Consider the following 922746-nt stretch of genomic DNA (forward strand, 5'->3'; position numbering starts at 1 on the left):
TGGCTGTTGGCGGTGAGCTCCTTGGCCCACTTACCTTTGTCGGACTCAACCGGGGTAAAGCCCCTCAGCCGCGAGATGAGGCCATCGGGATTTTCATCCATGAGGACAATGTTGCTGTAGTCGGCTTCGATGAACGACTGGTCGGCCATGTGGTTAAAAAAGGCCATGAGCTTGTCGTAGTAGGCGTCCACATTGAGAAAGCCGCAGGGCTTTTTGTGGATGCCCAGCTGGGACCAGGTGATGATCTCAAAGATCTCCTCCATGGTGCCGAACCCGCCGGGAAGCGCGATGAACCCGTCGGAGAGATCGGCCATGAGGCCCTTGCGCTCATGCATGGTGTCCACCACACGCAGGTCATCCAGGTCGGTGAGGGCCACTTCCATGTCCACCAGGTGACGGGTAATGACCCCGGTGACCTTGCCGCCGTTCTCTTTGACGGTCTTGGCAAGGGTCCCCATCATGCCCAGGCTGCCGCCTCCGTACACCAGGCGGATGTCGTTGGCAGCCATGGTTTTTCCAAGCTCCCGCGCCCCTTCAAGGTAGGCGGGGTTGGACCCGGGGCTTGCCCCGCAGAACACACAGATATTTTTCATTTTTTCTTCCTTGTATTTCTTTTTTTTGTAACGCTTCAACTCAAAAAAGCCTCCGGTGGCCCTGCCGGGGCCAAACTTTCCCAATGAGATGCTTTGGGCTTGCCAAACAGGTCTTGACAGCTCCGGCATGAATTCCAGCGATTTTGACTGTTCTAATCTTTCTACCGGAACGTTTTTTGCGGAGCTTTTTTTCAAAAAAGCGACCCGCCGGAGGCAAAGATGAGCTGAATCGTTAATTTTTTTTTTTAACACGCCCGGGTCCATCATGCCACGTTCAGAACCGTCGCCCCCATGCACCAGCGGTTCCGGCCCTTCTCCTTGGCCCGGTACAGGCCGTCGTCGGCGGCCTCGAAAAGGTCCCGCTGGATCCCATTCTGGTGGGGAACCATGGTGGCCACACCGATGCTTGTGGTGACATATCCTGCGACAGAGGAGCGCTTGTGGGGAATGGCAAGGTCGGACACGGCCCCGAGAAGCCGCTCGGCCACATGAACAGCCCCTTCTGCCTCGGTTTCGGGCAGAAGCACGGCGAACTCTTCGCCGCCCACCCGCGCCACCTTGTCCGTGTGCCTCCTGGCCGCATCGGAGATGGCCAGGGCCACTTTCTTCAGGCAGTCGTCCCCCTGGGCATGCCCGCAGGTGTCGTTGTAGGCTTTAAAAAAATCGATATCCAGCATCACCAGGGAAAGGGGCGCCTGGGTCCTGATCCCCCGGATCCACTCCCTTTCGAAGATGACCTCAAACTCCCGTTTGTTAATAAGCCCGGTGAGGCCGTCCGTGGTGGAGAGCAGGCGAAGCTGCTCGTTGGTCTCTTCAAGCTGCTGTTGCAACTCTTCAAGCTCCACCAGCTTTCGGTCGAGCTCCCGGGTCTTTTTGCTCAGGGCATCCTTGTGGCGGAACAGTTCGATGAAGACCCCCACCTTGCTCTTGAAGACCCGCTCGTCCAGGGGCTTGAACAGGTAGTCCACGGCCCCGCTCTCGTACCCTTTGAACACCTGGGCATCCGCCCGAAACGCCGCCGTGATGAAGATGATGGGGATGTGCTTTGTCTTTTTGTTTCCGCGCATCAGCTCCGCCACTTCATAGCCGTCCATGCCGGGCATCTGGACGTCGAGGAGAACCAGGGCAAAATCGTGGTCCAGGGTGAGCCCCAGGGCCTCCATGCCGGAGGTGGCCCGGACGAGTTCGATATCCGGCTCATCCAGAAGGCTTTCCAGGGTCAGGAGGTTCTCCGGACGATCATCAACGATCAGTATCTTGGCAATTCCCATGACAAACCTTTGTGGTATTGATGGAACATAAACAATCAACAGCCCGTTTTCAGAAAGCCCCCGCACACCACGACGGGGGCTTCATCTTTCTGTCAGGCCAGTGTTTTCAAAAAAGGGCCGATGCGTTCCAGGGGAAGCACATGGTCCGGGGTCACCGCCTTGATGGCGGCCCTGGGCATGGCATCTGCCGCGGCGGTCTCCGGATCCTGCACCACCACCAGGCCGCCCAGTGCCTTGACTCTCGCAACACCGGCCGCACCGTCTGAATTGGCGCCGGTGAGGATCACCCCCACCAGCCCTTTACAGAACACCTCGGCGGCCGTCTCAAACAGCACGTCCACCGACGGCCGCGAGAAGTTTACCCGCTCCTCGGTGGACAGGGCAATGGTCCTGTCCGCCTCCACCATAAGGTGGTAGTTGGGAGGCGCCACATAGACTGTCCCCGGCTTCAGGGGCTCTTTGTCTTCGGCCTCCTTGGCGTGCAGCGCACACCGGATGTCCAGGTGCTTCGGCAGGTAGCTCTCCGTGTTCGGGCTAAGATGCTGAACCACAAGCACCGGCACCCCGAATGATTCGTCCAAAACCGGAAGGATCGCCTCCAGAGCGGCGAGGCCTCCGGCTGAAACGCCGATGACAACAGCTTCAAATGACTTCATGCGTTTCATCCTTTGCCATGGCCTGCCTGCCGGGTTCTCACAGGGCGGACGGGCCACGCTTTTTTCGGTATATCTTTTCTCGCTCGGACACGACCTCGAACCGGTCGGCCACGTTTGAAAACCGGATACTCTCCTTGGATCCAAGGCAGAGAAACCCGCCGGGACACAGGCTGTCGTAAAAAAGGTTCAACACCCGGTTCTGCAACTCCCGGTTAAAATAAATGAGAACATTCCTGCAAAAGATCAGGTTCATCTCCCCGAACACCCCGTCGGTGACCAGGTTGTGGGAGGAGAAGAGCACATGCTCCTTAAGGGACCGTTTCATGATCACGTTATCATAATCGGCGGTGTAGTAATCTGAAAAAGAGCGGTCCCCGCCAGCCTTCTGGTAGTTGGCCGTGTACTCACGTACCAGGTCCATGGGGTAGATCCCCTCCTTGGCCTTTTGAAGGATCAGCTCGTTGAAATCCGTGGCGTACACCTGCACGCGGTCGCCCATGCCCTCCTCTTCCAAAAGGATGCACATGGAGTAGACCTCCTGGCCCGCCGAACACCCGGCATGCCACACCTTGGCAAAGGGGTAGGTGCGCAGGTGGGGAAAGACCACCTCCCTCACCCGCTTGTAGAACCACGGGTCCCTGAACATCTCCGTGACGTTGATGGAAAGGTCCAGGAGCAGAGTGTTGAAAAAGCCTTCGTCATGGATGGCCCGGTGCTGCATGTCCGAGAACGTGTCCAGGCCCTCCAGGGACCGTCGGTGCTCCAGGCGACGCTTGGTATGGGTAAAGGCGTAGCTTCGGAAATCGTAGCCGTATTTCCGGTAGATGGCCTCAAGGAGCATCTGGATCTCAAGGCGTTCGTTTTCGATGCGTTCGGATTCATTCATATCAGTACAACCAGACCCTCAGCATGGATAGAAGTTTTTCCGCGTTCACGGGTTTGGCCAGGTAGTCGCTGGCACCGGCCTCGATGCACTTGCTCCTGTCCCCCTTCATGGCCTTGGCTGTCAGGGCGATGATGGGCAGCCTGGAGAAGGCCTTTTTCTTGCGGATCTCCGTCATGGCTTCGTAGCCGTCCATTACCGGCATCATGATGTCCATGAGGACCGCGTCCACCTTCTCCATGGCCTTGAGCTTGTCCAGGCATTCGATGCCGTTCCTGGCGATGACCACCTCCATGTTGCGCTCCTCTAACACACTGGAAAGCGCAAAAACATTGCGCATGTCGTCGTCCACCAGCAGGATGGTTTTGCCGCTCAGCACCGCCTCCTTATCGTGGACCATCTTGAGCATGTTGCGTTTCTCCTCCGGCAGGTTGGCTTCCACACGATGGAGAAACAGGGCGGACTCGTCCAGGAGCCGCTCCGGGGATTTCACCCCCTTGACGATGATGCTCTCGGCGTAGCGGTTGAGCTCTTTCTCCTCATCCCGGGTCAGGTCCCTTCCCGTGTAGATGATGATGGGCACCCGGGTGGAGGTGGGGCTCAGGCGGATCTTCTCCAGCAGTTCAAAGCCCGTCATGTCCTCCAGGCCGAGGTCCAGGACCATGCAGTCGTAGCCTCCCCTGTCCAGCTCTGCCAGGGCTTCCCTGCCCGAGCTCACCGCAGTGGTCTCCACATCCCCGGTGCCGATGAGGGTCTCGATGCTCTCCCGGTGGATCTTGTCGTCTTCCACCAGCAGAAGCCGACTTACGGGCTTGGAGGCGATGTCCTCCAATTTACTCAGGGCGTCTTCCACCTTCTCCATGCTCACCGGTTTGGTGAGGTAGCCCACCGCCCCCATGCGCATGGCATCCAGGCAGCTGTCGTTAGCAGACATGAAGTGCACCGGAATGTGCCGGAGTTCGGAGTTGCCCTTGAGGCGTTCCATGACGGTCCAGCCGTCGATGCCCGGCAGGCCGATGTCCAGGATGATGGCGCTGGGCTTGTAGTAATCGGCAAAATGCAGCCCGGTCTCCCCGTCTTCGGCCACCACGCACTTGAACCCCCGCTCCCGGGCAAAATCCCGCATGATCCTGGCGGAGTTGAGATCATCCTCAATGATGAGCAGGCTCTTTGCCTCCGGGGTCAGGGTTTTGCGGTCGTCCTCCACGTAATCGCTCTCGCAAGGGGGAGAGGCAGGGGCTGCCAGGGGGCAGTCCGGAACGCTGCAGTCGACAGACGGAGGAATCGGCGCTGGTGAAGAGACCGGTGCGCTCTCCTGGCGGGCGGGTGCGGGCTCCGGCACCGGAGACGGCTCGGCCGCTGCGGACGGTGTCGTCCCCTGGTACGCCTCGGGGAGAAGCACGGTAAAGGTGCTGCCCTTGCCCTCTTCGCTGTCCAGCAAAATCGTGCCGCCCAGCAGCTTGGCCAGCTCCCGGGAGATGGACAGGCCCAGGCCGGTGCCGCCGTACTTGCGGCTCGTGCTGCCGTCTGCCTGCTGGAAGGCCTGGAAGATGGCCACCTGTTTCTCTTTGGCGATACCGATGCCGTCGTCTGTAACGGCAAAGGCGAGAACACCTTCGGGCTCCATCTCCGCCCTGGCGAGGAGGTCGGGGCCGGGACGGGACACGGTGAGGGCCACTGAGCCCCGATCGGTGAACTTGAAGGCATTGGTCAAAAGGTTCCGCAGAATCTGCTGGAGCCTCTGGGAGTCTGTGCGGACCATCTCCGGCACGCCCGGGGCAACGCTTAAGCCCAGGGCAATCTGTTTGTCTTCGGCCACATCCTTGAACAGCCGCCGGATATCGCCCATGAGCCCGTCCATGGTCACGTCCTCGATGACCAGCTCCACCTTGCCCGCTTCGATCTTGGAGAGGTCCAGGATCTCGTTGATAAGGGCCAGAAGGTCAGCGCCGGAGGCGTGGACAGCCTTGGCGGACTCCACCTGGCGCTCCGAGAGGTTGCCGTCCTTGTTCTTGGAGAGCATCTGGGAGAGGATCAGGATACTGTTCAGGGGGGTCCGCAGTTCATGGGACATGTTGGCCAGAAACTCGGACTTGTACTTGCTGGCGATCTCAAGATCCCGGGCCTTCTGCTTGACCACCTCCTGGGCGGCCTCCAGATCGGTGTTCTTGCATGAGATGGCCTCTTTCTGTTCCTCCAGGGCCCGGGTCCGTTCCTCCAGCTCCTCGTTGGTGACCCGCAGCTCTTCCTGCTGGGCCTGGAGTTCGGACTCGGACTCCTTCAGGGCCTTGGTCTGCTCTTCCAGCTCCTCGTTGGTGACCCGCAGCTCCTCCTGCTGGGCCTGGAGTTCGGACTCGGATTCCTTCAGTGCCTTGGCCTGCTCCTCCAGCTCTTCGTTGGACACCCGCAGGGCCTCCTGCTGCTCCTGGGCCTTTTCCAGGAGATCGTGGATTGTCTGGCGGGACTTGGCGGCGTTGAACAAGATGGCCGCGTTTTCCATGTTCTGCTCGATGAAACGGCGCTGCATATCGGTGAAACGGCTCACCGAGCCCAGAAGCAGCACGCCCACCACCGCACCTTCAAAGGAGACGGGTGCCGCGATAAAATTGGACGGGATGGTCTCCCCCGCCCCGAAGTTCACGGCAGGTGCGCCGCTCTGCATGTCGCTGAACACCAGGATCTCGTTTTCCATGGCGGCCTGGCCCACCATGCCTTCCCCAAGGGCGAATCGGTTGAAGTTGCCGCTGCGGTCGGTGAAGGCATAACTTGCCTTGAGTTCCAGGCCCTTGTCGGTCATGAGGTACAGGGCTCCGAGCTGGGCATCCATGTGCCGGGCCATGAAGGAGGTAAAGCGACGTGCCAGCTGGCCGCTGTCGTGTTCACCGCGCAACTTGTCGTCCAGCCCCTCTTTTCCGGATTTGAGCCAGTCCAGGTTCTGGAGTTTCCGCGCCATGTTGTTCAACGCCCTTGCCAGGGCCCCCAGCTCATCCCTCTGGTTGAGCTTGAGGGAGGCATTGAGCTCCCCGTTTGCAATGGCCTCGGCAAACCGGATGTCCGCAATGAGGGGCCGGGTGATGGCGCGGGAAAAAAACAACGCGCCGATACCGATGCAGGCAAGGAGGAGCCCGGCCACCAGTCCGATCATCCGATAGATGCCCCTCACCGGTGCGGTGACCTCGTGCCTGTCGATCTTGGAGATGAGGCACCAGTCAAGGCCGGGGATCTCCAGCCGATGGTAGGCAACCAGAACGGCCTGCCCGATGCTGTCCATGTAGGTGGCGTGGCCGCCTTCTATTCCCCCCCGGACTGCGTCATTCCAATACTCTGGCGGGTTCTTGAGGGTCGATCCCACCACGAATTTCCCGCTGCCGATGGTCTTCACATTGCTCCGCAGCTCGAAACGATCCGTTTTTGCATTGATCCCGAGGAGGTAAGACTCACCGGTGCTGCCCATCCCCTGGCGGGCGTCCACAATGTGTGTCACCTGCTCCGGTGAAAACTGGAAAATCAAGACCCCTTTGACGGTGTCGCTGTCGTATCGAATGGGATGCCCCATGAACAGGGACTGGAGCCCCCCGCTGGGTCCGAAGGCAGCAAAATCGGACACAGCCGTTTTGCCGGTGGCCGCCACTTCCCGCCATACCGAGGCCAGGCCGGTCTCCTTGTAGGCACCGTGGCGCAGGTTGGTGCCGAGGTCGTCTTCGCCTGCAACGGAAAAGAGGACATCCCCCTCGTCGGCATCCACCACAAAGATATCGTGGTACCCGTAGTTGCGGGCATAGACATCCATCATCTTGCTGTAGGGCTCCACCTGACGCCAGTAATCGGCGGACCGGCTGTCCAGCCCCACGGCCGCGCCTTTGCGGGACAGGGCCCTTTGGGACTTGAGAACCGCCAGCAGCTCACGGGTCCGCTTGGACTCGGCCATGAACGCGATCCCGGCATGACGATCCGCGAAATACTCCTCGATCTGCCCTTTTCGGATCACCTGCACCGTGCTGAGCTGATCGAAGGACTTGTCCAGAAGAGAATCCGTGGACAACCGGGCCCCGAAATAGCCGATGACGACCAGGGGAACAGCACCGGAGATGATAAAGAGCAGGATAAGCTTGAACCGGATCCGCATATCTGAAAAACGAAACATGTGTACTCCAAAAACCAAATAACAGGCGCCCACAGCCCCCACGTAAAACACTCACACCAGCACACGCCCGGAACCCCACAGGCCCCGTGCCGATACGCACATCACCCCATCTTGAGAAAGCCGCGACGACGCAGGCAGAAAAATACGCGTCGACCCGGCCCGTTTCCTCACTTGGGTTTACAGGTCTTGACATGAAAAAGTCAACCGCTGATACCGGGTGATGCCTTATATTGTCAAGTCCGTAAGACTCCCCGCGGGCATCCCCCACAACCGGTAACGCAAAAAAGCCTATTCTGTCACGGATTCGGGAGAGAATAGGTACCGAGTTCTCGCCTCGGCCTGAACTCGATCACCCCCACCTCACGGGCCTCCGCAGTGCCGGTTAGGGCGCTTTGACGGCACAGCTCCATGGTCTTCATGGCATCCGGGCCAGAGAGTTCTTTGGAAAGGGTGCAGTGGGGAAGCCATCGTCCGGGAAAATACCGCTGGAATGGAGGGTGGGCGCAGCCATCCAGAAGGCTGTATAACCGTTGCTGCAGGTCAAGAAGGGGCCGGTTCGGGACCGGAGAAAGGATCACGGTGTGCTGCTCCCCGGGAATCAGGGAGATGGCGGGAAATGTGATGGGAAATCGAAAACACTCCTTTGAAAACGCCTTGACCAGGCTTAGAATCATCGCCTCATCAATGGAGGAAAGGACCGCCAGGCTCAGGTGGGGCCGTCCTCCGATCTGCTGGAGAACGGACGGCACCCCGGATGCGGCGAGGCCATCCCACGTTCGCCGGATGGCGGCTTCAAAGTCCGGATCAAAGTAAAGTTCGATGGAGTATCCCATGCTGACCTCGCAGAAAAAAACCGTGTAACAATTCAGTTGCCTCAAACGGTTTAAACCTTTGGGCCACAAAAGGCAAACACGGGTTAAAAAAGGCGGAACCCGGCGGTGATCATGAACCGATGCAGGACGGGATCGTCCCGGGCAAAATCTTTGACCAGATTGTACTCCACGCCCACGTACCCCACCTCATCCAGGTTAAAGCGCAGCCCGGCCGATCCCGTGGCCCCCGCGCCAAACTCGGAGAGCCCCGGCTCCGGGTTGAGATCGCCGATGATGCCCCCGCCCTCCAGAAAGGGCTTCGGGAGCCAGACCTTTTTCGGATTAAACTCCACGCCGGCACCGGCCGTAAGGGAGGTCACCGGATCGCTCACCTCGGCCCGGCCCAGGCCGTAAAGTCGAAGCTTGGCACCCAGAAGCGAGTAAAATTGATGCCGATAGGAGAGATCCAGACCGAAGGTCCCTGCCCCTGCCTTCCCCGGGGCCGAGGTGCCGCCCGTCACGCTGGTGCCGAGCTGCAGGGCGTGGGTCCGCATCCAGGAATCGAGGGCGTTGGGGCTGTCCCAGACCAGACCGAAGCCACCGAAGGACTGCCCGGCAGCGGCCAGCACGCGTTTGACAAAGGTGGTGCACTGCAAACCAAACAGGTTGTAGTTGGGTTTGGACCGGCAGGTTTTCCGCGCTTCCTTCATGGCCGCTGCAAACTGGGCGGCGGTGAGGACAAAGCGCTGGGAGGCTGTGGGTGTGTGGCGCGTATCCGGGTGATGCACGCACCCTTTGACATCTTTGGTGATGTTGGAGCCGTCGTAGCCCCACTGGGGCCAGAACCCGTAGGTCCAGGAGGTCCCCTTGTCGTCCTCCAGCCTCACCCAGGAGTGCCCCACCTTGTGGGTTAACGGAAGCAGGAGGAAGGTCCCCTCTTTGTCTGCGTACACGGTAATGGAAAACTTACCCGTGGCCGGATGTTTGACAGGGTCCGGCTTTGCGCAGTCCTTAGAACAGTCCTTGGGACTGAGCCGGGCCACCACCGAAGCGGTGCCCCGCTGCTGAACCACATGGGTCAGTTCATGGGCCATCACCTGACGCCCCGCAGACGAGTCTGACGGCGGCAACCCCTTGCCCAGCACGATATGGTTCCCCAGGGCAAAGGCCCGGGCATGAAGGGACGCGGCCAGCTCGGCGGCCTCCTCCCCTTTGTGGACCCGGACGCCGGAAAAATCCCGACCGAAGCGCGGTTCCATATAAGCCCGGGTCCCGGTATCCAAAGGGACCCCGGAGGACCTCAGCCCCAACAAACCTGTAAAACAGGCATCCCTCGGCCCGGCAAAGGCCGTTTCAACACCTCCCGGTGACGGCATGGCCGTCACCTGCCGAGCCACCCGATGGGCCTCTTCCTCAGCCCTCTCCCCACCCGCGCCGCCGACGGTCACCGAGGGCAAAGGGGAAGGGCCCCGTGGGCCGGATGCCGAGTGTTCGCCTCCGCGCGCCATCCATTGTTGCATCCCGTGGTTCCCCACGGCCCGCTGCACCCTCAGGGCAGATATTCCTCCCCGGGCCGGGGGCACACTGCCGCCGGTATGGGTCGCCACCGCCCCTTTGGCCTCTTTGGCCTGACGTAAAAAAGTACGCATGAACGTTCTCCTATATCCAACAGAAACCGCGCAGACATTGAAGGATCATCACGCCTTCCACAGACGACATACCGGAGGCTATATGACGCAGAGCCTACCCCTTAAATACACGGTTACGGGCAATACGAAGGCACCTGGCTGGGGAACAACCCCTCCCCCGCGTTGCATTCCCAGAAGATATGCCCCTCGTCGTCCATGGAGGGAACGAACAGAAGCTCTCCCTCTTCCATGTCCACGGTGAGGGTCATGTTGGACGCGTCCACCGACAGATGGCTCCCATCCGGCAACGAATCCAACACCCCGATGTCCTCCAGGGTGGGGATCTCTTCCGTTGTCTTGTAATAGGCTGCCATGGCTTCGCGCACCGGCCGGGTCTCGTGCATCACCGCGGTGGTATGGGCCTTGACCTTGTAGGTGGAAAACTGCGGGACGCTCACGGCAATAGTCGCGAACACAATATAAATCAGGATAATCAGGCTGGTCCCGGCCCCAAGGCGGCCGGCGTAGGGCAGGAAGGCGGCAAATACATAGGCGAGCCCATGGCGCGGTGGATCTTTGGCTTCGGGGGCCACCACCCGGGCCACACGCTTGGAGACCCAGGGATAGCCGGAGATGAGCTCATGAAGAGACATCCAGAAGCCCGACGTCTGCCGACTCTGACGCAGGTAAGCCTTGAGGTCCATGTCTTTCCATCGTTCAGCCCCCGCGGACAGAGCGGCCAGGGCCCGTCCCGCCCCTTCCGGCGTCTTGCAGCATGCCAGGCCATGGCGGTCGCATGTGGTCTCCCGCGCCCGGGAATAAGCCGCCCCCAGGAGGGGAAGCCAGAGAACAGGCCAGCGAAGCATGGTCCCGGTGAGGTGTTTCATCCTGATGTGCCCGAGTTCATGGCCGATGTAAAATTTCACCCCGTCGTCATGGGCTGCCATGGCATCCACCACATCGGAGAAAAGCACCACGAAATGGGTGCCAAGAAACCGGGTGGCAAAGGCATTGAACCCTCCCTCACCGTTTAAAATATAGGCTTTCGGAGCCTCCTTGAATTTCAGAAGGTTGCTGCAGTAGACAAACTGGGCGTAAAGGTCGGGGAACTGCTCCTGGGACAGCTCGATGCCGTTGCCCTTGATATGGGCGATGAGGGCGGATTGGGCAAAAAGATAAAACACAAACCCCACAAGCAACACGACCAACGCGACCCCGACAGTACCAAGGATCAAAAGACCCCACACCGTAATCCCCAGGACAAGGGTAAGTGTTCCCAGAACGCGCTCGCGCGGACAGACTAGCTCTTCCATACCATCTCCTTTGCCCGGATATTTCACGAGTCGAGTGCATCCATATTCAAGGCATCAGAGCTGCAGATGTAGTGGTTTACCTCAAAGCTCTGATAACGCAGAAGATGGGTGCACTCGGCTCGCCCGAAGGGTGAGAAAATCAAACAGCAAACGTCGATTTACATTTTGTATTTTCAAAATAGCTGACATTTCCATTGTAGCTATTCGAAATAATGGTATTTTCCTTCTGACTGGTTGTTTTCTCATGAAATATACGGGTTTGCTCAGCGGTAACAAGATACAGACTCAAATGACGACACGAATTCAGCAGGTGAGAGCGGGTCGATCCTCCGGGCTATGGCTACTTGATGAGTTTGTCGACACCGATCTCCGTCAACATGTCTCCCACCAGAAAGACCAGCAGGGAAAACGCGATAATGATACCGAGCTTGGACGCCCAGTTCCTGTCCAGGGGCCAGAGCAGCTGCTTGTGGTACGCCTCGATTTTGTCCCTGTCCTCCTCCTGACGGATCACAGACCAGAGCGCCATGACCTTTTTCTGCCTGGCGATGATGGTAAAAAGCATGGGTGAAAGAAACAAAAGCGGCACAAGCCATTGGATCATCTTCTGGCCCATGTCCGAGGCTCCGGTTGCACTCTGGGAAGCCTTGGAGACAATGGGAATGACAAGGGCGGGGGACAGGGCCCAGTAGATCATGTTCAACGCCTGGTTCCAGCGTTCCAGGCCAAACTCACGGATGGACGAGTAAGGGTCGAGCCTTAGAACGACCCCATGCCGCCGGGCAAATGACATGCTGTCGAACCAGACAAACAAGGCAAGATGGGCCCAGATATGAAACAGAGACGCCACCCCCACGACAATGATGATGTATTGCTGGGTATAGGCCAGACACACAAAGATCAGGTTGCTCCACTTGCCCGGGTTCTTTTCGCCCGGATGACGCCTGAACAACCACGCCTCCGTCCAGGAGGCGTCCTCAACCCGGTGTGTCACCTCCGGCAAGGGAATTGTCCCGTCTGATACCTCGCGCCAGCCTTGTGGCTCGGCCAGGAAACGGCCACCTGTAGACTTGCCGCTGCCCTCTTCCCCCTTCAACAGGTACACATGGTCGGGCGGGTCAAGATAGAGCCCCACCAGGTCTGCCGTGTCCAGGGCCATGATGACAACGGCCAGCAGGGAGGAGAGAATAAGGATATATTTCCGGTAGCGGTCGATATGGTTTACAAAGTCGTTCCTGCACGCGGGCACCCCGCCATCGCAGCTGTTCACGACACACCCGTTGGCAAACAGGTCTTTCCATGACGCGATGAACTGGTCCCAGGTCGACCGGTAAAGATACAGGCCCGGAAGCCAGAACAGGGGGAAGAGAAACCAGTTGGGCTTTTGAAGGTAGCCCTTGTAAATATCCCCCGTGGCCAGGCCGAACAAAACGGAAAGCGGGAGCATGGCCAGCGAGTAACCCATCAGCGCAAGGAGCAGGACACGGGTTCTGCTTTCAGCAAACCTGCCGATCATGGGGCGCCGCACTCTTTGAAAAAAACCGGTTCCATCGTACGCTCCTTGGAAGGGCGAATGCAGATACCCATTTCGTCCCGGCAACGCAAGGGTCATTTTACTACCAGTCGATACCGTTTGGCCCACGATCCGCCGGAGACAATTTTGAGCTGAAGAGGATGCATAAGAATAAGTAACGATTGATGTCGCCCCTGGCAGGCCGTTCCCGCTTGTTCCTACATCTTCATCAATCTGTCCAGCGTTTTTATCACATCGTCCCGGTTCTTTTTACTCTTCATCCACGCGGGGAGATTCGTGATGATGGAGTATTTTCCGGCATGATCTCCCCGTTCCCTCAGGGAAGAAGAGATATACTCTCTGAGATACGTCAGATGCGCCGTATTGTATGCCCATATCTCATTGCCCCTGACGTCATCAACATACCAGAGCCGCTCCCCGTTATACGGGTCAAGGGGTCTGCCGCTGAAAAAATCAATGGACCACGAGATGTCCACAACATTGACGGCACCACACTCCGGGCAGGGAGCCTCAACCGTGTTGAAGGGCCTTTGCGGGGTCGATTCACAATTCACCCGAGCGTTCACCCACTTGTGACCGCACGCGCTGCAGGGACGACGGCCGAAGCCTTTGACGGGCCCCGACCAGGAAAAATGCTCACACGTCCTGGTGTACGAACATCGGGTGCAGACCACCCGCGTGCCTGTGGGGCACCAGGGGAGCAAATACTCGGATTTGCCTCTGGAGATGGCGTGCCCGTCGCATTCCGGGCACCGGATGTCGATATCCTGTTGAAGAAAGTAGTAAGCGGTGTACCAGGGCTCCGTGAACTGTTTCGAATTCCGGGGAGAGGACATAACCAAAACGCCTTTGAGGTTTCCATACGTAATAAAGGAGGATCAACCCTTCCAGACAAGGGCATGATTGAATCGCCTTTTTTACTCAATCCAAAAAACTTAAGCAATAAAAAACAGCGTTCAAAATCCAACCGCATTGAACGCCCCACCGGGATCCGAGGTTAGTTTTTCAGCAACCAGCCATTATTGACGGCGGTTTCCAGATTCTGGAGAAACCAGGCGTAGATATCCGGTTCTACGTCTTTTATGAAGGCATGGGCTTCCATAACCTGGCTTTTTGTGATCCCGTGGTCCTTCCATGCCTGTCCATGGCTTGCCAGGTTATGCAGAAAAGGGAGCAACCGGTCCACCACCTTCAACAAGGCGGCTTCCCTGGAGTTCCCGAGTTCCTGCTCGTCCCACAGCTCGGCAAGATCGTTGATGGTGTTTCCGCCATGGGCCGCAAGCCTTGCCACGCATTTCCTCTCCAGGTCCGGCGCTGCATTTCGCGCGCTGTCGTAGAGAAAGGTATCCCCGGGGTCAATCTCCCCCAGGTCATGGACGAGGGCAAGCTTGATGAGTTTTTCCATGGAGACGTCTCGCTTCAGATGATTGGCGATCAGCCAGCAGGCCATGGCCAGGTGCCAGGAGTGCTCCGCAGAATTTTCAAGGCGCTTGCCGCCCGCAATGTAGGTTCTTCGGTTTACGAGCTTCAGGGCATCGAGTTCCAGCAAAAAATCGGTCAGTGCGTCCATAACTGTCTTTGGTCTCCCCCAATTGGTGTGACGGCAGCTTCCGCAGCAATCGCCTGCGTGTAGAATTTCGTGTCCACGGCCATCTTCGGGAACGAAGGGGGCAGCGCAGATGCCGGGATTTCAAGAAACCCGTGTTTTTCGTAAAACCGATGGGCTGCCTTAAATGCCGACGTGGTCCCAAGGTAGATACCGTCGATTCCCGTTGAGGCCCCCCATGCCAGAAGGGTTGTGAGCAGGCGTTCCGCCACCCCGTGCGTCGCCCCCCGGAAGGCTTTCTTGACGAACATTTTTCGCAAGGCCGCTTTCCCGCCGCCGATATCCAGCAGCGACACGGTGCCCACAACCTCTTCTTCGCTTACGGCCACCCAGAAGTTGCCGTTTCCTTGTTGATAAAAGGACGGGATCTCCAGCAGATCGGGTTGATCGGCAAGGGTAATATCGATCTGGAATTCCTCGCGTTGAATGGACAGGATCATCTCCACGATCCCGGAAAGGTACATCTCTGAATAGGGCACGATTTCTGTCATGAATGTTTCCGCCTGGTTTCTGATTTTTCCATTTCAGCACCCTCCCCCACCGTGCACAGGAGGGCAAACCGGTCAGGGCCGGGGGCAAACCCGGGTAACAAGCCTTTCAAGGGCTTGCCTGTCTCCTCCCATGAGAACGGGGATCATTGGTTTCAGAGTCTCTTCGTCAAGGTCCCACCACGCCAGCCGGAGCAGTTTGTTGTCCCACGAGTCATTGACGGCAACATCTTGTTCCCACATATCCCGAAATATGGCAAAGGGATAATTTACAAAGCTCTCGTTTTTGTGGTTGCCCCCGTTGAGGAGGAAAGTGTCGTCCGACCCGGATATTGCCATGCTGCCTTTCGCCGAATACGCCCCTGATTAAGCGTAAGATTACCGCACCTGCCGACCTCCGGAAGAGGCTTTCATTCTCTGCTGTTCCTCCTTGTAAAATGAGACAATCCGGTCGATCATCCCAAACTGCCGGGAGAGAAGGTCTTCGGTGATGGTCCGGATGCCCCACTTCTTGAAATCGATCTGCAGGCCGTTGCCGCCGGGGTCTTCTGCCCCGTCCAGCTCAGAATAAAACCCGCCCACGGAGACCAGCAGGCGGTGGACATCCTTGATGGCGTCGCAAAGCTCGGATACGTCGGAACCGGAAAACATTCCGGGGATGGGTTGGATCTCGGGCAAGGTCATGGCGACCCTCCTTTTTTGTGAGTGCGGTGTGACGGAAGCGGCACACAACAACGGCTGAAGGCGCTCATCCTGCAGGAGCAAACGCACCACCGCCGTGCCGTTTTTCTGCTAAATGCCCGGGCAACGCGCATCCTTTCGCCGTCTTTACGGATCCGTGGCCATGGGGACACCCGTGGCGTAGCGCCCACGATCCATCGCCCAAGAAATCACATAAGCAAATCCGGCGATTTTTTCTGTGCGTGTGACACGGCTCAAGGCAAATGAGACAGCCCCGGGCATATCCGTGAAAGGCAAACGCACCTTCGGTGAGATCAGGAGAGGAAAAACCCTGACGACAGGGCTTTGAGACATGGCGCCGAGTTCCGAAGATGCGTCTTCCCGCCTGTTAGTCAGGCACAGGCGCACCCAGGGGCCACAAAACGCGGCAACACGGTGTGTTGAAAGGGGTTAACGTGGAATGGGGTAAGTAAAATACGACTTGAAATGGATTGGGGGGTGGTGTAAAAAACCGCTTAGCCATGACGACCTCCTTTTAAGGTTGTTCTGGTTAGGCCTGGCAGGATGTTGCACCATCCTGTCGGGTCGCTCCTCACACATGCAATAACTAGTTATTACCGCCTACCATAAGTTCCTCTTTTGGGAATGTCAATATTTTTCATCCCAAAATGCAGGATGTTGCATCCCGCCACACCGGTTAAGGCCACGCACTTTCCCCAGAAAAAATCGTCTGTTTTCATGGCCTGAACGGGCCTGCGAGGGTTGCTCCGGACAGGTCACGCATCCAGAGCACCCATATTCAAGACATATGCGCTGAAGATACGGCAACCGGCTTTGTATGCCTTGCCAGCTCTTTAGCCCTCATGATCAAAATCGTCAGGGTACTCTCCCTTTTTGAATGCGTCATACCAGACCTGCCTCGCCTCCGGTGTGGACAGCGCCAGCTCTTCCAGCACCTGCACCGTAAAATCCACGGCGCCCAGCCCGCTTGCGGTAATCACCTGCCTGTCCCTGACGGCAAGGGCATCCACATAAAGCTTCGGGTCGGTGTGGCCGGAGGCCATTTTTTCCAGATAGACGGGCGAGTTGCTGGTATGCTCCCTGCCCTTGAGGATCCCGGCCCGTGCAAGAACCGTGGTGGCCGCGCAGATGGCGGCAATGGGAGTACCGGACGCCTCCAGGCTTTTGAGGAACGGCTCTAATTCATCCCTTGGGTACCCCTTTTCCCACAGGTAGCCCCCGGGCAGGATGAACAGGGAGATATCTCCCGGCTCGACCTGGAAGAGGGGCATGTCCGGGATCACACGCAACCCTCCCATGGAAACGACAATGTCTTCTGTAAACCCCACGCTTACCACCTCGGCCTTGCCCAACCGCCGAACTTCGGCAAGGACGTTGCCCAGCTCCCAATCAGCATACCCGTCAAACACAAGCACATACACGCGTTTCATGCACACAAGTCCTTTCTTCTTATTCCATCCCGGCCGGTGGCCAGCCTGATAGATGAAAAAATGACGCCACCTTCGGGTGGCAACATCGATGCTCCTGGTCCAAGCCTGCCGATGGATGCCACCTTCCAGGCCAGAGGGGTTGCGCTTTTCAAAACGATCAGCCCCCCCTCACCAACTGCAGCTCTGATGTCTTGCAGTGTATCGCCCCCGGCTACACCTTTGACATTTCGTTCACGGCAAACAGCGCAACCGCATCTTCCGTTGCCTTCAGATACTCGGCAAGATGGGCGCTGTTCATATGCACCTGCCATAATTCGCGGCTTTCCCATCGTTCGTAGAACAGGAAGACCGCCGGGTTTTCGTTGTCCTGGTGGAGATCATACTGAAGGCAGCCCTCCTCCTTCCGGGTCGGAACAAGAAGCTTTAGCAGCTCCCCCTTGACCAGGCCGATTTGTTCACTTTTTGCCTCGATTCTGGCGACAATGATCAGTTCTTGTGACATGTCAAGCCTCCTTGGGAATAATGCCGGGGCATGCTCTAAAAAAAGCTTCGTCCCCCAAAAGCAATGAGAAAAAGCTGAGCGTACTCTGCCCGTGGACCATCCCCACTAAAGATACGTTTTAAGAACAACGGCATCGGCACCGTCGGATCGTATATGGTACTGCATGGCAGTGGGTACAAAGCCCAACCTGACCAAAAGGCACAGCATGGCCGCGTTGTCCGCGAACACCAGGGCGCGAACATCCTTAAAGCCGAGAAAAATCGCAACCTCCACGGCGTGCTTCACCAAGAGCCGCCCGAGCCCCTCTCCTTTTCGATGCGGCAGCACGCCGACACCATAAATTTCAAACCCATCCAGCGAATTCACCTTAGCGACCAACACGCCCAGGATCTCGCCCAGATCGTCCAATGCGCAGAAATATCGCCCCCCATGCTCTTTGTGGTGTTGAAGCCATGACTCAACGACGTCCGGCTCAAACGGGAGAAGGGTCAGGGACAAATACATCAGGTTATCGGGAGCATTCCAGATCTCAAGCAACACCGGCAGCAACGCGATTTTTTCGACGACCCGATCCTGGGGAACGAATTCCCGAACATCTATGGATTGCATACCGAACTCCTTATCACTGCCCACCAATGGAAAACACCAACGGGATACTACGATGATCAAAATCACCGCCGTTAATGGCACATCGTATGATCCTTCGTCTCCAGGCGATGCCAAGGTACCGGTTTATCTCCAAACGTCAACATCATACCCGGCCCTCACAAAAAAGCCAAAAGCCATATTCACATTTATCTGCGTATTCCTTACTGTCAAAATGACGCCTTTTTTCGTTGTGCAACGCCGCCATCTCCCCCAAAAGGTGTAGATAAACACACCCTTCCTCCCAAAAGGGGTAGACAAACATACCCAATCCCCCATTTGGGGGAGTATTCCATCATCTAACATTACCTGAAAATTGAAAAACAAATACTTCCAGCGGCTAATACGGCATCGACATGCCATAGGAAGGCAATTAACACGCCCCAAGAAATAGTCTCGACCATCCCAACGATCCTTTTATTCCAGGCAAGAAACCATGAATCTCAACGGTATCGCTACACGTCCGTTCACCATGCCCTAAAATCCATTACCTCCGTGCAAAGAACAAATCGAAAACAAAATTCGTTTTTCGACCATAATCCCCTTCTAAGGAAAAATCATTAATTTCAAATTATTACTGCACAACATACCCCAAAATAGGTAGAAAAAAGGTCATAAAAATCTCTCTTTCGGGGGATTTACGCATCAAATTCATTGGCTTAAAAGAGAACCATATGCACCACATCGCCCTCCTGAAATTTTATTGCGTCAGCATTTAGCGAAAAAGACATAAGCGGTTCAATACAGCCAAGTAGATAAAGGGCACCTGAAAACAAAATCAAACGTTTTAGAACTCAGATCTTAAAAAAAGAGAACACACCTTAATTCATTATTCGACGATTTCTACAGGCCCCATTCGCTTTAAGGGTCAGGTCCATCAATCCCGATGCCTGATCCGGGGCGATAATTCATCAACACCATAACGTGAAAGGAGTCAAAAGTCATGAAACGTAACCTGGTTATCTTGAGCAACACGCATTCCGCCCTCCGAGACGCCCTTGAAAAAAACAACAGCGTCTCTGGAGAATTCGTCAAAACGGAAAGCCCCCGGACGTCTCAGGTCGACGGCCACAACCTTTTGTTCGTCGATACCGAATCTTTCGGTGAAGCCGAAGCCATTCGGGATGAGCGCGTAGCCACAGCTCTGAAAAGAGGCATTCCCATCATCATCGAAAGCCCTACGGTCAAACTTCTCACGGAACTGTCCGGGTGTGGCGCAGAAAAAGTTGAAGCGGCACTTCTTCTCCAGGGAAAAGGCCGGTTCTTCTACTCCATGTCCTATATGGATCCATCCGCCATCAGTGAAGAGTCTAAACTAATTCAAACTGAAATCCCGGAAGACCAACGAGGGAACGGTGAGGATGAAGCGATACAACAGGAGTCCCCTCTTCCGACAGCCACCACAACAAAAATCACGGACGACAGGCTCGAAACTCGCCTTGTTGAGGACCTTGGTGACATGGAACATGTGGAACACAAGCTTGGCAGCTTGCACAATGATCCTTTCCACCAAAGCGACATTCCTGACAACCGTACATGGTCGCACATCTGGGAAAGTGACTGGGTCAACCAAGTCAGAAAGGATCCGTCTGGAGAGCAACCAGAAAAGACACAAACACTTCGTTTCAGGTACTCGACCACCTTCAAGCTGCTCGCAGCCGACGAACCAGCCAAGGTCAAAATACTCAACACGGTGGTGGGAGGATTCGGATTCGACCCTGTGCCTGGTGGAGAACAGATGATCCGCAACGACCATAAACACAGGGGCTGGGCACAATCCGTTACAGCCGTCGAATTCAACCCTGTTGATGACGTGTTGGGATTCATCCAGGACTATGTTCCCATCAATCAGGCCAATAACGTCACCATCAGTGCGGGTTACAGTTGGGATATCGGTTTCACGGGAGGCGGCGGCCCCGAAGGGCCCGAAGGCAGCCTCAGCTTCTCCTACGGCAAGAACGCAAGCCACACCAAGGAATCTTTGGACTTCAAAACACTAACCGAATCAAGGGGAGACAACGGTATCATCTTCTATCACAATACCCACATCGTTGGGGGCGACACCGAGATCAACGCCCTCAACCTATTTGCCGACGGCTGGAACGACGACATGTCCAAATTTTTCTACTATAATTTCCCCAACGGGGAGCGGGTCCGAGGCTGGCCGTCCCTTTCCACACAACTCCTCAAACCCGATTCTGAATGCGTCTGGTACGCCAAAGCCGATGAGACACGAACCGGGGTTTTGGACTATTATGGTAGACAGGGAGTTAACTACTTCTGGACTAAATATCCAAAAAACTACAACAAATGTGAGAGTATTTCCAGTTATGCCCGTATTTCTCTCACGATGGACACTGTAAATTACAACGATGAAGAGAGCTGAACGGAGGACAATACATCAGGCAATGGGTAATTCGTAAACACGGTTTTTCGGCCTTTATGCATTCGAACATACGCCACTTTTTTCGGTGTTGAATTCGAATTCAACAGCACCTCGCCTGAAATCCGGGGAAGGATTAGCCTGCACCTTTTGAAAAACGTCCTCATCCCGGAGCCGGGCTCCCATGAATCCAGCTCCGGGATTTCATCAACATGTCAGTTGTCAAATTTTTTTTGCTTCTGTGGAGGAGATTCCTGTGTGGACCGATCGACTTATCAACCCAAGCGTCAATGACGCCAACAAAGCCTGATTCTGTTGAAGCGAAAGGAAACCAACAATGAAAACGCCCGCATTAAAAGCTCTTATGACCCTTACAGCTTGCGCCCTGGTATCCACAGGGTGCCAGTCGTCAATCAGCGACAGTTCGTTATCGAGAATTGGTGACAACCAGGTTTCCTTTGGCAGTGGAGACAATACCAAAAACAGCAGCATTGCCCAAAACGGAGGAACCGCCAACAACCACAGCAATATCATAACGAACCACTATACGATCAATAACCCAACGGCGAATACCACCGAGAGGAATCCTGGCCCCGAAATTGGCACAAACAGCTGTACGTTCCCGGTATTGGGGACCCTGTCTGTCATGGTAAAGCCAACAGATAAAAGTGGGAATTACTGGGATGAAGCCAATAGAGTCACCGATGAAGCCGGCGCGCCAGATATCGGCTATCTGATCACGTTTTCCGACAACACCCAAATTGCATATCCCCCAAAGAAAAAATCAGAAGACGGTGGATGGGGTAACATCGATGGGATGGAAAGTAAAAACATGTTCAATTATACGTTCAAAGACGTCTTAATCAAATCTGAACGCTTTAAAATAGATATTTTCGATATCGATCAAGATCGAGCCACCCTCATCGCCTCGGGTGAAGGCAAAATTAATGTCCAGCGTGAGTTTGACCTGGCCAGCGTAGAAGTTGTCGTTGCGCAAACATTCCAACATTAGGCGTTTGTGGACAGGCTCTGTATTGTGGGCTTGCTTTTGCTGCACGTCCTGATCGTCGCGTAGCCTGTCTTTTCGGCCAAAAATCCAAACAAAAAAAACAAGACGGCCAACCGCGAACCTAATCGCCGCCAAACGCCACCTGGTTAATCCGTGTGAGTTCACGGATAATGGCGGAGCCCGTTGCACGCTGGGTATAGTCCCGTTTTGCATGTTTGAAGAGTATTTGAGCAGCCCCCTGGCCGACGATGTATGTCGCGGGGACATTCAGCTCACTTGTATCCCAGTACCCTTCCACGGCCCCTTCAATGCTCAGTTGACCATAAATCCGGACCATCTCCTCCATGGCATAATAGGTCATGCCGAGCTTTCGCCCCAACGCGTTGGTGGTGTCGCTTATCAAAATCACGTTGGTTGATGAAAAGGTCGACTCCTCGGCTGTCTCTCTGCTTATGACAGCAATCTCGCAACCAATGGCTTTAAAGGCAGAAGCCATGCCATCGAGCATTGCGACCTGGGCCCGGCAGTATGGGCACCACGAGGCTCGCATAAAGCAGAGAAGCAGGGGCTTGTCTTTCGTTAAATCGAGGATACTGTATTTTTTACCTGAAAAGGTTGTGACAACCTGATCGGGGAGGCTCTCGCCAAGGGGCGTTATTTTTCGCTCGATCCTCTCATCGAGTATGTCGATCGCCCTGATTTTAAGATGTTCCTGCAGGCTTATCATTGCTGCCTCCTTTTGAAATTCTTCCGGCGGATTCAAGGCCAAAACCGCCGGGTTAAAGCGTTCGGGATAATCATGTGCCACGGGTACCCATGGTTCATAAATTCTTCAAGAGCCCGACACCCGTCAGCACCACGGCAACAACCAAGCCTAACCCTCCAAAATAGATCAACCATCGAAACACGGGGAAGAAAGCAAGGCCGAAAAAACCACCTGAAACAGCTATCGCCGCAAGGGGTGCGCTCAAGCGAGCGGTCCACATCGTGGGAGCTGAAAGATTGGTGGCGTCTATAAGAACCTGTAAAACCAGGGACAGGATAACCCAGACCCCTGCATGGGCATGCCCTGCCCGCCAAAGAGCCCATTGTGTCTCATCCAGAGAAAGGGTTCCCGGAGGCAACCCGGCGACACCCTTTGTGAGTGCACCGAGCAACGTAATTCCGCCATAAATTATCGTGGGGATGGTTAGAAGAGTAATGCCTGAAACAATTTTTGCTTCAAAAGAAAGATTCATCTGTCACCTCATTTAGAGTTTTTTCTTAGGCAATCCAACAACCGAACAATTCGACAATCAGCCGTTCCATGCATGTAAAAGAGTGAGGGAGATTGGCATTCTGAGTGAGCAGGGGAGGAAACTGAAGTGAAATGAAAATCTGTTGCCCGATAAACGATCAAAAAGCCTTTTTCAGGTACTGACCGGCAGAACCGTTTTCAGCATGAGGGCTTAGACCAACGGAGTCTGAAACCACATTGTAATCACAGGCAATTCTATTCTTAACATTTTTTCAATGATGTTCAAACAACATACAAACGAAAGGGGCAGGCTTTTTTTCGAGGTATCATCAAAAGGCGTTCTTTGAACCTGTCCCCTCTTTCTTTTAGTCTGCCGGGAGTGAAATTCTGGAAATGAGCATTGGGGACGGCCTGTTGCTCTCCGAGGCAATCTCCGGGTTCCAGCAGGGCTACCACGCAGGTACACTGGCCGATTATATATTAGAGGGCCAGCCGCTAAATGAATTCGCCGTCACCACTCCTCGCCGAGGTAAACGGTGCATCAACTTAGCGCGGGCCCAATCACCCGGTCTCACAAGCCCCGAGGACGTGCAGACATTCACAACCCTGTTCACCTCCAAGCGGGCTCTGAAATCAGGAGAATAAGAGTGGCAAGGTCTTTGGGCATTCCAGATCTCAAGGAATAGCGTCAAAAACCTGCTTTTTTCTTCGAGACGGTCCTGAGGGGGGGGTAAATTCCTTGATGGTTTTGGAAGCATATGGTGATCATTCATTGTGTTGCAGTGGCTGACGCAACAACCGGACAGCTTATAGGAGGAAAACCGGCTGCCGCCTTTTAATTCTCAAGCCCCTTTGATCAACACCAGACAATCAGGGGATCCTGAGGTTTTTGATCCCGCTCTCTTCGAACTCACGTGAGTACTTCTCGGCGCATTGATTGATTGCGGTAAATCGGTCGATGGAATCCATTTTTTCTGCCTCTTCCTTACCAACCTCTTCTAAAAAATCACGTTTACCGAGTTCTTGGCACAATGATTCCCAAAAGCACTCATCATCGTACTCATCTATGTAGTGATGAACATCCTCGTCCATTTCAAACCGGTTTGTGGGGAAAAACCCTTCAAGCTGCTTATTATATTCAATCAGACTTTCGTATTTAAAATCTTTGGCAAAGGAATATACTTTTTGAACAAGCTCCTCGTATTTTTCTGTACCTGCGTCCTTCTCAATTTTTCGAGCGTTCATTACCCAATTGGCAATATATACAAGATCAAGAAGCTGCCTGAACTCTTTTTTGGTAAAGTTTATTTTCACGTCGTGAACTCCTGAATTTATTATAATGGCAGGAACCGGATTTTCCTTATGAGCTCACACTCGCACAAATTTCTCACGATTGTAAAGACTCTTCAAAAAGAAAAAAACAACCCCAGTCCATCATTGAAGAAGGGCTGGGGCGTTTTACGTGTAAAGCGGACAGCTTCTATACAGAGGGGGTTATATCCCAGACATCCTGCTCTTTTTTGGAGTCCAGGGTGATGTGCCAGATCCTATTTTTGGTAAAATCGATGCGGTCGAGGTCCACTTTTCGAACCCGCCGGTTGTGTTGCGTATGGAAATACAACTTGTGCTCACTCTGGTCCCAGGCCGTGGTCCAGAGGGTTGTACTCCTCATCCCTTTCAGGTCAACCGTTTCCTCATTGGAGCCTTCCCCTGATCCCAGGGGCAGGTTAAAGTTATCGAGAATCCGAAACACTTCGTAGACGGTTTCACTGGAATGCTTTGTCGGGCGTGCAGTCTGGGTCCAGGCAACGGCCCGGACAAAACGGGAGGGTGGCGTAAAATCACCGGGCAGCCCGATCATACCACTTGCTCCGCCTGTGGGATTCACCGCAACACCTTCAAGTTCTTTGCCCGAGGCCTCCTCTGAAGTGAGCTTTACATAGTTCCTGAGGTTGGTCATGTGCCAGTCATAGGAAGGCGAGTTGGTAATCACTCCCAGGGGGTTGTCGAAAAAACGAATTTTCCCTTTCAGGCACTCGATAACAACGGACTTGCCCGAGGGTTCGGTGACGATCCAATGGGCGTCCACAGGTATTTCCAGGGCCTCTTCCACTACGGCCACAAGGCGTACCCCTTCCATCCCTTTTTTGACCTCGTCCACGGTGGCGTATTGCGTAAGGATATAGGCAACCACATCCACTGCGGTGATTGTATCCTTTGCATTGACGGGGTCGTAAGCCATGTACTCGGCAGTGCCGGGATGGTAGAACAACCCTGCCGTGAGCCCCTTTTCATTCATGCCGTCTGAGAGCGTATCCTTTTTGAGCATATCCAGGGCAACAACCCCGTACACCGATTCCCACGCCTTGCCGTTGTTACCATCCGGAGTCAGCCCCCTGAATGCATACCCGCGGGGTACAATGGCCACCCTTGAGTTCAAATCAAAGGCACCCCATTCCATGGAACGACCATAGACGCACGATCCGTCTTCCGCCATCAATCTCACCCCGGTGCACGCCTCCGCAGAGGCAAAGCAAAACAAGAACAGCAGCAGGATACCTGTCAACAAACCCGTCAACTTACGTCCGAACATGAATCGATCTCCCGTATTATGGATTTTTATTATCGCCGGTACGGTCACCGGCACACGTGACTGCACACACCTGTTTCACGACCGACACCCACCAAAACCAATGCAATGAAACGCCTTTGCGTCGCCCATGCCATGGATATCCTCCACGGCTTTCCATGCGTTGATCGTGCAGCAGGTAATTGCAGCCAACATAGACAGCATTGAACTGCCATGAAAATTCCCCGAATGGAATATTTTGCGAAACGCCCTGCCTCCATTTCGGGAAAGCCGTCACATTTCTGAAAAAAACATTTTTTGGTCATATGAACGAGGAAAACCGCAAGGGACACTGAGAAATCGAAGCCCTTCAGGTTACGATAAGCAGGCTCAACGTCCGCTCTCTTTTCAGCGTATCGATGCGGCTGTCAGTCCCGACATTTTTACATATATTTTTCAGGTGTATCTTGACGCTACATTCAGAGACATACAGCGTCTCAGCGGTCTTTGTCATCGGCCAGTAGCGAAACAATTTCTGTTTCGCGTGACATAAGCAGGTTGACAGGGGGGGAGAACTCTAAAAATTTTGACTTTATGCTAGCTATCTTTTCTTCCTTGCGAAAAGCAAGCATTTCACAAGGAATCAGGCTTGTAAATAAAAAAGAAAAAACGGGACAGGCTCTTCATATCCTGAGTGTAATACTCAAAAAAGAGCCTATGTCAGCTTTTTATCTAAAATCAAATTTTGCCGGTGAGGTGAAAGTCCGATGTGACTATTTATTTTGGGAATCCTTCATGGACTGGACAAGGGCCTTAATATGGGCGTTATAACCCTTTATCCTTAAAATCGAAGCGTCGGTCAGGGGAGAAGACGTCGTTTGAGCAACGGCCTGGATGGCTTTCAGGTAACTGGGCAGGATTTCGGACATGATCTTGTGCCCTTTTGGCGTCAGACTGACCATGGCAGAGCGTCGATCGTTGGGGTCGGTTTTTCGATGAACAAGGCCGTCCCGTTCCAACACATCAAGGTTGTGGGAAGAGGACGCCCGGGTCATCTCGGCCACGATTGCAAGGTCAGCGGGCCTCATGATTCCTTCCGGGTGAAGATAAAGCCCCCTGAGCATATCAAAACGCCCCTTGGGTTGGCCGCTGATGGTTTCCGTCAGCAGCTTCAGCATCTCATGAAGTTTCTCCACTTCCAAAAACCAATTCATGGTCGTTTCAAAAAGGGAGTCATCAATGTCTTGCTGTTCACGCACATAAGAAAGTTGTGCTTGGAGCATTTCTTTTTTTATCATGTTGCCGTCCGCCTTTTACAGTTTTTTGGAGCTTCGCCTTGAAGCGCCTATATGTAAAAATCTTAACGAGCGGTGTCAACGAAAGATATCCCGGCCTCCCTGCCGGTCCGTACAGCGATTCAGGTTACGGAGGTTATGACGGCATATGCGTCAAGGCAAGCTGACCTGCATGATCACGATAAATCCTGTGCAGTTCGGTTGAGGCCTGCATAGACGCACCATCCATGACTCCGTCGCGATTGTGTGCCCCTTTGTCATAAGCCAATCCGTGGGCCAGGGACCTTGAAAGGCACTCCGCAGCCAACGCCGCCATGGCAGCATGGTTTGCCTGGACGGAGCACATCCCACGGCTGGCAGGCCCTGCCCATGCCAACATGAGCTGAGCATGTCGCCGGGCGATGCCAAGTTTTTCCATGGATTCATGGGGCAATGGCGTAGCAAGAGCCAGCCTGATCTGCTCAAAGCAACAGGACGCGTGCCGCTGAAACCGCCGCTTGGGGGACGAGGGGTAAAAAAGGGCAATGAGAAGACCGGAAACCAAGGTACCTCCAACCATACACCAGACATAACTTGTGACCACTGCGAATGAAGCCATGGTCGCTGCATAACTGTAGGCACAACTGTTCATCAGCACCCCCACCAGCATCCCCAAACCCCGAACGCGTGGATTTGGAGCGTGCATGAACCAACCCCAGAACGCAAAAATCGATGCGATCACGAGAAAGAAAAACTCGGTACTGTGGATGACCGGAAGAACAAAAAAAAGAAGCAATGCGCTTAAAACCATTGCAGCGAATTGGATGACAATAACAAAGGGCAGTGTCAGAGCCGGCCCTGCTGTACAGAAAATAATCTGAAGCGTGGCAAGAAGGGGGATAGCCGACCCTCCGGGCCAGCCTGTAAACCGCCACAAAACCATACCAAGGGTTGTTGCTCCTCCTGCAAGGAGTGCTTTCCATGCACTGTGAAAGGGGCCGCCGTAAGGATCCTCCCGCATGGGGTGATAAGCCTTCTCAATGCAGTCGGCTGTGGTGTCCTCTGAAAGGAAGCATCGCCTGGTTTCATATTCAAGGCGGTCCATGCACTCATGGGCCAATATAATGAGTTCACACCAGGGCCCCTGGAAGGATTTAGATGGAGCAGGCCCGGCATCGTTGTCGTCATGGCGCTGGCATGATGCGTCACCACAACAGGGAAGGTCCGCTCGAAGGGTATACAGCCTGTTTGCAAGGGAGCGAAGGTAGCATCCCGAAAGGCTTCGGGACGTCACGTCAAAGGATGCTGAGGGAGGCTCGGTACAAATCAGGGTAAGATGAGCGGCCAGGTCGTCCAAAATGGCAAGAACGCGTTCATGACTCAGACGTTTTCTACGGAATGCATTCGTGTCACGGCAGGCATGGCGCAGCTCATCCCGCAGCAGGGCAACGCCACCGCAAAGCTCTCCCGGTTGAAGCAAAGGCGAAACGCGACCCTGGGCAACCTGTTCGGCCCGTTGACCGGACAGCGCGGAGAGCTTTTCTATGAGACGACAAAGGTTGTTCCGATAATCTTCACCGGCATATCTCGGAAGAACCACCTGGTGGGAGAGAGCTGCGGCCACAAAGCCTATGGCCACACCGCAGACACGGTCCACGGCCAGATAAAACGCAAGGATCGGTGCGTTGACACGGGTGAGGGTTACCAACCCGGCGGCCACAACGGCCCATCGCCAAAACTGAGGGTGCCGTGTTTCGAGCATGGCGTAGGTCCCCAACATGGCCAGAGAACCGCAGGCCAGAGCGTACAGCAGGCCAGTCTGAGAGAGAAGACCAACGAGAAGAAGCCCCGCAAGTGTTCCCGCGATATTTCCTGCGAGGCGCTTAAAAAGTTTGTCTGAGACGGCACCATAATTCATCCCCTCAACCACGAGAATTGTTGTGGGAGCCCAATAGGGGTTTTCCAGTCCGAGCCACAGCGAGGCATACAAAGCCCCCGCCACAGCAAGCCCCGTACGGAACGCATACCCCGCCTGCCTTATCTGCATGTTGCTCTCCTTGCCCTGTATCAGGATCCGGTGCTGATGGCCACGGATGCCGTGGTGCCGGGAATAACCCTCAAGCCCTTGATTGTTGAGGAAAAAGTTATCTCCACGGGTACCCTCTGGGCCAGGCGAACCCAGTCAAATACAGCAGGAAGGCTGGGAACGAGTTCTGCTGAGGCAGAAAATTCACTTGGTGAGATGGCACAGCCAATGCTCTTGACCTGGCCCTTTAACGGGGTATCGGGCATGGTCATAAGAGACACCGTGGCAGGACTCCCCATACGGATGGATTCCAGCTGGGTTTCTTTAAATGCTGCCATCACATGGATACTCTGGTCATCCACAACCGCCATCACAGGCTGACCTGTCACCGCGTAGTCCCCGGGGTTGATCCTTACGTTGACAACATGCCCGTTCACCGGAGAGCGTACTTCTGTATAGGAGAGGTCTAATTCAGCCCTCTCAAGGCGAAGGCGAGCGCTTTCGATGAGCACGTTGTCCTCTCCTGTGGCCCCAAGCCGCATTTTTGCTTCCTTCAATGCGGCCCGTGAGGCTTCAAGTGCTGAGGCAGATTCGTCAAAGGCCATCACCGCATCATCCAGGGTCTTCTGACTGATGCTGTTATGCTTCAAGAGAAACGCGTACCGCTCCTTGTTTCGTTTGGTATTAACGTATGTTGCCTCGGCCGATTTAACTCGGGCCGTGGCAATGTCCACTGTGGCCTTCAGGGTTGCCACCTCCTGCCGAGCCTTCCGAAGGGCGGACGCAGCACTGTCCCGGGCCAGGACATATGGCCTTGCGTCAATTCGAAAAAGGACGTCTCCTTTGCGGACCTCTGCGTTGTCGGTAACCTTTACGTCAGAAATCTTGCCGTTGACCTGGGGCGCCAGGGCTACGATATCTGCTTCCACAAGACCATGGCGGGTCCATGGTCGAAGCTCATATCGGCGGTACGCCGTCAGCATAAGAAGCCCTGAGATAAGAACCAGTCCACCGGTTGCGAGCAGCCGATGAAGGCTGTTTTTTTGTAACTTCATGCACTCTCTCCTTACGGTGTTGTGGTGATAAGGGTCAACAAAGCGCTGTATCCTGCTGCCAGGGCCGTTACCACAAGCATCGGATGCCAGAACCGCTGCATCAGGTTGCATGCCTCTAAGACACGGCGTGTTACCATCGCCCCGGCAAGACCACCGGTGACAATGGGAAGTAGCGGAGGAAAGTAAAGGCCGCAAAAGGGGATCTCCATGAATGAAACGGGCATGGTTTAAACTCCACATATGGGTTCAGGTGCCTTGCAAGGCACTGGGTTTTCATTGTAGCACCACGAAAAAGGGGCATAACCTGCCCCGGCAGTTCAAAGCAGGAAGGGCATTGACAATGCCCTTCCTGCTTGAGCTGGAGATTTATCCTCCGAAAGGGTGTTCGGGCCTTTCGAAATCCATGGGCGGCACCTGAATGACGGTCGCAGCCAAAGTGTTGCGCTCTTGTGTTGAACCACCTGTAATCGATCTGTGTTGTGCTCTTTAACCAGGCCCTTCACCAACCAGTCCCGAAGACATAATGCATGATAAAGGGCCATTAGATCAGTGCTCAAGCATTGCCTTCAGGGTCGCTTAAACATCACGGAGAACCTAATTAGACGACTGATAATTAGATGTCAAATTATTTTTCAAAACATATTCCAAGCCTGGGAAAAGCAGCAGGTCCACTTGAGAAAGCTGCGAACAATACAGAACGTGTCAAGGGATTACAAGACCGGATAGGACGGAGGTTGCAGAATCGTTTGTTCGTCGGGGGATTTGGTCAGGGGTCGGGGCCAGGCTTTTTATGATTGTTGTCATTTCGTGTGTCCTTAACTGTTGCCCCGTCAATGAAAGGAACACCAAAACGCTTGCAAAACACTCCAATGGGTGCTGTTTCTTCCACCGCACGCATACCATCAAGAATAGAACGCAAGAAAAACGATAGATCCATACGTGGACAGCGCTTCCATGAGCATGAAGGAGTGAACCTCGCAGACAATCGGTGCTAATGAAACACAGGGAAATATACACCCGAGTTACCTTGTGTTGTTGTGCCCTTTTTCACCCGAGGTGTATAACACGCCCATGTCGAGCCAGATCCCTTTGTCTGTAGCAAGTTCGTCCGTTTCAGCCATGTGCTCTTTTTTAAATTGTAAAAAGTCTTTTTCGGAAAGTTGACTTACCAACCCGCGAAAGCCCCCGTTCCATATGATGTACCACCAGTCCGAGGCATCTCTTAAATAATACCCACACTCTTTCTGCTCACAGTGTATATTTTGCAATCCTGCGGCCTTAAAAAGAGTGGTGCATTGTTTTTCATTTGAAACGCCTTTCCAGGCCATGCTTGATACTTCAATACCGTACTTTGCAAGACGATTGAGAAACACATTTACAAGAGGTGTAAAGGCATTATCCGAAAATGTTGTTATAAGCACCGCACCTCCGGGTTTAACTTTACTGGCTATATGGATCAGCTGTTTTGCCAAGTCCTCAACAAAAAAAATACTGAAAGAACTCACCGCAACATCGAAATGATTATCCTTGTAATCAATCGCCTGCATATCCATTTCAACAAATGTAACATTCGGTATCCCCAGTTTATTTTTGTTTTCCATGGCCTGTGCGAGCATACCTTCTGAAAAATCTATGCCCGTCACATGTCCATCCGGCAAATCCTTGGCAAGGGCAAACGCCACATACCCAGTGCCCGTGGCCACATCAATGACATGCTCATCTCCCCTCATATTCAATAAAGAGGAGACTTCATCAGGGGCCTCAGAAAAAAACCGCATTGCCGAATGCCCATACCCAGCAGAAATAGCATTAAACGTGTTCTTGTAAGCCTCTTTCAATCCGGGGTTCTCCATCATGAGATCTCCTCGTATCATTAAGGCACAACGTAACCTTAAGGACACAACAGCAGGTTATATTGCCGAATATATGATTACCCTTCAGTGAGAGTCCACGGTTTAGTAAAGTAGGTTTCACGAACGTCAAGAGCCTTTGATTTAGCCCAGTTTTCCAACCCCATCCTGTTTATCAGGCACAAATTAAAGACCTTCATATTGTGCGGCAACTCAGCAGCCCTGTCAGCATAAGGGTGCAAATTGTCGCATGGAAAATCTTCGCAATCTCCGCAAAAATCAACTTCCTTGGTTTTAGAGCATTCATATGCAGCACAGCGATGTGAATCACCGAAGATATGCTTTTGCAATGGTATCTTGCCATCGTGATGTCGACATCCTTTGCACAGCATGATCTCAACAGGCACATTATATTCTTCGGACATTTTTTCTACAGCGGCTCTTACCTCCTCGTTTTCGCGGGCTAAATAGAAATGGCAATTAAAGCAATCGAGACCACAGGGCGCAGTCATCTGAAAATAGTCCATAAGTGATCCTCCTCATCGGCTTTGGATTCATTTTGGCAGGAAAGATTATAATCCAGCCGATAAAAATAAAGCATCCCCCATTTGGGGGATATGGATAAGATTTATGGGATAAAAAGAGCCTTTCCAGCCCAGCCCTTTTCGACACGACCAGGCGAAAGACGGGCTGATCACCTGAGTGAGCACACACACCTTTTCATGGTGGAGAGATGGACAGTGTGATAGATAAGGGAACTCTTATTGTGATCTACCGCAAGCGCATCGCTTGATATTATTTGAGATATAAACGACACAGCCTGAAAGGAGAGTTTTTTTGAAAGCAGGTAATAAATTCGTTTTTTGTATGATCGTAGCTTTCACCGTAGGTTGCACGAGCCTTCCCAGGATAAGCCCATCGAAGTGGATTGGCTATACCGAACGCGGCAAAGCCTCTTTTTACGCCATGAAGTACCAATTCAGAAAAACAGCAAGTGGTGAACGGTTCAATCAGTTATCCAAGACAGCCGCCCATAAAAGGCTTCCATTCGGATCAAAGGTCAAAGTAACAAATGTAAAAAACGGCAAAAGCGTTATCGTCAAAATCAATGACAGAGGGCCCTTTGTTAAAGGGCGTATCATTGACTTGTCCCGTTCTGCATTCAGCAATATCGGCAACACCGCTTCGGGTGTGATCAACGTCAGGATAGAAGTGATCGAATAGCCCTTGCCCCCCTACCCGACCATCCGGCGATTCGTCGATTGGTGTCCACTGGGAACTGTCTTTCTATGTGGACTCCTCAAAATCATCTTGGAGCACACAACAAAACATTCCCTGAGACACAACTTGGCTCTGCCATAAAAACCGACTATTTCAACAAGGCTAACCGCATACGTTCAGGCACTCCTTTGCAGCCCACCGCCTTGAAAACAGTGTGATTATCCGTGTTGTTCAGTAGCTCATGGGTCACAGCGACGTCAAAACCACGAAAATGCCCCCCATGTCATGGACAAGGGGGGGCAGCATTGCTTCTCCGGTGGGTATTGTGATGGGATAAAAGGGGAAAGGAAAGGCGGACATACGCATCGCTTTTCACCGAAAAATCGATGGCGCACACGGCTTCCGAAGTGTGTTGTAAAGGATGGCTTTCCCACCCTCGTGTCCGGAACGAATCCGGTTCGGTTGGAGGAAGAAAACGCTGGGGTTGGCCCTGAGGAGCGCGGGCCAACCCCCAACGGTAACCTGATGTCAAGGTAGAGCACCTTGCCGACGGAGGCATCGCTTTTATTCTTTTTCTCGTTCCCAGACTGAGCCTGGGAACGAAAGGTATCCTGATATCAGATAGTGCCCTCTCCCCTGCCCGCCGAAGGCTTGCCTTTTGCTCCACGTTGGCCGTCGAAGACGTTTCTTGTTGGCTTTATTTACCTAATCCCGCTCCACAGCCGTCATGTCCACAGTTTTCGGGTAGGTTTCATTGCCGAGGGGTTCCAGGGCGTCCAGATCCATGGGGGTGGATTCGGGAGTAAGCCAGGAACCCTTCTTTTTCAGGATATCCACGGCTTTGTTCCAGGGATAGGTGATAACCAGGGTGTCACCTGCGCCGTTGACGGAAAGGCTTGAAGGGTAACGGGTCAGCACCTTGCCCCCGAGCCATACCTGGCTCCCCAGGGGCATGGTTTCAAAGGCGGAGAGGATGTACTTGCCGTCGGTGATGTCGGCCATGTCCGTACCGAGACCGGCCACGGAAGCGATGACCATGTAGCAGGTGTTGCCCACCATGCAGGCGTCGGCGATGCCGTAGAGCTGTAGGGGATCCAGGATGTCTCCCACGGTGCTGCTGAGGTTACCTGCCACCCAGGTGATGAAATCGTCGTAGATAAAGTCCACGGTGCTGTGGATAAAGGGATCGGGATCACCGGCCAGGATCTTACCAACGTTGAGCACGGAGCAGACACCGCCCAGGTTGGTTGCCCCGGGAAGATAGACCCCGGAGGAGGTGATGTAAACCACGCTGAAATCCTCTGCAAAGAGGACCTTGACCTTGCCGTGATAGGAGAAGTCTTCATCCTCGTCTCCGGCGATGGGCGGCAGGGGAACGAGGCCTTCGTCGGTTGCCTCAAAGGGATAGATCTTGTCGGACACCCCGATGAGCAGCCTGCCGTTTGAAGAGACGCCGAAGCCGTAGTTGTAATCCCAGTGGTCTGCGTTCATGGTCAGGTCTTCGCCGAGAAATGCGCCGTCAAACCCCAGGGCCCGGATGCGGACATCCTGGATCTCGTCCCCTTTGACCATGGCATAGAGTTCGTCTCTCACGGGGTTTACCGCCAGTTTCAGGCCGATGCGGTAATAGTCGGCCCAGAACCGCTTCAGGGAAAAGCTTGCCAGACGGGACAAGGATGCTGCGTCGTAGATTTCCACCTCACAGCTGGTAAAGGCAGAGTTGCGCGTGCCCACCAGAAGCTTGGCGCCGTCGCCGGAAAGGACCATGTCCCAGATGTGACGCACCTGAAGGGTGTGTGTCTCAATGACCAGGTCCGTTGCGGTTTTGGTATCTGCGTCCACCACGCTGATCACATCGTTTCCTGTGCGACGCTGGGCGATAAAGACCTTTTTCCCATCGGCAGAGCGCACCGAAACCATGGCACACCCCGGGGTATCCAGGACAACCGGCTCAACGTTGTCGGGGTCGTTGGTGTTGAGAAGAAGGGTCTTGCCCTGGGTGCCCCCCAGGGGCAAGTTGGTGGTGGAGATAACGGCAGTGTCTTCGCGGCATCCTGCAAGGACCGCTGCGGCAAAAAGTAAAAAGGCCATGAACCATGCATGTTTTTTCATCATACCTCCCTGATATGGATAAACAGTCTGTCCGTGGCCACCGATGCAAGGGTGGCATCTTCGATACCCAAGCCGGATATGTCATCAATGGTGAGAAAATCGATCAAAAAACCGTGCATTCCATGTTGCCTTTTTGACATGCCTGTTTTTTCAGCGTAACCAGCTGTAATACCATCTTATGGACTGATCGTTTTCTCACGGAATATCCGGGCCAAAGGATCCGGCACCTGCCGTGCGGTTAAACCCGGCTACGTCGCTAGCGTGTTGCCATTGACCGGCCGGTTTTCCGTCCCGGGCTACATTTCTGCCGGAGCCAAACATCGATACATTTGATTAACGATGTTTACCACAAAACTGACCCGTGGGTCAAAATCATTTTCGTCAAAACCAACTGGTAAACCACTTGATTTTTTATGTATTCGCACAACACTCTATCTATCAAAGAAAAGCCTGACTTGAAAAAAAGCCGGACAAACATAACGAGAACAGCTTCTGAAGACCGCGAACCGACCAAAGCCCCGGGCCAGAAACTGGCGGCAACCGATCAACGGATCTGCCTGTCACTTTTTGTGTTTCAAAGGGGGATTGATAAAACGACTTAAAAGGAAAAAAGGTGGGGGTAAGGGGTTGGAAACGACGACGCCCATGGAAGGTGCATGGGCGTCGTCGGAAACAAAGAGAGTATAAAGAACCTGTCCCCTGTTTCCATTTTAGTCTTCGAGATGATCACGAAGAAACTTATCAATTTGCCTTTTTGACCGCTCAGTACTCTTGTAAGAGTATTTTTGGGCCAATTCCAAAACATCGAGATCGTCTTCAGAGATCATTTTGTTAACCTGAGCTTTCGATTTGTTACGAAACACACCCTTTCCCGTTTTATGAATACTTCTGCTCATATACTACCGGTTTCCATTTATTGATTATTATGTGTTATTCGCACAGAACGCCAAGCTAACCGGCATTTATCGTGGCGCGAGGCGACACGATAAATATCCGAGTTCAGGGCAATGTTAAGCATTGTTGTTATGAATCTGCTTGGCAGGATTCCCTGCCACAGTAACATCCGACGGAATACTTTTGGTAACAACGGCCCCCGAGCCAATTACGCATCGTTTGCCAATTGTAACTCCTGGCAATATTACGGCGTTACCTCCAATCCAGCAATCATCACCAATTGTAACTGGTTTTGCAGATTCTAATCCTTCACGTCGTCTAATAGCATCAACAGGATGGGTTGCTGTATAAACTTGCACATTTGGACCAAATAGAACATTTGATCCTATCTCAATTGGCATTACATCCAGTAAAACACAATTAAAATTGAAAAAGACTTTGCTACCAGAATAAATATTGTACCCGTAGTCACAATAAAATGGAGGCTCAATAATTATGTCTGTCGCTGAGTTTGGTAAAAGAGTGTTTAGAATACTTCGATATGTAGAATCATTTCCATATTCAGTGTAGTTGAGCCTGTGAATCAATTCACGAGCTTTCTTTCGCTCATCTAAAAGAATAGTATCAGAAGCATCATATAATTCCCCCTTCAACATTTTATCTTTTTCAGTTTTCATCACTGATACCTAATATTTTGAACTTAACACATGGCCATGCCGACCCAAAAAGCTGATAGAAACGGCCGCTGAAGTTATGAAAGACGTGGCCAGCTTTTTGGGGTCGACCTTGAGTTAATTGTTATGTTTAAGTAATTTCGACACATGTATCAAAGTATATCTCTGAGTATGAGTCACCTGTGAAACTAAGTGTGAAACGGCCAAACTCTTTTTGAGATTCTACATCTTCTGTAATTTCTATGCGCCGGGCATGTAAAATTGACATAAGCTCTTCAACATCACGAGAACCGTAAAACCGAAATGATCGAGTGTCTGAGCCATCAGAGATGGCTAAAGTAACATCAATTTCACCATCTCGAATTGGTTTTTTGATCAAAATTTCAGTCGTCTTCCAATATTCATTAAAGATAATATTCATATGATTTTAGAAACAGTCATGGTAGGAATACCGGTTGCCCAATACCCCCCACACAGATCCGGACGTGAAGTTTTCCCTCATCCGGCTCCTCGGTTGTACTCGCTTTCGCAGTCAGCAAAATAAGAGCCTTACCACCAAACTCGCTGTTGTTTTGCCGGTTGATATTTCACCACCGGATATCTCAGCTGGATCACGCTTAAAAGACTCTTCAACCTATCCCAAGTAAAACTCTTCCTTTGGCTTCGCCTATTCAGCCATTTGTACAATGCTTTCACAACGCAGCTGTACGGTACGTGCAGCGCTGACAGGTTACCCACCACACCAAAATAGTTGTAGTGGCCTTGTAGCTTCCGGTTGAGCTTGTTTATCAACAACGGTATTTTCATGTGTCGGTGTTTCTTGACGTACTCTTTCAGGGCGGCTTTCACAATTTTGAGTTTCTTTCTTGAAGTCCGCTTAAACAGCCGGGGTTTCCCCTTCTTGTCCGAACTCCAGTAAAACTCAAACCCCAAAAACGTAAAACGATTCTTCAGCCCGGGGGCAAATCGACTAAAGCGCAAGATATTCGTCTTGTCTTCTGCCACTTGCAGGTTAAACTTACCGAGTCTTTTCGGTAACACGTTGTAAAACCGCACTGCATCGCGCTGGTATTGAAAACCACAGACAAAATCATCTGCATAGCGACACAGCACTGCATCTCCCTGGCACCTAGGTTTCACCACTCTCTGAAACCAATCGTCAACGACATAGTGAAGATAAATATTAGCCAGACCGGGGGAAATACTGCCTCCTTGAGGCGTCCCCTCCTCTGGATACTGGATGCTCTGATCTTCTTCCAGTATGCCAGCCTTCAGCCATTTGTTTATCAGCCTTATGAAGCGTTTGTCATCGACCCTATGCGCCACCATTTTCAGCAGTACGTCATGATCAAGATGGTTAAAGAAACCCTTGATATCAGCCTCTACAACATATCCGAATCGTCCGAACTGCATCCTCACGGTCAAATCATCCACAGCATCTCTACCGCCACGGTTGGGCCGGTATCCATAGCTGAAAGGATAAAACGCTTGTTCATAGATCGCACTTAACAATGCCGACACCGCTGTCTGCACCAGTTTGTCTTCAATCGCTGGTATTCCCAGCGGACGAGTCTTTCCTGGAGCCTTTGGGATGTGTTTCCTCCGGACCAACTTCGCCTTGTAACTCTCCCGTTTTAATCTGCCTATCAAATCATTCAGATTTGCATCTAAATTCTTCCCGTATTCTTCATACGGTGACTTTATCCACCCCAGGTGCTGACTTTCGATTCAACTTTCGAAAGCAATAGACCAGAAGAGGCTTGTCAAGACAGCGGGACAGATCCTTGAATCTATAGTCCGGTCTTCGTTTTGCCTTGTTTGCTATTCCCCGCAGGAAGGTTGGCTCATGGTTACCCCGATCTGCTTTGTCGGGCATCAGTGGCCTGTGCGGGCTACGTACTTCCGTCATTCCCTTCCCCTTGTAACTGGCTCTCCCAATCTCTGAGTACTATGAAATGATCCGACTCCCACCCCGTCATCAGCGCTTTTCCTCTTCAAAGTACTCTACGCCTACCTGCTTTGCAGGAACTGAGGTGGGTCTCCCAAGTTCTTGAACGCATCTCTTTGTACATGCCACAGTCTGATGACTCCGGAGATCCTCCACATCCTCACCACGATACGGATGCTTCTGTATTGACTTCGGTACGCGTTAAAGCCCTCGTCGATCTCGACTTTCATTTCGAAGCTGTACCAACTCTCAGGAGCTGCGAACTCCCTACGGCCTGCACAATTCTCTGTGTACGCTTCACCTGTCTTGTTCGCTTAATTTTCATAGCTCCGCAACAGGCGCAACACTCGATACGGGTGGCGGGTTAGACCTTTCCCGGCAGGGACTTACACCCTGCAAGATGCGCCAAACTTCGCTTGGCGCTCTAACGCCGCGCTTCACCCGACGGGCGCCGAAGCGCGAAAGTGTTTGAAATATGGCGACCGACAAAAGGCGAAACAGCAAGAAAAACGACACTTGCGCCCGGTCGGCGTGGAAGCGCTTGTTCAAGAAAGCCGCTACGCGGCAAATCATTCCTCAACCGGCATAGCAAAAATCAATATCCCCGCATCCCAGCATATTTAAAACGAAAGAAAAACATCGTAGCCTTCCGGTAACTCAACCAATTCTAACCAAAGGAGACTACGATGCACGACTATTATGAAAAATCAATGCGCGCTTTGCAACTGGCAGGTTTGGGAAAGAGCACCCAAAAGGCATACACACGCGCTGTTCGTAAGCTTGTCGATTATTGTGGCAAGACGCCTGACAAAATCACGGAAGAAGAAATTGAAGCCTACTTTCTTCATCGTCGAAGCGTTGACGGATGGTCCGCCTCCACCATGGGTATCGCCCATTACGGAATCAAGTTTTTCTTCACCAATGTGTTAAAGCAAGACTTCCATCTCTTTTCTTACCTGAAGGCCAGGCGGGAAAAAAAACTGCCGTGTATCCTCAGCCGTGAGGAGGTCTTCCGCATATTGAATCATGTGACAACCCCACACAACCTGGCGTTTTATCATACGGTCTATGCATGCGGCCTCAGGTTATCCGAAGGCCTCAATCTCCGAGTTTCAGATATCGACAGCGCCCGAATGATGCTTCACGTCCATCGCGGCAAGGGGGCCAAGGATCGTTATGTGCCTTTGCCGGAACACACACTGGGTGTCCTGAGGCAATACTGGCTCAACCACCGCAACCCCACCCTGATTTTCCCTGCTCGGGGGCGTGGGAACACAGAAGCCCCCACCACCGATAAGGTCATGTCCATCGAAGGCGTGCAGGGCGCCTTCCGAAAGGCCCGATATGCAGCGGGCATCAAGAAACGCAGGGTATCCATCCATACATTGCGCCATTGTTATGCCACCCACCTGCTTGAGGCTGGAGTCAACCCGAGGGTCGTGCAACGTTACATGGGGCATAGCAACCTCGAAACCACCATGGCTTACTTCCATCTCACACAGAAAGGGATTGAAGATTCGTACCGGATCATCAATCACGTGATGAGGGGAGACAGCCATGAACAAGATATCTGAAGTCTTCCGGGAGTTCGCCCCCGAGTATCTGGATCGATTTGGGGCCTCCATGCCGAAGACCCATCGCAAAACCATCGGTGCCATCCTCTCTTGCCGAACGCAGGCCCATGGGCTGCTCTATTATGAGTGCGAAGCGTGCGGTAAAATCCATGCCTTCTATCGTTCCTGCGGGAACCGACATTGCCCGGCATGCCAAAATCATAAGGCCCGCCAGTGGATGGCTCGTCAGATCAAGCGGCAACTCCCGGGCCATCACTTCATGGTGACCTTTACGGTGCCGGAGGAGCTGCGGAATGTGATCCGCTCAAACCAGAAGGCTTGCTATGGAATGATGTTCGCGGCCTCCTCCCAAGCCATGTCAGAACTCGTGGCCAGGGGACGATGGATGACGGGTAAGGCACCGGGATTTTTTGGCGTGCTGCATACCTGGGGACGCCAGCTTCAGTATCATCCCCATATCCACTACCTGGTTCCCGGAGGCGCTGTCTCAGGCGATGGAAAGGCTTGGCACCCAACAAGCGAAGGCTTTTTGCTCCCCTACAAGGTACTGTCCGCCCTGTTCCGCAAGAAGTTTAAGGCGCTGATGGAAAAGGCTGGCCTGCTTCACAAGGTGTGCCCCGATATCTGGTTTGATGGGTTTAATGTTGACGTCGAACCCGCTGGAGGTGGCCAGGAGTGTATCAAATACCTGACGCCCTATATCTTTAAAGTCGCCATCAGCCAGAGCCGCATCGAAAAGGTCGAAGGGCGCGAGGTGACCATCACTTACAAAAAGAAAGGTTCCCGACGCCCCAGGCGACTGACACTTGAAGTGATGGAGTTCATGAGGCGCTACCTCCAGCATGTGCTCCCCACAGGGTTTATGAAAGTGCGGTATTACGGCTTTATGAGTCCGGCGTCGGTTCTCGACCTTGAAGAGGTGCGAAAACAGGTTATGGATGCCTTGCAGAGTGAGGATATCGTGCAACCACCCCAGGTCCCTGCAAAGCCATCGCTATGCAAATCCTGCGGAGGAGTGCTGAAATACGTCTGTGGTATTTATGCCTTGGATCTTCCACCTGACGAGTACGGGTGATGGGGCCTTGCCGACAAGCTGAATGTCAAAGAACTGACTTCATGCCAAAGATCAGAGCCCTTGGGGTGCGCTTTGAGGTATGGACACGCCAAAACAGGATGCACGCCGAGCCACAAAACACGAGACAAATCAGTGAAACCGATGCGACGAGTCACCACATCACGTCAATGAATCAGCTCACCTCGCAACCCGGAAGTGGGCTCCCACCTGTTTGCTGAAAAGCAATACCCTATAAGACCACCGACTACCGAAAACCGGGCTTCTTGAACAAAGGATTGATGTGACCTTCGGTCACGAGCAATCCTTAATGTTGTGCTAATCTTTATTTTGTATAATCTTCTGAAATCAGATTATAAAATGAACTATCTTCGGTATTTTCATTACATTCTGTTACCTTTTTATGGAAATTCGAACGTCCATACCTAAAAATAAAAATCATTGATAATAAATTAAAAGTTGTCACCGACAAGAAAAAGATAGCTTTTTTATTGTCTATCAGGAAATTTAAAAACGAACATTTCCCATCTAACTTACTTAAAATATACATTAACAAATCTGAATTAGACGGATATATAAACAAAATACACCATACTATAAATATATAGATACTTAACTGTATATTCAACTTGCTTACCGAGAAAGGGTAGGCTTTGATTAACCCCCTGTCCTTTTGTTCGAGGACTATCACTTTGTTGAATACTTCACCTTGCTGTTCTTTTTCTTTAAGACTAACATGTTTTTCCCAATTTTCTTGCCAATATTTGCTACCCTTTAATACTAAAATCCAAGTAAATGATGTTACAATGCCCATGCAATTAAGACAAAATAATATTATTTCTTTATTCGAATTATCGGCACTTAACACAGCAAAGTATCCAGCGAATGTTGCAGCAATAAATGCCCAAAAGTAAGTTGCTCTCTTCCAGTACAATTCAATTTCGAATTTTCTTGTATCCAATGCCGATGAAAAGGCTTTATTTAAAACCTCTTCATTAATATCAGGTAGTATCTTAATTTCAATTGGTTCGGACATATTAATTTGATTCTCTCGTTTTTTAGTGCACAACGCGTGGCTAAGCGGCCCCAAAAAGCTGAAAGGGACAGCGGTTGAAGTTACAAAAGACGTGGCCAGCTTTTTGGGGTCGGCCTTGAGCCAATTGTTATACGTCACGACTTTAGTGAATGATATCCGGTTCTTGGGATGGGCCGCACAAGTCTAAGGGGACAGTATATACTAATGGGGTATGCCCACCTGTACCACCACTTGATTTCCTTTCAACCTGAGGTTCTCCAAACCACAATGTTACATGATCTTCTGGAACAGAAGGATCACCTTCCACTCCAACCACAACAGCTGGAAGGCCATCAAACTCAACAAAATCACCTTTTTTTAGCTTCATTTTGATTTATCTTACGTATAACGCTTGAGCTTAGGGGCCGCCGAGCGAAGCGAGGGAACTGGGGCGCAGCCCCACGCGGTCCCTTTCCGGGTAGAAGCACCGGTCACCCGGCGCTCCCCCCACAGACCCGTACGTGAAGATTTCCCTCATACGGTTCCTCGGCTCAGACCCTCTTTACCGGATCATCGACCTGACAGGCGACACCCCGTCAGGCGTATAACTTTGCTACCGCATAAAATTTTATCAGAAATTATGTACGATTCTGGGGTTTGGTAAAGGGTATTTCCGTTTAAGGTCGTCGAAAAAGACATTCTTTTGACCGCCTCGTCTACTGAGCCAGTGCCTCCACGCCCTGTATAAATAACGATAAACGGCTTCAAGAGATTCGTAATTACTACGCACTCCGTAGTATTGATAGTAACCTCTAAGTTTATCACAAAGAATATTGTATTGCTCACCTATGTTGAGATGCCGGTATTCTTTGCACCATTCCCATAACCGTGACAGAGATCGTCTGAGACGTTTTCCGATAGTTTTCTTCTTTATCACCCAGTTCCCCTTCAAAGACTTGGCCCAGTAGAATGTAAATCCGAGAAAATCAAAGGTTTGAAGACCTTTCCCCGAATGATTTCTTTTCGGTTTTCCGAAGAGAGTCATTTGAGTTTTCTCCGGATGAAGTTCCAGCCCAAACTTTTTAAAACGCTTCGGCAGGACTTCCATTACCTTTAGAGCATCGTCGCGTGATTCGAAACCGAGGATAAAATCATCGGCGTATCTGACAACAAAGCACCGTGCCTTCATATGCGTACCAACTGTTTGAATCAGCCAGTCGTCAAGAACATGATGAAGAAATATATTGGAGAGAACAGGTGAGATTACGCCTCCCTGAGGCGTTCCTTTGTCAGAATATGATACGTTCTCATTTTCAAACACACCGGCTTTCAGCCATTTCCCAATAAGTTTAATGATATTTCTATCATTCACTCGTTTCTTGATCATATCGATGAGAAGCTTGTGGTCTATGTTGTCGAACAATCCTGTAATATCTGCGCTCACGATCCAGTTTACCCTACTTGACAAACAGTTTTCCCGAATCTGGCGAATAGCCATATGCTGATTGAACCCTGATCTGAATGCGTATGAAAAATCATAAAAGTTCACATCATAGATCATGGACAGCAGCGTGGCGACGGCCTTCTGGACAATCTTGTCTTCGAACGCCGGGATCCCTATCGGCCTTTTCTTGCCACCTTCCTTTTCAATCCAGATCCGCTTCACAGGGTAGGCTTTATACTTCCCCTGAATCAGCTTTGTATGCAATGTCAGCAGGTTTTGATCAAGATTCTTGCCATATTGTTCGGCGGTTATCTCGTCAACACCGGCTGATTTGCCTTTGTTAATCTCTTTATAGGATCTTTTGAGAAGATGCAGATCAATCCTGTGGGCAATGGACGAAAATACCATGCTGGGATCTCTGTCTGCCGCCAGTTTGATCTTGGCCAGTGAGGACTCCCGCACCAGAAGTGGGGGGTCAGCTGCCTTTGTTTCCAAATAGTCGATCATAAGCTGTTAAAAATTTTACTTTCCGCAATCGTCTGGTTTTCCAGTTATATGGTTTGTGTCCTCTGGGTGACTCCCATAGTTCTTACCAGACGAACGTTATACCCTGCTTCACCTTCCCTGCAGTGGGTCGCTAAGGTTTCACTTCCCCACCTTCCCGCCTGAACGTGATTCTCAGGCATCGGTACTATGATCCACTAAGACTCCCGTAAGACCATCTCAGGTTCGTTCGCTGTTAACTATCCTTACCTGATACCTTGTTCCCAAGGAATCTTACGGGTCTCCCGAGTTCCCGAACTACCTCTTTGAATACATGACCTGGTCTCAGACCCCGGTGGTGTCGCTGACTGCTTGCCGTAATAACGCAGCCAGGACTGCTGCCTTCCGTACACTCCAGAACGTCGGCTTTCCCCTGAAAACGACTCAGGTTTATCCTTAAGACCACAACTATACAAATTTTCGAGGCTCAATACAGACCCTGCATTCTTGATCCCTCCGGCTTCGGACCTCCATTGCTGGTTTTGCCCTCGGAGTTCACTACTAAACCTGCTGGCTAAGCTTTGGTTTGATGGGATTCGTTCTTAATTCCAGTGCCAAGGCAAGCCTTGCAAAGGAAAGATGTTCGCTGAGGCGACACGAGCTACCCATTAGGTAATATCAACCAATTTCGAAAGATCATTTGATCCTTATCCCAAGGTTTCGGATTTATCTCGGCACGAAAAGCGACTTGTTAGCATTTATAGATGTTAAGTAGGTTATAGGAATATATTCAGATTCTTTTGAAAGTAATTTGTAAAATTTTTCATATAAGGCTCTTTTCTTCTCTAAAAACTCAACAGTAGCGTGCGTGCATTCTCTTTTTTCATTTAACCACCAAACGAAAACTAAGTCTTCGTTTATAAGGCTAAAATCATATGATAGATTTTTGGAAATGTTTTTCAAAAAGTCAGTACTTTTTATTTTATCGCTTAGGATATATTTTGTTCTAATGCCAACTTGATCGTGTTTTTGAAAAACTTTAATCATGGAAGGAGTTGCTAACTCTTCCATGTCATCGACTACAAAAATTTTTTCAACCAGGATATTTGGTGTTCTTGATTTTAAATTTTGAATTTCTAAAGCTATATCAGCCCAATTCAGATTGTACGCAGAATCTGATTTTTCATAATTAACAGCAATATATTTTGACTTAATCCCCCATGATATATCTGTCCAGGCATCTGGAATTTTGTGTTTTGGGACTTTAACATTTGAGTATTCTAAAATTTTCAAAAATTCTATGCACTTTCGGTACAAATCACTTTCAATTGTATTCAAGAGTAACGAATGTGCTTTGCTTCTTGAAGCTACAGCCTTCATGTTTTTTGAATAAAGTGAGTACGCAAACCCTAACGAACCAATTAAAACAGATACAATCAATGATAAAACTATCAGTATGTACTCATCTTTTAGTTTAAAGTAAAAACCGCCTATAGCTATTATAAAGCCAATAAAAATAGATATTAGAATTAGTGAAAAATCAATTGGTAACTTAACTTGCTTTTGCATTCTTAAACCTTTGAAAAAATGAATATGGCAATTGGATGCTAACGCTGGAGTTTACCGGACGGGCGGCGAGAACCGATACCCGTAAACGCCTATTATTGTTTGCAAACCGAGAGTACTTAAAAAAGTGCAGCTGTAGCCCGGTCCGAGTAAAACGACTTGTTCTAAAACGTGCTTGAATTCATGATGTTTCGATAAACCAAGGCCTTGGGGACAGCTGAATGAAGAAGACCTTTCGGATTGAAAGAAAGGAATCCGACAGACGTTGAGTTGCCGCCACAGCTCACGAACATGATAGCCAGTGAACAAAAAAGAGTAACGAGCCACCCTGAAACCCAGAAAGCTGATTTTGAGGCGTTTTGGGTATTGTTTTACCCGCCCATACACTTGAGAGAAACACCGAAAAAGTTCAAAGAACGATACCCTTGGACGAAGAGGGATTGAACACAAACCCTTAAGTCTTTTGGGTTTGCGACAAGTTTTAGAACGCGCCCTTCACCGGCCGGGCGGCGAATAACGACACTGGCCTGAAGAGCGAAAATGATTGCAAAATTATAACGTTCAAAAGTGCGGCAACGTAGCCCGGTCCGAGTGGAAGGGGCTTGTTAGCTTATCTCATAATACTTAAAATGTATGAAAAAACATTTTTTTTAACTTGATTATGTTCGATATTGTCAGAGCCACAATTTTTGCAAGTTGAAGGAAGTATTAAAGCGTCACTTTTATGGTATATCCTTACACTCCAGCCACAATCTTTGCATGTCGTCTTAGTGTCAAAATTGGGTTTTATTGGCATTGTTAAAGATTTCCAACGAATTGATATTTTATTAAATTATTTCCTTTTTAGCACCACATAGCCATCGCCTTTATCTGTAATTTTATACTTTTCTCTCACAGATTTTAAACCAGTTACTCCACCAACAGCTAAGCCTATGCCTACCATTGCAGTAGCGCCACTTGTACCTACAATAACTGCTGTTGAACCTACTAAACCGGCCGTTAATGGCGCGCTTGTTCCGGCCGATGCTAATAATGCATATAGACCAGCTGCTATTGCGACTATTGCGAAAGCCCATGCAAACTGTTTAATTCCATGTATAGCAACAATCCATTTTGATAATTCTGGGTCATCAACTTCAATTTCGTCTTCACCTGAAAGAATTGCATCTTTGAATCCTACTTTAGAATTTACTCTAACCATGAAATATCTCCTCTTGTGGTTTTATAAGCTAACGCTGCTAATCAGCCGCGTGGCTTTTTGCGTCGGCTGCATTAGCCTTGTTAGCCTTTTTCATATACCTTTTCCACAACGTCAATACCGAGTATATTTTTCAATGGAACAAGCTCTATAGGAAGTTTTCCCTCAAGTGCCAAAATTGAATTGGCGTTTTGTTGAATCCCTAAAGATAACTGCATTGCTTCCAAAACAGCCTTGTATTTAACGCACTGAAATAGACCTCTTGCAAGATCTGCTTCGCTGGAAATCAAGGACTTAACCTCTACCCCTACCCAATCCTTTTTATTTTGAAAATAAACATCTATTGAATCGCCGGATGAAATCTGAAATTCAGTTTCACCATTCGCAGTGTGCGCAGGCAGACCAACAGCAGCAGGGTTTTTTGAGACATATTCTTTGAGACGCTTATGCTCATCGTTTTCACCACCGCTACGGCCACCTGAGGATGAAGCTTTATTAATTTTTTCTAAAAAATCCGACTTTATAGGTTTAAGCGATAAGGCTGACAAAACCTCTTGCCATTGTCCATAAGAAAAAATATGATTTAATTCAGCATTAACAATATCTCGCTGTTTCTTTTTACTGAGTGATGAAAAATCCTCTTTCTTTATTAGAAACCACCCGATCCCTTCACCAGGGAGACCTGTATTTTTGTTTACTACGAGACACTGAATGGGAGGAACCTTATTTTTCCACGCTTTCGATAAATTTTCCATAGTAGTGCCGATACTGCCAAGCACATAATTGAGATTTCGTGGGTTCGGAATTCCGACTTCCTCAGCCAAAGTAGAATAGTAGATTGTTGTTCCTGCCTCTGCCTGGCGAACAAGTATCGGCAAAACTTTGCAGGCTCTGGTTTGATATAATTTATCTCCCGTGATTGGCGCTGCAATTTTGGCAGTATCCATATTTTTCCTCACTGATGCTAACGCTGGAGTTTACCGGACGGGCGGTGAGAACCGACACCGGTAAACGGGTCAAATTGTTTGCAAACCGAGAGCGCTCGAAAAGTGCAGCTGTAGCCCGGTCCGAGTAAAACGACTTGTTGTAAGCCGGGCTTCAATTCAAGATACCATGAAAAACCAAGGCCTTGGAGACAACTGAATGAAGAAGCCCCTTCGAATTGAAAGAAAGGAAACCGCCAACCTTTGAGCTGCCGAAAACCCTCACGAACACGATAGTTTATAAAAAAAACCGTTGAACGAGCCACCCGAAAACCAAAAAAGCTGGTTTTGTGGCTATTATTGGCACTGTTTTGCACGAGGATACCCCTGTGACAAACAGTGGAAAAATTCAAAGAACGAAACCCTTAGGCGAAAGGGAAAGAACCACAACCCCTTACGCTTTTTGCAAGTGCCGATAAGGCTTACAACGTAAAGCTAACGGGCCGGGCGGCGAAAGGCGGCACAGACCAGAAAGCGAAAGTGTTTGAAAAATAGAACCGCTTGGGACTGGACAGCTGTAGCCCGGTCCTAGTTAAGCGCCATGTTATGTGCCGCTAAAAACCATGAAACTATCGTTTTTACAATAAAAAACGATGGCCTCATTTATTTGCTCAATCGATGCTTTTGGATTTTGAAATAATACATTGTCAATTACATCTTGTATTAATTCATCACGATATAATAACCACCAGCCTTTATTTACGACTTTTTGAGGAAAAACTTCTTTGTAGTTCTCTTCTTCGATTATTTGAGGATAATCTCCGATAAAAATCAAATCGTCAACTTTTGGGTGTTCTTCATTTTTATTTTCCCAATAAACACAATAACTATCACTTGAATATCGATCCTTCGGCTTTCTATAGATCTCATATTCAATAATATCGCTTAACTTAATAAATGAATTCAATTCCATAGTATTTATTCCAAGCACATAACATTGTGAATACCCCGACAGTTTTCCGTGTATCACCTATATAAAAAGGACTTTTGTCCGGGGTATCGGGTATTAAGCGATACAACGTGGAAAAATTGATAGGGGTATTTTCCATGTTTTGAAGTTCAATACTACCGAACAACGTTTCCAGTTATTTTTGATGAGATCATATTTCGTACTACAAAGCAAGTTTAGATTGACATCAGCCAAGACCACGTTGTAATCATTGATAAATTCATTTTTAATCTGTTTACCAACAATCCTCTGGGGGTATTGATACACCCCGATTAGATCTTCTACTTTTTGGTTTTAATACGGCGATACCCGGAAATTTTTCCACTTTTGGTCGTGGATATGCACACGTTTCCATATTCACGCCTTAATACCCTGTTTTAAAACTGGTTCGCACACTACCTATTCACAAAGGAGTGACACATGGAACCCTTCCGGCCCGACCCCAACCTGAGGCTGCTCGATCAAGTTCTACAAGTCCTTCGCTACCACCAATACGCCCACTCCACGCAAAAAAACTACTGCAAATGGATCCGGCATTACATCGGATTCCATGGAAACCGTCATCCCTCCACCATGGGCAAAGCGGAAATCGAAGGATTTCTTTCGTACCTTGCCGAAAAGAGGCAGGTCTCTGCATCAACACAGAAACAAGCCCTCAATGGAATCGTGTTCCTCTACAAGCGCGTTCTCCTACTCCCTGTGGACGAATCCCTCGACCCGATCCGGGCAAAAAAGCAACGACGAATCCCAGTGGTCCTCTGCCAGAACGAAGTGCAAACGGTACTCTACAACATGGAGGGAACCCACCGACTCATGGCACGATTGATGTACGGAAGCGGCCTTCGCCTCATGGAGTGCATTCGCCTGCGGATCAAAGACATCGATTTCTCACAAGGAAAGATTTACGTCTACATGGGGAAAGGAAAAAAGGATCGGGTAACGATTTTCCCCATCTCCATCCGAGAGGAGATACATCATCATGTACAAAGGGTGCTGGATCTTCACAAAAAGGACCTGAATGAAGGCTACGGCCGGGTCTATATACCTCCGGCACTTTTACGAAAATACCCTTCTTCGGACACAGAGCCCGGCTGGCAATACGCCTTTCCGTCACGGAAGCTATCAATTGACCCTGAAACTCGCGTTAAACGCCGCCACCATGTCCAAGAATCAGGCCTACAGAAAGCGGTCAAACGAGCGGTAAAGAAGGGCGGGATCATCAAACCCGCAACCCCACATACGTTCAGACACTCCTTTGCAACCCACCTCCTTGAAAACGGGGTGAATATTCGTGTTGTTCAGGAACTCATGGGTCACAGCGACGTCAAAACTACGGAGATCTACACTCATGTCATGGACAAAGGAATTCACAGCATTGCATCTCCATTGGATAGCGTGATGGAAAAAATGAGCTTATAAGGAAGCGGATATAGGGTTTCCAGTTGCCACCACCTGGCCGCCGGGGGCTTTTTGGGGCATTTTTATTTTTAGCCTGTAACCAAGGCATTGGAAGCGGCGTCGCCCGGAAAGGTACATGGGCGACGCCGTAACAGAAAGGAAAGGGTGAAGGGAGGATGCCTATCGGCGTCCCTTGGGCTTGCCGGCTTTTCCTCCCCTGGACGGGCGGGAGCCGGGCTTAGGGTTTCCGTTGCCCCGGGGGCTGTTTGCCTTACCGGAGCCGGTGCGGTTTTTCGTTTTGGTGGCGGCTTTTTTGCCGGAGCCACTGGATTTTGCCTTGCGGGACCGGGACTCCTGCTTTGCGGTTTTGCGCTTCTCCACGATCTCTTTCAGCTCTTTGTCTACCTTTTTCTTGCCGCCGCCGGTGCTGCCCGGGCGGTAGAGCACAAAATCCGGCACCTCGTGGCCCTGGGTGTAGCCGTCCACATGGGCCACGGGAAGCTTGCGCTTGAGAAAGGCTTCGATGGCCTCAAGGAAGGGCACCTCCTCGGCACCCACAAGGGAGATGGCCAGACCCTTTTCTCCGGCCCGGCCCGTACGGCCGATGCGGTGGACGTAATCTTCGGGGATCTTGGGCATGTCGTAGTTGACCACACAGGGCAAGCCGCTGATATCAAGGCCCCTGGCAGCCACGTCCGTTGCCGTGAGGACCTGGATGCCGCCCTCTTTGAACTCCTGGAGGGTTCGGTTCCTGACGGACTGGCTCATGTTGCCGTGAAGGGCGGCCGACGGGATCCCCCGCTCCATGAGCTTGTCCCGAAGCTTGTTGGCCCCGTGCTTGGTGCGGCAAAAGGCCAAAACCCGGGACCAGCGGCCCTTGGTGATCAGGTGGACAAGAAGCGCCCGCTTGTTGGACCTGTCCACGGTGTGAACCCGCTGATCCACGGCGTCTGCTGCCGCTTTTTCTGGGGAGACCTCGATCTGGGCGGGGTTCGTGAGCATCCGGGAGGCGAGCTCGCGGATCTCCGGGGTATAGGTGGCGGAAAAGAGCATGGTGCGGCGCTCTTCGGGCAACAGCTCCAGGACCTGGGAGATCTCCTGACTGAAGCCCAGATCCAGCATGCGGTCGGCTTCGTCAAAGACGAGGAACTCGATGTCCATGAGCTTTACGTGCCGCTGGATGGCAAGGTCCAGCAAGCGTCCGGGCGTGGCCACCAGAATGTCCACCCCGCGTTTAAGACGGGTGATCTGAGGATGAATACCCACCCCGCCGTACACCACGGTGCATCGCAGGGAGACACGCCGGGCATAGCCTTTGATGCACTCCCCCACCTGAAGGGCCAGTTCCCGCGTGGGGGCCAGGACCAGGGCGCGGGGATGCCTGCCGTAGCCCTTTTTCTGACCCAGGATCTCCACCAGGGGCAGTGCAAAGGCGTCGGTCTTGCCCGTGCCGGTCTGGGCCCGGGCAAGGATATCCTGCCCTTCGAGGATCACGGGCACAGCCCTCTCCTGGATGGGGGTGGGCTGGGCATAGCCCTTGTCGCTTATGGCTTTCAGCAGTTCGGCACGAAGGCCAAGTCGATCAAATGACATCTCGTTCAATCCTCATTTCACTGTAACTGTTTCTTCAAATACTCCGGCCTGCTTCTATCACGGAAGGCGCCCTTGCAGATAGGCTTTTATCTCAGCCGCGTCTTCCATGGCAAGGCACTCGGCCAGGGCCTTTTCCGCGTCCGTGGCGCGGACGGACCGGATGAACCGCTTGGCTTCGGGAATGGCCGAGGGCACCATGCTGATCTGGCGGGCCCCCATGCCCACAAAGAGAAAAATGCTCTCCTTGACGGCCGCGGCCTCCCCGCAGATGCACAGGGGTTTCCCTAAATGGTTGCACACCTTGACGATATGGTCCACAGTGGCCACCACCGACGGATGCAGGGCGTTGAAGTGAACGGCCACCTTCTTGTTGTTCCGGTCCACGGCCAGGAGGTATTGCATCAGGTCGTTGGTGCCTACATTCACGTAGTCCACGTACTTCAACAGCCGGTCCAGAATGGGCACGGCAGCCGGGACCTCCACCATGATGCCCAGCTTGATCTCCCGGTCATAGGCGATGCCCGCCCGGTCCAGGTTCTCCTTCTCCTCGGCCACCAGGGTTGCCACCCGCCGGATCTCCTCCACGCTGGTGATCATGGGAAAGAGGATCCGGGTGTTGCCGAAGACCGAGGCCCTGAGAATGGAGCGGATCTGCACCCGGAACACATCCTCCAGGTCCAGACTCAGACGGATGGAGCGCCAGCCCAGGAAGGGGTTGTCCTCCTTGGGATAATCCAGGTAGGAGAGAAACTTGTCCCCGCCCACGTCAAAGGTGCGGATGGTCACCGAGCGCCCCTGGGACTTTTCGATGACCCGCCGGTACAGGGCCACCTGCTCCTCTTCCGAAGGAAAGGAGGTGCGCAGCAAAAAGGGAAACTCCGTGCGGTAGAGCCCGATGAGGTCTGCCCCGTACTGCCTGGCCAGCATCATGTCCGAAAGCAGGCCGATGTTGGCCCCGAGGCCCACGGTGACGCCGTCCACGGTCTGGGCCGGGAGTTCCCGCAGGCCTTCGAGTTTTTTGCGGGCCTTGAGCCCCTCTTCCCGGCGCCGGGCGTACTCGTCCCGGATCTCCTGGGAGGGGTTTGCATACACAATCCCGGAGACCCCGTCAACAATGAGGTAATCCCCGTCCCGCACATGGTCCAGAATCCCCTCCACCCCGATGACGATGGGAATCTCCAGGGACCTTGCAATGATAACCGTGTGGGAGGTGCGCCCCCCCTTGGCCAAGACAATGCCCTTCAGGTGTGGCTGGCGAATGGCCAGAAGGTCCACGGGCGAGATGTCCGAGGCCACGATGATGGTGTCCCTGGCAAAGGCCTGGCCCGCGTCCCCGCCCATGCCCACCAGGTTTGCCAGGACCCGACGTCCGATATCGAGGACATCGGCTGCCCGCTCGCTTAAATACGGGTCCTCCATAGACTTGAACATCTTCACGTACGCCGTGATCACCTTTTTCAAGGCGTATTCCGCGCTGACCTTCTCCTCGATCTTGGCGATGATCTTCTTTTTCAAGGAAGGGTCCGTCAGGAACATAAGGTGGGCGTCGATGATTGCCCTGTCCTGCTCGGAGAGCCTCCGGGCACTTCTCGCCACCTCACGGATCTGGACTTCGGACGCCTCAAAGGCCTGGTCCAGGCGCAGGACCTCGGCCGACGTGTTCCGCACCTTCATGCGATGGACCTGATTAAAATCCATGGTTTCAAAGGTAAAGTGGGCATGGCCCGCGGCCACGCGATCGGACACCGGCTCTCCCCGAAGGTGGGAAAAGGAGTCCTCCTCTTCGGACTCTCCCTCCTCACCCGGCTCCAGGGAGCCGTCGGCCTCTCCCCTCTTCCGCTCTTCCCATAAGATGGTGTAGGCCACGGTGGCAGCCAGCTGCCCCGCGATTTTCTGGAACACCGGGATGTCGTCCGGCCGGATCCCCTCCTCGGCCAGGGTCTGCAGCACAAGGGCCCCCAGGACCTTGCGATGATAGATCAGAGGCACGCCCAGATAGGTCTTGTATTTTTCTTCGCCGCTGCCCTCGTAATACTTGAAGCGGGGGTGGGCCGAAGGGTTCACGATGAACACCGGTGCCATGGTCTCGATGACCATGCCGGTGAGGCCTTCGTCCACATCCATCTCGATGGTCCCAACGGACTCGCGGGTCAGGCCCACCGTGGCCTTGAGGTGCAGGCTGTTGCCGTATGGGTTGTAAGCGTACACCGAACAGACCTCCGTGGCGAATCGCCCGGCGATCATTCCCACGATGCGGTCCAGGGACTGCTCGGGGTTTTCGGAGTCGCTCATGGTCTCAAGGATCTCTTCCAGAATGTCTCGTTTGTCGTCGCGCATAAAATCCCTTTGTACCAAAACGCACAATCTGTCCGGGCAACACCGCGCTCCCATCTGCGGGGGGAGCAGCCCGGATATGTCATGACAAGCCAATCAGGCCAACGCTGCAGAGGGGCATGACCGTGGGGTAGTGTCAACCAATTCAACCGGATTAAACAGGCAAAAGGCAGTTCTCGATTTTTCGCTGAGTTTTCTCATCCGCCGGGCAAGCCGGGGCAGCTGTGCAAAGAAAAGAAGCACCACATTACCACTACAACCCGTCCGCCACAAGGGCACCAAGTCGGGTTAATCAGGAATATTGGGAAGGGTCGTGATCTCGCCCTTGTAATTTCGCAGGGTGTATTCTTTGTCGTTTTTCTCCACGTAACTGTAGTAAGGCATCAGCATGATCTTCCCGATGCTGGTGGCCACCACGTACATGGGCTGGGCCAGCCCGCTGGTGTGTCCCCGGATGGCGTCGCGGATCAGTTCGGCCCCCTTTTCCACCGGTGTGCGGAAATGATCGATGCCCGGGGCGGGTTCGCAGTAGAAGAGGTAGTAGGGACGAATCCGAATGGACAGGAGTTTCTGGTGAAGGGCCTTGAACGTCTCTGTATCGTCATTGATCCCTTTGAGCAACACGGCCTGGTTGCCCACCTGGACGCCGCAGGAGAGCAGATCATACACCGCACGTGCCGTCTGCTCCGTGATCTCCCCGGGATGGTTGCACTGGGTGTTGATCCAGATGGGCACCCGGTGGTACCCGGAGAGCACCTCTTTTAAGCCCGGCGTAATGCGGTGCGGAAGCACGATGGGGGTGCGGGTGCCGAAGCGAATCATTTCCACATGAGGAATCTCCCGCAGCTTTTCCACAAGCCAGGCGAGCTTGTCATCGGAGAGCACAAAGGGATCGCCCCCCGTCACCAGAACATCCCGGATCTCCCCATGGTCCCTGATCCACTGCAACCCCTCCTCAATGTCAAAGCGAAACCGAACCTCGCGCACCACCACCAGCTCCTTGCGAAAACAGTGGCGGCAGTACATCGCGCACATATCGGTCACCAGAAAGGCGATACGGTCATGGTATTGTCGGGCGATGCAGTCGGGGCGGGTTTCGCTGGTTAGCCGGTTCTCTTTCCATGCCAGGTAATTTTCCACCCCGTAGCGGTTCTCCTTTTCCAGCACGGACGGAATGATCTGGCGACGAATGGGGCACCCGGGGTCCTCCGGGTCCATGAGAGAGGCAAAATAGGGGGTGGTACCCCACCGGACATTCTCTTTTTCAGCCTCTTCTATTCCTTTTTTCTCCCCGGGAGACACCGTGACATACGCCTGGAGCTTTTCCAGTGTGTTGACACTCTCCTCAAGCTGGGTCACCCACGCTTCCTTCTGATATCCCATGTCACCTCCCTTCCCTGCGGTGAAGAGCAAGTAAAACAAGGTTCAATATCATTGATTATACATGAAACCCGATGCAAAGCCATGAAGCTCTCGCGATAAAAGCGTCCTGCCGTAAGGAAAGGGTAACAGTACCTCAAACCATGGCCCGGCGCACTGTTCAGAAATGGTGGGCCCGGGCATCGCGCAGCCTTTGCCATATCGGATAATCATCGAATACCATTGAACAATCCCTGCCACCATAGTATACATAAACATCATGCACGGGGCTCACCGGCAGCCCCTTTCGCCCGTAAGCGAACCGTTTCCCGGGGCCACCGACCTCTCCTCTTCCTGCCATAAGACCTCCCCCTTGCCCCCTGCGAAACAACGCGTCCCGGCATTTTTGCCTTTCGGCTCATCACGCCTTTTCCCTCCGAACCCTTGTTTTAAGGAACTCGCCATGAGCGCCCGAACCGACGTCCTTGAGTTAAAAAACCGAATGTCCCAGTCTATCCTGGGGCAGGAGACCATCGTGGAGCGCCTTCTCCTGGGGCTCCTTGCAAACGGCAACCTCCTTGTGGAAGGGTTGCCCGGCCTTGCCAAAACCCGAGCCGTCAAGGCCCTGGCCACCAACCTGGACGCCGGGATGAACCGCATCCAGTTCGTGCCGGACCTGCTTCCCTCGGACGTAACGGGAACCGAGGTCTACCACACGGTCCAGGGCCAGGGAGAGTTTCAGTTTCAGGCTGGCCCCATCTTCAACAACATCATCCTGGCCGATGAGATCAACCGGGCCCCGGCAAAAGTCCAGGCCGCCCTTCTGGAGGCCATGGAAGAACGCCAGGTCACGGTGGCCGGTACCACCCACGAACTGCCGGAGCTTTTCATGGTCATGGCCACCCAGAACCCCATCGAGCAGGAAGGCACCTACCCCCTGCCCGAGGCCCAGATGGACCGGTTCCTCATGCATGTCTCCATCACGTACCCGGATGAAGCAACGGAGATGGACATCGTAAGGCTGGTGAGGCGCGAAGCAGGCGCCACCAACGGCAACAGCGCCCCGGCGGCCCCCATCCCCCAGCAGGTGATCTTCGATGCCCGGAAAGAGATCGACGCCGTCCACACGGCCGAGGCCGTGGAGACCTACATCGTGGACCTCATCTCCGCCACCCGGAACCCGGAGCGATACGACGGTGACCTGGAAAAGTGGATTCAGGTGGGGGCCAGCCCCCGAGGCTCCATCGGCCTGGATAAATGTTCCCGCGCCCACGCCTGGCTCGCGGGCAACGACCACGTCACCCCCGAGGACGTCCGCGCCGTGCTCCACGACGTCCTTCGCCATCGCATCATGCTGAGCTATGAAGCCAACGCGGACGGAATCACCGCCGATGAGGTAATCTCCGAGCTGGCAAAAACCGTGGCCGTGGCGTGAAAAGGAAGCCCACCATGAACCGACCCGATACACACCCCGGCGTCTACGCACGCCTGAGCGACCTGATCCGCCTGAAGCACAAGGCCCAGGGGTTCAGCTTTCTGCCCAGGCAACCGGTGCACAGCCTGCTCACGGGCAGGCACGCCTCACGCCTGCGGGGACGGGGTCTGGATTTCGAGGAGATCCGGGGCTACCTGCCGGGGGACGACATCCGCAGCATCGACTGGAAGGTGACCGCCCGCACCCGGAAACCCCACACCCGGGTCTACTCCGAAGAGCGGGAACGCCCCGTTCTGCTGGTGGTGGACCAGCGATTGAGCATGTTCTTCGGCACCCGGGTCAACATGAAATCGGTCACCGCCGCCGAAACTGCGGCCCTTGCAGCCTGGCGGGTCATCAGCTCCGGTGACCGGGTGGGCGCGGTGATCTTCAACGACGAGGAAGTCCGGCACATCCGCCCCCATCGAAGCGCCAGAACCGTCATGGAGATCCTCAACCGCATCATCGAATTCAACCACGCCCTCACGGTGGACAGCCGCATCACCCCGAGCCCCGACGCCCTGGACCGAGCCCTGGAAAAAACAGCCCACTTGGCCCGCACCGACACCCTCATCTGCATCATCAGCGATTTTTCAGGGATCACAGAGGACACCTGCCGACACATCAAGCTCATGGGCCGCCACAACGACATCATCCTCGGCATGATCCACGACCCCACGGCAACGGATGCGGTGAACGCCGGGACCATCGTCATCAGCGACGGCATGCGCCAGGCGTCCCTGGACAGCAGTGACGAGGACAAACGCAACCTCGTGCGGGAGGTGTTCAATGAACGGCTCCACCTCCTCACCGAAGAGTTAACCCGATACGGGGTCCCGGTGCTGCCCATCCACACGGCAACAGGGGCGGCCGAGCAGATCCGCGATTCCCTGGGAGCCCGATGAGCCCAACCCGAACAGGGTGAGGAAAACCAGATGACAGACCCCACAAGCCTGGACAACCTCCACGATATCATCCCCTTTTCGCCCCAACCCCTCTGGCCCCCGGCCCCGGGCTGGTACGTCATTGCCTGGATCCTTGCGGCGGCCACCGCCTGGCTCCTGATCACGTCAGCCCTCAGGTGGAAACGCAACAGGTACCGGCGGGAGGCCCTGGCCGAGCTGGCCCTGATAAATCGAGGCAGCCCCCCCACAGGGGACGAGCTTGCCCCCTTACCGGCCCTGGTTAAGCGCACGGCCCTGGCCGCCTACGGCAGACAAACCGTGGCCGCCCTCACCGGCGAGCCCTGGCTGGCGTTTCTCGACACAAGCCTCTCCACCACGGCCTTTACCCAGGGAACAGGGCGCCTTCTGATCCGCATCCCATACCAGCCAAAGGCCCCCCTTGACCCGGCCGAGGCAAAGAACCTGATTCACCTGGTCGAAATCTGGATAAAAAAACATGAAACGTAACGGTTCAGATCTTAAGAAGCTGCCTTCTATGGTTAAAGGGACCGACAAAAAGCGTGCCTCCGGCGGCGAGGTGAGCCACCTCGAAAGCTTATTGCCCTTGCGCTTTGTCCCTCGTTCCTCGGGCCAAAGCGCAAGGGGCTTCGGCTCGGGCTTCGCCCGACATAAATGCTGATGGTTTATACTTTATAGCTCTCAAGCTTCGACGTCACAGGATACATTGTCGTTACTTGCTCATTGTTAATTTAACCGCACTGCCTCCGGCGGCCATGGAATGATCCCCTGGCCCCTAGGTTGCGGATGCTTTCCCCCTCATTTCTCGGAGGAAAACATCCACGAAGATGTCCAAAAACCCATCTCAGATCTGTTTATCTAACGTTTCAAACGTTTGGCCCCCGGCAGGGTCGCCGGAGGCATAAACTGTGTGATTGCGATCATGTAAAGGACAGCCCCATGCTCCAGTTCCACACCCCCATCCTCTTTGCCCTGCTGCCCCTGCCCCTTCTGCTGAAACGCTTTCTGCCGGCATACAGCCAGCGGGAGCAGGGCATCAGGATTCCGTTTTTTGATGAGCTCGTTAAGAAAACCGGGCTCACGGCCTCGTCCGGGGCCGTGGTCCACGGGATGCCCCTCATCCACACCATCCTGGTCTTTGGTGCGTGGATCCTTTTGGTCACGGCCCTGGCACGGCCCCAGTGGGTAGAGGAGGCCGTCACCAAAACTGTTCCCTCCAGGGACCTGCTCCTTGCCGTGGACCTTTCCGGCTCCATGGAGACCACGGATTTCAAAAACAGGGAGGGCAAGGTGGTGGACCGGCTGACCGCCGTCAAGGAGGTGCTCCACGAGTTCCTCGAAGAGCGCGAAGGGGATCGAGTGGGGCTTATCTTTTTTGGGTCCGCAGCCTTTATCCAGGCCCCCTTCACCGAAGACCTGGAGACCTGCCGAATCCTTCTGGACGAAGCCCAGGTCCGCATGGCCGGGCCCCAGACCATGCTGGGGGACGCCATCGGCCTTGCCATCACCCAGTTTGAGCGCAGCGACATGAAAGAGAGGGTGCTCATCATCCTCACCGACGGCAACGATACGGGCAGCCTGGTGCCCCCGGACAAAGCCGCGGACATCGCCAAGGACAACGGGGTGACCATCCACACCGTTGCCGTGGGCGACCCACGGGCGGCCGGTGAGGAGAAATTAGACGAAGCAACCTTAAAGGCCGTTGCTGCAACCACCGGGGGCGCGTTTTTCCATGCCGACGACCGCGACGGGCTCTCGGACGTCTACAAACGCCTGGATGAGATGAGCACCCGGGACCTGGAGACCATCAGCCACCGCCCCAGGACCGACCTCTTTCACTGGCCCCTGGGCGTGCTGCTGGTGGTGAGTTTCCTCTACCACGGCATGTCAGCCCTTCTCTCCAGAACGACCAGAGCCACGCGCCATTCCCGGGAATCAAAGACGGAGGCGGCACACACATGACGCAGATCATCCATTTTCTCAGGCCCCTGTGGCTCCTCGCCCTTGTCCCGGCCCTTTGCCTTGCCATCCTGATCCTCAGACGGCACCACGGCAAAACTCCTTACGAAGGCGTCATCGCACCGCACCTCCTTGCCCATCTCCTGACCGGGCAGGACAAAGCCAACCGACTGCGCCCAGCCGGGCTCCTCATCCTCTTCTGGTGCCTTGCCGTCACCGCCCTGGCCGGGCCCTCCTGGAAAAAAGCACCCTCCCCCTTTACCGAGGACACCTCGGCCCTGGTCATCGCCGTGAAGGTCACGCCTTCCATGACCGCCGAAGACATCCGGCCCTCGCGCCTTACCCGGGCGTCCCACAAAATAAGGGACCTTTTGGCCTTAAGGCCGGGCGCACGCACGGCCCTGGTGGCCTATGCCGGAAGCGCCCACCTGGTCATGCCCCTGACCCGGGACGCCACCATCATCACCACCTTTGCAGGGGAGCTCTCCCCGGAGATCATGCCGGAAGAGGGAGACCAGGCAGCCGCAGCCCTGGCCCTTGCTACAGAACAACTTGAAAAGAACAACCAGCCCGGCTCCATCCTCCTCATGGCTGACAGTGTGGACCCAGGCCAGCTCAAGGCCCTTGAAGCCCATGCCGCCGAACACCGGTTCCCGGTGCATATCCTTGCCGTTGCCGCAGACAAAGGGGTCCCGGTTCCCCCGGACAGCCCCCCTGCCCCGCCCCTGGAGGCAAAAAGGATGAAACAGGCCGCTGACGCCGTGGACGCGACCCTTACCATCATCAGCCCGGACGATCGGGACATCAAGGCACTGAACCGCCGCATCGAAAGCACCCCCGTGGACGCGGGGCCCCCGGAGGAAGGCGAGCACTGGCAGGACAGCGGCTACGCCCTGGTGCCCATTTTAACCCTGCTCAGCCTCATGTGGTTCAGGCCGGGATGGCGCGTGAGGTGGCGATAAACGGAAAAACCCAAGGAACCCATGTCATGACACCAGGAAAAAAAGCCGCAATCGCCGTTTCCGCCGTCACCGTCATCCTCGCCATAATGGCCCTGCGCGAGACCGGTGGCTCCCTGGGCGGGCTCTTTCTCACCCCGGACCAGCAGGGCCGCCTGCTCATGTCCCGGGGAGACTACGCCACAGCCGCCGAGCGCTTCTTTGATCCCATGGGCCGGGGCCAGGCATACTATCGCAACGGCCAGTTCAAGGAGGCCGCCGCCGCCTTCGGTCAGGTCCCTTCGGAAGAGGGCCTCTTCAATCGGGGAAACGCTCTTCTGATGGCCGGAAAATACGACGCGGCCATTGCAAGTTACGATGGTGCCCTCTTGGCCCGAACAGGCTGGAAAGAGGCTGAAGAAAATAAAAACCTTGCCATCGCCCGGCGGGACAACATGGCGCCCCCCGAAGGAGACCAGGGAGGCATCGGCGGAGACCAGCTTGGGGCGGACGAGATCGTGTTCAGCGACCGCGTGGAAAAATCCGGCGGAGGCCGGGAAGAGACCGTGGAAGGCAGCGCCCAAATGTCGGACAAAGAGCTGAGGGCCATGTGGCTCAGGCGGGTACAGACGCGGCCCGCTGACTTTTTGCGAGCCAAGTTTTCCTATCAGAACAGCATGGAAGGATCTTAAAAACAAAACGCCTGGAGTGCCGCACTCCAGTGCGGCAAACGCATCGGTCTACGAAAAAAGCCGCACAGGAGTGCGGCGCTCCGAATATGATGCCACGTGAGAGAAAACAGATGAAAAGCCATGCCCGTTTTGGTCAACGTAGGCTGAGATAAAAACCTCCGACGGTAAAGGAATCCAAAGCCTCTGGAGCGCCGCACGCCAGTGAGGCAAACGCATCGGTTTACGAAAAAAGCCGCACAGGGGTGCGGCGCTCCGAATATGATGCCACGTGAGAGAAAACAGATGAAAAACCATGCCCGTTTTTATCAACGCAGGCTGAGGTAAAAACCTCCGACGGTAAAGGAATCCAAAGCGTCTGGAGCGCCGCACTCCAGTGCGGCAAACGTATCGGCTCACGAAAAAAGCCGCACAAGAGTGCGGCGCTCCATAAGAGGCGCCCCATGTCTAAAACCCATAAAAATGAACCCATCATGCCCACAGCCACCCTAAACACACCCCAGATGATTCCACCAAGACTCCGCCTCCGGCGTTTTTGCCTGCTGCTCTTAGGGGTGGCCCTTCTCCTGCCGCTCCGTGTCGGCGCTGAAGCGCTGTCAGAAAAAATCCGAGTCTCCCTTGCCCCGGAGGGCGAGGTCAAGGTGGGGCAGAGGGTGACCCTCTCCATCGAGCTCATGACCACAGCCCGGTTTTCCGGGTCCCCCGGGTTTGACATACCCGACATCCCCGGGGTTATCGCGCTGAAGCTTAACACCTTCGGCATCAACAGCACGGAAACCGCTGACGGCGTCACCTACAGTGTCCAGGGCCATGAGTTCGCCCTGTTTGCCCAGCGGCCGGGCAAGCGGGTCATTGAACCCTTTGACGTGCGCTTTTATCCCACCGGTCCCGGGGCAGCCCCACCCCGGGAGGTCACGCTGAAGACCGAGCCCCTTACCCTGGATGCCGTCATGCCCCCGGGGGCCGAAGATCTTTCCGCACTCATCTGCACGGAGGCCTTCGACCTCACCGAAGCGTGGGACCCGCCCCCGGAAGAGGCCCGGGTGGGGGATGCCTTTACCCGCCGCATCACCATGCGGGCCGATGACGTTCCGGGCATGGCCTTCCCGCCCCTTGAGGTTCCCGACATCCGCTCCGTGGGAATCTACCCCAAAGACCCCCTGGTCAACGACAAGACAGACCGTGGCGACTTCACCGGAGAGCGAACCGAGACCATTACCTATGTATGTGAAGCCAAAGGGACCGTCACCTTCCCGGAAGTGACGATCCACTGGTGGGACCTCAAGAACGACAGCCTCCAGGTGGAAACCCTTCCGGCCGTGACCCTCAAGGTGAAGGCCAACCCCAACCTCCTGACGGGAACCGATGCCCCCCTGCCCCTGTCGTCCTGGAACCGGGCCGTGCCGTGGATCCTTTTTTCTGGCATCGTCCTCGCGCTGTGCGTGGTGGCGGCGGTAAAATACCGGGCCACATTGGGCGAACGTTTCATTGCATGGCGACAGGCCGAAAAATGCGCGGAAAAAACCTGCTTCAAGGCAATCAAAACAGCTTGCCGGGTCAAAGACCCTGCAGCCACCTACGCGGCCCTGCTCGCGTGGATAGATGCCCTCCCCAACGGCCCGGGCTCCCTTACCCCTGCCCTCATCAGCGACATCACCCGAAACCCGCCCCTTGCCGAACAGGCGGACCGCCTGCAACGGCAATTGTTCCAATCCCCCGGCAGCCAGGGAGCGCCCTGGGATGCCGCCGCCTTTTTCAAGGCCCTTTGCACATCCCGTCGCCCCCTTCTCAAAAAGGAAAAAACAAAAGCCTCTAAAAACGGATTACCCGGGCTGAACCCGTCCTGACCGAGGCGCAACCGGTTTCCCCACCCATGCCTGCCTGCCGGGCCATCCACTATTCATCTTGATTTTATGGAAAAACATTGTAGTATTCCAGAAGCTAAGTTCTGCCGAAGCCACAGGCTTCATTCATCACCCCCTGCTGCCTCCAGAGTCCCGCGCAGACATCGTGTTCCTGATCCTCCCGGCCCCTACGTAAAGCAAACATACCCATATCGACACCGACACCGGAACCGCCATGGACGAGGCCCACACCGTATTTACCCGACTGCGACGCTCCATTTCCCATCCCCCCGTGCGCCCGGGAACCGAGCACAAAAGGGGCTGGGCAGGCTATGAAAACCTGGTGCTGCATATCCACCCCAGACGGGTCCCCTTAGCAGCCCTGCGTTTTACCCTCACCTGGGGGTTGGGGGGCATGTGTGCGGTGCTCTTTTCCCTTCTGGCCGCAAGCGGGATGCTGCTCCTCTTTGTCTACGAGCCCTTTCCCGATAAAGCCTACCAATCTATCCTGACCCTGCAAAACGAAATTCCCTTCGGGCAGCTGGTCCGGAACATCCACTACGTCAGCGCCAATTTACTTATCTTCGCCGCTTTCCTGCACATGCTGCGGGTCTTTTATACCGGGGCCTTTCACACGGTGCGCCAGTTCAACTGGGTCATCGGTGTGTGCCTCTTTACCGGGATCCTTCTCTCCAACTTCACCGGGTACCTCCTGCCCTGGGACCAGTTGTCCTACTGGGCCGTCACCATCTCCACGGGCATGACCGAGTACATCCCCCTTGCCGGAGGCTGGATCCGGGCCACCCTCCAGGGAAGTGAGGGCACCGGCTCCCACACCCTCATGATCTTTTTTACCCTCCACACCACGGTCCTGCCCGGGAGCATGGTCATCCTCATGGCCTGGCACTTCTGGCGCATCCGAAAGGCCGGAGGCGTGGTGCTCCCGCCCGATCCCTCCGACAATCAGCGGCCGACCATGGTGGATACCCTGCCGAACCTCGCGGTAAGGGAAGGGGTGGTGGCCCTGGTTCTCGTGGCCGTTGTCATGGCAATCTCGGTGGCGTTCAACGCCCCGTTGGGGGAGATGGCCAACCCCGGACTCAGCCCCAACCCTGCCAAAGCCCCCTGGTACTTCATGGGGTTCCAGGAGCTGCTCCTGCATCTCCACCCCACCTTTGCGGTATGCATCATCCCCGCGGCCCTGTTGCTCCTCTGCCTGGGCCTGCCCTATCGCAGATACGACACCCCCTCGGGGGGCGTCTGGTTTTTCTCTGCCGAGGGAAAAAAAGCGGGAATCACCGCCGCCCTCACCGCAGGGGTCGTGGTGCCTGCCACCGTGATGCTGAGCGAATACGCCCCCGGCCTTTCCGAATGGTTTCCGGGCCTGCCCCCCGTGGTCACCGAGGGCATCCTGCCCACGGCATCAGCCTGCGTTGCCCTGGCCGTGTTCACCCGGATCATCAAACGGCGCTTCGCCACCACGAACAACGAAACAACCCTGGCCCTTTTTACCCTGGCTGTTGTCTCATTTGCCCTTCTCACCCTCACCGGTGTCTGGTTCAGGGGAGAAGGCATGGGGCTTGTCCAGCCCTTTGCTCACTGACCATCGGAGAAAAACAGATTCCATGACCACGCAGACCACCCACACCGAAGACCAGCAGCCCACACCGCCCCGGCGGAGTTTCCTCAAAACCGTCTGGGCTTTTCTCGGGCTCATGGCCGCCGGCGAATTTCTCTGGATTGCCTCCGGGTTTCTCAGGCCCGGCAAAAAAACCTCAGAGGCCGCCCCGTCGGACATGCTCATTGTGGCCGGAAAGCTGGAGGATTTTCCCATGGGATCGGTCACCGCCTTTGTGCGGGGCCGGTTCTACCTTTCCCGACTGGAAGACGGCGGCGTCCTTGCCATCTCCCGCAAGTGCACCCACCTGGGCTGCACCGTGCCCTGGGACGATGAGGAGAAAAAGTTCATCTGCCCCTGCCATGCCTCGGCCTTTGACAGGAAAGGAAGCGTCATCAGCCCACCGGCGCCGCGGCCTCTGGATATTTACCCCGTGACCATCGAAAACGGCGTGATCACCGTGGACACAAGCAGAACCATCCGCCGCAACGTTCTGGACCCTTCGCAAATCGCCTATGCCTGAGCAGAAACCACCGGACAAGGCCATGCCCTCTGACCTCACCCAAAATCGACCTGAGCACCGACGCTGGATCCAGGCAGGTGTCATCGCTACCCTGGTCATTGTCCTGGCCATTCCGCTGTATGTCCTGAAGGCAGATTACCTGCGCCGAACCCGTCCGGCATCGGCCCCCGCCGACCCTACCTTTGTGGGCAGGCAAGCCTGCATCGGCTGCCACAAGCCCGAGTACGACAAGTGGCGCAACTCCCACCACGACCTGGCCATGGACACGGCCACCGAGGCCACGGTTCTCGGGGACTTCAATGACGCCGTGTTCACCCAAAACGGAATCACCACCCGGTTTTACAAGGACAACGGCGCCTTTTACGTCAACACCCTGGGGCCGGACGGACAAAACGACAATTTTCAAATCACTCACACCTTTGGTGTCTTTCCCCTCCAGCAGTACCTGGTGCCTTTTCCCGGGGGCCGGTACCAGTGCCTCACCATCGCCTGGGACGTGGAGAAAAAAAAGTGGTACGCCCTTCCCAACCACACAGACGACCCCGAGGACTGGCTCCACTGGACCAACGCGGCCCAGAACTGGAACGGCATGTGCGCAGAATGCCACTCCACCCATCTCCGCAAGGGCTATGACCACCGCACCGACACCTTCAACACCACCTGGACCGAGATCGATGTGAGCTGCGAGGCGTGCCACGGGCCGGGCTCCGCCCATGTGGCCTGGGCTGAAAAGCCCGAGATGGGCCGGGAAAAAACGGAAAACTACCATTTACTGGTGGACACCCGGGACATCACCCCCGAGGCCCAACTCGCCATCTGTGCCCGCTGCCACTCACGGCGTGCCTCCTTTGCGGATTTTGACCACCGGGACGACGACATCATGGACTGCGTCATCCCCTCCCTTCTCAACGAAGGGCTCTACCACCCCGACGGGCAGATTTTAGATGAAGTCTATGTCTACGGCTCTTTTACCCAGAGCAAGATGTACCAGAGGGAGGTCATGTGCAGCGACTGCCACGACGTCCACAGCCTGGACCGAAAGCTCGATGGCAATGACCTGTGCCTCCAGTGCCACCGAAAGGATATCTACGACACGGCCGACCACCACTTCCACAAAGCCGTGAACAAAGGAAAACCAAGCAAAGGTGATGACTGCATCAGCTGTCACATGCCCGAAAGCCCTTACATGGGCATCGACATGCGAGCCGACCACAGCATCCGGATCCCCAGGCCCGACCTGAGCCTTGCCCTTCAGACCCCCAACGCCTGCAACGCCGCAGGCTGCCACGGAGACAAAACAGTTCAGTGGTCCGCCAACTGGACCCAGACATGGTACGGATTAAGGAAACGGGCCCATTACGGCACCACCTTTGCCGAGGCACGGAAAGGCAACCCAAAGGCAAAAAAGGAGCTGATCCGGCTCTCTCAGGATCAACTAAGACCGCCGGTGGTAAGGGCCACAGCCCTCTCCCTGCTGCAACGCTACATGGATGATGAGGTCATGGGCGTGCTGGAGGAGTCCCTGTCGGACAGCGAAGCCCTGATCCGCCACACCGGCATCGCGACTTTGAACCTCACCGGGCATGAAAAAACCACCCGGCTCATCACCCCGCTGCTTTACGACCCGGTAAAAGCCGTACGCATCCAGGCGGCTCTGTGCCTGGCCCCCGTCCACAGGGAGCAGCTCGACACCAACCAGAAAATCGTCTTCAACACCGCCATCGACGAATACCGCGAAGCCATGGAATATGCGTCTGATTTCGCATCAGGCCGTTTCAACCTGGCCATCATGCACGATGCCCTGGGCGACACGGACCAGGCCATTGCCCAGTACCGCGAAGCCATCCGCATCGACGACCAGTTCTTCCCGGCCAAAAACAACCTGGCCATGCTCTACAACCGCATAGGCAACAACCAGAGGGCCGTTGCGCTCTTCCGGGACATCCTGAAAACCCACCCAGAGCGCTACCACATGGCATACTCCCTGGGGCTTTTGCTGGCCGAAGAGAAGCAATACGCCGAGGCCGCAACCTGGCTCCGACAGGCGGCAGAGGGGCTGCCGGAGCGATCCCGCGTCCATTACAACCTGGGGCTGCTCCTCCAGCACCTGGGGGAAAACGCGGAAGCCGAAGCCTCCCTGCTCCGGGCCCTCGCCCTGGAACCGGACCATGCCGATTACCTCCTGGCCCTGGCCGACCACCTGATCAAAAATCAGCGGTACGATGACGCCGTTCTGGTGGCCCGTGCCATGGTCCAAAAGCATCCGTCCAACCGAACCGGATACGACCTCCTCAATTACCTCCGGCATGTGTCTGCCGAGCCTTCCTCCCCCGGGGCAGCGGAATAAGGCATCAGCCCCTGCGGAAGCAAAAAAAACAGTTCATCACCATATGTTGGTTTACCGTTGATAAACCAAATAAAAAAAGATATTATTTTAAAAACTTACCTCACTCCTTCTTCTCAAGAGCAATCCCCAGCAACAACCAAATCGTCTTTTTGCCGATGATGACCCTTTCGTGGAAAATCGTCGAGTCGACCCCTAACCAAGGAGCAGATTATGAAAACTGGCAAATTGATGGTCGCGGTCATCGCCGCATCCGTTGCGATGGTCCTCGCTGTGAGCCCTGCCTCGGCCGCTAAAAAGCCGAACATCCTCGTCATCATGGCCGACGATGTGGGCGTCCACAATGTCAGCGCATACAGCAAGGGCCTTGTGGGCTTTATGACCCCCAACCTCGACCGCCTGGCCAACGAAGGCATGATGTTCACCGACTACTATGCAGAGCAGAGCTGCACCGCCGGACGCTCCGCCTTTATTACAGGCCAGAGCCCGGTTCGCACGGGGCTCAGCAAGGTGGGCCTTCCCGGTGCAGACCTGGGAATCCAGCCCGAAGACCCCACCCTGGCAGAGCTTCTGAAGCCCCACGGCTACATGACCGGCCAGTTCGGTAAAAACCACCTGGGCGACAAGGACGAGTTCCTGCCCACGGCCCACGGCTTCGACGAGTTCTTCGGCAACCTCTACCACCTCAACGCTGAAGAGGAGCCTGAGCACGAGGACTACCCGAAGAACCCCGATTTCCGTAAAAAGTTCGGCCCAAGGGGCGTCATCAAATCCACGGCCGACGGCAAGATCGAGGACACAGGCCCCCTGACCCGCAAACGCATGGAGACCGTGGACGAAGAATTCTTAGCCTCCACCAAGGACTTCATCGAGCGGGCCAAAAAAGCAGACAAGCCCTTCTTTGCCTGGTTCAACCCCAGCCGCATGCACTTTTACACCCACCTGAAAAAAGAGAGCCAGGGCGTCACGGGCCTGGGCGTCTACGCCGACGGCATGGTGGAACACGACAAGATGGTGGGCGACCTCCTGGATTTCCTCAAAGCCCAGGGCCTGGAGGAGAACACCATCGTGGTCTACACCACGGACAACGGCCCCCATTACAACGAATGGCCTGACGGCGGCATCTCCCCCTTCCGCGGCGAGAAGAACACCAACTGGGAAGGCGGATACCGGGTTCCGGCCATGGTGCGCTGGCCCGGCAAGGTTCCCCCCGGCACCGTCTCCAACGAGATCATGTCCATGCTGGACTGGGTCCCCACCCTCATGGCAGCCGTGGGTGACGAGAAGGTCTCGGAAAAACTCCTCAAAGGCCACAAAGCCGCTGGCAAAAAGTTCAAGGTTCACTTAGACGGCTTCAACTTCCTGCCCCACATCACCGGCAAGGAGAAAGAAGGCCCCCGAAAGAGCTTCTTCTACTTTAACGACGACGCCCAGCTTGTGGGCCTGCGCTATGACCAATGGAAGATCGTCTTTGCCGAGCAGCGGGCGAAAAAGATCGACGTGTGGCAAGAGCCCTTTGTCTGGCTTCGCGCTCCCAAGATCTTCAACCTCAGAAGCGACCCCTACGAGCGTGCCGACACCGACTCCAACAACTACGGCCGCTGGTACGTGGAGCACGTGTTCCTCCTCACCCCGGCCCAGCATGTGGTGGGCAAGTTCATCGCAACCCTGAAGGACTACCCGCCACGCCAGAAGCCCGCCAAATTCAATGTGGACTCCGTGATGGAGACCCTCTATAAAGGCGGCTCCCACTAAGGACTGAACTGGCTACCCAACGACAAAAGCCCCTGTCGCAAGCGACAGGGGCTTTTTTTATGTAGCGCCGGGTAAACGGCTTGGCTCACGCGGGTTTTTGGAGCAGCAGAAGCTCCTGGACCTCCGTCAGGACAATGGGCCGGGCGTCAAGGTCCACATCGGGCTGTTCCGCCATCTGTTTTGCCAGTACCGGGTCAAAGGCCATGTCGAAATACCCGAAAGCCCACCCATAAAATTCCTCCGGGCTCTCGAAAACCCACCGGCTTTCAAATGTCTCACTGCGGCGTACCACCCAGTCACTTTCATCGATGGCCCGGCGCACCGCCGCCTTTTCCCGGTCTTCGTTGTGGAGCAGTGCAAACACCTGCCCCATGCCTTCATCATTTAAGGGCTCCAGCACCAGCAGGCTCCCACGGTCTCGGAGCACCCGCCACGCCTCGGCAAGGGCTTTGCTGCAATCCCGATGGTGATGAAGTGACAGGCTGAAGAGGATGATGTCAAAGGAGGCGTCGGCAAATGCCAAGGCCTCGCCGGACCCGACGGCAACCTCCGCCCCCGAGACCGTCCCCTTTGCCTTCGCCGCCCTCTCCTCATCCGGGTCAATGGCTGTAAGGGAAGAGGTCTCCCTTGCCAGCCATTCGGTCAACCGGCCGTCCCCGCACCCGATTTCCAGAATGTCCCGATGCGCCAGGTCAACAAAGGCCTTGATCTGATCGCGTGTTTTTTCCTCGCTGTTCTGCTCCATGGCCTTCCCGGCTCCTCTGCCCAGGATATGTCACAATGGCAACTCACCGGCTTAATCCTGCCGTTTTGTCATGAAATATCCGGTCTACGCCGACAGACGGACCACGGCCTGGTTGAGGCTGTCTGCCATGTCCAGGACCTCTTTGGCGCTGTCCATGACCTTGCGGCTGTTCTCCAGGTTGCCCCGGGTCTGGGTGGCGGCCTCTTCGATGCGCCCCAGGATGGTTTCACTGGCCTGGTTGCTCTCTGCGGCCTTGGCGGTGATATCGCCCATACCGTCGTTCATCTCCCCTACGTTGACATCGATCTCACGGGTGGAGGCTGACTGCTCTTCGATGGCTGCGGCCACGCCGTTGACGATGGTGCTGATGTTTCCAATCACCTCGGAGATGGCCGTGATTTGCTTTGTGGAGTCGGCAGTGGCGTCCTGAATCCCTTTGACCTGGCCGCGAATGCCGCTGGTGGCCTCGGCGGTCTGATGGGCAAGGGCCTTGATTTCGTTGGCAACAACAGCAAACCCCTTGCCCGCCTCACCGGCACGGGCCGCCTCAATGGTGGCGTTAAGGGCCAAGAGATTTGTCTGCTCGGAGATTTCGGTGATTACCTCGGTGATCTTGCCGATCTCCCGGGCCGCTTCGTCCAGGCGCTTGATCTCCCGGGAGGCCTCTTCGGAGCGGTGGACGCCCTGGGTAGAGATCTCCATGGCCCGGGCAGACTGACCAGCGATCTCCGTTACGGCACGTGCCATCTCTTCCATGGAGGCCGAGGTGAGCTCCATGTTGTGGGAAGCCTGCTCCACAGCCGCTGAAATGGCAGCGGTGTTCTCGCGCATGGACGAGGCGTCCGACGTTACCCCGCCGATCTGGGTGGCTGTCTCTTCCGAGGCCCCCACCATCTCTTCGGAGATATCCCGAAGCCCCTCGGAGGTACCTGTGAGCTCCGACGCTTTTTCCCTCAGTTCGTTGATCAGCATGGTGATGTCTGCGGCCCGCTCATCAAGCAATACAGAGTTTTCAATGTTCAGGCGGTACGAGGCGTTGGTCTTCTTGCCCACTCCCATCATCCCCAGGATATAGGTCAGGAACACGACACCGATGGCCCACTCACCGTTGAAAGCGGTCCACACGATAACGGGCACCAGCAGGCAGGCCACGTAAGCCACCAGAAGCCTCAGCGCTGGTGCCAGGGAGATAACACACCCCCCCACCAGGCCGCAGGTCATCACCATGGCATAGGTACTGTAGGCTGAGGTGGTCCCGTACAAATGAATGACCAGCATGCACACGCCCCCCCACACAAGGCCGGACACGAGGGTCGACACCAGAAAGAAACGATTCCAGAACAGAGGATTCTCGTTGTAGGAGGTTGCCGCCTTTCGGGCCGCCGCCAGTCTCAGCAGACTCAAAGCGACGATGACAGTGCCGAACATAACGGTGATAAGCGTATGTTCCCTGACCATGGGCGTCACGGCCAGGAGTATGCAGAACACCACGAAAAAAGCCACCACCGAAGGGCCGGAAAATGCGTAGAGATCCTGATACTTCTTCGCATTGACCTGTTCCTTGCGTTCCCGATCCATCTCTTCCACAGACATACATCCCCTCCCTTTTACTGACTTATCTGCACGGCAGCCACCAAAGCCCACCGTATTTACTTACCTTCAAGGGGAACCCGATCAAAACGCTCAAGACCCCCGTCAAAAGCCATTATCACCATTTGTGATATATCTGCTATTCATACTCTTAGAGGGAATAGTTAAACCGTTTTTCAGCAAATATCAACATACCTCTTTTCAAAAGAGAAGCAATCCCGGGTCCAAATACGCGGATTCAATTAGTTTGTATGCATACAATATTTTTTCATGACCTCACACGGCTTCCCAACTCTATATAAATCGAAGTAACACCCATCATATTTACCATCACGCCGCAATATATTACTTCGTACATCAACCATATTGACAAAGGTAACCATCTTCCGATAGCCTTTTGCCTGGGAAGCGGCGTGATTGCCCCATGCCCCGGGTGCAGCGCCCCACCCGGAAAGGCGGCCTCCCGATATTTCATAAAAAAACGGCCAGACCAAAGCACGAAGATTGTTATTGCAGCTCTGATGCCTTGAATGATTTGGGTGCAACCCGTGAAATATCCGGGCTAACAGCCGACGACAACCCCTGACATGCAAGGAGACCCCATGCCGGATTCCGTGTACAGAAAACTCCAGGAACACTTGAACCAACTTCCCATGGGATTTCCCCCCACGGAAAGTGGTGTGGATATCGCCCTGTTAAAAAAGATGTACGAACCCGAAGAGGCCGAGCTGACACTGAGCCTCACCCCGGCCCCCCAACGGGCGGATCAGGTGGCCGAAAAAACCGGCACCGACGCCGAGGCCTGCAAGGCAAAGCTGGACCGCATGGGAAAAAGGGGCCTTCTTATCACCACCACCGTCAACGGTGAGCGCCACTACGTGCTGGCTCCGTACATCGTGGGCACCTACGAGTACCAGATCAACCGGCTGGACAGGGAGTACACCGACCTGCACAACCAGTACATGATGGAGGCCATGGGCCTGGAGGTCTTTGGCGGCAAGACCTCCCTCTTCCGCATCGTCCCCGTGGAAAAGAGCGTGGAATCCGTTCAGGAGATCCTCCCCCACGACGTGGTAAAGACAAAAATCCTGGAGGCGGACCGCATCGCCCTCACCGACTGCCTCTGCCGCCTGAAATCCAAAGCCGAGGGCCGTGGCTGCGACCACCCCGTCCGCACCTGCCTCTCCCTGAACCGATGCGCGGATTTTTTCATCGAAAACGACCTCCGGGCAGAAGAGATCAGCAAAGAAGAGGCCCTGGCCATCATGGACATGGCCGATCGCGAGGGCCTGGTCACCCAGACCCAGAACTCTGCAGGGGACCTGGACTACATCTGCAACTGCTGCAAATGCAGCTGCGGCATCATGGCCACCGTGGTGCACCTTGGGCTCCACAACCAGCTCACCAAGGCCTCCTACATCAACACCCCGGACACCGAGGCCTGCACCGGCTGCGGCACCTGCCTGGACCGCTGCATGTTCAAGGCCATCCGCATCATCGACGGCAAGGCCTCCATCCACCCCAACAAGTGCATGGGCTGCGGTCTCTGCACCACCACCTGCCCCGAAGGCGCCGCAAAACTTACCAAACGGACCCCGGAGCAGATGCCCGATGTCCCGGAAAGCGTCCAGGCCATGTACGACCGCATCCAGGCTGAAAAGGGCCGCCCAGAGGCCTTCCACTCCTTTACGGAAATCCAGGATAAAGGCGGGGTGTTCTGATCGAATTTCTCACCCTTGGGACGAGCCGAGTGCACCCCGTCTTCTGCGTTATCAGAGCCTTTGTAAAACCACGACTTCTTCAGCTCTGATGCTTTGAATATTAGGTGCACTCGGCTCGTGAATTCCGTCCGGGCCAAGGCACGCACCATTCCCCTTCTATTTCAGAGCCGTTGATCGATACAGCCCCCCTTTTCGCCCCCCCCATGCATTCCGTGCCAGCGACAGATCACCACAACACACAAGACAAACTTTAAAGAAACAACCACTTAGCCCTAACCAGACACGACAACGGAAAAATATCTCGCCCATTTAGTTGACACCATCAACCTAAGGGCTTATAGTTGATCATAACAACGAAATAGCCCACGTAGTGGTGGGCTGATATTTTAAAAGCATGTAAAATCATGACTCCGAGTCCGCCGCAGGCGACCGGCGCCCCAAATCAGGGCAAAAAATTTTATTCTATTAGTTGACAATATCAATCAAAAGGATGGATTTACCATGAACTCCCTGTCTAAGACCCTTGGGTACTTCGCGTTCATCACCGCCGAACTGACGGTCCTGTTCCTTGGCATCAGTACCATCGTGGCCCTGGTCCTCATGTACATACCCCATGAAAAGCTCCGGTCCTGGCTCTCCCGACGGGGCGTGGTGGGCAATGTCATCGCAGCCATGGTGGGCTCCCTCACCCCGTTTTGCGCCTGCTCCACCATTCCCATGACCCTGGGCATGCTCAACGCGGGGGCGCCCTTCGGGCCGGTGATGTCCTTTGTCATCGCCTCGCCCCTGCTCAACCCCATTATCCTGGCCATGGTGGCGGCCATGATGGGTCTTAAGGCCAGCATCATCTACTTTACCGTCACCTTTGCCGCATCCGTGGTGTTCGGGGTGATCCTGGAGAAAACCGGCGGAGCCGCCCACGTCCGGCACGTTCGCCTGAAAAACGGCATGGCCTCCGGCGGCCAGCAGGTGCCCGCCACCTTTGGGGGCAAGCTGAAGGCATCGTTTCTTTCGGCATGGTCCGATTTCCGCGGAGTGCTGGTCTACCTCCTCGTGGGGGTGGGCATCGGGGCCGCCATTTACGGCTACCTTCCCCAGGAGTTCGTGGCCCGGCTGGCAGGACCTGAGAACCCCTTTGCCATTCCCGTGGCCGCGGTCATCGGCATCCCGCTGTACATCCGTGCAGAGACCGCCATTCCCATCGGCCTTGCCCTCTCCCAGAAGGGCATGAGCATGGGGGCCGTCATCGCCCTGATCATCGGCGGAGCCGGCATGGCCATACCGGAGATGAGCATGCTGGCAAGCATCTTCCGCAAGCGGCTGGTGGCCTCCGTGGTGGCGGTCATCTTTGCCACGGCGGTCATCGGCGGGTACGTGTTCAACCTGATGCCCGCTTAACCCTTATCTTTCAGCAAGAAAACGCACCAAAAACGTTTCAACACAAAAGGAGATACCCCATGAGCAACGAGAAAAAAAACGGATTGTTCGGAAAACTCTTTGGCAAAAACAAATCTGAGAGCTGCTGCACCATGGAACTCGAAGAGATCTCGGAAACCGAGTCTTCACAGTCAAAGGAGACGCCGGAAACCCGGCCTGAAACCAAAGAGAAGAAAAACTCCTGCTGCGGATGCTGCTGACCCATCCCGTGCAGATCAATCACATGAACCCCGAACGCTCCCGGCCATGCCGCCGGGAGCCAACCCTCTGACATCCATTTGTCGTGGATGGAATCAGGACCCTGAGCATGAATCAATTAGACCACACCCTCAAGGCCATGGACCTTCATTTTTTTGCAACCGAAAGGCACGGCATCTCCCTTGCGGCAGCAGCCGACTGCCTTGCCGACAAAGAGCAGTGCGTCTTTCTCGACGTCCGTACCGACGAGGAGACACCCTACGCCCGATTCGGGGACGCAATCCACATCCCCTTAGAGCAGCTGCCCGACCGCCTGGACGACGTGCCGCGGGACAAAGCCGTTGTGGTCTTCTGCACCTCGGTGGTGCGAGCCAGCATGGCCGCGTTTTACCTGAAGGCCGAAGGCTTTGCTTCTGCCCGGACCCTGCTGGCAAACTCCGAAGAGATGATGAAACTGTTTTCTCCGGCTGAAATCCATCGGCGAAAAGACGCCACCCCATCAAACCGTTCATTCTGAACCATACACTTGAGGCGCATTATGGAAAACATACGAAACTATTTTAGGGAAATGGATTACGAAGCCTTTGGCACCGGAGGGTTTGCCACCAGCCCGGCCGCCCTGCCCGGCCTTATCAAAAACAGGGCGTTTCTGGTGGACCTGCGCACCCGCGAAGAGGTTGAAGGGTTCTCCCTTCCCATGGCAGTCCACATCCCCCTGAACGAATTGCCGGACCGCCTTGACGAGATCCCCGATGACGTACCGGTGATCCTTTTTGCCGACGGTCCCTGGCGCCCCAGTGTGGCCATGGCCTACCTAATCGCCAGGGGATTTGACCAGGTCTCCATCATCCCCCAGGGACTGCCCGAAATGGCCAAAATGCTGAAACCCGGCCCCCTGCATGCCGCAGGCATACGCGGATCACTGGAGGCCACACCCGGGTGCGGGTGCCGCACATGCTGCTGATGACCGTTGCCGCCCTGGCCTTTGCACTGAGCTTCTTCTTCGCCCTGGGCGGGGTGGGCAGTGCCGTGGCCCTGGTCCCGGCCCTCATGGCCGTGGGCGTCCCCCCGGTAACGGCCAGGCCCGTGGCGCTCCTCGTCAACGTGGCGAGCCTGGGCGGGGCCACGGTCCACAACCTTCGAAGCGGACAGCTCAAACCCGGCCCCTGGTGGCCCCTCATTGCCTGCTCCCTTCCGGCAGCACCTTTAGGGGCCTGGGTCTCCACACTGATCCCCCAGGCCATCCTCCAGGGAGCCTTCGCCTGTTTCATGATCTTGTCCGGGCTGGTCATTGTCCGCCCGACCCGGGAATCCACAAAACAGGCGGCGGACACATGCCCCCCGGCGGGAAGCGCCTTGCTGGGATCGGTATCGGGGCTCATCTCGGGGATGCTGGGCGTCGGAGGCGGCGGGGTCATCGTGCCCGCCCTCCACGGCATGGGGTTTCGGGCACAGCAGATCGCCATGGTGACGGCCCTTTCCGTCCCCTTCTCATCGTTGACAGGATTTATGGCCTACACGGCCATGGGCTCCCTCTCCCTTGAGACATGTGCGGTGGCATCCGTCGCCGCCCTGGGCGGGGGACTCCTCGGGACCCGGGCCATGCACCGCATCGATCAGAAACGAATCCGCATGGTCCTGGCCCTCTCCCTGATGGTCTCAGGCCTGCGAATACTCTGGAAACTTGCGGGATAACAACCGCAATCACTACCCGGTTTCAAGAACCGGACCTATAGCGGACCGGAACCACCGGTCATTCATCGAATCAGAAAGGAGTAACAAACACATGACATGCTTCAACCAGGTAAAACGTACGATTCTCTCAACTGCCGCAGTACTCCTCGGAGCCGCCATCTTTTCCACCCAGGCGTCAGCCCATGTGCTTGACTTTATGCACGGGCAAAAGGCCGTGCCTGGAAGCGAACTCTACGCGTTAGGGGAAACAGCCATGGCCCATACGGATAGGAACGTATCCTATTTTACCAACGGCAAGGGCCGCGTTCTCAAAGTCCACGCCACAAAGGGTGCAAACGACACCCTTCGCGTCACCGTACAGCGCGTTTATATTCCCAGAAACTATATAGCGGAGACCCACAACGAAACCGCCAGGGCAGAAAAACTCTACGACCGATTGAGCCGGGTGGCCCGCAGCAGCCAGGGAAAATACGCCCTTTTGACGGATAAAGACGGCATGGCGGCGTATCAATACGGCAAAGCCGTTGCAGAGAAGCTGGACTCTGAAAAATAACGTCCCCTTTCTTCTTCGTAAGGCGCGTCAGACCCGGTGAGCAACGTTGCCTCACTGGACGCTGCCACCGAAACAAAAAAGGCACCGACCCAAACCGGCCGGTGCCTTTCCTGTATTATCACGTCCTCATTATTTTTTGGGGCCAGGGCGTCAGCCCCCAAGCCCCGGACTCTCTTCCGGCCCCCCCCTACTTGTTGGCGGCACCGAGAAAGCTGCCCAGGGCGGTGAGGATGATCTCCCGCATGGGCGCATCGATCTTTGCAACGATCTCCTCCATACGGGCATGGGCGTTGCGGTTGATCTCCTCCAGGGCGTCCCGGCCTTTGGCCGTGGGCTGAACACAGCAGACCCGCCCGTCCGTTTCGCTGCGGCGCCTTTCGGCAAGCCCCTTCTTCTCCAGCCTGTCCACCACCCGGGTGGCGCCACTCTTGGTAAACCCCAGCTTCCGGGCAATGCCCTGCATGGAGCAGTCGCACTCCAGGGAGATCTCCTTAAGCGCCCGGATGTCCGCATAGGACATGCCGTGGCAACAGCTGTTGTCCTGAACGTGGATGCCGAAGCGCCACACAATGTCATCAATATACCGCACAAACTGTTCTGTGTTTTCCGCCATAATCGTACCCCTTATTTAATTGACCTTATCAACCAATAAGGCATCTGCCCTTCACTGTCAACATACGCAGGGAAAAAACACGGGCGCTGCATGGGGCGCAGACCGAGCAGTTACGCTGTCATCTCCCCTTTCAGGCTGGCCTGCATGAGCTCGCGAATCACCTGTGTATCCGAACGGGTACTGAAAAGAAAAAACATTTTGGCAAGGGCCGCCTCCGGGGTCATATCAAACCCGCTGATGACACCGGCCTCCAGAAGGGCCGAGCCCGTGGCGTAAGTTCCCATCATCACACGCCCTTTCAGGCACTGGGTGCAGTTAACGATCACCACGCCACGGTCCGTGGCCTCTTTCAGCACGGCCATGAGTTCGGGGTCGTTATCCGGGGCGTTACCCACCCCGTAGGTCTCCAGAACCAGACCTTTGATGGGCGGAGCCAGAAGGTTTTTCACCACCGCCGCAGAAATCCCGGGAAAGAGACGCAAGACCGCCACCGGGGAGCTGTAAAGCCGCTGGACCCGCAGGGAGCCCTGCCCCTCGGGCTTTGGCAGCAGCAGGTCCCTGTTGATCTCGATATCGATGCCCGTGGTGCCCAGAGGGGGAAAGTTCGGGGAATCAAAGGCGTCGAAGCCCCCGGCGTTCCACTTGGTGGTGCGGTTGCCGCGAAACAGGCGGTTGTCGAAAAAAAGGCACACCTCGTGGATGTCCTCCCGGGCCGCCAGCAGCATGGCCGTGATAAGGTTCTCCCGGGAGTCGTTCCGCACCTCGCACAAGGGGATCTGGCCGCCGGTTAAAATCACCGGCTTTTGCAGCCCCTCCAGCATAAAGGGAAGGGCCGAGGCCGTGTAGGCCATGGTATCGGTGCCGTGGATCACCAGGAACCCGTCGTAGTCGTCGTGGTGGGCCGCGATGTCCTCTGCAATGTCAAACCAGGCCGAAGGGCTCATGCTCGACGAATCCAGGGGCGGGTCGTACTCATGGATATGGTACTCCGGCATGGACGGGCTCTTCAGCACGGCCATCTTCGCCATCTGCTCCTTGAGATACCCAGGAGAGGGCTCGTAGCCCCTGTCACCCGGCTTCATCCCGATGGTTCCGCCGGTGTCGGCAATGTAAATTCTCTTTTTCATGTGGTCCTAATCTATGGTCAACGTACGGGAAAGATAAAACGCCTTCTTCGGATCAAATCACACCCGTCTTTCAAACAAACGTGGGCCCTCCGCCCGAAGCCCCTTGTCCCCTGGAACGCCGCACTCCTGTGCGGCACGGGTAACGACGACCTGATAAGCCGCACCGGAGTGCGGCGCTCCGTTTCCGTGGATCTTTCGCGTTTTTGAGAGGTCGCAGCCCAGACATCATTTAAGGCAAACGATAAAGCCCTGTTTGTTATAAGGTCAGGCAGAACCCAATCAGTCTGTCTCGCCCATCCGGTTGCTGTAGGCACGTGCCAGGCCCCCTTCGGCGGTCTCCCGGTAGGGGCTGGGCAGGTCCTGGCCGGTTTCCCGCATGACGCGCACCACCTCGTCAAAGGAGATGAGGTGGGAACCATCGGAAAACAAGGCATAATCGGCGCAGTTCATGGCCCGTGTGGCGGCAAAGGCGTTGCGCTCGATGCAGGGGATCTGCACAAGACCCGCCACGGGGTCGCAGGTGAGGCCCAGGTGGTGTTCCAAGCCCATTTCGGCGGCGTACTCCACCTGGCGCACGGTGCCCCCCAGGATCTGGGCGGCGGCCCCAGCGGCCATGGCGCAGGCGGTGCCCACCTCTCCCTGGCAGCCCACTTCGGCACCGGAGATGGAGGCGTTGTATTTGATGAGGTTCCCGATGAGACCGGCCGTGGCCAGGGCCCTCAAAAAGATAATTTCGTCGGCCTCCACCACCTCCATGAGGTAACGGATCACCGCGGGAAGGACCCCGCAGGCCCCGCAGGTGGGGGCGGTGACAATGGTACCCCCTGCAGCGTTCTCTTCGGAGACGGCCAGGGCGTAGGCGCTGATCTTGCCGGTGCGGCGGAAGTGGTCCCCGCTCATGACGGCTTTCTGGTGCAGGGTCCAGGCCTTGCGGGTGAGCCCCAGCACCCCGGGAAGGATGCCTTCGGTGGCAAGGCCGCGATCCAGGGCGGCCAGCATGTGGTGGAGCTTATCCCGCAGGAAATCCCATATATCGGCGCCTTCGCACGCCTCCACATACTGCCAGAAGGGAATCCCCTCTTCCCGGCAGTGGGTCAGGATATCCTCCATGGTGGTGAGGTCATAGGTATGGGAGCTGGCAGGCGGCATGCCGGTTTCGCTGATGGCGCCCCCGCCGGTGCTGTAGACAAGCCATTCGCCCAGGCTGGTCCCATCTGCGTCCAGGGCCTCAAAAAGCATGCCGTTGGGGTGTCCGGGAAGGAGCTCTTCCGGGCGCCAGGCGATCTCCACCGCCTTGGGGGCCAGCCCCTCCGCCACGGCCACGTCGGTGAGGTGCCCCTTGCCTGTGGCGGCCAGGCTGGCAAACAGGGTCACCCTGAACGAGGCGGCCTCCGGGTGCTTCCCGCCAAAGATTTCCGCAGCCCGCTTGGGGCCCATGGTATGGCTGCTCGAGGGTCCGACCCCCGTCCTGTAGAGTTCCCGAAGTGATTCCATGGCCTGCCTCCTTTCCTTACATCCCGCAATTCGTGCACATACGCACCGTCAAACAAACAATGCCGTCGGGTAACCCTCGACGGCATTGAATATCTTACACTGCGGATCGACGCCCGGACAAGGCCGGGATCGCCTGATGCACTTTTTTTTTCCAAAGGAGGCCCGGTCGGGCCTCCTTTATATAAGGATCTGCATGACGCTATTTCAGGTTGCGAAGGGCGATGCCGATGCAAAAACAGGCACCTCCCCAGGTAACGCCCAGCCCGAAGACCATCATCAGTACGGCAGATGTTTCCATAACGCTACTCCTTTCGACCCAGCAGGTCGCATTTGCTCAAAACAATGGCCAGGACGGGAAGACATGCCACAACGGCCCAGCCGTAGGTACCCAGGGCGCTGGCGGTGTACCCTTCATAGGGGGTGGTAATGTCCCCTGCGCATTTCATGACCATCATGTAGGCAACCACAAAGGTGGTGAAAAACTTGAGGCAAAAAGTCCACCACTGCCCCACGAGGAAGTCGGAGGTGCGGTTCACGTGCTCACGGATGGACTCCAGGTTGAAGAACCAGGAGAGAAGCACCACCTCCACCAGACCACCGAGGAGAACGGCGTAGGTGTTGATAAAGTGGTCCACGATGTCCAGCACATAGAGCCCGGCCCCGGTGGTGTAGATGACGCTCACGGCAAACCCGATGCCGCAGAACAGGGTGGTGGCTGCCTTGCGGCTGATCTTGAATCCCTCCAGGATACCCGCGATGCACGCCTCACAGATGGAGATCATGGAGCTGACACCGGCAAAGAGCAGGGAGAGGAAGAAAAGCACCCCGATGAAGCTGGCCCCGGGCATAAAGTTGATGGCCTGGGGAATGGTGACAAAGGCCAGGCCCACACCGGAAGAGACCACCTCTTTGATGGGAACCCCTTTTTGTGCCGCCATGTAGCCCAGCACGGAGAAGATCATGACCCCGGCGAGCATGGAGAAACCGCAGTTGATGAAGGCGGTCATAAAGGCGTTGTTGTTGATGTCCGAATCACCGGACAGGTAGCTGGAGTAGGTGATCATGATCCCGAAGCCGATACTCAGGGAGAAGAAGACCTGACCAAAAGCAGCCGCCCACACCTTGATGTCGCCGAGGGCGGAAAAGTCCGGCTTGAAGAGCCAGTTCAGGCCGTCCACCGCACCGGGCATGGTCACCGCGCGGGCCATGATGAGGATAACCATGACAAACAGGGCGGGCATGAAAAACTTGTTGGCCGCCTCAATGCCCTTTTTAACACCGCAGATGAGAACGCCCCAGCATGTCAGCCACACCGCGGCCAGAGGGGCCAGGATGTGCCACTGGATGCCGCCCATGGAAAAGGGGCCGTCCGAAAGATGGAGGTACTCCTTGAAGAAGAAGCCGCTGGTGTCTTCACCCCAGCCGAGGTTGAAAGAGAAGGTAAAGTAAGAGAAGGACCAGGCAATGATCACCACATAGTAGCTTGCAATGACAAAACAGACGAGAAGCTGCCACCAGCCCAGCCATCCCCACTTCTTGTTAAGAGAACGGAAGGTCACCGGGGTGGCCCCGGCGTGTCTCTGCCCCACCCCGAATTCGAGGATCAGAAGGGGAATACCGGCGGTGAAGACCGCAACAAAGTAAGGGATCAGAAAGGCTCCGCCCCCGTTTTCATACACCATGTAGGGAAATCGCCAGATGTTCCCCATGCCGATGGCGGACCCAACCGCCGCCAGGATAAACCCCAAACGGGTTCCCCATTGATCTCGCTGTTTCATGCAACCTCTTTTCCGTCGTGGATATCGATTGTGTATCGTCAAACAAAAAGCCCGCCCTGTCGAATCCACGGCACATCTTTCAGATCCAGACTTTCAATATCCCCCGCCTCAAATTTTAAAAGTTTAAAAAAGGGGATCCAGAAATTTGACGATATACCTAATTCACCGGGGTATGTCAATCATCAAGGAAAAGCCAAAACCGTTGTTACCTCTGTCAACCCCGTGACTGTCAACCCAATCGGCAAAAATGGTTTACCGAGTACCTTGACTGTCCCTTAGGATGCTGATAAGGTGTCTTTTTTCTAAAATTCGGTCAATCAATTGAAATATATAGATGTTATCGAGGTGAACGACAGTGAACAGGATTATTTCCACCCAACCGCGCGTCTCAGCGCTCCTTCCCTTGGGTCTCTTCCTTGCCATTTTTGTGGGGAGCGGGCTCTATTTCCAAAGCGTGGGCACCAGCTTCGCGTTCTACCAGGTGGCAGCTCCGGTGGCAGCCCTGCCCGCCATTATCCTGTCGGTTCTCCTGTCCAGGCAGGGCCTCACAGACACTGTGGAGCGTTTTCTCAAAGGCGCCGGCCACAGCAACATCATGGCCATGTGCATGATCTACCTTCTTGCAGGGGGCTTCAGCGCCGTGGCCAAAGCCACCGGCGGCGTGGACGCGGTGGTGGCTGTGGCCATTTCCATCATCCCGGCCTCCTTTCTCCTGCCCGGCCTCTTTGTGGTGGGCGCCCTGATCTCCACGGCCATGGGAACCTCCATGGGCACCATCGCGGCCCTGGCCCCCATTGCCCTGGGTGTGGCCGGTGAAGCGGGCCTCTCCATCGCCCTCACCGCAGGTGCCGTCACCGGCGGCGCCATGTTCGGGGACAACCTCTCCATCATCTCCGACACCACCATCGCGGCCACCCGTACCCAGGGGTGCGAGATGAAGGACAAATTCCGGGTCAACGTGGCCGTTGCCGTTCCTGCGGCGATCATCACCATTGTCCTGCTCCTCTTCCAGGCCAAAGGCACCACCGTGGCCGAGGCCAAGGACGCCTCCTTTCTCCTGGCCCTGCCCTACGCAGCCATCCTGGTGATGGCCGTTTCCGGCATCAACGTCTTTGCCGTGCTCTTCTCCGGCATCATCCTGGCCGGCCTTGCCGGGTTTATGACCACCCCGAATTTCACCCTCCTCACCTTTGCCAAGGAGATCTACAACGGGTTCACGGGCATGCAGGAGATCTTCATCCTCTCCATCTTCATCGGGGGCTTAGGGGAGCTCATGAAGGCCCAGGGAGGCCTCCTGGCCCTTGAGCGTGTGGTATCCAACGCCATCCGCCACGTGGCCTCGAGCAAAGGCGGCACCGCCATCGCCGAGATGGGCATCGGGATCCTCGTCTTTCTCACCAACCTCTGCACGGCCAACAACACCGTGGCCATCCTCGTCACCGGCAGCGTGGCCAAGAACATCGCCGAAGCAAACGGCGTGGAGCCCAAGCGGGCCGCAGGCACCCTGGACATCTTCGCCTGCATCTGCCAGGGCCTGATCCCCTGGGGAGCCCAGATCCTCCTGGCCGCCTCCATCTTCAAGATTTCGCCCCTTGCCGTGGTGGGCAACGTCCACTACTGCATGGTGCTCTTCGGCTGCACCATGGTGGCCCTTTTCATCCCCGGCAAAAAAGCGAACGTCCCCACAGGCGCATAAGCAAAAGCACAAACGGATTTAAAATAGAAAACCCCCGGCAGAGTGTTCTGCCGGGGGTTTTTTGTTTGGATAATCTGCGTTTCGTGGGGCATTAAATCGGTGACGCAAAAAACAAAGGGCGCCATAACTTCGGTCGGTTTCTATGGATGGGGCGTTTGCGGTGCGCACGGCGCACCCTACGGGACACCGACCGGTATCGCGGGCTGTAGGGTGCTGCTCCCGCACCGGATGGCGTTTCGAGGGGCAGTAAATCGGTGACGCAAAAAACAATAGGGCGCCATGACTTCGGTCGGTTTCTATGGATGGGGCGTTTGCGGTGCGCACGGCGCACCCTACGGGGCACCGAGCGGCGTCATGGGTTGTCGGGTGAGGCTCCCGCACCGGGTGGCGTTTCGAGGGGCAGTAAATCGGTGACGCAAAAAACAAAGGGCGCCATGACTTCGGTCGGTTTCTAGGGATGGGGCGTTTGCGGTGCGCACGGCGCACCCTACGGGACACCGTGCGATTTCGGGGGCATGGGCATTCCCTACGTCCTATGCCCTATGCCCTATTTTCCCTATCCCCTCAATAAATCGCCTTGGTGGATTCAGCGTCAAAAATGTGCAACTGATTGAGGTTCGCCTCCACGCGCACGGCGTCTCCGGGGCTGACGACCCTGCGGCCGTCGCACTTGGCCAGGACCCTGGCGCCGCCCAGGTCCACGTGGACGTGGGTTTCGTTGCCCAGGGGCTCCACCACATCCACCACACCGGGGAGTTTCCAGTCATCCGGGAAGCGGCCTTCCCCGCTTTCAAGGGTCAGGTCTTCGGCGCGGATGCCCACCACAACCTCCTGGCCGGGGGCGATGTCTGCGCCTTCTTTTTCCGGGATGGGAAGGCTCACCTCGCCTTCAAATACAAGGGAGAGGCCCCCTGCCACGCCTTTGACCACTGCGGGGACCAGGTTCATGGGAGGGCTGCCGATAAAGCCGGCCACAAAGGTGTTCACGGGATGTTCAAAGAGCTCCAGGGGCTTGCCCTGCTGCACGATATGCCCGTCTTTCATCACCACGATGCGGTCCCCCAGGGTCATGGCTTCCACCTGATCGTGGGTGACGTAGATGATGGTGGCATCCACACGGCGATGGAGTTTCTTCATCTCGATGCGCATCTGGGTCCTGAGCTTGGCGTCGAGGTTGGAGAGGGGCTCGTCAAAGAGAAAAATATCGGGCCTGCGGACGATGGCCCGGCCCATGGCCACGCGCTGGCGCTGGCCGCCGGAGAGCTGGGAGGGCTTGCGGTAGAGAAACTCTTCCAGCCCCAGGATAGCAGCCGCCTCTTCCACGCGGCGCTTGATCTCCTCTTTGGGCCTTTTTTTGATTTTCAGGCCAAAAGACATGTTGTCAAAAACATTCATGTGGGGGTAGAGGGCGTAATTCTGGAACACCATGGCCACACCGCGATCCTTGGGGGCCAGGTCGTTGATCACCTTGTCCCCGATGAACATGGTCCCGTCCGAAATTTCTTCGAGGCCGGCGATCATCCGCAGGGTGGTGGACTTGCCGCAGCCGGAAGGGCCCACAAACACCACAAACTCCTTGTCCTCAATATCGAGATTGATGCCGTGCACCACCTCGGTCCTGCCATATCTCTTCACCACATCTTTAATCTGAAGACGAGCCATATCCTGTCCTGTCCTGAAAGCACCCCGTACGGGTCGGAGCTTCTTGTCATCGGCCACCGGCACGGGCCCGCTTGCGCCGGCTGCCATGCCATGGAAAAAAGATCCCGCATCTCTCCAAGGGGTCTTAGCAGGAATGGCGCAACCGAAACAATAAAAAAATCACGTTCCCCCGGACCACCCGCGCCCCGAGCCCCCCGGTGGGAAAGCAACTGTGCACACGAAATTTTTACCGCCCGAAAACAAGGGAGCGGATTTTAAAATCAATCCCCGCCGCCCCACCCGGTCCCATGCGGCTACAGGGCCCTTCCGGGGCTGATTATGCCTTGACGCTCCCCCAAAATCGCCATACCCTGTCTGCGGCATAACCAGTAGCGGTTACAATCAATCAGGCGTTATTTCAGAACGACCCACGATGAGGAGGAGAAGAGATGGTTCTTCGAAAATGGTTAGCAACACTTACTGCGGCACTGATCCTTGCCCCCGCAGCAGCCATGGCCAAACCCGTCACCATTGAATGGTGGCATGCCATGAGATCTGCTCGCGGCGAAGTGGCCAACGAAATCATCAAGCGATTCAATGAGTCCCAGGACCAGTACCGTGTCGTGGGCACCTTCAAAGGAAACTACGACGAGACCCTCAACGCAGGGATCGCCGCCTTCAGGGCAAAAAAACAGCCCCACATCATGCAGGTATTCGAGGTGGGCACCCAGACCATGATGCTCTCCGGCGTGGTCTACCCCGTGTTCCAGCTCATGAAGGACACAGGAAACGACATCGACTGGTCACGGTACCTCCAGCCCATCCTCTCCTACTACATGAACGCCGACGGCGAACTGGTTTCCATGCCCTTCAACTCGTCCACGCCCGTCATGTACTACAACAAAGAGCTCTTCAAAAAAGCGGGCATCGATACCGTCCCCGTCACCTGGGACGACATGGGCGTGGCCACGGGCAAACTCCGTGCCGCAGGGGTCGACGCCGGTATGGTCACCGCCTGGCAGTCCTGGGTTCAGGTGGAGAACTACAGCGCCATCCACAACATCCCCTTTGCCACCAAGGCCAACGGCTACGAAGGCCTTGACGTGGAACTCACCATCAACAACCCTCAGATGGTCAAGCACGTCACCCGCCTCCGGGACTGGGCCAAGGACGGCCGATTCGTCTACTCCGGCCAGAAGTACCAGGGCCCCAAAGCCGAGTTCCTCGCCCAGAAAGCCGGGATCTACATGGACTCCATCAGCGGCATCGCCAAGCTGAAGAAAGCGGCCCAGTTTGACTGGGGCGTGGCTCCCCTTCCCGTGGAAGCGGACATGAAAGAGCCCCAGAACAGCATCATCGGCGGGGCCTCCCTCTGGGTGCTCAGGGGCCACACCAAGGAAGAGTACAAGGCCACGGCCGCCTTCCTGAAGTTCATCTCCACCAACGAGATCCAGGAGTACTGGCACAAGCAGACCGGCTACTTCCCCGCCACCATTGACGCCTACGAAAGCCTCAAGGCCAAGGGCTACTACAAGGCCGACCCCAAACAGGAAGTGGGCATCAAGCAGCTCAAGCGACGGGACCCCACCAAGATCTCACGGGGCCTGCGCCTCGGCAGCTTCACCCAGATCCGCAACATCATCAACGAAGAGCTGGAACTGGTGTGGAACGGCAACAAGACCCCCCAGGAGGCCCTGGACGCGGCGGTCAAGCGTGCCAACATCAAGCTGAAATCCTTTGCCAAAACCTACAAGAGACGGTCCTAACCGTATCTAAAGGTTTAACAGACACCGCCCCGGACCCGGCCCCTGCGGCCGGGCCCGGGGCTTTCGTGCGTTGACGTATTACCCCAAAAGCCACAGGCCCCATGCAAAAACGATCGGTTTTCAACTCAAGGTACCTGCCCTACGTGCTGATCCTTCCACAGGTTCTGGTCACGTTGACTTTTTTTTACTGGCCCGCTGCCCAGGGACTGGTGCAATCCTTTCTCCTGAGCGACCCCTTCGGGATGTCCAACACCTTCGTATGGTTTGAGAACTTTACGGCGATCTTCACCGATCCCCTCTACCTCAAGTCCATCGGCATCACCATTGTCTTCAGCCTCACCACCGCCTTTGTCTCCATCTCCCTGGGGATGATCATCGCCACCCTGGCCAACCGGGCCACGCGGTGCAAGGCCCTGATCCGGACCATGCTCATCTGGCCTTACGCCGTGGCCCCGGCCATCTCCGGTGTCCTCTGGCTTTTTCTTTTGCACCCATCCTTCGGGGTGGTGGCCCTGGCCCTGAAAAAGTGGTTCGGCTTCAACTGGAACCCGGTGCTCAACGGCAACGACGCCCTGGCCATGGTCATCATCGCCAGTGCCTGGAAAGAGATCAGCTACAACTTCGTCTTCTTCATGGCCGGTCTCCAGGCCATTCCCCATTCGCTCATCGAAGCGGCTTCCATGGACGGCGCCTCCCCTTTCCGGCGGTTTTTCGCCATCACCCTGCCGCTGTTGTCCCCCACCCTCTTTTTCCTGACCGTCATGAACATCATCTACGCCTTCTTCGAGACCTTCGGGGTCATCCATGCGGTCACCCAAGGGGGCCCGGGCGGGGCCACCAACACCCTGGTCTACAAGGTGTACCAGGACGGATTCGTGGGACTGGACATGGGCTCGTCCGCCGCCCAGTCCGTGATCCTGATGATCCTCATCGTCGGAGTCACCGTGTTCCAGTTCAAATTCATCGAAAAAAGAGTCCAATACGCGGGGTAATAAAGGCACATCATGGTTGAAAAAACACCCATACTCGATTTTCTGACCTACGTTTTTCTGATCCTGGGCATCGTCATCGTCGGCTTTCCCATCCTCTACGCAGGCATTGCCGCGTCCCTGCCCCTGGAAAAGGTCTCCATGGTCCCCATGCCCCTGGTTCCCGGGGATCAGTTTTTCGTCAACATGAAGCTGGCCTGGACCCGCGGGGATCTCTCCACCCAGCTCTTCAACTCCCTGATCATGGCCTCGGGCATCACCCTCGGCAAGATCTCCGTCTCCATGCTGGGGGCGTTTTCCATCGTTTACTTTGACTACAAGCTGCGCACCGTGGCCTTTGTCACGGTATTCTGCACCCTGATGCTGCCGGTGGAGGTGCGCATCCTGCCCACCTACGAGATGGCCGCCAACCTCTTCGGCCCCCTGCAGCCCCTCTGGGACATGCTGCACCTCAACAGCGTGGTGAGCTGGTTTGCCGGGCACGATGTGGAGGTCTCCCTCAACTGGAGCCTTCTGGACAGCCACACCGGCCTGATCCTGCCCCTGGTGGCCTCGGCCACCTGCACCTTCCTCTTCCGCCAGTTCTTCCTCACCGTGCCGGAAGAGCTCTGTGAAGCCGCCAAGATGGACGGGGCCTCCCCCATGACCTTCTTCTGGAAGGTGCTGCTGCCCCTGTCCAAAACCAACATCGCCGCCCTGGTGGTCATCGAGTTTGTCTACGGCTGGAACCAGTACCTCTGGCCCCTGCTCATCACCACCAATCCCAAGATGCAGACAGCGGTCATCGGCCTGCAGAACCTCATCCCCCTGGCCGACGACCTCCCCGAGTGGAACATCGCCCTGGCAGGGGCCCTCATCGTCATGCTGCCGCCCATCGTGGTGGTCCTGGCCATGCAGAAATGGTTCGTCAAGGGCCTGGTGGACTCGGAAAAATAACCCCGGACCTTTCCGTCACAAACACCCAGGGCGCGGCACACCTTACGGTATGCCGCGCCCTGCCTCTTTTTTCTCACACAGCATAAAGGCGACCCCACATGATCACCCTTCCCTTTCACACCAACCGCTACTTCATTTTACGCCACGGCCACAGCACGGCCAACGACAAGGGCCTCATTGTGAGCAGCCCGGAAAACGGCATCGGCAACTGGGGCCTTTCGGATACCGGCAAGGAGGAGGTGACCCGCTCCGTGACCCGCGCGCAAGACGAAGGGCTCTTCAATCGCCTCATCAAACCCGTGGTGGTCTGCTCGCCCTTTCTGCGCACCATGGAGACCGCCGACATCGCAGCCAAGATCCTCAAGGCAGAACGATTCTCCGACGCCAACCTTCGGGAGCGCTTTTTCGGGGAGTTTGATTTAAAGGAGAGCGGCCTCTACGAAAAAGGGTGGGCCTTTGACGAGTCAAACCCGGATCACACCGAGTTCGGCGTGGAGAGCGTCAGCTCCGTTGCCGCTCGCATGGTGGAGGTGGTCAAACGCACGGGTCGCCGCTACAACGAAAAGGACATCATCCTGGTCACCCACGGGGATCCGGGCCAAATCCTCCAGTGTGTCTTCGACGGCATCGACCCGGTAAAACACCGCAGCCTCTCCCCCCTGGAGACGGCCGAAATCCGACCGGTCCCCAGCAGGTAAGGCACACCGCGCACGGTGCCGGGGCCCATCAGGCTCCGGCGGCTGCGGGATCTTTCAGGTAGATGGTGTAGGTGTAGGGAGTCTTGGCGGGGTACGCCTGGGAAAAAACCGGTGTGAAGGTGTCGGGAATCTCGGGCATGAAAATGTCTCCGGCAGGTGTGGCATGAATATGGGAGATGTGAAGGGTGTCGGCCAGGGGAAGGGTCTCCCGGAAGATTTCGCCGCCCCCGGCCACCATGAGCCGCCGCCCCCCTGCGCAGCCCGTCTCAATGGCCTCCTCAAGGGAGGTGCAGACCAGGCACCCGGGGGCTTTGTAGGAGGCATTACGGGTCAGGACAATGATCTTTCTGCCCGGAAGGGGACGCCCGATGGTCTCCCAGGTTTTTCTGCCCATTAGCACGCTGTGGTGGTAACTCACCGCCTTAAACAGGGAGAGTTCCCCTTCGATATTCCAGGGAATATCGGCACCATTGCCGATGATCCCGTTGTCCGCCACCGCAACGACAATAGATATTTTCATGCTTACCATCCCTTCATCACCCGGATAAAGCCCACCGGCCCCCTTTACGGGCCCGGGAACATCCCGTGCCGTGTGCCGTGTCTCCCCTATACCACCCGGGCCGGGCCGTGTCGAGGAGGCTGGTCCGGGCCACGGGCTACTTGATGATCTGGATCCCCATGGTGTGCATCCGGGCCATGCGACGCTGGCCCTTGTTTCCCCGCGTCACGGACAGCACACGGTTCACCAGCTCCAGCAATTCCCGGCAAAGGGGCCGAAACGAGTGGATGGAGCAGGTCGACGGATCCAGCAGGGTGCCGTAGCGATGCAGCAGGGTGATGCCTTTCACCCCTTCGGTGAGCTCGTCGATGGACTCCACCACCTCTTCGGCGACATCCTGGAAAAGGTCGATGTCCACCACATCATAGAGGATCGAAACAAGCTGCTCCCTGAGCTGCTCGAAGTCGCGGCGCTTTCCTGCGGCCAGCTCCAATGTTCGGTAATATCGTGTCTTCACATGTCTTCCGACGCTATCGGCTAAAATATCCATACGGCCTCCCGTCCGGGGCGAGGTTGTCTGTGATGCATTGGCCGTTTGCACGGCTCGCGGCATCCGTACCGGCATGAACGTCAGCGATGAGTGGGTTACACGAATGGGAATGGGAAAGCAGATACGTTTCAACAAATAATGGTCGCGAAAATACTCAGCGATTGCTCTTCAGGGGCTTGGAAACGCACAAGGCTTTCCATCCCCTCGCTGTCGCGGGCCAAACCGACATATATCGAACGTTGAATGCAAGTGCATGGTGATGGGGGTACATCCGGCTGTCTATAGGTACAGTATACGTCGGAAGCGGAGCGTTAAGCAAGGCCGCAAAAAAATCTACGGACTAACTCGGCTCGCCCGAAGAGTGAGAAAATCAAACAGCAAACGTCGATTTACATTTTCAAAATAGTCAACACTCTTATTAGAGCCACCCGAAATAATGGTGTTTTTTCTTTGGCTGGTTGTTTTCTCATGAAATATCCGGGCTAAAGCTGGCCCTCTCCCCGGCCGAGATGATAACAAAGGGAGCCGAACCGACAACCGCAAGCCGTGGGATAAAAAAGATGACAAGCGACCAAAACGAAGCCGCAGAAAGCCCCAAACCCAAAAAGGGCAAAAGAAAGATAATCCTGCCCATTGCCGCCGTGCTGCTCCTTGCGGGCCTCGCCGCAGGGGGCTGGTTTGGGTACAACGCCTTTTTCAAATCCGGGTACCCCCGTCAAACCCTGGAGTACGTGGATCTGGACGACAGTGTCCTGAAGTTCTCCTGGGCACGGCTCCCCGATGTCTATCACCGCATGGTCGACGCCAACGCGGAGGTGGCCCTCATGAAAAACGAAATCAAACGGATCAGGCGGGTGGGCAAGGCCTATCCCAGGCAGGAAAAAATCGTGGCATCGGAGATCAAACGGTGGGAGCGGAACGTGCAAAAACTCTCAGGGCAACTCCGCAGGTTCCAGGGCCAGGTGGAAGCGTTGTACGTGACATTCCGGGTCAACCCGGAAAAGGGGCAGGCCGCCATACGGGAAAAGGGTCCGGCCCTTGCCTCGGCCATGCTGGAGGCCGTCAACGGTGTCCGAAGCCAGACCGCTGCCCTTGAAGCGGCCCAGGTGGCCCCCACGGGGATCAAAGGGGTCATCGAACAGATCAAAAAACGGTTTTTTCAATAGCGTTTTCCCTCAGGGTTCCCCCTTCTCCCCGGGCTCTTTTCTTCCTGTGTGGAAAAAAGGAAAAGGTGAGGCCTTGGCCAGATCGTCCACGGATCGCCTTGCCATCTCGGTAAACTCCGAACTGAAATGAAGCACCTTCTTGAATTGCTCATCAAAGGCTTTCCGCTGCTTGACGTAACTGTCGATGGTCTGAGACAGGTGAAGATCAAAAAAATCCCCCATCATGTTGTCACCGTACCGAAGCATCAGGTGAAGCAGGTGAACGGGGAGAAAAAACTTTTTGTTCTTTGCCTCCTCCACAAGGATCTGGGTGAGGATATAGGCCGTCACGTCATCCCCTGAACCAGCCTCCACTACCTTCACATCTTTTCCGCTCCGGATGATCTCGGCAAGCTGCTCCAGGGTGATATACGAGCTCTCGGATGTGTTGTAGAGGCGCCTGTTGCTGTACTTTTTCACCACCACGGTCTCTTCAGCCATTGTCTCTCCCGCTTGGGTTGTCGGTCGATGAGTTGAAAGGCCCCGGATCGGCGACCCTTTTTTGGTACTATATGCCAGCCCACCGGGGAATGCAATTGACATCGGCGGCCTGTTTCCTTTATTGATAAAAGAGTGTTTTAATAAAATTACTTTGTTTGGTTTAAACAATTTTGTTTTTACCTATCGCAAATTCCTTTATAGTGAAACACAAACGCCCCTTCCCGTCCACTTGAAGCGGCCCGGCACCTAACCCGGATATGTCATGAGAAAACGGCTATACTGAAGCAATAACATGTTCTTGCAAGCGGTTAGCGCAAGAGATTTGACATCTCAAAGACACAAAATGCAATTCACGGTTTTCTGCACGATTTTCTCTCCCTTTGGGCGAGCCGAGTGCACCTATCTCCTGCGTTATCAGGGCTTTTATAAAACCACGATTCCTGCTGCTCTGAGGCCTTGAATATGGGTGCACTCAACTCGTGAAATATCCGGGCTAAAAGCCCTTTGCCCCGCAGGCGGTACCCTCCCGAGCAACAGACACCATGTCGGGTACCGCGAAACACAGCAGGTCAGGAACCGGATGACGACACAAAGACGACGCAGCCTTCCTCGCGAAAACAATACCATGTCAGCACACTTGGACCCCGGAACAGGAGAAACCCGACCATGGCGAAATCTATCCTGAAACAGCTCAAAGAGCATGAACGTGAAGTCCGAAGACAATTGATTATCAACGCAGCCAAAACCCTCTTCAGCCAGAACTCATTCCACGAAATCGGCATGAGGGATATCGCCAACGAGGCGGGCATCTCCGTTGCGTCGCTTTATCAATACTTTCCAAGCCAGGACGACCTGTTCGTAGAGATCCTCACCAACGATATCAACAAGATCAAATCGCGCCTCTGGGAAAGCCGTCGCGAACTGGACGATATCGCCATCGACATCGTCAATTTCCTTGTGGACAACGAAGATATCTTCCAGATGATGAGTCACTTCATGATCAAGGGCGAGAAAAACCCGGAGACCCTTCGCAAGTTCAACGTCATCCAGGTCCTCTTTCTGGACATGCTGGACAGGGCCCTTGCCAAAGCAGGGGAAGCCCATCCGGTCAGCTACTATTCCCACGCCTTTTTTGCCTCCCTTTTCGGCAACGTCATCACCTTCCGAAACTATCCGTCAAGCGACGCCTCCTCCCACAGGGAAAGCCTCTATCACGTGGCAAGGATTACAGCCAAAGCCTTCCACGACACCCTGGTCACAGAGGAAAAAGCCATAACCTTCTGAGGACGCGTATAAATGCAATGATCGCGCATCAAACCTCTTTTATTAGAGTAAACATTGTTATATAATCGATTTTCTTCAGCGCCGACGTACCAACCTTACCGGACAAGGAGAAAATCCGTGACCATACGCCTGACCCTGCTCACAGCTGCCGCCATCTGTCTCCAAGCCGCCACCGCTTTCGGGCTCTGGGACTATGAGCCGCCCGCCGTCTCCACGCCGCCCCTTATGGGTTGCTGGTCCGATGATACCGTCTCCTATGCCGTGGGGTTCGACGGCGCTGCCTTCCGCCATTCAGGGGGCTCCTGGTCGGACATCTCCGACGACACCCTTTCCGGTGCCGTGCTCTTTGCCGTCCACGCCACCCCATGGGGAACCGTGTATGCCTCAGGCTACCGCCTCGGCCCCCCGCTGTTCGACTCCAACAACGACGGAACCATCAACGCCGTAGACACCCAAAGCAAGTACGGCGTTATCTTTCGCTACACCGGATCTACCTGGGAGGAGCTCAACTCGCAGTACGGACCGGAGTCCCCCTATTTTGCCTCCTCCTTTACAGGCCTGTGGGTTGACGAAAACGGCGTGGTCTATCTGTCCGGGGGCAAACAGCGCTCGGCAACCGACACAACACCAGCAGGGGTCCTCCTCTCCTTTGACGGCGCCTCATTCAGCCCCCTGGTCGGGGCATCTCAAGAGCTTCCCAACATGTACGCCATCAACGGATTCGGTTCCAACGCCTATATTTCCAGCGCCGGAGGCCTTGTCCTTGAACTGAACATCGGCACAAACGCACTCACCCCCTTAAACAGCGGCGGGCTAAGCCTCGACTTCCGAGGGGTCTGGCAAACAGCGGACAAGACCCTTTATGCCGTGGCCGAAGCCACCTACGGGTACATCCTCCGATACCACGCCACCAAGGGATGGCAGCAAATGGCCATCGACAAAGAGGATCGCCCGCCCCTGTTGTGCATTAGCGAGGGCAACGGGCTCCTCGTGGCTGCCGGGAGCTACGGCAAGGCGTATTATCTGGACACCGACAACGACGTATGGAAGGAGATGCTCACAGGCACACAGAACGACATCAACTGCCTCAGCGCAGCAGAAGACGGCCTCCTGGCTGCCACCAACACGCCCTCCGGCTCCACCACCACCCCAACGGGCGCCCTGTACCGCATGACGGAAGCAGAGCCGAACACCGCTTACATCCTGGCTGATCAACCCACAGGCATCGGTGTCAAAGTGGACGGCACCTACACCTATGAGGTCATCCTCTACGACTTTGCCCTGGGGGACATCTGGAAGCGGGAGTGGCATTTCAACACCGGCATAGATGACCCCGTGCCCTCTTACGGGGTTCTCTATTCTTCCACCCCGTCAGGGGCCACCACCGCCCTCTATATTACCGGCGAGGGAGGAGAGGAGAGCAACCGGGAGCTGCGCATTCATCCCTGCACCGGATGCACGCCCCACATGGTGGTCTCAGGGGATGTCATCCACCTGACCGTCAACTCCGGGGTCACCACCCAGAACCAGATCAAAGAGATCCTTGAACAGAGCCACGCGGTCTCTGAGGTATACCCCCGACACGGCACCAGCCCCTGGGAGGTCTCATCCAAGGATTACGACAGCGTCCAGCTTACGGGAGGACGAGATAACGAGGACCTCTTCATCAACGAAGAGACCAAAGGCGATGACTACTACCTTGCCGTCCACCGGTTCAAAGGATTGGGAGAGTGGCACCCGGAGCTCACCGTGTATCGGGAAAACATCGCCTACATTGACGGCATGATCAAGCTATGGGGGCACAGGACCCAGGGGCCGGGGCCCACCGTCACGATCCAAGACACCGGGGAAACACCGGCGTCGGAGTCTGCAACGGGGGTGCTGGGCGGCCTTATCAATATCACCGCGCCCCCCGGCGTAAAGGGAAACATCGAGGTGAAACTTGCAAGCCCCGCACCCTCAGATGAGGTGACCTCCACCTTCTCTTCAGTGTACAACACCCTTACTGTCCACATCCGTAACGGTACCACCACCATCCAGGCCATCATCGACCACCTGAACACCCTGGACGACACCATTGCGTCGGCGTCCTTTAAATCGGACAACGGCAACATTTCCGACAGCAACAGCCCCTGGCTTGACGAATACGAAACAAGCATCACCCTGGCAGGGGGGACCAACCACGCAGAGGGCGAGTATGACGAGGCAAGCAACACGGTCACCCTCACCATTGACAGCGGCATCACCACAACCACGGACATGGCCATCGCCCTTTCCGAGGTATGCAGGGACCCCGAAGACAAAGAGACCCGAATCTTTGAAAAAGTAAACGACCTGGTTGCCTACAAAATCTGGGATACTGACGAACGAATCGACACAGTGACCCTTACCGGCATCTCCACGGAACCCGCCAGCACCACCGTCCGGGTCTTTTCCCCGGATGACCTTGATTTCAAACACACCCCCGCGAGCGCCAACCTCTCGGCAACGGTCACCTTTACAGACAATTCCAACCCGGACCTGGGCATCTCAAAATGGCAATGGGAAATTTTGCGCATCGTGGACGGCGAATACAAAACCGAAGCCCACGCCACCAGTGAGAGCGGCTCTGCGGAGATATCTGTTTCGGAACTCGGGAAATACGACATCAGGATGCGTGTCGTGACCAAGGACGGGTCCTATCTTGAACAGGTCAAGGAAGATGCCCTTAAAATAAACGGAAAACACGCCGGAGACTCCAGCCTGGGCGGCGCCAACGGCTGTTTCATCGGATCGTTACCCCGTTTTTGACACAACGATTTATCACACCGACACATAAAAAAAGCCCCCCTTACGGAGTCGCTCCGAAGGGGGGCTTTTCATGCAGTGAAAAGTGGGTTTATGCCCTACTGACGCACAAGGCGGCGGTAGGGAAACGCCGTGGGTGCACTGCTCCGGCACGGGTTGATGTCCAGGCCGCCCCGTCGGGTAAACCGCCCCACCACCGTAAGGGCCGTGGGAGCCAGGCGAGCCATGATGTCCGTGTAGAGGGTCTCCACACAGTTCTCGTGGTAGCCCGTGTGGGTCCGAAACGAAACAAGGTAGGCAAAAAGCGCGGTCTCGTCGATCCTTTTCCCGGAGTAGGTGATCTCCACCGTGGCCCAGTCGGGCTGGCCGGTCACCGGGCAGTTGGTGCGCAGGATATGGGAGCACAGGGTCTCGTCCGTGACGTCGCCGTCCCCGTGTGCCAGAAGGGAGGCGTCCACCTCGTAGACATACGAATCGGCTTCATGGTGATCGATGCACCGCCCACCTGCGCGTTGCGTTCCCAGGGCCTCGGTGTCGTCGCACCCGAACAGGGAGACCGTCACCTCCCCTTCCGCCACCCTGGAAAGATCGCCCGCCATGGCCGTCCTCACCGCCTCAGGGCTCTCAAACCGGCTCATGTTAAAGGAGTTCAGATAGAGTTTCAGGGACTTGGACTCCACAATGCACCGACTAGTGGCCGGAACCCTGATCTCCGCCACCGCAGAGACGGGTTTGCCCTTACCGTCCAGCCAGGAGAGTTCCCAGGCCGTCCAGATGTCTTCGCCACAAAAGGGAAGCGCCTTTCCGTCCAACCCCAAAGCCCCCCGGCCCAGGGCCCGCTCCACTGGAAACAGCTGGGACGGGTCGTAGGTAAAGGTGTATCCGATTTTCTTCCCCAAGGGGTTTTCTGTTCTCATATACCTCTCCGGCCAGGTGATGATCCCCGGGTTCGCAAATGCTCCGGGGATCGTTCCTCGCCCGTGATTGATTCAACGTTATTCACAGTGCTTGGTGAGCGCTTCTGCCATGCCGGAAACGCTCCATGCACCCCTTCGGGCAAAAACGTTACAGCACGAATGGTCGACCTTAAATTAAAAATCCGAGATCCCATCGTTGTCGAGATCCCTGTCCGTCCCGCCCTTGTCGGCATCCCAGATGCCGTCGTTATCCAGGTCGCGGTCCGTTCCCCCTTTGTCGGCATCCCAGACCCCGTCATTGTCCAGGTCACGGTCCGTTCCCCCTTTGTCGGCATCCCAGATCCCGTCATTGTCCAGGTCGCGGTCCGTTCCCCCTTTGTCGGCATCCCAGATCCCGTCATTGTCCAAGTCGCGGTCCGTTCCCCCTCTATCGGCATCCCAGATGCCGTCGTTATCCAGGTCCCGGTCGATGGGTCCATGTTGTGCGCCCCAGACGGTTGTACGCCTGGTGCTGCCTTCCATGTTCCCGGGAGCCTGAAGACATCCCACACTCCCCAACAACATCAGGCACATGATGCAAATTGCCCGTTTTTCCATTCCTGTTTCCTCATCTTCGACGGCTCATGTCCATAGAAACCGCCGCCAAGACTTATCCCGTCGGGACTGTGGCAAAAATAAACCCGTAAACCTCTGTTGATCGGCCTCCTCGTCAAGACGGCCATCGCCGATCAACGGCTCAGTGATTGGTCACCCGAGCCTTCACCATATCAATCATACAGGCCGTGCACGTCACACCGTTTTCCCGTCGAATCGGCCAACCGATCAAAAGAAATTCTCAGTTTTTTCAGGGAGCGGGCATGGACTTGCGACAGGTTGACGTTTTCAATGACAAAACACCCGTTGGCTTCGCATGTTTTATCGAACCGAATATGTTCTTCTCCATGGGCGCCGATGCCGTAACTGTCGATCACGATGAAAGCCGGTGACTGCAGCAAAATCGCATCAAGGACCTCCCGGTCCAGAATCGTACCCATGGCACCATAAGCTGGAGTGCCATAGCGGTTTCGTTCGACATTGCCGGTAAACAGGACAAGAGCTTTGCCTGACAGGCATAGATCCTTGATATCCTGAACCGACGGCATATTCTCTGTGCAGTCGAGAACGACACTCTCCACCTCATACGCCCGTTTTTCAGGCGTCGACTCGTAGCAATCGATATGGGTGCCGATATGGCCAAAAGCCTGAACCGAATCCGACTGTTTTTTGGCCCATTCAATGGCCGGATGGCCTTCCTCGATACCAAGGGATAAATTGGCGTGAATCATTCTGTCTCCTGATGCAATACACCACGGTGTGCCTGTGCAGCGTTTCTTTGGGGCGAACGTTATCATGCTTCTGCGGTGCGCAAGCGCACCCTGCCCCACATCGCCGTTAAGGCCACCGAAAGCATCGTTTCCAGCTATGCCAGGTATGTCGTGGGATCGAGGCCTTCGTCAAAGCGCAGGGCGTATTTGCGTTCATCGCAGGCGCCACAGGTGCCGCAATGGGCGGTACCGCCTTTGTAGCAGGTCCAGGTGACGGCAAAGTCCACGCCCAGGGTGCGGCCCAGATCGCCGATTTCCCGCTTGTCCAGCTCGGCGAAGGGGAAGGCGATGGTCACCTGGCCGTCGGTGCCGAGGTGAATGGCCTTGCCCAGGGCCTCGTTGAACTCAGGGCGACAGTCCGGGTAGATGAAGTGATCCCCTGCGTGGGAGGCCAGGACCACCTGACGCGCGCCCACGGATTCGGCGTAGCCCGCAGCGATGGAGAGCATGATGCCGTTTCTGAACGGGACCACGGTGCTCTTCATGTTCTCGGAGTCGTAGGCGCCGTCGGGCACCTCCTCCCCGGATTTAAGGAGGCTGGAGTCAAAGAGCTCGTTGATGAAGGGGAGCGGCACCAGGGTGTGGGTCACCCCCAGATGATCGCACATGGCCTTGGCCATGGGAAGCTCGCTGGCGTTGTGCTTGGAGCCGTAGTCAAAGCTGATGGCAACGCATCGCTGGCCTTTGGACAGGCAATGGGCAAGAAGGACGGCGGAGTCCATGCCGCCGGAGAGGACCACAACGGTTTCATACATGGGTCAGATTCCTTTTTTGGTATCATAGGCGAGGATGTGAAGGCGGCTTGCCATGCGATAGCCCATCTTGACGCAGTGGTCCCAGACCAGGGGCATGGTCGCGATCTGCTCGTCCCGGGTCATGCCCAGGGGCATGAGCCACACCCGGTCTTTCTCCAGGGCGTGGTCCGCCACAAAGGCGTCAATGAGGCCAAGGGTCTCTTGGCTGACCACAAACTTGAGATGCCGCGCCCGGGCAACGCTTGTCCGGTCCACGTGCCAGGAGCCGTCCAGGTACTTGGGCGAGAGGATCACCTCCCCCCTGATGTCTTCGGGCACAGGCACCTTGCCCGAGGTCTCGTACTGCACGGCAAGGCCCAGCTCAGACAACACCCGGTCCAGCTCCCAGAGGCCTGTCTCCCACTGGCGCAGGGGCTCGCCCCCGGTGATAACCACAAAGTCAAGCCCACTCTCCTTGGCAGCCGCCGCAAGGTCCGCGACCGACACCTCGGTGCCCTCGTCCCAGGCCCCTTTGGTGTCGCACCAGGGACACAAGGGCGCCACGCAGCCTGCCAGGCGGATGAAAAAAGCGGGTCGCCCGGTGTGGGGGCCCTCTCCCTGGAGGGAGGCAAACATTTCATGGAGTCTCAGCATGGGCATCGCCTTACGCCGTCACCGTGGCCCAGGAGTCCGGGGTCTCGTAGAGCCGCACCTCTTTCAAGGTGAGCCCGTGGAATTCCGGCGCCTCGGACAGGGTCTTGAAGATATGGAGCACCATGTTCTCGGCCGTCACCGGCAGGTTCTCGTACTCGGGAAGCTCATTCAGGTTGGCGTGGTCGTACCGGTCCACGATGCGCTCCTTCACCAGGCCCTTGAGCTCGGTGAAGTTCAGGATCATCCCCGACGCATCCAGGGGACCGGCCACCGTCACCCTGAGGGTGTAGGTGTGTCCGTGAAAGGCCGCGCACTTGCCGTAAAGGGCCTTGTTCTCTTCTTCGGAAAAATCGTGACGGCAGAGCCTGTGGGCTGCGTCAAATCGGAACTCTTTGGTAATGGAAAGCATGGGCCACCTTGGTCACCGCCACACGTGCAGGAAGAAGCCCGGCAAACCATCCTATGATTTGGATCAAGAAAGGATTACGCGAAGGGGCCACAACCGGCTGCGCGGTCAGTGAGGGAGAATTTATTGTGCGGGATGCCTCTCGTCCGCATGGGCTTTTTTCTTGTAAAAAAAGCCCCATCCATAAAAACTGCCATGGCCAACACCACGGCAGATCAAATCTTTACTATACAACAACGCGCCTTTGTATCACAGCCTGAGCCAATTGAAAACGGGAAAAAGCACGCCCCCGGCGGCGAGGTGAGCCACCTCGAACGCTGATGTTTTCTGCGAGCTGCTTTATTAGCCCGGCAACTGACGGCCAGGCTATGGCGAGTGAGTTTTCCCCTTCGCGCCTCAGAAAAATCACATTCGCCTTCAGTCGTGTCCGGTTAGCTTTTTGCATTAAATTAATCGTAACTATTCAGCCCATCATCGTCTTCTTGAAGGCAGCTTGTCATGTCTTACGTTCCGGGAACCGAGGACCGTAGGGTGTGCTTGCGCACCATTTGTCTGAAAGACCGTCACCCATCGTCATATCCAAGCAATACGCGGTCCCTGTCACCTCGGCTTCGGTGGGCGATACTGCGCTTCGATAGTGCGCAAGCGCACCCTACCTTTCAACTCGAGTCTTCATCATAGAAAAGGATGACACGACTGATTCGCCTGTGATTTTGATCGGCCTGAATCTGTTTTTTCTATGCCCTCGTCCCTGTTTTTATGGCCCGCCTCACCAGGTCCAGGGCCTTGAACGCAAACACCCGTTTGTTCATGTGGCGGTCTTTAAAGGGAGAGACAAACCGGTGCGTCTCGGTGCCCGCTTCCGTGGCAACGCCGATCCAGACAGTGCCCACGGGCTTTTCGTCGGTGCCGCCGGAGGGACCTGCAATGCCGCTGGTGGCAACGCCGATGTCGGCGCCGGAGACGCGCCGCACCCCTTCGGCCATCTCGGCCACGGTCTCGGCGCTCACCGCCCCGCAGGTTTCAAGGGTATGCCCCGAAACGCCCAGCACCTTCTCCTTGGCGCTGTTGGCATAGGTGACGGCCGAAAGGAAGAACCAGTCCGAGCTTCCCGGGACATCGGTAAGGAGGTTTCCGATGAGGCCGCCGGTGCAGCTCTCGGCCACCCCAAGGGTTTTCCCGGCCCCTTTCAGAGAGGCGGCCACGGACTCGGGCATGGAGAGCCCGGCCTCCGAGACCACATACCCATCCAGGCGCTTCAAGGCTTCTGCCGAGGCAGCCTCCTGGCGCTGGGCCAGTCCGGCATCTGACCCTGCAAACGCCCAGATTTTCACCTCGATGACGGGAAAGGAGGCCCGATAGCCCACATGGACCCCGGGGAACCCGGCCTCGATGCCGGAAATCCGCTCCCCCACCACGGACTCGGGAAGCCCGAAGGTGGTGATGGCGGTCTTGACCAGACGGCTCCCTTTGGGCTGCATTCCGGAAATGGCGGGCGTCACCGACTCAGTCATCAAAAATCGCATCTCCCGGGGCACCCCGGGCAAAAACCAGAACCGGGTGCCGGAGAGCTCCAGGGAAAAGGCCGGGGCCGTGCCCACGGGGTTGGGAATACAGGCAGCTCCCTTGGGAAGGCGGGCCTGCTTGAGATTCGATGCGGGCACCGGCGCCTTGCGGCCTTCAAAATAGGCGGCAACGGAGGCAGAGGCCACAGGATCCTCCACCAGGGGAACCCCGGCGGATTCGGCGGCGGCCCGGGTGGTGAGATCATCTTCCGTGGGCCCTAAGCCGCCGGTCACCACCGCCACATCGCACCGGCCCGCCACGCGGGAAAAGACCTCTTTCAGGGCGGACAGGTTATCCCCCACGGAAAGGTGCCGCACCACCTCCACGCCCAGCTCGCACAGCTGCTCCGAAATCCAGGCGGCGTGGCTGTCCACCACCTCCCCTTTGAGAATCTCCTCACCGGTCGTGATCACCATCGCTCTCATTCGTGTCGTCTCCTTTCACCGGTGGCACGGGCCGCCCTTTTAGATTAGGGGGAGACCCGGCACCTGCCCGCAGGCATCTTATTCGTGCAAAATCACAACGCCACTGCCCTTTGGCGTGGGCGCTCCAGTTACTTTATGCCAACCGTGCCGGGGACGCAAACCCCAATAACGGCCCCGAGTTCCCCCACCGGGCATAAGGGGCCGTATCCTCCGATTTCGGTTGGTCATCCCCCCGTTTTATGGTAAATTGCCCCTCGTTGGTTGATTCCGGCGTGCATATTTTACCGAACGTTCAATATTTTAGGATTGGGCACCGGTGGCACCCGGCGGACCCCGACTGCTTTACCGGGTCGGCCCAACCCCCGTTGGGCCGACCCGGTAGAGCGCACAAAACGCGCCACAGGTTGACCATCCGCTGGTCGCATCCCCTCGCGAGGACTTTGCCATTTGAATGTGGAAAACCGCCTGCATGACGGTGCTCCCATTTGACGCAAGCCCCCCTGGCTTTCGAACACAACGGAGATCTTTAGCCGGTGACGCCAATAATAATCAGGCTGTCATTCAACGGAAACAAACGCTTGCAAGGGTTCCAAAAGGTGGACTCCGTGTCCGTATTTTCGCACTATCCTTTGCCTTTTTAGCGAGTTACCGGAAGCTCACTGGAAAATTGTTGCTTGTTTCGACCACATGAAGTATGAGACTATTTTCCCCTGAGGCGTTGTCAAAACGCCCCGAACACTCGTGTTAAGGTTCCGTTTTTAATTTGCAAAATACGATTGATACGGCACGTCGTGCCTTTACATGTATAGTGTTGCGTTACCAGTAATCAAGGAAATAGGCGTATGGCAAAGAGTCTTTACATCAGCACAACCAACGCCAGGAGCGGAAAATCAACCATCGTTCTTGGTATCATGCAGCTTCTCTTGAGGGACCTGCACAACGTTGGCTTTTTCAGGCCCATCATCAACCCCGTGGACGGCGAGCGCGACTACGACACCGATCTGGTCCTCTCCCACTTCTACCTCGGCATGAGGTACGAAGACACCTACGCGATGACCCTGGACGAAGCCAAAAAACTCGTCAATGCCGGCAAACAGAACCAGATGATCGAGATCATTCTCAACAAGTACAAGCAGCTTGAAGAGAAGTATGATTTCGTTCTCTGCGAGGGCATCGATTTCGTGGTGGGCAACGAAGCCTTCACCTTCGACATCAACGCCGTGGTTGCCGCCAACATGGGCTGTCCCGCCCTGGTTGTCACCAACGGGCACAGCGCCACCATCGATGAAATCGTGAGCCTGAACCACCTGGCCATGGAAGATCTCGAGGACAAGGGAGTTGATATCCTCGGCATCATGGTCAACCGTGCAGATGCCTCACAGACCGAGACCATCCTTGAGACCCTCCAGAAGGACATCAAGGTGGACAACTGCTCTTTCCACGTCATCCCGGAAGACAGCAACCTCATGAAGCCCACGGTGGCGGATCTGCAGAAATGGCTGGGCGCCGATGTCATCTACGGCAAAAAGGCCATGGACAAGATGATTGACGGTTACGTCATCGCCGCCATGCAGATCAACAACTTCCTCAACTACATCAAGGAAGACAGCCTCGTGGTCACCGCAGGGGACCGGACGGACATCATCCTGAGCGCCATGGCGTCCCGTCTCTCCAATGCCTACCCCAACATCTCCGGCATCCTCCTCACCGGCGGCATCGCCCCGTCCGAGAGCATCCAGAGACTGGTGGAAGGCTGGGAAGGGATCCCCGTTCCGATCCTTCTTGTCAAGGACCCCACGTACCCCACCATGCGGAACCTGAACCACGTGCACGCGCGGCTCGAGTCCAGCAACCCCAAAAAGATCGCGTCCGCCCTGGGCCTCTTTGAAGCCCATGTGGACACCCAGGAGATGCGCAGGAAACTCATCGAGCGCAAATCCGTCAACGTCACCCCCCAGATGTTCGAGTACAACCTCATCCAGAAGGCCAAGAAGAACAAGCAGCACATCGTCCTGCCCGAAGGCACCGGCGAGCGTATCCTGAACGCCTGCGACATCCTCCTGCGCCGCGACGTCTGTGAAGTGACCCTCCTCGGCAAAGAGTCCGAAATCCAGGCCAAGATCTCCAAGCTCGGCCTCGACCTGGCCGGGGCCCACATTGTGGAGCCCACCAAGAGCCCGCTCTACGAAGAGTACGTCAACGATTTTTATGAGATGCGCAAGAACAAGAAGGGCATGAACCAGGATGTTGCCCGCGACCTCATGAGCGACGTTACCTACTTTGCCACCATGATGGTTCACAAGGGCCACGCCGACGGCATGGTCTCCGGTTCCGTGAACACCACGGCCCACACCATCAAGCCCGCGTTCCAGATCATCAAGACCAAGCCCGACGCCTCCATCGTCTCGTCCATCTTCCTGATGTGCCTGAAGGATCGCGTCCTGGCCTTTGGTGACTGCGCGGTCAACCCCACTCCCAATGCAGAACAGCTCGCTGAAATCGCCATCGGATCCGCCCAGACCGCCGAAATCTTCGGCGTCGACCCCAGGGTGGCCATGCTCTCCTACTCAACCGGGTCTTCCGGCAAAGGTGCCGAAGTGGAGAAGGTGATTGAAGCGACCAGCATCGCGAAGGAGCGCTGCCCCGATCTGCTTCTCGAAGGTCCCATTCAGTACGATGCCGCCATCGATCCGTCTGTGGCGCGAACCAAACTGCCCGACAGCAAAGTCGCCGGTCAGGCTACGGTCTTCATCTTCCCTGATCTCAACACCGGGAACAACACCTATAAAGCGGTACAACGCTCCTCCGACCAGGTGGTTGCCATCGGCCCCGTACTCCAGGGCCTCAACAAACCGGTCAACGACCTGTCCCGAGGTTGCACCGTACCCGACATCGTCAATACCGTGGCCATCACCGCCGTTCAGGCGCAGGCGGCCAAAGGTCTGGTTTAGGTTACAGGACCGGCACACCATGCAGGGGCAAGGGCGTCCAAGCAATTGAACGCCCTTTGCCCACACGGTCCGCAGTTCGAGGAACATCCCCCAGGGTGCCATTCACCCGGGCGTTCCATTCAACGATTTTTCTGTTACAAGGTAAAATTCTATCATGAAAGTATTGGTTATTAACGCTGGCAGCTCATCCCTCAAATACCAGCTCCTCGACATGGAAAATGAAGCCGTTATGGCCAACGGCATTGTAGAACGTATCGGCGAAACCGTGGGCAAGCTTACCCACAAGGCCTTCCCCGACACCGACAACGAGAAAAAAGTGGTCAAGGAAGAAGAGATCAAAGACCACAAGATCGGCATGCACATGGTGCTGGACCTCATCACCGGTTCCGAAGCCGGCGTGATCTCCGACCCCAAAGAGATTGACGCCATCGGCCACCGCGTGGTCCAGGGCGGCGAAGCCTTCACCAGCGCCTGCGTGGTTGACGGCCCCGTCAAGGTTGCCATTGCGGACAACAACCCCCTGGCACCCCTGCACAACCCCGCCAACCTCATGGGCATCGAAGTGGCCGAAGAGCTCTTCCCCGGCACCCCCAACGTGGCGGTATTCGACACCGAATTCCACTCATCCATGCCCAAGGAAGCCTTCCTCTACGCCCTCCCCTACGACTACTACAAAGAGCTGCGCATCCGTCGTTACGGTTTCCACGGCACCTCCCACAAGTACGTCTCCCGTAAAGTGGCCGAGTGCATGGGCAAAAAGGCCGAGGACATCAACGTCATCACCGTGCACCTGGGCAACGGCTGCTCCATGGCCGCCGTCGAAAAGGGCAAGTGCCAGGACACCTCCATGGGCATGACCCCCCTTGCAGGCGTCATGATGGGCACCCGAAGCGGTGACATCGACCCCGCCATCGTGGCCTACATCGCCGAGAACAAAGGCATGAGCGCTTCCGAGGTAGACTCCCTGCTCAACAAGCAGAGCGGCCTGAAAGGCGTATGCGGCCTCAACGACATGCGTGACATCCACTCTGCCGTTGAAAATGGTGACGAGATGGCCAAGCTGGCCCTCGACATGTTCGCCTACCGCGTCAAAAAATACATCGGTGCCTACACCGCCGTTCTCGGCAACATCGATGCCATCGTCTTCACCGCCGGTATCGGCGAGAACGACGACATCACCCGCGCCCTCATCTGCGAGAACCTCTCCGGCCTGGGCATCGACATGGACTTCGACAAAAACAACGGTCGCAAGGGCGAGCCCACCGCGGTTCACACCGACGCCTCCAAAGTCCAGGTCTGGGTCATCCCCACCAACGAAGAGCTCCAGATCGCCCAGGAAGCCGTGGAGCTGCTCAAGTAAGTTCCCGCATCCCCGTCACATGACGGCGGCATGATCAAAAGAAAAGGCTCGAAAGGACCCCTTGTCCCTTCGGGCCTTTTTTTATGCCCTGCCCGTTCCGCCGGAAGGAGCACTGCAGGGTTGACGCAAAAAAGACGTTGGCATACATACAGATCACTTTGTACAATAAAAGGCGTCGTGCCAGAGGGGAGAGTTCCCCTGTGGCGCATCGCAAAACCAAACGCCAGGGTCGTCCACCGACGAACGCAGACACACCGATGGGAGGAAACACGTTGAAAGAGCTCTATGTGGTCCTGTTTGAAGGAAAAGTCAGGGAGCGTGAGAGCAAACGGGAGGTCAAAAGCAGGCTCATGGAATGTTTCAACATGGGCCAGGCCGCCATAGACCGTCTCTTCTCCGGGCAGCGCATCATCGTCTTTCGGAGCGAGGACCGAGCCAAGACCGACGACTTTGCCAAGCGCTTTGCAGAGACAGGTGCCCTCTGCCGCATTGAGGTGGATTTCCGGGAAGAGGCGGAAAAAGAGTCTCCCTTCGAAAGCACCCAGCGCCCCGAAGAGGAGCACCGGGCCCAGGACGTTCACTGGGAGGACGACGAGGCCGTATCATCCCGGGACGCCTCCCCCCTGCTGCCCCTGTGGCAAAGCTTTGCAGGCCCCCGCGGGGAGTGGTACGCGGAACGGTTCAAGCTCTTCTCCAGGTCAGGACGCACCGTCTTTGCCCCCTCCTGGAACTGGGGCGCCTTTCTCTTCGGTATCGTCTGGCTCATCTACCGCAAAATGTACGGCCTGGCCATTCTCTTTTTCGGTATTTCCGCCGCCGGTATCGTCATTCCCGGGGGCAGCCTGGCTGTCTCCTTCTTTTTCGGGGCCTTTGCCAACTTTCTCTACTTTCTCCATGTCAAAAAAAAGGTCGACGCCATCATCTCCGCCAGCGACCAGGTCGACCCCAACCAGGCCATGGAGGCCGCCGGGGGAGTCAATCCCATCTCCAAGGTCCTGGCCATCTTCATCATCATGATGGGTGTCATGGCCTTTATAGGAACCTATCTCTTTGACCTGAGCGAACTCGCCCCCCATATCCAGTAAGGGATCCGGTGCCCGCTTGCGGGTACCGGGCCATCCGGCCGCCCCTTGACCACCTGAAAAGAGGAGCGGCCGGGCCGACACTTCTTCCTTGACAGGAAAAATGAAAATCCCCTAGTCTGATATCAGCGCCATACGGTCCCTTTGCGATCCCATTGCACACCTCCCCGCCTCCCCCGGAAGAATACGCGGCATCCGCCCAGGACGAACCTCTTCCTGACCTTCAGGTCTCCCCACATTCAATGATACCGCTTCCAGGCTCTTCCCCAACAAGACCCGATGCGCATTGGCACCCCCGCTCCAGGGTGGCTCAGGCCCTCTGTTTTTATCATCCATTTCCCAGGAGGTAAGCATGGCAGCTCAATACGTGGCAGACAGACGGGACATCGATTTTGTGTTGTTTGACCAGCTTGACGCAGAGTCGCTGACGGAACACCCGATATACGCCGATTTCAACCGGAAGACCTTTGAGATGGTGATCAACGAGGCACGGAAATTCGCCCTCAAGGAGCTGCTCCCCACCTACGGCCTGGGGGATCGCCAGGGGGTGCAATTCGATCGGGGCACGGTGACGCCGCCGGAGTGCTTCCGGCGCCCCTTCGATCTGTTCCGAGAAGGGGAGTGGCTGGCCCTGTCCGAGGAACCCGAGGTGGGGGGCCAGGGGCTCCCCTTTCTCATCAGCAACGCCGCCGGGGAGTACCTCATCGGCACCAACTTTGCCTTCTCCAGCTACGCCATGCTGGGCCACGGCGCGGGCAAAATGATCGAGCGATACGGCACCGAGCACCAGAAAGACCTCTTCATGAAAAAGCTTTACTCCGGGGAGTGGACGGGCACCATGCTCCTCACCGAACCGGACGCGGGCTCCGATGTGGGAGCCCTCACCACCTCGGCCACCCCCAACGACGACGGCACCTGGTCCCTTTACGGCACCAAGGCGTTCATCACCTCGGGGGACCACGACCTCACCGACAACATCATCCACCCGGTACTGGCCCGCATCGAAGGGGCCCCTGCCGGCACCAAGGGAATTTCCATCTTCCTGGTCCCCAAGATCTGGGTCAACGAAGACGGCTCTTTGGGTGAACCCAACGACATCGTCTGCACGGGCATCGAAGAGAAGATGGGACTCCATGGCAGCGCCACCTGCAGCATGTCCCTGGGAAGCAAGGGCACCTGCCGCGGCCTGCTTCTGGGGGAGGCCAACAAAGGGATGCGCATCATGTTCACCATGATGAATGAAGCCAGGCTCGGCGTGGGAATCCAGGCATTCTCCCATGCCTCGGCCGCCTACCTCCTGGCCCTGGAATACGCCCGGACCCGCAAGCAGGGCCGCGCCGTGGAAGAGGCCCTGGACCCCACGGCCCCGTCCGTGCCCATCATCGACCACCCGGATGTCCGGCGCATGCTCATGGAGATGAAATGCTGCGTGGACGGCATGCGGAGTTTTGCCTACTACATCGCCCTGCTCATGGATCACCACCGCATGGGTGCCTCCCCGGATGACCAGGAGATGGCCGATGACCTTGTGGGGCTTCTCACCCCCGTGCTCAAGGCCTACAACGGCATCAAGGGCTACGATGTGTGCACCAAGGCCATCCAGGTGTACGGCGGGGCCGGTTACCTCCGGGACTACACCGTGGAGCAGATCTCCCGGGATTGCAAAATCGCCTCCATCTACGAAGGCACCGACGGAATCCAGGCCATGGACCTGCTGGCGCGGAAACTCGGCATGAAAAAGGGGCAGGTTTTCATGGAACTGTTGGCCCGCATGAACCGAACCGTCGAAGAGGCAGCCGGACTTGACGCCACCCGGCCCCTTACCGAGGCGGCCTCCAAACTCGTCAGCCGACTGGGTGATTGCGCCATGGCCATGGGAAAGAGCCTCCTTGAAGGCAACCTCCGAACAGCCTTTGCTCACTCCGTACCCTTCCTTGAAATCATGGGCGATGCGGTCATGGCCTGGATGCTCCTCTGGCGCGCCACAGCGGCTGCCAGAGCCCTTGAGGCCGGGGCCAGAAAAAAGGATATCCCCTTTTACAACGGCCAGATCAAGGGGGCTGAGTTCTTTTTCAGCAACCTCCTGCCCGTGACCATGGGCAAGATGGAGGCTCTCACCGCCCTGGGGGATGCTGCCGTAACCATGGAAGATAAAGGCTTTGGAGGATAAGAAGCAGGAGAAACCTGCCGACTCTTTTCCATGGCGCCTGTGTTCAATTCCTGTGACAGGCCGGAGCAATGTCTGCTATGGTTCAATCACTACCCAAAAATAAGGAAAATGCCTATAATCAATGTCGTGAGACGTGCTTCAGGCCAGGCTTTCAGCCGGAAGGGACCCGATGAAAATTAACAGAATCAGTGCACCTCAAGAGCGCCTATTACTATTCATCACCGCTGCGGGAACTTTTCTTATTTCCGGCCGATTCGACCTCTTTGAGCGTATTGTGGACATCACCCTCGCCTATGAGGCCTTTGAACTCGATGAACTCATCATGGTGTGCATCGTGCTGGTGTTCTGCCAGGCCATCCTCCTGCACCGAAGGTGGGCCAGCCTGAAACAGGCCAAAAAGAGCCTTGAAAGCCGGAATATGGAACTCCGGGAAGCCCTGACCGAAATCAGGCAGCTTAAGGGCATCATCCCCATCTGCGCCTCCTGCAAGAAGATACGGGACGACCAGGGCTACTGGCACCAGGTGGAGGCCTACCTCAGCGCCCACTCCGAAGCGCGCTTCAGCCACGGCATCTGCCCGGCCTGCATGGACACGCTCTGCAGGACCATGGACGAGGAGACCGTCCTCCCTCCCGGCTCCAAACCGCCCCCCACAGATCAACCCTCTACCTCTGCCAAGGATTGACTTAAGTACCACTTTCGATTATGTAGCTTTTTTATAGCAATCAAGCCGCCCGTCGGGCGGCTTGCCACGTTTTACAGCAGGTAGATACCATTATGAGTGTTGCACTACAGGACGAGGAGCCCGGCGTCTCCCCGGTAGAAAAATCCGCGTTGGTCCAGGGCCTCCTGGCCATCTGGCCCATCTGCGTCGGGTACATCCCCCTGGGCCTGGCCATGGGGGTCCTGGGAGAAAAGGCGGGGCTCACCCCCGTTCAGGTCTGTTTCATGTCCCTCTGCGTCTTTGCAGGCAGCGGGCAGTTCATCGCGGTCTCCATGATCACGGCAGGGGCCTCCATCCCCGCCATCGTCCTGACCACCTTTATTGTCAACCTGCGGCACCTTCTCATGAGTTCCTCCCTGGCCGTGCACTACCGGGGAGCCTGTCGCAAGAAGATCACCATGCTCAGCTACGGCATCGTCGATGAAACCTTTGCCGTCAACTTAAACCAGTTGAAAAACGGCCCCTGGGAGATCGACAAGGCCATTGTTGCCAGTTATGCAGCCTTCTTCTCCTGGGTGGCGAGCACCACCGTGGGATGTTTCTTCGGGCGCTTCATCCCGGAAAACGCCTTCGGCCTCAACTACGCCCTGACGGCCATGTTCATTACCCTGCTCATCTACCAGCTCAACGGCCCCATCTTCACCCTCACCGCCGTGATCTCAGGGGTCGTTGCCGTGGGGCTCTCCCTGGTCATGCCGGGCAACGCCTACATCATCATCGCGACCCTTTTTGCCGCCACCGCCGGCGTGCTCATCAAAAAACGGAGGCCCGCCCGTGGAACCCACTAGCTTTATCCTTCTTATCCTCGGCATGGGCCTTGTCTCCTTCATCCCCCGATGGGTGCCCCTTTTCTTCCTCTCCAAGCGGCAGCTGCCGCCCCTGCTCATTGAGTGGCTGGAGCTGATCCCCGTCTCCATCTTAAGCGCCCTGCTGGTCCCGGCCCTGGTGACCCAGGGAACCCCCAGGGTCTTTGCGCCCTTCTCCATTGAGATGGCCGTGGCCGTGCCCACTTTCATCTTTGCCTGGTACACGAAATCCTTAGGGGGAACCCTGGTGGTGGGGATGCTGCTCTACTGGGGCGCGGGACTGATTATGTAAGGGTGCAGGAGAGGCACTGCCGCACCAGGTTCTCGCTGCTCATGTGATTGCAGGAGATATACCCCACAAGCCCCTTTTTGCCGAACAGGGTCCGCGTGATCTCTGTGGGGGTGCGCCCTTCACCGTGCAGCCCCTTCACCTTGTCTATGAGCTCCAGGTAGTATACCAGCTTCATTTCCAGCATCCGGTGCCCATCCTCCACAATCCCTTTGTGGGCGCAGAAGAGGGTCTTTACATCGTACTCAAGGACGGTTTTCAGGCTTTCGAGATGCCCGGAGAGATCTTCATCTGCCCTGAACATCCTGACCTTGGGCGCAAGAAAGAGATCCCCTGTAAAAAGCCACTTTCTCTCCGGTTCCCAGAAACAGACATGGTCCGGGGAGTGCCCCGGGGTATGAATGGGCACAAGGGTGTGGCCGCCATCGGTTGCTACGGCCTTGGCCAGGGGCTCCGGCGATACCCTGGGAATGCTTCCCCAGAAAACCTTCTGGTACATCCGAATGGAAAACCCCTCCCGCAACAAATCGAGACCTGCCGGGTGCGCATAGACAGGTGCGCCGGTCATCTGTGAAAGAAAGGCCGCGTTGCCGCTGTGGTCTTCGTGGTGATGGGTAAGAAGGATTTGACGGACCGGCCTATCCTGGAAAAACCGGGCCACGGATTTCCGATCGTTGGGCGGCCCCGTATCGATCACCGTCTCGCCCAGGCAGAAAATATGAACGGTTGAGTTGTCTGCGATGTTGTATTTGCCGACCTTTACGCCGGTCACGGAGTCATGGGTAAACGTGCGGATAACACTCATAGGTCACCTCATTTCTGCTGCATGGACAGTTCGAAGACATCGCTGGCATTGGGAGACGCCTGCTCCATCAGGTTCTGCTTGCTGCCTGCAACCAGCCTGAATAAAAGAACAGAGGGCACCATGACGGCATGGATGTATACAAGGGACAGGGCCAGCCGCATGGGCCCGGGCTCACGGTCCTGCCTCACGCGATGGGGAGTAAAGGCCATCTCCAGGCAACCGCACGGGCAGGCTGACGCGCAGTGACCGCACCCCAGACACCTGTCCGGATCGACCCGAACCCCACTGTCCGACACCTCCAGAGCTCCCACAGGGCAGGCCGACGAGCAGGAGGCGCACCCCGTGCAGGCAGCCGAGTCACAGACAGGAAGGTACGGACCGGAATGATAAATGGGCACCCCGTACTCATACCGCATCTTCATGGCAATGCAGCAGCAGGTGCAGCACATGCAGATATTGTTCTGATACGGCTGGATGCAGGACTCCAGGGAGAGGACCAGCCCCTTGTCATAGGCGTTTCGTAGAATCGCAAGGGCATCGGCCCTGGAAAGGCTCTTGCCGCCTTTCATCTCTTTTCGCAGGGAGGCCGTGTGGTTGATGCGCAGGCAGGTATAAAGCGGAGCATCGCAGCTCTTCTCCTCTGCCACCGCTCGGCAGGGGCAGGGGTCCACGTACAGGTCGGTGGCCGTTTCGATGACGGCTTCCATCTCTCTTAAGGGAAAGACCAGGGAATTGGTGTGAAGGTAGCGGTAATAAAGATGAAGCCCTTTTTTGACAAACCGGCCCACCACGGGAAGCTGCGCCAGGGTCCCGGTGAAGTGGTAGAACCGGATGGCATCCATGGTACCGGGCAGGTACCGTTTCAGAAAGTTGGTTCGAACCTTGCCGGTGTTGTCCACAACGTCCAATGCTTCGGATGTGTGGAGTCGTCTGGTTGATCCCATCCCATGCCCTCCCAAACATGAATAGTTCATGAATAAGCGCGATACAGACAAATATACCGCCTTGCAACAACGTGTTTCGACCAAGGCCATCACCAACGGCAATGCATAGGCTGTCGCTGTCAATACCCTGATCCACAACATATCCGGACAGAAAGCGTGAAAGCGTCCCTCCCATCCTTTTAATTTGTTTTGTTACAAACCAAACAACCCCGCCGATCCCACGGATCAGCTCCGTTTCAGGTTGCCCTCGATCTTGTCCATAAGAAGAAAGAGGATGTCTCTCTCCTCACGGCTCATGTCCTGAAAGAGCCTCTCCTTAAGCCCGCTGGAGATCCGGGCCATGCTCTCCATATGCTTTTCCGCCTGCAACGTCAGGGACACTCGCACCTTGCGCCCGTCGGAGGGGTCCGGCTCTTTTTGAACATACCCCTTGGTTTCAAGCTGATGGATGATGGTGGAGACCGTTGATTTGTCCTTGTAGGACTGTGCGGCAATGTCCTTGACGGATACCGGCCCCTTGGTGTGGACGATATAAAGAATATCGCCGAAGGATGGTGGCAGGTCCTTTACCCCGGCCTTTTCCATCTCCTCTTCCAGGAATGAAAAGGCGAGCTTACGGATGACACTGAGCTTGTATACAAAATGTGAATCTGATGTTTTCATAAATCGTTTTGTACCAAACCAAAAGAAAGGCCGTCAACGGAAAATTCACAAGTTTCCGGTTGCCCCCTGAGCCCCAGGGTTGAAAGCGGCGCCACACGTGGTCGAATCACCACATATCGTGCACCCTCTTTTCCGCACGCGTAATACACCATGATTCAAATATGTTGCACGCAGGAATTCTTCCCCGCAGCCCAGAGGGCCACCGACCATGGGGCGATCTGTTCACATGACCTGCCCCTGTCCCGAGCACGCCAACGCGGCCCGGGCCCCCGCCACATGGCACCCCTGGGGTCGCCCCCCACCTGTGGAATACTATTTGCTATGCTTATCAAACAGTGTTTATGATATGTTACACGGTTTCAACACCGACGCGCCCCATATCCTGCATGGTGCCGTCCTGCCCCATACAGGAAACCGCGGCCAGCTCTTCGCCTCCCTTTACACTGCCTTTTTCCGGCAACACAACGCCCCCAGGCCGCACCCGTCGTCCCGTGACGGTGCCCGACACGACCCGACCATGTGTTCTCGCTCTTTTCAACCCCACGGTAAGGATTCCACCATGATCACATCCGTTGATGTCAGCAAGAATGACCTGATGAAGGAGTTGGGAAAGATGAACCGGTTTATCAAGATCCTCAGCCGGTGCAAAAAAGCCTTTATCCATGAGAAAAACGAACAAAGCCTGTTAAATGAAATCTGCCGGATCATCGTGGAGGTGGGCAGCTTTCCCTTCGTATGGATCGGTTTTGCCGAATCCGGCGAAAAAAAACCGATCCTGCCCGTGGCCACCTGCGGTTACGAAGAGGGATTCCTCCGGTCCATTGCCCCCTCCTGGGCCGAGGGCATCGACAACCCGCCCCCCATGGGAACGGCCATCTGCACCGGCAACGTCTGTACCATCCCGGATATCCGGGCCACGGACACGGCCCACTCCTGGCAATACGAGGCGATCTTAAGGGGCTTCGGGTCTGTGGTGGCCTTTCCCCTGGTCTCCGACGGCAACACCCTGGGGGCCATCTCCATCTATGCCGGAGACGCCCACGCCTTTGACCCGGAAAAAGTCGACCTGTTGCGGGAGCTGGCCAACGACATCACCTGCGGGGTCCTCAACCTCCGATCCCGGGCAGAAGGCAGCCACATCAAAGAGATGCTCAAAGAGACCGAGGCCAAGTACAGCGGGGTCCTCGAAAACACGGGCACCGGCACCATCCTCATTGAAACCGACAGCATGATCTCCTTTGCCAACGCCACCTTTGAGACCTACAGCGGCTATACCGCCGAAGAACTCATCGACCGGATGAAATGGTCGGACGTGATCCACGCCGACGACCGGGCCAGGCTCTCCCGTTACCATGTCTGGCGGCGCAGCGAACCGGGGCGGGCCCCGGACGTCTACGAATGCAAGATGATCACCAAGGACCGCACCGTCAAAAACATGCTGATGAAGGTGGGCATGATCAAGGGCACCCAGATCAGCATCGCCTCCTTCATGGACATCACCCACGCCAAGCTGGCCGAGGATCGCCTGAAGCAACGGGAATCCCAGCTCCGGGCCATCATCGAAAACTTCGACGGCATGATCTACATCCGGGACAGCGACCACCGCATCGAGTTCATGAACACCCCCCTCATTGAATTCCTGGGCGAAAAGGCCCGGGGAAAGCAGTGCCACAAGGTCATTTACGGCCTGGACACCCCATGCCCCTGGTGTGACAGCCGCGCCCTGCTCAAGGGAGAGTCCGTCAAAAATGTGCTGAAGTGCCCGAAAAACGATCGCTGGTACGACTCGGTCATCTCCCCCATCCACGGCTCCGACGGATCGGTCTCCCGTATCCAGGCCATCATCCGGGACGTCACCGAACAAAAAAACGCGGAAGAGGCCCTTTTGGAAAGAGAAAAAGGCCTCAGGCAGGAGAACATCCGCCTGAAGTCCACCATGAAGGACCGCTACAAGTTCGGAGAGATCGTGGGCAAGAGCCAGGCCATGCAGAGTGTCTACGAACTCATCCTGAAATCCGCGGCCAGCGACGACCATATCATTATCTACGGCGAGTCCGGCACGGGCAAAGAGCTCGTGGCAAAGGCCATCCATGACGCCAGCGACAGATCCGACAAGCATTTTGTGCCCGTCAACTGCGGAGCCATCAACGAAAACATCATCGAAAGCGAGTTCTTCGGCCACAAAAAAGGGGCCTTCACCGGCGCGGACCGAGACCACGAAGGCTTTCTGGACAAGGCCGACGGGGGCACCCTCTTTCTGGACGAGATCGGAGAGATCGGGCTGAACATGCAGGTGAAGCTCCTGCGGGCAATCGACGGGGGCGGGTTTACCCCGGTGGGAAGCAACACCCTTAAGAAACCCAACATCCGCATCGTCTCCGCCACCAACCGGAACCTGTTGGAGGAGGTGAAGAAAAACAGGATGCGGGAGGACTTTTTCTACAGGATCCACGTGATCCCCATCCACCTCAAGCCCTTAAGGGAACGCAAAGAGGACCTCCCCCTTCTCATCGAGCACTTCCTCAAGCGCTTCTGCCCCACCAGCAAGGTCCCCCCGGTCACGGGAAAATTCCTGGAGGCCATCACCCACTACGACTGGCCCGGCAACGTCCGGGAGCTCCAGAACGCCCTGCGCCGTTTCATCTCCCTGAAAGAGCTCAACTTCAGCAGCGGCATCACCCCGGCCGGTTCCCCTGGCCAGGCTGGTCCCCCCGACGACTTCACAGACCTGAAAACCGTCATGGATGCCTTTGAAAAGCAGGTACTCACCCAGGTTCTCCAACAATGCCACTGGCACCGCGAACGTGCCGCCGCAAAGCTCAAGATCCATCGCAAGACCCTCTTCGGAAAAATGAAAAAATACGGCCTCATGATCTGAGTTCCCCCCTTCGGGGCTGCCGCCCACGCCGCGGCAGCCCCTTCCCCCTCCCGGCAATACCCCGGACACCTTCCACCCCATAATGCCCGAAGACCCGCCTGCCCCCAAACGCCCTCTGTTTCAAGGCATTGATTCCAAGCAACACACCTGCCCCGTGGCATATACACCCCGAAGCACCCTGGACAGATTTCGCCCCATACCACCCATAAAGCCTTGCTATGACTGAATATTCAGACAAAACCCAAATCATTGGCACGGCTCCTGCTCTTTCTCAGTGGGCAACGGTCCTTGCGATCCCCCGCCCAGGAGGGCCGCACCCGAGACAACATCCAACCCCAACCAGGAGCGGCATATGTCTGATTTTGTACAAACACTGGAAATCAAGAGAGAAGATGTCTACAGGGATGCCCCCATCGCCGGATTCGGCCAGCGAAAGGCCGAGTTCAAGGGTACGGGCAAAAAAATCGACAACCGGTTCAAGCATCACCGGGACGTCGTGATCGTGGAGGCATGCCGGACCCCCTACGGGGTCATCGGCGGCCAGCTGAAACAGTACGATGCCCCTGAACTCGGCGCCATGGCCATCAAGGAGGTGCTGAGGCGCATGGAGGGCAAGGTGGCCCCCGAGGAGATCGACTACGTCATCATGGGCCAGGTGGTCCCTGCGGGCTGCGGCCAGGTCCCCGGGCGCCAGGCCACCATCCTGGCCGGACTCCCGGAGTCCGTCCCTTCCATCACCGTCAACAAGGTCTGCTCCTCGGGCATCAAGACCATTGACCTGGCCGCTCAGATGATCCAGCTGGGCCGGGCCGACATCTGCATCGCCGGGGGCCAGGAGAGCATGAGCAACTGCCCCTATGCCCTGCCCAACATGCGGTTCGGCCAGCGCATGGGCCTGCCCAGCGGCGAAACCCGGGACCTCATGGTCTACGACGGCCTGTGGGATGCCTTTTACAACCGCCACATGGCCATCCACGGGTCGGAAACCACCGACGAATTCGGGTTCTCCCGGGAAGAGAACGACGAGTGGGCCCTTCACTCCCAGACGGCGGCGGTGGCTGCCATGGCAGCCGGAAAGCTCGACGACGAGATCTTTCCCGTGGCCTATCGAAACGGCAAAAAGCCCGACGTGATGACACAAGACGAAGGCCCGCGGCCCACCACCACCCTGGAAGGCCTGGCCAAGCTGCCCCCGGTCTTCGGTCACACAAGCACGGTCACCGGCAAACCGGGCAGCGTCACCGCGGGCAACGCCCCAGGGGTCAACGACGGGGGGGACGTCTGCCTGCTCATGAGCCGGGAAAAGGCCGACGAATTAGGCCTCAAGCCCCTCTTCTCCATTGTCGACTACGCCGAAGTTTCCCAGCCCACCAAAGACATCGCAACAGTCCCGGGGCTTTCCATCAAAAAGGTTCTGGACCAGAACAACCTCACCTGCGACGACGTGGACCTCATTGAGATCAACGAAGCCTTTGCCGCCGTGGCCCTGGTGAGTGCCCGCTCCATTCTGGGCCTTTCCAAGGAGAAGATGCTGGAGAAGGTCAACGTCAACGGCAGCGCCATCGCTTACGGCCACCCCATTGGTGCCACCGGGGCCCGCATTGTCATGACCCTGGCCTACGAGCTGAGGCGAAGGGGCGGCGGCATCGGCGTCTGCGGCATCTGCTCCGGCCACGCCCAGGGCGATGCCATGCTGATCCGCGTGGAGCCCTGACACCTGTTCACATCCAACCAAACGGAGGTTTTACCCATGGAAATCAAAAAAATCATGGTCATCGGCGCTGGCCAGATGGGGGGCGGCATTGCCCAGGTCGCCGCGCAATCGGGATTTGACACCGTGCAATACGACATCAACATGGAGCTGGTGGACAAAGGCATGGCGGTCATGGACAAGAACCTGTCCCGCAGCGTGACCAAAGGCAAACTAACCGAAGAGGAGAAACAGGCCGTGCTGGGGCGCGTCACCTGTTCCACCAGCCTGGAAGATGCCGCGGACTGCGACCTTGTCATCGAAGCCATCGTGGAGAACCTGGAGATCAAGGCAAAGGTGTTCGAAGAACTCGATGCCACGGCTCCGTCCCACGCCATCCTGGCCACCAACACCTCCTCCCTTCCCATCACCCGCATTGCCGCCTGCACAAACCGGCCGGAAAAGGTCATCGGCATGCACTTCATGAACCCGGTACCCGTCATGAAACTCGTGGAGATCATCCGGGGCGTCGCCACCACCGACGAGGTGTGCCGCACCATCATCGAAACCTCCGAAAAGATGGGCAAGGTGGCTGTGGAATGCAAGGACGTGCCCGGTTTTGTCTCCAATCGGGTGTTGCAGGTAATGATCAACGAGGCCCTCTGGGAACTCTACGAGGGCGTGGCAACGGCCGAGGGCATCGACAACATCATGAAGCTGGGCATGAACCACCCCATGGGCCCCCTGGCCCTGGCCGACCTCATCGGCCTGGACACTATCCAGGCCATCCTGGGCGTACTCCAGGATGGCTACGGAGACCCGAAATACCGCCCCTCCCCTCTGCTGACCCAGTACGTCAACGCGGGCTGGCTCGGCAGAAAAACCGGCAAGGGCATCTACGACTACGCGGACTGACCCGTCACCTTCAGCAAAAAGGAGTCACCATGGGATTTCAACTCAGCAAAGAGCAGCAGATGATCCAGCAGATGGCCAGGGAGTTCGCCCGGAAGGAGCTGGCGGAAAAAGCCGCCGAGCGGGATAAAACCCATGAATACCCCGCAGACAGCCTGAAGAAAATGGGGGAGCTGGGACTGTTGGGCATGCTTGTTTCAGAAACATACGGCGGGGAAGACATGGGCACCGTGGCCTACTCCCTGGCCTTAAGCGAGATTGCCTACGCCTGCGCCTCCACGGCCGTGATCATGTCCGTTCACAACTCCATCTGCTGCGGGAGCATCGAGCGGTTCGGCTCCGAAGAGCAAAAAGAGACCTTCCTCCGGCCCATGGCACAAGGTGAATTCATCGGGGCCTTTGCCCTCACCGAACCGGAAGCGGGCTCCGACCCCCAGTCCATGAGCTGCACCGCACAAAAAAAGGGGGATGAGTACATCATCAACGGCACCAAGCGATTTATCACCAGCGGCAAAAACGGCGGGGTCACCATCCTGCTTGCCCGCACCGCCCCCACGGGCAGCAAGGGGATCTCCGCCTTTCTCATCACCCCGGACCTGCCCGGCTTTGAGGTGGGGCGGGTGGAAGACAAGATGGGCCAATGCGCCTCGGACACCGTGGACTTAAACTTCACGGACTGCCGCGTGCCCGCATCGAGGCTGCTGGGCAAGGAAGGAGAAGGGTTCCTTGTGGCCATGTCCGGCCTGGACGCCGGTCGCATCGGCATCGCCTCCCTGGCCCTGGGCATCGGCACGGCGGCCCTGGACGAGGCCAAAAAATACGCAAAGAAACGGGAGCAGTTCGGCAAGCCCATCTCCGAATTCCAGGGGCTCCGATGGATGCTGGCCGACATGGCCATGGACGTGGAGGCGGCCAGGCTCCTGGTCTTGAACGCCGCCGCCACCAAAGAACGGGGCGAGCCCTGCACGGCCCAGGCTTCCATGGCCAAATGCTACGCCTCGGAGATGGCCCAGCGCGTCACCGGCCAGGGCATCCAGATCCACGGCGGCTACGGCTACACCAAGGAGTATCCGGTGGAGCGTTTCTACCGGGATGCGCGCATCACCACCATCTACGAGGGCACCAACCAGGTGCAGCGCATCGTCATCGCCGATGCCCTGATGAAGGACAAGAAGAAAAAACGGACGAGCAAAACAGCGGCGTAAGACCCAAAAGAGGCGATCCCGCATGCCGCGGGACCGCCCGTGCCATTACCCCGTTCATCGCAAGGAGAGTACGATGGGAAAACCACAACACATCGGTTTGACCGAGGCCGTCGGCCTGATCCGTGACGGCGACATGCTGACCTTCAGCGGGTTCACCATCTGGCGTCGCCCCATGGCGGCCATCTACGAGCTCATCCGCCAGAAAAAACGGGACCTGCACCTGGTGGAGGTCAACGGCGGCACCCACAGCGACCTGCTCATCGGCGCCGGGTGTGTCAAGATCTGGGAATCCTGCTGGATCGGCCATGAACTCTACGGCAAGATCGGAGCCAACCTTGCCCGAAAGGCCGAAGCAGGGGAAGTGGTCATCGAAGACTACTCCCACGTCCAGATCCTGGCCCGCATGACCGCAGGCTCCATGGGCCTGCCCTACCTTCCCACCTACGCCAGCCTGGGCACCGACATGCTCAACCCCGCCTACGACCACCTGGGGCAATTGGGACTCCGGGACGGCACCCACGAAAAAATTCCCAAGCTCAAAGCAGCCATCGTGGACGACCCCTTCTACGACAGCCAGCTTCTCCATGTGCCGGCCTGCAACCCGGACTGGTGCATCGCCCACGTGCAGATGGTGGGGGACGAAGGGACCGTCCGCATCGACGGGCAGACCTACTCCGACGCCGAAGCCATCAAGGCCTCGGACAAGGTCATCGTCATCGCCGAGCAGGTGGTCACCGAAGAGTTTATCCGAAGGGACCCCACCCGCAACCTTGTGCCCGGCCACCAGGTCCACTACATCGTGGAACTCCCCTGGGCGGGGCACCCCACGGGATGCTACGGCCAGTACGAGACCGACGGCGAGTTCATCCGCGACTTTTTCAACGCCACCCGCACCCAGGAAGGCCTCGACACCTGGGTGGAGGAGTGGGTCACGGGGGTCGAGGACTTTGACGGGTACCTTGAAAAAATCGGTGTCCGGCGGCTGAAAACACTGAAGGCCAACCCGGCCTTCGGCTACTCCACCCGGGTCAAAAGGGGGACGCGATCATGACAGCACCCAACTACGTCAAAAACGGCGAATTCAAACCCATGGACCTCCTTGCCGTGGCAGCGGCCCGGGAGGTCAAAGACGGCGATATCGTCTTTGCAGGGACCGGTTTGCCCATGCTGGCCATCATGCTGGCCCAGCACAACGCCTCCCCCAACGCGGTGTGCATCTATGAGGCAGGCAGCGTGGACGGCCGCCCCATCTCACTGCCCACCTCGGTGGGGGACGCCCGGTGCAGCTACCAGGCCTCCATTGCCTCGGGCCTCACCGACGTCTTCAACCAGCTCCAGCGCGGGGTGGTGGACCTTGCCTTCCTGGGCGGTGCCGAGGTGGACCGCTACGGCAACGTCAACACCACGGGCATGGGCGCCTACGGCATGGTCCCGGAAAAGCGACTCACGGGCAGCGGGGGGAACTCGGACATCAACGGCCTGGCCCGCAAAACGGTCTTTATCATGCCCCAGGAGAAACGAAGGTTCAAAGAGCGCATCGACTACATCACCTCACCGGGGTGGCGCATCCCCAAGTGGCCCTCCGGGGAGCTGGTCCCCAAAAAAGAGGTGTACAACCGGGCCTTTCGAGGAGGGCCGTCGGCGGTGATCTCCAACATGGGGGTCTTCCGGTTCGATGAAAACGGGGAGATCTACCTGGACACCTACCATCCCGGCACCACCCCCGAAGAGGTGAAGGCCCACTGCAGCCTGGACCTGAACATCTCACGGGTGAGCGGCGAAACCGAGCTGCCCACCTACGAGGAGCTGGAGCTGCTCTACAACGTCATCGACCCGGAAGGGATCTTTCTTCAGTAGCCGGGACCGGTGCAAAACCACGCAAAAACGACAGCATGCCGCAGTGATGGCCTCCCTTTGAAGGGCCGAATCGCTGCGGCATGCTTTTCTTTACCACCCGACCGCCCGAATCCGTTGGGGACCGCAAAACCAAACAAGCGCCCCGAACAAAAAACACCATTCAAGCCTTGCAGCAACCCGCGGAAACGGCTACATTTTTCATCAACAATACGTAAACAGATTATCTCGAATTTCGCCCTCGAAGCCATCTTCCGCCCTGCCTGTCCGCCTCTTCCCTCGCATACCCCCACACAAATCAGCAGCCCGCGATTCCCCGGCCACGATTGCTTTCGGTGGCTCCCTTTGCGTCCCTTGAATCACTTGTGAAACCGGGCACCGGCACCCTGCCCGAGCATGCCCCATGGTCTGCCGAGGCGCTTGCCCTGCCCCACACTTTCCCGGGCCCGTTGCCCGGATCACCACCATTTTTCAAGGAGAACACCATGCCGTCAAAAAACACCACCCTGCTTGAGACCTCCGTGGAGGTTACCAGCCAGAATGACAACTGGACCCTCTTTGAGGTCACCGTCACCAACACCCTCCCCACCCCCCTGGACGCCGAGGACTGCATCTTGGACGTGGTGGCAGACGCTGCCGTCATCGGAGATTTCAAGTCGGCCTGGGTGGAGCTGGACATGGAGGCCCACGCGGCCACAGCCGGGACCACCCTTACCATCACTCTGGAGGCGGAAGAAGATCCTGTTTTCATCGATCCGGGCGCCTCCTTTGTCATCGGCTTTGACTTCAACCACGGAGACCTAACCGAAGAGGACATCACCTGCACGGCAACAGTGGACGAAGGAGCTGGCGAGAACCCCGGCCTGGACACCCCCTCCACCCGGGGAGCCCTTTTTGTAGGGACCGACGGGCGCCTCAAGGGCGAGGACGGAGAAGACATCCTCCTTCTGGGCATGAGCTCCCACGGCTACACCTGGTACGGCGAGTTTCTCAACCCCCACAGCATGGAGCAGATCCCATCGGTGTTCAGCGGCAACCTCGTGCGCCTTGCCATGTACACAGCAACGGAGGACGATATGGGGTATCTCGACTTTGCCGATACGGGCCAGGCGAGCCTGCGGGAGGAGGTCAAAACCCGGGTGGAGGAGGCCATCGACGCGGACCTGTACGTCATCATCGACTGGCACCTGCTCTATGACTTCACCTACGGGGCCCAGCCCTTTCCGTCCCGGGACTTCTCCGGCACCGTGGAGATGGGGCCGGATGAGTGGAAAGGCCATGCCATCGACTTCTTCGAAGAGATGGCCCGGGCCTTTGGGGACAGCCCCAACGTGATTTTCGAGATCTTCAACGAACCGAACTACTCCACACCGGACAACTCGCCGGGCGCCCCCCTGTACGCCTGGGAGGACATGAAAGGGACCGCAGAGGAGATCATCGACGCCATCCGGGAGACGGGGGCGCAGAACGTCATCCTCGTGGGCACGCCGGAATGGTGCCAGCGCCTGGATCAGGTCATCGAAAGCCCCATCGAGGACCGGGAGAACATCATGTACAACCTCCACTTCTACGCCAAAGAGCACCTCCCCGAGCCCGGCCAGCACGTCTTCAACATGTTCCAGGCGGCCATGGACGAGGAACTCCCCATCTTTGTCTCGGAATTCGGCACCACCATGGCCGACGGCGGACAGGGGGTGGGCCCAACCGAAACAGAAAGCTGGCTCACCGCGTTGAACGACCACAGTGTAAGCTACGCAAACTGGAGCCTCAGCAACAAAGACGAGGACTCGGCCGCCCTGGCCACATCGGCGGAACCGGACACCTGGGAAGCGGGCGACCTCTCCCCCTCCGGAGGAACCATCGCCGAACTCTACGCGGCCAGGCCGTCGGGAGGCGTGATAAAGCGGGCTGTTTAGCCCAACACAGCCCCTGCCAACGGGCAGGGGCTGTCACCAGATTGTGAAGAGTCGAAAGAACCGCCAGGAGAGAGGAAGGGGCGGTGGCCACAGGGCAGAATGAGTCGACGAGCCGGGGTCACCGCCTCTTTTTGCGGCCCATGGAGAGGCCGTGTTTTTTGAGCTTTCGCACCACGCTGGACTGGTCGATCCCCAGGTAGTCCCCCACCTCCCGGGTGGTCCGGTGCATGGAGACCGCCTGCCTGAGAAGCTCTTTTTCAAAGGCGTCCATCTTTCCCTTGAGGTCTTTCTGTGGCTCGTCGTACCCAACCGTCCTCCCGCGCGGGAGACAGGGGGAGGCCTCGGGCAAGTCGACCTCCCCAAGCACCACGATCTGGCGGGCAATGTTCTTGAGCTCCCGCACATTGCCGGGAAAGGGGTAGTCGTACAACTGGTCGAGGAGGCTCTGGGAGGGGTAACGGCACAGCCGGTATTGGCAGTTGTACCGCTCGATGTAATGATCCAGGAGCCCTGCGATGTCTTCGGGACGTTGCCGCAGGGACGGAATGGTGAGGGAAAATCCGTTGAGTCGGTAGTAGAGGTCCTCGCGAAAGAGTCCCTGCGTCACCAGGTCTTTAAGGTCACAGTTGGTGGCGGCCACCACCGTGCAGTCCACCTTCTGCACCCGGGTGCTGCCCAGGCGCGTCACCTCAAAGTCGTCTAAGTACTTGAGGAGCTTGGCCTGGAGGGCCAGGGGCAGGGTCCCGATCTCGTCAAGGAACAGGGTCCCGCCGTGGGCCGCCTCAAACAAGCCCTCTTTCCCCTGGGCCCTGGCGCTGGTAAAGGCGCCCCCGTCGTACCCGAAGAGCTCGGACTCCAACAGGTTTTCGGGTACGGCCGCGCAGTTCAGCTGCACAAAGGGGTGCTCCCTGCGCCTGCTCTTTTCATGGATCAACCGGGCAAGGAGCCCTTTGCCGGTCCCCGACTCTCCCAGGACCAAAAGGCGTGAGACCCCGGCATCGGCCAGCTTAAAGCTCCGCTTCAACAAACGTCGGTACAACGGGCTTTTGGCCACCACCTCGTACCTGCCGAGGGAGACCACCCCGGGATCCTCAAAGGACTCGCCGAAGCCTGACCGGATCCGGCTCACCTCGGAAAGGGCCGCCTCATCGCTTAAGTGGGATATCTCCTTCTCCTTGACAACGATGCGGACGATCTCACCACGCTCGTTGACATACGGGGTTCCGGTGTTGATGGTACGCACTCCCGTTCGAAGGGATGCCGCCTGGGTCACCCCCTGGCACCGACTGCGGAAGATGTCATGGGCCACGGAGCGATCGTAGAGGCCATTCTGGATCAGCTCAATATAACACCGGCCGATAAGAGAATCCGCCCGGATACCCCCGAGCTCCTCGGCTTTTTTGTTCACGGCGATCACACGGCCAAAGGCATCCCAGATCCAGATTCCGTCCGAAGACGAATGCAATATGTCCTCCATCCTCACCATCCCTGCATAAAACGAGGCAGGACTCCCCCAAATCCGGCCCATCAAACGAAAAAAATCACAAAAACCCGTTTCAAGACGAGGGAAATATATCTACTTCCGCCCACAGAGTCAATCGCCCTTTCCCCACACGGGAACGCCCAAGATAAAAAGGATAATAAATTGATTATATGACATATACTCACAGCACACCATTTTTCCCAACCCACACCGCCACCCCCTGTCAATTCTTGACAAAAATTATCAAGAATTACTCACATTGACTGTGTGCCCCCCATGATCACAGCAAGCCCCTGCCCATCCCCCTGAAAAAAGCAGGGCATTCCGCCCAGCCCAATCAGGGCACAACAGCCCCATGGCTTGTTGCATAAAGGGGCCTGTTACATACAGGAACGTCCTCAACATCTTGATGGTTGGAAGGCGATTCTCCGGTTCGGAAAGGGACTGGGGAGGAAGGAGCAGCTTTGAGGTGGCCCCCCGCGGCGGGAACGGCGCGGGGGGCCAGTGAATCGAAAAGGCTAACCCGGATATGTCATGGACCGAGTAAACCCATATTCAAGTTATCCTTTTGAAACGATTATTGTTTCATGAACTACCCGGATTAAAAGATCAACTCATACCCGAGCTTGTAGGTGCGGCCCAGGTCGTAGTATTCGTAGTGCTTTGACTTGTCGGGGGTGTTGTCCCCCCAGGTCACCACGGTGTCGTCGAACATGTTGTCCACGCCAAAAGTGAGGTACCCCTTCCAGCAGGCCAGCTTTCCGGCAAAATGAACCGGGTTGTAGCTGGGGAGATTTCTCTCCCGCTCCCGCAAGATATCCACGGCAAGGTTGAGGACCAGCGGTTCGGTGACATAGGACACCCCCACCGAGGTCTGGAATTCAGGGGCGGCCTGGTACTCTTCCCCATCGGTGTCTTCGGCCGTGGTATCGGCCAGGTAACCGGCCACATCCAGGGAGACGGCGTCCAGGAACGAGGCCTGGTTCACAAAGGGGTAAAAGGAGGTCTCCCACTCAACCCCCGTGGACTCGTAGTCGCCTGCGTTGAACTTGGTGGTTACCTTATCCACGGTTATGGACTCGATCTTGTCTTCGAAGGTCATATAAAAACACGCCAGGCGAACCCTCATGTAGTCGTTGTCGTACTTGATCCCGCCCTCGTAGGTCCAGCCGCTCTCGGGGTCGAGATCCGGGTTGCCCGTGAGGGCATCGCCCTTGTAGTACAGGTCGTTGAAGGTAGGTGCCTTGAATGCCTTTCCGGCGTTGGCAAAAAGGTTCAGGCCGGAGGAGACCCGGTAGGTGACCCCGGCAGAAGGCAGGAAGATGTCGTAGTCCTTGTTGTCACCGTTTCCATCGTAGATCAGCTGTTCACGAAACCCCAGCACCACGGTGAGGGAATCGGCAAAGGTCTTTTTCGTCTGCACAAAGGCTGAAATATCGTCCCGGTGGTGCCTGCCGTATTTTTCGCTGTAATCGGCACCCCGGTAGACATAGTCTCCTCCGGCGGTCAGCTCCACCCCGGCCAAGGTGGTCCGGTAATCCCCCTGCACCCCGTAGTTGTAGTTCTTGTTGCACTCATCGGTGAGCCCTTTACTGGTCAGCTCCTCGCGGTCCAGCTGGTCCAGATAGCCGAAGGCCTTGAGCCTGACGTGCTCTTTTTCAAATCGGATGTCGGCAAAGTGCTTGGCGTGCTCCTGCTCCGTTTCCTTATCCACACCGCCCGCATTTTTGTTTTTGGTGTACCCGGTGGTGCTGAGGCTTCCCAGGTAGTCGACGTAGAGGCCATCTGCCAGGGTGGCGTTGAGGTTGAGGCCGCCGCTATCCACAGCGTCCCGCGAGTAAAAATAATTATCGGAGGGGTCATCCGGGTAGGTGGTCTGGGAAATCTTGTCCACCGCGTCCAGGTGAGCGTAAGAGACCCCGACGTTCACACGGGGGCTGCTGAGCTCTGCGCTTGCCGTGCGATGCCCGTGGGAGCCTGCCTCCACGGACACGGATGCCTGGGTGGCCTTGGCGTTCTTGTTGGTGATGATGTTGACCACGCTGGCAAGGGCGTCGGCCCCGTATAAGGTGGAAGCCGCCCCTTTCATCACCTCCACCCGCTCGATCTGCTCCAGGGGGATCATGTCCAGGTCGTACCCCTGGCCGGCGGCACCCTGAACAGGGCAGCCGTTGACCAGGATCAGGGTGCCCTTGGAAATTCCCCGGGCCGTGATCTCACTGTTCATGCCGCCGAAGGAGACCCCCTGGGGCCCGAAGGACTTGTAGGAGAAGCCTCCTTTTCGCCTCAGGGCCTGGGCCAGGTTATTGGCTCCTGTCTCCATGAGCTCTTCCGATGAGTACATGGTGACAAACCGGGAGCTCTCTTTTTCCCCGGTGGGAAAGCGTTCTGCCGTGACCACGACTTCCCCCAAGGCGTCAGCGCCCTTTGCTGCTGAGGGCGCAACCCCCGCAGAGCATAAAAAAATGGCCGCCACACCCGTACAGGCCAGGTGTTTCACATGACGTTTCAGCATACCTCGTTCCTCACATTCTTTGATGATTAAATCAGCAGGCATGGAGAAAAGAGGCGTGCGTTTCCATCCGGTCCCCATGCATGCCCGGGAAAAGGGCGGCTCGCCCCATTCCCCAAACACCCGTAGCCAGAAAAGCCCGGCCACGGAAAAGCCACATACCGTGCGGGTCTTTTTCCCCCCGGCGCCGCCTGCGCCGGAGAACAAAAAAACCCACACAGATCAAAGCCTGTGTGGGATACCGTTTTCATTCCACAATGCACGTTTCCACCCTTATCCACGAGTGAAAAATCTACCCAGCTATTCAGGTAAGTCTTCTGACTTCCGGATCGATCTACTGGCCGCGCCTTCCCGTTGAGATTCAACAGTGGCGTTGATGCGGCGTTCGTCCCCGGTTACAGCGGCGGGCCCGTTCCTGATTTGCACAGGATTCCTTGTTATGCAGGCCACTGATCGGCCGGCACCTGAATATTATGTCCGAAATGGCCAGGGCCATTTCTAAAGAATGGGAGGAAAAGTATCCTACCGTCAGCGAGATGTCAACGCATTCGTGCCGTGCCAAGGAAAACAGGCCATGGCAGGCCCGTGATGAAAAGCCTCCCCCACGGCCTGCAACCGGCAATAGCCCGGTTCGCCCGAAGTGTGAGAAAATCAAACAGCAAACGCTGATTTACATTTTGCATTTTCAAAAAATGCTAACATTTTTATTGTGGCTATCCAAAATCATATATCATCCTTTTGGATGATTGCTTTCTCATGCAATATCCGGGGTAAGTTCTCCCCCCTCCTGCGGAGCCACGGTGAACCCCTCCGAGGCCCGAGAAAGTTCACCCGCACCTATCCCCCCGAAAAAAAACCAGAAATACACGCGACACAATCGCATTTGCCAATGTTACTTTTCAAGGAGTAGGAATATTGTCCGAGTCAAATCCTCACTTTTTTACTTTTTTCTGATTGACTGTCAGCACAAGTTGGGCTATTAGCTCTCGTGATTTTTATAAGATATTTCATAAAACATCATAACCCCTACGAAAGGACACAACACCCCCTGGCCGGGAATCTGGAAAAAAGATCGACGCACAGACAGGCAACCGCCTGCCTGCCATGTTCCCACACGCCTGCCCATTGACTCTTCACGACTCATCAACCAACCCTGAGAATCAAAAACCACCTCACCGCACCCCCTGAAGGGTTCCGCGCCTTTTCTTCGGATACGTGTGTCCCGGTTTTTCAACCCGTTGACAGCTTTTCACTAAAATACGTTGGACACCTTCCTGTCTTAAGCCATGGCATCGGCACGCTTTTCGACAGCCACCTCGATCTGCGGACTTGTGCGCGAAGTGTGGAGCCACACGTTTTTTTTGATCTTCGAAGCACCTCTTGATTAGGAGAATACCCCCATGAACACCCTGAAAACCATGACTCTTCAATCCAAGCTCATCCTGGGATTTACCACGGTACTGGGCCTGCTGGCCGCCACCACTCTGCTGGGAATCGTCACATTGAACAATGCATCCAACGGTTTTACGGAGTACCGGGAAATGGCCCGCAACGCCAACCTTTCCGGCCAGATTCAGGCCAATATGCTCATGACGCGGATGAACGTCAAAGAGTTCCTTATCTCTGGGAACGAGACCAACCGGGAAGAGTTCCTGGGGTACTATGAGAAGATGGATGATTTGCTGAAACGGGCAACCGGGAACATCAACCACCCTGACCGTGCCGCAAGAATCCGGGAGATCGACGCTTCCGTTAGCCGCTACAACGAAGCCTTCACCAAGGTGGTGAACCTTCAAAAGCAAGAAGAACAAATCATCGGAGACGTCCTGAACCCCAGGGGCAAGGCCATGGAAACCCTGCTCGCAGAGCTCCTGGAGTCGGCCAACCGGGAACGCGACACCGAAGTGACCTATGGAGCGGGGGTTGCCATGGAACACATGCTCATCGGCCGGGTTCACAGGACCGCCTTTTTCGTCAGCAATGCCCGGTCCGATGCCGACCGGGTGGCCTCCGAATTCGATTTGATGCAAGAGGCCCTGGACCACCTTGCAAAGACAGAGGCCCACACCACGGCTCTTTCCAACATCCAAAAAGAGAAAGACCTTTACCTGCAAGGTTTTGCCCAGGCCCTTTCCCTTCGAAACACCCGCAACCAGGTCATTGAGGGCACCCTGGACCGTATCGGCCCCGAAGTGGCAGACCTTATCGATGAAATTAAACTCGACATCAAGGGGGTCCAGGATCAGATCGGCCCCCGCCTGAAGGCATCCAACCACCGGGGGATCGTCCTGATCATCGTCATGAGCGCAGGGGCCCTGCTCATAGGCGTTCTCGTTGTCATCGGCCTGACCCGCAGCGTCTTGAGGCAGCTGGGCTGCGACCCCGCAGAAATCGCGAAGGTGGCCCGCAACATTTCCGGAGGCAACTTCCTCATCACCTTCACCTACGACAGGAACAACGAGCTCCACGGCGTTTACAAAGACATGGAAACCATGGCCATCAAACTCCGGGAAACCTTCTCCAATATCCGGTCCGGGGTACACACCCTCACCTCCGCCACCGAAGAACTCGGCACCGTGTCGACCCAGATGGTATCCGGCTCGGCCGAGACCTCCGGCAAATCCAACGCCGTGGCCGCAGCAGCAGAGAAAATGAGTGCCAACATGAACTCGGTTTCCGCTGCAACAGAGCAGTCCGCCACAAACATCAACATGGTGGCCGCCGCCCTGGAAGAAATGACCACCACCATCAATGAAATCGGCAGCAACACGGCCACGGCCCGAGGAATCAACGACGACGCGGTTGTCCTCTCCCGCAGGGCTTCCACCAAGGTCGATGCCCTGGGACAATCGGCCCATGAAATCGGCCAGGTCACCGAAGCCATCAAGGAGATCTCCGAGCAGACCAACCTCCTTGCATTAAACGCAACCATCGAGGCCGCACGGGCCGGTGAAGCGGGCAAAGGCTTTGCCGTGGTGGCAGGAGAGATCAAGGAGCTGGCGGTACAGACCTCCGAGGCAACCCACAAGATCAAGACCCGCATCGACGGGATCCAGGGCGCAACCAGTGACGCCATCGTAGAGATCCAGGGCATCTCCGATGTCATCACCAAGTTGAATGAACTGGTTACCACCATTGCCTCGGCCATTGAGGAGCAGTCGGTCACAAGCAAGGAGATCGCCGATAACATTGCCCAGGCCTCCAAAGGAAACCAGGACATCACAGAGAGCATCGCCCATAGCGCTGTTGTGGCAGGCGACATCACCCATGACATCAACCAGGTCGACCACGCCGCAGGTGTGATGTCAACCAACAGCACCCAGATCGGCGACAACGTTGAAAAGCTGAAAAACCTTTCCGATCAGCTCAAGCAGATGGTGGACGTGGTCAAGTTCTGATAGCGGCAAAAAAAACGAAACGGGAAGACAAGGCCATGCCCCCTCCCCGTTTCGTCAACCCCCAGCCCTCAAAAGCAACATCCCGAAAAAGAATAGACACTTCCGACAGAAACAGGGTACAAAAGGAAAAGTTGCCGGGCCTGCCGTGTTTGCTTGCACGACACACGCACGACGGACCCGCCGTCACCCCCTCAAACATGCCCATGTGACAAGCCCCCCTACCCGCCTGCCAAAATCGACGGGATCGGCTCCACAGCCGCCATACATGACGCAACACCTGAAGGACCAAGGAGGATTATGAAAACCCACCGGCTGCTTTTCCTGATTCTGTGCCTTGCCTTTCCGGCCTTTGCCACGGAAACCATCACCGACAAAAGCGAGGCTGAGCCCCCCGCAGCGCCCCCCCCTGCCCATGAGACAAAGCCCATCAAGGAGACCTTCGGGGCCCCCACGACAAAGCCTTTCAAGATCATTGGCGAGACCGTCGAACCCGGCACCATGAAAACCCTGAAATGGTTCTCTGTCCAGGCGCCGGGCGGGGTGACGGTGGGAACCCCGGTCATCGTCATCAACGGAGCGAAACCGGGCCCTGTCCTGGCGCTGACCGCCGCCATCCACGGAGACGAGCTCAACGGCATCGAAATGATCCGCCAGGTGGTGCACAACATCGACCCCAAAAAGCTCAACGGGGTGGTGGTGGGAATGCCCATCGTCAACCTCGAAGGATTCTGGAGGCGGGATCGCTACATCGGCGACCGAAGGGACCTCAACCGCTACTTTCCCGGCAACCCCGAGGGCTCCTACCCCAGCCGGGTTGCCCATGCTCTGTTCACGGACATCATCGACAAATGCGACATGCTCATCGACATCCACACCGGCTCGTTTTTCCGGGAAAACCTGCCCCAGCTCCGCGTGGACCTCTCCATGGACCAGGTGGCCGACCTCGCCAAAGGGTTCGGCGACCTGACCGCTCTTCAGAGTACCGCCCCGGAAGGGAGCCTGAGAGGCGCGGCCACCGCCTCGGGCATCCCGGCGGTGGTCATGGAGATCGGCGGCCCCTTGAGCCTGGAGCCCGACAAGGTGGCTACCGGGGTCAAGAGCATCCAATCCTTCCTGAAAAACATGGGCATGGTGGATAAATTCACATTCCTCCCCTCCCCCCAGCCCGTTTTTTACGGCAGCCAGTGGGTACGCGCCGAAGCCGGTGGGATCCTCATGAACAAGGTCAAGCTCGGGGCATCGGTCAAAAAAGGGGACCTGCTGGCAGAAATCATCGACCCGGTCACCAACGTGGTCCACCAGACCCTCTCCCCCCTTGACGGCACCATCCTGGGACGCGCCCAGAACCAGTTCGTCAGCCCGGGTTTTGCCCTCTTCCGGGTGGGCATCCGCCACACGCCGGAAGAGCTTGAAGAGCAAAGCAAATCAAAGAAAGTCGGCGCCACGGAATAAACGGAAAAGACTAAAAGGTGCATCCGGCAGTGAGGTCTCAAATGCGGATTGCTCCAAAATCAACACGGCCTCTTTGGGAAGGCGTCCGAAGGACAGGTTTTGGGGAATGGAGAAGGGGTATCGGGGGGTCGATATGTTGACCACGACTCACATATCGAAGGCCCATCGGCCATCAGATGGGCACGCTTCGCGCTTTGCCCATCCTACAAAGTATCTCCAGAATCGCTTAAGAAAAATGGAGGGGCCAAGCCTACTCATTTGATGAAATATTCTTCTTTTTATCAAGACTGTAGGCAAGCGCCCCATTTTTCGTCTACTCATCCTTTACATCAGCAGCAAGACGGAATCCAGTCCTCCCATTTCTCCCCTTCCTGTCAATTTCACGCCGATAGGCCGAACGCATCTCTTTTCTTATATCGGAATAACCGCCCCCCCGAATGCAATGATAGTCTGCATCACCGCTGAGATACGTCGTATGGAGCGGATCCACCTGTGGATTATTCCCGAGTTTTTCACGCCAAGCATCCGCCACCCACTCACTCACGTTGCCATGCATGTTATACAACCCCCATGGGTTCTGACTGAATGATTTCGCCTTACAGGTCCCCGGCCACCCCTCGATACTATTTATAAAGCGAGCCTCATCGTCTTTAATCTCATAGCCATCACCTATGGAATGAGGAGTCCTTGTACCAGCTCGTGCTGCGTATTCCCATTCGGCCTCGGTTGGAAGTCTGAATGTGTACTTCGTGCTTGCTGCATTTAGCTTATCAATAAACGCCTTAATTCCCGGTACGAATTTTTCTTCACCGGTGGATGGCCCTACCAAATAGACATTTTCCACAGGATATTCTGTTGAGTCAGCGGGGTAGGTAATGCCTGGGACAATCATAAAGCCTAAATCTTGGGGAGGTGTGTTATTTGACGTCTGACACAAGGAGGGATTCTCTCCAACAACAGCTGTCCATTGTCCCTGAGTCACCTCGGTGGTCATCAAATAAAAATCTTTGGTTAATGTCACCTCATGAAGGTCTTCATTTTCATTACGCCCCGACTCAGAGACGGATGACCCCATCCAGTAAGAACCTTTCGGAAGTTCGGCGAATTCAAAAGCAACATCGGCAGCCCCCTCACCCGAAGAGATGGTAACCGTGACCGTTTTCGTTTTTATCGGCTTCCCCAGAAAAAAAACGGGAACGGTATCGCTTGGCTCACTCTCGTAGATCCCTCCGGAGGCGACAACAACAAAATAGTAAGTGGTATTTTTTTCAAGGCCCTCAACCACTTTCAAAGCACTTTTTGTTGTCTCCTCAATGTGTTCCCCGTCAACTCCAGCCGACTGATGTTTGGACCAGTAAATGGTGTAAGACTCCGCTCCGGGTACGTCATCCCAGGAGAGTTCCACAGCATCATCCACCGGCCTGGCAAAAAGGTGCTGCGGTGTTTGAAGAGTGCCTGCTTCGGCCGTGGCATGTACCCTGTCAGCTTCATAGGAATAAACGATTTTATCGTCACCGGTCGCAGCAATATCGTAATAGTAGGCCTTACCGTACTCCAAGCCCTTGTGAAGCCATTCTGCCACCGCAATATCCGACTCCATTTGCCACTCATCTTCCGCACGGCCCGGGTCATCGGACCAATACACGGTATAGCTCCGGGCACAGGGCACCGGTTCCCAGCTGACCACAATGCCGTCACCCTGAGAAGCAGCCCTCAAATGCCTTGGGAAATCCAATGCACCGGCACCGGCCGCAGTGGAAATAACCTCTGAGGGGTTACTGGTCTGTGTACCGTCTTCCGCCACAACCACATAATACAGCTGTTTGCAAAAACAGGTATTTTCATGGACCCAGGACGTCCCTTTGATGCCTCTGATCGCTGTCCATGCAGCGCCTTTCGAACTTTTCACCCCACCAAATGTATCCGAGGTCTCCGACCAGTAGACCGTATACTGCCTCGCGCCGGGAACGGCTTTCCAGGAGAGGCTGACAGCCGACTCCCTTGCGGCCACCGAGACCGCCTGGGGCTGCTCGAGCTCCGCCCCCCCACTGCCCGGCTCCGTACCGGGAGCGGCCCCACCGCCGCCACCACCGCACCCTGCAATCAATAGAACCCCCAACACCAGTATCAACCGCCATGGACGTATTGCCACGTGCTCTGCTACCCTCATGTCCTTCATTTTCTACCCCTTCAATTCCAAACGCTGCAGGCAGCGATGCATAAACAGCACCTGTAACCATCCGCTTAGCACCTGCCCAGCAGGCTAAAAAAACAGGATCGCCCCATGGCATCCTTGCTGAGAGAGCCCCTCAGAACGCCACCTGACAATTCACCCATCCGCTGTGCCGGGTCATCTCCTCGTCAATGCGACCTGAATAACCGAGGGCAAGAGATGCATCGCCCCGGATCACCTCAGCGCTGAACAGCGCCCCAAAGCCAGGGGCGTCCCGGCGATCTGAAAGGGTGGCCCGCTGATCTGCCAGCTCCATGGTCCCGGTGGCCTTCCCTCCGGTAAGGACCTGGTCTGCAAAAAGACGAAGCCGGGGTCGAATGGCGAGTGTTCCCGTTTTCCCCCCCCCTCTCCAGTCAATGGCCACTTCCCCATAGAGCTCCTGCTCATCGACGCTCCCGTAGCGTGTCCCCATCCACCCCATGTGATCCGTTGCAAAGGACTCCTGGTGGGCCCATTCATGGCGAAGGCCGATTTCAGGAATCAGGGAGCTGCCCGGGACAGGTCGAAACACGTAAGCCCCGGAAAGGCGCGTGATGATCCCCTGAGTGTTGTAATCGGCTTCCTCAAGGTTCCGAGGGTCTTTGTCCTCATAATCATGGGTGGAATAAAAGAAGGTGGAGGAGAAACGAAGAAAGGCGTCTTCCGTGATCCGGCGAAGCCCCTGGGCCCCGATGGCGGCATGGGTCATGCGGGTCTCCCTGTCCTGGTATCTTGCCGGATCAAAATCCAGGGAGCCGCGATTGAGAACAAAATGAACCCCTGCCAGAGTGTCCCGTCCCCACTCGCGGGTGCCGCCACCGGAAACCCCGCCGTCCTGAGCGTCATACCCGTCCCCATGGCCTTTACCGGCAAAGGGCGTCACGAAAAGGGTTCGCCCCCGGGCTCGTTCCCCGTTCCCAGCCCATTGTGAGCACTGCCCCACGGCAGCGGCCATCATGGCGTCTTCTGCCAGGGCAATGCCGCGGTTCATCGTGTTCGTTGTGTATCGAAAGGCTTTGAGGGAGGGATTAAACGCAGGGGCGTAACGAAACAGGATGGATTCGTTTCCGTTGAGGCCCACCACGGCAATGTCTTCGGTGAACAACCCTTCCACATGGGCAAACCTGTGGGCTTCCCCTGAAACAGCCCCATCGATTTGATACGGGGTTTCAAAAAGGGTGTTCTCGTCGATACGGACATGAAGGGCAGCTTCCGAGAAATCAAAGGAACCGGTGGCGGAATGTCCCCAGACACCATTGAGCGCCGACGTATCCCCGGAAAAGCGGACTTCGTACTCCTTGACCGCCAGCCTGCCGTCTGCGGCGTAGACTTCATAAGCCTGGGCATCGTCTGAGTCGGAGGTGGCACGGGCATCCACCATTCCGGTGGAATAGAGCTCCGCATCTCCTGTGGACACAATCCCATAGGCCCGTGCCTTTCCGCGGGATTGAGAGGAGACGAAAATCGAGCCGGTGTTGACAATCCGGCTGCCGGTGCTGCCCATGAGTCCGCAAGCCAGGGCCTCCGGGTTGTCTCCGGCGTCACCGCCCTGGGCCGTTACCAAGACCTCTCCGGTGTTGACAACCGTGGCCCCGGTGTTGCCAAAGAGCCCCATGGCCTGACTCCGCACCGTCCCCGACGCAGACGGGGTTCCCAAAGCCCCTGGGTCTTCAAGGCGCTCCCCGAATACAGAGGCAACAACGCTGCCGGAGTTAAACACCACAGCCCCGGCCTCACCGTAGATACCGCAGGAGACAACCTCTGTCTCCATGGGTGAGGTGTTGGAGCGAAGACGGATGCCGCCGGCAGCCACGGCTGAAATTCGCCCGGTGTTCACGCCGACGCCGCCTGCATCACAGAACACCCCGTAGGCACGGGCCCGGGTCCTGTAAGTGGCGTCCGGGCCTGCGGCGTGACCTCCCAATGCAGAGGCAACCGATATGCCTCCGCGGTTCAATGCCAGACAATCCGAGGCCTCTCCCTCCATAGGCACCGACGGGCTTGAAAAAGCGAGCTGACCGGATCGGGTTGCCCAGATCCCGCAGGAAAGCGCCACCAGATTGGCCCCCACGTCGGGATACCTTCCATCCGTTGACAGCCGCACCGACTCGCCGGAGGCCCCGGCGTCAATGACGCCGTTATTCAGGGCGATGCCTCCGTTCAACAAACTCATGCCAAACGCCTTGGCCACCGAATCCACCCGCCCCACGTCCTCTATTGCGGGATATCGCGCCCTCAGGGTGACCGACGCGTTGTTCTCAACAAGAAGCTCATCCCCCCACACAGATGCCGGAAGCATACACAACCCCTTCGCTGGTCCCCGCACCGAAAAGCGGAACGCCCTTTTTATCAACGGCAATGTCCTCATCGTGAACAAAAACACGGCCGAAATACGCCTCGCGCATAGCCGCCAATTCAGAGCCCGACGGCGCAAAACCGGACCACAGCCCGGGAAGCGACGAACCACTTCCTGCATATGGCTCCGAGGCGCTTCCCGGGGTGCAAAAAAAACAGAGCAGCAACGCGGCGACAAGACACAACGCAAACCGATTCGACAAACGGCCCCCTCTTCGTAAAAAGTTCATTACAACGAATTAAATCAAGTCAAAACCTGACGTTGTATTTCAAAAAGAACTTTTCAAGTCAACCAAATACTACCCCGATTTTTTGATAAATATTATAGACGCATTTATAAGCACCTGATTATCAATAACCTTACGCCGTAAAAATTTAAATTTTAACCAAATTTTGGCGAAATTTTGGCGTTTCATTAACGAACAGCGTACCCAGGCAAACATTACTTAAAGCATAAAAAGAAACGTTGCTATGCCTCATCATATTTGCTATCACCTATTTTTTTATGAAGTTAAAATTTACTGGATTTTTTTTTAATAATATAGCAAGTCACATCACATGGGCTTCAACCATGTGACCGCTGACATGCAATCAATCACCAAAAAAAGGTTACCCATGAAGAAATGTTTCAAAAACTTTCTGCTGCCGTTCTGTGTCATCTTTGTACTCTCCCCCTGTCGTGCCATGGCAGAAACCACATCAACGTGGTCCGTCGGAATCGGGGGATCCAAACTGCATGAAAACATCGATACCGGATCAAACGGTATTGAGTTCGATGAGAGCCTGGGGTTCAATGCCAAGCTGGGATACCGGATAAGTGATTCCCTTGAAGCGGAAATCGACTACCTCTACATCGACGGATTTGACGGAAGCGTTGCCGGTATCGAAGCCTTCGAGCTGGACGGCTATGCCGTCACCGCCAACGCAAAGTGGTACCCAAGCAAAGGGAAGGTACAGCCCTACTGCCTGGCTGGGGCCGGGTTTGCCGACCTCACAGCCAGTGTGGATTTTCTGGATACCCATGATTCAGAATCGGATTGGGGGGCCGTGTTCCGTGTGGGGGTGGCGTGGATGCCTACGTCTCGGAAAAGGTACTCCTCTTCGGCGAAATCTCTTACTACCTCACCTGTGGGGATATCAACGACAACGACTTCATGCCCATGACCGTCGGCGTCAAACGGATATTTTAAAAACCACCCCGCCCCAAGGGGTGCAGGTGCCTGAAATGCGTAAACCTCCTTTTCACCTGGCGCCCCTTGTTTTTCACAACACGTTTGCCACCCTCAGCCCTCTTCTGAATTCAGTGAACCCCTTGATCCCCGCCCCCTCCTCCCATGCCGTATCCTTTGGCAAGCGAAGCAACACCCAGAACGCGAAAAACAAGATTGACACAAAAGGAACATTGATATGATAACGGTCACATCATTAACTTCTTCCCATCGGAGGACCCATGAAAATTGACGCCCACTACTACGGCATCCTGGCCTTCTGCAGGGCCTGCGGCTTCACCAAAGAGGCCGCGGGAACCATCGCCTATGCCTCCCAATACGTCGACGATGCCAAGATCAACCACATGGTCCTGGCCAAGAAACCGACGGATGTGGAGCCGGAGACCATCGACGGCAAACCGGCCTTTTTCAACATGGCCACCTGCCACTCTTACGCCCGGCTTGCCACCTACAACTACGATTCCATGACGGGCAACACCTGCGCCTTTCACTTTGTGCCGGGATGCGATGGGAAAAGCTTTACCCGTAAGCTGAGGTGCAAGGAAAACTCCCCCATCATCAGGCCCATCCTGGAAAAAGCCAAAGAAGAAAACGACCTTGTAAAGTTGGGCATGGTCCTTCACGCCTACGCCGACACCTTCTCACATCAGGGGTTCTCCGGACTCCTGAGCAAGGTCAACAGCATCGAAAACCTCTCGGCCACCACCAAAATGCCCCTTGTGCCGAGGCACGTCTTTAAAAAATGGGTGATGCAGCTCCAGAAGAGCAAACTCGGGGACACCTTTGACCGGGCCCTCCACGCCATGGCCCCGGCCTACGGCCACGGCAGGGCCTTGAGCTGCCCGGACGAGCCCCACCTCACCTGGACCTACCACTACGACTACAGCGACAATTTTTCCTCCCAGTTCAAACAATCCAAAGCGATCAACCCCGACCGCTTCGAGAGGGCCTTCATGAAGATCCACGGGCACCTTACGGACTACCTTGAAAAGCACCCCGAATACAAAGACCCCGGGGTCGGCCTCACGGACCTCACGCCCCTGTTCGACACCCTCCTTGGCGTGCACACCGACAAAAAACGGATCAAAAACTGGCAGAAGACCATGGTCCGGCTCAACCTTCTGGACGCATCGGACCCCATGCTCAGCTACGACCGGTTCCACTGGCTCAAGGCGTCCTTTTCCAATTTCTCGGTAAAAGCCTACGACAAACGGAAGGTGGAAGGTGCCATCCCCGCCCCGGATTTTGCCGAGGGCAACTGGTACCGTTTTTATAAAGCGGTGCACTGGTACAAGGACCATTTTTTCAGGCTTGCGGAAAGAGAAGGGGTGACCATCCCCAGATAAAAAGGCCCCTCCGAAAAACAAAGGTTTGGGTTGCAGAAACCAGTACATGGTGCTATGGTCGCCACCGTTTTTGCCCGGTGGGGTGCATCCGGCAGGGGCCTTTCCCCTTTCCTCATGCATTCTTTTTACCGGGCACGGGCGGTTTGCCCTACGGCAGGCCATCACCACGTGACCATGCACACTCTGCACGACAGAGCAACAGATCACTTCACAGGAACAGGAAATGAACGATTCGGAAGGCGGCAGTCAGCCCGCTCCTGAAAAGACATCACCACGACTCCGACCGCTCTGCGACCCCTCTCCAAAGGCACGCCCCGTCACGCCCTCCGCGTAACATCCGGGTGGCCCTTTCCCTAAGGTGACGCGCGCGGCGCGGAACCCATCAGGGAGGTCCACCATGAAAAACCCGCTCCTCGTCCCTGAGCTGCGAGATTACCTTGAATCCGATAACCGTGAGGCCCTGGGCCTCTTTCTGGAGAGCGGACACCCGCGCGTCATCGCCGACTTTCTCTCCGCCCTCACCCCCGCAGAAGCCTGGCAGGTCCTTTGTGCGGGAGAGCTGTCCCTTGCCGCCGAGATCTTCTCGGAAATGGACGACTGGTTTCAGGCGGACGTTGCCGAAACCCTGAGCCGCCACGAGCTGGCCTGCCTGGTAACCGAAATGTCTCCTGACGACCGGGTGGACCTTCTCAGCCGCATTCCCGAAAACAGACGACTCCGAATCCTCTCCGCCCTGGCGGTTGCCGAGCGGGAAGACATCCGAAAGCTCTCCTCCTACCACGAAGGCAGCGCAGGCTCGGCCATGACCTCGGACTACGCCACCCTCTCCCCGGACCTGACGGCAGCCGACGCCATCGACAAACTCCGAAGGGAAGCCCCGGACAAGGAGACCATCTACTATGCCTATGTGGTGGATGAAGAGCGCAGGCTCATCGGATTTGCCTCGCTGAAGGACCTGATCCTGGCCCCGGCCCATGAGCAAGTGAAGGAGATCATGAACGAAGGGGTGATCTCGGTGCGGGCCACGGACGACCAGGAGTTTGCCGCGCGCCAGATCCAGAAGTACGGGCTCATCGCCCTGCCGGTGATCAACGGCGGCGACGCCCTGGTGGGCATCATCACCCACGACGACGCCATCGACATCATCACCCAGGAACACACCGAAGACCTGGAAAAGTTCATGGCCATCCAGGGGAGCCACGACGCGGCCTCCTACCTGCGCACCCCGGCCCTTACTCATTTCAGGAACCGCGTCCTCTGGGTGGTGGGCCTGGCCGCAGCGGGCCTGGTCTCAGGAGGAATCCTCCATCACTTCGAGGCCACCTTGAGCCACCTCATGATCCTGGCCCTCTATATGCCCATGCTGGCCGACACCGGCGGCAACACGGGCAGCCAGTCCGCCACCGTGGTGATTCGGGCCCTGGCGTTGGGAGAAATTTCGGCAAAAGACATCCTCAAGGTCCTGGGCAAGGAGTTCAAAATCGCCCTGATGCTGGCGGCCGTCCTGGCCGGTGTGGCCTGGATCAAGATCCAGCTCCTCTCCGGCGGCAGCCCCATCCCCGGAGGCTTTACCCTGCCCCAGGTAGGGGGCGCCATTGTCCTGGCCCTCTCCGTTCAGGTGCTCACTTCCACCCTGGTGGGCGCCCTCCTGCCCATGGGCGCAGCCGGGCTAAAGCTGGACCCGGCCGTTGTGGCCAGCCCGGCGTTGACCACAGTGGTGGATATCACCGGGCTCTTTATCTATTTCACCTGTGCGCGGGTGCTTTTGGGGGTATAAGGCTGGCGAGAGGGAAAACAGGACATAGGAAAAGCTGGTGATGGGAAAAACAGGTCATGGGTTATAAAAAACGCACAGTAACTATTCAGCTCAAAAAAAACAGCCTCCGGCGGCAAGGTGTGCCACCTTGAAAGCAGATAGCAGATGTGTTTTGCCCCTCGTTCCTCGGGTCAAATCACATCCGCCTTTAAAGTAAAAATTCACGCAAAAAGATTTTTTAAAACCTGTTTGCTAAACTTTTTAAAAGTTTAGCCCCCGGCAGGGCCGCCGGAGGCATGGGCTGAATAGTTACAACGCACATTCCCTATTTCCTATGGCCGATTCCCTTTTTTTCCTGTCACCTGGCTTGCCTTGCCCATTGCGGCGCTTCATGGTACGCTCCGCATCCTTGAAAAATGACGCATCATCCCGGGATGATCGGCGGCGTGCCTGCCCTTTGCCCCGGCTTTCTGATACACTGAACCACGGACCCTTTCCATGATCCACTTAACCAACATCACCCGGCAGCACGGCAACCAGATCCTCTTTGACAAGGCGAGCCTCCAGATCCTCTCCGGCTCCCGTACGGGCCTGGTGGGCCCCAACGGGGCAGGCAAATCCACCATTTTCCGCCTGATCACAGGGGAAGAGGAGCCCGACGGAGGCGAGATCTCCATCGGGAAAAAGACCACCATCGGCTACTTTTCCCAGACCACCGGCGAGATGGCAGGCCGCACGGCGTTGGAAGAGGTCCTTGCTGCAGCAGGAAACATCGGCGAGCTGGCCGCGTCCATCAGCGAGATGGAAGAGGCCATGGCCGTTCCCATGGGCGACGACGAGATGGCCGCCCTCCTGGAGCGCTACGGCAATGCCGTGGAAGAGTTCGAAAACCGAGGGGGCTACGACCTGGAACCCCGGGCCCGCGCCATCCTCACAGGCCTCGGCATCGGTCCTGCGGACCATGACCGGAGCGTGGAGGCCTTCAGCGGCGGCTGGAAGATGCGCATCGCCCTGGCGGGAATCCTTCTCATCAACCCGGACGTGCTGCTGCTGGACGAGCCCACCAACCACCTGGACGTGGAGTCCATTGTCTGGCTGGAAAACTGGCTGGTCACTGAGTTCAAGGGGGCCCTGCTCATGACCTGCCACGATCAGGAGTTCATGAACCGCGTGGTAAGCCGCACCGTGGAGGTGGCCAATCGCACCCTCACCACCTACGGGGGCAACTACGACTTCTACTTAAAGGAGCGGGAGATCAGGCGCGAGCAGCTCATGGCAAGCTACCGCCGCCAGCAGGAGATGCTGGCCAAGGAAGAGGAGTTCATCGCCCGGTTTGCCGCCCGCGTCTCCCACGCCGCCCAGGTGCAGTCCCGTATCAAGAAGCTGGAAAAAATCGAGCGCATCGAGCTGCCCCCGGAGCAGCGCACCATGACCTTCGAGTTTGCCGAGCCCCCGCGCTCCGGCGACGACGTGGTGGCCATCGACAACCTGGCCAAGTCCTGGCCCAAGGAGGACGGCTCCGAGCAGTCGGTCTTCGGCGGGGTCTCGGGCATGGTGCGCAGAGGGGACAAGATCGCCGTGGTGGGTGTCAACGGCGCCGGAAAATCCACCTTTTTAAAGGTAATGGCAGGCCAGACCGAGGCCTCGGCAGGCGACCTCACCATCGGCGCCAACGTACACACCGGCTACTTCAGCCAGCACGCCATGGACGTCCTCGACCCGCAGAAGAGCGTCTTCGACACCGTGCAGGATGCCCTGCCCACCGCAGGCATCGGGGTGATCCGCAACCTCTGCGCCGCCTTTCTCTTCTCCGGAGACGACGTGCACAAACGCATCGACATGCTCTCCGGCGGTGAAAAGAGCCGGGTAGTCCTGGCCACCCTGCTGGCGCGACCGCTGAACCTGCTGATTCTGGACGAACCCACCAACCACCTGGATATCCAGTCCCGGGAGATCCTCCTGGAAGCGCTCAAAACGTTTACGGGCACCGTGGTCCTCGTGAGCCACGACCGCCACTTCCTGCGCGCCCTGGTCAGCCGCGTATTTGCCATCGACCACGGGGAGATGATCCCCTACGAAGGCGACTACGACTATTATCTGAGTAAGTCCGACAGGTAGGAAAAAAAATGTCTCCGGCGGGCAGGGGCTACAGCCCCTGCACCCCAGGTTTGCGAATGCTCCCGACCTTCGTTCCTCAGGTCGATCACATTCGCTGACGGGCTGCGCCCGAGTAAAATAATGGTAGGGTGCGCTTGCGCACCATGATGGAACCCCCAATTTCGTTGGTTTTGCGGCCAAATGGTGCGCAAGCGCACCCTACGGGCCCAAGGTTGTTCCACCTTAATTCTGTTAAAACCGAAGGTGCTTGAAATCCGCTTGACTTTGCCCGGAATAAATAGCGCATAAGACGACTTAACAATTCGAAAGCCTTTGCGCTTTAGTAGGTGGCTCACCTCGCCGCCGGAGTTTTTTTTAAGGGCTCCCCGGTCTATCTCTCCCGACACCCGCAATCCATACAGAGGTAATAACAATGGCCAAAGTAAGCTGGAAACCCGGCACCATGATCTACCCCCTTCCCGCCGTCATGGTCAGCTGCGGCGAGACCGAAGCAGAGTACAACATCATCACCGTCGCCTGGACCGGGACCATCTGCTCGGACCCGCCCATGTGCTACATCTCCGTCCGGCCCAACCGCCACTCCTACGAGATCCTGAAACGCACCGGCGAGTACGTCATCAACCTCACCACCGAAGAGCTGGCCAAGGCCACGGACTGGTGTGGGGTCCGTTCGGGAAAGAAATTCAACAAGTTCGAAGCGATGCACCTCACCCCCGGCAAAGCCGAAAAGGTGAATGCTCCCATCATCAGCGAGGCGCCCTTGCACATCGAATGCCGGGTCAAAGAGATCGTGCCGTTGGGGACCCACGACATGTTCGTCAGCGAAGTGGTCAACGTCATGGCCGATACCCGCTACCTGGACGAAGAGACCGGGGCCTTTCACCTGGACTGGGCCAAGCCCATCTGCTACGCCCACGGTCAGTACAGGGGCCTGGGAAAAAAACTCGGGAAGTTCGGGTTTTCCGTGGAAAAAAAGAAGAAAAAGATGGGGTCGCCCCTGCAAGGGGCGAAAAAAAGGGGGAAGGCTAAAGGGCTAAGGGCTAAGGGCTAAGGGCTAAGGGCTAAGGGCTAAGGGCTAAGGGCTAAGGGCTAAGGGCTAAGGGCTAAGGGCTAAGGGAAAAATAGCCATGGAGGCTTTGTAACGCAAGGAAGAAAGATTGCTTAACCCTGAAAAAAACGTCTTAAAATTGAGCCCAATAGAACACAGACTGCAGGGATGACGTTGACTGGTCGTGTTGTGACGTTTGTAGGGTGTGCTCGCGCACCATTTGCTCGGAAAACCAACGTCTTTTGCCTTGCCTATACTGCGTGAAAGCCCAACCCGTACATGGATTTTCATGACCGTTACGATGTCTCTGCGGTGCGCAAGCGCACCCTGCCTCACATTGCCGGCACCGTCGGCACGCGTTAAAGCGAAAGGCCGCCGTATATCCCGCCAGGGACACACGGCGGCCTTTTTGTTTTCAGGATATCAGGCGCTGGCCCGCCGGGTATTTTCAGCTTTCCTCGGGTACTTCAGGTAGGGAATGATCTGGCGGTTCTTGTTGCCGCCGGTGCCGTCGTAGGTCACGCAGACCACGGGCACGCCGGTGACCGCTTCGATGGTCTCGGTCATGGACTCGGTGACCAGGGAGGCACAGCAGAAGGCCGGGCTGGTCTGGACAAAGAGGCCCACGTCCGGGTAGTGCTTCTTGATGTAATGGACTTTGAGGATGTTGTCCATGGACTCTCCGGTGTTCTCCATGGAGAGGTTGTACCGGGCCAAGATCTTCTCCGGGTCGTCGGTGTAGGTGTGGTGCACGTCCGGCAGCACCCGCTCAAAATACCTGAGGTATCGCCGTTCCAGGGTGTTCATGGCCGCCAGAAGGGGCTTGTAGGAAATAAGGCTCATGTATTTGCCCTCGGCAAACCACTTCCTGAAATACTTTTCCGCGATCATCTTGGCGTACTCGTTGTACGGGGTGGTGATGGCCTCGCCGCCGTGGTCTTCGATGACCCGGATCAGGTCCTGGTTCATCACCTTGTTGTCCCGCACGTAAAGGTCCCCGAAGATGGCCACCTTGATGCGCTCTTCCTTTCGGGTCTCGATGCCTTCGAAAAGCTCGGTCACCTGGATGACGGCGCTCTCCTTGGTGCGGTATCCGGCCATGGCGTCGCAGAGGATCTCCATGGACCGCTCGGCCACCTTGTCCGTGGCGCCAGGAGCCGCCTCGTAGGGCCGGACCCTGCAGATCATCTTCCGCAAAAGCCCCCCGAACAGATAGGCAAAATAGGTGTTCACCCCCGCACGGATGGAGATGTCGATGAAGGAGAGCTCTCCCACAAACACGCCGGCCTCTTCCATGCCCCCGCCATGGGCCTTGAGATGGCTCTTGATGAAGTGGGGGTAGAGCTTGATGTTGCAGGCCAGCTCCGAATGGGACATCCAGAGCACGGTGTCGGCCGGGTTGAGCCGGTTCTGCTCCATGCACTCGATGAACCCCTGGGCGATGGCGTTCACCGGGATGCACTGGCCCGTGTTGAACTTCAGGCTCTGCTGGATAGTGGCCGGGGTCTCCTCGATGAGGTAGGTGGTGTACCCTTCCCGCCTTAAGTTCTCGGCCAGGAGGCGGCAGGTGATGGCGTCCCAGTTGGGGATCACCACGTTCTTGTTTCGCATCTCCTTGGTCAGGTCCGGGTTCACCACGGAGTAATCTCCGGAGCCGTCCCTGTGGGCCTGGGTGTAGTGGTTCTTAAAGGAGCGGATGGCCGCCTCGATGCGGGTTTCATACCCCACGCTGGAGTCGTGCTCGTCCAGCTCCAGGATCAGGTACGGCTTGTTGTTGGCCTCCATCACCTTTTTAAAGGCATCGATGATAAAGGAGTCCGGGGCGCACTTGAAGGAGGTGACGAATACCGGGTAGATACCGGGGATCCCTGCGGCGGTCTCCGCGGCCTCCAGGATCTTGGCCGCGTAGTTCCAGTGCAGTTCGTCAAGCATGGGGCGAATTTTGACCGGGTCTCCCTTGGGCAGCATGTCCTGGTAAAAGGACTTCACGCCGCGCTCGGCAAAGATATCGGGGATCCGGTTGTTGGCCTGGCGGGACAGCACCGTATAGGGCCGACCGAGGAGCACCACCGAGAGGTTCTCCCGGGGTTCAAACTCTTTTTCGTAGAGCCCTTTCAGATTTTTCCTGGCCTCCTTCATGAACTCGGTGGCCTTGTTGTACGCGGTGGATACCTCAAAAAAACTCACGGGCTGTTTTGTCACCTGCTTGAGCATCCGGTAGAGCCGGTACCGGGTATGGAACCCCGAATAGAGGTACTTCAACGTGGGGGTCAGCAGCTGGGCTTTGCCCCCCAGGGCCGAGGCCGAAAGCACGGCCGGAGAGAACTGGGTGTAGTAGCAGTACTGGCGCCGCCCGCCCTTTTCCGGGTTCTTGTTCTCGATGTAGTAGGGCAGGAAAATAAAATCCGCCTTGTCCACCAGGTGGGACACATGCCCGTGCAGGGCCGTCATGGGCGCACAGAATTCGGCGCCGGTGAGGTTTTTCCCCTCCTTGACCGCCGCCTTGAACCCTTCGCTGGTCACCGTGCGGATGGAGAGCAGGGAGAAAAAGCGTTTCCAGAAAGGCAGGTCTTCGCGCAGGTGAAGGGCTGCCGGGATGCCCACGACTTCGGCGTGGCGATACGAGGTGGGCGGCTCCACCCGAAGGAGTTTTTTGCGGGCCTTGAGCAGGTCAAACCCTGCTTTGTTGCTGCTCACAAAGGAGGTGGACTCGTAATCGCGGCCGCAGAGGAATCCGTAGGCCACCTTCTCCCCGGCCACATCGGCCACGGTGATCTTGCACTTGTTGTTGCAGAGGGAGCACACCTCGGAGGTGACGGCAATATGCTCTTTGTGGAGCCCCGTGCCTCGGAAGGTTGTGGCAGGCGCCCCTTCGTCCAGAAGAGTCAGGGCCGTGCCCAGGGCCCCGGTAAGATGACAGAACTTGGACACCAGGATCTTCTTGTTCAGGCGCTGCTCAAAGGCCGCCACCAGGGCTTTGTTCTTGGCCGTGGCACCCTGGAAAAAGATCACCTCGCCGATGCGCCCCTCTTCCGCCACCTTGATGAGGTAATTTTCACGCACGGAATGCAGGGCCGAGGCCAGCACCTCGTCCACGGAAAACCCGCAGGCCAGGTAGTGGTTGATGTCCCGCTCCATGAAGACCGTGCAGCGGTCGCTGCTCATGGGGGCGCGAACCCCCAGGGTCCGACGGGAGTAGGACCGCACATCGCACCCCAGTTTCAGGGCCTGCTCCTCGATGAAGCTGCCGGTACCTGCCGCGCAGACGTTGTTCATTACCGAAGAGGTGACCATCCCGTTTTTCAGGGTGGTGAACTTGGCGTCCTGGCCCCCGATCTCGATGATGGTGTCCACCTCGGGGTTGAGCTCGCAAGCGGCCCGGGCATGGGCGGTGATCTCATCCAGGGCCAGGTCCGCCCCCACGATGCGCCCGATAAACTTGCGGCCCGAGCCCGTGGTGCCAGCCCCCTTCCAGTCAAAGGCGACCCCGAGCTTTTTCTCTACTTCTTCCACCGCCTCAAAGATGCCTGAAACCGCATCCACAGGGCGGCCTGAGGTGCGCGTATAAAACCCGGCCACCACCTGTTTTGCCTCGTCCACCACCACCGCCTTGGTGCTGGTGGAACCGATGTCGATGCCCAGGAATGCGGGCAGGGTTTTCTCCGTCGGCGTCTCGTAGACATCCACCTCCACAAAGCTCTTGAGGCCGTCATGCTCAAAGGGCAGATCGTAGCTTGAAACGCTTGAAAAGTCGGGATAATCCGACAGGTGCAGTTCCAGGGGCGGGTAGTGATACTCCTTCACAAAGGACTCCTGCTGCTGCACGCCCCCGGGGATGGCAATGGGCTCGGCGTCGCAGGCAATGGCCCCACCGGCCAGAAACTCCAGGGCAGCACCCACGGCGCCATAGTAAAGGGCCATCTCATCGGTAACAAAGGGCACCCCGGCAATGGACTCCAGATGACCGGTCACCGCGCGGTTCAGGGCCACGCCCCCCACAAAAAGCACGGGGTCTTTTTGCTCCCGTGAGGCAAACACGGTATCGGCGATATTTTTGGCCAGGCCATGGCAGAGGCCGTCACAGATCTCGGCAAGGGAGTACCCCTCCTGCTGGGCATGGATAAGGTCGGTCTTGGCGAACACAGCGCACCGGGAGGCGATCTCGGGAAACTCTCCGTTGCTCTCTTCGGCGATGCGGGAGAGCTCTTCAATACCGGAAAGATTGAGGCGGCCTGCCTGCTGATCCAGAAAACTCCCCGTACCCGCGGCACAGGACGTATTGCCACGGGTGTCCACGTAATTGCCCTTGTCGTCAAAGCGGATCAGGGCAAACTGCTCGCCCCCCACGGACAGCACGTTTCGTGCTTCGGGATGAAGCTGCTTTGCCGCATGGATCAGGCTGATGCGCCCGTCAAACCGTCGATTGGCCTTGATCAGGGATGGGGTGGTATCTGTGGCTGCCACCGCGCCAATGCGGCTTTCTGAAAAGGCCTGCAGAAGGGTCTCCACTGCCGATGTCATCTCACCTTTGTGCTGCAGGCTGACTTTTTTCACAATCTGCCTGTCGGGAGTCATCTCAACGGCGGTGGCCGATACGGATCCGATATCCAATCCAAGAATGTTCAGTGTCATATGTGTGGTCCCCAGCATGAATGGTTCGTTCTGTTCCAACGGGAAAGGGAACGTTAAAACCGGATATGTCTCAGCAACCTTCATTGGAGTAACGTCATACGACGTTAGATTGATCGCTTTCTGGCGAAATATCCGGATTCAGGGCTCGACCACCCCTTTGTTAAGGAAGGATTCTCTTCTCCTGCCGCTTCGGGTATCGCAAGGAGACAGCAAAACGGACAGAGGAAAACCCTGCATGGAGATAAAGGAGGGGGTGCTTGTGTGTTCGTGTGTGAGCCCTGGAGTCTCTGAAATCATCTGCTGCCGACGCCGCCGGTGGTGTGACGGCCGCAACAAAGGGCGCCCCGTAAAAAATAGGATCATGGGCCGTACGAGAGAATACGTACCACTTTTAGAATACGTATTCTACACTCCGACACGTACCTGCACAAGCTCTTATCAGTCCCCATGGCCCAATCAGAACCCGCCCGCAGGAGCCGCCCCAGAGACAACATTTCAATTTTACCGGAAATCCCAGCCGGTGCAATCGCCCAACAGAAAAAACCGAATCCCTGCCTTTGGAGGTATGTTTCCAGGCAGGGATACGTAAAATCATCGGACAGTCCCATGAAGGTGCCGCCCCATCACCAACGAACAATGGCTTGACGAACCACACCGAAAGGTTGATTTATGGAGAAATTGCCAGTAATATAGAGACATTCGTTTATCAACTCATCATCATCCATTCTGAAATGCCTTCATATCCGTTGCCCGAAGAAACAGAGTAAACATCGCCCCTTTCACCCACGGCAACCCCACGTCCTCTTTTCATGATGCGTTGGTAATCAATGTTCCTTTGCCCTTTGCTCTCCGGTCAGTTTCCCTTTTCGGCAAGGCCCCGTTACGCACATAAACACGATGCATTCCAACACCGTTGAAAGACCGCCTATGTCTACCTGGCCTCCAGGTTTTCCGGCTTTTCCCAGGGGTAACGCCCCCCTTGTGTAAAGCAAAGGGCGGAGCTATAGTCATTGATCATGCCTGCGCACAGACGCAGTCATCCTTGCACAGCGCCCCAGACATTCACCCATCAGCCCATACGCCACGGACATAAAATGCGATGCCCGGACCGGGACCCAACATCAACGAACAATGCCTTGACGTCACCAGCGACCTGAACGTCCTTTCCGACGTGCGCCGCTTTCTGAGAGACGTCTTCGCCGGCATCGCCGACGACCCCGTCAACCGCATGGAGCTGGCTGCCAACGAGGTGGCGGCCAACATCATCCGGCATGCCTACAAGGGAGCCCCCGGCCACACCATCGTCATCCGGGCACAGGTGGGCCCGGACCGCATCTGTGTCAGCTTCTTTGACCACGGTGCCCCCTTTGACCCGGAACAGGTCCCGGCCCCCCTCTTCGACGGCTCCCAGGAAGGAGGATTCGGGCTCTTCATCGTCTCCGAGGTGGTGGATGAGTTTCGATATCTCCCAAGCGCGGAGGGAAACCGCACAACCCTCTGCATCTTTCTGCCATGACCCGTCGCCCAAAGGCCCTTGTCCTGTGTCTCCTGATGTTTCTCTGCGCTCCGGAGTGCCCGGGGGCCGACACCGACCGCCCCCTTTCGGACGAGGAGATCCTTGAGGCTATCGACATGCCGGACGGGACTTTTCTGGGTCATGCCTCCGAGGCCCAGGCCCGGAAGCTGGCCACCCTTTTGTGCAACCATCACAACAGCGCCATGGAGCACCTGGCAACCCTGGAAGACGCCGCAAAACAAAAGGAGGTCAAGCGCCTCATCCGGGAAAACCTCATGGTTGCCCAGCGGATCCTCGGACACATCGAAAAAACGGCCAAGCACCAGGGCACCGGAGAGTTGACCCTCTTTTACGACACCGGCGCCGACAGCTTTGCCGAAAACAGCCTCCAGCACAGGCGCCTGATACGATTTCTGGACTACCTGGCCCGGGAGAGCAAAGGCCGCTCCATTCTTTTCATCAGCATCGGCAGGGCCTCGACGCCGGGGGAAGCGAAGGAGAACCTGGCCCTCTCCGCCAGGCGTGCCCACTTTCCCAAACGCTTTATCGACCACTACCTTGTAAACACCCCCCACGGGTTTTACGAAATATACGGCACGGGGGAGGCCCACAGCCCGGAAACCGGGAGCCCGGCCATTCACAGGCGCCACCAGCACACCCGACTCATCGCCTTTTATGCAAAACCGTCCCCCCGGGAGCCTGCAGTGTCCGCCCCCCCACTGTCCCAGGCATCCCAGAACGCCCCGGACACCGCCGTACGTGCCGACACCGCAGAGCTCGCCCCCACGGAATCTGGCACCGGCACTCTCCTCGGCATGGAGTTCGCCTGGATCCCCCCGGGCACCTTCATCATGGGTAGCCCCACAGATGAACCGGGACGGGACCCTGACGAAACACAGAACCAGGTGACCCTGACCCGGGGCTTCTACATGCAGACCACAGAGGTAACCCAGGGCCAGTGGGATGCCCTCATGGAGCACAACCCCTCCTACTACAAGGAGTGCGGGGCCAACTGCCCGGTGAACCGCGTCTGCTGGACAGACGTCATGGAATTTATCCGGCGACTCAACGCCATGGAGGAGGCAGAAGGATTTTACCGGCTCCCCACGGAGGCGGAGTGGGAATACGCCTGCAGGGCGGGAAGCCCGGAGGCCTTTGCCAACGGCCCCCTGCTGGAGCTTGCCTGTGCCTACGACACCAACATGGACCACATGGGCTGGCACATCGGCAACTCCGGAACCCGTCTCCACATGGTGGGCCTGAAGGCAAAGAACAGCTGGGGCCTCTACGACATGCACGGCAACATCTGGGAGTGGTGCATGGACTGGGAAGGCCCCTACGGCGACCAGCCCCGCATCGACCCGCAGGGACCGTCCATGGGAGACCGTAAGGTCATCCGGGGGGGAAGCTGGAGCAGTGACGACCGGGACTGCCGCTCCGCCAACCGCCTCTTCGTCACCGAGTGCAACCGCAACGCCGGCATCGGTTTCCGGCTGGTGATGGATAAACAAGAGGAATGATTCAGTTGCCTCCCGCGGGTCACTTTTTTGGAAAAAAGCTCCGCACGTTTGCCCCCCGGCAGGGCCGCCGGAGGCAATTTTGGACTGAATAGTTACAAACAAGAATCATCTTTCACACAACAAAGAAGGGCCCCATGAAGATCCATTCCGAACCCATCAACGACGTCGTTGTGGTGGACATCCTGGCAGACTCCCTGGACGCCGGGAACACCCGTGAATTCAGGGAAGCCATCACCCCCCTGATCACCCCGGGTTCCACCCTTGTCCTCAACCTCGAGACCGTCCGGTTCCTGGACAGCTCCGGGTGCGGGTCCATCCTCTCCTGCCTGCGCCAGCTCAACGCCAATGACGGAGACCTCAAGGTGTGCGGCCTCCAGAAACAGGTACGCGCCGTCTTCGAGCTGGTGCGTATCCACCGGATCATCGACATCTTTGAGAACCGCGACGAAGCCATCAGACAGGCGTAAACCCATGCTCGCCTCCCCGGACAACGACGGCCGTCGGCGAACCGAACTCATCGAGGAACTCTACGGCCTTTACGGCAAAGGGACCCTTCGCATGCGCCTGCGTTTTGCCCGGAAGAAATACGCCTGGGTGACCGTCACCGGTGGGGCCAGGGCCATCAAGCGCGGCTTCGATATCCTGGCCGCCCTTTCCGCCCTCATCCTGCTTTCCCCCCTTTTCCTTGCAGTGACCGCGGCCATCCGGCTCACGGACAACGGGCCGGTGCTCTACTGGCAGAAACGGGTGGGCAAATGGGGGCGGGAGTTCCCCTTCCCCAAGTTTCGATCCATGGTGGTGGACGCAGAGACCGCCAAGGATGCGATTCTGGACCAAAGCGATCACGAGGAGAGCATCACCTTCAAAATGAAAAAAGACCCCAGAGTCACCGGCATCGGCAGGATCATCCGAAAGTTCAGCATTGATGAGCTTCCCCAGCTCTGGTGCGTCCTCAAAGGAGAGATGTCCCTTGTGGGGCCCAGGCCGCCGTTGCCCCGGGAGGTCGCCCTCTACACCCTTGCCGACAGGCGGCGCCTGGACGTCACCCCGGGCCTCACCAGCATCTGGGCTGTGAGTGGTCGTGGAGACATCCCCTTCCACCGCCAGGTGGAACTGGACCTCCAGTACATTGAAAGCCGCAGCATCGCAACCGACCTGAAGATCCTGCTCAAAACCATCCCCGCGGTCCTCTTCGGGCGGGGGGCGTACTGAGATGAAGGCCATTGTCATCGCCACGCGCGGGGTAGACCATGCCCCTGTGCTCTCGGAGCGATTCGGCGCGGCCATGCTTCCCCTTCTTGACCGGCCCTTCCTCCAGCACGGGGTGGAATCCCTGGTGCGATGGGGTGCCACGGAAATCGAGTTTGTCCTGAGCCACCGCCCTGAAAAGGTGGAGGCATTTTTCGGCACAGGGGAGCGTTGGGGGTGCCGGTTCCGGTACCACCTCGTGCGGGATCCGGAGCACCCGTACCGCCCCTTGGTCGATGCCCTGGCCTCAGCCCGGAAAGCCCCCCTCATCCTGGCCTGCGGCGAGGTTCTTCCGCTGGTGGAGACGCTGCCCGAAGCCGAAGACGCCCCCCTGGTCCTCATCCACGGAGAGGGAACCGACATGCAGTGGTCCGGCTGGGCTGTGTTCCCAAGCGGCTTCGGTATGGACATGGAGGTCCCCAGCGATGCCGCCGCCCTTGAAGCGGCCCTGCTCAATGCAGGGGCCAGGGAAGAGTCCCTTGCCTCCGTGCTGACGGTCCGGGACCCGGCCACGCTCCTTGGGGCCACCCAAACCCTTCTGGACAAAGGCGTGCCCTACCTCATGCACGACGCCCGGGAGGTGGAGGACAGTGTCTGGCTCTCCCGGGATGTGGGAATCCACCCCACGGCCCGCATTACCCCACCGGTCTATCTGGACGAGGGGTGTCGCATCGGCAGACTGGCGGAGATCGGTCCCTACGCGGTCCTGGCCAAAGGGTGCGTGGTGGACGAAAAAACGCGCATCCAAGATTCCGTGGTCCTGCCCATGAGCTACATCGGCAAGGAGCTCTCACTGGAAGACTCCGTGGTGGACAAGAACTGCCTGGTCAACACCTCCATCGGCTCGGAACTCACCGTCACCGATGCCTTTATCATCGGCAACCTGGCCGAAAACGAACTCCGGCACCGCCTCGCCAGGCTGGGATCCCGGCTGGCGGGCCTCCTGCTGCTGGTGCTCTTCGCGCCCCTGCTCCTCATCACACTGATGATCCTTACCCTGTCCAGGAAAGGTCCCTGCCGACCGCACCGGGACGTGGTGAGCCTCCCCGCACTGGCCGACGAAACCCACTGGCACACCTTTGCCTTTGCCACCTGCGAGGCCCAGGGACCGGACCCCGCCACCTGGGAGGCCCGGTGGTGGCACTTCTTCCTTGTCTTTCTCCCCGGCCTCATTCACGTGGCCGGAGGCCGCATGCGCCTGGTGGGCATAGGACCACGAAGCACCGACGCCATCCGGTCCCTGCCCGAAGACTGGCGCCAGATCACCCTCACGGGCAAAGGGGGCCTCGTCACCGAGGCCATGCTCCACTTCGGGCCTTATCCCGATGAAGACGAACTCTACGCCGCCGAAACGGTCTACACCGTCTCCTCAGGCCTTTTCTACGACGCAAAACTCCTGCTCAAATACGCAGGCCAGCTCCTGGGCGTCATCCCACGCCCCGGCTCTTCCTGACCCTGCACATCTCCCCATTCCCCTTCACCTCTCCCGATTCTCTATCCCCCTGTTCCCCCATCGCCTGTTTTTCCTATTTCCTGTTTTCCCTATCACCTGCCGTCCCTGTTACCTGCTTTCCCCATTACCTATTACCTGATTTTCCTTCTTTACCTAAGGCCCATGGATAAAACCGTCCTCTTTCCCCTGATCGTCAGCGCCATTCTCCTTGCTTCCCGCTCGCCCCGGGAGGTCTTCATCCTCTCGTTCCTTCCGGCCCTCACCTTCTTCCCCGCCTATTTTAACGTCAAGGTGGTCAGCGGGGTGCCCGAGCTTTACTTCTGGTCCGCAGCCCTGGTACCCATCCTGGCAGCCTGGGCCATGAAGGGATTCGACGGGTACGATTATCACTGGATGGACCTGTTTATCTTTGCCTACGTTTTCGCCATCTTCTTTGCCCAGTGGAGTAACAGCACCTACAAGATCTCCCAGAAGATCCTCTTCAACAACCTCATGGGGATCTGTGTTCCCTACATGCTGGTACGGAGCTTCTCCGTGGACCGGAAAGCCCTTGTCTCCCTGATCCGGGCCATGACCGTGGTGGGGGCTGTGGTGGCCTTTTTGAACGCCATCGAATTCCGCATGTTCGTCAACCATTTCGACGAGCATTTACGGCGCCTCTGGCCCACCTACGTGGTCTGGGACACCGGCATGGTCATGAGCCGGTGGGGCTTCAAACGGGCCCTGGGGCCCTTCTCCCACCCCATTGTGGCCGGCTATGTCTTCGCCCTCATCGCTCCCTTGGCCATCTGGTGCTACAACCAGGGCCACTACCCCACCCGCCGCAAAGGCCAGATCATCGTGGGGCTCAATATCCTTGGCATTTTCGTCTCCATCTCCCGGGCCCCCATCATCGGATTTCTCCTGGGCCTTGCCGTCATCTACTACGGCTGGAACAAAAACCGCGCCGCCATCCTCACGGTGGTCTCCATCGTCGGGGCGATCCTTTTGATGGTCATCGTGCCGAAGTTCATCGACTACATCGCCGTCACCCGAGCCACGGCCACCACCGAGGCACAAAGGAACGTGGCCTACCGAAAGGAGATGTGGCAGGCCTACAGCGAGGTGGTCATGGAGCGCCCCTACGCCGGTTGGGGCCGCTTCTCCGTGCCGTCGGTGAAGGGGATGAAATCCATCGACGCCGAATACCTGGGCGTGGCACTGGCCTCAGGGGTCATCGCCCTCTTCTTCTACCTCGTCTTTCTTTTCGGCATGCTGATCCGCATGATCCTCTACGCCCAGAAAACAGCCTGGGACGACCCCTGGGGGCGCCTGGGCTGGTGCCTCATCGCCGGCTGGGTCTGTGCGATCTTCTCCCAGGCCACCGTCTATTCCGGCGCCCAGAGCGTCCAGTACCTCTACATGCTGGCCGGCATCGGCCAGATCCTGATCCTCACCCGGCCCCGGGAAACAGCATCGGAAGCCGAAGAGCCGGTGCCAGCCCGCTTCGGTTTTGCCCGCATCATCTGACTCAAGGGCCCCGCCGTCCATCGAACCTGTCCCGAAAGGTCCCCCTATGCCCCAGGCTCCTCGCCGCCCTTCCGCAAACCGCGCTCTCCTGGCCGCAGCAATGCTCCTTGTCTCGATCTGCGCCTGCGGCCCCAAGCCGTTGGAAATCCCCGACGACACCCCCTTTTCCCGCAGCAGCTTCCGCACAGAGATCCCCTTTGCCGACCCCGAGGTGATCCGGCTCCACGAGGCCAACCTCACCCATGAGTACATCATCGGCTCCGGGGACCTGCTCACCGTGGACGTCTGGAACCGCCCCAAGCTCTCCGGGGAACACGTGGTGGGGCCCTACGGCAACATCACCCTGCCCATGCTGGGGGAGTTCAAAATCGGAGGCATGAACCGAAAAAAAGCCTCCACCATCATCACGGATCTCTACCGGGAGTTCTACGAAGAGCCCATCGCCACGGTAAAGATCATCAAGTACATGAACAACCGGGTCTATGTTCTCGGAAGGGTTGCAAATCCGGGGGTCATTCATTTCAGCGGCCAGGCCACCCTCCTGGAAGCCCTGGCCATGGCAGGGGGCCTTCCCACCCGGGATAAAACCATCTTTCTCTCCAAATGCTACATTGTCCGCGGCAAAAACCAGATCATCTGGATCGACCTGTTGAAGCTCCTGCAGCGGGCCAACCTCAAACTCAACATCAGCCTGGCCAACAACGACATCATCTATATTCCGGAGTCCATGGACGCCGCGGTCTTTGTCATGGGGGAAGTAGAGAACCCCGGTTCCTACCAGATCCAGACCACAGGCCTCTCCATATTGGATGCCATCAACCTGGCGGGCGGCCCCACCGAGGATGGCCAGACCGACGAAATCCGTCTCATCCGGGAGATGGAAGGGCAGGAGGGAGTCAAAACCATCGACATGGACATGATGCTGGCCACGGGCAACCTGAGCGACAACTTCCTGCTCCTGGACAACGACATCATCTATATCCCGAGAAAAGGAATAGCCACTTTCAACTATTACCTGCGCCAGATCGACCCATTCCTGCGCACCTTCATCAGCGGTACCATCATCCACGACACCTTGACAGACTGACCCCACGTCCCATGCCCCACGACACCCATCGAGACCGCCCCTGCCATGGAAACACCGGAAAACAAATCTGTCCCGGCCTTTCCCGCCAAGCCCATCGATCCGGTTGGGAGCCTCCTCAACCACCTGCCCATGGTGTGCCTTATCGCCCTGAGCATCCTGGCCCTGGGCGTTCCGGCGGTCTGGCTCAAGGTCAAGCCCGTTTATTACAGCGAGGCGGTCCTGAAAATCGAACCGGTGATCCCCAAGATCCTCTACGGCAAGGAAGAGGCCTCCATCACCCCTTATTACGACGATTATGTGCGGACCCAGATCAACATCGTCAAAAGCTACGCCGTCCTCTCCATGGCCATCGAAGAGGTGGAAGAGACGGGCACAAACTGGAAATTCCCGGATGAAACCATGCAGCAGGCCGTGGACCGCCTTGCCATGCGCCTGGCCATCAAGCAGCTCCGGGACACACAGCTTTTCTCCCTGTCCATGTTCAGCCGGAGGGGACGTGGGCTTGCCGAGATCCTCAACGCCGTCTCAGCGGCCTACATCGAACACACCCGGCTGGAACGGTTCAACAAGGACGGCTCCAGGCTGGGGTTCCTCAAAGGACGACGCGAAGAGCAGGAGAAGGTCCTGGCGGAAAAATACGCTGTACTGGAGAGCATCTCGGCCAAGTATGCCGTGGGGATCACCGATGAGAAGAACATCTACGTCTACCTCCAGGCCGTGGTGGACCTTACCCAGCAGCTGGTGAAGGCCAAGACGCGGCGCATCGAGACCCAGACCCGGCTTAGGGAGCTGGGGAATCAGATGGTCAAGCTCCAGCAGCTGGACATCTCGGCAGATGTGGACGACTGGGTGGAAAAGGACTGGGCCACCCGGGACAACCGCATCCAGCTCTCCCGAAAGCTCCAGGACATGCGCCTGACCCTGTCCGGGGTCAACGAAAACCACCCGGACAGAAAAGAATACGAAGAGAACCTCACCCGGCTCTACGAGGTCCAGGAGAACCTCCTCAGACGGGCCGGAGAGGTGGGGGAAAAGGTCATCCGGGGCAAGCTCCTCTCCGACCAGCGAAAAAAAATCCTGGAAGAGGAGATGCTCTTTGCCTCGGCCCTGAGCGCTGAACAGCGGCTCATCGAGGAACTCACCGCCGCCGAGCACAAGGCCACGGACGTCAACACCCAGATGATGAAAGCGTCCACCCTCAGGCGGGAAATCGACCGTCTTCAGGACGCCCTGCTCCGCATCGAAGAGCGCATCGACCAGATCGAAGTGGAGTCCCGCTCACCGGGCCGGGCCAGCATCCTTACCCGGGCCAAATCCCCGGAAAAGCCCGATACGGGCAAACGGGTCAAGATGGCCGTGGTGGTGGTCCTTCTCAGCTTTTTTGCCGGCATCGGCTATGCCGTGACCAAAGACAAAATCGACCCGAACCTTCGAAGCATCCAGGACATCCAGCGGGTTTTGGGTTTTCCCCCCACCGGTCACATCATGGACGCCGCCCAGGACCAGGGGGCGGCAGAGGATCGCCACAGAATGTGCCTGGACACACCATTTTCACGAATTTCCGAACAGTTCAAGGAGATCGCCTTCTCCATCGCCAAGGAGAACACCGAGCACAAATCCCGGGTCTACAACGGCCTCTCCCTCAACGGCAAACAGGGGGTCTCCACCTTTCTCCTCAACACCCTCACTGCCCTGCCCGGCATGGCCAAGAACAAGATCTTCGTGGACCTCAACGTCTGGAGCCCCGTGAGTCGGGACCTCTTTCCCGAAGACACCCTGGGGCTGTGGGACGTTCTGGAGGGCCGCTGCGATTTGCAGGACGCCATCATCACCGACAGCGATTTTCCCTTCCACATCCTCCCCTTCGGCAGCTGGCCGGGCACAGACAAAAGCATCTTCCAGGAGATCGGCATGGCTCCCATGATCGAGAGCCTTCGGTGCGATTACGATTACATCCTCCTGGACTCCTCCCCATTGTGGCTCTCCACGGACGCCCGGTTCCTCACCCACATCTCGGATGTCACCATCCTGGTGGTGGAGTCCGGCTCCGTGGTGGAAAAAGAGCTCGCACGGGCCGTTCATACCCTCGACCGCCTGGAGGTCAAGGCCATCTCCGTGGTCCTGAACCGTGTCAGTTTCCAACGGGGCCGGTACTACCGGGAGGCCATGGACAACTACTACCGCCAGGTAAAAACCTCGTTTCAGGGGACGGGATAACGTGAAGACCCTCATCGAAAAAATCCGCCTTCGGTTTTTCATCCCAAGCGGCTTTCCCTACGCCCGGTACCTCAAAGAGAAGGGGGTGCTGAGGCGCCAGGGATCAAGCTGTTTCATCGCCAAAAACGCAGGGCTGCCGGACGGCTACCTCACCGCCATCGGCGACAACGTCTGGATCACCGACGGCTGCCAGCTCCTCTGCCATGACGCCTCGGTGATCATGCTCAACGCCCGGGATGCCTCCCACCTGGACCGTGTGGCCCCCATCACCATCGGGGACCACGTGTTTCTCGGCAACCGCACCACCGTGCTTCCCGGCATCACCGTGGGCAGCGACGTCATTGTCGGGGCGGGCTCCGTTATCACCCGGGACATCCCCGACGGGGAGGTCTGGGCGGGGAACCCTGCCCGCCGAATCTGCACCACGCAAAGCTATCGGGACCGGATCCACGCGGCCACCGAGTCCCTGCCCTGGTCTTCCCTCCTTGCCGGGGAAGGCCCCCACATCTATGACCCGCACCGTGAGGCCGCACTCCGCAAAGCCCGTGTGGCCCATTTCTTCACCGATGACGAGGCGCCCCAATGACCCATTCCCCGCAGCCAGGCCAGGACCTGCGCCAGGCCCCTGCCCGGCTCCGCATCGCCGTGGTCAGCCCCGGAGATCCTCGGGACCGGCGCACCTGGTCCGGCTCCACCTACTTCATCGTCAAGGCCCTGGAGCCCCTTGCTCACTCCCTGACCTGGCTCGGCCCCCTGGCCGTGCCCCATCAGCGCATAAAAAAAAGGCTGGCCGCCATCCGCCGCCACGTCACCGGCCTCCGGACTTACCCGGAGCGCACCGTCAAGGCGTCCCAGTACTTCGGCAGGCGCATCGACCGGCGCCTGGACCGGGAAGAGTTCGACCTGCTCCTGGCCCCTGCGGCCAGCGTGGAGGCCGCCCACATCGAAAGCGACATCCCCCTGGTCTACATCTCCGATGCCACCTTTGCCCTCATGCAGGAGGTCTACCCCATTTTTTCGTCCATGGGGAAAGCCGCTGTCACGGAACACCGGTTTGAACAGGCTGTCATCGACCGGGCCGACCTGCTGGTCTATCCGTCCCACTGGGCCGCACGGTCGGCCATGCACTCCTACGCCGCGGACCCGAACAAGGTGCGGGTCATCCCCTTCGGCGCCAACCTGGACACCTCGCCCGTAAGGGAAGCCTGCCTCGGCAGGCACATCAAAGATCGCCTCGAACTTCTCTTCCTGGCCAAGGAGTGGGAACGAAAAGGAGGGGAGATCGCCTTTCATACCCTGCAGGACCTCCTCGAACACGGCGTGGACGCCCGGCTCACGGTCTGCGGCACCGTGCCCCCGGCCCCCTTCCGCCACGAACGCATGACCGTGATCCCGTACCTCAACAAAAACATCCCGGAGCAAAGGGCCCGCTTCGAGGAGGTGCTGAGCCGTTCCCACCTCTTGCTGCTCCCCACCCGGGCCGAATGCTACGGTGTGGTCTTCTGCGAGGCCGCCGCCTACGGATTGCCCGTTTACGCCACGGATGTGGGGGGCGTGGGCACCATCGTGGAAAACGGGGTCAACGGGCACCTTCTGCCCCCGGCGGCAGGCGGCACCGACTTTTCCCGCCTGATCCGGGAGACGGCCCTGGACCCTTCCACCTACATGCGCCTGAACACAGAAAGCAGGCGGCGCTATGAAGAACGCCTCAACTGGGAGGTCTGGGGAAACACCATGGCAACAGAAATCTCACGGATCCTGCCCAAGCCATGAACGACAAAGAAAACATCGCCAGGACCGTCTCCCGAAACTCGTTGTTCACCATCATCTACAACGTCTGGTACCTGGGGAGCCGCCTTGTCCTGACACCGCTTATTCTCTCCTACATCACCATCGAGGAGTACGGGCTCTGGGCCTACTGCTTTGTGGTGCTCTCCTACCTGGCCTTAACTGCCTTCGGCTTTAACAACACCTACATCCGGTATGCCGCCGATTACCGGTCCCGAGGGGAAGACCACAAGGTCAACCAGCTCCTCTCCACGGGCATCGTCTCCATGCTGGGGGTGGGGCTCCTCCTGTTTCTCCTCTTTCTGCCCGCCCTCCCCTTCCTCATCCCCGTCCTCGGCATTAACCCGGAGCTCAGCCGCACGGCCCACCGGCTCTTTGTGGGAACCGCAGCCATCTTCGTCCTCAACTTCAGCCTGGCCGGGTACCAGTGCGTGCTGGAGGGCGAACAGAGGATTGCCCTGGTCCGGAAAATCCACCTGGTCGCCTCGATGGTGGAGCTCATCCTCCTGCTCCTTTTTTTCCGCCTGGGCATGGGGGTCTTTTCCCTGCTCTGGGCCTATGGTATCCGCTTCGGGCTCATCATCATTTCCACCATTTTCTTCGCCCACCGGGTGTTTCCTTTTCTCTCTGTGCGATTTCGGCACCTCCGCCTCGAAGCCCTCAAGGCCTTCGGCAATTTCGGCGGTAAGATGAGCCTTCTGGGCCTTCTCTCCCTTCTCATCAATTCGGTGGACCGCATCTTTATCACGCGGATGCTTCACCTCGGCCCTGCGGGCCTCTACGAGATCGGGCGAAAGCTCCCCAACATCGGCATGATGCTCCCGTCGGCCGTGGCCGGGACCCTCATGCCCGCGGCCTCTCATCTGGAGGGGAGCGGGCTCCACAGAAAGCTCCGGGGCATGTACCTGCGGGCCACCCGTTACATCATGCTGCTTTCGGCCCTGCCCTACGCCTTTCTCATCTTTTTCGCCCCCCAGATCATCGAGGTGTGGGTGGGGCCGGGGTATGACGGCCCGGCGCGGGTGATGCAGATCCTGGCCCTGGGGACCCTTATCAACCTCTTCACAGGCTCCGGCACCGCCTGCGTCCGGGGCATGGGACTCCCCGGCTACGAGATCCGGTACATGGCCATCTCCGCCGCCATGCTCCTTGCCCTCACCCCGGTGTTCATCCACCTGGCGGGCCTGGAAGGCGCAGCCTGGTCCTACACCCTGGCCCAGGCCACAGGCTCCATCTACTTTTTGTTCGTGGCCAACCGGCTGTTTGAAATCCCCTGGAAAACCTTCATCGGCCAGACAGTGCCCCCGGTGCTGGTCATCTTTGCAGCGGGACTGCCAGGCCTGCTTCTCTGCCAAAATATCTGGGCTTCCGGGGCATTCTCCCGGTGGTCCGGCCTCTTTCTCCTGGCCCTCTTCGGCTGTGTCCACCTGCTCCTGGCCGTGCTGTTGCTGCTTCTGACGCGCCACCGCCTGTTGACCCCGGAAGAAAAAGCCAAACTGGCAGACATCACGCCCCCAAAACCCATGATCCCGTTGTGGAGCCGACTATGGAGTCCCCCATAAAGCAACATCTCAGAAACATCTCCCTGGGCGTGCTCAGCCGACTGATCCGCTTCGTGTCTCCGGCAAGCCTCGCCCTGCCCCGCCACCTCTACACGGCCCGGTTCATGGCTCGTCTTCCCGGCACCGACCCCTCCACTCAGTGCGACGGGCCCGTCCGCGTCATCGGTACCGGACGCATCGCCCTGGGCAAAGGGTGCCGCATCGGCAGGGAGTGCGAGTTCACCACCGAAGAGACGGGAAAAATCATCCTGGAAGACAACGTCCGCATCAACCGGGGTACCACCCTCGCCAGCTATGCCCAGGTCCGCATCGGCACCTTTGCCATCATCGGCGAGTTTACGTCCATCCGCGATGCCAACCACGGCACGGAGATGGGCACCCCCATGCGCCTGCAACCCCACACCGCAACGCCCATCACCATCGGCAGGGACGTCTGGATCGGCCGAGGGTGCTGCATCCTGCCCGGAGTCACCATCGGCGACGGCGCCATCATCGGCGCCAACAGCGTGGTCACCAAAGATATCCCCCCTCACACCCTGGCAGCCGGGGCTCCGGCCACCGTGCTCCGGGAAAGGCAAAAAGGGTCCCCATGAAAGACAAAATCGCATACCTGGCCCCGGAAATTCCTGCCCTGTCGGCCACCTTTGTTACCGGAGAACTTCTGGAGATGGAGACCCAGGGGTTTTCCGTGTTGCCCATCTCGGTGCACCGCCCCACGTCCCCGGCCACCGGCCGTGAGGCGGAGCGACTGGGCCGCGTCACCTGCTACCTTTACGATCAATCAGGGTTTTCCCTGTTCTGGTCCCACCTCAAGCGGGTGGCAACCCGACCCGTGAGGTACGCCAAATCCATCAACATCCTGGTACGGGACCTGGTGCGGGTGGGGCCCTTCTCACGCACCGCAGCCGGGCTCTGTTACCGCTGGGCAAGGGCCTCTCACCTGGCCGACATCCTCGATGCCAACCGATGTGAGCACCTGCACACCCACTTTGCCCACATCCCCACGGACCTGGCCATGTACGCTTCGATCATGGGCGGGGTCCCCTTCAGCTTCACGGCCCACGCCAACGACCTTTTTGAACGGGCCTGGCTGCTGAAGGAAAAAGTCAGGCGGGCCGCCTTTGCCGCCACCATCTCCGAGTTCAACCTGCGCTACCTCATATCTCGGGGAGCACCGGAAGAGGCCATCCACGTCATGCGCTGCGGGGTCGATCCCTCTCTCTTTGAGGCCAGGCCCCCCAAGGAACTGGCCACGCCACCCCTTTTGGGCAGCATCGGCCGTATGGTGGAAAAAAAAGGGTTCCACCAGCTCATCAAGGCCTGCGCCATCCTCAAGCGGCAGGGAATCGCCTTTCACCTGGAGATGGCAGGCCACGGCCCCATGAAGGAAGCTCTCCAGCAACGGGTGCTGGACCTGGGCCTCTCCGCAGAGGTCACCTTCAAGGGGGCCCTGCCCCATACAGAGGTGCCGGGCTGGCTGACCGCCCTCGACGCCTTTGTGCTCCCCTGCAGGCGGGACGATCAGGGAGACATGGACGGCATCCCCGTGGTGCTCATGGAGGCCATGGCCTCCGGGGTCCCGGTGGTCTCCACGGCCATCTCAGGAATCCCGGAGCTCATCGACGACGGCACCACAGGCCTTCTCTGCGAACCGGACAACGAGGATGACCTGGCCGAATCCCTCAAGCTCCTGATGGCCCACCCCGATCTGCGGAAGAGCCTTGCCGAAAACGGTCGGGGCAAGGTGGAGGCGGAGTTCCACCAGGGTGCAAACACGGCGGCCCTGGCACGTCTGATCCGCCGGGCCTCGTTCCCACGGCCCTTTCCTCCCCGTCAAAAAAGGCCCATCGGCAACCCGCCCCGCTACATCGTGGTCTCACCGGTGCGCGACGAAGAAGCTTACCTTCCGGCCACCATCGCCAGCGTCGCGTCCCAGACCATTCCCCCAACAGAATACATCCTGGTGGACGACGGCTCCACGGACAGCACCGCCGACATCATCCGGGAAGCGGCCAAAACCCACCCCTTTATCCGATACGTCAGGCGATCCAACCGCGGGGAGAGAAAAGTGGGTGCCGGGGTCGTGGAGGCCTTCTACGACGGGTATGCGGCCATCGCCGCCACCTCCTACGACTTCATCTGCAAGATGGACGGGGACCTAACCGTCGGCCGCACCTATTTTGAGACCCTGTTCAGCCGCTTCCGCCAGGATCCCTACCTGGGGGCGGCCAGCGGAAAGCTGTTCCTTGACCTGGGGGACGGCCGGATGGTGGAAGAGCGCATCACCGACGAAAGCGTCCTGGGCGGGGTCCTGTGCCTCAGCCGCAGCTGCTTCGAGGCCATCGGAGGGTTTACCCGCCAGGTGATGTGGGACGGCATCACCTTCCACCGGTGCCGCATGGAGGGCTACCGCACCCGCAGCTTCAACAACCCGATTCTACGGATCACCGACCACCGGATCATGGGATCGTCCCACAAGAGCATCTACCACGGCCGCCTGCGCTGGGGCTGGGGCCAGTACTTCATGGGCACCCACCCCCTCTACATCCTCGTTGCCGGGCTGTACCGTGTCATCGAACGCCCCTTTGTCATCGGCGGGCTTCTCATCATCGCCGGGTACCTCCAGGGCTGGGTCACACGGACCCGTCAGTACAACCACCCCGGATTCAAGGCCTCCTTAAGGGCCTGGCAGCTGGAGCGCCTCAAGCTGGGCAGGCGCCTGGAGGTGCTGCCGGAGCCCAGCGGCCTCATGCCGACGGACCCCGTGGGCCAGCAGGAGACCGCCGATGCGAACCATCCCTCCTGAAGCGGACAGGCAGCCCTCCGGGACGGCCCCACCCGCCGAGCGTGAACTCATCTTCCGGCTCATCCTGCCGTTGAGGCTCTTCGGCGAGGTCTTTTTCCTGGGGATTCTCATGGGGCGCGAGCCGGTCCCCGGGGCGTCTCCCGAGCAGGGACGGCTCAGGGGGAACCTCACAGCCGCCGCCATCCTGATCCTGCTGTTGTGTGTGGTTCTTTCAGGAAGCTTTTTTCTGCTCTACCTCATCAAGACCCTGCTGGGGCTCGACCTCTTTACCGACGCCCACCTCCTGGAGTGACCCATGGCACAAAAAACAGATCTGTCCATCATCATCGTCTCCTTCAACACCCGTGAGCTGACCCGGAAGTGCCTGGCCTGCGTGCGGGACCACGGCGGAGAGGTCCGGCGCGAAGTCTTCGTGGTGGACAACGCCTCCACCGACGGATCCCCGGAGATGATCGAAGCCGAATTCCCGGAGGTCACCCTCATCCGGCTGCCCGTCAACGTGGGCTTTGCCGGGGGCAACAACCCGGGCATGAAAAGGGCCTCGGGACGCTACATCCTGCTGCTCAACTCCGATGCCTTCATCGAAGACGGCGTCCTTGAAAAAACCCTGGCCTACATGGACGCCAACCCCCGCACCGGAATCCTGGGATGCCGCCTCACAAACCCGGACGGCACCCTGCAACCTTCGGCCCGGAGCCTGCCGGGCCCCATCAACAAATTCTTCCACATTTCAGGGCTTGCCGCGCGGTTTCCCGCATCCCGCATTTTCGGCAAGGTGGACTACACCTGGTGGGACCACAGCACCCCCCGCAAAGTGGGCTGGGTGGTGGGGGCCTTCTTCCTTATCCGCAGACGAACCATGGAGACCATCGGCTTTCTGGACGACGGCTACTTTCTCTACTTTGAGGAGATCGACTACTGCCTGGCCGCCCAGAGGGCCTACTGGGACGTCGTCTTCTACCCCCACGCCTCGGTGGTCCACATCGGGGGACAGAGCACCCTCAAGACCCCCGGGCGCATCTCCACCCACGGGCGCCAGAGCCTTGCCATCCGCATCGCCAGCGAGTGCAGGTATTACCAGAAATGCTACGGCCGGACGCGTCTTTTGGCCGCCATGGCCGTGGAATACCTCTGGAACGGACTGATCCGCCTGAAACACACCCTTTCTCCCACACGGGAGTCGCCGCAGAAAAAAGCCGATGCAGCGGCCATCATGGAGCTGATCCTCAATCACCTGAGAACCCCTTCCAAACCGTAAACAAACATCCGGGTTCCCTGAGCGTTACCCGACCCAACCCATAAACACACGTTTTTAAGGATACCATCATGAACCATACGACACGTTACGCCATCCTGGGCCTGCTCCTGCTGGCCCTGCCCACCCCAAGCCCGGCCAAGGAGTCCCCCATCCAGTCCTTTGCCCGGCCCTTCGGCCTCGACATCGCGGGCCCCGTCATGCGGGCGGCCTCCGATGAGTCATCCGCCCTCTTCCAGAGCGATGTCCTGCCCTCCATGAACTCATGGATCAACACCAACCTGGGAGAAAACGTCTCCATCAACGACACCACGAGCATCGCTCTGGACCCATCCAAGCTCAAGCTCTGCACCGAGTCCGAAGCCCGTGTCTACTTTGTGGGGGAAGGGGCGGGGTACAAAAACACCCTGGGCTTCAATACCCAGGGGAGCGGCATCAGCTCCGGGGACCCTCAGCTCATCTTCCCCGACGCCACCAGCCGCGTATCCTCCTACGACCCGGGCCCGGGAAATTCCCAATCACGGAGCCGCTGGTACCCCTTGTACCCCGGGGACTTCGTGGACATCGGAACCCTTGAGGCCGACACCCAGCTTGATTTCTTCCTCATCGCCAATGGCGCCAGGGGCGGCACCATGACCTACTCCACGGATATCTCCACCAACCCCGACGGCATCGACCACGTGGTGGCCTACGCCATGCCCTCCAGCCCATACCTCCTCGTGGGATTTGAAGACCTTTACGGCGGCGGGGACCGGGACTTCAACGACCTGCTCTTTGCAGTGGACATCGGAGCGGCCAACGTGGCGGCCCTGGCCTCCGTCCCGGAGCCCGCCACACTCCTGACCCTGGCCTCATTCCTGATCATTGCCTTCACCGTCCACCGGAAAAAGCAGGCCGCCTGACCACAACCAGATGCACGCCGTCAGCATGGCCGGTCCCGTAAATTCTTGCGAGACCAGGGACGGCGGGCACCCATCAACCCTTTGCCTGTTGCGTAAAGCCTTTCACACGGAGGCGTCATGAAAAAAAGAAACACAGTGATCTCTGTCGTTGGTGTCCTTGTCCTTCTGATCATCCTGGTGGGCCTCGGCAGCGCTGTCTGGCGCAGCCACGCGCAGGAGAAACGGGCCATCGAAACCCTGAAACGGGCCGAAGCCCTCCTCACCGAAGAGAAGCCCCTGGAGGCCCTGGCCCTTCTGCGGCGCGTCCTGCCCCAGGATTCCGACAGCCTGCAGGAACACAAGGCCACCCTGGAAATCAGGGCCCACCTCGATATGCGCAACGTCCCGAGGCTCCTGCACCTGTACGACCGACACCCCCACCTCTTCCTGCCCCATGAGGAGGCGGCCCTGTTTGTCTGCCGGGCCTTGCTCCAGACAGGCAACAAAGAGCCCTACAATGCCCTGCGCCAGAGCTGGAAAGGCCGGGAGACCAATGCCGGGGCCTGGCTTGCCCTGGACGTGGACGCCCTTCTGGTGGAAGGCAAGCGGGACGCCGCCCTTGCCCTGCTGAACGAGGAACGCGCCGATGTGGATACTGAGACAGTCCGGCTGATTCGCCTGGCCCTTCTCAGCGCCCCGGACCATTTGGAAGAGGCCTGGGGCTACCTGGAAGAGGCCTCCCTGCTGGCCCCTTACAACAGCGACATCCGCCTCTTCCGCGCCCAGATCCTGGAGCAGCTCGGAAAACCGGCCGAAGCGCGGGTGGAATATGTGGCGGCCCACCTCGCCGAACCGGACAACCCACGGGTCAGGGACCAGCTGGCCGAATTCTACCGACGCCAGGGCAACCCGAACCTGGCCCTGGCCACCTGGGAAGGGGGCCTGACCCCGACGGCTCCGGGGTATCTCTGGCTCAAGGCCATGTTCTGGAGTCGCATGGCCACCCCCCTGGACCGGGACTGGACCCAGGCCACCTACCCGGAGGAGCGTCTTACCCCTCTTCTGGTCTGGTTCGGCAACCTGCCTGCCACAAGCCTGTGGAGCAACGAAACCTTTTTCCAGATCCCCGATCGCAACCTCTTTCTCTCCACCCGCCAGGAACTCTTCTGGATGCGGGTGGTGGACCACCTTGCCCGTGACCAGGAGAACCAGGCCCTGCTCCTGCTGGAACGAAACCCCTTTAAAACCCGCTCCTGGAACCCGGAAATAGAAGAAGCCCTGGTGGCGGCCCTGCGATTTCGAAAATGGGGTACCTTCCCCAGGGAGCCCATGGGGTCGCTTTCCGCCGACAGCTCCCACCCCCTGTTCCGTCAACTGGGCACCGACACTGCCGAGCCCTCTCCGGAGCTGGCCGCTCTCATCAAAAGTCCGGAGGCATTCTCCGCCATCTTCCTTGCCGGTGGCTGGCTGGAGGCGGCCCTTCTCCTTCACCGCATGCCCGAGCTTTCCGAAGATTTTCCGGGCTGGGTCGCCTACGGCCTGACCCAGGCTATCCGTTACAATCGAAGCACTGAAGAGGCCTTGGCTTTTGCCGCAAGGCAGCCCCAGAGCCCGGCACTCACCGTGCTCACCGGAGAGCTGCTCTTGTCCGAGAACCGAATCGACGACGCCATGACACACCTGGCCGAATTGGCAAAAAGCCCTTCGGATGCAGGATTCCGTGCGGCCTGGCTCAAAACCATGGTCCACCTGGACAGGGGAGAGATTGAGGCGGCCGAGCAGACCCTCTCCGACCAGCCGGGCCTGGCCGACAGCCTTACCGGCCAGGAGCTCCTGGCACGCATCGCCATTGCCAAAGACGACCCTGAACAAGCCACACGCATCTACACCGAGGTGATGACAGAATCAGCCGAGGCCAAGGTGTGGCTGGCCAGGCAGGCCTTTGCAGACAAACGCTGGGATGAGGCGCGCCGCCTCACCACCGAGCTCAACGCCCTGTTCCCTGACAGCCTGCAGTTCCGGGCCAACCTCGCCGCCATTGCAGAGGCAGAGGATAAAAGCAACGAGGTAGCGCCATGAACCGACTTCGCAGCCGTCCTGTCATTCCCACGCTCCTGGCCCTCTGTTTTGTCCTGATCTGGCTTCAGGACACAGGATGGGCCCAGTCCCTCTCCGACACCCTGCCTGTGCTTGCTGCCCTGCCCCTGTTTTACTGGCTGGGCAGGCCCTGGCAGCTTTCCGGGGAGCCGTCGCCTCCGTCGAGTCCCTTTCTTCTTGTGGGCATTGCCCTCTTTGCCCTTGGGCTCATCACCGGTGTGGCCTTGTTTCCCGCCCTGGGCTGGACAGCCTTTCTCTGGAGCTGGCTCTCTCCCCGCCTTGACCCGGCAGCCCGGCGCAGGGTGATGAAACTTATGCCCCTTCCCGTCATGGCCTTTCCCTGGCTCCTGCTGGACGGACGACCCGTGGGGTGGTGGTTCCGCCTGAGCGGCGCCGAAGCCACCGAGGGGGTCTTCACCCTCCTGCAGCTGGATGTCCTCCGCCAGGGAACCCGGCTCCTCGTGGAAAACCTTCCCGTGGACGTGGCCCCGGCCTGCTCCGGCCTCAACACCCTCCAGGCCATGCTCATTGCAGGCATTGCCCTGGCCTACCTGGAGCTGGGCGCAACCCGTCTCTACTGGATCTCCCTCCCCCTGCTCGTGGTGGCCGCCTGGGCAGCCAACACCCTGCGCATCATCGCCATCACCGGCACGGCCCTGGCCTTCGACCCGGAAACCGCCATGGGCATCTTCCATACCCTGGGCGGGTGGCTGGTCATCGTGATAATGTTCCTGCTCTGCTTTGGAACGTTTCGCTTCCTGGCGACCCATGCGCCCCTGCCTGCCGGGGAAGGCGCCCCATGAACCAGGCCCCCGACGCATCCGGTGCCGTTAAGGATCAGGGACTCTGGGCCCTCCTTGTTCGCCTCCGGCTCGCCGAGGCAGCGGTCTTTGCCTACTGCCTGTGGCATGCCCGGGACCTGCTTGCCGCCTGGCAGCGAAGCCCCCATGACCGCCTGGGCTGGCTGGCCCTGTTTATCTGGGGCCTGCCCATCCTCTTCCGAGGCCGCCACCTGAAAAAGGGCCGACCGCTGGGCCAGCCCCACCTCCTTGCCCTGGGTCTTTTCCTCTCCTTCATCGGGGAACTCGGTTCCCTGAACCTTCTCAACCACCTGGGACTGGCCTCGGCCCTTGCAGGACTGGCCGGCCTCACCCCCCGGCAGCTCCCCTGGCTCCTCACCGCCATCAGCTGGATGCCCCTTCTGGGATGGGTGGGCAGCCATCTGTTTCCTTTCATGATCCTGCCCATGCGACTGGCCCTTGCAACGGCAGGCACCGGTTTCTTTTTCCTTTCATCGGCCCCCCCATCGGAGACTGCGTCGTGTCCAACCTAACCCGTATCCTCCTTCTCCTGAGCGTTGTCATCGCCCTGCTCTTTGGCCTGGCCTCGGCAAAGCACGCCCACCGGGAACAGCCCTCCCGCCTGGACCATCTGCCCATCAACGGATCCGGATACGCAGGAAAGGACATACCCCTTACCCAGACAGAGCAGTCGGTCTTCGGCAACGCCCGTGTGGTCAAGCGTCTCTATCACTTCGGCAGGTTCCCCTTTGTGCTCATGGCCATCGACGGCTCCAGGTACCGTCACGCGGTCCACGACCCCACCTACTGCTTCCGGGGCATGGGCTGGGAGGTGGCGCACCGCAGCCCCATCCCCATGGAAGGGGGGGAATCATGCCTGCTCACCCTCGCAAGGGAAGGAGAAAAACGGCGGGTCCTTTACTGGTTCACCAACGGGGCCACACGCCACAACTCCGTGGTCCGGTACTGGTTCCAGACAACCCTGAGACGGCTTACCTTCGGCCTTTCCGGGCCGGAGCCCCTCTTTGTCGTCATTCAGCCCGCAGGGGACTTAGTGCCCCCGTGGCACCGGGTCATCCATCATTTCGGGCCGGTCCATGATCTCTGATAAATGAGTCAACACATCCACCGACATGGCAATAAGCCCAATGCGCATCGTAAAATTCAGCGAATGGCAGATTCTCAGCAAAATCATGGCCATCTCCATCATCAGCGTTGCCCTGCTGATCCTGGTCATCCTGGGGTATTTCATGCCCCTTGCGGAAAGGAAAATGCTCGCTGAAAAAAAAGAGGGGCTCAAAAACGTCGTGGATACCACCTTCGGCATGTTCCAGGAGTACGCCGACCTCATCAGGGAGGGAAAAATCAGCAAAACGGAGGCAAAAAAGCAGTTCGCCCGCCGCCTCAGGCCCCTTCGATTCAGTGAAAACAGTTACTTCTGGATCAATGACGTGGACTCCACCATGGTCATGCACCCCATCATGCCGGAGCTTGAGGGAAAAAACCTCAACGACCGGAAAGATTCCAAGGGCAACCTCCTCTTTCAGGACTTCCTTAAGGTCAGCAAAGCACACGGTGCAGGATACGTGGACTACATGTGGGCCAAGGCAGGAAAAGAAAAACCGGTTCCCAAGCTCTCCTATGTCCGGCTCTACGAACCCTGGGGCTGGATCCTCGGCAGCGGCATCTACATCGATGATGTCTACGAAGACATCAACCAGCTGCGCCTCTTCCTGCTGACCAGTGTCGCCCTGTTTGCAACCCTCACCATCACCCTTGCCGTTTTCATCGGAACCGGTATCACCCGCCCGCTCCAAAAGGTCATCGAAGGGCTTCAGGACATTGCCGGAGGCAAGGGGCGGGCCGGCCTGACCAAGCGCATCGCCATCACTTCCATCGATGAAATCGGCCTGCTCTCCACAGAGTTCAACAGCCTCATGGACGCCATCAACAGCCTGGCGGTCTTTAAAAACGTCATTGAAGAAGACGACTCCCTGGAGGAGGTTTACCAGAGGCTCGGCGACCTTTTCACGCAGACCATCGGCATCCCCCGGTGCTTTATCTTCCAGGTCGTCAGCTCAAAGAGCAAGCTGGAGCTGACCTACCCCGGCCCCTTTGATCAGGAAGAGATGGTGTGCAGCCAGCTGATCCTGGATGACAATGCTCTCTGCAAGGCAAAGCGCACCGGCCACCTGATCACCTCCTCCCACTTTCCCTCCGTATGCAGGCAATTCACCTGCCAGACAGAGGAGCACCACTACTGCATTCCCATTGTGGTGGGCGGCGCCACCGTTGCCGTGGTGCAGCTTCTCTTCCCGGAACCCATCGGCCAGGAGGGGATCAAAGAGAGGGAGACAAAGCTCTTCAAGGCAGAGCAGTACATCAACGAATCCCTTGCGGTCATCGAAACCAAACGGCTGATGAACTCTCTTCAGGATGCGGCCCTCATCGACCCTCTCACCGGCCTGTACAACAGGCGCTACCTTCAGGAATACACGGAGAAAATCGTGGCGGGCGTCCTGAGACGGGGAAAAAACATCGGGCTGATCATGTGCGACCTCGACTACTTCAAGCAGGTCAACGATACCTACGGCCACCATGCAGGGGACCTCGTCCTGCAGGAGACCGCCAAAACCATTGCTCAAAGTGTCCGGGACTCGGATATCGTCATCCGTTTTGGCGGCGAGGAGTTCCTGGTGGTTCTCCTCGACATCAACGACGGCGAGAGCATCGACATCGCGGAAAAAATCCGGTTGAAGGTCCAGCAGGTCAAGTTCAGGCTCCCTGATGGTGTCATTCAAAAAACCATCAGCCTCGGCGCAAGCGAATTTCCCAAGGACACGGACACGCTGTGGAGCTGCATCAAATACGCAGATGTGGCGCTCTACCGGGCCAAGGAAGAGGGTCGCAACCGGTGTATCCGGTTTCTCACGGAGATGTGGACGGAAGATCAGATCTGACGGCAGCCCCATGCAACCGCGAGATGAGAAGGATGTGCCCCATGAAATTCACCCAGAAAATCATGCACATGACGCGCAGGTTGAGGCTCCTGGCCGACAAGGGATATTACCCGGCCTACCTGAGGCACCAGGGGGTGCGCATCGGCAAAGACGCCGTGATCCTCTACCCGTCCTACATCGACGGCCGCATGCCCTACCTTGTGGAAATCGGTGACAACGTGGTTATCAGCCTGAACGTCACCATTCTCACCCACGACGCCACCAGCGCCTGGGCCGGAGACCTCATCAAGGTGGGACGGGTCGTCATAAAAGACCATTGCTTCATCGGCGCCGGAAGCACCATCCTCTGCAACACCACCATCGGACCCAACGCCATCGTGGGAGCAGGCTCCGTGGTGAGCCGGGACATCCCGCCGGACATGGTCTATGCAGGCAGCCCGGCCCGGTTTGTCTGCACCATGGAGGAGTTCACCCGCAAGAGCCGAGAGGCCGCAACGCACCGCCCCCTTATGGAGGGACGCCATTTTCAGCACCCGTATATCCCCCAGCAGCAGAGGGACGCCCTGAAACAAAGCCTGGACGACGGGTTCGGGTATTTTTGTGCGAGGTTGCCGGATAAAAAAGAGGCTAAGGGCTAAAGGGAATAGGGAATAGGGAATAGGGAATAGGGAAAATAGCGGGATAGCCGTAGCTGTCAAGGGAAACCACACCAACCCGACACAGGCGGAATACCATGTTTGAAAACATCCGGGCGGACCTTGCCGCCCACAAGGGCGACTGGGGATCCCAGGGATTCTGGGCCATGGTCATCTACCGATTCGGGAGGTGGCGATACACCATCGGAAACCGCTGGCTGAGGATGCCCTTTTCCCTGCTCTACAAAATCGCCTTCAAGGCTGTTCAGGTGGTGGCGGGCATTGAGCTGCCCTGTGAGGTCAACGTAGGAAAAGGGTTCCGCATCGACCATTTCGGCGGGGTGGTGATCAGCGGGTTCGCCTCCTTCGGAGACCATTGCGTCATCCGCAACGGGGTGACCGTGGGACTGCAACGCACCGACGAGCCCGCAGCCCCAGCCATCGGAAACCATGTGGACATCGGTGCCGGAGCAAAGGTTCTTGGCCCCATCACCATCGGTGATCATGTGGAGATCGGAGCCAATGCCGTGGTCATCCGGGATGTTCCCTCCCACGCCATCGCCGTGGGAATCCCCGCCCGCGTCATCAAAAAAGGAGGCACCACATGACCCGTCCCCTCCCCAGCATCGGCGTGGTGATTATCGGCATCAACGTTTCCCGGTATATCGACGGATGCATCCGCTCGGTACTCTCCTGCGACTATCCCGCAGAAAAACTTGAGATCATCTATGTGGACGGCGGCTCCGACGACGGGAGCCCGGAGATAGCCGAAACCTTTGAAACCGTCAAGGTGATTCGCCTGGACCATCCCCACCCCACACCGGGTCGCGGGCGAAACGCGGGGTGGCGGGCGTCGTCCGCGCCCCTTATTCAGTTCATGGACGCGGACACCACCCTGGAGCCGGGCTGGTTCCGGGCGGCCCTGCCGCACCTGAAGGACCGGACCCCTTGTGTCTGCGGTTTCAGACGGGAACGCCACCCGAAACGCAACAGGTACCACCTCCTCACCGAAATGGAATGGGGCTACGAAGAGGGGCCCTGCCGCTACTTCGGCGGTGAGGTACTCCTCTACCGATATGCCCTGGAGGAGACCGGCGGGTTTGATGACGAGCTCGTGGCCGGAGAAGACCCCGAGCTGAGCCGCCGGATTCGCAAAACAGGCTGGGAAATCCTGCGGCTTGCGGCCCCCATGAGTACCCACGACATCAACATGAACACCTTCGGCCAATACCTCAGGCGAGCCTATCGAAGCGGCCACGCTTACGCCGAGATCGGCCTGAAGTTTGCTTCCAGCTCCGACCCCCTCTGGCTGCGGGAACTCCTTCGGATCTCGGTTCGGGGAGGTCTTCCCCCAGCGCTCATCGCAGCAGGCCTTCTTACCGGGTATCCCCTCATGGGCCTTGCGGTGGCCCTGCTCATTGCCGCCAAGCCCTTCTACACGCTGGGCCGCATTGCCCGCAGGTTCCGCTGTTCCATGCCCCAGGCCCTTATCTATGCCGGCCATTCTGCCTTTGTGGTCTTCCCCCAGTTTGCCGGGGTCATCCGCTACCTTGCGGGCCGCCTCCTGGGCCGCCCCCTGCACAACACCCTCGGCTGACCCCCACTCACTATTAGCTATTAAATATTTACTGTTCACCACTCACCAGCCAAAGGTCACCATGCAACCCACCGACACCGTCCTGATTTTAGGAATCCCCCTGGACAACCTCACCATGGAGGAGACTGTCGACCGTATCCATGACATGGTTGCCGCCTACCGCAGCGACGGGAAACCCAGACTTGTCGCCACGGTCAACGTGGACTTCCTCGTCAACACCCTCAGCTGGTTTTCCGGCGCCCCCCGACACCCCGAGCTCCTGGGCATCCTCCAGCACGCGGACCTCGTCACCGCCGACGGCATGCCCCTGGTCTGGGCCAGCCGCCTTTTGGGCAACCCGCTGAAGGAGAGGGTCACCGGAGCCGACCTCGTCCCCAAACTCGCCCTTGCCGCCCCCGGCAAAAAGCTCTCCCTCTATTTTCTGGGAGGACGGGGCGACGTGGCCAGAGAGGCCGCCGAATGCCTGAAAAAGAAAAACCCCGGCATGCTCATCGCCGGGGTGGATTCCCCCTTTGTCCACATTGAAGGGGAGAAACTGGCCGAGGCCGATGAAGACGACACCGAGGTTATCGGGCGCATCAATGAAGCCGAACCGGACATTTTGCTGGTGGCTTTCGGAAACCCCAAGCAGGAGGCATGGTTCCACCGCAATCGCCATCGCCTCAAGGCGGCCGTCACCATCGGCATCGGCGGCACCTTCGAGTTCATCACCGGCAGCGTCTCCCGTGCCCCGATATGGATGCAGAACGCCGGGCTTGAATGGGTGTACCGCCTCATCCAGGACCCCACGCGCCTCTGGAAACGCTACATCGTCGGGCTGGTGAAGTTCTCCGTCATGGTGCTGCCCATCATCGTGCAGGACCGGTGGAAAAGGCTCCGGTTTGGCACCCCGAAAAACGACACGTCCGAGCCCCTCGCGCCCCAGGAGGATACCCCCCTTAAAAACGAACTCAACGTGGTCCCCCTGCCAAACGAACTCGACGCATCGGTGGTGGCCGAGCTAAAGCAGCAACAGGAGGAGTGGCTGGCCCACGGCAACGGGCTGGTCCTTGATTTCCGCAATGTCCGGTTCATCGACTCATCGGGCTTGGGGTTTCTTCTGGGCCTTTGGAAAAAAGGCTCTGCCCGGTACGCGGGATTTCACATGGCCGGGGTGCAGCCCCAGGTGATGAAAACCCTCAAGCTCAATCGGGTGGCGTCCCTGCTCTCCGACCACATGGTGGAAGATCTTAAGGAGATCGAAAACTCCCAGCAGGCTCCGGTGCTGCACCGCCCGTTTTACCATACCCTGACATCCTCGGAAAAAAGCCGTGAACTCCAGCTCTTCGGAGCCCTTGACGCAGCTCAGATGCAGGAATTCGATACCCAAAGGCTCCTCAAAGCCGTCGCCTCCCGACATCTCATCCTGGATCTGACCCACCTCAACTTTGTGGACAGCACCGGCCTGATCCTTCTGCTCAAAGTAAAAAAAACCGTTGCGTCATCCGGCCACACCTGTCTTACTTGTGGTGTCAATACACATGTTGCCCAAATGCTCCGTGTCACGAGACTGGACCATTTTTTCCCTTCTCTGCAGGACATCCGAAAGGCAAGGGCCGCCCTGGATAAAACCATCCTCTCCTGAAACCGTGCCCCGGGCCCTGCACCCCGGTCCCCAGCCCGAAAACACAGTGACCCCTCACAGGCAACAGCCCTGTCTGTTTCGCCTTAACCACGCATGCAAGGAGGTGCCATGTCCATCATCACAATATCCAGGTCATTCTGCAGCAAAGGAAGCGTTGTTGCGGAAAAAATCGCCACTGCCATGGGGTATGACTGCATCTCGCGGGAGATCCTCCTGGAGGCATCCGAACAGTTCAATGTCCCGGAAATCAAGCTGGCCAGGGCCATCCACGACGGGCCTTCCGTATACGATCGGTTCTCCCACGGTAAGGAGTGCTACATTGCGTTTATCAAGGCGGCCCTTCTCAACCGCCTTAAAAAAGGAAACGTCGTCTACCACGGATTGGCCGGACATTTTTTTGTTCAGGACATTCCCCACGTCCTGAAGATACGGCTCCTTTCGGACATGCAGACACGCATCGCCGACGAGATGGCCCGGGAACAGGTCACCGAAGAGATCGCCCGGAAACGGATCGCAAAGGATGACAAAGAGCGCTGCAACTGGAGCCATCACCTCTACAAAATCGACACCCGGGACCCCGAACTCTACGACTTGAGCATCAACCTCCGGCACGTCTCCGTGGAGGATTGCGTCACCATCATCCGCAACACCGCTGACCTGGCCTACTTCCGTGAATCCGGCGAAACAAAAAGCAGATTGGAAAACCTGGCCCTGGCCGCTACGGTCCGGGCTTCCCTTGTGAATCGCTATTACAACGCCGAGGTGACCACACGAGAAGGAAGCGTGGTTATCAAACTGCCCGACCCGGTGACCAAGGTCGACAAGACAAAGGAAGAGATCAGATCCCTTCTGACGGAGATCAAAGGCATCAAGGACATCTACATGGACATCAAGTCCAGCTCCATGCCGCGGACGGCCATGCACAAATAAGCACGGCAAAACCCCCGGGCCCGGGTATTTCATGCAAAAGGGAGCACCCGACTCGTGAAATATCCTGGCGGGGATACCCGCCGTTTGCAGGGCGCTGAAAAAAAGCGAAAATTTTCCATTGAAATTACCGTGTTCCGCGCCTATGATGCGCCCCTTGATAGACAAGCAAACTCATTTCTGACCCTTGGAGACGCACAATGCCCATTGTTACCCTGTCCAGTACATCCCAAATAAAACGCAAACTTATCGCGGAACGCATTGCCGAAAGGCTCGGCCACACCTGCATGTCCAGGGAGGTAATCCTCGAGGCATCCGAACAGTACAATGTTCCGGAAATCAAGCTCGCCAAGGCCATCCACGACAGCCCCACCATCTTTGAGCGACTGTCCAACGGCAAGGAACGGTACATCGCCTTTTTCCGGACGGCCCTTTTGAATAACCTGAAACAAGGCTCCATTGTCTACCACGGCATTGTGGGGCATTTTTTCGTCCAGAGGGTTCCCCATGTCCTGAAGGTGAAAATCATCGACAGCATGGAAAACAGAATCAAAGAGGAGATGGAGCGGGAAGACGTGCCTGAAAACGTGGCGAGAAAACGTGTTCTCCAGGAAGACAAGGAGCGCTACAACTGGTGCTCGTCCCTGTACAAGATGGATACCCGGGACCCGGAGCTCTACAACATGGTCATCAACTTAGAGCGCATCTCTGTGGATGACTGCGTGGACATCATCTGCCACACCCTTGAAAAAGAGTCCTTCAAAGATACCGAAGAGGCGAAAAAACAGCTGAACGACATGGCCCTGACGGCCACGGTCAAGGCAGCCATCGTCCAGAAATACAGCGAAGCCAAAGTGGCTTCCCACAACGGCAACGTGGTCATCACCATGGACCCGCCCGTGGCACAGATCCCCAAAAAGAAACGGGACATCCGCGCCCTGACCTGCGGCATCGAAGGGATCAAACACCTGGAGCTGGACCTCAAGGCCAAAACGATTCCACGGACGCCGATGCATAAGTAACAGGTAAGCAGGTCATAGGAAAAACAGGTCACAGGCCTATGACCCATGACCTATGACCTTTTTTTCCTGCTTTTTAAGCACCATCGCCGTCCGGGCGGGCAGATAGGTATAAATCAGGTGCCCGCCCTTGGCGTCGGGGAACGAAAAGAAACGCTGCTCCTCTTCGATACGGCCCTGGCCCCCGAAACGACGGGCGTCGCTGTTCAGGTGCATGTTGTAATCACCGGGGCTCACGGACACGGGATGGTCCACCCAGGACTCGGTGGGATGAAAGTTGAAGATATAAACCATGGCTCCCCTTTCAAAGGCGAGCCATTTTTTTATGCGCGAAATCCCCAGGAGCCGGATGGGGGCCTCGCCAAAAAGACCGCCATCTTGAATAAGGGCCGTCATGGCCCGGTCAAAGCTTGCCAGAAATGGGTATTTCAGGTCCGGGTTGTCCACCAGGCTCCACTGCCGCCTGGCATAATGACCGGACCAGTCATTGCCGTGGCGGGGAAAATCGATCCACTCCGGGTGGCCGAACTCATTGCCCATAAAGTTAAGATACCCGCCGCTGGCTGTTGCAAAGGTGATGAGGCGGATCATCTTGTGGAGGGCCATGGCCCGCTCGATGAGCGGATCGGTGTCGTCTTTTCCCATGTGATCGTACATGGCGGCCCCGGCCATGCGGAAAAAATGGGTCTGGTCCCCCACCAGGGCCTGGTCGTGGGATTCGGCATAGCTGATGGCAGGCTCCCTGTACCGCCCGTTGGTCAACTCGTACCAGATCGTGTCGAGATTCCAGGACTCATCGGGCACCTCCTTGATGAGCTTGGTCCAGAGGTCGGGAAGCCCCATGGCAAACCGATAGTCAAACCCGGTTCCCCCGAGTTCCCGGGGAAGGGCCAGGCCCGGCATACCACTCACATCTTCGGCAATGGAAAGGGCCGAGGGACGGATCTCGTGGATCAACCGGTTGGCAAGGGAAAGATAGACCAGCGCCTCCTCGTCCACCTCCTCCCCGTAATAGTCGTCATACGACGTAAAGCACCTGCTCATGCCCCGGTGGTGGTAAAGCATGCTGGTGACTCCGTCAAACCGGAACCCATCCAGGCGATACGTCTCCAGCCAGTACCGGCAATTGGAAAGCAGAAACCGGACCACTCCCTCTTTCCCATAATCAAAACAGCGTGAATCCCACCCCTCGTGGTGCCCCCTGCTGCCGTCGTGAAAGTAGAGGTGAGAGGTGCCGTCCTGGCGGCTCAAGCCCTCCACCTCGTTGCCCGCCGAGTGGGAGTGAACCAGATCGATGATCACCCGGATCCCCATGCCGTGGGCGGTGTCCACAAGGCGCATAAAGGCCTCGGGGGTTCCGAACCGGGACGAGACGGCAAAGTAACTGGTCACGTGGTACCCGTAGGACCCATAATAAGGATGCTCCAGGATCCCCATCAGCTGAATCGTGTTGTATCCCGCCTTTTTGATGCGGGGCAGCACATGATCCGTGAAATGGTCGAACCCGGCCACGTCGCCCTTCTCCCCGGCCATGCCCACATGGGCTTCGTACACCAGGGGGGGGACGCCCTCTTCGATCATGGGCCGGTTCCGCCACACATAGGGCTCCGGGCGCCATGCCTGGGCGTTGAAAAGAAGGGTCTCGGGATCCTGAACCACCCGATGGGCATGGGACGGGATGCGGTCTCCTGCGCCCCCTTCCCAGTGGATACGAAATCGGAACAGGGTGCCGTGGGGCATCTCCTCTTCGGGAAGAGTGATGTCCCAGATATCCGACCCGTATCGGCGCGTGAGGGCATACTCGGGCCTCTCCTGCCAGTGGGAAAAGGTCCCCACAAGATACACGGCCGTGGCATTTGGCGCCCACTCCCCGATACGCCAGGTGCCCCCTTCGTACCTCGGGCCATAGACAAGGTGGGTATCGGCAGCGTCCCTCAGGCTCCCGTGCCGGGACAGAAGCTTTTGGGCAAGGCTCACCTTCTCCAGGCGTCTCACCAGTACCGATCCGTAGGGTTTCAGCCAGGGATCCAGGCTGATGAGGGTCGCGGCCAGTTCTCCGGCATGGTCCAGGCCCGTACAGCTGTACCCGTTTCCCGTTTCGCTACACAATAAAGGGCCGTTCAAGCATCGTCTCATAAAGGTCAATGTACCTGTTCGCCGTTACGGTGTGATTGAAGGTCCTGCGACTCTCATCCATGATGCGGACAATCTGGGATCGTTTGAAGGCCTCGGGCTTCCGCCAGAAGACCATGGCCTCATCAACGGCCCAGCGCAGGCCGGAGGAGTCGTAGGAGTTAAACAGAAACCCGTTGCCCGTGCCCTCCTCGGCATTGAGGTGGGTGACGGTGTCGTGGATCCCGCCGGTGTCGCAGGCCACGGGCAGGGTGCCGTACAGGGGACCGATCATCTGGGGCAGGCCGCACGGCTCGAACCTTGACGGCATGAAGAGAAAGTCCGACGCTGCATAGGCCAGCCGGGAAAGGGACTCCTCAAAGGGAGCCAGGGCCACCCTGGACTGAAGGTTAAAGGTCCGGATGATCCTCTCAAAATGGGGTTTAAAGGCCCCGTCGGCCACCATCACCACCTGCATGCCGTCATGCCAGTAGTGGGACAGGGTCTCGTAGAGGATCTCCGCAAGGAGACCGCACCCCTTCTGCAAAGGATCCAGCCGGGACGGCCAGAAAAAGAGGGGCGCCCTGTGATCCGCCGTGAGGCCCAGTTTCTCCTGGAGATGGATCTTGTTGGACCGCTTGCCCGCCTTATGGCTTTCCGCGGTATAATTCCTGAAAATGGCCGTATCGGTCTCTGGATCGCAGGTGTCGTCCGGGGCGTTCAGGATCCCGGCGGCACATCCCGCGTGCCACTTGTTGGCCAGCTCCTGCCGCAACTGGCTTGTGACCATGTCGTGTCCGCCATGGACAATCTCCCGGAAAAAGGTGGGGCTCACCGTGTTGACATAATGGGATGCAAACACCCCGCTCACCAGGTAATCCACGGGGATGGTGTCCCGGGATGCCTCGTAGTTCCCGGGGGGCCGGGTAAAATAGAGGTGCTGCCAGAAATCCGCCGTGTCGATGCCCCGGTCTTCGATGGTTGCCATCACCGTCTCCCTGCTGTGGACATTGTGCAGGGTAAACAGGCAGGGAATCCCCACCCGCCTTGCCATGGCGGGAATCAGCCCGGTCATCCAGTCGTTGCAATGGATCAGGTCCGGTTTCACCCTCGGGATCACGTTGTTGATCACCTCACGCTGAAAGGCCAGAGAGATCTTCACGTCTTCCCCGTTGTACCCCGAATAGATCTGATCGAGGTAGAAAAAAGCCCTGTCTTCGGCCAGATGGATCCGGTCGCTGGTGATGGAGTTCCGGATCCGATCCACCTCCTCGTCAAAATCGTTTCGCAACTGGTCCCTGAAAATCGCCCGGTAGTTGGGCAGGGTCACGTGGACATCTCCCCCCTGTTCGTAAAGCGCCCGAATAAGGGAAGACGAGACATCCGCCAGCCCCCCGGCCTTGGCGTGCATTTTGTCCGCCCCCTCCCCCATGCCTGCGGGAAGGTAGGTAATCTCTGGCGTAACAATAAGCACCCGGGGCGTTTTATTCCGAGATGTGGGCATGTTGGTTTTCTCCGGCGGCGGCGAAGGAAGCCACCTGGGCAATGGGTTTGGAATCACGTTTTGGAAACCGCCCTGCCGATAGTGGCGATGCGCAGGGGCAGCATTCAAGCAAAGGTTGGTCAAACCATATCCTCCTGGGCAACGGGGCCGAAAACCTCCGGTGAGGTCCGGGCCCCCTGATAATAAAGGTGTCAATCGCTGCTGAGCAGAGTCTTGACCCGGAGCCACTCACTGACGCTCCAGGCCTGGGCGTCGCAGCCACGAGGGACGTGGGGCGCGTTGCCATCCATGATCTCCGGAAGATGGCCGTAGCACCCGGTCAGGACCTGATGCAGTGGTTCATGAAGCAGGGAGAGGGCTGTTTTTCGCCCCCCATCCCCAAACGCGCAAAACCAGGCCTCGCAAAAGAGGGGGTACAGCCACCCCCATGCGGTGCCGTTGTGGTACGCGGGCTTCCGCTCCCGCTCTTCATCCCCCTGGTACACTCCCTGGTAGGGGCGATGGGGATCGTTGAGGGGCAAGCCTTCCCAGGTAAGGGGCAGGGGATAGGCCACATACCGGTCCGCAAGGCTTCGCATCGCTCCCGGTACCACCAGCTCCCTGCAGGCCTCCACCACCTTTCGGGCCCGGACCGGGTCCTCCACCACCCCCAGGGTAACGGCCAGAAGCTGGTTTGGACGCAGGTGGTCGTCAGCCGCAGCCTGCACCGCAGGCACTGGCGTTTCCGCATGCAGGCAATCGCTGAGCGCCCCTGTGGCGGCGCATGTAAACAGATCCAAGACCGACGTCTGAACATTTCGCGCCAGGGCCAGCCAGGCGGCTCCTCCCTCCCTGTCCATCCGTCCCAGCCCCACGAGGGTCCGGTACCAGAGGGCCTGAATTTCAATGCAGTACCCGGACCGGGGCGTGCATGCTGGATGGTCGGTGTCCATCCAGGTAAAATGGGCGGGACTGAAGACCAGGCCGGACAAGGGATCCGTGACAATGCCGTTGGGGGTACCGTCTGAATAGTGCCGGGCAATGGAGAGCAGGATCTCCCGCAAGGAGCGCCCCCCCATGTCCAGCTCGAAAAAACTCTCGTCTCCGACGGCCTCGGCCGCTTCAAAGGCCGCCACGGCAAACCACAGGGGCGCATCGGTGGTATCCCGGTTGCCCGTGTTCCTCCCCAGGATCATGTTGGGCAGGGTCCCCTTCTCCTCGAACTGCCCGAACTGGGTCAACACGGCCGTAGCGTCTTCGTGACGCCCCGCCGCCAGCAGTCCCCGCACGCAGATGAGGGAATCACGCCCCCAGTCCAGGAACCAGGGGAACCCGGCAATCACCGATTTGTGCCCTTCCCGGTGCACCAGGTATGCGGAAAGGGAACGTTCCATCAACGCATCGGGGGTAAGCTCAAGCTCACCGTCATCCATCACAGGCCCCGCCCGTGAATAGAGTGTCGAAGCGGCCTCCCCCACAGCCCTCGGCACCACCTGACCGTCCACCACCGTGCAGTCTCCCTGGCAGAGCATGGTCTCCATGTACCCGGGACTGAAGAGGTCAGTGGTGGCATCAAGCCCCCGCTCCTGCTCCAGGGGCAGAGGCACCATGTAGTCCCATATGGGCAATGCGTGATAGCTCCCGTCACTTAAGGTCAGGGCAAACCGGTGCCCCCCTGACAGGTCAAAGAAAAATCCTCTTTTTTCCGAAACGATCCTGCTCGGCCACTGGGTTTCCGGGCCGGTGTACGCCTTGGTGGTGTGATGAAAGCTGCGGTCCTCGATATCATGTCTCAGAATCAGGCCCACGGGTTCATCGGGCTCAAGCATCCGGGCAAAGGGAGCCGCTGTCCGGCGAAAGCAGAGGCGGGTCCGGTTCTCCCCCTCCACGCCTTCGATGCGCATCTCTACCTGGACCAGCTTGCCGTTGCCCACCGGTACCAGGTAGGTCCAGAGCCCCACCATGCCCTTGCCCGTCCTGAACCTCTCCAGGTACTCCAGGGCCAGGGGAAAGGAGAAGCCGCCGTAGGTCACCCAGGCCCGACACCGCGTCCAGACCACCCGCCGGTCTTCGGGACACGCCGGATTGAGGTTTGCCGCCAGCAGCGCATCGTATTTGCTTGTCAGGCGTTCCCTCTCAACGGGTACGCGAACCAGCGCCCCCCTGCCGTTGGAGCCGATGACGATGGAGGGAAAAAGACGGTCCCCACGGGCAAACTGGAGAGGAAGGTGCTTGGGCTCCCGGGCGGTGAGGTAACGGATGCCGCCGTTTCCGTTGTGTATCCCGTCGGGGGCGTAAAGGGTCAGGCAAAGCTGTCCGTGCTCAGTTTCCCCCCTGTCCCGCCTCGGCATGAAAAGGGCGGTCACCTCCCCTGAGGGAAGCCGGATCCCCGTCTCCGCACCGCAGGTCTCTGTCCCCACCTCCCGCACCACCCGGAACGGATGGGGACAACACACCATCAAAAAATGATCGGGGGGCACCATCACCTCCCGGTGCCGGTCCATGGGCCAGCGCCACACCACGGTCCGCGTCTCCATGGAAAAGGGGTTTTCACGCCTCAGGTACCCTTCTGGGTCCCGGGTAAAGTGCCCCACAGCGTCATCAATGAAAAAATCCGAACAGTCCGTCAGGCCATGGTAAAAGGTGTGAACCTTCAGGCAGGCCGCCGCCAGAATCTTTCGGTGCAGGTGCTCGGGCCACACCGAGGGAGCCCGACCATGGGTGGCCACGGCCTCCACATCCCCTGCGTCCGGTGTCAGGCAGAGCACCGCCCCAGGAGCCAGGTCCAGGGAAACCCCTCCGGCCCGCGCGGTGACAACCGCCCTCTTCCCGGTGAGCAGGTCCCAGAACGGCCCCCGCGACAACGTATCGGCCACCCAGGACGCCTTGGCCGGGGCCCTGCAGTCGGTGTTGGCCACCACCCAGAGGCTTTTGCCCGTTGCTTCATGGTCTCGACGCACCACCACGGCCTCCTCGGATGCGGAGTCCAGTACCGAAAGTTCCGTGCCTTCGTGGTAACAGGGATGGTGTTTCAGAATCGTTGCGAGACGCGCCAGGTGGTCCACCAGGTTCTCCCGGCTCCCCCAGTTGAGCCCCGAGGACCCGTGCACGTCGATCTTCTCCGTGGCCAGCCACTCCACCCCGTTGGCAAACCCGAAGCTGCCGTTGCAGGAGAGAAGAGCGCACAGGGCGGTCCTGTGGCGGGCGTAACACGAGGAGACCGCGGCCAGGCGATTGTTGTCATGGGTCTCGGCAAAATTGACCAGGAGGCCGTCCTCCCGAGAGATCTCAGCAAGTTCCCGGAGGTAATTTTCAACGGCCCTTTTGTCTTCGTTCTGGAAGAGTTCGGAGTAGCCCCAGTCAAACCCGCAACGCCCAAGGATCTCCCGGGTGGCGTCGATGCCCCCGCCCAGCCCCTCCAGCAGGAAAATGGTATGGGGGTAAGCCGCCCGCACCGTGCGCACCACCTGGATCCAGATCCGCGGGGGGATCATGTACCCGGCATCGCACCGGAACCCGTCCACGCCCCGGTGGCACCAGGTGAGAAAGGCTTCGGTGAGGTGGTCGGCCACCCCGGGGCTGGAGTGATCCAGTTCCGTAAGGTCCGCCCAGATCACCCCCCAGGCACCCGGAGAGACGATCTCGCCGTCGGCCCTGCGGAGCAGCCACTCCGGATGTGCTTCGTGGACCCAGGCAGCCCAGCCCGTATGGTTGGCAGCCAGGTCAAGGATCACCTTTGCGCCCCGTTCGTGGATGGCATCCGTCAGGTCCGTGAACTGCTCCACAGGGGTCCTTTTGCGATCGAATTCAGCCAGAGAGGGCTCCACACCTGTAAAACTCAGGGCGGCGTACGGGCTGCCGAAACGCCCCATCTTTCCGAAGGTGGTGGGCAAAGGGTTCACCGGCAGGAGCTGGATCACGTTGCAGCCAAGCCTGCCGATGATAAAATCGAGGTGACGCGCAAAGGATCGGAAGGTCCCGGACGGCGGAATCACGGTGTGGCCTTCCCTCTCCAAACGGGCTGTGGCCTCGGCACAGGGCTCCGATGCCTCTTGCTCAAGGAGCATGGAGGGGCCGAACTGCCGTAAAAACGCGTTATATATAATGGCGGAGCAGCATGTGGCGGCGGGCTTGGCATGAATCTTCACGTTGCCGCCCTCCACCCAGAGGATCCCCCCCGGCTGCTTCACGCAGCAGGTTGCCTCAAAGTACCCGGCTTCGGTCACCGGCAGGGTGAGGACAAAGCGGCCCTTGCCCGCTGGAAGCATGGGAATGTCCCGCCAGGCGTTTTCCGGGTACGCGGGGCAGGCTTCCTCCACCTCCGGTGCGGTGAACCCCAGGTTTGTGCGCACCACCCCCTCCCCGCCTTCCCCCTCGCCCAGGCAGAGATCAAAGACAAGGATCTCTCCTTCGTAGCGTACCAGGGAACTGCCGGGTGTCGGTGTCTGGGTCAGCGGACCGACCGATTTCCTTGTACCGGATGGATTCATAACAGCCTCGGATGCGGAGCGTTGGGTCGCGGGATCGACAGGTTGAAGGTGAACGGGGTGACGGCTCGGCCCGTTGGGCGAGTCCACAAAAGCACGGACAATAACGCGGGACACATCAGGTTACTGGGCAGGGCTCACCCCCCAGATGTCCCGGGCGTACTCCAGGATGGTGCGATCGCTTGAAAAGGTTCCGGTGTGGGCGATATTCTTCACCACAAGCCCGGCCCACTTTCGCGTATCAAGAAAACAGTGATCCACTTCCTGCTGGATTAACAGGTAAGACGAGAGATCGGCCAGGTGATAATACATGTCCCGACCGTAGAGCAGGTGCTCAAAAATCCAGGTGAACAAGCCGGGATCCTTGGGGCAGAAAAGGTTCCCGGTGAAGGCGTCGAGGATCCGCTTGACGGCCGGATCGTTTTCGTAGATGTCCCAGGGATTGTATTCCCTGCCCTCGCGCAGAGCACGGATCCCGGCCACATCGTGGCCGAAGATGAAGATGTTGTCCCGGCCCACCTCGTTCATGATCTCGATGTTGGCCCCGTCACAGGTGCCCACGGTAAGCGCCCCGTTCATGGCAAACTTCATGTTCCCCGTTCCCGATGCCTCGGTGCCTGCCGTGGAGATCTGCTCACTCAGATCTGCCCCGGGGATAATCGTTTCCGCCACGCTCACCCGGTAATCAGGCACAAAGGCCACCCGTAAAAACCTGCGGGCCTTGGGGTGGGCATTCACCACCGAGGCGATGCTGTTGATCAGCTTGATAATCTGCTTGGCCACCTGGTACCCCGGGGCCGCCTTTCCCGCGAACACAAAGGTGCGGGGCACCTCGGGGCATTTATCATCCTCGGTTATCATCAGGTACTGGTGCACAATGTGAAGGGCCTTCAAAAGCTGCCGCTTGTACTCATGGATCCGCTTGGCATGGACATCGAACAGCGAATCCGGGTCCACCCTTATGGTGGTGTCGCTCCAGATAAGGGCGGCCAGTTTCTCTTTGTTCGCCCGCTTCACCTGCATGAGCCGATCCAGGAACCCGGCATCCTCCGCCCAGGCTTCCAGGGCCTGAAGCTTGTGCAGGTCCCGGATCCATCCGTCGCCGATGGTCTCGGTGATCAGGGAGGCAAGGCCGGGGTTGGCCTTGAGCAACCAGCGCCTCGGGGTCACCCCGTTGGTCTTGTTGTTGAATTTTTCCGGCCAGAGCCTGTGAAAATCCGGCAACAGGTGATTTTTGAGCAGCTCGGTGTGCAGGGCAGCCACCCCGTTCACCGAGTGGCTCCCCACCATGGCAAGGTGCGACATGCGCACCTGCTTCTCCTCTCCCTCTTCGATGAGGGAGACGTTGCGCACCAGGTTCTCGTCCCCGGGCCACCTCAGGGTGATCTCCTCCAGGAAACGCCGGTTGATTTCGTAAATAACCTGTAGATGGCGGGGCACCACGAACTCCATGAGGCTTACCGGCCACTTTTCCAGGGCCTCGGGCAGCAGGGTGTGGTTGGTATACCCGAAGGTCCGCTCCGTGATGGACCAGGCCCGTTCCCAGGGCAGCGCCTTCTCGTCCACGAGGAATCGCATCAACTCGGCAATGGCCAGGGCCGGATGGGTATCGTTGAGCTGGATGGCAACCTTCTCCGGAAACAGGTCAAGGTTATCGTAGTTGCGCAGAAACGTCTGGGAGATGTCGCGGATCGAACAGGCCACGAAGAAATACTCCTGCACCAGGCGCAGGAGCCGCCCTGCGTGGAAATAGTCCGACGGATAGAGCACCTTGGAGATGTTCTCCGAGGAGATCTTGTTCTTCACCGCTTCGTGGTAATCCCCGTCGTTAAAGATCTCCACGTCGAACTCCTCCGACGACTTGGCGGAAAAAAGGCGCAGGGTGTTCACCGTCTCCCCGCCGTATCCCACGATGGGCATGTCAAAGGGTACCCCCACCACCATCTCCCAGTCCCGCCACATGGGGTTGTAGTCCCCCTTTTTGTCCCGGGTGTGGTCGATGCGTCCGAAAAACGGCACCAGGCACGCCTCTTCCGGCCGCGAAATCTGCCAGGGGTTGCCCCGTTTCAACCAGTTGTCCGACGCCTCCCGCTGGTACCCGTTGCAGAACTGCTGCCTGAAATGACCGAACTCGTAGTTGATCCCGTATCCGTAGCCGGGAATGCCCAGGGTGGCCATGGAGTCGAGGAAACAGGCAGCCAGTCGCCCCAGCCCCCCGTTGCCCAGGGCCGCGTCCGTGGTACACTCCTGAACCTCATCCAAATCGACCCCCATCTCTTCCAGGGCCGATTTGAAGGTATCATAGAGCTTCAGGTTGCAGAGGTTGTTGCCCAGGGCCCGGCCCATGAGAAACTCCATGGAAAGATAGTAGACCCGCTTGACCCGCCCCTGGCTGTAACGTTTTTCTGTTTCAAAAAGCCGCTCGAACAGCCGATCCCGTACCGACAGGGAGACCGCCCAGTACAGGTCCCGAACGGAGGCTTTTTTCCAATCCCGGCCCAGGGTGTACCTCAGGTGATGGATCACCGACGCCTGAAGCGCTTCCTGGGTGTTCATGAGACGCATGCCATCAAAAAGTTTCATCGTGTCTGTCCATGGGGTACGGTCAGGGGAGCGCACCCCTGCCATAGGTGATATGGGTTAACGTCCTGGTTCCTTCGGCACAAACCCCGTGCCGAAGCGACTCATTGCAAGCCGAACGAAAACATGCGGGTTCCGTGGTATCGCATCGCCCGGCAGGGTATGCAGGAATAAAAGCGTAACTGGACCATAATAAGACGAACGGATTTTCGGGGAAAAACGACCGCAGCAAAAGGTGGCTGCCTGGGTATGTCACATCATCTGGATTGGCTTTCCGGGCATGGTTCATGCCGGTCCGACGTGGTCGCCCTGTCGATGAAGGGCAAGGGATCCGAGCTGCCGAGGAAAGCCCTGTACGGGTGGATTGCGCCGTTGCGCTGGAAGTCGGTTCTACAAGTTGTCAGATTATCTCAAAATTTCCCTTTTATTTCAACACAAGGCTTTCCCTCTTCGAGAAAATTGTTTCTGTACACAGAAACAATTCTTGACACCCCTTCCCCTGCCGTGTATAACAGCCGCAACGATGCTTAAAAAACGCATTGAAAAAAAAGCCTCCCGAAGGGCTGGCTTTTTAAGTTAAAAAACACCCCTTTATTTATAAGGAACCCCGTCAGCATGGCACACAGCAACCGAACCCTCACTCTTGCAGCACCCTTTTTCTGGTGGTGGCGCACCCGCCTCAACGGTATGCCCACGCACCCCTTGCCTTGCTGAACACCGACTTTCATTAGAATCCGACAGGGACCGTGAGCACACCTCACGGTCCTTTTTTATTTTAAGGGCCGAACGCAACGACGTTACCGGCCCTTTTTTTATATCCAGACCCGGGGGCCGCACGTCTCTCATCGATCATTTTCAAGCAAACACCTGCTTAAGGAAAACACCATGTTTCTCACAGAATTCCCTTCACGCGACGCCTTCACCGCCTTGGCCGAGCAAGCCGATGTCATCCCCCTGTGCCGGGAAATCCTGGCCGATCAGGAGACGCCGGTCTCCCTTCTCACGCGGTTCTATACCCCGGACACCCCCCTCTTCCTGCTGGAGAGCGTGGAGGGCGGAGAGCGCTGGGGTCGGTTCAGCTTCCTGGGGGTGTCAGCGCGCATGGAGGTGCGGGTCTTTCTCGATCATGTGGAGACAACAACCGGAGAGACCGTGGCCAGGGTCGCCCACCACGGCAAGCCCCTTGAGATTCTTCGGGACCTCATGACGGGCTGCAAAGCCGCGGAGCTCCCGGAGCTGCCCCGCTTTCAGGGCGGGCTCACCGGGTTCATGACCTACGAGATGGTCTCGTTCTTTGAAAACATCCCCCACGATCACCCCAAGGAGAAACCCCTGGCCCACTTCATCCTGGCTGACGAGATGATTCTTTTCGACAACATCCGCAACACCATGGTGGCCATGGTGCTCTGCTTCAAAGAGGACTTCCCGGATGCTGTGGCCCTCTACGAAGATGGAGAAAAGCGCCTGGACGCCCTCATGGACAAGGTGGAGCACGGCAACGGCAAGTCACCGGGCAAAAAGCCCGACGTGCCCCTTTCCCCCGCACCGGTCATCTCCCACGAGGCGTATCGGGCCAGGGTGGCCAAAGCCCGGGAAGCGATCTTCGACGGCGAGATCATCCAGGCCGTCATCTCCCAGCCCTTTACCTGCCAGGCGCCCCCCTGTCCCGTGGAACTCTACCGGGCCCAGCGCTACATCAACCCCTCGCCCTACCTCTACTTCATGAACCTGGGCGAGACCTGCCTGGTGGGCTCCTCCCCGGAGGTGATGGTGCGCCTGGAGCGGGGCACGGCAACGGTCCGCCCCATCGCCGGAACCCGGCCCCGGGGCGCCACCCAGCAGGAAGACCGACGGCTGGCAGACGACCTGTTAAAGGACGAAAAAGAGCGGGCCGAACACCTCATGCTGGTGGACCTGGGCCGCAACGACCTGGGTCGGGTGGCCACCACCGGTACGGTTCAGGTTACGGACCTCATGGTGGTGGAGCGCTACTCCCACGTGATGCACCTGGTCTCCAACATCTCCTGCGACCTCAAGCCGGGCTTGGACGCCTTTGACCTGGTGGAGGCCACCTTCCCGGCGGGGACCCTTTCGGGTGCTCCCAAGGTGCGGGCCATGGAGATCATCGCCGAACTGGAAGAGTCCCCGAGGGGCCCCTACGGCGGTGCCGTGGGCTACGTCTCCTTCAGCGGCAACATGGACCTGGCCATCACCATCCGTACCGCCGTCATCGAAGGGGAGACCCTCACCGTCCGCGCCGGGGCCGGTATTGTGGCCGACTCTGACCCGGAGACCGAACGGCAGGAGACCGTCAACAAAGCCATGGCCATCGAAAAAGCCCTGATGCTGGCCACCCGGAGTTAACGCTTCACCCATGGGCACCAAATGCCCGTAACGTTTTTAAAGCACAGGTGACACACCATGATTCTGATGATCGATAATTTTGATTCGTTTACCTACAACCTCGTCCAGTACCTGGAGATGGGAGGCGCCGAGGTGACGGTGTACCGCAACAACGCCGTCACCGTGGAGGAGATCAACGCCCTCTCCCCTTCCGGTATCGTCATCTCCCCGGGACCGGGACGGCCCGCATCCGCCGGGGTCTCCATGGACGCCATTCGGGCCTTTTCCGGTCAGGTGCCCATCCTGGGGGTCTGCCTCGGCCACCAGAGCATCGCCGAGGCCTTCGGTGGCACCGTCATCCGCGCCAAGGCCGTGATGCACGGCAAGGTCTCGGAGGTGGAAACCGACGGCGAGGGCGTCTTTGCCGGCATCGCCTCCCCCATGAAGGCCATGCGCTACCACTCCCTGGCCGTGGAAGAGTCGAGCCTGCCCGAAGAGCTTGTGGTCACGGCCAGGACTGCCGACGGCGAGATCATGGGGCTGAGGCACCGGTCCCACCCCACCGAAGGGATCCAGTTCCACCCGGAATCCATCATGACCACCACGGGCAAGCGGCTGATCCGTAATTTTATCAGGCGCGCCGGCTGATATCCCCCACCGTCCATGGCGCATGATTTGAAGCGGTTGACATAAAAATACCAATAAAATTTCACGGGCGCGGCCCACAGGAAATGAGACAACTCATTAAGGGGAAAAAATGTTCAGCGACATCCTGAAAAAAATCGTGGCAGGGGAAAACCTTTACGAAAGCACCATGGCCGACGCCATGGAAGAGATCCTTGCAGGCCGGGCCACCGACGCCCAGATCGGCGCCCTCATGGCCGGGCTCGCCGCAAAGGGAGAGACCTTTGAAGAGCTGGCCGGGGCCGCCCGGGCCATGCGCAAAAACGCCACGCGCATCCACGCGGGCGGTGCCTGTTTCGATACCTGCGGCACCGGCGGGGACGGCCTGTCCACCTTTAATATCTCCACCATCACCGCCTTTGTGGTGGCAGCAGGCGGCGTCACCGTGGCCAAACACGGAAACCGAAGCGTCTCCAGCACCTGCGGCAGCGCCGATGTGCTGGAAGCCCTGGGCGTGGACCTGAGCGTCTCCCCGGACGTGGTGGAAGAAGCCATCGCCGAGGTGGGCATCGGCTTTCTCTTTGCCCCCACCTTCCACGGGGCCATGCGCCACGCAGCAGCAGCCCGCAAAGAGACGGGCCTTCGGAGCATCTTCAACATGGTGGGCCCCTTGACCAACCCGGCAGGGGCCTCCCGCCAGCTCCTGGGGGTCTACGCCCCCCACCTCACCGAAATGTTCGCCGAAGCCCTGCGCCTCCTGGGCACCCGCAGGGCCCTGGTGGTCCACGGCCACGACGGCTTAGATGAAATCAGCGTCTGCGCCCCCACCCGGGTCACCGAGCTCAATAACGAGCTCATCCGCACCACGGACATTGACCCCACGGACTACTTCGGGGAACTGGCCCCCCCGGACGCCCTCAAAGGCGGCACCCCGGAAGAGAACGCCCGCATCGCCCGGGACATCCTCTCCGGCGACGAACGGGGCCACAGACGCAACGTCGTCCTCATCAACGCCGGAGCCGCCCTCATGGCAGCCGACAAAGCCGACACCCTGAGGGACGGCATCTTCCTCGCCGAAGAGGCCATCGACTCCGGCAACGCCATGGCCAAGCTGGAAGGGCTGGCACGCTATACCACGGAGAATGCTTAAAAGCCTGCCTCCGGCGGCGAGGTGGGGGCACCTGGAAACCCTATGGCGAATGCTTGGAGGCAGCCATGATGCACTCGTTTTGGTGGCATTCGCGTGGCCTGTGACATGGGACAACCGGTTTTGCAGAAGAGACCCATGTCATTTCCCTGGAATCCAGATGAGGGACACTGGAGATTCGCTTGACTTTAACCGGAATAGCTCCGGCGGCAAGGGGCTTTATGTATAAGCCGACCCGACGAAGACTGTCCGGTTAAACCGCTAATGAACAAGTTACGATATCGTACCCCGGACCTGCGATGCGTGAGAATCTGTCCGCATCAACCACCGGCGTTTGTATCGGGCGCAGCCCGTGCCGAAGGCCCTTGCGCTTTGGCCTGAGGAACGAGGGACAAAGCGCAAGGGCAATATGCTTTCGAGGTGGCTCACCTCGCCGCCGGAGGCAGGCTTTATGAACCAACTTTCACCATAAAAGGCATAAAACATGAGCGGATTTTTAGAGGCCATCGTCACCCATGTGAAGGGCGTGGTGGCGCAGAGCAAAACAAGGGTTTCCATGGCGGACATGCGGCGTGCCGCTGAAGCGCCTCGGGTGGTGAGGCCCTTTCGAGGGGCCCTGGAGGAAAAAACCGTGGCGGTCATTGCCGAGGTCAAACGGGCCTCCCCCTCCAAGGGAGACATCGACCTCGACCTGGACGCGGCCCAGACGGCCCGGCGGTATGAGCAGGGAGGGGCCGCTGCCCTGAGCGTGCTCACCGAAGAGACATTTTTCAAAGGCAGCCTCAATGACCTCAGGGCGGCCCGGCAGGCCGTTGCCCTGCCGGTGTTGCGCAAGGAGTTCATTGTGGACCCGTACCAGCTATACGAAACCGCGGCCGCAGGGGCCGACGCCGTGCTCCTCATCGCACGGATTCTTTCCCCCACGCAGCTGGGGGACTTCATGGCCCTGGCCTCGGAGCTTCGCCTGGAAACCCTGGTGGAGGTTTTTGACGAGGCCGACATCGAAAAGGTGGCCCCCTTTGCCCCACCCCTGGTGGGCATCAACAACCGCAACCTGAAGAGCTTTGAGACGGACACCACCCGGGCCGGACGACTGAGCGGCCATCTGCCTTCGGGCACCACGGTGGTGGCGGCCTCGGGCATCAAAGAGACCGAGGACATCCGGCGCCATCTGAAGACCGGGATCTCCTCCTTTCTGGTGGGGGAAAGCCTGGTAAGGGCCAAGGACTCCGTCGGGTTGCTCCGGTTGTGGTGTGACGTGAAGGATGAAGGGTGAAAGATCGACAGGAACGGAACGTCGCACTCCGATGCGGCTTTTCAGTTCGTCGTTACACGTGCCGCACAGGAGTGCGGCGCTCCAGGGGACAAAGGCCTGTTTGTCATTTTTTCTTTAAACGTGGCCGTCGAAGGCAATTTTGAACTGAACAGTTACAATGGAAAACACCATGCACACTCCTCGCATCAAAATCTGTGGATTGACATCCCCTTCGGAGGCTGCCTTCTGCGCGGAGGCCGGAGCCCATGCCGTGGGCCTGGTCTTTTTTCTCAAGAGCCCGCGCAACGTGAGCCCGCTTCAGGCCCGGGAGATCACCCGGGAGTTGCCGCCCGAGGTGGCCTCGGTGGGGGTTTTTGTGAACGCCTCCTTTGAGGCCGTCATGGCCGTTTCCGAGACGGCCGGGCTTTCCGCGGTGCAGCTCCATGGCAATGAACCGCCGGAGCTGGCCGAAGCCCTCCATGGCCAGGGGCTTACAGTGCTCAAGGCCTTTTACGTCACCGCCCCGCCGCTCATGGAACGCGCTTCGGCGTACCCGTCGGCCACGGCCCTGGTGGAGTGGGACAAGGGAGTCCTGCCCGGGGGAAACGCCCTGGCCTGGGGGGACGAGACCCCGCCCCTTCCCCGGTGCAGCCCCCTGGTCATTGCCGGGGGCCTGGGTCCTGACAGCGTGACCGATATCATCCGGCGTTTCCGGCCCGACGGGGTGGATGTGAGCTCCGGCGTGGAGACGGAACCCGGAAAAAAATCCTTTGATAAAATACAAAAATTCATACGGATCGTGGGCCAATGCCAGGTTCCCGGTCCCATAAAGGAGCCTTTTAGACATGACGAACCAAAATCCCCCCAATAACCTGGGCCATTTCGGCCCATTCGGCGGCATGTACGCCGGTGAGACCCTCATGAGCGCCCTTTTGGAGCTGCGGGAGGGTTACGAAAAGATCAAAACCGACGCAGCCTTCCAAAAGGAGCTGGACAGCCTCCTTGCCACCTACGTGGGCCGCCCCACGCCCCTCTTTTTTGCACGGCGCCTCACCGAGCACGCAGGCGGCGCCCGCATCTATTTAAAACGGGAAGACCTGGCCCACACCGGTGCCCACAAGATCAACAACACCGTGGGCCAGGCCCTTCTGGCCAAGTGGATGGGCAAAAAACGGCTCATCGCCGAAACCGGTGCAGGCCAACACGGCGTGGCAACGGCCACCACCGCAGCCCTTTTCGGCATGGACTGCACGGTCTTCATGGGGGAAGAAGACATCCGACGCCAGGCCCCCAACGTCCGCCGCATGGAGCTGCTGGGGGCCGAGGTGGTCTCGGTCTCCTCGGGATCAGGCACCCTGAAAGACGCCATGAACGAGGCCATGCGCCACTGGTCATCCACCGTGGAAGACACCTTTTACGTCATCGGCTCCGTGGCCGGGCCCCATCCCTACCCCAGCATGGTCCGGGACTTCCAGCGGATCATCGGCCTGGAGACCAAAAGCCAGATCCGGGAAGCCGAAGGCCGCCTGCCCGACCTCATCGTGGCCTGCATCGGGGGAGGCTCCAACGCCATGGGCATCTTTCACCCCTTTGTGGAGGAACCCGAGGTGGCCCTCCTCGGTGTGGAGGCCGCAGGGGAAGGCATCGACACCGACAAGCACGCCGCCACCCTGAGCAAGGGCACCGTGGGCGTCCTCCACGGATCCAAAAGCTACGTGCTCCAGGACGACGACGGACAGGTCCTGGAAGCCCACTCCGTCTCCGCCGGGCTGGACTACCCGGGGGTGGGCCCGGAGCACGCCCTGTTTAAGGAGACCGGGCGGGTCACCTACGACTCGGCCACGGACGAGGAGGCGATAAATGCCTTTAAAACCATGTGCAAACTGGAAGGGATCATCCCGGCCCTGGAGAGCTCCCATGCCCTGGCCATGGGCATCCGAAAAGCAGGGGAGATGGGCAAGGACAAGGTGATTGTCATCAACCTTTCCGGCAGGGGGGACAAAGACATGGCCAGCGTGGCCGACTACGATGCAAAACGGGAGGGGATGTAATGAAACGGATTGACGATCGATTTGAAAAACTCAAAGAAAAGGGCGAAAAGGCCCTGGTGGGATTTGTCACGGCCTGCGACCCGGACTACGACACCTCCCTTTCCCTCATCAAAGAGATGTGCGATGCAGGCCTCGATGTCCTGGAGCTGGGGATCCCCTTTTCCGACCCCACGGCCGACGGCCCGGTGATCCAGCGCTCGTCGGAGCGGGCCCTTCAAAACGGGACAACGGTTAGGCGCATCCTGGAACTGGTGGAGGCCATCCGGGGCTTTACGGATATCCCCGTGATTCTCTTCTCCTACACCAACCCCCTTCTGGCCTTCGGCTACGACGCCTTTGCCCGAAGCGCGGCCAAAGCCGGTGCCGACGGGGTCCTTGTGGTGGACATGCCCCCCGAAGAGTCCGATGAGCTGAACCGCGCCTTAGAAACAGAGTCCATGAGCCTTATTCGCCTCATGGCCCCCACCACGGACGGCCAGCGCGCCCCCATGGTCGCAGACGCCGCCTCGGGCTTTCTCTACCTCATCTCCATGGTGGGAGTCACCGGCAGCGGCGGCCTCGACGCCAACGCCGTGGAAGCCCTCTACACCAGGGTAAAAGCCCTGAGCCCCGTGCCCGTGTGCGTGGGCTTCGGCATCTCCACACCAGACGATGTGGGCGCCATCGCCCGCTTTGCCGACGGCGTGGTCATCGGCAGCGCCTTTGAACGCCTCATCGAAACCAACCTGGACAACCCGAAACTCCCCACCCTCATCGGTGACCAGACCCGGGCCTACAAAGCCCGGACCAGATAAAACCAACAAGCAGCCTCCGGCGGGCAGGGGATAAATCCCCTGCACCCCAGGTTCGCAAATGCTCCGTCCCTTCGTTCCTCAGGGACGTCCCATTTGCTGACGGGCTTCGCCCGTGTTGAATAGAGAGGGCAAAGACCAATAAACTGTTTCAGGGTATCTCTCGTTCTCTCGTTCCCAGGCTCTGCCTGGGAATGAGACACGGAGGCTCTGCCTCCACGATTGAGATCGTTTCACCCGGTGATTTTTATCCATTATGCCGCCATGCTTCACATCGGCAAGTCGGAACCCTTAAACAAAGAAAAGAAGTAACTATTCAGCTGTAGGTTCGCCGACAGGGGTTAATCAGCTTCAAAAAAGGAGGGTAATTCACCCTGAAGCAACAGGCGCAATGCGTCGCTTGCATGCACGTTGTTTTTCTTGCATGTAGAAAGGTAGCTGCGTATTCGGCAGAAGATCTTGGCCCCTTCCATAGATCGGAAGCACCCAGAAATTTTCTGATGGACTTTCGTCATCCGGATGTCGTTTTCACCCTGATTATTAGTGAAAGGAACCAGCGGGTCGTCCATGAAACGAAGGGTTTCGTTCTCGAAGTCTTCCATCCGTTCGAGAAGGTTTCTCGCTTTTGATCGTTTCATCCGCCCGCGTTGTCCCTTCTTCCTTTTCGTTTCATCCGGGGGCGGGCATTCGAGATTTCCTTTTTCCAGGATGCTCAGGTAGCGCTTTCGAAAGCCCCCGGCAATATCCGATGGAAGCTTGCCGCTGTGTTCGTTCACAACCTTGTTGATCTCAAGGAGCAAGAACTTCATGTCTTTGGCCCACTGCTGACTGTCCTGCTCCCAAGCCCGCTCCAGCTCTCTTAAGTGATGAGCGTTGCACAATGCGTGCAGGCAGTCGTAATTGAAGTAGGGTTTCCAGTGATCGTGGCACAACACGCCTTTGAAGCTTGGGATAATTCCCATTTCATCGATAGCCTCTCTGCCACGCTTTTCGTGCGGGTAAAAGTAAGTGAAAAGATCGTTCGACAGACAGTGCAGCCAAAATCGACTACCGTTCATGTTGATGCCGGTTTCATCTGCGTGGCAGACGGACGAGCCGGACAATCTGGCTTTGACGATTTCTTCAAACGCCTCAAGCGCGTTAAACGCTTCTTTGTTGAAGTTGAAAATCGACCCTGCGCTGATTGGGATACCGGCCTGATCCCGAAAGTGCTCGCAGATTCTTTCGTAGGGGACCAGCTGATGCTGGGAAAGATAGATCGCGTGAGCCTTGAGACCCGTGCCATATTGGACGCGTCGATCTACTCCTTTCGGGAAAGGAGCAACATATCGATTGCCGAAGGCATCCTCAAGAATCTCGGATCGATACTCAGTAACGTATTGAGCAACCTTCAAATCAATGACCTGCCGGGTCTCGTAACCTACGTGGCGATAGTCACCCGGTGGCAGTTCGGTCATATTGAGTTTCAACGGCAATACGAGATCTGCCTTGTCTACGGGCTCAAGAGTTTTTCCCTCGTGGCCATTTTGGCCCCCGGGCTTTTTTCCTTCGGTGTTTTGCTTTTTCTCCTTCTTCCTGTTGGGATCGGTAGAAGGCGGTTTGCTGCTGTTTTTGCTATTGAGATTTAGACGGTTCGCCAAAAGGGTGATGATTGTAAGCAGCAATTCGATCACAGCTGCAACTGCGGGCGAGAGGTCCTCGTCCTGCTGAATCAGTTTCCTTGCGTTGTCTGTCGCCGCTTGAATATCAATGCTTTCGATCTTCACCCTGTCTCCTCATCTTTTTTTGACGAGGATAGTATACCACAGGTTTTGAAAACGGAATTTTGGCTCCTGAGCTTTCGAATTTCAGGCTTTAAAAATTTGAGGGTGCCGGGTCGTATAGCCCTTCATATAAGATGAATTATGGTCCTCATAGCCAGGCCTGAGCACCGGAATAACGGAGTAAGAGATCCGCAGGTCAAAATGAAAAATTTGATCAAAAATCCTGTCAAGAAAAAAATGCAGTTCAATACATTTTATGTGTGAGCTGAATAGTTACGAAAAGAAAACCATATTGCCATTGCACGTCGTCCCTCAGGAAAAAGTGCCATGCCATTTACGCGGACGTCCCCCGCTCATTATGCCCCCCGACACCTATTCCCTACTCTCTATTCTCTATTACCTATTACCTGTCACCTGTATTTCCTTCCCCCCATACACCCTCACCCCTTCCCCCGGCTCTTTGATCACCGAATGAATCGTTTCGGCAACGGTATCGGCATGGACGGGACGGTAGGCAGCGGGAAGCAGAAACGAAACCGGGGAAAGCAGACGGGCGGCCAGGGATTCCCCGAACCGGGTCTCCCCGCGATCCCCCATAAGAAGGGAGGGGCGCAGAATATGGCAGGCGGCATACCCGAGGGCCGTCACCCGCTTTTCCATCTCCCCTTTGGTGCGGAGATAGTGGGAAGAGGCTGTGGCAGAGGCCCCCACGCTGGAGATCACCACCAGGGTCCGGGCGCCGCATCGGAGGCCATAGGCAGCGGCAGCTTCGGTGTAGAGGCAGTCCACCTCAAAGAGCCGCTCTTTGCTCCCCGCCTTTTTCAAGGTGGTCCCCAGGGCGCAGACCATGACGTCCACCCGGCAGGACGGGGCCAGGGAATCCAGGGCGTTAAAATCCGCCACAAGGGAGGTCACCTTGTCATGGGACTCAAGCTCGGAAACGGCCCGCCGCCCCAGCAGCACAATCTGGCCAATATCCGCATCGCCAACGGCCCGCCTGAAAAAAGCACCACCCACAAGGCCCGTGGCTCCAGCCATCATCACCTGCATACGCCCTCCTTGTTCGTTTTGGTTAAGGGACAACACAACGCCCCAAAAAGCCTCCGGCGGCCCTGCCGGGGGCCAAACGTTTAAAAAGTTTGACAAACAGGTTTTACGTACGTTTTTTCAGGCTACGCCTCCAGAAAAGCCTTTAGCTCGTCCACACCCTTGCGGGTCACAAGACGGGCGGAGCGCTCCATCTTGCGTGCGTTATCGGTATAGTACTCAAGGGCTTTGAGGGCCTGCTCGATCACCTCGTCGTCGGTGAGGCCCTCGGCAATGACATCGCCGATACGGGGACGCCCACCGGCGTTGCCGCCGAAGACCAGGGTCCATCCGGACTTCTTCCCGAAGATACCCACATCCCGGAGGTATCCTTCACTGCAGTTGAAGGCACAACCGGAGACCCCGACCTTTACCTTGCCTGGAAAAACGCGGTCTGCCAAGGCCTTACCCAGTTTTTCCGAAAGCCCCAAAGAATCCTGGCAGGCGTATTTGCAGCTTCGGCGCCCCGGACAGGACTGCAGGGTATGGGGACCTGATTTTACCCCCACGGGCTTGGGCATGGCTCCCCCGAGTTCCGCCAAAAGGGCCGGGGCCTCCTCTTTTTCAACGCCGTAGAGTTTCAGCCTCTGGGCAGCCGTGATCTTGATGGTTTCCACATTGTATTTTTTCGCCACAGCTGCGATCTCTTCCAGTCGATCCGGGGTGGTCATCCCCAGGGGAGACCCCGGGACGACAACGCCTATTTTTGAATCACTCATGCTCTTCACTGGTCCTGATTTTTATGTTGGATGGATGTCACGCCGCCGGAAAGCCCAAACGCCCGGCAGCACCTGAATCACGGGTTTTACTACGTCCCGTGCACCGTGTATACATCTAAAATTGTTATCATAACGTTCACCCAAACTTTCGGACCCCAAGTTCTACCCCTGTAAGGCACCTCCCGAAAGCAATCCACAGAAAAAAAGCTCACTCATTCCTCAATTTTCAATCATCCTCAATTCAAGTTCTTCCCTGGAAAACCGATATGAACCGTGGGGCATCACACAGCGCCCACGGGCTGTTCGTGTTGTCACGATTCAGCTCAAAAACAGCCCCCTCTGATCAAATATGTAAAAAGCCGCCTCTGACGGAGGCAGCTCTGATAGTGACCGTCTTTTAAGGCTTGCCACCATGCAGCCGAAGGCCAGGGCGGATGCGCCGGTTCACCCGGGAGCACCCCGCGGAGACTTTGTTTGTTTTATTTATCTGAATATTTCACCATGCGGTCCTCACTCCGGGTCATCTGCCTGGGCCTCTTTTTTTGCCTGGCCGCCCTGACCACGGCTTACGGGGGCACGCCCACCCTTCTCTTTCGTCACATCGATGAAACCGACGGCCTCCCGGACAATACCGTCTTCCAGATCATGCAGGACCATAATGGTGCCATGTGGTTCGGCACCCGCAACGGGGTGGCCCGGTACGACGGCGTTACCATGGGGGTCTTCCAAAACGACCTGGACAACCCGAAGAGCCTCTCCCACAACGATGCCGGCGGCGTTATCGAAGACCGGGAGGGCGCAGTCTGGGTTCGCACATGGGGGGGCGGGCTCAACCGCATCGACCCGGATACGGGTGAGGCAAGGGTGTTCCGGCACGACCCGTCCAATCCCCGGAGCCTCAGTGAAGACCGGATCCAGATCCACTACGAAGACTCCCACGGGGCGATCTGGGCCGGCAGTTTCAGCTCCGGCCTCAACCGTTTCGACAAAGAGACCGCCGACTTTACCCGGTTTACAGCCGACAACGGACCTGGTGCCATCAGCCACAACCGCATCTGGTCCATTGCCGAATCCCGGGACCGCACCCTCTGGGTCGGCACCGAGCGGGGCTTGAACCGCTTCAACCGGGCCGATGAAACCTTCACCGCCTTTCGACACGATCCCCAGGTCCCCGCCTCCCTTCCCCACGATCAGATCCGCACCCTCTACCCGGCCGGGGGATCCGCCCTTTGGGTCGGCACCGCCCAAGGATTTCGCCTCTTTGACCCGGACCAGGGCCGTTGTGTACCCTTTCCCGGCATGGACGGGCTTCCGCCGGAGGCTGACGGCACCATCAACACCCTCTACGACGACGGCCGCACCCTGTGGGTAGGTACCCAAAATCACGGTCTCCTCATCCTGGACCTTGAAACCGGACGATCCACCCTGCATCAGAACGTGCCGTACCTTGACGGGTCCCTCTCCCACAACGACATCCGGTGGATCCTCGAGGACCGTTCCGGCGTCATCTGGATCGGAACCCGCGGAGGCGGGGTCAACACACTGAGCAAAACCCTGTATCGGATGCAGCTCTTCCTGCCCGGGTACTCCGGGAACGACATCCCCAACTCCGTCCATGCCGTGGCCACCGACAGCGACGGAACCCTCTGGACGGGGAGCTGGTACACCGGCCTCAAAAAGTCATCCCCGGGACAAAACCGATACGAGGCGACGGAAAACGGCCCCCCTCCCCTGGGCCCGGGTAGCCTGGACATCAACGCCCTCTCCCCGGCACCGGACGGCTCCCTCTGGATCGGAACCTGGGGCGCCGGACTCCTCTTCAGAGACCGCCTTACCGGGGCGTACATCCCCTGGGGCGACAAGCCTCCGGCACAGGACACCCGGATCATCACCGCCCTGAGTACAAAAACCTCCGGTGTCGTCTGGGCAGGAACCCGCAACCGCGGTCTGTTCCGCCATGACCTGAAAACCGGTGACGTCAAGCGGTTCGGCAAAGGGCCCGCCTCTCAGCAAGGCCTCAGCAGCAACACCGTCCACGCCCTTGTGGAAGCCAGCGGAGACACCTTGTGGGTGGGCACCGATATGGGGCTGAACCGCATTGACCAGGACGGAAAACGGGTCACCCAGTTTCACCACCGCAAAGGGGCGGCAGAGAGCCTGTCCAACAACATCGTCACCGGCCTTGCCACAACCCCCAACGGAGCGGTCTGGGTCGGGACCTACAAGGGGCTTAACCGCCTCAACCCCGAGACCGAAACCGTCCGGTCCTACTTCAAGGAAGACGGGCTCTCCGGGGACATCATAAAAAGCATCCTCTTCGACGGCAGAAGGCGCCTTTGGGTCGCCACGGAAAAGGGCCTCTCCGCCCTGGACATCAAAACCGGGGCCATCTCCCGCTTTCCCATGCCCCTGCGGTTCGTGCAGGGAGCGGCCCACCGCTCCCCGGACGGCAACCTGATCTTCGGAGGGGAAAACGGCTGCCTTCTCTTTGCGCCGGGCGAAATCCCCATGAGCCACCCCACGGGCTCCATTCACCTCACCGGGCTTGTGCTCAACGGCACCCCGGTCCACCCGGGAAGCCCCGAAGGCAACCGCATCAAGCTGGGGGCTTCCCTGGACAAAACCCAGGGCATCACCCTGACGCACCAGGAAAACAACCTCACCCTCTCCTTTGCCCTCCACGACTTCAACAGCCCATCGGAGAACCGTTACAAGTACAAGCTCACAGGATACGACGCCTCCTGGGTGGAGGCAGGCAACACCCCCACGGCACGATACTCCCACCTGCCCCCCGGCACCTACCAGTTTCAGGTCATGGCCTCGGGGAGCCACGGCACCTGGAACCGTGACCATGGGGGCCTGGAGATACGGATTACCCCACCGTTCTGGCAGCAGGCCTCCTTTCGCGCGGCAATCTGCCTGGCCCTGGCCGGTTTCACCGGCCTGCGGATCACCACCGCCCGAAAGCGCACCCGGAAGCTGACGCAGCTCGTGGCCCAAAGGACTGAAGAACTTGAGGCCCAGGCCCGTCGGTTGGAACAACTCTCCCTCACCGACCCCCTTACGGAGTTGCCGAACCGAAGGGGCGTTGAAAAACGAAAACGGGAACTCCACTCCCGGGCCAGACGTTACCAAAGCCCCTATGCCCTGGTCCTGGCCGACCTGGATCACTTCAAGGGGATCAACGACACCTGCGGCCACGACTGCGGGGATTATATCCTTCAGCGGGTCAGCAGGCTCCTGGAGTCCAACCTCAGGGCCCACGACATCCTGGGTCGCTGGACCGGTCAGCAGTTCATCCTCCTGCTCCCGGACACCACCGGAGAAGACGCAGAGACCATGGCGGAACGCCTCCGCAACCGCATCGCCTCCTCCCTGTTCGACTGGAAGGGCACCTACCTCACCGTCACCCTGACCTTGGGGGTCACGGACTGCACTGCCTCGGAGACCTTTGAGCACAATGTCAGCAGGGCCGACGCGGCCCTCTGCAAAGGCAAACACATGGGACGAAACCGGGTGGTCTTTGCAAAGTCGGGATAAACACGAGGCCATCGTCCTCCCAGGACGACGGGTTGCTCCATGCCCGTCGGTCCCAAAAAATCAACCGGGCATGGATGCACCACACAATTCCATGCTAATATGAACAAGTTCACTGACGGAGCCCTTCCGTGCAAGGGCTCCAACACCGCACACCAAACCTGATCCGTCCACCGCACCTCTTTTATCCAGGCTCCCTGCACCCTTTCGATCCCCCCCTTTGGTTCGATGCACCCGGCCATGCGCCATGCGTCACTGCGTTCCCAAAAAAGATTCATGACATATCCGGACTAACGCCATTCGGCGGAGGTAGCCATGAACACTCAGAAACACGCCATGATCACCAAACTGATGTCAGACCTCAGCATGTCCAGAAGGCATTTCCTCAAGGCATCTGCTGCCGGAGGCACCCTGCTGGCAACCGGCATGGGGCTGAAACCGGAACTCACGGCCCTTGCGGAGGCCCAGGACACGCCCCCGGAAGAGAAAGGCACCTGGCATGCCGGTACCTGCCAGGGATGCACCTCCTGGTGCGCCAAGCAGGTCTATGTGGTGGGCGACCGTGCGGTAAAGGTCAGAGGGAACCCCCACTCCAAGGTCTGCGTGGGGGCCAGCTGTGTCCGGGCCCACATGGCCCTTCAGCAGGTCTATGACCCGGATCGCATCAAAACGCCCATGAAGCGCACCAACCCCAAAAAGGGGCGCCACGAAGACCCCGGCTTTGTCCCCATAACCTGGGACGAGGCCCTTGACACCCTGGCCGACAAGATCATGGAACTTCGCGATGCCGGTGAAACCCACAAATACATGCTCATGCGCGGCCGCTACACCTACATGCGGGATATCCTCTACGACCGCATGACCAAAATCATCGGCTCGCCCAACAACATCTCCCACAGCGCCATCTGCGCAGAGGCGGAAAAATTCGGGTCCTACTACACGGAAGGATACTGGAGCTACCGGCAGTACGATGTCACAAAAGCCCGGTATGTCCTCATCTGGGGGGCCGACCCCCTGGCCGCCAACCGCCAGGTGCCTTTTTACACCAGCGTGTGGGGGGATGTTGTGAACCGGGCCCGGGTGGCGGTGGTGGAGCCCCGGCTTTCGGCAACGGCGGGAAAAGCGGATGAATGGCTGCCCATCGTGCCGGGGCAGGACAGCGCCCTGGCCCTGGCCATCGCCCACGTCATCCTCGCCCGCGGGCTCTGGTCCAGGGAATTTGTGGGGGACTTCAAGGATGGCACCAACCGGTTCGGTCCGGGGCAGACCGTGGATGAATCGACCTTTGACGAAAGATTCACCCACGGGGTGGTCGCCTGGTGGAACCTTGAGGTCAAAGACCGCACCCCGGCATGGGCAGCCGAAAAAACAGGCCTGCCCGAGGCGCAGATCCTCCGGGTGGCCGAGGATTTCGGCAAAGCAGCCCCCAGGGCCATCTCCTGGGTGGGAGGCGGGCCATCGATGCAGGTCCGGGGCGGATATGGCAGCATGGCCTGCCACGCCTTGAACGGCCTGGTGGGGGCCTGCGACAACGAGGGGGGCACCCTGGTCAGCAACAAGGAGTACACCAAAAAGTTCCCGAAGCCCGACGCCTTCATGGACGAGATCGCCAAGAAAGGGAAAAAGCACGAAAAAATCGATCAACGGGGCCGCTTGACGTTTCCCGCCCTGAAATCGGGCAAACCCGGCTCGGCCGTCCTCACCAACAACGCGGCGGACGGGATCCTCAACGAGGACCCCTATGAAATTAAGGTCGCCGTGGGCTACATGAACAACTTCACCTTCTCCTGCACCCAGCCCGACCGCTGGGAACGGGCCGTTGCCAAGATTCCCTTCGTGGCCCACCTCACCACCCACGCCTCGGAATTCTCCTGGTTTTCAGACATCCTCCTGCCCAACACCCATCACCTCTTTGAAAAATACGGGTACGTGAAATCCATCGCCAACGGCTACCGGCATGTCACCCTGATGCAGCCGGTGATCAAGCGCATCGGAGACTACAAGACCGATGAAACCGAGGTGCCCTGGCTGCTGGCGGAAAAGCTCTCCCAACGGGGATTCGACAACCTCTTGCGTCACTACAAAGAGTACCGGGACCCGGAAACCGGCAAAGAGCCGACCACCGCCGACGAGTTTTCCCTCTACGCCCTGAAGTACGCCACCCAGTCCCTGTGGGACCCGGCCCAATACAAGGGAGGAGACAAATTCAACGGCTGGAAGCACTTTCTCAAAACCGGGGTCTGGAATTCCGATCCCTACCCCTACCGCAAGCGCTGGGGGAAGATGAAGACCGCCACGGGAAAATTCGAGTTTTACAGCGTCACCCTGAAAAACGCCCTTGAAAAGCACGCCAAAAACCACAAAACCACCGTCGATGAGGTCTTGATGGCCTGTAACTACGAAGCGCAAGGAGAGCACGCCTTTATCCCCCACCACGAAGACCCCTTCACCATCGGCGATGCCGCCACCTACCCCTTTGTGTTCGTGGATCACAAATCGCGGCTGAACCGGGAGGGGCGCTCTGCCAATTGCACCTGGTATTACGATTTCAAGGACCTGGACCCCGGTGATGAGCCCTGGCAGGACGTGGCCAAAATCAATCCCGCCGATGGGAAAAAAATCGGGGTGGAGTCCGGAGACAAGATTCGCATCACCTCCCCCACCGGCACCATCGAGTGCACGGCCAAGCTGTGGGAGGGGATCCGGCCGGGCACCGTCGCCAAATGCTTCGGACAGGGCCACTGGGCCTACGGCCGGGTGGCCACACGAGTGTTCGGAAAAACCCCCAGGGGCGGCAACAACAACGACCTAATCCCGGCCGAATACGACCGGTTGAGCGGCAGCACGGTCCGGCATGCCGGCACCCGCGTGAAAATCGAACGCATAGAGGAGGGATAACGCCATGCCACAATACGCCATGGTCATCGACCTTCAACGATGTGTGGGATGTGGAGGCTGCAGCGTCGCCTGCCGAAACGAAAACAACGTGCCGGACGGGATCTACTGGTCCAACAAGATCACCGAAACCGTGGGCACCTTTCCCGATGTGCGGTTCCACTACCTCCCGACCCTGTGCAACCACTGCGAAAATGCCCCGTGCGTCCGGGGTTGCCCCACCGGGGCCATGCACAAGCTTTCCAACGGCATCACCATGCACGACCCGGACAAATGCATCGGCTGCAAGTACTGTGAATTCAACTGCCCCTACGGCGTCATCTATTTCAACTGGCGCAGCCCTCACCCCTCCTGGCGTCATACCGAACCACTCATCGAAGGCGGCACCTTCTCCCCATCGGAGGTGACGCAAAAAGCAGGGGGCAAGGCCATCCCCTATTACAACCCGGACCGGGAAGAGACCCAGCCCGGGATCCGTCCCAAAGGGGTGGTGGAAAAGTGCACCTTCTGTGATCATCGCGTGCAAAAAAAACTCCTGCCATACTGCGTGGAGGCCTGCCCGGCCGATGCACGGATCTTCGGGGACATCAGCGACCCCAAAAGCAAGGTCAGCAAGCTGCTGGGAAAATTCAAGCCCTTCAGGCTGAAAGAACACCTGGGAACAAACCCGCGGGTCTTTTACATCCGGGGGTACGACCCGGCCCACTACGAGGCCTCCAAGGGGGGGTACAAATGAACGGGAAAAAAACAAGCTATGCAATCTGGCTGAGTGTGCTCGGAGCCTCTATCCTGGCGGGCCTGTACACCACGATAACCCTCTTTCGGGAGGGGCACTGGCTTTTTGCCGCCAACGATGTCGTCGTCTGGACCCTTCCCCTGGGCATGTACATCTTCCTGGCCCTCAGCAGCTCTGGCCTCGCCATGCTCTCCGCGTTGCCGACCCTGTTCGGTATGGAGCGCCTGGCCCCGAGTTCAAAACGACTTGTGTTTCTCGCCCTGGCCACCCTCTGCGGGGCCTTTGTTGCCATCGCCCTTGAAATCGGGAATATCTGGAGCATGATCTACTTCATCATCTCCCCCAACATGGCCTCCCCCATCTGGTGGATGGGCGCCCTTTATACCGCCGAGCTCCTGTTTCTCGCCGTGAAGCTCGGATGCCTTTATGCCGGGGACAGGCAGAGCGCCCTGAACAAAACCGCAGGCTCCCTCTCCTTTCTCTGTGCCATGGCGGCCCCCATAGTCCTGGGAGCGGTCTTCGGGACCACCGAGTCACGGGCGGTCTACTTCGGCCCCATGCACTCCATCTTCTACCTGGTCATGGCCCTTTTCAGCGGCACTGCCCTGTTTCTCCTCCACACCATGATATGCCACAGGCTGAAAACCGGCCGGTTCTCCCCATATCGCCCCGTTGTGGACGAGGTGTTTTACCGCCTGTTCGCCTGGTCGGCAGGGGCCGCCATTGTCATCACCGGGGTAAAATCAGCCGTCGCCGCGTCAACCGTGATCCCGGAGTTCATGGCGCATCGCACCCTCAACACCCCCTTCGGAAGCCTGTTCGGGTTTCCCCTGGAGGCCATCATCGGCCTGGTTCTCCCCTTTGCCCTGATCATGAGCCCAGCGGTCCGCAAAACCACCGCCGGCACCCTAACGGCGGCCCTGATCGCCTGGGCCGGGTCCCTGGTCATCCACATGAAGATCCTCATCAACGGCCAGCGATTCCCCGTCGGCCCCAAGGCAGAGCAGTTCCCGGACATTGTCACCTACGCCCCAAGCCCCTGGGAATGGCTGGTGGCCCTGTTTGCCATCTCGGTGATGCTGCTTCTCTACACCCTGGGTGAACGGTATCTCAACCTGGGCACCGATGGCGCGGCCACCCGTTGAAAAAAGCATACCTCCGGCGGCGAGGTGAGCCACCTCGAAAGCTGCTGGTGGTTTGTACGAGTAATACGACAAGCCTTGAAGGGTCAGGATTCGTTATCGTAACTCGTTAATTATCAGCTTTAACCGGACTGCCTGCATGCATTCGCCATACGGAGTTACCATGAACACAGACGACATCATCCGTTTTGAATCGGTACGCCAAGAAGTCTACAGGGGCCTCTCGGCCTGCTTTTGCCTGCCGGGCCCCCCGCTTGTCCACATACCGGAGACCCTGGTCCGCCTGTTGGCGGCCCAGGAATCCGAAGCCGTGGCCCCCATGGCCCGCATGGCATCCGCCATGGAATCGCTCACGGATTTTTCCGGGCTCCGAGTCGAGTTCACCCGACTCTTTGTCGGTCCGTACGGCCGCCTGGCCCCTCCCTGCGGATCCGGCTACATGGACGAAACCGGCACCATGATGAGCGATTCCGCCATGGATGCCGAGGCCAGGTACCGCAAGGCGGGCCTTGTGGTGGCCGACACATTCAAAGAGGCCCCGGATCACATCGTGGCCGAACTGGACTACCTCAGCTTTCTCGTCGGCAGGGAGATCAATGCCCTGGCCCCGGACACCGAGGAGGTGCCCCAGGCACTTCTCCGTGAGCAAAAAGAGTTCCTCGAAGGCCACCTGGGCCGCTGGGTGTCGCCCTTTGCGGAAAACATCATACGCCATGCAACGTCCCCGTTTTATCAGGACCTTGCAACGGCCACCCGCCTTGTCATCCGGGAAAGCTTGGACTACCTCAGCATCCCGGGCCTCTCGGAGCATGGTGCCCCCCTTCCCGATAGTCCACCGCACTAACATCTCATTGTTTTTGGCTGGTCGTTCTCCCAAGAAATATCCGGGCTGGTCAAAGGGCCTCTATTTTCCTTGCCCCGGGCTTTGCCTTCTATGTATATACTCATGGTAAGCATATCTTCAGCCCCGGAACCTGGGTCTTTCATCCCTTTTTCGTCATGATGCATCCGAAACACCGTCGAGAAGAGACCCCGCCCACCGAGGCATGTCGGCCGGTGATCATCCGCGCCGCCACTCACCTGTTTTGGACAGGGACCCTGCCAAAGGCCCTGAAAACAAGCCATGCGCGCTCTCTTTTCTCGATCAACCGTTGCCCTCCTGCTCCTTCTTCTCTTGACTGCCTGCGATGAAACAGACACCAGCCAGCCCCTCACCATCAGCGGCCACATGACCACGGACAAGGCCGTGGCCCAAAGCGGTGGAGAGATGTATGCCTCTGTCCTGAAGGGCAGCGGCCAGGAGATGATGTCCCGGGACCTGTCGGACTCCTTCGAGGCCATGACCTGCACAGCCCCGGACGGCAGCTTTAGCCTGGACCTCTCCGACACCGGGCTGGCCCCCGGGGACACGGTGACCCTCATCGGCTTTCTCGATCGCAACGGACACGGTGGCATTCCCACCCCGGACGAAGGCGACGCCATGGGGTTCTTCATGGAAGAAGGGAGCTTCACGCCAAGCTACACCCTGAAGCCAGGGGTCAACAGCGGGGCAGACATCCGCATCAGCCGACAGGTCTATGACTTCCACAAGGAGATCTCAGGGACCATCACCGGTGGCTACACCGGGCTGGTCCACCTGTTTGCCTATGCGGGGGACATCAGGAGCCTTGATCTCTCTGCCCTTGATGTGGACAGCATCATCGGGTACGCAAGCGTTGAAAAACGCGAACATTCCCTGGACTACCGGATGACGATCCTCCCCTACGGCCATGACCTGCCCATTGCCGATGTAACGATCATGGCCATCTTCGACGCCAACAATAACGAAAAACTTGATCCCGGCGAGGCCGTGGCCTTTCATTCTCAGCACCCCAAGGGCCTGCCCACCTTAATGACACTGACCGAAGGGGCTCAGGGCGACATCAACCTGGATGCAGACCGTGCCATGATCCTGCCGGTCCCGGCGGGTGAAACCATCACCCTGTCGGGTCGGGTGGAACCCCCGGCCGGCTACGGCGAAGACAGCGCCCCCCTCTTTGTCCTGGCGGCGGAGACAGACGACCCCAACCTTCTTCTCACCCACCCTCTGTCCGTCACCCGGGCCTTTTACCGACTGGATCCGGGGACCGTGGATTTCAACCTGGACGTGAGCGCAACAGGCCTTGCCCCCGGAGACACCGTCATGGTCCTTGCCCTGTGGGACCAAAATTTCAAAGAGGCCCCGGACACCCCCACCTACACTTGTTTTCCCGATGCCAACACCGGGGATCTTCTGGGCTATTACCAGAACAAAGCCACCCTCACCGTGGCCCACACCCTCTATGAAGGAGAGAACACCTTTGTCCCCCAGGCCGAGGATAAAAAACGGTTTGCCGTCAACCGACGGGTGGTTGAACACAACGCATCCCTGGCATTCACGATTAAAAACGGAGGCGGGGTCACCGTCAACGCGGGAGACGCCCTCCTTGTCATCGCCATCCAGAAAGAAGGCCTGACAATTTCCCTCTCCCCCGAATTAAACGACCCGGATCGCATCGTTGCCATGGCCTCGGTGACCGCCACGGGAGATGCCGACCACACCTACGCCGTCCCGGTCATGGGGGCTTTGCTTGACGAGATCATCAAAACGCCCTTTGCCGTAGAGGAGGTGTATGTCATAGCCGTCCTGGACGCCAACCAAAACGGAAAGCCCGATACCGGTGAATCCCTGGCATACTACCCGGGCGTGTCCATCCTTCCGGGCATGCCCCCCTTACCGGCCACCACGGATATCAGAGACGGCATCAACACCCTGGACAAACCCGTGACATTTTTCGGATCAACCCTATAAGCCTGGTAACGATTCAGCTTCTGTGACCTTCAAAGGGTGCGACGCGTAGTCGACGGTGTCGGAGATGTGAGGTAGGGTGCGCTTGCGCACCGCCGAAGAACCGTAATGATCATGAAGCCCCATGCACGGGTGACATTCCGGCTGCATAGACATGGCAAAAGACGTTGAAAGGTCACGCTGGCCGTTTGAGAAAAATTGTCTGAATCGTTGCAAAACCTGTTTGTCAGCCTTTTTAAAAATGTTGCCTCTGGCGGGTCGCTTTTTGAAAAAAGCTCCGCAAAAACTTTCCAGTAATCAAGGCGCTTATCTCCAGCCCCGCCGGGGCTGGAGATAAGCGCCTTGATAAATTAAAAAAGAAGAGGGGCTATGCTCTGTAGTAACGCATCTTCAAAAAACAAAACCTGTTTGTCAAACTTTTCAAAAGTTTGGCCCCCGGCAGGGCCGCCGGAGGCAAAAATCTAAATGCGTTAACCCTGCCCGGGCTCCCTTTCCATTTAAGACCACATGGGGTAAAACGTGGACAGGCCGCTGGCAGCGGGCCTTACATTACACAACATCCCATGGGACCCACTGGCAATGCATCACAATCACGAACTGGAACTGGCCTTTGAATTTGTCCAAGGCACCCAGCGCAATCTTTTCCTCACCGGCAAAGCAGGCACCGGCAAGACCACCTTTCTCCACCGGGTAAAGGACAACATTCCCAAGCGCATGGTGGTGGTGGCCCCCACCGGGGTGGCGGCCATCAACGCAGGCGGCACCACCATCCACTCCTTTTTCCAGATGCCCTTCGGGCCCCTGCCCCCGGACACCACCATCCAGAACCGCCGGTTCAGCAAGAAGAAGATCCACATCATCCAGTCCCTGGACCTTCTGGTCATCGATGAGATCAGCATGGTGCGTGCCGACCTTCTGGACGGCATCGACCAGGTGCTGAGGCGCTACCGGGACCGCACAAAGCCCTTCGGCGGGGTGCAGCTTCTCATGATCGGGGACCTCCACCAGCTGGCCCCCATCATCAAGCCCGACGACTGGGAGCTTCTCTCCCCGTACTACGAAACAGGCTACTTTTTCAGCAGCCGGGCCTTTCAGGAGGCCTCGGTCCTGGGCCTGGAGCTGACCCACGTCTACCGGCAAAGCAACGCGGCCTTTATCAAGATCTTGAACGAGATCCGGGAAAACCGCCTGTCCGAGGACTCCCAGGCCAAGCTGAATACCCGGTACAAATCCTCGTCCCTGCCGGGCAGCAAGGAGGGATACATCACCCTCACCACCCACAACGCCAGCGCCGATCGCATCAACGATGACAAACTCGCCGCCATGGACGCCCCCACCATCGCCTTTGACGCCGAGGTGAGCGGCACCTTCCCGGAATACGCCTACCCAGCCGATGAGCTCCTGCAACTCAAGGAAGGGGCCCAGGTGATGTTCGTGAAAAACGACAGTTCAACAAAAAAGGCCTATTACAACGGCAAGATCGGCACCGTCACCGAGATCGACGAGGAGGAGATCCAGGTTCAGTGCGAAGGTGAATCCTCCCCCATCACGGTGAACCGGGAGACCTGGGAAAACATCACCTACACCCTCAACGAGGAGACCAAGGAGATCGACGAGGAGGTGGTGGGACGATTCTCCCAGTACCCCCTGCGCCTGGCCTGGGCCATCACCATCCACAAGAGCCAGGGACTTACCTTTGACAAGGCCGTCATCGACGCCGGGGCCTCCTTTGCCCACGGCCAGACCTACGTGGCCTTAAGCCGGTGCAAGACCCTGGAGGGAATTGTCCTGAGCAGCAAGATATCCCCGTCGGGCATTATCTGCGATGCGTCGGTGAACCGATTTACCCGGGATATTGAAGAGCACCCGCCCACAAAACAGGACCTGTCCGAGGCCCGGCGCACCTGCCAGTTTGCCCTGCTGGATGAGCTCTTCGGCTACCAGGTTCTTCAAGAAAAAGTCAGCCACTGCCACACCACCCTCCACCACCACAGAAAAGCGGTCCAGGGCTCGCTCCTCGATATCCTCACCGAGATCATCTCCACCACCCTGCCCGAGTTCATCCGCATCGCAGGGGCCTTTTCAAGGCAGGTGGCCTCCTTGATGGAAGACGATCTGGACTTGGAGGAGAACGAGGTGATCCAGGACCGTATCCGAAAGGGCTGCGCCTACTTTTCCGAACAGACCCGCCACGCCGTTGCCGAGCGCCTTGACGAAGCCAGCTTCGACACCGACAACCAGTCCGTAAAAACCCTCATCGGCGAAGCCCTGGTGGCTGTAAGGGAAGAGCTCATTGTCAAGGAGATCTGTCTGAAAGGCTGCAGGGAGGGATTCCGGGTGGAGACCTACCTATCCGTAAGGACCCGGGCCTTCTTCAAGAGGCAGAGCATCACTGCAAGGGCCAAGGCCAAGGTCAAAAGCCTCTCCAGCGAGCACCCCCGGCTCCTGAACCAGCTCCGGGAATGGCGAAAAGAACGGGCCAGACAAGACGATATCAACCCGTCCCGCGTGGCCACCTTAAACTCCCTGGTCACCATCTCCACCGAGCAGCCCGACACCCTCACCAAACTGCGTACCATCCAGGGCATGGGCGCCAAGCGGGTGAAAACCTACGGCGCCGAGATCATCGAGATCGTCCGGGCCTACACGGGTAACGGAGAGAAAAAAGCAAGGGCGGGGGTCCAGCAGAGCCTGGACCTGGGGTAAGGCCAGGTCAAAAAGCGTGCCTCCGGCGGCGAGGTGAGCCACCTCGAAAGCATATTGCCCTTGCGCCTTGCCCTTCGTTCCTCAGGGCAAAGCGCAAGGGCCTTCGACTCGGGCTTCGCCCGACATGAGCGTTGATGGTTTCTGCGGACTGGCTCACAAGCTTCGACGTCACAGGATACGCTATCGCTGCTTGTCCATTGTCGATTTAACCGAACGGCCTCAGGCGGCCAGGCGGGGGCAGTCATTATGCAATCGATCACAGGGCATTCGCGTGATGTGTGACATGTGGCATTTCGTAGGGTGTGCTTGCGCACCGTTTGTTCGGGAACCCAACATCTTTTGAGATTTCTATGCTTCGTGAAGGTGACCCGTATATGAGGTTTCATGACCGTTATGATTTTTCGATGGTGCGCAAGCGCACCCTACCTCACATCCTATGCCCTGGGCGACGCGTCACACCCAACATAAAGAGGCGCTTATACCGCCTCTTTTCATGTTGCATAAGCTGAATAGTAACCAATCGTATTCTTATTTCGCGGCCGAGGCCTTGGCCTCTGGATAGTAACTTATTTTCTTGCGATCGCTGTAACGACCCCGCCCTCTTCGGTGACATCCACCGAACCAAAGCCCGCCCCTTCAAGCTGTGCTTTCACCCATGCCCCCGACAGGCGAAGTTTCTCGTAGCAACTTGCCTTCAGGGTCCAGCCCCCCTGCCCGTTGGTGTGGACAAGGTCGTGCACGGTCACCGTCTCGGTCCCGTACTCCAGAAAGCAGGTCAAAATGGTGTCCTCGTCACTTTTCACCGGAATAAAACGGTTCACCCCGGTCAGCTCACCCGAGAGGTCCCGAAAGGTCAGAATCAGGGTCCCGGCATCATCCAGGGCCGCCGCCACCTTCCCGAAGAGGTCCGTCACCGCCTCTTTCGAAGGCAGATGGAGCACGGTGTCCGTCATGCACACCACCAGCTCCACGTTCTCCCCCACATGATCGTCAAAGCATGTGAGGTCCCCTTCCACCGTCTTGACGGGCAATGCCCCGGCATGGTCTTCAAGCTCCCGTAAAAGGGGGCCGCTCAAGTCAATGGCCGTCACCTTGAATCCCAGACGGGCCAGGGGAATGGACTGAAACCCGCACCCCGCCCCGAGGTCCAGGGCTACACCCGACCGCACGGGGCATATGCCGCGGGTATTGAAAAAATCCGTGTTTCGCTTCACTCCTGAGTCAAAGCCTCCGAACATCCACGAATAGACACCTGCCAGCACCCCGTCGTAATGATCTTTCACCGTCGCCATAGCGTTCTCCCAAAAGCAATAAGGTTCAGAGATCCGGCCACATCCCACCCAAACCCGGATATTTCATGAGAAAACGACCACGCCAAAAATTCCTGAAATATCCGGGATAAGGCCCCTTGAGCCATTTCCCCACGGACACGCCTTCCACTGGTTAACCAGTGGAACTGTTGAAAACATTCATTTCTTTCTTTTTTACTAAAAAAGCTTGAATTGGTGCATGAATATCTATATTTAAAGGTTTTTATTAATTCAGCATATTTTTCAGGAACCAGGCGTATGAAGATTCAGTGCCCGGGCTGCAACAAAGCATACCGGATAAATGACGACATCGTATACAAGGTACACAACAAAACCGCCAAATGCACCCAGTGCGGGCAGGTGATCCCCATCGCGGACTTCCTTCTGGAAAAAGAGGCCCTGGCCCCCTTTGCATGCGGAGAGGAGCTCAAGCTTGAGGTGGTGGCCAACCTCAAAAAACTGTACCCCATGCCACACATCCTCTTGAAGGCGCGCAAGCTCCTTGCCGGCAACGGAAACTTCGACGAACTCGGGAGCCTCCTCAACACCGACCCCGCCCTGGCCAGCCGGGTCCTCAAGGTGGCCAACTCCGCCTACTACGGCATGAGCGGCAACGTCTCTTCCCTGCACATGGCGGCAACCCTCCTGGGCAGCGGCACCCTCATGCAGATCCTCCTCATGGTGGGCAACGCCAAGGCCCTTGGACGGTCCCTTGACGGGTACGGGTTGGGGTCGGGACAACTGTGGCGCCACTCCCTTGCCGTGGCCGTCTGCTCCGGGCTCATCGAAAAAAAACAGCCCGGCAGCGACGAAGAAGAGGCCTTCTTTGCAGGGCTCATGCACGATTCCGGCAAAATCATCCTCGATTCGTATGTGTTGGAGAGAAAAGACCTCTTCACCCGCTATGCATCCCTGACCCGCGAGTCCCTTTCTGCCGTTGAGCAAAAAATCCTCGGGTTCACCCATGGGGAGATCGGCTACGAGCTGTGCCGCAAATGGAACCTGCCCGACCACATGGCCACGGCCATCCGGGACCACCATCTTCCGGGGGCTTCCGAAAACAACCGGCTCGCCCACGTGATCCATCTGGCCAACCGCATGGCCGACCGGGCCCTGGGCACAGCCATCAAAACACCGACACTGCCCAAGTCGTCCCTCTCCATTTTAAACATCACTGAAACCGAAGTGGAAGCCATCATCACCGAGGCCCTGACGACGGTGGAGACCATGGAAGAGGACACCTATTAACCGGCATCAAAGCCTGTCCACGTCGAAATCGATGCCGAATTTGCTGACACTGGGTTGCTGGATGGCCTTCACGGAGTCGTCGATGGCGTGAAACTGGCGGTGCAGCTCATCCCCGATCTCATACACGCTCACTCGCCTGCTGTTGTCGGTGTCGGGCTCTGCCTCAAAGGCCCGCTTCAGCAGGTGCACCAGCAGGCCGCTTCCTCTGTAGTTGTCCACGGACTGCTGGGCGGCCTGGGTGGAGGAGAACATGGTGACCCCCGCCTTGTGGGTAAACGAGGAGATCCTCGCATCATAAAAGCCCGTCATGATGTCGTTTAAGGCCCCGGAGTGGCAGGTGTCGAACACCACGAGCTGCTTCTGGGCCGGAATCTCTTCCAGGGCTGAGATCAGAGTGGATGACGGGAGCCAGCTTCCAGGGTCAAATCCCCCGTTTTCACCTGCGTAGGTGTGTGTGATGATATAAAACTGATCGGCGACCTCACCGTGGGAGGCCACGAACAGCAAAAACACATCCTCGGGCTCGGCCGCGGCTTTAACCGTCTCCAGGGCGTGAAGGATCTTCGCCCGGGTGGCGTCCCCGTTGAAAAGCCCCATCACCTCAATACCCCCGTAGACACGAGAAAGATGCTCTTCCACGAGCCCTTTCACCTCCTCGGCGTCGTTCACCGCGTTGGCAAGGTTCAGGGCCTTGTTGCGATACGTATCGATCCCCACCACAAGGGCGTAGACCTTCGGCTTTTTGGGCGAAGCCGTGGAGCGGGCTACCTTTTCCGTCATCACCCCCTGCACCGTATTTTTTCCGTTGAAGGCCACCGCCCGGATGGAGTTCTCCCCTGCCGTGGCTTTGACGGAGAGGGTGCCGGTCACCTCGGCGCCCGCCCGAGAAAAGACATGCGCCCCTGCCCTTCGTGGGGACTGCCCGGCCACTCGTTTCAACCCCCGGAGGCGCCGGGGCACCTCGTTGGTTGCAAACACCGGGGCCAGGGCATCTTTCCGAAGGCTTTGCCCCGGGTCTCCGTGGCTTTCCACATGGAACAGCTTGCCGTTGATGTAAAACCGTATCGCCCCGATACCGCCCCCCGTATCCTTCACCGTATAGCGCACAGCCAGGGTTCCGGGGGTGGTTTCTTCAACGGCCAGCCGGGTAATCTCCGGCGGGGGGCAGTGGATGACCTCATGGATTCGCACCGGAGCCAGGTCGGCCATGGCGTCGAGCCGCTGCAACCGGCCCCGAACGATGTCCGGGCGGTAAAACAGATCGTACACCTGATTCAGCCCGAGCCAGCGCACTCCGCCGCTCCCATTCTCTCCGTTGACGTGGAGCCACACCTTGGGAAGCAGGGCATAGGAACCGGCAAAATATCCGTCGTCCGCGATGACCAGGTAACGTCCGGCCTCGTCCACCACAAAGGTGAAGAGGGGATGCACGGTTGTAAGCCCTGAAGGATTGCGTTCCCCCGCCGAAGGAATGTTCCACAGAAGAATCTCCCCGGATAGGTCGGAGGTCACCAGGGTGGAGCCTGAAATGGAGACGGAACGCACCGTGGAGGTGTGCCCCACAAAATCCACCGCCTTTTTCCCCTCAAAATCATAGGCCACCAGTTTACCCGAGCGGTTGCCGCTGACGATGAGATCTTCGGTGAGCCCGAACGCGTGGGGCACCCAGCCGTCTTCCGGTGGAATGTCCACGTACAGCACGGTCCGGCCGGACGCCTTGTCCTTGAACCGGTAGATGAGGTCCGGGTTAAAGCTGTTGGTGGGGCCCAGTTCCAGGCGATAGCGATCGTTGGTGACGCTGGCCCGGGGAAAGTCCGAAGGGTTCACCCCGCCCGTGAGCTTAAGGGTGTTCAAGTCCAGGGCGTTTTCCAAATCCAGACAATTCTCGTCAAATCCGTCACCGGACAAGCCCCCGTCGTATTTGCAGCAACGGGTTCCCCAGGCCAGGTAATTGCCGTTAAAGGAGACGCTGCGTTTGGGCGCGATGGGAATGTCGGAACCCACCATTGAAAGCCCTTTGGTTCCGGGCATTGTAAAAGCCCATCGATGGAATACCCCGTCGTCGTGGCCGATGCCTGTAAGGGTTCCGGAGTCGATGAAGGCCATGGGCCACAGGGGCTGCGTCCTGTGGAGATCCAAGGCGGCCACGCGCCGGTACGAATCGGTTTCGTACACCTCGGCACACATCTCATCGTCCCAGCTCTCCACAGCCAGAAATCGCCCGTCCGGGGAATAACAGAGCTGCGCGATGTTCACGGTTCGGGTGCGGATCACCTGTTTAAAGACCAGCATCTCATCGGCGGGACGGCGGGGATCCAGGCTGAAAATCCAGACCACGTTGTTTGCCCGGCTGGACACAGCCAGCTCCCGGTTATTGGGGTTACAGGCGATGTCGCACATTTCAAAGGAATACCTGAAATCGGTGCCGTAAATATCTGAATCGCCCCCTGTCACCGACACCTCATGGCTCTCCAGAGTGCCCCCGGCCTTGCCCTTGAGAGTATCAGGATCACTGACATGGATAGACTCATCCAGGCTCACATCAAAGACCACATACCGGCCCCCCAGTTTGAGGAGCTTCAGCTCCACAACAACCCGTCCCTCTGTTGGGATGGTCCGCACCGGAGTGCGTGACCCCATGTCCCAGAGAGTGATCCGCCCTTTCCGGGCCGTGGCAAGGTAGGCATTGTCGGGGCTGATGTCCATGGCCCCCACACGAGCGCCCACAGGGACCTCCGCCTGCAATGCACCGGATCCGAAGTCGTAGAAAAGCAAGTTTTTGTCCACCCCCGCCACGAGCAAAGACTCATCGCGGCAGACCGCCATGCTGTCGCACGTTCCGGAGTCATCGGTGATATTCCAAAGAAACTTTCGCCTCTCCCGGCCGGTGGCCGAGTCAAAGACCCGTATGGTCTTGTCCCCGGAACAGGTGATGATCTCCTTTCCGGAAGACGTCACGAGCAATTCGTCCACCACCCCGGAAAGAACACCCCGATCAACCTTGAGGTGAAACCGAGGTTCTCCCGGAACCCGGTGAGAGGAAAAGGGTTTTCTGATATTACTCTCATAATCGACAGCAGGGTTTTTGGCGGGATAACGTGCTGAAACACATCCAGAGACAACAACGGCAGCGGTAAGCAGTACAATAAAACGTCTTATGTTCATCACTTCATCTTCCCCATCATCATGCATGCCCCCGGCACCACACCAGCCCGGTATCTGCGGGCGTATAAGCAGCATAGAGCGCGACAAAAGGGGCTCAAACCATCCGGATAATAAGGCCAAAGGAAAACCGTACACCAACAGAGGCGGCGATGGCAACTCGCTCCGGAAAGGGAAAGGCATACCAGGCTATCAACAACTCTTCAATGACATTCAAACATATGCCACCAAGCCCTTGAACGCCCTCTTACCGGCCAAGGGCCGGATGTACCGCACGTTTTGTGCATGACATCCGGCCCATGCAGGTGTATATCTGATTCGATTATTCGAGAAAGAAGAAAACAGAGCCCATGCCCTGCCCGTAAACCCAACCCTGGGATGAAAAAAGCCCCCTGGATCGCCCACAGGAAGAGACATGAACATTACCTGCGCCCATTGCTCAAAAGCCTACCGGATCAGTGACGATCTTGTTTACCAGATCTGCCGCATTCAATTGATGTGCACCGCCTGCGGAAACGCCATCGCCATTGAACCCCAGGTCCTCTCCGAAGAAACCCTTCAGGCCCACCCGTCAGGGGAGGCGCTTCGGCAGGAGGTGGTGGGCAATCTCAAAAAACTCTACCCCATGCCCCACATCCTTCTCAAAGCGCGTACGCTGCTTTCCGGGCAGAAAAACTTCAAGGAGCTCGAACACCTGCTCGGCACGGATCCCGCCCTGGCCGGGCGTGTTTTGAAAATCGCCAACTCGGCCTACTACGGCATGAGCGGCAAGGTCTCTTCCATCCAGATGGCGGCCACCGTGCTGGGAACCGACACCCTGCTCCAGATCATCACCCTGGTGGGGTACTCCAAAATGCTTGGCCGCACCCTTGAAGGGTACGGCCTGGACTCGGGTGAACTCTGGAAGCACTCCCTTGCCGTGGCCATCTGCGCACGACTCATCGAAGAGACCCTCCAGGCCAAAAACGGTGACGACGCCTTTCTGGCCGGATTGATGCACGACGCGGGAAAAATCATTCTGGATACCTATATACAGGACAGGCAACAGTTGTTCAGCAGATACACTCTCCTCACCCGTGCATCCATAACCGCCACGGAAGAAAAAATCCTGGAATTTACCCATGCCGACATCGGGGGAGAGCTCTGCAGGAGATGGAATCTCCCGGAAACCATGGCCACAGCCATCCAATACCATCACACCCCGGCAGACTCCGGGGGCAATCGCCTGGCCTACGTCCTCAACCTCGCAGACCACATGGCAAAGAGCCTTTCAACAGCATCCGACGAACCGCCCGACCACGTAAAAGAGACCCTTGCTTACCTGCCCATCCCGGAGATCGCCTTAAAGGACCTGTCCCGCAAAGCACAGGACGCCCTGGAGAGCCTGGAAGAAGATACGTATTAAGGGTAAGGCGACAGGTAAAACAGGAGACGAAGCAAAGGAGAATCTGAAACACCGGTACAAAACGGGAATTTCAGCACAAAAAGGGAGAAAAAAAGAAAACGTTCAGTGAACGTCTGGGGAAGGAATGGAGAGAAGAAGAAAAATGGCGTCCCCAAGGGGATTTGAACCCCTGTCGCCGGCGTGAAAGGCCGGTGTCCTGGACCAGGCTAGACGATGGGGACGCAATATTTTTCTTCCTTCAAGGTTGTGGCGGGAGTGACGAGACTCGAACTCGCGGCCTCCAGCGTGACAGGCTGGCGTTCTAACCAAACTGAACTACACCCCCGTAACCTTGAAAGGGGTTGTCGGGTGGTGCCCAGGGGCGGAATCGAACCACCGACACGGGGATTTTCAGTCCCCTGCTCTACCGACTGAGCTACCTGGGCGCACCAAACGAGAACAGGTTCTAAAGAAATCCGTCGGACGTGTCAACCAAAAATTGCATGATGCGCAAAAAAGGGTCTTGCTGCTCCGGGCTCCTGACCGCCCGGTGTCTGCATCATTTTGTGCTGGGCAGGTCGAGGTTGTCGTAAGTAAGCTTTGAGGGATTGTTCGTGATGCCTTTTTGAAACGGATACTTGGACAAGGAGTCCCGAAACGCCGCCACCACACCGCCGCTTGGGGCAATGAGCCACATGTTGTCCGCCATCCATCGAATATACATGCCGGCCTCCTTGGGGGCGGTTTCATAGGGATCGGCCTTCAGGTTCACAATCTCCGGCAGTGCCGACGTTCTCCGCCACGCGCTGAACTGATTACCCGTCTCCAGGGAAAAGTTCAGCTTCCAGTCCCGCCAGCGGACAGCATTGAGTTCCCCCGAGGAGGAGAAATACAAAAACGATTCCCGGGGCGGCTTCTCGGCTTCCCCTGATAAGTAGGGAAGGAAATTGTACCCGTCCGGATGAATCTTCCACTTTTTCCCGTTGGCCTTGTGGCCTTTTTTCAGCTTGGCGACAATGTCCGGCTCTCCGGCGGCGGCCAGCAGGGTGGGCATCCAGTCCTCATGGGACATGAGGGCATTGATCTTTGCCCCCGGCTTGATAACGCCGGGCCAGCGGCACACAATGGGAGCACGGAAGCCCCCCTCGTTTGTGGTGCCCTTCTCCCCGTTAAACGGATTGGTGGCTCCATCCGGCCAGGCCACCTTCTGGGCTCCGTTGTCCGTGGAGTAGATAACGATGGTGTTGTCCGCTATGCCGAGTTCATCAATCTTGTCGAGCAAGGCGCCGATGTGGGTGTCGTGCTCGGTCATGCCGTCGGCAAAGACCCCAACCCCGGTGATGCCCCTGTATTTTTCCTGGAGGCGTGTCCACACATGCATCCTCGTGGCGTTATGCCACACGAAAAAGGGTTTTCCCGCCTTGTGGGAGCGCTCGATAAAATCGAGGGACCCGGCGAGAAGCTCTTCATCCACGGTTTCCATGCGCTTTCGCGTCAACGGCCCCGTATCTTCGATCTTGCCGTCGGCCGAGGACTTGATCACCCCCCGCGGCCCGAATTTCTCGTGAAACTCCTTCTCCTTGGGATAATAGTAGGTTTCCGGTTCCTCTTCGGCGTTCAGGTGATACAGGTTGCCGAAAAATTCATCAAACCCGTGATTGGTGGGAAGATGGACATCCTGATCCCCCAGGTGATTCTTACCGAACTGGCCCGTTGCATACCCCTTTTCCTTTAACAGGTCGGCAATGGTCGGTGCCCAGTCGGGAATGCCATGGGTTGAGCCGGGCAGGCCAATGGAGAGAAGGCCGGTTCGAAAAGGGCTCTGCCCGAGAATGAACGCCGCCCTGCCCGCGGTACAGGATTGTTGGGCATAGTAATCCGTAAACAGGGCCCCTTCACTGGCGATGCGGTCGATGTTGGGTGTACGGTACCCCATGATCCCATGGCTGTAAGCGCTGATGTTGGTCTGCCCCACATCGTCCCCCCAGATCACCAGGATATTGGGCGGTTTTGTTTCAGCAAGCCCATGCCCGCCGAAGCCCAGAACCAGCATCATAAGAAAAGCCAGGTGTCTAATGTTCATGGGCGGCCTCCATCGCGTCGAGTTTTTGCAGCATCATCACCCCAGCGGCCGCAAAGAGCAATTCAAGGACCATGTAGAGAAAAAGGAGCCAGTGGGGCATACCATCTACGATCAGACTCAGGGCCCTGCCCAGGGCCAGTCCGGCCATGAACACCACCAGGGTGTAAAGGGCGGGACGGGTAAGGGCTTTGTTGCGGGCCCCCATGACCCAGAACACGACAAACCCGAAGTAAAGACACATGACAGCACGGAATATGTGCGTCAGGTTGACGCTTTCAACCGTTATGTCGAACAGAAACCTCAAACTGGCCGAAGGGGCAACCCCGTAAGACAAGGCGATGGGGGTCAGGCCTACTGCGGCCACGAGCAAAAAAATCTGAGCCATATTCATGTCCCGTTCTCCTTCTGCTATTAAAAAATATGGAAAGAGCCTGAAAGATATGGATACCCCGCCCTTTGGCACCATGTGGTTACAGGGCATTGTTACACGTATGCCGGCGTGCTTGGTCTGAAAGGCTCTGCAAAGTAGAAGACACAGGCCCGGCGAATCTGACGGAAAATCTTGATCCTTACATCGCGGCCTGAAAAGGGGTGTGGTTCCGGTGCGGGAAAAACGTACCAAAGAAAACGCGGAAAAGCGGCACCGATAAACCGGTACCGACGCTTTACATCATCATGATATCAACCAGTTGTTTTGTCAAGGAAATCAACCCAAAGCCCATCACGAAGACCAGAGATAAACCCGTCATTCCGTCAGCCCCTCACTGGATGACATCACTGGCAGCCCCCCTTTCCGTTCGCTTATTGACATCAGCGCCTCGGCCTGTTGTATCATAACCTTCAACACGAGCTTCAAGCGCAGCTCCGCACAAGCACCATGATCTCCCCCTGCCAACCCACGCCATGGAGGACACCCATGCCCCATCTCATTCGTCTTATCATGATTTTTTTATTCTCGGCCCTGCTCTGTGGATGTACGGGCAAACCGGAACCCCAGGAGCCATCCCATAACAAGACACAGGAGACCGGAGTGACGGCCCCCGACCAGGCACCCGATCATGTCTTTGAGGTGAAGGGGCTGGTGGTTTACAAGGAGCTCGAAGGCGGGTTTTTCGCCATAGAAGGGGACGACGGCAAGACATACGATCCCGTCAACCTGCCTGAGGCCTTTCGGAAAGACGGACTCAGGGTCAGGCTGACGGCTCGAACAAAAGAGGACATGGCCGGTATTCACATGCACGGAACGATCATTGAAATCGTGGATATCAGCATCGCACCGGAGTAATGGAAAAAGCGGGCGAGGCACCGTTGGCTCAGGACCTCCCCCGCCCATGGATCAAAACCGGACTGCCGACACTTTTCCTTCAAGATGGTCCGCAAGGCCTTTCAAAGCATCGACATTGCCTCCCACCAGGGTGCTGGAGTTCAGCATCTCCCTTGCCGCCTGGTCCACCTCGCTGATGTCGTGGGCGATCTCCCCGGACACCGCAGCACTCTGTGAGATGCTCTCCTTGATCTCCTCGGTCCCCATGGAGGCCTGGGAAATGTTGTCGGCAATCTCTTTGCTTGTGACGGACTGCTCTTCAATGGCCGAGGCAATGGTTGTCACCAGTTCATTGAGTCGGTCAATGATATCGGAAATCCCCTGAATTTCGTGAATGGCATCGGCGGTGGCGCCTTGGATGCCATCAACCTGGCCTTTGATTTCCAGGGTCGCACTGGAGGTTTCCACGGCCAGGCTTTTGATCTCTCCGGCAACCACGGCGAACCCTTTTCCCGCCTCACCAGCCCTCGCCGCTTCGATGGTGGCGTTTAGCGCCAGGAGGTTGGTCTGCTGGGAAATTTCGTTGATGGTTTCCGTCACCTTGCTGATTTCGTTTGCAGACTTGCCCAGGGTATCGATCTTTTCTGAGGCCTGCTTGGAAAGAACCACCGCCTCGTCGTTGATGTTCCTTGCCGTTGAGGTGTTCAAGGCGATTTCATTGATGGTGGAGGTCATCTCCTCAAGGGCCGCTGCCACCATGTTGATGTTGGAGGCCGCCTGCTCCGTTGCCGCGGAAACAGATGTCATGTTCACGTTCATCTCTTCTGCGGCGGCTGCCACCGTATTGGACCGATCCGAGGTCTGGGCGGAGCCGGAGACCATCTGCCCCGAGATATCGGTCAACTCCGAGGCAGATGCGGTGAGGGTATGAACCCCGGAGTTGATATCGGTGAACAACTCCCGCAGACTGGCTGCCATGGTTTCCATGTCCTTGTACACCCCTTGGATTTCGTCCTTCCCGTTCCGATGAAATTCCACAGACAAATCCCCGTTGGCAATGCTGTGGGCCACCTCGGCGATCTGGGCAGGGTCACAGCCCAGCTGGGAAAGAACGCTTCGGGTCAGAAAAATCACCACAGAAATCCCGACCAGCAACGCCGCAAGACTCAGCACCGCAATAAATGTCTGGCCTTTGCGGTTGGATGCCTGGAGCCTGGGGCCGATCTGGTCCTGAACACCCTTGATGTCCAGCTTGATATCCTCGATGAATGAGGCCACCACAGGGCCGATCCGGTCCAGAACCCCCGTAACAATGGCGTCCCTTTTCTCCTGTATGGCCTGGGCCCTGGCATGACCGTCCATATAGAGCCCAAGGTTTTCCCGGATGGAGGCCACCGCTGTTTTTTGGGCGCTGTCTGAGGTGGAGCGGTCCAGGGCATCCAGGTCATCCTGCATGGACGCAAACTCGGCGGTCACCTGCCGGGCATCGTCGTCAGAATGGGTGGTGAAAAAGCGCCCTTCGTAAACCTGGGCAGCCAGCAAGTGTTTCATGGCGTTGCCGGCATGGTAGACGGCACTCGCGGCGTTGTTTCGCTCCGCGGCATCCATGACCTCGGCAAGGAGCGCCTCCACCTTGGGGCCATAGACGTTCAAAGACTCCTTCTCCAGACGGTTAAACGCTTCGGTGAGCGACACAACCTCGCCGAATGCCTGGTGGTATCGTTCCACGTCTTTTTTTATCTGGGCAATTTTGGCGGCGCGCTCGGGATGTTCGATATCCTTGCCCGCTTTTTCAAGAAAGGCATACATTTTGGTGTAATACGCCTGAAACTCTTCCCGATCGGATTCGCTTCCGCTGATAAGGTACCCTTTGACGCTCATCCGGGTCATCAGCATATTGGCCTGAACACGCCCGGAAAGATTTGTATCGCGAGCCATGTCGCGATAGCTGGCAAACCCCTGGGAAGAGGTTCTCAGTTTCGAAATCCCCAAAAGGGACGTGAATGCCAGCAGGGTTAAAATGGTCGCAAATCCAAGGGTGAGTTTGGTTCGAAGTGTCATTTTCTTTACCATAGCCATCGTATCAACATATCCTTCGCAAAAAATTTTTCAGCGACTCCGCTTTTGCATGTAACCCAAAAGAGTCCGGGTCACTGCGTTCAGCGTATACATTCTGTTCATCCACATGAAATCAGGGCCGGCCACTTGCCATGCCCGTATCAACAGGAGCCGATCCTTCGCCCGACAATCCTTTCGTCAAAAGCCATGCATGAAAAAGTCCCAAAGCCATTGTGAAATCGGTAAACAATTAAGTGTCGAACGGGATAAAAGTCACCTTCACTCAATTCCCCGTCCCCCCAATGATCAACATCGCGACGGATCAGGAAGGCGTCCCTCCCTCGGGCGATTGGAAGCCCGTATCCCCGCCGCATTGACGATGGTTCTGCTTTTTACAACATTCATGCCAACCCGTGAAAACCCATGGCCGGTGCCCAGGCAAAAGCACCCACAGCCAACCTCAATACAATTGAAAAAACGAAAAATTGTTTCTCAAAATCAAAATTAAGCAATGCCGCCCAGGCAATGGGATATCACCTGTCACCTGTCTCACACCACCCCGTACAGCCAGATCTGTATCACGTTTCAAGGGACAGGCCCTTTGCGGCTCAGGAGAGCGAACCCCACACTGTCCAACCTGCAAACGAGGAATCATTTCACAAAAGAAGAGGCGAACAGAAAACCGAAAAATATAGAAAAGAAAAAGAGCCGTGAACAGGAACACCGCGCAGGCAGTCCGCAGGCCACCGGCACCATGGGAGTCAACGCTGCCATTCAGGTACCTTCCGGAAAATGGGTTTTGATTTCCAACGCGATATGGTAGCCTGTATCTGTTTAATTACAGGTCGTTGGCATGTCATTGCACAACAAAAACGAAGCCCATGACACACTCACCGGAACCGCCCTTTGAGCCATCCCCACAACCCGCCCATGACACCCCCGCTTCGTTAAGCGCAGAACTCCCTGCGCATGCCGAAACACCCTCCAAAAAAGCGCAAAACAGCCATAAACATGGGGCTCCATCTGAGCGCCCCCATGGGTCAGTCCCCAGTGTCTGAAATGAATCATCAACCGTAACGCATCCACTCAATCGGGAGAAAGGCCATGAACAGATTCTTGATCGTGACGATTATCCTCCTTGTGTCATGCTTATCCGCCAGCATGGTTTCTGCCGGGTCCAAGGGCAAAAAGATCATCCACGATGCGGAGTACGCCATTTTGGAAGCACAAAACGGCAAGCAGTGGGCTGAAGACGACAAGGCCATTGATAAAAAACTCGCGGATCTCCGCAAAAAAAGCGGGGGCAAGCCTCCAAATTTCATTTACATCCTGCTTGATGATGTCGGATTCGGGGAAATCGGTATGGATGAGCTAAGTGTCATTCGCGGTTACAAGACACCCCATATGTCAAAGCTGGCAAAGGAAGGGATGAGCCTCCAGAGAATGTACACGGAACCGTCCTGTACGCCGACTCGCGTGGCCATGATGACCGGTCGCTACCCTTCACGGACAGGAACCACCGAGGCCAAGGCCACCCTTGCAGGGGACGGGTTGAACGCCGAAGAGATCACCATTGCCGAAATCCTTAAAGACGCGGGGTATTTTACCTCCCATGTGGGCAAATGGCACCTGGGTGACATTGAGCAGGCGTACGCCAGCAACCAGGGCTTCATGCACGCGGAATTCCCCATCCATCAACAGGGCCAGCTGGCCATTATGGGGCGGGACATGGAGACGGCCGACATTATCCGCGGTGTGGACCCAAGCCGGCAAAAGCAGACCTTTACCCTGGACAAGTTGTTTGTCCCGAATCCCGCGCACATGGTGACAGGGGTGGAACTGCGCGACGGAAAGCTCTACGAAGTGGATTTGAAAGCCGGTGAGGAGTGGACCCAGAAAAAATACCGCGAAATGAACGAGCGGTATCAAAAACACGCATTGTCTCAACTGCGCACCCTTGCCGGGCAGAAGAAACCTTTCTTCCTCAATTACTGGCCGCTCTTCCCCCTCTCCTTTGTTCAGGAATTCAGGAGTGAGTACAATACTCTCAACGGCGGGACCATGGCGGACATCCTTGTGGAGGTGGATAAATGGATTGGCGATATCATCCAGGAAGTGGACACCCTGGGCATTGCCGAAAACACCGTCATCATCGTCATGGGTGACAACGGTCCCTTCCTCCAATACGAAGGGCCAACCGGCCAGAGCGACCGCATCTATCGCGGCGGCAAAACCGACCACCTGGAAGGAGGCGTACGCGTCAATGCCTGGGTCAAGTGGAAAGGTGTGATTGAAGCCGGAAGCTTTGCCGAGGACATCTTCCACGTCAGCGACCTGTTCACAACCCTTGCCCGCCTGGGCAATGCCATGGACGGGATTCCGAGGGACAGGATCATCGACGGGGTGGACCAGACCGGGATCCTGCTTTTGGGAGAAGGCCACGGGCGCCGGGACTATGTCCACATCTATGAGGGCCCTACACTGAAATCCATTGTCAAAAACAAATACAAGATGCACCTTCCCGCCCCGGGCGACAACCCCATTGCCGCTCCCATCTTCGACCTTTACCGGGATCCCCGGGAAAAACGACCCATTGACGCCATCAAATACGGCCCATGGGCAGGGGGACAGTTCGCCGGCATGGTCAAACGCCATATGGCGTTCAAAATGAAGTACCCGGACAGGCCGCCTGTTTATGACATTCCGTACAAGGGAATTGAAAACCTCAGACCCGAAACCAAACAATTACTCGAAGTCTTCATGCTCGGGCTGCCCAAGAAAAAATAGCCTCCCATGTTTAGTTACCCTGCCACGGACATGCCGTTTTTCTGGGGCAGGATTCGGGCAGGGGACGGCGCAAAAACAAAACACAAAAAAAACGCCCTCGGCAACCCTGCCGGGGGCGTTTTTTTTGAAAGAATGAACAGCCAGGGGTTTAACAGTCGAAGCCACTGGCTCGTCGACTGTTTTTAACTCAGCGGGAAGGCTTTCCCTTTTGCCGCACCAACGCCAGCACCTCGGGAGCCATCAACAAACCTGCCCCCACCGTGTAGGCCAGCAAATCCATCACATCGAATGTCGATCCGATGACAACCCGGGCCACCCTGTTCTCCTGAAGCCCGAGAATGCCAACCAGATCAAAGTACTGACCCATCTCCACGGCCCAGGCAAAAATCAGTACCCCTGTTACCAGTTTTGCCTTGTCACACACCAGAAAGGACCGGAAAAAAAGATAGAGAAGAACCACGACCAGGGCATCCCCCACAAAGGGCCGGATAAACGCATCCCGGACAAACAGAGCAATCACCAATTCCACCAGAAACATACCGGCAAAAAGAGATCCATAGCGCCAATCAATTTTCAATGTCATATCCATCTGCATAGCGGAGCTATCCACCCCCATCCTCACTGCAAGTTCAACCCACGGTCACCAAACTCAAAGGCCTTACGATAAACCAAAAACAGTAAAATATCAAAAACGAAAGGCTCCCCCATTGGCCTCCACCCCTTGTAACATGTAGACAAACGGTGAAGATCCGCAGTGAGCGTAGTAGAATTATATGGACGAAGGATATACAGGAGGGCGTAAACGCAGCGATACTGAATCTATCTGGGGCATGCGGGCAAGGGACGGGTTAAAGGAACGTGAGCCGAAGGAGAATAAAACGCAGGTCGAGCCGAGCGTGAGAACGAGCACCGTCCCTTGCCATACAAAGGCAAGCAAAACACACATCGTAAAGCCTGCTGGATGTGCGAAGCAGTAAATCGATAAGCAGACTATCTCACACTTCTTTTTTGATGTCCAGACGATTCAATCGCAGACCTGACATTTTTATTTACACTGGCAATAGAAAGAGTATTTAAAAACTTCTTTTTTGCCTTAAAAACAGAGACATAAAAGACAACAACTCCTTTTCGCGCCTCTCAAAACACAAACAAGCAATATTATAAAAACCCCGCACACCCCTGACGCCACAGTCAACCGCTCCCGGGAGTTGCTGTTTCCTCATCACAATGCCATGCCAGCTTCCCCTGCCCCGGTCACCCCCATGGCCGCAACGGGCGGTCTGTCACCCGGTGCCCAAAAGAATGACCGGGACGATCGGGCCAACCACCCCCACCTTAACAAAAACCAAACAATTAACCACCGGATTTATCAGATAAAAACTATTGACATGGCGAATCGATGAAATTATGGTGGGGTGTAATAACTAGTTATTAGATGCATGAAGTCGACCCGACAGGATGTCGGCAAACACCCTGTCAGGCCTAACCAGTACAACCTTTACCGGAGGTCGTCATGGCTAAACGATTTTTTACCCCACACCCACATCCATTTCAAGTCGATTTATCCTCCACCCGCGGAACCCCGCACCCTCTCAACCTGCTTTACTGTTGTTACAAATGGCCAGAAAACACCGGCGTTTCAGACTAACGGGCGGCACGGCGCCCCAACGGGATACCCATTCACATTCTCCGAAAGCCCACGCACGGGCTACTCTTCTGCTCTCTCTCGACATGGCCTCACCCAAGGGGCGTTTTTCTCGTTTCCCGCATGAGAACGGGGCTGAGTATTTTTTCTAACGGTAGTCATGTTTCTTAGCAAAATTTAGATTTCTTTCAGCAACCACCCAGCTCGTCCTAAGGGAAAAAAAAGAAGAGCAAAAAAGCGGTGCATTGCATGTTGCATGACTGAACCATCTAAATTTTCCTGAATACCCAGATGCAGCGCCCTGGCCTGATCGTTTTCCCATGCATATCCAGGCCAGACGACATGACACCCTCGGCATCAGCACGGCCATCGGCAAAAGTGCATTGCCGCCCCCCGTTTCAATGCCAACAGGCAACACACCCGTGGTGCGCACTTTTTTTGGAGCGTTCCGGCGGCTCGGTTCCGCAGGGAAAGCCCGGTCTCCTCACGGGCTGCCATGCGCCGAACCCCATCGGGAGCCCGCTCTCCATGAATACGCACGTTTCCCCGGTGAGAGCCCCGTGCGCAGCCGCACAGTCCATTACGCACAATGCATCAAACCAAGGAGCTCCCATGCCCTCATTCACAACCCAGACTCCAACTGTCATGTTCTCACGACCCGAAATCTCAGAACTCTGCGACGCCATCAAGGACATCCATCGCACCCTCCACGCCGTGGGCAGACTGTATTCGGAACTATGCGGCACCGAGGCCCCCGGAGGCAACGGCCTCCAGATCGACTTTAAAAAATGGGGGATTCGCACGATCACCGAAGATCTCCTCAGCCGCCAGTACGATTCCATTGATCGCATGGTTGAAATCTACAGGGAGGAGCAGGAAAAAATGAAGAACACCCGCTGACAGCGTCAGCATAAACCTGCCCAAAAAAAAACCAACAATCCAACCCATGCCTCCGGCGGCCCTGCCGGGGGCATGTTTTTTGGTCAGTCATTGCCCTAAACGCCATGGCCTCCCCACCAAGAAGCAGTCATCCATTGAACCCAAACCTTTTTACGCCATGTGTTCCCTGTGCAATCATAAAAAAGCTTCGAACTAAATACATATATCGAACACCCGCCAGCCAGAAAAATACCCAAAATCATTCCACTTTTTCGACATACACACCCACAGAATGAAATTTATCCTATTGTGTTCAATGGATTTTATATGGTATGAATGGCTTCCATGATCCATTGAGTTGTAAATAAATTTCGGAAACCATTCCCTCAAAAGAGACGTCGCATAGGCGAATCAGCACGATTTGTTTTACGCCGCAGGAACCAGATGATTGAATACAGAAATGTAAGAAAAGTATACGGAAACGGCCAGGATGCCGTCCCGGCCGTTCGAGACATCAGTCTGCAGATCAAACCGGGAGAAGTCGTTGTCTTTCTTGGCCCCTCCGGGTGTGGCAAGACCACCCTGCTTCGCATGACCAACAAGCTGGAAGAGATCTCCGGCGGGGACATCCTGGTGGACGGCCGCAGCATCCGCGAACTTAACCCCGTTCAGCTCAGGCGCAGCATGGGCTACGTGATCCAGCAGATCGGCCTGTTCCCCAACAAGACCATCTATGAAAACATCGCCATGATCCCCCGGGTTCTCAAGTGGGACAAGGCGAAAATCGACGACCGGGTGGCCCACCTTTTAAAAATAGTCAAGCTCGACCCGGAGACCTACAGCGACAGATACCCTGCCGAACTCTCCGGCGGTCAGCAGCAGCGCGTGGGCGTGGCCCGCGCCCTGGCCGCAGACCCGGACATCCTCTTGATGGACGAACCCTTCGGGGCCATCGACCCCATCAACCGCGATCAGATCCAGGACGAATTCATGCGGCTCCAGGCCCGCCTGAAAAAGACCATCGTCTTTGTCTCCCACGACATCCACGAAGCCATCAAAATGGCAGACCGCATCGCCATCTTCCGGGCCGGTCAGCTGGTGCAGTTCGACACCCCGGAGATGATCCTCACCCAGCCTCGGAACAAATTCGTCTCGGATTTTGTGGGGGCGGACCGCGCCCTGAAGGTCCTGGGGCTGATCCGCGCCCGGGAAGCCATGAACTCCTCGCCGAAAAACGTCATCCCGGCAGAGATGAAGAGCCCGGAAGCCCTGGACCGCCTCATGGAGAAAAACCGGAAGGTGGGAATCGTGGTGGAAAACGGCAAGCCCGTGGGCTACGTGACGCCCAAGCTCCTGAAGTTCGAAACCGGACCGGTGACCGACGCCGCCGAGCCTTTCCAGATCTTCGTAGAAGACGACGAGCCCCTTCGGGAAGTCCTCTCCTCCATGCTCATGGACACCATGGACTTTTACTGCGTGGTGGACGACAACGGCCACTTCAAAGGGACCATCACCTACCAGAACATCCAGGACAAGATCATGGAATTCTATGAAGACGACAGCAACAAGTAGGGGGCTTTTGTGAGCATCATAGACTTTATCCAACAAAACCTGGACCAGACCCTGACCCTGGGGCTGGAGCACCTCTACCTGGTGTTCCTCTCCCTGTGCATCGCCATGGTCACCGGCATCCCCACGGGCATCGCCATCACCAAAAACGATGCCCTGGCCAAAAAAGTGATCGATGTGGCCAACATCCTGATGACCGTGCCCTCCATCGCCCTGTTCGGCATCATGCTGCCCATCCTCGCCCCATACGGCCTGGGCCTCGGCAAGGTCCCTGCGGTGGTGGCCCTGGTCCTCTACAGCGAGCTGCCCATCATCCGGAACACGTACACGGCCATCAAAAACGTGGATTCAAGCCTTGTGGACGCCGGAAAAGGCATGGGCCTGACCCGGTGGCAGCTTCTCAAAGAGGTGGAGATCCCCCTGGCCGTCCCCGTGATCCTGGCCGGACTGCGCACCGCCGCCGTCATGAACATCGGCATCGCCGCCATCGCCGCCTACATCGGGGCCGGAGGCCTGGGGGTCTTTATCCAGCAGGGCATCTCCCGGTCCTATGAAGAGATGATCATCACAGGAGCCCTGGGCGTCTCCATCCTTGCCATCCTGGTGGATTCCGGCATGGCCCTCATTGAACGCCGGCTTACATCCAAGGGCCTTAAAATCGAGGCATAAGAAGTCATGACTTTGGCAACAAAACTCTATCGTTTCACACTTTTCGGCATCCTCTTTTTCTGCGGGGTCAAGGCCCAGCAGATCGGGCTCATGGAGTACCTCTCCGACCCCTTTGAGATGGAATATGTCATGGAGCTGGTTCGCCAGCACCTGGTGCTTGTGGGCAGCAGCATGCTCATGGCCACCATCATCGGGCTGGGCGCAGGTATCCTGCTCACGCGGGACCGCATGAAAAAGCACACCCCTGCGGTGATGTACGTCCTGAGCCTGGGCCAGACTATCCCTTCGCTGGCCGTCATCGCCATCTCCCTGAGCTTTCTGGGCATCGGCACCAAGCCGGCGATTTTCGCCCTCACCATCTACTCCATCCTGCCCATTGCCAGAAACACCCTGGCCGGAATCCAGGCCGTGCCCTCGGGCATCACCGACGCGGCCCGGGGCATCGGGCTCACACCCTTTCAGATTCTTATGCAGGTGGAACTCCCCAACGCCGCCACGGTGATCCTCACGGGCTTTCGAATCGCTCTGGTCATCAACGTGGGAAGCGCCCCCCTGGGCTTTCTGGTGGGAGCGGGGGGCCTGGGAGACCTTATCTTCACCGGCATCGACATGATGATGCCCGTCAAACTTTTGGCCGGAGCCATCCCAACCACCCTGCTGGCCCTTGTGGGCGATTACGCCTGCGAGATGCTGGGCCTCCTGGTGGTCCCCAAGGGGCTCAGGCTTCAAAACAGTTAAACACCCAACACAGGAGACACCCATGCAGACAGCCAAACGCGCATTTTTAAGGCTTGCCCTTGCCGCCTGCCTCGCCCTGGCCTTCACCACCCAGGCCATGGCCGCAAAGGAGATCGTCCTCGGCGGAAAAAACTACACCGAGCAGTACCTGCTCACAGAGCTTGCCAAGCAGATCCTTGAGAGCAAAGGATTCCAGGTCACCGTCAAAAACGGGGTGGGCTCCTCCATTGCCCGCCAGTCCCTGGAAAACGGCCTCACCGATCTCTACTTCGAGTACACAGGCACCGCCTACACCGTCTACCACAAGGGCACCGACCCCGAGGTGATCAACAACTCCCAGAAGTCCTATGACTACTGCAAGACAAAGGACGCGGAAAAAGGGTTGATCTGGCTTAAGAAAACGTCCTTCAACAACACCTACACCCTCATGATGCGGGCCGACGAGGCTGAAGCGGCCAACATCAAGACCATCTCCGACTTAGGGGCCCGCTACAAAAAAGATTCCAAGGCCTACACCCTGGCCGTGGGCACCGAGTTCTGGGAGCGCCCGGACGGCATCAAAAAAATGATGAAGGTTTACGGTTTCAGGATCTCCGGCTCCCGAATCAAGAAAATGGACGTGGGCATCACCTACCTCGCCCTTAAAAACAAGCAGGTGGACGTGGCCATGGGTTACTCCACGGACGGCCGCATCGCCGCCTTCAACCTCGTCAACCTGGACGACGACATGCACTTCTTCCCCGTCTACAACCCGGCCCCGGTGGTTCGCAAGGACGTACTCGCCAAGTACCCCGAAATCGAAACCCTCCTGGCCCCCCTGACGGATAAGCTCACCGCCGACCAGATGCAGACCCTGAACGCGAAAGTCGACGTGGACCACCAGAGCGTCACCGAAACCGCCTCAGCCTGGCTCAAAGCCAACAACCTGCTGTAGGCAAAAGGGCTTCGGCCCTCAGACCTGTTGAACGCAAAAAAGCCCGGTGCGGCATAACCGCCACCGGGCTTTTTTTGTATCCTCAATTCTATCTGTTATTCCGGGGGCTCAGCCCCCTATTTTTTCCGATTGTCCCTTACCTCAAAGGACTTCTTCTTGTCCCGCCTCAGATCAAAAAGCCCGATGGCCTCCATCAGGTCACTCAACCGTGCATAGCCATAGTTCCTGGGGTCAAAGGAGGCATGGTTGCTGATATGGGAACCGACCTTGGAAAGGTTTGCCCACCCGTCACCGTTTTCCGAGCCGGAAATGGCATCACGAAGAAGGTTCATCAGCTTGGCATCTCCCCGCAGCTCTTTGGCATCGACCCGGGTTGTTTTCACCGCCACCTCATCATCCACATAGAGAAAGGTGGAGCACGCGTTGATAAACACGGGTGGTGTTTTCCGCTCCCCGAACCCGATCACCGATTTTCCCTCGGAGATGATCCGCGTGGCAAGGGGCGTAAAGTCGCAATCAGAGGTCACAATGCAGAAAGTGTCCACCTGCTTGGTATAGAGAATGTCCATGGCATCAATGGCAATGGCGATATCCGTGGCGTTTTTTCCCTTGGTGAGGTCGTACTGCTGGAAAGGCTGGATGGCATGATCCTGGAGCACCGCCTCCCACCCTTTGAGGTTCCCCGTGGTCCAGTTGCCGTAGGCTCGCCGGATGTTCACCTTCCCGTGCCGCGCAAGTTCCGAAAAAATCTTCTGGATGGACTTGGCCGGTGAATTGTCCGCGTCAATGAGCAGGGCAATGTTCTTGGTATCTGTCACAATGGGCCTCCAATGAGTGGGTTCACAAATCTGCTCAACACCGAAGATCGCCTTATGGATCAGACATCGCCACCTTCGGCATAATAATAACCGAAGGCAGTCTACCACAACAAAGGGGGTGGCGGTGCGTAAAACATCGGAGGACAGGGCCGCAGCTTACCTCACAAGTAAACATCAGAGTATTTACATATATCTTTTACTCATATAAAAAGATATTAAGAAGCAGAAGAAGCAACAACGCTATACATACAGCCACCACACCAACGCAAGGAGACCCATGATGTCGAAAAACTCATTTGTCCCCGGGTTTGACTTCCGGTTGGCCACCCTTGGATTTCTTGTGGCCCTGTTCAGCGCGGGGATCGGCATCGGCGGAGGGACGCTTCTGGTCTCCATACTGACGTCATTTTTCGGGTTTGACTTCAAAAAGGCAGCGGGCATCTCCCTGGCGACCATCATCCCCATCAGCTTTGTCGGGGCCGTAAACCACCTGATCCTGCTCCCCGGGCCACCCGCCCTTCGGCTTTACCTTCTCTTTATCCCGGCATGCGTCTGTGGAACGATGCTGGGCGGAAACATGGTGCGAAAGCATCACACAGGGTGGCTGAAACTTGCCTTTGCACTCTTCCTGCTCGTGGTCAGCCTGCGGATGCTGAAGATCTGCGATTTTCCCTTCCTGGTCTACACCGGCCTGCATGCCCTTTTGCTGTCACACGAATCCCTTCTCGTCATCCCCGTGGGGATCCTCATCGGCATGATCGCTGTACTGTTGGGGATCGGATGCGGCTTGCTCATTGTGCCCTTTTTCGTGATCGTATTACAGCTCGACATGCACCAGGCCATCCCCCTCTCGTTAACCACCATGTTTTTTCTCTCTACGTCTGCCACCCTCATCCACAACAAACTGAACCTCTACGACAAATCCCCTTTTAAAAGCCTGATGGCTCCGGCCCTGGCCGGTGCGGTGGCAGGCGCCATCATCTCAAGCCACCTGCCGGCGTTTATCCTCAAGCAGCTCTTCGGTGGGTTTCTCCTTCTGATCTCCTGCAACTTTATCCTTCAGGAACTGAAAAGCTACTTGCAACGGAGCCGGCCCATCAAAACCGAATGACCATCCGAAGCCATAGAGACAGTTTTAACTGTGGCAAGACGAGAAGCGTGCCCCATCTTTTTTCACACGGGATGGGGTGAGCCTGTAAGTGGGTTCAACGACGCCCCGCCAGCAAGAAAAAGCCGCACAGGAGTGCGGCGCTCCTCATGGGAAAAGCGACAGAGCCCGACGTCAACCCTACAGCAACCTTTCATCCCGCAACCGCTTGACCACCTCCATGGTCGAAAAGGTGCGATCCATGGTGTAGAGATGGATACCCGGGACACCTTCTTTGAGGAGGCCCCGGCACTGGTCGGTGGCAAAATCGATGCCCATGGCAAGGACGGCCTCTTTGTCGTCGGGATCCACGCTTGTGAGGCGGGCTTCGAGGTCGGGGGTGATGGTGGTGCCGCAGACCTTGGCGAGGATCCGGGCCATCTTGACGCTGTAGACGGGCATGATCCCGGGGATGATGGGAACGTTGATTCCTGCGGTGCGGCACCGCTCCACGTAATCGAGAAAAAAAGAGTTCTCGTAAAAGTTCTGTGCCACAACGTACTCGGCACCGTTGTCCACCTTGGCCTTGAGATGTTCGATGTCCTTTTCAAGGCTTTCGGCCTCCTGGTGGCCTTCGGGGTACCCGGCGCAGCCCAGGGTAAAGTCGTAGCGCTTTTTGATAAAGGCGATGAGGTCCGAGGCATAAGGAAAACTGTCCGGATGCGGGGTAAACCCCTCCTGTTGGGGCTTGTCGCCCCGGATAACAAAGATGGTTTCGATGCCCATATCCCGGTAGCGATCCAGCACCTCAGTAACCTCCGACGGTGCCATGCCGTACCCGGCGAGGTAGGCCACGGTGGGGATGGATTTGTCCAGCATGGTCCGGACGGTCTGGTACGACCCGTCCCGGTTGGAGCCGCCCGCTCCGAAGGTGACGGACATGTAATCAGGGGCCATGGAGAAGAGATCGTCCACCACGGCGCCGAAGCCTTCTTCGGCTTTTTCGGTTCGCGGCGGAAAGAACTCCATGGACAGGACGGGGGACTGGGTGTCGTAGAGGTGGGAGACGCGCATGGGATAGGCTCCTGGTGCAGGTGGATAATGGAAAAGTACGGCGGCCTTGCCGGAGAGCCACCCCTTTGAAACGTTGGACAAACAAGAAAAGGTGCCCGCCGGCCTGCTGTCGGGAAATGTCTTTTTCTGTGATACGAAATTTACTGACGATCTTCAAGGAAGAATAAGAAAAGGTGTCCCGTGGAAGGTGATGGGAATGGGCTTGCAGGTGATATGGTAATACGTGAGGGAAAGTGGAATCACGTCGGTCGGCCCGGGAAAGCCGCACCGAAGTGCGGCGCTCCATATTTGGCTGCCATGGGCCAAAGACGCTGACGGCCAATGTGCCCGGCCCTTGGGACCCGGCACATTGGCAAAATCGGGTATCAGACGGAAAACTGTGCTGCGGTGTCCCTGAGCTGGGCGGCCATGGTGTTCAGGCCGTCGGCGCTTTGTCGGATCCGATCGCTGCCGTGGGACATCTCCCCGGCCTCGGTGTTGACCGCAGCGATATCCCGGGCGATCTCTTCGGCCACGGCCGAGCTTCGGCTGACGTTGTCGTTCACCTCCCGGATGCCTTCATTGGTCTGATGGACATTGGCGGCGATTTCAGCGGTGGAGGCAGACTGCTGCTCCACGGCGGCGGCGATGGTGGCGACGATCTCGTTCACCCCGTCGATGACCGAGGAGATCTCCTCGATCTCGGTGCTGGAGGCGGAGGCCGTGCCCTGCATCTCTTCAATGCGGGAGCGGATGTCCAGGGTGGCTTCGGCGGTCTGGTGGGCCAGGGCTTTGATTTCGCTTGCCACCACGGCAAACCCTTTGCCCGCTTCACTGGCACGGGCCGCCTCGATGGTGGCGTTGAGGGCCAACAGGTTGGTCTGCTCGGAGATGTCGGTGATGGTCTCGGTCACCTTTCCGATGGCCTCTGCCGCACTCCCCAGCTCCACCATGCGGGTGGCTGCGCGCCTTGATTTCTCAACGGCTTCGCCGGAGATGCCGCGGGCTGACTCCGTGTGATCCGCGATCTCACGGATGGTGGAGGTCATCTCCTCGGTGGCACTGCCCACCTGGTTCGCGTTGGTGGCGGCCTGCTCCATGGCCGCAGCCACGGAGACCATGTTTGCGCTCATCGTCTGGGCCGAGGCGGCTACGGTATTGGATGTTTCAAAGGTTTGCCCCGCCCCTGCGGACATCTGCTCGGACACATCTGAGAGTTCCGTGGAAGAGGCAAGAAGGGTATCGGTGCTCTGCTTCATCTCCGTGATCATGGCGGAAAAGGCCCCGACCATGGCGTTGAGAACGCCCCCCAGGCGGGAGATCTCATCGCCCCCTTCTGCACGAAAGACCACGGCCAGGTTGCCGGTGGCCAGGATGTTCACCTTCTTTGCCATCTCCTTCAACGGGCTGGCGATGTTGTTGACCACAAACAGGCTGAAGGCCATGGTCAGGAGAAAAAAGGTCGCGGCAATGGCCACCAGGGAGATGACGGCCTTCTGAATGACAGTGCGGCTGAGCATGTCGGAAAATTTGGTCTCATAGGCCTCGATGTTGTCCAGGTAGACCCCGGTGCCGATCCAGTAGTCCGTGCCTGCAATCATCTCGGAGTATCCCAGCTTCAAGGTATCCCCTGCCCCGGGCTTGTTCCACATGAACTCCACGAACCCGCCGCCCCGCCTGGCGTTGTTGTAGAGTTCGCCCACGGAACGCACACCGTTTTTGTCCACCAGGTGTCCCAGGTCCTTGCCTTCGAGCTGATGCTTGATGGGGTGCACGGCATTGCGGGTTCCCTTGTAGATAAAGTAGTACCCGGACTTGTCCTCTTCAAAGCGTACGGGATAGATCATCCGACGCATGGCATCGACTTTCTCCTCTTCGCCCTCAATGCCTTCAAGGGCCCTGGAGAGGGCCACAGACACGCTGTGCACCGAAGCCTTGAGCTTATCCTGCTGGGCCTTGTACAAAACCTCTTTGGCTCCTTCAATACCCACATCCCGGGTGACGCCGATATAGTGGACTGCGGTTGCAGACAACGAGAGAAAAGAGACAGATACCATGATGAGAACAATAATCATCTGGGTCTTGATCTTGAAACATCGAAGCATGAATGGGGGGTCCTTCCGCTGATTGACGTACCAGAACGCGCACGTTGTGGAAGAGCCCGACAGCCCCACACCGACGCGAACACATGGATACAACGTCACATTTGAGTCAAATGATTCACAGCACACCGGACCTGACTGTCTGACGGCATGCTCTCCTTGCCAAGCCTGATTGTTGAAAAATGAACGATCCTTATCTCATGAACCACTCAATTTTTCAACGTTTTGATCCCATGGTTTCTCAGGTGGAAACCGCGCATGGCAACCCGGCAGGGTTTGTTCCCCTTGGCGTTACCCTGTCCAGGGGCGCGGGCCTGGCGATAAAATATCCCTGGGCGTGGGTGCATCCTGCCCGAGTCACGGCGTCAAGCTGCGCAGGCTCTTCAATGCCCTCGGCCACCACCGAGACCCCCAGCTTCTGGGAAATGGAAGCAATGGCCGAGATAATGGACAGCCCGTCCTGGTCAATGCGAGAGATAAAGGATCGATCGATCTTCAGGGTGTCGATTTGGTAGCGGTGCAGGTAGGCAAGGGACGAATAGCCCGTTCCGAAGTCATCGATGGCGATGCGGACACCTGCCTCCCGGAGCCGGTTGAGGTTGGCCTCGGCCATGGGGCGGCTTTCCATGAAATCGGTTTCCGTGATCTCCACCACAAGATGTGAAGGCGACACCCCGTAACGGGCAAACACCCCCGTAATAAACGGGCAGAGTTCCGGGTCGCCGAGCTGGCTTGCCGTCAGGTTGATGTTGAGGATGCGCTCAGGGAACTCCCGGTTCCAGGCGGAAAGGGTCCGGGCCGCGGCTTCCACCACCCAGCACCTCAGGGCGGTGGAGAGGCCGGTCTCTTCCAGCACGGAAAGAAACGCTCCTGGAGCCAGCACCCCTTTTGTGGGATGGTTCCAGCGGATCAGGGCCTCAAAACGATCCGTGGGGCCCTGCGGCAGGGTCAGGATGGGCTGAAAGTAGAACTCGAACTCATCCCGGTCAAAGGCATCCCTTAACTCCTGCTCCATCTCCAGGCGATGCACCGCCTTTTCATGAAGGCTGCTGTCAAAAAAGGTAAAGCGCCCACGGCCCGACCCCTTGGCTTCATACATGGCAAGGTCGGCATTCCGGATCACCGTGTCCGGATCCGTGTACCCGGAGAGATCGAACACCACGCCGATGCTCGCACCGATATGGAGCACCTGGCCGTCGATCTCAAAGGGTGAGGCAGCCGCATCCAGAAGGCGACGGGCAATACCCTCCACCTCGGAGGCGTCCCGGGTCTCCCGAAGCAGCACGGCAAACTCGTCACCGCCGATGCGCGCCACGGTATCCCTGTCCCGCAGGCACTGGGTGAAGCGCCGTGAGACAACCTGGAGCAGGGCGTCCCCCACGGGGTGGCCCAGGGAGTCGTTCACCGATTTGAACCGATCCAGGTCCAGGAGCATCACGGAGCAATTCTCCCCATCACCATGGGGAGTCAGGAGCTCTTTGAGGCCTTCCACAAAGGCGAGCCGGTTGTCGATGCCTGTGAGGGCATCGTGGTAGGCCTGGTGGGTCAACCGCTTTTCCGCAAGCTTGCGATCGGTAATATCCTCATAGATCAGAAAAATCCCCCCGGACTGGTTCTCCACATCCACCCGGCAGCCTACGATGGAGACGGAAAGGGGGGTGCCGTCCACCCGCATCCTTACCCCCTCGCCGCTGAACCGGCCCCGGGTCGTGATGGTCTCCAGAAGCGTTTGGTAGGCTTCGGCTTCCGTCACCGGCACCGTGTTCATGGGCTCAACCTGCCCTTCAAGGTCGTGGGCTCCGTATCCGAAGAGATCGCAGAAGGCCTGATTGGCCCGGACAATGCCATGGTTCTCATCCAGCAAAAGAATGCCCTGGGGAGAGTGATCGAACAGGCCGGTTAAAAAACGCCCGTGGCGAAGGGAGTTTGCCCGGCTGCTTTCAAGGCTCGCGGCCAGGGCATCGCGGCCCCTTTTCACCTCCACCTGGGTGCGCACCCTGGACTGAACGATCAACGGGGTCACCGGCTTGTGCAGGTAATCGGCGCAGCCAAGGCGAAACCCTTTGGTCTCGTCCGAAGGATCGCTGCAGGCCGTCACCATGATAACGGGAATGTGGCGGGTCGCCTCATCGGCCTTGAGCCGCAAGAGCACTTCGTAGCCGTCCATGCCGGGCATCATCACATCCAGGAGGATCAGGTCGGGCCCATGCCCTGCGCGGGCAATGCCGAGCCCCTCTTCCCCGGAGGTGGCCGCCTGGAGGGTGTACTCCTCCATGAGAATCGTCCCGAGGACGTCGATGTTGGACGGGATGTCGTCGATGATAAGAAGGGTCGGTTTCTCCATGTCACTCTCCTGTGGAGGCCTCGGAACACGTGGCGGGCCCTGCAGCGACCATCTGGGTCAGCAGGCCCCGGGCATCTTTGAAGTTGTATTTTCGAAGGCAGGCCACCAGCTGTTCCGCCTGGGGCCGGAACCCCTCATGGCTTAAGGGCTCCAAAAGAGCCTCGGCCTTGGCCCGGGCCATGATATTGCGGGTGGCAATGAGCGATTCAAGCTCCCGGAGGCCCTCTCCAAAGGGGCTGCCTGACCAAGGAGCGCTTTCCGATTTCACGCCCGCAGGCACAAGACGTTCCGCTTCCTTCTCCAGAGCGGCGATGCACCTGTCCAGGGAGTCCACTTTAGACAGGGCCACACCGGGCTTCCCTTCCTTGACGGCGGCTTCCATGGCAGAAGCCGCTTCGGCCAGCTCATGGCAATACAGGTTGGCGGCAGCGCCTTTGAGGGCATGGAGCCGTGACCGGGCCTCTTCCCAAGAGCCTGCGGCCAGGGCTTCAGCAATGGAGGCAGGGGTCTCCTTAAAGGCTTCCACAAATCCAGTGACCAACTCCCCCGCGCGGCTCCGATCTCCCCTGAGGGCCGTCACCAGTCCTTCAATGTCAGGGACACCGACGGCAGCCGGTGCCTGGGAGGTATCCGTGGGCAACTGTCCGTCCAGAACCCGGAGCAGCTCTCCGGGAGTCACGGGCTTGGTGAGAAATCCCGAGGCACCGGAGGCCATGGCCGCCCTTCGGGTGTCGGGGTCCGCGTCTGCGGTGAGCATCACCACGGGAAGGTCTTCGAGGCCTTCTGAAGCACGGATGGCCTCGGTGAGCTCGCACCCGTCCATGCCGGGCATCTGCATGTCCGCCAGCACCAGGTCAAAGGGGACGCGCCCCAGAAGGTCCAGGGCCTTATGGCCGTCGGCGGCGCACTGCACCTTGAAATGCGCCGCGCCCAGGATCTCTTCTGCCACGTTTCGGTTAAAGGGGTTGTCCTCCACCACCAGCACGCGATGACCGTGTGAGCTCCCTCCAGAGATATCGGAAGGAACCGCCGGTGCAGGAGCTGGGACCAGAGACGACACAATGGCATTGTACAGGGCCGACTGCTTCACCGGTTTTGCCACGTGCCCGGCAATGTCCAGCCCCCGGTGCCAGGACACGTCCCGGTTGTTCAGGGGAGACAACAGGACCACCTCCGGGCGATGCCCCTCGTCCATGGCCTGCAAGTGGCTGATGAGCCGTTCCCCCTGACCGGGAGGCAGGGTCACGTCCGCGAGAAGCAACCCATAGGCTCCTCGGGCCTGGGTGAGGAGCGCCACGGCCTCGGGGACGGACCCTGCCAAATCGTAGGGAAATTCAAAATCATCCAGATACCCGGAAAGGACACGCCGCGCGGAGTCGTTGTCCTCCAGCAGGAGACACCGGGGCTTGGTCCCGGCCCCGTAGAGAAAGCCCTCGGAGGTTTCGTACGGAGCCTTAAGGGGACAGGTTAAGGTAAATTCACTGCCGCGGCCCTGGGTGGACGCAACCGTGAGCGCCCCATCCATCAACGCCGAGAGTTTTCGGCAGATGGCAAGGCCCAGGCCCGTGCCGCCGTGGTGGCGGGTGGTGGAGCCGTCGGCCTGGGTAAAGGCGTCAAAGAGGGTGGGAAGCACCTCATCAGGAATGCCCTCCCCGGTATCGCGCACCCCAAGGGAGAGGGTTCCGGTTTCCAGGGTCTCCCGCTGAAACCTTGCGGTAACCACAACCTCCCCGGCCTCGGTGAACCGGATGGCGTTTGCCGTCAGGTTGGTGATAATCTGGCCCAGGCGCACGGGGTCCCCCACCAGGGTCTGGGGAACGCTGGCGTCGATGTCGCAGACCAGCTCCAAAGATTTCTCCTGGGCCTGCTGGCTCAAGGTGTCCGTCACCCCTTCCATGAGATCTCGAAGGCGGAAAGGAACAGCTTCCAGTTCCAGCTTACCGGCATCCATCTTGGAATAATCGAGGATCTCGTTGACCATGGTCAAAAGCGTTCTGGAGGCCGAAGCGATAATCCGGAGGTTTTCCTTCGCCCTCGGGGAGTCGGGTTGCGTCAGGAGCACGTCCGCCATGCCCATGATGGCGTTAATGGGCGTACGGATCTCGTGGCTTATGTTGGCCAGAAACGCCCCCTTGGCCTGTCCCGAGGCCTCGGCAGCCAGGCGCGCCTGGTTAAGTTCTTCGGTGCGCTTTTGTACCCGACGCTCCAACTCGGCCTCCCTCACCTCGATGATTCGCACCATCCAGTTCAGGTCCCGCATGAGGGCCACGATCTCGTTTTCGTCTTCAGCCTCCGGGGGAAGCCGAAAGCCCGTGTAATCCCCGGTTTTCACCCGCTGGCAGAACCGGCTGATACGCGTCACCTGGCGCTTGACCAGCCAATGGAACCCCGGGAGCCAGGGTGCCACAAGGGGCAGGCCAAAGGCGGTAAGCAAGCCCACGGTAAGGGCGTGCTGAAAGGCAGGCAGAACGTGGATGCTGCTGGTCCGGGCCGCCAGCCACACCGCCGCCAGAGGCAGGGTGGCGTACACATAAAGAATAAACTTGTATTTCAGTGCCAGTTTCATGACCACACTCTATACGTTTGGCCCCCGGCAGGGCTGCCGGAGGCATTTTGAGCTGAATCGTTGCAACAGGTTCAAAAAAAGCGATTGAATGCCGTTTAAAAGGCGCATGTGATTTGACCCGGGGAACGAGGGGCAAAACGCATCCGCTACCTGCTTTCAAGATGGCACACCTTGCCGCCGGAGGCTTTTTTGGCGCTGACTCGTTTCTCCAAGCCTTTGGCTGTTACGCCAGCCTGAACCGGCCCACCACATCCGTCAGTTCCTGGGAAAGGGCTGTCAGGGTCCCTGCGCTGCGGTTCACCAGGCTGCTGCTGCCCGATATCTCCCCGGAGGTTCGGCTCGACTCGGCGATGTCCCGCGAGATGCCTGCAAAGGTGGCGGATGCCCCGGCAATGTTCCGGTCGATCTCCGAAATCCCGGCAGAAACCGACCCCACATGGGCCACAATGGCATCGGTGAGCACCCGCTGCTCTTCCAGGCTCCCTGCGGTGGCCCGAACGATGCCGTCCACCCGGTCCAGGCCGTCGGCAAGGCCATCCACCGTTGCCAGGACCTCTGCCGCCGATCGGCCCACGGCCTCTGTTTTCTGTTGAATCAGCTCGGAAGCCTTGGAAACCTGAGCGGCGAGCTCCTTGACCTCGGAGGCCACCACGGCAAACCCTGCCCCGGCGCTTCCGGCCCGGGCCGCTTCAATGGTGGCGTTCAAGGCCAGAAGGTTGGTCTGGGAGGCGATGTCGTGGATACCCTCGGCAATGCCCCCGATTTCGCCTGTGGCGGCATCAAAGGCGCGGAAGGCTGAGCGGGCTTCGCCCAGGGCCGATACCGTGTCTTCGGTGATGCCCCGGGCGTTTTCCGCACGGGCGGCCAAGGCCTTGATGGACTCCTTTACCCCGGTGGAAGCGCCGGAAATCTCCCCGGCACCCACGGCGGACTCACCGATGGCATTGCCGATGGCGGCCATGGTGCGCTCCAGGCTTTCCGAGGCCGACGCCGTGGCCGCCACCTTGTCGCTGACGGCTGCCGAGTGGGAAGCCATGTCTTCGGAGGTGGCGGCAAGCTCCCCGGACGAGGCGACCAGGGCCTCGGAGGCCTCTGCACACTTCTCGATGAGGCCGTTTAAATGCTCGGCCATGCCGTTCTGGGCCCGAACCAAGTCGCCTATCTCATCGCGTCTGCGTGTCTCCATGCGACCGGCAAGGTCCCCGGAGGCGATCCTGGCGGAAAAATCGCAAAGGTCCTTCAGGGCGCCGGAGAGGCGGCGTGAATAGAAAAAGGTAGCAAGGCAACCCAGGACCAGCACGGCGACGCCCACGCCCACGGAGGTGATTTCAATCTGGCGGAGAACGGCTTTCACCTGCCGGGTCTCTTCAAACAGGGCCAAAAAGAACCTGCCACGGCTTGGACCGAAGCCCACGGGCACCGCACGAAGGATCCCGGAAGTCCCGCCCAGAAAGACGTTTCTGTCGGCATGGGAAATGGAGCCACCCAAAACGCCTTCGGACAGGGTTGAAAACCCCTTGGCATCCGAGGAAGCGCGAAGGCGATACGTTCCGCCCAGGTCTTCATAGAGGGCACAGCGTCCTGGGCCGCCCCGGAGAAGGGCGGTCACAAAGGCATCGTCCAGGCTTCGCCTGACCACCATGGTCCCGAGAAAACTTGTCTTGTTGTAGACTGGGCTTAAAAAGACCATCTCCGGGACCCCACCCCTCAACCCCATACCGCCAGCAACAGTGCCTTTGGCCATCTTCTGCGCCGGGGCCTTTAAGCCTTCGGCCTCCCCCACCACGCAGCTGCCTTTCCGGTCAAACACCGTCACCCCGTCGTAGGAGAGCACCCGCTTCATGAAGCCGACCTTGGTTTTGAGATTGTCGTATTTTTTCGTGAACCTGGCCGCCTTCATCAGACGGACAATCTCGCGGTCCCCAGCCATGCGGCCAAGGTCCGCCTCCATGGAGGTGTAGATCGCCGACACCTTCCCCTCCATGGCCGACACCCTGGCGGTGAGCTCTTTTTCCTGGGCATTCATCAGAATGCGCCCGGAGTTGATGTGAATAGGAATGATGATGGATGCCACAGCCAGAATCAGGATGGCGCTGAAAAAAAGGCTGAGCTTGCTTCCGATATTCATGATCATACTCTCTTTCAAAACACATGGCCCTTTGCCCCACGGCACAAGGCCTGAAATGGTAACGACTCAGCTCAAAGCTGCCTCCGGCGGCCCTGCCGGGGCTAAACGTTTAAAACGTTTAACAAACAGGTCATAAAAAAAAGTTACATGAATGCCGCTTTACATGCAGATGTGATTTGACCCGAGGAACGAGGGGCAAATGACATCTGCCATCTGCTTTCAAGGTGGCACACCTTGCCGCCGAAGGCTGTTTTTTGGGGCTGAATAGTTACGACGGGTTTAACAAACAGGGGTTAAAACCCGGCCTTGAGCCAGTCCATGGCAAAGCCCTTTTCCATGAGCTGCCTGCCGTGGGCACCCGTGGCAAAGGCCAGGAAACGGGTCGTTGCACCGGACGCATTTTTTCGGCTGACCAGGCTGCGCCGAGCAAGGAAGGGGTACTGACCGTTCTTCTCGGACGCCCGACACGGGGCCACACCGTCCACGGCCAGGTGCTTTGAGTTGGCGTCAAAGAACATCCTCGGCACCATGGCGACGGCCATCTCGTTGGCCGCAATCTCATCGAGCTGGTTGTCCGTCACCTCCACGTACATCACCGACTCTTCCAGGCGCGCCGTGTTTTTTGTGATGCCGCTTTCCGCAAGGGCCTTGTCCAGCAGGGTGTCGTAACTTGCCCCGCACCGCTGCTTATACAAAAGGATCTCCATGTCCTTGCCGCCCACCTCTTTCCAGTTGGTGATGTTCCCGGCAAAGATGTCAAGGACCTGTCGGTTTGTCAGGGTATCCACAGGGTTTGCCTTGCTCACGGCCACGGCATAGGCCATGGGATCAAGGGGTGTCTCCACCAGGCCTGCGGCTTTCTCCTCTTCGGTGAGGGGTCTTAAAAGCGTTCCGATGTCGGCGGCGCCCGAGCGAACGGCGGCTACCCCCGCCTCCAGCCCGGCACAGTCCTCGTTCATGGAAAATGCAAAAGGCGTCTCGCTGCGAAAGGGATTGGGAAGCCCTTCCTGGGTCTCATGGGTGACAACCACGCTGTTGAAAATACACCGCCCGGTCACTGCCACGGTGAGATCCTGTCCGGGCCCGGCAAACAGGTTGCCCGGAAACAACACCGATGCCGCGCAAAGGGCACCCGCCCCTGCCGCTGTTCGTTTCAAAAAATCGCGCCGTGAACATGTTGCCCCACATGTGCATGATTTTGTCATGATACCTCTCCCTTCCACATTTTCTTTGCTGTATAAATTTTTCTTGGCTTGCCAAACAAATCTGCCTGGCCGAGATAAATATGGAAGGTAAAATTCTTTGTCAATACCAAAATTAGGCAACAACCCATCAACCGGGAATCGCCAACACATCATCCGCCAACGGATCCATCAAAATAACAAGGCCATAGACATTCAGTTGCGGATGGTGGGGCTACTCTGTTTTTCCACCCCGCCCCGAGGCGTTGCGGGCCTTTCCCCGCCACAACCGACGTGGCGGAGGCCTGGTTATCCCGTTGCCCCAAGGGGTTCAGGCGCCTTGACAAATGGGGTTCGACCGACTAATACCGTATTTTTTAGGAAAGACAAAATTTATTTATACCAACAAAAAAAACAGAAGGATGTTCAGCCCAATGATATCCCACGACACCCTCATGAGAAACCTCCCCGGCATGGTCTACCGGAGGATCAACGACGGCTACTGGAGCATCGACTATGTCAGCGAAGGGGCCCGCAAACTCTTTGGGGAGACCCCCTACCGAATGATCCTGACCCGGCGGGCCAAGCTGGCCAACCTGGTCCATGAGGCATGTGTCGACGAGGTTATCCGGGCATCGGAGCAGGCCATGCATAGGCACAAACCCTACCAGCTCATTTACCGCGTCAATTCGCTGACAGAACGGGACAAGTGGGTCTGGGACCGAGGGGAAGGCATCTACGATGACAAGGGGGTCCTCATCGCAGCCGAAGGGTTCATCACCGATTTTACAGAACACAAGGAGATGGAAGAGGAGCTGCGGGAAGAAATTCGCCGCCTGAAGGACCAGGTGGCGCTGAGAACAGGCTTCCATGCCATGACCGGCGCATCCCCTGCCATGCAGGAGCTCTACACCATGATCGAAAAAGCAGCCGAAACCACGGCACCGGTCATCGTCAATGGAGAGTCCGGCACCGGCAAAGAGCTGGTCTCCCGCACCATCCATGACATCGGCCCCAGAAAGGAAAAAAACTTTGTGCCGGTCAACTGCGGCGCCATTCCGGAAAACCTTATGGAGTCCGAGTTCTTCGGCCACTGCAAGGGGGCTTTTTCCGGGGCCCACTCCGACAGGGAAGGCCTCCTGGACAAGGCCGACGGCGGCACCCTCTTTCTGGATGAAATCGGTGAGATCGGGCTCTCCATGCAGACCAAACTCCTTCGGGCCATCGAGGGCGGCGGATACACCCCGGTGGGGGGGCGGCAGGTGAAGGTCCCGGATATCCGCATCGTCTCTGCCACCAACCGGGATCTTTCCGAGCTGGTGCGCCGAGGAACAATGCGGGAGGATTTCTTCTACAGGATCCATGTGGTCCCCATCAAGGTGCCGCCCCTGCGGGAGCGGCGGGCCGATATCCCCCTTCTGGTGGACCGCTTCATCAAGGCCTGGCCCGGGGAGACAAAGCCCGGGCCGTCTGAAATGTCCGCCATCATGGCCTACGACTGGCCGGGAAACATCCGGGAGCTGGAAAACGTTCTCAGGCGCTATGCCACACTGGGACGCCTGGACCTGCCCACCGCCTGCCGGGCCCCGGCAAGCTGTCCGGGCCTGGAGAGGGGTCCCCTCAAAGCCCGCCTTGCCGCCCTGGAAAAGCAGATGATCGAAAGGGCGTTAAAGGAGAACAACCACAACCGCACCCGCGCTGCTGCCGAGCTGGCCATCGACCGGCGCTCCCTCTACACCAAGATCAAGGCGTACAACATCTCCCCCGGAGAGTAACGGGAAGAAAGCCCCCGCACCGGGGGTTTTCTTCCCGCCCCCCGTCAAGGGGCCCGCCTTCCAAGGCTTTCTGCTGCGATGGCGCGCAAAATCGGGAAGATGGCTTCCCATTGGCAAAGAATCAGGCAAGCCTAAAAATTTACAGTTTAATGAAAATAATTTACAGACCTTATGGCATTTGCACTCAGGTTGGCCCGCAATATGCTCTATCTCCCGGTACGCAATTGAACCCCATGGGCCTTTGCCAGCGCCACGAGCCGTCCCAGAGATCAAGGCCGGCGCATGCAACGCCCTGCAACCGAAGGAGAGCACCATGTCCGAACCAACCGAAATGCGGAACCTCATCATGATCGGAGACAAGCTGGCCCACACCGCAAGGGCCCTGGGAGTCCTGCCCCGGGCCATGGTCACCAGCCAGATCCCCCTCATCGAAGACTTTTTCCCCGGCATCGACCACCTGGAGTGCACCCGCTGCATCATGACCACCAAGCGGCGCATCCTTCACACAGCCGCCAAGCGGGGCGGAATACAAAAAATCCTTTTGGAAAAGGACACCGCCGCCAGCGACTACTGGTGCGGACTCAACCCCTCAGAGATGGAAAACGAGCTCAACTCCGACGGCTACGAGGTATCGGTGGTGGACTTTTCACAGGGAATTCACCACGGCATCCGCGACACAGGCAAGGTCCTTGGCCGGGACAAGCTGGCGGAGCGCTTGATCAGACACTATGACGCTCAGCTTGAGGAGGTCACAGCACTCCTGCCTTTGGGGGACAAAAAACGCGTTGCCGCCTTCGTGGGCTTCATGCACCCCATGACCCACGAGAACTTCCTGATCCCACAGGCGTGCGACAGCTTTCTCAATCAAAAGGTCATGGAGCCCCTGGGGCTAAAGAACGCCCTGGAGGACCTGGGCCCCCTGGATGAGCTCTCCCCGGCTGAGATGATGCAACGGCTCACCCAAACCGCACCGGAGGTCATCGTGATCACCGGAAACGCCCAGGCAGGGCTCATGGCCATCCGGGACGCGGCAGATGCCGACCCCGCCTTCCGGGAGGTCCCCGCCGTAAAAAACCATGCCGTCCATGCCCTGCCCGCCTGTAGCGGCGGGGAACCTGCGGACTACCCGCAGATCCTCGGCGCATGGGCCCACGCCCTTGGCCACAAAGAGCGTGGAACGATTTGACCCGCAGCGACGGGACACAAAGCAATACCAGGAGATGAACGTGAAAAAGCAGATTTTTAAACTACCCATGATGGTGTGCATGGCCCTCATGGCCACCCAGGCCCTGGCCGAAGAGCCGAACATCCCGGCAAAACCCCAGGCCCCCCTGGCTGTTGCCACACGCATGGACAACATGGTGGTCACGGCCACGCGCACGAAAACCAGCGCCTTTGACGTGCCCGCCTCGGCCTCTGTGGTGGACGCGGACACCATTGAGCAGGACCGGCCCGACAACCTGGCCGACATCCTGGAGAGCATTCCCGGCGTGGACATCTCAGGAGATGCAACCCACGCCCAGCAACCGGCCTTGAGGGGCCTGCCCGAAAGCCAGACCATCATCAAGGTGGACGGGGCCCGTGAAAACTACGTGCAAAAAGCAGGGGACGCCCAGTCCACCATTCTCGTGGACCCGGATCTTTTAAAAGAGGTGGAGGTGGTCCGTGGACCGGCATCGGTGATGCACGGAGCCGGAGGCATCGGCGGGGTGATCTCTCTTACCACCAAGGACGCCGCCGATCTCTTGAAGCCCGGCCGGAACGTGGGGGCCATGGTCAAGGGCGGTGTCAGCACCGCCGGAGACGAAACCCATGGAACCGCAGCGGCCTTCGGGCGGTACGGCAACCTCGACATCCTGGCCACCGGCACCCTGCGGGACTTGGGCGATGTGGAAACCAGTACCGAAGAAGAGGGCAAGGAGACCGTCAAACGGGACGGCAAAATCAAAAACGCCATGGTCAAGGCCACCTACACGCCCACAGATGCCCACACCTTCTCCCTCAACGCCACCCGCTTTGATCAGGACATCACCTATAAAAAGGACGATTCCCGTTACCAGGCAGAGCAGGACAAGCTGATCGGCACCTGGCGCCTGACACCGGACAGCCCCCTGGTAGACGCCAAGATCACCGCCCTCTGGTCCAAGCGCGACGAAACCGTGGAGAACAACATCACGGACAAGCTGGAGTTCACCTCCATGGGCATCGATGCCCAGAACATCATGGCATTCAACACCGGAATCAGCGTCTCCCATCGGCTGGTCTTCGGAGCGGACGCTTACCGGGACGAATACACGCCCAAGGCGGGTGATCCCGCCATGGCCTACACCAACCCTCCGGGCCACGGGGAAGACGCCGGGGCCTTCATCCAGGACGAAATCGCCGTGCCCGGCGGGTTCACCCTGATCCCGGCCCTTCGGTACACCTGGTACTCCCGCACCGGAGAAAACTCCGAATCCCCTGACGGTACCGAAGACCGTGTCTCCCCCAAAATGACCGTGGACTGGAAACCCGTGCCCTGGGCCGGGTTCCACACCACCTACGCCGAGTCCTTTCGGGCCCCCCTGGTGAGCGAAATGTTCACGGAACTCGATAGCCCCCACCCCTTCAACCCCATGATCCGCGTCAAGGTCCTGGCCAACCCGGACCTGAAGCCGGAACAGGCAGACACATGGGAATGGGGCGCGCGTTTTGCCTTTGACGGAATGCTCGCCGATGACGACGCCCTGCGCATCAAGGGGGTCTACTTCCAGGAAAAAATCGAAGATCTCATCGACGCCAAAACCCTCCAGATGCCTGCACCTCCGGACTTCGAATTCGTCTCCACCATGGTAAACGTGGAATCCGTCAAGCGGGAAGGCTACGAGCTGGAATTTGCCTACAAGATAAAGAACCTGTCCCTCCTTCTGGGGCACTCCAAAATCAAAGGCCGGGACGAAAAAACCAAAGAAAACGCAGGAGAAACACCCGCCACCACCCTGGTGCGAGCCGACTACCTTTTCAAGGCCCTGAACCTCAAACTGGGCTGGCGCGCCCGCTTCGTGGAGAGTTTTGAAAACGGCGACGACGAATACGAGTCCTACGAGGTCCACAGCCTCTCCTCCACCTTCAGGCCCACGTGGTTCCAAAACCGGGACCTGGCCCTCTACCTCAACGTGGACAACCTCTTTGACGAGTCCTACGACGCCTACCACTTCAAAAACAGCGGCCCAGGCGGCGCACGGAGTATCAAGGCAGGGATGAGCATGATGTTTTAAAAAGAAAAAGCAGCCTCCGGCGACCCTGCCGGGGGCAAAACGGTTAAAAAGTCGACCAAACAGGCTTCAACAGTTCTTCTTGAGTGAAGTTTGAAAAAAACGAGATAAATCGACTGAAACGGAGCGCCGCACTCCGGTGCGGCTTTTTAGTCCGTCGTTACCCGTGCCGCACCGGAGTGCGGCGCTCCAGGCGACAAGGGTACTCGGAGGGTGATGCAGATAGGCCGATAACCCAAAAGATAATCAAGGCTAACGTTTGTTTGAACGGCGGATGTGGTTTGACCCGAGGGATCCGCCTACGCCCATATCTGTGCGTCACCATTCGACAACGGCAATGGGCTACGGCGCGACAAGCGAAGGCAAAGGCGAAAGAGCATTCCCGAACCTGGGGTCCAGGGGATTTGTTCCCTGGCAACCGGAGGCAGTCCGGTTAAAGCTGATAGTCAACGGGTTACGTGAATGAGCCCCGGTCTTTCAAGGCTTGTGGGACAGCTCGTACAAACCACCAGCTTATGTATCGGGCGAAGCCCGAGCCGAAGACGTTTGCGCATTTCCCTGAGGAACGAAGGGAAATGCGCACACGCAATAAGCTTTCGAGGTGGCTCACCTCGCCGCCGGAGGCCTGCTTTTTCCACTCACGTTAACCATAGAAGGCACGCTTTTACCACACAATCATTCCGGTCAGCCGGAAGCCAGACAAGGTATGTTCATCATGACGTTTCGTATTCCCCGGATTGTGCTCGTTCTTTTTGTGCTGACCGTCTCCACGGCCCGTGCGGAGAGCCCGGGCACCGTCTTTTCCCACGCCTTAAGTTCCGGGGGGGCACCAAAGTACAAGGCGGGGTTTACCCATTTTGATTACGTGAACCCCGACGCCCCCAAGGGCGGGGCCCTGCGGGATTATGCCATCGGAAGCTTCAACAGCTTTAACCCCTTTATCCTTAAAGGGGAGTGTGCTGCCGGGGTTGATCTGGTCTACGACAGCCTCATGACAGAGTCCGAAGACGAGGACGGGGTGTACTACGGGCTGCTGGCAGAGGGCGTGGAGATGCCGGAAGACCGTTCCTGGATCACTTTCCATCTGAGAAAAGAGGCCCGGTTCCATGACGGCACCCCGGTGACGGCAGACGATGTGGTCTTCTCGTACAACGCCCTGATCAACAACTTCGGCAACACCCTGAAAAAGTACTACGAAGAGATCAAAGGGGTGGAGGCCCTTGACCCATACAGGGTGAAATTCACAGTGAAAGACAGGGCAAGCAGGGAACTTCCCGCCATCCTGGCCCAGATCGCCGTCTTGCCGGAGCATGCCTGGCAAGGCCGTGATTTTTCCGCCACCACCCTGGATCTCCCCTTGGGAAGCGGGCCTTACCGCATCGCGTCTTTCAAGCAGGGTCGAAGCATCACCTACGAGCGCGTCAAAGACTACTGGGCCCGGGACCTTCCCGTGTGTCGCGGCATATATAACGTTGATACCATCACCGTCGATTACTTTCGAGACGGCACCGTGGCCATGGAAGCCTTTCGGGCCGGGCTCTACGACTACCGTTTGGAAACCTCGGCCAAGACCTGGGCCACCATGTACAAGGGACCGGCCTTTGACCGGGGCGAGATCACGCGTGTCACCCTTCCCCACCGGCTTCCCCAGGGCATGGAAGGCCTCGTGTTCAACACCCGCAGGCCGGTGTTCAAAAATCCACGGGTCCGCTACGCCCTCCTCCTCGCCTTTGATTACGAATGGGCGAAAAAGCGGCTCTATTACGATGAGCCCCGGCGTTTTACCAGCTACTTCTTTAATTCAGATTTTGCCGCCCCTCCCCTTCCCGGCCCCGAGGAGAGAGCGCTTCTGGCCCCGTTCAGAGACGAGCTGCCCGAAGAGATCTTCACCGCCCCCTACCGTATCCCGCAATCCAACGGATCCGGGCACATCCGGGAGCGCCTCATCCGGGCAGCACGGATCCTCAAGGAAGAGGGCTGGCAGGTAAAAGACAACCGGCTCGTCTACGTCAGGGAAAATGGCCCTGTAAAAAAAGGAAGCCCTTTTCGATTCCAGTTCCTCTCGGATTCGACGGCCACGGACCGACTCCTGCTGCCGTTTCAAAGGAACCTGGATCGCCTGGGCATCGAGATGGTCATTCACCGCAGCGATATCTCCCAGTACATCCTGCGCATGCGAAGCTACGATTACGACATGATCAACGCAGGCTTCGGCTGCATGCCGACCCCGGGGGTTGAGATGAAACTCTACTGGCACTCGGAGAATGCCGACCGAAAAGGGGCCAGGAACCTTGCCGGGGTCAAGAGCCGGGCCGTGGACTTCCTGGTGGAAAAAATCCTCTCCGCACCGGACCGCACCTCACTCGTATTCGCCATGCACGCCCTGGACCGGGTACTGCTCCGGGGCACCTACATAATCCCCTTCGGGGCCATAAGCCACTATCGGCTGGCCTACAGGAACCAATTCGACATGCCCCATGTAATCACCGGCAAGAAACCCCAGGCCGTCACCTGGTGGGTGCGACCGGACAATGGCGCCACCCCGGCAAGCCCGAAGGAGAAGTGATGGGCAGCTATATTCTCAAACGGATTTTCTACATGATCCCCACGCTGCTGGGGATCCTCACCGTTAACTTTTTTGTGATCCAGTTGGCACCGGGAGGGCCGGTGGAGCAGGTGATCTCCAAGATGCAGGGAGACCGCCGGTCCGTGGTGGAACGCATCTCCGGCCAGGAGGGGGACCTTGTCAGCACACCGGACACCTCCCTTGACCGGGTCAACCGATACAAAGGGGCCCAAGGCATCTCCCCTGAGATGATCCGGGAGATCGAAAAGCAGTTCGGATTCGACAAACCCATCCATGAACGCTACCTGGACATGCTGAAACGCTACCTCTGCTTTGACTTTGGGGAAAGCTTTTTCAGGGACCGCAAGGTGGTGGACATCATCCTTGAAAAAATGCCCGTCTCCATCTCCCTGGGGCTCTGGAGCACCCTGTTGATCTACGGGATATCCATCCCCCTGGGCATCCGAAAAGCCGTTCACCACGGCACACGCTTCGACGTCTGGTCCAGCACCGTGGTGATCCTGATGAACTCCATCCCGGTGTTTCTCTTTGCCGTCCTTCTCATCACCGTGTTTGCCGGGGGCAGCTATCTCCAGTGGTTTCCCATGCGCGGACTGGTCTCCCACGGTTTTGAGGCCCTCTCCTTCTGGGGAAAGATCATCGACTACCTCCACCACCTCTGCCTGCCCATCCTGGCCATGAGCATCGGGGGCATCGCAGGCCTCGCCCTTCTCACCAAAAACTCCTTTTTAGAGGAGATCAACAAGCTCTACGTGGTGACAGCCCGGGCCAAGGGGGTGACGGAAAAAAGGATCCTGTTGGGCCATGTGTTCCGAAATGCCATGATCATCGTTATCTCGGGCCTTCCGGCCACCTTCGTAAGCATCTTTTTCACCGGGTCCATGATGATCGAGGTGATCTTCTCCTTAGACGGCATGGGGCTCCTGGGGTTTGAGTCCACCATGCAGCGGGACTACCCGGTGATGTTCGCCAACCTCTACATCGGCCTTCTCATGGGCCTGGCCCTGAAGATCATCAGCGACATCACCTATGTGTGGGTGGACCCGCGCATCTCCTTTGACGAAAGCGAGGCATGACCATGGCATGGATCAACCTGTCCCCCATCAGCAAGCGGCGCGTGCGGGCCTTTCGGGCCAACCGCCGGGCCTTTTACTCCCTTGTGCTCTTTTCGGTGCTCTTTGCCTTGAGCCTCATGGCCGAGGTCATCGCCAACGACGCGCCCCTTCTGGTGCGATTCCAGAAGCACTGGTACCTGCCCGTTATTCAGGACATCCCGGAGACGGCCTTCGGGGGCGTGTTTGAAACCACAGCGGATTTCACGGATCCCCAGGTGCAGGCCCTCATCAACGACAACGGCTGGATGCTCTGGCCCCCCATCCGCCTCCATTACAACACGGTGAACTTTGCCCGCCCCGTCTTCCCGGCCCCGCCCAACGGCCAAAACCTGCTGGGCACCGACGACCACGGCCGGGACATCTTTGTGCGGCTGCTTTACGGATTTCGCACCTCGGTGACCTTCGGGCTACTCCTCACCCTCTTCAGCTCGGCCATCGGCATCTCCGTGGGGGCTGTCCAGGGCTACTTCGGGGGAAAAATCGACATGCTGGGACAAAGGCTCATGGAGATCTGGTCGGGGGTGCCCCTGCTCTACATCCTCATCATCATCTCCAGCTTCATCGAGCCGGGATTCTGGATCATCTTGGGCATCATGCTCCTCTTCAGCTGGATGGGCCTGGTGGATGTGGTCCGGGCCGAGTTTCTCCGCTGCAGGAACTTGGATTACGTAAGGGCCGCACGGGCCCTGGGCATCGGGGATCGCAAGATCATGTGGAGGCACGTCCTGCCCAACTCCCTGATCTCGGTGTTCAGCTTTCTGCCCTTTATCCTGAGCGGCTCCATCACCACCCTCACCTCCCTGGACTTCCTGGGCTTCGGCCTGCCCCCGGGCTCCCCGGCCCTGGGTGAACTTCTGGCCCAGGGAAAGGCCAACCAGCACGCACCATGGATCGGCCTCTCCGCCTTCGTGGTCCTGGCCCTCATGCTGAGCCTGCTCGTGTTTATCGGAGAAGGCGTGCGCGACGCCTTTGACCCAAGGCACCAGATACGGGAATGATCTTTCGCCTTCGTTCCTCAGGCTCATCACATTCCCTGACGGGCTTCGCCCGTGAGTATGCTGACGGCAATGGTCATCATTGCTTTGTCAGGATGTCTTTCGTTCCCAGGCTCCGCCTGGGAATGATACACGGAGGCTCTGCCTCCACGTTTGAAATCGCTTCGTGCTGCAGATGTTATCCATATATATGCTTCTGCTTACCCCCCTTCAAGGCGGAGCCGAAGCGCAATGGCTATCAGGTTTCGAGGCAGGGCCAACGCATTTAAAAATTCAGTTGCCTCCGGCGGGTCGCTTTTTGAAAAAAGCTCCGCAAAAACGTTCCGGTAATCAAGATGCTTATCTCCAGCCCCGCAGGGGCCGAAGATAAGCATCTTGATAAATTAAAAAATAAGAGGGGGCTATACCCTACAGGGGCGTACCCTCAAAAAATAAAATCTGTTTATCAAACGTTTCAAACGTTTGGCCCTCGGCAGGGCCGCCGGAGGCAAATAGAGTTCAGGAGAGATCATTGACCCTATCCCCAGTGTTAAACGTTGAAGACCTGCATATATCCTTTTCTGAAAACGGCATGGAAAAAGAGGTGGTCAAAGGAATCTCCTTTGCCGTCAACCGGGGGGAAATCGTTGCCATCGTGGGCGAGAGCGGGGCGGGTAAATCCGTAGCGGCCCAATCGGTCTTGCGGCTGCTGCCTGAATCCGGGACCCGCATTCGGGGCGAGATAACCCTTGAAGACCAACATATCCTGGAGCTATCCGATAAGGAGATGCGAAGGGTGCGGGGCAAAAGTGCCGGGATGATTTTTCAAGAGCCCATGACCGCCTTGAACCCTCTACACACCGTTGAAAAACAGATCATCGAAGGGATCCTGTGCCACACGCGGATTGAACGAAAGGAGGCCAGGCAGCAAGCCCTGGAGCTGCTCCATGCCGTGGGCATCGACCATGCCGAAGAGCGCCTCGGCCATCACCCCCACCAGCTGTCGGGGGGCCAGAGGCAGCGTGTGATGATCGCCATGGCCATTGCCTCGAACCCGGGCCTTCTCATCGCCGACGAACCCACCACGGCCCTGGACGTCACGGTACAGGCCAGGGTGCTGGCCCTGTTGTCCAGGCTCAAGGAAACACGCAACATGGGCATCCTGCTCATCACCCACGACCTTGGGGTAGTCCGGCACGTGGCCGACCGGGTCTACGTAATGCGAGGCGGCGAATTCGTCGAGACGGGAACCCCCGACGAGCTCTTCAAAGCGCCCCGACATCCCTATACCAAACAGCTTGTGACGGCCCATGCGACGCCATCAGAGCCCCGCAACATGGAAGGGGCCCCGGTGGTCCTCAAAGCTGACGACATCAAGGTTCATTTTCAAAAAGGGGACAGGTTCTTTTTCCAGAAGCGACGTATCACCCGCGCCGTGGACGGGGTCTCCCTCGACATAAAGGCCGGAGAGAGCCTGGGCATCGTGGGGGAAAGCGGATCCGGCAAATCCACACTGGCTTTGGCCCTGTTGCGCCTGATTCGGTGCCGGGGGCGTATCGAGTTTCTGGGGTCCCGTCTGGATGCCTTACCCCATGCCGACCTCAACCGCGTCAGGCAAAAGATTCAAGTCGTGTTCCAGGACCCCTTTGCCAGCCTCTCCCCACGCATGAGCGTCCGGGAGATCGTTGCCGAGGGCCTCAGCCATCACGACAAAAAAAACCGTGACACCCACCCACGGCTCATTGAAGAAGCCATCACCGAAGTGGGCCTGTCCCCGTCCATCCTGGACCGCTATCCCCACGAGTTTTCAGGCGGGGAAAGGCAGCGCATTGCCATCGCCAGGGCCCTGGTCCTGAACCCGGAGCTCATCATCTTGGACGAACCCACCTCGGCCCTAGACCGGTCCATCCAATTTCAGGTCACCACCCTTCTGAAGACTCTCCAGAAAACCCGAAACATCTCCTACCTTTTCATCTCCCACGACCTGCGTATCATCCGCGCCCTTTGCGACCGGGTGTTGGTCATGAAGCAGGGCCGCGTCGTGGAGTCCGGGAACACCCGGCAGATCTTTGAAACGCCAGCTCATCCCTACACGAAAGAGCTACTGTCAGCTGCTCTTTAAGGAGACAGGTTCATACTCCATTTTTTTGAAAGCTATCCCTTACAACGGTATGCAGATCAAAAGGCAGCACAGGCAAATGTCAGAAAAATGGCTCACCATCTCAATGGTCAGCCAGCCGTTTCAATGAGTACATTCCCTCGATACCTCTGACTCGTTTTGGAATCTTCTCCCGCGTTGTATGAAACCGATCTTTAAACATGTCATGACACGCTTGAACAAAGGCCCGGGAACCGATGACTCCAGAATCGGTAAAGTAACGGGTCCTGTACCGAAAATGTCTCACCACGTTTACTTCAAATCCTTTGGCGACTTCGGCATCCAAAATGACCTTCGATATCTTTGCGGCTCCGCTCTTCTCAATGGCGCCCACATGATAGAGGTATTCCCGGTATACCCGAATCTGGCTGGTCCCATCGGCTGTAGGCACGTCCGGCATTCCAAAATCCGACGAAAGAAACCCGTCTGTGTTTCCCGTCTGGATGTGGTAACCGATGGAGCACCAGCGGTAATCTTCCGGGCGCGACACAATGCCTGCACGAACGGCGTTGAGATCGATATAGGCAAGGCAATGGACCAGGGTATCCCCCTGTTGGACCAGTACGCTTTTGAACCGCTCACCCCAGAGGGTTCCTCGCCGTTCTTCCCGCTTATTGTAAAAACAGAAAAAGCTCTGTTTGCTGTCTTTACGTAGGCCAAAATTTGAGGAGGGGGGGCAGGCTCTTCTTATGTTCTCTTACTGATACTAAAACAGATAAGGGTGGATTCAGGAGCGGGGCCATCAGCACTTTGGAACAGATAGAAGGGCAAACAACGCCAACTTCCTTTTGGAAGATACAGCCCGGGTATGATAAGAATCTAACCATTTTCCACTTTTTATGATGGCATCGATTTAAAAATCGACAACTTTAATCACTTGAAATGATAATATACAGGACGGTCAGAAAATGGATATTGCGTTCACAGGGGAACGAATGGTACCGGGAAAATCAACGAAGATGCTAAGCGATGAGCATATTGCACGATACGATTTTGCCGGTCAATTCGTTAAAGACAAAACAGTTTTGGATATTGCCTGTGGCGTAGGATACGGTTCCGAGTTACTTGCCGACCATGGTGCAAAACATGTCGACGGAGTTGATATCAGCCAGGAAGCAGTTGAGTACGCCAAATCACGAAAAACATCAGCATACGTGAATTATTATCAGTCTAATATTACATCCTACAAAAGCAACACAATGTATGATGTGATTGTGTCCTTTGAAACCATTGAACATGTTCCTTGCTACGTGGAGGCACTCAGAAACCTCAGATCACTCCTCAAAAAAGATGGGATTTTGATTGTTTCGTCACCCAACCGTTTGATCACCAGCCCTAGGTGCAAAACCCTCAAGGACAAGCCGAAAAACCCCTATCACACCCAGGAATTCACTATAGGTGAATTGACCACCTGTTTACACGAAGCCGGATTCACTGTACATAAAACCATATATGGCCAAAAACATCAGGCCTACTTCAAAAACCGGTTGCTGAAAAATATTCATCGTGAAATATTCAGGCCTGGACATCGCTCAGAGGCAACAGTCTCAACCCCTCCGAAACACAAGATGCCCCGATACTTTATCCTCCTTGCATCGTAATGATAATTTTTTTGGGTCAAGGGAGGGGAAAGAACAGACTGCCATCCAGCCCTATTTTTCCATGGAGCGAACATTCTCAGTGCTGAATTTCGGCACAATCGACTCCTTTCCTCTTCCTGACTCTATTGGCACCATCAGGTGCAGCACAACCCATGCTGTAGGTTTCAAGGGATGGGGTTCCCCTTTAAGCCGTCATTGTAACTTATCACTCCTGCCGTATTCAGAGCATTCGTGCTTTAAAAAAAGAATTAATAGGGGCACCTTCGGATCATAAGACGTTTATCCAGACATTAATTTAATAAAGCCGCCACCCTATCCCTACGCCCCAAAACTTTTCATCGGAAACAACACCGAAACCTAACCTATTCGGGAAATGCTCTGGCCTCTTAAGGCGATGCCCTTCCCCGGCATCATCACCCAAGGTAAAGCCGGCACAGGCAAAGGGCTGGTTGAAAAAATCCTGTACCACAACTCCCCGGGCGTCTCCAGCCATAGTGGAGACCAACTGTGCGGCCTTTACTAAGACCTTCTGGAATCTGAGTTCTTCGGCGTAAGCCCGGCATATTCACTGGGGCGAGGAATAACACATAGGCTTCATAGAACAAGATAGCAGAAAAGGAAAAGAAGAATATTCTTAACCCTATAGAACCAACAAAACACACACCTTTCCGACACGACTCTAACCCAGATCAAATGACTGCGTATCATTGAAAATCAAACATTCAGATACATGGAGGGAGGGGTGGAAGAATATGAAATTCGCGTAAGCATTCAAGTCATCGGCGCAACAATCCAAGACCTCGGTGCTCATTTATTAAATGAGGTCAGATTCATTCTCTATTTGTTTGAATCTTTCAAAGCTATCTCTTGCTACGGTGTTCATATCCAAAGGCAGCACAGGCAAAAGTCAGATAAACACCTCACCATCTCAATGGTCAGCCAGCCGTTTCAATGAGTACATTCCCTTGATACCTCTGACTCGTTTTGGAATCTTCTCCCGCGTTGTATGAAACCGATCTTTAAAAATGTCATGACACGCTTGAACAAAGGCCCGGGAACCGATGACTCCAGAATCGGTAAAGTAACGGGTCCTGTACCGAAAATGTCTCACCACGTTTACTTCAAATCCTTTGGCGACTTCGGCATCCAAAATGACCTTCGATATCTTTGCGGCTCCCCTCTTCTCAATGGCGCCCACATGATAGAGGTATTCCCGGTATACCTGAATCTGGCTGGTCCCATCGGCTGTAGGCACCTCCGGCATTCCAAAATCCGACGAAAGAAACCCATCAGTGTTTCCCGTCTGGATGTGGTAACCGATGGAGCACCAGCGGTAATCTTCCGGGCGCGACACAATGCCTGCACGAACGGCGTTGAGATCGATATATGCAAGGCAATGGACCAGGGTATCTCCCTGTTGGACCAGTACGCTTTTGAACCGCTCACCCCAGAGGGTTCCCCGACGTTTTTTCCGCTTATTGTAAAAGCAGGAAAAGCTCTGCTTGATATCTTTGACATAGGCTGAAAGGTTGCAGAAGCGTTCTCTGTACTCATCCAGACACCCCTCGGGAAACGCTGTGCCCTCTTTGTAGAGAAGCTGGTAGCGCCTCCGGACCTCTTCATCGGAGACCATGGAGCCGGGAAGCACTTCCACAAGCAAGTGAAAGTGATTTCCCATGACGGCATAGCCAAAAACCTCCACACAATAGATACTGGAAAGCCTTTTGATAATGCGCACCAGTTCGTCTTTCTCGACACCACCGAACGGAAGCCCGTCCAGTGCGGTTCGGCTGATCACATGGTATGCGGCTTTCTGACCGGGGTCGGTCACAACCATACGGGGAACACGTGGCATGGCAACCTCCTCACAGGGGTATTGCGGTGTCACATTGAAAGTTGAACTGCACAAAAAAATTTCCATATGAATCAAACAAGATAGGATAGGACCAATCATGCCACGATTGCATTGGTCGAGTCCAGCATAAAGAACCTGTCCCCAGATGGATAGCTTGCCATTTTTGTGTTGCTGGGGTACATCTCAAGGCATGGAAAAACCGCTTCACATCCGCGACCTTCTGGACACCCTGCACTTCCTTTCTGTAGACGAAGAGAGAGCCGAAATCTCGGGCCACGCCGAAGTGGACGAATCAAACCGACGCCTGGTCGAAAGCCAGGCCTGTGACGACGACCGGGCCCGCCTGGCACGCTGGCTCTCTGCACGCAGAAATGCCGAAAAAGTAATAAAGCGTCCCGGTGATCTCTTTGTCACGGCCTCCGCCTTTCTCTCGGCTGGCCTGGTCGGTATCGGGGCGATCACAGGCTACGGCGGGGTGTTTTCATTTCTTGCCTATTCAGGGGCAGCCCCGGTCAACGTGCTGGTCTTCTTTGTATTGTTCATCCTCATACAGGCCCTCCTCGCCACAGGAAGCGCCCTGCCCCTGCTCATGAAGATCAAGGCCCCTGAAAGCCTCAGCCCCTTTGGCGTCATGACAGGCCACCTCTTCTCCCGGGCCATGGAAAAGGCAATGAAACGCCTCCCCGCAGAGCGGCGCACAGAAACCCAGGGGCTGTGGAGGCGACTGCAGGCAGACTCCCGGGCCTTCGGGCGCACACTCTTCTACCTGATATTCTCCCGGGTCCAGCTCTTTGCCCTGACCTTTGCCGTCGGGGCTCTCACCGCCTTTGCCACACGCATCCTCTTTTTTGATACAGCCTTCGGATGGCAAACCACCATAGGCGAAGGTGCAGCCCCCCAGGTGGTCCATGGCCTGGCCCAATGGGTTGCCCTGCCCTGGTCCTGGTGCTTTCCCGACGGTGTGGGCGTCCCGACCCTCGATGCCGTGGCCGGAAGCCGCGTTCTTTTAAAGGAAGGCATCAAAAATCTCTCCGGAGCCCACCTCACCTCCTGGTGGCCCTTCCTCGCCATGGGCCTTGTGATGTATGGACTCCTGCCCCGCCTCTGCCTTCTCCTCGTCTCCCAAAGGGGCCTTAAGCGAGCTGCGAACCGGGAACTTCTGGCCGCACCCCAGGTCCGGGTCCTGCTGGAGGCCCTGTGCGCCCCCTCTCTGACCACCAAAGTGACCGAATCCCATCGGGCCGAAGAGGCCGAAGCCGAACTGACACGGCGCAAAACAGCGACGCCCTCCGACACCACCCAAGCGCCCGCCCCCGAGGCTCCAGGCCCCGGGGTTCTTGTACCCGAAGAGCTAAAAGGCATGATCCCGGACCTCGAACAACACCTGTCCGGCCTTTTGGCCTCCCCTGAGATCATCCCCGTCTCCATGGAAGAACCCGCCCGGTTGCCGGACCACCACGGTCGCCTCTACCTGGTCCAGGAGGCGTGGCAGGCACCCATCCGGGAGACCCTGGACTGGATTGAAGAGCTTTCCCGGTCGTGCACCGCCCCACTGACGATCCTTCTCATCGGTGAGGTGGCCGAACAAGCCCTGGCCCCGCCCGAAGAGAGCCATGTGCATATCTGGCGCAAGGTGATTGCAGCCCTTGCCCTGCCGCGCTTGAGCGTGGACGTAATCGAGCCCGGGTCAAAGGGCAATGGACCGGAACCCACGGCATAACCACCACGGCCAAAAGAGAACACGCTGCCCTGGTTTGATAAAGCCATCGGCCCCATGATATAAGGCTACCATGACCAACACGACCATCCCAGAATTTGCCATCCTCGGCCATCCCAACGAAGGGAAATCGACCCTGGTCTCCACCCTCACCGAGGACGACACCGTGCGGGTAAGCCCCTTCCCCGGCGAAACCACGTCCAGCCGCACCTACACAGTGACCCTGAACGAAAAGCCCCTCATTCGCTTTGTGGACACCCCGGGATTTCAGGCACCGAAAAAGACCCTGGCCTGGTTCCGTGCCTATACAGGGAAACCGGAGCGTATCCTTGAGGCCTTCCTTGCCGAACACCAACGCGATAAAACCTTTGCCGACGAATGCGAGCTCCTGGCCCCCGTGGCAAAGGGTGCAGGCATCATCTACGTGGCGGACGGCTCCCGGCCCGTGCGCCAGAATGACCTGGCAGAAATGGAGATCCTTCGCCTCACGGGCCTGCCCCGCATGGCGGTGATCAACTGCAAGGGGGCAAACGAAAAACACCTGGCCGCCTGGCGGGCCGAATTCCGCAAGACCTTCAACGCCGTCCGGGTGTTCAACGCCCACACCGCAGCCGTCAAAGACCGGCTGGACCTGCTGGCAGCCCTCATGACCGTGGACCCGGAGTGGGAGCCCGCCCTGACCCATGTGGTGACGGCCCTGAACGAAGAGTGGGGCCACCGTCTCAGGCGAAGCGTCGATGCCATGGCCGAACTGTTCCGGTTTGCCCTCACCCACACGGTGTCTGCCTCCCTTGGCCAGAAGGAATCAAAGGAGGAGGCCGAACACAAACTGGCGCTCCGCTTCCAGGAAGACCTCCGAAAAAAAGAGGCTCGGACCCGGGAACAAATCCGCCGCACCTTCCGCCACAGTCTCTTTGATGTGACCATGCCCGAAGGGTCCGTCCTTCGCCAGGACCTCTTTGACAAACGCACCTTCAAACTCCTGGGCCTCACCCGCACACAGCTGGCCACGGCCGCAGCCACCTGCGGAGGGGCGGCAGGGGCCGTCATCGACCTGGCCGCCGCAGGCCACAGCCTCGGCCTCTTTACGGTCCTGGGCTCCGTTGGCGGCGCAGCCTCCGCTTTTCTGGGCGAAAGGCGCATGGCACGGGCCAAGGTCTCCGGCATTCCCCTGGGCGGCCAGGAGCTCACCCTGGGGCCCTGCCGGAACCTCCAGATGCCTTTTGTCCTGCTGGACCGGATCCTCCTCTACTTCACCCTCATCACCTCCCGGGCCCACGGGAAACGGGATGAGGCGGCCCTGGCCGTGGAAGAGGCAGCCCTAGCAGACGGCGGCGCCTCCCGCCATCTCTCCGCATCCGACAAAAAAGCCTTCCAGGCCCTCTTCACCGCCGCGGGCAAAAAGGACGCCCCGGGCATTGAGGCCGCCCTTGCGAAAATTCGGGAAATCCTGTTTGCACGCATCAATGGGTGATCGACAGCAACCATCCGATACGTCGTTACCTTCTATGGTTAAAGTCGGGAGCAAAAGCAAGCCTCCGGCGGCGAGGGTGGCAAAGCCACAATAGCGAAAACACCTCGAAAGATGATTGCCATTGCGCTTTGCCCTTCGTTCCTCAGGGCAAAGCGCAATGGCCTTCGGCTCGGGCTACGCCCGACATAAACGCTAATGATTTGTGCGGTCTGGCTCACAAGCTTAGAAGTCACAGGGTACGTTGTCGCTATTTGCCCATTGCCGATTTAACCGCACTGCCTCCGGCGGCCCTGCCGGGGGCCAAACGTTTGACAAACAGGTTTTGTTTTTTGAGGATGCGTCCCTACAAGGCCTAGCCCCTCTTCTTTTTTTATTTACCGGAACGTTTTTGCGGCTTGTCACGGCGTAGCCGAAGGCGAAGACGGAAGTTTTTTTCAAAAAGCGACCCGCCGGAGGCCACTGAATGTTTAAATGCGTTGCCCCTGTATCGATCACGTCGCCCCATTGCCTACCCGGCCCCGGGCTGATAAAGTAAGCCATTGATCCATCGCTTTTTCATCCGGTTTCACATTCCCCACCCCAAGGTTGCCATGAAACGATTTGCCATCACACTCTCCGCCCTTCTGCTGCTCCTCATGACCGCCACCCTTTGCGCGGCCGAAGACAAGGCGTGGTACATGGTCGATGAAATCCGCCTCAACGCCATCCGTGTGGAGGTGGGGGGCTGGACCATCGATCCCCCCGACCCGGAGGTGATCAACAAGCGCCTGGAAACCCTTCAGACCCTGATGGACAACGCCTCCTCGTGTGTGGAGACAACGGAAAAAGAGCTCTCCCAGGTGGAAAAAAAGACGGCAGTGCTGGGGGACCCCGACGCCTCCGATGACTCGGAGCTGGCCAGGCGCCGAAGCACCCTTGAGACCGACCGCAAGAACCTGGAGCAGCGGCTGGCCATCTGCAGGCTCCTCAACCTAAGCGCCCGGGAGTTGCAGAAGCAGATCATCACCTGGCGCCAGAAAAATTTCACCAGCGCCCTGCTGGACAGGCAACAGCCCGTCTGGAAGTCCATCGTGGCCCTGCCCGCCCTCATTGCCTCCCCCCGGACGCTCTACGAGTTCAGGGCCACCGCCCACCCCGACACCAACCTCATGCTGCTGGCCGGTTTCTTCCCCCTGCTCCTGCTGCTCCCCCTGATCCTCACCCTGGACCGCCGGATCAAGAGCTGGTCCGCAGAAGACCCGGAGCTGAAACGCCATAAGGCAGCCCTTATGTTCACCCGGCGGCTGCCCGCCATTGCCCTGCTCACCTCCACGGCCTCAGGGTTTTACGCCGGAGGCATCATCACCCTGGCAGCCCCGGTGGGTGCCCTGGCCATCGCCCTGGCCGTCAGCCCTCTTGTGGAGCGGTACTTCAGCAAAGAGACCCTGGGCGTCCCCGCCTCGCTTTCCCTGCGGGTCTTCATCACCCTGGTCCTGCTCATCGAAGCCATCGTCATTGCAGACATCGAAAGCCGCGTTCCCGGCCCCCTGGCCGCTGTGGTCCGAAGCGTCCTCATGCTCCTGCTCCTGGGTGCCTCGGTCCGGGTCCTCTGGGCCCTCTCCCGCCACCCCCGTCTCTCCCTGCTCAGGAGCATCCGCATCCCCCTGACCTTCTGCCTCGCCTTCGGGCCCGTGGCAGACTGGCTGGGGTACCGCCACCTGGCAACCTTTGCCACCGTGGGGGTCCTGGGCACCCTCACCGGCGGGCTGGTGGCCTGGGCCATTGTCCTGGGGATCCACAGGGTCCAGGACATCCTCACGGAGATCCCCGCCAAGCCCGGGGCCCTTAAGATGCGCCACACCCTGGGATACGGGCCGGAAGAACAGGTGAAGGGGCTCTTGCTCGTCACCCGGAGCCTCACCATCGTGGTCATCCTGGCCTTTGGCCTGCTTGTCCTGAAAATCTGGGGCCAGACCGCCATCCAGGCCACCACCCTGGGGACCTTCTTCCTTGAAGGGTTCCGCGTGGGCAACATCGTCATCGTTCCGGTGAGGATCATCATGGCCGTGTTCCTCTTCTTCCTGATCCTCAACATCTCCCGGTGGCTCAAGCACCAGATGGGGGAAAAGTGGCTCACCCACACCAACTTCGACAAGGGCGAAAAACAGTCCATCGTCACCCTCACCGGGTACGTGCTCACCGGCTTTGCCCTCTTCTACTCCCTGTCCATCGCCGGGCTGGAGTTCAAAAACCTGGCCATCATCGCAGGGGCCCTTTCCGTGGGTATCGGCTTCGGCCTCCAGAACATCGTCAACAACTTCGTCTCGGGCCTCATCCTCCTTTTTGAGCGCCCCGTCCGCCCCGGGGACTGGGTGGTGGTGGGAGAGACCGAAGGGTATGTCAAGCGCGTCAGCATCCGGTTCACCCACATCCAGACCTTTGACCGGGCTGACGTGCTGGTGCCCAACTCAGACCTCATCGCCAACCAGGTGACCAACTGGATGCTGGGGGACCCCTTCGGCCGTGTCATGGTCCAGGTGGGCGTGGCCTACGGCACCGACACCCGAAAAGTCCACGATCTGATGATGCAGATCGCCGAGGAGCACCCCATGGTCCTCACCAACGGCCGCCTGGTGCCCAAGCCCAGGGTGCTGTTCAAGGGCTTCGGCGACAGCTCCCTGGACTTTGAGTTGCGCTGCCATATCCGGGACATCGACTACCGCATGACCGTTCGAAGCGAGCTGCTCTTTGCCATTGACGACGCCTTTCGAAAAGAACACATCGAGATCCCCTTTCCCCAGCGGGTGCTCCACCAGGCCACAGAGCCCCGGGATGAGGAAAAAGACGAGGCCAAGGCAGAAGGCGCCGCCCCTTCCCCTGAAGAGTCCCATTGACCCCAGGATCGCCCCTTTGGAAAACCCCTTGATATGCATTGAAAATTTGTAACCCGTCCGTCCCCTGTGGTAGAATAGGAAAATCACACGCCCCCGTGTGACGTGATCTGCCCACCCGCAACACGCAGCCAGATCACCCGTTCACCCCGTTTCTTTCGCCTATGGTCTGATACACCGCCTCCCCCGAGGCACCGGGCCGTGTCCGGCCCTGCATATCGCCACAATCCAGGCCCCCGGCACGTTTCCCAAGGCACCCTATGTTCAAAGACCTGAAAATCATGCATCGCTTAGGCATCGGCTTCGGCACCATCCTGATCCTGATGATCAGCCTGGGCTCCGTTGCCCTGCACCAGATGGGGCAGCTCTCCGACCTCACCCGGAAGATGTACCGCCACCCCTTTCAGGTCAGCAACACGGTCCAACGGGTGGACTCCAACATTATAAGGCTTCACAACGCCATGAAGGACGTGGCCCTCTCCCGCATTCCCCAGGAACTCCAGATAGCCGTCCTCACCATGCAGGCCCTGGAAGAAGAAATCGAAAGGGACTTTAAGGCCATCAAGCGCCTCTACCTCGGGGAACACGCCATGGTGGATCACGCCCTGGCCCTTTACAAGGAGTGGCTGCCCATCCGCGACGAGATCATCATGCTTGTCAAGGACGGCGAGCCCTGGCGGGCGGCAGAAATCGCCAAGGGCCGGGGTGCCGCCCACATGGAACTCATTACCCAGAGCATGGCCCTGCTCAACGAATCCACCCAGTACGAAGCGCAGATCTTCTTCAACCACACCCGGAAGGTAAGGCGCCAGGCCTTTATCCTCATGTACTGGGCCCTGGGCCTGGCCTTCACCGCCGGCCTCTACTTCACCTGGCTGGTGACCCGTTCCGTGGCCTCACCGGTCCAGGAGATCGTGGAGGTCTCCGACGCCATCGCCAAAGGGGACCTCCACCGCCAGATCACCTACCACTCCGAAGACGAGGTGGGCCAGATGGCCGCAAGCCTGCGGCACATGCTCTCCGGGGTCATCGGCGAGGGCCAGTCCATCAAACGGGGCATCCCCATCGTCCTGTGGACCGCGGACACGGAGCTGAAGATGACCTACATCAACCGGGCGGCCGCCACCCTGGCCGAAGAGCTCACCGAGGTGGAAGCCGAGGGTCTCGTGGGGGATTACCGGGTGGACGAAGTGATGAAGGATGAAGACGGCCTCTGCGGGATCATGGCCAGGAAAAGCCTGCTCTACGGCATGCAAAACGACATGGAGCTCTACTTCCGATGCGCAGACGACGTGCGCTGCCTGCGATGCGTCACCTCCCAGCTCAAGGACCTCACGGGCCAGGTGGTGGGGGTCATGGGGGTGGGCATCGACATCACCCAGCGCATCAAGGCTGAAGAACGCCTCATGGAGAGCGAGGCGCGCCTCGAAGAGGCCCAGCGCATCGCCCACCTCGGCCACTGGGAGGTCAATCTGGAGACCGGCCTGGCCACCTGGTCCCAGGAGTTCTATCGGATCTTCGGCCTGGAACCCGCAGGCGAGCCCATCAGCCGGGAGGGCCTTAAAAAAATCGTCTCCCCCGAGCACTTCGAAATCATCGACCGGATCCTGGGCGCCATTCTCAATGAAGGGCGCACGGTTTTTGAAGAACGCATCACCCTCCCCGACGGCACGGACCGGTGGGTGGTGGGCAAGGGACTGCTCGCACGCAGCGAAGAGGGGACGCCCCTTTCCGCCTTCGGTACCGTCCAGGACGTCACCGAACAGAAACTTGCCGAAGAGTCCCGGCGGACCCTTGAGGGCGAGCTGCGCCAGTCCCAGAAGCTCCAGGCCATCGGCACCCTGGCAGGGGGCATCGCCCACGACTTCAACAACATCCTGGCAGCCATCCTGGGATTCTCCGAACTCCTCGAAGACGAGGTCAGGAAAGGGAGCCTCGAACACCAGTACGTGGAAGAAATCCTCAAAGCAGCCAGGCGGGCCCGGGACCTTGTCAAACAGATCCTCAACTTCAGCCGACAGGCGGACCAGACCCTGACCCCGGTGTTCCTGCGGCCCGTCATCGGCGATGCGGTGAAACTGCTCCGGGCCACCATCCCCAGCACCATCACCATCGACATCTCCCTGGGCGAGGAGCCCGAAAAACCGGTGATGGCCGACCCCACCCAGATCCACCAGATGGTGATGAACTTAGGCGCAAACGCGGCCCACGCCATGAAGCACCAGGGACGGCGCATTGCCATCGCCCTCACCCAGGAGCCCCTCTCCGCAGAGGTCATGGGCCGCCACCCGGACCTGAAGCCTGGGGAATACCAATGCTTCACCATTGACGACCAGGGCTGCGGCCTGGCCCCTGAAACCCGGCAACGCATCTTCGACCCCTTCTTTACCACCAAAGAACCCGGGGAAGGCACCGGCATGGGGCTCTCCGTGGTCCACGGCATCGTCAAGGCCCTTAAAGGGACCATCGAAGTGGAGAGCGTGGTGGGCCAGGGTACCCGCTTTGCCATCTACCTGCCCACGGTGGACGCAGATCCCCCGGACGCCGACGCCCCGGATGAGGCCGCCCTGCCCACCGGGGGAGAGCACATCCTCCTGGTGGATGACGAAGAGGCCATCCTCTCCGCCACGGTCTCGTCCCTGAAGAGCCTGGGCTACCGCGTCACGAAAAGCCAGGCAGGAGATGAGGCCCTGGGCCTCTTCCAGAACGCCCCGGATGATTACCACCTGGTCATCACCGACATGAACATGCCCAACTTAAACGGTGCCCAGCTCTCCGAAAAGCTTCTGGCCATCCGACCGGACATCCCCATCATCCTTTTAACGGGCTACAGCGACCAGATCGACGAACCCCTGGCCAAAAAAATAGGAATTCGCAGCTACCTCCTCAAACCCCTGGCCCGAAATCAGCTGGCCCATGCGGTTCGGGACGCCATGGGCCACGGCGAGCACACGGAGGCGTAACCTCGGAAGTCCCAGAAAACAAAGTCCCTTAAGCCCCGGTTGCGGCATCGGCCGCCCGCCCCCACGTCACCTCGGCCCAAAAATGTTCACTTTAGAATCCCACCCCCCCAAAAAACCCCTCAAAAATCTTCGCACCTGAACTTTTTATGTTCGATAGTGAAAATTTTACTTGCTTTTTGCGGCATGCATAGCCTATTGATTAAGTGCGTTGACGACGTTGTTCGAAACTGAACATGCATCAGCACCGTGCAACGACTGAAACCCACCGCAGAAACAGGTTCCGAACACGGGCCACCGCTCTGGAACGGAACCGTCAAACCAAACAAACCGCTTCAGGAGGGCAACATGATCAAGATAGGCATCAACGGATTCGGACGTATCGGCCGACTGGTCTTCAGGGCAGCAGTAAACCGCAACGACATGGAAGTCGTTGCCATCAACGACCTGATCGATGTGGACTACATCGCCTACATGCTCAAATACGACTCTACCCACGGCCGCTTCGACGGCACCGTTGAGGTTGCAGACGGCAACCTGGTGGTCAACGGCAACACCATCCGGGTCACCTCGGAGCGCAACCCCGCCGACCTTGCCTGGTCCGACGTGGGTGCCGACTACGTGGTAGAGGCCACCGGCCTGTTCCTCACCGAAGAGAAAGCCTCTGCTCACTTAAAGGCAGGAGCAAAGAAAGTGGTTCTCTCCGCCCCCTCCAAGGACGCCACCCCCATGTTCGTCATGGGCGTCAACCACACCGATTACGCGGGCCAGACCATCGTCTCCAACGCCTCCTGCACCACCAACTGCCTGGCCCCCATGGCCCACGTCGTTCACAAGGCATTCGGCATCAAGGAAGGCCTCATGACCACGGTCCACGCCACCACCGCCACCCAGATGACCGTGGACGGCCCCTCCCGCAAAGACTGGCGCGGCGGCCGCGGCGCTGGCCAGAACATCATCCCCAGCTCCACCGGCGCAGCCAAGGCCGTTGGCAAGGTCATCCCCGACCTGAACGGAAAGCTTACCGGCATGTCCTTCCGCGTCCCCACCCCGGACGTCTCCGTGGTGGACCTCACCTGCAGCCTGGAAAAGCCCGCCACCTACGATGAGATCAAAAAAGCCCTCAAAGAGGCCGCCGAAGGCGAACTCAAGGGCATCCTCGGTTACACCGAAGACGCCGTGGTCTCCACCGACTTCGTGGGCGAGTCCTGCACCTCCGTCTTCGACGCCGAAGCCGGCATCGCCTTGAGCGACACCTTCGTCAAGCTCATCGCCTGGTACGACAACGAATGGGGCTACTCCTGCAAGGTCCTGGACCTGCTCAAGCACATCGCTGAGTAGGGACTGGTTTCCGGCCCTTATCCGACGCGCCGCAGCCTGGCCCATGGGCTGAGGCGCCCCTTCGGATACATCGGCCGGCCCCATGCGCCGCGGGCTGCCGGGGCCCTTTCCGACCAAAACAAACAACCCATGGAAAGGCCCCGAAAGCCCGAAGGCGCCACATATTTGCCCCCTGTGTCGCCACCATGCCGCGGAGGCAACGAACACAACCGTGACGATGGATGAGGAACCGACGATGAACAAGCTTTTTATTGAAGAGATCGACTGCAAGGGAAAAACGGTGATCGTACGGGTGGACTTCAACGTGCCCGTCAAAGGCGGCGCCGTTGAAAACGACAAGAGGCTTCGGGCAGCCCTGCCCACCATCACCCGCCTTGCGGACAGCGGCGCCAAAGTGGTTCTCATGAGCCACCTGGGTCGCCCCAAGGGCCAGAGAGTGGAAGCCATGAGCCTTGCCCCGGTAGCAAAACGGCTCTCCGAACTCCTCGAAAAGCCCGTGGCCTTTGCCGAAGAGTGCATCGGCCCCAAAGCCCAGGAGGCGGTAAACGCCCTTGCGGACGGCGACGTACTTCTCCTTGAAAACCTGCGATTCCACAAGGCCGAAACCGACAACGACGACGCCTTTGCCGCCGAGCTGGCCAAGCTGGCCGATCTCTACGTCAACGACGCCTTCGGCACCGCCCACCGCGCCCACGCCTCCACCGAGGGCATCACCCGACACATGGACACCTGCGCCTGCGGCTACCTTATTAAAAAGGAGCTCGACTTCCTGGGCAGCGCCCTGGCAGAGCCCAAGCGCCCCTTCACCGCCATCATCGGCGGAGCCAAAATCTCCGGAAAAATCGATGTCATCAAGGCCCTGCTCCCCAAGGTGGACACCCTGATCATCGGCGGCGGCATGGCCTGCACCTTCCTCAAGGCCATGGGCCGCGAGATCGGCAACTCCCTGTGCGAAGAGGAAAAACTCCCCCTGGCCAAAGAGCTCCTGGAGCTGGGCAAGGGAAAGATCCTCCTCCCCTCCGACTACCTCGTCACCGATCGCCTGGATTTTGATAACCGGGCCATCGGCTCCGCTGACTTTGTGGCGGAAGACGCCATCGCAGCAGGTCAGATGGCCGTGGACATCGGCCCCACATCCGTGGCGGCCTTTGCAGAGGCCATCGCAGCATCCAAGACCGTGGTCTGGAACGGCCCCATGGGGGTCTTTGAAATCGAGGCATCGGCCAAGGGCACCTTTGCCGTGGCAGAGGCCCTGGTCACGGCCACGGCAAACGGCGGCACCACCATCGTCGGCGGCGGGGACTCCGCAGCCGCCATCGAAAAGGCAGGCCTGGCCGACAAGGTCTCCCACGTCTCCACCGGGGGCGGCGCCTCCCTGGAGTTCCTGGAAGGCAAGAAACTGCCCGGGGTGGAAGCCCTGGGAACACCGACACGCTGAAAAAAAAGCACGGCACAGACACATAATCACTGCGTTTCACCCTGTCAGATGGCTTGAAAAAGGATGAAACACAAAATCCGTTATCCGCGGGCCAAGCCCCGTGAACGTTCATGCAACGCACCCTCGCCGTCTTCCCACGGTGAAAACCCGCGTGCAGCCATACGCCTGAAAAAACCGCAGGGGCAAGGCGAGGGTTCGGAGCATGGACACACCAGGAGTATGTCATGAAACGTGAACAAATGATTCGGCAACTGGAAGACCCCTCACGGGTCTGGGACGTTATCATCATCGGCGGGGGAGCCACGGGATTAGGTTCCGGCGTGGACGCAGCCTCCCGAGGCTACAGCACCCTGGTGCTGGAGCAGGGCGACTTTGCGGAAGCCACCTCCAGCCGCAGCACCAAGCTGGTCCACGGCGGGGTACGCTACCTGCAGCAGGGCAACATCGCCCTGGTCATGGATGCCCTGAAAGAGCGCGGCATCATGCTGAAAAACGCCCCCCACCTTGTTTACAACCAGGCCTTTATCGTGCCCGACTACCGCTGGTGGGAGCGCCCCTTCTACGGCATCGGCCTGAAACTCTACGACATGCTCGCCGGCAAGCTGGGCTTCGGTCCCTCCAAGCTCCTCTCCAGGGAAGAGACCCTCACACGCATCCCCACCCTCAAGACCGACGGCCTCAAAGGGGGCGTGGTCTACCACGACGGCCAGTTCGACGACGCGCGCCTTGCCATCACCCTGGCCCGCACCATGGAGAGCCTCGGTCAGTTCCCCATCAACCACATGGAAGTCACCGGGCTGCTGAAAAAGAAAGGCGGCGTGGTGGAAGGGGTCACCGCCCGTGACCGCCTCACCGGCACCGAGTACACCCTGAAGGCCAAGTCCGTGGTCAACGCAGCCGGCATCTTCGTGGACAACATCCGCGCCATGGACAACGAGAACACCAAAAAACTCATCGCCCCCAGCCAGGGCGTGCACCTGATCCTCGACAAGTCCTTTGCCCCCGGAGACACCGCCGTCATGGTCCCCCACACCGACGACGGACGCGTCATCTTCATGGTGCCCTGGCACGACCACGTTATCGTGGGCACCACCGACACCCCCATCAAGGACCCGGTCATGGAGCCTGTCCCCCTGGACGAGGAGATCGATTTCCTCCTCAGCCATGCCGGCCGCTACCTCTCCAGGGTTCCCTCCAAAGGGGATGTCCTGAGCGTCTTCACCGGCATCCGCCCCCTCATCTCCGGGGACGACTCCGACGGCAAGACCTCTTCCCTCTCCCGGGACCACCACCTCACCATCTCCCCCAACGGCCTGGTCACCATCGCCGGGGGCAAGTGGACCACCTACCGCAAGATGGGCGAAGACACCATCGACCGCGCCGCCCAGATCGGCGGCCTGCCCCACCGCGACTCCCAGACCCGGGACCTGAAGCTCCACGGCTGGTGCGTGAACGCCGACCTGAGCGATCCTTTCCACGTCTACGGCAGCTACGAAGGTGAGGTCAAAGAGCTGGCCCAGGAGAACCCCGAGCTGGCCGAGCCCCTGCACCCCGCCCTGCCCTACACCGGCCTGGAAGTGGTCTGGGCCGTTCGCAACGAGTGGGCCTGCAACGTGGCCGACGTGCTGTCACGCCGTACCCGCTCCCTGCTGCTCAACGCTGCAGCCAGTGTCTCCGCCGCCCCCAGGGTGGCCGCCATCATGGCAAAAGAGCTGGGCAAAGATCAGGCGTGGATCGACGAGCAGGTGGAAGCCTACGGGAAGCTGGCAGAAAACTACATGCCCAGATAAGGGGCCCAGAGGCAAGCCGACGAGACTTTCCGGCCTGCCTGACCATCCCGTAACACAGCCCTTGGACGCCCGTAACACAAACCGGGTAACCAAGACACAATATGAACACAGCCTCCCTGAAATGGCCGTCCCCGCCCGCCGCAGGTTTCCATGACCCCTGAAAGGCGGGGCCGGCCATCTCATCAACCGGGAGAGACCCTTTGCAAGCTCAAGGAGAGAACATGCGCAGGACCAAGATTGTCTGCACCATCGGCCCCACCAGCGAGTCCCCGGACGTGCTTCGTAACCTCATTGAAAGCGGCATGAACGTGGCGCGGCTCAACTTCTCCCACGGGAGCCATGACGAGCACATCAAAAAGATCCGTACCATCCGCGAGCTGTCCCGGGAGATGGGCAAACCCGTGGCCATCCTCCAGGACCTCTGCGGCCCCAAGATGCGCACCGGTAAAATCGAGGAGCCCGGCATCGAGCTGGTCCCCGGTGCCGAGCTGATCCTCACCTCAGAGGAGATCATGGGCGGCGGGAACCGCGTCTCGGTCTCCTACAAGGACCTGCCCGAAGAGGTAAAGGCCGGCGACGTGATCCTCCTGGCCGACGGCCTCATGGAGCTCACCGTCAAAGAAGTCAAGGGACAGGACATTGTCTGCACCGTGGTCATCGGAGGCCTTCTCACCTCCAACAAGGGCATCAACCTGCCCACCAGCGTCCTGAAAATCCCGGCCCTCACCGAAAAGGACAAAGAGGACCTGGCCTTCGGCCTTGAAAACGACGTCGATTTTGTGGCCCTCTCCTTTGTGAAGACCGTGGACGACATCAACGAGATCAAAGAGCTCATCGCAGCCGCGGGCAAAGCCACCCCGGTCATCGCCAAGATCGAAAAACACGAGGCCATCGCCAACATCGACGAAATCATGAAGGCCACCGGCGGCATCATGGTGGCCAGGGGCGACCTGGGCGTGGAGATTCCCTTGGAAGATGTCCCGGGCGTTCAGAAGATGCTCGTGGAAAAATCCGTGGCGGCGGGCAAGCCCGTCATCATCGCCACCCAGATGCTCCGCTCCATGGTGGACTCCCCACGACCCACCCGCGCCGAAGCCACCGACGTGGCCAACGCCGTGCTGGACGGGGCCGACGCCGTCATGCTCTCGGAAGAGACCGCCAACGGCAACTTCCCGGTGGAGACCGTCCGCTACATGAGCCGCATCGCCGCCAAGGCCGAAGAGACCTACCCCCACAAGCAGTTCATGAAGAGCGTCTGCAAAGAGCGCGTCTCCGACTCGGTCTCCTACGCAGCCTGCGTTCTGGCCGAAAAACTCAGCACCAGGGCCATTGTGGCCCCCACCACCTCCGGGTTCACCGCCCGTCAGATCTCCCGGTTCCGCCCCGACTCCCCCATCATCGCCCTCTCCCCGGACGAGGCCGCCATGCGAAGGCTCTGCCTCTTCTGGGGCTGCTACCCCAGCCTGGTGGACAGCGCCGAGGGCATGGACGAGATGATCGAGCAGGGAGCCAGCGAAGCCTTAGAGACCGGCCTCGTGGACAAGGGCGACACCATCGTCATCACCGCCGGATACCCCACCTGGGTCCCCGGCACCACCAACATGGTGAAGGTCAAGGTGGCGTAAACCGCTTTTCGCGGTATCGTCTATCGTAATGGAAACATCTGGTGGTGGGAGCCGGGGGTGCCTGCTCATGGGCTCCCCGGCATCTCCCGTCGCCGCTTAATATAAGATAAAGAAGGTATGACATGACTCAGATCACCAACGTGGTTGCACGCGAAATCCTGGATTCACGAGGAAACCCCACCGTTGAGGTGGACATCACCCTTCACTGCGGCGCCACCGGCCGCGCTGCCGTTCCTTCCGGTGCCTCCACCGGTACCCGCGAAGCCCTGGAGCTCCGGGACAAGGACCCCAAGCGCTACCTCGGCAAAGGCGTTCTCACTGCCGTTGAAAACGTCAACGCCATCATCGCCCCGGCTGTCATCGGCCTGGACGCCTCAGACCAGGTGGCCCTGGACGAGGCCCTCATCGAGCTGGACGGCACGGAAAACAAATCCAAGCTGGGTGCCAACGCCCTGCTCGGCGTCTCCATGGCCGCGGCCCGCGCAGCAGCCGATGCCTACAGCCTTCCCCTTTACCGCTACCTGGGCGGCATGGCGGCCTGTGAGCTGCCCCTGCCCATGATGAATATCGTCAACGGCGGCTCCCACGCCACCAACAGCCTGGACATCCAGGAGTTCATGATCATCCCTGCAGGCGCGGGCACCGCAGCCGAAGCGATCCGCATGGGCGCCGAGGTGTTCCACCACCTCAAGTCCCTGCTCAAGGAGAAGGGGCTCACCACGGGCGTGGGCGACGAAGGGGGTTTTGCCCCCAACCTGGGCTCCAACGAAGAGGCCCTGGCCCTGATCATCGCGGCCGTTGAATCTGCCGGATATGTCCCCGGCAAGGACGTGGTCCTGGCCCTGGATGCAGCAGCCAGTGAATTCTACAAAGACGGAAAATACGTACTGGAAGCCGAAGGCAAGGCCCTCACCTCCGAGGAGATGGTTGCCTACTACGAACGCCTCGTGGCCACCTACCCCATCGTCTCCATCGAAGACGGCCTGGCCGAAGGCGACTGGGACGGTTGGGCTCTCATGACCCAGCGCATGGGCGAGAAGATCCAGATCGTGGGCGACGACCTGTTCGTCACCAACCCCGCCATCCTCGCCAAGGGCATCGAGCTTGGGGTTGCCAACTCCATCCTCATCAAGCTCAACCAGATCGGCACGGTCACCGAAACCCTGCGCGCCATTGAGATGGCCCGTGCGGCCGGGTACTCCACGGTCATCTCCCACCGTTCCGGTGAGACCTCGGACACCTTTATCTCCGATCTTGCCGTGGGCATCTCCGGGGGCCAGATCAAGACCGGCTCTCTCTCCAGGAGCGACCGCGTGGCCAAGTACAACCAGCTCATGCGCATCGCCGAAGAGCTGGGCGCTGCCGCCCGTCTTTCCCGACCGGCCTTCGTCAAGTAACCGACAGTAACGGGACGTGGATAACAACAGGAGCATCCCGTTGCGGCCGTTGCATGCCGTCCCACCGGAACAGCAAGCCCCGGTGGGACAGCATCTTCCCGGACGACCGCACGGCGCACCTTAGTGTTCACGCCCCGAGAGCAGCCTCCTGCGGCAGGGGCGGCGCTCCACGGCTCACCCAGCAGGTTCTCCTCACCACCTGCAGGATTCCGTGGCCGCCCCTTGCCGGGCCGCTGCCACCCTTTTTTCGGGATGCAGGCCCCCTGTACAGGGGAAGCTGCCCCATGCCCGAGACGGCCGAAAAATGCCTGGCGCAAGGCGTTTTCCGGGCGTTCAACGGCCATTTTCAGGGGGAAGGCACACATCGGTGCGGATGTGTCCGGCCCCCACCAAGGAGCGTGCAGCCGAGCCGCAACACCCGTCCGCCAGCTGCACGCCCGCCCTTTTCCACGTTCGCTGAAAACGGATCGGTTCCCTGCCGGGCCTCTTTTGGCACCGTCCCCTTCTCCCCCGAACCCCCTGCCTCACCCCTGTGTCCCCCTTTCTGTTCGCGATTTTAAATTTTTCGTTCAAATGTTCACTATCGAACATCAAACCGAACGAAAATTTTCACAATGAAAATGTTCCTCCCCTGAGACCGAACCTGAACACGGGTTACCCTCTTGTCATCCGTTTTTCTCAATAAATGCCAAAGACAAACCCTTTTTTACGCCGCGCCAAATCCCGCCTCAAAATCGCTCATTGCATACCAGTTCCCTTATAAGTCACCAAACATCAACGATAAAATTTTCACATTCGAATATTTTTAACTTGATTTATTTCGGTTTCGAATATACATCAAACAAACAGTGTTTCTCGCGCAACGCTACGTTTGACGGGAAACCGATATGCCCGGCAATGGAGGCGGGCGAAATTCTTGACGTTCTTAAAGAGATGATTTGGAGGAAAGAGTATGTCTAGTTTTCTGGGAGAGCTGATTGGAACATTGATCTTGACCCTGTTCGGATGCGGCGTTGTTGGAGGCGTTGTACTGAACAAATCCAAAGCTCAGGACTCCGGGTGGATCGTAATCACCCTTGGGTGGGGTTTTGCCGTAGCCTTCGCCGTTTACCTTGTGGGGAAATACTCCGGTGCCCATGTTAACCCGGCCGTTACCATCGGCCTTGCCACCATCGGCCTCTTCCCCTGGGCTGATGTTCCCATGTACATCGCCGGCCAGATGATCGGGGCCTTCATCGGCGCTACCCTGGTCTACCTGCACTACTATCCCCACTGGGCTGAAACCGAAGACAAAGACGCCAAACTGGGTGTTTTCGCCACCGGCCCCGCCATCAGCAACCCCATGGCCAACCTCTTCAGCGAGATCCTCGGCACCGCCATCCTCGTCTTCGGCCTGCTGGGCATCGGCGCCAACAAATTCTCCGAAGGCCTGAATCCCCTCATCGTCGGCTTCTTCATTGCCGCCATCGGCCTCTCCTTCGGTGGTACCACCGGTTACGCCATCAACCCCGCCAGGGACCTGGGTCCCCGCCTTACCCACTTCTTCATGCCCATTGCAGGCAAGCGTGACTCCGACTGGGGCTACGCCTGGATCCCCGTTGTCGGGCCCATCATCGGCGGCGTTGCCGGTGCCCTGCTTTACAAGGCCATCGTCATGTAGGAAGATCAGGAGGCCGATTCCGGCCCCTGCTGCACACCGAACAAAAGAGCAAATGAACACAGCGGACGGTTCCTCCGTCTAACCGAAACCACCCTGCGGCTGTCCGGTCCGCAGGGGGTTCCTCGGGGGCCCTCCGCGCACAACCCATACTGAGGAGTCAATCATGGAAAAAAAATACATCATCTCCATCGACCAGGGAACCACAAGCTCACGTGCCATCCTCTTCGACAAAGCAGGCGAAATCCAGCTGGTAACCCAGAAAGAGTTCACCCAGATCTTCCCCCAGCCCGGCTGGGTAGAGCATGACGCCCTGGAGATCTGGTCTTCCGTCCAGTCTGTCCTGGCCGAACTCCTTGCCAACAAAGACGTCTCCGGCGACGACATCGCAGCCATCGGTATCACCAACCAGCGTGAAACCACTGTGGTATGGGACAAAAACACCGGCAACCCCATCTACAACGCCATCGTCTGGCAGTCCCGTCAGACCGCAGGCATCTGCGACGAGCTCAAGGCCAAAGGCCTGAACGACACCGTTCGCGACAAGACCGGCCTGCTCATCGATGCCTACTTCTCCGGCACCAAGGTCAAGTGGATCCTGGACAACGTGGAAGGCGCCCGCGCCAAAGCCGAAAAAGGGGACCTCCTCTTCGGTACCATCGACACCTGGATCACCTGGAAGCTCACCGGCGGCAAGGCCCACGTCACCGATTACTCCAACGCTTCCCGTACCCTGATGTACAACATCTACGACCTTGCCTGGGACGAAGAGCTCCTGGAAGCCCTCACCGTTCCCGCGTCCATGCTCCCCGAGGTTCGCCCCTCTTCCGACATTTACGGCACCACCGCTCCCAACGCCTTCTTTGGCTACGAAATTCCCATCGCCGGTATCGCAGGCGACCAGCAGGCAGCCCTCTTCGGCCAGGCCTGCTACGAAGAAGGGATGGCCAAGAACACTTACGGCACCGGCTGCTTCATGCTGATGAACACCGGCGAAAAAGCGGTTAAATCCGAAAACGGCCTGCTCACCACCATCGCCTGGGGTGTAAACGGCAAGGTAGAGTACGCCCTTGAAGGCAGCGTCTTTGTTGCCGGTTCCGCCATCCAGTGGCTCCGTGACGGCCTGCGCATGTTTGCCGACGCCAAGGACAGCCAGGCGTACGCCGACCGTGTGGAATCCACCGACGGCGTCTACGTGGTCCCCGCCTTCGTTGGCCTGGGCACCCCCTACTGGGACAGCGACGTTCGCGGCTGCGTCTTCGGCCTCACCCGCGGCACCTCCAAAGAGCACTTCGTCCGTGCCACCCTGGAGTCCCTGGCTTACCAGACCAAAGACGTCCTCTCCGCCATGGAAGCCGACTCCGGCATCTCCATCAAGACCCTCCGTGTGGACGGCGGCGCAACGGGCAACGACTTCCTCCTCCAGTTCCAGAGCGACATCCTGGGCGCCGATGTTGAGCGTCCCGTCATCGTGGAAACCACTGCCCTCGGCGCCGCCTACCTGGCCGGCCTCGCCGTCGGTTTCTGGAAGAACCGCGCTGAGATCGCTTCCCAGTGGAACAAGGACAAGACCTTTGAAGTTGCCATGGACGACGACACCCGCGACAGCCTCTACGCAGGCTGGCAGAAAGCCGTCAAAGCCTCCATGGCGTTCAAGTAACAAACGCCTTGCCTATCCCTGGTTGTCGCCCCGGAAAGACTGCTTGACATGGCCGGTCGATCCGGGGCGTCAACCACCGGGACCGCTGAATCCGTGGCGCCCGTGCAACGCACCTTCCCCTCTTACCCGGTGCAGTGCATTTATAGCAGCCCCCTGCCCCTTGCGAACATCGCGGCGCAGGCATCGCCGGGCGCCACACCTGCCAGACCCGAACCACCCCTGAAAGGAGTGTCATGAGAACCCCCTTAATTGCCGGCAACTGGAAAATGAACAAAACCCTGGACGAGGCCATGGCCTTTGCCCGTTACTTGGGGGAAAACCCTGTAAGAGAAGGGGTCGACACCCTGCTCTGCGCCCCAGCCCCCCTGCTTTACCCCCTGGCCGACGCCCTTACCGGAACCGGCGTTGCCGTCGGCGCCCAGAACATGCATTACGAAGCCCAAGGGGCCTTCACCGGTGAAATCTCCGCGGCCATGATCAACGACACAGGCGCGTCCTACGTCATCCTCGGCCACTCCGAGCGTCGCCAGCTTTTCGCAGAGACCGACGCCTCGGTCAACAAAAAGACCAACTGTGCTCTCAAGGCCGGAATCACCCCCATCCTCTGCTGCGGCGAAAGCCTGGAAGAACGCGAAGAGGGACGTACCGCAGACGTCATCAAGGCCCAGGTCGTCAACGGCCTTTTAGGTATTGCCGAGGCCGACGTCACCGGCGTGGTCATCGCCTACGAGCCCATCTGGGCCATCGGCACCGGCAAAACCGCCAGCAGCGCCGACGCCAATGAGGTCTGCGCGGCCATCCGAGGCATCATCGCCGACCTGTACAGCCAGAAGGCAGCCGACGCACTGCGCATTCTCTACGGAGGCAGCGTCAACGCCGATACCATCGACGGGCTCATGGCCGAAACCGACATCGACGGTGCCCTGGTGGGCGGCGCCAGCCTCGACCCGGCAAGCTTTCACCGTCTGACCACTTTCTGAGCAGGAGCAGTACCCATGAACACACCGGTGACACTTGTCATTCTGGACGGCTGGGGAGAGGGGAAACCCTGCCGCTACAACGCCGTCCAGCATGCGGACACCCCCAACATGGATCGCTTCATGGCCGAAGCCGCCCACACCACCCTTGCCGCCAGCGGCGAGGACGTGGGGCTGCCTCCCGGCCAGATGGGCAACTCCGAGGTGGGGCACCTCAACATCGGCTGCGGCCGTGTGGTCCGCCAGTCCCTCTCTCGCATCACCCACGCCATCGAGGACGGCTCTTTCTTTGAAAATCCGGCCCTGCTTGAAGCTGTAAACCGCGCCAAGGAGCCTGGCAAGGCCCTGCACCTCATGGGTCTCCTCTCCGACGGCGGCGTCCACAGCCACATGGCACACCTCAAGGGCCTTTTGGATATGGCCGCCCGTAATAAGGTGGAGCAGGTCTTTGTCCACGCCATCCTGGACGGACGGGACACCCCGCCCCAGAGCGCCCTCTCCTTCATCGAAGAGCTGGAGCACACCTTCCACACCATGCGCGTGGGCACCCTGGCCTCCCTGAGCGGCCGCTACTACGCCATGGACCGTGACAACCGTTGGGAGAGAACCCGATACGCCTACGACACCCTCACCGGAAACGAACCGGCCCGGGCCGCAACAGCCGCCCATGCCGTGGAAGCGTCCTACGCCAAGGGCGACACCGACGAGTTCTTCGAACCCCTGCTCCTTGAAGGGACCGAAGGGGCCATCCGCGACGGCGACGCCGTGATCTTCTTCAACTTCCGCCCGGACCGGGCGCGCCAGATCACCCGCGCCTTTGTGGATGATGAGTTTGAAGGATTCCAGCGGGAAAAACGGGACGTCCACTTTGTCTGCATGACCGAATACGATGCCGACATCAAGGGCACCTCCGTTGCCTTCGGGCCCGTCACCCCCAAGCGCCCTCTGGGCACTGTGGTGGCCGAAGCCGGACGCACCCAGCTGCGCATCGCCGAGACCGAAAAGTACGCCCACGTCACCTTCTTCTTCAACGGCGGCGTGGAGGCTGAATCCCCGGGGGAAACCAGGCTCCTGATCCCCTCCCCCAAGGTGGCCACCTACGACCTGAAACCGGAGATGTCCGCCGTCGAGCTCACCAACACCTTTGTGGAGCGATTCGCAGCCTCCCCGGACGACCTGACCGTGCTCAACTTCGCCAACGCGGACATGGTGGGCCACACAGGCGACATGAAGGCGGCCGTCAAGGCCCTTGAAACCGTGGACGACTGCCTGGGCCGGGTGGTTTCCGCCGCCACGGAAAACGGCGGAGCGGTTCTCATCACCGCCGACCACGGCAACGCGGAGATCATGGTGGACCCCATCACAGGGAACCCCATGACCGCCCACACCACCAACCCGGTGCCCCTGATCCTCCTGGGCGCCGACACCCCCTCTTTGCGGGACGGAGGTCGCCTCTGCGACATCGCCCCCACCATCCTGTCTCTCCTGGGGATACCCCAACCCGAGGAGATGACCGGTCAAAGCCTGTTGGCTTGATCCTGAGCCGGGGCGGACCCCAACGCCCCGGCACCCTCCCCGCACATTACCTACCACAAGAACACACCCTTTTTATTTTTTACTTAATTCCTACTACATCAACCCTGCACAATACATAGAAATACACAACAGCATAACAGCACACGTCCCCTTGACAGGCCCCTGACAAGTCCAATTGATGGATGATTTTATTGATTTTTAATTCAATATTGGGTAGTATTAAACACACACTAACATTAGCACAGACGCAGCAAGTAAATTTAGCTTATCCAAACATAAGCTACACCATATAATTTTTCTAAATATGAGGTATCTGTTTTTTAGTACACGGTAATACGACGATGCCTTCGGGCCCTGCCGGACCCTTCGGCAACCTGAAATGGGAAAGGGAAAGACGTATGCGTAACACAAAGAAACACGGGTTCACCATCCTGGCCATGATGCTCCTGCTGGCCGCACACCCCGGCCGGGCAGAGGCCGGGAAGATCGAAACATGGGCCAAAGCGCTTCAACCCTCGGCGCTGTCACGGCAGGCCCAACAAGACGAGCTCGCCTGGTTCGCCCGGACGGCCGCCCCATACAAGGGCATGGAGATCAGGGCCTGCGCCGAAGGGATCCCCACCCACAAGTGGGAGGCGGCGGTGCTGGCCAAGGCCTTCACCGAGATCACCGGCATCAAGGTCCGGGTGGACATCATCGGGGAAGGTGAGGTGGTGAACCGCATGACCCGGCAGATGGAGACCAACGAGAAGCAGTACGACATCTTCGTCAACGACGCCGACCTCATCGGCACCCACCTGCGTGCGGACAGTGCCCTGGACTTCAAGGCTTTTATCAAAGGGGAAGGGGCCTCGGTCACCAACCCGGGCCTGGACCTTGATGACTTCCTCAACCTGGAGTTCGGCCAGGACTACGAGGGCCATCAGCTCCAGCTCCCGGATCAGCAGTTCGCCAACCTCTACTGGTTCCGCTACGACTGGTTTACCAACCCGCAATTCAAAAAAGAGTTCAAGGCACGCTACGGCTACGAGCTCGGGGTGCCCATCAACTGGCAGGCCTACGAAGACATCGCCGAATTTTTCACCGGCAAGACCATCGACGGCAAAAAAGTGTACGGCCACATGGACTACGGAAAAAAATCCCCGGGCCTGGGATGGCGCTTCACCGACGCCTGGCTCTCCATGGCAGGGGCTGGCGACAAAGGCCTGCCCAACGGGCTTCCCGTGGACGAATGGGGCATCCGCGTGGAAAACAAGATCCCCGTGGGGGCCACCGTGGCCCGGGGCGGTGCCACCAACGGCCCGGCCGCTGTCTATGCCATGGAAAAATACATCCACTGGATGAAGGCCTACGCCCCCCCGTACGGGGAGTACATGGACTTTTTCGTGGCGGGCATTGTTCCCTCCAAGGGCCGCATCGCCCAGAGCATCTTCCAGTACACCACCTGGCTGTCGGAAGACGCCTACACCAACCCGGAGAGCCGGGTAACGGACAGCAAGGGCAACCCCCTGTGGCGCGTGGCCCCTTCCCCCCACGGCAAGTACTGGGAAGAGGGCATGAAAGTGGGCTATCAGGACACCGGCAGCTGGACCATCCTCAAACACTCGGTCACGGGCAAGCACCGGAAGGCGGCCTGGCTCTGGGCCCAGTTCTGCGTCTCCAAGTCGGTGTGCATGAAAAAATTCCTTGAAAACAAAACCCCCATCCGCAAAAGCACCATCTTCTCGCCCAAGCTGGACCGTTACGAAGGAAAATTCGGCGGCCTCATCACCTTCTACCGCTCCCCGGTGGAGAACCGGTGGACGGACACCGGCCCCAACGTCCCCCACTACCCCTCCCTTTCAGCCCAGTGGGCCAAAAACGTGGGCATGGCCGTGGCCGGAGAGATCACCGCCCAGCAGGCCATGGACAACATCGCCCACGCCATGGAAGACCTCATGGCAGCCATGGATCTTCCCCGGTACTCGCCGAAGCTCAACCCAAAAAAATCCCGCGACTACTGGCTGAACCAGCCCGGAGCCCCCAAGGCGCCCGTGCCGGATGAAAAGGGAAAGACCATGCCCTACGACAAACTCATCGAGACCTGGAAACACAGGGGATAAGGAGGCAGCCATGAAAATGATCTACAAACTGGGCGGAGGGTTCGGCATTGTCATCTTCCTGCTCTTAGGTGTCATCGGTATCTACCAGTACTGCGTCCGCTCCACGGTGAAAAGTGTGGGAAACCTCATGACGGTGGAGCTGAAAATTGCTGAAAACGCGGCTGACGTCAAATCCCTGCTCATCGAAAGCCGGGAACTCCAGAGCCGATTCCTCGCCAGCCGGGACGAAGCTGCCCTGGCAACCCTGAAGGAGGGCATCGCACGGCTCCAGGACGAAGCCGACGCCATCAACACCCTGGCCAGACAGGCAGGCTACCTGAAGAGCGCTGAAAAATCCGACCGGGTCAAGGACCTGGCCGAACACTACCTGGCCTCTTTTCTGGAACTTGCCTCGGCCTGGGAGCGCAAAGGGGCCGATGCCCACTCGGGCCTCCAGGGGGAACTCAACAAGGCGGGTGCCATCCTGGAAGAGAAGATGAAGGGCCACCAGGTGGAGACCCTCTACCTCGCCTTTCTGCGGCTCTGGATCTGCGAGCGGGAGTTCAAGCAGACCACCTTTGCCGACGCCAGGGAGAACCTCGTCAACAGCATCGATGCCTATGAAGCGGCCCTGAACCGCTCCACCTGCAGCGCCGAAAGCAAGGCCTACCAGGCCAAGCAGCTGACCCTTTACAAAGGGGCCTTGGAGCAGCTGGACGACGACGAGTACTTCTACGAGATCATGGTCACCACCCGGGAGAACATCGAAGCCTCCTTAAACGATGTCTACGTGCCCATGGCCGGAAAACTCCTCCTGGCCATCCGCACCCATGAGAAGAGTTACCTCCTCTACGGAGAAGAAAAGGATGCCGAGGCCACCCGCACGGCCGTTACCACCCTCTCGGACCAGCTCAAGGGCGCCGGTATCACCCAGACCCACGTCACCGAGGCCACCGAGCAGCTGGATGCCTACGCCAATGCCTTTGCAGAGGTCCTTGGCGAAGAGAGGATCATTGAAGAGGCCGAGGCCACCATGGGCGCTTCGGCCCGGGAGATCGGCGAGGCCGTGGAGGGCATCTACCGGGAAGCCATGGACATCGCGGGCTCTCGCTCCCGAACCCTTGGCGACTCCGCAGAGACCCTGTCGCGCATCGCCATGGTCGTGGGAGCCATAGCGGTCCTCATCGGCATGGTCCTGGCCTTTTTCATCACCCGCTCCATCACCGTCCCCTTAAAGCAGGTCATCACCATGGTGGCCGACATCGCCCAGGGCGACGGGGACCTCACCGGTCGCCTCTCCTACGGGGCACGGGACGAAATTGGAGAGCTGGCCACCCTCTTCAACTCTTTCCTCGAAAAGCTCCAGGGCATGATCCGGGATATTGCCGGGGGCTCCGGCACCATCGGCTCGGCTTCCAAGGAGCTGCTCTCCATCTCCGGGGAGATGACCAAGGGAGCGGACGGCATGTCCCATCAGCTCCACTCCGTGGCCACGGCCGCCTCGGACATGAGCGGCAACATCGAGAGCATGGCAGAGGCCCTCAACGACGCCTCGTCCACGGCCCACCTCGTGGCCTCGGCCACCGAGGAGATGACCGCCTCCATCGCCGAGATCGCCGGAAAAACAGAAACCGCCCGCTCCATCTCAGAGACCGCCGTCAGCGAGACCCACCGGGCCAAGGAGCTCATGGAGACCCTGGGCAGAGCCGCCAAGGAGATCGGCGAGGTCTCCCAGACCATCGACGACATCTCCGGCCAGACCAACCTGCTGGCCTTAAACGCCACCATCGAGGCGGCCCGGGCCGGAGAAGCCGGTAAAGGCTTTGCCGTGGTGGCAAACGAGATCAAAACCCTGGCCCACGAAGCCGGGGCAGCCACCACCCGCATCAACGAACAGATCGTGGGCATCCAGAACGCCGCCAAAAACACCACCGCCGGCATGAACGCCACGGCCCAGACGATCCATGAAATCGACCAGATCATCCAGACCATCGGCACCACCATCGAAGAGCAGTCTGTGACGACCCGGGAGATCTCCGGCAACCTGGCCCAGTCCTCCCAGGCCATCGCCCTGGTCAACGACCAGGCCCGAGACGGCGCGCGCTTTGCCGACCAGATCGCCCGGGAGATCACCGAGGTCAGCCACACCGCCGCCACCCTCGTCTCCAGCAGCGACATGGTCAACACCCACGCCGAAGACGTCACCGGCCTGTCCGGCGGCTTGCAGGAGCAGGTAGGAAAATTCAGGATCTGATACAACACACCACATAAAAACAATAAAAAAAGCCCCCGGCAACGTTGCCGGGGGCGATCCTTAATGTATGTGGGGAGGGGATATGCAAGGCAGGGTGCGCTTGCGCACCACCAAAGGGTCACGACACCCATAAAAAGCCATGCACAGGCTCCCCTTGCGAAACACAGAATCGGCAAAAGGGTTGATTTTACCACCCATTGGTGCGCAAGCGCACTCTACAGAAGCCTACATATCACGTTGTAAAACCAACCGGTTTCCTGATAAACAGAAAAAGCCTCTCCTGCAACACCGGCTGTTCCATATCACACCCCACGCAAATGCCCCGATAACACAAACAGAAAGGCTGCCTCCATGCATTCGCCATAGGGTTTCAAGGTGCCCCCACCTGGCCGCCGGAGGCGCTTTTCTTACCCGATGGCACACGCCACGGCTTTGGCCGCATGGATGGCCGCGGTGTCGTAGAGGGGCACCGGGGTATCTGACGGCCCCACCAGCAGGCCGATCTCCGTGCACCCCAGGATCACGGCTTCGGCCCCTTTGCCTTTAAGCTCTTCAATGATCTCCACAAAGCGTTCCCTGGAGGAGGAATTGATCTCACCGCGGCAGAGTTCCGAGTAGATCACGTTGTGGACATCCCCACGGCCCCGGTCATCCGGGGTGACCACCTCAAGGCCGAACCTCTTGTTGAGCCTTTCTGTGTAAAAATCCTCTTCCATGGTAAAGCGCGTCCCCAAAAGCCCCACCCTGGAGATCCCGTCGGCGGCCAAGGCCTCGGCCGTGGCATCGGCGATGTGAAGAAGGGGAATGGCGATGCGCGCCTGGACCTCTTCGGCCACCTTGTGCATGGTGTTGGTGCAGATCATGAGAAAGTCCGCGCCCGCAGCCTCCACCGAGGTTGCGGCCCGGCCGAGGAGTTCTGCGGCAGCGTCCCAGTCTCCGGCATCCTGAAGGGCCTCCACCTCTTCAAAATCCACGCTGTACAGGCTGATCTTGGCCGAGTGAAGGCCGCCCAGGGCCTCCTTGACCCCTTCATTGATGGCTTTGTAGTAACCGGCGGTGGATTCCCAGCTCATTCCGCCCAGCAGTCCGATGGTTTTCATGGTCTTTTCCTTTCTTTTGCCTCCGGCGGCCCTGCCGGGGACATCGTTCTTGTCTGTTCCTTAGTCGACGATGACCTCGCAATCTCCGCCCGCATTTCTTCTGACGGCACCCACAAAGCCGTACACGACAAAACAGAGGGACACCCCTTGCTGGATCGCGAGGATTGGCTTGCCCTGAAGCAGCATCAGGGTGCCCATGCTTGCGTTCATCAGCATAAAAAAAAGCCACCCCACGTGCCTCTCCTTTGCCAGAAGGTAGCTCCCCAGCAGGAACCCCACCATCACCCCCATCTCCAGCACCTGGGAAAGCGAGGTGACGCCGTGGTAATCGTACAGGCTGAGCCCCACGCCAAGGATCATGAACCCGTAGGTGCTGACCGTGGCCACCCCGTCAAGGGTTCCGTTGCTCGCTCCGCTGCCCTGATACACACGAAGCAGGCCCAGCACCATGGCAGGGACGCCTCCGGCCTCTATGGACGCGGCAATCCAGTTGTGCTTGAGAATCAGAATCGTCACCCAGGCCGGGACCCCGAGAATGTAGATGGCCCAGCCCCACAGTTTCAGCTGGCGAGCCCCACGTTCGCCAGCCCCTTCGGCAAATGAAAACAGCATTTTATTGACGAGGTAAAACGAGCCTCCCCACAGCTGGAGCAGCATGTCCATGGTTCATTGGTCCCTTCTAAAAATTCAGGCTGTCAGAGTATCAGGGGAAGTGGCGGGAGGTGTTGCGGCACGGCCTGCCTGACACGTTTTCTTTTCCTCTTTTCGGTTGAGCAACAGGAGATTCCCCAAAAGAATCAGGGCGACGCCGCTGAAGGCATACCCGCTCCACCGGTACCCTTCCCAGATGGTGGAGATCACCAGGGCCACCACCGGAAAGACCAGGGTGGCATAAGCCGCCCGATCCGCCCCGATGCGGCCGATAAGGGAGAGATAGCAGCCAAAGGCCACGATGGACCCGAAGACCGCCAGGTAGACCAGGGAGCCCACATAGACCGTGCTCATCTCAAAGGCAAAGGAGCGCCCAAGAAGCGCGGACAGCCCCAGCATGATAAGGGCTCCGTAAAGCATGCCGAAGGCATTGGTCTGCACCACGGGGAGCCCTGCTTTCTGGTTGCGGGCGGACAGGATGTTGCCGATGGAGGCAAGATAAGTAGCCGCAAAACAGAGCAGCAGCCCCTTGGCCCCGCTGTCACCAAAGTGAAACGAGGTGAGCTCCGGCCGGAACACCAGGCCGATGCCCACAAGGCCCAACGCGCCCCCCGCCACCACCCTGGCGTCCACGGGGCTCTTGAGAAACAAAGCCCCGTTCACAACGTTCATCACCATCACCGTGGAAAAAATCACCGCGGCAAGGCCGCTGGCGATGTGAAGCTCCGCCAGGTAAAAAAGCCAGTAATTCAGGGCAAACAGGAAAACACCCTGGGCGGCCATGGCCAGGTGCTCTTTCCACGTAAACCGCATGGGTAAACGCCGCACGGCGCACCACAGGAGAAGCAGCACCGCGGCCAGGGAAAACCGGTAGGTCACCGACACCATGGGGTCAATGCGCCCCAGCTGAAAGGTAATGGCCAGCCAGGTGGAGCCCCAGATCAAAATCGTCATCACGTAAAACATTACATTTCGCATAGCATCCATCACGTTGTTGGTCGTAAAAATCGGAAAAAAAGGCCTCCGGCGGCCCTGCCGGGGGCTAAACTTTTAAAAAGTTTAACAAACAGGTTTTAAAAAACCGATATAACTTCGAGGTTATAAAGCAGCTAACATAAACCATCAGCGTTTATGTCGGGCGCAGCCCGAGCCGAAGGCCATTGCGCTTTGCCCTGAGGAACGAAGGGCAAAGCGCAATGGCTATAAGCTTTCGAGGTGGCTCACCTCGCCGCCGGAGGCACGCTTTTTGAGTCCATTACACCAGCGCATGGGCAGCGTCCCCAACGGCCTTGAGGGCCCAGCGGGTCTCCGGTGTAAAGGCGGCGGCATTCAGGCGCAGGTAGTGCTGGTAGGTGTCGCCGAGGGAAAAAAGGGCGCCCGGGGCCACGGTGATGCCCAGGGGCTCCACTGCGGCATAGAGTTTCAGGGAATCCACGGTCTGGGGCATCTCCACCCAGAGGGTAAACCCGCCCCAGGGCCGGGTGACCCGGGTGCCTTTGGGGAAGGTCTCCCCCACCATCTCGCCCATGGCGGCCACCCGCTGGGCGCAGGTACGCCTGAGGCCCCGCAGGTGGTGTTCGTAGCCCCCGTTGGCCAGAAACTCTGCCACAGCCAGCTGGGGGGGCAGGGCCGTGGCCAGGGAGGAGACCATCTTCAGGCGCTGCATGCGCTCCTGGAACCTGCCCGAAACCATCCACCCCACCCGGTAACCCGGGGCCAGAGTCTTGGAAAAAGAGGAGCAAAGAATTACCATGCCGCTCTTATCGTAGGCCTTGCACACCCCGGGGCGACGGCCCTCAAAGGCGATGTCGCCGTTGATGTCGTCTTCCACCAGGGGCACCTGATACCGTGCCAGAAGAGCCACCAGGGCTTTTTTCTTCTCCTCGGAAAGGGACACCCCTAAGGGGTTGTTGAAGTTGGTCACCTGAAGGCAGGCGCTCACCCGGTTTCGGGAGAGGGCGCGCTCCAATGCGTCCAGATGGATCCCGTCCACGGGGGATGAGGGAATCTCAAGGACCTTGAGACCCAGCTCCCGGAAGAGCTGCAGAAAGTTGAAATAGACCGGGGCACCTGTGACCACGGTGTCCCCGGGTCGGCAGAGGACCTTCATGGCCAGGGAGACCCCTTCCGAGGCCCCGGAGGTGATGAGGATCTCGTCCGGAGACAGGGTCACCCCTGCATTGAGCATATGCCGGGCGATCTGGTGCCTCAGCTTTGGAAGGCCGCTGCCCATGGCGTAGTCGGTGCCGTGGCCCTTGGTGCGCCGCACCTCGGCCGCCATGATCCGTCCCAGTTTTTCAGACGGCAGAATGGCCGGGTCAGGGATGGCTGCCCCGAACTGCACCCGCTTTGGGTCGTTCACATCCCGCATGATGCGGGAGACCATCTCTCCGGCCTCCACGGCTGCGGCATTGAGAATGGGACGCCGCACATCCGGCTCCCGGGGAATCTCGGGAAGCCGTGCGCACACGTAGTAACCGGACTGGGGGCGTGCTTCGATGACCCGCCGGTCCTCCAGCAAGCCGTAGGCGGTCTTCACGGTGTTGATGCTCACCTTCAGCCGCTGGCTCATGGCCCGGATGGAGGGCACCTTCTCACCGGGCAGGAACGTGCCCTCCCTCACCATGAGGGCCAGGCGCCCGGCCACCTCCTCGTAGAGGGGCTGCTCCCCCTTTTTCTCTGCAACGTTCGCTTTCATGACGATACCCTACCCCACTTATCCTGAAGGCCTAAAGATACAGTTGGTTTCATTTTCAATGGGCACAGTTTTTCATATCATTCATTCAAAGGACACAGATAAATACACTCCCCATCTTGACCGTCGACCCGTTCTGATCCATCGTAGGCAGGGGATCGCTAAGACCTCCGGCCCTCGCGTGTGGCGCAGTAGTCCTGAATGGTGACACGCAGCCACGGGTGCAGGCGGGTCTCATCCGCTGGCGAAGGCTTGTTTGAACTGAACAGTGACCAAAAGGAAAAAACATGAAAGAGCACCTTTCCAACACGGCTTTCAGGCTCATGACGGTGGCCTTCCGGGTCAAGGACCTGTTCAGCAGGCGCACGGATATCCTGGCGGAATTCGAGATCATGGAAGGGATGCATGTGGTGGATTACGGGTGCGGTCCGGGCTCTTACCTCAAGGCCGCCTCCCGGCGGGTGGGGAAAACAGGGCTGGTGACGGCCGTGGACCTCCACCCCCTGGCCATCCAGTCTGTCAACGAGAGGGCGTTTCGCATGGGGCTCACCAACGTCATGGGGCTGCTCACCCGGGGGTATGCGACACCCCTGGACGACCACAGCGTCCACATCGTGTATGCCATGGACATGTTCCACATGGTCAAGGACCCCACGGCCATGCTCTCGGACATCCGGCGCATTCTGGTTCCGGAAGGGGTCCTCTACATCGACAGCGGCCACCAGCCCAAAGAGACTGCACGGCAAAAAATCCTCGACTCAGGTCACTTTGCCATCCAGCGATCCACGGACCGTTATTTTCAATGCCGCCCCGAGCCCTGATCTACACCATGTAACCGTTGCCTCCGGCGGCCCTGCCGGGGGCTAAACGTTTAAAAAGTTTAACAAACAGGTTTTAAACAAAAGTCACACAGGGAGTTGTACCATGTCAGACGTCTTGATCACCCGCCTCGACCACGAAGGAGAGGCCGCCGATTTTCTCGCCCTTTTCACCGAATACACCCGCAGCCTGGGAACAGCCGGGACCCCCAGCGATGTCCCGATCCCCGCAAACCTTGTGGAGGCGATCCAAAAACGAAACGACGTGGTGGTCTTCCTCGCCTATGAAGAGAAGCAGCCCGCAGGCTTTGCCGTCACCGTGGAAGGGTTTTCCACCTTTCGTGCCATGCCTTCGCTCAACATCCACGATCTGGGGGTAAGCAGCCGATTCCGCGGCCATGGGGTGGGCAAGACCCTGTTAAACGCCGTCCGCGACGAAGCTGAAAAGAGAGGGTGCTGCAAGCTCACCCTGGAGGTTTACGAGAACAACACCAGGGCCTTTTCCCTTTACCAATCCATGGGGTTTTCCACCCTGTCGGGCAACGACGACACCGAGCAGACCCTGTTTATGGCGAGCCCCCTCTAAGGAGAAAGGTCAGGGGCACATGGACCCGTTTGCCCCAGGAGGTGGCCGAGTGGTCGTGGCCTTTCCAGACACGGTTCATGCAGCTTTCCCCTTCCCGGTACCCTTTTCGGGCCAGGATGTCCCGGACGCGGCTGTGGTAGGGGATGTACTTGGCGTCCAGGGCTTCGGTGCTGATATCGAAGTAAAACCGGTGAGACGCGGGGTCGGGCAGGGTATCTGCCATGTAAGGAAGGGTGGAGCCCTCGTAAAGGGGCCAGTGGGAAGAGAGGCAGCCGGCCCCGTAAAACAGGTCCGGGTGCTCGCACACCGCGTACAGAGAGATGATGCCCCCTAAGCTGGAGCCCATGGCAAACCGCGCTTCGGGGCGGGTGATAAGGGGATAGGCCGACTCCATGTGGGGAATCAGCTCTTCGGTAAGAAATCTCAGGTAACGATCCGAGGTGGGGCATTTGCCCCGCCGCCGGATGGACGCTTTCTCCTTCTCGGAGACATACCGTTCCACGGGCTTTTTGGGAACGTACTCCCGCCAGCGATCCGGTGTGTTCCAGATGTTGGCCAGGATCACCGGGGGAATCACCCCGTCCTCGATGAGCCCCCTTGCCGTATCGCAGAGCCCCCAGCCCATGAGGTTGCTTGCGGGCAGGCAGTTGTACTGCCCGTCCTGCAGGTAGATCACGGGGTACCGGGCCCCTCCCCCCTTGTCATAGCCCGGCGGCAGCCACACGTCCACATGGCGCGGCGCCACAAACCGGGAGTCGAACGTGTCGATTCGCTCCAGCATCCTTCCTCCTGCTCACACCTCAACCCATGGTCGGCACCTCCAAAAAAACGGTGCCTTATCCGGTTACACGATAACATCTCAGGAATAGATGGAGGTAGCAAAGAAGGAAGGACAATTCAAGGCAATCCATGATAATACACTCAATTTCCAGCAAAACTCACAGCGAGCAAGGAAATTGTCAACCACCGGTAGGAAGTGGCCCCAAAGACGGACACCCCGGGGCTTTGCCGCAAAACAAAAGCGCCGCACTGGCGTGCGGCGCTCCACAAAAAAACAGCCATGATGGCCCGCGTTGCTTATCTCACCACAAGGTTGTTCTCCACGCGCTTGACCCCCACGAGGCGGTCGGCCAGACGAACGGCTTCATCGCGCATGGCTGCACTCTTCAGCACGCCTGTGAGGGTCACCACCCCGTTGTTGACGTCCACATCGATGTGCAGGGCATCCACGTCCGGTGAGGCGATGAGTTCGGACTTCACCTTGATGCCCACCACCTTGTCGTCCAGGGCCTGCCCGATGCTGGTGGGCCCCACCTGCAGGAGGTTGTTGACATCCTTGACCCCGGAAACCTTGCGGACCACGGCCTCCACATTGCGCACCACCCCTTCGTTGTCCACGATGCCGGTGAGGGTCACCACCCCTTCGATGGTGTCCACGTCCACGGAGAAGGTGGGCACCTCCCGGCATTCGGCAAGGGCGGTCTTCACCCGGGCAGTGAGGGTGGCGTCGTCCACCTGGTTGCCGAAGGTACGTTTATCCGAAGCGCTTTTGTAGACGCCTGTGGCGCCGGTTCCCACCACAATCGGGGCGCACCCCGCACACAAGAGAAAAAGAGATACCGCAATCCATCGCATCGGCATACAGCCAAACCCTCCAAAACAAGACACTGCCCGCCGACGGAAGGTCCGGAGCGGACCGACCCACAAGCGTATCGACAGGCGATTCAAACATTCCATCCATACCATGGTGCCTGGATCGTCCCCTGTGACGGAGATCACGCCTGTGGGAACAACCACCATGTCAGCCCGACGATAGCCCACTTTTCAAAAAGCGGCAAGGTCAAGGCTACTCATCCCCGAAGGCCCGGTTGTGCTGCTCCATGACCCGGATAAAGGTGGTGCGTTTGGAGAGCTCCTTGAGTTTGGCCGCGCCCACGTAGGTGCAGGTGGATCGAAGGCCCCCCAGGATGTCCAGCAGGGTGTCTTCCACCGGCCCCCGGTACGGGACCGTCACGGATTTGCCCTCGGAGGCGCGGTAGTCGGCCACCCCGCCGCTGTGCTTTTCCATGGCGTCCCGGGAGCTCATGCCGTAGAAGGTCACCACCTTTTCTCCGTTCTCCTCGAGGATCTCCCCGCCGGATTCGTCGTGGCCCGCCAGCATCCCCCCCAGCATGGTAAAATCGGTGCCCGCGCCAAAGGCCTTGGCAATATCCCCGGCGCAGGTGCACCCGCCGTCGGCAACAATGAGCCCCTTGAGGCCGTGGGCGGCGTCCGCGCACTCAATGATGGCCGAAAGCTGGGGGTACCCCACCCCGGTTTTCACACGGGTGGTGCAGACCGACCCCGGGCCGATACCCACCTTAACCACGTCGGCCCCGGAGAGGATCAGCTCTTCCACCATCTCCCCTGTCACCACGTTGCCCGCCACGATCACCTTGTCCGGGAAAAGGTCCCGCACCCTTCGGACCACGTCCACGAAGTTTTCCGTGTACCCGTTGGCCACGTCGATGCAGATGAATTTGAGAAGCGGCAGCACATGAACGATCTGTTTCAAACGCTCCAGATCCGCATCCATGGTCCCGGTGCTCACCATGATGTGGTCGAAGATGGAATCATCCTGGCGCGCCAGAAAGTTTTTGAGGTCCTCCGGCGAGTAATACTTGTGAAGGGTTGTCATGGCCCCGTGCTTTGCCAGGGCCTCGGCCATGGCCAGGGTACCCACCGTGTCCATGTTGGCGGCGATGATGGGCACACCGGACCAGGTGGTCTGGCTGTGCCGGAACAGGTAGGTGCGGTTCATCTCTACCTGGGACCTGCTCTTCAGGGTGGAGCGTTTCGGACGGATCAGCACATCCTTGAACCCGAGTTTCACTTCGTTGTCGATTCGCATGGCACACCTCATCCTTCCGTGTATGGGTTGGGCGATATTGCAAGAGGCCACACGCAGCACGGGCTGGTGCAGCAACGACAAAACCATCTGAAACAACAGTCTGAATCAGTCTATCCAAAAACAGGGGGTCTGCCAACAGAATGCGCCGGGCAAGGCAATGAAAGGCAAATCGGGGCCGTGGGAGGTATGGTAGGGAAAAACGTTCCGGGAAGGTCACCGGAAGAGGTCCAGCATGTTGTCATGCTGAGTCACCTCCCCCGGTCGAAGGCGGGTCTCAGTGGTTCTCAGAGGTGGAGGCAACCTGCTTTAAAAGGGCGTCGGGAATGTCCCAGCCTTCGGGGTTGTCCTGCACCTTCCAGCGCCTGTGGAACCACCACCACTGGTTGGGGGCTTCCCGAATCCACCCTTCGGCGATGCGGTTCAGGCGCTCGGTGTTGTGGCGGATATTCTCATCCATATCCTCATAGGGCGTCTCCAGGTGGAAGGCCGGGGAAATCTTGACATGGTGGTGACCGTCTTTGGCTTTCCGGCTGATAACCCCCGGGATGATGGTGGCGCCGGTCTCAAAGGCAAACCGTGCAGGAGCAGGGGTCGTTGCCGCAAGCTCTCCGAAAAAGTCGCACACGATGGACCGGTGCCTGGCAAGATGCTGGTCGATGACCAGGGTGACGATCTTGTTTTCCGCCAGCAGCTCCTTGATGTAATTCTTGGTCCCCTTGCGGTTGATAATGATAACACCGGTGTTCTTGCGCACGCTCGATATGAACTGCTCTGCGGCCTTGCTCATCTCTTTGACCACCACGGCGATGGGAGCCCCCCGCATGGCCATGGAACAGCCTCCCAAGTCCACGTTGTCCAGGTGCGTGGCCACCAGGATCACCCCTTTGCCGCGGGCAAGGGCGGCGTCCATGTGCTCCCAACCGTCGATCTGGACCAGCTTTTTGTTCTCCTCAAGGCTCATATGGGGAATGCGGAGTATCTCCACGATGTACATGGCAAAGTTGGCAAACAGCTCCCGGATGGCCTTTCGCTGCTCGTCTCTGGTGAGTTCCCTGCCCATGGCTCGGTTGATGTTGTGCAGGGCCTCTTTTCGTCGAATCGGGATAAGATAGTACCAGATCCACCCAAGGCATCGGCCAAAGGCCATGGCCACGGGCAAGGGCAGGCGTGAGATAAATCGACTGAATACATTCAACATGTGGTGTGCCTTCTTCACTATAAATAATAGACTATCGTATGTGCTGCGTGTCCCCTGCGGGCACGGCCCGCAAGGGCAAAAAAAATGTGCCCCGAGCATCAGGGCACATTCCGTGCGAAAATGCGGTGTTAAAAAAAACTGAGGACTTATGGGATGATCCCGTCATGTGCTATTTATTCTTGGCATGGCCCAGAGCATCACGCCAGTTCTTCAAGGATCATGCGCATGTGCTCTTTTTCGGCTGCGGCCACCGAGTAAAAAATCTCGGCACCCTCCCCTTCCATGGTGTCGGCAAGGTTGCGGTACATCTCATAGGCAGCCACCTCCACCTCCAGGGCCACCTCGAAGAGGGCCCGCCATCCCAGGGTGCCGTCCTTCATGCGCTCAAAGAGCTGGCTCAGGTTCTCCCCGCCTTCCACAACGGAACCGGGCAGGGTGTTCACCAGGGTCACACAGTCAGGGGCATGGGGGTCCAAGCGCTTTAAGTAGGCGTGGATGAGGTTGATGTGGGAAATCTCCACGGCGGCAAGTTTCCTCACCACCCCCACGGGCCCTTTGCCTTCCATGAGTTTTTCCAGGCGCTGATAAAACCGCCAGGCGCCTTTTTCCAGGTCCATGGCCGCCATGAGCATCCGCGGGAGGTCTTCGTGCTGACGGATCACCCGGATCTTGGGCAGGCCGTAGGCCAGGCGCCCCAGGTAGGCATCCAGGCCCCCGGCGAGGTTGAAAACCTCACCCTCCGGCGCAACGTTCGTCTCGTAGATCAGCGCCACGGCAAGGGATTTGGCCCCGCGCTCACAGACAAAGACCGTGGTGCGCTTCGGATCCAGCTCCCCTGCCCGTTTGTTGATGGCAAGGGCCGGGATACATACGGATCCGGGTATGTGTTCCTGCTCAAAATCCTCCTCGCGACGCACGTCCACGAGGGTTACCTCCCCTTCCGGGTGCCGGTCCAGAAAGGCGTCCAGCTCCTCTGGCCATAACTGCTTCATCGTCTTTTCCTCGGTATGCAGATCGCCTCACCTGAAAACTGAGGCATAAAAAAACAATAGATTTACATCGTATCACTTGTTTTTTCAATGCACCCGCTAAAAAAACAATATTTCCTCATGTGCACCCTGCTCACAGACAAACCGGATGCGGCCCCGGAAGGACTTGCCGAGGGGCCGCTTTTTACTCAGATAAACTGGGTCATGAGCTGGGTGATCACCTCGTCCACGTTGTCGGGGGTGATGGCGTACTGCCTGCAGGTGGCCTCCACCTGTTTCATATGGGCCGAGCCCTTCATGCCCCCGATACCGTGGAACAGGCCAAGGCGCCGCCCCACCTGATAGTGCATCTTCTCCACGGGATCCATGGCAAGAAACGCGCGGATCTTATCGCACATCGCCTCCCTGTCAACAGGAAAGCTCCCCTCCACGTCCTGAAAGAGGTTCAGGATATGGTCGCTTGTGAGGGTGCTGGTGATATCCCCCAGGGACTCCAGAAAAAGAAGGATCTCTTCTGCGGCCTCCACATCGGTGATCTTCTCAAACCGCCCTTCCTTCCAGTCGGTATAGAGCTCGGTATGCCCGGGGATGGCCAGGGTGCGGAGCCGGATGAAGTCCGGGTTGATCTGGGTCAGGGCGTCGGCGGTCTCCAGGGCGTGATCGCGGGACAGCTCCTTTCCCCCCAGGCCGGGCATCACGTACTCGGAGAGTTCCATGCCCGCCTTCTTCACCTTCAGGCCGCCCTGGATGTGCATGGCTTTGGTGGAACCCTTTTTCACCCGTTTGAGTACGGCGTCGGAGCCGGATTCCATGCCGATGTGAATCCGGTTCAACCCGGCTTCGGCCATACGGGCCAGGTGCTCATCGCTGATCCGGGCCACGGTGTGGGACCTGGCATAGGAGGTGATCCGATAGTTCCAGGGAAAGACGGAACGCATGTACTCCAAAACGCGGATCAGTTCCTCGGGCTTCACGATAAGGCTGTTGGCGTCCTGGAGGAACACCGAGGTCATCCGTCCCCGGGCCCAGTTGGCCGCCGCCTGGAAGGCATGGATCTCCCCACCTTTCACCGTGGCCTGAACCGCCTCAAGGTCGGCACGCGTCACCCGGCCCTTTGTCTCGATCACCCCATGGAGGGGGATCGCATACCGGGCCACCGCGTCGATGTCCCGCATCACGTCCTCCACAGGCCTCAGGGAAAACGTCTCCCCCTTGTAGACCGGGCAGAAGGTACATCGGTTCCACGGGCAGTTACGCGACACGCGAATCAACAGGCTCGCCGCTTCGCTGGGAGGCCGGATGGGCCCCTGCTCAAATCCTTCATACTCACGGACTGTCTTCATGGTATCCTCGCTTTTCAATCCATCCCGGAAATTTCATGAGAAAACGGCGTCACCAGAACATCTACTCGATTTTCTCAGCTTTACGGGAGAGCCGCATGCACCATCTGCAGTTCTGATGCCTTGGATATGGGTGCACTCGACGTGTGAAATGGTTGCCAGAGTCGTTGTCAATATCTCAAAAGTAGACATCCCTGGCGGGAATGCAATGCGCAGGGCCTATAATTTACAACGATACCTCCAAAAGATGAGCCGGCTTCCCATTCCGTACAAGGCTCGTTTTGACAAACACCCGGGCCTGACATATGATCGCCCTGGTAGGTCATTGCCTTGGGAATACCGGCAATGCCATGGTTTGAATCAAACAATCGGGTACCCATGACGGAAACACACGCTAACCTTCGCAGGTTAAAGCTCATCTGGCCCCTTCTCCTTCTGGTCTTCATCCTTGTGGTGGGTACCGGCGGGACGGCAATTCATCTCTCCCGGTTTTATCGCACCCCGCAAGGTGACCCGGCCACAACGCTCATCTACACCATCAATCGCGGTCAGAGTTTCAACACCACCGCCCGCCAGCTGGTGGAAGCCGGACTCTGCTCTTCCGAGACAAAACTGCGGTTCATGGCCACCGTCTACGGCCTCGACAAGAAAATCAAGGCCGGAGAATACCGCCTGTCCGGTGCCATGACACCCGAGGAGATCCTCACCGTTCTCACCCGCGGAAAGGTCCACCTGCGCAAGCTCACCATCCCGGAAGGTTACACAGTCAAGCAGATTGCCGATGTGGTGGAACAAAGCGGCCTTGGCGAGGCAGCCCTGATCATGGACCTCTGCTTTTCCGAGCCCTTTACCCGGCGCATGGAGCTGCCCGAAGAAGCCCCGTCCCTTGAAGGCTACCTCTTCCCGGAAACCTATCTTTTTGAGAAGGGCACCTCCGAAGAGGCCATTCTCGCCGCCATGGTCGGACGCTTCAAGGCGGTCTTCACCGAAGAGCTGCAGCAGGAGGGCAAGGCCCTCGGGCTTTCTCCCAATCAGGTGGTGACCCTAGCCTCCATCATTGAAAAAGAGACCGGCGCCCCATCGGAGCGCCCCATCATCTCATCGGTCTTCCACAACCGGCTCAAAAAACGGATGCGCCTGGAGACCGATCCCACGGTCATCTACGGCATCAAAGACTTTAACGGCAACATCACCCGAAAAGATCTCCGGCGCAGGACCCCGTACAACACCTACGTCATCAAGGGGCTGCCCCCCGGACCCATCGCCAGCCCGGGCCTTGCAGCCCTTACGGCAGCCGTCCGGCCCGAGGACACCGGGTACCTCTACTTTGTCTCCAAAAAAGACGGGTCCCATCACTTTTCCCGAACCTTCAAGGAGCACTCCCGAGCTGTACGCAAGTACCAGCTAAACAGATAGTGACACACCCCAGGACACGCACATGGCACAGATTTCCGATATGACACTGGACGAACAGGTGGGCCAGCGGCTCATCGTGGGCTTTGACGGCACCGACCTCACCGATGACCTGAAGTACCTCATCGACACCCTCAAGGTGGGAGGGGTGATCCTCTTTTCCCCCAACATCGACTCCCCGGCCCAGGTGGCCGACCTGTGCCATGCCATGCAGGCGTACGCGGCCCACTGCGGCCTGCCGCCCCTGTTCATCTCCGTGGACCAGGAAGGGGGCCAGGTGGCCCGCATGAAAGCGCCCCTCACCCTCTTCCCCGAAGGTGCCCCGGCCCTGGGCACTCCTGAGGCGGCCCGGCACTTCGGGCGCACCACGGGAAAAGAACTCTTTGAGGTGGGCTACAACATGGACATGGCCCCGGTGCTGGACGTCCAGCCCGAGGGGTTTTCCGGCATCATGGCAAAAAGGGTGTTCCCGGGTTCGCCACAGGAGGTGGGTGCCTTAGGGGTTAAGGTCATGGAGGCCCTGGAGACCGAAGGGGTCCTGGCCGTGGTCAAGCACTTCCCGGGCATCGGCCGCACCACCCTGGACTCCCACCTCACCCTGCCGCTGCTGGACACGCCCCTTGAGGAGTTGTCCAGAACCGACCTGGTACCCTTTGAGATTGCCTTTGCAGCCGGGGCCTCGGCCGTGATGCTCTCCCACATCAAGTACACGGACATCGACGACCAGTGGCCCGCCAGCCTCTCCCCCGAAGTGGTCAAAGGGGTGTTACGGGGCCGCATGGGCTTCAACGGCGTCACCATGACCGACGACCTCGACATGAAGGCCGTCACCTGCGACATGGAGACCGCCGCCCGGCAAATCTTCACCGCAGACGTGGACATCGCCCTGATCTGCCACCGAAGCGACCGCTACGAGACCCTGGCCAAAACCCTGAAAACCATGGCAACCCGCTTCCCCGGTGCCCACGCCCTGGCCGTGGGGCGCATCCTGGCCTTAAAAGAGATCATGACCCGAAAGGCCCCCACCTGATGGCAGGCCTGGCCTATCGCCTGACCCGGGGGTACCTGACCTGGATCTCTCCGGCCACTCCCCGGGCCGTGAGGCTGAGAAACGCCCTGTGCTTTCTGATCCTCATTGCCTGGGCTCCCTTCGGCATTGCCGTTCTCTTTCTCTTTGACGCGCCCGGCTCCGAATCAGACCCCATCGCCTGGATCATGGCTGGCTTTGTCTGGCTCTACCCCCTGCTTTTCCTCATCTCCCTGCCCCTCACCTGGCTGGCCCTGCGCGCCAAAGACGTCCGCAGAGCCGCCAAACGCGCCACCCTGCCCCTGTGGTACGCCAAGGCCATGGTCATGACCGGGGTGGGGTTCTATCTCGCCTTAAACAAATAGCGCCATCCAGCGCATCTTGCCCTCAAGAGGCCTCCGGCGGCCTTGCCGGGGCCAAACTTTTAAAACGTTTGGCAAACAGTTCTTAAGCAAGCCTTTCCAGGCTCCGCCGAAATAATTTCCACTTTTTCACATTAGAAACGTTTTTTGCGGAGCTTTTTTTCAAAAAAGCGACCCGCCGGAGGCATGTTTTTGCTTTGATGTTTCCCTGCCCCTCACCCGAACGTGGATGAGACAGACGAAGGCCCCAAATCACTTCACGGAAAATTTTTTCCCAGCAGCATGGACTCCATCTTGAATTTCCACCAGCGGTTCACTCCCCAGTCTCCGTACTGCGCGTCCAGAAACGGGGGAATATCCGTCACACCGTGGACGGCTTTCATGTACCCCCTCACCACGGAATCCACCGGGATCTCGCCGTAAAAGCCCAAAAGGGTCATGAGATGAATCCGGGCGTACTCCCCGAATCCTTTGAACTTAGAGATCTGTGCCCTGGCTTCGCCGTGGCTTAGCCTCCCACCCGACAAAAGGGTTTCGAGCCCTGGGTTTGCCACAAAACAGTGGGCCAATGCCTTGAGATAGACACTCCGGTAGCCCACGGGGGCAAGGGTTTTAAGCTCCTCGGCGCTGAAACGGTTCACCTCGGCAGGGGCGGGAAAGGGGCACCTGCCTGATGGGGCGGGCTCGGTAAAGGCCGTGCTGCACAGGGCCTCGGCCATCTTTCGAGTCAGGGCCCAGGAGCAGTTGGTGGTCAAAAGGGTTTTGGCGGCGTTTTCCCAGGCCGTGGGCGCGGTGAGCAGCCGCCCGGCGCCCTGGGCCACCAGGGTTGCGTGGGCCTCCGAGGTCTTATGGGCCAGGCGTTTGATGGTGGCGGTCTCCCTGTCCAGGGCCAGCATGGTGGTCAGGGCCGTTTTCAAAACGGACCTCTCTTCTTCGGCCAGGGGGCTGTCCCCGGTCACCTCAACGGCAAGGGTGTCACCGGCCTGGGAGACCAGCAGGTCCACGGACCGTGCCCCGGTGTGGAGCACATACCGAAGCATCCCGGCGTCCTCCTCCCAGTGGAAGGGGCGAAGCTGGCGCCAGCCGTGGGTGAAGCAGAGGGTTTCAAGGGAATAGTCGTCGGGGCAGGTCAGGGAAAGGGTCGTTGTTGTCATGGGACTCCGGGCAATGGGTTAAGGGGCAGGGCCCCGGTTACGTGAAAGGCGGCTGCATCAAAGCAGACAATGCCCCCCGGGGCAAGCCCCTGAAATGCGTTGGCCCTGTTCCGCCGATTGATTTGCCCGGTAAACTGTGCTGTATATAGAAACGAAAAGGGAACATCGAAAAAGAAGGCCGCACTGAAGTCGCCCAAGCTGGTCACAAAACGCCAACCGGGCCACCGTGAAGACTGCCGGAGCCCTCGTCAAAGGGGATTTTCATTATGGGTCAGAAACATTCTCTTCACACCTTTGTCCACCGTACCCTGATTATCCGCCTTGTGGCCTTGGGGATCGGGCTCTCCCTGGTCATGGGCGCCGGGGTCCTTCTCATGGAGCGCGACCGGGTCAGCCGTGAAGCCATTGCCGTGGCCGTGGATCGCCTTGCCCTGTTCTCCGGAAGAAACGAAGCCCTCCTGGCCGATCCGGACCAGCTGGATGCCGATGCTCTGCACCAGGCCGTCCTCGACTTCAGCGCCACCCGCACCCCCATCCAGTCCGGGGCCTTTGCCTTCATCGGCATTTACGACCTGAAAGGCGCCAAGGTTATCGATTTCTACAATGAAACCCACGACCACTTAAGCGCCGTCAAAGAAGCCCAGCAAGCCTCCCCCCTGTTGATACCCGACAGGGGCGCCCCCCGTTACGAGATTGTCCGCATTGCCGGTCGCCCCTATCTCAAAAGCGCCCTTCCCCTGTCCAACAGCAGCGGCCAGAACGTGGGAATCATCAACGGATTTTTCGCCTTCTCCCCGGAGACCATCAAGGCCTTCCGCATGCGCGGGCTCAGGGCCATGATCGGGGCCATGCTCATTGTCCTTATTACCACGGCCGTGATCTACCCGGTGGTCTTGAAGCTTACGAAGCGCATCACCCGGTTTTCCGTCCGCCTCCTGGAGGCCAACCTGGACACCCTGGAGACCCTGGGCAGCGCCATTGCCCAGCGGGACAGCGACACCAACGCCCACAACTACCGGGTAACCATCTACGCAGCCCGCCTGGGCGAGGAGCTGAACCTTCCCGCCCAGACCATGCGCACCCTCATCAAGGGGGCCTTTCTCCATGATGTGGGCAAAATCGGTGTTCCCGATGAGGTACTTCTCAAGCCCGGTCGCCTGGACGACGATGAATATGAGATCATGAAGACACACGTGGACCACGGATGCGACATCATTGAGCGCTCCACGTGGCTCAACGACGCGTTGGAGGTGATCCGGTCCCACCACGAAAAGATGACGGGCAAGGGCTACCCCATGGGCCTTGAAGGAGACGGGATCCCCATCACGGCACGGGTATTTGCCATTGCCGACGTGTTCGACGCCCTCACCTCCAGGCGCCCCTACAAAACGGCCTGGTCCTTTGACGAGGCCATGGAAATCCTGGAGGAGGGCCGGGGCACCCACTTTGACCCGCAGCTTCTGGACACCTTCGGCCGCATCGCAAAGCCCCTTTACGATCAATACGGGGGCAAGGAGAAGATCTTTCGAGAGGAGCTCGACGAGATCCTCAAAACCTATTTTCATGAAGGCATGGACAGCCTGGACTACTGACACACACTGGAGACTCACATGAATTGCCCGAAGTGCACCACCACGGAACTGAAACAGACCGGCTACAACTCACCCTACTTCTGCAAGGCCTGCGGCGGCATGTGGCTTCTGCCGGGGAGCCGTGCCGAAGTGGCCGACATGACCGTCACAGAGGCAGACGGGGAATCGGCCCCGGAGGGACAGGACAGCAAGACCGGCCTGTGCCCCTCCGGCCACGGCATCATGATCCGGGCCAAAATCGAGCTCGACGAGCCCTTTTTCCTGGAAAAATGCACGGCCTGCGGCGGGATCTGGTTTGACAAGGGAGAGTGGCAGCGCATTGCCGAGACCAACCTGGCCGACAACTTAAGCGTTCTCTGGTCCTCGTCCTGGCAGCGGAAACAGAGCCGGGAGAAAAACCGGGAGAGCTTCCTTGCCATGAACCAGAACCTTTTGGGAGAGTCCGTCTTTGACGCCATCATGGAACTGGCAGAGCGCCTGAAAGATCACCCCGACCAGGATCGCGCCCTGGCCCTGCTCCGGCAGGAACTCACCCACCCGTAAAACACGGTGCGGGGTGCCGCCACAAGGCCGTTCAGTGTCCTGCGGTTCCCCGCACCAGTGTATCCTGGATCACGATCTCCACAGCATCCACCGGGCACACCGTGTAACAGTCTCCGCAGACATCGCATCGCGATGGATCGATGACGCATCGGTCCCCTTCCCGGCCAATGGCCGTAAAGGAGCACTTCTCCAGGCAGGCCCCGCACCCCATGCACGCCTCGGTGATGCGCATGCCCTGGAACGGCACCTCCTGCCCTCCGAAACAGAACCGGGTCCGCTCCAGCTTGTGGGGACGGTTCTCCTTCTCGAAATCAAAATCAAACACCTCCCCCCAGGCCCGGTGCAGGCAAAACGTCGTCATGGCCGGGTACTGCTTGATGTCCTTGACACCCAGCATGAACATCTCATTCTCCTCAGCCTTTGCCTTGAGGGCCTCCAGGGGGATCTCCCTGACCTCTCCGGTGGCACGGATGGTGTACCCGGGCTCGAAGGAGGGCATGCCCTCATCGTCATGGGCAATGGTGGTGGTGGGGTACATGCCGCAGATGGACACCAGGCCGGTCTCGTTCAGTTGCTTGTAAAACGCCTTGGTGACCATGGTCCTGAAGTAGAGACCCTCGTCGTCAAAGGCAAACAAATGGGCGATCCGGGTCTGGGGAACGCCCTTGTCCACGGTGGCAAACACAAGACTGCCGATGGCATCGAATTTTTCATACACGTCTGCACGTTTCATCTTCTTACATCCTTTCAGATAAGGGTAACTATTCGGTTCAAAAAAAGCCTCCGGCGGCCAGGTGGGGGCACCTGGCAACCCTGTGGCGAATGCATGAAGGCAGGCATCATGCAATCGTTTTCGGGGCATTCGCGTGACGTGTGACCTGTGGCAAGCATTTTTGCAGGAGAGGCCCATGTCATTCTTTCCAAAAAACCCGATGAAGGACATATGAGATTCCCCTGGCTTTAACGAGAATGACACCGTCCCAAAAAGCCCACAGCCCGTAGGGTGAACGGAGTGCACCCTACGAATCGACGCTTTAAAGCGTCACGACCAACGCAACGAAAGCACCTACAAAAAAACGCCCAAGGCCAGAAACATCAAAAAACTGATCACACCACCGGTCAGGGCAAAGGGCATCTGGGCCCTGACATGGGCCATGCCGTCCACCCCCGCCACCTTGGCCGCCAGGATGGTGGTATCGGAGATGGGGGAGCAGTGATCGCCGAAAACAGCCCCGGAACCACAGGCCCCCAGCACCAGGGGAACACTGACGTCCAGGGCCGCGGCCAGGGGGATGGTAATGGGAACGAGGATGGAGAGGGTCCCGCCGCCGGTTCCGCTCATAAAGGAGATCAGGGCCCCACCCACAAACACCATGGCCGGTACAAGGGCCGCAGGGACATGGTGGCCGAACCCGGCCAGATAGACTCCCGTCCCCAGCTGGTTCAGCAGGTCGCTCAAGGCAAAGGAGAGGGTGAGGACCAGGGCGATCTCAAGGTAGGAGGCCATGCCCTGGACGCACCAGGCAATATAGCCCTGGGTGTCCACCACGCCCCGGGCCTTGTAAAAAACGCCGGTCACCATCAGGGTCAACAGAATACCCGTAAAGATGGAGGCGGAGCCGTCTCCGGTGAGGACCATGAGCCCAAAGACCCCAACGATAAAAAGGCCCAAGGGGAGCAGCATGTTCACAGCCCCTGACTCTGGAACACCCTGGATCATTTCAGACCGGTCCCCGGCATCCGTGTCCCGGCCTTTCCTCCCTGCCAGAGCCACTTTTTTCCTGCCGATAATCGCGCCCCCTGCAATGGCGATGGAGACCATGGAATAGACCTGAAAGGGTATGGCCTGGAGCACCAGGCGAAACGGGTCCCCGCCGATCACCCCTGACGAGACCTGGGCCCCGATCAAAGCGGCAAGAAAGGCACCTGCCGCGGTGGCCGGAGACAAAAACGCTACGGATGCGGAGGTGGAATCGATGAGGTAGGAAAGTTTTTCCCGGTTTCCGTGGCGGGCGTCAAACAAGGGCCCCATGGCCACCCCACGGACCACAATGGAGACGGTGGTGTCCACAAAGAGCACCAGGCCCAAAAGATAGGCGAGGACCTCCGCCCCCAGAGCGCTCTTGACGGCCCTTTTTTTCAAGGTCAACAGCCGCACAAAGCCCTTCACCCCTCCTGATTGCTCAATGACGTGGACCAGGGAGCCTGTCATCAGCACAAAGAGAATGGCCTTTGCAGACCAGCTGCTTTCAAACACAGCCGCAATGCCGTTGATTCCGGCAAAAAAGGTGCCCTGGGCGACATCCAGGAGAAGCCCCCCGGCAAACACCCCGGCAAAAAGGGCCAGGACGATGTTGCGGGAGTAAAAGGTCAGAAGCAGGGTGAGGGTCACCGGTGCCAACGAGACAATGCCAGGGTTCATGGGTATCACCTTCGTGGGTTGCCGAGGCCTTGGCCTGGAGCAACGCCGATAAAGTTTGATATCAAACTATTTAATTAAAAAAAACGCCCGCAGCCCGCTGCGGGAGCCCTCACTCGCCTTTCAGGGAAAATTCCCGTGAATCCGTTCCAGGAGCTGCACCGCCTGCTCTTTTTCACCTTGGGAAAAGCCCTTGAAGGTGGTGGCAAGAAGCTTGGCCGAGACATACTCGAAATCGGGCTTGAGCTCCTCTCCCTCACGGGTGAGGCCAATGAGCGTGACCCGGCTGTCGGCAAGGTCCTTGCGCTTCTCCACGTACCCGAGCTTGATGAGCTTATTGATCAGGGCCGTGATGGTCGACTTGTCCCGGCCGATCCTTTCGGCCAGCTCCTTCATGGACAGCGGAGAGCTCTGGAACAGGTTGACAAGGATATCCCCGTGGGACGGGGCAAGTCCCTCGATGCCCAGCTCTTTCAGCTTCGTCAGGATGAATGCGTTGGACTTCTCCCTGGTTTTTGCAATCAGGGCGATGATGTGGTCTGTTTTCACTGTCGGCTCCTTGGCGTCACGTTCATTGACGAACAATATAGTTTGATATCAAACTTAAGTCAAGTCCTTTTCCCTCCCTTGCATTTGTGTTGGCATCCTCCCGGGGCTCAGTCCTTTGTTTTATAGGGACCGCGCTCTGAAGGAAACGACATGCCGAGCTTGACCATCCGACTCCGCAGGGTGCTCGGGTTCATGCCCAAAAGCTCGGCGGCCCCGCCGTCTCCGGCAATTCTGCCGCGGGTCTTTTCAAGGACAAGGCGGATATGGGCCGTGACCGCCGCATCCATGGAGAGCCCCCTGGGCTCCGATGGGATCGAACCGAAAGAGGCCGGTTCGTCCAGGACCGGGGCCAGCACCGGGAATCGCAGGGGACCTCCCTGGGAGAGAATCAGGGCCCGCTCCACCAGGTTCTGCAGCTCGCGCACATTACCGGGCCAATCATAGGCCATGAGGGCATCCAGTTCTCCTTTGGCCATGGCTGAGGACGTACCGAGGTTCATCTCCCGGATCTTGGCACGGATAAAGTGATCAAGGAGCAGGGGAATATCTTCCTTGCGCTCACGCAGCGGGGGAATCCGGACAGGAAAAATGTTGAGTCGGTACCAGAGGTCCTGGCGAAACCTGCCGTCGGCAACCATCTGGGGCAGGTTGCGATGGGTGGCGGCGATGATCCGTACATCGGCCCGAAGGGTCTCCCCTCCCCCCACCCGTTCAAACTCCCCGCTCTGGATCACCCGAAGGAGTTTCACCTGCACAGCGGGGGGCAGCTCCCCGATCTCATCCAAAAACAGGGTACCGCCGTTTGCCCGCTCAAACCGCCCGGGTTTCATCTCGATGGCGCCGGTAAAGGCCCCTTTCTCATGCCCAAAGAGCTCCGAGTCCACCAGGGAGTCCGGAATGGCACCGCAGTTGAGGCGAATCAGGGGGGCCCCCGAACGGCTGGAGAGCTTGTGCACCTCCCCGGCCACCACCTCCTTGCCCGTGCCCGTCTCTCCCAGAAGCAGCACCGGCGTGTCTGTGGGGGCAACCTGGGAGACCAGGGAACGCACCTCCCGAAGGCCGGTATCTCCCCCCACCATCACCCCGTCCATCCGGCTCTCCTGCTGGAGAGCCTTGTGGTCCTGCACCAGGTCCATGTACCGCAAAGCGTTTGACAACGCGATGGCAAAGGGCTCCTTCACTTCGGTGACAATGGCCCCATGGCCGGTGTGATAGCAGTCCAGCCCCTCCACGGCAAAGGTGAGGTTACCGATGAGGGTCTGCCCCACGGTGAGCCCGCAGGTCATGGAGGAGAAGCTGCCGTCGTTTTTTTCCAGAAGGAAGCCGGGGATCACTGTCCTGACCAGGCTGTAGATCTCACGGTTGATGGGGTGGGTGTGGTCCCTGATCCAGGGGGTGGTGGCCGACCGGGATTCACGCTGCCAGTGGGTGATGATCTCCCAGGCGGTATCGGAAATGGGAAAGGACTCGTTCACCAGGTGCCCGCCGCCGTCGTAGGCCAGGGCGATGAGACGGGCGCGTTTCCGCTCGGTCTCGTAGCGGGTGATGATAACCCCGTCCAGGGGGAGTTCATCCTTGAGGTACTGATACACATCAAACAGGGCCTTGTCGATATCCAGGCTGCCGCAGATGCAGCGCACAACTTCTCGAAATCGTTCCTCTCTCATCAATGCGATATATCCTTTTTAAAACGAAATATCGCATCAAATGACATGACATTTCATTTTCACAAAATCAGGTCATCCCCAACATGCCGAAGTTACCGCACTTCTCCTTCCGGCACGAATATTGATATCCCTTTCGGCCAATGTTTGCAATCCAAATACCCGAAAAGGAGAATAGCCATGAGTTGGAAACAAACCTACGCAGAGCGCCTCACCACACCGGAAGCCATTGCCGCCTCCCTGCCCGAAAACGCCACGGTCTTTGCTTCCCCGGCGGCCAGTTTCCCCCTGGAGCTGATCAACGCCATCACCGCATCACCCGACATCGGCACCCTGAACATGTACTCCGCCCTCATCATGACCCTTCCGGATTTTCTCTCGCCGGAGCAGCAGAAGAAGGTCAACTACTTCAGCTGTTTCATGGGGCCCATCGAACGCATGCTCCTTGCCCAGGGCGATTGCGTCTCTCCCATCAGCATTCACTTCAGCCGCATGTACGAGCTGAGCCTGCAGGGGGGCTTTGATGCCTCCATCCTGGAGGTCTCTCCTCCCGATGAAAACGGCTACATGAGCCTGGGACCCAGCGGCACCCTGGTGGGCCACGCAGCCCTTACCGCCTCGAAAAAGATCTACTGCCAGGTCAACGACCAGACCCCTTACGTGTTTGGTGACAAGGCCCATGTCCACGTGTCCGAGGTTGCGGCACTGTGCGAAGTGAGCCACCCCTGCGACGAGCTCCCCGCCACCTTCCCCGATGCCATTGAAGAGACCATCGCGGATCTCATCACCGAGCGGATCCCCGACGGGGCCACCCTCCAGCTCGGCATCGGCAAACTCGCCGACGCCATCGGGGACCGCCTGTCAGAGAAAAAAGACCTGGGCATCCACACCGAGCTGCTCACCCCCTCCATGGTAAGGCTCTACGAAATGGGCGTCATCACCGGCGCAAAAAAGGAGCTCCACACGGGAAAGATCATCTCCGCCTTTGGCATGGGCGCCGCCAAGGATTACGCTTTCATGCACCGAAACCCCTGCTTTGAGCAGTACCCGGCCTCTTACGTCAACGATCCCAACATCATCGGAGCCCACAGCAACTTCGTATCCATCAACAACGCCCTGGCCGTGGACCTCACCGGACAAGTCTCCAGCGAGTCCATCGGGTTTGCCCAGCACAGCGCCACGGGTGGCCAGCTCGACTTTGTCCGCGGTGCCCGCCTCTCCAAAGGCGGCCAGAGCTTCATCGCCCTGAAGTCCACCTCCGGCTCCGGAAAGAAGCGTTTTTCCCGCATCCAGATGAGCTTTGCACCGGGCACCGCCGTCACCACCCCCCGAAGCGATGTCCAGTGCATCGTCACGGAGCACGGCATCGCTGAACTGGCCCACAAGAGCATCCCGGAACGAGTTGCCGCCCTCATCGCCATCGCCCACCCCGACTTCCGCGAGGCCCTCGCCCGAAGCGCGGTCAAGGCAGGCCTGATCTCGGCCAGCGCCCTGAAGGACGCTGAGCTCGCGGCGTAACGCAAAAAGCCTCCGGCAGGTCGTTTTTTCAGAAAAATCGCCTCAAAAAACGTTCCGGAACCTAATTGGAACGCTTGAACCCCGGCAGGGCCACCGGAGGCAAACGCAACCTGAGTCGTTACCGTATTTTTTTAGTGAGTCAACATCAGGAGAGAGTGATGAAACGACGTTTGTATGCCGCCCTTGCCATGCTGGCGGTCTGTGTCCGGGCCTCCGTGGCTCCGGCGAGCCTCATCGAAAACAACACCGACTTAAGTGCGGAGTGGACCCGCATGCCGGCCCGTGTGGCCGCCACCGACTCCGTGGACGCGGCCCTCTACAACCCGGCAGGTGCCGTCCGCCTCGGTGAGGGAACTTATATCTGGGTATCCAACCAGATCATGCCCAAGTCCTTCACCCACAGCAAAGGGGGGCGTGGAGCACGAGACAACCACCACCACATGGGCTGTCCCGGGCCTGTTCGTCATGAAGAACGGAAAACGGTGGAGCCTGTTTTCCGGGGCCACGGTCATCGGCGGCGGAGGCACCCTCAACTATGATAATGGAATCATTCTGGACAAGGCTTCGGGCTTGACCGCCACGCAACTTGCCGGGCTCGTGGCCACAAGGGGAAAAGCCCCCGGCCCCATCCTCCCGGAAGAGGTCACTTCGGCCTGGCTGGGGGGATACGCAGGCGGGGCCTTTGCAGTCAATGCCAAGCTCTCTCTTTCCCTTGTGGGACGGGTTGTCAGCGGCAGCAGGGAGTATAAGATCGACGGGGGGAACATGCTGGACTACGATACCTCGGGCACCGGGTTTGCCCCCATCATCGGTTTCAACTACACCCCCGGCCCGTCCTGGAACATCGGTTTCCGCCATGAATTCAGGACAAAAGTAAAGTGGGATGTGGACACCATGAAAGGTTCTCTTGCCCCGGCGTTTGCCAGGCAACTCGGCAGCGAGGGGGACACATACCGAAAGGATTTTCCGGCCATGACGGCCCTCGGGGTGGCCTGGAAGGCATCCGAGGCCCTCACACTGGCAAGCGATTTCAACTACATCTGGCACGAGGAGGTGAACTGGGAGGGTGATGAGGATGATCTCGACAACACCTTCGAGGCGTCCATTGCCGCCGAATACGCCCTCAGCGAGACCGTCAAAATCAGTTGTGGCTACAGCTTTGCCGAGTCCGGCATCGGCAAGGAGGACTACTCCCCCACCCTTTCAAAAAACACCTTCCACGGCATATCGGCAGGATTCATGGCGGCGCCCTCGCCGGGGCTCAGGTTCAACGTCGGGGTCACGAAATTCTTCTACATGGATGAAACCGACAGCCACGACGTCACCTATGAAAAGGATCTCTGGATTATCGGTACAGGGATGCAATACACGTTCAGGTGATGGCGGCCCCTGGCACAGGACACACGGCCGCCCCGCTAACCCAAAAACCCCCGATGACCTGAGGTCACCGGGGGTTTTTCATGCCTGCCGAACTGAATCGACTTAGCCGAGAACCTTGATCAGCTCCACGGTGAAGCACAGGGTGGCGTTGGGACCGATGGCGTCCCCTGCGCCCTGGGCGCCGTAGCCGATGGAGGCGGGGATTACCAGCTCGTACTTGGCCCCTTCCTTCATGAGCTGAAGGGCTTCCTGCCATCCTTCGATGACCCCGTTCACGGGGAAGGTAGCGGGCTGCTCACGCTTGTAGGAGCTGTCGAAGATGGAACCGTCAAGGAGACGGCCTTCGTAATGAACCGTGACCTGGTCCTTGGCGCTGGGGGTCTTGCCGGTGCCCTCTTCCACCACGGTGTACTGAAGACCGGAGTCGGTGACCACCACGCCCTCTTTCTTGGCGTTTTCGCCGAGGAAGGCCCGGCCCTCGGCGCGGTTCTTCTCGCCGACTTCGTCCTTGGCCTTCTGCATCTCTTCCTGCATGTGCTGCTGGAAGGCCATCATCACCTGCTGCATCTCACCTGCGGGCATGGTGGGCTGCTCGCCTTTCATGGCTGCTCTGAAGGAATCGCAGAAAATATCCGCGTCGATGTCGAAGCCCTTGCGCCGGAAGTCACCGCCGATGCTCTGGGCAAGGATATAGCTCACTTTCTTGAAATCTACGACCATGGGTCTACCACCTTCTGTCTTGTCTTTGGGTTGAGGCCGATTCCTTCGGCCGACATATCGGACCACACACAGCCGCATCCAAAGAAAAGCCCCCGTCACCCTCGTGAAAGGCCACCCGTCCAGGGAAAACACGCTGCATGTCGACGACATAAAAAAAGGGCTGGGATCGAACTCGTCAATCCCAGCCGTGCCGGACAATATCACAGATTTTTTCTTATTGCACGTTGCCCGGAAGAACTCCGGCGACCACGACCTGAAATGCTAAAATCCCAGGTCCGCGTTGATAAGGATCACCTTCACCCGGCCCTTGGGAAAGGACTTTTCAGTGATGGTCCAGGTGTTGCAGATACGTGCCGGGCTCTTGCAGTCCTGGCACACGCCGGTTTTGGCGCAGGGGGTTTTCATGTCCAGGCGCATGGCGTTCACCGGGGCCGCGTAGTTTTTGACGCGGTCCATGGCGGATTCAAGGTCGGGAACGATCTTGTTGCGCCCCACAAGGATCACCACCTCCCTGGGCCCGAAGGTAAGGGCTGCGATGCGGTTGCCGACCATGTCCAGGTTCACGAGGTAGCCGTCTTCGGCCACGGCGTTGGTGCCCGTCACATATATATCGGAGAGAAGGGACTGCCTGCGACGCTCCCCCACCTCCTCCGGTGTAAAGCCTTTCTTGTCGTAGGTGTCGAGGACATCCAGGTCGTCCCGGTTTTTCAGCATCTCATACACCCCGGTGGACACGTGGGTGAGGGAACCGCCCCAAGAGATGCTCTTGGCGTCGGACTTGGCCAGGATCTCTTCTTCCACGATGGTTTTGGCGTCTTCAGGTGCATCGGCGATAAAGACCGTGAAGTTGTTGGCCTCCAGGCGCTCCTTCACGGATTCCAGGCGCAGTCGCCAGTAGGCGTCGATGGGATCTTTCATTTGGGTGTCTCCTTTGCTGTTGTCGGTATCTCGGCGGGTCGTTGCCCGGGGATATCCCATTAGCTATCAGGGAGAAGCGCCCCCTGCAAGAAGAAGACGCCTCCCCGGCCCTTAAGATGTGCTTTGTTTATCGATCATTGATTGTCTCAGAGACCATTTTTACCACAACCTAAAAAGTGCTTGACCTCGTTTCAAGCCGTTGGGTAAGTATAGTTTCTTATGCTTTCGCCGCGGTTCACGGCTGTTTTGAGGGCCCCGGAGCATATCCGTAAGTAATGGCAGTACCCTGGGAGCGGCGGTGGCCGGCACCCGCAGAAGGTGAGGAGTGTGTTATGTGCAAGGACATCAGGTTTCATTCGTTGGAGGTGGCGGTATGACCCGTGAAGCAAGCCGCCCGTTACGCATCTGTATGATCAGTTACCGCAGCAATCCCCATTGCGGCGGCCAGGGTGTCTATGTGAGGAACCTCGCACGGGCCCTCACCGAACTGGGTCACCACGTGGAGGTGGTGGCCGGGCCCCCGGATCCCCTCCTGGATTCCAAGGCCAAGCTCACCATGCTGGACTGCCTGGACCTGTACAACGCGGAAAACCCCTTTCGCACCCCTACTGTGGGAGAGCTAAAAAACCCAATTAACCTCATGGAATGGTTGAGCATCTCCACCATGGGGTACCCGGAGCCCGAAACCTTCGGGTACAGGGCGTACAACCACCTGAAGCACCGCGTCCACGAATTCGACATCATCCACGACAACCAGAGCCTCTCCTACGGCATCCTGGCCCTGAGCCGCCTGGTCCCCACCGTGGCCACCATCCACCACCCCATCACCCGGGACCGCCAGATCGCGGTACGCAGTGTACGAAGTTTCTGGAAAAAAGTGAAACACCTGAGGTGGTACTCCTTCATCGGCATGCAGAAACGGGTGGTCAGGCGCCTTCCCAAGTTCATCACTGTCTCGGAGTTTTCCAAAACCGACATCCACGCCGAGTTCGACGTCCCGGCAGAGCGATTCCACGTGGTGCCCAACGGCATCAACACCGAACTCTTCTACCCGCTGCCCCACATCCAGCGCGAACCCAACCGGCTCATCGTCACCAACAGCGCGGACCAGCCGTTAAAAGGGCTCTACTACCTCCTCCAGGCCGTGCACGCCATCAGCAAGCACCGGGACATCAGGCTCACCGTCATCGGCACCCCCAAGGAGGGAGGCGGCATTGAAAAGCTGGTGAAAAAGCTGGACATGGGCCACCTCATCGACTTCACGGGCCGGGTCTCAAACGAAGAATTCCGGGAGCATTACGCCAAGGCGTCCATCGCCGTAGTCCCTTCCGTGTACGAAGGCTTCGGCCTGCCCGTGGGCGAGGCCATGGCCAGCGGGATCCCGGTGATCAGCACCACCGGCGGTGCCCTGCCCGAGGTGGCAGGGGACGCGGCCATGCTGGTGCCGCCTGAAAGTCCCGAGGCCCTTGCAGAGGCCATCTGCCATCTGCTGGACAACCCCGAAAAAGCAAAGGAGCTGGGCGAGGCGGGTTACAAGCGCGTTCAGGAACAGTTTACATGGAAAAACGCCGCCGAGCAGACCGTGGCAGCGTACAGGGAGGCCATCCGTGATCACCGTAAAATTTAACATACTGGACGTCAAACCCGGCTACCGAATCCTGGACATCGGCTGCGGCCCGGGCCGCCACATCAGTGCCGCCTACGAATACGAGAAGGTCACCGCCATCGGTGCCGACCTCTCCCATGAAGACCTGCAGCAGGGCGTCAAACGACTCCAGTTCCACGACCACCTGGGCGCCCACAAAGGGGGCTCCTGGGCCTTTACCATGGCCGACATCACCAACCTGCCCTTTGCCGACGACAGCTTCGACATCGTCCTCTGCTCGGAGGTGATGGAGCACATCCCCAATGACGACGCCGCGGCCAAAGAGATCTTAAGGGTCCTGAAACCCGGCCATAACCTGGTGGTGACCGTCCCCCGCTTCTGGCCCGAAAAGATCTGCTGGCTCCTCTCCGATGAATACTTCAATGCCAACATGGGCCATGTGCGCATCTACAAGAAAAAGCCCCTGGTGAGCCTCATCGAAAAACAGGGGGCCTCCTACTGGAACGCCCACCACGCCCACAGCATCCACGCCCCCTACTGGTGGCTGAAATGCCTCGTGGGCCCCACCCGCACCGACCACTGGGCCGTGAACCTGTACAAACGATTCCTGGAGTGGGACATCCTCTCCCAGCCCAAGATCACAAAATTCATGGACAGGCTCCTCAACCCGGTCATGGGCAAGAGCCTGGTGCTCTACTTTACCAAGGACAAATAACGGCGCCACAGGACATTAAACACACAAAGGGCGTGATTCCCGGGAATCACGCCCTTTTTTTGTAACCACTCAGCTGGCCTCCGGCAGGGCCGCCGGAGGCTTTTTTGAGCTTTTACCCCAGTTCCAGGGAGGTCAGGCCGTAGATGCCTGAAAGGGGCAGCGAGGGAGGGTCGCCGGAGTACATGCGCACGGTTTTTTTGACGGGTTCCATGCCAAAAGCTTCGGCCAGCTCCATAGCGTTGGGGTTGGCGTCGGGGATATCCATGTAGACCGGGCCTTCGCCGCCATAGGCTTTCAGGGCGATGTAGAGTCTGTGGGCATGGGAGGGGTTCAGGGCAAACAGGGGCCCGATGCGGAAGCCGTCCCAGGCCTGGCGCAGCACGCCGTATCCGGCAAGGTGGCCGTCCTGGAGGATCCCTAAAGCAATAACGCCGGGGCGCGTGATCCAGGAAGCGAGGAAGGCCTCCCGGCTGGAGAAGAAAAAGGTGGTGTCAAAGGCCACGACCCGGTCAAAGGGGATATCGGTGAGGGGAAGCAGGTAAGGATCGGCCTGAAGCACGCCCCCTGCGCCCCCGCGATAGCGGATCACGTGGTGGGCGGTTTGAAAGCCCATCTTCTGATATTTGGCTTCGCAGGAAGCGGCCGTGTTGAGCCCCACGGTGCAGCCCTCCAGGGAGTCCATTCCCTGGCGCCACACCACGCGCCCCACGCCCATGCCCCGGCAGTCCGGCCTCACAAGGTAAAAGCCAAGGAACCCGAGACGGGCCGCGTACCGAACAGATGAGAGAAGCGCCACGGGCTCGCCGTCCACCTCGGCAATCCAGAAGCCTTCGGGGTCGCAGGCGTAAAAACAGGCCCCGTCGTGAATTCCGGGGTTCCACCCTTCCTGGCCCGCCCATGCAATGGCAATGGCCAAATCTTCCTGATCCATCCGGCGTATGGTCGCCTGTTCCTGACTCATCATGCTCCCTCCGATCTCATCGACAGACCCGATGCCCTGGGTCTGCTCCATGCACGAAGCGACGTGAAACCAGCCACGCTTCCATTGCCTTTCAGTCTATCCCATTTCCCCTCACATGATCAATCGCATTATACACAACACTGGCACAGCGGGACTCCCGGAGGAACTCCAGTGAGCCGATAAAAATCAGGGTGTATCCGAGGAGTTCGGTGCCCTCCTCCACCGCGGTTTTCACCACCGGCATGTACCCGTCCCCCATGATGCCCCGCCAGAGCACCTGGCGCCCGAAGAGCCGGGAGAAGACAAACACGGTAACAAACCCGCCCACCATGAGCCCGAAGCTGGGCTTGCCCACAAACCCATGGAGGGAGTCCAGGAGCGCTTCCCGGTCTCGATACACGGAAGCAGCCGTGAGCAGCGCGGTAAGGCACACAAGGACCTGCCAACCGCCGTCAAAGAGATACCGGTCCAGGCAGAAATCAAACTCGCGTATCCCGGCCATGGCGGCCGCCCCCACCAGCATGGTGGCCACCGGGTTCGGCGAAGGATCCCGGTAGCCTGCGGTCCAGGCACACACCATGGTAAAAAAAAGGGCCGCCACCTGCAGGGCCTCCAGCAGCGAGTCCTCTCCGAAGAGATAGGCGGAAGGCGTGTTCAGGGCTTCCCAGGTGATGCACAGGGCCATGGCCCCGGCAAGGAACGCGTAAAAAAAATAGCGGGCAAAGGTGCCGCTCAACGAAGTCAACGAACAAGGGGATTCCATACTCTGACGCTCACGATTCATAGGTACAACGATTCGACTCGCCTCGGGCGGGTCGCGTTTTTCAATAACTCCATGGAAATCAGGACGCGAAAAGCAGGGAGGAGCCCAACCGCGCTCCTCCCTGCACGCCAAGGAGACTTACTTTCCGAAAGGGTGTTCAGGCCTTTCGAAACCGGATGACGGAACCGTAAAGGCCCCGTCGTATCGTTACGATGCCCCAAAAGGGGCCTTGCCACGGCACAGGCCGTGTCGGTTCGGTGATTACTTCCCGACCCCGGCAGAGAGGTATCCATCCCCGTTCATATCGGAGCTGTTTTCCCCTGCCGCCGGCCGCACCACGGGTTTTCCCGTGGCGTAATCCAACACGGCCAGGGCATCCATGTAGGCATAGAGGGCCTGATAGTAATTGGAATCGGCTGATGTAAGGTAGGTCCGGGCGTCGATGACGTCGGTGGAGGTGGCCACCTGCTGGTCGTACTGCACCCGGGTAATCCGCCAGTTCTCCCGGGCCTGGGCCCGGGACTTCTCGGCGGTGGTGATGTTCTTCAGGGCCACGGTCCGATCCAGAAGCGCGTTTTGCACATCCTGTTTCACCGCGGCCTCGGCATCTGCCAGAGAGGCCTGCACAGACCGCCTGCGCTGGGCCTGCTCTGCTGCGTTGGCACCGGTCTTGCCCCAGTTCCAGAGGGTCCAGGATGCCTGCAGGGTGATGCTGGCCGAGTCCGAATGGGTAAAGGCGTTGTCATCGGGAATGGGGCCGTCCCCGGCCTTTGCGTAGCGCCCCACCAGGTCGACCCTGGGGTAATAGGCACTCTTGGCCGCCGTCTCCCCCAATGTGGCCTCCCGGATCCCCAGGCGAAGAAGGGCCACCAGCGGTCGCCGCGTCACGGCCAGGGATTCGAGTTCCGCGCTGCTCTGGGCCCAGATGGGAGGCGCATGCCTGTCGGCAATGGCAAGGGGCTCAAAGGGGTCGCGATGCAACAGCCGATTAACCGAAATGCGGGCTTTGTCCGTCTCCGACTCGGCCAGGTTGCGGTTCTGTACCGCCTCTGCAAGGGCCACCTCCGCTTTCAAGAGATCGTTCAGGGGGATCAAACCCTGCTCGTGGTTTACCACAGCCACGCGCCGGTGGGATGTGAGAGAGATCACCTCGTCCTCGGCCACGGTCTGGAGCCGCTTGGCAAGGAGCAGGCGATGGCAGGCCTGCCGCACGCTGAGGGCCAGTTGCTGGAGGGTCTCCCGGCGGTTCAGCTCTTCGGTGTCCACCCCGAGCCGGGCCAGGTCATGGGCCGTCTTCAGGGCGTAGCCCGAAAACAGGGGCTGCACGAGCTGCACATCCCACCCGGCCTCCTCCTTGTAGCCTGCGGGAAAGGTTCCCCACGCGCTCTTCTGGATCGGTTCCCGGTTATGGTTTGTCCAGTAGTACCCGGCCGACAGGGTGGGCAGCCGATCGGCCCGGGCGCTGGTGAGGGCTTCCCTGGAGGCCGCCACCTCGGCGTCGGCACCGGTCACGGCCGGGTTGCTTCGCAGGGCTTCGGCCACGGCCTCCTCGATGCTCATCTGTTCCGCGGCCCCGGCAGGCCCGGCCACGCACAGCGCGACACAGGCCGCCCCTAAAAAGAATCCCACAATCCGTTTTGCCATCATGCTGCCACCTCCCCTGCGGTCCTGTCCGTCCGGATCCTGAAAAAAAGTGTGTAGAGCACCGGAATCACCACCAGGGTAAGCACCGTTGCAAAGGCCAGCCCCACCATGATGGTCACCGCCATGGAGACGAACATCACGTCGAAAATCAGGGGGATCATCCCGAATATCGTGGTTACGGAAGCCATCATCACCGGCCGCATGCGGTTCAGGGATGCCTCTTTCACGGCTGCCAGGGGGTCTTTGCCGCCCTTGATGTCTTCATCGATGAGGTCGATGAGCACCACGGCGTTCTTGATCATCATGCCAATGAGGCTGTACGCCCCCAGCATGGCCAGGAACCCGAAGGGCTGGCCGAAAATCAGCAGGCCCGCTGACATGCCCACCAGGGCAAGGGGCAGGATCGTGATGATCATCAGCGGCTGGCGGACCCCGTTGAAGAGCCACACCAGGATCATCACCATGGCCACGAGGCTCACCGGCAGAAAGGCACTGACCCCTTCGTTGCTGTCCTTGGAGAGTTCGTACTCCCCTTCCCACTCCAGGGTGTACCCGGCAGGCAGGGGGATGGCCTCCACCCGGGGCCGGATCTGCTGAAGCAGGGTATCGGAGGTCATGGTTCCCGCAGGATCGCACTGGGCACGGATCACGCGGCGGCGGTTGTACCTGCGGATCACGGGATCTTCCCAGAAAAAGTCGCTGCCCTCGGTGACCTGGGCCACGGGGACCCCGGCGTCGGAGACACCCCACACCGGCAGGGCCGCAAGGTCGGTCTGGTCCGGTGAGGAGTAGACCACCTTCACCGGGATGAGTTCGTCATGCTCCCGGTAGCTGGTCACGGTCACCCCGTCGGTTCCCCCCAGGAGATCCCGGGCCAGATCCGTTCGCTCCACCCCGGCACGGCGCCCCTTGTTCTGGACATACAGGGCCTCCCAGACCAGGGAGCGTTCCCGCCAGTCGTCCGTAATGTTGATGGCATTGGGGGTGTCGGCCATCACCTCCCGGGCCTGCTCGGCCAGGGAACGCAGCACCGCGGGGTCGGGGCCGGTGAACCGCGCCTCCACCCGGTAGTCGGCCTTGGGCCCGCTGATGTACTTGGTGATGTGGGGCTCACCTTCGGGAAGATACTCGGCAAACCACCGGGCCAGCTCCTCCATCATCCCGCTGATCTCCCGGTAATCCTCCACGTTGATGATCAGCTGGCCGTAGTTGGCCATCTTGGGCTCGGGGTTGACGGCGTTCATGAAACGGGGGGGCCCCTGGCCCACGCAGGTGGCCACGCCCGTGACGCCCTCCATCTCCATGGCAAAGGCTTCGGCGAGTTTCAGGTCCTCGGAGACCATGTCGATGCGGGAGCCTTCCGGGCGTCGGTAGTCCACCACGAACTGGGCGGTGTCGGCATCGGCGAAGAAACGCTTCTCCACGATCCCCATACCGGCCCCGGCCAGGACCAGCAACCCGACCATCAGCCCCAGAGTCAACAGGCGATGGCGAAGGGCCGTGTCCAGCAGTCGCTTGTAGATACGGTATGTGGGCCCGCTGTGGAGATCCTCACTGCCCTTGCCTTCGGGAACGGTGAGAAACCGGTAGCAGAACACCGGGGTCTGGGACATGGCCAGGAACCAGCTGAACATCAGGGCAATGGCCACCACCTGAAAGAGGCTGGCACAGAACTCCCCGGTGTTGGTGGGGGCCATGTAGATGGGAAAAAAGGCCAAGCAGGCGATGATGGTGGCCCCTAAAAGGGGCACGGCGCTCTGGCGGGTGGGCTCGGCAATGGCGCTGTGTCGCGTCATCCCCTTTTGCAGGTTCACCAGCCCGGCGTCGGCCACCACGATGGCGTTGTCCACGATCATACCCATCACAAGGATAAGGGCGGCCAGGGAGATCTTCTGCAGGTCGATGCCCCAGACCAGCATCACAATAAAGGTCCCCATGATGGACAGGACCAGGTTGGCGGCGATGATGAGCCCGCTGCGCAGCCCCATGGTCACGAGAAGCACCCCGATGACAATGGCCACGGACTCGGCCAGGTTAAGCATGAACCCCTTGATCTTGTCCTTGACGAAGTCGGACTGGTAGTAGACCTTGTGGAGCTCAATGCCCACGGGAAGGCCCGCCATGAGCTCCGTCAGGCGCGCGTTCACCGCCTCCCCCATGGTGACCACGTTGGCGCCGTCTGCCGCTGACGCGGCAATGCCGATGGCCGGGTTGCCGTTAAACCGCATCAGGGGTTCGGCAGGGTCCAGATACTCCCGGGTGATGGTGGCCAGGTCCTTCAAGAGCACCTGCTCCTCGCCCTGCCCCTGGATCACCAGCTCCCCGATCTCATCCACCGACCCAAAGGCCCCGGATGGCTGGATACGCACCCGGAGGCTTCCCACGTCCATGGCCCCGGCCGGGGCCATGGTGTTCTGGGCCTGGAGCATGGACGCAATGCGGGACGGAGGGATCCCCAGGGAGGCGCACTTGGCCCGGGAGACATCCACGGTTACCACCTCGGGCTGGATGCCGTAAAAAGTGATCCGCTCCACATCGGGCACCAGCATAAGCTCGCGACGGATGTAATCGGCGTACTCTTTAAGCTCAGCCAGGGAGTACCCGTCGGCGGACAAGGCCATGAACAGCCCGTACACATCCCCGTAGTCGTCCATCACCTCCGAAGGCAGGGCACCCTCGGGGAGCTGGCCCTGGACGGCCGTCACCTTGCGCCTCAACATGTCCCAGAGCTGCTGGAGGTCGTCGGAGCGGACCCACTCATTTAAATCCACGTAGACCAGGGAGAGCCCGGCACGGGATTCCGAGCGCACCTTGTCCACCTCGTCGGCGCCCTGCACCGCCTCCTCGATAAGCCGGGTCACCTGCTGCTCCACCTCATGGGGAGAGGCCCCGGGATATACGGTCATCACCATGGCCGTCTTCACCGTAAAGACCGGGTCTTCCAGCTTGCCCAGGCGAAAATAGCCCCAGATGCCCCCCAGGAGCAGGAGCACCATGGCAAACATCACGGTGGTTTGATTACGTAACGAAAAATCGGGCAACGTCATCCCTTCTTTCCTTTTTTTAGATCAAAACGTGCCTCCGGCGGTCTGCCGGGAGCCAAACGTTTGAAAAGTTCGACCAATCAGGTTGATGCACCACAAACCGTCTTCGTGCCTCAGGGGAGAATCCGGCGTTGACGGCAGAGGGCTTGTCTCTACATTTCGCCGCCCACGTTGGTGGGGCTCACCTCGGGCAGGACCTTCACCTTGCGCCCGTCGGAAAGGCCCCGCACACCGGCGGCGATCACCTGCATCCCCTCTTCCAGGGGGCCGTCGATACGCAGGCCTTTGCGGTCCGCGCCCAGGAGTTCCACCGACACCTGACGTGCCGCCATCTCCTTTTCATCCACCACCCAGACAAAGCTGCCTTCCTCCACGGTGTTCACCACCGCGGTCTCCGGAACGGCAAACCCTGCCTCCACATCCCTTGCGGTGAGGGTCACCTCCGAGGCCATGCCCGGACGGATGCGGTGCCCCGCATTCTCATTGAGGGTCAGGTAAAGGGGGTAGGAACGGTTGGAGGGGTTGGGATTCTTGGAGAGCTCCTTGACCGTTGCGGCCAGGGTCTCACCGGGCAGGGCGTCAAACCGGCAGGCGATGCCACCGATGCGCTTGACGATGGGGAGCATCCCCTCGGGGATGGCCACCTCCACCTCCATGTGATCCAGGTCCACAAGGGAGATGACGGGCTGGCCCTGGGCCACGGTCTCGTGGTTTTCGATGAATTTTTCATGCACATACCCGTCAAAAGGGGCGATGAGCACTGTGTCGGCCAGGCTGTTCTTTGCCTCTTCCAGATTTTTTTCCGCGGCATCCACACTCGCCCCGGCCACCTCATAGGTGGCGGTGATGCTGTCGAAAGTGGCCTGGGCCGCGGCGCTCTCCGCACGCAGGGTCTTGTAGCGCCGGTACTGGAGTTCCGCCTCTTTCAACTGGGCCCTGGACACGGTCAGGCTGGCGGTGAGGGTGGCCACCTTGACCTCGAAGTCCCGCGGATCGATGCGGGCGATAACCTCTCCTTTCCGCACTTTTTCTCCCCTGTCCACGGCCAGGGTCACCACAGGCCCCCCCACCCGAAAGGAGAGATCCACGTCCCTCAGGGAACGCACCGTACCGGGAAAGCGCCACGCGGCGTTCTCGCCGGGCCGACACAACGTCACCGCCTTCACGGGACGGATTGTCTTGTTCTCCTGCACCTTGTTGGCCTGGCTCTCCGAGCATCCGGCCGAGGCCAGGGCCAACATCAGCCCTGCCACAAGGGCCGCCGCTCCCCGTATGTTTATCTGTCCTGTTCGTTTCATCATTCCATCGTTCCTGTATTTAATTGTGAAGGGGCGAGAGTCCCCTAACCCGGATATTTCACAATAACCGACCGCCATAGCATTGCGGCCACCTTGATCCGATCGGTTTCCCATAAAATCTCCGGGTTAGCCCTTTGCCTTCCAAAACGAGACATGCACATGGCCCAAATCCTCCAGGGCCCAGACCAGAAGATCCCGCTGGGCCGCTACACCCTCGGGATCCCTGACCTGAGACCATTCGATGGCCACGGCCCAGTCGTTTTCAATGCGCTCGTTGCGGTAAAGCCTGCAGGCACGTCCGGCCACATGGCAAAATCGTGTAAACAGGGCAGACACCTTGTGATCGCTGCCCAAGTCCGTCAACCTCACCGTGATCTCTTCCCTGCAATTCATAGTCTGCTCCATTTACCGGGCGAGCGAGTCGGCTCGCCGTTGATCATCCGTATGCGTAGGCATGATGTATCCGGGAAAACACCTTGCCCGCCCTTTGGGCCGACCGCCCTGAAGATGGGGGGGGATCATTGCGACCGGCGCGCTGGAACAGGTGTCGATGTTTTCCCGGACTCCCTGGCGGGAACCACCCGAAGGTGACAGGGGGCTGTTACCAAGCCATCCCCCTCCACCGGGATTCACTTCTTTACCTTGCCAAAAGCATGCCATATTTTTTACTCATGTATATTCAGGGTATTACACACAAGCAAAATCAAAAATGTCATATACAACATTTTCATATGTTGCATACGGCACCCTCTTTCGGTACATATCGTATATGACACTTTTACTGCCGCACCTTCCCATTGCGGCGGACCTTATGGGTGAATCCCGCCTTTTCCATTGGAGTAACGCCATGCCCAGAACCGACGACATCAGCTTTTTCCACCAGGGCACCCTTGCCATCTGCGGAAGCATCGACATCGGCGAAGCCCTGCAGGAGTGCCTGGTCTTTCTGCAACGCTACATGCCGGCCGAAAACATCACCATGGACTATCTGGACACATCCATCCCGGGCATCTGCACCGTGGCCCAGGCGGGCTTTCCCCTGATGGCACCGGGAACCATTGTGGAGATCTCCGACCGTGAGGTGGCCTTCATCGAATCCCAGTGGAGCCAGACCACCTTGAGCAACCGCCCGGAAGACAACCCTGTGGCCCAGCGGGTGGCGGCCCACGTGGGCATCGATTCCGTCTTCTCTTCAGCCGTCCTTCACCTCATGACCAAAAACCAGCGACTGGGGGTGGTGGCGGTGAGCGCCTTGAAGGAGGGGCAGTTCACCGAAGAACACGCCCGGCTCCTCTCCCTGCTCCACGACCCCTTTGCCGTGGCCATGAGCAACGCCTTGAGGTACCAGGAGGTGCTTCGACTTCAGGAGATGCTCAAAGACGACAACCGTTTTCTGACAAACGAACTCCACCGCATGAGCGGGGACACCATCATCGGGGAACATTTCGGGCTGAGGGAGGTGATGGAAAAGGTGCGGCAGGTGGCGCCCCTGGACAGCCAGGTGCTTCTTCTGGGGGAAACCGGGGTGGGAAAGGAGGTCATCGCCAACGCAATTCACTACAACTCATCGCGGTCAAAGGGCCCTTTCATCAAGGTCAACTGCGGGGCCATTCCGGAGAGCCTTCTGGACAGCGAGCTCTTCGGCCATGAGAAAGGGGCCTTCACCGGCGCCCTCTCCCGGAAACGGGGACGGTTCGAGCGGGCCCACGGGGGGACCCTGTTCTTAGATGAGATCGGGGAGTTGCCCCAGGCAGCCCAGGTGAGGCTGCTGCGAGTGCTTCAGACCAAGGAGTTTGAACGGGTGGGGGGCACGGAGCCCATCAAGGCGGATGTGCGGATCATCGCCGCCACCCACCGGAGGCTGGAGAGCATGGTCAAGGAGAACACCTTTCGGAAAGACCTCTGGTTCCGGCTCAACGTCTTTCCCATGACCATCCCCCCCTTAAGGGAGAGAAAGGCCGATATTCCGGCCCTGGTAAACCATTTCATCGAAAAAAAGAGCCACGAGATGAAGCTGCCCTACCGCCCGGTGCCGGCCCCCGGGGCCCTTGAGCGGCTCCAGGGCCACCACTGGCCCGGCAATGTCCGGGAGCTGGAGAACATCGTGGAGCGGGAGATCATCCGCAACTACTCCGGGGACCGCGACACCCCGTTGCTCTTTGCCGAGGTGGCGGCGCCCCAAGGACTTGTCCGCGAACCGGCAGCCCTCCCGGCCGAGGAAGGGCCCACCAACCTGGATGCGGTGATCAGCCGGCACCTGAGCCACATGATGACCCGAACCGGCGGAAAAATCCAAGGGGAAGACGGGGCGGCCGCCCTGTTGGGCATCCACCCCAGCACCCTGCGCCACAGGCTGAGAAAGCTGGGAATTCCCTTCGGGCGCGGGGCGTTCTGACAGAATTCTTACGCTTCGGCCTGCATGAGGGCCAGGGTGGTGTCCAGCATGCGGTTGGCGTAGCCCCACTCGTTGTCGAACCAGGCCAGGACACTCACGGTGTGGCCGGAGACACGGGTCTGGGTGCCGTCCACCACGGAGGAGCGGGGGTCGTGGTTGTAGTCGCAGGAGACCAGGGGCACCTCGGTGTAGCCGAGGATGCCGTTCATCCCGTTGTGGGCTGCTTTGTACAGGGCCTCGTTCACGGCCTGGGCATCGGTCTTCTCCCGCACCTGGGCGGTGAGCTGCATGGCCGAAACGTTGAGGGTCGGCACCCTCAGGGCCAGGGCTTCAAAGCGCCCCTCAAGGTGGGGGAGGATGCGGTCCAGCCCCTTGGCAAGCCCCGTGTTCACGGGGATGATGGAGTGGCTGGAGCTCCGGGTCTTGCGGAGGTCCTGGTCATGGTAGGCGTCGATGACCGGCTGATCGTTCATCATGGAATGCACCGTGGTGATGACCCCGCTCTCGATGCCGAAGGACTCGTCCAGGGTCTTGATCACCGGCACAATGCAGTTGGTGGTGCATGAGGCGTTGGAGATAACGGTGTGCTCTTTTTTCAGGGTGTCGTGGTTGGTGCCGTACACAATGGTGGCGTCCACGTCCGGTTCGGCCGGACAGGAGTAGACCACCTTTTTCGCCCCGGCCTCAATGTGCTTCTCGGCCATGGCGCGCCGGGTGAAACACCCGGTGCACTCCAGCACCACGTCCACGTCCAGCCGGTCCCAGGCCAAGCGGGAGAGCTCTTTCTGGTAGGTAACGGCAATGGGGTCCCCGTTGACCACCAGGGTGTGTCCCTCGCAGGAGACCTCCCCGTCAAACCGCCCGTGGGTGGAATCGTACTTCGTCAGGTGGGCGATGGACTCGATATCGGAAAGCTCGTTGATCCCCACGATCACCAGGTCGTCCCGGTGACCCGACTCGTAAAGGGCCCGCAAAATACATCGCCCGATACGACCATATCCGTTGATTGCAACTCTGTATGTCATGAAAACCAATCCATAAAAACCTGCCTGCGCCCGGCGCCTTTTCGAAAGCCCCCTTCCGGGCGCCCTGCGCAAACCGTTTTTTCTTCCGTCACCCCTGATGCCGGCTGTTGTGATGCGTTCGTTACGAAGCGCCTCCCCTTTGCATAAAAACACTGGGGAAAACGCCTTGACAGTTCCGGGTCCGGCCCCGGCGGTCGTGTCACCTCCGGGCCGGAAAGGGCTGTACTATACCAAAGTCCCGACCTCAAGTGTAGGGATATATCCCGGACAGGGGCGCCCGCAAGGCGTCACCCCTCCATGGCGGCGGAGATCACGGCCATAAGGTCGGCATGGGTATAGGGCTTGACGATGGCCGCGCAGAACCCGTGGGCCATGTAATCGGCCATCACCGGATCGTTGGAGTAGCCGCTGGAGACCACCACCCGGGCATCGGGATCCTGTTGCAGGATGATGCCCGCAGCTTCCAGACCGCCCATGGCACCGGCCACGGTGAGGTCCGTGATCACCACGTCCACAGGTTCCGGCCCGCCATGGTGTTCCCTGTAAACGACCACCGCCTCTTCACCGCTGGCGGTGAGCAGCACCTCATAGCCCATGGAGACCAGAAGGCCCTCCACCACCTCCCTGACCATCTCTTCATCGTCCATCACCAGGATCCGGCCCCGCCCCATGGCCTGGGGCCGGGGCTGCGCTTCAAGGGGCTCAGAAAGAGCCTCCTCCGATGCGGGCAGGTAGAGGGTAAAACAGGTCCCGCGGCCGGGGGTGGACGCCACCTCGATGTGCCCGTCGTGCTTGGACACGATGGAATGGGTGGTGGCAAGGCCGAGGCCGCTTCCGGTTTTCTTGGTGGTGAAAAAAGGATCGAAGACCCGGTCCCTGATCTCCTCCGGGATGCCGGGCCCCTCGTCGCAAAAGGTGAGTTTCACATACCGGTCGCCCTTGAGGGGAAGGAGCCCCACCTTCTCCGCCTTGATGGAGTGGTTCTCCGCGGCGATGGTGATGACCCCGCCCCGGGGCATGGCCTGCACCGCGTTGAGGATCAGGTTCTGGGCCACCTGGCTGATCTGGCCCGCATCGATCTCCGCAGGCCAGAGGTCGTCGGCAAAACGGGTTTCGCAGCGCACCCGGCTGCCCCGAAGCACAAACCCGGCGGACTCCCGCACCACATCCACCACCGAAGCCACACGGATGACGGGCGCCCCGCCCTTGGAGAAGGTCAAAAGCTGCTGGGTGAGGTCCTTGGCTCGGTCGCAGGCCTTGAGCACATCCGTCAGGAGCCGATGGGTCTCGGAGGCCTCCTGGCAACGGGTCCGCGCAAGGCTCACCCCGCCCAGAACCGCCGTAAGGATATTGTTGAAGTCGTGGGCGATGCCCCCGGCAAGCACCCCCACAGACTCAAGCTTTCTGACCTTGAGGAGTTCATCTTCCATGCGATTTTCGTCGGTGACGTCCCGGAACACGAGGACCACCCCCACAATGGTGCTGGTGCGATCCATGATGGGCGCCCCGCTGTCTGCGATGCTGCGCTCGGTGCCGTCTTTTGCGATGAGGGCCGTATGATTTGCCAGGGTGATGATGTTGCCCGTGGCCAGGACCTTATCCACAGGGTTTTCGCACGGCTTACGTGTCTTCTCGTTGATGATGCGGAACACCTCGGACATGGGGCGCCCGACGGCCTCGTTCTGGGTCCAGCCCGTAAGCTTTTCAGCCACCTTGTTCATCAGGACCACATGCCCGGAGACGTCGCTGGTGATCACCCCGTCCCCGATGCTCCGAAGGGTCACGGCCAGGCGCTCTTTTTCCTCGGAGAGCTTCTCCTCGGCCTCTTTCCTGGCGCTGATATCCCGACCCACGGAGACCACGCAGGCCTGGTCCGTAAGGCGGGCCACCTTCAGGGAGACCTCCACCCAGAAAGCCGTTCCGTCCTTTCGTCGGCTCTGCCACTGGACCACCCGGGGGTCTCCCTGGGCCACCTGCCGAAACAGGGCCATGGCCTTGTCCCCGGTGGAGTCCCCTTCCCCGGAGAGAAGGGTCTCAAAGCCCGCCCCCAGGATCTCGTCGCGCCCATACCCCAGCATGGCAAGTCCGGGCTTGTTGATGTCCACCACCTCACCGGTTTCGGCGTCATGGAGGATAATGGCGTCGTTGGGGGTATTGAAAATCTCCCGGTAGCGCCGCTCACTTTCCCGAAAGGCCCGCTCCGCCTGGAGCCTTTCGTCGATCTGGCGACTCAGGATATCGTTGGCCTTGGAGAGCTCCTCCGTACGTCGGGCCACCTTCCGTTTCAACGTCCAGCTCCACAGCAGAAACAAAAGGGCCACAGCCACCAGGGGGCCCACCACCATGGACATGTGGACCAGGAGCTCCTTGCCGTTAAACTCCCTGGGCCGGTAAGCGCCGAACCACTTGGCATGAATCTCGTCGTACTGCCCCGAGGCCTTGATGGCGCTGAGCCCCTCGTTGAGCAGAGAGAGCAGACGCTGGTCCCCTTTTCTCACGGCAAAGCAGAAGGCGCGCTGTAAAATGGGAGGGCCCACGGGCCGGATGGCCTCCAGGCCTTCGTCCTTGATGATCATGAGCCCCTGGAGCCGGGAGACAAGGGCCGCATCCCCCTCCCCTGCCGCCAGGGCCTTGAGCACCTCGTGCATGTTCTCCCGCACCACGATCTCCACGGGTTCGCCCCTCTGAAGCAGATAATCGTGCCCGATGTCTTCTTTCTGAACAATCACCCGCCTGTGCCGGGTATCGTCAAGGTCCCGGATGGGACTGCCCTCGGGGACAAACACGGCGTAGGACGCCACGTTATGGGGCGAGCTGAAGGCAAAATGCCTCAATCGTTCCGGGGACCTGAACATGCCCATGAGCACATCCACCTCACCGACCTGAAGGGCACTGCGGGCCTCATGCCAGGGCATGAGCCTCAGGCTGGTGAGAATCCCCATTTCCCGGGCCACGGCCCGGGTGATATCCACATCAAAGCCGGTGGGGGTACCCTGCTCGTCAAGGTACTCATACGGAGGGTAGCTGTTGTCTCCCCCGAAGATCAGATAGGTTGTTCCCTCGGCCACTCCGGCCGAAGACAGCAATCCCACCGCACACACCATACCGGCAACCAGCCGCACCACACAGACCCGGAAGTTAAAACCCAGCACCGCACCCCCCTGTTTCGTATGTCACCATGCAGGCATGGTCGTCACGTCACCGACACACAGAGCACCCAAGGCCCCGGCCGCACAACCCGGAACAGCCTCCGAACGGCAAGGCACAAGCCGAGACAGCCGGAGGAACAAATCGCATGTTTACGCTTTGAATTACTGATCGCACGATTGAAGGAAAAACTGAAGGATTTAAAACAGAAAAATCTTCGGAAGGGGGTGTCGAAGCGCCCTATGCAAAGGGTTTTTCAGGCACATCCCCCGCAGAGCCAGCAGCGGGAGAGTCAAGGTGATTTCGGCTTCGGCAGCAGACAGGGTCCTCCCCCCAAGGAAAGGGAACGGCAAAAAGCACCCCGACGAGGCAGAGGGCGAGCACCAGGGCACAAACCAGGGCCCCATGGAGGGAATCCTCAAACAGAGCGGCCCCCAGGGGCAACACCACAAGTGAGCACCCGTATGCAAGGCGCCCCAGCAGGCTCTGGAGGGAAAAATAGGTGCTTCGCTCATGGCGTCCGAGCAAGGGGGCAAGCTCGGCATTCACCAGGGGCGTAGACACCGCGCGGGAAGCGGTTCGGCCCACCAGCATCAGGGCCACCAGCGGATGCACCACAAGGGCCATGGCCCCGATGAGCACCACCTGGAGCAGGGCACAGGCAAGCAAGGTCCGCCGCACCACACACCGATGATGAATCCGTCCGGCAAAGCGCGTCATAAAGGCCCCCAGGCACATGGTCAGGGCCAGGTGCATACCGGAAAGGGGCGGTACCAGGGACGCCCCCGCCCCGGACCACGCCAGGGCCTGCTTCAGGTAGGGTTGGTAAAACTCATAGGGAATATGGAGAAGCACGGTCATGGCAAGGGCGTAGAGGGTAAAAAAGCGAAGGCGGGGCCCCCGGGCTTTCCGAAGGACATGGCGAAGCTGGGGACCGAAGGGCGCCGCCACCTTCCCTTTGGCCCCTTCGGGTTCCGTCATGGTCATCACGATCCCCAGCGAGATCATTGCCGTGGCACACGACAGCCCGTACACCCACCTCAGGTGACCGGCGGCGGCCAGCCCGCCCAGAAGTGCCGCGCCGCCACCGGCCAGGAGGCTGTATTTAAGGGCCCGCCCCTCCAGGGAAGCGTACTCGGCCTCTCGGCCCAAGTCCTTGAGACTCTCGTAGTGAAGGGCCGTGTCCGTTCCCGAAGCCGACGCAAACCCTGCGGCCAGAAAAAGCTGGGCCGCGGCAAACTGCCAGAAGGTGTGGCCGGTCAAAAAAAGAAGGTAGGCCAGGCCCAGGCAGCCGGAGGAACACATCAGGGTCCGCCTTCGCCCGAAGCGATCGGCGAGATATCCCGAAGGGACTTCGGCCGCGGCAACGGCTACATAATAGACAGCTTCCAGGTGCAGGGCCTCGGACAGGCTGAGCACCGAAGAGAAATAGAGAAAAAAGACCGGCCCCCAGAAGTAGCCATCCCTAAAAAAAAGATACCAGGGATATCGCGCAATGTTTGCCGTCAATGCCTCGTTTCGCTCTGTCATAGCCGTCTCACAGATATTTCGATATTTCTGCCAGCTCAGCCTTGATGTCACCGGCTGAGCGTTCTTTCAACGCGTGATCGTCCAGGCAGTGGTCGATATGATCGCGCACCAGGGCCTGCTTGGCGTTGCCCACGGCCCTGTAAACCGCCTGGAGCTGCCTGGCCACCTCCACACAGGGCGCCTCGCCCTCAATCATGGCCACCACCTTGGCCAGGTGCCCCCCGGCCCGTCTCAGCCGCTTGGCGATTTCATCATGATTTTTATGACGTGATGCGTCAGCCATTTGGCCCTCCTGTCATGGCGTCCGTGGTTCATAACCTATCCCCGGGGTGGGGATACATATACAACTACTTATTTTTCATATTCATTGCAAGAAGCAAAACACAGAACATTAGTTCGCGTTACCTGTAAAGCAACAGAAAAACCCACGTTCACGGGAAAAGCCTTTCGTTCTTTTGGCCAAAAAGGGTACAATACCAACACGTAAGGCCAAGCCGTAACAACCGACGCCATAACGCCAACCCGGACAAAACATCCCCTTAAGACCTGAGTCCCTGACGGCACTCCGGGATCAAGCCATACCTCGACCGCTTCGCTTCAGCCCTGCAAAAAAACTTATGTACGCTTTCAGGAGCACCTTCTCCCCTCGCCCTTTTTGTTCCCACCCCTGCTCTTCCTGCTCCTTGCCTGAAACAAACACGCCCGCCCACAGGAGGCTTTCATGAACCCACGTTTTGTTTCAATCCTTGCGGCCCTTGTCTTCCTGGCCCTGGCAGGTTGCAGCTCCAGCTCCGATTCGTCGGACGCCAATTTCGGGGACCTCACCGTCCAGCTCACCGATGCCCCCTCCCCGGACTACAAAGCCGTCTACATCAGCGTCAATCAGGTGGAGGTCAACCGATCCGCCACCGATGAAAACGGGTGGCAGGTGGTGGACATCGTCAACGAAACCATCAACCTTCTGGATTATACCGGGGGGCTCTTGAAGTCCCTCGGCACACGGGAGATGCCTGCCGGAGTGTACAATCAGGTGCGCCTGGTCCTGGCCAGCGCCCCGGATGAAGGAAAAAACATTCTTGGTGATGACCACCCAGCCGACACCCCGCATTACGTCATCTTGAACGAGCCTGTTGATAAAATACACGCTCTTGATGTCCCTATTGAGGATGAATCCGGTGTCGAAGTCACCAAGCAGTTCATCCTCGACACCAACAGCGCCGTCGAGCTAATATTGGACTTTGATGTCATGAGATCCGTGGTTCAGGGGGGCGACGGCGGGCAATGGTTTTTAAAGTCGGTCCTTGAGGTGCTGGATACCCGGGAAATTGCACTCATATCCGGCTCCGTCACCGACAGCCCCACACCGGGCACGGCCCTGCAGGGCACCCGGGTGTCGGTGCAGACCTACGACGGCTTTGCCACCGACCCCAAAAACAGAGTCATCACCATTGGCTCCACCCTCACCGATGCGGCGGGCTCCTATACCCTCAGGGTCCCGGAGGGCACGTACAACCTCGTTGCCTACAATGACAACGAATTCACTCCATTGTGTCGCCGCATCACCGCCCTTACGGCCACCCCCCTCACCGAGGATTTTGCATTGACCGGGACCAACCCCGAAGGCAAGTTAATAGTTAGCCTCACAGGAATTAACGCCGGAAACGAAGAATCTATCACGGTGAGTGTACGCAGGGACGCCCCCTGTGGGACCGGCTTGCCCAATTTCATCGAACTGCTGTCCGAATCCTACTCTGCCGATGGTAACTACGAAATCACACTTCCCCCAAACAACTACACGGTGGTGGCCTTCGGCGACCCCATCTCCTCGACCATAAGCAATACCTGGGAGATCACATCGGGGGGCACCAGAATTTTCGTAATAAATCTTTAACCCCCGAATTGTCAGACATTCAGCTCCCGCTCCAGCTCGTCCAGAAATGACTCCATAACGCCATGGCGACGTTCCGCTTCCCGCCGGGCCGCGCCGGTATGCAGTGTATCTTTAAGGGTCAGGAGCTTGGCGTAAAAATGGTCCACGGCATAGGCCCGATCGTCCAGCTCCCGGTGCCTGCCAAAGGGGTCCTCCAGATGAAACATGGCCGAGTCCATGGTCCCGCCCGTTAAAAAGCAGCGGGCTATGCCCAGGGCCCCAATGGCATCCAGGCGGTCAGCGTCCTGGACCACCCGGGCCTCCAGGGTCTCCGGTGGTTTTCCCAGGCTGAAGCTGTGGGCGTGGATGGCGTGATGCACGGCGGCAAGCGTGTCCCCGGAAACCCCGAGCCCCTTTAAAAACCGCACCGCCTCATCCGCCGCCAGACGGGACGCAAAAGCCCTGTCCGGCGAATTCTTGGGCACGCTCACACAATCATGGAGCCACGCCGCAGGCACAACCACGCCAAGATCCGCCCCTTCCGCTTCCCCGATGCGCCGAGCCATGGACACCACCCGCTTCACATGGCCCAGGTCGTGGGCCCCGTCCTGAACAGCCCGCCCTTTAAGAAACGCTTCACACGCTTTTTCCATCATCTTCTCCTTAAAAATGTCCCACACGTGCACAGGTTCAAACACATGCGTATGAGAGCGCACCCTTATGTGAGTGTGACGCGTTACCAACGATGTAGGGAATATGCGGTAGGGTGCGCTTGCGCACCGCCGATAAATCGTAACGGTCATGCCTCCATATCCGGCTGACCTTCACACAGCATCAAAATATCAGAAGGCGTCGGTTTTTCGAACACTTGGTGCGCAAGCACATCCTACAGGTGATCGCATACCAGGCTGTTAAAGTCACGCGAACCTCCCCCCTTCATCGGGTTCCAGATACCCCCACCTTGACGCCGAAGACTGCTTTGTTTTTTTATGGCGCCCAACAAAAAACCCGCGACTCGGCATGAGTCGCGGGTTTGTTTTTTCATCTGGCGTCAGGGTGGCCCTGACTTAGCCGAGGTACTCGAACAGGGAGCTCAGGGCCTCGTCCAGGTGTTCCGGCTTGGAGCCGCCGGCCTGGGCCATGTCGGGACGGCCGCCACCGCCGCCGCCAACGATGGCTGCGGCTTTCTTGACGATGTCACCGGCTTTGTAGGTTTTGGTGAGGTCTTTGGTCACCAGGGCAAGCAGGAGAGCTTTTCCGCCGGACTCGGTGCCGAGGAGCACAACGCCGGAGCCGATCTTGTCGCGGAAACGGTCTGCCAGCTCGCGGAGCTGGGCCGGGTTTTCCACGGAGACCTTCTTGGCCACGGCGCGGACTCCGTTCACCTCTTTGATGTCGTCATCGAGGCTTTCGGCGGCTTTGCCTGCCATCTGCATCTTGAGCTGCTTAAGCTCTTTTTCAAGGGCCTTGTTGTCGGCCAGGATCTTTTCCAGGCGCTCGGAGAGGTTCTCCGGTGCGCTCTTGACCATGGCCGATGCCTCGGCAAGGGTGTGGAGGCTCTTCTGGGTGCTTTCGATGGCCGAAGCACCGGTGAGGGCCTCGATACGCCGCACGCCCGAAGCGATGCCGGAGTCCGAAAGAATACGGAAGGCGCCGATGTCACCGGAGGCTGCCGTGTGGGTGCCCCCGCAGAACTCTTTGGAGAAATCCCCCATGGAGACCACGCGGACCCGGTCCCCGTACTTTTCGTCGAACAGGGCGGTGGCGCCGGTTTTCATGGCCTCTTCAGCGTCCATCTCTTCCACGCCCACGGGCACGTTCATGCGGATGCAGTCGTTGACGCGGGCTTCGATGGCATCCAGGGTGGCGCGGTCCACCGGGGCAAAGTGGGTAAAGTCAAACCGGAGGCGATCCGGGCCCACCAGGGAGCCTGCCTGCTTGACGTGCTCGCCGAGCACCGAACGAAGGGCGGCATGGAGGATGTGGGTGGCGCTGTGGTTCAGGGCGGTGGCGGCGCGTTTATCGCAATCCACGGCCAGAGTCGCCATGAGGCCTGCCTTCACCGCTCCGCTCTCCACGCGGCACTTGTGGATAAAAAGGCCTGTGGGGTCCTTGATGGTATCGAGGACGGTCAGCTGAAAGCCTTCCCCTGAAAGGGTCCCGCAGTCGCCCATCTGGCCCCCGGACTCCCCGTAGAACGGCGTGGCTTCCACCACAACCTCCACGTCGGTGCCCGCAGCCGGAGCTTCCACCTCTTCACCGTCCACGGCCACCACCAGGATTTTGGACTCTCCGGTAAGGCCTGCGTACCCGGTGAACTCGGTTTTCACACCCGCTGCAGAGAGCTTGCGGAAGGCTTCCCCGCTCCGGGTAAAGGCAACGCTGCTGCGGGATTTTTCCCGCTGGGCTTCCATGGCCTTGTCAAACCCTTCCAGATCCAGGGTGATGGTGTCGTCGGTGATGACGTCGCGGATGATGTCCACGGGAAAACCGTAGGTATCGTAAAGCTTGAAGATCACATCCCCGGAGAGGACTTTCGCCTCAGACGCCTTCACGTCCTCCAGGGCCTCTTCCAGAAGCCTCAGGCCGTTGTCGAGGGTCACGGAGAAGCTCTCTTCCTCATTTTTGATCACGCTGGTGATAAAGGCTTCGCTCTCCTTGAGTTCGGGATAGGCGTCGGCCATCATCTCCATGACCACGCGGCTGGTGGTGTGGAGGAAGGGCTCGGTGAGCCCGATAAAACGACCGTACCGGATGGCACGGCGCATGATGCGGCGCAGCACGTAGCCCCGGCCTTCGTTTGCGGGCATCACCCCGTCGCTGATGAGGAAGGTAGCGGCGCGGCTGTGGTCGGAGATGACCTTCATGGCGATGGCGGTGTCGTTGCAGTCCGTCATCTTCTTGCCGGAGAGCTCTTCCACCTTGCCGATGATGGGGGTAAAGAGGTCGGTGTCGTAGTTGGTATCCGCGTTCTGCATGATGCTGGTGATGCGCTCAAGGCCCATGCCGGTGTCGATGCAGGGGTTGGGAAGGGGGGTAAGGGTCCCCTCTTCGTCCCGCTCGTACTGCATGAACACGAGGTTCCAGATCTCCAGGTAGCGGTCGCAGTCGCAACCCACGGCGCAGTTGGGGTTGTCGCAGCCGAAGCGCTCCCCACGGTCGATGTGAATCTCGGTGCATGGGCCGCAGGGACCGGTGTCGCCCATGGCCCAGAAGTTATCGGCTTCGCCCAGGCGGACGATGCGGTCTTCGGGCACGCCGATCTTCTTGTTCCAGATTTCAAAGGCTTCGTCGTCATCCAGGTAGATGGAGACCCAGAGCTTGTCCACGGGAAGCTTGTACCCGTTGGTGAGAAGGTCCCAGGCAAAGGTGATGGCCTGCTCCTTGAAATAGTCGCCGAAGGAGAAGTTGCCGAGCATCTCGAAAAAGGTGTGGTGGCGAGCCGTGTACCCGACATTTTCCAGGTCGTTGTGCTTGCCCCCGGCGCGAACGCACTTCTGGCTCGTCACGGCCGTTGTGTAGTCCCTCTTCTCTTCGCCGATGAAGGTACGCTTGAACTGCACCATGCCCGCGTTGGTAAAAAGGAGAGTGGGGTCATCCGACGGCACAAGAGACGAGCTCCTGACGTTCCGGTGGTTGTGCTTCTTAAAGTAGTCGATAAAGAGTTTTCGCGCTTCGCTGCCTTTCATCACCTTGCTCCATGGCAGGGCCCTTGGCCCCGGGTTGGGCCGTTACGGCCCCTTGTGGTAAATGGTCAAAATCGACGTTCTCGAAAAAGGGTTCCCCGGGATCGACCCGCCTGGGAGGGTCGCCGGGCTTTTTCGAGGCCACCAAAAATAATATACACAAATAAACAGCAAAAGGGCCTGCGCCTGATCAGGCGCAGCGCCCTTTTTTCAGTTTATCAAATGATTCCTTGCAGAACCACCCTATTATGCGTCCGCCACCTCGTCCGCGGGGGCTTCGGCAATGCCCAGGGCTTCTTTGACCTTGCCCAGAACTTCGTCGTACAGCTCGGTGTTTTCGGCAAAGAACTTCTTGGCGTTTTCACGGCCCTGGCCCACGCGCTCTCCGTTGTAGGAGTACCACGCGCCGCTCTTCTCCACGATACCGGCTTCCACACCGATGTCGATGAGCTCTCCGGTCTTGGAGATGCCTTCGCCGTACATGAGGTCGAACTCCGCCTCTTTGAAGGGAGGCGCCATCTTGTTCTTCACCACCTTCACGCGGGTACGGTTACCCATGACCTCGGTGCCGTCCTTGATGGCGGACGAACGACGGATCTCCATGCGCACGGAGGAGTAGAACTTCAGGGCGTTGCCACCGGTGGTGGTTTCGGGGTTGCCGAAGACCACGCCGATCTTCATACGGATCTGGTTGATGAAGATTACGGTGGTGTTGGTGCGACCGATGGTGGCGGTGAGCTTACGAAGGGCCTGGCTCATGAGGCGGGCCTGGAGGCCCATGTGGGCATCGCCCATCTCCCCTTCGATCTCGGCGCGGGGCACCAGGGCCGCTACGGAGTCCACCACGAGCACATCAACAGCGCCGCTTCGGACCAGCATGTCCGCGATCTCAAGGGCCTGCTCACCGGTGTCGGGCTGGGACACGAGCAGGTCGTCGCAGTTGACCCCCAGCTTCTGGGCGTACACAACATCCAGGGCGTGCTCGGCATCGATGAAAGCTGCAATGCCCCCGCGTTTCTGGGACTCAGCCACAATATGAAGGGTCAGGGTGGTTTTCCCGGATGATTCGGGGCCGTAGATCTCAATGACGCGACCCTTGGGCACACCACCTACTCCCAGGGCCTTGTCCAGGGCGATGGAACCGGTGGGAATAACGGGCACTGACGCCACTTCCCGGTTCCCAAGCTTCATGATGGCCCCTTTACCGAACTGGCGTTCAATCTGACCCATGGCCGTTTCAACGGCCTTATCCCTGTCAAAGGACGTGCCCATGCGCTCCTCCTTGGTCCTCTTTTCGGTCCGCTGCAGACAACCGAAAGTCTAAGGTATAATATCTATCTTGATTTACTGATTTTTTTACATAATTGAGACGAAAAGACATTTTTCGAATTTCTATCGATATATCACTCTTTGATCCATTATGCGAGCCCTGAAATAAACCGCCACCCCCTCCCGATTCCAGGGCTCCGCCCCCCGGCCCTGAGATTTGGTATTGATAAATCAGAACCCTTACTATAAACTTACGAAATCAATACCTTTTACACCCAAAATCTAACCCAGGGCATTGCCATGCCATCCATGCCCGCCGACCTCATCACACCCTGCCTGTTCACCACAAATAAAAACCAAGGAGACCCTCCAAAATGAACACAAAAATCGCAGCCTATGCCGTGGCTATTTTTGTTTCAACCGCACTTCTGGGGTGCCAGCCCGGCAGCCAGGGAAGCAAAACCTACAAACCCGGTCAGGCCCAGCAGGCCATGTCCGTTTATTATGGCACAGTCCTCAATGTGGCCGATGTGCAGATCCAGCATGAAGAGAGCGGCGCAGGGGCCGTGGGAGGTGCCGTGGTAGGCGGGATTGTCGGCTCCACCATCGGCGGAGGCAGCGGCAGCACCCTGGCCACCACCGCCGGAGCCCTGGGCGGAGCTGCCGCGGGAAGCGCAGCCGAACGCTCACGGGCCATGCGCCCCGGGGTTGAGATCGAACTGGAACTCGACGACGGACGCATCATGGTGGTTGTCCAGGAGAAAGACGACGAATACGTCGTGGGGGACAGGGTCCGCCTCATCGAAAGCGGGGACGGCACGATGCGCGTCCGACAGTAACGTCAACGGCAAGCCTTGGATACCGCCAGAAACATAAAGGGCCCTGCAGCATCAATTGCAGGGCCCTTTTGCGCTCTCAAACAAAAACAGGAAGGGACACCGCCTCCGTCAAAAAACACTGGGCACCCAGCCAAAAAGTCCCGAGACAGCCCCCACATAACGAGCAACAACCACACTGTGCGCAGGCACATTAAAAACAAGGCCGAGAATCCCTGAAAAATAAAGATGCATAACCACGCCTTCAGGCGCATACCGGATGCCTTGCCTCCAGAATCGAACCGGCACCACAACACCGGCAAGAACAAGCCCCCAGAAGAGCGCCGTTTCACAAACCGACACCACAGGAACAGCCATCAACACCCGGGTCATATCCACCATGCCCCGAATATCAAAAAACAGATATATCGCGCCGTACATACACTGGGACATGACATACGCCAGGAGCCCCACCTCAACAGCGTAAGATATAGTGGTACGTACAAGGCCCGCAGCGCTCAACAGCAGCACCCCCACCGCCCCCGCGGAAGCCACCACAGCGCCCCAGAACACCACCCAGCCGGCGAGTTCTGCCCATGTCACCGACGCAAAGACCGAAGCCTTACCGAAAAAAAAGGCTCCAACACCAACGCCTCCCATGGAGACAACGTACAGCATCGGGACCATAACCAAGATCAAGGCGTTCAAAGGGTTCAGGACATAGCCTCTTGAGTCCTCGGAGCCCGCATAATACGCGAAATTCACCCACACGCTGCATGCCAGGGGCCTGAAGAACCCTGCATAGAGAACCCCGGCAATCAGAAGCCACAGAACAGCCGCCCTTCCCCCTGAAGCGCTACCCTTCAGCACCTCGTCGCCCAGGTTCATAATGTCCGGGTGCTTGAGCACATAATAAGCGGCACCAAGGGAGACCGCACCCGACGCACCAAAAAGGAAGCGTCCCACCAGACTCTTCCCTGCCCCAAACATGGCCTCAGCCCTGTCCAGGCGTGCCTCGCCGAACCGCGCAGCAAACCCCGCAATAAAGATTCCATACATAAACACGCGCGGGCCCCTGACTGAATAGTGAAAGAGGCTCAGCAGATAACCACTGGCGGCATACGCCACGCCCCCCACCAGAAAAAGCGACAGAAACGCAAGGCCCGGCGGCACGGGTCCATGGACGCTCTTAGTTGAAACGTCACCACCATCCCCCGCCATGCCCCTTTCCTCACATCGAGACGCGCCCCCCAGACCAGTACCGAGCAGCACCATGATCTTGTAGATGATGCCCATGGCGACATCTATTGCCGACCAAAAAGGCACACAGGAAAGGTGCCCATGTCGTATCTTCCTCAGCGTATCCACCGTGTATCCCCTCATCCAAAAAATAACCGACGGTTCTTGCTCACCACAACGGCGATAATCAGTTGTTACGGAACATCCGGGCTTAACGCCTTTGCAAGTTGTTGACAAGGAAATTTTAGCTCAACACCCGGATGACGAGGACCATGGGGCACTCGGCTCGCCCGAAGGGTGAGAAAATCGAGCAGGAAACCGTGAATTACATTTTATGCCTTTAAAATGTCTAATTCCCCAACACACCAACCAATTGTTATAATTCTCTATTGTTACAAAAAGACCGTTTTCTCATGGAATGCCCGGGCTAAATTTCAATGGGACTATTCCACAGTTCTGTGCTTAATTGAGAGGGTCCCTCTCAACCAGCAGCGTTAGCTGAAAATAAAACATGCTGCTATGTGATTTGGTAACAGGAAGGGTCCATCATTTTTGGGAATAACGAGTCTTACAGAGGAGTAATCATGGATTTTACTGCCGCAGCCTCAACGCATACCAAATTCAACTGGAGGGTCCGTTCTCTGGCTTCCGATTTCATACTCGAGGATACCTGGGAGTTCCCATATGAATTCAGCGCAAAGGACGGGGTCGATTTACATTTGTTCCAGAAATCCGCCATTGAGCCCATGATGAAGGATATTTACGATGTCTCCTTAGCGGGAATGCTCTTCAGGGTACGAAAAGTTTTAGGCGCTTTATTTCGTATCGATAACAATTTGAACAATCACCCCATTCCGGGCTGCAGAGAAAAAAGCCTTCGGGATCGTTTGCAGGAGAGGGACCTTGAAAAAAACGCTCCGCAGCGCGCGATGGACATCTCAACGCGCGACTATATGGACTTCAGGCCAGTGTATACCTTCGAGGACGAAACGCTCCATGAGCTCTCCAATTCCACCGAGCATGCGTTGATGCACTATGCCTGGTCTCCCTCGGGAGACGGAAAGTGGAAGGTCCGCCTTGCGGTGTACATCAAGTACAGGAGCAGTTTCAGCGCGCTTTACATGAGATGTATCCGACCATTCCGACACTACGTGGTCTACCCCCACATTTTCAGGAAGTGCATGGACCACTGGGAAGCGCGATCCGATGAAGGGATCGCGTCTTGATGACCAGAAGGGTTAAAGCTTCGAATAGGCACGTTCCGTTATGCCCATCCTAACCCGCATATTTCATGAGAAAACAACCAGCCAAAACAAAAACACTATGGCTTCAGATAGCTACACTAAAAATCTTAGCTATTTTGAAAATGCAAAATGTAAATCGACGTTTGTTGTTTGAATTTGATATCACTCCTTTGCCGCCATTCAGACACCATTCGGGCTACGCTTTTAAACAAACCGTGTATAAAGGGTGTGCTGTATGGACTCCGAATAAAGGCATCAACATTCCGCTGACACCGTTTCAGATCATATGGACCTTGAACTGAGGCGGCCCGAAAGTGGTGAGGGAAGGATGGACCAAAGAGATCCCCCTAAGGCCGGGCTCTCCTTGATTCTTACCAAGGCAACGTATGCCGAAGAATTCACAAGGGTACAGCCAATTTCCCCCTGAAAAACCCCTCCACACTAGCGTAAGCCCAAATCGTCATTAACTTAGTGCAAAGAGGTTTTTTGGTTAATTTTCGAATTTATTATTTTCAAAAATTGTTACTTAACCGCAACAACGTCTATTTCTATTTTTACATCTTTGTACAATCTAGCCACTTCCACACACACCCTGGCCGGCTTGTTCTCTGTAAAAAATTGTGCATAGGTCTCGTTGATTAGCGGGAAATCATTCATATCCGTTATAAATACCGTTACCTTAACGATATCATTTAAAGTATACCCTGCCTCTTCGATGACAGCCTTTACATTCTCTAAAGACTGTTTTGTCTGTTCTTGTACGTCATCAGAAACACATGCCATAGTTCCCGTAATAAAAGGGACTTGCCCTGAGACATAGAGTGTTCCATTAGCCTCAATAGCTTGCGAGTAAGGCCCTACAGCAGCAGGTGCATTCTCAGTACTAATAACTCTTTTCACCGTCATTTTCTCCTTCGCTATTATTGCATTTAAATTATTAGAGAAAGGATCAGATCTCTTCTCTGCAGTATTTATCCCTGAGAATTTTCAAGTACTCTGCGCCTTTCTTGGCTCCTTCAAGCTGGTCCTCCATCATCTTCTCGATAAATTCATCGTCTACTGCCTTATGAGGGAAGTAATAATCAAGAGGCTTAATCAAATTTCTATCGTACGGAGCTTCTCCCACTTTAAAGGCACCTTCTCCAACTTCGAAAACGCCTCCCGCACCTGGTACTCTCTTGAAATCAGCACAATAAGGAAAGCACATCTCCATGTTGATCCTCTTCAATGTGGACTTTTCAACCATTATCTGAAAGATTTTATCTATATCGATATTTCCCGTACCGGCAGGGACTCCAGCTACAAGATAACCATATTTAGCATCCGAATCCTCTACTATTATGTGATCTTTAAAATGAGTAGTATATGTATAAGGAGCCATTTTCTCAGCCGCCTTAACAGGATCTTCCCAAGCCATCATGGAATTTCCAAAATCATAATGTAGCCCTACCCAATAAGAATTTACGTCTTTCACGATATTGATTATTTCATCGGAGACCTCATATTCATGATTCTCAAGACCAAGTTTAATTCTATATTTTTTCAAAAGGGGTACTATTTTTTTTAAGTCTTTTCGTGTTTGCTCATAAAGGGTTTCATCAAACTCATCGAATTTGATATATGTTCGTATAACGTCTGCTCCTATATGATGAGCTACCCTTACAGCCTTTCTTAATTCTGAATAACTTGTACCATTGCAATCAATCTCAGCATAAAGATTGTGTTTTTCTATTTCTTTCCTTACCTTATCTAAATTCTCCTTATTATCAGGACCGACCTGCCCCAGCTCAGGATGGAGCCCCCATCCAGGAATAATATTTAACTCAACGCCCTCAAAGCCAAGCTCCGCCGCCTTTCTTATAAAATCAAAAATATCCATTTTTCCATACTGAAAATATAGATGAAAACTTTCTGTTTCGATGCCAATTTTCATTATCGCCCTCCTTTAGAATAATTGATCACATCAAATTAAATAAGATACTCGACCACGCAATTCAAACGGTTCAGTTCATTCTGTTGTTTTGTGTTGTTTTATTTCAATTTTCGTAAAGACTATTTTTCAGGGCCACACACGCAAGCAGGCCCTATCGATTATTAGCCTGAACCCCCTGAAAAATTGTAATTTTTTTATATTTTGCCTTTATCATTTATGTGCATCCTAAATAAATTTTAGAATCAATGCTTTGAGCCATAGCCACAAATAAAGGCATGATATCGAATGATTCCCCATAGAGAACCCAAGACTACCCACAAAAATGCATAAAACCCAATCCGCAGGGACTCATCATAAGAATGTTCTTTATCACAACGCAATAAACCGACAAACTCTACGAGCCCTCCCCCACCACAAGACACTCACTTTACCATCTAAATTATTTGTATTTTTCACTGCGCCTTAACCTTATTGATTCTTTCATACCAATTCATACCACCAAAAAAACCATAAAACAACACAAAGCAACAAAAGACTTTACAAAGACACCATTGACGATTACAATCAAACCAATTAAATTTGACAACTATCTGGAGGCTTACAATGGAAAAGAGTAGTGTCTTTAAAAAATGGTTTACATTTATCGTTTTAATTATCGGGGGCGGATCGATTTATAAGCTATCGTCCCTAAAGGATGTTTTCTATATTCCAATGCAGGAACACTTCCATCTGACACACACTCAGATAGGTAATGCATTATCAATCTATTCGACAGTTGCCACCTTAGGTTTTCTTTGTGCCATATATTTTGCAGATAAGTTTTCGAAAAAGGTCGCACTTCCTGCGTCCCTTATCGCAACGGGACTTTTAGGGATATATCTTTCAACTTTTCCAGGGTATCATGGGATACTGATAGTATGGGCTCTATTTGGCATTACTTGTGATATGATGTATTGGCCCATCCTTTTAAAGTCAGTAAGTTCACTGGGGCCAAAAGAAGAACAAGGAAGACTCTTTGGTTTCTTGGAAGCAGGAAGAGGCGTAGTAGACACAATCGTTGCATTTACAGCACTCGCGATATTTGCATGGTTAGGTAAAGGTGCCGGGGGCTTAAAAGGGGCCATTCTCTTCTTTTCGATATCAGTTATCGTAATCGGAATTATTTCATTCTTCTGCCTTGAACATGATGCTCCGACAAAAAAATCTTCTGGGGGATTTAAGGGAGAGTTTGAAGGAGTCCTGAAAGCTCTTAAATGCAAAGAGATATGGATAGTTTCTTTCACTATATTTTCTGTGTATGCCGTATACTGTGGACTTACGTATTTTATTCCGTTCCTGAAAGATATCTATGGGCTGCCTGTAACACTTATTGGAGCTTACGGAGTAATAAATCAATATGGACTGAAGATGGTCGGGGGGCCTATAGGTGGATTTTTAGCAGATAAAACATTCAAATCACCAAGTAAGTATCTGAGGTTCTCATTCCTTCTTTCAGTTGTTGGAATGATTATATTTATAATGCTTCCGCATGAATCAATGAATGTATATATTGGGATGGTATTTACCCTTGGATTTGGGTCGATTATCTTCACACAAAGAGCGATCTTCTTTGCGCCAATGGGAGAGATAAATATTCCGGATGAAATTTCTGGATCAGCAATGGCTATTGGGAGCTTTATTGGATATGCACCTGCAATGTTCTGTTATTCGCTTTTTGGCAAAATGTTAGACAAATTCCCAGGTTACACAGGATATAGAATAGTCTTCCTTCTAATGATTGGGTTTGCTTTACTCGGATTTATTATAAGTAGTATCCTAGTAGGAATAACCAACAGAGAAAAAAAAGCCAATGATGATAAGGTTGCCAATAATGAAAAAATACTCGTGACAAATTAATCTGTTAGCCCACGGAGCTTTCCGTGGGCTTTTATTATAAATAATATCACAATTAATTACTGTTCAGTCAATTTTACACATACATTATATCCGAACCTGAAAAGCAGGTACTGAAACTACCCTTGAAAAATAATTAGCTTTCTTGGTCATAGAAGGGACAAGAAAATTTCTCGACATTAATTCTGAATATTATAGAATAATGGACAGATAAAATCTTTCTTCCCTTCAGTATCTTAATGCTGATATAGGAACCAGTTGCATGTGCTATGCTGGTATTGGTATTGTAGAAGGATCTATTACAATTCAAAGAAATGCATAAGAGGCCTATTTGGGATGATAAAACTCAAATTGCGCTAAATTTCATAGTTTAAAGAAAAATGAGGTCTTTATTTGTTAGTCGAAGAACGCAAACAAAAAATCATACAGTTATTAGAAGAAAAAGGACAGATAGAAGTCTCCTACCTGACAGAACTTTTCAATGTATCTCTGCAGACAGTCAGAAGAGATTTAGAGGCGTTAGAAAGCGACGATATCATAAAAAAAGTATATGGCGGAGCCATATTGAATAAAGCGAAAGTCAAGAGTTTTAGTCGTTCTAATAGAGAAAAGAGATCGTTAGAAGAAAAGGCCGAAATTGCAAAAATTGCGGTAAAACTTATTGAAGAAGGAGATTCAATCGCTCTAAATGACAGCACCACAAACCTTGCAATTGCAAAATTGATAACAAAAAAATTTAAAAAACTAACTGTCATATCGAATTCATTAACCATTATAAATAAATTATCGGATATTGAAGGGTTTAATGTCATTCTTGCTGGTGGGATATTGAATGTAAAAGAGCAAGCATTTTTCGGAAAAATAACCGAAAGAATATTAGATGAATTTATTATAGATAAAGCATTTATAAGTGTCAGCAGCTTCTCTCTGAAAACAGGAATTACAGACTATCCCTTGGAAGAGGTTCAGATTCAAAAAAAACTTTTAGATATTAGCCAAAAAGCAATCATTATTGCCGACAGCAGTAAGTTGGAATCGACATCTCTTATCAAAGTGAGCGATATTTCTAAAGTGGATCTTTTAGTCACCGATTCGAATATCCCCCTAAAAACCAAAAATGCATATACAAAATTTGGAATCAACTTAATCAATAAGTAATATTATTGATATCTGTACAGGAATAGAAATACCTCACGTGACCATTTGAGCAGATGTTCTTTGTAATCTAAAGGTTCGCAGTCCTTTTATTTCAACGTTTTTGGATGCTTTGGTTTCAGAATCTGCTCAGCACTATGGAAATTTTCCCGCAACGCATCAAGCCCGTATCGAAAGATACGGGAATGAATGGGTCGCACCTACACATTTCACGATATGCTTCATCCCGTCGGAGTAACAGATATAGTTGTTACCCGCCCCGCATACGGCCTACCAAGGTAAAAGGGTGTAAACGCAACATGAACAACCAGCCCCAGGCCACCTAAAAACAGCCCCACGACACTGATCTCAAAGGCAATTGCCTCCCGCTGCGTCAGAAAAAGAGGAGGGCCTTGACATTGGGCAAACGTAAAAGATAAAGCGTCCTACCAATTTCTGCCTCTTTAAACGTCGATAATCTCCCGCTCAGCATAAGGATTCCTAAGCCGAAGAGTGCATAGCTCCACCTGCCTCACCAGCCCCCCCGCCACTCCCACATAAACGAGACCACATGATGCTCACCACATATCCAAATACAAATCTTCACCTAGCCAGAACCTTTTCCGTTTGACATCCATAAACCCCTCATGTAATGACAATTCAATAAATCCAGAATAATTGTTGGCAAAGGATTATGATGCCGATTGCCTTTTTTATGTGCAGTTCATGATCAGCCGATGGGATATCCCCTCTTCGACAATGTATTCTGGCAGACATACAGGGGCCCAAGCAGATAAGAACACATTCCCTGGGAATGCCGTGATGAAGTAACCCGAACACCGTGGGCAACGCGCTGGTGACTCACCACGCAGCCGGAGGGTTTCATTTGGTTTCTTCGATATTTGCTTCGGCCCTGACTTCAGGTACTGAATAAAATCAGTATAACAAGGAATCCTGTGAAAATCAGGAACGGGCCCGCCGCTGTAACCGGGGACGAACGCTGCACACGGCCACTGCCACACTGTGACGGGAAGGCGCAGCCAGTAGGATGATCCGGGAGTCAGAAGACTTACCTGAATGGAGATGTGTCATCACTTTATGGCACCAAAGTGATGACGTTGTTGTGGTATGAAAAACGGTAACCCACACAGGCAAGATCCTGTGTGGGTTTTTTATTGCCTGAGCACATACCGGAGGTATCGGCACCCGCCAGGCAATAAAGCACGTCACACGATGTTTTGATATCACTCCTTTGCCGCCATTCAGACACCATGCGGGCTACGTTTTTAAACAAACCGTGTGTAAAGGGTGTGCTGCATGGACTCCGAATTAAGGCATCAACGTTCCGACGACATCGTTTCAGATCATATGGACCTTGAACTGAGGCGGCCCGAAAACGGTGAGAAGGGATGGACCAAAGAGATCCCCCTAAGGCCCGGGCTCTCCTTGATTCTTACCAAGGCAACCTATGCCGAAGGCGTGACCTCCCATTTCGAAATGGAGCGGTCCCCACTGCTCTTTTGCTTTGTACTCTCAGGAAGCGGCCGATCCATAGTCAACCTGGGGAAACCCAAGCCGACAATCATCCAGGCAGAAACAGGCACATGCACCGTATCCTGTTTTCCAAATTCCCAAGGGTACAGCCAATTTCCCCCTGAAAAACCCGTTCACATGCTCCACATCCAGGTCGACCCGGTCGTGTTGGGCATGTTCTCCCGGGGGGATATGGAGCAAGCCCCCGCCGATCTCCGGGCTGTTATGGAGGGGTGCCCCAAGACCCATTACCACTATGCGGGCTCCATGCCCCCTGCCATGCAAACCGCCCTTCACCAGCTTCTCAATTGCCCGTATCAGGGCCTGATCAAACGAGTCTTCCTCGAAAGCAAGGCCCTTGAGTTGATATCGCTTCAACTTGAACAGGCTGCCATTGCCAGAAACAGCATAAAAAAAACCGCTCCGCTTCGCCCTTCCGATATAGACCGTGTCCATGAGGCCATGGGCATTATCGTCGAGAATATGCAGACCCCGCCATCACTGCTGGAACTTGCCAGTCGAGTCGGGCTGAATGATTTCAAGCTCAAGCACGGGTTCAGGCAGGTCTGTGGGCAAACGGCCTTCGGCTATTTACATGAGCATCGGATGGAGAGAGCCCGCCAGCTTCTGGAAGAGGGCAACATGAATATCAAGGAGATATCGTATCAAGTTGGCTATATGGACGCGGGGCGATTCTCCGATGCCTTTAAAACCAAATTCGGCATCAGGCCGAGTATTTACCGAAGCAACACATGCTTCAGCGCCATGCCTTAAGCCTCCTCTTTTCCCGGAAGCCTGAGCCCCCTTTGCTTTGGGCCGAAGCACGGCTAAGGCAAAAATCAGGCAACAGCACACCGAGGAAGACTGCCTCCGTCAAAGCCGATTCCGTTCAAAAATCCATCCAGGTCATGCAAGAATCCGTTTCGGTCATACCACCCCCATTTCACCCCATGAACAGCGGCGCTATATTGCGGCTATACCATTACATGATGGCTTTATTTTTATCGTTTTTCACCCTTCAAAGGAGCCGGGTGCCCACTCTGATGATCCGTCATCAGCGCCTTGTGGCAACGAGGCTGCAAGGGCAACTCTGATGCGCTGAACTGCGGTTTGCCCCTTAAGTTCAGGCCCATCACTCGTAACAGATTCAGCTTTAAGGAACAGGTCATGAATAGAAACAGAGATCGATTTCCAAAGGGTTTTATGGCGTCGCTGCTCGTTGTACTGGTGGCTCTATCCCCATTATCAGCGTCTTTGGCGATGGCACAGGAGCAGAAAAAAGAATCGTCACCTTTTCGGCTTGAGCCCGTAACGGTTACGGCCCAAAAAGTAGAAGAGCATGTTCAGGATGTCCCCATGAGTCTGTCCGTCTTCACCGGCACCGACATCGAAGATTCCGGCAGCAAGGACATGAGTGATCTTGTTCGCTATGTCCCCAACCTGTTCATGAACGAATCCTCGGCGGAGAATTTATTGGTTTTAAGGGGTGTCTCCTCCTTTACAACCTCCATTTACTCTCCCACCGGGTTTTATGTGGACGGGGTCAATTTCCCGCTGCATTACATGTACAACACCGAACTGCTCGACCTTGAAAGGGCTGAGGTTTTGCGGGGCCCCCAAGGGACCCTGTACGGTCGAAACAGTGAATCCGGCGTCATCAACCTTGTGACCAGGCAGCCGGACAATGAGTTCAAGGGAAAGCTTTTCACCGAATACAGCAGCTACGACTCCTGGCGGGCCGGGATGAACGCAAGCGGACCCATTATCGAAAACACCCTCTATCTGGGCGTTGCGGCTCAAGCAAGTATCTCCGACGGCTTCATCACAAACACATGCAACGGCGATGATAAAAGCGCTGAAAAAGACCAGAAGAACGGCCGCGCCACCCTGAGGTGGACCCCCACGGATCAGTGGGACCTGTCCTTCACAGCCGATTTCATGGACACCGATGACCAGCAGAACTCCTACAGGTACCGCACAGGACCGTATGCAACGGATTATAACACCATCAGCCACAACGACGCCGATGAGTACTCCCGCCAGGAAGGCAACGGCCAGACACTGAACATGAAGTATTCCGGCGAGTCCTTCAACATGACCTCCGTCACCGGGCTACGGAACTATTCCCACAGCTACAGCACCGATATGGACTGCACCAATGACCTGGGCCCCCTCAACTGGGGGGCTTCGCCAAACAAATACAGCATCGACCATATGAGCCAGGAGGTCAGGCTGTTCTCCCCGGACAACCAAGGGCCCTTTCAATGGCTCGCGGGAATATACGGGTTCAAGGAGGAAACCGAAGTAACAAGCGAGAGAAAAGCCTGGGCCATGAAGGCCGACACCGATATCGACATCGACGGGTATGCAGGATTCGGACAGTGCACGGTCACGGTGTTGGATAAAATGCACCTGACGGCAGGCCTGAGATTTGACCATCAGCAACTGCACGGAACCATGACGGGCAAAGGCGGGGCCGGGGTCATCGATCAGGACAAAAAGCTGGATTACAATGAGTGGCTCCCGAAGTTCTCCATTGCCTATGACCTTACCGGCAATGTCATGGCGTATACCACGGCGTCCAAAGGGTACATGGTCGGCGGGTACAACTATGGCTACATGCCCAGCGATAAAGAGGCGTTCTATTATGATCCCGAATACACCTGGAACTACGAGGCAGGTATCAAGACATCGTGGCTGAATGAGCGGCTCATTGCCAACCTGGCTGCCTTTTACATCGATATCGACGACAAACAGGTGGTGGAGTGGTCCTTTGCCGCAGGCACGTCCATAAACAACGCGGCAAAGGCCCATTGCATGGGCGTGGAACTGGAAGTTCAGGCCCGCCCCCTTCCCGGCCTGGACCTGTTCTCCGGCTTTGGGTACGTCAAATCAGAGTTCGACGACTGGAAGGCCCTGCAACAGGACGGCTCTTTTTATGATTTTGACGGAAACAGCCTCCCCAATGTCCCGCAGTACACCTACAACCTGGGCGCATCCTATTTCCTTGAAAATGGATTGTTCACAAGGGCGGAACTCCTCGGCACAGGTGAGTTTTACGGAGACCCCAAAAACAACACCAAACAGGAAGCATACGAGATCGTAAACCTTCGCTTTGGGTACGAAGCCGAGAGCTGGAAGGTGGAAGTCTGGAGCAAAAACCTGCTGGATGAAGAATACGTCACGGCTCTGTTCGACAACAGCGCCATGGGCCTTGGCGAGCTGGTCCAGGATGGCGACCCCAGAACAATCGGCATTACGACCAGTTATTACTTTTAAACACCGACGTCTCTGGGCGCAAAAAGTAAGTTGCCGTTTTCAAGGCGATATTCTTGCCCTACGAACAAGCCGGGTGCCCCTCTTTTCCACCTACCGGAGCACTCGGCCCTCACGATCCCCAGGCCAGGCAAAGGCCTCGCATTTAGGCTTTCTACGTAACAATAGAGACTTACATAAGGAGCGGCATCATGCCCTATTCCCCGAAAATAGACGCAGATTTTAGCACGCTGTATGAAATAATGACGGGCCCGGTTCAATCAAAGCTTCTGTTCGTCGGCATGGAGCTGAAGGTGTTTAATCAGCTGAAGGAACCCAGATCATCCCGTGAGGTGGCTGAGGCCCTGGGAACCCACCTCGAAAATACCAGGCTCTTTTTAAATGGCCTCACAGCCATGGGCTTGGTGACAAAAAGCAACCATCTATACCAGAACACGCCTTTTACACAAACCTCCCTTGTGGAAGGGAGCCCGACATGCTTCAGCGACATGCTCAGGCAAATAGCGTCCATGCGGGAACGTGCCATTGCCGATCTCTCAGCGCTGGTCAAAAAAGGTCCTCCCCTGCCCTCAAAAGAGACAGACATGGGAGATGAAGAGGTCTGGGCCCGGTATGCCGTGTCAATGGCCAACTACCAGAGAGCCGGGGCAGCCCAACAAGCCGTTGAGATTGTCTCGGCCATTCCGGAATTTTCCTCGTTTAAAACCATGCTGGATTTGGGGGGAGGCCCCGGGATCATAGGGATAGCCCTTGTCAAAGCACACCCCACCATGAACGGAGTCATCTTTGATCAACCGGCCGTTGCCCGTATTGCTGAGCAGTTCATCAAAGAGCACCACATGGAAAATCGCATCACGACCATGGGGGGTGATTACAACGAGGACCCCATTGGCGGAAAATACGACCTGATATGGGCAAGCACAACACTCAACTTTGCCGAACCGAACATTGACAGCCTTATACAAAAAATATATGAATCCCTAAATCCAGGAGGTTACTTTGTCAGCATCGCCGATGGACTGACCTGTGAACGCACACAGCCCGGACACTATGTGCTGGACCAGCTTCCCTCAGCGCTCATGGGCCATGATTTCGGCATGAACCAGGGCGTTATCGCAGGCGCCATGGTCCGTACCGGCTTTCAAACAGTCCGCAGCCAGACCATTCAAACCCCCATGATGCCCATGGAATTGGACATAGCCAGAAAGGCCTTATACCCATCATGAAGCACCCAACCATCCAGTTTAAAATGACTCTTTTGTTTGTCATGTACATGCTGCAGAACATCTATACCGGCTTAACCTGGGTTCTGCTGCCAATTCTCATGCGGAAGCAGGGGTTCGGTCTCAGTGAAATCGGCTTTTCTGTTTTGGTATACAGCCCCTGGGCCTTAAAATTTCTCTACGCATCACAGGTTGACCGCTGGCACTTTCCCTGGCTGGGGCGCCGTAAAAGCTGGTTTGCCCCTTTCATGATCCTGACCTGCCTTGCATTGCCCGTTCTGGCGTTTCTGGATCCCCAAACCCAGCTTGACAAAGTACTCATGGTGGTATTTTTCCTCAACCTGTGCACATCCACCGCAGACATTGCCGTCGATGGATACGCAACGGATATCTTACAGCCCCATGAAATGCCCATGGGCAACACCATACAGATGTCTGGCTATTGGACCGGGATGCTCATCGGATCAAGCTTTTTCATAAGGCTGTATGAATCATCGGGCTGGAGTCATACCTTCATGGCGCTCACCGGACTCTACTGCCTGTTGACCGTGCCTGTTTTGCTGCATGGCGAAATCAAGCCCCTCACCTCGGCAGAAACAGACCAACGTGCCGAGGACAACCGTCCAAGTGCCCTGGCATTTGTCAGGACCGGGTCATTCGTGTATGTCGTGATGTTCCTGATAATCAGCTCACTAGTCATGCGGGCGGGAAGCCAGCTCCGGTTTCCTATGCTGGTGGACAAGGGATTCAACACAGATGATATCGGCAAACTCATGATGTACTTCGGCACTCCCATGTCCATTCTCGGGTCTGTTATCGGAGGGGCCTGTATCAAGCGGATGGGCGAAGGGAAGGTGTTTGTTGCGGGATGCCTCATGTCGGCGGTCGTGGGGTTGTGGTCCGTAGGGTTGCTCAAACTTCAACACCCATCCATCCATGAGGCATCCGTGATGTTTGCCGTTGAGTACCTGATGATGGGCATGATGATGGTCCTGGCTTACAACCTGATCATGAAAGTCAGCGCTGGCCACCAGTCCGCCACAAACTTCGCCGTGCTATGCGCGTCCAATCATATCATTTCGTTTATCGTGATGTCCGCCATGGGCGTATTGTGCGACCAGACCGGATACATCATCCTCTTCTCCGCACTGACGGCCACGGCCCTTTTGCTCATCATTCCCGGTCGAGGGTTGATTCTCAACCGAATCCTTTCACCACCCGATGACTCCTTACACGAAAAACCCATGAAGATGGCTGGGTAAGGAGTCAGGAAAAGGACAAAAAGCAATGCCTCCGGCGGCGAGGTGAGCCACCTTGAAAGCTTGTTGCCCCTGCGCTTTACCCCTCGTCCCCCGGGTTAAAGCGCAGCGGCATTCGTTGCACATTTATCTTGCCCCTGAAAGCAAAGCGCATAACCAGCCGAGAGATTAACCAGTTGACTCCATTTTGTAAGCCGTCATTCCGTAACAGGCGGGTAAGGCATTGTTTCCAGAGCATTCTGTGCCCGTTCCATGGCCGCTTCATGGCGTTCCGGTATCCCCTGGTTCCACGCATTCAACCTGGCCCCGCCTTTCAGGCTGGAGTATGAGCTCGCGCCCCCCTGTACCGTGGAACTTCCCACGTTCCTGGCAGAATCAACGGTAACAACAACCGTACCCGACGTAGAATCCGTGAACCCAGATTTTATTTGTTCTTTGTCCCAGGTTACGACTCCGGCACCAACACCACGGGCACCTTTTAGAATACTTTTCCCTATATTCAGGGCTGCACTGCCCAGCCCCTTTGTCACCTCGACACCTCCGGAAGCAATGTCAGCCCCCGCATGAATGCTATCTTTTCCCAGCCTGAAAATGCCACCGGATAAACGGCCAACAACCCCAAGCAGAATTTTATCCATTTGCACTTTGGGAGCATTGAGGGGGCCCGTAATCTTGATGGTATTATACTTCACATTTCTGTCGGTCAATATCGAGGAGTTAAGGTGCAGCGACTCTGTGTTGACCGCAAGACCGATGTCGGCATCAAGGCCGGTGGCTCCTATAGCCTTCCGTGTTGCCGATGGAACCATGGCACCCAATGTATCCAGCTTGAAACCTGTCACCCGAACCTGGGCGTTTATCAGGGGGAAACCGACCCCGACATGGCCAATTGCCCCTAAAAGTCCCAGGTATGCCGTTGGATGATCTTCAGGCTGGCTAAGCGCAAATGATCCCGAGACAGAGGCCGGTGGACTCTCTTCCCTGGTGTCAAACAAGCGCAGCCCACTGACGTTGAGTTCAATATCTTTTATCGGTAAAGCGATGCCTTTTTTGGGCAGGGAATCATTCTGATACGTCAGAGCCCCGTCTTCCAGCCGGGCTTTTTTAAACATGATAACCGGCCGCTTGGTTTCGGCAGAGGGCTCGCTGGGCGCCACTTCCGTAATCTGTTCATCTGCTTTGCCCCTCCGCCCCTTCAACATCCCGATCAACCGTTTAAGTATGCCGGGTTTCTCTTTTGGCGGCTCAACGATGTCCGGTTCTTCCACCGGCCCGCCAAAGATCTCCCCCAGGCGCTGCCAATTGGATGCGCCGTCTTCCTGGACAATCAGGGATAACGAAGGCCCCTTTACCCGGACACTCTCAATCACCATTTCCGGTGCCCCAAAATCCAGCCCGTCACTGTGAATCTCCAACCTGTCCAGGCCGGCAAACGGCTCCATTTCAAAGCCGGGTGGTTGGTCCACCCTGAGCCCACTCAAGCCAAACAGGATCTTGCCGCAAAGGATATCCCCCTGCATCACATCACGGAGCTGCAGGTCATCCACAGCCAGATCAAGTTGCAATTCAGAGGACCATTGCTGCTTCGAGAGGCCATCGATAAGTGAAATGCGAATGTTTTCAAGATGTATGGTGTCTATGCCAATAGAGGGAATGGACACCCCACTCTCATCAGGGTCCACAGGGGGATCGGTATCAGGTTCTGCATCTGCTTTGCCTGGCTTCACGATATTCTGAACACTCACGTTTCCCTCGTCATCACGTATGACTACGATGGACAGATCTTTCAGCACGAGCTCTTCTGCAGTAAGAGAACCAACAAGCAGCGAGATCAGCTTGACGTCCAGCACCAACGTTTCAAGGTGCAGAAGCGGTGTTGATCCGAACTGTTGCGGTGAATTGATGGTAAACCCCTTGACTTCCACTCGCCCCTCTACCAACTCAACATCAATGGCATCAAGGGACCCGCCACCGGCCAGATAGGTATTCAGGAGTTTATGGATCTGGGTGTGCGCAATTGAATTGATGTTCATGTTCAGGATGCTCAACGCAATGATCACAACCAGCGTTAAGCCTGTCAACGCGCCCCACCACCACTTCAATCGATAATTTTTTTTGTTGTGTGCGCTCATCACAGGCAGTCCCATAGGGTCGGCATAGACAACACCTGTCATCATCCGACCATTCCCGACGTATTGATGTTTGATTAACTGAAGGCTGGTTATTTTCTGGCTGCAGCAGAACAAATCACGCAAAATCCAGGCTCTGCCTCAGAACATACTGGATTCATGCAGGGGCGAAGCGACGTGCAAGTGCCCCGATGTTCTCCGTTCATTTCATGAACGCAAGCCACACGGGTTGGGTTGATATGAGCTTATGCCCATTTTTCCTATTATAACGCCACGACATGGCTTTTGCCATTGGAAAACAAGCCGTTAAAACAGATCCCGCAACGACAAATGCCCCTGCGAAGATTAAGCATAGTTCTATTGGGAAAGACGTCAGAAAGGCTCTGTAAAGAAAGAAGGACGCTGTCAGATCTGTGGTGCAGAGCATGACAAAATCTGATCAGAAAGACGTGGAATCTGTTCTCCCCTACCCCGGGACCACATGATCCCGGGGCGGGTTGGGGGGGCGTAAAGAGGGCTTCCGGCTGGAGCCCTCAATTAGAAATGATGCACGTAACGCACATTGTATCGGTTGCCTTCCGTTCGGTTTTCAGCGCCCGATTCAAAGTAAACGTTTACGAGAAGGTTATCATCCTTGCCCAGATGGAGCACACCGCCAGGGCCGATGGCAAAGACTTTCTCGGCAGTGCCGTCGATACGTTTGCCATCATATTCTGTATCTTGATACTGGTTGAGATAATACCCGTTCAGCCCGAGCCGGAGCCGACCGGGAATCACCTCATAGGCCGTTGTAAAGTTCGCATGGAAGGCATCCCCGGCCCGTGTCTCCGTCACACCAGCCAATCCATCGTTGGGGTCATCATTTTTAAAGTTATAAAGATAGTGAAGCCGAGCTGAAACGGTGAGCTTTGGCGTCAGAAAGGCGGTAAATGCCCAATAGGGGTTGAATGTATAGGTGTTGGAGCCTGGGTTCAGTTCCTTGTCAGAATCATATTTTCCCGTGGGAAAGGTAACCTGAAGCTCAATCCGATGCATGAATTTCGGCCCATTGGCCCCCATGATGGGATCCCACTGAATAAACGGCCCCACAAGAACATCTCCGAGCCCGGTACCATTGTCTTCAGGAAAGGGCGCATCCATGGCGTAAGACATATCCAGCCCCACCACCGGGATCATGACATTCACACCCCATTTGCCCCCCAGGAAAACAGGCTGATCCGACTGATAAATAAACTGAGACATGGATATCCAGACATCAAGATTCTCATCGGCACCGTCCGGCAATGCCGCATCCCCCTGGGCATTTTTCAGTGAATCAGACTCGTAGTATTGCACATACTGAGAGTAATAGAACCCCGGCCCCGATGGCGGGCCCCCGTCCAGAAAGCTTGTGAATCCCAAGTTCACACTTGGCATATCATACGCCATCGCCCCACCAATGGTTGCGAGCAGCCCCACAACCATCCCCACGAACCCTACCAACAATTTACCTCGCACAACCCCTCCTCAATCCCAAAATATGAGTCACATAGACCACGGAGCGCCAACCGCCCTCAAAAACACGTCCGAGCAAAAGATGCCAGCCGCTTGTTTCTATACACAGAAACAAAGAGCCCATTTTGTAGCAAGACTTTCGCATAATCGCAAGCTCGATTTTTCATTCCACGAACAAAGATCGGGCGACCCCACGTAGCAGACTATAGTTTTGAAACAACTTGAGTAAAAAGAGTGGAATTCTCTAATGGTGGGTGGACGGGACCAGGGAAAGCACGTCCCAAACCGGATATTTTATGAGAGGGCCATATCAGGTGAGCACGTCACGCTTTGCCAACCCCACGTACATCGAATGGTAACAGGTTGCCGGTGCGGGTGGCGGGTTATTTCTATGAATTTTGAAATGAATAACCATGGAATATAACGAGAAAAAAACTATTGACACTCCGAGAGGATGAATCTATGGTGGATCGTAATAACTAGTTATTATCATTGAAAGGCGACCCGACAGGATGCTGTCACATCCTGCCAGGCCTGACCAAAACAACCTGTAAAGGAGGTCGTTATGGCTAAGCGGTTTTTTACACCAGCCCCCGATCCATTTCAAGTCGTATTTTCCTTCATGCGCGGCATCCCGCGCCACGTTTACCACCATCATTGCCGATTCAAATGGCCTATGAACACGTGTGTTTCTGACTGACGGCGGGGAAAACGCCCCTTCGAAATTCTGCGCGTCTTCGAGCTGCACTGGCAATGAAGGAGTTCTGCCACTTTTCCTCCTCACCTCACCGAAGGTGCGTTTTCCCTTTCCCGATGCCTGAAGGGCTCTTTTGCCTTTTGGTGCAGCCTTGTCCCTTTTCCCGATTTTTTTGGGGGAAGGAATCATCAGGGCACAGGGGTAAGGCCAGAGGGAATAGGTCATAGCACAATAGACCCTGCGTTCCATACGCTGCGGTTCCGGTGTATCGGTGCATTTGGCTTTTCAGGTACAGCCATAAACGCCGATGCCCCCGGGCAAATGCTATGGCCTATTCCCGACTTCTTGAATGCCCCCCTGTTTTTCTATGCCCTTCTTTCCCTATCACCTAATTCATTGGGAGTTCACCATGACCACGTCACCGGGAATGTTCGACGGCTCCGAAATTTCGGAGCTGTGCGACTCCATCAAAGACATCCACCGTCTGTTAAAATCTGTGGGGGCTTTTCACGCGGAACTGGATGAGGCAGAAGCGCCGGGTGGAAACGGCCTTCAGATCGACTTCAAAAAATGGGGAATCCGAACCATCACCGAAGACCTCTTGGCCCGGCAGTATGCCAAGATTGATCGGATGGCGGCAATTTATAAGGAGGAGCAGGATAAAATGCGGGGAAGGTGATGGCGCTTTCGCGCATTAGATGGGCACGTTTCGATGTGCCCGCCCTACCCTCTTTAAAGGTGGATTATTCCGTGCACACCAAACGCAAAAAGGGCACCCACATTTGGGTGCCTTTAACTTATGGTTTTTCTAAACTGACAGCCACCGCTTTGGCCAAGGCCTGGGATGGTTGGCGGTATAAAAAATGCCTGAAAGTTCGGGGGCTCAACAGCCCTCTCCTCCTATGCCCAACGGGCTGCAAAAAAGCTGCGCAATGATGGGCTTCGGGCGAGTGTGATGGATATCTATGCGATGAGCAACAGATTCCACAAGGCTGATTTTTATTACAACAAGACCACCTTTCGATTCCCAGTTCCAACCTCCGACAGCCCGGAAATTATCAAGGGTGCTCTTGTGGCCTTTGCCGAAATTTACCAGGAAGACCCACATTTCAAAAAGCTGGGAATCCATATGCGGGAGCTGACCCAAGAGAAACCAGAGCAGCAACTCCTCTTTGATAAAGTAGACCGGGGCCAGTCTTCGGCCCTGATGAAAGCAATGGATGCGGTAAATGCCAACATGGGACGCCGTACCGTCAGTTATGCATCATCCGGACTCTCCACTGGCCTTTCAGAGCCCAAAGCATGGCGCACTCAATTCAACCACAAGTCCCCTTCCTATACCACTCGGTGGGATCAGCTTCTTCGAGTGACCTGAACCCTTCCATCTGGCCCAGTTTACATTTTCAATGTTAGCATTCCGGGTCTTTTTTATCCTTCCTTGCAATTATGTCCGCCAAGGAGTAAGAATTTAATTCCGTGATGATAAATAGCTGATATATCGTTGACTATCCAGTCAATAGAAATTGCCGATTTTGAGATCATGGATTTCGATTAGGACATTGTTCTTTTCTGTACACAGAACAGCATGGCAGGTTGTCACGAAAATCATGAATTATACGGATTATCAGACATCTTTGTCGGATAATCCTTGAATCAAGGGTAATATCCGACAGTTTTGTCCTTATTTGTCCCTGAGAGGGGATTATCGGACAGAAATGTCGGATAATAATTGTTCGCCAGCAAAAGGATAAACAAGATGAAAGAGGAAAATAAAGACACCTGGTTTCCAGCAATGAAATATGGTGTTGGGTGGGGTCTGCCTATTACGTGGCAAGGCTGGGCTGTCTTTTTATCATATATTGCTCTTTTGTTTCTGGGAGGTTTTTTTATTGGAAAGTCTCCTTTTCTGATTGTCCTATTTGTGATTTATGCGTTCATTCTGACTGGCATATTCCTTTATATCTGTTGGAAAAAGGGAGAAAAGCCAGATGTTCGGTGGGGGAAAAAATTATAAATATCGCCTTCGGCGAACAAGCGCTTGCACGCCGACCGGGCGCAAGTGCCACTTTTCAGGCGATGCCACTTTTTGGCGTCCGGAGTATTTCAAACATTTTCACGCTTCCGCGCCCGTCGGGTGAAGCGCGGCGTTATCTGTAAATGAAAGAATCAAAATGTCCAATACAACGATATTTTTTACACAAGTAGCGTCAATTGTTTTTTTTATTATTACAATTTTTTCTCTTTATAGGATTCTTGTAAAACAAAAAGACTCTACTATTGAGCTCTTAAATCAAAAATGTGATTTTCTATCTAAACAGCTTAAATGGCTTTAAACGACACTCCAGATAAACTTGCTCAAAGACTTTCAGAACGTATTCAAATACAACAAGAAGAGCTTGAAAGACTATCAAAAGATAAAGACATCAATCAAAAACAAATATTTGAAACGCAAAATGCAGTTGAAATCCTCGAGAATGAACTCAATCAACTCAAAGAAATTGCGCCAGAATATTTTTGTCCACATTGCCAAGCACCAGTCATAAGTCATGATGTCTATTCACAGTCATATGAATACGGTGATATCGATCATGAATTTATTGCTTATGAATGTGGGTATTCATTATCTGATGGTGCAGTTACAAGTGTTTGTCAAGAAACAGATAACAATGCTAATTCAGCGGACGCAAAAAGCCGCGCCGCTGATTAGCGGCGTTAGGTGGGTTAAAACCAGCAACAATCAATCAAGATATTGGTAAGTTTTAAATGAATACATTTTTTTATTATATCTCAAATCTGACAAATGCTGAATCTACAGCATTGGCAGCATGGGTACAAGCTGGCGGATCAATTTTGGCAATCCTTGGTGCAGCAAGTATAGCGATATGGCAGGCTCGCAAACAGCATAAAAATGCCTTGAAACTTTATGCGGCCGAACAACGGCATGTAAAAAATGAGCTTACAAGAACTCTTTCAACTCTCGCAGAAAACTGTTTGAAAGCTATGGTATTTCTCTCAAACCAGTTGAAGAATCGCGAAGCCATTTCCGAAATTGCAGAAGGGCGCGTTCACTTTGACATAGGACTGCTCAACAGACTTGACAGCGCAATCATGGAAATTCCAATTCATAGTCTTCCAAGCTCATTGGTTACACCAACGATGATTTTAAATGCAAGCGTCCGCCAATTTCGAGAAAAGGTTGAAGTGGTGTTGAGTGTGCAAAGAAACATGGACACTGATGCTTTTGAGGATTTCTATCATTCGATTGACAAGTTGAATATGAGCATGAAAGCTACGTGTGAGGACATTAATAAAGAGGTTGTTAGTATACTGGATCAAGGGTAACGACAGGCCACCTAACAATGCAATTTCAGCGGACGCAAAAAGCCGCGCCGCTGAATTGCGGCGTTATGTGTTCTACATATGTTCGTTTCAATTTTATCATCAGCTTTAGGAGAAATATGATTTCAAGAGAGAGAGAAACCCTCGGGAGGTTATATTTATGGAAGGTAGCACTTGATAAAATTAATGACCTTTTGGCTCTTAGGCTACGGCTTGATCGTTTTTGTAACACAGGAAGACCTCAGAAGATCACTGAATTATATGATAAAGAGCGCGCAAGGTTAAAAACTGGCCTGCGACTTGAAGGAGAAGCATTAGATAACTTTGAAGATGAGCATGGCTCTTTATTCCCTGATATCCATAATGTTCACTTGATTTATGAGTTGATCACTGAAGAAATAATCATCAAATTTTGCACTATTTTTAACGGAGGTTACGGGAGGACAGGAGTCATTTCTGATAATAAAAAAACATTCTGGGAACCCATTCTTGATAAGGTGGTTTCAGAGGCATTTCCTGACGATGTTAAAGAAAATTTTTATGAATTTATAGAAAAAGCCAGAACATATCGTAACCAGCAAGGCGCTCACTTTGACCAAGGGAGTTTTAATATGACACATGGTAATAAACAGCCTTATGAAGACGGGCTTGTATATCACGTGGGTTGGAGTAGCGCTTTGTTTAGCTTTAACTGGGATTTTGTAGCTGAAACTATTCCCAAGTTTAATAAAGCTTTAAATGGCTATATCGAAAAACTACAACAAGAATCTGATAGACGTAAATTAGAAAATAGCTCAAACACATAACAAGTCTCTGGTAGGGAACGCCAACGCTGCGCGTTGGTTACCTCACTTCGTTCGGCGGCCCCACAGCTCAAGCGTTCGCAATAATTAGGAAGCAAGATGCGGAAAGGGGTCAGGCCTACACATTTGACAAACAGACATAACCTATAGCATTTGTGTCTAAATTTATAAGCATACAATATTTCAAAACCGTTAAGAGATAGGACTGGTGGCATTGTGTCCTGAAGCGTGATGCACTGCTCTTCGGATTCACCAATTCCGCATTCCGGCAGAAGTCTAAATTTACGAAAGAATTAAAAAAGGTTGTGTCAAATGTGTAGGTCTGCCCCCAGGCCCCCAGGTTAGATTTTGATGAGCATAAACTACTTAACAACCTCTAACTACCTATTTAAATTACACCACAGAGAGTTATTCAATGAAAAATACAGTATTTTCAATTTTCACAATGCTACTATGTTGTCTTTTCCTTTTTGCGTGTAGTGAAGACCACAAAAGCTTTGAAGACATTCAGAGTGAAAACAACCAAAAAACAAACGACTTTAAAGAATGGTGGCATGAAAGTTTAAAAAGTGCACCGACGCACTATGGATATGAATTTTTGAACAATTTCTCTCAAAATGAAATAGAAATAATATATGCTTTTTATAGTAGAGAGGTTATGAATTCAGCTTCGTATAGTCCTAAAAGATTTAATTCTCTTGGAAAAGAGTTAGCTGAAAGATTTGGCGTTAATTATAAGATATTTGAAAATGCTGATTCTTTTATGGCACTGAAGTATATACCTTACCTATCCAAAATTACTAAAGATTTTTTCAAGCTAAATATGAGCACCATAATCCCGGACTATTACAGCCCCATTCAAACGACAGCTTTCGTTGGTGACTATACATTTTGCTGTACACTTAGCTTAAATATTTGTCGAAATAGTGATGACTTAGAACGTCAAATCTATGAACATATCGACTATTTAAAAAGATCTCTCCCTTCAAAAATCAAAGGCTTTAAAATTTTTGATATTAGATATAATTGCAAAAATACAGGCACTACTGGATCATTTGATATTGGTTACATATGGAGAAGGGAAGGAAATTTGTTAATGAGGAAAAAAAGCTCAAGTGGCACGTATGGTGGGTACAGAACACCTAAAGACAATAGATATTGGCATGAGCCATCATGGAATAATCATCAAATTCTTTATAATGATCCAGCCTTAATTTCAAAAATATTCGAAAAAGTCAATTCTGAGAATTCCATTTCACAATGATTTTCGGATGAAGGGGTCAAACCTACACATTTGATATTTTTGATCTCTTGAAATGATGACTGATGACTATAGGGATTAGATCTAATACCAGTCGAGATAAATGTACCGGGATAGGGAGGCCTTGACATCGAAAAATGTTTAAAATTGGTTCTATACAGTTACGTTGTATCCTGACCACACACACGACACTCACCACAAACCCACTACCTGCTTCAGAAACGTCAGACGCATGGGAAGGTGATGGAACTTCCGGCACCAGATGGGCACGCTCCGCTTTGCCCATCCTACCTGTATCTGGCGGTTGTAGGTTGCTGAAGGTATTGATCGATGCATCGAAGGATTAGGGGCTGAAAGAACCCTCACCACCCTCACCTCAAAACAAACCGCTACAGGTATTAAAACGTCAGGTATAGGGGGAAATGATGGCGCCTCCGGCATCAGATGGGCACGCTTCGCTTTGCCCATCCTACCTGTATCTGGCGGCTGTAGGTTGCTGAAGGTGTTGATTGATGCATCGAAGGGTTAGGGGCTGAAAGAGCCCTCACCACCCTCTCCTCAAAACACACCGTTACAAGTTTTGAAACGTCAGACGTATGGGAAGGTGATGGCGCGTCCGGCACCAGATGGGCACGCTCCGCTTTGCCCATCCTACCTGTACCTGGCGGCTGTAGGTTGCTGAAGGTATTGATTGATGCATCGAAGGGTTAGGGACTGATGGAGCCCTCAACACCCCCTCCTCAAAAAAAACCGTTACAGATATTGAAACGTCAGACGCATGTGAAGGTGATTGCACTTCCGGCACCAGGTGGGCACGCTCCGCTTTGCCCATCCTACCTGTATCTGGCGGCTGTAGGTTGCTGAAGGTATTGATCGATGCATCGAAGGGTTAGGGACTGAAAGAGCCCTCACCACCCTCACCTCAAAACAAACCGTTACAGGTTTTGAAACGTCAGACGCACGGGAAGGTGATGGTACTTCCGGCACCAGATGGGCACGCTCCGCTTTGCCCATCCTACACGTATCCAAGATTGATTATTTCATGACCACCAAACGCAAAAAGGGCACCCAAATTTGGGTGCCCTTTTTTAAATCTGTTTTCAATCTGTATCCCGCAGGACAAAGACCTGAAAACATTATATATATGGCGGAAGCACATGGGAATCGAACCCACCCGGGACGGTGTTAACGCCCCACACCGGATTTGAAGTCCGGGAGCATCACCAGAACGCTGCGTGCTTCCATGCGTTTCAGTGTGTGTTTTCGTGCGAGACCTTACCCGCAATATGGTGACGTTGTCAACGTTTTTCAAGGGCCCTGCCGGGCTTTTTTCCCGTTGAAACGCGGCCGCCCATCGGGTAATGTCGAGGGATATTGTTAAGGGAGCTGAAGGGCCCTGCCCGACAGGATGCTTCTTAAACCATCGAAACAGCCCGCCTTACCCGAGCAGTTCAAAAGCCCGACGACGTTGTACCTCGCCGCCCCAGGCTCTTTTTTCTGTGATACAAACCATCCACATGGGAGCATGACATCCATGATCAATACAGACAGACTGACCCAACGATTCATCCGCTTTGCCGAAACCGACAGCCCTTCACGCAACGAAAAGGCCATGGCCGACATGCTGGCAGAGCAGCTCAAGGCCCTGGGTGCCGAGGTCTCCTTTGACGACGCCCACACAACATGCGGAAGCCAGACCGGCAACATTTTTGCCCGTTTTTCCGGCACGGCGGACGTGGATCCCATGCTGCTGAGCGGTCACATGGACACCGTGGTCCCCGGTGAGGGCATCAAGGTGGTCCTTGAGGACGGTGTGTTCCGAAGCGCAGGGGAAACCGTGCTGGGCGGGGACGACAAAAGCGCCCTGGCCATCATCCTGGAGGTGATGGAGACCCTCATCGAAAAAGACCTGCCCCGCCCCCCTGTTGAAATTGTCTTTACGGTCTGCGAAGAGATCGGCCTTTTGGGGGCCAAGCATTTCGACACCGAGGCGTTAAAATCAAAAATGGGATACATCCTGGATTCCAAGGACACCGAGGCTGTGGTGACCAATGCCCCCTTTGCCGTGCATTATACGGTTACAGTCCACGGATTGTCTGCCCACGCCGGTATGGAGCCTGAAAAAGGGGTCAGCGCCATTGCCGTGGCATCGGACGCCATCACCCGCATCACCTGCGGCCGCATCGACTCAGAAACCACCTGCAACATCGGAAAAATCGAAGGGGGCTCTGCCACCAACATCGTGCCTGACTGTGTGGAGATCACCGGTGAAGCCCGAAGCCACAGCAAAGAAAAGCTCGATGCCATCGTGGAGAGCATCCACACCGCCTTCCGTGAGGCCGTGGTCCGTGCAGGGGGAGGCGATGACGAGACCCTGCCCAGCTTTGACATCGATGTAAACGAAGACTTCCCCGGCACCAGCGTTCCCCACGACCACGCCGTGGTCGCCCTGGCCCAGAAAGCAGGCAAGGCCCTGGGACGCACCATTGTCACCCAGCGCGTGGGTGGCGGCTCTGATGCCAACATCTTCTTCGGTAAGGGCATCACCGCTGGGGTCTTGGGCACGGGCATGACCGACGTCCACACCGTCAACGAGTCCATCACCCTGGCAGACATGACCGCATGTGCCGAGCTTCTCTGCACCATTCTCGGCAACCACGCCAAGCAGGGAGCCTGATCATGCACCTTCACATGGACTGTTTTTCCGGCCTCAGCGGAGACATGGCCCTGGGCGCCCTCATGGACCTGGGGGTGCCGGTGGACTGGCTCAAGGAGCAGCTCACCCCGCTCCTTGAGGACCGGTTCGATATCACCTGCGAGCAGGTTCTCAAACGGGGGATCCATGCTGTAAACGTGACGGTGCACGATCACAGCCACAGCCACCACCACGGAGACCATCACCACCATCACGCCCTGGATTACCGAAAAATCCGGACTCTCATCCAGGGTTCCCCTTTAAAGGATGCGGTAAAAGAGCGCGCCCTTTGCGTGTTCCACCGCATTGCCGTGGCCGAAGCCAAAATCCACGGCTGCGACATCGACACCGTGCACTTCCACGAAGTGGGGGGCATCGATGCCGTGGCTGACATTGTTGGCGTGATCCTGGCCCTGGATTACCTGGGCGTCACATCCGTCAGCTGCTCTCCCCTGCCCCTGGGAAGTGGCACGGTGACCTGCGCCCACGGCGAGCTTCCCGTGCCCGCCCCGGCAACCCTGGAGATCCTCAAAGGAATCCCCGTCTACGGAAACGACGCCGGGTGCGAGGTTCTCACCCCCACGGGCGCGGCCCTGGCCGCCGAGCTGACCGATCACTTTGGCCCCATGCCCGAGCGGGTGATGGCCGCCGTGGGCTACGGAGCGGGAAAACGCGAGACCAAGGGCCTCCCCAACCTTGTACGCATGGTGCTGTGCGAGACGTCCGAATCGGCCGACACCGTGGTGGAGCTCTCCTGCAACATCGATGACATGAGCCCGGAGATCCTCGGCCATGCCATGGAGACCCTGCTACATGCCGGGGCACTGGATGTCTGGTTCACCCCCATCCAGATGAAAAAAAACCGGCCCGCCAGCCAGCTATCCTGCCTCTGCCGGGAAGAGGACCGAAAACACCTCACGGAAAAGATCCTTTCCGAGACCACCACCATCGGGGTCCGCTGGCAGCGCCTCAGCCGCACCACCCTGACCCGAAAGGCCATCACCCTGGCCTGTCCCTCCGGAGAGGTGGCCGCCAAAGAGGTGACGCTCCCGGGTGGTTCACGCCGGATCACCCCGGAATACGAGGCCTGCAAAGACCTGGCCGAACGAAAGGGATGCTCCCTGGCTGAGATCTACACCGAAGCCTTGGGTGCAGCCCAGGCCCTGCTGAGCTAAACGATGCCTCCGGCGGCCCTGCCGGGGGCCAGGCTTTAGATACGTTAGACAAACAGGTTATACAAACATCACAAAAGGACTGACATGATGCGGCTCTCTGACAAGCACATTCTCTTACTTGCCACGGGCTTCGGCTCCGGCAAAGCTCCCTTTTCCCCCGGAACCTTCGGCAGCGCCGCCGCCCTGCCCTTCTGCGTCCTGATCTGGCTCTCCGGCCTTGCCTTTGGTACGCCCTTTTCGTTTCTCCTCGTCACGGCCCTGGTGATCTTCTCTGTGGTGGTGGCCGAAGAGGCCGTGAAACTCCTGGGGGAAAAAGACCCCTCCTGCGTTGTCATCGACGAGTTTGCAGGCATGTTCGTCACCTTTGCAGGGGTTGCCCTTACCTGGAAAGTGGCCCTGGCCGGATTCCTTCTTTTCCGCTTCTTCGACATCCTCAAACCGGTTCCGGTACGCACCCTGGAAAAACTCCTGCCCGGCGGCGCAGGGGTGGTCATGGACGATGTGGCCGCTGGTGTCATGGCCGGAGTTGTGCTGCAAATCGGCATCCGGGTGCTCGGGTAAGCAGATGGAGGCAAAGAGGGCTGTTGCAGGAAAGCGTTTTCACGTCTCGCCAACGGCCCTTGAAAGCCCGCACTTTTTCAGCTTAAAAGGAACACTTAATTTGGCATTTCGAGGTGAATTCCATTCTGGTATGATGGGCGCAAGATACGGCTCTCCGGCGCCGACAACGACGCCTCTGTAAAACCATACGAACCGGCGGAAACCACCCTTTCCGCCCAAAGGACCGACCATGAAATCACAACTCGACGCCACGGATCGCACCCTGATCAAACAGCTCAGCCTCGACGGCCGCATGCCGGTGAACAAGCTTGTGGAGCACTTGGGCGTCACCCCCCCCACCCTCTACTCGAGGATGAAGCGTATGCTCAGCTCCGGGGTTCTCAAGATCGCCGGGCTCATCGATATTTTTAAAACCGAAGACCTCATCATGGCCATTGTGGCGTTCAAGATCGTCGACGGCACCAAACTTGAAGAGAGGCTGGAGCAGATCTCCAAACTCAAACAGGTCCACTCGGCCATGGTGGTCACGGGACGCTTCGACATCTTCATCGAGGTGGTGGTCCCGGAAATGCCCGCCCTTTATGAGTTCATGACCAAGGACCTTCCCGCCTTAGGGGACATCGAGTCCTGCGAATCCTTTGTGGTGATGAAGGCCAAGAACAAATGGGTCCTTCCCAAAAGCACCAATGACTGGTTTGACCAAGTGTGAATCCTTCGGACCAACACGACGGGAGCAAGGCGGATCGTTTGACACGATCCGCCTTTTTTGTGCCTCAAATCCCTTCCGGTGCCCGGAACCCAGGGCCCTGCCCCCCATCCCCTGAATGATTCACCCTGCGGGCGTCCCCATTTTTCCGTTGACAGACAAGGCCCTTCGGCGCAATATTAACTACTATGGTAGTTAACAATATTATCCCACAAATCACGGCCCTGGGGTTTTCCGAATACGAAGCCAAGGCCTACGTGCACCTTCTGGCGGTGCAACCGGCCTCTGCGTATGAACTCTCCCAGGCATCAGGCATTCCGTCATCCAAGATCTATGAGATCCTGGGGCGCCTTGTGGAAAAACGCGTTGTCTTTGTGGAAGGCGAAGGACGCAAGAAAAAATACGTAGGCACACCGCCCGAGGAGTTCGTGGAGAGCAGGCGCCGCTTTTTCCACCGAACCTTCGACACCCTTGAAGAGGGCCTCAAGCAGCTCTCGGTCAAGGCCGATGACGTCTCCTTCATCTGGAACATCACAGAGTACGACGTGCTCATCGACAAGGCCGAGAGGATGATCGAAGGCGCCAAAGAGAGTCTGCTGCTCTCCACCTGGCCCGACGAAGCGGCCACCCTGGAGCCAGCCCTGTCCCAGGCCGAAGCCCGGGGGGTCCGCATTGCCACCGTCCACTTCGGAGAGATTAAAACAGCGGCGGGCCGCATCTTCGAGCACCCCATCGAAGACACCCTCTTCGAAGAGAAAGGGGGACGGGGCTTTGTGCTGGTGACAGACGCCACGGCGGCCATCGTGGCCACCATCACCAACACCAACCGTGTGGAGGGGGCATGGAGCCTCAACCAGGGGTTCATCACCCTGGCCGAGGACTACATCAAACACGACATCTACATCATGAAGATCGTCCGCCGCTTCGACGGCCTTCTCCATGACACCTTCGGAGACCGCTATCACCACCTGCGGGATATATTCAACGACACCGATCTGGCGTAACACGTTTCAAAAAACACCCAACGGGAAACCAAGGAGACTTCCATGCAGATATACATCGACGGCAACTGGGTTGGAAAAGAGGACGCAAAAATCTCGGTCTTTGACCATGGGCTGCTTTACGGAGACGGGGTTTTCGAAGGCATTCGCATTTACAACGGAGCCATCTTCCGATTAAAGGAGCACGTGCGCAGACTCTACGACAGCGCGCGGGCCACTCTGCTCACCATCCCCATGAGCGAAGAAGAGATGGCAGAACTGTTGCTTGAAGCCGTTGCTAAAAATGAAAAAACCGACGGGTACATCCGCCTGGTGATTACCCGGGGGGTGGGCGACCTCGGCATCAACCCTGCCACCTGTCCTGAGGCGTCGGTCATTGTCATTGTGGACGACATCAGCCTCTACCCTGAAGAGCATTACACCAGGGGAATCAAGGTAATCACCGCCTCAACCCGGCGAAACAGCCCGGACGCTGTGGACCCGAGGATCAAATCCCTGAACTACCTCAACAACATCATGGCCAAGCTGGAGGCCCAGCAGGCCGGGTGCCTGGAAGCCATCCTCCTCAACCGCGAAGGCAAGGTGGCCGAATGCACCGGGGACAACATCTTCTACATCAGGGACGGGGTGCTCCTGACCCCTGCTTCCGATCAGGGAGCCCTCAAGGGCATCACCCGGGACGCCGTCATCGAGGCAGCCGAAGGCATCGGCATGGAGACACGGGCAACCCCATCCACCCTGTACGATCTCTACACCGCCGATGAATGCTTCCTCACGGGAACCGCCGCTGAGATGATCCCCGTCACCACCATCGACGGCCGGACCATCGGAACCGGCAACCCCGGACCCGATACGGCCAGGGTTCGGGAAGCTTTCCAGGCTCTGATCCGAAACGAGTGCTGACCGTACTCGACCCGAGACCTATCCAGGCGACCCCGGACAGATCTCGGTCGCTTGCTTTATGCATCGCTCCGGCATGTTTGCCCTGCCGGAGCGATTCTCCCTCCTCCGACGCATGTTCAGGCAGAACCGCCAGCCCCTGTTCACACTATACAGAAGGCTGGTTGCCCGTATCCAGGTCATGCCACAAAAACCATCTGGAATAACGGTTTGTTGCGCCTACCCCATCGTGGCCCCATGAACTACCAGAGCCTAAAGGCCATGGTATAACCGAGCTTCCCACTGTCCGTTCCACTACCCATCAAATCATGTAACTCATTACACACTTTTCATCCATCCCCCGTTAACCTTTCCTGATCATAGGCATTTATCACCCATCTTCCGTGGCATATATTTTGCTATATTACCCCACAAATGAGTCAACCAACAGGCCTTCCATACATAACAAGGAAGGCCTTGCTCATTTACTACCCACTGCCTGAAACGGAACACTGACAAACACTAAAAACCATTCACCGGCAAGGGGGCTTCAATGCCCTTGCCCATGGACACACGAAGGGACCAGACCCAATGAGCAGACCGATCCGGATTTTATGCTTCCTCTTTGCCATGCTGCTGACCTGCGGCTCCGCCATGGCGACACCGTACACCTTTGAAATGGGTGACGCCTCATCCATCGACGTCTCCAAAACCACCCAGGGGCTGACCATGTGGGCCGAGATCTACCAGTCGGTTTCATCCCAGGCTTTTTTACTGGATCCGGGAGAATCCTTCAGCTTCAAGTTTGCACACATGGGAACACACGAAAGCTGGATCAATGAGGACGACCTCAAGGCCATGGAGGTCACGGCGTACATGGACTTTGACCTCCCGGACATCACCCAGGATATATCCGGAGAATCCACCGGCTTTTCGGGGAAATTCGAGTTCAAGCAAGGCTGGCAGGTCATCTGGGATGACCCTGTGTATGTGGACTTTGGAAACGGAGGGCGATTCGCCATCGAACTGAGTGACGCCACATTCTCAAGCTCCATGTGGACAGGCCCCCACGGCCCCTGCTGGAGCGAAGGCGACGCCGACATCTTTGCCACGGTCACCCTGGAGACAGCCCCTTCCCCGACAACGGCCCCGGTTCCCGAACCGGCCACGGCTGTTCTCCTCGGCCTCGGAGTGGGCCTCCTGGGGATAACCCGGCTTAAAAGAAAAAAAGCATCCGGGAACTGATCCTTTTTAAGGGTGCAGCAACTCCGTAATAAAAAAGCCTCCGGCAACACTGCCGGAGGCTTTTTGTTTGTGGGGCTTTGAAATCACGCCTACCCCGAGCCTGCTCCTCCCGGGCGATTCAGCACCAGCTGCAGGTTCGCCAGGGACCGCTCGGCAAACTGGGCTTCACAGCAAGCAAGATAGAAGAGCCACTTGCGCTTGAACACCTCGTCGAACCCCAGGGCGGCAAGCTTGTCTGCGTTGGCAAGGAAACGCTCTCGCCAGGCCTTGAGGGTCCGGGCATAATGTGGGCCGATGTTCTCAAGGTGCTCCACGATGAGCCGTGACGACCGGGTCATGGCCCGGGAGAGCACGGAAAGGGACGGCAGGTGGCCTCCGGGGAAGACATGGCGCTGGATCCAGTCCTCGTGGGTCCGATACGCATCGTAGCGCTGATCCGGCACGGTGATCACCTGGAGCACCACGAGCCCCTCCGGGGTCAACAGCCTGTCGCACTGCCGGAAAAAAGTCCCCAAGAACCTGTGGCCGACGGCCTCCAGCATCTCGATGGAGACGATCCTGTCAAACGTCCCGGACATCTTCCTGTAATCCTTGATGAGCAGGGTGATGCGATCCTCCAACCCCTCTTCCCTGACCTTCTGAAGGGCAAAGGCGTGCTGAGCTTCGGACAGGGTAATCCCTGTGACCCGGCACCCGGTGCGCTTCACCGCCTCCACCGCAAAGGAACCCCACCCGAACCCAATCTCCAGCACATGATGGTCCCGTGAAATCCGCGCCTTGTCGATCAGATGGTGCAGCTTGCTCCTCTGGGCGGCTTCAAGGGTCTCGCCCGGCTCACTGTGGAGCGCCGCCGAATAGGTCATGGTCTCGTCTAAAAACAGGGCAAAAAAATCGTTGCTCAGGTCGTAATGCTTTCGGATATTCCTTTGGCTGCCCGTCAGGGTATTGTGGCGGGCCCGGTCCAGCAAACGCCCCATGCCATGGGCCAGCCAGGCCAGGGGCAGCTGGGAATCCGTCGCCGTGTCCATGTTGCGGATAAGGATTCGAATCAAGTCTGCCGGGTTATCACTCGTCCACATCCCCTCCATGAAACTCTCCCCGAAACCGATGTCGCTGCCCAGGACCACGCGCGGATAAAACCTGGGATCTGCAATGCTCAGGTTGGCCTGAAGAGATGAGGATGTATCACCATACACCCTTTGAATGCCACCCGACGGACCCTTCATTGCACCCGGAAAACGAACCGTAACGCACCCGTTTCCGATACGTCGGAGCAGCCCCAGCACCTGTTTTTCACAGAGCCGTTCCAGAATCGTCCCCCCCCTGTGCCGAATGGTCATGGAACTTTTGGGGACAGGGCGATCGAAAACAGGCAACTTCTTACCGGCAAAGAGGCGCAAGGCTTCCCTCAAGATGCGCGGGACGGTTTTCCACGGCATCACGGGACGTGAGACCAGGGTCCGCAACTGATTTTTCTGCGTCAGGGGGATGCTCTCTCCCTTGAGGGAGGCGGACAGGACTTTATCCCCGTCACGCATCAGGTGAATCTCGATGGACAGCTTTCCATCGGGTGACGAGATGTAAAACCGGTAGGTCCCCTCCATGTTATTAAATGGAGAGACATGAAAAGCCTTGGGGGCCGTGTATTCCACAGGAAAGCCCGATGCGGGGCCGGCGGACACCTCCTCGTCTTTGGTCAACAGATACAAATGCCTGTCCCCGAAGGTGTTGTTGACTTCGGCCACGATACACACCGGTCGGCGGTCTTCGGCAAGGCAATAATAAAAGCTCACGGGGTTGAACACACGATTGAAGTAACTTGGTGAGGTGATGAGCATGACCTGCCGAACCGAGTCATGGCAGCCTCTCTCCTTAAGATAGCGGTACAGCTTCTCCTTGATGCTCCCGGATCCGCTATCCAGGTACCTGTCATCGTAAAGGGATACCGGGCGACGTCGGTTGTACCCGAAAAAAGGCAAACGCCGGTCTAAGGACTCCAACTCATCAAGATCAAAACAGTACAGATACACCGGATACCGGAACCGATGCGCCACCGGTTTCAGGCGAGCATGCTCGACAACTCCTTTGATGATGCATGAATTCACAGTATTCCCCCCAATTCCGAGGCCACGTCCACGGCTGACCGGACAGCGTCCTCGTGAAAACCGTATCCGAAATAGCTTCCGCAGAAATAGGTATCCCGCTTCCCGTTCAACGCCTTGAGCCCCTCCTGGGTGGCAACAGACTCAAAGGTAAACAGCGGATGATCGTAGAGCAGCTCCCTGTGAACAGATGAAACCGGAATCTCCTTTGCAGGGTTCAGGGTGACGCACCAGGTCTCGTGTGTCTTCAAGTGCTGCAATCGGTTCATGAAATATGTGACTGTAATGGGCTCTCCCTGTTCGGAGTCCGCATCACGGATATAATTCCAGGAAGCCCGGGCCCTGGCCCGCGACGGGAGCAGGGAAGCATCGGTATGGAGAATCACCCGGTTGGAGGCATAACGCCAGGGTGAAAGCAGCCGGGTCTCCTCCTCGGACGGATCCTCCAGCATCCTGAAGGCTTCGTCCGCATGGGCAGCCACCACCACCCGGTCAAAGGTCTCCGGGTGCGCCCCTTCCGCCGTGACCATCACTCCTGATTCCGTCCGCCGAATGCCCGTGACGGGCGTCCCCTCCACCACCCTTCCCGTAAATCCGTTCAAAAAGGCCTTCACATAGCTGTGGCTGCCCCCGGACACCACCGACCACTGAGGGTGCTCGGTCAAGGTCAACAACCCGTGGTTCTCATAAAACCGTGCAAAGGTCTCCATGGGGAACTCGGCCATCTGAGCATCCGGTGCCGACCAGATCGCAGCTGCCATGGGCAGAACAAAACGATCAACAACCTCACGACTGACCCCTTCCCCCGTCAGGTACTCCCCGAGGGTAACACCTGCAAGGCGCCCATCTGCCAAATCCTTTCGTATGGCCTGCATCAGAGCACGCACGCCCCATAAAAATCGCCAAAACGACGGCCTCAACACATTTTCCCGCTGGGCAAACAGTGTGTTGAGGCTGGTGGAGGCATACTCCAGACCGGTGCGCCGACAGGTATAGCTGAAGGACATATCCGTCTCCACAAGGGGCACCTTGAGACGGGAAAGAAGCTTCGTGAAAAGAGGATACGTCCTGTTGTTCATCACGATAAAACCCGTGTCGACAGGCGTTCCGGCGTCGGGTCCCCGGTCGATCACCACCGTATGGGTGTGACCGCCGATATACCCGTTCCTTTCATAAAGGGTTACCTTGTGGTGGTCTTGCAACAGGCAGGCCGCTGTGATCCCGGACACACCGGCACCTATGACGGCAATGTTGAGCGGAGGATTCATGGGCGGGTCCTTTCTCGAAGGCGAAGGAAAAGTTGAATAATTCTAAATCACTGACATCAAAAATGCAACATCTGGAAAAGCAAAAGCCCACCCCAACACCTTGCCCCTGCCAAACCGAGATGCCTTTGAAGTTACGTCAAAGATTTACTTTTCTAGTTTTACTGTATATAGCCATATACAGAGGCGCTTTAGGGGTCGCTGGCCACCGGATAGAGGTTTAACGGTGATGCCGCGCACCCCGGCAGAAGGAAAGCTCGCCCTCACTATCAGGGAATAAAACCAAACCAAATGAAAAAAAACCGATGCCGCAGGGGCCACGTGAGCCACCTGCGACGGCAGGGCTGCGCATGCAGGCTCAGGGGCTATCACCATGCCCATGAGCTATGTGTTATGGGAAAGAACAAGTGTGCCGGGCAAACGTTATCGTTATTGCCATCTCGCCACATCGACATCGCGATCTGTTGCAAGACCTACAAACACTTGCCGCGGAACCACTCATTGTTTCGCCCACACCCCTCCGCCGAATGCCATCATCGCCCCTGGGCAGCAGAAAGCTCCTCATCCAACGTTTCATACCCAAGCCGATTACGATTTTCCGGAGGCAGCCTTCGGAATGATAACCAAATCTTTTTATTACTTATTCCCAACGTGGTGGACACGTACGGACCAGAAAACTCTACCGAAGCATGGAGCAGTGTAAGCTTCCCCTCCCAACGTCACCACATGTGCGGCGTAAAGAGACAGATGGAATCGCGACAACGGCAATACAAGGCATTGCATTACCGGCTGACCTGTTTACGGGGTGTTTTACAATCCGAATTCAATCCGAAACCCATGCGTGCACCGCTTTGGGGTCTATCCATGAAAAAGGAGAACGTACCATGACCGCATCGCAAGCAGCACAGACCCTCAACTCGCCGTTACGCGCCGTCAACAAAAAATCAACAACACTGCCAAAGGGAAGGGAGGTGAATAAAAAACACCTGATCAACGCCCTCAACCACATCAATTTCAAAGAACAGAACGTAATACTCGTATTTACAGAACCATACAACGACACATCAGCCCGGATTGAAGCGTACCCTATGCCCGTGTTGAGTGATTACCCCACCTTCAAACCGCTACGGCCCCTTCCCCAAGGGTTTTCCCCGGAGCACCTTACCGGTCTTATCATCCCCGACGGAACCGGGGAAATTCACGCGATTCCCAGCCTGCGAGCCGCGAGTTCAACAGGGCTAAGCATCATCTTGCCCGAAACAGGGCAACGGGTGCAGGGCTCATTCAGGGACATCCGGGTTCACTTCCTGCAAAAGGGAATCAAATTCAAAGGAAGCCTGACATCCCTTGACCCCGATGCCATTAAGATCGAACTATCCCCCATAAGCGCTCACTACCTCAGTGGAATCTCTCTCGAAGATACCTTACGCCTGACATTTGTCAAAAAAAAGAATCCCCTTTTTGAAACTGAAGCGACCGTTATCAAACACGAATACGACTGTAAAATGAATACATTGCATCTCAAGCCTATCAGTTCCATCCCCACGCCACATGATGAGCAGCACTTCAGAAAAAAAGCTGTCGAAATGGTACCGTCGCCGGACCTACAATTTTCCCACCCACTAACATCATCAAGGCAAACCGTTGTCATTGATTCACTCTCAGGCGTAAACCTGCGATGCACTCTCCATGAAGAAATCCCCCCCCTCCTTCCTGGAATGAAGCTCAACAAGGCCAGCATAGTCCTCGGCAATGTTTATTCATTAGAATTTAACGGCGAAATATCGCGATGCACGACAACACGAAACATAAAAGGCGAAAAGCTTACTATATGCTCCATTCGAATTTCCGGAATGTCTGAAGAGGATCACCTGAAGTTACAAAACATGGTACACAAGTCAGAAAATCGACACATTGGAATCAGCACAGCTATGGACTCTGATGATTTGTGGCGGTTTTTCTTTGAAACAAACTTCATCTACAAAAATAAATACAAACTTTTCCTGAATAACAAAAAAAAAATAAAAAAAACCTATAAAGCACTCTACTCTGCCCCAACAGATGTAACACGACATGTGGTCTATCGTGAAAAAGGACAAACAATGGGCCATGCGTCCATGCTTCGATATGCCGAGAATGCATGGCTCTTCCACCATCATGCAGCCCTTAAAGGGGCGTCCATGAAGGTAGGATTAGGGGTTTTAAACCACATGAACCACTACCTTTATGACTCTCTATGGCAAAACTCTGCCGGCATCAAATACCTGTTACTCTATTTCAGGCCTGAAAACAGTTTTCCCAACTTCGTTTTCAACGGTTTTACTCAGAAAATGGAAAATTCTAAAATCAGCTCGGTAGACTTATTTGCCTATAGTTATTTCCACAAACACAATGAGATGACATCGCAGCCTTGCCATGATTGGATTTTAAAAAAAGCATCAAAAAAAGATCTTGCTTTTCTAGAAGAAAATTATGAATTATCATCGGGAGGTTTGCTCATTGAAGCTCTGGATCTACTCGAACGCCAAGCGCCCGCAGATAGACTGAGTACAAGATACAATAAATCAGGACTTAAAAAAGAAAGGCATCTATGGGCCATTCGACAAAACGAAGTTACCATTGCAATTCTCATTGTCAATACCTCGGATCTCGCTTTAAACATGTCGGAACTGACAAACTGTATCAAGGTATGCATCATAAAGCCGAAGCTTTTGACAAAAAAAATGCTAACCCAAGCGTTAAATATGCTGTCTAAGTTTTTTGAAACTTCGACATTTCCAGTCCTTACACATCCATTCAATTGGGTCGAAAATTCAGGATTCAATTATCAAAAAAAGTATTTGCTATGGGCATTCAACACTCAATTCTCTGAACAATATATGCAATATTTTTCTGATCTTCTCGAAATAGCCAACTCCAGCAAAAAGCAATAAAGGAGATATATCAATGAACCAAACAAGTACTTCAGAGCCCATCATTATTAATGCAACTCAGCTCAGACTCCCACTCAAAACAACAGTTCGCCACGCAAGCGCATCGCGGAAAAAAGGGGAAAGCATCTGGGTTCAGGCCCACAGAAACACTCATACAGGCTACGGTGAGGGGTGTCCCCGCTCCTACGTTGCGGGAGATGATCTGACATCGAGCCTGACCTGGGTCACCCAGAATTTCGCAAAGGACGCACACCATATTCGCAATATTAATGACATCACCCGGTGGGTGGATAACAACAACGCCCTCATTGATACCTACCCATCGGCCTGGTGCGCTGTGGAAACCGCGCTCTTAGACCTTTTTGCCCGGGAACATTCCCAGTCGGTTGAGGCGTTTTTAGGCCTTGCTGAACCAAAGCTGTCCAGCCGCTATTCCGCTGTACTCGGTAACGAAAAGCCCTGGAAATTCAAAGGTCAGGTAGACCTCTACCTTATTAAGGGAATGACGGACTTTAAAATAAAGCTCTGTGGAGAAAAAGCAAAGGACCAGGAAAAACTGACAATTCTGGAGACACTTGCAAAGGAGCACCAGGCCGAGGGAATCAGGATACGCCTGGACGCAAACAACCTTTGGGAGGAGGACCTGGCCGGAGCTATCACCTACGTCAACCAACTGAAAGGCAATTTTTTCGCGGTCGAAGAACCTTTAAAGGCGAAAAATCCGAAAATGCTAAGCCAGTTTTCTATCGAAACAGGGCTCCCCGTCATTCTTGATGAAAGCCTCTGCACGATAGCAGACCTCGAAAGCTATCGCGATCTTCCCGGACAATTTATCGCCAACATCAAAATATCGCGTGTTGGCGGGTTGCTAAGGACCAAAGCTCTTATAAGCACCTTGCAATCCATGGGGTGGAAGATCATTATCGGATGTCACGTGGGAGAAACCTCAACCCTCACCCGATGTGGCCTGGTTGCGGCCTCTATGGCCGGAAAGTCCCTGCTTGCACATGAGGGAGCCTTCGGAGATTACCTGATGGACCGTGAGCCTGCTTTCCCCACCCTGACATTCAGCAGGAAGGGCACCCTCAACCTGCGACGGCCCTATTTCCTGAAGACGGTCCGGGGCTTGGAGTGCGTCACCCCGGACGCATGGAACATGGGCCTGGGTGTCAAAGGGAGAATACCGAAAAAGATAAGTGAAGGCTCCCCCCGTATCGCCACCCTTACCATGCCCGACGGGTACCCTATCCACTACCGAACATGGGGAGAAGACAAGGGAAAAGACGTCATTCTTATCCTCCACGGAGGGATGAGTCACTCCAGCTGGCAGGCTCCCCTGGCCGAAGCGTTGCGAAATCGTCGCGAAAGCATCACGATTATGGCTGCCGACCGGAGAGGATGCGGCCTCAACCCAAACCGTGGAGACTTGGGGACCATGCATCAGGTCATTGACGACGTGGTTCGGCACGTGGACTTCCTTCAAGAACACTTTGACCGCGTCCACCTTGCTGGGTGGTGCCAGGGCGCACAATACGCAACCATTGCCGCCACAAAGCTTGCAAAAAAACCAGACAGCCTGATCCTTCTGACCCCCGGATTCTTCTGGAACGAACGTTTCCGATCAGTGATCACCATTTCCGAGCATGTTATGATGGAAATGATCTCAGAATTTCATCTCAAACCCGAAAGAGACCACGCTTGCATACCCATCCCCATGGAACCAGCTGATTTTACACTTGATGATAATTGGCTTGATTTTATTGACAATGACCCCCTCAAGACAACAAAAATCACTCTCAAGTCAGCCAATATCATGGACGAAATTCAAGAAATATCGTGGTCTGCAATCCTTGAGAACACCTGTCCAACACTTGCCATTCTTGCCAACCATGATCGCATTGTTGACAACAGAAAAATATCCGAGTTTATTGGACACCGACTCAATGGCATTGAGTTTAGTGCGCTAAAAACAATTGATTCTGCTCATGCCATACAGTTTGAAGCCCCAGATGAAACGTCTGATATCATACTTAATTTCCTCAAGGGCATCCCTGTTAAATAGATCAAAACACTTAAAGGTTTTTTGCCGGATCAATATCCGGCAAAAAATCTTTATCATCCCCACCTAACCCTATGCAAAAAGTCTAAAATTACTTTTTCTTTACCCCTGTCTTGAAAATACTATTTCAATCAAAGGACAGTTCACATATGCTTACCGCAAGAAACTCTTGACCCACACATATGATACTTACTATTATGCTGATAAAATTCTGGCCTGAAGTAAACCGTGCCCCAGTACAGATCCTCAATAAGACAATCGTGTTAGAGCCCCTGAGTTCCAAGGTTTCAGGTCATACCGTACTTAAACTGCGTATGAGGTAATATGACGAAATGTGTGAAAGCCAACCAAGAGGGGTTAATAACGTCCGTATGTCCGCACACAGGCTTACCCACCTTCACGCGCCCAGAATGGACCAATGCCATTTTTGGTAAGGATTATTCCCTTTCCATAACTTTCATTGGCGATTGTATACTGGCTGTCAGAATTAAGGGGTTTTCAACCCGTGAAGTTGTCGCGGAGTCAACGGATTATACCAAGTCCGTAGTTATGGATGTATTCGGAGACAAAAAAGAATTTTACTACATTGGTGACTTTACGGGTATTGTAGGACTGACAAAAGATGCACGTAAATATTATGTGGGTTATTTAAAAACATTCACACACCTTAGAGCTTTTATATTATGTTCGCCATCGCCATTCATGATGCTTGCGGGCAATCTAAGCAAAAGATTCAACATCACAAAGTTCAGTGTATATGTAAAAAATGATTACCCCGCAGCTGTCAAGCATGCTGCGTGGCTAATTCGATCAGAACTTTCAGATGATAGCAACAGCACTCCAATTCAAGAGAGCAATCATTTTTTCTTCAAAAATACCTCTGCCTTCCCTGACTCATTTGGTCTTAAAAAAACGGTTCATAGAGCGTTTCCTTTATTTTGGAGATTCAAAAAACGCCCTGTTTCATTGCCCCGTTTTACCCAAAAAGAGTGGTATTACGAAACCGATGATTACTCGGCACGCTACGAGCTTATCGACAATAATATCATTCACAAAATCTCAAAGGGGTATCTATACGCTGAGAGTGTCGAGCCTGTTTATAAGCTTCAAGAACGAATTCTCGAAAGCTGTGGCTTAAACGGCCATTCCTACTACGTTGTCAATGACATCGAAGAACTAAGGGGATCATCATTAAAAGCAAGGAAAAAACATGCCAGGCTGTTTGCAGAATGGATAGAAAAATACCCCGAAATCCGCTTAGTCGTTGTGTATGGCGCAAATCGCCTCCTGCGAGCCGGCTTGAGCATTGCCATGTACAACAGCCCTTTTGCCTTTGTTTTCGCAGATAGCCCAGAAGAGGCTATGGCCATCGTTCAAAAAAACAAAGAAAAACACCCTATTGTCGGACCTGGCTTTTTCCTAAAAATGAAAAGTCGAAGAAATGCCGTCAAACACTATGCCGATGAACTCAACGGGTTTCTCGGTAATATCAACTGGGAAATTGAGGGAAGTGAAGAGTTAATTGAAATAAAAGGCGATGAGCATCCCTTTAAAACGGTCTATGACGCCATCGCTTTGATCAAGTCAGATATTGACGAACTCTTCAGGGAGCGAACCATGGCCCAGGTGGCCTTAAGGGAGAGTGAGGAGGTCGCGCGAGCCTTGCTCAACGCCACCAGCGACCTGGCCCTGCTTATCCAGTCCGACGGCACCATCATCTCCGTCAATCACGCTTTTTCCGCTTTTATGAAACAAAACCAAGCTTCGTTGAAAGGCGCCAGGATAGCTGACTTTTTCCCAGAGTCCATGGTTGACACCACCACCACCCACCTCAAAGGGGTACTCATGACAGGGGAACCGGCTCTTTTCGAGAGCCAGTTAAACGGGCTGTACTACCAGAACACCATCTACCCTGTATACAACGCCGAAAAAAAAGTGGATCGACTGGCACTGTATTCCAGAGACATCACCGGTTTGAAGCTGGCCCACGAGCAGATCCATTTGCTGACGCAAGAGCTCATCAAAGCCCAGGAAAACGAACGGAGGCGCATCGCGCGGGACCTCCACGACAATGTAGCACAGGACCTGGCGTCCCTTATCATCCGAAGCGACGCCTTGTTTGAAAACTACAAGGACATCCCCTGGGATGTGAGAAAACGCAATAAAAGATTTTCCGAGATCCTCAAGAATACCATTGCTTCCATACGGGACCTTGTCTATGACCTGCGGCCTCCTGGCCTGACGGACATCGGCCTTGTGAAAACCATCGACCAGTACTGCGTCGAGTTCAGCGGGAAAACGGGCATTGAGGTGGATCTCTACACCGCAGGCCTTGAGAGAATCAAGCTTGATACCGACACCAAGATCAACCTGTTCCGAATCATCCAGGAGGCCCTGAACAATGCCTCCAAACATGCAGAGGCCAGCATCATCAAGGTGCGTCTGCTCTGTTCCCACCCGGATATCATCCTCCGCATCGAAGACAACGGTCAGGGCTTTGACCCCGAGGTAAGGATGGTGTCTGCCCTGAAAGAAAAACGAATGGGCCTTAAAAGCATGGAGGAACGGGTCAACCTCCTCAGCGGGACCCTGACCCTCCACTCCCGTGAGGGGTCGGGCACAAGAATCCTGGTAAAATGCCCGGCAGGTCTCACCATTGAAGAGGATGAGGACCCATTCGAAGAAAGCCCCCGGGAGCTCTCCCGATAAAAAAAAGCGGGAACGACCTTTGTGAAAAGCTCGTTCCCGTCTCTTGAAATTCGCGGGTGTATGCCCTCTTTCCGGGTAAGACCGGCCTTATGGCCCGACACTGCAGAGTTCACCGTTGCATCAGGCCGTTTTTTTTTGCCGATCTCACAGCCTCCTGGCAAAACCGTCCCGGTAGATTTCGTGCTTAAGACTCGTCGGAGGGGGTCTCCTTGGGCGGTGCCGGCATGGGGTTACGACCAAAGCCAGCTCCCATGCCACCTCTGCATCGCCCTCCTCCGCCGCCACCACGACCGCCTAAGCCGCGACCACCCCGGCCACCGCCTCGGCCACCTTGCTGAATTCCCTGATTGCTACGTGCGCACGGGCCGGTTCCCCAGCCGGTTTGCGGTCCTTGCCCATTGGGTCCTGTTCCATCACCTCGAGGCATGGCGTCCTCCTTTACATTGATGTTGTCCTTTTCCGCGTCCATCCCTTCTCCGTCGCCTTCTTCCGCAACCCGGCATCCGAAAATGATCGGGTACTGTTCCGGTGTCAAGGCGCACTGCGAGAAGAGCGTCCGCATCGCCTGCGAGAAAATCGTGGGTCACAATCCCCCCTGCCTCCAGCATCATCCGGATCGGCCGGGAAACAGCCCCGCAGATCAGCTCCGAGACCCCCGCCGTTACCAGCCAGTGGATCTTTCCCGCCGGATCCTCAGGGACCCTCTCCATGGTCCGGCGTACCTCATGGTTCCCCTCCAGCTCCACGAGGAGCAGGGTGGTTCCCACATCAAACACCGGTGCTATCCGATTCTGCCATACGCAGAGAGCGATTATCATCGCAGACCTCCTTTCTTACCCGGAGAAAAATGCATAAACGATGCCAAAAGACTTTCCCGCTTTCAATACATCGATATCATGCATCATAGTTTCAAAACCATCTTCACACAGGCCTGCGGCAACTGTCGCAACCTTGCATCACCCCCTGTTGCAACCGTCGCAATGGTGCAACAGGCCATACAGGATAGGGCAAGCCATGCCGTTCGCCCGTACCGAATGGTTGCCCTTTTTCCTTGTGACCACCGGCCCCATTTTTCTATGTCCGGTGTCCTGTTTCCCCATACCTTGCCAGCTTGCGGATGAGGGTGCTCCGATGAATGCCCAAGATCTTGGCGGCCGCCGTGCGATTCCCGTCGGTACGGGACAGAGCATCGCGAATCATGCGAATCTCCGCAGCATCCCGGCCTGACACCAACCCTTCCTGTTTTTTCCCTGCCTTCTCAGGAGTCTCCATCAGGTATTCCGGCAATATTTCATTGGTGCCTGCAAGAACCACGGCCCGCTCGATGCGGTTTTCAAGTTCCCGAACGTTTCCCGGCCAGTCGTGGGCCAGGAGCCGTTCCATGACCACCGGGTGGATCCGCATCTCTTCGTGCCCGGCAAGTCGCCCGAACCGTCGGGCAAACCGGTCGGCCAGATCGGGGATATCCTCTTTGCGTTCGCGCAGAGGGGGCAGATGGATCCGAATGACATCCAGCCGCCACAACAGATCCTCTCGAAAAAGCCCCCGTTGAACCAGGGATGACAGGTCCTGATGGGTCGCGGCAAGAAACCGCGCATCGGTGCTGTCGGTCCGCCCCGTCCCCAGGGGCTCGTAGGTTCGCTCCTGCAACAGCCGCAGCAGCCTCACCTGAAAGGCCGACGAAATGTCTCCGATCTCATCCAGAAAAAGGGTTCCTCCCCCGGCCTGGGCAATGCGGCCTTGCCGCTTGCGATCCGCACCGGTGAAAGCTCCCTTTTCATGCCCGAAAAGCTCGTTTTCAATGAGGGTATCGGGGAACGCCGCACAGTTCAGGGCAACAAAGGGGGCTGAAGCCCTGGGACCCGCCCCGTGAATGGCTCGGGCCAGCACCTCTTTGCCGGTACCGGACTCCCCGGTGATAAGCACCGTACTCCTGCTGGCCGCCACCTTGGGCAGTATGGCGAAAATCTGCTGCATCTTCGGGCTGCGGCTTGTGAGGTCCCCGAATCGCCGCATGGCCTCCCGGATCCGATCCGTTCCCACGGACTCCCGAAGGTCCCGAAAGGTCTCGGCAGCCCCCAGGACCTTGCCATCGGCGTCTCTCAAAATGGCCGTGGAGAGTCGCACCGGAACCCGCTCACCATCGGCATCCACAAACCAGGCCGGGATATCCAGAAGCGATTTTCCCTTTTCCATGGTCTGTCTCAACGGACAGGCCGACTGACAGAGGCTTGCACGCAACACCTCGCAACAGGGCCGCCCCAGCGCCTCCTCACGATCCACACCGGTAATGGCTTCGGCTGCGCGGTTGAAACTGGTAATTCGCCAGGCTTCGTCCACGGTGAACACGCCGTCGGAAATACTCTCCAAAATGGCAGAGGTCATGGGATCTGTGGGGTGTGATGAATTCATGGTAACCTTATAAGGATAAAAAACAGTCCTTGGAAACTGAAACGTCGGCGCCGTGGGTAAAGGGTCGGAGGCCGTGTGCCTCCACTCCCGGCAGCAATTATGAGCATATACTCAAAATATACCCGCAATGCTCCCTTTGCAAGGGCATATGGTATGGAAAAGCCACCCTAATCCAGATATTTCATGGAAAAACGATCAACCCAATTCACTAAGGAGATGTTGCTGTGAGTTCCCTTTGGGAAAAATACCGGCGTGATTCATTCCCGGGAATCTTCTCCGTTGCCCGCCCCTTGGGCTGCCTTAGGGTCCAGGGCCTTTGCAATGGCGCCCCCCAGGGTTTTGAGCGCCAGGAGTGCATCGGACAGATCCACGTCCTCCTGATGGGCCTGGGGCACAGCGCGTCCCACCTGGAGTGGCGGTGACTCGGGCTGAAGAGAGGGGTTCTCCAAAAAGGCCAGGCGGCCCTGGCTGCTTCCCACAACAATATCCAGATCGGTGTCTCCGTCCAAATCCAGGGCGGCAGGCATGGTGGCAATCCCCACGGACAACGCCGCAAAGGGGCACCGGGATGGCTCCCTGAGCACAAAGGTCAGGGGACCGCCAGATGCCGTGGTATTTTCAATCCACCGGAGCCCCCCGCGGATCTCGCCGGACACCACGTCCAGATCGCCATCACCATCCACATCCAGAACAGCAGGACTGGAGTTGTCCCCAACATCAATGCCGAAGAAAGGATTCAGCCGCCCCATCATCTCTGCATAAACAGGCACCCCTTCCTCAACAAGCAGGTTCCGACAATAGCGAAACGTCCCGGACCGATCACCGAAGATCAGGTCCGCATCGCCGTCTCCGTCGAAATCGCCGAAGGCTGGTGTGCCCTGCCATTCGGACGAAATGCCCGCAAAGGGGTTTTCTTCCTCGGGCACCATCTGGAGGTCGGGAGCCACAGGGCTCCCCTGATTTTTCAGGAAGACCATTCTGTTCAGGTAAACCGATGACACGCGGGTGTCCATGGGACGAAAATCAAACCAGACGGCATCGGTATCTCCGTCGTTGTCGATATCGGCAAGGGCCACACAAGGGGTATCGCTTTCATAGGACATGGTGACGGCATCCAAAGGATTCGCGGAAACACCTGAGGATCCTCCCCCCATACCGGTGCAGGCCAGGGCCGTCACCCGCTTTCCATACGCCCCCACATACAGCTCGGCCCACCCGTCGCCGTTCAGGTCGGCGGCCGTTGGTGACAGGTTGCGCCCCAGATTCCGGCTGCAGGAAGGGATAACCGTGTCGCTGAAACGGTTCCAGGAGATGGATGAAGCATCCGTCACCTCGCTTCCCGCAGCATTGGGCGCGCCAGCGCAAAACACAAAGAGGCAGGCCACCATCACCCATGACGTAGTCCAACACCCCATAGCCCGGGGTGTACTGGACCCCACGGGCACCCGACGACAACACTGCGAACTCATACGCATCCCCACGAAAAAAGAGACTACCGAAGGGAAACGGGCCCAGGCCCTCACCGGCCACGCACCCCGTCCGTATAGACGAGAGCCATAAAAAAAGCCCATCCCATGGGGATGAGCCGAAATCACCCGGGGGGCAACCCGGCTGTCTTGACCCACCAAGACCCGTGGCTTTCCGTCCCCGCCTCACGACGGGTTTGGCTTGTTTCCCTTTCCTGCACATAAACTGCCGTGGCCGACGTACAAGCGTCGGATTTAACGTGCTTCACCCGGCAGTTACAACTTATACCGCCCCCCGTGGATTCATCCTTAACACACCCCCGAGGAACGGACAATTTCTATTTCTGCCACTCTATCCACTGCATGGCACGTCCGACAATGGCTGTCATTGCCGGAAGATAGCCCAAACGGCCACAGGGCAGCAACTCACTTCGTGTTCCACACCGAGGCCAGGACCTCCCGAACAGCATGAAAATCCGTCCAGGGATGGAACGGAAGGCAATGGGCCTCCATGTGCTCGGCCAGCTGTCGTCTGGCAAAGACCCGATCAGCCGTTTTGGCCATGTTGTAATCGGTAATGCCGTCGCCGATGGCCACGGACTCATCAAAGGTATAGGCAGCCATGACATCGGCCTTGGCCAGAAGCTCTGTCTCGCCGGGGAAATCGCTGACAACCTTTAAAAATGACCCGTTGACCTCAAGGTCCGGGGCATAGACAGCCGCGACCTTGTGGGCCAGGTCCCCAAGTTTTCGAAGCACCAGCCCTTTGAGCCCGCCGGAGATAACCACAAAGGGCACCTCCCGCTCGGCAAGCCAGTCGATAAGCTCCTCCAGCCCGGGCCTCATGGGAACCGTCTCGCAATGGTCCAGCATGGCCGGGTACTGCGAAGAGGGAATGGTCTCCAGGATCCTGGTGAGTCCCTCCCGAAGGGTGATGCTCCCGTCCATAACCCCGGGAAGCCAGGTTTTCACCGCCTCGGGTGCAAAGGTTTTGCATACGCTCACAAACCCGTCTTGCTCGGTGATGGTGCCGTCAAAATCGCAAAAAACAATACGCTGTGCCAAAAACTGCCTCCCTGAAAATCTCTTTTTCGCCATAACACCAAATCGACGAACCCAATCCTTCGCCCTTCAGCCCTTGGCCCTTAGCCTTTTGCCTTTAGCCTTTTAACCCTTAGCCTTTAGCCATTTGGCCTTATTTTTCACCCTCTCGCCTCTCCCCCCTCTTCCTCCCGGGTCAGGGCGGAAAGGATCAGGCCCGCAAAGGAACCGGTTTTGGACTCAAAGAGCCAACCCATGTGGGAGCCGCATCCCCGGCAACCTGCCAGTCGCCACCGATACCCCGCAAACCAGGAGAATTCGGCGGACGAGTCCGAGGAGAAGCTGCAACCCGGAGCCGAAGAAAAGCATCCGATCTCGTAATAGAGCCCGTGGGGATTGGCAAAGCCGTGGGTATGGGAGCCTCCCACCTCCATGCGGTCGTTATCCCGCGTAATGGGAAACCCGCAGGAGGCGCAGACAATGACCACCCCGCCACCGGAGTGGCCCACCGCTTCGGTGGCGAGCCCCTTCTTGCGCGCGGGCTCCCAGGCCTTTCCGGTACGCCCTCCCTTTTTCCTCGGGCAATCCCTGGTTTCCATGGGAATAAAGCAACCTGTGCCCGCAGGGCAGGACAACGCCCGGGGAAACTCCCCGGCATGTGCAGGCGGATGTGTAGGCATCATGGCCATCGGCTCCTCATCGTTGGAGATACATGGGTTAACGGTCTACTTTACTCCGGACCGTTGCTGCTTAAAAGTCAAAAAGCGAGGTGTCCGCAAGATGGGAAGGGACCACGTGCCCCATCCCGTGAAAAATTTTCTCCACACGGCCGGGATGCTGTTTCCGCCACCCGGCAAGGATCTCTTTGATCTCGCGCCTTTTTTCGTTTTCACCTGCCCCGCACAGGTCCTTTGGCGCTGTTTCATACCCGGCAAGGCGCTGGTACCGGACGATATCCGCCTCAGCCACAAAGGCCATGGGCCGAATCACGGTCAAATCCCCTTTGCGTGTGACCAGCTTCGGAGGCATGCCCTTCATCATCCCCCCATAAAAAAGGTTGAGCAGAAGGGTCTCCACCATGTCGTCCATGTGATGGCCCAGAGCAAGGTGGGAAAATCCGTTGGATGCCGCGTGGGCATAAAGGGCCCCCCTCCTGAGCCGGGCGCAGAGGGCGCACATTTTTTTGCCGTCCGGGCATTTCTCCTGAAGGGTCTTCCATATATTCTGGCGAATCACCTCAAAGGGAAGGTCCACCCCGGCCATGTGCCGGTGCAGAAACGATTCATCAAAGCCCGGAAACCCGTGGTCAAGGAAGACCACGGCCATCTCAAAATGCTCTTTGCACTGCCGTCGGTAAGAGACCATGAGATCCACCAGGGCCAGGGAGTCCTTCCCGCCGGAGAGGCAGAGCATGACGCAGTCCCCTTCCCCCACCATGTGATATTCACGAACGGCCCTGGCCACCCGCCAGGCAAGGTGGCGCCGGAGTTTATCCCGCTGCTTTGGTTTCCTGTCCTCACCCATGAACCGCCGACATCTCCTTTACCGACCGAAGGGCCTCATCCACGGCAACGGGTTCCCGCTGGTGGTTGGCAGCCATAAGCCGCTCACCGTCGCGGAACAGCACCACCCCTTCCAGGTATCCCACCTTGCCCCAGGTTTCATGGGCCAGCTGCAGGGCATACTCTTTAACGGCGAACAGGTTCCAGTCATGGGTCACGGCCACGGTCAGGCCCGAATCCCCTTCAGCAAGGCGCGCGTCCGCAAAGGAAAGCATGACGGAGGCGGCATGGTCTGCCGGCTCCATCACCTCAGTGGGAAACGCCCCGTCCATCCAGCGCCGGATAAACCCGGTGAGATCGTGTTCCAGAATCAGGCCTACGGTGCGCTCGAAATCCTTTACATAAAATGGAGAGAGGGCCTCTTCGAGGGTATTGAGGTTATCCGCCGTGCAGCCGCTTCCCCGCTGCAGGAGGTAGGCGGTTTCAATGCACCGGCCTATGTAACTGGAGCACGGGGTGACGGGCATCTCTGCCCCGAGGCCTTGCCCAAAAGCCAGGGAGGCCTGTTTGCCCTCGTCCGTCAGCCCCATAAAGGGCTCCAACCTGGGGTCGTCGCTGTAATGGCGTGCCGAATGCCGCATCAACACCACCTGGTTTGTCACCCCTTCATCCCGGAGGCGGCGCACCACCTCAACCGTCGCCCGGCCAAGCTCCTCATTACCCATATTCACTCCCATACACGTTGAAACACCATGATCGTCAACCGCTCCATACCCATGGCAACCCCTTCCCGGGATGCCCCGGGACAAATCCTTTTCCGCCGAGCATATGAATTTTAGAGCAGGAAATCAATTGCCAAGGGGCGCCTTGTCCCCGGAAGGCTTTGGGCACCCGCCCCCCGCATGATTTTCATATTGCATACCAAAAGCCTTGATGGGGGACAAACCCCTTGACAGGCAACCCTCAAACGATATAACCACACGTGGGTATGGGAAATCGTGACAGTTGCATCCCCGGAAGGGAACCGCATCGTGCATGACAGAAACCATCGTCACACGTGGGTCTCCCGGTATCGGGACTTGAAGTCGAGAAGATCTTTTACACTCAATGCTTGACAAGGATAACATATCCGTATATCTAAAAAAACTTTGTGTAAGAACATCCGTCACGGAGGCACAAAATCCTTCTTTCAAGGGGCGACGGCATACATGATGTCGTAGCCCATCCGCGTTGCAACACACCATGCTGTTGCAATCGTGGAATTAAGGGAGGCCGAGCCGTGGATGTCCGAAACAGCCACACAGACCAAGGATATCGTCAGCTGAGCTATGAATTGTATCGACGCCATTGAAGGAACGGCCAAAAAGGTGATCTCCGATTTTTATGCCATGCATGAATCCGGAGAGATGGATGACACCGAGTTTGCACGAAGCACACGGGTCCTCATCGACGGAACCGGCGAGTTCGTGGTGGACAACTGTGAAATCACGCCCAATCCCGAATTGCTGAAGACCGTTTTGTTCGAATACGCGCGGGATCTTTGGAAACGTTCCCTTAAAGCCAAGGAAGAGGACAGGAGCGCCTCCTCCGTGGACCAGGGATACGACGATTATTATTTTGACTATATTTTCAGACACGGCACCTACCCCGATTAGGGGACGTCGGGTCTAAAACTCACCATATGTATTATCAATGCCCGCAAGTGGGGGCATTCAAAGCAGCAAAAATTTCAGGAGTATGTTGGTATGACACTTACAAAAAACGACATTGTGATGCGCGTAAGCGAGATGGGATTTTCAAAGCAGCGTTCCGTAGATATCATTGAGAGACTGCTGGCCATCATGAAAGACACCCTGGCCGTAGGCGAGGATGTCCTCATCTCCCGTTTCGGCAAGTTCTGCATCAAAACCAAGGGTGAGCGAAAGGGCCGCAACCCCGCCACCGGAGCCGAAATGATCTTACGGGATCGCAAGGTAGTGACCTTCAAGTGTTCCGGTAAACTCCGCGACAAAATCAACGGTGACGACTAACCTCAACCGCTGATCCCCAGATGCAAAAAAGGCGACCCTGAAAAGGGTCGCCTTTTTTAGTTTGCGCTGATTTTATAAAGACGGGTTTAACAAACACAGATCATAAAAAGCCGTGTGAGCACTCGTGGATTTCAAGGAGCCCCCGGCTTACCGCCGGAGGCTCCCTTCTGGGCTGAGTAGATACGAGCGGTTCAGCTCTTTTCTCCGGCACGTCGCCTTGCAAACTGCATGGTATGGAGCCTGGCATACTCCCCGTCCCTTGCAAGCAACTCGTCGTGCTTGCCCTCTTCCACAATCTCCCCTTTGGAAACCACCACAATGCGGTCGGCGTGCTGGATGGTGGAGAGCCGGTGGGCAATAACAAAGGTGGTTCGTCCCTTCATGAGGTTCTCAAGGGCATCCTGCACCACCTTCTCCGCTTCTGTATCCAGGGCACTGGTGGCCTCGTCCAGCAGCAGGATGGGGGCATCCTTGAGCAGGGCCCGCGCAATGCAGAGGCGCTGCTTCTCTCCTCCTGAGAGACGGCTCCCAAGCTCACCGATGCGGGTATCAAAACCGTCGGGCAGGCTCATGATGAACCGATAGGCATAGGCCGCCTTGGATGCCGCCACGATGTCCTCCCAGGTGGCATCGCTGTTTCCGTAGGCGATGTTGTCCCGGATGGACTCGTTAAAAAGAATGGCGTCCTGGGTCACCATGGCAATGCGGCTGCGCAGGGAAGCCAGGGTCACGTTGCGGATATCGACGTCGTCAATGGCGATACGCCCTGACGTCACGTCGTAGAAGCGCGGAATAAGATTGATAAAGGTGGATTTTCCACCCCCGCTCATCCCCACCAGGGCAATGACCTCTCCGGGGTCGGCGCTGAGGTTGATGCCCTTAAGCACCGGATCTTCCCCATAGGAAAAGGTAACATCCTCAAAAGCCACCCGGTGGGAACTCGGTGAAAGCTCCACAGCCCCCGGACGATCCGTGATCTCCGGCTCCATCTCGATGATCTCAAACACCCTGTCCAGGGCGGCCAGCCCCTCCTGAACGGTGTTGTTGAGCTTGCTGAGTTTTTTCAAGGGTTCATAAAGCAGCATGACAGCCGTCAAAAAGGAGAGAAAGGTCCCGGTGGTGGAGGTGCCTTTGATCACACCGTGGCCGCCGTACCAGACCACCGCCGCGATCCCCAGGCCACCGCAGACATCCGTCACGGGCGAGGAGAGGGCCTTGGCCTTCACCTTTTTCATTTCAAAACGGAACAGGTCCCAGGATTTTTTGTAAAACCGCTGTTTCTCGTACTCTTCCCGTCCGAAGGCCTTGATAATCTTGGCCCCTGCAAAGGTCTCATGGAGAAAAGTGTTGAGTTCCCCCACCGACTGCTGGGTGCCGGTGCTCACCTTGCGGACCCGCCTGCCCAGCTTCACGATGGGATAAAAAGCCACCGGCACAACCACCAGCGCCACCAGGGCCAGCTTCCAGTCCCGGTAGATGATCACCCCGGTAAGGCCAATGATGGTGAACACATGCTCAATGGCGGCTGTCACCGAGGTGGAGACCATGGCCTGGATAAGGGTGACGTCGTTGGTGATGCGGCTCATGAGGACCCCGGTCCGCTCCTTCTGGAAAAAGGAGAGGGACAGGTCCTGGATGGTGCCGTAGAGTTCGTTCCGCAGGGTGGTGATGATGGTCTGCCCCACGTTGTTCATGAAGTACTCTTTGGCAAGGACAGCCACCCCGCGCACCAGGGAGACCCCCAGGACAACGAAGGTCACCACCTTGAGCATCACACCATTCTGGGCGATAAAGATATCATCCAGGATATTCTTGATCAGAAAGGCCAGGGCCGCCGTAGAGCCCGAGATCAAGGCCATGCAGACCATGGAGATCCCCAGCTTTGCCCAGCTGTTGCGGATAAGCCTCAGAATTTTGCGATGCCGTTCACCGGCGGTCAATTCCTGAAATAGTTTCATAGTGATAATGTATCTTACCTTAGGCCCGCCCCTTTCGGGCGAGCAGCACACCGCACGTCAACGAAACGGCATGGATGGATCAACAGAGAGGCTCACCCCGCCGGGAGTCACGGGGTGATCAATGACAGGGCTGCTTGGATGAGAAAAACCTTGGCGGTGCCTTACTTCCCACCGAGGACGGGACAGGACGACGGAGAGCCGTCCACCACCACAATGGTCATGTTGTTCTTGTCGGCATAGGCCACCATGGCGTCGCGGTCAAAAACAACGGCATGGCCCGCTTCCAGCACCAGCCCGGTGACCCCGGCCTCTTTCATGGTCTGAAGGGTATTCAGGCCCACGGCCGGTACGTCGAACCGCATGTCCTGGGTGGGCTTGCTTACCTTGACCAGAACCGCGTCGCCGGTTCCCAGGCTACCCCCCCGGCGAATGGTGGCGTCGGTGCCGTCGATGGCCTCCACGGCCAGCACCGAGCCGCCGCCCATGACGATGCACTGCCCCACATCGAGGCGTCCGATCTCCTTGGCGATATGCCAGCCCGTGCACATGTCCTTGGCCTGGGCATCGGTGGGGCGTTTCCGGGTCCAGAGTCCGGCGTCGGCCAGGATCTCCGGTACCAGAAAGGTGGACGAACGCACGGCCAGCCCCTCTTTTTCCAGGAGCCGGGCAAAGGCGCTCAGCAGGGTGTCATCGTTGGTATGGCGCATACGGGCGAGGAAGGCCAGGGCCTTGGTGTCCGGTCGGATATCCCGAAAGACGTTGGTCTTGGTGACGCCGCCCACAAGGACCACTTCCTCCACCCCATGGGCCCTGAAAAAGCGGATCAATTTTTTTACCTGACCGATGTGGATCCACTCGGTCTCCTCGCAGAGCCCCTCCACATCGGTCAGTGCTTCGTTTTTAATCGCTGCGGCGTAAACCCGGTAGCCCTTCTCTTTTGCTGCGCGCGAAAACAGCAGGGGAAACTGGCCGTTACCCGCAATGATCCCCACCTTCATGGCGTGATTCCTTTCCGGTGCCCGGTCAGCCGTGCCGGTGCCGTGTCTGCCGGGTGTCATCGTTAGCGGGTGATCCCTCGGCTGGAGTTCTGGATAAAATCGACGAAAGCCACGACCTCGGGAATCTGGTTCACCTCGGCCCGGACCCGCTCGATGCCCTCGTTAAGGGTCAGCCCGATGCGGAACAGGAGACGGTAGGTACGCTTCAGTTCGGTGATGGTGGCCTCGGAAAAATCGCTTCGGCGCATGCCCACCTTGTTGAGCCCGTGGAGGGTGGCGCGGTCCCCGGCGGAAATCACATAGGGGGGAATGTCTTTCACCACCACGGACTTGCCGCCGATATAAGCGTAATCCCCCACGCGGACAAACTGGTGGATGGCGGTGAACCCGCCGATGTTGGAAAAGTCCCCGAGCTCGCAGTGGCCTGCCAGGGTGGAGTTGTTGGCAAGGATCACCCGGCGCCCGGTCTTGCAGTCATGGGCCACGTGGCAATAGGCCATGAGAAAGTTCTCGGCCCCCACCTCGGTGATGCCGCCGCCCACGCCGGTGCCTCGGTTGATGGTAACAAATTCGCGGATCACGGTGCCCCGCCCCACCTTGAGGTGGGTGACCTCGCCTTTGAACTTCAGGTCCTGGGGAGCCGCTCCCACGGAGGCGTATTGGAAAATCCGGCAGTCCGGGCCAATGCTGGTGTGCTCGTCGATGACCACATGGGAGGCGATCTCGGTTCCGGCTCCAATGGAGGTGTTGCCCCTGACGATGGTGTAGGGACCGATGACGACATCGTCGTCAATCTCTGCCGTTGGGTCAATGATGGCTGTCGGGTGTATGTTTGTCATGGCACGTCCTTATATATTGTGCACACCAAATCGGTGCAAATGCTCTCACAGTTCGTTTGATCGGTTCTAATATCACGGTACAAGGCACCGAAGATCCCCACCAGTGTATACCTTACGCGGGAACCTCGCAACGGGAAGCAACAGCCGGCCCCGTTTCCCTGGGCCTTTACTCGCCGGATTCAAGGCGGGAGACCCGCTTTTCGAGGCGGGAAACCGTGCGCTTGAGCTCGGGCAGTTTGGGCATGAGGCTGATGAGCCTCAACCACAGCTTGTGGGGCATGGCCGGTGTCCCGGAGACCACTTCGCCCTCGCCCAGGGACTTGACCACCCCGGCGTCGGGACCGACGATGGTGTTGTCGCCGATATGAATATGGCCGGAGATCCCCGCCTTGCCGGCCAGGATCACATGGTTGCCCACCGTGGTGCTGCCGGCGATGCCCACCTGGGCCACCAGAAGGGTGTCTTCCCCCACCTCCACATTGTGGGCCACATGGACCAGGTTATCGGTTTTTACCCCGCGCTTGATCCAGGTCCGCCCGGAGGTGGCCCGGTCAATGGCGTTCAGCGCCCCGATCTCCACGTCGTCGTCGATCTGGACAATACCAGTGTGGGGGATTTTCCGGTAGCTTGTCCCTTCCGGGGCAAACCCGTACCCGTCGCTGCCGATGACGCTTCCGGAGTGAACCATCACCCGATTTCCCAGGATGCAGTCGTGGCCGATGGTGACGTTTGATTTCAGGGTGACACCGTCGCCGAGGCGGGCCCCCTCTTCCACGACCACCCCTGGAAAAATGCGGCACCCCGCACCCAGGGTGACGTTGTCGCAGATCACCGCGCCGGGCCCGATCTCAACGGGTCCACCGAAGGTGACCTGCTCACCGATAAACGCCCGGGGGCTCACCTTGTGTGTTACATCCCCTTTGGGAGAGAAAAACTCCATGACCTTAATGAAGGCCACCCGGGGGTTGTCCACCACAATGAGTGCCTTGTCGCTGTCGTCCCGGGCTTCGGGCACGAGCACCGTGCCGGCACCGGTCTCCGAGAGCCGTTTCAGGTAGCTTGCATCCCCTGCAAAGACAACCTGGTCTTCTTTTGCGTCTTCAAAAGGCGCCGGAGCCGTGACAACCCGGGAGCCGTCACCAATGATGGTCCCTCCCAGCATGTCGGCGATTTCTTGAACGGTCCGCTTCATCTTACCTCTTTTCGTATGCATTATCGTACAGGCCGATGAGCCTGCTTGTCATGTCCATGGATTCGGGGGCGTAGAGCACCTCTTTTTTTTCAACAATCAGCAGGTAGCCCCCTTTGCGACCGAGCCGGTCGATGATCCCGGCCAGGTCCGATCGGATCTTCTCCGTCTGCCTGCGGTTGATATCTTCAAAAAGGCGGCTGTACTTCCTGTCCGCCGCCTTGAACTCGCCTAAAAGCGTCTCCAGCTCCTTGCGCTTTTCGCCCACCTCGCGGGTGGTGGCGGAAAGCTCAAGGTTCTCCAGTTCACCCTGCAGAACCCCGATGCGCTTTTTCAGGCGCCCGAGTTCCGCCGTGCGTTCTGCCTGTTTGGTTCGAAGGGCTTCGGCAGCCTCACGCCCTGCTTTGGACTCCTTGAGCACGCGCTGGAAATCCACCACGCCGATTTTTGCCACGTCCGCGGCCTGAACGCTTCCCCCCAGAAGAGCAAGGAAAGCCAACGCCATCAGGCATCTGGTCATGCATCGCATAATAACCCCCGTTTGATTCCGCAGTATGCTTTGGATCTAGAACGCCGTGCCCATGGTGAACTCCCAGCGTCCCGATCCTTCGTCGGGCTCGGGATCCACGATGTAGCCCCTTTCGAAGCGAATGGGACCGATGGGCGAGTACCAGCGAAAGCCAAAGCCGTAGGTGTGACGAAGGTCCGAGAGATCGATGTTTCCGTTCTCCTCGTACACGTTACCCGCATCGGTGAAGATCAGGGCCACCAGACCGTCCACCCCGAACAGGGGGGCGATAAGTTCGGCGTTGAACTGCACGTACTTTTCACCGCCGATGGTTTTGCCTTCATCGTCCTCCAGGTGCACATCCTCAAAGTCGAAGCCGCGCAGGGAGTTGATGCCCCCTAAGTAAAACTTCTTGTAGTCAGGAAGAAACCCGCCGCTGTTTTCATGGACAAGGCCCCCTTCACCGTGGAGCATGCCGATGAGCTTCCAGGCAACGGGAAAGAACCAGCTGGACTCGGCCGTGTACTTGGAGTAGCTGATATCGCCCCCCAACGGCCCACCGGTGTGCTCCACCCTGAGGGTATGGTTGAAACCCCGGGTGGTCTGGGCATTGTACCGTCGGTCCCTGGAATCGTAGTTAAGGCTGAAGGCGGCGCTGCTGAGGGTGTTCTCGCCCTCCATCTCCTTGATCTGATCCGACGCCGTGGCATCGATGTCGTCGATGGTGTTTTTCTCAAAGGTGTAGGAGACAAAGGCGCGGGTGTAGTCGTAGACAGGGTAACCCAAGGTCAGCCCGCCACCGACACTCTCTTTGTCGTAGGAGGTGTACTCGTCGTCCCACTTTTTCAATTCATACTTGGAGTAGAGGGGAATGTCAAAAAGCCAGGGCTCCACAAAGCTCAAGGTGAACTTGTTGCCGGTTCCGCCGAACTGGGCCTTCAGGTCCAGGGACTGATCCCTGCCGAAGAGGTTTCGCTTGGAGATGGAGGTGGTCCCGAAGAGCTTGTCCTCGCTGCTGTAACCCATGCCGAAGGTAAAGGTCCCGGTGGGCTTTTCCTTGACGTCGATGGAAAGGTTGACCTTGTCCGGGTCCGTGGTGTCCAGGGTGTTGACCTTGACGTCCCCGAAGTACTCCAGACGGTAGAGGTTCCGCACACTCTCCTTGAGCCTTGCCCCCCGGTAGAGTTCCTGCTCGTAGACCTTAAGCTGGCGGCGGATCACCTTGTCCCGGGTCACGGTGTTGCCGGTGATGATGATCTTGTCGAAGTAGACCAGGCTCCCTTTGGTGACCCGGTAGGTCACATCCGCCACCTTCTCTTTGCGGTTGCGCCGGATGTCGGGGACCACCGAGGCCCGGGCGTATCCCTCGTCGCTGTAGGTATCGGTAAGGGCCACCACGTCGTTCTGGACCTTCTCGCGGTTGAGGAACTCATCCTGCTCCACGGTCAGCCTCTCGAAAAGCGCCTCCTTGGTGTCCAGGATGTCGCCTGAAACGTCCACCTTGCCCAGGGAGTACCGGATGCCCTCTTCAATCTTGATGGTGACAAAGATCCACTTGCCCTTGTACTCCACCACGGGGTCTGCGATGCGGCAGTCGATGAAACCATTCTTCTGGTATTCGGCGTTGATCACCGCCATATCGACGTTCAGGTCCGCCATCTCCAGGGTGCCTGAGGAGGTCAGCCAGGAGAAGAACCCCTTCTTTTTGGTTTTGATCATCTTTCGGATCTTTTTGTCCGAGAAAAAGTCGTTGCCCTCCACGGAGACCTTTTTGATCCAGATCTTCTCCCCTTCTTCCAGGGTAAACTCAAGATCTGCCTGGTTGTTCTCCACGTCGATGAGCCGGTAGCTCACCTTGGTCTTATAATAATGTTTTTCGTTGTAGAGGCTCTCGATCTGCTTGATGGAGGTGTTCAAGGCGCCGGTGTTGAAGATGGCCCCCTTGGAGAGGGTGATGTTCTCCTTGATCTTCTCGTCGTCGAACACATGGTTTCCGGTCACCAGGACGTTTCGGATGGTGGGTTTCTCCTTCACGCGGAAGACCACCGTGGCCGTAGCGTCGTCATGGTGCTCGGCCACCACCTTGATGTCCTCGAAATACCCCATGCGGTAGATGGCTTTCATGTCCCGGGTGAGGGCGTCCTTTTTCAGGCGATCCCCAGCCTTGACACGGACCACGCGCAGCACCGCGTCGGACTCGATACGGCGATTCCCCTCCACCTTGACATCGGCCACGGTCTCAAAACTGAAAATACGGGAACCGATCTTTACGGCCAGATCTCCCACCGTGGAGATGAGGGTTTCCACGCCCATGCCCTCGCTGGAAAGGGGTGTGGTGGTTGCGCGCCGTACGTCAAACAGCTTGGCATCCAGCTTGAAGGTCTCCCCAGTCTGGGTCATGGTTCCCCAGACCACATGGTCGACATTCTCGGATGTTGCCAGGGTCGAAAGGCGAGCGGTGTTTACGGCCCCGTCTTCTCCCACGGCCCCCAGCAGGGGCCCGGCGTCAACCATCTCGCCTCCGTCCCGCTTGAGCTGGCCGGAAAGGGTTGCAGGGATCTGATCGGAAAGGTACGAAAGATCTGTATCAGAAACCACGCGAAACGGAAGAACGGCGATTCGTTTCGCCGCCTCTTCAGCCCGAACGGGATCGGCTCCGGCCATCACCACGATCATGATCATCAGAGAAAAGAAAAGTGATCTGGTCAGTCGAGTCATCATGCTGTTTTCCTTGTAATCAATTCCGTTCAACGAGTTGCCCCCCTTCCAGGGTTACCTGGCGGTCCATGTAGCCGGCCAACTCCATGTTGTGGGTCACCACCACAACGGTCATGCCGGTTTCACGGTTCAAATCGTCGAGCAACTCATGGATCTGGCTGCTGTTCTTACCGTCCAGGTTACCGGTCGGCTCGTCAGCCAGAAGAATCGCGGGCCGTCCCACCACCGCTCGTGCAATGGCCACGCGTTGTTGTTCCCCTCCGGACAATTCCCCCGCCCGATGGTGAAGCCGCTTGGAAAGCCCCACCCTGTCGAGGATCGCTTCGGCGTCCTTAACGGGTGCTTCTCCCTTTTCCCCTCTGATCAGCCGGGGCAACATCACATTTTCCAATGCTGTAAACTCCGGCAACAAATGATGAAACTGGAACACAAAGCCGATGGTTCTGTTGCGAAAATCCGCAAGGTGCTTGTCGTCCGCCGCAAACACATCAACCCCGTCACAGACAAGCCGTCCGGCGTCGGGCCGGTCCAGGGCCCCTACGATATGCAGCAGGGTCGATTTTCCGATGCCGGACGCTCCGGTGACGGCAATGCGCTCGCCGCCCACCATGGAAAAATCCACGTCCCTGAGCACGTCCAGGGACACGCCTCCGGCACTGTAGGACTTGGAAATGCCTTCCAGGGTCAGGCTGGCGCCTCTCTTGGAATCATCCATAACGTATCGCCTCCACCGTGTTCTGCCTGGAAGCCTGCCAGGCAGGGTACAGGGTGGCCAGAAAACAGATGCAAAAGGCCGAAGCGGAGATGGCCAGAACATCCATGGCCTCCAGCCGCACCGGCAGGGTTGAAAAGATGTAGACCTTGGGCAGGTCGATGAACTTGAAATGCTTCAGGACAAAGCAGAGCGCCACCCCCAGGGCCACCCCGATGGAGGTGCCCACCATGCCGATGAGGGTCCCCTGGTAGACAAATATCCGCATGATGCTGCCGTCCGTGGCGCCCATGGCCTTTAAAATGGCAATATCCCGCGTCTTCTCCATGACCATCATGATGAGGCTGCTGGCAATGTTGAAGGCAGCCACAAGAACGATAAGAATCAGGATCACGAACATGGCCGCCTTTTCAAGCTTGAGCGCTGAAAAAAGGCTGGCGTTCATCTGCATCCAGTCCCGGGCCCAGTACACGGGCCCCAGCTGCCCGAGGACCCCTTCGCGAACCTCATGGGCCTCATAGGGAGCATCGATCCAGACATCTATGCCCGTCACCTTGTCCCCCAGGCGAAACACAGACTTGGCGTCCTCAATGTGAATGTAGGCAAAGGCGCTGTCGTATTCGTACATGCCGGAATCAAAGAGACCGGCCACCCGGAACCGCCGCATGGAGGGTACGTGCCCCATGGGGGAAATCATCCCCTTGGGAGAGATCAGGTAGATCATGTCCCCTTCCCCCACGCCGAGATTCAGGGCCAACTCCTTGCCCAGCACCACCCCCGGTGCAGGGGGCCTCCCCCTGGAGGGGGCTTTGCGGGCGAGCTTTTCTTCAAGGAGTTCCGGGTCAAACCCTTCGACCTGGGTCACACCTGCATCAGGGTCCACCCCGCGGACCACGGCACCGGACACGCCGTAACCGGAACGCAGCATCACCTGGCCGTAGACAAAGGGGGCGGCCACCGTCACCCCGTCCACCCCCTGAATCACATCCTGAAGGTTTGCCGGGTCGGCAATGCCGCCGCCACGTTTCATCACGGTAATATGGGACTGGAATCCCAGGATACGGGCCTTGAAATCCTTCTCCGCCCCGGTCATCACGGCGATCACCACCACGAGGGCCATCACCCCCACGGCAACACCGGCGACCGACAGCAAAGAAATCAGGGAAATAAAGGCTTGCCTGCGCTTGGCCTTCAGATAGCGCAAGGCAATGAGGAGTTCATACGATATGGAAAGGGGCGATCCGATTCGGCTCATTCAACCATCGTTTTACAGGAGGTATTAAAAAAACCGTCGGCAGGGCTCTGCCCCGCCGACGGCGTCTTATCATGACTTTTCGATCCGCTTCATCAAGGGGAACAGAATCACCTCACGAATGGACGGAGAGTCGGTCAGCAGCATGGCAAGCCGGTCAATGCCGATGCCCTCACCGGCCGTGGGGGGCATCCCGTACTCCAGGGCTTCGATGTAGTCGCTGTCCATGTTGTGGGCTTCTTCATTACCCGCTTCCTTGTCCGCCACCTGCTGGAGAAAACGGTCGCGCTGGTCTTCCGGGTCGTTAAGCTCGGAAAAGCCGTTGGCGATCTCACGGCCCGCGATGAACAGCTCAAAACGGTCGGTGAGTTCCGGGTGGACGTCGCTGCGCCTTGACAGGGGCGACACCTCCACGGGATAGCCGGTGATGAAGGTGGGCTGGATCAGGTTGGGTTCCACCAGCTCATCGAAGAGCTTGGTGATCACCTTGCCCATGCGATCCGCCTTGGTGATGTGGATGCCCTTGGACTCGGCAAAGGCCAGAAGGCCCTGGTGATCGTCCAGGATCTCTTTGTCCACCCCGCCGATCTCCACCAGGGAGTCCAGGAGGGGAATGCGTCGCCACGCCTTGCTGAAGTCGATGGTATTGCCCTGGTACTCGATGACCGGCGACCCGGTGGTCTTTTCGGTCACATAGGCAAACATCTCCTCGGTGAGGTCCATGAGGTCTTCGTAGTTGGCGTAGGCCTGGTAGAACTCGATCATGGTAAACTCAGGGTTGTGCCGGGTGGACACCCCTTCGTTCCGGAAGTTACGGTTGATCTCGAACACACGCTCGAACCCGCCCACAACCAGTCGCTTCAGGTAGAGCTCGGGGGCGATGCGAAGGTAAAGGTCCATGTCCAGGGCGCGGTGATGGGTCACAAAGGGAGTGGCCTCCGCACCGCCGGCAATGGGCTGCATCATGGGGGTCTCCACCTCGAGGTAGTCCCGTTCGAGTAGGAACTCGCGCACAGCCTGGACCATGCGGCTTCGCCTGCGGAAGATCTCCTTGACGTCCTGGTTCATGATCAGGTCGACATAACGCTGGCGGTAACGTTTTTCCGGGTCTTTGAGACCGTGGAATTTCTCGGGCAGGGGGCGCACGGACTTGCACACAAGGGAGAGGCAGGTGGGCTGAAGGGTCCACTCACCGGTGCGGGTTTTGAAAAGGGTGCCGGTCAGACCGAGGAAGTCGCCGATATCCATCTTTTTAAAGAGGTCGTAGGCCTCGTCCCCCACCTTGTCTTTGGCCACAAAGGCCTGCATCAGGCCGCTGCGGTCCCGGAAACGGACAAAGGAGGATTTGCCCATGCGGTTGATGGCCATGATGCGGCCAGCCACGGTAAAGACAGCTCCCTCTTCGCCGGTATTCTCCGGCTCGGCTTCGATGAAGGCCTTGATATCGGCCACAGTATGGGTTACCCGCAGGTCATTGGGGTAAAGGTTGATGCCCCGCCCTTTCAGCTCTTCATTCTTCGCTCGTCTCTGCTCAACGACGTCCTGTGCGCTTTCTTTGCTCATTCTTTTGCTGCTCACTTTATTGATGGCCCCGTAAAAAAACAGCCCTGCCCCGGCACATCCGATGCCGGGGTTGCCCCTTCCATAGCAGGATAGGGAGAACCATTCGCAGCATATTTTTTTACGGTCGCATCATCATTAGATTATGTTCAGAAGCCGAGGCTTCGGATATTTCCTGGTTCGAAACCGCTTTGGTCCCCAGGTGCCCCCGGCCGCACGGGCCGCACCTCCGCCCTCGAATCAGACGGTTTTCAAGACAGCTTTGCCCGGATTCGACCAAAGGTCCCTAACCTAACCAATTTCATTTGCCGCTGTCAACAGCGGTCCCGAAGTTCCCGGGGCGATGGGCTTCCGGAGTCACAGGGAAGCGAAAGCAGAAACTCCGCCCCCTCCCCGGGACAGCTCACAACACGAATCCCGCCGCCGCTCTCTTCCAGGAGCCTGTGAACAATGGAAAGCCCCAGGCCCGTGCCCTCTTTTTTGGTGGTAAAAAAGGGGTCAAAAATGTGCTTTACGATATCCGGGTCGATGCCCACCCCATCATCTTTCACGGAGAGCGCCACTGCGTCCCGGCTCTTCCTGTAGCCGGACACAATGACGGTCCCGCCGCCTGAGACGGCCTCGGCAGCGTTGATAAGCAGGTTGAGCATCACCTGGCGCAAATGCCCCAGATCCATGCGGACCGTCAGGCCCTCCACCACCAGAACCTCCACACCCACATGATGCCCGTACCGTACGTCCTGCTCCAGCAGGGCCACGGTCTCCTCCACCACTGACGCCACCAGGATGGGCGCCGGACTACCGGAGCCGGGCCGTGCAAAAAGGAGAAACTCCGTCACCAGCCCCGAAAGCCGGGCAGTTTCGCGCACGGCAATCCCCATGAGTTTTTCATGGTGGGGCTCCCATCCTTTCTCCCCTTTGAGCATCTGGATGGAGCCGGAAAGGGAGGCCAGGGGATTTTTGATCTCATGGGCCAGACCGGCAGCCATTTCCCCGATGATGGCCATCTTCTCCACCCGCTTGACCTGCTCTTCCATCACCGCCAGATCCGCCCGGGCCCGGGTCTCCTGCTCTGCGATGTATCCGCTCACCAGACAGGTAACGAGGCAGGCGAGAAACAGCACCGAGGTCCGATAAAAGACAACCTGCCCGGTAAAATCCTGTACAAAGGGAGAGGACTCAAAGCCCGGGGGCGCCAACATGCCGTAGTGCTGAAAATTCACCAACACCCCAAAGGCAATGCAGGAGACGGCGGCGGTAAAATACCCGCCCATCCGTCCCAGAATGATGGTGCCGCAGATAATGACAATGGGATAGAGAAAGAGAAAGGGGCTGTAGAGAAGCCCTGTGAGGTAGGCTATGGCGGAGACGACGAGAACGTCTCCGAAGATCTGGATCCCGCCGAAGGCCTCTTCATGCCGGAACCATCGGAAGGTCGCCAGGTAGAGAAGGTTAACAAGAAACACGAACCCCGCCACCACATACAGAGAGGTGAGGGGCTCGACAAAAAACGAAAGGCGCTCTCCTGCCCGATAGACAAGGATGGCGCCAAGGGTCAGCATGGCAAACAGAGCCCGTCCGAGCATCAGCCACCGGAGTTTCCGCACAAACTCCGTATCTCCTGCACGCGCACCCTGTCCCCGGCGATCCGGTGGAGTTCCCACGGCGCCCGCGGCCATCAGCCCACAACGCTGGCCAGTTTGAAGATGGGAAGGTACATGGCCACGACCAGTCCCCCGATGACCGTACCCAGAAAGACCAGCATAAAAGGCTCAATGAGGGAGGTCAGGTTCTCCACGGCCTGGTCCACTTCGTCGTCGTAAAAATCCGCGATCTTCTCCAGCATGGTATCCAGGGCCCCGGTGGACTCCCCCACGGCGATCATGGAGCAGACCATGGAGGGAAAGATGCCGCTTTCGATAAGAGGATCGGCCATGGTCCGGCCTTCGGAGATTCCTGCACGCACCTCGTAGATGGACTCTTCGATGACCACGTTGCCAGAGGTCTTGGCCACGATATCCAGAGCGTCCAGAATGGCCACGCCGGAGTTGAGCATGGTCCCCATGGTACGGGTGAACTTAGAGACAGCCACCTTTCGGATCAGGATCCCGAACACGGGAATTTTCAAAAAGATCCGATCAAGGATCTTTCGCCCCTTCACCGTCTTACCAAACTGCTTGTAGGCTATGACCGCAAGCACGATACCGATAAGAATATACAGGATTTTTCCACGGACAAATTCGCTCATGTTGATGACCACCTGGGTGGGCAGGGGCAGGGCCGCCCCAAAATCTGCAAACATCGCCGTAAAAGAGGGGATGACAAACACCAGGATCACGGCCACCACCAAAACAGCGATGACCATGGTGACGAGGGGGTAGGTCATGGCGCCCTTCACCTGGCGCTTGAGCTTCATCATTTTTTCCATGTAGCTGGACAGGCGGCGCAAAATGATGTCGAGGATACCCCCGGCCTCTCCGGCGGCCACCATGTTGACGAACAGGTCGTCAAAGAGCTTCGGGTGCTTCTTCAGGGCCGCGGCAAAGGTCTGGCCGCCCTCCACATCCCCCTTGATCTCCTTGATCACCTTCTTAAAGGTGGGATTTTCCTGTTGGCTTAGCAAAATCTCAAGGCACTGGATAATGGGAAGCCCAGCATCAATCATGGTGGAAAACTGCCGTGAAAAAACAATGATATCGTTTTCCTTCACCACGGGCTGCAGGAAGGTGACGTTCTCCAGGATATCTTTGGGTTTCTGCTTGATCTTGCCCGGCACAATGCGCATGCGCGTGAGGTTCGCTCGGACCGCCTCTTCACTGCGGGCTTCCATTTCCCCTTTACGGGTTTCGTTTTTTCTGTTCTTCCCTTCCCAGAGATAAACAGGCATCGTCAACCTCCTACAAAAACTGGAGAGCGGGTTGGCATCAACATGCCCTGAACGGGCATGGGCGTGGCATCGAAGCGACCTTGCGGTTGGTTGGATGGGCCAGGGAACACGGCAGGGCCGCCTGCCATGAACCCATCATTCCTGAGACAGAAATTCAGGAAACGAAAACGCGGTTATGATTTCATTAAATGTTTTTCCCCATTTTATCAATCAATTTTTGGTTTGTCGCCGCTTTACAAGGGCTTGTAAAACATTCCCCGCGCCTGGATTTCCTGCTGGATCCGCCCTGTGCGCATCAGTGTTTCCAATGCCTCATCCACCTGTTCCAGTAAAACGCCAAGGCTCTCGGCCAGGTCCTCTGCCGTGCAGGGGCGCCTTTGCACCATCCCCAGAATCCGTGACGCCACATCCGCGTCGCTGTCTCCGCCCGTTGAACGTGGGGTGTACGCTCCGATAACCTCTCCGGACCCCAGGGCCTCGGTAATGATTTTCAGCCGCTCCGGGTCCGCCGGTTTCACCCAGGACTCGGTACCGGGACGATCCAGGGTGTTCACCTGAACACGGTCCGGGCCGATACGTTTCACCACCTCGGCAAGCCGCGCCACCTCAGCATCATCGTCGTTAACGCCGGGCACGATGAAGACCTCGATCCACAACTCACCTGAAAATTCCTGCCGGAACGCCATGAGCCCCTCGGCCATGGCTTTGGGGTCCAGGGAAGGATGGGGCCGGTTAAGGGCATGAAACACCTTTTGGTTCGAGGCCTCAAAGGAGGCGACGACCAGATCCGTGCGGGCGGCGTCGCGCCTCACATCCTCCCGGTCAAAAAGAGTGCCGTTGGTGAGCAGCACCACACGGACACCGGGACAGCGGGATTTGATATGGTCTGCAATCTCCCCCAGGTCTTCGTGGAGGGTCGGCTCCCCTGCCCCGGAAAACGTCACGGCGTCCGGGGGCTCATGGGTGGCGAGATACCGGTCGAGTTCCGCCATCACGGCCTCTTTCGGCACCAGGGCGGAGCGCTTGACCGTAAGCCTTGTGGTGGCCCCGCTTTCACAATATACACAATCCAAAGAGCAGGTCTTTGACGGCACCAGGTCCACGCCCAGGGAAAGACCCAGGCGGCGGGAGGGCACGGGCCCGAAAAGATAGACATACGGTTCTTCTGTCATGGAACGTCCTCACTTCCTGAAAAATATGAAAAGGCCACCGACGCCCGGCACCGGCCTTGACCTGACGGAGGCACTTGGTTATATCATGCTCATGCGCGTCGCGACCCGCGAAGCTAAACAAATTTCTCGCGCGATTTCAAGGCCGCCGGTCTCGTAACCGGACGCGCCCTCGCAGCGTGACCCGTGTTCAAGGCTGTTGCATTCTCGCACACCCGGGAGCAAGACGCAAAAACGACGACCAGAACAGGAGCCGACTGCCGCCCGGCAGCCAGCCCAGGCCGTGAACACCTTCCGCAACCCGCATGCCGGGAACCCCGGTTCCACTCTTCCCGGCCACCACAGACGTTTAAAAGGGGAGCCCGTGCACGAAACCAACCCAGCCAGCCAGGACGGCCTGACCGTCATCACCACCCACATCAACGCTGATTTTGACGGCATCTCGTCGGTCCTTGCCGCCCACAAGCTCTACCCCGACTCCGTGGTGGTCCTGCCCAACGCCGGAGAGAAAAAAAACCTGAAAAATTTTTTCATCAGCTCCCTGCTCTATCTGTTCAACATGAAACGGAGCACCGACATTGCCGGCAAGCGGGTCAGCCGGGTGGTCCTCGTGGACACCCGGGACCTTTCCCGTTTAGGGGAGGTGGCCGCCATCATCAACGAGCAGGCCCCGGAGATCCACATTTACGATCACCACCCCGACCTGCCCGACGCCCTGTCCGGAGCCCTTGAGGTCATCCGCCCCACCGGCGCCACCGCCACCATCCTCACCGGCCTCATCCGGGAACGCGGCATCGAGCTCTCCAAAGAAGAGGCCACCATCATCTGCCTGGGGATCTACGAGGACACCGGATCCTTCACCTACGCGTCCACCACCCCGGAAGACTTTGAGGCCGCGGCATGGCTCGTCTCCCTGGGTGCCAACCTGGACATCGTCTCCAGCCTCATCGCAAAGGAGCTGGACCCGGCCCAGGTGGCCCTCATCAACGAGATGCTGAACCGATCCGAGCGACGGATGATCAACGGCGTGGAGGTCACCCTGGTCACCCTGGCCCTGGAAGAGTACATCCCGGACCTGGCGACACTTGTGCAGAAAATGATGCGCATGGAGAGCCTGGGGGTCCTTTTCGTCCTGGCCGGCATGGGAAACCGTATCCATGTGGTGGCCCGAAGCTGCCTGCCCGAGGTGGACTGCGGGGCCATCTTATCCGATCTCGGTGGGGGCGGCCACCCCTTTGCCGCCTCGGCCTCCATCCGCAACATGCCCCTGGCCCAGGTGGAGGAGAGGCTCGGCGCCCTGCTCGCCGCCCGGGTCAAACCCATCCGGACGGCCCGTCACCTCATGAGCGCCCCGGCAATCACCACCGCACCGCTCCTGCCCCTGTCCGAGGCATCGCGGCTCCTGACCCGTTACAGCATCAACGCCCTGGTGGTCACCACCTTCGACGACGAGAGCGAGCAGCTCCTGGGCTACATCACCCGCCAGGTCATTGAGCGGGCCCTCTCCCACAACCTGGGAGCCTGCCCCGTGCAGGACTTTATGTTCTCCTCCGTGGCCACGGCCAGCCCGGACACCGACTTCAACACCCTGGTGGATCGCATCATTGGCGACAAGCAGCGGCTCCTGCCCATTATGGAAAACGACCGCGTGGCAGGGGTGGTGACCCGCACGGACCTGCTCAACCTGTTGGTCTACAGCAAGGAGCACGCCCGCTCCGAAGGCAGCGAAGTCAGCGCCCCGCCCCACTACCCGAAACAGAAGCCAGTGGTCTCCCTCATGCGGGAACGCCTCACCGGAGAGATCCTCGACCTCCTCAAACAGATCGGACGCGTAGCCCACGACATGGGCTACGGGGTCTTTGTGGTGGGCGGATTTGTGCGGGACCTGCTCCTGCGACGGCAAAACGACGACATCGACATCGTCATCGAAGGGGACGGCATCACCTTTGCCAAGGCCTTTGCAGAGATGATGGGGGCCCGCATCAACACCTACACCAAATTCGGCACCTCGGTGATCATCTTCCCCGATGGCTTCAAGGTGGATGTGGCCACGGCCCGCATGGAGTACTACCCCTCCCCGGCCGCCCTGCCCGAGGTGGAAACCAGCTCCATCAAGCTTGACCTGTACCGCAGGGATTTTACCATCAACACGCTGGCCATCCGCCTGGATCCCGACGGGTTCGGCACCCTCACCGACTTTTTCAACGGCCAGCGGGACATCAAGGAAAAACGCATCCGAATCCTGCACAACCTGAGCTTTGTGGAGGACCCAACCCGGGTGTTCCGGGCCATCAAGTTCGAGCAGCGTTTCGGGTTCACCATCGGCAAGGTCACCCGGGAGATGATCAAGAACGCCATCCACCTGGACGTGTTCCGGGAGCTGGGGGGCCTTCGGGTTTTCAACGAGTTCCGGCAGATCCTGGAAGAGGAGAACCCCATCCCGTCCATCCTGCGGATTTTCGACCTGGGCCTCATGGAGATCATCCACCCGGGCATCACCCGGCACAACGAGCTCATCGACCAGCTGGACGAAGCCAAAAAAGTCCTGGCCTGGCATGACCTCATGTACACGGACGAACCCATCGAACGCTGGATCATTTACTTTTTGACCCTGCTGGCCCCCTGCGACCGGGAGGTTTCCGAGGTGGTGGCAAGGCGCCTCATGCTGCCCCCAAAACACCGAAAAATCCTCACAGAGGAACGCTTTCATGCCAGGGGAGCTTACATCTGGCTCACCCACGGCCTGCCCGCCGCCAACAGCGACCTGCATCGGCAGCTCTCCCCCTTGAGGACCGAGCTGCTCCTGTACGTCATGGCCATCTCAAAGGACGAGGCCATCAAAAAAGCCATCTCCCATTACATGAGCCAACTCCGCCACATCACCCTGTCCATCAGGGGCCGTGACCTCAAGACCCTGGGCCTCAAACCCGGCCCCCGCTACGGTGAGATCCTGGCAGACACCCTGGCCGCCAAACTCGACGGCCAGCTCAAGGACAGAGATGACGAGCTGGCCTTTGCCGCCGGCTACCTAAAGGGGTGACCCGCCCGAGACAAACCGATTGACGTTTGATCTTTCCCCTTTTTTCCGGCATAGAAGGGGGGCACCCGGTGGGCCAGCCCCGCCTTGAGGATTAAAAAAGAGACACCGTGTGACCCCGCCAAGGGGCCGCCTTATTGACTGCATAGATACCCGGTATTCCGCACCCCTTGCGGAACGCCACCCTAAGGATGAACGCGATGAAAGAGACCGTACTGACAGGGATACAAACCTCCGGCACCCCCCACCTCGGCAACTACGTCGGGGCCGTCCGGCCCGCCATCGAAGCGAGCCGCAGAACCGATGTCCGCTCCTTCTATTTTCTGGCGGACTACCACTCCATCATCAGCTCCCACGACCCGGAAAGACTCAGGCAGTCCAGCATGGAAGTGGCGGCCACATGGCTTGCCACAGGCCTGGACACCGACAACGCCGTGTTTTACCGCCAGTCGGACATCCCCGAGATCCCGGAACTCACCTGGGTCCTCACCTGCATGACGGCCAAGGGTCTTATGAACCGCGCTCACTCCTACAAGGCAAAGGTCCAGGCCAACGAAGAGAACCGCACCGGTGACCCGGACAAAGGGATCACCATGGGGCTCTACAGCTACCCCATCCTCATGGCCGCGGACATTCTCATGTTCAAGGCCCACAAAATTCCCGTGGGAAAAGACCAGATCCAGCACATTGAGATGGCACGGGACATCGCCGCCCGCTTCAACCACCACTACGGCGAACACTTTGTGCTCCCTGAGGCCATGATCGACGACTCCGTGGCCGTTCTTTCCGGCCTCGACGGCCGCAAGATGAGCAAGAGCTACAACAACACTATTCCCCTTTTTCTCCCCGAGAAAAAGCTGCGCAAGCACATCATGAAGATCAAGACCAACTCCCTGGAGCCCGGTGAGCCCAAGTCCACCGAAGGGTGCACCCTCTTTGAGATCTTCCGGGCCTTTGCCTCCGCAGACGAGGTTGCCGATGTGAAAAAACGCTATGAAGCCGGTATTGCCTGGGGCGAAATGAAGCAGTTCCTCTTCGAGTACTTAAACGAAACCCTCTCCCCCTTCCGGGACACCTACGACCGACTCATCGCCAACCCCGGAGACATTGAGGCCGAACTCATCAAGGGCAGGGACAAGGCACGTGAGTACAGCGTCCCCTTCCTCAAGGAAATCCGGGAAGCCGTGGGGTTCACCCCCCTGGGATAACCCCGCACACGGAAACAGGAACGCCATGAACCGACTCTTCGGTACCCGCTACGCCGTCAAGCTCGATGTCTTTGAGGGCCCCATGGACCTTCTGGTCCACCTGGTCATCAAAAACGACATGGATATCCTCGATATCCCCATCGCCATCATCACAGAGCAGTATATGGCCTATCTGGAGATGCTGAAGAGCCTGGACATCGAATTTGCCGGTGATTTTCTCCTCATGGCGTCCACCCTCACCCACATCAAGTCGCGCATGCTCCTCCCCCCGACAGGGGGCGAGGAGGATGAAGACCCCCGTATGGAGATTGCGCGGCCCCTGCTGGAGTACCTGCGCATGAAACGGGCTTCCGAGTGGCTGGGAGACCGGGAGATGCTCGGCACCGCCACCTTTGTCCGCCAGGAGCGGGAGCCCGCGCCGGAACCACCTGCAGGGGAAGACCGGCTCGTGGAGGCCGACCTCATGGACCTGGTCAACGCCTACAAAGAACTCATGGCAGGGCGCTACCGGGATCATGCCGTGGACTTCTCCACGGAAAAACTCAGCGTCCGCCAGCGAATCGAAGAGGTGGCAGCAAAGCTGGCACAAAAAGGATCCGTCCTGTTCACCGACCTGTTCCATCCCAAAGAGTCCAAGGCCGAGCTGGTGGTCACCTTCCTGGCCATTCTGGAGATGGCCAAACAGGGCCGCCTGCGGATCATGCAACACGTCCAGAGCGGTATCATCCGCGTTTTTGCCCCCATGCCGGAGCCTCCGGCCCATGAGGAGACAGCCCTCCATGCCCCAGCCAACCCTTAAACAGATCGTCGAGGGCCTCCTCTTCTCCGCCCCCCACCCTCTGTCCATGGACAAGCTCCGTCGCCTGGTCCCGGAAACGGAAAAAGAGAGGGTGCCGGAAACGGTCCGTGAGCTTGTGGCCGAATACACCGCCCGGGACGGCGGCGTCCACCTTGTCCGGGTGGCCGGAGGCTATCAGTTCCGCACAGCGGCTCACCTGGCCCCCTGGACCGCCAAACTTCACCAGGCCCCGTCCCTGAAGCTCTCCAAGGCCGCCCTGGAGACCCTGGCCGTCATCGCCTATCGCCAGCCGGTGATCCGAAGCGAGGTGGAGTACCTGAGGGGAGTGGACTCCGGCGGAATTATCCGAAGCCTCCTGGACATGCGACTGATCCGGGTGGCCGGGCGCAAAGAGATCCCCGGGCGTCCCCTGATCTATGCCACCACACGCCACTTTCTGGAGCTCTTCGGCCTCAACAGCGTGGACGACCTGCCCTCTCCGGAAGAGCTCGGTGCCCTGGACACCCCTTCTGCCGATGTGCCGGACCCCGCGCCCTGAACACGGCCCGCCCCTTGACAGCCCTTTTATTCCAAAGGCTGACATTCATTTTTGTTCATCGGCATGGGCACAACTTTCCCCCTGAGAGAACCTCTTTCCAAAGTTTTCATTGACAGAACTTCCCCCGGCAACATAATCTTTTAGTCCCGTCAGACGTCCATTTACCGGGATTGCTTCCGCTCAAGATGCCTCAGGGTCGAGCCAAAAGCGCCCCATGGGGGTCGTGCCCCGGGCCACGACGCGGAGCATACCATACACAGGGAAAAGACATCAGGGACTTAAACGTGGCACAGACTCTCTTGATATTCGGGTAAAAAACATATGAGACTATCCAGCAAAAGCAGATATGCCGTCAGAGTACTTCTTGAACTCGCACGCCATAAAGAGGGCGATCCCATTCAGGTGGGCGTCATTTCAAGGCTTCAGGACATCCCCGTAAAATTCCTGGAGCAGATCATTCGCGATCTTAAAAAAGACGGGTACATCACCAGCTTTCGAGGGCCCAAGGGCGGATACAAGCTCATGGCAGACCCCGAGGCCATAACCTTCGGTGAAATCGTCCGAAAGTTCGAAGGCGAGAGCGATCTCGTGGAGTGTGTCGCAGACCCCGAAGGGTGCAAACTCTCCGACGAATGCAGGGTGCGCACCGTCTGGGCCGATGCAACGCGCAACCTGTACGAATCCCTGGACAGTATCACCATCGCGAGCCTTCTGGAAACGTCCGGCGGCAACCTCAACGATGCCTGTGATGCCTCCCACTTCAAGCGTGAAGAGTTTTATTGATCACTCCGTCGTCCGTTGACGACTCACACGGTCCGTGCCAGACCTCAGATAAAACCAAAAAACCCGGCTTTCGCCGGGTTTTTTGTCACGGCCCGCTCCATCAATGCGGCTCAAAAAGGGGGGCCACTCAGCCCGCCATCAGAACGAATAACCTTTGTTATCGGGGTCAAAGTCATAGCTGCTCAACCCCACGTTGAGCTGCAGGTCCCTGTAGTGGTACACCTCATAGAGGGTGTTGTTCCAGTCATAATTCTCGATCTTCACGAGAAGCTCAGAATCCGCGTCATAATAGCTGACGGAACGACGACAATAGTAATCAGGAATCGTCAGGGCCTGCCCTTCCCTGATATCCTGCGGCGTGTCCACGCCCTTGTTCACCGAAAGAATCACGAACATGTCCTGATCGTATCGGCCCGCGACATCCCAGAGGGTCTCACCTTTTTTCACTGTGTGGACAGCCCCTTTCACCTCTTCCGGGAAAAACGCCTCCACGACCACCACCTCACGGCCGTCCAGGCTCTGACGGCCCCGGTCCATCACACGGACTTCATTGCGGTTCAAGCCTTTCTCCAGGTCGCGGAGAACGACTTCCGTGGTAAAAACGATGCCTGCATGAAATATCGGGTGATGCTGCCCCTCCATGGCCATCTTGCCCGTGGGATCCACGTTCACCGTAACCAGCCCCAAAAAACCGCCCTTGTGGGCCTTAAGGCGATCTTCGTTTTCCCCTTTGACGTACAGGGCCTCCTGCCCCTTGTTGACCTTTCCGATCCATCGCATATACACCCGACCCGGCTGGGCGTATTTAAAGAGGATCTCCTCTTCCGGGCCAAGGCTGCCTTCGAACTGCTCCCGCTTCACAAGGACCGCCGTGTAATCGGAAAGGGAGCGACTTGTCTCAAGGGATCGCTTCACCCGGGCCAGAGGGTCGGCCACCATGACCTCCGCACACACCCCGCTGCCGAAAAAGAAAAAAGCCGCAACAAAAACGACCGCCCCACCCCAGCCTGCAACGCTCCTTCTGCTTCTATTCATCCCCTTCTCCCTTTGGTTGCCCGTAACATCATGGTGATTTTAGGCGCCCTGACGGACGCCCTGTCGTCATGTTCACATTACGTAACATTATTCACCAACAGAGCACAAGATACCAAAAGCAAAAGAAAAAAAGGCTATTAAAGCAGCATCCGCCCAAACGGTCACACCGAGTCCAGATGTTCCTTCACCAGGGTGTTCACGTCCGAGGCGTAAAAAACAGGGGCCATGTGATCCCCGGGCACGGTCACGGTCCGTACCCGGGTGAGATGACGGCCCAAAATGGCTGAGATGGCGGTGGTGAGCACCGGACTGTGCCGACCGGTGGCAAGACAGACGGGACAGTCGATTTGCCCGTAATCCGAAAGGGTAAGGGGGGTGGAGACCGTGGTGCGGTAATCCAGGAGCATCTTGCCTACCCCCGATGAAAGGGCTTTGCGGGCACCGTCCGGAAGCAGGTGAAAGCCATCCGTACCCGTAAGGCTGTTGAAAAACTCCCGGGCGGCACCCTCGTCATCTCCACGGTCGTGAAGCTCCGTAATACGACCGATCAGGGCCCTGCCGTCGTGTTGAAGGGGATGACCCGTCTCGTCGAGGACATGGTTACACATGGGCTCGAAGAGCACCAGGCTCTTGACGGCCCCGGGGAACATAACCGCATAGCACAGGGCCACGGCCCCTCCGTAAGAGTGGCCCACCAGGTGACAGGGACCACGGGTCTGCAAATGGCCGTACACAAGCCCATGGACCCTTTCGGCCTCGGCCTCCATGGAGTGACACTCCGGGTCCTCGGGAAAGGGCGCCTCCCCATAACCCGTCAGGTCGACGGCAACGGGGCGATGGGTCGGCGTAAGCTCGTCAAAAAGAGTACGCCACTGGCGCCGGGTGTTCATGGAGCCGTGGAGAAGTACCACCGGGGTCCCGTCCCCGGCGGCGTCGTGGGGAACAACGTGCAGCATCAGGCCTCCCAGGTTCATGTAAAAAGAAAAGGGGCTATTCTGCCTGCCTTCACGGGTCGCTTCTTTCCGCCAACCTGTGGGCTACATAATCTTTTCATCCGCGGCAAAGGCTTCTTCGGCGTCGGTTTCACAGTCCCGGGTCTGCCCTTCCTTGCGTGCGGCGGCCTGCTCGTCGTACCACTCCCCGGCGATGATCAGGGACATCACCTCGTTGGTCCCCGTCCAGATGGAGGCGAGCCGCAGGTCCCGGACAATTTTCTCCACCGGATAGATGGTGGTGTACCCGATGCCCCCCATCACCTGCATGGACTTTTCCGCCACGGTCTGGCAGGCCTCGGTGACAAATTTTTTGGACTCGGAGACCAGGCGACGGATGCGGGCCGGTTCCACGGCCTCGTCCACGGCGCGGCAGGTGGTGTAGATCATGCTTCGGCTGGCATCTAGGAGCATGGCCGCCTCGGCCACCTGAAAGCTCACCCCCTGATAGCGGTTGATGGTCTTTCCGAAGGCCCGTCGTTTGGTGGTGTACGCCGTGGCCACTTCCAGGGCGGGACGTGCGGCGCCGATGGTCATGGCGGCCGTACCGAGCCGCTCGGGGATCATCATGGTGTTGAACACGGCAAAGGCACCGTTGAGGCGTCCCACGATGTTCTCCTTGGGGACCTTGACCCGGTCGAAGACAATGCGTGCGGCACCTCCCCCCCGGCACCCCATGAGCCCGTAAAGATACTCCACCTTCACACCGGGTCCGCGATCCACGATAAAACAGGTGAGGGCCTTATGGGGCTCGGCCCCTTCGTCGGTGCGGGCGTACACAAGAAAATAGTCCGCCCCTTCACCGCCTACGATGAACCGCTTCTGGCCGCTTAAAAGAAAATGGTCGCCCTTGTCCTCGGCCGTGGTGTTGGTGCCGAAAAAATCGGAACCGCCCCGGGGTTCGGTGAGACACTCGGCCGCAAAAAGCTCCCCTTTAAGAAGGGGTTTCACGTATTTTTCCTTCTGGGCGTCGGTGCCGTGGAGAATGATGGCATCGCACACCAGCTCCGCCCCCACGCCGAAGGTGCAGGCCATGATGTAGCCCAGTACCCCCACCTCCTCCATGACCATGGCTGTGGTCACCCAGTCCAGGCCCCGCCCTCCCCAGGCCTCTGGGTAGCGGCATCCCATGAGGTTGCGCCGCCCCGCCTCCTGAAGAAACTCTTTGGGAAACTGCACCTTGTCGTTGTCCATGTCGATGAGCAGCTGCCTGGGCACCGCCTTGACAAACTCCCGCACCTCGTCCCTTAACGCAAGGGCTTCCGGGCTCAACAGGTAATCGAACATTGCCCCTCCCTTTGGATTGATTTCATCGTCACCAACCAACCTGAACAGCTATGGACGTAAGGCCTCCGGCGGCCCTGCCGGGGGCAAACATATATAAGGCTTTAAAATGATCTCGTCATCGCTTCAGCTCCTGCAGGCGAAGCTCCAGGGCCTCTTTCATGGCCCGTATATCCTTTTCCATGAGGTCCAGCTCCCGTTTGCGCTCCCTGACCTCCTCGATCTTTCTCTCCGCATAGGCAAGGCTCATTTCGATCTGCCCCACCTCATTGACTTCGGTGCTGGCAAGGCCGATGATCTCAGCGATCTCTTCCAGGGAACACCCAAACCGTTTTCCCCTCAGAATAAGCTTCAGGCGGGCCCTGTCCTTGGCCGTGTAGACCCTCTGGTTCCCGGGGGTTCGAGCCGGGGAGATCAGCCCCTTTTCTTCGTAGTACCGAATGGTTGAAGCACTGAGTTCCAGACTTGATGCCAGCTCCGATATGGTATATTGCCTGCCTTCCGACGCCATTCTCACCTCTCTTTAAAGTTAACTTTAAGTTAGCGGGACATACCATCCCTTGTCAAGCCCTGTTTACCATGGTAAACATCGACCCATACCCTGTATCAAGCACCACGGCCCCAAAGGCCTTACCCATCGTGCTTTGACAGACTCTCTTCCCCCACAGGTTTCACATTTTTGTAAGAGTGTGCCATAATGCCGCCCATCAAACCATCAGAAGCCCTTAAGCGCTTCCGATTCAACCCGCAGGGCTGCCTGCGCAACAGGAGATTTTCATGAGCATCAACCGATTTATGGACGAAGTCATTTCACGGGGAGCGGAAGCGGTTTTGCCCCACAACCTGGAGGAGGAATGGCTTGAACGCCTGTTTATCGCGGCAAAAAACTTTCTCGCCATGGCGGTTCTTGAGGAGGACTCCGACGAAGAGCCCTTCGGAGACGAGAACTCCATGATGCTCCTCTCCGCCGTTACCGAGTTGACCCAGGCCCAGAAAGATTATACGCCCGACGAGGAAGATGACCAGGTGGACGAAGGCCTCTTTTTCGAGAATCTCTCCTGCTACTCCCTGTCCATCCTTTTTGAGGCCATCCGCCAGCAGAGCGAATTCACCTTCGACCTGCCGGACACGGAGACCATCTTTGACAGGGACCGCCTCTATGCCATCGAACAGGAGACACCCGTTATCACCGAAATCCTCAACGAGCTGGTTCTGGGTGTGAAGCCCGACGAGGCCTCAGACGAGGACGCGTAACCCGGATAGTTCACCGACCCGCAACACAAAAAGGGGACCAGGCACATGTGGCCTGATCCCCTTTTTTTTGTGTCGCGAGTCTGTGCGGAATCTTCCCCGGATCAGCTGCGTCCGCGGCGCCCCATGGCCTGGCACTCCGCCAGGTAGTTCTGGACGCGGATAAAGGGGGCGTAACGTGCGTCCTCCTCCTTGATATGCGCGGGAAGCCACGAGATCACATAGGCCAGCGCGTCCTCGGACACCTTTGCGGGATCTTCGGAAAAGAGGCGACGGAACCCCATGATCTTTTTGATGAACCGCTTGTGCTCACGCTTGTGCTGGTTCAATTCGGGGTATTGTTTTCCCACCAGAATACGCTCCTCTTCGTTGAAGTGCATCCTGGCAAACTCCATGATATCGGCAAGGGCTTCGCCGATATTCTCAAAATCCTCTTCTTTTTTCCGTTTCACAGCGGTGAGCTCCTGGAGCTTCATCGCTATTTCCATAAGGCGCTGATTGCGCTCGTCGATCAATGGAATCTGTATCCTGCAGGAATCATCCCAAGCCAGTCCTTCCATAGGGTACCTGTCTCCTTTGCACCGATCGGTTTGTCTGTGATATGGGGATCGGACGCTCTGCCCGCAGCGTCTCCGCCGGGTCAGGTGCGGTATCATTCGTGAGTATATAAGACGATCTGGTTACTGTTTTGGATATATAGCATCGAAATTGCGAGGGGGACAACCCATTTTCACAACCCCGTTTCGAAGGTAAGCCCGGTAGGCGTCGCCTCCCCTTGCAACCACCTCTTCCAGAAGCGAAATCTGTGCTGAAATCTGATCAGTATAGACATTACGGTCCATCCCGCGGTAAGCCCTGAAATGCGTTCGAAAATGATCCAGCACGCTCTTGCCGTCCCCGTCCACCATCTCCCCTAAGGCCTTCCGGCAAAATGCCGGGGTGTTCATCACAAGATCCCGTTCACCGAAAAAGGCCTCTTTATCCGCCTCGCGAAGCTCCTGGGCCAAAAGCAGAATCTTCTCCGCATACCGGCAATCGGCCATTTGCCCGCCCAGGTCAGCCGCCTTCAGCAGCTCCCCCATGTACCGGCGCTCTTCGGTGTCAAACCGGATGGAGCGCATGTCGGCCTCAAGCTCGGTGCATGCAAGAAGAGACCGTGCAAAGCCACAGGAGGCCCGGTCCCACCCATGGCCGACGAGATACGCCCCGAGCATCTCCATACCGCGCGGTACATGCCTTTTGGTGAGTTCCGCCCCCGTGGTTTCGGGGTCATCCACGCCCCGGATCAGCCCCGCGTCGTGGAAAAGAGCCGTCACCAGGCAGAGAAGCCCCTCTTCGGCGGTGACCCGGTGGCCGTCGAGCACCGCACCGTGAAGAAGGCGAGCCATGGCAAGCGTCACGGTGACCACGTGGGTCAGGTTGTGGTACGGGGTGTCGCAGGGGTAATATCCCGGCCACTCTCCCCGATAAAGACGCTCCACATCGTCCCAGGACTCATCCAGAAAAGCCTCGTTGTCTCCGGGCCACATCAGCCGAAACAGATCTCTCACCTCGTTGCGCGCTGCCCCATGGGACTCCATGGTGACCAGATCCACTGTCATGGTGTGTGCCTCCCCTTGCCCGGCTGGATGCCCTCCACTTTTTCAAGCAGGCGCCCGGCATTTTCTACACCCTCTCCGGCCTTGGCATGCTCCGGATTCAAGATAAGGCTCTTTCGCCACTCGGCAATGGCGCCGGTAAGATTTTCCTGAAGAAACAGACGAACCCCCTTTCGATAATGGCTCTCCGCTCTGGCTTTCAGCGTCCGGTTCAGCTGCGCCGCCAGCGCCTCTTTCCCGGGGAAACCGGAATCCACGCCCTCCAGCACATCCCGGCACGTCACAAAGGCACCTGTTTTATACAACCTGGCGGCTTCGGTGAGGCGCTGGGTATTTGTGCGCACCTTCTCCTCATCACGTTGCCGTGCCTGGATGGCAAGGATCTCCTTGATTCGTGGTTTTTCGTTCCTGAAATAGGCATCCACCCGGCGATACATGGCCAAAGCCTCCCCGTAGGCCCCCTGCCGAAACAATGCTTCAGCCAGGTTGTGGGCTGCGGTGTTTTTTAAATACAGGGCTTCCTCGTCCCCGGGTGCATAGCTGAGGATCTCTTCGGAAACGGCCAGAAGGGAACCCCAGGCCTCGCTCCTGTAATCCCTGCGCGCCTTTGCAATGGAACGGCCGTAGCTGAACTGGGCCGCCACCAGGGAGGCCTCCACTTCGGGCAACCGAAGCAACTCTCCAGCGGCCAGATCATCGCCGTAAAGGGCCGCCACCAGGGGTGCCAGCCGGACGTTCTTATACACCCGAAGGGCCATGTCCGTGGCGGATTCCCCTTTCCTCACGGTGCAGGGAACCACCAGGTGTCGGGACAGGGTCCCGCGAAGGCGCTCCTTGGCCCCTCCATGGCCCGGGTCCATGCGCAACACCATGAGGAGGTGCCGAATCCCCTCGTCCGTATCGCCCCGGTTCAGAGCCGTGTCCGCAGCCGCGAGCTCTCCTTGGATGTGCTCACGGCGAAGCGCGTGAAGGGAAGCGAGCTTCTCACGGGACACTGCCGCCGACGCCTCCCAATACCGAATGGCCCCCACGATATCCCCCCGGGCCTCCAGGGCCAGGGCGCGCTCCTGCAAGGCATCGGGAAAGGGCACCTCGGAACGGGGGACCATGGGAATCCCGCAGCCCCCCAGAATCATCAGGCAGGCCGCCACCCAGAAAATACGACACGACCTCACCATGCCAACCTCGCCTCCCTGAAGGTGTCCAGATAACGGTCCAGGGGCTCTTCAGCCCCGCGTCCCCCCACATCCATGCGCACGATGCTCAGGTTATCGCAGAAAAAAGGATTTCCTCCGTCTCCCAGGACAAAGATCCCTTTGGTCCCCAAAGAGACCATCACCGAGGCCAACACGCTGTTGCCGGTGCCGTCCGGATACGCGGCAAACCGCACGGGCTGCCCCGTATGACTCTCCAGGCGTTCATGGGAGGAGGTGATGGATTTCTTGACACGGCGTGTGTAACCCACCAGGCTCTCCTTGGGCGCAGGGGAAGAGAGCCCCCTTGCCTCAGCCGGAAGCAGGGCGGGCTCAAGTCCGCCTTGCGCAAGTTGCGCCACTTCCTCCCACGTCAGCTGCCCGGGCGCCCCCACCTCGGACGGATCCAGAAACAGAAGCCCGGTAAGTTTCATATGGCCGACCTTTTCCAGGAAGTCCCTGAACCCCTCGGCATCGCGAACCTCAAAGGCAAGGAGCACAGCGCCCTTGGAAACCGACCTCTCCATGCGGATAAATCCGAGAAAGGCCTCGGGCGTCAACAGGGCAGACCCCATGGTCTTCAACTGGAGCAGGTCGTCCTGCAGGTGTTTCCCCACGGATTCAGAGTGCTCCCCATCAATCCACCGATAGGTCAAAACCGGCACGGCCTGGTAGCCGTCCGATCGGATTCCCAGATCATAGGCAGGGGTTGTGGGAACAAGCAAAGGGGTGTTGGCAGGTGTCAGCCCGGGCGGATTCAGGGCTTTGACGGCCGGAAGGCCTGCGTCCCCTCCGCCGAAGTCCGAGGCGACCTTTTCAAGGTCCTCTCCGGGGCCGGGTTGCACCACCACATATTCCCCGGCATCGTGGTGCCAGGGACGCGCCGTGCAGGCACTCCCCAAAAAGAATAGTGCCAGCAGCACAACCCACAGCCGTCGTTCGGATTTAATTTCCATAATCGCGTATCCCTGTCACCCGGTACACCTCCACCAGCCCGGAGCGCCCCTTGACCTTCTGGGGCACCAGGGACTCCACCTCCAGCATGTCCCTGTGCCTCTCCATGACGCTGCTTCCCACAACGATCTCACCGCCCTCGGCCAGGGCGTTGATGTATGCGGCAACATTGACCGTGTCCCCGATGACCGTGTACTCCATCTTGGCCTGGGAGCCGATGCTGCCCGCCACAACCACTCCGCTCTTGATGCTGATCCCCACGCGGGAGAGAAGCGGGTTCCGGCCAGACTCGCCGGCCTGGCGAAACGCCTGCTGCATCTCCACGGCAGCCCGGACACACCGTTCCGAATGGTTATCGTATTTAACGGGAACCCCGAACACGGCCAGCACCGCGTCGCCGATGAACTTGTCCACATACCCCCCATGCTTGAGGATAATGGAGGTGGCGATCTCAAAGTAGCTGTTGAGTTCTTCCACCAGCACCTCCGGGGCCCGGGTTTCTGTATAGGCGGTGAACCCCCGGATGTCGGCAAAGAGAACCGTGGCCTGGTTCTTACACCCCTTGAGCCAGGTGGTCTCCGGGTTCCTCATGATCAGCTCCAGCACGTCGGCCCCCACGTACTTGCCGAAGGACTCCCGCATCATGGTCTGCTTGAAAAGCTCCTTGCCCATGCGGTTGAAGGCCGTGGCCAGGCGACCGAGTTCATCGTTGCGACGGCTGTCCACCCTATGGCTGTAGTTGCCCTTGGCAAACTCCTGGGTAGCCGTCACAAGGCCGGAGATGGGCTTGGAAAAACGACGGCCAAAGAGCACCGCCACCACCAGCCCGATAAGGCAGATGATCATGGTGCTGATGACAAGAAAGGCCCGCTCGTCCAGGAAAAGCTGGTCGATGAAATCAATGGAGAGCCCTACGTTCACCTCGCCGAGTCGCTTCTCCTTGAACACGATGGGAGCACTCATGTTCAAAACCTGCCCCGCACCTTCGGCGTCATGGGTGAAATAGGTCACCTCGCCCCGGGAGCCCACCGGTCCGGTGGGCGGGTAGCGCACCATGGTGTTACCGATGCGGGACGAATCGGTATGGGCCTTGATCACCTCGTTGTTGTCCACGATAAGGGCGTACAGATGGCCGTCCACTCCTTCGGCGTTCTGGATCAGGGCATTGAGGGAAAGGATGTTGTCTTCAAGGAGGGGGATCTTGGCGTTGCTGGCAAAGTAACCGAGGCTCACCATGCCCAGCTTCACCGCGTGATTGTAGAGTTTTTCCTTCTGGCGCTCCAGGATCACGTAGCTTAATAGCCCCACGGTCAGGAGCATCACCACGGTCATGGTCACCGAGAGCTGAAGCCAGATGGGCACCCGGGGGGCCGGGACATCTTCGGTGAGGGAATCGCCGATGCGACGGATCAGTCCACGAATATTGTCAGACAGGGAGGTGACATGGATACGGTAGTGCTCGTTGACTGCCGTGACGATCTCCTCCTCCGTGGCGTAGGAGAGCTCCACGATGACCTTTCCCAGGGGAACGGCCACCCCTTGCTGAAACAGCCGGTCTCTCTGCACGTCCAGGGCAGTCTCCAGCTCAGCGGGCGTGATCACGTCACGGGTGGTCAACACCTCCCCCATGATCATGTCGTCGCGATTGCGCCGGGAAAACAAACGGCTGATCAACTTGCCCCATGAGCGGAGGGTCTTCAACATAAGGATGGGCTCCGTCGTCCATACATGAATGTGGGAATAACACAAAACGGCGTGCGGGCTCATGAGGCCGTCACCGGGAAATAAACCAAATAGTAATACGATACATCTTAAGGGTGCAAGGACTAAGGCCCCGGGATCATGCGGTCCCGCACGTCTCCCGGGCTTCCAGCATGGCCAGCAGGCGTCCGTGGATTCCCTCGAAGCCGCCATTGGACATCACCATGAGGAGGTCTCCTTTCCGGGCGTTGGCCCTGCAAAAATCAACGATGGCCCCAGCGTCAGGAAAACAGTGTGCCTCCTTACCCGAGGCCGAAAGGGCACTCACCAGGGCATCGGAGGAGAATCGCTCCCCTTCGGGGACCTTCTCCGGGTTGGGCGGGGTGCGCACGCACACAAGGTCCGCCGAGTCAAAGGCCGTGGCATAGGCATCCTGGAACACATTGCGCATGCTGGAGTTGGTGCGGGGCTCGAAGATGGCCACAAGCCGCCGGTCCGGGTAAAAAGAGCGCACCGCCCCCAGGGTGCTGGCAACGGCCGTGGGGTGATGGGCAAAATCGTCCATGACCAGAATGCCGTCCTCTTCTCCACGGACCTCCTGACGACGCCTGACCCCTTTGAACGTGGCAAGGGCGTCTGCCACCTCGCGCCGGTCCAGGCCCAGGCGATGACAGGCCGCGATGACGGCCACGGCGTTCTCCACGTTGTGGCCCCCGGGCATGGGCAGGGTATACTCCCCGTATAGCTCCCCTTGGTAAAAAGCGCGGAAGCAGGTGGCCGGTGCCGTGGCTGTCAAGACTTCGGAACGCCAGAGGGGGTCTCCGTTAAGTCCGTAGGTCAACACCTCGCAAGGAGCGTCGGCCGTCACCTCGGCCACGTGTGTGCCGGGTCCGGCCACCACAGCAGCCCCGGGACGGTGGCGGCCCATGAATTTTCGAAAAGACCCCATGACATCGGCAAGGTCGTCATAGATATCGGCGTGATCAAACTCCACGCTGGTGAGGATCGTCACCTCGGGGTCGTAGTGCATAAACTTGGGTCCCTTATCAAAAAACGCGGTGTCGTACTCGTCACCTTCCACCACCAGAAACTCGCCCTTGCCCACCTTGCAGTTGCGGGAAAAATTCTGCAGCACCCCCCCGATCATAAAACTGGGATCCTTGCCCGCATGCTCCAGCACCCAGGCCATCATGGACGATGTGGTGGTCTTGCCGTGGGTCCCTGCCACCACCACCGTGCGCTTTCCACGGCCAAAGAAACCTGCCACGGCCTCGGGAAACGAGCAGTAAGGCAGGCCCTTTTCCCCCAAAGCCAAGGCCTCCGGGTTGTCCTTGCGGATGGCGTTGCCCACCACCACCAAATCGGCATCCCCTAAGTGCTCGGCCTTGAACCCCTCCAGCAGGGTAATCCCGTTGTCGGCGAGCAGATCGCTCATGGGCGGGTAGATCCCGTTATCGGAACCGGTCACCTCAAGGCCCATCTCTTTAAGCATCAGGGCCAGGGCCCCCATGCCCGTGCCGCACACGGCAATGAGATGCACGCGCTTCACCCCTTCGGGGATTGTGTTCAACGAGGATTTCAGGTGATGTGGGGGTGTCTTCTGCATCATATCTCCAGGTTATCGAATGCTTGTTTTTTTGTTTCGTACCTAGTTCAGATCTTAAAAGCAGGTTGCGGATGCGCTTTACCCCTCGTTCCTCGGGGCAAATCACATCCGCCTTTCAAGCAAACTCCGGCGTTGATTATCCTTGACCATCGACCTGATTTACATCCCCCCCCAAAAAAACAGCCTTGTCCCCTGGAGCGCCGCACTCCTGTGCGGCACGGGCAACGACGGCCTAAAAAGCCGCACCGGAGTGCGGCGCTCCATTCTGGTCGATCTATCACGTTTTTTTTGAGAGCCCGGCCCAAACAGCCCTTAAAAAAATACACGCAAATACATACCGTTTAAAGGCGGATGTGATGTAACCGGAGGAACGAGGGGGGAGGCCCCACGGCAAACGCCCTTACGATTTTTCCTGAGGTACGAAGGAAAAATCGCAAGGGCAATACGCTTTCGAGGTGGCACACCTCGCCGCCGGAGGCATGCTTCAGGCTCTTTCCCTGCCTATCCGGCCAGTTCGTCCAGCACCTTGGTTGCAGCGGCGATGGTGGTGTCGATGTCCTCATCGGTATGGGCAGCCGAAACAAAGGCGGCTTCGAACTGGGAGGGCGCAAGGTAGATGCCCTCTTCGAGCATGCGGTTGTAGTAGGCGCTGAAGAGATCGAGATTGGAGGTCTTGGCATCCTCGAAGTTGGCAACGGGTCCGGCGGTGAAGTAGAGGCCGAACATGGAGCCCGCAGTGTCGGCGGTGCAGGGGACGCCTGCTTTGGCGGCGGCACCTTTCAGGCCGTCCACCAGGCGGGTGGTTTTTGCGGAGAGGGCCTCGTAGAAACCGGGCTCCCGGATGGCTTTCAGGGTCTCGATGCCCGCGGCCATGGCCAGGGGGTTACCGGAGAGGGTCCCGGCCTGGTAGACGGGGCCGCTGGGGGCGATGTGGGCCATGATGTCGGCTCGGCCACCGTAGGCACCAACGGGAAGGCCACCGCCGATGATCTTGCCCATGGTGGTCAAGTCCGGGGTGATGCCGTAGAGGGACTGGGCGCCGCCCAGGGCCACGCGGAAGCCTGTCATGACCTCGTCCACGATGAGCAGGGCTCCGTGCTTTTCAGTCTCTTCCCGGAGGACCTTGAGGAAATCGTTCTGGGGCTTGATAAAGCCCATGTTGCCCGCAATGGGCTCCACGATGATACAAGCCACCTGATCCCCCATGGAGGCCATGACCTCACGCACCTTGTCGATGTCGTTATAAGGAATGGAGAGGGTGTGCTTGATGGTGTCTTCGGGCACACCGGGACTGCCCGCGATGTTGTAGGTTGCCACACCGGAACCGGCTGCCACGAGAAAGGAGTCGGCGTGGCCGTGGTAGCAGCCGTCGAACTTGATGACCACGTCCCGACCGGTGAAGCCGCGGGCAAGACGGATGGCGCTCATGGTGGCCTCGGTGCCGGAGTTGACCATGCGCACCACGTCCACGGAAGCCACGGTGTCGATGACCAGCTCGGCCAGCTCGATCTCCATCTCGGTGGGGGCGCCGAAGCTGGTTCCTTTTTCAATGGCGTCTCGCAAGACCGCATTCACCCGCTCCGGGGCGTGCCCCAGGATCATGGGGCCCCAGGAGCCTACGTAATCCAGATATCCGTTGCCGTCGGCATCATACACCCGGGCGCCCTTGGCGCGTTCAATAAAAAGGGGGTCCCGTCCAACGGACTTGCAGGCCCTTACCGGGCTGTTCACACCACCGGGGATCACGACCTGTGCCCGGTCAAAAAGCGCTTTTGATGTTGTATCCATACGCGTTCAAAGCTCCTTGTGTTATGATGCGATGGCAAAAATCAGTGCCCTGACTTTTTTAGGGCCATCATGGAAATCAAAATACGGGGTCGGAGCCGCAGGCAAAAGGAAGCCCGGCTCGTCCTTAGAAACAGACTCTCTTGACTTACCATCAACGGCTTAAAATGCAACAGCCATTTTCAATTCGTGGTGGGAGCGGCAGGGACACATCGGAAACGTGACATCATGAGCCAGATCAAAGCAGCCAAGGCCTTCGCAAAAATGCTCTCCTACACCCTGGGGGTGGACCCGTATGAGTTCGGGCTTGTCCCCGATGAAGAGGGATACGTCAAAATCAAGGAACTCCTCAAGGCCGTCACCGAAGAAGAGGGGTGGCGACACATCCGGGAGGGCCACATCAAAGAGGTGTGCCTCACCGTCTCTCCCTGCCCTGTGGAGGTAATGGAGAAGAAAATCCGCGCCGCAGACCGGAGCCGCCTGGAACTGCCCCGCTACGAAGCCGAAATCCCCGGCGAACTCTACGCCGTCATCCGTCGCAGGGCCTGGCCCAGGGTCCACGCACGGGGCATCGCTCCCACGGACGATTCCCTCATCCGCCTTACAACAGACAAGGCCTTTGCCAGACGCCTCGGAAAGCGCATCGATCCCGACCCGGTCATTCTCACCGTCCATGTGCCCATGGCCGAAGACGACGGCATTGTCTTTCAAAAGGCCGCCGACCACCTCTACCTGGCCCACGAACTCCCGGCCAAAGCCCTCTCCGGCCCGGGCCTTCCCAAAGCCGACGAACCCAAGAAACAAACCGCCAAAAAGAAACCCAAGCCCCAGGTGCAGCCCGCCCCGGGCAGCATCTTTCCCGACCCCGACGACCTGCCGGCCACTCCCCACAAACAAAAAAACGGCAAAAAAGACAAAGAGAGCTGGAAAGAGAATAAGAAACGATTTCGACGGGAGAAGGGCCGGTTCGACAACAGGTGAGAACGCAGATAAAAAAGTATATTCAACTCTTAAAAAACGCCTCCGGCGGGTCGCTTTTTGAAAAAAGCTCCGCAAAAGCGTTCCGGTTGCAGGCCTGATACGCCAAAAACAATCGGTTTGCCGATAACTTCCGGCCGTTCCGAGGCGTCCGCAAGACCTGTTTGTCAAACTTTTTGAAAGTTTGGCCCCCGGCAGGGCCGCCGGAGGCAGATTTCCCTATCCCATACACATGCTGACCCCATGACACCGCGTGAAGATTCTTTGCTATTCACCACGGGCGAAGCCCGTCAGCGAATGCGATGGACCTGAGGAGCGAAGGTCGGGAGCATTCGCGACCCTGGGGTGCAGGGGATGTATCCCCTGCCCGTCGGAGACACGTCCCATTAAGGTGTGTTTTCTGCCTGGAAGGCTTTGAGCATCTTGCCGGTGGAGGCAAAGGGGGTGGAGCGTTCAAAGCGTTCCAGCTTGAGGGCCCCGGCCTCACAGGCAAAGGTGCAGACGCCGCAGCCGATGCACGCCGTGGGATCGGCCACGGCTTTTCCGGCCTCCTCGTCCAGGGAGAGGGCCCCGAAAAAGCAGCGATCCAGGCACTGGCCGCACATGACGCAATCGTCGTTTGCCTTGGGCACAAAATTGGAGGGGGAGATGGACTCGGGGTTGTCCCAGCGGGTCCGCCCCCTCACCTGGGAGCAGCAGCACTCGCAGCAGAGGCAGATGGTGGAGCTCTCTTTTTCCACGTTCTCGGTGTTGGGCACCAGTCCCAGGCGAATCATCTCATCCATGTAAGAGAGGACCTGCTCCCGGGTCACACGCTTTCCAAGGCCGATGCTCTCGAAGTGAAGGGCGGTAAAACCGATCATGATGCAGCTGCCGATGGGGAACTTGTCCCGGCACTCCCGGTCTCCGGCCTTTTCAGCCCGGGTCCGGCAGGGACAGGGCACCATGACAAAATCCTCGGTGGACAGGCTCTCAACAAAACTGTGGGCCTCCTCCGAGGTCATGACCTTTTCCCCGCACCGGATGGCCTCTTCCACGGGGATGGTCCTGAACACGGGGCTTCCCGCTTCGCTGGTTTCGTAGTAGCGACCGTAGCCCTTATCGATGAAAAAATCACGATAGAGGGTGATGGACTTGAGGTCGTCTTCCCTTAAGTCGCTGTAAAAATGGTGGAGGTTCAAGAGAACGGGAATGGGAGGAAGGCAAAACATGGTGCCCATGCCCACCAGGGCGTTCTTGTGATGGGCCGATTCGATGCGGCGCCCCACCTCATCCACGGAAAGGCCGGTGGCTTCGGCCACCTGCTCAAAGGTAACAAAGGCGGGAAGCACATCCAGGTGCCGGACCACCTCCGCCTCTTCCGGGGTGTACACAAGCTTGAGGTATTCAATAAACGAAGGGGTGAACTCGCCCTCGACCCGGGGAACCCTCATGGGATTCCGATTCATCCTCTCTGCGATGATGATGTATGCATCCTTGCCCATGGAACCGCCTCCTTGTAGGTTTATCTGGAATGCACCGGCCCTTGCCTTCAGGGTGTCCCGGCACGACGCCACCAACGGTCCCACATCATACATGAAAAATCAATACTACACATGTAAAACAGTCAACACAAATTCGCGACATGTGCTATAACGAGCCTGCCTGCCCAGCAACCATCACAAGACTGGAATCTGCCATGAAACGTCACACCCCATTCATCGTCCTCCTCCTTCTTTTTCTCACCGGCTGCGCCAACGGGCTCTTCTACCACCCGGACAACCGGCTCTACCAGACACCGGACCGCCCTTACGAAGAGGTCACCTTTGAAAGCCTCGACGGCACCCGCCTCACGGGCTGGTTCATCGCCTCGTCCCAGGCAGATCCTTTCGGAACGGTCATCCACTTCCACGGCAACGCGGCCAATATCTCCAACCATTACGGCTTTGTCGAGTGGCTCCCTGAAGCGGGGTTCAACCTCTTCCTCTTTGATTACAGGGGGTATGGGGATTCCGAGGGCAAACCCGGCAGGCAAGGTGTATTCGAGGACTCTGTTGCGGCTCTTAAGTACGCGGCCTCCCGCCCGGATGTGGACCCGTCCCGCCTCATCGCCTTTGGCCAGAGCCTGGGCGGTGCCAATGCCGTGGCTGCGGCGGCGGCAACACCGGACGTGCCCCTGAAAGGAGTTGTGGTGGACAGTGCGTTTTTTTCCTACCGGTCCATCGCGCGAGATAAAATCGGGCTCATTCCTGTTCTGAAGTGGCTCAAGTGGCCCCTCTCTTTTGTCATGGCCACCAACGGCCACAGCCCCGGGCCGGTCATTGAACGCCTATCCCCCACCCCGGTACTCATCATCCACGGTACCAAGGACCGCGTGATTCCCTATGACCACGGGCGTCGCCTTTACGACGCCGCCGCCCCTCCCAAGACCATGTGGACCGTCAAAGGCGGCGTCCACACAGATGCCCTCATGACATGGCGAGACATCTACAGGGAGAAGCTGGCCACGACGATGCGAAATCTCACAGAAGGAAAGCCAGCCCTTGAATAAATCTTTTTTTTTACATATATTGTCGTCGTAGCTTTACTCCCCCCGGCCGCAAACCACCAGAAATAGACTTTACTTGCGGCACGTTCACCTACCATTTCATTTCAGGAGAGAACCATGAAAAAGTGTATTATCACGTTGGGTATTCTGTTTATGTTGGTCGGTACCACTTACGGCAAAACGGTATCTGAAGATTGTGGATGTGGTTTGGGAAGGGTAGCAATAGGAGAAAAAGAGGGACTGGGTTGGAACCTCCTGGGCACCTTCCTCAACAGCCTCTGCGGCAACCAGACCTTCGGCATGTCATCCGGCACCCTGGAGTGCGGTGAGCCCACAAAATTCGCCATCGACCAGCGCATCAACACCTTTGTGGCGGGCAACATGGACAGCCTTGCCATGGACATCGCATCAGGCGGGGGCGAGTCCCTTAGCGCCCTGGCCGAAATCGCCCAGGTAGACCCCGCCCTCAGGGAGCCCCTGGCCACTGAGCTCCAGGCCCGCTTTGACACGATCTACCCCGACGCCGACGTCAGCTACGTCCAGGTGGCAGACGCCCTTCGAGAAGTATTTGCAAGCATCTAAGCCATGGCACCAATGCCTCGGCACCAAGTAAAACCGGCATCCCGCGGCACATGCCCGCGGGGTGCCCGCACACAGTCCGACGCCCTTTCAGCCCCTCACCGTATCCAGGGCCTGTCGCACCTGGTCCGCAAGCTCGCCCATACTCACCGGCTTTTTTACGATACCAAGCACCCCCAGACCCTTGGAGGCCCGTTCCTGGGCCGCGTCTTTAAGCCCGGTGCAGAGAAGCACCGGCATGAGGCACCCCATCTCGCGCACCCGAGCCACAAGTTGAAGGCCCGTCATCTGGGGCATGGTCATATCCGTCAGCATGAGCTGCACCGAATCCGGATCGGCGGCAATAAGATCAAGGGCCTCCAGGCCGCTTGACGCCACCGAGACCCGATAACCCAGCCTCTCAAGCATCATCCGCTCCACCATGCACACCTCCTCCTCGTCGTCTACAACCAGGATGTGTTCATGGCCCTCGGGGGCGGGGGAAACATCCGAGACGTCCTCTTCAACGCAGGCCGACTCCATGCAGGGAAGGCGAACGATAAAGGTCGTGCCTACCCCGAGGGTGCTCTCTACGTCGATCTCCCCCCCGTGGTTCTCCACAATGCCGTGCACGACAGCCAGGCCGAGCCCTGTGCCCTTCTCTTTGGGCTTGGTTGTAAAATAGGGATCAAAGATACAGTCCAAAACGGCTGGTTCAATGCCCCCCCCGGTGTCGCGAACGATGAGGGAAACACCGGAAGCCCCGGGCTTGCCCCCCGGAGCCAGGGTCACCCAGATACAGCCGCCCCTTCCCTCCATGGCATGGTAGGCATTGGTCACGAGATTCATCACCACCTGATGGATCTGGGTGGCGTCTCCCATCACGGGGAGAATCTCTCCGGTGACATGCACCCGCAGGTCGATGGTTGCCGGCAGACTGGCACGCACCAGCTCCATGACCTCGGTGAGGACCTCTGGAATCATGACGGGCTCAAAGACCTGATCTCCCTTGCGACTGAAGGCAAGGATCTGGTTCACCAGTTTTTTGGCTCGCAGCGAGCTTGCATGGATCTTGTTCAGGTATCGACCGTGGGGGCTCGACGCGGAGATCTCCTCCTGCATCATCTGCACATACCCCATGATGGGAAAAAGAATATTGTTGAAATCATGGGCAATACCGCCTGCCAGGGTGCCGATGGCCTCCATCTTCTGGGAGCGGATCAGGCTGATCTCCATGGCTTTTTTCTCTTTTTCGCTCTCCAGGCGTTCCATCTCGTTGGCGATGCCCTTGGCCAGGATGGCCACCACCTCCTGGGTCCGCTTGGGAATGGAAAAGCGGGTCCTCGACATGGCGCACATCACCCCGATGATCTTTCCGTTGTGATTTCGCAACGGAAACCCCAGGTACCCTTCGGCCTCCAGCTGGCGAAGCATGGAGTTGGCGGGGAACCGATCCCGGACCCCTTCGGGGTAGATGCAGACCCCCTCGTTCATGGACTCAAAGCAGGGGGTCCCCATGAGCTGATAGGTCATGGAATCCTTCATGTACCCGTCCTTCACCATGGCCAGGGTCTGGACCATGTTGTCCTCGCGGATCTCACCGATAATGGCAGTGTCGCACCCCAAAAAGGCGCAGAGTTGACGAACAGCGCCATCGAAGAAGTCCTGTTCCACGCGCCCTGCAAGGGTCTCCACCAGGGCCTTCATGGCGGTATCCTCCTGCTTTGCATCGGTGATGTCCGAGGCCATGCCCGCGATCTTGGAGTCCCTGTCACCGGCCTCTTCGATGCTGAAGCCCCTGAAGCGGAGCCACCGCAGCCGCCCCTTGACATCCCGCATGCGGAATTCAATGGACTCCATCCCCTCCTGGCCGGATTGCAGGCGAACCAGATAGGCAAAAAAGGACTCCCTGTCCTCCTCATGGATGGCCTCCCGGATCAGGGTGGGGTTGCGGCGGACCTTTGACGGGGACAGCCCCAGGATATGCTCCACAGCTGGACTGATCTCCTGGATCTCCCGCGTGGCCATGGATCCCACACAGAACACTTCCTCCATGTGTCGGGTCAACCGACGGAACCTCAGCTCGCTTTTGGCCACCTGCTCATCGGCACGCCGCCTGTGAAAGGCAATGACGGCCAACACGCAGGCGAGAAAGGAAAACACGCCGATGCCACCCAGGGCAACACGGGTGTAGAGCCCATAGGAGCTGTCCCACGGCTCGACATTGCGATAGCGGTCCACGCCGTTGGGAATCAGGGAAAGAGACATGCCCCTGGCCTCCATGGCCTCCGGGTCCACCACAAAACGATGGGGGCTCTCAGCCTCCACGGGAATCTCAAAGGCCGGCGTGCCGGACAGGATCTCAAGGGCCATCTCCGCGGCCCGTTTCCCCTGGTCGAAATGGCTGATGAGCTTGCCGCCGATCACGCCTTGCCCCATGCCGTGATACCAAAGGTGATACAGGGGAGACGCAAGGTTCTCCGTGACCAGAGACAGGGCATGGTCGAAATCAATGCGGCGCCCGGTGCGGTCCACAAAGGCGGACAGCAGCAGCACCGCGTCCCTGTTGTCAAAGGTCTTCAGCACCTCTGCCAACTCTTCAAAGCTCAGGTTTTCAAGGGAAAGCATGGAGAACTGGACGGACTTGAACTCCCGGGCCGCGGCATGGAAGTGATCCAGCACGCCCTTGACACTTACGGTGTTGTCCGCGATGGCCACGATACGCCGGACATCCGGCTGCAACCGAGCCATAAGGGAGAGGGTCTCGGAGAGGGCAACCGACTCCACCACACCGGTCACCAGCGGATTTTCGTTCTGTTCGAGGGCAAGCCGCCGGTTGTTCACCCCGAAAAAGACCATGGGAATGTTCTGGAACAGGTCGTTCTGATGATCCAGAACGTAATGAAGGGCGTTGTCGTCCCCCACCAGGATGAGATCGTAGGCCGGGAGGCGCGACAGTTTGAAGGTGAGAAGGTCATGGAAATGGGCTTTGATTTCCGGGGGGTCGAACCGCTTTGTGTCGATGCACTCGATATCAAAATGGATGGATCGGGAAGAGAAGACAGAGCGGATCCCCTCCACCTGTCTGAAAAAGGTGGGATAACTGGGATGGTATGAGCTGAGGAACAACACACTCCCGGCACTGCGCACCGTATCGGCGGCACAGACAGATGACACCTGACTGCCCCCCCACAGACACACGGCCGCAACGGCCAGCACCACCGCATTGAGCCCCCGCAACAAACAGCAACACCCTCTCCAGGGCCCTGGATATGTCCTCACGCTACTCCCCCCAGCCAGCGGTCATTTTCCGGTTTGTCGCTCCCCGGCCTCGACCGGGGCACCGCCGTTCACATCAAAACGCCTTTCCATGATATCGTCCCGCCACTGCGGTTTCTTTATTTTTTCATGGCAACAGGGTCCGCCGCCGTCCGGACCGACACCCTTAAGGTGCCGCCCGGAACGGTGCGCAACCTTACCTGCGCTTCTTTTTTCTCTTTCGGCTTTTTTCGAAAGCTTCGTTCTCTGCGATGAGCTCCTCTGCCGACAGCTCATTGGAAAAATGCAGGGTCCTGGCGTAGTCGGTTTTTCCCACGTGGAGCACCTCGACCTCTTTACCGATGAATTCCTGGATCTCTTCCAGGCGTTCCTTCTCCTCCTTGCTGCAAAAGGAGAGGGCCACGCCCTTATTCACACCACGACCGGTCCGGCCCACCCGGTGGACATAATTCTCCGCCACCTCGGGCAGGTCGTAGTTGATCACGGCGGTGACGTCCGGAATATCGATACCGCGCGCGCTCACATCCGTGGCAATGAGCATCCGGCACGCCCCGTCCTTGAATGCCTTCATGGCCTCAAGGCGCTGTGCCTGCTCTTTTTCCCCGTGGATGGAGACGGCGTCAATGCCCACGCGCCCCATGGCCTTTGCCACACGCTCGGCCCGCACCCGGGTGCGCACGAACACCACCAGCTTGCTCTCGGGGTTGTCCCGCACATAGCGTTCCAGAAAAAAGCGCTTGTCGTCCATCTCCACAAACATCACCGCATGGGAGACGTTTTTAGAGACCGGGTCCTCGGGGGAGAGCTGAATGCGGATGGCCGAACTCTTTACCTGGGAAAAGGCAAGTTTCTTGATTTTTTCATTGATGGTGGCCGAAAAAAACAGGGTCTGGTGCTTTCGGGTGATCTTCTTTTTCACGAAACGGATGTCGTCGATGAACCCAAGGTCCAGCATCCGGTCCGCCTCGTCCAGCACCAGGGTGTCGATGCGGTTCAGCCGGATATAGCCCTGGCTGATGAGGTCAAACATGCGGCCCGGGGTGGCCACCAGCACGTCGATGCCGTCCTGGAGTTTCTTGATCTGGGCATCCTGCTCCACCCCGCCGTACAGGGCAAAGGTCTTGACCTTGGTGTGGCGGGAGAGGCTGTCGAACACCTCGCCGATCTGAGCGGCCAGTTCCCGCGTGGGCACCATGACGATACAGCGGATACCGTATGAGCGCTTGCTGCTCTTGCCCCGCTGGATCCTGTCGATGAGGGGAATGGCAAAGGCCGCCGTCTTACCCGTGCCTGTCTGGGCGATGGCCAGGACGTCCTCTCCCTTCTGAATGGAGGGGATCGCCTTGAACTGGATGTCCGTGGGCCGCTTAAAGCCGAGCTGGGCCAGGTTCTTCTTGATATCGTCGGATATATAGTATTGATCGAATTTCATTCGTTTCCCTTCGGGTCATGGTGCCTGCGGGGCACAAGGTTCCCACAGCCACGGAATTCTCGGCTCGTCAGAGGGTTTGCCACAGGTACGCTACCTGTGGATATACCGCCCCGTCAATGCGGCGGTTTTTGCCCGCCCAGCCATGGGCTGGCGTATGTTACCGAGGCCCCGGCCCATGTTCTGTTTTGCCGTTTCGGTTCATCCACTTACATGCGAATCGTAAAAATAGCAACACCCGATCATGCGGTTCCAGGGGGCAGTTCACTGCCAGGGAATACCATTTATCTTTCTTGATAGCGACTAGTATTCATGGTACGGATTACCGGGACAGTCTGAAATCAGGTTTCGAGGTGCCTTGCTCCTTTTCAGGCAAAGGGAGAAACCGCGTCCCCGGCCCCTGCAACAACCACACGCAATCAATGGAAAGAGAACACGCAGATGAAAAAAGTCGGAATCATTCGTTGCCAGCAGACAGAGGACATGTGCCCCGGCACCACGGATTTCAAGGCCGCCACCCAGGGAACGCTGGCCTTTGAGGAGACGGGCCCCGTCGACATTGTCGGGTTTGTCAGTTGCGGAGGCTGCCCCGGCAAGCGGGCCATCTCCCGGGCCAAGATCATGGTGGATCGAGGCGCCGAGGCCATTGTCTTTACCTCCTGCATCTCCAAGGGGAACCCCATCGGCTACCCCTGCCCCCACTACGCAAACATGAGGGACGCCATCATCAAAAAGATCGGACCGGACGTCCAGATCATCGAATACACGCATTAACCCGTTTTTCAGCAACCCAAGCAATTCGAGACACCGGGCCAGAACCACGAGGCCACGCATCCCTTCCTCCCGAAACGTGTCCTCGCGAGACAAAAAACCCCGGGCAGTTTGCCTGCCCGGGGCTTTTTTTATCTCAACAGGGCAGCAGCCCCTGATCGGCTCACCCAAAAGGGAGAAACAATCGTAAATTCCATGTTCCACTTTTCAGTCATTTGACTATTCTACGATGGCCGAACCGCCATCTAAACAATCCCTTTACACCCGAAATCGCCCCACCAGATCGGACACCTCGGTGGCCAGACCCGACAGGGCCTCGGCGCTGTCGCTCACCCGGGTGCTGCTGGCCGAGGTTTCACCGGAGATCCGGTTGATCTGGGAAATCTCGTCGGCAATGCTGTTGGAGACCAGGGAGCTCTGGGCCACGTTTTCGTTGACCTCCTGAATGCCCGTGGAGGCCTGGGCCACGTTCCCGGCGATCTCCTGGGTGGTGACGGCCTGCTCTTTCACCGCTTCGGCGATGGTGGTGACAATGCCGTTGACCTTGTCGATGACCTGGGTGATCTGACCGATCTCCCCGGCGGTCTCGGCCGTGGAGTTCTGGATCCCTTCGATGTGGCTGCGGATCTCCTGGGTAGCCCCGGCGGTCTGACCGGCCAGGTCCTTGATCTCGTTGGCTACCACGGCAAACCCGCGCCCGGCGTCTCCGGCCCGAGCCGCTTCGATGGTGGCATTGAGGGACAGAAGATTGATCTTCTCGGAGATCTCGGTAATCACCTCGGTAACATGGCTGATCTCCTGGGCCGCAGTGCCCAGGGTGTTCATTTTGGCGGCTGCGCTCCCTGCCTGATTCACCGCTTCCCGGGTAATGGTGTGGGAGGTGTCGGAGTGCTCGGAGATCTCCGAGATGGTCACCGTCATCTCCTCGGCCGCGGAAGCCACCATGCTCATGTTGGCGGAGGCCTGTTCGGTGGCGGCGGCAATGGACTGCATGGTGGCGCTCATCTCCTCGGAGGAGGCCGACGCCGTGCCGGACTTTGAAGAGACCTCGTCGGCCCCTTCGCTCATCACATGGGAGATCTGGGCAAGCTCGGTGGACGACCCGTTGAGTTTTTCCGCGCTTTCGGACACCAGCCGGATGATCTCCTGCACCTTGTTGATAAAGGTGTTGAACCAGTGGGAAAGCTCGGCCAGTTCGTCCTTCCCCTTGACCTTGAGGCGCACCGTCAGGTCTCCTTCGCCGTCGGCAATATCCTTCATTCCCGCGGCAATATCGTTAATGGGCCGCGTGATGGAGCGGGCGATCAAAAAGCCCACACAGACGATGGCGGCAACCCCGAGCAGCACCACAACCCCGATGAGCGTCTTGAGCTGGCGAACGGCAGCAAAGGCCTCATGTCCGTCAATCTTGGAGATCATGATCCAGTCCAGGCCGTCGATACCCAGCTTTCCGTAGGAGACCAGTTGCTGCTCCCCCTTGTAGGTGTAAGTCCCTGCCCCGCTCTCCTGGGCAGAGGCGTCGTCCAGGCAGGCGAAAAAGGCCTGCTCACCGGCTTTGCCTGTCCGGGTGTCTGTTCGGAACACCGCCCCCTCCCCTGTGCGGGCCACAAGAAAGGATTCCCCGGTCTCTCCCATGCCCTCACGCCTCATGGCGATGCTGTTGAGCTGGCCGTTATCGAGTTTCAGGGCAACAAGCCCCGTGACCCGTGTCTCCTGGGTCATGTTATCCACAACGGAAATGGGGGCCAGGATAAAGGCAATGGACTGATTGTCCGCAGGGGCATACGGCATAAAGTCCGTGGTGGCCAGCCCTTTGAGCCCCAGGGCAAAGGCCCGTCCGAGATGGGTTTCGGCCAGGGGGCCCTCCAGCACGGACTTGCCGAGATCCGGAGCCTTCCGGGCCGAGTAGACAATGCGGCCGTTGGCCTGGATCAGCAGCAGGTCGTTATACCCGTACTCCTGGACGGCAAGCTTCATGGACTCCCCGTATCGGGTGTCGTAGAAATCGTAGCCATCCATGTTGACGTTGCCGTCTTCGTCAAAAAGCATGGGAAAACGGTTCAGGGCCTCGGACAGGGCGTAGTTCTTGGACAAAACAGAGATGTCTCCCAGGCATCCGGCATAATACTCCCGGACCTGGGCTTTTTTAATCTCCTGGACAATTTTCAATTTTTCAAAGGATTGCTCTGAGAGGGATTCACTCGACTTCAAAACGGAAACGGAACCGATGACGGCCAGGGGCACAATACCGACCAACAAAAACGTAATCAGTATTTTGGTCCCAATCTTCAGTCTGTCCAAAATCATCCTGCATGTCCTTTCTCTGCATGGGCTCCGGCCCGGCGCTTGCCCGGACCAGACCGTTGAAATACCAGTCAAACACACCGACAAAACCCATTGAAACCCGGTCAAAAAACAGCCATGCAAAGAAACGCCATGGAAAACCGTTTACGGCGCCATGCCATCCCACGACAGGTGTCCACTCTGCTTTTGCATCAGCCCGAACTTTATTAACAATACTGACTGCGACCTTTTTGATTCCGACACACACCATCCATGGGTTCATTGCCCTTGATGATACCCCATAAGCTCCGTATGTCAATGTTTTCAGAGGACACAAAGCAAAAAACGCAAAGACAAAATTAAGGAAAGAATATCGGGCAGTGGATATACCTAACCCTGAGTTGAAAAACCGGATAGGGATGCGGGCGCCTGAAAGGAAAAATGCGCCCGGAGGGAAAAACCGGTGCCTCCGGCGGCAAGGTGAGCGGCGCCTTTAAAAAAGCGCACCGCCGGAGGCATGACCGATGTGGCTGCAGGGACTTTTTGCCTGGATGAGGCCTCCGGATCAGAGGCGGTCCATGACGGCCTGGGTAAAATCCGTGGTGCCGTGGGAGCCCCCCAGGTCGCGGGTGGTGCGGTCCCCTTCCTCAATGACGGCGGTGACGGCCCGCCGAATGGCCTCGGCCTTCTCCTGCATGCCCAGGTACTCCAGCATCTGAATGGAGGCAAGGATCACGGAGGTGGGGTTGGCCAGATTCTTGCCCGCAATATCCGGGGCACTGCCGTGGACGGCTTCGAACAGGGCCGCGTTGTCACCGATGTTGGCCCCGGGGGCCATGCCCAGCCCGCCGACGAGGCCAGCGCACAGGTCGGAGATGATGTCGCCGAACAGGTTGGTGGTGACAATGACGTCAAACTCCTCCGGGTTCATGACCAGCTTCATGCAGGTGGCGTCCACGATCATCTCGGCGGTCTCGATGTCGGGGTACCCGGCGCTGATCTCCCGTGCCACGTCCAGGAACAGCCCGGAGGTGGATTTCAGGATGTTGGCCTTGTGGACGATGGTGACTTTTTTCCGCTTCTCTTTTCGAGCCAGCTCATAGGCAAAACGGACAATGCGCTCGGCCCCCTCACGGGTCACCAGGCTCATGGCCTCTGCCGTGCACCCGTCTTCCGACACGGTCTGACCCAGCCCCGAATACATGCCCTGGGTGTTCTCACGCACGGTGATGATATCGATGTTCTCGTAGCGGGCCTGGGTGCCTTTAAAGGAGATCACCGGGCGCAGGTTGGCGTAGAGGTTGAACTGCTTGCGCAGGGTGACGTTGATGGAGGTGAACCCCTTGCCGATGGGGGTGGTCAGGGGCCCTTTGAGGGTCACCCCGTTCTTTTCAATGAGGTCCAGGGTGCGCTGGGGCAGGAGCTCGCCGTGCTTTTCCAGGGCTGCAAGGCCCGCGTCAGCAAACTCATACTCAAAATCGCATCCGGCTTTGTCCAGAATCTGTAGTGCCGAATCAATAATATCGGGACCGATCCCGTCTCCGGGGATCACGGTGATTTTACGTTGTGCCATGTATATTCCTTTCTTGGTGCCGCCCCTTCAGGGCGGCCTATGGGCAATGACGGATTTGAAACCGGGGGATAACGCCAGATAAACAGGTTACTTTCATCGGGCGGGACCTTTTGTACAGGAGATCTCCCCCGATCTCAAGCTCTTGCCGCAGAAAACACGGCTCGCACCCGAAACAGGGCGTCATCCCCCCACAGATCCCATGCCCCATCATACACCCCCCGCAGACGTTTTCAACCAATGGCGGTTTTCATCATTTTTTCAATGGGTTTCAAAACACACCCCACCCTGGCCATCCCTTTTTCATTCCACCCTTGTCGAATGAAGGATCTTATGGTAATCCTCTTTCGATACCACAAACATTTCCCACATACGGGCAACGCCTTGAAAAAACGATAATATTGTCACATGACGTCGGTTAAGGCAGCACCACGGGAGACCTGGGTTGGTCTTATTTGGCGAGCACAATTCAAACGTCGTTTCCAACAAAAACTACGGTTCATAACCAAAAACATATACCCACTAAAACAGAAGAGACACTGCATGACACCTAACGGCACACTCTCAGGACATACGGACGCAGGCTTTGCGTCCCTGCCTCGGACTCCGGGACAGATTTTCTACAGGATTCCCTACCTCTTTCTCCAGAAGGCCAAAGACCGCGTTCAGGAGGCCTGGGAATCTGTGGCACCGGTCATCGACACCTTGAAAAAAGAGTCGCGGGACCACGCCATCAAAGGCGAAGAGGTGGCCTCCTTTACCTGTGAAGACGGCTCCCGCGTGGAGATCAGCACCACCGTCTCCGACCTCTGGATCAAGGCCGAAGCCTCGGACCCGGTTCCCTCTTCTCCCTTCCAGAAAATCGACGAGCTCATCAAGGGGCTGAAAAAACCCGCGTACAAATACATCTGCGAAAAAACCAGGGTCCTGGCCTTTCCCCTGGTCTCCGGCACCTGGAGCGACACCGTCAAAGGCTTCATCGGCCTGGACGCCGGTTCCATCTCCATCAACATCGCCTTTGTGGATGAAGCGGGCGTGGTTTTTGAAACCGACTACACCCTCACCGAAGGGGACGTCATCAACAACATCAAAAAAGCGTTCTCCCGCCTGTCGGCTAAGCTCCCGGCCAACATCGACATCCTGGGATCCGGTGTCACCGGCAGCGGCCACGAGATCTCCTCGGCCCTTCTGGGGGCCGACGTCTACGAGACCGAGCTGGACGCCCACGCCGAAGCCACTCTCCATCTTCTCCCCGACACCCAGGTCATCTTCGATATCGGCGGCCAGGACTCCAAGGTGATGTACATTGAAGACGGCGAGCTTGATGAAGCGGGCATGAACAAAAAATGCGGGGCGGGCACCGGCTCCTTCCTCGACGCCCAGGCCGACCGGCTGGGCATTCCTATCGAAAAATTCGGAGAGACGGGCCTCAAGGCCAAAAAGCCCTACAGCTTCTCCAGCATGTGCACGGTCTTTGTGGGCCGCGACCTCATCGCCGAGCAGGCCAAGGGCAACACCAAGGAGAACATCATCGCAGGGCTTCACCGCTCCCTGGCCATGAACTTCTACGCCACCCTCGGCATCAACAAAAAACACCTCAAGACCCCCATTGCTTTCCAGGGAGGCGTGGCCTCCAACATCGGCGTCAAAAAATCCCTGGAGGACCTCCTCAGCGAAGCCCGGGGCGAAAAGGTCGAACTCTACGTCCCCATGCACCACAAGGTGATGGGTGCCATCGGCATGGCCCTGTTTGCCCGGGACGAAGTGGAAGACAGAGGCTCTTTCCGAGGCATTGAGACCATCCAGGGGATCACCTCGGAGTTCACCGAATGCACCCGTGCCCAGGAGCTGGGCTGCAACAAGACCATGCTCTGCGACCTGGTTCACCTGTCCAGGGGCGGGGAGGTGGTCCAGACCCTCTACGCCTGCGACGCCTACGCAGCCACTCCCATGGCCTCCTCGGCCGAAAGGTCGGCCCAGTGAAAAAAATAGGATGGTTCTGCACCTACACCCCCCTGGAGATTCTCCATGCGGCAGGTGCCCTTCCCGTGGGCATCAAATCCGATTCCGGGGCCGAGCATGAAGACGTGGTCCTGGGAGACTCCATCTGCTCCTACGTCCGCTCTTCCATGGGAGGCGCCCTCACAGGGGCCTACGACGCCCTCTCCGGCGTGGTCATCGCCCACTCCTGCGAGTGCATGCGACGCCTGGCCGACGGCTGGCTCTATCGCCAGGACGAGATCAAACCCGCCATGCTCCACCTTCTGGACGTGCCCAAGGTGGTCACCAACGCCAGCGTCTCCTTTTTTGCAGGGGGCCTACGGCGCATGAAAGAGGATGTGGAGGCCCACACCGGCCCCATCACCGACGAGGCCCTGCGGGCCTCCATGGCCCTCTTCAACAAGACGCGGGCCCTTTTCCGCGAGGTGGACGCTTTGAGAAAAGAGGAGGCCACAGCCGTCACCGGACGCGAAGTGGAGGCCCTCATCACCGACTCCTGGGACATGCCCAGGGAGGAGCTCAACAGCCGCCTGGAAGCCTTCATCTCCGAGAAAAAAGGCCAGACCGGAGACAAGGACGCCCCGCGCATCATGGTCATCGGCGGCCCGGGCAACGGCTCCCTTATTAAAACCATCGAGGCCACCGGCGGCGTCTCCGTGGTGGAGCACATGTGCACCGGCCTCAGGGCCTTCACCGGAGAGGCGGCCCCGTCGGACGACCCGTACAAAGAGCTGGCCAGCCTCTACCTTTCCGGCACGCCCTGCCCCCGCATGCTCGGGGACAAGTCCCGGGAGGCCATCGAGGAGATCCAGCGCCTCATCACCGAATACCGGGTGGACGGGGTCCTCTACTACTCCATGAAATTCTGCGCCAACATGCAGATGCAGTGGGCCCTTTTGAAAAACGACATCCCCGTGGACGTGCCCATGAAGGTCCTCGAAGGCGACATCAGCTCCGAGATCAACGAACGTGAGGTGCAGTCATTTATCAAGAGACTCAAAAAACGACGAAAGAGAAACCGATGAACCGAGCGGAGATGATACAAGAGAACACGGAGCAGCGAAAAGTCCAGGTACAAAACCTGCTCCGCGTCAACGGCCTGGAGGGAATCGAGCCCGGGGATGCCGTCAAGATGGCCTTTCCCAAGGCCTTTGACACCCTCTCCCCCTCGGCAAAGCGGGGGTACCTCAACACCGAGCAGTTTTTCAACGCCTACAACCTCAACACCAACGGGGAGTTTGCCTACCACAACGTGGCCTGGCGAAGCCTCTTTGTGCCCACGGAGATAATGTACGCCATGGGCCTGCTCCCCTTTACCACGGAGATGGTGGCCTCCCAGCTCGCCATGACCGGGGCAGCCCGGGAGCGCATCGAGACCGCCGAGGCCCACAACTTTTCCGGGGACCTGTGCTCCTTCATGAAAACCGTGGCAGGGGGCGTCATCGAAGACATCTTCCCCACCCCGGATGTGCTCATCACCTCCACCCACCTGTGCGACCCCTCGGCCAAGTACGCCGAACTGGCCGCCCACAAATACAAGCGCCCGGAGTTTATCCTGGACATCCCCTACGGCCTCTACGACCTGGCCGCAAGCACGGATGAAAAGGACATCAAACGGGTGGAAGAGGGCGTGGACTACGTCTACGAGCAGCTTCTGGAGATGGTGGCCTTCGTCACCGAGCACACGGGCCTCACCCTGGAAGACGAAGCCCTGCGCCAGGTCATCCGGTGGACCAACGAAGCCCGCACCTGGCTCAACGAAGGCAACGACGTGGTGCTCCAGCAGCGCACAGCGGCCAAGAAAGGGGTGCGGGAGCTGGACTACGCGGCCAACCTCATGCAGACCTGGGGCACCGAGCGCATCGTGGACGTCTACAAGTCCCGCTGCAAGGAGTACAAAGGGAGCACGGCACCGGCAGACGACGACAGCCGTCCCCGCATCGCCTGGTTCCACCTGCGTCCCTACTTCAAGACGCCTCTCATGACCTACCTGGACGAGCGCATCGACATCTCCGCCTCCCAGGTCAACTACGCCTTCTGGGAGCCCCTGGACCCGGCGGACCCCATCCGGTCCATCGCCCGGCGCACGGTACTGCACCCGGCCTTCTCCTCGGTGACGGCCCGAACGGGCATCGCCATCGACGAGATCCCCGAGGACACCGAAGGCATCATCGCCTACTACCCGAAGTCGTGCCGGCACTTCCACGGTGGCTCCATCATGGAAAACGAGATGTTCAAAAAAGCGGGCATCCCCATCCTCACCATCGACGGAGACTGCATCGACGACCGCGGGGAAGATTTTCCCATCGTCAAGACCCGCGTGGACCGCTTCCTGAAATCCATCAAGAAGCACCCGCGCAGCAAACGATAGCACGGTTCAAAAACGGCCTCCGGCGCCCCTGCCGGAGGCCAGCATTTCGAGTCTTCGCCGTGCTTATTCCAGTTAAACTCAAATGACTCCCAAAGCCCCTTCATCGTGTTTCCAGTAAAATGAAATTAGGCCTCTCCCGCAAAACGGTTGCATAATGACGACCTCAATACTTTCGCCATAGGGTTTCAGCCCCCACCTTGCCGCCGGAGGCCTGCTTTTTCCACCCACGGTCACCATAGAAGGCGCCTTTGGCCTTTTCCCCTGTATCCTGCATCCCTTCCCCTGCTTGACATTTTCGGGATCGGTCCCATCTTGTGGTGAAACCGCACGACTGCGGGTTACTTTCACGGATTCATATGGAGACTGTCCCCATGGTGTTACGTCTTTTTCTTTTGTTTACCCTGGTCCCCGTCATCGAGCTGTGGCTCCTCATTAAGATCGGCTCGTTCATGGGGGCTTTTGCCGCCCTTGCCCTGGTCATCGGCACCGGCATTGCCGGGGCATCTCTTGCCAAGATCCAGGGGCTCCAGACCGTCATCAAGATCCGAGAGTGCATGGACCAGGGGATCATGCCCACGGAAGAGCTCATTGACGCCCTGATGATCCTCATCGCTGGGATCGTCCTGGTCACTCCGGGCCTTCTCACCGATTTCGCCGGGATTCTCCTTCTGATCCCCGCCTCCAGGGCCCGTATCAAGGCCTGGGCCAGGGACGCCTTTAACCGCCGCATCGAAAGCGGAAACATCCGCATCCACCGCAACTTCTGACCCGCCGATGCCCACGCGGGCTCCCCCTGTGCCGGGGGCCCGCCACCCACGGGAGTTCAGCCATGAACCGAGCCTTAAGCACTCTGGGCCTTTTTCTGGGAACCCTCCTGTTTGCCGCCGGATGCCTGGGCACCGGCCGCGCAGCCATGGAACCGCCCCGATACACCATCATTGCCCCGGACGGCACCCGGATCAGCCAGGACGCCCTTCTCTCCGAAGCCGCCCGGGCCGATGTGGTACTGGTGGGGGAGACCCACGACAACCCCTCGGCCCATCACCTGGAATATGCCCTTTTCAAAGGACTCCTTGAAAAACGGACCGCCAAGGGGACAACGCCCGGGGCCATCCTGTCCTTTGAGATGCTGGCCCGGGACCTCCAGGGCGTCACCGACGAGTACCTCTCGGGACTCATCACCGAAATGCACTTCATGGCCGCATCCCGCCCCTGGGGCAATTACACCCGTGCTTACCGCCAAACCCTCAATCTGGCCAAAGAGAAGGGGGCTCCTGTCATTGCAGCCAACGCCCCGAGGCGCTATGTGAACCTGGTGGCCCGCAAGGGCAGAGAGGCCCTTGAGCAACTCAGCCCCGAGGCCAAAACCTGGATCGCCCCCCTGCCCTACGAGGGGGCATCTCCGGCCTACCGCGCCAAGCTGGCGGCCCTTGAGCGACAGATCCTCCACGCCCCCCAAAACGACAATCCCCACGGCACCAAGGCCCCAGGATCACCCCCGTCCACAATCAACACCGACGCCCAGGCCCTCTGGGACGCCACCATGGCCTGGTCCATTGCCGAGGCCAGAAATCAACACCCCGGCGCCCTTGTCATGCACATCTCCGGTATCTTTCATTGCGAGGGCGGCCTGGGCATCCCCGAGCACCTTGCCCTTTACGACCCATCGGCATCCATGCTCATCATCACAATCCGCCCCCCTGGCTATGACGAGGCCCTCCCCGACGTCCCACCGGATGGTTCCATTCCGGAATACCTTATCCTCACAGAATAAAAAAAAGCCCGTCATCCGACTCTTTCGGACAGCGGGCTTCGTGTGCCACGTTCCCTTCAGGGAAAAAGGACCGCTCTATTTTCCCCTGACGGGCCGACCGTCAAGGTACTCCCGGGACCACGCGTTGAGGTCCCTGAGGATGGGACTGAGCTTCCGGCCGATCTCGGTGAGGGAATACTCCACCACGGGCGGAACCTCCGGGTATATTTTCCTGCTGACGAGCCCGTTTTTTTCCAAGGCCCTCAGCTGCTGGGTCAGCATCTTCTGGGTTGCAGACGGCATGATCTTCCTGAGCTCTCCAAATCGTTTGGTCCCTTCGGTTGCAAGGGTCCAGACAATCAGCGGGACCCACTTTCCCGAGAGGAGCTCAAAGGCCACCTCCACCTCATTGACATAGGAACTGCAACTCACTTTATGGGTCCTGTCTTCCGGCATGATACGCCTCCCGCCTTCCGTTTCTTCGATGTGATCCATCGTACCACATTTTCTTGTCATCATAATCATTGCCCAATGGGGCGGCAATGGCCCCTGTCCGAAGCCATTGTGCCATACGCATCCCGTGCCATAACACGAAATTGAACCAAACCGAAAGATAGTTCCCTTTTGGGAACCACGTGTCCAAAAGCATACTGAAACACGGAAAAGTGCCTACTTTACAGGAAATCCTTAAAAAGGTTTAGTGCCTCTCGTCGGGCAAAAGAGTGCCCGTCAAGTAACCAGAGACACCCTTTCAATTAAGGAAAAAATCATGACCACTTTTATTGTCCCCAAAGATATCTTCCATGGCCTGGGTTCCCTTGAAAACCTGAAAAACGTCGAAGGCACCAAAGCCGTCATCGTCATCGGAGGCAGCTCTGTCCAGAAAAACGGCGTCCTTGCAAAAACACGCACCTTTCTCACGGAAGCCGGCATTACCTCTGCCGTATTTTCCGGTGTTGAAGCCGACCCCTCCATTGCAACCGTCCTGAAGGGCGCAGCCTTCTTCACCGAGGAGCAGCCCGACATCATTGTGGGCCTGGGCGGGTGCTCCGCCATTGATGCGGCCAAGGCCATGTGGGTGTATTATGAGTACCCGGACTCCAAACTGGAAGAGCTGGCGGCACCCTTCGGTGTCAAAAAAATGCGCAACAAGGCGACATTCGTCGCCATTCCTTCCACAAGCGGCACGGGCACCGAAATCACCGGCCTTTCCGTGATCACAGACACCGAGAAAGGGGTGAAGTACCCCCTCGTGTCCCACGAGCTGACCCCTGATGTGGCCATCATCGATGGTGAACTCTGCGCCAGCATGCCCAAGACCGTCACCGCAAACACAGGTCTCGATGCCCTGAGCCACGGTGTGGAAGCGTACGTTTCCAACATTGCGGACCGTTACAACGACGCCCTGGCAAAGGGGTCCATCGACCTGGTGTTCAAGAACCTTCCCAAGGCCGTGGCAGAGCCCGGAGACCTGGAGACCCGCCAGGCCATGCACGACGCCTCCTGCATGGCAGGGATGGCCTTTACCAACGTATGGCTGGGTATTGTCCACGCCATGTCCCACCAGGTGGGCGGCACCTTCGGCGTCGCCCACGGCTGCGGCAATGCGATTCTTATGCCCAACGTCATCCGCTTCAACGCCAAGGTCACCGAGAAGTACGGGGAGCTGGCAGCCCTGTTCGGAAAAACCACGGCCGAGGAGTTCGCTCAGGAGGTCGCCGGTTTGACCGCATCCGTCGGCGTGGCCGGTTCCTTTAAGGCGTGCGGCATCGATGAGGCGGAGTGGAACGCGAAGCTTGATGCCATGACCGAACATGCCCTCAAGGATCCCTGCACCCTCTTCAACCCGAGAAAGCCCACCTTCGACGAGATCAAGTCCATCTACCAGGCTTGTTACGACGGAACGGCCATCGATTTCTAACCGAGACTGAAGCAGTCTTCTGCCTGCATGCACGAAAAGGGGAGGGCTCCAGAGCTCTTCCCTTTTTTATCTTGATTCGTAACTGTTCAGCTTATGCCTCCGGCGGCCCTGCCGGGGGATAAACGTTTAAAAAGTTGAACAAACAGGCTTTAAAAAATCTTTTTGAGTGAATTTTTACTTTAAAAGCGGATGTGATTTGACCCGAAGAATGAGGGGCAAAACACATCCGCAACCTGCTTTCAAGATGGCACACCTTGCCGCCGGAGGCTGTTTTTTTTGAGCTGAACAGTTACCTTGATTCATCCCCAAGGCTGTGGGTGCGATACATCTGGAGTGCATTGAACACCCGAAACAAACCTCACGTGAGAGCCCGCCGATAAAGGCAGGCAGGAATAGGCATGATAATTCCTGTAATCTCTATTCCCATGGCCCATTTGTTCCATTATACTGCATCCCCTTAAATGGAAGACTCAGGGCTTACCCCGATGAAACGATACTCACAGCCAATGGCAAGGTGAACGCCAACGTCAGGGTTGATTCGCCCGGCATCGTTTTTCATCCAGGCCTTTATGCATAAAACCAACACACATGATAAGAACCCATGAATAAAATTCTTCACAAAGAGCAGCTCTCGGAGACCGTTTTCCTGATGCGGGTTGAAGCACCGCTCATCGCTCAGGAGCACAAGGCCGGTCAGTTTATCATTCTTCAGATCGACCATGATTTCGGGGAACGGATTCCCCTCACCATTGCAGGCACGGATACCCGGGAAGGCTCCATCACCCTCATCTTCCAGGCCGTGGGGGAAACGACCTCGCGCATGGCCCGAATGAAAGCAGGCGATGACATTTCCGATCTCGTAGGCCCCTTAGGCACCCCGACCCGCATTGAACACTTCGGCAGGGTCGTCTGTGTGGGTGGCGGCATCGGCATTGCCCCCCTCTACCCCATTGCCCTGGCCCTGAAGCAAGCGGGAAACCATGTCACCGTCATTCTGGGTGCACGGGACAAGGACCTGCTCATCCTGGAAGAGCCCATGCGTGAGCTTGCAGACGAGGTGATTGTCTGCACCGACGATGGGTCTGCCGGGCGCAAGGCATGGGTCACGGAACCCCTCAAAGAGCTCTGCGAGCAAACGGAAAAACCCGACTTCACCATCGCCATAGGGCCGCCCATGATGATGAAGTCCTGCTGCGCCGTCACAAAGCCCTTCGACATCCGAACGGACGTCTCCCTCAATGCCATCATGATAGACGGCACCGGAATGTGCGGGGGATGCCGTGTCACGGTGGGCGGTGAGACCAAATTCGTGTGCGTGGACGGTCCGGAATTCAACGGTCACCTCGTGGACTTCGACAACCTCACCTCACGACTCGGAACATACAAAACCCAAGAGCACACATGCCGTATCGGCCGCACGGTCGGCCATCAGGATTAAGCCCATGACATATATTCCCCCCGAAACATTGCAGGAACAGGCCCTGGAAGCCCTCAAGGCACTGCCGGAAAACCTCACCCGGAAATCACGGCTGACCCTTCCCATGCAGGAGATGCCGTCCCAGGATCCATCCGTCCGCCGCCGCAACATGGGCGAGGTGGCCCTGGGGTACACGCCCGAGCAGGCCAAAATCGAAGCAGAGCGCTGCCTCCAGTGCAAAAACGCCCCGTGCATTCAAGGGTGCCCGGTACACATCAACATCCCCGGTTTCATCAAGTGCATTGCCGACGGGGATTACCAGGGTGCCGTTGCCACCATCAAAGAGAGCAGCCTCCTGCCCGCGGTCTGCGGCCGGGTCTGCCCCCAGGAGACCCAGTGCCAGGCCCCCTGCACCGTTGGCAAAGCCATGAAATCCACGGACAAAGCCGTCAACATCGGCCGCCTCGAACGCTTTGTGGCCGACTGGGAGCGCCAGAACAACCTCATCGAAACGCCCCCTGTAAAGCCTTCCACCGGCAAAAAAGTCGGCATCATCGGCACCGGCCCTGCCGGTCTCACCGTTGCCGCAGACGTTCGCCGCCAGGGGCATGACGTGGTCCTCTTCGAGGCGTTCCACAAACCCGGGGGAGTGATGCTTTACGGCATTCCGGAATTTCGGCTTCCCAAGGAGATCGTGCAAAAAGAGATCGAGACCCTTCTCGAGATGGGGTGCACCCTTGAAACCAACTTTGTCATCGGTCGCACCCGCAAGCTCACCGACCTCCTTGAAAAAGACGGTTTCGATGCCCTCTTTATCGGCACGGGCGCAGGCCTGCCCCGTTTCATGAACATTTCAGGGGAAAACCTCGTCGGGGTCTACTCCGCCAACGAGTACCTCACACGCACCAACCTCATGAAGGCCTACGACCGGCAGCGTGCGTCCACGCCCATTTTTGAGTCCCGCAAAGTCGCCGTACTCGGTGGCGGCAACGTCGCCATGGATGCAGCCCGTACCGCACTGCGCCTGGGAGCCGAAGAGGTTCACCTCATTTACCGCCGCACGGCAGCAGAGATGCCAGCGCGTTCGGAAGAGGTCCTCCATGCAGAGGAGGAAGGGGTCACCTTCCACTATCTCCAGAACGCCTCCCGCATCCTGCCCGACGAAAACGGATGGGTCAGGGGCCTCGAGTGCCAGCGCTATGAACTGGGTGAAGCCGATGCATCAGGCCGCAGAAGCCCTGTGGTCATCCAAGGCAGCGAATTCACCATGGACATCGACACGGTCATCATCGCTGTGGGCAATGCGTCCAACCCGCTGATCCGCCAGACCACACCGGGCCTTGCCACCGATAAAAAGGGTCAGATCCTCGTTGATGACCAGGGCAAAACCTCCATCGACCGGGTTTTTGCCGGCGGAGATATTGTTCTGGGTGCCGCAACCGTCATCCTCGCCATGGGAGAGGGCAGGCAGGCAGCCGCGGGGATCAATGAGATGCTCTCCACCGAGGCATAACGCGGATATTTCACGGGTTGAGTGTGTTCATCGACAAGGAGCCAAAACAACCACCAGGCGTTGAGTTTGCCGGTTGGCCCCTTCAAGGTTATATTTTTGGTATAAATGACATAAATTCGCCTTGACATTTATTGCAGTGGGTATACCTTTGGCTAACGCCCGGATGATACCCAACAACCATCAACCCGGTTGAAACGGCTGCAAAACGGCCATCCGGGCTCGATGCATTCGCCCTTCCGCAGCACGCTGCGGAGTTTGACTCCGGGAGACCCCGCAGGGCCCCCCTTGAGAGCTTGCCGCCTTTTTCGGCGCCACAACATGTGGAGATCCATCCGTTGACAACCCCGATTATTCAATCATTGCTGGACACCGACCTGTACAAACTCACCATGATGCAGGGCGTTCTTCATCAGTTTCCCTGGGCGGAGGTGGAGTATGAGTTCCGCTGCCGCAACCTGGGCATCGACTTTGCCCCCGTCATCGACGGAATAGACCGAGAACTGGACCACCTTTGCTGTCTGCGATTTGAAAAGGACGAGCTGGACTTCCTCCAGAGCCTGCGCTTTATCAAGCGTGATTTCATCGAGTTTCTGCGCCTGTTCCAGCTCAACCGCGAATTCATCACATCGGAAATGGAAGGGGATGATTATGTGCTGAGGATCAAGGGCCCCTGGCTCCACACCATCTTATACGAGGTGCCGGTCCTTGCCATCATCAACGAGCTCTACTTCCGCCACAACCACCCCGACGCCGACCTCTCCGAGGGGCTCTCCAGACTGGAAGAAAAGATCGACCTCGTCCAGTCGGAAAACAGCAAGGGCCTGCCCCTGAAGTTCTCCGACTTCGGCACACGCCGCCGCTACTCCCGGGACTGGCATGAAACCATCATCAAGACCCTGAAAGACGCCCTCCCGGACAACTTCATGGGCACCAGCAACGTCTATTTCGCCTGGAAGTATGACCTCACCCCCGTGGGCACCATGGCCCACGAGTGGCTCATGGCCTGCCAGGCTCTGGGGCCCCGGCTTGTGGACAGCCAGAAATTTGCCCTGGAGCACTGGGCCCAGGAGTATCGCGGAGACCTGGGCATCGCCCTCTCCGACGTGGCCGGGTTCAAGGCCTTTCTCAAAGATTTTGACATGTACTTTGCCAAGCTCTTCGACGGGTGCCGCCACGACAGCGGGGACCCCATCGCCTGGGGCGAAGACCTCATCACACACTACAAGGGCCTGCGCATCGACGCATCCTCCAAGGTGGGGGTCTTCAGCGACGGCCTCACCTTTCCCCGGGCCATCCAGATCGCCCACCACTTCAAGGACCGCCTCATCACCTACTTCGGCATCGGCACCAACCTCACCAACGACGTGGTGGGAGAACCCCTTCAAATCGTCATCAAGATGACCCGCTGCCAGGACACCCCCGTGGCAAAGCTCTCCGACTCTCCGGGCAAACAGATGTGCGACGACAAGGGCTACCTGGCCTACATGAAGCGGGTGTTCGGCAAGAGTTGACACAAGCCGCGGTGGGCCCTTTTAAACAAACGGCATGAGGAGAAGAGACATGAAACGTATCCTGTTGATCATCGATCCCCAGAACTCGTTTTGCGACCCCACCGGGGAGCTGTTCGTGGAAGGTGCGAGCCGGGACATGGAGCGCCTTACCGATTTTATCGAAATGAACGGCGACGCCTTCTCCCGCGTGGTGGTCACCCTGGATTCCCATAATCGCATGCACATAGCCCACCCCGCATGGTGGCAGGACCGCTCAGGCAACCCGCCGGCCCCCTTCACCACCATCACCGTCGACGAAGTAAAAAACGGTGACTGGAAGGCGACACACGATGAAGATCAGGCGTGGAGCCAGACCTACATGGAGGCCTGCGACACCCATGTGATCTGGCCTCCCCACTGCCTGTTGGGAACCTGGGGCCATGGGGTGTACCACCCACTGGACACCATCTTGAGCAGATGGGCCAACCGACACACCGACCTGGTGATGCTCCCCAAGGGCGCCTCACGATACACAGAGCACTTCTCCATCTTCCGGCCCAAGGTCGAGCGGGAAGGCGACCCTGCATCCGTGTTCCACCGGTCGCTTTTAGATGACCTGGCCGGGTTTGATGAAATCTATGTGGCAGGGGAAGCCTCTTCCCACTGCGTGGCCGACAGCGTCCGGGACCTGGTCTCCGCCCGGCCCGACCTTGCGCCCAGAGTGGTCCTTCTCACCGACGCCATGAGCCCGGTTGCGGGCTTTGAACACCTGAGCGACACTTTTTTCACCGATATGGCTGCGGCCGGGGTTCGTACCGCCGCCACCAGCGAGGATATTGAATAAACGCATGAACCATAAGGACGATATCATCAGGCTGGGCATCGATGTCCACGGGGTGGCCGACACCTTCCCCGATTTTTTCTCCAGGCTGAGCCGGGAGCTGGTGGCCCACGGGCATGAAGTCCATATCATCACGGGAACCGAGCACACCCGGTCCCTGGAGCACTACCTGAAGGATCAGCTGGGGCTCGCCTGGACCCACCTCTTTTCCGTGACCACCCACCACAAGCAGGGGGGCACCGAGGTGACCTACATCGACGGCAACCCCTACATGGACAACCGCATCTGGAACCGGTCCAAGGCCGAATACTGCCGACGAAACGGAATCCAGCTGCATATCGACGATTCCGACGTCTACGGCAAATACTTCACCACCCCCTTTGCCCGCATGGTGGACAGCCTCTCCCACGAAGAGGACCTTGTCCCCCTTCCCGAAGGGGGCGAATGGCACGCCACCAAAGCCGGCAGCGAGCCGAGTGTCTACAGCGCCAAGACCACCTGCCCCCTGCCCACGGTCTCCGTGGAGATGGTCATTGCCGCCTTTGCCGACGGGGAGATTCAGGTCCTCCTGCCCCCCAAGCCGGGGCGTCCTGACCTCCGGGCCCTTCCCTTTCTCCCCTTTACCCCGTCGGAAGGCGGGGATTTGGAGGTGTGCGCCACGCGCATCCTCTCCACCATGACCGGCCTGACCCAAAGATGGATGGAACAGCTCAAGACCTACGATGAATCCCGTCACCTGGTCACCAGCTATTTCGCCCTGGTCCCGGAAAAGGCCGTGGCCTCCCGACACGGCGACTGGTTTCCCCTGGGAGAGATCATCGCCCAAAGCGCGCCGCACCTGTCCCCGTTTCACCGGCAGGTCCTCTCCGATTTTCACGAGCGCCTCAAGGGCAAGATCTCTTACACTCCCATCGCCTTTGCCCTTCTGGACGAACGGTTCACCTGGACTGAGCTGCGGTGCATCTACGAAGCGATTCTGGAAAAACCCATTGACCCGGCCAACTTCCGGAAGATGATCCGCACCCACTACACCATCCGGAGCCTCAAGGAGAAAAAGGTCAAGGCCACGGCCGGAAGACCCCCGGAGCTCCTCACCTACGGGGGCACCCGGGACGTTTACTGACCCTTGTGAGCGCACAAGCGCCACCCGCCTTACGCCCGGCAGCCATCCCCATGGCCTGCCGGGCGCCCTGCCTGTTCCACTCACAACCCTGCCCCCCAGGCATCCCTCACCTCGCCCAGCGGCCCTGTGCCCACCCCAAAGCCAAAACGCAAAACACAGATGCAGGGGTATGACCTGATTGTACCTGATGGGTTCGTTATTGTTTAAAATGAAGAATACGGAAGGGGATCGCCGCTAAGGACAAGGGAGGATGACCCAATCGGCCAACAGGCAATGGTGGGACGAGGGCAGAGACGCAGACCATGGGCCCGGTGCCGCCCCGAACTCGCAAAGGTCGGAGAGTCAGCACACAACGTCATGACATGTTTATCTATACAAAGTAAGACACAAGAAACAAATTTGATCAAAAAATTTCTTAGCCAAAAGTTTATTAGCATTCCCACGGGACCCACACAAGGATTGGAGATCCCATGGGATGCGACGTTTTTCATGCTCTCAACTGACCAGAATATTAATTCACTGTCTCATATTCGTAGCTGGCCTTGATTTTTTTCAGGTTTCGAAAATACTCTTTCGATCCCATCCGGAGCTTATCGCTGCTCCTGGCCCTGTACTCAGTATTGGCCTTGATGAAGCATTTCTTGCATGCCGCACGGAGTCCGTCTTTCCCACCTTTCTGCCGATAATACTCTGTAATCGGCTTCTCCTCACCACACTTTGAACACAATTTTGTTGTCACCATTTCCAACCTCTTTCCTTCTACTTTCATTCAAACAACCCTAACCAAAAACGAGATATTACTAAAGCACGTCATGGCTGTACAGACTTTTTTAACTTCCGGTAAAAAAAATCGACGTAAAAATGGTCAGTATAAAGAAACACTTCAAAGAGACGAGATAGCATTCCCCCTTTCGTCAACCGTATAACTACCCAACAAAAGCAGCCACAACCCCCTGTCCTTCAAGGCTTTCCATTGTCCTGTCCCATTGCGATCCACCAGTGAACACTTGGAGCATGTCACCCTGTTCAGGCAACAAAAAACCCCCTCCACATTTCCGTGGAGAGGGTCCGTTGCATCCCGAGTGAGAGATTTAATTTTATGAAATATTTTCTATAAGAAAGAGCGGAGAAGTAATAATTCTTCGCTCCATATATCGCTGTCCGGGGTCTCCAGAACCATGGGGATCTCCTCGAACCGGTGGTCGTTCATGATGTAGCGAAACACCTCAAGGCCCAGCATCCCCTTGCCCAGGGACGCATGGCGATCCACCCTCTTGCCAAGCTCGGGCTTGGAGTCGTTCAGGTGCATGCCCATGAGATACGAAAAGCCCACAACCTTTTCAAAGAGGGCAAAGGTCTCGTCACACGCCTCGGCCGTCCGGAGGTCGTACCCGGAGGTGAAGGCGTGGCAGGTGTCCAGGCACACGCCCACACGGGATTTGTCCTCCACCTTGTCGATAATGTCCCGCAGGTGCTCGAAGCGATACCCCAGATTGGTGCCCTGCCCCGCCGTATTCTCAATCACCGCGCACACCCCGGGCACCTCTTTGTGGGCCAGGTTGATGGATTCTGCAATGCGCGCAAGGCAGTCCGCCTCGTCCATCTTCTTTAAATGGCTGCCGGGATGAAAGTTCAGGCGATCCAGGCCCAGCTGATGGACCCGGGCCATCTCGTCCACAAAGGCGTCCCGGGACTTGGCCAGGGCCTCGGCCTCGGGGTGCCCCAGGTTGATGAGGTAGCTGTCATGGGGCAGGATATGCTCCGGCAGGTACCCGTTGGCCTCGCAATTGGCCTTGAAGGCCGCAATGCTCTTCTCCGTAAGGGGCTTGGCCTTCCACTGCCGCTGGTTCTTGGTAAAAACGGCAAAGGCCGTGGCCCCGATGGCCGCCGCATTCAACGGGGCATTCTCCACGCCCCCCGCCGCACTCACATGGGCTCCGATTCGTTTCATAGTGTCTGCCTTTTATATGGTCTAACCTTGAAAACGGGTTCTTGCTGTGTTTCCCCTCAGTCTTCATGGGAAACACAGCAGCGTTCAGTCATAGGGTAACCAGAGTTACCTTTCGTTCCCAGGCTCCGCCTGGAAATGATACACGGAGGCTCTGCCTCCACAATCAAAGCCGCGTCACCGTGTAAATTTGGCCCATGACAGGTTGCTGATTCACACCTGCAAGGCGGAGCCTTGCAACTGCCCCCCCCCAGGCAGAGCCTGGGAGCCAATAAGCCGAGGCGGCTCACCTCACCGCCGGAGGCAATGCGGTTAAATCCATCATGGTGAAGTAACGACAACGTATCCAGTAGGGTCAAACCTTGTGAGCCGGACCGCACACACCTTCAGCGGTTGTGTCGGGCGAAGGCCCTTGTGCTTTGCCCTGAGGAACGAAGGGTAAAGCACAAGGGCAACCAGCTTTCGAGGTGGCTCACCTCGCCGCCGGAGGCTTGTTTTTGCTCCCGACTTTTTTTCCAAGCTGCCCGCACCCTGCCACAAGGTCTCTGCCTTTGGAGGCGCGGATGCGCACGTAGGCGCCTTCGTGCACGAGAAGGTCACGGAAGCGTTCCACGGCCTCCTGACAGGTGGAGGGAAAGGGGGCTCCGGGTCCTGCGTTGAACCCGATGAGGTTGTAGCGCACGGCAAGGGGGGCAAGGACCTTTACCAGGGCCTTGGCGTCCTCTTCGCTGTCGTTGACCCCTTCGATGACGATGTACTCGGCAAAAAGCGCCCCTTTTCGGGCAAAGGGATACCTGGCAAGGGTCTCCACCAGGGTTTTTAAAGGGGTTTTCCGGTTCACGGGCATGAGGCGGGAGCGAACCTCATCGGTTGCCCCGTTCACGGACACGGCCAGGTTCACCGATGAAACAGGTGAGCCTGCCAGCTTTTCGATGCCTTCGGCACTGCCCACGGTGGAGACGGTGATGCGTTTTAAGGGGATATCAAAGCCCCGCTGATCGCTCATGACGCCGATGGCTCCGGCCACGGCATCCAGGTTGTCCAGGGGCTCTCCCATGCCCATGAAGACGATATTTTGAATGGAATAGGAGAGCACATGGCGGGCAACATAAAGCTGGTCCAGAATCTCCGTGGGCGTCAGGTCCCGCACGAACCCCATCTTGGCCGTGGTGCAGAAAAGACAGCCCCGCTTGCACCCCACCTGGGACGAGACGCACAGGGTGTAATGGTTCAGCATGGGAAGCACCACGGACTCCACCTCGTGGCCGTCGTGGAGACGGATGGTGAACTTCACCACGCCGTCGGCCTCTTTAACGGTCACCAGTTCAGGGGCGGGGAAGGCCAGGGCACCATGCACGGCCTCTGCCAGGCCTTCCCGCCGGGGGAGACGCGTCAGGGCCGAGGTGTCCACGGCACCCGACCGGACGGCCATGGTGTAAAGTTCGGCCGAGGCGTACCGGTCCAGCCCCAGGCGCTCCACCATGGCGTGACGAAAGGCGTCATAGGTTAACGAAAAAGGGTTCACCGGGCCCAGGCCCTTGAAGGCGTGAGGTTCCATCATAATCCTTCCAAACCCTCCCCCCGTTTTACAAGGGCCTTCAAATCGTCCACGGCGTGTTCCAGGTGCCCGCAAATGTTGGCCAGGCGCTCCACAAAGGGATCGGCCTCGCCCAGTGCCTGAACCGACTCCGACAGGGAGCCGTGGAACAGGGCCTTTCTCTCCTCCACCCGTTTTAAAAGGGCCTTTCGCACGGCATGGCGCTGACGCTCGCCTTCGATGAGCTCGCCAAGCCGCTGGATGGAAAACTCCACCAGGGCATCCCGTGGAGCGCCGAACCGGCGTGAGGCCATCTCCAGGGCATCCAGGGTCCTGCGGCTGATCACAAAGGTTTTCTGTACCCGGGGCACCTCTTTCATGGCGTCGGCGGACAAGCTGTCGGCAATGGCGTTCAGGGCCTCTGCGTCTTCCACAAGGTGATCGAAGAGGGATTTCTGCTTGATGCCGAAGTGTTCCGCCACCACGGCCATGGACTCGATGGCCCGTGACGAGATGCGGAAGGTGGCCCGCACGGACTGTTTGCCCATGAGGTCCCGCAGGGATGCCCCGCCGGGATGTGCCATCCTGTTCAATGGATCGTTCTTTTTATTCATATGACCTCCTCTTCTTTCTATACCAAAGATCACGGCATTCGTCATTCTCATTACCATTAATCTAATTACGTTTTTGGTAATGACAAAAAAATATCATATTCTTTTGTTGACACGAATCAGATCATGACTATTTTTGTTTCAAACGAAAGAAACACCAAGCAACAAAAAAGCATGACACGTACAACTCACAACAATGGAGGACACATCATGGAACTTGTCAGATTTAACCCCTTTGCCACCGCACCTTCCGTCAACAGCCGCCTCAACCGTATGTTCGACGATTTTTTCAACGACTCCGGGCGCCTTCTCTCCAACACGGCCAAAAACTGGAGCCCCGAGGTGGACATCTTTGAAGAAGACGGAACCGTGGTCATCAAGGCCGACCTTCCGGGCATCGAGAAAAAGGACATCACCATCAACGTGGAAGACGACGTCCTGACCCTGAAAGGTGAGCGCAAGACCGAAGAGGAAAGCGACGACAAAACCGTCTACCGCCGGGAACGATTCTACGGAAGCTTTGAGCGCGCGTTCCGCCTCTCCCCCAAAACCGACCCGGAGACCATTGAGGCAGAATTTAAAAACGGGGTGCTGCACATCACCATCCCCAAGGCGGTTCAGCCCGCCGGAAAACAGATCTCCATCCAGTAAACCAGGGGCTGCGGCCCACAGGTTCCTCCTCCCCGGCGAGTGCCCCAAGGGGCACTCGCCCTTCCGGCGGAACCCGAGCCTCCCCACAGGTAAAAAAATCACATGGCGCCATCCCCCACAATCCGGCGCATCACAACACGTTCCATCGCAGAACGCAGAAAACCGGGCCTCCCACAGGGAGCACCCGGTTTTTGTTTTAAAAGCCTGCCTCCGGCGGCCAGGGGATAAATCCCCTGGACCCCAGGATCGCAAATGTTCCGGGGCTTCGCCCCTTCACATTTGCTGACGGGCTTCGCCCGTGAGTAACAGCTTTTGTCCCACTTCGTCGGATAACCCGAATGCATAGACAGGCATTGTCACAAAGCCTCGCCCCACTCACTATTCACTATTCACTATTCACTATTCACCACTCACTACTCACTACTCACCATAACCCATTCCCTGCCTCTTACCCAATCACCTCAAACCCCTCAAACTCCCCCCCGAAGGACGAGGTGGTCACCTTCACCCCATCGACTTTTGCCATGGGTGGCCCGATGCGACACCAGCCCATGAAAGTATCCACTGCGGCGGCTTCGCCTTCGGCCAGTGCCATCACCGTGCCATCGGAAACATTTCGGACCCAGCCGGTAACGCCCAGGCGCCTGGCCTCGGCCACGGCGTGGTAGCGAAAGGCCACGCCCTGAACCACACCGCTGATTTTCAATGTCACGCGTTTCATTCGTACCATGGGGGCTCCATAGAAACAGGGGAAAGGGTTAATGAGGGCTAAGGGCTAAGGGCTAAGGGCTAAGGGCTAAGGGAGCATAGCCTGACGCCCGGGCATGTCAATACGCAAGGATGGCCGCTGTCATGCGGATGGCCGAGATCAGGGTATCCTCGCCGTCGGTGACACGCACGTCCCAGACGTGGTTGCGGCGCCCCAGGTGAAAGGGCCTGCAGGTGCCGTACACCCAGCCATCTTTGGCGCTGCGGATATGGCTGGCGCTGATTTCGGTGCCCACCACCCCGTGGGTGTTTAAGTCGACGCACAGGGCAGAGGCAATACTGGCAAGGGATTCGCCCAGCACGCAGGTGGCGCCGCCGTGGAGGAGCCCGGCGGGCTGACGTGTCCGATCATCCACGGGCATGCGGCCCTTGAGCCAGTCATCGCCCATGGCCACCAGCTCAATTCCAAGGTGGCGGAGCATGGCCACCTCCACAACGGGTTTTACCTCCTCAAGAGTCACTGCCTGATGCCAGATATGCATGGTCTCCCCCGATTTCAAATGGTAAGTGCGGCCCAAATCCTCCTTGACACCCGCCTTGCGATTGGTAATAAAGGTCTGTTGCGGTTTTCCATCATGAATCGGTTTTCCTTTTTTTTCAACTATTAATGATGGATCCTCCCCGTATCCTGCAGGCCGGTTTCCGCTCTATTTATTTCGTTTTCCGGAAATCCGGTGCACCAAGGACATCACGAGACCATGAGTCAGAACATATGAGTCAGGACACGATTTACTCCAAAAAGCTGCCCTCCGTGCCACCCTTCGAGTTCAACGAAAACGTGGCCGGGGTCTTCAACGACATGATCCACCGCTCGGTGCCCCTCTACCGGGAGACGGTAAAACGACAGGCCCAGCTCGCCGCCCGGTTTTATAAGGAGAACACGTCGATCATCGACCTGGGTTGCTCAAACGGCAACTTCGGCATGCGCCTGCTCCACGAGATGGGCAAGCGCCCCCTGCGCATGGTGGCCGTGGATAACTCCGCCCCCATGCTGGAGATCTATCAGGAGCGCCTGGACAACCATCCGGCTGGAGAGCAGATCGAACTCATCCGAGCCAACATCCAGGACCTGGACCTGGAGCCCGCTTCGGTGGTGGTGCTGAATCTCACCCTGCAGTTCCTTCCTGTTGCCGAGCGAGACGCCCTCATCGCACGGATCTACGACGCCCTGACCCCCGGCGGGATTCTGCTCATCACCGAAAAGGTGATCCATGAAGAGCAGGTGCTCACGGACCTGCAACAGGAGTTCTACTACCGGTTCAAAGGGGAGAACGGCTACTCCAACCTGGAGATCAGCCAGAAGCGGGATGCCCTGGAGAATGTCCTGATCCCCGAAACCGTGGAGACCCATACGGCGCGATTCAACGCCGCCGGTTTCACCAAGGTGGACATCTGGCAGAAGTGGTTCCACTTCACCAGCTTCATCTGCTTGAAAGACGAGAAAGAGACGTAAAAGATGGACGCGTTGCTGCACGACCTGACACGACTGGGCCTGGAGCAGGCCCGGGAGGGCCTTTCCGCCCTTATCGAAGAAAAAATGGCCCTGGTGGGCCGAGACTTCGGCAATGAGAAGAAATTCCGCGCCATTGTGGAATCCCTGCCCGACATGTTCGGAGAAGGCATCGACATCACGGGCAGGCGGGTCAGCGTGATCCCCAGGGACGACCACGCCCCGGAGGAGATGGACGCCCTGCTTACCGGGCTCCGGGACTTAAGGCCCTGGCGCAAGGGCCCCTACGGCCTCTTCGGCATCGACATCGACACCGAATGGAACTCAGACGTCAAATGGGACCGGCTGGCGGATCACATCGCCCCCCTTGAAGGGCGGCGCGTGCTGGACATCGGAGCCAGCTCCGGGTACTACATGTTCCGCATGGCCGCAGGCCAGCCCGAGATGGTCCTGGGTATCGACCCCCAGATCCTCTTCTACTTCCAGTACCTGGCCCTCCAGAAATACCTCCAGATCCCGGACCTCTATTTCATCCCCGCAAAGATGGAAGAGCTGCCCCCCATGGGCCGCTACTTCGACACCATCTTCTGCATGGGGGTCATCTACCACCGCAAGTCCCCGGTGGATACCCTGCGGGAGATCCGCAGCTGTCTGCGCCCCGGCGGCGAGCTGGTCATGGAGACCCTGATCATCGAGGGCGACTCCGAGACCGCCCTCTTCCCCGAGGATCGCTACGCAAAGATGCGCAACGTCTTTTTCATCCCCACGGTCCCGTGCCTGGCCAACTGGCTGAAACGTGCCGGGTTCACCAACATCCGCTGCGTCGACGTCTCCCCCACCACCCTTGCCGAGCAGCGCAAGACCGACTGGGTAACCACCGAATCGCTGGAAATGTTCCTCGATCCCGAGGACCCCACCAAAACCGTGGAAGGCTACCCCGCGCCCATCCGGGCCGTGGTCCTTGCCGACGCCGAATAAAGGAGCCCCATGTCCACAGCAGAAAAACGGGAAGAAACCCTTCAAACCATGAGCGAAAACCTGGCGGCCTTTGCCGTGGACCGGGAGGACCTCAAGCAGCTCCTGGCCACCCTGCCCGAAGACGACACCATCAAGAAGGTAACCGTGGAGTATGAACTGCAGCTCCTGAAAATCATCAGCGCGGGGTGGGCCGTCAGCGTCTACATGGACGGCAAAAAAGAGAAGGATGCCCTGGCCGAACGGTTCTGGCTCATCATCCGCGAGTTCTCCAAGACCCTCAGCGAGACCCTGCACCTCACCACCGGGGCGGACGTGGACTACTTCGAGACCCTGAAGCAACGGTTCGACACCTACCTGGCCGCCATCAAAAAAGCAGGCAAAGGAGAGCCCACCCAGGCCGTAGGCCCCGAGTTCGCCAGCCTCTGCGACTGCCCGGACAATCCCTTTGTCACCTTGAACGGAGCCCGCATCTTCCACCTCACCGTCACCGCGGTGCAGGAGTACGTGGCCACCGTGACCATTGTCCCCGAGTCGTCCTGATCCCCTCAACCTTTTACCTTTGGCCTTTGGCCCTTAGCCTTTAGCCCTTTTACCTTTAGCCTTTAGCCCTGTTTACCCATGACCTTTAGCCTTCAGCCCCAAACTATAGAGGTATTATGTACGCCCGCGACCACGACCACCTCCTCGACCTGATGCGCGAACACCCGGACGCCACCCCTTCCACCTTCCTGGCGGACAGCTCTTACGCATCCTGGCTATACGACCACAGCGATCTCCGACGCTTGAAATCCGCCATGCAGGGGGATCCGGACCCCGAAGCCATGAACCGCTGGGACCTCTCCCCCGGTCTCTGGCGGGAACAGGTGGCCATGGCCCTGCTGGCCCTGACCCGCAAACCCTGACCCAACCACGGCGAACACATGACCCTTTTTGCCTTCGACGAGCCAGTCAGGCAGCGACACGCTTTTTTTACAGAGACGAAAGAGAGACATAATGTCGGCAGTCAGCCAAAAAATCGGTGCCTACTTCGTGGCCATGGCAGCCATGATGTGGGGATTTGACGCGGTGGTGCTCACACCCCGCATGTACAACCTGGACGTGGCCTACGTGGTCTTTATGCTCCACGCCCTTCCCTTTGCCGTGATGCAGCCCATCCTCTTCCGGGAGTATGCCTGGCTGCGCAAAATGCGCCCCAGTGATCTGACCTTTCTCTTTCTCGTCTCCCTCTTCGGCGGTGCCATCGGGACCCTGGCCATTGTCAAAGCCCTGTTCCTGGTGGAATTCAAGCACCTCACCGTGGTGGCCCTGCTCCAAAAGCTCCAACCGATCTTTGCCATTCTCCTGGCCCGGCTCGTGCTGAAGGAACGCTTCAGCAGGCACTTTCTTCTCTGGAGCATTGTGGCCATCATCGGCGGGTACTTTCTCACCTTTGAGTTCCACGTTCCCAGCCTGGCCCACAACGGCAAGATGCTGCCCGCATCCCTGTTTGCGCTTTTGGCTGCCTTCTCCTTCGGCAGTGCCACGGTCTTCGGCAAGCGGATCTTAGGGCTTCTCCCCTTTCAGACCGCCCTGTTTTTCCGCTACGGCCTGACCACCCTCATCATGCTGGTGATGGTCCTGTCAACGGGGGCCCTGTCCCAGCTTGCCGTCACCACCCAGACCAACTGGATCTTCTTCTGCATCATCGGCCTGACCACGGGAAGCGGGGCCATTTTGCTCTACTACTACGGCCTGCGGCACATCACCGCCGGAGTGGCCACCATCTGCGAGCTGCTCTTTCCCATCTCCAGCATCCTTTTCGACTACGTCTTCAACGGCAACGTCCTCTCCCCCGTCCAGTGGGTGAGCGCCTCGGCCATGCTCTTTGCCATCTACCGCATCGGCACAGCGCCCCCGGTCAAGGCATCACACACCGCGTCGACCTGATCCCGCGACACACGCCCGGACCACCTCTTTTTCCCGCATCAGATGATGATGACAGGCGCGGCAATAACACGCCGCGACCTGTTCCCGTTGGACGACGCCGTCGCCCGCTGCCAAGCCCATTCCCATTCCCGCCCCACGGCCCCGACCGGCACGCCCCTGCCTTCGATGGTCAAAGTCAGCTCAAAAAGCGTATCTCGGACGCTCAGCGGCCATGTTGACGAAATCATCGCGCCCCCGCGATTTCATTTAAACTGAATATCACGCTAAAACCACAACACAGCTTACTAGCTTTCCTTACACCCGCACAAAAATCTACCGCCCGTTTCAATTTCATATTCAGCAATCCACATGCCTCGCCGATATACACCCCAATGTCTTGAAGCGCCCTGTGCCCTTGCGTTAAAAACACGTTTAAATAAGCGGATTATCGGTTGACAGACCTGTTGTTTTTTCCAAAAAAAACGTGCCGTAGCCCAATGCAAGCTTCGACATAAACTAGGACAACCCGCAAGAAAGTGCTTCGGCATATCATGTAAAGGAGAAAGGCATTCATGCTGAAAAACATCAAGCTTGGCCCCAAACTCGTTTCCGTCTTCCTGCTGGTGGGCGTCATCCCCCTTCTGCTTGTGACGTTCCTGCTTGCAGATAGAGCTGATACCGCCCTCTCCCGCCAGGCCTTTGATCAGCTCACCAGCCTGCGGTCCGCGAAAAAAAAGCAGGTGGAGGCCTACTGGACGGAAAAGCAGAATCACATGCAAACCCTCCTGGAGGTGGTGGATGCCAATTACCAGGCAGCCTTTGACAAGCTCGACAGCATCCAGGAGTTAAAGCGCTCCTGGGTCGAATCGTTTTTCAATGGCGTCCGCCAGGACATCACCGTCTTGTCCGGCGGCAGTGACGTGAATCGGGCCCTTTTCGGCTTTTTATCCTATGGCCTCAACCAGGGTGTGGAGGCAGACGGATCCTTTCCCGTGGAGACGCCTGCCTACCAGGCCATCCGAAACCGCGTATCCGGTCCCCTCACCGAGTTTGCACGTACCAGAGGGTACAGTGACCTCCTTCTCATGGACGCCCGAAGCGGCCACGTCGTGTTCTCCGTGGCAATGGAGCCGGATCTCGGAACCAACCTCCTCACGGGCCCCCATCGGGACCAGGGGCTCTCGGAGCTTTTTCGCCGGGTCGTTGCAAGCGGAAAAACCGCGGTCAGCGACTTCTCCCCGTACGCCCCCAGTGGCGGGGCCCAGGCCGCCTTCATCGGTGCTCCGATCCACAACGCAGACGGTGACATAGCTGGGGTGGTGGCCCTTCAGATCCCCCACGATCAGGTCAACGCCATCGTGCAGAAAAAAAGCGGAATGGGAAGCTCCGGTGAGACCTACCTCGTGGGTCGCAGCGGTGGCCAGACAACTTTTCGCAGCGACATGCTCACCATGGGGGACGGTGCGTATGTGATCGGTGCCCCCATCGACACACCGTACATCCACATGGTGATGGAAGGAGAAAGCGAGCGCGGCGTCTACACCGACTCCAGGGGGAAGCTGGTCATGGTAGCAGCCGACCCCTTGCGCATCCCCGGCCTCTCGTGGGGGTGCGTCACCAAGGTCGATCTGGAGGAGGCCATCACCCCGGGAGACACCGAGGGCCAGGGTGACTTTTACGCCCGATTCACCCGGGAATACGGTTACTACGACCTCTTTCTCATCCACCCCGAAGGCAGCATCTTTTACTCCGTCACCCATGAAGCCGACTTCGGCACCAACATCCTCACCGGCCCCTATGCAGACAGCGGCCTGGGCCGCCTGACCCGAAAGGCCATGGACACCAACCGGTTCGCCATGGAGGATTTTTATCCCTATGCCCCCAGCAACGGGGAACCCGCCGCCTTCATCGCCCAGCCCGTGGTGCACGGGGGAAACGTGGAGCTGGTGGTGGCCCTTCAGCTCTCCATCCACCGCATCAACACGATCATGCAGCAGAGAGAAGGCCTGGGCCAAAGCGGAGAGACCTACCTGGTGGGCTCTGACCGTCTGATGCGGTCCGACTCCCGACTGGCGCCGGAGACCCACTCGGTGAAGGCCTCCTTTGCCGACCCGGCCAGCGGCAGCGTCAACACCGAAGCCGTAAACCAAGCGCTTTCCGGCAACTCGGACACCCACATCATCCACGACTACAACGGAAACCCAGTGCTCTCGGCCTGGGCCCCGGTCTCCCTGGGGGACATCACCTGGGCCATCATCGCCGAGGTGGATGAATCCGAGGCTCTGGCCGCGGTTTCCACCATGAAGCGCCTCGCCCTTCTTATGGCTGCGGTGGCAACCGGCCTGGTCATCCTGGCCGGAACCCTCTTGGCCCGTTCCATTGCAAAACCCGTTGCAGGGGCGGCCACCTATGCCGAAACCCTGTCCAAGGGCGACTTCAGCACCACCCTCGACATTCACAGAAACGACGAGGTGGGCCAGCTTATCCGGGGGCTCAACGGCACGGCGGAATCCCTTCGCACCATGGTGGGCCGGGTGATCAATGGGGTGGGTGTCCTTGAGAGTACGGCCACGGACCTTGCGGGGATCTCCGATGCAACCACCCGGGACGCAGCCGACACCAACGACCGCTCCTCCACAGTGGCCGGAGCAGCCGAAGAGCTCAGCACCGGGCTCTCCGGCGTGGCCGCCGCCATGGAGCAGTCCACCACCAACATCGGATCGGTTGCCACGGCCACGGAACAGCTCAACAGCACCATCACCGAAGTGGCCCGCCGGTCTGAAGAGGCCCGATCCACCTCGGACAGCGCCGTGGAAAAGGCCAGGACCTCCTCAGCGCGCATCGGAGACCTGGCCAATGCCGCAGACAACATCGGTCAGGTCACCGACGTCATCGCCGAGATCTCCCAGCAGATCAACCTGCTGGCCCTCAACGCCACCATCGAGGCGGCCCGGGCCGGAGAGTCGGGCAAAGGCTTTGCCGTGGTGGCCAATGAGATCAAGGACCTCGCCGCCCAGACCGCGGATGCCACCCAGCAGATCAAGGAGCGCATCGACGAGGTTCAGGACTCCTCGGCCTCCACCATTCAAGAGATGGAAGGGGTGACCCGGGTCATCGAGACCATCCACGACACCGTCGGCTCCATTGCCACGGCCATCGAAGAGCAGTCCATCGCCACCGGGGAGATCGCCGAAAACATCAGTCAGGCATCCCAGGGGATCGACGAGGTCAACGAAGGGATTGCAGGCTCCTCCCTTGCCGCCGGGGAGATCACCAGGGACATTGCAGGGGTCCACGCAGCCGCCGGAAGCATCGACGCGGCCAGCCGAAGGACGCGAGAACGTGTCTCCGAGCTGGAATCCCTCACCGCCGAGTTGACCCAGATGAGCCAGGCGTTTAAAATCAACTAATCGCCATAAAACAACACGTCAGTTGCCTCCGGCGGCGAGGGTGGTGAAACCACTATAGCGAAAACACCTCGAAAGCATATAGCCCTTGCGCTTTGTCCCTCGTTCCTCGGGCCAAAGCGCAAGGGCCTTCGGCTCGGGCTTCGCCCGACACAAACGCCGATGGTTTACGCGGGTTGGTTCACAAGCTTCGAGGTAACAGGATACGTTGCTGCTACTTGTCCATTGTAGATCTACCCGCACGGCCTCCGACGGGTCGCTTTTTGAAAAAAACTCCGCAAAACGTTCCGGAAACCAAAGCGTCTATCTTCAGTCGCGGCAAGACTGAAGATAAACGTATAGCGGTGGCCGCCCCGTTGCCTCTGACCCTGCCCCGTGGTATGACACAGACACAACCACCCACCCATGCCCAAAGGGGAAAAAACATGCCCTGTGACCCGCTCAAAGACGCCGTCTTCCAGGCCATTGATGCTGAACAAGAGACCCTCATCACACTGGGGGAAACCCTTTACGCCCAACCGGAACTGGGATACCGGGAGCATGTTGCCACCCGTGAGGTGGCAGGCCTTTTTAAACGCCACGGCTTTGAGGTGGAAGAGAACATCGCTGTCACCGGGATGCTGGCCAAACCGAAGGTCTCCCGGCCCGGCCCGGTGATCTCGGTCCTCGGCGAGCTTGATGCCATTGTCTGTGCCGAGCATCCCCATGCCGACCCGGTTACCGGGGCTGTCCACGCCTGCGGACACCACATCCAGGTGGCCATCATGGCCGGCGTGGCCCTGGGCCTCAAGGCCGCCGGGGCCTTTGACCTCTTGGACGGATCCGTCAACTTCATGGCCGTTCCCGCCGAAGAGTTTGTGGAGATGGCCTTTCGTGCCCGCCTGAAACAGGAAGGGAAAATAACCTGGTACGGGGGCAAGCAGGAGCTGATCCACAAGGGCTATTTCGACACCACGGACATCGCCATGATGACCCACGCCCTGGACCTGGGCCCTGGTCCCTCCGCCGTCATCGGGGCCACGGGCAACGGGTTCATCGGCAAAGAGATCCGTTTTACGGGCAAGGAGGCTCATGCAGGTGCAGCGCCCCACGATGGGGTCAACGCCCTCAACGCCGCCATGCTGGCCATGATGAACATCCACGCCCAGCGGGAAACCTTCCGGGACGAAGACCACATTCGCGTGCACCCCATCCTCACCAAGGGAGGAGATGCGGTCAATGTCGTTCCGGCGGACGTGTGCATGGAAAGCTTTGTCAGGGGCCGCACCATTCCCGGCATGCAGGATGCCTCCCGAAAAGTGGACCGCGCCATCCAGGCCGGGGCCATGGCCGTGGGCGCCGCCTCCACCATCCACAGCATGCCCGGCTACCTGCCCCTCCTCACCGTGCCCGGGCTGGACGCCCTGTTCAAGGAAAACGCCCTCCCCTTCTGCGGCCCCCGCATCATCGACGGGGCGGAATTTGCAGGTTCCTTTGACATGGGGGACCTCTCCCACCTCATCCCCTGCCTGCACCCGTTCACCGGCGGGGTCTCCGGCAACATCCACACCCGGGAATTCCAGGTCACGGACATGGCCTCGGCTGTCCTCTTTCCGGCCAAGGCCCTTGCAGGGACCCTCATCGACCTGCTCCGAGACGGCGCAAAAAAAGGAAAAGCCATCATCGACGGCTTTTCCCCGAGACTCACCAAAACCCAATACCTCAACTACCTGAACACAACCCTTAAAACACGCCGAATGGACGGGCCCGCAGACAAAGAAAAAAAGGAGCCATTCAGCTAAAAAAGCCTCCGGCGGCCCTGCCGGGGGCCAAACGTTTAAAAAGTTTGACAAACAGGTTTTACGAACGACGTGGATGGGCCGAAAGCTTTCGGCAAGCCGACTGTTTTAAACATAACGGACATTCAACCGAAACGTTTTTGCGGAGCTTTTTTCAAAAAGCGACCCGCCGGAGGCAACTGAATGGTTACGAAAAAAAGAAGCCACTCATGGAATCTCAATACTTGAATCGCAAGCCTGTTCCCACCCCCCAGTCATAGGGCTTGTCGCCCCCGACCCCCACAAGGCCATCCAGGTACAGGGCAATCCTTTCATTGATGTGCTTGCCGAGCTGCAATTCCGCATTTGCCGGGATGGCTTCATCATTTTCCCAGTCCACAGGGACCTTGGCATCCAGCTTGATCCATACTTGTTTGGGCAATGGCCTCAACACGATCACGCGGAAGGCCGTGGTGTTCACGTCTTCCCCACTGTAGCTGAGATAATGCTGGACCAGGGGAATCAACATGGTGCCGCTCTGGAAGCCCAAAGCGATGCCGGCAAAGGGACCGATCTGATCGGCCCCTGTACCGATGCCTTTATCCAGATCTCCCAGATCCACGATCCAGTCAAAGCCAAAGGCAATGCGATACTTCAAATCCCCCCAGATCCCTTCCGACGGGAAAAAGATCCCCTTCACCAGGGCGGACTCGAAATCCTTCTCGCTGCTCCCGGTCACGTTGGTCTCCCAGTAGTGGAGTTCGTACTTGATCTTCACCTTCTCGTGGGCCATGAACGCGCCGTCAATGGAGAAATCATTCACGTGACCGCTGTCCAGGTCCAGGTACTGCCACCTCAGATCGGTGTTCTTGACCTTTGCAAGGGGGTTACTGGCGTTTTCCCGTTTCGCCTGCTCGGCAACCGCAACCAAGGCACTCGACAAAAGCAGCGCACACACAGAGAAAGAGGCCACAAAGCATCGAACCATGCGTCTTTTCATGGGTATTCTCCCAGTCAATCGGATGTGATGGCGACATTGACCAACGCCACGCAGATGCCGCTCTGTTGTTGACCAGGGCGTTCAACGCCCCCAGCCCGGTGCCCCTTCCCATGTGCGGCAAAGGGTATGCCGAACACCGGAAGGGGCGATGCAAAGGGCGATTACAGGCCGCCTTCACCCTGGTTTCCCCGCGCCTCAATTCAGGCAAGGTCAAAGCGATCCAAGTTCATGACCTTGTCCCATGCAGCCACAAAGTCGTTCAGGAACCTCTCCTGGGAATCCCCGCACCCGTACACCTCGGAGATGGCCCGAAGCTGGGAGTTGGACCCGAAGACGAGATCAACCCGGGTGCCCGTCCATTTCCGCTCTCCGGTTTCCCGGTCCACGCCGTCGAACACATCGGCGTCGTCGGAGGTGGGCTTCCACTCGGTTCCCATGTCCAGCAGGTTCACAAAGAAATCGTTGGTGAGGGCCCCAGGCCGATGGGTAAAGACGCCGTGGGAGGATTGACCCGTGTTGGCCCCCAGAACCCTGAGACCGCCCACGAGCACCGTCATCTCCGGTGCGGTGAGGGTAAGCAGTTGGGCCCGGTCCACCAGCAGCTCTTCGGCCCGCACGGAAAATTTACCTTTAAGGTAGTTGCGGAACCCGTCAGCAACCGGCTCCAGCACCGAAAACGATGCCACGTCGGTCTGCTCCGGGGAAGCGTCAGTGCGTCCGGGAGAAAAGGGAACGACAATCTCATAACCGGTTTTCCTCACCGCCTGCTCGATACCGGCGCAGCCCCCCAGCACGATCACATCGGCAAGAGACACCTTTTTACCGCCGGACTGGATAAACGCCTGCCGGACCTCCTCCAGGGTGTCCAGCACCCCCTTCAGCGCAATGGGCTCATTGACCGCCCAGTCCTTCTGGGGCGCAAGGCGAATCCGAGCACCGTTGGCCCCGCCGCGCTTGTCCGAGCCCCGAAACGTGGACGCAGAGGCCCAGGCCGTTGTCACAAGCTGGGAAATCGACAAACCCGAGGCCAGGATCTTGCCCTTGAGGGCCTCGATATCCCGGTCGTCGATGAGCTCATGGTCTACGTCAGGCACCGGGTCCTGCCAGATAAGGGCCTCTTCCGGAACCTCGGGACCCAGATAGCGGGAACGGGGTCCCATGTCCCGGTGGGTCAGCTTGAACCAGGCCCTGGCAAAGGCGTCGGCAAAGGCCTCCGGGTCTTTGTGGAACCGCCGGGCAATGGGCTCGTAGATGGGGTCCATGCGAAGGGAAAGGTCGGCGGTTGTCATGATGGTCGTCACCCGCTTTGACGCATCATGGGCTGACGGGGCCAGGTCCTTTTCATCGGGGTTGACCGGTACCCACTGCCAGGCACCGGCAGGACTTTTGACCAAGTTCCAGTCATAGCCGAAGAGCATGTCGAAATACCCCATGTCCCACTGGGTTGGTTTCGGGGTCCACGCCCCTTCGATGCCGCTGCTGATGGTGTCGTCCCCGTGCCCGCTCTTGAACCCGCTCTTCCAGCCGAGACCCTGTTCTTGAATACCCGCGCCTTCGGGTTCCGGCCCCACATGGGTGGGGCTGCCCGCGCCGTGGCACTTACCGAAGGTGTGGCCGCCCGCCACCAGGGCGACGGTCTCTTCGTCGTTCATGGCCATGCGCGCAAAGGTCTCGCGCACATCGTGGCCGGAAGCCACGGCATTGGGCTCGCCGTTGGGCCCTTCGGGGTTGACGTAGATCAGGCCCATCTGCACGGCGGCAAGGGGGTTTTCCAGATTCCGCTCACCGCTGTAGCGGGTATCGCCGAGCCACTCGGTCTCGGTGCCCCAGTAAATATCTTCTTCCGGCTCCCACACATCCTCGCGCCCGCCGCCAAACCCAAAGGTCTTAAACCCCATGGACTCTAAGGCGCAATTGCCTGCCAAAATCATGAGGTCCGCCCAGGAGAGCTTCCTGCCGTACTTCTGCTTGACGGGCCAGAGCAGACGACGAGCCTTGTCCAGGTTCACGTTGTCCGGCCAGCTGTTGATGGGTGCCAGGCGCTGGTTCCCGGTACCTGCCCCGCCGCGGCCGTCTCCGGTGCGGTAGGTCCCTGCGCTGTGCCAGGCCATGCGGATGAAAAGACCTCCGTAATGGCCGTAATCCGCAGGCCACCACCCCTTGGAGTCGGTCATCAACGCGTAGAGGTCTTGTTTCACTGCCGCAAGGTCCAGTGCCTTGAACTCTTCGGCGTAGTTAAACGCCTCGCCCATGGGATTGACCAGATGAGAATTCTGATGAAGCATCTTCAGATTCAGCTGATTCGGCCACCAATCCTTGTTGGATGTTCCTCTGCCCGCAGCCGGGCTGCCGGTTTTGCCCGTCACCGGGCACTTGCTGGCGTCGCTCATGATCCGTCTCCTTTAAGGCTGTTGGTTGGACACGCATGGTTATTGATCCATGATTTGTGCATCATCATCCGTCGAAAGAAGCAAAAAAAGCGGTGGAAGGTCCCAGCAGAGAAGCCTGGGTTTATTTAGCGCGAATCCCATATGGGCAGAGCAGAGGATTAAATGGACGGGAGGCCTTGCCTCCCTGAGAGGAACTTTAGAAACGGGAAACGTTTTTTGTATGAAACCGGTAAGAACCCGGGTGGTCGGGTTCGGTCACAGGGCGTCCCCGGGCGCGGCATGGCAGTGAAGAAAAGCTGACGGCCCCGGAGCCCTCCGACCGGGTGGCATATGCCCTGTTACCGGACGGAAGCCGTGCAGCACTGAAGGCATAGTATCACATTGATATAGTGGGTTAAAACAGTTTAGCCCACAAAAACGCCCAAAGCACATTTGCTGACCTCACAAAAAACACGTGCCCCTCGGAACACCGAACGGCACGTGTTGGTCAGTTTTCAGAACCCATGGGGGATTTGCTGCCGTTTATTTGGCTTTTACCCGCTCCTTCTTGGGATCGTAGACGGGGAAGGACACCACCGTACCGGTGCAGGCACCCTTTTCTCCAACGATCTCCACCCTGGTGCCCACGGCCGAACATTCGGGTTTCAGGCAGCAGAAGGCCAGGGATTTGTTCAGGTTCACGGAGTAAGCCGGCTTGCCGTTGACGCTTCCCGCCTCCTGGCCGTCCACCAGCAACGTTTCGCCGCCTTCAAGGGCTTCGTCGATATCCGCTTCAATGCCGCACAGAAGGAAGCGCTCTTTTCCCTTGGCTGCCAGCACGGCCTCTTTGCCGCGGTAGTCGGCCTCTTTTTCAGGATGGATCACCCAGCCCAGCCCCACTTCCCAGGGGGTCTTCTCCATGAGGTCGAACCTTCGCCAGACAAGGCCCGCTTCGATGCGGAGGGTAAAAATACTGGAGAGGGAGCAGGGAATGATCCCCAGGTCCCGTCCCTTTTCGTAGAGGTTGTCCCAGATGGTGCAGATGGTGTCGGGGCGGGCAAAAATCTCATACCCGCGCTCGCCGGAGAAGCCCGTACGGGAGATGACGCAGGGGCAGCCGAAGAGCTCGGTCTCCTGATGGTTGAAGTATTTCAGGGTGGGAAGGTCCATGGGGGTGTATTCGTTGAGAAACTCATGGGCCATGGGGCCCTGGACCGAAACCAGGTGAACGGCATCATCCACATCCACCTCAGCGTCCAAGCCCTCACAGGAGGCCTCCACCATCTTGCGGGCGCACCCGTCACCGTGCCAGACCAGATACTCATCGTTGCCCATGTTAAAGGCGATGCCGTCGTCACAAATGGTCCCGTCATCCCGGAGGAAGGGGCCGTATTTGGAGGTGCCGGGCTTCAGCCTGGTCATGTCGTGGGTCATGGAATGGTTCAGTGCTTTGACGGCGTCTTTTCCCCTGACGTAAAACTTAAGGAACGCGGTCAGATCGTACATGCCCGCCTTGGTGCGCACCGCGTTGTGCTCATCTTGGGGATCGGTGCTGTAGGACATGGGAACGGCCATGCGGATATATTCCTGGAGGCTGCCTCCCAGGTCGATATGGCGGCAGGTCAGTGCGGAAGTTCTCATGATTTTGGTCATCTTTTACTCCTTGTCTGATGGTGCGCGTTACAGGCGTCACACCGGGGTGACGCCGGTCGTTCCTTTGATTGGTAAGGTGCGGCACTACGGGCAGATGCCGCGATGCCGGGTGAATCCCCGGCGGCCAGGGGAGCTCGCCGGGGATTCGTGTTCATCGGCTGCCGCTAAAGGATAGTCGGGGAAGGCTGCCGTCTGTGGTGCCCCGGGACGCCGACCGCTTGTTGCGATGCCGGAGCCATACGGAACGTGGATTGAACGTAGGTGGCACCCCCATGGTGCCGGGTGCACCGAAGATGCTCCGCGGGCAAAGAAAAGCCGCCACGCCTTAGTCGAAAATGGCAGCAGCCCGTGGTCCCGGTGCGTGATACCTCAAGGTAATATGCACGGGACGTGCCACGGACCTTATCCATCATATCTCGTCAAAATATCAAACCCTTACAACACCAGGACCAACCAAGATCAAAACCGCCGATGCATTTGTGCAAGCCTTGGCCCTCACCGCCTGCGTGTGCTGTGGGCACCAGACAGCTGAAAACCCCTTCAATTTGGCAGGTTGGAGCTCACATCACCACAGCCGACCAGGCGCAGGGAACAAAAGACAGCTTGCAAAAACGCATCGGCCTGCCATGGAAGAGCCAAACGCCCTTTGAGCCAAGGGTGTTGACGATGCAAAAACCCATCGCCCCTGCAAGCCGACTGTGCCCGCCCCCCCCTTCCTTATACCGACCAACCCAAAAAGCCTTCGCCGTCACGGGCTGCGTTCTTTATGCAGCACCCGTGCGGGCGAAGGCTTTGTATACACTTTTCTGGCTCGACGATTCGGATCAGGCCTTGATCTTGCCCGAGCGGGTCCCTTTGAGATAGTTCATGCAGAAGGTGTCGTTGCCCCTGAGCATCTCGCAGGTGTCCAGCACCGCCATGAGTTCGGTATCCAGGGGGTCCATGATGGCCGAGTCAAACCCGCGGGCCATCATCATGGCCAGAAAGTTCCGGTTGACCATGCGGCGCTGGGGCAGGCCGAAGGAGATGTTGGAAAGGCCACCCGTGGTGTGTACCCCCTCAAGGTCGGTCATGATGGTCGCCACGGCGTCCAAGGCCATGGTGCCGTTGTTCACATCGACGCTCATGGGCTGAATCAGGGGATCGATAAAAATATCGTCCCTTGCCATACCGATGGCCTCCAGCTCGGACACGAGGGTTGTGGCCCGATCCACGATGTCGGCTACGGTGCGGGGCATGCCCGAGTCATCCATGCACAAAGCGATGATGCTGCACTCCTTGCCTTTAAGAAACGAGATCATGGGGTCGAACCGGTCCTTCTCCAGGCTGATGGAGTTGATCATGGGCTTTTTCTCGGCCAGGCCGTAGGCCATCTCCAAAACCGCGGGGTCCGGGCTGTCCAGACACAGGGGAAGAGAGGTGGCCTGCTGCACCACGTCCATGAGCCAGCGCATGTCCTCCTCTTCGTGGCCGATGCGGGCCCCGGCGTTGACATCGATGCAGGTAGCCCCACAGGCCTCCTGCTGCCTCACGTCCTCTATGATGTAATCGACGTCCCGGTCGGCAACGGCGGCCTTTACGTTTTTCAGGGTGGTGTTGATTCTCTCTCCGATGACGGTAAACATGTGAGGGCCTCCTGGTGGTATGCCTAATCAAGTGTGGATGGATTTATTGAGTGGGAAACAGCCTCCGGCTGGGTCTCTTTTTGAAAAAAAACGCCGTAAAAACGTTCCGGTTGCAAGGCATGTTCACGGGCAGAGCCCCGGAGCATGTGCATACCCGGGGCCCGGGAAATCACCCGGCGGCCATGACGGATTTGGCCAGCTTTGTGGCGGAACCTGCATCCGGGGCGTACCCGTCGGCGCCGATTTCATCGGCAAACTCCTGGTTCACCGGGGCACCACCCACAAGGATCTTGACCTTATCCCGGAAGCCGGACTCTTCAAAGGTCTGGACGGTTTGGCGCATCATGGGCATGGTGGTGGTCAGCAGAGCGGAGAGGGCCACGATGTCTGCGTTGTGTTCCTTGGCCGCTTCGACAAAGGATTCCGGGGCCACATCCACACCCATTTCAATAATATTGAACCCGGCGCTTTCCAGCATCATGTGCACCAGGTTTTTGCCGATATCGTGGAGGTCTCCCTTGACCGTGCCCAGGACAATGGTCCCGGCGGCCGAAGTGTCCTCCTCGGAGAGCAGGGGCTTCAGGATCTCCACCGCGCAGCCCATGGCCTGGGCGCTCATGATCACTTCGGGGATAAACATCTCCCCGGTCTCCATCTTGCCCCCGATCACATCCATGCCGGCGATGAGCCCCTTGTTGAGAACCTCGTGTGCCGGCATCCCGCCATCAAGCATCTCTTTGACCAGGGCCACGAGTTTGTCCCCGTCCCCTGAGAGCATCATGTCCAGAACCGGTGTGTAATCAGTCATTGCGTACTCCTTCTCAGTGGTTGTGGTATGCCGCCTCCCGGCAGGGGCGGAAGGGCTCCACGGAGCCCTTCCGCTTCTCGCCTCGATGGGGGCGTTATGGGTTGGTTCGGTGGTGCCGGGCACCTGCCGAATCATGCGTTATCGGTTTCAAGCGCCTTGGCTTCCTTAAGAGCCGGAAGTTCGTTCTGGATCAGGTCTTTCACCAGGGCCACGATGCTCAGGACCATGATCATGAAGTAAGGCACGGAGCCCACGATGGTAGCGGTCTGCAGCCCCTTGAGGCCCCCGGAGTAGTTGAAGACCACGGTGAGCAGGCCCAGGATCACCCCGAAGGTGACGGTGAGCCGATGACCGGCCTTGGGATCTTCCACGTCCACGCCGCTGGTGGCAAAACGCGCGGCAACGTAGGTGGCTGAATCGCAGGAGGTGATGAGAAAGGAAAAAATCAGGATCAGGGAGACGCCGGTCATGACGTGAAAAAGCGGCAGGTGTCTCAGGGTCTCGAAAAGGGCCATGGCCAGGTCCTGGTTGATCACCTCGCTGACGTTGATGTCCTGAACAAATTGCAGGTGCAGGGTGGTGCCCCCGAGGGCGGCGGAAAAGATAAAGGAGAACAGCGGGGGCAGGATGACCACGCCCAGGATAAACTCCTTGATGGTGCGGCCGCGGGAGATCCGGGCGATGAAGGCCCCCACAAAGGGCGCCCAGGCGATCCAGAAGGCCCAGAAGAAAACGGTCCAGCCGCGGGTCCAGCCGTCGTTTCCGAAAAGGGTGGTGGCAAAGGAGAGCTTGGGCAGGTCGGTCATGTAATCGGAAAAGCCCATCCACAGGGTTTTAAAAATGTAGGCGGTGGGGCCGAAGACCACAAAAAAGGCGATGAGGACAAACATCAACACCACGTTGAGGTTGGACAGGTGCTTGATGCCCTTGGAGACCCCGGTGATGGCCGAGACCACGAAGGCAAGTGTCACCAGAAGAATAAGAACGGTGGTGGTGTTGGTTCCGCCGGGAATGCCGGTGAGGGAGCTGATGCCGCTGGCCATCTGCATGCCCCCCATGCCAAGGCCGGTGACCACCCCGAAGATGGTGGCCCAGGCGGCAAAGGCATCCACCACGCGCCCTGCCATGCCGTTGGCGTGCTTTTCACCGATCAGAGGAATCAGGGACCGGGAGATCATGGCGCCGTGGCCCCTTCGGTACTGAAAATAGGCAATGGCAAGGGCCACGATGGCGTAGATGGCCCAGGCGTGAAATCCCCAGTGGAAGAAGTAGATCTCAAGGCCGAGGCGGGCTGCGGCAAAAGTGTTGGCCTCACCCGTGGGGGGTGCCGCCATGTGGACCAGGGGCTCGGAGACGGACCAGAAGATCAGGCCAATGCCCATGCCTGCGGAAAAGAGCATGGAGAACCAGCTGAAGGTGGAGAACTCCGGCTTTTCATTGTCCCGGCCCAGCCGGACCTTGCCGAAAGGAGAAAAGGCGATGGCAATGCAGAAGAGGAGGATACCGGTGACACCGAGCAGGTAGGTGGATTGAAACGCTTTGAAGACGAAGCCGACGGCGGTGTTGCTCACCGTGGCCAGGGCCTGGGGCCAAAAGGCCCCGAGTACCACAAAGGGCACGGTCAGGGCGATGATGATATAGAAAATTGCCGGATCGAGCTCTTTTCCGAAGTACCGTCTCAAAAATCCATCGTTTGGGTGGGGACCTACTTGATTCATGGTATCTCCTCATTGTGTGGTTGATGACACCGGATCTGTGTGCCTGGAAAAGAGACCGGCATGGAGGCAGAGCCCCGCGTGTACGGCGGCCCCGGCCATGCCTGATCGGGCAGGGTTTCTTTTCGAAGGACAAAGGTCCGTATGGATCTGGGACATCTTTGGCCCATATCTTCTTTCATGAATCTTCCGTAACGCCGGTGCTTGCCTTGTTCACAGCACAAGCCAGCACCGGTTCGAAAGTTGTTAAGTTATGCGGCAAACTCTCCTTTGTGTATGTACTGCCTCAAGTCATTTTCAATGGTCGGGTCGATGTCGGGCTTGACGTAGGCTTCGAGCCGTTTCTGGACCTGGTTGGAGGCATTTTCAAAAAAGGCGTCTCTGTCTTCGACAGCCCATTTTTCATAGGAGGTGCGTACGGCGACATCGGGGATATAAAATTCGGTGCGGCAGCGTTTGGCCGTCATGGGATCCATGATGTAGGTGCCACCGGAGCCGATGCGGTGGATGGCGTCCAGGGCCAGGGCTTCATCGCTCAGGTCCAGAGGCGCCATGGCCCGTTTGAGCATCCCGCCGATCTCTTCGTCCATGATAAATTTCTCGTAACTCAAGGCCGTGTAGGCGTTTAAAATACCGCAGGCCTGGTGCATGTAATGGACCCCGGAGAGCAGCCCGGCCATGATGGTCATGGCAGACTCAATCCCCGCCTGGGTATCCGGGAAATGGGCATCGCTGAGGCCGCCCCCGTACCGGCAGGGCAACCCGTAGTAGGCGGCCATCTGGGTGGCGATGCCCAGGAGTTTCAAGAGTTCGGGGCTGCCGATGCTGGCGCTGCAGAACCTGAGGTCTGCGGCGCAGGAGGTCCCACCGCAGACGCACGGGGTCCCCGGCCTCACCAGCTGCGCCAGAACAATGCCCGCCAGGCTCTCGGCCATCTCCATCACCGCGGTTCCTGCAAGGGTGATGGGCCCGCTGACCCCTGCCATGACCATGCTGGAAATAAGCAGGGCCTGCCCTCCCCGCGCATAGGTGATCAGGCCGTCGGCTGCGTCGGGATCGTAGGTCAGGGGCGAGGTGGGGTTCACCGAGATAATGGTAAAGGGGGCTTCACTTGCCGCTTCCCGGCTTCCCCACACAATGGCTCCCATGTCCATGGCGATGAGGGCGTTGGCCTTGCAGCAGGGGTTGCCGGTCATGGGCATGTCCGTCAGGGTAAAGGCGGCGGCAAGCTGCTCGGCAGAGGCTGTTTCCGGGGGAAGGTCCTTGGCAGGGACAATAGAACTGGCCGTCATGTCCAGAAAAGGCGAGGTTTGAACCAGCTTGGTGAGATCTGTGGAATCCTTCCAGGTGGCGTTGCGACGGGTGCCGGAGGCATCCATGATAAAGGGAGCGCCCCAGCCCGGACTGAGAACGAAATGGTCGCCGCCGATGCGAACGGACTTCTCCGGGTTCCTGGCCCGGATGGTAAACTCCGACGGAGCAGTCTCCAGGGCTTTCATGACCTGGGCCTCCGTAAAGAACACCTTGCTTCCCTCCACCTGAAAACCATGGGCCGTAAAGATCTCGAGGGCCTCCTCGGAGTTGAAGACGATGCCGGTGCGTCCCAGCACGTCCAAGGTGGCGTGGTGAAGGCGCTCGATTTCCTGATCGGTAAGGGACTGAAGTCTGTTCTGCATGGCTGAGTACACTCCTTTGCATGGTGCCACACACCGTGGCTGTTACTGATCCGGACATTGGGATGTCGTTGTGAAAGAGCAACTTGTATGCCATCAGGGGGACTTCGACGAGGAATGGAGCTATATCAAGGGCGTTGGAAGCCGTTCTCACGGGGGGCCGCGGGCAAAGCGATGCGAAAACCCATCGTCTTTTCCCGCAGAGATTGAAAAAACAAGTGGTTATGCAAGGCGGCATTGGCGATGGGTTTTTGCATCGGCACCGAACATGTGAAAAAACACCGTTTTGCAGAATTTTCGCGGTTTCGAAAATGTAAAAACGCATCGAAAGAAAGGCAGCCCCTCTAAAAAAACGCCCGGCCGTGGAGGCAACTCTCCACAGGTCCGCCGGAAGGAGGTCATGAGTGACCACTGTTTGTTTATGGGACCCGGGTTATTGACTTTGGGGGCTCCGGCACGCTATGTATTTGGCATCACAGTCAGGATTTCAGCTTATGGTTTGCTTTATTTTCGTCTCTATTACTCGTTTATAGGCATCGAATCCTGATGGGGAGGGCATTGGTGATGGGAAGCATTTTAAATTCCGCACCCCACGGGATCTGGGTGTGGGATGGGTTTGGCCGGGTGATCGCCGTGAACAAGACGGCGGAGAAATACGGCAGGGTTGACGAGAAGTCTCTCATTGGAAAGTGTTATCTGGAGCTGATTCGGGACGGGCTTTACGACCGATCCGTGGCCCATGACATTTTTCGGACAAAAACCCGTGCGTCTGTCAATTCACGTTCCATGCGCACCGGGCTCCTGACGCGCAACACCGGCATTCCGCACGTGGATGAGCGGGGTGAAGTCTATCGCATTGTGGTTACGGAGACCCCTGTCAACGGAGCCGGTGAGGTTCGGCCCCTGTCGGACTCCGAAGCCATTGACGCGCTGTTGAACGAATCCTTTCACGACCCCACCATGGTTCGGGTGGGAAGCTGTGAGGTCGTGGCCCGTAGTGAGGCCTACCGCAACACCCTGAAAAAGAGTTTCAACCTCGCAGACAAAGGGGTATCCCGGATCCTCATCCTCGGGGAATCGGGTTCAGGCAAGGGGCTCCTGGCACGCGTTATCCATGAGAGAAGCGCACGAAAATCACACCCCTTTGTCCAGATCAACTGCGCTGCTGTTCCGGAAAACCTCCTTGAAGCCGAACTCTTCGGGTACGAAGGCGGTGCCTTCACCGGAGCCAGGGCCCAGGGCAAGGCAGGCCTTCTGGAGAAGGCCAACGGCGGTACCATTTTCCTTGATGAAATCGGAGAGATGCCCCTGTCGCTCCAGGCAAAGCTGCTGAAGTACTTAGACGACTTCCAGGTGATGCGCCTGGGCGGGACCCAGGAGACCAAAGTGGACTGCACCCTGATCGCGGCCACCAACTGCGACCTGGCCACCCATGTGAAGAAGGGACGGTTCCGTGAAGACCTTTATTACCGAATCAACGCCTTCAGCGTCCCCATCCCGCCCCTGCGGGAACGCCCGGAAGACATTCCCGTCCTCTTCGAGCATTACCTTGCGGCCTACAATGAGCGGTACGGCTCCAAATGCAAGCTCTCCCCCCTGCTGGTGGAGAGCCTCCGGAGCTACCCCTTCCCCGGCAATGTCCGGGAACTGAAAAACATCGTCAAACGGGTGGTCGTGCTTGGGGAAACCGAGGCCCTGGATGGGCAGGTGGCCGCCTTTATCAGGCAACGGCCCTCTTCCGACACCTCACAACCCCTGAAAGCCCAGGTCGAGGCCTTTGAACGTGAGCTTTTGAAAAAAGCCATGGTCCTTCACCCCACAACCCGGGCCCTGGCCCAGCACCTGGGCATCGACCAGTCCAGCGTGGTGAGAAAACTCAAGAAGCACGGGCTCAATGCCGGGCGCCAGGGGTAGCTGCACGGTGAGCCGCCTTGAAAGCTGGCCTCAGCGAAGCTGGCTGTCCTTGCTGCCCCGCCGGTTGATGGCTGAGGCACGTGTCTGGCGCTGCTCTTCCTCCTGCTGGCACGCAACGCACAGGGTAACGCCGGGTATGGCCTTGCGCCGTGCTTCCGGGATCTCCTCCTCACACAACGCGCAATGGGTGAGGCCGGGTCCCTTGGGCATCATCTCGCGGACCCGCTTTACCTCATCGCCGATACTGGCATCGATCTGATCGTTTACGGCCCCGTCACGGGCCCATCCAACAGCCATCATCCCTCCTTGCATCACACCATGGTTTCCAAGCCTTTTCCTTAAGCAATATCCCCAACAAAAACAAGCCTTGGGCCAATAAAAAACCCCGAACCGTTAAGGGCCTCGGGGTTTTTCGTTGTCACTCTCCGGTTGCCTTCGGCAAGCCGGGGCTTACTTCATGGCGGCGTTGATCTCTGCTTCGAGGGTCTCGCTGGTGGGGATCAGGGAGACGTGCTTGATCTCACCGTTTACCAGCATGGCCGGTGCGTTGGCAAGGCCCACCCGGTTCATGAAGGCGACGTTTTCGGGGTACATGATGGAGCGTTCCACCACCTTGACCTTGTCACCGAAGGGAGCGGCGGCGTCGTTGGCGGAGGCGACCATGTAGCCGCAGGCCGCGCAGGTCTTGGAGTCAATGGTGACCACTTCGATGAGGACGTGGTCGAGGCCGGCGTAGTCCGGCAGCTCGATCTCCGGGAGCTCGTCCTTTTTCACATAGGCCTCAAGGGCCTTGCGGGTGGCCTCCTTATTATGGACGGCCATGCCGATCCCCACGATGTTTTCCGGGGGAACGTTGAAGGGCACGTCGCACCCGGGGGCCAGGATGAAGTCCTTGGTGCCCAGGGCGTCCATAAGCTCGATGGCGGCCTTCTGGTTGTCCTGCTGGGTGCCGAAGAGCATGGTGATGGTGAGCTGGAGGTTGCCGGAGATGAGGATGCCGTACTCGTCGGTGACCTTCTTGGCTTCCAGGATGTCCACGTTTTCATCGATGGCGATGGCATCGGGCCGGGTCTCGCACATGGCGGAGATGCTCTTTGTGGCGTCACCGCACACAAAAAAGGTGGAGGGCACGCCCTGGGTCTTGAGCTTGTCGTAAAAAGCCGTATAGGGCTCGGTCAGGAACTGCTTGAAAGAGACCGGGGAGATCTGGGAAACCAGGGGATCCACGGCACCGATCACATCGCATCCTGCTTCAATCAGGAACCCGGCATACTCGCTGACCACCTCTTCGCAGTAGTTGATGAGCTCTTTAACCTTGTCGGCGTCGCCGTACATGTCCATGAAGATGTTGGTACCGCGCAAATGGGACGCCAGGGTCAGGGGGCCGCACACCAGGCCGTAGAGGGCAATATCGGGACGGGCTTCCTTGAGACGTCGGGTGGCCTCCATGATGATGGGAATGCGGCCGTCCTCTTTGGTCAGGCGCTTGGTGGGAATGGTAAAATCGTTGGCAAGGGGGTGGCTGCACACCGTGGGCGGGGTGTTGGGGTACCACTTCAGGTCGCATCCGAGGATCTCGGCCTCCACCTGCAGGTCGAACATCACGGGCAGTCCGTCCGGCGCATACTGCGCCACCGCTTCCAGCAGGCACTCGACGAGCTTGTCTGCGTCCTTGAAAATTTCATCTGCGGCATAGCCTTTGAGGTTCGCGATCTGGGCACCGGTGTAGGGGACCCAGGGGGTGCGGGGGACATCGTTGTGGTTAAGGGCGTTCAGAATCAAGGACTTGCCGTCCATGGGGTACCTCCGATCAAAAAAAACATGTATGTACGGGCCAGAAACAAAATCCGGCGATGTTGCTTAAAAATACAGGGAGCCTGCCGCATCCACGCCTGTCCCAAAGGGATGGGGAAAAAGCGTGGATACAACAGGAAAAACGTCACTGTTCAGCTTATGCCTCCGGCGGGTCGCTTTTTTGAAAAAAAGCTCCGCAAAAAACTTTCCTGATACAAAATCAGGCAAAACTATTTCGGCAGGTCCGCCGGAGGCGTTTTGGCGCTAAACAGTTCCATACGCCATTGCCTTGGAGCATTCGGATTAGTGAAGAACCAGCTGCCGGGCGACCTTTCCGGCGTCTCCGGCATCGGCGGCAAAGGCGTCCGCCCCGATGCTTTCGGCATACTCCTGGCTCAAGGGGGCCCCGCCCACGAGGATTTTCACGGAGTCACGGATACCGGCCTCTTTGACCGCTTCGATGGTTTCTTCAACGTTGCACATGGTGGTGGTCAAGAGGGTGGAAAGGCCGATGATGTCTGCGTTGTGCTCTTTGGCCGCCTCCACAAAGGCCTCCTTAGTGATATCCACGCCCAGGTCCACCACATTGAAGCCCGCGCCTTCCAGCATGATGCACACCAGGTTTTTCCCGATGTCATGCAGGTCCCCGTGGACCGATCCGATGACAATGGTGCCGATTTTTGTGTCGGCCTCACCGGTGAGATGGGGCTTCAGGACCTCCACACCGGTTTTCATGGCCTGGGCGGACATGAGCATCTCCGGCACAAAGGTCTCCCCGGCGGAAAAGCGCTCACCGACTTCATCCATGGCCTTGATGAGTCCCTCCTGGAGGATGGTGTTTGCGTTGGTCCCTGCCTCGAGTTCTCCGTTGACTTCGCTGACGACTTTGCCGGCATCAAGGCCGATGACGGCCTGGAATATATCTTGGATAGCCATTTTTTTATTCGTACTCCTTGCAAAAAAAAGACAAAAAACACCGGGGCGTGTGGTTGGATGGCCCCGGTGCGTGGTGCTTGGTTATTCGCTGTGGGAGGGGGCGGCCACGGCCTCCCCTTCTGCTCGTTCGTTTTGAATCAGGTCTTTGACCAGGGTGACGATGCCCAGGATCATGACGATGAAAAAGGGCACGGACCCCAGGATGGTGGCTGTCTGGAGGCCCTTGAGGCCGCCGGAGTAGTTGAACACAACGGTCAGGAGCCCCAGGATAAGCCCGAAGGTGATGGTCAGGCGGTTGTTTGCCTTGGGATCGGAGACGTCCACGCCACTGGTGACGAATCGGGCGGCCACGTAGGTGGCCGAGTTGCACGAGGTGATGAGGAAGAAGAAAATCAGCACCAGGGAAAGCCCTGTCATGAAATGAAAGCAAGGCAGGTGCTTCAGGGTCACGAACAGCGCCATGGCAAGGTCCTTGTTGATGGGATCACTGACGTTGAGGTGCCTGACAAACTCCAGGTGCATGGTGGTCCCGCCCAGGGCCGCCGAGAAGATAAAGGAGAAAACAGGCGGCAGGATAATAACCCCGAGGATAAACTCCTTGATGGTTCGCCCCTTGGAAATACGGGCGATGAAGGCACCCACAAAGGGGGCCCAGGCAATCCAGAAGGCCCAGAAAAAGACGGTCCAGTTACGGGTCCAGGTGTCGTTGTCGAACAAGGTGGTGGCAAAAGAGAGCTTGGGAAGATCAAGCATGTAGTCGGAAAAGCCCATCCACAGGGTTTTAAAGATGTAACCGGTGGGTCCGAACACAGCAAAGAAGAACATCAAAACGATCATGAACACGACACAGAGGTTGGCCACGAACTTGATCCCCTTTGCCACGCCTGTCACCGCTGTGGCGATATAGGCAAAGGTCACCACCAGAATCAGGGCCGTGGTCAGGTTGGGCCCTCCGGGAATGCCGAACAGGCTACTGATGCCGCTGGCCATCTGCATGCCGCCCATGCCCAGGCCCGTAACCACACCAAAAATGGTGGCCCAGGACGCGAAGGTATCCACGAGGCGGCCCACCAGGCCGTTGGCGTGCTTCCTGCCGATGAGGGGAATCAGGCAGCTGGAGAACAGGGCGCCCTCCCCTTTTCTGAACTGAAAATAGGCCAGGGTCAGGGCCACGACGGCGTAGACCGCCCATGCGTGGAAGCCCCAGTGAAAAAAGTAAAGCTCAAGGCCCAGGCGGGCCGCTTCAAAGGTGTTGGCCTCACCCGTGGGGGGAGCGGCCATGTGCACCAGGGGCTCGGCAACGGACCAGAAGATCAGGCCAATGCCCATGCCGGCGGAAAAGAGCATGGAAAACCAGCTGAAGGTTGAAAACTCCGGTTTTTCGTCGTCCTTGCCGAGGCGCACCTTGCCATAGGGTGAAAAGGCAAGGGCCAGGCAGAAGACAAGAATCCCTGTGACTCCCAGGAGGTAGGTGGACTGAAAGACCTTAAACACATAGCCCACGGCGGTACCGCAGACCTTGCTCAGAAGGTCCGGCCAGCCGGCGCCTAAAACAACAAAGGGCACGGTGAGGGTAATAATAAAATAAAAAATGGTGATGTCTAACTCGGCACCGAAGTACCGCTTCAGCACGCTTTGGTTTTCCTTACATCCGTCCTGTAACATACAATGTCCTGTCATAGTGGTTGGAATGCGCGGCCGCCTCTCGCTCCATACAAGAGGTGCGGCCGCAGTATGATTGGATGACCCGTAGCCCGGATATGTCATGTGCCGCCTGATTCCACGGTCACTGGCATCAATTCATCGGCGTTGCGTTTTCCCATGGGATATCCGGGTGAGCCCTCGTCTTTCACGGGTCGAGCCACCCTTATGTCTCATGAAATACCCGGGTCAGGCTGCGGTGGTGGCTGAACCGCGCCGTGTTTCGATATAGGCCATCAGATCCTTTTCAATGGCAGGATCCATGTCCGGCCTGGTGTAGGCGGCAAGGCGCTCCTGAACGTGCTTCGCGGCGGTATCGAGCATCTGAGGGCTGCCCTCCTGCACCCATTTGGTGTGGTTGTTGCGATAGGCCAGGGTGGGAAGGAAAAATTCCGTGCGGCAGCGCATGGCTGTCATGGGCTCCATGAGGAAGCTGCCGCCGGCCCCTATGCGGGTAATGGCATCCAGGTTCAAGGTCTCATCGGTGAATTCCACGGGTTCAAGGGCCCTTCGAACCATTCCGGCCAGCTCTTCGTCCATGACGAATTTCTCCAGGCTCATGGCGGTGTAAGCCCCCAGGATGCCGCAGGCCTGGTGCATGTAGTGGGTCCCGGCAGCAAGGCTCAGGGCCATGGTCAAAGCCGACTCCATACCCGCCTGCATGTCTGAGCAGTGGGCATCGGTGAGCCCGCCGCCGTAGCGGCAGGGAAGGCCGTAGTAACGGGCCATCTGGTTGGAGATGTTCATCAGCTTCAGGAGCTCGGGGCTGCCGATGGTGGCGGCGCAGAGACGAAGATCGGCCCCGCAGGAGGTGCCCCCGCAAACACAAGGGGTACCGGGGCGCACAAGCTGGGCAAGGACGATGCCTGCAAGGCTTTCGGCCATCTCAATCACGGCGGTTCCGGCCAGGGTGATGGGGCCGCTGAGGCCCGCCATCACCATGCTGGAGATGAGAAGGGCCTGGCCGCCGCGGGCAAGCTCGATGACGCTGCCGGCTGCCTCGGGGCCATAGATAAGGGGAGATGTGGGGTTGATGGAGGTAATGGACACCGGGCTTTTGATGACCTCCTCGCGGCTTCCCCACACAATGGACGCCATCTCCAGAAGCTCCACGGAGTTCTGCCGACCGGAGGGGTTGCCGGTGAGGGGCTTGTCCGAATAGATGAAGGTGGAGGCCAAAAGTTCGGCCGATGCGGATTTGGGATCAAGATCCGGAGGGGCCACCATGCCGCTGGCGGTCATGTCGATATACTGCGATCCCTGCACCAGCTTGAGGAGGTTCTCCACATCGCCCATGGTGGCCGAACGCCGGGTGCCGTCGGCATCCATCACAAACGGGGCTCCCCAGCCGGGGCTCAGGGCAAAGTGATCCCCACCGATGCGAACGGATTTTTCAGGGTCCCTTGCGCGGATGATGAACTCCGACGGAGTGGTCTCCAGGGCTTTTTTCACCTGCTCTTCCCGGAAGAAGACCTTGTTCCCCTCCACCTTGAAGTCGTTTGCCTTGAAGATCTCGAGGGCCTCATCGTCTTCAAAGATGACCCCCGTGGATCCCAGCACCTCCATGCAGGCGGCGTGAAGTTTCTCTTTTCCGGCGTTATCCAGTGTTTGGAACCTGTTCAGCATGTCACCACACTCCTTGTATCTATTCTGTCGACCTTGCGGTTGATTGAAATCAGAAGAATAATTTATCGAAAACCGGATAACAGCAAGACACATGCCAAATTGAAATAAAAAAATTTGATAATGATAATCAGCGGGTTTGGCGGCGGGCTATGTTACGGCAGAAGGAGCGTTGATGCAAACATGCATTTTATTTCATGCAACAGGCCGGATTCTTGGCATTTTATCTGCTTTGATGTGCCAATGCATTTTTGCATAATCTCTCAACAGGGCGTGTTTCAAAGGGTTTTTCCATGGAAGGGTGGCGTGCCAATGCAGTTTTGCATTAAATGTGCCCCACCGGAGACCGCGACCACGGCCTGCCGGCCCAATCCCCCCCCCTGCCCTGATACCGCGAAAACGGATCCTCCCCCTCAGAAATAAGGACCATCATCGATGATTTCGTATCCATGCATAGCCCGGTTATTTCACGAGTCGAGTGCACCCATATTCAAGGCATCAGAGCTGCAGATGTCGTGGTTTTATAAAAGCCCTGATAACGCAGAAGATGGGTGCACTCGGCTCGCCAGAAGGGTGAGTAGACCCTCTGCTTTGAAAGGCTCTGCCCCAAACGGATACGGTCCCACCGCACCCATAGTCCACACATCAACGATACAATAAAAAACCCCGCTGCATGTAAATGCAGCGGGGTTTTTGCTGGTGCCGAGTCTTTTGCATATGAATGGGCTAAACCGAAAGCCCGCCGCAGAACCGGCTGTATCAGCGTACCCTTTCATTCACTCTAAAAAGACATTTCGTATTGACTATTTCAATTGCTCATATTAACGTCCTTGGAGCCAAAAATAAATTTCGACACCCCAAACAAATCATCCCCCCCGCCACAGTGACACTGCGTAAATGCTGGGGAGTTGACCCACACCAGGCCTTTTCCATGGGGAGGGGAGGTGGGAATACCGTTTCCTCTGCTGCATCACCACATGCCGGCCCAGCCATACCGAAAAAAGGAATTCAGACACATGCGCACCACCATTCTCCCAGCAACTGCTCTCTGTTGCCTTTTGATTTTCGGCAACGCCTTCGCCCACGACGACAACACACCCGAACCCCGGGCATTGAAAGAAGTGGTAATCACCGCCCAGAAACAAAGTGAAGATCCCCAGGCTATCCCCATCAGCCTCACCCTTCTCGACACCACTGACGTGGAGGACCGGGAAATAGGCGTCCTCCGGGACGTCAGCAATTACACCCCGTCTCTCATGATGTTCGACCTGGGTTTCTCCACCACCTCCCCCCCTTCCATCCGGGGCCTTTTTGCCGACGCCATTACCCTGGAGAGCACCATGGGTGTCTACGTGGACGGCGTCCCCATGACCATGGGCATCGGCATCAACGACCCGATCCTGGACATTGAGCGCATCGAAGTCCTCAAAGGCCCCCAGGGGACACTCTACGGCAAGAACACCGAGGCCGGCGTTCTTAACATCATCACAACGGAACTGGACAACGAACCCACCCGGAAGGTGAGCGTGCGGGGCGGCAGCGACAACCTGCGCGAGGCCTCTGCCTCCATCGGGGGCCCCCTCATTCAAGACAAGCTATTCCTGGGCGTCTCACTGCGCCACTATGAAAAAGACGGGTATGTTAAAAACGTTCTCACAGGGGATGAGGTGGATGACCGGGAACACAACTATGGAAAAGTAAACCTGCGTCTTGCCCCCACCGACGCCCTGGACATCACCCTGATCAAGAGCATCGTGAGCTTCGACGATGGCGCAGGAAGCCTGGGGAACACGTTCCAGCAGGACCGGGAGGTATCATCCGACCTGGAGGGAGAGAACACCTCCAGCAACGACCTCACCAGCCTGAAGGTCCATGGGGACCTCACCCCGGACGTGGCCATCGATTCGGTGACCACCCATCGAAGGTTTCACGGCGAACAGGTCCAGGACAACGACTTCACCTCCAACCCCATGCTGGAGCGCCACCTTTTTCTGGACAACGTCTACACAAAAAGCTCCCAGGAGCTTCGTCTCAGCGGCACCTCAGGTGCCCTCAGCTGGCTCATGGGGCTGTATGGAGACATCTTTGAAAACGACATCGATGAACGGTGGACGGGCACCATGCCCATGACCGTTCTCCAGACCATTGACGGGGACTCCCTGGGCATCTTCGGCCACATCAACTACGGGCTCACACCCCGCCTCAACATCATCGCAGGCCTCCGCTACGACGATGAAAAAAAGGAGCTCGACGACAAGACCAAAGGCCTGACCGAGAAGAACACCTATGACGAAGTCTCCCCCAAGGTGGCTGTCAACTACCATATCACGCCGGACATCATGGGATATGTCACCATCGCAAAGGGGTACCGCTCCGGCGGATTCAACCCATACGCCGTTGCCGGCTACCCCACAACCTATGACGAAGAGACCCTCTACTCCTATGACATCGGGTTCAAATCCCGGCTCCTCCAAAAGCGGCTGACCCTTAACGCCAACCTCTACTACATGGATATTTCGGATATGCAGGTCACGGCCCACATCTCCAAATCGAGCCCGACCCATACCTACACATCCAACGCGGCTGAAGCCACCTCCCAGGGCGCAGAGATCGAATTCACGGCACTTCTGGGAACAAGCTTCACCCTCTTCGGCGGCCTGGGGCTCAATGAGACCACCTTTGACTCCTTTGAAGACGCCCTGGGCAACTACAGCGGCAACGAAAACCGGTTCGCCCCCAGATACAGCTTCAATTGCGGCCTGGCCTACCGCGACGCCCGGGGCCTCTTTGCCCAGGTCGATGCCACCGGCTACGGCGACATGTACCTGGACAAAACCAACACCACAAAGCGGGATGCCTATGAACTGATCAACGTCAAGTTGGGTTACGAAGCCCAGTCCTTCGATGTCTATCTCTACGGCCGCAATGTGTTTGACACCACATACGACACCTTAGGCTTTGCAGGGATCTACAACATCTACTCTCCTCCGGCCGAGTGGGGGGCCCGTGTAACCGTCCGATTTTAGCCTACGCCGGATTGAACATAAAAACGGCACCTGTTTCAGCGCCCGTTGCCTCCGGTAATGCTACCGGAGGCCAAGCTGTTGAAACGTTCCGGCACACTCAATAGATTCGATAATCGGGACCACAAGCGCAGACAACAAGCCAGCCCCAGCTACCACGCGCGAAAGTAGTAGAATACGTCGTGCACACCGAATTCCCGCCAATCCCACCACTCATTTCTTTACCTACCTGCGAACAAAATGCAGATTTCCTCCACAGGTAAAAAACGACCCATTCCTATTCAGATCTCAGATGACCTCATCAGGCTGAATGATGGAATAAAAAACCCCGCTACCTTTGGAGGCAGCGGGGTTTTTGCTGGTACAACATCTGTTACGATATACAAAAAAAAAAGGATCAGCCCTATAAATACGAAGAGTGCAAGGCCCGACCAACCAGAGAGTGTAAATTTATCTGTGTATCTGGCTGTGGTATTAACCTCCTGAAAGGAGAATGTCACCATGGCCAAAAAGCAGATGTAGATGGTCGTTATAAAGTGTACCAAAAATGGTCGTTTGAAAGTGTACCACTTAGGAGTGGTCTGGTAACAAATTTTTCCAGACACATGTTCGGTCGAAGGGTGCTAAAAAGAAGCTTTTGCCCGAGACCGACAGTGGAGTACACGGAATGAAAAAACGGTGACAATTTTGGACATCAATAGCCTTCACAAGCAAGGGTTCTCCAAGCGGAAAATTGCAGAAAAGCTCGGCATCCATCGTGATACAGTAACCAAATACCTTAACAATCCCCACCCCATTTCATCAAAGTCATCTTGCCCTCGGAAAAGTAAGCTAGATCCCTTCAATGCCCACATTGAGGCGTGGCTCGAAGAGGACAATGAATACAAGGCCACGTTGATATACGAAAAACTGACAAAGATCGGTTTTACAGGAAGTTATGAGATTGTCAAAAGAAGGGTCCATGAACACAAAAAGCGTCGTTTTCAAATCGCGTATATGCGGTTTGAGACTGAGCCCGGCCTCCAAGCCCAGGTCGATTATGACGAATTTCATGTTGAGTTAGCAGACGGGACGATAAAGAAACGTTATCTTTTTACCATGATTTTGGGCTATTCAAGGGAACCCTATGTTGAGTTGACGTCCAACTGTACATTGCCCTCTTTTCTTGAAAACCATACTCGGGCATTTGCGTATTTTGGCGGGGTACCCGCTGAAATTGTTTATGATCGAATGAAAAACGTGTACATCGGCAAGTTTGCCGGAAAGACCAAGTTCAACAGCAGCCTTGAGGCGCTTGCTCTTCACTACAACTTCAAGCCAAAGGTCGCGCCAGCTTATGCGGCATGGGTCAAAGGGAAGGTTGAACGCCCCTATCACTACATCCGTGAAGGTTTTTGGAGAGGGTATACTTACACCTGCCTGGAGACAGCCAACCGTGACTTGAAAGCCTGGGTGAAAGAAAAGAGCCAAAGAGTTCATGGCACCACGCATGAGGTCGTTGCCGAACGATTCCTTCGTGAAAAGCCCTACTTGTCGCCCTTGCCCCTCCTAACCTTTGACGCGTCATACAGGGTCACCCGAACTGTCTACAAGGATTGTACAATCCGATTCGAAGGTAACAGCTATGTTGTCCCCCATACTCTTGTGGGGCAACTGCTGACCCTGCGAGTGAAAGATAAATCGATAAGAATATTTAACGACAACACCCTTGTTGTCTCCTACGAGATCCCGAAGGGCCGTGGGTGCTTGGTCCAAGACAAAAAATTCTATGAAGAATTAAAAAAGGACAGGGCCATGAATGCCCGAAAATACGCGCACTTGAGAAAGGCCAAGGGCAGGGCAAAACAGACAATCAGCCCAGCCAAACCCAAGTATGAAATGGATGTCGAGGTTCGGCCCCTCTCCGTATACGAGCAACTCGCAATGTCGGAGGCAGTGGCATGAATGATCGCGTCGTTATAGAACGGATTGAAGCCAATCTGGACAGGTTGAAACTACCTCGAATCCGGGAGGTTCTGGACGCGGTAACACAAGTCGCGATGGATGAGAAAAAGAGCCACTTGACCTACCTTGCTGAGTTGCTTGAAGAAGAGGTCGTCCAAAAAGAGCAACGGCGTGTCGATACGGCGTTAAAGATCTCAGGGCTGCCGTACCTCAAGAGCATTGATGAATTCGATTTTTCCTTCCAGCCACACCTGGACAAGCAGCTTGTAATGTCCCTATTTGATCTGACATTTATCCGAAAACACGGGAATATCATATTCCTTGGCCCTCCTGGTGTGGGGAAGACTCACTTGGCCGTATCCCTGGCTATAAAGGCCTGTCAGGCGGGTTTGAGCATCTACTTCACCAACATGGAAGACCTTATTGCCAAGCTTAAGCGGGATCATGAAGCGGGGAGACCAGGCAAAGGCCGAAGTTACCATAAGTCCGCGCTGGTCGTTGTTGATGAGGTCGGATACACCCCGATAGACCGTGAGGAGTGTAACCTTTTCTTCCGTTTTATCGCCAATAGATACGAGAAGGCATCAACCATTATTACCTCAAATAAGGCTGTTGGCGACTGGGCTGAACTCTTCCATGACCCAATTATAGTAACCGCCATACTAGACCGTTTATTGCACCACAGCGTCGTTGTAAACATCAAGGGACAGAGCTTCAGATTACGGAAAAAGTCTGGAAGGGAGGTGAGCTGACAAGTAAATCAATTAATGTCAAAGGTGGTACACTTTTGACGACCGAAAATGGTACACTTCCTCGCGACCGTTGACATATGTGAAGCTGAATCCATCCTGAACCAGCCGCCCCACTGTTTCCGCCCCCTTGAAAAACAACTCTTCGGTAAGGTCCGGTGCGGCGTTGCCGTGGATCTGCCATTGCTTCTGCTGGTACTTCTCAGCAAATTCCAAAAATTGGGGGGTGATATATATATATTATTACTTTCTTTAATAGGTAATTGCTCATCGGTTGTTCGCTGGTTGCTCGCTCTCTTCGGGTGAGGCTTGGTATGTATCCCAATTCACAACCGTAATCAGACAAAATCGGTTGCTCACGTTCTCCGTTTTGATGAATTCATCCTCTTCGAGGGCCTTAAGCATGCGCTGCAGCTTGGGCCGGGTGATCCCCTCGCCCAGGGCCCACTCAGAAACGACGATTCCAAATGAACCGGCGGGTACGTGGTGCCCCGCAAAATAGACCGGCTTAAACCTGACCCGATTCAGAATGCTCCACATCAGCCCTCGGTACTCCAGCCCCCTGCTCCAGGACACAGAATCTTCAACTTTGCGCCATGCCTTCAAATAGCCTCTCTCCACGTGATTAACCCTTTCTAACAACACAACTTTTTACTTGTGTAGAACGACGTCGTGTGTTATTTTTTGCTCATTGCTTTGGTAAAGAATTAGAGCCTCGGCAGCGCCCACTGTCGGGGCTCTCTCATTTTCCGGTCAATTTTATCGATTTTCTATTTTTGTATTTGCTTTCATTTCAGCACGTTCAATAAATTCAAATCTGCTCATGCCATCAGTATTGGCAATGTCCGGGGTATTCTCTCCTCAACACCGTCAAGCTCTTCAGTTCCCCGTCCTCGCCTCTTCCCCTGTCAAAAAAGAACATGTGCACGGTGGCTTCATAGATCTGCCGCGACCGTGTCTGACTCACATTGAAAAGCCGCCCGGCTTCCGCAAAGCTCTTGCCTCACAGTACGGCGCGGGTAAGCTTGATGTTTCGGGTCTTCTGTTCTGGCTTTCCCATTGCGTCCTCCTGCCCCTAATTTCCACCGTCACGCACACGCCCAAGGATAAGGGCCTCCAGCTCGTCCAATTTCCTCCGGCAAATCTGAAAGCTTGCCAGCAGCTCCAGCTGGGCGTTCTTGGTGGGCTTGCCGTTGGTCAGCAGCTCCTGGGCCTTCTCCCGAAGCGTCGAAATGGCCGACACCACGTCAAAGGACTCCTTGTCCCAGTTGTCCGTGGGGGAAAAGACTTCCTCGGTGGGAACGAGGCACATGCCGTCTGGTTCGAGGTATTTTTTGAGGAAGGGGTCTTCAGTCACGGCCACCACGGCCTTTAAAAAGCGCAGGTTTACTTTGATGCGGCCTGTCAGGTAGTCGTAAATGGTTGCCTCAGACAGAGACATCCGCTCCGCAATGCGCTTCACCACCTCCGACTTTTTGCATCGGTGCTTCACCGCTGCATTGGCTTCATTGGTGATTTCATCACGTTCTGTGTCAGCTAATACCATTCCCTAAATCTCCAATGGAAATGTCTGTAGCCCAACCGGGTTGAGAGGGGGTACAGGTAAAGTGGAATTTTATTTTTCAAAAATGATTTTTTTTCTGAGAGAGGGGGCTGAAGCTGAAAGCAGAAACAAAAATAGCCCATGCCTTTCGGCTATGAGCTGATGTAAGGACCGCCGGGCCTTGTCTCCGGCCTGTGCGGGTGGTGCTGTGTGAGTAATTTACTCAAATAGTAGATTGGGAAATAGCTGTCAACGAAAAACGGGAAGATGTATCCAAGAAGAAATAGCCTCCACCAACCTTACCTATAGTCAAACTCTTGAAACATAAGACAAACAGACCAGAGTTACGGTTTGGCGGAATCTGGCGTGGCCATTTCGCTTTCCCATTGACGTGGTACCAAAAAGTGATACTATGACACAGATAAAACGAAAGCATCAAAAAACATTGGAACGAATCTTTGCCAGGCCGGTAAGTGGCAACATCAAATGGACCGATATTGAGGCGCTTCTTAGGGAGCTGAGGGCAAAGGTTAGCGAACGCGAAGGCTCCCGCATCGGGGTGGTGCTTTTCGGCGAGATCCAGATATTTCACAGACCGCACCCATCGCCGGACACAGACAAAGGTGCGGTTGCTTCTATTCGAAAATGGCTTGAACGTAACGGGATAAAACCATGAAGAACGTGATGACCATAAACGGCTATAACGCCGTGATTAAATATGACCCGGAGATCGATAGCTTCCGTGGGGAGTTTGTCGGCCTTAACGGTGGTGCCGATTTTTACGGAGCCACTACAAATGAGCTTCGCAAAGAAGGGGAAATTTCCCTTAGGGCTTTCCTTGAGATGTGTGAAGAGGAGGGAATCAACCCACGCAAGGAATATTCTGGAAAGTTCAACCTGAGGGTCCCACCTGAATTACATGCCGAAATCGCAACCAGGGCGGCAGCTGAAGGTCTAAGCCTGAACCAGTATGTGACAAATCTGCTCAGGGATCGAATGTGACGCCTTTAAGCGCGGTGAAACAGTTGAATACCATAGGGAAAACGCATGAAAAAGCATAACCCAACCCACCCCGGAGAAATCCTTCTCAAAGAGTTCTTAAAGCCTTTGAGAATCACCCAAAGACGCCTGGCAAAGGACCTGGTCGTCCCGGCCATGCGTGTGAACAAAATCGTCCATGGAAAAAGAGGTCTCAGTGACGACACCGCCCTGCGCCTGTCCCGATACTTCGGCACATCTGCCGAGTTCTGGATGAACATTCAGTCCCATTATGACCTGGAGATGGCAAAGATCATTATAGGCGACACACTGACCGAGGTGAAAATTTACGCTGAAATACCATATAAAAAAGTCCCCGCTCGATAGAGCGGGGACAGAAAAGAACCATAGTCATCCATCTGAATAGAAGAAATGGCTATGAATTATTCAGGGCTGGCAAATCTGGCAAGCCCTGTAGCCCGCTGAAACAGCTTCTTCCCTTGTTTCAAAAACAACCGTACAGTTTTTACACTTGTAATATCGGCAAGAGGACTGATGGAACACATGGGACCTTTTATTTCCGTGGTAGGGCCCCAAAGAAGCAGCCGAGAGACCGATTGTCAAAAGCATCAAAGACCCAACCAGAAAAAGTAGCCAACTCTTTTTCTTCAAAGCCGCAAATGCACCTTTCATATGACCACCAGCCTAACTTTTTATCCAACCCATCATCACCATGCCAATAACTGCCATTTCGCTAACTTTTTGGTTAGCATACATTTTCTCATTTTGGACAGGATCAGGATTCTTTTCCGTTGCCTTATCCATAAATACGACCAACTCTTTTGCGTACGGCTTCATGTCATCCATAGATCGAATTTGATTCTGAATCGCCGGAATGAAGGCCTCTTCGTTCCATAAAGCCGCGAACATACCGCCTGCCGTGGCTAATTTATTCGCATAATCAGCATCTTGCCAACCAAGAGCACTTCCAGAATTCAAGTTACCACCGGTGTACCATTCTTTTTAGGGCGCTGGGTTTGTTGCTGTCGTATTCGTGGACGTATTCGTGGGCGTGGACGTGGACGTATTATCCGTAGCAGCAATCAAAACAATTAACGCCACAGCACACGTTAAAAAAACCTTCGCCTTCTTATCGAATTGCTCGCTCTTCCAAAGTCCGTAAAGCCCCACAGGGAAAAATATAATCAAAAATAAAACCACTTTCCCCTTCTGTTCATACCATGGGAGGCCATCCCCCCGTGGTATATCCCACTGGGGCATAGACGCATTGGCCTGATCATCAACTTTCTTTCCAGATTGATTCATTTCAACTCCTATATTCCAAATTCAACAAAGCCCAAAAAACCGAACTGCACCCGTAGCCCGGCCTCACATAAAAATTACTGCATAATAATCTTCTGATTTATAAAGCTATTGACCTTCCCAAAATTGATACCTTCTGCAAATACAAACTCACAAGTACCTAAGCCCAGCCCCCAGAATTTCAGAAAGAATCCTCCATCAGAAGGCGCTAAACTTCCTATTGTAAAACCTGCAATGGATTTCCAGGGGGCCGATGTTACAGACACCCTTGTCGAACGAAAACCCGTAGGCTCAGTATCTATGATAAGCATTCGAAAATTCGTAAAAACAAGGGCATCTTTATCCAGCATAAATTCCATCTGGGATGTCTCATTGTCGACAAGGAAATTTTCATAAATGCTTCTGCACGTTCCAATTTCGACGTCATCAGCCAGATACTTTCTATTAAGAAATTCACCTATTTTTTTTGCCAAAACCAGACTCCTCTAACACAAGATACATATAACAAAAAACCGGGCCACACTCGCAGCCCGGCACACACCCACTACCTATTTATAATGTTCCTTCAATGCGAACATTGTTCCCTTTCGGGGTAAAAAAAATGCACCTCCGCCTTAGAGCGATTGTGCCTGGGAATCACACGGCCGTTTTTTTTTCAGGCTTTGACGGCTTGTCTTTGGTCTCCGCCTCCCGCTTAGCTGTTTCCAACTCGCGGTTTCGTTCTCTAAGGTAACCGATCTCTTCACGCAATGCGCTAAGCTCAGCCGTGTTCGACTCCAGCATCACCTTATAGTGCTGAAGAAGCTCTTTCAGTGCTTCAACTTCCATCTTCTTGCCAACCTTCACTTCTTTGGTGGGTACATCTTTTGTCAGGTTGGCGTCGCTGTTTTTTTTGGGGCTGCCTGGGGCTTTTTCGGCCAGCAGCTTACGTCCCAGGACGAGGAACTCATCGTATTGGTAACCGCATGCCTTGGCTATTGCCGTTTGAGCTTTAAAACCGGCGGTCTTCTTGCCATTAATAATTTCACTTAAGAAGCCTCCTGAAATATTTGCCTTATCGGCCAACGCGGTTCGTTGACGATTCCACTTTTCAGCGGCTTCCCACTTAAGTGCTGCCAAAAAATGAGTGTACTCGTCTCCAGCCAAAGAAGCCCTCCTTAGATCAAAAATAAAAATATGTTCGCAATGAGCTAAGAAAAAAGCAACCTCTTTAAGTTAGACCATTGCGAATAAAGCTTAACATAAATATTCGCCAAAGCCTAAGTTATGGGGCATGAAACGTGGAACGCAAATAAAGATAGCCAGAAAGGCGAATTTAAGTGCAGGCTTTATGAGCGAAATATTCGCTGAAAAAAAGCGGCCATCATGGAAAAAAGCCAAAGAATTGGCTAATGCCACCAGCACCAACCCTATTGTTTGGCTTGAAGGGACACCCGAAGAGATCCAGGCAGCCGTAAATAAAGCAGCGACTCAACCTGACCCACTGCCTTGATGTTGCTTGATGGATTTTTTCAGGAAATAGACCACCTGCCCGGAAAGGGTGCGCTCCTGCTCTTCAGCGATCTTCGTGAGCTGCTCCTTCAGGTCCCGGGTACACCGGATGTGAATGTGTGTGGTCTTTTCCATCTTATCCATGGCTTTCCCTTAACAAGGAACACGCAACGGCGCAATGCAATAGGCTGGAATCAAAAAGAAACGTGGTCCACACGAGACACAAACACAACACCCTGTAACACACGAGATTTCCCACGGGCCATCACAGGGACCAGTCCGCCCCTCACTGACAGGCCCCACGCCACGTATTAATCGCGGTATCAACGTAATCCAGGAGGCAAGAGCCCTCTACATAAAAAAAGGAGCAGAAATCATGGAAGATGAATCAGGAGATGTAATGAAAGAACAGGCGATGACGCTACTCGAAAATCATAGCACCACAATTCCCAAGCGCATCGTTCCCCTTTCAGCGGTGGCCCTCACATGTGGGATCACCATGTGGAAGGACCGCTTTTGCTATGTTGTCAGGGCCTGGGGCAAGGACCTCACCAGCTGGCTGGTTGAGTATGATTTCATCTCTAACTGGGTCGAGCTGGAGGAGCTTATTTTCAATACCCGGTACCCGATCCAGAATGCATACCCTGAAACCATGAGCATCTTCCGAGCAGCCCTTGACCTGGGCTGTATGTGTGGTGACGACGAGGACGGACAAGCACGCATCGATACGGCATACGAATGGCTGAGAGAAAAGGGGCAGAGTGTGGTTTTCGGTGTCAAGGGCTCATCCAGGTCACAGTTCCAAAAGACACAGGTCAAAATGGTTGAGGCTCTTCACAGGAACGGCGCATTCAGACCTCAGGAAATCCGCACCGTGGACATGGACCAACTCAAGGACCTTTTTCACTACCGCCTCACCCGCAAGGATAGCGACTTTCAAAGGCTCTACCTGAACGCAGATACCGAACCGGCATATGCCAGGATGCTCCTGGCCGAAGAAAAGCGAAGGGACCCCGACTCCAAAAAGATCCGATGGACGCCCATCAAAGGTGAAGACTCTTACTTCCGGGATTGCGAAATGTTTGCGGCGGCCTGCGCGGACTCATCATGGGAACCCAGCCTCCGTTCTCTTGCAAAGCTGCTGGAAGATCAGGGTGAGGCCCTGCCTGTCGAAATACCAACGGAGGAGATGATTCTGGAGCAGCTTATTGCCCTGAACAAAACAGTGAATAAAATCGCCGGAGGCATCGACCTCCGGCAAAAAAAATAACTCTTATTTGTTGGGTCTAATACGCGAAGCGATGATCTTCAATGTTTCTTCCAGTACGTCCTGAGGATCTTCATCATCCACATGGAGCGTTTTTCCAATACTGGAAAAAGCGGCAAAAGTGTCGGCGGAAAGCGTTTCTATGTCCCCTATAATTTGAATAAACAGTTCAGCTTTTTCATCAAGAGACATGGCAGAGTCATCTTTTATCTCAGATCGCCAGATCCCATAGACAATGGCTGTAAGTATTTTAGATTCAGATCGGGTCATGTGGTGTTACCTCCCTAATTAAGGTGAATAAATGTATGTACGGCGGCAATACCACATGGCCCTTTTCAAAACTACATAATTACTAAGGAACAATTTATGTACCGGGAAGGAACCACCCAATGGAACCACATGCACCCCGTCAATACACCCGTTACCGTGGGTAAAAAGACAGTAACCCTCACACGCTCTGACGCCTTCGTTTCGCGAAAAGGCAACAGCATGGTGTGGCTTGTCGGCTTCCCCTTCCCCGTGAAGCTGACACGGATCAAGGCCCTGTAGAACAGTTTAGAGAAGAGTCGAAACTCCCTTTTCCGGGAGTCTGCACGGGACTGGCCGCCCGGCACTGATGAGACAGGCTGAACAAATGAGCTGATGGATGGCTGCTGTGTGAGACTCCGGCCACAACATCCAACGACAAAAAGACTGGCAAAAAGGGCGTTTCCCGTCACGGGTGAAGTGCGCCCAAAATCAGGAGAGCCATGAAGCGTGAAAAATCGGGCCTTACGGCCTCGGAAAAACGGAAAACACCGGCAACCCTACTCGGTAAGCCCCACCCCATCTTTAAGAAAAACGACCCTGTCCGATACCACCCTGTCATCGGCGGCCCCGACGATGGCAAGACCTACACCATCCGGGGGATCGGATGCCTGCCCGGCAATCGACATGTGGCGTGGCTGATAGGAAAGGTTGGGTACGTGCAAGTGGAGGCCTTAAGCCTTGTGGTGCGGAAAGGCAGCCATGAATAGCATACCGATTTTAGACGTAACATGCGGCAGCAGAATGATGTGGTTTGACAAGAAAAACCCCAACGTTCTCTTTACCGACAAAAGAAATGAAACCCACATTCTCTGCGACGGAAGAGCCCTGGAAGTCTCACCGGATACACTGGCAGATTTCACGTGCCTTCCATTTGCAGACAACAGTTTTAAGCTTGTTGTTTTTGATCCACCACATCTCAACAAACTGGGCAAGAACTCGTGGTTGGCCAAAAAATACGGGGCCCTCTTCCCTGGCTGGGAAATCGAGATAAAAGCCGGATTTGATGAGTGCATGAGAGTCCTCGACCTACACGGTATTTTGATTTTCAAATGGAACGAAACCCAAATATCAATCCAGCATCTGCTGGACTTGCTCGGCACGCAACCCCTATTCGCCCACCCAACAGGCCGAAACGGGAAAACGATTTGGTGCACGTTCATGAAAATGATTCCCCCTGAAGCAATACCCCAAAATTCCACAACGCCCACCTGCCAAAAGCATCAAGGAGGTCAAGACCTGTGAACATCACCTGCATCGCAAACCAAAAAGGAGGCGTGGGCAAAACCACCACCGCCATCAACCTGGCCGCCGGGCTCGCCCTGGAGGGAAAGCGGGTTCTCCTTGTGGATCTGGATCCCCAGGCGAACCTCACCAGCGCCGCCGGAATCTTTTCTTCGGGCTGTGCCTACACAACAAGCCATGTGCTCCACCAGGAGGCGGGGATCCCCAAGGCGGTGGTGAAGGATGTCCTGGGCGGCCATGTGGATCTGCTCCCGGCGGACGAGACGTTGAAGCGTGCCGAGGATCTGTTGATCCCGGAGCTGTTCTCCGAGTCACGGCTGGCCAAGGCCCTCCAGGGGCTGGACTATGACCACGTTCTCCTGGACTGCTCCCCTTCCCTGGGCCTGCTCACTATCAACGCCCTGGTGGCGGCCACCCATGTGTTGATCCCCTGCGACTACGGGAGTTTTTCCATCGGCGGAATCGCCAACATCCATAACAAGATCGCCGAAATCGGCCTTGCCGGAAAGACCGTGCGCCTGTTTGTCACCATGTACCGCAGCACCACCACCCGCACCAATGAATGGGCGGAAGGCGAGCTGGCGCAATACCGTGAGATCATGCTCCAGACAAAGATCAGAAAAACGGAGCCCCTGCTCCAGGCGGCCATCGAGGAGCAGAGCATTTTTCAATTCGCACCCAAGGGGATCGGGGCCGAAGACTATGCCGCCCTCACCGAGGAGTACCTGGCCCTATGAAAAAGCTCGGAGCCAACAAAAAGGTGAAGATCGCCGCCGGGTTCGGCGGGGAGACCGGTACCTCATCCCATGAGCTTCTGCCCCAGGGCAGCTTCCTCAACGTGCCGGTGGATGCCCTGAAACCGAACCCGTACCAGCCCCGGCAGGTGTTCAACCAGGAGGAGCTGGAGGCCCTGGCCGAATCGATCCGGCACCAGGGCGTCATCACCCCCTTATGCATCTTCGTTGAAAAGGACCAATACTTTATTGGGGGCGGTGAGAGGCGGTGGAGGGCGTCCAAGCTGGCAGGCAAGGCAACGGTGCCCTGCTACTTCACCACGGGAAGCCCGGCGGAGATCGGCCTCATCGAAAACATGTTCCGGCAAGACCTCACGCCCATGGAGGAGGCCGAAGCTTATGCCCGAATGCAGAAGGAGTTTAAGTACACCCACCAGGATCTTGCCCGGGTTGTGGGCAAGTCCCGCAACAACATCACCGAAACCCTGGGCCTGAACAAGCTGCCGGAGGCGATCCGGGAAAAATGTCTACGCGTAGTCATCTCAAATCGGGCCCTCATCGCCATCTCCCGGATGGAGACTCCCGAGGCCATGGAGGCGGCATTCAACCAGGCCACGGGCATCAAAACCAACGAAACGGATGAGCCGAAGCAACCCAAGGCGAAAATCTCCAAAGCAACCAGAGCCACCACCCGGGTGGAGAAGCTGACGGACGAAATCCGAAAAGTGAACCTGACCGAATGCAAGCCGGATGAATCCGCAGCCCTGGTCCTGGCCCTTCGGGACCTGAAGACGGAGCTTGAACGGATCCCGAACATGGCGCTGTCCATGATGAACCAGGAGGAAGGGCCTCTGAACCTCACTGGCTCATGCCGGGTCAAGCTCCTCAATGCTGGCTTTCGGATTTTCCGGACGCTGGGCTACGGCAATGTGATCAAAGAACTCAGCCACACCGGCGGCTGGAAACTGGTGAGCAAGCATAAAACAAAGAAAGCGATGAACGAGGCCCTGGAGGAACTGCTCCGGGATCCCATGTGCATAAGAGATTAAAGGAGGAAGCATGCCGAGAATTGACAACGAACAACTGGAAGCGCTGGCGGACATGGTGGCCATGAAGGTTAAAGAGACGGTTCAGGAGGCGGGATCCCAACCCAAATGGCTGACCATGGAAGAAGCGGTGGTGTACGCCAAGACCAGCATGCGCAAGCTGCGCACGTGGGTGGATGAGGGGTATATCTACGGATTTAAGCGAACGGGCCGGTATGTGGTGGACCGTGAGTCCATCGACCAATGGTACAACTCAGAACGTTTAGAGATCGGGGGCATGTAGAATGGCTGTGAAGGCAAATTACCATACTACCCTTGCCCACCTCTGGAGACATCCGACATACGGAGGCTTTTTCGCGGAATGGGAAGAGGCCAAGCCTGCCATGTCCAAAAGCAAGAGCAAAGGCAACACAAGGACCCGGCGGAAGGCTCTCTGCCTTCCCGGGAACAGCCGGGCCACAAAAGACCCGAAGCTTGCAAAGAAGCTTCTCAACCAGTTCAACCAGCAGCTCCTCATGGGAAAGGTAAGAACCAAGGATTCCCTGATGGAAGTTGCCTGGGGGAATTACAAAGAGGAACTCCTTGATTACATCGAGGCGACCCGGGCCGATGGGACGTTCAAGCTGTATCAACAGGCCCTGAACAAGGCCAGCGAATGCTGGGGGGACCACACCGTCGTCAGCGAGATCAACGGGCGCCATATCGACCGGCTTACCAGCAGCCTTCTTCAGGACGGGTTGTCCTCGGCCTACGTGGCCAAGGTGTATCGGCACGTCAAGGCGGCCTTAAAAAAAGCCACGGAATGGGGCTACGCCAAGCCATTGATCTTTCCAAAGGCACCGGCGGTACCGAAAACGGTACGCTACATCCCAATCCCAGAGCTTACTGAGATCATGGAGAAGATCGAAGACCCGGAATTTTACGATTTCTGCACCCTCACGGCCTACCTGGGGCTGCGTTCCGGTGAGGCTCTCCGGCTTACGCCCCAGGACATCGACAACCCCAAGGGCTTCCTGCGGATCTCAGCCAAGCAGAAAAACCGGCAAGAGTCCCGGGTTCCCATCAACAGCACCGCCCGGGAGGTCCTGGAGCGCTGCATCACCCGGATGGAAAAGGCCCCCGTGCGTAAAACCCTCTGGAGATGGACGACCGTCACGTATATCGGGCAGATGTTCAAACGAGCCGCACGGGCCGCCGGATATGAAAAGTACCACTTCCATGACCTCCGCCACACCTTCGCCAGTGTCATGGCCATGCAGGGCGAACCCCTCAAGGCCATCCAGGAACTGATGCGGCACAAGTCCATCACCTCCACCATGGTTTATGCCCATCTTTCCCCGCAGCACCTGGTCGAAGCGTCGGAAAGGTTCACATTGGGGCCAATCCAGCCGCCCAAAAGCCCCGACGATGAATAGCCCACTTTACTTTGAAATATTTAAAAATATTGATGACAAATTTTTACCATGTAGCATATCATCAAACAATTTTTTAACAAATTGTTGTATGTTAGTTGCAAAACATTGCAGTACTTCACAAACGACTAAATACTACAAAATCTTAGCCGCACATTTCCCGTAAGTTCCCAGCCCCCCGAAACTATACAGAAACTTTACGGGAACTGTACGGGAATAGCGTAATGACAAGCATTTTGGGACCTATTCCAGAACATTTGACCAAAAAAAAGGGCCTCTCGATTTAATCGAGAGGCCCTTTATAATTCCCTGAAATTCAATGATTTTTATGGTACCCGGAACGAGAATCGAACTCGTACAGCCTTGCGGCCGAGGGATTTTAAGTCTCTTTAAATACCGTATAATATTATATAGTTAAAGACAACCGTAACGAAACTGTAATAAAAAACGACAAAAAAAGTCACGAAGAGCCCATGGTCAACCTTTCCTCATGGGGTGTCGAAAAATATCGGATGACCTAAGCCCCCCCCTATACAATCTATATCAGGGCCATTCACAACTGAAGCTGGAAATATCGCATGAATACTTAAACACCCCCTACATCCAAGCATATGAATCGATTAATACACTCGAGAATACACGGCCCATTGTATGCAGTATCATAATTTTTGGCGCAATATATTTTTCATTCCAAAAACTGAATAGCCAAAAAGTTATTACTAACATAACAAATTCAATATCACTCACGTTTAAGAACGATTAAGCATATTCAACCTATTAGGATCTTCTTCTTTTACAAAGAAGCCTTTATCAAAATAGGCCCACCCATTCGATTGAAAGCTGTAAAATTTATTATCTAAGTGTTTTCTTTTTATAATCCTATTACTTCCGACAACCACACAATTATCTGGAACATCTTTATACACAACAGCATTGGCACCAATACGCACGTTATTCCCTATAGTTATAGCGCCAATAATTTTTGCACCAGAACCAATATAACAATTATCACCAATTTTCGGTGCCCCGACTTTTTGCGTATCAATCAAGGTATTTGACCCAATAGTAACCTGCTGAAATATAACACAATTATCCCCCACAACTGTCCCCCCTGATATAAAAATACTTTTCATCCCATGGGGAAAACATGCAGGAGATTTAAATTTTGAGTTATAAGCAATTGAACTTCCATAAGAAGTTTGCAAATACAAATACAATTTCAAATAAAAATTATACCTATTTGCTTTTTGTTTAATATTCCAATAACCACCGAAAATTTTGTTTAAAACATACCCCAGCACAACTACCTCCAACCCTCATTAGCTAAACTCTAAACACTAAACTATAGCAAATCAAGCTACCAAGCAAAATGACCTCAAATTAAATCATAACCTCCCGTCGAACGGAAGGCTTGAATGTTAATCGCTCAAAGCGGTCTATTTCTACGCCTAAAGGTGCCAATGCCCACTATCGGTTAGGTTTCTTTTTGGCCTTAATCATCGTTTCGACCATCAGCGTGTTTTCATCACCATTTAGTCCCCCTTGATCCCTGGAGCGCCTCACTCTGGTGGGGCATGGGTAACAACAGACTAAAAAGCAGCACAGGAGTGCGGCGCTCCGTTCAATGCGTCTCGCATAGTGTTATAAACCGTTAATATTTATAAAAAGTTATCTACTCCCACTGGTAGAACTGTCAAACTTGGGGAGCCCCCACTAAAGGTGGGTTTTACCCTCTATATTAATGTTAACCTTTTTTTCACAACATACTCTCGCATCAAAGCATCAAAGTTCACATACTTTTTTTTCAAAAAAACTCTCTCCTGGACTTTATTATATCATCAATAGATCAACAGCCTGATTCAATTAACTCACTTATAATTAAGTAATCAAGTTAAATTATTGATCCTCCGATTTATTTTCAAAAGCACCCTCTCCATTGCCTTCTCCCGCAATCCCTTGCAAACTCTGCAAACCCCGAGAACCTACGGAAGCTCAATAACAACGGACTTCCAGCTCCCCTTTGCACCCATCCCATTAGTTGCAAAAAAACGCACCAAAACCATCGAAGGTGAGGTGTGGAGGAGTAAAATTTTTCCCGGGTCTGGGATTTTTCACGGATGGCGGGGCTTTGGGCGGTTTCCCGTCGGCGCTAAAAAAACGGCACGGGGATTTCACCCGTGCCGTGGGCTGAGGAGCCCGTTGTTATTGGGGGATCACAGATTCGGGGTGTGGTGGAAGGAGAGGTGCTGGCGGCTGGATCAGCCGCCGGTTTGCGTTTTAGCCCTGGATGGAGTCGATGTCGGATTTTGCAACGCCCACGGTGGTGGCCTTGGCTGCCACGGTGCCGGCTGCAGAAGACTGGCCCACCCCGGGGTGGGTGTGGCTGGCCAGGGCGGCCAGGGCATCCTTGATGGCGCCCAGGGCGCTGGTCAGTGTGGGCAGGAGAGAGACGCCACCCGGGGCCCCGATGGTGATGGCCGGGGCGGCCAGGGTCACGGCGGCGGCGTTGATGGCCTTGGGGCCGGTGACGGTTTCGGTGGAGGATCCGCCCACGGTCTCGGCATGGGTGCCGGAGACGGTGACGGTCTTTTCTCCGGACGACTCGGAGCGGGTCCCGCTTGCGGTATCGTCCACGGTCTGGGCCTGGAGCTTTCGCAGGGCCGTGGCCACCTCCTCGATGTTCCGGGCGGCGTCCAGGATGTCCTGGTCTGTTGTCCGCTCCCAGTTGCCTGCGGCATCGTGGAGCTGGTGAACACCCGGGCGCTGTTGCCAGAGTCCGGAGCCATCCGGCACGCCCGGCATGGAGAGCCCCATGGGGTAGACGTGCTGGATCACCGGGTGATCGGGGCGACCCTCGACCCACCGCACGGTGACGATGGTGCCGGGCCGGGGCCAAAGAAAAAGCCCGGCGTCGGGCCCTGCTGCCGGAACAGGCAGGGGCACGGCTTCGAACCGGGGGAAGTCCGGGGCGGGCTCGCCCTCGGGGGTCAGGATCTCGATGTCCGCCGCCCAGTAGGGCCGGAACCGATCACAGGTTGCACCGGCCACGGGCGGGTCAGAGATCTTCACCACCCGGGCGTACCGGTCCAGGTGATAGCCTCCGGAGAGCTCCGGAAACATCCGGAGCACTATGCGTCTAATCGCTTCGCGCATGTCACCACCATAAAGTGTTCTTTGAGTTGCAGGCTTGTGATGTACTGCCCGTTCATCTGCACCCCGGGCCGCAGGCCGGGGACGGCTTGAAGTGTCTTGGTGCCGTCGAGCTGCACGTCTTGGAAGAAGGTCTCCGGCACGGTAAAGGGCTTGCCCGCCCACCGGCTGTCCTCCCAGGCCCCCACAAAGACCTGGCCATCGCCCTGCTGCTGCCAGATGTAGTTGGGGATGGAAAACACGGCGCCCATAGAATCCAGGCCATGGATGCCGTTGGCGATGGTCTGGAAGGCCGGGGACGGGGTGGCCGCATAGCCCACCTCCGGAACCACGAAGGAGAGCCCGGTTTTCCGAGCGTAGACGCCCAGCACGTCCCGCAGGGAGGCGTTCCGGATCGAAACGGGCAAGGAGCCCCACAGCACCGCCGAAAGCTCCCGGCAAAAAAGGCGCTGCTGCCTGGCGTCCACCGTGTGGCTTCGAACCACAAACCCGGTGAAAAACGCCACCGGGTCCTTCCGGGCATCGCCCATGGCCATCTCCACAATACCTGAAAGGGGCTTGTCGCTGATCACCGTGAAGTCGGCCCGGCCCGGCGTGGAGATATCCAGGCTCACGTGCTCCCGGACCAGGGGCACCGGTTCCCCGGCCACCATCACTATCTTCTCCAGTTTCACGTCAAGGCCTCCGCGTTTTCCAGAACATCATCAAAAGAATCAGCCCCACGGCCATTCCTCCACGACGACTGAAGCTTCACCGGCTTGCGCACCTCCACCCGCTCCGGGTTGCTTTTGCACTCCCGAAGGGTAAAGGAGACCTTCCACATCTGAAGCCCCCCTGCCTCCTCCCAGTTCACATGCTCGGCAAACTGCACCTGGCGAATCCCCACGGCATTGGCCGTGGGGTGGGTGATGGTCCAGATCTTCCGGGCTCCTTCTTTGTTTAAGGTCTCGGCGGTCTGAATCAGTCCCCCCAGGTCCGTGGCCCTGGTAAAGGGGATCTGAAGCGACACCCGCAGGATCTTGGGCTTGGTCCCCTTCTCCACGGCATCGGTCCCCGATGTCTCACCGGCGATATCCTCCGTGCGAAACTCCAAGTTGCCTTTCACCACCAGGTTCTTGCCTGGGACCTTGAAATCATCCAATTGCATCATGGGGCTGTGTACCTCGTGGGTTTGGGGGGTTGTTCGGTCCAAAACACTTACTCCCCCTCGGGATATGGGTTTGCCGCCTGAATCTCTTGCCGTCTTTCCCAAATAGGCGCAATGGCTGGATCATCTTTAAACTTTTTGAGCAGAGCTTCGAGCAAAGCCTTGTCCGTACCATCCGTACCACCGTATTCCGCAGCCCGGGTGGTAATGGTATTTTCTTTGTCTTGGGAAAGCTTTTCCTCCGCTCTCTGCTCAGCGGTTTTGATCTGTTCGTAGTCTATTTTCCCCATAAGACTTCTCCGTCTTCGTATATTTCCAATGATTGTGGGAACCGTTCTTCATGCGTGGCATTAGGGCCGTGTGGGGCAAGGATCGTCAAGACGATCTCCCCGTTTATTCGCTCAACATCCGAGATGATCACATCGGATTCGATTGCATCTTTGGGGAGGATGCCGCCATCGGGGATCGGCGAGAAATCATAGGGTTCACCATTGATTATCATCGTGTCACCTTGCCTCTTGATTGTAAGGGATTTGTCTGCCCGAATCGGGCTCAGATTAATGAGCATTTTAGTACCACCTCCCCGTCGCCTTTATAAAAAAGTTGGGTGCACCCGTTGTCAATTTGCCATAGAATGCCGCCATATATGCCGTTGTAATACTATGCCCACGCTGCCCAAGCCCGACCCAGTGATGACTTAATCCGCCATATGGACAACCTTCCACGGCAGGAGTCGCAACAAACGATGCCGGATAGTTCCACTCTGCCGTCGATGACAAGCCTACGCCGCCAAGGGCGATGTTCATTGCTCCAACCTGACACAGTGGAGAAATGCATATCTGAGTTCCCTCAGCCCACCGGATATACTCGCCATTTGCATTCGAGCCTCGTTCGATGATCGCACCGATTGGAACACCGTCATTCATCGCAACTGTGCCTAAAAGCTCCCTGTAAGCTGCACTGCCAAGTTGACTCTTGAGACTTGCCAAGGCTCCTTGTTGCGCGGCGATCTCGCCCACAGCCGTTGCATACGCGTCCCGGATATCCTGATGCGCCCCCCCATCCCCATCATGCTCCTCAATCTTCGCCACCATCCACGTCGTATAATCAAACTGCCACGTCTCCGCCGACACACTCACCCCGGTCAGCGCCTGGGCATCCTGGAACCGCATCATCACGTTCCGGGTGATGTTGTTCCCGGTGGTATTGCTCGCCAGGTCGGTTTTCCTCTTGGGCGTCTCCGGCGTGGTGGTCACTGTGATCACATTGCCCGTCACCGCCTCCACGGTCCCGATCCAGTTAAAGGAAAAATCGCCCACGTCGGAGCCCAGGATCATGGAGTAGACCACCTGGTCCGGGTTCACGTAGCCCTTGTGGGCATCATCGATGGTGTGGGTATGGACGATATGCTCCCCACTCGGCATCTGCTGGTTGCGGTCCACGGGTTGGGATGGGTCCAGGCCGGGGACCAGGGCAAGCATCATGCGATCGATGACAAGGGGTTTTTCCTCGCCCCGTAGCTGGTTGATGCGGGTCTGGCCCAAGGCGGTGATTGCACTGCTCATGGCTCCTCCAATATGGCTGTTTCGGTCAGGTGATCGTTTGAAAACTCCACCACCTGGATCTCCATGGGGATGGTGGTGATGATCTTCCATTCGTAGCGGCGGCAGGTCCTGCCGTAGTGTTGAATCAGGGTGGAAAGTAGGCTTTCGTTTTGGGCCAGCTGGTTGTCGGAGAGGCGGATGGCCACCACGTCCCAGTCGCGGCCCGGCATGCGCTCTTCCAGCTCCACGTAGCCCACGCCCAGGCGCTCGAAAATCTGTTTGAAGCCCTCCACGCTTCCGGCGTCCCGGGCGTTGGCGTAGGCGTGGCGAACGCGCAGGCGGAAGAGGTCCAGGGGCTCGCCCTTGAACCGGGTGATGTCGCGTTGCCAGGCGATGAGCTCCAGCACGGCCTCCCGGCAGGTCATGGGGTCCAGTTGCTTCAGGGGCCAGAGGGCCCACTCGCCCAGGCGGGTGAACCAGCGGTGGGCGGCGGCGGCCAGCTTGGCCACCTGGCCCTTGTTCATCCAGACGGGCAGGTCAAAGGCGGGTAGTTCGGTCATCAGGCCACCTCCGTGTTGACGGTGAGGGAGGAAAGCGTGGGGATCTCCATGGCGCTCACGATGTCGCCCAGGCTGAAGGATACGGACTTTAAGTCCGGAAGCTGCTGGTGAAGCTCATAGGCCAGGGTGGAAAAGGAGAACCGGGAAAAGGGCATGGTCCGGGTGATTTTGGAAAAATCCTGGTTCTCGCGAAAGGCGAACCGCACCCGGTCCGACACGGCCTGGTTCAGGGCGGCGATTCTCTCTCCGGAGAGAACCCCGTCGTGGTACACAGTCACCACCAGCGCCGCCGGTTTTTCCGGCATGGGAAAGCACAGCATGTCGTCCCCATGGCCGTGGTGGCCCTGGTCCCGGATATAGGTGTTGATGCCGTCCACAAAGGACTGGGACGGCTGGCCGGAGTCGATCATCACGAAGGCGTTGGCGCTCCCCGGGCCCCTGGGGGCGTCGTGTTCGAACCAGACAAAGTCGGGCTGGATACCGGCGAACAGGGAGATATCCGCCCGGTATGCGGCGTCATGATGATACTGGCCCACGGCGGAGAACTGGTTGCGGCATCGCAACCGGAGGGAGTCGTCAGACTCGGCATCGGCCCCGGCGATGGTGATCCATTCCACCTCGTTGGTGACCGTGGCAATCCCGGACACAGGCTCCGGCAGCACGGTGAAATAACCCGGCCCCAGGTTGTGGGCCGTGCCCGGGATCTCCGCCTCCACCGGCACCTGGGCGGAGATCACCCCGTCCGGGATGGTCACCTCCTGGGTGGTGCGCACCCGGTAAATCTTCGTGTTGATGGGCGGCGTGGCCACCAGGATCCCGGCCTCCACCGTCACCTCCCCGTCGGCGGCCTCCCGGGTAAACACGAGAAAACCCCGGGTGGTCGCGGCTTTTTTCCTCTCCAGATCCACGGCCCAGGCCAGCAGCTCCAGCCAGGCCCCGGTGGCGTCCTTCAGGAAGAAGTTGGGAAGCACCTGGGTTGCCAGGAGCTGCACCAGCCACATGGCCGGTTTGGTGGCGATGGCCGTAATCAACCGCCAGAAGGGGGCCCACTCCGAGTCATTGGCGATGCCCACCTCTTCCTCGGCGTTGATGGCCCGCCATTCGGTTTCCATGGCCTCCTGGGAGACGGGGATCCCCGCGTCCACCAGCATCTGCTCGTATACGTCCGTCATCACACCTCCAGCGAAAAGCCGATGGGGCCAAAATCCATGGTCTCGGCCCTCAGATAGAATTCCCCGGGTTTCACCTCGTCAATGGCGGCGGAACCCGGCACGATGCGCACATCGTTATCCACGGCCAGGGTGATCATCATCTTGGTGCGATCCACCAGCCCCCGGTTGCGGTTGCCCACCAGGGGCGGCAAAAAGCCCTCCTCCCGGATCATGTGAACCAAGTCCTGGGCGATGACGTCCCGATCCGTGATGGTGGCCGGGTTGCCCCCGGCGTCCAGGACCAGGTCGTCGTCCTCAATCAACAGGTCAAGATAGGTTGCCATTTACGATGCCATCACCAGCTGGCTGGTGACCTCCTGTGCGTTGATGGGCCGGGATGTGACGATCTTCCCCACATGCACGGTTTGAGATGAAGTTGTGCTGGTGTTGGAGACGGCCGTGGCAATGGATTGAGACACGCCCCCCGCAGGCACCGCCGCCTGCCTGGGCGCCTCCAGGGAAGGCGATGTCTTGGGCGCCTCGGCCACGGGATCGTCCCCCACCCCCGGTATCCAGGAGAATTTTCCCTTCACCCAGCTCCAGGCGTCCCCCAGCTTGGCAAAGCCCCCCATCACCCAGTCGATGCCCCCCATGATGGCCTTGCCCCAGGAGGAGTCCATGAAGGCGGCCTTGAGGTCGTCCCAGTAGTAGATGGCGGCGGCAATGGCCCCGGTGAGAAGCACGACGCCTCCGGCAATGAGCAGCACCGGGTTTGCCCACATGGCTGTGTTCATGAGCCACATGGCGATCTGCCCGGCCACCATCACGCCCCGGAACACGGCCATGATGCCGGACACCGCGCTCACCGCCACGCCCCAGCCCATGGTGGCCATACTGGCCACGCCACCTGCCATGGCAAAGGCGGCCAACCCAGCGGTGAGGCCCGCCACCCCGATCACCGCGTAGCCGATGTATTTGGTCAGGGTGGGATACTCCTGGGTCCATTGGTACATGGTCCCCGCCCCTTCGGCCATGGTCTCCACCACAGGGATCAATGTGGGCAGAAGGGCCTGGCCCAGGCCGATGCGCAGGGCCTTGGTCCCCTGGTTCAACCGTTGAAAGGGATCCACCATGGCATCGGCCATGGTCATGGCTTTTTCCATGCCCTTCACCTTGCCCAGGGCGTTCATGTCGCCTTCCAGCTTGCCCACCTTGGGCAATAGCAAATCAATCATGGCCACGGCTTCGTCGGAGCCGAAGGCCTCTTTCAATGCGTCGGACTCGGCCACGTCCAGGGTGCTCCCGAACTTGCCCCGGATCTTCTGCAGGATGTCCACCATCCCCAGCATGCGCCCGTTGGCATCGGTAAAGGAGAGCCCCAGCTTCTCCTGGGCCCCGCCGATCCCGCCAAGGAAGGCCTTGTACTTGGTCCCGGCCTCGGAGCCGGACATGGTGGCCTGGAGCGATCCCAGCACCGCCATCTGCTCGGCCTGGTCAATGCCCGCCGAAGTGGCCTTAGCCCCCAGGGCGGAAAAGGATGCGGCCATCTCGGAGCCCGTGGTCTTGAACATCTGCACCGCCGTGGCCGTTTGCCCGGTGAGCTGCTCCACCCAGTCCGCCTTGCCCATGGCGTTGGCGGAGTCGGCGAAGATCCCGTACATGGTGCCCATGTAATCGGTGATGGTTGCGGCGTCGGATTTCGTCCCCTTGGCAAGGATGTTGGAAGCGTTGGTGAAGGAGGAAAGCTCCTCTCCGGAGAGCCCGGCAATGGCTGACTGGATGTCGTAGGACGACGACACAAAGTCCTTTGCCGACTCCCCGTACTTCACGGAAAAAGCGATGGCCTTGTCCGCCAGCATGTCCAGGGAGTTCTGGGCAACGTCCAGGCTTCGCACCTCGCCGATGGCCATGTTGAACTCCTGGGCCGGGGCGGTCAGGGCCGACACCGCGTAACCGGCGGCAGCCACCCCGGCGGCCCCGCCCGCCACCTTGCTGAAGGTGTCCGTCACGCCCTCCAGGGAATTTTTGATTTTCCCCGCCGGGCCGGTCACCTTGTCCATCAGGTCGATGGTGAACATCAGTTTTTGAAGCTGGTTTGCCATGCATCACCTTCCGTTGAACGCCATGGCCACGCCTGCGGCAGTGGCCATGCGCTGTTTTTCCCAATAGTCCTTTTCCAGGAAGAGCGCTTCCCCCATGGCCCTGGGCGTCACCTCACGCCCCGGGAACCACTTGTGGGAGAAGGCCGTCATCTGGGATAGAGCGGAGTTCTCTATCCCGGCGGCAATCCGTTCTACTCCCCCACCGCCACCTCGATGGCGGGCACCACCTTGTTGATCAAGTGGGTGCCGATGGCCATCACGTGGGTGGGGTTCTCCAGGAAGGGCTTCAGGGCCTCTTTGCTCTCAGGGGTCACACAGCGCACCAGGAAGTTGTGGGTGGGCTGCACCTTGTCGGTGGGCTGCATCTCGTTGATCAGGCGCTCATGGTGGGCGGGGGTGACGTCAAAATCAATGGCGGTGCCGTCGATGGTCAGGGTGATTTTTGTGCTCATGGGTCTTTCTCCTTACTTTTTGATGATCTGTTCAAACATGGAAAAGCGTTCGTCCAGGCGTTTGTCGAATCGGGTTTCAAAATCAGAGAAGCGCGCGTTGAATTCCGCGAACATCTTCTCGATGTCGGCCTTGGAGGTGTATTCCCGGGCTATCTTCAGCTCCAGCTGAGACATCTTCAGCTGAGTGTTAAAAATCTCTTCTTTGGCCTCCAGGGTCTGGGTGTAGGTAAAAACGCACCAGCACACGATGAGGGGCCAGACGTAGCGTGCACCCAGGTCGACCAGGTCACGAAAAGACAGAGGTTCATTTGTCGGGTGTGTCACAGCTCTTTCCCCTCAAAGTGGCTTGTGGTTATTTGACCAGGGCCTTTTCAGCCTCGGGCAGGTCTCGGGTGGTCAATTCGTCGGCCACGAAGGCCACCAGCTCATCATCCACCGTGTTGGTGGTCTGTTTAGCCAGCTTCTTCAGCCCCAGGATCACCAGGCGGGTGAGGATCTTTTCACTGGCAACGGCCAGGGCCATGCGGCCAAGGATGTGGGAAGCGGAACTTGCAATGGCTGTCAAAAACATGGGCGTCTCCTTTTTTAGGTGGTGGCCATGCGGATCCCCGTGGCGATCTGGTCGTCGCTGTAGGGCATCTGGCCGTTTTCGTGTTTGATGATCACCGGGATCAGCCGGGGCAAGACCTCGATCACCACCAGGGGCTCGTCCGGATCCACGCCCACCACCTGGGCCACATGGTCCACGTAGGCGTCGGTGTCGTTCTCCTTGGGAGGCGCCCATCGGGTGATGATGCCCCGCACGGTCTTGATGCCGTGACGGCGCTGGTAGTTGGTCAACACCCTTGCCATGGCCCGGATGCCGTACTCCGGGGTTTTGAACAGGCAGAAGGCGGGGTCCGGCTGGACCTTGGCCAGGCCGTCCCAGTCGTCGCCGTGGCGGATGTTGCCGGGGTTGTTGTTGCGAATGCCTCGTGTTGCTTCCATCACATGGTCTCCAGTTCTTCCTGACAGTCCCGACACAGGGTGCAGCCGGGCATGGCCTTCCTGCGCCCTTCGGGGATCGGTTCTTCGCAATGCGCGCAGATCGCAAGGCCCGGCCCCGTGGGAAGGGCGGCCCGGGCGCTGGCCACGGCGGCGTTGCGCTCGCGGGCTTCAAGGATCTGTGCGCGGTCCAATATGTCCATCAGTCGGTGAGCCCTTCCACCCTGGCCGGATCGAGGTAGGGTATGCCGTTGATCTTCACAAAGTTGGGGCTCGTCACCTCAAAGCCGATTTTGACGGTGGCCTTCTTGTCGCTGGTGGGGTCGTAGTCCATGATGTCCTTGAGGTTCAGAAGGCACCCGAAGGCCTCCACGTTCTCCTCCTCCTTGGTCCCCTTGGCGTAGAACTGAAGGTCCACGGGCTCGATGCCCTGCCAGGAGCCCTTGGCCGCCGCCTCTTCCGCCAGGATGGCCATGGCCGTGGCATCCAGCTCGATGTCTCCGGAGGCGCTCACCGCCCCGGGCACCCACCCGTTGGGCACGCCCCCGTCCTGCACGGACTTCCGCCCGTCTTCAATGGAGAGGGAGGCCTTCTCCGCCCGCAGGCGAAAATCCCCCAGGCTAAATGAAAAGCTGCTGTTGCTGATTCGCTTCATGGGTCACTCCTATGCGTTGGTGCTGAGATCCAGCATCAGGTTCACGGTGATGTCTTTGGGGCAGTTGTAGGGCCGCGCCTTCATGTAGATGCGCACGGAGTCCTTATCCACCCACTGGATGGTGATGGCGTCCCGGGCCGGGGGGTGGATCTCCCCGGGGAAGATCTCCTTGCCGATGCGCGACCCGATGGACATCGTCCTCAAGGGCCGCATGAAGTAGCTGGCGTTCTGGGCGATGGACTCCGGCGTGGAGTTCAGGCGGCGGTCGCCGATGCGCGCCACGGTCAGGGGATACACCTGGCGCATGGCCTTCTGAATGACGCGAAGGTTTTCAACAACCTGAAAATCACCCCCGGGCACGTCCAGCATGTTGCAGTCGCCCCAGTACACCCCGGGGTAATCCGGGTACCACTGGGGAACAGAGAACCGTTTCGCGTCCAGGGCCTTCAGGTGAGCCATGGAGAGCATCACCCCGTCCTTGTCCGTGGGCCTTTCGCCGAAGGTGCCGATGAGGGGACCGGTGGCCACCCGCATGGGCGTGTCGGCCACGGTGACGGCCCGGTTGCACAAACGCCCGGCCAAGGTCCCCTGGTCCGGTCCCCACAGGGCAGGCACCACACACACCTGGTCGGCGGCCACCCCGTCGGTGATGGGCTCGATGGCCGCGATGTAATCGGCCCAGCTCTCGTCCGCTCCGCACCCCCGCACGCTGGCCATGAAGAAAACGGGCCGCATGTAGGTGGCCAGGATCGACTTGGCCTTGGTGAACATGGCCTCAATGTCGGTCTTTTGGGTAATGGGATCGGTGATGACGATGGCCTCGCAGCTCGTCACCTCCATGGCGTAGTCCACGGCATCGGCCCAGGACCCGTCGGCGGCGATGGGCAGCACGCTGGCCCCCCAGTTCTGCCCGGCGTTGACCATGGCGGCCTCCACCTGGGTCTTGAGGTTGGAGGCGTCGGCCCCCAGGGCTTCGTCCAGGTCCGTGGCGTTGCTCACGGAAAGCACCTTGCCCACGTTGACGGTGCCCTCTCCAATAAACAGGAAATGGCGCTCGATCTCGGGCAGGGGTCCCTGCATGAGGTTGAGCCGGTTAATCTGAATCGTTCCGAGTGACATATGAAGGTCTCCTTATGACGGTTGCCCTATGCTTTTCTAATGCGTTGTAAGGCGGTTTCAGCCATTTCGGTAAGGTAGGCGTCGGCGTCTTCCTGTGTAGCGCCGAGGAATGGTCGGGCAGGAACTTTCACCTTCCACCTGTTTGGCTTTCTGGTTTCACCGTTGTGCACCAAAGCGTTCTGAATCAGTCCGGCCTGGCCAAGGGTGACGTTGTCCTTAATCCACCGGGTTGTGGCCCGTCGCCAAACGGCCTTGCCATGCTTTCGGGCGATCCGTCGCCTGAAACCATATCGTTTCAGGGCCCGGGCTTGCTTGATCGTCAATGGCTTTCTGAAATAAGAGGGCGAATGTCCGGTATGCATCTTATTTTCTATGGAGTTGCATTCAACGGTCGCCCCATCCTGGTGCGTTTTTGCAATAGCGGCAGGGACGTGATGCGCCCACCCCACAACACCCCTGTGGTCATTCTTGAGCTTGGTGCTCAGCTGTTTCGTCAACCCCATGAGCATGCGGCGTCGGGACTTAGAGCGCTTGGTTCGAGGGGTGAACTTTTGCCCCGTAATGGTCTTCTGAGATGCAGTGTTGCGCCGGGACTTGGTCCGGGTCTGGCCCATCATGCTCCTGATTACCCGCTTTCGCTCGCGGGGCTTCATGCTCAGCACATCCAACTGATCCAGAAGCCTCAAGGTGGCCCGTTTGTCTTCCTTGACTTGAACGTCCATCAGACCGCCTCCAGCCCCGCCAGGTTCTCGGCCACGTTCACCTCGGCATCGCCCACCCGCCACGCCTGCCCATCAAAGGCAAGGGGCCCTTCCGGGTCCGGGACGATGACCAGGGGCTCGTCAAACTCCACCGAGATATCCACCCCAACGGTCTGGTCATCCAAAGGCGTGACGTCCACGTCGGGCTCGGCCAGATCCAGGACATCACGCTCGGGGTCGTTGGCATCCAGCCAGATCAACAGGGTGGAGAGAAGCTGCTCAGCAATCTCAGCTCGACACCGGTCGATGGAAATCACCGCCTCGTATTTAAAGCGGCCCACCTGGAGGCCGTAGCCCAGGTCTTTGCCTTCGGAGATCAGTCTCCCCTGATCGGTAAAGGCTTCGATCTGGTCCCGGGTAATGCCGGGAAGGGTCAGCATGTGGGTTGTAAGGGCTGAGAGCTTTTTCATCTGTCCTCCTTAAAGGGCCTCCACCATAATGCTCAGCGACTCGCGAATGTGTGAAAGGGCTGCAAAGGATTCACTTCGCCAACGGTCGGAAGCTTCAGGGGATTCCATGGTGTCTGCCTGGGCATCATTCCTTCGGTGCAATGTGGCGTAATCTGCGAGCAAGAGAGCCTTGGCGTGGCAACAGACCGCACGGGTGTAATGCATCACCTTGGGGTGAACACCTCCCAGTCTCTCGCCATCGTCCACGGGGACCTCGTCAAGCGTTTGCACCCCGGCCTGCTGCTGTTCGTGCTGAAACCCTTTCAGCTCACCGTTGGCCCACAACATGGCAAGGCTCAGCCGATCCTTTAAAAGCCCATCGCTGTAATCGGGGGGCAAGCGATACGCCGCCTGGAATTCGGCCAGATTGATGTCGGGCCAAAAGGGAGCATTTTTCACAACAGTGGTGGGGTCGATCTGATTTGAGATTCCGGTAAAACCAGGCATAAATTATCCTTTCTGGGTTTGGACCGGCCCCCGCCTGGGTCCGAAGCGTTTCACAAAGCGTGAACGCACGGCTCGGCGGGATCGGCCGGTGGTGTGGGAGCTTTATTCGGTGCCGTCGGCTTCCGCCCCGGAGGCCTCAGCCGGTTCGGCGGGCTTCTCCTCGGCGGGTTTGGCGCTCTCCAGCTTCTTCCGTGCTTTGCCCAGCACGGTTTTCACCTTGGCGCCGTACTCCTCGGCACGTTCAAAATGGGTTACGGCCTCGCTCCAGGACTCCAGGTCCATGGCCACCAGGCCTTTCAGTTTAAGCATTTTGGCGCTCACCTCGTCGGGGATGTCCCAGCCTTCGGCCAGCTCGCACACCTGGCCGAAGTAGGGCTCCACGGATCGCCCGGCGTCCTGCTCGCCTTCGGCCCACTCGGTGATGGTGTCGCAAAGGTAGATGGGCAGGTCCCGGCGGAATCGCTCGGGCATGGGCACGCCGTGCTCGATGCAATACAAGGCCAGGGCCATGGCCCCGTGGATATCGGCGATGTCAAAGAGCCACACCAGGATCTGGCCCAGCAGGGGGTGGTCGGACCCGGACGCCTTCAGGGTCTCCACCACGGGCAGGTACTTGGGCACCAGGTGCGCGGCCTTCTCGGCCTCTTTCTGCTTCTTGCTCCGAATCAACTTGAGCTTGGCCAGGTCGTCCGCCAGCTCCTTTTCAAAGCCGGTCACGGCCTGCTGTCTGGCGATGGCCGTGGTGGGCATGGTCCCCAGAACAGCGAAGGACTCCCCTTCCCCGTAGCCGGGATTTTCTTTTTTCTTTTCCTGAAATCGTTTCATCAACGACATGGGTTTTCTCCTTCAATGAAGTGGGGGCCAGGGCCAGGAGGGATGCCCCGGCCCCCGGTCATACCCGGGACACGCCCGGCGTGTTATGCCCAGGTGGTCCCGTCGGGCTGAAGGAGCTTCACCTTGTCGAACTCCACGGCCACGAACTTCTCCGGGGTCTCCACCACGTAGCCCTCGTTCCGGCTGTTGAAATCTTCCACACGGTCCTTCTCGGGCTTGTCCTTGATGTGGCGCCTCCAGGAGCCGGACTGCAGATAGATAGAAAGGTTGTCATGGCTGGTGATCACAAGGCCCCTGCCGGGGAAGTTGCTGGGGGTCTCCCAGGGCAGTCCGCCGAAGGTGGCCAGGGCCGCAGGGGTGAGGATCTTTTCGGAAGGGGTCTGGCCCTGGGCGATGGCAAGGGCTGTTTTCTCCCTGCCCACCAGCTCCGAGCCGACAAGGGCCACCAGGCCCTGGCGGAGATACGGGGGGATCCCCTCCACCAGCTCCAGCACGGCGTGGTCCAGGTTGATGAAGTCGCCATCGGGGCCGATGCGGATCTCCCCGTCCTGCTTCTCACCGGTGGTGAGGATGTTGGCGCTCATCTTCTCCCGCATGTACTGAAGCCACCCCTTGTTCACGTCTTCCATCATGGGGTTGGCGTCCAGGTCGGTGTCCGGGGCCGCGCTGGTGCCGTGCCAGCCGATGATCTCCCGGTCCGTGGCCATACGCTGCTGCACGTAGCGCTGGTAGCGCTCGGGAAGATCCTGGAACTTGGCCCAGGCATCCATGGTGGCGTAGCGGATGTAGGTGTCCGTGTTGGTCTGATAAAGCCGGTAGCCGGACGCGCTCAGGTTCAGAAGGTCTTTGGGCTTGCGCTCGTTGCCGTCCACGCTGGTATCGGTGCGACCGGAGGCCGGACCGGCAGCGCCGCCCAGAATGTTCTGGCCTTCCAGGTCGTCAACAGTAATGACGTTGATGTTGGGCAGGAAGGTGGACTGCTCCACGATCTTGTCCTGAAGCTTCTGCTCCAGGGTGGGTTCCACGGTGAAGGTCTCATGGACGTTTTCAACGCCGTAGGTCTTCGCCAGCCGGTCTTCCATCTGGTGGAATGCGAGGCGAGATGTTTTGTTCATGGTCGGTGCTCCTTAATACGTATGAAGTGAAGGGAAGACGATCTCAGGCCATCAGAGAAGCTCGTCGTGCTCCCCGGAAGGGTTGGGGTTCTCCCGGAACTGGGTGCCGGGCACGCGCTGTTCCATGCGCTCGGTCATGGTGTTGAAGGCCTTCACCATGGTATCCACGCTCGCCTTCAGCTCCGTGTACTGGGCCTCGCCTGCGGGTGCCGGGGTCTCCTCTTTTTCCCCGCCTTCGCCGCCCTCTCCTTTTCCGCCATCTGCCGGGGGCGTCTTGAATGTCTCCATAAAGGTCTGCATGTTGCCGGCAAGGCCTTCCACGGACTGCTGGGTTGCCTCAAGGGTGTCCTTGACGGCTTCGAATTGCTCTTTGTTCATGGGGTCGTCTCCCGTCTCTTCGTCGTGGTTTTCGTCTGTAAAAAAGTGGGCAAGCTTTCTGAAAAAGGTGGTCATGAAGCGGTCCTCATCGCCCATGAACTCTTTGCTCAAATCCGGCACCTCCTCCCCCGCGTACCGGGCGGTGAACTCCCGGCCCTTCATCTTGTTAAACCGCATCTCATCGGTGCCCAGGGACGCGGGGGAATCGGTCATGGCCAGGCCCGTCAGGTAGGTTTTGCCCGTGGCCGCAAAGTCTTCCGTCACCTCAATGGAAAAGTGGAGGTACTCCTCCCACACCTGGTTCATCTGAAGCAGGGAGCGGTTCGGGGAGATCTTGGCGTAGAGCTTCAGCACGCCGTCCACCTCTTCGGTCTTCAGCTCCCGCACCGATCCGTAGGAACCGCCGCGCATGTGGTCGATCCAGATCTTGGCGGTGTAGGTGGCGGGGCTGTAGGTCTCGGCCATGTCGGTAAACCACTGGGGCTCAAGCACCCGGCCGTCCACGGTGGGGCCGGAGGTGGCGACACATTTCCAATCAGTCACAAGGGAGGAAGGCATTTTTTTTCCTTGGTTGCAGGGGCGGTTCTCATGGGTTTCAAGTCATCAACACCCCCAACATAGGTGGCGGGAAAAGGACTGTACACGAAACCAATTCCGATTTTGGCGTTATCGGAATGGAAGTAAATCGGGCTTTGGGTTCGGGCTGGTATGCTCACGGCATGAGCCTTTACACACAGGAAATAAAAGACGCGGCCAAGCGCCTCTACCTTCGCCACCACACCCCCAAGGAGATCGCCGCCATCGTCAACGTGCCCCTGCGCACGGTGTACGACTGGCGCACCAAGGGGGAGTGGGACGACCTCCTCTCCACGGAAAGCGTAGAGGAGGCCATGGGCAGGCGCCTGGCCCTCCTCTCCGAGCGGGACGAAAAAACCAAGCTGGAACTCACAGAAATGAACAGCCTGGTGGAAAGCCTGGTGAAGCTTCGGCACAGCCGCATGCTCATGGAAGGAAAGGGACAACCCGGGGAAGGGTCGGAAGGGAATAAAAGGAAGGGCGCCTCCGGAGGGAAGCGCAAGCGGGGCAAAAAGAAAAACGACGTCACAGGCATCAAGGAAGACGACTTCAAAGTCAAGATGCACAAGCACTACTTCAGGTATCAGATGGAGCTTCGGGAAGCCCGGCACCACCGGTTCCGCATGCTCTTAAAGTCCCGGCAGATCGGGGCCACCTGGTACTTCGCCCAGGAGGCCTTTGAAGACGCCGTGCTCACGGGCCGGAACCAGATCTTCCTCTCGGCCACCCGGGCCCAGGCCGAGGTGTTCCGGCGGTACATCGTGGGCATCGCCCGCCAGCACTTCGACATCGACCTGTCCGGCAACCCCATCATACTCAACACGGAAAAAGGCCCGGCGGAGCTGCACTTCCTCTCCAACAACTCCAAGTCCGCCCAGAGCCATACCGGCAACGTGTACATTGACGAGTTCTTCTGGATCCAGAAGTTCAACGAGCTCTACAAGGTGGCCTCGGGCATGGCCTCCCAGAAGCGATGGAGAAAGACCGTCTTCTCCACCCCGTCCGCCGTCACCCATGAGGCCTACGACCTATGGACCGGGGACCGGTACAACAAGCGGTTCAAGAGAAAGCGGGTGGAGTTCCCCGGCTTCAAGGAGATGCAGTCCGGCATCCTCTGCCCGGACAACGCCTGGCGCAAGATCATCACCCTGGACGATGCCGAGGCAGGGGGCTGCGATCTGTTCGACCGCAAAGACCTGGAGCTGGAGTACTCCCCCTCAGAGTTCGCCAACCTCTTCGGGTGCCAGTTCATGGACGACACCTTCGGGGTGTTCCGCTTTGCCGACCTGGAGGAGTGCCCCACCGATATCTCCCAATGGAAAGACCTTGATCCCACCGCCCTTCGCCCCTTCGGCAACTGCCCGGTCTGGGGCGGCTACGATCCCTCGCGCCACCGGGACGATGCCAGCTTTGTCATCGTGGCCCCGCCCTTGAAACCCGGCGGCACGTTCCGTGTGATCAAGCGGTTCAAGTGGGTCAACAAGTCGTTCACCTGGCAGGCCGCCGAGATCAAGAAGCTCTGCGCCATGTACAATTTTACTTATATAGGCATCGATGTCACCGGCCCGGGCATGGGTGTGTTCGATACGGTGAAGACCTTCTACCCCCAGGCCACGCCCATCCACTACTCCGTGGGCAGCAAGACCCGCATGGTCCTGAAGGCCCAAGAGATCATCACCTCAAACCGCCTGGAGTGGGACGCCCAGGAGACCACCATCGCCCACGCATTCCTCACCATCAGGCAGACCTACACCCCCAACGGCCAGGTGACCTACTCCGCCAACCGAACGGACACCACCGGCCATGCCGACGTGGCCTGGTCCATCATGCACGCCCTTATCAACGAACCCATCAGCCACGACCAGGCGCAAGGCGCTTGCGTGGAAGTTTTATAATCCGGAGGCAACACCCATGGGAAAAAAAAGAAAACAGAGAAAGGACCACATGACCGACCAGGGCGGCACCGCCGAGGCCTTCAACTTCGGAGAACCCACCCCCATCCTGGCAAGCCAGCTCCAAGATTACGTGGGCGTCTGGCTCCTGGACAACGGCAGCTATTACAGCCCGCCCGTCTCCCTGGCAGGCCTGGCCCGGCTTCGCGGGGCCAACGCCTACCACGGCCCCCTGCTGGAGTTCAAAACCAACATGATCATGCGGGCCTTCAAGGGATCGCCCGCGGTGCCCATGCTGCAGATGCTCCCTTTTGTAACGGACTACGTCACCTTTTTGAACGCCTACTTCCAGAAGGTCACCAACTGGATGGGAGAGGTCATCGCCCTGGTGCACCTGCCCGCCATCAACATGCGCAGGATGAAGGAGCCAGGCCAGTACTGCATGCTCAACGTGGACGGCAGCCGCACGGACTTCCAGCCCGGGGAGGTGATCCACGTGAAGAACTACGACGTGGCCCAGACCATCTACGGCCTGCCCTCCTACCTGGGGGCCATCCAGTCCATGCTCCTGAACGAAGACGCCACCCTGTTCCGGCGGCGCTACTATCTCAACGGGGCCCATGCCGGGTACATCTTCTATTCATCCGCCGCCACCCTGGGGGACAAGGAGCAGAACGCCATCCGGGACGCCGTGAAGTCCACCAAGAAGCTGGGCAACTTCCGCAACCTCTACCTCCACGTGCCCAACGGGGGAGAAAAGGCTTTCCAGATCATCCCCGTGGGGGACTTTTCCACGAAGGACGACCTGGAAAAAATCAAAAACATCTCCCGGGACGACATCATCGCCGCCCACCGCATCCCCCCTGCCCTGGCCAGCGTGGTGCCCACCGAAGCCCGGGGCGGGTTCGGCGACATCACCAAAGCCGACCAGGTCTATGAGAAAAACGAAATCGAGCCCATCCGAAAGATCCTCCTGCAGATCAACGACCATTTGACCGGCACCAGGCGGATAGCCTTTGACGAACCTGAATATGCACCATAAATTAAGGCTGAAAGGAATTAAGCCATGCGAATCAAATGCAATCGATGCGGCCAGGCCGCCACCATTCAGTCCAGCACCCAGATCTCCGACGAGTTCAAGCAGCTCTACTGCTCCTGCACCAACACCCTGTGCGGCCATACCTTCGTCATGGACCTGGCGTTTTCACACACCCTGTCGCCCAGCGCGGTGGATATCCCACCGGAGGCGTTGGCAAAGATCCGTAAAGGGGCGTCGAGGTGTGAGCAGAGGGAGATGTTTCAGGTGTTGCAGGCGGGATAATGAAATAAAAAAACCCCGGTGCCTTGAAAGGCAACGGGGTTTTTGGTGGTGCAAAAATAGATTCAAGGGGTGGGGCGAAACTGAAGGTCCAAGGTATACCCGGCAGCTTCCGCGTAACTTTTCAGGGTGGACAGCTTGGGAGAGTGCTTCCCACTGGCGCTTTCGAGCCGGGAAATGTTGCTCTTCTTGGTCCCCATCCGCTTGGCGATCTCTTCCTGGGTGAGGCCTGCGGCCAGGCGCATCTCAATCAATTTCCTGCGAAGCTCGAACTCAGGTGCCAGTTCATCGTAGGCTTCCTTGACTTCGGGGTTCTCCAGGGCCCTCTTTTTAAAATCATCGAAAGTCGGGCGACTCATGATTTCACCTCCCTCAGCCGACGTCTCGCCAGCTTCAATTCTTTGTTCGGTGTCTTCTGTGCCTTTTTCAAGAACGTATGTAGAATGATGAGCTCCTGCCCCTTCATGGCACAAAAGAAAGATCGTGCGTTTCCGTCCAGGGCCTTGGCCCGAATCTCATAAAGCCCGTCTCCCATCTGGCGCACATGTGGCAAGCCGAGCATGGGGCCGTAGCTTTCAACCATCTCCATCTGGTGAATCAACTTGGCCTGGACTTTGGGCGGCAACTGGAAGATTTCGTCCCGTACTTTATCGTTGTAAAAGGTTACCGTCCATTTCATGACTTTAATGTTATCATTCTTGATTACTTTTTCAAGGGAATTATTTTGAGATTACAGCTTTTGTCAAGAGTGTAAGCCTGAGCTCCTTCACAGGTAAGCCTGACCGGTTAACTTATTGTATTACATTACTTTGCAAATTGTGTTACACTTCATAGAAAGAATATAAGTTATTATATTGAATTTACAGAATATACAGTTAACATTTCAATTGTCAAATGGTGCAACATGAATGAATACATGACATTAAAATCTGGCAAATTCTACTTCAACGAAAAGTATAATGTTCAAAAAGTAAACTCCATGCTTATAAGAGCGATGGTTCTCAATGAAACAATTGTGGACCTGCCGATTTTACCCGCCCTTGCTTCACAATTAGAACCAGATATTATGTACAGCTCAATTTCTGGCACAGCCGCAATAGAAGGCAACCCAATAACTGAAGATGATGTAAAAAAAATTGCTCAAGGACAAGATATCGATGAGTATACAATTAAACACAAGCAAGAAATAAAAAACCTTATCGAAGCCTATAAATATTTATCTAATCCTGAATACCAAAAAGGGCCTTTATCTCTTAGTGAAGAGCTGATTCGTGAACTGCATAAAGTCATTACACATGATATTCCACACGAAAGAAACACACCAGGAAATTACCGTAATGGAAAAGTCGAAGTGGGGGATAAAGCGCATGGAGGAGTTTATAGGCCGGCAAAATGCCTTGCCGATATTAAAGGACTAATGAATGAGTATATTACATGGATAAATAGTGAAGAGGTTATGAAACTCCCCCCTTTAGTTCGGGCACCAATGGCGCATTATTACTTTTGTGCCATTCACCCCTTTTGGGATGGAAACGGAAGAACTGCAAGATTAATTGAGGCCTTAATTTTACAAGCAGGAAATGTAAAATATATGCCAAGAGAACTTTCTAATTTTTATTATAAAAATATTGACGAATATTACATAGCCTTTTCCAAAACAAATAAACTTAAAACAGATTTTACGCCTTTTTTGGAGTTTTTTCTGGAAGCAGCTGTAAACTCTCTAAAGAGAATCAAAGAAGCAATCATCTATTTCATTAGAATTTTCAGCCTTAGAGACTTTTATACATTTAAATGCCAAAATCGACACATTACAAAAAGACAATTTGAACTATTAAATCTTTTATTAGATTATCCATCAGATTTTACGTTTACTTTAAAGGATTTGTCATCTCAGACTGCATTTAAGATTCTATATAATAATGTCACGAATCAAACAGCAAGGAGGGATTTAGCAAAACTCTCAAGTATTGCGCTACTAAATACTGACGGTAAAGGTCAATATTCTTTAAATTTGCGTATTTTGGGATAGAGGTTACAAAGGAAAGAAGGGGTCACACCTGCTTGTCAGATGTGTAGGTCTGACCCCTTCACACGTGACCCTTCACGCAGGGTGATGGGGTTTAAAATGGGGGTGGGAGTGGAAGGGGCTGTGTCAAATATTAAGATGCGGCCCTTTTTCCTTGTTAAGAGTGTAGAGCTGACCACCTACACAGGTCTGGCCTGAACAAATGGCAGGTGTAATTACTAATTTTTACTTGTCACATGCAATATGTAAGATCTACACCAATAAGAAATTTAATTTCTTTACAGGTCTGAGGATTAATCAGAACTATATCTTTAATACTCAACTCAACAAACCGCAACCTTACAGCTTCCATACCTTTTATGCCCAATTCTGAAACTCGACTATCATTAATCATAGTATCACTACATTCGATATTTTTTTCCTTTAAATATTGTTCTCGGTAAAGCTGCTTCACAATTTCTGACTCTGCATAATCCCAATTTCTATCGAGCCATAAGACTGCATATAAAGATATCCACTCTGCATGACGTCGATAAAATGGAGCAAAACCCTTAGAGCCGTATTTCTTCTTAGGTATAATTTTTTTCTCGTTGTTATATGATTCTACCCAGCCGTGACAAATTAACCAATCATCAATAATCGAGTCAGCGACACTTGTCATAACAAAGCTTGCAGGTATGCTGCCCGAAATAACGGCTAATCCAAGGTTCTGAAGAGCATCTGCTGTATGATACGCTATTTGGTTTTGCCACGGATAGTCTGGTGATTTTTCTTCTTTACTATTTATTGAGGCTTTCTCATTCCAATCAACAGGTGAAGACAAGTAGTTATCTTTTGCGATGGTACGGGCGACTCTGTAACTAAATTTTTTTTCACCAATGCTTAATTTAAACTCAGGACTAAAGCCACCCTCAATGTAACCTTCATACACATAACTTTTGTAAACTGATAAATCCTGATTGCTTTTATTAAACAATTGTGCAACTTGGTTTTTACGATATGTTACGCCAGAAAATAAGACAGCAAAAAAAGAAGCTATCAAACTAACAGATTCATATAACTCCATCTAAACTACTCCATATTTAAGCATGATACTTGTTTACCACATATCGCTTGAGTTGTGGGACCGCCGAGCGAGGGACCTATCACGGAATAGCAGTAAGAACGAAGGGATTAGACCTACACACCTGACAATCTCACAGCTTAGGTCTGACCCCGTTACCTCCGTGGGTGAGGCCTGAGGCCATACGAAGCTCATACTCAATGAAGGGGTCCCATCAGTTTGTCAGAGGTGTAGGTCTGACCCCTTCACACTATTTTTTAAAAAAACGATAGACTGCGAAATTACCTGGTGCTCCGCGAATGATTTCGATGCATCTCCTGAATTGTAATTAGAGATTGCCAAGTAAGCCTCTAAATAGTCTCTGACTAACAGCCAAGAACCAACCGATTTCGTATATGATAGCAGTACATTTGAAACGTATCTTAAACAACTCAGCAACTCGAAAGCTGCTTTATGCTCTGACTTGCCAGACGAAAAATACTTAAAAGCAAAATGATCTTCAATTTTAACTAACTTCAAGCTATCTATATCATCACCCAAAAGAGTTGATTCTATTTTATCTTTTAGATATTTCTTAACATCATCACCTGTCGTGTATTCACTAAAATCGAGGCCAAACTTTTCTACTACTTGCACATGGTCATTGTATCGATTTAAATTCATAGACCAGTCATTTTCGATATCTTCAAAAAAAGATACTATGGATTCCATTTTTGGTATTATTCCTTCAAAAAAGAGAAAGAAGAAGCTCTACAAAGCTTGACAGCGAAAGAAGGGGTCACCCATTACATAGACTTCCTCTTTAGGCAATCTTCAAATTTTGTATATTTTTCATTATATTGCAATCGAATCGTTGCAATTGGAGCATTTCTATTCTTAGCAAGAATAAATTCAGTCATTCTTTTATTATAATCATCTTCGCCATGATGATATAAACAATCACGATATAGAAATATTATTGTATCAGCGATATAAACGAGTTCATCATTAGGTAGATCGCAAAACAAAGGTCGCTTATCAGCCCGCAGTTCTAGCTGATTTCCAACTTTTGTAACAACGACAATAGGTATATTCAACTCCTTGGATAATTGTTTTAATCTTTGACAAATTTTCCCATAGCCATCATTTGTTGTTGTAATTAAATCAAGGTTATCAATTATTGCCAAGCCAATGTTTTTGTCACTATGTATTTTGCGTATTCTTCTGATAATTGTGTTGCCGGTCAAATTGTTCGAATTATCAATAAATAAAGGTGAATTGGAAATTCTATTGATTCCATCTTCAATTTTTCTCCAATCCTCAGAACTAAGGCGGTTTGATCTATAGCGCACAGAATCTATTTCACATTCTGCACAGATCAGTCGCATTGTGAGGTTTTCTTCTGACATTTCAGTAGAAAAATAAGCAACGGGAATGTTAGATTCAACGGCAACATTGCTTGCAATATTAAGACAAAGAGAGGTCTTCCCCATGCTTGGCCTTGAGGATATAACCGTCAACTCAGACCCTTGTAACCCCCCAGTTATTTCATCAAACCCAGTAAACCCGATAGGAATCCCACTAATCTCATTATCACTTGAGCTACGGCGCTCCATTGAGTCTATTTGTGTATCGATCAAACTACCAACCTGAAACGAATCAAATAAGTTATGTTCAGATTCATGACAGTTAACGCATAATGTAACCAATACATCATCTTCATATTCCCAGGGTTCTTTGCCCTTTTCATATGATTTATGGTGAACCACTAACTCTTCTTCGCTATTCCCACATTTCTGACATGTCCAATTGTCGCGGGAAAATATTTCAAGCCTTCTTTTTTGCCATTTAGGATTTTTCAATTTATCTAAATACGAATTCATTTATACATACCCTCATTCATATTTGAGTAAGAAGGGGAGAAGCTCCTCACATCTGATTGGTGGGATATTTATCGAGACGTTGACCAACCTTTCATCTTTCAACATTTTCTTTCATTAAGACTTTAACAGTGACCAAAATGGGCAGATATTGACTTAAATAATATTGAAAAGCCACAAACTGAAAGCTCACTGATGCTACAAGAAAAACAATCCCAATGAGGGAATCAAGATAAAATCCAAAATACAATGTCACCATACTTATTAGACCACAATCAAATAATACCTCGCTAAAGGACCCCATCTTTTTTATATGGCCCAGCCTATCCGATAACTGATCCTCAAAGCTTTTTGCTAAAAGATAGTCCATGTAGTCACTTTCAGTTAAATTCTGTTTAGATTTGCTTTTAAGGGTATCGATATACGCATCCAATTTTGAAATACGGGCAAAGAAATCAAATAATCGTCTTTTAGAATAGTTAAACACACATGAAAGGGAATAAATAACCCCAATAGAAAGCAAGACACATAGCAGTGTAATCTTAGATATTACACCTGTATCAACAGAAAAAATATCTTTCATTGTATTGCAACATATCATTCTCCAGATGCTTTTGGGGTCATCCCAATACATAGTTACTTTTTGGATTGACGGTGTTTTTTTTATTTTCTTTTTAATTATTTTTTTTTCAGTTAATTTTTCTTTAATGGTTGTCTTTCTTGATTTATCGTTTACTACATAAGATTCTGCAATTGTTTGATTTTCCGAAACCACAGAAATTGTTTGACAAGTTTTTAGAATCTGAATTTGATGAATAAATAAAATAACAATGACCAGGGACAAAAGTTGATGAAGGGCAACGCTATTGGTTACCTCATTAATAAATTTATCTTTTATTGTAGTTATTAAATCCATTCATTCGCCTGTTATACTAAGTCTATAAAGTATATATCCCCAGCTTCAGTATCATAAGCGCCGTATTCGATGACAGGAGAGCCAACAAACTTTATCTCTTTTTCTCCGCCTAAATACTTACTAATCTGAACAATATCATCTTCTGAAACAAATTTCATAATGCAAGTTTTTTTAGTTACAGCATTGTAAAACTTCCCATTCAAATTTGTGGTATCCAACGCTTTAATTTCTCCAGTGTAGATGATCGGATCTCCAACTTGTTTACGGGTTACAACATGATGAAATTTTTCACTACGAAGTCTGTCAAAGGCATATTTCCTTGTTGAATCAGTTATTAAACTTAAATCAAAAGTGCTATCACCCAGATGCCGCGACCTTATCGGAGATAAAATCATATCTATTTCTTTAACTATTGACCTGTCGCCATACTTCCTAATGATCTGTGGGTCTGGGTTTATATACATATCGTTAAACTGTGTCGGCTTAATTATATCGCTTTGAATCTGAGTCTTGCGTGACTCGACCTGAGATTTCAAATCACCCATATTGGCAATACCTTGCTGTTTTGATTTTTCAAAGGCAGAGCCCACGGCAGAGGCCATTCTATTGATGATTTCATCAGCACGTGACACTTTTGAAACCAAATCAAGAATATATCCTCCTGGTCTCGGATCACCCACAAAAAACAGCAACTCGTCATATTCTTTTGCCGCAAGACGAGCATTTTTCCATACACCTTGAGGTCGTGTAATATCTAAATATGACCGACCAATTGCTTGCTGCATATGGTTCAACGTCAGTGCCAATATCTTCAATGGAATCCTGTGATCACGTATAACATCACCATCATAATGAAATTCAATAGCAGACATTCTTCTCTCCCAATCCGTTTAATATATAAATACAGTAGATGATATTGTCCGGTGTATAGACCCTTTACCACAAAGACCATATACCGAAACTAAACAATTCATCAACAGTATTTCATATCAATACTAAACTCATGCATCATGCCCCATACTTAGTCCCATGGTTTCATTTTCAATGAACAAAAAACGGAAACCTATATCAAAGAACCTCTCCCGCCGGATACACCACCTCGATCCGCTCCCCCGCCCCCATCTTATCCCGCATGTAAGGCTCGGCCAGTCTGACCACATCAAGGTATTTGTAATCTTTGCCGGGCTTGGCCCCGGCCTGGATCAGCGTGGTTTCAATGTTGTAGGCGATGGTGTATAGTTCATCTGCAAAATCGCCTTTGGCCATGGCACCTTCAAACGCTCCAAAGAGTCTCTTCTCGGTCATTTCCTAAACCTCCACATCAGATCTATCTCAACAAAAGAAGCCCCCCTCGTGGGGAGAGGTAATTTGGGTAATGCACAAAAAAATCAGCATGAGAACAATTGATTATCAATATGTTACGACCCATTTCAAAATGTAAGAAACAGGGAAGATTGGGTAAGGATTCTTTCCCAGAAAAAATAAACCCATTTAATTCAAAATGTTGTGCGCATAGCGACAACACACAAAAAGGGGTGTAACAGAGGTATGAAATTATACTTGTTATTACCAAATACTTACCATTCTAAAAACGAATTATCTATCTGAAAGCATTGATTATTTTCTTGTCACCCTGAGGCCCTTCCCTAAATTACCTTTTCCGCAGCCCCCCTACCACTTTTTTTGGTTGCCCCATTCGCGTGCACACATGCGCGTATTAATATCATACGCAACCCTTTCCAATCACAACCGATCCTTTCTGTTACCTTCTTCCCTGCGTTAAGGCTGAGGCCTTTGGGTGGCCATCACCCGCCTTGCCAGTGCAACCGTTGCGTTCTGGCCTTCGTCTGTTGTGGCCACATCTATTATATGGAGAGGTATCCTGGACACAAAAAAGCCCCTACGAACAAGATACGTTCGTAGGGGCTTTAAAGTTCAGAGTCGATGACTATAGGACCTTCAATCGAATTTTATTTCAGCGTCATCATCTATCTGAAAAGTCCCCCCGCATTCGTCGCACTTAGCAACATCCCCTCTTGGGTCACTTACCCAACCTGTTTGTTCAGCCCCACAAATAGGGCACTTAACCTCGACTTCGCATGAAGTAACCTTTACGCGCATGACTGTCTTATTTCCCATCTAACCCCCTTATTTTTCTTTCACATCAAGTAACGCATCACGCATCGCTTCAAGCCGATCGATGTATTCCTGGACGTCTTCAGGATCTGACAACAGCTCCGTGATAGGTATTGCTGTTACTTCTTCACAATGTTGCTCGCTGTTTTTTGCGGATTGTTCGGTGTAGAGTTCTGCCAGGAACACGCTTGAGACATAGCCGCTGCTGTTATGAGCATAGAACAAGCCGTGTTTCTTCAGCACATAGGGAATCTCTTTCATGCAACCACCTCCCTATCTTCAGGAAAACCCCATCTTTCAAACCGCACTGGATCCTTCGGTTCAAGTGACTCAAGGAGTGCAACAACAGCCGTGTGAATTTCTGTTTCTGTATCTCCGACAAACCGAAAGTTGTCGATTACTTCAATGATTCGTTGTGCGAGTCTTTCTTTTGTCATGCCTTGATTCCCCTTGTTTATGCTTCAAACACCCAACACTTCAGCGTCTTTTTTCGATCCCCATTCCACACGGCTCGGTTACTCTCAACAAACTTGTGCCGGCGGGAACTCGGCAACAGCTTTTTCAATTGGGTAATGTCCATGAGTTCCTGGCCACGGGAAAGGCATTCGGCCCGAAAGTCGTTCAGATTCACGGCAATGATGGCGGGATCTTTTGACATGTTCATGCTGGAAATCTGGGAGGCCGAGCGCTCGGCTTCCATAAAGTAGAAGGCATCCCAGAACCGCTCGACCATGGGGTGGTCGCTGGCCAGACGCCCTTCACGGTCCTTGGCCCGTTCGATCAGGTAATCGGTGAGCTGCTTTTTTACGTCGCTTGTTACGTCCGGAAAGATAACTGAAAGAGCATGGCCACAGGCGGCCACCTGAGCGTGATTTTTGATGAGTCGTTCGTTCTTGATACCGGCCTTTTGGAAAACAGGTTCAAGCTCATCGAACGCCTTGAAGTAAGCATCGAGGATGCGCGTCTCGTTCTTCAGCGCCACCGTGAGAAAGCCACTGACTGTAGATGAATCCTGCCGCTCGAACCATCGGGCGATCTCACGGGTGCCTGGGCCATGATGGCCTTTATCCACATGGCAATGGACGATACGTTCCAGGAGGGCCTTGGAACCGTCCACCGTGGCGTTCTGGGAAAAGATAATGGTGCCTTTGAATAGCTGCTCGTCTGTATCGTTGCCGCGCTTGGCCACGCCCAGGGTACCTGTGGCGCGTCCATTAAAGAAGGGCTTGAACTCGTCGAAGTTTGCCTGCTTGGCTTTCTTGTCCATATCGGGATCATCGCGGTCCGACTCAATCAGGACCACGGGCAGATTGGACATCTGGTTGAACGCGCGCCGTCGACCGGCCTTGGTCGATTTCAGAAAGTCAAAACCTTCTTCATCGTCTCTGCCCACCAGCTTCCAGACGAACTCAAGGTTTGTGGATTTTCCTGTGCCCGGATCACCGGTGACCTCCAGGAATGGAAGGCTCTTGTGTACGGCCCGGATCTGCTGCGCAAAGAGGGTCCCTAACCAGAAGCCCAGCAAAGTCACACCGTGCCAGTGAAAAGCCTGCTTGTAATTGTTGAACCAGTCGGGGCTGAATTCCCCACCTGTGTTAAAACTCGGACTCGTCAAGTTGGTTTTCATACCCTTCCCCTGTGTTTCGAAGTAGCCGTGCTCGTTCAATTTGATTTCCTTACCCCGGTTGTATGCATGTTTTTGGAACACCCATGTTTTGGACTCCGCGTCATACCCTACAAATGATAGGGCCCTGATCCTGAGAAGCTTCCGGTCAAGCCACCTCTTGGACAAAACCGAAAAATCACGACTGCCCCCGAGAAAGCCTCCGCCCACGGTGTTGTTCAAAAGGGCATTGTGAAGGGCCAGCTTTGATGAAAGGCAGGTACCTTCCAGCTCGATTAAATGCCCCGGCGTGCCATCTCGGTATGTCACCTGAAACACGTATTTCTGTTCATTCAGCACCTCGTCTTTGGTGACATACAAAAGCTGAGGAGACATCTTGCTGATCCGGTCTACCGTCGTATGGTTGGAAAACACCTCCCTCCCTTCCTTTGAAAAAACATCAACGCCTCTCTCCTCAAGGTCGTCGTCAAGTTTGGAGTCTATGGAAACGGAATAAAGGGCGTCTTGGAATTCCACCAGATGATAGTTGTTCGGAAATTTTTCATAGAGTCGCCGAACCTTTTCTCCCACAGATGCCGCCGTAAAAAGAGAACCCTCATAGATACACTCTTCAATGAACTTGTCCGTCAGCGCCCTCTCCTGCCACAGGTCGTCCCAGTCCTTTTTCCCATCCTTGAGAAGACACACCTCCACGTGCTCCCCCATCTCCTTTAATGTCCGGTAGTGCTTGCGCATGTACTTACGCCCGGCGCTGTCACCATCCAGGGCAAGCACCCACACGACGCCACGGCCCTTATGGACTTTAATAAGATTGGCAGGAAAGTTGTTGCAGCTTATGGCCGCAACCACCTTGCGACCTGTGTGCTCCAGCGCGATGGCATGAAAAACCCCCTCAGTGATGAAACATTTATCCCCTTGTTCCAGAATCTGATCGGGGGGCATCCAGACATCTCCACGGTAAAGTGACCCGTCTGCCTTGCGCTTCCCACCCATGTGGGCCTTCTGCCCATCGGCCTTGGTCTTGCCGATAAGCCGCTCCCAGAATCTTGTGCGCTCGGCGTCCAGATAGAACCTGACCGTGGGCACCCAGCCCCCTCCGTCTTTCAGGTGATGAGCCTCCTGGTCGTACCACTCAGAGATGCGCGACGGTGTGAAGCCCCTATCCTCCATCAAATAGGCTTCGGCCGTGGCCTTCGGATTTTCCGGCGTAGGCGGGAACCGCTTTTCGTAGTTTTCAAAGAGATGGGGAAGCAGCTCCTTGGCCGTCCAGCTCATGCCGCAATTGTTCTCTCGACCACACGCTATGCGAAAGGGCTTCTCCTTGCTGACATACAATTCTTTGTGGCCGCAGTTGGGGCAGATGCCGTACCGAAGGTAACTTCCCTGCTCTTTGAATTGAAAACGCGCATCCTGCCTGAGGGCCCCGACGATCTCCTGGGCCCGGTTGTTCGAGGTGTGGCCATCATACATCGGTGGGTCCTTCCATCTCTTTCTGTTTCAGCTCCAGGTTCTCGCGCATTTCTTTGAGCAAAAGGCCTGCTTCATGTTCAATGAGTTCTCCCCAGACCTTGGGTCCGGCGATCTGGGTCCAGCCGCCGTAGGGGGTTATCCTGAAATCCTTCATCACCTCTTCCAGGGTGGCAACGATCTTGTGGCCCCAGGCCTCGATCATTTCCACCTGGTCTATGTGTTTCCCAAGCTGCATAACTTCCGACTGTTGATTACACATAGCGGCCCTCCGTATCCAATCGGTTGAGGCACTCCAGGATATCCCCTCCCCACTTGCTTTTCAGCCAGTCTATGTCCTGGCTGTTGAGGGTTTCCCCCCGGTCGATGATCCCCACGAGGTATTCAATGATGGCCGACCCTCGTTCCAGGGTGGCCTGAATTTCCTTTATCGTGCCCACTTCGTATGTGATCTGGTTGTCCATAAGAACTCCTGTGTAAACCGTGCCGATGGCTGTGGCTCTCACCCCGACAAACATCGACCCATATTCATTGTCTGTTACTGACTACGCATAAATGGTTTGTGATTTGGCGATCTCGGTTTTGATGGCCAGGTACAACCCGGCAAAAGCTTGAAGCGCTTCCCAGGTCTCTTTCTCGCACTCGGCCAGCTCGTCATTGTCCAGGCGCCCGTCATCGCTCAGGCCATCGGCCAGGGCTTTGATTGCCTCGGCTGACTCCTTGGCTGTGGTGGCGCAGTACTGCATCCAGCTCACGGGGCTGATCTCGCCCTCGTCTTCGGGGATGGGCAGGCTGATCCGATTGAAATGGCGGTTCACCTCATCCAGGCTGTTGAGGTTGTCGGTCTCCTCCAGGATCACCATCCAGTCCAGGAGGCCCAGCTTGTTGGTGCGGCGCCCAACGGAGTGGGGATCCACATCCGCATAAAGGGTCTGGGGCCGAACCGACAACCGGTTGGCCAGCAGCTTCACCCCATGGCCTTTGACATCCCGTTGAACGCCCCGTAAAAGCTCAATGAATTCCGATCTATACATGATTCACCTCTTCACATTCCTGTTATCTATTCGATTTAAAAGTGCAATCCTGGCTTCACAGCCAGCCCGCCACTAAACTTTTTTGCTTGCGCCACTCAACAATTGTGGCAAGATGGGAGCACTTAACATTTTGGGGGCCAGATTTCTGACGGCTTCTTGTCGAGGGCCTTGATAATGAGCTCCCGGACAGGAGAACTTGGATAGGCACCATCCATGACTTGGCTCACCATTGAGCGCGTAACCCCTGCTTTTCTTGCGAGATCAACTGGCTTGATCCCTTTCGCTTTTAAAGCTTTTTTGATTTGGTCTTTGGTCATGGTCACCCTCACTAATTTCAATGTTTGTTTAGTGAGCTAAACTTTATTGATGGTATATACATATGTCAACGGTAATCGTAAAACTGTCGACGCCACAAGAGCGTCTAAAATACCTCGTAGACCTAAAAGCTAATGGAATTGCTGCGGATTTTGCGAGAGAAATTGGCGTGCAGCCAGCCACATTTCACAACTATCTTAAGGGGCGTTCACCCTCTTTTGATGTTCTTGTCGGCTTAAGGTCCGTCTATTCCATCAACATAAATTGGTTCATAGATGGTCATGGGGAAATGTATGGCGATGCCCCTGGCTCGTCTGAAGATCTCCAAATGGACTTGGAAGTCCTGCACCGAATCATCAAATGGGTGGAAGAGTGGCTGGACAGGGAGGACAAAATGCTCCCCCCAGACAAAAAGGCCCGATTCATTGCCCTGGCCTATGAATATTTTACGACGCCCAAGGAAGGCGAAGCAGGAAGGGATGTGGACGACAAGGCCATGAACAAGTGGATGAGGTTGGTGGGTTAGCGGATGGAAGATCTTGCAGCACTCAAAGCTTTCATTATTGGGTCGATTCTTATTGTCTTCCGAAACCAGATCGCTGTGTATATTGAAAAATTCATGACCTGGTTCCCGAAGTATGAGACAGAAATATTCAAATGGAAGTACTCTGTAAGGCCCGGCTACCTGGTTGTACTGGGGATTGTCTTTATTTGCCTTAGCTTCATAAGCCTTTATGTGCGGTTTTTTTCATAGCCGCGGTTCGCCTGCCTCTTTCTGTACGCCATGCAAGTTCACTGTGAAACGAGTTGAGTCTGCCGAGATGAGCCACGCCAAAAAGTCCGACAAGATTTTCGAGCGCCAAAGGTTATCCTCAAAAGGTACACCGATCTTTAAATACATTTTTTGTTGGGTGTACTACCTGGGTGGTGCCCTCACAATTCGATTTTTCATCATCGGTGATATCGATACGTTTAACATTGCTTTCTCTATCTTTTGGTGGGGGATGTTTCCCTTCGTTGTCACGAACTTTCAATTCGCGAAGGTGGTCCATTTAAACGAAGACAGGCTTGAGTTTCGTCACTGGCTCAAACGTAAATCCATCCCGATGGACAAGATACAAAAAGTAGAGCACTTGCGTCGGAGCAGAACAGAGAAGTGCACTATAAGGTTCGTGCCTGGGGCCAACCCGAAATCGATTTTCTTTTACATGCCATCACGGCTTGAGAGGTATGAGGCTCACCCGGTTATCAGGTTCATCAGCGACAGATACAAAGCCAAAACAAAACGAAAACTGACCATCCGCGAAACGTAGCCCCATAAAAGGCAAAGGCCCGGCATCCACATGCCGGGCCTTTTTTATTCCGCACCCTCCGCCCCTTGTTGCACGCCGCCCAAACCTGCGATACATCAACATCCCTTTTTAAATAGATGGAGATGTTGCAGACATGAATCGCGAAGCCATTGAAGCCCGGCTGCATGCCCTCATAAACGAAGCCCCCCACCAGACAAAAGACTCCAGCAAACCTGCTCGACCCGTCACCCCACAGAAGACATACAGCAAGGCCACCATGGCCGCCCTGATCCTGGGCGGGGCCATGCTCGGCGCCCTGGCCATGGGGATCTTTCGGGGTGATGCCGTGCCCCGGGCGGCCGTGCCCGAGGCGGTGGCCGTGGCGGGTGATTCCGGTGAGGCTTCCGGGATAGACACCTTCCTCTTGTACGTGGGGGTGGGCCGCCTGCGGAAATAAGACAGACCATAAAAAAACCACCCCGAATGCCGAGGTGGTTTTTTTGTGTTGTTCCTGTCGGTATATTCGGCTACCTTGAAAATCTCTCACCCCGATAAACATCGGCCCATATCCGGTCCTTCCGGCATGGGCCTTTTGTATTGGCCCCGGAAGGCGTTATTCGAAGCTTTAAGGGGAGAGATCATGACCCACACCATTTGCCACACCCAGGCCGCGGTTCGCGGCCCCAAATCCACCCTGCCCCTGGAGGAGATCCAGCGCCTCCTGGACGAGGGCCACAAGCAGACCGACGTGGCCCAACTCTTCGGCACCAGCCAGCCCACCATCAGCCGCCTTTGCCGAAACACCCACTCGGCAGCGGCCAGGAAAAAACCCAAGGACGGCCCCATCTGCACCTGCTGCGGCCAGCACACCGTGGCCAAGGGGAACCGGTTTCTCTGTTCCTGGTGCTTCACCCACGCGGACACTGCCGGACCTGCGTTTTCCGAACACGCCCTGGCCGTCTGAACCGGGGACACCCCTTCAGATGGTCTATGGATAGATCCCCTCAATACAATGGAGTTGGTTTCATGGAGTTGACACACAGTGACATGGAGGCGATGGCGGCGGCCATCGCGGGAAAAGTGGCGGACACCCTGCGGGCGGAGCAGACCGTTCAACGGTGGCTCACCCTGGAGGAAGCGGCGGGGTATGCCAAGGCGTCCAAGAACACCCTGCGCGGCTGGATCAATGCCGGGTACATCTACGGGTTCAAGCGGACGGGAAAGCTAATCGTGGACCGGGAGTCCATCGACGCCTGGTACGCATCTGAAACAATTCAATTTTAACGCGAATAGCATCCACGGATTCAGATTGACATGGCAGTTAAGCTCTCTTACGGTGTCACCATGCCCAGGCTCTGGAGACACACCGAACACGATACCTACTACGCACTCTGGCAGGAGAACGGCAAGCAGCGCCGCAAGGCCCTGTGCGTGCCGGGGTCCAAGCGCGCCACCAAAGACCCGAAGCTGGCCCGGAAGCTCTTCACCCAGTTTACCCGCCAGCTCATGACCGGGCAGGTGGCCGCCATGAAAACCAGCATGGCCAAAAGCTTCGGGGATTTTAAAAAGGAGTTTCTGGACTATGTGGAGACAAACCGGTCGGAGGGGACCTTCCTTGCGTACAAGCAGGGACTGAACAAGGCCTCCTCCTGCTGGGGGGATACCACGGATGTGAACCAGATCAACACCCGCCACCTGGACAAGCTGGGCAGCGACATGATCCGGGCGGGCCTGGCCCCGGCCACGGTGAACAAACACTACCGCCACGTGAAGGCCGCCCTGAAAAAAGCCCGGCAGTGGGAGTACATCGACCACCCCATTATTTTCCCCAAGCCCGTGAAAGAGCCCAAGAGTATCCGCTACATTCCCAAGGAGCACATGGCCCGGATCATGGCCCACATCGAGGAGCCGGAGTTCTACGACTTCTGCACCCTCTCCTGCTACCTGGGCCTCAGAAACGGGGAAGCCCTGCGCCTGACCCTGGCCGACGTGGACAACCCGCCCGACTACCTGCGCATCGTGCCCCTGCAGAAAAACCGGAAAGAGTCCCGGGTGCCCATCAACGCCACGGCCCGGGAAACCCTCTCCCGATGCATGGCCCGGGCCAGGGAGAAGAAGCGGCAAAAGATCTTCCACTGGACCTCCCGCACTCACACCGGGCACAAGTTCAAGCGGGCCGTCCGGGCCGCCGGGTTCGAGAACTACCGCTTCCACGACCTCCGCCACACCTTCGCCTCCTACCTGGCCATGGGCGGCGCCAACCTCCAGGCCATCCAGGAGCTCATGCGCCACGAATCCATGGCCTCCACCCTCATCTATTCCAAGCTCTCCCCGGATCACCTCAAGGCCGCCTCAGAACAATTTTGCCTTACCTTAGGCCCCATGCCCCTCCCCACCTGCACAGATGAATAAGAAAAGGTTTTGCCCCAGGGGCGCACATGCTCCGGGGCATCGCCCCTTCCCATGTGGTGACGGACTGCGCCCGTGCGTGACTTTTTTTGTGAGGTGCCACGGCGCGGCCATGGCAAAGGGGGAGCATTGGTTCAAGGAGAGGGGGTTCGGCGGGGCGTGTTCATTTTTCAACTGTAATGAAACTGTAATGAAAAACGGCCGATTTTGGCCCATTTTGTTACAGTATGAACGCAAAAAAGTTTCTTACCCATTGGCAAGAAACTTTTTATAAGATACCGAAATCGCATATGAATTTTTATGGTACCCGGAACGAGAATCGAACTCGTACAGCCTTGCGGCCGAGGGATTTTAAGTCCCTTGCGTCTACCAGTTCCGCCATCCGGGCAGAGCATAAAAATGGTCCTGTTCGACGTGTGTCGAAAGGACTGTATCTCTTTACTCGATTTTTTTTTGAATGGCAACCGACAATTTGGGGCTGAAAGATTTTAAGCTCCTTCGTAGCCTGAAAGGGGAAAGAAGCGCCCCGGCCCTCTGATGGCAAGGGGATGCGGCCACGCGGCTTATTTTACGGTGCGCCTTGCAACCCGGATTTATTTCTGCTACAACCCCCGAAATGAAAGAAAATCAACATATTGATACCCAACGACTTGTCCTTGCATCACAGTCTCCCCGACGGAAAGATCTCCTTGAAGAAGCCGGAGTCCTTATAGATATCCTCCCCAGCTGTGCCGATGAAGTCCTGCCGGAAGGGGTGGCGCCTTCGGGCTGCGCCATGGCACTGGCCCGGCTCAAGGCGCGGGACGTCGCCGAAACCCATCCCGAACGATGGGTCCTGGGGGCCGATACCATCGTGGTGGTGGATGACACGATTCTCGGCAAGCCTGACTCAGCAGACGACGCACGGCGCATGCTGTCCCTTTTGTCCGGGCGCAGCCATCAGGTGTGCACCGGATTCTGCCTGATCAACAAGGCCCTTGAGCGGGAAATCTGTGACGTTGTGGTCACCGACGTCACCTTCAAAGCGCTGTCCGAAGCCGAGATAAGCTGGTATATTGGCACGGATGAGCCCTTTGACAAGGCCGGTGCCTATGGAATCCAGGGCAAAGGAGCCTCCCTGGTCAGGGAGATCAAGGGCTCATACACCAACGTGGTGGGACTGCCCGTCTGCGAAGTGGTGGAACATTTAAAGGACATCGATCTGGTGGAGTTCAGATAGCACGAGATGAAAGATCGCATTGAACGTATTGAAAAGCAGATAAGAGAAGCCGCCGAAAAGGCCGGACGCAACCCCGACGAGATCCGACTCGTTGCCGTCAGCAAAATCAAACCTGCGGACATGGTCAGAGAAGCCAGGGACGCCGGTCAGACAATCTTCGGCGAGAACTACATCCAGGAAGCCGTTGCCAAAATCGAGGAGCTCGGAGACGACAGTATCGAATGGCACTTCATCGGCCACCTCCAGAGCAAAAAGTCGAAGTACGCAGCCGGGGTATTTACCCTGATCCACTCGGTGGACAGCCTGAAGCTGGCCAAAGAAATCGACAAACAGGCGGCCAAAAAAGAAGTGGTTCAGCCCATCCTGATCCAGGTCAACACCAGCGGCGAAGAGAGCAAGTCCGGCACCACGGCCGAGGAGGTCATTGAGCTGGTCCGAGACGTGGCCAACCTGGAACACGTTGCCGTCAAAGGCCTCATGACAATGCCCGCCTTTTTTGACGACCCGGAAGGGGCCCGGCCCTATTTCCGCCAGTTACGGCTCATCAAAGACCGTATTGATGCCCTGGGCATTCCCGGCGTGGAGATGAAGGAACTTTCCATGGGCATGAGCGGGGACTTTGAGGTAGCCATCGAAGAGGGCGCCACCCTGGTACGTGTGGGCACGGCCATCTTCGGTGCGCGGGACTATTCTGCAAAGTAAGACCATGTCGCCTCCGGTGGCCCCCGCCGGAGGCCAAACTTTTCAAAAGTTTGACAAGCAGGTTTCAAGGGCTATTTTGGTTTTTTCGAAAAGAGTTGGTTTACCGGTGGCCTTGTTTTAGCCTTCCGCCCCGTTGGGGTTCAGGGGGCAAAAGGGAATATTACCAAAAAATTTTTGCGGCGCCCTACGCCGCAGGCTTTTGCACAGACGGGACCTTATATTTAAAAAAGCGCCCGCAGGAGGCACTGAGCGACCATGAAAATTTTGATGCACACATGCTGCGGCCCCTGCGCCATCTACCCAACACGGGTGCTTCGCGAGGCAGGCCACACCTTGATGGGCTTTTTTTACCGCCACAACATCCACCCCTTCACCGAGTGTATGAAGCGTGAAGAGGCCATGCAGCAGTTTGCCGAATCCTGTGATTTAAGGATGATCTACCAGGAGGGATACGAACTGGAGGCCTTTCTCCGGGGCGCCGCCTTCCGGGAACAGGACCGCTGCCGGGTCTGCTATCACGACCGGCTCCGGGCCACGGCCCTTCTTGCCAAACGCGGGAAGTTCGAAGCGTTCACCTCCACCCTTCTCTACAGCCGTCACCAGAACCACGAACTCATCCGAAGCATCGGCGAGTCACTGGGCAGGCAGATTGGCGTAAAATTCTACTATGAGGATTTTCGCCCGGGCTGGAAGGAGGGCATCGACACCTCCAAAGAGATGGGCCTGTACCGGCAGCAGTACTGCGGATGCATCTACAGCGAAAAAGACCGGTATGCGAAAGAGATAAAATATGGGGCTAAGGGCTAAGGGCTAAGGGCTAAGGGCTAAGGGCTAAGGAGTTTAGCGTCTCCACACACTCGGGGCAATAAAAAAGGGCGACCTCCCGGTCGCCCTTCACTATTCACTATTCACCACTCACTACTTAATACACACCTTCCTCACCTGCAGCAGATCACAATACCCCTGGAAAATCTTGGCAATGCCGTCCTGCTTCAAACTGGTCATGCCGTCACGGACGGCCTGGTCCCGCAGCTCCTCCATGCGGGCGCTGGTCTGGATCAGCTTGCGCATCTCATCGGTTCCTTCCAGGAGTTCATGGATACCCATACGGCCTCGGTAGCCCGTGTTGCTGCACTTGTCACAGCCTTTGGGGCGATGCAGCATCAGGTCATCCGTGTAGGGAATGTTCAAAAACTGATCGAACTCCTCCTGGCTGCCAAACTCCCTCACCAGTTCATCGTACTCGTCACGGCTGGGGTGGTACTCCTCCTTGCAATCCTTACACAGGGTCCGCACCAGGCGCTGGGCCAGAATGCAGAGAATGGCGTCGGCAAAGTTGAATGGGTCCATGCCCATGTCGAGGAGACGGGTGATACTTTCGGGCGCGCTGTTGGTGTGAAGGGTGGAAAAAACGAGGTGACCTGTGAGGGAGGCCTCGATGCCGATATGGGTGGTCTCCCGGTCACGCATCTCCCCCACCATGATGACATCGGGGTCGGCCCGGAGAAAGGCCCGCATGGCCGCAGCAAAGTCGAAACCGATCTTCTGCTGCACCTGGACCTGCCTGAGGCCCTTCTGGGTAATCTCCACCGGGTCCTCGGCCGTCCAGATCTTTCGCTCCTCGTCGTTGATCTTGGCCAGGGCGGAGTGGAGGGTGGTGGTCTTGCCGGAGCCCGTGGGGCCGCAGACAAAGATGATGCCGTAAGGCTTGTTGATCATCTCCACGAATTTATCAAAGTTCCGGTCGGAAAAGCGCATGTCCTCCAAGGGAATGGGCTCTCCGGCCGCCAGGATCCTCAGCACCACATCTTCCATACCGCCCTGGGTGGGCACGGTGGCCACACGAAGCTCCACATCAAGGCCGCCGTAACGCTTGAACTTAATCTTGCCGTCCTGGGGCTTGCGGCGCTCGGCAATGTCCAGGTCACACATGATCTTGAGGCGTGATACGATGGCATTCCGGTACTGGTAGGGAATGGTCTGGTAGACCGCGCAGGCACCGTCGGTACGAAAGCGAACCTTGGTGTTCTCCTTGCCCGGATAGGGCTCGATATGGATATCCGAAACCCCTCGGTTGTAAGCATCGATAATGATCTTGTTCACCAGCTGGACCACCACGCTGCTCTCTTCGCTCAGGCTGCTTTCGGCCTCTTCGATCTCATCTTCTTCATCGGCCAGCTGAGAAATGATGTCGTCAATGGAGGATTGCTGTTTTTCGTCTTGGGTAAACAGGGTGATGTAGTCAAGGATATCCTCCCGAAAGGAGATAAAGGGTTCCAGCTCCCTTCCAGGGAAAAGCACGCGAATCTGCCCCATCTTCTGGGCATCGTGGGGGTCGTCCACAATGATCACCACCTTATCCCCCTCGGACCTCAGGGGCACCCAGTGGTTGTTGCGCATAAAGGGTACCTTCAGGTCCTCTAAGAGCTCTCCGGGGATGGGCATGCTGCTGTTGTACTCCACAAAGGGGGCCTTGTAGTAGCGGCTCAGGGCTTCGCCCACGTCACCTTTTGGAATGTTGAACCGGGAGAGGAGCACCTTCTCCACCGTCTCGCCGGTCTCCCTGGCCATCCGTTCGGCCTGGGACAGCTCCTTCTGGGTCATGATGTGATTTTCCAGGAGGTAGTCAAACTTGCTTTTCTTGTTTCGCGCCGCACGCTTCTGGTTGTACAGGGCGATCCCGATGATCTTGGCGATCTCCTGGAGGTTCTCTTCGTCCTGTGCGGTAAAGACATCCCCCTGCTTGCGGTTCATAAGCTGAACAGCGCCGAGGAGGTAAGTTTTGTAGAGGATGGGAACCACCAGCATCTGCCGGGTCACAAAGCCTGTCCTGCGGTCCCAGCTGGAATCAAAGGTGATGCTCGGGTCGATGGCGGCCAGCTCCTGGTTATCGTGGACATCCTTGATGTTCAGGAGGCTCTTTTTAAGGACACTGTAGCCGGCGATGCTGGAGGTGGTGATGGACAGGCGGATCTCGTCGATCTCCGTTCCGGTCTTGAACCGGGAGACGATCTCCCGTTTGACCCCGTCCACGTAGTAGATGGTGATGCGTTCGGCTTCAAAGAGGGACTTTATCTCATCTTTGAGATGAATGATGATGTCGTCCAGGTTCACCGCAGCGTAAATTTTGTTGCAGATGTCCTGAAGACGGGTACGGTAGGTCACTTCCTGCTGAAGGTTTTCGACTTCGCTCACCCCGTTGGTCGCTCCGCTCACAGCCCACTCCTTTGCTAATCACCGCATGGGCGACCCTGTAAGGGCCCTCGCAACGGAAAAGGGGACGGCACTTGGGGGGGGGTCGCCATCGACATGAAAATCTATGATTTGGTGGATGAAGGTTCGTACCGCTTCTTTATGGGGATCGATCCGGTGTCTTAGGTGTCCCTGATCCCGGGTGCAGGGTATCGGCGGGATGGTATCGCCCTCATGTCACATGTTTTTTCCATGTGACGCCGGTACGAACAACTCGTTTAAGGTTAATGCAAACCTCGGAAGATATAAACCTTTTTTATTTTTCGGACATCCTTACCCTTCACAGGACCGGGTCAGGAATCTTCGTCTGTATTTCCCTTGAGCTTCTGGATGCCGCCGCCCATAAGAAGGATACTGATGAGATAAAAACAGAATTTCATCAGCAGGACCGTCCCGCCGGATAGCTCCCGGATTTCCTGAATTTGCCGCGCTTTGGACGGAATGGTAAAAAACATGGCCAGCCCCATCAGCAGCAGCATGGCACCCCAGACTTTTTTCATCGCCTCTCCCCCTTATCGTCTCCACTCAGATACCCGCCGGACGGCCCTTTCCGGCCCTACACCGGACGCATTGGCAAAGGCCCCTGTCACGCAGCCCCCGCAATCTCTTGCCGCACCAGCTTACACAGCGCCGCCGAGTTCTTCAAGCTCCGCGTTGAACGATGCCTCCAAGCGGTCCAGCTCATCGGACAGGGTCTCAAGCACCTCAAACCCCTCGTCGATGACGGCATTGTGATGGTGCAACTCCTTGGACAAAGAGGTAATCAGGGCCGAATCACCGCCCTGGGTGGCTTCAAGCAGAGCCTCATTGATCCGGTCGATCTCTTTTTCACTGGTATCGATGGCCTCCTCGGCAGCGGTCATCTTCTTTCGCAGGGGGGCCGTCTCTTTGTTCCGCCGTGAGATGATGGCGGAACGCAACTTGCGGCTCTCTTTTTTTCCCACGGATTTCTTAGGGGCCTGCGCCTCCGCCTCATTCATGGCAAGGGTTTCCGATACGGCGCCTTCGGGCTCATCGCCCCAGCCCACTTTGTTGAGGAACTCGGCGTAGGTACCGTCAAACACCTCCACCCCGCCGTTGCGGAACACCACCAGACGGGTCGCCACCGCGTGGAGAAACATCTCGTTATGGGTGACCATCACCACCGTGCCGTCAAAGTTGTCCACGGCGGCCATGAGGGAATCGCAGGACTCCATGTCCAGGTGGTTGGTGGGTTCGTCCAGAAACAGAAGGTTCAAAGGCGTCACCAGCAGTTTGCCGAGCATCACCCGGCTCTTCTCCCCACCGGAGAGCACCGAGCACTTTTTCAGTGCCTTGTCCCCTTCAAACATCATGGCCCCGCAGATGTTTCTCGCCTGTTGGCGTTCCACATCGGGGTGGGCGTAGAGGATCTCTTCTTCCACGGTACGCATGGGGTTGATGCTGCTGACGTTGGTCTGCTCGTAAAACCCGGGGGCTGCAGAGGGGTGATGGGTGATGGTACCGGTTTTGGGGGCCAGCTCCCCTGCCAGGAGCTTCAACAGAGTGGTCTTGCCCCGCCCGTTCTGCCCCACCACGCAGATGCGATCCCTTGCCCCCAGGGTAAGGGAAAAGTCGCGGATCAGCTCCGGCCCACCGTCGTACCCGAAGGAGAGGTTCTCGGCCGTGTAGAGCTGCTTGCCCTTGATGGGGCAACTTCGGAAACTGAACCCCAGTGTATCCAGGGAAGCCAGCTTGTCTTTTTTCTCCATTTTGTTCAGGGTCTTCACGCGGGACTGCACCATGTTGGCAAGGCGCGCCTTGGCCCGGAATCTGGAGATGAAAAGCTCCATCTCTTTTCGCTTTTTCTCGTCGTTGAGACGGGTCTTCTCGTAGATCTCCTCTTCCTGGGCGATCTGGGTGTAGCAGGCCTCGGTGTTGCCCGTGACCTTGCGGGCGCGGCCCCTGTGGATCCCCACCGTATGGCTCACCACACGATCCATGAATCCCCGGTCGTGGGTGATGAGCAGCAGCTCACGTGGCCAGGCCTTCAGAAAGCCCTCAATCCAGCGGATGGAGGTGATGTCCAGGTAGTTGGTGGGTTCGTCGAGGAGCAGCAGGTCCGGGTCGGAGACCAGCACGCGTGCCAGGTTCAGGCGCACCTGGAACCCTCCGGAAAAAGAGCCGGGATGTTTTCCCATGGCTTCCTGGGAGAACCCCAGACCCGCCAGGATCTTCTCCACCTTCCAGAGCTGATCCGCCTCATGCTCGGGCAACCCGAGGGCGGCTTCCGCAAGGACCGTCTCTTCGGTAAAGCGGATGTGCTGCGTTACGTAACCGAGGCGATAATTTTTCGGAATGGTCACCTGGCCCGAATCGGGCTCTTCTTCCCCGGTAATCAGTCGAAAAAGGGTGGTTTTTCCATGGCCGTTACGGCCCACCAGCCCCACACGTTCCCGTGTGTTGATCTTGAAGCTGACGTCATCAAAGAGTTGCTGCCCACCATAACTTTTGGTGATATTTTCGAGGTTGACCATCGTTGTCCCAAAATTGCCTTTCGTTCCGGTTGATTCCAACGCTTCCGCAGAAAATATGCGGGTTATATCGGAGGGCTGTCCCCTTGTCAACGCCGGGGCAGGATCCCGGAGTTCCGTCAAACGTCCCGGTCACGCAAAAAAGCCCCCGGTTCCCCTGCGTTAAGGCTTGGGGTAACGGGGGCTCTCATGGACACCGGCCTGTGGCGGTGATCCGTCAGGAGGCCTTTGCCGCTCTTTTTTTCATGGGACTCATCAGGGCGGTCCCCGTGATCACCACGGTGCCGTCCTGATTGGTGCAGACCGTCTCAAGGATAACGCGATTCTTTTCGGCCATCACCTCCACCACCTCGGCCCGCGCCGTGATGGTATCGCCGATGTACACCGGCGCCGTAAACTTGAGTTCCTGACTCAGGTAGACGGCCCCCGGCCCCGGCAGGTGCGTTCCCAGCACATTGGAGATAAGGCCGGCCGACAGCATGCCGTGGGCGATGCGCCGCTTGAAAAACGTCCCGCTGGCATAATGCTCGTTCACGTGGGCCGGGTTAAAATCCCCCGTCACCCCGGCAAAGGTATAGACATCCGATTCAGAGATGGTCTTGGCCACCTCGGCGTGATCCCCCACGGCTATGTCATCGATGCTTTTCCCGTTCATGCCCTCTCCTTGTTCGCCTTACCGGTTCACCGCAGGCAAGGCTCTCCACAAGAAAGCAGCCTTGCCGGGGCTCTTCTGGCCCTGACGTGTCAAGTTGCAGACGTCCAGGCCGACAGGCCTCGTCCGGTCTCCCGGTCGGCCAGCCACTGGATAATCTCCGGCGCAAACTCCTTCTGGGACCTGGAGCTCACGTAGATACCGATGTGCCCGGTGTCGATGCAGAGATCCCGGGCATCCCGGCTTCCCACGGCACTGATCAACCGGTTGCAGGCCTCCGGTGGCACGAGGTGGTCCTTCTTTCCGTAGATGTTGAGAAGGGGCATGGTGATGTTTCTTAGATCCACGGTCTTGCCCCCCAGGACCATCTTGTTCTGGATCAGCAGGTTTTTCTGATAGCAGTCCGTGATAAACTGGCGGAAGGTGGCCCCGGGGACATCGGGGCTGTCGAAAATCCATTTTTCCATCCGCACGAAGTTCTCGACAAAATCCCTGTCCCCCATGTTCCTGGCAAAGTTGTTGTACTTATCCAGCATGAGACGGGCCGGATTCAACAGGAGAAACCCCAGGTTCATGACATCCGCCGGCATGTTCCCCCAGGCGCCGATGAGCTTGTCCACGTCCAGTTCCCTCATCCAGCTGTGGAGAAACCCGGCATCGGTGTCGAAATTTGTGGGGGTAACGGTGGTGATGAGGCTGTTGACTTTTTCAGGGTGAAGCGCCGCATACATGGTGCTGAAGGTCCCCCCCATGCAGATCCCCATCAGGTTCAGGGCGGAGAGTTCCTCCCTTTCCAGCACCACGTCAACGATCTTGTCCATGTACCCGTTCACATGATCGTCGATGGTGAGGTGCTGGTCCTTGCGGGTGGGGTAACCCCAATCCACCATGTAAACGTCCAGGCCGCTCTCAAGGAAGATCTCCAGCACACTGCGTCCCGGCTGAAGATCCAGCATGGTTTCCCGATTGATCAAGGCGTACACCACCAGCAGGGGCCGCTGAAAAGCCTTCCGCTTGGTCTGTGCACGGTAGTGCTTCAGCTTCACGCGGTCGATCTCGAACACCACCTCAAAGGGCGTATCGGCAATGGTCGTGTCGAGCTCCGACTCAAAGACCTCCATCCCCCGGCGTGCTCTGTCCAGACTGTCGGTACCGTACGCCATCAACGAGGTGAACGCATCCACCACAGGGTTTGCCATACCTTCCATGGAAGCGCCCTCCTATGGGGTTTTCCCGGCTGGTTTCGCCGTTGGTTTTGTCGGTTTTGAGGCCTTGTCCGGACTTTTCGCCGTCACAGGCGCAGACTGTTTCCCGGCGGGGGTCGCAGTGCGGGGCGTCTCTCCGGGCTTGGCCGGGGCCGACGGCGCCTTGGCTGTCTTTGCAGCCTCTTTTGGCTTCACAGCCGCTTTCGGTGCAGGCTTGGCTGCCTTGGGGGCGGCCTTGGGCTTTGCCGCTTTTTTTGGGGCGGGTTGCTGGGCTTGCGCAGCCTGAGTCAGTGCCTCCACAGAATTCTCAAGGGATGAAAGCGTCTTTTTGATGCTGTAAAGGTCCCTGTAAAGGTCGTCCAGGTCGTTTTCCGACGGGACGCCCATCAGTTTTAAAAAATCGCTGATGAAATTCTGACGAGCCATGTTGAACTCTCCCATGGCCGAAACCAGGCGTTTCAGGAGCCCCAGGTACTCCTCGGAACCGTACAGAGTGAAGTAGCCCTGCTCCAGCTCCTTGAGCCATGTTTCGTACACGGATTCAGGGGTCAGGGTGCGACGCTGCTCGTCGGTGAGCCCCTCAATGGTGACCTGCACCATGCGCATGGACTGCTCCAGGGGGGAGAACATGAGGAACATGTACTCGCCCAGGGTCAACAGGAACTGGTTTCCCTTCTCCACCACTTCAACAACCTTCTCCTGGTAATTTCGCGAAAGCCCCAGGGGAGGAATGGAGATGAACCGGTTCATCTCACCGGACATCATCTTGAACATCTCTTTAAAGGTGCCTTTTCCGCTGAACATATCCGGAACGCCCATGCCGAAGGCCTGCTGTCCCCATCCCATGGAGGGGCTGAAGCCATCGCCCATGGAGACAAAATTCTCCCAGCCACTCTTGGCCATTTTCTCAAACTGTTTGAAGCCCTCTTCCCTTACCTTTTCAAACTGACCGGCAAAGGTCTCCGGCGTACACGACTCCTGAAACTGTTTCCATGCGTCCATGGCTGGTTCCCAGGGCTCCCAGGGGTTGTACTCACCGGATCCCGTACCGCCTGCGCCAGACTCCTGGCCGGGCCAGGTAAAGCCCGCCATGCCCTCCCAAAATCGCGTTGAATTCCTGACCACCGCATCCATAAACTGAGAGGGATCCATTCCTTTTGAATCTTTACGGGTCATGTCCTTTTCCTTCTTTCATTATGCAATCAGGTTAACGTGCTGAGACCAAAGCAAAGGAAACAGCCCAGCCGAACAGAAAGGCTCGGGCTTTCCTGTGTTCATCGTTGGGCGTGGCAATGACGGATTGTGTGGCTGAAAATCGTAAAGCGCCTGCCGGTGAAGGCCAGGAGGTTGCCGGGGTCGAGAATGGGAAAAGAAGGAAGGCGAGCAACTATGGGTTCGAATCGGCGAAGCATCCCCGGGAACCTGTGCACCGTTTATACCACTAAAAGCAGGAGCCCTGTCCATAAGGCCCACATCTCAATTTTTCGTGGAGATCTCCCAGGCGAACGAAATCACGGGACAATCCCCCGAAAATAGCGGGATAATCCTCCGGGAAATCATCACAGCCCGCTACCGGTCGCTGCGAAGGCCCTTGTCCGACGCAGGGTGACAGGTGCGAAGCGTCTCTTCAAGAAAGTGAAGCTCTTCAGACGTAAACACTTGTTTGGTTCGACAATATTCTGACTGGCGGGTGGCCCCGGGGCGGGGAGAGGGATCGGCGGCGAGTTTTTCGACCTGCTTCAAGGCATCGTCAATCACCTTGATCAACGCTTGCTGCCGTCTCTCGTCGAGGGGATTGGAAGCATGGACGGTGTAGGCTTTACGGCCCCCTGACAAGCGGGCCGACCTCTCCCCGTCGTTTTCGGAGCACGGCGGATCCAATTCGTTGATGAGACGCTGGCACGTGTCCATCAACGTATGAAACCGACGGGAGAGAAGGGTTGTATCATCCATGTTGTGCGGCTTGTCCATCAGTCCCTGGCCTTGGTTATGGGGTCAACCGGCTGTTGGTATGGAACGGAAAAACTGACAACTGCAATTCTAATGAAACCGGGTACAGGCGAAGAGGCGTTTGATTTTATATCGTATTATTTGACCCGTAATCGTTGACCGACATAGATACGGGTTTTGTCTTTCAGGCCGTTCATGTGGATCAGTTCTCGCTCGGAGATGTGATATCTCTTGCTGATCCTGTATAGCGTCTCGCCTTTTTTTACGACGTGATAAGAAGAACGCGATGAAACCACGGGCCTGACGGGCAAGGCCCTTTTTTCTACTTTTACTACGTTATCTTTCGTTTTGACGGGATTGTCAACACTTTTTTCATGGCGTTCCAAACGCTTAGCAACCCCCACCACAAGGGATTGGAGTCCGTGCATCTGCTGCTTCAGGGTAGCGATCTCCCCCGGGTCACCCTGCCCCCCTTCAGCCAGGAGGCTTTCAAGCTTGAGAAGCCGGGCATCCAGCTCCCTGACCTGTGCAGCCAGCGCCTCCGAGGCGCCACCCGCCGCCACGGGACCTGCCCCCTCCCCGCCTCCGCGGGATACCAGAAAAATCGAGCCCATAAGACAAAAAAGGCCGACACATACCAGGCCCACAGTTTTCAACGAAATAGACTTAACCATCACTTCCCCGATCGATCTGAACATTCTTCGCCCTTCAACAAGCATCAATCCATTGCCGCACATCATCATTATTTTGGGCACCATGCCTCTTTGGGCTGGTATTTTGGCAAGGCCCCCGGTTATGATAAATATGTAGCACAGCACCGGCTTCAAACCCAATTGAAAAGGGAACAGGGAGCCGAACCGCCGGCCCGGATAGACACGCCCATAATTATTTCGGCCTCTCCGGCCCCCGGGTAACAAGACATGAAAAATCAGACAACCCATCAGGAGTAACGGCTTCACCATGAGCAAGCATACTTACCGTTTTGTTGAAGAATATACTGGAATTGCAATGTATGGATGGGATCTCGAAGGAGATCTCGACACCCTTAAATACTACCTTCAGAAGTTTTCCGACGACTCCTTCCTTGATCTGATCATGAAAAAGCTGGACCAGGAAGACCGCGACGCCATCTACAGCCTCCTGACGTCCCTTCTGAAAAAACATCTCACTGAACCGGAGTACCATCGCCACTTCCTCAAAGACGGCACCCATTGACACCGGTCGGCCGCCACCGACAAGCCCATCAATCACACTGTGGAGGTACCCCTTCCGGCCGGGAGATAATCCCGATCCGACGGGGATTCCACGGGGTTGACAGGCGGTTTTCCCCAACACCCTGAAAAAACCGACGGGAGAAAGACAATGCACCCTGCCCCCACCTCATCAACGGGCACCTACACACCGGGTCTCGACCCGGACACCGATGCATGGTTCACCACCTTTGTTCTTGAAAATCACCTGGACTACTTTGCCTATCCCGGAGAGGTCGCCACCCCGGAGCAGGTGAAGTTCATGGTGTTCCTCGATGAAAAGGAACGTTACTTTCCCTGTTCGGAGGCCACGTTCCGGGAGGTGATGAGCCGCGATCCTTCTCCCTACCTCCAGCAACGATATCTCACCGCCTTGAACCACATCCTCGACCTCATCGACGCCACCATCGAGGACCCCAAGGAGAGGGCCTACCTGACGACCCTCATCAAAACCAAATACGCCCACGAGACCCGTGATGAAATCATGATCCCCTCCCGGGTAGAAAAACGGCTCCTGCGCATCTTTCTCAACCGCACCCACATTGCCGATCCGTTTCAGGAAACCAAGATCAAGCGCAACGAAACAGCCGCAACATTCCTGGCTTCGCCCCTCTTCCGAGAGGCGTTCCAGCACATCGGGGATGCGGACATGACCCCGGCCCGGGCCATGACCCAGGTGCGGACCCGCCTCGACCACATGGCCGTCAGGCGATTTTTGAGCCTCCTCACAGCCCCTGAGATCTGGACGGGCAACCAGCCCTGCCCGGACACCGAAGAGGCTATTCAGGCCCTGTTCCAAAAGCCTGTTTCGGGCAATGCAGCCGACACGTTCTTCGACTTTCTCGGCATCCCCGCTTCCGGGGAACGCCACCAGGGCACCGAGCGGCGCACCCTTTTGTGGCTTGCCGACGAATCCGGCGAGGTCATGGTGGACCTGGCCCTGATCCGCTACCTGGTCAACCTGGGCCACAAGGTGGCCGTTGCTTTCAAGGCAGGCCCCCTCTTTTCCAAGGCCGAAATCCTGGGTACACAGGAAGACCCCACCCTCATGGAGGCCCTGGACGGCTCGTTTTTCATCCGCAGCGACTCCCTGACCAAAAACCAGCTCGTGGATATCCTGCGCCAGGAAAGCGACCTGCTGGTCCTCTCAGACGGGACCCACGAAAAACTCAACCTGCTTCTCACCTCCACCACCTTTGCCCGGCTGTTCAAAGAGGTGGACTGCATCGTGGCTCGCGGGCCGGAACAGAAAAACCGCCTCTTCGATACCCCCTTCCATTTCACCCAGGATGTCTTCAGCATCTGTGCCGACACCCGGGGGGTGACCATCGACTTCAACCCCAAGTCCCCCCAGGCCATCAAATTTTCCCACAAGGACCTGGAACGCAAAGCTCAGACCATCATCAGCGACATGAAAGCAGCCAAGAAGAAGGGCATGGCGGTCTCCTTCTACAGCGGCATCATCGGATCCATCCCGGGCAAAATCGATGTGGCCAAAAAAATCATGACCGTCTTTATCGCCCACCTTGAAGAGCAGTTCTCCCAAACCCACATCATCAACCCGTCCCTCTACTATGAACCGGGAATGGACGCAGACGACCTGATGTTCATGTGGGAAATCGTGCAGCGGAGCGGCTGCATCGACATCTGGCGTTTCCAGACCTACCAGGACATCGTCACCGCCTTCCAGCTCATGGGCCAGAAGGTCCCCCCCGAGTGGGTGGGCAAGGACGCCACCTACAGCACGGGGTGCACCAAGGAGATGAAAATCGCCATGGAAGTCCAGCAGGTGCACCCGGAGATGCAGATCATCGGCCCGGCCACGGAGAAATTCATGCGGCGCCGGGACTACGGCATCGGAAAGATGTACGACCAGCGCCTGGGACACGTGTCCCACGAATAAGGCGCCCCCAAATAAAAAACGGCGCGTTCGATTGACTCGAACGCGCCGTTGCATGTCTGTTTCGCCCTCCCCCACGTTGGGGGCTTTACTCCTTCCAGAGCTCCACGTCAATCAGGCCAAGCCGGGCGGCATACCGCACCAGCTCCATGGTGGAATGGATACCCAGCTTCTTCATGATGTTGGCCCGGTGATTCTCCACGGTCTTGGGGCTGATGCACAGCTTGTCGGCGATCTCCTTGGGGGTGGACCCTTCGGCCAGAAGGCGCATCACCTCCTGCTCCCGGGGTGTGAGGGAACCGTAATCCGCATCGGTGATCTTGGCGTCCTTCACCGGAAACTTCATGAGCTTCTCCACCACCTGGTGGGACACGGAGCTGTCCAGAAAATATTCACCCTTCAGCACGGACTCAATGCCCTGAATCAACCGATCCGAAGCCGAATCTTTGGCCACGTACCCCGTGGCCCCGGCCTGAAAGGCCTCGGCAATGTAATCGATTTTGGAGTGCATGCTCACGATCATGATCTTGGTCTCCGGCAGGTAGGAGCGCATCTCCGTCGCCACCTGGACCCCGTTGATGTCCGGCAGCGATATATCCACCACCGACAGGTCCGGCTTGAGCTGGCGGGCCATCTTCAGGCCCTGTCGACCATTTCCGGCCTCTCCCACCACTTTAAAACGCTTGTCCCGTTCCACAATGGTCTTCAGCCCCTCCCTGAACAACGGATGGTCATCAATTATCAAAATATGTTTTGTCTGACTCACGGACGCATCTCCTCTGACTGTTCGGACATGTTGGCCCTTGCAAGATGGGGAAGTCGGTGGGGTCTTCCGTCAATTCGCATATTGCGAACGTTTGATCTTCTAAAAAAAACTTGTTTAGTAATAAAAAAGAGGGGGGCAACTGTCAATAGAATAAATCGGGAGTCGGAGCCCTACATTGTGATACCAGGCACCGCAGGGCAATCCATGCGCCTTTGTGGTCGGAGTTAATTGACCGTATGGGACCTGACGGAAAACCCCATTTCGCTTTCAAAGAGCCCCACCATCATGTCGAAAGTGGTCTCGTCGAGGATGGAGGGCGGCCACCCGCGGCCCTCCATCGCCTTGTTGACGATGGCCACGGTAAAGCTCCCGCCGTCCCGGATCACCTGGAACACATCCTTGACCATCCGATGAATCTCATCCGGAGAGTGCCCTTTTTCAGCAAGGTGCCACAAAAGAGAGGTACACAGACGGGCCCCGTCCTTGGCTTGCCCCCCCTTTCCCACAGGAATCTGCCCCATACCCGCTCCTTTCATACCGGTTGCGAAAACGTTTACAACCCGCCCCGCTTCGCCGGTATCCGAACGTATCGTCCGTGATTGACCTGAGTCCTTCGGTGCCACAGGCGTCAAAGCACAACAGCACCATTCCGTATCGGCGAAATAACAAAACCGCCTCCACGATAAAAAGGTACCAATGCGACAACAATCTCCATTTTCCCGAAGTACCGTGATGTCAAAAGAAAATTTTGAGGTGATCGGCGTCGTGCAGCAAGAGGTTGGGGCACGGCCCCGGAGAAGGGATCAATGGGCGAAATTCGCAGCAGAGATTGACGCTCACGATCATACGATTGAATGATGACGTTTATCCATGAGACAACCCCATCAATTCAATGGGGGCTTCTCCCGAAACTGCTGGTAATATCCCGCTTTACATTATAATCTAAAGGATATATATCTGGGGTCCATAAGACACAGGTGAATTGAAGATTGTTCTCCCCAATTCAACAGACGAACCAGAAACGCCCGGTTCTCCCGCTATTCGCAACAACACTCCTCCGGCGTCAACGGTATAAGCAACATCAATCGATTCATCCCGATTTACAATCGATTCATCGTCCGCCCGGGCTTTTCCCGGCCTGTGGTGGGACGACGGTACACACCGACATGGAGGTACACATGAGTGAATTCCTGAAAACCGTAAGAAACACACAGGGACGTTATCCCGGTAAGCGCGGCGGGAACTATACCGCCGGAAGCGGATACTATAACCAGGACCGCCGGGGCAACGAAAGACGCGGACAATCCCCACGGGGACGAGACCAGGACAACCGGGGATACAATCGTCAGGACGACCTCCTGACCCCCATACGCCAGCTCCTTGAGCAGGTCACGGAAAACCAGAGGATCCAGGAAGGATTTCTCGAGCGACAGACCATCGCATCCGAAGAGGTCGCCGCAGCATTCATCGACATCGTCAAAATCCTGGAACGACTCACCGAAGGGGCCCCCATGCCGGCCCCCCAGGAGACGGCGGCCCCGGCAGCACCGGTGAGCCTGACCCAGCTCACCGACGACCAGCTGCTCTCCCCTGCCGACGAACGCAGAGAAGCCATCAAGATCATGAAGAAGCTGAGGAAAAAAGGGGCAACCTACAAGGAGATCGCCCACTTCCTCAACGAAAAGGAGATCCCCACCTTCTCAAACAAGGGCCACTGGCACGCCCAGACCATTCACAGGCTCTGCAACCAGTAGGGCCTGGAAACAGGAAACCATCCAACCCCAGGGAGACGGCCACCCCGGCCAATGCCCTGAGGTTGCGGTTTCCCCACCCCGGATATCGGTCTGGTTGGGCCTTTGTTTCACCGGCAACCTCACCCCGGGCACCGCGCCCGGGGTTCTTACCCTCCAGCCTGAAGAACGCCCCCTTAGGATTCACACCCCATTCCCGTCACAAGCGATGCTGCCACCTGGGCCAGTTGCCGGTAGCGCAGCCTGTCTTCGCAGGTCACGGACTGAATCACCAGCCCGTCGAGCACAGCCACCAGGAGCCGGGCCAGGCCGTCGGGAAAGGGGCGACCGCCCGCCATGCGCAGATACCCGTCTTCCACAAGCTGAAACCACTGCATGTACGTGGATTCCAGGCGTTCCCTTAAAGCGGGGTTACCGGACAGGGATTCGTTGATAAGGTAGAGGTGCAGTCGGCTTCGGGTCTTGGAGCCCAAAAGCCCTTCAAACAGAATCCCCAGGACGTCTTCCCACACGGGATGCTCGTCCCCGGTCTCCATCATGGCAAACACCTTTTCCGTGATCTGGGCCATGTGGATGCCCGCGATATCAAAAACAAGATCGTTTTTCGTGGGGTAATAATAATAGAGGGTGCCCTTGCTGATGCCGGCTCTGCGCGCAACCTCAGACAAGGTGGTCTTATCTACGGATTTTTCACTGAAGCACTGCTGTGCCGACGCGATGATCCGATCTTTGCTGTCGCCTTCCTTCAGGCCCTGTTTCACATTCACCTGCCACCGAAATACCCTGCACCCCGAATGGAAGACACGGAGCCGCCCAGGGAATTACAGGCTGTTGATATAAGATTTCAATTTGTCCAGTTCCATGGTGTTTTCACACATAAAGCGAACGGCAAATCCATTGTTTCCTTTTCTTACAACATCACCGGAGAGCTTGACAAGGTCCACACCGGAATAGTCGGAAAAGAGCATCTGGACCCTCTCGCCCGTGGCCGGCCCGTTATCCGATTCGATAAAGACCCCGCCCACGCTGATATCCCGGATGGGATCTGAATAGACCCCTTCGGAGAGGGCATAATCCACATCGGTAAAAAAACAAAGTTTACGGTCATAGGCCCGCTTGGCAACCCTGCCGTCTCTGTCTTGTGTTGTCATCGGAACACCCCGCTTTGTCTTGGTAAACGGTTATGATGCGATGCCCCGCAAGGAGAATCGCTGCGCCCCGTGCCCTGAGGCACCGGAGCGATGACTTCAGGTGCCGTTGACGACCGCATCAACAGTCAGGCGCATCGCCGGGAAACGCCATGGGCCGATCTGCGCGACATCACCACGGTGTCGCAAGGCGTCCGTTGCCAAACCGGCCCGATGGCACCTTATGCATAAAAGTATATAGAATTCAAATTGTTGTGTCCACTCTCAATTCAGAGAATCAGACGCCGGCCTCATCCTCAGCCTTGAGTTCCTCAAGGGTTTCCCAGCGGCTGTACAGGGACTCCACCTCTTTCTGGGCCTCGCCCAGGGCCCCGCAGGCCTCCTGGAGGGCCGCCGGATCCGAGGCAATGGCAGGATCGTTCACCCGGGCTTCGAGATCCGCGGCCAAAGCCTCGGCCTCACCGATCTTCTCCTCGATCTGCTCCAGCTCATACTTGTGCTTGTAGGTGAACTTTTTCTTTGCCTTGGGCTCCTGCCGCACCTTTTTCTCCGGTGCCGCCTTTTTCTGCACCGGCTTCGGACTGTTTTCCCGCCCCCATTGCTCCACCCCGCTGCAGGCAAAAGCGCCCCCCTTGTCCAGGAATCCCAGCATGGACGAGGTGACGGTCTCCATGAGGTACCGATCGTGGGAGGCCAGAACCACGGCCCCCTGGAATTCACGGAGGCTCTCCTCCAGCATCTCAAGGGACGGGATGTCCAGATCGTTGGTGGGTTCGTCCAGAAGCAGGACGTCGGCGGGCTGGCGCATGAGGCGCGCCAGAAGCACCCGGGCCTTCTCTCCGCCGGAGAGGCGCCCCAGGGGCAGATCAAGCTGGTCGGGGGTGAAGAGGAATTTCTTGGCCCAGGTAACCACATGCAGGGGGCGGCCCCGGTAGATCACCGAATCGCTGTCCGGGGAGAGCGCCTTTCTCAGGGGCATCTCAAGGTCCAGGGAGTCCCGCTCCTGCTCAAAATGGACGATACGGAGTCCCTCGGCCTCGCGCACAAGCCCCTTGTCCGGGGCCTCCTTACCGCAAAGCTGACGCATAAGGGTCGACTTGCCCGTGCCGTTGTTCCCCACCAGCCCCAGGCAGGTGCCGGGGGAGAGCACAAAGGAGAGCTCCTCAAAAAGGGTCCGGTCTTCAAGATGGCGTGCAAGGCCCTTGGCCACCACCAGCTGCCGGGTCTTGCGCTGGGTGGAGGTAAAATCCAGGTCCATCTCCCGGTTGCTGCGGTTTCGGGTCCTGACGTCGGCCAGTTCCTCTTCCATGCGCTTTGCATTGTCGATGCGGAACTGGGCCTTGGTGGTTCGCGCTTTGGGACTCCGGGCAAGCCACTCCTTCTCCCTGCGCATCACCGATGCCAGGGCGCTCTCCTGTTTTGCCTGGCTGGACAGCAACTCGTCCCGGCGACGCAGAAACTCCTTGTAGTTGCCCTCAATCTTTAAGTACCCACCGGGGTACTGCTCACCGAGTTCCACGGTGATTCCCGTGACATTGGAGAGAAGGGCCCGGTCGTGGGTAATCATCACGTAGGCAAAATCGGCGCGCTTCAATAGCGCCTCAAGCCAGAGAATGCCGGAGAGATCCAGGTGGTTGGTGGGTTCATCCAGAAAAAGAAGATCCGGCATCTTGATCAGAGCCAGCACCACGGCAAGACGTTTTTTCCACCCCCCCGACAGGTTCTCCACCGGTGCGGACAGGTCCGGAAATTCCACCTGCCCGATGAGGTGCCAGGCTTTGCCGTAGGCCTCCGTATCCTCGGCGCAAAAGGCGTCCAGGGTCTCGTCGATGAGGGCTGAAACGGTTTTCCCCTCCTCAAAGTGGCTCTCCTGGGGAAGGTAAACCGCCCGGAAGCCCTTTTTGATGGAGACCTCTCCGGCATCCGGGGATATCACCTCGGCAAACACCTTGAGCAGGGTTGATTTTCCGGCGCCGTTGACGCCGATGAGGCCGATGCGGTCGCCCTCGTGGATATTCATGGATATGTCGGAAAAAAGGGTCCGGGCCCCGTAGGATTTGCCCAGCCCCCTGTATTGTGCGATGAGGGACATATGTCTTTTGCGTCTCTCTTTGTCCTTCGGCCTCCCCGGCACCTGAGATAAACCACCGATACGTGGGAAGCCCTAAAAAAAAGAAATCCCGTCTCCCCATGCAGTTCCCCAGTGGTCAACCACTGCCGCATGAAGGAAGACAGGCCGGTCCGTGTCCAGATGCCTGAAAAATGCCTTTTGTTTTTCTTAAAAGAGTACTACTGTTTTTGCTTTCACCATTTGGTTTTGTCGCTTCTATAGGGGGGACGCGGTGTCGATACGCATCCCACAGCCTGCCACGAGCCCGCTGACTTTACGGGCACTTGGTTCGGACCCGCCCCCCACGGCGACATCAGCGGGGACCCGACAGCAGAAGGCAGACCGGAATGGACAAGAGTAGCAGATATATCGACATGTGCAAAGGGGCCAGGGAGATTCAGGAAACCTGGCAACACAAAACCGGGGACATCTTTGCCACCGAGGAAGGAGAGGTGCTTTTCTGGGTGCCGGGAAAGTACGGCGCCCCTGAGATCAAAAACGGTTTCGGCGTCACGCGGACCGATAAAGTCGTCACCCTTGCCCGCTACACCTGGCTGCCCCGATACAGCCAGCTCATTGAGATTGCCCAGGAGGGCTCCGCAAGCAGCTTCCGGGACGTCACCTTCCACTTCTACACCTGGCTGGACACCCCTTATGGCCCTGAGGCCGCACAACAGCCCAAAGAACTCTTTGCAACCAACGAGCAGGTATGGCTTGCCTATATAATGGAGAAACGCCACCAGAAGGTGTGGGAAGAGGCGGGATGGGTGGAAGCGGGGCTAAGGGCTAAGGGCTAAGGGCTAAGGGCTAAGGGCTAAGGGCTAAGGGCTAAGGGCTAAGGGCTAAGGGCTAAGGGCTAAGGGCTAAGGGCTAAGGGCTAAGGGCTAAGGGCTAAGGGCTAAGGGCTAAGGGCTAAGGGCTAAGGGCTAAGGGCTAAGGGCTAAGGGCTAAGGGAAAAAACTGGAAAGAAGGTCCTTTGTCAAGGAAATACGTGAGCCCCGGTTCACCTGCCCTCTGCCAGGCAGAGCGTGTTTCACGCCCGATCAATCGGCAACCGCCATGCCGATTTACCCGGGGTACAAAAGGTAAATCGACATGGCACTCTGCGTTTCCGCAAGGCAATAGACAGCCCGTTTATCAGGCCACGTCACGGGTGACCAGGGTCACGGCGTCGGCGGGGCAGTCCTCCACGCAGAGGCCGCAGCCCAGGCAGGCCGAGAGGTCTCCCATCTCAGGATAGCCGTTGGGGTCCTTGCCCTGGGGCGCCCCTAAGGCAAGGCAGCCCGTGGGACAGGCATCCAGGCAGATCACGCAGGCCATGCAGCGCTTCCGGTCAAAGACCGGGGCGAGCCACTGGCTTTTTTTGATACGAAGGACCGGGATCCCGAAGGGATCGGCCACGGCCCCGGCCGGGCAGACCCGTCCGCAGCTGCCGCAGTCAATGCAGAGATCCGCCTTGATCTCGTGCGTCTCTTTCTTTTCTCCGGTAATGGCACCGGTGGGGCAGATTCGGCTGCAGGAGCCGCACCCCGTACAGTTGTCGGTAATGGTATACGCCATCTCTTCTCCCCCTTACATCGCCGCTTCGAGTTCCCGGATGGTTTCATCCAGGGGTTTTCCGGTTTCGGGGTCCCATCCGAACTGTGTCCAGTAGTCCCGCATCATCTCCTCAATGGCCACGGTGCGTCCCTTGTTGGCCCCTTGCGACTGCACCGGTCGCCCCAGGGCCCGGTCCGAAATCTTGAAACTCTTCGGTTCGATACCGTGGCGCACATTAAAGGCCTGGCGCAGGGTCTGCACGTTGGCCCCCACCTCCATGTACTCGTTGGGGGTCAGAGTCCATCCCGTGGCCGCGTTGAGCCAGTCGAACAGCCGTACGCGGCGGGCCCCCAGAAAGGTACCGAACAGGCAGGCCCCGGAGCCGTTGACCACGTTCATGAACCGGCTGTTGGCCGCCCCGATGACGGCCTTCTCCTCATCGGCTTTGTACTTGCTTCCCTTCATGTACAGAGGGGTGACCTTGGGCAGACCGTCCACCACCTGCCAGAGTTTGAACATCTCGTAGTAGAGCCCCGAGCCCACGGTGTGCTTGCCCGGTGAAGGCTCCACGCTGTAGTGCAGGGCAAAACCGGGGTCATTCCGGGAGTCGTGCATGGCCGGCTCCTGCCCCCCTGCGTGGACGGCAAAGGCCTCGGAGCCCTTGCCGATGCGGTGGGCCGCCTGTTTGACCCCGTCTGCCAGGATGTGGCCGATGCCTTCACGGGCCACCATTTTTTCGATGAGGGTCACGATGGTCTCGCTGTCCCCCCAGCTGAGGGTCAGGCCCCCGGTGTCTTTTTTGGTGAAGACCCCTTCCTCATAACACTCAATGGCAAAGGCCACGGCGTGCCCCGCGCTGATGGAATCCATGCCCGCACGGTTGAGCAGCTCGTTGAGGTAAAAGATGGAGTCCATGTCCTTGTTGAGGAGCAGCCCCCCCAACGAGAGCACGGTCTCGTACTCCGGCTTGTGGGTCTCTTTGTACTTGCCGTCTGTGCTGCAGATGCCTCCGCATCCCAGGGGACAGGAGTAGCAATGATACTTTACCTGTTCGCACTTGGTAAAGGCCGACGGGCTGGAGCTGCGGCTCTTGAACATGCCCCAGTCCTTACTCGACCCCTTCCAGTTCTTGATGGGGGAGTCCCCCATCTCCACGGACATCTGGTTCATGGCCACGGTGCCCCATTTCTTGAGCATGATCTTGTACAGGATCCCGTCCTGGGCCATGACGCTGGGAAGCCACCGCATAAGGGCCCCGGTCCCCGCCATCATGGGGGCGGACATAAAAGGAGGCTGAAACTGAACCCACTTGTTGCAGATGGCGCTTAAACGCTTCATCTCCTTGCGGTTGTGGGGGACGATGCGTTTGTTCCCGGCCAGCACAAGGGCCTTGAGGCGCTTGGCACCCATCACCGCCCCCAGGCCCGACCGGGCCGCCATGCGCCCGTAATCCGTTGCCACCCCAGAGATCAGGGAGACGCTCTCCCCTGCCGGGCCGATGCAGGCCACACCGATCCTGCGGCCCTTTCTCCCCTGCCGGAAATGGGTCTCCGTCTCCACGGTGTCCTTGCCCCACACCTCGGAGGCGTCACGCAGCTCGGCCCCGTGATCGTCGATGTAGAGGTAAACCGGGGTCTCGCTGATGCCGCGCACAAAAATCCCGTCGTAGCCGCAGCGCTTGATGGCAGGGGAAAAGGTGCCGCCGCAGTTGGCGTCCCCCCAGGCACCGGTAAGGGGCGATTTGCCCACCAGGGTCCAGCGGCCGGTAAATAGGCTCCCCGTGCCGGTGAGGAGCCCGGAGACAAAGCCGATCATGTTGTCCGGTCCCAGGGGATCGGCCCCTGCCGGAATGTGCTTATAAAGCATGTAGGCTCCCAGGCCCATGCCCGAGAGGTACTGCCGGTAAACCCGGTCCGGGATCTCTTCTTCCCGGACGCTTCTCTCCCCAAGATCCACGATGAGGACCTTGCCCATGTATCCGTTACCCATAATGTCTCCCTAAAAAGGCTACGAAAAACAGCCTCCGGCGGCCCTGCCGGGGGCCAAACTTTTGAAAAGTTTAACAAACAGGCTTTAAACCATCATTTCGAGGCTCCGCAAAAACAGTCCAGACACGTTCTCATTAGGAACATTTTTTGCGGAGCTTTTTTTCAAAAAGAGACCCGCTGGAGGCAAACTTTTCCATGCAGGTTAAGCATAGATGGCATTTTTCCGACAGGAATCTGCCCTAAGCTGTCTTCACACGGCTCAGGTCCAGGGGGTCTCCGGCCCAGGATGCTTCCATCACCATGAGGGCGTCGTCGTAGTCCACCTCCTCGGGGTTATAAAAGATGGAGCCGTCACCCAGGGCTGTCCGGGCGATGGCGGGCAGGTGCTCCCGAGTCACCGCCGGGTTCCCGTTGCGATCCGTCACCTCTTTGAAGAAGCGGCTGTGGCGGCCGTCGGTTGCCTCGTACAGGGCCTGGTTAAACTCACGGATGCACGCCACGGTCTTTTCCGCCCGTTTGTCAGGGGCGGTGGCCGCGTAAACAGCCTCCCCTGCGATGGGGTAGAGGAGCTCGCCCGTCCACCGGCCGTTTTTGTGCATGTTGTACTCCAGGCCATAGGGAAGCAGGATGGACATGCAGGTCCCGTGGGCCACATGGCAGACGCCCCCCACGGAGTGGCCCAGGGTATGCACCATGCCCACCATGGAGTTGGAAAAGGCAATACCGGCCAGGTTGGCCGCCGTGGCAAGGGCCAGGCGTCCTTCCTGATCCTCGGGGCGCTTTACCACGTCCATGAGGTTCCTGGAGATCAGGGAGATGGCTTCCACGGCAAAGGCATCGCTGATGGGGTTCTTGGAGAGGCAGGTATAGGCCTCCACGGCATGGGTCATGGCGTCCATGGCCGTTGCCGCCGTCAGGTGGGGCGGCAGGGTCAGGGTCATGCGAGGGTCCAGGACCGCGATATCCGGCAGGAGAAAATGGGAGGAGAACAAAAGCTTCCGGTTCACCGACGGATCGTTGATTACCGCCACCAGGGTCACCTCGGAGCCTGTCCCTGCGGTGGTGGGTACGGCCACCAGGGGCTTCAGGGGACGCTTGAGTACCCCGGCCCCGGAAAAATCAAGGAGGCTCTCCGCCTCTTCGGAGACCATGATGTTAACCCCCTTGGCCGTGTCCATCACCGACCCCCCGCCCACGGCGATAAGGGCGTCGCACCCGGCTTCACGGTACACTGAGGCGATGCGGTGCACAGTGCCCACATCGGAGTCCACGGGGACATCGTCCTCCACGGCAACAGCGGGCATGCCCGAGGCCAGGGCCTCTTCCACGATGGAGACAAGGCCTGCGGCCGCCACGCCCTTATCCGTGACGATCATGGGCTTTGAAGCCCCCAGTCCCTCAAGCAGGGCGGGGATACGCTCCAGCGCCTCATGGCCTGCCACGGTCTTTACGCCGCAAAAAAACTCATAATATCCTGGGTTGTACATTAGGACACCTCCTGTGTGGCTCGGATGGGCTGGTTGTTCGGGTCGGGACGGGTCCCGTCCCAGGCGGAAAGGAGAAGGCTCTCCACCTCCTGGCGCTGCCACCCCTCGGCCATGGCCGCGGCCTGCTCGCACAGCCCCTGCAGGGTCTCCTTCTCCAGGCCTGCTTCGGCAAGGCTCCGCGGAAGCCGGGCTTCGGAAAAGATCCAGAGGCGGTTGATGGTCTCCCGCACCATGGCAAGGGCGGCCTCGGCCCTCTGGTTCACGGGTGTGGCGCACAGCAGGTCCAGATCCGCCAGGGCGGAGAGCAGGCCGGAGAGATCCTGCCCCCTTACCCGGCTAATGTACTCCAGAACCGTGGGCAGCAATACGGCGGCAAGCACCTCACGGGAGGTCCCGGCCGCAGGAGAGAGCACGTCTGCCAATACAAAGGTCAGGCTTTTCCGTGCTTCGGGAAGCAACCCGCCGGAAACCGCCATGGCCGTCACAAAGGCCACCTCCTCCTCACGGGGCCCACCGGTGCCGAACAAACGGGAAAGGCGTCCCCGGGGCGCTTCCGCACGGGTCAGAAGAGGCATCAGCCCTGCCACCACCTGCCGGGCAGTAAGGCGTGCATAGGGCAAGGCCAGGGGATTCGCCTCCACCGGTTCATAGAGGCAAAGGGCCGCGGCCAGGGCACCCAGGCCTGCCTCGACCAGTCCGGCACCGGCCTGTCCTTGAAGCATCCGCGGGTCCACGGCGATGAGATTGGGGCACAAAGACGTTCCCCGGATCACCTGATTCCCCAGGGCAGCTTCCGGAGCAGCTTCCCGGCCCGTCAACTCCAGGGTGGGAACCCAGGCAAAGGGAGCCGTCGCCGAAGCCGTCCCCCCACCTGCCAGGAGCTCTCTCAGGGCCTCGGGCCCTCCCTGGGCAGCCACGGCAAGGCACTTGCCCACATCCGTCACCGCGCCGCCCCCCACGGCAATGACGGCATCAAAGCCTCCTTCGTTGTAATGTCCCCAGACCTCGCGGACGGTCTCAAGGGTGGGCATATCCTCCACGGCATACACCCCGTAGGTAAGCCCTGACCCTTTGAACGCAGATTCCAGGGGCTTGAGCCCGCCTTTGCTGTCCAAGGCCTCGGCACACACCACCATGGGGCGTTGTGCCCCGAACCCGCCCAGGTCAAAGGGCAGGTGTTCCAGGGCCCGTGATCCGGCCCCGATCTTCGACGGAAATATAAAATCCCTCACACCCGTATCCATAACGTGCCTTCCTCCCTCCAGGTTTATAACCCGGTCACGGTTCTCAGATAGACCTTGCTCCGCCCCAGAAGATGTCGGGACCAGGGCCAGGCGGGGTAGCGCTTGACGGCCAGCTTTGCGATGAACTTCGGCAGCAGGTAGACCTGAACGATATCCAGGACCCTGACCACGGCGCAGGCCTCGGGCACGCCGCCGTCCACGTAAAGCCGCGCCCTGGCATTGGCCGTGGGGGTGCTCTCCTGAAACGAAAAGATCATGAAAAAGGCCTGCATGTGCTTGATGGTCATGTCCAGATCAATGGACTCGCCCTTGCCCTGACCGAGGTAGCGTACCTTGCCCCCTGCCTCCTTGCGCACCACCATGCGGGGGCCGTCGGGCAACACCCCCAGGGAGAACGTCAGCCCGTCCGGCAGCGCCTTGAACTCCCGTTTCACGTCCTCATCCACCTTGGAGGCCGCCACGATGGCTCGGCCTACGAACCAGAGCATCAGCGTGATATAGAGTCTTTGAAACACCCTGCGCCCCGCCCTAACCTCTCTGAATTGTCCCATACCTGCTCCTTGAATTCTGTGGTCTGCCTGAACCGGCTTACACCCTGACGAACTTACCGAGCCGAGAACAATGTTCGCTTTTTAGCTAAAAAAATTTACTCTCCGGCCCTCTCCACACCTCTCGGCCAGCTGGCCGACTCCATGAACATATAGCAAAGCAACGAGTACTGTCAAGGAAGCCCGGCATGCCCCAAAAACAAAAAAGCCGACCATCCGCCCTTATTCGGGCGGCATGGCCGGCTTTGCTTCATACAAAAAGCACGTGGTGACTCACTTGCCGAGGCCAGGGCCTCGGCATGACTCTCCACCTGAGACGGAGCATCAGATGGATTCCAGGGACGCCCCTTCGCGCATGATGAGGAGAGCCAGCTTGTGCATGTACTCGCGACGCTCGGACTCGTTCCTGCCCGGGTAGTTGCGAAAGGTCATGACAATGCCTGCAAGGGAGGCGAAGAAGGCCTGGCTGTGGAAGCGCAGGGGGGTCTCGCCGTCGGACTTTTTGACCACCTCGTCGAACATCTTGGTAAAGTAGAGGAGTACCGCGTTGAACTTCTTCAGGGCACGGGGGTTTTCCTCTCCGCGCATGAGGAAATGGCACATCATCTGAAAGGTCGCTTCGTTGTCGATCATATAATCCACAACGGCCACGGCAAGGGATTCAATGGTTCCACCTGCCTTGAGACGGGTCTCCAGGAGCTGCTCGATCTTGTTGATGTCCCGGATCAGGGCCTCCACAAACAGGTCGTCGCGGCTGGGGAAATAGCGGTAAATGGATGCCGCGGAAACACCGGCTTCGCTGGCAATGTCCCTCATGCCGATCTCGTGGAAATTCTTGGTTTCGAACAGCTTCATGGCGGCTGAAATGATCAGCCCCTTTCGCACTTCTCGTTCGTTCTCTCTGAGACGCATGAACGTGGACTTGTCTGTCATTTTATATACCCTCCAAACTTCTCGGTACCGCCCGCTGGGCCGGGTACTCGTATTTTTTTAAGCAATGGCATGCCGCATCAGAAACATCGTTTTACTTCACAGGATATGACCGCCTTCCCGGAGGGGCCGTTTTCACCGATGTGCATCCCAAAGGTGGCGCAACCTTTGAGACTCCTTGAGGTAACTTGATCTGGACGACACAAAACAAAATTTACTTTAACAAATTTCGATATATACTACTGTTCATTTGGCATTGCAACACCTTCTCCCTTTTTTTATACGATCGGTATACTTCCTGGAGTAAAGGGAAGAACCGCCTTTTTCCATCCCGCTGTTTTTCAGGTGTGTTTTCATCATGTTGCCACATCAAGACCGGCTCATCACGGAAGAGGAGAAAAACCCGTCAAACGGATTTTCCCTTAAGGGGAAGGGTCGGTGCCTGGCAAAAACAGCACTGTGCAGGCCTTTCGCACCGCCAGCAAGGGACTCACAACACAATGCCCGCACATGGACCGCCGGCATCAGCCACAAGCCGCCGGGATGGCACGGCTTTTTACCTTGAGGCAACGCCAACGGTCATGAAAAGTGTATCAGATCACGGGCCCGCCATCAAACATTCAACCGGAAACCCGTTCATCGAGATACACTTATCACACACAAAACATCGTTCAATACCAAAAATAAAAAAAAGGAAACTATTCAACTGAAAAAGCCACCGGCGGCCCTGCCCCGCGCTTCAGGGCACGGGGTAGGCAACGTCGGCCATAAACCGGTTGATAACCTCCCGCAAGGCGTTGATGGAGATGGGCTTGGAGATGTAATCGTTCATGCCCGCCTCCAGGCACCTGTCGCTGTCCTCTTTCATGGCGTGGGCTGTCATGGCCACCACAGGTACCCGGGGGTTGCTGACCCCGGTTGCCGGATCCCGGATCAGGCGTGTGGCGGCAAGGCCGTCCATTTCAGGCATCTGCACGTCCATGAGCACCAGCTCGTAGCTTTTAACCTTCAGCAGCTCCACGGCATCGGCCCCGTTTTCCGCCACATCGGCTTTGAGCCCGAGCTTGGAGAGAAACTTCTGGGCCACGAGGCGGTTGGTGGGGTTGTCCTCCACCACGAGAATGGGGTTGTCCGGGGCCTGTCCGTCCTCTGCATCTGCGGCCCCTTCGCCCCCAGGGCCCTGCCCGGCTTTTCCCGGGGATGCCGACTCCATGGCCACGGCAAGGCCGTCCAGGAGCCCCTTGACCTTCACCGGCTTGGCCACCATGGCGTGATAACCGTCGCCATCGGCCCCGTCGGTCTCCGGCGCCTTGCCCCTCTGGGTCAGAAGCAACAGGGGAATGGCGTCTCCGCAACGTTCTTTCACCCGGCGGGCCAATTCCCCGGGCTTCATGATGGAAAGCTCGCAATCGATAATGACCAGGCTCACCGCCCGCACAGCACCGCCTGCCCGTAAAATTTCCAGGGCATGGTAGCCGTTGAGGGCCTCTTCACACCGAAGCTCCGCCGACTCAAGCAGGTTGCGAACCGACTTGCGGGTGGGGAGGCTCTCGGCCACCACAAGGTATTTGCCCTGCCGAACCCTCTCGGGCACGGAATGGGGCCGGGCTCCTGCCTGGCCACGGGAAAACACGGCGGTGAACCAGAAAAGGGCGCCCCCGCCTTCGCGCCTTTTGGCGCCGATTTCTCCGCCCATCATCTCCACGATCTGCTTGCAGATGGAGAGCCCGAGCCCCGTGCCCCCGTACTTGCGGGTGACGGAGACATCCTGCTGGGCAAAGGGAGTAAACAGCTCTTCCACCTCCTCTTCGCAGATCCCGATGCCGGTATCCGACACCTCGAATTTCAGCACCACCTGGTCCGCGCCTAAGCTCACCGGTGAAATGGAAAGCCCTACCTCCCCTTTTCCCGTAAACTTCACGGCATTGTCCATGAGATTGGTCAGGACCTGCTTCAGGCGAACCGGGTCACCGGCCAAAAGCGAGGGAACCTCCTCGCCCACAGACCCGTGGAGCGCCACATGCTTTTTGGCGGCCCGCACGGTGATGAGGTCCATCACGTCCTCCACCGCGCTTCGCAGGTCAAAGGAGATCTTCTCCAGATCGAGCTTGCCCGCTTCCACCTTGGAGTAATCCAGAATGGCATTGATGATGGTGACAAGGGAGGTGGCGCTGCTGCGGATGATGTTGACGTACTCCAGCTGCTCGGCCCCGAGGCGGGTGCCCAGGAGCAGCTCGGTCATGCCCACCACCCCGTTCATGGGGGTACGGATCTCATGGCTCATGTTGGCAAGGAAGGCGCTCTTGGCCCGGTTGGCCGACTCAGCCCGTTCGGCAAAGAACTTCAGCCGCTCCACGGCCTGGCGCAGTTCCAGGGTACGTTCCCGGACCTTTTCGTCCACCTCTTCGCACAGGGCCCGGTTTTCGCTGTCGAGAAAGCCCATGCAGAGGGCCTCTTCCATCCAGATCCCCAGGGACTCGGAGGCGTCGTCTCCCGAGCACGCCACCGAACGGACAAAGGGGCCCTTCGGGGCACTGCCGCCGGGGTCGTCCAGAAGGTAAAACAGGTGCACTGCGGCATGGGAGGGCACGTTTCGAAGGCATGCAGCCACCTCCTCGCTCCCCGGGGCCCCCTGCCGGGCCACCATGGCCACAAGGTTTCCACAGGTGGAGGATGCCGCTTCGGCCTCTTTGGGCGTGGTGCACCGATACAAGGTGGTGATCCGGTCCTCGAGCCCGCGGCCCCTCAGGGCATTTGTCACAAACGCCTCGGCCTCGGCATCAAGGTCGTAGAGCAGCAGGCTGCCCCTGCCCTCAACCGGAATCAGGGATGTGGATGGATCATTGGATTCACAGGCGCCGGATGACATGGAGGTGCTTCCCATAGAACCGCCTTTTGAAATTTGTTTCATGTGCCGCCGAATTTAACCCGCATATCAGGGCCGCGGCCACAATAAGAACCAATCGGTTTATGAATGGATTGTCGATTCATAACAGGTGCCGGACACACGTGTCAACAAGCCGAAATCACACAACTCAAGAGGCCCGGATGTCCTATGCGGCAGAAGGTCTCTGACTGAGAAACACCCCGGCAATCACCATGGCGCCTGCGCCGAACTGAATAGGCTTGAACACCTCCCCGAGCATCAGCCACCCGAAAAAAAGGGTCAGCACCGGGATCAGGTTGATGAACGCCGTGGCCTGGCCCGCAGGCATCCGGCCCATGGCAAAGCTGAAGCAGAAGTATGCCCCGAAGGTCACGAACACCCCGAGGTAGACAATGGTCCATACCGCCTCCATGGGAATGAAATCGGGGATGGGCACCTTGAGCCCCCAGATGAGCAGAGCAAAAAAGAGGGCCCCCACAACGGACTGGACAAAGGTGAGGAACAGCGCGGTGTAACGGCAGGAGAGCCGCTTGAGAATCAGGGTATACCCGGTGGCCGTTACCATGGCCAGAAACTCATAAAAGTTGCCCAGGGCGGGATTGGGCGCAGATTCCGTGGCCTCTCCGGTGAAGGTCAGCAGGCAAACCCCTGACAGGGCGACCACAAAGCCCGACGCGGTCCGCCACGTCATGGTTTCGTTGAAGATCATCCACGCCCCCACGGCCACCATCACCGGGAGCAGGGCCGTGACCATCCCCGCCTGGGAGGCGGAGGTGAGCATCAGGGCCTTGGCTTCAAAAACAAAATAGAGGCAGGGCTCGAAAAGCCCCAGGGCCAGAAGGTACACCCAGTCCCCTTTCCGATAGTCGGCGCGCCGGATCTGTCGGAAAAACAGCAGGGCACAGCAGGTGGCAACCGCCATGCGGCCGAAAATAACCAGATAGGGGTCGCAACTCCTGAACGCAATCTTCAAGGCCACAAACGACCCGGCCCAGAGCACGATGGCCCCGAGAAGCGTTGCCACGGCAAGCCCTCTTTCACCCTTCATAACCGTTCACCTTTCACCCCCATTGCAAGTCATCCCGGGGATGCGGGATATCCATCGTGTCAATCTCTGCGGGGAGGGCCGGGCAGTCCGTCTATCCACGGCATCGTCTCCCTGGGGCACCCCGTGCTGCATCGGGTGCGCATGGAGCTTTATCATCTTTTTATACAATTTGGAAACCACAAGGGATCCGCCCCCGCCTGCGCCCCCGGTTTTCACGTGCCCGCCCCCCCTGATAATGGTATAGTAGACCCAACGATAAAGGCCTGAACTCGGCTTCCTTCCACGGGGCTCCCGCCCCTCACGGCAGCCGGTGCGGCCTTTGTGCGGCCCCCGGGCCATGCATGGGCCAGTTTTTTTTAATAAGGTGCGCTTTTTTGCCGCCACCCGAGGAGTTATTGTTATGCCGTGGGACCAACCGTCCAATACAGCGCCCCTTCCCATCAAATCCTGGTGCACCGACCTTGAAGAGGACGCCCTGACCCAGGCCAGAAACCTGCAACGCCACCCCGCCCTGGTGGGACATATCGCCCTCATGCCCGACTGCCACCAGGGCTACGGCATGCCCATTGGCGGTGTTGTGGCGGCTGAAAATGCCATCATCCCCAACGCCGTGGGGGTGGACATCGGCTGCGGCATGGTGGCCATGCAAACGGACCTGGCCTGGGATACCCTCTCCCGAAACGAACTTCGCCAGCTCCTCACCCGGGTCAAGGAGAGGGTCCCCTTGGGGTTCTCCCGCCACAAAAAAGAGCAGCCCTGGGAAGGTTTTGCGCGGCATCGTCCCCGGTTCATCAAGGACGGAGCCTGGAAAACCGCCCGGGAGAGCCTGGGTACCCTGGGGGGAGGCAACCACTTTATTGAGGTCCAGAAAGGGGACGACGGCAGCCTCTGGCTCATGGTTCACACGGGCTCCCGCAACCTGGGAAAAACCATTGCAGACCACCATCACAGGCGTGCCCTTGCCTGGTGCAGGGAAAGCGGCATCCTCCTTCCCGACGACGACCTGGCCTTTTTTCCCACGGAGACCCCGGAGGGCCTTGCGTATATCGAAGACATGGGCCTGGCCCTGGCCTATGCCATGGAGAACCGGAAACGCATCATGACGGCCCTGGCCCACGCCCTGGAGACCCAGTTCCCCTTCAGCGAAAAACGGCTGGTGAACATCCACCACAACTACGCCGCCCCGGAAACCCACCAGGGCAAAAAGGTGTGGGTCCACCGAAAAGGCGCCACCTCCGCGGGCAAAGGGGAGGCAGGCATCATCCCCGGGTCCATGGGCACCGCTTCGTACATCGTGGAAGGCCTCGGCAACCCGGCAAGCTTCCGCTCCTGCTCCCATGGCGCCGGACGGGTCATGGGCCGCAACCAGGCGTCCCGCATCCTCGATGCCGAACGCTGCAATGCCGCCATGGGGGACGTGGTGTTCGACCGCTGGCACACCATCCGCCGCGGCAAGCTCAAAGGGCGCCCCGACCTCGGGGAAGCGCCCCAGGCCTACAAGGCCATCGACTCTGTCATGGCCGCCCAGGCAGACCTGACACGTCCTGTGGTCCGTCTCTTTCCCCTGGGCGTCGTCAAGGGATAGAACCCAACTCACCGCCTCCAGCCCTGTCGCCGGGGACACCCCGGCATCCGCCACCTGAAACGCCTCACCGCACACAAACCCGCGGTTGGTTTTTTCACGCAGACGCGTTGCAGCCCCTTCCGGTTTAAAAGGCCCTCAACCTCCACCGGGTTCCCGCCGATAAAAAATATCGGCGCTCGGGGTTGACAAACGGTATACGCCCTTTTAATTTGCGCCTTTCCAGACAGATACACCAGAATCAGGCATACACACCGACCGGAGCGACGGCGCACCGGCCGGATTAACATCACCCGCAAACAGGCACGGTCCCCTTTGCTTATCGGTACTTATCCAAAGGGCACCCGGGACAGCGATCATGGAAAAAAAACGAGAAACCCCCTTTTCCGCAGGCGACCACAACAGGGCCCCCTGGGCCGGATTAACGTTTCTGGTGGCCCTTGCAGCCCTTTTTGTCGTCTTTTATCCCGAGCACATGGAGCCGAAAACGCCCCCTGTCCAGCCCCTGCCCCGAATCACGCCCCCGGTGGCACACACGGCCCCGGCCCTGCCCGATTTCGGTGCCATCCCCGTTGTGGCTGAAAAAAAAGAGGCTTTCTTCTCCTACATGCGGCCCATCGTCATTGCGGAGAACAACGCCATCCTCACCCTGCGCCGCCAGCTCATCCTTCTCCACGAAGCCGAGGTCCTGGGGCCTGAGGAGAGCACCTGGCTCAGCGAGCTGGCCACCCTCTACAGGCTCTCTCCCTTTTCGGCCCAAACCCCCGAGGACCGGGAGTCCCTGCTCACCCGCGTGGACATCATCCCCCTCTCCCTGGCCCTGGCCCAGGCCGCCAACGAGTCTGCCTGGGGCACCTCCCGTTTTGCCCGTGAAGGCAACAACCTCTTCGGCCAGTGGGTCTTCGGCAAAGGCAAAGGCATGGTCCCCAAAAACCGGACCGAGGGCGCCAGCCACGAGGTGGCCCGATTCGATACCGTGGCCGAGTCCGTACGAAGCTACCTCCACAACCTCAACACCCTCTGGGCCTACAAACCCTTACGTGATATCCGCAGGGAGCAAAGGTCCATGGGGGTGGAACCGGACGGAGAGTCCCTTGCGGCGGGCCTTGTACGCTATTCCAGCCGGGGTGAGGCGTACATCCGGGAGATACAGCAACTTATACGCACAAACAACTCTCTCTTGAGCAAAAGGTAGACACACGAAGAAGATTTACCGTTGAAACCTTTGTTCAACCTCCAGACATTTCATTTCATTCATCAATCACGCGACACAGGCCACTTTTGCGTCAAAATGTTTATTTCAGTTATTGTGGCAAACTGTGTTTTATACTATGAGATAAATCAACCACCCAGATCAGGAGCATGATCATGAAGTTCCATACCCCATCTGTCATGGCAAAGGGGTTTCGCTGCGCCAGCATGAACTGCGGAATCAAGGAAGAGGGAAAGGACCTCTCCCTGTTTCTTTCCGACGTCACCGCCAACGCCGCAGGCGTCTTTACCCGCAACCTCTTTCCCGGGGCCCCCGTTGTGCTGGGCCGTGAGATCATCCGCAACGGAAAGCTCCGTGCCGTGGTGGTCAACAGCAGGGTCAGCAATGTCGGCACCGGCGAGGAAGGCATCGAAAACGCCCGCCGCATGGCCCGTGCCACAGCACACGCCTTTGATATCCCCGAGCAGGAAGTGATCATGAGCTCCACCGGCGTCATCGGGCGCCAGCTCCCCATCGAAAAAATCGAAGCAGGCCTCACCAAAATCGGAGAGGGCCTGACCACAGACCCCCTGGTGGGGGCCGAAGGGATCATGACCACGGATACCTATGCCAAGGCCATCTCCCTTGAGGTGGAGGGCGCCACCCTCACCATCATCGCCAAGGGTTCCGGCATGATCGAGCCCAACATGGCCACCATGCTGGTGTACATTCTCACCGATGCGGAGATCCCGGTCCCTGCCCTGGACCGCATGCTCCGCGAGGCCGTCAAAGACTCCTTCAACATGCTCTCGGTGGACTCGGACACCAGCACCTCGGACACCTGCCTGGCTCTGGCCAACGGACTGGCCGGGCCCGTGGACCACACCCTGTTTGCAGAGGCCCTGAAGGCCGCCTGCGTCGAAATGACCAAACTCCTGGCCCGGGACGGCGAAGGGGCCACCAAGCTCCTTACCGCAACCGTCACCGGGGCCGTCAACGATACCGAAGCCCGGTTCATTGCCAAAGCCCTGATCAACTCCCCCCTGATCAAAACCATGGCCTACGGCGCCGACCCCAACATCGGCCGTATCCTCATGGCTGTGGGCAAGTGCACCCACTGCACGGTTGCACCGGAAAAGCTCTCCATCACCATCAACGGCACCCTGGTCTACGCGGACCATGCCCGCGTGGACTTCGACGAAGCCAAGGTCCGCAGCCTTCTTTCGGGCGAGCATGTCGCCATCGTTGTCTCCCTTTCCACGGGAGATGCCTCGGCCACCGCCTACGGCTGCGACCTCACCGAAAAGTATATTGAAGAGAATGCAGCCTACTATTCATCATGACAAGGGGAGACGTGAAGCGATGCATGAAATCAGAGTGGATCTCGAGAAAAACCGGCTCTATTTCACCCTGGGACGGATCAATCAGGCGGATGAACTTGCCGAGATTGTCCACAAAATGCAACGGGCGGTACACCAATTGTCCCGGGGATTTACCTGCATCACAGACCTTCGGCACTACATGCTGGCAGACGGTCTCTCCGAGAACTTCATGCGCCACTGCCAGGAGGCCCTCTGGGACTCGGCCATCGGCCGGGTGGTTCGCGTCAAGGCCGCGGAGCGGACAACGCCCCACTTCCCCCATGAGCACCAGAGCCTGGTCTGGCCGGCTTACAGTGTGACCTCGGCCTTAAGCCTGGAAGAGGCCGAGACCATGCTGGACCACTCCGTCTGATTTTTTCCAAAAGCACGTCGCCCTGCCTCCGGCAGGGCCCCCGTCACACCCCGGCACACCCCGGCAGGCTCCGTTAGGCCTGCCGGGACCGCCCCCTCCTTTTTGCCCCCCTTCCCTTCCTGTTCCGTCCTGTCATTGTGCTGATGCCTGTGATAAGGTAGCTCTCTTTTTCGCCTTGATTAATAAGGCACGGCACCACAACACACGCGACCCAAGCCAAGGGCTTCGGTCTGAGAACAAGACGAAGGATGGACCCCATGAACACACCCCACCGTTTTTTACCCGCCACCCGCAAGGAGATGGACGACCTGGGCTGGGAACGCCCCGATGTCATCCTGGTGACCGGAGACAGCTACGTCGACGCACCGGCCATCGGTGCGGCCGTGGTGGGCAGGGTCCTGGAACGGGCCGGATTCAAGGTGGCCATCATCGCCCAGCCGGACATCCAGAGCGACCGGGACATCACCCGCCTGGGAGAACCGGCCCTCTTCTGGGGGGTCACCGGCGGTTCCTTGGACTCCATGGTGGCCAACTACACAGCCTCGGGCAAAAAGCGCAAGCGCTGCGACTACACCCCGGGGGGTGAAAACATCCGCAGGCCCGACCGTGCCGTCATCGCCTACACCAACCTCATCCGCCGCCATCACAAGGGGAGCCCGGTTCCCATTGTCTTAGGGGGCATTGAGGCAAGCCTTCGACGGGTCCCCCACTACGACGCCTGGCAGAACCGCATCCGCGGCTCCATCCTCTTTGATTCCAAGGCAGACTACCTGCTCTACGGCATGGGGGAACGCAGCGTGGTGGAGCTGGCCCGCGCCCTGGCCTCCGGGGACTCCCCCCATGACATTGCCGGCCTCTGCCGAAAATCTGACACCCCCGTGCCCGGTTACCTGGAGCTCCCCCCTCTTGAAGAGGTCAAAAAGGACAAAGGGGCCTTTGCCCGCATGTTTACGGCCTTCAAGGCCAACGCCGATGCCATCACGGCCCGGGGCCTCATCCAGAAACACGACACCCGCTACCTGGTACAGAACCCGCCCCAGCCTCCCCTTTCCGAAGGGGAACTGGACGACGTCAACGAGCTTCCCTTCACCCGGGAGCTCCACCCTCTGTGCAGCAGCATGGGCGAGGTGCGGGCCATGGAGACCATCCGGTTTTCCATCGCCACCCACAGGGGCTGCTACGGGGATTGTAACTTCTGCGCCATTGCCCTCCACCAGGGCCGCACGGTCTCCAGCCGCAGCGAGGACTCCATCCTGAGGGAAACAAAAACCCTCACCACCCTGCCCGGCTTCAAGGGGTATATCCTCGATGCAGGGGGCCCCACGGGCAACATGTACGGGTTTGAATGCGAGAAAAAGCTGAAGAAAGGGGCGTGCAGCGACCGGCGGTGCCTCTACCCGTCCGTCTGTCCCGCCCTGAAACCGGACCACTCCCGGCTCATCTCCCTGCTTAAGAAGATGCAGCGGGTGCCCGGCATCAAGAAGGTCTTCTCCGCCTCGGGGATCCGGCCGGACCTGGTTCTGGCCGACAAGAAAAAGGGAGACCTCTACCTCAAAGAGGTGGTGGCCCACCACACCTCGGGCCAGCTGAAGATCGCACCGGAGCACACCAGCGACAAGGTCCTCTCCCTCATGGGCAAGCCCCAGACCGAGCTGATCCGGTTTCGGAACCGCTTTCTGGAACTCACCGAACAGGCGGGCATGCCCCAGTTTCTCACCTACTACTTCATGGCGGCCCACCCGGGCTGCGGCCAGAAAGAGATGGAAGAGCTGGCCCGATTCTGCCGCACCGAGCTGCACACGCGCCCCGAACAGGCCCAGATCTTCACCCCCACCCCGTCCACCCTCTCCACCCTCATGTACGTGACGGAAAAGGATCCTGAGACCGGAAAACCTGTTTTTGTGGAAAAACAAAAGGAGGCCAAGGAGCGCCAGAAAGCCGCTCTCAAAGGCACGGGACAGGGACACGGACGGGACAAAGGCAGAAAGCCGGCAGGGGACAGAAAAAAACACGCCCCGGGCCCCGGACGAAAGCCCGGCATGCACAAGGGCGCGCCACGGAAAAGAAACCGTTAAAGCGGAACGATTCGACTCAAACAAGCCTCCGGCGACCTTGCCGGAGGCTTTCTTTTTGGACCGGTGTTGGCCATAGTAAGGCCAGCTTCAGGAAGTGACCCGGTCCAGGACCTCGGCCAGCTCTTTCAGGGTAAAGGGCTTGAGCAGGATCTCGGCCCCCTCCACATGACCAAGGGAACTCCGTGTCGTGGACTCGGGCCGCCCGGAGGTCACCACCAGGGGCATCTCCGGGGCATGGCTCCGCACGGAGCGCACCATGTCCACACCGCCCACGCCTGCCGTGAACAGATCCATCACCACGGCCTCGTATTTCTCAGGAGACCCTGCAAACACCTCCAGGGCCTTCTGCCCGTCTGTAAAGGCTTCCACCTCATAGCCCAGCCTGCCCAGAACCTCCCGGGCCAGGTCAATGAGAATCTCCTCCTCATCCAGCAACAGCACCGTGCCCTTGGCCTCATCCGTGGCCCGAGCCCCTTTCGCTCCGTCGGACCCGAGGGGAGTGATGGGCAGGTAGACATGGAAGGTGGCCCCTTTTCCCCGCTCGCTCTCCAGGCTCACGGCACCGCCGTGATTCAGGACAATCCCGTGCACCACGGCCAGCCCCATGCCCGTTCCCTTGCCCACCTCCTTGGTGGTGTAGTAGGGCTCGAAAATCCGCGAGGCGATCTCCGGGTCCACCCCGTGGCCTGTGTCCGAAACACTTAAGCGCACATAGGGCCCTTCCGGCAGGTGCAGGGCCAGCGAGAGGCTCTCCTCCACCGTCACCTCCTCGGCGTGGACCCAGATGGTGCCTCCCCCTTCGCCGATGGCGTGAAAGGCGTTGGTGGCCAGGTTGATGATGATCTGATGGATCTGCACGGCGTCGGCCACCACCCGCAGCTTGCCCTCCCCTGCCGTAAACCGGACGTCGATGGTGGAGGGCAGGGAAGCGCTGAGAAAGCCCACCGTCTCCTTAAGGTGCTCCCGAAGGTAGCAGGGCTCCCGTTTCTGCTTGTTCCTCCGGCTGAAGGCAAGGATCTGGGCCACCAGGTCCCGGGCCCTCTGGCCCGCCTTCTCGATCTGCATGATCTTTTCCCGGGCCTTGACGTTCTCTTCGGAGATGTACATGAGTGCCAGGCGCGTGTAGCCCATCACCGCCATGAGGATGCTGTTGAAGTCATGGGCGATCCCCCCTGCCAGCACCCCGATGGACTCCATCTTCTGGGCCTGCCGCAGCTTGCGCTGAAGGGCTTCGCGCTCCCGCTCCAGGTGACGGCGCTCCGTGATGTCCCGGGAGACCAGCAGGATCTCCCTCGCCTTGCCCTCCCCGTCCCGGAGAAAACGGGCCGACAGCTCGCTCCACACCGGGGAGCCGTCCTTTCTGGTGAGCTCGGTTTCAAAAATAAAGGCATTGCGGGAATGACCGCCCCGCACAGAAATGGCATGGCTCAGGACCGAGCGAATCTCCCGCTCCGACTCGTCGGAGAGCACCACATCCACCCCCTGCCCGATGAGCTCTTCCCCTTCATACCCCAGGTGCTTGACCACCGAAGGGCTCAGGTAGGTAAACTCCAGGGGATCGATGCTCAGGATGCCGATGGTCTCCATGACGTTGTCCGCCAGGAGCCGGGAGCGCTTCTCGCTCTGCTCCGCCTCCTCCTGGGTCCGTTTTCTCTCGGCGGCCTCCTCCACCAGGGCCCCGGTATGCCGGGAAAGCTCCTCCTGGAGGCGGCTCAGGTTCTGGTAGACCGTGGAGTTGTACAAGGCGATGGAGACAAACTCCTTGATGCGGCTGACAAAACGCTCCTCCCCGAGGGTCAGACCCAGCCGCGCCGATTTCTGGGGGAAGAGAACCAGCCCCAGAAGCTCCCCGTACCGGGAGAGAGAGACGATGTACCCGCACCCGCACTGGTCCAGAAGGGCCACCACCTCCCGGCGGACCTCCGGGTTTCCGGCGCGCCGCTCCACCTCCCGCCGGTCCAGCGGGACCTGAAGCAGCGAAAGCCAGCGATGGGTGGCCTCGGACAGCTCCAGGGCCCTGCCCGTATCCTCCTCCAGAAACCCCTCCCCTTTCCGGGTGAAAAAGACCATGCCCCGGATGCGCAGGGTCTCCCCCACGGTCCGGCGGAACTCGTTGATCATCTCGTCGGTGCGACGTAACAAAAGGATGTTCTCGGAGAAATGGGACTCCACCTTTTTCAGGTCAAACCGCTGCAGCCCCTGGATCCCGTGGATCACGGGCAACATCACCAAAAGGGCCCGGTAGTTGAGATAAAACCAGCAGAGGAGAAAGAAAAAAAGGCTCAAGGGATCGATGGAAGAGAAGTAGGGGTGGATCAGGTAAAGCAGGCCCAGGTTCGGGGCCAGAAACACCACCGCAGCCACGCCGCCTGCCAGCAGAAACCGGACCACGGCGCAAAGATTCGGCAGACGATCCCGAAACACGGCGCAGGCAAGGGTCGCCATGGGGAAAAAGAGCCAGTTCCCGGGGGCGTAAAGCGAAAACCCGGACAAGGGGACCAGGTTCAGGACAAAAAGCACCACCGCGCACACCACGGAGCCCACGGCAAGCCGGAGACTCCGTCGCTCCTCCACGGAGTACACCCACCCCATGCGGCCGCTGCTGAGCCGGACCAGGTACCCGGCGGTCAAGCCGCACACCAGCAGGTGAAGGCAAAAAAGCGGTCCGGTGTCCGCCACCACCCCCCAGGGATACCGATGCACCCCCTGGACATACCAGGGGGTCAGGCTCGCCCCCGACACCACCAGGGTCAGCGTCAGGCCGATGCGCTCCATCCTCTCGTTCCTGAGATCGAGCCAATTGTAGAAAAAATAGAGATGGGCCAGGGAGACCCAGGCCAGGAGCAGGTAGTGCAACCGCTCCGCCACCACGGACAAAGTCACCGATACCAAGGGCTGGACAATAAAAAACAACGCATCCAGGGACCAGAGCAGACAGATAAAGGGAAAAAACGGGTTTTCCACCCGGAACCGTCCCTTGAACCTGGAGGCAACCGCCAGGAAAAGGCCGCAAAACACCGTCATGACTGCCGGTACATAGAATATCAATTGCGCATCTCTCATCATCGTCCTGTCTGTTGCAATGCCGACTCCGGCACCGTTCCTGCCTGAAAATACTCAGACGACTCCCTGTCCGTGGGCCCCCGCCCTGCTGCCTGCTGGCCGGCGCGGACCGCGTGAATGGCCTCTGCAAGCTCCTTCATGGGCACCGGCTTGAACATCACCGCCGACACCCCCATCTCCTCGTGGCGCCTGCCCACCAGCTCGTTGCTGAACCCGGTGCAGAGAATCACCGGCACACCGGCATTGAGGGCCCGCACGCTTTCGGCCAGCTTCAGCCCGGACATCCGGGGCATGGTCATGTCCGTCACCACCACGTCAAAACCCATGGGATCCTCTGTAAAACGGTCCAGGGCCTCCACCGGGTCCTCCAGGGCCACCACGTCAAAGCCCATGCGGACCAGGGCTTCATCGGCCAGGGCCACCAGCATGGACTCATCGTCCACAAACAGCACCCGTCCCCTGCACACATCCCCCGGGTCCCCGCTGAGAAGGGCCACGTCGGTCCCCCCTTCGGCCCTGGGAAGGTAGACATCCACGGTGGTCCCGCGCCCTTTGCCGGAGTCCACCACCACGGCCCCGTTGTGGCTCAGGATGATGCCCTGGACGACAGCCAGCCCCATGCCCGTGCCCTTGTCCGGCTCCTTGGTGGTGAAATAGGGTTCGAAAATCCGGGCCCGCACTTCGTCATCCATGCCGCCCCCGGGGTCCGAGACACGCAGAAGCACGAAGGCTCCGGGTTCCAGCCCGTAACGCCGCGCCTCCCCCGCATCCAGGGAGGTCTGGCTCACCGACACGCGGATCGCCCCGGCCGCCTCTTCCATGGCATGGGAGGCGTTGGTAAACAGATTGACCACGATCTGGTGGATCTGCACGGGGTCGGCCACCACCATCATGGACGTATCCGGGAAATCGGCTTCGATGGAGACCCCTTCAGGAACCACGGGCCGCATGAGGGAAAGGGACTCCCGGGTGATCTCCACCAGGTCCACGGCCTTGCGGGCCTGTTCGTCCTGACGGCTGAAGGCCAGGATCTGGGAGACCAGCTCCTTGGCCCGGACCCCCGCTGTTTCGATCTGTGCCACCACCTCCGGGGCCTTTCCGTCTGCTTCCCCAAGGTACATGCCCCCAAGCTGGGCGTACCCCAAAATGGCCATGAGGATGTTGTTGAAGTCGTGGGCAATGCCCCCGGCCAGCACCCCGATGGACTCCATCTTCTGGGCCTGCCGGAGCTTCTGGCTCAGCTCCTCTTTCTCCATCTCCGCCACCCGGCGCTCGGAGATGTCCCGGGCCAGGCCCACCACCTCCATGCGCCCGTTTCCGGCGGCGATAAAGTGGCCGGACACCTCCAGCCAGGCAAGCTCCCCGTCCTTTCGACGGTGCTCAAGCTCCACCAGAAAAGCCGCCCCCTCCTCCGGGGGAGGAAGCACCCGGGCCAGCTCCCGGCCGGAACTTTTGGTCAGAAAATCCCTGAAACGCGCCCCCACGATCTCTTTGGGGGTATACCCGCTGATTTTAAGGCAGGAGGGGCTGGCGTACTGAATGGTTTCCCGCTCCACCTCCACCACCACCAGGGTGTCGAGAATGTTGTCGGACAAGAGCCTGTAGTGCTTCTCGCTTCGGCGGAGGCTCTCCTCGGCTCTACGGCGCTCAAGGATCTCCCGGGACAGCTCCCGGCGCCTGAGCTCCAGCTGGTCCTTCACCGAGGTGACGGCCTGGTATACCCGGGAGTTGTACAGGGCAATGGAGAGGTACCGGCTCACCTTCTCCAGGAACTCGATCTCCACCGGGGTCACGGGCACGCCCCCCTGCTTGTCGGAAAACACCACCAGCCCGATGAGCTGATCGTACTGGACCAGGGGCACCGTGCACATCCCGTTGCAGGCCTGGAACAACGCCTCCACATCGGCGCGCACCCCTTCGTCGGACATAAGGATCTCGTTGTTCAGGAAGTAGTGGTCGATGAGGCAGTCCTCGGCCACAAGAAAGGCCGTGGTGGCCTCATCCAGAAAGATCTCCTCCCCGTCCATGTCCATGAGCCGCCCCGGATCTTCCACGGGGGCAAAGAAAAAACGGATGGACCGGAACCGAAGGGTGGACCGCACCAGCTCCCCGAACTCATCCACCAGGCTCCGGGTATCACGCAGTATCAGGAGGTCACGGGCAAATTTACTCTCCACGGTCTTCAGGTGATGCCTGTAGCGATTGAACCGCCGACTCACCTTGGGGTGCAGCCTTGTAACCGCCAGATGGTTGGCCGCATACCAGCCGAGCAACAGTGGGGCCAGGGGAACCATTTCACCGCCGTACAGCAACGGTTTGATCAACGAAAAAATGAATAGGTTGGGAAGGAGAAACACCAGAGCATAGGCCATCCTGTAAAAAAGGAACCGGGCCACGCTGAAGATATCCTGGATGCGATGGCGGAGCACCCCGTATGCCATCACCCCCATGGGCACGAACATGAAATTGGAGGCGGGGTACGTGGGGCTGCCGGTAAAGGAGAAGGCGGTCACCAGGATCAGGCTCGGCCCCCCCACAAGGGCGGCAAACAGGTAGTGCTGCTTTCGGCGCGTATCAAGATCCTGCCGTCCCTTCATCACCGACACGATGCAAAAGAGGGTGTACCCGAAGGAGATCACGCCATAGGCCACATACACAGGGAACAGGGGGCCGGCCTTGCCGATGACGCCCCAGGGATGGGTATGAAGCCCGGAAAGAAACCACGGCCCGAGGCAGGCTCCGGCCATGAGAAGGCTGAGCGCACACACCCCGTACTCCAGCCGGGGTTTGCGCACCTTGAGAATGCGATGGAAAAAAAGGACCCCCACATAGGGCATGAGGGCATAGGCCATGAGGACACACCTCTCCATAAAGAGCAGCATCCCGGTGTCCGAAACGACGTGCTGGAGGAGATATTGAATCGGCCTTACAGACGCCAGCAGAAACAAGATGGTAAAAAGAACGGTCTCCTTCTTTAACCGGCTCCTGAACAGTGAAAACAAAGAGAGACACACCCCAAAATAGACAGACAACAGGGGCGGTATCAGCCTCACATCAAACTGATCCATCTGCATCCCTCCTTCTGCGGCATGACCGACGCGGACCTGACCGTCGGTGCCCCTTCCACCATGTAATCACTCGTTTGACTCGTTCCTGGCGTTCATATATACTACCTTCATCGGCAAAACCGACGACCGATTTAATATTTAAAGAACAAAAAGCCCCCGGCAGGCGTCTTTTCGCCCGCCGACGGCTGTTTCACGATGATTTGAGATAATACACTTTCGAGTGGCTATCAACCATTCTTACGCTTTCAACTCAGAGGTTCCCGGGCGGATACCCCTGCAGTTTACCGTTGATGGAAATTGGAAACATTCCCCTCTCCTGATCCGAAGACTGTACCCCGACCCCGCCACGGCCCTGGCCGATCCGGACATTATGGACACAATCAACGCCATCTTCAGCAGACATCCGGCCCTCCTGAGCCTCTTTGTCATCACCCCCGACGAAACCGTGGACCACTCCCGGTCCAACGGCACGAATCAGGCACCGTCCTGCCCCCTGCCCCGCCTCAACAAATTGTACCATGAGGCTGTGCGGCTTCTCCCCGAAGGCCATGAAGTTCATCTTTCCCTGGGGGACACCGGCCTGACCCTGCGACAGCTGCCCCTCTCCTGGGTTCTGGCCGTACACCACCAGCCCGACTGCGGAACAGCCCCCATCGACGCCCTTGAAGAGGCAACCCGCAGCCTGCCCAAGAGCCCCGAGGCGCTCCAGGAAGAGACACTGTCCATCATCACCCCCGAAGCCCTTATCGCAGGCCCCATGAGCCCCTGGCTCCTGCCCCTGATGAAGCTCCTGGAGCAGGTGACCGGCGCTCCGCCCCAGGCCCCCTTCCACGAGGCCCTCAACACATGGATCGACCGGGAGGACCCGGACCTTAAGGGGTTGCCCCGCTTTGCCGCCATCCTGGCCAAGGCCATCACCGATCCGGGCCAGCGGCGGGTTTTTGCCGAAAAAGCTAAAGAGATCTTCACTTCCGGCGAAAAACCGGCTAAAGGAAACCGGACACCATGACCACCATACTGGACTTTATCAAAATCGCCCGCATACAGGGTGTGGACTCCTATTGCCTGGTCTCCGCCAACGGTCGCCGCATGGCGGGCAACACCGCCCATAGCGACGCCTTCTGTCAGGAGCTGGCCCGGTTTGCCGAGGAGAGTGCGCGGGCTACCGAGAACACGGCCTTTGCCCCTCCGGCAAGCGTCTCCATCCGAGGGCCGGAGACCTCGCTTATTATCATTCCCGTGGGCGGATACGCCCTGGGCATCACCACCGCGGCAAAGACCCCGGAGGGCCCCCTCATCGACGATGTCATGGCTTTTCTCCGGCGCATCCGTCACCAACATACAGTCAGCCAGAAGAGTTAGTCTTGCCATGCCCCGATTGATCCTGCCGCTTATCGCTGTGTTCCTGCTGGTCACCCCCTGCTTCGCCGCCGAGCTGCCCGATGTCAGCTCCCGGGTCCTGCCCGACCTCACCGAAGCCCTGGCGCGATACCGGGACCTGAGCCGCGCCCTTGACGAGACACGCCGGACCCGGCTCCAGGAGATTGAGCGCGCCTATTACCTGAAGCTCAACAGCCTCAGGCTGGAGAGCCCGGAGCCCCCCAAACCCAGGGGCATGTTCGAGACCACCGAAGAATATAAGGAGCGCCTGGCCAGCTACCGCAAGGAGCTCGACAGGGTACGCACCGCCAACCACGACACCCTGGCCGACATAGAAAAGCGGGGCGTCCTGCGCATCCAGGTGGCCGAGGTGGAGGTCGACTGGCTCGAATCCCAGCTCATTCGCCTGGCCCCCCTGGCCGAAACCATCGACCTGCTCCAGGAGAAAGGGTGCATTGTCTCCCGGGACTCCGCCACCATCACGGTGCAGCGCCCCGACGCCGACACCTTCCGCTTTCCCGTCACCATCAATCACAACGAAACCCTCTACCGGGATACCTGGACGTACCCGGACCGTGACCGCGCCGAAACCATCTGGCGCCTCCGCCACGATCTCAAGGTGTTTCCCTACTACACCCCCGTTCCCGCAGAAAACGGCGGCATTGAGCTGAACCTCACCGCCTTTATCGTCACCGGACCGGACAACGCCCCCCTGATGCGCTTTCCCGTGGGTACCTCAAAACCCTTTGACGAGGTGAGGCGCCTTGCCCGCATCCGATCGGACGAGCTCCCTGCTGCCCGGGTGCTCCTGGCCCTGAGCAACGCGGTGGAAGGCCCCCTGCCCGGCATGCGGTTTGTCTTTATCTCCCCGCGCTCCTTTACCATGGGCAGCCCCAAGGACACCCCGGGCCGCCTCCCGGACGAACGACTCCACAAGGTCCGGCTCACCCGCCCCTTTTACATGCAGACAACCGAGGTCACCCAGGCCCAGTGGGAGACCGTGATGGGCGAGAATCCCTCAGCCTTTCCCTACTGCGGCGGGGACTGCCCGGTGGAGAACATCTACTGGCAGGATGTCCAGCGCTTTATTACCCGGCTCAACGCCCGGTACAAAGGCAAGGGCCGCTTCCGCCTTCCCACGGAAGCCGAATGGGAGTACACCGCCCGCACCGGCTCCTCAGACCCCTGGGACCAGCCGGGCGGTGACGCAGGGGCCTACGCCTGGTTTCGCTCCAACTCAGGGGACGCCCCTCACAAAGTGGCCACCAGGCGATCCAACCTGTGGAACATCTACGACATGAACGGCAACGTCTCGGAGTGGTGCAGCGACTGGTACGGCCCCTACCCCGAGCTTCCCATGGCCCGCAACCCCAAGGGTCCCGTGCGGGGTGACTTCCGCGTCAGCCGGGGCGGCAGCTGGTTCCACGGCATCGACAGCATCCGGGGCGCTCACAGAAACAGCGACAACGCAGGGGACAAAAGCGGGTACATCGGTTTCCGCCTGGTTCTGGAGATCCCCACCGAGGCCCTGAGCCACACCCCGTGATCATCCCCCGATCGACCCGGGAAACCGATCTAAAAATCGGGAATTTCCCCTATAGACATCCCGACCACCCCAGACATACAATCCACCCATGCACTGAGTTTTTCCCGTGTCTTCAGATGAACAAGACGGATCTCCCGCGCCACAGGCGCACCCCAGGGCCTTTCAGGCCCTTTTGGCGCGGGATCACCCTTTGACGTTTTCGGAGGCCCCATGATCAGCAAAGCAGCCATCGCCTCATTCAAGCTCCCGCCCCACACCATCCGATCCTGCCGGGATCTTTATGAAGAACTCTCTCGGCACCCCAAACGCTACCAGTCCCTCAAGGAGACCCTCGCCCACTTCGAGTCCGATCCCCAGGCCCTCAACAAGCTCTGGTGGGTCCTGAACTACCATTCGGAAAACTTCGACAAAACCCGCAAGCTCCGGGCCTGGGTGGAGGCCCGCCTGGAAGAGCTGGCCGCCGACCGAAAGCGCAGTCATCCCCTCCAGGCCTGAGGCTTCGGCACCACGGCCCGACGGAGCCCCAAGACACCACCCGTCAAACGGAATATCCCCTTTCCCCGCACTTTTTGCTTCCTTTTCCCTTCGGCAACGACTACCTTAATAAAACAATGATCACCCGAACGGTGGCGAAACGGACGTCACCGTTCGGCAACCGTCCCCGCCCCCTGCGGTGTCGGCTGGCTGCCCTTCCCTTTCCAGTGAGACACGTTGCCCATGGTACGAGACTACTCCACAGTGCTTCAAGAGATGATCGTGACCCCGGAAGTGGCCTTAGAAGAGCTCGAACCCGGGATGAGTATCTTTATCGGCACCGGTGCGGCCGAACCCCGCACCATGGTCCGGGCCCTCCTGGCCTCTGCCGCGCCCAACATCCAGGACCTGGAGCTGATCCAGATCATCAGCTTCGGCGATGCCGTCAACTCCAAGAATTTTTCGGCCGACCGCTTTCGCCTGAAGACCTTCTTCTCCGGATGGGTGGCCGACGACGCCATCTCCAAGGGCCATGTGGACTACATCCCCAGCCGTTACTCTGAGATCCCCAACCTCTTTGCCTCGGACCACATCGACGTCCACGTGGCCATGATCCAGGTCTCCCCGCCCAACGACTCGGGTTATTGCAGCCTGGGCACCGCCGTGGACGTGGCCCGGCAGGCCATCGACAAGGCCACGGTGGTCATTGGCGAGATCAATGAAAACGTCCCCCGCACCTTCGGGGACACCTTTGTGCCCATCTCGGATTTCGACTGCTTTGTCCTCTCCGACGACCCGCCCTTCACCTTTGACCGCTGGCCCGTGGACAAGGTCTTTGACGTGGTGGCCCAGAAGGTGGCCTCGGTCATCGAGGACGGCAGCTGCATCTCCTACTCCATCGGCCCCCTCTTCGAGGCCCTTCCCCGCCACCTGCGGGGCAAAAAAAACCTGGGCATCCACAGCCCCTTTGTCACCGACGCCCTCATGGACCTCATCAACAGCGGGGCCGTGACCAACCGGAACAAAAAAATCTACCAGGGGAAATCCCTGACCTCCTACGCCCTGGGGTCCAAAGAGCTTTTAAAGTGGCTCGACGGCAACCCCATGGTGGAGTTCCAGGCCATCAACCGGGTCTTCAGCCCCATGCAGATCGGTAAGAACCCCTCGGTGGTCACCATCGTCCACGCCCGAAAGGTGGACTTAAAAGGCCGCTTTGCCCTGCACACCGGCAAAGGCAACGTTGCCACCGGGCCTTCGGAGGTCATCGACTTTTTCAACGGCGCCGAGATCTCCCGGGGCGGGTGCACCATCTTTGCCCTGTCCAGCAGAAACCTGGAAAGTAAGCCCAACGTCATCTGCAGCGTGGACAACTACCCCAACCAATTCTCCCTCCACGAGTCCGTGGACCTGGTCATCACCGAATACGGGGTGGCCAGCCTCAAAGGGCGCACCGTACGGGAACGGGCCCAGGCCCTCATCGAGATCGCCCACCCCGACGACCGCGCCGCCCTGGTAGCCGCCGCCCGGGACAGCCACATCCTCTACCCGGACCAGATCTTCCTGGAAGACTCCGCCCACTCTTACCCTTCGGAGATCCACCGCACCCGGACCTTCAAGGGAGGCAAGGTAATCCACTTCCGCCCCATCCGCCCCTCCGACGAAGAGGGCATGAGAAAGCTCTTCTACCGGTTTTCGGACACCGCCGTCTATTACCGTTACTTCACCCCGGTAACGGCCATGCCCCACGCCAGGATGCAGGAGTACGTCAACATCGACTACACCGACACCATGGCCATCGTGGGCGTTACGGGCCGGGCCGACAAGGAGCGCCTGGTGGCCGAAGGCCGGTTCGTGAAGGGAAGGAAAGAGGGGTACGCCGAGGTGGCCTTTGTTGTGGACGAAGCCTTCCAGAACATGGGCATTGCCACCGGCATGCTGGACATGCTCACGGACATCGCAAAAAAAAGGGGACTTAAAGGCTTTACCGCCGATGTACTCAGCTCCAACCGCCAGATGCTCGCCGTCTTCAAAAAGCTCGGGGAGAGCTGCAAGGTGACCATGAGCGACGGAGTGTATGAAATCGCCGTGACGTTTTGAATTTACGAGGATAATGCCCGTCATGCCCGACACAGCCCCGCGCTGCCGGGCAGGCGGCGCCCCGCAGTGTGTTCCCTGTCCGTTCCGGCGTCTCCCGCCGTGACGTTCCGTTGACAAGCCGTTCATAAACAGCCCCGCCTCAGCCGCCCATCCCTTTGATCTTGCAATGTTCCTGATAACCCCATAAAGTGACAAACCATGTGTCGCAGCACCGGGAACACGCCCACGTGATAACGCCCGGCAGCACCTGCCCATCTGCCCGGTCTGTGCCACCACGCCGATTTTATCTGTCACACACGTTTGTGTCGGCCTCCGTAACTCACACACTTGCACTGCATGCGCTCGGTGCACCCCATGCCCATCATTCCGGCGCGCATGTTTAACGTCTGCTACTTCGGTGTCCCATGTATTTCCTGCTCTTAGCCATCCTCGCGATCTGCGTGTTTACACGGCTCAATAACGTCAACAAGCAGCTCTCCAGGCGTATCGATGCCCTTGAAACAGCCCTGAAGGACTTGTCTGCCGCAGAAGCGGCCCATGAAGTAAGGACGCCCCGGGCGGCCACCGCCCCACAGGCGCCTTCCCATGACGAGATTCTGGACGAGATGCTCCTTGACCTTCCACCGGAGCCCCAAAGGGCGCCATCGGAAAAGAAACCGGCCCGCCCGCGCTATCAAAAGGGCCGCACCCTGCTTGCGCCGCCCGCCCTCTTCATCAGGGAGCCCCAGGCAACACCTGCCGCGCCCAAGCCCGCCCCTGCCCCCAGCCCCACCCTGCGCAGCACCTGGGCCGCCCAATGGCAGCGGTTCAAGGAAAACGTGGACTGGGAACTCTTTGCAGGCGCCCGGCTCTTTGCCTGGCTCGGGGGGCTGGCCCTCTTCATTGCCGCCGGGTTCTTCGTCAAGTACTCCATCGACAACAACCTCATCCCGGCCCAGCTTCGCCTGGCCATCGGCGCGGCCACGGGCACGGCCCTGCTCATCGCCTCGGGACGGGTCAAAAGCCTGCGGTTCGATATCCTCAGGCAGACCCTGGCGTCAGGGGGCATCGGGGTTCTGTACAGCGTGGTTTTTGCTGCCACCCTCTATTATCACTACATCCCCAATCCCATGGGCTTCGGGATCCTCTCCCTTATCTCGGCAGCGGCCTTTGCCCTCTCCGCCTTTTACCGGCGCATCTCCATCGCCATTCTGGGAGCCGTGGGCGCCTATGTCACCCCACTGCTCCTGGGCAGCGGCCAAGGGAGCCTCATCCTGCTCTTTGCCTACCTGGCCGTGGTGGGCGTGGGACTTCAGAGGGTCTCGGCGTTCCTTGCCGCGCCCTCCCTTCTCTTTGTGGCCGCAACAGGTACCCTCATCACCGCAGGATGTGCCACCTTCGCCACCCTTGGCTCAGGCCCTGCCTTTCCCATGGCCGTGATGTGGGGCGCCATTCCTGGGCTGTTCGCCTTCTTTCTCGCACAAAAACAGCTCAACCCCGAAACAGACCAGTCCGTCAGGTGGGCGGGGTTCCTCTCCTTTTTGCCGTCCATTGCCGTGGCCTTGCTCCTCACCTTTGCCAAACCGGGCTGGGAGCCCCTTTTCATCCTCACCGCCACCTCGGCTGCCGCCCTTGCCCTGGGATTTTTCAACAATGCATGGCACCACCGGGTTGTCCCCTGCATTGCCATTACCTTTCTTCCGGTGCTGGCCTGGGTCGCCATGCGGTTTGGGGCAGAGACCGCCTCGGCAGGCACCCTTCTCCTGCTTGTCTACGGTGTGACCGGAGGCCTGGGGCCCGTGGCCCTTATCCTGCGCAACGGCCACTCCGACATGATCCTCCGCTGGCTCAAGCTCTTTCCCGCGGCTGTTGTGGCGGCAACCGTCCTGGCCCTTGCGGGAACGCCCTTTGCCGGGCCCCTCTTCTGGCCTGTGCTGCTGATCCTCCAGATCGCGGGTATTGCCATAAGCCTTCTTGTCGGCGCCTTTCTCCAGGTGCTGCTCCTTCTGGGACTTTTTGTCGGAGGCGGTCTCTACTGGCTCTTTGCCGTGCCCACCTCCTTCATCGGCTTCGGGTTCTTCGCCTTTGCCCTCATGGCAGGCGCCCTCCTCATGGCCGCCATGATCCTTTTGATCAGGTCCATGCCCGCCCTTTTGGCCCGGCTGGACCTTCCCCCTGCCAAAGGCTTTGCCACCCCCTTCTTCAAACTGGAGGAGTGGCTCACCGCAGCACCGTCCGTGGGGCTCTTTCTCCTCATGGGAGCCGCCTTTGCCGTGCGCCATCCCCACTATCCCCACGCAGGCATGGTGACCCTTACGGCCTTTCTGGGGCTCTGCCTGTTCATGTGCAGACGGACGGGCTTTCAGCCCACCGGGGCCATCGCCCTTGTGGCCACGGCCGCGGCCCAGTCTGTATGGGTCTTCAGCCAGTGGGGCGCCCCCCTTCTCTTTTCCGCCGTTACCTGGTCCTCGGTGCTCTTTGTTGCCGCCCTGGCCCTTCCCTTTCTCCTGTTCTCTCAGCAGAAGAAATGGCCCGTGGTCTGGCACGCCGCCGCCCTCTTTGAGCTGGCCCAAATGCTCTTTGCCCTGTATGCCGCAAAGCTCCTCTGGCCCGGAGACCTCTCGGGCTGGCTGCCCCTGGTCCCTGCCCTTCTTAAAATTGGGCCCGTTGCCATCCTGTTAAAACGGCTGGAGGCAAGCCCCCACCGCAACAGCATTCTCGCGTTTCACGGCGGGGTCCTTCTCTTTTACATCTCCGCCCTGCCCGTGCTCCTGCTTCCCCACGGATGGCTCGGGGTGGCCCTTGTCTTTGAGTCTGCCCTGCTGCTCTGGCTCAACAGGCGCATCGAACACCCGGGCCTCAGATGGGTCTCCCTGGGCCTGGCCCCGTCCGGGCTCCTGGTCCTCTACACCGCCCTGCCTCGGATGAGCGCAGAGGGTGTCCTGCCCTTGCTCAACCCGGCCTTTTTCTCCGTGGCAGCCTGCACCGCGGCCCTGGGAGCCGCCGTCAAACTCAGCCCCTGGCCCGGGCGCAAGCTGGGCCGTATGGACCTGCCCAACGTCTTCCTCTGGATGAGCCTTGTCACGGGATTCTACCTGGCCAACCTGGCCGTGGCCGACCTCTTCTCCGGGTCCGGTTCCTCCCACAGCCTCATCCCCGACGGCTCCTATGCCCACTGGGCAGCCTGCGCCCTGGCCTGGGCCGGGTTCGGCGCCGCCACCTGGCGCGTGCCGCGGCTTCACATCGCCATGCGCCTTGCAGGGCTCCTGCTCTTTGTCTCGGGCAGCACCGGTCTTGTCCTGTTGCCTATTTTCATGCCCAAGGCCATCGCCACCATGGGTCCCTGGGCCAACCCGGCCATCTTTGCGTGCCTGGCCCTTGTGGCCATGGCCTGGTTCACCTTTAAAAAAGAGTCCCCGGACGCCTTCAACGGCTATTCCCGCAACCTGCTCCTGGCCGTGCTGCTCGTGGCAGGGTTTGCCCTCCCGGCCCTGGCCTTGAGCACCGGTCTGGCCACGGGACGGCCCTTCACCCTCTTTTTCAGCCAGACACCTTACCGAGCCGTGGCCTCGGCCGCCCTGTGGATCCTCTACGGCACGGCCATGCTCCACTGGCCCAAGGCCCTGGATCGCCCCTTTCGCCTTGCGGGTCTCGTCCTGACCATCATCGGCCTGGCCAAGGCCCTTCTCTTTCCCCTGCGGTTCAGCGAGGCCTTCGGTCTCATGACGCCACTGGCCAACACCCCCACCCTCCTTTACATCGGAGCCCTGGGCCTGTTGACCTTTCTCACCGTAAAGCCCCGCCCCACCCCCTGGCCCTTGCCCAGGCCTGAGCCAAGTGCATTCTGGGGTGTGGCCCTTGCCGTCACGGCCTTTGCCATCCTCAACATCGAGATCGCAAGCGTGTTCGGAGGCCCGGATGAACCCTTCAGCTTCCTCACCAATGGAAGCCTCCCCAAACAACTGGCCTACAGCATCGGATGGATGCTCTTTGCCATTGGCCTTCTGGCCGTGGGCGTCAGAACCAGGAACAACCAGACCCGATGGGCCGCCATCGCCCTTCTGGGCGTCACGTCCCTCAAAATATTCACCCGGGACCTCTGGTCCCTCGGCCACCTCTACCGCGTGGGCTCCTTTGCAGGCCTGGCCGTGGTCATGATCCTCGTCTCCGTCATCTATCAGAAATTTCTGGCCGGTGAAGACAAAGGCGATGGATAAATAAGGAAAAAAAGCCTCCGGCGGCAAGGTGTGCCACCTTGAAAGCAGGTAGCGGATGCGTTTTGCCCCTCGTTCCTCGGGGCAAATCACACCCGCCTTAAAACGACATTCATTCAAACGGTTTTTTATAATCTGTTTGTTAAACTTTTTTTTAGAAGCTTAGCCGCCGGCAGGACCGCCGGAGGCATAAACTAAATAGATTTTTCTCGTTCTCAGGAGTTGATATGAAACCGATTCATGCCCTTATCCTCTGCGTTGCCCTTCTTGGGGCGCCCCTGTCCCTCCATGCGGCCGACACATGGGAGAACCGGGCGTCGGTCCTTGTGCCCGAGCCGGGTATTGCCGAAGCCGTCCTGCCGCCGGAGTTGATGGAAAAAACCGGCCCCAACGCCGTGGACCTTGCCCTGGAAGGCCCGGACGGCAACCGCCGCGCCTTTGAGTTGTACTGGCGGGAGCCGGACACCACGAATCGGTACGACTTAAGGGCCTACAGCAAAAAATTCAACGACAGGGGGGAGTTTATCTGGCGGTGCAACGCCCCGGACCATGAGGTGAGCGCCCTTCATGTGACGTTGGACAATCCGAGAATAATGGGCAAGGTGGAGGTCAGGGCACGGGTTAACGACATCTGGATCGTCCTGGTCAAAGACGCAGCCCTTGTAAGGTCCGGCAGGCAGACCCGGAGCGAGATCCCCATCAAGCCCGACACGTACCAGGAGTTCGGCCTTATCTTCAAAGGCTTTGACCGTGACTTTGAAAAAAAAGTGATTTCTGTGGAGCGCGTCACAGCCCTTTCCGTCACCGAAGGCACGGACTACGCAAAGCAGAACGTCACACCGAAATTCCAGGTGTCCGAGTCCGGCGACATCACCGAGCTTCGTGCCCTGTTGCCCGGCTCCGGCCTTTATATCGACTCCCTGCGCCTCACAACCGAAACCCAGTTTCTGGGCGACTGGCTGGTCGGCAGGGAAGAGATCCGCAACGGTCAGCGCACCTTCGTGCCCATGGCTGAAGGCTCGGTAAGGCACGTCTCCGACAAGATCCATGAGCTCACCCTGCCCATCAGAGACAGGTGGGAAGGCAAGTCCCTGGTCATCAAACTGGATCCCAAGGGCCGCTACCTGGGCAGCCCCTCCGCCCTCTCCGTGGAACTTTTTCTCCCCCGACTCGTCTTCTCTGCAGACAAAATGGGTTCCTACACCGCCCTTTCCGGCACCGGCTCCGAAGCCCAGATCCTTACCAGCCTCGGATACAGGAACCGGGCACCCTATCAGGTCGTCTCCTTTTCAGAGGCCAAAGCAAACCCCGATCTCACAAAACAGGCCCTCACCGACACTTACAAACTCAAAGGCGGACCCTTTACCAACGAGGGTTTTACCTGGGCTGCCTCCGTTGCCGTAAATGCCCCCGGTTACTACCGGCTCCCCTTTCCCATGGAAGCAAGCCTTTCCCCCAACCGTGCAGGAATCCGCCTGGCAAAAGGTGAGACCCAGGTGCCCTTTTTCATGGACCGCACCGAAAACGTGCCGGCCCCCCTGCCCCTTACCCCGGACTATGACAAAGCCCAGAACAGGACCACCTGGGACCTCACCCTGCCCCAGCCTTCTCCCTGGTGGGTGGCGCTCAACCTGTCGGCCGAGGGCATCTTCAGGCGCACCGTGACCATCCAGCTTCCCAAACCCGGGCAGGTGGGCTGGGAAACATGGAAGACCGTCACCTGGAGAAACACCCTCGACAGCGAAACCACCCTCAGGATCCCCCTGGCCCGTCTCCCCGAAGGCCAGAACAAGATCCGCATCCTCATGGACCACAACGACAACGAGCCCCTTGTCATCACAACAGCCGAGGCTGTCTATACCGCGCCATCCATCTGCTTTCTTGCCTATGAGCCCGGCCCCCTCACCCTCCACGGCGGACACCCGACCCTCCCCGCACCGGACTACGACCTCTCCCTGGTCCGCACAAAGCTCATGGAAACCCTGCCCACCCAGGTTACGGCCCAGCCCGTGGCCCCCAAGGCAACAACCTGGTCCGGCAACTGGATCAAACACTTCCAGGCCAACGGCTGGGGCCTCTACGCCGCCCTGGGCCTCGTGGCCCTGGTGCTCCTCGGTATCATCGCAAAGATCCTTCCGGCAGCTGAGGCAGGGAAGGAAACCGAATAATAAAAGCCTCCGGCTTAGGGCTGAGCCCTTGGATCCCAGGTTCGCACATGCTCCGGGGCTTCGCCCCTTCGCATGTGCTGACGGACTGCGCCCGTGATATAGATCGGGGGTAAGAGGCAACAAAACGTATCAGGCTATCTTTCGTTCCCAGGCTCTGCCTGGGAACGATTCACGGCGCTCTACCGCCATACGGCACAACGGGCGGAGCATCTCACCCCTCAGACGCTCGAAAGCCATGATCACCCCGAACTCTGCCCCCCGCCCTTTCATCCTCTCCTGCTCTTCTTTGTAAATGGCCGCCATGCGGTCGATCTTGGCATACTGCCGGGCCAGCAGATCTTCAGTGATGGTCCGAATCCCCCACCGCTTGAAATCCAGTTGCAGGCCGTTGCCGCCAGGATCTTCGGCCCCTTCCAGCTCCGCAATAAAGTCACCCACAGATTGCAGCAACCGGTGTATATCCTTGACGGAATCACACAACTCTGAAATCTCCGACCCGGAAAACATGCCGGGGGAGTGGCTGTTTGATGAGGTCATGGTGGAAACCTTTTTTAGTCAGTAGTGATTGGGGAGTAGTGAATAGAATGTGAAGCAACCGTTTCATCCATCGACAAATAACAACAAGCCACCGGCCCTGAAGAGAAATAGTGAAAGAAGTCACCCCGGTGGTACTCAGCCCTCCAATACCCCTCAGCCCGTAGGGTGCACTCCGTGCACCAGAAGAACCCACAAATGTCGATCCTTCAAAATCACGCCATGCAGCACGAAGCCTCCGTTTCACCTATAAGCTGATCAATCCCTATTCACGGATCCTGATTCCCCGCATAGATATCTTCATAAGATTTTGTGGAAAAAAATCGCCCTGCCCGAAAACAAAAGGCCCTGCTCAGACATCAGGAAAAGGAAAACGCACCTTCGGCAAAATGCAGGAGGAAACCAGACGCAGCACCGCTATTACCCATTCTGTTTGAACGCACGCAGAAATCCGAAGGGGCGTTTTCCCGCCCATCAGTCAGAACCACCTGTGTTCATGGGCCATTTAAAACGGCTGTACCGCCTGTTGAGGGAGCGCAAGATTGCGCGTGGTGAGGAAAATACGACTTGAAAAGGGGGTGAGTGTGGTGTAAAAAACCGTGTAGCCATGACGACCTCCGATGAAGGTTGTTTTTGGTCAGGCCTGGCAGGATGGTAGGACATCCTGTCGGGTCGCTTCATGAATTCCATGATCTCCGTAATAACTAGTTATTACGCCCCACCCTAAATCCATCTTTTTCATGTGTCAACACTTTTTTACTGACAAATCCCATGGTTATTCATTTCGAAATAAGCAGAAGTATCGTTCATACGCCTTTATGATAATGGCCACAATTGCATGAACTCTTCGCTCTCCCACCTCGGCCACAACACGACAAAACATTCCATTCATTTCATGAAAATTATCCAAAGTTCTCTCTCAAGGAATGACAAGTTTTTTAAATTGAAAAATCAAGATGCCAGGGGTATGACGTAAAAACGTTTGTCTGGAATGCCGGTGCCAGAATCACAGGGGCCAGCCCCGTGGACAGGAACAGTTCGCGCGCCCTCGATACACTATATTGTACGCGAAGACTTCTGTAACTATAGAATTTTAGTGCTTGGGCACATTCTAAACAAGTTCTGGCACAGCAGACGAATGGGCACCATTAAACTAATTTTTTCACTCAATATCAGGCGCTTAAAGTGTTAAATCGGCTTACTTTAAATAACCGGGCCAAGATTGGACTACAATGCAAACTATTTGCAATGGTTCACAACATAGGGAATTCGGCTCGCTATGCTTGGTGTAGAGCGTGATGGGTCTGGTCGAAAAGCTCCAGACAGTCACATCGATAACAACAAAAGGGAATATAGCCTGGAAAACCAGGTTCTATATAGATCAGATATGGTGAAAGTTGTGGCATTTGCCTGAAGGATTTCTTTAAAATCAGCCGAAGAGGCATTTATGGAAATGGTGTTATTTTAGAGACTTCTTAGGATTCCAAAAATCGAAATATCCATAATAGAGCTTTTTCAAGCCTAATATCAAAAAGCTCATCGTAATAATTGATTTTCGTTTTAGCGTTCACAGTAAAGGAGTAATTAATGAGTGATTTTGATGTACAAGAAGAACAAAAAACCATGTCAATATTTTCAGCATTAGGAATATATACAGCACTATTAATAGTTACATTTTCCAACTTAGATTCTTCATTCGTCTTATTGCTTTATTTGGCCTCTGGTTTTGTTATGAATCGAATTGTTTTACGAAGGCTTATTGATTGGCATCCCGTCTACAACACATTAGAAAATGTATCTCGAGGAAAGCTGAGCATGTTTCTATTCTGGCCACTTTCCTATATTGTACTTTTTGCCAGAATTGCTATAGTTAAAATCCTGTAGTTCCAAGAAGGGAGAGTCCTCCAAACGGGACAAACATATACCGGACGAGTCATTTTGCGCCTCAATGAGGTGCTCATAAAACTCGTGGTAAGGGTAAAACTCCAAGCCTCAGGATACGACAGCTCGCCTTGCAATAAAGGACAAGCCGAATTTCGCTGCCTTGACAGCAGGGCTCCCTGTCGTTTGAGGTAGCTGCGAGTAAGCCCCAAAAAGGAGGTTTTTCCCACCTTAACTTTTCCGTTTCGTGGTCAGGATGAAGGGGCAAGTCAAGCCTACACCTTTGACATTTTTGATTCTGAAACAGATTTGATCTGATAAAATACAGCTCCTGCGGCAACAGCTGCATGAAAACCATACTGAAGTTTTCTTTAATTGAATCGGTTTCCCAGATGGGATAGACCGATGTAAAGGGGTCCGGGCTCGAAAAAGTGACCCAATCAATATTTCACTAAGTACAGACGGTCAGTGAGAAAAAATGCGAAGTATAAAAAACTTATTTGTTATCTTTATTTGTTCAGCTTTGTCTGCTTGTGCTACATCTCAAAACATTAAGTGGGATCATACAGATAATTCATACAAAGACATAGAGAACAATGCCTCTTTCCGGGCTCCAGAAGGTTACAAACTTTACACCCCCTACAATGCACCAGGTGGTTTAAAAGATTTGGCCCAAGCACAGAGTGAAGACCACGCAATAGTCCTTTACAATAAAAATACCAGAATCAGTATTATTGCTGAGATAAACATACAAAAAGATGTATCCTACAGCAATCAACTCACTTCTTTTATTGACAATTATGACCAGCATCAAAACCCGACCAAAGTCTTTAATGAATTTTATTGGGAGCATGAACAAAAGGATTGGATTACTACTGTTAGCATAACACCTATACAAGTTGAACCATTCAACTTAATTGCAGGTATCATCCAAGCCATGTCTTTTGAGTCATTTTTTAGTTTAGGATATGCGTCTTTTATTGATCACAACAAAAACGACAAATACATATCTTATGTTTTGATTTTATCACCACTTACATGCTATGAGACAGCTTTGAAAGATCTAAATTATTTCCTATCCAGCATAACTCTCAGATCAAACCAGTAAATACGACAGAAACAAACGAAGCCTCTGAACCTATACATCTGATATTTTGATTCTTTTAGTAGCTCTTTATGTCCACGGAATATGCCAATAAGTCGAATGATTCAGCTCTCAGAAACACCAAAAAGCAGGTTTTGGTACAGCAGGCGTCTATACACCATAGAACCGGTCTTCGGTAACATCAGGAGCCCCCTCAAATTGAATCGATTTACCCAGATTTAGGAGAGGTCAGGTTAATACGTAGTGGATGCTCTTTGCAATTGCCGACAAAATAGGAAGCTTGAGGCACTATGCCTGATGAGTCTGATCGAAAAGCTCGCGGCGGTCGTATCGATGACCAAAATGTGGCGTGAATATTTTCGTTGACTGAATTGTGATGAATGCGAAAAAACTTTCTTTGAAATAAGCTTGGAAAGATATTCTGAAAAAAGAATTAATCTCCAAGGCTCGTTAGGCCACAAGGATGGATATAAACAAAGCACTTGATAACTTTAGAAATGCCATTGATTCGATATGGGACAATATAGGGGTCGCCAATATATCACCTGGAGATGATGAATGGGATGATATTACAGAAACTCTATTTGCCAATTTGGTTTGCATCCCACTCGATAAAGACTTTGGTCGGTATGCCTTTTACAACGAGGAGACCAAAAGTAAGATCATTTTGGTAATTCCTCATGATGTAAAAGTTCTTATTGGTACAGACGATAAGTCAGATAATGGATTATCAAACATGATAGTATGGAAAACAGATAAGTTTAATGATGATAATGAGTTTGTCTTCCGGGAATTTACAAACCCAAGTGAGCCATATTCGAAAACCAGTTTATCATTTGTCACTGGTCAATGCCTTAAAACAGGATTAATAATTTCCGCCCCTTATAGAGACGTATCTTTCAAAATTACAGAGACCTAACAAACGAATAGTAAGGAACCGCTGGTGCTCCGCGCCACTGCCCTCGATTCGTTCAGCGGCAACACATGCGCTGCGTTGAGCCTGTAGAATAAGTAAAATTTCAAGATATCAAGCGGTATTTACAGCTTAATATTTGCTATGCTCTCTTCAGATAAAACAGCGAGGTGAGTATGGTTCGATACAAAAGTTATTCTCAAGCCCAGTCGATGTTTATTCCAGTCCGGTTCGATGAGCAAATCATACCCGGCACGTTCGTTCATGCCATTGATCATTTGGTGGATAACGAACTTGACCTTTCGATCTTTGACAAGCATTTCAGCAACGACAAGACGGGTGCTCCGGCCTACAATCCTGCCGTTCTTTTAAAAGTCATTTTGTATGTTTATTCTCTGGGGATTATATCCAGCCGCAGGATTGCATCTTGTTGCGAGTGTCATGTGACTTTTATTGCCTTGGCCGGTGATACCCGGCCCCATTTTACAACCATTGCCAAGTTCGTTTCTTCTCATGGGGATGAGATTTCTGTGCTTTTGACCCGAGTGGTTGCAATCTGTTCCATGGAAGGGTTGATCGGCAAAAAGATGTTTGCCATTGACGGATGTAAGATCAGCTCAAACGCCTCTAAAGAGTGGAGCGGAACCCGTAAGGATTTCATCCGTAAAAAGGCAAAGATCGAAAAATCTATTCAGTTGATCCTTAAAACGCACCAGGCCCAGGACAAAAGTGGTGACGAAGGGTCTGATATGACGTCAAAAGAGAAAAAAGCCGTCAAAAAGCTGAAGAAGAAAGCGAAAAAGATTCAGGCTTGGCTGGACGAGGGAGAAGAAAAAATCGGAGTTCGTGGCAAGCCTATCCAAAGTAACCTTACGGATAATGAAAGCGCTAAGATGGCCACGTCACATGGTGTAATTCAGGGCTATACCGGTATTGCTGTCGCAGATGAAAAAAAGCAGGTCATTGTCCATGCTGAGGCCTATGGCTCATCAACAGAGCACTTGTTTTTAAAGGATATGATTGATGGTGCCCGAGACACGATGAACCTGGCTGAGGGAGATGCCGATGCCCTCGAGGATACTATCATCACGGCAGATACCGGCTTTCATTCATCCGATGGGCTCGAATGGATCGAAGAAGAAAAAATTAAAGCATACATCCCGGACAACCAGTTCCGAAAACGTGACCCCAATTTTGCCACAGCAGACAGACACAAAAGGCCGATTGATAAGCGGAAAACCGTCAAAAAGGCAAAGTATTTTAAGGCCAGTGAGTTTGTGTACGACCCTGAAAAGAAAAAGCTCATCTGCCCGGCCAGAAGTGAACTCTATGTTGAAAACAGCAACTTTAAAGACCAGAAAGGTCTTAAAGGAATCACATACGCGGCAAAGAAAACGGATTGCAGAGCCTGTGAGCTTCGAGCCAAATGCATTCGCGGAATAAAAGTCGAACACAGGCATGTAACCGTCTTCACCAACACCATGCGTCAGATGGATACTCCTATAAGGAGTATGATTAAACGTTTTGACACACCCAAAGGCAGATTCTGGTACAGCAGACGTATGGGCACCATTGAACCGGTCTTCGGTAACATCAGAGGCACCCTCGGGCTGAATCGGTTTACCCTGAGAGGACGGGGCAAGGTCGATACGCAATGGAAACTCTTTGCCATGGTTCACAACATAGGGAAGCTGGCTCGATATGCCTGGTGCTGAGCAAGAGGATGCTGGCTGAGAAGTTCTCAGTGGACACTTGATCGCAGCAAAATATGGTCCTGCCCCGCAGATCGGGGTTACATAAAGTTCAGATATGGCGTGAGTATTTTCGTTGGCTGAATTGTGTTGTCGGCTGAAAACTTTACTTTAAAATCAGCCTGAAGAAGCATTCCTGAAAAAGGGGTTATTCTACAGGCTTGTTAGCGTTCAGTTGATATGGATGTATTGATATGATTTCGATTGCTAAGGCAAAGTTATCGGATGCTCCTGAAATTTGGAGAATCCAAAAATCCTCATTTGAGGGGCAGGCAAAAATTTACAACAATTACAAGTTGCCACCATTGGTCCAAACTTTGGAATCATTGAAAGATGAGTTTGAAAACAAGGTGTTTTTAAAAGCCGAATTTAATGGCAAAATAATAGGTTCTGTACGTTTCACGGTTGATCGTAATGAAATTGAAATAGAACGTCTGATTGTAGATCCAAATTTTCAGAATCAAGGCGTTGGGACAGTCTTGATGAAACGAGTTGAGCAAATTGTTGATAAAAAAGTTACCTTAAAATTATTTACAGGAATAAAAAGCAGCCGAAACATCCATCTTTATCAAAAATTGGGTTACAAAATTTATACCCACTCAGAAACATCTCAGGGCGTTGGACTGCTTTATATGAAAAAATCGCTACGCTAACAATTGCTTGCACGCTGAGCGGGTGCAAGTGCGGTATTTTACTCGTCTTCGTCTCCCGACTGTAATCAAATATCATACCCTGTCGTGCTTCGGCACCTGTCCGGTAAAGCACGCGTTATGCTTTAAAATGAAAATATAATTGTAATCTGAACAAGGAATTAAAAACATGTTTGATTATTCTCTTGCCCACTGGGCAACCTTTTTTACAGCAGCTATTTTGTTAAACTTGTCTCCAGGCCCAGATATAGCTTTTATTCTTGGCCAAACAGTAAAAAGGGGTGTTCAGTCGGGATTTTCAGCAATGTTTGGTATTTGGACAGGGGCATTTATACATGTTATTTTTGCGGCATTAGGTTTGTCTGCTATACTGGCGACTTCTTCGATTGCTTTTTCAGCAGTCAAGTGGATTGGTGCTGCTTATTTGATTTGGCTTGGTATACAGGCATTGCGCTCAAAAGGTACCAATTTGTCTGTAAATGGCCAAATATCTTCAAAAAACTTGATAGAGATATTCAAACAGGGGGTGTTGGTTTCGGTATTAAATCCAAAAGTTGCTATTTTCTTTTTAGCATTTCTTCCGCAATTTGTTGAGACGGGGGCAGGCCCTGCTAGTGCACAGCTGTTTCTTCACGGTATTCTTATCATTGTCGTAGCTGGCTTCATTGAACCACCCTTAATTCTTGTCGGAGGCAAGCTAACTGCTTATCTCAGCAACAACACACATGTATCACGTTGGATGGATCGTGGACTTGGAATCTTATTTGTTGGGTTAGGTATCAAATTGGCCACAACCGATTGAAGGTTAAGAAATTTTGCGTAATCGGGTAGCCGGGGATTTTTCTCCCCCAGACCCCACACCACCCGGCGGTTCACAAAGATATCCGGTCCGTAGCCAGGAAAAAGTGTTAAAATCGAATTTTATACCAAGATGACGGTTTCCACTTTTAACCCTTCAAGGGCATGTAACCCACGCCGCGCCTGTTCCATAATCCTCCTGTCGGATTTATTGTAGCAACAGAGCACATGGTTGCGACGTTGTTCGTCATGTTCGGTCCTTCGGCAGGGTGAGTCCTCCAGCGATTACCTCGGGGTGTCACGCGGTCGTTTCCATAAGTCACTCCGTCAATGACGTATTCCTACACCTACTATGACCTCTGCTGATTCCTGTTCGATCACTGCCTGTGTTGCCACAACCAGCGTTGCCATACAGGCGCAAAGTCGAACAGACCTCCCGGACTCTTTTCAGTCCCACCTTGAGGGGCGTAATTGCGTCATCTTTCTCTACACATACGTAGCATTTACCATATCTCCTCGAATCCTGGACTTCGTCATTTTGTGCTGACTCAGCCAGAGACTTGGCCTTGTATGCTGTTTCTGTTCGTCGGCCCATAGATTTGCCGTAGAGTGACCACTCCCTTCGGTCGTTCTCGCTGACGCTCATGATTCCGCTCCGCTCCATCTCCTCCAGACGGAACCTCACGGCGCCGCCCTTGTCTTAGACTAGTACTTGTGCTAAACCGTTGTTTGGTCAGTAGGATTCACGTACAGAGGACTTTCCGAAAAAAACTTTCGGGTCACCTCATAAGATCACGCACATGCCGGGCGTACACAACACGCTGCAAGGGACGCCAAAAAGCTGCGCTCGTTTCTCGCTCCACTTTTTGACGCCTCTGAGCGTAGCGTTATTCATAAGGAACGAAGATGAAAGTACTTATCACTGGAGGAAACCGAGGGTTAGGTTTTGAGCTCGTCAACGTTTTCTTAGAATCAGGCAACGAAGTCGTGACAATCGTTCGAAGTGAGTCGGCAAAGCAAGTTGTTCATAAACATTTTCCGCAATGTATCGTGTTGGTTGCTGATATTACGAACTATTCTGAGTTAATAGAACTCGAATATCTGAAAAATAATAAAATTGATATCCTTATAAACAACGCAGGCAAAGGAAGCAGCGGTTCTTCAGTTAGAGATACTTCGTCTTATGAAATCGAAATGCAAATTAGGATTCATTGTGTTGGAGCATTCAATGTTGCTAAAGTTTCCTATCCCGCGCTTGCCAAATCTAAAAATCCGATCATTATCAATATTTCTTCGCGATTGGGTTCAATGTCAAGAAATGCGCTTGGGGAATTCGCAGATAAAGGTTTTTCCTATAGTTACCGAATAGGAAAAGCCGCTCAAAATATGCTGACGCAATGTTTATCACAAGAACTTGGGCCTAATGGCTTCAAAGTTTGTGCTTTGCATCCTGGTAGACTTCTCACATCAAGTGGTGCTTCTGACGCGCATATGACGCCTTATGAATCAGCTCAAAAAATTTATGCTCTGCTAATTGAAAATAAAATAGAAAATGGCGGTTACTACTGTATTGAAAGCGGAACCATGCCGTGGTGATTACATAAAAAACACATAACAATTGGATCATGGCCGCCCCCAAAAAGCTGGCCACGGCTTTCGAAACTTCAACTGCTGCACCTATCAGCTTTTTGGATCGGCATAGCCACGCGTCACCTGTATAAAGTGTAAATTTTGAATGATTTTGAACTAATAGTATTTAAACTTATTGCAAGAAAAATCGAAATAACAGATTTTGAGCGATGGGTGTATTCTGAAAAGGGATTAGAGGGCCTGCTCACTTCAGAAGAGTACTTAGATTTAATTTCGTTGGCGTACAAATTACCGTCTTCGCTTTATGAAGCTGAGAAAATTCTGATACGATACATAGACCGTGGCAAATATTATGAATGGCGACTGCGGCGAGTACTTAAGAAGGTTATTGAAAGACCACCTAATGCTCATATGTACATTGAGCAATGCTATGATTTGTACTGTGATGGTTATAGTTTTTTGGATAATCTGGGTTTAGGCTACGGATTGGCCGTTACTGTTCCTCCGAAAAATTATGATGCTGATACTTGGGAAAAACTTGAGTCGCCTAAACAAATAGAGTTAATTGATAGTTTTTACCCCGAAGTACGTAATGAAGCAGGAAAGGTACTGTATTGGTTAGATTCAAAAAAGATCATATTAACTGGGTATAATGATAATTTTCAAGGTATTATCTATCAGGACAATCGAACAGAAGAAGAAAAGCAGCCTACTGGATATAAAGTAGCTACACCATATAAAAAGAAATGGTGGAAGTTTTGGTAGCGATACAGGTAGTCGGGGGTTTCTCTCCCCCAGCCCCACATCACCCAGCATGCGGGTCCGCACCGGGCGGTTCACGAAGATAACCGGACCGTAGCCGGGTAATGAATATTCACCCACTCATCCCTAATGGAGACAAGTCCCTGTCTTGCAAGCCACTTGTTGTTCATTGCGCGTTGCATGGCAAACGTTTTCGATAAATACCATGGTCCTTTCCGGCTCATTCCAACGGAAATCGCGTCGTCCAGCGGGCAACCAAGTCTTATGAGGTTTCGAACACGGGCACGGCATCTGGGCCACTGCTTCCAGTAACACATGTAACCCTAAGCCACCGTCTTCAGTCGGTGGGGTATGCATAAAGGCATAAAATGCATTTTTTTATTATTATAAACGTGTTTTTTTTAATTATGCTCACAATTATAGTAAATAAAAATATTACTACAGGATTTGATGAAAAGGTTCTTGCATGGTTTGATTCTATAGAAAGTTTAACTCTAAACTCGTTTTTTAATCTTATTACTTGGCTTGGATCACTTTGGATTTTGTTGCCCACATTGGCTGGCATAACAATAGGGTTGATATTTCATGGTTATCGCATGGCTGCCATTGTGTTCAATATAGGCTTTATAGGCGCAGTATCCACTACTTATATCATGAAGTCCCTCATAGAACGACCAAGGCCTGAACTATTTGAAAACAAGATGACTATGCCTTATGATTCTTCATATCCAAGTGCGCATACGACACAGGCTTTTGCCTTTGCATTGATGTTGTCACTATTAGTTTACTCACTGGATACCTCTTTTAAAACGTCTTTCGCATCACTGTTTTTAAGCTTTGCTGTCATGGTTGGGATCTCCAGGATGTATCTTCAAGTTCATTTCCCCAGTGATGTGATAGCAGGCGTATTGGTAGTATCAATATGGACTGGCACCGTTATATATCTCATAGACTTGGGGGTTCTCAAATGAAAAACAAGCTGTTAGGCACAGGGGAGGAGGGATATAATCCTCTTCGTAAGTTCAAGGTGATTATGCAAGGTTTGCGTTATTCTGCATCTGATTTTTCTGTTTTGCACAAGTTTATGATTTCGGTTGTCATTTTAATACCTGTTGTGATTTACAATGGTGCCTTAGATGCGTCTATTATTGTATTGGCTACGGTGTTTATGTTGAGTGCAGAGATGTTCAATACCAGTATAGAAGCCATTTGTGATTTCATCCATCCCGAGTATCATGACAAAATCGGGATCATCAAAGATATCGCAGCAGCAGCTACAGGCTTGGCTATTTTTGCCTGGCTACTTGTATTGGTTGTTGAAATTGTTGAGGTTGTTGGACATATGTAGGGTCTTCTGAAACATTCAGCGATTACCTCGGGGTGTCTCGCGACTCGTTTCCAAACGGAACTCCGTCCATGAAGCGGTCCTACACCTACCATGACCTCTACTGCCTCCTGCTCGAACACTGGCTGTGTTGCCACATCCTGCGCTGCCATCTAACCGCAAAGCCGAACAGGCCTTCCCGAACTCTTTTGAGTGCCCCTTGAGGGGTATAAGAACGCGATCATTCTTTACACAACCGCAGAATTTTCCGTATTTCTTCGAATCCTGGACTTCGTCATGTTGTGCTGACTCATCCAGAGACTTGCTCTTGTAAGCTGGTGACTCAGAACGTCCTGCTACCCACCCTTCGGGCCCGAATCAATACGCCCCCCTTGCTCCTGTCGGTTTGTCTGTTCGTCGGCTCGTAAATTTGCCATAGAGTGACCACTCCCTCCGGTCATTCTCGGTGATGCTCGTGATTCCGCTCTGCTCCATCTCCTCCAGACGGAACCACACGACGCCTCCCTTGCCTTAGACTAGTGCTTATGCTAAACCGTTGTTTGATCGAAAAGATTCACCCACAGAGGACGTCCCGGTTAAACTTCCGGGTCACCGCATAAAATTGCCCCCATGCCGGATGTACACAAGTCATTGCACCGGACGGGTTTACAGCTGGGCGTTTCCAAGCGCTTCCGGCTCTAACACAGTATAACTTATTCACCGTTGTCGGTCCTCGTCGCACACCCGGCGAATTCCAGTATTATCAGCCAACCATCATGAACATGCCGAACTTCAAAAAGGTTATTTACAGCATTGCCCAAGCGCAGGGCATGACAGTTGGCACATTCCATAAGGCCAGCATCACCCCCAACTTCCACGCGTGTCAACTAAGTCATCCACATGGCCTTACACTATTTGTGTTGTGCTCAATCAATGATGATTGGGCATTTGCTAAGACGTTCCACCCCATGACATGGGGGCTCGAATTCACGGATCATTCTGGCCTGGCAAGCAGTCTCCGTGAAAGCTATGGTATCGAGGTATTGCTAAAAAAGGAACTTGATGGTCCATTCTCAAGCAGGCCATATCTGCATAACTACGATATCAAACACTGGAAGCCGAAAACCCTGGGTGAGGGATTATTCAATTGGTGGGATTAAAGAAAAAGGGGTCGAAGTCAAGAATATCGATGTAACTGTTGGATCGGATTTCCACCTTAACTCTATCCAAAGGCATCTTCATGGCATGCCCCTTAACAGATTGTCTTTCCCAGAACGTTTTACAATCTGACATTCCGACTAAATAACGAAAGATTATCTGTGAGGATCGATATGATAGCTTTTACCCCTTAGCTGGATAATTCTGTCCAATGTCAAGACGAGACCATTTCTTTTGTTTCGCTGAAGTAGGTGGGCAGCGCATATTTCATGTAAGGATTCAATAAAATGCCTTTAGTAAAAATCAGCATCCTAAAGAGGTGATCTGATTCTAAAAAAAGATATTGCTGAATACCATTCACTCATCTTTGGTTGAAGCACTCAAAATTCCGGATCAAGACAGAGTACAAAGAATTATCGAGTATGATACCGGTTCTTTTTGAAGTTCCAAGTGACAGAACAAATAAATTCACAATTATCGAAATTACAATTCTACCCTGCAGGTCGGCTGCTGCGAAGAAATCATTATACAGGCTAATATTCAGTGGGTTAAAGGATCTCGGTTATCAAGACAATGGTGCCGTCGTTGTTCTTTATGAACCTGAACTGGATAATTGGGGCGTCCGTGGTGGCGTTCCGGCAAGTGAAATTGATTTGGGGTTTGATCTAAACGTGTGAGAAATCACGCGATAGCAGTAATAGAGCCGCATAGCAGCATCTTTCTTACAATGTCAAAGGCTAAGGAGCTGCGCCTTCACCCCTCCGGCATGTGGCCCCACAACACGATCGAGAATACAACGTTTTATGTAATATCACAGGGTATTGCAACGCCATACGGTGCGCACGGCGCACCCTACCATCAAAAACCCGAGTTCACCCATTTCTCGAATTCTCAAAGATTTAAAACATGCAAAATTTTCTTTTAGGACTATCCTTCATCATCCTCGGGACAATTTACTATTTCGATGAGTGGGATTACAAATATGGGTTTATGGTCCCAAAAGAAACTGGCTATTGTCTCATTATGCTGGGGTCCTTCATTCTAATTTTTGCCTTCATTTATGGATGCATCAAAGAATACAACTCGGAAAAAAGTTGCAACATACAGGAATGGCGTGTGTGTGAGGGTTGCTTGGATGTATTTCCCAAAGGCCAAGTCACCTTAAAAAAATGCCCGACCTGCGGTGGTGCCATCTTGGATTTGGCATATTTAGTAAGAAACCGTCCGGATCAATGCCATGAGATCAGACAAAGAATTCTCTCCTGGCCGGATGAATAATCTTTGAACATCCCAATCCATTCGGTCCCGATATCGCTCCATGCATTCAAGACTGGCCTTCCTGGATTCCTGATAGTTGGAGTGATGGTAGGGTTAGATAATATCTCTGGAGTACCCACATAATCCACACAGGACACCACAAAACATGATGAATAAACTCATTCTCACTCTGATCTTTGTCTTGAACGTTCACACCGTTTTTGCTGAACCGGACCTTGAGACGTTCCTGTTACTCAACCTGCCTTCCAGCGATATCGTCCAAGCAGATGCCAGGAAAATGGATTCAAGGGTTCAGATATACGCAAAAAGCCAGGTATCTGAAGATGTGGTGGTCGTACTGTATGCGGCAACCCAGACCGGCCCCCATCCTGAAGACAAGGGCCATACCGCCTACCTGTCCACCGTAAACATATCCGGGGACTCGCCTGCGGTTCTGTCTTCCATGGACATCACCGATCGTCTGACATCGTATACTGAGTATCCCGGCCACTTTTCCGAGATGGACGGCGTCATGGAATCATTTGAGATACCGGAGGGCAAGAAGGGGATCCATGTCAACCTGTGGTCTGTGCTGGCAGGGTCCGGACACCTGAGCTCATCCTCAGACCTGTTTGTGTCGATTCTGCCGGACTTCTCCTTTCAGCCCGTTCTGTCATTGCCTGGCTCAAGTACCTTCTCCAAGGAAGGATTTAAACTCTTTTCGTCAGGCATAACATATCTGTTTTATGGAGACATCGACGCAGACAGCGGTAATGAAATCCTTGCCTTGGACACACAGTATCGTTCAGAGGTATCCCATGACGCGTATATCACGTTGAATCCCACCATGCGGGTGTTTAAATTCAATGGCCAGGAATATGTCCCTACCGGATCCATAAACATGTTCGAAGAAACGAAAATCGACGTAAAGCCATTTCACTTTTCGAAGAAAATCATGTACTCCAGTGTGCCTGCGGCTCTGAACTCTTTGTTTGACTGCCAAGGCAGCTAAGGTAAAGAGCTAATAGAGCCTGTCCCCATACGGTTTTATTGCACGAGATGCTGTGGTAAAGAGGTGGAGCAACGGGCTGGCACATGGCCCGGAAAGGATCTGCCACCACCCATGAAACTGTCACAGCGGATGCTCAAGGCTGGATGGAACATCGTCCCTGGACGGGATGGTACCTACACGGTGCATGCATCACATGCCAGGCAATGCACCTTTTCATCGGCAACGGGCCACTGGTCCGTCCCCCTTGAGCGCATAGAAAAGGCCCTGGCAGCAGACCTTGCAAACATGGCCTCCCATGCCCACGCCCCCATGGTCACCGCTTCCAGGCTCACGGCCCTCGACCATTCCAGGCGATCATCCCAACCCCTTCGATACCTATGCGACCAGGGCCTTGTGAGGGGCCGCACGGTATTGCACCTGGGAACCGGTCGCGAATGCATGGCCCGTAAGGACCTGCTGGCTGCAGGAGCTCGTGACGTGGCGGACTATGACCCCAACTTTTACCCGGACAGGGACGTTCTGAAACGGACGTACGATGTCATCATCGCCAGTTATGTTCTCAATGTCCTGCCCCCTGAAGACCGCGCCGAAGCCTACCGATGCATCGAGGGGTGCCTTCACACCGGGGGAACCGCGTACCTCACGGTCCAGGGAGTGTGGCCAGTGGAGCACAAATACAAGATAATCGGCAGGCACGAAGATGGTTACCTCATCCAAACCGGGTACAACACCACCTTTCGGAAAGGGTATGCCCCGGCCATGTTTGTTGATGAACTGCGCAGAACCCTTGGAGGCACCCCCAAGGTCCTCAGGATGTTTTACAGCAACACCCTTGCTTCCTGGACAAAGGATGACCGCTAAAAGGATACCAGGTCCTGATGCACTTGGTTTGCCTGACCCGCTTGCCTACGGCCACTAATACTCACTTGCAATTATTGAGATCAAAAGGTAAGGATTCATCCAGGCTATCCAATGGCGTCCATGTAGCCTGCAGGCCCGCCAACCCTTTGACGTGATGCGTTCAGGGACATTGTCATCAGGATCAACGTGCATAAAAAGTAGAAAGACAAGCCTCACTATGTTTGGTAGCAAAGATAACACCCAGGACATTACCGCTGAAATCATTGAAAAAGTGAGACAAACAGATCAGCAGCAGAAACTGGAAAATGAGCGAAAAGAGTCCATCGACAGTGTCATTGATGTGTTGGAAGACATGGTTGACATGCCAAGGGATCAAATCGAAAGCCTGGCTCGTGAGGTAGCCGAAAAGCATGAAAACGACCCGGAGACCCATCCAGACAGCATCGACAGCGGCACCAATTGGTATGATCATAACTGGAAAGTGGTTCTGCTTTTGATTTTTTTCTTTCCACTTGGGCTCTATGGGCTGTGGAAAAGCCCTCACTTCAAAAAGCCGACAAAAATCATTATTTTCATCACGTACTTCATTGGTCTTGTGGGCTCCTTGTTGAGTAACCCCACCTGAGAAAATCAAGACCTATTCTTATTTTTTTCCAAATCTGGCCAACGGAAAACCCCAGAGGGTCTCACCTCCCTGCCGGTCACCGGCACGGGCTTATCCCTTGGCCAGAGCCATGTTTCACACCCCTTCCCTGCCCGCCATTCCTTGAGCCCTCCTGCCTGCATTTCTAACCAGGCGTCTGCCTTGTTATTTTTATCATTGTTTTTTACTCTTGATTGTGCTCAATTGTCGCGCTGGAATTGACTATTGGTGATTATTTGCGTCGCTGTGAGGGCTGACGCCAACAACATATCAACACAAGGACACCATGAATTTTAAGATAAAAACACACCACTATATCCTGGCGGCATTGATTGTATGCGGAACCCTGTTCCTTTTGGGCGTTTTTCCCGAGGAGGCCATGGCAAGGGCCGGAGGTGGCGGCGGGTTCGGTGGGTTCAGCAGCTCCAGGGGCGGTGGTGGAGGAAGATTTAGCATCTGGGGCATTCTTTTGACGCCATTTTTCATGATGTACTCCGGCATCACGACCACCATGCTCGTCAAGAAAAACAAGCAATGCAAGGGCCTCATCGAGCAGCTCGCCGCCCATGATGCCTCCTGGGACATGTCCAACATCAAATCACGGGTGGAGATTGCCTTTTTCAAAGTTCAACAAGCGTGGATGGAGCGCGATCAGGAGGTAGCCCGGGACTACATCAGCGAACGGCTCTACCTGAAGCACAAAACACAGACCGACATGATGATTTCCCAGAACAGGCAGAACATCCTCGAAGGCATCAACCTTGAAGAGGCCAAAATCGTCGAAGTTGCAGACTACAAAGACGATTCACGGGACAGGTTCTGGGCCCATATCAAGGGCCGCATGGTCGACTACACCATCGACACCACCAGCGGGGAGCTGATTTCAGGCAAAAAAGATGCGCCCGAAGGGTTTGTCGAGTTGTGGAAATTCATCAGGGGCCCCGAAGGCTGGGTTCTGGATGAGATCGACCAGACGGTCACCATGTCCGACATGAAAGGGTTTCATTCCTTCAGCGAAGAACTGAAATAACAAACTTGGGTAGTCCCCTCAGCCCATAGCCCACTTAAAGCAGGGCTGTTTTTGCAGCAAAGCACCTTAAGCACGACCACTGAAAGACGATTTAGAGCATAAAAGGATACCGCATGTTAAGCAGCGATATATATGACACCCTCACACTTCCAGAGGACGCCAAGAGCTACATTGACGGCCTGGATGACTATGATGATCCCTACTTCATCTGTATCAAGGTAAACAAAGACGAAAAACAGGCGCCAGGCCTCTTAAAAGAAGCCCTGAACAGCAAAAAAGAGGCGTTTTACAGTGTCGCCGCCTTTGCCATCGGTGATGGGTTGTTCCTCCTGTCCATCGACGCTGAAAAAGAGGACATTTCAGGCTTTGCAAACGAAATGAAAATCACCTGTACCGACCATGGGCTCGTTGCCCACATCTCCGTGTTTCGCCACAACTGCCTTGGAGAAGCCATGGAAACATTCAAATGGTGCACCCAGTTGCTGGAAGAGGTGATGAAAGGCTCCCCGGATGCGTCCGCCATTGGGGTGAATGACTTTACGGACAGAGGCAACTGGCCGGGTATCGCTGCATACCAGGGCCAGTAGGCCTTCATAAACCGTTACGCCTGGATACCATAAACGTCCGGGCGTAACGGTAAAAAGCCAATTGTCAGTATTCGGTTGATACGAAGCACCCTACCCTTTGAAAATCCGCCTTCGGCTCATTACATCACTGAAATACCAGCCTTCTTTCATCCTCTCCACGCTGTTTATTTTCCTGTTGCACCCCATCACAGACCGTTTTACGATCATTCACGCATCCCATGACACGAAAAGGGGGGGACAGGTGAACCATCTCAACTGGAAAAGATACTGCCACAAGACAAACGACATACCTCCCAGGCCTACGCTTGTAAAAGCGCTGTCTTTTTTTGACCATGAGCCCTTCCATGGCGCAGAAAAAATCGCTGTAGACCTGGGGTGTGGTGCCGGTGGTGATTCCCTGAAGCTCCTGACTGCGGGGTGGTCCGTCTTTGCAGTCGACAAGGAACCGGAAGCCATACGCGCGGTTGAGGATAAAGCCGCTCCCCATGCGAACCACCTGAAAACCCGCGTGTCGATGTTTGAAGAAATTCAGTCTTTGCCAACCGCTTTGCTGGTAAACGCCAGCTTATCCCTCCCATTTTGCAGACCGGAGGCATTCCATACCCTCTGGAAGATTGTTGCCAGTTCCATCCAGCCTGGTGGTCGGTTTGCCGGGACCCTTTTCGGTGACCGCGATGAATGGTCGGCCAACACAGCCATGACCTTCCTGAGCGTGGATCAGGTCTACGGCATGTTTTCCGGCTTTAAGATGGAGTATTTCCATGAACGCGACGAAATGGGCCCAACAGCCACGGCAGGCGATAAGCACTGGCATTCCTATTCTGTCGTTGCAAAGAAAATACACGTCATACAAAAATGACTTAAATCAAATTCGCATTGTGGCAATTTACCGATCTATACATCTGAAAGTATGTGCACCCCGCCTCTGTACTCGCGAAAAAGCAATCACAAATACACACCTCATTTTTTTATTTACTTTTCTTTTAAAAAGTATAAATATCTCAAAAAGTGATTCGCCATACACATAGAAATGACCACCCAGCGAACGTATCAATTCAACCCCATGGGCATAGCCCCAACACTGTTCACAGCTAAGCGCTTCAGCATTATCCAGCAAGCATTCAGAAAACAATTTCAATGTTATGGAGGTAACCGCAGTGGATGTATCGTGGAAAGTAGCAATTAAAGTCTGGTTCAGCTTCCTTTGGAGAACCATTGCCTTCTCTGTTCTCATCGGAATCATAGTAGGCCTTTTCTTCGCCCTCATTGATGTCGGTGGAGCCATCATGTTACACGAACGTTCCATTACGGCAAAATTTCGCCCATTTATCATTTGGGCCTCCATGATTCCTGTTCAAATTATAGCGATAAAGGGAGCCCTGAAGGCAGAGTACAGCGACTTCCACATCAGCCTCGTAGATATCAAACAGGGTTTTTCAAAAAAAGTACTCATTAAAAGCCCATCCTGATTCCATCGTAGACATCGGGCACAGCGCATTGGCTTCAGCAGCCTGCCGTGCCCGATTCCGAAAACAACCGCGATGCGTCCAGCACCCCCACCCGTTGCCCTTCCGAAAACCAGTCGCCCCATCCCCTTCCGGACGACCTTGTCCCACACCTACCAGCCAGTCACAATTTTTAGAAACAAATTGACTAAATATATTGGGCTATAGTAGTACCCTTCGATTCTGGGTTGACATTGTGTTGTTCCTTATTGCATCGAATCCGAGGGGGTCGTATGAGATTTTGTTTTATTAAAAAATGCACCATTTCTGTATTTTCCTGTTTTTTCATTTGTATCCTGATGACATCCTGTGCATCCAAGCTGAAAGTGCCGCGCCTAAAGCCTGCTGAGATCAACCTTTCATCATACAAAAATGTCACGGTCTTTCCCTTTAAGGGGACCCATGGCCGCGAAATCAGCGACACCCTGACGCAACAGCTCTTCGAGAGCGACCGGTTCCATGTTCTGGACCGGACGAACCTGAACCGCATCTTAAAAGAACAAAACCTCTCCATGTCCGATATTGCCAACCCAAACAACTCCGTCAGGTTAGGTAAAGTCATGGGCAGCAGTGCGTTGATCTTCGGGCAGGTGTACAAACGAAAATACTCCCAGAAACGAAGCTCCTCCAAGGCAACCTGCCGTGAGGACGGGAAAAAATATTCATGCCGCCGCTACAAGGTAAAGGGCAACTGGCATCTCAAGGTGGGCTTTAAAATGGTGGACACCTCCACCGGTGAGATCATCGCAACCAAAGTAATTGACGAGACCAAGTCCAAATCCAAGTCGCGACGGGAAGAAAGGCCGGAGGTCACCTGGGACAAAGAGAAGGTGTTCACCTCTTTGCAAGATAAATTGATCGGCAAGTTCATGAGAATGATCGCACCTTACACCGTTTACAACAGCGTGAAACTCTATGACGACGATGACCTCCCCTGGCTTGAGACCGGCATTAAATTCGCCAAAACTGGGGACTGGGCAACGGCCATCGAGATGTTTGAAACCGCGGTTGCCGAAGCAGAGAGAAACCCCGACATCGATGAAAAACTTCGGGCACGGGCCCATTATGACCTGGGCGTGGCCTACGGCTACAGCGGCCACTACACCAAAGCCCTGGAACAGCTGAAGCGGGCCTGCACCCTCAGCCCCGACGATGTATTTTTCAAGGAGCTCGAAAAAATCAAACAGTTCAGGCTGGACGACAGGCTGCTGAAAGAACAGGGCGTCACATCGTCGCGCCGTTGCAATACGGCGCATCTCACCATTGTGACCATGGCGTCCTGATACGCTGCTGACTGGTATTCTGGGCTTCCGGGTCAGCAAGGGCGCTTGCACCCTGCCTCGGAAACCCACCACCCATTTCGGAGATCATCATGTCCATGAAAAAACTGATCCCTGTTGTCCTTCTCATCCTTGCGGCAGGCTGCAGCGCAGGGCAGCCCGCCTGGGTGACAAACAGCACACACCCCGGATATGCACCGGACCAATTCCTTGTGGGGGTGGGCCTCTCCTCCCGATCGCGGGACCCGCAGGCAGATGTGCAGAAAGCCGATGCCAACGCACGCCTGGAGGTGGCCAAGCAGCTGAGGGTCAATATCCAGAGTAGCCTCAGCTCACGTAAAAAGCAGAAAACCAGAGCGTCTTTGCCCCAGACCTACATCTCGGAGACAGCCATCGACTCAACGGAAAACGTCGACATCCTGCTCCAGGGAATCACCATCGCCGATCGCTATTACAGCAAAAAGGACCAGCTCCATTACGCCATTGCCGTGCTGAATAAACCGGAAACTGCCCACCGGCTGGCATCGGAGATGACTCGTCACAGCGCCCGTGTCTCTGAATTATCCCGCCAATGCAAAGGGCTGTTGGTAAAAGGGGACACCATCGGCGCCCTGCACAAGGGAATCAAAGCCCTGGACCATTACCGCAGGTACATGGACAACAGGCAGATGATCGCCGTCCTGGCCCCCATGGCACCGGCGGGCAAGGAGACGCCTCCCCGCGACCCGTACGATGAAGTGGCAAAGATCAAAGGCAGCCTGAGCCTCATGGGCCTGGGCGGAGACATGCAAACCGCCAAAAAGGGCAGCGGCCTTGCCGAGCCATTGCGCGTTAAGGCCATGGTCCATGGCACCACGCCCCTGGCCAACCTGCCGGTAAAGGCTACCTTTTCACCGGGATCGACGAGTAAAGCCCAGGCCGTTGTCACAGGCCCGGGCGGCAAGGCTGCCGTCCGTATCCTGGAGGTGACCGCCACCCAAACACCCCTCAACCCGGTTGAGGTAACCGTGGACTGGAACCGCATCATCAAAGACGCGTTGGGTGAAAAGCCCGCCCCCTCGTGGGAGGGGGTTTTGTCCGGACCTTCGGTACGGTTTACCTATGCGTTGAGAACGCCCGAAACATCCTGTGTGCAGCTCAAGATCCACACCCGTCAGAACGACGCCGGTGTCGATGCAACCTCCATACTCTCTCCGGTGAGTGCCGACCTTTTCAGGAAAAAGGGGTTTCAGGTGCAAAGCCGTGGCCAGCATAGTGACAGGCCCACAAACGGTTCAGGGTCCAAGGCAACGATCCTCGTCGTTGAAAAAGTCGACGTGCAGTATTCCGGCAGGCGCGGCCGAGGCGTTGTCTACCGCGCACGCATGTCGGTGACCGCCTACGACACGGCCAGCCGCAGCATCATCGCTTCCGCCCACGGGACGGCCCTTGGCGGCGCGAGCAGCAGAAAGGCTGCCGCCGAAAGGGCCATCAAGGACGTGGCAAACGATCTGCTCCCTAAGCTTGCTGCCCGCATGGCCGAGGGTCTGTAGCGAGTGGAATAACAAAAATCAAAAGCAATGCCTCCGGCGGCGAGGTGTGCCACCTCGAAAGCAGGTTGCGAATGCGCTTTCCCCTTCGTTCCTCAGGGAAAATCACATTCGCTATTGATTCAGATTAAGCCGAATCTGTTTTTAAAACCTGTTTATTAAACTTTTTAAAAGTTTAGCTCCCGGCAGGGCCGCCGGAGGCATCTTTAACCTGGCTGCCTCCGGCGACGAGGTAAGCCACCTAAAAAGCGGGTTGCCGCTGCACTTTTCAGCACCGCGCATATTCAGGAGTACCCATGAATAACGAGAATCAATGGGAGGCCATTGCCCTCCGCTACCCGGAAGGGCAGAAAGTCCGAGGCCGCGTCACCCAACTGCAGCCCTACGGATGCCTTGTGGAATTAGAAGACGGTGTGAAAGGATTGCTCCACGCCACGGACCTGCACTGGACCGACAAGACCCTCCGCCCAGCCGACATGCTCAGCCAGGGGGACCTTGTGGACGTGATGGTCCTGCGGGTCAACACAAACAGCGGCGCCATCTCCCTCGGTCTCAAACAATGCGGGGAGAACCCGTGGGAGGACCTGGCCGCACGCTGCCCGGAGGAAAGCCGTGTCCGTGGTCGCGTCACCCGGATCGTGGACTACGGGTGTTTTGTTGAAATCGAAGATCGCTTCGAGGGCATTGTCTATGTCTCCGAGATGGACTGGACCAACACGAACATTCACCCCAGCAACGTCGTTCAGGTGGGTGACACCATCGAGGTCATGGTTCTGGACGTCAACGCGCATAAGGGTTCCTTCTCTTTGAGCCTTAAGCAGTGCCACCCCAACCCGTGGGAACAGTTTGCCGAGACCCATAAGAAAGGCGACAGGGTCCGGGGCACCCTCTCATCTGTTAGCAACATCGGCCTTTTTGTGACCTTGGAAGGAGGGGTTACCGGCCTGACATTCTACTCAGACAGCCCGTACGAAAATGGTGAAGAAGCCATCTCCCACCTCACCGAAGGGGATGATATCGATGCCGTTGTGCTGAGCATCGACGCCGAGCGGGAACGCATCTGCCTGGGGATCTCTCTGCCGTGCAAGGATGACAACAGGTAATACCGTCCTGCGCTCCGGGAGAGAGGCATGCGCCCTTTTCGAGACCTGCGGGCCCATCTGCCCTCTCCCGGCCCGCCCTCTTTTGCTTCAGACAAATCCCCTTCAGGGTGAACGCATTTAGAGTTTGGCTTCCGGCGACCCTGCCGGGGGCCAAACCTTTGAAAAGTTGGACAAACAGGTTTTATTTCTTAAAGATTCGTCCCTGCAGGGCATAGCCCATCTTCTTTTTCTATTTATTATCCGGAAAGGTTTTGCGGAGCTTTTTTCAAAAAGCGCCCCGCCGGAGGCAACTGCATTTTTAAATGCGTTGGCCCTGAAATCCCCTTTGCCTCACCTTGTTGCCTGTGGTACCCATCGAATACGTCATTTTACGATGCCCAGCGCTGAGCCCCCGGCCTGTTTCGCGCATCTTCGAAAAAACGCATACCATGGGAAATCCGACGCATATGATGATCAGCCAGGAAGCCATCAGAAAAAAATTCGGCGACGACTACACCGCAGACGAGCGCACCTTCATCATGGGAATCGATGAACGCTTCACCTCACACTTTGCGAAGCGGTTCTCCGGCCGCTGTGTCCTGGAGACATGCAGCGGTGCGGGATTCACGACCATCTCCCTTGCCAGGACAGCGGCCCGGGTAACAACCGTTGAAATCCATGGACCCACCCGGGAAAAAGCCATCCAAAACGTTCATCGGGCAGGGCTTTCGGAGCGGGTGTCCTTTGTCTCAGGAGATATCATGAACCCTGAGACCATAGAGACCCTTTCCATGATCGACGCGGTGTTCATGGACCCGGATTGGGCTGTCACCGGTCCCGAGCATGTGTATCGGTTTTTAGGCTCCAATACACAGCCGCCTGCGGACGTTCTTCTGGGTAAGATGCTATCCATCACCAAAAACGTGGCCATGGTGCTGCCGCCCTTTATCGACACGCGGGAGTTCGAGGGCCTTCCTCCCCATGAGCGTGAACGCCTCTTCCTGGGGGACAGCCATGAGCTTTTCTGCCTCTACTTCGGCGACCTGGCACAAACCATCGGCACCACCGACTTTCGGGTAAAAGAGACCTCGGCGTTGCCGTGAGAAGGGACCATGTGATGGGGAGATTGCGAATCACGGCTGCCGCCTGCTTCCTGCTCGGCATCTTGATGGCCGCCTGGCTCGGAGAAGTGTCGGAGACCATAGCAGCCGTCTATCTTGGCGGAAGTATCGCGGCCTTCCTGGCCTATGCGCTGGACAAATCCGCTGCCAAGGGAAGCAGGTGGCGAACCCGGGAGAGAACGCTTCACCTGCTTGCCCTTGCCGGTGGCTGGCCCGGAGCCATCATCGCCCAGGAATCCCTTCGCCACAAAACCAGGAAAAAATCGTTCCGCGCCCTTTTTTGGGTAACCGTCACCCTGAACGGCTGCGGCCTGTTTTTATACCTCAGGCCGGACACCGTTCAACGGGCGATGCTGAGCTTTGAAAGGTACCTGACACGTTAGCCCGGTTCGCCCGAAGGGTGAAAAACGCGATAAGAAAACGGTGAAATACATTTTGCATTTTTAAAATATCGTAACTATTCAGTTGCCTCCGGCGGGTCGCTTTTTGAAAAAAGCTCCGCAAAAACGTTCCGGTTGCCTCGCCTTCAGCCGTCCAGCCCCGTTGGGGCCGGACGGCTGAAGGCGAAGCATATCCGTTATGTTTTGAAGAGTCGGCTTGTCGATAACTTAAGGTCGTCCCAAGTCGCTCTAAAGACCTGTTTGTCAAACTTTTTAAAAGTTTGGCCCCCGGCAGGACCGCCGGAGGCGCTTTTGAACTGAATAGTTACAAAATATCCACCCTCCCCGAAGAACAATCTGTAATAACAGCCCATTTATCCAGTCTGACCGTTTCCTCATGAAATATCCGGGTTAGCAGCACACACAATCCCTCCCTATTGAGATACGGTTCTGTTACCCGGCGTTGAAACGCGCCGGCACAAAGGAGAACAGCAACATACCAAACACGGTACCAAAAAGGTACGGTTCCGCTCAACCGCCCGAATCGTTGCCCGAATTTTCAACCCACGCTCATAATCCTACCGAATATTTTTTCAGAATTATAAAACATCCAAATCTTTTCACACGAGCCATCAAAATGTTTGACTGGCGAAATAGATCCCTATACGGTCAACTTTACTCTCGCGAAATACCCGGCCCAACCTGAGGGGCCCTGGATTTGGAACAGCCTGCCTTATTTACTCTCATTATTACGAATATTTATCTCCGATTTATCGCAATTAAAATCGCGTTTCGTTTTCCTGTGGCCTGGTCCACCGATCTTTTTATCGTTTCCCGGATATATCCCTGAGAGGAGTACTCCTTTTTCAGGGTTCACTCAAAGCCCTCGTTTATCAACAGTCGAGGGGCTCACCCACAACTGAAGCAAAGGAGAATGTCATGACAAAACGATTGGGCATGGTTGCCGCGGTCATCATCACGTATGTCCTTTCCGCTGTGGCTGTCCAGGCGGGAGACGGATTTGACGTATCCCTTCTCCGATCCACCCCCCAGGAGATCGTCCTGGAGTTCACCCTGGGGGATTACACCCTCAACTCCGTAGATAAAAACGGCACCATCTACACCGAGATCCTCTTTCCGGGCAAGGTCACGACCAAGAAAAAGGGGTATGCGGAGCTGCCCTTTATCCACGCATCCGTGGCCCTTCCGGCAAGCGGGGATCTGCGCATCTCCGTAGAACCAGGGAACGTCACGGAGATCCCCCTTGCCTACCCCATGCTCCCCTCCCGCGGGGTGATCTACCGTAACCAGAACCCTGCCGACATCCCGTACGAAACCGCGCCGTCGGCACGCACGGGCCGCTGGTACCCGGACAAGGTTGCCACGGCCTCCGAGCCCTACATCCTTCGGGATGTCCGGGGGACGGACATCCACGTCTATCCCTTCAGGGCCCATGGGACAAAAAACATCCTGAAAGTTTACCACTCGGTGATTGTCACCCTCTCCACGGGAAGCGGTGAAGGAGCCAATGCGTTGAGCGCCCCGATGCGCTCCGTGGCACCGGAGATGGAGGCCATCTATCGCGACATGTTCATCAACTATGCCCCGACAACCCGGTCCATCGGAGAGGCAGGCGAACTCCTCGTAATCCACACGGCACGCGATGCATCCGTCATCCTCCCATACGTCACATGGAAACGGCAAAAAGGAACCACCGTCCACACCCTGGAGGTGGCCACGGGCACCTCTGTCAAAAACAGCATTTCCCAATTCTACGCATCCCACCCGTCCTTGCTCTACGTGCAGCTGGTGGGGGATTGGGCAGACATCAAATCCGAGCTGGGGACCTCGGCCAACGCCCCCACAGACCCCATGCTGGGCTGCGTGGCCGGCAGCGACTATTACCCGGACCTGATCATCGGTCGATTTTCCGCCAACAATACCTCCCAAGTCACGGTACAGATAGATAAAGCCGTTGATTACGAGAAGACGCCCCAACTCTCCGCCAACTGGTATACCACGGCCCTGGGCATCGGTTCCGGTGAGGGGAGCGGCAGCGGTGACGACGGCGAAGCCGACTACGAGCACGTTGACGTCATCAAGGATTACAAGCTGCTGCCCACCACCTACACCACCGTAAACGAGGTGTACCAGAGTGGTTCTGCCTCCTCTGTCAGCGGGTATGTCAACGGCGGTCTCTCCCTGATCAACTACACCGGCCATGGTTCCCATACATCGTGGGGCACCTCTGGCTTCAACAACGACGATATCAATGCCCTGACAAACGGCTCCCAGCTCCCCATCATCATCTCCGTGGCCTGCGTCAACGGGGAATTCCATAACGGTGGTCAATGTTTTGCCGAAACATGGCTGAGAAAAAGCGGAGGCGGGGCGGTTGCTACGGTGATGGCCACCATCAACCAGCCCTGGACGCCCCCCATGCGCGGTCAGGACTACATGAACGACCTGCTGGTAGGCGGCTACGACTACACCACCAACCCGGGAAGTGGCACCTCCACCACCGAGGGTCGTTCCACCTTCGGGTCCCTTGTGTTCAACGGTCTCATCCTCATGTACGCCGAGTCCTCTACCTCTTCGGATCTGGACACCCTGAAAACCTGGACCATCTTCGGCGACTCCTCCCTCCAGGTACGCACGGCATCCCCCCAGCCCTTAGCCCTCTCTGCCACAGAAGCCCAGGCAAACACCCCCTTTGACTGCGTGGTCACCTCAGGCGGCAGCCCTGTCCAAGGGGCCACGGTCTCCCTATACCAGGGAGGCACCTCTGCCAAAGCCGTGACTGACGCCAACGGCGCGGTCTCCATTGCCCACACAATCACCGCCGGAGAGTACACCCTGGCGGTCACCGGGCAAAACCTGGAGACCAAGTTCTACACCCGTAACATGGGAGGCTCGGCCAACCAGCCCCCTGATGCCTCGTTCTCCACGGCTGTCAGCAACCTGACCGCCACCTTCACCGACACCAGCCAGGACAGCGACGGAACCATCGCATCCCGCCAGTGGGACTTCGGCGACGGAACTTCCTCCACCGCCACCAACCCGGCCCACACCTACGCAGCAGCCGGATCCTACATCGTCACCCTCACCGTCACCGACGACGACGGTGCCACGGACCAGGCCACTGCATCGGTAACGGTCACGAACCCCGACACCGTTCCCGTTCTCCAAAACGGCGTTGCCGTCACCAACCTTTCGGCAGCACAGGGCGACTGGCTCTACTACAAAATCGTGGTCCCGTCCGGCGTTTCGAGCCTGACCATGGAGATCAGCGGTGGCAGCGGAGACGGCGACCTCTACACCCGCTTCGGGGAAAAACCGGACACCTATACCTACGACTGCCGCCCCTACCTCTGGGGCAACAACGAAACCTGCACCGTCAGCACCCCGGCGGCAGGCACCTACTACATGGGGATTCGCGGATACAACGCTTTTTCAGGCATGAGCCTGACCGCTTCGTTTAATTAACCTTTACGTTTTGTAGAGAATTTCTTAAGTAAAGAGTCGATATGGCCCCCGGCAGACTTGCCGGGGGCCAGCATATCTGAGCATACGGAATGTGGCCCTTCACAGGGCTGAAAGAGGCGGGAATGTTCGGAAGGGAGAGCCTGCTCTTTGCGCAAGAACGTATCTAATAGTGATACCGAAGCTGTGCGATCAAAACCGATTCGTTTTTAATTTTATACACCAATCTGTGTTCATCGTTGATTCGACGGGACCAATAGCCTGACAAAGCGTGCTTCAAAGGCTCTGGTTTTCCAATGCCGCCGTACGGCGTTCGCTTGATATCTTTTATCAGATCGTTGATTCGACGAAGAATCCGTTTATCTGTTTTTTGCCAGTACAGGTAGTCCGCCCATGCATGATCTGAAAAGATAAGATTCATTCGATGAGATCCCTTTCGGCCCCTCCGCCGGCTTCCAGTTGGGCCATGGATTCGATCAGGCGTTTCATATTCTGTGGAGACCTCAATAGATACGCCGTCTCCTCAAGGGCTTCATAGTCTTCCAAAGACATGAGAACAACGGACTTTGATGATTTTCGAGTAATGATGACGGGCGAATGATCTTCGCACACCTTATCAATGGTCTTTGCAAGGTTTTGCCTTGCAGCGGTATATGTAATTGCGTCCATGTGGCACCTCCTGATATGTACAACTTATTGTACAACACCAAACAAAAATGTCAAGACATTACAGGGCCATGGCTCAGGCCATTGGGATAGCGACAATTCCCTGTATAGAATCCGGTAAAAGGCCTTGTCCGCCTCACTCGAATAGCCAAAAGATGGCAACTGTTCGCTTTTTCGAAAAAAAGATCTACAAAAAATGTTCTTGATGAGCCTTGAAACGTTTACTTCAGACCTGGTTATCGTTTCTTATGAGATATCCGGGGTAACCCAGCTTACGATACGCGAGGAACTTGAATGAAAAAACGCTCCGTCACCCTCCCTGCTCTTGCCGCAGCTTTGTTTCTTTTTTTCACGGCCTGCGCTTCACACCAACCCGCAGCGTTGCAGCCCGCCGCCCCCTTCAACGGCGACATCGTGGATTTAACTCAGCCCCTGACCCCGGACATTCCCATCTGGCCGGGCGACCCCGCCTTTGAGATTGCGTCATGGGCCACTTATGAAAAAGATCAGTACTTTATCAATCGAATTGCCATAGGAGAGCACAGCGGCACGCACTGGGGCACCCCGAACACCTTTATCAAGGGCGCACGCAGCGCTGAGATGTTTGAAGCCCGGGAGCTGGTGGTACCCGCTGTTGTCATCGATATCCGGGAAATTGCCGAACAAGATGCGGACCATCGCTTTTCCATCGACGAACTGAAGGCCTGGGAGAAAGCACAAGGCCAACACGTACCGCCTGGAAGCCTGGTGATCCTCTTCACCGGATGGCAGGACAAATGGCACGACCCTGAGGCTTTCCTCGGAACAGACAAGGAAAAGACCCTGCACTGGCCCGGCTTCGGCGCCGACACCGCCGAATTCCTCGTCAACGAACGCGGAGTGGTGGGGCTGGGGACAGACACCCACGGCGCAGACCCGGGCAACGATACGGAGTTCGGTGCCAGCTTTGCCATGTACGACGCCGACGGCATGATCCTGGAATGCCTCACCGGCCTGCACCGCCTGCCTCCCTTCGGCACCGTGCTGGTGATCGGCGGCTGGCCCGTGAAGGGCGGCTCCGGCAGCCCGGCAAGGGTCTTGGCCTTTGTGCCCTCCCCCAAGGATTCCGTCGCCTTTAGGAGTCAGCATGACGTGTACCGTTGAAAATCTCTGCATCGTCACGGATGCCGGATCGTTTCATGCAAAAAAATGGACGCCACAAAACCCATCGTCATCCGTCCCCATGGTGCTGCTTCATGACTCCCTGGGATGCGTGGACCTGTGGCGCCATTTTCCCCTTACACTTGCCGAGCGTTTATCTCTGTGTGTCATCGCCTACGACCGGTTGGGTTTCGGTCGATCCACTCCGCGAAATGAGCTGCCCTCCATCCATTTCATCGAAGAGGAAGCCACCGATTACTTTCCGTGGGTTAAAAGGCACCTCAACTTAGAGGACTATATCCTCTTTGGCCACAGCGTGGGAGGCGCCATGGCCGTCAACATCGCTGCCCGGGACAAAAGATGTGTGGCGGTGATAACCGAAGCATCGCAAGCGTTTGTGGAGGATCGAACGGTGGCAGGAATTAAAGCGGCACAAAAGGCGTTCCAAGAGCCGGGCCAGATGGACCGCCTGAAAAAATGGCACGGAACCAAAGGGGAGTGGGTGTTCAGGGCCTGGACCGACATCTGGCTCTCCAGCGCGTTTTCCGGCTGGAGCCTGGACGCCTGCATGGGCGAGGTGACATGCCCTGTCCTTGCGATCCACGGCGACAACGACGAATACGGCTCCACCGCGTTTCCTGAATTCATCGCACACAAGGCAGGAGGCATTTCAGAAATGGCCATCCTGAGCAACTGCGGACACATCCCCCACAAGGAAAAGCCGGAAGAGGTCGTCAACACGGTAGAATTGTTTTTAAACAAGAATGCAGTAACCTGATCCCCTGATCACCCCGAAACCCCTTGCGCAAGGCGTTTTCTTTCCTTCTGTCCTCACCTTTCCATTGCACTGTAAGAACAATCTGATATAAGCCAATTCAGGTATTCGCTTAGGAATACTACATACCTTATTTCAGGAATTTTCCAGCGGTCGGTTCTTCGGCAAGGCCTGGAAGCCATGGAGCAGCAATGAAATCATTCAGCATCGTTCCCATCATCATGGGTATCTTTTTAGTGATCGGGTGCCTGGGCCTCAGGGAGTCACACCAAAACTACCAGGACTACCGGTCCGTGGAAGCGTTCAAAGCCAGGGCGATCTCCACAAGGGCCGAAATCATGAGCCACATCACCAACAGCTCCAGAGAAGAAGGGGTATCCTACGGATTCAGCGTCGAGTTCACGGCACCTGACGGCAAGCTCATCCACACCGAAACCGTACGGCTGCCCACCAGGCCCCAGGGAGAAACCGGAGAGCTCATTGAGATCCTCTATGATCCCCAGCACCCCGATGAACCACGCCTCCCCCCCGTCGGCATTCCCTTGAAAAAAACCCTGGTCCCGGGCGCCATCGGTGCCGGCTTTATCGGTATGGTCTTTCTCTACGCCATGGCCGCCCTCATGAAGGCAGCACGCACCGCACGACATGCCACGGCCAAATACCAAGGCCAATCCGCCCGGGCACTCAACACCTCGTCCTCCAGAGACAGGCTCGTCGCAAAGTACCAGAAAAGCCACGGGCGATTCAGTAAGTCCTGACAAGCCATCAGAGCAAAAACCTATGGCCCCTGTCCCCTCCGGATAGTCCTTTGCCAGGCCTGATGCCATCTCTTGTTCCTTATTTATGAACAGTCCTCTTTTCCATTGAATACGGGGCTCCGAAAGAGTATTTCTATTCTCAAATTATCTGGACGTAGTATAGCTGCGTGTCATAAGCCAACGAGCTTTTGAAGCAGGTGCTACAATGCTGATATGAGATTGAAACATGGTGCTGAGGATATGATGATGAAACGTATGATTGTGGCTGTTGTATTGGGATGTCTTGTTTTAACCGGTTGTGCCACTCGCCAGGTCACGACAGCTGAGCACGGACTGTATTTCAGCGCCATGCCCAGATTCAGCCTCGAAGCGCAGGACCCGGGCCTCGTGTTTATCGGAAAAACGATTCAAAACCAATCAGGAAACACCGACCGAGGAACGCCGTGTTATGCCACGGAAGAGACCTACGTATATGCCAAAAAAGGTGGCAATACCGCCGAAAAAATCGTGATTGTAACCGTAACCACCATGGATTCAAACCGGGTGCTGTTCCTGCCCAATATGTTTAGTCACCTGACCATACCACACGAACTGATACGCGAAACCATTGACGGCAAGTCCATGCAAAGCTGTTTTTGCGTTGCGAATAGTCCGAGCCCCTCTGAGGAGACCCTCCTTATGGAAAAAGGAATGCTTCTCAAACCGCCGTACGCGGTCAATATTTTGGGTGGCTTGTTGGGGGGAACCAGCAACGGCATGATGACTATCCTGTACATGGAAGCAATGCCCGAAGGCGAGACGCTTCCCAAAGAGGCCATGATTGACCATCGAAATACCGCCTTTACCCTGAAATTCAAGACTGCTCCCATAATGGATAAAGACATATGAAGAAAATTCTCCGTCTGGCATTGTTTGCCCTCACATGTTCGGGGCTCTGGGGGTGTTCCATGCGCCATGTGGAGTATGGAGACACGGGCGTCATCTCCACAAAAAAGCCTCAGATTACCTTGTCGAACAATGCACCGGACCTCAAATTCATTTACCATGACACTCAAGCATACCCGTTCCATGAACTGAACGGTGAACAAACTGTACCGGGAAAGATTGAGTTCACCATCTTTGCAGAAGAAGATAATGATCAAATAAAGCGCATTCTTCTCCTGTGCTTTCCCAAGTCAAGAGAGTTGCTGTTCATAAACAATGCATTTTCGTCAGTGAAGGACAAGCTGGACTACGAAATTTTGGAAATAGCGGGGAAAAAATGTGCGCATGCTGTCTTTTTCCTGACCCCGGAAGACCTGGATTTCTTGATGCATAAAGAAAAAGGCCTCGGCCGGCAAACCTTCATGGTTTACGGGCTCAGTCGGAGTGATGGGCCACCTTATGGCCACTCGTGGATTCTCATGTATATGGAGCCATTCTCCCTCATGAGCCCTGAAGGGGGCCCGGCCCCATCATGGCATAAAAGCGATAATGACTGGGTAGAGGCTTTTAAAAAAAGAGCTGAATCAACGTTCTCGATTTCATTTCCAGACAACGCGATAACTGAATAGCCATAGCTCAAAAAGGGAACAGAACCAGACAGCTGAGGTACCAAAACGCATTATCGACATTGCGTGTCGCTAACGGGATATCCACAATATCCGTTTTGCCCTTGGCCTGTTGCTATCAAATAGACATGTGCTGTATCGAATCGTTTTCAGAATAATCGTTTAGCCGGTTAGACCACGCTAAAAAGTAACCCCTGCAGCCAGGGCCATCACCACCATAAGGGGTGCCGGAACCTTTCCGGTGGCAAGAATAACCACGGTAGCGGCGGTCATGGCCAGGTTGGCAAATCCCACGCCGTTGGCCTGAATCAGGATAATCGCCGCAGCCGTGATCATACCACCTGCCACGGCGTTGACTCCATGAAGGGAGATCTTGATGGCTTTCACCTCTTTGATGCGCTCCCACACGGGACAGATAAAATAGATAAGCAGAAGGCCCGGCAGGAAGATCCCGATGCCACCGGCAAGGGCTCCCATGACTTGTTGAAGGGTGGAGCCGTGGCGTGAAGCCATACCGCCCGCATAGGCTGCAAAGCTGAACATGGGGCCGGGCAAGCCCTGCACCAGCCCATAGCCGGTGAGAAACTCTCCGTTGGTCATGTACCGGTTCACCTCCACCAGCTCGCTGTGCATAACCGGCACAACGACCTGCCCCCCTCCGAACACCAGGTACCCGTACCGGTAAAAACTCTCGAACAGTTTGAAAAACCGTATGTCCGTTGCAAGGGAAAGCACGAGGGAACCGGCCGTGCAGAGAAGGAACAGGGCCAGGTAGCCCCAGGGCGGATTGATGCGGGGTTTGTTCCAGATCGCCTTTTCCCGGGAGGCAAGGATACTTGCCGCTCCCCCCGCCACAAGCACCAGGGGAAAAATCCAGGGTGTCCTGACAAGGTATGTACTCACCGCGCCAAAAACCATCAAAAGGCATGTCAGCTTGTCGGTAACGACTTTTTTGCCGATGCGCCAGGCCGCCAGAAGAATGAACCCCACGGCCATGGGGCCGATGAACCGCAGGATCTCCGACGACACGTGGGCCGTCGCCAAAAGGGCATAGAGAAACGACAGGGCCGTCATGATAAGCAGCACAGGCGCGGCCCAGACCAGCATGGTAAGAAAGGCAAGCAAGGGGCCGCCTTTCTTGTACCCCACGGCCACAATGGTCTGGGTGCTTGTGGGCCCCGGAAGAATGCTGCAAAGCGCCAGCAATTCGACCAGTTCCTCTTCCGTCACGTGGTTGCGCCTGGCCACCAGCTGGTCCAGAAACACACCCATGTGGGCTTCGGGGCCGCCGTAAGCCCCCAGGGAACAGACGAGGACGTCCTTGAGAAAGGAGGCCCTGGGCGAGATTGCCGTTTCAACGGTTGCGTCGTCAGTCATTTGCTCTTTCCTTTCTGTGAACCGTTGCCAAGCCAAACCACGGGTCCAAGGTTCTTTCCCCATGACGGCCCGGCCCTTGTCAAACGCCCTAATACCCCCTACACTTCACATCAACGTCACTACAACCAAGAAAAGGACACCCCATGCGTACTCGAAAAGCCCTGGCTGTGGTAGTTTTGCTCCTGCTCTCCGTCAGTCCTGCCCTGGCCTTGAACAAAGCCCGTGTCATCTATGATCCCCCTTCCGGGAAACATGAAACAGCCATCCAACAAGAGGTGAAGGCATCCGGTGCGGCAGAAGATGTGGCGTCATTCATCAACGACCAGTTCAGCCTCAATGTGCCCCTCAGCCTTGTCTTCGGCAGGGAGGACGGACCGTTGTATGACCCGCAAACCCAGGAAATCGTCGTGCCCTACGCCTTCCTTCAAGAGGTGAAGGAACGGTTTGTCGACGCAGGGTATCCTGAAACCGGTGTAAGCGTAAGCGAGGCAACGATGGATGTGCTTATGCACACACTGTTTCATGAACTTGCCCACGCCCTGATATTTACCTGTGAGCTGCCGGTGGTCGGCAAAGAAGAGGACGCCGCAGACGGCCTGGCAAGCGTGTTGCTCATCGAGTTTTACGAGCATGGTGCGGAGATGGCCCTCAGCGCCGCCGACCTGTTTGACCTTGAAAGTGAAGACATCGAAACCTTTGCCGACGAAGATTTCCAGGACGATCACAGCTTGGATATCCAGCGGTTCTACACCACGCTCTGCCATGTCTACGGAAGCGATCCCGAAACCTACGCCGACCTGAAAACCGACGCAGGCTTTTCCGAAGACCGGGCCCAAGGGTGTATCGAAGAGTATGAGCGCCTGGCAAAAAGCTGGTTTGCCCTGCTGGAGCCCCATCGCAAGCAAGGCGCTAAATCCCTGTGATTCGCAGTATCACCGGGTTCACACGGCATTCGCAATGACATGCCGCCCTTCCCCAGCCGTGTCGTCCCTACCTGTTGTCCTGATGATTCAAAAACTCGTCGAATTCAATGCTGTAGATGTAGAGCAGCACCATCGCCAGCCCGAAGATAATGGGGCCGTACAGAAGACCGATGAGGCCGAAGTAGTTGATGCCGCCCAGGATGGCAAAAAAGATCAGGAGGGTGCTCATGTCGGCGGAGCCCTGCATGAACAGGGGGCGCACGATGTTATCGATCATGCCCACCACCACCACGGACCAGACCGTCATGAAGACGGCGTATCCCCAGTGCCCGGAGATCAGCAGAAAGATGGCCGCGGGGATCCAGATCAGGGCGGTGCCCACCAGGGGAACCAGGGACGCAAAGGCCATGGCAATACCCCAGAACAGGGCCGGGAGTCCGGTAATCCAGAAGGCGATGCCACCGGCCAGCCCCTGGGCAAGAGCCGTCACAAAGGTCCCGAGAAGGGCGGATTTGGAGACGGTCTTAATTTTGTCGATGATACGGGATTCCTGGCTGGAGCTTAAGGGGATGAGATGAAGAAGGCTGTCGAAGATCACCTCTTCGTCCCGAACGAAAAAGAAAAAGGCAAAGAGCATCAAAAAGAACTTGCCCACAAAGGAGGTCAGGCCTCCGGCCAGGTTGCCTCCCTGATTCAACAGGGCCTTGCCGATGGTGCGGGTGACATTGAGGATGGCCTCGTCAAAGCGGAGGGCCTGCAAATTAAAATCCGGGAAAAACCGTTCAATGTCCGGGAGCACGCCCTTGCCCCATTCAGCAAACCGCATCACCAGGGGATGGTTTGACAAGGCCTGGTACTTGCCGGTTTCCACCCAGGTGTAGATGGCGTCAAAGGAGTCGATGCCCTGCTGGATAATGGCCAGAAGCATAAAGAGCACCGGCAGGACCACCACCAGGGTCAGCAAAAGGCACGAAAGCGCCGCCGCTGTGTTCTTGCGGCCCTTGAGCCACCCCTCCAGCTTTTTGTTTACCGGGGTAAAGAGCACGGCCAGGATCATGGCCAGGATGATGGTGTGCAGGTAAGGCCTGATGATGTTGTAGCACCCCACGAGCACGACGATGATCAGGACAAACAGAAAATAGTGGGCATTCATAAACGCCCGGCCCGCTTCGGAGGCAGGTTCCGATGTTTTTTTCACCTCGGGGGCTGCGGCCTGGGGGCTCTTTTTTTTCTGTTCTTTACCGGTGGATTTCGCCTTTGCGGCTTTTCGCTTTTTTGCCATAGGGGGACCCTTATCTGTGGTTTTGCCTGCTGGATAGTTTTTCTGGAAGGGTTCGGGGACATTGGCCGGCGCCGGGCGGGGACTCTGCTCCGGCAACACATGGCCTTTGACACGTTATACATGGCCCTTGGCCATTAGAGAACCCTTAAATTGACCATCGGCGACAGGGCACCGATGATTCCCACGGCTGCCAACCATTTCAAGCAAGGGGACTTGGAACGTCGCCTTACTTGAATCGGAATACCTCAAAGGGCCAAACGTTTGATCCGGCTTCACCCAAGGGCTAAAGCGCGATAAGAAGGTTCGTCATTCTCCCCCCAAAAAGCCCCGCGGAGTGCGGCGCTCCAAAAACGACCCCATGCCTGTGCGGCATCCGCGTGGCAAAGCGATGACGGGCCATGCCTTCGGCATCAGGCAATCAATGCAGGAAGCGCCTTGATTACCGGAACGTTTTTGCGGAGCTTTTTTCAAAAAGCGACCCGCCGGAGGCAACTGACTTGTTACATGGCCCTTACCGGTCCCTTCGTTGACAGCGCCCCCTTGCAGTGCTAAAAGCCCATTCGTCCCAGGCACTTTGCCTTTTTACCCATTTCAACGACGTTGCGACGCATCCTTATGAAGACAGATCTTGAGCTACTTGCACCCGGCGGAGATATCGACGCCATCAAAGCCGCCATTGCCGCCGGTGCGGACGCGGTGTACTGCGGGCTGAACAAATTCAACGCCCGGGACCGGGCCACCAACCTCTCCGCCGAGGACCTTCCCGGCATCGTCAGCCTTGCCCACAAGCACGGTTGCAGCGTGTTTGTGACCCTTAACATCATCGTCGTCGAAAGCGAGATCCCGGCCCTTATCCGCCTTTTAAATACCCTCGTCAACACCCGCATCGATGCGGTCATTGTCCAGGATTTCGGTCTCTTCTATCTTTTGAACAAACACTTCCCAAGCCTGGTCATCCATGCCTCCACCCAGCTCACCACCCACAACGAGGGACAGATCCGGTTCCTCAGTGCTCTCAACGCCACCCGGGTGAACCTCTGCCGGGAGCTGAACCTGGAAGAGATCAGGGCCCTCACCGACGCCAGCCGCAAGCAGAACATGGACACCGAGGTCTTTGTACACGGTTCCTACTGTGTTTCGTTTTCCGGGCTCTGTTACTTAAGCTCGGTGCTCGGAGGCAAATCGGGAAACAGGGGCCGGTGCAGCCAGCCCTGCAGGGACCGGTTTGAAACCACCCCCGCAGGCAGGGAGTACCCCCTGAACCTCAAGGACAACTCGGCCTACGGCAACCTGAAAGAGCTTGCCGAGGCAGGGGTGTACTCCCTGAAGATCGAGGGGCGCATCAAAAAATTCGACTACGTCCACACCGTGGTCTCCTGCTGGAGAAACCAGATCCAAAGCCTCAGCGAAAAAGACCGCCTGCTCACCGACACCGGTGACCTTGCCAAGGTCTTCAACCGGGACTTTTCCAACGGTTTCCTGGCCGGAGAGATCACCTCGGACATGTTCATCGACAACCCCCGGGACCACTCCATCCGGCAGGTATCCCAAAAAAACCCCTCCTGCCCCCAGGGCACCAGGGAACGCTTTTACGAGGACAAGGCCGCCCTGTCCGCCAGGGCCCGCCTCGCCGTGGGCCAGCTCCGCATCGAAAAGACGCCCCTCACATTTCGCATCCATGGAGAGCCGGGTGCGCCCCTGGGTGTGTCGGTATCCAGCCCTGAGGCCTCCTTTTCCGTGGCGTCTGACTCTCCCCTTGCCCCCAGGCGGGACACAAGCGCCCCCGGGGGCCTCAGCCGCGCCGTACTCCTTGAAAAATTCAAGCGTTTCGACAATTCAGAATACCGCGTCGATGCCGTGGACACTGAAAACCTGGCCCCCGGGCTCTACCTCCCCTTCAAGGAGCTCACCGCCCTGATCCGGCGCGTTGCCTTTCTCTTGAACGGCTCCCGGGAACCCGTGGCCCCGGTGGCGGTCCCCTCCCCGGGAAAACCAAAGCCTGTGGGCACCCCGCCTGTCCTCTCCGTGGTGATCTCCTCACCCGGGGATATTCCCCTTTGCGAGGCCACCCCTGCCGAGATTTTTTTCCGGCTTCCCGAGGCCCTTGAAAACCGGGAAGACGAATTTATCGCGCTGTTCAACCAATTCCCGGAGCTCACCCCCTGGTTCCCGCCCGTGCTCATCGGAGAGGACTACACCGCGGCCCGGGCGATTCTGGAAACCGTCAAGCCGGCCCGCATCGTAACAGACAACTCAGGCATCGCCTTTGACGCCTTCAGGCAAGGCATTGCCTGGATGGCGGGGAGCTGTTTCAACCTCGTCAACTCCTTCGGCCTGCGCTGCCTCAAGGAGCAGTTCGGCTGCTCCGGTGCCATTGTGTCCCGGGAGATCAAAAAAGAGCAGCTCAAACGCCTTGTGCCACCGGAAGGCATGGAGCTGTGCATGGGCATCTTCCACCCCGTCACCCTGATGACCAGCCGCCAGTGCCTGCACCAGGGAGTCATCGGGTGCTCCAGAAAGCGATTCGACAAAACGTGCCTTGAAGGGTGCGACAAATCGTCATCCATCACGCACGCAAACGGGGCTACCCTTCACGTTCACAAGTCCGGGGGCAACCACCACCGCCTCTACCATGAGACCCATTGCCTCAACACCGAGGTGGTCGCGGACCTGCCCCACACCTTTTCCCGGTTTTTCATCGACCTGCGGGACATCGCCACCCACACAAAAACCGACACGGACAAAGCCGGGCTCATCGCCCTGTTCCATGACCTCCTCACGGGGGTTCCCGGAGCCGAAGCCGCGCTTCACCGAACAATCCGCCACACCACCAACATCCAGTACATCAGGGGAATTTAACCCCTTCCCCCAACGCCCTCCAAAAACGAAAAAACCGGCCCCTGCAAGGGGCCGGTTGCGTCATCTCACGGGGCCGTGATCACCCCGCAAGGCTCATGGCCACGTCTGCGCGGGGCACCAACGTCCCTCTCCAGATATTCATCTTTTCCGCCTCCCGCATGAGGCCCTCCCGGAAATCGGGGTGGGCGATGCCGATGAGGGCTTCGGCCCGCTGCCAGGTGCTTTTTCCCTTGAGGCTGGCCACGCCGTACTCGGTCACCACGTACTGCACGGCAGACCGGGGAAGGGTGACAATGGTGCCGTGATCCACAAAGGGCCGGATCCTTGAAGTGAGGGCCCCTTCCCTGTCGGTCTTGGTGGATGCCAGGCAGATAAAGGCCTTTCCTCCCTTGGAATGGTAGCTTCCGTAGGCAAAATCAAACTGCCCACCGGTTCCGGAGATCTGCCTGAACCCCGATGACTCGGAGCAGACCTGGCCGTAAAGGTCCACCTCCACGGCGTTGTTGATGGAGACGGCACGTGGGTTTGCCGCGATGCGATGAAGGTCATTGACGTATCCCACGGGATAGCTGGCGCATGCCGGATTCCGATGGATAAATTCGTAAAGTTTTTCACTGCCCAGGGCAAAGGTGTAGACCATCTTCCCAGGGTTGTCGGCCTTCTCCATGTTGGAGATCCTGCCCGCCCGGTACATGTCCACATAGGCGTCCACCAGCATCTCCGTGTGAACCCCGAGGTCCTTTAAATCCGAATCGGCGATCATCTTGCCGATGACATTGGGAAGGCTCCCGATGCCCAGCTGCAAACAGGAACCGTCTTCAATCTGTCCCACCACATGCCGGGCGATGGCCCGGTCCACATCGGATATGGGGATGCGGGGCAGAGAGACCAGCGCCGTGTTGGTCCCCTGGACCACATAGTCCACCTTGGAGATATGCACGGCCTCGCCATACCCGCCGTAGCAAACCGGCATGTTGTCGTTGACCTCAACGATCACCGTCTTTGCCTTGCGGAGCTGGCTGTACTGGCAGGAGTTGGCGATGCCGAAGTTAAAAAAACCGGAATCGTCCATGGGCGCCACCTGAACCATGAACACATCGGTGGTCAGGTCCCCGTCATCGTAGATCTGGTTGCCCTCGTGGTAGAGAACCGGGATGTAACTGCAGCCGCCCCTGTCGTGGAGATACCGCTCACCACCGCTGAAATGAAAGCTGTTGTAGTTGAAGCTTCTGCCCGAAGGATCGGCCAGGGCCACCTTGGGAATCCCCGGGTACCCCACCCCGCGCACCTTCACCGCCTCAAGCTCCCCGGCGCGATGGGCAAGGGCCTCATCCAGGTCCACGGGGCTGCAGAGAAAATTGCCGTAATCCACCCAGTCACCGGACTTGACCTGTTTTACCGCTGTGGCCGCATCCACGCATTTTCGCCCGTACTCGCTTCTGTACATGCCCACCTCCCGGTTCCGTTAAGGGTTATCTTTCCGGCATGTTACTTGAGCAAAGGACGTGCCACAGGCATCATTGCAAAATCTAACCAACTGGTTTTACCTGCTTTCACAACAAAACAGACAAGACATGGGCGGGTAAGGAAATGCGACAGGGATGTCGCATAGCAGAGCCATAAAACGCCAGACAGCTCTACATCAGGGGCTTTTCAACCATGCGACACCAACGCCGCACTTTGCGACACATCATTCGCATGACCGGAGTCGGTGCAGTGCCATCTTCCGCTCAAGGGTCCGTCGGTTAATGCCCAGGCGGTGTGCGGTCTTGCCTCGATGCCACTTCATCTCCTCCAGGGTTTTGAGGATGTGCGCCCTCTCGGTTTCGGCCAGCAGGGACTTCAGGTCCCTTCCGTGATCGGACACGCTGCGGTACCTTTTGTCCACCGAGGGCATGGCCCCATCTGCTGAAAAGAGTTCCGTAAAGTCCAGTTTTTTGAGGGTCACATAGCGATGCAGCACATTTTGCAGCTCCCGGACGTTTCCCGGCCATCGATACCTCTGAAACGCATCCAGAATAGCCGGGGTAATGGGGGGGACCTCCGTTGCACCGGGGTACTGTTTCAAAAAATGATCCATGAGAAGGGGGATGTCCGATGGCCGCTTTCGAAGCGGGGGAAGGTGGATGGGAATGATATGAATGCGGTAAAAAAAGTCCTCCCGCATGAGGCCTTTGGTGATGAGGTTGGTCAGGTCCCTGTTGGTTGCGGCGATGATCCTCAGGTTCGGCTTTCGGACTGTCTTTCCCCCCAGGGCGGTGTACCCGTTGCCCTCAATGGCCCGCAACAGCTTGGCCTGCATCCCCAGGGCGATCTCCCCGAGCTCATCGAGAAACAGGGTGCCGCCGTCGGCCAGGTCCAAAAACCCTTTTTTATCCTGAACCGCCCCGGTGAAGGCCCCTTTTTTGTACCCGAAAAACTCGCTCTCCATGAGAGATTCGGGGATGGCTCCGCAGTTGACGGGAATAAAGCCATGGTCCATGCGATCGCTCAACCGATGGATTTCCCGCGAGACCAGCTCCTTGCCCGTCCCCGACTCTCCGTAGATAATGATGTTGGCATTGGAGGCGGCGGCATTCAGTATCACCTCGTAGACCGCCTGCATTTCCGGGCTCTTCCCGATGAGATCCCCGAAGCGGGAGCGTGCGGTCATGGTGGATTTCAGGCGCCTGTTCTCTTTGCGCAAGCTGTCGGCACTGTCACGCAGGCGCTTCTCCTTGAGTTTCCGATCGGTGATATCCGTAAGCAGGGTCTGCTGTTTCCGCACGCTGCCGTCCATGGCACAAATGGGGGTTGAGACCGCCGCATACCACCGGTGGTCACGGGGGTTTAAAAACTCGGATCGCACGGTTTCCCCCTTGAAAACATCTGCCGCTCCACACCACGGGCAAGGCGTTGTCCGGTCATAAATGGCGGAATAGCAGGGGTCCCCCACGGCCTCCCGGCCAACCTGTGCCCTAAGGTGGCCATTCATAAATTCAAGGGTGTAATCCCTGTAAGAGGTGTAGAGATGACCCGGAAAGTTCTCAACGATACCCCGCAACTCATCTTCCCTGAGTTTCAGCTTTTTTTCCGCCTCTTTTCGAGAGGTCACATTCACCAGGGTGGCCACGCTGGTTGAGCCCTGGACCATGTTCAGCTTGATCAGGATATCATAGACGTCCCCATCCCGGTCCATCAGGCGACACTCATACTCCTCCGGAGCCCATGAAGGGTCCTGACGCCGCCTGTGGTGGAAGTGCGTCATCCGCTCCAGGTCCTCTGGCACCACAAACCGCGTCCATTTCATTTTGCCTTCAAGCTCCGCCCGTGAATACCCCACAAGCTCTTCGAGCTTCTCATTCATCATGGAGATCGTCAGGTCCTCTTCGAGAATAACCGAAGGGGCGGTGGATTTTTCAAAAACCCGGCGAAACAACTGAGCCCGGCTTCCCAAAGTCTCATCTCCGACAAGGCTCTCACCCGCTGGTTTGTCCCTGTTCCCGCACACCTTGAGTTCTGTCATCGTCCGCCCCCTGCCATGGTAAATGAACCCTGCCTGCCCCGCCGATCCCGCTGATATGACACGGGACCAAAAATACTCGTGTGTTATCTATCCAGGGGTTTGCAGGACGTCTCCGCCTGTTTGCGTTACACAAACAGTGGTTGCCAAAAAACAAAACGATCCATTGCTAAACATGGTTATTTTGTGCCCCAGCCATTGCCTTCTTGCAAGTATAAACTGGTTTCAGGATCACACGTTTGGTTGCGAGGAATGGCTTTAGCATGTATATATCTCGCAGCGGCTTAAGATAACGTATCATCACGTAAAAGCCTCAACCAACGCCGCTGCCTCCGCCAACCGGAACAAACCGCAGCCCCAAAACTCCGCAGGTTCGGCTCCCGCTCCGCAGACAGCACGTTCACATGCATGCACCGGAATCTGCCCGCAAAAGAGGGTGGCAATGTGGAACTCACAGCGACAGACAAAACGGAAGGTTGTTGCCTCCGGGATCGGGATGGTTGCCGTTCTGATGCTTCTGGTCGCGGTGGCCGGGCGCTTCTGGCTCACCTCGGACCACGGCCGCCATTTTCTTCAGGATCGCATCAACAGGGCCATTCCCGGGAGCCTCCACTGGGACGACCTGAGCCTTTCACTGTTCGCAGGACGCATCGAGGTTACCAATCTTCGGCTCCACGACCCGGAGTCTGCCCCCCTTGTCTCTCTGGACCGGCTTGTTGTGAACCTTGCATGGGCTCCCCTTTTGGGCAACACCCTTGCCCTTGAAAACGTCATCCTTGAATCACCGAAGGTCCTGCTGGCCACGGATGCCTCGGGCACATTCAATATCCTCACAGCCTTTCCTGCCCGGGAGCCCGCCCCCCCGACACAAGACAACGACTCGGGGGAATTCCCCTTCAACATCCGAATCGACGCCCTCTCCCTCACAGACGGCTTTTTCCAATACGAACACCGAAATGCCCCTGAGCCCCAGGCACGGATTGTCGCAGGCACCGTCGGCCTCTCGCTGGAGGATGCAGATCTCCGGGAAAAAACCATTCGGGCCTCCCTTCGCCTCGGAGGCGGGGAAATCAACATGGCGGGCATCACAACAGGGATCGATGCCCTGCGGATCGACGGCCATCTCAACGGCGACCGCCTGAAGTCCCTCGCCCTGGCCCTGGAATCTGACCTGGTGGCCCTGGAGGCCAAGGGTCAGGCCGAAGACCTGTTCGAGAGCCCCCTCTTTGATATCGACCTCACGGCCACCACTGCCCTCACCACCGTGAAAGAGACCTTTCATCTCCCTGCCACGCTCTCGGGCCCGGTCACCCTCAACCTGGCGGCCCGCGGAACCACCGACAACCCCAGCGCGCACCTGACCCTCTCCTATTCCGGGGGCGAGATCGCAGGTATCCAGGTGGACCGGGCCGGCCTGGCCTGTGACCTTGAAGAGAAACAGCTGGCCCTCAAAAAGCTCACCATCGATGCCCCCCTGGGCCAGGTCAAGGCTACCGGGAGCCTCGACCTCCGGGAAGCCTTCCCCCAGGGGTTCACCGCCCAGCAAAAAAACCTCGACGCCATGGCCTGGCACCTGGAACTGAGCCAGACCGGCACCGCCTTAGAGGCCTTTTCCCGCAATGTACCGGGCCTGGCCGGTGCGCTGCGGTCGGAGCTCACCATCGACGGTACAGGGGCCTCACCTTCTGTCATGTCCGCGGAGGCTCGGCTGGACGCCTCAATCCAAACGCTTACCCTGGCCCAGCTCCCCGACCCCGTGGACCTCGACCTGAAAACCCGTCTCACCCTGGACGACAACCGCCTGGCCCTTCGCCACCTGAGCATCAAAGCCGGAGAGGCCTCCGTTAACGGGACCGGAAGCTTTGACCTTGCGTCCTCAAACATTGAAACCGAACTCTCTCTTGCCATCCCAAATCTTGCCGACCTTCGCCTGGCCCCTGAAGCTGCCGGACTTACCGGCCGACTGACCCTGGACGTCGGGATAACCGGAACCACTGCCCACCCGGTGGCCGAGGCCAGCCTTCAGGGAGACGCATTAGAGCTCGGGGGTCATGCCCTCGGCACCCTTCGCATGGCAGCCGGCCTGGACCGATCCGGTCAGCTCACCATCCACGAGCTGACCCTTGAGGAAGAAGACTCCCGGCTCCGCGCCCAGGGTTCCATCCATCTCCTGAAAAGCAGGTTGGAACCCGGCTCACCGGCCCAGCTCTCCCCCACCCTCCCCGTGGACCTTGACCTGGCCTTTGAACACATCGACACCGAGGCCTTCCTGGCAAGCGCCGGTGTCTCGGGAATTCTGGACGGGACCCTCTCCTGTAAGGGTCCCCTCAGGTCTCCCTCGGCCCGCCTTGCTCTCACAGGCCGCTCCCTGGCCGTTACGGACTATCGAATCGGAGACCTCGAAGTCCTTGCCCTGCTCAAGGACGGCATGCTCTCCATGGACACAGCCCGGTTGACAAATGGCCAATCCCAACTGGAACTCTCGGGAACGGCACGCCTTCTCGAACCTGAAACCGGGGCCGTGGTGGCCCACCCCACCTTTGATGTCACCCTCAAGGCCGAAGCCTTCAACTTAAACGATGTCACCCCCCGGATGTCGGGACAGGTCTCCATCGACGCACGCCTATCCGGAAACACGACTGCCCCCCGGGGCAGCTTCTTTCTTGGGGCGAAAAAACTCAACCTTGGCGTTCAGACACTCCACGAGGTCACCCTGGCCTCCCGCATGGAAGACAACCGGGTGATCATTGAGGAGCTCACCGTGGTCCTGACCCCGGGAGAGGAGCTGAGAGCAGACGGCTGGTTTTCCCCTGCCGAAAAGACCTACGCCCTGCAGCTCAAGGCCCGGGACCTGGACATTGAGGAGATCGAATTCATCGGTGAAAAAAACGCAGCCAAAGGCCAGCTCAGCCTGGACATCACCGGGGAGGGGAGCCTGGACAATCCCCGGCTCAAAGGAAACATGGGCGTCACCGACCTGTTCCTGAACAACGAGCCCTTTGACGACGGCAGCCTCGAATTGACCCTCAGGGATCAGGAACTCCGGGTCCGGGGAGACCTCGTGGCGGAGCTGTCCGGCAGTTACAATCTCGTCACCCACCTCTTCTCCGCCAGCGCGCGCCTGGAGCAAACCCGGCTGGAGCCCTTTTTCAAAATGGCGGGCCGCAGGACCCTTACAGGGACCGTCACCGGCCTCATCGAAGCCCGGGGAGACGCCACCTCCCCCAAGACCCTCACCGCCGATGCAACCGTGACAGAGCTCACCGCCTCCCACGACGGAACGGCCCTCATCACCAAAGGGGCCTGCAACGCCTCCTTTGACAACGGCACCCTGCGGGTGGAGGCCCTGAACCTCTCCCTCTTCGACCAGGGACACCTTGACATCAACGGCACGGGATCACCGGATGGCACCCTGGATTTTTCCCTGGACGGTGCCGTTCCCATGGAGGTGCTCCACCTCTTCACCGAAAGCCTCGGGGACATCACCGGAGACATCACCCTTTCTGCCCGCCTCACCGGCACACCCAAGGAGCCGGACTTTAACGGGGACCTCGTCCTTAAGGAGATCGGCTTCACCGTGCCGGTCCTGGGCCAGAAACTCCAGAACCTCAACGGTCGCATGGCGATCACGCCCAAAGCCCTCACCGTTAAGACCATCACCGGCAATCTCGACAAGGGGCAGTTTGACTTTTCCGGCACCCTGGGGCTGGACCATGTGACTCCAAAGGCCATCAAGGCAAGGCTCAGGGCACAGGCCCTTCCCCTGACTCTGCCGGGCACCATGGAGCTTTGGGTCAACGGCGACCTGACCTATGAAGGCACACCGGAGCACGCCCTCATCTCAGGGGAGATTATCCTGGTGGAGGGGCGCTACTTTAAAAACGTCCGGCTGGGGCTCATCGACAACCTCGGCCAGCGACGCCGGGAGCAGTCCCCTGTCACCCGAAGGCGCGACACCCCTATTTTGAACAACACGGAGCTCAACATTTCCATCCGACACCGCTCCCCCTTTGTGGTGGACAACAACATTGCGCTCATGGACCTGAAGCCCACCCTCACCGTCTCCGGCCCGTTGAGCCGGGTCCTTGTCAATGGACGGGCCGAGGTGGAATCCGGCACCATCTCCTACCTGGGCAAAGAGTTTGAAATCAAAAAAGGGGTGGTGGACTTTATCAACCCCTACAAAGTCGAGGCGACCATTGACGTGGACAGCGAGATCGTCATCAGGCAATGGACCATCACCCTGAAGGTTTCGGGGGTGGAGGACAACCTCAAATTCGAGATGAGTTCGGTGCCCGAGGAGAGCGACTCGGACATCCTCTCCCTCATCGTCTTCAACAAAACGCACAACGAAATGGTCAGCGGAGAGGGCGGATCCAGCCAGTCCACCAAGCAGATCCTTGCCGACATGGTGACCCGCACCCTTGAGGGGAGCCTCAAGGAGGCCACCGGCCTGGACACCATAGAAATGACCTACACGGAACGCACGGACCAGGATGATGCCGACGATGTCAACATCACCGTGGGCAAAGAGCTCTCCAAACGCATGACCCTCAAATACGGGGTGGGAACCAAAAACGGGGTCACGGTCCAGAGCGCCATCACCGAGTACAAGTTCTACGAAAGCCTCCTGATGAACGCCTTCCGGGACACGGACGGGGACTTCGGCGGCGAGCTGGTCTTCCGGCTGGAGATGAGGTGACCATGATCGCATCACCGCCCACATGCGCCCGACGAAACGGCCCCCGCTCTGCCCGGCACTGGATGTGCCTTGCCCTTGTGCTCTCAGCCGTCCTGATGCCTCGGCCCACCGTGGCCGAGCCCAGCGCCCCCGTCATCTCGGAGATCAACGTGGAGATCGTGGGGACCGTCACAAAACCCGCGCACCTTGCCGCCTTTGCCCGCCGGATCATCCTCCTGGAAGAGGGAGAGCCTTTTTCCGCCGAAGCCCTTGAGAAAAGCCTGGAGCTGCTCAAGAGCACCCGGCTGTTCCAGGCCATCGACGTACCCGACCCGCCCGAGGGTGAAGGGGAGATGGCCCTGACCTTCCGGCTGACCCCGTTCCGGAGGATCAAGGATATCCACATCAACGGGGCGTTTCCCCTCCTGGAAAAGGAGGTGCTCAATGCCATGACCATCTATACCGGTGACGCCTTTGTTTCCGAAAAGCTTCAAAAACAGGAAGCACTCATCAAAAAAACGTTCAAAGACGAAGGGTACCCGGACGCCACGATCCGGGTCACGTCGGAGGAGGACCCGAAAGACGGCCATTTCGAGGTGACCGTTTCCATCCACAAGGGGGACTTCGACCGAATCCACCGCGTGGAGCTCATCGGAAACAACGGTTTTTCCGACGCACGGCTCAAGCTGAGACTCGACACCTGGAAGGTCTCCCTCTTCGCCGGAGAGATCCCCCGGTTCATTCAGAAAAAACTCGATGAAGATGTGGACAACCTCCGAAAATTCTACCGCGCCAAGGGGTATGGAGACGTGGAGATCACCCCGGAGGTGGAGCACCTCGCCGATCCCCACGATATGGTCATCCGGTTCAGGATAGACGAAGGGAAAAAATACGTGGCCCTCTTTGAAGGGAACACCGAGTTCTGGGGACTGACCCTGAAAAAAGAGCTGGCCTACCTGAAAGAGGGAAACCGAAGCGAACTGGGCCTGAAAAAGAGCCTCAGAAACATCCGGACACGCTATCACAAAGCCGGTTACCTGGATGTGCAGGTGAGCATGGAGGAGTCCGACGTCACCGTCGAGGGTATCAGGGAGCGAGAGCTGCTCTTTTCCATTGACGAGGGACCCCGTTACATCGTCCAGGCCTTGGACATCCAGGGCAACACCGTCTTCGACCGGAAGCGCATCGAAAAGCAGATGCTCACCCGCCTGCCCGGCACCTTCAGCGCCGGAGAGTTCGTCCCCGATGTCCTGGACGAGGATATCAGCGCCATCCAGTCCCTCTACCTGACCAAGGGCTACCTGGAGACCACCGTGGACCATAAGGTGACCTTCATAGAGGACCCCGAAACCAACCGAAAACTCGCCGATATCTCCCTTTCCATTCAAGAGGGCATACAGACCCGGGTGAGATCTGTTGCCTTCAACGGCCTGCAGGCCCTCACACCCGATGAGGCGCTGGACGCCATTGCCCTGAAGGAGGGAGAGCCCTTTCGGGAGTACATGATCGAAAGCGATGAAAACACCCTCTCCGGGGCCATCTCTGAAAAGGGCTACCCCCATATCACCGTCACGGGGCAGACCCGGGTCGAGACCGATGACGAGGGGGCGGGCCGGGCCGAGATGGCCTACGACATCACCGAAGGGCCCAACGTAACAACCGGCGAGGTCTTCTACACAGGCAACTTCCGCACCCGCGAGCGCATCCTCAGACGGGAGGTCGAGCTCACCCCGGGGGAACCCTTCTCCCTGACCCAGGCCCTGGAGACCCAGCGCAACATCCGGAACATCGCCGCCCTCTCCGCGGCGCACTTCCGGACCATCGGGCTTAAAGAAGAGGAACCCGAGGTGAATCTGTTGGTGGAGGTGGAAGAGAGAAAGCCCTACTACTATGAGCTCGGCCTCGGATACGACACCCGGCGGGAAAAATATGCCCACACCCGCCTTGGGGACCGCAACCTCTTCGGCCAGAACAAAGACGGCTGGATCGCAGCCGAGGTCAGCGACATCGGATACCGCACCGAGCTGGGCATCACCGAGCCCCGCTTTCTGGGCACCCGGATCAACGCCACCTTCAGCATGTTCGGAGAGAAACTCGAAGAGTTCAACCAGGATTTCGGCACACGCACCTACGGTTCCTCCCTGACCTTCAACCGACGGTTCCTCGAAAATTTCAACGCATCCCTCAACAACCGCTACGAATACAGGGAGCAGTACAGGCTGAACGACACGCCCATTCCCCCGGGGGATGAAGAGCAATACGAGCAGCGAAACATTGTGGTGGTCACCCCGTCCCTCACCTACAACTCCACCGATTCCTTTGTGCGCCCCCGAAAAGGCATGATCGCCTTCGGGGCCCTGGACATCTCCGCAGGCGTCGGAAATTCATTGGACGACTTTTTCAAATACCGCTACGAGCTGCGGTTCTATAAGACCCCCGTCAACCGCCTCACCTTTGCCCTGAGGGGCAGGATCCACCACATCGATCCATACGGAAGCAACAACAACATCCCCGAAGACCAGCTCCTCTTCCTGGGTGGAACCACCGACATCCGGGGCTACAGCGAGAACAAGTTCCTTATCAACGACAGCGGCGAAGCCGTGGGCGGGCGCACCACCCTGCTGGGAAGCGTGGAGGCCCGCATCGACCTGGGCTTGAATGTGGAACTCACCACGTTTTTCGATACAGCAAGCCTCCGCAATGCCTCCCAGCCCGATCTCTCCGAGTCCTTTCGTTCCAGTGCCGGAGCAGGCCTGCGCTATATCACCCCCATCGGCCCCGTGGGATTTCTCTACGGCTGGAAGCTGGACAAACAGCCCGGGGAAAGCTCCGGTAATTTTCATTTTTCCATCGGATACACCTTCTGAATTCCCCACATAAAACAAGCAGCAGCCCCTGATTCCGGTTATCTCTCGAATCGGATGCACACGCCACCGGGTGATCGTAACCCTCCTTTCCTCCTCACCAAAAGTCATTTTTTTGCGTTGTTACCTACAAAAACCTTGCGTCCGATTCAAACATCGTTTAAAACCCTTTTTTATCGATGTTTCAAACAGCGTTTAAAATATTTGTTTCCCACACAACGGACCCCTTAAATGGATACCAAAACCAAAATACTCGATGCCGCCGAACGGCTCATCGTCGAACTGGGCGCAGACAAGGCGTCCATGCGAAAAATCACAGAGGAGGCCGGAGTCAACGTGGCGGCCATCAACTACCACTTCGGCTCCAAGGACAACCTCATCTCAGCCATTGTCACCCGGTTTCTCACCCCCCTTGAAGAGGAGCAGACCCAGCGCCTGGAGGTGGTGATGGACCGTGCAGGAGACAAGGCCCCGGTTCTGGAGGACCTGCTGCGAAGCCAGCTGGCGCCCCTTCATGAGTTCACCGTCACCCACCCGGACTGGATGAACGTTTTCCACCAGTTTGCCGCGGCCTATGAAAACGAGGATTTCTTCAAACAGAACCTGAAAAACATCCTGGAGAAAAAACTCATCTACCTGGTCGACTGCATGGCAAAGGCCCTGCCCCAGATCCCGAGGATGACCCTGCTGCGCCGCATTGCCTTCTTCCGCATCTCGGCCTTCGGCATCATGCAGGGGGAGTGCATCATGGAGGAATCCATTGCCATCCTGGGTATCGACCGGGATCCCGATGCCATGCTGGAAGAGTTGATTCACTACATCTCAGCGGGCCTCCGGGCGGCCCCCATACCCGCCTGACAGCCGGGGCCTGAAAAAAACGTTTCCCCACCGCAGGAAATCAGGTGGTGTTGCGTTTATATCTAAATACCGGTTCAGAAGAATAAGAAAACGGGCCCTTCACCTTACGGTGGGCCCAAAAGAAGACAACCCGACCTTTCGGGGTCCAAACCGCAATCTCCGACGGGACGGCCGCGCGTTAACTGCGCAACTCCTTAGGCCACCGCTTTTACCGACCATTTTTTCCGAGTAGCGAGGTACATCAATGAAAGCTATGAAATGGATAACCGTCATCACCCTGCTTGCCCTGCCGGTCCTCTCGTACGCCGAGGGTCCAGCCCAGCCTCCGGCGCTGGTGGTGACCAGCCAGATTCACCAGAAGACCATCGCCAAGACCCTGGATGTGGTGGGAACCCTCCAGTTCGACCGCGTCTCCGCCCTCTCTCCCGAGGTGAGCGGCCAGGTGGAGGCCGTTCTGGTCAAAGAGGGTGACCAGGTCACCAAGGGAGCGCCTCTGTTCCGCCTGAACCTCGATTTTGTGAACAACGAGATCGGCACGGTCAGGAAAAAAATCGCCCAGGTGGAGATCCGGCTGGCCCAGGCCAAAAAGGACCTGACCCGCTACGAGACCCTCTTCAAGCAGCAGGCGGCCAGTGAGCAGGAGTATGACAACATGCGCCTCTCCATGGAGGACCTTGCCATGCAGAAGGCCACCCTCCAGGAAAACCTGGCCCTGGCCCTCCTGAAAAAGGAGAAGAGCGTCATCCGTGCCCCCTTTGCCGGCGTGGTGCTGGAGAAAAACGCCGATGAGGGCAACTGGGTGGTCCCGGGGAATCCCGTGTGCCTTTTGGGCTCCATGGACGACCTCTACGTGAAGGTGCCCATGCCCGAAGACCTCCTGGTCTTTGCCAGGACCGGCGAGGAGCTGGACGTCTCCATCACCGCCCTGGGCCTCACCACCCGCGGCAGGATAACCGGGTACATCCCCGTGGCGGACACGGCCACCAAGAACATCTTCGTCAAGGTGATGCTTCCCAGGCTGGAGACGGCGGTCCTCAACATGAGCGCCACCGTGGCCATGCCCGCCAGTGACAAGCAGGAGATGACCCTGGTCCCCAGGGATGCCCTGGTCACCTTCAACGGCCAGACACTTGTCTACACCATCAATGAAGGGGCAGCAGCGCCCCTGCCGGTAACGGTCCTCGCCTACGTGGAGGGCGCAGCCGGCATCGCCGAAGGGCCCGTGGCCCCCGGCATGGACGTGATCATCGACGGCAACGACCGGCTCCAGCCCGGCCAGCCCGTGACGGTCATTGAAGCAAGGAAGTAAACCGAATCTGAAGCACAGCCGTGCCCCACTCCCCCGCAAGGCGCCCGTCGCCTTGTGGCCGCACGAGAAATGCCGAGGGCGTCGGGCCTTTTCTGACATGATGAAACCAGGGATACCAAGCCACCCATGGATTTGATTAAATTTTCCATCCAACGACCCGTCACCGCTGCGGTGATGGTGATCATGATCGTCCTGTTCGGCATGATCGGGCTCTCCAAGCTCCCCGTGCAGCTTGCCCCCGACACCGAGCTGCCGGAAATCGAGGTGATGACCTCCTGGCCGGGTGCCAGCCCCAGCGAGCTGGAGACCGAGGTCATCGAAAGACAGGAGGACAACCTCAAGAGCCTCCAGAACCTCCAGAAAATGGAGAGCTCCAGCTACAACGACTACGCCACCATCACCCTCACCTTTGACCTGGAGACCGACGTGGACACGGCCCTTCTCCGGGTCTCCAACAAGCTCAACGAGGTATCGGACTACCCGGACAACGTCTACGAGCCGGTGATCTCCAGCTCCGGGGGTTCCGCCAACCCCATCATCTGGATGCAGATGCGCGCCCTTGAAGGAAGCAACACCGACATCCGCACCCAGCGCACCTTCTTCGACAACGAAGTCAAGCAGTACATCGAGCGTGTCGACGGCGTGGCCTCTCTCTTGGTCTTCGGAGGCACCAAGGACCAGCTTGAGATCGTTCTGGATCCTGAAAAAATGGCCCGGCGGGGCATCACCATCAACCAGGTCATCGCCCGGGTTACGGCCGCCAACAACGACATCTCCGCAGGGGTGCTGGGCATTGACCGGCGAAACTACCGCATCCGCACCACGGCCAAGTTCCAGAAGGTCACCGACCCTCTGGACGTGGTGATTATGGATGACGGCATCACCCGCATCCTCCTTCGGGACATCGCCACCAGCCGCATCGGCTACGAACCCCAGTTTGTCTCGGTCATGGAAAACGGCGCCGAAGGCATCGTCATCGGGGTGAAAAAGCAGAAAGGGGGCAACGTCCTGGAGATCGTGAACCGGGTCCACGCCGAAGTGGACCGCCTCAACGAAGGCATTCTGGCCAAAAGGGGCCTGTACATCAACTGGTCCTACGACGAGGCGCCCTACATCATGCGGGCCATCTCCATCATGAAAAAGAACGTGCTCATCGGGGCGGCCCTGGCCATCCTGGTTCTGGTGACCTTCCTGCGCAGCGCACGGTCCACGGGCACCATCGGCCTGGCCATTCCCATTTCAGCCATCGGCACCTTCACCTCCCTGTGGCTCATGGGCCGCAACCTCAACGTGGTGAGCCTTGCGGGCATCTCCTTTGCCGTGGGCATGCTGGTGGACAACTCCATCGTGGTGCTGGAGAACATCGACCGGCACCTGAAACTCGGCAAAAAGACCTTTGACGCTGTCTACGAAGGGGCCACCGAGGTGTACGGTGCGGTCATCGCCTCCACCCTGACCACGGTGGCGGTTTTCCTCCCCGTCATCTTCATGAAACAGGAGGCAGGACAGCTCTTCCGGGACATCGCCATCGCCATCACCACGGCCATCCTCCTGAGCCTGTTTGTCTCCATCACGGTGATCCCCTCCTTCATGCACCTGATCTACCGGAAAAAGGGACCGGCCCAGAAAGAGGGCGGCGCTTTGGGCAAGGCCGGGGATCTTTTTATCTCCAGCATCATGGGCGTGGCCAACGCCTGCCTGAAAAACACGGTCACCCGGGTGGCCTGCGTGGTGTCCTTCACCGCCTTTTCCCTGCTCATCGCCTGGGCCCTCATGCCCAAGGCCGAGTACCTGCCCCAGGGCAACCAGAACTTCATCATGAGCATTCTGGTGCCGCCCCCCGGGTACTCCGCCGAAAAACGGCACGAGGTGGGTGAATACATTTTCGAGAAGACAGACACCTACCGAAAAGACACGGGCGAGGGCCTGCCCAAGATCAAAAACGTCTTTTACGTCTCTGCGGACATGATCAGCATGTTCGGGGTGGTCTGCACGGACGAGGACGAGACCCGGGCCGGTGAGCTGATTCCCTCCCTGACCCAGATCATCTACTCCATGCCCGGCATGTTCGGCATCAGCCTCCAGCCCGGTATCTTCGAAACCGGCCTGGGCAAAGGGCGCACCATCGACCTGAACATCTCCGGCGAAGAGATGGGCTCCATCGTGCAGGCGGGCTTCACCCTCATGGGTGCCGTGGGTCAGGCAGTGCCCAACTCTCAGATCCGGCCGGTGCCCTCCCTTGAAATTGCCTACCCCGAGGGGCGCATCATCCCGGACAAGCAGAAAATGGCGGCCAGCGGCCTCACCGAGCAGGAGCTGGGGATCTACGTGGATGTGCTCATGGACGGCCGGAAGGTGGCAGACTACAGCCCCGACGGCAAGGACCGCATCGACCTGGTGGTTCGCAGCGAGGAGGCGGACTTCAAGACCCCCGAGGCCATCCTGGAAGCCCCCATGGTCAACAACCACGGGAAACTGGTGCGCGTTGGCGACGTGGCCTCCCTCTCCTACGAGCACGGCATGACCCAGATCGACCGCCTGGAAAAACGCCGCAACATCCGCCTGGAGATCACGCCCCCCATTGACGTGCCCCTGCAGGAGGCCATGGAGACCATCCGCGCCAAGGTGGACGGCCTCATGGAAGCCGGTCAGCTCTCCGGGGTTAACGTGAAGCTGGGCGGCAACGCCGACAAACTCATGGAGACCTTCCATGCCCTGAAGTGGAACCTGGCCCTGGCCATCCTCATCACCTATCTGTTGATGGCCGCCCTTTTCGAGAACTTTCTCTACCCCTTCATCATCCTCTTCTCCGTGCCCCTGGCAGCCGCCGGCGGGTTCATCGGACTGAGGCTGGTGGACCTTCTCGTGGCCAGGCAGCCGTTGGATGTTCTCACCATGCTGGGATTCATCATCCTCGTGGGCACGGTGGTCAACAACGCCATCCTCATCGTGCACCAGTCCCTGAACAACGTGCGACTGGAGAACATGTTGGGGATGGACGCCATCAAGGACGCCATCCGAACCCGTATCCGGCCCATCTTCATGAGTGTCTGCACCAGTATCTCCGGCTTTCTGCCCCTGGTGCTGGCCACGGACTCCGGGTCCGAGCTCTATCGAGGGATCGGCAGCGTGCTGCTGGGTGGCATGGCATTGTCCACCCTCTTCACCCTCTTTGTGATCCCCGCGCTCCTCTCCTTCTTCATCGGTTTCGAAGAAAAAGGCCGGCAGGCCTCGTCGTCAAACGAACCCCTGGAGCGCTACTCAGCCTAACACACACCATGGGGGCCGGAACGTCCGGCCCCCATGTCGAGCAGTGAGGTATACGACATCATGAAACGACTTCTCGTTCTGGCAGCCCTTTGCCTGGTTGCCACCCCCTTACACGCCCTGACCCTGTCCGAGCTGCAGCAGGAGGCCCTGGCCGAACGCCACGCTGTCAAGGCCAGCGAGGCCACAGCCGCCATCGCCGAAAAAAAGGTCCAGGAGGCCAGGAGCCCCTTTCTCCCCAGTGTGGACGTGGGCTACGAAGCCAACCGCTACAACCACGACACCATCACCGAAATCCGGGAAAAAAATGACGGGTTCACCGGCAGCATTGCCTTAAACGTCTTTGCCGGATTCAAGGACGCCTACTCCCTGAAAGCCGCACGCTTTGGTGCCGAAGCCGGGCAACTCGACCTGGCCTCCACGCGCCAGGACGTCAGCCAGAACGTGGCCCTGGCTTTTCTGGGGGTCTACCGCAGCAGGCAGAACCTCACCGTGGCCCAAGACTCCGTGAGCCTCTACAAAGACCGATACCGAGAGATGGAGCTGAAGTACAACGTGGGGGTTCTTAAAAAGCGGGACCTTCTCACCGTCAAGGTGGAGCTGGACAACGCCGTGCAGACCGAGCGCCGCACCTTGGCCAACATCACCGCCTCCCTCAACACCCTGGCCCTTGCCGTGGGTCGCCCCCTGACGAAAGCCGAAGCCGAGGCCCTGGACTTTTCCGTGTTCACGGAGCTCCCCACGGTCATGGACGCGGCCGAAGGCAAATCCGTCCTTCTGGCCGAAAACAGCCGGATCCTCTCCCTCAAGGAGACCCTCTCCGGTGCGGGAATGGAGAGGAAGGCTGCCCGGGCCGCCTACATGCCGCGCCTGGACCTGTCGGCCACCTACACCAGCCGGTACCTGGACGACTACAGCTTCGGCTCCTCCGAGGTCAACGGCGACGATGTCCGCCTCACCGCCTCGGTCACCATGAACCTGTTTGACGGCCTCAAAAAAGAGTCGACCTTAAGCCAGGCCTCCCTCAACGAAGCCGCCCTTCGCCATCAGCTCAGGGAGCTTGAGAACAGCCTCTCCACGGACTTTGACAACGCCGTTCTCGACCGGGACGTGGCCATCGACAACCTGGCCGTGGCCCGCTCAGGACTTGCCGAGGCCGAGGAGAACCTCCGGGTCACGGACCTGGCCTTCGAACAGGGGGTCGCCACCTCCACCGAGGTGCTGGACGCCATCTTCAGCCTCTCCCGCGCCCGGTTCAACAACATCTCGGCCCTTACCGACGTGTTTGCGACACACTATACCCTGCTGAGGCTGACCGAAGGGTTTGAGACAGGAAAATCAGGAAATAGGTCATAGGTAATCAGGTAATAGGGCAAAATGGCAGGGAACAGACCTCTCCTGCCGCCTTCGTGTTTCAAGCGCAGCGACACCCTGCGCCGGCCTGATCGCACGCGCGACTGCGATCAGGCCGGTGTGCGGGGGAAAAACAGGTGATAGGTGATAGGTGATAGGTGATAGGTGATAGGTGATAGGTGATAGGTGATAGGTGATAGAAACAGATCACTCAGCGAAGTCAATCATTAAAAAGAAGGAAAACGGCTTATTGGCGGTGCGCACGGCGCACCCTACGAGGTATCGGCCTTTTGCCGCCATGACATAAAAACGATACCCGCCCCCCCCCCCAACCATACCCGACCCGCGAAGCGTAGGGTGCGGCCCCCGCACCGCAAAACGTGACGTAAGGCCAACGGCTTTTGCAGAAGCCCACACCATCACCAGCAATCTTAAACAACCAGCTACCAGCTTTTTTGGGGCAATTGGTAATGCGCACGGGCACCATAGGAGACATCGGCTTTTCGCCACCATGACATAAAAACGATTCCCAGTTCACACGCCCCCCAACCATGCCCGACCCGCGAAGCGTAGGGTGCGGCCCCCGCACCGCAAAACGTGACGTGAGGCCAACGGCTTTTGCAGCAGTCCACACCATCACGAGCGACCTTAAACAACCAGCTACCAGCTTTTTGGGGGCAATTGGTGATGCGCACGGGGCACCATAGGAAACATCGGCTTTTCGCCGCCATGGCATGAAACCGATTCCCGGTTCACACGCCCCCCAATCATACCCGACCCGCGAAGCGTAGGGTGCGGCCCCCGCACCGTTTTCGCCACAGACCACCGCAATGCCCATCAAACAAAAAAGGCCATCCCCACAGAAGCATCCCGCCCTGTGACCGATGGCCTATTCCCCTATTTATCACCTATTACCTATCCCCTGATTTACCTGCTTTTCCTATTTTCCCCGCCTTACCTTTCACTCCCCCAATTCAAATACTGCCGAAGCATCTGAATGGCCCCGTCCAGGCAAAAACCCAAAACGCCGATGGCAAGGACCGTGGCCATGAGCAGGTCGTACTCCATGGTATCCCGGGCGTCATTGATGATGTAGCCGAGGCCGCTTGAGACCCCCAAAAATTCAGCGGGAACAAGAACGATCCAGGCCACGCCCAGGGCCAGACGGAGGCTGGTGAGGATGTAGGGAACCGAGGCGGGGATGATGATGCGGGTGAGAAGCTGACGATCTGTTGCGCCCTGGTTTCTGGCCATCATGATCCAGCCGGGGTTGACCCGCACCACGCCCAGGGAGGTGTTGAGGATAATGGGCCACACCGTGGCCATGGTGATGATAAAGCAGATGGCTGTCTCAAAACTGGAGAAGATGAGAAGAGCGATGGGCATCCAGGAGAGGGGGCTGACCATGCGGAGGAACTGCATGGGCGGGTAGGTGAGGACCCTGACGGTGCGGTAGAACCCCAGGAGCAGGCCCACGGGAAACCCCACCACAAAGGCGATGAGAATCCCCAGGCAGACCCGGGAGAGGCTTGCCCCGGCAGAGGCCCAGAAATGTGCGCTGCCCACCAGGCGCACCAGCCCCTTTAAGGTGGGGCCGGGCAGAAAGCCCTGGAACTGGGCCAGGTCCGTGCGGCTGAAGAGAAGGGTCCCTCCTGCCGCCCAGAGGGCGATGAAAAAAAGGAACCCGGCAAGCCCCATGAAGAGGCCGCTGTTCATCATTTTTTCCGCATAGGGTTGCCTTGCGTATACAGACTGCTTTTTCAAATATCTCTCAATCACATTCATAGGGTTTGGGTTCTCGGCAACGCAAGGTGGGCCAAAGGGCCAATGCTGGCGGCAGGAAACGTTAGTGGCCCTGACGCGGGTTGATCCGGTTACACGGAGATGATCTCCTCCCGGTGGAAGGGATCGTCCAGGCGGCCGTACGAAAATTTTCCCGGCCCGCCCACGGCTTCGATGGCCCGGGTGACATAGCGGTCGTCCACGAGCTCGGCCGCAGCCACTTCAGGATCCAGGGAGCGGAGGAAAGCGGCGTCCCCCTCCACAACGGTTCGCCCCAGCTCGCCCACAAGCAGCCGGGTGGCCGACGGATAGGGCCAGGGCTGGAAGCCGATGCGCTCCAGCTGCCACTCGGGATGATGGATGGCACCGGTGCCTCCCATCTCGCCGTAAACTGCGGGATCGTAACCGGTAAAGGCCCTTAGCAAAATTTCTTCGTCCACGGGGAGATAGTTCCCTCCCTGGCGGCTCAGGATGCGGGCGGCATCCCTGCGGTTCTCCGTGATCCAGAGCTGAGCACGGACAATGGCGTTCATCACCTTCTGGGAAAACACCGGCTGCCGGGCCACCAGCCCTTCGTTCATCACCACCACACAGCAGGGATGGTTCTTCCAGATATCCCCGGTAAACCGCATGATACGGGCCCCGGTCTTCACCTCGCTGATGGCGTTGATGGGGTCGGCCACAATATAGCCGTCAATTTTCCGTCCGGCAAGGGCGGCGGGCATCTCCGGAGGAGAGAGCACAAAAAGGTTCACCTCGTCCGGGGCAAGGGGAGCGGTCTGGCGCTGGATCACCGGCTTGAGACCGAATTTCCTCAGGCCCATCTGGAGGATCACGTTGTGGGTGGAGTACCAGTAGGGCACGGCAATCTGGTGGCCGCCCAGATCGGCAAACGATTGAATATCCGAATCCCCGCGCACGGTAATGGCGCTGCCGTTGGTGTGGTTCCAGGCCAGGACCTTCACCGGCACCCGGTGCTTGAACCGCATCCACACCGGCATGGGGAGCAGCATGTGGGTCAAGTTGAATTTGCCGGAGAGAAAGGATTCCATAAGGGTGGACCAGCTTCGCACCCGCACCGGTTTTTTAAGGCGCAGCCCCTCTTCCTGAAAATACCCCAGGGCATGGGCGATGAGGAGCGGTGCCGAGTCGGTGATGGGCAGGTAGCCCACCCGAAGCTCGGGTTCGCCTGCGGCCCGGGCCAGGGCAGGCATACCGGCCACGCCCAGGGCGCTGCCTGCGGCGGCCATCCCGGCCTGTTTCATAAACTCCCTGCGTGTCACGATACGGCTCACAGGCCCTCCTCCTGAAATCGATCCATAATGGCGCCCTTCATGTCCCGAAGGACCGGATCGGCCGGGTCCCGGGGGTACGCCCTGTCCAAAGCATACTCCTCCATGATGTGACCGGGCTCGCCGCCCAGAAGCACCACGCGGCTTCCCAGGGCCAGGGCCTCGTCCAGGTCGTGGGTCACGAACACCACGGTGATGTCGGTTTCCAGGCGGATGCGCACCATCTCTTCATGGAGCCGGGAGCGGGTAAAGGTGTCCAGGGCCCCGAAGGGCTCGTCCATCAACAAAAGATCAGGGTGGCCCATGAGGGCCCGCGCCAGGCAGACACGCTGCTGCATGCCCAGGGAGAGTTCTCCGGGAAGATAGCTCTCGTGGCCTGCCATGTGCACCCTCTCCAGCCAGCGCCTGGCCCTTGAAAGGAGATGATCGGTCTCCCCCCTGAGCTTGCACCCGAAGGCCACGTTCTCCAGCACGGTAAGCCAGGGCAGAAGCATGGGCTGCTGGGTCAGGAGAATGCGCGAGGGATCGGGATGCTCCACCGCAGCGCCGTCCACGGTCACCTCCCCGGACGTGGGGGGCACCATGCCGGCCACGATGTTGAGCAGGGTGGATTTGCCGCACCCCGACCTGCCGAGGACCACCACGAAGTCCCCTTCGGAGACCGAGAGGCGCACCCCACCCAGGGCCGCCTTGCGCTTGCGCCCGGAGAGCTTGAATACTTTTGAGATGTCGCTGAGTCGAATCTTTTCGGTCATCTTGCCTGCCTGGTTCCGCCGTTGCCGCAAAGGGCCGATGCCCTTTTCCGGAATGAGATCCCCCTACACTGTGTTTTTCGGTTGTTCCCCCCAAAGAGTTAAAGAGAAAAACAAATGACAATCGGCGTTTTCCGGGCATACCTCTTATATTATGTCTATTTCGGCACTCAGAATTTCCACAGTCCGCAGGGGCGACGCCGAGTGCCGCTGTCATTCATGACACCGTTCCCCCGGTTGTCACGCTGGTTATCGCACCCGTTGTCACCCCTTGTATTATCTGCGAAATACGATACAATATCGGCTTATTAACCCCTGAACGAGGTGCCCCATGCCCTTTCCTCAGTACGATGCCGTCCGTGTCATCTCCGACATCCATTTGGGGGGCTCCCCCGGCTTCCAGATCTTCAACCAGCAAAAAGCCCTGGCCTGGCTCATCAACCACCTGGCCGCCGAGCCCGACAACCGAAAAACAGCCCTTGTCCTCAATGGCGACATCGTGGATTTTCTCGCCGAACCCGCACCGCCCAATGAAAAAGCTTGTTATTTCCGCCCCAACCATGCAGCAAAAGACCTCACCCGCATCATGAACGACCCGGAGTTTACGGAGGTCTTTCAGGCCCTTTCCACCTACACCCGGTCTGAAAACCGCACCCTGGTCATCGTCCTGGGCAACCACGACGTGGAACTGGCCCTTCCCGACGTCAGGGCCCTTCTGGCCGAAAGACTCTGCGAAGGATCCGACGCGGCACGGGGCCGCCTCATCTTTGCCATGGACGGCACCGGCTTTGCCTGCCGAGTGGGGGAGAAAAACGTGCTGTGCATCCACGGCAACGAAACCGATGCCTGGAACCCCGTGGACTACAGGGCCCTGAACCGCATCCGGGCGGAGAAAAAACGCCGTACCCCCCTGACCCCGTGGACGCCCAACGCTGGCACCAAGATGGTCATCGACGTCATGAACGGGCTCAAGAAAAAATACCGGTGGGTCGACCTGCTCAAGCCCGAGACCGAGACCATCCCCGCCCTGCTCATGGCCATGGACGACCATGCCGTCACCTGGTCGCGGCTCAAGAGCCTCTTTGGTGTCGCCGCGGACTTCATGCGAGACAAACACCGGGACCCGGACAGCTTCCTCGGACTTCAGGGGGAACTCCCCGGCCAGGAGGCGTCCGAGGACACCGCCTTCCAGCGGGTCATGGCCTCCAGCTATCCGAGCCTGGTCAATACCCCGGCCACCGGCACAACGGACATGGACAGCCTCCTCCACGAGATGGACGCCCACCTGGCCAGGGGCACTTCCCCGGCCTCACTGGCCTCGTCCCCGGAGCAGGCCGACTTCTTAGGTGCCTGGGGCGCGGTGTGGGACAAAATACGGGGCCGCTCCCCGGAGGAGAACATGCGCGAAGCCCTCCAGGGCTGGCTCAAGGACGACCCCACCTTCAACCCCAAAACCGAAGACGACACCTGCCGGAGTGTCCGGGAGCTTGTGGGTCCGGAGGTGGATGTGGTGGTGGCCGGCCACACCCACCTGCACAAAGCCATCAACTCGGGCACAGGCCCCGCTTACTTTAACTCCGGCTCCTGGATCCGCCTCATGCAGCTCACCCCGGACCTGTTGGAAAAAGAGCCCTTTAAAAAAGTGTGGGCCATCCTTGAAAAGGGCGACATGAAGAGCCTGGACAGTGCCACGGTCAACGGCAGGCCCCTCATCCGTCACGTCCGCTCCGTGGTCTCTATTGAAAAAGAGGACGGCGGAGAGGTTTCAGGGGCCCTTGCCACCGTGGAAGGGACAGACGGCGCCTACAGCCTCTGCCCGGTGCCCGACGGGCGACTTGCCTGCTGACCGCCGGAATGTTTTTTTACCCGGCTTTTTTCCTAACGATACCCATGGATCTCACACAGGAGCCCCCATGCCACACATTCGATCGGTGAAACTGGAGTTGTTGCGCCATGGTCCGCCCCACAACCAGCTTATCTCTCCGTTGACGCGCTACATGGGCCTCAGCGGTCGCCACGAGCCCGTCACCGTCACCCTGCCCTACGAGCAGCAGGATGTGCTCACCCTGCTCAGGGCCCTGCGTTACGGGGAAAAGGACACCCCCACGCGAAGAGCCCAAATCCGGGAGATCTCGACGGCCATGGGGCAGATCATGGAAAAGGTCCCCGGCCTCATCGCCGACCTCTCCCTGGAGGGAGACGAAACATTCGTCCAGCTGCGCCTTGTCTTCTCGGCATCGGAGCTGGCCCTGCTCCCCTTTGAAATGGCCGACGCAGCCCGCGGCTTTCCCGGTGAAGGCTCGCCCCTGGCCCTTCAGCAGGAGGTGCCGGTGGTGATGACCCGGGAGATCCGGGGGGCAGACGGACGGGTCCAGCCCTGGGACACAACGCCCCGGATCCTATTTGCCGCCGCAGCGCCCCCGGGGGTTGGAACCATCCCCTTCAAGGCTCACCTCCTCGCCCTTCGGGAGGCTGTGGGGCCCTGGCTTCCAAGGGCCTCGGCCCACGAATCGCCCACGGAACGCCTCTCCCCCTTTCTCACCATCCTGCCGTCGGCCACCCTGGCCCAGATCCAGGAGGCCTGCGCCGAAGGCTCTTACACCCATGTGCACATCCTCGCCCACGGGGTGCCGCACCCGGACGCGTCGGAGGTCCGCTACGGGCTGGCCCTGTGCGACGATACCAATCCCTCGGGCATGGACGTGGTGGATGGAAAGAGACTCTCCGCGGCCCTGCGGGTCAAGGCCCGGGGCGAAGGATTTTCCTCCCCCCTGGTGGTCACCGTCGCCAGCTGCGACAGCGGTCAGCAGGGCTCGGTGGTACTCCCCGGCTCCAGCCTGGTCCACGCCGTGCACAACGCAGGGGTGCCCCTGGTCATCGGCTCCCAATACCCCTTGACCAAGACCGGCTCCGTCACCATGGTCCGGACCCTCTACGGGGGCCTCCTCTGGGGCAAAGACCCCCGCGCCTGCCTTTACGAGCTGCGCCAGCAACTCCGGCGACAGGACCGTACCACCCATGACTGGGGCAGCCTCATTACCTACGCGTCTCTGCCCGACGACATGGAATCCCAGCTCGGTGAGTTCAGGACCATCCAGGCCCACAGGGCCCTCACCGCCTCCATGAACCGCGCCCACAACCTCACCGAGCGGGGGATCAAAGGCATTGACGGCGACTTCACCGAGGTCATCGACGACATCCGCTACGCCATCTCGGTGATGCCCGACTGCGATCCAAAACCCGACGCGCCTTTCCTCGCTGCCCAGGAGAACCGCATCGCCAAGCTCTGCATCCTCGGGTCAGCGGAAAAGCGTCAGGCCCAGGCGCTTTACCTTCAGCACAACGAAAACAAGTCCCCCGAGGCCCCTCGTCTCTCCGACGACGCCCTCCTGAGCCTGGAACGGGCCCTTGCCTTTTACCGACGCGCAGCAGCCATCAACGCCCACGCCCACTGGCCCGGCACCCAGGTGCTGAGCCTCTCCATGTTCCTTAAATATTACAAGACAAAGAAAATGGAGCTGGAGATTCCCTTGTGGGCCTTTCTGGACGCCTCGGCCCGCTTTGACCTTCACCACCCCGATTCATCCCAGAGGCTCTGGGCCTGCGCCAACCTGGCCGAGCTCCACTTTCTGGCCCTGGTTGCAGGACCGGTTCGACCCGGGGACCCGAGGCCGTCACCCGAGCACTTCATCGCCCGGCTTCTGGAAGAGGCCCCCACCAATGCGGTCCAGGTCATCGCCCTGCGCTGGCAGCTGCATCGCTACACCCACATCCTGCGCTTCGACGACACCTCGGCCAGCCATGCCGAACGGCTCACCAATATGCTCACGGGCCTTGCGGAGGAGAACACCACGTGCGAACCGATCAGCCAAGCAGGACAGCCCGCAAAATCGCGTTGAACATCGTGAGCCTGGGCGCCACACCGGACGCTGCCGACGCCCTGCCGGCGGGCATGGCCGATGCCACGGCCCGCCTCCTCGTGGCCTCCGGGGCCGCAGGCCCGGCCCTGGTCCGGTGGTCCCGCTCCTGGCAGATGGTCAGCCTCTGTCACCTGTTTGACCCGCTCATGCCCGGGGAATTCGAAGGGATCGGGCGCCGAAAAGTGTTCTGCGAGGAGCAGGTGCGGGACGCCGTCGAAAATAGATGCACCCAGGTCCTCGTCCTCGGGGCGGGGTACGACACCCTGGCGTGGCGCCTGGCCCACGAGTTCCCCGGCGTCCGCTTTTTCGAGATCGACCATCCCGCCACATCCCGCCTCAAGCGAAAAGGCATCGCGGCCATGGGAAGGCCGGGCAACCTGCACCTCATGGCAGAGGACCTGGCCCACACCCCGCTGGCCGAGGCCATGGAGGCCGATCCGTTGTGGGTCCCAAACGCCCAGACGGTAATCCTGGCCGAGGGCCTGCTCATGTACCTGCCCGAAAAGGCGGTAAAAGACCTGTTTTCGCACTGCCATGACATCACGGGCCCCGGAAGCCGCATGGTCTTCACCTACATCGGCACCGGTGCAGGGGGCAGGCCGGATGTGGGGTGGCTCTCCGGGCTCCTGCTCTGGACCATGGCCCTGGCCGGAGAACCCTGGCTCTGGAGCCTCCGCCCCGAACAGATCGGCGCCTTTCTGGCCGACACGGGCTGGGAAGCGTCACCGTGCGCCCCGGAATCACCTTCAGGCCACGGGGTGGAGTTTTACGCGGTGGCAGAGAAACAGAAGATAAAACAAGAAAGGTCACCATTCAGCACCCGTTTGCCCCCGGCGGCAAGGTGAGCCACCTTGAAAGCAGATAGCAGATGTGTTTTGCCCCTCGTTCCTCGGGTCAAATCACATCCGCCTTTAAAGTAAAAATTCACTCAAAGAACCGAAGGTTTGACGCATGAGCGCCCGGATGACCAGGATCCCCCTGGCCGCCGGCACAACCGACATCACACCAGATACGGAGATCGCCATGATGAAGCCCCAGGAATCGTTTCTCGCAAAATTTTTCAAAATGGAATCCGCTGGCGGCATTGTCCTGATGCTGGCCGCCACCCTGGCGGTGGTGCTGGCCAACACCCCGTTGCGGACGTATTATGCCCTTTTCATCGACACCCCGGTGGAGATCCGGGTGGGGGCCATCCACATTGCCAAGCCCCTTTTGCTGTGGATCAACGACGGGCTCATGGCGATCTTCTTTTTCCTTGTGGGCCTGGAGTTGAAGCGGGAGCTTCTGGAAGGCGAGCTGGCGGACAAGCGCAATATCATCCTGCCCGGGGTGGGAGCCATCGGCGGCATGGCCGTCCCCGCGCTGATCTACGTCTATTTCAACATAAACGATTCCGCGGCCATGAAAGGGTGGGCCATTCCGGCGGCCACGGACATCGCCTTTGCCCTGGGGGTGCTCTCCCTTTTGGGATCGCGTGTTCCCATCAGCATCAAGGTGTTTTTAACCTCCCTGGCCATTTTCGACGACATCGGGGCCATCGTCATCATCGCCGTCTTCTATACGGAAAACATCTCACCGGTGGCCCTTGCTGTGGTGGGATTCTGCATCCCGGTCCTGGCCCTTCTCAACTGGAGGCATGTTGAGCCCAAGAGCCTCTATATCGCGGTGGGGGTCGTCATGTGGGTGGCCATGCTGAAATCAGGGGTGCACGCCACCCTGGCGGGGGTCTTGCTGGCCATGTTCATTCCCATGACTTCCAAAGAAGAACCCGGGACCTCGCCCCTCAAGAGCCTGGAACACGATCTGCATTCGGTGGTGGCCTTTGTGGTGTTGCCGGTCTTTGCCTTTGCCAACGCCGGGCTCAACCTGGCAGGCATGGGTATGGAGCAGATCTTTCATCCCGTCCCCCTGGGCATCGCCCTGGGGCTCTTCGTCGGAAAGCAGGTGGGGATCTTCAGCTGCTGCTGGGCCGCCGTGGCCCTGAAGCTCACGGACCTGCCCAAAGGGGTGTCCTGGGGGGCCCTCTACGGAGCCGCGGCCCTCTGCGGTGTGGGCTTTACCATGAGCCTGTTCATCGGCTCCCTGGCCTTTGAGCAGACCTCCGTCAACCTCCTGTTCGACGAACGGTTAGGCATCATCCTGGGCTCTCTGGCCTCAGGTGCCGTGGGCTACCTGGTCCTCAAAGTGACCCTGCCTGCCAGCATCACCGAAGACGCGGCCGAACCGGCCTGACCTTCCGCCTGTCATGGGCCGCACCAACCCTGCAACGTCACCAGGCCGTTTGCCCAGAAACGCAAAAGCTCCGAGCCCTCGTTACTCAGGCTCGGAGCTTTTTTGCAATAATCGACCTGCCAAGGCAACTGAACTGTTCTCAGGCCCCCTCAACAAACTTCAGGCATTCGCCCTGAGTCCCCCATTGCGACGGGTTCGGCGATCTGGTATCATCTTAAAAAATCACGTATTTTCTTACAGCACCGGGCCAGACAGCAGCGCCGCTTTTTACGACCCCGCCCTGACAGCGGCCATTGACCGATGTTCCATCCCTTCCTCCGGCCCCACCGCACCCCCGCTGGTTCGCGTGCCAGCACCTCCGATCCTCACCCCGTCCCACCCAAAAAGGAGAACACCATGGATTCAAGCACGTACAAAATCATCGAAGTTGTCGGCTTGTCGGAAAAATCCTGGGAAGATGCGGCCAAAGTCGCCATTCAGACCGTGGACAAGACCCTGCGGGATATCCGCGTGGCCGAGGTCGTGAACATGGACATGCGACTCGAAGACAACCGCATTGTCGCGTACCGCACCCGCCTGAAGGTGTCGTTCAAGTTCGACCAGTAGAGCGTGACACCTTCCCTTCACACAGAGCCGGGGAGCCCGCGACTCAGGGCTGTGCAGCCCGCTCCCCGGCACCGTCGCCAAGGGTCGACGCCATGCGCCTCAGGAAGAGGGAATTGAGCACCACGGTAATGGATGAGAACCACATGGCGATGCAGGCCATCTCCGGCTTCAGGGTCAGGTTGAAGGGAGCATAGAGAATGCCTGCGGCAACGGGAATCATGAGCACGTTGTAGAAAAACGCCCAGAAAAAATTCTGCTTGATGGTGGCAAGGGTCTTTCGCCCCAGGCGAATGGCCCCTTCAACGTCCAGCAGGCTGTTGTTGACCAGAATGACGTCCCCGGTCTCCCTGGCGATGTCGGTGCCCGAACCTATCGCCAGGCCGATATCGGCCTGGGCCAGGGCCGGTGCATCGTTGATGCCGTCCCCTGCCATGCCCACCTTGAAGCCCTTTTCCTGCCACTTTTTCACGATCCGGCTTTTTTCTTCCGGAAGCACCTCGGCCTCCACCTCAACAATCCCCACCTGATCGGCCACGCTGCGGGCCGCGCGCTCATTGTCCCCGGAAATCATGGCGGTCTTCACGCCCAGGGCCCGAAGCCGCTTTATGGCCTCGGCAGAGTCGTCCTTCACCTGATCGGCAAGGGCGATAACCCCCATGACCTCGGTGCCATGCCAGACATAAACCGTGGTCTCCCCGGCGTCGGAAAGCTTTCGCCCCAACGCTTCGGCCTCGGGGTTTCCTTTGAGGTCCGCGTCCACAAACAGGGCCCTGCCCACACCGGCGGGCTTGCCGTCCAGCTCGGCTGAGAGCCCTTTGCCGCTGACTTCCGTGGCCTGGTCGGTCTTGCGGAGTTCCAGCCCCTCGGCCTTGGCCCGCGCAACGATGGCATGGGCCAGGGGGTGAGACGAGTTGGCCTCCACGCTGGCAGCCACTGTCAAAAGCGCTTCTTCGGAAACGCCCCCCACAGGGTGGACCCCGGAGACCTCGGGCATGCCCCGGGTGATGGTACCGGTCTTGTCAAAAAGGATCACGTCGAGCTTTGAGATGGACTCCAGAACCGAGGCCCGTTTAAAGAGGATCCCCCGGCTCAGGCCCACCCCGCTGCCCACCATGATGGCTGTGGGCGTTGCCAGACCCAGGGCGCAGGGGCAGGCCACCACCAGCACCGCGATCATAAGCTGAAAGGAGAAGAGAAAACGCGTGGTCCCCGGGGGAAGGGCCGTGTCCACCAGCCCGTACCAGACGGTAAAGGTCACCACGGCGGCCATCACCACCATGGGGACAAAGTAGTTGGAGACCGTGTCGGCCAGGCGCTGGATGGGGGCCTTGTCGGCCTGGGCGTCTTCCACCATCCTGACAATCCTGGAGAGCATGGTGGCGCTGCCCACATGCTCCGCCCGAAAGGTCATGACGCCGGTGAGATTGATGGTGGCACCGGTCACCTTCTCGCCCCTGCCCTTTTCCGCGGGGATGGGTTCACCGGTGATCATGGACTCGTCGATGCTCGTCTGGCCCTCGATGATCTCACCGTCCACGGGGATCACCTCCCCCGGGAGCACGCGGATAATGTCTCCCACCTTGACCATGGCGGCGCTCACCGTCTTCTCCGTCTCCCCTTCCACAACCCGCGCTTTGTCCGCCTGAAGGGAGGCGAGTTTTTCCAGGGCCTGGCCTGTTTTTCCCTTGGCCCGGGCTTCGATGGTTTTCCCGATGAGGATAAAGGTGATGATCATGGCGGCGCTGTCAAAAAAGGTGTGGGCGGCCGGATCCAGAAAAAAGAGGGAAAACACGCTGTAAAAGTAGGCGGCGGAGATCCCCAGAGTGACAAGGACATCCATGTTGGTGGACCGGTTTTTCAGGGAGTGCCACGCCCCTTCAAAAAAGGTGCGTCCCGACACAAAAAAGACCAGGGTGGCCAGGGCGAACATCACATAGTTGGTGGTCACGTGGCCGAAGGGCATGGTGTACATCAACACCACCAGGGGCACGGTCAGGGAAAGGGCAAAGAAAAAACGGAACCTCTCTTTGGCCGCCAGGGGAGAGGCCTCGGCCTCAACGGATTCGGGGATTCCCCGGTACCCTGCGGCCTCGACGACCCCGAGCACGCCCTCTTCATCGATCTGCGTTTTATCAAAGGTCACGAACCCCTTTTCCATGGAAAAGTTCACCGAAACCCCGGTGACCCCCGGGGCCTTCTTCAGTGCCTTTTCAACGGCTGCCGCACAGTTGGCACACGACATCCCCTCAATCCTGAAGGTGGTTTCTCCTGTGGGCGTGTCATCGTGAACACGGGCCTCAAACCCGGCTGAAGCCACCTTCTCCTGAATTGCCTCAGGGGTTACCGCGGCCTCATGCTCCACGGCCAGGCGCTCCACGGCAAAATTCACCGACGCCCGATGCACCCCGGGGTATCCGGCAAAGGCCTTCTCCAGCCCTGCGGCACAGTTGGCGCAGCTCATCCCCGTCACATCGAAATGCGTGGTGATCACCTGGGGCACGTCTGCCATAAGGGAGATACCCCCTTCCGTACCGTGGCCCGAAAGGCCCGGCTCCGGGGCGACAAGGCTGAAGCCCTTGCCCGTGATGACGCGCTGGAGCCCTTCAAGGTCGGCCCGGGTGTCGTCAAAGGTTACTGTGGCCGAGGCCCCCTCAAGGGAAACATCGGCGCGCTCAACACCCTCTGTCTCTTCTAAGGCCTCGGTGACCGCTGCCACACACCTGTGACAGGACATGCCGTAGACAGGTATTTTCTCAACACAGACCATGGAATCCTCCGTTCATTTCTTGGAATACCGGTAGACCGTATCAATCAACTCGTTGATCTTCTCCTGGCCCTCGCCCTTTAAAATAGCCTCTTTCACGCAGCTCTCCACGTGGCGTTTCATGACGATACGAGCCACCATGTTCAGGGCTTTTTCAGCGGCAGTGACCTGATTGATGATGTCGATACAATACTTCTCACCCTCCACCATCCTGGCGATGCCGCGCACCTGCCCTTCGACTTTTTTCAGCCGGAGCAGGGCGTCTTTTTTCACCTCTTCGTTGATCATCGATGCCTCCTCATGTGTTATATACCCTACCCCCGTAGGGTATGCATCAGGCAAACCGATGTCAATGCATTTTTTAGGCATGCCGTACTTTTTATGCACCAACAACACCGCGTATCGACGCCGCATATTGCCGACCAAGCGCCACCAAACGACGGAAACGCTGTGCCACCCTGACCCGAATACGCCATCAGGGATGGCGGGACCGACAATGCATAAAGAAAAGGGTGGTGTAACTATTCAGCCCACAAACAGCCTTCGATGGTTAAAGTGCATGGAAAAACCTGCCTCCGGCGGCGAGGTGAGCCACCTCGAAAGCTTATTGCCATTGCGCTTTGCCCTTCGGCTCGGGCTGTGCCCGACATGAACGCTGATGGTTTATGCGGACTAGATCGCAAGCTTCGACGTTACAGGATACGTTGTCACCACTTGCCCTGTGTTGATTTAACCGCACGGCCTCCGGCTGCAAGGTGGGGGCACCTTGAAACCCTGAGGCGAATGCATGGAGGCCGTCATTCTACCTGCGTTATCGGGGCATTGGCGTGATGTGTGACATCTGGTAACCGTCTTTGCAGGAGAGGTCCATTTCATTCTTCTAAAAACACAATGAAGAACTTTTGGGATTCGTTTGACTTTAACCGGAATAACTCCGGCGGCCAAAGGTTTAACAAACAGGTTTTACGAATGACGAGGCCCGTTGCCGATAGCTTTTTCGGATTTTTTTTTCAAAAAGCGACCCGCCGGAGGCATGTTTTTCCTGCCCAGCTTAACCATAAAAAGCAACTGAATCGTTACAACGTGGTCAGGTTCAAAAACGTCACGATCCGGGTGCCGCGGCACCTTGGCCCTTCATCCCCCTTTTCTTCATCTCGCGCTGGTCCCGGCGCATCACGTCGTAGATTTCCCTGGGGGCTGTGTGATTTGCCTTTGCCACCTCAAGGAGACTCTGCTTTCCGTCGGCCGCCGTCATCCCGCTATCCGTAAGATTCCGGACGCTGATCACCGGGTCCAGCCCCATTCTCCGGGAAAGCACCTCAACGGACGACAGCTCGGCATGACCGTAAGGGGGCGTGCCATATTTTTGTTCGCCGCGATCCTTCAGGGCGTCGCTCAGCTCCAGGGTCAGGGTAAAGGGAGGGAGCATCATTACCGTCCCCACCACCACGGCAAGGGTAATGCCAAGGGCCCCGGCGCACTCTCCGGACATTGGCCGTCTTGCCCCCTTGGCTTTTTTGCGGACATAGGCAAGGACCAGGGCCCAGTTCAACACCACGTGAAGACAGGCCGCGGCCAAAAACAAGATGCCGCTGTTGATGTGGATGTTGTCCCAGTCCGCCTTGGCAAGCCCCCAGTAATGCCAGTCCGCCCAGAACGCCACCCGGCCGTGGGGCATGACATACAGTACAATGGACGACACCGTCAGCACGACAAAGGAGAACAGCAGGGTCAACGAGGTTATCTTCTTAAGGGACATACACTCTCCGTACACCGGGCTCCATGGGCAGCCGGGTGATGTCATGTTCATGTTACCGAACCAACGTGAGAATCACCCTGCAGGCAGGGCTTCACCAGATTGTTCTGATGAGTATAACGATTCAGCTCAAAATTGCCTCCGGCGGCCCTGCCGGGGGCCAAACTTTTAAAAAGTTTGACAAACAGGTCTTAAGTAAGCCTTCCAAACAATTTCGACATTTTCGCACCCGCGCTACGTTTTGCTCGCCCTGGAGGGCGATCAAAACGTAGCGCGGGTGCCTTAGAAAAATTTTTTGCGGAGCTTTTTTTAAAAAAGCGACCCGCCGGAGGCATAGCTGAATAGTTACTGATGAATCGTTTTCTCATGAAATATCCGAACCAGGAGCACCGTTCCTCTTCGGGGCAGCAAAATCCACCACAAACCGGTAGTCCTTTCCGCAGCGGACCAGAATCTCCTTCTGCCCCTTTTTCAAAAAACGCATCTCAAGCTCCATGCGGCCGTGGCCGTCATGATGAAAAAGGTCTTCGTACAACGTTTCAATGGTCTTGAGTATCTGGCTGTGCCCTTCAGGTATCATCCGTCCATTCCTTGCGATTCAGTGCGTTGGTTCATCCGGGGCAAAGTGGAGAAAGCGCCCCGCTGTGTGCCTTGTTTTTCTCCCCGACATCTCGAATAACTTCATTACCCATGCCAAGTATGAAGTGTCAAGTATTTTTTGCCTAACCAAAACAATATCAAGCACCCAAAACCGGTTTTTTCCACCCCCGAAATAAAGGAACAATATATTGACACACGACCACTTTTTGTCTGACACCACCATCCGGAGTGCATATTACTAGTTTATAAACACCAACAAAAAATGATACACAACAACCACGTCAGAGTTCTCCATCCTCCCCCCACTTCAGGCCCTGACGAATGCGCCCCGTTACAGAGCCGGCAATGAAAAGGCGTTCCACCGTTCAAAACCATGGTTCTATCCGGATTACGGAAGAAAGGAGACACCATGCACCTCCCGGACATCACCGCCCCATTTCGCCCCATCCATCACATTGTCGCCGCCGGGTACGGCCACCGAATCCTCTTGGGAGCCTTGGAGATCGGTCTCTTTGACCAACTCGCCAAAGGCCCCGCCACCGTCGAAAAGCTCACCATGGCCCTGGACGCGGGCCCCGTCCAGACCAAGGCCCTGCTGGAGACCCTTGTGGCCCTGGCACTCGTGGAAACCGACGGGAAAAGCTACCAGAACACCCCTTCTGCTCAGCAGTACCTTGTCCGCGCATCGGACGCCTGCCAGGCCCCCTTTATCACCATGCTTACCGGACTCTACGAGACCGCCCTGGCCGACATCCCGGCCCGCATGAAAACCTCGGAAGCTGAACAAAAAAAGACGGAAAGCCTATGGGCAAAGCCCGAGGCCCTGGAGGGCATGGGGCGAGCCTCCCTGAGGGGCCCCGTCCAAAAAGCCCTTGCCTTCATCCGTGACCTGCCCGGCTTCGACGGGTTCTCCACCCTGTGCGATGTGGGAGGAAACCACGGTTTTTACAGCATGGCCCTTTTGGACGCCAACCCCGGATTGACAGCCACGGTCTGCGACCTTCCCCATGTCACGGGACCGGCCGCCGAGCTTCACAAAGAATACGGCTACAGCGAGCGCATGACGGTGCAGGACCTGAACCTGAACACCGACGCCCCGGAAGGGACCTACGACATCGTCTTTGCGTCCCACATCCTCTACGCCTGGAGCGGTCGGCTCATTGAGGTGATCAGGCGCCTGGCCCAGCCCCTGAAGCCGGGTGGGTGGCTTGTCCTTAACCACATGGCCCCCACCGAGGGCAGGCCAAACCTCATCAACGCCCTGATGAACTTCCACGCAAGCCTGTCCGGGTATCCCGCCCACGTCCTTGATTCCGACGAACTGGAATCCGCCACTGGGGAATGCGGCCTCACAGCGCCCCGAACATCCCTGGACCATGACACATGGGCCCTGCTTTTTGCCGTGCAAAAGCCTTCAGGATAGAAACATCGGCCAGAAAACAGTGACTAAAATATCCGGGTCAGGAGTCCCCGGCAGGAGACTGCTGGATGGCCCCGGGGGGGGGGATTCCCGTGTGGCACAGGCCACATTTTGGCCTGTCAATTCCTGAGCCCATCGTGTACGTTCAAAGGAACACGCCGGACTCCCCTTTTCACTGTTCACCGCCCCCACCACCCTACCCTGTTTCAGCTCCAAGCAGGCGGAGTCCCCCACCCATCTTCATTGAGGACCCTGGACATGATCAACCGAAATCATCGAAGTCTGCGGGCCTGGGCTCTTTGCCTTCTTCTGCTGCTCGGTTTCGGCGGGTGCGCCACCCGCTCCGCGCCCCCGGCACCCCATGATGTTGTGGCCTTCATGCCCCCCGAGGACAGCACGCTCCTCAGCCGGTACGCACCGGCCTTTGTCGTCGAAGAACCCGAACAGTTTTACAACCTCGTGGGCACCCCCACGGCCGGGCTCGGAGGCGACGGCACGGAAGAGATCCGGGTGGACCCCTGGCGGGCAACCGTCTACACCGAAACCCGACGGTTCGACACAGGCAACGGGAGCTGGACAAACCTTGTCTACCGCGTCCACTTTCAGGAGGTTCCCGGCGGGCTCCTGCCCTATTACCTGGGAAAGGGAAAAAACGTCGGACTCTTGGTGGTGGTGACCCTCAACCGAGAGATGAAGCCCGTTCTCTACACCACGGTACACACCTGCGGTTGCTACCTGGCCTTCGTGCCCACCAACCTTTTGCCGCAGAGCGCGCGCCCCGCAGGCTGGCCCCAGGACCGACAGACGGTTCACTCCGAAAACCTCCCCGCCCTCATCCGCCTGGGAGAAAACCCGGAATCAAAGCGCCTCATGGTCCTCCTCCGGGACGGCACCCACCGGGTCAAAGACCTGTGGCTGGAGCCCGAACATGCCCTGATACATTACCGGCGCATCAAAACCGAAACAGCCCCGCTCTCCTCCCTGGAGGCTTTGCCCCTGCCCACGGGGGGAACCACCTCGCTGTACGAATCCACAGGTTCCCGCTCTGGCTATGTCAAGGGAAGCCAAAAACCCAGGGAGCGGCTGCTGATGAGCTGGTGGGCCTTTGACTGGCGGGTGGGCGAAGACAAAAAACTGGGGGCATCCAAAACCGACGGCACCCTTTTTTACACCAGCCTCAAGCCCTGGGCACGGGACCGGTCGGACATGCGGGATTTTCCCACATTTCTGGCGTACTGGGGCTGGCGTCTGTAAGGGCAATGAATAGAATAAAGACACATGACGGGATCATCCCATCAGTCCTCAGCAGGGTTTTTTGATCGTTGCTTCGATACATAACGAATTTGAGGCGGCGTATCGTTATGTCTTATTATTTTGTAACTATTCAGCTCACACATAAAATGTATTGAACTGCATTTTTTTCTTGACAGGATTTTTGATCAAATTTTTCATTTTGACCTGCGGATCTCTTACTCCGTTATTCCGGTGCTCAGGCCTGGCTATGAGGACCATAATTCATCTTATATGAAGGGCTATACGACCCGGCACCCTCAAATTTTTAAAGCCTGAAATTCGAAAGCTCAGGAGCCAAAATTCCGTTTTCAAAACCTGTGGTATACTATCCTCGTCAAAAAAAGATGAGGAGACAGGGTGAAGATCGAAAGCATTGATATTCAAGCGGCGACAGACAACGCAAGGAAACTGATTCAGCAGGACGAGGACCTCTCGCCCGCAGTTGCAGCTGTGATCGAATTGCTGCTTACAATCATCACCCTTTTGGCGAACCGTCTAAATCTCAATAGCAAAAACAGCAGCAAACCGCCTTCTACCGATCCCAACAGGAAGAAGGAGAAAAAGCAAAACACCGAAGGAAAAAAGCCCGGGGGCCAAAATGGCCACGAGGGAAAAACTCTTGAGCCCGTAGACAAGGCAGATCTCGTATTGCCGTTGAAACTCAATATGACCGAACTGCCACCGGGTGACTATCGCCACGTAGGTTACGAGACCCGGCAGGTCATTGATTTGAAGGTTGCTCAATACGTTACTGAGTATCGATCCGAGATTCTTGAGGATGCCTTCGGTAATCGATATGTTGCTCCTTTCCCGAAAGGAGTAGATCGACGCGTCCAATATGGCACGGGTCTCAAGGCTCACGCGATCTATCTTTCCCAGCATCAGCTGGTCCCCTACGAAAGAATCTGCGAGCACTTTCGGGATCAGGCCGGTATCCCAATCAGCGCAGGGTCGATTTTCAACTTCAACAAAGAAGCGTTTAACGCGCTTGAGGCGTTTGAAGAAATCGTCAAAGCCAGATTGTCCGGCTCGTCCGTCTGCCACGCAGATGAAACCGGCATCAACATGAACGGTAGTCGATTTTGGCTGCACTGTCTGTCGAACGATCTTTTCACTTACTTTTACCCGCACGAAAAGCGTGGCAGAGAGGCTATCGATGAAATGGGAATTATCCCAAGCTTCAAAGGCGTGTTGTGCCACGATCACTGGAAACCCTACTTCAATTACGACTGCCTGCACGCATTGTGCAACGCTCATCACTTAAGAGAGCTGGAGCGGGCTTGGGAGCAGGACAGTCAGCAGTGGGCCAAAGACATGAAGTTCTTGCTCCTTGAGATCAACAAGGTTGTGAACGAACACAGCGGCAAGCTTCCATCGGATATTGCCGGGGGCTTTCGAAAGCGCTACCTGAGCATCCTGGAAAAAGGAAATCTCGAATGCCCGCCCCCGGATGAAACGAAAAGGAAGAAGGGACAACGCGGGCGGATGAAACGATCAAAAGCGAGAAACCTTCTCGAACGGATGGAAGACTTCGAGAACGAAACCCTTCGTTTCATGGACGACCCGCTGGTTCCTTTCACTAATAATCAGGGTGAAAACGACATCCGGATGACGAAAGTCCATCAGAAAATTTCTGGGTGCTTCCGATCTATGGAAGGGGCCAAGATCTTCTGCCGAATACGCAGCTACCTTTCTACATGCAAGAAAAACAACGTGCATGCAAGCGACGCATTGCGCCTGTTGCTTCAGGGTGAATTACCCTCCTTTTTTGAAGCTGATTAACCCCTGTCGGCGAACCTACAGCTGAATAGTTACATTATTTTAAGACATAGCCATAGGCCAAAACGCCCGGCCCATTTTCTCCCCCGCATCCCCAGGGCTAACACATTTGGATTTTGCCTCCGGCGGCCCTGTCCGGGCCAAACTTTTAAAAAGTTTGATAAACAGGTTTTGTTTTTTGAGGATGCGTCTCTACACGGTATAGCCCCTCTTCTTTTTTATTACTGGAACGTTTTTGCGGAGCTTTTTTCAAAAAGCGACCCGCCGGAGGCAACTGAGTTTTTAAATGCGTTGACCCTGCCCGCATCCCACTTTCCTGTTGACATGATTCGGCTTTATTCATAGTAAACGGTGATACGTTTACTAACTGGAGTTCCCCCCAACCGCACACCCCGGTCCCAAAACTCCTGAACCCCAGAAACTGCCGCGACAGAGAGCTTTGGCTTTTGCGCCGGCCCACAACCCGTTTGGCCCCTTTCTCCACCCCTGTCCGCCATGGGACAGATGCTGAATCAGGAGCCGTTTACGTTTTTCGGCTCCCGGAGTAAGGCATGAACTATCGCATCACCGGTTCCTGGGCGATCCCGACCCTCCCCCTTCTTCTCTTTGCCCTTCTTATGGGCACAAGCCACTACGTGGTCAAACGCGAACGGCAGCACCTCCGGGATGTGCAGTACCGCAAGGTCTACGAACACGCCGGAGCAATCCGCACCCGGATGGAGGTGGAACTCAGCACCACCCTGAATCTCTGCCTCGGGCTGGCGGCGGTCATCCACTCCCAGCCCGATTCCCCGGACCGCGCCTTTGAAAATGTGGCCAGACACATCATGTCTGGGGCACCCCACATCCGAAGCATCACCCTTGCCAAAGACAATGTCATCACCCACATCTTCCCTGCTATAGGGAACGAAAAGGCTTTGGGCCTCCGTTACGCAGACCATCCCGACCAGTGGGCCACGGTGGAGCGGGCCATGATCTACCGTCAGCCCCTTATGGCTGGCCCCATGCTCCTGGTTCAGGGGGGCAGGGCCTTTGTCTGCCGTATCCCCATCTATCCCCGGGACAACATCTACTGGGGCGTGGCCAGCGTGGCCATTGATGAGAAGTCCCTCTACCGCCTCAGCGGCCTTCTGGAACCGAATCCCACGGTGCAATTCGCACTCAAGGGAAAAGACGGCCTCGGCATGTCCGGCGATGTGTTCTACGGAGAGCCTCAACTCTTCGAAGATCCACATGCAGCGGTGCTCCCCGTCAAGCTCCCTGCCGGCACATGGCTCCTTGCCGCCGTCCCCGCCACCGGGTGGGTGGAAAGCACCTCCGTACTGTCCGTGATCCGCTGGGCGGGCCTGCTGCTCTCCCTTATCATCTCCGGTCTTGTCCACGCCCTGCTGCGCTCTTACCGGCGCATTCATCTCATTGCCCTTGAGGACCCCCTCACCGGCCTTTCCAACCGTCGCCTGCTGGAGGAACACCTCTCCCAGCTCATCCTCCTCTCCCGCCGAAAGAAAAAAGGATTTTCCCTCCTGTATGTGGACCTGGACCGGTTCAAGCCCATCAACGACCGATTCGGACACGAGGCCGGCGACGCGGTTCTCACCACCCTGGCCCGCCGCCTGAAGGACAACCTCCGCCAGTCGGATATCATCGCACGGGTCGGCGGTGACGAGTTCATCCTCCTTTTCCACGACATGGTCACCAGACACGACGCCCACGCCATGGCATCCAAGGTGGCACGTATCATCCAGGCCCCGGTGGCCCTCTCCTGCGGCAGGGAAATCTCCGTGGGCGCCAGCATCGGTGTCAGCCTCTACCCGGACGACGGCACCTCCGGCGAGGCCCTCATCAGCCATGCCGACCTGGCCATGTACTCCCAAAAGAACCAGTAGCCCCTGCCCCGACCGCCCCAAAAGGGGTCGCCTCATGCCCTCCACGAACACAAAAATACCATTGACAGGAACACGTCACTCCGCTAATTATTGACATGTCAACATTTGACATATCAACATTTATAATCACCCCACAGGAGCGGTCATGAAACATCCCGACTCACGAAAAACATCCTTCGGTTACCGTTTTGCCATGATCCAACGGCTCCATGCCGCCCTGTCCCGTGACGGAATGGCCGCCCTGGGTATCACCACAGCCCAGTTCCCCTTTCTGGCAGAGTTGTTCCACCAGCAGCGCCCCGTCACACAGAATGAACTCTCCATAGCACTCTGCATTGATCCGGCGGCCACGGCCCGGGCCCTGGACCAGCTTGGGAAAAAAGGGCTCGTCACCCGGGAGGTCAACCCCGACAACCGCCGCCAGAAGCTTGTGGCCATCACCCCCCTGGCCCGTGAAATGGAGCAGGATTTCTACAAGGTGCTGGGCAACGCCTCCAACACCCTGGTGTCAGGCCTCTCCGAACCGGAAAGACAAGCGGCCCTCACGCTGTTAGACCGCATCATGGCAAACGGAATCGCCGCACGGTACGGAACAGACGACAACCAGAGCACATCGGGGCATCCCCCCCGCAAAACCAGATAAACGACGCATCCATCGATGCTGAAAGGAATAGAACAGCGCATCATGCAGACACACCCCCCTGAACAAACCATCTCACCTGCCGTCACCATCTTTGTGGTGTCGGTGATCCAATTCCTGACCCCGTTCATGATGTCCGCCGTGGGCGTGGCCCTGCCCGCCATCGGCCACGAGTTCTCCGCCGGTGCCGTACAGCTCGGCCTGGTGGAGATGGTGTACATCCTGGCCGTGTCCCTGATCATGCTCCCTGCAGGGCGCATGGGCGATATCCACGGACGAAAAAAAATCTTTGTCTCCGGGTCGGTGATCTTCACCGTGGCCACCCTCTTTCTGGCCATGGCCCCCACCATCGGGGCCTTCATCCTCTGCCGATTTCTCCAGGGTGCAGGCGCCTCCATGGTCACGGCCACCAGCGTGGCCATCCTCTCTTCGGTGATCCCCCCGTCCAAAAGGGGAAAAGCCATGGGGATCGTTGTGGCGGCAGTCTACCTGGGTCTCTCGGCAGGTCCCACCCTGGCAGGGTTCATGGTCACCCACATGGGATGGCGATGGATCTTTTTCACTGCCCTGCCCCTGGAGCTTGCCTCTTTGGCCCTGACCCTCACCCGCCTCAAGGGTGAATGGAAAGGGGCAGAGGGCATGCCCTTTGACTGGACGGGCAGCCTTCTTTACATGGGCTCCCTGTTTGCCATGATCTTTGGGGCCACCCACCTGAAGGACGGATCACTCCACGCAGGCCTTCTTATCCTGGGCCTTGGGGGCATGGCCGGTTTCCTCGCCTGGGAGGCCAAAAGCGACTCCCCCATCCTCAACGTACGGCTCCTCATGGAAAACCGGGTCTTTGCCATGAGCAACATCGCCACCTTGATCAACTACGCGGCCTCCTTCGGGGTGACCTTCTTTTTCAGCCTCTACCTCCAGCAGGTCAAGGGGCTCTCCCCCCAGAGTGCGGGGCTTATCCTCGTCACCCAGCCCATCCTCCAGGCCATCTTATCCCCGGTTTCCGGCAGACTGGCCGATACCCTGCCGCCCGCCCGCATCGCCACCTTCGGCATGGGACTCTGCACCGCGGCCCTGGCCCTGTGCGCCACCATTCGCATGGAGACCTCCATCCACGCACTTTTGGGCATCCTCGTACTTTTAGGTATCGGCTTTGCCCTCTTCTCTTCGCCCAACATGACCACGGTCATGGGCAGCGTTGCCCCCAAAGACTACGGCATCGCCTCCAGCCTCATCGCCACCATGCGAACCGTGGGGATGCTCACCGCCATGACGGTCATCACCTTCATCCTCACCCTCTTCATGGGCGATGCCCCGGTGACCCGTCAAACCGCAGATGCCTTTGTGGAGGCCATGGGCACCGGCTTTCTCATCTTCACTGTCCTGAGCGTCATCGGCATCTTCTGCTCCATGGGACGCATGGAAAAAAAATCCGACGAGGCCCTGCTTGAGCCACGGCATTAGGATACACTGACCTTCCATGGGCCGCGGTGGCCCGGACGGGTGAAAGTCGACCCGTCTTGAGCCTCCGCCTTCCACCCGATGGATATTTTGTGGTATTCTCAATACATCCACCCACCCCAAGCGGACAGAGGACCCATGGCCCACACCCCATTGCCTGCGGCCGAACGACGGAGGCTCCGCCGCCTGCTGCTGGTCTTCATCGGCCTCCTTTGCCTTTCGGCCTGCCGGACTGAATCCCCCCTTCCCCTGACAAAGGAAGAGCAGGACTGGCTTGCGACCAATGGGAAGCACCTTGCGGTCCTCCTGCAGGAGGATCGCCCCCCCTTCACCTTCCGCGACGAAAACGGAGCCTATGACGGCCTGTTCGTGGACTACCTCCGTGAAATAGAAAAAAACCTGGGCCTGCAGCTGCCCATTCGTCCCTTTGCCCGGTGGGGCGATCTTCTGGCCCATGCCGAGCAGAACCGCCACGTAATCATCCTGGCTGCCAGCCGGTCCAGGGAAGGGCCGGAAAACCTTTTCGTCACCGCCCCGATAGTCAAAGTGCCCTACGCCATCATCACCCGTAAAACCAGCCACGCAACGGGCATCCCGGAGTTTGCAGGAAAAACCCTCTGCGCGGTGGCCCACGACACGGTCCACACCACCCTGGCACGCCACTACCCCCACATCGCCATCACTGGAGTAAAAAGCAGCATTCAAGGTCTCCACGCGGTCTCGTCCGGGACCTGTGATGCCATGATCGCCAACAGCATGGAGGCCTCTTACCTCATTGAGGCCTTAGGGCTCACCAACGTGCACATTGCCGGCAGGACCCGCTTTCTCAACCGCGTGGCCCTGGCAACCTCCCCAGATACCCCGGAGCTCTTCGACATCATAGAAAAAACCGTGGACAACATCCCGCCGAACCGCCGCAGGGACATTTATCGCCGATGGATCAGCCCGGGGGACAGGTGGGTGCCAGACAGCCTGGTCATCAGCCTCGAAGTCATGGCGGGCATTGTGCTCTCCATTATCTTCCTGCTATGGGCCTGGACCACGAGCCTGAGGAAACAGGTGGGCCGGCAAACCAAAAAACTCCGGGACAGCAGGGAGAACCTGCGCATCACCCTGGACTCCATCGGAGACGGGGTCATGGTCACCGACACCGAGGGCACCGTCACCCGCCTCAACCCTGCTGCCGAAATCCTCACCGGCTGGTCCCTGGCCGATGCCTGCGGCAAGCCCATGGCCGAAATTTTCCGGCTCAGGGATACCCACACGGCCCGCCCCCTGCCCCCTCCGGATCTCAGCGTCCCCGCGGCCCGGCAGCCAACGGACACCACCACCGAAGCCGTCCTGGTATCCCGCAGCGGCGCCCCCTTCAGAATCTCCTGCAACATGGCCCCCACCCGCGACGAAGAGGGGCTTATCACCGGCGCCGTTTTTGTTTTCAAAGACATCACGGACAAAACAAAGGCCGAAGAGGAGGCCCTGCGGATGAAGAAGCTCGAATCCCTGGGAATCCTTGCCGGCGGCATCGCCCATGACTTCAACAACCTGCTCACCGGGCTCTACGGCAACGTCTCCATGGCAAAACTGGCCCTGCCCACAGATCATGAAGCCCTGACGTACCTCTCCTCTGCCGAGGAGTCCATGGAAGCGGCCGTTGCCCTTACCGGCCAGTTTCTCACCTTTGCCAAAAACGAAGCCCCGGTGAAAAAAATCATTCACGTGGGGAAAACACTCAGCGACGCCGCCACCTTTGCCACCCACGGGCTCAACACCCGGCTGGAGACAGCCATCGACGACGATCTGTGGCCCGTGGCTGCGGACAAGGGCCAGCTCAGCCAGATCATCGGTAACCTCATCATCAACGCCCATCAGGCCATGGCCACCGGAGGGATCGTCACCTTAACGGCAAAAAACGTCCGGGCAACAGGCGGCCGAATCGTCCGCATTACGGTGAGGGACACCGGTACCGGTATCGCCCCGGAACACCTGGACAAAATATTCGACCCCTACTTTACCACCAAGACAACGGGCAGCGGCCTGGGCCTGGCCACCACCCATGCCATCGTCACCAAGCACGGCGGCACCATCTCCGTGGATACCGAACAGGGCAAGGGCACCGTCTTCACCGTGGACCTTCCCGCAGCCGACATCCGCCCTGCCGAGGCCCCCGGTAAACAGCCGGAGCCCCTGGGCGACACCAGCGCCGAGGGGGCCCGCGTCCTTATTCTGGATGACCAGGCAGTGATCCGAAAAATCATTGAGACCATCCTGGGCAAGATGGGCATCGTCCCCACCTTCACCGTGGAAGGCTCGGAGACGGTCCGCGCGTACCGAAACCAGTTCGAAGAAGGAACGCCCTTTGACGCGGTAATCCTGGACCTGACCATCCCCGGAGGCATGGGGGGACGGGAGGCATCGGAGCAGATCCTGGCCATGGACCCCGAGGCAAAAATCATTATCTCCAGCGGCTACGCCAGCGACCCCATCATGTCCCGCTACGAAGAGTTCGGTATCAAAGCCATTGCCGTGAAGCCCTACCGGTTTTCCGACTTTCGGAACATCCTCCTGGGTGTACTGAAACCCGACGCCTGATATTTCCCCCATGGGGCATTGACATCTGTTTCGCCCCGCACAATACTGCACCTTAAAAAAAAGTTATCGACCACCCGGTCCATGTCGGGCGGTCTCTCATGTGCAAAAGGATATAAGGATACCCATCATGAAGGTCACCCTCACCGCCCTTGTGGAGAACACCCTGGGCGACAATCCGAACCTGGAAGCCGAACACGGCCTCTCCTTTCACATCAAGGCCGGAGACACCTCGTTTCTCTTTGATACCGGGGCAACGGGCCTCTTCCTCAAAAATGCGAAACGCCTTGGCATCCAAACCGATGCCGTGGACTCTGTCTTCATCAGCCATGGTCACTACGACCACTCCGGCGGGTACAAGGCCTTTGTGGAACTGGCTGCCGGGAAAAAGACGAATCTTTTTGTGAGGCCCGGTTTTTTCGACAGGAAATACGGTTTCAGGGAGACGGGAGAGGCCTTTCTCGGCAACGCGTTTTCGAAAGAGGAGCTTGAGCAGGCAAACGTTACCGTAAACGAATTAGAAGGGGGCACAAAGGAAGTTTTCCCGGGGGTGTTCTCGGTGACAGGCTTTGAAAGGACCAGCCCCTTTGAGAAGATCAATCAGCGATTTGTGGTGGAAAGAGATGACGGCCGCGTGGTGGACGACTTTTCCGAGGAGCAGATCCTCGTGCTGAAAACCTGCCGCGGCCTGGTGGTCATCCTGGGCTGCTCCCACCCCGGGGTGGTGAACATCCTGGAAAAGGTCAAAAAAGAGTTTGGCGAACCCATCCATGCAGTCATCGGCGGCACCCATCTGGTGGAGGCCGACCCTTCCCGCATCGAAAAAACCACCGACTACTTCATAAAAGAAGCCATCCCCCACATCATGATCTGCCACTGCAGCGGCGGGCCCGACCACCTTAAAGGGCTCATCTCCCGGCTGGGAGATACGTATCGTTCGGTCCACACGGGGACGGTGATCTCCTTTGAATAGATCGACGTAGTTACCACGCAGGAATGCGGCATTCCAAACGACGTTCGTTTTTGGAGCGCCGCACTCCGTGGGGCTTTTTAAAAATTAGGGCAAGCCCATCCACGGCCATTCATGGGAAGACCCCACAAGCCCTGCATGTACAGGGTTGTTGGCGATATATTGAAGGGCCGCTTCATAGTGGTATTCATTTCGAATCAACCGATCCCAAAAGCCGCGTTGCCAAATGTTCTCCGGCAGTGGCTCCCCATATACTTCCCTGATCTTCTTTGAGGTAAAGACCTTCCAGCTTCGAATCACCCCACCCAGGGGCCAGCCCTCATATTGCCGGATAACAAGGTGAACATGGTTGGGCATCACCACCCATGCGATGAGTTCATAACGCGTTTGATGAAAATACCGAAACGAGTCGGCAACAACTGTCGCGCATTCCGGATGGTTCAGAAGACACGACCCATACCCTGTATCGAGCCACTCATTGATGCGCCGGCGCAATCTACGGCTCTTTTGGCCGTCAGGTGATGCCGCAACGTCTCTTTCCATCTTCTTCAACACATCAAGGGGAAGGCTGTCGGCAAGACGAAAGGTTATGGCCTGCAAAGCGCCCGGTGCATCGCAATGGGGAAGGTACCCCCGGGAATACCACCCAAGGTGCGTCATGCTTCCTCCTGTGCCAGGATGATCATGTTGACCGCCCGATCTGAAAGTATGGTTCGGGATGCCATTGGTCTGCCAATGCCGCACTGGAGTGCGGCGCTCCAATGGCGTCGGCTCGGTTATGGAGCGCCGCACTCCGTGCGGCTTTTTTAGACTAAGACATGAACGTTCTTATTGCTAAGTAGCCATATTGCCAGACTGATCCGAAGGCCTGGCCCGAAATACCGTTGGCCTTCGAATGCCGCACGGGAGTGCGGCGCTCCAATGACATCGGCTCAGTTGTGGAACGCCGGCTTTTTCGAGCTAAGAAATGAACCGTCTTGTTGTGAAGTGACCCTATTGATTGCCTGGTTCAAAGGCATGGCCCGGGATGCCGTTGGCCTGCCAATGCCGCACAGGAGTGCGGCGCTCCAATGGTGTCGGCTCGGTTGTGGAGCGCCGAACTTTGTAGGGCTTTTTCGGGCAACAGGGTGAACCGTCTTTTTGTTAAGTGATTCTATTGACTGCCTGGTTCAAAGGCATGACCCGGGATGCCGTTGTCTTGCCAATGCCGCACAGGAGTGCGGCGCTCCAATGGCGTCGGCTCGGTTATGGAGCGCCGCACTTTGTGCGGCTTCTTTTGCGACGAAACAAGCCTTCTTGTTGCGAAGTCATCCTATTGACTACCTGGTTCAAAGGCATGGCCCGGGATGCCGTTGTCTTGCCAATGCCGCACAGGAGTGCGGCGCTCCAATGGAATCGGCTCCGTTGAGGCTTTCTTTGCCACCTCAAATAACCCCGACGCTCTCTTTTTTCACCCAGCCGATCTTGCCCTGGGCAAAGGCGATGCGGACCCAGCCGCTCCGTTCCTGCTCCACGGTGACCCGGCTGCCTGCGTGGAGGACAAAAAGCTCGGTGGCGGTATCTGAAAGGCCCGAACGCACGGAGACGGCCTGGGGAAGGACCACGCCCCTTTGAATGCGTGCGTCGGAAACGGTGTCCCAGAGGGCCGTGGAGGCCAGCAGAAAAAACAGGGCACCACATACGGCAGCTGCGGTTTTAAGAGGTGTCTTGCGTAAAAGAATCGCCAAAGCCAAAAGGCCCCAGAAGAGCACCCCAAAACCCACGGCAAGCTGCTGGAGGGTTTTCAGGGAGAGCCCCTGCTTCCAAAAGAAAAGAACGGACACCACCGGGTTTTCCGTCTCCTCCTGGCGGTCTTTCACCTGGGAGAGGGCCTGGTTCCGGTTGAAGGTCAGGTCCGGGTCCCCGGGCATGAGGCGGTGGGCCCTGTCGTACCAGAGGACGGCGCGGCCCAGGTCCCCTTTCTGCATGTAGGTGTTGCCCAGGTTGTAGGCAAGTTTGCCGTTTTCAATGCCCTGGCGGGAGATGGAGAGAAAGCTCTCCAGGGCGTCGTCGTAGCTGCCCTTTTCGTAGTGGGCGATGCCGTCGTAAAAGGCCTTGGAGGATTCGCTGCCAAGGGCCACGGCGGGGATCAACAAAATCAGGATACACAACAGACGCTTCATGCCTTCACCTCCTTCAAGAGCTGCGCCAGGGCCCGGACTTTTTCCTTGCGGCCCCCCTCTCCTTCGGCGGCGCCGCCGTACCGGGCGGCTTCCACGGCCTCCAGAATAGCCACGCTCGATTCAGCGGCCTTGGGATTCCCACCCGCCCGGGTCACGATCTGGCGGATATCATCCCCGGTCAACCCTTCCACGGGGCGTCCTGCAAGGGCTCCCATGACGGCCACCAGGGCGGCGTGAAGGGCGCCGTAAAACTGATCGGTGTCGCCCACAGATTTTTCCGCTTCTTTCAGCTTACCCGAAGCCTTGCGCCCCAGGGCCTGGCCCACGCTGAGGCCGCGGGCAAAGCGCTTGAGCCCCACCACAAGAATCAAAAACACCCCAAAGGGCCCTGCCAGCAAGGCCAAAAGGGTAGTCACATCCATGGGCGCCCTGTGAACAACGGCGTCCGGGTCCACGTTTAAGGGCAGTATATCACGCCCTTTGAGGCGGACAGCCTGTTTCTCCGGCGCCAACGAAGGGGCATCCCCGCTTCCTGCCTGAAAGACCTCCACGGCCTCGGCGGCTGTGTTTTCCGTCACGGTAAAGGTGAGGGGCCCGGATGTCTCGGTGCGATAGGTTTCGGTCTGGGGATCAAACCACACCAGGGAGACGGACGGGATGGTCACCTTTCCGGGCTTGAGGGGCACGATGGCTGTTTTAAAGGTCTTTTTCCCCTGCCATCCGGAGGGTCCCATGGCGATATCCTCCACGGGGGTGTCCCCGTACTGCTTCATGCCCTCGGGCAGAAAGACAAGGGGGGAGGCGGCATCGCGGATATTGCCCGTGCCCTGGACCGTTAAGGTGAGGGTCAGGGGATCCCCGGCTTTGACCTCCTCGTTTTCAAGGGCTGCGGTGAGGGAAAAGTTCCCCACAAGCCCTGAAAAAGGAGGATTTCCCGAATACGGCGGCAGGGGCCGGACCGTAAGGGCAACGGCTTCAGTGGTGAGAAGCTTCTGCTCCATGACGTTGCGGGTGGAGAAAAAATCATCGAAAAGAGGATCCCGGGACCTTCGGGAGCGCCCCGTGACCACGGAGACAGACAAGCTTGCCGGCTGGATCTCAAAAGCACCTGCTTTCTGAGGGGTGAGAAGCTCGGTGACTTCATGGATGGCATAGCGCCTGCCGTTGATCACCTGTTCAAAGGCCCGGCCTTCCCCCATCTCGTCCGAGGAGAAGCCGTTAAAATCGGGTTTTCCCAGACGCGCATTCTGAAAGGCGGCCGCGGTTTGAAACCTAAAGCTCCAGACCACCTGCTCTCCAACGTATGGCGAGGTGTTGGAGACCTCGGCCGTCACCGACCAGGGCTGATCCGAGGTTGACGCGGCGCTGCGCTCGTCCACCTTGACCACGATGGGCCGCGTCACGGCCTGCACGCCTCTTCCCCGGACGGGGATGGCCGGAATGGTAAGCTGGCCGGTTCGCAAGGGGATGAGCAGAAAGAGGCTCTCCACCTCACGGGTGGTGGTTCCATTGATCATCTGAACCCGGGAGCTGGTACCCCTGGGCGACACGCGAAAATCGGCCAGATCGGGCATTGCCACCCGGGCGTCGTCAAAATCGGCGATGACGCGAAGGGTCAGGGATTCCCCCAGCCGCAACCGGTTGGTATCCACCACGGCCCGGGCCCCCTGGGCCTGGACACCGGAGGCCGAAGACCCCAAGAGCAGTATCGTTATCAAAAAAAGAAACAAGCGTTTCATCTACCAGTCCTTTTCCACACGTCGTTTTTCGGCGCGCCGCATCATGACGCCGCCGGGTTTGTCCTTCAATCTGTTGAGGGCCGAGGCGGCCTGCTGCATCTCCTCATCCCCGGGTTCGCCCTGGCTGCCCATCGCCTGATTCTCCTCCGTGCCTGGGGCTTCATCTCCAGGCTGGCCGCCTGAGGGGTTGGCATCGGCAGGATCGGGGGAAGAGGCCTGTTGCTGTTGACCAGCCTTCTCGTCCCCGGATTTTTCCGGGTCAGGGGATGGCTGCTGATCCTGCCCCCCCTGGGCCCCCTGTTGCCCTTGATCTTTCTGGCTCTGGTCTTTCTGCCCCTGGCCCTGCTGGCTCGGATTCTGGGAGTCTTGTGACTCTTGCTCTCCGTCCTTTTGGGGCTGGTTGTCGCCTTTCCCCTGCTGGTTTTTAGGCTGCTGTTTCATCTCTTCCAGCCGTTTCCGCGCAAAGTCCAGGTTTTCGGCGGTCCGTTTGTCCTCCGGGTTCGCTTTAAGGAGATTCTCCCAGGTCTCGATGGCCTCCTTGACCTCGCCTTTTTTGAACCGGCTGTTGCCCAGGTTGTAGAGCGCCTTGTTTTTAAGGGAGGGGTCTTCGGAACGGGCGGCCCGCTCAAAGCTGTTGGCAGCTTCGTCGAATTTTTCCAGGCGATAATAGGCGGTGCCGATATTGAAATCAATGGCCGGGTTGTCCGGGTCGTTGAGCTGCCCGTCGATGAAGTGGGTCAGGGCCCCCTCGTAGTCCCCGGCGTCAAAGGCCGTCACCCCCTTTTCCAGAGGAGAAGCCAGATCCAGGGCGCTGGCGTATCGGGGCAGAATCAGGCACAGGGCCACCAGGGCAACAGTGCCGTTTTTCCTGGCGTCTCCCAGGCCAAGGTAGACAAGCAGGAAGGCAACAGCCGCCGCCAGAAACCACTGGTACCTGTCCTCCCACACCTTCTTGCGGGAGCTCTCCAGGGACCGGGCCTCCATGGTCTTGCGGATGCCCTGGGTGTAGATGACGTCTAAGTCCATGTCGCCTGCCACGGACCGCACAAAGCTGCCCCCGGTGATGGCGGCCATGCGCTTGAGGGTGGCGGCGTCGAGCTTGGAGAGCAGGATGCTGCCGTCCCGGTTCTTCTTGAACCCGCCGCCTGCATCGGGCACCGGCACCCCTTCCCTGCTGCCCACACCAATGGTAAAGACCTTGATCCCGAGCTCCGCCGCCTTTTTTGCCACCTCTTCGGGGGTGCCGTCGGTGCTCTCTCCGTCGGTGATGAGGATCACCGCCTTGTCCGTGGCGTCTTCCGTCTTGAAAGCCTCCATGGAGACGGCAAGGGCCCCTGCGAGGTCGGTGCCGCCCACGGGCAGGTATGAAGGGGTCAGGGCGTCCAGGAACATATTAAAGGAGCTGTAGTCCAGGGTGAGGGGGCACTGCAGAAAGGCTTCTCCTGCAAAGGCCACCAGCCCGACGCGGTCCCCTTCCAGCATGGCCAGAAGGTCGATGATCTCCCGCTTGGCCCGCTCCAGACGGGAGGGCTTCACGTCCTCGGCCAGCATGCTCTTGGAGCAATCCAAGGCCACCACGATGTCCACGCCTTTTCGCTCCACCTCCTGCCAGACATACCCGTAGCGCGGCCCGGCCAGGGCGAGGATGAGGCTTAAGGTAGTCAGGACCATGAGGGTCGCCTTGACCCGCCGGCGACCCGTTGTACGCTCCGGGAGCACCGAGGTCCGGCTTTTTTCCGAGGCAAAGGAGGAGAGAATACGCCTGCGCCGCATGCCGCCCCAGGCGAAGAGCGCGGCCACGGCAGGTACGAGCCAGATCAGGTAAAGCATGTGTGAGTCTGCAAAGGTCATGGTACCCTCAAAAATCGTGTGTTACCCAGGATGACGGAGGCCAGGAGAAGCGCCACGGCCAGGAGAAGGGGAATGCGGTAGTACTCGCGATACTCGGTCCAGGAGGTCACCTCCACCTCGCTCTTTTCCATGCGGTCGATGGTGGCCCAGATCTGTGCCAGTGCCTCGGCGTCCTCGGCCCGGAAGTAGAGACCGCCGGTCTTGGCCGCGATCCCTTTCAAGGTCTCCTCGTCCATGGAGACCTCCTGATAGACATAGCGCTTACCGAACAGGGGATGGTTCACAAGGAAGGGCACCTTGCCCTTGGTGCCCACGCCGATGGTGTAGACCTTGACGCCCCGTTTGGCGGCCAGCTCGGCAGAGAGCATGGGGGTGAGTTCCCCTGCGGTGTTCTCTCCGTCGGTGAGGAGCACGATGACGTTGGAGGTGCTCTCGATGTCTTCCAGACGCTTCAGGGAAATGCCCAGGGCATCGCCAATGGCCGTCTGCTCCCCTGCCGCGCCGATCTCCACCTCTTTAAGGATCGAGGAGATGGTGTTGTAATCCCGGGTCAGGGGTATCTGGGTGAATGCCTCGGTGCCGAACACCACCAGCCCGATGCGATCCCCGTTCCGGCCGGCCACGAACCGGTCCACCACCTCTTTGACGGCGTCCAGGCGATTGACGGTCTTGTCCTCACGGGTAAAGTCCAGGGCGGCCATGCTGCCCGAGGTGTCCAGGGCAATAACGATGTTGACCCCGGCGGTCTTTACCATGCTGTGCTCAACACCCATGCGTGGCCGTGCAAGGGCAACGATCATCAAAAAAAGGGCCACAAAGGCACACAAAGGCACCAACTTCGCGCCGGACACGGCCCAGGACCGCTCCACCAGAGAAAAGGAAACGGTGGTGGACACCCTCAGGGCCGGCGCTTTGCGCCTTCGCCCCGCCCACCAGAGGATCGTAAAGGCCCCCATCAAAAGAAACGCCCACGGCGTTGCAAACTCAAACATGTTATGCCTCCGGCAGGTCGCGTGAAAGCGCCCCGCAAAAACATTTCAGGTGCAGGACCCACTCAGTCGTTATCTGGTGCATCCTCGTCAGGATCCCGGGCCGTGTCCGTGACAAACCGCCGGATGGCGGAAAAATCCCCGGCCATGATCCCGGCGTCGGGCGCGATGCCGGCAAACTTCACGGGCTCGGCGTGGGCAAACAGACCGGAGACCGTTTTTTTCTGGTCAGGAGTAACCGGCAGGCCGGACAAGGCCGGAAGCAGCTCTTCTGCGGTCATCTCTGGGGCATCCAGGCCAAAGCGCCCCTTGAGGTAGTGCTTTGCTGTTTCGGAAAGCTCAAAGTAAAAGGCCTTGCCGTCCTGTGTCATAAGGGGCTCGATGCGATCCAGGGCCATGAGGGCCAGGGCGTCCGGCGGCTGGTAGATCTCCGGGGCCTTTTTCGGGCCCTGCTTGCGCCGGAACCAGAGCCAGAGCCCTGTAAGCACCAGGACCACGACCCCAAGGGCAAGACCGCCATAGAACATGGCCTTCTTCACCCCCGAGGAGAGCCCGGTGAATCGAGGCGGGGCGATGTCGTGGATATCGGTCATGGGGGCCTTGTCCGGGGCCTGGGAAGCGATGGCCGGGGAGTCAGGCGCAAGAGGTGCGATGGACTGCGATGCCTCATCGGCGTGCAGGCAGGTCACGGCCAGGCCAAACACCAGAAACAGGGCCAGGAGAATCTTTTGAATCGGGGATGTCATCAGCGCCTCCTCCCTTCCCGCCAGGTGAAGTACCGGGTAAGGGCGTCCGTGGTGGAGGCCTCGGTGGAGAGCTCAATGACGTCCAACCCGGCGCGCTTCATCTCATCCATGATCTCCGCCTTTTCAGCCAGCTTGACCTGGCGTACCTTTTCCCGGCACCGGCGGTTGGACACATCGAGGACCACGGTGCGGCCGGTCTCGAAATCCCGAGTGGTGAGGAGTCCGCCCGAGGGCAGCAAGAAATCCCCGGGATCGGAAAGGAGGATGGAGATGAGTTCGTGTTTTCTTCCCACAAGACGCAGGGTGCGGGTGCAGGGGTCGGAGAGGAAATCGGAGATCACGAAGCTTACCGTGCGCTTGCGGCAGACCCTCGCCAGAAAGGCCACGGCCTCTTCGATGTCGGTGCCCCGGGATGATGGGGTAAAGGTGAAAATCTCCCGGATAACCCGCCAGATATGGGCGGAGCCGTTCTTGGGGGGGATGTACTGCTCCACCCGGTCGGTGAAGAAGATCGCCCCCACTTTGTCCCCGTTTTTGATGGCGTTAAAGGCGATGACCGAGGCTACCTCCGCGGCCTTGTCCACCTTTAAATTCTCGCCGGTTCCGAAAAACCCGGAGCGGCTCATGTCGGTGAGGAGCATCACCACCATTTCGCGCTCTTCGCGAAACTGCTTGATAAAGGGGCGGCCCATGCGGGCGGAGACCTTCCAGTCGATGCTGCGGATCTCATCTCCGGGGGTGTACTCCCGCACCTCTTCGAACTCCATGCCCGCGCCTTTGAAGACAGATCGGTAGTGCCCCGCCATCATGGTATCGGCCATGCGGCGGCTTCGGATATGGATCCGCTTGATTTTTTTCAGCACCTCGGCAGGCAGCATATCAGGGCACCTCCACCCTCTCGAAGAGCCGCTCGATGATGGTGTCTGTGGTGATGTCCTCTGCTTCCGCCTCGTAGGAGGCGATGATGCGGTGGCGCAGGACGTCCGGCGCGATCTGTTTGACGTCCTGGGGGGTCACGTAGGTGCGGCCCTGGAGAAAGGCCCAGGCACGTGCCGCAAGACTAAGGAAAATGGTGGCCCGGGGAGAGGCGCCGAACCGGATCCATGCAGCCAGGTCGTCGTCCACCTCGGCAGGCTCGCGGGTAGCGCAGACCAGGTCCACGATGTAGTCCCGGAGCTTTTCGTCCATATAGATTTCATGAATCAGGTCGAAGATGGCCGAAAGGTCTGAGGGGGAGAGGACCGCGCGGATCGCTTCCGGGACCTCGAACCCCACCCGGCGCATGATCTCTTTCTCTTCGGACTTGCTGGGGTACTCCACGAGGAGCTTGAACATGAAGCGGTCCACCTGGGCTTCGGGAAGAGGGTAGGTTCCCTCCTGCTCAATGGGGTTCTGGGTGGCTAAAACGAGAAATGGATCGGGAAGGGGGAAGGTCTGGTCTCCGATGGTCACCTGGCGTTCCTGCATGGCCTCCAGAAGCGCGGACTGCACCTTGGACGGGGCCCGGTTGATCTCATCGGCAAGGATAATATTGCGAAACAAGGGCCCTTTGCGCGTGACGAAATCCGATGACTGGGGGCGGTAGATCTCGGTTCCCACAAGGTCTGCCGGCAACAGGTCCGGGGTGAACTGAATGCGCTTGAATTCAGCGTCCACGGCGTCGGCAACGGCCTTCACCGCGCTGGTCTTGGCAAGGCCCGGCACCCCTTCGATGAGAATATGCCCACGGGTGAAAAGCCCCATGAGCAGCCCGTCCACCAATTTCGTCTGTCCCACAAGCACCTTGCCGATCTCCTGGCGAACGGCGTTGATACGGCCATGGGCCTCTTCCACTTTTGCTTTGAGTTCTTCCATATGTAGTTTCTCCGGTCAGCTCAGACATGAGGTTCAACCCGAACACGTTTGGGGCTCAACACAATCACGCGGCAGTCATCGTTTTTTCCAGGTCCGCTGCTCCATTTCAGGATAACAGAGTAAACAAGCTCCGACGACGAGGGTGGCAAAGCCACGGTAGCGGCATGTTTCTCGAAAACAGGTTGCAGTTTCCCTGTTACGGGATTCCAGAGGATCGTCCATACAACACCCTGCGATCGTTTCCTTTACCAAAGCACGCAGGACGTCAAAATACGGCCCCATTGCTTCAAAGAATGGCAGCAAATATATAATCATTTTGGGGTCAGGTTTCAAGGGGAACAAAACCGGTACAGACCCCTGCCGAACCACTTTCCATAAGGTTCACACAAAAAAAACCGCATATCTCCCAAAGGGAAACATGCGGTCACTTTACACCCCGTCACAACAGCAGAACAAATGACTTCTTTGTAATGTTACGCCGACGGAAACACATCTGTTTCCGGTCCCTGTTCAGGGGACGAGGCAGCAAGCATGCCCGTGCCTTGTGGCCTGGGTCAGTTTACTCCTCTTCCGCACCAAACCCGTGAACCATGATGTAATCCTGATCCACCATGGAGGCATGGCAATCGATGCATGCCTGGGGGCGCCCGAATTTTTCCGCTTTCCCCTCGGGGCTGTACTTTACCCAGAACCAGTCGCCGGCCTCGGGATTATAGCCTTTGACTTTGTACATGATCGTGACGGCTTTTAAATCCTTTCCCATCTCATCACCGTAATTTTCTTTGACAATAAGGGTGCCGTACCGCACGGGGGGCTTTTTGGAATCAAGGCCCAGCTTGTTCACGAACACCTTGTGGAAGGGTCCATGGGGTGCGCCCCCGGCTTGGAGCCCGACGTGATCTCCCCAGAATCCCCAGGAATCATAGGCGGACACCTCGGTGATGTATCGCCACAGTTTATCCGGATCGGGCTCCGGTTTCATGGCGTTGACCACCCCCACACCGATAATCATCCACACGACCACAGCGGCAAGCATCCATCGTTTCTTCATGGCGGCTCTCCCTCTTCTGGTTGGTATCCCTGTTGTTGGTGTATACGTTGCGTGAAGCCCCGTGTTTGAAGCACTCCGGGGCGCTGTTGCCATGATGGGCAAAACAAAGGCGATGCCTCAGGCTCAGAGTCTTTTCAGGATCGGTGGGAAAAAGGAACGCGACAGATATAACCCATTGAGGATTCATAACATTCAACCATCACACTATACATCATTCTTCATCTTCTGCACAATTTTATTTTCTTTAGGGGTCAGGCAAATGTTTTTAAAAACCGTTGAGTATGGTTTCGGTGCCAATTGAGGAGAACGAAAGGATGGATTGGAAAACAAAAAGGGTCAGGCAAAAAATTGACAAAAAACAAATCCGTTCTTCGAACAAATATGCAGACGGCTTTCCACTCAGCCGGCAACGCTTATGGAAGTAATTCTCGTTATAAAAGAAACTAAATTATCATATGCCATCAGGCAAACAACCGTCCCGGTAAAAATACGTGTAGCGTCCCCTCAAGATCCGCCTTTCCGTTTACTGCTCTTTATCAAGAAGACAAAACCACGACGCCACCGGATGCTCTCACGTTGCCCTCCGATCCTTTCTGCACGCGCACGTCCCCTTGCCAACACACCCAGCGTGAGTCCGCCATAAGCCAAACCCTTCAGACACGGCTCAAGCGTTTCAGTGTAAACAGCCCCTCGAACCCTGATATTTCACGGGGAACCCTTTTTCGCTTTGCCGGAACAGACGATTTGAAATGATGAATCATCCCTTCAACAAAACTCTGGGAGCCGATGACACCGGAATCCGTAAAAAGCCTTGCACGATATTCCAAGCACTTTGCCTTACCTATTCGAAAACCGCTCTTAATTTCCTTTTCAAGGATACTGCTTTCAATTTTTGCAGCTCCCACTTTATCAATGGCACCGGCATGGTAGACATATTCACGGTACCTGATGAGTCGCTCGTCCGAAGAAAACGTTCCGAATTCCAAAAGGCCAAAATCATCGCACAGAAATTTGTCCTTGTTCCCGGTCTGCGCATGGTACCCCAGCGAGCACCAGCGATAATCCTCAGGACGATTGACGATCCCCGCCCTCACGGGATTTAGGTCTATGTATGCCAGGCAGTTGAGCATCGCGCCACCGTCTTCGACAATGACGCTTTTAAATCGATCCCCCCACAGCGTCCCTTTTCGGTCCCTTCTCTTGTTATAAAACCTCGAAAACGTCTGTTTTACCTCTTTGACATATTCTGAAAGGTTGCACCATTTCGACTTTAACCGTGCCATCTCCGACTCTGGAAACACGCGTTTGGAACCATACCGCAAAACATATCGCCGCCTTATTTCAGCATCGGTTGCGGCAAGGTCAGGGTGCATAACAACGAGGATATGAAAATGATTCCCCATGATGCAATACCCCTGAACATCGACAAAATAGACGGTGCTGAGCCATTTGATGAGCCGTACCAGCTCATCTTTGTCCCGAGGGTCAAAGGGAAGCCCGTCCAGGGCGGTTCGAGAAATAATGTGATAGGCACAGGCCCGATCCGGCACAAGCATTCGAAGGCTGCGAGGCATACATAACCTCCTTATCGAATCATATGGCATCGAAATGACGGGATGCTGGTTCTGAGTTGAAAAGAATGATGGCAAGAGATAAAAAATATCGTGCAATTTTCAATACATAATCATGTGACATGATACAAGAAGTTTTGTCAAGTTAATTTGCCTGACCCTTTTTTGTTCAATAAGCGGTTGGGTAATGAGCCCAAGCCTGAACCCCTACCGGTGATGAAGAACGATCAATTTTTCCTGGGTCATCTCACGCATGGTATAGCCGATGCCCCCGACACCCAGGCCGCTCTCACGCCTGCCGCCAAAGGGCATCCAGTCTACCCTGAAGGCGGTGTGGTCGTTGATCATGACAGCTGATGCGTCAAGGTGACGGGCAACGTGCATGGCGGTATCGATATTCTGGGTAAACACCGAGGCCTGGAAAGCCATCTTGACGCTGTTGGCGCGTCGCACCGCTTCGTTTACGTCCTTACAGGGGTAGACACAGATCACCGGCCCGAAAATCTCTTCCGTGGAAACCCGGGCCGCTTCGGGGGGTGCCATAACAATCGTCGGGGCGTAGGCGGATTCGGCCACCTTGACGCCGCCACACAGCACCTGGCCTCCGTCCTTGACCGCATCCTTCACCCACTCATCTACCCGGTCTGCTTCCCCGGAATGAATCAAAGGCCCCACATCGGTGGTGCTGTCGGTGGGATCCCCCACAATCAGTGTCGATGCGGCCTGGGCCATCTTGGCTGCGAGCTCCCCAGCAATGCCCTTCATGGCAAAGACCCGTTGAACCGACACACACACCTGCCCGGCATGATAGAAGCCCCCTTTCATAAGGGGAGGCACCAGAAGGTCCAGGTCAACCCCTTCTCCCACAACCACGGGAGCCGCGCCCCCATGCTCAAGGCCGCACCGGGTCCCCGGCGCCAATTTGCTTCGCAACCCCCACCCCACCGTTGCCGAGCCGATGAAACTGAAATAATCAACGCGGGAATCCGTCACCAGCGCTTCTGCCTCTGAACGGCCGAGGAGCGCCACCTGGCACCAGGCTTCGGGAAGCCCGTTCCTGTGCAGACACTCCACCAGCGCCAGGCATGACAGAGGCGTCCGCGTGGCCGGCTTGACAATGACCGGACACCCCGTGGCCACCGCAGGCATCACCTGGTGAACAATCAGGTTCAAAGGATGATTGAACGCGCTCACCGCCACCACCACGCCGATGGGTTCCCGGATCGTCACGGCAAGACGTCCGGTGGAGGCAGGAGTCAGCCCCATGGGCACCTCCCGACCGGACATGCGGCCCATCTCCTCTGCGGCCAGCTCAATGCCGCCGATGGCACGGGTCACCTCCACCCTGGCGTCCATGAGGGGCTTTCCCCCTTCCCTGGCAATAAGAAGGGCAAACTCCTCATGCCGCGCCTTCACATCAGCCGCGGTTTTCAACAGGATCTCCCGACGCTCCCACACGGGAAGCCACGCCTTGCAACTCCGAAGAACCCCCGTGGCCTTGTGCAGCAACTCTTCCACATGGGCTATACCGCCCATATGCAACGTTTCCAGAACCTTCCCATCCCATGGGGACCGCACCTCCACCTTCATATCGCCCTCCTCATAAAATTCTGTTTATTGATCAATGAGTCCGCCCCATAAAGCGACGCAAAAGGCTGCCCGCCGTCACCAATCACAACAGGCACACCCGGGCGGCCAGCTCATCAATCAAGACCCGCTGGTTTTCCGAATAATCCACCGGCACCTCAATAAGGTGAACCCCTCCCCGCTCAAAGCACGCCTCCATCAGCGGCAACAACGCGTCAGCTTTCGCCACCCGGTGGCCGCCTGCGCCGTATGCCTTTCCATAAAGCACAAAATCAGGGTTCCCGTATTCAAGGCCCCAATCCGCATACCCGACCATGGACTGCTTCCAGCGAATCATTCCATAGGCGTCGTCCCTCAACACCAGAACAACCAGGTTGAGGCCCAACCGAACGGCCGTTTCCATCTCCTGGGAGTTCATCATGAACCCTCCGTCCCCACAGACGGCCATGACCCGTCGGCCAGGGTTGAGCATGGCCGCCACCATGGCCGAGGGCAAGCCAGCCCCCATGGTAGCCAGGGCGTTGTCCAGCAAGATGGTGTTGTCCATGTTGGTCCTGTAATTTCGGGCAAACCAGATTTTGAAGATACCGTTGTCCAGGGCGACGATGCCGTCCGGCGGCAACACCTTGCGAACATCCGCCACCACCCTCTGGGGCAACAAAGGAAACCTGGGAGAGTCGGCGTCCATCCCCATATGCCCGAGCACCTCCTTGCGAATCTTCATAAAGTAGGAAAAGTCGTGGTGGTCACTCCTGGCAAGCCTCTCCGTAAGTCGCGTGAAGCTGTTGCCGATGTCCCCCACCACATCGTGCTGCGGAAAATAGACTGTGTCCACCTCCGCCGGGCTGTAGTTGACATGAACCACCGTCTTGCCCCCGGGCACCATGAAGAAAGGCGGTTTTTCCACCACATCATGACCTGCGTTGATCACGAGATCCGCGCGGTCGATGGCACAATGCAGGTAATCGTTATCCGACAGGGCCGCGGTGCCGATATACAACGGGTGGGCCCCGCCAATAACACCTTTGCCCATCTGGGTGTTGAAAAAGGGGATCCCGGTCTTCTCCACGAACGCCTTCAACGGCTCGATCACCTGCTTTCGGTTGGTCCCGGCCCCGATAAGCAAAAGCGGCGAGACAGCCGCCTCAATCATCTCAGCCGCTTTTTCAATGGAGGTACGGGACGCACAACTAAGACAGGGTGCCCTTCGCGGAATCAGGTGCCAGCCCTCCACCATCTCGCCTGCAATGTCCTCGGGCAGTTCCAGGTGTACCGGCCCGGGCCGCTCCTCCTCGGCAAGGCGGAAGCATTCACGGACAAGGGCAGGGACCGTATTCCCATGGACAATCTGACGGGTAAACTTCGTCAAGGGGCGCATCATGCTCACCACATCCACGATCTGAAACCGCCCCTGCTTGCTCCGGGTAATGGGCTTCTGGCCGGTGATCATCACCATGGGCATGGCACCAAGCCGGGCATAGGCCGCACCGGTCACGAGATTTGCCGCTCCTGGGCCGAGGGTGGCAAGACACACCCCGGCACGACCGGTGAGCCGTCCATACGTCGCAGCCATAAAGGCAGCGGCCTGCTCATGCCGGGTCAAGACCAGCTGGATGGTGGACGTGCGAAGGGCTTCCAGAAAATCGAGGTTCTCCTCACCCGGCACGCCGAACACATGCCGAACGCCCTCTCCTTCGAGGGCTTTCACCAAAAGCTCCGAGGTTTTCAAGGGAATGCCGGAAGGGGACATGAGGCTTCTCCCGAAAAGGTTTGGCTTCCGGCACCGCGACACCGCCGCAAGCAAAGAGAAATCCCACAAACAAAACATTGATCAGGCTGCCGGGAAAACAGTTCGTCCTTCAGCTTGCATGAGGATTAAAGACCTTGTGACGCGATGCAGCCCGTTCCTGCCTTCTGTGGTTCAAGTGAATGGAAAAAGCCTGCCTTCGACGGGCCTGCCGAGGAAGGGCGGTAGGTGCGTTCTTATGGGCTGGCTGTATAGTAAGGAAGGGAAGACTCGGTTTTCGCAGATGTCGGCGCAAAAAGAGATGGAAGGACAACAATTTATTATGACACCAAATTATCACAGTTACCCTGCCGGGACAAGCAATGCCCCGGCAGGGCAACCTTAGATAGGGTGACCCATGGGGAAATGGCAGGGCAGGAACGGCTTAGCGCGACATGCCGTCCCAGCTACGGGTAAATTCAATGAAGGCGGTGATGAGCGAGCTCATGAACTTGTTTTTGTGCCAGATGGTATAAAAGGACCGCGTAAACGAATACCCTTCCACGGGGAGCCTGAACAAAAGGCCGTATTTCAGCTCTTTTTGCACACTGTACCGGGAAAGGCACGAAACCGTGTCCCTGTTGGACAGAATCGATTTTACCGCACCGGTATGGTCCAGCTCCATATAGACGTTCAGCGCTTTGGACAGATCACCCAAATGGCCCATGAAGGTCTCTCGGGTACCGGACCCCTTTTCACGGAGCACCCAGCGCCTTCCGAGAAGCTCCTCCATGCGGTAGGGCTCCTCCCGCACCAGGGACGCATCCCCGGTGACAATGTAGAGCTCATCCTTGCCGAGGACCTCGTGCTGGATATCCAGGCCGTCGTACTCCCCTTCGATGAACCCCATGTCCACACGGCCGCTTTCAATAAGAGAGGCCACCTCATGGGTGTTGCCCGTCTCCATCTTAAAGCTCACCCCGTCGTGGGTCTGCATGAAGCTGTAGAAGATCTTCGGAATAATATAGTTTGCGATGGACGAACTCACCCCCACACGGATCTCTCCATGAAGGTGCTCATCCCTGAAGATGGACTCCGCCTCCTTCAGGCCAAGCACAAGGTGCTCCACCCGCCCGAGGAAAAGCCGCCCGTTTTCATTCAACACGATCTTTTTGTTGATCCGATCGAAAAGCCTCGTCTCCAGAATCTCTTCCAGGGACTTGATGGCCATGGATACGGCCGACTGAGTCAGCCCCACCTCTTTGCCCACTTCCCCGATGTGCGGCCTCTTTGCCAGAGCCAGGAACAACTCCAGCTGCCGTAATGTCATGCGCATCTGCATGGTAACATCATCTCCTTGATATAGAACCGAAACGTGCCGGTATGTCTGCTTTTCCCCCGGCATTGAACGCTTTTCCGCGAAACAACACCTTGAATTTTAAACCAATCACCCACAAAAATCAAATATTTTTATGAGCTTTTTAAATACAATGAATTTGACTTATCACAGCCCTATTCATAAAACAAGCTCATCTCCTTCACGGAGTGGAGCAACAAAAAAAGCAGTCTGTATCTCCACGGCACCGGGCGGCGCGACACGTGCACGTCCTCACCGCCCGGTGCCCGATACATCCTGAAAATAACTCCACCCTTCGGGACAGAAACGCATGGCCGGATACGTTGGGTTAAAAGCCATGCAAAACACCCTGACTCACGTTCGTCTCCCACACGTTGAATAACGCCGGATCCTTGCCCATGCAAGGCACAGGAGAGGTGTTTCTTCACGCCACCGACGAACTGACACAACGTATCGCACACGATTTCGGCCCGTTAAACGGACCACTCAAAGCAGGACACAAGGAGCGGTAACCGATGTTTTTTCCAGCAGAAAGTCGTAAAGATGCCATGAACGGCCTCCTTTTCGTCACCCTTTTCGCCACAACAGCTATCTACTGTTCTGAATTTCCGCCCATCAAAAGAATGGGGGTCAGCCCCCTGATCATCGGGATCATGCTCGGCATGATTTACGGCAACACCCTGCGCATGGCACTGCCCGCCAGGTGGGTGCCCGGCATCGTGTTTGCCACCCGTACCCTGCTGAAGCTCGGTGTCATCCTCTACGGATTCCGTATCACCTTCCAGGATATCGCAGCCGTCGGAACCGCCGGGTTTGCCGTAAGCGTCACCATGGCCACATCGACCTTTCTTATGGGAAGCTTCCTCGGCATCAAGTTCTTCAAGCTGGATTATGAAACGGCCATGCTCACCTCCATCGGCAGCTCCATCTGCGGTGCGGCGGCCGTCCTTGCCACAGAGCCTGTGCTGAAGTCCGATGCCCATAAAAGTGCCATGGCCGTCTCAACGGTTGTCCTCTTCGGGACCCTGACCATGTTTCTCTACCCGGCCCTCTACAAAGCCGGCTTCTTCGACATCAGCGAAAAGCTCTTCGGGATCTATATCGGAGGCACCATCCATGAGGTAGCCCACGCCGTGGCCGCAGGAAACGCCATCTCCCCGGAGGCCGCATCCTCTGCCATCATCGTGAAGATGCTCCGTGTCATGCTCATCGCCCCCTTTCTCATCGGGATCAGCATCTGGCTGGGGCGCCGTAAAGGGGCCGAGGAAGGTAAGCGCGGCAAAATCACCATTCCCTGGTTTGCCGTCCTCTTCATTGTCGTGGCCGGTATCAACTCCATGAATGTGATCCCCACTCCCGTGGTGGCCTTCTGGAACAAACTGGACCTCTTCATTCTCACCATGGCCATGTGCGCCCTGGGTATCGAAACCAACTTCAGCCGCATCAGGGGCGTCGGCATGAAGCCTGTATGGCTGGCCCTGATCCTCTTCGGGTGGCTGACCATCGGGGGCTTCGGTGTCACCCGACTGATGTCCGCACTCTTTGCCTGATCAGCACCAGAAAGTCATGCAACGGGCCGTCGTCCTTAATACAGGAAGGCGGCCCGTTGTGGTTTCGGCCCCTGCAACCGGAAAGCCCGGGCGGACAAATCAATCATATTGATAAACTTCTTAAATACGTTGAATTTGACCTGATTTAAAATATCTTATACTTATGCATCAAGATGTTGTGCGGTTCCTGATGAAGTTGTTCGTCCCTTCTTCATCACTTCCAAAGCCGGACTCCATCAACGAAATACCTCGAGCCCCCATCCGCGTTGGGGGTTCGAAGGGGAACAAACAAAGGTTGATGGTCCCAAAAAGGCTATACCTCCCTGAAAATCATCAACCGGTTAAAAAAAGGCCCGGATCCAACTTCCCAAACTTCCCAACTTCCTCCTTACGGGCCTTTCCTCCCCCTCTTTTTTCAGGGTTATTTTCATCCACACAACGTCCCTTACTTTGTCCTTTTTAATCCCGACCAGCCGGAGCGGACTTCTCCCATGAAGACAGCCCTGGACGCTAAGGCTTAAAAAAACGTGTGGATGAAAATGCCCACCCTTTCAGAGGCATTACCCGTAAAGTAACTTCGAAGTGTAATACACCCGTTCTCCCGTTGTCAAATGTTCCCCGGCGAAAGCGCGTCGCCCCCGCCTCCCCTGCGACCACGCACCGAATTCATTCCAGACACCATGCAGGCATAAATCATCAGAAAAAGCCAACACCAGGCGCATCTCCTAAGTTTTCCCGGCACAGCAAAGGGTAAAAGCTCCGATAATTCGCTGAATACCTTTCACACGTGTATTCCAAGAGCGGATAATCACCACCCGAATATGTCGGTATGCCACCTCTCCCTACCTATGACCTGATGAAGCGTTTTTTTGCCTGACCCTTTTTTACGTTAAATGTAATTTTGCCTGACCCCTGTTTTTCTGCATTGCATTGCATAAAAAAAGAGCCGCACCAGCATAGATATGCGGCGCGGCTCTTCTCCCACGTTGTACCCTTTGGAATTCAGACAATCAGGGCCTGGATCCTCTGCATGTAATCGTTCAGGTTGGCGGCGTACTCGGGAGAGCCTTCCACGGTGACGAGCTGTCGCCCCAGGGCCTCCACAAACTCCACATCCCCCATAAGCACCGGCAGGGCCCCTTGAATCCCGTTAAAGCAGATGTGAACAAAGGGGCGCCTGCGTGTGTAGAGCCCTCGACCGGCCTTGGTCTTGCCCGCCTTGACCCGGACGTAGGCGGCAATCTCTTCGCCGTCCACGGACATCTGGTAAATGCGATCGGGCTGCTTTCCGGTCCACCGGCTCATCTCCGGGTCCCCACCCTTGTTGTACTGGCTCAGGGCGGTGGTGATCATGTAGAGGATCATCTTCACCTTCAGCCGCTGCTTTGCCTCCTGCTTTGGCCGGGCATCGGGCATGAGAATCTTCATGGCCAGGAGCAGCGAGACCATTTTCCCAATGAGAATGGGATGCCGCCAGCCCCGGATTCCCGGAACCACTGGCTTTCCGGCCATGAAGGCCTTGAAGCTCTCCGGGCTCTTGAAGCGAAAGGAGACATCCGCAGCCCCCTCCATGGCCCCGTCCACGGAAAGCGCCCCGTCCTCAAACACCACGTCGGTGCCCCAGGGCCCGCCGTCACCGGCCACGGCAAAACGCACCCGTGCCGATACGCCGTCAAAACGCCTGTTCATCTTCGGGTCATCGGCCACCACCACCTTCATCACGGGAAACAAGGCCTTCAGCAGAATACGCGTCGCAAGATGCGTTCGGTTTTCGGTCATGTCACACCTCATCTTCCCAGTCTTCGTCCTCTTCAAAATCCCGGCCCATGACCTCCCGCACCTTCTCGATGATGCCGTTGGTGTCGAGCTTGTAATGGGCGTAAAGATCTTCGGGATATCCCACCAGGGAAAAGGCGTCGGGCAGCCCCACCTTTTCAAAGGCGCACCCCTTGCCGCTTTCAGCAATCACATCGGCCACGGCGCTGCCAAGCCCTCCGTGGACCGTGTGCTCTTCAAAGGTGATGATACGCCGGGTCTCCTGAACAGCCCGCAACACCGCCTCTTCGTCCAGGGGCTTGATGGTGTGAAGGTTCAGCACCCGAACGCTCAAGCCGTCCTCCTCCTTCAGGGCCTTGGCCGCTTCCGCAGCCTGGAGCACTGTTACCCCGCAGCAGATCAGGGTGATATCGGTTCCCTCGCTTACGGTAACGGCCCGGCCGATCTGGAACCCGTAATCTTCGCTGTGGTACCAGGTGGGCTCAAACCCTCTTCCTACACGGATGTACACCGGCCCGTCCCAATCCACGCAGGCACGAACCGCGTTGGCGGTTTCGATGCCGTCTGCCGGGATGATCACCGTCATGTTGGGAAAGGAGCGCATGATGGCCACATCCTCCTGGGCGTTGTGGGTGCTGCCCGCCGTTCCAAAGGAGATACCGCCGTGGGTGGCGATGATCTTGCAATTGAGGTTCTGGTAGCAGATATCGGTGCGCACCTGCTCGCAGGCCCGCATGGAGGCAAAGGCCGCCATGGTTGAGACAAAGGGCGTCAGGCCGGAAAGGGCCATGCCCGCGGCCACGCCAAAGAGGTTCTGCTCGGCAATGCCCACGTTAAAAAAACGATCCGGGAATTTCTCTCCAAAGAGCCCGATCTTCGTGGATTTGGCCAGGTCTGCCGTAAGACCCACAACATCATCCCGCTCCTCACCGATCTCACACAGCACATGGCCGTACACCTCCGCCTGGGTCATGGAGTTGGCGTCATAAACGGTCCAGGTGGTTCCGGTCACTTCACTCATGATCTCCTCCTTAAGCCTTGCCGTACAGACGGTCCACAGAAGCCCGGGCCTTGTCGGCCAGGGTGGAATCGATGCTGCCGTAGTGCCACTTGACGTTGCCTTCCATGTAATCGACCCCCCGCCCCTTTTTGGTGTGGGCCATGATCACGCACGGCCCCTTGTCACCGGAAAGAGAGGTGTCGATGGCTCCCGCAAGATCCGCAAAGTCATGTCCGTCCACCTCCAGCACATGGAACCCGAAGGCCCGCCACTTGTCGCTGAAGGGCTCAAGGGCCATCACCTCTTCGGTGGCCCCGTCGATCATGTAGCCGTTGCGGTCCACGATGGTCACCAGGTTGGTCAGCCCGAAATGGGACGCGGACATGGCCGCCTCCCACACCGCCCCCTCGTTGCACTCCCCGTCCCCTAAAATGCAATACGTTTTCCACGCCTTGTTCTGGGCCCGCGCCCCCAGGGCCAGCCCCACGGCCATGGAAAACCCGTGCCCCAACGAACCGGTGGAGGCATCCACACCGGTCACCTTGGAGGCATCAAGGTGCATGCCAAAGGGCGACCCGAACTGATTGAAGGTCTTCAGCGCGTCAAAATCAAAATACCCGCGGCGCGCCAGCACCGGAGCAAAGCCCACGCCCCCATGCCCCTTGCTCACCACCACCCGATCCCGATCCGCCATCTCCGGCTGACCGGAGTCGATGTTCAGGTACTTGAAGTAAAGGAGCACCAGGATATCCAGCATGCTGAGCCCCCCGCCGATGTGGGCCCCACCCGCCCACACCGTCACGTTGATGATGTCGTGCCTGATCTGCCAGGCCTGCTCTTCCAGCTCCCTGATCTCCGCACCGGTCAATGCCATGGTCCATCTCCTTTATTTTCGGAAAAAAAGTACACAACGAAGATGCCTCCGGCGGCCCTGCCGGGGGCTAAACGTTTAAAAAGTTTAACAAACAGGCCAAAAAAACAGATTCACGCCAATCAAGCTCAAGGGCAAATGTCATTTTTCCCGCGCCCCTTCTGTAAATAGCCCGCCATCACGAGGCCAGCCGCCCTTTTTCTGCGGCATCTTTGATTACCTGAAAGGCTTCGTCGCAGATGGCAAGGGTCCGGGCCACCACCTCATCGTCGTGGGCCGTGGAGATAAACCAGTTGTGGTGGGAGGCAAAGAAAGCGCCCCGTTTTGTGCATTCCGCGCACCAGGCCTGGTGGAGCATCCCGCTGGGATCGTCGGTCAGGCGAACATTGGGCATGGAGGGCTCGCCGGTCACCTTGAGGTGAAAGCCGTAACGAGCGGCCATGGACTCCATCTTGCCGAAAAGATCAGCCCCTTGCCTGAGCATCCAGGCAGGGGCATCTAACCGCTTGAGCTCCTCCAGACAGGCCAGGGCCGCAGCCATGGGCACGGCCTGGTACCAGTAGCTGCCGGTGTAGAACACCTTGGCCGCTTCGTTCTTCATGGCTTCGGTGCCCATGAGGGCGGAGATGGGGTACCCGTTGGCCAGGGCCTTGCAGTAGCAGACCAGGTCCGGGGTGAACCCGTAGTGCACGTGGGAGCCCTTCATGTTGAGGCGAAAGCCGTGGCGGATATCGTCCACGATCAGCACAATGCCCTCTTTTCGGCAGATGGCCTCAATCTTCTGCCAGTATCCGGGGTCCGGGAGGACGTTGTCGTAAAAGGTGGGAACATGGTAGGGGGTGGCGATGAAACCCGCCACATTGCCGGGGTGTTCGGCGATCACCTTCTCAAAGGCCGCGGTATCGTTCCAGGGGATGCGCAGGGTGTGGGCGTGGTCCTCTTCGAGAATGCCGTGGTGCCCCAGGGCCTGCATCCAGGGGGCCACCCCGTGGTACCCGCCCTTGATGGCCACGATCTTTTTCCGACCCGTGGCGCTTCGGGCCACCATGGCGGCGTAGTTGGTGACGTCCCCGCCATTTTTGGCAAAAAAGGCCCAGTCCATGGCATCCACCGTGTCCACCAGGGCTTCGGCCAGCTCCACCATCTTGGGAGATGCACACATGGTGAGATCCGCCTCGTCGGCCTGGCGTCGGGCCGCCCCGTCCACCACCGGGTTTCGGTACCCCAGGATCATGGGGCCGTACCCGCACATGTAATCGATGAATTCATTGCCGTCCACGTCCCAGAAGCAGGCACCTTCGGCCCTGGCCGCATAGATGGGATAGGCCGAGGGCGGGATGTTCACGGCAGGGCTCATGTGGCCGGGCACGCCGCAGGGAATGACGTTTACGGCCCGCTCAAAAAGGGCCTGGGACTGCTTGTAGCTGTAAGTATCCATGGCCTCCTCACACGTTTTGGTTGGGTTACCCAAGGTAATGGGGGATACGGTCCATCAGGAGGTTGGTCGCCTCGATCATGGGAATGCTGCCCTTCATGGAGACATCGCCCTTGGCCAAAGCGGCAAAAGCGTCGCATTTGCCGTTCATCAGGTCGCATGCAACGCCCATGTCCCGGAAACTCATGATGGCCATGGGGTTTTCCGGACGGGGGGCTCCCACGGCATAGCTGCCCTTCTCTTTTACGATGGAGACCGACGGGCCGTCGGGCAGCACGCGGATGGCCAGGGTTCCGTCGGGCATGGATGCGGCATTGAGGGATCCCATGGGATCCGAGGTGGCAAGCTCTCGGACGGCATAGGCGGCAACCCCCAGATTAAGGCGAGTGTTGACCTCCTGATAGGCGGTATCGGCAAGGAGGGTGTCGTCGGGTTTAAGGAAGTATTCGAGGCGATCGGTAAGCTGGGGAAACTCCTTGGTCAGAAACGAGAGATGGGTCAGCCCCTTAAGGGGAATGGGCGATCCCTTGCCGTCCATCATGCGGTTGAGATGGCCGGCCGAAAGAAAAAAAAGACGAACATCCGGCGATGGGTGCGCCCCTTCCCCTGCCCTGCATCTGCCGTTGTGAAACTCAAGGAAAAGGGTGGGCCCCCGGAACACCGAGAACTGAAGGGTAACCTCCCACCCCTTGATCAACTCGGCCGATGTGCCGTCGCACGCCACAAGGGTCTCCAGGTTGCGCAGGACCGCATAGAGATTAAGATTGGCTTTCACGCGCTGGTACTCCATGGACCTCCCCTCCTTTCCGCTCTTTTTATGAAAGCGATTGAAAAAGGCTACGGGACCCGGGAACACGACCTCGCACTTCTCACCATGGTCTCGGCACGGCGGTTTTCATTAAGACGGCCGCCTTTACCTGGAAACCGGGCCATGCTATTGTAGGTTGAGTGAGCGATCACTCACTTATGAATCATTGAATAAATATCGTATGTTGTCAATACCCATTCACTAAAATGAGACCTCACGAACCACAGGCCCCGGGGGCACACCGACCGCCTTAGACGTCAGGAGCGCGCAACCATGACCCACGCCTTTCCGGCATCCGACATCATTGAACAGCTCAAGGCCACCCACGCCAAACCGGCCTTTGAAAAAATTCCCATTGAAAAGCGGGAACGCATCTTAAAGGCGGCCGCCAAAGAGTTCGCCGGGCAGGGGTTTGCCTCGGCCAACATCAACGTCATCGCAAAAAAAGCCGATATCAGCATCGGCTCCATGTACAACTACTTTGAGTCCAAAGAGGCCCTGTTCCTCACCATCAACGACCTGAGCTACCACCTCATCGATGCCATCCTGGCCGCAACAGACTTAGAGGAGGGATCGCTCTTCGACAAGTTCGAACGGCTGCTCCGGTCGGTGCAGGTGTATGCCCGCATCTACCCGGAGTTCAATCAGATCTACCAGGAGCTCACCTCCGAAGGGCTCTCCCACCTCTCCCGCCAGCTCTCCGGCAAGCTGGAGACGGTCACGGCCCGGTATTATCGCAAGCTCCTGCGGGATGCCCGGGACAAGGGGGACATCGCCGCGGATACCGACGAGTTCACCGCGGCTTTCTGCATGGACAACCTCCTGGTGATGCTCCAGTACGCCTACTCGTCTAACTACCACTCCCAGCGCATGAAAATTTTTGCAGGCGAGGACGCCCTTGAAAACGATGAAAAAATGATCCAAGGTATCATGACGTTTATCCGCAGAGCCCTGACCAACTCGGAGACATAGATGCACGCACCGAACACCGACCACACTCTCCGCCTCAACCGCGCCCTGGACCACATTGACGCCCACTTAAGCCAAAGCCTCACCCTGGATGATGTGGCAGGGGTTGCCTGCTATTCCCCCTACCACTTCCACCGCATCTTCAAGGCCACTGTGGGGGAGACCCTCAACCGGTACATCCAGCGCCTTCGGGTGGAAAAGGCAGCCGCCATGCTCCTCTTGTCAGCTGAGACGATCACCGAAATTGCCCTTGCATGCGGGTTCTCAAGCTCTGCCACCTTTGCAAGGGCCTTCCGGGACTTTTACGGAATGAACGCCGGGGAGTGGAGAAAATCAGGTGATCTTCGAAACAGCAAAAAATGCAAAACAGACCACAAGATCAGGAAAGCCGCCGTTGTCAAAGCTGTTTATGATGCCTCAACCCTACACCAATGGAGGCTTTACATGGACGACACACTGAACACGACGATACGAATTGAACCGCTTGAAGAGATGGAGGTGGCCTATGTTCGCCACATCGGACCTTACCAGGGCAACGGCGAGCTCTTCGACAGACTCTTCAATCGGCTCTTTACCTGGGCCGGCCCGAGGCAGCTCCTAAACTTTCCCGAGACCCTGACCTTAAGCGTCTACCACGACAACGAGCCCCTCACCGAAGACGACAAGCTCCGCTTAAGCGTCTGCATCACCGTCCCCGAAGGCACCCCTGCCGAAGGCGACATCGGCCGCATGACCCTGGCCGGCGGCACCTACGCCGTGGCCCGGTTCAACCTCTTCCCCTCGGAGTACGCCGCAGCCTGGGACGCGGTCATGGCCGACTGGCTCCCCCAGTCCGGATACCGCTCCGACGACCGCCCCTGCCTTGAGATCTACCGAAGTGCCCCGGGCGAACACCCCGACGGCCGCCACACCGTGGACATCTGCGTTCCGGTCAAGCCGGCATGAAACAATTAGGTCAATAGGTCATAGGTCAATAGGGGTTCAATAGGGGTCAGGCAAAAAAAAGAAGAGCCGGCGGGAAAACCCACCTGCTCTTTTATATTCATAGGGTATCAAGGGCAAGAGCACGGCTGCCCAGACCCGAACTTTGGCCTGCTCCCTTTTCAACCTTTGGCCTTTTGGCCCTTCGCCTTTCGCCCTTATAGGTAGGGGTCAGGCAAAAAAAGAGCCGGTGGAAAAACCCACCGGCTCTTTTATATTCATAGGGTATCAAGGGGCACTGCTGCCCAGAACCAGACCCGAACTTTGGCCTGCTCCCTTTTCAGCCTTTGGCCTTTTGGCCCTTCGCCCTTCGCCTTTATTAGGTAGGGGTCAGGCAAAAAAAAGAGCCGGTGGAAAAACCCACCGGCTCTTTTATATTCATAGGGTATCAAGGGGCACTGCTGCCCAGACCCAGACCCGAACTTTGGCCTGACCCTTTTCTGCCTTTAGCCTTTTAGCCCTTCGCCTCACCCTTCCCTTTTACCACTTAAGACCTGTAACGAAAATCCACCCGATGGCCGCAGGGGCCACCACGCAGCAGATCACGCGCCAGGCGGGATAGATGGCAAGAGGCTTTCCGTCGGAACCGGAGAGTTCCTCTTTGGCCATGGCGTGGAGTCCCCATCCGGCGAGAAGGGCAAAGCCCATGCCGCCTAAGGGCATGATCATGTTGGAGGCCATGAAGTCCATGGCGTCAAGAAAGGATTTTCCGGCAATATTGAGGCCGCCCCCCAGGCTGATGGCCGAAGGGATCCCCAGACAGAACGTAAGACAGGTTACGGTGAGGGTCGCCTTGCTGCGGCTCCATTTGCGATCGTCCACAAAGTAAGCGCAGATCACTTCAAGCTGGCTCATGGACGACGTCAACGAGGCAATGACCAGAAGAAAAAAGAAGAGCACGGCAAAAAGGGCGCCCCCGGGCATCTTGCTGAACACCGCAGGAAGGGTGACAAAGGTGAGGCCGGGACCGGAGCCGGGCTCAAGGCCGAAGGCAAAGACCGCCGGAAAAATCACCAGGCCTGCAATAAGCGCCACAAAGCTATCCAGAAAGCAGATCTGAAACGCCGGGCTGACGATGGGCTCGGACTTCTTCAGGTAGGACCCGTAGGTCAGCATCACCCCGATGCCGATGGAAAGGGAGAAAAAGGCCTGGCCCAGGGCGGCGAGAATCATGGCCCCGTTCACCTTGGAAAAATCGGGTTTCAGGTAAAACGCCAGCCCTTCGGCAGCTCCGGGAAGGGTCACGGACCGCACGGCAAGAACGATGAGGAGCAGGAAAAGCACGGGCATAAAAACGGTGCAGAACTTTTCGATGCCGTTGCCGATGCCCCGTGCCACCACCCCGAAGGTTCCCAGCATAAAAAGGGCCTGGTAGAAAATGACCATCTTCGGGTCTTTTACAAAGTTACCGAACACCGCCCCGGCCGACGGCACGTCCGTGCCCAGGGCCCCCATGAGGGCATCCACGGTGTACTTGATGGTCCACCCACCCACCACACCGTAAAAACTCAGGATAACGATGGCGGCAAAGATCCCCATGCCGCCCAGGGGGGTGAAGAACTTTCCAGCAACCCGCCGAAGGGACCCCACCGGGTCTCCCTGGCCTCTCCGGCCCACGACAAATTCGGCGAGCATCACCGGCATGCCGATACAAAACACCAGCAGCAGATAGATGAGCACAAAGGCCGCGCCGCCGTTTTCACCGGCCACAAAGGGAAATCGCCAAATGTTGCCAAGCCCCACCGCCGATCCGGCAGATGCAAGGATAAAGCCGATACGGCTTCCGAACTGATCTCTGTTTTCTACCTCTGACACGAATGACTCCCGGCCTTATTCAACCGTGATTAAATAAGGACATGCTTGATCCTGGCCCGCAGCGTCACGGGCTGTTTATGTTAAAGCCTTAAAAAAACCGAAACACACCGCGGCGACCACGCTGCCTGCGCATGGTTCACCGCACGCACCATGTGCCGGTGCGGTCTTCGGCCCCTGGAAGGCCCTTATTCGCTTGAGATGTGAATGCATGAACGACGTGATACAACTCTGAAGAGAAGAACAGCGCGAGAAAACACACAAAGGGGATGCATCGCAAAACGAACACACTCAACCAAACCCGTGACATCTCTACGTGAACGCAACCGGGTTGGTCAAGAATAAAATGGCGCACCGGACGATCCGCCGATTTGTTAAAACAAAGCGCCCGGAGCTATGGATATCTATAAAACCGCCCTTTATTTGTGCTTGGTATTGGACGGCAGGCGGGCCCGGGAATACGCATCATCGTTCAGCCCCAGGGTACTCCCCTCCATAAAACGGTGGTAGCCGATGGCACCGATCATGGCTGCGTTGTCCCCGCAGTACTTAAGCTCCGGGGTATGAAACGAAAGGCCCCGACGGGACGCCGCCTTTGCCACCATGTCCCGCACTCGGGAGTTGGCCGCCACGCCGCCCACCACGGCCACATGTCGGCATCCCTTGACCTTGGCCGCATACATCAGCTTGTGGCAGAGCACCTCGGCCACCGACTCCTGAAAGCCTGCCGCAATGTTGCGGAGACGCTCCTCATCGGGCTCGGGGAACTCTTTGAGATGACGGCCCACAGCGCTCTTGAGACCGCTGAAACTGAAGTCAAAGGCCTTCTTGTCCAGATAGGGCCGGGGAAAGGAGATGGCCTTGGGGTCCCCTTTTCCTGCCAGGCCGTCGATGACCACCCCACCGGGGTAGCCGAGGCCCAGCATCTTGCTCACCTTGTCGTAGGCCTCGCCCACGGCGTCGTCCCGGGTCTGACCCATGAGTTCGTACTCGGTGGGCCCGGTGACGTAGTAAAGGCTCGTATGCCCGCCGGACACCAGCAGGGCCACATAGGGGAAGGAAGGCGGGTTATCCCCCAGGAAAATCGAGGACATGTGCCCTTCCAGGTGGTTAACACCCACACACGGGATTCCCAGGCCCCAGGCAAAGGCCTTGGCATAGGAAAATCCCACCAAAAGCGCTCCCACCAGGCCGGGCCCCTGGGTTACGGCCACCGCATCCAGCTCGGAGCGGTCTATTCCTGCCGTCTCAATGGCCTCCCGTACCACGGGCACAATGGCCTCCACATGCTTCCGTGAGGCCAGCTCCGGCACCACGCCTCCGTAGACATGGTGCACAGCCACCTGGGAAGCCACCACAGATGAAAGGACGCGGGTTCCGTCCTCCACCACGGCAGCGGCGGTTTCATCACAGGACGACTCGATGGCAAGTATCTTCATGGGTCACTACACTCCTCATTTCCAAAAACAAAAGGCCATTTCCATCGGGCAAACCGGTGAAAATGGCCGCATCATCATGTTGTGTTCACGCACTCCGAAAGCTCGTTGCGCGGCTTATGGCAGACAGGGACGTCGGACTTAGACCCACTCCACCCGGGGGGCTCCCTCTTCACGCGTGTCGATCTCGCCGATGATCCAGGCCCTCTCTTCCATGGCCTCCAGCATATCCAGCAGCGCCTGAGCATACTCTTCGGGAACCACAACGGCAAGTCCGATGCCGTTGTTAAAGGTTCGCATCATCTCGCCATCGGCCACGTTACCCGCCTCCTTGAGCCAGGTAAAGACCGGCGGCACCTCCCAGCTGTTGCGCTTCAGCACGGCCTTGCACGCATGGGGAATGACGCGGATGATATTTTCGTCCAGCCCGCCGCCGGTGATGTGGGCAAACCCGTCCACCTTGATGCTCTTAAGCATCCCCTGCATGAGATCGGAGTAAATCCGTGTGGGGGTGAGCAGCTCTTCGCCCAGGGTCTTGCCGAATTCGGGCACATGACTCTCAACGGTGAGCTTCATCTTCTCGAAGCAAATCTTGCGCACAAGGGAAAACCCGTTGCTGTGCAGGCCCGTGGAGGCGATACCGATGATCTTGTGCCCCACATGGATTTCGGAGCCGTCCACAATCTTGTGGTCGTCCACGGCCCCCACGGCAAAACCGGCAAGGTCGTATTCCCCGACGCCATACATGCCGGGCATCTCGGCGGTCTCACCGCCGATGAGGGCGCAGCGCGCCTGGCGACAGCCCTCGGCAACCCCTTCGATGATGGCCTTGGCAATGTCTGTATCCAGGTTTCCCATGGAGATATAATCCAGGAAAAACAAGGGCTCAGCCCCTTGCACCGCGATATCGTTGACGCACATGCCCACCAGGTCGATCCCCACCGTGTCGTGCTTGCCCATCTGAAACGCAATGTTAAGCTTTGTCCCGACGCCGTCGGTGGAGCTCACCAGCACGGGCTTTTCCATGCTGGACAAATTGGGCGAAAAAAGCCCGCCGAACCCGCCGATGCTTCCCATCACACCGGGCCGATTGGTCTGTTTGGCGATCTTCTTGATGGAGTCCACAAGGGCATTGGCCTTTTGGACATCAACCCCCGCATCTGCATATGTTAACGACTCACTCATGGTATGAGGACACCTCCGGAAAATTGATCACCCGCGAACCGCTGATTTAAGACGGCCGGATCAAGGCCCAAACCATCGTGTTCCCCGCGCCCCCCGCGCATCACGATCCCTTGTAAAATCCGTACTCGCGGCTGTCATTGTAAAATCACATACCTAAACAGATTCCTTTAAAAAGTCAAACCAAAAGGGTGCCCGCAGCGCCGGTTTTCCCGGCCGGAACGTTTCGTGGAACGCCTGATTTTTCAACACAACCTCAAAGGACACGACCATACAACATCCTGTGGTTCCACCCGATTTATCCATAATATATTGTTAACCCCTTGGCGTTCCCCCCCTTGTCATCGGGCCTGCCGCACCACCCCCAGATTTTTTTTTGACATCAAGGGCCGTTGTATTGTACGTTTGCCTGTATTTTACATGGTTTTCCATCGAACGCGCCAAGAGAAAAGAGCGTTGTAATATCAAAATGTTACAACACACTTCCCTGGGCCTGTATCTCAGACTATCACGTTTTGCCGCTGCCTCAAAGGAGCTCCCGCTTATGAAAACGATCAAAATCGGTATCCTTGGACTTGGAACCGTGGGAACGGGTGTGGCCCGCATGCTTGAAAAGGAGAAAGACCTCATCTCCTCCAAGCTGGACGCCGAACTCGTCATTGCCAGAATTGCCGACCTCGACATCGACACCGATCGAGGCCTTACCATATCCCGCGACCGCCTCACCACCGATGCCTTTGCCGTTATCGATGATCCCGAGATCGACATCATCGTGGAACTCATCGGCGGAGAGACCTTTGCCAAGGAGTGCTTCGAACGGGCCATCGCCAAAGGTAAACACATCGTCACCGCCAACAAGGCCCTCATCGCCGCCCACGGAAACGACCTCTTCCGCCGGGCCGCGGAGCAGGGCGTGGACATCGCCTTCGAAGCGAGCGTGGCAGGCTGCATCCCCATCATTAAAACCATGCGGGAAACCCTGGCCGGCAACACCATCCACAGCCTGGCCGGCATCATGAACGGCACCTGCAACTACATCCTGACCAAGATCACCTGCGAGGGAAGCAGCTTTGAAGATGCCCTGGCCCAGGCCCAGGAGAGCGGCTTTGCAGAGGCCGACCCCACCCTGGACATCGAAGGGTACGACACAGCCCACAAGCTGGCCATCCTGAACTCCCTGGCCTACGGCATGAAGGTTAACTTAGACGACATCTATGTGGAGGGCATCACCCGGGTCACCCCGGAAGACATCCGGTTCGCCGATGAATTCGGCTACCGCATCAAGCTGCTGGCCATCGGCAAACGCACCAACGGTGCCGTGGAAGCCCGTGTCCACCCCACCATGATCCCCAAGGACAACCTCTTTTCCAGTGTCAACCACGCTGTCAACGCCGTCAATGTCTGCGGGAGCGCCACCGGGGACATGTTCCTCGTGGGCCAGGGCGCGGGCATGCTGCCCACGGCCAGCGCCGTGGTAAGCGACCTGGTGGACATCGCCCGAAACCTCATCACCGGGGCCGGCCAGCGGGTTCCCTACCTGGCTTTTACCAGCGAGCGCATGAACGACCTGCCCATCCTGCCCATGGATGAGGTAACCTGCCGTTACTACGTCCGGTTCAAGGCCATGGACAAGCCCGGGGTCCTATCCCGCATCTCCGGTATCCTGGGGGAATACAACATCAGCATCCGCTCCGTGCACCAGAAAGAAGGTGGCCAGGGCGACGGCTCCGTCCCCCTGGTCATGCTCACCAGCGTGGCACGGGAAAAAGACATGAGGCAGGCCCTGGCCGACATCGAGTCCCTGGACATCATCCAGGGCAAGGCCGCCCTGATCCGCATCGAAGAGTAAGGTACCCGGGCCCGTCCGTAAAAGATATGGGCGGGCCCGTCCCTTTTTCATAACCCCGCCTCATGGGCGTACCCACAAATAAATGGAAACCGCACACCATGATGAACATCATCTGCTCCGACCTGGAAGGGGTCTTCATCCCTGAAATCTGGATCAACGTGGCTAAAAAAACCGGCATCGAAGAGTTGAAACTCACCACCCGGGACATCCCCGACTACAACGTGCTAATGAAAAAACGCCTGGGGATCCTGGACGCCCACGGCCTGAAGCTTGCCGACATCACCGAGGTCATCGACACCATGGACCCCATGGAAGGCGCCGCCGACTTCGTGGCCTGGATGCGTGAAAATGCGCAGCTCATTATCCTCTCCGACACCTTCGAGCAGTTCGCAGGCCCCTTCATGCGCAAGCTGGGCATGCCCACCCTCTTCTGCCACCAGCTGAAAATCGATGCGGAAGGGCGGGTCACGGACTACTGCCTTCGTCAGCAGGATCAGAAGAAAAAGGCGGTCATGGCCCTCAAAGGGCTCAACTACCATGTCACGGCCTTCGGCGACTCCTACAACGACGTCTCCATGCTCAAGGAAGCGGATCAGGGTTTTCTCTTCAGGCCCCCAGCCAACGTCATCGAAGAGTTCCCCCAGTTCCCGGTGACCACCAGCTACGACGAACTCAAGCCCCTGGTGGCCGCCTCCCTTGAAACAGGGGCCGCACGCTGATCATGTTTGCCGTCGAAGAAAAAAAGGGGGATCTCTTCTTCCGCATCTTCGTGCAGCCGAAGTCCTCAAAAAACATGATCTCCGGCATCCACGGAGACGCCTTGAAGGTGAAGATCACGGCTCCTCCCGTGGACGGTGCGGCCAACGCCATGTGCATCAAGTACTTCGCCAAATTTCTAGGGGTCTCCAAATCATCCGTGGAAATCGTCTCCGGACAGACAGGACGGAACAAACGGGTCCGCGTGGAGCTTGGGGCGTCCCCCGGCGATGAAGAGAAACGGCGGAATATCGTGAAATTACTCACATCGTATGCTTAACGGCGATTTTTTTACGATCCCTTCCTTGACAAGGGCCCAAGGCCCATGTATATTCCCTCACATTGTTGCGGGGTGGAGCAGTCTGGTAGCTCGTCGGGCTCATAACCCGAAGGTCAGTGGTTCAAATCCGCTCCCCGCTACCACCGCTTTCAAAAAGCCTTGAAGGATATTCCTTCAAGGCTTTTTTTGTTTTGGTCCGCATTTTCCTTCGACGCCTCTTTCTCTCTTATCCGGGAGGACAAAGGGGATGCCATCCCACCCTGTTTCTGATATGAACCACACAGACATGCATAACGCTGTCCCATGACGCCAAGAAACAGGAGCCGTTGTACCGCCCATGCACCACCAGCCCCCGGAAACCATTCTAAAAAACGTCTTTGGTTATGAAGCCTTCAGGGGCAACCAGAAAGCGATCATCGATAACCTCCTTTCCGGCGGCGACGCCCTGGTGCTCATGCCCACGGGTGGGGGAAAGTCCCTCTGCTATCAGATCCCGGGGATCCTGCGGCCCGGCACCGCTGTGGTGGTCTCCCCTCTGATCGCTCTCATGCAGGACCAGGTGGAGGCCCTGCGCCAGAACGGGGTCAGGGCGGGCTACCTCAACTCCTCCCTGTCCCAGGCCGAGGCCCTGCAGGTGGAACGGGCCATGGCCCAAGGGGAGATGGACCTGGTTTATGTGGCCCCGGAGCGACTCATGACACCCCGGTTTCAGGAGCTCCTCACCCGGACGCCCCTGGCCCTCTTTGCCATCGACGAAGCCCACTGCGTCTCCCAATGGGGGCACGACTTCCGTCCCGAGTACATGCAGCTGGCCATTCTTGCCGAACGATTTCCCCAGGTCCCCCGCATTGCCCTCACCGCCACGGCCGACCCCATCGTACGGGAGGAGATGGCCGAACGCCTCCACCTCACACAGGCCGAACGCTTTGTCTCCAGCTTTGACCGCCCCAACATCCGCTACCGCATCGTGGTGAAGAACACCCCCAAAAAGCAACTCCTGGACTTCCTGGAGCAGGAGCACAATGAAGACTCGGGCATCGTCTACTGCCTGAGCCGTAAAAAGGTAGAATCCACCGCAGCCTGGCTCTCGGACAAAGGCTTCACTGCCCTGCCCTACCACGCCGGGCTCCCCCAGCAGACCCGGGCCGAGAACCAGCGCCGATTCATCACCGAGGAACAGGTGATCATCGTGGCCACCATCGCCTTTGGCATGGGCATCGACAAGCCGGACGTCCGCTTTGTGGCCCACCTGGATCTCCCCAAGAACCTGGAGAGCTACTACCAGGAGACCGGCCGGGCCGGACGCGACGGCCTGCCCGCCGACGCCTGGATGGCATACAGCCTGGGGGACGCCGTCTTCCTGCGCCAGATGCTGGATTCATCCGAAGGAAACGAGCAGTTCAAGCGGATCCAGCACCAGAAGCTCAACGCCATGCTGGGCTTCTGCGAGATCACCGGGTGCAGGCGCCAGGCCCTCCTCGCCTATTTCGGCGAAACCCTGGAGAGCCCCTGCGGCAATTGCGACACCTGTCTCTCCCCGGTGGACACCTGGGAAGGCACCACCGAAGCCCAGAAAGCCCTCTCCTGCATCTATCGCACCGGGCAGCGCTACGGCGCCGGGCACCTCATCGACGTGCTCCTGGGCAAAGGCACCGACAAGGTAGAACTCTGCGGCCACGACTGCGTCTCCACCTTCGGCATCGGCAAAGAACTCTCCGACGCGGAATGGCGCTCCGTCTACCGGCAACTGGTGGCCGGGGGACTCATCAGCGTCAACGCCCAGACCGGCGGGTTCCGGCTCAACGAAAAGTCCATGCCTGTTTTAAAAGGCCAGCAACAGGTCAGCTTCCGCAAAGACCCCACCCCAACGCGCAGGGGCAAACAGGCCGGACGACGCTCCAACGCCTCCCGCCTTATGGAAGAGGTCTGCGTGGCCCCCGGCGCCCGGGCCCTCTGGGACAAACTCAAAGCCTACCGAAAAGAGACCGCCGCCGAAGCCGAAATCCCTCCCTACCTCGTCTTCAACGACGCCACCCTGGCCGACCTCATCGACAAAATGCCCACCGACGACCTGGAACTTCTTGCCGTTTCCGGCATTGGCCAGCAAAAACTCTCCTCCTACGGCGACGAGATCCTGGCGATTATCGACGAGCATCTCAAAGATTTTATTTAGATAAACCTCACAGTTCAGTATTTAAAAAATGGCAACGACTCATCATGCCTCCGGCAGCCAGGTGGGGGCACCTGGAAACCCTATGGCGAATGCATGGGAGCAACCAGTCTACACGCATTATCAATATGCATTCGCGTGATGTGTGACATATAGCAACCACCTTTGCAGGAGAGACCCATTTCATTTTTCTGGAAACACCATGAAATAAACATTTGATTCGTTGGACTTTAACCGAAATAACTCCGACGGGTCGCTTTTAAAAAAAGCTCCACAAAAACGTCCCGGTAAAAATGAACAAATGAAAGGGGCTATGGACGGCAGCTACGCGCAAAAAAAATGAAACCTGCTTGTCAAACTTATCAAAAGTTTGGCCCCCGACAGGGCCGCCGGAGGCAAAATCTAAATGCGTTTGCCCCGGAAGGCTTGCCATTTGCCATGGCTTGGTGTAAATTCCCGATCTTCAATTTAAGAAGAAGCCCCCGGCCGGTGCACAAGTTCCCTTGCGCACCGGTTTTTTGTGATAAGGCCTGCGGCACGTCCCCCAGGGCAGCCCCGCGCCTATGTTTCGAGGTGAAGCGTATGACGTCTGTGGTATTCGGACTGGATTTTGGAACCAGCAACTCGGCCCTTTCGGCCAATGTCGACGGCAAAGTCTCAATGATCGACATCGACCGGTACAACGAAACCGGCAACACCTTGAAATCGGTCATCTACTACGATGACGAAGAACGCCAGTTCTTCTCCGGCCAGGAGGCGGTGAACCAGTACATCGAAAATGACGCCTTCGGCCGCTACATCCAGTCCATCAAAAGCTTTTTACCCGACGCCAGCTTTGAAAAAACCGAGGTGGGCAACAAGACCTACACCCTGGAGCAGCTCATCGGCATGATCCTGCGCACCATCCGGGAGCGTGGCGAAAAAGCCGTGGGCAAACCCGCCGACAGCCTTGTGCTGGGACGCCCGGTGGTCTTTTCCGAAGACCCAGAGTGCGAGGAGCTGGCCAACCGCAGGCTCTTAAAGGCCGCAGAGCTGGCCGGGTTTACGGACGTGCGTTTCCAGCTGGAGCCCATTGCAGCGGCCCTTGCCTACGAGAACACCCTGGCAGACGGCGAGGAAAAAACCGTGCTGGTCGGTGACTTCGGGGGCGGTACCTCGGATTTTACCATCATCAGGGCCAGGGGCGGCAACACCGGAAAAAACAAAAACCGGCGCGACGACGTGCTGGGCCTGGGCGGGGTCTACATCGGCGGCGACACCTTTGACTCGGCCATCATGTGGCACAAGGTGGCCCCCTATTTCGGCAAAGAAGTGCGGGTCAAAGCCCTCTACGACGACTTCACCCTGCCCGTCTCGTCCCTGATTCTCTCCAAGCTCAAGCAGTGGCACCAGATCCCCCACCTGAGGCACCCCAAAATCGAGGCCATCTTAAAGGATATCCACCACAGGGCGGACAATCCCCGGCTCATCGAAAACCTCCAGAACCTCATCGAGGACAACTACGGCTATTTGCTTTTCCGGGCCATCGAAAAGACCAAATGCAGCCTCTCCACGGACGAGTCCGCCCTGATCCGGTTCAAAGAGGGCCAGCTGGCCATCTCCGAGCCCCTTGCCCGCGGCGAGTTTGATGAGATCATCCACGGGGACGTGGAAAAAATCGAAGCCTGCGTGGATTCCGTCATGACCCAGGCAGGCCTCGGCCCCGACGACATCGACACCATCTTCCTCACCGGTGGGTCCTCCCATATCCTCAAGATCCGGGACCTCTTCGTGCGCCGCTTCGGTACCCAAAAAATCGACAGCCAAGACGCCTTCACCAGCGTTGCCTACGGTTTGGGGTGCAGCAGTTACCTCACAGCCCATTAGGGCCGATGACACACAGCCACCGGGAGCGATAACCGGAGTGTGTAGGATGGGCAAAGGCAAGCCCGCACCCGTTGGGATTACGACGCCTTTCGTGCCGTGCCCATCACGTGTGCCGAAAAGGTTCTGTGGGGTGGGAAGGTACGGGTTCTTCGTAAAAAAGATGGGCACGCTCCGCTTTGCCCATCCTACGGGTGGCACTCGGCAAATGAGGATAATAACCCGGGGGGCGTAGGATGGGCAAAGGCAAAGCCGCACCCGTTGGGATTACGACGTCTTTCGTGCCGTGCCCATCACATGTGCCGAAAAGGGTCTCTGAGGTGGGAAGGTACGGGTTCTTTGTAAAAAAGATGGGCACGCTCCGCTTTGCCCATCCTACGGGTGGCACTCGGCAAATGAGGATAATAACCCGGGGGGCGTAGGATGGGCAAAGGCAAGCCCGCACCTGTTGGGATTACGACGCCTTTCGTGCCGTGCCCATCACGTGTGCCGAAAAGGGTCTGTGGGGTGGGAAGCTACGGGGTCTCCGTGAAAAAGATGGGCACGCTCCGCTTTGCCCATCCTACGGGTGGCACTCGGCAAATGAGGATAATAACCCGGGGCGTAGGATGGGCAAAGGCAAGCCCGCACCTGTTGGGATTACGACGCCTTTCGTGCCGTGCCCATCGCGTGTGCCGAAAAGGGTCTGTGGGATGGGGAGCTACGGGGTCTCCGTGAAAAAGATGGGCACGCTCCGCTTTGCCCATCCTACGGGTGGCATAACCCGGGGGCGTAGGATGGGCAAAGGCAAACCCGCACCCGTTGGGATTACAACGCCTTTCGTGCCGTGCCCATCACGTGTGCCGAAAAGGGTCTGTGGGGTGGGAAGGTACGGGTTCTTCGTAAAAAAGATGGGCACGCTCCGCTTTGCCCATCCTACGGGTGACACACCCCACAACCAGGGTGATAACCTTTTTTTCCGTGTTCCCACGAAATGCCTTGACTTCAAAGAGCCCCCCATGTAGTGTCTGCCTCGTTGTTGCGGGATGGAGCAGTCTGGTAGCTCGTCGGGCTCATAACCCGAAGGTCAGTGGTTCAAATCCGCTTCCCGCTACCACTAAAAAATACAAAGGCCCGGAAGATGATTCTTCCGGGCCTTTTTTGTTTTTATCAATCCCACCCTACACCAGCCGATACACCCCGCGGGACGGGCACGTCACCCACCCTTTCTGTTTCATCTGATACAAGGTGTTGCGCACTTTCTGGGGCTCCATCTTCGAGGCGGCGATCATCTCGGCCACGGGCACGCCGTTCGTCTTTTTTTGCAAGAGGGTTGCCAGCTTCTTCATGGGGGCGGTCATGCCGTCGGGCAGCGTGGCCTTTTTGGCCGGGCGTTTTTTGGGCGCGGTCTTTTTCCCGGAGGCAGCCCGGAGTTTTTGGGCCCTGACCCCGGCCTTGGAAACGGCTGTTTTTTTGCTCACTGCCGAAGGCGCCTCCCCGTCCCCCAGATCAATACCAAAGAGATCCGAGAGCCCTTCGGTCTTTTTAAGGGCCTTGTCGCTCTTTTTCACGGCTTTGCGACGCAGGGTGCCCCTGGCCCGGTTCATCTTTTCGGTGATGAGCTCCTGCAGCTCCACCTTTCTGAGCAGAAACAAAAGGGAAGGATCCTCGTCCAGGCGAGCCCCTACCCCGTAGAGGCAGGCGGCTACGTGCTTGCACATGGAGGCGCTGTCCGGGCAGCTGCAGGTAAAGGAGATCTCTTTGGGGGTGGGAAAAAGCCCTTTACCCTTCTGGGTGAGCAGCTCCCCTACAGCCTTGGGCATGCGCCCTGCCATGAGGTCCTGCACCGAGTCCATGGTGCCCACGGCGGCCTCCTTCAGGGCCAGCCAGTTCGGCACGGAGATGGCCCGGATGCGGACGCTCACTTTCTAAGGGTAAGGCTCGCTGCCGATGACCAGGGCCGTCACCTTGCCGGCCTCAACCTTTAGGTCCAGGACCGCCCCGTGCCGCACGTAGCTCCTGCCCCTTCCCAGGCGATTGGCAAAGTCGGCGTACCCTTCCAGATTATTGTTCCACGCCTTGCCCCACCAGCTCGACGCCAGGGCCTTTCCCTGGATAACCACAGGGGAAATATCCGGATGCTTGCGCTTCAGCTGCTTGAGTTTCTTTTCGGCCTTGGCCCGTTTCTCGGCCACCGACACGTATTTTGGAAATCCGTAGTATCCCATGGGGACCCTTTGTGTAATTATCCACGTCACTGTTGCCTCCGGCAGCCCTGCCGGGAACCAAACTTTTAGAAAGTTTGGCAAACAGGCTTCAAGAACAAGTTCGGTTTCATCTCAATCAATAGCGAATGTGATTTTCCCTGAGGAACGAAGGGGAAAGCCCATTCGCAACCTGCTTTCGAGGTGGCACACCTCGCCGCCGGAGGCATTATTTTTCCTGAGCCCTCTTAACCCTGCGTCAGCCATAGAAGGCAAGCTGAATAGCTGCCTTGTACCCATTTTGTTCAGATTACGATGCCAAGGTAAAAAGTTCCACCAGCTCCTCGCGGGACATCTCCGTCATCAGGGCCTCGCCCGACGGAGAGACCACCTGGTCGGCCAGATCGCGCTTGGCTTCAAGCATGGCGTCGATTTTCTGTTCCACGGTGCCTTTGGTGACAAAGGTGTGCACCACCACCTTTTTGGTCTGGCCGATACGAAAGGCTCTGTCTGTGGCCTGGTTCTCCACGGCCGGGTTCCACCACCGGTCGAAGTGGACCACGTGGTTGGCCCGGGTAAGGTTGAGGCCCACGCCCCCGGCTTTGAGGGAGAGCACCATAAAGGGGCAGTAGGCGTCGGCCTGGAAGGTGTCGATGAGCTCGGCCCGCCTGCCCACGGGCACCCCGCCGTGGAGCACCAGGCCCGGATGGCCGAAGACCCCTTCCAGAAAGGCCCGAAGGGGTTCGGTCATCTCTTTGAACTGGGTAAAGACCAGCACCCGCTCCCGCTTCTCCAGGATGGTCTCGCAGATCTCCCGGAGCCGCTGGAACTTGCCACTCTCGCTCTCCTTAAAGGCCCCCTCGCCCACGTACTGGTCCGGGTGGTTGCAGAGCTGCTTGAATTTCATGAGGGAAGAGAGCACCAGCCCTCGCTTGGCGATGCCCGTGGCGGTCTCCAGGCGATGGGCCAGGTCCGCCACACCTTTGCGATAGAGCACCACCTGTTTTTTGGAAAGACCTGCGTAGCTCTTCATCACCACCTTGTCGGGAAGGTCCGAGATGATGGAGGTATCGGCCTTGAGGCGGCGCAGGACAAAGGGGGAAATAAGCTTTCTCAGCCGGGCGTAGCCCTCGGGATCCGACTTCAGGCTTTTGGAAAACTCGGCGAACTCGGTGCGCGTACCCAATAGGCCGGGGTTCAAAAAATCAAAGAGGGACCAGAGATCCCCTAAGCGGTTCTCCACCGGGGTGCCGGTCATGGCCACGCGCTGGCGGGCGTTGAGCTCTTTGACGGACCGGGTCTGACGGGTAGCAGGGTTCTTGATGGCCTGGGCCTCGTCTAAAATCAGGCAGTCCCAGGCGTGCTCTTTGAGCCAGGCATACTTCTGCACCAGGGTGTAGGTGGTGATCACAAGGTCCAGACCGTGGAGATCCTCCGGCCCCTCTGCGGCCAGCCGTTTTTTCTCGGAGGCCAGGGTGCGGCCCTCCTGCGCGGTCACGTAATCGGGGTGGGCCGTGAACACCCGGAGGTCCGGGGCAAAGGTACGGATCTCGTTCACCCAGTTGGTGACAAGGGAGGCTGGAAGCACAAGGAGGGACGGCCCGGTTTTCTCTTTTCGGCTGCTCAGAAAGGCCAGTAGCTGAACCGTCTTTCCCAGGCCCATGTCATCGGCAAGGCAGGCGCCGAAGGCAAGCTGATCCAGAAACCCCAGCCAGTTCAGGCCCTGCTGCTGGTAGCCCCTCAAGGTGGCTTTGAACCCATTGGCCACCGGGGTCTCAGGGGCCCGGCCCGGATGCTCCAGCCTGGCCAGGGTGGCGTCCAGCCACTCCCCCCGGGAGACCTCGCACGGCACCTGGCCCAGGGCGTCGCCCAGGAGGCTGTCGGGCCGAAGCTGGAGGCGCATGGCCTCGGACATGGTGAGCCCGCTCTCCACGAGGTCCCGGGCACGCTCGCAGGCGTCAATGGCCTGGGCCAGCCTGGCATGATCCACGGCCACCCAGCGGTTTTTCAAAAAGGCCAGACCTTCGCTCTCCAAAAGGATCTCCCGGGCCTCCTCCTCGGTGAGGGCAAGCTCGCCCATCATGATGCCCGGTGAAAAGGCAAGGAGCGCCCCCTTCCCTACCATGGGCGGGGCCTTGTCCCCCAGGGAGAGGCGAACCCCCACGCGGGACGACGACGGCTTCCACCAGTCCGGGATACGGCAGATCACCCCGCAGGATTCGCATACGGGGACCTCTTTTAAAAACGCGAAAGCCTCGTCCGCCCCCCAGGCCAGGGGATAAAAGAGCTCCCCGCTGTCCACGAGGTCCGCCACCAGCTCGCTTTTGTCCGAGGCCCGGTAGACGGTTGTCAGAAGGGAGACCAGGGCGTCGTCCTCGAACTCATCCAGGGCGCGGGACATGGGCAGGTGGCGGGTGCCGTTTTCACCCGCCTGGGAATAGGTGGCCATAAAGGCAAAGGGTTCGTCGCCATTGCGGTTCTCAACAAGGTGGAAAAAGACCCGACCGGCAAGATGAATCCCGGGGTTGAGGGTCGCGAACAGCTCTGCCACGCTTCCCTTGTGATCAGCCATCAGTGAGGAAAAACCGGCCTCCAGCTCATCCCACATGGACGCCAGCAGGTCGTCGTTTACCCGGTCCGCCCCCACCATCATGGGAACCGAGGCAAGGTGTACGGCCGTGCGATGGGCCTCTGCGGGCACCCGGGCCGAGCCGCGGAGGGTCTCCAGATCGGAGAGGCGAACCAGCCCTCCCACATAGTCTTTGGCCACGGCAGCCCCCCAGGAAAGAGAGGGATCGGCCCCGGCCGGAACCTCAAGACACCCCAGGACAAAAAGCCAGCTCTCCTTTGCCTCGACAAAGCGCCGGTAAAGGTCCTTCTGGAACCGTTCCACGGCCTTGGGGACAGATCGTTTCGCCTCGGCCCACTCCGGGAGAAGCCCCCCGTCGGGCATGACGGCCAGTGTTAACATCGAACCCATCGTTATCGCTATCACTCCGCTTCCATATCATCGCTATCAGGTGAAACATCCCCTTATATACAGGCTGTTTCGCCATGCTTCATTCCATGGCGGCCACTTTATTTTCAAGGTCCCTCACGGGTCAACTGTTTTTCCCAAAAAACAAAAGGCGAAGAGCATCCCTTCGCCCCTCGCCTTTTGCTTTTTTACCCTTCAGCCTTTAGCCCTTCAACCTTTTGCCTTTTAGCCTTTAGCCCTTTAACCTTTATGCCTCCCCCTTACATCACACCTTAAACCGCCCCACCAGTGCCTTCAGCTCATCAGAAAGCCCCTTGAGCTCTTCGGCGTTGGTGTTGACCCTGGCGCTCACCTCGGTCATCTCGCCTGCGGTGTGGTTGACCTCGGCGATCTCACGGGCCATGTCCCGGGACACGCCGGAGCTCTCCTGCACCTTCTCGGTCATGGCCTGGATGCCGGTGGAAGTCTGGTTGACGTTGCCCGAGATCTCCACGGTGGTGGCGGACTGCTCTTCAATGGCCGCGGCGATGGTGATGACGATCTGGTTGACGCTGTCGATGACCCCTGCGATGGCGTCGATCTCGTTCACCGTGTCGTCGGTGGAGGCCTGCACCCCGCCGATGCGCTCCTTGATCTCCTGGCTGGAGGCGGCGGTCTGACGTGCCAGCTCCTTGATCTCGTCGGCCACCACGGCAAAGCCCTTGCCCGCCTCCCCTGCCCGGGCCGCCTCAATGGTGGCGTTCAAGGCCAGCAAATTGATCTGCTCGGAGATCTCGGCGATGGCCTCGGTGACCTTGCCGATTTCCAGGGCTGCCTCGCCTAACGCCCCGACCTTCTCTTTGGTTCGCCTGGCCTGGGTGACAGCCTCTCCGGTGATGGTGCGGGCCGACTCCGAGTTCTGGGCGATCTCTCCGATGGTGGAGGTCATCTCCTCGGTTGCCGAGGCCATGGAGTTGATGGCCGAGGCGGACTGCACGGTCTCCCTGGAGACATCTTCCATGTTGGCGCTCATCTGCTCGGCGGCCGCGGCCACGGCATGAGACTTCCCGGAGGTTGCTTCGGCACCCCCTGCCATCTGGGCAGCCAGGCCCGTCAGGCTCTCGGAAGAGAGGGCCAGGGTGCCGGAGTTGGCGGCCACCTCTCCGATCATGGCCTGAAGCCGGGACACAAAGGCGTTGAACCAGTGGGCCATATCTCCCAGCTCATCGTTGCTTGAAACGGAGAGGCGCTGGGTGAGGTCCCCTTCCCCTTCGGCGATATCCCGCAGCATGGCGCTGGCCTGTCGCAACGGGGTGGTGATGGACACGATGAGAAACGCGGCGGCCCCCACGGCCAGGCCCACCCCCAGGACGATGAACAACGCGATGACCATCTTGCCCTTGGCGGCCGTGTCCGCAAAATCGGTTCCGGCCTCTGCAGCCATGGTGCCCATCTTGTCCGAGAGCTCTTCGATGACGTCCCGGGCGTCACTGCCCACCGTTGCCTCCAGATGATCTTCCGCCACATAATCATCCCAGTGCGCCATGTAGCCCTGCACCGCGGTTTTCATGAGCTCGGTGGCCGAGGGAAGCTCCGTGAGTTCCGAGAGAAGCGCATTGACCCTGTCCGCTGACCCACCGCCCACGATGTAGTAAAGAACGGCCAGGCGCGCCTCGTTGAGCACGGATCCCACCCGGTCGATCTCCTGGAGCTTTTGAAAGCCGTCGCCAATGACCCCGCCCAGCTCTTTCCCGGCGGTCTCGATGTCGTCCACGTACACTCCGGCGCAGATCACGATGTCCCAGGGTTTAAAATATTTGGCCACCGTCACCTTGGGAAACACCGCCTCCCCCATGCCAGGCTTTGTGAAATGGTACTCGGTTACCGAAACCCCTTTTTTTACCGCCCCGTCCACGGAGGTCACCACAAAGGCCTTGCCGGTCTTTGGATCGGTAATCTTGGAGTAGTCCATGCCCTCCAGGGCCCGGTTGCCCCCGTGGGTGACCAGGGTGTACGAGGAGTCCACAACGAAAAAGTAGTTGTTGCCGTCAAAGCGCATGTTGCGGATCATGGCCAGGGCCTCTTTTTTGGGACGCCCCGAAATAAGCATGTTTTCCACGGCCCCGTGGGCCACGTCCACCAGGTTTCGCACCGACGAGAAGGCCATTTTTTTCAGATAATACGAGCTGCTCTCCAGCACCTCCTTCCGGATGGCTTCCTGGGCAGCCACCGCCTCATCGGTGACCACGGCGTGGACTTCACCGGCACTCTTCTGGAGCTCCAGGAGCAGGGCCGCCTTGGTCTCCTTGGCCTTCTTCAGGGACGCAAGGTGGGTGACGTAGGCATCCCCGCCGTCCTTGAGATTTTTGACCGCTTCTGTCTGGCCGAGAGCCTCCTCCAGCTCGGACACCTTTTCCCCGGTGCTTTCGATCCCCCGACTCAGGGCATCGTACTGTTCGGGGCTGCCCTCTGCCGTATAGGCACTCTGCTTGCCGCTCAGGGCATTCATGGCCACATCCAGTTCCAGGGTCATGCTCCCTTCACGCGCCTTGTGGATCACCCGGTTCAAACTGAAATATCCCGTGAGGCCCACCAGCAGCAGCACCCCGACAACCAGCGTAAACCCTGCCATCAACTTCTTCTTAAGCCCGACTGTCACAAACATCCACGATCCTCCATTGCAGCGTTCTCAAGGTGGGTTGTCGGCTGACGGCGCATCACCGGTCTCCTGATGCCCCTGTCAACGCGCGAACTCCGCACTGAACCACCGTTCAGGCACCACAACATCGATCACAGAAAAATGAAACGGGGACAGTAAACACTGCGTCGTCGTCAACAAACCCGTCGTATGCCTTATGTATCGGCATCGCGCCGCAAAACTTAATACTGAGTAATAAGAACAGACAGCATCAAAAACCGGTAAATCCCCTTGTAATTCATTGATGTTTTCTGAGCGGTATCGCAGGTTCGCAACATTTCACCGCTTATCGCACAAGTAAAACCCTCTCTTATTCAGGCCACATACAACGCCTCCATGGAACCGTCGCACCCTTGGCCCAAACGCAAAAAAGCCCCCGGTAAAAAACCGGGGGCTTTTTTAAAAAAAACAGACAAAGACGCTGCATGCGTGTGTGGGTGAGAAAATCGCAAGAGGCCTTCCGGAGCCCTGGCGGCATCCGAACAAGGCACGAGCGTTCCTTAGTCTGTCTCTTTCAAACCAGAGCACCTGAAAGAAGGTGCCGCGCAGGCGGCATCTTCTTTCAGAGTTATGTTTCACGCCGGATCAGAGGATCCGGTTGGTCTTGAGCAGGGGCATGGGGTTCACCAGGTGGCGACGGGCCCATTTTTCAGCTTTTTCTTCCCCCGAGGCAAATCCGGCCAGTTCGGGGATAAAAAAGACAGGGAGCCTGTTCTTGGCGGTGCCGCGCATCTCCAGGTTCACCTGGCACAGGGGACAGAATGTCACCACGCAGTTGGCCTTGGCCTGGTTGGCCTGCTCCAGGATGCGGTCCACGAGACGATCGGCCAAGTCCGGCCGGGAGACGGCCAGGTGAGACCCGCAGCAGCGGCTGGAAGCGCCCCAGTCCTGCACCTTGGCCCCGGTGTTTTCAACGAACTTGATGATGCTGGACTCGTAAGTCTTGAGGTCGAAGCCGGTGACACGCTCGGGGCGGGACATGAGGCAGCCGTAGTAGATGACGGCGTTGAGCCCTTCCAGGGAGTGGTTCATCCGGTCTTTGAAGATGGCTTCGTCTCCGGGCTCCAGGGCCTCAAGGAAAAAGCGCACCCTTACCTCGCCGGTGTACCGGGTTCCGTAGGCTTGAAAGAGCTTGTCGCGCAGGGCTTCGTCGTTGGCCAGCTTGTGCATGGACTCCTTGAGTCGGATGTAACAGCTGGGACACACCACATACAGGTCTTCCACCCCCTGCTTCTGGGCAAGGATGAGGTTACGACCGGACAGAAGGGTGGCGTACTCGGGATTGACGCTGTGGGCGGGTGAAGCGCCGCAGCAGTTCCAGTCCTTGAGTTCCTCCACCCACATCCCGGCCATTTTGGCCATCTGGAACAGGGCGTCGGCAAAGTCCCGGGAGCTGGCCGTCAGAGAACAGCCCGGGTAGATACAGATCCGTCTTTTCCCCACGGGAATCGTGCGCTTAACCGCCTTAGACATGACACACCTCATTGAGTTTTTTCATGTCCACGCGCTTGTGGATACGCTCGGGCAGAAGGCTCAAGCGCCCTGAAAACATAAACTTCATATAGTTGGGGATATCCCGTAAGGCCGGCAAAGATTTCATGCGGTAGCGCGCCATGAAGCCCAGCTCGTACAACCTGCCGTAGCGCTTGACCTGACCGAGAAACTCCTGATGAAACGCAACGACTTCGGGCTCCCTGACCTCCGCCTTTTCTTCAAGGGCGATCTGGCGCAGGGTATCCATCATTTCCGGAAGACTGATCCCGTTGGGGCATTCGGACACACAGGCAAGGCACCCGACGCAGAGCCATACCGACCGGCTCTCCAGGACCTCTTGCTTCAAACCCAACTGGACCATGCGAATGATTTCGTTGGGCAGGTAATCCATCTCCTCAGCCATGGGACATCCACCCGAACAGCTGCGGCATTGAAAGCAGGAGCTGAACATCTGTCCACTTCTTTCCGTGACTTCATTCATGAAGCCCGCCTCTATGCGAATGGGTTCTGTACTGTTCATCGTTGCTGACCTCTTTTCCCGAAACATCATGCCAGGCACGACCCCCCGAGTATCTGACAGCACCCGGGACCCTTGCCCCGACGGTGCTCGTATTTTTATCCGAATGCTCCATTGAAAGCGCCCAAGGGCGATTTCCCATCTCGACCGGGAACACCGGACCTGTGATTCTCAACCCAACAAAGCGCCCCGAAGCGTCACCTTACGGGGACCGGCCGAACGGAGCCGGAACCTTGCATTGGATTGTCCCTTCCTTGCAGGCTGACAAAGGCCCGCATCCAACATGTTCAGCATCTTACCCCTTTCCCCGGGGCGGATGTCACGCGACCAAAAATCGTCGCGAAATACCGTCTCCGAAGCTTCCCGTCGGATAAGGCGCTGGTGGGCATTTCTGCCCGAATTCGACCCTTCACCCTGATTTCAGGACGAACGCCACCTCTCGGTGCATCGCCGATGCATCGCATGCGAAGGATCACTTTTTTTGTTCTGGTCTTTTCAGTCGTCCGTCTTCGGTGACGTCGGAACCGCCTCCCCACGCCCTTCCCAAAGCGTGGAGGAGAGTTTCCCCACCGGTATATATCAAGACAAAAAAAGCCCGCAGAAGGAATCGTCAGTCTTAAGTCCCTTCAGCAAGCTTCATCGCCTTTACAGCGCCACACATCGTTGTGAGCGTTACTGCTTGTAGAGAAGGTCTTTTATCACGGTTTACTCATAGAATTCAAGCCTTTTCTATGGTTACACCTCTATTTTTTCTAACAATCCATGGAGCCATGCCGCTCTTGCTCACCAAGCAAAAGGATGCCCGCCTGCAAAAGCGACACAACACGGTCCATGGTGCCTTATACGGGGGAAACCCAGCCCGCCGTACAGGCCGTCGACAGCTTGCCTATGCCCTTGCGGCTACTTGCTGTAGTCGTAAAAGCCGCGCCCGCTCTTTCGTCCCAGCCAGCCGGCACGCACATACTTCTTGAGCAGGGTGTGAGCACGGTATTTGGGATCGCCGGTTTCAACCGTCAGGACATCCATGATGGCCAGGCAGACATCCAGACCGATGAGGTCACCCAGGGCCAGGGGCCCCATGGGATGATTCGCCCCGAGCTTCATGGCGCTGTCAATGTCCTCAACGGAGGCCACGCCCTCTGCGTAGATCCCGATGGCTTCGTTGATCATTGGGATCAGGATGCGGTTCACCACAAACCCGGGGGCTTCGGCAACCTCCACCGGAGTCTTGCCGATCTTTTCGGTCACCTCCTTGATGATGGCATAGGTCTCATCGGAGGTGGTCATGCCCCGGATGATCTCCACCAGCTTCATGATGGTGGCGGGGTTGAAAAAGTGCATCCCGATCACCTTGTCGGGCCGTCCCGTGGCCGAGGCGACCTCGGTGATGGAGAGCGACGAGGTGTTGGTGGCAAAGATGGTCTCTGCCGGGCAGACCCCGTCCAACTCCTTGAAGATCGCCTTTTTGATCTCCATGTTCTCCACGGCCGCTTCCACGATGAGGCCGCAGGAGGCGGCGTCCGCGATATCCACGGAACCCGTCACCCTGGAGAGCACCTCGTCTTTGAAAGAGGCTTCGATCTTGCCCTTGGACACCAGACGATCAAGGCGCTTGGTCATGCCTGCGAGCCCTTTGGCGACGGCCTCTTCGTTGATATCCCTTAACACCACGTCAAAGTTTTTCTGTGCAAAAGCCTGAGCAATTTCTGCGCCCATGGTACCGGCGCCAATAACCATAATCTTCATAATCTCACCCAATCTAAATCGAATAATTGTGTCACCGGAAATTGAACCACCGACTGCGTTATTTCAGTGCGAACTGTCCGGGTCAGATCACGTGTTCGTAAGGCTGTGGCCCCCACCCCTTGCGTCGGGTCCCCAAAGGGACCCGTCGCTCGGAGCGGGGGGCCAAGCTTCTCCTGCCGGGCTAACCGGGGGTGCCTGCGTCAACACACCCGATCCCAACACGAACGTATGACTTGTTACGATTCAATCACCATGGCCATGCCCATGCCGCCACCGATACACATGGAGATCAGGCCCGTGGACAGACCTTCCCTCTTCATGAGGTTCATACCGGTGACCATCTGACGGGCGCCTGTGCACCCGATGGGGTGCCCGAGAGAGATCCCGCTGCCCAGCTGGTTGGGCTTTTCAATGGGGATGTTCAGCTCTCTCATGCAGGCGATGGCCTGGGAAGCAAATGCTTCGTTGAGTTCAATCATGTCAATATCGGCAATGCCCATGTTCAGGCGGCCGAGAGCCTTTCTTACGGCGGGGATGGGCCCTAAGCCCATGTACGCCGGGTCGAGGCCGCCGGAGGCAAATCCCTTGATTTTGACGATGGGGGTGAGCCCCAGTTCCTTGGCTTTCTCCTCGCTCATGACGAGGACGGCAGCCGCGCCGTCGTTGATGCCCGAGGCGTTGCCTGCGGTGACCGTGCCGTCCTTCTTGAAGGCGGGGCGCATCTTGGAGAGAACCTCCATAGACGTCTCCATGGGTCGTTCATCCACATTGAAGATGGTATCTCCTTTGCGGGACTTGATCACGATGTCGGTGATCTCGTCTTTGAAGACCCCGTCCTTGATGGCCTTGCGGGCACGGTTATGGGAGAGAAGAGCAAGCTCATCCTGCTCTTTACGGGTGATCCCGTATTTCTCCACGATATTTTCAGCAGTAATCCCCATGTGGTAGCCGTAAAAAATCTCATACAGCCCGTCAAAGACCATGAGGTCGGTCACTTCACCGACGCCGGTGAGCTCCATGCGGTGTCCCCAGCGAGCTTTGGGAAGGGCCAGGGGGGCGTTGCTCATGGACTCCATGCCGCCGGCCATGACCACATCGGCCTGACCGGTCATGATGGACTGGGCGGCAAGGGCGATGGCCTTGAGGCCTGAACCGCACACCTTGTTCAGGGAGAAGGTGGGAATCTCCTTGGGAAATCCGGCGCGAATCATGGCCTGGCGCGCAGGGTTCTGCCCCTGGGCGGCCTGGAGCACGTTACCCATGATCACTTCGTCCACCTCAACGGGAATAGCACCCTCGTCCCAGTCACACCCTTTGGCTTCCAGTTCGGTGAGCCCCTGATCCTTCAGCGCATCAGGACAACAGGCCCGCATCTCATCACTGGCAACCGGACGAAGCCCCGCCTTCTTGAACAGGTCTTTCATGACCGCGGCTCCGAGATCGGCAACCTTGACACTCTTGAGACCGGCACCGAAGGTCCCGACAGCGGAACGCGCTCCACAAACAATCACTGCGTTTTTCATAAATCTCACTTACTCCTTACATGGCACCCCACCGCTTTCGCAAAAATAAGGGGCCATCACTGGATCCGCACCGGCTGCCACCTGATGTGACGCATGCGCCCTGCTGCTTTCGCCGGCACGTGGGAGTCCGGAAAACAAAAGCGCCAGTGCACATCACCGTGTACGAATGATTCTATGCCTCGCATCCGCACGGGCCGTCCAAGGGGCCAGGGTGCGAATATCTGTCCGGGGCGCTCCGTTGCGTCCCGAACCACCCGTGCGACCTGGCCTGACAATCGGCCGGGGAGCAGCTCCTCCCCGCCGGGTACCTTCGGGGTCTTCCCCCCGGCCGGCGCACGTGCATTACAGTCCTGAGGTCAAAGCAATTGTTGTGCCATATCAGCCAAACTTCCTCCCCTCGGTCGTGTTATCAATTACTTAACGCGATTTTCCATAGAATACACGAATTCCCCGCTATCATGGGCCTGTAGCGACGGCGATACCACGTATCAACCCATCGATACCACAGGACAATCCTCACAAAGGCACCGATACACCAGTAAAATCAGCGAATTCCTGTGGTATCCTTCCCTCGCCTGTGGTAAAACCCGATGATTCTTCGAAAAACATCGTCCCCTGCCCCATGGGGGGAACCGGCGCCTCCCGAAAGGCACAACACACCGGGAACAGACGCAATACCGGGCAGTTAACCCCGCCCATGGCATCATAACAGGAAAAAGAGCTTTACACTGTATCAAAAATGCGACATATAGCATCCATGATACACCCAAAAGTGTCGTAAAAAAGATACAGATGGGATCCGGCAAGGGTCCCCACAAGGTTTGAAAGGCCTATGCAACGCGATAACGACCGAATCATTGAAGAGCTCCAGGAAGAGATCGACCACTACCAGCTGATTTTCGATTACACCTACGGTGCCACCGTGGTGGTGGACCCGGACGGCTACATCATCGACATCAACAAGCCCTATCTGGATTTCCTGGACGTGTCCTACGACGCCATCATCGGGACCCACTGCACCAAGATCCTGGGGGATTCCCGCCTGCATATCGTCGCCCAGACCGGCAAAGCCGAGATGAACCAGGTCCAGACCATCAACAACCAGCAGGTTCTGGCCCGGCGCATCCCCGTCAAACGAGACGGCAAAGTGGTGGCTGCCGTGGGGCAGGTCATCTTTGAGGACATCCGCCAGATCGCAAGCCTTGCCCGCAAGTACTCCCTTCTGGAGTCCAAGGTAAAGCACTACGAGCAGGAGCTTCGCCACCTGCGCTCCACCCGCTACTCCTTTGAGAGTATCGTGGGGGAGAGCAAGCCCATGCACCGCATTAAAAAAGAAGCCTTGACCGCCACCTCCAACAGTTTCCCAGTGCTCATCACAGGGGAGAGCGGCACCGGCAAAGAGATCTTCGCCCAGGCCATCCACCATGAGAGCAGGCGAAGCGTCCACCCTTTTATACGCATCAACTGCGCGGCCATCCCCCGGGAGCTCATGGAGTCCGAACTCTTCGGCTACGAGAAAGGGGCCTTTACCGGGGCCCGCAACGACGGCAAGCCCGGAAAATTCGAAATGGCCCACCGGGGCACCATTTTCCTTGACGAGATCGGGGAGCTTCCCCTTGAGATGCAGCCCAAGCTGCTGCGGGTCCTGGAAGAGAAAGAGTTCGAACGCGTAGGGGGCACCCGGGTGATCCGCTCGGACTTCCGGCTCATCGCCGCCACCAACCGCAACCTGGCCCAGATGGTCAGCGACGGGAGCTTCCGAAGCGATCTCTACTACCGCATCAACGTCATCCACTTGCATCTGCCCCCTTTGCGCAAGCGGCGTGAAGACATCCCCCTGCTCAGCCGCCACCTGCTGGCCATCATCGCCGACAAGGAAGGTCTCCACGGCGTGAACCTCTCGCCTGACGCTGAAAAACTCCTCTCCGGCTACACCTGGCCGGGCAACGTGCGGGAACTCTCCAACTGCCTGGAACGTGCCGTGGCTTCCATGGCAGGAAGTGCCCTCACCGAGGACGACCTGCCCTTCTGCATGCAGCAGTACAGCGAGCGTAAAGAGACCCTTCGCCACTCCTCCCTGAAAGAGGCCTTAAACGACGCGGAAAAGAACATCATCTCCGCCACCCTGCGGGAGGAAAGCTTTAATAAGGCAAAGGCCGCCCGTCGCCTGGGAATCCACCGCACCCTTCTCTACAAAAAAATCGACAAATACGGCATCATCGCCAAAAGCGCCTAAGGCCCCTCACCACCCCACGGCCCGGAGCATGGGCAGGAAACGGTGCCCGCAGGTATCCATCTTGCCTGCGGGCCGTGGACACCGGTCTCCTCCACGTGGCGACTCCCCGGTTGACACGGCTTGAGCAAACAAGGTAGCCTGCCTTTTTTACATTCGGTCTAAAACAGCCGCAAACCCGACTCCGGCAATTGAGGTGACAGATGGACACGACACAGGCAGGCACCGAGGATTTCCAACCCTCGCGGGAAGAGATGTGCGCCCTCTGGGCGCTGGTCAAAGACGAGAGGCTCGATGAACTCACCGGCATGAAACGCTTCTATGCCGACATCATCCGGGATCACGAAGCAATGTTCGCCAAGGAGGTGGACGGGGTGGATCACCCCGAGACCCATGAGTACCAACCGGGCCAGGGCGTGAACCCCTACCTTCACATCCTCCTCCACGGCCTTGTTCAGGTCCAGGTGGTCCGCAAGGACCCGTTGGAAATCGTTGCGTTCACCAACGCCATGAAAAAGCAGGGGCTGGACTCCCATACCATCCAACACCTCTTGTGCGCCGTCTTCTTCCCCCTGATCCTGGAAGGCAAAAGCCAGGGCGGAGAACCGGACATGAAAAAATACAGCCGGCTGCTGAAAAAATACAAAACCAAGACGCCGGAAAAAATCCACGCGGACCTGAACAGGGAATTCGTCCAGACCGTGTCCTGACCGATAAAAAAAAGCCCCGCCTCCCTTGCAGCGGGCGGCGGGCCGATCTTCATATCACAAGCCGTCTTTCATCGTCTCCCCCGTTCAAGGGGCATGGGGCCGGGGGCCTTCCTCGGGTCCGCGGGCCTTTTTTCATCCTTGCCGTAAAACCAACCGTCTCACAGGTCAGCTGGTAAAGATCACCCCCACGCTGTATGCGGGGTTCTCCCGAGTGGTCTGACTCATGGGCCTGCTCCACACGACCTTGGCGTTCTGCATCTGTGGGGCCTTTCGGTTGGTTGACCGAATCACCAGGGGCGTCTCGGGAAGGTAGGGGCAGGTGCTCCGAAAGCAGAGCCCCCTGTCCGTGCAGTCCAGAAGATCGGCATCCATGTAGTCACCGGCCGGGGGCCTGGAGTACTGAATCGTTCCTGGAATGTGCATGCGTTTGTTGTGCCTCTCATCCGTGAAGACATTCATACAACACCTCCGTCCTCCTCATAGAAAAGGCAGGTATACCGGACAGCAAGGGGAGTCGCCGTCAGTGGGGACCGTCTTCGCCCGCAACCTCTGCGGGCCGGGCTTAACGCTGCAGACCGTATCCATCACACCTGTACTCCATGCATAACGGCCGAATGCAGGGATTTTTCATCCGTCGCATCATCTGCCGTGGTCACCTTATCCCGAGTGGGCGTAAGGGTCCCCGCCGTGTTCGACGTGCATGGGAAGTCGCATGGGGTGCGACATCATGATAGGAGCGCATGGGAAACGCGCACACGCAGGGTCAAGGGATCATCGTGGGGGACCTGCCGGAAAAAACAAAGCCAGGGGAAAACCGTCATATGTAACGTAAGTGAATCAGGCGGGATCAAACCCATAGAAAAAGGGGATGTGTCTGTCCTGTCGCACACCTGCCTCTATGGAAGAAAGTATACCATACCCCAACCGGGGCCACAAAAGATTCTTCGATTTTTTCAGTACCTTGAAACCGACCCGTGGGTCGAGCGTTCCCAGGTATCAGAGCCCGTCCACGGCCTCCCGAACCCCCAGAAAAGCCTCCTCCAGGGCATCCACCCCCGCAAGGGCCTCGGCTTCATGGCCCGTCTTCAGGACAAACTCCAGCTCCCGGGCCATGGCGAACAGAAAGGTGGCGGAGATGTTGGACGACGCCCCCTTGATGGCATGCACTTCATGGGCGGCCCGGGAGTAATCCCCGATGCTGACCATGGCACGGATCTCCACCAGACGGTCGGTGTAGAGGGCCACGAACTTCTCCACGATGGAGCGATAGATCTCATGGCTGCCGCCGATACGCTCAACCCCCTCTTCGACATTCAGGACCGGCAGGGAACCCGTGTCCCCGGAAGTCCCGGAAGCCTTTTGAGGCGTGGGGTCATAGGACGAGACGGCCTCGTGCACCGCATCACCGGAGGCACGGTTCATGTGCAGGGAGAGAACCTCCATCAACCGCTCCCGGTCGATGGGCTTGGGAATGTAATCGTCCATGCCCGCCTCCAGGCACGCTTCACGGTCCCCCTCCATGGCATGGGCGGTCATGGCGATGATGGGCACCCGTGTAAACTTAAGCTCGTTGCGGATGATCCGCGTGGCCTCCATGCCGTCAAGCTGGGGCATCTGCATGTCCATGAGGATGGCGTCGTAGGTCTTCTCCTTGACCCGTTCGATGGCCTGGAGGCCGTTTTCGGCGATCTCCACACGGATACCGGAAAAGGTGAGGATCTCGGTGGCCACCATCTGGTTGATGCGGTTGTCCTCCACCAAAAGGACCGTGGCCCCTTCCACCCCACCGAAGTGACCGGAAAGGCCAGACGACTCGGCAAAGGAGAGGTTGCGTGAGACCACGGCCTCCCCAAAGGTCTCCATGATGGCGTCAAACAGGGTGGAAGGCCTCAGGGGCTTGGTCACCACCCGGTCGATGCCGTACCGGATTTTTCCGTCAAGGCTGGCCCCGACACTGAAGGCATCGAGGAGAATCACCCGGGGACGCCTGCCTTCCTGGCGGGCCAGGGTCCGGGCCAGGGCCACCCCATCCGTATCGGGCAGGTTCATGTCCACGATGAGAAGGTCGATACCGTGGGTGCCCCCCAGTCGACTGAGGGTCTCCTCGCCGGTCTCACAGCTCTCCACCCCGAACCCGAAGGAGCCCAGCATCCGCTCCAGCACCCCTTTCAAGGTCATGTTGCCTTCGGCCACCAGCACCTGCATGGTCTGAAGGTGGCTCGGCATGTCAAAGGAGGATGCCGCGGGCGCGGACGTATCCCGGGCCATGGGAGCCGTAAAGGCAAAGGAGCTGCCCTCCCCCGGGGTACTGGCGACCTCAATGCTTCCCCCCATCATCTCCACGAGGCGCTTGCAGATGGCCAGCCCCAGGCCCGTGCCCCCGTACTTCCGGGTGGTGGAGCCATCTGCCTGGGCAAAGGCGTCGAAGAGGACCGCGCTGGTCCCTGCGTCCAGGCCGATGCCCGTGTCGGCCACCTCAAACATCAGGGTCACCTCCGTCTCGCTCTCCCGGGTCACGGTGATGCGCAGGGTGATCTCCCCTTCTTCGGTGAACTTCACGGCGTTGCTGGTGAGGTTCACCAATACCTGCTGAAGACGAAGGGGATCCCCCACCAGACGCTCGGGAAGCCCTTCACCGATGTCGATGATGAACTCGAGCCCCTTTTCATTGATCTGGTCCAGGAACATGGAAGAAATGTTCTCCACCAGGCTGCTGATATCAAAGGGAGTGGCTTCAAGGTCCAGCTTGCCCGCCTCGATCTTGGACAGGTCGAGGATGTCGTTGATGATTCCCAAAAGCGAGCGGGCCGAGGTGCGGATGATATCCAGGTACTCACGCCGCTGGTCCCGGGTGATCTCTTCGTTCAGCGCCAGGTCGCTCATGCCGATGATGGCGTTCATGGGGGTCCGTATCTCATGGCTCATGTTGGCCAGGAACTCGGTCTTCACCCGGGCGGACTGGTCTGCCGCCTCCTTGGCCTGGGAGAGCTCGTCGTTCATGCGAACCAGCTCCCGGGTCCTGGCGTCCACCCGGAGCTCAAGCTCGCCGTGGATCTCCCGGAGTTCCCGGGCCACCTTTTTCCGTTCCTCGATCTCGGCGCGAAGGTTTTTGTTGATGGTGGCCAGCTGGGCGGTGCGCTCCTGGACCCGGTGCTCCAGCTCCAGATTGGCCTGACGCGCCTTCCATCGTTCGTTTTCAAGCTGACAGGAGATGCAGAAATTCTTGCGGTTGAAGTACTCGAACATGTAGCTGGAGGCCATCCCCACGACATTGGCGGTGACGAAAAAAAAGTTGTTGTTGATCACCACTTTGACCGGGACATCCGAAAAGAAGAGGGCGGCTGCCGTGTACAGCCCCGTGAGGAACCAGCAGGAGAGGCTGGCCCAGAAAAACGAAAGGCGGCCGAAGCCGTAACCGAACATGAACACCAGGATCAAGCCGGGGAAGTAGGTGTACCCCACCGGGGAAGGGGCCCGGATCAGCATCATGATGATTCCCGTGCCCCCGGTCAGGAGAACCGCCACCAGGAGCGGCTGCTGAATGCGTGCAAAAAGCCGGGTAAAGGAGACACAGAGCACCAGCACCACCACCGGCAGAAAAAACGCAAACCGGATCATGAGAAACGTCGGCAGCAGCTCCGGCACCTGCACCACATCCATAAACCCGAAGAGGATATAGAAGATGGCGGCAAGGACCAGGACAATGCGAACCTGCCAGATGTACTTCTCGTGATCCCTGGCCAGGTAAGCCTCTTCAAGCTGGGCGTCCTCGCCGGAAAATGTAAGGGTAATGGGATTTACTTTCATGCAGCCACTGTTTTAGCTGAATTCCGGAAGGCACCGGAACCCCGGGAGAACAACCAGTTTCATAAAAGCGTGCGAAGGCACCGACCCATGAACATTGACCATCCCAGGCAACCCGGCCACACCTCCGCCGGACACGAAAAAGAAACGATGGGAACATCGGAAAATCACTCACGCGTCCGCAGTTCTGCCCATGGCGTGGTCAGACGCCTGCCCGTCACGCGGTACGCGGCAGCAAAGCCCGTTCACAGGAGGTGTGTTGACATGCAGACCCCGGAAGGATCCGCCTGCCCTGCGGACGCTGATCAAAGAAAACTTACCTGAAAAGGTATGGCATATGAGACAGGTTATTTCAAGAGAGATCGATCATTCGGGTATCCCCGGTATGCCCTCTGCCACCCCGTCCCACCGGGATACGGCCGTTACCCGGTATGGCCATTGAAGGCACCCTCGACCCGTGACATGCCCGGGCCAGGCTCAGGCTTTCATCGGCAGCCATGCCCAGCGTTTCCGGGGACAGCCCCATGGCCAGCCCCAGCAGCTGGGGATAGACCACCGGACGGGGCAGCCCCTCTTCCGCGTCGGCCGCTCCGGCAAACTGCAGGTGGCAATACGGGCACCCCGTGGCCACGAGTTCACCCTTCGCCTCACCGATGGCCCGGAGCTTGTTCACCGTCATTTTTATGGAGAGAGCCGAGTTGATCCCGTTGAGGGGGGCGCCGCAACAGTCGTACTTCCTCGCGTAATCGACGCTCTCCATGCCGATGGCCTTGACAAGCAGATCAAAAAACTCCGGCACACCGGTTTCGTTGAACTCATTGATGTTGCTCGGCCTCAGCAGGTGGCACCCGTACTGAACCCCTGCCCGTACCCCGGTGAGGGGAGCAACCACCCGCCGGCGAATGGCATCCAGCCCCACCTCGTGGCGCAAAAAGGAGAGAAGGTGAGAAACGCGCACCACGCCCCGATAGACCAGCCCCTCACGCCGCAAAATGGCGTTTACCTCGTCCCTTAAGCGCAGGTCCTGATTCAAGGCGTTCTGGGCATGCTTGAAGCTGCCGTAGCAGCACTTGCACATCACCAGGATATCGCGTCCCGCCTTCTCCGCCAGGGCCAGGTTCCGTGCCGAGGACAACAGGTAGATCTCCCTGTCGGTGTTGCGAAGCGGGTACCCGCAGCAGTTGAACCCCGCAGAGTCGGTATAGTCCACACCAAAGGCATCCAGGACCGCTGTGGTGGCGTCCCGGTATTCGGGCAGGCGTGAAGGGATGGTGCATCCCGAAAAAAGTGCATAGCCCATGATTTTCTATCTCCTCAAACCCGAGCGATGGCCCGACGCAAGGGACCGGCCCTCGCCGGTTCGCCGGTAGGCCCGGTTTTTCAATTCATAAAAAAGGTCCGTCACGCAAACCCCTTGGGGACACGACTCCTGGCACTCGTAACAGGTGAGGCAATTCCAGAGCATGGGCGCCCCTTCGGCCATCTCCTCCTCCCCGAGTTTCAAGGCCTGCACCACCTGGTGAGGCAACAACCCCAGCTCCTTGCGGGGGTCTGCCACCGCACCGGCCACAGGGCAGACGCTGGAGCAGCCCCCGCACTGAAAGCAGGCGTCAATACCAAAGGAGGCCAGGGACCGGTCTGCGGGCTGTCCCCCCACACGGATCACCCGGGCCGGGTTCGCAAGGTCCTCAAATCGCCCGGCAAGGCGCTTTTTGGTCGGTTCAAGCTGTTGGCTGTCCACCCCGCCCTCTTCCATGCAGGAGCCAAAGGCAAGGGGAGAGAGAAACATGGGGTCGCCCTTGCCCGCGTGGAGCAGGTCCCCTTTCATGTGCTGCCAGAGACTCGGCAGATCAATGCCTGCGGTGCAGACCCGACCGCAGTTGCCGCAGTCCGTACAGAGGGTCACCCCCTGCCGTGCCCGGTCAAACTCCTCCCCGGAGAGCTCTCTGTGCCCGGCCCGCCCCTTGAAAAAGGCAAGTTTCTCAGAAGGGAGCACCAGAGGGTTGCCCGTGATCTCATAGGCCGGGCGCACCGAGCAGTACTGGCTGCAGGTGCCGCACCGGGTGCAGGCATCCAGGGCCAGGGCCCGCCGGATGGCAAGGGCCTCTTTGCCGCCCTTTTTTCCGGTGACGGCGTTGACGATAAGCGCCATGGGCGTGGAAAACATATGGAACATCTTTCCGTAGGGAATCCATGCCAGAAAGAGCACGCAGCTTACGTAATGAACCCACCAGAAAAAAGTCACGGCTCCGGCCCGGTCCAGGCGAACGGCCGTTTCCGTGCCGAGGCCCGTGGCCAGGGGATAACCGGCCACCGCCCACCGGGAGTCTGCATGGCACTCCATGCAGCTCTCTTCGTGAATGGCCTGCCCTCGCTCAAGCTGCAAGGGATCCGGGTAGGCCCTGTGCCCGGGGACAGCCACACCGAACTCTTTCTCCCAATAGGCCTCAAGGGCGGCAATGTCCTGCTCATCGTCCAGCATGCCGTACTCATCCACCATCTCCCCGAACACGGTGTGGGACGAGATCTTCACTGCCTCAAGGAGCATCCCTGAAACAACGATACCAGCAAGAATTGCGATGGCACCGTAATCCATGCCGTTTGAGACCAACCCCTTGCGGCGCATCATCACCCGGCGTCCCACGGCCATGGCAAGCCCTGCCAGCACCAGGAGCCCGAAGGCATCCCGCAGGAAAAAATAGGGGTTCACCGTGGCATAATAGTCCGGAAAAAAGCGCTCACTGACGGCCTCTTCAAAGCCGTGCATCAGGGTCAGCCCCATAAACCCGACAAAAATGAGCATGTGCATGGACCACCGGTACCCATCGGCCTTGAGGACTTGCAGCTGCATCACCCCGTGCCTGAGGCACTGCCAGATCACCTGGAGCAGAACCCGCCCCCTCCTGAGCCCGCCGACACCCCTGGCAAAAGTCTTGAGGCGCGCAAACGGCCCCGAGCCATCGTCCCTTGCCCGTGAAAGGAACCAGACATCACGGGTAAACCAGGCCGAGACCCGGTGCATGCAGCCCAGGGTAAAAAGCCCCACGGAGAGATAAAGCATCCATGTGTCCATAAAGCGTCCTTTTCGTCTGCGGGTTATCGTAAATACGCCCTAGGGCCATTGCCTTCAACCAGCCCTCGGGCTCCGAGGGGAGAATTGTACGGAGCCATCCTCCCAAAGGCATTGACGAGAGCCTATGCAAGCATGGTGCCACCCGCCCACACATCCAACAAACACCATAAGAAAACAAACCCTTAAAATCACACACCCCATCAATTCACCTCAGCACTGATCGGAAAAAGTCTCGAAAAAAGGACCCGTCCCAGGTCCCCCGGCAGACAGGAAACCATGCCAGACCTTCCGGGAGTCACGGGGCTGGGCCGGGTTGATTTGCCCCTGGGGCACACCCAAGGCCCGGGATAGGGATTCCGGCTGATTTTTTATGCGCGCATGCGTATTGCCTTTGGAGGCTCCATCGGTTATACATTCAACCTGTTGCCAGCGTAGGACCCGGGGCAAAAGGGACCCGAAGCCCTGTCTTCGACACCCCTTAAGGCCATGGCACCGCGCCGCAGAAGCGGACAGGAACCCGGAGACGTTTCCATAGAGACCGCCCCCCTTCCCAACGCTTTGTTTACGCGCCCCGACACGTTTTTGGATCAGCGCACCACCTTTATTATCCTTGGATAGCGACCCATGATACGAAAAGCCACCATTCAGGACATCAAACAGATTCACGCCCTCCTCTCGGAATACGGAAACCGCGGGGAACTCCTCTCCCGCCCCTTGAGCGAGCTCTACGACCATGTGAGGGATTTTTTTGTGTACGAGGACCGGGAAGCGGGAATCATCGGATGCGGGGCCCTGCAGTTCTGCTGGGAAGACCTCGCCGAGGTGCGCTCCCTTGCCGTCCACCCCGATCACACCGGCAAGGGCATCGGCAAGATGCTGGCCCAGAGTGCTCTGGACGAGGCCGTGGCCTTCGGTATCAAGGATATCTTCACCCTCACCTACCGACCGGGATTCTTTGAAAAGATGGGTTTCGGCATCATCGATCGATCGGAACTTCCCTTAAAAATCTGGAGTGACTGCATCACCTGCGTGAAGTTCCCGGACTGCGATGAGATCGCCATGCGCCGCCACCTGATTTAAAACCGGCAGCAAGAAGCCGTTTTCTATAAAACAAAAAAAAACGCCCCGTCGACAACCTTTGTCAACGGGGCGTTTTTTGTTTGTGGGTATCGGAAACCGGACCCTTTTCCGGGCCGGAATCAGGTGTAGACCACGTTCACACTCAACAGGGGATATTTCCACACACCGGGCTTGGGCATGATCAGCTGATTGCAGATGGTGGTCCAGGCGGTCTCCGCCTTGATGGCACGGATCTTTCCGTCCTGGGGAGGCCTGGCCGGCGGTGTGTGGTCGTAGTCCACGCGGAGGATGCAGACCCCGTCCTTCTCCTCGTAATCGATGACATAATTGCTGGTGAAGGTCTCCAGATTCATGGAGTTCTCTTCGGACACCTCGAGCATCTCCTGGAGAGTGAACCGCACCAGAATGTACCGGGAAATACCCCGCTCGGAAAATCGCAGCACGGAGCGCGACTCGCTGCTGGAGACGTAAACCGTTGAGATGGAGTTGAGCCGCTTCAGGTACTGGGCCGCCACGCTGGCCGCCGTGCGCCGCCCACCCGCCATGATGGGCAGGCCGTACATCTCAAAAAACTTCTTCTGGATATCCTCGGCGGTCTTGTCGCCGCGCTCATAAAGATCCTTGATGATATAGCGCAGGTCCTTGCCCATCTCTTCGGCAGCCTCGGAAATGGGCCAGTCGATGCGCACGTGGTAGTGGGAAAGGGCGTAACGGTCCGTGGCACGGGAGACCGGGTCCCTCTGGATAAGCAGGGCATAATCCACGGGGAGCATCTTGCGAAGGAACCCGCTGAATCCGATGGAGTCCAGGTACTTCCAGCCGCGGTCGAACTCGTCCGAAAGGTCCAGGACCCCCGAGGCGATGAGGTTGCTCTTCACCGTCTTGTTGACATCGAAAAAACGGATGTACTTTTTATAGGACGCGGGAAGGGTGTCCTCGATGAAGATGATGAGAAAAGCGTTGTGCTCCTCATACTCCTGACCGGGAATACGCGCCCTCGGTTTGAGCTCTCGCCGCTCGACAAAGGGGTAATCCATGTTGTTTTTCTTAAAATTATCGTACGACTCCACCAAGCCGTATTGCAGGACAAACTCATCCAGATCGTCCCGCAGCACTTCGTAATAGACGCGCCTCAGTTTATGGGCGCGGCTGAGCTCTTCCCTGTAGCCCCAGTATCCCAAAGGACCCCCCGTCAAAGGTGTATCGCCCGACCCCGCCTCGTTGCAGGGTGAGCGTCGTTCATGTAGTGATCCGCGACAACGTGTTGTCCGAACGCCTGTGACTCGGCAAAGCGAAACGGACACGTCCCCGGACGCATAAGCATAATTGAGGTGGCAGTGGTGTCAGCGACTTGTCAACACGGCAGACTAAGAGGCCGGAAACGAAGGGAACGCAAGGGAGGCGAAAAGGCAGATCGCCCACTCGGCGCGTCTGTTGCCCCCTGGCCTAACCTGCTGAATTCTTTCTGTGTAGGGAAGCCCCTGCAGGTACGCAACGCGCGTTCAGAGCCCTTGAAGTGCCGGAGCAAGTCCTGTGATCCGAAGTTTTAGCGGTTCATGGCTGGACACATCACAACATCTTGTACCATGTTTCCTGGGGAGGGTCAACCGGATTGCGCACAGAACTGAACGTATAGGCTGCTATTTCAGCGTGTTTTAAAGCCCTTTCCGTCCAACAAAAACGGCCCCGGCTTCAGCAAGGAAGCATCGGGACCGTTTATTTTCGCGCATTATCGCTTAAAAATGGTGTTTTTCAGCGACAGGCATGGCTGACAAATGCCACCTTTATCCCTCAAGGTAGGTCACGCCGGGCAGGGGCTTGCCCTCCATGAGGGTCAAAAAAGCACCGCCACCGGTGGAGACATAGGAGACCTTATCCACGGCACCGGCCATGTGAAGGGCCACGTCGGTATCCCCCCCACCCACCACGGTAAGAGCTTCAGCCTCGGCAACAGCGGCCACCAGCCCCAGGGTCCCCTTGCTGAAGGGCGCCATCTCAAAGGCCCCCATGGGACCGTTCCAGACGATGGTCTTGGCCTGGGCCACCACCTGGGCGTAGGTTTTGACGGTTTCCGGACCAATGTCCAGCATCATGGTGCCGTCGGGAATGGAATCCACAGGCACCGCCTCGAAGTCGGCCTCGGCGCTGAACTCTTTTGCCACCAGACCATCCTCGGGCAGGTACAGGGGAATCCCCTTCTCCCTGCAGGTGGTGATGACGGCCCGGGCATTTTCCAGCATCTCGTCTTCCACCAGGGAGTTGCCCACGGAGAGGCCCTGGGCCTTGAGGAAGGTGTTGGCCATGGCACCACCGACGATCACCTTGTCCACGACGTTGAGCATGTTGGTGAGGGCCCCCAGCTTGCTGGAAATCTTGGCACCGCCGATGATGGCCACCAGGGGACGTACCGGTTCCCCCATGGCTTTGTTGTAGAAATCAATCTCCTTTTCCAGAAGGAGGCCTGCGGCCTTCTCGGCCACCTGCTCGGTGATGGCGGCCACCGAAGCATGGACCCTGTGGGAGACGGAAAAACCATTGTTGATATACACATCGCAAAGGCGGGCGAGCTTGGCGGCAAAGGCCGCGTCGTTGGCCTGCTCTTCGTCGTAGTAGCGCAGGTTTTCAAGGAGCAGCACCTCACCGCCCTTCATGGACGCCACCATGGACTCCACCTCGTCTCCCACGCAATCCGGGGCCATGGTCACCTCACGACCCAGAAGGCCGGAGAGGTGCTTGGCCACAGGGGCCAGGCTCATCTCGGGAACGCGCTTGCCCTTGGGACGGCCGAGGTGGGAGGCCAGGATCACCTTGGCACCCTGCTCCAGGGCGTAGGTGATGGTGGGCAGGGAGGTGCGCACGCGGATGTCGTCGGTGATGTTCAGCCCGGCGTCCATGGGCACGTTAAAATCCACACGGATAAAGACCCGTTTTCCTGTAATGTCCAGTTCCTTGATTGTCTTCATCGATTTTTGTCCTTAAATAGAAATTGAGTGGAAAAAAGCGACCCGGCGAACCGTTGCGTCGCCGAAAAGGTGCTTTATACTTTTCCTTTTTTCCCTTTACCGGCCAGGGCCTTCTTCCTGGACCAACGCGCCAGAAAGGAGAGGTTCCCCGCATCATAGGCCCTGTCGATGCGCTCTTCACGCACGGTGTCCGCATCAGGGTCGGACGACAGGGCAGACCGCAGGCACTGGGTTTTATGGGGGCAGGCCATGCAGCGCTCCGGGGAGTGGCGCAGGCCGTCCTCGCTAAGGGGAAACACCTCCTCCATCACCCCGTAACACACCGGCTTTTTGGGTTCGTCGCTCACTACAGGCAACTCCTTATGGTTCAGGGCCCGGAGGCCACCGCCTCGGCCTCCCGGACGAAGCGGTCAATGTAGCCGTGTTCGGCAAAACTGTAATGGCCGGAGGCGCCGATGACCAGGTGTTCATGGACCGTGATGCCCATGACCTGCAAGGCGCCCACCAGCTTTTTGGTCACACGGATGTCTTCGCCGGACGGGTCCGGCTCCCCGGAGGGATGGTTGTGGGCGAAGATCACGGCCGCTGCTTTGTGGGAAAGGGCCGAGCTCACCACCTCCCGCGGATAGACCGCGCTGGAAGTAAGGCTCCCTTCAAAGAGCACGTCCGATGCCACCACGCGGTTCTTGGCGTTCAGGTACACCGCCACAAAACACTCCCGCCGCCGATGACCGATGGTAAGGGTCAGGTAGTCCATGAGCTCCCGGGAGTTGAGAATCCGGGGCTGGTGGACCATCCGCTCCTCCAGGTAACGGCCCGCCACCTCCTTGATGAGGCGCAGGCCGAAGAGGTTCGTGGCACCGATGCCGGGTATCTCCATGAGTTCCCTGTCCTCGGCCTCAAACACCGCCTGAAGGGACCCGAAGCGCGCAAGGGCCGCCTTGGCAGGCCCCTTGCAGTCCCTCCGGGGCGTTGCCAGGGTCAGAAGCAGCTCCACCACCTCGTAGTCGTGAAAGCCTTCAAGGCCACCTGCAAGAAAGCGCTCCCGCAACCTCTGCCGATGCCCCTGCCGGTCATCCGTCTCCCCTGTCGCCATCTTAAAACCCTCCTCAAGTCCGCACATGCTCAAGGGCCCTCGTCCCTCGGGCTTGTCACATGTGCTGACGGGCTGCGCCCGTGTAAGCCTCCGGCGGCCCTGCCGGAGGCTAAACTTTTAAAAAGTTTAACAAACAGGTTTCAACATCCGTTTCGAATGGATTCTGCTTTAAAGGTGGCTCACCTTGCAGCCAAAGGCATCGCCTTACAGATCCATCTCGTTTTTCAGGTCCCGGGTCATGAGGCGACGGATGGACTCCGCCGGGTCCCGGCCGTCAAAGAGGATATGGTACACCTCGTTGCAGATGGGCAGCTCCACCCCCAGTTTGTGGGAGAGGTTGTAGACCGAACGGGTGGTCTTCACCCCTTCGGCCACCATGCGCATCTCATCCAGGATCTGGTCCAGGCTCATGCCCTGGGCGATCTTCATGCCCACGGTGTGGTTACGGCTGAGATTCCCCGTGCAGGTGAGAATCAGGTCCCCCACCCCGGCAAGACCGGAAAAGGTCAGGGGCTCGGCACCCATGGTCAGGCCCAGGCGCTTCATCTCGGTGAGCCCCCGGGTGATCAGGGCGGCCCGGGGGTTCAGGCCTGCGTCCATGCCGTCGCACATGCCCGCGGCAATGGCGATGATGTTCTTCATGGCCCCGCCGATCTCCACGCCGATGGGGTCGTTGTTGGCGTAGACCCGGAACACGGGAGAGGCGAAAACGCTCTGGACGGTCCGAGCCACCTCGGGGTCCTTGCCGGCCACGGCCACCACCGTGGGAACCTTGGCGGCCACCTCTTTGGCAAAGCTGGGGCCGGAAAGCACGGTGATCTGCCCTTCGGGGACCTGGGGGAGGCACTCGGCCAGAACCCCTGTCATGGTGAGGTGGGTCTTGTTCTCAATGCCCTTGGAGGCGCTCACCACAATGGTCTTTTCATCCATAAAGGGAGCCATCTCCGTGGCGATATTCCGCATGTGATGGGAGGGCACCACCACAAGGACCAGGTCCTTGCCGCCCACGGCCTGCTTGAGGTCGCAGGTGGGGGTGATGATGTCGGGAAGTGTGGCACCGGGCAGGAACACCTTGTTCTCACGATCCGTCAGAATCTGATCCCTCACCTCCTCTTCAAAAACCCAGAGATCCAGCTCAAATCCATTTTCCGCCAGCAGAAACGCCAGGGCCGTCCCCCAGCTTCCGCCGCCGACAACCCCGATCTTCATTGTCTTGTTGTCCATACAGTCCTTATCTGTTGCTTGTATCGCCCCGTCGATCCGTCGTCGCCCGCGTTTTCGTGCGGACGGAGCATCCAGAAAGCCCTCCGTGGTGCGGTGGCCGGAGGGCTTTGGTGCCCATGATGGTTTACGAACAGTTCGCAGGATGGTTAAAGAAAAAATGTCCTCAAACGAAAAATGGCGGGGCAAGCCCCGCCATCTTTATCATAATCTATGCATCATCGGTGGGCCCTTGAGCCTCCCCCGAATCCTCTTCCGGGGCATCGGGCTCATGGGGTGAGCCCTCCTCGGAAGCATCGGCCTCGGGGGCTTCGCCCCCGGCCCCCTCAAGGGCCTCGGCCTCGTCGTCTTCTTCCTCTTCCTGCCACGGCAGGCGAACCGCCCCGGCCACATGCTCCCCGTCGTCCAGACGGAAGAGCTTGACGCCCTGGGTGTTTCGGCCCACCACGGAGACGTCTTTGACCTTGATGCGGATGAGTTTGCCGCTGTTGGTCATCATCATGACGTCGTCCTCGTCGTCCACGAGGAGCAGGGAGGCCACGTTACCGTTCCGCGCGGAGGTCTTAATGGAGATAACCCCTTTGCCGCCTCGGCCCCTCAAGGGGTATTCCTCGACGGGCGTACGCTTTCCGTAGCCGTTTTCCGTGACCATCAGCACCTTCTCCCCGGGATGGAGGACCTCCATGCTCACCAGGTAGTCGTCATCCACGAGCCGCACCCCGCGGACACCCTTGGCGCTTCGACCGGAGGCGCGAACATCGGTCTCTTTGAACCGCACCGCCTTGCCCTCACGGGTGGCCATGAGAACATCCATGGCACCGTCGGAGAGACGGGCAGAGACCAGTTCGTCGCCGTCGGCAAGGCCCACGGCAATGATGCCCCCCTGTCGGGGACGGCTGTAGGCCATGAGGTCGGTCTTCTTCACCGTGCCGTTGCGGGTGGCGACCACCACAAACTGCCCATCTTTGAACTCGGGCACGGCAAGCACCGTGGTGAGCCTCTCGCCTTCCACAAAGTTGAGGAAGTTGACGATGGCCCGCCCCTTGCTCGTCCGGCTCGCCTGGGGAAGCTCGTAGACCTTGCTCCAGTAGACCCGGCCGAGGTTGGTGAAGAAAAGGAACATATGGTGGGTGGAAGCCACAAAGAGCTTCTCCACGAAATCGTCATCACGGGTGGCCATGCCCACGCGGCCCTTGCCGCCCCGGCGCTGGCTCTCATAAACACTGATGGGCGTTCGCTTGATGTACCCGCGGGTGGAGACGGTCACCACCATGTCCTCTTCTTCGATGAGGTCTTCCAGGGAAATATCGCCGGTGGCCTCCACGATCTTGGTGCGGCGCTCATCGGCAAACTCTTCCCGGATGGTGGTCAGCTCGTCTTTGATGATGTTGAGCACGATGCGCTCGCTGCCCAGGATCTCCTTGAACCAGGCGATGTCCTTCAAGACCCCTTCGTACTCTTCCAGGATCTTTTCGCGCTCCAGGCCGGTGAGGCGCTGCAGTCGCATGTCCAGAATGGCCTGGGCCTGAAGGTCGGAAAGGCCGAAGCGGCTTTTCAGCCCCTCTTTGGCTTCCACCGGGTTCTTGGACTTGCGGATCAGGGCCACCACCTCGTCAAGGTTATCCAGGGCGATCTTGAGGCCTTCCAGGATATGGGCGCGGGCTTCTGCTTTCCGAAGGTCGTAGACCGTCCTTCGGACCACCACCTCTTTTCGGTGCAGCAGGAAGTGGTCGAGGAGCTCGCGAAGGGTGAGGAGCTCGGGCCGGTTGTTCACAACCGCCAGCATGATCACCCCGAAGCTGCTCTGCATCTGGGTGTGCTTGAAGAGCTGGTTGATCACCACCTCTCCCATGTGGTCCCGCTTGACCCCCATGGCGATGCGCATGCCCTTTCGGTCGGACTCGTCCCGCACATAGCGGATGCCCTCGATGACCTTGGCCTTCACCAACTCGGCGATCTTTTCGATAAGGCGCGCCTTGTTCACCTGGTAGGGAAGCTCGTGGACAACGATGGTCTCGCTGTCGTCTTTCTTGGCCTTTTCAATCTCCACCTTGGCGCGGATCTTGATGATCCCCTTGCCGTTTGTGTAGGCTTCGCGGATCCCCTTGCGGCCGTAGATAATACCGCGGGTGGGAAAGTCCGGCCCGGGGATGTACTCCATGAGCTCTTCGCTGGTGAGCGTCGGGTTTTCGATTAAGGCACACACACCGTCGATCACCTCCCCCAGGTTGTGGGGGGGGATGTTGGTGGTCATGCCCACGGCAATCCCTGAGGAGCCGTTCACCAGAAGGTTGGGGAACTTGGCGGGAAGCACCGCGGGTTCAAGAAGGGATTCGTCGTAGTTGGGAACCCAGTCCACGGTCTCTTTGTCGAGATCCGCCAGCATCTCATGGGCGATCTGCCGCATGCGCACTTCCGTGTATCGCATGGCCGCGGCCGAGTCACCGTCGATGCTGCCGAAGTTGCCCTGGCCGTCCACCAGGGTGTACCGAAGGGAAAAGTCCTGGGCCATACGCACGATGGTGTCATACACGGCCGTATCGCCGTGGGGGTGATACTTACCGATGACATCACCGACGATACGCGCCGATTTCTTGTAAGGCTTGTTCCAGTCGTTTTTCAACTCCCGCATGGCAAACAGAGACCTGCGGTGTACCGGTTTGAGTCCATCCCGGACATCGGGAAGGGCCCGGCCGATGATGACGCTCATGGCATACTCGAGATACGATTTTTTCATCTCGGTCTCGAGGCTGATATGAGGAGAGCTTTCCAGTTGAGTCATAGGGTTCACTACCTTCATCTGCTAACGTGCATGTCCAAAGTCGCAATGGCACCTGTATCCGAAAAAACCGACAATCGGAAATTCGTGACGGCCTCGCAAACGTTGGGGACCTTCGGGAAAAACCCCCATGCAGGGAAACCGGCCTTTGGGGCCGGCCCGCTGATCGGTGTATGTCGGGCCGGAGAGTACACCCCTGCCCGCCTGGCCGGCACACGTCACGAATGGCCGACCCGTTTTTTTCCTGAAGTCCCTTGCATTTAAAATTCATCGCCTCGGGGACCCGAAGCGCCCGGTTTCACGGGCTATACAGGAAGAAGCCATCCTGTGGGGGATGGCTACTCGTCAAGGTTTTCTTCCGAGACCTCATCAAGGTGGATCCGGGTTTGTCCCTCGGGCTCCACAAGGCTTTTGTAACTCTTATTATATATATCCGATAAGGTCAAAAAAAAGGTGACCACAAGAGGGCCGTAGATGATCCCGAGAATCCCGAAAAGCTGGAGTCCGCCGATAATCCCCAGAAAGACCAGGAGGGTATGCATCTTGATGCGCTTGCCCACCACCGCCGGTTTAAACAGGTACTCCACCCCCCCGGAGAGAACCCCGTAGATCACCAGGACGGCAATCCCCGCCCCCATGCGCCCTATGACCATGAGCCAGACAGCCACGGGCAGAAAGATGATCCCGATGCCCACGATGGGCAGAAAGGCGAAAAAGGCCATGAGCACGCCCCAGAGAACCGGGGAGCGAAAGCCCAGAAACGCAAACACCACCCCCCCGACCACGCCCTGGATCATGCCGCTGATACCGTTGACCACCAGCACGGCCCCTGCCATGTCCTTGAACTTCACGAACAATTTGGTGTCCTGGTCGTCGGGCAGCGGAGACAGGTCGATGATGTACTGAAGCAGACGGTGACCGTCCAGAAGCAGGTAATAGATGATGATCAGCATCAGGATAAAATTGATGACGAACTTCAACAGGTTGGAAGCAACGGCGTTGGCCTGGTTCAAAAGCGTCAGCCCCACGGACTTGCCCATGTCCGTGATGGGCTGGATGAGCTCGTCAAAGGTGAGGCTCAGGTCGAAGTTGGCCAGGATGCTGTTGATCCGCCCCAGGATGTTCCGGGAAACGAAAAACTGCTTGACCGCATCCACCACCTCCGGGCTCACGGCCCTGATATAAAAGTTGTGGACCTCGTTGGCCAGAACCCCCACGAACAACACGATGGGGACAAACAGCACCAGAAAAATAAGAACACAGGTAAAAAACGAGGCGTACCCGGGAGGCACCCGGCGTTTGAAAAGGGTGTACACGGGAAAAAAAATACCGCTGACCACGGCCCCCATGACAAGCACGGAGACAAAGGGCCAGAGCAGTTTTCCAAGCAGAAACAGCGAAATAAGAAAAAGGATCAGGAAAAACCAGAGAATCAGGTCGCGGGGTGTTTTGTCCAGCATAGAAATAAAGATCCACACCCCCGGGCATGGCCCCGGCTAAAGGGCTCATCGGGGTGTCATGGGCCGAAAAGGGGCGGGGCCGACATATCCGGCCTTGCCGCCCCCCGGCTGAAATGGGCTACTTCCGAAGGATCGAGAACACACCCGCAAAGAGCAGGGTTTCATAGATCACAACGGGAAGTAATGCGTGACCGAAAAGGGCAAAGACGATGCCGCCGCCCATAATGGCGGGAACACCGGAAAAGATCATGATACCAGCCTTCTGTGCCTTGTCCATCGTATCAAAAGCCTCCTTGGTTTAAGCAGCATATCGCAAAATCAATCGATTTTCCCTTAAATCGAGTGATTTACATGTAACAACAACGCCCTCCCAAGTAAAGCAAAAAAGCCCCGGGCAAGGGATCTTGACGAGATGTCAGAAGGGCAAAAAGGGGTGCGCATCCCTTGCCGACGGCCAGCGGCCGCTGACACACAAGAAAACCGCCTGAAAAAAAGGGCAGATACCTGCAGGGACGCCCACACACAAACGCCGGGGCGCGTCCGGCCTGTGAAGCAGGGCCGAAGCGCCCCGGCGCAAGATGCCGCAGGCAAAAACACCCAGGGGCGATTTTGTGCTCACGAACTTACCGCTCGATCACCATGGCCATGCCCATGCCGCCGCCGATGCACATGGAGATCATGCCGGTGGCAAGATTTTCCCTCTGCATCTGGTACATGCCGGTGACCATCTGGCGGGCCCCGGTGGCTCCGATGGGGTGACCCAAGGAAATACCGCTGCCCAGCTGATTGGGCTTGTCCACGGGAATGTTCAGCTCCCGCATGCAGCCGATGGCCTGGGAGGCAAAGGCCTCGTTGAGTTCAATCATCTCGATGTCGGAAACGCTCATACCCAGGCGCCCCATGACCTTCCTTACAGCCGGGATGGGCCCCAGGCCCATGTACGCGGGATCAAGGCCGCCGGAGGCAAACCCCTTGATCCTGACGATGGGGGTGAGCTCAAGCTCTTTTGCCTTCTCTTCGGTCATCAGAAGAACCGATGCCGCGCCGTCGTTGATGCCCGAGGCGTTGCCCGCTGTGACCGACCCGTCTTTTTTAAAGGCAGGGCGCATGCGGGCCAGTTTTTCCATGGAGGTCTCCATGGGCCGCTCGTCCACGTTGAAAATCGTGTCCCCCTTGCGGCCCTTGATGACCACATCGGCGATCTCGGGTTTGAACACGCCGGTCTTGATGGCGCCCAGGGCCCTGTTGTGGGAGAGCAGGGCCAGCTCGTCCTGCTCCTGGCGGGTGATGCCGTATTTTTCAACGATGTTCTCGGCCGTGATTCCCATGTGGTAGCCGTAGAAGATCTCGTAGAGGCCGTCAAAGACCATGAGGTCCGTAACCTGGCCCACGCCGGTGAGCTCCATGCGATGACCCCATCGCGCCTTGGGCAGGGCCATGGGGGCGTTGCTCATGGACTCCATGCCGCCTGCCAGCACCACCTCGGCCTGGCCGCACATGATGGACTGGGCAGCAAGGGCAATGGCCTTCAGGCCGGAGCCGCATACCTTGTTCAGGGAAAAGGTGGGGGTCTCCTTGGGAAACCCGGCACGGATCATGGACTGGCGCGCAGGGTTCTGCCCCTGGCCCGCCTGGAGTACATTGCCCATGATCACCTCATCCACGACAACCGGGGTGGCGGACTCATCCCAGTCGCGACCCTTGGCTTCCAGCTCGGTGATGCCCTGGTCTTTCAACGCGTCGGGACAGGCAGCGCGCATCTCATCGCTCAGGTCGGGGCGGAGGCCCGCTTTCTTCAGGGTCTCTTTCATGACCACGGCCCCCAGATCGGCCACACCGACACTCTTGAGTCCGGCACCAAAGGTGCCGACGGCGGTCCGTGAACCGCTGACAATCACAACATTTTTCATGGATTCCTCCCGTTTGTATATTTTGTCATGACTCTGCGAACGTTTCTGCTATGATGAAAAGCTTGATGATCACGTGCGAAAACAAGCGTCGCAACGGCCTGTTTTATCGCACCAAGATGTAACAGAACCGCTAACAAAAGACAACATACGTCATGTGCCTGATCCTTGTTTCCCTAAAGAGCCACCCGTCCTTTCCTCTTATTATCGCCGCCAACCGCGATGAGTTCTATGCACGCGAAACCGCCCCCATGGCCTGGCACGACAGTGCTCCGCCCGTCCTCTGCGGCACCGACCTTAAAGAGGGAGGCACCTGGATGGGGATTACCGAGACCGGCCGGTTCGCAGCCCTCACCAACCACCGGGACCCCTCCCGCATCAAGCCGGACGCAGCCTCCAGAGGCTGGATCGTCTCCGAGTTCCTGAAAGGGACAGACGACGCACCGGCCTTTGCCGAAGCCCTGAGCCAGACACGGCAAAACTACAACGGCTTCAACCTCCTCTTCGGCACCGTGGACCGCCTCTACCACTACAGCAATATCTCCGACACCCTCACCGAGCTGCCCCCCGGGGTCCACGGCGTCAGCAACGCCCTACTCAACACCCCCTGGCCCAAGGTGGAGACCGGAAAAAAAGAGCTGGGCGCCCTTGCCCACCCCGACGAAGAGGCCCTCTTCTCCCTTCTTGCCGACCAAACCGTGCCCGAGGACGCCCTCCTCCCCGACACCGGAATGACCCTGGAATGGGAACGCATCCTGGGCCCCCTGTTCATCCACAGCGAGGTCTACGGCACCCGCTCCAGCTGCCTTGTCACCCTGGACACAGACCGCACCCTCACTGCCACGGAGCGCACCTACACCCCCGCCGGTCCCGCCGACATCAACGGTGAGCGACGGTTTCAATTCTCGGTATAAGACGCCTCCGGCGGCCAGGTGGGGGCACCTGGAAACCCTATGGCGAATGCATGAAGGCAGCCATTCAGCTTGCGTTATCGGGGCATTCGCGTGATGTGTGACATCCGGCAACCGCCGTTGCAAGAGAGGCCCATTTCATTCTTCTAAAAACACGATGAAGAACTTTGGGGTTTGCTTGACTTTAAGCGGAATGACTCCGGCGGCGAGGGTGGCGAAAAGAGACCTGTTTTATTCTTCGAAAAACAGACATGGGTCTCTCAGACAAAAAAGGGCACCGAGGGCTAACCGTTGAAACAATAGCGAATGTGATTTTCCCTGAGGAACGAAGGGGGAAAGCGCATTTGCAACCTGCTTTCAAGGTGGCACACCTTGCCGCCGGCAATGCGGTTAAATCCACAAGGGACAAGTGGCAACAACGCATCCTGTTACGTCGAAGCTTGTGAACCAGCCAGCATAAACCATCGGCGTTTATGTCGGGCGAAGCCCGAGCCGAAGGCCCTTGCGCTTTGGCCCGAGGAACGAGGGACAAAGCGCAAGGGCTATATGCTTTCGAGGTGGCTCACCTCGCCGCCGGAGGCACGCTTTTTACCGGTCACTTTAACCATAGATGGCATCTTCTCTTAGCGTTTCTTTTTTGTCCTTGAAATCATCTCTTTCCAGGCGGAAAGGCGGGGACCAACCACGGACTCATAGCCTCGATCGGTGGGGGTGTACCAGCTCTTATCGCTGATCTCGTCGGGGAGGTACTGCTGGGGGACGAAGCCTCCGGGGTAGTCGTGGGCGTAACGATAGCCCTCTTTGTAGCCCAGGTTCTTCATGAGTTGGGTGGGGGCGTTGCGGATGTGCTTGGGAACGGGAAGGGAGCCGCCTCTGTCCACCTCTTCCCGCACGGCGGCAAGGGCGGTGTAGACGCTGTTGCTCTTGGGAGCGGTGGCAAGGTAGACCGCGGCCTGGGCCAGGGCGCGCTCCCCTTCGGCAGCACCCAAAAATTTGTAGGCTTCCATGGCGTGCAGGGCCATGGACAGGGCGGCAGGGTCGGCCATGCCGATGTCTTCGGTGGCCACGGCAGCCATGCGGCGGGCAATGTAAAAGGGATCTTCCCCGGCCTTAAGCATGCGCACCATCCAGTAGAGGGCCGCATCCGGGTCGCTGCCCCGCAGGCTCTTGTGAAAGGCGGAGATAAGGTTGTAGTGTTCGTCGCCGCTCTTGTCGTAGCGGACGGCCTTGCGCTCCAGGAGGGTCTCGGCGTCGGCCAGCACCACACGGCAGCCTTTACCCGCCTCCATGCGCTTTTGCTCCACCATGATCTCCAGGGTGTTGAGGGCCGTTCGCACATCGCCGTCGGCCATGCGCACCAGGTGGTCCAGGGCCTCGTCGTCCACGGCCACGTCCATGCGGGCCAGCCCGCGGTCCTTGTCCTCCATGGCACGTTTCAGCACCTTGAAGATGGTCTCGTGGGACAAGGGTTTCAGGGTCACCACGCGGACACGGGACAAAAGGGCGGGGATCACTTCAAAGGAGGGGTTTTCCGTGGTGGCACCCAGCAAGGTGATGAGCCCGCTCTCCACATGGTAGAGAAAGGCGTCCTGCTGGGCTTTGTTGAATCGGTGGATCTCGTCCACGAACAGAACGGTCTGACGCCCTTTGAGGTTGCGCTCCTTCTTGGCCTCGTCGATGACAGCCCGCACGTCCTTGACGCCGGAGAGTACCGCCGAGATCTTGATGAAGCGGCACTTGGTCTCAGAGGCGATGATGGAGGCCAGGGTGGTTTTACCGCAGCCAGGAGGGCCCCACATGATCATGGGGAAGATGTGGTCCGTGGCAAGGGCGCTTGAAATAAGGCCCCCTGCCCCGGTGAGATGCTCCTGGCCAAAGACGTCCGCAAGGGTCCGGGGACGCATGCGCTCGGCCAGCGGCGCGTTTAAGTTGCCGTGTTCCTCATTTCTGTATTCAAACAGATCCATACCCACCCAAATGGCTTTCCCGATGTCGGACGTGTTGTTCGTTAGGAATGGGACAAAAAACAATGCCTCCGGCGGCCCTGCCGGGGGCCAAACTTTTAAAAAGTTTGACAAACAGGTCTTATGAACGACGTGGACCGGTCGCAAGCTTTCGGAGAACCCACTGTTTCAAACATAAGGGACATTCAACCGGAAAGTTTTTTGCGGAGCTTTTTTCAAAAAAGCGATCCGCCGGAGGCAAGTTAAATAGTGGCGCATTTTTTATCCATCCCCTTGTACCGGCGGCACCACCGCCGGGCCCCTCGTTTTCCGCCTTTAAAAAAGCGGAAACCGAAGGGACAAAGGGCTTATCACTGCCCGTCGCGTTTCAGTTTCTTGAGCCGCTGCTTTTCCCGCTCTTTTTTCTTCTGGATCTTGTTGCGGCTCTCCTTGTCCTTGTGCCCCTTGTTCCGGGTGTTGGTGTTCTCCTCGGGCTTGGGCCCGAACTCCATGCGCCCGGTCTTTTCCCGGAAGATATGTTTGATGGGCGTCTGATCCAGGCCCGTAAAATCACGAATCTGGTTCATGAGGAACCGGCGGTACGAGAAGTGCACCGCATCCGGGTAGTTCACAAAGGAGACAAAGGTGGGAGGCTTCACAGACACCTGGGTGTTGTAGAAGAACTTCAGCCGCTTGCCCTTGTGAAGGGGGGGCGGGGTCCGCTCCGTGGCCCACTCGATGATGCGGTTTGCGTCCCCGGTGGAGACGCGGGTGTTGTACTGATCGTACACGCTTCGGATCTGCCCGAAGATCTTCTCCACGCGCTGGCCGGTGAGGGCCGAGATGGTGGTGAAGGGGGCAAAGGAGAGAAACTTGGCGCCCATGTCCAGGCGTTCCTTGAACAGTTTGGGGTTCTTCTCCCGCTCGGGGACCAGGTCCCACTTGTTGAAGACGAAGATCACCCCGCACCCTTTTTCATGGGCGTATCCGGCCACGGTGACATCCTGGTCGGTGACCCCTTCGGAGGAGTCGATGAGAATCAGGGCCACGTCACAGCGGTCCATGCTCTTGATGGCCTTTAAGACGGAGAACTTCTCCAGCTTGTCCTTGACCTTGCCTTTTCTCCGGATGCCCGCGGTGTCGATGAACCGGTAGAGCTGGCCGTCGCGCTTGAGCATGGTGTCCACGGCGTCCCGGGTGGTACCGGCCACGTCGCTCACCACCAGGCGCTTCTGACCGGTGAGGCGGTTGATAAGGGATGACTTCCCGGCGTTGGGGCGCCCCACCACGGCCACGTTGACGATCTCCTCTTCCTCTTTGGGGTAGGCCGCCGCCTCGGGAAAGGAGGCCACCAGGTCGTCGAGGAAATCAGGCACGCCGTAGCCGTGCTCGCCGGAGACCGGATAGGGGTGATCGATGCCCAGGGAGTAGAAGTCGTAGAGGTTCTCCTCCTGCTTCTCTCCGTCGATCTTGTTGACCACATAAAACACCTTGGGATGAGACTCCCGGAGGATGGTCACCAGGTCACGGTCGTAAGGAGAGATCCCCCCTTTTCCGTCCAGGACCATTACCACGGCGTCGGCCTCGGCCACAGCCTGGGTCACCTGGTCCCGAATGGCGCCCGCAAAGGCGTCTTCGTCGTCGATGAGGTATCCGCCCGTGTCCACCAGCAGAAACGGGGCGTCGTTCCAGAGGGCTTCGCCGTAGTGGCGGTCCCGGGTGACACCGGGCATGTTGTCCACGAGGGCCGTCCGGCTTCGTGTGATGCGGTTGAACAGGGTGGATTTGCCCACATTGGGGCGTCCAATGATGGCGACGATGGGTTTCATGGGTCTTGTCCGTATGGAATTAATCTGGGAGGGTACCGGCGCGGGCGCCTGAATTGAACATACAGGGTTGCATGGAACATGTCACCCTTTTCCAACTGGAAAGGAGCTGCCCAACCCGGTTTTCCCCACACAAAAAAGGGGCTGACTGGATTTTCAGTCAGCCCCTCGTGAAATCAAGTGGCGTCCCCAAGGGGATTTGAACCCCTGTCGCCGGCGTGAAAGGCCGGTGTCCTGGACCAGGCTAGACGATGGGGACATCGTGGTGGGTCGTACTGGGCTCGAACCAGTGACTCTCTGCTTAAAAGGCAGATACTCTACCAACTGAGTTAACGACCCATATGTTCTTTGATCGGGTCTTAAGGCGAAATGGCGTCCCCAAGGGGATTTGAACCCCTGTCGCCGGCGTGAAAGGCCGGTGTCCTGGACCAGGCTAGACGATGGGGACACATGGTGGGTCGTACTGGGCTCGAACCAGTGACTCTCTGCTTAAAAGGCAGATACTCTACCGACTGAGTTAACGACCCGTAATGCGCCTTAAAAGACTCTAAAATGCAGTGTGGCGTCCCCAAGGGGATTTGAACCCCTGTCGCCGGCGTGAAAGGCCGGTGTCCTGGACCAGGCTAGACGATGGGGACGCATGGTGGGTCGTACTGGGCTCGAACCAGTGACTCTCTGCTTAAAAGGCAGATACTCTACCGACTGAGTTAACGACCCGCTGCGTCTCAAAGACTCGAAGCTTATACTCAACTTGTGACGCAGGTGTCAAGCCGAAAGTCACATAAAAATGACGATTCGTGCAGACACGCGACACAGCACCGGCCTAAACCGGTGCATTCACCCCAGATAGAGGCACACCCCTTTTATTTGCGCCAGAACTCCGGCACCAGAAAAATGATGACCGTATAGATTTCAAGGCGCCCAAGGAGCATGCACCAGATAAGGAGCCACTTCCCCCCCTGGGGGATCAGGGCAAAGTTTTCCGCAGGCCCCACCAGGCCGAAACCGGGCCCGATGTTACCGATACAGGAACCCACCGCGGTAAACGCCGTGACAAAATCCACACCCATGCCCGCCAGCACCGCAGAGCAGAGGGCAAACAGGCCCACATAGATGCACACAAAGCCGATGATGCTGCGCATGACGTCCTCGGAGACCGCCTTGCCACCCAGCTTGATGGTGGCCACGGCCCGGGGATGGATCAGCATGTAAAGCTCCCGATAGCAGTACTTCAGGCAAAGCATCACCCGCACGATCTTCATGCCGCCCCCGGTGGACCCTGCCGAGGCCCCGATGAACATACACAGAAAGATCAGCACCTGGCTCAGGCCCGGCCAGAGCTCGTAATCGGCGGTGGCATAGCCCGTGGTGGTGATGATGGAGACCACCTGAAAGGAGCCGTAACGAAAGGCCTCGGGAAGGCTCTGATAGACGGTGCCGTAGATATCGAAGGTCACCGCAACCGAAAGCCCCAGCACAATAATAAGGAACCATCGGCATTCGGAATCCCGCCAGAAGATCAGGGTCCGCCCCCGCAGCATCTGGTAATGAAGGGAAAAGTTGATCCCGGCAAGCACCATAAAGACGATGATCACCCCGTCGAGATAGGCGCTGTTAAAGCCCGCCACCGAGGCGTTCTTCGTGGAAAAGCCCCCCGTGGGCATGGTGGTGAAAGTGTGGCAGAGGGCGTCATAGAGATCCATGCCCCCGAAGAGAAGAAGCACCACCTCCACCACGGAGATCATGGCATACACCTTCCAGAGGATGGAGGCGGTCTCCGAGAGCCGGGGTTTCAGCTTATCCGGCACCGGGCTCGGCACCTCAGCCTTGTAAAGCTGCATCCCCCCCACCCCCAGAAACGGAAGGATAGCCAGGGAGAGGACGATAATCCCCATGCCGCCGAGCCACTGGATCAGGCTCCGCCAGAAGAGGAGCCCCTTGGGCACCGCCTCAATGTTGGTCAGCACGGAAGAACCCGTGGTGGTGAAACCGGACACCGACTCGAAAAAGGCATCCACAAAATGGGGAAACGCCCCGCTTGTATAAAAGGGAAGAGCCCCGTAAAGCCCCACCACAGTCCAGCCCACGGCCACGATGGCCATGCCTTCCCGCTGGCTGATGTTGTCGAAGCTGGTGTCCCGGCAAATAAGGATGGCAATGGCACCGGAGACGGTGGTAAAGCCCGCGGAGACTGCCAGGGCGGCAAGGTCCCCGCCTCCGTAAATCACGGAACAGATCACGGGCAGGAGCATGCAGAGCCCCAGCGCAAAGAGAAGGAACCCGGTAATGTAGGTCACGACAGGCCAGCGCATCAGAAGAACTCCAGCTTGACGGTGAGCATTTTTTCAATGCGGGGAACGGCTTCGCGCGTGGCAAAGATAATCACCCGGTCTTCGGGCTTGATGACGCTGTCCCCGGACGGAATGATCACCTCGTCATCGCGGATGATGCAGATAAGCAGCGCGCCCCGGGGGAAGGAGACCTTGCTGATGGGGGTGTCCACGATGTCCGAGGTCTGCAGGGCCACGGCCTCGATGACCTCGGCCTGCTCGCCGTGAACGCTCATGGCCGAAAGTACCTTGCCTTTTCGGATATGCTGCAGAATGGAGTTAATGGCCGAGAGCCGCGGGCTCACCACCTGCTCCACGCCGATGCTTGCCATGAGTGGCATATAGCTGAACCGGCTGATCTTGGTGATGGTGTTGTCCGCCCCCACGCTCCGGGCAAGCAGGGAGACAAGGATGTTGGTCTCTTCGTCGTCGGTCAGGGAGACCACAAAGTCCATGTCCTTGATGTTTTCTTCCAGAAGCAGGCTCTGATCGGAGCCATCCCCGCAGAGGACCACGGCGCGGTTCATGCGCTCGGCAAGGTACCGGCAGCGCTCCGGGCTCCTCTCCACGATCTTGGTGTGGATGTTCTTGCTCTCCAGAAGGTCGGCCAGGCGCGTCCCGATGAGCCCGCCCCCCACGATAAGCACCCGATTCACGGGTTTCATACGGCGGTTGAAAAATCGCAGGACATCATTGAGCTTGGTGTCTTCACTGATAAAATAGACCAGGTCCCCCACTTGGAGGACATCGTTGCCGTGGGGCACAATGAGTTGCCCCTTGCGCACGATGGCGGCAATCAGAGGACGCACGCCTCCGAGCCGGGAAGAAAACTCGGCCAGCCTGAGGCCGTCCAGGGGGCTCCCCTCCTCCAGCCGCATGCCCACGATCTTCACCCGACCGCCTTCGAATTCACCCACGTCCACGGCGCCGGGCACCCGCATCAGGCGATAGATGGTCTTCACCACCTCGATCTCGGGGTTGATGATGGTGTCGATATGGGGCGCACTGGTCCTGAAGTGCTCATGGTAGGCGTCGTAATCGCCCAGGCGGATACGGGCCAGTTTTTTGGTGGCGGGCGAAAGGATATCGCAGGTAAGGCAGGCCACCAGGTTGGTCTCATCGCTGTCGGTAACCGCCAGCATGATATCCGCCTTTTTCACTCCGGCGTCAATGAGGACCTCGGGGCTGCTGCCCGACCCCTTCACAACCTGCACGTCCAGATTCTCAGAGACCCGTTTCAGGGCCTCGTCACTGGTGTCCACCACCACGACATCTTTATTTTCAAGGGAGAGGCGACTGGCGATGTGAAAACCCACCTCACCGGCTCCTACAATAACGATCTTCAAGCAGTATCTCCTGATCTCATTGGTTTCGGCATTTCCCCCCCGCGCGCCGTCGCCCCCCTCCGGCCTGTCCTCAAACAGGCCCGGTGCCGTCAAGGCACCGATGAGCCCTTACGGCAGCCACCAACAAAGACACCCGCAGGGCGGGTGGTGGGTTGCGGCTGGCCCGTAAAACGGCAGCACGTGCGTTATTCTCCATAGCCTTCAGGAGGTTGCATGGAAAAACGCCTGCAATATATCGCTATGTCATAGCCGATTCGCCAGCCGAGGTCAAACGAATGACCACATGGAACGTTTTTGCAGCACAGCCGAAAACAAAGCCGGGGTTTTCATCAGGACGTCGCCAGAACCGTTTCCCCAAACAACACCCCGGCCAATGACCACGGATCCGGTTCCCCCACCCTTGCGCCTGACAACCATGGAGCATGGCCCGGGGGAACGTCCCCGGACCATGGTTTTTAACCCATTCAGGGCTCCCGGTGCCGGATCACCCGGCCATGGTCCCCGGTGACCCGTTTTCCGCCTTCGATGACAACCTCACCATTGACAAGCACATGGCTGATGCCGTCCGGGTACCTGTTGGGTTCATGGAGGGTGGCCCGGCAGGCGATGGTTTCAGGAGACATCACAGTGATATCCGCCTTCAGTCCGGGGTGAATGCGCCCCCGGTCCGTCATGCGCATGCGATCAGCCGGAAGGCTGGTGATCCAACTCCCCCCGGAAGACATTGCACGCGGCGATACCGATGGCCAGGTGGAATTTTCCCAAAAAATGGACCGCCGAAGAGGGATAAATCCCGGAGAGGTCCTTGTAGCACCTAAGATTCCAGACACAGGAGCCGGGTCTACTCCATTGTAACAGTACAGGGAGGAGAGAAACATGGCGGCGATACAGAGGTTATCGTTGCCCACGAGTTCGTCAATGGTATCCTGGCTCTCCATGAACGACGGCAGGGCCTGAAAAGAAGAGGCGAATGGAAAGGGAGAGGTTCCGGGCCAGATAAAGGCTGAGCCCGAGGATGGCAATGGCAAGCTCCAGAAACCGGGAGAGCTCTTCCCGGGATTTTTCCAGGGTGCGCTCTTCGTCGCAGAAAGCCAGCATCTGCTCCAGTGTCTCGGTGAGGAGCACCCGGAGCCCGGCCGTGACCGAAACCTCCAGCCGGTTGGAGATGTCGGCCACCAGGGCTTCAAACACAGCGATCTCGTCAGGGCCGCGGAGCCGATCTATCTCGGAGAGAAGCCCTCCTCGGTAGGCCCGGGCCTCCAGGGTCGGGAGGTGGGCCCTGATTTCAGCTCGACTCAGCCCATCCGTGGCCAGCTGCCAACACGCTGACCCACAGGCGTGTGCGAGCCCGGCCCCGTGGAGCCCCCGAAGGGCAAGGGACGTCTCCCGGATGGTGCTCCCCGTCCATTCGGCAAGAACGGACTCATGAATGTGGGACCTCACAAACGCCAGCACACTCAAGGCGACAACCTGATCTTCCGTCAATGCCGATAAACGATGCACAGCTCTCCCCGCTCTTAAACATTGCCTGCACCACGGCATAACCCGAAGCAACGCCAAGGGGCGCAGGTTTTCATTTACAATAAACGTATACCCCCGACGATATGGCACTTCAGGGCCCATCGTCAATAGCAGCCTTCCATGGCCAAAGTCCGTGCCTCCGACGGCGAGGTGAGCCACCTCAAACACGCATTTCCATGATCGATTTATGCGCACAAAAGACAATGATCCGAAACATGAGCCACGCTTCCGTGCAATCTGAACAGAGATGACCGCATGTACCTGTTGTTTATTTGTAATGGCTTTTACATACAAGCTGTTGTATTATCTATATCAGTACGTTGTTTACTAAAACGCCGCATCGAAACACATTCTGACATCGTTCCCACTCTCCCTGGACGGAGTCCTTCCCCGCACCCCCTTGCCGCTGACGCACCGCCCGAACACCAACACCCCGAACAACCCGTTGATCGCAAGATCTGATCGTTTCCTTATATTAGGGAGGACACCATGCCATCCACCCATCCCCTGTACCGAACCCCCGACCCCTCTTCGCCCCTTGGGCGGGAAGAGCTTGTCCGCATGTACGACGACGCCATGGACCACCTCACCCTTGCCCGTTGCAGCGGAGCCGAGGACCAGAAGAAAAACATCTCCACCGTGGTCAAGATCCTGAACCATCTCAAGGAGGCACGGGAACACGCCCCCTCCCAGGGAGAGGACGGTACCGACCTTTCGGCCCTGTTCGGTTACATGATTGACCGCCTCTCCATCAGCCACTCGGGCCTCGGCATCGACCCCATCAACGAGGTAAGCTGGCTGATCCGCAACCTCAAAGAGCTCTCCACTCCCACGAAAAAGCCGGATCGCCCCGCAGATATCCCACACTCTTAAGTCAATAAGGGCCAAAAAAAATGCCCCGGCCCAACAGGACCGGGGCGCCCCAAAACATTGAATTTCAATTCTTTCGCACCCAAGCCCCGTCATCCCGCCCTATTCCTTCCTTGTTTTTCAACAGCCCATCGTCATTTTTATTTAAAGAATACGAAAAATCCTCCGATATGTTTTTTATACCGCGGGTGACCCGGCACCAGCCTTTGGAAAAAGGATTTTCCAAAACCACACAGGGCGCCCCAAACGGTATACGACAAGTTGACTTCACGGCACGGATGCCGACCATTGAAAGTTTATTTCACGGAGGAAATCACATGGCACTTTCAATCAACACCAACGTCACCTCTCTCACCGCCCAGCGTAACCTGGGTAACACCGCGTCAGGCCTCAATAAATCGCTCCAGCGACTCTCTTCCGGCCTGAGAATCAACTCTGCAAAAGACGACGCCGCCGGCCTGGCCATTACCGACCGTATGACCTCCCAGATCCGCGGCCTGAACCAGGCGGTTCGAAACGCCAACGACGGTATCTCCCTGGCCCAGACCGCTGAAGGGGCCCTCCAGGAGACCACCAACGGACTCCAGCGAATCCGCGAACTGTCCGTACAGGCGGCCAACGACACCAACACCGCTGAAGACCGGGCATCCATCCAGCTCGAGATCGACCAGCTGGTTTCCGAGATCGACCGAATCGCAGAAGCCACCACCTTCAACAACAAAAACATCCTCAACGGCAGCTCCGGCACCTTCACCTTCCAGGTGGGCGCCAACGCCAACGAGACCATTGGTGTGGACCTGGTCAACGTCAAGGCCAACGCCCTGGGTCAGCAGCCCGGCATCGTACAGTCCACCGCCTCCCGCGTCTCCCTGACCAACGACGCCGCCGACGCCGGCAGCATCGGTATCCAGGAAGGGGCCGTAGGCAGCACCCTCACCGCCGGGGACGTCAGCGTCCAGGTGGACGGTGCCTCCTCTGTGGACATTGCCCAGGCCAAGTACGGCGGCGACATCACCTCCGCCTCCACGGCCGACCTCAAGGACACCAACGCAGCCAACTACGGCAGCGGTAGTGCAAAGGCCATTGCCGATCGAATCAACAACATCCGCGAGATGAACGAGGAAGATCCCGGCGAAGGCATGGAAGGCACCAGCCTTGAGGGCGTATACGCCAAGGCATCCACCAGCTTCCAGGCATCCGACATGGACGCCGCCGACTACTCCGGCTCTGCCGTGGCAGGGGATGGCCCCAGCAACGTCGGCGTCGGCCGCATCGGCAACAGCGACCTGATGATCAACGGTGTGGGCGTGGGCCCTGCAGACTTCAAAGAGAACGACGCCGACGGCAGCCTCACCAACGCCATCAACGCCAAGAGTCACCTCACCGGCGTTACCGCCAGCGTGGATGACGACGGCGAGCTGACCCTGTCTGCCGACGACGGCCGTGACATCGTGCTGAGCACCACCAACGCGGAAGTCACCAACCTCGTCTTCGGCGGCGGCGTGAAGTCCACCTCCTTTGACTCTAACTTCAACGACCTGCGCATCACCGGTTCTGTCTCCCTGACGGCCTCAGACACCCTGAGCCTGTCCGGTACCAACGCCACGGACGCCGGTTTCGCAACCCTCTCCGAGGACAACGTCCAGGCCAAGGGCTCCATTGCCAACGCCGACGTCTCCACGGTGGAAGCGGCCAACGAAACCATCAAGTCGGTGGACAGTGCCATCCGCCAGGTGGACGACATGCGCGCCAACCTGGGTGCGGTCCAGAACCGTTTTGACTCCACCATCCAGAACCTCTCCAACGTTTCTGAGAACCTGAGTGCGTCACGTTCCCGTATCCTTGATACGGACTTCGCCTCCGAGACGGCCAACATGACCAAACTCCAGGTCATGCAGCAGGCCGGTACCGCCATGCTTGCACAGGCGAACCAGCTGCCGCAGTCCGTTCTCAGCCTGATCGGGTAACAATAAGGAACCGTCTCACCCTCAGTAAGAGAAGGTTTGCCTTTATCCGGTTGTTCAGGATAAAACGAGTGCACAGGGAACCTGCATAGTCAAAAAAGCCCCTGGGCGATCCCAATCGCCCGGGGGCTTTCCCGACACCTTTTGCAGGAACCGTGTTCACCGAAAAACGTTCACAAAGGCATCGGGCCGCCCCACGGCGGATGCCAAAGGAGCAGGATCATGGGAGTGTCGGTAGGCGGCATCGTTTCGGGGATCGATCTCGACGGCATCGTCGAGCAGATTACCGAAGTGGAAAAGAGACCCGTCAAAGCGTTGGAAGCGAAGAAAGAGGACTTCAAGGTCCTGATCTCCGCCTACGCCAACCTGTCGAAGGAGCTCTCCGGCCTCAGCAACGCTGCCCGCTCCCTCCGGTACCCCAGCGCCTACACCGCCCGCACGGCCACCAGCCCCGACCCCGAGAGCTACACCGTCTCCGCCGGATCCTTTGCCCGGACCGGAACCTACAGCCTGGAAGTCCATCAGCTGGCCACGAGCCAGAAGCTGGCTGCCGGGCCCTTCACGGAAGACGCGCTTCCCGGTGGCGGGACCCTGAGCATCCAGGTGGGCGACGGCGATCCCATGGAGATCACGGCAGGGGCCAACTTCTCCCTCCACGACCTGGCCAACGCCATCAACGCCGAAAAAGGCGCTGTGACGGCCGGGGTGATCTTTGACGGCACCCATCATTTCCTGACCCTGTCGGCCAACGACACCGGAGCGGCCAACACCATCTCCGTTGACGTGATCGAAGACGAAGACGGGGACACAGGGGATAACGCCGGGCTCTCCGCCCTGGTGGCCTACGGAGACGAGGAAGGGGAAGGAGCCGGAGACAAGGCCTTTTCCGTGACCCAGGAAGCCAAGGATGCCATCATCTCCGTGGACGGGGTCCAGGGAATCCACCGGCCCTCCAACACCATCGAAGACGTGGTCAAGGACGTTACCCTGACCCTCTCCGGGACAGCCCCGGCCACCACCTTCAACGTGGCACTGGACCAGGGAGCCATCTCCGAGAAGCTCGAAACCTTTGTGGAAAAGTACAACAATGTCCTCACCTTCTTCTTCAACAGCCAGAAGTACAACGGCGAAGGGGAAGAGCAGGGCACCCTCTTCGGCGACCAGACCGCCAACCGCATCAACGGCGCCCTGACCCGCTCCACCGCGGGCACAGTGTCCGGAAACGACAGCTTCCGCTATCTTTCCGATGTCGGGGTGACCATGCGGCGGGTCACGGACAAAGAAGATCCCGAGTACGGCAAGCCCTATCTGGAACTGAACCAGGAGACCCTTTCCCGAGCCCTTGAAGAACACCCCGACGACCTGAAGCGGTTTTTTACCAGCATCGACGAAGGGGAAGAGGGATTTGCGGTTCGCATGTGCACCCTCATCGAAGGGTTCAACGACCCCACAGGCGGCATCTTAGCCTCCGGGAGCAAGGGCCTCAAAACCAAGATCGGCAGCATCGACAAGCAGATCACGCGCATCGGGGACAAGGCGGAACGTTCCGAGGAGAGACTTCGGAACAAGTTCAACTCCCTTGAGAGCCTGCTTGCCGAATACAAAGTCACAAGCGATCACCTCGCCTCGCAGTTGAAGGCTTTGCCCGGGGTATCCAAAGAGTAGAACCGGAACCGGTGCCACTCACCTTAGTTTCCGTTACAGTTGAAGGAGTTCACACCCATGACACCCATGACCTACAGTGCATATGCCGCATCGGCCGCCCGAGAGGACCTTCCCCAGGACCGGATCCTCATCATGCTCTACGAAGGGGCCATCAAGTTCATCCACCTGGCCGTGCGGGGCATCGAGGAAAAACGACCGGCGCTCAAAGGGGAGTACATCTCCAAAGTCCTGGCCATCATCACCGAGCTCAGCACCGCCCTCGACATGGAGCGCGGTGGGGAGATCGCCGAAAACCTCGCAGCTCTGTACGACTACATGGTCCGGCGCCTCACCGAGGCGAACATCCACAACAGCACCGAGCCCCTCCATGAAGTGGAGGCCCTCCTCGTAAGCCTCAACGAAGGCTTTACCGAGGCCTCGCGCACCCGACGCCAGTCGTCGGTAAGGCGCCCTGAAAAGCCGAGGGAGAGCTGTGGTGTCTGTGTTGCCATCTGAGACCCCGGCCGATGTCATGGCACGCATGGAGGCCCTCATGGACCAGGTGGAGACGTCCCTGACCTCCGCCGACCCCGAGGCCCTCTTCACCCTGGCCCGGCGCCAGGCCGACCTGGTGGGCAAGCTCAAGGAGCTGCCCATGGACAGGTCCCACGCCGATCTCCTTTCCCGCATCCTGGAACGGAGCCGGCACCTTGCCCTGCGCATTGAAGAAGAGATGGGCGCCATCCGGTCCCAGCTCACTGCCTCGGCAAACAAAAAGCGAATCCGGGGAGCCTATGCCTCCCCGTATTGACACAAGGCGGCATCGACCCTGCCGTCACAAACCTTTGGAAAAACCAGGCCCTGCCAAGGCGAGCCTTTGCACCCTTCAGGGCGCATGGATAAAGAGAGTTCACCATGATGCAAACCGTATCGAACGTTCAACCCCAGATGCCCCAAAGACGGGATGATGTCTCTGCCGCGGAACCCGTCCGCAGAGCCCCCGGATCCGAGGCCACCTCGGACAACAAGGCCAGCACCGAGGAGCGCCAGGAAAAAGTGCGCAGCGACCGGGAAGACCGGCTTCGCGAAGAAAACCTCTCCCAGGAGACCCTTGACGAAATCTCCCGGGACCTGGACACCCTGCACGCCGTCGGCCTGAATTTCACACGACATGACGAAACCGGTCGCACCATGGTTCGGATCACGAACCGCGATACCGAAGAGGTTATCCGTGAAATCCCTGCCAAGCAGGTCCTTGACCTGGCAGCAAAAATCGAAGAGATGGTCGGTATCATCTTCGACGAAAAAGTGTAACGGCCCACTCCCCCCCACACCCGATTCTTGCCCGTCACACCTCCCTTTGAAGCCGGTCTTACCGGAACAGGAGACATGCATCTTTTTTCCGCAGCGTCCCCTTCCCCCTCGCCTAACGGGCGGCCCCTGCCGATTTATGTTCCCCAGGCTTTCACTTTTTTTCGGAATCGGGGTCCTGTCTCCCTGGTGTTTTCTGTGTCATCTCGCCGAGATAATGGACCATCATCGCCCCCCAAACGCACTGTTACCCCCTAAGAACATTGTTGAATTCATTTGCTTTTCATGTTTTTTTTTGCTAATTTTTACAACTTAACCCTGGTATGGTGCTAGAATAATAAGTCATTTCATACCGGAGGCACACCTAAGCGAAATACGGCACACGAAGCGATTTTGGGAAGAGACAGCGGATCACAGCACCGGATATGCACCGGCGCTTTTTCCGCAGCTGAAACAACGACCGAAGCTCCGCACATGTCCCCTACTCCGGGACACCCTGCCCCTCCCCACGGAGGACACAGCGGAGCCTACGGACCGTTTTTTTAACAACACACTAATTTCAGGAGGCGTGAATGAGACGAATACTGGCACTGACATCCATCCTGCTCATGGGAGCGGCCCTTTTGGTATCGGGATGTTCAAAACCGGAAGAAGAAGTAAAGACAACGTTAAACACAACGGTCCATCTTGCCATGGACGCCGACCCGGTCTCCCTGGACCCCCATATTCAGCTCTCCGGAGGCATGCTGGCATACTCCCACGTGGCCTTCGATCCCTTGGTCCGCTGGACCCGCGACATGTCCATTGAGGGCAGGCTCGCAGAAAAGTGGGAGCGCCTGGACCCGTTAACCGTCCGATTCTGGCTGAGAAAAGGCGTTACCTTCCACAGCGGCAACCCCTTCACCGCCAAGGACGTGGTCTGGACCTTCAAGCGTCTCCAGAAAAGCATCGACTACAAAGGCCTTTTCGAGCCCTTTGAGAGCATCAACATCGTCGACGACCACACCATCGACATCGTCACCAAGCGTCCCTATCCCCTTCTCCTGAACATGGCCACCTACATCTTCCCCATGGACAGCGTCTTCTACACCGGCACCGATGAAAACGGTCAGCCCAAGGACGCCCAGGTCAAGAGCGGCCCCTCCTTTGCCCTCAACCACGAGTCCGGCACCGGCCCCTTCCGCGTCATCTCCCGTGAACACGGCGTCAAGACCGTTTACGAGCGCTACGCCGATTACTGGGACAAGGCCTCCCCCGGCAACGTGGAAAAAATCGTGCTCACCCCCATCAAGAACACCGCCACCCGCGTGGCCTCGCTGCTCTCCGGAGACACCGACTTCATCTACCCCGTCTCCCCCCAGGACTTCAACCAGATTGAAAGCAACGAAAAAACCAAGCTCGTTACCATGGGCGGCACCCGAATCATCACCCTTCAGCTCAACCAGACCCGGCGCCCCGAGTTCAAGGACGTACGCGTTCGCCAGGCCATTGTCCATGCCATCAACAACGAAGGCATCGTCAAAAACATCATGAAAGGGTTTGCCACCACTGCAGGTCAGCAGAGCCCCAAAGGCTACCTGGGCTACAAAGAGAACCTGGTGCCCCGCTACGACCTGGAAAAGGCCAAGGCCCTCATGAAAGAAGCCGGCTACGAAAACGGCTTCGAGTGCTCCATGATCTCCCCCAACAACCGCTACGTCAACGATGCCAAGATCGCAGAAGCAGCAGCCAACATGCTGGCCAAGATCAACATCAAGGTGACCTTGCAGACCATGCCCAAGGCCCAGTACTGGGATGAATTCGACGCCAAGGTGGCCGACATCCAGCTCATCGGATGGCACGCGGATACCGAAGACTCCGGCAACTTCACCGAGTACCTCACCATGTGCATCAACACCGAGACCGGCTACGGCCAGTACAACAGCGGGACGTACTGCAACGCTCGCGTAGATGAGCTCACCCTGGCCGCCCAGTCCGAGACCGACACGGCCAAACGTACCGCCATGCTCCAGGAGATCGAGCAGACCCTTTACGACGAGGCGGCCTTCGTGCCCCTGCACTGGCAGAACCTGGCCTGGGCCTCGAAAAATAACCTCGACATCGAGCCCATTGTCAACACCATGAACTTCCCCTACCTCGGCGATCTCGTCGTCAAGTAAGGGATGTAAAATAGACGCTCCCTGGCCGGTTCCACCGATATCTTCCGGTTGAACCGGCCATTTATTTTGGCGGATTCATTTGCATTTCACCGCCCATGTATGCTTGAATACGAGCGTTTCGTTTACCGGTGAGGGAACATATTCCTCGCCAGCTGTACCCGCTGCCTGCCGGTGCCCGCACAGGACACCGGCAGGCAGCGGGTAGAACGCCCACGGGAAGCGTTGCGGCTCAGTGCCGCACCAACGCACGCCCCTCGCACCGTGACAATTAAGGACGCGACCATACCCATGTTTGCATTTACCGTAAAACGCATTTTACAGGCACTGTTCGTCATGCTGGTCATCAGCTTGCTGGGCTTCTCCATCAAACACCAGTTCGGCGACCCCGTCCGGGACATGGTGGGGGTCCGGGTGTCGGTTCAGGAGCGCGAGCAGCTCCGGGACCAGATGGGACTGAACGACCCCTTCTTCACCCAGTACGGACGGTTTCTCAAAAACGCCGCCCACGGGGACTTAGGCACCAGCTTCATCCACAAGAAACAGGCCTTACACGTGATCCTGGCCAAGGCACCGGCCACCATTGAGCTGGTCTTTGCCGCCAGCCTCATCGTGATCCTCATCTCCGTGCCCGCAGGCATCTTCGCCGCCATCAACCCCCGCCACTGGTTTTCACGCCTCACCATGGGCACCAGCATCGTGGGGGTCTCCATCCCGGTCTTCCTCACCGCCATTCTCATGATCTACCTCTTTTCGGTGACCCTTGAATGGTTTCCCTCCTACGGCAGGGGGGACACGGTGAACCTGTGGGGATGGCAGACAGGCCTTCTCACCCTGGACGGCCTGAAGCACCTCGTCATGCCGGCCATCGCCCTCTCCTCCATCATGCTGCCGCTCTTCATCCGGCTCATCCGCTCGGAGATGATGGAGGTCCTGGAGACCGAATACATCCGGTTTGCCTACGCAAAGGGCCTCAAAAAGCAGCGCATCTGGTTCGTGCACGCCTTCAAGAACACCCTGCTGCCCGTCATCACCGTGGGCGGCGTCCAGCTGGGCATCATGCTGGCCTACACCATCCTCACGGAAACGGTTTTTCAGTGGACCGGCATGGGCTTTATGTTCCTTGAAGCGGTCCAGCGCTCCGACACCACCCTTCTGGTGGCCTACATCATCTTTGTGGGCGCTCTCTTTGTCGTCGTCAACACCATGGTGGATATCATCTATGGTCTCGTCAATCCCACCATCCGGGTATCGGGGAGAAAATGAAACAGTCACTTAGAAATTTCAAAGATTCGTACTTTTTTTATAGCTTCAAGCGGGACAAAATCGCTGTGGTCAGCTTCGCCATTCTGCTGGTGCTCATGATCGTCAGCTTCTCGGCCCCCCTTCTCGCCCCTTACAACCCGTACGACTCCGAAACCATCGACATCTTGAATTCGGAGCTTCCCCCGGCCTGGATGGATGGCGGTTCCTCCACCTTCCTCCTGGGCACGGACCAGCAGGGTCGGGACCTTCTTTCCACCATGATGTACGGCATGCGCCTGTCGGTGCTCATCGGTCTGGGAGCCGTGGTACTCCAGGCATTTCTCGGAATCACCGTGGGGCTCTTTGCGGGCTATTTAGGGGGCAGGCTGGACAACTTTCTCATGCGCATGGCCGATATCCAGCTCTCCTTTGCCACCATGATGGTGGCCATCCTCATCAGCGCCATCTTCCAGACAGTGTTCGGTGAGAACCGCTACAACGATCTGGCCGTCCCTTTGCTGGTGGTGATCATCGGTATTGCCGAGTGGCCCCAGTACGCCCGGACGGTCCGCGCCTCGGTGCTGGGCGAAAAGGGCAAGGAGTACGTGGAAGCCGCTCGGGTGGTGGGGCTTTCCCGCCTGCGCATCATGTTCCGCCACATCCTGCCCAACACCATGAGCTCGGTGCTGGTCATCTCCACGGTCCAGGTGGCCAACGCCATCATGAGCGAGGCCGCCCTCTCCTTCCTCGGCCTGGGCATGCCCGTGAACCGACCCTCCCTGGGCTCTCTGATCAACGCCGGATTTGAATACATCTTCAGCGGTGTCTGGTGGATCACCCTCTTTCCCGGCCTCTTTCTCGTGGTCCTCGTCCTTGTCATCAACCTCCTCGGGGACTGGCTCAGGGATGTGCTCAACCCCAAGCTTTACAAAGGATAAAGGCGACACCCAATCATGGAACCGATACTCGATATACAGAACCTTGACGTCAAATTCGCCCTTCGCACCGGAGAGGTCACGGCCATCGACAACCTCTCCCTCTCCCTGGCCAAGGGGGAGCGCTTAGGGATCGTGGGAGAAAGCGGGGCCGGTAAATCGGTCATGGGCTTTTCCATCATCAAGCTGATCCGAAAGCCCGGCTTTATCGCCGGAGGCACCATCCGCTTCCGCGACTCAGAGATCTCCGCCTACTCCGAAGAGAAGATGCGGGACATCCGCGGAAACCGCATCAGCATGATCTTCCAGGACCCCATGATGGCCCTGAACCCCGTGCTGACCATCGGCACGCAGATGACCGAGGCCATCCACGCCCACATGGATGTATCCAAGGAAGAGGCCGAGCGCATCGCCCTGGAAAAGCTGGCCCGCGTGCACATCCCCTCCCCGGAGAAGCGCCTGGCCCAGTACCCCCATGAGTTCTCCGGGGGCATGCGCCAGAGGATCATCATCGCCATCAGCCTGCTCACCGACCCGGACATCATCATCGCCGACGAGCCCACCACGGCCCTGGACGTCACCATCCAGGCCGAGATCATGGACCTGCTCATCGAGCTGTGCGACTCCGACGGCATGAGCCTGATCCTCATCACCCACGACCTTGGGGTCGTGGCCGAGGTCACCGATCGCATCGCCGTCATGTACGCAGGGCGGGTTATTGAGACCGGGCCCACCCAGGCCATCATCAACACCCCGAAGCACCCCTACACCCAGGGCCTCATCAAGGCCCTGCCGGAGAGCCGTAAACCCGGGGAAGCCCTCTACCAGATCCCGGGAATGATGCCCACCCTCACGGACATTCCCAGCGGCTGCGCCTTTAACCCCCGCTGCCCCATGAAGGGAGAGATCTGCATGACCAAACGGCCCGAGGCGGCCCTTGCGGATGAACAAACAGGCCACATGGCCGCATGCCATTTAGTCTCGGGAGACCTTGCATCATGACAACAGAATCCACCAAGCCCATTCTTACACTGAAAAACGTCGTCAAGCACTTCGACATCTCCGGAGGCTTTCTGGAAAAGCTTCGCCTCCAGGGCGGAAAGCTCAGCCTCCACAGCACGGTGGTCAAGGCGGTGAACAGCATCAGCCTGGATATCCTGGAAGGGGAGACCTTGAGCGTGGTCGGGGAGAGCGGGTGCGGCAAGTCCACGCTGGCGCGCTGCGTCATCGGCATCCACCAGCCCGACAGCGGAGAGATCCTCTTTCGGGGCAACCGCATCGACAACCTCTCGTCCAAGGCCATGATGCCCTACCGGTCCAAGATGCAGATGGTGTTCCAGGACCCTTACTCCTCCCTGAACCCCCGGCTCACCGTCAAAAAGACCCTGGAGGAGCCCCTGCGGTTCCACAACCCCGGCATCAGCAACGGGGAGGTCAAGGACCGCATCGCCGAAGTCATGGAGCAGGTGGGGGTGGATCCCATGTGGGCCCAGCGCTATCCCCACGAATTTTCCGGGGGCCAGCGCCAGCGCGTCAGCATCGCCCGGGCCCTGGTTGTGGACCCCGCCTTTATCGTGGCCGACGAGCCCATCAGCGCCCTGGACGTCTCTGTGCAGGCCCAGATCCTCAACCTTCTCATGGAGACCCAGGAAAAACGTGGCCTCTCCTACATGTTCATCTCCCACGACCTCTCGGTGGTACGCCACATCAGCAGCCGGGTGGCCGTGATGTACCTGGGTAGCCTCTGCGAACTTGCCGATGCCGAGACCCTCTACACAGAGCCGCGACACCCCTACACCAAGGCCCTTCTCAGCGCCATCCCCAAACTGAGCGGGAACAAGAGCCACATCAGCCTGAAAGGGGAGGTGCCCTCCCCCATCAACCTGCCCACGGGGTGCGTGTTCCACGGACGGTGCCCCCACGCGGATGAACGCTGCATCCGGGAGATCCCCAAGGTGAATCCCTGCGGTACAGGCCTTGTGGCCTGCCACCGGGTGGAGGAAGGCGTTCTTTAGCACGCACACCCCAACCGCACAAAAAAAGGGCGCACACGAAGCAAGCTTTCGTGTGCGCCCTTTGGCGTTTTAACAACAGTTTTCTTAAAAAAAACTACCCGGCCTCAACCTCCTCCTGCTTGGAGGTGCGGTGAGCGATGAAGTATTGGAGCTGAGCCTTCTGGTTGGCGCTGAGATCTACGAACCGCACCCGCCGCTGGCGCATGATAATGGAGGAGAGGGAAGAGGGGTTGTCGATCTCCACGTCTTCCACAGTCTCGTAGGGCATCTTTTCCAGGTAGAACCCGTTGTCCCCCACGTAGATATGGGTTTCCACAGGCTCCTTGGGTTGCTCGGCGTGGACAATATACCGAAAACAGAGCCCGTCCATGCTGATATCCACAATGGGGCCCACCTTACTTGAGGCCGGAGACAATGCAGCATAAGCCCCGTCACCGGCGCGGTAACGCCTGTGGGCACGTCTGTCAGCCATCTCCTGGGATTGTCCGATCATTGCGGCTCCATGGGCAAGTGGGGAGAGAAAAGGTGGTATCGGACAGGCGCCCACCCTGAGGCGCCATTTTCCGTATGCGGTTAGCCGGAGTTCTGTTGTAGCACAATCGCAGGTCCAAGGCAAACCGAAAGACTACCCGCCGCCCCCAAGACAGCATCCACCTTTACTTGCAAAATAGCACAATTCAAATGCATTTAAAGACAGTTACGCTAAAACAAAGCCTGTCACCCTGCAGAGCGTTCTATGGAAAGAGGAAAACGGGGGAGAAAAAGGGACGCGAGATCCAGGTCATCCGGCGTGGTGATCTTGATGTTGCACCGACTGCCGGCCACCACCTCCACGGTGTGCCCCAGACGCTCCACCAGGGAGGCGTCGTCCGTACCCAGCACGCCCTGGGTCCGGGCCTCATCATGGGCGTGGAACAGAAGGTCGGCATGAAACACCTGGGGAGTCTGGGCCATCCAGAGGCCGTCCCGGGACAGAGTCCCTGCGATGGCCCCTCCCCTGCCCACCCGCTTGAGGGTCTCAAAGGCAGGCACGGCCAGAATGGCGGCTCCGCAGCCTGAAGCCGCTTCGCACACCCTCAGGATCTCCTCTTCAGAGACAAAGGGACGCACCCCGTCATGGACCGCCACCAACCCTTTAAAATCAGTGCCCAGGGCCTTCAAGCCATTGTACACGGACTCCTGGCGCTCGGCCCCGCCCGCGGCCAGGACCACACGGTCCCCTCCGGGCAGCAGAGAAAGAAGCTCTGATCGGATAAACGGAAAATCATCGGCCGGAGCGACCAGGATGATGCGATGGATTTTCGGGCAGGAGAGAAAGGCGTTCAGGGTCCGCACAAGAATGGGGACCCCGTCCAGCTTCAGGTATTGCTTTCGGGTCTCGGCCCCCATGCGGAGCCCCTTGCCTCCGGCAACAATAATGGCGGCGATCTGCATTGCCCCCCCTTTTTTCCGAAGCCGGGCTGCGGCTATTTCAGGTATTTCAACTCTTTGGGAAGGGGCAGCCCCTTGCCCATGGAATCTTCGGCATAGTTAACCGCGGCGAGGATTTCGATGTCCTTGAGGGCCCGGGTGTCTCCTTCGAAGATCACCTGGGAAATCTCCTCTTTCTGGATCTTGCCGCCGGCCCACTGGATATCCAGAACGCTGCTGGCGTCGAAACGGTCCCCGTTGACCACCATCTCCACCTCGCCACCGTAGTTCTGAACAATCTTGGCCACCATCAGGCTGGGCCGGGCATGGAAGCCTCGGGTCTCGGGGATACCCACGGTGATGATCCCACGCTCAATGTTCTCGTTGAGGACTTCCTTGGCCAGGCGTTTGCCGCAGCTCATAAAGTGGCAGGCGTAAAAGAGGCAGTAGTTGACCGTGCGATCCAGGAGTTTGTCGATGTCCACAATCTGCGCGAGGCTCTTTCTCACCTCCCGATAGGTCTGGATGGTACCCACCTCGTGGAGATGACGCTCATAAAAATGGAGCAGGCGTCCCTGGACCTCCATGAGATGAAGCACCACGGAGAAGTGGGCGCGCAGCTGCTTGAGCTTGCGGTCACCGTACCGGAATCCACCTTGAATAACATAAGAGTCGAAGGAGGACTGGAGGTTGTGCACCACCATCTCAAAGCCCCTGATCTCCACCTCGTTGACCTTGGCCGGAACCATCTCCCGGATCGCTTCAAGGCTCTGCTCCTCGTAAAAGGTAAAGGGGGCAAAGAGCTTGGCGATATTAAGGAACTCACTGGAAATTTTGACGATGTGCTTGCGCTGATCGTGACCCGAGTCATCATCGATGTTGTACTCCAGCATTTCGCCGGAGACCACCCCGGGGAAGTTGGCCTGGTCGTAGCCCCCTTCCGGCACCCGGATATCCAGGCGACGGGCCTCTTCGATGATAACCGGCACGGCTTTTCTCAAAATGTCATTGAGGAAATCCAGGGTAATACGCCCCTGGGCTTCGAAGTCGGAGGTATCTGTGAGATCGTAAAAGGGGATGCGGTTGGCGATGTGGCGTTGGGCGTAGCAGCTGAGGCTGATGTGGCGGACAAGGGAGGCGAGCTCCCGATAGTAGAACCAGTCCCGGTTGTTCTTGGCCCCGTGGAGGTCCAGGAAGTCTTCCAGCAGGTGGCTGGTGGCCGTCATGCGGGAGTAGAGCTTCTTGGTGAAGGGGTTCTCATCCCTGTCGAACCTGGCGATGTACACACAGGCCTTGAGAAAATCGTGGGAATAGATCTGAACCTTTTCTTTAAAGGTAATGGAACATGCCGACTGTTTATCTGCCATAAAGCCTGTCGCCTGCCTCTGGTCTGTCGTAAAAAGGAGTGGATGGCTTTTTACGGGTCCATCAAAAAAAACGAAGACGGTTGAAGGGGCACGTAAGCCGAATTTTGTTCCCCGTCCCGGTTACCCGGAAACGGGGCGATGATCATTCATCTAGGATGCCGGTTACCCGACACCTCACGCGACCTACCCGGAAGCTCGGACGGGCAGCCCTCGGACACTTCCCTATTTGGTCTTGCACCGGGTGGGGTTTACCCAGCTTCCCCGGTCACCCGGAGAACTGGTGCGCTCTTACCGCACCCTTTCACCCTTACCACGCACCCGAAACGGATGCGTGGCGGTCTACTCTCTGTTGCACTTGCCTTCGCGTTACCGCGACTCCACGTTATGGAGCACCCTGCCCTGTGGTGTTCGGACTTTCCTCCCGGTTGCCAAAGGCAACCCGGCGATCATCTGTCCCCCTCCAACCGTCTTCCGATTGTGTGCCCGTGTTATACCTCAAAACGACAGAAAGGAAAACGACCATTTTCACCCCTGCCCTCAGGCGTTGGGTTCGCTCACCAAAATGCGATGACACCGGGGGCAATGGTGCAGCCCGCCCTGCTGTTGAACCTCAATGGCCTGCTGGGGAGGGATGTTCATGAAGCAGCCAAAGCACACCCCTTTGGAGACAGCCACAACAGCCAGTCTTCCCGTGGTCTTAAGCAGTTTTTCGTAGTGGGCGAACAGGGCCGGGGGAAGCGCCTTGATCACCTCTTCACGCTCCACGCTCATGGATTCAAGGGTCTTTCGCTCCTCGGCGGTGTCGTTGTAAATCTCCTGCTCGATGCTCTTGACCTTTTCGGCCTCTTCGTCGTGGACTGCGGCGAGTTCGGCAATCTGTTTCTTTTGCCCTTCCAGCTCGTCCAGCATGGAAATAAGGACCTCTTCGAGCTCCCCCACCCGCTTGGTGTTGTCATCCACCTCGCGGCGAAGCACCTGGTAGTCCTTGTTGTTGGTCACCACGCGCAGGTACTCCTGGCTTTTGGCCACACGGGTGTTGAGTTCGGCCACCTCTTCTTCAATGGCAGCATACCGTTTCTGCTCGCCGTCCAGGGCCTCGCGGGCTCCCTGGAGCTCGACGTCGAGTTCCCTCAGGCGTGCTCCCTGCACGGAGGCCTGGGATGTCACCCCTTTCAACTTCTTTTCAATCCGTGCAGACTCCGACTCAATGTTCTGAAGTCTCATCAGGGTCTGGATCTGCTCCCGGGTCACATTAAGATTACGCATGGAATTTATCAAGCCTCCAAGGTCTGTGGACCGGCCGTAGCCGGTGTATCATTCATTGCCAGATCGACGGTGTTGCTGTTTTTCTATGGGACAGGGCGCGTCTTGGGCCCCGTCATACAAAGGCAAAGGGATCCTGCTCGCATCGGCTTTCCACCACCTCCACGTCAAGCCCCCTTTGCCGGATCTTCTCGTTAAGGGCCCGGGCCAGCAGGCCACAGGCAAAATATTCCGTACCGAAATGGCCGGCATCCACAAGCCCCTTGCCCTTCTCAAGGGCGGTCTGGGCGTCATGGTACTTCAGCTCGCCGCTGACATAGACATCTGCCCCGCTCCGGTAAAACGCCTTCATGAGCGAGCCCCCGCTGCCCGTACAGACGGCACCGCGCCGGACCGCCATGCCGGGATCCCCCACCACCCTCACGGCGGGGAGCCCAAAGGCCTTTTTGACCCGTTCGGCAAGTTCTCCCAGGGTTACGGGCGAATCAAACGCCCCCACCCGGCCCAGGCCCGCGCCGGTTTCGTCGGCATCGGCCGTCCTCAGCAGGGGGTAGATGTTGTACTCCATGGTCTCGTATGGGTGCACCTCCCGCACCACCTCCAGCACGTGATCCAGCTTCGAGCGCCTGACCACCGCCTCCACACGGACCTCCTCCACGCAGCTCATCTTACCCGCGCTGCCTTCAAAGGGCTCGGCACCGGCTGAGGGCATGTAGGTTCCCCTTCCGGCCGAAGAAAAAGAGCAGCAGCTGTACTTGCCGATGGCCCCGGCCCCACCGGAAAACAGAGCCTTCATGACCTTATGACGGTACTCTTCCGGCACGAAAAATACGAGCTTCACCGTTTCCGAATCTGCAGAGGGCACCAGGGGGCCTTCGGGGGTCATGCCGATCATACGGGAAAAGGTGTCGTTGAGTCCGCCGGGGGCGCTGTCGAGGTTGGTGTGGGCTGAGTAGATGGCAAGGGGGGAAGAAACGGAGCGGGCGATGATGTCACCCAGGGGGCTGGCGAGGTCCAGGGTCTTTAGGGGGGAGAAGATGAGAGGGTGGTGGGTGATCAGCATCTCCGCCCCTTCGGTGCAGGCTTTGGCCACCACCTCCGGGGTGGGATCGAGGGCGATGTGAATCCGAGTGACCCGGTGGTCTCTGTGCCCCACCTGCAGCCCCACATTATCCCATTCTTCGGCAAGGGATGATGGGGCAAGTTCCTCCATCATGGAGATTATCTCAGATACCGTAGCGCTCATCTCTCCTCCAATCGTCTCTTAAGGGGCTTAAGGATTCCGGGCCGGGCGGCCCGAAAGCACCCCTTCAACAAAAAAGGCGTGGTGGCCTTTATCAGCCAGCACGCCTTGGTGTTTAAAAACTGTCTCGGCATTTTGTTGCATCGTTCATGGTGCATCATCCGCCATGGTTCATGAAAAGTGAGTTATTGGCCTCACCTGTTGGGGCATCTCCCTTTTCACGGTGTGTTGAGCTGGTGGGCCCACCTGGATTCGAACCAGGGACCGACCGGTTATGAGCCGGTGGCTCTACCAAGCTGAGCTATAGGCCCGTGCATCAAGGTGAGTATCCTTACCTCCGGCGAGCCCCTTTTGTCAAGTGTTATCCGCCCGACAGCAGGGGCTTTCGGGACGCCCCGTTCCCGGGGCGAACCAGAGGCAGGGTACGCCCCTAAATCTCGATGAAGCTCTTGAGCTTCTTGCTCCGGGTGGGGTGCCGGAGTTTTCTCAGGGCCTTGGCCTCGATCTGCCGGATACGCTCACGGGTAACGGCGAAATCCTTGCCCACCTCTTCCAAGGTGTGGTCGGCTTTCTCTCCGATACCAAAACGCATCCTCAGGACTTTCTCCTCCCTCGGTGTGAGGGTGGCCAGGACCTTGCGGGTCTTCTCCGCCAGGTTCATGTTCACGGCCGCATCCGAGGGAAGCATAAACTTCTTGTCCTCGATGAAATCGCCAAGGTGGCTGTCCTCTTCTTCCCCGATGGGGGTCTCGAGGCTGATGGGCTCCCGGGCGATCTTGAGAACGCGCCGAACTTTGTCCAGGGGGATCTCCATCTTCTCGGCGATCTCCTCGGGAGAGGGCTCGCGCCCCAGCTCCTGCACGAGGTACCGGCTGGTTCGGATCAGCTTGTTGATGGTCTCGATCATGTGCACCGGAATACGAATGGTGCGCGCCTGGTCGGCAATGGCCCGGGTGATGGCCTGTCGAATCCACCAGGTAGCGTAGGTGCTGAACTTGTAGCCCCTGCGGTACTCAAACTTGTCCACCGCCTTCATGAGGCCAATGTTCCCTTCCTGAATCAGGTCGAGGAACTGCAACCCGCGGTTGGTGTATTTCTTGGCGATACTCACCACAAGGCGAAGGTTGGCCTTGACCAGCTCGCTTTTGGCTTCCTTGGCCCGAACCTTGCCTTCCTCGATGGAAGAGGCAATGCGGGAAAGGATCCGGCCGTTGGCCTTGATGCCGAGTTCGCGGCTTTCGATCTGCATCTGGAGATAGGCAAAGTCCGGGTAGATGGCGCGGAGCTTCTCTTCGCCCATGGCGCTCTTCTCCACGGCCCAGGCCATGAAGGTCTCCTCATCGCCGAGCTGGCTCCTGAATTCGGTCACCGAGGTGCCGAAGGTGTCGGCACAGCGCCCCAGGATCTTGTTCATGGCCTCGAACCAGGCAATGTTCTCCAGGATCTTGGCGTCGATGATGTCCGAAACGCTGACCTCCAGGCGCCACTCCTTGAGGAGGTTGAAGATCTTTTCGGTGCGACGGCTGACGGAACGCCTGATCTTGCGCTGCTCATCCGAGGAGAGGTCTTCGGTGAAGATGCGGTACCGCAGACCGGTATTCTCCTCATGGATGGTGCGGATCTCTGAGATGGTCTCCAGGAATTTGCCCACCAGGTTCTTCTCGTCGACGGCCCCGTCCCCTTCATCCACGTCCCGAAGCACGTTTTTTGGACGAAGCTTGCCTGCGGCAATGCCGTCGGCAAGAGAAAGGATATACCCCACGGCGATGGTGGTATCGAGCTGGTGCCTCAGCACCTCCTGATCCCCCATCTCGATCTTCTTGGCGATCTCGATCTCCCCTTCACGGGAGAGCAGGGTCACCATGCCCATCTCACGGAGATACATCTTCACGGGGTCGGTCACGGTGCCGTAATCAGCGGAGCCGGTTTCGGACTCAAAGACCGCCACCTTCTTTTTCGGGGACTCTTCAGAGGCCATGGGGAGCTCGGAGTCCAGTTCGGCGGGCTCTTCCTCCTTCTCTTCGGCTTCGTCATGCTCCGTGTCGCTTTCCGCAACCACTTTGATGTCCATCTCCTGAAGCATCACAATGATGTCATCCAGCCGCTCCGAAGAATCTACCTCATCCGGAAGCGCCTCATTGATCTCATCATACGTAAGAACGCCGACTTTTTTTCCCTTTACAAGCAGAGCCTTAAATGCGGCTTCCTGACCCTTCTTGCTCTTTTCGGGAGAGGTATCGGACTTGTTGGTCATATGGTTTTGCCTCCTGCAACCCCGGATTGATGTTTAACCTTCCTGGCTTAATGCTGACGTCTCTTCAGGTCCTGGGAAAAGCGTCGTTTCTCTTCCAACAGCGACAGCAAAAGCTCGTGGTTTCCACTGGCTTCCGCATCCCTGATTCGTTTTGAGAGGTCATCGCCCAATCTGTTTCTGTTGCGGACATACTGGTCAATCAGAGTAACACACCGCTGGTGAATCACCGGGAACTCGTCAATGGCAAGACGCGCCACGAGCTCCCTTTGTCCCTCCTCCCGAAGGTTCGTCAGAAACCAATCCGTCATGGCCTCCGGGGGTCCGTCGTAAGCCAGGGCAAGGGAGCAAATCTCCTTGAGCCCCGGCTCTTGAAAATAGTCTGCAATGCCCACTTCCCTGCAGTAGGCATGGATACCTGCATAGCGTACCAGCATGGAGACAATCTGGAACTCCAGGCTGTTCTCTTCCTTAAGGCGGCCCAGGGATTTTACCGGGGCGTCCTGCCACGGTTCCGCCACCTGGGGCCGGGTATTGGCAGCCGGGGCATTGTGGATCTTCTCACTGACAGCCCCTTCGTCGATGCCCACCTTGTCGGCCAGCACGCGGATATAAAGGGACCGGGCCACCCGGTCTTCCATGGCAAGGAGCGGCTCCCTCATGTCTCCGAGGACCTTCAGGCGCCCCTCCACAGTAAGCCCATGGCGCCTGATGGCAGCGTCCATGAGAAATTCCAGGAGATCCATGGCCTTGTCCGCCAGGGCCAGAAACGCATCGGCCCCGGCTTCCCTTACAAAGGAGTCGGGGTCATGGCCCGTGGGCAGCACCAGCACCTTGGCCGTCATGTACTCTTTCTGAAACACGGGCACGCTTCGCAGGGCAGCCCGTATCCCCGCGCCGTCCGAATCGAAGACCAGGACAAAGCGCTCGGCGCCGCACCGCGACAGCAGGCGCACATGGTCCCGGGTCAGGGCGGTGCCCAGGGTGGCCGCCGCCTGGGCAATGCCGTTCTGGTGCAGGGCCAGGGCATCGAAATACCCTTCAACGACAAAGGCCGTCCCACTCTGCCGGATCCCCTCGCGCGCGGCGTGGAGTCCGTAAAGTGACCGGGCTTTATGGTAAACAGGTGTCTCCGGGGAGTTCAGGTACTTGGGCAGGGCGTCATCCATAACGCGCCCGCCAAACCCCGACACCTGCATGGCTGTATCAAATATCGGAAAGACGATGCGATTCCTGAAGCGATCATAATACCGCCCCGTCTCTTTGGCGATGAGAAGCCCGCTCCCCACCGCAATATCCACAGGCACCCGATGGGAGGAAAGGCACCCCGACACCGCGTCCCAGGAGTCCGGGGCAAACCCGAGCCCGAACTTCTCGATGGTCTCATCGGTGATTCCACGGTTGTGCAGGTATGCCAGTGCGCCGGTACCTTGGCCCCCTTTCAGGGTCTGTGAAAAAAAATCGGCCGCCAGGCGGTTGGCCAGGAAAATCTTTTCCCGAACCCCGATCTTCTCTTTTTCTTCGGCACTCAAGGCCCGCTCCGGCACCTCAATGCCGCATCGACGCCCCAAAGAACGCACGGTTTCCGGAAAGGTCAACCCGTCACGCTTCATGACAAAGTTGAAAACGCTGCCTCCGGCTCCGCATCCGAAGCAATAGTAAATCTGTTTTGTCGGGCTGACAGTAAAGGAAGGGGTTTTTTCGGAATGAAACGGACAAAGACCTGCGAAGTTGCTTCCCGTCTTCTTGAGCTGAACGGTTTCAGAGACAACCTGAACAATATCGGTCGCATGCTTAATGTCTGAAATCACTTCTTCGGGAATCAAGTGCACAAAGCTCCTGTCCGCGAGAGTCCGGTATCCAATCCGAGAAAGAACCACATCGATGGCCCCTTGCGCGAGGGTAGCCGAACCATCGGCAGGCCGTCTGTCATACCATATTATATAATGAAAGCCTCCATCCGGTACGGGATGAAAGCCGAACATACTGCCTAAAGCGCCCGTCCCCCAAGGGGAAAGACGCATCCACGGTTCCTGAAACGATGGCCGATACGGCCCGAAGAGAGTGCGGTACCGGAAAAACCGGCGCAACAGCCCTTCATGCTCGCCCAAGCAGGTGCATAAGTTAATGCCAAAACCATGTTTGTCAAGAACTATTTTCGGGCTTCCACCCCAACCAAGGGGGAACACTCCGAAAAACAAAAATCATCGTCATGGCTCCGGCTCGCCCTCGGGGCGTGGCCGTCCCCCCGACAGGACCATGGAGTCCACCAGCCCGTTGAACCCGGTTTCGGCAAGCTCCGCTGCCGTGACCCAACGAGCCCTGCGAGACACAAAGGTCTTAAAGGTCAGCAGGTTTTCACTCAAAGGAAGCTGGGTCTCATCAAAGGAACCCTTCCAGAGCACCCGGCCCGTAGCAGCTTCCATGAGAATCACCTTAAAGGCCACCGACGCCGGTCGGTTCACCGACCAGTCGGAGCCGATGCGCTCTTCATAGCGTTTCACGCGGCCAAGGGCCACACAGGAATAGCCCTGGGCTTCAAGGGCCGCCACCTGCCCCCGCAGGCTGTCGGTACCATCCACGGAAACCGCCATGGCTTCCACGCCGCGCTCCCTGAGGCTCACGGCTAGCCGCCTTGCCAGTTCGGGCCCGGCAAAGGCGGAGAGGGACGGCACGTCCCGCCCCTTTTCCCGTTCACTCTCGATGTACACGGTGTCTTCCGGGGCCGCCCAGTCAAAGGGAGGAACCGCCACCTCGTTGCAGGAGAAGAGGGTTACGGGCACCGCAGGTTTCGAAGGCTTGGAGGACTTGTGCGCCGGGGAACAGGCACACACCAGCACCACCAGCATGGCAAGGAGCCACACAGGCCTTCCCGCAGGAACGCCCCGCATCGGATACCCCATACACACCTCCCTGATTGGGCTGGCCCCGAGATGATCCGGAGCCTTCCTTAAGATGGTGGTGGCGCCCCCGGCCTGAGGCCTTAGATCACGCCCTTGGTGGAACGCACCCCTTGAATACGCGGGTCGATGGTCACCGCCTGATCCAGGGCACGCCCCAGGGATTTGAAAACAGCTTCGATGATGTGATGGTCGTTCTCGCCATAGCGGACATTGATGTGCAGGTTCATACCCGCCTTCACCGAAAAGGCCTGAAAAAACTCCCGGGCAAGCCAGGCATCGAAGTTACCGTCCCGAACCCTGTGGTCCGGAAAGTCATAGACCAGAAACGGACGGTTGGACAGGTCCAGGGCCACCTCGGCAAGGGTCTCGTCCATGGGGGTAACGGCCAGCCCGTAGCGCTTGATCCCTGCCCGATCGCCAAGGGCGTCGGAAATGGCCATGCCCAGGGCAAGGCCCGTATCCTCCACCGTGTGGTGGGCGTCGATCTCCAGGTCCCCGTCGACCTTCATGGTGAGGTCGAAAAAACCGTGGGCGGCAAACAGGGTGAGCATGTGATCGAAATAGGGAATCCCGGTTGTCACCTCTGCCCGGCCGCTGCCGTCCAGATCAAGTTCGATGGAAATACGGGTCTCTTTGGTGTTGCGCGTGATGGTGGCTGTGCGTGTCATAGTGTGATGCCTGTGAAGTATCGGAGTTGAGGCGCGTTGCTGAAGGCAGTGGAGGTGGTGGTGGCTCTGCCTTCCCGTGTGCAGATAATGGAAAGGGCGGCACCGGAAATTAGGTGCTCCCGCCCTTTGAATATCCCCACCCAATTACCAGATTGCCGCTGGAGGGTCAACGTAAAAAAGGCTTTTCACTTCCGCATGTTGTATGGTACGAAGATTGTTTTTTCATGCATCGAACCCGGTCCCGGATAACCGGGGGGAACCACACGAAATCCCCTGTTTCCTTGATTCTGATACCGGGCGCTGCATGATCACCGCAGACCAAAGCAATCATCCATTCCCGGAGCCACCGGGAACCCATGGGAAGGACGTGTTGTATGAGTGCCGGAATAGTATTGAACGATGCCATCAAAAGCTGCACCGCCGATCAGGACAAAGTGATTTCCCCCCAAGAGACCGTAGCAAGATTCAAGGAGAAGGCGAAAAACCTCTCACTGGACATTCTCAAGGAGACGAGCCGCATCGACAACGGCCGGCTCGACATTCCGGTCTTTTTCAGTGTCTGTGGTAAGGATGCCTCGGCCCTGACGGGAACGGCCAAGCAGATGGGCAAAGGGGCCACCCCTGAACAATCCGAAGCCAGTGCCGTCATGGAACTTGCCGAGCGGTTCAGCTTCTTCGCCTTCAAGGCAGACGAAAGCCGTTTTGTCACCGACACCTACGCCAACGTCAAGGACAGGGCCCTTCCCTTTTCTCTCATTGCCCGATCGGTGCACGACGACACGACCCCTCTGGACACAGCCGAAGCCATCTTTTCCGATATCCCCCTGAAGTGGGTCCCGGCCCACAACCTCACCACGGGCACCGACATGCTCATCCCCTTTGACTGGTTCTTCGCCATCAACGAATTCAACGGCCCCTCGGCCGGCAACTGCAAGGAAGAGGCCATCTGCCAGGGGATCTCCGAAATCGTGGAGCGCCACGTCTGCTCCCTTGTGAGCCACGGCAAGCGGGTCACCCCCACCATTGACCCGGACACCGCCACAGACCCCGCCGTCAGGGACATGCTCGTCAAATACCGGAAAAACGGCATCAACCTGGTCTTTTCCGACCTCTCCCTGGACACCGGCATCCCCACGGTGGGTGTCCTGGCCTGGGACCCGGCCACCTTCCCCGAGTCCAGCGAGCTGGTATGGACCGCAGGCACCGCACCGGACCCGGAAAAAGCCATGAGCCGGGCCATGACCGAGGTGGCCCAGCTGGCCGGGGACTTCAACACCGACGCCAACTACGTGGCCAGCGGCCTGCCCAAGTATACGGACCTTGCCGAGGCCGAGTTCATCACCCGTGCCCAGCCCGCCGTGCCCCTTGCCAGCCTGCCCGACCTGTCGGACGCCAACATCAAGGTGGAGATCGAGCGCTACGTGGCGGCCCTGAAATCCATCGGCATGGAGATCTTCACCATTGAGACCACACACCCGGAGCTGGGAATCCCCGCCTTTTACACCATCATCCCCGGCGCCCATTTCCGGGAGCGGAGCCTGGGCACCAGCGTGCCCCTGTTCGCCGCACGGCTCATCACCGAAACATGCGCCCCCGACGACGCCCTTGCCCGCATCACCGGCATTGAAAAAGCCGTGGGAGAACGCTACTACCTCCACTTCTACAAGGGCCAGCTCCTGCTGAACCAGGGCGCCTTTGACGAGGCCACCGCCGCCTTTGAAAAAGCCCTTGCAAGCCACCCCGACGAGCCGGAGATTCCTTCCATCTGCTCGTGGATGGGGGTCAGCCTCAAGGAGACGGGCCGCTACAGGGAGGCCCTGAAGGTCCTTCAGGCCGGTATCGACATCGACCCCGAGCGCGAAGATATCTACAACCTCATGGGCTTTTGCCACTACATGCTGGCCGATCACAACAAGGCCATCGACGCCTTCCGGGAGGTGCTCCGCCTCAACCCCAACTCCGCCATCGACTACGCCAACATCGCCTCCAACTATCGGGAACTCGGCAACACGGACAAGGCCGTCACTTACTACCGGATGGCCCTGAAGATGGACCCCTCCATCGAATTTGCCCGGACCAACCTGGAAGCACTGGCCGAGACCGCCTGATCCATAGACGAAAAACCTGCCACCGCGGCCTCACGATGAGGCCGCGTCCCCTTTCGGCTTTGCCATCCCGGCATCCCTCCGGCTCCAACTGAAGGCGGCCCCGGAGTTCACCATCTCGGCGCTGCCGTTGCAGTTGCCGTTACGGATGGCCAGGAACTCGTCGAAGTTGTCCAGCACAATATCGGTAAGATCGGGGTCAAAGTGCTTCTCCCTCTCCCCCTGCATAAGACCGTAAATCACGTCCGGCGGGTACGGGTCCTTGTACGGACGCCGTGTGGAGAGCGCGTCAAAGACATCGGCGATGCCCACAATGCGCCCTGCCAAAGGGATCCGCTCTCCGGAGAGGCCCTGGGGGTATCCGGTGCCGTCCCACTTCTCATGGTGGGAAATGGCGATCTGCTGGCCGCTGCGCAGCACGTCGGACTTGGCATTGGCCAGGATCCGCGCCCCGATGGCCGGATGGGTTCGGATCACATGGAACTCGTCGCCGGACAGCCTGTCCGGTTTCATGAGGATATGATCGGGAATGCCGATTTTGCCGATATCGTGCATGACCGAACCGTACCGGATACGGTCCACCCAGGCCCCGTCCATGTTCATCTTTTCCGCGAGAAAGGCGCTGTAGGTACTCATGCGGGTGATGTGGCTCCCGGTGTTTTCGTCCCGGTACTCAGCTGCGGTCACCAGCCGGTTGATGGTATCCAGATACGAATCCTTCAGGGCCTGATGCGTCTCCTTGAGCCCCTGGACAAGACGGCGCTCCCGAAGCACGCGCTGCACCCTCAGGACCACCTCCCCCGGCGCCATGGGCTTCAGGATAAAATCCACGGCCCCGGTCTGGATGATCTGCTCGTAGCTGAAATCGTCGATGTGGCCGGTCATGACGATGGGATCGGCGGTGTGCCTGGCACGGATCTGCTTCACCAGCTCAAGGCCTCCCATCTCGGGCATGTCCACATCTGTCAGGACAATCTCCACCGGATGCTTTTCAAGCACGGCCAACGCCTCCACGCCGTGGGAAGCCATGTGACAGACAAACCCCTGCTTTTCCATCACACGCCTTAAGATCATCCGAATGGTTTCGTCGTCATCGACAATCAACAGGCCGGGCGGGTTCTTTGTTTTCTGCTTGGTCATAGGTTGTCGCTCCCAAAGGCAAAACCGGGTGAAAGGGGGGAAGGGTTGCCGAAAGCCGAAACCAAAAGGAGGGAAGCGTATCAACACAGGACGGAGGTCGAAGGGCAGGGGTTCTTTTCAGCAACATGGGGACCCAGACGGCTCCTGATCCAACCCGGAGCCGTCGTATTCCGGTGCGTCTGATGCGTCAATCTCATTCCGAGCCGCATAAACTCATGAATACAATGAGTATACCCCAAAGCCTGACTGCCAACAACCGTGAATCCGAGGCCCCCGTTGCCGGGCGTCAGGCCGATTCGGCATCGCGGGTCTCCAGCACCAGGAAACTGGCCGTGCCCAGGGCGGCGACATCCCCCTGGGCGTTACGGACCTCGGCGGCCATGTGAATCTGGCGGCGCGACCGGGCCGTTACCCGGGCCACGACGGTAACATGGGACTCACCCCGCCCCACGGGCTTGACAAAGCTTGTGTTCAGCTGTGTGGTCACACTGGTGGTGCCCAGCAGCACGGTCAGGGGCCCGAAGGTGTTATCCATGGCCGCAACGACCATCCCGCCCTGCATGGCCCCCATGGGGTTTCGGTACCCCCGCTTCACGGGAAAACGTACCTCAATGGTCTCTTTTTCCGCATCGAAGGTTACAATCTGCGCGTCCATCTCCCGAAACACCTCGGGAGGGTCAAACCTGTACCCCATCACTCCTCCTGACGGCACCCACGGGAAGGAAAAGGGACGTCCCTCCCCTGTTGCCACCTGTCTGCATTTGGTTTAATATAAATCCATTATCAACAACCCGCCACGAGACACCGATTGCGCACAGCCCCTGCGCGACGGTCTTCCACCTGCGCCATACGCATGGATCACCACCTGATCCGCGTCACCCGCCCCTTGGGACGACCACCCGTAACCACGCCCATGCCAAGGAGCGCCTGTTCATGAACCGTCCATACGATCCACACCTTGAAACCCTTGGTAAGATCGCCGAGACCAAACGCATCTTCACCGCCGTTCAAACCGCCACCGACCGTCAAGAGCCCCTGTGCGTCGTCGTCACCAGCGGTGCCCGGGGGGAAGGGAAAACCACCGTGGCCACGGGGCTTGCCATCGCCGCCTCCCGTGCAAAACGGCGCCGCACCCTCCTTGTAGATTACAACTGGTACGCCCCGGCCATTCACACGGCCTTCCAGGTGGAGCCCATCGAAAGCCCCGAAGCCTTTTACCGGGCAAGCGCCATTGAGGATCTCATCGTTTCCAGCCGTTCAGGCATCGACATCCTTCCCGCCGCCCTCATACCCGAGGAGGCCCGGGGGGCCATGCCCGCCGTCGAAGGATACGACCACCACCTCCTCCAGGAGGCCAGAAACCGATACGACACCATCATCGTGGACACCTCCGCAACCTTCCCGGAAAATCAGAACATGCGGGACCCCATCCTGCTTTCCGGCATCGCCGACGGCGTGGTGCTGGTCTTCATGACCAACCGGACTCCCCGCTCCACCCTGAAGCGCACCACCACGGCCATGCGCATCAACGGGGCCAAAATCATCGGAGTGGTGGCCAACCAGTGGAAAAACCCCATCATGCACTAAGGAGCCTGCCATGTCCTACCTTGTCAAACGGTACACCCACGGCCTCAAGCGCTACAACGCCTGGTTCCTCCTTGCCTTTCTCATGCCGGGCCTCTATCTGCTCTCCGCGGCCATCACCCCGGACCGTCACCAGATCTGGCAGGATGTCCGCCTTCCCCTGGAGACCCCGTTTACCTCCGCCTCCTTCAACAACGTCGCCGAGGTGGTGGACGCCCAGGCCATCTTCTTCCGGGATAACTTCGACGTCAACCGATACTTCAACCTCACCGAGGCAGACATAGGTCAACTGGAGCCCAAACACTACCGAAACGTCACCGCCGCCGTCAGCAACGACATCACCCTCTCCTACGACCGGGGCATCGCCCGGATCAACTACCTGGGCAAAGACGCGGAGATGGGAAAACGCCTCGTGGACTACTATGCCCACAGGCTGGTAAGAAAAGCCCGGGAGGGCATTTCCATGAGCGGCATGCACATCGCCCGGGAACGCCATCCGGAGCGCATGGGAGCCATTGAAACCAAGCCCCTGCGGGCTCTCTGGCGCCCCGGCCGGTTCCTGCCCCTCCTTTTTTTGTTCATTGCCTCGGTGCTGGCGGTCATGGCCCTCATCGCCGCCCTGGAGTGGAACGACGCCGCCCTGAAATCCGAACGCCAGATCGCCCGATACGTCAACCTGCCCGTCCTGGGCTCCCTGCCGGATCTGAACAAGGTCTCCCAGGCCCTGAGGGACCCTCCGGAGGGCAAGCCTCCCCACCCCTGACGCCCCTGCACGGCCATTTTTTGTATTTTCCGTGGTCCCGCCTTGATGTATACATATTTCATCACATGGGCACCTTTTCAATGAATGCCGCCATGATGGCCCTCGGATACGATGCGCACGGGACTGCGGCGCCACCTCTCCGTGCACCATTCCATCGCCCATCCCGAAGTCATGGCCCCAACCCCTGACACAAAGGACACCCCATGCAGTCCCCTTCCGGCGTACCGGCCAGAGCCGGCATCCTCATCTCCATGGCCTGTTTTGTCGTTGTCGTCAAAGGCATCCAGGCCGCCTCCCCGGTTCTGGTCCCCTTTTTCCTGGCCGTGTTTATCGCTGTTGCGGTCTCCCCGCCCATGTTCTGGATGGAGAAAAAAAAGGTCCCCACAGGCTTGGCTGTCCTTGTCATCGTTCTGGTGGTCCTCATGCTCTTTCTCCTGCTGCTCAACATCATCACCGGGGCCATCGAAGAGTTCACCAGAAGCATCCCCGCTTACCAGCAACGCATGGAAGCCCTGGTGAGAGACGTGGTGCCCCTCCTGCAGGGGTGGCACATCGACATCACCAGCGAGACCCTGCTCAACGTCCTCAACCCGGGCCGCATGATGGCCTTTCTGGGGGGACTGCTCTCTCGCCTCGGCGGGGTCTTTACCAACACCTTTTTTATCGTCCTGACGGTCATCTTCATTCTGATGGAAGCCTCGGGATTCTCCGTAAAGCTCCAGGCCGCCTTAGGCAACGGCAATGCTTCCCACGAGGGATTTCACCGCATCACCGAAGGCATCCGCCACTACCTGGCCATCAAAAGCACCACCAGCTTAGCAACAGGCGGTGTGATTTACCTGGGCCTGACGGTCATCGGGGTGGATTTTCCCGCCATCTGGGGACTCATCGCCTTTATCTTCAATTTTGTGCCCAACATCGGCTCCATCATCGCCGCGGTGCCGGCCATTCTCCTGGCCATGGTCCAGCTGAGCAACGCCAAGGCCCTGATGGTGACCCTGCTCTACCTGCTCACCAATGTAACCATCGGCAACCTCATCGAACCACGGGTCATGGGACACGGTGTGGGCCTCTCCGCCCTGGTGGTCTTTCTCTCCCTGGCGTTCTGGGGCTGGGTCATGGGCCCTGTGGGCATGATCCTTTCGGTTCCCCTGACCATGGCCCTTAAAATCAGCCTGGAAGCCCGGGAAGAGACCCGGTGGATCGCCATCCTCCTGGGACCGGAAAAAGTGGCGCGAAACATTCTGAAGGAGACAGCCCAATGAAACGCCCCATCCATGTAACCATCGATGAATCCCTGTGCACGGGCTGCGGCGCCTGCGTGGCCATCTGCCCCCACGACACCCTCACCCTGGTGGACGATACGGCACGGATTACCGGGGACGACTCCCTCTCCTGCGGCCACTGCCTGGCCGTATGCCCCACCGGGGCCATCACCCTCACCGGCCACCGGCCCATGGGGCAGGACTTCCAAACCTTTTCCATGCCCGACGGCTGGCTCGCCCCCGGAGACGTTGAGGTGGAGACTTTAGCCTGGCTCATGGCCTCCCGCCGGTCCTGCCGCCACTTCACTCAAGATCCCGTCCCCGTCACGGTCCTTGAAGACCTGGTGCGCATCGGCACCACCGCCCCTTCCGGCACCAATGCCCAGGCCTGGCAATTCACACTGCTCCCCGACCGCGCCTCGGTGAAAGGGTTCGGTCGAGGCGTCCTCTCCTTCTTTCAGAAACTCAACCGCATGGCCCGCATCGCGCCCCTCAGGGGCCTACTTTCCCTCCTGGGCAAGCCGGAGCTCTCCCGCTATTACACTGAGTATCACGACCGCATTGAAGAGGGCATCGCCTGCTGGACAACCCAGCACAAGGACCTCCTCTTCCACGGCGCCCCGGCCGCCATCCTCGTCAGCTGCTCAAAGGAGGCCTCCTGCCCAACCGAAGATGCCCTCCTCGCATCAGGCCAGATCCTGCTGGCGGCCCACGCCATGGGCCTGGGCACCTGCCTCATCGGCTTTGCCGTGGAAGCCCTGGCCCGAGACGCCGGGCTGAGGCAGCGCATCGGCCTTTCCAAAGACGAAACCGTCCACGCCGTCATCGCCATTGGGCACCCGGACGAACCTTACCGTCGCCCGTCGGTACGCAAACCCGTGACGCCGCGGGTGGTCCGCCTGTCCCAAAGCTGACCAGGACGCCACACAGAACACAAAAAAAGCCGCCAACGGCCCCTTGCGGAACCGTGGCGGCTTTTCCGTCATGTCATCGCGCCCCCTTGCCCAGGGAAACGCGCCGAGTCGCTATGCCGACAACCCGAGGATTTTTTTCATCCGGGCAAGAAGCTTGGCCTCTTTCTCGTTGATGTCATGGTCTGCCAGGGCGATATGGTTGGCAAGCTTCAAGGCCTTCTCCCGATCCTTGTTATCCGGCAGCAACAGGGGAAGCGCCTCAAGGGCCTTTGAAAAATCCGTTTGCAGGATACGGGCCTGTTCCTTGGCAATCTTGTGGAGCTCCCTGGTGGACAGGCGCTTCAAGCGCCAGCTGGCCTTGACAATGCGACTCCCCATGGCCATCTCCGCTTCATCCACGGAACCGTCGACACTGGCCATGGCGATGATCATACGGACGGCCCCTTCCGGGTACCCCCCCTCTTCAACCATGGAGAGCCACTTGCGGCGGTCCTCTTTTCGCTCTCGGGCCTCGGACGCCCGGGTTGCCTTCGCCTCTTCGGGGGAGGGGCCTCGGTCCATGCCGTAGAGCCAGGCCAGGACCGGATTGTCGTACATCATGTGAAACACCTTCTCCTGGGTCATATCGCTCAGGGACTGGCTCCAGTCCAGGGCGGTCACCACCATATCGGAGAGAGCCCGCTCTGCCTGGAGAAAGGGGTTTGTCTCGGACACGGGCCGCCTTGTCCGGCGGACATACTCCGCCGCCTCTTTCACGGGCCTCACCAGGGGGTTGCCGTCGGTAATAAGGCTTCGCTGCAGGCGCATGGGGTGCGTCTCAAGCATCCACTCCACAAACAAAGGGTTAACCATGGCCCGCACCAGAGGACTTATCCAGGTGCTGTACATGGCGCTGTTTCGCTCGGAAATAGAGGCCACCAGCTCAAAGGCCTTCTCGTCCTCCACGCCATCGTCATAAGCCAGGATGTCATCGATGGTGCGCTCGCTAAACTTCACCTTGTAGTCGTTGAGCCACTCCTTGGACGGCGCCTCCACAATCTCCATTTCGTAGAGGCCGGGGGCGAGAAAATTGATCATCTCCACGCTGCCGATGATCTCCTTTTGCTCCTTTCCGGCAATGGAACTTGCCACAAAGATGCCCAGGTGGCCGATGGTGGGATGCACGATATAGACGATGACCTGCCCCAGGCGCTTGATCTCGTCCACGGACTTGTAGACCATGGGTATCCAGTTGAGGGCCTGCTGGGGGGGCGTGATGTTGTCCCCGCTTGATGCAAACACCACCACCGGATCGCTGAACCGCTTCAGGTTGATAACGGGGCCGTCATCAAGCTGCAGCTGCCCGTTGGCCAGGCGATTGCCGATGAACAGGTCCGCCACAATGGTGTGGATCTCCTCTTTCGTCATCAGGAAAAAACCGCCCCACCATCTCTCGAAATCAAGGAAACGCTGCTCTTCGGTGTCCACATTTTTGTAGAGGTTGTACTGCTTGGACCAAAAGGTGTTGCCCGGGTTCAGCCCCTCCATGCTCATGACCAGATTGGCCCCGTCGAAATGTCCCCCGCCGAGATCGCTCACCAGGTCGTTGATCCAGACGCCCCCCAAAAGCCCTCCCTTGTACCGCATGGGGTTGGTCCCCCCCACGCCGGACCAGTAGGAAAGCGGAGCGCCGTTCAGGACAATGGGGCCTGCAAGGTCGGGTCGTTCGGCGGCCACAATGGCCGTGGCCCATCCCCCCTGGCAGTTTCCGATCACCACCGGCCGCAGGGCGTCCGGGTGCCGCCTGGCCACCTCCTCCAAAAACCGGATTTCCGCATTTTTCACATCCCCCAGGGTCTGGCCTTCCATGGGCTCGGTAAAAAACAGGACAAAGTAGACAGAGTGGCCGTTGGACAAGGCATGACCGATCTCCGACGCCTCCTTGGACCCGCCGATGCCCGGCCCGTGACCGGCCCTGGGGTCGATGATGACGATGGGGCGACGATCGGGCTCCGAGCGGTCCCCGTCTTTGCCGTCTCCCCTCACCCTGCGGTCCGCCCCACCCGTAAATCCGCGGCCTTCGGGGCCACGCTTCCCGCGGATCAGGGCAAGGGCGTAGTTGGCCGGGCGATCAAAGGTGCGGGCGTCGCAGATAATCTCATAGTCAAAAATCAATACCGGAGGCTGTCCCTTATCGAGGTGCTCCAGATAGTTATTCCCCCGTTTTCGCAGCACATCCCAAAACAGGATGGACCGCTGGGACGTATCAATGGCATATTCGGAAGCATGGGCAAAAAAATCAAAGGCGGATGACATGGTATTGACGGCTGCAGCGTCCATAACCCCTCCTGAATCACCTTGCCGTCGGCAAAACGTCAAGAACAGCTCATGAAACCAGAGAACACACAGGGCCCGGCAAGGCATGGTTGATGTGTGGTACGGCAGGATCGTTCCAAAGAGAAAAAGGCCCCGGTGCGCCCCGAATCATGCGGGCAAAACAGACAGGCAAAAAACGAAGACACGAAACGTAAGACGGGACCTTGCCCGGGCACGGTTGCCGGGGCATCGCAAAGGCAAACAAGAGGTATTATAGCAACATCATCCCTCTTATCAAGACGTTATTAGGGCAAAGAGGCAATAAAGGCCGTCCATGGACCTGAGTCGCTGTGGGCGTCAAGGGCGTCGGCCCAGCGGATCTCCTCCACAAAGGCAAGGTGGGCGGGGGTATAAAGATGGTATTGGTTAGGGCGCCCGTCAAAGACGGGAAAATAGACGGAAAGACCGCAGGCCTTTTCCGGGTGCGTGGTGTCATTGTAAATCACCGCATCGGAAAGGGCTTCCCCCAGGGCATCCCGGGTCTCGACAGAGGCCCCGAGGACCTCGGCGAACTGGCGCAGGTCCACGCAGGTGTTGTCGTTGTAGGAAGCCGCTCGCAGGTACCGCGCCCCAATGACCGTATCGGAGTCAAAGGCCATCACCTCCGAGGCCAACTCATCCACCGCCGCCCCCAGGGGAGCCAGGGCCGTCAGGTCCACCACGGAAAGCCCCACGTCCATGCCCCCCACCCCGCTTGCCATATAGGTCTCCACAATGCATCGCCCCAGGGCCGCAGGGCTTTTCGACGAGGCGGGCAGTTGGGAAAAACGGGTCAACAGCCCGGTGTAATCCCAGCCGGAGGAGGGCACCAGCCCTTCGGACGCCACCATGAACCGGGCCCTGTCCTGAAGCTCCCACGCCACCTCCACCTCTGCCATCAGGCAGGCGTCAAATCCAAGCAGGCTAATCCCCTGCCCCTCAAGGGCTGAGGCCACCTCCTTCACGGAAAGGGCGTCATTGAAGCTGGTTTCGTCGGCGGCGATGAACTTGGTCCCCGGGGCCGCAATGTCCGATGCGGCAGGGGCCCAGCCGCTGCCGTGGTCCCAGAGAACCAAAGCCGTGTGATCGGCAGGGTACATCGCCTTCCCAAAGGCGACAAACCGCCGCAGGGTCTCGGCACTTCCCATGTTCAACTCGTCGTCCCCGTCCCCGCTGAGGCCAAGCCAGGTCGTGTCGGTGAGCCTTTTGGAGGCAATGGCCGAAGCATTGGCGTCGGGGCGTATCTCGTAAAGCCGCGTCTCCGACCAATTCCCCTGGTCCTGCACATAGCCGCTGCTGCGATCAAACAGAACAATGACGCGGGTATCCGGGCTTAAAGCCGCCGCTTCCATCTCGTTAAAATCAACCAGGGCATCGGCTTCCAGATTGTTATCGCCGTCCAGGTAAACCATCACGGTCCAGGAGGTCCCCCCCTCACCGTCGGAGCCGCTGCTGCCGCCACAGGCAGACATCAGCAGGGCCAGAAGGGCCACGCACACGACACGAACCGCACCCCACGTCCTGTATACGCTCAAAGTGGTTCCTCCGAAGGGGAGTTGAATCAGGCAAGCAAACCGTTCAAGATGAGATCAAAGGCGGTGTTCAGGTCACGCTGCGACGGGATATTGCCGGGCACAACATAGCGCTTGATCACCAGCATCACGTAAAAGGAATAGAGCAGTTCCGCAACCCCGGCCACCTCAAAGGGACGGAATTCGCCTGTGGCGATGCCCTCTTCAAGATAGGCCTGGAGAATGTGCCGCGAAGCCCGGTTGATCTCCTGAAAGCGATCTTCCGCTTCGATCAGCGGGAACAGGGCCTGATCATGACGGATCAGGTGACGCAGGACCGGGTCCGACGCCAGATAGCGGTACCCGGTGATGAAGTAGGTGTAGATCCTGGCCGCACAACTCTCCTCCTTGTCGGCCGCCTCCTTGGAGTTCTGCTGCCAGTTGCGAAGGGCCCAGGCCACGGCAGACTCGTAGAGGTCTTTCTTGCTCCTGGCATAAAGGTAGAGATTCCCCTTGGTCATGCCCAGGGCATCACCGATGTCTTCCACGGTGGTCTTCTTGAAACCGTACCGGGAAAAGAGCAGGAGAGCCGCCTCATACACCCGTTGTCGTTTCTCCTCTTTGCCCATCCCTTTCTCTTTCCTTTCCCCGGCCGCACATGCCGTGCTGGGCTGTCTTGAAACCGATCATCCGGCGCTTTGGGGGGTGCGCCGAGCCTCAGGCCATGCCCCGCTCTTTCTTCACATGCTCCCAGGCCTCCTGAATCTCGCGGAACTTCTCTTCTGCAAAGTGCGTAAATTCATCGGGAAGCCCCTTGGCTGCAATTTTATCCGGGTGATACTCGTTGACCAGCTTCCGGTACTGCTTTTTCACGAAGTCGTCGGAATCTCCCCGGTCGCACCCGAGCACGGAATGGTAGGTATCACTCTGGTCCACGTAGCGGGCCTTGAGTTTTAGATAGCCTTCAGAAGGGTAATTGAAAAGGTGCACCGCCGACAGAATCAGCTCCTCTTCCTGGGGGCTGAACTGGCCGTCGGCCGTGGAAACCCGGAGCATCACGTCCAGCATCACCTCAAGGAGGCGGGGCTGGTTCCGGAACGTGGCGTAAAACTGGCGGGCAAACCCCTCAAAGGGCTCAGGGGAGTTCACGGCTTCCCTGAAGATGTCGATGGCGATGTTGCGGCTCTCGCGATTCAGGTGGAGATCCTGGGTCATGAACTGGTCGATGGACTCGATCTCATCCCGGCTCACGCGACCGTCGGCCTTGGAGAGCTTGGCCAGCATGGAGAACGCCGCCACAAAAAAAGTCATCTGGGCCTCTTCGTTCCCCGAAAGCTCCCGACGTTCGTCCCGGTTGAGTTCACTGCCGTCTTTGTCAAAGGCGTGTCCGAACACCGCCCCGGCAACCGCACCCACCGGACCGCCCAGCGCAAATCCGATGGCACCGCCCACCACTTTTCCAAGCCAACCCATAATAACCTCTATGCCTCTTTTGTTCGTCTTCACGGCGCCGCATCAACGCGGGCCATTGATTTTCTTTGGACGGGGATCCCAAAGGCCCCGAATGATTTCGCACCCGCACAGAACATCTGCACAATGGTCTAAAGTAACACGCAATCAGGGGGTGTCAAGGCTCATTGCCGCCACCGAAAACGTCGCCACACAACCATGGGGCCCTCCCCGCACCCCACGTGCCCTTGCACAAACCCCATTGAAATCAAGGCGTCGACACCATTCCCCGCTGCCCGCCACGGGCTCTTCTCCGGGACCTTTGAAGGAAAAAACCGGACGGCGCAGGCCCCGCTTCCGGCCGCGGGACCGTTCCCGCCGGGCCACGGTACCTCGACAAGCTCTCACCATCGGTGCTACATAGAAAAAAACATGACACGCCCCTTTGGACAGTCAAGGGTGGCACAGACCCGATGGAATGAAACGGATGAACCTGATCCTTCTTTTTGATGACGATTTTCCCCACAAATCGGACACGGCACGACTCACCGGACGACGCCTCCGCCACGTCAGGGAGGTCCACCGGGCCGAAGTGGGGGACACCCTCACCGTGGGGCGCCTCAACGGCAGCCTGGGTACCGGTACGGTCCTCTCCCTCACCAAAGACGCCATGGAACTGGCCGTTGCCCTGGACGCACCGCCGCCGCCCCCCCTTCCCCTCACCCTGATCCTGGCCCTGCCGCGGCCCAAGGTCCTTAACCGGGTGATCATCGCTGCCACCAGCATGGGGGTGAAACGCCTGGTCCTGCTCAACGCCGTCCGGGTGGAAAAGAGTTTCTGGCAGAGCCCCCGTCTCGCCGAGGAGAACCTCCTCGCCCAGCGTGTCCTCGGCCTGGAGCAGGCAAAGGACACCCGACTGCCGGAGATCCTTCTGAAAAAACGGTTCAAGCCCTTTGTGGAAGACGAGCTGCCGGCCCTGGCCCACGGCACGGAAAAGCTGGCGGCCCACCCCTACGATGCCGTGCCCTGCCCCGTGCGGGCAAAAGGCCCCGTCACCCTGGCCGTGGGACCGGAAGGAGGGTTTATCCCCTATGAAATGGAAAAACTGAAAGAAGCAGGGTTCCAGGCCGTCTCCATGGGGGAGCGCATCCTGAGGGTTGAATCGGCCATTCCGGCCCTTCTGTCTCGCCTGTACCCTTGTTAGCACCGGATACCCGATATTTATTCGCAACTCAATGACTTCAATGAACAGGACCCGCCATGCCCCAGCAGCTGATCATCACGGCCGACATCCACGGCCACCTGCCCACCTGGCGCCGTATCGCGGCCCAGCTTAACCCCGGCGACGGCCTGGCCGTGGCAGGGGACCTCTTTGACACGGTCTACGGAAAAAGCCACCCGGACTACGACCCGGACACCATCCTGAAAGAGTTCAAGGCCCTTGCCGGCCCCACCTGGTATGTCTGCGGCAACTGCGACCACCCGGACACCCTCTCGGGAGACCTGACCACCGCCTTCTCCTGGGAAGGGACCACCCTGCTCCTGGCCCACGGCCACCGCCACCTGCCGGATCTCACCGACTACGACATCGTGGTCCAGGGCCACACCCACGTCTCCCGCCTGGACACCCTCATGGGCAAGGTGTTCCTCAACCCCGGCTCTCCGGCCCGCCCCAGGGGCGGCCACCAGGGGTTTGCCCGGCTCACGGGCACCCGCCTCGAACTGGTGGACCTGGCCACAGGCAAGGTGGTGGACCACCTCGACCTTCCCCGTCTGGGCGAATAGCCTTTCCCAAAGCGCAAGGGCCTTCGGCTCGGGCTTCGCCCGACATAAACGTTGATGGTTTGATATATTACAGAGACTGTTAAGGATACCGCCGTTGTATGCGACTTACGCGTGTTTCAGGGCCTCGAAAAGAGATTTATCCATGGCCTTTTCGTAGGCGGCAGCCCCGGTGATCTTCTTGACCTTCACCAGCTCCATGAGGTGCTGATCCATGGACTGCATGCCCTGGGAGGTGCCTGTCTGGATCATGGAGTTGATCTGGGCGATCTTGCCGCTTCGGATGACGCTGGCAAGGGCTGTGGAGCCCAGAAGGATCTCGTTGGCCGCACAACGGCCCGTGCCGTCGGCGGTTTTGAGGAGCTGCTGGGCGATAACTGCCCTCAGGGATTCGGAGAACATGGTGCGCACCTGCTCCTGCTGGTCCGCGGGAAAGGCGTTGATCACACGGTCCACGGTCTTGGAGGCGCTGTTGGTGTGAAGGGTACCGAACACCAGGATCCCCAGTTCGGCGCAGGTCAGGGCCAGGCTGATGGTCTCCCGGTCACGCATCTCCCCCACCAGGATGATGTCCGGGTCCTCGCGACCCGCCACCTTCAGGGCATCGGCAAAACTTGACGCGTGGGAGCCGATCTCCCGCTGGGTAAAGATGCACCGGCGGTTCTGGTGCACGAATTCCAGGGGGTCCTCAATGGTGATGATGTGGGCTTCCCTGTTCTTGTTGATGTAGTCGATCATGGCGGCAAGGGTGGTGGATTTGCCGCTGCCCGTGGGGCCCGTTACCAGGACCAGGCCCTTGGGAAAATCCGCGATGGTCTTGAGCACCTCGGGCAGGCCGAGGTCTTCCAGGGTGAGGATCTCGGTGGGGATCATCCGGAACACCGCGCCGGGCCCGTTGTGATGATAGAAAAAGTTGCACCGGAACCGGCCCACACCGTCCAGCTCATAGGCCATGTCCAAATCCAGGTTGGCCTCGAACTCCTTCTGCTTGTCGCCGGGAAGGATCTCAAAGAGCACCTCGGTCATCCGCTCCCGGTCCAGGGCCGGGTGGCCGGTTTCCAGCAGCTCCCCTTTCAATCGAAGCATAGGCGGGCGCCCCACCACCATGTGAAGATCGCTGGCCCCTTTTTCCATCAGCTCCGTAAAATAGGTATCAATAACCGCCACAACCCCTCCTGCCGACGGCTCCGGCCGTCCGTATCCGTTCCATGGTCACTCCTTTCATCACGTTGCCGCCCCGGCCTTGAGCCTTCGCTGCAGGGTTTCGGACTCCACATGGGTCAGGGCCGTCTCCACACTGATGAGGCCCTGATCCAGAAGCTCGGTCACCGACTCATCCATCAGCTTCATGCCCAGGCCCTTGCCCGTCTGCATGAGGTTGGGAATCTGGAACACCTTGGAGTCCCGGATCAGGCCCGCCACCGGCAGGTTCACGATGAGGATCTCAGAGGCCATGAGCATGCGGTCTTCCGTGTCCGAGGCGATGAGCTTCTGGGTCACCACGGCTTTGAGGGTCTCAGCCAGGGTGGCCCGGATCTGGGACTGCTCCCCGGGGGGATAGGAGTCGATGATGCGATCCACGGTTTTGGGGGCGTTGGTGGTGGAGAGGGTCCCGATGACAAGGTGCCCGGTCTCGGCGGCGCTGATGGCAAGGGACATGGTCTCCAGATCCCGAAGCTCGCCGATGACAATGACGTCCGGGTCCTCCCTCAGGGCCCCTTTCAGAGCGTTGAGGTAGGAGTGGGTGTCGCGGCCCACCTGCCTCTGGTTCACCACCCCCTTTTTCTTGGGATGGACAAACTCAATGGGGTCTTCCACGGTGAGGATGTGATGGGCCCTGCGCCCGTTGATGAAATCCACCATGGCGGCCAGGGTGGTGGTCTTGCCCATGCCCGTGGCCCCGGTGACCAGGATCAGCCCCTGGTGCTGGTCCAGGACCTTGGCCACCACCTCGGGAAGCCCGGTGTCGGAAAGGGAGGGGATGGATGGAGGAATGACGCGGAACGCCGCACTCAGTCCCCGGTTGTGGGCCATGGCGCTTCCCCTGAAGCGGCCGAGGCCCTTGATCTCGTATGAAAAATCAAGCTGGTTTTCCCGGGCCAGGCGGCCCTTTTCCTCCTCGGAGAGGAGCTCGGTGATGAGCCGCCGCGTCTGATCCGGGGTGAGCCTGGGGGTACGGGTCTTCACCAGCCCCCCTTTTTTGCGCAGGATGATGGGCTCTCCCGGCACCACGTGCACGTCCGAGGCCCGCAGGTTGACACCGGCCTGAAACACCTTATCCAATTCTGCCATGAAAAACCTCCGGGTCCCTTTACGCGTCTTCGTCGGGAATAACCCAGAGATACTGGGTGGTGGAAACAAACACAATGGAACGGACGGTCTCTCCGTCCACAGCAACGTTGGACACCTCGGTGAACATGTCCGTATTCTTCAGAAAATAGTCGGAGACGCGGTCGTACCCGGTGATGTCGATCTCTCCGCTCACCACCTGGCCGTTGGTCATCTTCATCTTCATCTTCCGGTAGATGGCCACCTTTCTTTCGGAAAGGTCCCCGTTTCTCACCTCCACCCAGAGGATGTGTTTCTTGGGAACGATCATGGGGCGGCGGCTCTCGTCCTCCCCGTTGACGGCTTCGTACATCACGATGTCGGACTCGTTGTCCAAAAGAAAGGTCCGGATGTCCCGACCCACAATATTCACCAGCCCGTCAAGCTGGCTGTTGTTGGAAAGGCACAAGGTGATTTCACAGTCTTTTTTCGGGTAGATGCCCATACGCGCTCCTTCCTGGCGAGCAGAACCGGCCGCGCCGTCGCACTGCCCGGCCCGGTTATCAATCCGTTCACGGTAGAGGTCCACTTGGTTGCCACTACCACCCTTATCGTCTCAACCACGGTGAAGATTGACCCTTTTTTTCCGTCTTGTAATATCCCGATAAACCTTATAAATATAGGCTGTATCAAAAAAAATTGTCAATTGTTAAACAATTGTTTTCACCTATTTATCATTGGGAATTCACATGAAACCAGAGGGAACCAGTATCCTGCTCATCAACCCCGGGGACAAGGTACTGCTCATGCTCAGGGACGACCTGCCTCACCTGCCCTGTCCCAATATGTGGGACCTTCCCGGGGGCCATGTGGAGGCAGGGGAAACCCCGGAGGCCTGCATCCGCCGGGAGCTCATGGAAGAGCTGGGGTTCTGCCCCGAAACCATACGGCCTTTCGGGGTCTACGACTTCCCGGACCGCCTGGAATACGTCTTCACCGCCAGGGCCGACTTCGACCCGGAAACCGTGGACCTCACCGAGGGCCAGAAGATCGCCTGGTTCAGCCTTGAAGAGGCCGACGCCCTGGACCTGGCCTTCGGTTTCAACCTGGTGATCACCCATTGGGCGGAGAAGCGGGCCGTCGATTGACACCTTGGGACAAAATACACTAAAATGCGCCGATACAATTGCCGATACTATTAGGGCGGGTGATTGATCATCTCCTGACATCAGCAAATCCATCAGTTGCCACCCCACGGAGAAGGCATGGCCGACGAGAAGCGATACAGTGTGGAAGAGGCTGCAAAGGAGCTCGGAACAGGGGTTTCCACCCTTCTCCTGTGGAAACACATCTACAGCGAGTTCCTCTCCGCAACCGGGGACGCGGGAGACGACACCCTCAGCCGCGACGACATCCACCTTTTTACCTACATTTCCGAATGCACCGAGTCGGGCCTCACCCGTGAGGAGATCCGCCTGGCCTTAAGAAACAGGGCCGCAGGAAAGGGTCCCCTCTTCTCCCGCAGCGCGTTTCGACACGACGACGATGACGACATCCTCGCCCTATTAGACGACGACAACCCCACGCCGGCACTTCTCGCAAGGCTGGTCATCCAGCAGCGCCGCCTGGCTGAAGCCGAAGAGCGCAAAGCCTCGGCCATGGAACGCCGCATTGCCGTGGAAGAGGAGAAATCGCGCAGTCTGGCGGCCATCCTCAACACCCTGCAAACATCGGGTATCCCCCTGGCCGCCATGGCAGGCCAGGCCCCTCAGCCTTCGCCCGAACCGCCGGCCCCGGAGCCCCCGGCAGAAATTTCCCCCGCCCCCGAGGCGCCTGGGATCCCCCCCGAGAGCCCGGCGCAGGCAACGCCCCCCCCCTCCCCGGATAACATCGACACCCTTTCCGAGGAACCGCCTTCCGGTGAAGACACGGACGACCTCTGGGGCCTCGTAAACGACGAGCCGCCAAAGCCATCCCCTGTCATGGAGATGGACAACCTCTGGGATCTGGTGGAGACCCCTGAAGACCAAAAGCCGGACGACCTCTGGAGCCTGGTGGATGTCCCTGCCGAGGAGAAACCCGACGACCTCTGGGCTCTGGTGGACGAATCGCCCGCCGGAAATACCGACGGGGAGATGGACAATCTCTGGGACCTGGTGGACGAAAATCCGTCACCGGAACCCGCCAAAAAGCCCATGAGCGACACGGGCCTGGACGACCTCTGGACATCGGACGAGCCCCCGGCCCATGAACCATCGGCGTCTCCTGCCCCCACAAGCGTCCCCCACGAAGAGATGGACAACCTCTGGGACCTGGTGGACACGCCGCCCCAACAGACTGAACCTGCACCAAGCCAACCCCGGCAGGCAGCCCGCACAGCCCCTGCGGCAGCCGAGGAACACGCCCCACTGCCCTCGGACCCCGAGGCCTACAAAGATTTTATCTTAAAGGAAATCATCGGCATGAAACGCCGGGAAGGGTTGTCCGCCGCCCAGGTGGCTGAGCGGCTCAACAAAGAGGAGCGGCCCACCTTCAGCGGAAAAGGCTCCTGGGGAACCCGTACCATCGAAGGCATCTTCCGCATCATCGAAAAGGCCGGCCCCGCATAACCCATGACCACGGGTTGCGGGGCGTAAAAAAAGGTCCGGTCTCTACCTGGCCCCTGCATCCAAGGCAAACCGGGTGTCCACGAACTTATCCAGATCGATCTTGTCCGTCAGAATCCCCATCTCATCTTTCATGTAATCCTGAATTTTCGCCAGGTCGTCGATGACCGGGAAGAGTTCGTCCGTAGAGATACGCTCCTTGGGCTCGGTGAGGACCTTGTAAATCAAATCGCTGTTCTGTCCCAGGAAATCGGCGCCAATGATGGAGGCGGGCTTGGGCTGGGCCTCCACGGCCATGCCGGAGCGCACCAGGCTGCGAGTCAGCTCATGGACGGCATCCGGGTTCTTTTCGATCACTTCGTCGCGCATCACCAGCACGCAGCAGGGGTGCTTGGGCCAGAGATCGCATGAAAGGTGAATGGCTTCCCCGTTGCCGCTGTTGATCACCTTGGTGCCGATGGGCTCGGCCACGATGAACCCGGCGATCTCCCCGTCTTCATCCAGGTCGATGGCATCGGGCATCTGAAAAGGCGCCACCACCTCCAGGAAGACGTCGGCTTTTTTGTCCCGGGTGGTGCCGGGGTTGAGCCCCTTCTCCTTAAGGAGACGGTGAAACAGCATGTTATGCACCGAAAGCTGGTAGGGGATCAGGACCACCTTTCCGGCAAAGTCTTCGATGCGCTGGATTCCCGCACGGCGGCTCTTCACCAGGATGCTGCCCGATTTGTGGGTAAACAGGATCAGCTTGATGCCCACCCCGGACTTGTAAATGTCCATGGCCGTGGGGGCAAGGATAAAGGCACCGTCAAGGGCCCCGGTGGCCAGGTCGTCGGCCACCTCGTTCCACCCGTTTTTCAACACCGGCTGGAGGGAGCAATGCTTGAAGGTCTCCATTCCCTTTTTCAACTTGAGATCCGTGACACCCAGAATCAGGTGATCGGTAATCCGCAGGTGACCAATCTTCAACACAGGCTTGTCCGTCATACACACACCGCTTAAAACACCAGATGGGTTACCAGGTCCCCTTTTGTAAACCACTGTTTCCCAAAAGGGCCTGAAACACGCCTCCAACTGGCATTGGAGGCGTGCCGCCGGTCATCTCCGGTGCGTCACCCCACCGGAACATACGTTGTTGATGCCCCTTGCAGTCTGCAAGGGCGCATCGGTTCAAGACCAGTCGGAATCAGTGCTTGAAGCTCCGCTGGCCGGTGTAGACCATGGTGGCGCCGTATTCGTTGCACGCCTCAATGGACTGGTAGTCGTTCATGGATCCCCCGGAGTGGACGATGGCGCTGGCCCCCTCGCGGAGGCCCACGTCGGCGCCGTCACGGAAGGGGAAGAAGGCATCGCTCACCATGGTGGCACCCTTGATGCCGCCGTTCTCAGCCTTGACCCTGGCATCGATCTCCGCTTTCTTGTCGGCGTCCGTAAGGTCAACGTACCCCACGCCATAGGTCTCGAAGGCGTAACGGTCGGCAAGTTTTTTGTACGCCTTGTCCACGGCGATCTCGGCAACCCCCACGCGATCCTGCTCACCGGTGCCGATGCCCACGGTCACCTGGTCCTTGACGTAGATCACGGAGTTGGAGGTGATGCCGGATTCCACCAGCCAGCCGAAGAGCATGTCTTCGTACTCGGCGTCGGTGGGCTCCCGGTCGATGGTGTACAGGGTCCCCTTGTACTCGCACTGGGCAAGCTTGAGGTCCTTGCGCGTCCTGGCCTCGGGCACGTAGGAGAGCTGGGTGATGATCCCCCCGTCCATGAGGCTTTTAAAATCCACAACGCGCTCTCCCACATAGCTCTGGAGGCGGTCCATGTTGCCGATGCGGATCACCCGGAGGTTCTTGCGCGCGGACAGGATCTCCAGGCTCCCCTCTTCAAAATCGGGGGCCACAACCACTTCGGCGTACTGGTTGCTGATGGCCTCGGCCGTGGCCTTGTCCACGCTGCGGTTCAGGGCGATGCACCCCCCGAAGGCCGCGATGCGGTCGGCCATGTAGGCCTTGGCGTAGGCCTCTTCCAGGGAAGCGGCCCGGCCGCGCCGCAGGGGTTGTTGTGCTTCACGATGACCGCCGTGGGGGTATCGGTGAAGTAACGCAGGATGTTCAGGGCGTTGTCGGCATCGGTGAGGTTGGTCTTGCCGGGATGCTTCCCGGACTGAAGGAGCTCAATGTCCGAGGCAAGGTAACGCCCCGGCGCGATGGTCTGGGTCTCCCCCACCACCAGGTTGCCATTGGCCAGGCGGTACAGCGCAGCTTCCTGACCCGGGTTTTCACCGTATCGCAGCCCTTTTTTGACCTGGTCGATGGTCCAGGCCACTTTCTCGTAAAAGAGGGTCTGGCGGTTGTCGCCGTCCACAAAGGATATCTCCATGGCCGGAGCAAAGTGGTCGTCCATGATGGTTCGGTACATCTTTTTCAGATCGTCTGCCATGTGCTTTTCTCCCCCCGAAAGGGCCCCTCTGCAGCCTGTCAGAAAAGCCGCCGCGGGTCCTGTCGGGTCCGGATAGGGTGTTTAGGATGCGCTGTAACACCCCGACACGCTCTGCGGGGCCTGTGCTGCGAGATAATCGGCAATGTGCCGGTCGTAGGTGGCGGTATGCTCAAAAGCCTTGGTCGCCAGCTCGTACCTTAAGGACAGGTCTGTTGCCCCGTCATTGGCCTCCAGAGCCGCCACAACGGCCCCGTAATCCGAGGGATTCACCACCGAGGCCACCCGAAGGTAGTTCTTGGCAGAGGCCCTGACCATGGTGGGACCGCCGATGTCGATGTTGCTGCGGGCCTCCTCCACGGTAACCCCTTCTTTGGCCACGGTGGCCTCAAAGGGATAAAGGTTCACAACTACCATATCTATCGGAACTGCGGCGGTTCTCTTTAAGTCTTCCTGATGAGAATCGTTGTATGTTTCCGTCAGGATTCCGAGATAGATTTTGAAATCAAGGGTTTTGACGAGTCCGCCCTGGGTCTCGGGCTGGCCCGTGTAGTCCGACACCTGCACCAGGTGCTTTGCCGCGGCATCGCCCAGGATCTTTTCGATGGCCCCGAAGGTACCGCCCGTTGAAAAAATACGAATGGACGGGTTGCCCCGCACCAGGGCGGGAACCAGGGTGTCCAGTCCCGTTTTATCCGACACGCTGATCAGCACATGATCGACCTTCACCCGGTCGTCAATGCGATCCACAATATTCATCCCCATAGTGTGCTGTCCTGTTTTTTTGTGGTGGTATTTTCTTAGATGAACGGCCGGCGCCCCGACTGTCCGTTATGGTCTCCGCGCCCCTGACGGCCCGTGGCCCCCCAGCTGCGGCAGGTGCGCAATAGTAAAACAGCCCATGGCAAAGATCAAGGTGCATTCCGGACGGGGCAGTGCACGAAAATCACCGTGCTTTCGGCCGTTGCAGGGTCTGTGAGGTTTCAGGGAAACCCGTAAATCCCACGCGGCCCCACAGCACAAAAAATCAATGATAACACCCCAAATCATGCCCTCCGACCCATCGCACATGCCCCCGAGCCGAATCGGAAGGAGACCTGCCTTGCCTTGACTTTTCATGGAATCAGCTTAGTTTTAGGGGCATCACCGCCGGGAATCAAGCGGATCAAACCCGACGCACCCGCCAAGGCAACGAGGCGTCGTCATGTTGACTTTCAACCGGAGGACTTTCCATGAGCACCCTTACCGTGAAAAACTTTGCCGCCTGCACCCACGAAGACGTGGCCAACGCGGTCCTCACCCTTGCTGCGCCCCTGTGTGCCGCCTGCGACGACGACGCCATGAAGCACCACCTCATCTCCCTGGCCGTCACCGGCTGGAACCTCTCCCTCTTTGAAAGCCGGGAGAAAGAAGGGTACAGGTCCCAGGTGGAAGAACGCCTCCCCGCACAGCTCCCCGCAGAGCAGAAGGAGGTCTTCGTCCGCGTTGTTCTGGATCTCATCACTGCCAAACAGTCCAGGTACCCCGCCATGATGAAGGGCATCAAATCCTGGGACCTCCGCACGGACAACGGCGAGCTCACACTCTCGGTGGAGGCCCTGCCCGTCAAACCCGTTTAACCCTCTGGGAGGACATCATGCTCACCCTCACCCAGTTCCGCTACAGCGCCGACAATTTTTCCTATGTGGTCAGCGGCCCCACGTCCGCCGTGGCCATTGATCCCGGAGCCGTGGACGAGATCCTGGCCTTTGTCGACGCCCGGGGTCTTGACCTCACCCACGTCATCAACACCCACACCCATCCGGACCACACCGTGGGCAACACCCCACTGATCCTGCGCTCTAAGGCCACCCACCTGGACATCCCCACCCTTCGCAGGCAGGGGCGGCTGGAGATCGACGGGGAACCCCTTTTCGTCCATTACACCCCGGGCCACATGGACGACTGCCTCACCTTTGAGATCAAGGGACGCCTCATCACAGGAGACACCCTCTTCAACGGCACGGTGGGGACCTGCTTTTCCGGGGACATGGAGAGCTTCTACCGTTCCGTCACCTTCCTGCTCACCTTCCCGGACGACACGAAAATCTACGCAGGCCACGACTATGTTCAGGAATCCATGGCCTTTGCCCGCATCATCGAGCCGGAAAATGAGAAGGAAATCGCCCGCTACCTTACCCTCTACGACCCGGCCCACGTGGTCTCCACCCTGGGCGACGAAAAACGGGCCAACCCCTTCCTGCGGTTCAACGAACCCAACCTTGTGAAGACCATGAAACAAAGGGACCTTCCCGTGGCCACCGAGCGGGACCGGTGGCATTCCGTAATGGAGCTGTACTGATGGACACACGCAACGAAACGATCACCGACCCCGGGCTGTGGAACGAAAAAGCCGTCGCCGTAACCGTCAAAGCCACAAAAATGCTCTGGGGCAAGCACAATGAATCGATTCAGGCCTGGCTCTTTGAATCGGGCTTTGCCATTAAAACCCTGAAAGAGGCCTTCATCGGCTGGCAGGTGAGGAACACGAGAAGGCCCGCAGACTCCTGGGGCACCCAAGGCGTGGACAAAATCCTTCTCCCCGAAGGGCTCACCATCCCTGTGATCCGGGACAAGGAGCTCAAACGCGTCGTCATCTACCGCATGGGCCACGGCCACGACGGGGAGTACCATACCGTCGAAGGCAGCGATGCCGTCCCCCTGGTCCTTTCCGGCACCACCCGCCGCACCGTGCTGGTGCGCAGGGAACTCGACGCCCTTCTGCTCCATCAGGAACTGAACAACGAATGGACCGTGGTGGCCTCGGGGGACCTCCCCCAAGGCGCCCTTGCCACCGCCCTCCAAGGGGCCGAAGAGCTCCGCGTCCTCGCCATGGACAGCGACGCAGAGGCCCTTTCGCCAGTGGAGACGGCCACCCCCGTCCCCGTAAAGGGGACAAGCCTCGTGGAACTGGCCCGTAAGGGCCTGCTGGCAGACACCCTGGCCTCGGTCTTTGAATAAGGGCTATGCCCTAAAATAATAGTAACCATTCAGATCAAAAAAGCCTGCCTGCACAAACACAAAAGCCGTGACCGGTCATAAACACATGACCGGTCACGGCTTTTTTACACTGCAAGTCCCTTGTGGAGGCCTTTAAATGGTGTTGTTCACCGCATCGAACTCCGCCTGGATCTCGTGGGCGGGCTCTCTGTCCATGAGGCTCACCGCCACGATCACAACAATGGAGACCAGAAAACCCGGCACGATCTCATAAAGATCAAACAACCCCAGAAATCCCCCCGTAAGCTGCTTCCAGACGATCACGGTCACCCCGCCCGCCACGATACCGGCCAGCGCCCCGTTGCGGGTCATGCGCTTCCAGTAAAGCGACAGAAGAATGATGGGGCCGAAGGTGGCACCGAATCCGGCCCAGGCATAGGAGACAAGGCCCAGCACGGAGCTGTCGGGGTTCCGGGCAAACATCCAGGCAAACACCGCCACCAGCATTACAGCACATCGGCTCACCCACACAAGCTCGGCGTCCGAGGCCTCTTTTCGAAACAGCACCTTGTAAAAATCCTCGGTCAGGGCAGATGAGGTCACCAGGAGCTGGGAGTCGGCGGTACTCATGATGGCGGCAAGGATCGCGGCCAGGAACACCCCGGCAAGGACCGTGGGCACCAGCTGATCCACCATCACCATGAAGATTTTCTCCTGGTCTCCGGCGGCCAGGGGAACGTCCAGGCAGACCAGGCCCACAAGGCCCACCACCACGGCAAAGGAGAGGCTGGCCACCACCCAGAGCATGGCAATGGTCTTGGCCTTGCGGATCTCGGCGGTGGTGCGGATGGCCATGAACCGGGCCAGGATATGGGGCTGACCGAAATAGCCCAGACCCCATGCGGCAAGGGAGATAACGGACATCACGGCCAGGGGCGCCCCTTTGGTGTCCGTGAAGATGCTTAAAAAGGCGGGGTTGATGGAGCGGATCCCGTCCAGGGTGGTGGCAAGCCCTCCGGCCTTGATGATGCCCAGGGTGGGCACCACGATGATGGCCACGATCATGATCATGCCCTGGAAAAAATCGGTCCAGCTCACCGCCATGAACCCGCCCAGGAAAGTGTAGGAGATGATCACCGCCACCCCGATAAGAAGGGCCGAGTTATAGCTGAGCCCGAAGACGGTGCTGAAGAGCTTGGCCCCGGCCACAAAGCCGGAGGCTGTGTAGATCAGGAAAAAGATCAGGATAAAGATTGCTGAAATGATCCGCAGCAGGTGCGAGGTGTCCCGGAACCGGTTCTCAAAATAGTCGGGCAGGGTGATGGAGTCACCGGACATCTCCGTGTAGTTCCGCAGCCGCTCGGCCACGAACTTCCAGTTCAGCCAGGTCCCCATGGCAAGGCCAAAGGCAATCCAGAAGGATTCGAGCCCCGCCACGTAAGCATACCCCGGCAGGCCCAGAAGGAGCCAGCCGCTCATGTCCGAGGCCTGGGCGCTCATGGCCCCCACCCAGCTGTTGAGGCCCCTGCCCCCCAGGATATAATCCGAGAGGGTCTTTGTCCTGCCGTAATACACCCAACCGATCCCCACCATGAATATCAGGTAGAGGACAAACGAAATCAAAATCGACACACTACTGTCCTGCATACGTCCTACTTTCCGCTCCCCATGATTCATACACACAAAAAAACCGGCGTTGCGCCGGTTTTTACGAACAACCCGTGGTTTTTATCAGAACGGCCCGGTCTTTTCAACTCCGGGCCCATGGACGCAAAAAGGCCGCCCCGGGCGGGAGCGGCCTTTTTTACCCCAAAGCAATGGGGAACGATCAAACGCGCCTTAGAAGGTGTAGGTCAGGGTCATGCCTGCGCCCCAGAGGATGCCTTCGTTTTCGCAGTACACTTGAGCAGGGGCACCATAGGCTGCAGTGTAATTTTTATTAAGCTCGGTACTTCCACCTGTCGTGGAACGCTTCGACGTCGAAATCACGTGTTGGACGACAGCATCAATATTCCATCGTTCATTGATCTGCCATCCCATACCAAGGGTATAGACGTTGCGATCCGTGTCAGGCCAGCCAAACTCAAAGGTCTCATCGGGAACGGGTGAGGGGTCGTAGGTGTAACCGGCACGAAAGACGAACGCCTCAGTGGCCTGGTAAGAAATCCCCAGCTTGTATGCGGTGGTATCTTCCCAGTCACGCTCATGCTCAAAGGTTTTCTCAATAGTTGAAGACCCCACCAGACCGACATAAGCGTCAGGCACATTGATAACGGCATGCTCATCCTGATTCTCGTTGATACTCCATCGGGTCCAGGTAACATCGGCCTCAACCGAAAACTTATTACTGGGCATCCAGCGAATACCTGCCTGAACCTGCTCGGGATGATCATACTCCATCGTGACGGTACCATCCAGATCCTGCGTCCCACCCATGGCACCAGAGATCATCACATCCCCTTCGAAATCGCCATCGGAACGACCTCGGTAGGTCAGGCCCATGGAGAGCTGCTCAATGGGGCGATACATAAGCCCAACATTGAAAGAATAGTTAAAATCATCGGTGGTTTCCATTTTCATGTGAGCGCCATTAAGAAGCGTAGCCGACATTGCCAGCTCTTTAGCCTTCTCCACATCACCGGTGAATTTAGCTGCATTCACTACTGCCTGCCCTAAGGCCACTTCAGGTTCAAGCGTCCCTCCCGCTTTTATATTTATGGCAGTTGCATCGAAATCATCGCTGTATTCCATGGTCTTTCCAGCTTCAGAGATTGAGCGGCCAAGGCTCACCCCAACCCCCACTGAAAACTTATCAGAAACCTTGTAGGACAAGGTCGGGGATACAGCTACACGCCCGTAGTAAGATTCCCAGGCGTAGGCACTGGACGGAGATTTTGCAGGATCCTTATCCCAAGTAACATGAAGACCGTAAGGGGTATACGCAGCCACACCAAGAGTAAGACTATCGGTCACCGGCATGGCAAAGCCCAGGGACGGGCTGACGATGTGCATGGTATCGGAGTCATAATCCGATGGCGCGCCATCCAAAGTAGGGTTGGACCCCTGCGATACCACATTCCAGTCAGACACCTCAATCTTGGCGTTGTAGTACATGGCACCCGCCGATATGGTGGGCTTTTCAATGAGCGAAAGCCCCGCCGGGTTGTAGTAAGCCGCAAACACGTTGTCGCAGTAGGCCGACACGGCGCCCGCCTGGGCCGTGTTCATGGCGCCGATCCCCATGGTTTCGACGTTGGCTGCATAGGCCGACGACGCACTCAGCACCACCGCTGCAAGGACCACCAATCCTTTTTTCACCATTTTTTCCACCTTCATACTTCTCTCCCAAAAAGTTTGTTGTTACCTATATTGTCACCGGTTGTCAGGAGCTAACTAAGTTCACCACAAGCAACCGCGAGTCAATCCACCAGAACAGGAAACTAACTTTTTTTGCACGATTGGAGAGATAGTAGAGACCGTGAAAACCACTTGTCAACTGCAAACGGCATTTACACTCTAAAATTAGAATCACAATTCCATGCGCCGGATTAATACCTTGTTAAAACTCGTATTTTACAATACCGTCGTTTCATGTATGATCCAGCAATCACTTCAAGAAACAGAGTTCTCAAATTGTATCGGCATTTTTTTAGTATACAATTGAATTTTTCCGAGCAGAGCACCAGGTTGTACACCGAAAAAAGAACACCCCCAAAGACAACCAATGCCAACAAACCGGCCCAGGCATTGTAAAATTGAGGTATTTCATTACAGACCCCCTATGGAAATCCTACGCAGCCAGGGGTAAGACAGGACAAAAATAGAACGCACACAATATAAATAGCAGAGCCAAAAACAGCCTTAACCAGACAACTTAGGGAGGAGAGATGGACACGTTGATCAGGGAAGACGGAACACTGCCCTACGGTTACCACCACGGACCGGTGGGAAAACTCAACTTCCTGGACTTTGACCTCAGGTCGGCCTTCGGCAGGCGACGCAGCTTTCTATATAAACGCTTCAAGTTCAATCGCTTCAATTTTGTGGGGTTCATGTCCGACACCTTCATGGCCGGTGTGGCAGTGGTGGATTTGGGACTCATTAAAAACGGCTTCGCCTACCACCTTGACCGCGCCACGGGCGTACTCACGGAGACCTCGGTCCTCACCCCCTTCAAGGCCAGTATCCGCGCCACCCCCGACACCCCCTTGAGCCGCATCAAAACCTCGGACCTTGACCTCACCATCTCCAAAGACGGGGTGGCCTGCCACACCGACAGGCTTTCGATCAAAGCGGCCTTCACCGCCCCGCACCCGGCGCCCCTGCGGGTGGTCTCTCGCACCGGGTACAGGGGCTGGACCTACACCGACAAACGGTCCCCCGTCGAGGTGAGCGGCACCCTCACGGTGGACGGCACCCAGACGGAGATAGCCTCGCCGCAGGTGCTGGCCCTCACCGACTGGTCCGCAGGCTACATGCGGCGCAACACCTTCTGGAGCTGGGCTTCGTCGGCGGCCGTGCTGGCCGACGGCAGGAGCTTCGGCATGAACCTGGCGGCCGGGGTCAACGAGACCGGCTTTACCGAAAACATGGTCTGGATTGACGGAACCCCGACCCACATCGGCCCTGTTCACTTCGACTACAAACAAGACAACACCACCGCCCCCTGGCGCATTACCTCCATGGACGGCATCATCGACCTGGCCTTCACCCCGGAGGGCCACCGCGAGGAGAAGGTCAACGCCCTGGTCATGGGCAGCCTCTTCACCCAGCTCTGCGGCCGCTTCACCGGCACCGTCACACCACCCGGCGGCCCCCCCGTAACCGTCACCGATGCACCAGGATTCTGCGAGGACCACTTTGCAAGGTGGTGATTCGACGCGTAACGATTCAAGCCTTAAAAACTGCATTCCACGGTAAAAATCGGCTCAAAAAGCATGCCTCCGGCGGCGAGGTGAGCCACCTCGAAAGCATATTGCCCTTGCGATTTGTCCCTCGTTCCTCGGGTCAAATCACATCCGCCTTTCAAACAAACGTCGACCTTGATCATCGTTTGGGCCATGGGCCTGTCCCTCCGTCGAACACCCTTGTCCCCTGGAGCGCCGCACTCCGGTGCGGCTCGGGTGAAGACAGACTAAAATGCCGCACCGGAGTGCGGCACTCCGTTTCGGTCGATTTTTCACTGTTTTTCAAAGGTCATGGACAAGCGGCAACCAGGGCCCAAGCGCCATTCAAGAAGAGCGATGAATAGTTACGTCGACACAATAAAAAAAGCCCGCCGAACCGGCGGGCTTTTTTATTCATCTCACTCACAAGGCCCCTGTGGGCCGAACATTACTTTTCGTCTACCCTGCACCGGGGCAGCACGAGGTTCAGCACCACGCCGAGGATCCCGGCAAGGCCGATGCCCTGGAGGGTAAACTGACCGGCGGAGACGCTCATGCCGCCGATGCCGAACACAAGGATCAGGGCCACGATGGTCAGGTTGCGGGCCTCCATGAGGTCCTCGCCGGACTTGACCAGGGTGTTGAGACCCACCACCATGATGGCGCCAAAGAGAAGCAGCATGATGCCACCCATGACCGGGGTGGGGATACTGGAGAGCAGGGCCCCGAGTTTGCCCACAAAGGCAAGGAGGATGGAGGTGATGGCCGCCCAGGTCATGACCCCGGCATTCTGGGCACCGGTGAGGGCCACGGCCCCTGTCACCTCGGAGTAGGTGGTGTTGGGGGGACCGCCCAGAAGGGAGGCAAAGCTGGTGGCAAGGCCGTCACCGAGCATGGTGTTTTCGATGCCGGGATCCTTGAGATAATCCTTGCCCGTGATGCCGCCGATGGCAAGAATGTCCCCGAAGTGCTCAATGGCCGGGGCAATGGCCACGGGAACGATAAAGAACACGGCCGCGGAATTCCACTCCGGAAAGGTAAAGTCGGGCAGCGCCAGCCAGGCGGCATCCCTCACCGGGCTGAAATCCACAAGACCGTTAAACAGGGCAACAACATACCCCACCACAATCCCGCACAGGATGGGAATCAGCTTGATCATGCCACGCCCCAGAAGAGAAACCAGCACTGTGGTGGCAAGGGCCGCCATGGAGACGGTCAGGGCAACGTCCTTGGGAATAATGGCCGCAGGGTTGGCCACACCGGTGGCCATCTTCACGGCCACGGGGGAGAGAATCAGACCGATGACCATAATCACCGGGCCGGTGACCACAGGGGGAAGCACCTTCTCAATGATGGCCGATCCCTGCCAGCGGATGAGAAAGCTCAGGGCCACATAAAACAAACCGGCGGCGATGAGGCCGCTCATGGTGCCGGCGATGCCCCACTGCTGCACCCCGATGGAGATGGGGGCGATAAAGGCAAAAGAAGACGCCAGGAAAACCGGAACCTTTCCCCGGGTCACCACCTGGAAAATCAGGGTTCCCACCCCTGCGGTAAACAGGGCAACGTTGGCGTTGAGGCCCGTCAGAATCGGCACGAGCACCAGGGCACCGAAGGCCACGAAAAGCATCTGGGCCCCCAAAAACGAATCCTTCACGTTAAACCGGTAACTGCTATTGCTGCTGCTTGTCATTTCCCCTCCTGAATCAGCACACACATCATAAATAGAAAAAAGATCATAAAAAAGGCCCCCGAAAGGACCCAAAACAAACAAAATCTATGGTGCCCTCTGATGAAAGCGGCCCATGGCCGCCGAAAAAGGGCATAAAAAAAGAGGGGCCGAAGCCCCTCAATAGAACTATTTGGTACCGAATATCTTGTCCCCGGCATCACCGAGGCCCGGGAGGATGTACCCTTTGTCGTTGAGCCGTTCATCCACGGCCGCCACATAGATATCCACATCCGGATGGGCATCGGTCACCCGCTTGATGCCCTCGGGGGCCGCCACATGGAAGAGGCCACGGATGCTGGTGCAACCGGACTTTTTGAGCATGTCGATGGTGGCGATGAGGGTGCCGCCGGTGGCGAGCATGGGATCCAGGATCAGGGCAATACGCTTGTCCATCTCCCCTGCCATCTTTTCATAATAGACAACGGGCTCCAGGGTCTCTTCGTTGCGGTAGAGGCCCACAACGCTCACCTTGGCCGAGGGGATCAGGTCGATGACGCCGTTCATCATGCCGAGGCCGGCGCGAAGGATGGGGAGGATGGTGATCTTCTTGCCCTTCATTCGCTCCACGGTTACGGGACCTGCCCAGCCGTCGATCTCCACCTCTTCGGTCTCCAGATCCTTGGTGGCTTCGTAGGTAAGAAGACGGGCCACCTCAGAGGAGAGATCCCTGAAGTCTTTGGTGGAAATATTCTTTGCTCGCATCAAGCCCAGCTTGTGCTTGATAAGGGGGTGTTCTGCAATATGTACGGCCATGGATCCTCCTGAAGCCAAGTGCTTTCGTGCCACGCGATCTTTCGTGCCACGCTATTTTAGTGATCTTAATTCTTGATCTATGGACAACACCGACCCGCGGGTCGGCCATCCGGTCCCTCCATGTTTTGCCGTGGCGGCCGCAGGACGCATATCCCCCCGGGCCATGGCTACGCTTTACACGTTCGCAGCCGAAAACCACAACCCATCGGACTTTCAAGAAGATTCATCCGAACCCCGCCCTGACCTCACGGCAAAATCAACGAAGTATATAAAAAGCGGCCCGGGATTTCAACCTGTTTTTGTCCCCGGGGCACTGTCGGAGACAAGCCTTTGAAACCTTAAACAAACAGACCTTAAAGCCATTTTAGCCATGAAAAGCCCTTTGATACATAAAAATGTTTAAAGTCCTCACACCGCTGTCCACGGCGTAGCCCGTCAGCAGAGGTGACGCCCCAAGGAACAACGAGTAGAGTATCCGCGAATCCGTTTTGTTTCGCTTTGGGGGGTGACATTTTCTAAGGGCATCATTATAGTGGGGGCGACATCAACAACCCAAGGCCCGCCCCGTGAGCCAGAAACGCCGGGCCGCCTATTTACCCTTACCGAGAGTTCCATGCCCGACGCCACCTGTTACGCCCAGGTCACCGTAACCCTGCCCCTGTCCGGACCCTACACCTATATCGTGCCGGATCACCTGCGTGCCCACGCGGCCGTGGGCTCCCGGGTCCTCGTGCCCTTTGGCCGGCGCACGGTGACAGGTTACATCACGGCCTTTGCACCGCCTCAAAAAAAAATGCGGGTGAAGTCCATTCTGGACACCCTGGACCCCTGCCCTCTGTTTACCCCGGCCATGGTTCCCCTGTTCCGGTGGATTGCCGACTATTACATGGCCCCCATGGGGGATGTGATCAAAACAGCCCTGCCCGGCGGGCTCAATGTGGTGGACCGGCAGGTGGCCTCCCTCACGGACAGCGGAAAAACCGCTGCAGGCGACCCGGCCTGCCCGGAGGCGGACAAAGACCTCCTTGCCCTGCTGATAAACTCACCGGTCCCCTTGAAGCAGCTCATCGACGCAGACCCGCCCGTCCCCCGCGCCCAGATACAGGCCCTTGAGAAAAAGGGATGGATCACGGTGACCCGTGAGCTCAGCACAGCACGCACCCGGGCCAAGATGGAGACCCTGGCCGAGGCGGCCTTCGGCCCCCTCCCCCAAAAAGGGGTCACGGAAAAACGCCAGCTTCTCCTGGACTTCCTGCGCGTCCACGGCGCCACAGCCCGGGCCGACCTCAACCGAAAGCTCCCCTCGGCCAAGAGCACCCTGGGCCCCATGGTGGAGATGGGACTCGTCCACCTCTTCGAGGACCGGGTGGAGAGATCCCCCCTGGGAGAAGAGATCGTGCCCGACACCCCGCCGCCCCTCACCGACGAGCAGCAGGAGGTGGTTTCCACGGTGTCTGCCCAGCTCAAAGAGGGGTATGCCACCTTCCTTTTAAAAGGGGTGACGGGCAGCGGAAAGACCGAGGTCTACATGCGACTGGTGGAAGAGGCCTTGTCCGCCGGGAAGACGGCTGTGGTGCTGGTGCCCGAAATCGCCCTCATCGCCCAGACCGACCGCCGGTTCAAGTCCCGCTTTGGGGACCGCATCGCCGTCCTGCACAGCGGCCTCTCCGACGGGGAGCGCTACGACCAGTGGGTGAAAATCGCCGAGAAGCGGGTCAGCGTGGTCATCGGGGCCCGTTCGGCCATCTTTGCCCCCCTCACCGATATCGGCCTCATCGTGGTGGACGAGGAACACGACGGCTCCTACAAACAGGAGAGCGGCCTTCGGTACAACGCGCGGGACCTGGCCGCTGTGCGGGCCCGCATGGAAGGGGCCGTGGTGCTCCTGGGCTCGGCCACGCCCTCCATCCAATCGGCGTGGAACGCCACCACCGGCAAGTTCAAAGAGGTCCTGCTCACCAAGCGGGTGAACAAAAAGCCCATGCCCGAGATCGAGGTGGTGGACTTAAAGAAATACAAGGACCTGCCGGGCATCCACACCTTTCTCACCCCCCGCCTCGTGGAGGCCATGACCCAGACCCTGGACCGGGACGAGCAGGTGCTCCTCTTTTTAAACCGCCGTGGTTTTTCCGGCGCGCCCATCTGCGCCCACTGCGGCGAGCCCTTAAAATGCCGTCACTGCGACGTCTCCATGACCTTCCACAAAGGCGTAGGCGCCTTTCGCTGCCACATCTGCGGTTACTTTGAACCGGCCAAGACCCACTGCCGCATCTGCAACGGCAACAAGATCAAGCTCCTGGGCAGCGGCACGGAAAAGGTGGAAGAGGCCGTCAAGGACATCTTCCCCCACAAGACCGTGGCACGGATGGACCAGGACACCACGGCCCGGCGCGGCTCCCTCCTTAAGATCCTCAAAGGGGTCCGGGAAAAACAGGTGGACATCGTGGTGGGCACCCAGATGATCGCCAAGGGCCACGACTTCCCCGACATCACCCTGGTGGGCGTGATCTGCGCAGACACCGCCTTGAACCTGCCCGACTTCAGGGCCGGGGAACGCACCTTCCAGCTCCTGGCCCAGGTTGCCGGGCGCGCGGGCCGGGGCGACAAGCCCGGCCGGGTGATTCTCCAGACCTACGTGCCCGATCACTTTACCATCGGCTGCGCCGTGGACCACGACGCCGACGCCTTCTACACCCACGAAACCGGGTTTCGCCGCGCCCTGGCCTACCCGCCCTTTACCCGGATCATCCTGATTCGCATCGCCGACAAAAACAGCCAGCGCAGCCGCGCAGCCGCCCAGAAGCTCTCCGGGCTCCTCTGGGACCGGCGCCCGGACACCGGCGTTGCCATCATGGGCCCTGCCGAAGCGCCCCTGACCCGCGCCATGAACCGCTACCGCTGGCAGATCCTCCTCAAAGGAGAGTCCCCTTCCGTCATGAAAAAAATGGCCGCAGACGCCCTTGAAGCCTTTCGCAAGGAGGGGGGATTTTCCAATGTCTCCGTCACCATTGACGTGGACCCCTATGCACTGGGATAATCTTATTTTATCGGTAACTATTCAGCTCAATAAAAACAGCCTCCGGCGTCAAGGTGTGCCACCTTGAAAGCAGGTTTCGGATGTGTTTTGCCCCTCGTTCCTCGGGTCAAATCACATCCGCCTTTAAAGTAAAAATTCACTCGAAAATATTTTTTAAAACCTGTTTGTTAAACCTGCCTTTATAAAATCAGGTAAACGTTTAGCCCCCGGAAGGGCCGCCGGAGGCATAAGCTGAATAGTTACATTTTATCAAAGGAACACACCATGCGCATCGCCATCATGAGCGACAGCCACGACAATATCTGGCACCTGAAGACCGCCCTTGACCTCATCGCCGAAGCCGAAGCCGAGGCCATCATCCACTGCGGGGACTTTGTGGCCCCCTTCATGCTCCGGCGCCTGGACAAGGCGGGCATCCCGGTCCACGGGGTCCTCGGCAACAACGACGGCAGCGTCCTGACCCTGGCCCGGGCCGCCTATCGGGACCTTGACCACATCCAGCTCCACGAGACCGTGGGCAAGGTGACCCTGGGGGGCCTGCGCATTGCCTTTACCCACCAGCCCGATGTGGGGCGCGCCTTTGCCGCCACCGGGGACTTCGACCTCGTCTGTTGCGGCCACTCCCACACCTGGCACCGGGAAGAGCTTGGGCGATCCACCCTCCTGAACCCCGGGGAGATCATGGGTTCCAACGGCGATCCGAGTTTCGCCCTCCTCGACACAGCCGAAGGAACCATTCGCAAAATCACCTTTCCCCATGCCCTGGGCAACCACGCCAAGGCCGCCCTTCACCTTGACAACACCCGGCGAGAAACATACACTATGCGCCGATGCTGATACCTGATACGCAACGAGTCCGTGCTCTCGCAAAATATAACCGCACATCCTCCGCCCTTTTGGGGGATACGATACATACCAGCCGACACAACGTATCGACAAAACCCCGGCTTCCATGGACGAGCCGCAAGGTTATGTGCTGCCCGAGCCCTCACGCACATCCCCTTCGTCCCCGCGCGACGACAGCAACGTTCGACACTGAGGTGACATCATGTACAAAAAATTAGTGGCGCTGGTGCTTTTCATCCTCTGCATCGCCCTGCCCCTTTCGGCTGCCGAACAGGCCGAAGGGCCTGTTCTCCATATTCCCGAAGCCCAGTTCGACTTCGGCTCCGCACCGGAGGGCAAACGCATAAAGCACGAGTACACCGTAGAGAACCAAGGTACGGAAGAGCTCCGCATCACCCGGGTCCGGCCCGGCTGAGGCTGCACCGCCGCTTCGTTTACGAAGCGAATCGCGCCAGGCGGCAGCGGAATCATCACAATCATCGGCAATACCAGAGGCTACGGCGGACGGGACTTCAAGCGCAGCATCCAGGTGGAATCCAACGACCCCAAACGACAGACCACCTCCCTGATCTTCAGGGGCCATGTGGAAAAAGTCGTCACCATCACCCCGTCCCAGGTTCGGCTCATCGGCAAAGAGGGCCAGGAGCTCACGGCCAAGGTACGCATCGTGCCCAGCAAGGAGTATCCCTTCAAGCTCCTCTCTGCCAATCCCGTGAACCCGAAGCTCATCACCGTGGACGTTAAAGAGGTGGCGGGAAAGACCGGCCGTGAGTATGAGCTCACCGTGAAAAACGTCACAAGCAAAAGCGGGCGCTATTCCAGCACCATCGACATCGATACGGACAGCGAAATTCGTCCCCAGATGAGGATCCAGGTGACCCTGTACATCCGGAAAAAAGCCTGACAAAAAAGCCATGAGCGCCGTCGGGCACCGCGGTAATTCCCGCAATGCCCGGCCGGTACCACCACGACTCGCCTCTCCACGGGCATCCCCCGATGCCACGGATAACCAAAGGCCCCGACACTTAATTTATGGAAGGCCCGCTACGCCCGGGCTGTTAAGGCATGAAATCAAACATCACCCCCGAAGCCATCCGAGTGGTTGCCTTTGACTGTGACGGCGTTATGTTCGACACCGAAGAGACCAACCGCATCTACTACAACACCATCCTCGACCGGTTCGGGATGCCCCCCTTAAGCGACGAGCAGTTCCGGTACGTCCATATGGCCACCGTCAGTCAGGCCCTGGCCTACCTGTTTGAGGGACGCGTGGACTTAAGCGAGGTGCGCGCCGCCACCGCCGCCTTTGATTACGCTTCCCTGATTCCCCACATGAAGATAGAGCCCGACCTGATCCGCGTTCTCACGGCCCTTTCGCCCCGATGCAAGCGGGCCGTGGCCACGAACCGATCCAACACCATGGACGCGGTGTTGACGTTTTACGGCCTTTCGGATCTCTTTGAGCTGGTGGTCACCTCCCAGACCGTGGCCCACCCCAAGCCCGCCCCGGACCAGCTCCACAGCATCATGGAGCACTTCAAGGTGTCGGCCCACGAGATCCTCTACATCGGAGATTCCAGCACGGACCAGCTGGCAGCCCAGGCCGCCGGGGTCCCCTTTGTGGCCTTCGGCAACCCGGACCTTCCGGCCGACGCCCACATGGAACGCCTTGGGGAGATTCCTTTGATGCTGGGGTTGCCCATGGCTTGAATCAAAGCTCCCCGGCACCACCCTGCTAACGTGAAAGATGAACAGTTCAATAACCGTTTTTTTTGACACCAACGTCACCCGGATCCCTTTTGCGACGGGAATCCCAACCAACGACTTGTAAACCAAAGGACACCTTCATGAAAAAAAACCTGATCTCTGCATCATTTGCTCTCATCATAACCCTGGCTTTCGTGGCCGCCGCTCCGGCCGAAGAAGCCAAGAAAAAGGCCCTCGAATCCTTTGATGAGCAGATCGGTTACACCATCGGTATGGAAATCGGCACCAACCTCAAGGCCAATGCCCTTGAGCTCGACATTGATGCCCTCATCAAAGGGATCCAGGACGGCTTCCACGGTACCGAGCCCCTCATGACCCCTGAAGAGATGACCCAGACCAAAACCACGGCCATTGAAAAGATGCAGGCCAAACGCATCAAGCAGACCGTGGACAACCTTGAAAAAGCCAACGCCTTCCTGGCCGAAAACAAAACCAAGAAAGGCATCACCACCACCGAGTCCGGCCTCCAGTACGAGGTCATCGCAAAGGGCACGGGCGACACCCCCAAGGCCTCTGACAAGGTGAAGGTCCACTACAAAGGCATGCTTCTGGACGGCACCGTCTTTGACAGCTCCTACAAGCGTAACGAGCCCGCCGTTTTCCAGGTGGACCGCCTCATCGCCGGATGGACCGAAGCCCTTCAGCTCATGAAGGCCGGTGCCAAGTGGAAGCTCTACCTTCCCCCGACCCTGGCTTACGGCCCCAACGGCAACGGACCCAAGATCGGTCCCAACGAAGCCCTCATCTTCGAGATGGAGCTTCTGGAGATCGTTCCCGCTGCCGAATAACGGGAGCACCTCCCCCCCTGCCCCGTGCCCTCCGATGCCACCACCTGAGAGAGGCACGGCTGGGGGACCGTCTTGCTTGACGGGATAACACATTCAAAAAATGCCTTTTCCCTGCCGCTCACATAGTGGTATAGAAAGCTCGTGCCGGTATCATGCAAATCCAAGGGTTTCATAATACCGGCACTCTTTTTTTTAAAGGAAGGCCCCGGCTGACCACGCACTCACCGGGGACGTGCCATGTTGGATTCAAGGAGTGATGCCACGGCCCAGCACAAGGCCCTGGCAAATGTTGAGCCCTGTCCGCCGCGTCAGGGATATGTGTGAACCACCAGGAAGGTTACTAAGAAGATGCTGGAAAACTTTTTCAAGCTCAAAGAGAACGGAACCGATGTCAGGACGGAAGTGATCGCAGGCCTGACCACCTTTATGACCATGGCCTACATCCTGGCCGTCAACCCGGACATCATGAGTGCCACCGGCATGGACAAAGGGGCCCTCTTCACCGCCACCACCCTGTCCGCCCTGGTGGCCACCCTTGTCATGGCCCTGGTGGCCAAGCTCCCCTTTGCCCTGGCCCCGGGCATGGGCTTGAACGCCTTTTTTGCCTTCACCGTGGTCCTCAACATGGGCTACTCATGGGAGATGGCCCTCACCGCGGTCTTCATCGAAGGCCTTATTTTCATTGTCCTCACCTTTTTCAACGTGCGTGAGGCCATCATCAACGCCATCCCCCTCTCCATCAAAAACGCCGTCTCCGTGGGCATCGGCCTTTTCATCGCCCTCATCGGCCTTAAAGGGGCAAACGTCATCGTCAAAAGCGATGCCACCCTCGTCACCCTGGGCAACATGGGCGATCATGCCGTCTGGGTGGCCTTCATCGGTATCGTTGTCTCCGGGACCCTCCTGGCCATGAACAAAAAAGGGGCCCTGCTGGCAGGCATCCTTGTCTCCACCCTGGTGGGCATCCCCCTGGGCGTCACCCACATGGAAGGGCTGAAGCTCTTCTCCGCCCCCCCCTCCCTTGAGCCCATCATGTTCAAGTTCGATTTCTCCAAGCTCTTTACAACGGACATGGCCGTGGTCCTCTTCACCTTCCTCTTCATCGACATGTTCGACACCGTGGGCACCCTGGTAGGCGTGGGCGCCAAGGCAGGACTCCTGGATGAAAAGGGCCGCCTGCCCCGGGCCAAGCAGGCCCTCTTTGCAGATGCCATCGGCACCACCTTCGGCGCCTGCATGGGCACCAGCACCGTCACCACCTACGTGGAGAGCGCCTCTGGCGTGGCAGAAGGCGGCCGCACCGGCCTCACCTCGCTGACCACCGCCGGCCTCTTCTTCGTGGCCCTGTTCATGTCGCCCCTGTTTCTCATGATCCCGGGCGCAGCCACGGCTCCGGCCCTGGTCATGGTGGGCTTCTTCATGCTCTCCCCCATCAAGAACATCAACTTAGACGATGCCACCGAGGCCCTCCCGGCCTTCATCACCTTCCTCATGATGCCCCTTACCTACAGCATCTCCGAGGGCATCGTCTTCGGCATGCTCAGCTACGTGATCTTAAAGGTCCTCTCCGGACGGGCCAAAGAGGTCTCGCCGGTGATGTACATCATCGCCGCCATCTTTGTTCTCAAGTTCTTCATGTAGAGCAGGCCGCATAAAAACGAAAAAAGGGAGCGCCCGCCTTGCGGGTCGCTCCCTTTTTTCTTTTCCTTATAAGCTTATGATCTATGACCTGTAAGCCTATCGCCTGTCTCACTGATTCCCAAACCCGTTCTGGGCGCTGCAGTCCGGGCACTCCCAGGTGATGCCGTTGCAGGTCATGCCCCAGAAGTTCTCTTCCATGCAGTCCTGACAGATGGTAAAGCCGCAGCGGCAGCGCCAGGCAAAGGGGAGCTCGCCTTTGCCGCAGCAGTGGCAGGGCGATTCCTGGGCTTTGAGTTTCTTTCGCTTATATGAGGATATTCTTTTTGAAGTACGAGGCATGGTCCACCTTGATACACCGGTTCATGATCACGTCGATGCCGTGATCTGTCAAACGTTCAGCCGCTTCCCTGTTTTCAATGCCGAGCTGCATCCAGAACACCTTGCACCCGACGGCGATGGCTTCGTCCACATGCTGGATGACGTCTTCGCTTCTTCTAAACACATTCACAATGTCCACGGGGCCCGGCACCAGATCAAGGGTTTTATACGCCTTTTCCCCCAGGATCTCTTTCTGGGCCGGGCGTACGGGAATGATGACGTAGCCGTTTTCCTGCATGTATCTGGCCACATCGTGGGAGTCCCGCTCAGGCTTGGGTGAAAGCCCCACCACCGCGATGGTTTTTGCACGCTCCAGCACGTCCTTGATCTGCCGGTCCGAGATGAGGATCTCGCCTTTTTTCTCTGCCATGGTTCACCTCCGGGTGTTTGCCGTTTGGCCCTTTTCATGGTAGGTATACGCCATTGCAGCGGGTTTTTCCGCGCAATGACCTCATCGACACGTAACCCCACACAATCCGACACGTCATCTGCGCCGTGCAAGGGTTGTCCCGATAATAAAGACCCCGCAGGGGCATCGCCATACCGACGCATCGGCCCGCATGATCACATCGCGATATCAGATGCTGAACGTAATGCAACCCAAGGCCCCTGTCAACAGGCCTCGCCCCATGAACCCGGAGCCATCCAGACCATGACCGACAAGAAAAAAATCTACCTCATCGACGGCAGTGCATACATATACCGAAGCTTCCACGCCCTTCCCCCTTTGACCAACGCCGAAGGGCTCCCCACCAACGCGGTGCTGGGCTTTACCAACATCATCGTCAAGATGATGAACGACTTTGCTCCCACCCACGCCGTCATCTGCTTTGACGCCAAGGGCCCCACCTTCCGCCACGAGATGTACGAAGAATACAAGGCCAACCGGCCGCCCATGCCCGACGACTTGAGGGCCCAGATCCCCTTTGTCCACAAGGTGGCCGAGGCCTACCGCATCCCCACCATGGAGCAGCAGGGCCTGGAAGCCGACGACGTCATCGGCACCCTGGCCAAAAAAGCCGAGGCCGCCGGTTTTGAGGTGGTCATCGTCACCGGGGACAAGGACTTCATGCAGCTCGTCACCGACACCTGTGTTATCTCGGACCCGGCCCGCGACGTCTACCTGGACCGGGACGCGGTGAAGGAAAAACTCGGGGTGTGGCCCGAGCAGGTCACCGACATCATGGCCCTCACCGGAGACACCTCGGACAACGTTCCCGGCGTACCGGGCATCGGCAAAAAGACCGCCCCGGCCCTCATCAATGAGTTCGGCTCCCTGGACGGCCTCTACGAGCAGGTGGAGACCATCACCAAGAAGAAGCAGAAAGAGAACCTCATCACCAACAAGGACCTGGCCTTCATCAGCCGGGACCTGGTCACCATCAAGACCGACGCCGACCTCCCCTTTGACGAAGAGGCCCTTGTGGTTCCCGAGCCCGACGGCGAGACCCTTTTAGAACTCTTCAAGGAGCTGGGCTTTAAAAAATACATCAAGATGTTCAGCGCCCCGCAGAAAAAGGTGACCAAAGCCTACCACGCCGTGCTCACCGAAGAGGCCCTGGCAGAGCTGGCGGAAAAGATAAAGGATGCCCCCCTGGTGGCCGTGGACACCGAGACCACGAATCTTTCCCCCATGCTGGCCGAGGTGGTGGGCATCTCCGTTGCCGTGACGCCCCACGAGGCGTACTACATCCCCTTCGGCCACACCGGCCTGGAGTCCGACAAGCAGCTCTCCAAAGAGGCGGTCTTTGCCGTCATGAAGCCCATTCTGGAAGACCCGGCCATCCGCAAGTGCGGCCAGAACATCAAATACGACCTGCTGGTCTTAAAAGGCGCGGGCATCGAGCTTGACGGCATCGCCTTCGATACCATGGTGGCCTCCTATCTCCTCAACCCCACCCGGCGCTCCCACGGCCTCGACGACCTGGCCCTGGAGCTCTTCGACCACCAGACCATCAAGTTCGAAGAGGTGGCGGGCAAGGGCAAGAACCAGCTCCTCTTCTCCGAGGTCCCCCTCTCCCAGGCCGTGCCCTACGCCGCCGAAGACGCCGACATCACCCTGATGCTCGCCCAGGAGTTTGAAAAAGAACTTGAGGCCAAAAACCTCACCGGGCTTTTCGACACCATGGAGATGCCCCTGATGCATGTCCTGGCCGAGATGGAGCACACGGGTGTGGCGGTCAACGAAGAGGCCCTGGTCACCATCTCCAAGACCTTTGAAACCGAGATGGAGACCATCGAAGCGTCCATCTACAGCCTTGCAGGGGAAGAGTTCAACATCAACTCCTCCCAGCAGCTTGGGGCCATCCTCTTTGAAAAGCTTGAGCTGCCCGTCCAGAAAAAGACCAAGAAGAAGACCGGCTACTCCACCGACGTAGAGGTCTTGACCGCCCTGGCCGCCATGCACGACCTCCCGGCCCAGGTGATCCGGTACCGGACCCTGGCAAAGCTCAAGAGCACCTACGCCGACGCCCTGGTGGGCCTGATCCACCCGACCACCCACCGGATCCACACCTCCTACAACCAGACCGTGGCCGTCACCGGACGCCTGAGCAGCTCCAACCCCAACCTCCAGAACATCCCGGTGCGAAGCGACGAGGGCCGCATGATCCGCGGGGCCTTTGTTCCGGCAGAGGGGAATAAACTCATCGCCGCCGACTACTCCCAGATCGAACTGCGCCTCCTGGCCCACTGCTCCGGGGACCCCATCCTCATTGAGTCCTTCAACTCCGGCGAGGACATCCACAAGCGCACCGCCGCCGAAATGTTCGACTGCGACCTCCTCTTTGTCACCGGGGAGATGCGCCGCCAGGCCAAGGCCGTGAACTTCGGCATCATGTACGGCATGAGCCCCTACGGCCTCTCCAAGGAGCTCGCCATCACCCAGAAGATGGCCAAGAGCTTCATCGAAAACTACTTTGCCCGCTACAGCGGCGTAAAAACGTTCATCGACACCTGCATCGAAGAGGCCCGGGAGACGAAAACCACCAGCACCCTCCTGGGGCGTATCCGGCCCCTGCCCGAGATCGCCAGCGCCAACCGCAACGTCAAACAGTTTGCCGAGCGATCCGCCGTCAACACCCCCATCCAAGGCACCGCCGCCGACCTCATCAAGCTGGCCATGCTCCGCTGCAGCGAGATCATCAAAGAGAAGAAGCTGAAAACCCGTATGATCATGAGCGTCCACGACGAAATCGTCTTCGAAGCCCCGGAAGCGGAAGTAAACGAGGTGAAAGGCCTCATGCAGCAGGCCATGGAGAACGTCTGGGAGCTTGCCGTGCCCCTGTCCGTCAACATCGAGGTGGGGGACAACTGGAACGAGGCGCACTAAAAGGGCAGGTTAGAGGCACACCAGGTCATAGGTTATAGGTTATAGGTTATAAAAAAAATGCCTCCGGCGGCCCTGCCGGGGGCCAAACTTTTAAAAAGTTTGATAAACAGGTTTTGTTTTTTGAAGAGACGTCCCTACAGGGCATAGCCCCTCTTATTTTTTGATTACCGGAACGTTTTTGCGGAGCTTTTTTCAAAAAGCGACCCGCCGGAGGCTTTTTTGAGCTGGATAGTTACCGGCGGCCTCTCCTTTCAGACTTCTAAAACCACGATAAAAGGCCGCACCCCATGATGCGTCGTTTTGCCAATCTTTTTCTGATTCTTTTCCTGGCCGACGGGGCCATCTCCGTCCTGGACGAACTCCTTTTGGCGGTAAGCGGGATGCACCTGCTCGTCCAGCCCAGGAATGTCCTCGCATATCTGGTCCTTTTTCTCTCCGTACTTGTTTTCATGGCCATGGGCCTGGACCGACGACTTCCCAAGCGCGTCTTCTTGCCCATGGCGGCCTATGCCCTGTGGGGAGGCCTCCTCTTCTGGCCCGCGCCCCGGTACATCCCGGAAGGGGTGTTCGGCATCCTCATGGCCCTGGGGCAGCTGGGCATCGGCCTTGCAGGGCTCCGGGCCATTGGGCATCAATCGGACCACCCCTTTCTCATGAGCCCCTCCATGTTTCAGGGCCCCTGGTTCAGCGCAAAAAACACCATAGTGTATGTATCCGTAACCACCCTGGCTGTTCCCGTGCTTCTTTTTTTCATGGGGCTTTCGGCATTTTCTGCCTTTGTGGAGGCCCGCACCAACGGGTTCATGCGCATCAGCTTCACCGGCCTTTACATGAACGAAAAAACCTACGGGAAAAACGGAAAGACCCTGCGCCTGATTCCCATGATCCACATCGGCCGCACAGCCTATTATCATGATATTGGAAACTCCATGACCAACGGCAGGACCCTGATCCTTGCCGAAGGGGTCTCGGACAGACAGGGGCTCCTCAGAACCCACTTTTCCTACGACAGCCTGGGAACCCTTTTGGGCCTCGACACCCAGGAACGCATGACCCTGGACGCCACCAGCGTCTCTGACGAGTTCAAGCCCCTTGCGCCACCGGATGAGGCGGCCCACAAGCCCCATATTGTCTCCGCAGACATCGACCTCTCCGAGGCTTCCCCGGCCACCGTGGCCTTCATCAACACCCTGGCCCAGGTCCTCTCCGAGGCCGATTCACCCGCAGGTGCATGGCGGGGGTACACCGCCTGGCTCGAAGCCCAGACAGATGACGAATCGATCCTGGCCGACATCACCTACGACATCTTCACCCGAAGAAACCAGGCCGTGATCTCCATGATGGCCAAGGCCCTGCCCCGTTACGACACCCTCATCGTGCCCTGGGGCGCCCTCCACATGGCCGATATTGAAAAAGAAGCCCAAAACATGGGGTTTGTCTTGCTCACGGAAAAGGAGCGGCTGAGCGTCAGCTTCCGGGAAGCCCTCGCCCACCTGAAACGAATCCAGGCCAGTGAACCTGCCAGCCCCGCCGATTCTCTGTAAGGGAATCATGCCTCATTTTCCGTTGACCGGTTCAGGGCATTGGCATATGCCTAATTCTCAGCATAACAAGTCATAGAATACCCCTTTCACCAAACCGGGAAAGGGGCTGCAACAACCCGCCCAGAACCAAAGAAGAGATCCCATGAATCCTTGTGACACCCAAAGCGTATCTGATCCATTTGTCAACAACTCCACCCACGCACCCTACGCCCCCGGGGCTTTGGACGGCCTGACCTTTGCCCTGAAAGACAACATGGACGTGACCGGCGAGATCACGGGCTACGGAAGCCCGGGATGGAAAGAGACCCGTGCAACCGAGGCGGCGGCCCATGCCATCTGCATGGAACAGCTCCTGGGGGCCGGAGCCATCTATAAGGGAAAAACCATCTCCGACGAGCTGGCCTACAGCCTTTTGGGGGTCAACGCCTTTTACGGCACCCCGGTAAACCCCAAGGCCCCGAACAGAATTCCCGGAGGATCCTCCAGCGGCTCCGCATCGGCGGTGGCAGGGGGACAGGTAGACTTTGCCCTTGGCACGGACACGGGCGGTTCGGTAAGGGTTCCGGCGTCCAATTGCGGCCTCTGGGGATACAGGCCGTCCCACGGGCTCATCTCCCTGTCCGGGGTACTCCCCCTGGCGCCGTCCTACGACACCGTGGGTGCTATGGCCCGCACCGGAGAGGTGCTGGAAAAGGTGATAAGGGTTCTCCTGGCCGACGACGGCCACACTGCCACACCCCACCCGACCATCTGCTTTGTGGAGGATCTGTTTCAACTGGCCGACGGGGAGATCTGCAGCGCCCTTACGCCCATCCGCAAAAAACTGGCTGAAACCTGCCCCACCCGGACCGCCACCATGGCAGACATCACAGCTCCCCATGTCAACTGGCGCTGGCTCTTCGAAAACCTGGGGTACCTGCTCTCCATTGAGATCTGGAACTCCTTCGGTGCCTGGGTCACCCATGAAAAGCCAACCCTGAGCCCCGGGGTGGAGTCCGCCCTTCACGCGTATGCCAAAGGCTCGGACCGCAAGGATATCCAGCGCCGCCTCACGCTTCGGCAAACCTTCCAGCGACAGCTCAACAATTTTCTGAACGACGGAAACATCCTCTGTTTCCCCACCACCGTGGACCCCGCCCCCAGGATTTCTGAGATCACCCCGGCGTTCTACGAAGGGGAGTACATCCCGCGAGCCATGGGCGTCAACGCCATCTCAGGCATGTCATCCACGCCCCAGATCACCATGCCCGTGGCAGAGGCAGACGGAATCCCTGTGGGCCTCTCGTTTGTCGCCGGGTACGGTCAGGACACAGCCCTCATGGCCCTTTGCAACGACCTGTACTCCCGGTGCGCCGGTCACTGACATCTCGGATGCCCCCTTCTGCCGTCCATAGGCTGCATCAAACGTACCCATTGGACTTGCCTCCGAAAGGCCTCCTTTTCAAAAAAACGCCCCAAAAATTCCGGTTACGACAGCTCTTCCCTCAGCCCCTGAGGGAAGGGCCACCGGAGGTCAATTTAAAATGAGTAGTGACCATCAAACAAAAAAGCGGCCCGTTTCGGGCCGCTTTTTAGCGATATAGGATGTAACGTATCTGTTTTTACAGGGGCTATGCCACCCCGTTGACAATCTCAGCAATTTTCTCGTCACGGATGGCGTAAAACTGGTAAGCCATATCCTTTTTTACGGTCTCCATGATTCGATTCTTCTGGTCGTCATCAAGGGCCCACGCTGAAAAGGTGGTGTCGGCCCCGATTCTCTGCTGAAAGTCTTTTAAAAACGCCACCACCGACGCAAGGGTTCGGGCATCGTCTGCTTCGGGCATCAGCCCCAGGGCCGAAGCCAGCTTGCCGATTTTCGGCTGATAAAACTCGGGCAAGGCCTCGATGACAACGGGCATCAGGACCGTGTTGGCGTCCCCATGGGGAATATGGCCCACAGCCCCGAAAGCGTGGGCGCAGTTGTGGATGGGAATCCCCCCGAGGGAAGAGTAGAAGGCAGAAATGGCCATGGTACTGGCCTGCAGCAGGGCACCCCGGGCCGCTGTGTCCCCGGGCGCCTCCAATGCCCTTGGCAGGTTGTCGATGATAAGGCGTGTCGCCTGCATGGCATAGGCGTCCGTAAAGCTGTTGCTCAGGGGCGAAACCAGGGCCTCCACGGCATGGGTCAGGGCGTCAAAGGCCGTGGAGCGGGTAAGCCCCTTGGGAAGTCCGGTTGTCATACCTGGGTCCAGAATGGCGATATCCGCCTCAAGGCCCGAAGCCACAAGACTTGCCTTGATGTTCTCCTCTTCGTTAAAAAAAACGGCAATGGGAGAGGCTTCCGCGCCGGTGCCTGCGGTTGTGGGCACGGCAATATGGGGGGTATCAAAGCCCTGAGACTCCGGCCAGACCTCCAGCCTGCCGCCACCAGCGATGACTCCGCGAATGTCGGAGAGCCCCCGGTCCAGAGCATATTTAACCCCTTTGGAAGCATCGATGACGCTTCCTCCCCCAACGGCCAGGATGGCATCAGCCCCGCAATCCCTTGCGTAGGCGATGGCCTCATTGATGTTCCGGCAGGCTGCATCGGGTTCAATGGCGGTAAACGTGCCGGCAAGGGTGACATCTGCCTGGCGGTTGAATATATCGGCACACCTATCCACGACACCAAAGACTTCAAGGCCTTTGTCGGAGAAGAGGACAACGCGCTTTGCGCCCATGTGCCGGAACAGGGAAGGTACATTTTCAATGCCGTTTTCCCTGGCGTGAACGATGGTTTTCATCTGGTAATCAAACGGGTGAGACTTCATTGTTTCTATTCCTGATTTATTTAAATGCCCTTCATGGATTTGGGTGAAGGGCTTATTTTTCTCTACCGGTCCACTTGCCGGTTATCGCAACATGGCCTCCATTACGGCCTTTTTGAACTCATTGTCTTCCCTTGCGAAAAGATGCTTTATGTTGTGTTCCGTTCCCGACGTCATCACGGTTTTTGAATGAGACATGGTCAGAAAACCTTCAAACCCGTGATAGTTGCCCATTCCCGACGCACCGATACCGCCAAAGGGGGCATCATCCACCGCAAGGTGAAACACGCTGTCGTTGATGCACATCCCACCTGAATGAACCGTGGTTTTCACACGCTGCTGAAGGGCCTCGTCATGGGTCATCAGGTAAAGGGCCAGGGGCCTCGGGTTGCCCTGGATATGGGCTATGGCTTCCTGAACATCCCCATAGGTGATCAGGGGGAGCAACGGGCCGAAGATCTCTTCGGTCATGACCTTGGCGTCTGTTGCCGGGTCCACAACCATGTGGGTGACCAGTCGGTTTTTGGCGCTGTCCATGCTGTTTCCGTGGCAGGCTTCGATGCGGGTCTGTTTCTCCTGCTCGTCATTTAAAAGCCCTTCGATGCGCTTGAACTGACGGGTGTTTGCCATGGAAGTAAGGTTTTCGGAATCCACTCCCTGGGGAAAAAGGCCTGCGTACTGCTTTTTGTATTCGGCAATGAACGATTCCAGCCTGCCCTCGGGCAGGAATACATAGTCCGGAGCCACGCAAACCTGACCGTTGTTAAGGCTTTTCCCGTAGATAATCCGCTCCACCGCCATCTCCATGGAGACATCCTCGCCCACGATGACCGGTGATTTCCCACCGAGTTCAAGGGTTACCGGGGTCAGGTTGGACGCAGCCGCCCGCATGACATGGCGCCCCACCGTGGTGGAGCCGGTGAACAGGATGTGATCAAAGGGAAGTTCCGTAAAGGCTGCCGAAACCTCGGCCTCCCCTTCAAACACGCTCACATAGCTGTCATCAAACACCGATTTCAGCATCTCTGCGAGGACCTTGTTGGTGTGGGGCGTAAATTCACTCATCTTGAGCATGGCGCGGTTACCTGCGGCAATGGCGGAAATGAGAGGCCCGATGGAGAGCATAACGGGAAAATTCCACGGGACCACAATGCCCACAACCCCCAGGGGTTGGTAGATCACCTCCACGGATGACGTGTTGAGAAGGGGTCCGGGGTCTCTCCTGGAAGGCGCCATCCACTCAGACAGGTGGGCGATGGAGTGATTGATGTTGCCGATGCAGGGGGTGATATCGGCGATAAGCGTATCCAGTTCACTTCGCTTTCCATAGTCATCGCTCATGGCGGTGCTGATGTCCCCCGTGGACGCCACCAGGGCGGTTTTCAGCTTCTTGAGCATCTCGATCCGTGCATCGAGGCTTGGCATGGGGCTGCTGTCAAAGGCCTGCTTCATGGTGACCAGGGTGGTCTCCATTTTCTTTATCTCATGTTGAATGTCCATGGGTCTGAACGCTCCTTTTTGGGGTATTCATTTCGAAAATGATGTTTCGTTACGTGCAGGTTGATCGGTGATTGGGCACGAAATGGCAGGTACGGGGGGATAACCTCGCGCACTTCAATCGAGGTTTCTTCAATTATATTAAATTATTAACCCACACAAAACAACCTGCATCATCTTTCTGTCAATGGATGGAACCAGCGCTCAGGTTCAATGGCATCCTACCCACAGGATGCGATGCCCATGCCCCGGACCCAGTCCGAACTTGGGCTAAAGGATACTGAAATAATTACCATTCATGTAGTCCCTGTTATTGCATTTTAACATTGCAAAATTTACAATCCTGGGTAGAGATTCAGGGTTCCAGCACCACAGCGCCGGTGGCTGTGCTGGGCAACCCGGCAAGGACACGTGGAGCTCTACATATCGCTTCAGGGAGGAATGCATGGAGTCAGCGGAACGGATTTTCCTGCGGGTGGTGGAGGCCGGAAGCTTCAAGGCCGCGGCAGAACAGCTGGGCACCGACCCGTCAGCGGTGAGCCGCAAGGTCATGGCCCTGGAAGAGCGCCTGGGGGTCAAACTGTTGCAACGCTCTCCCCGCCGCTCCACGCCCACGGAAACCGGCCTTCTCTATTACGAAGGCATGCGCAGACTTGTGGATGAACAATCCACCCTGGAGTCCAGGGTCTCCAGCGTGGCCGATACGGCCCAGGGCCTCCTTCGGGTGAGCGCGCCCCTGGAATTTGGCCAGGCCTTTGTGGTGCCGGTCCTGAAAAACATGGTGAAACAATACCCGGAGCTCAGGGTGGAGCTTCGCTTCAACAGCGGATACGCCGAAGCCCCAACTGCACACTTTGATGTGGAGATTCACGTGGGGGACCTCCCCGACTCCAACCTCGTGTGCAAAAAACTTGCGGACATGCCCATGATCCTCGTTGCGTCCAGGGGCTACCTTGAAACCCACCCGCCCCCCCAAACCGCCCAGGATCTCAAACACCATCATTTTCTGCTTTTTTCAAAGCAACAGCGGGAGCTCCCCCTGGAACTGCACCGCCAGGGAAAACGGGAACGGGTCCACGTCACGGACGGAAAATTCACGGTAAACAGCCTCACCGCCATTCGGGATCTTGTGGTGGAGGGGTTCGGTATTGCCCTGGCGCCCATGTGGCCCTACCGGAACCTACTCGAAACCGGTGAGGTGGTGAGGCTCCTTGAGGGCTACCAGCTGTCCCCTTATCCCTGGTACGCCCTCTATCCGGGGGCTGCCTTTGTTCCGGCCAAGACGCGCCGCTTTCTTGACCTTCTGGGCCAGATCGAATTTGAATTCGACCATCGGTGAGCAAAGCGCCAACCATTCACAGGCTTAACGCATTCAGATTTTTGCCTCAGGCGACCCTACAGGGGGCCAACCTTTTGAAAAATTTGACAAACAGTTTTTTTTGGGGAGGAATGCGTCCCTACAAGGCATGGCCCCTCTTCTTTTTTTTATTACCGGAACGTTTTTGCGGAGCTTTTTTCAAAAAGCGACCCACCGGAGGCAACTGAATGTTTAAATGCGTTTCCCCTGCAACCATTCACCTTGCCTGGGGCGGGATGTTGATATAAACGATATCTTGGACCCGATATTGATCACTCTTCAGGAAAGAAACTGTCTTATGCATGAAAAAATCATTGATATTGACTCATTGCAAAAAGAGGTAAGGGCAGGAAAGCGATTCGACTACCTCTTCTTCTGGGGACATCAGCCAAGAAAGGACGGTCGCACAGGCAAGCAGTGCTTCAGCCAGTGGTGGCAGGCCCCCTTTGACCTGGACGGCATCCGCTACACGTCGGCGGAAGTCTACATGATGGCGGAAAAAGCGCGGTTGTTCAATGACAAGGCCATGCGGCGCAACATCATCGAATGCGCACACCCCCGCGAAGCAAAAAAATGGGGCCGCAGCATCCAGAACTTCCATGAAGCGGAGTGGAACCGGCATCGTTTCGACATTGTGGTGCGAGGAAACAAAGCAAAATTCGAACAGAATGAAGCACTGAAAGCATATCTTCTGGGCACAGAAGATCGCATTCTGGTGGAGGCAAGCCCGGTGGATACCATTTGGGGAATCGGCCTTGCCCAGGAAGACCCACGCTGCGCGGACCCGGAGCAGTGGAAAGGCCTTAACCTGCTGGGTTTCGCCCTCATGAACGTACGATCGACCCTGAGACAATCGTGACCCTCCGCTTTGAAAAAGAGCCTGCGGCGTCCCCAGGGTGACGGCGGGTTTTGATCTGGTTTTCCAGAAGCGACTCGCCGACGGGTAATCCATTACACGACACCATCCATGTGTCTCCCACAACGCCACGCGGTATATCCTGACCAAAAGCCAGCCAAAAAAATCCGTAATACCTTTCCTGACATCAAAATACAGAATCACGCCCACAGCTCTGATCAACACAGTATGGTTGCCTCATCAGCCACACTGTGTTAACTTTTTTTCCTTACTTTTTCGTTCTAAGGGAGGAACACCTGTGGAGGAAACCTCCCAACGTCTCAATGGAGAACTGCCCATGACATTCAGAGATATCGGCATCAAGTGGAAAATCATCGCTATTACGACCCTGGGACCTTTGGTCATCGCTCTTATCCTGGGTGTCCTGCGGGTTTCCGACATTCGAAACAGCGCTGTGGACGGCATGGTGCAAAAAAGCCGGGCCATTGTCCTGATGGCCGAGGCCGCCCGTAACGAGATGGCACACAAGCTCACCCAGGGGATCATCCTCCCCTTTGACGAGATCCCCAAAGCAAAACTCATCGAAGCCGTGCCGGTGGTCACCGCCATCGACATGGTTAAGCTGAACGCGGACTCCACCGGGTATACCTTCCGGGTGCCGAAGATCTCCCCCCGAAACAGAGCCAACGAAGCCAACGCCTTTGAAAAAGAGATCCTGGCTGAAATCAAGGCCAAGGGCCTTACCGAGAAAATCGTCATCGAAGACGATGCAATCCGTTATTTCCGGCCCATCAAGCTCACCTCAGACTGCATGGTCTGCCACGGATCGCCCCGGGGATCCAAGGACCCCCTGGGCGGCATCAAGGAGGGATGGAAAGCAGGAGAGGTCCACGGCGCCTTTGAACTCACCATGTCCCTGGCCGAGACGAACCAACAGCTTTTAAAGGCAAAGCTTAACGTGGCCTTTCTCACCTTCGGCACCCTGGCCCTGATCCTTCTCATCTCCTGGCTCATGGTCCGAAAGAGCCTGCTGGCTCCCCTGGCCGCCACCGGCCGGTTCATCAAGGAGATTGAACAGGGCGATCTCTCCGGGGCGGTCCCGGTGAAAAGCAACGACGAAATGGGCCGCATGATGAGGCGCCTCAACGCCATGGTGGCGAGGCTCAAGGACATGATGGAAAACATCGGAGGTGAAGGGAACCGGCTTCTGGAGGCATCCACCCAGCTGGAAGGTATCTCCGGCACCCTCTCCAAAAGCTCGGACAACACCGCGGACCGGTCCCGCACCGTGGCCGCGGCCTCCGAAGAGATGAGCACCAACATGAACTCCGTGGCTGCGGCCGTGGAAGAGACCGCCACCAACGTCAGCCTTGTGGCCGACGCCGCCGAACAGATGACCGCCACCATCAACGAGATTGCCGAAAGCACCGAGACCGCCCGGAACATTACCGGAGACGCGGTGGACGAAGCCACGCGGGCCTCGGAAAAAGTCGGGGAACTGGGCTCGGCTGCCAGCGAAATCGGCAAGATCACCGATGTGATCACGGACATCTCCGAGCAGACCACCCTTCTGGCCCTGAACGCCACCATTGAAGCGGCCCGTGCAGGGGAATCCGGCAAAGGGTTTGCCGTGGTGGCCAACGAGATCAAGGAGCTTGCCCGACAGACCTTTGACGCCATCGAAGAGATCAAGGGAAAGACCCAGGCCATCCAGAGTTCCACGGACTCCACCATCTCCCAGATCCATCAGGTCTCCAATGTGGTGGGCGAGGTCAACAACATCGTCAGCACCATCGCCGCCGCCATCGAAGAGCAGACAGCCACCACACGTGAAATCGCCGACAACGTCTCCCAGGCCTCCCGGGGCACCCTGGAAGTAACGGAAAACGTGGCCCAGGCATCCACCGTGGCAACGGAAATCGCAAGGGACATCGCCGATGTCAACATGGAAGCCAACGCCATCTCCACCCAGAGCTCGGAGGTAAGCCACAACTCCCAGCGCCTCAAAGAGATGGCCGAAAAACTCCAGGACCTGGTCAGCGCCTTTAAGCTGTAAGAAAAATGGCAACTCGAAAAAGCCTCCGGCATTCCTGTCGGGGGCTTTTTTATTTTGAAATGAGGGAAAACCGGCCTGACTATGGGTTGGCCTGACGAATCCGGGCTGCTTTTTCGTGGTAGGTCTTGATCATATCCGCCTCAAACGCTTCGTTGGAGGCGTAGCTGCGCCCGAACACCGGTTCCCAGAGGTCGATGTGCTCCATGCACATGTAGAAAAAAACGGACTCGTGCCAGGACTGGGGAAAGGCCTGGTACACCGTTGAAAACAGGTCTTCTTTGATGGAGAGGGGGTAGCTCAGTTTCCCGGCGCACTCTTCCATGGGCATCTGGAGGATGGAGCTGTCGGGCATGCGCTCCCGGATGCGCTTTAGCACCGGCTTGATAAAGGTAAGGGTCCCCAGGGAGACCATGACAAGCTCTTCGGGGCGGAAGGTCTCGACCAGCCGTGAGACCACCGCCAGGTAGTCCTCCCGCCAGCCCTCGTACCAGACAATGGGATGGAAGTGAAACCCCACGGGAATGCCGTGATCGGCAAGCTTCCGGGCCCCTGCGATCCGTGTCTCCAGGGAGGCGGTCCCTTTTTCTTCGTGGTGAATCACCGTGGGGGTGTTGAGGGACCAGGTAAAGACCATGTTGGCCGGGGGCCGGTGCTCCTGGAAATAATCGACTCGGCCGCTCTTGGACTTCATCTCCAGGATCACGTTGGGGTGGGCCGAAGCAAACCGGTACAGGGAATCCAGCAGCCCGAAGCGATTGCCCCACATCAGGGAGTCCGAGGACTGGCCGGTTCCGATGTGATAGGTCTTCTCTTTGTCCAGCTCCAGGGTCTCCAGGTGGGAGACAAGGTCCCGGATAAAGCGCACCTGGTTTCCATGGTAAAAGGACTGGATGGAGCAGTAGCTGCAATCAAAGCCGCACTGCTGCACCGCATCCAGGGTGGTGAGGTTACAGCAGCGCGTCTTTTCCGAGGCCACCGGGCACCGCCCCATGATATTCCCTTTTAAAGGGACCTCCACCATCTGTTCATCAGGGAATTTCCGTTCTGCAGCCGAAAAGCCTTCATCGCCAGCGTACCTTTTCTTCCCGTTCTTCAGGGCCTCATACCCCTCCCGAAACTGCTGGAACACCACTGACGCCGCCTGTTTTCCCTTGGCCTTGCCCACCGCCTCCGGGCGATAAAACTGCTCCAGGGACCCCACGCGCCAGCAGATGAGATCCGCGCTGTACTCGGTGAGCATCTTGAGCTGTTGAAAAGAGAAGGCATAGGCCTCGGCCATGGTGAGCAGCCACTGCTGCTGCGCCTCGGGAAGCTTATGAAAAAGGGCCGTCTGTGTAAGTTTCGTGGATGTCATGGCGTCGTTATACCGAAAAAAAAGGGTTCCCGCCAGTGGGCAGGGCAAAGGCGTTTAGATTTTGCCTCAGGCGGCCCTGCCGGGAAAAAAACGTTTAAAACGTTTGAGAAACAGCCCTTACGAATGGCCAGGTCCGGCTCAAAGCGTCTGGCGAAACGAGTGTTTCAACATAACGAACAGTCTACCGGAACGTTTTTGCGGAGTTTTTTTCAAAAAGCGACCCGCCGGAGGCATCGCCTTGGGTTCTGTTTCTACCCGATGACGCCCAGTGCTTCAGAAATTTCGGCGCCGTCCTCGGCCAAAGGGAATCTTGAGCCTGCGCATGCGGTGCCTCAGGGTGCTGTGATTCACCTTCAGCAGCTCTGCTGCCCCCCCCTCCCCTTCGATTCGCCCGCCCGTCATCTCCAAGACGGCCTCGATATGCGTAGCGATCACCCGGTCCAGTTCAAGGTCCCCTCCCCCCTGAACCGCCAGGGGCTGAGTACCCTCGTCCGTGAACGAAGGAGGCAGGTCCGAAAAATCCAGGGGTGCGCCTTTGGAGAGGATCAGGGCGCGCTCCACCGTATTTTCCAGCTCCCGCACATTGCCCGGCCAGGGGTAAGCCTTGAGCCGGTGCATGGCCCCCGGGGCAAGGGACGGCATCATCCCGAGCCCCATCTCCCGGCTCTTTTTGGTGATGAAGTGCTGCACCAGGGCCGGGATGTCCCCCAGTCGATCCCGCAAGGGCGGAATGGGAATGGGAAACACCTGGAGTCGGTAAAAAAGGTCCTGCCGGAAGCGGCCGTCTTGGATCATGGACTCCAGATCGCGATGGGTGGCGGCAATGACCCGGATGTCCACACGCACGGGCCGGGTTCCTCCCACCCGCTCGAACTCTTTTTCCTGGAGCACCCTTAAGAGCCTCACCTGGGCCTCTAAGGGCAACTCGCCAATCTCATCGAGGAAAATCGTCCCGCCGTCGGCCCGCTCAAAGCGCCCCCGCTTCTGGGCCATCGCCCCTGTGAAGGCCCCTTTTTCATGACCGAAGAGTTCACTGTCCATAAGGGTCTCGGGAATGGCCCCGCAATTGACCTTGATAAAAGGGCCCCGGTGCCTTGGGGACAGGTTGTGGATGGCCCGGGCAATGACCTCCTTGCCCGCCCCTGTCTCCCCGGTAAGGATGACGGGGCTGGTGAGTTGCGCCACCTGCCCCACCATCTCCATGACCCCCTTGAGCCCGAAGTCGGCCCCGATGATCTCCTCGCCGGTGATCCGCCCGATCTCGTCCTGGAAATACCGGTTGTCATCGGCCAAAAGGTCTTTCAGCCTCAAGACCTGCCGATGCTCCAGGGTGTTGGACATGGCGATGGTAAAGGGCTCTCGCAGCAGGGCAAAGAGGCGGGCATCTTCGTCGGTAAACCGGTCCACACCCTTTGCGATGAGGGTCAGGGCCCCCATCACCCGGGTTTCTGCCGCAAGGATGATCCAGAGGATGGAGCACTCTTCCGGCTCCTGGAAACGCTTGAGCAACACCTGGGAAAGGGGATCTTCCTGGGGCCGATTAACGCAGAACACGCGATTGAGGTCCGAAGGAGCCGGAGACTCGATGCTGCCGTCCAGGGTGAGGGCCTCCATGGGAGTGAGGACATCACAGGGCGTTCCCTCGTCCTCCGTGGCCATGGCCATGGTCCTGAGCGCCCCGAGGTCCGGCTCGTAGCACTCAAGGAAAAGCTTGTGCCCGGGCATGTGGTTTCGCATATGCCCCAGGCAGGCAGACATCCCCTTTTCAATGGCAAGGCTGCTGCACAGCCTCAACGTTGCTTCACGGAAAAATGCATTTTCATCCACGGCCATGGTCTCTTCCTTAGTATGGTTACGGCTACATACTGTCTTATATAAAAGTTTAGTTCAAAACTGTCATTTATAAAAGGCACAATCTTTCACATACAACAGTTTTACGCAACATCCCTGCCCCAGAAAACAACACCCAAAAGCAACCACCCAGAATCAAAGCACATTTCCGCACCCGATTCCATGGCATGGCTTTTGCCATACCTGTCAGAAGAAGCGGCGCATCACCAGCACTGTCCTCTTCCTGAAGGGGTCTTTCGCGGATGCCTGCCGTTTCACGTAATCGGGCCCACCGCGGCCCTTCTCACCTCGGCCATGCCGAAAGGATGACACAATGCGCGATAAACTCCTTAACCTGCTGATGCACCTGACCCTCTGCCACCGGCGGGTCGTCTGGGGCCTCACCCTTGCCTTCACCGGCCTGTCGGTGTGGGCCGCCGGACTCATCGTCCTGGATGTCCGATGGTCCTCCCTCCTGCCGGAGTCGGACCCGAAGGTCATGGAATACAAGATGATCGACCGGGCCTTTCTGCAGCCCGGCAACATGATTGTTGCCATCAGCGGACCCGATGAGGCAACCCTCGAACAGATCACCGACGAGGTGACGGCCATTCTCGAAGCAGAGATGCTCGCGCCCCCCGGCGCCACCCTGGACGAGATCAAGCAAAGTGAACGGTACGCCCGCCACGTCTTCGGCAGATCCCCGGACGAATGGGTCAACGAGCACATGCTCTGGCTGGCCAAGCCCAAGGATGCCCGACGGTTCCGTGACCTGCTGCGGGACTCCAGACTCCTGCCCTACCTCTCCCACCTCAACGACGACTTTGAGCGGGAGTATACGGACAGCGAAAATGTCCAGACCAAAGAACGGGAGATTGTGGCCTCCCTGGATGCGGTGCAGGGGATGGCCGACACCCTGATGGCGGCGGCCTCCGGCTCCGTAGACCCAGGGCGCATCCGGCGGGTGGTGCGGGACCTCACCGTGGGCCGCCCCTACATGTTCTCCCTGGACAACACCATGTCCCTTGTCTTCGTGGCCTCGGCCGTACCCTCGGATGACTCCCGCACCGTTCCCCTGGTGGACAAACGGGTTGAGTCGCTCCTGGCCCCCATCCAGGCCCGGTACCCGGACTACCGCATGGAGCGCACGGGCCTGATCCCGGTGTACCGGGACGAGATGGACGCCGTGGGCCCCCAGACCCAGGCCCTCACCTTCCTGGCCTTTGGCCTGGTGTTCCTTCTTCTGGCCTGGAATTTCCGAAGCGCCATGATCCCCCTCATGGCCCTTACCCCCATTGTCGCGGGAATCATCTGGACCATGGGGCTCATCGGCCTGGTGCTGGGCTCCATGAACATCATCACCGTCATGATCATGGTGGTGCTCCTGGGTCTGGGCATCGACTTTTCCATCCACCTGGTGAGCCGCTTCTTCGAGGAGCTGAAAAAAGGCCGGAACCCGGAGGCGGCCCTGAGGCTCTCCGTCGAGGGAACCGGCACAGGGGTGATCACCGGTGCCGTGACATCTGCCATCGCCTTTCTCATGCTCATGGTGGCCGAAACAAGGGGCATATACGAATTCGGGTTCTGCGCCGGGGTCGGGGTGCTGGTCCAGCTCACCGCAGTCTTCTGGATGCTGCCCTCCCTGATGTTCACCTACGCCCAACGGCGGGTGCAAAAAGGCAGGCCCATCCCCGAAATTCGGGAAATCGCTTTTTTGAATCCGGTCACGCGGCAGGTGGCCAGACACAGAAAATGGATCACCGGGGTGTCCGTGCTCCTGATCTCGGCAGGGCTTTTTACCGCCGCCCACCTCACCTGGGAGTGGAACTTCATGGAGCTTGAACCCAAGGGCCTGCGCTCCGTGGCCCTCCAGGACGAAATCGTGGACAGGTTCAAGGTGTCCCCCACGGTGAGTTGGTTCACCGCACCGGATGTGGAAGCATCCCGGGCGTACCGAAAAGAGCTGAAGAAAAAGAGGCCCATCGGTGACGTGGATGACATCTCCCGGTGGGTGAGCAGGCCGGACGCGGAGAAAAACCGGTCCTTCATCCACGCCTTGCGAGCCCACAGCCGTCAAGACAGACCTTTCCATGATTACGCCACCCCATTTCTGCAGGCCCGCCTGGCCGATGAGCTGGACCGCCTGTGGGCCAACCTGGTGGAAATCCAGGCCCTGTCTATCACCGGCGGCCAGGACCGGGTGGTGGAAAAGACCCGGCGCCTGGTAGCCGAACGCGGTACCCGGGATAATGGCCTGCTCTTTAAGCTGACCACTCGCTACAAGGATCCGGACCTCGTGGACTGGACCTCGGTGGCCACCTTGGCAGACCTCTTTCAAGGGGCCCTGACCGCCCGGGTGAAAAAAGCCGTTATGCGCGATGAGCCCGTCACCCTGGCCCAGGTCCCGCCAAAATATCACGCCCGCTACGTCAGCGATGAAGCCCCGGGCTACCTTGTTCGCATCTTCCCCAAGCAGAACCTCTACCGCAAGTCGGAGATGGAGGTGTTCCAGAATGTGGTGACCCGGACCTCCGAGACCGTCACCGGCACCTCCCAGATGATCTTCAAGATGAACACGGAGATGATCCGCGAAGGGCGTATCGCCTTTATCTTAGGGGCTCTGGTGATCCTTGGCGTACTCTTTGCCGACTTTCGTTCCCTGGGCAGGGGCCTTGTGCCCATGATCCCACTGGTGGCGGGACTTTCCCTGCTCACGGGCCTCTTCTGGGTGTTCGGCCAGAAGCTCAACTACATCAACGTCATCGGGCTCACCGTCATCGTGGGCATCGGCGTGGACAACGGGGTCCACATCCTGCATCGGGCCCTGAAGGAAGGACCGGACCGCCTGCCCGAAGCCGTGGCCTCCGTGGGCCGGGCCGTGATCCTGAGCTCGCTGACCACCATGATCGGCTTCGGCAGCCTCATGCTCTACGTCATGCGGGGCATGGCCTCTTTGGGCCTCCTCCTCTTTGCAGGGGTCGGGTTTTGCCTGCTGGCGTCCTGCATCCTCCTGCCGGCGGTCATCGCCTTGTGTTCCAACCGCATGTACCCCAACGAAATAACGGGAGACTCACCATGAAACAGATCCTTTTTTTAACCTGTACCTTCCTTGTTGTCCTTACCCAGGCCCTCGGTGCCGCCCCCGGGGACAACAACGCCGCCGACATCATCCGAAAGGCCGATATTGCCGAAGGGTACCGGTCCGCCTACTCCGAATACGACCAGGTGATAACCACCACAAGCGGGGCAAAACGGACCCTGGGAGTCCGGGCCTGGGCCAGGGAAAACGGGGACCGCCAACTGGCCGAATACCTCACCCCTGCCGACATCAAGGGCCAGAAGATCCTCATGACCGACGACGGGGACAACATCTGGATGTTCAACGCCGAAACCCGGCGAACCCGAAAGCTGGGCAGCCACATGAAAAAAAAGAAAATCATGGGGTCGGACTTTACCTACGAAGACCAGGCCGGGGGAACCCTCAGCGAAAAGTACACCGGCCTCGTTGTGGGCCAAGAGCCCCAGGAGGGCCACGACTGTTTTGTCCTTGACCTGGCCCCCACCCCCGAGGGCCCGAGCTACGACAAGATCCGCACCTGGATCTCGGCCAGCGATTTTGTCACCCGACGGGTGGATTACTTCCAAAATGGTGAAAACACGCCCTTTAAACGGATGACGGCCACAGACATCCGGCGCGTTCCCTGCCCGGCAAGCGAAGGGGCCGAAACCAAAACCGTCCCCTTTACCGTCGTGATGACCAACCTTGAGGACCGAACCGAAACCGTCAACCAGCTCAAACGCATCCTCTTCGGGGCTGAAATTCCCGAAACCGTCTTCAGCCCTCGAACGCTGAACCGTTAGTAAGGACACACCCATGCAGAACCCAGCAAGCCCCGGCTCACCACGTGCCGGCTCCACAATCCGTCTTGCGGCCCTCTTCCTTATATATGCAGCAGGCATCGCGCTTCTCCCCGGGCCGTCCCTGGGAGACGAGATCCCCCTGCCCGGCGGGGGCGCTGCCATGCCCCTGCCGGGGGCAGGAACGGACTCAGGTCTGCCCAACACAGGCCCCGGCTTCTCACCCACCGTCAGCGGGTATGTGGAAAACACCCTCAATGGTGAGCACATGACAGAGGACGACTCCGTCAACATCCTGAACAACACCAAAGTGCGCCTGAACGCAAGCGGTGAGGTGTCTCCCCATGCCAGCTTCGGTCTGGGCCTTATCGGGGAGGCCAACACAGGGGAACGCACCTATCGCCTCACCGACTACCTCCCCGAAAAAGACAAGGCCACGATCCCCGAAGGCCAAAGGGAGGCGTACACAGAAGAGGTGGACAAAACCGATGCCTATGTCCAGGAGGCCTTTGTAACCCTCTCCGTGCCCCGGGCCGCCCTTCGGGTAGGGCGACACAAATTCTATTCGGGCACCGGATACGCCTACAATCCCATCGACCTTTTCAACAGGAAAGATCCCCTGGACCCCACCTACGAAACCCGGGGCCAGGACGCGGCCATGCTTATCCTTGGCCTGTCCCCCGTCACCGAGCTGGAGCTGACGGCCCGTACCGATGAGGACCACCGCAACACAGACGGCCAGATGCGTCTCACCCATTACCACAACGGCTGGGACCTGGCCCTGCAGTACACCCGATTCACCGACACCCGCATCAACTGGGAAGGAAACGGAGAATCCATAGACTTCACCTGGGACCTTGTGGCCGCTGAGTTCTCAGGGGAAATCGCCGGAGTGGGCCTCCACGGGGAGGGCGGCTACGCCTTCATCGACGAACCCGGGGATCCCGGCACCCTCTCCCGGGCCGGAAAAAGCCACGAACGGTTTCTCCTGGGCATGGACTACACCTTTGACTGGCAGCTCTATGTTCTTTTCGAATACCTGCGCTTCGGCCAGGGAAGGGACAATCCCGACGACATGACCCTTAACGACAGGTTTGCCTATTTAACCGGTGAAATCATCACATCCAACAAAGACACCCTTTACTTAGGGCTTACCTACCCCATAACGGACCTGACGGACATCTCACTTTACTCCATCGTAAACGTCAACGATCCGAGTGCCACCTTCAGCCCTTGGCTGAAGTGGAGCGCCTGGCCTGGGTGGGACGTCTCCCTCTCCCTCAACATCCCGGCCGGGGCGGAAGACACGTCCCGGGGGTGTATGGGCACCTCCGGTTTTCTGCGGGTGCGGGTCAGCTTTTAGCCCGAAAGGTGGAAAAGCCATTTAACAACTCAGCCCCTCCGGTGGATCGCTTTTAAAAAGGAGCTCCGCAAAAGCCTTTCGGTAGTCAAGGCATAGATACTGGCAAAAGTTTGGTCCCGGCAGGCCCTCTGAAAGCAGAAAACGAAATGCGTCAGCCCTGGTTCGGCCTCTGTGGGCCATTGATTTATAGCCCCATCTCCTTTATGGTTGCGGGGTTGAACGGCCACGGCCCTGTCCGGCCCCACCCCCGGAGGTGAGCCGCCAAGACGTTTATGTCAACCCGCCAACCCCGTTGGCCCATCGTTACATCCCAAGGACAAACCATGCGGTATTTTGACGACCCACTGTTTAAAAACATCAGCACCCACACCCCGGAACCCGCTGTGCTGGGCATCGGGGCCAGCCCCAGGGCAAAGGGAAACTCAGACCTTTTGCTGACCCAGGTCCTCAAAGGAGCAAGCCAGCAAGGCTCGGCCACCCGGAAAATTCACCTGAGGGACGTAGAGTTTTCCCCCTGCATCGGCTGCGAGCGGTGCAGGAAAGACCGCATCTGCACCGGCCAGAGAGACGGCATGTCCCTTCTCTACCCGGACATCATCGCCTCCAGGGGGCTGGTACTGATCTCCCCCACCCACAACTACAACATCACGGCGTGGATGAAATCCTTCATCGACCGGCTTTACTGCTTCTACAACTTCACCTCTGAGCGACCCGGCCCCTGGTCGAGCCAGCTCGGCGGACAGGGGAGAAAGGCCGTAATCGTGGGGATCTGCGAACAGGAAACCAAAGCAGACATGGGCTTCACCATGGAGGCCATGGGCCTTCCCCTCAAAGCCCTGGGCTACGACATCGTGGGAGAGCTCCCCGTCCTTAACGTCTTCGGCAGGGGTGACATCAAGAAGAAGGAAGATACCCTTGCCCAAGCCTTTGAGCTGGGCACCACCCTGGCCCAGACCATCGCAGGGGTGTAGGCCCCGGCCATGGACGTCATCAAAAAAAACGGCTCCCGAAGCATCTTTACCGTTCTCTCGCCCCCGGCAACATCTGCACCCAGCACAACCGGGGGTGGTCTCGGACGACGAAACCGCTCAGCGGAACGCCTTGCAAGGGCCTTCCTGTCCAAACGACAAAGCCCGGTAACCCTCTGGTCGGCACCCCACAACCTCGACCCGAACCTGGTCCACATGGCCTGCCCCTTTGACGTGCTGCCCCGGTTCACCTATTCCAAAAAGGTATCGAGGGATGCCAGCGGCAACGCTCACCCTATCCACCTCACTTTTACCCTGGCCGGGACCCCATACGACCTCACCATCCTTCCGGCCACCATACGGGACAAAGGGGGCATACGCTCCTGCCTACCCGGCCTGAAGGAGGAGCTCATTGAGGAGGTCCTGCGCAAGTGGTTTTCCCAGGGAGCCGGGGTTTCCGCGGACAACGCCGCCGGGGTCTTCTTCACCCTGTACGATCTGCGCCGGGAGCTGATGCGCTCCAACCACACCTACTCCTTTGAGCAGCTGAAGCTCGGGCTCAGGATCCTGTGTGGAGCTCAGATGACCGTCAAAACCAAAGGCCACTCCGTTGCCCAGGGGGCAATCCTCACGGCCATCGTCTGGAACATCGACAAAACAGCCACCGGCCCGGAGTCCCGCCATCGCTGCCTGTGCGTCTTCCACCCGGAGGTGCACCGCATGCTATCCGTAACATCCCCGGCAGGCATCGACCACACGGCTTTCATGGCCTGTCGATCCGGATTTTCCCGATGGCTCCTCCGATGGCTCTGCCTGATGCCCGATGCCCGAGAACAGGCAATAACGCTGCGCCTCAGCGATCTCCTCTCTTTGGGCATCCTGAAAAACAGCCGGTTCAGGGACAACATGGCCTCGGTGCGCCAGGGCCTGGACGAATTGGCCGCCATGGAGATCATTCGCACGGATTATGAAATGGAAAAAGTGCTCGACGGCAGGCGCATCGTGGATGCCGAGATACGCATCGAAGCGGAGTCCCGCCTCGGCCACATCCGCCATACGTTCAAGACCGAGCGACGAAAGCTGGAATACAGTCGCCTCATCTACCACACCAGCGGGTTTGAAGAGCTGGCGAATCCCGACGGCCCCTCCAAGCTTCGCCACTTCTTCTCCGATCCAAAAATCCGAGAACTCATCGAAGAAAACATCAAGCTCAAAAAAGCCTTAAAGGAAAAAATCTAAAAACTCTTCCCTGCCTTTCCTGTGATGCCCCATCAGGCCCTCGCACCAATCACGCCATCATAAAAAGCTCCCGATCCCCCATGGGTCCCTTCTCTCCTCCCATGGTGGGATTCCGCAAGCACGCGGCCCTTCGATTTCCACTCACAGCGCACCACGTCACGTTTCATCTCGCAAACGCCCTGCAAAGCGACGTTTTTACCCGCGCCTTCAAAAGCACTGCACGTTTTACCACGCGCCTTAAGGCCACCTTCCACGTTTTAGCTCGCGTATGTTTTTATATACTTCCTAAATTCAGATAAATACGCATCACACGGGTCATGTGTTTGACACCAAAAAGAGTGCGACTATAAGCTCGATTCACGATCAGATCAGCTGCCGGATGCACGGCACGGTACCTGAGCGGGGAGCACGCCCACACGTGGTTCCAGAACCCCGCAAGCGTCATCGCCAAAACCCATTCAGCGTAAACGCATTGGGTGCGAACCCACTCAAGGTACCGTTTCCTGCCCCCGGAGTCCCGCCCTTCACTTCCTCCATCCCAGGGGACGGGAATCCTCCATCCGGAGGGCAGGAACCTATCCGCCACGCAACGGAGAGGGCCCCGGCATCGATCGGTCTTTATGAACAGAATCATGCAACAAAGGAGTCATTATGTTTTCAGCAACGGGTGTTTTCATTTCATTTGCCAGCGGTATTTTAGGCGCAGCCTTTGGGGCCGCCACCTCATTTTCCCTCGTGGGCTTCCTTGTCCTGGGCGGGGTCTTCATTCAAGCGGCATCGGGTTCCGGTGACTTTCTCTCCACCATCTCCTTTGGTGTATGGGGTCCCCATGTGGGAGGGTTTGCAGCCGGTGTGGCAGCGGCGGCCTATGCCGCCAGCAAAGGTGAGATCAACGGCGAGGGCAAGGACCTCAACAACGCCCTCATGGGCCTGAACCGGCCCGACGTGCTTCTGGTCGGCGGCATCTTCGGCATCGGCGGTTATCTCATCAACCAGCTTGTCTCCATGCCGGGCCACTGGACGGATACCGTGGGCCTCACCGTTGTGCTCTCCGGCATCGCCAGCCGCCTCCTCTTTGGCTCCAGCGGCCTTTTTGGCCAGGTCCCCAGCGATGAATCCCGCTTTAAGCCCAAAGACGGCCTTACCCCCCTTCAACTGGCCCTCATCGGCCTGGGTGCAGGAACCTTTTCAGCCTACGCCGCCCTTGAGGTGGCTAACGGCGCAGGGATCCCCCTCTGCTTCGGCCTTGCCGCCGCAAGCCTTCTCTTCGGCCAGTTCGGCCTCAACGTACCGGTGACCCACCACATCGTCATGCCCGCGGCTGTGGCCGCCGCAGCCAGCGGAAGCGTTGTCTGGGGAGCGATCTTCGGGGTAGCTTCCGCCATCCTCTGGGACATCATCGGCAACCTCTTCAACACCTGGGGCGACACCCACATCGACCCCCCGGCTTTCGTTATCTTTACCATGACCACCCTGTCCATCGTGTTCCAGAACAACGGGGTGTATGCCATGTTGGGACTCTAAACGGCCCTCTTTGAGGACCGGCCCCGACATACAGGTATGCCCCTCCGACCGCTGACACACACACCACAGGCGGCACGGAGGGGCATACCACATGGAAGAGGACATGAAAGCATCCATACGTCCACAAGGCCACACCCTTGATTTATCCCCTTTCACATGAGATAGTTACAGACATCCCACACCATTCAAAGACGACCATCCCCACCGCACAGAGCACCACCCCAACCCAACCCTTTCCAGCAAGGAGTGTACCCATGCCGTCACAGACTATCATGAATCTTGCCTGGCCGGAGATCAGCAGCACCCTGTCCATCGCAGCCCTCGTGGTGGCCCTTGCCGTGTTTGTCTTCGGATTATTCAGCGGCGTGCGGGCCAACAAGGGCCGCATCCTCGTTGCCGTGATCATGGCCACCCTCATCGCATGGTGTACCATGCCCCTTGCCATCAAGGCTGCCGAGGCCATGCATATCCTGGGTACAAAGGCCGGGGGAATGATTCTGGTGACAACCATGATGGTTTTCGTCGCAGTCATTGCCACAAGCATCTACGAAATCATCACCGTCACCTTCCCGGACATCGGTATGGCACCAAGAAAATAAGCTATTTCTGTTTCCCGAGGTTTTCCCCCAATGTCCTTCCCCAAGGCACCGGGGCCCGGGTTTTACCACACGAGTTCAACCCGAGGGCCCGGTGGTCAGAGCCGTACTTTCCGCACCACTTCGTCGTAAAGGGGTGGTCCAATCCCTGCGGCGTCTCGTCCCTGCCATCCAAAACACCCGCAAAGAACTATTTAGGTATTCTAATCTTATTGCCGATATATCAGTTTAAAGCATAGAAACTGTCTCAAAAGGCGGCAAATTGCCTCGAGACCAAAGGCAGGGCCCACAAGATGGCCTTGCTGTGACACCGCCATGAAGCAAAGATCTTCCCGTTTACGGGAATGCTTTTCAGCGGCAGGAGGATGAGATGGCTTTAGGCAAGAGCGGCTTACGAAGAAAAATGCTGGTTGTGTTCTGTTCGGTGGCGTTGATTCCGTTTATCGCCGCGGTTTTCTATATCACATACAAGGCCGGGACGGCCTCCGGCCAAGAGGCCCGTGATAAAGTCGCAGAGATCGCATACCGGTACGGCAGTGAAATGCAGCGCGCACTGGACAAGGCCATGGACGACACCCGCACCCTGGCCCGGATCATGGAAGGGGTGGTTCGCCACCGATCCGCCGTTGATCGCGACATGCTGGATGACATGCTCAAAAGCCTGCTACAGGATGATAAGCGCTACCTGGGAATCTGGGCCATCTTTGAGCCGAACAGGCTTGACGGCAGGGACAAGCACTACGCCAACACCACCTGGCACGACGACTCGGGGATCTACTACCCATACTGGTACATGGAAGACGGCAGGGTTGCCGTCACCGTCAACGACGACTACACCGAGGCCGAGTACTATCAGCTCGCCAAGGTATCGGGAAAAGAGACCGTTCTTCAGCCCTATGCCGAAGAGGATACGGGAAACATCCTCATGACCAGCGTTGCCGTGCCCGTCAAGGAAAACGGAGCGGTCATCGGCGTCGTGGGCATCGACATTGCCCTCACTGAGCTGGAGCGGGCCATCTCCCTCATCAGACCCTTTAACACCGGCCACGCAGTGCTGGTGGAATCCAACGGGGTAGTCATTGCCCATCCCGACAAGGAGTCCACGGGGACGAGCCTTGCCGAGGCCGGGGCACCGAAAGAACTCCTTGCCGCCGTCCGCAAGGGAAAGGAGTATGCCCTGCCCGGCACCCAGGCTGGATACGGCCACGGAGCCTACATGTTCTTCTCCCCCTTGCGCATCGGCAAGGCCGATACCCCATGGTCCTTTGCCATCAGCGTGCCCCTGGCCACCCTCAGTAAAGATGTCCGGCAGATCAGGCGCATCGGTTTTGTCTCCTGCCTGATCTCTGCCTGCCTGGTGGTGGGGGCCATTGTCCTCCTGTCCGGTGGCATTGTCCGCCCCATCAACGCCGCCTTAGAAGAGCTTAAAGACATTGCCGAAGGAGAAGGAGACCTCACCCGAAGGCTCCAGGTGGACTCCCGGGATGAAACCGGCCGGTTTGCCCGGTGGTTCAATGTCTTCATCGACAAACTCCAGGGCATCATCACACAGTTTAGCCATTGCACCAACGCCCTCGGCAGCTCGGCAGGAGGACTGCTTTCCATCTCCTCGGAACTTGCGTCCAACGCCGAAGAGACGTCCAAAAGCTCCGGCCTGGTTCTGACTTCGGCCAACGCCATGAAATCAGACCTTGAGCAGGGAGCAGCCATGATCAGGACGTCGACGGATAACATGGCACGGGTCGCCGCAGCCATCGACGAAATGGCCGCTACGGCCACGGGCATCTCAGCCCATGCCGAGAATGCCACAACGGTCTCGGAGAGAGCCGCTTCCCGGACCCGGGCAGCTTCGGACACCATGCACGACCTGACCCTGGCCGCCGAAGAGATCGGGAAGGTCACCGACGTCATCACCAAGATCTCAGAGCAGACCAACCTCCTGGCCCTCAACGCAACCATTGAGGCGGCCCGGGCCGGTGAAGCGGGAAAAGGATTTGCCGTGGTGGCCCATGAAATCAAGGAACTCGCCTCACAGACGGCCCTGGCCACCGACGACATCAGGGGAAAAATCGAGGGGGTCCAGGGGCTCGCAAGGGACGCAGCCCAAGGTACCGATGAGGTCACAGACATCATCACCACCGTCAACGAAACCATCACCGATATCGCCGCAGCCGTGGAACAGCAATCCAGCGTTACCGCCGAAATCGCCGAACACATCGCCCGGGCATCCGAGGGCATCGAAGACACCGCCCGCCGCGTAACCACCAGCAGGGATGCTTCGACGAGCATCACCCGGACCATCTCCGATATCACCCTTTCCTCACAAGGAGTCACGGAGATCAGCGCAGCCGTCAAGACCCGGGCCACAGAGCTCAACGCCCTCACCAAAGAGCTGGGAGAAATAGCCGACAACTTCAAGATATAACTTACAAAAGGCTTTCAGATTCCGTTCCGGAGGCCGCTGTCTCCGTCATCCGCCCCTTCGGATTTTCGGTGGCAGACACGGAGATATGGCGGCCGTGGCCCGGAATACGGCTCTTTTTTCCTGTTGACAGGGTTATCAAAGTATGAACAATTGTTTTGTACTCAATACTCATCAGGAAGATGAGATGTTTTATCGCCGTTCCTAAGCTGTTTTTAGTTTTCGTACACATACATTACGCATCAAGCCAACCAAGCCACGAAGGCAGGCGAATTCTAGTTCGCCCTGATTTCGTGGCTTTTTTATTGTTTGCCCGCATGGCGCGGGAAGCAGGTGAGGTTCCTATGGTGTCGTTTCTCTTGAAAGGCGGTGTTCTGGTCATCCCCATCGGGCTCTGCTCGGTGGTGGCACTGGCCGTGTTCCTGGAGCGTTGGCTCTTTTTTGCCCGGCTCCGCACACACGATAACGGGCTGGTGGAAGCCCTGTGCAAGACGGCCCACGAACAACAGGTGCCCCGGGGCGCCGACCGTTCTGGTCACACCCGGAGCGCCCTGGGGCGCCTGCTCACCGAAGTACTCTCCGTGCAGGGCTGCGATGAGCCCACGCAGCAGGCCGCCATCCGCGAGGCCTACGCCCTGGAGAGCCGCCTGCTGGCATCCCGGCTGCAGCTCCTGGCCACCATCGGCAACATCGCCCCCCTGCTGGGCCTTCTGGGCACCATCACCGGAATGATCAAGGCGTTTATGGTCATCCAGCAGACCGGGGGCAAGGTGGATGCCGCAGCCCTGGCCGGAGGCATCTGGGAGGCCATGCTCACCACGGCCCTGGGCCTGGCCGTGGCCCTGCCCGTCATGGTGGCCCACAGCTACCTTGTGACCCGCAAAGAGAGTCAGGAGGCCTATCTCAAACGCGGCATGGTCCGTTTTTTAAAAGAGTTGAAAGGGACGGGCGCCCCATGATCGACCTTGCGGACACTGGAGCAGAAACCGGGTCGGTACAGCCGCCCTTGACGGCCCTCATCGACATGGTCTTCATGCTCCTCATCTACTTTCTCCTCACCATGGGGTTCATGACGGACGAAGGCATCGGCATCAAACTGCCCGAGGCCAAAGAGGCTGTACAGACCCTGCCGCGGGACCTGGTGGTGGCCGTCACCGAAGACGGGGCTTACCTCTGGGAAGGGAGCCAGATCACCCTCTCCGAGCTGGAGAAAGCCCTGATGGCCACCCCGGACCTGACCCCTGAAACGCGCCTGGTCATCCGCGCCGATCGGGGCGCCAAAGTCAACAGCGTGGTCCGGGTCATGGACCTGGCCAAGGCCGTGGGGGCCGCGAGCTTCTGCCTGGCCACGGAGACCGAGCCATGAAAAAGCACACCCAGACCACATGCACACTGGCCCTCTCCCTTCTTCTCCACGCAGCCATCCTGTGCATCCGGGGGCCTGAAAGCCTTGAGGCGGAGAAACTCCACGTAACCGGGGAGTTCGAGCTTCTCGCCCTTCAGAAAGAGACAAAGTCCGGGCCCAAGGCCCCAAAACCCCACACGGCTCCGCCCCCAGAAGAGCGCCCCGTCAAAAGACGCCGCATGGTCAAAGCATCCCTTGAAACACCCGTGATGCGCCCGCCGGACCAAGCGCCCCGGGTGGCCCAAAGCACACCGGTTCCAGAGCCTCCCCAGCACACCTGTGTGGCCGAGGCATCGCCCACGATCCCTGCCGCCGAACCGAATGCAGAATCTACCGACACACCACCATCAAGCCCTGCGGTGGATATGTCCGGGCCCTCCCGTGCGGAGCTCCTCAGCCTCTATGCCGCGCAGGTGCGCCATCGCATTGAGTCTCGAAAAACCTACCCGCAACGGGCCAGAAGGCAGAGCATGGAGGGGGCTGTACGGCTGCGGTTTGTCCTCTCCCCCACAGGGGACGTCCAGAAGATCACCATCATCCGAGGCAGCCGGTTTGCCATGCTGAACACGGCGGCCAAAAAGGCGGTGCTCTCCGCCGCGCCGTTCCCGGTGATCCCCGGAGCCATGCAAAAAGAACCCATCAGCCTGGAGGTGACCCTGTGTTTTGAACTGACATAAAAAAAAGGAGACAGTCCGGCTCCGGCAAGAGATAAGGACTGCCTCCTTCTAAGAATCAGACACTCTCCCCGAGGGGAGGGCCCGGATTATTCCTACCATCCGTTTCCTCCCTTCGTCAATCCATGATGACCCAACTTATCGCACCAAGCGATGCGGGAGAACTGCGTCCGCACCACCGATAACGGGACCTGGGGCCCGGGCTTTTTTTCTCGGGCATGCCGAGGCCTTACAAACGGCAACGATAAACGGAAGAGAGGACACACCATGAACACTCTGGAAGACGATGTCAGACGATGCGTGGATTTTCACGGCCACCTCTGCCCGGGCCTGGCCCTGGGCATTGTGGCGGCCCGTGCAGGCCTTGAGGAACTGGGCGTGGACCGGTCCCATGACGAAGAGGTGGTTTCCTGCCTGGAGACCGACGCCTGCTGCGCCGATGCCGTGCAGGTGATCTCGGGCAGCACCTTCGGCAAAGGCAATTTTATCTACAATGACGTGGGCAAGGTGGCCATGACCTTCATCAGCCGGGACAGGAAGGCCTCGGTGCGGCTCTGTCTCAAGCCCGGAGCCATAAGGCTCTCCGACGCGCACCGGGCCCTCATGGACAAGGTGATGGGCCAGGGCAATCCCACGGAGGCCCAGCACAAGGAGTTCTGGCGACTCCACAACCAGCGCGCCGAGGAGATTCTCCGCACGCCCTGGAGCGACATTTTTTCCATGACCACCGTTGCACCGGCCATCCCTCCCAAGGCCGTCATCGAACCGTCCGCCCTCTGCCACCGGTGCGGCGAACCGGTCATGACCTCCAAGCTCAAAGAGATCGACGGCCGCGCCCTCTGCCTCACCTGCCGCAGCGCCTGACCTCCGGGCAATGCGGCAACCCTTTTCACTCACCCAACACGGAGGCTTTGTAATCCCTTGAAACACGCAACACAGATCGGTTTGACAAGCTTGTGCCTGGCCCTTTTGGTGGTCCCGTGCATGGCATGGGCCGACGGCCTGAACGATTCCGCCCCCCTGGCCCTGGAGGACGTGACGGTTCAGGCCCCCCGGCCCGCCACCGCCAAGCCCGAGATCGTCACCAGAGAAGAGATGGAGAAACCCAGCGTGTCCGACACCGTCCTGGAGGACCTCATCCGGATCCCCGGCCTCCAGCTACGGCGCACGGCTGTCTCGGGCAACGAAAGCGGCCAACTCCGCATGCGCGGATTTGACGAGACCCGGCTTCGCATCCTGAAAAACGGCGTTCCCATCCATCGCGACGGCTCCTACGGCAACGGCCCGGTGGACTGGAGCACCCTCAACCCCAACAGCGTGGAGAGCGTCCAGGTATACAAAGGCGCCGTCCCCGCCAAGTATGGCAACACCCTGGGGGGCGTGATGGATATATCCACCCGATCCCCGGAGGAGGGCCTGGAGACCGAAGTCCGCGGACTCTACGGCAGCCATGCCACCCATGAAGAGGTCCTCACCCACATGGGGCGCAACAACTACGGAAGCTGGTTCGTCTCAGGGGGCCACTACGAAACCGACGGGTTCCTGAGAAACAACACCGTGGACCGCAACCACGGGGAGCTGGACCTCTCCGTCAACCTGCCCATGGGCCTCAGCGCGGGGGCCGGTGTCTGCTGGAGCAAATACGAAACCGGGATGCCCGTTTACAACCGACCGGACAGTCCCACCTACGACGGGGGAGAGCCCGACGCAGACGAGCGGGAGCTGGGCGGCCCCTCCATCTCCAGCAGGCTCATCAACGGCGCCCAGACCTGGGGAGACGGCAGCTTTGCCGAGGATGAAAACACCCGCGTCACCGCCTGGGTGGAAAAAGAGATCCAGCGCGGCCACCTTCGCCTGGACTACCTCATCTGGAGCCAGGACCGGGAAGAGACCTACGTGGATGCCACCGACCCCTCCAAAGTAATCTACAAACGGGAGACCGAAGCCGAACCGGGCAACTGGTCCCTCCAGGCCGAAGGAGAGCTCACCTTCGGCAACCACACCATCGAGACCGGGGGCGAAACCCGGAGCCTTGGCTGGGGAGACCAGACGGTCACCGAGATCGACACCAGCTATTTCAACGGCTCCATCCACTCCCCCTATTTCGCCTTCATCAAAGAGGGTTTCAAGGGCCAGGAAGAGGTCATCGACACCCATGCCCTCTACCTCCAGGACACCTGGCGCATCTCACCACGCTGGACCCTTGAGGCGGGTCTGCGCCAAGAGTGGTTCAAGGCCGATGCCATCGCCCCGGAAGCCTTCGGGTTTCCCGCCGCAGCCACCCCAACGGACCTCTCGGAGTCCAACCTGGCCCCCCGGGCCGCCCTCTCCTTCCGGCCCTGGAAAGGCGGCGAGCTCTCCTGCCGCCTGGGCATCGCCCATCGCTACCCCACCTCGCCGGAGTACTTCTGGTGGTACCTCAACCGCAGCACCGGCTTTTTCAACACCGAGCTTGCCGTGGAAGAGGCCAGGCAGGCGGAACTGGGCTTCACCCAGGAGATCGCCCACGCCATCACTGCCGAGATCCGGGGTTACTACTACGACATCGACGACTACATCGCCTCCACCATGGTCCCGGGCACGGGCACCGTCATCTACAACATCGAAGAGGTCACCATCCAGGGCGCGGAACTCGCCCTGTCCGCCCCCCTGCCCTTTAACCTCTTTGCCTGGGGCAACCTCACCTGGCAGGAAGGCGACACAAAAGGCGATCCCTGGGACAGGGAAAATCGCCTGGAAGGCCAGATCCCGGATTTTCCGGAAATCATGGCCAACGCAGGCCTCGACTACCGCCTTGACGACCGCTTCACCGCAGGCGTAACCGTCCGTCACGTGGGGGAGCGGGACCACCTCACAGGAACCACCCCTGAAACCCTGGACGCCTACACCGTGGTGGGGCTCAATGCCTCCATAAGGCTCTTCCACAACAAAATCACCACCTGGCGCCTCCTGGCCTCGGCAGACAACCTCTTTGACGAAGAGTACGAAGAAGAGGCCGGCTACCCCATGCCCGACGCCACCTACACCGTGGGGCTGAGCGCGGTGTTTTAAAGCTATTCGCCGGAAAAAACCTGCCTCCGGCGGCGAGGTGAGCCACCTCGAAAGCATATTGCCCTTGCGCTTTGTCCTTCGTTCCTCGGGCCAAAGCGCAAGGGCCTTCGGCTCGGGCTTCGCCCGACAGAAAAACCAAAACCCATAAATTCCTACTATCCTTCAGCCCATTGAGGCTGGGCGACAGGAGGGATGCTACTGGAAAGTTTTTGCGGAGCTTTTTTCAAAAAGCGACCCGCCGGAGACCATGTTGAGATGAATCGTTATTTGTAATCAACGCATGCCTAAAGGAGAGAAAACATGAAAAAATGGTGTATCGCAATGCTTGTCTGGTGTGTTGCAACGGGCCTGAGCGCCCTGTCGGCCCATGCCATGGGGGGGCACCAGCCCACCCTGGGGCAGCGGGCCCTGATGCTGGCCATGACCACCTTGGCCGCCTCCCCGGCCGACGAGGGGCTGGCTCTGGTGACCAACGCGGGATACGTGGACCACCAGGGCGAGCCCACGGGAGAGATCCTGGACACGGTGACCCGCCTGAGCGCCATGGGCAGGGGCAAGGGAAACCTCTTGAGCGTCCACGCCCGGCGCGATGCCCCGCTGTTCATGGTCTTCGTGCATCAAAAAGGGCCGGAGGAGCTCGCTGCGGTCTCCATCACCGCCACCGGGGACCAGCTTGAGGCCTCGGAGGTGTTTAACCTGTGGGTGGGCGTGGGCACCTCCTTTGAGCCCTTCACCAGGATCCTGGGCTCCCGGGCCTTTGCCGTGGCCACCCTGGCCAACGCCTTTTACGACGGCATCCCCGAGTCCCTGGTGCAGGCCGCCCTCTTCCACGATCACTTCTGCTGCGGTGTGGCCTCCGGCTACTTCACCGCAGGGTTCATCCTGGACCAGCGCCCCTTGCGAGACGGTGAGTCCTACACCTACATGGGCATTCCCACCTGGTGCCAGGACGACTACATCACCCACGCCCTCAACCTCACCCCGGGAAAGAGGCGCTACCTCTCCATGGCCTACCCGAGCAGGCGTCCTTGGCAGACCGAAGAGGGCACCTGGGAAAACATCGGCGGCATCATCATCCGCTTCAACAAAGCCACCCAGAAAGGCGATGCCACGGTTCTGCGCTATCAATGGCAGACCGACGCCTTTGTGGAAAGCCTCGGGCTTTCACCGGACGAGCTCGACTGGCACAAAGATCTCTGGCTACACGCCTGCTACAACCGCTACGTCTTCCAGAATCCCCACGCCCCCGAAGATTTCCTCTCGGTGCACAAAACCGTGGAACTCACCTCCCAGGCGGATTTTGACCGTCTCACCCGCCTGGGGGCCAACCCCCTGGCCGTCATCCTCGGCAAAGACACCGAGTGGTAAGGAGGCCCCATGATCTTAAAACCGTTCATGCGGGAAGGCATCATGCCCCTTCCCGTGAGTTTCATCTCCACCGTAAGCGCAGACGGGGTGAGGAACATCGCCCCCTACTCCTGCATCATGCCGGTCTTGAGGCCCCTGGACCTCATCTGCTTTGCCTCGGCCGAAAACCGCGACACCCTGAAAAACATCCGGGACACCGGAGAATTCGTCATCAATCTGCCCGGCGCCGACCTCGAAGACAAGGTGATCCCCACAGCGCGGATGAGCGCCCCTGAAATCGATGAATTCGACGTGGCGAATCTTTCGGAAAAGCCCTCCCAAACCATTAAAGCTCCTGGCATCAAGGGATGCTACGCCTGGATGGAGTGCCGCCTGGAAAAGGAGTTCAAGGAGGAGAGATACAGCCTTGTCATGGGCAAGGTGCTGCACCTGGAGGTGGCCGACGGGGTCCTGGACGACACCCTTCACCTGGACCCCATGGCCGCAGCGCCCCTGATGATGACGGGCAGCAAACAAGGGATGCACTTCTGCACCATCCGGGAAACAAAGGGCTTCGAGCCCTTTTCCGCCATGTTCCCGTCGGGCGTGGACCCGGTCAGCACAGCAGGGTAGCGGCAATAAAACAGACTCAGTTTCATCGCAACCAGCTTTCAAGGTGGCACACCTGGCCACCGGAGGCAGCTTTTTTTGAGCTGACGACTTATAACTGACCATTGACAAAAAAGGAGACACCATGGCCCAGGTTCTGAGCATGAACGAATACGATGAAATGGACCGCCCCAGGATCCAGACCCTCCCTGGTTTTTACGGCGAGTCCCTCATCGAGGGAGTCGTCATCAAATCGTTGGATGTCTTTTCCGATGAGAGGGGATACCTCATGGAGATCATGCGCTTTAACGATGAGTCCATGAACGCCGGGGAAATCAAGCAGGCCATCGCCTCGTATTCCCACCCCGGCATGGTCAAGGGCTGGCACCTCCACTCCGTGCAGGAGGACCACCTGGTCTGCGTCACCGGCATGATCAAGCTCGTGCTGTACGACTACCGGGAAGCCTCCCCCACTTACGGGGTGCTCAACGAAATCTTCATGGGAGAGCGCAACCCCCGGGCCGTCTTTATCCCCCCGGGAATCTTCCACGGCACCAAGAACATCGGCAGCGGCATATCCCTGGTCATCGGCATGCCCTCGGTCTACTACGACCCGGACAACGTGGATGAACGCCGCTTAAGCCCCACGGACAACGACATCATCCCCTACGACTGGGAATGCCGCCTGGAGTAACGGCGTAAAGACTCGGGCATGGTGCCCTGGGTGCACCATGCCCGGAAGTAAAAAATCGGAAGAACTGTTCAGTTGCACTCTATGGTTAAAGTGAATGCATAAAGCAGGCCTCCGGCGGCCAGGTGGGGGCACCTGGAAACCCTATGGCGAATGCATGAAGGCAGCCATTATGCAACGTTATCGGGGCATTCGCGGGATGTGCGACATCTGGCAACCGTCTTTGCAGGAGAGGCCCATTTCACTCCTTCTAAAAACACGATGAAGAACTTTGGGATTCGCTTGACTTTAACCGGAATAACTCCGGCGGATCGCTTTTTGAAAAAACGCCGCAAAAACGTTCCGGCTGAATGTCCGTTATGTGGAAACTTTCGGCCGGTCCACATCGTTCATAAGACCTGTTTGTCAAACGTTCTAAATGTTTGGCCCCCGGCAGGGCCGCCGGAGGCTGTTTGTTGGAGCTGAACAGATACAATCACAGCCATAAGGAGCTCATCATGCACACACCCCGGGGATTCTTCGTGCTTTACCAGCCCCCTTACCGAACCCCTTGCGTTTTCGATCTCAACGCCCGCGGCATGTTCCCCCAGCGCCCCCCGGTGACCCGGGCCTGGGGCATGCGCGCCGTTGTCGCCGAGGACCTTCGGGTCGCACTCCAGGTCCTTTACCTTACCGAAAAGAAGGCCGTGGACCCCACCACCGGCCGAACATACCCCTGGGCCGTCACCGAGATCCTCATGGACCTGCCGGGCGACCTCGCCCTGTCCCCGGAAGCCATTGAAGAGAAAATCACGGACAACGCCCTCCGCCAGGGCATCACCGATGAGTTCACCACCTGGCGTACCGGGTACGTCCCTGCAGGGGACAACGGGTCCCCGGACATGGAGGCGCTTTCCCGCAAGCTCAAAGCCGGCCTTACCGAAAACAAGGACCACCTGCGCAGCGAGCTGGCGCGCCGCAATGCCCCCTGGATTTATGCGGCGCTGCCCCGCCTTGTCCAAGACTTCAAACGCGGCCTCTACCTCCGCGTGGCCGACACCCTCTACCCCGATTACCGCAACCGGGGCGGCGAGGACACCGAAGAGGCTTTCCTCAAAAAGGCCATGCTCTTTCAACGGATTTACGACACCAACGGCACCCCGGGGACCAAGCCCGACGGGACGTCCTGGAAAGATGACGACGAAGCCTGGGAGTGCTGGATCGGCTGCGCCGGAGACGAAGAGGAGGCCAAACGGGTCTGCCAAACCCTGGAGGCAATCCTGCGCCCCCTGGAAAAAACCCTGACAGCTTAGCCCGGGCAATTCACAGAGCGAGTGCCCCATAGCCAGGGTGACATCATACGTGTTCACGATTAGCCGTTTTCCCATAAACGATCCGGAGAGGTGCCCTCCCCCCTTTTTGACCGGGAGTGTCGCCAGGAAAAAGCCCTTCGAAAATCCGTTTGCAAAACAGGGGGGCCTGGTTTATTGCTTAACCAGCCCGGGACGGTCCGTTGCGACCTTTGCAGACACCCGGGGAGCCTTGACAACACCCTACAGGGCTCCCCACCACACGGCACACACGGAGGGTTGCCCCCATGGAAGACAACGCAAAAAAAACAGCGCGCAGACAACCCAGCTCGGATTTCACCGACGCCGTCCTCTCCAACAAACGGGGTCTGCCCCACCTGTCGGAAAAGCTGGCCGACATGCTCAAATCCAGCGAAGATGCTAAAAAACGCAAAATTTCCTACAGCATCTCCTCCCTGTCCCAGACCCTCATCAAGACCCTCTCCGATGAGGCCGGGGCCACTCAGGGACACCTCGTGGACCTGGCCCCCTTTCTCTTCGGCGCTGTCCTTGAAGATGCCATGGAGCGGCGCAAAGAGGCCCTGGACACCCTGACCCTCCTCACCGGTCAGATCAAAAGCAGCCTCAAGGCCTTTTCCGCACAGGCCCCCCACCTGGCCCCCTATACAGAGCACATCGCCGCCATGGTCACCGAGCTCTGCGCCATGGAACAGGACGCCGTGGCCTCAAAGAACCATCAGGGCGTCTCACAGGAGAACCACCCTCTCCTGTCCGCTGTTACCCCCGGCGACACAAAGCCCCCCTACTACAAAGAGATCGAGGCCCTGCTCTCCAGAGAGAGCCGCCTGGAAGCCCTGTTTCAAGCCGCCACCCGCGATACCGATTAGCCCCGTTCCACACCACCTCCCGCCCGCCCCACACCTTCATCCGGTCACACCGACCAAGCCGCATCACCGCCCATTGGTGCGACCAAACACACAAAAAGCCACATTTAAGTGCGAAAATAATCTTGACAAGTCATTACACCTCACCTTAATACTATCATAATTGAATTGCAGATATTAATTTTGACCCGAACGCGCAGACCACAGTAAGCAGAAGCCCGGACAAACAGCCATCCTTCGCACTCACCGATCCCATTAAACCATCACCGGTGCGACAGGTTCAAGAAAATACCGTTTACAGGGCACTCCCCACGCCCCAGACAAACAGGAGCCCATCACTTTTTTTAACAGCCACCGCATCACAAGGAGACCCCATGAAACGTCTTACCCGTTCCCTTCTTATCACCATTACCGGCCTTGCCCTTTCGTGCGCTTCAGGGACAGCCCTGGCCTGCACCAGCTTTGCCGTCGGCGGCCCCCGCCCTATCTTCGGCATGAACTTCGACTACGCCCGATTCCCCATGAAACTCCTGTTGGAGGACAACGGGAACCTGCGCACCTTTCACCTTGCCTTTGAGAGAGTCATCCAGGGAGAGCCCATCTTTGTAACCACTGGCGGCATGAACAGCAACGGCCTCTTCTACGCCTGCCAGGAGCTCCACCCCCAGGTTCGCACCCTTCCCCCGCCCCGGGAAGGCGACATGCCCCTTTATCTCCTCAACACCATGGTGGGCCGAATAAGCACCGTAAATGAACTCGATGCGGTGTGCGCCAAAGTTCACCTGACCCAGATCCCGGACGTCACCTGCCACACCCTGTTTGCGGACAAAACCGGGGCCGCCCTTGTGGTGGAGACAGACACCGAAAAAAATCTCCTTACCCCCATGACCGGCCCCTATCTGGTCATGGCCAACTTCGCAAGCCACGGCATGAAGGGAAAGTCCTACCAGGAGGCCCGGGGGTGCGGGGACGATCGCTACAAAGTCCTCTGTGCCTACCTGGAAAAAAACAGCAGCCACTTTGATGTGGACCACGGCCTGTCCGCCCTGGAGCAGGCCTACAACCGAAACCCAGTATACCCCACCAGCTGCTCCATGGTCTTCGATCCCGGTGCCGCCGAGGTGTTTCTGGCGTTTCACCGAGATTTTTCCAAAGTCTGGAAGGTCTCCCTAAAGACGGGCACCGTAGAAACCTTCCGGGGCTTTGACACCGCCACCAAGCATCAGATCGGCAAAAACGGAATCCTGGTCTCGGAGCTTACGGGCCCACAAGCCAAAACACACCCACAGCAATAGCCAAATGGAGAGAAAAGCGATCAGAAAACGATGAATGACATTTTGCATTTTCCAAATACCTAATTTTTTTTCAGATAAAAACCTGCAATCGTACATTATTCACCTGTTTTTTATCGTTTTATCATGAAATATCCGGGCTAAAAGGCGGCAGAGTAGAACCATGCCGTCATCAGTGGCAACCACACCCTTTAACCCTGCCTACGGGGGCCAGCCGGAGGTACGCTGACATGTCGCAGTGAGAGCGTCATGAAACGATTTTTCCGGTCTGTCATGCAAGGAGGTCAAGTGAATACAATTCAACACGGATTAAAGCAGGTAATGATGTCGTTGATCAGCTTTTTATCGTATGGAAAATAGCAGTTTAAAGAAGCGTACAATACGATTTACCAGGGGCAGAATAAAAGCAGCCAATTTATGAGCATTGTAAAAGACGCCTTTGGTGATGAGTTCCCGGAAGATACCGATAATTTCAGTTATGTCACGTTGACCGACTTGAACAATATGGCTGACTTTTCCAAGCTTAAAGAGGGCGATTGCTTTGTCGATCTGGCCTGTGGCCGTGGCGGTTCGGGCATGTGGGTCGCACGTAAAACGAAGGCAAGTCTGACAGGTATCGATATATCCGAAGAGGCGATTACCTCTGCAACTCGACGGATCCAAGAATTCGGATTGGACGGCAGAGCCGAGTTTAAAACCGGCACCTTTGAGGATACCGGTTTGGAAACAGAGAGTTGCGACGGTGCGATCTCAGTGGATGCATTGTGGCTTGCACCGGATAGAAACAAAGCATTCGTCGAAATTGCACGTATCCTGAAACCAGGTGCACGCCTTGTTTTTACGTCTTGGGACGGAAATATCCCTTTTACGCCAAGCGATCACAAAGGTGAGCTTGCTGATTCAGGATTTGAGGTTGAAGTTTATAAAGAGACCAAAGGTTGGAAGGAAAGGCAACTGGCTGTCTGTGACGGCATTTTGAAATCAAAGGACCAGCTGATAAGGGAGATGGGAAAACGCTGCGCCATGCCCATCATCAAAGAAGCAACATCGACTCCGCCCGTCATGGAAAAAAGCACCCGAATTTTCGTGGTGGCGCGAAAAAAATAGCCCATGCCGGCCCCCCTCCGACACAACGTAAAAAGCCTCCGGCGGCCCTGCCGGGGGCCAAATTTTTGAAAAGTTTGACAAACAGGCTTTGATTACCGGAAAGTTTTTGCGGAGCTTTTTTCAAAAAGCGACCCGCCGGAGGCAACTGCATTTTTAAATGCATTGGCCCTTTCGCCCTTCACCCTTAGCCCTTAGCCTTTAGCCCTTAACTTATCACCACCGCCCCCACGCCCCTCACCACAAGCTCCCTGAAAATCCACTTCTTTTCAAGGGAGATGGTAATGACGCGATCCTCGGGCTCCATACCCTCGGGATGCCAGACAGTAATCCCGGAGACACGGGTGGTGGTATACGACTCAGTATGCAATGGGGTTCCCCGACGGACCGCCGGGGTGCGGGTGGTGACCTGCCGCATGGCGCATCAGCCCCCCGAAGCGTGGTGGGTCTCCATCCAGACCGTGACCTCACGGCCCTTTTTGACAATGTAGTCCTGTGCGTCCGGGGTGATCTCAAACATAAAAGGTCTCTCCTGCATCAAGGGGTGTAAGCCTCAAGGACAAATCCTGCGAGAGCTGATTATAGGCACACACGCAAAAAAAGAAAACGCCTTCCCCTTTTTCAAGGCAAAACGCCTCCCTTCAAAGAAAAAAAAGGCTCTTCATCCGTTCGCAAAACAGATTTAAATCCCGATGGTTACATAACACTCCCGAACACCGTTGCGGCAACAACCCTCTTTCCCCTTTCCATTGCCCGAAACCGTCTGTATATACCAGCCCATCTTCCGTTGCTCCCCCCTTGAAAAGGGCCGGGTAACGACCCTGTTCAGAGCCCCCTTCGTTGCCCCCGAGTATGAAATGGAACCACCGAACCATGACTGACCGAGCCTGGATAACCACCGGAAAAGACGTTGCCAGAAATGTGTGTCTCCTCACCCTGGGAAGCTGCCTTTCGGCCCTCTCCATCAACGGAATCCTCATCCCCAACCACTTCCCCTCAGGCGGCATCACGGGCCTGGGCCTGCTTCTGCACTACCAGTTCCCCGAAATCCCCTTTATCCTCTTCTACCTGATGTTCAACGTCCCCCTGTTTGCCGTGGCCTGGAAATACGTGGGGCGACGGTTTTTCCTGTACAGCCTCCTGGGGCTTACCATCTTCTCCCTGTGCGTTCACTTCATCAGCGTCCCCATCCCCCTGCACGACAAGATGCTCGACGCCCTCATGGCGGGAATCCTCTCGGGTACGGGCCTCGGCATTATCCTGAAGTCCTACGGCTCCTCGGGGGGGACGGACATCCTGTCGGTGCTCCTCCTGAAACGGTTCTCCGTCCGCCTCGGCAACACCACCCTTGCCCTGAACATCCTGGTGGTGACCCTCTCCTATGTCCTCTCCACCCTGGACATCATCGTCTACACCATCGTCTTTCTCTACGTGAACGCCAAGGTCCTCAACGTTGTCTTCATGGGGATGAGCCACCGGAAAATCGTGCTGATTATCTCGGAAAAATGGGAGGGACTCTCGGCACGGATGCTCAAAGAGTTCAGGCGGGGCCTGACTATCATCCACGGGGAAGGGGCCTATTCGCACCGGGACGAAAAAATTCTCTATGCGGTGATTACCCTGCGGGACCTGGGCCGGGTCAAGGACATCATCCGGGAAGTGGACCCCAAGGCCTTTGTGGTGGTCACCGAAACCCTGGACGTCATGAACCCCCGGGTAGGCAACCAGCCTCATTGGTAATGGGGAGCCTCCGGCGGAGAGGTGAGCCACCTCGAAAGCTGATGGTTTGTGCGGGCTGGATCCCAAGCTTCGAAGTAGCAGAATACGTTATCGCTACGTGCCCATTGTCTATTATGGTTTTCATTTTTGGGTGTTTGTTTTCCCATGAAACATCCGGGTTAGAACAAAGTCACCCGGGTGGGCTCCTTCACCGAGGCCCGAATCTGTTCGGCCTTTTTCCGCTCTTCCCACAGGAGCTGGGCCGACTTCATGGAGCGGCTCTTCTTGAGAAAGGCGTCCCCGGTGCGGGTATGGAAGATAAGGTTTCTGACGTAGACGCCCCCCAGGTCCCGATTGACCACCGGGATGCCTTCGTTTGCCAGAAAGGTGAGGACAAACTCCGAGAGCTTTTTACCCACTGCCTGGGCTTCAATGAGGCCGGGGATGACGCTGGCCCCGCCAAAAACCTTGGCCCGGAGGTTGGTGCGCTGCCCACCCCGGGTCATGACCGCGTTGATGAGAAGCTCCATGGCGTTGATCCCGTAGCGTGCCGACAGGTTGAACCGCGTCAGGTCGGCCCGTCCGGGCAACAGGATGTGGTTCATGCCCCCCACCCGGGACACGGGGTCGAAGAGGCACACCGAAACGCAGGACCCCAGCAGGGTAGAGATCACGGCTGGCTCCCAGCTGGCGTAGTACTCCCCGATGGAGAGGGTCACCCGCTTCACAGCCCCCGTGCCGCATGGCATGACGGCCTTTTCACGCATGATGGGTCTCGGCGCAGCATGCCAGGACCACCCCGGAGATCTGCTCCAGGGGAACGACCCGGTCCACGCCCCCCAGCTTGATGGCCTCATTGGGCATGCCGAAGACCACGCAGGAGGCCTTGTCCTGGGCGATGGTCACGGCACCTGCCTGCTTCATCTCCAGCAGGCCCTTGGCCCCGTCATCCCCCATGCCGGTCATCAGGACCCCCACGGCGTTCTTCCCTGCATACCGTGCCGCCGAGCGAAAGAGCACGTCCACCGACGGCCGGTGGCGGGACACCAGGGGCCCTTCTTTCAGCTCCACGTGGTATCGGGCTCCGCTTCGCTTCAACAAAAGATGCATGTTGCCCGGAGCGATGAGAACCCGCCCCCGCATCACGGGGTCCTTGTTCTCGGCCTCCTTCACCGACACCCGGCACAGGGTGTCCAGGCGCTTGGAAAAGGCCTTGGTGAAGTGCTCGGGCATGTGCTGGACGATGACCATGCCCGGTGCATCGAGGGGCAGCTGCTCTAAAAACACCCGCAGCGCCTCGGTGCCCCCTGTGGAAGCCCCGATGGCCACCACCTTTTCCGTGGTCTCCAGCATGGCCCGCGTGGACTTGCACAAGACGGCGTCCGCGCTGAGCTTCGGCTCCACCGACCGCAGGGTCGGGGCCTTTTTCACATGGGCAAGGGCCGCGGACTTCACCACGTCACAGATCTGGATGCGCGCCTCCGAAAGAAAGGCCTTGGTGCCCAGGGTGGGTTTTCGGATGATCTCAACAGCCCCGAGTTCCAGGGCTTTCAGGGCCGTGGCCGACTGCTCCGCCGCCAGGCTGGAGCACAACACCACGGGGATGGGGTGCTGGGCCATCAGTTTTTCCAGAAAGGTGAGGCCGTCCATCTTCGGCATCTCCACATCCAGGGTAATGACGTCGGGCACCGCCGCCCTCATCTTTCGGGCGGCGTCATAGGGATCCGAGGCCGTGGCCATCACCTCGATATCCTCATCGGTTTCGAGGATTTCGCACAGGGTTTGACGCACCAGGGCGGAGTCATCAACAACCAGAACCCGTACCTTCTTTTTCATGCGTTCTCACTTTTTTATATACGGTGGGCGCCACCGGGACCAGGGGCAGCATCTTGCAATCCAGGAACTCCGAATGCCCCATGAACAGGTGCCCCCCCGGGGCAAGCCGGTCACAGAGTCTCAGCATCAGCTGCTGTGTGGTCTCCGTGTCAAAGTAAATGGTGACGTTGCGGCAGAAGATGATATCCATGGCCCGGTCAAGCCGGTACTCCGAGTCCATGAGGTTGAGCTGCCGGAACATCACTTTTTTCCTCAACCCGGGCACGATCCTCACCTGGTGACGCCGGGGGTCCTTGCTCTTCAACAGGTACTTTTTCCTCAGGGCCAGGGGCACGGGGGCGATCTCCGAGGCGTCGTAAACGCCCCTGCGAGCCACCTCCAACACGCGGGTGGAGATGTCCGTGGCCAGGATGGAGAAGTCAAACCCCGGGTTGCTCCGGGCAAACTCGCTCAGTACCATGGCCAGGGTATAGGGCTCGTCCCCCCGGGAGCAGGCGCAGCTCCAGACCTTCAGCTTATGCCCCGCCCCCACCCGGCGCGAGCCCATGATGCCGGGCAGGACCTCATCCACCAGGCAGGTGAAGTGATTCGCCTCCCTGAAGAAATCGGTTTTGTTCGTCGTCACCTCATCGATGAAGTGCGAGAGCTCCTTTTCCATGCCCTCGGGGCTGAACAGGTAGTCGCAGTACTGGGCGTAGGACCCCATATCCAGGCGGCTCAAACGCTTGCAGAGGCGCGCCTCGATCATCCCTTTTTTCACATCCGGCACCTTGATGCCGAACCGCCCGTGGATAAAGCGTGCAAGAACCCTGAAATCCCGCGTGGAAAGATGGGGATGAAACGAGGCCCTGCGACGTTTAGAGGCCATGGGCGGCTCCTCTCCCCGGTCGGTCCCCGGGAGATGGTCTCTGGTGAGGTTCATGGGCGTCAGGTCCTTTAGGCTTCGGCCGCAAGGCCGGTCTCCTGAACCCCGGAGAGTTCGTCGGCGGAAAAGACCCTGTCAATGTCGAGGATGATGATAAACTCCTCGTTTTTCTTGCCCATGCCCTTGATAAATTCGGTCTTCAGGCGCGTGCCGATGCGCGGGGCCGGCTCGATCTGATCCGGCTCCAGGTCCAGGACCTCCCGCACCGAATCGGCCAGGGCGCCGATGAGGGCCCGATCCCCGTCGATGTCGGTTTCCATGATGACAATGCAGGTGTTGACGCCCTTTTCCGTTGCCGGCATGCCGAACTTGAGCCGCAGGTCCACAACGGGCACCACACCGCCCCGCAGGTTGATGACGCCCCGCATAAAGTCCGGCATCCTGGGCACGGTGGTGATCTCCGTGTAGTCCAGCACCTCCCGGACCTGCATGATGTCCAGGGCATACACCTCCCCGTGGAGCATGAACGCCAGGAAGCGGCCTGTCTCTGTGATCCCTTCGATGGTCATAATCTTCATATCTCTCGTCAACCCGTTTCACGGTGCGGGCCTGCCCCCTGGGCTTTCGGGGAGCAGGGCCTTTCCGGTGCGTCGCGCCCGGCGCGGCACCGGAATAGGCGACCCGCATCGTCAAACGGTGGTGTTGATCCATGCCCGAGTTAGTACTTCTCGAACTCGTCGTCCAGGGCGTCCCCGTCGGAGCCGCTCCCAAGGTCCAGGTTCACCCCGGTAACGGCAGGCTCCGCTTTGCGGGGGGCCGGAGCTGCAGCCACTTTCTCGGCCGCCTTGGAGGGTATCTTGATGCCCGCAGGCTTGTTGGGCTTTCTGGTTTTACCGGATTCACCCACCTGCTTCACCGTAAAGAAGTCGATGGCCTCCTGAAGCTGCTCGGCCTGGGCAGACAGCTCTTCGGCGGTGGCCGACATCTCTTCGGACGCCGAGGCGTTCTCCTGAATTACCTGATCCAGCTGCAGGATGGCCTGGTTGATCTGCTCGGCCCCGGTGTTCTGCTCGTTGGAGGCGGCGCTGATCTCCTGAACCAGCTCGGCGGTTTTGCGGATATCCGGGACAATGCGATCCAGCATCTCCCCGGCCCGCTCAGCCACCTCCACGCTGGAGGAGGAGAGTTCCCCGATCTCGGCCGCTGCAGACTGGCTCCTCTCGGCAAGCTTTCGCACGGCATCGGCCACCACGGCAAATCCCTTGCCGTGCTCCCCGGCCCGGGCCGCCTCGATGGCCGCGTTCAGGGCCAGCATGTTGGTCTGGCGGGCGATCTCCTCAATAATGGAGATCTTCTCGGCGATCTCTTTCATGGCCGAGACCGTCTTGCCAACGGCCACCCCGCCTTTTTCCGCGTCCCCTGCGGCCTGGATGGCCAGGCGTTCGGTCTGCTGGGCGTTCTCGGCGTTCTGGCGGATGTTCGATGCCATCTGCTCCATGGAGCTGGAGGCCTCTTCGGCGGCGGCTGCCTGCTCTGTGGCCCCCTGGGAGAGCTCCTCGGAGGCAGAGCTCAGGGCCACGCTGCCGGAGGCGACGTTGTCCGCCCCGGTCTTGACGTCGGTGACCGTGGAACTCAGGTTGTCTACCATGTGGGTAAGGGCCCGGCCCAGGATGTCTTTGTCCGACTGGACAGCCACATCCACGGTCAGGTCCCCCTGGGAGATCCGCTCGGCCAGGTTGGCCGTGGCCTTGAGGTTTGAGACCATGAGGTTCAGGGCATCGGACAGGGCGCCCACCTCGTCTTTCTGATCCACGTCCGAAGTAACGTCCAGATCCCCTTTGGCAACGGCCTTGGCAACGGCCACGCCTTTGAGCACCGGCGTCACGATGCCGCTTGCAACCACCAGGGCAATGACGGCCACGATGGCGGCCATGACAACCCCCATGATCAGGATGGAGAGCAGCAGTTTGTTGATGGGGGCCACCACCTCTGCTTTTTCCACCTCGGCCTCAATGGCCCAGACCATGCCGTCGATATCAACGGGGGCAAAGCTGCAGAGGACCCACTTGCCCCGATAATCTTTGCGCAGCATCCGGCCTTCCTCTCCGTTTAAAGCGCGCTTGACGGAAGGGGTATCCACACTGCCTTTAGACGGATTGGCAAAGGAGGCGGCAACGGAATAATTTTCGGGGTCGATGAGGGAATCCGAGCGCATCAAATGGTCGCTCCCCACCAGAAAGACCTCACCGGTCTCCCCCATGCCCGTGCGCTCGTTCATGATGGCGTTGATGGCGCTCACCGAGAGCTGAAGGGCCACGATGAGTTCCACGTCGCCGTTGTGGTTGATGACAGGCTGGGCGATAAAGGAGCAGGGTTCGTTGTTGCTGGGCTCGTAAGGCTCAAAATCGGCGATGTGAAGGGCCTTGTTTTTAATGACCCGACGCACGAGCTTGCCGAGGCCGGAGCCCGCGTATTTCCCGGAGACCATGTTGGAATCGTAGTCGGCCCGTCTCTGCACCGAATAGAACACGTTGCCCTCGGGGTGGATCAGGTAGAGGTCCTGGTACCCGAACTTCTTGAGGTACCCGGTGTAGTAGTCCTCAACCTGGCCGGTGAGCCTGGGGGCGATGGCCTCTTCCAGGTCCTCCTTGGAGATCATGGCCCAGTTGAGCCCCTGGATATCAAGGGGCTTGTAGCTCACCATGGTCAGTTTTCCCGTGGAGTCGGTGTAGACCCCGGAACCGGTTTCGCCACCCAGGGCTTTGCCCATGTAGTCGGTGACCTGGCTGGTAAAGTCGTGGCCCATGCCGTAGAGGGTCTCGCCGCCGGCCATGATGGCACTTCGGGCCAGGGTTTTGCCCCCCTGGCGTCCCAAAAGATAGGTGGTTCCGCTTTTTCCCATGCCGTGACGGCTGTGCACGATGGCGTTCAGGGGCCCTTCCGAGAGCCTCAGGGCCACTACCGCCACCACCGAACCCGACTCATTTCGGACCGGTGCACCCACAAAAGCAACCTGTCGGCCCTGGTCCGGGGTGTAGGCGGAAAAATCCTCCATGACCACGCCCTTGGTCTCCACCACGCGGGCCCAGAGTCGTGCCAGCCCCTCCCGGTTCTGGGGCCCGCTCACCAGGTTCGTGCCCAGGTCCGGGCCCTGGGCGCAGGTGAACATCACCTGCCCGTGATCGGCACTTAAGAGGAGCAGATCATCGTAACCCGACCGCTTGAGATACTCGGTAAGAAACCCGCCGCGGGTGCTCACCAGGGCTCGGTACGCCTCGGTGTTCACGGGAAAGGGCTGGGCCGGGCCTGCCTTGGCAGCGTCGCGGTAAGCGGAGAGGGCCGTGTAAAACCCCTTAACATCCTCGCTCGCCGACAGGGCGGCCATCTCATTTTCCAGGGTGTTGATGAAGGTCTCCATCTCCCCGGCCTTGAGGGCCTGCACCGCGTTGAGTTTTGCAAAGGCGTTTTGCTTCAGGACGTCCACGGACTCCACCAGGCCGCTGATATCGGCCTTGCGGCCGTCAAACAGCTTTGTCACCTGCCTTTCCCGAATGACGCGCACCGCCTCCAGCTTGTTAAAGGCCTCTTCGGTGAGGGCCTCGCTTGCCAGGTGTCCGGCCCACCACCCGCCGATGGCCATGGGAACAATGCCGATGAGTAAAAACAACCCGATCAGCTTGGGCTTCAGCCTGATGTTTTTTATTTTAAGCATCTGGAACTCCTTTATCTTAAGAAAATCCGATTCACAGCTTTGAATCCAACAACTTGTTGACATCCACGATCAAGGCCACCGAGCCGTTGCCGAGAATGGTGGCCCCGGAGATGTCCGGGGCGTTTTTAAACGCGCTCCCCATTTTTTTGATGACAGCCTGCTGGCTGCCCACCACGGAATCCACCACCACCCCGACCCGCTGGCCGCCGGCTTCCATGACCACCACCTGCTCCAGGTCGGGCTTGGCAGCATCCACGGCGTACTCTTCCCGGAGCCGGATATAGGGCACCAGCTCGCCGCGAATGCTTAAAAAGCGGGTTTCCCGGGTCGCCTCATCCGGGGGCAGCTCCACGCACTCCTCCACAGCGGTGAGGGGAAAGATAAAAAAGCCCTCTCCCAGGGTCACCAGCAACCCTTCGATAATAGCAAGGGTCAGGGGGAGTTTCAGGGTGATGGTGGTGCCGACGCCGGGAGTGCTGTCCACATCGATGGTGCCCCGCAACTGCTCGATGCTCTTTTTCACCACGTCCATGCCCACCCCGCGGCCGGAGATGTCCGAGACCTGACTGGCCGTGGAAAACCCCGGGGCAAAAATCAGGTTGTTGACCTCCTTGTCCGTCAGGTCGGCGTCCGGCAGGATCAGCCCCTTTTCCAGGGCTTTTTGACGGATCGCCTCGGGATCGAGGCCCCGCCCGTCGTCGGAAATGCGGATCAGCACGTTGCCGCCGGAGTGCTCCGCCGCAAGGTGAATGGTGCCGAAGGGCTTCTTCCCCGCCCCTTCGCGCTCGTCTGGCAACTCGATGCCGTGGTCGATGCTGTTGCGAAGGATATGCACCAGGGGATCCTTGAGGTGCCCGATGACCGTCTTGTCCAGCTCGGTCTCCTCACCGGAGGTGGTGAGCTCGATCTTTTTGTCCAGCTCGGCCGAAAGATCCCGTACCAGGCGCCGGAACGTTGAAAACGTGGTCCCGATCTGCAGCATGCGCATGCCCATGGCGTTGTCCCGGAGGCTGCCGGTGAGCATCTCGATCTCTTCGGCAATGGAGACCAGGTCCACGTCGTTGGCGGCAATGGCTTTCTGGCTGAGGCGGGCCTGGGCGATAACAAGCTCTCCCACCAGGTCCACCAGGTCGTCGAGCTTGTCCGCCGACACCCGGATGCTGGTGGCAAGGGCCTCCTCCTTTCGCCTGGAGATCTGTTTCCTTGCCGCATCCTGCTCCATGAGGGCGGAACTCACCGCCGCCTGGCTGGTGACCTTCTCCGCCACCAGGATCTCCCCCAGCAGGTTCTGCCGTTTGAGGGCCTTGTCCAGGTCCTCTTCGGAGAGGTCCCCCCGCTTGAGGAGGATCTCGCCGATCCTGTCCTCGGCGTCGTCCTCATCAATGCGCCCGATGACAAGATCGCACTCGTCCTCCACAAAGATGAAGACGTCCCGGATGGCATTCTCGGCCTGGTCCGTGGTGAGGACAATGTCCCAGAAGACGTAGCAGGACTCCGGGTCCATCTCCGATAAGGTGGGAATCTTGTCGGTGTGGGCCACCACACTGCACTCTCCGAGCTCCCGCAATTCGTCGATGAGGTGAACGGGGTTGGTGCCCCCGGCAAAGATCCCGGGATCCGGGCGAAACCGGATACGGTAGGAGGTCAGGACCCCGGAAGGAACCGGCCTTTCCTCATCCTCCGCAGGGGCCGCCTCCACGGAACTCTCAGGCTCCGGGATCAGTTCCCTGAAGGCACGGATGATCTCCTCTTCCCGGAGAGCATCCCCCTCCTCCTCCGACTCCAGAAGGTCCCGGATGTGGTCCCCTGCCGAAAGGGTGAGGTTGATGAGTTCCTTGGTGACACACACCTTGCCCTCCCGCACCAGGTCGAAAACGGTCTCCACGTTGTGGGTAAAGGCGGCGATGGCATCAAACCCGAACATCGCCCCAGACCCCTTGATGGTGTGCATGGCCCGGAACACGCGCCCGATGAGCTCCATGTCTTCGGGGTATTCCTCAAGCTCCAGCAACGAGGCTTCGAGTTCGGCAAGCAGCTCATAGGCTTCCGTTTTATAGGCTTCTTCTTGTACATCCATGACGCAACTCCTGATGAGCCTTGGTTACCTCAGCACTTTTTTCACCACGCCAAGAAGCTGCTCGGGCTTGAAGGGCTTGATGATCCACCCCGTGGCCCCGGCCTTTTTCCCCTCTTTCTTTTTTTCGTCCTGGGATTCGGTGGTCAACAGGATGATGGGGATGAATTTGTACGGTGCCATGGCGCGGGCCTTTCGAATCAGCTCGATGCCGTCCATGCCGGGCATGTTGAGGTCGGTGATGATCATGTCGATCTTTGACGTTGACAGCTTGGCCACGCCCTCCCGGCCGTCGGCGGCCTCCACCACCTCGTAGCCCGCGTTTTTCAAGGTAAAGCCAACCATCTGGCGAACACTTGCCGAATCGTCCACTGTAAGAATCGTCTGAGCCATTATGATACGTCTCCTTTCCAAAAACATGTCTCGCACCGTTGCTCGGCGCAGATTCCCCGGCGGTAGAACCCCGCCTCCACAAGGGCCTCGCGAATCACCTCGCTGTCCGTCCGTTCCTGCTGCAGCCTGGTCCCCCCGTCTTCCGCCGACCGGCACGCCGCACAGAACAGCTGGATACCCGAAAGGTCCAGTTGCGATATATTTTCCATATGGACAACCACCTCGGTTGCCTCTGAAACCACATCCACAAGAAGCTCTTTGAGCTCTGCCGCGTGGGCGATTGTTACGCTGCCTTCAAGGGTCACGGCCGCAACCGTACCCGTCATCGTCACCTCGTGGTGCATCTGCCCTCCTTCCATGAATCAGAACAGCTCGATATTGTCACCGAAGTCATCATCGTCCCCCGATTCCGCCCCTTGGGAGCCGAAGGAGCCACCCCCGTCCGAAGCTGCCGTGGCAGCGCCTGTGTCCCCGGCCATGCAGGCCATGTGAACGCTGCGCTCGGTCTCCATGGTGTATCGGTCCACCAGGCAGTGCTCCGGGATACGGACCGTGGCCGTCTCCTCCACCCAGGGGGCCAGCAGCCCCCTGGCTTCATCCAGCTGGTCCTTCTGACGGGTCAGCATCTCCACGAGGCTGGGCAGGAAGGTCAATGCCTCCCTTGCCCTGGCAAAGGTGGTGATCAGCTTTGTGGAGACCTCAAGCAGGCCCGCGGTGCGCTCCTTGATCTGCTCATACAGACTCAGGGTCATGGAGACGATGCTGTCCAGGGGACGCCCCGCCTCCGAGGAAGGATCATCTTCCCCTGTGTTGAAAAGCGTCTCCAGCTCCACACCCTGGATGGTGTCCACAACCGACGAGATAACCGTCTCCACGGCGCCGATGGACTCCTCAGCCTGGTTTGAGAGGGATTTCATCTCCTTGGCCAGCACCGACAGGGAGCGCCCCTCGGTGCCCAGGTGGTTGGCGGCGATGATGGTGTTGAGGGCCTTGTTGTGGGATTCCCGACTGATGTTGTGCAAATCGTCGGTGAACGACGAGAGGGTGGAGACCGCCTCAAAGGCCTTCTGGTAGATCTCCCCCAACCGGCTCTCAAGGTCCGCGCCCCGCCTTTCCAGGCTCCGGATGTTCGAGAGGTCCGAGGAGAGCATGCCGAAGGGGTCCTCCGACGCGTCCCTGGAGGTCTCCCGGGCTGCGGCCGGATCCCCCATGTTGGTGAGGTATCGGGTCAACTGGGTGATGTCCCCGACGATCCCCTCCATGGCCACCCGGGTCTGGCCGTACACGGCATCCACATCGGCGATGAGCTGCTCGATCTGTGCGCGTTGCAGGCCGATGAGGGCATGGGCGGTGGCCACATCGTCGGCGCGGCCCTGCCCGCCTTCCAGACAGGCCGCTTCCGGGTTGCAGAGCCTGTCCACTTCGCTCAGGCCCGACACGACATGTTCGATGCGCTGGCGCATGGAGTCGTGGAGCTGAACCCCCACCACAATCTTTTCCACCTCCCGGAAAATCCCCCGCGACATGCGCTCGGCATCTTCCACCAGGCCGAAAGAGTAGCCCATGAGCTCTTCGATTTGTTCAATGGAATTTCCAGCGGAGTGTTCGGCCAGGTCGGCCAGACCGGTGATCTCGACGATCCCGCCCGAGATTTCGGTAAACATGGCCTCGAAGCGGTTTTTGGAGGCCACGGTGAGTTCGTGGATGCTCTTTGAGACACGGATCATCTCTTCGGAGAGGGTCTTGATCTCTCCGGCGATGACGGAAAAATTCTCGTCGGAGATATCGGACCGGGAGGTCTCGATGAAAATATTCAATGCAACGGCCCTGAGGTACCGTGCCACCCCGTCAATCTCCCCCCGCCTCGCATCCAGCTGTTCAAAGGAGCCCAGGACCTCCTTCACCGGATTGGACTTGGACACGGCATTGTCCCGGCACCGTTTGAGAAGGGCCAGGGACTGGTTCACCGAGGCCCCGACGGACCTGAGGGAGTGGTCACCGCTGTCGTCACCGATGAGCTCAGCCACCCCCACCGCATCCCGCATCAGCACCGTCACATACTCGTAACCGGACTGAAGCCCTTGGCCGAGCCCCATGAAGTCGGCCTCGGACCCCGTACTGGCGGCTTCAAGCCCCTCTTTTACGGATGACACATGGCGAATGACGCCCGGAAAAATTTCTTGTTGCACGGTTTGCCCATCATCAACAGCCAGAACAATCTTATCACTATCTTTCACATACATCTCCAAACCCAGCCGTTATCAATTCCACCATGGATACGCGGGTGCCACCGTAAACCAACCCCTTTCCCGTTTTCTGTCAGAAAGCCATGGACCGCCTTCCTGTCTCACCCTGTACTCAAGGCCGCCGGCACCCCCTTCAAGCCACCGGCTGGCCTCATCAGATCCTTCTCGCCATGTCTGCGCCCTTTTCTTAAGCAAAACCAGGGCCACCTCAGACAAAAATACGTTAACGTATTGTCGAAAGAGACAATATGGGTCAAACCATAGAACAGCCGGAGCGTTTTTTTCTGCCTGGATTGTTTTATCGGAGAATGAAAGGTGGCCAGCGGGCAAGGCGAGGGAAAGCTAAGTCATGGATGAAACAGACCCTGAACGGCGTTCAGGCGTGGAAAAACAAAAATTCCTTTATGGAAGAACCATTCTCAAATAAGAGAACGAAATCCCCCCACAAAAGGAAAGGTTACAATATCAGGTCATTGGCAGGGTCACCGGTTCTCGTCACCCATGCCAACCCCATGCTGTTTGAGCAGTTTATACAAATAGGACTTGGAAAGCCCGGATATCCGGCAGGCCCGGTCCTTGTCTCCCCCCGCCGTACGAACCAGCCGCTGCAGGTACGCCCTGGTGCTGTCGGCCTGGTGCTTTCGAAAACTGGGCAAGTCCCGGAGATCACCCCTGCTCCCGCGGTCTCGCATGGCGTGGCCCACCCGGGAGAGGCGGACAAAGGGAGGCAGGTGAAAATCGTAGAGCAGGTCGTAGTTCCAGGCACTGGCAAGGACCTTGTCCATGACAACCAGCAATTCACGGACATTGCCCGGCCAGTCGTAACTCAACAGGGTGTCCACAAAACAGGGGGAAAACCGCTTCTCCGGCAGGGACCTCTCCTGGCAGAACCTTTCCGCGCAACGGGCTGCGATGGCTTTGATATCGTCCCGGCGATCCCTCAGCGGAGGCACCTCGATGTCGACACCCTTGAGGCGATACATCAGGTCCGCACGGAAAGAGCCCTCCTTGACCATGCGATCCAGGTCCCGATTCGTGGCAGAGATGAGCTTGAACGACGAGGTGATGACCGTGTCCGATCCCACCGGGCGAAATTCATGTTCCTGAAGGAATCGCAGGAACTTTTTCTGCACGGACAGGGACATCTCCCCCACCTCGTCCAGAAAGAGGGTGCCCCCGTCGGCATGGCGAATGAGCCCCTTGCGGCTGGCGTCCGCCCCGGTAAAGGCCCCCCTGTCGTGCCCGAAGAGCATGCTCTCGGCCAGGGGCTTGGCAATGGTGGCACAATCCACCACCACAAAGGGTTTCTCACGTCGGGAGCTGTTTTCATGAATCGCCCGGACAAACAGCTCTTTGCCCGTGCCGGACTCCCCGGTCACCAGGACATTGGCGTCGCACTCCGCGGCCTGTGCCGCAAGCTCCAGGGCCTTTCGGATGGGGCGGGAACTTCCCACGATGCCTTCCCTGTTGAACCGCACCTCTTTGTTTGCCAGAAGCTTGCGCCGCCGATACTCCGAAGCACGGGCCATGACCAGCAGCAGCTCATCGCTGGAAAAAGGCTTCTGCATGTAGTCCCAGGCGCCGTTTTTAAGGGCTGCTTCAGCGTTTTTCATGTCGGCATTTTCCGTGATGACGATCACCTCGGGCTCCGACGGAAGATCCAGAAAGGCCGCCACGGGATCCACGCCGTGGCCATCCGGCGCCACTTCATCAAAAAGCACCAGCTCCACCTCGGACGTCGCCGCCGCTTTAAGCCCGTCTTCCACCGTTGTCACACAATCGGCCGTACCGCCGAAGCACTCCAACGCGTTCATCAGATCATTGTCCCTTGAACAGCCGCAATCAACAACGAGAACCTGCACCGTCACCTCACACCCATCACTCCGCAGCCGGGGCACGCCCGGACTTACCATCTTTTTTCCTAATCAAGAACGCCTCCCAAACCCGGTCTGCAGTACTTAATACAAACGCAACACCCGACCCGGATATCGTCATCTTTTACTAAAATTATCTTCAAACATAAATGTTAAAAAAACGCTGACAGCCAGTTCCCGGCCGCACACCCTGCAATGCCTTTGCGGCTTCGCGCTCTTTCCCCCCGGGCTTCAGAGCCTGAAGCGCTCCACCACCGCCGAGAGGGTCTCGGAGAGATGGGCCAGACCGTCGGCGCTGGAGTTGACCTTGCTGCTGTTTTGCCTCATTTCATCCACGGACCCGTCCACCTGTCCGATCTCGGCGGTGATCTCACGAACGACGGCCAGGACCTGTGCCATGCTGTCGTTGACCTGCCTGAACCGCTCCGTGGCCTCGGTGACGTTACCCGAAATATCCCGGGTCGCCGCCGACTGCTCCTCAATGGCCGTGGCAATGGTCAGGGTGATGTCGTTTACCTCGTGGATGGTTGTTGAGATATCCCCGATCTCGGAAAGGGCCTCACGGGTCCCCTCCTGGATTCCTGTGATCTTGCCGCGAATCTCCCCTGTGGCTTCCTCGGTCTGCCTGGAGAGGTCCTTGATCTCCCCTGCCACCACCGCAAACCCCTTGCCCGCGTCCCCGGCCCGGGCCGCCTCAATGGTGGCGTTGAGGGCCAGCAGGTTGGTCTGCTCCGAGATCTCGGTGATGGCTTCGGTGACGTGCCCGATCTCTCCGGCGGCCTCACCCAGGCGGCCCATTTTATCCGACGCGCTTCCTGCATTGGCCACCGCCTTTTCGGAGATCTCACGTGATTTAGCCGAGTGATGGGCAATCTCATTGATGGTTGCGGTCATCTGCTCCGTGGCCGCGGCGATCATGGCCATGCTGGCCGAGGTCTCCTCCATGGCCCCTGCAATGGTGTCCATGCTCTCCATGGTGCCCACGGAGGCCGTGGTGATGCGATGGGCCTGCTGGGCCGTCTCCTCCGCACCGGAAGCCATCTTCTCGGAAATGCCCAGCAGATCCCCGGAGGCGCTGCCCACGGCATGGGCGTTGGAGGCCGTGTCCGTTACAACCGCATGGACAGATCCCCTTCGCCTTCGGCCATCTCACTGAGCCCCCGGGCAACCCGCCTGACGGGCCGCACCATGGATTCGGCCAGGAAAAACGCGAAAAAGACGGACACCACGAAAAAAAACGCCCCCACAGCGGCAAGGGTCCCCAGCATGCCCCGGGCATGGGAAAGGATCTCCCCATGATCGATGACGCCGATGAGTTTCCAGCCGGTCCGCGGGGAGGTGTACACATTGATATCGTAGTCCCCGCCCTCACCGTCGCTCCTCAGGTGGCCCGAGGCGGTGTCCGCAATGTGTTCGTAGAGCGCCACACCGCTTCCCGCAAGACGCGTAAAATTCATCTCAGGATGCCTGGGGTTGGCAAGGATGGTGTCGGTCTTGTCTGCGAGCACCACGTACCCGCTCTTTCCAAAGGAGACGGAACCGATCAATGCCGTAAGCCCGGAAAGCTTCAAGTCGGCAGCCACCACCCCCAGGACCTCGCCCCCGGCCCCTGTGACGGCCTTGAGCAGGCTGAGGTAGACCTCGCCGTCCGAGGCCCTGTACAGGTCGGTCATAACGACCCGCCCAGGATCAGCAAGGGCGCTTTGGTACCAGCCCCGGGTGGTGGGGTCGTACCCGGGCTTCCTCTCACTGACAGGGCACTGCACATACCCGCCGTAACGCGTCCCGAAGGTGAGGGAACCATAGGCGGGATGGGTGTCCAGCATGGTCTGGAAATACCGGAAAATATCGGTTTCAAGCCCCCCGTTATCAAGGGGCGTCATGGGGGTGGGGTCGCTGGTGTGACGGTAGGAGGTAAGGCTGTTGTCGTCTTTGAGGAGGCGAGGGTCCCTGGCCAGCATGGCTGCGTCCGCCGCCACGGCGTCTATCAACAGGGCGATGGTCTCGTCCACCTGCCTGAGCTCGTCACTGGATTCCTGGATAAACAGGGCAAGGGAGCTCTTTGTGAGCCTCGCCCCCGTGATCACGCAGATTGAAACAATGGATACGGCAAGCATCATCACGCAGGCCGCGATGATCTTGCCTTTGATGGTCACTTTCAAACGTCAGTCCCCGGATAAAAAAGTCAGTCAAAAAAACAGTCGCCGGGGCGATGAGCACAAGATGTATGGTGTAGGTGGTTTGTGTTCCGCTGCAAAACAAGAAGGAAACAAGAAGAGGGAGTCCCCTTGCAAAACGTATGGATGACGTTTCAAAGGTTTCACCCGGTGGAATCATCCGGCTCACCGCCCCGCCGATGCAAAAGATTCATTGCACAAGGGGTGCCAGTCTCGCCGCAGATATCGGAACCGCTTCATTTTCACGGTAAATCAAGGGGAGCCCATGCACACCGGGAAGCCCCTGCAGGTGCAAGAAATGGCACAACAGAAAAGAGCCTGCCGGTATCCACATGAAATAACTGAACTTCCCCGACACTGCCGTTTTTTGCACAATTCATGCAGAATTCAGCTGATGGTCCTTCATTTTTTTATAGAAAGTACGGGCGGGAAGGTTCAGATACCTGGCGGTGTTGCCCCTGTGCCACCGGTTTTTCTCCAGGGCCATGAGCAGCAGCTTCTTTTCATGGCACTTCATGGCCGCCTGCAGGTCCCGGACCTCTTCTTCCACTGTCCCCGCGGCCTCCATGGAACTCGCCCCTTCAAGCTGCAGGGTCCCCAGGGTGAGGTATCGCCGCACCACATTCTGAAGTTCACGGATGTTCCCGGGCCATCCGTACTCCAGCAGGGCATGCATGGACCGGCCGTCCATCACGGCGGCTTTACTCCCCACGCCCTGGGCGTTGGTGAAGTACTCCACCAGCAGGGGGATGTCTTCCCTTCGCTCCTTTAACGGGGGCAGGTAGATGGGAATGATGTGGATCCTGTAATAAAAATCCTCCCGCATGGAACCTGCGCGTACCAAGCCCTCCAGATCCCGATTGGTAGCAGCAATGATACGGATATCGGGCTTTTTCACGGCCACGCTCCCCAGGGGAGAGTACCCGCCGCCTTCGATGGCGCGGAGCAGCTTCACCTGGATGTTCAGGCTGATCTCTCCGATCTCGTCCAGGAACAGGGTGCCGCCGTCCGCGTGATCCAGGTACCCCGGCTTGTGACTGTGGGCCCCGCTGAAAGCCCCCTTGGCGTACCCGAAAAACTCGCTCTCCAGAAGCTCCTCGGGAATGGCCCCGCAATTCACCGGAACAAAGTTGTTTCCCCGGCGATCACTCATGTCGTGAATGGCCCTGGCCGCAAGCTCCTTGCCCGTGCCGGACTCACCGTAGACCACCACGCCCGCGTCGGTGGAAGCGGCCTTGGCCACCAGCTCGTAGACATGCTGCATGGGCACGGACTTGCCGACCATGCCCCCCAAGCGGTAGCGATCCTTCATGGAGGAGCGCAGGAGCCTGTTTTCCGTTCTGAGCAGGGCAGATTCCTCCTCCAGGCGCCGCTCCTTCTCCTTGACCTCGGTGATGTCCCGTACAGTGAGCAGCACAGCGTTGCTCCCCTGCCAGGTAATGACCCGGAGATTAGCCCCCACCCAGAACGCCCTGCCGTCCCCCCCGATGCATTGTCCCTGGAAGGAATCCGGCCCCCCCTTGCCCTCCTCAAGCTGGCGTACCCAGGTCAGCACGGCCTCACGCTTTTTCTCCACAAGGTGGTGAAAGGCCTGACGCCCCACCAGGCACTCGGTGTCCGGGTACCCGAAAATCTCGGCAAAGGCACTGTTGACAAAGAGGTATTGCCCGTTCTGGGTCAGGGAGATGCCGTCGGCGATCTGCTCGGTGAGGAGCCGGTACTGCACCTCGCTCCGGTCCAGGGCCCGCTCCACCACCACCTGCTTCCTGCGGTTGGCCGCATCGCGCAGCTCCCGCTCAATGGCCGGAACAAGGCGATCCAGGCGATCCTTGATCAGGTAGTCGTGGGCCCCCTGCTTCATCACCTCCACGGCCACGTCTTCCCCCAGCACCCCGGAGACCATGATAAAGGGAATGTCCATACCCGACGCCTTCCAGAGCTCCAGCGCCTCAATGCCCCCGAACCCCGGCAGGTCGTAATCGGAGATAATGACGTCCCAGCGGCGGGAGGCAAGGGCCCCGCGCATCTCCGCCTCGCCGTCCACCCGCTCGCAATGGGGACGAAGCCCGTCTTTTCGGAGCCTGCGTATAATCAGAAAGGCATCGTCTTCGGAATCCTCGACGATGAGCACGTTCAGTGGGTTGTTCATCCGGGTGTGTCCTTAAAGGGTAAAATAAAACGCGGCGCCGTGACCTGGAGCGCTCTCCGCCCAGATGGTTCCCCCGTGGCGGTGCACGATCCGCTGCGCCGTGGCCAGCCCCACCCCCGAGCCCTGGAACTCATCGCCGGAGTGGAGCCGTTGAAACGGCCTGAACAGCTTGTCCTGCCCTTTCATATCGAACCCCACCCCGTTGTCCTTGAAAAAATAGACCGGTTTTCCATGCTTCCGGCTCCCCAGGGTGCCGAACTCAATAACCGCATTTTCCTTTGGTGCCGTGAACTTCCAGGCATTGCCCATGAGGTTGGCCAAGAGAATATGGATGAGGCGGGGGTCCCCCTGGCCCGACACCCCCGGGGCAACAATGAGTTCCACAGCCCGGCCGGGATGCTGACGATCCAGCTCCTTGTGTGTGGACACCACCAGGCTGGAAAGGTTCAGGGGCTCGGTGACCATCTCGCAGCGGGTCACCCTGGCCAGATGGAGGATGTCGTCGATGAGGCCCGCCATGTGACGGGCGGCCCTGCGCACCCGGCCCAGGCAGGCCGTGCCTTCAGCGCTCAGACGAGCCCCGTGGTCCTCCTCCAGGGCCTGGCAGAACCCATCGATGCGACGCAAAGGGGCCCGCAAATCGTGGGACACCGAGTAGGAAAAGGCCTCCAGCTCCCGGTTGGCCGCCACCAGGGCCCGGTTGGCGGCGGCAAGCTCGCGGGTCCGCGTCTCCACACGCATCTCCAGTTCCCCGGTGTTTTTGAGGATCTCGGCATGGAGCTGGGCATGGTAGATCACCGTGGCCAGGGAGTTTGCCGCTTCCGTCACGATGTCCAGGTGCTCCGGAAGAAAGCCCCCGGGGCGCTCCTTGCCCACATAGATGGCCCCGATCATGCGGCCCTCGATCACCATGGGAACCCCGGCGCACGACCGAATTCCCCTCAGCGCAAGCTTTCGGGCCACATCGGAATCCTGTTCCGAGGTCGCTATGTCCTCCATCACCAGGGGCTCCCCGCGGGTCATGGCCGGAGACACGTAAAAAGAGGAGAGGGGCATGCAGAGCCCCGCGCCGATCTCGGTCTCCTGCCGCGAATACATGGCCTGAAGGGTCCCGGTACCCATCTCTGCATCAAAGGTCACGATGGTGGCCCGGTCACACGGCACCATATGAAGAATGTGATGCATGGCAGCCTGGGCCACGGCATCCGGGGATCGCACCCCCAGGATGGACTGGTCCATGCGGTGGAGAAGGTCCAGGCGCTCCAGGTACCGGTGCTGCATCTCCTCGGCGCGTTTCCTCTCGGCCAGAAGCTTTCCCAGGAAAAACACCCACGCCGTCAGGGTGACAAGGGCCATGGAACAGAGCACCACGGTCAAGGCAATGGCGCGATGGTAGGCCGAGATGATGCGGGACTGAAGCCTGGCGATGATGGCCGAGACCTTTTCATCAAAGAGAACGGAGAGGCGCTCATGCTCGATCTTGGAGAGGGTCCGGAGCACCTTGTCGGCATGCATGCCCGCCTCGCCGTAGGTCAGGCGGATGATCCGGTCGTAGGTGGCCCGGGCCGAGTCAAAGGTATCCCTGGGCAACCCGTAGGTGTCGATGGTTTCCGAGATGGAGTCCATGTCCGCGTTGAACTGAGCCTTGATGCAATCGATCTGCTCTCGGTCCCCGGGGCTCACCAGGTCATAGATATAGATACGCGCGTGGTTCAAACGGCCCTGGATCATCTTGAGCTCCAGGATCCTGTCGTTGGCGAGCTCCACGGTCCGCATCACGTTTTTGACGTTGTAGCCCCCCACAAACCCCAGGCAGACCATAAAACAGATCACACACAAAAATGCCAGGAACAGCCGAGACCCGATGACGATGGCCGTCCCTTCGGTCATCTTCGCACCGCCCCTGCTGATTGTCGCCGTCCCTTTCAAGAAAACCTCCGACTGATATTCGCGTTCACATTGTCGATGCCGTATCGTGGACCGGTATCCCCATGACACTTACCACCAATGTCTCACAAGCGAAACCACGGCCAGCCCGCTCAGGGCATGAATTCAGGGGCCCTCCGGCCCCGCTGCCCCATCGCGAATTTCTCCGGTGGTCTCATTGCCACTTGACAGCCGCATTTGAAATCATTCATGATTAGTCATCCTTAAAGGCCGTTCGTTAATGACTTGTTGATTTCCTTCTTACCCGTTGCAAGCAACCCCCCATGTCCTGTTTTACTTAATAATTTATCGGCCCGTCCTTATCCCCGGCCGGTCCCGCAGTTCTTCCGATCCGGTGCCGCCGGTTCCCATATGAAGTGATGCGACTCCGCCCCCGGAGCAGGCCTGCACACCACCCGAAAGGATCGCCCATGTCGCTGCTGTTCACGCCAGGAAAAATCGGATCCCTTGAAATCAAAAACAGGTTTGTCAGAGCACCGGTCTATGAAGGGCTGGCCGAGGCCGACGGCTCCATCGGCGACGACATGCTTGCCTGCCATGAACGCCTGGCCAGAGGCGGGGTGGGTCTGATCTGCACCGGTTACATGTTTGCCTCCCCCCTGGGGCGGGCACAGAAACGGCAGGCGGGCATCCACTGTGACGCCATGGTCCCGGGCCTCAAAAAACTGGCCGACACCGTCCACGCCCACGGAGCCAGAATCGCCTTTGAGATCTCCCACGCCGGGCGCCAGACCGAAAAACACCTCATCGGTCGCAACCCCCTGGGCCCGTCCCGCATCAGGCGGGACCCATCCTACTTCATCAAGCCCGACGAAATGAGCGATGCCATGGTCCAAGAGACCGTGGACGCCTTTGTGGCGGCAGCGGGCCGGGCCGTGGAAGCCGGTTCCGACCTCATCTACCTCCACGCCGGGGGCGGCGACCTCCTTAACCAGTTCCTCAGCCCCTTTTTCAACGTAAGGAAAGACCGCTGGGGCGGCTCCTCCGAAAACCGGTTCCGCATCATGCAGGAGATCATCACCGGCATCAAAGAGAAGGTCTCCAAAGAGATCCCCATCCTCGTGAAGATGAACTCACGGGACCTGACCCCGCAGCAGGGCATCACCCTGGAGCTGGCCCGCACCTACACGGCATGGCTCAGGGACTCAGGGGTCAGCGGCCTGGAGCTGACAACCGGTGTCAAATTTTACGATCACATGAGCTGCTGGCGAGGGGGCGTCCCGGTCAAAGAGATCGTCCGGGCCCTGCCCGCGTGGAAAAAACCGGTGGGATGGCTTTTGATGAAACAACTGGAAGGAACCCGCGACCTCATCGAAGGCTGGAGCCTGGAAGACCTCAAAGCCGTAAAGGAGTGCGCCGGAGACATGGCCCTGGTCATCGTGGGGGGTATGCGCAACAAGACGCACATGGAAACTGTCCTTGCGGAAGGCCACGCCGACTTCATCGCCCTTGCACGGCCCCTCATCCGGCAGCCAGCCTTTGTCAACCGCCTCAAGGAAGGAAAAACCGAGGCATCGTCATGCATCTCCTGCAACCGATGCATCGGAGCCGTCATGAACCAACTGCCCTCGGCCTGCTACCGCAACGGCCTTCCCGGCGGAAGCGCAGGTACAAAAAAAACGGACTAACACCCAACCTGAAGGAGGCCTCACCATGATCCCGTACCCTCAAATCAACTATCCCTGGAGCGGAGATGTCGTCCAGAGCATCGACCCCGATGTTTTTTTCGGCGCCATCCCCGCAGAAGCCGGAGACGGCCGGATGGAAAAGGCCATTGTCAGCAAAGCGTCCTACGGCAGGCAGCTCGGCCTCATCACCGAGGTCCTCATTTCCCTGGTGGAGGAGGTGGGAAAAAAAACACAGAGCAAGGACGCATTCAAGGATCTCAAGGAGGTTCAACAAGATACGGAAAAGATAAAAAAAGAGATGAGGGTGGCCACCCGGACCGCCGCCCGCAGGATCCTGGAAAGTCTCAGCCAGAGCGACCCCGACGCGTTGGATCAAATCTTGAAGGAGTTCAGTGCCCGATCTTAGCCCGGACATTTCATGAGAAAACAACCATTCAAAAGAAAAACACCATGATTTTAGCCACCTACAATAAAAGTTCCAGCTATTTTGAAAATGCAAAATGTAAATCAGCGTTTGCCGTTTGATTTTCTCACCCTTCGGGCGAGACAAGTGCACCCATCTTCTGCGTTATCAGAGCTTTGAATGTGGCTGCACTCGACTCGTGAAATATCCGGGTTAAATGAAAGGAGCGATCCATGAACGATCATGCCTCTTCCTCCCCATCCCTCTGGACCGATATGCGAAACTGGATCATCGGGCTGACGGCTGTGCTTCTCGTGATCCCTTCCCTGGTCAACGCCGGTCTGGACATCTACAAATCCCTCATCAATTTTCCCAAAACCCGGTCGGAACAGATCAACAACCGCCTGTTTTCGGACAACTTCGGGAAATCGCCCATCGTCACCATTCCGGTGCCCATCAAGACCCGCCACAAAACCGTCAACATGAAGCTCTCCATCTATGAGGGCGGCGACATCTTTGCCGAGTACGGCAATTACTCCCAGTGGTTTCCATTCCCCACCGAACAGACCGGTGCCCGGTCCTGGGTTCCGTCTGCTTATGCCGAGCCAGCAAAGCCCGTGGATGCCCCCCGTGAATACACCCAGGTGGATACCCTCAAAGGGAAGGTTATCGAAAGGGAACGGATCTACTCCGACGGCACCACCGAAAGGTACACCATCAACCGGAACACCGGAAAAATCCAAAACAAAGTGATCAGCCAGGAGACCCCGCCGCAGTCCGACACAACCAAGCCCCAGGTTCACATCATGCCCTTCCCCACCGTGGATCTTGAGGCATTGAAAGAGACCGCAGAGGCGACACCCCATGACTGCCCCAAGCCCTGACGTTCCGATAACACAGCCACGCACCGGGTCCCCCATGGCACCATGGGGGACCCGGTGCGCCCTGCCCCGAAGGATAAGAAAACCAATTTATCCGCAAAGCCGCCCGGATCAAAACTGAAAGGGCTGGCTCACCATCATCTGCACCCCCACCGACTCTTCGGAAACCGCCACATCCACCCGGGCCACGATCCCCTTGGCCCACACCCTGAATCCCAGGCCCACATCAACCTTCATGTCCGAGTGAAGCTCGGACAGGTCCCAGGAGGGCCCCACCCTGCCCACTTCCACAAAGGGGACGAACTGCACCCAGGCCACCCCCACGTAATGCTGGAGCCAGGGCCAGCCCTCAAAGGGATTCCAATACGGAATCATCCGAAGCTCGGCGGCGTAGTAAACGGCGGTCTTGTCGCTGAAACGATTCGACGGATAGCCCCGCATCCGCCATTCACCGCCCAGGGTGGCCCCTGAAAATGCCGGAGGGCGATTCTCGATCACCCCGTCTTCGATTTCGTTCCAGGATGGGGAGTAGGCGGTCCAGGCATCTAAAGCCAGAACCGACTGGCGAAACGCAGGGGAAAGGGATAAAGGGATGTAGTGGTCGTATTCGGCGGAGACCGTGGTCCAGGACTCGGTGCTGTTCAGCCACCCGAAGTCTCGGGACAGCTCGATATTCAGGGCATTTCCGCTGGAAGGGTTTTGATGGAAATCGCGGTTGTCCCAGAACACCCCCACATCAAGGCCGTTGGTCTTCAGGTTGGATTCGATGTCGTCCCCGTCCACCTGCTGGGACCGGTAGAAAGGGGTCAGCTCAAGGTAGATCTTGCCGCTTGACAGCGGGTTCCATCGCGGCTCCTCCCTGGGTTTCAAGACCGGAAGCCCCTCCTTCAGGGCTACGGTGTCAAAGGAGACCACCTTGCCCCCGGCGATGGGCAAGAGATACTGGAACCGAAGCCGAAAGTAGTTATCCCACCCGTCCCCGGTGACAAAGTTGTCTTTGTCGGACCCGTTGCTCCCCGCCCGTTCCCCGGTGAAATTGGGATTCCCGTCGATATAGCTCTCATTGTCTGAAAAATACCCCACCGAGGCAATGGGATCGAACAGAAACCGCTCCGTGTTAGGAAGCAGGATGTCCTGCCCGTACAAAATGGCCATGGCCGATCCCTGGGTCCCCACCATGGCGGTGCCCAGGAGCCCGGCCTGCTTCTGGGGATAACCGGTGACACTGTGCACATACCCCACCGCAAAACCAAAACTGTCGTTGTAAAACCCGTACGGAATGCTGATGGTGCCAAGGGAGTCAGCCGTCCCACCCAAAGGAGATGCCTCCTGCCCGGCAAAGGCCAGCCCTGTAGACAAAGCAAGTGCCAAGCCCACCACCAGCGCCTGGGAAAGCAGAACGATGCGCATGATCCGACCCCGTCTCCATTGGGTATTCCGTTGACAAAAACGGTCACAACAACTTAACCGGCTTTTTTCGATGATTGGCACACGGCAGGAGGGGCGGGGCTATGGCAACACGCCAAAGCCCACGCCAAAAGATATCATTTGAACTATAGCATCCCGGAAGAGAAACAGAGAATCATTTTCAGAGCATGTCGCACCAGACGGAGAACGCCCGCGGCTACATGATGGGAACAGTCCCGTATCCCTGGGCCTGGTACCCGATAAGAGAAATGAACGTATTGCCCACAACCTTGATTTCAGGAAGAACCGTGCCGTTATCCACACCGAAAAGCTTGGTGGCAATGGCACAGGCTTCAAAAGAGACCCCCATGGCCTTCAGCTCACGAATCTGGTCGGCAATCTGTCCATACAAAAGGGCCTGAGCGTCATTGTCAGCATGGGCTTTGCCGGTAATAAACTGAACGGCGGGCCCCCGGAACGCCACGACAAATTCAGGTGTGACGCCCTGAGCCACCAAACCCTGATGGGTCATGCCGATGACCTTAAGGTACAGGGGCATGCTCTGGGCATCGCCCAGGTTGACGTCAAAAAGGGCTTTACCACGGGTCACGCCCTTGAGGGCATCACGGTCATCCGGTCCCCCGGCAAAGGCAGGCGAAACCGCGGCACAGACAAAAAGGGCCAGGGCACAAACAGACAAGATGTATTTTTTCATTGTTTTCATAAGAACATACCTCCATTGCACATTGAAATGGCTCATTAGAACGAACATTCGTTTTAACTAACAGACAAAAAAAAGGGCACCGCCGGGCTCTTCTGCTGAGGGGGCACCCAAAGGGATACGGTGAGTGCCTTTTCAGCCCCTCACCTCTCTTCGCCTGGCCCCCCGGTGGCAACGGAGCGCCACGCACACGACCAGACATCGTCAAGGTAGGATTCCAGCGGACGCACCAGCACCCCGTCCAACTCCAGATGGATCATACGGATGGCACCTCCATACAAAGCGGCAGACGCAACGGTCACGTCCATCCTTCGTATCTCTCCCTCATCCATCCCTCGTTTCACCATCTCTTTCATCTTCAGGAAAGGACCGGACGAACAGATGGGCTTCTCGTCGGGAAGGAACTCCCGGTGCCTGGCGTACAGAATGAACTGCATCACCGCAGGTGAACGCCGGGTGAGTTCCATAAGCCAGGCCAGAACTGCCCGACAGCGGTCATGGGCCGAGGCATACTGGCTGTCGATCCGGCCCATGCCCTCGTCCATGGACTCAACAAGGCCGGTAAAGAGTTCCCGGGCGATCCCTTCCTTGTTTTTAAAATAGTGGTAGATTGATCCGATGCTGACCTTCGACTCGCGCTGGATATCATGAATCGATGTGTTGAAATAGCCACGCTCCGTAAACAGGCGCAGCGAGGTGACCAGAATCTGCTCTTGCCGATTCAGCCGGGACGGATCCTCTACATCTATCAAGGTAAGCATCAACTGGGCTCCTTTGATTCTCCACAATTAAAACGAACATTCGTTCTAATACCCCCGAGAATCGATAACTGTCAACTGAAAAAGCAGCCTCCCCACGGAACATTCATCCCACCCCCACAGCAAATCTGTCCCTTCCCGGGCGGAAGGCTCACCAGGCGGCGACCCCCACCGGAGCCAACCGCCTGCGGCCTGAACCGAGGGACATAATCCCCTTTAAATTTTCACTGAAAACTGATAATGACCACGGAACAATCCGATACTGATATATAAGCGAATATGAGTCCGGACCATAAACACTGACCGAATCAGCACCCCCCGTTGACCCCACGGCCGGTCCCCGGCAGGGGCTGTTCCCCTGTGCCGCGTTCTTTTCCAGTGTTCTGAGTCTGAACTCAGCGGTTTATCCGGCTCCTGGCGCCTCCGTTAGGATAAAAAGGGTGCCCCGCATTGATGAGTGAGAGTGAGTTATGGCACAGTTCAATTGGATGGGTGAATTTCAGGACCCTGAAACAGAGAAGCACTTCCGGGACGAGCAGTGGCCCCGCATCAAGCACAAAATGCAGTTTGTGTACGCCGTCACCGCCATTATCTACCTCCTTGCCGGGTTCGCTGATTTTTGTGAGCTCGGGGTGGGCCCCGAACTGAACATCCTTCTGGCAGGCAGGGCCCTTGCAGCCATGGCAGGACTCACCGCCTTTTATCAGCTCTACCTCGACAAAAAAGATCTCGTCCGGCACACGGCAACGGTCTGCGCGTACATGTCTGTGGTCATGGGAACGGAAATCATCGAGCTCATCCTCAAGGCCCCCGTCACGGGCACCATGACCATCTCCGCCACCTCCTTTGTGGTGCTCATCTGCTATCTCTTTTTCCCCCCGCGCCTCATCGCCCCACTCATCGGCGGCCTGGGCGGCTCGGTGCTGTACATCGCGGCCATGATCTTCTTCACGCCCCTGCCCTTTACCTCCATGTCCACCACCATCCTCTCCTTTTGCCTGGCCAACTGCTGCGGCATTTACTTTTTCATCCACATGGAGAAAACCAAACGACGCGAATTTTCAGCCCTTGCCGAGCTGAGGAACCTGGTGGAAATCGACGAGCTCACCCAGGTATTCAGCCGAAGAAAGGTCCTTGAGATGGGGCAGTTCTTCTTTAAATCCGCCAGGCGGTTCCACACGCCGGGCTCCGTTCTCATGGTGGACATCGACCATTTCAAACGCTTCAACGACACCTTCGGCCACCAAACCGGCGACCTGATCCTGGCCGGAGTGGCCTCCCGGTGCAAGCATGCCCTGCGGGAGGTGGACTCCTTCGGCAGGCTCGGCGGAGAAGAGTTCATCGTGTTTCTGCCCCAATGTACCCTGCGACAGGCCCTCATTGCGGCCGAGCGCATCCGCACCACGGTCTGCAACACCCCCTTTCACACAGACAACGGGGAGGTTCTGGTCACCATCAGCATCGGGGCCGCCGAGCTGCAGCCGGACCACGCCGACCTCTCCTGCCTCATCCGCGACGCGGACATGCAGCTCTACCGGGCCAAGGCCAAGGGCCGAAACCGCATCATCCACGCAGCAGCGTAAAGCACCACACCCACCCGAGGCTTGCAATAGAACATCTCGATAGCCGCACCCCATCCCCATCAATATTATCTCTTTGACGCCCGTCTTTCCTGCACATACAAAACAAACCCATCGCAATCCATCGCACACAAAACCTGCCCTTTAAACGGACAGGCGACATGTTTTTTTGACAGACACAGGATGGCCCCATGATCTCTGCAGGCATCGACATCGGCTCCCGTACCATTAAACTGGTCCTTTTGGAAAACGGCACCCTCACCCACACAGCCACCACAGACACCGGCTTCCAGCCCATGACCCGCGCCCGGGAGATCCTGGCCACAAGCGGCATGACCCCGCACCGGCTCACGGCCACCGGCTACGGCCGTACCCTCTTCGAGCAGCAGATGGAAGCCGACACGGTCACCGAAATCAAGGCCTGCGCCGCCGGTACCTTTCACCTCTACCCCGAGGTCTCCACCATCCTCGACATCGGGGGCCAGGACGTGAAGGTCATCCGCGTAGGGAAAAAAGGCCGGGTGGTCAAATTCGAGATGAACGACCGCTGCGCCGCAGGCACCGGAAAATTTTTGGAGATCATGTCCGACAACCTGGGGTTTTCCCCGTCAACCTTCGGAGACGCGGCCCTTTCAGCTGAAAAGACCGTGGAGGTGAGCAGCATGTGCACGGTCTTTGCCGAATCCGAGGTCACCTCCCTTCTGGCAAAAGGCGAAAAACCCGTGCACATCGCCCGGGGCCTCCACGAATCCGTGGTACGACGCGCCGCCTCCATGATCCGCCGCGTGGGCCTGGACGGCCCCTTGTGCTTTGTGGGTGGGGTCGCCAAAAACCCCTGCATCCGGGCCCTGCTGTCCGACACCCTCAACACCGAGGTGGTGGTGCCGGACTCTCCCCAGACCGTGGTGGCCCTGGGCGCAGCGCTTCTCGCAGACGATCAGCAGTAACGCGGGCTCCCGCCCCACACACACATAAATAATAAGGAAACACGACATGATCAAGCGACTCCTGACCCTTGCCCTGCTCCTTTTCACCGCCGTTCCCCTTGCCTCGGCCGCGAATATGCCGAAAACCGGCGAGGGCATGCACATCTGGTTCGACACCGGCGGCCCCGTGGGCGGCACGTACAACACCGTGGTGTATAACGGTGCCAAAGCCGCAGCCAGCGACATCGGCGCACGCATCAGCTTCGTCTACTCGGACTGGAGCCCGGAAAAGATGATCGAAAACTTCAAAAAGGCCCTGGCCGAAAAGCCCACGGGCATTGTTGTCATGGGTCTTCCCGGTGATTCGGCCTTTGCCCCCCTCATCAATGAAGCACGGCAAAGCGGCATCCTCGTCACCACCGTGGACACCCCGCTTCCCAAAACCCAAGGCAAATACCAGGCCGAAGGGTTCGGATTCATCGGCCCGGACAACTACACCCAGGGCAAGAGCATGGCAAACGAGTGCCTTCAGCGCTTCGGCCTCAAAAAAGGGGACCGGGCCTTTGTCTGGGGCCTCAAGCGCCTTCCCACCCGTGGCCGCCGTGCCGTGGGTATCCTTGAAGTCCTTGAAGGCGCAGGCGTCACCGTGGACTACCTGGAGATCTCCCCGGAGATCGACAAGGACCCCTCCCTTGGCACCCCGGTGGTCACCGGCTACCTGGCTTCCCACCCGGACTGCAAGCTCATGGTCATCGACCACGGCGCCCTCACCGCCCAGATGGAAAATTTCCTGAGGGCCGCAGCCGTGAAACCCGACGAGATCAACGTGGCCGGTTTCTCCCTCTCCCCTGCCACGGCAACGGCCATTCAGAATGGCTTTGTGGACCTCATCGGAGACGCCCAGCCCTTCCTTTTGGGCTACTTCTCCGTGCTCCAGATCGCCCTCACCGAAAAGTACGGGTTCTCAGGCCTTAACATCGACACCGGTGGCGGCTTCATCGGAGCGGACAACCTCTCCCTCATCGCGCCCCTGGCGAAAAAAGGGCTCAGGTAAAATTCATATGGCGCCCCTTATCGAACTGTCCGGCATCACCAAGTCCTACGGCCACGTGGATGCGCTGAACGGCGTCGACCTGACCCTGCATGACAACGAAATCATCGGCCTCATCGGGGACAACGGCGCGGGGAAATCCACCCTCATCAAGATCCTCTCCGGTGTGGAGACCTTTGACAAGGGCACCATGCGCATCGGCGGGGCCGTTGTGGACCCGGGCAGGCACACCGTCAAAACCGCCAGGGACATGGGCATCGAGACCGTGTTCCAGGACAAGTCCCTGGGGGAGTCCCAGCCCATCTGGCGGAACTTTTTCATGGGGCGCCACCGCACCAACCCTTTGGGCATGATCCGGGTGGCCCATGAAAAAAAAGAGGCCATGAAGGTCCTGACAAAGATCATCGGCCTCAAAGGGGCGGGGCTCTCTGCCGACGCGCCGGTCTCGGTGCTCTCCGGCGGAGAGCGCCAGGGCCTTGCCATCGGGCGGGCCATGTACTTCAACGCCCGGGTGGTGATCCTGGATGAACCCACCACGGCCCTGGCCGTCAAAGAGGTGGACAAGGTGCTGGGCTTTGCAAAGGCCCTCAAGACCGAGGGGAAATCAGGGCTCTTCGTCTCCCACAACCTCCACCACGTCCATGACGTGGCCGACCGCTTCCTCTTTCTCCAGCGCGGCCGGGTGGTGCACGAAGCCCGCAAGGCCGATGAAACCCCGGAATCCCTCATGGCAACCCTGATGAAATGGTCCTGATATGAACGCAATCCCCTCTTTTCTGCGCAACAACCCCGTGCAATGGGCCATTACCCTGATCTTTACGGTGCTGCTGGCAGGCTTCATGGCCCTTGCCCCCCACACCTTTCTCCACGGCCGGATCTATATCGCCTACCTCTCCACCATCCCCTTTGCAGGCATGATCGCCCTTGCCATGACCCTGGTCATCATCACGGGCGAGATGGACCTCTCCTTTCCGGCGGTGATGGCGGCCTGCGGCTTTGCCTTTGCCAAGGTCTTTGCCATCACCGGCAGCCCGGTGACAGGGCTCATGGCGGCAGTTGCCGTGGGCGCCCTTGCCGGATGCCTCAACAGCCTGCTGGTGGTGGGCTTCGGCGTTCCCGCCATCATCGCCACCATCGGCACCCAGTTCTTCTGGCGCGGGGCCACCGTACTCCTGGCAGGAGGCCTGGCCGTGAACATGCCCGAGATCAGGGAAACCGCCCTTCACCACCTCATGGTGGGCCGCTGGTTTGAATTCCTGCCTGCCCAGGCGGTCTGGTTTGCCGGGCTCACCGGCCTCTTCTGGCTGGTTTTAAACCGCCACGTGGCAGGGGACCACCTGCGCTTCTGCGGAGACAACCCCGAAGCCGCCCGTATGATGGGCATCCCCACGGCCAAGGTCCGCACCGGCGTCTTTGTGCTCATGGGCATGGTCACCGGGCTCTCCGGCGCCATGGTCTGCATGGAGATGGCCAGCTGGTGGCCCACCCAGGGAGAGGGCTACATGCTCCTCGTCTTTGCCGCCGTCTTCGTGGGAGGCACCTCGGTCTTCGGCGGCACAGGCACCATTTACGGCACCCTCATGGGAGCCATCATCATCGGCATGATCGAGGCAGGCATCATCAGCATCGGCCTCTCCGGCCTGTGGACCCGCATGGTCTACGGTGTCGTTATCATGGGCGCGGTCTCCGTCCACGCCCTTCTCACCCCATCTTCAGGAAAACAGTCATGACCCGTACCACCCATCCGGCCATCAAAGCGGCCCTGAAACCCTTTACCCTCCTGTCCGAACACTGCCAGCGCCACCTGGCCGAAGCCCCGGAAAACGGCATCAAGGTGGCCGGTATCTACTGCGCCTTTGCCCCGGAAGAGCTGGTCCGCGCCGCCGGCATGATCCCGGTGAGCCTCTGCGGCAAGGACGAAAAGCCCATTGCCGTGGCTGAAACCGAGCTCCCGGCAGCCCTTTGCCCCCTCATCAAGTCCAGCTACGGCTTTGCCCTCTCCGACACCTGCCCCTATTTTGCGGCCGCCGACGTCATCATCGGGGAGACCACCTGCGACGGCAAAAAGAAGATGTTTGAACGCATGGCATCCCTTAAACCCGTCCACGTGATGCAGCTGCCCTACGCAGCGGACAGCGCCCCGGCCAAAGAGTTCTGGCGCAGCGAAGTCCAGCGGCTGAAGGCCTTCATCGAGGACCACACAGGACGCGTCATCACCGACGAAGCCCTGGCTGAACAGACAGATCTTCTCAACACGCGCAACGAAGCCCTCATGGCCATCTCCAAGCTCATGGAAGGACCCGTGCCGCCCCTGACAGGTCGCGAGATGCTCATGCTCATGGAGTCCCGCAACGTGGCCGTGGACCTTCCGGCATACAACGCCATGCTGAACGACCTCCTTCAAACCATCCTGGCCAACGCCCCCGAGGAGTCCCAGGGCAAGAAAAAACCACGGGTGCTGGTCACCGGCTGCCCCATGGGAAGCGGGTCGGACAAGGTCTTGAAACTCGTGGAAGAGCTCGGTGGGCTCGTGGTGGCCCAGGAACACTGCGGCGGCCTTAAAAGCATCTTCCGCCCCGTTGCCAAAGAGGCCGACATGGTAACCGCCCTGGCCGACCACTACCTGGGCACCCCCTGCGCCTGCATGAGCCCCAACACCAGGCGCCTGGACCTGCTCAAAGACCTGGTCACCCAGTTCCGCGCCGACGCCGTGGTGGACGCCACCCTCCAGAACTGCCACCCCTACACCGTGGAACACACCACCGTGGCGGAAACCCTGGAAAACGAGTGCGACATCCCCGTCCTCCACGTCAACACCGGCTACTCCTCGTCAGACACCGAGCAGATAAGGATCCGCGTGGAAGCGTTTTTGGAAATGATTTAACAGGGTAAAAAAACAAAAGCATGCCTCCGGCGGGCAGGGGCTACAGCCCCTGCACCCCAGGTTCGCAAATGCTCCGGGGCTCGTTCCTCGCCCCACGCATTTGCTGGCGGGCTATGCCCGCGACCCAAGCTGGAGATTGTTCGGGCATTATCAAAAGAGACCTGTAGCGTGCCTCTGGGAGGCAGGCGCTGTAGCCCTTACACGCATAAAACAGCAAGACCTCCGTTACCTATGGGCGCAGCCCGTCAGCGAATGTGATCGGCCTGAGGAACGAAGGCCGGAAGCATTCGCGCCCCTGGTGGCCTGCTTTTTTCACCTAATATTGACAAGACATGAACACCCAACCCAAAGGAGCTTCCATGACCACCGATCACACCCCCATGTGGAAAAACCTCGGCCTTGACATCGAGGCCCACGATGCCCTGCTCAGCGTGCTGGGCCAGGCTTACGGCGACATCTACCTTGCCCAGGAAAACCGCCCCGAAGGAATGGGGTACTTTGACTTTGTCATGAGCGAGGTCCACGGCCAGCGCATTCAGGAGCTGGTGGATGCACAGGCCACAGGCCGAAAAGTCATCGGCTGTTACTGCGTCTTCGTGCCCGAAGAGATCTCCCTGGCGGCCGAGGCCATCCAGGTGGGGCTCTGCTCCGGCGCCGACTTTGCCATGGACGAGGTGGAAAAATATCTTCCCCGGAACACCTGCGCCCTCATCAAGTCCTCCCTGGGCTTCAAGCTGGCCAAGGTCTGCCCCTATCTGGAGTGTTCGGACCTGGTGGTGGGGGAAAACACCTGCGACGGCAAGAAGAAGGCCTATGAAACCTTAGGGACCCTGGCCGACAACCTCTACGTCATGGACCTGCCCCAGGTAAAATCAGACGAAGGCCGGGCCCTGTTGAAGGCGGAATTCATCCGCTACAAAGAGGCGGTGGAGGCCCTCACCGGCAACACCATTGACGTGGCCGCCCTGAAAAAAGGCATCGCCATCGTCAACAACAAGCGCAAGGCCATGGCCCGCCTGGCAGCGCTCAGGCACAACCCGGTGCTGCCCATCTCCGGCCTGGACGCCCTCATCGCCAACCAGGTCTTCTTCTACGACGACCCGGTCCGCTTCACCGATGCGGTCAACGCCCTGTGCGACGAGCTGGAAACGCGCATTGCAGAGAAAACAACCGTGGTTGCCGACGGCACCCCCCGCATCCTTGTGTCGGGCTGCCCCATGGCCGTGCCCAACTGGAAGCTGCCCGCCGTCATCGAGACCTCCGGGGCGGTCATCGTGGCCGAAGAGTCCTGCGTGGGCGAGCGCGGCTGCCGCAACCTCACCGACGACTCCGCAGACGACCTGGACGGCCTTCTGGACGCCCTGGTGGACCGCTACCTTGCCATCGACTGTGCCATCTTCACCCCCAACACAGAACGGTCCGGCCACATCAAAGAGCTGGCCGCAAAATCCAAGGCCGACGGCGTGATTCAGTACACCTTAAACTTCTGCCAGCCCTACGCCATGGAGGCCATTCCCCTGGAAAAAGAGCTGGAAGAGACGGACCTGCCCACCCTGCGCATTGAGACCGACTACAGCCAGGAGGACATGGGGCAGCTCAAGACCCGCGTGGAAGCCTTTGTGGAGCTGCTCAAGTAAAGCCATCTCGTGACACGAAAAACAAAAAAAGGCCCGCCTCCATCATCGATGAAAGCGGGCCTTTTTGCGTCTCTGCCCGGAGTTCGAAGGTAACACCCTCGGACAGGAGTCGTTATCCCTTGGTAAAGGGCTATTGGTGTGATAAAAACATCAGCATAGTTCTTTTGGAAGTTACCTATCTGTGTGCTACCCGTCACACGTCTGAACCCTCCACCCAATATAACGGTGCAGATTCACCATGAAACACACCCTTGTTAACTCCGTAGAATTCAAAATCCTGCTTATGGGCTGTCTATTGACCGTCCTGCTCCTGGGGTACCTTGGATACTGCGCCTTCACAGACTACAAGCAAGCCGAGACCCTGATCCTCGTATTCGGGGCCCACACCTTCGGGGGACGGGCAGCCGGTGTGGGACTCTGCATCTTCGCGGGAATGGGGCCCGCCATGTCCATCGGCTACAACTTTTACATCGAGGTGCTCATCGTCTGCTTCACCTACGCAGGGTTCGTTCTCAGCACCAAGAGCTACCTGAGGATCCCGTGGATCATGAACGCCATGGACCGCCTCACCGAAAAGGCCCTGCAGCACAAAGACAAAATCGAGCCCTACGGCTGGATCGGAATCTTCCTCTTTGTCATGGCCCCCCTGCCCGTCACCGGCCCGGTCATGGGCTCCATCATCGGGTACATGCTGCGGCTGGGCCTGGTACGCAATTTGTCCGCCACCCTCCTGGGCACCCTCACCGCCATCGGAATCTGGTTCTACGGTTTCGATTTTTTAAATGACCGGTTTCAGGTTATCCAGTATATCTTCATCGCCATCGTGGTCATCGTGGTGCTCCCCCATCTGAAGAAAATCAAAAACTTTATCCTCTACATCAAAGGGTAAAAAGGGATTCCGGGTACCTGATCATTGCCAGCGTGATCAGGTGCCCGGCTGCCGGTTATTCGTACCAGGTGGTGACCGCCTCCAGCTCCTGGCGCGTCTTTGCCATGGGAGCCTCCTTGCGATACCCGAAGCCCACGGCGCAGGCCAGTGTAAATTTATCCCTGTCCATGCCCAGCTCTGCGGCAAGCAGGGCGTCCATCTTCTCCCGGTCAAAGCCTTCCATGGGGCAGCTGTCCACACCGATGACGGCGGCAGCGGTCATCATGTTGGCAAGGGGGATATAGGTCTGCCGGGTGGCCCAGTCTGTCATGGCCCGCTCACTCTCCAGCAGGTTGAAATCCGTGGACTGAAAGGCCTCGTAAAACCCTTTGCGCATCTCCACAATCTCCGGTGGCAGCTTCTGAACGTTTACCATGAATTTGTCGACATACTCGCTGTCGTATTTCATGAAGTGACTCTTCCGGGCCAGGATGAAGACCAGGTGGCTGGCCGTGGGGAACTGCTTCTGTCCGCCCCAGGCCACCTTTACCAGGGTCTCCCGCAGGGCCTGGTTCTGGATCACCAGAAAATGCCAGGGTTCAAGGCCGAAGGAGCTGGGGGAGAGGCGCCCTGTCTCCAGGATAAAGGAAAAGTCCCCTTCGGATATCTTTTTCGTCGCGTCGAATTCCTTGCAGGCGTGCCGGAACATAAAGGCGTCGAGAATCTCTTGTTTTTTCATGAAATCGTCCTCCGTAAAGATGTCGTTTGTGTGTTGACAACCAACCTAAGGACAAAGTATCTTTTGGTCAAGTAGGTACAATTTTGTACTATAGTATCAATTTGTATACCATGGAGGCACGTATCATGGCCGACAGAGCACCCAACTGCCCCGTAGAACAAGCCCTCGGCATCATCGGCGGAAAATGGAAAGGCATCATCCTCTACCACCTGATGACGGGAAAAAAACGCTTTGGTGAGTTGAGAAAGCACATGCCCTCGGTGACCCAGCGCATGCTCACCAAGCAGCTCCGGGAACTTGAAAACGACGGCCTCATCCACCGGGAGGTCTACAAGGTGGTCCCGCCCAAGGTGGAGTACAGCCTCACGCCCATGGCCGAACCCGTCAAGCCCATCATTTTGGCCCTCAGGGAGTGGGGTTCCACCCTTCCCAATCCCGATATTTCATAAAAATGATCCACCAAACACATCCAAATCATGTGCAAAAGGCTCAATCTACGCCATATTAAAAAGCCCACATTCCCGTTCAGCTTCCCGTGTAGAAACCGTCAACACCGTGAAAAGCCGCAAAAACCGTTTCGGTTGCCTCCCCTTCCGCGCCATCCCTCCAACGCAAGCCGCTTGTCCTCACCCCGATCTTATGTCCCGGCCTTTTTATTATTGAAAATCGATAATAAATGATTGACACACATAGAGACATTACGCTACCGTCACTTATCGTTTTTCGATAATAAATGATTGATGTATAAGAACCCCATAGATGCTTATCGACAACCCGCGCCAAGGAGGCCTGTTGTGGACAACCTGTCAAAGATCAAAAAACACAGTAAGCGGTTTCACCTGCTCATCACTTTTTTCATGGTGGCCATTCCCTTGTATTATCTCCTGTACTGGATCTTCATCAACCAGCTGCCCAACGAGATCATCAACGTCAACACCACGGCCACCCCGCTGATCCCCAACCACCTGCCCGCCTTCCTTCGGGCCCTGGGCCTTCTCTGCAGCCTGCTTCCCCTTTCGGCCCTGACCTACGGGCTCATGAACCTCCGCAAGCTGTTTGCCTATTACAACAAGGGAGAGATCTTCTCCTTTGAACACGTGCGGCTGTTTCGAAGCACGGCCAAGGCCCTGGTGCTCTGGGTGGTCTTTTCCATCCTCTACGAGTCGGCCAAGAGCGTGATCTTCACCATGGGCAACCCGCCCGGAGAGCGGGTCATCAGCGTGGGGTTCAGCTCTCCGGAACTCACCTCCCTGGTTCTGGCAGGTATCGTCTTTTTCATTGCCTGGGTCATGGATGAAGGAAGAGCCCTTAGCGAAGAGAGCCAATTCACGGTATAAGGATTCGGGCCAACCCTGCGGCGGCAGGGCCAGCCCCATGTGATGTAAACAAACCCAACCGGAGAGATCATGCCCATTATCGTGAATTTAGACGTGATGCTGGCCAGGCGCAAAATGAAATCCGTTCAGCTTGCCAGGGCTATCGGCATCACCGAACAGAACCTGTCTATTTTAAAGACCGGCAAGGCCAAAGCCATTCGCCTGTCCACACTGGATGCCATCTGCGAGCACCTGTCGTGCCAGCCCGGCGATATCCTGGAATTCAAAGAATCGGAGTAACACGGCACCGCCATGGAATCGCAGCGCACGACCGAAACCAGCCTGGAATCACAACGCACCCTCTTCTCCTTTGACCACGCCCCGGTGGGCATTGTCTGGCACGACGCCGACGGCAAGATCATCCGCGTCAACCGATACGCCGCCCGTAAACTGGAGTACGCCCCGGAGGAGCTGGAGGGGAATTATCTCTACAAATTCGTTGTTCTGGACACCCAGAAGGAGAGGGGCTCCTACTACGGGGACGATCCAGGGGCAGGGACATTGCACAACCTGTTTACCAAGCACGGCAAGGTGATCCCCGTAAAGGTCCTGGTCTACGGAGCCGATGAAGGCCATGGGGACTTCGGGTGCGCCTTTTTCACGGACCTCTCGGAGACAGTGCGCCTTGCGGAGATGCTCCGGGCCTTTCAGGAAAAGTACCCCTCCCATGACACCGAAGGCGACCCGGCGAACCCTTCCGAAAAACCCCGGGAGGTTTTCCGGGATTTCATCGGGCAGAGCCGGGCCACCGGAGAGCTCTTCCGGCTCATCTGCAGCGTGGCCCCCACTCCCACCACGGTCCTCATCTCCGGGGAGACCGGCACGGGCAAGGAGCTGGTGGCCCGCAAGATCCACGAGTTGAGCGGCAGGGCCGCAAATAAACTCGTCAAGGTAAACTGCGCCACCCTGCCTGCCCAGCTTGTGGAAGGGGAACTCTTCGGCCACGAGCGCGGAGCTTTTACCGGGGCCCACTCGAAAAAACCCGGCCGGTTCGAGCTGGCCCACGGAGGGACGATTTTTCTGGACGAAATCGGGGAGATGTCCCTGGAGATCCAGGCCAAACTCCTGCGGGTGCTCCAGGAAGGCGAGTTCGAAAGGCTGGGCGGCACCGACACCCTCAAAGTGGACGTACGGGTCATCGCAGCCACCAACCGGGACCTTCCGAGCCTTGTGCGCACGGGCAGGTTCCGATCTGATCTCTATTTCCGCCTCAGCATCTTTCCCATCCCCACCCCTCCCTTAAGGGAACGCAAAGAGGACATCCCCCTTCTCACCCAATTTTTCACGGAAAACTTCTGCACCACCCTCAACCGAAAACCCAAGACTGTCCCAAAAGCATTCACCGACATTCTCAGGGCCTACCACTGGCCGGGCAACGTTCGGGAACTCCAGAACGTTGTGGAGCGGGCCTGCATCCTCAGCACCGACGACAGCCTGGACCCGACCTGCATCTCCTTTGCATCGGTGCCGACCGCCGACGCACCGGACTCTCCCCTCTCCTTTGAAGAGAACGAGCGCCGGTACATCGCATCGATTCTTGCCACCACCGGCGGCAAGGTGTTCGGACCGGACGGGGCCGCGGCAATCATGAAACTCAACCCCCGCACCCTGATGTCCAAAATCAATAAACTGGGCATCCCCAGGCCCAACGCCTCGGGCCGTGACCAGGAATTAGGCCCCCAGGGCAAAGACATTTAAGGCTCAGTGCCTCCGGCGGGTCGCTTTTTGATAAAAGCTCCGCAATAACGTTCCGGTTGCCTCTCCTTTCGTTGCCCAGCCCGGAGCGCCGGAGGCATAAGCCACATGCGTTGCGACCAGCCACAGCCCGCCCTCACGACGACATTAAATCCCAAGGATGAAATATCATCCCCAAAGGTTCACCCATCAAGATCACTCCGTCTCCCACCTGAAGACACATCCTCCATGATGTTAACCAACTAGCCTGCCCCTCCTCAGAGCCTCCACATCCCGGCATGCTTTATGCTGATTTACGGACGTATCGCAGCGCCCCACGCACGTCTGGGCCGCGCACCCAATCTGGAAACAAACAGCCCCGGCAGGACGGCGCCGTCACACGCCAAGCCCATGCCGGGGTCCGACCACTGGACGTATTTAGGAGGATCCATGGATTCAGGAGAAGAAAAAAAGGTCGATCTCAAGCGACGAAACTTTGTGAAGCTCGGGGCCGCATCCGCCGTTGCGGGCGGAGCCCTCATGGCCGGGCTGCCCTCCCAGGCCGCGGCGGGCCCTGCCAAGGGGCCCACCGCAAAAAAAGAGCTGCCTGAACTGCCCGTCACCATCGACAAGGCGGTCTATAAACGATTTCACCAGAAAGACACCGCCTTCTGCCAGGCCATCTCAGGTGCCTTTCCCGAAGGACGCCAGGCTCTGGGGCAATTGGGCAGTACCTCGGCAGATCTCGGGCAGCGCGTTCTGGACAAGGCCATCTCCGATGCCGGGTGGTACATCGACTCCCTCATCGCAGACGGTGCATCCACGGCAAGCCCGGACACCGTGGCCTACGCCCGGGACAACGAGGTCTCCCCGGACCGCTACGATTTTGCATCTGCAGAAGAGGCCTCCCTTTATATCAAAAAGGCGGCCCGCTTCCTGGGGGCCGACCTGGTGGGTATCACCCCCTACGACGAGCGCTGGACCTACGCCTCCTTTTACAACCCGCAAAAAGGAAAGAGCCTGCCACCAGACCTGCCCTTTACCCCCAAATCGGTCATCGTCATGGCCTTTGAGATGGACTACGAGGCCATGACCACAGCCCCGTCCGGTGTCTCCGGCGGTGCCGTGGGCAAGGGATACTCCCAGATGGCCATCACCGGTGCGTCCCTGCGCCGGTTCATCACCAACATCGGCTACAAGGCCTTTGCTGCCGGTAACGACGTAGCCTTGAGCGTTCCTTACGGTATGGCCGCAGGCCTTGGAGAGGCGGCCAGAAACGGCATCCTCGTCACCTACGAATACGGCCCCCGGGTGCGCATCGGCAAGGTGTTCACCGAGCTGGACCTGGCCTGTGACAAGCCTGTGAGCTTTGGAGTCCGCCACTTCTGCGAAACCTGCATGCGCTGCGCCGACGCCTGCCCGGGCCACGCCATCTCCACGGAAAAGGAGCCATCCTTTGACGTCCACAACGAGTGCAACAACCCCGGGGTGGCCAAATGGGCCATCGATGCGAAAAAATGCCTCCTGGCCTGGGGAAAGACCAAAAGCGACTGCGCCACCTGCATCACCAGCTGCCCCTACAACAAGCCCGATTTCTGGCATCACCGCCTGGTGGACAAGATCAACCACCTCATGCCCGGCCCGGCCCACTCCATGATGCGGGAGATGGACAAACTCTTCGGGTACGGCAACTCCTTCGACAAAAAAGCCGTGACCAGTTTCTGGAAATCATAACCACCACAAGGAGACAGACATCATGGGTGTATTCAACGGCATTGAAACCCTCTTTTTCATCCTCGGGGCCTTAACCACCCTGGGCATCATGGGTATCGTTTACCTGAAAAAAACACGCGGTGCAGGAACCCAGAGCCTGGTCCTCGCCGCGCTCTCTCTTTTTCTCTTTCTCTTTGCCCTGGCCTGGTCCGTCAGCTCCATCCTGGAACACGAACACCAGGCCGCCAACATGGGCCTCCTCTTCTTCGGCCTGCCCGCGATCCTCTTAGGGGGCATGGCCTGGAAGAAGCTGCCCACAACCGGCAAGGAGTCGGCTTAAAGGGCAGGCCTTCGGCGGCAAGGTGGGGGCACCACCAAGCAGCCCCATTTGCCGCTCAGCCCTGATGCGTTGAGCGGCAAATAGGGATATAACCTCAACGTTTTTTTAGACATTTTGCCCCCAGACTCCGCCTGGAAATGATCCACGGAGGCTCTGCCTCCACAATTGAGATCGCTTGCCCCTGCAACTTTTAGCCATGATGCCGCCATGCTTCACGCCTGCAAGGCGGAGCCTTGCAAGCGAGAAGACGCGGCTGAAAAAAGCAGGCCTCCGCCAGGCAGGTGGAAAAACCTGCATGTGGCGAGTACA

Annotated in this window: 749 protein-coding genes, 14 tRNA genes, 2 other RNA genes, 2 pseudogenes and 3 riboswitches (1 of these 770 running past the window's edge); of the genes and pseudogenes, 390 read left to right on the forward strand and 377 right to left on the reverse strand. The window is 57.5% G+C overall.

Translation table 11 applies throughout. The annotated features are described in order from the left end of the window. The 10 genes from ACOYW0_RS01425 to ACOYW0_RS01470 all read right to left on the reverse strand — a co-directional run. On the reverse strand, positions 1 to 593 hold the 5' portion of the coding sequence (locus ACOYW0_RS01425) for an LOG family protein (RefSeq protein ID WP_482416810.1). The gene continues 7 nt to the left of window position 1, outside the view; the window shows 593 of its 600 coding nt (coding positions 1-593); it begins with the start codon at positions 591 to 593; its stop codon lies off the left edge, out of view. A gap of 263 nt (positions 594 to 856) precedes the next feature. Further along, the gene (locus tag ACOYW0_RS01430) at positions 857 to 1864 is read right to left on the reverse strand and encodes a GGDEF domain-containing response regulator (protein WP_482416811.1); all 1008 of its coding nucleotides are present in this window, start codon (positions 1862 to 1864) and stop codon (positions 857 to 859) included. 92 nt (positions 1865 to 1956) lie between these two features. Beyond that, the gene (locus ACOYW0_RS01435; RefSeq protein WP_482416812.1) at positions 1957 to 2520 is read right to left on the reverse strand and encodes a chemotaxis protein CheB; all 564 of its coding nucleotides are present in this window, start codon (positions 2518 to 2520) and stop codon (positions 1957 to 1959) included. A gap of 37 nt (positions 2521 to 2557) precedes the next feature. Then, positions 2558 to 3406, reverse strand: a complete 849-nt coding sequence (locus ACOYW0_RS01440; RefSeq protein WP_482416813.1) for a CheR family methyltransferase — start codon at positions 3404 to 3406, stop codon at positions 2558 to 2560. Position 3407: 1 nt separating this feature from the next. Continuing rightward, a complete protein-coding gene (locus ACOYW0_RS01445) occupies positions 3408 to 7547 on the reverse strand; it encodes a response regulator (RefSeq protein WP_482416814.1) in 4140 nt (1379 codons plus the stop codon). A 296-nt stretch (positions 7548 to 7843) separates the two neighbouring features. After that, positions 7844 to 8380, reverse strand: coding sequence for a 2'-5' RNA ligase family protein (locus ACOYW0_RS01450; protein WP_482416815.1), 537 nt, complete (start codon positions 8378 to 8380; stop codon positions 7844 to 7846). A gap of 83 nt (positions 8381 to 8463) precedes the next feature. After that, positions 8464 to 10008, reverse strand: a complete 1545-nt coding sequence (locus ACOYW0_RS01455) for an eCIS core domain-containing protein (RefSeq protein WP_482416816.1) — start codon at positions 10006 to 10008, stop codon at positions 8464 to 8466. A gap of 113 nt (positions 10009 to 10121) precedes the next feature. Beyond that, positions 10122 to 11300 (reverse strand): M48 family metalloprotease, encoded by a 1179-nt coding sequence (locus ACOYW0_RS01460; protein WP_482416817.1) that lies wholly within the window; start codon positions 11298 to 11300, stop codon positions 10122 to 10124. 340 nt (positions 11301 to 11640) lie between these two features. Then, positions 11641 to 12816 carry a hypothetical protein gene (locus ACOYW0_RS01465; RefSeq protein ID WP_482416818.1) on the reverse strand — a complete coding sequence of 392 codons (1176 nt, stop codon included), beginning with the start codon at positions 12814 to 12816 and terminating at the stop codon, positions 11641 to 11643. A gap of 215 nt (positions 12817 to 13031) precedes the next feature. Next, positions 13032 to 13388: a hypothetical protein gene (locus ACOYW0_RS01470; RefSeq protein WP_180140756.1), complete on the reverse strand. Its 357-nt coding sequence runs from the start codon at positions 13386 to 13388 to the stop codon at positions 13032 to 13034. Positions 13389 to 13565: 177 nt separating this feature from the next. Between ACOYW0_RS01470 and ACOYW0_RS01475 the strand changes: the two genes are divergently transcribed. Then, entirely contained in the window at positions 13566 to 13835 is a 270-nt protein-coding gene (locus ACOYW0_RS01475; protein WP_180140754.1) for a hypothetical protein, read from the forward strand. Here the strand turns inward: ACOYW0_RS01475 and ACOYW0_RS01480 are convergent. The 6 genes from ACOYW0_RS01480 to ACOYW0_RS01505 all read right to left on the reverse strand — a co-directional run bounded on the left by ACOYW0_RS01480 (position 13832) and on the right by ACOYW0_RS01505 (position 18171). After that, positions 13832 to 14404, reverse strand: a complete 573-nt coding sequence (locus tag ACOYW0_RS01480) for an HD domain-containing protein (protein ID WP_482416819.1) — start codon at positions 14402 to 14404, stop codon at positions 13832 to 13834. The two genes, ACOYW0_RS01475 and ACOYW0_RS01480, sit on opposite strands and share 4 nt — an antisense overlap. Next, complete coding sequence (locus ACOYW0_RS01485) at positions 14392 to 14931, reverse strand: GNAT family N-acetyltransferase (RefSeq protein WP_482416820.1); 540 nt, start codon at positions 14929 to 14931, stop codon at positions 14392 to 14394. The genes ACOYW0_RS01480 and ACOYW0_RS01485 overlap by 13 nt, the downstream gene beginning before the upstream one ends. A gap of 375 nt (positions 14932 to 15306) precedes the next feature. Then, positions 15307 to 15612, reverse strand: coding sequence for a hypothetical protein (locus ACOYW0_RS01490; RefSeq protein WP_482416821.1), 306 nt, complete (start codon positions 15610 to 15612; stop codon positions 15307 to 15309). Between the two features lie 851 nt (positions 15613 to 16463). Continuing rightward, positions 16464 to 17060, reverse strand: a complete 597-nt coding sequence (locus ACOYW0_RS01495; protein ID WP_482416822.1) for a DJ-1/PfpI family protein — start codon at positions 17058 to 17060, stop codon at positions 16464 to 16466. Positions 17061 to 17271: 211 nt separating this feature from the next. Next, positions 17272 to 17562 (reverse strand): putative quinol monooxygenase, encoded by a 291-nt coding sequence (locus ACOYW0_RS01500; RefSeq protein ID WP_180140736.1) that lies wholly within the window; start codon positions 17560 to 17562, stop codon positions 17272 to 17274. Positions 17563 to 17667: 105 nt separating this feature from the next. After that, positions 17668 to 18171, reverse strand: coding sequence for a GNAT family N-acetyltransferase (locus tag ACOYW0_RS01505; RefSeq protein ID WP_482416823.1), 504 nt, complete (start codon positions 18169 to 18171; stop codon positions 17668 to 17670). 979 nt (positions 18172 to 19150) lie between these two features. Between ACOYW0_RS01505 and ACOYW0_RS01510 the strand changes: the two genes are divergently transcribed. Beyond that, a complete protein-coding gene (locus ACOYW0_RS01510; protein ID WP_482416824.1) occupies positions 19151 to 20593 on the forward strand; it encodes a hypothetical protein in 1443 nt (480 codons plus the stop codon). A gap of 334 nt (positions 20594 to 20927) precedes the next feature. After that, complete coding sequence (locus ACOYW0_RS01515; protein ID WP_482416825.1) at positions 20928 to 21602, forward strand: hypothetical protein; 675 nt, start codon at positions 20928 to 20930, stop codon at positions 21600 to 21602. A gap of 118 nt (positions 21603 to 21720) precedes the next feature. Here ACOYW0_RS01515 and ACOYW0_RS01520 read toward each other — a convergent pair whose 3' ends face one another. Next, positions 21721 to 22407 carry a redoxin domain-containing protein gene (locus ACOYW0_RS01520; RefSeq protein WP_482416826.1) on the reverse strand — a complete coding sequence of 229 codons (687 nt, stop codon included), beginning with the start codon at positions 22405 to 22407 and terminating at the stop codon, positions 21721 to 21723. Positions 22408 to 22420: 13 nt separating this feature from the next. After that, positions 22421 to 22837: a hypothetical protein gene (locus tag ACOYW0_RS01525; protein ID WP_482416827.1), complete on the reverse strand. Its 417-nt coding sequence runs from the start codon at positions 22835 to 22837 to the stop codon at positions 22421 to 22423. A gap of 392 nt (positions 22838 to 23229) precedes the next feature. Here ACOYW0_RS01525 and ACOYW0_RS01530 point away from each other — a divergent pair, with 392 nt between their 5' ends. Beyond that, positions 23230 to 23481, forward strand: a complete 252-nt coding sequence (locus ACOYW0_RS01530; RefSeq protein WP_482416828.1) for an ABC transporter substrate binding protein — start codon at positions 23230 to 23232, stop codon at positions 23479 to 23481. Between the two features lie 225 nt (positions 23482 to 23706). On the opposite strand, the gene ACOYW0_RS01535 is transcribed toward ACOYW0_RS01530, so the two are convergent. The 8 genes from ACOYW0_RS01535 to ACOYW0_RS01570 form a co-directional block, all read right to left on the reverse strand. Next, on the reverse strand, positions 23707 to 24150 hold the full coding sequence (locus ACOYW0_RS01535) for a hypothetical protein (RefSeq protein ID WP_482416829.1): 444 nt from the start codon (positions 24148 to 24150) through the stop codon (positions 23707 to 23709). 166 nt (positions 24151 to 24316) lie between these two features. Beyond that, positions 24317 to 25429 carry a linear amide C-N hydrolase gene (locus ACOYW0_RS01540; RefSeq protein WP_482416830.1) on the reverse strand — a complete coding sequence of 371 codons (1113 nt, stop codon included), beginning with the start codon at positions 25427 to 25429 and terminating at the stop codon, positions 24317 to 24319. Between the two features lie 749 nt (positions 25430 to 26178). Continuing rightward, entirely contained in the window at positions 26179 to 26703 is a 525-nt protein-coding gene (locus tag ACOYW0_RS01545; protein ID WP_482416831.1) for a MarR family winged helix-turn-helix transcriptional regulator, read from the reverse strand. Positions 26704 to 26836: 133 nt separating this feature from the next. Then, a complete protein-coding gene (locus ACOYW0_RS01550) occupies positions 26837 to 28726 on the reverse strand; it encodes an FUSC family protein (RefSeq protein ID WP_482416832.1) in 1890 nt (629 codons plus the stop codon). Positions 28727 to 28746: 20 nt separating this feature from the next. Next, entirely contained in the window at positions 28747 to 29760 is a 1014-nt protein-coding gene (locus ACOYW0_RS01555) for an HlyD family secretion protein (protein WP_482416833.1), read from the reverse strand. A gap of 11 nt (positions 29761 to 29771) precedes the next feature. Continuing rightward, a complete protein-coding gene (locus ACOYW0_RS01560; protein WP_482416834.1) occupies positions 29772 to 29984 on the reverse strand; it encodes a DUF1656 domain-containing protein in 213 nt (70 codons plus the stop codon). Between the two features lie 798 nt (positions 29985 to 30782). Beyond that, positions 30783 to 31616 (reverse strand): class I SAM-dependent methyltransferase, encoded by an 834-nt coding sequence (locus tag ACOYW0_RS01565; RefSeq protein WP_482416835.1) that lies wholly within the window; start codon positions 31614 to 31616, stop codon positions 30783 to 30785. Positions 31617 to 31690: 74 nt separating this feature from the next. Then, on the reverse strand, positions 31691 to 32137 hold the full coding sequence (locus ACOYW0_RS01570) for a DUF3795 domain-containing protein (protein WP_482416836.1): 447 nt from the start codon (positions 32135 to 32137) through the stop codon (positions 31691 to 31693). A gap of 310 nt (positions 32138 to 32447) precedes the next feature. On the opposite strand from ACOYW0_RS01570, the gene ACOYW0_RS01575 reads away from it, so the two are divergent. Next, positions 32448 to 32834, forward strand: a complete 387-nt coding sequence (locus ACOYW0_RS01575; protein WP_482416837.1) for a septal ring lytic transglycosylase RlpA family protein — start codon at positions 32448 to 32450, stop codon at positions 32832 to 32834. Between the two features lie 702 nt (positions 32835 to 33536). Here ACOYW0_RS01575 and ACOYW0_RS01580 read toward each other — a convergent pair. The 4 genes from ACOYW0_RS01580 to ltrA (ACOYW0_RS01595) all read right to left on the reverse strand — a co-directional run bounded on the left by ACOYW0_RS01580 (position 33537) and on the right by ltrA (ACOYW0_RS01595) (position 38239). Continuing rightward, positions 33537 to 34946, reverse strand: coding sequence for a hypothetical protein (locus ACOYW0_RS01580; RefSeq protein WP_482416838.1), 1410 nt, complete (start codon positions 34944 to 34946; stop codon positions 33537 to 33539). 1007 nt (positions 34947 to 35953) lie between these two features. Continuing rightward, complete coding sequence (locus ACOYW0_RS01585; protein ID WP_482416839.1) at positions 35954 to 36514, reverse strand: sugar O-acetyltransferase; 561 nt, start codon at positions 36512 to 36514, stop codon at positions 35954 to 35956. Positions 36515 to 36641: 127 nt separating this feature from the next. Then, the gene (locus tag ACOYW0_RS01590; RefSeq protein WP_482416840.1) at positions 36642 to 36932 is read right to left on the reverse strand and encodes a hypothetical protein; all 291 of its coding nucleotides are present in this window, start codon (positions 36930 to 36932) and stop codon (positions 36642 to 36644) included. 128 nt (positions 36933 to 37060) lie between these two features. Further along, positions 37061 to 38239, reverse strand: a complete 1179-nt coding sequence (ltrA, locus tag ACOYW0_RS01595) for a group II intron reverse transcriptase/maturase (RefSeq protein WP_482418813.1) — start codon at positions 38237 to 38239, stop codon at positions 37061 to 37063. 906 nt (positions 38240 to 39145) lie between these two features. Between ltrA (ACOYW0_RS01595) and ACOYW0_RS01600 the strand changes: the two genes are divergently transcribed. After that, positions 39146 to 40033: a site-specific integrase gene (locus tag ACOYW0_RS01600; protein WP_482416841.1), complete on the forward strand. Its 888-nt coding sequence runs from the start codon at positions 39146 to 39148 to the stop codon at positions 40031 to 40033. Beyond that, positions 40017 to 41108 carry an IS91 family transposase gene (locus ACOYW0_RS01605; RefSeq protein WP_482416842.1) on the forward strand — a complete coding sequence of 364 codons (1092 nt, stop codon included), beginning with the start codon at positions 40017 to 40019 and terminating at the stop codon, positions 41106 to 41108. The genes ACOYW0_RS01600 and ACOYW0_RS01605 overlap by 17 nt, the downstream gene beginning before the upstream one ends. Positions 41109 to 41430: 322 nt before the next feature. Here the strand turns inward: ACOYW0_RS01605 and ACOYW0_RS01610 are convergent, their stop codons facing one another. From ACOYW0_RS01610 to ACOYW0_RS01640, 7 genes are all read right to left on the reverse strand, one after another. Further along, the gene (locus ACOYW0_RS01610) at positions 41431 to 42141 is read right to left on the reverse strand and encodes a RipA family octameric membrane protein (protein ID WP_482416843.1); all 711 of its coding nucleotides are present in this window, start codon (positions 42139 to 42141) and stop codon (positions 41431 to 41433) included. 142 nt (positions 42142 to 42283) lie between these two features. Next, positions 42284 to 42508: a hypothetical protein gene (locus ACOYW0_RS01615; protein ID WP_482416844.1), complete on the reverse strand. Its 225-nt coding sequence runs from the start codon at positions 42506 to 42508 to the stop codon at positions 42284 to 42286. A gap of 243 nt (positions 42509 to 42751) precedes the next feature. Beyond that, the gene (gene ltrA / locus ACOYW0_RS01620) at positions 42752 to 44071 is read right to left on the reverse strand and encodes a group II intron reverse transcriptase/maturase (RefSeq protein ID WP_482416845.1); all 1320 of its coding nucleotides are present in this window, start codon (positions 44069 to 44071) and stop codon (positions 42752 to 42754) included. Positions 44072 to 44773: 702 nt separating this feature from the next. Next, positions 44774 to 45616, reverse strand: coding sequence for a hypothetical protein (locus ACOYW0_RS01625; protein WP_482416846.1), 843 nt, complete (start codon positions 45614 to 45616; stop codon positions 44774 to 44776). Positions 45617 to 46445: 829 nt separating this feature from the next. Beyond that, the gene (locus tag ACOYW0_RS01630) at positions 46446 to 46814 is read right to left on the reverse strand and encodes a hypothetical protein (protein ID WP_482416847.1); all 369 of its coding nucleotides are present in this window, start codon (positions 46812 to 46814) and stop codon (positions 46446 to 46448) included. 80 nt (positions 46815 to 46894) lie between these two features. Next, entirely contained in the window at positions 46895 to 47758 is an 864-nt protein-coding gene (locus ACOYW0_RS01635) for a hypothetical protein (protein WP_482416848.1), read from the reverse strand. A gap of 580 nt (positions 47759 to 48338) precedes the next feature. Beyond that, positions 48339 to 48707, reverse strand: coding sequence for a DUF7716 domain-containing protein (locus tag ACOYW0_RS01640; protein ID WP_482416849.1), 369 nt, complete (start codon positions 48705 to 48707; stop codon positions 48339 to 48341). A 456-nt stretch (positions 48708 to 49163) separates the two neighbouring features. Between ACOYW0_RS01640 and ACOYW0_RS01645 the strand changes: the two genes are divergently transcribed. Beyond that, positions 49164 to 50162 carry an integron integrase gene (locus tag ACOYW0_RS01645; protein ID WP_482416850.1) on the forward strand — a complete coding sequence of 333 codons (999 nt, stop codon included), beginning with the start codon at positions 49164 to 49166 and terminating at the stop codon, positions 50160 to 50162. 159 nt (positions 50163 to 50321) lie between these two features. On the opposite strand, the gene ACOYW0_RS01650 is transcribed toward ACOYW0_RS01645, so the two are convergent. The 3 genes from ACOYW0_RS01650 to ACOYW0_RS01660 form a co-directional block, all read right to left on the reverse strand. Next, a complete protein-coding gene (locus ACOYW0_RS01650) occupies positions 50322 to 51734 on the reverse strand; it encodes a DEAD/DEAH box helicase (RefSeq protein WP_482416851.1) in 1413 nt (470 codons plus the stop codon). A gap of 57 nt (positions 51735 to 51791) precedes the next feature. After that, positions 51792 to 54071, reverse strand: coding sequence for a phosphoenolpyruvate--protein phosphotransferase (ptsP, locus tag ACOYW0_RS01655; protein ID WP_482416852.1), 2280 nt, complete (start codon positions 54069 to 54071; stop codon positions 51792 to 51794). A 285-nt stretch (positions 54072 to 54356) separates the two neighbouring features. Then, positions 54357 to 55451: a KamA family radical SAM protein gene (locus ACOYW0_RS01660; protein ID WP_482416853.1), complete on the reverse strand. Its 1095-nt coding sequence runs from the start codon at positions 55449 to 55451 to the stop codon at positions 54357 to 54359. A gap of 439 nt (positions 55452 to 55890) precedes the next feature. On the opposite strand from ACOYW0_RS01660, the gene ACOYW0_RS01665 reads away from it, so the two are divergent. The 11 genes from ACOYW0_RS01665 (at position 55891) to ACOYW0_RS01715 (ending at position 69494) form a co-directional block, all read left to right on the forward strand. Next, complete coding sequence (locus ACOYW0_RS01665) at positions 55891 to 56862, forward strand: AAA family ATPase (protein ID WP_482416854.1); 972 nt, start codon at positions 55891 to 55893, stop codon at positions 56860 to 56862. A gap of 14 nt (positions 56863 to 56876) precedes the next feature. After that, positions 56877 to 57806 carry a DUF58 domain-containing protein gene (locus ACOYW0_RS01670; RefSeq protein ID WP_482416855.1) on the forward strand — a complete coding sequence of 310 codons (930 nt, stop codon included), beginning with the start codon at positions 56877 to 56879 and terminating at the stop codon, positions 57804 to 57806. 30 nt (positions 57807 to 57836) lie between these two features. Beyond that, positions 57837 to 58313 carry a DUF4381 domain-containing protein gene (locus ACOYW0_RS01675; protein WP_482416856.1) on the forward strand — a complete coding sequence of 159 codons (477 nt, stop codon included), beginning with the start codon at positions 57837 to 57839 and terminating at the stop codon, positions 58311 to 58313. A 450-nt stretch (positions 58314 to 58763) separates the two neighbouring features. Next, positions 58764 to 59786 carry a VWA domain-containing protein gene (locus ACOYW0_RS01680; RefSeq protein WP_482416857.1) on the forward strand — a complete coding sequence of 341 codons (1023 nt, stop codon included), beginning with the start codon at positions 58764 to 58766 and terminating at the stop codon, positions 59784 to 59786. After that, positions 59783 to 60745: a VWA domain-containing protein gene (locus ACOYW0_RS01685; protein ID WP_482416858.1), complete on the forward strand. Its 963-nt coding sequence runs from the start codon at positions 59783 to 59785 to the stop codon at positions 60743 to 60745. The genes ACOYW0_RS01680 and ACOYW0_RS01685 overlap by 4 nt, the downstream gene beginning before the upstream one ends. Positions 60746 to 60771: 26 nt before the next feature. Next, on the forward strand, positions 60772 to 61413 hold the full coding sequence (locus ACOYW0_RS01690) for a hypothetical protein (protein ID WP_482416859.1): 642 nt from the start codon (positions 60772 to 60774) through the stop codon (positions 61411 to 61413). Between the two features lie 440 nt (positions 61414 to 61853). Beyond that, positions 61854 to 63257, forward strand: coding sequence for a BatD family protein (locus ACOYW0_RS01695; protein WP_482416860.1), 1404 nt, complete (start codon positions 61854 to 61856; stop codon positions 63255 to 63257). Positions 63258 to 63489: 232 nt separating this feature from the next. Continuing rightward, positions 63490 to 64857 carry a cytochrome b N-terminal domain-containing protein gene (locus ACOYW0_RS01700; RefSeq protein ID WP_482416861.1) on the forward strand — a complete coding sequence of 456 codons (1368 nt, stop codon included), beginning with the start codon at positions 63490 to 63492 and terminating at the stop codon, positions 64855 to 64857. Positions 64858 to 64879: 22 nt separating this feature from the next. After that, positions 64880 to 65395: a QcrA and Rieske domain-containing protein gene (locus ACOYW0_RS01705; RefSeq protein WP_482416862.1), complete on the forward strand. Its 516-nt coding sequence runs from the start codon at positions 64880 to 64882 to the stop codon at positions 65393 to 65395. Positions 65396 to 65417: 22 nt separating this feature from the next. Next, positions 65418 to 67742, forward strand: a complete 2325-nt coding sequence (locus tag ACOYW0_RS01710) for a tetratricopeptide repeat protein (RefSeq protein WP_482416863.1) — start codon at positions 65418 to 65420, stop codon at positions 67740 to 67742. Positions 67743 to 67952: 210 nt separating this feature from the next. Beyond that, positions 67953 to 69494, forward strand: a complete 1542-nt coding sequence (locus tag ACOYW0_RS01715) for an arylsulfatase (RefSeq protein WP_482416864.1) — start codon at positions 67953 to 67955, stop codon at positions 69492 to 69494. An 85-nt stretch (positions 69495 to 69579) separates the two neighbouring features. Here ACOYW0_RS01715 and ACOYW0_RS01720 read toward each other — a convergent pair whose 3' ends face one another. After that, complete coding sequence (locus ACOYW0_RS01720) at positions 69580 to 70239, reverse strand: class I SAM-dependent methyltransferase (RefSeq protein ID WP_482416865.1); 660 nt, start codon at positions 70237 to 70239, stop codon at positions 69580 to 69582. A gap of 84 nt (positions 70240 to 70323) precedes the next feature. Further along, entirely contained in the window at positions 70324 to 71832 is a 1509-nt protein-coding gene (locus ACOYW0_RS01725) for a methyl-accepting chemotaxis protein (protein ID WP_482416866.1), read from the reverse strand. 599 nt (positions 71833 to 72431) lie between these two features. Between ACOYW0_RS01725 and ACOYW0_RS01730 the strand changes: the two genes are divergently transcribed. From ACOYW0_RS01730 to ACOYW0_RS01760, 7 genes are all read left to right on the forward strand, one after another. Continuing rightward, positions 72432 to 73550, forward strand: a complete 1119-nt coding sequence (locus tag ACOYW0_RS01730) for an ATP-binding protein (RefSeq protein ID WP_482416867.1) — start codon at positions 72432 to 72434, stop codon at positions 73548 to 73550. 501 nt (positions 73551 to 74051) lie between these two features. Continuing rightward, positions 74052 to 74948, forward strand: coding sequence for a permease (locus ACOYW0_RS01735; RefSeq protein ID WP_180147392.1), 897 nt, complete (start codon positions 74052 to 74054; stop codon positions 74946 to 74948). 59 nt (positions 74949 to 75007) lie between these two features. Then, the gene (locus tag ACOYW0_RS01740) at positions 75008 to 75187 is read left to right on the forward strand and encodes a hypothetical protein (protein ID WP_180147390.1); all 180 of its coding nucleotides are present in this window, start codon (positions 75008 to 75010) and stop codon (positions 75185 to 75187) included. A 107-nt stretch (positions 75188 to 75294) separates the two neighbouring features. Further along, positions 75295 to 75702 carry a rhodanese-like domain-containing protein gene (locus tag ACOYW0_RS01745; protein ID WP_482416868.1) on the forward strand — a complete coding sequence of 136 codons (408 nt, stop codon included), beginning with the start codon at positions 75295 to 75297 and terminating at the stop codon, positions 75700 to 75702. A gap of 21 nt (positions 75703 to 75723) precedes the next feature. Beyond that, a complete protein-coding gene (locus ACOYW0_RS01750) occupies positions 75724 to 76149 on the forward strand; it encodes a rhodanese-like domain-containing protein (RefSeq protein WP_482416869.1) in 426 nt (141 codons plus the stop codon). Next, positions 76140 to 76880: a sulfite exporter TauE/SafE family protein gene (locus ACOYW0_RS01755; protein ID WP_482416870.1), complete on the forward strand. Its 741-nt coding sequence runs from the start codon at positions 76140 to 76142 to the stop codon at positions 76878 to 76880. Before ACOYW0_RS01750 ends, ACOYW0_RS01755 begins: the two co-directional genes overlap by 10 nt. Before the next feature lie 91 nt (positions 76881 to 76971). Beyond that, a complete protein-coding gene (locus ACOYW0_RS01760; protein WP_482416871.1) occupies positions 76972 to 77433 on the forward strand; it encodes a hypothetical protein in 462 nt (153 codons plus the stop codon). Positions 77434 to 77620: 187 nt separating this feature from the next. Here ACOYW0_RS01760 and ACOYW0_RS01765 read toward each other — a convergent pair whose 3' ends face one another. From ACOYW0_RS01765 to ACOYW0_RS01785, 5 genes are all read right to left on the reverse strand, one after another. Beyond that, positions 77621 to 78046: a MarR family winged helix-turn-helix transcriptional regulator gene (locus tag ACOYW0_RS01765; RefSeq protein ID WP_482416872.1), complete on the reverse strand. Its 426-nt coding sequence runs from the start codon at positions 78044 to 78046 to the stop codon at positions 77621 to 77623. A 110-nt stretch (positions 78047 to 78156) separates the two neighbouring features. Then, positions 78157 to 79173 (reverse strand): asparaginase, encoded by a 1017-nt coding sequence (gene ansA, locus ACOYW0_RS01770; RefSeq protein WP_482416873.1) that lies wholly within the window; start codon positions 79171 to 79173, stop codon positions 78157 to 78159. A gap of 279 nt (positions 79174 to 79452) precedes the next feature. After that, positions 79453 to 80667 carry an L-serine ammonia-lyase, iron-sulfur-dependent, subunit alpha gene (locus ACOYW0_RS01775; protein WP_482416874.1) on the reverse strand — a complete coding sequence of 405 codons (1215 nt, stop codon included), beginning with the start codon at positions 80665 to 80667 and terminating at the stop codon, positions 79453 to 79455. 199 nt (positions 80668 to 80866) lie between these two features. Then, positions 80867 to 80965: a MetS family NSS transporter small subunit gene (locus ACOYW0_RS01780; protein WP_139163969.1), complete on the reverse strand. Its 99-nt coding sequence runs from the start codon at positions 80963 to 80965 to the stop codon at positions 80867 to 80869. 4 nt (positions 80966 to 80969) lie between these two features. Then, positions 80970 to 82445, reverse strand: coding sequence for a sodium-dependent transporter (locus ACOYW0_RS01785; RefSeq protein WP_482416875.1), 1476 nt, complete (start codon positions 82443 to 82445; stop codon positions 80970 to 80972). A 355-nt stretch (positions 82446 to 82800) separates the two neighbouring features. On the opposite strand from ACOYW0_RS01785, the gene ACOYW0_RS01790 reads away from it, so the two are divergent. Then, positions 82801 to 84141 (forward strand): Na+/H+ antiporter NhaC family protein, encoded by a 1341-nt coding sequence (locus tag ACOYW0_RS01790; protein ID WP_482416876.1) that lies wholly within the window; start codon positions 82801 to 82803, stop codon positions 84139 to 84141. Positions 84142 to 84705: 564 nt separating this feature from the next. On the opposite strand, the gene ACOYW0_RS01795 is transcribed toward ACOYW0_RS01790, so the two are convergent. Beyond that, entirely contained in the window at positions 84706 to 85803 is a 1098-nt protein-coding gene (locus tag ACOYW0_RS01795) for an ABC transporter ATP-binding protein (protein ID WP_482416877.1), read from the reverse strand. A 428-nt stretch (positions 85804 to 86231) separates the two neighbouring features. On the opposite strand from ACOYW0_RS01795, the gene ugpB reads away from it, so the two are divergent. The 4 genes from ugpB to ACOYW0_RS01815 all read left to right on the forward strand — a co-directional run bounded on the left by ugpB (position 86232) and on the right by ACOYW0_RS01815 (position 90171). Further along, positions 86232 to 87548, forward strand: a complete 1317-nt coding sequence (gene ugpB, locus ACOYW0_RS01800) for a sn-glycerol-3-phosphate ABC transporter substrate-binding protein UgpB (RefSeq protein WP_482416878.1) — start codon at positions 86232 to 86234, stop codon at positions 87546 to 87548. 101 nt (positions 87549 to 87649) lie between these two features. After that, positions 87650 to 88540, forward strand: a complete 891-nt coding sequence (gene ugpA / locus ACOYW0_RS01805) for a sn-glycerol-3-phosphate ABC transporter permease UgpA (RefSeq protein WP_180144479.1) — start codon at positions 87650 to 87652, stop codon at positions 88538 to 88540. Between the two features lie 12 nt (positions 88541 to 88552). Then, positions 88553 to 89473, forward strand: a complete 921-nt coding sequence (locus tag ACOYW0_RS01810) for an ABC transporter permease subunit (protein ID WP_180144476.1) — start codon at positions 88553 to 88555, stop codon at positions 89471 to 89473. A 98-nt stretch (positions 89474 to 89571) separates the two neighbouring features. After that, the gene (locus ACOYW0_RS01815; protein ID WP_482416879.1) at positions 89572 to 90171 is read left to right on the forward strand and encodes a histidine phosphatase family protein; all 600 of its coding nucleotides are present in this window, start codon (positions 89572 to 89574) and stop codon (positions 90169 to 90171) included. Between the two features lie 28 nt (positions 90172 to 90199). Here ACOYW0_RS01815 and ACOYW0_RS01820 read toward each other — a convergent pair whose 3' ends face one another. Both ACOYW0_RS01820 and ACOYW0_RS01825 read right to left on the reverse strand, forming a co-directional pair. Next, on the reverse strand, positions 90200 to 90691 hold the full coding sequence (locus ACOYW0_RS01820) for a dihydrofolate reductase (protein ID WP_482416880.1): 492 nt from the start codon (positions 90689 to 90691) through the stop codon (positions 90200 to 90202). A 136-nt stretch (positions 90692 to 90827) separates the two neighbouring features. Further along, the gene (locus ACOYW0_RS01825; protein ID WP_482416881.1) at positions 90828 to 91187 is read right to left on the reverse strand and encodes a hypothetical protein; all 360 of its coding nucleotides are present in this window, start codon (positions 91185 to 91187) and stop codon (positions 90828 to 90830) included. A gap of 593 nt (positions 91188 to 91780) precedes the next feature. On the opposite strand from ACOYW0_RS01825, the gene ACOYW0_RS01830 reads away from it, so the two are divergent. Next, positions 91781 to 92386 carry a hypothetical protein gene (locus ACOYW0_RS01830; RefSeq protein ID WP_482416882.1) on the forward strand — a complete coding sequence of 202 codons (606 nt, stop codon included), beginning with the start codon at positions 91781 to 91783 and terminating at the stop codon, positions 92384 to 92386. A 9-nt stretch (positions 92387 to 92395) separates the two neighbouring features. Here ACOYW0_RS01830 and ACOYW0_RS01835 read toward each other — a convergent pair whose 3' ends face one another. Further along, positions 92396 to 92866 (reverse strand): polyhydroxyalkanoate synthesis regulator DNA-binding domain-containing protein, encoded by a 471-nt coding sequence (locus ACOYW0_RS01835; RefSeq protein WP_482416883.1) that lies wholly within the window; start codon positions 92864 to 92866, stop codon positions 92396 to 92398. A gap of 666 nt (positions 92867 to 93532) precedes the next feature. Here ACOYW0_RS01835 and ACOYW0_RS01840 point away from each other — a divergent pair. Together ACOYW0_RS01840 and ACOYW0_RS01845 are read left to right on the forward strand one after the other, a co-directional pair. Then, positions 93533 to 94150: a TetR/AcrR family transcriptional regulator gene (locus ACOYW0_RS01840; protein ID WP_482416884.1), complete on the forward strand. Its 618-nt coding sequence runs from the start codon at positions 93533 to 93535 to the stop codon at positions 94148 to 94150. A gap of 117 nt (positions 94151 to 94267) precedes the next feature. Next, on the forward strand, positions 94268 to 96940 hold the full coding sequence (locus ACOYW0_RS01845) for a hypothetical protein (RefSeq protein ID WP_482416885.1): 2673 nt from the start codon (positions 94268 to 94270) through the stop codon (positions 96938 to 96940). A gap of 95 nt (positions 96941 to 97035) precedes the next feature. On the opposite strand, the gene queF is transcribed toward ACOYW0_RS01845, so the two are convergent. The 7 genes from queF to ACOYW0_RS01880 form a co-directional block, all read right to left on the reverse strand. Beyond that, entirely contained in the window at positions 97036 to 97854 is an 819-nt protein-coding gene (queF, locus tag ACOYW0_RS01850) for an NADPH-dependent 7-cyano-7-deazaguanine reductase QueF (RefSeq protein WP_482416886.1), read from the reverse strand. Positions 97855 to 98028: 174 nt separating this feature from the next. After that, on the reverse strand, positions 98029 to 98376 hold the full coding sequence (locus ACOYW0_RS01855; RefSeq protein ID WP_482416887.1) for a hypothetical protein: 348 nt from the start codon (positions 98374 to 98376) through the stop codon (positions 98029 to 98031). A 245-nt stretch (positions 98377 to 98621) separates the two neighbouring features. Next, positions 98622 to 99179, reverse strand: a complete 558-nt coding sequence (locus ACOYW0_RS01860) for a cyclase family protein (RefSeq protein WP_482416888.1) — start codon at positions 99177 to 99179, stop codon at positions 98622 to 98624. A gap of 134 nt (positions 99180 to 99313) precedes the next feature. Further along, on the reverse strand, positions 99314 to 99973 hold the full coding sequence (queC, locus tag ACOYW0_RS01865; protein ID WP_482416889.1) for a 7-cyano-7-deazaguanine synthase QueC: 660 nt from the start codon (positions 99971 to 99973) through the stop codon (positions 99314 to 99316). 3 nt (positions 99974 to 99976) lie between these two features. Continuing rightward, a complete protein-coding gene (locus ACOYW0_RS01870; protein ID WP_482416890.1) occupies positions 99977 to 100606 on the reverse strand; it encodes a 7-carboxy-7-deazaguanine synthase QueE in 630 nt (209 codons plus the stop codon). Between the two features lie 10 nt (positions 100607 to 100616). Next, positions 100617 to 101015: a 6-pyruvoyl trahydropterin synthase family protein gene (locus ACOYW0_RS01875; protein WP_482416891.1), complete on the reverse strand. Its 399-nt coding sequence runs from the start codon at positions 101013 to 101015 to the stop codon at positions 100617 to 100619. Positions 101016 to 101749: 734 nt separating this feature from the next. Continuing rightward, the gene (locus ACOYW0_RS01880) at positions 101750 to 103003 is read right to left on the reverse strand and encodes a CinA family nicotinamide mononucleotide deamidase-related protein (RefSeq protein ID WP_482416892.1); all 1254 of its coding nucleotides are present in this window, start codon (positions 103001 to 103003) and stop codon (positions 101750 to 101752) included. Positions 103004 to 103845: 842 nt separating this feature from the next. On the opposite strand from ACOYW0_RS01880, the gene pta reads away from it, so the two are divergent. The 7 genes from pta (at position 103846) to ACOYW0_RS01915 (ending at position 112388) form a co-directional block, all read left to right on the forward strand. Continuing rightward, the gene (gene pta / locus ACOYW0_RS01885) at positions 103846 to 105954 is read left to right on the forward strand and encodes a phosphate acetyltransferase (protein WP_482416893.1); all 2109 of its coding nucleotides are present in this window, start codon (positions 103846 to 103848) and stop codon (positions 105952 to 105954) included. A gap of 154 nt (positions 105955 to 106108) precedes the next feature. Next, positions 106109 to 107314: an acetate/propionate family kinase gene (locus ACOYW0_RS01890; RefSeq protein WP_482416894.1), complete on the forward strand. Its 1206-nt coding sequence runs from the start codon at positions 106109 to 106111 to the stop codon at positions 107312 to 107314. Between the two features lie 272 nt (positions 107315 to 107586). Next, a complete protein-coding gene (locus ACOYW0_RS01895) occupies positions 107587 to 108399 on the forward strand; it encodes a DUF2628 domain-containing protein (RefSeq protein WP_482416895.1) in 813 nt (270 codons plus the stop codon). 349 nt (positions 108400 to 108748) lie between these two features. Then, positions 108749 to 110566, forward strand: a complete 1818-nt coding sequence (locus ACOYW0_RS01900) for an acyl-CoA dehydrogenase (RefSeq protein WP_482416896.1) — start codon at positions 108749 to 108751, stop codon at positions 110564 to 110566. A 169-nt stretch (positions 110567 to 110735) separates the two neighbouring features. Next, positions 110736 to 111251, forward strand: a complete 516-nt coding sequence (locus ACOYW0_RS01905) for a hypothetical protein (protein WP_482416897.1) — start codon at positions 110736 to 110738, stop codon at positions 111249 to 111251. A gap of 92 nt (positions 111252 to 111343) precedes the next feature. Continuing rightward, complete coding sequence (locus ACOYW0_RS01910; protein ID WP_482416898.1) at positions 111344 to 112078, forward strand: AzlC family ABC transporter permease; 735 nt, start codon at positions 111344 to 111346, stop codon at positions 112076 to 112078. Continuing rightward, positions 112065 to 112388: an AzlD domain-containing protein gene (locus ACOYW0_RS01915; RefSeq protein ID WP_482416899.1), complete on the forward strand. Its 324-nt coding sequence runs from the start codon at positions 112065 to 112067 to the stop codon at positions 112386 to 112388. Before ACOYW0_RS01910 ends, ACOYW0_RS01915 begins: the two co-directional genes overlap by 14 nt. Here the strand turns inward: ACOYW0_RS01915 and ACOYW0_RS01920 are convergent. The 3 genes from ACOYW0_RS01920 to ACOYW0_RS01930 form a co-directional block, all read right to left on the reverse strand. Then, a complete protein-coding gene (locus ACOYW0_RS01920) occupies positions 112381 to 113190 on the reverse strand; it encodes an MBL fold metallo-hydrolase (protein WP_482416900.1) in 810 nt (269 codons plus the stop codon). The two genes, ACOYW0_RS01915 and ACOYW0_RS01920, sit on opposite strands and share 8 nt — an antisense overlap. A gap of 8 nt (positions 113191 to 113198) precedes the next feature. Then, positions 113199 to 114134, reverse strand: coding sequence for a 4Fe-4S dicluster domain-containing protein (locus ACOYW0_RS01925; RefSeq protein ID WP_482416901.1), 936 nt, complete (start codon positions 114132 to 114134; stop codon positions 113199 to 113201). A gap of 225 nt (positions 114135 to 114359) precedes the next feature. Next, positions 114360 to 114797, reverse strand: a complete 438-nt coding sequence (locus ACOYW0_RS01930; RefSeq protein ID WP_482416902.1) for a MarR family winged helix-turn-helix transcriptional regulator — start codon at positions 114795 to 114797, stop codon at positions 114360 to 114362. A 559-nt stretch (positions 114798 to 115356) separates the two neighbouring features. Here ACOYW0_RS01930 and ACOYW0_RS01935 point away from each other — a divergent pair. The 7 genes from ACOYW0_RS01935 to ACOYW0_RS01965 all read left to right on the forward strand — a co-directional run bounded on the left by ACOYW0_RS01935 (position 115357) and on the right by ACOYW0_RS01965 (position 125252). Further along, positions 115357 to 117675 carry a sigma 54-interacting transcriptional regulator gene (locus tag ACOYW0_RS01935; protein ID WP_482416903.1) on the forward strand — a complete coding sequence of 773 codons (2319 nt, stop codon included), beginning with the start codon at positions 115357 to 115359 and terminating at the stop codon, positions 117673 to 117675. Between the two features lie 352 nt (positions 117676 to 118027). Beyond that, positions 118028 to 119389, forward strand: a complete 1362-nt coding sequence (locus ACOYW0_RS01940) for a thiolase family protein (protein WP_482416904.1) — start codon at positions 118028 to 118030, stop codon at positions 119387 to 119389. Between the two features lie 36 nt (positions 119390 to 119425). Beyond that, the gene (locus ACOYW0_RS01945) at positions 119426 to 120280 is read left to right on the forward strand and encodes a 3-hydroxyacyl-CoA dehydrogenase family protein (protein WP_482416905.1); all 855 of its coding nucleotides are present in this window, start codon (positions 119426 to 119428) and stop codon (positions 120278 to 120280) included. A gap of 29 nt (positions 120281 to 120309) precedes the next feature. After that, entirely contained in the window at positions 120310 to 121482 is a 1173-nt protein-coding gene (locus ACOYW0_RS01950; protein ID WP_482416906.1) for an acyl-CoA dehydrogenase family protein, read from the forward strand. A 73-nt stretch (positions 121483 to 121555) separates the two neighbouring features. Further along, entirely contained in the window at positions 121556 to 122533 is a 978-nt protein-coding gene (locus tag ACOYW0_RS01955; protein ID WP_482416907.1) for a CoA transferase subunit A, read from the forward strand. Beyond that, entirely contained in the window at positions 122530 to 123339 is an 810-nt protein-coding gene (locus tag ACOYW0_RS01960; protein ID WP_482416908.1) for a CoA-transferase subunit beta, read from the forward strand. Before ACOYW0_RS01955 ends, ACOYW0_RS01960 begins: the two co-directional genes overlap by 4 nt. Positions 123340 to 123821: 482 nt before the next feature. Continuing rightward, complete coding sequence (locus tag ACOYW0_RS01965; RefSeq protein ID WP_482416909.1) at positions 123822 to 125252, forward strand: glycoside hydrolase family 5 protein; 1431 nt, start codon at positions 123822 to 123824, stop codon at positions 125250 to 125252. Between the two features lie 118 nt (positions 125253 to 125370). Here ACOYW0_RS01965 and ACOYW0_RS01970 read toward each other — a convergent pair whose 3' ends face one another. Together ACOYW0_RS01970 and ACOYW0_RS01975 are read right to left on the reverse strand one after the other, a co-directional pair. Next, a complete protein-coding gene (locus ACOYW0_RS01970; protein ID WP_482416910.1) occupies positions 125371 to 126729 on the reverse strand; it encodes a sigma-54 interaction domain-containing protein in 1359 nt (452 codons plus the stop codon). 607 nt (positions 126730 to 127336) lie between these two features. After that, positions 127337 to 129250, reverse strand: a complete 1914-nt coding sequence (locus ACOYW0_RS01975; protein ID WP_482416911.1) for a TonB-dependent receptor plug domain-containing protein — start codon at positions 129248 to 129250, stop codon at positions 127337 to 127339. Between the two features lie 287 nt (positions 129251 to 129537). Further along, a riboswitch (cobalamin riboswitch) is annotated at positions 129538 to 129730 on the reverse strand. A gap of 917 nt (positions 129731 to 130647) precedes the next feature. Here ACOYW0_RS01975 and ACOYW0_RS01980 point away from each other — a divergent pair. Beyond that, a complete protein-coding gene (locus tag ACOYW0_RS01980; protein WP_482416912.1) occupies positions 130648 to 132645 on the forward strand; it encodes a methyl-accepting chemotaxis protein in 1998 nt (665 codons plus the stop codon). A 297-nt stretch (positions 132646 to 132942) separates the two neighbouring features. Then, entirely contained in the window at positions 132943 to 134097 is a 1155-nt protein-coding gene (locus ACOYW0_RS01985; RefSeq protein WP_482416913.1) for a succinylglutamate desuccinylase/aspartoacylase family protein, read from the forward strand. Between the two features lie 313 nt (positions 134098 to 134410). Here ACOYW0_RS01985 and ACOYW0_RS01990 read toward each other — a convergent pair whose 3' ends face one another. Both ACOYW0_RS01990 and ACOYW0_RS01995 read right to left on the reverse strand, forming a co-directional pair. Continuing rightward, entirely contained in the window at positions 134411 to 136276 is a 1866-nt protein-coding gene (locus tag ACOYW0_RS01990) for an SUMF1/EgtB/PvdO family nonheme iron enzyme (RefSeq protein WP_482416914.1), read from the reverse strand. A gap of 130 nt (positions 136277 to 136406) precedes the next feature. Beyond that, positions 136407 to 138608 carry an autotransporter outer membrane beta-barrel domain-containing protein gene (locus ACOYW0_RS01995; protein WP_482416915.1) on the reverse strand — a complete coding sequence of 734 codons (2202 nt, stop codon included), beginning with the start codon at positions 138606 to 138608 and terminating at the stop codon, positions 136407 to 136409. A 671-nt stretch (positions 138609 to 139279) separates the two neighbouring features. Between ACOYW0_RS01995 and ACOYW0_RS02000 the strand changes: the two genes are divergently transcribed. The 5 genes from ACOYW0_RS02000 (at position 139280) to ACOYW0_RS02020 (ending at position 146164) form a co-directional block, all read left to right on the forward strand. Then, the gene (locus ACOYW0_RS02000) at positions 139280 to 139828 is read left to right on the forward strand and encodes an outer membrane beta-barrel protein (protein ID WP_482416916.1); all 549 of its coding nucleotides are present in this window, start codon (positions 139280 to 139282) and stop codon (positions 139826 to 139828) included. 286 nt (positions 139829 to 140114) lie between these two features. Continuing rightward, the gene (locus ACOYW0_RS02005) at positions 140115 to 141239 is read left to right on the forward strand and encodes a DUF6765 family protein (protein WP_482416917.1); all 1125 of its coding nucleotides are present in this window, start codon (positions 140115 to 140117) and stop codon (positions 141237 to 141239) included. 397 nt (positions 141240 to 141636) lie between these two features. After that, complete coding sequence (gene mgtE, locus ACOYW0_RS02010) at positions 141637 to 143016, forward strand: magnesium transporter (RefSeq protein ID WP_482416918.1); 1380 nt, start codon at positions 141637 to 141639, stop codon at positions 143014 to 143016. A 477-nt stretch (positions 143017 to 143493) separates the two neighbouring features. Continuing rightward, positions 143494 to 145113 carry an ABC-F family ATP-binding cassette domain-containing protein gene (locus ACOYW0_RS02015; RefSeq protein ID WP_482416919.1) on the forward strand — a complete coding sequence of 540 codons (1620 nt, stop codon included), beginning with the start codon at positions 143494 to 143496 and terminating at the stop codon, positions 145111 to 145113. 412 nt (positions 145114 to 145525) lie between these two features. Continuing rightward, positions 145526 to 146164, forward strand: a complete 639-nt coding sequence (locus ACOYW0_RS02020) for a flavin reductase family protein (RefSeq protein ID WP_482416920.1) — start codon at positions 145526 to 145528, stop codon at positions 146162 to 146164. 420 nt (positions 146165 to 146584) lie between these two features. Here the strand turns inward: ACOYW0_RS02020 and ACOYW0_RS02025 are convergent, their stop codons facing one another. Continuing rightward, positions 146585 to 150793, reverse strand: a complete 4209-nt coding sequence (locus ACOYW0_RS02025; RefSeq protein ID WP_482416921.1) for an acyl-CoA dehydratase activase — start codon at positions 150791 to 150793, stop codon at positions 146585 to 146587. Between the two features lie 1099 nt (positions 150794 to 151892). Between ACOYW0_RS02025 and ACOYW0_RS02030 the strand changes: the two genes are divergently transcribed. From ACOYW0_RS02030 to ACOYW0_RS02160, 27 genes are all read left to right on the forward strand, one after another. Next, positions 151893 to 152309: an ATP-binding protein gene (locus tag ACOYW0_RS02030; RefSeq protein ID WP_482416922.1), complete on the forward strand. Its 417-nt coding sequence runs from the start codon at positions 151893 to 151895 to the stop codon at positions 152307 to 152309. Further along, positions 152306 to 153829, forward strand: a complete 1524-nt coding sequence (locus ACOYW0_RS02035; protein WP_482416923.1) for a formylglycine-generating enzyme family protein — start codon at positions 152306 to 152308, stop codon at positions 153827 to 153829. Before ACOYW0_RS02030 ends, ACOYW0_RS02035 begins: the two co-directional genes overlap by 4 nt. 134 nt (positions 153830 to 153963) lie before the next feature. After that, on the forward strand, positions 153964 to 154296 hold the full coding sequence (locus tag ACOYW0_RS02040) for an anti-sigma factor antagonist (RefSeq protein WP_482416924.1): 333 nt from the start codon (positions 153964 to 153966) through the stop codon (positions 154294 to 154296). 4 nt (positions 154297 to 154300) lie between these two features. Beyond that, positions 154301 to 155041: a sugar transferase gene (locus ACOYW0_RS02045; protein ID WP_482416925.1), complete on the forward strand. Its 741-nt coding sequence runs from the start codon at positions 154301 to 154303 to the stop codon at positions 155039 to 155041. A 1-nt stretch (position 155042) separates the two neighbouring features. Beyond that, a complete protein-coding gene (locus ACOYW0_RS02050; protein WP_482416926.1) occupies positions 155043 to 156530 on the forward strand; it encodes a GlgC family sugar phosphate nucleotidyltransferase in 1488 nt (495 codons plus the stop codon). Between the two features lie 162 nt (positions 156531 to 156692). Further along, complete coding sequence (locus tag ACOYW0_RS02055; protein WP_482416927.1) at positions 156693 to 158039, forward strand: O-antigen ligase family protein; 1347 nt, start codon at positions 156693 to 156695, stop codon at positions 158037 to 158039. A gap of 46 nt (positions 158040 to 158085) precedes the next feature. After that, on the forward strand, positions 158086 to 159126 hold the full coding sequence (locus ACOYW0_RS02060) for an SLBB domain-containing protein (protein ID WP_482416928.1): 1041 nt from the start codon (positions 158086 to 158088) through the stop codon (positions 159124 to 159126). 45 nt (positions 159127 to 159171) lie between these two features. Further along, positions 159172 to 161343: a GumC family protein gene (locus ACOYW0_RS02065; protein WP_482416929.1), complete on the forward strand. Its 2172-nt coding sequence runs from the start codon at positions 159172 to 159174 to the stop codon at positions 161341 to 161343. Between the two features lies 1 nt (position 161344). Then, the gene (locus ACOYW0_RS02070) at positions 161345 to 161929 is read left to right on the forward strand and encodes an acyltransferase (RefSeq protein WP_482416930.1); all 585 of its coding nucleotides are present in this window, start codon (positions 161345 to 161347) and stop codon (positions 161927 to 161929) included. Further along, on the forward strand, positions 161926 to 163116 hold the full coding sequence (locus tag ACOYW0_RS02075) for a glycosyltransferase family 4 protein (protein ID WP_482416931.1): 1191 nt from the start codon (positions 161926 to 161928) through the stop codon (positions 163114 to 163116). Before ACOYW0_RS02070 ends, ACOYW0_RS02075 begins: the two co-directional genes overlap by 4 nt. Next, a complete protein-coding gene (locus ACOYW0_RS02080) occupies positions 163113 to 164693 on the forward strand; it encodes a lipopolysaccharide biosynthesis protein (protein WP_482416932.1) in 1581 nt (526 codons plus the stop codon). Before ACOYW0_RS02075 ends, ACOYW0_RS02080 begins: the two co-directional genes overlap by 4 nt. Further along, on the forward strand, positions 164678 to 165286 hold the full coding sequence (locus ACOYW0_RS02085; protein ID WP_482416933.1) for an acyltransferase: 609 nt from the start codon (positions 164678 to 164680) through the stop codon (positions 165284 to 165286). The genes ACOYW0_RS02080 and ACOYW0_RS02085 overlap by 16 nt, the downstream gene beginning before the upstream one ends. Then, entirely contained in the window at positions 165283 to 167499 is a 2217-nt protein-coding gene (locus ACOYW0_RS02090; RefSeq protein ID WP_482416934.1) for a glycosyltransferase, read from the forward strand. The genes ACOYW0_RS02085 and ACOYW0_RS02090 overlap by 4 nt, the downstream gene beginning before the upstream one ends. Further along, positions 167480 to 167791 carry a hypothetical protein gene (locus tag ACOYW0_RS02095; RefSeq protein ID WP_482416935.1) on the forward strand — a complete coding sequence of 104 codons (312 nt, stop codon included), beginning with the start codon at positions 167480 to 167482 and terminating at the stop codon, positions 167789 to 167791. The genes ACOYW0_RS02090 and ACOYW0_RS02095 overlap by 20 nt, the downstream gene beginning before the upstream one ends. Positions 167792 to 167794: 3 nt before the next feature. Beyond that, on the forward strand, positions 167795 to 168757 hold the full coding sequence (locus ACOYW0_RS02100) for a glycosyltransferase family 2 protein (protein ID WP_482416936.1): 963 nt from the start codon (positions 167795 to 167797) through the stop codon (positions 168755 to 168757). Between the two features lie 68 nt (positions 168758 to 168825). Next, on the forward strand, positions 168826 to 169656 hold the full coding sequence (locus tag ACOYW0_RS02105; protein WP_482416937.1) for a DUF4114 domain-containing protein: 831 nt from the start codon (positions 168826 to 168828) through the stop codon (positions 169654 to 169656). Positions 169657 to 169773: 117 nt separating this feature from the next. Next, entirely contained in the window at positions 169774 to 171714 is a 1941-nt protein-coding gene (locus ACOYW0_RS02110) for a tetratricopeptide repeat protein (RefSeq protein WP_482416938.1), read from the forward strand. Continuing rightward, complete coding sequence (locus ACOYW0_RS02115) at positions 171711 to 172535, forward strand: exosortase/archaeosortase family protein (protein WP_482416939.1); 825 nt, start codon at positions 171711 to 171713, stop codon at positions 172533 to 172535. The genes ACOYW0_RS02110 and ACOYW0_RS02115 overlap by 4 nt, the downstream gene beginning before the upstream one ends. Then, complete coding sequence (locus ACOYW0_RS02120; protein WP_482416940.1) at positions 172532 to 173065, forward strand: hypothetical protein; 534 nt, start codon at positions 172532 to 172534, stop codon at positions 173063 to 173065. Before ACOYW0_RS02115 ends, ACOYW0_RS02120 begins: the two co-directional genes overlap by 4 nt. After that, positions 173053 to 173640, forward strand: a complete 588-nt coding sequence (locus ACOYW0_RS02125; RefSeq protein WP_482416941.1) for an exosortase-associated EpsI family protein — start codon at positions 173053 to 173055, stop codon at positions 173638 to 173640. Before ACOYW0_RS02120 ends, ACOYW0_RS02125 begins: the two co-directional genes overlap by 13 nt. A 40-nt stretch (positions 173641 to 173680) precedes the next feature. After that, positions 173681 to 175492 carry a diguanylate cyclase gene (locus tag ACOYW0_RS02130; RefSeq protein ID WP_482416942.1) on the forward strand — a complete coding sequence of 604 codons (1812 nt, stop codon included), beginning with the start codon at positions 173681 to 173683 and terminating at the stop codon, positions 175490 to 175492. A 41-nt stretch (positions 175493 to 175533) separates the two neighbouring features. Continuing rightward, the gene (locus tag ACOYW0_RS02135; protein ID WP_482416943.1) at positions 175534 to 176130 is read left to right on the forward strand and encodes an acyltransferase; all 597 of its coding nucleotides are present in this window, start codon (positions 175534 to 175536) and stop codon (positions 176128 to 176130) included. Between the two features lie 95 nt (positions 176131 to 176225). Next, entirely contained in the window at positions 176226 to 176735 is a 510-nt protein-coding gene (locus ACOYW0_RS02140; protein ID WP_482416944.1) for a serine O-acetyltransferase, read from the forward strand. Further along, on the forward strand, positions 176732 to 177724 hold the full coding sequence (locus ACOYW0_RS02145) for a glycosyltransferase family 2 protein (protein WP_482416945.1): 993 nt from the start codon (positions 176732 to 176734) through the stop codon (positions 177722 to 177724). The genes ACOYW0_RS02140 and ACOYW0_RS02145 overlap by 4 nt, the downstream gene beginning before the upstream one ends. A 61-nt stretch (positions 177725 to 177785) precedes the next feature. Then, a complete protein-coding gene (locus ACOYW0_RS02150) occupies positions 177786 to 179348 on the forward strand; it encodes a WecB/TagA/CpsF family glycosyltransferase (RefSeq protein WP_482416946.1) in 1563 nt (520 codons plus the stop codon). A 108-nt stretch (positions 179349 to 179456) separates the two neighbouring features. Continuing rightward, positions 179457 to 180278: a cytidylate kinase-like family protein gene (locus ACOYW0_RS02155; RefSeq protein ID WP_482416947.1), complete on the forward strand. Its 822-nt coding sequence runs from the start codon at positions 179457 to 179459 to the stop codon at positions 180276 to 180278. 197 nt (positions 180279 to 180475) lie between these two features. Continuing rightward, positions 180476 to 181297, forward strand: a complete 822-nt coding sequence (locus tag ACOYW0_RS02160) for a cytidylate kinase-like family protein (RefSeq protein WP_482416948.1) — start codon at positions 180476 to 180478, stop codon at positions 181295 to 181297. A 36-nt stretch (positions 181298 to 181333) separates the two neighbouring features. Here ACOYW0_RS02160 and ACOYW0_RS02165 read toward each other — a convergent pair whose 3' ends face one another. The 4 genes from ACOYW0_RS02165 to ACOYW0_RS02180 form a co-directional block, all read right to left on the reverse strand. Continuing rightward, on the reverse strand, positions 181334 to 183418 hold the full coding sequence (locus ACOYW0_RS02165; protein WP_482416949.1) for an alpha-amylase family glycosyl hydrolase: 2085 nt from the start codon (positions 183416 to 183418) through the stop codon (positions 181334 to 181336). Next, complete coding sequence (locus ACOYW0_RS02170; RefSeq protein WP_482416950.1) at positions 183396 to 184910, reverse strand: glycogen synthase; 1515 nt, start codon at positions 184908 to 184910, stop codon at positions 183396 to 183398. The genes ACOYW0_RS02165 and ACOYW0_RS02170 overlap by 23 nt, the downstream gene beginning before the upstream one ends. Positions 184911 to 185101: 191 nt before the next feature. After that, on the reverse strand, positions 185102 to 189379 hold the full coding sequence (locus tag ACOYW0_RS02175) for an amylo-alpha-1,6-glucosidase (protein WP_482416951.1): 4278 nt from the start codon (positions 189377 to 189379) through the stop codon (positions 185102 to 185104). Between the two features lie 120 nt (positions 189380 to 189499). Then, the gene (locus tag ACOYW0_RS02180) at positions 189500 to 191959 is read right to left on the reverse strand and encodes a glycogen/starch/alpha-glucan phosphorylase (protein WP_482416952.1); all 2460 of its coding nucleotides are present in this window, start codon (positions 191957 to 191959) and stop codon (positions 189500 to 189502) included. A gap of 246 nt (positions 191960 to 192205) precedes the next feature. Between ACOYW0_RS02180 and ACOYW0_RS02185 the strand changes: the two genes are divergently transcribed. From ACOYW0_RS02185 to trpA, 8 genes are all read left to right on the forward strand, one after another. Further along, positions 192206 to 192487: a hypothetical protein gene (locus ACOYW0_RS02185; RefSeq protein WP_482416953.1), complete on the forward strand. Its 282-nt coding sequence runs from the start codon at positions 192206 to 192208 to the stop codon at positions 192485 to 192487. Between the two features lie 354 nt (positions 192488 to 192841). After that, positions 192842 to 194320: an anthranilate synthase component I family protein gene (locus ACOYW0_RS02190; protein ID WP_482416954.1), complete on the forward strand. Its 1479-nt coding sequence runs from the start codon at positions 192842 to 192844 to the stop codon at positions 194318 to 194320. Between the two features lie 57 nt (positions 194321 to 194377). Beyond that, positions 194378 to 194947 carry an anthranilate synthase component II gene (locus ACOYW0_RS02195; RefSeq protein WP_482416955.1) on the forward strand — a complete coding sequence of 190 codons (570 nt, stop codon included), beginning with the start codon at positions 194378 to 194380 and terminating at the stop codon, positions 194945 to 194947. Between the two features lie 109 nt (positions 194948 to 195056). Beyond that, positions 195057 to 196073, forward strand: coding sequence for an anthranilate phosphoribosyltransferase (trpD, locus tag ACOYW0_RS02200; RefSeq protein ID WP_482416956.1), 1017 nt, complete (start codon positions 195057 to 195059; stop codon positions 196071 to 196073). Positions 196074 to 196554: 481 nt separating this feature from the next. After that, entirely contained in the window at positions 196555 to 197346 is a 792-nt protein-coding gene (trpC, locus tag ACOYW0_RS02205; RefSeq protein ID WP_482416957.1) for an indole-3-glycerol phosphate synthase TrpC, read from the forward strand. Positions 197347 to 197515: 169 nt separating this feature from the next. Further along, positions 197516 to 198196, forward strand: a complete 681-nt coding sequence (locus ACOYW0_RS02210) for a phosphoribosylanthranilate isomerase (protein WP_482416958.1) — start codon at positions 197516 to 197518, stop codon at positions 198194 to 198196. Beyond that, positions 198171 to 199376, forward strand: a complete 1206-nt coding sequence (gene trpB / locus ACOYW0_RS02215; RefSeq protein WP_482416959.1) for a tryptophan synthase subunit beta — start codon at positions 198171 to 198173, stop codon at positions 199374 to 199376. Before ACOYW0_RS02210 ends, trpB begins: the two co-directional genes overlap by 26 nt. Further along, positions 199376 to 200170, forward strand: a complete 795-nt coding sequence (gene trpA, locus ACOYW0_RS02220) for a tryptophan synthase subunit alpha (protein WP_482416960.1) — start codon at positions 199376 to 199378, stop codon at positions 200168 to 200170. Before trpB ends, trpA begins: the two co-directional genes overlap by 1 nt. 338 nt (positions 200171 to 200508) lie before the next feature. Here trpA and tnpC (ACOYW0_RS02225) read toward each other — a convergent pair whose 3' ends face one another. From tnpC (ACOYW0_RS02225) to ACOYW0_RS02235, 3 genes are all read right to left on the reverse strand, one after another. After that, entirely contained in the window at positions 200509 to 201933 is a 1425-nt protein-coding gene (tnpC, locus tag ACOYW0_RS02225; protein ID WP_482416778.1) for an IS66 family transposase, read from the reverse strand. Positions 201934 to 202326: 393 nt separating this feature from the next. After that, positions 202327 to 202980 carry a Rossmann-fold NAD(P)-binding domain-containing protein gene (locus tag ACOYW0_RS02230; protein ID WP_482416961.1) on the reverse strand — a complete coding sequence of 218 codons (654 nt, stop codon included), beginning with the start codon at positions 202978 to 202980 and terminating at the stop codon, positions 202327 to 202329. 122 nt (positions 202981 to 203102) lie between these two features. Continuing rightward, positions 203103 to 203735, reverse strand: coding sequence for an NAD(P)/FAD-dependent oxidoreductase (locus tag ACOYW0_RS02235; RefSeq protein ID WP_482416962.1), 633 nt, complete (start codon positions 203733 to 203735; stop codon positions 203103 to 203105). 474 nt (positions 203736 to 204209) lie between these two features. Here ACOYW0_RS02235 and ACOYW0_RS02240 point away from each other — a divergent pair, with 474 nt between their 5' ends. The 7 genes from ACOYW0_RS02240 to ACOYW0_RS02270 all read left to right on the forward strand — a co-directional run bounded on the left by ACOYW0_RS02240 (position 204210) and on the right by ACOYW0_RS02270 (position 217578). Further along, positions 204210 to 207275 carry a two-component regulator propeller domain-containing protein gene (locus ACOYW0_RS02240; protein WP_482416963.1) on the forward strand — a complete coding sequence of 1022 codons (3066 nt, stop codon included), beginning with the start codon at positions 204210 to 204212 and terminating at the stop codon, positions 207273 to 207275. Positions 207276 to 207587: 312 nt separating this feature from the next. Then, positions 207588 to 210170, forward strand: coding sequence for a molybdopterin-dependent oxidoreductase (locus ACOYW0_RS02245; RefSeq protein WP_482416964.1), 2583 nt, complete (start codon positions 207588 to 207590; stop codon positions 210168 to 210170). A gap of 4 nt (positions 210171 to 210174) precedes the next feature. Beyond that, positions 210175 to 210903, forward strand: coding sequence for a 4Fe-4S dicluster domain-containing protein (locus ACOYW0_RS02250; protein ID WP_482416965.1), 729 nt, complete (start codon positions 210175 to 210177; stop codon positions 210901 to 210903). Next, positions 210900 to 212048: an NrfD/PsrC family molybdoenzyme membrane anchor subunit gene (nrfD, locus tag ACOYW0_RS02255; protein WP_482416966.1), complete on the forward strand. Its 1149-nt coding sequence runs from the start codon at positions 210900 to 210902 to the stop codon at positions 212046 to 212048. Before ACOYW0_RS02250 ends, nrfD begins: the two co-directional genes overlap by 4 nt. A gap of 160 nt (positions 212049 to 212208) precedes the next feature. After that, on the forward strand, positions 212209 to 212889 hold the full coding sequence (locus ACOYW0_RS02260; RefSeq protein WP_482416967.1) for a TorD/DmsD family molecular chaperone: 681 nt from the start codon (positions 212209 to 212211) through the stop codon (positions 212887 to 212889). A gap of 279 nt (positions 212890 to 213168) precedes the next feature. Beyond that, positions 213169 to 214875: a hypothetical protein gene (locus tag ACOYW0_RS02265; protein ID WP_482416968.1), complete on the forward strand. Its 1707-nt coding sequence runs from the start codon at positions 213169 to 213171 to the stop codon at positions 214873 to 214875. A 576-nt stretch (positions 214876 to 215451) separates the two neighbouring features. Next, positions 215452 to 217578, forward strand: a complete 2127-nt coding sequence (locus tag ACOYW0_RS02270; RefSeq protein WP_482416969.1) for an HRDC domain-containing protein — start codon at positions 215452 to 215454, stop codon at positions 217576 to 217578. Positions 217579 to 218144: 566 nt separating this feature from the next. Here ACOYW0_RS02270 and ACOYW0_RS02275 read toward each other — a convergent pair. After that, entirely contained in the window at positions 218145 to 218870 is a 726-nt protein-coding gene (locus ACOYW0_RS02275; protein ID WP_482416970.1) for a class I SAM-dependent methyltransferase, read from the reverse strand. 276 nt (positions 218871 to 219146) lie between these two features. On the opposite strand from ACOYW0_RS02275, the gene ACOYW0_RS02280 reads away from it, so the two are divergent. After that, a complete protein-coding gene (locus ACOYW0_RS02280; protein ID WP_482416971.1) occupies positions 219147 to 220136 on the forward strand; it encodes an HDOD domain-containing protein in 990 nt (329 codons plus the stop codon). A 6-nt stretch (positions 220137 to 220142) separates the two neighbouring features. Here ACOYW0_RS02280 and ACOYW0_RS02285 read toward each other — a convergent pair whose 3' ends face one another. Further along, positions 220143 to 223094: a caspase family protein gene (locus tag ACOYW0_RS02285; protein WP_482416972.1), complete on the reverse strand. Its 2952-nt coding sequence runs from the start codon at positions 223092 to 223094 to the stop codon at positions 220143 to 220145. 619 nt (positions 223095 to 223713) lie between these two features. On the opposite strand from ACOYW0_RS02285, the gene ACOYW0_RS02290 reads away from it, so the two are divergent. Further along, complete coding sequence (locus ACOYW0_RS02290) at positions 223714 to 224703, forward strand: HDOD domain-containing protein (RefSeq protein WP_482416973.1); 990 nt, start codon at positions 223714 to 223716, stop codon at positions 224701 to 224703. A 143-nt stretch (positions 224704 to 224846) separates the two neighbouring features. Here ACOYW0_RS02290 and ACOYW0_RS02295 read toward each other — a convergent pair. The 5 genes from ACOYW0_RS02295 to ACOYW0_RS02315 all read right to left on the reverse strand — a co-directional run bounded on the left by ACOYW0_RS02295 (position 224847) and on the right by ACOYW0_RS02315 (position 227156). Further along, positions 224847 to 224924 (reverse strand) — tRNA-Glu (locus ACOYW0_RS02295). Positions 224925 to 224950: 26 nt separating this feature from the next. Beyond that, positions 224951 to 225028 (reverse strand) — tRNA-Asp (locus ACOYW0_RS02300). A gap of 24 nt (positions 225029 to 225052) precedes the next feature. Next, positions 225053 to 225128: transfer RNA gene (locus tag ACOYW0_RS02305), tRNA-Phe, on the reverse strand. A gap of 113 nt (positions 225129 to 225241) precedes the next feature. Then, a complete protein-coding gene (locus ACOYW0_RS02310) occupies positions 225242 to 226765 on the reverse strand; it encodes an arylsulfatase (protein WP_482416974.1) in 1524 nt (507 codons plus the stop codon). Continuing rightward, the gene (locus ACOYW0_RS02315) at positions 226755 to 227156 is read right to left on the reverse strand and encodes a DUF4345 domain-containing protein (RefSeq protein WP_482416975.1); all 402 of its coding nucleotides are present in this window, start codon (positions 227154 to 227156) and stop codon (positions 226755 to 226757) included. The genes ACOYW0_RS02310 and ACOYW0_RS02315 overlap by 11 nt, the downstream gene beginning before the upstream one ends. A 525-nt stretch (positions 227157 to 227681) precedes the next feature. On the opposite strand from ACOYW0_RS02315, the gene ACOYW0_RS02320 reads away from it, so the two are divergent. Further along, positions 227682 to 228050: a hypothetical protein gene (locus ACOYW0_RS02320; RefSeq protein ID WP_482416976.1), complete on the forward strand. Its 369-nt coding sequence runs from the start codon at positions 227682 to 227684 to the stop codon at positions 228048 to 228050. A gap of 51 nt (positions 228051 to 228101) precedes the next feature. On the opposite strand, the gene ACOYW0_RS02325 is transcribed toward ACOYW0_RS02320, so the two are convergent. Continuing rightward, the gene (locus ACOYW0_RS02325; protein ID WP_482416977.1) at positions 228102 to 230090 is read right to left on the reverse strand and encodes a HAMP domain-containing methyl-accepting chemotaxis protein; all 1989 of its coding nucleotides are present in this window, start codon (positions 230088 to 230090) and stop codon (positions 228102 to 228104) included. A 420-nt stretch (positions 230091 to 230510) separates the two neighbouring features. On the opposite strand from ACOYW0_RS02325, the gene ACOYW0_RS02330 reads away from it, so the two are divergent. Further along, positions 230511 to 230801: a hypothetical protein gene (locus tag ACOYW0_RS02330; RefSeq protein ID WP_482416978.1), complete on the forward strand. Its 291-nt coding sequence runs from the start codon at positions 230511 to 230513 to the stop codon at positions 230799 to 230801. A gap of 390 nt (positions 230802 to 231191) precedes the next feature. Then, entirely contained in the window at positions 231192 to 232874 is a 1683-nt protein-coding gene (locus tag ACOYW0_RS02335) for a sulfatase-like hydrolase/transferase (RefSeq protein WP_482416979.1), read from the forward strand. Between the two features lie 187 nt (positions 232875 to 233061). Here ACOYW0_RS02335 and ACOYW0_RS02340 read toward each other — a convergent pair whose 3' ends face one another. Continuing rightward, positions 233062 to 233457: a ribosomal maturation YjgA family protein gene (locus tag ACOYW0_RS02340; RefSeq protein ID WP_482416980.1), complete on the reverse strand. Its 396-nt coding sequence runs from the start codon at positions 233455 to 233457 to the stop codon at positions 233062 to 233064. Between the two features lie 1674 nt (positions 233458 to 235131). On the opposite strand from ACOYW0_RS02340, the gene ACOYW0_RS02345 reads away from it, so the two are divergent. The 5 genes from ACOYW0_RS02345 (at position 235132) to ACOYW0_RS02365 (ending at position 239308) form a co-directional block, all read left to right on the forward strand. After that, on the forward strand, positions 235132 to 235419 hold the full coding sequence (locus tag ACOYW0_RS02345; RefSeq protein ID WP_482416981.1) for a hypothetical protein: 288 nt from the start codon (positions 235132 to 235134) through the stop codon (positions 235417 to 235419). Between the two features lie 423 nt (positions 235420 to 235842). Next, a complete protein-coding gene (locus tag ACOYW0_RS02350; protein ID WP_482416982.1) occupies positions 235843 to 236970 on the forward strand; it encodes an ABC transporter ATP-binding protein in 1128 nt (375 codons plus the stop codon). Positions 236971 to 236979: 9 nt separating this feature from the next. Then, positions 236980 to 237636, forward strand: coding sequence for an ABC transporter permease (locus ACOYW0_RS02355; RefSeq protein ID WP_180144146.1), 657 nt, complete (start codon positions 236980 to 236982; stop codon positions 237634 to 237636). Positions 237637 to 237642: 6 nt separating this feature from the next. After that, the gene (locus ACOYW0_RS02360; protein WP_482416983.1) at positions 237643 to 238374 is read left to right on the forward strand and encodes an ABC transporter permease; all 732 of its coding nucleotides are present in this window, start codon (positions 237643 to 237645) and stop codon (positions 238372 to 238374) included. 22 nt (positions 238375 to 238396) lie between these two features. Next, positions 238397 to 239308, forward strand: coding sequence for a glycine betaine ABC transporter substrate-binding protein (locus ACOYW0_RS02365; protein WP_482416984.1), 912 nt, complete (start codon positions 238397 to 238399; stop codon positions 239306 to 239308). Between the two features lie 116 nt (positions 239309 to 239424). Here the strand turns inward: ACOYW0_RS02365 and ACOYW0_RS02370 are convergent, their stop codons facing one another. Continuing rightward, the gene (locus ACOYW0_RS02370; RefSeq protein WP_180144139.1) at positions 239425 to 240126 is read right to left on the reverse strand and encodes an NYN domain-containing protein; all 702 of its coding nucleotides are present in this window, start codon (positions 240124 to 240126) and stop codon (positions 239425 to 239427) included. Between the two features lie 277 nt (positions 240127 to 240403). Between ACOYW0_RS02370 and ACOYW0_RS02375 the strand changes: the two genes are divergently transcribed. After that, positions 240404 to 241237 (forward strand): sulfite exporter TauE/SafE family protein, encoded by an 834-nt coding sequence (locus ACOYW0_RS02375; RefSeq protein ID WP_482416985.1) that lies wholly within the window; start codon positions 240404 to 240406, stop codon positions 241235 to 241237. 177 nt (positions 241238 to 241414) lie between these two features. On the opposite strand, the gene ACOYW0_RS02380 is transcribed toward ACOYW0_RS02375, so the two are convergent. From ACOYW0_RS02380 to ACOYW0_RS02405, 6 genes are all read right to left on the reverse strand, one after another. After that, complete coding sequence (locus ACOYW0_RS02380; RefSeq protein WP_482416986.1) at positions 241415 to 242287, reverse strand: methylenetetrahydrofolate reductase; 873 nt, start codon at positions 242285 to 242287, stop codon at positions 241415 to 241417. Positions 242288 to 242652: 365 nt separating this feature from the next. Then, on the reverse strand, positions 242653 to 244371 hold the full coding sequence (locus ACOYW0_RS02385) for a methyl-accepting chemotaxis protein (RefSeq protein WP_482416987.1): 1719 nt from the start codon (positions 244369 to 244371) through the stop codon (positions 242653 to 242655). A gap of 238 nt (positions 244372 to 244609) precedes the next feature. After that, a complete protein-coding gene (locus ACOYW0_RS02390; protein WP_482416988.1) occupies positions 244610 to 246712 on the reverse strand; it encodes an EAL domain-containing response regulator in 2103 nt (700 codons plus the stop codon). A 1-nt stretch (position 246713) separates the two neighbouring features. Beyond that, a complete protein-coding gene (locus tag ACOYW0_RS02395) occupies positions 246714 to 249278 on the reverse strand; it encodes a response regulator (RefSeq protein WP_482416989.1) in 2565 nt (854 codons plus the stop codon). A 223-nt stretch (positions 249279 to 249501) separates the two neighbouring features. Continuing rightward, positions 249502 to 251406, reverse strand: a complete 1905-nt coding sequence (locus ACOYW0_RS02400; RefSeq protein WP_482416990.1) for a methyl-accepting chemotaxis protein — start codon at positions 251404 to 251406, stop codon at positions 249502 to 249504. 293 nt (positions 251407 to 251699) lie between these two features. Beyond that, entirely contained in the window at positions 251700 to 252764 is a 1065-nt protein-coding gene (locus ACOYW0_RS02405; protein WP_482416991.1) for a substrate-binding domain-containing protein, read from the reverse strand. Between the two features lie 257 nt (positions 252765 to 253021). Here ACOYW0_RS02405 and ACOYW0_RS02410 point away from each other — a divergent pair, with 257 nt between their 5' ends. From ACOYW0_RS02410 to ACOYW0_RS02455, 10 genes are all read left to right on the forward strand, one after another. After that, on the forward strand, positions 253022 to 254362 hold the full coding sequence (locus tag ACOYW0_RS02410) for a sigma-54 interaction domain-containing protein (RefSeq protein WP_482416992.1): 1341 nt from the start codon (positions 253022 to 253024) through the stop codon (positions 254360 to 254362). A gap of 313 nt (positions 254363 to 254675) precedes the next feature. After that, positions 254676 to 255548 (forward strand): ABC transporter substrate-binding protein, encoded by an 873-nt coding sequence (locus ACOYW0_RS02415; RefSeq protein WP_482416993.1) that lies wholly within the window; start codon positions 254676 to 254678, stop codon positions 255546 to 255548. 40 nt (positions 255549 to 255588) lie between these two features. Continuing rightward, positions 255589 to 257619 (forward strand): TonB-dependent receptor domain-containing protein, encoded by a 2031-nt coding sequence (locus tag ACOYW0_RS02420; RefSeq protein ID WP_482416994.1) that lies wholly within the window; start codon positions 255589 to 255591, stop codon positions 257617 to 257619. A gap of 712 nt (positions 257620 to 258331) precedes the next feature. After that, positions 258332 to 260182: an extracellular solute-binding protein gene (locus ACOYW0_RS02425; protein ID WP_482416995.1), complete on the forward strand. Its 1851-nt coding sequence runs from the start codon at positions 258332 to 258334 to the stop codon at positions 260180 to 260182. Beyond that, positions 260182 to 261279, forward strand: coding sequence for a microcin C ABC transporter permease YejB (locus ACOYW0_RS02430; protein WP_482416996.1), 1098 nt, complete (start codon positions 260182 to 260184; stop codon positions 261277 to 261279). Before ACOYW0_RS02425 ends, ACOYW0_RS02430 begins: the two co-directional genes overlap by 1 nt. A 2-nt stretch (positions 261280 to 261281) precedes the next feature. After that, positions 261282 to 262316: an ABC transporter permease gene (locus ACOYW0_RS02435; RefSeq protein WP_482416997.1), complete on the forward strand. Its 1035-nt coding sequence runs from the start codon at positions 261282 to 261284 to the stop codon at positions 262314 to 262316. Positions 262317 to 262824: 508 nt separating this feature from the next. Further along, on the forward strand, positions 262825 to 264414 hold the full coding sequence (locus tag ACOYW0_RS02440) for an ABC transporter ATP-binding protein (RefSeq protein WP_482416998.1): 1590 nt from the start codon (positions 262825 to 262827) through the stop codon (positions 264412 to 264414). A gap of 178 nt (positions 264415 to 264592) precedes the next feature. Then, complete coding sequence (locus tag ACOYW0_RS02445; protein WP_482416999.1) at positions 264593 to 265105, forward strand: hypothetical protein; 513 nt, start codon at positions 264593 to 264595, stop codon at positions 265103 to 265105. A 253-nt stretch (positions 265106 to 265358) separates the two neighbouring features. Then, complete coding sequence (locus ACOYW0_RS02450; protein ID WP_482417000.1) at positions 265359 to 266051, forward strand: class I SAM-dependent methyltransferase; 693 nt, start codon at positions 265359 to 265361, stop codon at positions 266049 to 266051. Between the two features lie 742 nt (positions 266052 to 266793). Next, the gene (locus tag ACOYW0_RS02455) at positions 266794 to 267006 is read left to right on the forward strand and encodes a hypothetical protein (protein WP_482417001.1); all 213 of its coding nucleotides are present in this window, start codon (positions 266794 to 266796) and stop codon (positions 267004 to 267006) included. Here ACOYW0_RS02455 and ACOYW0_RS02460 read toward each other — a convergent pair. Beyond that, positions 266980 to 267906 carry a transposase gene (locus ACOYW0_RS02460; RefSeq protein WP_482417002.1) on the reverse strand — a complete coding sequence of 309 codons (927 nt, stop codon included), beginning with the start codon at positions 267904 to 267906 and terminating at the stop codon, positions 266980 to 266982. The two genes, ACOYW0_RS02455 and ACOYW0_RS02460, sit on opposite strands and share 27 nt — an antisense overlap. Positions 267907 to 268096: 190 nt before the next feature. On the opposite strand from ACOYW0_RS02460, the gene ACOYW0_RS02465 reads away from it, so the two are divergent. The 15 genes from ACOYW0_RS02465 to ACOYW0_RS02535 all read left to right on the forward strand — a co-directional run bounded on the left by ACOYW0_RS02465 (position 268097) and on the right by ACOYW0_RS02535 (position 294683). Next, a complete protein-coding gene (locus ACOYW0_RS02465) occupies positions 268097 to 269626 on the forward strand; it encodes a DUF2868 domain-containing protein (protein WP_482417003.1) in 1530 nt (509 codons plus the stop codon). 70 nt (positions 269627 to 269696) lie between these two features. Next, complete coding sequence (locus ACOYW0_RS02470; protein WP_482417004.1) at positions 269697 to 271097, forward strand: GTPase/DUF3482 domain-containing protein; 1401 nt, start codon at positions 269697 to 269699, stop codon at positions 271095 to 271097. Between the two features lie 590 nt (positions 271098 to 271687). After that, complete coding sequence (locus ACOYW0_RS02475; RefSeq protein WP_482417005.1) at positions 271688 to 273970, forward strand: mechanosensitive ion channel domain-containing protein; 2283 nt, start codon at positions 271688 to 271690, stop codon at positions 273968 to 273970. A 257-nt stretch (positions 273971 to 274227) separates the two neighbouring features. Beyond that, positions 274228 to 276930, forward strand: coding sequence for a response regulator (locus ACOYW0_RS02480; RefSeq protein WP_482417006.1), 2703 nt, complete (start codon positions 274228 to 274230; stop codon positions 276928 to 276930). Positions 276931 to 277275: 345 nt separating this feature from the next. Next, positions 277276 to 278268, forward strand: coding sequence for a type I glyceraldehyde-3-phosphate dehydrogenase (gene gap / locus ACOYW0_RS02485; RefSeq protein ID WP_180144117.1), 993 nt, complete (start codon positions 277276 to 277278; stop codon positions 278266 to 278268). A gap of 235 nt (positions 278269 to 278503) precedes the next feature. Next, positions 278504 to 279706, forward strand: a complete 1203-nt coding sequence (locus ACOYW0_RS02490; protein WP_482417007.1) for a phosphoglycerate kinase — start codon at positions 278504 to 278506, stop codon at positions 279704 to 279706. Positions 279707 to 279930: 224 nt separating this feature from the next. Further along, a complete protein-coding gene (locus ACOYW0_RS02495; RefSeq protein ID WP_482417008.1) occupies positions 279931 to 281496 on the forward strand; it encodes a glycerol-3-phosphate dehydrogenase/oxidase in 1566 nt (521 codons plus the stop codon). Positions 281497 to 281717: 221 nt separating this feature from the next. Continuing rightward, positions 281718 to 283121: a pyruvate kinase gene (gene pyk / locus ACOYW0_RS02500; protein WP_482417009.1), complete on the forward strand. Its 1404-nt coding sequence runs from the start codon at positions 281718 to 281720 to the stop codon at positions 283119 to 283121. A 122-nt stretch (positions 283122 to 283243) separates the two neighbouring features. Further along, positions 283244 to 284518 (forward strand): phosphopyruvate hydratase, encoded by a 1275-nt coding sequence (gene eno / locus ACOYW0_RS02505; RefSeq protein WP_482417010.1) that lies wholly within the window; start codon positions 283244 to 283246, stop codon positions 284516 to 284518. A 952-nt stretch (positions 284519 to 285470) separates the two neighbouring features. Further along, positions 285471 to 286178 carry an MIP/aquaporin family protein gene (locus ACOYW0_RS02510; protein ID WP_482417011.1) on the forward strand — a complete coding sequence of 236 codons (708 nt, stop codon included), beginning with the start codon at positions 285471 to 285473 and terminating at the stop codon, positions 286176 to 286178. 163 nt (positions 286179 to 286341) lie between these two features. Then, a complete protein-coding gene (glpK, locus tag ACOYW0_RS02515) occupies positions 286342 to 287835 on the forward strand; it encodes a glycerol kinase GlpK (RefSeq protein WP_482417012.1) in 1494 nt (497 codons plus the stop codon). A gap of 233 nt (positions 287836 to 288068) precedes the next feature. Continuing rightward, positions 288069 to 288815 carry a triose-phosphate isomerase gene (gene tpiA, locus ACOYW0_RS02520; protein WP_482417013.1) on the forward strand — a complete coding sequence of 249 codons (747 nt, stop codon included), beginning with the start codon at positions 288069 to 288071 and terminating at the stop codon, positions 288813 to 288815. Positions 288816 to 288830: 15 nt separating this feature from the next. Beyond that, positions 288831 to 290348 (forward strand): 2,3-bisphosphoglycerate-independent phosphoglycerate mutase, encoded by a 1518-nt coding sequence (gene gpmI, locus ACOYW0_RS02525; RefSeq protein ID WP_482417014.1) that lies wholly within the window; start codon positions 288831 to 288833, stop codon positions 290346 to 290348. Positions 290349 to 290746: 398 nt separating this feature from the next. After that, positions 290747 to 292450 carry an ABC transporter substrate-binding protein gene (locus ACOYW0_RS02530; protein WP_482417015.1) on the forward strand — a complete coding sequence of 568 codons (1704 nt, stop codon included), beginning with the start codon at positions 290747 to 290749 and terminating at the stop codon, positions 292448 to 292450. Positions 292451 to 292460: 10 nt separating this feature from the next. Continuing rightward, positions 292461 to 294683, forward strand: coding sequence for a methyl-accepting chemotaxis protein (locus ACOYW0_RS02535; protein WP_482417016.1), 2223 nt, complete (start codon positions 292461 to 292463; stop codon positions 294681 to 294683). 407 nt (positions 294684 to 295090) lie between these two features. Here ACOYW0_RS02535 and ACOYW0_RS02540 read toward each other — a convergent pair whose 3' ends face one another. The 4 genes from ACOYW0_RS02540 to ACOYW0_RS02555 all read right to left on the reverse strand — a co-directional run bounded on the left by ACOYW0_RS02540 (position 295091) and on the right by ACOYW0_RS02555 (position 299132). Further along, complete coding sequence (locus ACOYW0_RS02540) at positions 295091 to 295783, reverse strand: aspartate/glutamate racemase family protein (RefSeq protein WP_482417017.1); 693 nt, start codon at positions 295781 to 295783, stop codon at positions 295091 to 295093. A gap of 60 nt (positions 295784 to 295843) precedes the next feature. Then, complete coding sequence (locus ACOYW0_RS02545) at positions 295844 to 296446, reverse strand: hypothetical protein (protein WP_482417018.1); 603 nt, start codon at positions 296444 to 296446, stop codon at positions 295844 to 295846. A gap of 24 nt (positions 296447 to 296470) precedes the next feature. Then, positions 296471 to 297388 (reverse strand): DMT family transporter, encoded by a 918-nt coding sequence (locus ACOYW0_RS02550; RefSeq protein WP_482417019.1) that lies wholly within the window; start codon positions 297386 to 297388, stop codon positions 296471 to 296473. A 301-nt stretch (positions 297389 to 297689) separates the two neighbouring features. Next, positions 297690 to 299132 (reverse strand): aminotransferase-like domain-containing protein, encoded by a 1443-nt coding sequence (locus ACOYW0_RS02555; protein WP_482417020.1) that lies wholly within the window; start codon positions 299130 to 299132, stop codon positions 297690 to 297692. Between the two features lie 284 nt (positions 299133 to 299416). On the opposite strand from ACOYW0_RS02555, the gene ACOYW0_RS02560 reads away from it, so the two are divergent. Both ACOYW0_RS02560 and ACOYW0_RS02565 read left to right on the forward strand, forming a co-directional pair. Then, a complete protein-coding gene (locus ACOYW0_RS02560; RefSeq protein WP_482417021.1) occupies positions 299417 to 299950 on the forward strand; it encodes a class I SAM-dependent methyltransferase in 534 nt (177 codons plus the stop codon). Between the two features lie 103 nt (positions 299951 to 300053). Then, a complete protein-coding gene (locus ACOYW0_RS02565) occupies positions 300054 to 300533 on the forward strand; it encodes a GNAT family N-acetyltransferase (RefSeq protein ID WP_482417022.1) in 480 nt (159 codons plus the stop codon). On the opposite strand, the gene ACOYW0_RS02570 is transcribed toward ACOYW0_RS02565, so the two are convergent. The 6 genes from ACOYW0_RS02570 to ACOYW0_RS02595 all read right to left on the reverse strand — a co-directional run bounded on the left by ACOYW0_RS02570 (position 300514) and on the right by ACOYW0_RS02595 (position 306953). Beyond that, positions 300514 to 301314: an alpha/beta hydrolase gene (locus ACOYW0_RS02570; protein WP_482417023.1), complete on the reverse strand. Its 801-nt coding sequence runs from the start codon at positions 301312 to 301314 to the stop codon at positions 300514 to 300516. The two genes, ACOYW0_RS02565 and ACOYW0_RS02570, sit on opposite strands and share 20 nt — an antisense overlap. Before the next feature lie 296 nt (positions 301315 to 301610). Next, positions 301611 to 302174 carry a BON domain-containing protein gene (locus tag ACOYW0_RS02575; protein WP_482417024.1) on the reverse strand — a complete coding sequence of 188 codons (564 nt, stop codon included), beginning with the start codon at positions 302172 to 302174 and terminating at the stop codon, positions 301611 to 301613. Positions 302175 to 302379: 205 nt separating this feature from the next. Then, positions 302380 to 303423: a GMP reductase gene (locus ACOYW0_RS02580; protein ID WP_482417025.1), complete on the reverse strand. Its 1044-nt coding sequence runs from the start codon at positions 303421 to 303423 to the stop codon at positions 302380 to 302382. 274 nt (positions 303424 to 303697) lie between these two features. Further along, entirely contained in the window at positions 303698 to 304621 is a 924-nt protein-coding gene (locus ACOYW0_RS02585; protein ID WP_482417026.1) for a lysophospholipid acyltransferase family protein, read from the reverse strand. 197 nt (positions 304622 to 304818) lie between these two features. Beyond that, the gene (locus ACOYW0_RS02590; RefSeq protein WP_482417027.1) at positions 304819 to 305613 is read right to left on the reverse strand and encodes a rhodanese-like domain-containing protein; all 795 of its coding nucleotides are present in this window, start codon (positions 305611 to 305613) and stop codon (positions 304819 to 304821) included. 185 nt (positions 305614 to 305798) lie between these two features. After that, positions 305799 to 306953, reverse strand: a complete 1155-nt coding sequence (locus tag ACOYW0_RS02595; protein WP_482417028.1) for a radical SAM protein — start codon at positions 306951 to 306953, stop codon at positions 305799 to 305801. A gap of 375 nt (positions 306954 to 307328) precedes the next feature. Between ACOYW0_RS02595 and mltG the strand changes: the two genes are divergently transcribed. The 3 genes from mltG to ACOYW0_RS02610 are packed head-to-tail and all read left to right on the forward strand — an operon-like array spanning position 307329 to position 309755. Continuing rightward, positions 307329 to 308366, forward strand: coding sequence for an endolytic transglycosylase MltG (gene mltG / locus ACOYW0_RS02600; protein ID WP_482417029.1), 1038 nt, complete (start codon positions 307329 to 307331; stop codon positions 308364 to 308366). A gap of 22 nt (positions 308367 to 308388) precedes the next feature. Continuing rightward, entirely contained in the window at positions 308389 to 309393 is a 1005-nt protein-coding gene (locus ACOYW0_RS02605; RefSeq protein ID WP_482417030.1) for a glycoside hydrolase family 3 N-terminal domain-containing protein, read from the forward strand. Continuing rightward, complete coding sequence (locus ACOYW0_RS02610) at positions 309393 to 309755, forward strand: hypothetical protein (protein WP_482417031.1); 363 nt, start codon at positions 309393 to 309395, stop codon at positions 309753 to 309755. The genes ACOYW0_RS02605 and ACOYW0_RS02610 overlap by 1 nt, the downstream gene beginning before the upstream one ends. Before the next feature lie 254 nt (positions 309756 to 310009). Here the strand turns inward: ACOYW0_RS02610 and ACOYW0_RS02615 are convergent, their stop codons facing one another. Further along, entirely contained in the window at positions 310010 to 310906 is an 897-nt protein-coding gene (locus ACOYW0_RS02615) for a DNA glycosylase family protein (protein WP_482417032.1), read from the reverse strand. A 266-nt stretch (positions 310907 to 311172) separates the two neighbouring features. Between ACOYW0_RS02615 and ACOYW0_RS02620 the strand changes: the two genes are divergently transcribed. Both ACOYW0_RS02620 and ACOYW0_RS02625 read left to right on the forward strand, forming a co-directional pair. Then, positions 311173 to 312498: an HD-GYP domain-containing protein gene (locus tag ACOYW0_RS02620; RefSeq protein ID WP_482417033.1), complete on the forward strand. Its 1326-nt coding sequence runs from the start codon at positions 311173 to 311175 to the stop codon at positions 312496 to 312498. Positions 312499 to 312516: 18 nt separating this feature from the next. Then, positions 312517 to 313041 carry a TFIIB-type zinc ribbon-containing protein gene (locus ACOYW0_RS02625; protein ID WP_482417034.1) on the forward strand — a complete coding sequence of 175 codons (525 nt, stop codon included), beginning with the start codon at positions 312517 to 312519 and terminating at the stop codon, positions 313039 to 313041. A 31-nt stretch (positions 313042 to 313072) separates the two neighbouring features. Here ACOYW0_RS02625 and ACOYW0_RS02630 read toward each other — a convergent pair whose 3' ends face one another. The 4 genes from ACOYW0_RS02630 to ACOYW0_RS02645 form a co-directional block, all read right to left on the reverse strand. Continuing rightward, positions 313073 to 313774, reverse strand: a complete 702-nt coding sequence (locus ACOYW0_RS02630; RefSeq protein ID WP_482417035.1) for a 4Fe-4S binding protein — start codon at positions 313772 to 313774, stop codon at positions 313073 to 313075. 333 nt (positions 313775 to 314107) lie between these two features. Then, positions 314108 to 315463 (reverse strand): Na+/H+ antiporter NhaC family protein, encoded by a 1356-nt coding sequence (locus ACOYW0_RS02635; protein WP_482417036.1) that lies wholly within the window; start codon positions 315461 to 315463, stop codon positions 314108 to 314110. A 120-nt stretch (positions 315464 to 315583) separates the two neighbouring features. Beyond that, complete coding sequence (locus ACOYW0_RS02640; RefSeq protein WP_482417037.1) at positions 315584 to 316009, reverse strand: MarR family winged helix-turn-helix transcriptional regulator; 426 nt, start codon at positions 316007 to 316009, stop codon at positions 315584 to 315586. Between the two features lie 107 nt (positions 316010 to 316116). Continuing rightward, positions 316117 to 317676, reverse strand: a complete 1560-nt coding sequence (locus ACOYW0_RS02645; protein WP_482417038.1) for a sigma 54-interacting transcriptional regulator — start codon at positions 317674 to 317676, stop codon at positions 316117 to 316119. A 177-nt stretch (positions 317677 to 317853) separates the two neighbouring features. Between ACOYW0_RS02645 and ACOYW0_RS02650 the strand changes: the two genes are divergently transcribed. The 3 genes from ACOYW0_RS02650 to ACOYW0_RS02660 all read left to right on the forward strand — a co-directional run bounded on the left by ACOYW0_RS02650 (position 317854) and on the right by ACOYW0_RS02660 (position 320571). Further along, complete coding sequence (locus ACOYW0_RS02650) at positions 317854 to 319191, forward strand: acetyl-CoA hydrolase/transferase family protein (RefSeq protein ID WP_482417039.1); 1338 nt, start codon at positions 317854 to 317856, stop codon at positions 319189 to 319191. Positions 319192 to 319349: 158 nt separating this feature from the next. Beyond that, complete coding sequence (locus ACOYW0_RS02655) at positions 319350 to 319730, forward strand: hypothetical protein (RefSeq protein WP_482417040.1); 381 nt, start codon at positions 319350 to 319352, stop codon at positions 319728 to 319730. Continuing rightward, entirely contained in the window at positions 319657 to 320571 is a 915-nt protein-coding gene (locus tag ACOYW0_RS02660; protein WP_482417041.1) for an OmpP1/FadL family transporter, read from the forward strand. The genes ACOYW0_RS02655 and ACOYW0_RS02660 overlap by 74 nt, the downstream gene beginning before the upstream one ends. 102 nt (positions 320572 to 320673) lie before the next feature. Here ACOYW0_RS02660 and bamJ (ACOYW0_RS02665) read toward each other — a convergent pair whose 3' ends face one another. Together bamJ (ACOYW0_RS02665) and ACOYW0_RS02670 are read right to left on the reverse strand one after the other, a co-directional pair. Further along, positions 320674 to 321291, reverse strand: coding sequence for a BamJ family beta-barrel-assembly machinery protein (gene bamJ, locus ACOYW0_RS02665; RefSeq protein WP_482417042.1), 618 nt, complete (start codon positions 321289 to 321291; stop codon positions 320674 to 320676). A 261-nt stretch (positions 321292 to 321552) separates the two neighbouring features. Continuing rightward, positions 321553 to 322209 (reverse strand): lactate utilization protein, encoded by a 657-nt coding sequence (locus tag ACOYW0_RS02670; RefSeq protein WP_180144044.1) that lies wholly within the window; start codon positions 322207 to 322209, stop codon positions 321553 to 321555. Between the two features lie 373 nt (positions 322210 to 322582). On the opposite strand from ACOYW0_RS02670, the gene ACOYW0_RS02675 reads away from it, so the two are divergent. Together ACOYW0_RS02675 and ACOYW0_RS02680 are read left to right on the forward strand one after the other, a co-directional pair. Further along, positions 322583 to 323836, forward strand: a complete 1254-nt coding sequence (locus ACOYW0_RS02675) for a glycosyltransferase family 4 protein (RefSeq protein WP_482417043.1) — start codon at positions 322583 to 322585, stop codon at positions 323834 to 323836. Then, complete coding sequence (locus tag ACOYW0_RS02680; protein WP_482417044.1) at positions 323817 to 324530, forward strand: class I SAM-dependent methyltransferase; 714 nt, start codon at positions 323817 to 323819, stop codon at positions 324528 to 324530. Before ACOYW0_RS02675 ends, ACOYW0_RS02680 begins: the two co-directional genes overlap by 20 nt. 112 nt (positions 324531 to 324642) lie before the next feature. Here the strand turns inward: ACOYW0_RS02680 and ACOYW0_RS02685 are convergent, their stop codons facing one another. The 6 genes from ACOYW0_RS02685 to ACOYW0_RS02710 all read right to left on the reverse strand — a co-directional run bounded on the left by ACOYW0_RS02685 (position 324643) and on the right by ACOYW0_RS02710 (position 332633). After that, positions 324643 to 325494, reverse strand: a complete 852-nt coding sequence (locus ACOYW0_RS02685) for a GNAT family N-acetyltransferase (RefSeq protein WP_482417045.1) — start codon at positions 325492 to 325494, stop codon at positions 324643 to 324645. A gap of 88 nt (positions 325495 to 325582) precedes the next feature. Then, complete coding sequence (locus tag ACOYW0_RS02690; RefSeq protein ID WP_482417046.1) at positions 325583 to 326254, reverse strand: hypothetical protein; 672 nt, start codon at positions 326252 to 326254, stop codon at positions 325583 to 325585. Between the two features lie 261 nt (positions 326255 to 326515). Beyond that, the gene (locus ACOYW0_RS02695; RefSeq protein WP_482417047.1) at positions 326516 to 327901 is read right to left on the reverse strand and encodes a TolC family protein; all 1386 of its coding nucleotides are present in this window, start codon (positions 327899 to 327901) and stop codon (positions 326516 to 326518) included. Next, complete coding sequence (locus ACOYW0_RS02700) at positions 327898 to 330945, reverse strand: efflux RND transporter permease subunit (protein WP_482417048.1); 3048 nt, start codon at positions 330943 to 330945, stop codon at positions 327898 to 327900. Before ACOYW0_RS02700 ends, ACOYW0_RS02695 begins: the two co-directional genes overlap by 4 nt. Before the next feature lie 149 nt (positions 330946 to 331094). Further along, the gene (locus ACOYW0_RS02705; RefSeq protein WP_482417049.1) at positions 331095 to 332243 is read right to left on the reverse strand and encodes an efflux RND transporter periplasmic adaptor subunit; all 1149 of its coding nucleotides are present in this window, start codon (positions 332241 to 332243) and stop codon (positions 331095 to 331097) included. A gap of 123 nt (positions 332244 to 332366) precedes the next feature. Continuing rightward, positions 332367 to 332633, reverse strand: coding sequence for a hypothetical protein (locus tag ACOYW0_RS02710; protein WP_180144028.1), 267 nt, complete (start codon positions 332631 to 332633; stop codon positions 332367 to 332369). 454 nt (positions 332634 to 333087) lie between these two features. Here ACOYW0_RS02710 and ACOYW0_RS02715 point away from each other — a divergent pair, with 454 nt between their 5' ends. Then, the gene (locus ACOYW0_RS02715) at positions 333088 to 334635 is read left to right on the forward strand and encodes a sigma-54-dependent Fis family transcriptional regulator (protein ID WP_482417050.1); all 1548 of its coding nucleotides are present in this window, start codon (positions 333088 to 333090) and stop codon (positions 334633 to 334635) included. A gap of 8 nt (positions 334636 to 334643) precedes the next feature. On the opposite strand, the gene gap (ACOYW0_RS02720) is transcribed toward ACOYW0_RS02715, so the two are convergent. The 4 genes from gap (ACOYW0_RS02720) to ACOYW0_RS02735 all read right to left on the reverse strand — a co-directional run bounded on the left by gap (ACOYW0_RS02720) (position 334644) and on the right by ACOYW0_RS02735 (position 340620). Further along, positions 334644 to 335660 (reverse strand): type I glyceraldehyde-3-phosphate dehydrogenase, encoded by a 1017-nt coding sequence (gene gap, locus ACOYW0_RS02720; protein ID WP_482417051.1) that lies wholly within the window; start codon positions 335658 to 335660, stop codon positions 334644 to 334646. Positions 335661 to 335947: 287 nt separating this feature from the next. Further along, positions 335948 to 338812, reverse strand: coding sequence for a PAS domain S-box protein (locus tag ACOYW0_RS02725; RefSeq protein ID WP_482417052.1), 2865 nt, complete (start codon positions 338810 to 338812; stop codon positions 335948 to 335950). Between the two features lie 235 nt (positions 338813 to 339047). After that, positions 339048 to 340337, reverse strand: a complete 1290-nt coding sequence (locus tag ACOYW0_RS02730; RefSeq protein ID WP_482417053.1) for an MFS transporter — start codon at positions 340335 to 340337, stop codon at positions 339048 to 339050. 7 nt (positions 340338 to 340344) lie between these two features. Beyond that, positions 340345 to 340620, reverse strand: a complete 276-nt coding sequence (locus ACOYW0_RS02735; protein WP_180144013.1) for a metal-sensing transcriptional repressor — start codon at positions 340618 to 340620, stop codon at positions 340345 to 340347. A 438-nt stretch (positions 340621 to 341058) separates the two neighbouring features. Between ACOYW0_RS02735 and ACOYW0_RS02740 the strand changes: the two genes are divergently transcribed. After that, positions 341059 to 342228, forward strand: coding sequence for a DUF4382 domain-containing protein (locus ACOYW0_RS02740; protein WP_482417054.1), 1170 nt, complete (start codon positions 341059 to 341061; stop codon positions 342226 to 342228). Positions 342229 to 342239: 11 nt separating this feature from the next. On the opposite strand, the gene ACOYW0_RS02745 is transcribed toward ACOYW0_RS02740, so the two are convergent. The 3 genes from ACOYW0_RS02745 to recA form a co-directional block, all read right to left on the reverse strand. After that, positions 342240 to 342863 carry an HD domain-containing protein gene (locus tag ACOYW0_RS02745; protein ID WP_482417055.1) on the reverse strand — a complete coding sequence of 208 codons (624 nt, stop codon included), beginning with the start codon at positions 342861 to 342863 and terminating at the stop codon, positions 342240 to 342242. 411 nt (positions 342864 to 343274) lie between these two features. Then, the gene (gene alaS, locus ACOYW0_RS02750; RefSeq protein ID WP_482417056.1) at positions 343275 to 345896 is read right to left on the reverse strand and encodes an alanine--tRNA ligase; all 2622 of its coding nucleotides are present in this window, start codon (positions 345894 to 345896) and stop codon (positions 343275 to 343277) included. 243 nt (positions 345897 to 346139) lie between these two features. After that, positions 346140 to 347165, reverse strand: coding sequence for a recombinase RecA (recA, locus tag ACOYW0_RS02755; RefSeq protein ID WP_482417057.1), 1026 nt, complete (start codon positions 347163 to 347165; stop codon positions 346140 to 346142). A gap of 371 nt (positions 347166 to 347536) precedes the next feature. Between recA and ACOYW0_RS02760 the strand changes: the two genes are divergently transcribed. Further along, a complete protein-coding gene (locus ACOYW0_RS02760; RefSeq protein WP_482417058.1) occupies positions 347537 to 348001 on the forward strand; it encodes a glycine zipper 2TM domain-containing protein in 465 nt (154 codons plus the stop codon). Positions 348002 to 348109: 108 nt separating this feature from the next. Here ACOYW0_RS02760 and ACOYW0_RS02765 read toward each other — a convergent pair whose 3' ends face one another. After that, positions 348110 to 349273, reverse strand: a complete 1164-nt coding sequence (locus ACOYW0_RS02765) for a hypothetical protein (protein ID WP_482417059.1) — start codon at positions 349271 to 349273, stop codon at positions 348110 to 348112. A 527-nt stretch (positions 349274 to 349800) separates the two neighbouring features. Here ACOYW0_RS02765 and ACOYW0_RS02770 point away from each other — a divergent pair. After that, positions 349801 to 350442, forward strand: a complete 642-nt coding sequence (locus ACOYW0_RS02770; RefSeq protein ID WP_482417060.1) for a DUF2867 domain-containing protein — start codon at positions 349801 to 349803, stop codon at positions 350440 to 350442. A gap of 540 nt (positions 350443 to 350982) precedes the next feature. Here ACOYW0_RS02770 and ACOYW0_RS02775 read toward each other — a convergent pair. Next, positions 350983 to 351366: a RidA family protein gene (locus ACOYW0_RS02775; RefSeq protein ID WP_482417061.1), complete on the reverse strand. Its 384-nt coding sequence runs from the start codon at positions 351364 to 351366 to the stop codon at positions 350983 to 350985. A 43-nt stretch (positions 351367 to 351409) separates the two neighbouring features. After that, complete coding sequence (locus ACOYW0_RS02780; RefSeq protein ID WP_482417062.1) at positions 351410 to 352393, reverse strand: sugar phosphate isomerase/epimerase family protein; 984 nt, start codon at positions 352391 to 352393, stop codon at positions 351410 to 351412. Positions 352394 to 352996: 603 nt separating this feature from the next. Between ACOYW0_RS02780 and ACOYW0_RS02785 the strand changes: the two genes are divergently transcribed. The 6 genes from ACOYW0_RS02785 (at position 352997) to ACOYW0_RS02810 (ending at position 362714) form a co-directional block, all read left to right on the forward strand. Continuing rightward, the gene (locus ACOYW0_RS02785) at positions 352997 to 354289 is read left to right on the forward strand and encodes an MFS transporter (protein WP_482417063.1); all 1293 of its coding nucleotides are present in this window, start codon (positions 352997 to 352999) and stop codon (positions 354287 to 354289) included. Positions 354290 to 354679: 390 nt separating this feature from the next. Continuing rightward, on the forward strand, positions 354680 to 355444 hold the full coding sequence (locus tag ACOYW0_RS02790) for a DeoR/GlpR family DNA-binding transcription regulator (RefSeq protein ID WP_482417064.1): 765 nt from the start codon (positions 354680 to 354682) through the stop codon (positions 355442 to 355444). Positions 355445 to 356324: 880 nt separating this feature from the next. After that, positions 356325 to 356511: riboswitch (cobalamin riboswitch) on the forward strand. Positions 356512 to 356737: 226 nt separating this feature from the next. Next, complete coding sequence (locus ACOYW0_RS02795; RefSeq protein ID WP_482417065.1) at positions 356738 to 357727, forward strand: helix-turn-helix transcriptional regulator; 990 nt, start codon at positions 356738 to 356740, stop codon at positions 357725 to 357727. A gap of 486 nt (positions 357728 to 358213) precedes the next feature. Then, positions 358214 to 360232: a TonB-dependent receptor gene (locus tag ACOYW0_RS02800; protein WP_482417066.1), complete on the forward strand. Its 2019-nt coding sequence runs from the start codon at positions 358214 to 358216 to the stop codon at positions 360230 to 360232. A 188-nt stretch (positions 360233 to 360420) separates the two neighbouring features. Further along, on the forward strand, positions 360421 to 361455 hold the full coding sequence (locus ACOYW0_RS02805) for a methyltransferase (RefSeq protein WP_482417067.1): 1035 nt from the start codon (positions 360421 to 360423) through the stop codon (positions 361453 to 361455). Beyond that, a complete protein-coding gene (locus ACOYW0_RS02810; protein ID WP_482417068.1) occupies positions 361452 to 362714 on the forward strand; it encodes an MFS transporter in 1263 nt (420 codons plus the stop codon). The genes ACOYW0_RS02805 and ACOYW0_RS02810 overlap by 4 nt, the downstream gene beginning before the upstream one ends. Positions 362715 to 362908: 194 nt before the next feature. Here ACOYW0_RS02810 and ACOYW0_RS02815 read toward each other — a convergent pair whose 3' ends face one another. From ACOYW0_RS02815 to ACOYW0_RS02825, 3 genes are all read right to left on the reverse strand, one after another. Then, complete coding sequence (locus tag ACOYW0_RS02815; RefSeq protein WP_482417069.1) at positions 362909 to 364888, reverse strand: DUF748 domain-containing protein; 1980 nt, start codon at positions 364886 to 364888, stop codon at positions 362909 to 362911. 489 nt (positions 364889 to 365377) lie between these two features. After that, a complete protein-coding gene (locus ACOYW0_RS02820; protein WP_482417070.1) occupies positions 365378 to 366337 on the reverse strand; it encodes a SphA family protein in 960 nt (319 codons plus the stop codon). Positions 366338 to 366794: 457 nt separating this feature from the next. Beyond that, complete coding sequence (locus tag ACOYW0_RS02825; RefSeq protein WP_482417071.1) at positions 366795 to 367256, reverse strand: hypothetical protein; 462 nt, start codon at positions 367254 to 367256, stop codon at positions 366795 to 366797. Between the two features lie 184 nt (positions 367257 to 367440). Here ACOYW0_RS02825 and ACOYW0_RS02830 point away from each other — a divergent pair, with 184 nt between their 5' ends. From ACOYW0_RS02830 to ACOYW0_RS02865, 8 genes and pseudogenes are all read left to right on the forward strand, one after another. Further along, positions 367441 to 367710, forward strand: a complete 270-nt coding sequence (locus tag ACOYW0_RS02830; protein ID WP_482417072.1) for a hypothetical protein — start codon at positions 367441 to 367443, stop codon at positions 367708 to 367710. Between the two features lie 219 nt (positions 367711 to 367929). Beyond that, positions 367930 to 368184 (forward strand): annotated as a pseudogene (locus ACOYW0_RS02835) (DinB/UmuC family translesion DNA polymerase); the annotation flags it as partial. Positions 368185 to 368238: 54 nt separating this feature from the next. Next, positions 368239 to 368406: a DUF4113 domain-containing protein gene (locus ACOYW0_RS02840; RefSeq protein WP_482418814.1), complete on the forward strand. Its 168-nt coding sequence runs from the start codon at positions 368239 to 368241 to the stop codon at positions 368404 to 368406. Between the two features lie 381 nt (positions 368407 to 368787). Next, the gene (locus tag ACOYW0_RS02845) at positions 368788 to 369045 is read left to right on the forward strand and encodes a hypothetical protein (protein WP_482417073.1); all 258 of its coding nucleotides are present in this window, start codon (positions 368788 to 368790) and stop codon (positions 369043 to 369045) included. Positions 369046 to 369354: 309 nt separating this feature from the next. After that, entirely contained in the window at positions 369355 to 369738 is a 384-nt protein-coding gene (locus tag ACOYW0_RS02850) for a hypothetical protein (RefSeq protein ID WP_482417074.1), read from the forward strand. A gap of 56 nt (positions 369739 to 369794) precedes the next feature. After that, a complete protein-coding gene (locus ACOYW0_RS02855; protein ID WP_482417075.1) occupies positions 369795 to 370373 on the forward strand; it encodes a hypothetical protein in 579 nt (192 codons plus the stop codon). A 116-nt stretch (positions 370374 to 370489) separates the two neighbouring features. Then, complete coding sequence (locus ACOYW0_RS02860; protein ID WP_482417076.1) at positions 370490 to 371176, forward strand: hypothetical protein; 687 nt, start codon at positions 370490 to 370492, stop codon at positions 371174 to 371176. A 412-nt stretch (positions 371177 to 371588) separates the two neighbouring features. Beyond that, positions 371589 to 372437 carry a hypothetical protein gene (locus tag ACOYW0_RS02865; RefSeq protein WP_482417077.1) on the forward strand — a complete coding sequence of 283 codons (849 nt, stop codon included), beginning with the start codon at positions 371589 to 371591 and terminating at the stop codon, positions 372435 to 372437. A gap of 1142 nt (positions 372438 to 373579) precedes the next feature. On the opposite strand, the gene ACOYW0_RS02870 is transcribed toward ACOYW0_RS02865, so the two are convergent. Next, positions 373580 to 373677 (reverse strand) — tRNA-Sec (locus ACOYW0_RS02870). A 291-nt stretch (positions 373678 to 373968) separates the two neighbouring features. Between ACOYW0_RS02870 and ACOYW0_RS02875 the strand changes: the two genes are divergently transcribed. The 7 genes from ACOYW0_RS02875 to ACOYW0_RS02905 all read left to right on the forward strand — a co-directional run bounded on the left by ACOYW0_RS02875 (position 373969) and on the right by ACOYW0_RS02905 (position 380696). Further along, positions 373969 to 375111, forward strand: a complete 1143-nt coding sequence (locus ACOYW0_RS02875; RefSeq protein ID WP_482417078.1) for a M20/M25/M40 family metallo-hydrolase — start codon at positions 373969 to 373971, stop codon at positions 375109 to 375111. Between the two features lie 2 nt (positions 375112 to 375113). After that, positions 375114 to 376304, forward strand: coding sequence for a nickel pincer cofactor biosynthesis protein LarC (larC, locus tag ACOYW0_RS02880; protein ID WP_482417079.1), 1191 nt, complete (start codon positions 375114 to 375116; stop codon positions 376302 to 376304). An 84-nt stretch (positions 376305 to 376388) separates the two neighbouring features. Beyond that, positions 376389 to 376865, forward strand: coding sequence for a phosphatidylglycerophosphatase A family protein (locus tag ACOYW0_RS02885; protein WP_482417080.1), 477 nt, complete (start codon positions 376389 to 376391; stop codon positions 376863 to 376865). A 229-nt stretch (positions 376866 to 377094) separates the two neighbouring features. Beyond that, positions 377095 to 377574: an Lrp/AsnC family transcriptional regulator gene (locus tag ACOYW0_RS02890; protein ID WP_180146003.1), complete on the forward strand. Its 480-nt coding sequence runs from the start codon at positions 377095 to 377097 to the stop codon at positions 377572 to 377574. Between the two features lie 185 nt (positions 377575 to 377759). Next, positions 377760 to 378575, forward strand: a complete 816-nt coding sequence (locus ACOYW0_RS02895) for a TrmB family transcriptional regulator (protein ID WP_180145999.1) — start codon at positions 377760 to 377762, stop codon at positions 378573 to 378575. Between the two features lie 42 nt (positions 378576 to 378617). Next, positions 378618 to 379475, forward strand: coding sequence for a branched-chain-amino-acid transaminase (gene ilvE / locus ACOYW0_RS02900; protein ID WP_482417081.1), 858 nt, complete (start codon positions 378618 to 378620; stop codon positions 379473 to 379475). 567 nt (positions 379476 to 380042) lie between these two features. Then, positions 380043 to 380696: a PEP-CTERM sorting domain-containing protein gene (locus ACOYW0_RS02905; protein ID WP_482417082.1), complete on the forward strand. Its 654-nt coding sequence runs from the start codon at positions 380043 to 380045 to the stop codon at positions 380694 to 380696. Positions 380697 to 380785: 89 nt separating this feature from the next. Here the strand turns inward: ACOYW0_RS02905 and ACOYW0_RS02910 are convergent, their stop codons facing one another. After that, the gene (locus ACOYW0_RS02910; protein ID WP_482417083.1) at positions 380786 to 382801 is read right to left on the reverse strand and encodes a DUF1365 family protein; all 2016 of its coding nucleotides are present in this window, start codon (positions 382799 to 382801) and stop codon (positions 380786 to 380788) included. Further along, positions 382798 to 384066 carry an NAD(P)/FAD-dependent oxidoreductase gene (locus ACOYW0_RS02915; protein ID WP_482417084.1) on the reverse strand — a complete coding sequence of 423 codons (1269 nt, stop codon included), beginning with the start codon at positions 384064 to 384066 and terminating at the stop codon, positions 382798 to 382800. The genes ACOYW0_RS02910 and ACOYW0_RS02915 overlap by 4 nt, the downstream gene beginning before the upstream one ends. An 881-nt stretch (positions 384067 to 384947) precedes the next feature. Between ACOYW0_RS02915 and ACOYW0_RS02920 the strand changes: the two genes are divergently transcribed. The 3 genes from ACOYW0_RS02920 to ACOYW0_RS02930 all read left to right on the forward strand — a co-directional run bounded on the left by ACOYW0_RS02920 (position 384948) and on the right by ACOYW0_RS02930 (position 391764). Then, a complete protein-coding gene (locus ACOYW0_RS02920) occupies positions 384948 to 386996 on the forward strand; it encodes a hypothetical protein (RefSeq protein WP_482417085.1) in 2049 nt (682 codons plus the stop codon). A 13-nt stretch (positions 386997 to 387009) separates the two neighbouring features. Next, positions 387010 to 389058 carry an alpha/beta fold hydrolase gene (locus ACOYW0_RS02925; protein ID WP_482417086.1) on the forward strand — a complete coding sequence of 683 codons (2049 nt, stop codon included), beginning with the start codon at positions 387010 to 387012 and terminating at the stop codon, positions 389056 to 389058. Between the two features lie 321 nt (positions 389059 to 389379). After that, positions 389380 to 391764: a PAS domain-containing sensor histidine kinase gene (locus ACOYW0_RS02930; protein ID WP_482417087.1), complete on the forward strand. Its 2385-nt coding sequence runs from the start codon at positions 389380 to 389382 to the stop codon at positions 391762 to 391764. A gap of 184 nt (positions 391765 to 391948) precedes the next feature. On the opposite strand, the gene ACOYW0_RS02935 is transcribed toward ACOYW0_RS02930, so the two are convergent. From ACOYW0_RS02935 to ACOYW0_RS02970, 8 genes are all read right to left on the reverse strand, one after another. Next, positions 391949 to 392233, reverse strand: a complete 285-nt coding sequence (locus tag ACOYW0_RS02935) for a DUF5320 domain-containing protein (protein ID WP_482417088.1) — start codon at positions 392231 to 392233, stop codon at positions 391949 to 391951. Then, positions 392178 to 392582 (reverse strand): NifB/NifX family molybdenum-iron cluster-binding protein, encoded by a 405-nt coding sequence (locus tag ACOYW0_RS02940; protein WP_482418867.1) that lies wholly within the window; start codon positions 392580 to 392582, stop codon positions 392178 to 392180. The genes ACOYW0_RS02935 and ACOYW0_RS02940 overlap by 56 nt, the downstream gene beginning before the upstream one ends. 256 nt (positions 392583 to 392838) lie before the next feature. After that, positions 392839 to 394176 carry a sigma-54 interaction domain-containing protein gene (locus tag ACOYW0_RS02945; RefSeq protein WP_482417089.1) on the reverse strand — a complete coding sequence of 446 codons (1338 nt, stop codon included), beginning with the start codon at positions 394174 to 394176 and terminating at the stop codon, positions 392839 to 392841. 257 nt (positions 394177 to 394433) lie between these two features. Then, positions 394434 to 395507 carry an FG-GAP repeat domain-containing protein gene (locus ACOYW0_RS02950; protein ID WP_482417090.1) on the reverse strand — a complete coding sequence of 358 codons (1074 nt, stop codon included), beginning with the start codon at positions 395505 to 395507 and terminating at the stop codon, positions 394434 to 394436. Between the two features lie 267 nt (positions 395508 to 395774). After that, positions 395775 to 395854: riboswitch (cyclic di-GMP riboswitch) on the reverse strand. A gap of 214 nt (positions 395855 to 396068) precedes the next feature. Continuing rightward, positions 396069 to 396707 (reverse strand): HAD-IB family phosphatase, encoded by a 639-nt coding sequence (locus ACOYW0_RS02955; RefSeq protein ID WP_482417091.1) that lies wholly within the window; start codon positions 396705 to 396707, stop codon positions 396069 to 396071. A gap of 137 nt (positions 396708 to 396844) precedes the next feature. Further along, the gene (locus tag ACOYW0_RS02960; RefSeq protein WP_482417092.1) at positions 396845 to 397282 is read right to left on the reverse strand and encodes a cereblon family protein; all 438 of its coding nucleotides are present in this window, start codon (positions 397280 to 397282) and stop codon (positions 396845 to 396847) included. 151 nt (positions 397283 to 397433) lie between these two features. Further along, complete coding sequence (gene ttcA / locus ACOYW0_RS02965) at positions 397434 to 398207, reverse strand: tRNA 2-thiocytidine(32) synthetase TtcA (protein ID WP_482417093.1); 774 nt, start codon at positions 398205 to 398207, stop codon at positions 397434 to 397436. Continuing rightward, the gene (locus ACOYW0_RS02970; protein WP_482417094.1) at positions 398200 to 398910 is read right to left on the reverse strand and encodes a histidine phosphatase family protein; all 711 of its coding nucleotides are present in this window, start codon (positions 398908 to 398910) and stop codon (positions 398200 to 398202) included. The genes ttcA and ACOYW0_RS02970 overlap by 8 nt, the downstream gene beginning before the upstream one ends. Positions 398911 to 399513: 603 nt before the next feature. Between ACOYW0_RS02970 and ACOYW0_RS02975 the strand changes: the two genes are divergently transcribed. Further along, positions 399514 to 399840: a hypothetical protein gene (locus tag ACOYW0_RS02975; protein WP_482417095.1), complete on the forward strand. Its 327-nt coding sequence runs from the start codon at positions 399514 to 399516 to the stop codon at positions 399838 to 399840. A 90-nt stretch (positions 399841 to 399930) separates the two neighbouring features. Next, complete coding sequence (locus ACOYW0_RS02980; RefSeq protein WP_482417096.1) at positions 399931 to 400215, forward strand: integration host factor subunit alpha; 285 nt, start codon at positions 399931 to 399933, stop codon at positions 400213 to 400215. 191 nt (positions 400216 to 400406) lie between these two features. Here ACOYW0_RS02980 and ACOYW0_RS02985 read toward each other — a convergent pair whose 3' ends face one another. The 12 genes from ACOYW0_RS02985 to ACOYW0_RS03040 form a co-directional block, all read right to left on the reverse strand. Continuing rightward, positions 400407 to 402173 (reverse strand): ABC transporter ATP-binding protein, encoded by a 1767-nt coding sequence (locus ACOYW0_RS02985; RefSeq protein WP_482417097.1) that lies wholly within the window; start codon positions 402171 to 402173, stop codon positions 400407 to 400409. A 161-nt stretch (positions 402174 to 402334) separates the two neighbouring features. Further along, on the reverse strand, positions 402335 to 403231 hold the full coding sequence (locus ACOYW0_RS02990) for an LpxI family protein (protein WP_482417098.1): 897 nt from the start codon (positions 403229 to 403231) through the stop codon (positions 402335 to 402337). A gap of 2 nt (positions 403232 to 403233) precedes the next feature. Beyond that, complete coding sequence (lpxA, locus tag ACOYW0_RS02995) at positions 403234 to 404010, reverse strand: acyl-ACP--UDP-N-acetylglucosamine O-acyltransferase (RefSeq protein ID WP_180145922.1); 777 nt, start codon at positions 404008 to 404010, stop codon at positions 403234 to 403236. 166 nt (positions 404011 to 404176) lie between these two features. Beyond that, a complete protein-coding gene (gene lpxD / locus ACOYW0_RS03000) occupies positions 404177 to 405202 on the reverse strand; it encodes a UDP-3-O-(3-hydroxymyristoyl)glucosamine N-acyltransferase (protein ID WP_482417099.1) in 1026 nt (341 codons plus the stop codon). A gap of 1 nt (position 405203) precedes the next feature. Continuing rightward, on the reverse strand, positions 405204 to 405719 hold the full coding sequence (locus tag ACOYW0_RS03005) for an OmpH/Skp family outer membrane protein (protein ID WP_482417100.1): 516 nt from the start codon (positions 405717 to 405719) through the stop codon (positions 405204 to 405206). 45 nt (positions 405720 to 405764) lie between these two features. Continuing rightward, entirely contained in the window at positions 405765 to 408428 is a 2664-nt protein-coding gene (gene bamA / locus ACOYW0_RS03010; protein ID WP_482417101.1) for an outer membrane protein assembly factor BamA, read from the reverse strand. Between the two features lie 16 nt (positions 408429 to 408444). Next, positions 408445 to 409140 (reverse strand): ABC transporter ATP-binding protein, encoded by a 696-nt coding sequence (locus ACOYW0_RS03015; protein ID WP_482417102.1) that lies wholly within the window; start codon positions 409138 to 409140, stop codon positions 408445 to 408447. Beyond that, positions 409133 to 410392 (reverse strand): lipoprotein-releasing ABC transporter permease subunit, encoded by a 1260-nt coding sequence (locus ACOYW0_RS03020; RefSeq protein WP_482417103.1) that lies wholly within the window; start codon positions 410390 to 410392, stop codon positions 409133 to 409135. The genes ACOYW0_RS03015 and ACOYW0_RS03020 overlap by 8 nt, the downstream gene beginning before the upstream one ends. 69 nt (positions 410393 to 410461) lie before the next feature. Beyond that, a complete protein-coding gene (lysS, locus tag ACOYW0_RS03025) occupies positions 410462 to 411952 on the reverse strand; it encodes a lysine--tRNA ligase (protein WP_180145907.1) in 1491 nt (496 codons plus the stop codon). A 311-nt stretch (positions 411953 to 412263) separates the two neighbouring features. Further along, entirely contained in the window at positions 412264 to 413556 is a 1293-nt protein-coding gene (locus tag ACOYW0_RS03030; RefSeq protein WP_482417104.1) for a two-component system sensor histidine kinase NtrB, read from the reverse strand. Positions 413557 to 413627: 71 nt separating this feature from the next. Then, the gene (locus tag ACOYW0_RS03035) at positions 413628 to 414836 is read right to left on the reverse strand and encodes a type II secretion system F family protein (RefSeq protein ID WP_482417105.1); all 1209 of its coding nucleotides are present in this window, start codon (positions 414834 to 414836) and stop codon (positions 413628 to 413630) included. Between the two features lie 233 nt (positions 414837 to 415069). Beyond that, positions 415070 to 416008, reverse strand: a complete 939-nt coding sequence (locus tag ACOYW0_RS03040; RefSeq protein ID WP_482417106.1) for a radical SAM protein — start codon at positions 416006 to 416008, stop codon at positions 415070 to 415072. Positions 416009 to 416369: 361 nt separating this feature from the next. Between ACOYW0_RS03040 and ACOYW0_RS03045 the strand changes: the two genes are divergently transcribed. From ACOYW0_RS03045 to ACOYW0_RS03065, 5 genes are all read left to right on the forward strand, one after another. Further along, positions 416370 to 419045: a CBS domain-containing protein gene (locus ACOYW0_RS03045; RefSeq protein WP_482417107.1), complete on the forward strand. Its 2676-nt coding sequence runs from the start codon at positions 416370 to 416372 to the stop codon at positions 419043 to 419045. A 197-nt stretch (positions 419046 to 419242) separates the two neighbouring features. Then, entirely contained in the window at positions 419243 to 420250 is a 1008-nt protein-coding gene (trpS, locus tag ACOYW0_RS03050; protein ID WP_482417108.1) for a tryptophan--tRNA ligase, read from the forward strand. Positions 420251 to 420275: 25 nt separating this feature from the next. Beyond that, positions 420276 to 421049 (forward strand): segregation and condensation protein A, encoded by a 774-nt coding sequence (locus ACOYW0_RS03055; RefSeq protein ID WP_180145889.1) that lies wholly within the window; start codon positions 420276 to 420278, stop codon positions 421047 to 421049. Beyond that, complete coding sequence (gene scpB, locus ACOYW0_RS03060) at positions 421030 to 421587, forward strand: SMC-Scp complex subunit ScpB (protein WP_482417109.1); 558 nt, start codon at positions 421030 to 421032, stop codon at positions 421585 to 421587. Before ACOYW0_RS03055 ends, scpB begins: the two co-directional genes overlap by 20 nt. Before the next feature lie 321 nt (positions 421588 to 421908). Further along, positions 421909 to 422370 carry an RrF2 family transcriptional regulator gene (locus tag ACOYW0_RS03065; RefSeq protein ID WP_482417110.1) on the forward strand — a complete coding sequence of 154 codons (462 nt, stop codon included), beginning with the start codon at positions 421909 to 421911 and terminating at the stop codon, positions 422368 to 422370. 138 nt (positions 422371 to 422508) lie between these two features. Here ACOYW0_RS03065 and ACOYW0_RS03070 read toward each other — a convergent pair whose 3' ends face one another. The 4 genes from ACOYW0_RS03070 to ACOYW0_RS03085 form a co-directional block, all read right to left on the reverse strand. Further along, positions 422509 to 423405 (reverse strand): DUF1571 domain-containing protein, encoded by an 897-nt coding sequence (locus ACOYW0_RS03070; RefSeq protein ID WP_482417111.1) that lies wholly within the window; start codon positions 423403 to 423405, stop codon positions 422509 to 422511. Between the two features lie 161 nt (positions 423406 to 423566). Next, a complete protein-coding gene (locus tag ACOYW0_RS03075; protein ID WP_482417112.1) occupies positions 423567 to 424361 on the reverse strand; it encodes an alpha/beta fold hydrolase in 795 nt (264 codons plus the stop codon). Positions 424362 to 424442: 81 nt separating this feature from the next. After that, entirely contained in the window at positions 424443 to 425684 is a 1242-nt protein-coding gene (locus tag ACOYW0_RS03080; protein WP_482417113.1) for an acyl-CoA dehydrogenase family protein, read from the reverse strand. Positions 425685 to 425799: 115 nt separating this feature from the next. Beyond that, the gene (locus ACOYW0_RS03085) at positions 425800 to 426192 is read right to left on the reverse strand and encodes a MerR family transcriptional regulator (RefSeq protein ID WP_482417114.1); all 393 of its coding nucleotides are present in this window, start codon (positions 426190 to 426192) and stop codon (positions 425800 to 425802) included. A 266-nt stretch (positions 426193 to 426458) separates the two neighbouring features. Between ACOYW0_RS03085 and ACOYW0_RS03090 the strand changes: the two genes are divergently transcribed. Further along, positions 426459 to 426935, forward strand: a complete 477-nt coding sequence (locus ACOYW0_RS03090) for a hypothetical protein (protein ID WP_482417115.1) — start codon at positions 426459 to 426461, stop codon at positions 426933 to 426935. Between the two features lie 101 nt (positions 426936 to 427036). Here the strand turns inward: ACOYW0_RS03090 and ACOYW0_RS03095 are convergent, their stop codons facing one another. The 7 genes from ACOYW0_RS03095 to hemL form a co-directional block, all read right to left on the reverse strand. After that, positions 427037 to 427492, reverse strand: a complete 456-nt coding sequence (locus tag ACOYW0_RS03095; RefSeq protein ID WP_180145863.1) for a bacteriohemerythrin — start codon at positions 427490 to 427492, stop codon at positions 427037 to 427039. Between the two features lie 120 nt (positions 427493 to 427612). Then, a complete protein-coding gene (locus tag ACOYW0_RS03100) occupies positions 427613 to 428533 on the reverse strand; it encodes an HD domain-containing protein (protein WP_482417116.1) in 921 nt (306 codons plus the stop codon). Then, on the reverse strand, positions 428530 to 429708 hold the full coding sequence (locus ACOYW0_RS03105; protein WP_482417117.1) for a hypothetical protein: 1179 nt from the start codon (positions 429706 to 429708) through the stop codon (positions 428530 to 428532). Before ACOYW0_RS03105 ends, ACOYW0_RS03100 begins: the two co-directional genes overlap by 4 nt. After that, positions 429702 to 430679 carry a polysaccharide deacetylase family protein gene (locus ACOYW0_RS03110; protein ID WP_482417118.1) on the reverse strand — a complete coding sequence of 326 codons (978 nt, stop codon included), beginning with the start codon at positions 430677 to 430679 and terminating at the stop codon, positions 429702 to 429704. The genes ACOYW0_RS03105 and ACOYW0_RS03110 overlap by 7 nt, the downstream gene beginning before the upstream one ends. After that, complete coding sequence (locus ACOYW0_RS03115) at positions 430669 to 432381, reverse strand: adenylate/guanylate cyclase domain-containing protein (RefSeq protein WP_482417119.1); 1713 nt, start codon at positions 432379 to 432381, stop codon at positions 430669 to 430671. Before ACOYW0_RS03115 ends, ACOYW0_RS03110 begins: the two co-directional genes overlap by 11 nt. 136 nt (positions 432382 to 432517) lie before the next feature. Continuing rightward, positions 432518 to 433987: a UDP-N-acetylmuramate:L-alanyl-gamma-D-glutamyl-meso-diaminopimelate ligase gene (mpl, locus tag ACOYW0_RS03120; RefSeq protein WP_482417120.1), complete on the reverse strand. Its 1470-nt coding sequence runs from the start codon at positions 433985 to 433987 to the stop codon at positions 432518 to 432520. A gap of 498 nt (positions 433988 to 434485) precedes the next feature. Then, complete coding sequence (hemL, locus tag ACOYW0_RS03125) at positions 434486 to 435772, reverse strand: glutamate-1-semialdehyde 2,1-aminomutase (RefSeq protein WP_482417121.1); 1287 nt, start codon at positions 435770 to 435772, stop codon at positions 434486 to 434488. Between the two features lie 225 nt (positions 435773 to 435997). Between hemL and ACOYW0_RS03130 the strand changes: the two genes are divergently transcribed. Further along, a complete protein-coding gene (locus tag ACOYW0_RS03130; protein WP_482417122.1) occupies positions 435998 to 436750 on the forward strand; it encodes an RNA 2'-phosphotransferase in 753 nt (250 codons plus the stop codon). A 383-nt stretch (positions 436751 to 437133) separates the two neighbouring features. Here the strand turns inward: ACOYW0_RS03130 and ACOYW0_RS03135 are convergent, their stop codons facing one another. Next, entirely contained in the window at positions 437134 to 438231 is a 1098-nt protein-coding gene (locus tag ACOYW0_RS03135) for an ATP-binding protein (RefSeq protein WP_482417123.1), read from the reverse strand. Between the two features lie 194 nt (positions 438232 to 438425). Here ACOYW0_RS03135 and ACOYW0_RS03140 point away from each other — a divergent pair, with 194 nt between their 5' ends. Next, the gene (locus tag ACOYW0_RS03140) at positions 438426 to 439277 is read left to right on the forward strand and encodes an alpha/beta hydrolase (RefSeq protein ID WP_482417124.1); all 852 of its coding nucleotides are present in this window, start codon (positions 438426 to 438428) and stop codon (positions 439275 to 439277) included. A 150-nt stretch (positions 439278 to 439427) separates the two neighbouring features. Continuing rightward, entirely contained in the window at positions 439428 to 439856 is a 429-nt protein-coding gene (locus ACOYW0_RS03145; RefSeq protein WP_482418815.1) for a DUF3015 family protein, read from the forward strand. Between the two features lie 87 nt (positions 439857 to 439943). Here ACOYW0_RS03145 and ACOYW0_RS03150 read toward each other — a convergent pair whose 3' ends face one another. Both ACOYW0_RS03150 and ACOYW0_RS03155 read right to left on the reverse strand, forming a co-directional pair. Next, entirely contained in the window at positions 439944 to 443009 is a 3066-nt protein-coding gene (locus tag ACOYW0_RS03150; RefSeq protein ID WP_482417125.1) for an ABC transporter substrate binding protein, read from the reverse strand. A 298-nt stretch (positions 443010 to 443307) separates the two neighbouring features. Continuing rightward, positions 443308 to 444543 carry a DEAD/DEAH box helicase gene (locus ACOYW0_RS03155; RefSeq protein ID WP_482417126.1) on the reverse strand — a complete coding sequence of 412 codons (1236 nt, stop codon included), beginning with the start codon at positions 444541 to 444543 and terminating at the stop codon, positions 443308 to 443310. Positions 444544 to 444981: 438 nt separating this feature from the next. On the opposite strand from ACOYW0_RS03155, the gene ACOYW0_RS03160 reads away from it, so the two are divergent. Further along, positions 444982 to 445314 (forward strand): CGGC domain-containing protein, encoded by a 333-nt coding sequence (locus ACOYW0_RS03160; RefSeq protein WP_180145826.1) that lies wholly within the window; start codon positions 444982 to 444984, stop codon positions 445312 to 445314. Positions 445315 to 445569: 255 nt separating this feature from the next. Here the strand turns inward: ACOYW0_RS03160 and ACOYW0_RS03165 are convergent, their stop codons facing one another. Together ACOYW0_RS03165 and ACOYW0_RS03170 are read right to left on the reverse strand one after the other, a co-directional pair. Beyond that, complete coding sequence (locus ACOYW0_RS03165; RefSeq protein WP_482417127.1) at positions 445570 to 447618, reverse strand: methyl-accepting chemotaxis protein; 2049 nt, start codon at positions 447616 to 447618, stop codon at positions 445570 to 445572. Between the two features lie 541 nt (positions 447619 to 448159). After that, positions 448160 to 449167, reverse strand: a complete 1008-nt coding sequence (locus tag ACOYW0_RS03170) for an isocitrate dehydrogenase (RefSeq protein ID WP_482417128.1) — start codon at positions 449165 to 449167, stop codon at positions 448160 to 448162. 540 nt (positions 449168 to 449707) lie between these two features. Between ACOYW0_RS03170 and ACOYW0_RS03175 the strand changes: the two genes are divergently transcribed. The 5 genes from ACOYW0_RS03175 (at position 449708) to ACOYW0_RS03195 (ending at position 455310) form a co-directional block, all read left to right on the forward strand. Next, complete coding sequence (locus tag ACOYW0_RS03175; RefSeq protein ID WP_482417129.1) at positions 449708 to 451147, forward strand: acyl-CoA dehydratase activase; 1440 nt, start codon at positions 449708 to 449710, stop codon at positions 451145 to 451147. Continuing rightward, a complete protein-coding gene (locus ACOYW0_RS03180; RefSeq protein WP_482417130.1) occupies positions 451144 to 452190 on the forward strand; it encodes a 2-hydroxyacyl-CoA dehydratase subunit D in 1047 nt (348 codons plus the stop codon). Before ACOYW0_RS03175 ends, ACOYW0_RS03180 begins: the two co-directional genes overlap by 4 nt. Continuing rightward, a complete protein-coding gene (locus ACOYW0_RS03185) occupies positions 452187 to 453536 on the forward strand; it encodes a 2-hydroxyacyl-CoA dehydratase subunit D (protein ID WP_482417131.1) in 1350 nt (449 codons plus the stop codon). Before ACOYW0_RS03180 ends, ACOYW0_RS03185 begins: the two co-directional genes overlap by 4 nt. Before the next feature lie 371 nt (positions 453537 to 453907). Beyond that, the gene (locus tag ACOYW0_RS03190) at positions 453908 to 454303 is read left to right on the forward strand and encodes an FxsA family protein (protein ID WP_482417132.1); all 396 of its coding nucleotides are present in this window, start codon (positions 453908 to 453910) and stop codon (positions 454301 to 454303) included. A 62-nt stretch (positions 454304 to 454365) separates the two neighbouring features. Continuing rightward, positions 454366 to 455310 (forward strand): ChaN family lipoprotein, encoded by a 945-nt coding sequence (locus ACOYW0_RS03195; protein ID WP_482417133.1) that lies wholly within the window; start codon positions 454366 to 454368, stop codon positions 455308 to 455310. Positions 455311 to 455385: 75 nt separating this feature from the next. Here ACOYW0_RS03195 and ACOYW0_RS03200 read toward each other — a convergent pair whose 3' ends face one another. Beyond that, positions 455386 to 455745, reverse strand: a complete 360-nt coding sequence (locus ACOYW0_RS03200; RefSeq protein WP_482417134.1) for a winged helix-turn-helix transcriptional regulator — start codon at positions 455743 to 455745, stop codon at positions 455386 to 455388. A 313-nt stretch (positions 455746 to 456058) separates the two neighbouring features. Between ACOYW0_RS03200 and ACOYW0_RS03205 the strand changes: the two genes are divergently transcribed. The 6 genes from ACOYW0_RS03205 to ACOYW0_RS03230 all read left to right on the forward strand — a co-directional run bounded on the left by ACOYW0_RS03205 (position 456059) and on the right by ACOYW0_RS03230 (position 463594). Next, positions 456059 to 457210 (forward strand): iron-containing alcohol dehydrogenase, encoded by a 1152-nt coding sequence (locus tag ACOYW0_RS03205; protein ID WP_482417135.1) that lies wholly within the window; start codon positions 456059 to 456061, stop codon positions 457208 to 457210. Positions 457211 to 457811: 601 nt separating this feature from the next. Continuing rightward, positions 457812 to 458648: a sulfide/dihydroorotate dehydrogenase-like FAD/NAD-binding protein gene (locus tag ACOYW0_RS03210; protein ID WP_482417136.1), complete on the forward strand. Its 837-nt coding sequence runs from the start codon at positions 457812 to 457814 to the stop codon at positions 458646 to 458648. Between the two features lie 4 nt (positions 458649 to 458652). Further along, positions 458653 to 460140 carry an NADPH-dependent glutamate synthase gene (gltA, locus tag ACOYW0_RS03215; protein WP_482417137.1) on the forward strand — a complete coding sequence of 496 codons (1488 nt, stop codon included), beginning with the start codon at positions 458653 to 458655 and terminating at the stop codon, positions 460138 to 460140. Between the two features lie 335 nt (positions 460141 to 460475). Further along, entirely contained in the window at positions 460476 to 461651 is a 1176-nt protein-coding gene (pncB, locus tag ACOYW0_RS03220) for a nicotinate phosphoribosyltransferase (RefSeq protein ID WP_482417138.1), read from the forward strand. 49 nt (positions 461652 to 461700) lie between these two features. Next, entirely contained in the window at positions 461701 to 462474 is a 774-nt protein-coding gene (locus tag ACOYW0_RS03225; protein ID WP_482417139.1) for a cysteine hydrolase family protein, read from the forward strand. Between the two features lie 4 nt (positions 462475 to 462478). Then, the gene (locus tag ACOYW0_RS03230) at positions 462479 to 463594 is read left to right on the forward strand and encodes an NUDIX hydrolase (protein ID WP_482417140.1); all 1116 of its coding nucleotides are present in this window, start codon (positions 462479 to 462481) and stop codon (positions 463592 to 463594) included. A gap of 511 nt (positions 463595 to 464105) precedes the next feature. On the opposite strand, the gene ACOYW0_RS03235 is transcribed toward ACOYW0_RS03230, so the two are convergent. The 4 genes from ACOYW0_RS03235 to ACOYW0_RS03250 form a co-directional block, all read right to left on the reverse strand. Continuing rightward, on the reverse strand, positions 464106 to 464363 hold the full coding sequence (locus tag ACOYW0_RS03235; protein WP_180145791.1) for a hypothetical protein: 258 nt from the start codon (positions 464361 to 464363) through the stop codon (positions 464106 to 464108). Positions 464364 to 464705: 342 nt separating this feature from the next. Then, a complete protein-coding gene (gene nfo / locus ACOYW0_RS03240) occupies positions 464706 to 465545 on the reverse strand; it encodes a deoxyribonuclease IV (RefSeq protein WP_482417141.1) in 840 nt (279 codons plus the stop codon). 469 nt (positions 465546 to 466014) lie between these two features. Then, a complete protein-coding gene (gene rlmN, locus ACOYW0_RS03245) occupies positions 466015 to 467103 on the reverse strand; it encodes a 23S rRNA (adenine(2503)-C(2))-methyltransferase RlmN (protein WP_482417142.1) in 1089 nt (362 codons plus the stop codon). Further along, positions 467100 to 467693: a hypothetical protein gene (locus ACOYW0_RS03250; RefSeq protein ID WP_482417143.1), complete on the reverse strand. Its 594-nt coding sequence runs from the start codon at positions 467691 to 467693 to the stop codon at positions 467100 to 467102. Before ACOYW0_RS03250 ends, rlmN begins: the two co-directional genes overlap by 4 nt. Before the next feature lie 207 nt (positions 467694 to 467900). Between ACOYW0_RS03250 and ACOYW0_RS03255 the strand changes: the two genes are divergently transcribed. Continuing rightward, a complete protein-coding gene (locus ACOYW0_RS03255) occupies positions 467901 to 468341 on the forward strand; it encodes an Hsp20/alpha crystallin family protein (protein ID WP_482417144.1) in 441 nt (146 codons plus the stop codon). 448 nt (positions 468342 to 468789) lie between these two features. On the opposite strand, the gene ACOYW0_RS03260 is transcribed toward ACOYW0_RS03255, so the two are convergent. Further along, on the reverse strand, positions 468790 to 469071 hold the full coding sequence (locus tag ACOYW0_RS03260) for an acylphosphatase (protein WP_482417145.1): 282 nt from the start codon (positions 469069 to 469071) through the stop codon (positions 468790 to 468792). A 97-nt stretch (positions 469072 to 469168) separates the two neighbouring features. Beyond that, on the reverse strand, positions 469169 to 469591 hold the full coding sequence (locus ACOYW0_RS03265; RefSeq protein WP_482417146.1) for a hotdog fold thioesterase: 423 nt from the start codon (positions 469589 to 469591) through the stop codon (positions 469169 to 469171). Positions 469592 to 469821: 230 nt separating this feature from the next. On the opposite strand from ACOYW0_RS03265, the gene cmoA reads away from it, so the two are divergent. From cmoA to ACOYW0_RS03300, 7 genes are all read left to right on the forward strand, one after another. After that, the gene (gene cmoA, locus ACOYW0_RS03270; RefSeq protein WP_482417147.1) at positions 469822 to 470562 is read left to right on the forward strand and encodes a carboxy-S-adenosyl-L-methionine synthase CmoA; all 741 of its coding nucleotides are present in this window, start codon (positions 469822 to 469824) and stop codon (positions 470560 to 470562) included. A gap of 3 nt (positions 470563 to 470565) precedes the next feature. After that, a complete protein-coding gene (gene cmoB / locus ACOYW0_RS03275; RefSeq protein ID WP_482417148.1) occupies positions 470566 to 471537 on the forward strand; it encodes a tRNA 5-methoxyuridine(34)/uridine 5-oxyacetic acid(34) synthase CmoB in 972 nt (323 codons plus the stop codon). 9 nt (positions 471538 to 471546) lie between these two features. Then, positions 471547 to 472077 (forward strand): hypothetical protein, encoded by a 531-nt coding sequence (locus tag ACOYW0_RS03280; RefSeq protein WP_482417149.1) that lies wholly within the window; start codon positions 471547 to 471549, stop codon positions 472075 to 472077. Between the two features lie 116 nt (positions 472078 to 472193). Then, positions 472194 to 472439: a hypothetical protein gene (locus ACOYW0_RS03285; RefSeq protein WP_482417150.1), complete on the forward strand. Its 246-nt coding sequence runs from the start codon at positions 472194 to 472196 to the stop codon at positions 472437 to 472439. Between the two features lie 91 nt (positions 472440 to 472530). Next, positions 472531 to 473463: a DMT family transporter gene (locus ACOYW0_RS03290; protein ID WP_482417151.1), complete on the forward strand. Its 933-nt coding sequence runs from the start codon at positions 472531 to 472533 to the stop codon at positions 473461 to 473463. 551 nt (positions 473464 to 474014) lie between these two features. Next, positions 474015 to 476852, forward strand: a complete 2838-nt coding sequence (locus ACOYW0_RS03295) for a methyl-accepting chemotaxis protein (RefSeq protein WP_482417152.1) — start codon at positions 474015 to 474017, stop codon at positions 476850 to 476852. A 422-nt stretch (positions 476853 to 477274) separates the two neighbouring features. Beyond that, complete coding sequence (locus tag ACOYW0_RS03300; protein ID WP_482417153.1) at positions 477275 to 478630, forward strand: amidohydrolase; 1356 nt, start codon at positions 477275 to 477277, stop codon at positions 478628 to 478630. A gap of 214 nt (positions 478631 to 478844) precedes the next feature. Here ACOYW0_RS03300 and ACOYW0_RS03305 read toward each other — a convergent pair whose 3' ends face one another. The 7 genes from ACOYW0_RS03305 to ACOYW0_RS03335 all read right to left on the reverse strand — a co-directional run bounded on the left by ACOYW0_RS03305 (position 478845) and on the right by ACOYW0_RS03335 (position 489452). Further along, entirely contained in the window at positions 478845 to 479606 is a 762-nt protein-coding gene (locus tag ACOYW0_RS03305) for a hypothetical protein (protein ID WP_482417154.1), read from the reverse strand. Between the two features lie 200 nt (positions 479607 to 479806). Next, on the reverse strand, positions 479807 to 481996 hold the full coding sequence (katG, locus tag ACOYW0_RS03310) for a catalase/peroxidase HPI (protein WP_482417155.1): 2190 nt from the start codon (positions 481994 to 481996) through the stop codon (positions 479807 to 479809). Between the two features lie 522 nt (positions 481997 to 482518). Then, positions 482519 to 483628 (reverse strand): aminomethyl transferase family protein, encoded by a 1110-nt coding sequence (locus tag ACOYW0_RS03315; RefSeq protein WP_482417156.1) that lies wholly within the window; start codon positions 483626 to 483628, stop codon positions 482519 to 482521. 824 nt (positions 483629 to 484452) lie between these two features. Beyond that, positions 484453 to 485253 carry a dihydropteroate synthase gene (locus tag ACOYW0_RS03320; protein WP_482417157.1) on the reverse strand — a complete coding sequence of 267 codons (801 nt, stop codon included), beginning with the start codon at positions 485251 to 485253 and terminating at the stop codon, positions 484453 to 484455. 169 nt (positions 485254 to 485422) lie between these two features. Continuing rightward, positions 485423 to 486061, reverse strand: coding sequence for a corrinoid protein (locus tag ACOYW0_RS03325; RefSeq protein ID WP_482417158.1), 639 nt, complete (start codon positions 486059 to 486061; stop codon positions 485423 to 485425). A gap of 131 nt (positions 486062 to 486192) precedes the next feature. Then, the gene (locus ACOYW0_RS03330) at positions 486193 to 487779 is read right to left on the reverse strand and encodes a BCCT family transporter (RefSeq protein WP_482417159.1); all 1587 of its coding nucleotides are present in this window, start codon (positions 487777 to 487779) and stop codon (positions 486193 to 486195) included. 248 nt (positions 487780 to 488027) lie between these two features. Continuing rightward, entirely contained in the window at positions 488028 to 489452 is a 1425-nt protein-coding gene (locus ACOYW0_RS03335) for a trimethylamine methyltransferase family protein (protein WP_482417160.1), read from the reverse strand. Between the two features lie 561 nt (positions 489453 to 490013). Between ACOYW0_RS03335 and ACOYW0_RS03340 the strand changes: the two genes are divergently transcribed. Then, positions 490014 to 491363, forward strand: a complete 1350-nt coding sequence (locus ACOYW0_RS03340) for a sigma-54 interaction domain-containing protein (protein ID WP_482417161.1) — start codon at positions 490014 to 490016, stop codon at positions 491361 to 491363. A gap of 30 nt (positions 491364 to 491393) precedes the next feature. Here the strand turns inward: ACOYW0_RS03340 and ACOYW0_RS03345 are convergent, their stop codons facing one another. The 5 genes from ACOYW0_RS03345 to ACOYW0_RS03365 form a co-directional block, all read right to left on the reverse strand. After that, the gene (locus ACOYW0_RS03345) at positions 491394 to 491660 is read right to left on the reverse strand and encodes a DksA/TraR family C4-type zinc finger protein (RefSeq protein ID WP_482417162.1); all 267 of its coding nucleotides are present in this window, start codon (positions 491658 to 491660) and stop codon (positions 491394 to 491396) included. Positions 491661 to 491813: 153 nt separating this feature from the next. Then, positions 491814 to 493160 (reverse strand): uroporphyrinogen decarboxylase family protein, encoded by a 1347-nt coding sequence (locus ACOYW0_RS03350; RefSeq protein WP_482417163.1) that lies wholly within the window; start codon positions 493158 to 493160, stop codon positions 491814 to 491816. A 300-nt stretch (positions 493161 to 493460) separates the two neighbouring features. Further along, on the reverse strand, positions 493461 to 494093 hold the full coding sequence (locus ACOYW0_RS03355) for a corrinoid protein (protein WP_180145735.1): 633 nt from the start codon (positions 494091 to 494093) through the stop codon (positions 493461 to 493463). A gap of 81 nt (positions 494094 to 494174) precedes the next feature. Beyond that, positions 494175 to 495758, reverse strand: coding sequence for a BCCT family transporter (locus tag ACOYW0_RS03360; RefSeq protein ID WP_482417164.1), 1584 nt, complete (start codon positions 495756 to 495758; stop codon positions 494175 to 494177). Positions 495759 to 495983: 225 nt separating this feature from the next. Next, a complete protein-coding gene (locus tag ACOYW0_RS03365; RefSeq protein ID WP_482417165.1) occupies positions 495984 to 497513 on the reverse strand; it encodes a trimethylamine methyltransferase family protein in 1530 nt (509 codons plus the stop codon). Between the two features lie 920 nt (positions 497514 to 498433). Here ACOYW0_RS03365 and ACOYW0_RS03370 point away from each other — a divergent pair. The 3 genes from ACOYW0_RS03370 (at position 498434) to istB (ending at position 503136) form a co-directional block, all read left to right on the forward strand. Further along, a complete protein-coding gene (locus ACOYW0_RS03370) occupies positions 498434 to 500443 on the forward strand; it encodes a TonB-dependent receptor (protein WP_482417166.1) in 2010 nt (669 codons plus the stop codon). A gap of 684 nt (positions 500444 to 501127) precedes the next feature. Then, positions 501128 to 502384: an IS21 family transposase gene (istA, locus tag ACOYW0_RS03375; RefSeq protein ID WP_482417167.1), complete on the forward strand. Its 1257-nt coding sequence runs from the start codon at positions 501128 to 501130 to the stop codon at positions 502382 to 502384. Next, complete coding sequence (gene istB, locus ACOYW0_RS03380) at positions 502381 to 503136, forward strand: IS21-like element helper ATPase IstB (RefSeq protein ID WP_482415562.1); 756 nt, start codon at positions 502381 to 502383, stop codon at positions 503134 to 503136. The genes istA and istB overlap by 4 nt, the downstream gene beginning before the upstream one ends. A gap of 264 nt (positions 503137 to 503400) precedes the next feature. On the opposite strand, the gene ACOYW0_RS03385 is transcribed toward istB, so the two are convergent. Both ACOYW0_RS03385 and ACOYW0_RS03390 read right to left on the reverse strand, forming a co-directional pair. Further along, the gene (locus ACOYW0_RS03385; RefSeq protein WP_482417168.1) at positions 503401 to 503673 is read right to left on the reverse strand and encodes a hypothetical protein; all 273 of its coding nucleotides are present in this window, start codon (positions 503671 to 503673) and stop codon (positions 503401 to 503403) included. A gap of 535 nt (positions 503674 to 504208) precedes the next feature. Next, complete coding sequence (locus tag ACOYW0_RS03390; RefSeq protein WP_482417169.1) at positions 504209 to 504679, reverse strand: hypothetical protein; 471 nt, start codon at positions 504677 to 504679, stop codon at positions 504209 to 504211. A gap of 409 nt (positions 504680 to 505088) precedes the next feature. Between ACOYW0_RS03390 and ACOYW0_RS03395 the strand changes: the two genes are divergently transcribed. Genes ACOYW0_RS03395 through ACOYW0_RS03405 form a run of 3 tightly spaced genes read left to right on the forward strand, consistent with a single transcriptional unit; the run spans position 505089 to position 506041 of the window. Then, positions 505089 to 505352, forward strand: a complete 264-nt coding sequence (locus ACOYW0_RS03395; protein WP_482417170.1) for a type II toxin-antitoxin system HicA family toxin — start codon at positions 505089 to 505091, stop codon at positions 505350 to 505352. Further along, complete coding sequence (locus ACOYW0_RS03400) at positions 505349 to 505678, forward strand: type II toxin-antitoxin system HicB family antitoxin (protein ID WP_482417171.1); 330 nt, start codon at positions 505349 to 505351, stop codon at positions 505676 to 505678. The genes ACOYW0_RS03395 and ACOYW0_RS03400 overlap by 4 nt, the downstream gene beginning before the upstream one ends. Before the next feature lie 45 nt (positions 505679 to 505723). Beyond that, positions 505724 to 506041, forward strand: a complete 318-nt coding sequence (locus tag ACOYW0_RS03405) for a HigA family addiction module antitoxin (RefSeq protein WP_482417172.1) — start codon at positions 505724 to 505726, stop codon at positions 506039 to 506041. Between the two features lie 60 nt (positions 506042 to 506101). Here ACOYW0_RS03405 and ACOYW0_RS03410 read toward each other — a convergent pair whose 3' ends face one another. From ACOYW0_RS03410 to ACOYW0_RS03430, 5 genes are all read right to left on the reverse strand, one after another. Continuing rightward, positions 506102 to 506347 carry an Ada metal-binding domain-containing protein gene (locus ACOYW0_RS03410; protein ID WP_482417173.1) on the reverse strand — a complete coding sequence of 82 codons (246 nt, stop codon included), beginning with the start codon at positions 506345 to 506347 and terminating at the stop codon, positions 506102 to 506104. Positions 506348 to 506359: 12 nt separating this feature from the next. Beyond that, the gene (locus ACOYW0_RS03415) at positions 506360 to 506653 is read right to left on the reverse strand and encodes a hypothetical protein (protein ID WP_482417174.1); all 294 of its coding nucleotides are present in this window, start codon (positions 506651 to 506653) and stop codon (positions 506360 to 506362) included. Positions 506654 to 506677: 24 nt separating this feature from the next. Further along, positions 506678 to 506980 (reverse strand): hypothetical protein, encoded by a 303-nt coding sequence (locus ACOYW0_RS03420; RefSeq protein ID WP_482417175.1) that lies wholly within the window; start codon positions 506978 to 506980, stop codon positions 506678 to 506680. Between the two features lie 74 nt (positions 506981 to 507054). Next, a complete protein-coding gene (locus tag ACOYW0_RS03425; protein ID WP_482417176.1) occupies positions 507055 to 507450 on the reverse strand; it encodes a PH domain-containing protein in 396 nt (131 codons plus the stop codon). 163 nt (positions 507451 to 507613) lie between these two features. After that, positions 507614 to 508123, reverse strand: a complete 510-nt coding sequence (locus ACOYW0_RS03430) for a hypothetical protein (RefSeq protein WP_482417177.1) — start codon at positions 508121 to 508123, stop codon at positions 507614 to 507616. Positions 508124 to 508250: 127 nt separating this feature from the next. On the opposite strand from ACOYW0_RS03430, the gene ACOYW0_RS03435 reads away from it, so the two are divergent. Next, on the forward strand, positions 508251 to 508469 hold the full coding sequence (locus ACOYW0_RS03435; protein WP_482417178.1) for a helix-turn-helix domain-containing protein: 219 nt from the start codon (positions 508251 to 508253) through the stop codon (positions 508467 to 508469). Here the strand turns inward: ACOYW0_RS03435 and ACOYW0_RS03440 are convergent. Next, the gene (locus tag ACOYW0_RS03440; RefSeq protein ID WP_482417179.1) at positions 508448 to 508612 is read right to left on the reverse strand and encodes a ribbon-helix-helix domain-containing protein; all 165 of its coding nucleotides are present in this window, start codon (positions 508610 to 508612) and stop codon (positions 508448 to 508450) included. The genes ACOYW0_RS03435 and ACOYW0_RS03440 overlap by 22 nt on opposite strands. Positions 508613 to 508868: 256 nt before the next feature. On the opposite strand from ACOYW0_RS03440, the gene ACOYW0_RS03445 reads away from it, so the two are divergent. Continuing rightward, entirely contained in the window at positions 508869 to 509738 is an 870-nt protein-coding gene (locus ACOYW0_RS03445) for a terminase gpA endonuclease subunit (RefSeq protein WP_482417180.1), read from the forward strand. A gap of 3 nt (positions 509739 to 509741) precedes the next feature. Here the strand turns inward: ACOYW0_RS03445 and ACOYW0_RS03450 are convergent, their stop codons facing one another. Next, the gene (locus ACOYW0_RS03450; protein WP_482417181.1) at positions 509742 to 510005 is read right to left on the reverse strand and encodes a hypothetical protein; all 264 of its coding nucleotides are present in this window, start codon (positions 510003 to 510005) and stop codon (positions 509742 to 509744) included. 96 nt (positions 510006 to 510101) lie between these two features. On the opposite strand from ACOYW0_RS03450, the gene ACOYW0_RS03455 reads away from it, so the two are divergent. The 8 genes from ACOYW0_RS03455 to ACOYW0_RS03490 all read left to right on the forward strand — a co-directional run bounded on the left by ACOYW0_RS03455 (position 510102) and on the right by ACOYW0_RS03490 (position 514481). Continuing rightward, positions 510102 to 510284, forward strand: coding sequence for a hypothetical protein (locus ACOYW0_RS03455; protein WP_482417182.1), 183 nt, complete (start codon positions 510102 to 510104; stop codon positions 510282 to 510284). A 15-nt stretch (positions 510285 to 510299) separates the two neighbouring features. Beyond that, an RNA gene (locus tag ACOYW0_RS03460) (hammerhead ribozyme type II) lies at positions 510300 to 510366 on the forward strand. A gap of 118 nt (positions 510367 to 510484) precedes the next feature. After that, a complete protein-coding gene (locus ACOYW0_RS03465; RefSeq protein WP_482417183.1) occupies positions 510485 to 510751 on the forward strand; it encodes a hypothetical protein in 267 nt (88 codons plus the stop codon). Continuing rightward, positions 510744 to 511286 carry a hypothetical protein gene (locus ACOYW0_RS03470; RefSeq protein WP_482417184.1) on the forward strand — a complete coding sequence of 181 codons (543 nt, stop codon included), beginning with the start codon at positions 510744 to 510746 and terminating at the stop codon, positions 511284 to 511286. Before ACOYW0_RS03465 ends, ACOYW0_RS03470 begins: the two co-directional genes overlap by 8 nt. Further along, a complete protein-coding gene (locus tag ACOYW0_RS03475; protein ID WP_482417185.1) occupies positions 511283 to 512023 on the forward strand; it encodes a ParA family protein in 741 nt (246 codons plus the stop codon). Before ACOYW0_RS03470 ends, ACOYW0_RS03475 begins: the two co-directional genes overlap by 4 nt. Further along, the gene (locus tag ACOYW0_RS03480; RefSeq protein WP_482417186.1) at positions 512020 to 513069 is read left to right on the forward strand and encodes a ParB/RepB/Spo0J family partition protein; all 1050 of its coding nucleotides are present in this window, start codon (positions 512020 to 512022) and stop codon (positions 513067 to 513069) included. Before ACOYW0_RS03475 ends, ACOYW0_RS03480 begins: the two co-directional genes overlap by 4 nt. A 10-nt stretch (positions 513070 to 513079) precedes the next feature. Continuing rightward, entirely contained in the window at positions 513080 to 513349 is a 270-nt protein-coding gene (locus ACOYW0_RS03485; protein WP_482417187.1) for a helix-turn-helix domain-containing protein, read from the forward strand. A gap of 1 nt (position 513350) precedes the next feature. Further along, the gene (locus ACOYW0_RS03490; protein WP_482417188.1) at positions 513351 to 514481 is read left to right on the forward strand and encodes a tyrosine-type recombinase/integrase; all 1131 of its coding nucleotides are present in this window, start codon (positions 513351 to 513353) and stop codon (positions 514479 to 514481) included. Between the two features lie 746 nt (positions 514482 to 515227). On the opposite strand, the gene ACOYW0_RS03495 is transcribed toward ACOYW0_RS03490, so the two are convergent. The 25 genes from ACOYW0_RS03495 to ACOYW0_RS03615 form a co-directional block, all read right to left on the reverse strand. Continuing rightward, positions 515228 to 515779, reverse strand: coding sequence for a serine acetyltransferase (locus tag ACOYW0_RS03495; RefSeq protein WP_482417189.1), 552 nt, complete (start codon positions 515777 to 515779; stop codon positions 515228 to 515230). 976 nt (positions 515780 to 516755) lie between these two features. Further along, positions 516756 to 517631 carry a hypothetical protein gene (locus ACOYW0_RS03500; protein WP_482417190.1) on the reverse strand — a complete coding sequence of 292 codons (876 nt, stop codon included), beginning with the start codon at positions 517629 to 517631 and terminating at the stop codon, positions 516756 to 516758. Next, positions 517607 to 518302: a hypothetical protein gene (locus ACOYW0_RS03505; RefSeq protein ID WP_482417191.1), complete on the reverse strand. Its 696-nt coding sequence runs from the start codon at positions 518300 to 518302 to the stop codon at positions 517607 to 517609. Before ACOYW0_RS03505 ends, ACOYW0_RS03500 begins: the two co-directional genes overlap by 25 nt. Next, positions 518299 to 518778: a baseplate complex protein gene (locus ACOYW0_RS03510; RefSeq protein ID WP_482417192.1), complete on the reverse strand. Its 480-nt coding sequence runs from the start codon at positions 518776 to 518778 to the stop codon at positions 518299 to 518301. The genes ACOYW0_RS03505 and ACOYW0_RS03510 overlap by 4 nt, the downstream gene beginning before the upstream one ends. Positions 518779 to 518825: 47 nt before the next feature. Beyond that, positions 518826 to 519065 (reverse strand): hypothetical protein, encoded by a 240-nt coding sequence (locus ACOYW0_RS03515; protein ID WP_482417193.1) that lies wholly within the window; start codon positions 519063 to 519065, stop codon positions 518826 to 518828. After that, on the reverse strand, positions 519053 to 519343 hold the full coding sequence (locus ACOYW0_RS03520; protein WP_482417194.1) for a hypothetical protein: 291 nt from the start codon (positions 519341 to 519343) through the stop codon (positions 519053 to 519055). Before ACOYW0_RS03520 ends, ACOYW0_RS03515 begins: the two co-directional genes overlap by 13 nt. Position 519344: 1 nt before the next feature. After that, positions 519345 to 520340, reverse strand: a complete 996-nt coding sequence (locus tag ACOYW0_RS03525) for a phage tail-collar fiber domain-containing protein (RefSeq protein WP_482417195.1) — start codon at positions 520338 to 520340, stop codon at positions 519345 to 519347. Further along, positions 520337 to 520879: a phage tail protein gene (locus ACOYW0_RS03530; protein ID WP_180136640.1), complete on the reverse strand. Its 543-nt coding sequence runs from the start codon at positions 520877 to 520879 to the stop codon at positions 520337 to 520339. Before ACOYW0_RS03530 ends, ACOYW0_RS03525 begins: the two co-directional genes overlap by 4 nt. Continuing rightward, positions 520879 to 522051 carry a baseplate J/gp47 family protein gene (locus ACOYW0_RS03535; protein ID WP_482417196.1) on the reverse strand — a complete coding sequence of 391 codons (1173 nt, stop codon included), beginning with the start codon at positions 522049 to 522051 and terminating at the stop codon, positions 520879 to 520881. The genes ACOYW0_RS03530 and ACOYW0_RS03535 overlap by 1 nt, the downstream gene beginning before the upstream one ends. After that, positions 522051 to 522374, reverse strand: a complete 324-nt coding sequence (locus ACOYW0_RS03540) for a DUF2590 family protein (protein WP_482417197.1) — start codon at positions 522372 to 522374, stop codon at positions 522051 to 522053. The genes ACOYW0_RS03535 and ACOYW0_RS03540 overlap by 1 nt, the downstream gene beginning before the upstream one ends. Further along, a complete protein-coding gene (locus tag ACOYW0_RS03545; protein ID WP_482417198.1) occupies positions 522375 to 524132 on the reverse strand; it encodes a phage tail tape measure protein in 1758 nt (585 codons plus the stop codon). Positions 524133 to 524135: 3 nt separating this feature from the next. Then, on the reverse strand, positions 524136 to 524282 hold the full coding sequence (locus ACOYW0_RS03550) for a DUF6890 family protein (protein ID WP_175469783.1): 147 nt from the start codon (positions 524280 to 524282) through the stop codon (positions 524136 to 524138). 41 nt (positions 524283 to 524323) lie between these two features. Further along, positions 524324 to 524584: a putative phage tail assembly chaperone gene (locus tag ACOYW0_RS03555; protein ID WP_180147153.1), complete on the reverse strand. Its 261-nt coding sequence runs from the start codon at positions 524582 to 524584 to the stop codon at positions 524324 to 524326. Positions 524585 to 524596: 12 nt separating this feature from the next. Further along, the gene (locus ACOYW0_RS03560) at positions 524597 to 524908 is read right to left on the reverse strand and encodes a hypothetical protein (RefSeq protein ID WP_152004834.1); all 312 of its coding nucleotides are present in this window, start codon (positions 524906 to 524908) and stop codon (positions 524597 to 524599) included. A gap of 28 nt (positions 524909 to 524936) precedes the next feature. Further along, positions 524937 to 525155, reverse strand: a complete 219-nt coding sequence (locus ACOYW0_RS03565; RefSeq protein WP_152004835.1) for a hypothetical protein — start codon at positions 525153 to 525155, stop codon at positions 524937 to 524939. Positions 525156 to 525169: 14 nt separating this feature from the next. Continuing rightward, on the reverse strand, positions 525170 to 525571 hold the full coding sequence (locus ACOYW0_RS03570; RefSeq protein WP_482417199.1) for a hypothetical protein: 402 nt from the start codon (positions 525569 to 525571) through the stop codon (positions 525170 to 525172). Then, positions 525571 to 525771, reverse strand: coding sequence for a TraR/DksA family transcriptional regulator (locus tag ACOYW0_RS03575; RefSeq protein WP_482417200.1), 201 nt, complete (start codon positions 525769 to 525771; stop codon positions 525571 to 525573). Before ACOYW0_RS03575 ends, ACOYW0_RS03570 begins: the two co-directional genes overlap by 1 nt. Continuing rightward, positions 525771 to 526223, reverse strand: a complete 453-nt coding sequence (locus ACOYW0_RS03580) for a phage protein (protein ID WP_180136649.1) — start codon at positions 526221 to 526223, stop codon at positions 525771 to 525773. The genes ACOYW0_RS03575 and ACOYW0_RS03580 overlap by 1 nt, the downstream gene beginning before the upstream one ends. A 9-nt stretch (positions 526224 to 526232) precedes the next feature. Continuing rightward, positions 526233 to 527342, reverse strand: a complete 1110-nt coding sequence (locus tag ACOYW0_RS03585) for a DUF2586 domain-containing protein (protein WP_482417201.1) — start codon at positions 527340 to 527342, stop codon at positions 526233 to 526235. A 26-nt stretch (positions 527343 to 527368) separates the two neighbouring features. Then, positions 527369 to 528064: a phage virion morphogenesis family protein gene (locus ACOYW0_RS03590; RefSeq protein WP_482417202.1), complete on the reverse strand. Its 696-nt coding sequence runs from the start codon at positions 528062 to 528064 to the stop codon at positions 527369 to 527371. Next, complete coding sequence (locus tag ACOYW0_RS03595; protein ID WP_482417203.1) at positions 528064 to 528513, reverse strand: phage tail protein; 450 nt, start codon at positions 528511 to 528513, stop codon at positions 528064 to 528066. Before ACOYW0_RS03595 ends, ACOYW0_RS03590 begins: the two co-directional genes overlap by 1 nt. A 9-nt stretch (positions 528514 to 528522) precedes the next feature. Further along, complete coding sequence (locus ACOYW0_RS03600) at positions 528523 to 528999, reverse strand: head completion/stabilization protein (RefSeq protein WP_482417204.1); 477 nt, start codon at positions 528997 to 528999, stop codon at positions 528523 to 528525. Positions 529000 to 529101: 102 nt separating this feature from the next. Then, positions 529102 to 529833: a phage terminase small subunit gene (gene gpM / locus ACOYW0_RS03605; protein ID WP_482417205.1), complete on the reverse strand. Its 732-nt coding sequence runs from the start codon at positions 529831 to 529833 to the stop codon at positions 529102 to 529104. Positions 529834 to 529916: 83 nt separating this feature from the next. Continuing rightward, a complete protein-coding gene (locus ACOYW0_RS03610) occupies positions 529917 to 530948 on the reverse strand; it encodes a phage major capsid protein, P2 family (RefSeq protein WP_482417206.1) in 1032 nt (343 codons plus the stop codon). A gap of 51 nt (positions 530949 to 530999) precedes the next feature. Further along, a complete protein-coding gene (locus ACOYW0_RS03615) occupies positions 531000 to 531884 on the reverse strand; it encodes a GPO family capsid scaffolding protein (protein ID WP_482417207.1) in 885 nt (294 codons plus the stop codon). Between the two features lie 161 nt (positions 531885 to 532045). On the opposite strand from ACOYW0_RS03615, the gene ACOYW0_RS03620 reads away from it, so the two are divergent. Genes ACOYW0_RS03620 through ACOYW0_RS03630 form a run of 3 tightly spaced genes read left to right on the forward strand, consistent with a single transcriptional unit; the run spans position 532046 to position 535115 of the window. Then, positions 532046 to 533797 carry a terminase large subunit domain-containing protein gene (locus ACOYW0_RS03620; protein ID WP_482417208.1) on the forward strand — a complete coding sequence of 584 codons (1752 nt, stop codon included), beginning with the start codon at positions 532046 to 532048 and terminating at the stop codon, positions 533795 to 533797. A 16-nt stretch (positions 533798 to 533813) separates the two neighbouring features. Next, on the forward strand, positions 533814 to 534836 hold the full coding sequence (locus tag ACOYW0_RS03625; protein WP_482417209.1) for a phage portal protein: 1023 nt from the start codon (positions 533814 to 533816) through the stop codon (positions 534834 to 534836). A 24-nt stretch (positions 534837 to 534860) separates the two neighbouring features. Continuing rightward, entirely contained in the window at positions 534861 to 535115 is a 255-nt protein-coding gene (locus tag ACOYW0_RS03630) for an Ogr/Delta-like zinc finger protein (RefSeq protein WP_092211256.1), read from the forward strand. 62 nt (positions 535116 to 535177) lie between these two features. Here ACOYW0_RS03630 and ACOYW0_RS03635 read toward each other — a convergent pair whose 3' ends face one another. Together ACOYW0_RS03635 and ACOYW0_RS03640 are read right to left on the reverse strand one after the other, a co-directional pair. Beyond that, entirely contained in the window at positions 535178 to 535471 is a 294-nt protein-coding gene (locus tag ACOYW0_RS03635) for a helix-turn-helix domain-containing protein (protein WP_482417210.1), read from the reverse strand. Further along, positions 535468 to 535791: a type II toxin-antitoxin system RelE/ParE family toxin gene (locus tag ACOYW0_RS03640; protein WP_482417211.1), complete on the reverse strand. Its 324-nt coding sequence runs from the start codon at positions 535789 to 535791 to the stop codon at positions 535468 to 535470. The genes ACOYW0_RS03635 and ACOYW0_RS03640 overlap by 4 nt, the downstream gene beginning before the upstream one ends. Before the next feature lie 225 nt (positions 535792 to 536016). Here ACOYW0_RS03640 and ACOYW0_RS03645 point away from each other — a divergent pair, with 225 nt between their 5' ends. After that, entirely contained in the window at positions 536017 to 537144 is a 1128-nt protein-coding gene (locus ACOYW0_RS03645) for a Fic family protein (protein WP_482417212.1), read from the forward strand. A 229-nt stretch (positions 537145 to 537373) separates the two neighbouring features. Here ACOYW0_RS03645 and ACOYW0_RS03650 read toward each other — a convergent pair whose 3' ends face one another. The 13 genes from ACOYW0_RS03650 to ACOYW0_RS03710 all read right to left on the reverse strand — a co-directional run bounded on the left by ACOYW0_RS03650 (position 537374) and on the right by ACOYW0_RS03710 (position 547557). Continuing rightward, the gene (locus tag ACOYW0_RS03650) at positions 537374 to 538207 is read right to left on the reverse strand and encodes a hypothetical protein (protein WP_482417213.1); all 834 of its coding nucleotides are present in this window, start codon (positions 538205 to 538207) and stop codon (positions 537374 to 537376) included. Positions 538208 to 538426: 219 nt separating this feature from the next. Continuing rightward, positions 538427 to 538915: a hypothetical protein gene (locus ACOYW0_RS03655; protein ID WP_482417214.1), complete on the reverse strand. Its 489-nt coding sequence runs from the start codon at positions 538913 to 538915 to the stop codon at positions 538427 to 538429. 74 nt (positions 538916 to 538989) lie between these two features. Further along, entirely contained in the window at positions 538990 to 540066 is a 1077-nt protein-coding gene (locus tag ACOYW0_RS03660; protein WP_482417215.1) for a DnaB-like helicase C-terminal domain-containing protein, read from the reverse strand. Positions 540067 to 540157: 91 nt separating this feature from the next. Next, a complete protein-coding gene (locus ACOYW0_RS03665) occupies positions 540158 to 540979 on the reverse strand; it encodes a hypothetical protein (RefSeq protein WP_482417216.1) in 822 nt (273 codons plus the stop codon). 11 nt (positions 540980 to 540990) lie between these two features. Next, positions 540991 to 541851 carry a hypothetical protein gene (locus tag ACOYW0_RS03670; RefSeq protein ID WP_482417217.1) on the reverse strand — a complete coding sequence of 287 codons (861 nt, stop codon included), beginning with the start codon at positions 541849 to 541851 and terminating at the stop codon, positions 540991 to 540993. A gap of 196 nt (positions 541852 to 542047) precedes the next feature. Then, positions 542048 to 542284, reverse strand: coding sequence for a hypothetical protein (locus tag ACOYW0_RS03675; protein WP_482417218.1), 237 nt, complete (start codon positions 542282 to 542284; stop codon positions 542048 to 542050). A gap of 843 nt (positions 542285 to 543127) precedes the next feature. Then, a complete protein-coding gene (locus ACOYW0_RS03680) occupies positions 543128 to 543376 on the reverse strand; it encodes a hypothetical protein (protein WP_482417219.1) in 249 nt (82 codons plus the stop codon). Further along, positions 543373 to 543552 carry a hypothetical protein gene (locus ACOYW0_RS03685; protein ID WP_482417220.1) on the reverse strand — a complete coding sequence of 60 codons (180 nt, stop codon included), beginning with the start codon at positions 543550 to 543552 and terminating at the stop codon, positions 543373 to 543375. Before ACOYW0_RS03685 ends, ACOYW0_RS03680 begins: the two co-directional genes overlap by 4 nt. A gap of 17 nt (positions 543553 to 543569) precedes the next feature. Continuing rightward, positions 543570 to 546014: a toprim domain-containing protein gene (locus tag ACOYW0_RS03690; protein WP_482417221.1), complete on the reverse strand. Its 2445-nt coding sequence runs from the start codon at positions 546012 to 546014 to the stop codon at positions 543570 to 543572. A gap of 187 nt (positions 546015 to 546201) precedes the next feature. Beyond that, positions 546202 to 546468 carry a hypothetical protein gene (locus ACOYW0_RS03695; protein WP_482417222.1) on the reverse strand — a complete coding sequence of 89 codons (267 nt, stop codon included), beginning with the start codon at positions 546466 to 546468 and terminating at the stop codon, positions 546202 to 546204. After that, on the reverse strand, positions 546461 to 546670 hold the full coding sequence (locus ACOYW0_RS03700) for a hypothetical protein (protein WP_482417223.1): 210 nt from the start codon (positions 546668 to 546670) through the stop codon (positions 546461 to 546463). The genes ACOYW0_RS03695 and ACOYW0_RS03700 overlap by 8 nt, the downstream gene beginning before the upstream one ends. Before the next feature lie 81 nt (positions 546671 to 546751). After that, positions 546752 to 547240 carry a phage regulatory CII family protein gene (locus tag ACOYW0_RS03705; protein WP_482417224.1) on the reverse strand — a complete coding sequence of 163 codons (489 nt, stop codon included), beginning with the start codon at positions 547238 to 547240 and terminating at the stop codon, positions 546752 to 546754. A 122-nt stretch (positions 547241 to 547362) separates the two neighbouring features. Next, on the reverse strand, positions 547363 to 547557 hold the full coding sequence (locus ACOYW0_RS03710) for a helix-turn-helix domain-containing protein (protein ID WP_482417225.1): 195 nt from the start codon (positions 547555 to 547557) through the stop codon (positions 547363 to 547365). Between the two features lie 62 nt (positions 547558 to 547619). Between ACOYW0_RS03710 and ACOYW0_RS03715 the strand changes: the two genes are divergently transcribed. The 6 genes from ACOYW0_RS03715 to ACOYW0_RS03740 all read left to right on the forward strand — a co-directional run bounded on the left by ACOYW0_RS03715 (position 547620) and on the right by ACOYW0_RS03740 (position 551259). Continuing rightward, the gene (locus tag ACOYW0_RS03715) at positions 547620 to 548081 is read left to right on the forward strand and encodes a helix-turn-helix domain-containing protein (protein ID WP_482417226.1); all 462 of its coding nucleotides are present in this window, start codon (positions 547620 to 547622) and stop codon (positions 548079 to 548081) included. Between the two features lie 271 nt (positions 548082 to 548352). Next, a complete protein-coding gene (locus tag ACOYW0_RS03720) occupies positions 548353 to 548868 on the forward strand; it encodes a hypothetical protein (RefSeq protein ID WP_482417227.1) in 516 nt (171 codons plus the stop codon). Between the two features lie 133 nt (positions 548869 to 549001). Further along, positions 549002 to 549304: a hypothetical protein gene (locus ACOYW0_RS03725; RefSeq protein ID WP_482417228.1), complete on the forward strand. Its 303-nt coding sequence runs from the start codon at positions 549002 to 549004 to the stop codon at positions 549302 to 549304. A 183-nt stretch (positions 549305 to 549487) separates the two neighbouring features. Next, positions 549488 to 549811: a hypothetical protein gene (locus tag ACOYW0_RS03730; protein ID WP_482417229.1), complete on the forward strand. Its 324-nt coding sequence runs from the start codon at positions 549488 to 549490 to the stop codon at positions 549809 to 549811. Between the two features lie 62 nt (positions 549812 to 549873). Further along, positions 549874 to 550131: a helix-turn-helix domain-containing protein gene (locus ACOYW0_RS03735; RefSeq protein ID WP_482417230.1), complete on the forward strand. Its 258-nt coding sequence runs from the start codon at positions 549874 to 549876 to the stop codon at positions 550129 to 550131. A 30-nt stretch (positions 550132 to 550161) separates the two neighbouring features. Next, positions 550162 to 551259, forward strand: a complete 1098-nt coding sequence (locus tag ACOYW0_RS03740) for a tyrosine-type recombinase/integrase (protein ID WP_482417231.1) — start codon at positions 550162 to 550164, stop codon at positions 551257 to 551259. A gap of 298 nt (positions 551260 to 551557) precedes the next feature. Here ACOYW0_RS03740 and ACOYW0_RS03745 read toward each other — a convergent pair. Beyond that, positions 551558 to 551644: transfer RNA gene (locus ACOYW0_RS03745), tRNA-Leu, on the reverse strand. Between the two features lie 228 nt (positions 551645 to 551872). Here ACOYW0_RS03745 and ACOYW0_RS03750 point away from each other — a divergent pair. The 3 genes from ACOYW0_RS03750 to ACOYW0_RS03760 all read left to right on the forward strand — a co-directional run bounded on the left by ACOYW0_RS03750 (position 551873) and on the right by ACOYW0_RS03760 (position 553984). Next, positions 551873 to 552475 carry a Maf family protein gene (locus ACOYW0_RS03750; protein ID WP_482417232.1) on the forward strand — a complete coding sequence of 201 codons (603 nt, stop codon included), beginning with the start codon at positions 551873 to 551875 and terminating at the stop codon, positions 552473 to 552475. 6 nt (positions 552476 to 552481) lie between these two features. Further along, positions 552482 to 553177, forward strand: coding sequence for a YggS family pyridoxal phosphate-dependent enzyme (locus ACOYW0_RS03755; protein WP_482417233.1), 696 nt, complete (start codon positions 552482 to 552484; stop codon positions 553175 to 553177). A gap of 255 nt (positions 553178 to 553432) precedes the next feature. Next, positions 553433 to 553984, forward strand: coding sequence for an epoxyqueuosine reductase QueH (locus ACOYW0_RS03760; protein WP_482417234.1), 552 nt, complete (start codon positions 553433 to 553435; stop codon positions 553982 to 553984). A gap of 111 nt (positions 553985 to 554095) precedes the next feature. Here ACOYW0_RS03760 and ACOYW0_RS03765 read toward each other — a convergent pair whose 3' ends face one another. From ACOYW0_RS03765 to ACOYW0_RS03800, 8 genes are all read right to left on the reverse strand, one after another. Further along, positions 554096 to 556393, reverse strand: a complete 2298-nt coding sequence (locus ACOYW0_RS03765) for a GspE/PulE family protein (protein ID WP_482417235.1) — start codon at positions 556391 to 556393, stop codon at positions 554096 to 554098. Positions 556394 to 556722: 329 nt separating this feature from the next. Continuing rightward, positions 556723 to 556929, reverse strand: a complete 207-nt coding sequence (locus tag ACOYW0_RS03770; protein WP_180147034.1) for a hypothetical protein — start codon at positions 556927 to 556929, stop codon at positions 556723 to 556725. A 120-nt stretch (positions 556930 to 557049) separates the two neighbouring features. Next, on the reverse strand, positions 557050 to 558924 hold the full coding sequence (locus tag ACOYW0_RS03775) for an ABC-F family ATP-binding cassette domain-containing protein (RefSeq protein WP_482417236.1): 1875 nt from the start codon (positions 558922 to 558924) through the stop codon (positions 557050 to 557052). A 214-nt stretch (positions 558925 to 559138) separates the two neighbouring features. Continuing rightward, positions 559139 to 559576: a MaoC family dehydratase gene (locus ACOYW0_RS03780; RefSeq protein ID WP_180147028.1), complete on the reverse strand. Its 438-nt coding sequence runs from the start codon at positions 559574 to 559576 to the stop codon at positions 559139 to 559141. Between the two features lie 89 nt (positions 559577 to 559665). After that, positions 559666 to 560781: a class III poly(R)-hydroxyalkanoic acid synthase subunit PhaC gene (gene phaC, locus ACOYW0_RS03785; protein WP_482417237.1), complete on the reverse strand. Its 1116-nt coding sequence runs from the start codon at positions 560779 to 560781 to the stop codon at positions 559666 to 559668. A 12-nt stretch (positions 560782 to 560793) separates the two neighbouring features. Continuing rightward, the gene (locus ACOYW0_RS03790) at positions 560794 to 561954 is read right to left on the reverse strand and encodes a poly(R)-hydroxyalkanoic acid synthase subunit PhaE (RefSeq protein ID WP_482417238.1); all 1161 of its coding nucleotides are present in this window, start codon (positions 561952 to 561954) and stop codon (positions 560794 to 560796) included. A gap of 393 nt (positions 561955 to 562347) precedes the next feature. Continuing rightward, positions 562348 to 562731 carry a hypothetical protein gene (locus ACOYW0_RS03795; RefSeq protein ID WP_482417239.1) on the reverse strand — a complete coding sequence of 128 codons (384 nt, stop codon included), beginning with the start codon at positions 562729 to 562731 and terminating at the stop codon, positions 562348 to 562350. Positions 562732 to 562865: 134 nt separating this feature from the next. After that, positions 562866 to 563426, reverse strand: coding sequence for a LysM peptidoglycan-binding domain-containing protein (locus tag ACOYW0_RS03800; protein ID WP_482417240.1), 561 nt, complete (start codon positions 563424 to 563426; stop codon positions 562866 to 562868). Positions 563427 to 563736: 310 nt separating this feature from the next. Between ACOYW0_RS03800 and ACOYW0_RS03805 the strand changes: the two genes are divergently transcribed. Both ACOYW0_RS03805 and ACOYW0_RS03810 read left to right on the forward strand, forming a co-directional pair. Next, a complete protein-coding gene (locus ACOYW0_RS03805) occupies positions 563737 to 563943 on the forward strand; it encodes a cytoplasmic protein (RefSeq protein ID WP_482417241.1) in 207 nt (68 codons plus the stop codon). A gap of 147 nt (positions 563944 to 564090) precedes the next feature. Beyond that, on the forward strand, positions 564091 to 565881 hold the full coding sequence (locus ACOYW0_RS03810) for an ARMT1-like domain-containing protein (RefSeq protein WP_482417242.1): 1791 nt from the start codon (positions 564091 to 564093) through the stop codon (positions 565879 to 565881). An 85-nt stretch (positions 565882 to 565966) separates the two neighbouring features. Here the strand turns inward: ACOYW0_RS03810 and ACOYW0_RS03815 are convergent, their stop codons facing one another. Both ACOYW0_RS03815 and ACOYW0_RS03820 read right to left on the reverse strand, forming a co-directional pair. Beyond that, positions 565967 to 566644: a response regulator gene (locus tag ACOYW0_RS03815; RefSeq protein WP_180147010.1), complete on the reverse strand. Its 678-nt coding sequence runs from the start codon at positions 566642 to 566644 to the stop codon at positions 565967 to 565969. A gap of 224 nt (positions 566645 to 566868) precedes the next feature. After that, positions 566869 to 567165, reverse strand: coding sequence for a hypothetical protein (locus ACOYW0_RS03820; RefSeq protein ID WP_482417243.1), 297 nt, complete (start codon positions 567163 to 567165; stop codon positions 566869 to 566871). A gap of 657 nt (positions 567166 to 567822) precedes the next feature. Between ACOYW0_RS03820 and ACOYW0_RS03825 the strand changes: the two genes are divergently transcribed. Beyond that, positions 567823 to 568398: a hypothetical protein gene (locus tag ACOYW0_RS03825; RefSeq protein ID WP_482417244.1), complete on the forward strand. Its 576-nt coding sequence runs from the start codon at positions 567823 to 567825 to the stop codon at positions 568396 to 568398. Between the two features lie 173 nt (positions 568399 to 568571). Here the strand turns inward: ACOYW0_RS03825 and ACOYW0_RS03830 are convergent, their stop codons facing one another. The 3 genes from ACOYW0_RS03830 to ACOYW0_RS03840 all read right to left on the reverse strand — a co-directional run bounded on the left by ACOYW0_RS03830 (position 568572) and on the right by ACOYW0_RS03840 (position 571635). Beyond that, the gene (locus ACOYW0_RS03830; protein WP_482417245.1) at positions 568572 to 569162 is read right to left on the reverse strand and encodes a TetR/AcrR family transcriptional regulator; all 591 of its coding nucleotides are present in this window, start codon (positions 569160 to 569162) and stop codon (positions 568572 to 568574) included. Positions 569163 to 569216: 54 nt separating this feature from the next. Beyond that, positions 569217 to 569546 carry a PilZ domain-containing protein gene (locus ACOYW0_RS03835; protein ID WP_482417246.1) on the reverse strand — a complete coding sequence of 110 codons (330 nt, stop codon included), beginning with the start codon at positions 569544 to 569546 and terminating at the stop codon, positions 569217 to 569219. A gap of 274 nt (positions 569547 to 569820) precedes the next feature. Beyond that, the gene (locus ACOYW0_RS03840; RefSeq protein ID WP_482417247.1) at positions 569821 to 571635 is read right to left on the reverse strand and encodes an ABC-F family ATP-binding cassette domain-containing protein; all 1815 of its coding nucleotides are present in this window, start codon (positions 571633 to 571635) and stop codon (positions 569821 to 569823) included. Between the two features lie 365 nt (positions 571636 to 572000). On the opposite strand from ACOYW0_RS03840, the gene ACOYW0_RS03845 reads away from it, so the two are divergent. Continuing rightward, a complete protein-coding gene (locus ACOYW0_RS03845; protein WP_482417248.1) occupies positions 572001 to 572450 on the forward strand; it encodes a hypothetical protein in 450 nt (149 codons plus the stop codon). Between the two features lie 340 nt (positions 572451 to 572790). Here ACOYW0_RS03845 and ACOYW0_RS03850 read toward each other — a convergent pair whose 3' ends face one another. From ACOYW0_RS03850 to ACOYW0_RS03885, 8 genes are all read right to left on the reverse strand, one after another. Beyond that, on the reverse strand, positions 572791 to 573213 hold the full coding sequence (locus ACOYW0_RS03850) for a 4Fe-4S binding protein (protein ID WP_482417249.1): 423 nt from the start codon (positions 573211 to 573213) through the stop codon (positions 572791 to 572793). 12 nt (positions 573214 to 573225) lie between these two features. After that, positions 573226 to 575181 (reverse strand): aldehyde ferredoxin oxidoreductase family protein, encoded by a 1956-nt coding sequence (locus tag ACOYW0_RS03855; protein ID WP_482417250.1) that lies wholly within the window; start codon positions 575179 to 575181, stop codon positions 573226 to 573228. A 238-nt stretch (positions 575182 to 575419) separates the two neighbouring features. Further along, positions 575420 to 576667 carry an iron-containing alcohol dehydrogenase gene (locus tag ACOYW0_RS03860; protein ID WP_482417251.1) on the reverse strand — a complete coding sequence of 416 codons (1248 nt, stop codon included), beginning with the start codon at positions 576665 to 576667 and terminating at the stop codon, positions 575420 to 575422. Then, the gene (locus tag ACOYW0_RS03865) at positions 576667 to 577911 is read right to left on the reverse strand and encodes an iron-containing alcohol dehydrogenase (protein WP_482417252.1); all 1245 of its coding nucleotides are present in this window, start codon (positions 577909 to 577911) and stop codon (positions 576667 to 576669) included. The genes ACOYW0_RS03860 and ACOYW0_RS03865 overlap by 1 nt, the downstream gene beginning before the upstream one ends. 23 nt (positions 577912 to 577934) lie before the next feature. Further along, the gene (locus tag ACOYW0_RS03870) at positions 577935 to 578462 is read right to left on the reverse strand and encodes a hypothetical protein (RefSeq protein WP_482417253.1); all 528 of its coding nucleotides are present in this window, start codon (positions 578460 to 578462) and stop codon (positions 577935 to 577937) included. Positions 578463 to 578783: 321 nt separating this feature from the next. Next, positions 578784 to 579392, reverse strand: coding sequence for a TetR/AcrR family transcriptional regulator (locus ACOYW0_RS03875; RefSeq protein WP_180146976.1), 609 nt, complete (start codon positions 579390 to 579392; stop codon positions 578784 to 578786). 736 nt (positions 579393 to 580128) lie between these two features. Further along, entirely contained in the window at positions 580129 to 582300 is a 2172-nt protein-coding gene (locus ACOYW0_RS03880; protein WP_482417254.1) for a response regulator, read from the reverse strand. A 142-nt stretch (positions 582301 to 582442) separates the two neighbouring features. Next, a complete protein-coding gene (locus ACOYW0_RS03885) occupies positions 582443 to 583324 on the reverse strand; it encodes a DMT family transporter (protein WP_482417255.1) in 882 nt (293 codons plus the stop codon). 400 nt (positions 583325 to 583724) lie between these two features. Between ACOYW0_RS03885 and ACOYW0_RS03890 the strand changes: the two genes are divergently transcribed. From ACOYW0_RS03890 to ACOYW0_RS03910, 5 genes are all read left to right on the forward strand, one after another. Beyond that, on the forward strand, positions 583725 to 584909 hold the full coding sequence (locus ACOYW0_RS03890; RefSeq protein WP_482417256.1) for an RtcB family protein: 1185 nt from the start codon (positions 583725 to 583727) through the stop codon (positions 584907 to 584909). A gap of 355 nt (positions 584910 to 585264) precedes the next feature. Continuing rightward, on the forward strand, positions 585265 to 586101 hold the full coding sequence (locus ACOYW0_RS03895) for a glucosaminidase domain-containing protein (protein ID WP_482417257.1): 837 nt from the start codon (positions 585265 to 585267) through the stop codon (positions 586099 to 586101). 173 nt (positions 586102 to 586274) lie between these two features. After that, positions 586275 to 587441, forward strand: a complete 1167-nt coding sequence (argJ, locus tag ACOYW0_RS03900) for a bifunctional glutamate N-acetyltransferase/amino-acid acetyltransferase ArgJ (protein WP_482417258.1) — start codon at positions 586275 to 586277, stop codon at positions 587439 to 587441. Positions 587442 to 587460: 19 nt separating this feature from the next. After that, positions 587461 to 587832 (forward strand): hypothetical protein, encoded by a 372-nt coding sequence (locus ACOYW0_RS03905; protein WP_180146961.1) that lies wholly within the window; start codon positions 587461 to 587463, stop codon positions 587830 to 587832. A 257-nt stretch (positions 587833 to 588089) separates the two neighbouring features. Further along, positions 588090 to 589907, forward strand: coding sequence for a YgiQ family radical SAM protein (locus ACOYW0_RS03910; protein ID WP_482417259.1), 1818 nt, complete (start codon positions 588090 to 588092; stop codon positions 589905 to 589907). Between the two features lie 87 nt (positions 589908 to 589994). On the opposite strand, the gene ACOYW0_RS03915 is transcribed toward ACOYW0_RS03910, so the two are convergent. Together ACOYW0_RS03915 and ACOYW0_RS03920 are read right to left on the reverse strand one after the other, a co-directional pair. Continuing rightward, positions 589995 to 592955, reverse strand: a complete 2961-nt coding sequence (locus ACOYW0_RS03915; RefSeq protein ID WP_482417260.1) for an ATP-binding protein — start codon at positions 592953 to 592955, stop codon at positions 589995 to 589997. A gap of 14 nt (positions 592956 to 592969) precedes the next feature. Then, positions 592970 to 596038, reverse strand: coding sequence for an ATP-binding protein (locus tag ACOYW0_RS03920; RefSeq protein ID WP_482417261.1), 3069 nt, complete (start codon positions 596036 to 596038; stop codon positions 592970 to 592972). Positions 596039 to 596408: 370 nt separating this feature from the next. Between ACOYW0_RS03920 and ACOYW0_RS03925 the strand changes: the two genes are divergently transcribed. The 7 genes from ACOYW0_RS03925 to ACOYW0_RS03955 all read left to right on the forward strand — a co-directional run bounded on the left by ACOYW0_RS03925 (position 596409) and on the right by ACOYW0_RS03955 (position 607896). Then, positions 596409 to 597047, forward strand: coding sequence for a hypothetical protein (locus ACOYW0_RS03925; RefSeq protein WP_482417262.1), 639 nt, complete (start codon positions 596409 to 596411; stop codon positions 597045 to 597047). After that, positions 597044 to 597400: a hypothetical protein gene (locus ACOYW0_RS03930; protein ID WP_482417263.1), complete on the forward strand. Its 357-nt coding sequence runs from the start codon at positions 597044 to 597046 to the stop codon at positions 597398 to 597400. The genes ACOYW0_RS03925 and ACOYW0_RS03930 overlap by 4 nt, the downstream gene beginning before the upstream one ends. A gap of 7 nt (positions 597401 to 597407) precedes the next feature. Beyond that, complete coding sequence (locus ACOYW0_RS03935) at positions 597408 to 598964, forward strand: formylglycine-generating enzyme family protein (protein ID WP_482417264.1); 1557 nt, start codon at positions 597408 to 597410, stop codon at positions 598962 to 598964. 210 nt (positions 598965 to 599174) lie between these two features. Then, entirely contained in the window at positions 599175 to 599459 is a 285-nt protein-coding gene (locus tag ACOYW0_RS03940; RefSeq protein WP_482417265.1) for a hypothetical protein, read from the forward strand. 222 nt (positions 599460 to 599681) lie between these two features. Continuing rightward, positions 599682 to 601535, forward strand: coding sequence for a GNAT family N-acetyltransferase (locus ACOYW0_RS03945; RefSeq protein ID WP_482417266.1), 1854 nt, complete (start codon positions 599682 to 599684; stop codon positions 601533 to 601535). Between the two features lie 404 nt (positions 601536 to 601939). Continuing rightward, positions 601940 to 605731, forward strand: a complete 3792-nt coding sequence (locus tag ACOYW0_RS03950) for a DUF2339 domain-containing protein (RefSeq protein WP_482417267.1) — start codon at positions 601940 to 601942, stop codon at positions 605729 to 605731. Positions 605732 to 605955: 224 nt separating this feature from the next. Continuing rightward, a complete protein-coding gene (locus tag ACOYW0_RS03955) occupies positions 605956 to 607896 on the forward strand; it encodes a hypothetical protein (RefSeq protein ID WP_482417268.1) in 1941 nt (646 codons plus the stop codon). Positions 607897 to 608025: 129 nt separating this feature from the next. On the opposite strand, the gene ACOYW0_RS03960 is transcribed toward ACOYW0_RS03955, so the two are convergent. Next, positions 608026 to 608433: a hypothetical protein gene (locus ACOYW0_RS03960; protein ID WP_482417269.1), complete on the reverse strand. Its 408-nt coding sequence runs from the start codon at positions 608431 to 608433 to the stop codon at positions 608026 to 608028. A gap of 1584 nt (positions 608434 to 610017) precedes the next feature. Here ACOYW0_RS03960 and ACOYW0_RS03965 point away from each other — a divergent pair. The 25 genes from ACOYW0_RS03965 (at position 610018) to ACOYW0_RS04085 (ending at position 636135) form a co-directional block, all read left to right on the forward strand. Then, positions 610018 to 610314: a hypothetical protein gene (locus ACOYW0_RS03965; protein WP_482417270.1), complete on the forward strand. Its 297-nt coding sequence runs from the start codon at positions 610018 to 610020 to the stop codon at positions 610312 to 610314. Between the two features lie 475 nt (positions 610315 to 610789). Next, positions 610790 to 611419 carry a hypothetical protein gene (locus ACOYW0_RS03970; RefSeq protein ID WP_482417271.1) on the forward strand — a complete coding sequence of 210 codons (630 nt, stop codon included), beginning with the start codon at positions 610790 to 610792 and terminating at the stop codon, positions 611417 to 611419. A 460-nt stretch (positions 611420 to 611879) separates the two neighbouring features. Further along, complete coding sequence (locus tag ACOYW0_RS03975) at positions 611880 to 612335, forward strand: hypothetical protein (RefSeq protein ID WP_482417272.1); 456 nt, start codon at positions 611880 to 611882, stop codon at positions 612333 to 612335. 170 nt (positions 612336 to 612505) lie between these two features. After that, complete coding sequence (locus ACOYW0_RS03980) at positions 612506 to 614044, forward strand: IS1182 family transposase (protein ID WP_482417273.1); 1539 nt, start codon at positions 612506 to 612508, stop codon at positions 614042 to 614044. A gap of 230 nt (positions 614045 to 614274) precedes the next feature. Beyond that, a complete protein-coding gene (locus ACOYW0_RS03985; RefSeq protein ID WP_482417274.1) occupies positions 614275 to 614733 on the forward strand; it encodes a GNAT family N-acetyltransferase in 459 nt (152 codons plus the stop codon). 166 nt (positions 614734 to 614899) lie between these two features. Further along, positions 614900 to 615532 (forward strand): LysE family translocator, encoded by a 633-nt coding sequence (locus tag ACOYW0_RS03990; RefSeq protein ID WP_482417275.1) that lies wholly within the window; start codon positions 614900 to 614902, stop codon positions 615530 to 615532. A 902-nt stretch (positions 615533 to 616434) separates the two neighbouring features. Continuing rightward, complete coding sequence (locus ACOYW0_RS03995; RefSeq protein ID WP_482417276.1) at positions 616435 to 617124, forward strand: SDR family NAD(P)-dependent oxidoreductase; 690 nt, start codon at positions 616435 to 616437, stop codon at positions 617122 to 617124. A gap of 135 nt (positions 617125 to 617259) precedes the next feature. Beyond that, complete coding sequence (locus ACOYW0_RS04000; RefSeq protein ID WP_482417277.1) at positions 617260 to 617883, forward strand: hypothetical protein; 624 nt, start codon at positions 617260 to 617262, stop codon at positions 617881 to 617883. A gap of 404 nt (positions 617884 to 618287) precedes the next feature. Further along, complete coding sequence (locus tag ACOYW0_RS04005) at positions 618288 to 618851, forward strand: phosphatase PAP2 family protein (protein ID WP_482417278.1); 564 nt, start codon at positions 618288 to 618290, stop codon at positions 618849 to 618851. After that, positions 618848 to 619228: a diacylglycerol kinase gene (locus ACOYW0_RS04010; protein ID WP_482417279.1), complete on the forward strand. Its 381-nt coding sequence runs from the start codon at positions 618848 to 618850 to the stop codon at positions 619226 to 619228. The genes ACOYW0_RS04005 and ACOYW0_RS04010 overlap by 4 nt, the downstream gene beginning before the upstream one ends. A gap of 752 nt (positions 619229 to 619980) precedes the next feature. Further along, a complete protein-coding gene (locus ACOYW0_RS04015; protein ID WP_482417280.1) occupies positions 619981 to 620364 on the forward strand; it encodes a hypothetical protein in 384 nt (127 codons plus the stop codon). Between the two features lie 420 nt (positions 620365 to 620784). Beyond that, the gene (locus tag ACOYW0_RS04020; protein WP_482417281.1) at positions 620785 to 621039 is read left to right on the forward strand and encodes a tautomerase family protein; all 255 of its coding nucleotides are present in this window, start codon (positions 620785 to 620787) and stop codon (positions 621037 to 621039) included. Between the two features lie 746 nt (positions 621040 to 621785). After that, positions 621786 to 622631, forward strand: coding sequence for a hypothetical protein (locus ACOYW0_RS04025; RefSeq protein ID WP_482417282.1), 846 nt, complete (start codon positions 621786 to 621788; stop codon positions 622629 to 622631). A 111-nt stretch (positions 622632 to 622742) separates the two neighbouring features. Then, positions 622743 to 623492 carry a class I SAM-dependent methyltransferase gene (locus ACOYW0_RS04030; protein ID WP_482417283.1) on the forward strand — a complete coding sequence of 250 codons (750 nt, stop codon included), beginning with the start codon at positions 622743 to 622745 and terminating at the stop codon, positions 623490 to 623492. 217 nt (positions 623493 to 623709) lie between these two features. Further along, positions 623710 to 624117, forward strand: coding sequence for a hypothetical protein (locus tag ACOYW0_RS04035; protein ID WP_482417284.1), 408 nt, complete (start codon positions 623710 to 623712; stop codon positions 624115 to 624117). Positions 624118 to 624421: 304 nt separating this feature from the next. Next, the gene (locus ACOYW0_RS04040) at positions 624422 to 625165 is read left to right on the forward strand and encodes a Tim44 domain-containing protein (protein ID WP_482417285.1); all 744 of its coding nucleotides are present in this window, start codon (positions 624422 to 624424) and stop codon (positions 625163 to 625165) included. 113 nt (positions 625166 to 625278) lie between these two features. Further along, positions 625279 to 625752: a hypothetical protein gene (locus ACOYW0_RS04045; protein ID WP_482417286.1), complete on the forward strand. Its 474-nt coding sequence runs from the start codon at positions 625279 to 625281 to the stop codon at positions 625750 to 625752. A gap of 241 nt (positions 625753 to 625993) precedes the next feature. Further along, complete coding sequence (locus ACOYW0_RS04050; RefSeq protein ID WP_482417287.1) at positions 625994 to 626611, forward strand: class I SAM-dependent methyltransferase; 618 nt, start codon at positions 625994 to 625996, stop codon at positions 626609 to 626611. Between the two features lie 298 nt (positions 626612 to 626909). After that, complete coding sequence (locus ACOYW0_RS04055; protein WP_482417288.1) at positions 626910 to 627221, forward strand: hypothetical protein; 312 nt, start codon at positions 626910 to 626912, stop codon at positions 627219 to 627221. A 335-nt stretch (positions 627222 to 627556) separates the two neighbouring features. Beyond that, positions 627557 to 628540, forward strand: a complete 984-nt coding sequence (locus tag ACOYW0_RS04060) for a CsgG/HfaB family protein (protein ID WP_482417289.1) — start codon at positions 627557 to 627559, stop codon at positions 628538 to 628540. Positions 628541 to 628635: 95 nt separating this feature from the next. Next, a complete protein-coding gene (locus ACOYW0_RS04065) occupies positions 628636 to 630069 on the forward strand; it encodes a hypothetical protein (RefSeq protein ID WP_482417290.1) in 1434 nt (477 codons plus the stop codon). A gap of 293 nt (positions 630070 to 630362) precedes the next feature. Next, complete coding sequence (locus ACOYW0_RS04070; protein ID WP_482417291.1) at positions 630363 to 631169, forward strand: S1 RNA-binding domain-containing protein; 807 nt, start codon at positions 630363 to 630365, stop codon at positions 631167 to 631169. Between the two features lie 446 nt (positions 631170 to 631615). Further along, on the forward strand, positions 631616 to 632251 hold the full coding sequence (locus ACOYW0_RS04075; protein WP_482417292.1) for a hypothetical protein: 636 nt from the start codon (positions 631616 to 631618) through the stop codon (positions 632249 to 632251). 14 nt (positions 632252 to 632265) lie between these two features. After that, positions 632266 to 632652, forward strand: coding sequence for a DUF1294 domain-containing protein (locus tag ACOYW0_RS04080; protein WP_482417293.1), 387 nt, complete (start codon positions 632266 to 632268; stop codon positions 632650 to 632652). Between the two features lie 936 nt (positions 632653 to 633588). Then, a complete protein-coding gene (locus tag ACOYW0_RS04085; RefSeq protein ID WP_482417294.1) occupies positions 633589 to 636135 on the forward strand; it encodes a C25 family cysteine peptidase in 2547 nt (848 codons plus the stop codon). Between the two features lie 163 nt (positions 636136 to 636298). Here ACOYW0_RS04085 and ACOYW0_RS04090 read toward each other — a convergent pair whose 3' ends face one another. Continuing rightward, entirely contained in the window at positions 636299 to 636553 is a 255-nt protein-coding gene (locus ACOYW0_RS04090) for a Txe/YoeB family addiction module toxin (protein WP_482417295.1), read from the reverse strand. Beyond that, a complete protein-coding gene (locus tag ACOYW0_RS04095) occupies positions 636550 to 636801 on the reverse strand; it encodes a type II toxin-antitoxin system Phd/YefM family antitoxin (RefSeq protein ID WP_482417296.1) in 252 nt (83 codons plus the stop codon). The genes ACOYW0_RS04090 and ACOYW0_RS04095 overlap by 4 nt, the downstream gene beginning before the upstream one ends. A gap of 291 nt (positions 636802 to 637092) precedes the next feature. On the opposite strand from ACOYW0_RS04095, the gene ACOYW0_RS04100 reads away from it, so the two are divergent. The 5 genes from ACOYW0_RS04100 to ACOYW0_RS04120 all read left to right on the forward strand — a co-directional run bounded on the left by ACOYW0_RS04100 (position 637093) and on the right by ACOYW0_RS04120 (position 641024). Then, the gene (locus tag ACOYW0_RS04100; RefSeq protein WP_482417297.1) at positions 637093 to 637941 is read left to right on the forward strand and encodes a cyclase family protein; all 849 of its coding nucleotides are present in this window, start codon (positions 637093 to 637095) and stop codon (positions 637939 to 637941) included. Then, entirely contained in the window at positions 637925 to 638716 is a 792-nt protein-coding gene (locus tag ACOYW0_RS04105) for an alpha/beta fold hydrolase (RefSeq protein ID WP_482417298.1), read from the forward strand. Before ACOYW0_RS04100 ends, ACOYW0_RS04105 begins: the two co-directional genes overlap by 17 nt. A gap of 188 nt (positions 638717 to 638904) precedes the next feature. Beyond that, positions 638905 to 639471: a DUF3592 domain-containing protein gene (locus ACOYW0_RS04110; RefSeq protein ID WP_482417299.1), complete on the forward strand. Its 567-nt coding sequence runs from the start codon at positions 638905 to 638907 to the stop codon at positions 639469 to 639471. Positions 639472 to 639684: 213 nt separating this feature from the next. Next, entirely contained in the window at positions 639685 to 640359 is a 675-nt protein-coding gene (locus ACOYW0_RS04115) for a hypothetical protein (protein ID WP_482417300.1), read from the forward strand. Next, a complete protein-coding gene (locus ACOYW0_RS04120; RefSeq protein ID WP_482417301.1) occupies positions 640356 to 641024 on the forward strand; it encodes a hypothetical protein in 669 nt (222 codons plus the stop codon). Before ACOYW0_RS04115 ends, ACOYW0_RS04120 begins: the two co-directional genes overlap by 4 nt. A gap of 177 nt (positions 641025 to 641201) precedes the next feature. On the opposite strand, the gene chrA is transcribed toward ACOYW0_RS04120, so the two are convergent. Beyond that, the gene (gene chrA / locus ACOYW0_RS04125; protein WP_482417302.1) at positions 641202 to 642398 is read right to left on the reverse strand and encodes a chromate efflux transporter; all 1197 of its coding nucleotides are present in this window, start codon (positions 642396 to 642398) and stop codon (positions 641202 to 641204) included. Between the two features lie 143 nt (positions 642399 to 642541). On the opposite strand from chrA, the gene ACOYW0_RS04130 reads away from it, so the two are divergent. Next, the gene (locus ACOYW0_RS04130) at positions 642542 to 643321 is read left to right on the forward strand and encodes a DUF4344 domain-containing metallopeptidase (protein ID WP_482417303.1); all 780 of its coding nucleotides are present in this window, start codon (positions 642542 to 642544) and stop codon (positions 643319 to 643321) included. A gap of 67 nt (positions 643322 to 643388) precedes the next feature. On the opposite strand, the gene ACOYW0_RS04135 is transcribed toward ACOYW0_RS04130, so the two are convergent. Beyond that, positions 643389 to 644603: an AI-2E family transporter gene (locus ACOYW0_RS04135; RefSeq protein WP_482417304.1), complete on the reverse strand. Its 1215-nt coding sequence runs from the start codon at positions 644601 to 644603 to the stop codon at positions 643389 to 643391. Positions 644604 to 645218: 615 nt separating this feature from the next. On the opposite strand from ACOYW0_RS04135, the gene ACOYW0_RS04140 reads away from it, so the two are divergent. Beyond that, positions 645219 to 647462 carry a peptidase U32 family protein gene (locus ACOYW0_RS04140; RefSeq protein ID WP_482417305.1) on the forward strand — a complete coding sequence of 748 codons (2244 nt, stop codon included), beginning with the start codon at positions 645219 to 645221 and terminating at the stop codon, positions 647460 to 647462. 79 nt (positions 647463 to 647541) lie between these two features. Here the strand turns inward: ACOYW0_RS04140 and ACOYW0_RS04145 are convergent, their stop codons facing one another. Beyond that, a complete protein-coding gene (locus ACOYW0_RS04145; protein WP_482417306.1) occupies positions 647542 to 648909 on the reverse strand; it encodes an acetyl-CoA hydrolase/transferase family protein in 1368 nt (455 codons plus the stop codon). A 243-nt stretch (positions 648910 to 649152) separates the two neighbouring features. Continuing rightward, entirely contained in the window at positions 649153 to 650967 is a 1815-nt protein-coding gene (locus ACOYW0_RS04150) for a sigma 54-interacting transcriptional regulator (protein WP_482417307.1), read from the reverse strand. A 439-nt stretch (positions 650968 to 651406) separates the two neighbouring features. On the opposite strand from ACOYW0_RS04150, the gene ACOYW0_RS04155 reads away from it, so the two are divergent. The 6 genes from ACOYW0_RS04155 to ACOYW0_RS04180 all read left to right on the forward strand — a co-directional run bounded on the left by ACOYW0_RS04155 (position 651407) and on the right by ACOYW0_RS04180 (position 665299). Beyond that, complete coding sequence (locus ACOYW0_RS04155; protein WP_482417308.1) at positions 651407 to 655666, forward strand: translocation/assembly module TamB domain-containing protein; 4260 nt, start codon at positions 651407 to 651409, stop codon at positions 655664 to 655666. A 2-nt stretch (positions 655667 to 655668) separates the two neighbouring features. Beyond that, positions 655669 to 658512, forward strand: coding sequence for an outer membrane protein assembly factor BamA (gene bamA, locus ACOYW0_RS04160; RefSeq protein ID WP_482417309.1), 2844 nt, complete (start codon positions 655669 to 655671; stop codon positions 658510 to 658512). A gap of 228 nt (positions 658513 to 658740) precedes the next feature. After that, on the forward strand, positions 658741 to 659367 hold the full coding sequence (locus tag ACOYW0_RS04165) for a TetR/AcrR family transcriptional regulator (RefSeq protein ID WP_482417310.1): 627 nt from the start codon (positions 658741 to 658743) through the stop codon (positions 659365 to 659367). A gap of 253 nt (positions 659368 to 659620) precedes the next feature. Beyond that, positions 659621 to 660676: an efflux RND transporter periplasmic adaptor subunit gene (locus ACOYW0_RS04170; RefSeq protein WP_482417311.1), complete on the forward strand. Its 1056-nt coding sequence runs from the start codon at positions 659621 to 659623 to the stop codon at positions 660674 to 660676. Between the two features lie 126 nt (positions 660677 to 660802). Beyond that, positions 660803 to 663946, forward strand: coding sequence for an efflux RND transporter permease subunit (locus tag ACOYW0_RS04175; protein ID WP_482417312.1), 3144 nt, complete (start codon positions 660803 to 660805; stop codon positions 663944 to 663946). A gap of 60 nt (positions 663947 to 664006) precedes the next feature. After that, positions 664007 to 665299, forward strand: coding sequence for a TolC family protein (locus tag ACOYW0_RS04180; RefSeq protein WP_482417313.1), 1293 nt, complete (start codon positions 664007 to 664009; stop codon positions 665297 to 665299). A gap of 951 nt (positions 665300 to 666250) precedes the next feature. Here ACOYW0_RS04180 and ACOYW0_RS04185 read toward each other — a convergent pair. From ACOYW0_RS04185 to ACOYW0_RS04195, 3 genes are all read right to left on the reverse strand, one after another. Continuing rightward, positions 666251 to 667060 carry an ABC transporter permease gene (locus tag ACOYW0_RS04185; protein ID WP_482417314.1) on the reverse strand — a complete coding sequence of 270 codons (810 nt, stop codon included), beginning with the start codon at positions 667058 to 667060 and terminating at the stop codon, positions 666251 to 666253. 110 nt (positions 667061 to 667170) lie between these two features. Next, complete coding sequence (locus ACOYW0_RS04190) at positions 667171 to 668373, reverse strand: ABC transporter substrate-binding protein (RefSeq protein WP_482417315.1); 1203 nt, start codon at positions 668371 to 668373, stop codon at positions 667171 to 667173. Next, positions 668370 to 669125, reverse strand: a complete 756-nt coding sequence (locus ACOYW0_RS04195; RefSeq protein WP_482417316.1) for an ABC transporter ATP-binding protein — start codon at positions 669123 to 669125, stop codon at positions 668370 to 668372. The genes ACOYW0_RS04190 and ACOYW0_RS04195 overlap by 4 nt, the downstream gene beginning before the upstream one ends. 328 nt (positions 669126 to 669453) lie before the next feature. Here ACOYW0_RS04195 and ACOYW0_RS04200 point away from each other — a divergent pair, with 328 nt between their 5' ends. The 5 genes from ACOYW0_RS04200 (at position 669454) to ACOYW0_RS04220 (ending at position 675880) form a co-directional block, all read left to right on the forward strand. Next, the gene (locus tag ACOYW0_RS04200; RefSeq protein ID WP_482417317.1) at positions 669454 to 670968 is read left to right on the forward strand and encodes a metallophosphoesterase; all 1515 of its coding nucleotides are present in this window, start codon (positions 669454 to 669456) and stop codon (positions 670966 to 670968) included. Between the two features lie 67 nt (positions 670969 to 671035). Then, on the forward strand, positions 671036 to 673021 hold the full coding sequence (locus tag ACOYW0_RS04205; protein ID WP_482417318.1) for a CHAT domain-containing protein: 1986 nt from the start codon (positions 671036 to 671038) through the stop codon (positions 673019 to 673021). After that, positions 672976 to 673887, forward strand: a complete 912-nt coding sequence (locus ACOYW0_RS04210) for a class I SAM-dependent methyltransferase (RefSeq protein ID WP_482417319.1) — start codon at positions 672976 to 672978, stop codon at positions 673885 to 673887. The genes ACOYW0_RS04205 and ACOYW0_RS04210 overlap by 46 nt, the downstream gene beginning before the upstream one ends. A gap of 118 nt (positions 673888 to 674005) precedes the next feature. After that, complete coding sequence (gene nhaA, locus ACOYW0_RS04215) at positions 674006 to 675274, forward strand: Na+/H+ antiporter NhaA (RefSeq protein WP_482417320.1); 1269 nt, start codon at positions 674006 to 674008, stop codon at positions 675272 to 675274. 396 nt (positions 675275 to 675670) lie between these two features. Continuing rightward, the gene (locus ACOYW0_RS04220; RefSeq protein WP_482417321.1) at positions 675671 to 675880 is read left to right on the forward strand and encodes a dodecin family protein; all 210 of its coding nucleotides are present in this window, start codon (positions 675671 to 675673) and stop codon (positions 675878 to 675880) included. A gap of 43 nt (positions 675881 to 675923) precedes the next feature. Here ACOYW0_RS04220 and ACOYW0_RS04225 read toward each other — a convergent pair whose 3' ends face one another. The 4 genes from ACOYW0_RS04225 to ACOYW0_RS04240 form a co-directional block, all read right to left on the reverse strand. After that, positions 675924 to 678647 carry a heavy metal translocating P-type ATPase gene (locus tag ACOYW0_RS04225; RefSeq protein ID WP_482417322.1) on the reverse strand — a complete coding sequence of 908 codons (2724 nt, stop codon included), beginning with the start codon at positions 678645 to 678647 and terminating at the stop codon, positions 675924 to 675926. A gap of 12 nt (positions 678648 to 678659) precedes the next feature. Next, the gene (locus ACOYW0_RS04230) at positions 678660 to 678932 is read right to left on the reverse strand and encodes a metal-sensitive transcriptional regulator (protein ID WP_180146198.1); all 273 of its coding nucleotides are present in this window, start codon (positions 678930 to 678932) and stop codon (positions 678660 to 678662) included. 814 nt (positions 678933 to 679746) lie between these two features. Continuing rightward, positions 679747 to 680403, reverse strand: a complete 657-nt coding sequence (locus tag ACOYW0_RS04235; protein ID WP_482417323.1) for a DUF4405 domain-containing protein — start codon at positions 680401 to 680403, stop codon at positions 679747 to 679749. A gap of 361 nt (positions 680404 to 680764) precedes the next feature. After that, complete coding sequence (locus tag ACOYW0_RS04240; protein WP_482417324.1) at positions 680765 to 680980, reverse strand: hypothetical protein; 216 nt, start codon at positions 680978 to 680980, stop codon at positions 680765 to 680767. A 429-nt stretch (positions 680981 to 681409) separates the two neighbouring features. On the opposite strand from ACOYW0_RS04240, the gene ACOYW0_RS04245 reads away from it, so the two are divergent. The 8 genes from ACOYW0_RS04245 to ACOYW0_RS04280 all read left to right on the forward strand — a co-directional run bounded on the left by ACOYW0_RS04245 (position 681410) and on the right by ACOYW0_RS04280 (position 693038). Further along, positions 681410 to 682423 (forward strand): methyltransferase, encoded by a 1014-nt coding sequence (locus tag ACOYW0_RS04245; protein ID WP_482417325.1) that lies wholly within the window; start codon positions 681410 to 681412, stop codon positions 682421 to 682423. Positions 682424 to 682678: 255 nt separating this feature from the next. Next, positions 682679 to 683674 carry a hypothetical protein gene (locus ACOYW0_RS04250; protein ID WP_482417326.1) on the forward strand — a complete coding sequence of 332 codons (996 nt, stop codon included), beginning with the start codon at positions 682679 to 682681 and terminating at the stop codon, positions 683672 to 683674. Positions 683675 to 684070: 396 nt separating this feature from the next. Beyond that, entirely contained in the window at positions 684071 to 685495 is a 1425-nt protein-coding gene (tnpC, locus tag ACOYW0_RS04255; protein ID WP_482416778.1) for an IS66 family transposase, read from the forward strand. Positions 685496 to 686043: 548 nt separating this feature from the next. Further along, a complete protein-coding gene (locus tag ACOYW0_RS04260; RefSeq protein ID WP_482417327.1) occupies positions 686044 to 687378 on the forward strand; it encodes a diguanylate cyclase domain-containing protein in 1335 nt (444 codons plus the stop codon). Between the two features lie 145 nt (positions 687379 to 687523). Further along, entirely contained in the window at positions 687524 to 688021 is a 498-nt protein-coding gene (locus tag ACOYW0_RS04265) for a MarR family winged helix-turn-helix transcriptional regulator (protein ID WP_482417328.1), read from the forward strand. Positions 688022 to 688063: 42 nt separating this feature from the next. Further along, positions 688064 to 689482: an MFS transporter gene (locus tag ACOYW0_RS04270; RefSeq protein WP_482417329.1), complete on the forward strand. Its 1419-nt coding sequence runs from the start codon at positions 688064 to 688066 to the stop codon at positions 689480 to 689482. Positions 689483 to 689617: 135 nt separating this feature from the next. Next, positions 689618 to 692068: an ATP-binding protein gene (locus ACOYW0_RS04275; protein WP_482417330.1), complete on the forward strand. Its 2451-nt coding sequence runs from the start codon at positions 689618 to 689620 to the stop codon at positions 692066 to 692068. A gap of 127 nt (positions 692069 to 692195) precedes the next feature. Beyond that, positions 692196 to 693038 (forward strand): MBL fold metallo-hydrolase, encoded by an 843-nt coding sequence (locus ACOYW0_RS04280; protein WP_482417331.1) that lies wholly within the window; start codon positions 692196 to 692198, stop codon positions 693036 to 693038. Between the two features lie 84 nt (positions 693039 to 693122). On the opposite strand, the gene ACOYW0_RS04285 is transcribed toward ACOYW0_RS04280, so the two are convergent. The 9 genes from ACOYW0_RS04285 to ACOYW0_RS04325 form a co-directional block, all read right to left on the reverse strand. Beyond that, a complete protein-coding gene (locus ACOYW0_RS04285) occupies positions 693123 to 693695 on the reverse strand; it encodes an REP-associated tyrosine transposase (RefSeq protein WP_482417332.1) in 573 nt (190 codons plus the stop codon). Between the two features lie 764 nt (positions 693696 to 694459). Further along, on the reverse strand, positions 694460 to 695197 hold the full coding sequence (locus ACOYW0_RS04290; RefSeq protein ID WP_482417333.1) for a tetratricopeptide repeat protein: 738 nt from the start codon (positions 695195 to 695197) through the stop codon (positions 694460 to 694462). After that, positions 695194 to 696936 (reverse strand): BatD family protein, encoded by a 1743-nt coding sequence (locus ACOYW0_RS04295; RefSeq protein ID WP_482417334.1) that lies wholly within the window; start codon positions 696934 to 696936, stop codon positions 695194 to 695196. Before ACOYW0_RS04295 ends, ACOYW0_RS04290 begins: the two co-directional genes overlap by 4 nt. Then, a complete protein-coding gene (locus ACOYW0_RS04300; protein ID WP_482417335.1) occupies positions 696937 to 698787 on the reverse strand; it encodes a VWA domain-containing protein in 1851 nt (616 codons plus the stop codon). After that, complete coding sequence (locus tag ACOYW0_RS04305; RefSeq protein ID WP_482417336.1) at positions 698784 to 699779, reverse strand: vWA domain-containing protein; 996 nt, start codon at positions 699777 to 699779, stop codon at positions 698784 to 698786. The genes ACOYW0_RS04300 and ACOYW0_RS04305 overlap by 4 nt, the downstream gene beginning before the upstream one ends. 62 nt (positions 699780 to 699841) lie before the next feature. Continuing rightward, positions 699842 to 700522, reverse strand: a complete 681-nt coding sequence (locus tag ACOYW0_RS04310) for a hypothetical protein (protein ID WP_482417337.1) — start codon at positions 700520 to 700522, stop codon at positions 699842 to 699844. After that, positions 700522 to 701400 carry a DUF58 domain-containing protein gene (locus ACOYW0_RS04315; RefSeq protein WP_482417338.1) on the reverse strand — a complete coding sequence of 293 codons (879 nt, stop codon included), beginning with the start codon at positions 701398 to 701400 and terminating at the stop codon, positions 700522 to 700524. Before ACOYW0_RS04315 ends, ACOYW0_RS04310 begins: the two co-directional genes overlap by 1 nt. Position 701401: 1 nt before the next feature. Beyond that, a complete protein-coding gene (locus ACOYW0_RS04320; protein WP_482417339.1) occupies positions 701402 to 702376 on the reverse strand; it encodes an AAA family ATPase in 975 nt (324 codons plus the stop codon). 559 nt (positions 702377 to 702935) lie between these two features. Further along, complete coding sequence (locus ACOYW0_RS04325; RefSeq protein ID WP_482417340.1) at positions 702936 to 703427, reverse strand: cytochrome P460 family protein; 492 nt, start codon at positions 703425 to 703427, stop codon at positions 702936 to 702938. A gap of 61 nt (positions 703428 to 703488) precedes the next feature. Here ACOYW0_RS04325 and ACOYW0_RS04330 point away from each other — a divergent pair, with 61 nt between their 5' ends. Continuing rightward, positions 703489 to 703728, forward strand: a complete 240-nt coding sequence (locus ACOYW0_RS04330) for a hypothetical protein (protein ID WP_482417341.1) — start codon at positions 703489 to 703491, stop codon at positions 703726 to 703728. A gap of 352 nt (positions 703729 to 704080) precedes the next feature. Here ACOYW0_RS04330 and ACOYW0_RS04335 read toward each other — a convergent pair whose 3' ends face one another. The 4 genes from ACOYW0_RS04335 to ACOYW0_RS04350 all read right to left on the reverse strand — a co-directional run bounded on the left by ACOYW0_RS04335 (position 704081) and on the right by ACOYW0_RS04350 (position 709653). After that, positions 704081 to 705001 (reverse strand): transposase, encoded by a 921-nt coding sequence (locus ACOYW0_RS04335; RefSeq protein ID WP_482417342.1) that lies wholly within the window; start codon positions 704999 to 705001, stop codon positions 704081 to 704083. 204 nt (positions 705002 to 705205) lie between these two features. Next, on the reverse strand, positions 705206 to 706588 hold the full coding sequence (locus ACOYW0_RS04340) for an aldehyde dehydrogenase family protein (RefSeq protein ID WP_482417343.1): 1383 nt from the start codon (positions 706586 to 706588) through the stop codon (positions 705206 to 705208). An 82-nt stretch (positions 706589 to 706670) separates the two neighbouring features. Then, entirely contained in the window at positions 706671 to 708335 is a 1665-nt protein-coding gene (locus ACOYW0_RS04345; protein WP_482417344.1) for an acetolactate synthase large subunit, read from the reverse strand. A 421-nt stretch (positions 708336 to 708756) separates the two neighbouring features. Then, positions 708757 to 709653 (reverse strand): LysR family transcriptional regulator, encoded by an 897-nt coding sequence (locus tag ACOYW0_RS04350; RefSeq protein ID WP_482417345.1) that lies wholly within the window; start codon positions 709651 to 709653, stop codon positions 708757 to 708759. A gap of 530 nt (positions 709654 to 710183) precedes the next feature. Here ACOYW0_RS04350 and ACOYW0_RS04355 point away from each other — a divergent pair. Then, positions 710184 to 711218, forward strand: a complete 1035-nt coding sequence (locus ACOYW0_RS04355) for a YeiH family protein (RefSeq protein WP_482417346.1) — start codon at positions 710184 to 710186, stop codon at positions 711216 to 711218. Positions 711219 to 712220: 1002 nt separating this feature from the next. On the opposite strand, the gene ACOYW0_RS04360 is transcribed toward ACOYW0_RS04355, so the two are convergent. The 5 genes from ACOYW0_RS04360 to ACOYW0_RS04380 form a co-directional block, all read right to left on the reverse strand. Beyond that, a complete protein-coding gene (locus ACOYW0_RS04360; protein ID WP_482417347.1) occupies positions 712221 to 712997 on the reverse strand; it encodes a hypothetical protein in 777 nt (258 codons plus the stop codon). Between the two features lies 1 nt (position 712998). Further along, the gene (locus ACOYW0_RS04365) at positions 712999 to 714015 is read right to left on the reverse strand and encodes a transketolase family protein (protein ID WP_482417348.1); all 1017 of its coding nucleotides are present in this window, start codon (positions 714013 to 714015) and stop codon (positions 712999 to 713001) included. A gap of 10 nt (positions 714016 to 714025) precedes the next feature. After that, positions 714026 to 714868: a transketolase gene (locus tag ACOYW0_RS04370; RefSeq protein WP_482417349.1), complete on the reverse strand. Its 843-nt coding sequence runs from the start codon at positions 714866 to 714868 to the stop codon at positions 714026 to 714028. Positions 714869 to 715043: 175 nt separating this feature from the next. Beyond that, the gene (locus ACOYW0_RS04375) at positions 715044 to 716303 is read right to left on the reverse strand and encodes an aminotransferase class III-fold pyridoxal phosphate-dependent enzyme (protein ID WP_482417350.1); all 1260 of its coding nucleotides are present in this window, start codon (positions 716301 to 716303) and stop codon (positions 715044 to 715046) included. A 25-nt stretch (positions 716304 to 716328) separates the two neighbouring features. Further along, positions 716329 to 717090: a hypothetical protein gene (locus tag ACOYW0_RS04380; RefSeq protein WP_482417351.1), complete on the reverse strand. Its 762-nt coding sequence runs from the start codon at positions 717088 to 717090 to the stop codon at positions 716329 to 716331. A gap of 291 nt (positions 717091 to 717381) precedes the next feature. Between ACOYW0_RS04380 and ACOYW0_RS04385 the strand changes: the two genes are divergently transcribed. Both ACOYW0_RS04385 and ACOYW0_RS04390 read left to right on the forward strand, forming a co-directional pair. Then, positions 717382 to 718080, forward strand: a complete 699-nt coding sequence (locus tag ACOYW0_RS04385) for a TetR/AcrR family transcriptional regulator (protein ID WP_482417352.1) — start codon at positions 717382 to 717384, stop codon at positions 718078 to 718080. Continuing rightward, positions 718081 to 719022 (forward strand): AraC family transcriptional regulator, encoded by a 942-nt coding sequence (locus ACOYW0_RS04390; protein WP_482417353.1) that lies wholly within the window; start codon positions 718081 to 718083, stop codon positions 719020 to 719022. A 516-nt stretch (positions 719023 to 719538) separates the two neighbouring features. On the opposite strand, the gene ACOYW0_RS04395 is transcribed toward ACOYW0_RS04390, so the two are convergent. The 3 genes from ACOYW0_RS04395 to purM all read right to left on the reverse strand — a co-directional run bounded on the left by ACOYW0_RS04395 (position 719539) and on the right by purM (position 723491). Further along, on the reverse strand, positions 719539 to 720873 hold the full coding sequence (locus ACOYW0_RS04395; RefSeq protein ID WP_482417354.1) for a sodium-dependent transporter: 1335 nt from the start codon (positions 720871 to 720873) through the stop codon (positions 719539 to 719541). A 416-nt stretch (positions 720874 to 721289) separates the two neighbouring features. Further along, on the reverse strand, positions 721290 to 722309 hold the full coding sequence (tsaD, locus tag ACOYW0_RS04400) for a tRNA (adenosine(37)-N6)-threonylcarbamoyltransferase complex transferase subunit TsaD (protein ID WP_180146106.1): 1020 nt from the start codon (positions 722307 to 722309) through the stop codon (positions 721290 to 721292). Positions 722310 to 722447: 138 nt separating this feature from the next. Continuing rightward, positions 722448 to 723491, reverse strand: coding sequence for a phosphoribosylformylglycinamidine cyclo-ligase (purM, locus tag ACOYW0_RS04405; protein ID WP_482417355.1), 1044 nt, complete (start codon positions 723489 to 723491; stop codon positions 722448 to 722450). A 541-nt stretch (positions 723492 to 724032) separates the two neighbouring features. On the opposite strand from purM, the gene ACOYW0_RS04410 reads away from it, so the two are divergent. The 7 genes from ACOYW0_RS04410 to ACOYW0_RS04440 all read left to right on the forward strand — a co-directional run bounded on the left by ACOYW0_RS04410 (position 724033) and on the right by ACOYW0_RS04440 (position 731502). Then, on the forward strand, positions 724033 to 725337 hold the full coding sequence (locus ACOYW0_RS04410) for a homoserine dehydrogenase (protein WP_180146100.1): 1305 nt from the start codon (positions 724033 to 724035) through the stop codon (positions 725335 to 725337). Between the two features lie 101 nt (positions 725338 to 725438). Continuing rightward, positions 725439 to 726056, forward strand: a complete 618-nt coding sequence (thrH, locus tag ACOYW0_RS04415; RefSeq protein WP_482418816.1) for a bifunctional phosphoserine phosphatase/homoserine phosphotransferase ThrH — start codon at positions 725439 to 725441, stop codon at positions 726054 to 726056. 2 nt (positions 726057 to 726058) lie between these two features. Beyond that, the gene (locus ACOYW0_RS04420; protein WP_180146097.1) at positions 726059 to 726373 is read left to right on the forward strand and encodes a DUF167 domain-containing protein; all 315 of its coding nucleotides are present in this window, start codon (positions 726059 to 726061) and stop codon (positions 726371 to 726373) included. 66 nt (positions 726374 to 726439) lie between these two features. Further along, positions 726440 to 726516 (forward strand) — tRNA-Met (locus ACOYW0_RS04425). Positions 726517 to 726710: 194 nt separating this feature from the next. Beyond that, positions 726711 to 728546, forward strand: a complete 1836-nt coding sequence (gene recQ / locus ACOYW0_RS04430) for a DNA helicase RecQ (protein WP_482417356.1) — start codon at positions 726711 to 726713, stop codon at positions 728544 to 728546. Positions 728547 to 729125: 579 nt separating this feature from the next. Next, positions 729126 to 730409 (forward strand): Hsp70 family protein, encoded by a 1284-nt coding sequence (locus tag ACOYW0_RS04435; protein ID WP_482417357.1) that lies wholly within the window; start codon positions 729126 to 729128, stop codon positions 730407 to 730409. Positions 730410 to 731425: 1016 nt separating this feature from the next. Then, positions 731426 to 731502 (forward strand) — tRNA-Met (locus ACOYW0_RS04440). A gap of 64 nt (positions 731503 to 731566) precedes the next feature. On the opposite strand, the gene ACOYW0_RS04445 is transcribed toward ACOYW0_RS04440, so the two are convergent. The 8 genes from ACOYW0_RS04445 to ACOYW0_RS04480 all read right to left on the reverse strand — a co-directional run bounded on the left by ACOYW0_RS04445 (position 731567) and on the right by ACOYW0_RS04480 (position 743523). Continuing rightward, positions 731567 to 732310 (reverse strand): SWIM zinc finger family protein, encoded by a 744-nt coding sequence (locus ACOYW0_RS04445; protein ID WP_482417358.1) that lies wholly within the window; start codon positions 732308 to 732310, stop codon positions 731567 to 731569. Between the two features lie 3 nt (positions 732311 to 732313). Further along, positions 732314 to 732613: a hypothetical protein gene (locus tag ACOYW0_RS04450; RefSeq protein WP_482417359.1), complete on the reverse strand. Its 300-nt coding sequence runs from the start codon at positions 732611 to 732613 to the stop codon at positions 732314 to 732316. A 286-nt stretch (positions 732614 to 732899) separates the two neighbouring features. Then, positions 732900 to 735560 (reverse strand): DEAD/DEAH box helicase, encoded by a 2661-nt coding sequence (locus ACOYW0_RS04455; protein ID WP_482417360.1) that lies wholly within the window; start codon positions 735558 to 735560, stop codon positions 732900 to 732902. A 271-nt stretch (positions 735561 to 735831) separates the two neighbouring features. Continuing rightward, positions 735832 to 738210, reverse strand: coding sequence for a methyl-accepting chemotaxis protein (locus ACOYW0_RS04460; RefSeq protein WP_482417361.1), 2379 nt, complete (start codon positions 738208 to 738210; stop codon positions 735832 to 735834). Positions 738211 to 738828: 618 nt separating this feature from the next. Next, a complete protein-coding gene (locus ACOYW0_RS04465; RefSeq protein ID WP_482417362.1) occupies positions 738829 to 739716 on the reverse strand; it encodes a CoB--CoM heterodisulfide reductase iron-sulfur subunit B family protein in 888 nt (295 codons plus the stop codon). Further along, the gene (locus tag ACOYW0_RS04470; RefSeq protein WP_482417363.1) at positions 739709 to 740287 is read right to left on the reverse strand and encodes a 4Fe-4S dicluster domain-containing protein; all 579 of its coding nucleotides are present in this window, start codon (positions 740285 to 740287) and stop codon (positions 739709 to 739711) included. The genes ACOYW0_RS04465 and ACOYW0_RS04470 overlap by 8 nt, the downstream gene beginning before the upstream one ends. Positions 740288 to 741154: 867 nt before the next feature. Next, the gene (locus tag ACOYW0_RS04475; protein WP_218951011.1) at positions 741155 to 742000 is read right to left on the reverse strand and encodes a 3-hydroxybutyryl-CoA dehydrogenase; all 846 of its coding nucleotides are present in this window, start codon (positions 741998 to 742000) and stop codon (positions 741155 to 741157) included. Between the two features lie 236 nt (positions 742001 to 742236). Then, positions 742237 to 743523: a thiolase family protein gene (locus ACOYW0_RS04480; RefSeq protein ID WP_482417364.1), complete on the reverse strand. Its 1287-nt coding sequence runs from the start codon at positions 743521 to 743523 to the stop codon at positions 742237 to 742239. An 832-nt stretch (positions 743524 to 744355) separates the two neighbouring features. Between ACOYW0_RS04480 and ACOYW0_RS04485 the strand changes: the two genes are divergently transcribed. Together ACOYW0_RS04485 and ACOYW0_RS04490 are read left to right on the forward strand one after the other, a co-directional pair. Continuing rightward, on the forward strand, positions 744356 to 745759 hold the full coding sequence (locus tag ACOYW0_RS04485; protein WP_482417365.1) for a sigma-54 interaction domain-containing protein: 1404 nt from the start codon (positions 744356 to 744358) through the stop codon (positions 745757 to 745759). A gap of 200 nt (positions 745760 to 745959) precedes the next feature. Next, a complete protein-coding gene (locus ACOYW0_RS04490; RefSeq protein ID WP_482417366.1) occupies positions 745960 to 746466 on the forward strand; it encodes a DUF1841 family protein in 507 nt (168 codons plus the stop codon). 165 nt (positions 746467 to 746631) lie between these two features. Here ACOYW0_RS04490 and ACOYW0_RS04495 read toward each other — a convergent pair whose 3' ends face one another. The 4 genes from ACOYW0_RS04495 to ACOYW0_RS04510 all read right to left on the reverse strand — a co-directional run bounded on the left by ACOYW0_RS04495 (position 746632) and on the right by ACOYW0_RS04510 (position 753343). Then, entirely contained in the window at positions 746632 to 746925 is a 294-nt protein-coding gene (locus ACOYW0_RS04495; RefSeq protein ID WP_482417367.1) for a hypothetical protein, read from the reverse strand. Positions 746926 to 747462: 537 nt separating this feature from the next. Next, on the reverse strand, positions 747463 to 750273 hold the full coding sequence (locus ACOYW0_RS04500; protein WP_482417368.1) for a hybrid sensor histidine kinase/response regulator: 2811 nt from the start codon (positions 750271 to 750273) through the stop codon (positions 747463 to 747465). Positions 750274 to 750622: 349 nt separating this feature from the next. Further along, positions 750623 to 751570, reverse strand: a complete 948-nt coding sequence (locus ACOYW0_RS04505; RefSeq protein WP_482417369.1) for a CoB--CoM heterodisulfide reductase iron-sulfur subunit B family protein — start codon at positions 751568 to 751570, stop codon at positions 750623 to 750625. 6 nt (positions 751571 to 751576) lie between these two features. Beyond that, positions 751577 to 753343, reverse strand: a complete 1767-nt coding sequence (locus tag ACOYW0_RS04510) for a 4Fe-4S dicluster domain-containing protein (RefSeq protein ID WP_482417370.1) — start codon at positions 753341 to 753343, stop codon at positions 751577 to 751579. Between the two features lie 624 nt (positions 753344 to 753967). Between ACOYW0_RS04510 and ACOYW0_RS04515 the strand changes: the two genes are divergently transcribed. Then, complete coding sequence (locus tag ACOYW0_RS04515) at positions 753968 to 754423, forward strand: N-acetyltransferase (protein ID WP_482417371.1); 456 nt, start codon at positions 753968 to 753970, stop codon at positions 754421 to 754423. Between the two features lie 119 nt (positions 754424 to 754542). On the opposite strand, the gene ACOYW0_RS04520 is transcribed toward ACOYW0_RS04515, so the two are convergent. From ACOYW0_RS04520 to ACOYW0_RS04560, 9 genes are all read right to left on the reverse strand, one after another. Next, complete coding sequence (locus ACOYW0_RS04520) at positions 754543 to 755604, reverse strand: hypothetical protein (RefSeq protein WP_482417372.1); 1062 nt, start codon at positions 755602 to 755604, stop codon at positions 754543 to 754545. A gap of 603 nt (positions 755605 to 756207) precedes the next feature. Then, on the reverse strand, positions 756208 to 757386 hold the full coding sequence (locus tag ACOYW0_RS04525) for a phosphoglycerate kinase (RefSeq protein ID WP_482417373.1): 1179 nt from the start codon (positions 757384 to 757386) through the stop codon (positions 756208 to 756210). A gap of 74 nt (positions 757387 to 757460) precedes the next feature. Then, entirely contained in the window at positions 757461 to 757733 is a 273-nt protein-coding gene (locus tag ACOYW0_RS04530) for a hypothetical protein (RefSeq protein WP_482417374.1), read from the reverse strand. Between the two features lie 20 nt (positions 757734 to 757753). Beyond that, positions 757754 to 758482 (reverse strand): RadC family protein, encoded by a 729-nt coding sequence (gene radC, locus ACOYW0_RS04535; RefSeq protein WP_482417375.1) that lies wholly within the window; start codon positions 758480 to 758482, stop codon positions 757754 to 757756. Positions 758483 to 758686: 204 nt separating this feature from the next. Further along, positions 758687 to 759706 carry an NAD(P)H-dependent glycerol-3-phosphate dehydrogenase gene (locus ACOYW0_RS04540; RefSeq protein WP_482417376.1) on the reverse strand — a complete coding sequence of 340 codons (1020 nt, stop codon included), beginning with the start codon at positions 759704 to 759706 and terminating at the stop codon, positions 758687 to 758689. 208 nt (positions 759707 to 759914) lie between these two features. Then, positions 759915 to 762485: a DNA gyrase subunit A gene (gene gyrA, locus ACOYW0_RS04545; protein ID WP_482417377.1), complete on the reverse strand. Its 2571-nt coding sequence runs from the start codon at positions 762483 to 762485 to the stop codon at positions 759915 to 759917. Between the two features lie 335 nt (positions 762486 to 762820). Beyond that, positions 762821 to 763942 (reverse strand): AI-2E family transporter, encoded by a 1122-nt coding sequence (locus ACOYW0_RS04550; RefSeq protein ID WP_482417378.1) that lies wholly within the window; start codon positions 763940 to 763942, stop codon positions 762821 to 762823. Positions 763943 to 764060: 118 nt separating this feature from the next. Beyond that, positions 764061 to 764219 carry a hypothetical protein gene (locus ACOYW0_RS04555; RefSeq protein WP_180140537.1) on the reverse strand — a complete coding sequence of 53 codons (159 nt, stop codon included), beginning with the start codon at positions 764217 to 764219 and terminating at the stop codon, positions 764061 to 764063. 346 nt (positions 764220 to 764565) lie between these two features. Then, complete coding sequence (locus tag ACOYW0_RS04560; protein ID WP_482417379.1) at positions 764566 to 765852, reverse strand: thiolase family protein; 1287 nt, start codon at positions 765850 to 765852, stop codon at positions 764566 to 764568. 152 nt (positions 765853 to 766004) lie between these two features. On the opposite strand from ACOYW0_RS04560, the gene ACOYW0_RS04565 reads away from it, so the two are divergent. Next, positions 766005 to 766763 (forward strand): NRDE family protein, encoded by a 759-nt coding sequence (locus ACOYW0_RS04565; RefSeq protein ID WP_482417380.1) that lies wholly within the window; start codon positions 766005 to 766007, stop codon positions 766761 to 766763. A 620-nt stretch (positions 766764 to 767383) separates the two neighbouring features. Here the strand turns inward: ACOYW0_RS04565 and ACOYW0_RS04570 are convergent. The 12 genes from ACOYW0_RS04570 to ACOYW0_RS04625 form a co-directional block, all read right to left on the reverse strand. Next, positions 767384 to 768727, reverse strand: a complete 1344-nt coding sequence (locus ACOYW0_RS04570) for a replication-associated recombination protein A (protein ID WP_180140531.1) — start codon at positions 768725 to 768727, stop codon at positions 767384 to 767386. Positions 768728 to 769074: 347 nt separating this feature from the next. Then, positions 769075 to 770532, reverse strand: coding sequence for a ribosome biogenesis GTPase Der (der, locus tag ACOYW0_RS04575; protein ID WP_180140528.1), 1458 nt, complete (start codon positions 770530 to 770532; stop codon positions 769075 to 769077). A gap of 178 nt (positions 770533 to 770710) precedes the next feature. Next, positions 770711 to 770788 (reverse strand) — tRNA-Glu (locus tag ACOYW0_RS04580). 4 nt (positions 770789 to 770792) lie between these two features. Further along, a tRNA-Lys gene (locus ACOYW0_RS04585) sits at positions 770793 to 770868 on the reverse strand. A 31-nt stretch (positions 770869 to 770899) separates the two neighbouring features. After that, a tRNA-Glu gene (locus ACOYW0_RS04590) sits at positions 770900 to 770977 on the reverse strand. Positions 770978 to 770980: 3 nt separating this feature from the next. Beyond that, positions 770981 to 771056: transfer RNA gene (locus tag ACOYW0_RS04595), tRNA-Lys, on the reverse strand. A gap of 33 nt (positions 771057 to 771089) precedes the next feature. Next, positions 771090 to 771167, reverse strand: a tRNA-Glu gene (locus tag ACOYW0_RS04600). 3 nt (positions 771168 to 771170) lie between these two features. Then, positions 771171 to 771246, reverse strand: a tRNA-Lys gene (locus ACOYW0_RS04605). Between the two features lie 146 nt (positions 771247 to 771392). Then, positions 771393 to 772841 carry a TrkH family potassium uptake protein gene (locus ACOYW0_RS04610; protein WP_482417381.1) on the reverse strand — a complete coding sequence of 483 codons (1449 nt, stop codon included), beginning with the start codon at positions 772839 to 772841 and terminating at the stop codon, positions 771393 to 771395. Beyond that, positions 772841 to 774205, reverse strand: coding sequence for a Trk system potassium transporter TrkA (gene trkA / locus ACOYW0_RS04615; RefSeq protein ID WP_482417382.1), 1365 nt, complete (start codon positions 774203 to 774205; stop codon positions 772841 to 772843). Before trkA ends, ACOYW0_RS04610 begins: the two co-directional genes overlap by 1 nt. 464 nt (positions 774206 to 774669) lie before the next feature. Next, entirely contained in the window at positions 774670 to 775143 is a 474-nt protein-coding gene (locus ACOYW0_RS04620) for an amidohydrolase family protein (protein ID WP_482417383.1), read from the reverse strand. After that, positions 775121 to 775708, reverse strand: a complete 588-nt coding sequence (locus ACOYW0_RS04625) for a hypothetical protein (RefSeq protein WP_482417384.1) — start codon at positions 775706 to 775708, stop codon at positions 775121 to 775123. Before ACOYW0_RS04625 ends, ACOYW0_RS04620 begins: the two co-directional genes overlap by 23 nt. 507 nt (positions 775709 to 776215) lie before the next feature. On the opposite strand from ACOYW0_RS04625, the gene fliS (ACOYW0_RS04630) reads away from it, so the two are divergent. The 11 genes from fliS (ACOYW0_RS04630) to ACOYW0_RS04680 all read left to right on the forward strand — a co-directional run bounded on the left by fliS (ACOYW0_RS04630) (position 776216) and on the right by ACOYW0_RS04680 (position 787866). Further along, positions 776216 to 776599, forward strand: coding sequence for a flagellar export chaperone FliS (fliS, locus tag ACOYW0_RS04630; RefSeq protein WP_482417385.1), 384 nt, complete (start codon positions 776216 to 776218; stop codon positions 776597 to 776599). A gap of 314 nt (positions 776600 to 776913) precedes the next feature. Further along, complete coding sequence (locus ACOYW0_RS04635; protein ID WP_482417386.1) at positions 776914 to 778563, forward strand: flagellin N-terminal helical domain-containing protein; 1650 nt, start codon at positions 776914 to 776916, stop codon at positions 778561 to 778563. 219 nt (positions 778564 to 778782) lie between these two features. Continuing rightward, complete coding sequence (gene fliD / locus ACOYW0_RS04640) at positions 778783 to 780225, forward strand: flagellar filament capping protein FliD (RefSeq protein ID WP_482417387.1); 1443 nt, start codon at positions 778783 to 778785, stop codon at positions 780223 to 780225. Positions 780226 to 780282: 57 nt separating this feature from the next. Continuing rightward, the gene (gene fliS, locus ACOYW0_RS04645) at positions 780283 to 780720 is read left to right on the forward strand and encodes a flagellar export chaperone FliS (protein WP_482417388.1); all 438 of its coding nucleotides are present in this window, start codon (positions 780283 to 780285) and stop codon (positions 780718 to 780720) included. Further along, a complete protein-coding gene (locus ACOYW0_RS04650; RefSeq protein ID WP_482417389.1) occupies positions 780701 to 781015 on the forward strand; it encodes a hypothetical protein in 315 nt (104 codons plus the stop codon). Before fliS (ACOYW0_RS04645) ends, ACOYW0_RS04650 begins: the two co-directional genes overlap by 20 nt. Positions 781016 to 781119: 104 nt before the next feature. After that, positions 781120 to 781518, forward strand: coding sequence for a flagellar protein FlaG (locus ACOYW0_RS04655; RefSeq protein ID WP_482417390.1), 399 nt, complete (start codon positions 781120 to 781122; stop codon positions 781516 to 781518). 569 nt (positions 781519 to 782087) lie between these two features. Then, entirely contained in the window at positions 782088 to 783674 is a 1587-nt protein-coding gene (locus ACOYW0_RS04660; RefSeq protein ID WP_482417391.1) for an ABC transporter substrate-binding protein, read from the forward strand. A gap of 288 nt (positions 783675 to 783962) precedes the next feature. Then, positions 783963 to 784937 (forward strand): ABC transporter permease, encoded by a 975-nt coding sequence (locus ACOYW0_RS04665; protein ID WP_482417392.1) that lies wholly within the window; start codon positions 783963 to 783965, stop codon positions 784935 to 784937. Next, entirely contained in the window at positions 784934 to 785854 is a 921-nt protein-coding gene (locus tag ACOYW0_RS04670; protein ID WP_482417393.1) for an ABC transporter permease, read from the forward strand. Before ACOYW0_RS04665 ends, ACOYW0_RS04670 begins: the two co-directional genes overlap by 4 nt. A gap of 15 nt (positions 785855 to 785869) precedes the next feature. Beyond that, on the forward strand, positions 785870 to 786853 hold the full coding sequence (locus ACOYW0_RS04675) for an ABC transporter ATP-binding protein (protein ID WP_482417394.1): 984 nt from the start codon (positions 785870 to 785872) through the stop codon (positions 786851 to 786853). After that, positions 786850 to 787866 carry an ABC transporter ATP-binding protein gene (locus ACOYW0_RS04680; RefSeq protein WP_482417395.1) on the forward strand — a complete coding sequence of 339 codons (1017 nt, stop codon included), beginning with the start codon at positions 786850 to 786852 and terminating at the stop codon, positions 787864 to 787866. The genes ACOYW0_RS04675 and ACOYW0_RS04680 overlap by 4 nt, the downstream gene beginning before the upstream one ends. 94 nt (positions 787867 to 787960) lie before the next feature. Here the strand turns inward: ACOYW0_RS04680 and ACOYW0_RS04685 are convergent, their stop codons facing one another. The 11 genes from ACOYW0_RS04685 to hisB all read right to left on the reverse strand — a co-directional run bounded on the left by ACOYW0_RS04685 (position 787961) and on the right by hisB (position 798971). Continuing rightward, positions 787961 to 788338, reverse strand: a complete 378-nt coding sequence (locus ACOYW0_RS04685) for a PilZ domain-containing protein (RefSeq protein ID WP_482417396.1) — start codon at positions 788336 to 788338, stop codon at positions 787961 to 787963. A 245-nt stretch (positions 788339 to 788583) separates the two neighbouring features. Further along, on the reverse strand, positions 788584 to 789300 hold the full coding sequence (gene ispD, locus ACOYW0_RS04690; RefSeq protein WP_482417397.1) for a 2-C-methyl-D-erythritol 4-phosphate cytidylyltransferase: 717 nt from the start codon (positions 789298 to 789300) through the stop codon (positions 788584 to 788586). 32 nt (positions 789301 to 789332) lie between these two features. Beyond that, positions 789333 to 790643, reverse strand: a complete 1311-nt coding sequence (locus ACOYW0_RS04695; RefSeq protein ID WP_482417398.1) for an HPr family phosphocarrier protein — start codon at positions 790641 to 790643, stop codon at positions 789333 to 789335. A 78-nt stretch (positions 790644 to 790721) separates the two neighbouring features. Next, positions 790722 to 791105, reverse strand: an RNA gene (gene rnpB, locus ACOYW0_RS04700) — RNase P RNA component class A. Positions 791106 to 791180: 75 nt separating this feature from the next. Continuing rightward, positions 791181 to 791909 carry a zinc ribbon domain-containing protein gene (locus tag ACOYW0_RS04705; RefSeq protein ID WP_482417399.1) on the reverse strand — a complete coding sequence of 243 codons (729 nt, stop codon included), beginning with the start codon at positions 791907 to 791909 and terminating at the stop codon, positions 791181 to 791183. 112 nt (positions 791910 to 792021) lie between these two features. Then, positions 792022 to 793152 carry a Nif3-like dinuclear metal center hexameric protein gene (locus ACOYW0_RS04710; protein WP_482417400.1) on the reverse strand — a complete coding sequence of 377 codons (1131 nt, stop codon included), beginning with the start codon at positions 793150 to 793152 and terminating at the stop codon, positions 792022 to 792024. Positions 793153 to 793383: 231 nt separating this feature from the next. Further along, positions 793384 to 793460 (reverse strand) — tRNA-Ile (locus tag ACOYW0_RS04715). Positions 793461 to 793579: 119 nt separating this feature from the next. After that, a complete protein-coding gene (rpoD, locus tag ACOYW0_RS04720) occupies positions 793580 to 795403 on the reverse strand; it encodes an RNA polymerase sigma factor RpoD (protein ID WP_482417401.1) in 1824 nt (607 codons plus the stop codon). Between the two features lie 47 nt (positions 795404 to 795450). Beyond that, positions 795451 to 797226 carry a DNA primase gene (gene dnaG / locus ACOYW0_RS04725; protein WP_482417402.1) on the reverse strand — a complete coding sequence of 592 codons (1776 nt, stop codon included), beginning with the start codon at positions 797224 to 797226 and terminating at the stop codon, positions 795451 to 795453. A 384-nt stretch (positions 797227 to 797610) separates the two neighbouring features. Next, positions 797611 to 798303 (reverse strand): hypothetical protein, encoded by a 693-nt coding sequence (locus tag ACOYW0_RS04730; RefSeq protein ID WP_482417403.1) that lies wholly within the window; start codon positions 798301 to 798303, stop codon positions 797611 to 797613. An 80-nt stretch (positions 798304 to 798383) separates the two neighbouring features. Next, positions 798384 to 798971 carry an imidazoleglycerol-phosphate dehydratase HisB gene (gene hisB / locus ACOYW0_RS04735; protein WP_482417404.1) on the reverse strand — a complete coding sequence of 196 codons (588 nt, stop codon included), beginning with the start codon at positions 798969 to 798971 and terminating at the stop codon, positions 798384 to 798386. A 374-nt stretch (positions 798972 to 799345) separates the two neighbouring features. Between hisB and ACOYW0_RS04740 the strand changes: the two genes are divergently transcribed. After that, a complete protein-coding gene (locus tag ACOYW0_RS04740; RefSeq protein ID WP_482417405.1) occupies positions 799346 to 801079 on the forward strand; it encodes a YcaO-like family protein in 1734 nt (577 codons plus the stop codon). 30 nt (positions 801080 to 801109) lie between these two features. Here the strand turns inward: ACOYW0_RS04740 and ACOYW0_RS04745 are convergent, their stop codons facing one another. After that, entirely contained in the window at positions 801110 to 802216 is a 1107-nt protein-coding gene (locus tag ACOYW0_RS04745) for an HD-GYP domain-containing protein (protein ID WP_482417406.1), read from the reverse strand. A gap of 286 nt (positions 802217 to 802502) precedes the next feature. After that, positions 802503 to 802910, reverse strand: a complete 408-nt coding sequence (locus tag ACOYW0_RS04750; RefSeq protein WP_482417407.1) for a PaaI family thioesterase — start codon at positions 802908 to 802910, stop codon at positions 802503 to 802505. A 239-nt stretch (positions 802911 to 803149) separates the two neighbouring features. Between ACOYW0_RS04750 and ACOYW0_RS04755 the strand changes: the two genes are divergently transcribed. The 4 genes from ACOYW0_RS04755 to ACOYW0_RS04770 all read left to right on the forward strand — a co-directional run bounded on the left by ACOYW0_RS04755 (position 803150) and on the right by ACOYW0_RS04770 (position 806742). Next, a complete protein-coding gene (locus tag ACOYW0_RS04755; RefSeq protein ID WP_482417408.1) occupies positions 803150 to 803803 on the forward strand; it encodes a tyrosine-protein kinase family protein in 654 nt (217 codons plus the stop codon). Positions 803804 to 803813: 10 nt separating this feature from the next. Then, positions 803814 to 804563: a hypothetical protein gene (locus ACOYW0_RS04760; RefSeq protein WP_482417409.1), complete on the forward strand. Its 750-nt coding sequence runs from the start codon at positions 803814 to 803816 to the stop codon at positions 804561 to 804563. Positions 804564 to 804766: 203 nt separating this feature from the next. Next, positions 804767 to 805828, forward strand: coding sequence for an AI-2E family transporter (locus ACOYW0_RS04765; RefSeq protein WP_482417410.1), 1062 nt, complete (start codon positions 804767 to 804769; stop codon positions 805826 to 805828). Continuing rightward, positions 805825 to 806742 carry a nitroreductase family protein gene (locus tag ACOYW0_RS04770; RefSeq protein WP_482417411.1) on the forward strand — a complete coding sequence of 306 codons (918 nt, stop codon included), beginning with the start codon at positions 805825 to 805827 and terminating at the stop codon, positions 806740 to 806742. Before ACOYW0_RS04765 ends, ACOYW0_RS04770 begins: the two co-directional genes overlap by 4 nt. Positions 806743 to 806853: 111 nt before the next feature. Here ACOYW0_RS04770 and ACOYW0_RS04775 read toward each other — a convergent pair whose 3' ends face one another. From ACOYW0_RS04775 to ACOYW0_RS04790, 4 genes are all read right to left on the reverse strand, one after another. Next, positions 806854 to 809061, reverse strand: a complete 2208-nt coding sequence (locus ACOYW0_RS04775; protein ID WP_482417412.1) for a DUF3141 domain-containing protein — start codon at positions 809059 to 809061, stop codon at positions 806854 to 806856. A gap of 281 nt (positions 809062 to 809342) precedes the next feature. Then, positions 809343 to 810611 (reverse strand): clostripain-related cysteine peptidase, encoded by a 1269-nt coding sequence (locus ACOYW0_RS04780; protein ID WP_482417413.1) that lies wholly within the window; start codon positions 810609 to 810611, stop codon positions 809343 to 809345. A gap of 26 nt (positions 810612 to 810637) precedes the next feature. Next, a complete protein-coding gene (locus ACOYW0_RS04785; RefSeq protein WP_482417414.1) occupies positions 810638 to 811216 on the reverse strand; it encodes a TetR/AcrR family transcriptional regulator in 579 nt (192 codons plus the stop codon). Positions 811217 to 811304: 88 nt separating this feature from the next. Further along, positions 811305 to 812060 (reverse strand): TerB family tellurite resistance protein, encoded by a 756-nt coding sequence (locus ACOYW0_RS04790; protein ID WP_482417415.1) that lies wholly within the window; start codon positions 812058 to 812060, stop codon positions 811305 to 811307. 463 nt (positions 812061 to 812523) lie between these two features. On the opposite strand from ACOYW0_RS04790, the gene ACOYW0_RS04795 reads away from it, so the two are divergent. Both ACOYW0_RS04795 and ACOYW0_RS04800 read left to right on the forward strand, forming a co-directional pair. Further along, positions 812524 to 813240 (forward strand): 16S rRNA (uracil(1498)-N(3))-methyltransferase, encoded by a 717-nt coding sequence (locus ACOYW0_RS04795; protein ID WP_482417416.1) that lies wholly within the window; start codon positions 812524 to 812526, stop codon positions 813238 to 813240. Between the two features lie 56 nt (positions 813241 to 813296). Further along, entirely contained in the window at positions 813297 to 813821 is a 525-nt protein-coding gene (locus ACOYW0_RS04800; RefSeq protein ID WP_482417417.1) for a YfcE family phosphodiesterase, read from the forward strand. Positions 813822 to 813926: 105 nt separating this feature from the next. Here the strand turns inward: ACOYW0_RS04800 and ACOYW0_RS04805 are convergent, their stop codons facing one another. Genes ACOYW0_RS04805 through ACOYW0_RS04815 form a run of 3 tightly spaced genes read right to left on the reverse strand, consistent with a single transcriptional unit; the run spans position 813927 to position 816591 of the window. Continuing rightward, complete coding sequence (locus ACOYW0_RS04805; RefSeq protein ID WP_482417418.1) at positions 813927 to 814985, reverse strand: type IV pilus twitching motility protein PilT; 1059 nt, start codon at positions 814983 to 814985, stop codon at positions 813927 to 813929. A gap of 57 nt (positions 814986 to 815042) precedes the next feature. Next, positions 815043 to 816110 (reverse strand): type IV pilus twitching motility protein PilT, encoded by a 1068-nt coding sequence (locus ACOYW0_RS04810; protein ID WP_482417419.1) that lies wholly within the window; start codon positions 816108 to 816110, stop codon positions 815043 to 815045. Between the two features lie 19 nt (positions 816111 to 816129). Next, positions 816130 to 816591, reverse strand: a complete 462-nt coding sequence (locus ACOYW0_RS04815) for a hypothetical protein (RefSeq protein WP_482417420.1) — start codon at positions 816589 to 816591, stop codon at positions 816130 to 816132. Between the two features lie 244 nt (positions 816592 to 816835). Here ACOYW0_RS04815 and ACOYW0_RS04820 point away from each other — a divergent pair, with 244 nt between their 5' ends. Next, positions 816836 to 817234 (forward strand): NUDIX hydrolase, encoded by a 399-nt coding sequence (locus ACOYW0_RS04820; protein WP_482417421.1) that lies wholly within the window; start codon positions 816836 to 816838, stop codon positions 817232 to 817234. 117 nt (positions 817235 to 817351) lie between these two features. Next, on the forward strand, positions 817352 to 818695 hold the full coding sequence (locus ACOYW0_RS04825) for a hypothetical protein (protein WP_482417422.1): 1344 nt from the start codon (positions 817352 to 817354) through the stop codon (positions 818693 to 818695). A gap of 42 nt (positions 818696 to 818737) precedes the next feature. Here ACOYW0_RS04825 and ACOYW0_RS04830 read toward each other — a convergent pair whose 3' ends face one another. From ACOYW0_RS04830 to ACOYW0_RS04840, 3 genes and pseudogenes are all read right to left on the reverse strand, one after another. Continuing rightward, entirely contained in the window at positions 818738 to 819676 is a 939-nt protein-coding gene (locus ACOYW0_RS04830) for an ABC transporter substrate-binding protein (RefSeq protein ID WP_482417423.1), read from the reverse strand. A 199-nt stretch (positions 819677 to 819875) separates the two neighbouring features. Next, a pseudogene (locus ACOYW0_RS04835) lies at positions 819876 to 821125 on the reverse strand (IMP cyclohydrolase). Between the two features lie 81 nt (positions 821126 to 821206). Next, a complete protein-coding gene (locus ACOYW0_RS04840; protein WP_482417424.1) occupies positions 821207 to 821887 on the reverse strand; it encodes a hypothetical protein in 681 nt (226 codons plus the stop codon). A gap of 467 nt (positions 821888 to 822354) precedes the next feature. Between ACOYW0_RS04840 and ACOYW0_RS04845 the strand changes: the two genes are divergently transcribed. Genes ACOYW0_RS04845 through ACOYW0_RS04855 form a run of 3 tightly spaced genes read left to right on the forward strand, consistent with a single transcriptional unit; the run spans position 822355 to position 824122 of the window. Then, complete coding sequence (locus tag ACOYW0_RS04845) at positions 822355 to 822741, forward strand: hypothetical protein (protein WP_482417425.1); 387 nt, start codon at positions 822355 to 822357, stop codon at positions 822739 to 822741. 17 nt (positions 822742 to 822758) lie between these two features. Beyond that, the gene (locus ACOYW0_RS04850; protein ID WP_482417426.1) at positions 822759 to 823463 is read left to right on the forward strand and encodes an MBL fold metallo-hydrolase; all 705 of its coding nucleotides are present in this window, start codon (positions 822759 to 822761) and stop codon (positions 823461 to 823463) included. Continuing rightward, positions 823463 to 824122: a hypothetical protein gene (locus tag ACOYW0_RS04855; RefSeq protein WP_482417427.1), complete on the forward strand. Its 660-nt coding sequence runs from the start codon at positions 823463 to 823465 to the stop codon at positions 824120 to 824122. Before ACOYW0_RS04850 ends, ACOYW0_RS04855 begins: the two co-directional genes overlap by 1 nt. Positions 824123 to 824254: 132 nt before the next feature. On the opposite strand, the gene putP is transcribed toward ACOYW0_RS04855, so the two are convergent. Then, entirely contained in the window at positions 824255 to 825733 is a 1479-nt protein-coding gene (gene putP / locus ACOYW0_RS04860) for a sodium/proline symporter PutP (protein WP_482417428.1), read from the reverse strand. Positions 825734 to 825940: 207 nt separating this feature from the next. Next, positions 825941 to 827437 carry an OmpP1/FadL family transporter gene (locus ACOYW0_RS04865; RefSeq protein WP_482417429.1) on the reverse strand — a complete coding sequence of 499 codons (1497 nt, stop codon included), beginning with the start codon at positions 827435 to 827437 and terminating at the stop codon, positions 825941 to 825943. A gap of 551 nt (positions 827438 to 827988) precedes the next feature. Here ACOYW0_RS04865 and ACOYW0_RS04870 point away from each other — a divergent pair. After that, positions 827989 to 828975 carry a DUF2804 domain-containing protein gene (locus tag ACOYW0_RS04870; protein ID WP_482417430.1) on the forward strand — a complete coding sequence of 329 codons (987 nt, stop codon included), beginning with the start codon at positions 827989 to 827991 and terminating at the stop codon, positions 828973 to 828975. 460 nt (positions 828976 to 829435) lie between these two features. On the opposite strand, the gene ACOYW0_RS04875 is transcribed toward ACOYW0_RS04870, so the two are convergent. Next, entirely contained in the window at positions 829436 to 830680 is a 1245-nt protein-coding gene (locus tag ACOYW0_RS04875; RefSeq protein WP_482417431.1) for a uracil-xanthine permease family protein, read from the reverse strand. A gap of 165 nt (positions 830681 to 830845) precedes the next feature. After that, positions 830846 to 831472: a uracil phosphoribosyltransferase gene (gene upp / locus ACOYW0_RS04880; protein ID WP_180140408.1), complete on the reverse strand. Its 627-nt coding sequence runs from the start codon at positions 831470 to 831472 to the stop codon at positions 830846 to 830848. 613 nt (positions 831473 to 832085) lie between these two features. Here upp and priA point away from each other — a divergent pair. The 6 genes from priA (at position 832086) to ACOYW0_RS04910 (ending at position 839551) form a co-directional block, all read left to right on the forward strand. Then, positions 832086 to 834509, forward strand: a complete 2424-nt coding sequence (gene priA, locus ACOYW0_RS04885; protein WP_482417432.1) for a replication restart helicase PriA — start codon at positions 832086 to 832088, stop codon at positions 834507 to 834509. Positions 834510 to 834773: 264 nt separating this feature from the next. Then, positions 834774 to 835346 carry a YfcE family phosphodiesterase gene (locus ACOYW0_RS04890; protein ID WP_482417433.1) on the forward strand — a complete coding sequence of 191 codons (573 nt, stop codon included), beginning with the start codon at positions 834774 to 834776 and terminating at the stop codon, positions 835344 to 835346. A 211-nt stretch (positions 835347 to 835557) separates the two neighbouring features. Further along, complete coding sequence (locus ACOYW0_RS04895; RefSeq protein ID WP_482417434.1) at positions 835558 to 836259, forward strand: OS_HP2 family (seleno)protein; 702 nt, start codon at positions 835558 to 835560, stop codon at positions 836257 to 836259. 161 nt (positions 836260 to 836420) lie between these two features. Then, the gene (locus ACOYW0_RS04900; protein WP_482417435.1) at positions 836421 to 837065 is read left to right on the forward strand and encodes an HAD family hydrolase; all 645 of its coding nucleotides are present in this window, start codon (positions 836421 to 836423) and stop codon (positions 837063 to 837065) included. Positions 837066 to 837202: 137 nt separating this feature from the next. Continuing rightward, a complete protein-coding gene (gene bamJ, locus ACOYW0_RS04905; RefSeq protein WP_482417436.1) occupies positions 837203 to 837910 on the forward strand; it encodes a BamJ family beta-barrel-assembly machinery protein in 708 nt (235 codons plus the stop codon). A 348-nt stretch (positions 837911 to 838258) separates the two neighbouring features. Continuing rightward, a complete protein-coding gene (locus tag ACOYW0_RS04910; RefSeq protein WP_482417437.1) occupies positions 838259 to 839551 on the forward strand; it encodes an NCS2 family permease in 1293 nt (430 codons plus the stop codon). 108 nt (positions 839552 to 839659) lie between these two features. Here the strand turns inward: ACOYW0_RS04910 and ACOYW0_RS04915 are convergent, their stop codons facing one another. Then, the gene (locus tag ACOYW0_RS04915) at positions 839660 to 839890 is read right to left on the reverse strand and encodes a hypothetical protein (RefSeq protein ID WP_482417438.1); all 231 of its coding nucleotides are present in this window, start codon (positions 839888 to 839890) and stop codon (positions 839660 to 839662) included. Continuing rightward, a complete protein-coding gene (locus ACOYW0_RS04920) occupies positions 839856 to 840299 on the reverse strand; it encodes a CoA-binding protein (protein WP_482417439.1) in 444 nt (147 codons plus the stop codon). The genes ACOYW0_RS04915 and ACOYW0_RS04920 overlap by 35 nt, the downstream gene beginning before the upstream one ends. 282 nt (positions 840300 to 840581) lie before the next feature. Here ACOYW0_RS04920 and polA point away from each other — a divergent pair, with 282 nt between their 5' ends. The 3 genes from polA to ACOYW0_RS04935 all read left to right on the forward strand — a co-directional run bounded on the left by polA (position 840582) and on the right by ACOYW0_RS04935 (position 846167). Further along, positions 840582 to 843260 carry a DNA polymerase I gene (polA, locus tag ACOYW0_RS04925; RefSeq protein ID WP_482417440.1) on the forward strand — a complete coding sequence of 893 codons (2679 nt, stop codon included), beginning with the start codon at positions 840582 to 840584 and terminating at the stop codon, positions 843258 to 843260. Between the two features lie 287 nt (positions 843261 to 843547). Further along, entirely contained in the window at positions 843548 to 844804 is a 1257-nt protein-coding gene (locus tag ACOYW0_RS04930) for a hypothetical protein (RefSeq protein WP_482417441.1), read from the forward strand. A gap of 142 nt (positions 844805 to 844946) precedes the next feature. Next, positions 844947 to 846167 (forward strand): amidase family protein, encoded by a 1221-nt coding sequence (locus ACOYW0_RS04935; protein WP_482417442.1) that lies wholly within the window; start codon positions 844947 to 844949, stop codon positions 846165 to 846167. 247 nt (positions 846168 to 846414) lie between these two features. On the opposite strand, the gene ACOYW0_RS04940 is transcribed toward ACOYW0_RS04935, so the two are convergent. Together ACOYW0_RS04940 and ACOYW0_RS04945 are read right to left on the reverse strand one after the other, a co-directional pair. Beyond that, positions 846415 to 847596 (reverse strand): iron-containing alcohol dehydrogenase, encoded by a 1182-nt coding sequence (locus tag ACOYW0_RS04940; protein WP_482417443.1) that lies wholly within the window; start codon positions 847594 to 847596, stop codon positions 846415 to 846417. Between the two features lie 81 nt (positions 847597 to 847677). Beyond that, a complete protein-coding gene (locus ACOYW0_RS04945; protein ID WP_482417444.1) occupies positions 847678 to 849093 on the reverse strand; it encodes a coniferyl aldehyde dehydrogenase in 1416 nt (471 codons plus the stop codon). 442 nt (positions 849094 to 849535) lie between these two features. Here ACOYW0_RS04945 and ACOYW0_RS04950 point away from each other — a divergent pair, with 442 nt between their 5' ends. From ACOYW0_RS04950 to ACOYW0_RS04960, 3 genes are all read left to right on the forward strand, one after another. Next, complete coding sequence (locus tag ACOYW0_RS04950) at positions 849536 to 850429, forward strand: LysR family transcriptional regulator (protein WP_482417445.1); 894 nt, start codon at positions 849536 to 849538, stop codon at positions 850427 to 850429. Between the two features lie 316 nt (positions 850430 to 850745). Beyond that, positions 850746 to 851306 carry an NADAR family protein gene (locus tag ACOYW0_RS04955; protein ID WP_482417446.1) on the forward strand — a complete coding sequence of 187 codons (561 nt, stop codon included), beginning with the start codon at positions 850746 to 850748 and terminating at the stop codon, positions 851304 to 851306. A gap of 334 nt (positions 851307 to 851640) precedes the next feature. Further along, positions 851641 to 853359 carry a methyl-accepting chemotaxis protein gene (locus ACOYW0_RS04960; RefSeq protein ID WP_482417447.1) on the forward strand — a complete coding sequence of 573 codons (1719 nt, stop codon included), beginning with the start codon at positions 851641 to 851643 and terminating at the stop codon, positions 853357 to 853359. Between the two features lie 79 nt (positions 853360 to 853438). Here ACOYW0_RS04960 and ACOYW0_RS04965 read toward each other — a convergent pair whose 3' ends face one another. Together ACOYW0_RS04965 and ACOYW0_RS04970 are read right to left on the reverse strand one after the other, a co-directional pair. Further along, positions 853439 to 854713 (reverse strand): SPL family radical SAM protein, encoded by a 1275-nt coding sequence (locus ACOYW0_RS04965; protein WP_482417448.1) that lies wholly within the window; start codon positions 854711 to 854713, stop codon positions 853439 to 853441. Between the two features lie 273 nt (positions 854714 to 854986). Further along, positions 854987 to 856546 (reverse strand): sigma-54 interaction domain-containing protein, encoded by a 1560-nt coding sequence (locus tag ACOYW0_RS04970; protein ID WP_482417449.1) that lies wholly within the window; start codon positions 856544 to 856546, stop codon positions 854987 to 854989. Positions 856547 to 856877: 331 nt separating this feature from the next. On the opposite strand from ACOYW0_RS04970, the gene ACOYW0_RS04975 reads away from it, so the two are divergent. From ACOYW0_RS04975 to ACOYW0_RS05070, 20 genes are all read left to right on the forward strand, one after another. Continuing rightward, positions 856878 to 859622: an efflux RND transporter permease subunit gene (locus ACOYW0_RS04975; protein ID WP_482417450.1), complete on the forward strand. Its 2745-nt coding sequence runs from the start codon at positions 856878 to 856880 to the stop codon at positions 859620 to 859622. Then, on the forward strand, positions 859619 to 860404 hold the full coding sequence (locus ACOYW0_RS04980; protein WP_482417451.1) for an outer membrane lipoprotein-sorting protein: 786 nt from the start codon (positions 859619 to 859621) through the stop codon (positions 860402 to 860404). Before ACOYW0_RS04975 ends, ACOYW0_RS04980 begins: the two co-directional genes overlap by 4 nt. Positions 860405 to 860417: 13 nt before the next feature. Next, on the forward strand, positions 860418 to 861764 hold the full coding sequence (locus tag ACOYW0_RS04985) for a hypothetical protein (RefSeq protein WP_482417452.1): 1347 nt from the start codon (positions 860418 to 860420) through the stop codon (positions 861762 to 861764). Between the two features lie 323 nt (positions 861765 to 862087). Continuing rightward, positions 862088 to 862735 carry a flavodoxin family protein gene (locus ACOYW0_RS04990; RefSeq protein WP_482417453.1) on the forward strand — a complete coding sequence of 216 codons (648 nt, stop codon included), beginning with the start codon at positions 862088 to 862090 and terminating at the stop codon, positions 862733 to 862735. 9 nt (positions 862736 to 862744) lie between these two features. Then, complete coding sequence (locus ACOYW0_RS04995) at positions 862745 to 863971, forward strand: hypothetical protein (RefSeq protein ID WP_482417454.1); 1227 nt, start codon at positions 862745 to 862747, stop codon at positions 863969 to 863971. Positions 863972 to 864622: 651 nt separating this feature from the next. After that, the gene (locus ACOYW0_RS05000) at positions 864623 to 865495 is read left to right on the forward strand and encodes a DUF7973 family transport facilitator (RefSeq protein ID WP_482417455.1); all 873 of its coding nucleotides are present in this window, start codon (positions 864623 to 864625) and stop codon (positions 865493 to 865495) included. Between the two features lie 254 nt (positions 865496 to 865749). Further along, positions 865750 to 866094, forward strand: a complete 345-nt coding sequence (locus ACOYW0_RS05005; protein WP_482417456.1) for a hypothetical protein — start codon at positions 865750 to 865752, stop codon at positions 866092 to 866094. A 367-nt stretch (positions 866095 to 866461) separates the two neighbouring features. Beyond that, a complete protein-coding gene (locus ACOYW0_RS05010) occupies positions 866462 to 868516 on the forward strand; it encodes a methyl-accepting chemotaxis protein (protein WP_482417457.1) in 2055 nt (684 codons plus the stop codon). A 341-nt stretch (positions 868517 to 868857) separates the two neighbouring features. Then, entirely contained in the window at positions 868858 to 869472 is a 615-nt protein-coding gene (locus ACOYW0_RS05015; RefSeq protein WP_482417458.1) for a MotA/TolQ/ExbB proton channel family protein, read from the forward strand. Then, a complete protein-coding gene (locus tag ACOYW0_RS05020) occupies positions 869469 to 869879 on the forward strand; it encodes an ExbD/TolR family protein (RefSeq protein WP_482417459.1) in 411 nt (136 codons plus the stop codon). The genes ACOYW0_RS05015 and ACOYW0_RS05020 overlap by 4 nt, the downstream gene beginning before the upstream one ends. Then, the gene (locus tag ACOYW0_RS05025) at positions 869876 to 870595 is read left to right on the forward strand and encodes an energy transducer TonB (RefSeq protein WP_482417460.1); all 720 of its coding nucleotides are present in this window, start codon (positions 869876 to 869878) and stop codon (positions 870593 to 870595) included. The genes ACOYW0_RS05020 and ACOYW0_RS05025 overlap by 4 nt, the downstream gene beginning before the upstream one ends. 264 nt (positions 870596 to 870859) lie before the next feature. Continuing rightward, positions 870860 to 871456: an FmdE family protein gene (locus tag ACOYW0_RS05030; protein WP_482417461.1), complete on the forward strand. Its 597-nt coding sequence runs from the start codon at positions 870860 to 870862 to the stop codon at positions 871454 to 871456. A gap of 120 nt (positions 871457 to 871576) precedes the next feature. Beyond that, positions 871577 to 873643, forward strand: a complete 2067-nt coding sequence (locus ACOYW0_RS05035) for a TonB-dependent receptor (protein WP_482417462.1) — start codon at positions 871577 to 871579, stop codon at positions 873641 to 873643. A 300-nt stretch (positions 873644 to 873943) separates the two neighbouring features. Further along, positions 873944 to 875011: an FmdE family protein gene (locus tag ACOYW0_RS05040; RefSeq protein ID WP_482417463.1), complete on the forward strand. Its 1068-nt coding sequence runs from the start codon at positions 873944 to 873946 to the stop codon at positions 875009 to 875011. Between the two features lie 9 nt (positions 875012 to 875020). Next, positions 875021 to 875623, forward strand: coding sequence for a flavin reductase family protein (locus ACOYW0_RS05045; protein ID WP_482417464.1), 603 nt, complete (start codon positions 875021 to 875023; stop codon positions 875621 to 875623). Positions 875624 to 875744: 121 nt separating this feature from the next. After that, positions 875745 to 876293: a dTDP-4-dehydrorhamnose 3,5-epimerase family protein gene (locus tag ACOYW0_RS05050; protein ID WP_180140356.1), complete on the forward strand. Its 549-nt coding sequence runs from the start codon at positions 875745 to 875747 to the stop codon at positions 876291 to 876293. Between the two features lie 494 nt (positions 876294 to 876787). Then, the gene (locus ACOYW0_RS05055) at positions 876788 to 877582 is read left to right on the forward strand and encodes a hypothetical protein (RefSeq protein ID WP_482417465.1); all 795 of its coding nucleotides are present in this window, start codon (positions 876788 to 876790) and stop codon (positions 877580 to 877582) included. 284 nt (positions 877583 to 877866) lie between these two features. Then, on the forward strand, positions 877867 to 878466 hold the full coding sequence (locus ACOYW0_RS05060) for a hypothetical protein (protein ID WP_482417466.1): 600 nt from the start codon (positions 877867 to 877869) through the stop codon (positions 878464 to 878466). Between the two features lie 371 nt (positions 878467 to 878837). Then, positions 878838 to 879758 (forward strand): C45 family peptidase, encoded by a 921-nt coding sequence (locus ACOYW0_RS05065; protein WP_482417467.1) that lies wholly within the window; start codon positions 878838 to 878840, stop codon positions 879756 to 879758. Positions 879759 to 880172: 414 nt separating this feature from the next. After that, the gene (locus ACOYW0_RS05070; RefSeq protein WP_482417468.1) at positions 880173 to 880862 is read left to right on the forward strand and encodes a class I SAM-dependent methyltransferase; all 690 of its coding nucleotides are present in this window, start codon (positions 880173 to 880175) and stop codon (positions 880860 to 880862) included. A gap of 205 nt (positions 880863 to 881067) precedes the next feature. Here the strand turns inward: ACOYW0_RS05070 and ACOYW0_RS05075 are convergent, their stop codons facing one another. Further along, positions 881068 to 881379, reverse strand: coding sequence for a CC/Se motif family (seleno)protein (locus ACOYW0_RS05075; protein ID WP_482417469.1), 312 nt, complete (start codon positions 881377 to 881379; stop codon positions 881068 to 881070). Positions 881380 to 881732: 353 nt separating this feature from the next. Here ACOYW0_RS05075 and ACOYW0_RS05080 point away from each other — a divergent pair, with 353 nt between their 5' ends. Further along, a complete protein-coding gene (locus tag ACOYW0_RS05080) occupies positions 881733 to 882599 on the forward strand; it encodes a YitT family protein (RefSeq protein ID WP_482417470.1) in 867 nt (288 codons plus the stop codon). Positions 882600 to 882757: 158 nt separating this feature from the next. Here ACOYW0_RS05080 and ACOYW0_RS05085 read toward each other — a convergent pair whose 3' ends face one another. The 14 genes from ACOYW0_RS05085 to ACOYW0_RS05150 form a co-directional block, all read right to left on the reverse strand. Continuing rightward, positions 882758 to 883345, reverse strand: a complete 588-nt coding sequence (locus ACOYW0_RS05085) for a chemotaxis protein CheD (protein WP_482417471.1) — start codon at positions 883343 to 883345, stop codon at positions 882758 to 882760. After that, positions 883338 to 884414 carry a protein-glutamate methylesterase/protein-glutamine glutaminase gene (locus tag ACOYW0_RS05090; protein ID WP_482417472.1) on the reverse strand — a complete coding sequence of 359 codons (1077 nt, stop codon included), beginning with the start codon at positions 884412 to 884414 and terminating at the stop codon, positions 883338 to 883340. Before ACOYW0_RS05090 ends, ACOYW0_RS05085 begins: the two co-directional genes overlap by 8 nt. Further along, complete coding sequence (locus tag ACOYW0_RS05095) at positions 884383 to 885282, reverse strand: CheR family methyltransferase (RefSeq protein WP_482417473.1); 900 nt, start codon at positions 885280 to 885282, stop codon at positions 884383 to 884385. Before ACOYW0_RS05095 ends, ACOYW0_RS05090 begins: the two co-directional genes overlap by 32 nt. A gap of 68 nt (positions 885283 to 885350) precedes the next feature. Continuing rightward, on the reverse strand, positions 885351 to 885857 hold the full coding sequence (locus ACOYW0_RS05100) for a chemotaxis protein CheW (protein ID WP_482417474.1): 507 nt from the start codon (positions 885855 to 885857) through the stop codon (positions 885351 to 885353). Between the two features lie 140 nt (positions 885858 to 885997). Next, positions 885998 to 888991 carry a methyl-accepting chemotaxis protein gene (locus ACOYW0_RS05105; RefSeq protein ID WP_482417475.1) on the reverse strand — a complete coding sequence of 998 codons (2994 nt, stop codon included), beginning with the start codon at positions 888989 to 888991 and terminating at the stop codon, positions 885998 to 886000. 31 nt (positions 888992 to 889022) lie between these two features. Continuing rightward, positions 889023 to 891068: a chemotaxis protein CheA gene (locus ACOYW0_RS05110; RefSeq protein ID WP_482417476.1), complete on the reverse strand. Its 2046-nt coding sequence runs from the start codon at positions 891066 to 891068 to the stop codon at positions 889023 to 889025. A gap of 24 nt (positions 891069 to 891092) precedes the next feature. After that, the gene (locus ACOYW0_RS05115; RefSeq protein ID WP_482417477.1) at positions 891093 to 891458 is read right to left on the reverse strand and encodes a response regulator; all 366 of its coding nucleotides are present in this window, start codon (positions 891456 to 891458) and stop codon (positions 891093 to 891095) included. Beyond that, positions 891458 to 891802, reverse strand: a complete 345-nt coding sequence (locus tag ACOYW0_RS05120) for an STAS domain-containing protein (RefSeq protein ID WP_482417478.1) — start codon at positions 891800 to 891802, stop codon at positions 891458 to 891460. The genes ACOYW0_RS05115 and ACOYW0_RS05120 overlap by 1 nt, the downstream gene beginning before the upstream one ends. 18 nt (positions 891803 to 891820) lie before the next feature. Further along, positions 891821 to 893647: a hypothetical protein gene (locus tag ACOYW0_RS05125; RefSeq protein ID WP_482417479.1), complete on the reverse strand. Its 1827-nt coding sequence runs from the start codon at positions 893645 to 893647 to the stop codon at positions 891821 to 891823. A gap of 539 nt (positions 893648 to 894186) precedes the next feature. Next, a complete protein-coding gene (locus ACOYW0_RS05130) occupies positions 894187 to 895518 on the reverse strand; it encodes a sigma-54-dependent transcriptional regulator (RefSeq protein ID WP_482417480.1) in 1332 nt (443 codons plus the stop codon). Between the two features lie 291 nt (positions 895519 to 895809). Further along, a complete protein-coding gene (locus ACOYW0_RS05135; RefSeq protein ID WP_482417481.1) occupies positions 895810 to 896661 on the reverse strand; it encodes a methyl-accepting chemotaxis protein in 852 nt (283 codons plus the stop codon). 26 nt (positions 896662 to 896687) lie between these two features. Next, complete coding sequence (locus ACOYW0_RS05140) at positions 896688 to 897734, reverse strand: cache domain-containing protein (protein WP_482418817.1); 1047 nt, start codon at positions 897732 to 897734, stop codon at positions 896688 to 896690. A 397-nt stretch (positions 897735 to 898131) separates the two neighbouring features. Next, the gene (locus ACOYW0_RS05145; RefSeq protein ID WP_482417482.1) at positions 898132 to 899904 is read right to left on the reverse strand and encodes a sigma 54-interacting transcriptional regulator; all 1773 of its coding nucleotides are present in this window, start codon (positions 899902 to 899904) and stop codon (positions 898132 to 898134) included. Between the two features lie 12 nt (positions 899905 to 899916). Then, a complete protein-coding gene (locus tag ACOYW0_RS05150; protein ID WP_482417483.1) occupies positions 899917 to 901794 on the reverse strand; it encodes an ATP-binding protein in 1878 nt (625 codons plus the stop codon). Between the two features lie 467 nt (positions 901795 to 902261). Between ACOYW0_RS05150 and ACOYW0_RS05155 the strand changes: the two genes are divergently transcribed. The 3 genes from ACOYW0_RS05155 to ACOYW0_RS05165 all read left to right on the forward strand — a co-directional run bounded on the left by ACOYW0_RS05155 (position 902262) and on the right by ACOYW0_RS05165 (position 904766). Beyond that, positions 902262 to 903479 (forward strand): NADH:flavin oxidoreductase, encoded by a 1218-nt coding sequence (locus ACOYW0_RS05155; RefSeq protein ID WP_482417484.1) that lies wholly within the window; start codon positions 902262 to 902264, stop codon positions 903477 to 903479. Positions 903480 to 903504: 25 nt separating this feature from the next. Beyond that, positions 903505 to 903885, forward strand: coding sequence for a hypothetical protein (locus ACOYW0_RS05160; protein ID WP_482417485.1), 381 nt, complete (start codon positions 903505 to 903507; stop codon positions 903883 to 903885). 230 nt (positions 903886 to 904115) lie between these two features. Then, entirely contained in the window at positions 904116 to 904766 is a 651-nt protein-coding gene (locus ACOYW0_RS05165) for a hypothetical protein (RefSeq protein WP_482417486.1), read from the forward strand. A gap of 108 nt (positions 904767 to 904874) precedes the next feature. On the opposite strand, the gene ACOYW0_RS05170 is transcribed toward ACOYW0_RS05165, so the two are convergent. The 3 genes from ACOYW0_RS05170 to ACOYW0_RS05180 form a co-directional block, all read right to left on the reverse strand. Then, on the reverse strand, positions 904875 to 906173 hold the full coding sequence (locus tag ACOYW0_RS05170; protein WP_482417487.1) for a BamA/TamA family outer membrane protein: 1299 nt from the start codon (positions 906171 to 906173) through the stop codon (positions 904875 to 904877). 214 nt (positions 906174 to 906387) lie between these two features. Beyond that, on the reverse strand, positions 906388 to 906894 hold the full coding sequence (locus ACOYW0_RS05175) for a DsrE family protein (RefSeq protein ID WP_482417488.1): 507 nt from the start codon (positions 906892 to 906894) through the stop codon (positions 906388 to 906390). 140 nt (positions 906895 to 907034) lie between these two features. Further along, positions 907035 to 907652 carry a TetR/AcrR family transcriptional regulator gene (locus ACOYW0_RS05180; protein WP_482417489.1) on the reverse strand — a complete coding sequence of 206 codons (618 nt, stop codon included), beginning with the start codon at positions 907650 to 907652 and terminating at the stop codon, positions 907035 to 907037. Positions 907653 to 908119: 467 nt separating this feature from the next. On the opposite strand from ACOYW0_RS05180, the gene ACOYW0_RS05185 reads away from it, so the two are divergent. From ACOYW0_RS05185 to ACOYW0_RS05220, 8 genes are all read left to right on the forward strand, one after another. Further along, the gene (locus ACOYW0_RS05185; protein WP_482417490.1) at positions 908120 to 909232 is read left to right on the forward strand and encodes a GGDEF domain-containing protein; all 1113 of its coding nucleotides are present in this window, start codon (positions 908120 to 908122) and stop codon (positions 909230 to 909232) included. Between the two features lie 188 nt (positions 909233 to 909420). Continuing rightward, a complete protein-coding gene (locus tag ACOYW0_RS05190; protein WP_482417491.1) occupies positions 909421 to 910176 on the forward strand; it encodes an acyl-CoA dehydratase activase in 756 nt (251 codons plus the stop codon). A 46-nt stretch (positions 910177 to 910222) separates the two neighbouring features. Then, complete coding sequence (locus ACOYW0_RS05195) at positions 910223 to 911209, forward strand: sugar ABC transporter substrate-binding protein (protein WP_482417492.1); 987 nt, start codon at positions 910223 to 910225, stop codon at positions 911207 to 911209. Positions 911210 to 911216: 7 nt separating this feature from the next. Beyond that, a complete protein-coding gene (locus ACOYW0_RS05200; protein WP_482417493.1) occupies positions 911217 to 911960 on the forward strand; it encodes an ATP-binding cassette domain-containing protein in 744 nt (247 codons plus the stop codon). 1 nt (position 911961) lies between these two features. Further along, positions 911962 to 912936 (forward strand): ABC transporter permease, encoded by a 975-nt coding sequence (locus ACOYW0_RS05205; protein WP_482417494.1) that lies wholly within the window; start codon positions 911962 to 911964, stop codon positions 912934 to 912936. After that, the gene (locus ACOYW0_RS05210; RefSeq protein WP_482417495.1) at positions 912933 to 914090 is read left to right on the forward strand and encodes a double-cubane-cluster-containing anaerobic reductase; all 1158 of its coding nucleotides are present in this window, start codon (positions 912933 to 912935) and stop codon (positions 914088 to 914090) included. Before ACOYW0_RS05205 ends, ACOYW0_RS05210 begins: the two co-directional genes overlap by 4 nt. A 359-nt stretch (positions 914091 to 914449) precedes the next feature. Beyond that, a complete protein-coding gene (locus ACOYW0_RS05215; protein ID WP_482417496.1) occupies positions 914450 to 915727 on the forward strand; it encodes a double-cubane-cluster-containing anaerobic reductase in 1278 nt (425 codons plus the stop codon). Between the two features lie 238 nt (positions 915728 to 915965). After that, a complete protein-coding gene (locus ACOYW0_RS05220) occupies positions 915966 to 916616 on the forward strand; it encodes a small multi-drug export protein (protein ID WP_482417497.1) in 651 nt (216 codons plus the stop codon). A 55-nt stretch (positions 916617 to 916671) separates the two neighbouring features. On the opposite strand, the gene ACOYW0_RS05225 is transcribed toward ACOYW0_RS05220, so the two are convergent. After that, positions 916672 to 917334: an NAD(P)H-dependent oxidoreductase gene (locus ACOYW0_RS05225; RefSeq protein WP_482417498.1), complete on the reverse strand. Its 663-nt coding sequence runs from the start codon at positions 917332 to 917334 to the stop codon at positions 916672 to 916674. A gap of 125 nt (positions 917335 to 917459) precedes the next feature. Between ACOYW0_RS05225 and ACOYW0_RS05230 the strand changes: the two genes are divergently transcribed. From ACOYW0_RS05230 to ACOYW0_RS05255, 6 genes are all read left to right on the forward strand, one after another. Further along, entirely contained in the window at positions 917460 to 917783 is a 324-nt protein-coding gene (locus ACOYW0_RS05230; protein ID WP_482417499.1) for a winged helix-turn-helix transcriptional regulator, read from the forward strand. A 345-nt stretch (positions 917784 to 918128) separates the two neighbouring features. After that, positions 918129 to 918671 (forward strand): DUF2975 domain-containing protein, encoded by a 543-nt coding sequence (locus ACOYW0_RS05235; RefSeq protein WP_482417500.1) that lies wholly within the window; start codon positions 918129 to 918131, stop codon positions 918669 to 918671. Between the two features lie 69 nt (positions 918672 to 918740). Further along, positions 918741 to 918950, forward strand: a complete 210-nt coding sequence (locus tag ACOYW0_RS05240) for a helix-turn-helix domain-containing protein (protein ID WP_482417501.1) — start codon at positions 918741 to 918743, stop codon at positions 918948 to 918950. A 12-nt stretch (positions 918951 to 918962) separates the two neighbouring features. Beyond that, positions 918963 to 920408 (forward strand): sigma-54 interaction domain-containing protein, encoded by a 1446-nt coding sequence (locus ACOYW0_RS05245; RefSeq protein WP_482417502.1) that lies wholly within the window; start codon positions 918963 to 918965, stop codon positions 920406 to 920408. Between the two features lie 426 nt (positions 920409 to 920834). Then, the gene (locus ACOYW0_RS05250; protein WP_482417503.1) at positions 920835 to 922118 is read left to right on the forward strand and encodes a reductive dehalogenase; all 1284 of its coding nucleotides are present in this window, start codon (positions 920835 to 920837) and stop codon (positions 922116 to 922118) included. A 22-nt stretch (positions 922119 to 922140) separates the two neighbouring features. After that, positions 922141 to 922437: a hypothetical protein gene (locus tag ACOYW0_RS05255; protein ID WP_482417504.1), complete on the forward strand. Its 297-nt coding sequence runs from the start codon at positions 922141 to 922143 to the stop codon at positions 922435 to 922437. Positions 922438 to 922746: the final 309 nt, after the last annotated feature.

Source organism: Desulfoluna sp. HI9BLuna (genome assembly GCF_056829775.1).

Excerpts from the sequence above, each read along its gene's own strand:
- ACOYW0_RS04300 (WP_482417335.1), bottom strand. The coding sequence starts at position 698,787 with ATGACCTTTGCAGACTCACACATGCTTTACCTGATCTGGCTCGTACCT.
- ACOYW0_RS01585 (WP_482416839.1), bottom strand. The coding sequence starts at position 36,514 with ATGAAAACTGAAAAAGATAAAATGTTGAAGGGGGAATTATATGATGCT.
- ACOYW0_RS04680 (WP_482417395.1), top strand. The coding sequence starts at position 786,850 with ATGACAACAGAATCCACCAAGCCCATTCTTACACTGAAAAACGTCGTC.
- ACOYW0_RS04180 (WP_482417313.1), top strand. The coding sequence starts at position 664,007 with ATGAAACGACTTCTCGTTCTGGCAGCCCTTTGCCTGGTTGCCACCCCC.
- fliD (WP_482417387.1), top strand. The coding sequence starts at position 778,783 with ATGGGAGTGTCGGTAGGCGGCATCGTTTCGGGGATCGATCTCGACGGC.
- ACOYW0_RS05100 (WP_482417474.1), bottom strand. The coding sequence starts at position 885,857 with ATGAAGATTATGACCATCGAAGGGATCACAGAGACAGGCCGCTTCCTG.
- ACOYW0_RS03650 (WP_482417213.1), bottom strand. The coding sequence starts at position 538,207 with ATGGAGTTATATGAATCTGTTAGTTTGATAGCTTCTTTTTTTGCTGTC.
- ACOYW0_RS05170 (WP_482417487.1), bottom strand. The coding sequence starts at position 906,173 with ATGCGCATCGTTCTGCTTTCCCAGGCGCTGGTGGTGGGCTTGGCACTT.
- ACOYW0_RS02625 (WP_482417034.1), top strand. The coding sequence starts at position 312,517 with ATGAATTGCCCGAAGTGCACCACCACGGAACTGAAACAGACCGGCTAC.
- ACOYW0_RS03200 (WP_482417134.1), bottom strand. The coding sequence starts at position 455,745 with ATGCCGGAAGACAGGACCCATAAAGTGAGTTGCAGTTCCTATGTCAAT.
- ACOYW0_RS03015 (WP_482417102.1), bottom strand. The coding sequence starts at position 409,140 with ATGGATGATTCCAAGAGAGGCGCCAGCCTGACCCTGGAAGGCATTTCC.
- ACOYW0_RS03450 (WP_482417181.1), bottom strand. The coding sequence starts at position 510,005 with ATGACCCGATCTGAATCTAAAATACTTACAGCCATTGTCTATGGGATC.
- cmoA (WP_482417147.1), top strand. The coding sequence starts at position 469,822 with ATGAGTCAGGACACGATTTACTCCAAAAAGCTGCCCTCCGTGCCACCC.
- lysS (WP_180145907.1), bottom strand. The coding sequence starts at position 411,952 with ATGAGCAAAGAAAGCGCACAGGACGTCGTTGAGCAGAGACGAGCGAAG.
- ACOYW0_RS05000 (WP_482417455.1), top strand. The coding sequence starts at position 864,623 with ATGTTTTCAGCAACGGGTGTTTTCATTTCATTTGCCAGCGGTATTTTA.
- ACOYW0_RS01545 (WP_482416831.1), bottom strand. The coding sequence starts at position 26,703 with ATGATAAAAAAAGAAATGCTCCAAGCACAACTTTCTTATGTGCGTGAA.
- ACOYW0_RS02270 (WP_482416969.1), top strand. The coding sequence starts at position 215,452 with ATGCATCACAATCACGAACTGGAACTGGCCTTTGAATTTGTCCAAGGC.
- ACOYW0_RS02770 (WP_482417060.1), top strand. The coding sequence starts at position 349,801 with ATGGATTTTACTGCCGCAGCCTCAACGCATACCAAATTCAACTGGAGG.
- ACOYW0_RS04345 (WP_482417344.1), bottom strand. The coding sequence starts at position 708,335 with ATGTCCCCTTCCGGCATTCCCTTGAAAACCTCGGAGCTTTTGGTGAAA.
- ACOYW0_RS02005 (WP_482416917.1), top strand. The coding sequence starts at position 140,115 with ATGAAAATTGACGCCCACTACTACGGCATCCTGGCCTTCTGCAGGGCC.
- ACOYW0_RS02580 (WP_482417025.1), bottom strand. The coding sequence starts at position 303,423 with ATGCGAATCGACAACGAAGTGAAACTCGGGTTCAAGGATGTGCTGATC.
- ACOYW0_RS03405 (WP_482417172.1), top strand. The coding sequence starts at position 505,724 with ATGAAAAAGCATAACCCAACCCACCCCGGAGAAATCCTTCTCAAAGAG.
- ACOYW0_RS04085 (WP_482417294.1), top strand. The coding sequence starts at position 633,589 with ATGACAAAACGATTGGGCATGGTTGCCGCGGTCATCATCACGTATGTC.
- bamJ (WP_482417436.1), top strand. The coding sequence starts at position 837,203 with ATGAAAAAAAACCTGATCTCTGCATCATTTGCTCTCATCATAACCCTG.
- ACOYW0_RS03970 (WP_482417271.1), top strand. The coding sequence starts at position 610,790 with ATGCGAAGTATAAAAAACTTATTTGTTATCTTTATTTGTTCAGCTTTG.
- ACOYW0_RS04095 (WP_482417296.1), bottom strand. The coding sequence starts at position 636,801 with ATGGACGCAATTACATATACCGCTGCAAGGCAAAACCTTGCAAAGACC.
- ACOYW0_RS04850 (WP_482417426.1), top strand. The coding sequence starts at position 822,759 with ATGCTCACCCTCACCCAGTTCCGCTACAGCGCCGACAATTTTTCCTAT.
- ACOYW0_RS03295 (WP_482417152.1), top strand. The coding sequence starts at position 474,015 with ATGCTGAAAAACATCAAGCTTGGCCCCAAACTCGTTTCCGTCTTCCTG.
- ACOYW0_RS02990 (WP_482417098.1), bottom strand. The coding sequence starts at position 403,231 with ATGACACCCGGCAGACACGGCACCGGCACGGCTGACCGGGCACCGGAA.
- ACOYW0_RS02350 (WP_482416982.1), top strand. The coding sequence starts at position 235,843 with ATGATTGAATACAGAAATGTAAGAAAAGTATACGGAAACGGCCAGGAT.
- tsaD (WP_180146106.1), bottom strand. The coding sequence starts at position 722,309 with ATGAAGATACTTGCCATCGAGTCGTCCTGTGATGAAACCGCCGCTGCC.
- ACOYW0_RS02395 (WP_482416989.1), bottom strand. The coding sequence starts at position 249,278 with ATGAAACTGGCACTGAAATACAAGTTTATTCTTTATGTGTACGCCACC.
- ACOYW0_RS01570 (WP_482416836.1), bottom strand. The coding sequence starts at position 32,137 with ATGGACTATTTTCAGATGACTGCGCCCTGTGGTCTCGATTGCTTTAAT.
- ACOYW0_RS03935 (WP_482417264.1), top strand. The coding sequence starts at position 597,408 with ATGCCCCGATTGATCCTGCCGCTTATCGCTGTGTTCCTGCTGGTCACC.
- ACOYW0_RS05010 (WP_482417457.1), top strand. The coding sequence starts at position 866,462 with ATGGCTTTAGGCAAGAGCGGCTTACGAAGAAAAATGCTGGTTGTGTTC.
- ACOYW0_RS03230 (WP_482417140.1), top strand. The coding sequence starts at position 462,479 with ATGAACCATAAGGACGATATCATCAGGCTGGGCATCGATGTCCACGGG.
- ACOYW0_RS05225 (WP_482417498.1), bottom strand. The coding sequence starts at position 917,334 with ATGAAAAAACAAGAGATTCTCGACGCCTTTATGTTCCGGCACGCCTGC.
- ACOYW0_RS05030 (WP_482417461.1), top strand. The coding sequence starts at position 870,860 with ATGAACACTCTGGAAGACGATGTCAGACGATGCGTGGATTTTCACGGC.
- ACOYW0_RS01975 (WP_482416911.1), bottom strand. The coding sequence starts at position 129,250 with ATGCTGAAACGTCATGTGAAACACCTGGCCTGTACGGGTGTGGCGGCC.
- ACOYW0_RS03165 (WP_482417127.1), bottom strand. The coding sequence starts at position 447,618 with ATGATTTTGGACAGACTGAAGATTGGGACCAAAATACTGATTACGTTT.
- ACOYW0_RS04140 (WP_482417305.1), top strand. The coding sequence starts at position 645,219 with ATGAAGACAGATCTTGAGCTACTTGCACCCGGCGGAGATATCGACGCC.
- ACOYW0_RS03090 (WP_482417115.1), top strand. The coding sequence starts at position 426,459 with ATGAGCATCAACCGATTTATGGACGAAGTCATTTCACGGGGAGCGGAA.
- ACOYW0_RS04235 (WP_482417323.1), bottom strand. The coding sequence starts at position 680,403 with ATGTCCCTTAAGAAGATAACCTCGTTGACCCTGCTGTTCTCCTTTGTC.
- ACOYW0_RS02280 (WP_482416971.1), top strand. The coding sequence starts at position 219,147 with ATGAAGATTCAGTGCCCGGGCTGCAACAAAGCATACCGGATAAATGAC.
- ACOYW0_RS02265 (WP_482416968.1), top strand. The coding sequence starts at position 213,169 with ATGCGCGCTCTCTTTTCTCGATCAACCGTTGCCCTCCTGCTCCTTCTT.
- ACOYW0_RS05210 (WP_482417495.1), top strand. The coding sequence starts at position 912,933 with ATGACCCGTACCACCCATCCGGCCATCAAAGCGGCCCTGAAACCCTTT.
- ACOYW0_RS02810 (WP_482417068.1), top strand. The coding sequence starts at position 361,452 with ATGAAGCACCCAACCATCCAGTTTAAAATGACTCTTTTGTTTGTCATG.
- ansA (WP_482416873.1), bottom strand. The coding sequence starts at position 79,173 with ATGAAAAAGAGAATTTACATTGCCGACACCGGCGGAACCATCGGGATG.
- ACOYW0_RS04375 (WP_482417350.1), bottom strand. The coding sequence starts at position 716,303 with ATGGATACTTACAGCTACAAGCAGTCCCAGGCCCTTTTTGAGCGGGCC.
- ACOYW0_RS02425 (WP_482416995.1), top strand. The coding sequence starts at position 258,332 with ATGACGTTTCGTATTCCCCGGATTGTGCTCGTTCTTTTTGTGCTGACC.
- ACOYW0_RS02310 (WP_482416974.1), bottom strand. The coding sequence starts at position 226,765 with ATGAACATTAGACACCTGGCTTTTCTTATGATGCTGGTTCTGGGCTTC.
- ACOYW0_RS02575 (WP_482417024.1), bottom strand. The coding sequence starts at position 302,174 with ATGCCGATGCGATGGATTGCGGTATCTCTTTTTCTCTTGTGTGCGGGG.
- ACOYW0_RS04090 (WP_482417295.1), bottom strand. The coding sequence starts at position 636,553 with ATGAATCTTATCTTTTCAGATCATGCATGGGCGGACTACCTGTACTGG.
- ACOYW0_RS01670 (WP_482416855.1), top strand. The coding sequence starts at position 56,877 with ATGAACCGACCCGATACACACCCCGGCGTCTACGCACGCCTGAGCGAC.
- ACOYW0_RS04230 (WP_180146198.1), bottom strand. The coding sequence starts at position 678,932 with ATGATCAACGAAGAGGTGAAAAAAGACGCCCTGCTCCGGCTGAAAAAA.
- glpK (WP_482417012.1), top strand. The coding sequence starts at position 286,342 with ATGGAAAAAAAATACATCATCTCCATCGACCAGGGAACCACAAGCTCA.
- ACOYW0_RS03880 (WP_482417254.1), bottom strand. The coding sequence starts at position 582,300 with ATGAAACAAATTTCAAAAGGCGGTTCTATGGGAAGCACCTCCATGTCA.
- ACOYW0_RS03480 (WP_482417186.1), top strand. The coding sequence starts at position 512,020 with ATGAAAAAGCTCGGAGCCAACAAAAAGGTGAAGATCGCCGCCGGGTTC.
- ACOYW0_RS04030 (WP_482417283.1), top strand. The coding sequence starts at position 622,743 with ATGAAACTGTCACAGCGGATGCTCAAGGCTGGATGGAACATCGTCCCT.
- mpl (WP_482417120.1), bottom strand. The coding sequence starts at position 433,987 with ATGATGCAGAAGACACCCCCACATCACCTGAAATCCTCGTTGAACACA.
- ACOYW0_RS04460 (WP_482417361.1), bottom strand. The coding sequence starts at position 738,210 with ATGTTTGTGACAGTCGGGCTTAAGAAGAAGTTGATGGCAGGGTTTACG.
- ACOYW0_RS03725 (WP_482417228.1), top strand. The coding sequence starts at position 549,002 with ATGAATCGCGAAGCCATTGAAGCCCGGCTGCATGCCCTCATAAACGAA.
- ACOYW0_RS03385 (WP_482417168.1), bottom strand. The coding sequence starts at position 503,673 with ATGTGGAGCATTCTGAATCGGGTCAGGTTTAAGCCGGTCTATTTTGCG.
- ACOYW0_RS03305 (WP_482417154.1), bottom strand. The coding sequence starts at position 479,606 with ATGAAAAGACGCATGGTTCGATGCTTTGTGGCCTCTTTCTCTGTGTGT.
- ACOYW0_RS04365 (WP_482417348.1), bottom strand. The coding sequence starts at position 714,015 with ATGAGTGAAGTGACCGGAACCACCTGGACCGTTTATGACGCCAACTCC.
- ACOYW0_RS03525 (WP_482417195.1), bottom strand. The coding sequence starts at position 520,340 with ATGAGCAGTGCAATCACCGCCTTGGGCCAGACCCGCATCAACCAGCTA.
- thrH (WP_482418816.1), top strand. The coding sequence starts at position 725,439 with ATGAACATCATCTGCTCCGACCTGGAAGGGGTCTTCATCCCTGAAATC.
- nfo (WP_482417141.1), bottom strand. The coding sequence starts at position 465,545 with ATGAAACGAATCGGAGCCCATGTGAGTGCGGCGGGGGGCGTGGAGAAT.
- ACOYW0_RS02830 (WP_482417072.1), top strand. The coding sequence starts at position 367,441 with ATGACCACGTCACCGGGAATGTTCGACGGCTCCGAAATTTCGGAGCTG.
- bamA (WP_482417309.1), top strand. The coding sequence starts at position 655,669 with ATGATCGCATCACCGCCCACATGCGCCCGACGAAACGGCCCCCGCTCT.
- ACOYW0_RS04505 (WP_482417369.1), bottom strand. The coding sequence starts at position 751,570 with ATGGGCTATGCACTTTTTTCGGGATGCACCATCCCTTCACGCCTGCCC.
- ACOYW0_RS02260 (WP_482416967.1), top strand. The coding sequence starts at position 212,209 with ATGAACACAGACGACATCATCCGTTTTGAATCGGTACGCCAAGAAGTC.
- recA (WP_482417057.1), bottom strand. The coding sequence starts at position 347,165 with ATGGGCACGTCCTTTGACAGGGATAAGGCCGTTGAAACGGCCATGGGT.
- ACOYW0_RS04145 (WP_482417306.1), bottom strand. The coding sequence starts at position 648,909 with ATGTACAGAAGCGAGTACGGGCGAAAATGCGTGGATGCGGCCACAGCG.
- ACOYW0_RS01995 (WP_482416915.1), bottom strand. The coding sequence starts at position 138,608 with ATGCTTCCGGCATCTGTGTGGGGGGATGAGCTTCTTGTTGAGAACAAC.
- ACOYW0_RS03835 (WP_482417246.1), bottom strand. The coding sequence starts at position 569,546 with ATGACAACACAAGACAGAGACGGCAGGGTTGCCAAGCGGGCCTATGAC.
- ACOYW0_RS04150 (WP_482417307.1), bottom strand. The coding sequence starts at position 650,967 with ATGACAGAACTCAAGGTGTGCGGGAACAGGGACAAACCAGCGGGTGAG.
- ACOYW0_RS01490 (WP_482416821.1), bottom strand. The coding sequence starts at position 15,612 with ATGACCTTGCCCGAGATCCAACCCATCCCCGGAATGTTTTCCGGTTCC.
- polA (WP_482417440.1), top strand. The coding sequence starts at position 840,582 with ATGACCGACAAGAAAAAAATCTACCTCATCGACGGCAGTGCATACATA.
- ACOYW0_RS02080 (WP_482416932.1), top strand. The coding sequence starts at position 163,113 with ATGAACGACAAAGAAAACATCGCCAGGACCGTCTCCCGAAACTCGTTG.
- ACOYW0_RS05205 (WP_482417494.1), top strand. The coding sequence starts at position 911,962 with ATGAACGCAATCCCCTCTTTTCTGCGCAACAACCCCGTGCAATGGGCC.
- ACOYW0_RS02210 (WP_482416958.1), top strand. The coding sequence starts at position 197,516 with ATGCACACTCCTCGCATCAAAATCTGTGGATTGACATCCCCTTCGGAG.
- ACOYW0_RS03315 (WP_482417156.1), bottom strand. The coding sequence starts at position 483,628 with ATGACCAAAATCATGAGAACTTCCGCACTGACCTGCCGCCATATCGAC.
- ACOYW0_RS02730 (WP_482417053.1), bottom strand. The coding sequence starts at position 340,337 with ATGACAGAGCGAAACGAGGCATTGACGGCAAACATTGCGCGATATCCC.
- ACOYW0_RS03780 (WP_180147028.1), bottom strand. The coding sequence starts at position 559,576 with ATGAACGGGAAAAGCATCGATGACATAGCCGTGGGGGATCACGCCGAG.
- ACOYW0_RS05255 (WP_482417504.1), top strand. The coding sequence starts at position 922,141 with ATGGGTGTATTCAACGGCATTGAAACCCTCTTTTTCATCCTCGGGGCC.
- ACOYW0_RS03455 (WP_482417182.1), top strand. The coding sequence starts at position 510,102 with ATGTACCGGGAAGGAACCACCCAATGGAACCACATGCACCCCGTCAAT.
- ACOYW0_RS04280 (WP_482417331.1), top strand. The coding sequence starts at position 692,196 with ATGAAGGTCACCCTCACCGCCCTTGTGGAGAACACCCTGGGCGACAAT.
- ACOYW0_RS03085 (WP_482417114.1), bottom strand. The coding sequence starts at position 426,192 with ATGGCGTCGGAAGGCAGGCAATATACCATATCGGAGCTGGCATCAAGT.
- ACOYW0_RS01630 (WP_482416847.1), bottom strand. The coding sequence starts at position 46,814 with ATGGTTAGAGTAAATTCTAAAGTAGGATTCAAAGATGCAATTCTTTCA.
- bamA (WP_482417101.1), bottom strand. The coding sequence starts at position 408,428 with ATGATGACTCGACTGACCAGATCACTTTTCTTTTCTCTGATGATCATG.
- ACOYW0_RS01680 (WP_482416857.1), top strand. The coding sequence starts at position 58,764 with ATGCTCCAGTTCCACACCCCCATCCTCTTTGCCCTGCTGCCCCTGCCC.
- ACOYW0_RS04015 (WP_482417280.1), top strand. The coding sequence starts at position 619,981 with ATGAACATGCCGAACTTCAAAAAGGTTATTTACAGCATTGCCCAAGCG.
- ACOYW0_RS04855 (WP_482417427.1), top strand. The coding sequence starts at position 823,463 with ATGGACACACGCAACGAAACGATCACCGACCCCGGGCTGTGGAACGAA.
- ACOYW0_RS02685 (WP_482417045.1), bottom strand. The coding sequence starts at position 325,494 with ATGATGAGTCAGGAACAGGCGACCATACGCCGGATGGATCAGGAAGAT.
- ACOYW0_RS02675 (WP_482417043.1), top strand. The coding sequence starts at position 322,583 with ATGACCCGTGAAGCAAGCCGCCCGTTACGCATCTGTATGATCAGTTAC.
- alaS (WP_482417056.1), bottom strand. The coding sequence starts at position 345,896 with ATGAAAGGCAGCGAAGCGCGAAAACTCTTTATCGACTACTTTAAGAAG.
- ACOYW0_RS03435 (WP_482417178.1), top strand. The coding sequence starts at position 508,251 with ATGAAACGTGGAACGCAAATAAAGATAGCCAGAAAGGCGAATTTAAGT.
- ACOYW0_RS05195 (WP_482417492.1), top strand. The coding sequence starts at position 910,223 with ATGATCAAGCGACTCCTGACCCTTGCCCTGCTCCTTTTCACCGCCGTT.
- ptsP (WP_482416852.1), bottom strand. The coding sequence starts at position 54,071 with ATGCGCGACGACAAACGAGACATTCTGGAAGAGATCCTTGAGACCATG.
- ACOYW0_RS04510 (WP_482417370.1), bottom strand. The coding sequence starts at position 753,343 with ATGGACACATGGATGCTTTATCTCTCCGTGGGGCTTTTTACCCTGGGC.
- ACOYW0_RS02110 (WP_482416938.1), top strand. The coding sequence starts at position 169,774 with ATGAAAAAAAGAAACACAGTGATCTCTGTCGTTGGTGTCCTTGTCCTT.
- ACOYW0_RS04705 (WP_482417399.1), bottom strand. The coding sequence starts at position 791,909 with ATGCGTAATCTTAATGTGACCCGGGAGCAGATCCAGACCCTGATGAGA.
- ACOYW0_RS02860 (WP_482417076.1), top strand. The coding sequence starts at position 370,490 with ATGATTTCAAGAGAGAGAGAAACCCTCGGGAGGTTATATTTATGGAAG.
- ACOYW0_RS04975 (WP_482417450.1), top strand. The coding sequence starts at position 856,878 with ATGCGCGATAAACTCCTTAACCTGCTGATGCACCTGACCCTCTGCCAC.
- ACOYW0_RS04965 (WP_482417448.1), bottom strand. The coding sequence starts at position 854,713 with ATGACATCCACGAAACTTACACAGACGGCCCTTTTTCATAAGCTTCCC.
- ACOYW0_RS03755 (WP_482417233.1), top strand. The coding sequence starts at position 552,482 with ATGAAAGATCGCATTGAACGTATTGAAAAGCAGATAAGAGAAGCCGCC.
- ACOYW0_RS03960 (WP_482417269.1), bottom strand. The coding sequence starts at position 608,433 with ATGACCTCATCAAACAGCCACTCCCCCGGCATGTTTTCCGGGTCGGAG.
- ACOYW0_RS04840 (WP_482417424.1), bottom strand. The coding sequence starts at position 821,887 with ATGGGGATGAATATTGTGGATCGCATTGACGACCGGGTGAAGGTCGAT.
- ACOYW0_RS04005 (WP_482417278.1), top strand. The coding sequence starts at position 618,288 with ATGCTCACAATTATAGTAAATAAAAATATTACTACAGGATTTGATGAA.
- ACOYW0_RS02275 (WP_482416970.1), bottom strand. The coding sequence starts at position 218,870 with ATGGCGACGGTGAAAGATCATTACGACGGGGTGCTGGCAGGTGTCTAT.
- ACOYW0_RS01590 (WP_482416840.1), bottom strand. The coding sequence starts at position 36,932 with ATGAATATTATCTTTAATGAATATTGGAAGACGACTGAAATTTTGATC.
- ACOYW0_RS01450 (WP_482416815.1), bottom strand. The coding sequence starts at position 8,380 with ATGGGATACTCCATCGAACTTTACTTTGATCCGGACTTTGAAGCCGCC.
- ACOYW0_RS04825 (WP_482417422.1), top strand. The coding sequence starts at position 817,352 with ATGGCCGACGAGAAGCGATACAGTGTGGAAGAGGCTGCAAAGGAGCTC.
- ACOYW0_RS02960 (WP_482417092.1), bottom strand. The coding sequence starts at position 397,282 with ATGGAAACCAGGGATTGCCCGAGGAAAAAGGGAGGGCGTACCGGAAAG.
- ACOYW0_RS02745 (WP_482417055.1), bottom strand. The coding sequence starts at position 342,863 with ATGATGGAAAAAGCGTGTGAAGCGTTTCTTAAAGGGCGGGCTGTTCAG.
- ACOYW0_RS04555 (WP_180140537.1), bottom strand. The coding sequence starts at position 764,219 with ATGGACAAGGCACAGAAGGCTGGTATCATGATCTTTTCCGGTGTTCCC.
- ACOYW0_RS02180 (WP_482416952.1), bottom strand. The coding sequence starts at position 191,959 with ATGAAACTTTTTGATGGCATGCGTCTCATGAACACCCAGGAAGCGCTT.
- ACOYW0_RS02120 (WP_482416940.1), top strand. The coding sequence starts at position 172,532 with ATGAACCAGGCCCCCGACGCATCCGGTGCCGTTAAGGATCAGGGACTC.
- ACOYW0_RS03945 (WP_482417266.1), top strand. The coding sequence starts at position 599,682 with ATGGTACGAGACTACTCCACAGTGCTTCAAGAGATGATCGTGACCCCG.
- ACOYW0_RS03160 (WP_180145826.1), top strand. The coding sequence starts at position 444,982 with ATGAAAAAAGTCGGAATCATTCGTTGCCAGCAGACAGAGGACATGTGC.
- ACOYW0_RS03265 (WP_482417146.1), bottom strand. The coding sequence starts at position 469,591 with ATGCATATCTGGCATCAGGCAGTGACTCTTGAGGAGGTAAAACCCGTT.
- ACOYW0_RS02845 (WP_482417073.1), top strand. The coding sequence starts at position 368,788 with ATGAAAGAGGAAAATAAAGACACCTGGTTTCCAGCAATGAAATATGGT.
- ACOYW0_RS03355 (WP_180145735.1), bottom strand. The coding sequence starts at position 494,093 with ATGGCTATCCAAGATATATTCCAGGCCGTCATCGGCCTTGATGCCGGC.
- ACOYW0_RS02105 (WP_482416937.1), top strand. The coding sequence starts at position 168,826 with ATGAACCATACGACACGTTACGCCATCCTGGGCCTGCTCCTGCTGGCC.
- ACOYW0_RS02560 (WP_482417021.1), top strand. The coding sequence starts at position 299,417 with ATGAAAGAGCACCTTTCCAACACGGCTTTCAGGCTCATGACGGTGGCC.
- ACOYW0_RS01625 (WP_482416846.1), bottom strand. The coding sequence starts at position 45,616 with ATGCAAAAGCAAGTTAAGTTACCAATTGATTTTTCACTAATTCTAATA.
- ACOYW0_RS03340 (WP_482417161.1), top strand. The coding sequence starts at position 490,014 with ATGGGAAGCATTTTAAATTCCGCACCCCACGGGATCTGGGTGTGGGAT.
- ACOYW0_RS01875 (WP_482416891.1), bottom strand. The coding sequence starts at position 101,015 with ATGCTTTCCATTACCAAAGAGTTCCGATTTGACGCAGCCCACAGGCTC.
- ACOYW0_RS04020 (WP_482417281.1), top strand. The coding sequence starts at position 620,785 with ATGATACCGGTTCTTTTTGAAGTTCCAAGTGACAGAACAAATAAATTC.
- ACOYW0_RS03070 (WP_482417111.1), bottom strand. The coding sequence starts at position 423,405 with ATGAATAGAAGCAGAAGGAGCGTTGCAGGCTGGGGTGGGGCGGTCGTT.
- ACOYW0_RS02340 (WP_482416980.1), bottom strand. The coding sequence starts at position 233,457 with ATGACATTGAAAATTGATTGGCGCTATGGATCTCTTTTTGCCGGTATG.
- ACOYW0_RS03395 (WP_482417170.1), top strand. The coding sequence starts at position 505,089 with ATGACACAGATAAAACGAAAGCATCAAAAAACATTGGAACGAATCTTT.
- ACOYW0_RS02185 (WP_482416953.1), top strand. The coding sequence starts at position 192,206 with ATGTCACATCATCTGGATTGGCTTTCCGGGCATGGTTCATGCCGGTCC.
- ACOYW0_RS03675 (WP_482417218.1), bottom strand. The coding sequence starts at position 542,284 with ATGACCGAGAAGAGACTCTTTGGAGCGTTTGAAGGTGCCATGGCCAAA.
- ACOYW0_RS03670 (WP_482417217.1), bottom strand. The coding sequence starts at position 541,851 with ATGTCTGCTATTGAATTTCATTATGATGGTGATGTTATACGTGATCAC.
- ACOYW0_RS03920 (WP_482417261.1), bottom strand. The coding sequence starts at position 596,038 with ATGGATCAGTTTGATGTGAGGCTGATACCGCCCCTGTTGTCTGTCTAT.
- mgtE (WP_482416918.1), top strand. The coding sequence starts at position 141,637 with ATGAAAAACCCGCTCCTCGTCCCTGAGCTGCGAGATTACCTTGAATCC.
- ACOYW0_RS02650 (WP_482417039.1), top strand. The coding sequence starts at position 317,854 with ATGAGTTGGAAACAAACCTACGCAGAGCGCCTCACCACACCGGAAGCC.
- ACOYW0_RS04570 (WP_180140531.1), bottom strand. The coding sequence starts at position 768,727 with ATGGATCTGTTTGAATACAGAAATGAGGAACACGGCAACTTAAACGCG.
- ACOYW0_RS04525 (WP_482417373.1), bottom strand. The coding sequence starts at position 757,386 with ATGAAGACAATCAAGGAACTGGACATTACAGGAAAACGGGTCTTTATC.
- ACOYW0_RS01815 (WP_482416879.1), top strand. The coding sequence starts at position 89,572 with ATGATCACCCTTCCCTTTCACACCAACCGCTACTTCATTTTACGCCAC.
- ACOYW0_RS04560 (WP_482417379.1), bottom strand. The coding sequence starts at position 765,852 with ATGAAAAATGTTGTGATTGTCAGCGGTTCACGGACCGCCGTCGGCACC.
- ACOYW0_RS01775 (WP_482416874.1), bottom strand. The coding sequence starts at position 80,667 with ATGGAATCACTTCGGGAACTCTACAGGACGGGGGTCGGACCCTCGAGC.
- ACOYW0_RS03940 (WP_482417265.1), top strand. The coding sequence starts at position 599,175 with ATGATCAGCAAAGCAGCCATCGCCTCATTCAAGCTCCCGCCCCACACC.
- ACOYW0_RS01685 (WP_482416858.1), top strand. The coding sequence starts at position 59,783 with ATGACGCAGATCATCCATTTTCTCAGGCCCCTGTGGCTCCTCGCCCTT.
- ACOYW0_RS01605 (WP_482416842.1), top strand. The coding sequence starts at position 40,017 with ATGAACAAGATATCTGAAGTCTTCCGGGAGTTCGCCCCCGAGTATCTG.
- ACOYW0_RS05155 (WP_482417484.1), top strand. The coding sequence starts at position 902,262 with ATGTCGCTGCTGTTCACGCCAGGAAAAATCGGATCCCTTGAAATCAAA.
- ACOYW0_RS03735 (WP_482417230.1), top strand. The coding sequence starts at position 549,874 with ATGGAGTTGACACACAGTGACATGGAGGCGATGGCGGCGGCCATCGCG.
- ACOYW0_RS04040 (WP_482417285.1), top strand. The coding sequence starts at position 624,422 with ATGAATTTTAAGATAAAAACACACCACTATATCCTGGCGGCATTGATT.
- ACOYW0_RS02985 (WP_482417097.1), bottom strand. The coding sequence starts at position 402,173 with ATGAAACTATTTCAGGAATTGACCGCCGGTGAACGGCATCGCAAAATT.
- ACOYW0_RS04865 (WP_482417429.1), bottom strand. The coding sequence starts at position 827,437 with ATGAAGGTGGAAAAAATGGTGAAAAAAGGATTGGTGGTCCTTGCAGCG.
- ACOYW0_RS01640 (WP_482416849.1), bottom strand. The coding sequence starts at position 48,707 with ATGGAATTGAATTCATTTATTAAGTTAAGCGATATTATTGAATATGAG.
- ACOYW0_RS03845 (WP_482417248.1), top strand. The coding sequence starts at position 572,001 with ATGGACAAGAGTAGCAGATATATCGACATGTGCAAAGGGGCCAGGGAG.
- ACOYW0_RS04500 (WP_482417368.1), bottom strand. The coding sequence starts at position 750,273 with ATGAAAGTAAATCCCATTACCCTTACATTTTCCGGCGAGGACGCCCAG.
- ACOYW0_RS03810 (WP_482417242.1), top strand. The coding sequence starts at position 564,091 with ATGCACCCTGCCCCCACCTCATCAACGGGCACCTACACACCGGGTCTC.
- ACOYW0_RS04540 (WP_482417376.1), bottom strand. The coding sequence starts at position 759,706 with ATGGACAACAAGACAATGAAGATCGGGGTTGTCGGCGGCGGAAGCTGG.
- ACOYW0_RS03225 (WP_482417139.1), top strand. The coding sequence starts at position 461,701 with ATGAAACGTATCCTGTTGATCATCGATCCCCAGAACTCGTTTTGCGAC.
- ACOYW0_RS03995 (WP_482417276.1), top strand. The coding sequence starts at position 616,435 with ATGAAAGTACTTATCACTGGAGGAAACCGAGGGTTAGGTTTTGAGCTC.
- ACOYW0_RS01970 (WP_482416910.1), bottom strand. The coding sequence starts at position 126,729 with ATGGAGGACATATTGCATTCGTCTTCGGACGGAATCTGGATCTGGGAT.
- ACOYW0_RS03210 (WP_482417136.1), top strand. The coding sequence starts at position 457,812 with ATGAATAAAATTCTTCACAAAGAGCAGCTCTCGGAGACCGTTTTCCTG.
- ACOYW0_RS04470 (WP_482417363.1), bottom strand. The coding sequence starts at position 740,287 with ATGATGTTTCGGGAAAAGAGGTCAGCAACGATGAACAGTACAGAACCC.
- ACOYW0_RS01560 (WP_482416834.1), bottom strand. The coding sequence starts at position 29,984 with ATGCCCGTTTCATTCATGGAGATCCCCTTTTGCGGCCTTTACTTTCCT.
- ACOYW0_RS03370 (WP_482417166.1), top strand. The coding sequence starts at position 498,434 with ATGCGCACCACCATTCTCCCAGCAACTGCTCTCTGTTGCCTTTTGATT.
- ACOYW0_RS01835 (WP_482416883.1), bottom strand. The coding sequence starts at position 92,866 with ATGGCTGAAGAGACCGTGGTGGTGAAAAAGTACAGCAACAGGCGCCTC.
- ACOYW0_RS02375 (WP_482416985.1), top strand. The coding sequence starts at position 240,404 with ATGATGTCGAAAAACTCATTTGTCCCCGGGTTTGACTTCCGGTTGGCC.
- gap (WP_482417051.1), bottom strand. The coding sequence starts at position 335,660 with ATGACATACAGAGTTGCAATCAACGGATATGGTCGTATCGGGCGATGT.
- ACOYW0_RS04775 (WP_482417412.1), bottom strand. The coding sequence starts at position 809,061 with ATGGACGCTGCAGCCGTCAATACCATGTCATCCGCCTTTGATTTTTTT.
- ACOYW0_RS03690 (WP_482417221.1), bottom strand. The coding sequence starts at position 546,014 with ATGAGCTGGACGGCCAAGGAGCTGCTTCCCCATCTCTTTGAAAACTAC.
- recQ (WP_482417356.1), top strand. The coding sequence starts at position 726,711 with ATGCACCACCAGCCCCCGGAAACCATTCTAAAAAACGTCTTTGGTTAT.
- ugpA (WP_180144479.1), top strand. The coding sequence starts at position 87,650 with ATGCAAAAACGATCGGTTTTCAACTCAAGGTACCTGCCCTACGTGCTG.
- ACOYW0_RS01960 (WP_482416908.1), top strand. The coding sequence starts at position 122,530 with ATGACAGCACCCAACTACGTCAAAAACGGCGAATTCAAACCCATGGAC.
- ACOYW0_RS04815 (WP_482417420.1), bottom strand. The coding sequence starts at position 816,591 with ATGGGCATCTACCCGAAAAAAGACTGTGAAATCACCTTGTGCCTTTCC.
- ACOYW0_RS01550 (WP_482416832.1), bottom strand. The coding sequence starts at position 28,726 with ATGCAGATAAGGCAGGCGGGGTATGCGTTCCGTACGGGGCTTGCTGTG.
- ACOYW0_RS02055 (WP_482416927.1), top strand. The coding sequence starts at position 156,693 with ATGGATAAAACCGTCCTCTTTCCCCTGATCGTCAGCGCCATTCTCCTT.
- ACOYW0_RS04890 (WP_482417433.1), top strand. The coding sequence starts at position 834,774 with ATGCGCATCGCCATCATGAGCGACAGCCACGACAATATCTGGCACCTG.
- ACOYW0_RS03860 (WP_482417251.1), bottom strand. The coding sequence starts at position 576,667 with ATGTACAACCCAGGATATTATGAGTTTTTTTGCGGCGTAAAGACCGTG.
- ACOYW0_RS02140 (WP_482416944.1), top strand. The coding sequence starts at position 176,226 with ATGTTTGAAAACATCCGGGCGGACCTTGCCGCCCACAAGGGCGACTGG.
- ACOYW0_RS02415 (WP_482416993.1), top strand. The coding sequence starts at position 254,676 with ATGTCCGAACCAACCGAAATGCGGAACCTCATCATGATCGGAGACAAG.
- ACOYW0_RS04325 (WP_482417340.1), bottom strand. The coding sequence starts at position 703,427 with ATGAAGAAACGATGGATGCTTGCCGCTGTGGTCGTGTGGATGATTATC.
- ACOYW0_RS03255 (WP_482417144.1), top strand. The coding sequence starts at position 467,901 with ATGGAACTTGTCAGATTTAACCCCTTTGCCACCGCACCTTCCGTCAAC.
- ACOYW0_RS02550 (WP_482417019.1), bottom strand. The coding sequence starts at position 297,388 with ATGACGATTTTGATCTGGGGCTCCACCTGGCTGGCCATTACCTTTCAG.
- ACOYW0_RS04315 (WP_482417338.1), bottom strand. The coding sequence starts at position 701,400 with ATGCTGCCTGCCGAGGTGCTGAAAAAAATCAAGCGGATCCATATCCGA.
- ACOYW0_RS01600 (WP_482416841.1), top strand. The coding sequence starts at position 39,146 with ATGCACGACTATTATGAAAAATCAATGCGCGCTTTGCAACTGGCAGGT.
- ACOYW0_RS01695 (WP_482416860.1), top strand. The coding sequence starts at position 61,854 with ATGTCTAAAACCCATAAAAATGAACCCATCATGCCCACAGCCACCCTA.
- ACOYW0_RS03500 (WP_482417190.1), bottom strand. The coding sequence starts at position 517,631 with ATGCGCGAAGCGATTAGACGCATAGTGCTCCGGATGTTTCCGGAGCTC.
- ACOYW0_RS04755 (WP_482417408.1), top strand. The coding sequence starts at position 803,150 with ATGAACCGTCCATACGATCCACACCTTGAAACCCTTGGTAAGATCGCC.
- ACOYW0_RS01500 (WP_180140736.1), bottom strand. The coding sequence starts at position 17,562 with ATGTCACAAGAACTGATCATTGTCGCCAGAATCGAGGCAAAAAGTGAA.
- ACOYW0_RS02795 (WP_482417065.1), top strand. The coding sequence starts at position 356,738 with ATGGACTCCGAATTAAGGCATCAACGTTCCGACGACATCGTTTCAGAT.
- ACOYW0_RS04175 (WP_482417312.1), top strand. The coding sequence starts at position 660,803 with ATGGATTTGATTAAATTTTCCATCCAACGACCCGTCACCGCTGCGGTG.
- ACOYW0_RS05020 (WP_482417459.1), top strand. The coding sequence starts at position 869,469 with ATGATCGACCTTGCGGACACTGGAGCAGAAACCGGGTCGGTACAGCCG.
- ACOYW0_RS02690 (WP_482417046.1), bottom strand. The coding sequence starts at position 326,254 with ATGGAATCCCCTTGTTCGTTGACTTCGTTGAGCGGCACCTTTGCCCGC.
- ACOYW0_RS02480 (WP_482417006.1), top strand. The coding sequence starts at position 274,228 with ATGTTCAAAGACCTGAAAATCATGCATCGCTTAGGCATCGGCTTCGGC.
- ACOYW0_RS04495 (WP_482417367.1), bottom strand. The coding sequence starts at position 746,925 with ATGAATGTCTTCACGGATGAGAGGCACAACAAACGCATGCACATTCCA.
- ACOYW0_RS03685 (WP_482417220.1), bottom strand. The coding sequence starts at position 543,552 with ATGACAAAAGAAAGACTCGCACAACGAATCATTGAAGTAATCGACAAC.
- ACOYW0_RS03145 (WP_482418815.1), top strand. The coding sequence starts at position 439,428 with ATGTTGGTCGGTACCACTTACGGCAAAACGGTATCTGAAGATTGTGGA.
- ACOYW0_RS01760 (WP_482416871.1), top strand. The coding sequence starts at position 76,972 with ATGACATGCTTCAACCAGGTAAAACGTACGATTCTCTCAACTGCCGCA.
- ACOYW0_RS04900 (WP_482417435.1), top strand. The coding sequence starts at position 836,421 with ATGAAATCAAACATCACCCCCGAAGCCATCCGAGTGGTTGCCTTTGAC.
- ACOYW0_RS03105 (WP_482417117.1), bottom strand. The coding sequence starts at position 429,708 with ATGGTGAGGTCGTGTCGTATTTTCTGGGTGGCGGCCTGCCTGATGATT.
- ACOYW0_RS02920 (WP_482417085.1), top strand. The coding sequence starts at position 384,948 with ATGACCGCATCGCAAGCAGCACAGACCCTCAACTCGCCGTTACGCGCC.
- ACOYW0_RS01700 (WP_482416861.1), top strand. The coding sequence starts at position 63,490 with ATGGACGAGGCCCACACCGTATTTACCCGACTGCGACGCTCCATTTCC.
- phaC (WP_482417237.1), bottom strand. The coding sequence starts at position 560,781 with ATGGAAGGTATGGCAAACCCTGTGGTGGATGCGTTCACCTCGTTGATG.
- ACOYW0_RS04380 (WP_482417351.1), bottom strand. The coding sequence starts at position 717,090 with ATGGAGTACCAGCGCGTGAAAGCCAATCTTAATCTCTATGCGGTCCTG.
- argJ (WP_482417258.1), top strand. The coding sequence starts at position 586,275 with ATGAAGTTCCATACCCCATCTGTCATGGCAAAGGGGTTTCGCTGCGCC.
- ACOYW0_RS03660 (WP_482417215.1), bottom strand. The coding sequence starts at position 540,066 with ATGAATTCGTATTTAGATAAATTGAAAAATCCTAAATGGCAAAAAAGA.
- ACOYW0_RS02605 (WP_482417030.1), top strand. The coding sequence starts at position 308,389 with ATGGCACAGATTTCCGATATGACACTGGACGAACAGGTGGGCCAGCGG.
- ACOYW0_RS04165 (WP_482417310.1), top strand. The coding sequence starts at position 658,741 with ATGGATACCAAAACCAAAATACTCGATGCCGCCGAACGGCTCATCGTC.
- ACOYW0_RS03955 (WP_482417268.1), top strand. The coding sequence starts at position 605,956 with ATGAAACCGATTCATGCCCTTATCCTCTGCGTTGCCCTTCTTGGGGCG.
- ACOYW0_RS01530 (WP_482416828.1), top strand. The coding sequence starts at position 23,230 with ATGAGCATTGGGGACGGCCTGTTGCTCTCCGAGGCAATCTCCGGGTTC.
- ACOYW0_RS01990 (WP_482416914.1), bottom strand. The coding sequence starts at position 136,276 with ATGAAGGACATGAGGGTAGCAGAGCACGTGGCAATACGTCCATGGCGG.
- ACOYW0_RS04870 (WP_482417430.1), top strand. The coding sequence starts at position 827,989 with ATGGACACGTTGATCAGGGAAGACGGAACACTGCCCTACGGTTACCAC.
- ACOYW0_RS02660 (WP_482417041.1), top strand. The coding sequence starts at position 319,657 with ATGAAGAACGGAAAACGGTGGAGCCTGTTTTCCGGGGCCACGGTCATC.
- istB (WP_482415562.1), top strand. The coding sequence starts at position 502,381 with ATGAATGATCGCGTCGTTATAGAACGGATTGAAGCCAATCTGGACAGG.
- ACOYW0_RS02740 (WP_482417054.1), top strand. The coding sequence starts at position 341,059 with ATGAACCCACGTTTTGTTTCAATCCTTGCGGCCCTTGTCTTCCTGGCC.
- ACOYW0_RS04385 (WP_482417352.1), top strand. The coding sequence starts at position 717,382 with ATGACCCACGCCTTTCCGGCATCCGACATCATTGAACAGCTCAAGGCC.
- trpA (WP_482416960.1), top strand. The coding sequence starts at position 199,376 with ATGAAACGGATTGACGATCGATTTGAAAAACTCAAAGAAAAGGGCGAA.
- ACOYW0_RS03840 (WP_482417247.1), bottom strand. The coding sequence starts at position 571,635 with ATGTCCCTCATCGCACAATACAGGGGGCTGGGCAAATCCTACGGGGCC.
- ACOYW0_RS02045 (WP_482416925.1), top strand. The coding sequence starts at position 154,301 with ATGCTCGCCTCCCCGGACAACGACGGCCGTCGGCGAACCGAACTCATC.
- ACOYW0_RS01660 (WP_482416853.1), bottom strand. The coding sequence starts at position 55,451 with ATGGGATATCAGAAGGAAGCGTGGGTGACCCAGCTTGAGGAGAGTGTC.
- ACOYW0_RS01485 (WP_482416820.1), bottom strand. The coding sequence starts at position 14,931 with ATGACAGAAATCGTGCCCTATTCAGAGATGTACCTTTCCGGGATCGTG.
- ACOYW0_RS05220 (WP_482417497.1), top strand. The coding sequence starts at position 915,966 with ATGAAACACACCCTTGTTAACTCCGTAGAATTCAAAATCCTGCTTATG.
- ACOYW0_RS03515 (WP_482417193.1), bottom strand. The coding sequence starts at position 519,065 with ATGGGGAAAATAGACTACGAACAGATCAAAACCGCTGAGCAGAGAGCG.
- ACOYW0_RS04740 (WP_482417405.1), top strand. The coding sequence starts at position 799,346 with ATGAGTGCCGGAATAGTATTGAACGATGCCATCAAAAGCTGCACCGCC.
- ACOYW0_RS04945 (WP_482417444.1), bottom strand. The coding sequence starts at position 849,093 with ATGGACATTCAACATGAGATAAAGAAAATGGAGACCACCCTGGTCACC.
- ACOYW0_RS02145 (WP_482416945.1), top strand. The coding sequence starts at position 176,732 with ATGACCCGTCCCCTCCCCAGCATCGGCGTGGTGATTATCGGCATCAAC.
- ACOYW0_RS04620 (WP_482417383.1), bottom strand. The coding sequence starts at position 775,143 with ATGGAGAGCCAGGATACCATTGACGAACTCGTGGGCAACGATAACCTC.
- ACOYW0_RS02230 (WP_482416961.1), bottom strand. The coding sequence starts at position 202,980 with ATGCAGGTGATGATGGCTGGAGCCACGGGCCTTGTGGGTGGTGCTTTT.
- ACOYW0_RS03330 (WP_482417159.1), bottom strand. The coding sequence starts at position 487,779 with ATGAATCAAGTAGGTCCCCACCCAAACGATGGATTTTTGAGACGGTAC.
- ACOYW0_RS05045 (WP_482417464.1), top strand. The coding sequence starts at position 875,021 with ATGATCTTAAAACCGTTCATGCGGGAAGGCATCATGCCCCTTCCCGTG.
- ACOYW0_RS04475 (WP_218951011.1), bottom strand. The coding sequence starts at position 742,000 with ATGAAGATTATGGTTATTGGCGCCGGTACCATGGGCGCAGAAATTGCT.
- ACOYW0_RS03325 (WP_482417158.1), bottom strand. The coding sequence starts at position 486,061 with ATGACTGATTACACACCGGTTCTGGACATGATGCTCTCAGGGGACGGG.
- ACOYW0_RS02875 (WP_482417078.1), top strand. The coding sequence starts at position 373,969 with ATGATCAATACAGACAGACTGACCCAACGATTCATCCGCTTTGCCGAA.
- ACOYW0_RS03410 (WP_482417173.1), bottom strand. The coding sequence starts at position 506,347 with ATGAAAGGTGCATTTGCGGCTTTGAAGAAAAAGAGTTGGCTACTTTTT.
- ACOYW0_RS05115 (WP_482417477.1), bottom strand. The coding sequence starts at position 891,458 with ATGGCTCAGACGATTCTTACAGTGGACGATTCGGCAAGTGTTCGCCAG.
- ACOYW0_RS04765 (WP_482417410.1), top strand. The coding sequence starts at position 804,767 with ATGCAGTCCCCTTCCGGCGTACCGGCCAGAGCCGGCATCCTCATCTCC.
- ACOYW0_RS03175 (WP_482417129.1), top strand. The coding sequence starts at position 449,708 with ATGACACCTAACGGCACACTCTCAGGACATACGGACGCAGGCTTTGCG.
- nrfD (WP_482416966.1), top strand. The coding sequence starts at position 210,900 with ATGAACGGGAAAAAAACAAGCTATGCAATCTGGCTGAGTGTGCTCGGA.
- ACOYW0_RS03715 (WP_482417226.1), top strand. The coding sequence starts at position 547,620 with ATGTCAACGGTAATCGTAAAACTGTCGACGCCACAAGAGCGTCTAAAA.
- ACOYW0_RS03390 (WP_482417169.1), bottom strand. The coding sequence starts at position 504,679 with ATGGTATTAGCTGACACAGAACGTGATGAAATCACCAATGAAGCCAAT.
- ACOYW0_RS02530 (WP_482417015.1), top strand. The coding sequence starts at position 290,747 with ATGCGTAACACAAAGAAACACGGGTTCACCATCCTGGCCATGATGCTC.
- ACOYW0_RS02040 (WP_482416924.1), top strand. The coding sequence starts at position 153,964 with ATGAAGATCCATTCCGAACCCATCAACGACGTCGTTGTGGTGGACATC.
- ACOYW0_RS03205 (WP_482417135.1), top strand. The coding sequence starts at position 456,059 with ATGACCACTTTTATTGTCCCCAAAGATATCTTCCATGGCCTGGGTTCC.
- ACOYW0_RS02245 (WP_482416964.1), top strand. The coding sequence starts at position 207,588 with ATGAACACTCAGAAACACGCCATGATCACCAAACTGATGTCAGACCTC.
- ACOYW0_RS04660 (WP_482417391.1), top strand. The coding sequence starts at position 782,088 with ATGAGACGAATACTGGCACTGACATCCATCCTGCTCATGGGAGCGGCC.
- ACOYW0_RS03580 (WP_180136649.1), bottom strand. The coding sequence starts at position 526,223 with ATGAAGCGAATCAGCAACAGCAGCTTTTCATTTAGCCTGGGGGATTTT.
- ACOYW0_RS02540 (WP_482417017.1), bottom strand. The coding sequence starts at position 295,783 with ATGAAAACCATCGGACTGCTGGGCGGAATGAGCTGGGAATCCACCGCC.
- ACOYW0_RS01455 (WP_482416816.1), bottom strand. The coding sequence starts at position 10,008 with ATGCGTACTTTTTTACGTCAGGCCAAAGAGGCCAAAGGGGCGGTGGCG.
- ACOYW0_RS03535 (WP_482417196.1), bottom strand. The coding sequence starts at position 522,051 with ATGACGGACGTATACGAGCAGATGCTGGTGGACGCGGGGATCCCCGTC.
- ACOYW0_RS04290 (WP_482417333.1), bottom strand. The coding sequence starts at position 695,197 with ATGAAGCGTCTGTTGTGTATCCTGATTTTGTTGATCCCCGCCGTGGCC.
- ACOYW0_RS01795 (WP_482416877.1), bottom strand. The coding sequence starts at position 85,803 with ATGGCTCGTCTTCAGATTAAAGATGTGGTGAAGAGATATGGCAGGACC.
- ACOYW0_RS04820 (WP_482417421.1), top strand. The coding sequence starts at position 816,836 with ATGAAACCAGAGGGAACCAGTATCCTGCTCATCAACCCCGGGGACAAG.
- ACOYW0_RS03925 (WP_482417262.1), top strand. The coding sequence starts at position 596,409 with ATGGACACAATCAACGCCATCTTCAGCAGACATCCGGCCCTCCTGAGC.
- ACOYW0_RS05090 (WP_482417472.1), bottom strand. The coding sequence starts at position 884,414 with ATGAAAAAGAAGGTACGGGTTCTGGTTGTTGATGACTCCGCCCTGGTG.
- ACOYW0_RS05240 (WP_482417501.1), top strand. The coding sequence starts at position 918,741 with ATGCCCATTATCGTGAATTTAGACGTGATGCTGGCCAGGCGCAAAATG.
- ACOYW0_RS02615 (WP_482417032.1), bottom strand. The coding sequence starts at position 310,906 with ATGACAACAACGACCCTTTCCCTGACCTGCCCCGACGACTATTCCCTT.
- ACOYW0_RS03530 (WP_180136640.1), bottom strand. The coding sequence starts at position 520,879 with ATGACCGAACTACCCGCCTTTGACCTGCCCGTCTGGATGAACAAGGGC.
- ACOYW0_RS03035 (WP_482417105.1), bottom strand. The coding sequence starts at position 414,836 with ATGCCTGTTTATCTCTGGGAAGGGAAGAACAGAAAAAACGAAACCCGT.
- ACOYW0_RS03820 (WP_482417243.1), bottom strand. The coding sequence starts at position 567,165 with ATGGGGCAGATTCCTGTGGGAAAGGGGGGGCAAGCCAAGGACGGGGCC.
- ACOYW0_RS04515 (WP_482417371.1), top strand. The coding sequence starts at position 753,968 with ATGATACGAAAAGCCACCATTCAGGACATCAAACAGATTCACGCCCTC.
- ACOYW0_RS02700 (WP_482417048.1), bottom strand. The coding sequence starts at position 330,945 with ATGACGTTGCCCGATTTTTCGTTACGTAATCAAACCACCGTGATGTTT.
- ACOYW0_RS04340 (WP_482417343.1), bottom strand. The coding sequence starts at position 706,588 with ATGAAGGTGGAGGTGCGGTCCCCATGGGATGGGAAGGTTCTGGAAACG.
- ACOYW0_RS04390 (WP_482417353.1), top strand. The coding sequence starts at position 718,081 with ATGCACGCACCGAACACCGACCACACTCTCCGCCTCAACCGCGCCCTG.
- ACOYW0_RS05230 (WP_482417499.1), top strand. The coding sequence starts at position 917,460 with ATGGCCGACAGAGCACCCAACTGCCCCGTAGAACAAGCCCTCGGCATC.
- ACOYW0_RS04875 (WP_482417431.1), bottom strand. The coding sequence starts at position 830,680 with ATGACAAGCAGCAGCAATAGCAGTTACCGGTTTAACGTGAAGGATTCG.
- ACOYW0_RS03610 (WP_482417206.1), bottom strand. The coding sequence starts at position 530,948 with ATGAACAAAACATCTCGCCTCGCATTCCACCAGATGGAAGACCGGCTG.
- ACOYW0_RS03855 (WP_482417250.1), bottom strand. The coding sequence starts at position 575,181 with ATGGGTAACGGATACATGGGCAAGGTCCTCATCGTGGATCTTGGGGAG.
- ACOYW0_RS03555 (WP_180147153.1), bottom strand. The coding sequence starts at position 524,584 with ATGAGCACAAAAATCACCCTGACCATCGACGGCACCGCCATTGATTTT.
- ACOYW0_RS02815 (WP_482417069.1), bottom strand. The coding sequence starts at position 364,888 with ATGATGACAGGTGTTGTCTATGCCGACCCTATGGGACTGCCTGTGATG.
- ACOYW0_RS01965 (WP_482416909.1), top strand. The coding sequence starts at position 123,822 with ATGCCGTCAAAAAACACCACCCTGCTTGAGACCTCCGTGGAGGTTACC.
- ACOYW0_RS04695 (WP_482417398.1), bottom strand. The coding sequence starts at position 790,643 with ATGGCAGATAAACAGTCGGCATGTTCCATTACCTTTAAAGAAAAGGTT.
- ACOYW0_RS02590 (WP_482417027.1), bottom strand. The coding sequence starts at position 305,613 with ATGAAGCAGTTATGGCCAGAGGAGCTGGACGCCTTTCTGGACCGGCAC.
- ACOYW0_RS03575 (WP_482417200.1), bottom strand. The coding sequence starts at position 525,771 with ATGGACATATTGGACCGCGCACAGATCCTTGAAGCCCGCGAGCGCAAC.
- ACOYW0_RS02585 (WP_482417026.1), bottom strand. The coding sequence starts at position 304,621 with ATGTTGAATGTATTCAGTCGATTTATCTCACGCCTGCCCTTGCCCGTG.
- ACOYW0_RS04915 (WP_482417438.1), bottom strand. The coding sequence starts at position 839,890 with ATGCCTCGTACTTCAAAAAGAATATCCTCATATAAGCGAAAGAAACTC.
- ltrA (WP_482416845.1), bottom strand. The coding sequence starts at position 44,071 with ATGATCGACTATTTGGAAACAAAGGCAGCTGACCCCCCACTTCTGGTG.
- ACOYW0_RS03345 (WP_482417162.1), bottom strand. The coding sequence starts at position 491,660 with ATGGCTGTTGGATGGGCCCGTGACGGGGCCGTAAACGATCAGATCGAT.
- ACOYW0_RS04355 (WP_482417346.1), top strand. The coding sequence starts at position 710,184 with ATGTTTTTTCCAGCAGAAAGTCGTAAAGATGCCATGAACGGCCTCCTT.
- ACOYW0_RS03770 (WP_180147034.1), bottom strand. The coding sequence starts at position 556,929 with ATGAAAAAAGTCTGGGGTGCCATGCTGCTGCTGATGGGGCTGGCCATG.
- ACOYW0_RS02065 (WP_482416929.1), top strand. The coding sequence starts at position 159,172 with ATGGAAACACCGGAAAACAAATCTGTCCCGGCCTTTCCCGCCAAGCCC.
- ACOYW0_RS02030 (WP_482416922.1), top strand. The coding sequence starts at position 151,893 with ATGCCCGGACCGGGACCCAACATCAACGAACAATGCCTTGACGTCACC.
- ACOYW0_RS01830 (WP_482416882.1), top strand. The coding sequence starts at position 91,781 with ATGACAAGCGACCAAAACGAAGCCGCAGAAAGCCCCAAACCCAAAAAG.
- ACOYW0_RS01510 (WP_482416824.1), top strand. The coding sequence starts at position 19,151 with ATGAAACGTAACCTGGTTATCTTGAGCAACACGCATTCCGCCCTCCGA.
- ACOYW0_RS04950 (WP_482417445.1), top strand. The coding sequence starts at position 849,536 with ATGGAGTCAGCGGAACGGATTTTCCTGCGGGTGGTGGAGGCCGGAAGC.
- ACOYW0_RS02450 (WP_482417000.1), top strand. The coding sequence starts at position 265,359 with ATGGATATTGCGTTCACAGGGGAACGAATGGTACCGGGAAAATCAACG.
- ACOYW0_RS02510 (WP_482417011.1), top strand. The coding sequence starts at position 285,471 with ATGTCTAGTTTTCTGGGAGAGCTGATTGGAACATTGATCTTGACCCTG.
- ACOYW0_RS01925 (WP_482416901.1), bottom strand. The coding sequence starts at position 114,134 with ATGGGATCAACCAGACGACTCCACACATCCGAAGCATTGGACGTTGTG.
- ACOYW0_RS01430 (WP_482416811.1), bottom strand. The coding sequence starts at position 1,864 with ATGGGAATTGCCAAGATACTGATCGTTGATGATCGTCCGGAGAACCTC.
- ACOYW0_RS03565 (WP_152004835.1), bottom strand. The coding sequence starts at position 525,155 with ATGTTTTTGACAGCCATTGCAAGTTCCGCTTCCCACATCCTTGGCCGC.
- ACOYW0_RS03470 (WP_482417184.1), top strand. The coding sequence starts at position 510,744 with ATGAATAGCATACCGATTTTAGACGTAACATGCGGCAGCAGAATGATG.
- ACOYW0_RS01555 (WP_482416833.1), bottom strand. The coding sequence starts at position 29,760 with ATGAAGTTACAAAAAAACAGCCTTCATCGGCTGCTCGCAACCGGTGGA.
- eno (WP_482417010.1), top strand. The coding sequence starts at position 283,244 with ATGACTCAGATCACCAACGTGGTTGCACGCGAAATCCTGGATTCACGA.
- ACOYW0_RS01725 (WP_482416866.1), bottom strand. The coding sequence starts at position 71,832 with ATGTCTGTGGAAGAGATGGATCGGGAACGCAAGGAACAGGTCAATGCG.
- ACOYW0_RS04025 (WP_482417282.1), top strand. The coding sequence starts at position 621,786 with ATGATGAATAAACTCATTCTCACTCTGATCTTTGTCTTGAACGTTCAC.
- ACOYW0_RS04910 (WP_482417437.1), top strand. The coding sequence starts at position 838,259 with ATGCTGGAAAACTTTTTCAAGCTCAAAGAGAACGGAACCGATGTCAGG.
- ACOYW0_RS01940 (WP_482416904.1), top strand. The coding sequence starts at position 118,028 with ATGTCTGATTTTGTACAAACACTGGAAATCAAGAGAGAAGATGTCTAC.
- ACOYW0_RS04935 (WP_482417442.1), top strand. The coding sequence starts at position 844,947 with ATGAATCCTTGTGACACCCAAAGCGTATCTGATCCATTTGTCAACAAC.
- ACOYW0_RS02595 (WP_482417028.1), bottom strand. The coding sequence starts at position 306,953 with ATGAAGACAGTCCGTGAGTATGAAGGATTTGAGCAGGGGCCCATCCGG.
- ACOYW0_RS01860 (WP_482416888.1), bottom strand. The coding sequence starts at position 99,179 with ATGATTCACGCCAATTTATCCCTTGGTATCGAGGAAGGCCATCCGGCC.
- ACOYW0_RS04305 (WP_482417336.1), bottom strand. The coding sequence starts at position 699,779 with ATGTTTGAGTTTGCAACGCCGTGGGCGTTTCTTTTGATGGGGGCCTTT.
- ACOYW0_RS05065 (WP_482417467.1), top strand. The coding sequence starts at position 878,838 with ATGAAACGTCTTACCCGTTCCCTTCTTATCACCATTACCGGCCTTGCC.
- fliS (WP_482417385.1), top strand. The coding sequence starts at position 776,216 with ATGCCATCCACCCATCCCCTGTACCGAACCCCCGACCCCTCTTCGCCC.
- trpS (WP_482417108.1), top strand. The coding sequence starts at position 419,243 with ATGAAAGAGACCGTACTGACAGGGATACAAACCTCCGGCACCCCCCAC.
- ACOYW0_RS02855 (WP_482417075.1), top strand. The coding sequence starts at position 369,795 with ATGAATACATTTTTTTATTATATCTCAAATCTGACAAATGCTGAATCT.
- ACOYW0_RS04550 (WP_482417378.1), bottom strand. The coding sequence starts at position 763,942 with ATGCTGGACAAAACACCCCGCGACCTGATTCTCTGGTTTTTCCTGATC.
- ACOYW0_RS04750 (WP_482417407.1), bottom strand. The coding sequence starts at position 802,910 with ATGGGGTACAGGTTTGACCCTCCCGAGGTGTTTCGGGAGATGGACGCG.
- ACOYW0_RS03775 (WP_482417236.1), bottom strand. The coding sequence starts at position 558,924 with ATGGTCAACCTCGAAAATATCACCAAAAGTTATGGTGGGCAGCAACTC.
- ACOYW0_RS03705 (WP_482417224.1), bottom strand. The coding sequence starts at position 547,240 with ATGTATAGATCGGAATTCATTGAGCTTTTACGGGGCGTTCAACGGGAT.
- ACOYW0_RS01945 (WP_482416905.1), top strand. The coding sequence starts at position 119,426 with ATGGAAATCAAAAAAATCATGGTCATCGGCGCTGGCCAGATGGGGGGC.
- ACOYW0_RS05160 (WP_482417485.1), top strand. The coding sequence starts at position 903,505 with ATGATCCCGTACCCTCAAATCAACTATCCCTGGAGCGGAGATGTCGTC.
- ACOYW0_RS04115 (WP_482417300.1), top strand. The coding sequence starts at position 639,685 with ATGAGATTGAAACATGGTGCTGAGGATATGATGATGAAACGTATGATT.
- ACOYW0_RS02195 (WP_482416955.1), top strand. The coding sequence starts at position 194,378 with ATGATTCTGATGATCGATAATTTTGATTCGTTTACCTACAACCTCGTC.
- ACOYW0_RS02925 (WP_482417086.1), top strand. The coding sequence starts at position 387,010 with ATGAACCAAACAAGTACTTCAGAGCCCATCATTATTAATGCAACTCAG.
- ACOYW0_RS03490 (WP_482417188.1), top strand. The coding sequence starts at position 513,351 with ATGGCTGTGAAGGCAAATTACCATACTACCCTTGCCCACCTCTGGAGA.
- ACOYW0_RS03750 (WP_482417232.1), top strand. The coding sequence starts at position 551,873 with ATGAAAGAAAATCAACATATTGATACCCAACGACTTGTCCTTGCATCA.
- ACOYW0_RS02930 (WP_482417087.1), top strand. The coding sequence starts at position 389,380 with ATGACGAAATGTGTGAAAGCCAACCAAGAGGGGTTAATAACGTCCGTA.
- ACOYW0_RS04245 (WP_482417325.1), top strand. The coding sequence starts at position 681,410 with ATGCACCTCCCGGACATCACCGCCCCATTTCGCCCCATCCATCACATT.
- ACOYW0_RS03950 (WP_482417267.1), top strand. The coding sequence starts at position 601,940 with ATGTATTTCCTGCTCTTAGCCATCCTCGCGATCTGCGTGTTTACACGG.
- ACOYW0_RS04420 (WP_180146097.1), top strand. The coding sequence starts at position 726,059 with ATGTTTGCCGTCGAAGAAAAAAAGGGGGATCTCTTCTTCCGCATCTTC.
- ACOYW0_RS01495 (WP_482416822.1), bottom strand. The coding sequence starts at position 17,060 with ATGAAACGCGTGTATGTGCTTGTGTTTGACGGGTATGCTGATTGGGAG.
- ACOYW0_RS02850 (WP_482417074.1), top strand. The coding sequence starts at position 369,355 with ATGGCTTTAAACGACACTCCAGATAAACTTGCTCAAAGACTTTCAGAA.
- ACOYW0_RS02290 (WP_482416973.1), top strand. The coding sequence starts at position 223,714 with ATGAACATTACCTGCGCCCATTGCTCAAAAGCCTACCGGATCAGTGAC.
- larC (WP_482417079.1), top strand. The coding sequence starts at position 375,114 with ATGCACCTTCACATGGACTGTTTTTCCGGCCTCAGCGGAGACATGGCC.
- ACOYW0_RS01910 (WP_482416898.1), top strand. The coding sequence starts at position 111,344 with ATGAGTGTTGCACTACAGGACGAGGAGCCCGGCGTCTCCCCGGTAGAA.
- ACOYW0_RS03655 (WP_482417214.1), bottom strand. The coding sequence starts at position 538,915 with ATGGAATCCATAGTATCTTTTTTTGAAGATATCGAAAATGACTGGTCT.
- ACOYW0_RS04790 (WP_482417415.1), bottom strand. The coding sequence starts at position 812,060 with ATGGGTTGGCTTGGAAAAGTGGTGGGCGGTGCCATCGGATTTGCGCTG.
- ACOYW0_RS02800 (WP_482417066.1), top strand. The coding sequence starts at position 358,214 with ATGGCACAGGAGCAGAAAAAAGAATCGTCACCTTTTCGGCTTGAGCCC.
- ACOYW0_RS04240 (WP_482417324.1), bottom strand. The coding sequence starts at position 680,980 with ATGATACCTGAAGGGCACAGCCAGATACTCAAGACCATTGAAACGTTG.
- ACOYW0_RS04665 (WP_482417392.1), top strand. The coding sequence starts at position 783,963 with ATGTTTGCATTTACCGTAAAACGCATTTTACAGGCACTGTTCGTCATG.
- ACOYW0_RS01930 (WP_482416902.1), bottom strand. The coding sequence starts at position 114,797 with ATGAAAACATCAGATTCACATTTTGTATACAAGCTCAGTGTCATCCGT.
- ACOYW0_RS04490 (WP_482417366.1), top strand. The coding sequence starts at position 745,960 with ATGGACACGACACAGGCAGGCACCGAGGATTTCCAACCCTCGCGGGAA.
- ACOYW0_RS04795 (WP_482417416.1), top strand. The coding sequence starts at position 812,524 with ATGAACCTGATCCTTCTTTTTGATGACGATTTTCCCCACAAATCGGAC.
- ACOYW0_RS04830 (WP_482417423.1), bottom strand. The coding sequence starts at position 819,676 with ATGACGGACAAGCCTGTGTTGAAGATTGGTCACCTGCGGATTACCGAT.
- ACOYW0_RS03805 (WP_482417241.1), top strand. The coding sequence starts at position 563,737 with ATGTATGGATGGGATCTCGAAGGAGATCTCGACACCCTTAAATACTAC.
- ACOYW0_RS03885 (WP_482417255.1), bottom strand. The coding sequence starts at position 583,324 with ATGAAGGGTGAAAGAGGGCTTGCCGTGGCAACGCTTCTCGGGGCCATC.
- ACOYW0_RS01580 (WP_482416838.1), bottom strand. The coding sequence starts at position 34,946 with ATGATGAAAAAACATGCATGGTTCATGGCCTTTTTACTTTTTGCCGCA.
- fliS (WP_482417388.1), top strand. The coding sequence starts at position 780,283 with ATGACACCCATGACCTACAGTGCATATGCCGCATCGGCCGCCCGAGAG.
- ACOYW0_RS05245 (WP_482417502.1), top strand. The coding sequence starts at position 918,963 with ATGGAATCGCAGCGCACGACCGAAACCAGCCTGGAATCACAACGCACC.
- ACOYW0_RS04285 (WP_482417332.1), bottom strand. The coding sequence starts at position 693,695 with ATGACGCACCTTGGGTGGTATTCCCGGGGGTACCTTCCCCATTGCGAT.
- ACOYW0_RS02975 (WP_482417095.1), top strand. The coding sequence starts at position 399,514 with ATGAATTGTATCGACGCCATTGAAGGAACGGCCAAAAAGGTGATCTCC.
- ACOYW0_RS02095 (WP_482416935.1), top strand. The coding sequence starts at position 167,480 with ATGCGAACCATCCCTCCTGAAGCGGACAGGCAGCCCTCCGGGACGGCC.
- ACOYW0_RS02315 (WP_482416975.1), bottom strand. The coding sequence starts at position 227,156 with ATGAATATGGCTCAGATTTTTTTGCTCGTGGCCGCAGTAGGCCTGACC.
- ACOYW0_RS04035 (WP_482417284.1), top strand. The coding sequence starts at position 623,710 with ATGTTTGGTAGCAAAGATAACACCCAGGACATTACCGCTGAAATCATT.
- ACOYW0_RS04270 (WP_482417329.1), top strand. The coding sequence starts at position 688,064 with ATGCAGACACACCCCCCTGAACAAACCATCTCACCTGCCGTCACCATC.
- ACOYW0_RS05130 (WP_482417480.1), bottom strand. The coding sequence starts at position 895,518 with ATGAACGCGTTGGAGTGCTTCGGCGGTACGGCCGATTGTGTGACAACG.
- ACOYW0_RS03975 (WP_482417272.1), top strand. The coding sequence starts at position 611,880 with ATGGATATAAACAAAGCACTTGATAACTTTAGAAATGCCATTGATTCG.
- ACOYW0_RS03890 (WP_482417256.1), top strand. The coding sequence starts at position 583,725 with ATGCCGTGGGACCAACCGTCCAATACAGCGCCCCTTCCCATCAAATCC.
- ACOYW0_RS03055 (WP_180145889.1), top strand. The coding sequence starts at position 420,276 with ATGAACCGACTCTTCGGTACCCGCTACGCCGTCAAGCTCGATGTCTTT.
- ACOYW0_RS03800 (WP_482417240.1), bottom strand. The coding sequence starts at position 563,426 with ATGTTCAGATCGATCGGGGAAGTGATGGTTAAGTCTATTTCGTTGAAA.
- ACOYW0_RS02545 (WP_482417018.1), bottom strand. The coding sequence starts at position 296,446 with ATGGACATGCTGCTCCAGCTGTGGGGAGGCTCGTTTTACCTCGTCAAT.
- ACOYW0_RS02885 (WP_482417080.1), top strand. The coding sequence starts at position 376,389 with ATGATGCGGCTCTCTGACAAGCACATTCTCTTACTTGCCACGGGCTTC.
- ACOYW0_RS04075 (WP_482417292.1), top strand. The coding sequence starts at position 631,616 with ATGATGATCAGCCAGGAAGCCATCAGAAAAAAATTCGGCGACGACTAC.
- bamJ (WP_482417042.1), bottom strand. The coding sequence starts at position 321,291 with ATGGTCGTAGATTTCAAGAAAGTGAGCTATATCCTTGCCCAGAGCATC.
- ACOYW0_RS04455 (WP_482417360.1), bottom strand. The coding sequence starts at position 735,560 with ATGTTAACACTGGCCGTCATGCCCGACGGGGGGCTTCTCCCGGAGTGG.
- radC (WP_482417375.1), bottom strand. The coding sequence starts at position 758,482 with ATGGCGACAGGGGAGACGGATGACCGGCAGGGGCATCGGCAGAGGTTG.
- ACOYW0_RS04350 (WP_482417345.1), bottom strand. The coding sequence starts at position 709,653 with ATGCAGATGCGCATGACATTACGGCAGCTGGAGTTGTTCCTGGCTCTG.
- hisB (WP_482417404.1), bottom strand. The coding sequence starts at position 798,971 with ATGACACGCACAGCCACCATCACGCGCAACACCAAAGAGACCCGTATT.
- ACOYW0_RS03850 (WP_482417249.1), bottom strand. The coding sequence starts at position 573,213 with ATGGCGTATACCATTACCGACAACTGTACGGGGTGCGGCTCCTGCAGC.
- ACOYW0_RS02100 (WP_482416936.1), top strand. The coding sequence starts at position 167,795 with ATGGCACAAAAAACAGATCTGTCCATCATCATCGTCTCCTTCAACACC.
- ACOYW0_RS03285 (WP_482417150.1), top strand. The coding sequence starts at position 472,194 with ATGTACGCCCGCGACCACGACCACCTCCTCGACCTGATGCGCGAACAC.
- ACOYW0_RS01565 (WP_482416835.1), bottom strand. The coding sequence starts at position 31,616 with ATGATGGAGAACCCCGGATTGAAAGAGGCTTACAAGAACACGTTTAAT.
- ACOYW0_RS03170 (WP_482417128.1), bottom strand. The coding sequence starts at position 449,167 with ATGGCACAACGTAAAATCACCGTGATCCCCGGAGACGGGATCGGTCCC.
- ACOYW0_RS05185 (WP_482417490.1), top strand. The coding sequence starts at position 908,120 with ATGGCACAGTTCAATTGGATGGGTGAATTTCAGGACCCTGAAACAGAG.
- ACOYW0_RS04675 (WP_482417394.1), top strand. The coding sequence starts at position 785,870 with ATGGAACCGATACTCGATATACAGAACCTTGACGTCAAATTCGCCCTT.
- ACOYW0_RS04195 (WP_482417316.1), bottom strand. The coding sequence starts at position 669,125 with ATGACCGAAAAGATTCGACTCAGCGACATCTCAAAAGTATTCAAGCTC.
- ACOYW0_RS02630 (WP_482417035.1), bottom strand. The coding sequence starts at position 313,774 with ATGAAACGTGCAGACGTGTATGAAAAATTCGATGCCATCGGCAGTCTT.
- ACOYW0_RS01540 (WP_482416830.1), bottom strand. The coding sequence starts at position 25,429 with ATGTTCGGACGTAAGTTGACGGGTTTGTTGACAGGTATCCTGCTGCTG.
- ACOYW0_RS01785 (WP_482416875.1), bottom strand. The coding sequence starts at position 82,445 with ATGAAACAGCGAGATCAATGGGGAACCCGTTTGGGGTTTATCCTGGCG.
- ACOYW0_RS02655 (WP_482417040.1), top strand. The coding sequence starts at position 319,350 with ATGAAACGACGTTTGTATGCCGCCCTTGCCATGCTGGCGGTCTGTGTC.
- ACOYW0_RS01665 (WP_482416854.1), top strand. The coding sequence starts at position 55,891 with ATGAGCGCCCGAACCGACGTCCTTGAGTTAAAAAACCGAATGTCCCAG.
- ACOYW0_RS01445 (WP_482416814.1), bottom strand. The coding sequence starts at position 7,547 with ATGTTTCGTTTTTCAGATATGCGGATCCGGTTCAAGCTTATCCTGCTC.
- ACOYW0_RS03100 (WP_482417116.1), bottom strand. The coding sequence starts at position 428,533 with ATGACAGTGGATCTGGTCACCATGGAGTCCCATGGGGCAGCGCGCAAC.
- nhaA (WP_482417320.1), top strand. The coding sequence starts at position 674,006 with ATGACCAGGATCCCCCTGGCCGCCGGCACAACCGACATCACACCAGAT.
- ACOYW0_RS04985 (WP_482417452.1), top strand. The coding sequence starts at position 860,418 with ATGCAGAACCCAGCAAGCCCCGGCTCACCACGTGCCGGCTCCACAATC.
- ACOYW0_RS03710 (WP_482417225.1), bottom strand. The coding sequence starts at position 547,557 with ATGACCAAAGACCAAATCAAAAAAGCTTTAAAAGCGAAAGGGATCAAG.
- ACOYW0_RS04800 (WP_482417417.1), top strand. The coding sequence starts at position 813,297 with ATGCCCCAGCAGCTGATCATCACGGCCGACATCCACGGCCACCTGCCC.
- ACOYW0_RS05250 (WP_482417503.1), top strand. The coding sequence starts at position 920,835 with ATGGATTCAGGAGAAGAAAAAAAGGTCGATCTCAAGCGACGAAACTTT.
- cmoB (WP_482417148.1), top strand. The coding sequence starts at position 470,566 with ATGGACGCGTTGCTGCACGACCTGACACGACTGGGCCTGGAGCAGGCC.
- ACOYW0_RS05165 (WP_482417486.1), top strand. The coding sequence starts at position 904,116 with ATGAACGATCATGCCTCTTCCTCCCCATCCCTCTGGACCGATATGCGA.
- ACOYW0_RS02565 (WP_482417022.1), top strand. The coding sequence starts at position 300,054 with ATGTCAGACGTCTTGATCACCCGCCTCGACCACGAAGGAGAGGCCGCC.
- ACOYW0_RS02150 (WP_482416946.1), top strand. The coding sequence starts at position 177,786 with ATGCAACCCACCGACACCGTCCTGATTTTAGGAATCCCCCTGGACAAC.
- ACOYW0_RS01900 (WP_482416896.1), top strand. The coding sequence starts at position 108,749 with ATGGCAGCTCAATACGTGGCAGACAGACGGGACATCGATTTTGTGTTG.
- ACOYW0_RS03320 (WP_482417157.1), bottom strand. The coding sequence starts at position 485,253 with ATGTTTACCGTCATCGGAGAGAGAATCAACACCACCCTGAAAAACGTA.
- ACOYW0_RS03400 (WP_482417171.1), top strand. The coding sequence starts at position 505,349 with ATGAAGAACGTGATGACCATAAACGGCTATAACGCCGTGATTAAATAT.
- ACOYW0_RS03630 (WP_092211256.1), top strand. The coding sequence starts at position 534,861 with ATGCGAATCAAATGCAATCGATGCGGCCAGGCCGCCACCATTCAGTCC.
- ACOYW0_RS04260 (WP_482417327.1), top strand. The coding sequence starts at position 686,044 with ATGAACTATCGCATCACCGGTTCCTGGGCGATCCCGACCCTCCCCCTT.
- ACOYW0_RS02610 (WP_482417031.1), top strand. The coding sequence starts at position 309,393 with ATGGCAGGCCTGGCCTATCGCCTGACCCGGGGGTACCTGACCTGGATC.
- ACOYW0_RS03620 (WP_482417208.1), top strand. The coding sequence starts at position 532,046 with ATGAGCCTTTACACACAGGAAATAAAAGACGCGGCCAAGCGCCTCTAC.
- ACOYW0_RS04810 (WP_482417419.1), bottom strand. The coding sequence starts at position 816,110 with ATGGCAGAATTGGATAAGGTGTTTCAGGCCGGTGTCAACCTGCGGGCC.
- ACOYW0_RS04130 (WP_482417303.1), top strand. The coding sequence starts at position 642,542 with ATGCGTACTCGAAAAGCCCTGGCTGTGGTAGTTTTGCTCCTGCTCTCC.
- ACOYW0_RS04480 (WP_482417364.1), bottom strand. The coding sequence starts at position 743,523 with ATGAAAAACGCAGTGATTGTTTGTGGAGCGCGTTCCGCTGTCGGGACC.
- gpmI (WP_482417014.1), top strand. The coding sequence starts at position 288,831 with ATGAACACACCGGTGACACTTGTCATTCTGGACGGCTGGGGAGAGGGG.
- ACOYW0_RS01780 (WP_139163969.1), bottom strand. The coding sequence starts at position 80,965 with ATGGAAACATCTGCCGTACTGATGATGGTCTTCGGGCTGGGCGTTACC.
- ACOYW0_RS05055 (WP_482417465.1), top strand. The coding sequence starts at position 876,788 with ATGCACACACCCCGGGGATTCTTCGTGCTTTACCAGCCCCCTTACCGA.
- ACOYW0_RS02555 (WP_482417020.1), bottom strand. The coding sequence starts at position 299,132 with ATGAAAGCGAACGTTGCAGAGAAAAAGGGGGAGCAGCCCCTCTACGAG.
- ACOYW0_RS02160 (WP_482416948.1), top strand. The coding sequence starts at position 180,476 with ATGCCCATTGTTACCCTGTCCAGTACATCCCAAATAAAACGCAAACTT.
- ACOYW0_RS01735 (WP_180147392.1), top strand. The coding sequence starts at position 74,052 with ATGAACTCCCTGTCTAAGACCCTTGGGTACTTCGCGTTCATCACCGCC.
- tpiA (WP_482417013.1), top strand. The coding sequence starts at position 288,069 with ATGAGAACCCCCTTAATTGCCGGCAACTGGAAAATGAACAAAACCCTG.
- katG (WP_482417155.1), bottom strand. The coding sequence starts at position 481,996 with ATGAGCGACGCCAGCAAGTGCCCGGTGACGGGCAAAACCGGCAGCCCG.
- ACOYW0_RS03195 (WP_482417133.1), top strand. The coding sequence starts at position 454,366 with ATGAACCGAGCCTTAAGCACTCTGGGCCTTTTTCTGGGAACCCTCCTG.
- ACOYW0_RS02825 (WP_482417071.1), bottom strand. The coding sequence starts at position 367,256 with ATGACCTATTCCCTCTGGCCTTACCCCTGTGCCCTGATGATTCCTTCC.
- ACOYW0_RS01645 (WP_482416850.1), top strand. The coding sequence starts at position 49,164 with ATGGAACCCTTCCGGCCCGACCCCAACCTGAGGCTGCTCGATCAAGTT.
- ACOYW0_RS04960 (WP_482417447.1), top strand. The coding sequence starts at position 851,641 with ATGACATTCAGAGATATCGGCATCAAGTGGAAAATCATCGCTATTACG.
- ACOYW0_RS02380 (WP_482416986.1), bottom strand. The coding sequence starts at position 242,287 with ATGCGCGTCTCCCACCTCTACGACACCCAGTCCCCCGTCCTGTCCATG.
- mltG (WP_482417029.1), top strand. The coding sequence starts at position 307,329 with ATGACGGAAACACACGCTAACCTTCGCAGGTTAAAGCTCATCTGGCCC.
- ACOYW0_RS03740 (WP_482417231.1), top strand. The coding sequence starts at position 550,162 with ATGGCAGTTAAGCTCTCTTACGGTGTCACCATGCCCAGGCTCTGGAGA.
- ACOYW0_RS02785 (WP_482417063.1), top strand. The coding sequence starts at position 352,997 with ATGGAAAAGAGTAGTGTCTTTAAAAAATGGTTTACATTTATCGTTTTA.
- ACOYW0_RS03260 (WP_482417145.1), bottom strand. The coding sequence starts at position 469,071 with ATGGTACGAATGAAACGCGTGACATTGAAAATCAGCGGTGTGGTTCAG.
- ACOYW0_RS02635 (WP_482417036.1), bottom strand. The coding sequence starts at position 315,463 with ATGAACCCTGGCATTGTCTCGTTGGCACCGGTGACCCTCACCCTGCTT.
- ACOYW0_RS05005 (WP_482417456.1), top strand. The coding sequence starts at position 865,750 with ATGCCGTCACAGACTATCATGAATCTTGCCTGGCCGGAGATCAGCAGC.
- ACOYW0_RS05120 (WP_482417478.1), bottom strand. The coding sequence starts at position 891,802 with ATGCACCACGAGGTGACGATGACGGGTACGGTTGCGGCCGTGACCCTT.
- ACOYW0_RS02085 (WP_482416933.1), top strand. The coding sequence starts at position 164,678 with ATGGAGTCCCCCATAAAGCAACATCTCAGAAACATCTCCCTGGGCGTG.
- rlmN (WP_482417142.1), bottom strand. The coding sequence starts at position 467,103 with ATGATGGAACCTCACGCCTTCAAGGGCCTGGGCCCGGTGAACCCTTTT.
- ACOYW0_RS02915 (WP_482417084.1), bottom strand. The coding sequence starts at position 384,066 with ATGAATCCTCCGCTCAACATTGCCGTCATAGGTGCCGGTGTGTCCGGG.
- ACOYW0_RS01980 (WP_482416912.1), top strand. The coding sequence starts at position 130,648 with ATGAACACCCTGAAAACCATGACTCTTCAATCCAAGCTCATCCTGGGA.
- ACOYW0_RS03545 (WP_482417198.1), bottom strand. The coding sequence starts at position 524,132 with ATGGCAAACCAGCTTCAAAAACTGATGTTCACCATCGACCTGATGGAC.
- ACOYW0_RS05035 (WP_482417462.1), top strand. The coding sequence starts at position 871,577 with ATGGCATGGGCCGACGGCCTGAACGATTCCGCCCCCCTGGCCCTGGAG.
- ACOYW0_RS01610 (WP_482416843.1), bottom strand. The coding sequence starts at position 42,141 with ATGTCCGAACCAATTGAAATTAAGATACTACCTGATATTAATGAAGAG.
- ACOYW0_RS04745 (WP_482417406.1), bottom strand. The coding sequence starts at position 802,216 with ATGACCAAGCAGAAAACAAAGAACCCGCCCGGCCTGTTGATTGTCGAT.
- ACOYW0_RS02760 (WP_482417058.1), top strand. The coding sequence starts at position 347,537 with ATGAACACAAAAATCGCAGCCTATGCCGTGGCTATTTTTGTTTCAACC.
- ACOYW0_RS04080 (WP_482417293.1), top strand. The coding sequence starts at position 632,266 with ATGGGGAGATTGCGAATCACGGCTGCCGCCTGCTTCCTGCTCGGCATC.
- ACOYW0_RS01705 (WP_482416862.1), top strand. The coding sequence starts at position 64,880 with ATGACCACGCAGACCACCCACACCGAAGACCAGCAGCCCACACCGCCC.
- ACOYW0_RS01515 (WP_482416825.1), top strand. The coding sequence starts at position 20,928 with ATGAAAACGCCCGCATTAAAAGCTCTTATGACCCTTACAGCTTGCGCC.
- ACOYW0_RS01715 (WP_482416864.1), top strand. The coding sequence starts at position 67,953 with ATGAAAACTGGCAAATTGATGGTCGCGGTCATCGCCGCATCCGTTGCG.
- ACOYW0_RS02430 (WP_482416996.1), top strand. The coding sequence starts at position 260,182 with ATGGGCAGCTATATTCTCAAACGGATTTTCTACATGATCCCCACGCTG.
- ACOYW0_RS04970 (WP_482417449.1), bottom strand. The coding sequence starts at position 856,546 with ATGGCCGTGGATGAAAATGCATTTTTCCGTGAAGCAACGTTGAGGCTG.
- upp (WP_180140408.1), bottom strand. The coding sequence starts at position 831,472 with ATGGCCGTACATATTGCAGAACACCCCCTTATCAAGCACAAGCTGGGC.
- ACOYW0_RS01465 (WP_482416818.1), bottom strand. The coding sequence starts at position 12,816 with ATGATCGGCAGGTTTGCTGAAAGCAGAACCCGTGTCCTGCTCCTTGCG.
- ACOYW0_RS01890 (WP_482416894.1), top strand. The coding sequence starts at position 106,109 with ATGAAAGTATTGGTTATTAACGCTGGCAGCTCATCCCTCAAATACCAG.
- ACOYW0_RS03930 (WP_482417263.1), top strand. The coding sequence starts at position 597,044 with ATGACCACCATACTGGACTTTATCAAAATCGCCCGCATACAGGGTGTG.
- ACOYW0_RS01435 (WP_482416812.1), bottom strand. The coding sequence starts at position 2,520 with ATGAAGTCATTTGAAGCTGTTGTCATCGGCGTTTCAGCCGGAGGCCTC.
- ACOYW0_RS02130 (WP_482416942.1), top strand. The coding sequence starts at position 173,681 with ATGCGCATCGTAAAATTCAGCGAATGGCAGATTCTCAGCAAAATCATG.
- ACOYW0_RS01855 (WP_482416887.1), bottom strand. The coding sequence starts at position 98,376 with ATGGAAGGCAGCACCAGGCGTACAACCGTCTGGGGCGCACAACATGGA.
- ACOYW0_RS03360 (WP_482417164.1), bottom strand. The coding sequence starts at position 495,758 with ATGTTACAGGACGGATGTAAGGAAAACCAAAGCGTGCTGAAGCGGTAC.
- ACOYW0_RS02410 (WP_482416992.1), top strand. The coding sequence starts at position 253,022 with ATGATATCCCACGACACCCTCATGAGAAACCTCCCCGGCATGGTCTAC.
- gltA (WP_482417137.1), top strand. The coding sequence starts at position 458,653 with ATGACATATATTCCCCCCGAAACATTGCAGGAACAGGCCCTGGAAGCC.
- ACOYW0_RS02175 (WP_482416951.1), bottom strand. The coding sequence starts at position 189,379 with ATGAATCCATCCGGTACAAGGAAATCGGTCGGTCCGCTGACCCAGACA.
- ACOYW0_RS04110 (WP_482417299.1), top strand. The coding sequence starts at position 638,905 with ATGAAATCATTCAGCATCGTTCCCATCATCATGGGTATCTTTTTAGTG.
- ACOYW0_RS02190 (WP_482416954.1), top strand. The coding sequence starts at position 192,842 with ATGTTTCTCACAGAATTCCCTTCACGCGACGCCTTCACCGCCTTGGCC.
- ACOYW0_RS03075 (WP_482417112.1), bottom strand. The coding sequence starts at position 424,361 with ATGCTGCACGTTGTTCCCCACGACGCCGCCGGGGACGGGACCCCGGTG.
- ACOYW0_RS03980 (WP_482417273.1), top strand. The coding sequence starts at position 612,506 with ATGGTTCGATACAAAAGTTATTCTCAAGCCCAGTCGATGTTTATTCCA.
- ACOYW0_RS03350 (WP_482417163.1), bottom strand. The coding sequence starts at position 493,160 with ATGGACGGCAAGTCCTTGATTCTGAACGCCCTTAACCACAACGATGTC.
- ACOYW0_RS04770 (WP_482417411.1), top strand. The coding sequence starts at position 805,825 with ATGAAACGCCCCATCCATGTAACCATCGATGAATCCCTGTGCACGGGC.
- ACOYW0_RS03190 (WP_482417132.1), top strand. The coding sequence starts at position 453,908 with ATGGTGTTACGTCTTTTTCTTTTGTTTACCCTGGTCCCCGTCATCGAG.
- ACOYW0_RS03595 (WP_482417203.1), bottom strand. The coding sequence starts at position 528,513 with ATGAAAAAGCTCTCAGCCCTTACAACCCACATGCTGACCCTTCCCGGC.
- ACOYW0_RS02390 (WP_482416988.1), bottom strand. The coding sequence starts at position 246,712 with ATGGAGAAACCGACCCTTCTTATCATCGACGACATCCCGTCCAACATC.
- ACOYW0_RS03465 (WP_482417183.1), top strand. The coding sequence starts at position 510,485 with ATGAAGCGTGAAAAATCGGGCCTTACGGCCTCGGAAAAACGGAAAACA.
- ACOYW0_RS02535 (WP_482417016.1), top strand. The coding sequence starts at position 292,461 with ATGAAAATGATCTACAAACTGGGCGGAGGGTTCGGCATTGTCATCTTC.
- ACOYW0_RS02025 (WP_482416921.1), bottom strand. The coding sequence starts at position 150,793 with ATGACACTGAACATTCTTGGATTGGATATCGGATCCGTATCGGCCACC.
- ACOYW0_RS01840 (WP_482416884.1), top strand. The coding sequence starts at position 93,533 with ATGGCGAAATCTATCCTGAAACAGCTCAAAGAGCATGAACGTGAAGTC.
- ACOYW0_RS04170 (WP_482417311.1), top strand. The coding sequence starts at position 659,621 with ATGAAATGGATAACCGTCATCACCCTGCTTGCCCTGCCGGTCCTCTCG.
- ACOYW0_RS04335 (WP_482417342.1), bottom strand. The coding sequence starts at position 705,001 with ATGCCTCGCAGCCTTCGAATGCTTGTGCCGGATCGGGCCTGTGCCTAT.
- ACOYW0_RS02330 (WP_482416978.1), top strand. The coding sequence starts at position 230,511 with ATGGCCGGTGCCCAGGCAAAAGCACCCACAGCCAACCTCAATACAATT.
- ACOYW0_RS03440 (WP_482417179.1), bottom strand. The coding sequence starts at position 508,612 with ATGGATAAGATGGAAAAGACCACACACATTCACATCCGGTGTACCCGG.
- ACOYW0_RS04120 (WP_482417301.1), top strand. The coding sequence starts at position 640,356 with ATGAAGAAAATTCTCCGTCTGGCATTGTTTGCCCTCACATGTTCGGGG.
- ugpB (WP_482416878.1), top strand. The coding sequence starts at position 86,232 with ATGGTTCTTCGAAAATGGTTAGCAACACTTACTGCGGCACTGATCCTT.
- ACOYW0_RS05200 (WP_482417493.1), top strand. The coding sequence starts at position 911,217 with ATGGCGCCCCTTATCGAACTGTCCGGCATCACCAAGTCCTACGGCCAC.
- queC (WP_482416889.1), bottom strand. The coding sequence starts at position 99,973 with ATGTATGAAACCGTTGTGGTCCTCTCCGGCGGCATGGACTCCGCCGTC.
- ACOYW0_RS02320 (WP_482416976.1), top strand. The coding sequence starts at position 227,682 with ATGCCCCATCTCATTCGTCTTATCATGATTTTTTTATTCTCGGCCCTG.
- trpB (WP_482416959.1), top strand. The coding sequence starts at position 198,171 with ATGACGAACCAAAATCCCCCCAATAACCTGGGCCATTTCGGCCCATTC.
- ACOYW0_RS02495 (WP_482417008.1), top strand. The coding sequence starts at position 279,931 with ATGAAACGTGAACAAATGATTCGGCAACTGGAAGACCCCTCACGGGTC.
- ACOYW0_RS02435 (WP_482416997.1), top strand. The coding sequence starts at position 261,282 with ATGGCATGGATCAACCTGTCCCCCATCAGCAAGCGGCGCGTGCGGGCC.
- ACOYW0_RS01905 (WP_482416897.1), top strand. The coding sequence starts at position 110,736 with ATGAAAATTAACAGAATCAGTGCACCTCAAGAGCGCCTATTACTATTC.
- ACOYW0_RS01710 (WP_482416863.1), top strand. The coding sequence starts at position 65,418 with ATGCCCTCTGACCTCACCCAAAATCGACCTGAGCACCGACGCTGGATC.
- ACOYW0_RS04485 (WP_482417365.1), top strand. The coding sequence starts at position 744,356 with ATGCAACGCGATAACGACCGAATCATTGAAGAGCTCCAGGAAGAGATC.
- ACOYW0_RS03625 (WP_482417209.1), top strand. The coding sequence starts at position 533,814 with ATGGGAAAAAAAAGAAAACAGAGAAAGGACCACATGACCGACCAGGGC.
- ACOYW0_RS04220 (WP_482417321.1), top strand. The coding sequence starts at position 675,671 with ATGGATTCAAGCACGTACAAAATCATCGAAGTTGTCGGCTTGTCGGAA.
- ACOYW0_RS03825 (WP_482417244.1), top strand. The coding sequence starts at position 567,823 with ATGAGTGAATTCCTGAAAACCGTAAGAAACACACAGGGACGTTATCCC.
- ACOYW0_RS03040 (WP_482417106.1), bottom strand. The coding sequence starts at position 416,008 with ATGACAGAAGAACCGTATGTCTATCTTTTCGGGCCCGTGCCCTCCCGC.
- ACOYW0_RS04370 (WP_482417349.1), bottom strand. The coding sequence starts at position 714,868 with ATGGCATTGACCGGTGCGGAGATCAGGGAGCTGGAAGAGCAGGCCTGG.
- ACOYW0_RS01955 (WP_482416907.1), top strand. The coding sequence starts at position 121,556 with ATGGGAAAACCACAACACATCGGTTTGACCGAGGCCGTCGGCCTGATC.
- ACOYW0_RS01820 (WP_482416880.1), bottom strand. The coding sequence starts at position 90,691 with ATGAAAATATCTATTGTCGTTGCGGTGGCGGACAACGGGATCATCGGC.
- ACOYW0_RS03185 (WP_482417131.1), top strand. The coding sequence starts at position 452,187 with ATGAACCGAGCGGAGATGATACAAGAGAACACGGAGCAGCGAAAAGTC.
- ACOYW0_RS04435 (WP_482417357.1), top strand. The coding sequence starts at position 729,126 with ATGACGTCTGTGGTATTCGGACTGGATTTTGGAACCAGCAACTCGGCC.
- ACOYW0_RS02695 (WP_482417047.1), bottom strand. The coding sequence starts at position 327,901 with ATGATGGCAAAACGGATTGTGGGATTCTTTTTAGGGGCGGCCTGTGTC.
- ACOYW0_RS02765 (WP_482417059.1), bottom strand. The coding sequence starts at position 349,273 with ATGGGCATCATCTACAAGATCATGGTGCTGCTCGGTACTGGTCTGGGG.
- ACOYW0_RS04940 (WP_482417443.1), bottom strand. The coding sequence starts at position 847,596 with ATGAAGTCTCACCCGTTTGATTACCAGATGAAAACCATCGTTCACGCC.
- ACOYW0_RS04610 (WP_482417381.1), bottom strand. The coding sequence starts at position 772,841 with ATGCGCTGGCCTGTCGTGACCTACATTACCGGGTTCCTTCTCTTTGCG.
- ACOYW0_RS02400 (WP_482416990.1), bottom strand. The coding sequence starts at position 251,406 with ATGAATATCGGAAGCAAGCTCAGCCTTTTTTTCAGCGCCATCCTGATT.
- ACOYW0_RS04955 (WP_482417446.1), top strand. The coding sequence starts at position 850,746 with ATGCATGAAAAAATCATTGATATTGACTCATTGCAAAAAGAGGTAAGG.
- ACOYW0_RS05070 (WP_482417468.1), top strand. The coding sequence starts at position 880,173 with ATGAGCATTGTAAAAGACGCCTTTGGTGATGAGTTCCCGGAAGATACC.
- ACOYW0_RS02325 (WP_482416977.1), bottom strand. The coding sequence starts at position 230,090 with ATGACACTTCGAACCAAACTCACCCTTGGATTTGCGACCATTTTAACC.
- ACOYW0_RS01950 (WP_482416906.1), top strand. The coding sequence starts at position 120,310 with ATGGGATTTCAACTCAGCAAAGAGCAGCAGATGATCCAGCAGATGGCC.
- ACOYW0_RS02805 (WP_482417067.1), top strand. The coding sequence starts at position 360,421 with ATGCCCTATTCCCCGAAAATAGACGCAGATTTTAGCACGCTGTATGAA.
- ACOYW0_RS03335 (WP_482417160.1), bottom strand. The coding sequence starts at position 489,452 with ATGCAGAACAGACTTCAGTCCCTTACCGATCAGGAAATCGAGCGCCTT.
- ACOYW0_RS03300 (WP_482417153.1), top strand. The coding sequence starts at position 477,275 with ATGCCCTGTGACCCGCTCAAAGACGCCGTCTTCCAGGCCATTGATGCT.
- ACOYW0_RS02840 (WP_482418814.1), top strand. The coding sequence starts at position 368,239 with ATGAAAGCAATGGATGCGGTAAATGCCAACATGGGACGCCGTACCGTC.
- ACOYW0_RS02905 (WP_482417082.1), top strand. The coding sequence starts at position 380,043 with ATGAGCAGACCGATCCGGATTTTATGCTTCCTCTTTGCCATGCTGCTG.
- ACOYW0_RS02015 (WP_482416919.1), top strand. The coding sequence starts at position 143,494 with ATGATCCACTTAACCAACATCACCCGGCAGCACGGCAACCAGATCCTC.
- ACOYW0_RS05150 (WP_482417483.1), bottom strand. The coding sequence starts at position 901,794 with ATGACCGAAGGGACGGCCATCGTCATCGGGTCTCGGCTGTTCCTGGCA.
- ACOYW0_RS02735 (WP_180144013.1), bottom strand. The coding sequence starts at position 340,620 with ATGGCTGACGCATCACGTCATAAAAATCATGATGAAATCGCCAAGCGG.
- ACOYW0_RS04045 (WP_482417286.1), top strand. The coding sequence starts at position 625,279 with ATGTTAAGCAGCGATATATATGACACCCTCACACTTCCAGAGGACGCC.
- ACOYW0_RS04785 (WP_482417414.1), bottom strand. The coding sequence starts at position 811,216 with ATGGGCAAAGAGGAGAAACGACAACGGGTGTATGAGGCGGCTCTCCTG.
- ACOYW0_RS01755 (WP_482416870.1), top strand. The coding sequence starts at position 76,140 with ATGCTGCTGATGACCGTTGCCGCCCTGGCCTTTGCACTGAGCTTCTTC.
- purM (WP_482417355.1), bottom strand. The coding sequence starts at position 723,491 with ATGAGTGAGTCGTTAACATATGCAGATGCGGGGGTTGATGTCCAAAAG.
- ACOYW0_RS03910 (WP_482417259.1), top strand. The coding sequence starts at position 588,090 with ATGAACACACCCCACCGTTTTTTACCCGCCACCCGCAAGGAGATGGAC.
- ACOYW0_RS04010 (WP_482417279.1), top strand. The coding sequence starts at position 618,848 with ATGAAAAACAAGCTGTTAGGCACAGGGGAGGAGGGATATAATCCTCTT.
- ACOYW0_RS04845 (WP_482417425.1), top strand. The coding sequence starts at position 822,355 with ATGAGCACCCTTACCGTGAAAAACTTTGCCGCCTGCACCCACGAAGAC.
- ACOYW0_RS03290 (WP_482417151.1), top strand. The coding sequence starts at position 472,531 with ATGTCGGCAGTCAGCCAAAAAATCGGTGCCTACTTCGTGGCCATGGCA.
- ACOYW0_RS01750 (WP_482416869.1), top strand. The coding sequence starts at position 75,724 with ATGGAAAACATACGAAACTATTTTAGGGAAATGGATTACGAAGCCTTT.
- ACOYW0_RS05145 (WP_482417482.1), bottom strand. The coding sequence starts at position 899,904 with ATGAACAACCCACTGAACGTGCTCATCGTCGAGGATTCCGAAGACGAT.
- ACOYW0_RS01650 (WP_482416851.1), bottom strand. The coding sequence starts at position 51,734 with ATGTCATTTGATCGACTTGGCCTTCGTGCCGAACTGCTGAAAGCCATA.
- ACOYW0_RS04450 (WP_482417359.1), bottom strand. The coding sequence starts at position 732,613 with ATGGGATACTACGGATTTCCAAAATACGTGTCGGTGGCCGAGAAACGG.
- ACOYW0_RS03115 (WP_482417119.1), bottom strand. The coding sequence starts at position 432,381 with ATGTTGAAGACCCTCCGCTCATGGGGCAAGTTGATCAGCCGTTTGTTT.
- ACOYW0_RS04995 (WP_482417454.1), top strand. The coding sequence starts at position 862,745 with ATGGACGTCATCAAAAAAAACGGCTCCCGAAGCATCTTTACCGTTCTC.
- ACOYW0_RS04200 (WP_482417317.1), top strand. The coding sequence starts at position 669,454 with ATGCCCTTTCCTCAGTACGATGCCGTCCGTGTCATCTCCGACATCCAT.
- ACOYW0_RS03585 (WP_482417201.1), bottom strand. The coding sequence starts at position 527,342 with ATGTCACTCGGAACGATTCAGATTAACCGGCTCAACCTCATGCAGGGA.
- ttcA (WP_482417093.1), bottom strand. The coding sequence starts at position 398,207 with ATGGGTGAGGACAGGAAACCAAAGCAGCGGGATAAACTCCGGCGCCAC.
- ACOYW0_RS03130 (WP_482417122.1), top strand. The coding sequence starts at position 435,998 with ATGAGCCAGATCAAAGCAGCCAAGGCCTTCGCAAAAATGCTCTCCTAC.
- ACOYW0_RS03080 (WP_482417113.1), bottom strand. The coding sequence starts at position 425,684 with ATGTTCGATTACCTGTTGAGCCCGGAAGCCCTTGCGTTAAGGGACGAG.
- gpM (WP_482417205.1), bottom strand. The coding sequence starts at position 529,833 with ATGTCGTTGATGAAACGATTTCAGGAAAAGAAAAAAGAAAATCCCGGC.
- pta (WP_482416893.1), top strand. The coding sequence starts at position 103,846 with ATGGCAAAGAGTCTTTACATCAGCACAACCAACGCCAGGAGCGGAAAA.
- ACOYW0_RS02170 (WP_482416950.1), bottom strand. The coding sequence starts at position 184,910 with ATGCCCACATCTCGGAATAAAACGCCCCGGGTGCTTATTGTTACGCCA.
- ACOYW0_RS02460 (WP_482417002.1), bottom strand. The coding sequence starts at position 267,906 with ATGCCACGTGTTCCCCGTATGGTTGTGACCGACCCCGGTCAGAAAGCC.
- ACOYW0_RS04710 (WP_482417400.1), bottom strand. The coding sequence starts at position 793,152 with ATGAGCGCTACGGTATCTGAGATAATCTCCATGATGGAGGAACTTGCC.
- ACOYW0_RS03730 (WP_482417229.1), top strand. The coding sequence starts at position 549,488 with ATGACCCACACCATTTGCCACACCCAGGCCGCGGTTCGCGGCCCCAAA.
- ACOYW0_RS03615 (WP_482417207.1), bottom strand. The coding sequence starts at position 531,884 with ATGCCTTCCTCCCTTGTGACTGATTGGAAATGTGTCGCCACCTCCGGC.
- ACOYW0_RS05040 (WP_482417463.1), top strand. The coding sequence starts at position 873,944 with ATGAAAAAATGGTGTATCGCAATGCTTGTCTGGTGTGTTGCAACGGGC.
- ACOYW0_RS05015 (WP_482417458.1), top strand. The coding sequence starts at position 868,858 with ATGGTGTCGTTTCTCTTGAAAGGCGGTGTTCTGGTCATCCCCATCGGG.
- gap (WP_180144117.1), top strand. The coding sequence starts at position 277,276 with ATGATCAAGATAGGCATCAACGGATTCGGACGTATCGGCCGACTGGTC.
- ACOYW0_RS02710 (WP_180144028.1), bottom strand. The coding sequence starts at position 332,633 with ATGAATTGCAGGGAAGAGATCACGGTGAGGTTGACGGACTTGGGCAGC.
- hemL (WP_482417121.1), bottom strand. The coding sequence starts at position 435,772 with ATGGATACAACATCAAAAGCGCTTTTTGACCGGGCACAGGTCGTGATC.
- ACOYW0_RS04265 (WP_482417328.1), top strand. The coding sequence starts at position 687,524 with ATGAAACATCCCGACTCACGAAAAACATCCTTCGGTTACCGTTTTGCC.
- ACOYW0_RS05105 (WP_482417475.1), bottom strand. The coding sequence starts at position 888,991 with ATGCTTAAAATAAAAAACATCAGGCTGAAGCCCAAGCTGATCGGGTTG.
- ACOYW0_RS01690 (WP_482416859.1), top strand. The coding sequence starts at position 60,772 with ATGACACCAGGAAAAAAAGCCGCAATCGCCGTTTCCGCCGTCACCGTC.
- ACOYW0_RS03365 (WP_482417165.1), bottom strand. The coding sequence starts at position 497,513 with ATGTGTCTTGCTGTTATCCGGTTTTCGATAAATTATTCTTCTGATTTC.
- ACOYW0_RS02135 (WP_482416943.1), top strand. The coding sequence starts at position 175,534 with ATGAAATTCACCCAGAAAATCATGCACATGACGCGCAGGTTGAGGCTC.
- ACOYW0_RS03550 (WP_175469783.1), bottom strand. The coding sequence starts at position 524,282 with ATGACGGCCTTCTCCCACAAGTGGTTCCCGGGGCGTGAGGTGACGCCC.
- ACOYW0_RS01440 (WP_482416813.1), bottom strand. The coding sequence starts at position 3,406 with ATGAATGAATCCGAACGCATCGAAAACGAACGCCTTGAGATCCAGATG.
- ACOYW0_RS02935 (WP_482417088.1), bottom strand. The coding sequence starts at position 392,233 with ATGGACGCGGAAAAGGACAACATCAATGTAAAGGAGGACGCCATGCCT.
- der (WP_180140528.1), bottom strand. The coding sequence starts at position 770,532 with ATGAAACCCATCGTCGCCATCATTGGACGCCCCAATGTGGGCAAATCC.
- ACOYW0_RS01985 (WP_482416913.1), top strand. The coding sequence starts at position 132,943 with ATGAAAACCCACCGGCTGCTTTTCCTGATTCTGTGCCTTGCCTTTCCG.
- ACOYW0_RS04205 (WP_482417318.1), top strand. The coding sequence starts at position 671,036 with ATGCCACACATTCGATCGGTGAAACTGGAGTTGTTGCGCCATGGTCCG.
- ACOYW0_RS02465 (WP_482417003.1), top strand. The coding sequence starts at position 268,097 with ATGGAAAAACCGCTTCACATCCGCGACCTTCTGGACACCCTGCACTTC.
- ACOYW0_RS05180 (WP_482417489.1), bottom strand. The coding sequence starts at position 907,652 with ATGCTTACCTTGATAGATGTAGAGGATCCGTCCCGGCTGAATCGGCAA.
- ACOYW0_RS05215 (WP_482417496.1), top strand. The coding sequence starts at position 914,450 with ATGACCACCGATCACACCCCCATGTGGAAAAACCTCGGCCTTGACATC.
- ACOYW0_RS02980 (WP_482417096.1), top strand. The coding sequence starts at position 399,931 with ATGACACTTACAAAAAACGACATTGTGATGCGCGTAAGCGAGATGGGA.
- ACOYW0_RS05085 (WP_482417471.1), bottom strand. The coding sequence starts at position 883,345 with ATGCGTGAAAAGGCCGTCATGCCATGCGGCACGGGGGCTGTGAAGCGG.
- ACOYW0_RS02475 (WP_482417005.1), top strand. The coding sequence starts at position 271,688 with ATGAAACGATTTGCCATCACACTCTCCGCCCTTCTGCTGCTCCTCATG.
- ACOYW0_RS04320 (WP_482417339.1), bottom strand. The coding sequence starts at position 702,376 with ATGGAAGAACTCAAAGCAAAAGTGGAAGAGGCCCATGGCCGTATCAAC.
- ACOYW0_RS02970 (WP_482417094.1), bottom strand. The coding sequence starts at position 398,910 with ATGGGTAATGAGGAGCTTGGCCGGGCGACGGTTGAGGTGGTGCGCCGC.
- ACOYW0_RS03990 (WP_482417275.1), top strand. The coding sequence starts at position 614,900 with ATGTTTGATTATTCTCTTGCCCACTGGGCAACCTTTTTTACAGCAGCT.
- ACOYW0_RS04295 (WP_482417334.1), bottom strand. The coding sequence starts at position 696,936 with ATGAAACGCTTGTTTCTTTTTTTGATAACGATACTGCTCTTGGGGTCT.
- ACOYW0_RS02570 (WP_482417023.1), bottom strand. The coding sequence starts at position 301,314 with ATGCTGGAGCGAATCGACACGTTCGACTCCCGGTTTGTGGCGCCGCGC.
- ACOYW0_RS03250 (WP_482417143.1), bottom strand. The coding sequence starts at position 467,693 with ATGAATAAAAAGAACGATCCATTGAACAGGATGGCACATCCCGGCGGG.
- ACOYW0_RS02945 (WP_482417089.1), bottom strand. The coding sequence starts at position 394,176 with ATGAATTCATCACACCCCACAGATCCCATGACCTCTGCCATTTTGGAG.
- ilvE (WP_482417081.1), top strand. The coding sequence starts at position 378,618 with ATGCAGATATACATCGACGGCAACTGGGTTGGAAAAGAGGACGCAAAA.
- ACOYW0_RS04070 (WP_482417291.1), top strand. The coding sequence starts at position 630,363 with ATGAATAACGAGAATCAATGGGAGGCCATTGCCCTCCGCTACCCGGAA.
- ACOYW0_RS01920 (WP_482416900.1), bottom strand. The coding sequence starts at position 113,190 with ATGAGTGTTATCCGCACGTTTACCCATGACTCCGTGACCGGCGTAAAG.
- ACOYW0_RS02090 (WP_482416934.1), top strand. The coding sequence starts at position 165,283 with ATGAAAGACAAAATCGCATACCTGGCCCCGGAAATTCCTGCCCTGTCG.
- ACOYW0_RS04920 (WP_482417439.1), bottom strand. The coding sequence starts at position 840,299 with ATGGCAGAGAAAAAAGGCGAGATCCTCATCTCGGACCGGCAGATCAAG.
- ACOYW0_RS04065 (WP_482417290.1), top strand. The coding sequence starts at position 628,636 with ATGAAAAAACTGATCCCTGTTGTCCTTCTCATCCTTGCGGCAGGCTGC.
- queF (WP_482416886.1), bottom strand. The coding sequence starts at position 97,854 with ATGAGAACAGAAAACCCCTTGGGGAAGAAAATCGGATACACCTTTACC.
- ACOYW0_RS02780 (WP_482417062.1), bottom strand. The coding sequence starts at position 352,393 with ATGAAAATTGGCATCGAAACAGAAAGTTTTCATCTATATTTTCAGTAT.
- ACOYW0_RS02890 (WP_180146003.1), top strand. The coding sequence starts at position 377,095 with ATGAAATCACAACTCGACGCCACGGATCGCACCCTGATCAAACAGCTC.
- ACOYW0_RS04060 (WP_482417289.1), top strand. The coding sequence starts at position 627,557 with ATGACATCCTGTGCATCCAAGCTGAAAGTGCCGCGCCTAAAGCCTGCT.
- ACOYW0_RS03540 (WP_482417197.1), bottom strand. The coding sequence starts at position 522,374 with ATGGCAACCTATCTTGACCTGTTGATTGAGGACGACGACCTGGTCCTG.
- ACOYW0_RS03635 (WP_482417210.1), bottom strand. The coding sequence starts at position 535,471 with ATGAGTCGCCCGACTTTCGATGATTTTAAAAAGAGGGCCCTGGAGAAC.
- ACOYW0_RS01525 (WP_482416827.1), bottom strand. The coding sequence starts at position 22,837 with ATGAATCTTTCTTTTGAAGCAAAAATTGTTTCAGGCATTACTCTTCTA.
- ACOYW0_RS04135 (WP_482417304.1), bottom strand. The coding sequence starts at position 644,603 with ATGGCAAAAAAGCGAAAAGCCGCAAAGGCGAAATCCACCGGTAAAGAA.
- ACOYW0_RS01740 (WP_180147390.1), top strand. The coding sequence starts at position 75,008 with ATGAGCAACGAGAAAAAAAACGGATTGTTCGGAAAACTCTTTGGCAAA.
- ACOYW0_RS04670 (WP_482417393.1), top strand. The coding sequence starts at position 784,934 with ATGAAACAGTCACTTAGAAATTTCAAAGATTCGTACTTTTTTTATAGC.
- ACOYW0_RS04685 (WP_482417396.1), bottom strand. The coding sequence starts at position 788,338 with ATGGCTGACAGACGTGCCCACAGGCGTTACCGCGCCGGTGACGGGGCT.
- ACOYW0_RS03665 (WP_482417216.1), bottom strand. The coding sequence starts at position 540,979 with ATGGATTTAATAACTACAATAAAAGATAAATTTATTAATGAGGTAACC.
- ACOYW0_RS01745 (WP_482416868.1), top strand. The coding sequence starts at position 75,295 with ATGAATCAATTAGACCACACCCTCAAGGCCATGGACCTTCATTTTTTT.
- ACOYW0_RS04310 (WP_482417337.1), bottom strand. The coding sequence starts at position 700,522 with ATGACATCCCCGATTCAAAAGATTCTCCTGGCCCTGTTTCTGGTGTTT.
- ACOYW0_RS04465 (WP_482417362.1), bottom strand. The coding sequence starts at position 739,716 with ATGTCTAAGGCGGTTAAGCGCACGATTCCCGTGGGGAAAAGACGGATC.
- ACOYW0_RS05110 (WP_482417476.1), bottom strand. The coding sequence starts at position 891,068 with ATGGATGTACAAGAAGAAGCCTATAAAACGGAAGCCTATGAGCTGCTT.
- ACOYW0_RS05190 (WP_482417491.1), top strand. The coding sequence starts at position 909,421 with ATGATCTCTGCAGGCATCGACATCGGCTCCCGTACCATTAAACTGGTC.
- ACOYW0_RS03795 (WP_482417239.1), bottom strand. The coding sequence starts at position 562,731 with ATGGATGATACAACCCTTCTCTCCCGTCGGTTTCATACGTTGATGGAC.
- ACOYW0_RS03985 (WP_482417274.1), top strand. The coding sequence starts at position 614,275 with ATGATTTCGATTGCTAAGGCAAAGTTATCGGATGCTCCTGAAATTTGG.
- ACOYW0_RS03280 (WP_482417149.1), top strand. The coding sequence starts at position 471,547 with ATGTCCACAGCAGAAAAACGGGAAGAAACCCTTCAAACCATGAGCGAA.
- ACOYW0_RS02895 (WP_180145999.1), top strand. The coding sequence starts at position 377,760 with ATGGTAGTTAACAATATTATCCCACAAATCACGGCCCTGGGGTTTTCC.
- ACOYW0_RS01765 (WP_482416872.1), bottom strand. The coding sequence starts at position 78,046 with ATGGCGGAAAACACAGAACAGTTTGTGCGGTATATTGATGACATTGTG.
- ACOYW0_RS03020 (WP_482417103.1), bottom strand. The coding sequence starts at position 410,392 with ATGAGCCGAATCGGATCGCCCCTTTCCATATCGTATGAACTCCTCATT.
- ACOYW0_RS03600 (WP_482417204.1), bottom strand. The coding sequence starts at position 528,999 with ATGCCTGGTTTTACCGGAATCTCAAATCAGATCGACCCCACCACTGTT.
- ACOYW0_RS02705 (WP_482417049.1), bottom strand. The coding sequence starts at position 332,243 with ATGATGAAACGAACAGGACAGATAAACATACGGGGAGCGGCGGCCCTT.
- ACOYW0_RS01720 (WP_482416865.1), bottom strand. The coding sequence starts at position 70,239 with ATGGAGCAGAACAGCGAGGAAAAAACACGCGATCAGATCAAGGCCTTT.
- scpB (WP_482417109.1), top strand. The coding sequence starts at position 421,030 with ATGCCCCAGCCAACCCTTAAACAGATCGTCGAGGGCCTCCTCTTCTCC.
- ACOYW0_RS04100 (WP_482417297.1), top strand. The coding sequence starts at position 637,093 with ATGAAAAAACGCTCCGTCACCCTCCCTGCTCTTGCCGCAGCTTTGTTT.
- ACOYW0_RS03095 (WP_180145863.1), bottom strand. The coding sequence starts at position 427,492 with ATGGAAGGACTGGCTTGGGATGATTCCTGCAGGATACAGATTCCATTG.
- ACOYW0_RS01480 (WP_482416819.1), bottom strand. The coding sequence starts at position 14,404 with ATGGACGCACTGACCGATTTTTTGCTGGAACTCGATGCCCTGAAGCTC.
- ACOYW0_RS02235 (WP_482416962.1), bottom strand. The coding sequence starts at position 203,735 with ATGAGTGATTCAAAAATAGGCGTTGTCGTCCCGGGGTCTCCCCTGGGG.
- ACOYW0_RS02405 (WP_482416991.1), bottom strand. The coding sequence starts at position 252,764 with ATGATGTGTTGGCGATTCCCGGTTGATGGGTTGTTGCCTAATTTTGGT.
- ACOYW0_RS03645 (WP_482417212.1), top strand. The coding sequence starts at position 536,017 with ATGAATGAATACATGACATTAAAATCTGGCAAATTCTACTTCAACGAA.
- ACOYW0_RS02445 (WP_482416999.1), top strand. The coding sequence starts at position 264,593 with ATGAAACCGATCTTTAAACATGTCATGACACGCTTGAACAAAGGCCCG.
- ACOYW0_RS02035 (WP_482416923.1), top strand. The coding sequence starts at position 152,306 with ATGACCCGTCGCCCAAAGGCCCTTGTCCTGTGTCTCCTGATGTTTCTC.
- ACOYW0_RS05025 (WP_482417460.1), top strand. The coding sequence starts at position 869,876 with ATGAAAAAGCACACCCAGACCACATGCACACTGGCCCTCTCCCTTCTT.
- ACOYW0_RS01460 (WP_482416817.1), bottom strand. The coding sequence starts at position 11,300 with ATGGAAGAGCTAGTCTGTCCGCGCGAGCGCGTTCTGGGAACACTTACC.
- ACOYW0_RS02865 (WP_482417077.1), top strand. The coding sequence starts at position 371,589 with ATGAAAAATACAGTATTTTCAATTTTCACAATGCTACTATGTTGTCTT.
- ACOYW0_RS05175 (WP_482417488.1), bottom strand. The coding sequence starts at position 906,894 with ATGAAAACAATGAAAAAATACATCTTGTCTGTTTGTGCCCTGGCCCTT.
- ACOYW0_RS04155 (WP_482417308.1), top strand. The coding sequence starts at position 651,407 with ATGTGGAACTCACAGCGACAGACAAAACGGAAGGTTGTTGCCTCCGGG.
- ACOYW0_RS02620 (WP_482417033.1), top strand. The coding sequence starts at position 311,173 with ATGGGTCAGAAACATTCTCTTCACACCTTTGTCCACCGTACCCTGATT.
- ACOYW0_RS02020 (WP_482416920.1), top strand. The coding sequence starts at position 145,526 with ATGGCCAAAGTAAGCTGGAAACCCGGCACCATGATCTACCCCCTTCCC.
- ACOYW0_RS02715 (WP_482417050.1), top strand. The coding sequence starts at position 333,088 with ATGCCCAGAACCGACGACATCAGCTTTTTCCACCAGGGCACCCTTGCC.
- trpD (WP_482416956.1), top strand. The coding sequence starts at position 195,057 with ATGTTCAGCGACATCCTGAAAAAAATCGTGGCAGGGGAAAACCTTTAC.
- ACOYW0_RS01615 (WP_482416844.1), bottom strand. The coding sequence starts at position 42,508 with ATGAAGCTAAAAAAAGGTGATTTTGTTGAGTTTGATGGCCTTCCAGCT.
- ACOYW0_RS03895 (WP_482417257.1), top strand. The coding sequence starts at position 585,265 with ATGGAAAAAAAACGAGAAACCCCCTTTTCCGCAGGCGACCACAACAGG.
- trpC (WP_482416957.1), top strand. The coding sequence starts at position 196,555 with ATGAGCGGATTTTTAGAGGCCATCGTCACCCATGTGAAGGGCGTGGTG.
- ACOYW0_RS03695 (WP_482417222.1), bottom strand. The coding sequence starts at position 546,468 with ATGTGTAATCAACAGTCGGAAGTTATGCAGCTTGGGAAACACATAGAC.
- ACOYW0_RS03875 (WP_180146976.1), bottom strand. The coding sequence starts at position 579,392 with ATGACAGACAAGTCCACGTTCATGCGTCTCAGAGAGAACGAACGAGAA.
- ACOYW0_RS04760 (WP_482417409.1), top strand. The coding sequence starts at position 803,814 with ATGTCCTACCTTGTCAAACGGTACACCCACGGCCTCAAGCGCTACAAC.
- ACOYW0_RS02385 (WP_482416987.1), bottom strand. The coding sequence starts at position 244,371 with ATGCTTCGATGTTTCAAGATCAAGACCCAGATGATTATTGTTCTCATC.
- ACOYW0_RS04655 (WP_482417390.1), top strand. The coding sequence starts at position 781,120 with ATGATGCAAACCGTATCGAACGTTCAACCCCAGATGCCCCAAAGACGG.
- ACOYW0_RS04105 (WP_482417298.1), top strand. The coding sequence starts at position 637,925 with ATGACGTGTACCGTTGAAAATCTCTGCATCGTCACGGATGCCGGATCG.
- ACOYW0_RS03520 (WP_482417194.1), bottom strand. The coding sequence starts at position 519,343 with ATGCTCATTAATCTGAGCCCGATTCGGGCAGACAAATCCCTTACAATC.
- ACOYW0_RS03870 (WP_482417253.1), bottom strand. The coding sequence starts at position 578,462 with ATGGGACAATTCAGAGAGGTTAGGGCGGGGCGCAGGGTGTTTCAAAGA.
- ACOYW0_RS01635 (WP_482416848.1), bottom strand. The coding sequence starts at position 47,758 with ATGGATACTGCCAAAATTGCAGCGCCAATCACGGGAGATAAATTATAT.
- ACOYW0_RS04980 (WP_482417451.1), top strand. The coding sequence starts at position 859,619 with ATGAAACAGATCCTTTTTTTAACCTGTACCTTCCTTGTTGTCCTTACC.
- ACOYW0_RS03790 (WP_482417238.1), bottom strand. The coding sequence starts at position 561,954 with ATGACCCGTAAAGATTCAAAAGGAATGGATCCCTCTCAGTTTATGGAT.
- rpoD (WP_482417401.1), bottom strand. The coding sequence starts at position 795,403 with ATGACCAACAAGTCCGATACCTCTCCCGAAAAGAGCAAGAAGGGTCAG.
- ACOYW0_RS03510 (WP_482417192.1), bottom strand. The coding sequence starts at position 518,778 with ATGATGCAATTGGATGATTTCAAGGTCCCAGGCAAGAACCTGGTGGTG.
- ACOYW0_RS01675 (WP_482416856.1), top strand. The coding sequence starts at position 57,837 with ATGACAGACCCCACAAGCCTGGACAACCTCCACGATATCATCCCCTTT.
- ACOYW0_RS04730 (WP_482417403.1), bottom strand. The coding sequence starts at position 798,303 with ATGGGGTATCCGATGCGGGGCGTTCCTGCGGGAAGGCCTGTGTGGCTC.
- ACOYW0_RS03965 (WP_482417270.1), top strand. The coding sequence starts at position 610,018 with ATGAGTGATTTTGATGTACAAGAAGAACAAAAAACCATGTCAATATTT.
- ACOYW0_RS05095 (WP_482417473.1), bottom strand. The coding sequence starts at position 885,282 with ATGGCCTCTAAACGTCGCAGGGCCTCGTTTCATCCCCATCTTTCCACG.
- ACOYW0_RS02050 (WP_482416926.1), top strand. The coding sequence starts at position 155,043 with ATGAAGGCCATTGTCATCGCCACGCGCGGGGTAGACCATGCCCCTGTG.
- ispD (WP_482417397.1), bottom strand. The coding sequence starts at position 789,300 with ATGCAGATCGCCGCCATTATTGTTGCCGGAGGCAAGGGGCTCCGCATG.
- ACOYW0_RS03235 (WP_180145791.1), bottom strand. The coding sequence starts at position 464,363 with ATGAAAGTAGAAGGAAAGAGGTTGGAAATGGTGACAACAAAATTGTGT.
- ACOYW0_RS01935 (WP_482416903.1), top strand. The coding sequence starts at position 115,357 with ATGATCACATCCGTTGATGTCAGCAAGAATGACCTGATGAAGGAGTTG.
- ACOYW0_RS04275 (WP_482417330.1), top strand. The coding sequence starts at position 689,618 with ATGGCCCACACCCCATTGCCTGCGGCCGAACGACGGAGGCTCCGCCGC.
- ACOYW0_RS02155 (WP_482416947.1), top strand. The coding sequence starts at position 179,457 with ATGTCCATCATCACAATATCCAGGTCATTCTGCAGCAAAGGAAGCGTT.
- ACOYW0_RS05060 (WP_482417466.1), top strand. The coding sequence starts at position 877,867 with ATGGAAGACAACGCAAAAAAAACAGCGCGCAGACAACCCAGCTCGGAT.
- ACOYW0_RS03680 (WP_482417219.1), bottom strand. The coding sequence starts at position 543,376 with ATGAAAGAGATTCCCTATGTGCTGAAGAAACACGGCTTGTTCTATGCT.
- ACOYW0_RS03485 (WP_482417187.1), top strand. The coding sequence starts at position 513,080 with ATGCCGAGAATTGACAACGAACAACTGGAAGCGCTGGCGGACATGGTG.
- lpxA (WP_180145922.1), bottom strand. The coding sequence starts at position 404,010 with ATGACAAACATACACCCGACAGCCATCATTGACCCAACGGCAGAGATT.
- ACOYW0_RS03700 (WP_482417223.1), bottom strand. The coding sequence starts at position 546,670 with ATGGACAACCAGATCACATACGAAGTGGGCACGATAAAGGAAATTCAG.
- ACOYW0_RS02490 (WP_482417007.1), top strand. The coding sequence starts at position 278,504 with ATGAACAAGCTTTTTATTGAAGAGATCGACTGCAAGGGAAAAACGGTG.
- ACOYW0_RS05080 (WP_482417470.1), top strand. The coding sequence starts at position 881,733 with ATGACTGACCGAGCCTGGATAACCACCGGAAAAGACGTTGCCAGAAAT.
- ACOYW0_RS04360 (WP_482417347.1), bottom strand. The coding sequence starts at position 712,997 with ATGACCGAAAACCGAACGCATCTTGCGACGCGTATTCTGCTGAAGGCC.
- ACOYW0_RS01505 (WP_482416823.1), bottom strand. The coding sequence starts at position 18,171 with ATGCAATCCATAGATGTTCGGGAATTCGTTCCCCAGGATCGGGTCGTC.
- ACOYW0_RS01870 (WP_482416890.1), bottom strand. The coding sequence starts at position 100,606 with ATGCTGAGACTCCATGAAATGTTTGCCTCCCTCCAGGGAGAGGGCCCC.
- ACOYW0_RS02345 (WP_482416981.1), top strand. The coding sequence starts at position 235,132 with ATGCCCTCATTCACAACCCAGACTCCAACTGTCATGTTCTCACGACCC.
- ACOYW0_RS03135 (WP_482417123.1), bottom strand. The coding sequence starts at position 438,231 with ATGGGCAAGGATGCATACATCATCATCGCAGAGAGGATGAATCGGAAT.
- pyk (WP_482417009.1), top strand. The coding sequence starts at position 281,718 with ATGCGCAGGACCAAGATTGTCTGCACCATCGGCCCCACCAGCGAGTCC.
- gyrA (WP_482417377.1), bottom strand. The coding sequence starts at position 762,485 with ATGACTCAACTGGAAAGCTCTCCTCATATCAGCCTCGAGACCGAGATG.
- ACOYW0_RS04990 (WP_482417453.1), top strand. The coding sequence starts at position 862,088 with ATGCGGTATTTTGACGACCCACTGTTTAAAAACATCAGCACCCACACC.
- ACOYW0_RS02645 (WP_482417038.1), bottom strand. The coding sequence starts at position 317,676 with ATGAGAGAGGAACGATTTCGAGAAGTTGTGCGCTGCATCTGCGGCAGC.
- ACOYW0_RS02000 (WP_482416916.1), top strand. The coding sequence starts at position 139,280 with ATGAAGAAATGTTTCAAAAACTTTCTGCTGCCGTTCTGTGTCATCTTT.
- ACOYW0_RS04250 (WP_482417326.1), top strand. The coding sequence starts at position 682,679 with ATGATCAACCGAAATCATCGAAGTCTGCGGGCCTGGGCTCTTTGCCTT.
- ACOYW0_RS03155 (WP_482417126.1), bottom strand. The coding sequence starts at position 444,543 with ATGAAATTCGATCAATACTATATATCCGACGATATCAAGAAGAACCTG.
- ACOYW0_RS03905 (WP_180146961.1), top strand. The coding sequence starts at position 587,461 with ATGCATGAAATCAGAGTGGATCTCGAGAAAAACCGGCTCTATTTCACC.
- ACOYW0_RS04635 (WP_482417386.1), top strand. The coding sequence starts at position 776,914 with ATGGCACTTTCAATCAACACCAACGTCACCTCTCTCACCGCCCAGCGT.
- ACOYW0_RS03445 (WP_482417180.1), top strand. The coding sequence starts at position 508,869 with ATGAAAGAACAGGCGATGACGCTACTCGAAAATCATAGCACCACAATT.
- ACOYW0_RS03760 (WP_482417234.1), top strand. The coding sequence starts at position 553,433 with ATGAAAATTTTGATGCACACATGCTGCGGCCCCTGCGCCATCTACCCA.
- ACOYW0_RS03640 (WP_482417211.1), bottom strand. The coding sequence starts at position 535,791 with ATGAAATGGACGGTAACCTTTTACAACGATAAAGTACGGGACGAAATC.
- chrA (WP_482417302.1), bottom strand. The coding sequence starts at position 642,398 with ATGACTGACGACGCAACCGTTGAAACGGCAATCTCGCCCAGGGCCTCC.
- ACOYW0_RS03570 (WP_482417199.1), bottom strand. The coding sequence starts at position 525,571 with ATGGAAGCAACACGAGGCATTCGCAACAACAACCCCGGCAACATCCGC.
- ACOYW0_RS04410 (WP_180146100.1), top strand. The coding sequence starts at position 724,033 with ATGAAAACGATCAAAATCGGTATCCTTGGACTTGGAACCGTGGGAACG.
- ACOYW0_RS04225 (WP_482417322.1), bottom strand. The coding sequence starts at position 678,647 with ATGGTCTGTGTTGAGAAAATACCTGTCTACGGCATGTCCTGTCACAGG.
- ACOYW0_RS02470 (WP_482417004.1), top strand. The coding sequence starts at position 269,697 with ATGACCAACACGACCATCCCAGAATTTGCCATCCTCGGCCATCCCAAC.
- ACOYW0_RS01810 (WP_180144476.1), top strand. The coding sequence starts at position 88,553 with ATGGTTGAAAAAACACCCATACTCGATTTTCTGACCTACGTTTTTCTG.
- ACOYW0_RS01880 (WP_482416892.1), bottom strand. The coding sequence starts at position 103,003 with ATGAGAGCGATGGTGATCACGACCGGTGAGGAGATTCTCAAAGGGGAG.
- ACOYW0_RS03065 (WP_482417110.1), top strand. The coding sequence starts at position 421,909 with ATGAGACTATCCAGCAAAAGCAGATATGCCGTCAGAGTACTTCTTGAA.
- ACOYW0_RS02250 (WP_482416965.1), top strand. The coding sequence starts at position 210,175 with ATGCCACAATACGCCATGGTCATCGACCTTCAACGATGTGTGGGATGT.
- ACOYW0_RS02365 (WP_482416984.1), top strand. The coding sequence starts at position 238,397 with ATGCAGACAGCCAAACGCGCATTTTTAAGGCTTGCCCTTGCCGCCTGC.
- ACOYW0_RS02060 (WP_482416928.1), top strand. The coding sequence starts at position 158,086 with ATGCCCCAGGCTCCTCGCCGCCCTTCCGCAAACCGCGCTCTCCTGGCC.
- ACOYW0_RS03110 (WP_482417118.1), bottom strand. The coding sequence starts at position 430,679 with ATGGAAATTAAATCCGAACGACGGCTGTGGGTTGTGCTGCTGGCACTA.
- lpxD (WP_482417099.1), bottom strand. The coding sequence starts at position 405,202 with ATGAAGCGGACCGTTCAAGAAATCGCCGACATGCTGGGAGGGACCATC.
- priA (WP_482417432.1), top strand. The coding sequence starts at position 832,086 with ATGCCCGACGCCACCTGTTACGCCCAGGTCACCGTAACCCTGCCCCTG.
- ACOYW0_RS05050 (WP_180140356.1), top strand. The coding sequence starts at position 875,745 with ATGGCCCAGGTTCTGAGCATGAACGAATACGATGAAATGGACCGCCCC.
- ACOYW0_RS03005 (WP_482417100.1), bottom strand. The coding sequence starts at position 405,719 with ATGACCAGATGCCTGATGGCGTTGGCTTTCCTTGCTCTTCTGGGGGGA.
- ACOYW0_RS01730 (WP_482416867.1), top strand. The coding sequence starts at position 72,432 with ATGCCGGATTCCGTGTACAGAAAACTCCAGGAACACTTGAACCAACTT.
- ACOYW0_RS03865 (WP_482417252.1), bottom strand. The coding sequence starts at position 577,911 with ATGGATACGGGTGTGAGGGATTTTATATTTCCGTCGAAGATCGGGGCC.
- ACOYW0_RS02775 (WP_482417061.1), bottom strand. The coding sequence starts at position 351,366 with ATGACGGTGAAAAGAGTTATTAGTACTGAGAATGCACCTGCTGCTGTA.
- ACOYW0_RS04930 (WP_482417441.1), top strand. The coding sequence starts at position 843,548 with ATGATGCGTCGTTTTGCCAATCTTTTTCTGATTCTTTTCCTGGCCGAC.
- ACOYW0_RS02075 (WP_482416931.1), top strand. The coding sequence starts at position 161,926 with ATGACCCATTCCCCGCAGCCAGGCCAGGACCTGCGCCAGGCCCCTGCC.
- ACOYW0_RS03420 (WP_482417175.1), bottom strand. The coding sequence starts at position 506,980 with ATGAATCAATCTGGAAAGAAAGTTGATGATCAGGCCAATGCGTCTATG.
- ACOYW0_RS02940 (WP_482418867.1), bottom strand. The coding sequence starts at position 392,582 with ATGATAATCGCTCTCTGCGTATGGCAGAATCGGATAGCACCGGTGTTT.
- ACOYW0_RS04565 (WP_482417380.1), top strand. The coding sequence starts at position 766,005 with ATGTGCCTGATCCTTGTTTCCCTAAAGAGCCACCCGTCCTTTCCTCTT.
- ACOYW0_RS02360 (WP_482416983.1), top strand. The coding sequence starts at position 237,643 with ATGACTTTGGCAACAAAACTCTATCGTTTCACACTTTTCGGCATCCTC.
- ACOYW0_RS02115 (WP_482416939.1), top strand. The coding sequence starts at position 171,711 with ATGAACCGACTTCGCAGCCGTCCTGTCATTCCCACGCTCCTGGCCCTC.
- ACOYW0_RS03140 (WP_482417124.1), top strand. The coding sequence starts at position 438,426 with ATGAAACGTCACACCCCATTCATCGTCCTCCTCCTTCTTTTTCTCACC.
- ACOYW0_RS02670 (WP_180144044.1), bottom strand. The coding sequence starts at position 322,209 with ATGAAAGATCCCATCGACGCCTACTGGCGACTGCGCCTGGAATCCGTG.
- ACOYW0_RS02335 (WP_482416979.1), top strand. The coding sequence starts at position 231,192 with ATGAACAGATTCTTGATCGTGACGATTATCCTCCTTGTGTCATGCTTA.
- ACOYW0_RS03590 (WP_482417202.1), bottom strand. The coding sequence starts at position 528,064 with ATGGACGTTCAAGTCAAGGAAGACAAACGGGCCACCTTGAGGCTTCTG.